The 922,746-nt window shown below is 31.8% G+C and carries 981 protein-coding genes, 1 tRNA gene, 3 other RNA genes, 19 pseudogenes, 4 riboswitches and 1 other annotated feature (1 of these 1009 running past the window's edge); of the genes and pseudogenes, 467 read left to right on the top strand and 537 right to left on the bottom strand.

Going from position 1 to position 922,746, the window contains the following annotated elements:
- Nucleotides 1-32 precede the first annotated feature (32 nt).
- The 31 genes from dnaK to hepT all read left to right on the top strand — a co-directional run bounded on the left by dnaK (nucleotide 33) and on the right by hepT (nucleotide 28,773).
- Entirely contained in the window at nucleotides 33-1,865 is a 1,833-nt protein-coding gene (gene dnaK, locus HZR23_RS15090; RefSeq protein WP_132847310.1) for a molecular chaperone DnaK, read from the top strand.
- A gap of 74 nt (nucleotides 1,866-1,939) precedes the next feature.
- The gene (dnaJ, locus tag HZR23_RS15085; RefSeq protein ID WP_165913589.1) at nucleotides 1,940-3,064 is read left to right on the top strand and encodes a molecular chaperone DnaJ; all 1,125 of its coding nucleotides are present in this window, start codon (nucleotides 1,940-1,942) and stop codon (nucleotides 3,062-3,064) included.
- A 230-nt stretch (nucleotides 3,065-3,294) separates the two neighbouring features.
- Complete coding sequence (prmA, locus tag HZR23_RS15080; RefSeq protein WP_132847308.1) at nucleotides 3,295-4,248, top strand: 50S ribosomal protein L11 methyltransferase; 954 nt, start codon at nucleotides 3,295-3,297, stop codon at nucleotides 4,246-4,248.
- Nucleotides 4,241-5,008 (top strand): 16S rRNA (uracil(1498)-N(3))-methyltransferase, encoded by a 768-nt coding sequence (locus HZR23_RS15075; RefSeq protein ID WP_132847307.1) that lies wholly within the window; start codon nucleotides 4,241-4,243, stop codon nucleotides 5,006-5,008. Before prmA ends, HZR23_RS15075 begins: the two co-directional genes overlap by 8 nt.
- A complete protein-coding gene (mtaB, locus tag HZR23_RS15070) occupies nucleotides 5,009-6,310 on the top strand; it encodes a tRNA (N(6)-L-threonylcarbamoyladenosine(37)-C(2))-methylthiotransferase MtaB (RefSeq protein WP_132847306.1) in 1,302 nt (433 codons plus the stop codon). It begins immediately after the preceding gene.
- A gap of 59 nt (nucleotides 6,311-6,369) precedes the next feature.
- On the top strand, nucleotides 6,370-6,717 hold the full coding sequence (locus tag HZR23_RS15065) for a histidine triad nucleotide-binding protein (protein ID WP_132847305.1): 348 nt from the start codon (nucleotides 6,370-6,372) through the stop codon (nucleotides 6,715-6,717).
- Between the two features lie 124 nt (nucleotides 6,718-6,841).
- Complete coding sequence (rpsU, locus tag HZR23_RS15060; protein ID WP_089285288.1) at nucleotides 6,842-7,024, top strand: 30S ribosomal protein S21; 183 nt, start codon at nucleotides 6,842-6,844, stop codon at nucleotides 7,022-7,024.
- Between the two features lie 22 nt (nucleotides 7,025-7,046).
- Nucleotides 7,047-7,490 (top strand): GatB/YqeY domain-containing protein, encoded by a 444-nt coding sequence (locus tag HZR23_RS15055; protein ID WP_132847304.1) that lies wholly within the window; start codon nucleotides 7,047-7,049, stop codon nucleotides 7,488-7,490.
- Between the two features lie 137 nt (nucleotides 7,491-7,627).
- On the top strand, nucleotides 7,628-8,926 hold the full coding sequence (locus tag HZR23_RS15050) for an NfeD family protein (protein ID WP_330571365.1): 1,299 nt from the start codon (nucleotides 7,628-7,630) through the stop codon (nucleotides 8,924-8,926).
- A 20-nt stretch (nucleotides 8,927-8,946) separates the two neighbouring features.
- Nucleotides 8,947-9,942, top strand: coding sequence for a flotillin-like protein FloA (gene floA, locus HZR23_RS15045; protein WP_132847302.1), 996 nt, complete (start codon nucleotides 8,947-8,949; stop codon nucleotides 9,940-9,942).
- A gap of 35 nt (nucleotides 9,943-9,977) precedes the next feature.
- On the top strand, nucleotides 9,978-10,481 hold the full coding sequence (locus HZR23_RS15040; protein ID WP_132847301.1) for a hypothetical protein: 504 nt from the start codon (nucleotides 9,978-9,980) through the stop codon (nucleotides 10,479-10,481).
- Nucleotides 10,482-10,618: 137 nt separating this feature from the next.
- Entirely contained in the window at nucleotides 10,619-10,894 is a 276-nt protein-coding gene (gene yqfC / locus HZR23_RS15035; RefSeq protein WP_132847300.1) for a sporulation protein YqfC, read from the top strand.
- A gap of 12 nt (nucleotides 10,895-10,906) precedes the next feature.
- Nucleotides 10,907-12,094, top strand: a complete 1,188-nt coding sequence (yqfD, locus tag HZR23_RS15030; RefSeq protein ID WP_132847299.1) for a sporulation protein YqfD — start codon at nucleotides 10,907-10,909, stop codon at nucleotides 12,092-12,094.
- A 15-nt stretch (nucleotides 12,095-12,109) separates the two neighbouring features.
- Nucleotides 12,110-13,075, top strand: coding sequence for a PhoH family protein (locus HZR23_RS15025; protein ID WP_132847298.1), 966 nt, complete (start codon nucleotides 12,110-12,112; stop codon nucleotides 13,073-13,075).
- A gap of 34 nt (nucleotides 13,076-13,109) precedes the next feature.
- The gene (locus HZR23_RS15020) at nucleotides 13,110-15,218 is read left to right on the top strand and encodes an HD family phosphohydrolase (protein WP_132847297.1); all 2,109 of its coding nucleotides are present in this window, start codon (nucleotides 13,110-13,112) and stop codon (nucleotides 15,216-15,218) included.
- Nucleotides 15,202-15,666: an rRNA maturation RNase YbeY gene (gene ybeY, locus HZR23_RS15015; RefSeq protein ID WP_132847296.1), complete on the top strand. Its 465-nt coding sequence runs from the start codon at nucleotides 15,202-15,204 to the stop codon at nucleotides 15,664-15,666. The genes HZR23_RS15020 and ybeY overlap by 17 nt, the downstream gene beginning before the upstream one ends.
- Nucleotides 15,667-15,678: 12 nt before the next feature.
- A complete protein-coding gene (locus tag HZR23_RS15010; protein WP_132847295.1) occupies nucleotides 15,679-16,377 on the top strand; it encodes a diacylglycerol kinase in 699 nt (232 codons plus the stop codon).
- 28 nt (nucleotides 16,378-16,405) lie between these two features.
- Nucleotides 16,406-17,470, top strand: coding sequence for a DUF3048 domain-containing protein (locus HZR23_RS15005; RefSeq protein ID WP_132847294.1), 1,065 nt, complete (start codon nucleotides 16,406-16,408; stop codon nucleotides 17,468-17,470).
- A 16-nt stretch (nucleotides 17,471-17,486) separates the two neighbouring features.
- Nucleotides 17,487-17,879 (top strand): cytidine deaminase, encoded by a 393-nt coding sequence (locus HZR23_RS15000; RefSeq protein WP_132847293.1) that lies wholly within the window; start codon nucleotides 17,487-17,489, stop codon nucleotides 17,877-17,879.
- A gap of 17 nt (nucleotides 17,880-17,896) precedes the next feature.
- Entirely contained in the window at nucleotides 17,897-18,784 is an 888-nt protein-coding gene (gene era, locus HZR23_RS14995) for a GTPase Era (RefSeq protein WP_132847292.1), read from the top strand.
- Between the two features lie 81 nt (nucleotides 18,785-18,865).
- Nucleotides 18,866-19,015, top strand: coding sequence for a hypothetical protein (locus HZR23_RS14990; protein WP_165913584.1), 150 nt, complete (start codon nucleotides 18,866-18,868; stop codon nucleotides 19,013-19,015).
- A gap of 18 nt (nucleotides 19,016-19,033) precedes the next feature.
- Complete coding sequence (recO, locus tag HZR23_RS14985) at nucleotides 19,034-19,774, top strand: DNA repair protein RecO (RefSeq protein ID WP_132847291.1); 741 nt, start codon at nucleotides 19,034-19,036, stop codon at nucleotides 19,772-19,774.
- 15 nt (nucleotides 19,775-19,789) lie between these two features.
- The gene (locus HZR23_RS14980) at nucleotides 19,790-20,266 is read left to right on the top strand and encodes a DUF4342 domain-containing protein (RefSeq protein WP_132847290.1); all 477 of its coding nucleotides are present in this window, start codon (nucleotides 19,790-19,792) and stop codon (nucleotides 20,264-20,266) included.
- A 269-nt stretch (nucleotides 20,267-20,535) separates the two neighbouring features.
- Nucleotides 20,536-21,921 (top strand): glycine--tRNA ligase, encoded by a 1,386-nt coding sequence (locus HZR23_RS14975; RefSeq protein WP_207667820.1) that lies wholly within the window; start codon nucleotides 20,536-20,538, stop codon nucleotides 21,919-21,921.
- Nucleotides 21,922-22,060: 139 nt separating this feature from the next.
- The gene (locus HZR23_RS14970) at nucleotides 22,061-22,696 is read left to right on the top strand and encodes a helix-turn-helix transcriptional regulator (protein WP_132847289.1); all 636 of its coding nucleotides are present in this window, start codon (nucleotides 22,061-22,063) and stop codon (nucleotides 22,694-22,696) included.
- A gap of 15 nt (nucleotides 22,697-22,711) precedes the next feature.
- A complete protein-coding gene (locus tag HZR23_RS14965; RefSeq protein WP_132847288.1) occupies nucleotides 22,712-23,554 on the top strand; it encodes a pyruvate, water dikinase regulatory protein in 843 nt (280 codons plus the stop codon).
- Between the two features lie 93 nt (nucleotides 23,555-23,647).
- Nucleotides 23,648-26,233 carry a pyruvate, phosphate dikinase gene (gene ppdK, locus HZR23_RS14960; protein WP_243098152.1) on the top strand — a complete coding sequence of 862 codons (2,586 nt, stop codon included), beginning with the start codon at nucleotides 23,648-23,650 and terminating at the stop codon, nucleotides 26,231-26,233.
- Between the two features lie 684 nt (nucleotides 26,234-26,917).
- A complete protein-coding gene (locus tag HZR23_RS14955; protein WP_165913583.1) occupies nucleotides 26,918-27,517 on the top strand; it encodes a DUF2975 domain-containing protein in 600 nt (199 codons plus the stop codon).
- Nucleotides 27,518-27,532: 15 nt separating this feature from the next.
- Nucleotides 27,533-27,739 (top strand): helix-turn-helix domain-containing protein, encoded by a 207-nt coding sequence (locus HZR23_RS14950; protein WP_132847285.1) that lies wholly within the window; start codon nucleotides 27,533-27,535, stop codon nucleotides 27,737-27,739.
- A gap of 205 nt (nucleotides 27,740-27,944) precedes the next feature.
- Nucleotides 27,945-28,124, top strand: coding sequence for a nucleotidyltransferase family protein (locus tag HZR23_RS14945; protein WP_132847284.1), 180 nt, complete (start codon nucleotides 27,945-27,947; stop codon nucleotides 28,122-28,124).
- Nucleotides 28,125-28,383: 259 nt separating this feature from the next.
- Nucleotides 28,384-28,773 (top strand): type VII toxin-antitoxin system HepT family RNase toxin, encoded by a 390-nt coding sequence (gene hepT / locus HZR23_RS14940; RefSeq protein ID WP_132847283.1) that lies wholly within the window; start codon nucleotides 28,384-28,386, stop codon nucleotides 28,771-28,773.
- Between the two features lie 424 nt (nucleotides 28,774-29,197).
- On the opposite strand, the gene HZR23_RS14935 is transcribed toward hepT, so the two are convergent.
- A complete protein-coding gene (locus HZR23_RS14935; protein WP_132847282.1) occupies nucleotides 29,198-29,434 on the bottom strand; it encodes a hypothetical protein in 237 nt (78 codons plus the stop codon).
- Nucleotides 29,435-29,887: 453 nt separating this feature from the next.
- Here HZR23_RS14935 and HZR23_RS17875 point away from each other — a divergent pair, with 453 nt between their 5' ends.
- The 20 genes from HZR23_RS17875 (at nucleotide 29,888) to wrbA (ending at nucleotide 49,032) form a co-directional block, all read left to right on the top strand.
- Entirely contained in the window at nucleotides 29,888-30,316 is a 429-nt protein-coding gene (locus HZR23_RS17875; protein WP_330571363.1) for an IS110 family transposase, read from the top strand.
- 35 nt (nucleotides 30,317-30,351) lie between these two features.
- A complete protein-coding gene (locus tag HZR23_RS17930) occupies nucleotides 30,352-30,531 on the top strand; it encodes a response regulator transcription factor (RefSeq protein WP_132847281.1) in 180 nt (59 codons plus the stop codon).
- 685 nt (nucleotides 30,532-31,216) lie between these two features.
- Complete coding sequence (locus HZR23_RS14920; RefSeq protein WP_243098146.1) at nucleotides 31,217-31,987, top strand: Dps family protein; 771 nt, start codon at nucleotides 31,217-31,219, stop codon at nucleotides 31,985-31,987.
- A gap of 682 nt (nucleotides 31,988-32,669) precedes the next feature.
- Nucleotides 32,670-32,846, top strand: coding sequence for a hypothetical protein (locus HZR23_RS14915; protein WP_165913582.1), 177 nt, complete (start codon nucleotides 32,670-32,672; stop codon nucleotides 32,844-32,846).
- Between the two features lie 227 nt (nucleotides 32,847-33,073).
- The gene (locus tag HZR23_RS14910) at nucleotides 33,074-33,421 is read left to right on the top strand and encodes a hypothetical protein (RefSeq protein ID WP_132847280.1); all 348 of its coding nucleotides are present in this window, start codon (nucleotides 33,074-33,076) and stop codon (nucleotides 33,419-33,421) included.
- A 1,213-nt stretch (nucleotides 33,422-34,634) separates the two neighbouring features.
- Nucleotides 34,635-35,816, top strand: a complete 1,182-nt coding sequence (locus HZR23_RS14905; RefSeq protein ID WP_213050275.1) for an AlbA family DNA-binding domain-containing protein — start codon at nucleotides 34,635-34,637, stop codon at nucleotides 35,814-35,816.
- Between the two features lie 552 nt (nucleotides 35,817-36,368).
- Nucleotides 36,369-38,690, top strand: coding sequence for an anaerobic ribonucleoside triphosphate reductase (locus HZR23_RS14900; RefSeq protein WP_132847278.1), 2,322 nt, complete (start codon nucleotides 36,369-36,371; stop codon nucleotides 38,688-38,690).
- 24 nt (nucleotides 38,691-38,714) lie between these two features.
- The gene (nrdG, locus tag HZR23_RS14895; protein ID WP_132847277.1) at nucleotides 38,715-39,236 is read left to right on the top strand and encodes an anaerobic ribonucleoside-triphosphate reductase activating protein; all 522 of its coding nucleotides are present in this window, start codon (nucleotides 38,715-38,717) and stop codon (nucleotides 39,234-39,236) included.
- A 553-nt stretch (nucleotides 39,237-39,789) separates the two neighbouring features.
- Nucleotides 39,790-39,918 (top strand): hypothetical protein, encoded by a 129-nt coding sequence (locus HZR23_RS17655; RefSeq protein ID WP_279229875.1) that lies wholly within the window; start codon nucleotides 39,790-39,792, stop codon nucleotides 39,916-39,918.
- Between the two features lie 313 nt (nucleotides 39,919-40,231).
- Complete coding sequence (locus tag HZR23_RS17370; protein ID WP_243098145.1) at nucleotides 40,232-40,489, top strand: hypothetical protein; 258 nt, start codon at nucleotides 40,232-40,234, stop codon at nucleotides 40,487-40,489.
- Entirely contained in the window at nucleotides 40,486-41,493 is a 1,008-nt protein-coding gene (locus HZR23_RS14890) for a group II intron reverse transcriptase/maturase (RefSeq protein WP_243098144.1), read from the top strand. The genes HZR23_RS17370 and HZR23_RS14890 overlap by 4 nt, the downstream gene beginning before the upstream one ends.
- A 145-nt stretch (nucleotides 41,494-41,638) precedes the next feature.
- A complete protein-coding gene (locus HZR23_RS14885; RefSeq protein WP_132847276.1) occupies nucleotides 41,639-41,824 on the top strand; it encodes a hypothetical protein in 186 nt (61 codons plus the stop codon).
- A 37-nt stretch (nucleotides 41,825-41,861) separates the two neighbouring features.
- On the top strand, nucleotides 41,862-42,275 hold the full coding sequence (locus HZR23_RS14880; protein WP_132847275.1) for a DUF2721 domain-containing protein: 414 nt from the start codon (nucleotides 41,862-41,864) through the stop codon (nucleotides 42,273-42,275).
- A 244-nt stretch (nucleotides 42,276-42,519) separates the two neighbouring features.
- Nucleotides 42,520-43,065 (top strand): GNAT family N-acetyltransferase, encoded by a 546-nt coding sequence (locus HZR23_RS14875; protein ID WP_132847274.1) that lies wholly within the window; start codon nucleotides 42,520-42,522, stop codon nucleotides 43,063-43,065.
- 40 nt (nucleotides 43,066-43,105) lie between these two features.
- Nucleotides 43,106-43,924 carry an alpha/beta fold hydrolase gene (locus tag HZR23_RS14870; protein ID WP_132847273.1) on the top strand — a complete coding sequence of 273 codons (819 nt, stop codon included), beginning with the start codon at nucleotides 43,106-43,108 and terminating at the stop codon, nucleotides 43,922-43,924.
- A 140-nt stretch (nucleotides 43,925-44,064) separates the two neighbouring features.
- Nucleotides 44,065-45,141: a YkvI family membrane protein gene (locus tag HZR23_RS14865; protein WP_132847272.1), complete on the top strand. Its 1,077-nt coding sequence runs from the start codon at nucleotides 44,065-44,067 to the stop codon at nucleotides 45,139-45,141.
- Between the two features lie 487 nt (nucleotides 45,142-45,628).
- Nucleotides 45,629-46,903 carry a 4Fe-4S dicluster domain-containing protein gene (locus tag HZR23_RS14860; protein WP_132847271.1) on the top strand — a complete coding sequence of 425 codons (1,275 nt, stop codon included), beginning with the start codon at nucleotides 45,629-45,631 and terminating at the stop codon, nucleotides 46,901-46,903.
- Between the two features lie 188 nt (nucleotides 46,904-47,091).
- The gene (locus tag HZR23_RS14855) at nucleotides 47,092-47,253 is read left to right on the top strand and encodes a hypothetical protein (RefSeq protein ID WP_243098143.1); all 162 of its coding nucleotides are present in this window, start codon (nucleotides 47,092-47,094) and stop codon (nucleotides 47,251-47,253) included.
- A 387-nt stretch (nucleotides 47,254-47,640) separates the two neighbouring features.
- The gene (locus tag HZR23_RS14850) at nucleotides 47,641-47,865 is read left to right on the top strand and encodes a hypothetical protein (protein ID WP_132847270.1); all 225 of its coding nucleotides are present in this window, start codon (nucleotides 47,641-47,643) and stop codon (nucleotides 47,863-47,865) included.
- Between the two features lie 555 nt (nucleotides 47,866-48,420).
- A complete protein-coding gene (gene wrbA, locus HZR23_RS14845; protein ID WP_132847269.1) occupies nucleotides 48,421-49,032 on the top strand; it encodes an NAD(P)H:quinone oxidoreductase in 612 nt (203 codons plus the stop codon).
- Nucleotides 49,033-49,405: 373 nt separating this feature from the next.
- Here wrbA and HZR23_RS14840 read toward each other — a convergent pair whose 3' ends face one another.
- Nucleotides 49,406-49,573: a hypothetical protein gene (locus HZR23_RS14840; protein ID WP_165913580.1), complete on the bottom strand. Its 168-nt coding sequence runs from the start codon at nucleotides 49,571-49,573 to the stop codon at nucleotides 49,406-49,408.
- Nucleotides 49,574-50,112: 539 nt separating this feature from the next.
- Here HZR23_RS14840 and HZR23_RS14835 point away from each other — a divergent pair.
- From HZR23_RS14835 to HZR23_RS14820, 4 genes are all read left to right on the top strand, one after another.
- On the top strand, nucleotides 50,113-51,240 hold the full coding sequence (locus HZR23_RS14835) for a DUF3798 domain-containing protein (protein ID WP_132847268.1): 1,128 nt from the start codon (nucleotides 50,113-50,115) through the stop codon (nucleotides 51,238-51,240).
- A 101-nt stretch (nucleotides 51,241-51,341) separates the two neighbouring features.
- A complete protein-coding gene (locus HZR23_RS14830; protein ID WP_207667819.1) occupies nucleotides 51,342-52,940 on the top strand; it encodes a sugar ABC transporter ATP-binding protein in 1,599 nt (532 codons plus the stop codon).
- A 1-nt stretch (nucleotide 52,941) separates the two neighbouring features.
- Entirely contained in the window at nucleotides 52,942-53,985 is a 1,044-nt protein-coding gene (locus HZR23_RS14825; protein WP_132847267.1) for an ABC transporter permease subunit, read from the top strand.
- A complete protein-coding gene (locus HZR23_RS14820; protein WP_132847266.1) occupies nucleotides 53,985-55,076 on the top strand; it encodes an ABC transporter permease subunit in 1,092 nt (363 codons plus the stop codon). Before HZR23_RS14825 ends, HZR23_RS14820 begins: the two co-directional genes overlap by 1 nt.
- 1,018 nt (nucleotides 55,077-56,094) lie before the next feature.
- On the opposite strand, the gene HZR23_RS14815 is transcribed toward HZR23_RS14820, so the two are convergent.
- Nucleotides 56,095-57,093, bottom strand: coding sequence for a LacI family DNA-binding transcriptional regulator (locus HZR23_RS14815; RefSeq protein ID WP_132847265.1), 999 nt, complete (start codon nucleotides 57,091-57,093; stop codon nucleotides 56,095-56,097).
- A 292-nt stretch (nucleotides 57,094-57,385) separates the two neighbouring features.
- Between HZR23_RS14815 and HZR23_RS14810 the strand changes: the two genes are divergently transcribed.
- The 30 genes from HZR23_RS14810 to rpoD all read left to right on the top strand — a co-directional run bounded on the left by HZR23_RS14810 (nucleotide 57,386) and on the right by rpoD (nucleotide 87,101).
- Entirely contained in the window at nucleotides 57,386-58,165 is a 780-nt protein-coding gene (locus tag HZR23_RS14810; RefSeq protein ID WP_132847264.1) for an SDR family NAD(P)-dependent oxidoreductase, read from the top strand.
- A gap of 24 nt (nucleotides 58,166-58,189) precedes the next feature.
- A complete protein-coding gene (locus HZR23_RS14805) occupies nucleotides 58,190-58,915 on the top strand; it encodes an MBL fold metallo-hydrolase (RefSeq protein ID WP_165913579.1) in 726 nt (241 codons plus the stop codon).
- Nucleotides 58,905-60,071, top strand: a complete 1,167-nt coding sequence (locus HZR23_RS14800) for a mandelate racemase/muconate lactonizing enzyme family protein (RefSeq protein ID WP_132847262.1) — start codon at nucleotides 58,905-58,907, stop codon at nucleotides 60,069-60,071. Before HZR23_RS14805 ends, HZR23_RS14800 begins: the two co-directional genes overlap by 11 nt.
- A 12-nt stretch (nucleotides 60,072-60,083) precedes the next feature.
- Nucleotides 60,084-60,989 carry a dihydrodipicolinate synthase family protein gene (locus HZR23_RS14795; RefSeq protein WP_132847261.1) on the top strand — a complete coding sequence of 302 codons (906 nt, stop codon included), beginning with the start codon at nucleotides 60,084-60,086 and terminating at the stop codon, nucleotides 60,987-60,989.
- Between the two features lie 57 nt (nucleotides 60,990-61,046).
- Nucleotides 61,047-61,691, top strand: coding sequence for a bifunctional 4-hydroxy-2-oxoglutarate aldolase/2-dehydro-3-deoxy-phosphogluconate aldolase (locus HZR23_RS14790; protein WP_132847260.1), 645 nt, complete (start codon nucleotides 61,047-61,049; stop codon nucleotides 61,689-61,691).
- 144 nt (nucleotides 61,692-61,835) lie between these two features.
- The gene (locus HZR23_RS14785; protein ID WP_132847259.1) at nucleotides 61,836-62,858 is read left to right on the top strand and encodes a sugar kinase; all 1,023 of its coding nucleotides are present in this window, start codon (nucleotides 61,836-61,838) and stop codon (nucleotides 62,856-62,858) included.
- Nucleotides 62,859-63,061: 203 nt separating this feature from the next.
- Nucleotides 63,062-63,937, top strand: a complete 876-nt coding sequence (locus tag HZR23_RS14780; RefSeq protein WP_132847258.1) for an aldose epimerase family protein — start codon at nucleotides 63,062-63,064, stop codon at nucleotides 63,935-63,937.
- 295 nt (nucleotides 63,938-64,232) lie between these two features.
- The gene (locus HZR23_RS14775; RefSeq protein WP_165913578.1) at nucleotides 64,233-64,730 is read left to right on the top strand and encodes a TRAP transporter small permease; all 498 of its coding nucleotides are present in this window, start codon (nucleotides 64,233-64,235) and stop codon (nucleotides 64,728-64,730) included.
- Entirely contained in the window at nucleotides 64,730-66,001 is a 1,272-nt protein-coding gene (locus HZR23_RS14770) for a TRAP transporter large permease (protein ID WP_132847256.1), read from the top strand. The genes HZR23_RS14775 and HZR23_RS14770 overlap by 1 nt, the downstream gene beginning before the upstream one ends.
- A 112-nt stretch (nucleotides 66,002-66,113) precedes the next feature.
- A complete protein-coding gene (locus HZR23_RS14765; RefSeq protein WP_165913577.1) occupies nucleotides 66,114-67,124 on the top strand; it encodes a TRAP transporter substrate-binding protein in 1,011 nt (336 codons plus the stop codon).
- A gap of 478 nt (nucleotides 67,125-67,602) precedes the next feature.
- Nucleotides 67,603-67,857 (top strand): hypothetical protein, encoded by a 255-nt coding sequence (locus tag HZR23_RS14760; protein WP_132847254.1) that lies wholly within the window; start codon nucleotides 67,603-67,605, stop codon nucleotides 67,855-67,857.
- Nucleotides 67,858-67,876: 19 nt separating this feature from the next.
- Nucleotides 67,877-69,790, top strand: a complete 1,914-nt coding sequence (locus HZR23_RS14755) for a sigma-54-dependent Fis family transcriptional regulator (RefSeq protein WP_132847253.1) — start codon at nucleotides 67,877-67,879, stop codon at nucleotides 69,788-69,790.
- A gap of 175 nt (nucleotides 69,791-69,965) precedes the next feature.
- Nucleotides 69,966-71,780 (top strand): aldehyde ferredoxin oxidoreductase family protein, encoded by a 1,815-nt coding sequence (locus HZR23_RS14750; protein WP_132847252.1) that lies wholly within the window; start codon nucleotides 69,966-69,968, stop codon nucleotides 71,778-71,780.
- Between the two features lie 16 nt (nucleotides 71,781-71,796).
- The gene (locus HZR23_RS14745; RefSeq protein ID WP_132847251.1) at nucleotides 71,797-72,018 is read left to right on the top strand and encodes a MoaD/ThiS family protein; all 222 of its coding nucleotides are present in this window, start codon (nucleotides 71,797-71,799) and stop codon (nucleotides 72,016-72,018) included.
- Complete coding sequence (locus HZR23_RS14740; protein ID WP_132847250.1) at nucleotides 72,019-72,699, top strand: HesA/MoeB/ThiF family protein; 681 nt, start codon at nucleotides 72,019-72,021, stop codon at nucleotides 72,697-72,699.
- Nucleotides 72,699-72,816: riboswitch (molybdenum cofactor riboswitch) on the top strand. (Overlaps the previous gene by 1 nt.)
- Before the next feature lie 72 nt (nucleotides 72,817-72,888).
- Complete coding sequence (locus tag HZR23_RS14735) at nucleotides 72,889-73,719, top strand: substrate-binding domain-containing protein (protein WP_132847249.1); 831 nt, start codon at nucleotides 72,889-72,891, stop codon at nucleotides 73,717-73,719.
- A gap of 17 nt (nucleotides 73,720-73,736) precedes the next feature.
- A complete protein-coding gene (locus HZR23_RS14730; protein WP_243098142.1) occupies nucleotides 73,737-74,459 on the top strand; it encodes an ABC transporter permease in 723 nt (240 codons plus the stop codon).
- On the top strand, nucleotides 74,431-75,120 hold the full coding sequence (locus HZR23_RS14725; protein WP_165913576.1) for an ABC transporter ATP-binding protein: 690 nt from the start codon (nucleotides 74,431-74,433) through the stop codon (nucleotides 75,118-75,120). The genes HZR23_RS14730 and HZR23_RS14725 overlap by 29 nt, the downstream gene beginning before the upstream one ends.
- Before the next feature lie 31 nt (nucleotides 75,121-75,151).
- A complete protein-coding gene (locus tag HZR23_RS14720) occupies nucleotides 75,152-76,381 on the top strand; it encodes a molybdopterin molybdotransferase MoeA (RefSeq protein ID WP_132847247.1) in 1,230 nt (409 codons plus the stop codon).
- Between the two features lie 16 nt (nucleotides 76,382-76,397).
- Entirely contained in the window at nucleotides 76,398-78,314 is a 1,917-nt protein-coding gene (locus tag HZR23_RS14715) for a molybdopterin biosynthesis protein (protein ID WP_132847246.1), read from the top strand.
- Nucleotides 78,315-79,277 carry a GTP 3',8-cyclase MoaA gene (moaA, locus tag HZR23_RS14710; protein ID WP_132847245.1) on the top strand — a complete coding sequence of 321 codons (963 nt, stop codon included), beginning with the start codon at nucleotides 78,315-78,317 and terminating at the stop codon, nucleotides 79,275-79,277.
- A gap of 2 nt (nucleotides 79,278-79,279) precedes the next feature.
- Nucleotides 79,280-79,759, top strand: a complete 480-nt coding sequence (moaC, locus tag HZR23_RS14705; protein WP_132847244.1) for a cyclic pyranopterin monophosphate synthase MoaC — start codon at nucleotides 79,280-79,282, stop codon at nucleotides 79,757-79,759.
- Entirely contained in the window at nucleotides 79,756-80,211 is a 456-nt protein-coding gene (locus HZR23_RS14700; protein WP_132847243.1) for an MOSC domain-containing protein, read from the top strand. The genes moaC and HZR23_RS14700 overlap by 4 nt, the downstream gene beginning before the upstream one ends.
- Nucleotides 80,208-80,699 (top strand): MogA/MoaB family molybdenum cofactor biosynthesis protein, encoded by a 492-nt coding sequence (locus HZR23_RS14695; protein WP_132847242.1) that lies wholly within the window; start codon nucleotides 80,208-80,210, stop codon nucleotides 80,697-80,699. The genes HZR23_RS14700 and HZR23_RS14695 overlap by 4 nt, the downstream gene beginning before the upstream one ends.
- A 397-nt stretch (nucleotides 80,700-81,096) precedes the next feature.
- Nucleotides 81,097-81,609, top strand: coding sequence for a flavin reductase (locus tag HZR23_RS14690; protein WP_132847241.1), 513 nt, complete (start codon nucleotides 81,097-81,099; stop codon nucleotides 81,607-81,609).
- 102 nt (nucleotides 81,610-81,711) lie between these two features.
- Entirely contained in the window at nucleotides 81,712-82,149 is a 438-nt protein-coding gene (locus HZR23_RS14685) for a MarR family winged helix-turn-helix transcriptional regulator (RefSeq protein ID WP_132847240.1), read from the top strand.
- Between the two features lie 102 nt (nucleotides 82,150-82,251).
- Nucleotides 82,252-82,731 carry a glutathione peroxidase gene (locus HZR23_RS14680; protein ID WP_132847239.1) on the top strand — a complete coding sequence of 160 codons (480 nt, stop codon included), beginning with the start codon at nucleotides 82,252-82,254 and terminating at the stop codon, nucleotides 82,729-82,731.
- 207 nt (nucleotides 82,732-82,938) lie between these two features.
- Complete coding sequence (locus HZR23_RS14675) at nucleotides 82,939-83,961, top strand: deoxyguanosinetriphosphate triphosphohydrolase (RefSeq protein WP_132847238.1); 1,023 nt, start codon at nucleotides 82,939-82,941, stop codon at nucleotides 83,959-83,961.
- Between the two features lie 187 nt (nucleotides 83,962-84,148).
- Nucleotides 84,149-85,957: a DNA primase gene (gene dnaG, locus HZR23_RS14670; RefSeq protein WP_132847237.1), complete on the top strand. Its 1,809-nt coding sequence runs from the start codon at nucleotides 84,149-84,151 to the stop codon at nucleotides 85,955-85,957.
- Nucleotides 85,958-86,006: 49 nt separating this feature from the next.
- Complete coding sequence (gene rpoD / locus HZR23_RS14665) at nucleotides 86,007-87,101, top strand: RNA polymerase sigma factor RpoD (RefSeq protein WP_132847352.1); 1,095 nt, start codon at nucleotides 86,007-86,009, stop codon at nucleotides 87,099-87,101.
- Between the two features lie 56 nt (nucleotides 87,102-87,157).
- On the opposite strand, the gene HZR23_RS14660 is transcribed toward rpoD, so the two are convergent.
- Entirely contained in the window at nucleotides 87,158-87,358 is a 201-nt protein-coding gene (locus HZR23_RS14660) for a hypothetical protein (RefSeq protein WP_132847236.1), read from the bottom strand.
- A 125-nt stretch (nucleotides 87,359-87,483) separates the two neighbouring features.
- On the opposite strand from HZR23_RS14660, the gene HZR23_RS14655 reads away from it, so the two are divergent.
- The 17 genes from HZR23_RS14655 (at nucleotide 87,484) to HZR23_RS14575 (ending at nucleotide 103,201) form a co-directional block, all read left to right on the top strand.
- Entirely contained in the window at nucleotides 87,484-88,188 is a 705-nt protein-coding gene (locus tag HZR23_RS14655; protein WP_132847235.1) for a tRNA (adenine(22)-N(1))-methyltransferase, read from the top strand.
- Complete coding sequence (locus tag HZR23_RS14650; RefSeq protein ID WP_132847234.1) at nucleotides 88,170-89,288, top strand: Nif3-like dinuclear metal center hexameric protein; 1,119 nt, start codon at nucleotides 88,170-88,172, stop codon at nucleotides 89,286-89,288. The genes HZR23_RS14655 and HZR23_RS14650 overlap by 19 nt, the downstream gene beginning before the upstream one ends.
- A 25-nt stretch (nucleotides 89,289-89,313) precedes the next feature.
- Complete coding sequence (locus HZR23_RS14645; RefSeq protein ID WP_132847233.1) at nucleotides 89,314-89,712, top strand: ribonuclease HI family protein; 399 nt, start codon at nucleotides 89,314-89,316, stop codon at nucleotides 89,710-89,712.
- A 110-nt stretch (nucleotides 89,713-89,822) separates the two neighbouring features.
- Nucleotides 89,823-90,195: RNase P RNA component class A (rnpB, locus tag HZR23_RS14640), an RNA gene on the top strand.
- Nucleotides 90,196-91,215: 1,020 nt separating this feature from the next.
- On the top strand, nucleotides 91,216-91,971 hold the full coding sequence (gene kduD, locus HZR23_RS14635) for a 2-dehydro-3-deoxy-D-gluconate 5-dehydrogenase KduD (protein ID WP_132847232.1): 756 nt from the start codon (nucleotides 91,216-91,218) through the stop codon (nucleotides 91,969-91,971).
- Nucleotides 91,972-91,993: 22 nt separating this feature from the next.
- Nucleotides 91,994-92,830: a 5-dehydro-4-deoxy-D-glucuronate isomerase gene (kduI, locus tag HZR23_RS14630; protein WP_132847231.1), complete on the top strand. Its 837-nt coding sequence runs from the start codon at nucleotides 91,994-91,996 to the stop codon at nucleotides 92,828-92,830.
- 54 nt (nucleotides 92,831-92,884) lie between these two features.
- On the top strand, nucleotides 92,885-93,589 hold the full coding sequence (locus HZR23_RS14625; RefSeq protein ID WP_132847230.1) for a GntR family transcriptional regulator: 705 nt from the start codon (nucleotides 92,885-92,887) through the stop codon (nucleotides 93,587-93,589).
- Nucleotides 93,590-93,811: 222 nt separating this feature from the next.
- The gene (locus tag HZR23_RS14620) at nucleotides 93,812-94,531 is read left to right on the top strand and encodes a GntR family transcriptional regulator (protein WP_132847229.1); all 720 of its coding nucleotides are present in this window, start codon (nucleotides 93,812-93,814) and stop codon (nucleotides 94,529-94,531) included.
- A 247-nt stretch (nucleotides 94,532-94,778) separates the two neighbouring features.
- Nucleotides 94,779-95,810: a TRAP transporter substrate-binding protein gene (locus tag HZR23_RS14615; protein ID WP_132847228.1), complete on the top strand. Its 1,032-nt coding sequence runs from the start codon at nucleotides 94,779-94,781 to the stop codon at nucleotides 95,808-95,810.
- Nucleotides 95,811-95,959: 149 nt separating this feature from the next.
- On the top strand, nucleotides 95,960-96,493 hold the full coding sequence (locus HZR23_RS14610) for a TRAP transporter small permease (protein WP_132847227.1): 534 nt from the start codon (nucleotides 95,960-95,962) through the stop codon (nucleotides 96,491-96,493).
- On the top strand, nucleotides 96,483-97,775 hold the full coding sequence (locus HZR23_RS14605) for a TRAP transporter large permease (RefSeq protein ID WP_132847226.1): 1,293 nt from the start codon (nucleotides 96,483-96,485) through the stop codon (nucleotides 97,773-97,775). Before HZR23_RS14610 ends, HZR23_RS14605 begins: the two co-directional genes overlap by 11 nt.
- Nucleotides 97,776-97,783: 8 nt before the next feature.
- A complete protein-coding gene (locus HZR23_RS14600; protein ID WP_132847225.1) occupies nucleotides 97,784-98,254 on the top strand; it encodes a YcxB family protein in 471 nt (156 codons plus the stop codon).
- Nucleotides 98,255-98,351: 97 nt separating this feature from the next.
- Complete coding sequence (gene uxuA / locus HZR23_RS14595) at nucleotides 98,352-99,422, top strand: mannonate dehydratase (protein WP_132847224.1); 1,071 nt, start codon at nucleotides 98,352-98,354, stop codon at nucleotides 99,420-99,422.
- 144 nt (nucleotides 99,423-99,566) lie between these two features.
- On the top strand, nucleotides 99,567-101,180 hold the full coding sequence (locus tag HZR23_RS14590; protein WP_132847223.1) for a mannitol dehydrogenase family protein: 1,614 nt from the start codon (nucleotides 99,567-99,569) through the stop codon (nucleotides 101,178-101,180).
- Nucleotides 101,181-101,316: 136 nt separating this feature from the next.
- Nucleotides 101,317-101,658, top strand: coding sequence for a cupin domain-containing protein (locus tag HZR23_RS14585; RefSeq protein ID WP_132847222.1), 342 nt, complete (start codon nucleotides 101,317-101,319; stop codon nucleotides 101,656-101,658).
- Between the two features lie 20 nt (nucleotides 101,659-101,678).
- Nucleotides 101,679-102,902: an MFS transporter gene (locus tag HZR23_RS14580; RefSeq protein ID WP_132847221.1), complete on the top strand. Its 1,224-nt coding sequence runs from the start codon at nucleotides 101,679-101,681 to the stop codon at nucleotides 102,900-102,902.
- A 50-nt stretch (nucleotides 102,903-102,952) separates the two neighbouring features.
- Nucleotides 102,953-103,201 carry a hypothetical protein gene (locus tag HZR23_RS14575; protein WP_132847220.1) on the top strand — a complete coding sequence of 83 codons (249 nt, stop codon included), beginning with the start codon at nucleotides 102,953-102,955 and terminating at the stop codon, nucleotides 103,199-103,201.
- 224 nt (nucleotides 103,202-103,425) lie between these two features.
- On the opposite strand, the gene HZR23_RS14570 is transcribed toward HZR23_RS14575, so the two are convergent.
- Nucleotides 103,426-104,448, bottom strand: coding sequence for a sugar kinase (locus tag HZR23_RS14570; protein WP_132847219.1), 1,023 nt, complete (start codon nucleotides 104,446-104,448; stop codon nucleotides 103,426-103,428).
- A 19-nt stretch (nucleotides 104,449-104,467) separates the two neighbouring features.
- Nucleotides 104,468-105,094, bottom strand: a complete 627-nt coding sequence (locus tag HZR23_RS14565) for a bifunctional 2-keto-4-hydroxyglutarate aldolase/2-keto-3-deoxy-6-phosphogluconate aldolase (RefSeq protein ID WP_132847218.1) — start codon at nucleotides 105,092-105,094, stop codon at nucleotides 104,468-104,470.
- 188 nt (nucleotides 105,095-105,282) lie between these two features.
- On the opposite strand from HZR23_RS14565, the gene HZR23_RS14560 reads away from it, so the two are divergent.
- From HZR23_RS14560 to uxaC, 4 genes are all read left to right on the top strand, one after another.
- Nucleotides 105,283-106,044: an IclR family transcriptional regulator gene (locus HZR23_RS14560; RefSeq protein ID WP_132847217.1), complete on the top strand. Its 762-nt coding sequence runs from the start codon at nucleotides 105,283-105,285 to the stop codon at nucleotides 106,042-106,044.
- A gap of 69 nt (nucleotides 106,045-106,113) precedes the next feature.
- The gene (locus tag HZR23_RS14555; RefSeq protein ID WP_132847216.1) at nucleotides 106,114-107,562 is read left to right on the top strand and encodes a tagaturonate reductase; all 1,449 of its coding nucleotides are present in this window, start codon (nucleotides 106,114-106,116) and stop codon (nucleotides 107,560-107,562) included.
- On the top strand, nucleotides 107,559-109,049 hold the full coding sequence (locus tag HZR23_RS14550; protein ID WP_330571357.1) for a UxaA family hydrolase: 1,491 nt from the start codon (nucleotides 107,559-107,561) through the stop codon (nucleotides 109,047-109,049). Before HZR23_RS14555 ends, HZR23_RS14550 begins: the two co-directional genes overlap by 4 nt.
- Before the next feature lie 94 nt (nucleotides 109,050-109,143).
- Entirely contained in the window at nucleotides 109,144-110,550 is a 1,407-nt protein-coding gene (uxaC, locus tag HZR23_RS14545; protein WP_132847215.1) for a glucuronate isomerase, read from the top strand.
- Between the two features lie 131 nt (nucleotides 110,551-110,681).
- Here uxaC and HZR23_RS14540 read toward each other — a convergent pair whose 3' ends face one another.
- Nucleotides 110,682-111,944, bottom strand: coding sequence for an IS110 family RNA-guided transposase (locus HZR23_RS14540; RefSeq protein WP_132847214.1), 1,263 nt, complete (start codon nucleotides 111,942-111,944; stop codon nucleotides 110,682-110,684).
- 311 nt (nucleotides 111,945-112,255) lie between these two features.
- On the opposite strand from HZR23_RS14540, the gene yiaK reads away from it, so the two are divergent.
- The 12 genes from yiaK (at nucleotide 112,256) to HZR23_RS14480 (ending at nucleotide 125,863) form a co-directional block, all read left to right on the top strand.
- Complete coding sequence (yiaK, locus tag HZR23_RS14535; RefSeq protein WP_132847213.1) at nucleotides 112,256-113,260, top strand: 3-dehydro-L-gulonate 2-dehydrogenase; 1,005 nt, start codon at nucleotides 112,256-112,258, stop codon at nucleotides 113,258-113,260.
- A 228-nt stretch (nucleotides 113,261-113,488) separates the two neighbouring features.
- Nucleotides 113,489-113,843, top strand: an RNA gene (gene rnpB, locus HZR23_RS14530) — RNase P RNA component class A.
- 1,006 nt (nucleotides 113,844-114,849) lie between these two features.
- Nucleotides 114,850-115,542 (top strand): hypothetical protein, encoded by a 693-nt coding sequence (locus HZR23_RS14525; RefSeq protein ID WP_132847212.1) that lies wholly within the window; start codon nucleotides 114,850-114,852, stop codon nucleotides 115,540-115,542.
- Nucleotides 115,543-115,701: 159 nt separating this feature from the next.
- Nucleotides 115,702-116,544: an HDOD domain-containing protein gene (locus tag HZR23_RS14520; protein WP_132847350.1), complete on the top strand. Its 843-nt coding sequence runs from the start codon at nucleotides 115,702-115,704 to the stop codon at nucleotides 116,542-116,544.
- 89 nt (nucleotides 116,545-116,633) lie between these two features.
- On the top strand, nucleotides 116,634-117,014 hold the full coding sequence (locus HZR23_RS14515) for a (deoxy)nucleoside triphosphate pyrophosphohydrolase (protein WP_132847211.1): 381 nt from the start codon (nucleotides 116,634-116,636) through the stop codon (nucleotides 117,012-117,014).
- A 133-nt stretch (nucleotides 117,015-117,147) separates the two neighbouring features.
- The gene (locus HZR23_RS14510) at nucleotides 117,148-119,142 is read left to right on the top strand and encodes an HD domain-containing phosphohydrolase (protein ID WP_132847210.1); all 1,995 of its coding nucleotides are present in this window, start codon (nucleotides 117,148-117,150) and stop codon (nucleotides 119,140-119,142) included.
- A gap of 235 nt (nucleotides 119,143-119,377) precedes the next feature.
- On the top strand, nucleotides 119,378-120,157 hold the full coding sequence (locus HZR23_RS14505) for an enoyl-CoA hydratase-related protein (protein WP_132847209.1): 780 nt from the start codon (nucleotides 119,378-119,380) through the stop codon (nucleotides 120,155-120,157).
- Between the two features lie 93 nt (nucleotides 120,158-120,250).
- A riboswitch (purine riboswitch) is annotated at nucleotides 120,251-120,352 on the top strand.
- 112 nt (nucleotides 120,353-120,464) lie between these two features.
- Nucleotides 120,465-121,037, top strand: coding sequence for a xanthine phosphoribosyltransferase (locus tag HZR23_RS14500; RefSeq protein WP_132847208.1), 573 nt, complete (start codon nucleotides 120,465-120,467; stop codon nucleotides 121,035-121,037).
- Between the two features lie 25 nt (nucleotides 121,038-121,062).
- Nucleotides 121,063-122,589 (top strand): NCS2 family permease, encoded by a 1,527-nt coding sequence (locus HZR23_RS14495; RefSeq protein WP_243098141.1) that lies wholly within the window; start codon nucleotides 121,063-121,065, stop codon nucleotides 122,587-122,589.
- Nucleotides 122,590-122,780: 191 nt separating this feature from the next.
- The gene (locus HZR23_RS14490; RefSeq protein WP_165913574.1) at nucleotides 122,781-123,947 is read left to right on the top strand and encodes a GGDEF domain-containing protein; all 1,167 of its coding nucleotides are present in this window, start codon (nucleotides 122,781-122,783) and stop codon (nucleotides 123,945-123,947) included.
- 54 nt (nucleotides 123,948-124,001) lie between these two features.
- Nucleotides 124,002-124,328: a DUF1904 domain-containing protein gene (locus tag HZR23_RS14485; RefSeq protein WP_132847206.1), complete on the top strand. Its 327-nt coding sequence runs from the start codon at nucleotides 124,002-124,004 to the stop codon at nucleotides 124,326-124,328.
- A 38-nt stretch (nucleotides 124,329-124,366) separates the two neighbouring features.
- Nucleotides 124,367-125,863, top strand: coding sequence for a serine hydrolase domain-containing protein (locus tag HZR23_RS14480; protein WP_132847205.1), 1,497 nt, complete (start codon nucleotides 124,367-124,369; stop codon nucleotides 125,861-125,863).
- A gap of 71 nt (nucleotides 125,864-125,934) precedes the next feature.
- Here the strand turns inward: HZR23_RS14480 and HZR23_RS14475 are convergent, their stop codons facing one another.
- From HZR23_RS14475 to HZR23_RS14445, 7 genes are all read right to left on the bottom strand, one after another.
- A complete protein-coding gene (locus HZR23_RS14475) occupies nucleotides 125,935-126,306 on the bottom strand; it encodes a GerW family sporulation protein (protein WP_132847204.1) in 372 nt (123 codons plus the stop codon).
- The gene (locus HZR23_RS14470) at nucleotides 126,296-127,015 is read right to left on the bottom strand and encodes a DUF2953 domain-containing protein (RefSeq protein ID WP_132847203.1); all 720 of its coding nucleotides are present in this window, start codon (nucleotides 127,013-127,015) and stop codon (nucleotides 126,296-126,298) included. The genes HZR23_RS14475 and HZR23_RS14470 overlap by 11 nt, the downstream gene beginning before the upstream one ends.
- Complete coding sequence (locus tag HZR23_RS14465) at nucleotides 127,012-127,425, bottom strand: anti-sigma factor family protein (RefSeq protein WP_132847202.1); 414 nt, start codon at nucleotides 127,423-127,425, stop codon at nucleotides 127,012-127,014. The genes HZR23_RS14470 and HZR23_RS14465 overlap by 4 nt, the downstream gene beginning before the upstream one ends.
- 2 nt (nucleotides 127,426-127,427) lie before the next feature.
- Nucleotides 127,428-127,991, bottom strand: coding sequence for an RNA polymerase sigma factor (locus HZR23_RS14460; protein WP_243098140.1), 564 nt, complete (start codon nucleotides 127,989-127,991; stop codon nucleotides 127,428-127,430).
- A gap of 186 nt (nucleotides 127,992-128,177) precedes the next feature.
- Entirely contained in the window at nucleotides 128,178-128,495 is a 318-nt protein-coding gene (locus HZR23_RS14455; protein WP_132847200.1) for a spore coat protein, read from the bottom strand.
- A 21-nt stretch (nucleotides 128,496-128,516) separates the two neighbouring features.
- The gene (locus HZR23_RS14450) at nucleotides 128,517-128,699 is read right to left on the bottom strand and encodes a hypothetical protein (protein ID WP_132847199.1); all 183 of its coding nucleotides are present in this window, start codon (nucleotides 128,697-128,699) and stop codon (nucleotides 128,517-128,519) included.
- 112 nt (nucleotides 128,700-128,811) lie between these two features.
- Nucleotides 128,812-130,584, bottom strand: coding sequence for a M3 family oligoendopeptidase (locus tag HZR23_RS14445; RefSeq protein WP_330571367.1), 1,773 nt, complete (start codon nucleotides 130,582-130,584; stop codon nucleotides 128,812-128,814).
- Nucleotides 130,585-130,775: 191 nt separating this feature from the next.
- Between HZR23_RS14445 and HZR23_RS14440 the strand changes: the two genes are divergently transcribed.
- From HZR23_RS14440 to HZR23_RS14415, 6 genes are all read left to right on the top strand, one after another.
- Entirely contained in the window at nucleotides 130,776-131,474 is a 699-nt protein-coding gene (locus tag HZR23_RS14440; protein WP_132847197.1) for a M48 family metallopeptidase, read from the top strand.
- A gap of 64 nt (nucleotides 131,475-131,538) precedes the next feature.
- Nucleotides 131,539-132,273, top strand: a complete 735-nt coding sequence (locus tag HZR23_RS14435; RefSeq protein WP_132847196.1) for an NAD-dependent protein deacylase — start codon at nucleotides 131,539-131,541, stop codon at nucleotides 132,271-132,273.
- A gap of 132 nt (nucleotides 132,274-132,405) precedes the next feature.
- On the top strand, nucleotides 132,406-133,662 hold the full coding sequence (locus HZR23_RS14430; RefSeq protein ID WP_132847195.1) for an ammonia-forming cytochrome c nitrite reductase subunit c552: 1,257 nt from the start codon (nucleotides 132,406-132,408) through the stop codon (nucleotides 133,660-133,662).
- Between the two features lie 61 nt (nucleotides 133,663-133,723).
- Entirely contained in the window at nucleotides 133,724-134,941 is a 1,218-nt protein-coding gene (locus tag HZR23_RS14425; protein ID WP_132847194.1) for a cytochrome c biogenesis protein ResB, read from the top strand.
- 12 nt (nucleotides 134,942-134,953) lie between these two features.
- Nucleotides 134,954-135,775: a c-type cytochrome biogenesis protein CcsB gene (gene ccsB, locus HZR23_RS14420; RefSeq protein ID WP_243098139.1), complete on the top strand. Its 822-nt coding sequence runs from the start codon at nucleotides 134,954-134,956 to the stop codon at nucleotides 135,773-135,775.
- A 37-nt stretch (nucleotides 135,776-135,812) separates the two neighbouring features.
- Nucleotides 135,813-136,313, top strand: a complete 501-nt coding sequence (locus HZR23_RS14415) for a hypothetical protein (RefSeq protein ID WP_132847193.1) — start codon at nucleotides 135,813-135,815, stop codon at nucleotides 136,311-136,313.
- Between the two features lie 11 nt (nucleotides 136,314-136,324).
- Here the strand turns inward: HZR23_RS14415 and HZR23_RS14410 are convergent, their stop codons facing one another.
- Nucleotides 136,325-136,927 carry an NUDIX hydrolase gene (locus tag HZR23_RS14410; protein ID WP_132847192.1) on the bottom strand — a complete coding sequence of 201 codons (603 nt, stop codon included), beginning with the start codon at nucleotides 136,925-136,927 and terminating at the stop codon, nucleotides 136,325-136,327.
- A 216-nt stretch (nucleotides 136,928-137,143) separates the two neighbouring features.
- Here HZR23_RS14410 and hpt point away from each other — a divergent pair, with 216 nt between their 5' ends.
- The 8 genes from hpt (at nucleotide 137,144) to HZR23_RS18135 (ending at nucleotide 141,132) form a co-directional block, all read left to right on the top strand.
- Nucleotides 137,144-137,671 carry a hypoxanthine phosphoribosyltransferase gene (gene hpt, locus HZR23_RS14405; protein ID WP_132847191.1) on the top strand — a complete coding sequence of 176 codons (528 nt, stop codon included), beginning with the start codon at nucleotides 137,144-137,146 and terminating at the stop codon, nucleotides 137,669-137,671.
- A gap of 72 nt (nucleotides 137,672-137,743) precedes the next feature.
- A complete protein-coding gene (locus HZR23_RS14400; protein WP_165913573.1) occupies nucleotides 137,744-137,911 on the top strand; it encodes a hypothetical protein in 168 nt (55 codons plus the stop codon).
- 87 nt (nucleotides 137,912-137,998) lie between these two features.
- Nucleotides 137,999-139,003 carry a restriction endonuclease gene (locus HZR23_RS14395; protein WP_132847190.1) on the top strand — a complete coding sequence of 335 codons (1,005 nt, stop codon included), beginning with the start codon at nucleotides 137,999-138,001 and terminating at the stop codon, nucleotides 139,001-139,003.
- Between the two features lie 78 nt (nucleotides 139,004-139,081).
- Complete coding sequence (gene pduL / locus HZR23_RS14390) at nucleotides 139,082-139,660, top strand: phosphate propanoyltransferase (RefSeq protein ID WP_132847189.1); 579 nt, start codon at nucleotides 139,082-139,084, stop codon at nucleotides 139,658-139,660.
- Between the two features lie 13 nt (nucleotides 139,661-139,673).
- Nucleotides 139,674-140,342, top strand: coding sequence for a deoxyribose-phosphate aldolase (gene deoC / locus HZR23_RS14385; protein WP_132847188.1), 669 nt, complete (start codon nucleotides 139,674-139,676; stop codon nucleotides 140,340-140,342).
- A 162-nt stretch (nucleotides 140,343-140,504) separates the two neighbouring features.
- On the top strand, nucleotides 140,505-140,624 hold the full coding sequence (locus HZR23_RS14380) for a zinc-ribbon domain-containing protein (RefSeq protein WP_132847187.1): 120 nt from the start codon (nucleotides 140,505-140,507) through the stop codon (nucleotides 140,622-140,624).
- A gap of 140 nt (nucleotides 140,625-140,764) precedes the next feature.
- Nucleotides 140,765-140,893: a zinc-ribbon domain-containing protein gene (locus tag HZR23_RS18140; protein ID WP_132847186.1), complete on the top strand. Its 129-nt coding sequence runs from the start codon at nucleotides 140,765-140,767 to the stop codon at nucleotides 140,891-140,893.
- 119 nt (nucleotides 140,894-141,012) lie between these two features.
- The gene (locus HZR23_RS18135; protein ID WP_132847185.1) at nucleotides 141,013-141,132 is read left to right on the top strand and encodes a zinc ribbon domain-containing protein; all 120 of its coding nucleotides are present in this window, start codon (nucleotides 141,013-141,015) and stop codon (nucleotides 141,130-141,132) included.
- A 103-nt stretch (nucleotides 141,133-141,235) separates the two neighbouring features.
- On the opposite strand, the gene pdxT is transcribed toward HZR23_RS18135, so the two are convergent.
- Entirely contained in the window at nucleotides 141,236-141,820 is a 585-nt protein-coding gene (gene pdxT / locus HZR23_RS14365; RefSeq protein ID WP_132847184.1) for a pyridoxal 5'-phosphate synthase glutaminase subunit PdxT, read from the bottom strand.
- On the bottom strand, nucleotides 141,820-142,692 hold the full coding sequence (gene pdxS / locus HZR23_RS14360) for a pyridoxal 5'-phosphate synthase lyase subunit PdxS (protein WP_132847183.1): 873 nt from the start codon (nucleotides 142,690-142,692) through the stop codon (nucleotides 141,820-141,822). Before pdxS ends, pdxT begins: the two co-directional genes overlap by 1 nt.
- 120 nt (nucleotides 142,693-142,812) lie before the next feature.
- Here pdxS and pdxR point away from each other — a divergent pair, with 120 nt between their 5' ends.
- Both pdxR and HZR23_RS14350 read left to right on the top strand, forming a co-directional pair.
- Nucleotides 142,813-144,225, top strand: a complete 1,413-nt coding sequence (gene pdxR / locus HZR23_RS14355) for a MocR-like pyridoxine biosynthesis transcription factor PdxR (protein WP_132847182.1) — start codon at nucleotides 142,813-142,815, stop codon at nucleotides 144,223-144,225.
- A gap of 310 nt (nucleotides 144,226-144,535) precedes the next feature.
- Complete coding sequence (locus HZR23_RS14350) at nucleotides 144,536-145,486, top strand: calcium/sodium antiporter (protein ID WP_330571354.1); 951 nt, start codon at nucleotides 144,536-144,538, stop codon at nucleotides 145,484-145,486.
- Nucleotides 145,487-145,578: 92 nt separating this feature from the next.
- On the opposite strand, the gene ychF is transcribed toward HZR23_RS14350, so the two are convergent.
- The gene (ychF, locus tag HZR23_RS14345; RefSeq protein ID WP_132847181.1) at nucleotides 145,579-146,673 is read right to left on the bottom strand and encodes a redox-regulated ATPase YchF; all 1,095 of its coding nucleotides are present in this window, start codon (nucleotides 146,671-146,673) and stop codon (nucleotides 145,579-145,581) included.
- A gap of 207 nt (nucleotides 146,674-146,880) precedes the next feature.
- Between ychF and HZR23_RS14340 the strand changes: the two genes are divergently transcribed.
- The 34 genes from HZR23_RS14340 (at nucleotide 146,881) to sdaAA (ending at nucleotide 179,109) form a co-directional block, all read left to right on the top strand.
- On the top strand, nucleotides 146,881-147,117 hold the full coding sequence (locus HZR23_RS14340) for a hypothetical protein (RefSeq protein ID WP_132847180.1): 237 nt from the start codon (nucleotides 146,881-146,883) through the stop codon (nucleotides 147,115-147,117).
- 158 nt (nucleotides 147,118-147,275) lie between these two features.
- Nucleotides 147,276-147,767, top strand: a complete 492-nt coding sequence (locus HZR23_RS14335; protein ID WP_132847179.1) for a YhcN/YlaJ family sporulation lipoprotein — start codon at nucleotides 147,276-147,278, stop codon at nucleotides 147,765-147,767.
- 159 nt (nucleotides 147,768-147,926) lie between these two features.
- Complete coding sequence (gene lgt, locus HZR23_RS14330; protein WP_132847178.1) at nucleotides 147,927-148,661, top strand: prolipoprotein diacylglyceryl transferase; 735 nt, start codon at nucleotides 147,927-147,929, stop codon at nucleotides 148,659-148,661.
- A 239-nt stretch (nucleotides 148,662-148,900) separates the two neighbouring features.
- Nucleotides 148,901-149,056, top strand: a complete 156-nt coding sequence (locus tag HZR23_RS14325) for an aspartyl-phosphate phosphatase Spo0E family protein (RefSeq protein ID WP_132847177.1) — start codon at nucleotides 148,901-148,903, stop codon at nucleotides 149,054-149,056.
- A gap of 226 nt (nucleotides 149,057-149,282) precedes the next feature.
- Nucleotides 149,283-149,714: a division/cell wall cluster transcriptional repressor MraZ gene (gene mraZ / locus HZR23_RS14320; RefSeq protein ID WP_132847176.1), complete on the top strand. Its 432-nt coding sequence runs from the start codon at nucleotides 149,283-149,285 to the stop codon at nucleotides 149,712-149,714.
- A 17-nt stretch (nucleotides 149,715-149,731) separates the two neighbouring features.
- Nucleotides 149,732-150,667 (top strand): 16S rRNA (cytosine(1402)-N(4))-methyltransferase RsmH, encoded by a 936-nt coding sequence (gene rsmH / locus HZR23_RS14315; RefSeq protein WP_132847175.1) that lies wholly within the window; start codon nucleotides 149,732-149,734, stop codon nucleotides 150,665-150,667.
- Nucleotides 150,668-150,699: 32 nt separating this feature from the next.
- The gene (locus HZR23_RS14310; RefSeq protein WP_132847174.1) at nucleotides 150,700-151,182 is read left to right on the top strand and encodes a cell division protein FtsL; all 483 of its coding nucleotides are present in this window, start codon (nucleotides 150,700-150,702) and stop codon (nucleotides 151,180-151,182) included.
- 30 nt (nucleotides 151,183-151,212) lie between these two features.
- Nucleotides 151,213-153,396 (top strand): PASTA domain-containing penicillin-binding protein, encoded by a 2,184-nt coding sequence (locus tag HZR23_RS14305; protein ID WP_132847173.1) that lies wholly within the window; start codon nucleotides 151,213-151,215, stop codon nucleotides 153,394-153,396.
- Between the two features lie 121 nt (nucleotides 153,397-153,517).
- Nucleotides 153,518-154,987 (top strand): UDP-N-acetylmuramoyl-L-alanyl-D-glutamate--2,6-diaminopimelate ligase, encoded by a 1,470-nt coding sequence (locus tag HZR23_RS14300; RefSeq protein WP_132847172.1) that lies wholly within the window; start codon nucleotides 153,518-153,520, stop codon nucleotides 154,985-154,987.
- Nucleotides 154,984-156,378 carry a UDP-N-acetylmuramoyl-tripeptide--D-alanyl-D-alanine ligase gene (locus HZR23_RS14295; RefSeq protein ID WP_132847171.1) on the top strand — a complete coding sequence of 465 codons (1,395 nt, stop codon included), beginning with the start codon at nucleotides 154,984-154,986 and terminating at the stop codon, nucleotides 156,376-156,378. Before HZR23_RS14300 ends, HZR23_RS14295 begins: the two co-directional genes overlap by 4 nt.
- Nucleotides 156,379-156,381: 3 nt before the next feature.
- The gene (gene mraY / locus HZR23_RS14290) at nucleotides 156,382-157,383 is read left to right on the top strand and encodes a phospho-N-acetylmuramoyl-pentapeptide-transferase (RefSeq protein ID WP_132847170.1); all 1,002 of its coding nucleotides are present in this window, start codon (nucleotides 156,382-156,384) and stop codon (nucleotides 157,381-157,383) included.
- Between the two features lie 16 nt (nucleotides 157,384-157,399).
- Nucleotides 157,400-158,761 carry a UDP-N-acetylmuramoyl-L-alanine--D-glutamate ligase gene (murD, locus tag HZR23_RS14285; protein ID WP_132847169.1) on the top strand — a complete coding sequence of 454 codons (1,362 nt, stop codon included), beginning with the start codon at nucleotides 157,400-157,402 and terminating at the stop codon, nucleotides 158,759-158,761.
- Nucleotides 158,762-158,766: 5 nt separating this feature from the next.
- On the top strand, nucleotides 158,767-159,885 hold the full coding sequence (gene ftsW, locus HZR23_RS14280; RefSeq protein WP_132847168.1) for a putative lipid II flippase FtsW: 1,119 nt from the start codon (nucleotides 158,767-158,769) through the stop codon (nucleotides 159,883-159,885).
- A 5-nt stretch (nucleotides 159,886-159,890) separates the two neighbouring features.
- Nucleotides 159,891-160,979: an undecaprenyldiphospho-muramoylpentapeptide beta-N-acetylglucosaminyltransferase gene (gene murG, locus HZR23_RS14275; protein ID WP_132847167.1), complete on the top strand. Its 1,089-nt coding sequence runs from the start codon at nucleotides 159,891-159,893 to the stop codon at nucleotides 160,977-160,979.
- 147 nt (nucleotides 160,980-161,126) lie between these two features.
- Nucleotides 161,127-162,377: a UDP-N-acetylglucosamine 1-carboxyvinyltransferase gene (murA, locus tag HZR23_RS14270; protein WP_132847166.1), complete on the top strand. Its 1,251-nt coding sequence runs from the start codon at nucleotides 161,127-161,129 to the stop codon at nucleotides 162,375-162,377.
- A 103-nt stretch (nucleotides 162,378-162,480) separates the two neighbouring features.
- Nucleotides 162,481-163,245 (top strand): cell division protein FtsQ/DivIB, encoded by a 765-nt coding sequence (locus HZR23_RS14265; protein ID WP_132847165.1) that lies wholly within the window; start codon nucleotides 162,481-162,483, stop codon nucleotides 163,243-163,245.
- 12 nt (nucleotides 163,246-163,257) lie between these two features.
- Entirely contained in the window at nucleotides 163,258-163,983 is a 726-nt protein-coding gene (locus HZR23_RS14260; RefSeq protein WP_132847164.1) for a DUF881 domain-containing protein, read from the top strand.
- Nucleotides 163,984-164,002: 19 nt separating this feature from the next.
- Nucleotides 164,003-164,728: a DUF881 domain-containing protein gene (locus HZR23_RS14255; RefSeq protein ID WP_132847163.1), complete on the top strand. Its 726-nt coding sequence runs from the start codon at nucleotides 164,003-164,005 to the stop codon at nucleotides 164,726-164,728.
- Between the two features lies 1 nt (nucleotide 164,729).
- Nucleotides 164,730-165,068 (top strand): small basic family protein, encoded by a 339-nt coding sequence (locus tag HZR23_RS14250; RefSeq protein ID WP_132847162.1) that lies wholly within the window; start codon nucleotides 164,730-164,732, stop codon nucleotides 165,066-165,068.
- 148 nt (nucleotides 165,069-165,216) lie between these two features.
- A complete protein-coding gene (gene ftsZ / locus HZR23_RS14245; RefSeq protein ID WP_132847161.1) occupies nucleotides 165,217-166,314 on the top strand; it encodes a cell division protein FtsZ in 1,098 nt (365 codons plus the stop codon).
- Between the two features lie 177 nt (nucleotides 166,315-166,491).
- A complete protein-coding gene (obgE, locus tag HZR23_RS14240; RefSeq protein WP_132847160.1) occupies nucleotides 166,492-167,778 on the top strand; it encodes a GTPase ObgE in 1,287 nt (428 codons plus the stop codon).
- A gap of 23 nt (nucleotides 167,779-167,801) precedes the next feature.
- On the top strand, nucleotides 167,802-167,987 hold the full coding sequence (locus tag HZR23_RS14235; RefSeq protein ID WP_132847159.1) for a hypothetical protein: 186 nt from the start codon (nucleotides 167,802-167,804) through the stop codon (nucleotides 167,985-167,987).
- A 23-nt stretch (nucleotides 167,988-168,010) separates the two neighbouring features.
- Complete coding sequence (gene yhbY, locus HZR23_RS14230) at nucleotides 168,011-168,307, top strand: ribosome assembly RNA-binding protein YhbY (RefSeq protein WP_132847158.1); 297 nt, start codon at nucleotides 168,011-168,013, stop codon at nucleotides 168,305-168,307.
- Nucleotides 168,308-168,399: 92 nt separating this feature from the next.
- Nucleotides 168,400-169,479 carry an NAD(P)H-dependent flavin oxidoreductase gene (locus HZR23_RS14225; RefSeq protein ID WP_132847157.1) on the top strand — a complete coding sequence of 360 codons (1,080 nt, stop codon included), beginning with the start codon at nucleotides 168,400-168,402 and terminating at the stop codon, nucleotides 169,477-169,479.
- 14 nt (nucleotides 169,480-169,493) lie between these two features.
- The gene (nadD, locus tag HZR23_RS14220) at nucleotides 169,494-170,126 is read left to right on the top strand and encodes a nicotinate-nucleotide adenylyltransferase (protein WP_132847156.1); all 633 of its coding nucleotides are present in this window, start codon (nucleotides 169,494-169,496) and stop codon (nucleotides 170,124-170,126) included.
- Nucleotides 170,127-170,148: 22 nt separating this feature from the next.
- Entirely contained in the window at nucleotides 170,149-170,730 is a 582-nt protein-coding gene (yqeK, locus tag HZR23_RS14215) for a bis(5'-nucleosyl)-tetraphosphatase (symmetrical) YqeK (RefSeq protein WP_132847155.1), read from the top strand.
- Nucleotides 170,731-170,833: 103 nt separating this feature from the next.
- Nucleotides 170,834-171,835: a calcium/sodium antiporter gene (locus HZR23_RS14210; protein WP_132847154.1), complete on the top strand. Its 1,002-nt coding sequence runs from the start codon at nucleotides 170,834-170,836 to the stop codon at nucleotides 171,833-171,835.
- Between the two features lie 16 nt (nucleotides 171,836-171,851).
- Entirely contained in the window at nucleotides 171,852-172,220 is a 369-nt protein-coding gene (rsfS, locus tag HZR23_RS14205; protein WP_132847153.1) for a ribosome silencing factor, read from the top strand.
- Nucleotides 172,221-172,239: 19 nt separating this feature from the next.
- Nucleotides 172,240-172,423 (top strand) — a binding site (T-box leader).
- A gap of 47 nt (nucleotides 172,424-172,470) precedes the next feature.
- The gene (leuS, locus tag HZR23_RS14200) at nucleotides 172,471-174,942 is read left to right on the top strand and encodes a leucine--tRNA ligase (protein WP_132847152.1); all 2,472 of its coding nucleotides are present in this window, start codon (nucleotides 172,471-172,473) and stop codon (nucleotides 174,940-174,942) included.
- Between the two features lie 10 nt (nucleotides 174,943-174,952).
- Nucleotides 174,953-175,597, top strand: coding sequence for a helix-turn-helix transcriptional regulator (locus HZR23_RS14195; protein ID WP_132847151.1), 645 nt, complete (start codon nucleotides 174,953-174,955; stop codon nucleotides 175,595-175,597).
- Nucleotides 175,598-175,771: 174 nt separating this feature from the next.
- The gene (locus tag HZR23_RS14190; RefSeq protein WP_132847150.1) at nucleotides 175,772-176,848 is read left to right on the top strand and encodes an Ldh family oxidoreductase; all 1,077 of its coding nucleotides are present in this window, start codon (nucleotides 175,772-175,774) and stop codon (nucleotides 176,846-176,848) included.
- A gap of 161 nt (nucleotides 176,849-177,009) precedes the next feature.
- On the top strand, nucleotides 177,010-177,390 hold the full coding sequence (locus HZR23_RS14185; protein WP_132847149.1) for a RidA family protein: 381 nt from the start codon (nucleotides 177,010-177,012) through the stop codon (nucleotides 177,388-177,390).
- A gap of 151 nt (nucleotides 177,391-177,541) precedes the next feature.
- On the top strand, nucleotides 177,542-178,207 hold the full coding sequence (gene sdaAB, locus HZR23_RS14180) for an L-serine ammonia-lyase, iron-sulfur-dependent subunit beta (protein ID WP_132847148.1): 666 nt from the start codon (nucleotides 177,542-177,544) through the stop codon (nucleotides 178,205-178,207).
- A 17-nt stretch (nucleotides 178,208-178,224) separates the two neighbouring features.
- Nucleotides 178,225-179,109, top strand: a complete 885-nt coding sequence (gene sdaAA, locus HZR23_RS14175; RefSeq protein WP_132847147.1) for an L-serine ammonia-lyase, iron-sulfur-dependent, subunit alpha — start codon at nucleotides 178,225-178,227, stop codon at nucleotides 179,107-179,109.
- Between the two features lie 69 nt (nucleotides 179,110-179,178).
- Here the strand turns inward: sdaAA and HZR23_RS14170 are convergent, their stop codons facing one another.
- Nucleotides 179,179-180,486, bottom strand: a complete 1,308-nt coding sequence (locus tag HZR23_RS14170; protein ID WP_132847146.1) for a D-alanyl-D-alanine carboxypeptidase family protein — start codon at nucleotides 180,484-180,486, stop codon at nucleotides 179,179-179,181.
- Between the two features lie 158 nt (nucleotides 180,487-180,644).
- Between HZR23_RS14170 and HZR23_RS14165 the strand changes: the two genes are divergently transcribed.
- Both HZR23_RS14165 and HZR23_RS14160 read left to right on the top strand, forming a co-directional pair.
- Nucleotides 180,645-181,250 carry a helix-hairpin-helix domain-containing protein gene (locus HZR23_RS14165; protein ID WP_165913572.1) on the top strand — a complete coding sequence of 202 codons (606 nt, stop codon included), beginning with the start codon at nucleotides 180,645-180,647 and terminating at the stop codon, nucleotides 181,248-181,250.
- Between the two features lie 669 nt (nucleotides 181,251-181,919).
- On the top strand, nucleotides 181,920-183,539 hold the full coding sequence (locus HZR23_RS14160) for an L-lactate permease (RefSeq protein WP_132847144.1): 1,620 nt from the start codon (nucleotides 181,920-181,922) through the stop codon (nucleotides 183,537-183,539).
- A 326-nt stretch (nucleotides 183,540-183,865) separates the two neighbouring features.
- Here the strand turns inward: HZR23_RS14160 and HZR23_RS14155 are convergent, their stop codons facing one another.
- Nucleotides 183,866-184,075 (bottom strand): DUF378 domain-containing protein, encoded by a 210-nt coding sequence (locus tag HZR23_RS14155; RefSeq protein WP_330571353.1) that lies wholly within the window; start codon nucleotides 184,073-184,075, stop codon nucleotides 183,866-183,868.
- 148 nt (nucleotides 184,076-184,223) lie between these two features.
- Here HZR23_RS14155 and HZR23_RS14150 point away from each other — a divergent pair, with 148 nt between their 5' ends.
- The 10 genes from HZR23_RS14150 (at nucleotide 184,224) to yajC (ending at nucleotide 192,923) form a co-directional block, all read left to right on the top strand.
- Nucleotides 184,224-185,429, top strand: a complete 1,206-nt coding sequence (locus HZR23_RS14150) for a hypothetical protein (protein WP_132847142.1) — start codon at nucleotides 184,224-184,226, stop codon at nucleotides 185,427-185,429.
- Nucleotides 185,430-185,480: 51 nt separating this feature from the next.
- A complete protein-coding gene (locus HZR23_RS14145) occupies nucleotides 185,481-186,092 on the top strand; it encodes a BofC C-terminal domain-containing protein (protein ID WP_132847141.1) in 612 nt (203 codons plus the stop codon).
- A gap of 188 nt (nucleotides 186,093-186,280) precedes the next feature.
- The gene (ruvC, locus tag HZR23_RS14140; protein ID WP_132847140.1) at nucleotides 186,281-186,775 is read left to right on the top strand and encodes a crossover junction endodeoxyribonuclease RuvC; all 495 of its coding nucleotides are present in this window, start codon (nucleotides 186,281-186,283) and stop codon (nucleotides 186,773-186,775) included.
- Between the two features lie 18 nt (nucleotides 186,776-186,793).
- Nucleotides 186,794-187,378, top strand: a complete 585-nt coding sequence (gene ruvA, locus HZR23_RS14135; protein ID WP_132847139.1) for a Holliday junction branch migration protein RuvA — start codon at nucleotides 186,794-186,796, stop codon at nucleotides 187,376-187,378.
- Between the two features lie 17 nt (nucleotides 187,379-187,395).
- Complete coding sequence (gene ruvB / locus HZR23_RS14130) at nucleotides 187,396-188,409, top strand: Holliday junction branch migration DNA helicase RuvB (protein ID WP_132847138.1); 1,014 nt, start codon at nucleotides 187,396-187,398, stop codon at nucleotides 188,407-188,409.
- A 4-nt stretch (nucleotides 188,410-188,413) separates the two neighbouring features.
- Nucleotides 188,414-188,629 carry a DUF2905 domain-containing protein gene (locus HZR23_RS14125; RefSeq protein ID WP_132847137.1) on the top strand — a complete coding sequence of 72 codons (216 nt, stop codon included), beginning with the start codon at nucleotides 188,414-188,416 and terminating at the stop codon, nucleotides 188,627-188,629.
- 138 nt (nucleotides 188,630-188,767) lie between these two features.
- Entirely contained in the window at nucleotides 188,768-190,399 is a 1,632-nt protein-coding gene (locus HZR23_RS14120; RefSeq protein WP_132847136.1) for a SpoIID/LytB domain-containing protein, read from the top strand.
- Nucleotides 190,400-190,403: 4 nt separating this feature from the next.
- Nucleotides 190,404-191,429 (top strand): tRNA preQ1(34) S-adenosylmethionine ribosyltransferase-isomerase QueA, encoded by a 1,026-nt coding sequence (gene queA / locus HZR23_RS14115; RefSeq protein WP_132847135.1) that lies wholly within the window; start codon nucleotides 190,404-190,406, stop codon nucleotides 191,427-191,429.
- Nucleotides 191,430-191,444: 15 nt separating this feature from the next.
- The gene (gene tgt / locus HZR23_RS14110) at nucleotides 191,445-192,560 is read left to right on the top strand and encodes a tRNA guanosine(34) transglycosylase Tgt (RefSeq protein WP_132847134.1); all 1,116 of its coding nucleotides are present in this window, start codon (nucleotides 191,445-191,447) and stop codon (nucleotides 192,558-192,560) included.
- A 90-nt stretch (nucleotides 192,561-192,650) separates the two neighbouring features.
- Nucleotides 192,651-192,923 carry a preprotein translocase subunit YajC gene (yajC, locus tag HZR23_RS14105; protein WP_132847133.1) on the top strand — a complete coding sequence of 91 codons (273 nt, stop codon included), beginning with the start codon at nucleotides 192,651-192,653 and terminating at the stop codon, nucleotides 192,921-192,923.
- A 333-nt stretch (nucleotides 192,924-193,256) separates the two neighbouring features.
- On the opposite strand, the gene HZR23_RS14100 is transcribed toward yajC, so the two are convergent.
- The gene (locus tag HZR23_RS14100; RefSeq protein ID WP_132847132.1) at nucleotides 193,257-193,454 is read right to left on the bottom strand and encodes a heavy-metal-associated domain-containing protein; all 198 of its coding nucleotides are present in this window, start codon (nucleotides 193,452-193,454) and stop codon (nucleotides 193,257-193,259) included.
- A 260-nt stretch (nucleotides 193,455-193,714) separates the two neighbouring features.
- On the opposite strand from HZR23_RS14100, the gene HZR23_RS14095 reads away from it, so the two are divergent.
- On the top strand, nucleotides 193,715-195,163 hold the full coding sequence (locus HZR23_RS14095) for an FAD-dependent oxidoreductase (protein ID WP_132847131.1): 1,449 nt from the start codon (nucleotides 193,715-193,717) through the stop codon (nucleotides 195,161-195,163).
- Nucleotides 195,164-195,273: 110 nt separating this feature from the next.
- Here HZR23_RS14095 and HZR23_RS14090 read toward each other — a convergent pair whose 3' ends face one another.
- Nucleotides 195,274-195,747: a hypothetical protein gene (locus HZR23_RS14090; RefSeq protein WP_132847130.1), complete on the bottom strand. Its 474-nt coding sequence runs from the start codon at nucleotides 195,745-195,747 to the stop codon at nucleotides 195,274-195,276.
- A gap of 348 nt (nucleotides 195,748-196,095) precedes the next feature.
- Here HZR23_RS14090 and HZR23_RS14085 point away from each other — a divergent pair, with 348 nt between their 5' ends.
- From HZR23_RS14085 to HZR23_RS14015, 16 genes are all read left to right on the top strand, one after another.
- Nucleotides 196,096-196,521 (top strand): TIGR04086 family membrane protein, encoded by a 426-nt coding sequence (locus tag HZR23_RS14085; protein ID WP_243098137.1) that lies wholly within the window; start codon nucleotides 196,096-196,098, stop codon nucleotides 196,519-196,521.
- A gap of 72 nt (nucleotides 196,522-196,593) precedes the next feature.
- A complete protein-coding gene (scfA, locus tag HZR23_RS14080; protein WP_132847129.1) occupies nucleotides 196,594-196,734 on the top strand; it encodes a six-cysteine ranthipeptide SCIFF in 141 nt (46 codons plus the stop codon).
- Between the two features lie 100 nt (nucleotides 196,735-196,834).
- Complete coding sequence (gene scfB, locus HZR23_RS14075) at nucleotides 196,835-198,196, top strand: thioether cross-link-forming SCIFF peptide maturase (RefSeq protein ID WP_132847128.1); 1,362 nt, start codon at nucleotides 196,835-196,837, stop codon at nucleotides 198,194-198,196.
- A gap of 165 nt (nucleotides 198,197-198,361) precedes the next feature.
- The gene (gene secD / locus HZR23_RS17365; RefSeq protein ID WP_243098136.1) at nucleotides 198,362-199,591 is read left to right on the top strand and encodes a protein translocase subunit SecD; all 1,230 of its coding nucleotides are present in this window, start codon (nucleotides 198,362-198,364) and stop codon (nucleotides 199,589-199,591) included.
- A gap of 12 nt (nucleotides 199,592-199,603) precedes the next feature.
- Complete coding sequence (gene secF, locus HZR23_RS17360; protein ID WP_243098135.1) at nucleotides 199,604-200,494, top strand: protein translocase subunit SecF; 891 nt, start codon at nucleotides 199,604-199,606, stop codon at nucleotides 200,492-200,494.
- 73 nt (nucleotides 200,495-200,567) lie between these two features.
- A complete protein-coding gene (gene recJ, locus HZR23_RS14065) occupies nucleotides 200,568-203,114 on the top strand; it encodes a single-stranded-DNA-specific exonuclease RecJ (protein WP_132847127.1) in 2,547 nt (848 codons plus the stop codon).
- Nucleotides 203,105-203,617 carry an adenine phosphoribosyltransferase gene (locus HZR23_RS14060; RefSeq protein ID WP_132847126.1) on the top strand — a complete coding sequence of 171 codons (513 nt, stop codon included), beginning with the start codon at nucleotides 203,105-203,107 and terminating at the stop codon, nucleotides 203,615-203,617. The genes recJ and HZR23_RS14060 overlap by 10 nt, the downstream gene beginning before the upstream one ends.
- A gap of 51 nt (nucleotides 203,618-203,668) precedes the next feature.
- The gene (locus HZR23_RS14055) at nucleotides 203,669-205,843 is read left to right on the top strand and encodes a RelA/SpoT family protein (RefSeq protein ID WP_132847125.1); all 2,175 of its coding nucleotides are present in this window, start codon (nucleotides 203,669-203,671) and stop codon (nucleotides 205,841-205,843) included.
- A gap of 13 nt (nucleotides 205,844-205,856) precedes the next feature.
- The gene (gene dtd / locus HZR23_RS14050; RefSeq protein ID WP_132847124.1) at nucleotides 205,857-206,306 is read left to right on the top strand and encodes a D-aminoacyl-tRNA deacylase; all 450 of its coding nucleotides are present in this window, start codon (nucleotides 205,857-205,859) and stop codon (nucleotides 206,304-206,306) included.
- Between the two features lie 12 nt (nucleotides 206,307-206,318).
- Nucleotides 206,319-206,939, top strand: a complete 621-nt coding sequence (locus HZR23_RS14045) for an MBL fold metallo-hydrolase (protein ID WP_132847123.1) — start codon at nucleotides 206,319-206,321, stop codon at nucleotides 206,937-206,939.
- A gap of 100 nt (nucleotides 206,940-207,039) precedes the next feature.
- Nucleotides 207,040-208,539, top strand: coding sequence for a coproporphyrinogen dehydrogenase HemZ (hemZ, locus tag HZR23_RS14040; protein WP_132847122.1), 1,500 nt, complete (start codon nucleotides 207,040-207,042; stop codon nucleotides 208,537-208,539).
- Nucleotides 208,533-209,801 (top strand): histidine--tRNA ligase, encoded by a 1,269-nt coding sequence (gene hisS / locus HZR23_RS14035; protein ID WP_132847121.1) that lies wholly within the window; start codon nucleotides 208,533-208,535, stop codon nucleotides 209,799-209,801. Before hemZ ends, hisS begins: the two co-directional genes overlap by 7 nt.
- 4 nt (nucleotides 209,802-209,805) lie before the next feature.
- Nucleotides 209,806-211,563 carry an aspartate--tRNA ligase gene (aspS, locus tag HZR23_RS14030; protein ID WP_132847120.1) on the top strand — a complete coding sequence of 586 codons (1,758 nt, stop codon included), beginning with the start codon at nucleotides 209,806-209,808 and terminating at the stop codon, nucleotides 211,561-211,563.
- A gap of 57 nt (nucleotides 211,564-211,620) precedes the next feature.
- Nucleotides 211,621-211,802: non-coding RNA, 6S RNA (ssrS, locus tag HZR23_RS14025), on the top strand.
- A 155-nt stretch (nucleotides 211,803-211,957) separates the two neighbouring features.
- Entirely contained in the window at nucleotides 211,958-212,710 is a 753-nt protein-coding gene (locus tag HZR23_RS14020; protein WP_132847119.1) for a tRNA threonylcarbamoyladenosine dehydratase, read from the top strand.
- Between the two features lie 21 nt (nucleotides 212,711-212,731).
- On the top strand, nucleotides 212,732-213,136 hold the full coding sequence (locus HZR23_RS14015; RefSeq protein WP_243098151.1) for a SoxR reducing system RseC family protein: 405 nt from the start codon (nucleotides 212,732-212,734) through the stop codon (nucleotides 213,134-213,136).
- Between the two features lie 15 nt (nucleotides 213,137-213,151).
- Here the strand turns inward: HZR23_RS14015 and HZR23_RS14010 are convergent, their stop codons facing one another.
- Both HZR23_RS14010 and HZR23_RS14005 read right to left on the bottom strand, forming a co-directional pair.
- A complete protein-coding gene (locus HZR23_RS14010) occupies nucleotides 213,152-213,589 on the bottom strand; it encodes a threonine/serine exporter family protein (RefSeq protein WP_132847117.1) in 438 nt (145 codons plus the stop codon).
- Nucleotides 213,586-214,377 (bottom strand): threonine/serine exporter family protein, encoded by a 792-nt coding sequence (locus HZR23_RS14005; RefSeq protein WP_243098134.1) that lies wholly within the window; start codon nucleotides 214,375-214,377, stop codon nucleotides 213,586-213,588. The genes HZR23_RS14010 and HZR23_RS14005 overlap by 4 nt, the downstream gene beginning before the upstream one ends.
- A gap of 190 nt (nucleotides 214,378-214,567) precedes the next feature.
- On the opposite strand from HZR23_RS14005, the gene HZR23_RS14000 reads away from it, so the two are divergent.
- On the top strand, nucleotides 214,568-215,797 hold the full coding sequence (locus tag HZR23_RS14000) for a serine hydroxymethyltransferase (protein ID WP_132847116.1): 1,230 nt from the start codon (nucleotides 214,568-214,570) through the stop codon (nucleotides 215,795-215,797).
- A gap of 98 nt (nucleotides 215,798-215,895) precedes the next feature.
- Nucleotides 215,896-216,960: a hypothetical protein gene (locus HZR23_RS13995; protein WP_132847115.1), complete on the top strand. Its 1,065-nt coding sequence runs from the start codon at nucleotides 215,896-215,898 to the stop codon at nucleotides 216,958-216,960.
- A gap of 37 nt (nucleotides 216,961-216,997) precedes the next feature.
- On the opposite strand, the gene HZR23_RS13990 is transcribed toward HZR23_RS13995, so the two are convergent.
- Entirely contained in the window at nucleotides 216,998-217,444 is a 447-nt protein-coding gene (locus HZR23_RS13990; protein ID WP_132847114.1) for a hypothetical protein, read from the bottom strand.
- 162 nt (nucleotides 217,445-217,606) lie between these two features.
- Here HZR23_RS13990 and HZR23_RS13985 point away from each other — a divergent pair, with 162 nt between their 5' ends.
- From HZR23_RS13985 to HZR23_RS13960, 6 genes are all read left to right on the top strand, one after another.
- Nucleotides 217,607-218,527, top strand: a complete 921-nt coding sequence (locus tag HZR23_RS13985; protein WP_132847113.1) for a hypothetical protein — start codon at nucleotides 217,607-217,609, stop codon at nucleotides 218,525-218,527.
- A gap of 236 nt (nucleotides 218,528-218,763) precedes the next feature.
- On the top strand, nucleotides 218,764-220,947 hold the full coding sequence (locus HZR23_RS13980; protein WP_132847112.1) for a DNA topoisomerase III: 2,184 nt from the start codon (nucleotides 218,764-218,766) through the stop codon (nucleotides 220,945-220,947).
- A 207-nt stretch (nucleotides 220,948-221,154) separates the two neighbouring features.
- Entirely contained in the window at nucleotides 221,155-221,751 is a 597-nt protein-coding gene (locus HZR23_RS13975; RefSeq protein WP_132847111.1) for a superoxide dismutase, read from the top strand.
- A 354-nt stretch (nucleotides 221,752-222,105) separates the two neighbouring features.
- Complete coding sequence (locus HZR23_RS13970; protein WP_165913570.1) at nucleotides 222,106-225,540, top strand: pyruvate carboxylase; 3,435 nt, start codon at nucleotides 222,106-222,108, stop codon at nucleotides 225,538-225,540.
- A 95-nt stretch (nucleotides 225,541-225,635) separates the two neighbouring features.
- Nucleotides 225,636-226,847 carry an L-lactate MFS transporter gene (locus HZR23_RS13965; RefSeq protein ID WP_132847110.1) on the top strand — a complete coding sequence of 404 codons (1,212 nt, stop codon included), beginning with the start codon at nucleotides 225,636-225,638 and terminating at the stop codon, nucleotides 226,845-226,847.
- A 256-nt stretch (nucleotides 226,848-227,103) separates the two neighbouring features.
- Nucleotides 227,104-228,261, top strand: a complete 1,158-nt coding sequence (locus HZR23_RS13960; RefSeq protein ID WP_132847109.1) for a radical SAM protein — start codon at nucleotides 227,104-227,106, stop codon at nucleotides 228,259-228,261.
- A gap of 42 nt (nucleotides 228,262-228,303) precedes the next feature.
- On the opposite strand, the gene HZR23_RS17870 is transcribed toward HZR23_RS13960, so the two are convergent.
- Nucleotides 228,304-229,083 carry a LysM peptidoglycan-binding domain-containing protein gene (locus HZR23_RS17870; RefSeq protein ID WP_132847108.1) on the bottom strand — a complete coding sequence of 260 codons (780 nt, stop codon included), beginning with the start codon at nucleotides 229,081-229,083 and terminating at the stop codon, nucleotides 228,304-228,306.
- Nucleotides 229,084-229,178: 95 nt separating this feature from the next.
- Nucleotides 229,179-230,039, bottom strand: a complete 861-nt coding sequence (locus HZR23_RS13950) for a DMT family transporter (RefSeq protein WP_132847107.1) — start codon at nucleotides 230,037-230,039, stop codon at nucleotides 229,179-229,181.
- Nucleotides 230,040-230,392: 353 nt separating this feature from the next.
- Between HZR23_RS13950 and HZR23_RS13945 the strand changes: the two genes are divergently transcribed.
- The 3 genes from HZR23_RS13945 to HZR23_RS13935 all read left to right on the top strand — a co-directional run bounded on the left by HZR23_RS13945 (nucleotide 230,393) and on the right by HZR23_RS13935 (nucleotide 232,989).
- Entirely contained in the window at nucleotides 230,393-230,638 is a 246-nt protein-coding gene (locus HZR23_RS13945; RefSeq protein WP_132847106.1) for a hypothetical protein, read from the top strand.
- Nucleotides 230,639-230,719: 81 nt separating this feature from the next.
- Entirely contained in the window at nucleotides 230,720-232,195 is a 1,476-nt protein-coding gene (locus tag HZR23_RS13940) for a hypothetical protein (protein ID WP_132847105.1), read from the top strand.
- 101 nt (nucleotides 232,196-232,296) lie between these two features.
- Nucleotides 232,297-232,989, top strand: coding sequence for a heparan-alpha-glucosaminide N-acetyltransferase (locus tag HZR23_RS13935; protein ID WP_132847104.1), 693 nt, complete (start codon nucleotides 232,297-232,299; stop codon nucleotides 232,987-232,989).
- A gap of 71 nt (nucleotides 232,990-233,060) precedes the next feature.
- Here HZR23_RS13935 and HZR23_RS17340 read toward each other — a convergent pair whose 3' ends face one another.
- Together HZR23_RS17340 and HZR23_RS17335 are read right to left on the bottom strand one after the other, a co-directional pair.
- Nucleotides 233,061-233,753, bottom strand: a complete 693-nt coding sequence (locus HZR23_RS17340) for a cytochrome c biogenesis CcdA family protein (RefSeq protein ID WP_243098133.1) — start codon at nucleotides 233,751-233,753, stop codon at nucleotides 233,061-233,063.
- Nucleotides 233,754-233,790: 37 nt separating this feature from the next.
- On the bottom strand, nucleotides 233,791-234,225 hold the full coding sequence (locus HZR23_RS17335) for a thioredoxin domain-containing protein (protein ID WP_243098132.1): 435 nt from the start codon (nucleotides 234,223-234,225) through the stop codon (nucleotides 233,791-233,793).
- A 332-nt stretch (nucleotides 234,226-234,557) separates the two neighbouring features.
- Here HZR23_RS17335 and HZR23_RS13925 point away from each other — a divergent pair, with 332 nt between their 5' ends.
- A complete protein-coding gene (locus tag HZR23_RS13925) occupies nucleotides 234,558-234,722 on the top strand; it encodes a YezD family protein (RefSeq protein WP_243098131.1) in 165 nt (54 codons plus the stop codon).
- A gap of 518 nt (nucleotides 234,723-235,240) precedes the next feature.
- On the opposite strand, the gene HZR23_RS17645 is transcribed toward HZR23_RS13925, so the two are convergent.
- Together HZR23_RS17645 and HZR23_RS13920 are read right to left on the bottom strand one after the other, a co-directional pair.
- Entirely contained in the window at nucleotides 235,241-235,531 is a 291-nt protein-coding gene (locus tag HZR23_RS17645) for a transposase (protein WP_283669803.1), read from the bottom strand.
- On the bottom strand, nucleotides 235,524-236,420 hold the full coding sequence (locus HZR23_RS13920) for an IS110 family RNA-guided transposase (RefSeq protein WP_283669802.1): 897 nt from the start codon (nucleotides 236,418-236,420) through the stop codon (nucleotides 235,524-235,526). The genes HZR23_RS17645 and HZR23_RS13920 overlap by 8 nt, the downstream gene beginning before the upstream one ends.
- A gap of 171 nt (nucleotides 236,421-236,591) precedes the next feature.
- On the opposite strand from HZR23_RS13920, the gene HZR23_RS13915 reads away from it, so the two are divergent.
- The 5 genes from HZR23_RS13915 to HZR23_RS13895 all read left to right on the top strand — a co-directional run bounded on the left by HZR23_RS13915 (nucleotide 236,592) and on the right by HZR23_RS13895 (nucleotide 241,123).
- Nucleotides 236,592-237,491 carry a DUF4277 domain-containing protein gene (locus HZR23_RS13915; RefSeq protein ID WP_213050274.1) on the top strand — a complete coding sequence of 300 codons (900 nt, stop codon included), beginning with the start codon at nucleotides 236,592-236,594 and terminating at the stop codon, nucleotides 237,489-237,491.
- Nucleotides 237,472-238,374 carry an IS1634 family transposase gene (locus tag HZR23_RS13910; RefSeq protein ID WP_213050273.1) on the top strand — a complete coding sequence of 301 codons (903 nt, stop codon included), beginning with the start codon at nucleotides 237,472-237,474 and terminating at the stop codon, nucleotides 238,372-238,374. The genes HZR23_RS13915 and HZR23_RS13910 overlap by 20 nt, the downstream gene beginning before the upstream one ends.
- Before the next feature lie 90 nt (nucleotides 238,375-238,464).
- Nucleotides 238,465-239,259: an ABC transporter permease gene (locus HZR23_RS13905; protein ID WP_207667931.1), complete on the top strand. Its 795-nt coding sequence runs from the start codon at nucleotides 238,465-238,467 to the stop codon at nucleotides 239,257-239,259.
- The gene (locus HZR23_RS13900; protein ID WP_132849559.1) at nucleotides 239,253-240,077 is read left to right on the top strand and encodes an ABC transporter ATP-binding protein; all 825 of its coding nucleotides are present in this window, start codon (nucleotides 239,253-239,255) and stop codon (nucleotides 240,075-240,077) included. Before HZR23_RS13905 ends, HZR23_RS13900 begins: the two co-directional genes overlap by 7 nt.
- A 59-nt stretch (nucleotides 240,078-240,136) precedes the next feature.
- Complete coding sequence (locus tag HZR23_RS13895; protein WP_132849558.1) at nucleotides 240,137-241,123, top strand: ABC transporter substrate-binding protein; 987 nt, start codon at nucleotides 240,137-240,139, stop codon at nucleotides 241,121-241,123.
- 117 nt (nucleotides 241,124-241,240) lie between these two features.
- Here HZR23_RS13895 and HZR23_RS17865 read toward each other — a convergent pair.
- The 3 genes and pseudogenes from HZR23_RS17865 to HZR23_RS18130 form a co-directional block, all read right to left on the bottom strand.
- Nucleotides 241,241-241,489 (bottom strand): annotated as a pseudogene (locus tag HZR23_RS17865) (YbaK/EbsC family protein); the annotation flags it as partial.
- A gap of 12 nt (nucleotides 241,490-241,501) precedes the next feature.
- Entirely contained in the window at nucleotides 241,502-241,714 is a 213-nt protein-coding gene (locus tag HZR23_RS17860) for a YbaK/EbsC family protein (RefSeq protein WP_330571495.1), read from the bottom strand.
- 294 nt (nucleotides 241,715-242,008) lie between these two features.
- Nucleotides 242,009-242,122, bottom strand: a complete 114-nt coding sequence (locus HZR23_RS18130; RefSeq protein ID WP_132849562.1) for a transposase — start codon at nucleotides 242,120-242,122, stop codon at nucleotides 242,009-242,011.
- 159 nt (nucleotides 242,123-242,281) lie between these two features.
- Here HZR23_RS18130 and HZR23_RS13880 point away from each other — a divergent pair, with 159 nt between their 5' ends.
- Nucleotides 242,282-243,604, top strand: coding sequence for a replication-associated recombination protein A (locus tag HZR23_RS13880; RefSeq protein WP_132849557.1), 1,323 nt, complete (start codon nucleotides 242,282-242,284; stop codon nucleotides 243,602-243,604).
- Nucleotides 243,605-243,700: 96 nt separating this feature from the next.
- Nucleotides 243,701-243,991, top strand: a complete 291-nt coding sequence (locus tag HZR23_RS13875; RefSeq protein ID WP_132849556.1) for a DUF3343 domain-containing protein — start codon at nucleotides 243,701-243,703, stop codon at nucleotides 243,989-243,991.
- Here HZR23_RS13875 and HZR23_RS13870 read toward each other — a convergent pair.
- Nucleotides 243,984-245,525 carry a hypothetical protein gene (locus HZR23_RS13870; protein WP_132849555.1) on the bottom strand — a complete coding sequence of 514 codons (1,542 nt, stop codon included), beginning with the start codon at nucleotides 245,523-245,525 and terminating at the stop codon, nucleotides 243,984-243,986. The two genes, HZR23_RS13875 and HZR23_RS13870, sit on opposite strands and share 8 nt — an antisense overlap.
- A 214-nt stretch (nucleotides 245,526-245,739) precedes the next feature.
- On the opposite strand from HZR23_RS13870, the gene HZR23_RS13865 reads away from it, so the two are divergent.
- A complete protein-coding gene (locus HZR23_RS13865; RefSeq protein WP_132849554.1) occupies nucleotides 245,740-246,369 on the top strand; it encodes a hypothetical protein in 630 nt (209 codons plus the stop codon).
- A gap of 63 nt (nucleotides 246,370-246,432) precedes the next feature.
- Here HZR23_RS13865 and HZR23_RS13860 read toward each other — a convergent pair whose 3' ends face one another.
- A complete protein-coding gene (locus tag HZR23_RS13860; protein ID WP_132849553.1) occupies nucleotides 246,433-247,104 on the bottom strand; it encodes a CAP domain-containing protein in 672 nt (223 codons plus the stop codon).
- Nucleotides 247,105-247,242: 138 nt separating this feature from the next.
- Here HZR23_RS13860 and HZR23_RS13855 point away from each other — a divergent pair, with 138 nt between their 5' ends.
- The 9 genes from HZR23_RS13855 to HZR23_RS13815 all read left to right on the top strand — a co-directional run bounded on the left by HZR23_RS13855 (nucleotide 247,243) and on the right by HZR23_RS13815 (nucleotide 254,953).
- Entirely contained in the window at nucleotides 247,243-248,235 is a 993-nt protein-coding gene (locus HZR23_RS13855; protein WP_132849552.1) for a glycosyltransferase family 4 protein, read from the top strand.
- Between the two features lie 29 nt (nucleotides 248,236-248,264).
- Nucleotides 248,265-249,089, top strand: coding sequence for a dTDP-4-dehydrorhamnose reductase (gene rfbD / locus HZR23_RS13850; RefSeq protein WP_132849551.1), 825 nt, complete (start codon nucleotides 248,265-248,267; stop codon nucleotides 249,087-249,089).
- Nucleotides 249,090-249,233: 144 nt separating this feature from the next.
- Complete coding sequence (locus tag HZR23_RS13845) at nucleotides 249,234-249,680, top strand: RrF2 family transcriptional regulator (RefSeq protein WP_132849550.1); 447 nt, start codon at nucleotides 249,234-249,236, stop codon at nucleotides 249,678-249,680.
- 26 nt (nucleotides 249,681-249,706) lie between these two features.
- On the top strand, nucleotides 249,707-250,888 hold the full coding sequence (gene nifS, locus HZR23_RS13840) for a cysteine desulfurase NifS (protein WP_132849549.1): 1,182 nt from the start codon (nucleotides 249,707-249,709) through the stop codon (nucleotides 250,886-250,888).
- Between the two features lies 1 nt (nucleotide 250,889).
- On the top strand, nucleotides 250,890-251,345 hold the full coding sequence (nifU, locus tag HZR23_RS13835) for a Fe-S cluster assembly scaffold protein NifU (RefSeq protein ID WP_132849548.1): 456 nt from the start codon (nucleotides 250,890-250,892) through the stop codon (nucleotides 251,343-251,345).
- A gap of 78 nt (nucleotides 251,346-251,423) precedes the next feature.
- Nucleotides 251,424-251,990, top strand: coding sequence for a PRC-barrel domain-containing protein (locus tag HZR23_RS13830; RefSeq protein ID WP_165913772.1), 567 nt, complete (start codon nucleotides 251,424-251,426; stop codon nucleotides 251,988-251,990).
- A gap of 40 nt (nucleotides 251,991-252,030) precedes the next feature.
- Complete coding sequence (locus HZR23_RS13825) at nucleotides 252,031-252,189, top strand: hypothetical protein (RefSeq protein WP_165913771.1); 159 nt, start codon at nucleotides 252,031-252,033, stop codon at nucleotides 252,187-252,189.
- A gap of 138 nt (nucleotides 252,190-252,327) precedes the next feature.
- Complete coding sequence (locus tag HZR23_RS13820; RefSeq protein WP_243098281.1) at nucleotides 252,328-253,560, top strand: AI-2E family transporter; 1,233 nt, start codon at nucleotides 252,328-252,330, stop codon at nucleotides 253,558-253,560.
- A gap of 66 nt (nucleotides 253,561-253,626) precedes the next feature.
- Nucleotides 253,627-253,727: riboswitch (SAM riboswitch) on the top strand.
- A gap of 71 nt (nucleotides 253,728-253,798) precedes the next feature.
- Nucleotides 253,799-254,953, top strand: a complete 1,155-nt coding sequence (locus tag HZR23_RS13815) for a trans-sulfuration enzyme family protein (protein ID WP_132849546.1) — start codon at nucleotides 253,799-253,801, stop codon at nucleotides 254,951-254,953.
- A 118-nt stretch (nucleotides 254,954-255,071) separates the two neighbouring features.
- Here the strand turns inward: HZR23_RS13815 and HZR23_RS17330 are convergent.
- The 3 genes and pseudogenes from HZR23_RS17330 to HZR23_RS17320 form a co-directional block, all read right to left on the bottom strand.
- Nucleotides 255,072-255,388 (bottom strand): annotated as a pseudogene (locus tag HZR23_RS17330) (transposase).
- Between the two features lie 158 nt (nucleotides 255,389-255,546).
- Nucleotides 255,547-256,071, bottom strand: a complete 525-nt coding sequence (locus HZR23_RS17325; protein WP_249536695.1) for an IS110 family transposase — start codon at nucleotides 256,069-256,071, stop codon at nucleotides 255,547-255,549.
- Between the two features lie 9 nt (nucleotides 256,072-256,080).
- Nucleotides 256,081-256,233 (bottom strand): hypothetical protein, encoded by a 153-nt coding sequence (locus HZR23_RS17320; RefSeq protein WP_249536694.1) that lies wholly within the window; start codon nucleotides 256,231-256,233, stop codon nucleotides 256,081-256,083.
- Between the two features lie 295 nt (nucleotides 256,234-256,528).
- Between HZR23_RS17320 and HZR23_RS13805 the strand changes: the two genes are divergently transcribed.
- The 74 genes from HZR23_RS13805 (at nucleotide 256,529) to HZR23_RS13445 (ending at nucleotide 326,387) form a co-directional block, all read left to right on the top strand.
- Complete coding sequence (locus HZR23_RS13805; RefSeq protein WP_132849020.1) at nucleotides 256,529-257,689, top strand: trans-sulfuration enzyme family protein; 1,161 nt, start codon at nucleotides 256,529-256,531, stop codon at nucleotides 257,687-257,689.
- A 159-nt stretch (nucleotides 257,690-257,848) separates the two neighbouring features.
- Nucleotides 257,849-260,485, top strand: coding sequence for an alanine--tRNA ligase (gene alaS / locus HZR23_RS13800; protein WP_132849021.1), 2,637 nt, complete (start codon nucleotides 257,849-257,851; stop codon nucleotides 260,483-260,485).
- Nucleotides 260,486-260,589: 104 nt separating this feature from the next.
- Nucleotides 260,590-261,192, top strand: coding sequence for an IS607 family transposase (locus tag HZR23_RS13795; protein WP_132849022.1), 603 nt, complete (start codon nucleotides 260,590-260,592; stop codon nucleotides 261,190-261,192).
- Nucleotides 261,167-262,510 carry an RNA-guided endonuclease InsQ/TnpB family protein gene (locus HZR23_RS13790; RefSeq protein WP_132849023.1) on the top strand — a complete coding sequence of 448 codons (1,344 nt, stop codon included), beginning with the start codon at nucleotides 261,167-261,169 and terminating at the stop codon, nucleotides 262,508-262,510. Before HZR23_RS13795 ends, HZR23_RS13790 begins: the two co-directional genes overlap by 26 nt.
- A 346-nt stretch (nucleotides 262,511-262,856) precedes the next feature.
- The gene (locus HZR23_RS13785; protein ID WP_132849024.1) at nucleotides 262,857-263,123 is read left to right on the top strand and encodes an IreB family regulatory phosphoprotein; all 267 of its coding nucleotides are present in this window, start codon (nucleotides 262,857-262,859) and stop codon (nucleotides 263,121-263,123) included.
- Between the two features lie 2 nt (nucleotides 263,124-263,125).
- Entirely contained in the window at nucleotides 263,126-265,297 is a 2,172-nt protein-coding gene (locus HZR23_RS13780) for a hypothetical protein (RefSeq protein ID WP_132849025.1), read from the top strand.
- Between the two features lie 75 nt (nucleotides 265,298-265,372).
- The gene (locus tag HZR23_RS13775; protein WP_132849026.1) at nucleotides 265,373-266,323 is read left to right on the top strand and encodes an aldo/keto reductase; all 951 of its coding nucleotides are present in this window, start codon (nucleotides 265,373-265,375) and stop codon (nucleotides 266,321-266,323) included.
- A 10-nt stretch (nucleotides 266,324-266,333) separates the two neighbouring features.
- The gene (gene ruvX, locus HZR23_RS13770; RefSeq protein WP_132849027.1) at nucleotides 266,334-266,747 is read left to right on the top strand and encodes a Holliday junction resolvase RuvX; all 414 of its coding nucleotides are present in this window, start codon (nucleotides 266,334-266,336) and stop codon (nucleotides 266,745-266,747) included.
- A gap of 81 nt (nucleotides 266,748-266,828) precedes the next feature.
- Nucleotides 266,829-267,104: a DUF1292 domain-containing protein gene (locus HZR23_RS13765; RefSeq protein ID WP_132849028.1), complete on the top strand. Its 276-nt coding sequence runs from the start codon at nucleotides 266,829-266,831 to the stop codon at nucleotides 267,102-267,104.
- A 133-nt stretch (nucleotides 267,105-267,237) separates the two neighbouring features.
- The gene (locus HZR23_RS13760; protein WP_132849029.1) at nucleotides 267,238-267,672 is read left to right on the top strand and encodes a Fur family transcriptional regulator; all 435 of its coding nucleotides are present in this window, start codon (nucleotides 267,238-267,240) and stop codon (nucleotides 267,670-267,672) included.
- A 256-nt stretch (nucleotides 267,673-267,928) separates the two neighbouring features.
- On the top strand, nucleotides 267,929-269,593 hold the full coding sequence (locus HZR23_RS13755; RefSeq protein ID WP_132849030.1) for a ribonuclease J: 1,665 nt from the start codon (nucleotides 267,929-267,931) through the stop codon (nucleotides 269,591-269,593).
- 68 nt (nucleotides 269,594-269,661) lie between these two features.
- The gene (locus tag HZR23_RS13750) at nucleotides 269,662-270,315 is read left to right on the top strand and encodes an O-methyltransferase (RefSeq protein WP_132849031.1); all 654 of its coding nucleotides are present in this window, start codon (nucleotides 269,662-269,664) and stop codon (nucleotides 270,313-270,315) included.
- A 2-nt stretch (nucleotides 270,316-270,317) separates the two neighbouring features.
- The gene (locus tag HZR23_RS13745; RefSeq protein WP_132849032.1) at nucleotides 270,318-271,550 is read left to right on the top strand and encodes a peptidase U32 family protein; all 1,233 of its coding nucleotides are present in this window, start codon (nucleotides 270,318-270,320) and stop codon (nucleotides 271,548-271,550) included.
- Nucleotides 271,551-271,552: 2 nt separating this feature from the next.
- Entirely contained in the window at nucleotides 271,553-272,182 is a 630-nt protein-coding gene (gene udk / locus HZR23_RS13740) for a uridine kinase (protein ID WP_132849033.1), read from the top strand.
- Nucleotides 272,183-272,371: 189 nt separating this feature from the next.
- The gene (locus HZR23_RS13735; protein ID WP_132849034.1) at nucleotides 272,372-274,576 is read left to right on the top strand and encodes a bifunctional diguanylate cyclase/phosphodiesterase; all 2,205 of its coding nucleotides are present in this window, start codon (nucleotides 272,372-272,374) and stop codon (nucleotides 274,574-274,576) included.
- Nucleotides 274,577-274,683: 107 nt separating this feature from the next.
- Entirely contained in the window at nucleotides 274,684-275,991 is a 1,308-nt protein-coding gene (locus HZR23_RS13730; protein WP_132849035.1) for a S41 family peptidase, read from the top strand.
- 63 nt (nucleotides 275,992-276,054) lie between these two features.
- Nucleotides 276,055-277,740, top strand: coding sequence for a peptidoglycan D,D-transpeptidase FtsI family protein (locus HZR23_RS13725; RefSeq protein ID WP_132849036.1), 1,686 nt, complete (start codon nucleotides 276,055-276,057; stop codon nucleotides 277,738-277,740).
- 128 nt (nucleotides 277,741-277,868) lie between these two features.
- Entirely contained in the window at nucleotides 277,869-278,567 is a 699-nt protein-coding gene (gene sigK / locus HZR23_RS13720) for an RNA polymerase sporulation sigma factor SigK (protein WP_207667905.1), read from the top strand.
- Between the two features lie 235 nt (nucleotides 278,568-278,802).
- A complete protein-coding gene (locus HZR23_RS13715; RefSeq protein ID WP_132849037.1) occupies nucleotides 278,803-279,237 on the top strand; it encodes a hypothetical protein in 435 nt (144 codons plus the stop codon).
- An 11-nt stretch (nucleotides 279,238-279,248) separates the two neighbouring features.
- Nucleotides 279,249-279,761: a YqeG family HAD IIIA-type phosphatase gene (locus HZR23_RS13710; protein WP_132849038.1), complete on the top strand. Its 513-nt coding sequence runs from the start codon at nucleotides 279,249-279,251 to the stop codon at nucleotides 279,759-279,761.
- On the top strand, nucleotides 279,758-280,612 hold the full coding sequence (gene aroE, locus HZR23_RS13705; protein WP_132849039.1) for a shikimate dehydrogenase: 855 nt from the start codon (nucleotides 279,758-279,760) through the stop codon (nucleotides 280,610-280,612). The genes HZR23_RS13710 and aroE overlap by 4 nt, the downstream gene beginning before the upstream one ends.
- Before the next feature lie 187 nt (nucleotides 280,613-280,799).
- Nucleotides 280,800-280,891, top strand: a riboswitch (cyclic di-GMP riboswitch).
- Nucleotides 280,892-281,009: 118 nt separating this feature from the next.
- Entirely contained in the window at nucleotides 281,010-281,777 is a 768-nt protein-coding gene (locus HZR23_RS13700) for a prepilin peptidase (protein WP_132849040.1), read from the top strand.
- Between the two features lie 13 nt (nucleotides 281,778-281,790).
- On the top strand, nucleotides 281,791-282,948 hold the full coding sequence (pilM, locus tag HZR23_RS13695; protein ID WP_165913723.1) for a type IV pilus assembly protein PilM: 1,158 nt from the start codon (nucleotides 281,791-281,793) through the stop codon (nucleotides 282,946-282,948).
- 2 nt (nucleotides 282,949-282,950) lie between these two features.
- Nucleotides 282,951-283,499 carry a PilN domain-containing protein gene (locus HZR23_RS13690; protein WP_132849042.1) on the top strand — a complete coding sequence of 183 codons (549 nt, stop codon included), beginning with the start codon at nucleotides 282,951-282,953 and terminating at the stop codon, nucleotides 283,497-283,499.
- 1 nt (nucleotide 283,500) lies between these two features.
- Nucleotides 283,501-284,679: an S-layer homology domain-containing protein gene (locus HZR23_RS13685; RefSeq protein ID WP_132849043.1), complete on the top strand. Its 1,179-nt coding sequence runs from the start codon at nucleotides 283,501-283,503 to the stop codon at nucleotides 284,677-284,679.
- A gap of 61 nt (nucleotides 284,680-284,740) precedes the next feature.
- Nucleotides 284,741-286,420 (top strand): type II secretion system ATPase GspE, encoded by a 1,680-nt coding sequence (gene gspE / locus HZR23_RS13680; protein ID WP_132849044.1) that lies wholly within the window; start codon nucleotides 284,741-284,743, stop codon nucleotides 286,418-286,420.
- A gap of 15 nt (nucleotides 286,421-286,435) precedes the next feature.
- Entirely contained in the window at nucleotides 286,436-287,491 is a 1,056-nt protein-coding gene (locus HZR23_RS13675; RefSeq protein WP_408641313.1) for a type IV pilus twitching motility protein PilT, read from the top strand.
- Nucleotides 287,492-287,518: 27 nt separating this feature from the next.
- Nucleotides 287,519-288,724, top strand: coding sequence for a type II secretion system F family protein (locus HZR23_RS13670; protein ID WP_132849045.1), 1,206 nt, complete (start codon nucleotides 287,519-287,521; stop codon nucleotides 288,722-288,724).
- A gap of 160 nt (nucleotides 288,725-288,884) precedes the next feature.
- A complete protein-coding gene (locus HZR23_RS17640) occupies nucleotides 288,885-289,280 on the top strand; it encodes a type II secretion system protein (RefSeq protein ID WP_279229898.1) in 396 nt (131 codons plus the stop codon).
- A gap of 408 nt (nucleotides 289,281-289,688) precedes the next feature.
- Nucleotides 289,689-290,090: a type IV pilus modification PilV family protein gene (locus HZR23_RS13660; RefSeq protein ID WP_132849046.1), complete on the top strand. Its 402-nt coding sequence runs from the start codon at nucleotides 289,689-289,691 to the stop codon at nucleotides 290,088-290,090.
- Between the two features lie 72 nt (nucleotides 290,091-290,162).
- Nucleotides 290,163-290,588, top strand: a complete 426-nt coding sequence (locus tag HZR23_RS13655) for a prepilin-type N-terminal cleavage/methylation domain-containing protein (protein WP_132849047.1) — start codon at nucleotides 290,163-290,165, stop codon at nucleotides 290,586-290,588.
- Nucleotides 290,589-290,595: 7 nt separating this feature from the next.
- Nucleotides 290,596-292,272, top strand: a complete 1,677-nt coding sequence (locus HZR23_RS13650) for a hypothetical protein (protein WP_132849048.1) — start codon at nucleotides 290,596-290,598, stop codon at nucleotides 292,270-292,272.
- A gap of 150 nt (nucleotides 292,273-292,422) precedes the next feature.
- On the top strand, nucleotides 292,423-292,731 hold the full coding sequence (locus tag HZR23_RS13645; RefSeq protein ID WP_132849049.1) for a DUF5658 family protein: 309 nt from the start codon (nucleotides 292,423-292,425) through the stop codon (nucleotides 292,729-292,731).
- 275 nt (nucleotides 292,732-293,006) lie between these two features.
- On the top strand, nucleotides 293,007-294,116 hold the full coding sequence (locus HZR23_RS17310; RefSeq protein ID WP_249536693.1) for an IS1634 family transposase: 1,110 nt from the start codon (nucleotides 293,007-293,009) through the stop codon (nucleotides 294,114-294,116).
- 83 nt (nucleotides 294,117-294,199) lie between these two features.
- Nucleotides 294,200-294,403 carry a hypothetical protein gene (locus HZR23_RS17305; RefSeq protein WP_249536692.1) on the top strand — a complete coding sequence of 68 codons (204 nt, stop codon included), beginning with the start codon at nucleotides 294,200-294,202 and terminating at the stop codon, nucleotides 294,401-294,403.
- A gap of 659 nt (nucleotides 294,404-295,062) precedes the next feature.
- On the top strand, nucleotides 295,063-295,497 hold the full coding sequence (locus tag HZR23_RS13635) for a type II secretion system protein (RefSeq protein ID WP_132848176.1): 435 nt from the start codon (nucleotides 295,063-295,065) through the stop codon (nucleotides 295,495-295,497).
- Between the two features lie 20 nt (nucleotides 295,498-295,517).
- Nucleotides 295,518-295,943, top strand: coding sequence for a type IV pilus modification PilV family protein (locus tag HZR23_RS13630; protein WP_132848177.1), 426 nt, complete (start codon nucleotides 295,518-295,520; stop codon nucleotides 295,941-295,943).
- Between the two features lie 12 nt (nucleotides 295,944-295,955).
- Nucleotides 295,956-296,459, top strand: coding sequence for a PilW family protein (locus HZR23_RS13625; protein WP_165913663.1), 504 nt, complete (start codon nucleotides 295,956-295,958; stop codon nucleotides 296,457-296,459).
- A gap of 5 nt (nucleotides 296,460-296,464) precedes the next feature.
- Nucleotides 296,465-297,064 carry a hypothetical protein gene (locus tag HZR23_RS13620; RefSeq protein WP_132848179.1) on the top strand — a complete coding sequence of 200 codons (600 nt, stop codon included), beginning with the start codon at nucleotides 296,465-296,467 and terminating at the stop codon, nucleotides 297,062-297,064.
- A 21-nt stretch (nucleotides 297,065-297,085) separates the two neighbouring features.
- On the top strand, nucleotides 297,086-297,355 hold the full coding sequence (locus tag HZR23_RS13615; RefSeq protein ID WP_132848180.1) for a late competence development ComFB family protein: 270 nt from the start codon (nucleotides 297,086-297,088) through the stop codon (nucleotides 297,353-297,355).
- A gap of 99 nt (nucleotides 297,356-297,454) precedes the next feature.
- Nucleotides 297,455-297,898 carry a type II 3-dehydroquinate dehydratase gene (gene aroQ / locus HZR23_RS13610; RefSeq protein WP_132848181.1) on the top strand — a complete coding sequence of 148 codons (444 nt, stop codon included), beginning with the start codon at nucleotides 297,455-297,457 and terminating at the stop codon, nucleotides 297,896-297,898.
- A gap of 14 nt (nucleotides 297,899-297,912) precedes the next feature.
- Nucleotides 297,913-298,974: a M24 family metallopeptidase gene (locus HZR23_RS13605; RefSeq protein WP_132848248.1), complete on the top strand. Its 1,062-nt coding sequence runs from the start codon at nucleotides 297,913-297,915 to the stop codon at nucleotides 298,972-298,974.
- Between the two features lie 32 nt (nucleotides 298,975-299,006).
- The gene (efp, locus tag HZR23_RS13600) at nucleotides 299,007-299,564 is read left to right on the top strand and encodes an elongation factor P (protein ID WP_132848182.1); all 558 of its coding nucleotides are present in this window, start codon (nucleotides 299,007-299,009) and stop codon (nucleotides 299,562-299,564) included.
- A 53-nt stretch (nucleotides 299,565-299,617) separates the two neighbouring features.
- A complete protein-coding gene (locus HZR23_RS13595) occupies nucleotides 299,618-300,100 on the top strand; it encodes a CD1247 N-terminal domain-containing protein (protein ID WP_132848183.1) in 483 nt (160 codons plus the stop codon).
- A gap of 119 nt (nucleotides 300,101-300,219) precedes the next feature.
- Nucleotides 300,220-301,227 carry a stage III sporulation protein AA gene (gene spoIIIAA, locus HZR23_RS13590; protein WP_132848184.1) on the top strand — a complete coding sequence of 336 codons (1,008 nt, stop codon included), beginning with the start codon at nucleotides 300,220-300,222 and terminating at the stop codon, nucleotides 301,225-301,227.
- A gap of 6 nt (nucleotides 301,228-301,233) precedes the next feature.
- A complete protein-coding gene (spoIIIAB, locus tag HZR23_RS13585) occupies nucleotides 301,234-301,755 on the top strand; it encodes a stage III sporulation protein SpoIIIAB (RefSeq protein ID WP_132848185.1) in 522 nt (173 codons plus the stop codon).
- A gap of 27 nt (nucleotides 301,756-301,782) precedes the next feature.
- A complete protein-coding gene (gene spoIIIAC / locus HZR23_RS13580; protein WP_330571408.1) occupies nucleotides 301,783-301,986 on the top strand; it encodes a stage III sporulation protein AC in 204 nt (67 codons plus the stop codon).
- Nucleotides 301,987-301,998: 12 nt separating this feature from the next.
- Entirely contained in the window at nucleotides 301,999-302,385 is a 387-nt protein-coding gene (spoIIIAD, locus tag HZR23_RS13575; protein WP_132848186.1) for a stage III sporulation protein AD, read from the top strand.
- Between the two features lie 11 nt (nucleotides 302,386-302,396).
- Entirely contained in the window at nucleotides 302,397-303,575 is a 1,179-nt protein-coding gene (gene spoIIIAE, locus HZR23_RS13570) for a stage III sporulation protein AE (protein ID WP_132848187.1), read from the top strand.
- A gap of 4 nt (nucleotides 303,576-303,579) precedes the next feature.
- Nucleotides 303,580-304,206, top strand: coding sequence for a stage III sporulation protein AF (gene spoIIIAF / locus HZR23_RS13565; RefSeq protein WP_132848188.1), 627 nt, complete (start codon nucleotides 303,580-303,582; stop codon nucleotides 304,204-304,206).
- A gap of 1 nt (nucleotide 304,207) precedes the next feature.
- Nucleotides 304,208-304,798 carry a stage III sporulation protein AG gene (spoIIIAG, locus tag HZR23_RS13560; protein ID WP_132848189.1) on the top strand — a complete coding sequence of 197 codons (591 nt, stop codon included), beginning with the start codon at nucleotides 304,208-304,210 and terminating at the stop codon, nucleotides 304,796-304,798.
- 77 nt (nucleotides 304,799-304,875) lie between these two features.
- Nucleotides 304,876-305,574 (top strand): SpoIIIAH-like family protein, encoded by a 699-nt coding sequence (locus tag HZR23_RS13555; RefSeq protein ID WP_243098198.1) that lies wholly within the window; start codon nucleotides 304,876-304,878, stop codon nucleotides 305,572-305,574.
- A 73-nt stretch (nucleotides 305,575-305,647) separates the two neighbouring features.
- Complete coding sequence (locus HZR23_RS13550; protein ID WP_132848191.1) at nucleotides 305,648-306,025, top strand: Asp23/Gls24 family envelope stress response protein; 378 nt, start codon at nucleotides 305,648-305,650, stop codon at nucleotides 306,023-306,025.
- A 108-nt stretch (nucleotides 306,026-306,133) separates the two neighbouring features.
- Entirely contained in the window at nucleotides 306,134-306,538 is a 405-nt protein-coding gene (gene nusB, locus HZR23_RS13545; RefSeq protein ID WP_243098199.1) for a transcription antitermination factor NusB, read from the top strand.
- Nucleotides 306,539-306,540: 2 nt separating this feature from the next.
- Nucleotides 306,541-307,386 carry a bifunctional 5,10-methylenetetrahydrofolate dehydrogenase/5,10-methenyltetrahydrofolate cyclohydrolase gene (locus HZR23_RS13540; RefSeq protein WP_132848192.1) on the top strand — a complete coding sequence of 282 codons (846 nt, stop codon included), beginning with the start codon at nucleotides 306,541-306,543 and terminating at the stop codon, nucleotides 307,384-307,386.
- Nucleotides 307,377-308,609: an exodeoxyribonuclease VII large subunit gene (gene xseA, locus HZR23_RS13535; protein WP_132848193.1), complete on the top strand. Its 1,233-nt coding sequence runs from the start codon at nucleotides 307,377-307,379 to the stop codon at nucleotides 308,607-308,609. The genes HZR23_RS13540 and xseA overlap by 10 nt, the downstream gene beginning before the upstream one ends.
- On the top strand, nucleotides 308,590-308,823 hold the full coding sequence (gene xseB / locus HZR23_RS13530) for an exodeoxyribonuclease VII small subunit (protein WP_132848194.1): 234 nt from the start codon (nucleotides 308,590-308,592) through the stop codon (nucleotides 308,821-308,823). Before xseA ends, xseB begins: the two co-directional genes overlap by 20 nt.
- Nucleotides 308,824-308,827: 4 nt before the next feature.
- On the top strand, nucleotides 308,828-309,715 hold the full coding sequence (locus HZR23_RS13525) for a polyprenyl synthetase family protein (RefSeq protein ID WP_132848195.1): 888 nt from the start codon (nucleotides 308,828-308,830) through the stop codon (nucleotides 309,713-309,715).
- A gap of 14 nt (nucleotides 309,716-309,729) precedes the next feature.
- A complete protein-coding gene (locus HZR23_RS13520) occupies nucleotides 309,730-310,188 on the top strand; it encodes a divergent PAP2 family protein (RefSeq protein ID WP_132848196.1) in 459 nt (152 codons plus the stop codon).
- 664 nt (nucleotides 310,189-310,852) lie between these two features.
- Nucleotides 310,853-311,485: a hypothetical protein gene (locus HZR23_RS13515; RefSeq protein WP_243098200.1), complete on the top strand. Its 633-nt coding sequence runs from the start codon at nucleotides 310,853-310,855 to the stop codon at nucleotides 311,483-311,485.
- Between the two features lie 2 nt (nucleotides 311,486-311,487).
- Nucleotides 311,488-313,395: a 1-deoxy-D-xylulose-5-phosphate synthase gene (gene dxs / locus HZR23_RS13510; RefSeq protein WP_243098205.1), complete on the top strand. Its 1,908-nt coding sequence runs from the start codon at nucleotides 311,488-311,490 to the stop codon at nucleotides 313,393-313,395.
- A gap of 15 nt (nucleotides 313,396-313,410) precedes the next feature.
- Nucleotides 313,411-314,211 (top strand): TlyA family RNA methyltransferase, encoded by an 801-nt coding sequence (locus HZR23_RS13505; RefSeq protein ID WP_132848197.1) that lies wholly within the window; start codon nucleotides 313,411-313,413, stop codon nucleotides 314,209-314,211.
- A gap of 201 nt (nucleotides 314,212-314,412) precedes the next feature.
- Nucleotides 314,413-314,862: an arginine repressor gene (locus tag HZR23_RS13500; RefSeq protein ID WP_132848198.1), complete on the top strand. Its 450-nt coding sequence runs from the start codon at nucleotides 314,413-314,415 to the stop codon at nucleotides 314,860-314,862.
- Between the two features lie 13 nt (nucleotides 314,863-314,875).
- Nucleotides 314,876-316,555: a DNA repair protein RecN gene (gene recN / locus HZR23_RS13495; protein WP_132848199.1), complete on the top strand. Its 1,680-nt coding sequence runs from the start codon at nucleotides 314,876-314,878 to the stop codon at nucleotides 316,553-316,555.
- A gap of 140 nt (nucleotides 316,556-316,695) precedes the next feature.
- Complete coding sequence (spoIVB, locus tag HZR23_RS13490; protein WP_165913664.1) at nucleotides 316,696-317,997, top strand: SpoIVB peptidase; 1,302 nt, start codon at nucleotides 316,696-316,698, stop codon at nucleotides 317,995-317,997.
- 170 nt (nucleotides 317,998-318,167) lie between these two features.
- Nucleotides 318,168-318,968, top strand: a complete 801-nt coding sequence (gene spo0A / locus HZR23_RS13485) for a sporulation transcription factor Spo0A (protein ID WP_132848201.1) — start codon at nucleotides 318,168-318,170, stop codon at nucleotides 318,966-318,968.
- Between the two features lie 117 nt (nucleotides 318,969-319,085).
- Nucleotides 319,086-319,727: a recombinase family protein gene (locus tag HZR23_RS13480; RefSeq protein WP_165913665.1), complete on the top strand. Its 642-nt coding sequence runs from the start codon at nucleotides 319,086-319,088 to the stop codon at nucleotides 319,725-319,727.
- 39 nt (nucleotides 319,728-319,766) lie between these two features.
- Nucleotides 319,767-320,345: a 3'-5' exonuclease gene (locus HZR23_RS13475; RefSeq protein ID WP_165913666.1), complete on the top strand. Its 579-nt coding sequence runs from the start codon at nucleotides 319,767-319,769 to the stop codon at nucleotides 320,343-320,345.
- A 268-nt stretch (nucleotides 320,346-320,613) separates the two neighbouring features.
- Nucleotides 320,614-321,789: an ABC transporter substrate-binding protein gene (locus HZR23_RS13470; protein ID WP_132848204.1), complete on the top strand. Its 1,176-nt coding sequence runs from the start codon at nucleotides 320,614-320,616 to the stop codon at nucleotides 321,787-321,789.
- Nucleotides 321,790-321,939: 150 nt separating this feature from the next.
- Nucleotides 321,940-322,818, top strand: a complete 879-nt coding sequence (locus tag HZR23_RS13465) for a branched-chain amino acid ABC transporter permease (RefSeq protein WP_132848205.1) — start codon at nucleotides 321,940-321,942, stop codon at nucleotides 322,816-322,818.
- Between the two features lie 7 nt (nucleotides 322,819-322,825).
- Nucleotides 322,826-323,791, top strand: a complete 966-nt coding sequence (locus HZR23_RS13460) for a branched-chain amino acid ABC transporter permease (protein WP_132848206.1) — start codon at nucleotides 322,826-322,828, stop codon at nucleotides 323,789-323,791.
- A gap of 10 nt (nucleotides 323,792-323,801) precedes the next feature.
- Nucleotides 323,802-324,572: an ABC transporter ATP-binding protein gene (locus HZR23_RS13455; RefSeq protein WP_132848207.1), complete on the top strand. Its 771-nt coding sequence runs from the start codon at nucleotides 323,802-323,804 to the stop codon at nucleotides 324,570-324,572.
- Nucleotides 324,572-325,276 (top strand): ABC transporter ATP-binding protein, encoded by a 705-nt coding sequence (locus tag HZR23_RS13450; RefSeq protein WP_132848208.1) that lies wholly within the window; start codon nucleotides 324,572-324,574, stop codon nucleotides 325,274-325,276. Before HZR23_RS13455 ends, HZR23_RS13450 begins: the two co-directional genes overlap by 1 nt.
- 493 nt (nucleotides 325,277-325,769) lie before the next feature.
- A complete protein-coding gene (locus HZR23_RS13445; protein ID WP_132848209.1) occupies nucleotides 325,770-326,387 on the top strand; it encodes a hypothetical protein in 618 nt (205 codons plus the stop codon).
- 226 nt (nucleotides 326,388-326,613) lie between these two features.
- On the opposite strand, the gene HZR23_RS18125 is transcribed toward HZR23_RS13445, so the two are convergent.
- Together HZR23_RS18125 and HZR23_RS13435 are read right to left on the bottom strand one after the other, a co-directional pair.
- Nucleotides 326,614-326,877, bottom strand: coding sequence for a type II toxin-antitoxin system RelE family toxin (locus HZR23_RS18125; RefSeq protein ID WP_243098201.1), 264 nt, complete (start codon nucleotides 326,875-326,877; stop codon nucleotides 326,614-326,616).
- Nucleotides 326,861-327,097, bottom strand: coding sequence for a hypothetical protein (locus HZR23_RS13435; protein ID WP_132848211.1), 237 nt, complete (start codon nucleotides 327,095-327,097; stop codon nucleotides 326,861-326,863). The genes HZR23_RS18125 and HZR23_RS13435 overlap by 17 nt, the downstream gene beginning before the upstream one ends.
- Before the next feature lie 432 nt (nucleotides 327,098-327,529).
- Between HZR23_RS13435 and HZR23_RS13430 the strand changes: the two genes are divergently transcribed.
- The 3 genes from HZR23_RS13430 to HZR23_RS13420 all read left to right on the top strand — a co-directional run bounded on the left by HZR23_RS13430 (nucleotide 327,530) and on the right by HZR23_RS13420 (nucleotide 328,798).
- Nucleotides 327,530-327,712 carry a hypothetical protein gene (locus tag HZR23_RS13430; protein WP_132848212.1) on the top strand — a complete coding sequence of 61 codons (183 nt, stop codon included), beginning with the start codon at nucleotides 327,530-327,532 and terminating at the stop codon, nucleotides 327,710-327,712.
- Between the two features lie 21 nt (nucleotides 327,713-327,733).
- Complete coding sequence (locus HZR23_RS13425) at nucleotides 327,734-328,045, top strand: hypothetical protein (protein WP_213050272.1); 312 nt, start codon at nucleotides 327,734-327,736, stop codon at nucleotides 328,043-328,045.
- A 417-nt stretch (nucleotides 328,046-328,462) separates the two neighbouring features.
- Nucleotides 328,463-328,798 (top strand): tyrosine-type recombinase/integrase, encoded by a 336-nt coding sequence (locus tag HZR23_RS13420; RefSeq protein ID WP_207667860.1) that lies wholly within the window; start codon nucleotides 328,463-328,465, stop codon nucleotides 328,796-328,798.
- Between the two features lie 847 nt (nucleotides 328,799-329,645).
- Here HZR23_RS13420 and HZR23_RS13415 read toward each other — a convergent pair.
- Together HZR23_RS13415 and HZR23_RS13410 are read right to left on the bottom strand one after the other, a co-directional pair.
- Nucleotides 329,646-329,891: a hypothetical protein gene (locus HZR23_RS13415; protein WP_132848214.1), complete on the bottom strand. Its 246-nt coding sequence runs from the start codon at nucleotides 329,889-329,891 to the stop codon at nucleotides 329,646-329,648.
- A 55-nt stretch (nucleotides 329,892-329,946) separates the two neighbouring features.
- Complete coding sequence (locus HZR23_RS13410) at nucleotides 329,947-330,243, bottom strand: hypothetical protein (RefSeq protein ID WP_132848215.1); 297 nt, start codon at nucleotides 330,241-330,243, stop codon at nucleotides 329,947-329,949.
- A 266-nt stretch (nucleotides 330,244-330,509) separates the two neighbouring features.
- On the opposite strand from HZR23_RS13410, the gene HZR23_RS13405 reads away from it, so the two are divergent.
- From HZR23_RS13405 to HZR23_RS13390, 4 genes are all read left to right on the top strand, one after another.
- Entirely contained in the window at nucleotides 330,510-330,716 is a 207-nt protein-coding gene (locus HZR23_RS13405) for a nucleotidyltransferase family protein (protein ID WP_132848216.1), read from the top strand.
- A 143-nt stretch (nucleotides 330,717-330,859) separates the two neighbouring features.
- Nucleotides 330,860-331,051, top strand: a complete 192-nt coding sequence (locus HZR23_RS18120; protein WP_408641312.1) for a HepT-like ribonuclease domain-containing protein — start codon at nucleotides 330,860-330,862, stop codon at nucleotides 331,049-331,051.
- Nucleotides 331,052-331,862: 811 nt separating this feature from the next.
- Nucleotides 331,863-332,678, top strand: coding sequence for an EFR1 family ferrodoxin (locus tag HZR23_RS13395; RefSeq protein WP_132848217.1), 816 nt, complete (start codon nucleotides 331,863-331,865; stop codon nucleotides 332,676-332,678).
- Nucleotides 332,679-332,738: 60 nt separating this feature from the next.
- Complete coding sequence (locus HZR23_RS13390) at nucleotides 332,739-333,107, top strand: YybH family protein (protein WP_132848218.1); 369 nt, start codon at nucleotides 332,739-332,741, stop codon at nucleotides 333,105-333,107.
- 308 nt (nucleotides 333,108-333,415) lie between these two features.
- On the opposite strand, the gene HZR23_RS17855 is transcribed toward HZR23_RS13390, so the two are convergent.
- Nucleotides 333,416-333,538 carry a hypothetical protein gene (locus tag HZR23_RS17855; RefSeq protein ID WP_132848219.1) on the bottom strand — a complete coding sequence of 41 codons (123 nt, stop codon included), beginning with the start codon at nucleotides 333,536-333,538 and terminating at the stop codon, nucleotides 333,416-333,418.
- Nucleotides 333,539-333,889: 351 nt separating this feature from the next.
- The gene (locus HZR23_RS13375; protein ID WP_207667861.1) at nucleotides 333,890-334,036 is read right to left on the bottom strand and encodes a ribbon-helix-helix domain-containing protein; all 147 of its coding nucleotides are present in this window, start codon (nucleotides 334,034-334,036) and stop codon (nucleotides 333,890-333,892) included.
- 713 nt (nucleotides 334,037-334,749) lie between these two features.
- Between HZR23_RS13375 and HZR23_RS13370 the strand changes: the two genes are divergently transcribed.
- The 4 genes from HZR23_RS13370 (at nucleotide 334,750) to HZR23_RS13355 (ending at nucleotide 338,550) form a co-directional block, all read left to right on the top strand.
- Nucleotides 334,750-335,241: a hypothetical protein gene (locus HZR23_RS13370; protein ID WP_132848221.1), complete on the top strand. Its 492-nt coding sequence runs from the start codon at nucleotides 334,750-334,752 to the stop codon at nucleotides 335,239-335,241.
- Nucleotides 335,242-336,050: 809 nt separating this feature from the next.
- Nucleotides 336,051-336,752, top strand: a complete 702-nt coding sequence (locus HZR23_RS13365; RefSeq protein WP_132848222.1) for a lysophospholipid acyltransferase family protein — start codon at nucleotides 336,051-336,053, stop codon at nucleotides 336,750-336,752.
- A gap of 234 nt (nucleotides 336,753-336,986) precedes the next feature.
- Entirely contained in the window at nucleotides 336,987-337,808 is an 822-nt protein-coding gene (locus tag HZR23_RS13360; RefSeq protein WP_132848223.1) for a MerR family transcriptional regulator, read from the top strand.
- Nucleotides 337,809-338,313: 505 nt separating this feature from the next.
- Complete coding sequence (locus HZR23_RS13355) at nucleotides 338,314-338,550, top strand: hypothetical protein (protein ID WP_132848224.1); 237 nt, start codon at nucleotides 338,314-338,316, stop codon at nucleotides 338,548-338,550.
- A gap of 61 nt (nucleotides 338,551-338,611) precedes the next feature.
- Here the strand turns inward: HZR23_RS13355 and HZR23_RS18115 are convergent, their stop codons facing one another.
- Nucleotides 338,612-338,839 (bottom strand): DUF6485 family protein, encoded by a 228-nt coding sequence (locus HZR23_RS18115; protein WP_243098202.1) that lies wholly within the window; start codon nucleotides 338,837-338,839, stop codon nucleotides 338,612-338,614.
- Between the two features lie 304 nt (nucleotides 338,840-339,143).
- On the opposite strand from HZR23_RS18115, the gene HZR23_RS13350 reads away from it, so the two are divergent.
- The 7 genes from HZR23_RS13350 (at nucleotide 339,144) to HZR23_RS13320 (ending at nucleotide 345,051) form a co-directional block, all read left to right on the top strand.
- Entirely contained in the window at nucleotides 339,144-339,794 is a 651-nt protein-coding gene (locus tag HZR23_RS13350; RefSeq protein ID WP_132848225.1) for a GNAT family N-acetyltransferase, read from the top strand.
- Nucleotides 339,795-340,013: 219 nt separating this feature from the next.
- Complete coding sequence (locus HZR23_RS13345; protein ID WP_132848226.1) at nucleotides 340,014-340,586, top strand: DNA-3-methyladenine glycosylase I; 573 nt, start codon at nucleotides 340,014-340,016, stop codon at nucleotides 340,584-340,586.
- Nucleotides 340,587-340,658: 72 nt separating this feature from the next.
- On the top strand, nucleotides 340,659-341,213 hold the full coding sequence (locus tag HZR23_RS13340; RefSeq protein ID WP_132848227.1) for a DUF7010 family protein: 555 nt from the start codon (nucleotides 340,659-340,661) through the stop codon (nucleotides 341,211-341,213).
- Between the two features lie 407 nt (nucleotides 341,214-341,620).
- A complete protein-coding gene (locus HZR23_RS13335) occupies nucleotides 341,621-342,208 on the top strand; it encodes a hypothetical protein (protein WP_132848228.1) in 588 nt (195 codons plus the stop codon).
- Nucleotides 342,209-342,699: 491 nt separating this feature from the next.
- The gene (locus HZR23_RS13330; protein ID WP_165913669.1) at nucleotides 342,700-343,224 is read left to right on the top strand and encodes a flavodoxin domain-containing protein; all 525 of its coding nucleotides are present in this window, start codon (nucleotides 342,700-342,702) and stop codon (nucleotides 343,222-343,224) included.
- 87 nt (nucleotides 343,225-343,311) lie between these two features.
- On the top strand, nucleotides 343,312-344,160 hold the full coding sequence (locus HZR23_RS13325; RefSeq protein WP_132848230.1) for a metallophosphoesterase: 849 nt from the start codon (nucleotides 343,312-343,314) through the stop codon (nucleotides 344,158-344,160).
- A gap of 342 nt (nucleotides 344,161-344,502) precedes the next feature.
- The gene (locus HZR23_RS13320) at nucleotides 344,503-345,051 is read left to right on the top strand and encodes a DL-endopeptidase inhibitor IseA family protein (protein WP_165913670.1); all 549 of its coding nucleotides are present in this window, start codon (nucleotides 344,503-344,505) and stop codon (nucleotides 345,049-345,051) included.
- Between the two features lie 156 nt (nucleotides 345,052-345,207).
- On the opposite strand, the gene HZR23_RS13315 is transcribed toward HZR23_RS13320, so the two are convergent.
- Both HZR23_RS13315 and HZR23_RS13310 read right to left on the bottom strand, forming a co-directional pair.
- Nucleotides 345,208-345,666 (bottom strand): pyridoxamine 5'-phosphate oxidase family protein, encoded by a 459-nt coding sequence (locus HZR23_RS13315; RefSeq protein ID WP_132848232.1) that lies wholly within the window; start codon nucleotides 345,664-345,666, stop codon nucleotides 345,208-345,210.
- A gap of 31 nt (nucleotides 345,667-345,697) precedes the next feature.
- Nucleotides 345,698-346,354, bottom strand: a complete 657-nt coding sequence (locus HZR23_RS13310; RefSeq protein WP_132848233.1) for a regulatory protein RecX — start codon at nucleotides 346,352-346,354, stop codon at nucleotides 345,698-345,700.
- A 110-nt stretch (nucleotides 346,355-346,464) separates the two neighbouring features.
- Between HZR23_RS13310 and steA the strand changes: the two genes are divergently transcribed.
- The 13 genes from steA (at nucleotide 346,465) to HZR23_RS13245 (ending at nucleotide 358,885) form a co-directional block, all read left to right on the top strand.
- A complete protein-coding gene (gene steA / locus HZR23_RS13305; RefSeq protein WP_132848234.1) occupies nucleotides 346,465-347,580 on the top strand; it encodes a putative cytokinetic ring protein SteA in 1,116 nt (371 codons plus the stop codon).
- A 12-nt stretch (nucleotides 347,581-347,592) separates the two neighbouring features.
- Nucleotides 347,593-348,474, top strand: coding sequence for a copper transporter (locus HZR23_RS13300; RefSeq protein ID WP_132848235.1), 882 nt, complete (start codon nucleotides 347,593-347,595; stop codon nucleotides 348,472-348,474).
- Between the two features lie 20 nt (nucleotides 348,475-348,494).
- Entirely contained in the window at nucleotides 348,495-349,172 is a 678-nt protein-coding gene (locus HZR23_RS13295; protein ID WP_132848236.1) for a glycosyltransferase family 2 protein, read from the top strand.
- A 21-nt stretch (nucleotides 349,173-349,193) separates the two neighbouring features.
- Nucleotides 349,194-350,003 carry an MraY family glycosyltransferase gene (locus HZR23_RS13290; protein ID WP_132848237.1) on the top strand — a complete coding sequence of 270 codons (810 nt, stop codon included), beginning with the start codon at nucleotides 349,194-349,196 and terminating at the stop codon, nucleotides 350,001-350,003.
- A 14-nt stretch (nucleotides 350,004-350,017) separates the two neighbouring features.
- Nucleotides 350,018-351,100 carry a DUF3866 family protein gene (locus HZR23_RS13285; protein ID WP_132848238.1) on the top strand — a complete coding sequence of 361 codons (1,083 nt, stop codon included), beginning with the start codon at nucleotides 350,018-350,020 and terminating at the stop codon, nucleotides 351,098-351,100.
- Nucleotides 351,101-351,105: 5 nt separating this feature from the next.
- On the top strand, nucleotides 351,106-351,639 hold the full coding sequence (locus HZR23_RS13280; RefSeq protein WP_243098204.1) for an NUDIX hydrolase: 534 nt from the start codon (nucleotides 351,106-351,108) through the stop codon (nucleotides 351,637-351,639).
- 116 nt (nucleotides 351,640-351,755) lie between these two features.
- Nucleotides 351,756-352,388 carry a stage II sporulation protein M gene (spoIIM, locus tag HZR23_RS13275; protein WP_165913671.1) on the top strand — a complete coding sequence of 211 codons (633 nt, stop codon included), beginning with the start codon at nucleotides 351,756-351,758 and terminating at the stop codon, nucleotides 352,386-352,388.
- A gap of 84 nt (nucleotides 352,389-352,472) precedes the next feature.
- Nucleotides 352,473-353,357, top strand: coding sequence for a site-specific tyrosine recombinase XerD (gene xerD, locus HZR23_RS13270; protein ID WP_132848241.1), 885 nt, complete (start codon nucleotides 352,473-352,475; stop codon nucleotides 353,355-353,357).
- Nucleotides 353,358-353,451: 94 nt separating this feature from the next.
- Nucleotides 353,452-354,621, top strand: a complete 1,170-nt coding sequence (locus tag HZR23_RS13265) for a phosphopentomutase (RefSeq protein ID WP_132848243.1) — start codon at nucleotides 353,452-353,454, stop codon at nucleotides 354,619-354,621.
- Nucleotides 354,622-354,637: 16 nt separating this feature from the next.
- Nucleotides 354,638-355,456, top strand: a complete 819-nt coding sequence (locus tag HZR23_RS13260) for a purine-nucleoside phosphorylase (RefSeq protein ID WP_132848244.1) — start codon at nucleotides 354,638-354,640, stop codon at nucleotides 355,454-355,456.
- Nucleotides 355,457-355,487: 31 nt separating this feature from the next.
- Nucleotides 355,488-356,315, top strand: a complete 828-nt coding sequence (locus HZR23_RS13255) for a purine-nucleoside phosphorylase (RefSeq protein ID WP_132848245.1) — start codon at nucleotides 355,488-355,490, stop codon at nucleotides 356,313-356,315.
- Entirely contained in the window at nucleotides 356,315-357,634 is a 1,320-nt protein-coding gene (locus HZR23_RS13250; protein WP_132848246.1) for a pyrimidine-nucleoside phosphorylase, read from the top strand. The genes HZR23_RS13255 and HZR23_RS13250 overlap by 1 nt, the downstream gene beginning before the upstream one ends.
- Nucleotides 357,635-357,721: 87 nt before the next feature.
- Complete coding sequence (locus tag HZR23_RS13245; RefSeq protein ID WP_132848247.1) at nucleotides 357,722-358,885, top strand: D-alanyl-D-alanine carboxypeptidase family protein; 1,164 nt, start codon at nucleotides 357,722-357,724, stop codon at nucleotides 358,883-358,885.
- Between the two features lie 245 nt (nucleotides 358,886-359,130).
- Here the strand turns inward: HZR23_RS13245 and HZR23_RS13240 are convergent.
- Nucleotides 359,131-360,407: pseudogene (locus HZR23_RS13240) on the bottom strand (IS1380 family transposase).
- Nucleotides 360,408-361,086: 679 nt separating this feature from the next.
- Between HZR23_RS13240 and HZR23_RS13235 the strand changes: the two are divergent.
- The 10 genes from HZR23_RS13235 to HZR23_RS13190 all read left to right on the top strand — a co-directional run bounded on the left by HZR23_RS13235 (nucleotide 361,087) and on the right by HZR23_RS13190 (nucleotide 369,730).
- Nucleotides 361,087-361,326: a hypothetical protein gene (locus HZR23_RS13235; protein WP_132849275.1), complete on the top strand. Its 240-nt coding sequence runs from the start codon at nucleotides 361,087-361,089 to the stop codon at nucleotides 361,324-361,326.
- Complete coding sequence (locus tag HZR23_RS13230) at nucleotides 361,299-361,637, top strand: hypothetical protein (protein ID WP_207667915.1); 339 nt, start codon at nucleotides 361,299-361,301, stop codon at nucleotides 361,635-361,637. Before HZR23_RS13235 ends, HZR23_RS13230 begins: the two co-directional genes overlap by 28 nt.
- Nucleotides 361,638-361,646: 9 nt before the next feature.
- Nucleotides 361,647-362,198, top strand: a complete 552-nt coding sequence (locus tag HZR23_RS13225) for an epoxyqueuosine reductase (RefSeq protein WP_279229903.1) — start codon at nucleotides 361,647-361,649, stop codon at nucleotides 362,196-362,198.
- A 178-nt stretch (nucleotides 362,199-362,376) separates the two neighbouring features.
- Complete coding sequence (locus HZR23_RS13220; protein WP_132849273.1) at nucleotides 362,377-364,977, top strand: CBS domain-containing protein; 2,601 nt, start codon at nucleotides 362,377-362,379, stop codon at nucleotides 364,975-364,977.
- A gap of 14 nt (nucleotides 364,978-364,991) precedes the next feature.
- The gene (locus tag HZR23_RS13215; protein ID WP_132849272.1) at nucleotides 364,992-365,612 is read left to right on the top strand and encodes a site-2 protease family protein; all 621 of its coding nucleotides are present in this window, start codon (nucleotides 364,992-364,994) and stop codon (nucleotides 365,610-365,612) included.
- 12 nt (nucleotides 365,613-365,624) lie between these two features.
- A complete protein-coding gene (locus tag HZR23_RS13210) occupies nucleotides 365,625-366,377 on the top strand; it encodes a segregation and condensation protein A (protein WP_132849271.1) in 753 nt (250 codons plus the stop codon).
- 4 nt (nucleotides 366,378-366,381) lie between these two features.
- Nucleotides 366,382-366,942, top strand: coding sequence for an SMC-Scp complex subunit ScpB (scpB, locus tag HZR23_RS13205; RefSeq protein ID WP_132849270.1), 561 nt, complete (start codon nucleotides 366,382-366,384; stop codon nucleotides 366,940-366,942).
- A gap of 45 nt (nucleotides 366,943-366,987) precedes the next feature.
- A complete protein-coding gene (locus HZR23_RS13200) occupies nucleotides 366,988-367,593 on the top strand; it encodes a nitroreductase family protein (protein WP_132849269.1) in 606 nt (201 codons plus the stop codon).
- A 184-nt stretch (nucleotides 367,594-367,777) separates the two neighbouring features.
- A complete protein-coding gene (locus HZR23_RS13195; protein ID WP_165913738.1) occupies nucleotides 367,778-368,632 on the top strand; it encodes a sugar diacid recognition domain-containing protein in 855 nt (284 codons plus the stop codon).
- Between the two features lie 246 nt (nucleotides 368,633-368,878).
- Entirely contained in the window at nucleotides 368,879-369,730 is an 852-nt protein-coding gene (locus HZR23_RS13190) for a methyl-accepting chemotaxis protein (protein WP_132849267.1), read from the top strand.
- A 73-nt stretch (nucleotides 369,731-369,803) separates the two neighbouring features.
- On the opposite strand, the gene speB is transcribed toward HZR23_RS13190, so the two are convergent.
- Both speB and speE read right to left on the bottom strand, forming a co-directional pair.
- Nucleotides 369,804-370,661: an agmatinase gene (gene speB / locus HZR23_RS13185; RefSeq protein WP_132849266.1), complete on the bottom strand. Its 858-nt coding sequence runs from the start codon at nucleotides 370,659-370,661 to the stop codon at nucleotides 369,804-369,806.
- Nucleotides 370,648-371,502, bottom strand: coding sequence for a polyamine aminopropyltransferase (gene speE, locus HZR23_RS13180; RefSeq protein ID WP_132849265.1), 855 nt, complete (start codon nucleotides 371,500-371,502; stop codon nucleotides 370,648-370,650). The genes speB and speE overlap by 14 nt, the downstream gene beginning before the upstream one ends.
- 319 nt (nucleotides 371,503-371,821) lie before the next feature.
- Here speE and HZR23_RS13175 point away from each other — a divergent pair, with 319 nt between their 5' ends.
- Both HZR23_RS13175 and ytfJ read left to right on the top strand, forming a co-directional pair.
- On the top strand, nucleotides 371,822-372,496 hold the full coding sequence (locus HZR23_RS13175; protein ID WP_165913737.1) for a DUF2953 domain-containing protein: 675 nt from the start codon (nucleotides 371,822-371,824) through the stop codon (nucleotides 372,494-372,496).
- A 7-nt stretch (nucleotides 372,497-372,503) separates the two neighbouring features.
- Nucleotides 372,504-372,950, top strand: coding sequence for a GerW family sporulation protein (gene ytfJ / locus HZR23_RS13170; protein WP_243098260.1), 447 nt, complete (start codon nucleotides 372,504-372,506; stop codon nucleotides 372,948-372,950).
- A 340-nt stretch (nucleotides 372,951-373,290) separates the two neighbouring features.
- Here the strand turns inward: ytfJ and HZR23_RS13165 are convergent, their stop codons facing one another.
- Nucleotides 373,291-374,724: a DDE-type integrase/transposase/recombinase gene (locus HZR23_RS13165; RefSeq protein ID WP_132849262.1), complete on the bottom strand. Its 1,434-nt coding sequence runs from the start codon at nucleotides 374,722-374,724 to the stop codon at nucleotides 373,291-373,293.
- Nucleotides 374,725-374,895: 171 nt separating this feature from the next.
- On the opposite strand from HZR23_RS13165, the gene HZR23_RS13160 reads away from it, so the two are divergent.
- The 5 genes from HZR23_RS13160 (at nucleotide 374,896) to HZR23_RS13140 (ending at nucleotide 380,105) form a co-directional block, all read left to right on the top strand.
- On the top strand, nucleotides 374,896-375,312 hold the full coding sequence (locus HZR23_RS13160) for a nucleoside triphosphate pyrophosphohydrolase family protein (RefSeq protein ID WP_132849261.1): 417 nt from the start codon (nucleotides 374,896-374,898) through the stop codon (nucleotides 375,310-375,312).
- A gap of 97 nt (nucleotides 375,313-375,409) precedes the next feature.
- A complete protein-coding gene (locus HZR23_RS13155; protein WP_132849260.1) occupies nucleotides 375,410-376,519 on the top strand; it encodes a D-alanyl-D-alanine carboxypeptidase family protein in 1,110 nt (369 codons plus the stop codon).
- A gap of 274 nt (nucleotides 376,520-376,793) precedes the next feature.
- Nucleotides 376,794-377,723, top strand: coding sequence for a sulfide/dihydroorotate dehydrogenase-like FAD/NAD-binding protein (locus HZR23_RS13150; RefSeq protein ID WP_132849259.1), 930 nt, complete (start codon nucleotides 376,794-376,796; stop codon nucleotides 377,721-377,723).
- Nucleotides 377,724-377,767: 44 nt separating this feature from the next.
- Nucleotides 377,768-379,048 (top strand): FAD-dependent oxidoreductase, encoded by a 1,281-nt coding sequence (locus HZR23_RS13145; RefSeq protein WP_132849258.1) that lies wholly within the window; start codon nucleotides 377,768-377,770, stop codon nucleotides 379,046-379,048.
- Between the two features lie 511 nt (nucleotides 379,049-379,559).
- Complete coding sequence (locus tag HZR23_RS13140) at nucleotides 379,560-380,105, top strand: hypothetical protein (protein WP_207667914.1); 546 nt, start codon at nucleotides 379,560-379,562, stop codon at nucleotides 380,103-380,105.
- Nucleotides 380,106-380,984: 879 nt separating this feature from the next.
- Here HZR23_RS13140 and HZR23_RS18110 read toward each other — a convergent pair.
- The 4 genes from HZR23_RS18110 to HZR23_RS13125 all read right to left on the bottom strand — a co-directional run bounded on the left by HZR23_RS18110 (nucleotide 380,985) and on the right by HZR23_RS13125 (nucleotide 382,789).
- Nucleotides 380,985-381,092: a putative holin-like toxin gene (locus HZR23_RS18110; protein ID WP_408641311.1), complete on the bottom strand. Its 108-nt coding sequence runs from the start codon at nucleotides 381,090-381,092 to the stop codon at nucleotides 380,985-380,987.
- Nucleotides 381,093-381,096: 4 nt separating this feature from the next.
- A complete protein-coding gene (locus HZR23_RS13135; RefSeq protein ID WP_132849256.1) occupies nucleotides 381,097-381,717 on the bottom strand; it encodes an HD domain-containing protein in 621 nt (206 codons plus the stop codon).
- A gap of 85 nt (nucleotides 381,718-381,802) precedes the next feature.
- Nucleotides 381,803-382,300: a hypothetical protein gene (locus HZR23_RS13130; RefSeq protein ID WP_132849255.1), complete on the bottom strand. Its 498-nt coding sequence runs from the start codon at nucleotides 382,298-382,300 to the stop codon at nucleotides 381,803-381,805.
- A 39-nt stretch (nucleotides 382,301-382,339) separates the two neighbouring features.
- Nucleotides 382,340-382,789, bottom strand: a complete 450-nt coding sequence (locus HZR23_RS13125) for a hypothetical protein (RefSeq protein ID WP_165913736.1) — start codon at nucleotides 382,787-382,789, stop codon at nucleotides 382,340-382,342.
- Between the two features lie 7 nt (nucleotides 382,790-382,796).
- On the opposite strand from HZR23_RS13125, the gene HZR23_RS13120 reads away from it, so the two are divergent.
- Nucleotides 382,797-382,967 (top strand): hypothetical protein, encoded by a 171-nt coding sequence (locus HZR23_RS13120; RefSeq protein ID WP_165913735.1) that lies wholly within the window; start codon nucleotides 382,797-382,799, stop codon nucleotides 382,965-382,967.
- Between the two features lie 274 nt (nucleotides 382,968-383,241).
- Here the strand turns inward: HZR23_RS13120 and HZR23_RS13115 are convergent, their stop codons facing one another.
- The 11 genes from HZR23_RS13115 to HZR23_RS13070 form a co-directional block, all read right to left on the bottom strand.
- Nucleotides 383,242-384,666: a transposase gene (locus tag HZR23_RS13115; protein ID WP_249536691.1), complete on the bottom strand. Its 1,425-nt coding sequence runs from the start codon at nucleotides 384,664-384,666 to the stop codon at nucleotides 383,242-383,244.
- Between the two features lie 19 nt (nucleotides 384,667-384,685).
- On the bottom strand, nucleotides 384,686-384,973 hold the full coding sequence (locus tag HZR23_RS13110) for a recombinase family protein (RefSeq protein WP_243098261.1): 288 nt from the start codon (nucleotides 384,971-384,973) through the stop codon (nucleotides 384,686-384,688).
- Nucleotides 384,974-385,005: 32 nt separating this feature from the next.
- Nucleotides 385,006-385,299: a helix-turn-helix domain-containing protein gene (locus tag HZR23_RS13105; protein WP_132849252.1), complete on the bottom strand. Its 294-nt coding sequence runs from the start codon at nucleotides 385,297-385,299 to the stop codon at nucleotides 385,006-385,008.
- A 184-nt stretch (nucleotides 385,300-385,483) separates the two neighbouring features.
- Nucleotides 385,484-386,125, bottom strand: coding sequence for a hypothetical protein (locus tag HZR23_RS13100; RefSeq protein ID WP_132849251.1), 642 nt, complete (start codon nucleotides 386,123-386,125; stop codon nucleotides 385,484-385,486).
- Between the two features lie 141 nt (nucleotides 386,126-386,266).
- Nucleotides 386,267-386,986: a Type 1 glutamine amidotransferase-like domain-containing protein gene (locus HZR23_RS13095; RefSeq protein WP_132849250.1), complete on the bottom strand. Its 720-nt coding sequence runs from the start codon at nucleotides 386,984-386,986 to the stop codon at nucleotides 386,267-386,269.
- A 20-nt stretch (nucleotides 386,987-387,006) separates the two neighbouring features.
- Nucleotides 387,007-387,198: a DUF4177 domain-containing protein gene (locus HZR23_RS13090; protein ID WP_132849249.1), complete on the bottom strand. Its 192-nt coding sequence runs from the start codon at nucleotides 387,196-387,198 to the stop codon at nucleotides 387,007-387,009.
- A 72-nt stretch (nucleotides 387,199-387,270) separates the two neighbouring features.
- On the bottom strand, nucleotides 387,271-387,405 hold the full coding sequence (locus HZR23_RS17635) for a hypothetical protein (protein ID WP_279229902.1): 135 nt from the start codon (nucleotides 387,403-387,405) through the stop codon (nucleotides 387,271-387,273).
- Nucleotides 387,406-387,508: 103 nt separating this feature from the next.
- Entirely contained in the window at nucleotides 387,509-388,054 is a 546-nt protein-coding gene (locus HZR23_RS13085; RefSeq protein ID WP_132849248.1) for a hypothetical protein, read from the bottom strand.
- 489 nt (nucleotides 388,055-388,543) lie between these two features.
- Nucleotides 388,544-389,050, bottom strand: coding sequence for a signal peptidase I (gene lepB / locus HZR23_RS13080; protein WP_132849247.1), 507 nt, complete (start codon nucleotides 389,048-389,050; stop codon nucleotides 388,544-388,546).
- 124 nt (nucleotides 389,051-389,174) lie between these two features.
- Nucleotides 389,175-390,560, bottom strand: coding sequence for an MATE family efflux transporter (locus HZR23_RS13075; RefSeq protein WP_132849246.1), 1,386 nt, complete (start codon nucleotides 390,558-390,560; stop codon nucleotides 389,175-389,177).
- Between the two features lie 18 nt (nucleotides 390,561-390,578).
- Nucleotides 390,579-391,022, bottom strand: coding sequence for a MarR family winged helix-turn-helix transcriptional regulator (locus tag HZR23_RS13070; RefSeq protein ID WP_132849245.1), 444 nt, complete (start codon nucleotides 391,020-391,022; stop codon nucleotides 390,579-390,581).
- Nucleotides 391,023-391,186: 164 nt separating this feature from the next.
- Here HZR23_RS13070 and HZR23_RS13065 point away from each other — a divergent pair, with 164 nt between their 5' ends.
- Nucleotides 391,187-391,477, top strand: coding sequence for a hypothetical protein (locus HZR23_RS13065; protein WP_132849244.1), 291 nt, complete (start codon nucleotides 391,187-391,189; stop codon nucleotides 391,475-391,477).
- Between the two features lie 415 nt (nucleotides 391,478-391,892).
- Here HZR23_RS13065 and HZR23_RS17630 read toward each other — a convergent pair whose 3' ends face one another.
- From HZR23_RS17630 to HZR23_RS13000, 13 genes are all read right to left on the bottom strand, one after another.
- A complete protein-coding gene (locus HZR23_RS17630) occupies nucleotides 391,893-392,486 on the bottom strand; it encodes an IS1634 family transposase (RefSeq protein WP_283669811.1) in 594 nt (197 codons plus the stop codon).
- Between the two features lie 8 nt (nucleotides 392,487-392,494).
- Entirely contained in the window at nucleotides 392,495-393,484 is a 990-nt protein-coding gene (locus HZR23_RS17625; RefSeq protein ID WP_456300200.1) for an IS1634 family transposase, read from the bottom strand.
- Nucleotides 393,485-393,999: 515 nt separating this feature from the next.
- Nucleotides 394,000-394,494 (bottom strand): GNAT family N-acetyltransferase, encoded by a 495-nt coding sequence (locus HZR23_RS13050; RefSeq protein ID WP_132849563.1) that lies wholly within the window; start codon nucleotides 394,492-394,494, stop codon nucleotides 394,000-394,002.
- Nucleotides 394,495-394,513: 19 nt separating this feature from the next.
- Nucleotides 394,514-395,266, bottom strand: a complete 753-nt coding sequence (locus HZR23_RS13045) for a (S)-benzoin forming benzil reductase (protein WP_132849564.1) — start codon at nucleotides 395,264-395,266, stop codon at nucleotides 394,514-394,516.
- Between the two features lie 31 nt (nucleotides 395,267-395,297).
- Complete coding sequence (locus HZR23_RS13040; RefSeq protein WP_132849565.1) at nucleotides 395,298-396,275, bottom strand: alpha/beta hydrolase; 978 nt, start codon at nucleotides 396,273-396,275, stop codon at nucleotides 395,298-395,300.
- 31 nt (nucleotides 396,276-396,306) lie between these two features.
- Nucleotides 396,307-397,647 carry a VWA domain-containing protein gene (locus HZR23_RS13035; protein ID WP_132849566.1) on the bottom strand — a complete coding sequence of 447 codons (1,341 nt, stop codon included), beginning with the start codon at nucleotides 397,645-397,647 and terminating at the stop codon, nucleotides 396,307-396,309.
- Nucleotides 397,648-397,650: 3 nt separating this feature from the next.
- Entirely contained in the window at nucleotides 397,651-398,592 is a 942-nt protein-coding gene (locus HZR23_RS13030; protein WP_132849567.1) for an AAA family ATPase, read from the bottom strand.
- A gap of 27 nt (nucleotides 398,593-398,619) precedes the next feature.
- A complete protein-coding gene (locus tag HZR23_RS13025; protein ID WP_132849568.1) occupies nucleotides 398,620-399,753 on the bottom strand; it encodes an acyl-CoA dehydrogenase family protein in 1,134 nt (377 codons plus the stop codon).
- 84 nt (nucleotides 399,754-399,837) lie between these two features.
- The gene (locus tag HZR23_RS13020) at nucleotides 399,838-400,377 is read right to left on the bottom strand and encodes a GNAT family N-acetyltransferase (protein WP_132849569.1); all 540 of its coding nucleotides are present in this window, start codon (nucleotides 400,375-400,377) and stop codon (nucleotides 399,838-399,840) included.
- Between the two features lie 169 nt (nucleotides 400,378-400,546).
- The gene (locus HZR23_RS13015; RefSeq protein ID WP_132849570.1) at nucleotides 400,547-401,047 is read right to left on the bottom strand and encodes a hypothetical protein; all 501 of its coding nucleotides are present in this window, start codon (nucleotides 401,045-401,047) and stop codon (nucleotides 400,547-400,549) included.
- Nucleotides 400,992-401,267 (bottom strand): hypothetical protein, encoded by a 276-nt coding sequence (locus tag HZR23_RS13010; RefSeq protein WP_132849571.1) that lies wholly within the window; start codon nucleotides 401,265-401,267, stop codon nucleotides 400,992-400,994. The genes HZR23_RS13015 and HZR23_RS13010 overlap by 56 nt, the downstream gene beginning before the upstream one ends.
- 36 nt (nucleotides 401,268-401,303) lie before the next feature.
- Nucleotides 401,304-401,819 carry a hypothetical protein gene (locus tag HZR23_RS13005; RefSeq protein WP_132849572.1) on the bottom strand — a complete coding sequence of 172 codons (516 nt, stop codon included), beginning with the start codon at nucleotides 401,817-401,819 and terminating at the stop codon, nucleotides 401,304-401,306.
- Nucleotides 401,820-401,946: 127 nt separating this feature from the next.
- Entirely contained in the window at nucleotides 401,947-402,594 is a 648-nt protein-coding gene (locus HZR23_RS13000) for a hypothetical protein (RefSeq protein WP_132849573.1), read from the bottom strand.
- 194 nt (nucleotides 402,595-402,788) lie between these two features.
- Here HZR23_RS13000 and HZR23_RS12995 point away from each other — a divergent pair, with 194 nt between their 5' ends.
- The gene (locus tag HZR23_RS12995; RefSeq protein ID WP_132849574.1) at nucleotides 402,789-403,124 is read left to right on the top strand and encodes a hypothetical protein; all 336 of its coding nucleotides are present in this window, start codon (nucleotides 402,789-402,791) and stop codon (nucleotides 403,122-403,124) included.
- A gap of 34 nt (nucleotides 403,125-403,158) precedes the next feature.
- On the opposite strand, the gene HZR23_RS12990 is transcribed toward HZR23_RS12995, so the two are convergent.
- The 5 genes from HZR23_RS12990 to HZR23_RS12970 form a co-directional block, all read right to left on the bottom strand.
- Nucleotides 403,159-403,791: an HAD-IIIA family hydrolase gene (locus tag HZR23_RS12990; protein ID WP_132849575.1), complete on the bottom strand. Its 633-nt coding sequence runs from the start codon at nucleotides 403,789-403,791 to the stop codon at nucleotides 403,159-403,161.
- 23 nt (nucleotides 403,792-403,814) lie between these two features.
- Nucleotides 403,815-404,366, bottom strand: coding sequence for a GNAT family N-acetyltransferase (locus tag HZR23_RS12985; protein WP_132849576.1), 552 nt, complete (start codon nucleotides 404,364-404,366; stop codon nucleotides 403,815-403,817).
- Nucleotides 404,367-404,386: 20 nt separating this feature from the next.
- Nucleotides 404,387-404,935 carry an NUDIX hydrolase gene (locus HZR23_RS12980; RefSeq protein ID WP_132849577.1) on the bottom strand — a complete coding sequence of 183 codons (549 nt, stop codon included), beginning with the start codon at nucleotides 404,933-404,935 and terminating at the stop codon, nucleotides 404,387-404,389.
- A gap of 142 nt (nucleotides 404,936-405,077) precedes the next feature.
- Nucleotides 405,078-405,488, bottom strand: coding sequence for a hypothetical protein (locus tag HZR23_RS12975; protein ID WP_132849578.1), 411 nt, complete (start codon nucleotides 405,486-405,488; stop codon nucleotides 405,078-405,080).
- On the bottom strand, nucleotides 405,476-405,901 hold the full coding sequence (locus HZR23_RS12970; protein ID WP_132849579.1) for a hypothetical protein: 426 nt from the start codon (nucleotides 405,899-405,901) through the stop codon (nucleotides 405,476-405,478). Before HZR23_RS12970 ends, HZR23_RS12975 begins: the two co-directional genes overlap by 13 nt.
- 241 nt (nucleotides 405,902-406,142) lie before the next feature.
- Here HZR23_RS12970 and HZR23_RS12965 point away from each other — a divergent pair, with 241 nt between their 5' ends.
- On the top strand, nucleotides 406,143-407,195 hold the full coding sequence (locus HZR23_RS12965) for an FIST signal transduction protein (protein ID WP_132849580.1): 1,053 nt from the start codon (nucleotides 406,143-406,145) through the stop codon (nucleotides 407,193-407,195).
- Nucleotides 407,196-407,214: 19 nt separating this feature from the next.
- Complete coding sequence (locus HZR23_RS12960; RefSeq protein WP_132849581.1) at nucleotides 407,215-408,891, top strand: EAL domain-containing protein; 1,677 nt, start codon at nucleotides 407,215-407,217, stop codon at nucleotides 408,889-408,891.
- A gap of 57 nt (nucleotides 408,892-408,948) precedes the next feature.
- On the opposite strand, the gene HZR23_RS12955 is transcribed toward HZR23_RS12960, so the two are convergent.
- From HZR23_RS12955 to HZR23_RS12945, 3 genes are read right to left on the bottom strand one after another with little or no spacing between them, the layout of a single operon-like run.
- A complete protein-coding gene (locus tag HZR23_RS12955) occupies nucleotides 408,949-410,013 on the bottom strand; it encodes a tetratricopeptide repeat protein (RefSeq protein ID WP_132849582.1) in 1,065 nt (354 codons plus the stop codon).
- Nucleotides 410,014-410,035: 22 nt separating this feature from the next.
- Nucleotides 410,036-410,206 (bottom strand): hypothetical protein, encoded by a 171-nt coding sequence (locus tag HZR23_RS12950; RefSeq protein WP_165913774.1) that lies wholly within the window; start codon nucleotides 410,204-410,206, stop codon nucleotides 410,036-410,038.
- A 45-nt stretch (nucleotides 410,207-410,251) separates the two neighbouring features.
- Nucleotides 410,252-410,398, bottom strand: coding sequence for a hypothetical protein (locus HZR23_RS12945; RefSeq protein WP_165913775.1), 147 nt, complete (start codon nucleotides 410,396-410,398; stop codon nucleotides 410,252-410,254).
- Between the two features lie 739 nt (nucleotides 410,399-411,137).
- Between HZR23_RS12945 and HZR23_RS18105 the strand changes: the two genes are divergently transcribed.
- The 6 genes from HZR23_RS18105 to HZR23_RS12930 all read left to right on the top strand — a co-directional run bounded on the left by HZR23_RS18105 (nucleotide 411,138) and on the right by HZR23_RS12930 (nucleotide 413,696).
- A complete protein-coding gene (locus tag HZR23_RS18105) occupies nucleotides 411,138-411,476 on the top strand; it encodes a DUF6431 domain-containing protein (RefSeq protein WP_408641293.1) in 339 nt (112 codons plus the stop codon).
- 168 nt (nucleotides 411,477-411,644) lie between these two features.
- Nucleotides 411,645-411,917, top strand: coding sequence for a helix-turn-helix domain-containing protein (locus HZR23_RS17280; RefSeq protein WP_249536690.1), 273 nt, complete (start codon nucleotides 411,645-411,647; stop codon nucleotides 411,915-411,917).
- Nucleotides 411,918-412,085: 168 nt separating this feature from the next.
- A complete protein-coding gene (locus tag HZR23_RS17275) occupies nucleotides 412,086-412,316 on the top strand; it encodes a hypothetical protein (RefSeq protein WP_249536689.1) in 231 nt (76 codons plus the stop codon).
- 165 nt (nucleotides 412,317-412,481) lie between these two features.
- Nucleotides 412,482-412,763 (top strand): hypothetical protein, encoded by a 282-nt coding sequence (locus HZR23_RS17270; protein ID WP_249536688.1) that lies wholly within the window; start codon nucleotides 412,482-412,484, stop codon nucleotides 412,761-412,763.
- A gap of 125 nt (nucleotides 412,764-412,888) precedes the next feature.
- On the top strand, nucleotides 412,889-413,083 hold the full coding sequence (locus tag HZR23_RS12935; protein WP_213050269.1) for a DEAD/DEAH box helicase family protein: 195 nt from the start codon (nucleotides 412,889-412,891) through the stop codon (nucleotides 413,081-413,083).
- Nucleotides 413,037-413,696, top strand: coding sequence for an ExeA family protein (locus tag HZR23_RS12930; RefSeq protein WP_213050268.1), 660 nt, complete (start codon nucleotides 413,037-413,039; stop codon nucleotides 413,694-413,696). Before HZR23_RS12935 ends, HZR23_RS12930 begins: the two co-directional genes overlap by 47 nt.
- Nucleotides 413,697-413,784: 88 nt before the next feature.
- On the opposite strand, the gene HZR23_RS12925 is transcribed toward HZR23_RS12930, so the two are convergent.
- The 7 genes from HZR23_RS12925 to HZR23_RS12895 all read right to left on the bottom strand — a co-directional run bounded on the left by HZR23_RS12925 (nucleotide 413,785) and on the right by HZR23_RS12895 (nucleotide 419,671).
- Nucleotides 413,785-414,303, bottom strand: a complete 519-nt coding sequence (locus HZR23_RS12925) for a reverse transcriptase family protein (RefSeq protein WP_213050267.1) — start codon at nucleotides 414,301-414,303, stop codon at nucleotides 413,785-413,787.
- Between the two features lie 547 nt (nucleotides 414,304-414,850).
- On the bottom strand, nucleotides 414,851-415,387 hold the full coding sequence (locus HZR23_RS17620) for a DUF5050 domain-containing protein (protein ID WP_165913790.1): 537 nt from the start codon (nucleotides 415,385-415,387) through the stop codon (nucleotides 414,851-414,853).
- Nucleotides 415,335-415,916 (bottom strand): DUF5050 domain-containing protein, encoded by a 582-nt coding sequence (locus tag HZR23_RS17615; RefSeq protein WP_132849790.1) that lies wholly within the window; start codon nucleotides 415,914-415,916, stop codon nucleotides 415,335-415,337. The genes HZR23_RS17620 and HZR23_RS17615 overlap by 53 nt, the downstream gene beginning before the upstream one ends.
- A gap of 91 nt (nucleotides 415,917-416,007) precedes the next feature.
- The gene (locus HZR23_RS12910; protein ID WP_132849789.1) at nucleotides 416,008-417,747 is read right to left on the bottom strand and encodes a DUF5050 domain-containing protein; all 1,740 of its coding nucleotides are present in this window, start codon (nucleotides 417,745-417,747) and stop codon (nucleotides 416,008-416,010) included.
- Between the two features lie 103 nt (nucleotides 417,748-417,850).
- The gene (locus HZR23_RS12905) at nucleotides 417,851-418,609 is read right to left on the bottom strand and encodes an ABC-2 transporter permease (RefSeq protein ID WP_132849788.1); all 759 of its coding nucleotides are present in this window, start codon (nucleotides 418,607-418,609) and stop codon (nucleotides 417,851-417,853) included.
- Nucleotides 418,596-419,297, bottom strand: a complete 702-nt coding sequence (locus HZR23_RS12900; RefSeq protein ID WP_132849787.1) for an ABC transporter ATP-binding protein — start codon at nucleotides 419,295-419,297, stop codon at nucleotides 418,596-418,598. The genes HZR23_RS12905 and HZR23_RS12900 overlap by 14 nt, the downstream gene beginning before the upstream one ends.
- Complete coding sequence (locus tag HZR23_RS12895; RefSeq protein ID WP_132849786.1) at nucleotides 419,294-419,671, bottom strand: GntR family transcriptional regulator; 378 nt, start codon at nucleotides 419,669-419,671, stop codon at nucleotides 419,294-419,296. Before HZR23_RS12895 ends, HZR23_RS12900 begins: the two co-directional genes overlap by 4 nt.
- Nucleotides 419,672-419,936: 265 nt before the next feature.
- Between HZR23_RS12895 and HZR23_RS12890 the strand changes: the two genes are divergently transcribed.
- A complete protein-coding gene (locus HZR23_RS12890; RefSeq protein WP_132849785.1) occupies nucleotides 419,937-420,482 on the top strand; it encodes a GNAT family N-acetyltransferase in 546 nt (181 codons plus the stop codon).
- Nucleotides 420,483-420,708: 226 nt separating this feature from the next.
- Here the strand turns inward: HZR23_RS12890 and HZR23_RS12885 are convergent, their stop codons facing one another.
- From HZR23_RS12885 to HZR23_RS12875, 3 genes are all read right to left on the bottom strand, one after another.
- Nucleotides 420,709-421,089 carry a hypothetical protein gene (locus tag HZR23_RS12885; protein WP_132849784.1) on the bottom strand — a complete coding sequence of 127 codons (381 nt, stop codon included), beginning with the start codon at nucleotides 421,087-421,089 and terminating at the stop codon, nucleotides 420,709-420,711.
- 118 nt (nucleotides 421,090-421,207) lie between these two features.
- Entirely contained in the window at nucleotides 421,208-422,173 is a 966-nt protein-coding gene (locus HZR23_RS12880; RefSeq protein ID WP_132849783.1) for a CPBP family intramembrane glutamic endopeptidase, read from the bottom strand.
- 639 nt (nucleotides 422,174-422,812) lie between these two features.
- Complete coding sequence (locus HZR23_RS12875) at nucleotides 422,813-424,114, bottom strand: LysM peptidoglycan-binding domain-containing protein (RefSeq protein WP_132849782.1); 1,302 nt, start codon at nucleotides 424,112-424,114, stop codon at nucleotides 422,813-422,815.
- A gap of 202 nt (nucleotides 424,115-424,316) precedes the next feature.
- On the opposite strand from HZR23_RS12875, the gene HZR23_RS12870 reads away from it, so the two are divergent.
- Nucleotides 424,317-424,697, top strand: a complete 381-nt coding sequence (locus tag HZR23_RS12870) for a flavodoxin family protein (RefSeq protein WP_330571507.1) — start codon at nucleotides 424,317-424,319, stop codon at nucleotides 424,695-424,697.
- Nucleotides 424,698-424,709: 12 nt separating this feature from the next.
- Here HZR23_RS12870 and HZR23_RS12865 read toward each other — a convergent pair whose 3' ends face one another.
- Together HZR23_RS12865 and HZR23_RS12860 are read right to left on the bottom strand one after the other, a co-directional pair.
- Nucleotides 424,710-424,919, bottom strand: coding sequence for a hypothetical protein (locus tag HZR23_RS12865; RefSeq protein WP_213050266.1), 210 nt, complete (start codon nucleotides 424,917-424,919; stop codon nucleotides 424,710-424,712).
- A 4-nt stretch (nucleotides 424,920-424,923) separates the two neighbouring features.
- Complete coding sequence (locus HZR23_RS12860) at nucleotides 424,924-426,189, bottom strand: IS91 family transposase (protein WP_213050265.1); 1,266 nt, start codon at nucleotides 426,187-426,189, stop codon at nucleotides 424,924-424,926.
- A gap of 127 nt (nucleotides 426,190-426,316) precedes the next feature.
- Between HZR23_RS12860 and HZR23_RS12855 the strand changes: the two genes are divergently transcribed.
- Entirely contained in the window at nucleotides 426,317-426,463 is a 147-nt protein-coding gene (locus HZR23_RS12855) for a hypothetical protein (RefSeq protein ID WP_330571502.1), read from the top strand.
- 113 nt (nucleotides 426,464-426,576) lie between these two features.
- Here the strand turns inward: HZR23_RS12855 and HZR23_RS12850 are convergent, their stop codons facing one another.
- The 12 genes from HZR23_RS12850 to HZR23_RS12795 form a co-directional block, all read right to left on the bottom strand.
- Complete coding sequence (locus HZR23_RS12850; RefSeq protein ID WP_132849671.1) at nucleotides 426,577-427,431, bottom strand: hypothetical protein; 855 nt, start codon at nucleotides 427,429-427,431, stop codon at nucleotides 426,577-426,579.
- A 24-nt stretch (nucleotides 427,432-427,455) separates the two neighbouring features.
- Nucleotides 427,456-428,295: a hypothetical protein gene (locus tag HZR23_RS12845; protein ID WP_132849672.1), complete on the bottom strand. Its 840-nt coding sequence runs from the start codon at nucleotides 428,293-428,295 to the stop codon at nucleotides 427,456-427,458.
- Nucleotides 428,296-428,391: 96 nt separating this feature from the next.
- Complete coding sequence (locus HZR23_RS12840; protein WP_132849673.1) at nucleotides 428,392-428,790, bottom strand: hypothetical protein; 399 nt, start codon at nucleotides 428,788-428,790, stop codon at nucleotides 428,392-428,394.
- A gap of 138 nt (nucleotides 428,791-428,928) precedes the next feature.
- Nucleotides 428,929-431,067, bottom strand: coding sequence for a sensor histidine kinase (locus HZR23_RS12835; RefSeq protein ID WP_243098294.1), 2,139 nt, complete (start codon nucleotides 431,065-431,067; stop codon nucleotides 428,929-428,931).
- Nucleotides 431,045-431,731 (bottom strand): response regulator transcription factor, encoded by a 687-nt coding sequence (locus tag HZR23_RS12830; RefSeq protein WP_132849674.1) that lies wholly within the window; start codon nucleotides 431,729-431,731, stop codon nucleotides 431,045-431,047. The genes HZR23_RS12835 and HZR23_RS12830 overlap by 23 nt, the downstream gene beginning before the upstream one ends.
- Nucleotides 431,732-431,978: 247 nt before the next feature.
- Nucleotides 431,979-432,215 (bottom strand): hypothetical protein, encoded by a 237-nt coding sequence (locus HZR23_RS12825; RefSeq protein ID WP_132849675.1) that lies wholly within the window; start codon nucleotides 432,213-432,215, stop codon nucleotides 431,979-431,981.
- A gap of 47 nt (nucleotides 432,216-432,262) precedes the next feature.
- On the bottom strand, nucleotides 432,263-432,904 hold the full coding sequence (locus HZR23_RS12820) for a hypothetical protein (RefSeq protein ID WP_132849676.1): 642 nt from the start codon (nucleotides 432,902-432,904) through the stop codon (nucleotides 432,263-432,265).
- Between the two features lie 89 nt (nucleotides 432,905-432,993).
- Nucleotides 432,994-433,668: a CPBP family intramembrane glutamic endopeptidase gene (locus HZR23_RS12815; RefSeq protein ID WP_132849677.1), complete on the bottom strand. Its 675-nt coding sequence runs from the start codon at nucleotides 433,666-433,668 to the stop codon at nucleotides 432,994-432,996.
- Complete coding sequence (locus tag HZR23_RS12810; protein ID WP_132849678.1) at nucleotides 433,661-434,599, bottom strand: polysaccharide deacetylase family protein; 939 nt, start codon at nucleotides 434,597-434,599, stop codon at nucleotides 433,661-433,663. The genes HZR23_RS12815 and HZR23_RS12810 overlap by 8 nt, the downstream gene beginning before the upstream one ends.
- A 16-nt stretch (nucleotides 434,600-434,615) precedes the next feature.
- Nucleotides 434,616-435,005 (bottom strand): hypothetical protein, encoded by a 390-nt coding sequence (locus HZR23_RS12805; RefSeq protein ID WP_132849679.1) that lies wholly within the window; start codon nucleotides 435,003-435,005, stop codon nucleotides 434,616-434,618.
- A 100-nt stretch (nucleotides 435,006-435,105) separates the two neighbouring features.
- Complete coding sequence (locus tag HZR23_RS12800; protein ID WP_132849680.1) at nucleotides 435,106-435,837, bottom strand: polysaccharide deacetylase family protein; 732 nt, start codon at nucleotides 435,835-435,837, stop codon at nucleotides 435,106-435,108.
- A gap of 152 nt (nucleotides 435,838-435,989) precedes the next feature.
- Nucleotides 435,990-436,499 (bottom strand): DUF421 domain-containing protein, encoded by a 510-nt coding sequence (locus HZR23_RS12795; RefSeq protein ID WP_207667940.1) that lies wholly within the window; start codon nucleotides 436,497-436,499, stop codon nucleotides 435,990-435,992.
- Nucleotides 436,500-436,879: 380 nt separating this feature from the next.
- Between HZR23_RS12795 and HZR23_RS12790 the strand changes: the two genes are divergently transcribed.
- Nucleotides 436,880-437,998, top strand: a complete 1,119-nt coding sequence (locus HZR23_RS12790) for a tyrosine-type recombinase/integrase (RefSeq protein WP_132849681.1) — start codon at nucleotides 436,880-436,882, stop codon at nucleotides 437,996-437,998.
- Nucleotides 437,999-438,095: 97 nt separating this feature from the next.
- A complete protein-coding gene (gene lexA / locus HZR23_RS12785; protein ID WP_132849682.1) occupies nucleotides 438,096-438,722 on the top strand; it encodes a transcriptional repressor LexA in 627 nt (208 codons plus the stop codon).
- Nucleotides 438,723-439,143: 421 nt separating this feature from the next.
- On the opposite strand, the pseudogene HZR23_RS18100 reads toward lexA, so the two are convergent.
- Nucleotides 439,144-439,257 (bottom strand): annotated as a pseudogene (locus HZR23_RS18100) (DUF4275 family protein); the annotation flags it as partial.
- Nucleotides 439,258-439,369: 112 nt separating this feature from the next.
- Here HZR23_RS18100 and HZR23_RS12775 point away from each other — a divergent pair.
- Complete coding sequence (locus tag HZR23_RS12775) at nucleotides 439,370-440,311, top strand: IS1634 family transposase (protein WP_213050264.1); 942 nt, start codon at nucleotides 439,370-439,372, stop codon at nucleotides 440,309-440,311.
- Nucleotides 440,312-440,334: 23 nt separating this feature from the next.
- Here the strand turns inward: HZR23_RS12775 and HZR23_RS12770 are convergent, their stop codons facing one another.
- Both HZR23_RS12770 and HZR23_RS12765 read right to left on the bottom strand, forming a co-directional pair.
- Nucleotides 440,335-441,234: an IS3 family transposase gene (locus HZR23_RS12770; RefSeq protein ID WP_249536765.1), complete on the bottom strand. Its 900-nt coding sequence runs from the start codon at nucleotides 441,232-441,234 to the stop codon at nucleotides 440,335-440,337.
- Between the two features lie 14 nt (nucleotides 441,235-441,248).
- Nucleotides 441,249-441,536: a transposase gene (locus HZR23_RS12765; protein ID WP_213050260.1), complete on the bottom strand. Its 288-nt coding sequence runs from the start codon at nucleotides 441,534-441,536 to the stop codon at nucleotides 441,249-441,251.
- Between the two features lie 64 nt (nucleotides 441,537-441,600).
- On the opposite strand from HZR23_RS12765, the gene HZR23_RS12760 reads away from it, so the two are divergent.
- Entirely contained in the window at nucleotides 441,601-442,458 is an 858-nt protein-coding gene (locus HZR23_RS12760) for an IS1634 family transposase (RefSeq protein ID WP_213050263.1), read from the top strand.
- 82 nt (nucleotides 442,459-442,540) lie between these two features.
- On the opposite strand, the gene HZR23_RS12755 is transcribed toward HZR23_RS12760, so the two are convergent.
- The 6 genes from HZR23_RS12755 to mutS form a co-directional block, all read right to left on the bottom strand.
- Complete coding sequence (locus HZR23_RS12755) at nucleotides 442,541-443,122, bottom strand: DUF4275 family protein (protein WP_132848043.1); 582 nt, start codon at nucleotides 443,120-443,122, stop codon at nucleotides 442,541-442,543.
- Nucleotides 443,123-443,323: 201 nt separating this feature from the next.
- The gene (locus HZR23_RS12750) at nucleotides 443,324-444,619 is read right to left on the bottom strand and encodes a methionine gamma-lyase family protein (protein WP_132848044.1); all 1,296 of its coding nucleotides are present in this window, start codon (nucleotides 444,617-444,619) and stop codon (nucleotides 443,324-443,326) included.
- A gap of 86 nt (nucleotides 444,620-444,705) precedes the next feature.
- Nucleotides 444,706-444,951 (bottom strand): RNA chaperone Hfq, encoded by a 246-nt coding sequence (gene hfq, locus HZR23_RS12745; RefSeq protein WP_132848045.1) that lies wholly within the window; start codon nucleotides 444,949-444,951, stop codon nucleotides 444,706-444,708.
- Between the two features lie 51 nt (nucleotides 444,952-445,002).
- Nucleotides 445,003-445,944: a tRNA (adenosine(37)-N6)-dimethylallyltransferase MiaA gene (miaA, locus tag HZR23_RS12740; protein ID WP_132848046.1), complete on the bottom strand. Its 942-nt coding sequence runs from the start codon at nucleotides 445,942-445,944 to the stop codon at nucleotides 445,003-445,005.
- Between the two features lie 12 nt (nucleotides 445,945-445,956).
- On the bottom strand, nucleotides 445,957-447,819 hold the full coding sequence (gene mutL, locus HZR23_RS12735; RefSeq protein WP_243098183.1) for a DNA mismatch repair endonuclease MutL: 1,863 nt from the start codon (nucleotides 447,817-447,819) through the stop codon (nucleotides 445,957-445,959).
- Between the two features lie 9 nt (nucleotides 447,820-447,828).
- Nucleotides 447,829-450,462: a DNA mismatch repair protein MutS gene (mutS, locus tag HZR23_RS12730; protein WP_132848047.1), complete on the bottom strand. Its 2,634-nt coding sequence runs from the start codon at nucleotides 450,460-450,462 to the stop codon at nucleotides 447,829-447,831.
- A 219-nt stretch (nucleotides 450,463-450,681) separates the two neighbouring features.
- On the opposite strand from mutS, the gene HZR23_RS12725 reads away from it, so the two are divergent.
- The 3 genes from HZR23_RS12725 (at nucleotide 450,682) to HZR23_RS12715 (ending at nucleotide 452,781) form a co-directional block, all read left to right on the top strand.
- The gene (locus HZR23_RS12725; protein WP_132848048.1) at nucleotides 450,682-451,278 is read left to right on the top strand and encodes a TetR/AcrR family transcriptional regulator; all 597 of its coding nucleotides are present in this window, start codon (nucleotides 450,682-450,684) and stop codon (nucleotides 451,276-451,278) included.
- 20 nt (nucleotides 451,279-451,298) lie between these two features.
- Entirely contained in the window at nucleotides 451,299-451,898 is a 600-nt protein-coding gene (locus HZR23_RS12720; protein ID WP_132848049.1) for a hypothetical protein, read from the top strand.
- Nucleotides 451,899-452,031: 133 nt separating this feature from the next.
- Entirely contained in the window at nucleotides 452,032-452,781 is a 750-nt protein-coding gene (locus HZR23_RS12715) for a DUF4304 domain-containing protein (RefSeq protein WP_165913651.1), read from the top strand.
- 103 nt (nucleotides 452,782-452,884) lie between these two features.
- Here the strand turns inward: HZR23_RS12715 and HZR23_RS12710 are convergent, their stop codons facing one another.
- The 5 genes from HZR23_RS12710 to HZR23_RS12690 form a co-directional block, all read right to left on the bottom strand.
- Nucleotides 452,885-453,286, bottom strand: a complete 402-nt coding sequence (locus HZR23_RS12710; RefSeq protein WP_132848051.1) for a DUF4279 domain-containing protein — start codon at nucleotides 453,284-453,286, stop codon at nucleotides 452,885-452,887.
- A 60-nt stretch (nucleotides 453,287-453,346) separates the two neighbouring features.
- Nucleotides 453,347-453,805, bottom strand: a complete 459-nt coding sequence (locus HZR23_RS12705) for a hypothetical protein (RefSeq protein ID WP_207667855.1) — start codon at nucleotides 453,803-453,805, stop codon at nucleotides 453,347-453,349.
- Nucleotides 453,806-453,862: 57 nt separating this feature from the next.
- Nucleotides 453,863-454,222, bottom strand: a complete 360-nt coding sequence (locus tag HZR23_RS12700; RefSeq protein ID WP_132848052.1) for a DUF5412 family protein — start codon at nucleotides 454,220-454,222, stop codon at nucleotides 453,863-453,865.
- Nucleotides 454,223-454,331: 109 nt separating this feature from the next.
- Nucleotides 454,332-455,939, bottom strand: coding sequence for a cell shape-determining protein (locus tag HZR23_RS12695; protein WP_132848053.1), 1,608 nt, complete (start codon nucleotides 455,937-455,939; stop codon nucleotides 454,332-454,334).
- Nucleotides 455,940-456,146: 207 nt separating this feature from the next.
- Nucleotides 456,147-458,198, bottom strand: a complete 2,052-nt coding sequence (locus HZR23_RS12690; RefSeq protein WP_132848054.1) for a YgiQ family radical SAM protein — start codon at nucleotides 458,196-458,198, stop codon at nucleotides 456,147-456,149.
- A 464-nt stretch (nucleotides 458,199-458,662) separates the two neighbouring features.
- On the opposite strand from HZR23_RS12690, the gene HZR23_RS17610 reads away from it, so the two are divergent.
- The 5 genes and pseudogenes from HZR23_RS17610 (at nucleotide 458,663) to HZR23_RS17245 (ending at nucleotide 459,924) form a co-directional block, all read left to right on the top strand.
- Nucleotides 458,663-458,917, top strand: a complete 255-nt coding sequence (locus HZR23_RS17610) for a catalase (protein WP_279229883.1) — start codon at nucleotides 458,663-458,665, stop codon at nucleotides 458,915-458,917.
- Nucleotides 458,918-458,996: 79 nt separating this feature from the next.
- Nucleotides 458,997-459,245 (top strand): annotated as a pseudogene (locus HZR23_RS17925) (catalase); the annotation flags it as partial.
- Nucleotides 459,246-459,257: 12 nt separating this feature from the next.
- Nucleotides 459,258-459,539, top strand: a complete 282-nt coding sequence (locus tag HZR23_RS17920) for a catalase-related domain-containing protein (protein ID WP_243098192.1) — start codon at nucleotides 459,258-459,260, stop codon at nucleotides 459,537-459,539.
- A gap of 1 nt (nucleotide 459,540) precedes the next feature.
- Nucleotides 459,541-459,738, top strand: a complete 198-nt coding sequence (locus HZR23_RS17250) for a hypothetical protein (protein ID WP_243098184.1) — start codon at nucleotides 459,541-459,543, stop codon at nucleotides 459,736-459,738.
- Nucleotides 459,739-459,786: 48 nt separating this feature from the next.
- Nucleotides 459,787-459,924, top strand: a complete 138-nt coding sequence (locus HZR23_RS17245; RefSeq protein WP_243098185.1) for a type 1 glutamine amidotransferase family protein — start codon at nucleotides 459,787-459,789, stop codon at nucleotides 459,922-459,924.
- Nucleotides 459,925-460,324: 400 nt separating this feature from the next.
- Here HZR23_RS17245 and HZR23_RS12680 read toward each other — a convergent pair whose 3' ends face one another.
- From HZR23_RS12680 to HZR23_RS12640, 9 genes are all read right to left on the bottom strand, one after another.
- Nucleotides 460,325-462,799 carry an EAL domain-containing protein gene (locus HZR23_RS12680; RefSeq protein WP_132848055.1) on the bottom strand — a complete coding sequence of 825 codons (2,475 nt, stop codon included), beginning with the start codon at nucleotides 462,797-462,799 and terminating at the stop codon, nucleotides 460,325-460,327.
- A 71-nt stretch (nucleotides 462,800-462,870) separates the two neighbouring features.
- Nucleotides 462,871-463,407 carry a phosphohydrolase gene (locus HZR23_RS12675; RefSeq protein WP_132848056.1) on the bottom strand — a complete coding sequence of 179 codons (537 nt, stop codon included), beginning with the start codon at nucleotides 463,405-463,407 and terminating at the stop codon, nucleotides 462,871-462,873.
- Between the two features lie 142 nt (nucleotides 463,408-463,549).
- Nucleotides 463,550-465,421 carry a molecular chaperone HtpG gene (htpG, locus tag HZR23_RS12670; protein WP_132848057.1) on the bottom strand — a complete coding sequence of 624 codons (1,872 nt, stop codon included), beginning with the start codon at nucleotides 465,419-465,421 and terminating at the stop codon, nucleotides 463,550-463,552.
- A 118-nt stretch (nucleotides 465,422-465,539) separates the two neighbouring features.
- Nucleotides 465,540-465,833 (bottom strand): mercury methylation ferredoxin HgcB, encoded by a 294-nt coding sequence (hgcB, locus tag HZR23_RS12665; RefSeq protein WP_132848058.1) that lies wholly within the window; start codon nucleotides 465,831-465,833, stop codon nucleotides 465,540-465,542.
- A gap of 19 nt (nucleotides 465,834-465,852) precedes the next feature.
- Nucleotides 465,853-466,953 (bottom strand): mercury methylation corrinoid protein HgcA, encoded by a 1,101-nt coding sequence (gene hgcA / locus HZR23_RS12660; RefSeq protein WP_132848059.1) that lies wholly within the window; start codon nucleotides 466,951-466,953, stop codon nucleotides 465,853-465,855.
- A 27-nt stretch (nucleotides 466,954-466,980) separates the two neighbouring features.
- Nucleotides 466,981-467,430 carry a MarR family winged helix-turn-helix transcriptional regulator gene (locus HZR23_RS12655; protein WP_132848060.1) on the bottom strand — a complete coding sequence of 150 codons (450 nt, stop codon included), beginning with the start codon at nucleotides 467,428-467,430 and terminating at the stop codon, nucleotides 466,981-466,983.
- A gap of 264 nt (nucleotides 467,431-467,694) precedes the next feature.
- The gene (arsD, locus tag HZR23_RS12650) at nucleotides 467,695-468,060 is read right to left on the bottom strand and encodes an arsenite efflux transporter metallochaperone ArsD (protein WP_132848061.1); all 366 of its coding nucleotides are present in this window, start codon (nucleotides 468,058-468,060) and stop codon (nucleotides 467,695-467,697) included.
- A 280-nt stretch (nucleotides 468,061-468,340) separates the two neighbouring features.
- A complete protein-coding gene (locus HZR23_RS12645) occupies nucleotides 468,341-469,018 on the bottom strand; it encodes a hypothetical protein (protein WP_132848062.1) in 678 nt (225 codons plus the stop codon).
- 348 nt (nucleotides 469,019-469,366) lie between these two features.
- A complete protein-coding gene (locus HZR23_RS12640; protein ID WP_132848063.1) occupies nucleotides 469,367-470,455 on the bottom strand; it encodes a 6-phosphofructokinase in 1,089 nt (362 codons plus the stop codon).
- A gap of 128 nt (nucleotides 470,456-470,583) precedes the next feature.
- On the opposite strand from HZR23_RS12640, the gene HZR23_RS12635 reads away from it, so the two are divergent.
- Nucleotides 470,584-471,135 carry a LemA family protein gene (locus HZR23_RS12635; protein ID WP_132848064.1) on the top strand — a complete coding sequence of 184 codons (552 nt, stop codon included), beginning with the start codon at nucleotides 470,584-470,586 and terminating at the stop codon, nucleotides 471,133-471,135.
- 18 nt (nucleotides 471,136-471,153) lie between these two features.
- Nucleotides 471,154-472,989, top strand: coding sequence for a DUF2207 domain-containing protein (locus tag HZR23_RS12630; protein ID WP_132848065.1), 1,836 nt, complete (start codon nucleotides 471,154-471,156; stop codon nucleotides 472,987-472,989).
- 75 nt (nucleotides 472,990-473,064) lie between these two features.
- On the opposite strand, the gene HZR23_RS12625 is transcribed toward HZR23_RS12630, so the two are convergent.
- The gene (locus tag HZR23_RS12625) at nucleotides 473,065-473,607 is read right to left on the bottom strand and encodes a DJ-1 family glyoxalase III (RefSeq protein WP_132848066.1); all 543 of its coding nucleotides are present in this window, start codon (nucleotides 473,605-473,607) and stop codon (nucleotides 473,065-473,067) included.
- Between the two features lie 370 nt (nucleotides 473,608-473,977).
- Between HZR23_RS12625 and HZR23_RS12620 the strand changes: the two genes are divergently transcribed.
- Nucleotides 473,978-475,759 (top strand): methyl-accepting chemotaxis protein, encoded by a 1,782-nt coding sequence (locus HZR23_RS12620; RefSeq protein ID WP_165913653.1) that lies wholly within the window; start codon nucleotides 473,978-473,980, stop codon nucleotides 475,757-475,759.
- A gap of 255 nt (nucleotides 475,760-476,014) precedes the next feature.
- On the opposite strand, the gene HZR23_RS12615 is transcribed toward HZR23_RS12620, so the two are convergent.
- Together HZR23_RS12615 and HZR23_RS12610 are read right to left on the bottom strand one after the other, a co-directional pair.
- The gene (locus HZR23_RS12615) at nucleotides 476,015-476,386 is read right to left on the bottom strand and encodes a NusG domain II-containing protein (RefSeq protein WP_165913654.1); all 372 of its coding nucleotides are present in this window, start codon (nucleotides 476,384-476,386) and stop codon (nucleotides 476,015-476,017) included.
- 279 nt (nucleotides 476,387-476,665) lie between these two features.
- Complete coding sequence (locus HZR23_RS12610) at nucleotides 476,666-478,462, bottom strand: flavocytochrome c (protein ID WP_330571403.1); 1,797 nt, start codon at nucleotides 478,460-478,462, stop codon at nucleotides 476,666-476,668.
- Between the two features lie 302 nt (nucleotides 478,463-478,764).
- On the opposite strand from HZR23_RS12610, the gene HZR23_RS12605 reads away from it, so the two are divergent.
- Nucleotides 478,765-479,349: a TetR/AcrR family transcriptional regulator gene (locus HZR23_RS12605; protein ID WP_132848070.1), complete on the top strand. Its 585-nt coding sequence runs from the start codon at nucleotides 478,765-478,767 to the stop codon at nucleotides 479,347-479,349.
- 88 nt (nucleotides 479,350-479,437) lie between these two features.
- Here HZR23_RS12605 and HZR23_RS12600 read toward each other — a convergent pair whose 3' ends face one another.
- A complete protein-coding gene (locus HZR23_RS12600; protein WP_132848071.1) occupies nucleotides 479,438-480,769 on the bottom strand; it encodes a YjiH family protein in 1,332 nt (443 codons plus the stop codon).
- Nucleotides 480,770-480,977: 208 nt separating this feature from the next.
- On the opposite strand from HZR23_RS12600, the gene HZR23_RS12595 reads away from it, so the two are divergent.
- Nucleotides 480,978-481,484: a hypothetical protein gene (locus tag HZR23_RS12595; protein ID WP_132848072.1), complete on the top strand. Its 507-nt coding sequence runs from the start codon at nucleotides 480,978-480,980 to the stop codon at nucleotides 481,482-481,484.
- A gap of 169 nt (nucleotides 481,485-481,653) precedes the next feature.
- Here the strand turns inward: HZR23_RS12595 and larA are convergent, their stop codons facing one another.
- From larA to HZR23_RS12580, 3 genes are all read right to left on the bottom strand, one after another.
- Nucleotides 481,654-482,967: a nickel-dependent lactate racemase gene (gene larA / locus HZR23_RS12590; protein WP_330615934.1), complete on the bottom strand. Its 1,314-nt coding sequence runs from the start codon at nucleotides 482,965-482,967 to the stop codon at nucleotides 481,654-481,656.
- Nucleotides 482,968-483,024: 57 nt separating this feature from the next.
- Nucleotides 483,025-483,684: a DUF3793 family protein gene (locus tag HZR23_RS12585; RefSeq protein WP_132848074.1), complete on the bottom strand. Its 660-nt coding sequence runs from the start codon at nucleotides 483,682-483,684 to the stop codon at nucleotides 483,025-483,027.
- 216 nt (nucleotides 483,685-483,900) lie between these two features.
- Complete coding sequence (locus HZR23_RS12580; protein ID WP_132848075.1) at nucleotides 483,901-484,488, bottom strand: DUF3793 family protein; 588 nt, start codon at nucleotides 484,486-484,488, stop codon at nucleotides 483,901-483,903.
- Between the two features lie 179 nt (nucleotides 484,489-484,667).
- Here HZR23_RS12580 and HZR23_RS12575 point away from each other — a divergent pair, with 179 nt between their 5' ends.
- Both HZR23_RS12575 and HZR23_RS12570 read left to right on the top strand, forming a co-directional pair.
- The gene (locus HZR23_RS12575) at nucleotides 484,668-484,871 is read left to right on the top strand and encodes a DUF1657 domain-containing protein (RefSeq protein WP_132848076.1); all 204 of its coding nucleotides are present in this window, start codon (nucleotides 484,668-484,670) and stop codon (nucleotides 484,869-484,871) included.
- A 22-nt stretch (nucleotides 484,872-484,893) separates the two neighbouring features.
- Nucleotides 484,894-486,216 (top strand): voltage-gated chloride channel family protein, encoded by a 1,323-nt coding sequence (locus tag HZR23_RS12570; protein WP_132848077.1) that lies wholly within the window; start codon nucleotides 484,894-484,896, stop codon nucleotides 486,214-486,216.
- Here the strand turns inward: HZR23_RS12570 and HZR23_RS12565 are convergent.
- From HZR23_RS12565 to HZR23_RS12530, 8 genes are all read right to left on the bottom strand, one after another.
- Complete coding sequence (locus tag HZR23_RS12565) at nucleotides 486,210-486,917, bottom strand: DUF421 domain-containing protein (protein WP_132848078.1); 708 nt, start codon at nucleotides 486,915-486,917, stop codon at nucleotides 486,210-486,212. The genes HZR23_RS12570 and HZR23_RS12565 overlap by 7 nt on opposite strands.
- Nucleotides 486,918-486,984: 67 nt before the next feature.
- A complete protein-coding gene (locus HZR23_RS12560) occupies nucleotides 486,985-487,947 on the bottom strand; it encodes an AEC family transporter (RefSeq protein WP_132848079.1) in 963 nt (320 codons plus the stop codon).
- A 297-nt stretch (nucleotides 487,948-488,244) separates the two neighbouring features.
- Nucleotides 488,245-488,445 (bottom strand): FAD-binding protein, encoded by a 201-nt coding sequence (locus tag HZR23_RS17845; protein ID WP_330571404.1) that lies wholly within the window; start codon nucleotides 488,443-488,445, stop codon nucleotides 488,245-488,247.
- 6 nt (nucleotides 488,446-488,451) lie between these two features.
- Nucleotides 488,452-488,877, bottom strand: a complete 426-nt coding sequence (locus HZR23_RS17840) for an FAD-dependent oxidoreductase (RefSeq protein WP_213050262.1) — start codon at nucleotides 488,875-488,877, stop codon at nucleotides 488,452-488,454.
- A 387-nt stretch (nucleotides 488,878-489,264) separates the two neighbouring features.
- Nucleotides 489,265-490,146 (bottom strand): 2-hydroxy-3-oxopropionate reductase, encoded by an 882-nt coding sequence (garR, locus tag HZR23_RS12545; RefSeq protein WP_132848080.1) that lies wholly within the window; start codon nucleotides 490,144-490,146, stop codon nucleotides 489,265-489,267.
- 13 nt (nucleotides 490,147-490,159) lie between these two features.
- Nucleotides 490,160-491,143, bottom strand: coding sequence for a 2-hydroxyacid dehydrogenase (locus HZR23_RS12540; RefSeq protein WP_132848081.1), 984 nt, complete (start codon nucleotides 491,141-491,143; stop codon nucleotides 490,160-490,162).
- 16 nt (nucleotides 491,144-491,159) lie between these two features.
- Nucleotides 491,160-492,410 carry a glycerate kinase type-2 family protein gene (locus HZR23_RS12535; protein WP_132848082.1) on the bottom strand — a complete coding sequence of 417 codons (1,251 nt, stop codon included), beginning with the start codon at nucleotides 492,408-492,410 and terminating at the stop codon, nucleotides 491,160-491,162.
- Nucleotides 492,411-492,459: 49 nt separating this feature from the next.
- A complete protein-coding gene (locus HZR23_RS12530; protein ID WP_165913655.1) occupies nucleotides 492,460-492,606 on the bottom strand; it encodes a hypothetical protein in 147 nt (48 codons plus the stop codon).
- Between the two features lie 129 nt (nucleotides 492,607-492,735).
- Here HZR23_RS12530 and HZR23_RS12525 point away from each other — a divergent pair, with 129 nt between their 5' ends.
- Together HZR23_RS12525 and HZR23_RS12520 are read left to right on the top strand one after the other, a co-directional pair.
- Nucleotides 492,736-492,954, top strand: coding sequence for a hypothetical protein (locus tag HZR23_RS12525; RefSeq protein ID WP_132848083.1), 219 nt, complete (start codon nucleotides 492,736-492,738; stop codon nucleotides 492,952-492,954).
- The gene (locus HZR23_RS12520; RefSeq protein WP_132848084.1) at nucleotides 492,947-493,270 is read left to right on the top strand and encodes a hypothetical protein; all 324 of its coding nucleotides are present in this window, start codon (nucleotides 492,947-492,949) and stop codon (nucleotides 493,268-493,270) included. Before HZR23_RS12525 ends, HZR23_RS12520 begins: the two co-directional genes overlap by 8 nt.
- A gap of 36 nt (nucleotides 493,271-493,306) precedes the next feature.
- Here the strand turns inward: HZR23_RS12520 and HZR23_RS12515 are convergent, their stop codons facing one another.
- Complete coding sequence (locus HZR23_RS12515; RefSeq protein ID WP_132848085.1) at nucleotides 493,307-494,410, bottom strand: metallophosphoesterase; 1,104 nt, start codon at nucleotides 494,408-494,410, stop codon at nucleotides 493,307-493,309.
- Nucleotides 494,411-494,697: 287 nt separating this feature from the next.
- On the opposite strand from HZR23_RS12515, the gene HZR23_RS12510 reads away from it, so the two are divergent.
- Entirely contained in the window at nucleotides 494,698-495,174 is a 477-nt protein-coding gene (locus tag HZR23_RS12510; protein WP_132848086.1) for a 4Fe-4S binding protein, read from the top strand.
- Between the two features lie 89 nt (nucleotides 495,175-495,263).
- On the top strand, nucleotides 495,264-495,524 hold the full coding sequence (locus HZR23_RS12505; protein ID WP_132848087.1) for a metal-sensitive transcriptional regulator: 261 nt from the start codon (nucleotides 495,264-495,266) through the stop codon (nucleotides 495,522-495,524).
- Between the two features lie 70 nt (nucleotides 495,525-495,594).
- Here the strand turns inward: HZR23_RS12505 and HZR23_RS12500 are convergent, their stop codons facing one another.
- The 4 genes from HZR23_RS12500 to HZR23_RS12485 are packed head-to-tail and all read right to left on the bottom strand — an operon-like array spanning nucleotide 495,595 to nucleotide 499,494.
- Complete coding sequence (locus tag HZR23_RS12500; protein WP_132848088.1) at nucleotides 495,595-495,906, bottom strand: hypothetical protein; 312 nt, start codon at nucleotides 495,904-495,906, stop codon at nucleotides 495,595-495,597.
- Between the two features lie 51 nt (nucleotides 495,907-495,957).
- Nucleotides 495,958-498,291, bottom strand: coding sequence for a DNA topoisomerase (locus HZR23_RS12495; RefSeq protein ID WP_132848089.1), 2,334 nt, complete (start codon nucleotides 498,289-498,291; stop codon nucleotides 495,958-495,960).
- A gap of 20 nt (nucleotides 498,292-498,311) precedes the next feature.
- Nucleotides 498,312-499,076 carry a J domain-containing protein gene (locus HZR23_RS12490; protein WP_132848090.1) on the bottom strand — a complete coding sequence of 255 codons (765 nt, stop codon included), beginning with the start codon at nucleotides 499,074-499,076 and terminating at the stop codon, nucleotides 498,312-498,314.
- 25 nt (nucleotides 499,077-499,101) lie between these two features.
- A complete protein-coding gene (locus tag HZR23_RS12485; protein WP_132848091.1) occupies nucleotides 499,102-499,494 on the bottom strand; it encodes a hypothetical protein in 393 nt (130 codons plus the stop codon).
- A 355-nt stretch (nucleotides 499,495-499,849) separates the two neighbouring features.
- On the opposite strand from HZR23_RS12485, the gene HZR23_RS12480 reads away from it, so the two are divergent.
- A complete protein-coding gene (locus tag HZR23_RS12480) occupies nucleotides 499,850-501,127 on the top strand; it encodes an IS110 family RNA-guided transposase (protein ID WP_132848092.1) in 1,278 nt (425 codons plus the stop codon).
- Between the two features lie 239 nt (nucleotides 501,128-501,366).
- On the opposite strand, the gene HZR23_RS12475 is transcribed toward HZR23_RS12480, so the two are convergent.
- From HZR23_RS12475 to HZR23_RS12415, 13 genes are all read right to left on the bottom strand, one after another.
- Complete coding sequence (locus HZR23_RS12475) at nucleotides 501,367-501,594, bottom strand: DUF3006 domain-containing protein (protein WP_249536687.1); 228 nt, start codon at nucleotides 501,592-501,594, stop codon at nucleotides 501,367-501,369.
- Entirely contained in the window at nucleotides 501,584-503,005 is a 1,422-nt protein-coding gene (locus tag HZR23_RS12470) for an MBL fold metallo-hydrolase (protein WP_132848093.1), read from the bottom strand. Before HZR23_RS12470 ends, HZR23_RS12475 begins: the two co-directional genes overlap by 11 nt.
- A gap of 307 nt (nucleotides 503,006-503,312) precedes the next feature.
- Complete coding sequence (locus HZR23_RS12465) at nucleotides 503,313-503,819, bottom strand: M48 family metallopeptidase (RefSeq protein WP_132848105.1); 507 nt, start codon at nucleotides 503,817-503,819, stop codon at nucleotides 503,313-503,315.
- An 87-nt stretch (nucleotides 503,820-503,906) separates the two neighbouring features.
- The gene (locus HZR23_RS12460) at nucleotides 503,907-504,947 is read right to left on the bottom strand and encodes a PLP-dependent cysteine synthase family protein (RefSeq protein WP_132848094.1); all 1,041 of its coding nucleotides are present in this window, start codon (nucleotides 504,945-504,947) and stop codon (nucleotides 503,907-503,909) included.
- 150 nt (nucleotides 504,948-505,097) lie between these two features.
- Nucleotides 505,098-505,904 carry a ribokinase gene (locus HZR23_RS12455; RefSeq protein WP_243098187.1) on the bottom strand — a complete coding sequence of 269 codons (807 nt, stop codon included), beginning with the start codon at nucleotides 505,902-505,904 and terminating at the stop codon, nucleotides 505,098-505,100.
- Entirely contained in the window at nucleotides 505,901-506,560 is a 660-nt protein-coding gene (locus HZR23_RS12450) for a dihydroxyacetone kinase subunit L (protein WP_243098188.1), read from the bottom strand. The genes HZR23_RS12455 and HZR23_RS12450 overlap by 4 nt, the downstream gene beginning before the upstream one ends.
- A gap of 10 nt (nucleotides 506,561-506,570) precedes the next feature.
- The gene (locus HZR23_RS12445; RefSeq protein ID WP_132848095.1) at nucleotides 506,571-507,578 is read right to left on the bottom strand and encodes a dihydroxyacetone kinase subunit DhaK; all 1,008 of its coding nucleotides are present in this window, start codon (nucleotides 507,576-507,578) and stop codon (nucleotides 506,571-506,573) included.
- Nucleotides 507,579-507,591: 13 nt separating this feature from the next.
- A complete protein-coding gene (locus tag HZR23_RS12440; protein WP_132848096.1) occupies nucleotides 507,592-508,302 on the bottom strand; it encodes an ABC transporter ATP-binding protein in 711 nt (236 codons plus the stop codon).
- Nucleotides 508,296-509,087: an ABC transporter ATP-binding protein gene (locus tag HZR23_RS12435; RefSeq protein WP_243098189.1), complete on the bottom strand. Its 792-nt coding sequence runs from the start codon at nucleotides 509,085-509,087 to the stop codon at nucleotides 508,296-508,298. The genes HZR23_RS12440 and HZR23_RS12435 overlap by 7 nt, the downstream gene beginning before the upstream one ends.
- On the bottom strand, nucleotides 509,087-510,103 hold the full coding sequence (locus HZR23_RS12430; protein ID WP_132848097.1) for a branched-chain amino acid ABC transporter permease: 1,017 nt from the start codon (nucleotides 510,101-510,103) through the stop codon (nucleotides 509,087-509,089). Before HZR23_RS12430 ends, HZR23_RS12435 begins: the two co-directional genes overlap by 1 nt.
- A complete protein-coding gene (locus HZR23_RS12425; RefSeq protein WP_243098190.1) occupies nucleotides 510,103-510,981 on the bottom strand; it encodes a branched-chain amino acid ABC transporter permease in 879 nt (292 codons plus the stop codon). The genes HZR23_RS12430 and HZR23_RS12425 overlap by 1 nt, the downstream gene beginning before the upstream one ends.
- Nucleotides 510,982-511,090: 109 nt before the next feature.
- Nucleotides 511,091-512,254 (bottom strand): ABC transporter substrate-binding protein, encoded by a 1,164-nt coding sequence (locus tag HZR23_RS12420; protein WP_132848098.1) that lies wholly within the window; start codon nucleotides 512,252-512,254, stop codon nucleotides 511,091-511,093.
- A 25-nt stretch (nucleotides 512,255-512,279) separates the two neighbouring features.
- Entirely contained in the window at nucleotides 512,280-512,777 is a 498-nt protein-coding gene (locus HZR23_RS12415; RefSeq protein WP_165913656.1) for an L-2-amino-thiazoline-4-carboxylic acid hydrolase, read from the bottom strand.
- Between the two features lie 442 nt (nucleotides 512,778-513,219).
- On the opposite strand from HZR23_RS12415, the gene thiT reads away from it, so the two are divergent.
- Entirely contained in the window at nucleotides 513,220-513,900 is a 681-nt protein-coding gene (thiT, locus tag HZR23_RS12410) for an energy-coupled thiamine transporter ThiT (RefSeq protein WP_243098191.1), read from the top strand.
- 67 nt (nucleotides 513,901-513,967) lie between these two features.
- On the opposite strand, the gene HZR23_RS12405 is transcribed toward thiT, so the two are convergent.
- A complete protein-coding gene (locus tag HZR23_RS12405) occupies nucleotides 513,968-514,693 on the bottom strand; it encodes a 2-phosphosulfolactate phosphatase (protein WP_132848099.1) in 726 nt (241 codons plus the stop codon).
- A gap of 28 nt (nucleotides 514,694-514,721) precedes the next feature.
- Nucleotides 514,722-515,882 carry a GGDEF domain-containing protein gene (locus HZR23_RS12400; protein ID WP_165913657.1) on the bottom strand — a complete coding sequence of 387 codons (1,161 nt, stop codon included), beginning with the start codon at nucleotides 515,880-515,882 and terminating at the stop codon, nucleotides 514,722-514,724.
- 219 nt (nucleotides 515,883-516,101) lie between these two features.
- Between HZR23_RS12400 and HZR23_RS12395 the strand changes: the two genes are divergently transcribed.
- From HZR23_RS12395 to HZR23_RS17220, 5 genes are all read left to right on the top strand, one after another.
- Nucleotides 516,102-516,626: a hypothetical protein gene (locus HZR23_RS12395; RefSeq protein ID WP_213050261.1), complete on the top strand. Its 525-nt coding sequence runs from the start codon at nucleotides 516,102-516,104 to the stop codon at nucleotides 516,624-516,626.
- 270 nt (nucleotides 516,627-516,896) lie between these two features.
- Nucleotides 516,897-517,463 (top strand): hypothetical protein, encoded by a 567-nt coding sequence (locus HZR23_RS17235; protein WP_249536686.1) that lies wholly within the window; start codon nucleotides 516,897-516,899, stop codon nucleotides 517,461-517,463.
- A gap of 5 nt (nucleotides 517,464-517,468) precedes the next feature.
- Nucleotides 517,469-517,918, top strand: coding sequence for an IS1634 family transposase (locus HZR23_RS17230; RefSeq protein ID WP_249536685.1), 450 nt, complete (start codon nucleotides 517,469-517,471; stop codon nucleotides 517,916-517,918).
- Between the two features lie 20 nt (nucleotides 517,919-517,938).
- Nucleotides 517,939-518,400, top strand: a complete 462-nt coding sequence (locus tag HZR23_RS17225; RefSeq protein WP_249536684.1) for a hypothetical protein — start codon at nucleotides 517,939-517,941, stop codon at nucleotides 518,398-518,400.
- On the top strand, nucleotides 518,387-518,755 hold the full coding sequence (locus tag HZR23_RS17220; RefSeq protein ID WP_249536656.1) for a hypothetical protein: 369 nt from the start codon (nucleotides 518,387-518,389) through the stop codon (nucleotides 518,753-518,755). Before HZR23_RS17225 ends, HZR23_RS17220 begins: the two co-directional genes overlap by 14 nt.
- Nucleotides 518,756-519,131: 376 nt before the next feature.
- Here HZR23_RS17220 and HZR23_RS12385 read toward each other — a convergent pair whose 3' ends face one another.
- From HZR23_RS12385 to HZR23_RS12315, 16 genes and pseudogenes are all read right to left on the bottom strand, one after another.
- Complete coding sequence (locus HZR23_RS12385) at nucleotides 519,132-523,604, bottom strand: coiled-coil domain-containing protein (protein WP_165913797.1); 4,473 nt, start codon at nucleotides 523,602-523,604, stop codon at nucleotides 519,132-519,134.
- Nucleotides 523,567-524,325 carry a DUF6063 family protein gene (locus HZR23_RS12380; RefSeq protein ID WP_132849826.1) on the bottom strand — a complete coding sequence of 253 codons (759 nt, stop codon included), beginning with the start codon at nucleotides 524,323-524,325 and terminating at the stop codon, nucleotides 523,567-523,569. Before HZR23_RS12380 ends, HZR23_RS12385 begins: the two co-directional genes overlap by 38 nt.
- Nucleotides 524,326-524,329: 4 nt before the next feature.
- Nucleotides 524,330-525,802: a hypothetical protein gene (locus HZR23_RS12375; protein WP_132849825.1), complete on the bottom strand. Its 1,473-nt coding sequence runs from the start codon at nucleotides 525,800-525,802 to the stop codon at nucleotides 524,330-524,332.
- Entirely contained in the window at nucleotides 525,799-526,875 is a 1,077-nt protein-coding gene (locus HZR23_RS12370; RefSeq protein WP_165913796.1) for a Wadjet anti-phage system protein JetD domain-containing protein, read from the bottom strand. The genes HZR23_RS12375 and HZR23_RS12370 overlap by 4 nt, the downstream gene beginning before the upstream one ends.
- Nucleotides 526,876-527,074: 199 nt before the next feature.
- Nucleotides 527,075-527,389: pseudogene (locus HZR23_RS18095) on the bottom strand (DUF3427 domain-containing protein); the annotation flags it as partial.
- 22 nt (nucleotides 527,390-527,411) lie between these two features.
- A complete protein-coding gene (locus tag HZR23_RS17215; RefSeq protein WP_249536676.1) occupies nucleotides 527,412-527,906 on the bottom strand; it encodes a transposase in 495 nt (164 codons plus the stop codon).
- 311 nt (nucleotides 527,907-528,217) lie between these two features.
- Complete coding sequence (locus HZR23_RS17210) at nucleotides 528,218-528,943, bottom strand: hypothetical protein (protein WP_249536683.1); 726 nt, start codon at nucleotides 528,941-528,943, stop codon at nucleotides 528,218-528,220.
- A gap of 118 nt (nucleotides 528,944-529,061) precedes the next feature.
- The gene (locus tag HZR23_RS12355; RefSeq protein WP_132849722.1) at nucleotides 529,062-531,914 is read right to left on the bottom strand and encodes a DEAD/DEAH box helicase family protein; all 2,853 of its coding nucleotides are present in this window, start codon (nucleotides 531,912-531,914) and stop codon (nucleotides 529,062-529,064) included.
- A 392-nt stretch (nucleotides 531,915-532,306) separates the two neighbouring features.
- Nucleotides 532,307-532,819 (bottom strand): thiol peroxidase, encoded by a 513-nt coding sequence (gene tpx / locus HZR23_RS12350; protein ID WP_132849721.1) that lies wholly within the window; start codon nucleotides 532,817-532,819, stop codon nucleotides 532,307-532,309.
- 134 nt (nucleotides 532,820-532,953) lie between these two features.
- Entirely contained in the window at nucleotides 532,954-533,505 is a 552-nt protein-coding gene (locus HZR23_RS12345) for an NUDIX hydrolase (RefSeq protein ID WP_132849720.1), read from the bottom strand.
- Nucleotides 533,506-533,627: 122 nt separating this feature from the next.
- Nucleotides 533,628-534,155, bottom strand: coding sequence for a hypothetical protein (locus tag HZR23_RS12340; protein ID WP_132849719.1), 528 nt, complete (start codon nucleotides 534,153-534,155; stop codon nucleotides 533,628-533,630).
- A gap of 37 nt (nucleotides 534,156-534,192) precedes the next feature.
- The gene (locus tag HZR23_RS12335) at nucleotides 534,193-534,468 is read right to left on the bottom strand and encodes a hypothetical protein (protein ID WP_132849718.1); all 276 of its coding nucleotides are present in this window, start codon (nucleotides 534,466-534,468) and stop codon (nucleotides 534,193-534,195) included.
- Nucleotides 534,469-534,530: 62 nt separating this feature from the next.
- On the bottom strand, nucleotides 534,531-534,917 hold the full coding sequence (locus tag HZR23_RS12330; protein WP_132849717.1) for an iron chaperone: 387 nt from the start codon (nucleotides 534,915-534,917) through the stop codon (nucleotides 534,531-534,533).
- Nucleotides 534,918-534,973: 56 nt separating this feature from the next.
- Nucleotides 534,974-535,462 carry an arsinothricin resistance N-acetyltransferase ArsN1 family B gene (locus tag HZR23_RS12325; RefSeq protein ID WP_132849716.1) on the bottom strand — a complete coding sequence of 163 codons (489 nt, stop codon included), beginning with the start codon at nucleotides 535,460-535,462 and terminating at the stop codon, nucleotides 534,974-534,976.
- A 206-nt stretch (nucleotides 535,463-535,668) separates the two neighbouring features.
- A complete protein-coding gene (locus tag HZR23_RS12320; protein WP_132849715.1) occupies nucleotides 535,669-536,205 on the bottom strand; it encodes a cysteine hydrolase family protein in 537 nt (178 codons plus the stop codon).
- Nucleotides 536,206-536,864: 659 nt separating this feature from the next.
- Entirely contained in the window at nucleotides 536,865-537,377 is a 513-nt protein-coding gene (locus tag HZR23_RS12315) for a hypothetical protein (RefSeq protein ID WP_132849714.1), read from the bottom strand.
- 380 nt (nucleotides 537,378-537,757) lie between these two features.
- Between HZR23_RS12315 and HZR23_RS12310 the strand changes: the two genes are divergently transcribed.
- Nucleotides 537,758-538,147, top strand: a complete 390-nt coding sequence (locus HZR23_RS12310) for a SatD family protein (protein ID WP_132849713.1) — start codon at nucleotides 537,758-537,760, stop codon at nucleotides 538,145-538,147.
- Nucleotides 538,148-538,207: 60 nt separating this feature from the next.
- On the opposite strand, the gene HZR23_RS12305 is transcribed toward HZR23_RS12310, so the two are convergent.
- The 3 genes from HZR23_RS12305 to HZR23_RS12295 form a co-directional block, all read right to left on the bottom strand.
- Nucleotides 538,208-539,023 (bottom strand): DUF3307 domain-containing protein, encoded by an 816-nt coding sequence (locus HZR23_RS12305; RefSeq protein WP_132849712.1) that lies wholly within the window; start codon nucleotides 539,021-539,023, stop codon nucleotides 538,208-538,210.
- Nucleotides 539,023-539,886 carry a SatD family protein gene (locus tag HZR23_RS12300; RefSeq protein WP_132849711.1) on the bottom strand — a complete coding sequence of 288 codons (864 nt, stop codon included), beginning with the start codon at nucleotides 539,884-539,886 and terminating at the stop codon, nucleotides 539,023-539,025. Before HZR23_RS12300 ends, HZR23_RS12305 begins: the two co-directional genes overlap by 1 nt.
- 466 nt (nucleotides 539,887-540,352) lie before the next feature.
- The gene (locus HZR23_RS12295; protein WP_165913783.1) at nucleotides 540,353-540,490 is read right to left on the bottom strand and encodes a hypothetical protein; all 138 of its coding nucleotides are present in this window, start codon (nucleotides 540,488-540,490) and stop codon (nucleotides 540,353-540,355) included.
- Between the two features lie 433 nt (nucleotides 540,491-540,923).
- On the opposite strand from HZR23_RS12295, the gene HZR23_RS12290 reads away from it, so the two are divergent.
- The 4 genes from HZR23_RS12290 (at nucleotide 540,924) to HZR23_RS12275 (ending at nucleotide 544,043) form a co-directional block, all read left to right on the top strand.
- Nucleotides 540,924-541,211, top strand: coding sequence for a transposase (locus HZR23_RS12290; protein ID WP_213050260.1), 288 nt, complete (start codon nucleotides 540,924-540,926; stop codon nucleotides 541,209-541,211).
- A complete protein-coding gene (locus tag HZR23_RS12285; RefSeq protein ID WP_213050364.1) occupies nucleotides 541,169-542,125 on the top strand; it encodes an IS3 family transposase in 957 nt (318 codons plus the stop codon). The genes HZR23_RS12290 and HZR23_RS12285 overlap by 43 nt, the downstream gene beginning before the upstream one ends.
- A 196-nt stretch (nucleotides 542,126-542,321) precedes the next feature.
- Nucleotides 542,322-543,020: a hypothetical protein gene (locus tag HZR23_RS12280; RefSeq protein WP_213050213.1), complete on the top strand. Its 699-nt coding sequence runs from the start codon at nucleotides 542,322-542,324 to the stop codon at nucleotides 543,018-543,020.
- Nucleotides 543,021-543,449: 429 nt separating this feature from the next.
- Nucleotides 543,450-544,043, top strand: a complete 594-nt coding sequence (locus tag HZR23_RS12275) for an IS1634 family transposase (protein WP_330615955.1) — start codon at nucleotides 543,450-543,452, stop codon at nucleotides 544,041-544,043.
- Nucleotides 544,044-545,186: 1,143 nt separating this feature from the next.
- On the opposite strand, the gene HZR23_RS12270 is transcribed toward HZR23_RS12275, so the two are convergent.
- From HZR23_RS12270 to HZR23_RS12255, 4 genes are read right to left on the bottom strand one after another with little or no spacing between them, the layout of a single operon-like run.
- Entirely contained in the window at nucleotides 545,187-547,220 is a 2,034-nt protein-coding gene (locus tag HZR23_RS12270) for an AIPR family protein (RefSeq protein ID WP_132849436.1), read from the bottom strand.
- Nucleotides 547,221-547,238: 18 nt separating this feature from the next.
- Entirely contained in the window at nucleotides 547,239-548,189 is a 951-nt protein-coding gene (locus tag HZR23_RS12265; RefSeq protein WP_132849437.1) for a PD-(D/E)XK motif protein, read from the bottom strand.
- Nucleotides 548,182-550,806 (bottom strand): Z1 domain-containing protein, encoded by a 2,625-nt coding sequence (locus tag HZR23_RS12260; protein WP_207667922.1) that lies wholly within the window; start codon nucleotides 550,804-550,806, stop codon nucleotides 548,182-548,184. The genes HZR23_RS12265 and HZR23_RS12260 overlap by 8 nt, the downstream gene beginning before the upstream one ends.
- A complete protein-coding gene (locus tag HZR23_RS12255) occupies nucleotides 550,793-552,211 on the bottom strand; it encodes an ATP-binding protein (RefSeq protein WP_207667923.1) in 1,419 nt (472 codons plus the stop codon). Before HZR23_RS12255 ends, HZR23_RS12260 begins: the two co-directional genes overlap by 14 nt.
- Before the next feature lie 424 nt (nucleotides 552,212-552,635).
- On the opposite strand from HZR23_RS12255, the gene HZR23_RS12250 reads away from it, so the two are divergent.
- From HZR23_RS12250 to HZR23_RS17205, 7 genes are all read left to right on the top strand, one after another.
- A complete protein-coding gene (locus HZR23_RS12250) occupies nucleotides 552,636-553,700 on the top strand; it encodes a DNA cytosine methyltransferase (RefSeq protein WP_132849439.1) in 1,065 nt (354 codons plus the stop codon).
- Between the two features lie 4 nt (nucleotides 553,701-553,704).
- A complete protein-coding gene (locus HZR23_RS12245) occupies nucleotides 553,705-554,763 on the top strand; it encodes a DNA cytosine methyltransferase (RefSeq protein WP_132849440.1) in 1,059 nt (352 codons plus the stop codon).
- Nucleotides 554,764-554,797: 34 nt separating this feature from the next.
- Nucleotides 554,798-556,318 carry an McrB family protein gene (locus HZR23_RS12240; RefSeq protein WP_132849441.1) on the top strand — a complete coding sequence of 507 codons (1,521 nt, stop codon included), beginning with the start codon at nucleotides 554,798-554,800 and terminating at the stop codon, nucleotides 556,316-556,318.
- Nucleotides 556,308-557,525: an LlaJI family restriction endonuclease gene (locus tag HZR23_RS12235; RefSeq protein ID WP_132849442.1), complete on the top strand. Its 1,218-nt coding sequence runs from the start codon at nucleotides 556,308-556,310 to the stop codon at nucleotides 557,523-557,525. Before HZR23_RS12240 ends, HZR23_RS12235 begins: the two co-directional genes overlap by 11 nt.
- 898 nt (nucleotides 557,526-558,423) lie before the next feature.
- A complete protein-coding gene (locus HZR23_RS12230; protein ID WP_132849443.1) occupies nucleotides 558,424-559,767 on the top strand; it encodes a cyclic 2,3-diphosphoglycerate synthase in 1,344 nt (447 codons plus the stop codon).
- Between the two features lie 263 nt (nucleotides 559,768-560,030).
- Nucleotides 560,031-561,029, top strand: coding sequence for a phytoene desaturase family protein (locus HZR23_RS12225; RefSeq protein WP_243098270.1), 999 nt, complete (start codon nucleotides 560,031-560,033; stop codon nucleotides 561,027-561,029).
- Entirely contained in the window at nucleotides 561,010-561,522 is a 513-nt protein-coding gene (locus HZR23_RS17205) for a phytoene desaturase family protein (RefSeq protein ID WP_243098271.1), read from the top strand. The genes HZR23_RS12225 and HZR23_RS17205 overlap by 20 nt, the downstream gene beginning before the upstream one ends.
- Nucleotides 561,523-562,102: 580 nt before the next feature.
- Here HZR23_RS17205 and HZR23_RS17600 read toward each other — a convergent pair.
- The 13 genes and pseudogenes from HZR23_RS17600 to HZR23_RS12170 all read right to left on the bottom strand — a co-directional run bounded on the left by HZR23_RS17600 (nucleotide 562,103) and on the right by HZR23_RS12170 (nucleotide 573,927).
- Complete coding sequence (locus HZR23_RS17600; protein WP_279229909.1) at nucleotides 562,103-562,471, bottom strand: nucleotidyl transferase AbiEii/AbiGii toxin family protein; 369 nt, start codon at nucleotides 562,469-562,471, stop codon at nucleotides 562,103-562,105.
- The gene (locus HZR23_RS17595; RefSeq protein ID WP_279229910.1) at nucleotides 562,461-562,934 is read right to left on the bottom strand and encodes a nucleotidyl transferase AbiEii/AbiGii toxin family protein; all 474 of its coding nucleotides are present in this window, start codon (nucleotides 562,932-562,934) and stop codon (nucleotides 562,461-562,463) included. Before HZR23_RS17595 ends, HZR23_RS17600 begins: the two co-directional genes overlap by 11 nt.
- Entirely contained in the window at nucleotides 562,931-563,524 is a 594-nt protein-coding gene (locus tag HZR23_RS12215) for a type IV toxin-antitoxin system AbiEi family antitoxin domain-containing protein (RefSeq protein WP_132849444.1), read from the bottom strand. The genes HZR23_RS17595 and HZR23_RS12215 overlap by 4 nt, the downstream gene beginning before the upstream one ends.
- 144 nt (nucleotides 563,525-563,668) lie before the next feature.
- Entirely contained in the window at nucleotides 563,669-566,578 is a 2,910-nt protein-coding gene (locus HZR23_RS12210; protein WP_132849445.1) for a TOTE conflict system archaeo-eukaryotic primase domain-containing protein, read from the bottom strand.
- A 253-nt stretch (nucleotides 566,579-566,831) separates the two neighbouring features.
- Nucleotides 566,832-567,059, bottom strand: a pseudogene (locus tag HZR23_RS12205) (ATP-binding protein); the annotation flags it as partial.
- 87 nt (nucleotides 567,060-567,146) lie between these two features.
- On the bottom strand, nucleotides 567,147-567,872 hold the full coding sequence (locus HZR23_RS12200) for a tyrosine-type recombinase/integrase (protein WP_243098307.1): 726 nt from the start codon (nucleotides 567,870-567,872) through the stop codon (nucleotides 567,147-567,149).
- A gap of 9 nt (nucleotides 567,873-567,881) precedes the next feature.
- Nucleotides 567,882-568,163: pseudogene (locus HZR23_RS18090) on the bottom strand (site-specific integrase); the annotation flags it as partial.
- Nucleotides 568,153-568,965 carry a tyrosine-type recombinase/integrase gene (locus HZR23_RS12195; protein WP_213050258.1) on the bottom strand — a complete coding sequence of 271 codons (813 nt, stop codon included), beginning with the start codon at nucleotides 568,963-568,965 and terminating at the stop codon, nucleotides 568,153-568,155. The gene HZR23_RS12195 and the pseudogene HZR23_RS18090, both read right to left, overlap by 11 nt.
- 177 nt (nucleotides 568,966-569,142) lie before the next feature.
- Nucleotides 569,143-569,730, bottom strand: a complete 588-nt coding sequence (locus HZR23_RS12190; RefSeq protein WP_213050257.1) for a site-specific integrase — start codon at nucleotides 569,728-569,730, stop codon at nucleotides 569,143-569,145.
- Nucleotides 569,670-570,368 carry a site-specific integrase gene (locus HZR23_RS12185; protein ID WP_213050256.1) on the bottom strand — a complete coding sequence of 233 codons (699 nt, stop codon included), beginning with the start codon at nucleotides 570,366-570,368 and terminating at the stop codon, nucleotides 569,670-569,672. The genes HZR23_RS12190 and HZR23_RS12185 overlap by 61 nt, the downstream gene beginning before the upstream one ends.
- Nucleotides 570,369-570,509: 141 nt before the next feature.
- A complete protein-coding gene (locus tag HZR23_RS12180; protein ID WP_132849606.1) occupies nucleotides 570,510-571,022 on the bottom strand; it encodes an ATP-binding protein in 513 nt (170 codons plus the stop codon).
- Between the two features lie 4 nt (nucleotides 571,023-571,026).
- Nucleotides 571,027-572,193: an IS21 family transposase gene (gene istA, locus HZR23_RS12175; RefSeq protein ID WP_213050255.1), complete on the bottom strand. Its 1,167-nt coding sequence runs from the start codon at nucleotides 572,191-572,193 to the stop codon at nucleotides 571,027-571,029.
- A gap of 1,290 nt (nucleotides 572,194-573,483) precedes the next feature.
- Nucleotides 573,484-573,927: a staygreen family protein gene (locus tag HZR23_RS12170; RefSeq protein WP_132849604.1), complete on the bottom strand. Its 444-nt coding sequence runs from the start codon at nucleotides 573,925-573,927 to the stop codon at nucleotides 573,484-573,486.
- Between the two features lie 228 nt (nucleotides 573,928-574,155).
- On the opposite strand from HZR23_RS12170, the gene HZR23_RS12165 reads away from it, so the two are divergent.
- Nucleotides 574,156-574,719: a cupin domain-containing protein gene (locus HZR23_RS12165; RefSeq protein ID WP_132849603.1), complete on the top strand. Its 564-nt coding sequence runs from the start codon at nucleotides 574,156-574,158 to the stop codon at nucleotides 574,717-574,719.
- 86 nt (nucleotides 574,720-574,805) lie between these two features.
- Here the strand turns inward: HZR23_RS12165 and hypE are convergent, their stop codons facing one another.
- The 10 genes from hypE to HZR23_RS17190 form a co-directional block, all read right to left on the bottom strand.
- Nucleotides 574,806-575,810, bottom strand: a complete 1,005-nt coding sequence (gene hypE, locus HZR23_RS12160; RefSeq protein WP_132849602.1) for a hydrogenase expression/formation protein HypE — start codon at nucleotides 575,808-575,810, stop codon at nucleotides 574,806-574,808.
- Nucleotides 575,807-576,895: a hydrogenase formation protein HypD gene (gene hypD, locus HZR23_RS12155; protein ID WP_132849601.1), complete on the bottom strand. Its 1,089-nt coding sequence runs from the start codon at nucleotides 576,893-576,895 to the stop codon at nucleotides 575,807-575,809. Before hypD ends, hypE begins: the two co-directional genes overlap by 4 nt.
- Nucleotides 576,876-577,109 (bottom strand): HypC/HybG/HupF family hydrogenase formation chaperone, encoded by a 234-nt coding sequence (locus HZR23_RS12150; RefSeq protein WP_132849600.1) that lies wholly within the window; start codon nucleotides 577,107-577,109, stop codon nucleotides 576,876-576,878. The genes hypD and HZR23_RS12150 overlap by 20 nt, the downstream gene beginning before the upstream one ends.
- A gap of 1 nt (nucleotide 577,110) precedes the next feature.
- Nucleotides 577,111-579,396, bottom strand: coding sequence for a carbamoyltransferase HypF (gene hypF, locus HZR23_RS12145; RefSeq protein ID WP_330571498.1), 2,286 nt, complete (start codon nucleotides 579,394-579,396; stop codon nucleotides 577,111-577,113).
- Complete coding sequence (locus tag HZR23_RS12140) at nucleotides 579,386-579,646, bottom strand: hypothetical protein (protein ID WP_132849599.1); 261 nt, start codon at nucleotides 579,644-579,646, stop codon at nucleotides 579,386-579,388. The genes hypF and HZR23_RS12140 overlap by 11 nt, the downstream gene beginning before the upstream one ends.
- Before the next feature lies 1 nt (nucleotide 579,647).
- Nucleotides 579,648-580,100 carry a hydrogenase maturation protease gene (locus HZR23_RS12135; RefSeq protein WP_132849598.1) on the bottom strand — a complete coding sequence of 151 codons (453 nt, stop codon included), beginning with the start codon at nucleotides 580,098-580,100 and terminating at the stop codon, nucleotides 579,648-579,650.
- A 1-nt stretch (nucleotide 580,101) separates the two neighbouring features.
- Entirely contained in the window at nucleotides 580,102-581,511 is a 1,410-nt protein-coding gene (locus HZR23_RS12130; RefSeq protein ID WP_132849597.1) for a nickel-dependent hydrogenase large subunit, read from the bottom strand.
- Nucleotides 581,512-581,532: 21 nt separating this feature from the next.
- Nucleotides 581,533-582,855 carry a hydrogenase small subunit gene (locus tag HZR23_RS12125; protein ID WP_132849596.1) on the bottom strand — a complete coding sequence of 441 codons (1,323 nt, stop codon included), beginning with the start codon at nucleotides 582,853-582,855 and terminating at the stop codon, nucleotides 581,533-581,535.
- 1,067 nt (nucleotides 582,856-583,922) lie between these two features.
- The gene (locus HZR23_RS12120) at nucleotides 583,923-584,540 is read right to left on the bottom strand and encodes a hypothetical protein (RefSeq protein WP_207667935.1); all 618 of its coding nucleotides are present in this window, start codon (nucleotides 584,538-584,540) and stop codon (nucleotides 583,923-583,925) included.
- A 7-nt stretch (nucleotides 584,541-584,547) separates the two neighbouring features.
- Entirely contained in the window at nucleotides 584,548-585,618 is a 1,071-nt protein-coding gene (locus tag HZR23_RS17190) for a hypothetical protein (protein WP_243098284.1), read from the bottom strand.
- 433 nt (nucleotides 585,619-586,051) lie between these two features.
- On the opposite strand from HZR23_RS17190, the gene HZR23_RS17915 reads away from it, so the two are divergent.
- Complete coding sequence (locus HZR23_RS17915) at nucleotides 586,052-586,504, top strand: D-Ala-D-Ala carboxypeptidase family metallohydrolase (protein WP_334295602.1); 453 nt, start codon at nucleotides 586,052-586,054, stop codon at nucleotides 586,502-586,504.
- Nucleotides 586,423-586,728, top strand: coding sequence for a tyrosine-type recombinase/integrase (locus tag HZR23_RS12105; RefSeq protein ID WP_243098282.1), 306 nt, complete (start codon nucleotides 586,423-586,425; stop codon nucleotides 586,726-586,728). Before HZR23_RS17915 ends, HZR23_RS12105 begins: the two co-directional genes overlap by 82 nt.
- 198 nt (nucleotides 586,729-586,926) lie before the next feature.
- On the opposite strand, the gene HZR23_RS12100 is transcribed toward HZR23_RS12105, so the two are convergent.
- Entirely contained in the window at nucleotides 586,927-587,466 is a 540-nt protein-coding gene (locus HZR23_RS12100; RefSeq protein WP_456300199.1) for a transposase, read from the bottom strand.
- Nucleotides 587,467-587,658: 192 nt separating this feature from the next.
- Entirely contained in the window at nucleotides 587,659-588,462 is an 804-nt protein-coding gene (locus HZR23_RS12095) for a hypothetical protein (protein ID WP_213050254.1), read from the bottom strand.
- A gap of 195 nt (nucleotides 588,463-588,657) precedes the next feature.
- Here HZR23_RS12095 and HZR23_RS12090 point away from each other — a divergent pair, with 195 nt between their 5' ends.
- Nucleotides 588,658-590,448 (top strand): MutS family DNA mismatch repair protein, encoded by a 1,791-nt coding sequence (locus tag HZR23_RS12090; protein WP_132849764.1) that lies wholly within the window; start codon nucleotides 588,658-588,660, stop codon nucleotides 590,446-590,448.
- 76 nt (nucleotides 590,449-590,524) lie between these two features.
- A complete protein-coding gene (locus HZR23_RS12085) occupies nucleotides 590,525-590,944 on the top strand; it encodes a MaoC family dehydratase (protein WP_132849765.1) in 420 nt (139 codons plus the stop codon).
- A gap of 96 nt (nucleotides 590,945-591,040) precedes the next feature.
- On the opposite strand, the gene carB is transcribed toward HZR23_RS12085, so the two are convergent.
- From carB to HZR23_RS12065, 4 genes are all read right to left on the bottom strand, one after another.
- Nucleotides 591,041-594,271, bottom strand: coding sequence for a carbamoyl-phosphate synthase large subunit (gene carB, locus HZR23_RS12080; protein WP_132849766.1), 3,231 nt, complete (start codon nucleotides 594,269-594,271; stop codon nucleotides 591,041-591,043).
- 307 nt (nucleotides 594,272-594,578) lie between these two features.
- Nucleotides 594,579-594,974: an FMN-binding protein gene (locus HZR23_RS12075; RefSeq protein ID WP_132849767.1), complete on the bottom strand. Its 396-nt coding sequence runs from the start codon at nucleotides 594,972-594,974 to the stop codon at nucleotides 594,579-594,581.
- A gap of 43 nt (nucleotides 594,975-595,017) precedes the next feature.
- A complete protein-coding gene (locus tag HZR23_RS12070; RefSeq protein WP_132849768.1) occupies nucleotides 595,018-596,178 on the bottom strand; it encodes an FAD:protein FMN transferase in 1,161 nt (386 codons plus the stop codon).
- Nucleotides 596,179-596,246: 68 nt separating this feature from the next.
- Nucleotides 596,247-597,011, bottom strand: coding sequence for a hypothetical protein (locus HZR23_RS12065; RefSeq protein ID WP_132849769.1), 765 nt, complete (start codon nucleotides 597,009-597,011; stop codon nucleotides 596,247-596,249).
- A 289-nt stretch (nucleotides 597,012-597,300) separates the two neighbouring features.
- Here HZR23_RS12065 and HZR23_RS12060 point away from each other — a divergent pair, with 289 nt between their 5' ends.
- Nucleotides 597,301-598,680, top strand: coding sequence for a radical SAM protein (locus HZR23_RS12060; protein ID WP_132849770.1), 1,380 nt, complete (start codon nucleotides 597,301-597,303; stop codon nucleotides 598,678-598,680).
- 2 nt (nucleotides 598,681-598,682) lie between these two features.
- Entirely contained in the window at nucleotides 598,683-598,922 is a 240-nt protein-coding gene (locus HZR23_RS12055) for a hypothetical protein (RefSeq protein ID WP_132849771.1), read from the top strand.
- A gap of 61 nt (nucleotides 598,923-598,983) precedes the next feature.
- Here the strand turns inward: HZR23_RS12055 and HZR23_RS12050 are convergent, their stop codons facing one another.
- The 3 genes from HZR23_RS12050 to HZR23_RS12040 are packed head-to-tail and all read right to left on the bottom strand — an operon-like array spanning nucleotide 598,984 to nucleotide 600,708.
- Complete coding sequence (locus HZR23_RS12050; protein ID WP_330615954.1) at nucleotides 598,984-599,577, bottom strand: IS1634 family transposase; 594 nt, start codon at nucleotides 599,575-599,577, stop codon at nucleotides 598,984-598,986.
- Nucleotides 599,561-599,914 (bottom strand): hypothetical protein, encoded by a 354-nt coding sequence (locus tag HZR23_RS12045; RefSeq protein ID WP_213050253.1) that lies wholly within the window; start codon nucleotides 599,912-599,914, stop codon nucleotides 599,561-599,563. Before HZR23_RS12045 ends, HZR23_RS12050 begins: the two co-directional genes overlap by 17 nt.
- Nucleotides 599,915-599,919: 5 nt before the next feature.
- Nucleotides 599,920-600,708 (bottom strand): IS1634 family transposase, encoded by a 789-nt coding sequence (locus HZR23_RS12040; RefSeq protein ID WP_213050252.1) that lies wholly within the window; start codon nucleotides 600,706-600,708, stop codon nucleotides 599,920-599,922.
- 235 nt (nucleotides 600,709-600,943) lie between these two features.
- On the opposite strand from HZR23_RS12040, the gene HZR23_RS12035 reads away from it, so the two are divergent.
- Nucleotides 600,944-601,591 (top strand): hypothetical protein, encoded by a 648-nt coding sequence (locus tag HZR23_RS12035; RefSeq protein ID WP_132849447.1) that lies wholly within the window; start codon nucleotides 600,944-600,946, stop codon nucleotides 601,589-601,591.
- A gap of 90 nt (nucleotides 601,592-601,681) precedes the next feature.
- Here the strand turns inward: HZR23_RS12035 and HZR23_RS12030 are convergent, their stop codons facing one another.
- From HZR23_RS12030 to HZR23_RS11990, 9 genes are all read right to left on the bottom strand, one after another.
- On the bottom strand, nucleotides 601,682-602,560 hold the full coding sequence (locus HZR23_RS12030) for a hypothetical protein (RefSeq protein ID WP_132849448.1): 879 nt from the start codon (nucleotides 602,558-602,560) through the stop codon (nucleotides 601,682-601,684).
- 145 nt (nucleotides 602,561-602,705) lie between these two features.
- A complete protein-coding gene (locus HZR23_RS12025) occupies nucleotides 602,706-604,472 on the bottom strand; it encodes a PAS domain-containing protein (RefSeq protein WP_132849449.1) in 1,767 nt (588 codons plus the stop codon).
- A 324-nt stretch (nucleotides 604,473-604,796) separates the two neighbouring features.
- Entirely contained in the window at nucleotides 604,797-605,120 is a 324-nt protein-coding gene (locus HZR23_RS12020; RefSeq protein ID WP_132849450.1) for an FAD-binding protein, read from the bottom strand.
- 92 nt (nucleotides 605,121-605,212) lie between these two features.
- Nucleotides 605,213-605,509 (bottom strand): FAD-binding protein, encoded by a 297-nt coding sequence (locus tag HZR23_RS12015; RefSeq protein WP_132849451.1) that lies wholly within the window; start codon nucleotides 605,507-605,509, stop codon nucleotides 605,213-605,215.
- Nucleotides 605,510-605,746: 237 nt separating this feature from the next.
- On the bottom strand, nucleotides 605,747-607,045 hold the full coding sequence (locus tag HZR23_RS12010) for a hypothetical protein (protein ID WP_132849452.1): 1,299 nt from the start codon (nucleotides 607,043-607,045) through the stop codon (nucleotides 605,747-605,749).
- Nucleotides 607,027-607,929 (bottom strand): ATP-binding cassette domain-containing protein, encoded by a 903-nt coding sequence (locus tag HZR23_RS12005; protein WP_132849453.1) that lies wholly within the window; start codon nucleotides 607,927-607,929, stop codon nucleotides 607,027-607,029. The genes HZR23_RS12010 and HZR23_RS12005 overlap by 19 nt, the downstream gene beginning before the upstream one ends.
- A gap of 22 nt (nucleotides 607,930-607,951) precedes the next feature.
- Nucleotides 607,952-608,314 carry a GntR family transcriptional regulator gene (locus HZR23_RS12000; protein ID WP_132849454.1) on the bottom strand — a complete coding sequence of 121 codons (363 nt, stop codon included), beginning with the start codon at nucleotides 608,312-608,314 and terminating at the stop codon, nucleotides 607,952-607,954.
- A gap of 140 nt (nucleotides 608,315-608,454) precedes the next feature.
- Nucleotides 608,455-609,198, bottom strand: coding sequence for a hypothetical protein (locus HZR23_RS11995; protein ID WP_132849455.1), 744 nt, complete (start codon nucleotides 609,196-609,198; stop codon nucleotides 608,455-608,457).
- Nucleotides 609,199-609,242: 44 nt separating this feature from the next.
- On the bottom strand, nucleotides 609,243-609,752 hold the full coding sequence (locus HZR23_RS11990; protein WP_132849456.1) for a methyltransferase family protein: 510 nt from the start codon (nucleotides 609,750-609,752) through the stop codon (nucleotides 609,243-609,245).
- A gap of 191 nt (nucleotides 609,753-609,943) precedes the next feature.
- Between HZR23_RS11990 and HZR23_RS11985 the strand changes: the two genes are divergently transcribed.
- Together HZR23_RS11985 and HZR23_RS11980 are read left to right on the top strand one after the other, a co-directional pair.
- Nucleotides 609,944-611,176, top strand: a complete 1,233-nt coding sequence (locus HZR23_RS11985; RefSeq protein WP_132849457.1) for an L-lactate MFS transporter — start codon at nucleotides 609,944-609,946, stop codon at nucleotides 611,174-611,176.
- A 70-nt stretch (nucleotides 611,177-611,246) separates the two neighbouring features.
- On the top strand, nucleotides 611,247-611,900 hold the full coding sequence (locus HZR23_RS11980) for a TraX family protein (RefSeq protein ID WP_132849458.1): 654 nt from the start codon (nucleotides 611,247-611,249) through the stop codon (nucleotides 611,898-611,900).
- Nucleotides 611,901-611,910: 10 nt separating this feature from the next.
- Here the strand turns inward: HZR23_RS11980 and HZR23_RS11975 are convergent, their stop codons facing one another.
- The 6 genes from HZR23_RS11975 to HZR23_RS11950 all read right to left on the bottom strand — a co-directional run bounded on the left by HZR23_RS11975 (nucleotide 611,911) and on the right by HZR23_RS11950 (nucleotide 615,108).
- On the bottom strand, nucleotides 611,911-612,336 hold the full coding sequence (locus HZR23_RS11975; protein WP_213050251.1) for a VanZ family protein: 426 nt from the start codon (nucleotides 612,334-612,336) through the stop codon (nucleotides 611,911-611,913).
- A gap of 64 nt (nucleotides 612,337-612,400) precedes the next feature.
- Nucleotides 612,401-612,754 carry an arsenate reductase family protein gene (locus tag HZR23_RS11970; RefSeq protein WP_132849459.1) on the bottom strand — a complete coding sequence of 118 codons (354 nt, stop codon included), beginning with the start codon at nucleotides 612,752-612,754 and terminating at the stop codon, nucleotides 612,401-612,403.
- 60 nt (nucleotides 612,755-612,814) lie between these two features.
- A complete protein-coding gene (locus HZR23_RS11965; RefSeq protein ID WP_165913760.1) occupies nucleotides 612,815-613,291 on the bottom strand; it encodes an acyl-CoA thioesterase in 477 nt (158 codons plus the stop codon).
- Between the two features lie 23 nt (nucleotides 613,292-613,314).
- Nucleotides 613,315-613,794, bottom strand: a complete 480-nt coding sequence (locus HZR23_RS11960) for a DUF6530 family protein (protein ID WP_132849461.1) — start codon at nucleotides 613,792-613,794, stop codon at nucleotides 613,315-613,317.
- A gap of 163 nt (nucleotides 613,795-613,957) precedes the next feature.
- Nucleotides 613,958-614,590, bottom strand: coding sequence for a flavodoxin family protein (locus HZR23_RS11955; protein ID WP_132849462.1), 633 nt, complete (start codon nucleotides 614,588-614,590; stop codon nucleotides 613,958-613,960).
- Between the two features lie 29 nt (nucleotides 614,591-614,619).
- A complete protein-coding gene (locus HZR23_RS11950; protein ID WP_132849463.1) occupies nucleotides 614,620-615,108 on the bottom strand; it encodes an LURP-one-related/scramblase family protein in 489 nt (162 codons plus the stop codon).
- Between the two features lie 137 nt (nucleotides 615,109-615,245).
- Here HZR23_RS11950 and truA point away from each other — a divergent pair, with 137 nt between their 5' ends.
- Nucleotides 615,246-615,983 carry a tRNA pseudouridine(38-40) synthase TruA gene (truA, locus tag HZR23_RS11945; protein ID WP_132849464.1) on the top strand — a complete coding sequence of 246 codons (738 nt, stop codon included), beginning with the start codon at nucleotides 615,246-615,248 and terminating at the stop codon, nucleotides 615,981-615,983.
- 92 nt (nucleotides 615,984-616,075) lie between these two features.
- Here the strand turns inward: truA and HZR23_RS11940 are convergent, their stop codons facing one another.
- A complete protein-coding gene (locus HZR23_RS11940) occupies nucleotides 616,076-617,815 on the bottom strand; it encodes an ABC transporter ATP-binding protein (protein WP_132849465.1) in 1,740 nt (579 codons plus the stop codon).
- A gap of 219 nt (nucleotides 617,816-618,034) precedes the next feature.
- Between HZR23_RS11940 and HZR23_RS11935 the strand changes: the two genes are divergently transcribed.
- Nucleotides 618,035-619,177, top strand: a complete 1,143-nt coding sequence (locus tag HZR23_RS11935) for a DUF5050 domain-containing protein (RefSeq protein WP_132849466.1) — start codon at nucleotides 618,035-618,037, stop codon at nucleotides 619,175-619,177.
- A 152-nt stretch (nucleotides 619,178-619,329) separates the two neighbouring features.
- On the opposite strand, the gene HZR23_RS11930 is transcribed toward HZR23_RS11935, so the two are convergent.
- From HZR23_RS11930 to surE, 13 genes are all read right to left on the bottom strand, one after another.
- Nucleotides 619,330-619,818: a hypothetical protein gene (locus HZR23_RS11930; RefSeq protein ID WP_132849467.1), complete on the bottom strand. Its 489-nt coding sequence runs from the start codon at nucleotides 619,816-619,818 to the stop codon at nucleotides 619,330-619,332.
- 3 nt (nucleotides 619,819-619,821) lie between these two features.
- Nucleotides 619,822-620,256 (bottom strand): NUDIX hydrolase, encoded by a 435-nt coding sequence (locus tag HZR23_RS11925; protein WP_132849468.1) that lies wholly within the window; start codon nucleotides 620,254-620,256, stop codon nucleotides 619,822-619,824.
- Nucleotides 620,257-620,475: 219 nt separating this feature from the next.
- Entirely contained in the window at nucleotides 620,476-622,458 is a 1,983-nt protein-coding gene (locus HZR23_RS11920) for a methyl-accepting chemotaxis protein (protein ID WP_132849469.1), read from the bottom strand.
- Nucleotides 622,459-622,792: 334 nt separating this feature from the next.
- Entirely contained in the window at nucleotides 622,793-623,458 is a 666-nt protein-coding gene (locus tag HZR23_RS11915; RefSeq protein WP_132849470.1) for a helix-turn-helix domain-containing protein, read from the bottom strand.
- Between the two features lie 275 nt (nucleotides 623,459-623,733).
- Complete coding sequence (locus HZR23_RS11910) at nucleotides 623,734-624,384, bottom strand: IS1634 family transposase (protein ID WP_283669810.1); 651 nt, start codon at nucleotides 624,382-624,384, stop codon at nucleotides 623,734-623,736.
- 152 nt (nucleotides 624,385-624,536) lie between these two features.
- A complete protein-coding gene (locus HZR23_RS11905) occupies nucleotides 624,537-625,457 on the bottom strand; it encodes an IS1634 family transposase (protein WP_213050250.1) in 921 nt (306 codons plus the stop codon).
- Nucleotides 625,458-625,660: 203 nt separating this feature from the next.
- Nucleotides 625,661-627,100: a tRNA (N6-isopentenyl adenosine(37)-C2)-methylthiotransferase MiaB gene (gene miaB / locus HZR23_RS11900; protein WP_165913770.1), complete on the bottom strand. Its 1,440-nt coding sequence runs from the start codon at nucleotides 627,098-627,100 to the stop codon at nucleotides 625,661-625,663.
- A gap of 205 nt (nucleotides 627,101-627,305) precedes the next feature.
- Nucleotides 627,306-627,470: an aspartyl-phosphate phosphatase Spo0E family protein gene (locus tag HZR23_RS11895; RefSeq protein ID WP_132849528.1), complete on the bottom strand. Its 165-nt coding sequence runs from the start codon at nucleotides 627,468-627,470 to the stop codon at nucleotides 627,306-627,308.
- 82 nt (nucleotides 627,471-627,552) lie between these two features.
- Entirely contained in the window at nucleotides 627,553-628,260 is a 708-nt protein-coding gene (gene cmk / locus HZR23_RS11890) for a (d)CMP kinase (protein ID WP_132849529.1), read from the bottom strand.
- Nucleotides 628,261-628,307: 47 nt separating this feature from the next.
- A complete protein-coding gene (locus HZR23_RS11885) occupies nucleotides 628,308-629,564 on the bottom strand; it encodes a BaiN/RdsA family NAD(P)/FAD-dependent oxidoreductase (RefSeq protein WP_132849530.1) in 1,257 nt (418 codons plus the stop codon).
- A gap of 1 nt (nucleotide 629,565) precedes the next feature.
- Nucleotides 629,566-630,186: a histidine phosphatase family protein gene (locus HZR23_RS11880; protein ID WP_243098279.1), complete on the bottom strand. Its 621-nt coding sequence runs from the start codon at nucleotides 630,184-630,186 to the stop codon at nucleotides 629,566-629,568.
- Nucleotides 630,187-630,214: 28 nt separating this feature from the next.
- Nucleotides 630,215-631,105, bottom strand: coding sequence for a MurR/RpiR family transcriptional regulator (locus tag HZR23_RS11875; protein ID WP_330571490.1), 891 nt, complete (start codon nucleotides 631,103-631,105; stop codon nucleotides 630,215-630,217).
- A gap of 65 nt (nucleotides 631,106-631,170) precedes the next feature.
- A complete protein-coding gene (gene surE, locus HZR23_RS11870; protein WP_132849531.1) occupies nucleotides 631,171-631,956 on the bottom strand; it encodes a 5'/3'-nucleotidase SurE in 786 nt (261 codons plus the stop codon).
- Nucleotides 631,957-632,074: 118 nt separating this feature from the next.
- On the opposite strand from surE, the gene HZR23_RS11865 reads away from it, so the two are divergent.
- The gene (locus HZR23_RS11865) at nucleotides 632,075-632,716 is read left to right on the top strand and encodes a hypothetical protein (protein ID WP_132849532.1); all 642 of its coding nucleotides are present in this window, start codon (nucleotides 632,075-632,077) and stop codon (nucleotides 632,714-632,716) included.
- A 32-nt stretch (nucleotides 632,717-632,748) separates the two neighbouring features.
- On the opposite strand, the gene HZR23_RS11860 is transcribed toward HZR23_RS11865, so the two are convergent.
- From HZR23_RS11860 to HZR23_RS18085, 11 genes are all read right to left on the bottom strand, one after another.
- Entirely contained in the window at nucleotides 632,749-634,146 is a 1,398-nt protein-coding gene (locus tag HZR23_RS11860; protein WP_132849533.1) for an oxaloacetate decarboxylase subunit alpha, read from the bottom strand.
- Nucleotides 634,147-634,203: 57 nt separating this feature from the next.
- Complete coding sequence (locus HZR23_RS11855; protein ID WP_243098280.1) at nucleotides 634,204-634,776, bottom strand: tRNA (mnm(5)s(2)U34)-methyltransferase; 573 nt, start codon at nucleotides 634,774-634,776, stop codon at nucleotides 634,204-634,206.
- Nucleotides 634,777-634,791: 15 nt separating this feature from the next.
- The gene (locus tag HZR23_RS11850; RefSeq protein ID WP_213050248.1) at nucleotides 634,792-635,238 is read right to left on the bottom strand and encodes a hypothetical protein; all 447 of its coding nucleotides are present in this window, start codon (nucleotides 635,236-635,238) and stop codon (nucleotides 634,792-634,794) included.
- Nucleotides 635,239-635,943, bottom strand: a complete 705-nt coding sequence (locus HZR23_RS11845; protein ID WP_132849535.1) for a pseudouridine synthase — start codon at nucleotides 635,941-635,943, stop codon at nucleotides 635,239-635,241. It lies immediately after the preceding gene.
- Nucleotides 635,944-636,012: 69 nt separating this feature from the next.
- Entirely contained in the window at nucleotides 636,013-637,434 is a 1,422-nt protein-coding gene (gene purB, locus HZR23_RS11840; protein ID WP_132849543.1) for an adenylosuccinate lyase, read from the bottom strand.
- Nucleotides 637,435-637,506: 72 nt separating this feature from the next.
- Nucleotides 637,507-638,706 carry a pyridoxal phosphate-dependent aminotransferase gene (locus HZR23_RS11835; protein WP_330571492.1) on the bottom strand — a complete coding sequence of 400 codons (1,200 nt, stop codon included), beginning with the start codon at nucleotides 638,704-638,706 and terminating at the stop codon, nucleotides 637,507-637,509.
- A gap of 109 nt (nucleotides 638,707-638,815) precedes the next feature.
- Nucleotides 638,816-639,637, bottom strand: a complete 822-nt coding sequence (locus HZR23_RS11830) for a PHP domain-containing protein (protein WP_132849536.1) — start codon at nucleotides 639,635-639,637, stop codon at nucleotides 638,816-638,818.
- Between the two features lie 140 nt (nucleotides 639,638-639,777).
- Nucleotides 639,778-640,038, bottom strand: coding sequence for a stage V sporulation protein SpoVS (spoVS, locus tag HZR23_RS11825; RefSeq protein WP_132849537.1), 261 nt, complete (start codon nucleotides 640,036-640,038; stop codon nucleotides 639,778-639,780).
- Between the two features lie 226 nt (nucleotides 640,039-640,264).
- Nucleotides 640,265-641,806 carry a ribonuclease Y gene (gene rny, locus HZR23_RS11820; protein ID WP_132849538.1) on the bottom strand — a complete coding sequence of 514 codons (1,542 nt, stop codon included), beginning with the start codon at nucleotides 641,804-641,806 and terminating at the stop codon, nucleotides 640,265-640,267.
- 217 nt (nucleotides 641,807-642,023) lie between these two features.
- Nucleotides 642,024-643,049 carry a recombinase RecA gene (recA, locus tag HZR23_RS11815; protein WP_207667930.1) on the bottom strand — a complete coding sequence of 342 codons (1,026 nt, stop codon included), beginning with the start codon at nucleotides 643,047-643,049 and terminating at the stop codon, nucleotides 642,024-642,026.
- A gap of 100 nt (nucleotides 643,050-643,149) precedes the next feature.
- A complete protein-coding gene (locus HZR23_RS18085; RefSeq protein ID WP_408641310.1) occupies nucleotides 643,150-643,362 on the bottom strand; it encodes a CDP-alcohol phosphatidyltransferase family protein in 213 nt (70 codons plus the stop codon).
- A gap of 112 nt (nucleotides 643,363-643,474) precedes the next feature.
- Between HZR23_RS18085 and HZR23_RS18210 the strand changes: the two are divergent.
- Nucleotides 643,475-645,189: pseudogene (locus HZR23_RS18210) on the top strand (IS1634 family transposase).
- Between the two features lie 114 nt (nucleotides 645,190-645,303).
- Here the strand turns inward: HZR23_RS18210 and pgsA are convergent.
- From pgsA to HZR23_RS11785, 5 genes are all read right to left on the bottom strand, one after another.
- On the bottom strand, nucleotides 645,304-645,846 hold the full coding sequence (gene pgsA, locus HZR23_RS11805; protein ID WP_213050247.1) for a CDP-diacylglycerol--glycerol-3-phosphate 3-phosphatidyltransferase: 543 nt from the start codon (nucleotides 645,844-645,846) through the stop codon (nucleotides 645,304-645,306).
- The gene (rimO, locus tag HZR23_RS11800; protein WP_132849757.1) at nucleotides 645,830-647,176 is read right to left on the bottom strand and encodes a 30S ribosomal protein S12 methylthiotransferase RimO; all 1,347 of its coding nucleotides are present in this window, start codon (nucleotides 647,174-647,176) and stop codon (nucleotides 645,830-645,832) included. Before rimO ends, pgsA begins: the two co-directional genes overlap by 17 nt.
- 48 nt (nucleotides 647,177-647,224) lie before the next feature.
- Nucleotides 647,225-649,468, bottom strand: a complete 2,244-nt coding sequence (locus HZR23_RS11795) for an FtsK/SpoIIIE family DNA translocase (protein ID WP_243098299.1) — start codon at nucleotides 649,466-649,468, stop codon at nucleotides 647,225-647,227.
- 330 nt (nucleotides 649,469-649,798) lie between these two features.
- Nucleotides 649,799-651,178: an MATE family efflux transporter gene (locus HZR23_RS11790; RefSeq protein WP_132849759.1), complete on the bottom strand. Its 1,380-nt coding sequence runs from the start codon at nucleotides 651,176-651,178 to the stop codon at nucleotides 649,799-649,801.
- A 69-nt stretch (nucleotides 651,179-651,247) separates the two neighbouring features.
- A complete protein-coding gene (locus tag HZR23_RS11785; RefSeq protein WP_132849760.1) occupies nucleotides 651,248-651,820 on the bottom strand; it encodes a TetR/AcrR family transcriptional regulator in 573 nt (190 codons plus the stop codon).
- A 520-nt stretch (nucleotides 651,821-652,340) separates the two neighbouring features.
- Between HZR23_RS11785 and HZR23_RS17185 the strand changes: the two genes are divergently transcribed.
- Nucleotides 652,341-652,436 carry a ribonuclease H-like YkuK family protein gene (locus HZR23_RS17185; RefSeq protein ID WP_249536682.1) on the top strand — a complete coding sequence of 32 codons (96 nt, stop codon included), beginning with the start codon at nucleotides 652,341-652,343 and terminating at the stop codon, nucleotides 652,434-652,436.
- 165 nt (nucleotides 652,437-652,601) lie between these two features.
- On the opposite strand, the gene ppnP is transcribed toward HZR23_RS17185, so the two are convergent.
- From ppnP to rpsB, 35 genes are all read right to left on the bottom strand, one after another.
- Nucleotides 652,602-652,919 carry a pyrimidine/purine nucleoside phosphorylase gene (gene ppnP, locus HZR23_RS11780; protein ID WP_132849761.1) on the bottom strand — a complete coding sequence of 106 codons (318 nt, stop codon included), beginning with the start codon at nucleotides 652,917-652,919 and terminating at the stop codon, nucleotides 652,602-652,604.
- A 65-nt stretch (nucleotides 652,920-652,984) separates the two neighbouring features.
- A complete protein-coding gene (locus tag HZR23_RS11775; protein WP_132849762.1) occupies nucleotides 652,985-654,250 on the bottom strand; it encodes an HD-GYP domain-containing protein in 1,266 nt (421 codons plus the stop codon).
- Nucleotides 654,251-654,475: 225 nt separating this feature from the next.
- Complete coding sequence (locus HZR23_RS11770) at nucleotides 654,476-655,783, bottom strand: hypothetical protein (RefSeq protein WP_132849763.1); 1,308 nt, start codon at nucleotides 655,781-655,783, stop codon at nucleotides 654,476-654,478.
- A 222-nt stretch (nucleotides 655,784-656,005) separates the two neighbouring features.
- Nucleotides 656,006-657,223 (bottom strand): group II intron reverse transcriptase/maturase, encoded by a 1,218-nt coding sequence (gene ltrA, locus HZR23_RS11765; protein ID WP_330615932.1) that lies wholly within the window; start codon nucleotides 657,221-657,223, stop codon nucleotides 656,006-656,008.
- A 50-nt stretch (nucleotides 657,224-657,273) separates the two neighbouring features.
- On the bottom strand, nucleotides 657,274-657,420 hold the full coding sequence (locus HZR23_RS17820) for a hypothetical protein (RefSeq protein ID WP_330615931.1): 147 nt from the start codon (nucleotides 657,418-657,420) through the stop codon (nucleotides 657,274-657,276).
- A gap of 458 nt (nucleotides 657,421-657,878) precedes the next feature.
- Nucleotides 657,879-658,607, bottom strand: a complete 729-nt coding sequence (locus HZR23_RS11760; protein WP_132849915.1) for a ClpP family protease — start codon at nucleotides 658,605-658,607, stop codon at nucleotides 657,879-657,881.
- An 85-nt stretch (nucleotides 658,608-658,692) separates the two neighbouring features.
- The gene (locus HZR23_RS11755; RefSeq protein ID WP_132849914.1) at nucleotides 658,693-658,956 is read right to left on the bottom strand and encodes a YlmC/YmxH family sporulation protein; all 264 of its coding nucleotides are present in this window, start codon (nucleotides 658,954-658,956) and stop codon (nucleotides 658,693-658,695) included.
- 247 nt (nucleotides 658,957-659,203) lie between these two features.
- The gene (locus tag HZR23_RS17180) at nucleotides 659,204-660,232 is read right to left on the bottom strand and encodes an IS1634 family transposase (RefSeq protein WP_249536681.1); all 1,029 of its coding nucleotides are present in this window, start codon (nucleotides 660,230-660,232) and stop codon (nucleotides 659,204-659,206) included.
- Entirely contained in the window at nucleotides 660,229-660,726 is a 498-nt protein-coding gene (locus HZR23_RS17175; protein WP_249536680.1) for a hypothetical protein, read from the bottom strand. Before HZR23_RS17175 ends, HZR23_RS17180 begins: the two co-directional genes overlap by 4 nt.
- Nucleotides 660,720-661,064 (bottom strand): hypothetical protein, encoded by a 345-nt coding sequence (locus HZR23_RS17170; protein ID WP_249536664.1) that lies wholly within the window; start codon nucleotides 661,062-661,064, stop codon nucleotides 660,720-660,722. The genes HZR23_RS17175 and HZR23_RS17170 overlap by 7 nt, the downstream gene beginning before the upstream one ends.
- Nucleotides 661,065-661,277: 213 nt before the next feature.
- On the bottom strand, nucleotides 661,278-662,531 hold the full coding sequence (locus tag HZR23_RS11745; RefSeq protein WP_132847652.1) for a M16 family metallopeptidase: 1,254 nt from the start codon (nucleotides 662,529-662,531) through the stop codon (nucleotides 661,278-661,280).
- A 47-nt stretch (nucleotides 662,532-662,578) separates the two neighbouring features.
- Nucleotides 662,579-663,304, bottom strand: a complete 726-nt coding sequence (locus HZR23_RS11740; protein WP_243098162.1) for a polysaccharide deacetylase family protein — start codon at nucleotides 663,302-663,304, stop codon at nucleotides 662,579-662,581.
- A gap of 209 nt (nucleotides 663,305-663,513) precedes the next feature.
- The gene (locus tag HZR23_RS11735; protein WP_132847650.1) at nucleotides 663,514-665,625 is read right to left on the bottom strand and encodes a polyribonucleotide nucleotidyltransferase; all 2,112 of its coding nucleotides are present in this window, start codon (nucleotides 665,623-665,625) and stop codon (nucleotides 663,514-663,516) included.
- A 136-nt stretch (nucleotides 665,626-665,761) separates the two neighbouring features.
- Nucleotides 665,762-666,025: a 30S ribosomal protein S15 gene (gene rpsO / locus HZR23_RS11730; protein ID WP_132847649.1), complete on the bottom strand. Its 264-nt coding sequence runs from the start codon at nucleotides 666,023-666,025 to the stop codon at nucleotides 665,762-665,764.
- 98 nt (nucleotides 666,026-666,123) lie between these two features.
- Nucleotides 666,124-667,053 carry a bifunctional riboflavin kinase/FAD synthetase gene (locus tag HZR23_RS11725; protein ID WP_132847648.1) on the bottom strand — a complete coding sequence of 310 codons (930 nt, stop codon included), beginning with the start codon at nucleotides 667,051-667,053 and terminating at the stop codon, nucleotides 666,124-666,126.
- A gap of 14 nt (nucleotides 667,054-667,067) precedes the next feature.
- Entirely contained in the window at nucleotides 667,068-667,955 is an 888-nt protein-coding gene (gene truB, locus HZR23_RS11720) for a tRNA pseudouridine(55) synthase TruB (RefSeq protein WP_132847647.1), read from the bottom strand.
- Nucleotides 667,956-667,959: 4 nt separating this feature from the next.
- Nucleotides 667,960-668,925 carry a DHH family phosphoesterase gene (locus tag HZR23_RS11715; RefSeq protein ID WP_165913614.1) on the bottom strand — a complete coding sequence of 322 codons (966 nt, stop codon included), beginning with the start codon at nucleotides 668,923-668,925 and terminating at the stop codon, nucleotides 667,960-667,962.
- Nucleotides 668,918-669,304: a 30S ribosome-binding factor RbfA gene (gene rbfA / locus HZR23_RS11710; RefSeq protein ID WP_132847645.1), complete on the bottom strand. Its 387-nt coding sequence runs from the start codon at nucleotides 669,302-669,304 to the stop codon at nucleotides 668,918-668,920. Before rbfA ends, HZR23_RS11715 begins: the two co-directional genes overlap by 8 nt.
- A gap of 16 nt (nucleotides 669,305-669,320) precedes the next feature.
- On the bottom strand, nucleotides 669,321-671,396 hold the full coding sequence (infB, locus tag HZR23_RS11705) for a translation initiation factor IF-2 (protein ID WP_132847644.1): 2,076 nt from the start codon (nucleotides 671,394-671,396) through the stop codon (nucleotides 669,321-669,323).
- Nucleotides 671,397-671,411: 15 nt separating this feature from the next.
- The gene (locus HZR23_RS11700) at nucleotides 671,412-671,720 is read right to left on the bottom strand and encodes a L7Ae/L30e/S12e/Gadd45 family ribosomal protein (protein ID WP_243098161.1); all 309 of its coding nucleotides are present in this window, start codon (nucleotides 671,718-671,720) and stop codon (nucleotides 671,412-671,414) included.
- Nucleotides 671,713-671,985 carry an RNase P modulator RnpM gene (gene rnpM / locus HZR23_RS11695; protein ID WP_132847642.1) on the bottom strand — a complete coding sequence of 91 codons (273 nt, stop codon included), beginning with the start codon at nucleotides 671,983-671,985 and terminating at the stop codon, nucleotides 671,713-671,715. Before rnpM ends, HZR23_RS11700 begins: the two co-directional genes overlap by 8 nt.
- A 15-nt stretch (nucleotides 671,986-672,000) precedes the next feature.
- Complete coding sequence (nusA, locus tag HZR23_RS11690) at nucleotides 672,001-673,044, bottom strand: transcription termination factor NusA (RefSeq protein ID WP_132847641.1); 1,044 nt, start codon at nucleotides 673,042-673,044, stop codon at nucleotides 672,001-672,003.
- Between the two features lie 14 nt (nucleotides 673,045-673,058).
- A complete protein-coding gene (rimP, locus tag HZR23_RS11685; protein WP_132847640.1) occupies nucleotides 673,059-673,523 on the bottom strand; it encodes a ribosome maturation factor RimP in 465 nt (154 codons plus the stop codon).
- Between the two features lie 224 nt (nucleotides 673,524-673,747).
- Complete coding sequence (locus HZR23_RS11680) at nucleotides 673,748-678,037, bottom strand: PolC-type DNA polymerase III (protein WP_243098160.1); 4,290 nt, start codon at nucleotides 678,035-678,037, stop codon at nucleotides 673,748-673,750.
- A 24-nt stretch (nucleotides 678,038-678,061) separates the two neighbouring features.
- Nucleotides 678,062-678,688, bottom strand: coding sequence for a glycosyltransferase family 2 protein (locus HZR23_RS11675; RefSeq protein WP_132847639.1), 627 nt, complete (start codon nucleotides 678,686-678,688; stop codon nucleotides 678,062-678,064).
- A 12-nt stretch (nucleotides 678,689-678,700) separates the two neighbouring features.
- Nucleotides 678,701-679,747: a flavodoxin-dependent (E)-4-hydroxy-3-methylbut-2-enyl-diphosphate synthase gene (gene ispG / locus HZR23_RS11670; RefSeq protein ID WP_132847638.1), complete on the bottom strand. Its 1,047-nt coding sequence runs from the start codon at nucleotides 679,745-679,747 to the stop codon at nucleotides 678,701-678,703.
- Nucleotides 679,748-679,760: 13 nt separating this feature from the next.
- A complete protein-coding gene (rseP, locus tag HZR23_RS11665) occupies nucleotides 679,761-680,771 on the bottom strand; it encodes an RIP metalloprotease RseP (protein ID WP_132847637.1) in 1,011 nt (336 codons plus the stop codon).
- A gap of 8 nt (nucleotides 680,772-680,779) precedes the next feature.
- Complete coding sequence (locus HZR23_RS11660) at nucleotides 680,780-681,928, bottom strand: 1-deoxy-D-xylulose-5-phosphate reductoisomerase (protein WP_132847636.1); 1,149 nt, start codon at nucleotides 681,926-681,928, stop codon at nucleotides 680,780-680,782.
- 108 nt (nucleotides 681,929-682,036) lie between these two features.
- Nucleotides 682,037-682,810, bottom strand: coding sequence for a phosphatidate cytidylyltransferase (locus HZR23_RS11655; protein WP_132847635.1), 774 nt, complete (start codon nucleotides 682,808-682,810; stop codon nucleotides 682,037-682,039).
- Between the two features lie 12 nt (nucleotides 682,811-682,822).
- Nucleotides 682,823-683,533, bottom strand: coding sequence for an isoprenyl transferase (locus tag HZR23_RS11650; RefSeq protein ID WP_132847634.1), 711 nt, complete (start codon nucleotides 683,531-683,533; stop codon nucleotides 682,823-682,825).
- A 40-nt stretch (nucleotides 683,534-683,573) separates the two neighbouring features.
- Nucleotides 683,574-683,759 (bottom strand): hypothetical protein, encoded by a 186-nt coding sequence (locus HZR23_RS11645; protein WP_132847633.1) that lies wholly within the window; start codon nucleotides 683,757-683,759, stop codon nucleotides 683,574-683,576.
- A 2-nt stretch (nucleotides 683,760-683,761) separates the two neighbouring features.
- Nucleotides 683,762-684,319: a ribosome recycling factor gene (gene frr, locus HZR23_RS11640; protein ID WP_132847632.1), complete on the bottom strand. Its 558-nt coding sequence runs from the start codon at nucleotides 684,317-684,319 to the stop codon at nucleotides 683,762-683,764.
- Between the two features lie 21 nt (nucleotides 684,320-684,340).
- Nucleotides 684,341-685,051, bottom strand: a complete 711-nt coding sequence (gene pyrH / locus HZR23_RS11635) for a UMP kinase (protein WP_132847631.1) — start codon at nucleotides 685,049-685,051, stop codon at nucleotides 684,341-684,343.
- 145 nt (nucleotides 685,052-685,196) lie between these two features.
- Nucleotides 685,197-685,844: a translation elongation factor Ts gene (tsf, locus tag HZR23_RS11630; protein ID WP_132847630.1), complete on the bottom strand. Its 648-nt coding sequence runs from the start codon at nucleotides 685,842-685,844 to the stop codon at nucleotides 685,197-685,199.
- Between the two features lie 91 nt (nucleotides 685,845-685,935).
- Nucleotides 685,936-686,631: a 30S ribosomal protein S2 gene (gene rpsB / locus HZR23_RS11625; RefSeq protein WP_132847629.1), complete on the bottom strand. Its 696-nt coding sequence runs from the start codon at nucleotides 686,629-686,631 to the stop codon at nucleotides 685,936-685,938.
- Between the two features lie 444 nt (nucleotides 686,632-687,075).
- Between rpsB and HZR23_RS11620 the strand changes: the two genes are divergently transcribed.
- Complete coding sequence (locus tag HZR23_RS11620; protein ID WP_132847628.1) at nucleotides 687,076-687,690, top strand: NfeD family protein; 615 nt, start codon at nucleotides 687,076-687,078, stop codon at nucleotides 687,688-687,690.
- A 12-nt stretch (nucleotides 687,691-687,702) separates the two neighbouring features.
- The gene (locus tag HZR23_RS11615) at nucleotides 687,703-689,319 is read left to right on the top strand and encodes a flotillin family protein (protein WP_132847627.1); all 1,617 of its coding nucleotides are present in this window, start codon (nucleotides 687,703-687,705) and stop codon (nucleotides 689,317-689,319) included.
- A 131-nt stretch (nucleotides 689,320-689,450) separates the two neighbouring features.
- Here the strand turns inward: HZR23_RS11615 and HZR23_RS11610 are convergent, their stop codons facing one another.
- The 44 genes from HZR23_RS11610 to dprA form a co-directional block, all read right to left on the bottom strand.
- The gene (locus HZR23_RS11610; RefSeq protein WP_132847626.1) at nucleotides 689,451-689,885 is read right to left on the bottom strand and encodes a hypothetical protein; all 435 of its coding nucleotides are present in this window, start codon (nucleotides 689,883-689,885) and stop codon (nucleotides 689,451-689,453) included.
- Nucleotides 689,886-689,895: 10 nt separating this feature from the next.
- A complete protein-coding gene (locus HZR23_RS11605; protein WP_132847625.1) occupies nucleotides 689,896-690,363 on the bottom strand; it encodes a hypothetical protein in 468 nt (155 codons plus the stop codon).
- A gap of 11 nt (nucleotides 690,364-690,374) precedes the next feature.
- Entirely contained in the window at nucleotides 690,375-690,704 is a 330-nt protein-coding gene (locus tag HZR23_RS11600; protein WP_132847624.1) for a hypothetical protein, read from the bottom strand.
- On the bottom strand, nucleotides 690,685-692,502 hold the full coding sequence (locus HZR23_RS11595; RefSeq protein ID WP_132847623.1) for a FapA family protein: 1,818 nt from the start codon (nucleotides 692,500-692,502) through the stop codon (nucleotides 690,685-690,687). Before HZR23_RS11595 ends, HZR23_RS11600 begins: the two co-directional genes overlap by 20 nt.
- 20 nt (nucleotides 692,503-692,522) lie before the next feature.
- On the bottom strand, nucleotides 692,523-693,248 hold the full coding sequence (locus HZR23_RS11590; protein ID WP_132847622.1) for a FliA/WhiG family RNA polymerase sigma factor: 726 nt from the start codon (nucleotides 693,246-693,248) through the stop codon (nucleotides 692,523-692,525).
- A gap of 24 nt (nucleotides 693,249-693,272) precedes the next feature.
- Nucleotides 693,273-693,761, bottom strand: coding sequence for a chemotaxis protein CheD (locus tag HZR23_RS11585; protein ID WP_132847621.1), 489 nt, complete (start codon nucleotides 693,759-693,761; stop codon nucleotides 693,273-693,275).
- Nucleotides 693,761-694,378, bottom strand: coding sequence for a chemotaxis protein CheC (locus HZR23_RS11580; protein ID WP_132847620.1), 618 nt, complete (start codon nucleotides 694,376-694,378; stop codon nucleotides 693,761-693,763). Before HZR23_RS11580 ends, HZR23_RS11585 begins: the two co-directional genes overlap by 1 nt.
- A 24-nt stretch (nucleotides 694,379-694,402) precedes the next feature.
- Nucleotides 694,403-694,849 (bottom strand): chemotaxis protein CheW, encoded by a 447-nt coding sequence (locus HZR23_RS11575; protein ID WP_132847619.1) that lies wholly within the window; start codon nucleotides 694,847-694,849, stop codon nucleotides 694,403-694,405.
- A 12-nt stretch (nucleotides 694,850-694,861) separates the two neighbouring features.
- On the bottom strand, nucleotides 694,862-696,910 hold the full coding sequence (locus HZR23_RS11570; RefSeq protein ID WP_132847618.1) for a chemotaxis protein CheA: 2,049 nt from the start codon (nucleotides 696,908-696,910) through the stop codon (nucleotides 694,862-694,864).
- Nucleotides 696,911-696,914: 4 nt separating this feature from the next.
- Nucleotides 696,915-697,982: a protein-glutamate methylesterase/protein-glutamine glutaminase gene (locus HZR23_RS11565; protein WP_132847617.1), complete on the bottom strand. Its 1,068-nt coding sequence runs from the start codon at nucleotides 697,980-697,982 to the stop codon at nucleotides 696,915-696,917.
- A gap of 1 nt (nucleotide 697,983) precedes the next feature.
- Nucleotides 697,984-698,631 (bottom strand): flagellar brake protein, encoded by a 648-nt coding sequence (locus HZR23_RS11560; protein ID WP_132847616.1) that lies wholly within the window; start codon nucleotides 698,629-698,631, stop codon nucleotides 697,984-697,986.
- Between the two features lie 10 nt (nucleotides 698,632-698,641).
- A complete protein-coding gene (locus HZR23_RS11555) occupies nucleotides 698,642-699,541 on the bottom strand; it encodes a MinD/ParA family protein (protein WP_132847615.1) in 900 nt (299 codons plus the stop codon).
- Nucleotides 699,538-700,701 carry a flagellar biosynthesis protein FlhF gene (flhF, locus tag HZR23_RS11550; RefSeq protein ID WP_132847614.1) on the bottom strand — a complete coding sequence of 388 codons (1,164 nt, stop codon included), beginning with the start codon at nucleotides 700,699-700,701 and terminating at the stop codon, nucleotides 699,538-699,540. Before flhF ends, HZR23_RS11555 begins: the two co-directional genes overlap by 4 nt.
- Nucleotides 700,701-702,731, bottom strand: a complete 2,031-nt coding sequence (gene flhA, locus HZR23_RS11545; RefSeq protein WP_132847613.1) for a flagellar biosynthesis protein FlhA — start codon at nucleotides 702,729-702,731, stop codon at nucleotides 700,701-700,703. The genes flhF and flhA overlap by 1 nt, the downstream gene beginning before the upstream one ends.
- 13 nt (nucleotides 702,732-702,744) lie before the next feature.
- Nucleotides 702,745-703,830, bottom strand: coding sequence for a flagellar biosynthesis protein FlhB (gene flhB, locus HZR23_RS11540; protein ID WP_132847612.1), 1,086 nt, complete (start codon nucleotides 703,828-703,830; stop codon nucleotides 702,745-702,747).
- A 5-nt stretch (nucleotides 703,831-703,835) separates the two neighbouring features.
- Nucleotides 703,836-704,627 carry a flagellar biosynthetic protein FliR gene (gene fliR, locus HZR23_RS11535; RefSeq protein WP_132847611.1) on the bottom strand — a complete coding sequence of 264 codons (792 nt, stop codon included), beginning with the start codon at nucleotides 704,625-704,627 and terminating at the stop codon, nucleotides 703,836-703,838.
- A gap of 13 nt (nucleotides 704,628-704,640) precedes the next feature.
- The gene (gene fliQ / locus HZR23_RS11530; RefSeq protein WP_132847610.1) at nucleotides 704,641-704,910 is read right to left on the bottom strand and encodes a flagellar biosynthesis protein FliQ; all 270 of its coding nucleotides are present in this window, start codon (nucleotides 704,908-704,910) and stop codon (nucleotides 704,641-704,643) included.
- A gap of 12 nt (nucleotides 704,911-704,922) precedes the next feature.
- Nucleotides 704,923-705,708 (bottom strand): flagellar type III secretion system pore protein FliP, encoded by a 786-nt coding sequence (gene fliP / locus HZR23_RS11525; protein WP_243098159.1) that lies wholly within the window; start codon nucleotides 705,706-705,708, stop codon nucleotides 704,923-704,925.
- Nucleotides 705,698-706,105: a flagellar biosynthetic protein FliO gene (locus HZR23_RS11520; RefSeq protein ID WP_132847608.1), complete on the bottom strand. Its 408-nt coding sequence runs from the start codon at nucleotides 706,103-706,105 to the stop codon at nucleotides 705,698-705,700. Before HZR23_RS11520 ends, fliP begins: the two co-directional genes overlap by 11 nt.
- Nucleotides 706,106-706,109: 4 nt before the next feature.
- Nucleotides 706,110-706,466, bottom strand: coding sequence for a response regulator (locus HZR23_RS11515; protein WP_132847607.1), 357 nt, complete (start codon nucleotides 706,464-706,466; stop codon nucleotides 706,110-706,112).
- Nucleotides 706,467-706,574: 108 nt separating this feature from the next.
- The gene (gene fliY / locus HZR23_RS11510) at nucleotides 706,575-707,699 is read right to left on the bottom strand and encodes a flagellar motor switch phosphatase FliY (protein WP_132847606.1); all 1,125 of its coding nucleotides are present in this window, start codon (nucleotides 707,697-707,699) and stop codon (nucleotides 706,575-706,577) included.
- Nucleotides 707,692-708,687 carry a flagellar motor switch protein FliM gene (gene fliM / locus HZR23_RS11505; RefSeq protein WP_132847605.1) on the bottom strand — a complete coding sequence of 332 codons (996 nt, stop codon included), beginning with the start codon at nucleotides 708,685-708,687 and terminating at the stop codon, nucleotides 707,692-707,694. The genes fliY and fliM overlap by 8 nt, the downstream gene beginning before the upstream one ends.
- A gap of 38 nt (nucleotides 708,688-708,725) precedes the next feature.
- Entirely contained in the window at nucleotides 708,726-709,142 is a 417-nt protein-coding gene (locus HZR23_RS11500) for a flagellar basal body-associated FliL family protein (RefSeq protein WP_132847604.1), read from the bottom strand.
- Between the two features lie 13 nt (nucleotides 709,143-709,155).
- Nucleotides 709,156-709,914 carry an OmpA/MotB family protein gene (locus HZR23_RS11495; RefSeq protein ID WP_132847603.1) on the bottom strand — a complete coding sequence of 253 codons (759 nt, stop codon included), beginning with the start codon at nucleotides 709,912-709,914 and terminating at the stop codon, nucleotides 709,156-709,158.
- Nucleotides 709,914-710,696 carry a flagellar motor protein gene (locus tag HZR23_RS11490; RefSeq protein WP_132847602.1) on the bottom strand — a complete coding sequence of 261 codons (783 nt, stop codon included), beginning with the start codon at nucleotides 710,694-710,696 and terminating at the stop codon, nucleotides 709,914-709,916. Before HZR23_RS11490 ends, HZR23_RS11495 begins: the two co-directional genes overlap by 1 nt.
- A gap of 2 nt (nucleotides 710,697-710,698) precedes the next feature.
- Complete coding sequence (locus tag HZR23_RS11485) at nucleotides 710,699-710,920, bottom strand: flagellar FlbD family protein (protein ID WP_132847601.1); 222 nt, start codon at nucleotides 710,918-710,920, stop codon at nucleotides 710,699-710,701.
- A 57-nt stretch (nucleotides 710,921-710,977) separates the two neighbouring features.
- Nucleotides 710,978-712,306: a flagellar hook protein FlgE gene (locus HZR23_RS11480; RefSeq protein ID WP_132847600.1), complete on the bottom strand. Its 1,329-nt coding sequence runs from the start codon at nucleotides 712,304-712,306 to the stop codon at nucleotides 710,978-710,980.
- An 87-nt stretch (nucleotides 712,307-712,393) separates the two neighbouring features.
- A complete protein-coding gene (locus HZR23_RS11475; RefSeq protein WP_132847599.1) occupies nucleotides 712,394-712,786 on the bottom strand; it encodes a TIGR02530 family flagellar biosynthesis protein in 393 nt (130 codons plus the stop codon).
- 41 nt (nucleotides 712,787-712,827) lie between these two features.
- Nucleotides 712,828-713,244, bottom strand: a complete 417-nt coding sequence (locus HZR23_RS11470; protein ID WP_132847598.1) for a flagellar hook assembly protein FlgD — start codon at nucleotides 713,242-713,244, stop codon at nucleotides 712,828-712,830.
- Between the two features lie 14 nt (nucleotides 713,245-713,258).
- Nucleotides 713,259-714,575: a flagellar hook-length control protein FliK gene (locus tag HZR23_RS11465; RefSeq protein ID WP_132847597.1), complete on the bottom strand. Its 1,317-nt coding sequence runs from the start codon at nucleotides 714,573-714,575 to the stop codon at nucleotides 713,259-713,261.
- Nucleotides 714,576-714,603: 28 nt separating this feature from the next.
- The gene (locus tag HZR23_RS11460) at nucleotides 714,604-715,836 is read right to left on the bottom strand and encodes a hypothetical protein (protein WP_132847596.1); all 1,233 of its coding nucleotides are present in this window, start codon (nucleotides 715,834-715,836) and stop codon (nucleotides 714,604-714,606) included.
- A 9-nt stretch (nucleotides 715,837-715,845) separates the two neighbouring features.
- Nucleotides 715,846-716,289, bottom strand: a complete 444-nt coding sequence (gene fliJ, locus HZR23_RS11455; protein WP_165913612.1) for a flagellar export protein FliJ — start codon at nucleotides 716,287-716,289, stop codon at nucleotides 715,846-715,848.
- Nucleotides 716,290-716,302: 13 nt separating this feature from the next.
- Entirely contained in the window at nucleotides 716,303-717,616 is a 1,314-nt protein-coding gene (fliI, locus tag HZR23_RS11450) for a flagellar protein export ATPase FliI (protein ID WP_132847594.1), read from the bottom strand.
- Between the two features lie 4 nt (nucleotides 717,617-717,620).
- Nucleotides 717,621-718,373 (bottom strand): FliH/SctL family protein, encoded by a 753-nt coding sequence (locus HZR23_RS11445; RefSeq protein WP_165913611.1) that lies wholly within the window; start codon nucleotides 718,371-718,373, stop codon nucleotides 717,621-717,623.
- Entirely contained in the window at nucleotides 718,366-719,376 is a 1,011-nt protein-coding gene (gene fliG, locus HZR23_RS11440) for a flagellar motor switch protein FliG (RefSeq protein WP_132847592.1), read from the bottom strand. The genes HZR23_RS11445 and fliG overlap by 8 nt, the downstream gene beginning before the upstream one ends.
- Before the next feature lie 11 nt (nucleotides 719,377-719,387).
- Nucleotides 719,388-720,935 carry a flagellar basal-body MS-ring/collar protein FliF gene (gene fliF / locus HZR23_RS11435; protein WP_132847591.1) on the bottom strand — a complete coding sequence of 516 codons (1,548 nt, stop codon included), beginning with the start codon at nucleotides 720,933-720,935 and terminating at the stop codon, nucleotides 719,388-719,390.
- A 38-nt stretch (nucleotides 720,936-720,973) separates the two neighbouring features.
- Nucleotides 720,974-721,273: a flagellar hook-basal body complex protein FliE gene (fliE, locus tag HZR23_RS11430; RefSeq protein ID WP_132847590.1), complete on the bottom strand. Its 300-nt coding sequence runs from the start codon at nucleotides 721,271-721,273 to the stop codon at nucleotides 720,974-720,976.
- Between the two features lie 7 nt (nucleotides 721,274-721,280).
- The gene (flgC, locus tag HZR23_RS11425) at nucleotides 721,281-721,724 is read right to left on the bottom strand and encodes a flagellar basal body rod protein FlgC (protein ID WP_132847589.1); all 444 of its coding nucleotides are present in this window, start codon (nucleotides 721,722-721,724) and stop codon (nucleotides 721,281-721,283) included.
- A 2-nt stretch (nucleotides 721,725-721,726) separates the two neighbouring features.
- Entirely contained in the window at nucleotides 721,727-722,119 is a 393-nt protein-coding gene (flgB, locus tag HZR23_RS11420; protein WP_132847657.1) for a flagellar basal body rod protein FlgB, read from the bottom strand.
- Nucleotides 722,120-722,540: 421 nt separating this feature from the next.
- Nucleotides 722,541-723,320 (bottom strand): GTP-sensing pleiotropic transcriptional regulator CodY, encoded by a 780-nt coding sequence (gene codY, locus HZR23_RS11415; protein ID WP_279229878.1) that lies wholly within the window; start codon nucleotides 723,318-723,320, stop codon nucleotides 722,541-722,543.
- A gap of 17 nt (nucleotides 723,321-723,337) precedes the next feature.
- Entirely contained in the window at nucleotides 723,338-724,726 is a 1,389-nt protein-coding gene (gene hslU / locus HZR23_RS11410) for an ATP-dependent protease ATPase subunit HslU (RefSeq protein WP_132847588.1), read from the bottom strand.
- A gap of 29 nt (nucleotides 724,727-724,755) precedes the next feature.
- The gene (gene hslV, locus HZR23_RS11405) at nucleotides 724,756-725,289 is read right to left on the bottom strand and encodes an ATP-dependent protease subunit HslV (protein WP_132847587.1); all 534 of its coding nucleotides are present in this window, start codon (nucleotides 725,287-725,289) and stop codon (nucleotides 724,756-724,758) included.
- Nucleotides 725,290-725,321: 32 nt separating this feature from the next.
- Nucleotides 725,322-727,400: a type I DNA topoisomerase gene (topA, locus tag HZR23_RS11400; protein WP_132847586.1), complete on the bottom strand. Its 2,079-nt coding sequence runs from the start codon at nucleotides 727,398-727,400 to the stop codon at nucleotides 725,322-725,324.
- Between the two features lie 65 nt (nucleotides 727,401-727,465).
- Nucleotides 727,466-728,557 carry a DNA-processing protein DprA gene (dprA, locus tag HZR23_RS11395; RefSeq protein ID WP_132847585.1) on the bottom strand — a complete coding sequence of 364 codons (1,092 nt, stop codon included), beginning with the start codon at nucleotides 728,555-728,557 and terminating at the stop codon, nucleotides 727,466-727,468.
- Nucleotides 728,558-728,897: 340 nt separating this feature from the next.
- Between dprA and eam the strand changes: the two genes are divergently transcribed.
- Nucleotides 728,898-730,172 carry a glutamate 2,3-aminomutase gene (gene eam / locus HZR23_RS11390; RefSeq protein ID WP_132847584.1) on the top strand — a complete coding sequence of 425 codons (1,275 nt, stop codon included), beginning with the start codon at nucleotides 728,898-728,900 and terminating at the stop codon, nucleotides 730,170-730,172.
- Nucleotides 730,173-730,297: 125 nt separating this feature from the next.
- Here eam and HZR23_RS11385 read toward each other — a convergent pair whose 3' ends face one another.
- The gene (locus HZR23_RS11385) at nucleotides 730,298-730,813 is read right to left on the bottom strand and encodes a hypothetical protein (protein ID WP_132847583.1); all 516 of its coding nucleotides are present in this window, start codon (nucleotides 730,811-730,813) and stop codon (nucleotides 730,298-730,300) included.
- A 291-nt stretch (nucleotides 730,814-731,104) separates the two neighbouring features.
- Here HZR23_RS11385 and HZR23_RS11380 point away from each other — a divergent pair, with 291 nt between their 5' ends.
- Complete coding sequence (locus tag HZR23_RS11380; protein WP_132847582.1) at nucleotides 731,105-731,692, top strand: hypothetical protein; 588 nt, start codon at nucleotides 731,105-731,107, stop codon at nucleotides 731,690-731,692.
- Nucleotides 731,693-731,736: 44 nt separating this feature from the next.
- Here the strand turns inward: HZR23_RS11380 and HZR23_RS11375 are convergent, their stop codons facing one another.
- From HZR23_RS11375 to HZR23_RS11255, 25 genes and pseudogenes are all read right to left on the bottom strand, one after another.
- Nucleotides 731,737-732,351 carry a ribonuclease HII gene (locus HZR23_RS11375; RefSeq protein ID WP_132847581.1) on the bottom strand — a complete coding sequence of 205 codons (615 nt, stop codon included), beginning with the start codon at nucleotides 732,349-732,351 and terminating at the stop codon, nucleotides 731,737-731,739.
- Between the two features lies 1 nt (nucleotide 732,352).
- Entirely contained in the window at nucleotides 732,353-733,210 is an 858-nt protein-coding gene (gene ylqF, locus HZR23_RS11370; RefSeq protein ID WP_132847580.1) for a ribosome biogenesis GTPase YlqF, read from the bottom strand.
- A gap of 94 nt (nucleotides 733,211-733,304) precedes the next feature.
- On the bottom strand, nucleotides 733,305-733,652 hold the full coding sequence (rplS, locus tag HZR23_RS11365) for a 50S ribosomal protein L19 (RefSeq protein WP_132847579.1): 348 nt from the start codon (nucleotides 733,650-733,652) through the stop codon (nucleotides 733,305-733,307).
- Between the two features lie 120 nt (nucleotides 733,653-733,772).
- Nucleotides 733,773-734,522, bottom strand: coding sequence for a tRNA (guanosine(37)-N1)-methyltransferase TrmD (gene trmD, locus HZR23_RS11360; RefSeq protein ID WP_132847578.1), 750 nt, complete (start codon nucleotides 734,520-734,522; stop codon nucleotides 733,773-733,775).
- A complete protein-coding gene (gene rimM, locus HZR23_RS11355) occupies nucleotides 734,519-735,013 on the bottom strand; it encodes a ribosome maturation factor RimM (protein ID WP_132847655.1) in 495 nt (164 codons plus the stop codon). The genes trmD and rimM overlap by 4 nt, the downstream gene beginning before the upstream one ends.
- Nucleotides 735,014-735,084: 71 nt before the next feature.
- Nucleotides 735,085-735,312, bottom strand: a complete 228-nt coding sequence (locus HZR23_RS11350) for a KH domain-containing protein (RefSeq protein ID WP_132847577.1) — start codon at nucleotides 735,310-735,312, stop codon at nucleotides 735,085-735,087.
- A 26-nt stretch (nucleotides 735,313-735,338) separates the two neighbouring features.
- Entirely contained in the window at nucleotides 735,339-735,584 is a 246-nt protein-coding gene (rpsP, locus tag HZR23_RS11345) for a 30S ribosomal protein S16 (protein WP_132847576.1), read from the bottom strand.
- 32 nt (nucleotides 735,585-735,616) lie between these two features.
- Nucleotides 735,617-736,960, bottom strand: coding sequence for a signal recognition particle protein (ffh, locus tag HZR23_RS11340; RefSeq protein ID WP_132847575.1), 1,344 nt, complete (start codon nucleotides 736,958-736,960; stop codon nucleotides 735,617-735,619).
- 21 nt (nucleotides 736,961-736,981) lie between these two features.
- The gene (locus HZR23_RS11335; protein WP_132847574.1) at nucleotides 736,982-737,353 is read right to left on the bottom strand and encodes a putative DNA-binding protein; all 372 of its coding nucleotides are present in this window, start codon (nucleotides 737,351-737,353) and stop codon (nucleotides 736,982-736,984) included.
- Nucleotides 737,354-737,448: 95 nt separating this feature from the next.
- Nucleotides 737,449-738,702: a signal recognition particle-docking protein FtsY gene (gene ftsY, locus HZR23_RS11330; RefSeq protein ID WP_132847573.1), complete on the bottom strand. Its 1,254-nt coding sequence runs from the start codon at nucleotides 738,700-738,702 to the stop codon at nucleotides 737,449-737,451.
- A gap of 16 nt (nucleotides 738,703-738,718) precedes the next feature.
- Nucleotides 738,719-742,303 carry a chromosome segregation protein SMC gene (gene smc / locus HZR23_RS11325; RefSeq protein ID WP_132847572.1) on the bottom strand — a complete coding sequence of 1,195 codons (3,585 nt, stop codon included), beginning with the start codon at nucleotides 742,301-742,303 and terminating at the stop codon, nucleotides 738,719-738,721.
- Between the two features lie 26 nt (nucleotides 742,304-742,329).
- Nucleotides 742,330-743,040, bottom strand: a complete 711-nt coding sequence (rnc, locus tag HZR23_RS11320) for a ribonuclease III (protein ID WP_330571372.1) — start codon at nucleotides 743,038-743,040, stop codon at nucleotides 742,330-742,332.
- Between the two features lie 165 nt (nucleotides 743,041-743,205).
- Nucleotides 743,206-744,441 (bottom strand): beta-ketoacyl-ACP synthase II, encoded by a 1,236-nt coding sequence (gene fabF / locus HZR23_RS11315; RefSeq protein WP_132847571.1) that lies wholly within the window; start codon nucleotides 744,439-744,441, stop codon nucleotides 743,206-743,208.
- 50 nt (nucleotides 744,442-744,491) lie between these two features.
- Nucleotides 744,492-744,725: an acyl carrier protein gene (acpP, locus tag HZR23_RS11310; RefSeq protein WP_132847570.1), complete on the bottom strand. Its 234-nt coding sequence runs from the start codon at nucleotides 744,723-744,725 to the stop codon at nucleotides 744,492-744,494.
- Nucleotides 744,726-744,801: 76 nt separating this feature from the next.
- Entirely contained in the window at nucleotides 744,802-745,551 is a 750-nt protein-coding gene (gene fabG, locus HZR23_RS11305; RefSeq protein ID WP_132847569.1) for a 3-oxoacyl-[acyl-carrier-protein] reductase, read from the bottom strand.
- 21 nt (nucleotides 745,552-745,572) lie between these two features.
- On the bottom strand, nucleotides 745,573-746,517 hold the full coding sequence (gene fabD, locus HZR23_RS11300) for an ACP S-malonyltransferase (protein WP_132847568.1): 945 nt from the start codon (nucleotides 746,515-746,517) through the stop codon (nucleotides 745,573-745,575).
- 13 nt (nucleotides 746,518-746,530) lie between these two features.
- Nucleotides 746,531-747,472 carry an enoyl-[acyl-carrier-protein] reductase FabK gene (gene fabK, locus HZR23_RS11295; RefSeq protein WP_132847567.1) on the bottom strand — a complete coding sequence of 314 codons (942 nt, stop codon included), beginning with the start codon at nucleotides 747,470-747,472 and terminating at the stop codon, nucleotides 746,531-746,533.
- 33 nt (nucleotides 747,473-747,505) lie between these two features.
- Nucleotides 747,506-748,507 (bottom strand): beta-ketoacyl-ACP synthase III, encoded by a 1,002-nt coding sequence (locus HZR23_RS11290; RefSeq protein WP_132847566.1) that lies wholly within the window; start codon nucleotides 748,505-748,507, stop codon nucleotides 747,506-747,508.
- Nucleotides 748,497-749,504, bottom strand: a complete 1,008-nt coding sequence (plsX, locus tag HZR23_RS11285; RefSeq protein WP_132847565.1) for a phosphate acyltransferase PlsX — start codon at nucleotides 749,502-749,504, stop codon at nucleotides 748,497-748,499. The genes HZR23_RS11290 and plsX overlap by 11 nt, the downstream gene beginning before the upstream one ends.
- A gap of 12 nt (nucleotides 749,505-749,516) precedes the next feature.
- Nucleotides 749,517-750,089, bottom strand: coding sequence for a transcription factor FapR (gene fapR, locus HZR23_RS11280; RefSeq protein ID WP_132847564.1), 573 nt, complete (start codon nucleotides 750,087-750,089; stop codon nucleotides 749,517-749,519).
- Nucleotides 750,090-750,244: 155 nt separating this feature from the next.
- Nucleotides 750,245-750,427, bottom strand: a complete 183-nt coding sequence (gene rpmF / locus HZR23_RS11275; protein WP_132847563.1) for a 50S ribosomal protein L32 — start codon at nucleotides 750,425-750,427, stop codon at nucleotides 750,245-750,247.
- A gap of 13 nt (nucleotides 750,428-750,440) precedes the next feature.
- On the bottom strand, nucleotides 750,441-750,971 hold the full coding sequence (locus HZR23_RS11270) for a YceD family protein (protein ID WP_132847562.1): 531 nt from the start codon (nucleotides 750,969-750,971) through the stop codon (nucleotides 750,441-750,443).
- A 184-nt stretch (nucleotides 750,972-751,155) separates the two neighbouring features.
- Nucleotides 751,156-752,346, bottom strand: coding sequence for an acetate/propionate family kinase (locus HZR23_RS11265; RefSeq protein WP_132847561.1), 1,191 nt, complete (start codon nucleotides 752,344-752,346; stop codon nucleotides 751,156-751,158).
- 319 nt (nucleotides 752,347-752,665) lie between these two features.
- A pseudogene (locus tag HZR23_RS18205) lies at nucleotides 752,666-754,376 on the bottom strand (IS1634 family transposase).
- Nucleotides 754,377-754,511: 135 nt separating this feature from the next.
- Nucleotides 754,512-754,637 (bottom strand): annotated as a pseudogene (locus HZR23_RS11255) (acetate kinase); the annotation flags it as partial.
- Nucleotides 754,638-754,905: 268 nt separating this feature from the next.
- On the opposite strand from HZR23_RS11255, the gene HZR23_RS11250 reads away from it, so the two are divergent.
- On the top strand, nucleotides 754,906-756,165 hold the full coding sequence (locus HZR23_RS11250) for a nucleotidyltransferase (RefSeq protein WP_165913705.1): 1,260 nt from the start codon (nucleotides 754,906-754,908) through the stop codon (nucleotides 756,163-756,165).
- Nucleotides 756,166-756,225: 60 nt separating this feature from the next.
- On the opposite strand, the gene HZR23_RS11245 is transcribed toward HZR23_RS11250, so the two are convergent.
- The 10 genes from HZR23_RS11245 to HZR23_RS11200 all read right to left on the bottom strand — a co-directional run bounded on the left by HZR23_RS11245 (nucleotide 756,226) and on the right by HZR23_RS11200 (nucleotide 766,286).
- The gene (locus HZR23_RS11245) at nucleotides 756,226-757,377 is read right to left on the bottom strand and encodes an MGDG synthase family glycosyltransferase (RefSeq protein ID WP_132848829.1); all 1,152 of its coding nucleotides are present in this window, start codon (nucleotides 757,375-757,377) and stop codon (nucleotides 756,226-756,228) included.
- A gap of 171 nt (nucleotides 757,378-757,548) precedes the next feature.
- The gene (locus tag HZR23_RS11240; protein ID WP_132848828.1) at nucleotides 757,549-758,133 is read right to left on the bottom strand and encodes a zinc dependent phospholipase C family protein; all 585 of its coding nucleotides are present in this window, start codon (nucleotides 758,131-758,133) and stop codon (nucleotides 757,549-757,551) included.
- A gap of 308 nt (nucleotides 758,134-758,441) precedes the next feature.
- Entirely contained in the window at nucleotides 758,442-759,137 is a 696-nt protein-coding gene (locus HZR23_RS11235; RefSeq protein WP_132848827.1) for a response regulator transcription factor, read from the bottom strand.
- Entirely contained in the window at nucleotides 759,115-760,416 is a 1,302-nt protein-coding gene (locus HZR23_RS11230; RefSeq protein WP_213050246.1) for a sensor histidine kinase, read from the bottom strand. The genes HZR23_RS11235 and HZR23_RS11230 overlap by 23 nt, the downstream gene beginning before the upstream one ends.
- Nucleotides 760,417-760,838: 422 nt before the next feature.
- The gene (locus HZR23_RS11225; RefSeq protein WP_132848825.1) at nucleotides 760,839-761,072 is read right to left on the bottom strand and encodes a hypothetical protein; all 234 of its coding nucleotides are present in this window, start codon (nucleotides 761,070-761,072) and stop codon (nucleotides 760,839-760,841) included.
- A gap of 20 nt (nucleotides 761,073-761,092) precedes the next feature.
- Nucleotides 761,093-761,716 carry a hypothetical protein gene (locus tag HZR23_RS11220; RefSeq protein ID WP_132848824.1) on the bottom strand — a complete coding sequence of 208 codons (624 nt, stop codon included), beginning with the start codon at nucleotides 761,714-761,716 and terminating at the stop codon, nucleotides 761,093-761,095.
- A 440-nt stretch (nucleotides 761,717-762,156) separates the two neighbouring features.
- Complete coding sequence (locus tag HZR23_RS11215; protein WP_132848823.1) at nucleotides 762,157-762,789, bottom strand: hypothetical protein; 633 nt, start codon at nucleotides 762,787-762,789, stop codon at nucleotides 762,157-762,159.
- Between the two features lie 220 nt (nucleotides 762,790-763,009).
- Nucleotides 763,010-764,110: a serine hydrolase domain-containing protein gene (locus HZR23_RS11210; RefSeq protein WP_132848822.1), complete on the bottom strand. Its 1,101-nt coding sequence runs from the start codon at nucleotides 764,108-764,110 to the stop codon at nucleotides 763,010-763,012.
- On the bottom strand, nucleotides 764,111-764,692 hold the full coding sequence (locus HZR23_RS11205) for a TetR/AcrR family transcriptional regulator (protein WP_132848821.1): 582 nt from the start codon (nucleotides 764,690-764,692) through the stop codon (nucleotides 764,111-764,113).
- Nucleotides 764,693-764,918: 226 nt separating this feature from the next.
- Nucleotides 764,919-766,286: an alpha/beta fold hydrolase gene (locus tag HZR23_RS11200; RefSeq protein WP_132848820.1), complete on the bottom strand. Its 1,368-nt coding sequence runs from the start codon at nucleotides 766,284-766,286 to the stop codon at nucleotides 764,919-764,921.
- 219 nt (nucleotides 766,287-766,505) lie between these two features.
- On the opposite strand from HZR23_RS11200, the gene HZR23_RS11195 reads away from it, so the two are divergent.
- The 3 genes from HZR23_RS11195 (at nucleotide 766,506) to ylbJ (ending at nucleotide 768,928) form a co-directional block, all read left to right on the top strand.
- Nucleotides 766,506-766,790: an autorepressor SdpR family transcription factor gene (locus HZR23_RS11195; RefSeq protein WP_132848819.1), complete on the top strand. Its 285-nt coding sequence runs from the start codon at nucleotides 766,506-766,508 to the stop codon at nucleotides 766,788-766,790.
- Nucleotides 766,774-767,445 (top strand): SdpI family protein, encoded by a 672-nt coding sequence (locus HZR23_RS11190; RefSeq protein ID WP_132848818.1) that lies wholly within the window; start codon nucleotides 766,774-766,776, stop codon nucleotides 767,443-767,445. The genes HZR23_RS11195 and HZR23_RS11190 overlap by 17 nt, the downstream gene beginning before the upstream one ends.
- 172 nt (nucleotides 767,446-767,617) lie before the next feature.
- Nucleotides 767,618-768,928 (top strand): sporulation integral membrane protein YlbJ, encoded by a 1,311-nt coding sequence (gene ylbJ, locus HZR23_RS11185; RefSeq protein WP_132848817.1) that lies wholly within the window; start codon nucleotides 767,618-767,620, stop codon nucleotides 768,926-768,928.
- Between the two features lie 3 nt (nucleotides 768,929-768,931).
- Here the strand turns inward: ylbJ and HZR23_RS11180 are convergent, their stop codons facing one another.
- The 6 genes from HZR23_RS11180 to HZR23_RS11155 form a co-directional block, all read right to left on the bottom strand.
- On the bottom strand, nucleotides 768,932-769,372 hold the full coding sequence (locus HZR23_RS11180; protein ID WP_207667895.1) for an ATPase: 441 nt from the start codon (nucleotides 769,370-769,372) through the stop codon (nucleotides 768,932-768,934).
- A 24-nt stretch (nucleotides 769,373-769,396) separates the two neighbouring features.
- A complete protein-coding gene (gene coaD / locus HZR23_RS11175) occupies nucleotides 769,397-769,873 on the bottom strand; it encodes a pantetheine-phosphate adenylyltransferase (protein ID WP_132848815.1) in 477 nt (158 codons plus the stop codon).
- Nucleotide 769,874: 1 nt separating this feature from the next.
- Nucleotides 769,875-770,435 (bottom strand): 16S rRNA (guanine(966)-N(2))-methyltransferase RsmD, encoded by a 561-nt coding sequence (rsmD, locus tag HZR23_RS11170; protein WP_132848814.1) that lies wholly within the window; start codon nucleotides 770,433-770,435, stop codon nucleotides 769,875-769,877.
- A gap of 104 nt (nucleotides 770,436-770,539) precedes the next feature.
- Nucleotides 770,540-772,585, bottom strand: coding sequence for an ATP-dependent DNA helicase RecG (recG, locus tag HZR23_RS11165; protein ID WP_132848813.1), 2,046 nt, complete (start codon nucleotides 772,583-772,585; stop codon nucleotides 770,540-770,542).
- A gap of 19 nt (nucleotides 772,586-772,604) precedes the next feature.
- The gene (locus HZR23_RS11160; RefSeq protein WP_165913706.1) at nucleotides 772,605-774,185 is read right to left on the bottom strand and encodes a DAK2 domain-containing protein; all 1,581 of its coding nucleotides are present in this window, start codon (nucleotides 774,183-774,185) and stop codon (nucleotides 772,605-772,607) included.
- A 57-nt stretch (nucleotides 774,186-774,242) separates the two neighbouring features.
- Nucleotides 774,243-774,599 (bottom strand): Asp23/Gls24 family envelope stress response protein, encoded by a 357-nt coding sequence (locus HZR23_RS11155; RefSeq protein WP_132848811.1) that lies wholly within the window; start codon nucleotides 774,597-774,599, stop codon nucleotides 774,243-774,245.
- A gap of 272 nt (nucleotides 774,600-774,871) precedes the next feature.
- Here HZR23_RS11155 and rpmB point away from each other — a divergent pair, with 272 nt between their 5' ends.
- Nucleotides 774,872-775,063, top strand: coding sequence for a 50S ribosomal protein L28 (rpmB, locus tag HZR23_RS11150; RefSeq protein ID WP_132848810.1), 192 nt, complete (start codon nucleotides 774,872-774,874; stop codon nucleotides 775,061-775,063).
- Nucleotides 775,064-775,126: 63 nt separating this feature from the next.
- Here rpmB and HZR23_RS11145 read toward each other — a convergent pair whose 3' ends face one another.
- The 15 genes from HZR23_RS11145 to HZR23_RS11075 all read right to left on the bottom strand — a co-directional run bounded on the left by HZR23_RS11145 (nucleotide 775,127) and on the right by HZR23_RS11075 (nucleotide 789,924).
- The gene (locus HZR23_RS11145; protein ID WP_213050245.1) at nucleotides 775,127-775,288 is read right to left on the bottom strand and encodes a hypothetical protein; all 162 of its coding nucleotides are present in this window, start codon (nucleotides 775,286-775,288) and stop codon (nucleotides 775,127-775,129) included.
- Nucleotides 775,289-775,412: 124 nt separating this feature from the next.
- Nucleotides 775,413-776,051, bottom strand: a complete 639-nt coding sequence (locus HZR23_RS11140) for a thiamine diphosphokinase (RefSeq protein WP_132848809.1) — start codon at nucleotides 776,049-776,051, stop codon at nucleotides 775,413-775,415.
- Between the two features lie 2 nt (nucleotides 776,052-776,053).
- Nucleotides 776,054-777,196, bottom strand: coding sequence for a hypothetical protein (locus tag HZR23_RS11135; RefSeq protein ID WP_243098237.1), 1,143 nt, complete (start codon nucleotides 777,194-777,196; stop codon nucleotides 776,054-776,056).
- A gap of 21 nt (nucleotides 777,197-777,217) precedes the next feature.
- Nucleotides 777,218-777,874: a ribulose-phosphate 3-epimerase gene (gene rpe / locus HZR23_RS11130; protein ID WP_132848807.1), complete on the bottom strand. Its 657-nt coding sequence runs from the start codon at nucleotides 777,872-777,874 to the stop codon at nucleotides 777,218-777,220.
- Nucleotides 777,875-777,878: 4 nt separating this feature from the next.
- Nucleotides 777,879-778,757 (bottom strand): ribosome small subunit-dependent GTPase A, encoded by an 879-nt coding sequence (rsgA, locus tag HZR23_RS11125; protein WP_132848806.1) that lies wholly within the window; start codon nucleotides 778,755-778,757, stop codon nucleotides 777,879-777,881.
- Nucleotides 778,758-778,767: 10 nt separating this feature from the next.
- Nucleotides 778,768-780,723 carry a Stk1 family PASTA domain-containing Ser/Thr kinase gene (gene pknB, locus HZR23_RS11120; protein ID WP_132848805.1) on the bottom strand — a complete coding sequence of 652 codons (1,956 nt, stop codon included), beginning with the start codon at nucleotides 780,721-780,723 and terminating at the stop codon, nucleotides 778,768-778,770.
- Between the two features lie 16 nt (nucleotides 780,724-780,739).
- Nucleotides 780,740-781,477 (bottom strand): Stp1/IreP family PP2C-type Ser/Thr phosphatase, encoded by a 738-nt coding sequence (locus tag HZR23_RS11115; protein WP_132848804.1) that lies wholly within the window; start codon nucleotides 781,475-781,477, stop codon nucleotides 780,740-780,742.
- A gap of 79 nt (nucleotides 781,478-781,556) precedes the next feature.
- Nucleotides 781,557-782,585, bottom strand: coding sequence for a 23S rRNA (adenine(2503)-C(2))-methyltransferase RlmN (gene rlmN, locus HZR23_RS11110; protein WP_132848803.1), 1,029 nt, complete (start codon nucleotides 782,583-782,585; stop codon nucleotides 781,557-781,559).
- Between the two features lie 23 nt (nucleotides 782,586-782,608).
- Complete coding sequence (gene rsmB, locus HZR23_RS11105) at nucleotides 782,609-783,931, bottom strand: 16S rRNA (cytosine(967)-C(5))-methyltransferase RsmB (protein ID WP_132848802.1); 1,323 nt, start codon at nucleotides 783,929-783,931, stop codon at nucleotides 782,609-782,611.
- Between the two features lie 48 nt (nucleotides 783,932-783,979).
- A complete protein-coding gene (locus tag HZR23_RS11100) occupies nucleotides 783,980-784,672 on the bottom strand; it encodes a zinc metallopeptidase (RefSeq protein WP_132848801.1) in 693 nt (230 codons plus the stop codon).
- Between the two features lie 4 nt (nucleotides 784,673-784,676).
- A complete protein-coding gene (locus HZR23_RS11095; RefSeq protein WP_132848800.1) occupies nucleotides 784,677-785,417 on the bottom strand; it encodes a DUF116 domain-containing protein in 741 nt (246 codons plus the stop codon).
- A gap of 1 nt (nucleotide 785,418) precedes the next feature.
- Nucleotides 785,419-786,348 (bottom strand): methionyl-tRNA formyltransferase, encoded by a 930-nt coding sequence (gene fmt / locus HZR23_RS11090; protein ID WP_132848799.1) that lies wholly within the window; start codon nucleotides 786,346-786,348, stop codon nucleotides 785,419-785,421.
- Between the two features lie 11 nt (nucleotides 786,349-786,359).
- Entirely contained in the window at nucleotides 786,360-786,800 is a 441-nt protein-coding gene (gene def, locus HZR23_RS11085; protein ID WP_132848798.1) for a peptide deformylase, read from the bottom strand.
- Between the two features lie 12 nt (nucleotides 786,801-786,812).
- Complete coding sequence (gene priA, locus HZR23_RS11080; RefSeq protein ID WP_132848797.1) at nucleotides 786,813-789,302, bottom strand: primosomal protein N'; 2,490 nt, start codon at nucleotides 789,300-789,302, stop codon at nucleotides 786,813-786,815.
- A gap of 160 nt (nucleotides 789,303-789,462) precedes the next feature.
- On the bottom strand, nucleotides 789,463-789,924 hold the full coding sequence (locus HZR23_RS11075) for a hypothetical protein (protein WP_132848796.1): 462 nt from the start codon (nucleotides 789,922-789,924) through the stop codon (nucleotides 789,463-789,465).
- A 291-nt stretch (nucleotides 789,925-790,215) separates the two neighbouring features.
- On the opposite strand from HZR23_RS11075, the gene HZR23_RS18080 reads away from it, so the two are divergent.
- From HZR23_RS18080 to HZR23_RS17815, 3 genes are all read left to right on the top strand, one after another.
- Entirely contained in the window at nucleotides 790,216-790,425 is a 210-nt protein-coding gene (locus HZR23_RS18080; protein WP_408641291.1) for an IS110 family transposase, read from the top strand.
- Nucleotides 790,426-790,776 (top strand): IS110 family transposase, encoded by a 351-nt coding sequence (locus HZR23_RS18075; protein ID WP_408641309.1) that lies wholly within the window; start codon nucleotides 790,426-790,428, stop codon nucleotides 790,774-790,776.
- 264 nt (nucleotides 790,777-791,040) lie between these two features.
- Entirely contained in the window at nucleotides 791,041-791,487 is a 447-nt protein-coding gene (locus HZR23_RS17815; RefSeq protein ID WP_330571456.1) for a transposase, read from the top strand.
- 432 nt (nucleotides 791,488-791,919) lie between these two features.
- Here the strand turns inward: HZR23_RS17815 and HZR23_RS11060 are convergent, their stop codons facing one another.
- On the bottom strand, nucleotides 791,920-792,336 hold the full coding sequence (locus tag HZR23_RS11060; RefSeq protein ID WP_132848795.1) for an NUDIX hydrolase: 417 nt from the start codon (nucleotides 792,334-792,336) through the stop codon (nucleotides 791,920-791,922).
- 186 nt (nucleotides 792,337-792,522) lie between these two features.
- Here HZR23_RS11060 and HZR23_RS11055 point away from each other — a divergent pair, with 186 nt between their 5' ends.
- A complete protein-coding gene (locus tag HZR23_RS11055) occupies nucleotides 792,523-792,729 on the top strand; it encodes a hypothetical protein (protein ID WP_132848794.1) in 207 nt (68 codons plus the stop codon).
- A gap of 53 nt (nucleotides 792,730-792,782) precedes the next feature.
- Here HZR23_RS11055 and HZR23_RS11050 read toward each other — a convergent pair whose 3' ends face one another.
- The 22 genes from HZR23_RS11050 to HZR23_RS10945 all read right to left on the bottom strand — a co-directional run bounded on the left by HZR23_RS11050 (nucleotide 792,783) and on the right by HZR23_RS10945 (nucleotide 805,961).
- A complete protein-coding gene (locus HZR23_RS11050; protein ID WP_132848793.1) occupies nucleotides 792,783-793,451 on the bottom strand; it encodes a CPBP family intramembrane glutamic endopeptidase in 669 nt (222 codons plus the stop codon).
- A gap of 72 nt (nucleotides 793,452-793,523) precedes the next feature.
- Nucleotides 793,524-793,982 carry a GNAT family N-acetyltransferase gene (locus HZR23_RS11045; RefSeq protein ID WP_132848792.1) on the bottom strand — a complete coding sequence of 153 codons (459 nt, stop codon included), beginning with the start codon at nucleotides 793,980-793,982 and terminating at the stop codon, nucleotides 793,524-793,526.
- A 208-nt stretch (nucleotides 793,983-794,190) separates the two neighbouring features.
- Complete coding sequence (locus HZR23_RS11040) at nucleotides 794,191-794,427, bottom strand: hypothetical protein (RefSeq protein WP_132848791.1); 237 nt, start codon at nucleotides 794,425-794,427, stop codon at nucleotides 794,191-794,193.
- Between the two features lie 113 nt (nucleotides 794,428-794,540).
- Nucleotides 794,541-794,792: a hypothetical protein gene (locus HZR23_RS11035; RefSeq protein ID WP_132848790.1), complete on the bottom strand. Its 252-nt coding sequence runs from the start codon at nucleotides 794,790-794,792 to the stop codon at nucleotides 794,541-794,543.
- A gap of 100 nt (nucleotides 794,793-794,892) precedes the next feature.
- Nucleotides 794,893-795,417 carry a hypothetical protein gene (locus HZR23_RS11030; RefSeq protein ID WP_132848789.1) on the bottom strand — a complete coding sequence of 175 codons (525 nt, stop codon included), beginning with the start codon at nucleotides 795,415-795,417 and terminating at the stop codon, nucleotides 794,893-794,895.
- 32 nt (nucleotides 795,418-795,449) lie between these two features.
- Nucleotides 795,450-796,025: a DUF998 domain-containing protein gene (locus HZR23_RS11025; RefSeq protein WP_132848788.1), complete on the bottom strand. Its 576-nt coding sequence runs from the start codon at nucleotides 796,023-796,025 to the stop codon at nucleotides 795,450-795,452.
- Nucleotides 796,026-796,058: 33 nt separating this feature from the next.
- Nucleotides 796,059-796,541: an MGMT family protein gene (locus tag HZR23_RS11020; protein ID WP_132848787.1), complete on the bottom strand. Its 483-nt coding sequence runs from the start codon at nucleotides 796,539-796,541 to the stop codon at nucleotides 796,059-796,061.
- Between the two features lie 13 nt (nucleotides 796,542-796,554).
- Nucleotides 796,555-796,935, bottom strand: coding sequence for an HD domain-containing protein (locus HZR23_RS11015; RefSeq protein ID WP_243098236.1), 381 nt, complete (start codon nucleotides 796,933-796,935; stop codon nucleotides 796,555-796,557).
- A gap of 132 nt (nucleotides 796,936-797,067) precedes the next feature.
- Nucleotides 797,068-797,622 (bottom strand): pentapeptide repeat-containing protein, encoded by a 555-nt coding sequence (locus tag HZR23_RS11010; RefSeq protein WP_132848786.1) that lies wholly within the window; start codon nucleotides 797,620-797,622, stop codon nucleotides 797,068-797,070.
- 13 nt (nucleotides 797,623-797,635) lie between these two features.
- Nucleotides 797,636-798,130: a transposase gene (locus HZR23_RS11005; RefSeq protein WP_249536676.1), complete on the bottom strand. Its 495-nt coding sequence runs from the start codon at nucleotides 798,128-798,130 to the stop codon at nucleotides 797,636-797,638.
- 235 nt (nucleotides 798,131-798,365) lie between these two features.
- Nucleotides 798,366-799,166, bottom strand: a complete 801-nt coding sequence (locus HZR23_RS11000) for a hypothetical protein (RefSeq protein ID WP_213050244.1) — start codon at nucleotides 799,164-799,166, stop codon at nucleotides 798,366-798,368.
- A gap of 108 nt (nucleotides 799,167-799,274) precedes the next feature.
- The gene (locus tag HZR23_RS10995) at nucleotides 799,275-799,652 is read right to left on the bottom strand and encodes a hypothetical protein (protein WP_132849657.1); all 378 of its coding nucleotides are present in this window, start codon (nucleotides 799,650-799,652) and stop codon (nucleotides 799,275-799,277) included.
- A gap of 132 nt (nucleotides 799,653-799,784) precedes the next feature.
- Nucleotides 799,785-800,201: an FMN-binding protein gene (locus HZR23_RS10990; protein ID WP_132849656.1), complete on the bottom strand. Its 417-nt coding sequence runs from the start codon at nucleotides 800,199-800,201 to the stop codon at nucleotides 799,785-799,787.
- A gap of 115 nt (nucleotides 800,202-800,316) precedes the next feature.
- A complete protein-coding gene (locus HZR23_RS10985) occupies nucleotides 800,317-800,934 on the bottom strand; it encodes a lactate utilization protein (RefSeq protein WP_132849655.1) in 618 nt (205 codons plus the stop codon).
- A 13-nt stretch (nucleotides 800,935-800,947) separates the two neighbouring features.
- The gene (locus HZR23_RS10980) at nucleotides 800,948-801,691 is read right to left on the bottom strand and encodes a CPBP family glutamic-type intramembrane protease (protein ID WP_165913781.1); all 744 of its coding nucleotides are present in this window, start codon (nucleotides 801,689-801,691) and stop codon (nucleotides 800,948-800,950) included.
- Between the two features lie 86 nt (nucleotides 801,692-801,777).
- Complete coding sequence (locus HZR23_RS10975) at nucleotides 801,778-802,308, bottom strand: CDP-alcohol phosphatidyltransferase family protein (protein WP_132849653.1); 531 nt, start codon at nucleotides 802,306-802,308, stop codon at nucleotides 801,778-801,780.
- A gap of 62 nt (nucleotides 802,309-802,370) precedes the next feature.
- Nucleotides 802,371-803,003, bottom strand: a complete 633-nt coding sequence (locus tag HZR23_RS10970) for a hypothetical protein (protein WP_132849652.1) — start codon at nucleotides 803,001-803,003, stop codon at nucleotides 802,371-802,373.
- A 35-nt stretch (nucleotides 803,004-803,038) separates the two neighbouring features.
- A complete protein-coding gene (locus tag HZR23_RS10965; protein ID WP_132849651.1) occupies nucleotides 803,039-803,530 on the bottom strand; it encodes a hypothetical protein in 492 nt (163 codons plus the stop codon).
- 179 nt (nucleotides 803,531-803,709) lie between these two features.
- Nucleotides 803,710-804,180: a YbaK/EbsC family protein gene (locus HZR23_RS10960; protein ID WP_132849650.1), complete on the bottom strand. Its 471-nt coding sequence runs from the start codon at nucleotides 804,178-804,180 to the stop codon at nucleotides 803,710-803,712.
- Between the two features lie 103 nt (nucleotides 804,181-804,283).
- The gene (locus HZR23_RS10955) at nucleotides 804,284-804,694 is read right to left on the bottom strand and encodes a hypothetical protein (protein WP_132849649.1); all 411 of its coding nucleotides are present in this window, start codon (nucleotides 804,692-804,694) and stop codon (nucleotides 804,284-804,286) included.
- Nucleotides 804,695-804,796: 102 nt separating this feature from the next.
- Nucleotides 804,797-805,060 (bottom strand): hypothetical protein, encoded by a 264-nt coding sequence (locus tag HZR23_RS10950; RefSeq protein WP_132849648.1) that lies wholly within the window; start codon nucleotides 805,058-805,060, stop codon nucleotides 804,797-804,799.
- Nucleotides 805,061-805,472: 412 nt separating this feature from the next.
- On the bottom strand, nucleotides 805,473-805,961 hold the full coding sequence (locus HZR23_RS10945; protein WP_132849647.1) for a flavodoxin domain-containing protein: 489 nt from the start codon (nucleotides 805,959-805,961) through the stop codon (nucleotides 805,473-805,475).
- 1,202 nt (nucleotides 805,962-807,163) lie between these two features.
- On the opposite strand from HZR23_RS10945, the gene HZR23_RS18070 reads away from it, so the two are divergent.
- On the top strand, nucleotides 807,164-807,295 hold the full coding sequence (locus HZR23_RS18070; protein WP_132849658.1) for an AbrB/MazE/SpoVT family DNA-binding domain-containing protein: 132 nt from the start codon (nucleotides 807,164-807,166) through the stop codon (nucleotides 807,293-807,295).
- 428 nt (nucleotides 807,296-807,723) lie between these two features.
- On the opposite strand, the gene HZR23_RS10935 is transcribed toward HZR23_RS18070, so the two are convergent.
- The 9 genes from HZR23_RS10935 to HZR23_RS17135 all read right to left on the bottom strand — a co-directional run bounded on the left by HZR23_RS10935 (nucleotide 807,724) and on the right by HZR23_RS17135 (nucleotide 813,716).
- Entirely contained in the window at nucleotides 807,724-808,182 is a 459-nt protein-coding gene (locus HZR23_RS10935; RefSeq protein WP_132849646.1) for a hypothetical protein, read from the bottom strand.
- 425 nt (nucleotides 808,183-808,607) lie between these two features.
- The gene (locus HZR23_RS18065) at nucleotides 808,608-809,039 is read right to left on the bottom strand and encodes a reverse transcriptase domain-containing protein (protein WP_408641308.1); all 432 of its coding nucleotides are present in this window, start codon (nucleotides 809,037-809,039) and stop codon (nucleotides 808,608-808,610) included.
- A 261-nt stretch (nucleotides 809,040-809,300) separates the two neighbouring features.
- Nucleotides 809,301-809,624, bottom strand: a complete 324-nt coding sequence (locus HZR23_RS17145; RefSeq protein WP_243098292.1) for a reverse transcriptase domain-containing protein — start codon at nucleotides 809,622-809,624, stop codon at nucleotides 809,301-809,303.
- The gene (locus HZR23_RS17140) at nucleotides 809,617-810,021 is read right to left on the bottom strand and encodes a reverse transcriptase family protein (RefSeq protein ID WP_243098291.1); all 405 of its coding nucleotides are present in this window, start codon (nucleotides 810,019-810,021) and stop codon (nucleotides 809,617-809,619) included. Before HZR23_RS17140 ends, HZR23_RS17145 begins: the two co-directional genes overlap by 8 nt.
- Before the next feature lie 685 nt (nucleotides 810,022-810,706).
- Entirely contained in the window at nucleotides 810,707-810,847 is a 141-nt protein-coding gene (locus HZR23_RS10920; RefSeq protein ID WP_213050243.1) for a hypothetical protein, read from the bottom strand.
- A gap of 272 nt (nucleotides 810,848-811,119) precedes the next feature.
- Nucleotides 811,120-811,779 (bottom strand): hypothetical protein, encoded by a 660-nt coding sequence (locus tag HZR23_RS10915; RefSeq protein WP_132849645.1) that lies wholly within the window; start codon nucleotides 811,777-811,779, stop codon nucleotides 811,120-811,122.
- Between the two features lie 277 nt (nucleotides 811,780-812,056).
- Nucleotides 812,057-812,320 carry a 4Fe-4S binding protein gene (locus HZR23_RS10910; RefSeq protein ID WP_132849644.1) on the bottom strand — a complete coding sequence of 88 codons (264 nt, stop codon included), beginning with the start codon at nucleotides 812,318-812,320 and terminating at the stop codon, nucleotides 812,057-812,059.
- A 235-nt stretch (nucleotides 812,321-812,555) separates the two neighbouring features.
- The gene (locus tag HZR23_RS10905; RefSeq protein ID WP_249536675.1) at nucleotides 812,556-813,554 is read right to left on the bottom strand and encodes an IS110 family RNA-guided transposase; all 999 of its coding nucleotides are present in this window, start codon (nucleotides 813,552-813,554) and stop codon (nucleotides 812,556-812,558) included.
- A 9-nt stretch (nucleotides 813,555-813,563) separates the two neighbouring features.
- Nucleotides 813,564-813,716, bottom strand: coding sequence for a hypothetical protein (locus HZR23_RS17135; RefSeq protein WP_249536674.1), 153 nt, complete (start codon nucleotides 813,714-813,716; stop codon nucleotides 813,564-813,566).
- Between the two features lie 295 nt (nucleotides 813,717-814,011).
- On the opposite strand from HZR23_RS17135, the gene HZR23_RS10900 reads away from it, so the two are divergent.
- Nucleotides 814,012-815,496, top strand: a complete 1,485-nt coding sequence (locus tag HZR23_RS10900; protein WP_213050242.1) for an IS1634 family transposase — start codon at nucleotides 814,012-814,014, stop codon at nucleotides 815,494-815,496.
- A 216-nt stretch (nucleotides 815,497-815,712) separates the two neighbouring features.
- On the opposite strand, the gene HZR23_RS10895 is transcribed toward HZR23_RS10900, so the two are convergent.
- From HZR23_RS10895 to HZR23_RS10885, 3 genes are all read right to left on the bottom strand, one after another.
- Nucleotides 815,713-816,183, bottom strand: a complete 471-nt coding sequence (locus HZR23_RS10895; protein WP_132849859.1) for an EFR1 family ferrodoxin — start codon at nucleotides 816,181-816,183, stop codon at nucleotides 815,713-815,715.
- Between the two features lie 283 nt (nucleotides 816,184-816,466).
- On the bottom strand, nucleotides 816,467-816,787 hold the full coding sequence (locus HZR23_RS10890) for a type II toxin-antitoxin system RelE/ParE family toxin (RefSeq protein ID WP_132849860.1): 321 nt from the start codon (nucleotides 816,785-816,787) through the stop codon (nucleotides 816,467-816,469).
- Nucleotides 816,777-817,046, bottom strand: coding sequence for a type II toxin-antitoxin system Phd/YefM family antitoxin (locus HZR23_RS10885; protein WP_132849861.1), 270 nt, complete (start codon nucleotides 817,044-817,046; stop codon nucleotides 816,777-816,779). The genes HZR23_RS10890 and HZR23_RS10885 overlap by 11 nt, the downstream gene beginning before the upstream one ends.
- 330 nt (nucleotides 817,047-817,376) lie before the next feature.
- Here HZR23_RS10885 and HZR23_RS10880 point away from each other — a divergent pair, with 330 nt between their 5' ends.
- Nucleotides 817,377-817,643, top strand: coding sequence for a type II toxin-antitoxin system Phd/YefM family antitoxin (locus HZR23_RS10880; RefSeq protein WP_132849862.1), 267 nt, complete (start codon nucleotides 817,377-817,379; stop codon nucleotides 817,641-817,643).
- A complete protein-coding gene (locus HZR23_RS10875; RefSeq protein ID WP_132849863.1) occupies nucleotides 817,636-817,947 on the top strand; it encodes a type II toxin-antitoxin system RelE/ParE family toxin in 312 nt (103 codons plus the stop codon). Before HZR23_RS10880 ends, HZR23_RS10875 begins: the two co-directional genes overlap by 8 nt.
- Nucleotides 817,948-818,725: 778 nt before the next feature.
- On the opposite strand, the gene HZR23_RS10870 is transcribed toward HZR23_RS10875, so the two are convergent.
- Together HZR23_RS10870 and HZR23_RS10865 are read right to left on the bottom strand one after the other, a co-directional pair.
- Nucleotides 818,726-819,301 carry a GNAT family N-acetyltransferase gene (locus tag HZR23_RS10870; RefSeq protein WP_165913805.1) on the bottom strand — a complete coding sequence of 192 codons (576 nt, stop codon included), beginning with the start codon at nucleotides 819,299-819,301 and terminating at the stop codon, nucleotides 818,726-818,728.
- A 296-nt stretch (nucleotides 819,302-819,597) separates the two neighbouring features.
- On the bottom strand, nucleotides 819,598-819,990 hold the full coding sequence (locus HZR23_RS10865; RefSeq protein ID WP_132849865.1) for a DUF6608 family protein: 393 nt from the start codon (nucleotides 819,988-819,990) through the stop codon (nucleotides 819,598-819,600).
- A 405-nt stretch (nucleotides 819,991-820,395) separates the two neighbouring features.
- Between HZR23_RS10865 and HZR23_RS17130 the strand changes: the two genes are divergently transcribed.
- The 3 genes and pseudogenes from HZR23_RS17130 to HZR23_RS10850 all read left to right on the top strand — a co-directional run bounded on the left by HZR23_RS17130 (nucleotide 820,396) and on the right by HZR23_RS10850 (nucleotide 822,209).
- Entirely contained in the window at nucleotides 820,396-820,659 is a 264-nt protein-coding gene (locus tag HZR23_RS17130; protein WP_132849866.1) for a site-specific integrase, read from the top strand.
- A gap of 50 nt (nucleotides 820,660-820,709) precedes the next feature.
- A pseudogene (locus HZR23_RS17125) lies at nucleotides 820,710-821,231 on the top strand (tyrosine-type recombinase/integrase); the annotation flags it as partial.
- A 102-nt stretch (nucleotides 821,232-821,333) separates the two neighbouring features.
- A pseudogene (locus HZR23_RS10850) lies at nucleotides 821,334-822,209 on the top strand (IS91 family transposase).
- Nucleotides 822,210-822,637: 428 nt separating this feature from the next.
- On the opposite strand, the gene HZR23_RS10840 reads toward HZR23_RS10850, so the two are convergent.
- The 7 genes from HZR23_RS10840 to HZR23_RS10810 form a co-directional block, all read right to left on the bottom strand.
- Nucleotides 822,638-823,375, bottom strand: a complete 738-nt coding sequence (locus HZR23_RS10840; RefSeq protein WP_132849890.1) for a class I SAM-dependent methyltransferase — start codon at nucleotides 823,373-823,375, stop codon at nucleotides 822,638-822,640.
- A 301-nt stretch (nucleotides 823,376-823,676) separates the two neighbouring features.
- Complete coding sequence (locus HZR23_RS10835) at nucleotides 823,677-824,012, bottom strand: cupin domain-containing protein (protein WP_132849891.1); 336 nt, start codon at nucleotides 824,010-824,012, stop codon at nucleotides 823,677-823,679.
- Nucleotides 824,013-824,534: 522 nt separating this feature from the next.
- Complete coding sequence (locus HZR23_RS10830; RefSeq protein WP_165913808.1) at nucleotides 824,535-824,960, bottom strand: GNAT family N-acetyltransferase; 426 nt, start codon at nucleotides 824,958-824,960, stop codon at nucleotides 824,535-824,537.
- Nucleotides 824,961-825,538: 578 nt separating this feature from the next.
- A complete protein-coding gene (locus HZR23_RS10825; protein ID WP_213050240.1) occupies nucleotides 825,539-826,345 on the bottom strand; it encodes an ExeA family protein in 807 nt (268 codons plus the stop codon).
- Nucleotide 826,346: 1 nt separating this feature from the next.
- Nucleotides 826,347-827,591, bottom strand: a complete 1,245-nt coding sequence (locus HZR23_RS10820; RefSeq protein ID WP_213050239.1) for a DDE-type integrase/transposase/recombinase — start codon at nucleotides 827,589-827,591, stop codon at nucleotides 826,347-826,349.
- 793 nt (nucleotides 827,592-828,384) lie between these two features.
- Nucleotides 828,385-829,272 carry a prenyltransferase/squalene oxidase repeat-containing protein gene (locus HZR23_RS10815; RefSeq protein WP_243098310.1) on the bottom strand — a complete coding sequence of 296 codons (888 nt, stop codon included), beginning with the start codon at nucleotides 829,270-829,272 and terminating at the stop codon, nucleotides 828,385-828,387.
- Entirely contained in the window at nucleotides 829,250-829,582 is a 333-nt protein-coding gene (locus tag HZR23_RS10810; RefSeq protein ID WP_213050238.1) for a hypothetical protein, read from the bottom strand. Before HZR23_RS10810 ends, HZR23_RS10815 begins: the two co-directional genes overlap by 23 nt.
- A 61-nt stretch (nucleotides 829,583-829,643) precedes the next feature.
- Between HZR23_RS10810 and HZR23_RS17120 the strand changes: the two genes are divergently transcribed.
- From HZR23_RS17120 to HZR23_RS10795, 3 genes and pseudogenes are all read left to right on the top strand, one after another.
- Complete coding sequence (locus tag HZR23_RS17120; RefSeq protein WP_249536673.1) at nucleotides 829,644-829,889, top strand: site-specific integrase; 246 nt, start codon at nucleotides 829,644-829,646, stop codon at nucleotides 829,887-829,889.
- A 50-nt stretch (nucleotides 829,890-829,939) separates the two neighbouring features.
- A pseudogene (locus HZR23_RS17115) lies at nucleotides 829,940-830,461 on the top strand (tyrosine-type recombinase/integrase); the annotation flags it as partial.
- Nucleotides 830,462-830,563: 102 nt separating this feature from the next.
- Nucleotides 830,564-831,439: pseudogene (locus HZR23_RS10795) on the top strand (IS91 family transposase).
- 621 nt (nucleotides 831,440-832,060) lie between these two features.
- Here HZR23_RS10795 and HZR23_RS10785 read toward each other — a convergent pair.
- From HZR23_RS10785 to HZR23_RS17805, 5 genes are all read right to left on the bottom strand, one after another.
- Complete coding sequence (locus HZR23_RS10785) at nucleotides 832,061-832,222, bottom strand: hypothetical protein (RefSeq protein ID WP_207667948.1); 162 nt, start codon at nucleotides 832,220-832,222, stop codon at nucleotides 832,061-832,063.
- A 31-nt stretch (nucleotides 832,223-832,253) separates the two neighbouring features.
- Entirely contained in the window at nucleotides 832,254-832,499 is a 246-nt protein-coding gene (locus HZR23_RS10780) for a DUF6155 family protein (protein ID WP_207667949.1), read from the bottom strand.
- A gap of 174 nt (nucleotides 832,500-832,673) precedes the next feature.
- On the bottom strand, nucleotides 832,674-833,732 hold the full coding sequence (locus tag HZR23_RS10775; RefSeq protein WP_132849817.1) for a serine hydrolase domain-containing protein: 1,059 nt from the start codon (nucleotides 833,730-833,732) through the stop codon (nucleotides 832,674-832,676).
- A 315-nt stretch (nucleotides 833,733-834,047) separates the two neighbouring features.
- A complete protein-coding gene (locus tag HZR23_RS17810) occupies nucleotides 834,048-834,338 on the bottom strand; it encodes a GNAT family N-acetyltransferase (RefSeq protein ID WP_330615952.1) in 291 nt (96 codons plus the stop codon).
- Nucleotides 834,308-834,535: a hypothetical protein gene (locus HZR23_RS17805; protein ID WP_330571509.1), complete on the bottom strand. Its 228-nt coding sequence runs from the start codon at nucleotides 834,533-834,535 to the stop codon at nucleotides 834,308-834,310. The genes HZR23_RS17810 and HZR23_RS17805 overlap by 31 nt, the downstream gene beginning before the upstream one ends.
- A gap of 392 nt (nucleotides 834,536-834,927) precedes the next feature.
- Between HZR23_RS17805 and HZR23_RS10765 the strand changes: the two genes are divergently transcribed.
- Together HZR23_RS10765 and HZR23_RS10760 are read left to right on the top strand one after the other, a co-directional pair.
- The gene (locus HZR23_RS10765) at nucleotides 834,928-835,122 is read left to right on the top strand and encodes a type II toxin-antitoxin system HicA family toxin (RefSeq protein ID WP_132849818.1); all 195 of its coding nucleotides are present in this window, start codon (nucleotides 834,928-834,930) and stop codon (nucleotides 835,120-835,122) included.
- Between the two features lie 39 nt (nucleotides 835,123-835,161).
- Nucleotides 835,162-835,572: a type II toxin-antitoxin system HicB family antitoxin gene (locus HZR23_RS10760; RefSeq protein ID WP_132849819.1), complete on the top strand. Its 411-nt coding sequence runs from the start codon at nucleotides 835,162-835,164 to the stop codon at nucleotides 835,570-835,572.
- A 342-nt stretch (nucleotides 835,573-835,914) separates the two neighbouring features.
- Here HZR23_RS10760 and HZR23_RS10755 read toward each other — a convergent pair whose 3' ends face one another.
- The 6 genes from HZR23_RS10755 to HZR23_RS10730 all read right to left on the bottom strand — a co-directional run bounded on the left by HZR23_RS10755 (nucleotide 835,915) and on the right by HZR23_RS10730 (nucleotide 840,699).
- Nucleotides 835,915-836,352: a hypothetical protein gene (locus HZR23_RS10755; protein ID WP_132849820.1), complete on the bottom strand. Its 438-nt coding sequence runs from the start codon at nucleotides 836,350-836,352 to the stop codon at nucleotides 835,915-835,917.
- Nucleotides 836,353-836,844: 492 nt separating this feature from the next.
- Complete coding sequence (locus HZR23_RS10750) at nucleotides 836,845-837,531, bottom strand: aspartate/glutamate racemase family protein (protein WP_132849821.1); 687 nt, start codon at nucleotides 837,529-837,531, stop codon at nucleotides 836,845-836,847.
- 372 nt (nucleotides 837,532-837,903) lie between these two features.
- The gene (locus HZR23_RS10745; RefSeq protein ID WP_132849822.1) at nucleotides 837,904-838,548 is read right to left on the bottom strand and encodes an NAD(P)-dependent oxidoreductase; all 645 of its coding nucleotides are present in this window, start codon (nucleotides 838,546-838,548) and stop codon (nucleotides 837,904-837,906) included.
- Between the two features lie 183 nt (nucleotides 838,549-838,731).
- Nucleotides 838,732-839,793: an alpha/beta hydrolase gene (locus tag HZR23_RS10740; RefSeq protein WP_165913795.1), complete on the bottom strand. Its 1,062-nt coding sequence runs from the start codon at nucleotides 839,791-839,793 to the stop codon at nucleotides 838,732-838,734.
- A 259-nt stretch (nucleotides 839,794-840,052) separates the two neighbouring features.
- Nucleotides 840,053-840,385, bottom strand: a complete 333-nt coding sequence (locus HZR23_RS10735) for a HepT-like ribonuclease domain-containing protein (RefSeq protein ID WP_213050233.1) — start codon at nucleotides 840,383-840,385, stop codon at nucleotides 840,053-840,055.
- On the bottom strand, nucleotides 840,382-840,699 hold the full coding sequence (locus HZR23_RS10730) for a nucleotidyltransferase family protein (protein WP_213050235.1): 318 nt from the start codon (nucleotides 840,697-840,699) through the stop codon (nucleotides 840,382-840,384). The genes HZR23_RS10735 and HZR23_RS10730 overlap by 4 nt, the downstream gene beginning before the upstream one ends.
- A gap of 250 nt (nucleotides 840,700-840,949) precedes the next feature.
- Between HZR23_RS10730 and HZR23_RS10725 the strand changes: the two are divergent.
- From HZR23_RS10725 to HZR23_RS10715, 3 genes and pseudogenes are all read left to right on the top strand, one after another.
- A pseudogene (locus tag HZR23_RS10725) lies at nucleotides 840,950-842,127 on the top strand (IS110 family RNA-guided transposase).
- Nucleotides 842,128-842,548: 421 nt separating this feature from the next.
- Nucleotides 842,549-842,834, top strand: a pseudogene (locus HZR23_RS17910) (DUF4160 domain-containing protein).
- Between the two features lie 12 nt (nucleotides 842,835-842,846).
- On the top strand, nucleotides 842,847-843,092 hold the full coding sequence (locus tag HZR23_RS10715; protein ID WP_213050222.1) for a DUF2442 domain-containing protein: 246 nt from the start codon (nucleotides 842,847-842,849) through the stop codon (nucleotides 843,090-843,092).
- 849 nt (nucleotides 843,093-843,941) lie between these two features.
- Here HZR23_RS10715 and HZR23_RS10710 read toward each other — a convergent pair.
- The 9 genes from HZR23_RS10710 to HZR23_RS10670 all read right to left on the bottom strand — a co-directional run bounded on the left by HZR23_RS10710 (nucleotide 843,942) and on the right by HZR23_RS10670 (nucleotide 853,280).
- Nucleotides 843,942-844,700 (bottom strand): hypothetical protein, encoded by a 759-nt coding sequence (locus HZR23_RS10710; RefSeq protein ID WP_213050234.1) that lies wholly within the window; start codon nucleotides 844,698-844,700, stop codon nucleotides 843,942-843,944.
- Between the two features lie 231 nt (nucleotides 844,701-844,931).
- A complete protein-coding gene (locus HZR23_RS10705; RefSeq protein WP_132849828.1) occupies nucleotides 844,932-845,516 on the bottom strand; it encodes an NAD(P)H-dependent oxidoreductase in 585 nt (194 codons plus the stop codon).
- Nucleotides 845,517-845,530: 14 nt separating this feature from the next.
- Nucleotides 845,531-845,740: a hypothetical protein gene (locus HZR23_RS10700; RefSeq protein WP_207667950.1), complete on the bottom strand. Its 210-nt coding sequence runs from the start codon at nucleotides 845,738-845,740 to the stop codon at nucleotides 845,531-845,533.
- Between the two features lie 352 nt (nucleotides 845,741-846,092).
- Nucleotides 846,093-846,788, bottom strand: a complete 696-nt coding sequence (locus HZR23_RS10695) for a hypothetical protein (protein WP_132849829.1) — start codon at nucleotides 846,786-846,788, stop codon at nucleotides 846,093-846,095.
- Nucleotides 846,789-847,249: 461 nt separating this feature from the next.
- Entirely contained in the window at nucleotides 847,250-847,978 is a 729-nt protein-coding gene (locus HZR23_RS10690) for a Fic family protein (protein WP_132849830.1), read from the bottom strand.
- A gap of 384 nt (nucleotides 847,979-848,362) precedes the next feature.
- The gene (locus HZR23_RS10685; protein ID WP_132849831.1) at nucleotides 848,363-851,077 is read right to left on the bottom strand and encodes a TrlF family AAA-like ATPase; all 2,715 of its coding nucleotides are present in this window, start codon (nucleotides 851,075-851,077) and stop codon (nucleotides 848,363-848,365) included.
- Between the two features lie 271 nt (nucleotides 851,078-851,348).
- Nucleotides 851,349-852,293: a hypothetical protein gene (locus HZR23_RS10680; protein WP_132849832.1), complete on the bottom strand. Its 945-nt coding sequence runs from the start codon at nucleotides 852,291-852,293 to the stop codon at nucleotides 851,349-851,351.
- A gap of 217 nt (nucleotides 852,294-852,510) precedes the next feature.
- Nucleotides 852,511-852,843 carry a HepT-like ribonuclease domain-containing protein gene (locus HZR23_RS10675; protein ID WP_213050233.1) on the bottom strand — a complete coding sequence of 111 codons (333 nt, stop codon included), beginning with the start codon at nucleotides 852,841-852,843 and terminating at the stop codon, nucleotides 852,511-852,513.
- Entirely contained in the window at nucleotides 852,840-853,280 is a 441-nt protein-coding gene (locus tag HZR23_RS10670) for a nucleotidyltransferase family protein (RefSeq protein WP_213050232.1), read from the bottom strand. The genes HZR23_RS10675 and HZR23_RS10670 overlap by 4 nt, the downstream gene beginning before the upstream one ends.
- A 789-nt stretch (nucleotides 853,281-854,069) precedes the next feature.
- Between HZR23_RS10670 and HZR23_RS10665 the strand changes: the two genes are divergently transcribed.
- From HZR23_RS10665 to HZR23_RS10635, 9 genes and pseudogenes are all read left to right on the top strand, one after another.
- On the top strand, nucleotides 854,070-854,465 hold the full coding sequence (locus HZR23_RS10665) for a helix-turn-helix domain-containing protein (protein WP_213050231.1): 396 nt from the start codon (nucleotides 854,070-854,072) through the stop codon (nucleotides 854,463-854,465).
- Nucleotides 854,466-854,573: 108 nt separating this feature from the next.
- Nucleotides 854,574-855,209 carry a site-specific integrase gene (locus HZR23_RS10660; RefSeq protein ID WP_213050230.1) on the top strand — a complete coding sequence of 212 codons (636 nt, stop codon included), beginning with the start codon at nucleotides 854,574-854,576 and terminating at the stop codon, nucleotides 855,207-855,209.
- Entirely contained in the window at nucleotides 855,151-855,453 is a 303-nt protein-coding gene (locus HZR23_RS18060) for a tyrosine-type recombinase/integrase (protein ID WP_408641290.1), read from the top strand. Before HZR23_RS10660 ends, HZR23_RS18060 begins: the two co-directional genes overlap by 59 nt.
- Nucleotides 855,398-855,802, top strand: a complete 405-nt coding sequence (locus tag HZR23_RS10655; protein ID WP_213050229.1) for a tyrosine-type recombinase/integrase — start codon at nucleotides 855,398-855,400, stop codon at nucleotides 855,800-855,802. The genes HZR23_RS18060 and HZR23_RS10655 overlap by 56 nt, the downstream gene beginning before the upstream one ends.
- Before the next feature lie 177 nt (nucleotides 855,803-855,979).
- Nucleotides 855,980-856,615 carry a tyrosine-type recombinase/integrase gene (locus HZR23_RS10650; protein ID WP_213050228.1) on the top strand — a complete coding sequence of 212 codons (636 nt, stop codon included), beginning with the start codon at nucleotides 855,980-855,982 and terminating at the stop codon, nucleotides 856,613-856,615.
- A 167-nt stretch (nucleotides 856,616-856,782) separates the two neighbouring features.
- Nucleotides 856,783-857,064 (top strand): annotated as a pseudogene (locus HZR23_RS18055) (site-specific integrase); the annotation flags it as partial.
- 9 nt (nucleotides 857,065-857,073) lie between these two features.
- On the top strand, nucleotides 857,074-857,283 hold the full coding sequence (locus HZR23_RS17100) for a hypothetical protein (RefSeq protein WP_249536770.1): 210 nt from the start codon (nucleotides 857,074-857,076) through the stop codon (nucleotides 857,281-857,283).
- A complete protein-coding gene (locus tag HZR23_RS10640) occupies nucleotides 857,249-857,800 on the top strand; it encodes a tyrosine-type recombinase/integrase (RefSeq protein WP_213050226.1) in 552 nt (183 codons plus the stop codon). The genes HZR23_RS17100 and HZR23_RS10640 overlap by 35 nt, the downstream gene beginning before the upstream one ends.
- 86 nt (nucleotides 857,801-857,886) lie before the next feature.
- Nucleotides 857,887-858,114: pseudogene (locus HZR23_RS10635) on the top strand (ATP-binding protein); the annotation flags it as partial.
- A 496-nt stretch (nucleotides 858,115-858,610) separates the two neighbouring features.
- Here the strand turns inward: HZR23_RS10635 and HZR23_RS17590 are convergent.
- From HZR23_RS17590 to HZR23_RS10625, 3 genes are all read right to left on the bottom strand, one after another.
- Nucleotides 858,611-858,739 (bottom strand): hypothetical protein, encoded by a 129-nt coding sequence (locus tag HZR23_RS17590; RefSeq protein WP_279229919.1) that lies wholly within the window; start codon nucleotides 858,737-858,739, stop codon nucleotides 858,611-858,613.
- 295 nt (nucleotides 858,740-859,034) lie between these two features.
- Nucleotides 859,035-859,829 carry an SDR family oxidoreductase gene (locus tag HZR23_RS10630; protein WP_207667954.1) on the bottom strand — a complete coding sequence of 265 codons (795 nt, stop codon included), beginning with the start codon at nucleotides 859,827-859,829 and terminating at the stop codon, nucleotides 859,035-859,037.
- 246 nt (nucleotides 859,830-860,075) lie between these two features.
- Complete coding sequence (locus HZR23_RS10625; RefSeq protein ID WP_132849883.1) at nucleotides 860,076-860,543, bottom strand: hypothetical protein; 468 nt, start codon at nucleotides 860,541-860,543, stop codon at nucleotides 860,076-860,078.
- Nucleotides 860,544-861,007: 464 nt separating this feature from the next.
- Here HZR23_RS10625 and HZR23_RS10620 point away from each other — a divergent pair, with 464 nt between their 5' ends.
- Nucleotides 861,008-861,268 carry a hypothetical protein gene (locus HZR23_RS10620; protein ID WP_132849882.1) on the top strand — a complete coding sequence of 87 codons (261 nt, stop codon included), beginning with the start codon at nucleotides 861,008-861,010 and terminating at the stop codon, nucleotides 861,266-861,268.
- A gap of 329 nt (nucleotides 861,269-861,597) precedes the next feature.
- Here HZR23_RS10620 and HZR23_RS10615 read toward each other — a convergent pair whose 3' ends face one another.
- The 6 genes from HZR23_RS10615 to HZR23_RS10590 form a co-directional block, all read right to left on the bottom strand.
- Nucleotides 861,598-862,074 carry a hypothetical protein gene (locus HZR23_RS10615; protein ID WP_132849881.1) on the bottom strand — a complete coding sequence of 159 codons (477 nt, stop codon included), beginning with the start codon at nucleotides 862,072-862,074 and terminating at the stop codon, nucleotides 861,598-861,600.
- A 405-nt stretch (nucleotides 862,075-862,479) separates the two neighbouring features.
- Nucleotides 862,480-862,746, bottom strand: coding sequence for a hypothetical protein (locus HZR23_RS10610; protein ID WP_213050225.1), 267 nt, complete (start codon nucleotides 862,744-862,746; stop codon nucleotides 862,480-862,482).
- 92 nt (nucleotides 862,747-862,838) lie between these two features.
- Nucleotides 862,839-863,237: a hypothetical protein gene (locus tag HZR23_RS10605; RefSeq protein ID WP_213050224.1), complete on the bottom strand. Its 399-nt coding sequence runs from the start codon at nucleotides 863,235-863,237 to the stop codon at nucleotides 862,839-862,841.
- A 225-nt stretch (nucleotides 863,238-863,462) separates the two neighbouring features.
- Entirely contained in the window at nucleotides 863,463-863,735 is a 273-nt protein-coding gene (locus HZR23_RS10600) for a hypothetical protein (RefSeq protein ID WP_132849840.1), read from the bottom strand.
- Between the two features lie 5 nt (nucleotides 863,736-863,740).
- On the bottom strand, nucleotides 863,741-866,056 hold the full coding sequence (locus tag HZR23_RS10595) for an ATP-binding protein (protein WP_132849841.1): 2,316 nt from the start codon (nucleotides 866,054-866,056) through the stop codon (nucleotides 863,741-863,743).
- A gap of 400 nt (nucleotides 866,057-866,456) precedes the next feature.
- Nucleotides 866,457-867,887 (bottom strand): S41 family peptidase, encoded by a 1,431-nt coding sequence (locus HZR23_RS10590; protein WP_165913799.1) that lies wholly within the window; start codon nucleotides 867,885-867,887, stop codon nucleotides 866,457-866,459.
- A gap of 605 nt (nucleotides 867,888-868,492) precedes the next feature.
- Here HZR23_RS10590 and HZR23_RS10585 point away from each other — a divergent pair.
- The 4 genes from HZR23_RS10585 to HZR23_RS10570 all read left to right on the top strand — a co-directional run bounded on the left by HZR23_RS10585 (nucleotide 868,493) and on the right by HZR23_RS10570 (nucleotide 869,922).
- Nucleotides 868,493-868,846, top strand: coding sequence for a type II toxin-antitoxin system RelE/ParE family toxin (locus HZR23_RS10585; protein ID WP_132849843.1), 354 nt, complete (start codon nucleotides 868,493-868,495; stop codon nucleotides 868,844-868,846).
- 1 nt (nucleotide 868,847) lies between these two features.
- Entirely contained in the window at nucleotides 868,848-869,117 is a 270-nt protein-coding gene (locus HZR23_RS10580) for a helix-turn-helix domain-containing protein (RefSeq protein WP_132849844.1), read from the top strand.
- 280 nt (nucleotides 869,118-869,397) lie between these two features.
- On the top strand, nucleotides 869,398-869,664 hold the full coding sequence (locus HZR23_RS10575) for a DUF4160 domain-containing protein (RefSeq protein ID WP_213050223.1): 267 nt from the start codon (nucleotides 869,398-869,400) through the stop codon (nucleotides 869,662-869,664).
- Nucleotides 869,665-869,676: 12 nt separating this feature from the next.
- Entirely contained in the window at nucleotides 869,677-869,922 is a 246-nt protein-coding gene (locus HZR23_RS10570; protein WP_213050222.1) for a DUF2442 domain-containing protein, read from the top strand.
- A gap of 149 nt (nucleotides 869,923-870,071) precedes the next feature.
- Here HZR23_RS10570 and xerA read toward each other — a convergent pair whose 3' ends face one another.
- A complete protein-coding gene (xerA, locus tag HZR23_RS10565) occupies nucleotides 870,072-870,950 on the bottom strand; it encodes a site-specific tyrosine recombinase/integron integrase (RefSeq protein WP_243098311.1) in 879 nt (292 codons plus the stop codon).
- Nucleotides 870,951-871,481: 531 nt separating this feature from the next.
- Between xerA and HZR23_RS17095 the strand changes: the two genes are divergently transcribed.
- From HZR23_RS17095 to HZR23_RS17085, 3 genes are read left to right on the top strand one after another with little or no spacing between them, the layout of a single operon-like run.
- The gene (locus tag HZR23_RS17095; RefSeq protein WP_249536671.1) at nucleotides 871,482-872,027 is read left to right on the top strand and encodes a hypothetical protein; all 546 of its coding nucleotides are present in this window, start codon (nucleotides 871,482-871,484) and stop codon (nucleotides 872,025-872,027) included.
- 26 nt (nucleotides 872,028-872,053) lie between these two features.
- A complete protein-coding gene (locus tag HZR23_RS17090) occupies nucleotides 872,054-872,503 on the top strand; it encodes an IS1634 family transposase (protein WP_249536670.1) in 450 nt (149 codons plus the stop codon).
- Nucleotides 872,504-872,523: 20 nt separating this feature from the next.
- Nucleotides 872,524-873,339, top strand: coding sequence for an IS1634 family transposase (locus tag HZR23_RS17085; RefSeq protein WP_249536669.1), 816 nt, complete (start codon nucleotides 872,524-872,526; stop codon nucleotides 873,337-873,339).
- A 167-nt stretch (nucleotides 873,340-873,506) separates the two neighbouring features.
- Here HZR23_RS17085 and coaBC read toward each other — a convergent pair whose 3' ends face one another.
- From coaBC to dapF, 5 genes are read right to left on the bottom strand one after another with little or no spacing between them, the layout of a single operon-like run.
- A complete protein-coding gene (coaBC, locus tag HZR23_RS10555) occupies nucleotides 873,507-874,700 on the bottom strand; it encodes a bifunctional phosphopantothenoylcysteine decarboxylase/phosphopantothenate--cysteine ligase CoaBC (RefSeq protein ID WP_132849329.1) in 1,194 nt (397 codons plus the stop codon).
- A gap of 15 nt (nucleotides 874,701-874,715) precedes the next feature.
- Nucleotides 874,716-874,922, bottom strand: coding sequence for a DNA-directed RNA polymerase subunit omega (gene rpoZ, locus HZR23_RS10550; RefSeq protein ID WP_132849330.1), 207 nt, complete (start codon nucleotides 874,920-874,922; stop codon nucleotides 874,716-874,718).
- 31 nt (nucleotides 874,923-874,953) lie between these two features.
- Nucleotides 874,954-875,244, bottom strand: coding sequence for an extracellular matrix/biofilm regulator RemA (gene remA, locus HZR23_RS10545; protein WP_132849331.1), 291 nt, complete (start codon nucleotides 875,242-875,244; stop codon nucleotides 874,954-874,956).
- A 12-nt stretch (nucleotides 875,245-875,256) separates the two neighbouring features.
- The gene (locus HZR23_RS10540) at nucleotides 875,257-876,138 is read right to left on the bottom strand and encodes a YicC/YloC family endoribonuclease (protein ID WP_132849332.1); all 882 of its coding nucleotides are present in this window, start codon (nucleotides 876,136-876,138) and stop codon (nucleotides 875,257-875,259) included.
- A gap of 33 nt (nucleotides 876,139-876,171) precedes the next feature.
- The gene (dapF, locus tag HZR23_RS10535) at nucleotides 876,172-877,020 is read right to left on the bottom strand and encodes a diaminopimelate epimerase (protein ID WP_132849333.1); all 849 of its coding nucleotides are present in this window, start codon (nucleotides 877,018-877,020) and stop codon (nucleotides 876,172-876,174) included.
- A 192-nt stretch (nucleotides 877,021-877,212) separates the two neighbouring features.
- Here dapF and HZR23_RS10530 point away from each other — a divergent pair, with 192 nt between their 5' ends.
- Nucleotides 877,213-878,988 (top strand): Rqc2 family fibronectin-binding protein, encoded by a 1,776-nt coding sequence (locus tag HZR23_RS10530; protein WP_132849334.1) that lies wholly within the window; start codon nucleotides 877,213-877,215, stop codon nucleotides 878,986-878,988.
- A 91-nt stretch (nucleotides 878,989-879,079) separates the two neighbouring features.
- Here HZR23_RS10530 and HZR23_RS10525 read toward each other — a convergent pair whose 3' ends face one another.
- From HZR23_RS10525 to HZR23_RS10450, 16 genes are all read right to left on the bottom strand, one after another.
- Nucleotides 879,080-880,282: a uracil-xanthine permease family protein gene (locus HZR23_RS10525; RefSeq protein WP_132849335.1), complete on the bottom strand. Its 1,203-nt coding sequence runs from the start codon at nucleotides 880,280-880,282 to the stop codon at nucleotides 879,080-879,082.
- A gap of 96 nt (nucleotides 880,283-880,378) precedes the next feature.
- Nucleotides 880,379-880,918 (bottom strand): bifunctional pyr operon transcriptional regulator/uracil phosphoribosyltransferase PyrR, encoded by a 540-nt coding sequence (gene pyrR, locus HZR23_RS10520; RefSeq protein ID WP_132849336.1) that lies wholly within the window; start codon nucleotides 880,916-880,918, stop codon nucleotides 880,379-880,381.
- 15 nt (nucleotides 880,919-880,933) lie between these two features.
- A complete protein-coding gene (locus HZR23_RS10515; RefSeq protein ID WP_330571482.1) occupies nucleotides 880,934-881,854 on the bottom strand; it encodes an RluA family pseudouridine synthase in 921 nt (306 codons plus the stop codon).
- A 3-nt stretch (nucleotides 881,855-881,857) separates the two neighbouring features.
- Nucleotides 881,858-882,307 carry a signal peptidase II gene (lspA, locus tag HZR23_RS10510; RefSeq protein ID WP_132849338.1) on the bottom strand — a complete coding sequence of 150 codons (450 nt, stop codon included), beginning with the start codon at nucleotides 882,305-882,307 and terminating at the stop codon, nucleotides 881,858-881,860.
- Between the two features lie 100 nt (nucleotides 882,308-882,407).
- A complete protein-coding gene (locus tag HZR23_RS10505) occupies nucleotides 882,408-883,043 on the bottom strand; it encodes a TraR/DksA C4-type zinc finger protein (protein ID WP_132849339.1) in 636 nt (211 codons plus the stop codon).
- Nucleotides 883,044-883,089: 46 nt separating this feature from the next.
- On the bottom strand, nucleotides 883,090-883,461 hold the full coding sequence (locus tag HZR23_RS10500) for a hypothetical protein (RefSeq protein ID WP_132849340.1): 372 nt from the start codon (nucleotides 883,459-883,461) through the stop codon (nucleotides 883,090-883,092).
- Nucleotides 883,462-883,471: 10 nt separating this feature from the next.
- Nucleotides 883,472-883,765, bottom strand: coding sequence for a DUF5665 domain-containing protein (locus HZR23_RS10495; RefSeq protein WP_132849341.1), 294 nt, complete (start codon nucleotides 883,763-883,765; stop codon nucleotides 883,472-883,474).
- A gap of 66 nt (nucleotides 883,766-883,831) precedes the next feature.
- Complete coding sequence (locus tag HZR23_RS10490) at nucleotides 883,832-884,530, bottom strand: 5'-methylthioadenosine/adenosylhomocysteine nucleosidase (RefSeq protein ID WP_132849342.1); 699 nt, start codon at nucleotides 884,528-884,530, stop codon at nucleotides 883,832-883,834.
- 124 nt (nucleotides 884,531-884,654) lie between these two features.
- The gene (locus HZR23_RS10485) at nucleotides 884,655-885,107 is read right to left on the bottom strand and encodes a DivIVA domain-containing protein (RefSeq protein WP_132849343.1); all 453 of its coding nucleotides are present in this window, start codon (nucleotides 885,105-885,107) and stop codon (nucleotides 884,655-884,657) included.
- A gap of 19 nt (nucleotides 885,108-885,126) precedes the next feature.
- Nucleotides 885,127-885,912 carry a YlmH family RNA-binding protein gene (locus tag HZR23_RS10480; protein ID WP_132849344.1) on the bottom strand — a complete coding sequence of 262 codons (786 nt, stop codon included), beginning with the start codon at nucleotides 885,910-885,912 and terminating at the stop codon, nucleotides 885,127-885,129.
- 10 nt (nucleotides 885,913-885,922) lie between these two features.
- Complete coding sequence (locus HZR23_RS10475) at nucleotides 885,923-886,195, bottom strand: YggT family protein (RefSeq protein ID WP_132849345.1); 273 nt, start codon at nucleotides 886,193-886,195, stop codon at nucleotides 885,923-885,925.
- 16 nt (nucleotides 886,196-886,211) lie between these two features.
- Complete coding sequence (locus HZR23_RS10470; RefSeq protein ID WP_132849346.1) at nucleotides 886,212-886,652, bottom strand: cell division protein SepF; 441 nt, start codon at nucleotides 886,650-886,652, stop codon at nucleotides 886,212-886,214.
- A 13-nt stretch (nucleotides 886,653-886,665) separates the two neighbouring features.
- The gene (locus HZR23_RS10465; protein ID WP_132849347.1) at nucleotides 886,666-887,355 is read right to left on the bottom strand and encodes a YggS family pyridoxal phosphate-dependent enzyme; all 690 of its coding nucleotides are present in this window, start codon (nucleotides 887,353-887,355) and stop codon (nucleotides 886,666-886,668) included.
- Nucleotides 887,356-887,375: 20 nt separating this feature from the next.
- Nucleotides 887,376-888,641 carry an HlyD family efflux transporter periplasmic adaptor subunit gene (locus HZR23_RS10460; protein WP_213050221.1) on the bottom strand — a complete coding sequence of 422 codons (1,266 nt, stop codon included), beginning with the start codon at nucleotides 888,639-888,641 and terminating at the stop codon, nucleotides 887,376-887,378.
- A gap of 147 nt (nucleotides 888,642-888,788) precedes the next feature.
- Nucleotides 888,789-888,962 carry a hypothetical protein gene (locus tag HZR23_RS10455; RefSeq protein ID WP_165913747.1) on the bottom strand — a complete coding sequence of 58 codons (174 nt, stop codon included), beginning with the start codon at nucleotides 888,960-888,962 and terminating at the stop codon, nucleotides 888,789-888,791.
- Between the two features lie 80 nt (nucleotides 888,963-889,042).
- The gene (locus HZR23_RS10450) at nucleotides 889,043-890,272 is read right to left on the bottom strand and encodes a M15 family metallopeptidase (protein ID WP_132849349.1); all 1,230 of its coding nucleotides are present in this window, start codon (nucleotides 890,270-890,272) and stop codon (nucleotides 889,043-889,045) included.
- Between the two features lie 171 nt (nucleotides 890,273-890,443).
- Here HZR23_RS10450 and HZR23_RS17585 point away from each other — a divergent pair, with 171 nt between their 5' ends.
- Entirely contained in the window at nucleotides 890,444-890,572 is a 129-nt protein-coding gene (locus tag HZR23_RS17585; RefSeq protein WP_283669801.1) for a hypothetical protein, read from the top strand.
- 92 nt (nucleotides 890,573-890,664) lie between these two features.
- On the opposite strand, the gene HZR23_RS10445 is transcribed toward HZR23_RS17585, so the two are convergent.
- The 12 genes from HZR23_RS10445 to HZR23_RS10390 all read right to left on the bottom strand — a co-directional run bounded on the left by HZR23_RS10445 (nucleotide 890,665) and on the right by HZR23_RS10390 (nucleotide 901,911).
- Nucleotides 890,665-891,588 carry an NAD-dependent epimerase/dehydratase family protein gene (locus HZR23_RS10445; RefSeq protein ID WP_132849350.1) on the bottom strand — a complete coding sequence of 308 codons (924 nt, stop codon included), beginning with the start codon at nucleotides 891,586-891,588 and terminating at the stop codon, nucleotides 890,665-890,667.
- 142 nt (nucleotides 891,589-891,730) lie between these two features.
- On the bottom strand, nucleotides 891,731-893,128 hold the full coding sequence (locus tag HZR23_RS10440; protein ID WP_165913748.1) for an MATE family efflux transporter: 1,398 nt from the start codon (nucleotides 893,126-893,128) through the stop codon (nucleotides 891,731-891,733).
- Between the two features lie 87 nt (nucleotides 893,129-893,215).
- Nucleotides 893,216-894,595, bottom strand: coding sequence for an MATE family efflux transporter (locus tag HZR23_RS10435; protein ID WP_132849352.1), 1,380 nt, complete (start codon nucleotides 894,593-894,595; stop codon nucleotides 893,216-893,218).
- A 112-nt stretch (nucleotides 894,596-894,707) separates the two neighbouring features.
- On the bottom strand, nucleotides 894,708-895,247 hold the full coding sequence (locus tag HZR23_RS10430) for a GNAT family N-acetyltransferase (protein ID WP_132849353.1): 540 nt from the start codon (nucleotides 895,245-895,247) through the stop codon (nucleotides 894,708-894,710).
- Nucleotides 895,231-896,277 (bottom strand): threonine aldolase family protein, encoded by a 1,047-nt coding sequence (locus HZR23_RS10425; RefSeq protein ID WP_132849354.1) that lies wholly within the window; start codon nucleotides 896,275-896,277, stop codon nucleotides 895,231-895,233. Before HZR23_RS10425 ends, HZR23_RS10430 begins: the two co-directional genes overlap by 17 nt.
- Nucleotides 896,278-896,287: 10 nt before the next feature.
- Nucleotides 896,288-897,862: a PstS family phosphate ABC transporter substrate-binding protein gene (locus HZR23_RS10420; RefSeq protein WP_243098265.1), complete on the bottom strand. Its 1,575-nt coding sequence runs from the start codon at nucleotides 897,860-897,862 to the stop codon at nucleotides 896,288-896,290.
- Between the two features lie 37 nt (nucleotides 897,863-897,899).
- Nucleotides 897,900-898,793 (bottom strand): alpha/beta hydrolase, encoded by an 894-nt coding sequence (locus tag HZR23_RS10415; RefSeq protein ID WP_132849355.1) that lies wholly within the window; start codon nucleotides 898,791-898,793, stop codon nucleotides 897,900-897,902.
- Nucleotides 898,794-898,827: 34 nt separating this feature from the next.
- Nucleotides 898,828-899,208, bottom strand: a complete 381-nt coding sequence (locus HZR23_RS10410; protein WP_132849356.1) for a hypothetical protein — start codon at nucleotides 899,206-899,208, stop codon at nucleotides 898,828-898,830.
- A gap of 86 nt (nucleotides 899,209-899,294) precedes the next feature.
- Entirely contained in the window at nucleotides 899,295-900,338 is a 1,044-nt protein-coding gene (locus tag HZR23_RS10405) for a linear amide C-N hydrolase (protein WP_213050220.1), read from the bottom strand.
- 102 nt (nucleotides 900,339-900,440) lie between these two features.
- Nucleotides 900,441-901,070, bottom strand: coding sequence for a hypothetical protein (locus HZR23_RS10400; RefSeq protein WP_132849358.1), 630 nt, complete (start codon nucleotides 901,068-901,070; stop codon nucleotides 900,441-900,443).
- Between the two features lie 72 nt (nucleotides 901,071-901,142).
- Nucleotides 901,143-901,418 (bottom strand): alpha/beta hydrolase family protein, encoded by a 276-nt coding sequence (locus tag HZR23_RS10395; RefSeq protein ID WP_132849359.1) that lies wholly within the window; start codon nucleotides 901,416-901,418, stop codon nucleotides 901,143-901,145.
- The gene (locus tag HZR23_RS10390; protein ID WP_132849360.1) at nucleotides 901,399-901,911 is read right to left on the bottom strand and encodes an alpha/beta hydrolase; all 513 of its coding nucleotides are present in this window, start codon (nucleotides 901,909-901,911) and stop codon (nucleotides 901,399-901,401) included. The genes HZR23_RS10395 and HZR23_RS10390 overlap by 20 nt, the downstream gene beginning before the upstream one ends.
- 198 nt (nucleotides 901,912-902,109) lie before the next feature.
- Between HZR23_RS10390 and HZR23_RS10385 the strand changes: the two genes are divergently transcribed.
- On the top strand, nucleotides 902,110-902,289 hold the full coding sequence (locus tag HZR23_RS10385; RefSeq protein WP_132849361.1) for a hypothetical protein: 180 nt from the start codon (nucleotides 902,110-902,112) through the stop codon (nucleotides 902,287-902,289).
- A gap of 267 nt (nucleotides 902,290-902,556) precedes the next feature.
- Here HZR23_RS10385 and HZR23_RS10380 read toward each other — a convergent pair whose 3' ends face one another.
- From HZR23_RS10380 to HZR23_RS10265, 24 genes are all read right to left on the bottom strand, one after another.
- Nucleotides 902,557-903,051, bottom strand: coding sequence for a GNAT family N-acetyltransferase (locus HZR23_RS10380; protein WP_132849362.1), 495 nt, complete (start codon nucleotides 903,049-903,051; stop codon nucleotides 902,557-902,559).
- A 40-nt stretch (nucleotides 903,052-903,091) separates the two neighbouring features.
- Nucleotides 903,092-903,547: a hypothetical protein gene (locus HZR23_RS10375; RefSeq protein ID WP_132849363.1), complete on the bottom strand. Its 456-nt coding sequence runs from the start codon at nucleotides 903,545-903,547 to the stop codon at nucleotides 903,092-903,094.
- Between the two features lie 34 nt (nucleotides 903,548-903,581).
- A complete protein-coding gene (locus HZR23_RS10370; RefSeq protein WP_249536668.1) occupies nucleotides 903,582-904,670 on the bottom strand; it encodes a transposase in 1,089 nt (362 codons plus the stop codon).
- Nucleotides 904,604-905,113, bottom strand: coding sequence for a hypothetical protein (locus tag HZR23_RS10365; protein ID WP_213050219.1), 510 nt, complete (start codon nucleotides 905,111-905,113; stop codon nucleotides 904,604-904,606). Before HZR23_RS10365 ends, HZR23_RS10370 begins: the two co-directional genes overlap by 67 nt.
- Nucleotides 905,114-905,444: 331 nt before the next feature.
- Complete coding sequence (locus tag HZR23_RS10360; protein WP_132849242.1) at nucleotides 905,445-906,695, bottom strand: L-lactate MFS transporter; 1,251 nt, start codon at nucleotides 906,693-906,695, stop codon at nucleotides 905,445-905,447.
- A gap of 244 nt (nucleotides 906,696-906,939) precedes the next feature.
- Nucleotides 906,940-907,299 carry a hypothetical protein gene (locus HZR23_RS10355; RefSeq protein ID WP_213050218.1) on the bottom strand — a complete coding sequence of 120 codons (360 nt, stop codon included), beginning with the start codon at nucleotides 907,297-907,299 and terminating at the stop codon, nucleotides 906,940-906,942.
- A gap of 148 nt (nucleotides 907,300-907,447) precedes the next feature.
- Entirely contained in the window at nucleotides 907,448-907,813 is a 366-nt protein-coding gene (locus HZR23_RS10350) for a hypothetical protein (RefSeq protein ID WP_213050217.1), read from the bottom strand.
- A gap of 141 nt (nucleotides 907,814-907,954) precedes the next feature.
- Nucleotides 907,955-909,076 carry a CapA family protein gene (locus HZR23_RS10345; protein WP_132849239.1) on the bottom strand — a complete coding sequence of 374 codons (1,122 nt, stop codon included), beginning with the start codon at nucleotides 909,074-909,076 and terminating at the stop codon, nucleotides 907,955-907,957.
- A gap of 311 nt (nucleotides 909,077-909,387) precedes the next feature.
- A tRNA-Pro gene (locus HZR23_RS10340) sits at nucleotides 909,388-909,464 on the bottom strand.
- A 114-nt stretch (nucleotides 909,465-909,578) separates the two neighbouring features.
- Nucleotides 909,579-911,054 (bottom strand): stage IV sporulation protein A, encoded by a 1,476-nt coding sequence (spoIVA, locus tag HZR23_RS10335; RefSeq protein ID WP_132849238.1) that lies wholly within the window; start codon nucleotides 911,052-911,054, stop codon nucleotides 909,579-909,581.
- Nucleotides 911,055-911,233: 179 nt separating this feature from the next.
- Nucleotides 911,234-912,265: an NAD(P)H-dependent glycerol-3-phosphate dehydrogenase gene (locus HZR23_RS10330; protein WP_132849237.1), complete on the bottom strand. Its 1,032-nt coding sequence runs from the start codon at nucleotides 912,263-912,265 to the stop codon at nucleotides 911,234-911,236.
- Nucleotides 912,266-912,278: 13 nt separating this feature from the next.
- The gene (gene plsY, locus HZR23_RS10325) at nucleotides 912,279-912,869 is read right to left on the bottom strand and encodes a glycerol-3-phosphate 1-O-acyltransferase PlsY (RefSeq protein WP_132849236.1); all 591 of its coding nucleotides are present in this window, start codon (nucleotides 912,867-912,869) and stop codon (nucleotides 912,279-912,281) included.
- Nucleotide 912,870: 1 nt separating this feature from the next.
- Nucleotides 912,871-914,193, bottom strand: a complete 1,323-nt coding sequence (der, locus tag HZR23_RS10320) for a ribosome biogenesis GTPase Der (RefSeq protein WP_132849235.1) — start codon at nucleotides 914,191-914,193, stop codon at nucleotides 912,871-912,873.
- A gap of 23 nt (nucleotides 914,194-914,216) precedes the next feature.
- Nucleotides 914,217-915,539 carry a DUF512 domain-containing protein gene (locus HZR23_RS10315; RefSeq protein ID WP_132849234.1) on the bottom strand — a complete coding sequence of 441 codons (1,323 nt, stop codon included), beginning with the start codon at nucleotides 915,537-915,539 and terminating at the stop codon, nucleotides 914,217-914,219.
- A gap of 92 nt (nucleotides 915,540-915,631) precedes the next feature.
- Nucleotides 915,632-916,096 carry a DUF3189 family protein gene (locus HZR23_RS10310; protein WP_132849233.1) on the bottom strand — a complete coding sequence of 155 codons (465 nt, stop codon included), beginning with the start codon at nucleotides 916,094-916,096 and terminating at the stop codon, nucleotides 915,632-915,634.
- Between the two features lie 23 nt (nucleotides 916,097-916,119).
- Entirely contained in the window at nucleotides 916,120-916,377 is a 258-nt protein-coding gene (locus tag HZR23_RS10305; RefSeq protein ID WP_165913733.1) for a DUF3189 family protein, read from the bottom strand.
- Nucleotides 916,378-916,398: 21 nt separating this feature from the next.
- The gene (locus HZR23_RS10300) at nucleotides 916,399-916,593 is read right to left on the bottom strand and encodes a capping complex subunit for YIEGIA (protein WP_132849231.1); all 195 of its coding nucleotides are present in this window, start codon (nucleotides 916,591-916,593) and stop codon (nucleotides 916,399-916,401) included.
- 15 nt (nucleotides 916,594-916,608) lie between these two features.
- The gene (locus HZR23_RS10295; RefSeq protein WP_132849230.1) at nucleotides 916,609-917,502 is read right to left on the bottom strand and encodes a YIEGIA family protein; all 894 of its coding nucleotides are present in this window, start codon (nucleotides 917,500-917,502) and stop codon (nucleotides 916,609-916,611) included.
- 15 nt (nucleotides 917,503-917,517) lie between these two features.
- Nucleotides 917,518-918,675: a stage II sporulation protein P gene (gene spoIIP / locus HZR23_RS10290; protein ID WP_132849229.1), complete on the bottom strand. Its 1,158-nt coding sequence runs from the start codon at nucleotides 918,673-918,675 to the stop codon at nucleotides 917,518-917,520.
- Nucleotides 918,665-919,423 carry a DUF1614 domain-containing protein gene (locus HZR23_RS10285; protein WP_132849228.1) on the bottom strand — a complete coding sequence of 253 codons (759 nt, stop codon included), beginning with the start codon at nucleotides 919,421-919,423 and terminating at the stop codon, nucleotides 918,665-918,667. Before HZR23_RS10285 ends, spoIIP begins: the two co-directional genes overlap by 11 nt.
- 204 nt (nucleotides 919,424-919,627) lie before the next feature.
- A complete protein-coding gene (pnpS, locus tag HZR23_RS10280; protein WP_132849227.1) occupies nucleotides 919,628-921,391 on the bottom strand; it encodes a two-component system histidine kinase PnpS in 1,764 nt (587 codons plus the stop codon).
- A 9-nt stretch (nucleotides 921,392-921,400) separates the two neighbouring features.
- Nucleotides 921,401-922,090, bottom strand: a complete 690-nt coding sequence (locus tag HZR23_RS10275) for a response regulator (RefSeq protein ID WP_132849226.1) — start codon at nucleotides 922,088-922,090, stop codon at nucleotides 921,401-921,403.
- Between the two features lie 18 nt (nucleotides 922,091-922,108).
- On the bottom strand, nucleotides 922,109-922,570 hold the full coding sequence (gene nrdR, locus HZR23_RS10270; RefSeq protein ID WP_132849225.1) for a transcriptional regulator NrdR: 462 nt from the start codon (nucleotides 922,568-922,570) through the stop codon (nucleotides 922,109-922,111).
- Between the two features lie 83 nt (nucleotides 922,571-922,653).
- Nucleotides 922,654-922,746 carry the 3' end of a YlmC/YmxH family sporulation protein gene (locus HZR23_RS10265; protein WP_132849224.1) on the bottom strand. It continues 219 nt past the right edge of the window, so 93 of the gene's 312 nt are visible here — the last part of the coding sequence; its start codon lies beyond the right edge, outside the window; its stop codon occupies nucleotides 922,654-922,656.

Raw genomic sequence — 922,746 nt, 5'->3', positions numbered from 1 at the left:
ATATATAAATATAAAATTGAAGGAGGATATATATGAGTAAAGTAATTGGAATAGATTTAGGAACAACAAACTCATGTGTTGCTGTGTTAGAGGGTGGGGATCCAATTGTTATCCCAAATTCAGAAGGAAATAGAACGACACCTTCAGTAGTTGCTTTTGGAAAAGATGGTGAAAGAATCGTAGGGGAGCCTGCAAAAAGACAAGCAGTTACAAACCCTGATAGAACAATAATATCTATTAAAAGACATATGGGAACCAACCATAAAGTAAATATTGATGGTAAAGAATATACACCTCAAGATATATCTGCTATGATACTTCAAAAATTAAAAGCAGATGCTGAGGCTTACTTAGGAGAAAAAGTAACAGATGCAGTAATTACAGTTCCAGCGTATTTTACAGATAGCCAAAGACAGGCAACTAAAGATGCGGGAAAAATTGCAGGGCTTAATGTTCAAAGGATTATTAATGAGCCAACTGCTGCTTCTTTAGCCTATGGATTAGATAAGGGAGATACTCAACAAAAAATATTAGTATATGACTTAGGTGGAGGAACTTTTGACGTTTCTATACTAGAGCTAGGGGATGGAGTATTCGAAGTTTTAGCTACTAATGGAGATAATAATCTAGGTGGAGACGATTTCGATGAGGCTATTATTAACTACTTAGCAGAGCAGTTTAAAAAGCAAGAGGGAATTGATTTAAGACAAGATAATATGGCACTTCAAAGATTAAAGGAAGCTGCTGAAAAGGCTAAAAAAGAGCTTTCGAGCACAATGACAACTAACATTAACTTACCATTTATTACAGCTACAAATACAGGTCCAAAACATATGAACATTGATTTATCAAGAGCTAAATTTGATGAGTTAACTGCTCACTTAGTTGAAAGAACAATTGGACCATTAAAAAATGCTATGAGAGATGCTAAATTATCAGCAGGGGATATTGATAAAGTTATTTTAGTTGGAGGTTCAACTAGAATTCCTGCAGTGCAAGATGCAGTAAAGAAAATAACTAATAAAGACCCGCATAAAGGTATTAATCCTGATGAGTGTGTTGCTGTTGGAGCATCAATTCAGGCAGGGGTATTAACTGGAGAAGTTAAGGACGTATTATTATTAGACGTAACTCCTCTGTCCCTAGGAATTGAAACTCTAGGTGGAGTATTTACGAGACTAATCGAAAGAAATACTACTATACCAACTAAGAAAAGCCAAGTATTCTCAACAGCTGCAGATAATCAATCAGCAGTGGATATTCACGTTCTTCAAGGTGAGAGACAAATGGCTGCAGATAATATAACTATGGGAAGATTCCAATTAACAGGAATACCATTAGCTCCAAGAGGAGTACCTCAAATAGAAGTAGCCTTTGATATTGATGCAAATGGTATCGTTAATGTGTCTGCTAAAGATTTAGGAACAGGTAAGGAACAAAAAATAACTATTACTGCTTCAACTAATCTATCTGATGCTGAAATTGAGGCTAAAATCAAAGAAGCAGAAAAATTTGCTGAGGAAGATAAGCAACGTAAAGAAAAAATTGAAACATTAAATCAAGCTGACTCTTTAATATATCAAACTGAAAAAACTTTAAAAGAAGCAGAAGGTAAAATTGCTAAGCAAGATGAAGAAAAAGTAAAAGCTGAAGTTGAGAAATTAAAGAAAGCAGTTGAAACAGATAATGTAGATGAAATAAAGAAAGCAATTGAAGACTTAACAAACGCATTCCATGCTATTTCACAGCAAATGTATCAACAGGCATCAGAGGCTCAAAATGCTGGAGATGCAGGACAACAAAATAGAGATGAGAATGTTGTAGATGCAGAGTATGAAGAAGTTAATGATGATGACACAAAATAATTAGCAAGTGAGGACACCCCTTGGGGGGTGTCTTCGTAGTTGCTATTTGCTAACTAAGTGAATGAGGTGGTGAAATAGTGAGTAAGAGAGACTATTATGAGGTGCTTGGTGTTGATAAAGGCTCAAGTCCAGAAGATATAAAAAGGGCATATAGAAAACTAGCTATGAAGTATCATCCTGATAAAAATCCAGGTGATGCATCCGCAGAGGCTAAATTTAAAGAAGTAAGCGAAGCTTATGAGGTATTAAGCTCTCCAGATAAAAAACAAAGATATGACCAATTTGGCCATGCAGGGATGAATGGACAGGGTGGTTTTGAGGGCTTTGGTGGCGGAGCAGGTTTTGAAGATATTTTTGGTGATATATTTGATATGTTTGGTGGCGGCGGTTTTGGCAGAAGAAATCGTGGTCCACAAAAAGGTGCAGATGTTAAGTATGAAACTACAATAACCTTTGAAGAAGCAGCCTTTGGTACAGAAACAACTATACAGTTCCATAAGGATGAAACCTGTGATACTTGTGATGGAACTGGGGCTAAGCCTGGTACATCAGTCAAAACTTGTACTGACTGTAATGGTTCCGGAGAAGTAAGATTTGTTCAAAGGACCCCCCTAGGTCAAATTGTAAATGTAAGACCTTGTACGAAATGTCACGGATCAGGTAAGCAAGTTGAAGTACCATGTTCTACATGTAGAGGTAAAGGGGTAGAAAGAAAGCTGAAAAAAGTAAAGGTAAAAATCCCTGCAGGTGTAGATAATGGTTCTGTTATATCCTTGAGAGGTGAGGGTGAGCCTGGTCTAAAGGGTGGTCCTCACGGGGACTTATATGTAGTTATACGTGTAATGGACCATAATCTTTTTGAAAGAGAAGGATATAACGTATATTGTGAAATACCGATTACTTTTGCACAGGCTGCATTAGGTGATGAATTAGAAGTACCTACGCTGGAAGGCAAAGTAAAATATAAAATACCTGAGGGTACACAGTCTGGCACAGTATTTAGACTAAGGGGTAGAGGTATTGTCCATCCAAAAGGACATGGTAAGGGAGATCAGTTTGTTAAAGTAGTTGTTGAGGTACCTAAAAAGTTATCTGAAAGACAAAAAGATATTATTAGACAATTTGCTGCTGAAAGCGGTGAAGATGTACATGAGCAAAGAAAATCTTTCTTTGAAAAAGTGAAAGAGGCTTTGAAATAGACTTATTTATAAAAGTTCTTAAATGTATATTAACAGACTTTAGCGTTAATTAATCATTTAAGGACTTTTTCAGTACATATAAGATAAATCAAGATAATAAACAATATTTTAAATTTTGGTATATAATGTTTCAATTTTAGAGAATCATAGTATATAATTAATATTTGTAATTAATAGATAAGTTTAACAATAAAATCTTTAAACTAATAATATATTAAGGATGTGATAGTTTGAAATGGATTGAAGTATCAATCAAAACTACTACAGAGGCAGTTGATGCAGTTTCTAATATTTTATATGACGCTGGTGTAACGGGTGTAGTAATTATTGACCCAAACGATATAAATTTTGTGAGTGATGAAGAAAAGAGCTGGGATTATGTAGATGAATCACTATATAATATAGGATTCGAAGGGGCTTTAGTAAAGGGTTACCTATCAGAGACTGCAGATCTTAAGGAAAAACTTAAAATCATTGAAAATCTTGTGGCATACTTACCTAATTACGGACTTGATATTGGGTTAGGAGAGGTAACTACTAATATTGTAGATGAAAATGATTGGGCAAATGCTTGGAAGCAGTATTATAAGACTACAAGAATTGGTAAAAATATAGTTATAAAACCGACTTGGGAGGAATATTCTCCACTGAGTGAAGATTTAGTAATAGATCTTGATCCAGGTATGGCTTTCGGTACAGGTACCCATGAAACAACTATGATGTGTATAGAAGGGCTTGAAAAAGCAGTTAAAGAAGATACTACAGTTTTTGATATTGGTTGTGGTAGCGGTATATTATCAATTGCTGCTGCAAAATTAGGTGCAAAAAAAGTTGTAGCAATAGATTTAGACAAGGTAGCGGTACATGTATCTATAGAAAATGTTGAAAAAAATGAAGTTTCACACATCGTAGAAGTTAAGCATGGTAATCTTATGGATGTTATAACTGACAAAGCTGATATAGTAGTTGCAAATATTATAGCTGATATTATTATTCTTTTAAGTAGGGATATTAAAAACTATCTAAACAATAATGGACTTTTTATAACTTCAGGAATTATATTAGACAAAATCAATGATGTTAAGGATAGCCTAGAAGAAAATGGACTTAAGGTTATAGAAGTGAACACAAAGGGTGAGTGGGCTGCAATAACAGCTAAAGTAGAGGATGAAATGAATGAATAGATTTTTTGTTTCTCCTAATCAAATAAATAGGGATAAAAATGAAATAACAATTGTTGATGAGGATGTAAAACATATTTCTAAGGTTTTAAGGCTATATAACGGAGATGAAATTGAAGTTAGTGATGGTATGGAATACGTATATATTGCGGAAATTAGCGATATTAATAAAAATGAAGTTCTAGCTACTATTATAAGCAGTGAAAAGATTACAACTGAATCAAATATAAACATCACTCTATTCCAATCTATTCCTAAAAGTACAAAAATGGATTATATTGTACAAAAGGCTACAGAACTTGGAGTTAAGAATATTGTACCTATTATTTCTGAAAGAACTATAGTCCAGTTTAGTAATGATAAGGATGCTGAGAAGAAAAGAGAAAGATGGGAAAAAATCGTGCAAGAGGCTGCTAAGCAAAGTAAGCGAGGGATAGTGCCTAATGTTGAAGAGCCAATAACATTCAAAAAATCCATACAAAGAGTAAATGATTATGATTTAAACCTTTTAGCCTATGAAAAGGAATCTAATATAGGTTTAAAAAAGGTTATAGAGAAATATAGTGGAGTAGAGTCAATTGTAAATATAGGTGTTTGGATAGGCCCAGAGGGTGGGTTTGATGATAAGGAAATATCATTACTTGAAAATATTAAAGTTGAAACGATTACATTAGGGCCACGTATTTTAAGAACAGAAACTGCTGGTGCAGCTTTAATAAGTGCTTTAATGTATTCACTAGGAGATTTAGGAGGAACCGAATAAGTGAAAAAAGTTGCTTTTCATACATTAGGTTGTAAAGTTAATCAATACGAAACACAGGCAATGAGTGAAAGATTTATAAGTAATGGTTATGATATTGTGGACGATACGGAAGCAGCTGATGTCTACGTTATTAATACTTGTACCGTAACTAACGTTGGTGACAAGAAATCAAGGCAGTTCATTAGAAAGGTCAAAAGGATTAATCCCGATGCTATCATTGCTGTAGTAGGATGCTATTCTCAGACAGCCCCTGAGGAAGTTGCGAAAATAGAAGGAGTTAATATTATAATTGGGACTAACGATAGAAACAAAATTGTGGATTTAGTAGAAGAATGTACGGTAGACGATAGGATTAATATAGTTGAAGATATTATGCAGGTACGAGAGTTCGAAGAAATGTCAATTCAAGAAATAAAGGACAAGACTAGGGCCTTTCTAAAGATTCAAGAGGGCTGTAATCAATATTGTTCTTATTGTATTATTCCTTATGCTAGGGGTAATATTAGAAGCAGAAAAAAATCGGAAATCATTAATGAAATAGAAAAGTTAGTTGAGAATGGTTTTAAAGAGATTGTATTAACTGGAATACATGTTGCATCCTATGGAAGGGATTTAAAGGATGATAACACATTAATAAATGTTTTAAAAGAGGTAAATGATATAGAGGGTCTTGAAAGAATAAGATTAAGTTCCTTAGAGCCAACCTTATTCACTGAATATTTTCTTAAAGAGCTCAGTAAATTAAATAAAGTTTGTGATCACTTTCACCTATCCTTACAAAGTGGTAGTGATACTGTTCTAAAAAGAATGAATAGAAAGTATACTACAGACCAATATAGGAATATTGTTAAAATTATTAGAAGTGTGTATCCAGATGTATCACTAACAACGGATATTATTGTTGGTTTTCCTGGTGAAACAGATGAGGAGTTTAATGAGACATATGATTTTGTAAAAGAAATGAACTTTAGTATGATTCATGTGTTTAAATTTTCACCTAGAAAGGGAACTCCTGCTGCAGAATATGCTGATCAAATAGATGGAGTAACAAAGCATAAAAGAAGTGTTAGGCTAATAAAGCTTGGGGACGAAATGCAATTAGAATATATGAATAAATTTTTTGGTAAAACCTTAGATGTACTATTTGAAAGTTCTTCTAAGGAATTAGAAGGTTATATAGAGGGAACTACGAATAATTATATAAAGGTTCTATGTTCAGCTAATGAAAATATTGAGGGTAGAATATTAAAGGTTGAATTAACTGAAGTAAAAGATTCTTTTATGATTGGAAAAATCGTATAGGAACAAAGAAGGAATTATGTTATTTATGTGGAATAACAATAGAGTAAGGAGGTGGATGGATGTCTGATTGTTTATTTTGTAAAATCGTTAATAAAGAGATTCCTGCTACAATTGTATATGAAGATAATTATGTTGTAGCATTTAATGATATAAGTCCTCAGGCCCCTAAACATGTTTTAGTTATTCCTAAAAAGCATATTGCTTCCTTTGATCATTTAACAGAGGAAGATAACAAGGAAATAATACCTTATGTGTTTACTGCAATAAATAAAATTGCGAAGGATTTGGATATTTCTGAAGAGGGCTATAGGGTTGTTAACAACTGTGGCAAAATGGGTGGACAAACTGTTGGCCATATACATTTTCACTTATTAGGCGGAAGGCAATTAATGTGGCCACCAGGCTAAAAAAATTATTGCATATAAGCTGAATTTAAGGTATAATAACGAAGTATTGTAGTGATCCCACGTGCATATTAACTATCTATTACATAGGTAAGCACAGCGGGTGCTCGCGGAGGGAGGGAGAAATATGTCAGAGATTAAGATTAGAGAAAATGAATCTTTAGATAATGCTTTGCGAAGATTTAAGCGTCAATGTGCGAAGTCAGGCGTTCTTTCTGAAGTGAGAAAAAGAGAGCATTATGAAAAGCCAAGTGTAAAGCGTAAGAAAAAAGCTGAGGCTGCGCGCAGAAAGAACACTAAAAAGTTCTAATATATGAAAAAGAGGTGAGAATATGTCCCTCAAAGAGAGATTAACTAATGAATTAAAAGAAGCCATGAAAAACAAAGATACTGTAGGTAAAAATGTTATTACTATGATTCGCTCTGATATTAAACAAATGGAAGTAGATAAACGTATTGAAGCTTCTGATGAAGATATTATAGAAATAATATCACGTCAACTTAAGCAACGTAGAGATGCTAAAGAAGAGTTTCAAAATGGCAATAGACAAGATTTAGTTGAGCAATGCGAAAGTGAAATCGAAGTACTACTTAAATATCTACCTAAACAGTTGTCTGAAGAAGAAGTAAGAGAAATTGTAATAGCGACTATAAATGAAACTGGTTTTAATACCAGTAAAGATATGGGAAAATTAATGTCTGCAGTAATGCCTAAAGTAAAAGGTAAGGCTGACGGTAAAATAGTTAATCAAGTAGTTAGACAATCTTTAAACTAATAATAACCCGATTAAATCGGGTTATTTTATTTTTTTGATTTAAAAGGATTTTATTTAATAAATGTTTAAATAATAATATAAAGGAATATAAATAAAGATAAGACTTAAATATTATAATCTAAATGGGGGTGATATTATTGAAAAGAATAAGATATATAGCATATATCATATTTATTTTGTTAGGAGCTTTAACACCATACTTTTCAAGTGGGCAGCCAACTGGAACCAATGTATATGTTATTCCTATTCATGGGGAAATAAATCCTGCGATTACAGGCCATGTGAGTAAAGCAATTAGTGAAATAAACAGAGATCAAAATGCAGCATTAATAATTCTTGATATTGATACATATGGTGGTAGAATTGATGCGGCAGAGGAAATAAGTAAAGAAATATTAGGAATTAGTATACCTACGGTTTCATTTGTGAATACAAAAGCTGAATCTGCTGGTGTTTTACTAACTATATCCGGAGATACTATCGTTATGGCTCCTGCTGGAACTATTGGCTCTGCAGAGACAATACCAAATACAGAAAAGGTCCTTTCCATGTGGACTAGTCTCTTAAGAGGTGTTGCAGAAGAGAAGGACAGAGACCCTAATCTTATAGCTTCGATGGCAGATAGGAGTATTAGTATACCCGGTGTCATTGAAGAAGGCAGGCTCTTAAATTTAACTACTCAGGAGGCCATAAATTTAGGTTTAGCAGAGTTTAGTGCTAAAGACTATTTTTCAATTGTTGAAGAGCTAGAAATAGGAAATGCTAATATAATTGTTAAGGATGTAAACTTTACTGTAAGACTAGCACAAGCATTATCAAGTTCATATGTAGCATCAATGCTTATAACTATCGGTTTTATTGGATTTATAATAGAAATATTTACAGCAGGCTTTGGACTAGGCGGAACGATTAGCTTAATAGCCTTTGCCCTATATTTTGCTGGAGGTATACTTGCTGGTAATACAGGTGCTGGGGTTTTAATAATTTTCTTAGCAGGGATTTTATTATTGCTTATTGAGGCCGTAGTGCCTGGTTTTGGTGTTCCAGGTATTGGGGGTATAATAAGTATTATTATAAGTATTGTAATGGCTGCAAATGATGCTAGAAGCGCAACGATATACATATTTGTAGCACTAGTATTGTCGATAATATTTTTAATTCTTTTGTTAAAATATGGGTCAAGGTCTAAATTTTTTGATAAAATAATCTTAATGGAGAATCTTACTAAAGAAAAAGGGTATCAGGCCAATAAGGAATATGGTCACTTAATTGGTAAGGAGGGGGTAGTATTAACCCTACTAAGACCTTCAGGAACAATAGAAGTTGGTGATGAGATATTAGATGTAGTATCTGATGTCGGCTTTGTTGAAAAAGGAAGTACTGTAAAAATAGTTAAAGTAGAAGGAAGAAAAATTATTGTAAAAAAAATTAACTAGAATTGAAGGAGGTTTTTTAGATGCAAGGAATTATTAGTTTTGTTATACTTATAGCTATATTTTTTATTTTCATTTCAATCTTTTTAAGTTTTGTACCAGTAGGTTTATGGATTACTGCTTGGTTCTCTGGCGTACGAATTGGTATTTTCACATTAGTAGGTATGAGGTTCAGAAGGGTACAACCAATTAGAATAGTAAACCCATTAATTAAAGCAACTAAAGCCGGATTAGAATTAAATATTGATAAGCTTGAGGCTCACTATTTAGCAGGCGGGGACGTAAATAGTCTTGTAGATGCCTTAATAGCGGCTCAAAGAGCCGATATTAATCTAGAATTTGAAAGAGCTGCTGCAATAGATTTAGCAGGTCGTCAAGTATTAGAAGCCGTTCAAGTTAGTGTAAATCCTAAGGTTATCGAGACTCCTAAAATAGCTGCAGTGGCTAAAGATGGTATTGAAGTTATGGCAAAAGCTAGAGTTACTGTAAGGGCTAATATTGAAAGATTAGTAGGGGGAGCAGGTGAGGAAACTATTATTGCCAGAGTTGGTGAAGGTATTGTAACAACCGTTGGTTCTGCTGCAACCCACAAGGATGTATTAGAAAATCCAGATTTGATTTCTAGAACAGTTTTAGGAAAAGGATTAGACGCAGGAACTGCATATGAAATTCTTTCTATTGATATTGCTGATATCGATATAGGTAGAAACATAGGTGCACAATTACAGACTGATCAAGCAGAAGCGGATAAAAGAATTGCACAAGCTAAGGCAGAGGAAAGAAGAGCAATGGCCGTAGCTAAAGAACAAGAAATGAAGGCATCAGTTGAAGAAATGAGAGCTAAGGTAGTTGAAGCTGAAGCTGAGGTACCTAAGGCACTGGCAGCAGCATTAAGAGACGGTAAAATGGGAGTTATGGATTACTATAATATGAAAAATGTATTAGCAGATACTAGTATGAGAGAATCTATATCTGACATAACTAAATCTGATTCTACAAAGGATAAAGATAAGAAATAGCTAATTAAATGCCTTAATTTAAAGGAAGTGTTTATATGGAATCTATTCTCATGTTTGTCGTCATTGCGATAATATCTTCATTGTTTAGTAAAGATAAGAGTGGGCAAAAAAGAAGACCACCCTATATACCTACACAGCCTCAAACTAGTACAAAACAAAACAACCGACAAAACACACGACAAAATACAAGAAAAAACACTACATCAAACACTGTTGGGCGTACGGAACGTAAGGTTAAGGGAAATGAAAATAATCGAAGGCTACCTGATGAAAGAGAAGTCTTTAAATACGAAACTATTGAGGATATAGAGGCTAATTACTATCATTTAAGGGAAGAGGCTAAGCCAAAGGAACAAGTAAATCGATTGACAAACTATCAACAAAGTAATAAGCAGTTTAAAGTGGTAGACGTAGAGACAATGGAACTTGAAAAAGAATCAAAATTAAGTGGTGAGTTACTTAGTTTTACACCTAATTCTATAGTTCAGGCAATAATAATGTCTGAAGTTTTGGATAAACCTAAAAGTATGCGTAGATAATTTTATAATAGAATAACTAATAGCTTAGAAGGAGTTTAAGATAAAATCTTAGCTCCTTTTTTGTATTTATTTTTGTTGCAATTAAAGGTCTATATAAAAATTCAAAAGCATAAAAATTGATATAGGAGGTGGGTCATTTGAATAAAAACACTGAGATTAAAAAAAGTTTGGCTGAACTTTTAGAGTTGCCGAAGGATGTAATGTTAGATTTACCTAAAATTATATTAGTTGGCCAACTTCAAGTATATATTGAAAACCATAAAGGGATTTTAGAATACACAACAACAAGAATAAGGATAAATACTAAAAGTGGAGTTTTGAGAATAACTGGAAGCAATCTTGTAATTAAAAATATAGTTGTAGAGGAGATTATAATTGTCGGCAATATAAATAATGTCGAATTTATCAATTAAGGAGTGTTTTCAATGTTAGTTGTTTCATTATGGAATTATTTCAGAGGCTATGTTATTATTAGGATAGAGGGATTAGCATTAGAAAAATTTATTAATATTTGTATAGCGGAGCAAATATTTCTATGGGATATTAATAGAATAAACTATACGACATTAGAAGCAAAAGTAAGCTTAAAGGGATTTAAAGCCATAAGAAAAATAATTAGAAAAGCTGGATGTAGAGTATATATAGCTAATAAAAATGGATATCCCTTTTGGTTTAGTCGAGTGAAAAAAAGAAAAATGCTTTTACTAGGGGCATTTTTTTCTGTAAGTTTTTTAATTATATTATTAAGCTTTATTTATAGAATTGAAATTCAAGGAAATATGGTAGTTTCAAATGATGAAATAATGAGTTCCTTGTACAATTCGGGGCTTAAAGTAGGGACAAATAGATATGGACTAGATTTAAGGGATATAGAAAACAATGTGTTAATGGAAATAAACGAACTATCATGGGTGGGTATCGAAATTAATGGTATTACTGCTAAAATTAAAGTTGTTGAAAAGGTATTTCCACCAGAAAAAATTGATAAAGAAACTCCTACTAATGTAGTAGCAAAAACAAATGGTGTAATTCATAAAGTTATAGCAAGAAATGGAGATGCGGTGGTCAAAGTGGGGGATATAGTAGAGCCTGGGGATTTACTTATAACAGGTGTTGTAAAGAGACAAAATCTAGAAAACCCAATATATGTGCACGCATATGGAGAAGTTTTTGCTAAGACTTACTACGAAACAACTAAATATATGAATCTAATAGAGATAAAAAAAGAAAAAACTGATAAAATGATTACTAGAAGGACTATTAAAATAGGGGATATGGTCATAGCTTTTAGTCGGGGTAACATACCATTTAATAATTATGTTGTAGAGAGTAATGTTAAAAGCCTATTAAATTGGAAGAAAGTAAATTTTCCTGTAGAAATAATTACCGATGAATATTATGAGGCTATAGATTACGAATTTAAAGTAGATATTAATGAGGCTAAAAATAAGTTGCATGAGCAAGCAATTGAGGAGTTAGTCCCTAAAATTCCTGAAGAAAGTGAAATGGTGCATTCCCTAGTAAACTTTTCTCGAAAGGGTGATGTACTTTATTTAGATTTAGTAATAGAAACAATAGAAGAAATAGGAAAACAAATAATCATAAATTATTGACGGGAGGATTAATCATTGAGTGAAAAACAATTAAGATTACCAGTTGAAGATGAAATATTTATTCGAGAATTGTTTGGGGATTTTGATAGCAATAAAAAAGTTATTGAAAGCACCCTAAATATAAATATAGTGTTGAGAGAAGATGAGTTAGTATTAATTGGCGAGGAGAAAAGCCTTTCCATAGCAAGGTGTTTAATCAATGAATTATTTAAGATTAGAAAAGAAGGAGAAAGCTTAAATAGTCAAAAAATAAGCTATGTTATGAACCTAGTTTTAGAAGGTAATAATAGTGAAATTAATAAATTATTAGGTGAAGCCATATTAATAAATCATAAGGGTAAGCCCATTAAGCCAAAAACTATAGGACAGAAAAGCTACATTAGCGTAATAGAAAAAAAGGATCTTGCATTTGGTATTGGACCAGCAGGAACAGGAAAAACATATTTGGCTGTAGCAATGGCAGTTAAAGCACTAAAGGAGCAAAGAATTAATAGAATAGTTTTAACGAGACCTGCAGTTGAGGCAGGGGAAAGTCTAGGTTTTTTACCGGGAGATTTAAAGGATAAAGTTGATCCTTATTTAAGACCGTTATATGATAGTTTATTTGATCTTTTAGGCCAAGAAAAATATTTGAAATATATGGAAAGAGGTGTTATAGAAGTTGCACCTTTAGCCTATATGAGGGGAAGAACATTAAATAATTCCTTTGTAATTTTGGATGAGGCTCAAAATACAACAAAGGAACAAATGAAAATGTTTGTTACAAGGCTTGGAATAGGGTCAAAGGCAGTTATTACTGGAGATATTACTCAGATAGATTTGCCTAGAGGTAAATTTTCAGGTTTGAAAAATGCTATTCAGGTTCTAAGTGATATAGAAGAAATTGGTTTTTGCTATTTATCAGACAAGGATGTAGTAAGACATCAGTTAGTACAAAAGATTATAAAGGCTTATGATAAATTTGAAAAAGAAAAGAACTAGGTTGCGGTTCTACAAGATTAACGGGGGTGAGTATATGGCTAATAAAATAATGGACAAGCTTAATAATACATTTATAGGTAGACTTTTTAAGAGGAGACAAATACAACAATTTTTTGTTGCGCTTATATTTCTAATAAGTATTACAGCTATATTAGCCAATCATTTAATTCCCGAAAAGTTTGACCTAAATCTTGGAGAAACAGCCACAATAAATATTTATTCTCCTAAGGACATTGAAAATAAATGGGAGACTGAACGACTTAGAAGTGAAGCAGCAGAATCTGTGGACTTAATATATAAAGTCGATTTAGGGGTGCATTTAGAGGTAAAGAGAGAAATAGAAAGCTATTTATCATATATTTATTCCGTTAAGGACAATAGTGAATTGGAAAATGATGAAAAAATAAATGCTCTAATTAATAATAACACTTACGATTTGACAGAAGAAACTTTTCAAGCAATACTAAATACATCAAACGAAAAACTTAAATATTTAGAAACATACATATATGAAATTGTTGCTCAAAATATGAATACCGGGCTAAAGGTAGAGGATTTACAAAGGCAAAAAAATGATATTAGAGAATTCGTATTAAACATTAGCGATTTCAGCGTACCTAAAAGAGAATTTGCAATTAGTTTAATTAACACAGCTATTAGGCCTAACCAGTTTTTAGATTTAGAGTTGACTCAGCAAAAAAAACAAGAGGCTATGGAAAGCATACCTAAAGTAATGGTAAAAAAGGGTGACTTAATTATTGAGCAGGGGGAAGTCATTACTTTAGATAAATATAAGTTGTTAGGTGAACTTTCAATATTAGAGGAAGAGAATAAAATTGACTTTATGCTTTATCTAGGGATTTTGCTAATAGGTATAGCTTTCGAGTTATTGATTATTGCATATATTTATGTTTTTAATAAAGATCTCTTATTAAAAACTGATAAGCTTTTAATGATATCAATTATATTTATTACAACATTAATTATTTCCGAGGCAATTGCAAATATTTCTATCTACCTTATACCTGTTGGGGCAAGTGCAATGCTTTTATCAATATTAATCGAACCTAGGCTAGGATTATTAATAAATATATGTTTAACTATATTAATAAGTATTTTAACTGGAAATGATATAATTTTCATTGTAATGGCAATTGTTGGTGGTACAGTAGGTGTATTTAGTGTTCTACACACACATCAACGTTCAAGTCTACTTTTATCTGGTCTTGTAGTTGGAATTGTAAATGTCGCTATAATAATAGGAATATGGTTCATATATAGTAATGAATTTGCAAAGGTCATTAGCCTTACAATATATGGGTTTATTAATGGTGTTTTATGTGCAATACTAACTATAGGGACATTACCACTCTGGGAAAATTTATTTGGTATTGTAACGCCACTAAAACTCTTAGAATTAGCAAACCCAAATCATCCTTTACTAAAAAAACTTTTATTAGAAACTCCGGGAACCTATCACCATAGTATAATCGTAGGTAATTTAAGTGAGTCTGCAACTGATGCAGTTGGTGGAAATCCCCTTTTGGCAAGAGTTGGTGCCTTCTATCATGATATTGGTAAAACTAAAAGGCCGTACTTTTTTAAAGAGAATCAGCTTACATCAGAGAACCCCCATGACAAAATAAATCCATCTTTAAGTAGCTTAATTATTACGGGGCATATAAGAGATGGTGTGGAACTAGCAAAAAAACACAAACTGCCTGTGGAGATCATTGATTTTATAGAACAACATCATGGGAATACTCTAGTAGCATATTTTTATCATAAGGCAAAAAATGATGATAGCATAGATTGTGTAGATGAGCATACATTTAGATATCATGGTCCTAAACCTAGAACTAAAGAGACAGCAATTGTAATGTTAGCAGATTCAGCAGAGGCAGCGGTAAGAAGTATCTCTTCGCCAACAAAGGAAAAAATTGAAAAACTTGTATCAAAAATTATTCAAGAAAAACTAGAAGATGGTCAGTTAGATGAATGTGATTTGACCTTAAAGGAACTCGAACTAATAAAACAAACCTTTATTAAAATTATTTTAGGTATATTCCATGAGAGAATTGAATATCCAGATTTAGATGTAAAGGATTTGAAGGGAAGGAAAGCCAGTGAAACTAGTAATTAGAAATAAGCAAAAATTTATCGAATTAAACAATGAAATAATTGATATGTTTAAGAAAGCAGCTGTAAAATGTTTAAAGCATGAAAAATGGGACAGGGATTTTGAAATAAGTCTGTCATTAGTGAGTAATAAAGAAATTCAACGGTTGAATAAAATGTATAGGGGAAAGGATTATGCAACGGATGTTCTATCTTTTCCATTAGTTGAATTTAATGGAGAAACACCGGTTTTTGATGAAGAAAAGGCCTTAGGTGATATAGTTATATCAACAGAAAAGGCTATTGAGCAGGCAAAAGAATATAATCATTCATTAATTAGAGAGCTAGTGTTTCTATTTGTGCATTCTATGTTCCATCTAATGGGCTATGATCACTTTGATGAAGAAAGTACAAATGAGATGAGAGAAAAAGAAGAAGCAGTATTAACGGAATTAGGATTAATAAGGGAATGAGTGGAGTAAAATATGAGAGTTAGAAAATTACTTGATAGCTTTAACTATGCCTTTGAGGGAATTATATATGCATTAAAGACGCAGCGAAATATGAAAATACATTTTATTGTCACGGTATTTGTGTTAGTTGCAAGTTTGTTTTTTAACTTTAGTAAAGTAGAGATTATTTTGCTGCTGCTCACAATTACTTTAGTTCTTATTGCAGAGATGATTAACACATCTATTGAGTCGACAATAGATTTGATAACTGATCAATACAATATTTTTGCTAAAATTGCTAAAAATGTTGCTGCCGGGGCAGTTTTAATTGCTGCCCTTAATGCTGTTGTTGTGGCATATTTAATTTTTTTTCATAGACTTAATCCATATACACATATGGTGTTAACAAGGGTTAGACAATCTCCGATACATATTACTTTTATCGCATTTTTAGTTGTAATTTTTATAACAATTGGATTGAAGGCATATTTTGGAAAAGGAACAGCAATGCAGGGGGGAATGCCCAGCGGACATGCAGCTATTTCTTTTGCATTAGCCACGTCTATTACTTTTATTTCGGAAAATATGTTTATAGGAACTTTGTCACTATTAATGGCTTTATTAGTTTGCCAAAGTAGAATTGAAACGCGAATACATAATGTTTATGAAATTTTAGTTGGGGCGGTAATAGGGATTATAGTAACAGTAATTTTCTTTCAATTTTTTAGCTAAGAAGATATCACAAAAGAGGGGGATAACAATGAATAATAAATTGAGAACAATGCTTCTAATATTAGTGGTTTTTTCTATTGTTTTAACTGGGTGTTCTACTAAAAAAGAAACTAATGTACCAGAAATAAATGAAGAAGTTATTCAAGAAGAATCCTTTTCTTATGAGGGTCTAGCTAAAAACCCATTAACAGGTCTTTGGATTGATGAAGAAGTTGCTAGTAGAAGACCTGTGGCTATAATGATTAACAATATTAAAATGGCTTTACCCCAAAGTGGTATTTCTGAAGCTGATTTAATATATGAAGTGTTAGCTGAAGGAGATATAACTAGATTAGTAGCTATATTTCAAGAGTTAGAGTCTGAAAAAATTGGTCCAGTAAGAAGCATACGGGATTACTATTTTAATATTAGCTTTGATCATGACGCTATAATAATACACCATGGTGGAAGCCCACAGGCATTCGAGGCTATAAAAACTTTAAAACCGTCAAATATAAATACTCTATCTGGCTTAGAAGGTATTATGACATGGAGAGATGCTGTTAGAAGGAAGCAAAAAGGGATGCTAGAGCACAGTCTATATACAAGTGGGGATAGAATATTAGCTGGTTGGGATAAAGTGAAGTATAGAGTTGAAAGAAATAAAGATTCTAAACCATTTTTTAATTTTAGCGAGGAAGAAATTATACCAATAGGAAAAGAAGCAAATGAAGTGATTATACCGTTTTCTAAAACATATGTTTCTGAATTTATTTATGATGAACAATTACATTTATATAAAAAAAGTCATCATAAAAATTCACATATAGATGAAAATAATTATAAACAATTAGAATTCAAAAATATAATTGTTCAGTTTACAGATATCCGTCTAATTCCTGGAGATGCAGAAGGTAGAAGAGATGTTAAATTAATTGGAGAAGGTAAGGGTCTTTATATAACTAATGGAATGGCTAAAGAGATAACATGGAGTAAAAAAAATCATAATACTCCAACTGTTTTTAAAGATGAGTCAGGTAAAGAGCTAATTATTAACACAGGAAAAACATATATTGGAATTTTCCCTAGTAATAAAGAAATTGAATTAAGGTAGTAAATAGGAGGTAAACATGGACTATAGTAATTTAGTTAAAAAGGCTTTCGAAGCCCAAAAATATGCTTATACCCCGTATTCATCCTTTAATGTTGGTGCTGCGTTACTAACGAAATCTGGAAAAATATATACTGGTTGCAATATTGAATGTGCGTCCTACGGTGCTACAAATTGTGCGGAAAGAACCGCTATTTTTAAAGCAGTATCTGAAGGGCATAAGGATATAGCGGTTATTGCAGTAGTTGGGGCAGAGGATGAGTATACTTTCCCTTGTGGAATCTGTAGACAGGTAATAGTGGAATTTGGAAAGGATATAAAATTAATTATAGCAAAATCTGAAACAGAGTATAAAGTATTTGATATAAGTGAATTATTACCTCATTCGTTTTCGTCAGAGGATCTTAAATAACAAAGGAGTGTTAAGGAATGACTTTTAAGTCAGGTTTTGTTTCAATTATAGGTAGGCCTAATGTTGGGAAATCAACATTAATGAATAAGCTAATAGGCGAAAAAATCGCTATTATGTCAGATAAACCTCAAACAACAAGAAATAGGATTCAAAGTATATATACATCTGAGGATTGTCAAATAATTTTTATTGATACACCAGGTATGCATAAACCTAAGCATAAGCTTGGGGAGTATATGATAAATACAGCTAAGGAGACCTTAAGAGAAGTTGATGTAGTACTATTTGTTGTAGATGAATCGAAAGATATTGGCCCTGGAGATCAATTCATTATGGAACAATTAAGGGAGATTAAAACTCCAATAATTTTAGTAATGAATAAGATTGATTTAATGAATCCAGAGCAGTTTAAAAATTTATATGAGCAATTCAAAGATCAAAATATCTTTGCTGATATTATTGGTATTTCAGCATTGGAGAATGCTAATCTCAATGCATTAGTTGAAAAGATTAAAGACTTTCTTGAAGAAGGACCTCAGTACTTCCCTGGTGATATGATTACAGATCAGCCAGAGAGAGTTATCGTTGCTGAAATAATTAGAGAAAAGGTTTTGCATTACACTGATCAGGAAGTTCCTCATGGTGTAGCAGTCGAAATAATGCATATGAAACCACGAAAAGATAGTGATATAATTGATATTAGTGCGACCATATATTGTGAAAGAAACTCCCATAAGGGAATTATTATTGGAAAAAATGGAAGAAAGCTAAAAGGCATCGGTAAAAGTGCAAGACAAGATATAGAGAGGCTATTAGGCACAAAAGTGTTTTTAGAAACTTGGGTTAAAGTTAAAGAAGATTGGAGAAATAACCAATCCAATTTAAGAAATTTTGGATATGAGTAAATTTTACTAAAAATTACAATGCATAAACATCGTCCCCTTACAAAAAATAGTAGTAAATAAATTTCGAAAGGGGACTTTGAAATGTTAAACGAATCTATTTGGAACATATTTAAAAATACAGGAAATATCGAGGCGATTTTATACTTAAATAAGGTTAAAGATTTAAATAAAGGTGATCTATTGACAGATAAACTATTTGAAAAAATAGCTGTAAATGATCAGGTGAGATAGAAATAAAGTGGGGTTCTTATGTTAATAAAAACAGCAGGTATTGTATTAAAGAATTCAAAATTTAATGAAAATGACAGCCTGCTAGTTATATTTACTAGAAAATTAGGAAAAGTAAGTGCTGTGGCTAAAGGTGCTCGTAACCCGAAGAGTGTACTTTTATCGGGCGTACAGCCCTTTTGTTATAGTGACTTTGTTCTTTATAAAGGTAAAAGTCTTTACACAGTGTCACAGTGTGATGTAAAGCAAAGTTTTTATAAACTTAGAGAAGACTTAGATAGATTAACATATGCTGCCTACCTTTTGGAACTTGTTAGCGCCGAGACTCGAGAAGGACAAACTAACAATAGACTATTTAATCTCCTTGGAAAAACTTTATTAATTATGTCAAATCCTGAAGCGGAGCTAAATACAGTGCTAAGAGCCTTTGAAATTAAATTTCTTCACTATTCAGGTTACACTCCTCAGCTAAATGATTGTGTAAACTGTGGAAGTACTCAACAAACAGGTTGGAAATTTAGTCCTAAAGAGGGTGGGCTTTTGTGTAGTAATTGTCATAGTATAGATTATAAGGCTATAAAAATGTCTGATTATACTTTAAAATTAGCAAAATATCTTCTTGTTAAAGATATAAGTGAAATTCAAAAGCTAAAAATTAGTAATTTTTTAAATTTAGAATTAAGTAAAGTACTAAAAGAGTATATTTTTGTACATATTAATAAACAAAGCTTTAAGAGTTTAGACATAATCGAAAAAATTTAAAATAGGAGTGGTAATATGGTAGATATTAGTTTAGAAAAAATTGATATCGTAAGGGACAGAACAGGAGTGTCATACAAAAAGGCTAAGGAAGCTTTAGAAGCTAACAATGGTAGTGTCGTAGATGCTCTTATTAGCTTAGAGGAAGAAGAAGTAGATAAAGGCTGGACTAAAAATGCCAGTGAGACTGGTAGTGAAATGTTAGAAAAGCTAAAAAAAGTAATTGAAAAGGGTAATGTAACAAAGGTCATACTTAAAAAGGATGACGAAACTATATTGAATATTCCCGTAACAGCTGGGGCTATAGGAGTTATTCTTGCACCAGTTGCAGCTATTTTAGGTGTATCTGCTGCCTTAGTATCTAGAATGAAAGTTGAAATTGTTAAAAAAGATGGGGAAGTAGTAGATATAAATGAGATGGCAGAGTCTAAAATTAATAATCTAAGAAATAATATAACAATAAATATTGACGATGAAGAAGATAGAGATTTTTAATTATAACAACTAATATATAAAAATAAAATTTCGTAGTTTAATATTGGTATAGTAAATGAAAAAAGAGTAAGTACAATAGCCCTAAAAAGATTAGGCTATAATTTAGAGAAATTAAAATTTCCTCTGAATTAAGTCTCATTTTATTGACAATAGACACAATATTTGATAAATTTTATTATAAGATGTGGAAGATTAGCTATAAGTCTTTCGTTCCAGTTGTGGGGTGAAAGGCTTTATGTTTTTAAGTGTTACTAAGGAGGAGTGAAATCATGTCAGAAAAATCGATGGAAAAGATAGTTTCATTGGCTAAATCAAGAGGGTTTATTTTCCCTGGTTCAGAAATATATGGAGGATTGGCAAATACTTGGGATTATGGTCCATTAGGTGTAGAACTTAAAAATAATGTTAAAAAGGCTTGGTGGAAAAAATTTATTCAGCAAAGTCCATATAATGTAGGATTAGATTCTGCAATTTTAATGAACCCCCAGGCTTGGGTTGCATCAGGTCATGTAGGAGGATTTAATGATCCATTAATGGATTGTAAAAAGTGTAAAGCAAGACATAGAGCTGATAAGTTGATTGAAGATTATTTCCATAAAAACAACTTAAATCAAGTTGTAGATGGTTGGTCAAACGATCAAATGAAACAGTTTATAGTGGAAAAGGGTATTGTCTGTCCAGAGTGTGAAGCCAAAGAGTTTACAGACATTAGACAATTCAATCTAATGTTTAAAACTTTCCAAGGAGTTACAGAGGATACAAGTACTCAAATCTATTTAAGACCAGAAACTGCACAGGGTATTTTTGTAAACTTTAAAAACGTACAAAGAACATCTAGAAAGAAAGTACCTTTTGGTATCGGTCAAATAGGTAAATCTTTCAGAAATGAAATTACTCCAGGTAACTTTACTTTCAGAACTAGAGAGTTTGAGCAAATGGAGCTTGAGTTTTTCTGTAAACCCGGTGAAGATTTAGAGTGGTTTGAATACTGGTTAAGCTTCTGTGAAAATTGGTTAGTAAGTCTTGATATGAACAGAGAAAATATTAGATTAAGAGCTCATTCGCAGGATGAATTATCTCATTATAGTAATGCTACTACTGATATAGAATTCAAATTCCCATTTGGATGGGGCGAGTTGTGGGGAATTGCTGACAGAACAGATTTTGATTTAAAACAACATAGTGAGCATTCAGGAGTAGATTTTACATATCAAGATCCAATTACAAATGAAAAATATGTACCATACTGTATAGAACCTTCATTAGGTGCGGATAGGGTTACATTAGCATTTTTAGTAGATGCATACAACGAGGAAGTAATTGATGAGAATGATACTAGGGTAGTTTTAAAATTACATCCATTCTTAGCACCTTTTAAAGCAGCAGTACTACCATTGACTAAAAAGTTAAAGGATGATGCTTTAAAAATATTTGATAGCTTATCTGAAAGCTTTAATGTGGATTATGATGATGCTGGAAGTATAGGTAAAAGGTATAGAAGGCATGATGAGATTGGAACTCCTTTCTGTATTACTTTTGATTATGATTCTTTAGAAGATAATGCAGTAACAGTTAGACATAGAGATACTATGGAGCAGGAAAGAATTAATATATCAGAATTAGAAGTATACTTAAATAATAAACTAAGATTTTAATATAAAAATCAGTCGAAAAAACAAATTTCGACTGATTTTTTTTAAATAATTTAAAAATACTATGGAAAAAATAAAATAATTATGATAAATTATTTATATACTATAGCACATATGATTATTAGTGTAGCACAATAAAGAGGTGATAATGATTCAATTATCTAAAAGACAAGAGAAAATTATAGATATTGTAAAAATGAAACAGCCTGTTACTAGTGAGCAAATAGCATGTAGCTTAAATATTACAAGAGCTGCCTTAAGGCCTGATTTGTCTGTGTTAACAATGATGGGTATATTAGATGCAAGACCAAAAGTAGGTTATTTCTATACTGGAAATGCCAATCAAAATATAATGCTACAAAAAATATCTAATATTAAAATAGAAGATATTATGTCACTACCAATTGTGGTCAATGACCAAACAACATTATATGATACTATTGTCACTTTATTTTTAGAGGATGTAGGTACAATATATGTAAATACTAATGGTAGTTTGAGTGGTGTAGTTTCACGTAAAGACTTGCTTAAAAGTATTATTGGTGGCTCGGATATTAATAAAATTCCAGTAGGAATGGTCATGACTAGAAAGCCTATTGTAACGATACGAAAAAATGAAAATGTTATTGTAGCAGCTAATAGAATAATAGAATATGAAATAGATAGTTTGCCAGTAATTGAGGATTTTGAAGATGAGGGTAAAATCAAACAAAGAGTTATTGGAAGAATTTCGAAAAGTAACATTACAAAACTATTTGTTGAACTTTGTAAAGGTTAGGAGGAGGAAATAAATATGGAAATAAATAATCAGTTAGCAATTTATGTAGTTTCTGACTCCATTGGGGAAACAGCAGAACAAGTTTCAAAGGCAGCAATAAGTCAATTTAACATTCAAGATTATGACATTCGAAGATTTCCATTTATTAATGAACAAAGACAGATTTTAGACCTGGTTGAGGAAGCCAAACACGAAAATTCAATAATAATATTCACAATTGTGAAGGATTGTTTAAAAGGATTTCTTGTAGAAGAAGCAACTAAAAATAATATCTCTATAATTGATGTAATGTCGCCAATTTTGACTGGTTTTACAAAAGTAATTGGAACAGAGCCAAAACGTGAACCAGGTATTATAAGAAAGCTGGATGAAAAATATTTTAGAAAAGTAGAAGCTATAGAATTTGCTGTAAAGTATGATGATGGTAAGGACCCAAGAGGTTTAAAAAAAGCTGATATAATATTAACTGGTATATCCAGAACCTCTAAAACTCCTTTAAGTATGTATTTAGCACACAAGCATTTAAAGGTAGCAAATGTGCCTTTAGTACCTGAAGTTCCAGTGCCAAAGGAATTATACGAGGTGTCATCTGCTAAAATAATTGGACTTACAACTAATCCTTTTAAACTTATTGAAATTAGACAGGAAAGATTAAAGGCTTTAGGTTTAAAAAGTGAAGCAAACTATGCAAGTATAGAAAGAATATTAGAAGAATTAGAATATGCTGAAGGAATAATGAAGAGATTAGGTTGTCCAGTAATTGATGTATCGACTAAAGCAGTTGAGGAAAGTGCAAGTATAATACTTGAAATATTTAGAGAAAAGGGTCATAAATTTTCTAATGGGAAATCCTTTTAGTAATAAAAATTGATAAATATATGATATTACATAATACCGGAGGTGCAGCAATTGAAAAAATTTGTATATGATTTTAATGAGGGTACTGCAGAGATGAAATCCCTATTAGGTGGTAAAGGTGCTAACTTGGGAGAAATGACTAAAATAGGACTACCTGTACCAGGTGGTTTTACTGTTACAACTGAGGCCTGTAACGAATATTATGTTAGAGGTGCAAAGCTTTGGGATGAGCTCAAAGAAGAAATTTTTAATCATCTTGCTGAATTAGAGGGGAAGACTGGTAAGAAGCTAGGGGATCTAGATAATCCACTGTTGGTGTCTGTTAGATCAGGTAGTGTATTTTCAATGCCTGGAATGATGGATACAATTTTAAATTTAGGTCTAAATGATAAATCAGTAGTTGGAATGGCTAATGCAACTGATAACAAAAGATTTGCATATGACAGCTATAGACGATTTATTCAAATGTTTGGTGATGTAGTTTTGGAGATACCTAAATATAAATTTGATACTATACTTCATAGAAGAAAAAATGATAAAGGAATTGAACATGATACCGAGTTAACATGGGAAGATTTAAGAGATATTTCTGAATTATATAAAGAAGTAGTTAGAAAAGAAAAGAATATAGAGTTTCCTCAAGATACTAGAGAGCAGCTATTAATGGCTACTGAAGCTGTATTTAAATCATGGAACAATCCTAGGGCAATAATATATCGTAGATTAAATGATATTCCAAATCATCTAGGGACAGCAGTAAATATTCAATCAATGGTATTTGGTAACATGGGAGACACATGTGGAACAGGAGTTGCATTTACTCGAAATCCATCAACCGGAGAAAATCTATTATATGGAGAATTTTTACTAAATGCACAAGGTGAAGATGTTGTTGCTGGAATAAGAACGCCAAAACCAATAGCTGAACTTGATAGATTAATGCCTGAAGCATATCAACAGTTTGTTGATGTATGCAATCTTTTAGAAAAGCATTACAGGGATATGCAGGATATTGAATTTACAATTGAAAATAAAAATCTATATGTGCTACAAACTAGAAATGGAAAAAGAACTGCTGCTGCAGCAATTAATATTGCAGTGGAGATGGTAGAAGAAGGGTTAATAACTAAAGAAGAGGCTATAATGAGAGTTGAACCAAACCAATTGGATCAATTATTACATCCTACATTTGATAGTGAACAACTAGCAAAATCCACATTATTAACTAAAGGTCTACCAGCGTCTTCAGGGGCAGCGTCAGGAAAAGCATATTTTACTCCTGAGGATGTTGTTCATGCAAATAGTTTAGGTGAAAAAGCAATTCTACTTCGTACAGATACATCTCCTGAGGATTTAGAAGGTATGGTAGCCTGCCAAGGTATACTAACAGCCAGAGGAGGTATGACTTCACATGCGGCAGTAGTTGCCCGTGGTATGGGTAAATGTTGTATTGTTGGAGCTGGGGAAATTAGAATTGATGAAGAGAGCAAAACATTTACTATAAATGGTAGAGTTTACAACGAAGGTCATGCTATTTCATTAGATGGTAATACTGGTGATGTTTATGATGGGGAGATACCTACTAAAAGCCCTGAATTAATAGGTAATTTCGAAGTTTTAATGGCATGGGCGGATGAAATTAGAAAATTAAAAATAAGAACTAATGCTGATACACCAAAGGATACGAAACAAGCAATTATTTTTGGTGCTGAAGGAATTGGATTATGTAGAACAGAGCATATGTTCTTTGAAGAGTCAAGAATTGCAGTAGTTAGACAAATGATTCTTTCAAGAAATGTTGAAGAAAGAAAGGATGCTTTAGAACAATTATTGCCGATGCAAAGACAGGACTTTATTGAAATCTTTAGAGAAATGGGAAGTAGACCAGTAACTGTTAGATTACTAGACCCGCCTTTACATGAATTCCTACCTCATGAGGAAGAGGATATTGTAAAACTTGCAAAAAAAATGAATATTTCAGTTAGTCAACTAAAAAATGTTGTGGCAGAATTAAAAGAAGTAAACCCTATGCTTGGTCACAGAGGTTGCAGACTAGCAGTAACATATCCAGAAATTTATGAAATGCAAGTGAGAGCAATATTAGAGGCTGCTATTATTCTTAAAGAAGAAGAAAATCTAACTGTAATACCAGAAATAATGGTACCTTTAGTTGGGCAGTTAACTGAGTTAAAATATATTAAAAACCTTATGATAAAAACAGCAAATGAAGTAATTCAAGAAAAGGGTGTAAAAATTGACTACTTAATTGGAACAATGATTGAAGTTCCTAGAGCAGCTATTACTGCAGATGAAATTGCTGAAGAAGCGGAATTTTTCTCATTTGGTACAAATGACCTTACTCAAATGACATTTGGATTTTCAAGAGATGACGCTGGTAGATTTATCGGAGAATATGTTGAGAAGAATATATTAGAAAAAGACCCATTCCAAAGATTAGATAGAGCTGGGGTAGGTAAGTTAATAAAAATAGCTGCAGATTTAGGAAAGCAAACTAGACCCAATATTAAGCTAGGTATATGTGGAGAGCATGGCGGAGACCCATCATCAATAGAGTTCTGTCACCAATTAGGATTAGACTATGTGTCATGTTCACCGTTTAGAGTGCCAATAGCAAGACTTGCAGCTGCACAGGCGGCGCTACGTCTACCTCAAAAATAGACACGTTCTCCTATTTAATTGGAGACGTATAAACATGAACTTAGATGTGTAACCAAAAACGATAGCTCTCTATAGCGGCGGTATATGATTACAAAAGTGTTGGGATAAACAACAAATATTAATTAAAACAATAAGACAAATAGTCTAAATGCCTAAAATGGACTATAATATAAAAAGTGTAGGGTATTGAGCTTGATTTCATTAATGACTTTAAGTTTAATACCCTATTTTATTAATTTTTTACAAAGAAGTCTAATCAGATTGAGATTAATTATATTATTGTATCATTATATTCATTAAGGATTAATAATGCTGAATCGTTCCATAAATGATAAATTCATTTAAGAAGACAGTTAAAAACACCTAAACTGTTTTTTATAAAAGGAATTTTATTATACAAAGACAACTTTATAAAGCATCTCACTAGTGTTCAATAAATCTATAATATCGATTTGCAATTTATAAATACCAATAGGTTCATATACTACTATAAATTTAGACATAGAAATAGCCAGTACCTTTGCTAATATAGTTCATTACTCAAAACCAACTAAATTCCTAAATTAAAAATTATATTGCATTAAATATTTAATGATTATCATTAAAAAATTATTTACAAACATATAATAAATGAATATAATGATTATATACAAGTTATATAAGGATAATAGGAGGAAAAAGTTCATGAAAGATAGTCCATATGCTTTAAAAGTAAAAAAAATCGCTGGTTATTTAAGAGTTGTGATGGGAGGGCTTTTTTGGATTACTTTGTTAGGAATGGGTTTACTAATAGTGGCAGCGATCGTTGTTCCATTCTTATCTGATGATATTTTTATAGTAAAAGAAGCTAACAACAAAGGATTTACTTTATCTATGGACAGTTTAATTCGATACAGAATGGATGCATCTCATGTGGGAGTTTCTGTAAAATCAATTTATAGATCCATTGCTTGGATAGCTGCATTTACGTCAGGAGGCTTCATTATTATACTCAAGCAGTTGATATCACTACTGGAAACTGTTGAAACTGATAAGCCTTTTGCTAAGGAAAATGAAAAGCGACTAACTATTATTGGGGTAATACTAATACTGGGGTCTATTATTTTAAGAATTACTGGTGCTATGGCAGCAAAAACGATTATTACTACCTTAAATATAACGAATTTAGATATAAATATAAACATTGACCTCTTTATGGCTTTTACAGGTTTTATGATGCTGATTCTGGCAGGTATTTTTAAATATGGAAATTATCTTCAAGAAGAATACGATTCGACATTGTAAAGGGTGGAGATGGACATGGCAATTATTATAAGGCTAGATAGAGTGCTAGCAGATAGGAAAATGCAACTGAGTGAGCTTTCTGAAGGAGTAGGAATAAGTATTGTAAATTTATCTAACTTAAAAACGGGCAAAGTAAAGGCTATAAGATTTTCTACACTAGAGGCCATTTGTAGGTTTCTAAAATGTCAGCCAGGGGATTTGTTAGAGTATTTTGAAGAGTAAGGAAGAGGATGGGCAACTAATTGTATTTGAGTAGAACTTTAGAAAAGAAATCGGTAGATTAGAATTTATTATGCAGCTGTTAAATTTAAGCAAAATAAAGGAAGTAGAATCACTAATGATCAATTATTTTAATTATAACAAGAGCTATAGGTAGTAAAATAGTCAAAAATGCTTTTAAATCATTCAGTTATATGAAGGAGGCACTATGGAAAAGGAGAGTCTGCTACAAAAATTAGATGAATTTCTAGTTCAAGTTAACTTGCAATATCCTATAGAGTTTGCTTATCTATTTGGATCTTTTGCAATAGAAAAAAATAATAATGAAAGTGATGTTGATATTGCAATTATGTTTCAAGAAAATATGAATCTAAGAAGGAAGTTATAATTAAAGGAAATATAATTGATATGGGAACAAAGTATTTTCAGAGAAAACTAGATGTTATAACTCTTAACAGTGCTACACCGCTGCTAAAGTATGAAGTAGTAAAAAATGGTAATATTTAATTGAAAGTGAAAGAAGAGCAGAATTAGAATCTTTAGCCCTACGAGAGTACTTTGACTTCCAATATTATGCGGAAGTTTATAATGAAGCTATGGTACAAGCAATAAAAAAAGAGATGTAACTCAGAAAGCGCGTGCTATTTGTGGTGAATGAAGATACATTAATGACTAGATTAAACAAGTTAAAGGAAAATATAGCTTTTTTAGATAATATAAAAAAATATACTGAAGTTGAGTACGTAAAAAATCCTTTTATATATGGATCTAGCGAGAGATTTTTCCACTTAGCTATAGAATGTGATATGAGATACAGAAAGCCAGAGACTAATAGAGATGTGTTTGAAATACTATATGAAAATGAAATTATAACTTTAGAACTAAAAGAAAACCTTAGTGACATGGCTTCTTTTAGAAATATACTTGTTCATGACTATGTTAAGATAGATCGGGGAGTGGTTTATAAAATTATTACTGAGGACATTGAGGATCTAATGTTATATATGAAGGAAATTGTTAGGTATTTTTATGGATAGATTGATTTGCACTATCAACAGTGTTTCATAATACTAAAAAGCAGCGATTGGTCTATTTTGTTAGCTGTAGCCCAAGCATCAATACGTCTTTCAAATTAATTAACAACGCCCTCCTATTTAATTGGAGATGTATACACGTAAACTTAGATGTGTAACCAAAAACTATAGTTCTCTATATAAATCTAATGTTGGTTAAAAAAGAATATGTGCATATATATATAAGGTAATGAAGAGTATTTTACTAATTACTAAGACTTTCTCAAAGGAGAAGGTCTTTTTTTTTCATTTAATTTAATAGGAAAGTTCTAGTTTTATGCAAGTAGTTGCAACTACAACCATATATTGTAAAAAAAATTTCAGGAAAAACAAAAAAGCCATCGTGCAATGACTAATATTACCAATATAATATTAAGCTTAATATTAATTACTTTTTGTATTCATATTTAATACCATGTATACCAGTATATGAAACGGGTGTCATTACACCATCACATACTTGGCAGAATGGCTCCGGTGGAACAGATTTATCTAGCCCATTAAATAAGTTATCTTCTTCAAGTTGCTGAACTATAAAACGTGGTACCCATAAAGTATAGCTGCATTTTTTACAAATAAATTCAATTAAATCATCGTTTTTAGTAAAACCCTCTAATATATTCATACGAAAACCTCCTAGTATAATAATGTCATAGTCACTAACGACTATGCAGTAAATACAATTTCTTTAAAAAACATTTCTATTATTTAGTAACAGAAGAAGGAGTTCTTCCTTCGTCAGATGTTGCTTTTCTATTTAACATGTCTGATGGTTCCCGATAGACTCCAGACTATTCATAATGTATAATCCTTAAGGATAGGACAAAAAATGTAAGCCTGCTTGGGAAGTCAATTTTTACTGACCTATACCTACAATTAAGTCAATTAGTCCATTCAATGAGGCTTTATGTTTAGGCTGGTTGGGAGCCTCAGGCTATACCCGTATCACATGCTAGGATGTGTACTCATTGCTTGGAAATGGATTCCTATCAGAAAGGAGCTAACGCTCATGTCAAACATTACTAAATATGATTTATTTATTTCAGTTGGTATTGATGTAGGTGCAGATTTCAGTTAGATGTCTATTGCACTACCTAACCAAACCTTTGTGGGTAAGCCTTTTAAAATCCTACACTCTGATTTAAATTCCCTTGCTATGACTGTTTCAAAAATAAAAGAAGCAGAAGAGTTGTATTCTTTGGAAAGTCGTATTTTCATCGAATCCACGGGAATTTATCATTACCCCCTCTTCTGCTATCTTCGTGATAAAGGATTTCATGTCTCCGTGATTAATCCTATCATCACTAAGAATAGCACAAACATTAACATTAGAAAAGTGCATAATGACAGATTTGATTCAAAAAAAGCTGCTTTAATCGGTTTAAAGCCTGATTTAAAGGTTTCTCTTATGCCGTCGCAGCTTGCCCTTAATTTAAGAAATCTCTCAAGGGAATATTATGACCTTGGCTGGCAAGTAATTCTGTCAACTCTTGCAAAGTCAGGATAATGTAAGCATCTCCCGATAGAGAAGGACTTACAAAATTGTCATTTAGAGAAAAGGATATTGTAGAATTAATAGCACAGGGTCTTTCCAATCGTGAGATCGCTGAGCAGTTATTTATTAGTGAAGGAACGATACGTAATAATCTGTCAGTTATCCTGGAAAAATTGCAAATAAGGGATCGAACACAATTGGCAATCTATTATTGGAGGAAATCATAGATGCCTAGAATATATCATGTCCATGTGAAAGGGACTGTTCTTTTGATATGATAAGAATTTTATCGAGACAAGGTCAGTACAAGTTGCGTAGCTTGATTTGTTACGAATACAGATACGCGTACGCGTATGCAGATTTATATTATATTTACCCAAGCAAATCAAAAGTTGAAACAAGAGTATGAATCCCTGGCATATAGTATAAGGATTTGAGGACTCTGACACTAGAGCGAGAATACTGGACTGCTTGAAAAACTATCGAATCTATAAATAGAAACCTAGAGAAAGGAGACTTGATATTAAAACTAAAATACAAATATTATGTGAGGAAAATTATAAGTTGTGTTGAATGCCAAAAAGTGTTCCATAATTGAAAAAAGGCGATTGGTGTATTATGATAGCTGCCACACAAGCACTATATCAAACTCTATATTTTCTCCCTCTGTATTAGTTTATCCCTTATTAAGCTAACCTGCCCTTTACTTCAACAAAAAAGAGACACTTCGCTTTCTACATTCACAAAATAAAAATACATAATCTTTTTTTCTAATTCGATTTATTTTTTGTTCTTAACACTCGAAAAAACTCTAATCATTCTTACATATGTAATTTATATTTAAATAAAATTCTTCCTTTTTCCTATACATAATTAATGCTGAACAGGGAAAAATTAAGCAGGGTAAAATTAATGATAAAAAAATTAAGAGGTGGAAATATGCAAAATGAAAACCATAATGAGATTTTGAACGAGGACTTTAAAATAGTTCAACAAAACGTAAGTGAGTTTCAAGATGATTTCAAATTATCAAAATCTGGTTTTGACACAACTATGCCAGGTCATACAACAAACCATCCACAAAACATGGTTTTACGTCAGCAGCCAAGAACCGTAAGATCTGAAGGGTCTGGGATCAGTCTTCCAGCTGATGTTCGTTTAGAAATGGGGCTAATGCTTGATGATCACTTATGCGCTTTAAATGTCGCATTACACCAATACACAAAGCATCACTGGTTAACGGAGGGAGCAGAATCTTTCTTAAGTTTACATCATTTGTTAGATGAACATATTGATGTTACACAGGATCATATCGATAGAGTAGGTGAGCGAGTAGCAAGATTAGGGGTCGTTCCAACGGCACATCCTGTGACTCAACATGAATTATCTTATATCAAACATGAAGTTGAAGGTCGATATACGATGCGCGACTTTTTACGTAATGACCTTGAGCATGAAATTAAAATTCAACATATGTTAAGAAAAACAATTGCACGTGCACATGAACTTAAGGATTTTGGTACTGTTCAGGTTTTAGAAGAGGTTTTACTTAAGCGTGAAGATTTAGGGTATCATCTATGGAGTGTTTTGGAAGATGACTCTTTAGTCAGAGGAATGAAACATTTTTTTGACGGGAATAATGATATCTCTAAAACACGCCCTATCAATCCAAGGATTCAATAACAATAAAAATTACACTACTAATATTTTTAAGATAATGCGCCAGATAGCCCTATGTTGTACCTCACAAATTGCTAATATCTAATAAATTTGGGTTAGGGCTAGAAGAAATAAGAGAATTGGGGCTTCCCAAGTTTCGTCCTAGACCAGGAGAGACTTTTGTGCCTATATATAGAATGCATCCTTTGAAAGGATGCAAGAAGCACTACAAAAACAAGAGGACTTTGATTGGGAAGACTGGTTTTCAAAGCATAAGAATGAAATTTAAAAGTGTTACATAACGCTACAAACGTCGATTGATCTATTTTGATAGCTGCCGCACAGGCGGAGATAATCAACAAGGCCCAATAGAAATAATAGGGCAAGTAGTACATGTAAACTTAATAATTTTTATAGAGTGGATATTTGAGATAATCTACGCTTAGATAAAGAACAGGTATTGAAACTTAATTTCATTTATATGTATAATATTAATAAAAATCATAAGAGGAGTCATAGATTGGCTATTACGAAGTTTTCAAAGGCATATATTTACACTATATAAATAATAAATAAAAATCACAGGTGCACATCGCTACGGTGTACCGTTTCAAAAATAATGGTGTTTTTTGTTTATAATAACGAATATTATTTAAATCTGCAGTAGATAATATTTTTGAATACATTATTAAAGGAGGTGTAATATATGCCAGGAAAAGCTAAACAGTACGTTGACCAAAGTATGTCATCAGTACAAAATACTGTTAACACATTACAACAAGCGCTTAATTCTGCAGAAAAACCAGATAATAAAAATAAGATTCAACAAGCAATAAATTCACTTAATAGTGCTCAGCAACAACTATCAGGATATCAAGATTAATAAATATTAAAATATTATTATGTAAAACCAATAAAACACTTTGGCTGATTAATTCAGATCAAAGTGTTTTTTTAAAATAGGATATCTGTATATATATGGCTAATATGTTTAAATATAAGTGACTAACACAATTTAATGCCATTTCTCTAAGGTAGACTTTATTATTATTTCTTGCACTTCATAAATATTTTTAGTATTTGCTTTAGTACGGATGATATCGTTTTGAAGTGAGTATATTAGGCCCAACAATAATGGCATATAGAGGAATTGATAGTCCGTATAAACCTAGAGTTGCAATCATGACTATAGGCTTGTTATTAACTAGAATGTATAAGATACTGACAATACCTATCATTGCTCCTATTAAGACAAGTTTAAAATCAAAAAATTTCTCAATTGCATTGTACATTAAAATGAGTGCCACCAGAAACAAAAAGTCAATATTTAATAGTAACTTAATTGCAGGTAAGAGAACAATGAATTGGTTAGATACACCTAACGTGTATTTTATATACGTAACCAGTGCCGCCAGATTTAATAAAGAGAAAGCTAATAATCCCACTAAGCTTATATAATTAATAAAGATAAAGGTATTGGGATCTAATTGAAAAAATTTCCTCATTTGTATTTCCTCCTAACATAAATATAAGATTCTATTTTATGGTATATCCATAACCATAAACATATTAATTGTAATATTAATATATATTAGCTTGTCTATAAAAATATGTTAAGAATTTTATAAGTGTAATGATGAAGAAACTGAGCAAAATTATCAACCTTACGAGGGGAGCTCTTGAGACACTGGTTTAGTCTAAAATTATTGTAATTTATTTAAATTAGACTTAGACATATATTGATTATGTAAGATTTTTTCATTGGTAATAGAACCAAAAGGAAATATTGTTGATGATAGAAAAGAACGTTACAAAACCTAATAATAAAATAATGTTTTCAATTATTAAAATTCTGATTTAATAACAAATAGTGTCTCATAATAGTAAAAAAAGTCGGTTGGTCTATTTTGTTAGCTGTAGCACAAGTCACGATTATCAACAAAGATCAATCAAAATAAGACTAATGTAACTAATATAGGGCAAAGCCTTATTATCAATACTATTGTAGAAAAAAATTAAAGGAATTTGTGACTATGCAAGGAAATAATATAATAATTAAGTAAAATTATATGTATATATTAGTGGGATAGATAAACAGTTCTGTGTTCCTAGCAAAAACTTAAGGTGCTGCTACTAAGTTCTTCAATAGATCTTGAATTGTTTAAGTACATACTACTTTATTTAATTAATATTTTGGATAGGAGTGCTACAATGCATTAAATAATAATGTTAATTATTATTAGATTAGGATAAACAACGCTGAAACGTAGGTATTTTGTCTTCAAAGCATCAACAACCGTAGTTTAGAGTTTTTGTGAGTGGATAGTGTAGAATATGTTTTGAATAAAGATATGAGGGTTATCCTCATTCTATTTTGCAACTCCGTTGACTCTAGTAACTTTACATGCTATAATTCCAAAAAGCATGGGTATTCTACGAAATAATCAGCATTGCTAACATAATCTATCGGAGTAATGAATATATGAATAAATACAGAGAAGTACGTAATGAAGCTAAGAGAACTCTTTAAAATGCGAAAGGTAGCAAGACTGGAATCATACTGAAAGGATATAGTTTTTATTTAGGAGGAAAAAAGAAAATTTAGAGAGAGGTTAAATAGAAGTGAAAGTTAAGCTAAAAATAGGAAATAATAGTGTTTCATCAGAGAGGGGTGAGTCAATCTTTGGATATACAAAGACTAAAGGCTTTAATAAAGAATAAAGAAGGAGTAAAACTAGATTTTAAGGAAATATTGAATTTAAAAACAGAGTCAGATAAAAAAGAATTTGTTAAGGATGTAATAGCAATAGCCAATTCTGTAGGTGGCAGAGGATATTTGATTATTGGTATTAAAGATACGACAAAAGAAATAAAAGGGATTAATCCTGAGGATCTAAACGAAGAGAGGATACAACAAATAATTAGCTATAGATGTGACCCACCTGTAAACCTCCTGGTAGAAACGGTGAATTATCAGGACAAATATGTTGGAGTAATCACTATTTTTAAGAGTCCACTTAAACCTCATCAGATGCGACAAACAGGTGCCTTTTATATACGTAGAGGTTCTACTACAGACTTTGCCAGAAGATATGAAATTGCCAACATGTTTCAAGAGATTGGTTTAATAAGCAATGAGTTAATTCCTCTATATAATCTTGGTATCGATGTATTAAATAGACAATTAATAAAAGAATATATCAAAAAATTAGGGTTATCATTAAATGAATCTGTGGAAAAGGATATATGGTTAAGTCTTGGAATTACTTATTATGATGATGATACAAATAAACTTTATCCAACCCTAGGGGGACTTCTGCTGTTTTGTGAGCACCCTCAAATATATATGCCTTATTTTGGGATTAAAATAATTACATATGATCAGAAAATGAAGAAGATAACAAATATTGGTGGTAATATAATAGATATGCTTAATAGGTCACAAGAATTTTTGCAAACATATTTTAAGCCCTATGATTATCCCATAGAACCTGTATTTCAATGCATTGTAAATGCAGTTGTTCATAGGGATTATTTTGATCTAACCAAGGAGATAGTGGTGGTTATTGGAAGTACAAAGATAGAAGTTAGTAATCCAGGCACTCTACCTAAGGGAACTAATCCACAGACCATTATTAGAGAGCTGAATCCAGCCAAAAGGAACAATTGGCTATATCAAAGGCTGATGACATTAGATAAGGAAAATAGATTTCTGGGGACAAATTATAGCCTGCAAAATTTAATTGGTATGTTTCCAAAAAATACCTTGAGATTACTAAATATTGAAAGACGAAACCTTTTCAAGGTAATACTTCCAGGATTTAAGGTGGATAAAATATTCAAAAACATTTAAGAGAAGAGTTAAAGACATAAGTTGGCAATGTTAGGGGATTGTGACGTGTCAGGGGGATTTTGGAGACTTATATAAATGAAACAAGGGTAGTATTTCTTATATTTTAAGAGATAATGCCCTTTTTGATTATAGTAGTTTTTTCTTCAACTTTTTTATTAACATATAGGTGTTCAATTTGTGTAAATATAAATAAAAACACATGAAGCAATATGTTAATTAAATGCGTGAAAATTCAAAAGTCTATGTACTTGTTATATAGGCTTTTTACATTAGTAAGAGAAAGTTTCGATTTCAAGTGATCTAAATTTACAGAAACATTACTAAAATATTATACATAAAAGTATCTAATTTTTCTAATGATTCGTTTAACATCTTTAGGGCAATTACACTAGAAAATAACAAACTGCTATCTAAGTTAAAGGATATATAGTTTGACACAAAATATAGTGCATGATAATATTTATATAGTCCATATATAGTAGTTTGATGTATTGCTTAAATTAATTTAGTTTTATGAATTGCATAATTTCTTACATAAGGAGGATATTTATTATGATTACTAAAATCGTAAAAAGAGATGGGAGAGAAGTTCCCTTTAATATTGAAAAAATTGCAAATGCCATTTTTAGAGCTTCAAGGTCTGTAGGAAAAGAAGACTACGGAGCTGCTTTTAATATAGCTGAAAAAGCAGTGAAATATATAGAAAAGGAAATTCAGAACACTAATCCAACGGTTGAACAAATACAAGATATTGTTGAGAAAGTACTTATAGATAATGGAAAGGCAGAAATTGCTAAAGCTTATATCATATATAGAGCTGAGAGAACGAGATTGAGGGAGATGAATACTCGGCTCATGAAAATATATGAGGATTTAACATTTAAAGATGCTGAAGATAATGATATTAAACGTGAAAATGCTAATATAGATGGCAATACAGCTATGGGAACAATGCTTAAGTATGGTTCTGAAGGAGCAAAACAGTTTTATAATCTGTTTGTTTTAAAACAAGAATATTCAAATGCCCATAAAACTGGTGATATACATATACACGACCTTGATTTCCTAACTCTTACTACGACATGTTGCCAAATCGATATTGAAAAGTTATTTAAAAACGGTTTTAGTACAGGACATGGTTATTTAAGAGAGCCAAATGATATTCAAAGTTACTCAGCGCTTGCTTGTATTGCAATTCAATCCAATCAAAATGACCAGCATGGTGGACAAAGTATTCCAAACTTTGATTATGGAATTGCACTGGGGGTTAAAAAGACATATAGAAAGTTATATACAAAAAATCTGATTAATAGCATTGAGCTACTCTTTGATAATGTGGAGGCAGAAAGTTTAGTAAAGCAGGTTTTATTAGAAATAAAAGAAGAATACAATATTGAACCTAATTTAAAAATGGAAGATCAGTATGTAGAAGTTGAAAAACAATATCTTTTTAAATATTTCAAAGATTTAGAAATAGTAAAGAAAGCTCAGGAGTTTGCAAGACAAAGGGCCTATAACGAGACGGACAAAAGTACATACCAGGCTATGGAGGGACTAATTCATAACTTAAATACAATGCACTCCAGAGCTGGGGCCCAGGTGCCATTTAGCTCTATTAATTATGGAACCGATATATCATTAGAAGGTAGAATGGTGGTTAAAAATCTTCTATTAGCTACGGAAGCGGGCTTAGGAAATGGGGAAACTCCAATATTTCCTATACAGATATTTAAAGTTAAAGAAGGGGTAAATTATAATATAGATGACCCTAATTATGATTTGTTTCAACTAGCATGTAGAGTTAGTGCAAAAAGATTATTTCCTAATTTCTCATTTATCGATGCTCCATTTAATTTAAAATATTACAAAGAAGGACAACCTGATACAGAAATAGCATATATGGGTTGCAGAACCAGAGTAATGGGAAATGAATATGACCCATCAAAAGAAGTTGTATTTGGAAGAGGGAATTTAAGCTTTACAACTGTAAATCTGCCAAGAATTGCATTAAAATGTTGTGGGGATATAAAAAATTTCTATAAAGAGCTGGATGAAAAGATTGATCTGATCATCAAACAGCTTATGGATAGATTTGAAATACAGGCACAGAAAAAAGTTAAAAACTTTCCATTCCTTATGGGACAAGGGGTTTGGATTGATTCTGATAAGCTTGGTTATGAAGATGAAATTCGAGAGGTATTAAAGCATGGAACTTTAACTTTGGGGTTCATAGGATTAGCCGAATGTCTAAAGGCTTTAACTGGGAAGCATCATGGAGAGTCAGAAGAGTCTCAAAAACTTGGGATTAATATTATAGAACATATGAGAAAACGTATGGATGACGCTTCAAAAACATATAAAATGAACTATTCTTTAATTGCTACACCTGCTGAAGGTATAGCTGGAAGGCTAGTAAAAATTGATAGAGAAATATTTGGAGAGATTGAGGGCATTACGGATAGAGAATATTATACAAATAGTTTTCATGTTCCAGTTTATTACAAGATAAATATGTTCGATAAAATAAGAAAAGAGGCTCCATATCATAATCTTACAAATGCAGGACATATTACTTACGTTGAATTTGATGGAGATGCTTCAAGAAATATAGAAGCTTTTGAAAAGGTTATAAGAGTAATGAAGGAAGAAGGAGTTGGGTATGGTTCAATCAATCACCCAGTAGATCGAGACCCAGTTTGTGGGTATTCTGGAATAATTAGCGATAAGTGCCCGAACTGTGGTAGAGAAGAAGGTGATGTGAAATTTGAAAGAATTAGAAGAATAACAGGATATTTAGTGGGGACTCTAGATAGATTTAACGATGCTAAAAAATCCGAGGAAAGAGATAGATTAAAGCACACACATATAGTATAACTTTTGAATATAGGGTGAGTATTAATGAATAGTATGGTAAGAGTTGCAGGAATCGTTCAAGAATCAATTGTAGATGGTCCAGGAATAAGATTTGTTATTTTTACACAGGGATGTAGGCATAACTGTCAAGGATGTCATAATATGCATACACATTCTTTTAATAATGGAAAATTAATCAGTATTGAAAGTATTATTAGTAAAGTAAAAGAAAATCCACTTTTAGATGGGGTGACATTAAGTGGAGGAGAACCCTTTGAACAAGCAAACGTACTTTCAAGTCTTTCTATGGAGTTAAAGAAATTAGGTCATAATATCATCACTTATTCAGGATATACCTATGAATATTTGGTAGAAAATTCTGAGAAAATGAAGGGCTGGACTGAGCTACTTCAACATACGGATATATTAATTGATGGACCATTTGAAATTGAAAAGATAAATCTAAACTTAAGATTTAGAGGTTCTGAAAATCAAAGAGTTATTGATGTGAGAAAAACAGAACTAAATAAAAAAATAATTATTGCTGAATGGGATTATGCACTATAAAAAATCACATGTTAAAACTACTACTCATATTTAATATTTAAGAGAGTTTTTATAAAAATTTGTAGTGGATAATATTTTTTAGATAGATAGCTTGTTGAGAATATATTTTATACCAGGGTTTACATTTTAAAATGTACAAATGAATTTCTGTACACAGTATTTCTAATATTTTAACCTTATAAGAATAATTTAACTTAATTATGTCTGATTTTACTTCTGATGAATTAAGTTTATATATTGTTAAGATACTATCCTCCCGATGACTGGGAGGATTTTTTAGTTTGCGAGGCATGTTGCGGAGCCGATGGTTTAAAAGAAAACCTGCTACCTTGCTAATGTGAAGGCAAGCTGTAGGCAAGGGCGCTTTTGGTGACAAAAGGGTCTGAAGGAAGCTGATGGCGGTTGCTGGAACGGAACGAAAGTGAACCAATGTTGGCACATATGGTGGATAACCCTCCTAAAAGTGGGAACGTCCTAAAATTAGCTTAGTCATATGTGTTAAGATGGTCGTTTTAGTAACAGGTGGAGCAAATTAACCTCGGAAGTGCTGTACTTGAGCTGTAAATTTTACCTACAAGCGAAAGCAAGAGGTAAGATGAGGGTGCAGTATGCAGATGAAGCCGTAGTAGTTAATAAACCTATACCAATGAAAGCTAGTAATAGTGTGGAGGAGAAAATATAGGTGACATATCATCTAGTTGATGTGACTATCATAGGTCAAAAATCTATGATAGATGCGAAGGGTGGAAGAGATTTCAAAGTGTATTGGAAGGTACCTTAAGTAAGAGTGAAGGTGTTAAAAGAAAGCTGAAATGCTGGAAGATACGAATAATTGGCATAAGAAACTTGCGAATTATCTCGATGACACAGATATGAAGTAGTCAGGTAAGTAAAGATAAGATAGCCATAGAGCTAGAGACGTCAAGTGAGCCTAATAAAGAACATATAGCTTAAGCAAGAGGTACTGAAAGATACAGCAACAAAGGAGGAAAAACGTGAAGAAATGGTACAGCCTTATCGATAAAATTTACCGAAAAGAAAATTTAAAACTAGCTTTCAAAAGTGTAAAGAAGAACAATGGAGCCCCAGGAATAGATGGGGAAACTGTTACTGATTTTGCTGAAAGACTTGAATTAAATATTGAGTTTCTTCATGAAAGACTGAAAACCAACGAGTATGCACCAAGTCCAGTAAGAAGAGTAGAAATTGAAAAACCGGACGGAGGCATAAGATTATTAGTATTCCAACAGTGAGAGATAGAGTAGTACAACAAGTCATTGTAAATATAATAGAACCAATATTTGATCCTACCTTTCATCCATCTAGTTATGGATATAGGCCTAATTCACAACATCAGGCAGTAGCAAAAGCAGAGCGATTTATGAATAAATATGGATTAGGACATGTAGTAGATATGGACTTAAGCAAATGCTTTGACACTCTAGACCATGAAATCATCATAGAAGCAATATCAGAGAGAATAAGTGATAGTAAAGTGCTAGACTTGATTAAGAAATTTCTAAAATCAGGTGTAATGCATAGAGACAATTTTTGCGAAACGGAAATCGGCTCTCCGCAAGGGGGAGTAATCTCTCCATTGATTAGCAACATATACCTTAATCAGTTTGACCAGAAGATGATGGATAATGGCATAAGAATAGTGGGTTTTGCTGATGATATTCTTATCTCTGCAAAAGATAAGAAAACAGCAGGGGATTATAAAACTTATGCTACAAAAGTCTTAGAGATAGAGTTGAAGCTAAAAGTTAATGATATGAAAACTAAACTAACAAGTGTGAATGAAGGAGTAGCCTTTCTAGGATTTGTAATATACAAAAGAATACTTACGGTCAATTCTAAAAGGATAAAGCGTTTTAAAGAAAATATAAGACGAATTACTAGAAGAAACTCAGGGAGAAAACTAGAAGAAATTATTAAAGAGTTAAATCCTAAGCTAAGAGGATGGATAAATTACTATCGAATAGCAAATATTAAAGGATTTATAGTAGGATTTATGGGTTGGCTACGCAGAAGATTAAGAATGATAAAGATGAAACAATGGAAAACCTATAAGGCGATGCATAAAGAAATGAGGAAACTAGGAATCAAAGGAAATGGACTTAAGATGGCTGTAACTAAGTGGAAGAACTCAAACGTTCATATTATACACCAGATATTGCCCAATAAATACTTTGAAGAACTAGGCCTCATAGACATTGGAACATATGAAGTTGGGTTGTTGTCGAATTATTATTAATTCGGAGAGAAATTTCAGGAGCCGGATACGGCAAACGTAAGTCCGGTTCTGTGAGATAAGGTTGTTATTTAGATATATATAATTTAAAAATCTATTCCGAAGATAGAATTGTCAATAGGTGCTAACGTGTAGTAGAAGCATACTTATGAATATATTGAGCAGAAGGCTAGAGTCTGTTGAGAGATGGGTTGAGTTTTATGAAAATTATAGCTATATTCTAAGCATGAAACAACAACTTTTTATTTGTTTAATGGATGTTTTTTCTAAAAAATCCTTATTTTATGATATAATAAGGTTAAGTCCACTTAGACTTTGTGTTAAAATAACATAATATTCTTATAATCATTTAATAAGGAGATGATGAATTTTTGGAACTTACGCTTACAACTCCAGCTTTATTGTTTCCAGCAATATCCCTACTCATGTTGGCATATACGAATAGATTTGTTGTCCTTGCACAGTTGATAAGAGAATTACATACAAAGTATAGGCAAGCGCCAGATACTATTTTAAGCGAGCAAATTGACAATTTAAGAAGTAGAATGAAAATCATAAGGAATATGCAAGTATTCGGTGCTTTAAGCTTTTTCTTTTGTGTAATGAGTATGATTTTAATGTATGCAAGAACCATTTTTTTAGGCCATATAGTATTTGGCTTAAGTTTAGTATTGTTATTGATTTCTTTAGGATTTCTAATACTAGAGTTGCAGGTATCCATTAACGCATTAAATATTCAATTGCAGGATTTTGATAAAAAAGATAATGATAACCAAGAACAGTAAGGTAGAATAAAAGTTAAGTATGCTTACAAGCATCCTAAACTTTTATTTTTTATGTTTTTAGCTTGAAAGATATATTGATAAGTAGCAACTAATTTATTCAATTGGAATCAGCTATAATAACTGAAAGCATAACCTTATGCTTTCAAATCAGGTATATTTGTGATGGAGGAAATTGTTGTAGAACTACTACTGAAACAGTAGATTGGTGAACGTAATAAAATAGAGACAAAAGGTGGGAAATATAATGAATGCAAGTTTATTTCATAGACTTGAAGGTAACAATTTCTATTTTAAGAAATTAGAGATAAGTGATTGTATAGAAATACATAAGTATGCTTCGGACATAGATGTTTCACGTTTTATTGGATGGAATCTAATGAATAACTTGGATGAAACCCAGGAGTACGTCAAAGAAATGATCAGACGTGAGGTAGCAGGGACTCATATGTACGCTTCAATAGTTCTTAAATCAACTAAGGAAATTATAGGAAATGCTATGGTTTTTAATTTTGATTTCATGGCAAAGCATGCTGAAATTGGTTATGTTTTTCATAAAGATTTTTGGGGCAATAGTTATGGAACAGAAACTGTGGGGATAATGACTAATTATTTATTTGAGTCACTTAAACTACATAAAGTCCATTCACATGTGGTAAGCGGAAATATTGGTTCAATTAGAATTATGGAAAAGAACGGATTTAGTCTTGAAGGTCGCATAAGAGATTATCATTTTATAGAAAATGTATACTACGACAGACTATGTTTTGGTAAACTTCAAAATAATATATAGGTATCAGTAACTAAGATTTATTTTGAAAGGAGTCAAAAAAATGACATACTTTAATACAACTGATGGCATAAAAATATTTTTCGAAGCTAAGGGCGAAGGGAAACCTATAGTACTGATACATGGTTGGTCTCAGGAACATTCTGTTTACAATCCACAAATTGAAGGCCTAAGTAAAAAGTATAAGGTTATTGCCTATGATCTTAGAGGCCATGGTAGATCAGACCGGCCTGAAATAGGACTTACTCTTAATCGTTTTGCAGTTGATTTAAGGGAGTTAATTGATTATTTGAAACTTGAAAATATAGTCCTAGCAGGTTGGTCAATGGGTGCATCAACAATTTTTGAATACGCTAAAATCTACGGAGTTGAAAAACTTCAAGGGATAATTCTATTTGACATGACCCCAAAATTTATAAACGATGATACTTGGAATTTAGGGCTATATAATGGGAATTATAAAATTGAAAATGCACTGGTTGACTTAACTACTATGTGCGATAATTTAAAAGACTTTTTAGAAATTTTCTTCAAAAAAGTAGCTCCATATATGACAGATGATATGTTGTCTGCTTCAATAGAAACGGCGATGTCTAACACCCCTCATATTTTGTATGCAATGTGGCTTGCTATGGCCAGTAATGATTATAGAGGAATACTTGGTAGATTAACAATTCCTGCGGTAATCGCCTATGGTACCAATGAATCACTTTATTCCCCAGAGACAGCATGTTTTTTAAATTCAAAAATACCAGATTCGAAAATAGTTCCCTTTGAGAATTGTACACATCTCTTAGTAAGGGAGAATCCAAAAAAAGCAACTGAGGTAATTGAAGAGTTATCTCAAATAGTATTTAGATAGTTAAAATAATTACATTGCTAAATTGGTAAGTTATTCTACTGAAATCTATTACTAATATGAACTGGAAAATATATGTTATAATAAAAAATAGTTGAAAAGCGGTAATGCACAAATAATAATAGCTAAAGGGAGGGATTATTTTGAATTTAAAAAGTATATCTTCACGTCAGATTGCAATGGCATTTACGGGGAGCTTCTTAGGAGCTGGTTTTGTATCAGGGCAAGAATTAATGCAGTTTTTTGCGGTATTTGGAAGTTTTGGAATAATAGGAATGTTTTTTGCTATTTTAATGCTATTTACATTTAGCTGTTCTGTTATGAAAATTGCAAAACGAACAGGTATCACTGAGTTTGATAAAATAATTGTAGAAAAAGAAAATCCGTGGCTTAGAGCAATTTTTGGTGGTGTATTTATTATTTTCTTGTTTGGACTTGTAGTTGTTATGATAGCAGGGGCAGGGGCCTTATTATATCAATTGTTTGGAATTCCTATAATTTTGGGAAATGCACTGATGGCAATTTGTCTTGCAATAGTAGCACTTTACGGAGCAAAAGGTGTACTTACTGCTTTTAGTATTACTGTCCCACTATTGATTGTTGCGGCATTGATTTCTAGCATTTTATCGTTTTTTTATTTTGAGGGAAAAAATATAGTTGCACAACCCTTTTCAGGTGCAAATCCTTTGCTTGGAAACTGGCTGTTTTCAACCATTGCCTTTGTGTCATATAATATGATGGCAGCTATCTCCATTTTAGTACCAATTGCCACAGATGTAGAAGAAGAAAAAACTATTGATAAAGGCATTTTTCAGGGGGCGGTACAACTAATAATAGTATTTGTATGTATCCTACTTCCGTTAACATTTAATCAAAACATATTGGCGGACGTTGAGCTTCCTATGCTCACACTAGCTGAAAAAATACATCCCTTATGGGGGACGGTTTATGCAATTCTACTGTTCTGTGGAATGTTCGGAAGTGCATTATCTTGTATTTTTGGTGTAACTATCCGTGTTAAAAAGATCAAGAACACTAACACATACATGCTGACACCTATAGTCGCTGTAATGGCTTTCATAGGAAGCATTGCAGGATTTAAAAACCTCATAGCAATATTTTTTCCTGTTTGTGGCTATATTGGGTTCTTTGCAATGATAGGTATTTTAATGCATTTTTTATCTTTACAACAGAAAATCAATATGGGTCTAGAGGAATAATCTAAATTTAAAATACTTTAAAGTATTTTAAAATTGAAATGTTATTAGAATGAAATGAAAACCTTTGGGGCTGGCCTTTTTTAGAAATATGTCTTAAGGTATTTCTGTGATTAGTTACCATTAGTCTTTAAACAAGCTTAATCGAAATACAGTTAAAAACTGAAATGTTATCCAGACGTAGGGTATGGGATCGTAATTTTCATTAGTGATACTAAGAGCAATACCTTTTTTAGTCGACCTATCTTATACAATAACCGTTTTAGAATGGTAAAAGCTTTTGAGTATCCATTTTATTCTAATTAATCATTGTAAAGCCTTTATAAAAATTTTCATATACAAAATACAGTTTCCTAAAATAGATAAAGTTTTTACAGTATGTATAATTATAAATAAAAGTGTTAACTCTCCTAAAAATAAAGAAGTTGGAAAGTTGATTAACTCCAACAGAAAAAACAATAAAAATAATACTTATAGGTGGTGATGAATAATGTCCCATATAGTAGGAAAATCTGCATATAAAAGTTTAGAGGAAAGATTAAACAAATTTCCACAAGGAGCGCCACCATCAGAGACTCTATATAAAATACTTACACTATTATTTAGCGAAAAGGAAGCAGCATATGTAGCCCAATTACCAATAAAACCTTTTACAATTAAAACAGCAGCTGCAATATGGAAAACTACTGAAGGAGAAGCAGGAAAAGTTTTAGAAAGATTAGCAAGCAGAGCAATTCTTTTAGACATGAATCATAATGGTACTCAGAAATATGTTTTACCTCCACCTATGGCAGGTTTTTTTGAGTTTTCGATGATGAGAACACAAAATGGTATTGATCAAAAGCTTTTAGGAGAGCTATTTCATCAGTATTTAAATGTGGAAGAGGATTTTGTGAAGGAACTATTTTTAAGTACAGAAACTAGACTTGGAAGAGTTTTTGTTCAAGAAAAAGTACTAACAAAAGATAATGAAGTTCATATCTTAGATTTCGAAAGAGCAAGCCATATAATTAATGAAGCTAGTGATATTGGTATTAGCATGTGCTACTGCAGACATAAAATGCATCATGTAGGTAAAGAATGTGACGCTCCTATGGACATATGCATGACATTTAATAATACTGCCTCTTCGTTGATAAATCATAATTATGCTAGAAGGGTAGATCGTAATGAATGTACTGAACTCTTACACAAAGCATATGAGAGTAATCTAGTTCAATGTGGAGAAAATGTAAGGCAGGGAGTTACATTTATATGTAACTGCTGTGGCTGCTGTTGTGAGGCTATGATTGCGGCTAAAAAATTTGGCATGTTACATCCTGTTCAAACAACAGGGTATATACCTAAGATAGATGAAAATAGCTGTATCCAATGTGGTAAGTGCCTAAAAGTATGTCCAATAGAAGCTGTAGAATTTTTAAATACTAAGAGTAAAACAAAAAATGAAAGAGCTGTAAAAATTAACGAAGAAATATGCTTAGGTTGTGGTATTTGTGTAAGAGCCTGTTCTAAGAAAAGTATATCCTTAAAGCGAAGAAATGAAAAAATCATAACTCCTGTAAACTCAGTTCATAGAATTGTACTTATGGCAATAGAAAAAGGAAAGCTGCAAGAACTAATTTTTGATAATCAGGCCTTTGGAAGTCATAGAGCTATGGCAGCAGTTTTATCTGTAATATTAAAACTTCCACCTGTTAAAAAAGTTATGGCAAGCAATCAAATGAAATCAGTTTATCTTGAAAAATTAGTTTCTAAATATAATTAATGGGAAAGTTAATGTATTGGATTTTAAGTTCATATAAATGAAAATGCGACTTAGTTGAACCAAGGAGAATATGAAGATAAGCGACTTGTAGAAGTATAAGTATGATTAAAATTTATTGAGAATAGAGATATAGATTTAAGAAGTTTTGTTAAGAATATAGATGTAAATATTGAAGGGAGCATTAATTAATGAACCAAGGACAAAAATTGTTTTATAATTTTTTCATAGAACGAGTACAGGATGATAAAAAAGAAGTAGCGATAGTACTTTTAGAGGATGGTTTTAAAAGACAAGCTGAAGGGACATTTAATTTAACATACTTTCAGGAAATAATGCCTAAATGCATTTAATAATAAAACCTGAAGCAGTTGAAGAAGTAAATGAAGCGATGGAAAACTTCGCAACTAAATTATAAAAGGGTGTTCCACAAATAGTAAATAAGGCAATTTCACCCTTATATCTATTATATAAAAAAAATTTAATCTAAGGTTCACAAGTACATTAGTATTATGAAACCTTAATATGTATAGAGTGTATTTGTACAAACTGACGTTGGGTATTATATCTTAATGATTAAGAGATAGTACCCCGTTTCTTTTTTTAGGCCATATAACTTAACTCGCCAATATGGTATATAAATAAGATTTTGTTTAAAAGTTTAAGGAAATAATAAGATGATAACATAGAAATATGAAATCTAAAGTTTATCAACCCAAAACTTAAAGTAGGCTAAGTTTATGGAAAGCAACAAGTTAAATAAGGATGTAACCGAGGTTCTTGATTCATTGGGCCACCCAATGAGAAATGAGATCGAACTCTTACGTAAAATAATCATGAGTTCAAGAATAGAAATAAAAGAAGGAATAAAATGGAATTGTCCCAATTGTAGTATAGGGAATGAGATTAGATTGGATTACCCTGAGGTTAAATCCACAAAAGCAAATACAAGGTGTTTTCCATAGGGGATCAAAGGTAAAAAAACAGCCAGAACAAAGACTGTTATAGGAAGATTATAGTATTCTGACATGGAAAGAAAAAGATAGAGCGGTTGCTACTTTTAAAAGTATGAGATTGAAGAAAACTGCAGAATGTTAAAAGAAATAATAATAAAATGGTTGGTAGTTTCAATATAGTGAGCATTATAGTAATGAGTTTAGTATAAATATATAGATTATCAGAATTACTTTAGAAATTACGAACAAAAATCAAATTTGTAACGAATTTAATAGAGTATGTACTGCAGAAGATAGGTTGTCTTTATCTTTTATAAGAGTTTTTCTTAGAAAATATTTGAAAATAAAATTTGTAGGAGGCATTTTAAAATTATTGGAATATTGAGATTCTTAAAAACAATACTATATTTTTTGTTGCTAAATACGTTTATATAATTTTAAAATCTGTTCCAATAGGTTTTGTTTAAATTGATTAAACAGAGGTATAAGATATACAAGAAGGAATTAAGATTTTGGTATTTAAATAATATGTATTAAAAACTTTAGAAAAGGAGAGAGAAGCATATGGATAATGTAAAATTGGCAGTAGTTTATTACAGTATGGGTGGTACAAACTATCAATTAGCTAGATGGGCTGAAGAAGGAGCAAAAGAAGCCGGAGCTGAAGTAAGGGTTTTAAAGGTACCTGAACTTGCTCCACAATCTTCTATTGAAAAAAATCCCGTTTGGAAAGCTCATGTCGAGGAAACAAAAGAGGTTCCAGTGGCAACACTAAATGACTTAGAATGGGCAGATGCAATTATCTTTAGTACCCCAACTAGGTATGGCGTTATGTCATCTCAGATGAAACAGTTTATTGATTTAACTGGCGGACTTTGGGCACGGGGCAAAACTGTAAATAAAGTTGTAAGCGCCATGTCTTCTGCACAAAATCCACATGGGGGGCAGGAAGCAACAATTTTATCACTATATACTGTTATGTGTCACTGGGGGGCAATTATAGTACCTCCTGGCTACACAGATTCAGCCATTTTCGGAGCTGGTGGAAATCCTTATGGAACAAGCGTAACTGTTGGTCAGGATGGCAAGATGATTGAAGATGTGCGGTCAGCTGTTAAACATCAGGCAATACGTACTGTTACAGTAGCTCAATGGGTACAAAAAGGCAATCAATAGTAAAAAGATACATAACAAGATAATAGATAAGATTTGCTGAAAGTAAGAGAATAGTTATTCTAGTAGGAATATTTGTAATAAAAACAGCTTTTGATATACTACATGATATTAGTTCAAAATTAATAAAGGATATTATTTCTTATGGTATTTAGAAATAATATCCTTTTTATTAGTCAATCAACAAATCTGCAAACAATACTCTTAATCCATATAAAAACTGTTGTTCAAATCCAAATTTATTTCATATTGTTCACCAAAAAGAAATCCAAACTGTTCAACTTCCTCGGGAGAAATATGTGTCGCACGAAATTCGTCAGCTACAAAGGATAGAATATAGTTGTTTACTAGATTTCTGGCAGTTATACAGTTTTTATCAGAAACCCCATATAATTAATGCCCCTATAAAGAATTTAATTGAATTAATACTGGGGATAGAGTGTGCAAGTATCTCAACAGCATCTCTGGTTTTTAATAAAACTCTCCGTATCTCTAAAGCTAGAGTAGTAAATACTTCTTTTGGATCATCTATTGATTCAGGCAAAGATATTTATTGATTAATATGTTCAGCTATCAAATCAACAAGGATGCTGCTTTAATATTTAGTTCCTTTGCAAGTGTTCTCATTGATAGATTTTCTATTCCATCTCGGTTCAATATATCAAGAGTATTAAAAAAAGTAATAGATTCTAACTAAAAATAGGCAAAAAAATTGTATAAATGGATATTCTTCCTTTTTAAGTAAGCGTATGCTATAATTAACAGTATACGTCCAAATTAATATAAGCTGCATATGAGTTAAAAAGAATGAAAATTACACATATGGCGTAACTGCAATAAATCTCAGCATAATAGGTGCCTTTGAGCATTGAGTAGGATAAGGGGCTAGAGGAATTTATGATCTCATAATATTCATTATTAACTGAATATTATGAGATATCTAAATGTTTTTAATTAGCTTAAAATTTATTGCAAAAATAAAAGATTAAGCTATTTAATTATAAAAAAAGTTAAGGGGAGTGGTAAGAGAATATTATTTGGTAACATGAAAAAATATATTTAAAAAAATAGGGGGAGATTTTTATGTTTAGAAAGCTATTAGCTTTAATGATGATTTGTTTAATGGTACTTGGTTTAGCTGCTTGCGGTCAAAAACCTGCAACTACACCTCAAAATGCAAGTGAAGGTTTTAAAATTGGTTTAGTAACTTCAACTGTTTCTCAAAACGAAGAAGAGTTTAGAGCAGCAGAAGAAATGATAGCTAGATATGGTGTTGATATGATCAAGCACGTTACATATCCAGATAGATTTATGCAAGAGCAGGAAACTACTATAGCTCAAATTGTTGCTTTAGCATCAGATCCAGAAGTTAAAGCAATTGTTGTTGTTCAAGCTGTACCAGGAACAGCAGCAGCTATTGATACAATAAAAGAAACAAGAGATGATATTGTGTTCGTAGTAGGTAATCCTCATGAAGATCCAGATTTAATAGCTGCTCGTGCTGATGTAGTATTAGATGTTGACCAATTAACTCGTGGTTTAACAATCGTAGAAAACGCGAAAAAAATGGGAGCAGAAACTTTTGTACACTATTCTTTCCCAAGACATATGTCTTATGAGCTTTTATCTCAACGTAGAGATATTTTAAAACAAACTGCAGAAAATTTAGGTTTAAAATTTGTTGAAGTAAATGCTCCAGATCCTACAGGTGATGCTGGTATTCCAGGAACACAACAATTTATTTTAGAAGATATTCCAAGACAAGTAGCAACTTATGGAAAGAATACTGTATTCTTTGGAACTAACTGTGCTATGATGGAACCAATGATTCGTACTATTTTAAGTGAAGGTGCAATTTTCACTGAGCAATGTTGTCCTTCACCATACCATGCTTATCCAGGGGCTTTAGGAATCGAAATCCCTGCTGATAAAGCTGGAGATGTGGCTTATATGTTGCAACAAATCGATTCAAAAGTAGATGAAAATGGAAACAGCGGAAGAATGGCTACTTGGAAAGCACCAGCTAGTATGGCGATGGTAAGAGCTGGAGTAGAATATGGTATTGCTTATGCTAAAGGTGAGATTGAGAAATTTGACAAAGCTGCAATAACAAAATACTTATCACAAGAAACTGGCGGAGATGTTGTAGTAACTGAACTAGATGGTCTGTCAAACTTCTTAATGTTTGTTGCTGAGTTAGAAGTATTCTAAGAATAGTAATTTATCTTAGAGAATAGTGGGATATAATGTATTGAGGTTGCCCTTTGGCAACCTCAATATTTAGGACTTCATTTGTCAAAGGAGGGAAAAGTTTGGCGACAGAATATTTATTACAGATGAAGGATGTTAGTAAAGAATATTCAGGCAATAGAGTACTAAAGGGCGTTAATATCAATATTAAGGCTGGAGAAATTCATGGTTTAGTAGGAGAGAATGGTGCAGGTAAGTCAACTTTAATGAACATTCTTTTTGGTATGCCAGTTATTCATAGTACAGGTGGCTTTGGCGGAGATATTTTGATTGATGGTAAGATTGCCAATCCTAAATCACCGAGGGAATCGATGGAGTTAGGAATAGGTATGGTACATCAAGAGTTTATGTTAATTCCAGGATTTAGCATTACAGAAAATATTAAGCTAAACCGAGAGATAACTAAAGAGAATTTATTTAGTAGAATATTAGGACCAAAGATGAAAACATTAGATTTAAAAAAAATGGGGCAGGACAGTCGTGAGGCATTAGATAAGCTTGGAATGTCTATTGATGAATGGCTTCCAGTAGCAGGATTACCTGTCGGGTATATGCAGTTTATTGAGATAGCAAGGGAGATTGATAAAGACAATTTAAAGCTATTAGTATTCGATGAGCCTACTGCTGTTTTAGCAGAATCTGAAGCAGATAGATTTTTAAAAGTAGTAAGAAAGCTTTCAGATATGGGTATTGCAATATTGTTTATTTCCCATAGACTAGACGAAATTATAGAAATTACTGATAATATTACTGTGTTAAGAGATGGAGAAGTTGTATGTAATCTAGCTACAAAGGATGCAGATGTCCATAAAATTGCAGAATTGATGGTAGGTAGAAAGATAGAAAACACTAATATGGATAAAACCTTTATAGAGGAAACAGAAGATGAGGATTGTATATTAAATATAAAGGATCTATATGTAGATATGCCTGGAGAGATGGTTAAAGGCTTGAATCTTAATGTTCGTAGAGGAGAGATTCTTGGTATTGGTGGTTTAGGGGGACAAGGCAAAATAGGAGTTGCAAATGGAATAATGGGCCTATACCCTACAAAAGGAGAAATTTTAAAGGATGGTAAACCGTTACCTTTAAATCAACCTAGAAAAGCATTAGACTCTGGAGTTGCCTTTGTGACCGAGGATAGAAGAGGAGTAGGTTTGCTTTTAGATGATTCTATTGAACACAATATTGCTATTTCAGCACTTCAAATAAAGGAAAAATTCTTAAACAAAATAGTCGGTATTAAAATGATGGATGAAAAAGCTGTAAGGGAACATGCTTTAAGTATGATTCAAGAGCTAGATATACGTTGTACTGGACCAAAGCAGTTAACTAGACGCCTTAGTGGGGGTAATCAGCAAAAAGTATGTATAGCTAGAGCGTTAACGTTAGATCCAGATATCATTTTGGTGTCAGAGCCTACGAGGGGAATAGATATTGGTGCAAAAAAGATTGTTCTAGATTTGCTTGTTAAACTTAACAAAGAGCTAGGCATGACAGTAATTATAACATCTAGTGAACTAGCGGAGCTCCGTTCGATTTCTGATAGAATTGCTATTGTCTTTGAAGGGAAGCTGGAAGGTATCTTAGCTCCTAATGCCAGTGATGTAGATTTTGGTTTAATGATGGCTGGAGAATACGGTAAAGAGGAGGTGTCGTAGGATGGATGGCTTTAAAAATTTCATAGAAAAAGTAGGATATCCTAGACTTATTATTGGTGGCTTTTTACTAGTTCTCTGTATATCCGCAGCTATGTTGTCAATCCCTATTCCAGGACTTATAAGTGATATACTTATACGTATAGGTATGAATGGGATATTGGTTTTAGCTATGGTACCTGCTATTCAAGCTGGTGTAGGTTTAAATTTTGCCCTGCCTTTAGGGGTTGTATGTGGCCTTATTGGAGCATTAATAAGTATAGAATATAAATTAGCCGGTTTTACAGGCCTTTTCGTTGCGTTTGCAGTGGCTATACCCATAGCTGCGATTGTTGGGTATTTCTATGGTCAGATGCTTAATAAAATGAAGGGGCAGGAAATGACTGTGGGTACTTATGTTGGCTTTTCAGTTGTATCAGGTATGTGTATTTTTTGGCTGTTAGCACCCTTTAAAAGTCCAGAGTTAATTTGGGCTGTTGGTGGTAGTGGTCTGAGAGTTACTGTTTCCCTTGAGTCCTCTATAGATAAAGTTTTAAATAGATTTTTAAGCTTTAGATTTGCGGGTATTCAGGTGCCAACTGGGTTGCTATTGTTTTTTGCCCTATGTTGTCTTATAGTATGGCTCTTTAATAAAAGTAAAAATGGTGTTATTATGAACGCAGCTGGATCAAATGAAAGATTTGCAAGTGCTACCGGAATCAATGTAAACAGACAGAGAATTCTAGGTGTCATCTTATCAACGATACTAGGTGCAGTTGGGATCATTGTTTTCAGTCAATCTTTTGGGTTTTTGCAGCTATATAACGCACCGCTTTTTTCTGCAATGCCTGCTGTTGCAGCTGTTTTAATTGGTGGAGCATCTATTAGAAAAGTTAAAATTAGTCATGTTGTTATTGGAACCTTTTTATTCCAAGCTTTATTGGTTGTGGCTCTTCCTGTACTCAATACATTAGCCGATGGAAGTATGTCGGAGGTTATTCGAGCTATAGTTCAGAATGGGATTATTCTTTATGCCTTGACAAGAAAAACAGGAGGTGACCTAGCGTAATGGATCAGAATGTGAAAGTAGTTGAAGTAAAAACAAAAAGGCAAATAACAGTAGACTATATGTACCGTTTTATTGTACCTGTTGTTTTTGTAGTACTTTGTGGAATCGGTTATAACCTATCCGGGTTGCAATCTACTTTTGTCTTAAATGAAGTAATTATAAGACTTGCTAGGAACTCCTTCCTAGTAATATCATTGATTATTCCTGTTATAGCTGGAATGGGACTTAATTTTGGAATTGTATTAGGTGCTATGGCTGGTCAGATTGCATTAATTTTTGTTACTGATAATTCCTTCGGTGGATTAGGGGGTGTACTCATAGCCTTTCTTGTATCTACTCCTTTAGCTATAATATTTGGCTATTTAGTTGGACAGGTTTTAAATAGAGCCAAAGGCAAAGAAATGATTACAAGTATGATATTAGGTTATTTTGCTAATGGGGTGTACCAATTGGTGTTTTTAATGCTTGCTGGTACTATTATTCCATTTAAAACTGAGAAATTAATTTTGTCCACGGGTATGGGTGTTAGAAATAGTATAGATTTAATAGCTGTTAGACAGTCTTTGGATAATATCTGGAAAATTAGACCAATGCAAGGATTAGCTATACCTATGGTGACTATAATAGTCATAGGTTTCCTGTGCTTAGCACTAACTTTCTTCTTAAGAACTAAATTAGGCCAAGAAATGAGGACTGTAGGTCAAAACATGCATATAGCAGAAGTATCGGGTATTAATGTTGATAAAACAAGAATTATCGCGATTATTATTTCTACAGTGCTAGCTGCATGGGGGCAAATAATTTTCCTACAAAATATTGGTACTTTAAATACTTATGGAAGTCATGAACAAGTAGGACTTTTTGCTGTAGCGTCCCTATTAATAGGTGGAGCTTCGGTTACAAAGGCTACATATGGTCAGGCTTTATTGGGAACCTTCCTTTTCCATATGCTATTTATTATATCCCCGATGGCTGGACAAAACCTGATGGGAGACAGTCAAATTGGAGAATTCTTTAGAGTATTTGTTGCGTATGGAGTTATAGGTTTGGCCCTGTTACTACATGCTTGGCAAAGAAAAGGAAAAAAATAAGGTTTTAAAAATAATATTCATATGTATGTTTTTTAGTATTCATGAATATAAACTCTCATTCTTAGGTTTTTGGCAAAGAGTGGGAGTTTTTATATTATAGAAAATTTAATTTAGGAGGAGATAGATTTAATAATCATATCCTAAGGGTGAAGAAGACAATTGAGATGGGAAGTTCGGATCAAAGTAATGGGGTATCGGATTCAATGTATTGGTTAGATATAATCCAATATCCCATTTTATAACGAATAATTTCTTGAGGTAGTAACCACGATTCTGTGGATCCAAACTTTTAAATTCAATATCAGATATTCCAGGTATGTGGTTTTTAGATTTACCTGTCCATGAAAGATCATATTCTTACAATTAATTAGAAAAATAGAGTGAAATTCACCACCAGTTGCAATTCTGGTCTGTTCTTGAGACCACGTGATTAGGGCTTCACTAAAAGGTCCATCTTTTATAAAAAATGTAGTGATGTTAGTTACGTTGAGGCGTAGGGATTTGGGCATTTTAGAAAAACTATTTGCAAATTTCCTATTATACTCATGAATTTCTTTTAAATTGTTATCGTTAGAAATCAACTCCATATCAAACACAAATAAAAAGTCCGTACCTAGCAATCCTGCTTTTCGTTTTCGAATAATGGTACTGAAAAACCATGGATTTTTTTATCTATTTCTAGTTCAAAATCACTGATGTGGGTTAATAATTCAGATATTCTTTCTAAGGCTTGGAAGTTTTAATGAGAATCCTTCCTCTAATAATTGTTGTTAGATTAATTTAGGTGGTGTAACTACTTTTTTAATAGAGTCATCCTCCATCTTTAGCAATATACTCAACCTAAAGAAAGTAATTCGTTAGTTAGTCCGTCTGTTGTTGAATTAAATGTATCATTATTTTTTTATAATCCCTAATGAACATTCGGCAATAAAAAATGACTAAATAATTTGTGATAACTTACTATAAATATGTTAGTTCCTTAGTTAAAAATCGCTAGCAACTATATATAGCGTTTATATTATTGGCTTCTGAATCCACAAGACTCTCTGATGATAAGTCTAGTATCGGCTAATATCTGAACACATCTTAATATAGGTTTGCTAATTAGATGAGCTAAAATTGAAGCTGCTTCCTCGCCAATATCTTTTGTTGGTATTTGAATAGTTGTAAGACTAGGTTGTAGTTGGGATGCAATCGAAATGTCTCCAAAGCCTACCATAGCCATGTCTTTTGGTAGTGATAAATTAGCTTCTTTTAAAGCTCTCTGGGCTCCTAAAGCTATGGTATCAGACGTTATAGTCATTGCAGTTGGCCTATCCTCCAAAGTTAGTAATTCTTTACACAATACATAACCTGAATGCTCATCGAATATACCGTGCCTAATATATTCAGGTTTTAAAGTGATATTATGGTTACTTAAAGCTTGTTTGTATCCTTTCAGTCTCAGTTTAGAATTTCTAAATTGCTCGTTACCATTAATTAAAGCTATTCTTTCATGACCTAAATCTATTAAGTGTTTGGTGGCGATATATGTTGCGTGCTCATCGTCTATGTTCACAGAACTAATATTTTTGTTAGAAATTAGTCGGTTAATAAATACAGAAGGAATTTTTTTAGATTGAAGTATGGAAATAAGTAAATCTTCTTCTTGTAGACCTGTACCAGTTATTAATAGACCGTCATATTGTTGCAAAGAAACACTATCTATAGTTTCATCCAATATTACAATTGAATTTTCATAGTTTAAGTGAGATAGTGCATCTATAAAATAGGTGACAATTGAGTAGATTGTTGGATGTTGTTCAAAGTCATGTGCAGTAAACTTTGGAACGATAATTCCAATACGTTTCTTAACTATCTCCTGTGGTTTTTGTTTTGGAACATAATCCAAGCTCTCTAAAACAGATAAAACATGATCCCTAGTTTCGTCCTTAACATTTGAGTTTTTATTTAGTACGCGGGATACTGTACTTGGTGATACCCCTGCAATTTTTGCTATATCTCTTATATTTACCATTAAAAAGCACCTCGAGTTTTTTTTTAGAATAACAAAAAAAAAAGAAAAATTCAATGAGTTTTAAAAATAATTTCACAATAATAGTGAAAATTTAAGAAACAATTAAGAAACACAATGAAATATAAATGAAACAAAAAAAGTTTTTTTACACTCATTTTATATTGAAAACCCCAAAAACACGTGTTATTATTATATCAAGCACAATACAAAAACAACTCAACATAAATAGAATGGCTTTGAAAACAAATGAAACATAACCAAAAATGTTTCAGAAAGATAAGAGGTGTTATAAATGCAAAAAACTGCATTGGTTACTGGATCTTCTAGTGGTATAGGGAGGGGGATTGCTTTAAAGTTAGCTGAGGATGGGTATGACTTGGGAATAAATTGTGAAAGTAGCGTTGAGAAGGCTGAAGAGGTTGCTGGGTTGGTTAGGGAGAAGGGTAGAAAGGCTATTGTCATTCGAGCTAATATAGGAAACTTGGTAGAACAAGGTAAAATGTTTGATGTTTTTTTTGAAACCTATGGAAAAATTGATGTTTTAGTAAATAATGCAGGGATCACAAGAACGAGCAAGCTTATTGATACAACGGAGGAAATGATGGATAAGTTGTTTCGAACAAACTTTAAAAGCCACTATTTTGCAACGCAGCGTGCTGCTAAAAACATGATTTGTAATAATATTAAGGGGTGTATTGTTAATATAACATCTCATCATCAACAATCAATATTTCCTGAAACTAGCGTTTATGGGTCTTTAAAGGCTGCGCTTTCAAAATTTACAAAGCACTCAGCCCTTGAACTTGCGCCGTATGGAATTAGGGTAAATGCTGTTGCTCCGGGGCTTATTCAAGTACATAATAACCAATTATCAAATAGAGAGAATTTTGTTATTTCAAAAACCCCTTTGCAACGCTGTGGTCAAGTTGAAGAAGTGGCTGAAGTAGTATCTTTTCTTGTTTCTGATAAAGCGTCTTTTATAACGGGCATAGATATGCTTGTTGATGGAGGGAAGGTCTTGCCTAGTGGCATTGATAATATTTACTCGAAGCGAGTTTTACCGGGTAAATAATAAATAATTAAAGGGTGGATGGTTTTGAAAATTTTGAGGATAGGTCAAGCGGGATTGGTTGTTGAAAGCGACTTAGGAACTAAGATTATGATAGATCCGTATTTATCAAATTCTCTGTTTGTTAAAAAAGGAGATGCTTTTAGAAGGTTGGTTCCTGTTAATATGAATTTTTATAGTTATGACATTGATATATTGTTCATATCACATACTCATGAAGATCATATGAATTTTGATACTTTAGATGAAATGTTGTTAGAGAGAAAAACAATAACTGTGATTTGTCCAACTAGTGTGTATGAAAAATTAAAACCTAAGTATTATAACCATAACTTTATACTTTTTAATCCTGGAGTAGAGATCTCTTTAGGTGATGTTTTGTGTAAAGCTATATATGCAGAGCATGAAGATGTTGATGCTGTAGGTATATGCATGACGCTGGAAGACAGAACTGTCTATATCACGGGGGATACTCTTTATACAAGCAAGATATTTGATTTTATAAACGAGAAGATAGATGTTTTAATAACGTGTATTAATGGAGCTGGGAACAACATGAATTGCGTAGATGCAGCAAGGTTAACGAATAGATTAAAACCTATTATCGCAATACCTTACCACTATGATATGTTCGAAAAGTATGGAGAAGACCCTTGCAATTATTCGATGTTGGTAGGTGAGGATACAAAGGTTTTGATATTGGATAATTATAAAATCTTTGAATTTAATAAGGGGTGGAAGAGTGAAGGATAAGATTACACGAGTCGAAACGTATAAAGTTAGGATACCTAGAGATACGCCTTATTTAGGTGAGTTAAATAAGGATGAGTATGTAAATGCCAATGGGTACTTTGTTCGTGGGGCAAATAAAAGTATATATAGTATTTATGATCAATCCCTTTTGGTTAAAATTACCACGGAAAGTGGTAAGGTTGGCTGGGGTGAATGTGTCGCTTTTGTGGGCCCTGAAGTAACTGAGGCAATTGTTAAAACAATTATTGAACCTCAAATACTAGGAAGAAGCCCGATTGATGTAGTTGCTATATATGAGGATTTGTATAACGCAATGAGGGTTAGGGGTTATTTTGGAGGCTTTTATTTAGATGCAATTAGTGCTGTTGATATTGCTTTGTGGGATTTGAAGGGCAAAATACTAAAAAAACAGGTGTGTGAGCTTTTAGGGGCCTCGGAAACGCAGAAAGTAAAGGCTTATATATCTGGACTTCCGGTTCCAACAACTAGTGAGAGAGCTGAAATGGCAAAGTTTTGGCAGGATAAAGGGTTCGACGCTGTAAAACTTCCCATTGTACTTAATGTTAATGAGCCAGAGGTTGAGGTTAAGTCCTTGAGAGATGCTATGGGGAAGGAAGCTAAAATACTTGTAGATATGCACTGGAGATATACATCTTTAGAGGCGATTAACTTAATTGAAAGAATGAATCAATATGATTTATATCTTGCTGAAGCCCCTGTGAAACCAGAAGATGTAGAAGGGCAAGCCCATGTGGTTAGGAGTGTTAAGACTAATGTTGGTATAGGTGAGGAGTTGAGAACTATTCACGAGTATATACCTAGATTTGTTAATAGATGTATGAATGTAATACAACCTGAAATGGGGAGGATTGGCATAACAGCATTTGTAGATATTTGCAGAACTTCTATGGGTTTTAATCAATTGGTTATGCCACATGCGAGTATTGGGATTGGGATTTTTCAAGCTGCAAGCTTGCATGCTTCGGTTACTTTATCTAATTGTGTGTATCACGAATATCAACATTCTATATTTGATAAAAATCTTAAGTATTTAACGGGTAACATGAGTTGTAGTGAAGGGTATTTTTATTTGTCGCAAGAAGTGGGTTTGGGAGTTGAACCAAGGAATGAGTTTTTACAAAAATATACTTATTAAGGGGGGGGTTGAATGGTTGAACTAAAAGGAATATGTCCGATAGTAGCGACGCCGTTTACGGACAAAGGGAATGTAGATTATGACAGTATGAGAAATTTAGTTAGAGTTTTAATAGAGGGAGGATGTGGCGCATTAACACTTTTTGGTATTGCTGGTGAATACTACAAGGTAACTGAAGGTGAGGGAAACCAACAAATTAAAATTTTAGTTGATGAGTGTAAAAAAGCAAATGTACCATCCATAATATCGGTCACATCTCATGCTACTGAGGTTGCGGTAGAGAGAGCTAAGTTCCTTGAGGAGCAAGGGGCGGATACACTTATGCTTTTGCCGCCTTTCTACTTAAAGCCAGGGGCTAAACCAATATATGAGCATATAAAGGCTGTAGGAGAGGCGGTTAACATACCTATAATGGTTCAATATGCGCCGGAAGAAACGGGTGTAACTATTACGCCGGATGTTTTTATTGAGCTAAGTAATACAGTTCCTAATATAGAGTATTTTAAAATAGAAAACAAACCAAATGGAAAATATGTTAGTACGATGCTAAAAGAGACTAATGGAAAGGCTAAAATATTTATTGGAAATGCAGGGTACCAATTTATAGAGGCTTTTGATAGGGGTGCTATTGGTGCGATGCCAGGCTGTTCTATGTATGATGTATATATTAAAGTCTATAACCTTTATTTAGAAGGTAAAAGGATTGAAGCTATTAAGATTCATACAAAGCTTATTGAGATACTTAATCATATTAGGCAAAATGTTGAAATGATAATAAGTTTTGAGAAAAAGATATTGAAAAAACGAGGAATTATAGAGAGTGATTATTGTAGAAAGCCGACTTTCGATAGTGATGATTATTATCAAAAACTATTTGAATATTACTTCAATGAAATCAAAGAGTATTTTGAGTATTAAAAGCTTTGGTGTAAAGATGTGGTTTGCTCGCTTGCGGTAAAATAAGGGGTGTGGAATATGGAAGATACAATAAAATGTATAAAAGAAAACAAAATAATTGCAATAGTTAGAGGTATAGGGTCTGACAAAATTATTATGACTGCAGAAGCGCTATATGCTGGAGGTATAAAACTTATTGAAGTTACATTTGATCAATCAAGTGCTACGGGGAACCAAGATACTTTTGAGGCTATTAAAAACTTATCTCTTTGTTTGGGGGATAAGATTTGTGTGGGGGCAGGAACTGTTATGACGGTTGAACAAGTGGAATTAGCTGTAAAGGCTGGTGCGAAATATATAATCTCTCCGAATTTTGATGCAGATGTAGTGGTAAAGACTGTTGGGTTGGGTGTGGTATCTATACCTGGAGTTTTGACCCCAACTGAAATAACGAATGCTTATAATGTAGGTGCCTCCTTTGTAAAGATATTTCCTGTAGATGCTTTTGGACCACAATATATTAAATCTATAAGATCCCCTGTTAGTCATATACCTATGCTAGCTGTAGGTGGTATAGATTTAGATAATCTGAGATTATATATGGATACTGGTATAGTTGGTGTTGGAGTTGGATCAAGTCTAGTGAATAAGAAGTTGATAAGTGAAGGTAGGTTTCATGAGTTAACGGAGTTGGCAAAGAGATTTTGTGATCGCCTTGAGTAGTGGGATTCCTTGGATTTATAATTAATCTTATTTGGCGGATTTAAAAATTAGCTATTTACCCAAGATTGAGTATTTAGAAAAAATATAACTATAAAAATGTAGAGGTCTATTATGTATAAATTAAAAATGTAAAGGAGGATACATATGAGTAGAGTTATATGTTTTGGAGAAATAATGGGGAGGCTCTGTCCCCCTGGATTTAAAAAGGTAGTTCAAACAAACTTGTTTGAATTGACTTTTGCGGGAGGAGAGGCTAATGTTGCGGTGTCTTTGGCTAACTATGGGATTGATTCGAGTTTTGTAACGAAGGTTCCGGATAATGATATGGGCAAATCGGTTATAAGGGTGTTGAAAAGCTATGGGGTAGATACAAGTAATGTATTGGTTGGTGGAGAAAGGCTTGGTATGTATTATGTTGAAAAAGGTGCCTCTCAAAGGCCTTCTAAAGTAATATATGATCGTAAATATTCTTCTATATCCATGGCAGAATCCGGTGAGTTTAAATGGAATAGTATTCTTGATGGGGTAGAGTGGTTTCATGTTACTGGTATTACACCTGCTTTGTCGGATAATTGCATAGAAATTACGTTAGAAGCACTGAAAATTTGTAAAGAAAAGGGGATTAAAGTAAGTTGTGATCTTAATTACAGAAAAAATTTATGGTCCGAGAAAAAGGCGAAGCAAGTTATGACCAGTCTTATGGAATATGTGGATGTATGTATTGCTAATGAGGAGGATGCGGAGAAGGTTTTTGGAATTAAATCCAACGACACTGATGTTGTTGGTGGAAAAATAAACAAAGACGGCTATATTCTTGTAGCAAAGGAGATAGAAGAGCGGTTTGGTTGTAAAACGATTGCTATAACTCTTAGAGAAAGCTACTCGGCTAGTGTGAATGGTTGGTCTGCGATGATTTATACTGGGGGTAATGCATACTTCTCGAAGAAGTATGATATTCAACTAGTTGATCGAGTTGGTGGTGGGGATTCTTTTGTTGGTGGGTTGTTGTATGGGTTATTAGAAATAGATAATCCTCAAGAAGTAGTTGAGTTTGCAGTTGCAGCATCTTGCTTAAAACACACAATTGAAGGTGATTTTAATCAGGTAAGTATTAAGGATGTTAAAGCTTTGATGGCGGGTGACGGTTCTGGAAGAGTTCAGAGGTAGGGGTTAAACTGCGCTAACTATGGAGAAAGTTTTGCAGAAAAAATACATTTTGCTATAAACTACCTGGTTTGATATGCTCGCTAGTTTTGGTATTTCTTTTGTGTAATAAATATACTGTTGATTAACAAAACACCCTAAGAATTAAATGAAGGTTGGAATTTTAAGTGTTACATCGTTTGTAGAAAATTAAAGGAGTTTTTTGTATGATTTATCATCTAGAAAATCAACATATTATCGCTAAAATAAATGCAAGAGGTTGTGAACTCTCCTATTTGTTTGATAAGAATGGGAATAGGAATTATTTGTACGAGGGGAAATCTGAGGGATGGAGTCGCCAATCTCCAATACTTTTTCCTGTGATTGGAAGGCTACACAATGATAGTATAATTGTTGAAGGTGAAGCTTACGGTATGCCTGTGCATGGTTTTGCTAAGGATTGTTTTTTTAAAAAAGTTGAAGAATCTGACTCGCACGTAAAGATGTTGTTGAGTCATAGTTCTGAAACCTTGGAAGTCTTTCCTTATAAGTTTGATTTTTTTGTTACTCATAGTATCGAAAATTCAACATTGCGTGTCTTGTATAAAATAGTTAATAAAGATGATAAAACGATATATGCAAGTGTTGGTGGGCATCCTGGTTTTAAGCTTGAACAGAACACGAAACTAGAGGATTATTCAATTGTTTTTAATAGAAGAATAGATGTTATTACACGTAGGAGGTATAGGGACTTACTTTCTTTGACAAAAGAGATAATTGAACTAGATGTGAATAGATACAAATTAAAACCTGATGATTTTAGAAATGGCCCAATAATCATTGAAGACTTAGTTAGCAGTGCTATGCTTATTAATGAAGAAATTAACTTCAAAGTGATCCTAAATTTTGATGGATTTGAAGTTTTGGGATTATGGACCAGAGAGAGTATGGTTGATGATGCTGAATTTATCTGTATAGAGCCGTGGTGTGGAATAGATGATTTAGAGGGTTCGTTGCCTTGTGAGTTCGGAGATAAACCTAGAATTAAAAGAATAGAAGTTGGAAAGGCTTTGGATTTGAGTTACAGTATAACGATAGGTTAGAATTTGTTTGATCAAGTTACTTATGAAAGAGGAACTATGAAACTCAAAATGAAAATGCAATGAAACATATTACAAATTTATGAAACGTAACATATACAAAAAAATGATAATTTATGGTAAAACAATATTGAAAGACTGGTATAAAGGTGATATAATGAAGATGAGATGAACTAATTATTTGAAACACATATGAAACAAAATGATTGTTTCAGAAAAACACAGAACTACCTATATGACCCAAAAAAACAAGAGGAGAATTAAGTTCAAATTCGGATGGATTAATAGGGAGGTAAAAATGAAAAAAATAATTGATGGAACGGAAAAGTTAGTATCTAGGGTGCTTATAGCTTTGCTATGTACATTCGTCTCTATTGTTATTGTACAAGTTGTGGCGAGATATATCTTTAAATCACCATTAACTTGGACTGAACAAACGGCTAGGTATATGTTTATATGGATGATTATGTTGGGCATTCCTGTTACTTTTAGAAAAAATATGAATGCGGCATTTGATTTGGTTACAAGTCGCATGGACAAAAAAATTGTAGATTTTATCAATATATTTAACACACTATTAATAACGTTTTTTGCAGGATACTATTTTTTTAGTAGCATGCATCTGGTGTTTAGATCGACAAAAACAATAGCCCAAGGAATTAATATACCTATTAACTATGTTTATACTGCGCAACCTATTTGTGCAGTGCTATTAATTCTATATTGTCTTGAGAAGTTAGTAGACGATATTAAAATAGTTAGTGCTAAGAGAGTTGTTAGAAAAGGGGGAGTCTAATGCTAAGCATATTATTTCTAAGTTTTTTAATCTTATTAATTTTAGGTATGCCAATCGGTTATGTAATGGCGGTCTCTGCTACTCTTTCTATCGCTAGCAATTCAAATCTTCCGGGTATAGTTATGGCACAAAAAATGTTTACGGCTACAGATTCCTTCTCTTTGATGGCGATACCTTTTTTTATGCTTGCTGGACATCTAATGACGGAAGCTAATATTACCCAAAGAATACTCGATTTTTCTAAAACTCTAGTGGGGCATATTACTGGAGGACTAGCCCAAACTACAGTAATGTCTGGTATGTTAATGGCCGGAATTTCTGGCTCTGGAGCCGCAGATGCCTCTGCAATTGGTGGTATTATGGTGCCGTCTCTTACGAAGGATGGCTACGATGAAGGGTTTGCTGTTTCTTTAATAGCTTCCTGTGCTGCTTTAGGTCCTATTATACCTCCAAGTATAATAATGATAATGTATTCTAGTGTAACTAATATATCGGTAGGTAAATTGTTTTTAGCTGGGGTATTTCCAGGGATTGTAGCCGGTATTGGTTTTATGGGCATAAGTTATTTTTATGCGAGAAAGAATGGATTCGTACCTAGTAAAAGGGCTAGTTTAAAGGTTATAGGGAATGGTTTTGTAAAAGCCATTGGAGCTTTAATTATGCCAATTATTATAATGGGTGGAATTTTATCGGGTATATTTACGGCTACTGAGTCTGGTGCAATAGCCTGTGTTTATGGATTGATTTACGGATTGGTTACAAAGAGCTTAACCATTGAGAAGATAAAAAGAGCTTTGCTTAACGCTACATTATCAACAGTACCAGCGATGTTTGTTATAGCTGTAGCATCAATTTTTGGCTTCATCATGGCGCGTGAAAACTTCTCTAGTCTAGTACTTAATTCAATCCTGCAAATTTCTGATAATGCCTACATAGTTTTATTTATTGTAATAGGGTTTTTAGTGGCATTAGGAATGTTTGTTGATACAACAGCTGCTATTATTATGGTTGTTCCGGTATTAGTACCTCTAATAGGTCGATTTGGTTATGATCCACTACACTTTGCTATAATCATAGTTATTACTTTGGTGCTCGGTGCTTTAACACCTCCTGTTGGAATGCTGGTATACATAGTGGCTGGAGTTAAAAATACACCTACTGAAAGAGCTTTTGCTCACATATTACCATTTGTTATTTGGATACTAGCAATAGTTACTTTTATGGTGTTTTTCCCTAAAGTTGTGCTATTTATTCCAAATTTAATGTCTTAAGTAATTTAATTTACGAAACACTAAGTGTGCTGTCTTTGTGGTTATTAAAAATGCATCGAAAATGCATTTTAATATTAATCTTCATTTAATAAATAATTTGAGGAGGAATAAAATGAAAAAGCTAGTTACTCTGATGTTAGTTTTGGTATTACTTAGTACGAGTGTTATTGGTTGTGCAAAAAAAACAAACGTTGCAAGCAAAACAGAAGAAAAGGTTGTTTTAAAGTTCGGGCATATATTGGCTGTTGGCACGTTGGGTGATAAAACAGCTAACGAGTATGCGAAAAGGGTTTTAGAAGAATCAAATGGTCGTATTGTAGTTGAAGTTTTCCCTGCGGGACAGTTGGGCACTCTACCGGAAAATATGGAAGCTCTAGAGTTTGGAGTACTTGCTATGGCTTTTGTTGATGGTTCTATGTTGAGTACTATAGTGCCTGAATTTGGAATGATTGCACTTCCGTTTATTTTAAGAGACTTTGAACATGCAGAGGCTGTATTGGCTAGTGATACAATGAAAGCTTTCGAAGATAAATTAATCACTTTAAAGGGAATTAGACCTCTTAGTTGGCATCAGAATGCAAATAGAGTATTTTTAACTAAAAAGCCTATTTATGAAATTAAAGATTTTCATAATATTTTAGTACGCTCACCAGAAGCAAAGTTATATATGGATACTTTTCAACGTTTAGGAATGAAACCGACACCGATTCCATGGGGAGAGGCCTTTACTGCATTACAGTCACATATCGTTGATGCTGTGGATGGGGACCCAATTTTACTGGAACAATTAGGTTTTTATGAATCGGCAAAATACCTTACGGATACTAGACATATTATTTCGACTCTAGGTTTAGCAGTTAGTGAAAAGAAATGGAATGATTTATCTGATGAAGACAAAGAAATACTATCAAGAGTTGCTCTTGAAGTAAAAGATTTTCACATTAACAACTTCTTTACAGATGTTAACGCTGCCTTTGAAAAATTGGAAGCTGCAGGAGTTGCAATTACAAATATTGAAGATAAACAGTCCTTACTTGATTTATTTAAACCATATTGGAGTGAATATGCTGTGGGCTTAGAAAATGGCGAAAAAATATTACAAGAAATAATTGATGCAAAGTAAAATATAAGTTAAAGGGCAGTCTCGAAATAGATGGAAGATCTAAATATGAGATTGCTCTTTTTTTATGTTAATATGTAGGTAATGAGGACAAAAGAAACTTAAGTTGTTGTATAGTAATTATAAGGGATGTAATATAAGAGAAATACCCGTGAAAATGCTTTTGTTATTTTCTAGATTTAAAATATGAATGGTTACATTTTTTTAAAAAAAATTTAGTATTGCGTATTCCTATAACTGGTCCGGATAAATTTGTTAAAATAGATATAGAAGTGAAAATGGTAAACTAAGGAATTAATTATTATCTGTTTCAAGTGTATATCTTTTAAAAGAGAATTATTAATATGTAAGTGTTTGTAGGTAGTTTCTAGGTGTAAATTTGTTGGTTTTGGTTATGTTTGGGTTTGGACATAACTGATTGGATTAAGGTTATTGAAGGTAGAAGTTTTATAATATAGAATAGAAATATGGAGTGAGGGCTGTGTTTTCTTATGAAATTATAAGTGGGATAGAAATGAAAGAAATGATTGAATATTTTAAACTGATCTCAAAGGTTCAAAAGGAAGAGCATAGGTTTGTAGGGGATGGGTGGACTGTTGAACTGACTCCATTACCTAGATCTAGTAATCAAAGGTTAAACATTCCTAGAACGAAAGTGATGTTTTATGGTAATGAAACTGTTTGTAGAGATATAATTATGAAGTACCGCTACAAGTTTATGAGAGGTGGCGGTTGATAAGTAGGGGGGGAGAAACATGCTGAATTTAAATGAATTTGTGCTTGATGACGTTAAAGAAAGTAATTTTCTCGAAGAGTCCCACAGAAGGTGTGTCGCTTATGGTATTTCTGAGGACCAAGTTATTAGCAAAAAGATTATAGAAGGCGATGAATTAAATCAACGTTTATTGAAAAAGAAGGATTTGATAATTGCAGCAAAACCTTTTATTGATAAATTATATGATTTTGTTAAAGGCTCTGATTTTTTCACGATGCTAACTGATGAAGAGGGTTGCATATTAATGGTAACCGGTGATGATCTGATTTTAGAAAAGGCCAGAAGATATAAGATGATTCCCGGAGCTTATATGAGTGAAGATTGTATTGGTACAAATGCTATGGGAACGTCAATAGCTGAAAATAGGCCTGTTCAAATATCTGGTAAAGAGCATTTCATTAAGGCTTATCATATGTGGACCTGCTCTGGAGCACCTATTCATGATGTTGAGGGAAATATTATTGGTTCATTAGATTTAACGGGTAATTGTGATGCTGTTCATTCACATACTTTGGGTATGGTAGTATCTGCTGTCACAGCTATTGAGTCGATTATGTCATTGAATAAGAAAAATCGACTTTTAAAGGACAGTAATGTTTTAATTGAGTCCTTGTTTAATTCTATTAAAGAAGGTATTGTACATGTTGACTTAAATGGTGATGTTTTAAGTTCAAATGACCAGGCTTGTAAAATGTTCGGGTATCAAAAGGGTGTTTTTGAGGCATTAAATATTCGTTCTTTAGTTACAGATTGGGAAAAAGTACAACATGACATATTAACGATGGATGACTATCAAAATGAAGATGTAATTATTCAAGCTAGGACAAATAAATTATATTTTAATTTGAATGCTTATAAAGTAAACGAAGGAAAAGAGGTACATGGTATTATTCTAATGTTTAATGACATTAAGAAAGTAAGGAAGCTTGCTCATAAGATATATGGACGAAAAGCTGTTTATACATTTGACAAAATTATTGGTTGTACACCTAAAATGTTAGATCTTATAGCCTTTGGAAAAAAAGTAGCAGACAGTAGATCTACAGTTTTAATAACTGGTGAGAGTGGTTGTGGTAAAGAGATTTTTGCTCAAGCGATACATAACTATAGTAGGAGGGCAAAGGAGGCCTTTGTTGCCATTAATTGTGGTGCTATTCCTAGGAATCTTATGGAGTCAGAATTCTTTGGATATGATGATGGGGCTTTTACGGGGGCTAAAAGAGGAGGGCAGGTTGGAAAGTTTGAGGTTGCTGATGGGGGGACGATTTTTTTAGATGAGATAGGTGAAATGCCACTGGAAATGCAAACTAAGCTATTAAGATCAATTGAAGAGTCTACTATTGTTCGAGTTGGTGGATCGAGGGAAATCACCGTGGATGTGAGAATCATAGCAGCTACAAATAAAAACCTTAAGGATGAAGTTAGAAAAGGTAATTTCAGACAGGATTTATATTATCGTTTATATGTTATCCCAATGGAGATTATGCCATTAAGGGAAAGGCCGGAGGATATACCTCTCTTAGTAGAATACTTTATGCAGAAGATAGCTTATAGAATAAATAAAAAGCCTCTACTTATTACTGAGCATGAAATGGATTTGCTAAAAGGGTATTCTTGGCCAGGGAATGTTAGAGAGTTGGAAAATTTCATTGAGTTGGCAATTAACAAAGAGAGGTTGCCAGTAGAGTTTCTGAAACCTGAAAATATACTTGAAGATTTTAAGGATAAAAACGTCGAGATGGTATCTCTAAAATTCATTGAGAAAGAACATATAGAGAGGGTTCTACATAACCAAGGACATAATATTTCAAATACTGCAAAGGTACTAGGTATAGGTAGAAATACCTTGTATAGAAAATTAAATGAGTATTTAATTGAATACGAAAGAGTTTAAAAAGACGTTCCATTGTTGAACATTGTTCCTTAATGGAACGTCTTTTTATGTAAAAACTGTTCCATAATAGAACTCTTAAAAAACTATAATGATTATAATCCTTATAATCCGGGGAGTGTAGCCTTTGGCATCCTTCTTGCTATATAAATAGATACAATATAAAAGGAGGGATTTTATGTACGGATATAATGGAAGGTACCTAAGAATTAATCTAAAGACAAAAGAGATTAAGGTTGAAGCCTTGGATTTAGACGTAGCTAATAAGTTTATTGGTGGTAGAGGTTTAGGAACCAAATTTATGATGGATGAAGTTGATCCAAAGGTAGATGCTTTAAGTCCAGAAAATAAACTTATGATAGTTACTGGGGCTTTAACAGGAACACCAACACCTACTGGTGGACGTTATATGGTTGTTACAAAATCACCTTTGACAGGTACAATTGCTAGCTCAAATTCAGGTGGATTTTTTGGAGCAGAATTGAAATCTGCTGGTTATGACATGGTTATTTTTGAAGACCAATCAGAGGAACCGGTTTATTTAAATATTGTTGACGATCAGGTGGAACTTAAATCAGCTGAGCACCTATGGGGGAAATTAGTTGGAGAAGCAACAGATTTACTTCAAGCGGAACATGGGGCTAAGGCAAAGGTATTGGCTATTGGGCCAGGTGGTGAGAATTTAAGTTTAATTGCTGCGGTTATGAATGATAAAGACCGTGCCGCTGGCCGCTCTGGAGTAGGTGCAGTAATGGGATCTAAAAATCTAAAGGCGGTAGTTGTTAAAGGATCAAATAAAGTCGGAATTAAAGATGAAGAGGCTTTAAAAGCAGTTTTTAAAGAAAGCATGCAAAAAATTAGAGAAAATGGTGTAACTGGACAGGGCTTACCTACTTACGGTACAGCAGTCTTAGTAAATATTATAAATGAGAACGGAGTATATCCATATAAAAACTTCCAAGCTGCAGTTGATGAAAATGCTGATGATATCAGTGGTGAAAGCTTAAAGGACAAATATTTAGTGAAAAATACTGCCTGCTATAGATGTCCAATAGCCTGTGGTAGATGGTGTAGTGTTGATGGGGTTGAAATGGCTGGTCCTGAGTATGAAACACTTTGGGCATTTGGTTCAGATTGTGGTATTAGTGACTTAAAAGAGGTTATTAAAGCAAATCATTGGTGTAATGAATTAGGACTAGATACTATTTCTACAGGGACTACTTTGGCAGCTGCAATGGAACTAAGACAATTAGACCTAGTAAAAGCCGAAGAAATTGAAGGTGAGCCATTAGAATTCGGTAATCCTAAGTCAATCGTTGAGTGGACGAAGAAATTGGCTTACAGGGATGGTTTTGGAGATAAGTTAGCAGTGGGTTCATATCGTTTAGCGGAAATGTATGGTCGTCCAGATTTATCTATGAGTGTTAAGAAACAAGAATTACCAGCCTATGATCCAAGAGGGATTCAAGGCCAAGGCTTACAATATGCTACATCAAATAGAGGAGGTTGTCACGTAAGAGGTTACTTAATATCTCCTGAGATTCTAGGATTACCTGAGAAACTTGATCGTTTTAGTTTAGAAGGAAAAGCATTCTGGGCAAAAATATTCCAAGATTTAACTGCATCTATTGACTCCCTAGGACTATGTCTATTTACATCCTTTGCATTAGGTGCTGAAGACTATGCAAAATTATTAAATGCAGTAGCTGGAACTGAACATACAGCCGAAAGTATATTGGAAGCTGGAGATCGCGTATGGAATATTGAAAAGCTATTCAATTTAGAAGCTGGTATTTCACCTAATGAAGATACATTGCCAAAACGTTTATTAGAAGAGGGTATTCCAGAAGGACCATCTAAAGGTTGGGTTACTAAATTAGATGAATTGCTACCGGAATATTATGCTCTAAGGGGATGGACTGCTGAGGGGATTCCAACAGATGAAAAATTAGAAGCGTTAGGATTAAAAACTGCAGCATTGGGACTAAGCTAAGGTAGGAGTGGAAGCTGTGAATATAGAAATCCGATTGTTTGCAACATTTCGTAACGGTAGAGGTAAGAAGCTTGTTTTAGAACAAATGGAACCAACGCCTCGTTCATTGCTTTGTGAGATTGGAATCACAGAGGAAGATGTTGCAATACTGTTAATTAATGGTCAGGACGGAAACTTTGATCAAACCTTAACTTCAGGAGATTATATATCTGTTTTTCCACCGGTTGGAGGTGGTTAAATGCTGAGATATGCAAAAAATGGTATATTTTCTAGCGAAGATATGAGTAAACTTGATAAAAAAAAGGTTTGTATCATTGGGTCAGGAGGTCTTGGTGGTTATATTCTTGAGATGTTAACGCGAGTAGGAGTAGGAAGTATAACGATAATAGATGGAGATGTCTTTGATGAGACAAATCTGAATAGACAAATCCTTGCAACTTCCGAAAGTATTAACAGGGGAAAGGTTGAAGTAGCTATTGAGCGTATGAAACAGGTTAACCCTGAAGTTCAGATCAATGGGATTCGAATTTTTCTGAATGAGGGGAATGTAAATGGTCTAATTGAGGGGCATGACATTGTTGTTGATGGGCTAGACTCTATTGATACAAGATTTATTCTAGAAAAGGCTTGTGAATCAATGAAAATACCATTAGTCCATGGAGCTATAGCGGGATGGTACGGTCAGGTTACAACCATAATGCCTGGGGATCGAACATTAGCGGCTATTTATAAGACTAGGGTTAGTAAAGGGGTTGAAAAAAATATAGGAAACCCTTCCTTTACACCGGCTTGTATCGCTTCTTTCCAAGTTTCTGAGGTGCTTAAAGTGCTTTTAGGACTAGGAGAAACCTTAAGTAAAAAGCTATTGATGATCGACTTATTGGATAATGAGATATTTGTATTAAATATTAATAAATAATTAAATAATTATTCCGAGTCATTCTATTCTAAGGGAAACTATGAATGAATGACCTATGGGTAATTAAAGAAATTTAATTGCCTCCCGTGTTTGGAAAGGAAGAATTTTTTTACTAACGTTCTTTTGCTTTTCAAAAGGACGTTTTTTGTTTATTCCAATGGGGAGAGAAAAAATAGGGGAGATAGTACGATGAAAAAATATTTAATTCTTTTAGTTTTAGTTAGCCTGCTTGTAGGATGTGGGAGACCAAGTACGAGTCCGAGTACAGATGTAAAGGGAGAGATTATCCTAACGACAACAACTTCTACAGAGAATAGCGGTCTGCTAGATGCTATTTTAGGTGATTTCACTGAAAAAACAGGAATAGAAGTTAAGGTAGTGGCTGTTGGTAGTGGAAAAGCACTTCAAATGGGAATGGATGGAGAAGCTGATGTTTTATTAGTGCATGCTAAGGCGTCAGAAGAGGCCTTTGTAGCAGATGGACATGGGTTGGAGCGTTTTGATGTAATGTATAACGATTTTATTATTATAGGTCCAGATTCAGACCCTGCAAAACTGAAAGATATTGAGGCAGATGTTTTGAAAGGTTTTGAAGCAATTATTAATAGCAGTAGTAAATTCATTTCTAGGGGAGATGATTCTGGTACTCATAAGCAAGAGTTATCTTTGTGGAAAAAGCTAAATGTTGAAGCTCAAGGGGATTTTTATATATCCGCTGGTCGTGGTATGGGTGATGTAATTATGATGGCAGATGAACTAGAGGCTTACACCCTTACTGATAGAGCAACTTACTTGAGTATGGTCGATAAAGTTGAATCTGTAATTCTATTAGAAGGTGATTCATTGCTATTTAATCAATATGGAGTTATTGCAGTCAACCCAAATAAAAATGATAAAATCAATTCAGAAGGAGCGAATTTATTTGTTGAGTGGATTTTATCTGACAGCACTCAGGAACTAATTAGAGAATTTGGCGTTGATACTTTTGGACAATCTTTATTTATTCCTAATGCAAAGTAAGATATAAGAAAGTTGGAATGATTATGGTTACAATCCTTGAAGGATTTATTGAAGCATTTTATCTACTAGCATCATTTAATAAAGAAATTTACTCAATTATCGGTCTATCAATTTTTGTGTCTCTATCAGCAACAATTATATCATCAGTTATTGGTATTCTTTTAGGAACTTTGATAGGACTAACTGATTTTCGTTTCAAGAAGACGATTGTAAAATTTGTCTACTCATTTATGGCATTGCCACCGGTGGTTGTTGGATTATTTGTTATGCTAATTATATCGAGACGGGGCCCTTTGGGAGGGTACCAATTGATGTTTACTCCTTTCGCAATGATTGCTGCCCAAACTATACTTATAACACCTATTATTACAGGTATTATATACAACCAAACTAAGGAATATGGTAATGAGATTAGGGAAGTGTCATTAGTTTTAGGTGGGAATAAAATAGACCAGATGATTTTAGTAGTGAGCGAGCTAAAAAGAACCATAGCGATTGCAATTACAACAGGCTTTGGTAGAGGTATATCTGAAGTGGGGGCAGTAATGATTGTTGGTGGTAATATAAAAGGCCATACACGAGTTATGACCACATTTATTGCAATGAATAATTCCATGGGGAATTACTCTGAATCAATTGCTATGGGTATGGTCCTCATAGGAATAGCTATATTAACAAATACAATTATTCTTAGGATTTCAGGTGATGTTAATGAAAATTCAGTTAAATCAAGTAAATAAGAATTATGGGAAAGAAGATATATTCTCTATAAATGAATTTGAATTCAAAACAAATATTATAAATGGAATAATTGGTGACAATGGCTCTGGAAAAACAACTTTATTAAGAATGCTCTCAGGGCTAGATAGGTCTTATAATGGTGACATCCTTTACAATGGTAGGCTATATGCTGATTCATTAATTAAAGATATTACATATATTAGTCAAAAACCATATATGCTCAAACGTAGTGTCTTTGAAAATTTAGCCTATCCACTTAAAATCAGGGGATACTCTAAGGATAGTATAGAGGGGAAAGTAAAGACATTTTTAAAAAAGTTTGGAATTGAACAACTTAGAAATAGGGAAGCAGAGGTTTTGTCAGCTGGTGAACGGCAAAAGGTTGCCTTGGCCAGAGGCATTATTTTTGAACCAAAGCTATTGCTACTTGATGAGCCTACGGCAAATATCGACCCTGAAACTGTAGAATTTCTTGAGGAGATATTAATGGAATATCAACAGGGAACGGAAGTCAATATTATTTTAGTGACTCATAACATTAATCAGGCAATGAGAGTATGTAAACAAGTATCCCTTTTGAAGGACAGGAATTTAGTAGCCTGTAGTCAAAATTATGTTATGAAGAGTGTAGGAGAAAAGACTAAGCTGCATATGTTTTAGACTTGATTATAAAAGGTTTGGGGTGTAGATTATGGATATGTTTACAGTTATGAAACGAGAGGAAGTACATGCATTATTAATTACTGAATTCAAGAATGCTAGAAATGAAGGAGAGTTAGTTGGCATTAATGATGCCTGTGGACGAATCCTAAAAAATGACTTAGTTTCTAAAGAGAATATACCTGCATTTAGACGCTCAACAGTAGATGGATATGCTATGAGATCAAAAGATACAATCGGTTGTTCAGAGTCAATGCCTGCTTTCCTAAAGATAATTGGTGAGACTTTAATGGGAGCTGGAACAGATTTGTACGTTAAAGAATATGAGGCTGTCCATGTTCCGACTGGTGGAGTTGTGCCAAATGGTGCTGATTGTGTTTGTATGATCGAAAATACAGAACAAATTTTAGAGGAAGTTATGGTTTATCGCCCCGCAGCACCTTTAGAAAACATCATATCAGTTGGTGATGATGTGAAGAATAATGAGGTTGTATTGACGGAGGGAACTGTTATAAAAACTCAACATATTAGTGTATTAGCTGCCCTTGGCTATAGTGAAGTAGAGGTTTATCGAAGACCGAAGGTTTCTATACTTTCAACAGGTGATGAATTGGTGGATATATGGAAGATTCCTGAAATCGGTGAGATACGAGATGTTAATACCTATGGCTTGAAATCCATGCTAACGTCTATCGGTTGTGAGGTTACATATATAAATATGGTTGAAGATGATTCAGAGTTATTAAAAAAACATATGGAGGAGGCCTTAGCTGTCTCTGATGTTCTGTTGGTTTCTGGAGGTAGTTCTGTTGGGACAAAGGATATGACTCCAGATATAATAAATCAATTAGGACAGCCAGGTGTTTTAGTTCATGGTGTAGCAATAAAGCCAGGAAAACCAACCATTATAGCAAGAGTAAACAATAAAGCTGTATTTGGATTACCAGGTCACCCAGCATCATGCATGATTTCATATAAGGCAATTGTTGAGCCCTTTATTAGAGAAATATTGTTAAAGTCTAGTGAAAAAGAACGTTATATGGTGGCTACTTCAGGATTTCAAGCCCATGTTTCCTCTGGTAGGGAGGTTTACTACATGGTCACCCTAGATGAAACTGATACTGGATATATAGCTTATCCAGTGAATGGAAAATCAGGTATGGTTTCACTTTTGTCGAAAGCAGAAGGGTATATAAGGATACCTATGGAGAAAGAAGGTATAGAGGTGGGAACCCCTCTAAGGGTATATATGTTTGAATAGAAGGATGGGATATGGGATGAAAAGAAATGTATATTTAGATACTGTAGATTTAGAAGAGGCAGAAAAAATACTAAGAAGCCAATTTATTAAGCCATTATACGAGGAGTCAGAAGTTATTTCAGTTTTCAATTGCTTAGGAAGAATAACGAAAGAACCTATATTTGCAACTATTTCAAATCCCCATTATAATGCCTCTGCTATGGATGGTATCGCTCTGAAGGCTGAATCCACTTATGGTGCTCATGAAAGGAATGAGGTAATTTTATGTGAGGGTGCAGATTTCATGTATGTGGATACAGGAGATTATATAGATCAACGTTTTAATGCTGTATTAATGATTGAAGATGTAATCCCAAAAGGTGAAGGTCAGATTGGAACAATTAAATCTGTCTATCCTTGGGAGAATGTTCGAGTTGTTGGGGAGGATATAGCCTGTGGTGATATGATTTTAACATCCAATTACCGTATAACTCCAGTGGATATTGGAGCTTTAATTAGCGGTGGGGTTTTAGAATTAGAGGTATACAAGCTAAAAACTGTTGGGATTATTCCAACTGGAACAGAAATTGTTAATCCTGGAGAGTCTTTGAAGCCAGGTGTAATAATTGATTCAAACTCCAGGGTTTTCGAAAGTATGGTAAAAGAAACAAACGGGATACCAAATCGCTACGATCCAGTACCTGATGAAATAGATAAATTAAGGAAGGCTATATTAAAATCAGTTGAGGAAAATGATATAACCGTCATCAATGCAGGATCTTCTGCTGGTTCAGAGGATTACACTGTGAGTTTAATTAGGGAATTAGGAGATGTATACATTCATGGTATTGCGATTAAACCAGGAAAACCTACAATTATAGGGAAAATAGCTGGCAAACCAGTTATTGGTATACCTGGTTATCCGGTTTCAGCATATATAGCCTTTAAAACCTTTGTGCTTCCACTTTTAAACCCAAATTTAGCAAAAAAAGAGGACGTGAAAATTGAAGTAACCCTGTCTAAAAGAATAGTTTCCGCATTAAAGCATGAAGAAATCGTAAGGATGAAGGTTGGAAAAGTTGGTGAAAAACGAATAGCTACACCATTAAATCGTGGTGCCGGAGCGACTATGTCTCTTGTTAATGCTGATGGGTTATTGAGAATTCCTAAGGCATCAGAAGGATATGAAGCGGGTGCAATAGTAGAAGTAGAGCTATTAAAGCCAGTAGATTTAATTGATCGTTCCTTAGTATCAATAGGAAGTCATGATATTTTAATGGATTATTTAAATGATTTTATGTCTAAAGCAAGAGATGGCTATACTGTTTCCTCTGCCCATGTTGGAAGTTTAGGTGGGATAATGGCAGTTAGGAAAGGAGAGACTCATATTGCTCCGACACATTTATTAGATGAAGAAACTGGCTTATATAATATGGGATTTATTAATAAATACTTAAAGGGTGAGAAAATTCACCTATTAAAAGGAATTAAAAGATGGCAGGGTTTTTATGTTAACAAAGGTAATCCAAAGAATATTAAAGAGATAAAGGACTTATTTGATAAAGATGTACTATTTGCTAATAGACAAAGGGGTTCTGGAACTCGCGTACTGCTTGACTATATATTAAAGAAAGAAAAGTACGAATCAAGATTAATAAATGGCTATGATACAGAATTAACAACTCATACTAGCGTCGCTTTGTCTGTATTAAGTGGAAATTCCGATGTAGGATTAGGTATTCAGTCTGTGGCTAATCTAATGGGATTAGAATTCATACCAGTTGCATTAGAGGATTATGATTTTATTATTCCACATGAATATATCAATGATCCAAGGGTTCAATATTTTCTAGAAAAGATTCAAAATACGGAATTTATAAATCATCTAAAAAGTATAGGCGGTTATGAACTCGAAGGATTCCATATGTCAACAATAGAAGTAGGTGGTACATAGATGAAGGATCAATATAATAGGGAAATTAATTACTTACGTTTATCCGTAACAGACCTTTGCAACTTAAAGTGTCAATATTGTATGCCAGCAGACGGTGTTGATAAAAAATCGCATAATGAAATTTTAAGAATAGAATCCTATACCAAATTAGTTGAAGCAATGACGAAGCTGGGAGTTAATAAGGTGAGATTAACGGGCGGAGAACCTTTAGTAAGAAGAGGGATTTTAGACTTGGTAAAGACAATTGGTAGTATGCGAGAAGTAAAGGATTTGTCGATTACTACAAATGGTGTATTGCTTAAGGACTACGCACAAAAGTTAAAGGAAGCTGGACTAAATCGTGTTAATATTAGTCTAGATACATTAAACCCTGTAAAATATAAGAAGATTACAAGAGGTGGAAATTTTGAGGAAGTTATTAATGGTATAGGGGCAGCCAAAGAGGCTGGATTGCTTCCAATAAAAATCAACGTTGTTGTTATAAATCACTTTAATACTGATGAAATTATGGATTTTATAAGATTGGCTGATGAGCATGTGGAAGTACGATTTATTGAATTAATGCCTGTAGGCGAAGTTGCTACTTGGAATAAGCAGAAATTTATCTCTAATCAAGTTCTTATAGACCGTTATATGGATTTATTTGAATCTCAGGACTCGGTTTATAATGGGCCTGCGGAATACTTCATAAAGAAAGATAACCAAGGTAAAGTTGGTTTTATCAGCTCTATTTCAGATCATTTTTGCAATAGCTGTAATCGTATTAGGCTAACTGCTGATGGGAAGTTAAAACTATGCCTTCATTCTAATCGGGAGATTGATATAAAAGAGGCATTGAAATTAGATGCAAATAAACTACTGTCATATTTAGAGGACCTTATTTTTAACAAACCTGACCAACATTATATAAATGATACAGAATTTATACCTGTTTTAAGAAATATGGTCGGAATAGGGGGGTAAACATGGAATTTACACATTTTAACGAAAGTGGCAAAGCAAAAATGGTATCTGTTGACGATAAAGCTGATACTAAGCGTGTAGCAGTAGCAAAAGGAACTATTAATGTGTCAGAAGATACATTTAATATGGTTGTTAATGGAACACATAAAAAAGGTGATGTAATTTCAGTTGCACAGATAGCGGGTATTATGGGTGCTAAAAAGACCAGTGATTTGATACCCATGTGTCATAACATCTTTATTTCAGGTGCTGATTTAAAATTTGAGCTAGATTCAAAAAATAGTGCAGTAAACATCACAGCTACTGTAAGTACCGTTGGTAAAACTGGAGTTGAAATGGAAGCACTTACAGCAGTAACCACAGCAGCTTTGACGATTTACGATATGTGCAAAGCAGTTGATAAGAATATGGTTATTGAGAATATTCGACTAATAGAAAAACTAGGCGGAAAAAGTGGCCATTATTTGAGGGGGGAAGAATGATGATAAAAGGTAGGGTTATAGCCATTAATATTAGTGAAATTAAAGGTGTTCCTAAAAAAACTATACCTGAAGGTAATTTCATTCAGGACTTCGGACTTGAGGGAGACGCACATGGTGGAAAATGGCATCGTCAGGTGAGTTTATTAGCTAATGAAAGTGTTGACAAAATGAGGGAATTAGGGGCTAAGGGCCTCTGCACTGGTAAGTTTGCAGAGAATATTACAACTGAAGGCTTAGAACTTTGGAAACTCCCTGTAGGAACTAAATTAAAAATTGGGGATTCTTTGCATGAGGTTACCCAGATTGGTAAGGAATGTCACCATGGATGTGCCATACAACAACAAGTTGGTCAGTGTATTATGCCAACCCAAGGGATATTTACTAGAGTTTTAAATGGTGGGAAAGTTGTTTGTAATGATGAAATAACCGTATTGAGTGGGGATTCACTATGATATATTCTGTCGGGATTATAGTTGCCAGTGACAAAGGTTCTAAGGGTGAAAGGGTAGATCGAAGCGGAGACCTTATAAGCGAGATTATGATAGAGGCAGGGTATATTGTCAAGGAGAAAGTAATTGTTCCTGATGAGCTAAATCAACTTTCAGACACTATGATTCGTATGGCGGATATTGACGGGTATCATTTAATATTAACAACTGGAGGAACTGGTTTTTCCATCAGAGATGTTACTCCAGAGGCGACCCTTTCTGTTATACATAGAGAGGCGCCGGGTATACCAGAAGCAATGCGTGCCTATTCTATGACAATTACCAAAAAAGCTATGCTATCTAGAGCAAGGGCTGGAATTAGAAATAAGACGCTAATTATTAATATGCCTGGCAGCCCTAAAGCGGTGAAAGAGAGCCTGACAGTAATTTTAGAGGCACTAAAACATGGCCTAGATATATTAAATGCAAATGCAAATGAATGTGCTAGGTAGAACGTTAATCATTAGGAGATTAAGAATTAAAGAAGTAATAAAACAAGAGTGCTGTCTTATAGAGGATTTCAGGCAGTACTCTGTTTCTTTTAAATAGCTACCTTATATTTATTACTTTAGTTTATTAACCTCTTTCAGTATTTTCTTGAACTTTTCTATAGACACAATGCAGTCATTACATTTTTCACAATCTAAGTATTATTAAAGCCTATGGACTTATAGTGCCCTTCACCAGTATTATCGGTTTATATCATACCCAAAATAGTTAGAGGTATTTTTCGGGATTTATTAGCCACTAGTTATCATAAAGCTAAAGTATTATAATGTTATATATAATACATAATAAAGAAAAAATATAATTATAAAATCAAATTATTTGGAAGGAGATTGGTAGATTATGAGTACATATAAAGAAATCAAACCTGGAGAATTAAATGAAAGTACTTTTAAACTTATAGGTGAAAAATGGATGCTTATTACCGCTGAATATGATAGTAAAGTAAATACTATGACTGCTTCTTGGGGTGGCTTTGGTTTTATGTTTAATAAAAATGTAGTATATATTGTTATAAGGCCACAACGTTATACTAAAAGCTTTGTAGATAATTCAGATACATTTTCGTTAACATTTTTTGATGAATCCTTCAGAAAACAACTTAGTTATTTAGGGACGGTATCAGGTAGAAATGAAGATAAGATTTCAAAAGCAAATTTAACGATTAAACATTTAAACAACACACCATATTTTGAAGAAGGAAATATGGCAATTGTCTGCAGGAAAATATACTCTCAGGAGTTCAATTCAGAAAGTTTTATAGATACTGAACTAGATAATAAGTGGTATCCAAATAAAGATTATCATACCCTATACATAGCAGAAGTAGAGAAGATAGTAATTAAAGAGCAGTAATTAATAATTATAGATTGACATTTTTCGTTTTAGAATTTAGTATTATAATACAAATTGATTTGATTAAATCAAATTTAATAGAATTAATAAGAAGGTAAAACTATGAATAAATACGATAAAATTAAATTACAAAATCAAATATGTTTTCCTTTATATGCTTTGTCAAGAGAAGTAATAAAGAAATATAAACCGTTATTAGATAAATTTAACTTAACATATACCCAGTATGTAACTATGTTAGTAATATGGGAAGAAGAAAAAATTATGTTTAAGGAATTAGCTAAAAGATTACATTTGGATTCCGGCACACTCACTCCTGTTGTAAAAAAGCTTGAGGCCATGGGATTAATTATTAAATATAGAAATAAAGACGATGATAGAAATGTAACTATAGAAGTAACCAATAAGGGCTTACTTCTTAAGGATGAAATATTAGAAGTTCCTGAAAAAATCTATTGTAATTATAAGGGAGACGAAGAAAAACTTATATTATTAAAACAACTTCTAGATCAGCTGTTATTAAATACACCAAATGAATAAGTTAAATTCCGTAAGGAGTTTGACTTTATTTAAAACTAATTTAATTGTACAAAATTAAATTTATAAAAATAGAATTTTTACAAACAGAAAGGGGATTATTTAATGAACTTTTATGATTTCTCTGCAAAAAGTATTTTTGGTGAAGAAATAAGTATGAAGGAGTACGAAGGTAAAGTAGTGTTAGTTGTAAATACTGCTAGTAAATGTGGGCTAACCCCTCAGTTTAAGGACCTAGAATTACTCTATCAAGAGCTAAAGGATAAGGGATTAGAGATACTAGGATTTCCATGTAATCAATTTGCTAAGCAGGAATCAGGCAGTAATGAAGAAATCTATCAATTCTGTCAAATAAATTATGGAGTTACATTTGCGATGTTTGAAAAAATTGAAGTAAACGGAAAAAATGCTCACCCATTATATAAATACTTAAAAAGCAAAGCAAAATCTTTATTTAGTAAGGAGATCAAATGGAACTTTACAAAATTTCTTATAGATTCTAAAGGAAATGTAATAAATAGATATGCACCTACTACATCACCATTAAAAATTAAAGAAGATATAGAAAAACTTTTGAGTCAATAGGGACGGTTCTTTTTGACTCACTAATATATTATGCAGGTACTTAAAATACCTGCTTTTTATTAATCATTTTTCGTTATTAAAGCTTGATAATAAAATATTGTTTTTATAGTAATTAAATATATAATATGGGTAAATTAATAGAGGAAATTGTAAAAATTTATCGTATATATAATATTATTAGTTATCGTAAAGGAGCTGGTAAATCGGATGTATAGGAAAGAAACTGAGACGTTTGAAAAGTATAATTTATCTCCATTTGCACAGCTAAGTGAGGAATCAAAGGGACGGCAGGTTGTTGAAGAGGAATGTGATATAAGGACGTGCTATCAAAAGGATAGAGACAGGATAATTCACAGTGAATCTTTTAGAAAACTAAAGGGCAAAACACAAGTATATATAATTAAGTATGATAGTTTTAGAACTAGACTAACACATACTTTGGAGGTAAGCCAAATTGCTAGAACTATAGCTAGGGCTCTTAAATTAAATGAAGACCTGGTAGAGGCTATTGCCTTGGGTCATGATTTGGGTCATACTTGCTTCGGACATAGTGGGGAAGAGGTTCTCAATAGACTAACAGGCCACTTCAAACATAATGAACAAAGTTTAAGGGTTATTGATGTTCTAGAGAGGGAAGGGAAAGGTTTGAATCTTACGATGGAAGTTCGGGATGGTATATTGAACCATACTGGTGAAGGTATACCTTTTACTCTTGAAGGTAAATTAGTTAAGCTAATTGATAGAGTTACATATCTTTGTCATGATATACAGGATAGTATTAGTGCAGGAATCTTAAGAAAAGATGATATACCAAGAGATATTCTTGAGGTTTTGGGAGATACGCATAGCTTAAGAGTCAATACGTTTGTACATGATATTATAAAGGAAACTAAAAAGCAATTAGAGAAAGAAGAAGACATAATAATTACTCAAAGTCATGTAGTTTATGAAAAGATGAGTAAACTAAGAGAATTTATGTTTAAAAATGTATATAATGGAGAATTATGTACAGTAGAGAAGGAAAAAGCAACGTATATAGTTGAATTTTTATACAAGTATTTTATTAACTATCCAAATTTGCTACCTGAGTTATACTTAAAGTCGGTTAATGGTGAAAATCTAAATAGAGTAGTAACGGATTTTATTGCAATGTGTACTGATAGTTATGCTATAAAATTGTTCCAAAATAAAGTAATTCCTTTTCCTGAAAATATTAATAGTAAAATGTAGAAAAAAAATTAATAAAAAAGCAGGACTTTTGTCGTATTGTGACGAATTAAATCTAACTATGCCTGAGTATATTTGTTTCAATAGTTTTTATTACATAAGAAATTAATCAAAATAAGAAGGAAATTTGGTAAAAAGGAAGAAATAGTATAGTAATTCAAATAAGTTGTTTTAGTTTAGGAGTAGTAATATGGAAAATGCTTTTCCAGAACATTTAATTGACGAAGTTAAGGAAAGAAATGAAATTGTTGACGTGATTTCTTCATATGTACATGTTAAATCTACAGGACATTCATATAAGGCACTTTGTCCATTTCATAATGAGAAAACACCATCCTTTGTTATAAGTAGAGACAAGCAGATTTTTAAATGCTTTGGTTGTGGTGAGGCTGGAGATGTTTTAAATTTCGTTATGAAAATAGAGAATTTAGAATTTATAGATGCTGTAAAATTTTTAGCAGAGCGTGTTAATATGAAGATTGAGACTGAACAATTGAATAAGCAAGGTAGTGAGGCTAATAATAGAAAAAATAAGCTTTATGAAATTAGTAAAGTTGCAGCCAAATTCTTCTATAATAATTTAAAGGAAAGGGGAAATCCCGCTCTCAAATACCTAATTAATAGAGGGTTTTCAATACAGACGATTAGTCACTTTGGTTTAGGTTATGCAAGTAATAGTTGGAACCTTTTATTAGAGTATTTGACTAAAACAGGTTACACTGAAGATGAACTCGAAAAGTGCGGATTGATCGTAAGAAATAAAAATAATGGGTTCTACGATAGATTTAGAAATAGAGTAATGTTTCCAATTTTCGACGTTAGAGGCAATGTAGTAGCCTTTGGTGGACGAGTTTTGGATGACTCTTTACCGAAGTATCTAAACTCCCCAGAGACTGATATATTTAATAAAAGAAAGATACTTTATAATTTAAATTCTGCTAGAAAGCATGTTAAAAATAATCAGATAATAGTTGTAGAGGGTTATACAGATGTAATATCTCTGTATCAGTTAGGAATAAAAAACACTGTGGCAACACTAGGGACATCCTTTACTAAGGAACACGGGAATATATTAAAAAGATATTGCCAGGAAGTTGTCATCTGTTTTGATGGAGATGTAGCTGGTACAACTGCAACATCGAGGGGTATAGATTTACTAAAGGAAATAGACATAAATTTAAAAGTTGTTTTACTACCTGATAAAAAAGATCCTGATGAATATGTAAAACAATATGGAAAAATAGCTTTTGAAGATTTAATAAATCAGGCGATGACTCTAATTGACTATAAAATACATTTAGTTAAACAAAAGTATAACTTAAATGTACCTGAAGAGAAAATAAAAATAGGTAAAGAAGTTGTCAAAATAATAAAGGAAATTGAGAGTTCAATAGAAAAAGAAGTTTATATTAATAAAATATGTCAAGAAATAGGAATATCTATTGACGCTTTAAATCATGAATTATATGGAAATAAAGCAATATTTAATCCAAATCACGATAAAAAGTATAGTTATAGTAACAAAAGAAATAATAATAAATATATTGAATCAGTTCCTATACCAGAACAGAAGGGACATATAATAGCAGAAAAACAACTTGTTAAATATATGTTGACATATCCAAATGCGATCATTGACATTGCAAAGAAAATTAATTCTGATGATTTTCTATTGGCAGAACATCAGGCTATTGTAGAAATAATATATGAAAGTCAAGATTTTGAAAGAATAAAACAAAATTTAACAGAATATACAGACTTAATAAAAAATATTTTAGAAACAGATATAAGTCATATAGATATGAATAAAGCTTTAGAACAATACGTACTTAATTTGAGAAGATATAAACTCCTATATGAGTTAAATATATTACAAGATAGACAAAAAGAAATAAGCAATGATATTAATTTACGTAAGGAAGAGGTTGATAGTAAGTTGTTGGAAATTAGTATAAAGATTATGGATATTAATAGAGAAGTTCAGAAATTGAGGTCATAGAGGGGAGGGAATTGGTTTGAGCGATACAAAAGATATTAATAAAGAATCGATGGATAAGCTGATAGAAAAAGGCAAAAAAAGAGGTATGATTACTTATACTGAAATTATGAATACCTTTGACAATGTTGATATTGATAAGGATCAAATAGATGAATTATATGAGCATTTAGCTACTATGGGTATTGATGTGGTTGGAGAAAAAGAAGAGCTTGATCTTGATTCTGACATTGATTTAGAGGTTGATTTAGAAGTTGATTTAGAAGAGGATATTCCTGATGAGAATATTGAAGAGGACTTAAGTTTTTTAAAGGGTATTAATATTGATGATCCAGTTAGAATGTATTTAAAAGAAATAGGTAAAGTACCATTGCTAACTGGAGAAGAAGAAATTGCATTAGCACAACGAATGGAAGATGGAGATGAGGATGCTAAGAAAAAATTAGTTGAGGCAAATCTACGTCTAGTTGTAAGTATTGCTAAACGTTATGTAGGACGTGGAATGCTATTCTTAGATCTAATTCAGGAAGGTAATTTAGGACTAATTAAAGCAGTTGAAAAGTTTGATTATCGTAAAGGATATAAGTTTAGTACTTACGCAACTTGGTGGATAAGACAAGCTATTACAAGAGCTATTGCAGATCAAGCCCGAACTATAAGAATCCCTGTTCATATGGTTGAAACTATTAATAAATTAATAAGAGTTTCTAGACAATTATTACAAGAGTTAGGTAGAGAACCTAAACCTGAAGAAATAGCAACTGAAATGGACATTTCTGAAGATAAAGTTAGAGAAATATTAAAAATAGCACAGGAGCCTGTATCTTTAGAAACTCCAATTGGTGAAGAAGAAGACAGCCATTTAGGGGACTTTATACCAGATGAGGATGCTCCTGCACCAGCTGAAGCTGCTGCGTTCTCTTTATTAAAAGAGCAGTTGGTAGATGTTTTAGATACTTTAACACCTAGAGAACAAAAAGTGTTGAGATTAAGATTTGGACTTGATGACGGAAGAGCTAGAACTCTTGAAGAGGTTGGTAAGAAATTTGAAGTCACACGTGAGAGAATTCGACAGATAGAAGCAAAGGCCTTGAGAAAACTAAGACATCCAAGTAGAAGTAAAAAACTAAAGGATTATTTAGAATAATAGAACATAAAACAATAGATTCGCCTTAGCGAATCTATTGCTATTTTGCCTAAACACTACCAATACTGTTTTTGCTTTGCATATTCAATTTTCTTATTAAGCTCTTCATCTCTCTCTTGATTATCGATTTGGTCTTGCATGTAATGCATTAACTGTTCGGATTCTTCTTCCCATTCTTGAGTTCTACCACCCCAACTGAATTTTGGTATTTCTTCAGTAGGTTTGATATTTTTTTTATCTTTCTCGGTATGTGGCATTTAGAATTCCTCCTTTAAATATATTTTTGTAATTTGTTTAATAAAATATGTATCTGGTAAATATTTAAGGTAGTAAATTGCTTTGTAAGAAAATTAATTTAATTTTAATTATAGGAAGGTTTAAAATGGAAATTCAACTAACACCAAGATTAAAAATGATAGCTATGCAAGTGATACCTGGAAGTAGAGTGGTTGATGTAGGTACCGACCATGGTTATATTCCAATTTATTTAATACAAAACAAATTGAGTGATTTCGTTATTGCTTCTGACGTTAATGAGGGGCCAATTAAAAGTGCTAAAAACAATATTGAAAGGTTTAAATGTAATGGACATATAGAAACGAGACTTGGTAGTGGATTAGAAACCATTAGTCCTGGTGAAATTAATACAGCAATTATAGCGGGTATGGGTGGAATATTAATTACTGAGCTTTTAGATGCAAATGTTGAAATTACTAAAAGTATTAAAAATTTTATTCTTCAACCTATGCAGGCTCAAAACATACTAAGGAAGCATTTAGTACAAAACGGTTTTAAAATAGTTAAAGATTTATTGGTTAAGGAAGATAATAAAATATATGAGATCATTGTTGCTACAGAAGGAAAACAAGAAGTGAGTAACGAATTGTATTTTGATATAGGATTTTACCTCAATACAAATCCTAAAGAATTAGCAATAGAGTTCATTGGTAATAAAATAAACAAAGAAAAGAGAATAATTAACCAAATAGAATCGGCTAATATGAACAATACAGTTGAAATTTATGAGACAAGCAAATTGAAGCTAATCCAATTAGAGGAGGTGTTAAGTTGTCTCGAGTTAGAATAGTAACTGATATGATTGAAAAATTATCTCCGAAAAATATTGCTTTTAGTTGGGATAATGTGGGTTTGCAAGTAGGAAGCCCAGAGGCAATAGTAGGGAAAATACTTATTTGTTTAGATGTAAATGAAAAAGTTATAGATGAAGCAATAAATAAAGGGGTACAATTAATTATTTGCCATCATCCTTTAATATTTAAGCCTTTGAAAAATATAACTAATGAAAGTTATAGGGGGAGTTTAATTATTAAGGCTATTCAAAATAATATAAATATATATACTGCTCATACAAATATAGATGGTGCAGAAAATGGCCTAAATGCTTACATAGGTAGTATGTTCAATTTGAAAAATCCAAGTATTTTAGATCCTATAGTAGATGGGAGTATATATAAGGTTACTGTATTTGTTCCAAAAGGATATGAAGAAGCTGTAAGTAACGAAATGGCTAATGTGGGTGCGGGGCATATTGGTAACTATAGTCATTGTACATTTAGAACCTCAGGTGAGGGTACTTTCATGGCTTTAGAGGATACTAATCCTTTTATAGGTAAAAAAAACGAATTGGCAAAAGTTGAGGAAACAAAGATAGAGACAGTAGTACACGAGAAGTATTTAAGAAATGTTTTAGATGCTATGATTAAGGCACATCCATATGAGGAAGTAGCCTATGATGTATATAAACTTGAAAATCCACTAAAACCTACAGTAGGCATAGGGAGAGTAGGCATACTGGAAAGTCCGTTATTATTTAAAGCTATTATTGAAAATGTTAAAAAATCATTCGAAATTTCTCATTTAAAAGTAGTAGGTAATCTAAATGGAATAATTAAAAAAATAGCGATTGTAAATGGTAGTGGTTCAGAATATATTTCAAGAGCTGCTAAGTTAGGTTGCGATTTACTAATCACTGGTGATGTAAAATATCATGATGCCCAATTAGCTGAAGAATTAAATATTAATCTTATTGATCTAGGACACTATGAATCAGAAATACTTTTTAACAATTTAATTGAAAAATATCTGAATCAACAGTTTATAAAAGAAAACATAAATATTGAAATTATAAAATCAGAAGTAAATGGTAATCCTTTTACAGTAGTATAATTTCAAACTAAAGAGGGGGATTTAAATGCAGGCACGTATTTACTCAGATGGGGGCTCAAGGGGTAATCCAGGTGAGGCTGGAATAGGCGTATTTATTGAAGATAATGAAGGTAATGTAATAAAAGAAATAAGTCAATATATCGGTGAACAAACAAATAATGTTGCTGAATACAAAGCCCTTTGCAGAGGCTTAGAAGTGGCATTAGACTTAGGCTTAAAAAGTGTAACATGCTATTTAGATAGTGAATTGGTAGTTAAGCAAATCAAAGGTGAATATAAGGTGAAAAATGAAGCAATGATACTAATGTTTAATATGGTTAAACCATTAATTAAACAATTTGAGAAGTTTGAAATAGTTCATATAAAGAGAGAACTAAATAAAAAAGCTGATGCTTTAGCTAATAGAGCAATGGATAATAAGTAGGGCAAATTTAAATCAAAATTTTGCTGTTATTGGAACTAATTTTATTTTGACATGACATAATAATTATGTTAAGATTATCTTCCTGAAGAAAAACTAACAATTAAATATTACGAGTAAGTTGGATGATCGCGGGCACAGCCAAGCTGTGAACGAGGAAAGTCCGAGCTCCAAAGGGCAGGGTGCTGGGTAATACCCAGTGGAGGCGACTCCAAGGAAAGTGCAACAGAGAGATACCGCCACTTTAATATATAGCTAGAAATAGTTAATATATTTAAGGGGTAAGGGTGGAAAGGTGAGGTAAGAGCTCACCAGCAACTAGGTGACTAGTTGGCTATGTAAACCCCATCTGGAGCAAGATCAAGTAGGGACTAAAAAGCGGCGGCCCGTCGTGTCTCGTGGTAGATCGCTTGAGCCTGCTGGCAACAGTAGGCCTAGATAGATGATCATCTATGACAGAACTCGGCTTATAGACTTACTCGTTATATGATTATACAAAGGTTGTGAATATATAGATATATTTACAATCTTTTTTATTTTTTGAGGCCTCTAACTGGCTGCTTACCACCAAAGGGAGTTGATTTCTAAACTACTAAAAGTCTCTTTATTAAAATATCAGCTGTTTAAAAGGCGAATTGATATCATTTATATCTTTGATAATACTAGGAGATAATTAAGATTGGTTTTGGTTAATTTAGTTGTAGTCTGTAAATTTGGGTATTTCGGGGGAAAGGAAGGTATATTAGGTCAAAATGTTTTTAAATTTGTATATATTTATAAATGTATGAATAGATAATTCTTATATAAGAAAAAGGATAAGAAAATAAATATAAGATTACTTTAAATGTAGTTTATTAAAAAAAGTCTTTGGCAATAGACCTATCTTACAATATCTACTGCCAAAGTAAAAGAGAGATATGCGAAATAAAACAAAACATATTTAGTTAATGTTATAAAACTAATACATTATTACTATCAGGTTTTTCATTGTACCTTATATAGTATGAGTAAATGATTTTTTTTAATAAAATAGTTTGATATCAAACTATTTTATTAAAAAAATATATTAATATTTATAATATAAAAGATAATTAAAAAGATAGTTAGTTATTATTTTGAGAATCTTATAATAGTTTTATATAAAACTATTTTAGTTTAAAAATAGTTTGATGTCAAACTATTTTTGTAGTTTATACTATGAAATATATCTTGTTAGATAAATTATCTTCTATCTAAGGAGTTTAAATGGTATATACAAGTTGGTATAAAACGCGGAACATAATTTCTAAACATCATTTTTGTGTGGGGTAATCTAGAGGAGGTGACTACAAGGGAAGTATAACAAGAGAGATACAGCCACTTAAAGAAACTATATAAATCTATATTTATGAGTATGTTATACTCCTATTGACGTACATATGGGATATATTTTATAATTATTGTATACTTTGTATACAATGTATACAATAATAGGGAGAACATACAAATTTACAAGGGGGCGTAAGGATGGATATCTTTTCATTAGAAGGTAAGGTAGCAATGGTTACAGGCTGCAGAACAGGTCTTGGCCAAGGTATGGCTATAGCCCTAGCTAAAGCTGGAGCAGATATTCTGGGAGTAGGATCCACTGATTTAAAGGAAACAAAAGAGCTTGTAGAAAAAGTAGGAAGAAAATTTGTAGGTGTTCAAGCTAACCTAATGGAAATAGGTTCTATTCCAAAAGTTATGGAAGCAGCCATGCACAACTTTGGTAAAATTGATATTTTAGTCAACAATGCTGGAATTATTAGGCGTGAAGATTCCATTAATTTCACAGAACAAGATTGGGATGAAGTTATGAATATCAACCTTAAAATGGTATTTTTTTTAAGTCAAGCAGTAGCTAAAAAGTTTATCGAGCAGGGTACTTCAGGAAAGATAATAAACATTGCATCTATGCTATCTTTTCAGGGGGGGATAAGAGTTCCTTCATATACGGGCAGTAAATCTGGTGTTAAAGGGATAACTATGTTAATGGCAAATGAGTGGGCTAAATACAATATTAATATAAATGCAATAGCCCCTGGATATATGGCTACAGATAATACAGCTGCTCTTAGAGCTGATGAAAAAAGGAGTTCAGAAATTTTATCAAGAATACCATCTAATAGATGGGGGACTCCTGAGGACTTGGATGGTGCAGTGATTTTTTTAGCATCTAAAGCATCGGACTATGTTAATGGATTTACACTTGCCGTTGATGGCGGCTGGCTTGCAAGGTAAATTTAAGAAGGAGTGATGTTTAATGAATTTAGAGATAAGATATGCAAATCATCCAAGTGATTCTAAGTATTATACAACGGAAGAGTTAAGAAACCATTATTTAATAGAAAAGCTATTTGTTGAAAATGAGGCAGCTTTAGTTTATTCACATATTGACAGAATAATTGCAGGGGGTGTTATGCCTGTTGGTGAAAAAATCAAACTAAGCGCTGGTAAGGAACTAGGAGTTAGTTATTTCTTTGAAAGAAGAGAAGCAGGCATCATAAATATTGGTGGCAAAGGAAAGATAACAATAGACGGCAATGAGTTTATTTTAGACAATGCAGATGGGCTTTATATTGGAATGGGAAGTAAAGATGTTATCTTTGAATCAGATAACATTAATAGCCCTGCAAAATTTTATTTCAATAGTAGTCCTGCTCACAAAGCCTACCCTACAAGAATAATTACTTTGGGACAATCAAGAAAAGTAAAACTAGGTGAAAAAGAAAATCTAAATGTTAGAACAATTAACCAATACATACATCCAAACATTTGTGAAAGCTGTCAGTTGGTAATGGGTATGACAATTTTTGAACCAGGAAATGTATGGAACACGATGCCACCCCATACTCATGAAAGACGTATGGAAGTATATATGTATTTTAATATGAACAATGAGGCTAGAGTTTTCCATTTAATGGGGCAACCTCAAGAAATAAGGCATATCGTTGTGGCAAATGAACAAGCGGTTATATCCCCAAGTTGGTCCATTCATAGTGGTGTCGGAACTAGTAATTATACATTTATATGGGGTATGTGCGGTGAAAATATTGAGTTTACCGATATGGACCATATTGCAATAAAAGAATTGAAATAATAAGATAAACCAAAATATACTATAAATCATTCTATTATGTAAGGAGTTTTAGATATGGCAAGAATAAGAGCTTATAAGGCGAATACAATAGCTGAAGATGTGTATAGTAGTCTTGAAAAAGATATACTTAATTTAACAATTAAACCAGGACAATTATTAACTGAACAAGACATATGCGAAAGATATAATATATCCAGGACCCCAAGTAGAGATGTCCTTCAAAGACTTAATAATTCTGGATTAGTAGTCAATATACCATATAAGGCAAATTATGTTTCTTTGTTAGATATGGATAGAATACGTCAGTTCATATATATGAGAAAAGCAATTGAAACCATGGTTATTAGAGATGCAATAAAAAATCTTGATGATCAATTAGTAGCTGGAATTGAGTATAATCTAAGGCTTCAAGAGACTCTATTGAAATCAGACTTTACTGCAGAGGATTTTTATAAGATAGATGGTGAACTTCATAAGGTATGGTTTAAAGCCACAAATAAACTAATAGTTTGGGATCAAATTCAAAAGCTACAGGTGCATTACACAAGGTTTAGAATGCTTGATATTGTTGCGGAACATAGCTTTCAAGCTATTTATGAGGAACACAAGGAATTAGCAGATATTATAAAAAATAAAGAAATTAATCGCATAGAAGAATTTGTTAGTAAACATCTGAATGGCGGGATTGAAAGATTAGGTGAGCGAATTTATACAGAGTTTACAGACTATTTTATACATGATCAAGAAAGTGATATTTAAAGTACAAGACTTTTAGTTTCCCTTAACAATAAAGTTGTCTGATAGCTGATAACTATTACTCTTGGATAGCCTATTAACTGCTTTCATTCGAATATTACAGGCAGAAAAAAATATATATGCATTTATTATGTTCCATATTTTGGTTGACAACTGATAGATGGTACGGTAGTATGGTAGTATATAGCAAATAATGGATAGATACTCTACCGAGGAAGTGATCGTATGAATTTAGAAGTAGAAAAACAAAGAAGTGGAATGACAGTCGGTGATTATGTTTATGAGGTTATTAAGAGAAACATTATTAATCTTAATATGCCTCCAGGGACTCGAGTAAGCGAAAAGGAGATTTCCGACCTTTTAAAGGTTAGTAGAACACCCGTAAGAGAAGCGTTCATTAAATTATCTAAGGAAGGTTTACTCTATATACTTCCACAAAGAGGAACTTATATTTCTTATATTGATTTAGATGTTGTTGAGAATGCAAGATTTATTAGAGAATGCTTAGAATTGGCTGTACTTAAGATAGCCACAGAAAAGTTTCCAGAGGAGTTATTAAATGTACTTCAAGAGAATATTAATGAACAAAGAAAGTTAATAGACAAGCGACAGTTCTTTGAATTTTTAGAGATGGACGAGGAGTTTCATAAAACTATTTTTATAGGATGCAACAAAGAAAGAACATGGTCTTTTATACAACAAATTAATACGGAATACAAGCGTACTCGGATGCTTACATTTATTGCAGATGTGAACTGGAAGAATGTTATTGATCAACATTTACAGATTTTAGAGAGTATAAAAACTCACAATGAGCAAATGGGACAGGAAGTTATATATAATCATATTCAAAAGCTGATATTTGAGCAGGAGGAGTTAAAACAAAAATATCCTGAATACTTTAATATGGAGCACAAGAAAAATAATCTTTTAAATTTTATTTGATAATATGATTTGTTTTTACCTAATCTTCCATATACCACTAAACTACATACTACCTTAATAATGTTATGAACTATGAAGAATGGAATAGCGGGCATTCTAGTTTTTAAAGAAAACGATATCTTATGTAAGGAAAAATTAACGGCATTAATGTAGAAATTTCTTAGACGCGGTTTGCAGTTTTAATGAAACGGCTTATATGGAACTTTCTACAATGCAAATATTAAGTAAAGATATTGGAGGGGACAGTATGAAAAAGGGGTTCAAATTACTATCATTAAGTCTTGTGCTAGTGTTAATTGTTTCAGTATTAGCGGGGTGTGGGGCGAAAACACCAACGCAAACAACGGTTAAAGAAGAGCCAAAAGAGATTACTTTTGTATATGCAGAAGTTAATCCGCTAGAAAGTATTGTTGGTCAAACTGCTCTTGTGTTTAAAGAAAAAGTTGAGGAACTATCAGGCGGTAAGATTAAGATTGACATTCAGGCAAGTGGCGTTTTAGGATCGGAGAATGATGTTCTAGATGCAATGCTTGGTGGCGGTGGGACAATTGATATGTCTCGTATTTCTGCCTTTGCACTTACGAGCTACGGTGGAGAGAAGTCTAAATTACTTTCTGTTCCTTTCACATTTGTAAGCCGTGAGCACTTCTGGAATTTTGCTACATCTGAATTAGCTCCTGAATTCCTTCTTGAGCCACATCAAAAAGGTACAGGCATTAGAGGTCTGTTCTACGGAGAAGAAGGTTTCCGCCATTTCTTCACAGTTGAACCAATTAGTGGTATGGAAGACTTAAAAGGTATGAAATTAAGAGTATCAAATGACCCTGTTATGCAAGGTATGGTACAAGGCTTAGGCGCTTCACCTACAGTTGTATCTTTCGGCGAACTTTATTCTGCACTTCAAACAGGTGTTGTAAACGGAGCTGAGCAGCCTATTGCTAACTATAAGGCAAATTCATTCCACGAAGTAGCACCAAACTTAATTCTTGATGGACATACACTTGGGGCGATACAAGTAGTTATCACGGATGAGGCTTGGGACAAATTGACAGAAGAACAACAAGAGGCTCTTATGGAAGCTGGTAGATATGCATCAGAATTTAACAGAAGAATTTCTGAAGAAGCTGAGAATAAGGTATTAGCAGAGTTAAGAGCAGCAGGTGTTAATGTAATAGAGGTTGAGGATAAAACACCTTGGCAGGAAGCAGTTAAAGATGTTGTTGTTAATGCGACAGCAAATAGCAAAGAACTTTATCAAAAAATCATTGATATGCAATAATGTTTGTCTAAGACCGGCTCGCAACATATTAATAATAGTATTGTTATGATAACTTTAAAAGACACAGAGGTTAATTATGATCTTTGTGTCTTTTTTAAAAATAATGACTGAACATTTAATGAGAAATTTTATATAGGGGGAGCTAATGTATGTCAAACATTTTTAATACAATAGACAAAATAAAACCGGCTTACGATATGGCTTACAAGATAGTCCTATTATTATGCAAGTTGCTATTAATAGTTGATATTCTTATTACTACTATGGCAGTAGCTGGACGATACATTTCTTTTATTCCAGATCCTGCATGGAGTGAAGAAGTGGTTTTAACTTGTATGGCATATATGGCAGTTCTTTCAGCGGCTTTAGCCATTAGAAGAAAGGCACATATTCGTATGACTGCATTTGATAAATATTTGCCAAAAAAATTGATATTGGCTTTGGATATCCTTTCAGATGTTGCTGTACTAGGTCTTGCAGTAGTTATGATAGTAGTAGGTTGGAGATATGCAGTATTACTTGGTTCAAGAGGGACTTATGTAAGTATGCCAAGCATTTCTAGATTTTGGATGTATTTACCAGTACCTCTGGCAGGTGTAGCTATGGTGATTTTTTTAGTTGAGTCCATATATAATCATATTAAATCGATTTTTGTTAAGGAGGAGGTATACAATGAGTGCTGAGACTATTGCAATACTAATTTTACTGGGTAGTTTTTTCATCATGATATTCTTACGATTTCCTATTGTTTATGCAGTAGCTTTATCAGCTGTATTCACTCTTTTGTATCAGGGACTTCCTCTTACTACCATTGCACAGCAAATGGTAAAGGGCATTAGTCAATTTAGCCTTATGGCAGTACCTTTTTTTATTACAATGGGGGTTCTTATGGGATCAGGAGGAATTTCTGAAAAGCTGATTGCTCTCGCCAGAGCCTGTGTTGGATGGATGCGTGGGGGTATGGCGATGGTTAACATCGTTGCTTCATATTTCTTCGGGGGCATCTCTGGTTCTGCTTCTGCAGATACAGCATCTCTTGGTAGTATTTTAATACCTATGATGGTAGAACAAGGTTACGATGACGATTTTTCTACGGCAGTTACTATCACTTCATCTGTCGAAGGACTTTTAGTCCCGCCTAGTCATAATATGATAATATATGCAACTGTTGCAGGTGGAGTTTCAGTTGGCGGACTTTTTCTTGCAGGTTACATACCAGCAGCAATTTTGGCTGTGTCGTTAATGGTAGGGTCCTATATAATTTCTGTAAAGAGAAATTATCCTAGGGGAGAGAAATTCAGTATGATGATTTTGTTAAAGGAGCTTTTTCTTTCTTTCTGGGCTCTTGCGGCGGTTCTCATCGTTGTAGTAGGTGTAGTTGGTGGTGTTTTTACAGCCACAGAGTCCGCAGCTATTGCGGTTATTTACAGTTTGTTTGTTAGTGTATATATTTATAAAGGTCTAGATTGGAAGGGTGTTTGGAAGTCGCTTGAGTCCTGTGTAAATACTCTTTCTATCGTACTCATTCTAATCTCAACTTCTAGTATTTTTGGATTTCTTCTAACACGATTAAGTGTCCCTAGACTAGCATCAAATGCAATTATAGGGTTAACGGATAATCCAATTATTTTAGCGCTGCTTATAAACATTATTCTTTTAGTTCTTGGTTGTATTATGGATATGGCGCCTATCATCCTTATTGCTACCCCAATCTTACTGCCGATTGCTACTTCGATAGGCATAAATCCTATTCAGTTCGGGATTATGATTGTTTTAAACTGTGGTATAGGTCTTTTGACTCCACCTGTTGGTGCAGTATTATTTATCGGTTCTGCAGTCGGGAATGTACCAATGGAACGGGTTGTAAAAGCTACATTACCGTTTTATGTCTGTATGATTATTACTCTCCTATTGATTACTTTTATTCCTAGTATTAGTTTGTGGCTGCCATCTTTATTTAGGTGATATGTGATATGAAATATAAATTTAATTATAAAACGACTGCTTTTGATATATGGCAACTATCTATGTATAGTATGTATAGCTCAATAGTTGGGGTATGTAACATTATATTTACTGCGATGATGGTATCGTTGACAGTAAAATTTTGGGGACATGTAAATAACCTCTTGAGAATATTGCTAATAATCGGAATTTGTTTATTTACGGTTATTCAACCTTTAGTTGTTTATTTTAGAGCTAAAAGACAGATAGCAAGGATTTCAGATGTTATGGAAATAGGATTTGATGATGATGGAATTCATATAAAAACTGAAAAACAAAGTTCAGATTTAGCATGGAATACCGTAATAGGAATATCAAAAAAACCGGGTATGATTCTGATATTTTCAACCAATAAGCATGGTTTTATACTAAATAATAGAGTGTTAGGAAAACAAAAAGAAGACTTTTATAGCTATGTAATTTCTAAAATACAGAAATGATTAAGTTATTATAAAAAGATGTGTTTGATAATATAGAGCAATTGTTGAGCTACCATTGCTAGCATATTATTCTGAATATAGAGAGGGGTATACGAAAATGAAAATGACATTAAGGTGGTTTGGAAGTAAATATGATACAGTGACCTTAGAGCAAATAAGACAGATACCTGGCTGCGTAGGTGTTATTGCAACTCTTTATGGTACTAAACCCGGAGAGGTATGGAGTAGAGAAGCGATTAAAGCTATGAAGGAGGAAATAGAAGCAGCAGGGCTTGAGTTGAGTGGTATTGAGAGTGTAAACATACACGATGATATAAAAATTGGTCTTCCTACAAGGGAGCAATATATTGCAAATTATATTGAGACCCTCGAAAATCTTGCAAAAGAAGGAATAGATCTAGTTTGTTATAATTTCATGCCTGTTTTTGACTGGACCAGATCTGACCTTGCTAAGAAAAGAACGGATGGTTCTACGGTTCTTTCCTATGATCAGGAACTTATAGACCAAATTAATCCTGATATAATGTTTAAAGAAATGGATGCGAATTCTGGTGGATTTATTTTACCTGGTTGGGAACCAGATAGACTCGCTAGAGTAAAAGAATTATTTGAAATATATAAAGGGGTAGATGAAGAGAAGTTATTCCAAAATCTTATATACTTCTTGAAATCCATTATGCCAACCTGTGAAAAGTATGGAATCAAGATGGCAATTCATATGGATGATCCAGCATGGTCTGTATTTGGCTTACCAAGAATTGTTAATAACAAGGAAAATATACAAAGAATATTAGATGCAGTTCCAATAATGAATAATGGCATAACATTATGTACAGGTTCTTTAGGCTCAAACCCAAACAATGATATACCAGATATGATAAGGAGCTTTAAAGGAAGAATTCATTTCGGTCATGTAAGAAATCTAATTCATTTAGGTCCCGGACAATTTGATGAGGCGGCTCATTTATCAACTGATGGTTCGCTGGATATGTTTGAAATTATGAAAGCATTTTATGAAATAGGTATGACAGGACCTATAAGACCTGATCATGGTAGGATGATTTGGGGAGAAAAGGCGATGCCCGGCTATGGATTATATGATAGAGCTTTAGGTGCAACATACCTAAATGGGTTATGGGAAGCAATAAAGAAATCACATGAAAAATAGTATAGAGGATTGGTATTTGTATTTTTAGTAAAGTTCTGAGAAAGACATCATGTATTATTCTTTTCGCTTAAGTTAGGGCTATATTAATATTTATAATTAATTTAGTTATTATGCGTATAAACCTAAAGAAAGTGGTGGATTAAAATGAAGTTAAACTTAAAAGGATTAAGTGATGAGAAAGCTTGGCGAGATGCATTGTATAATCTACCTAAATTTAGTATTGAAAAAGTTAAAGGTAATACAAAAGCTTATCCAAATTGGGTTCATTTTGGTGCAGGCAATATATTTAGAGCATTTATAGCAAATGTACAACAAAACATTTTAAATGAGGGTAAGAGTGATAGGGGAATTGTTGTAGCAGAGGGATTTGACTATGAAATTATAGAGAATATGAATAAACCACACGATAATCTAAGTGTACTTGTTACCCTTAGGGCGAACGGAAGCATAGAGAAGACAGTTATTGCTAGTATTGTTGAGTCATTGATTGTAGATACGTACAGTAAGGAAAGTTGGTGTAGGTTAAAGGAAATTTTTACAAGTCCTAGTCTGCAAATGGTGAGTTTTACTATAACAGAAAAGGGATATAGCTTAAAGGATGGTAGGGGGGGATTCTTACCAGCAGTAATAGATGACTTTAATAATGGACCCCAAAATCCAGTTAGCTATATTGGCAAACTAGTTTCTCTTTTATACGAAAGATATATGAATGGAAAAATACCGCTTGCTCTAGTAAGCATGGATAATATGTCACATAATGGCACAAAGCTGTTAAATGCAGTAAGTAGCTTTGCAAAACAATGGATAGAAAACGGATTTATTGATAATGGCTTTGAAGCTTATGTCAGTGATCCAAAATTTGTTGCTTTCCCATGGAGTATGATTGATAAGATTACTCCAAGACCTGATCCGAGTGTACGAGAGATGCTTCAGAAGGATGGATTCGAAGATATAGATGATATTGTTACATCAAAAAATACATATGTGGCGCCCTTTGTGAATGCAGAAGAATCGGAGTATTTAGTAATAGAAGACCTATTCCCTAATGGAAGACCAAATCTTGAAGAGGGTGGGGTTATTTTTACAGATAGAGAAACCGTTGACAAAGTGGAGAAAATGAAGGTTTGTACTTGCCTTAATCCTCTTCATACAGCCTTGGCTATATATGGTTGTCTTTTAGGATATACGTTAATATCAAAAGAAATGAAAGATCCTGAACTGAGGACGTTAGTAGAGAAAATTGGTTATGAGGAAGGATTACCAGTAGTTGTAAATCCAATAATTATAGATCCAAAGGAATTTATTGATGAAGTACTTCAAGTAAGGTTTCCAAATCCATTTATGCCTGACACACCACAGAGAATTGCCTCAGATACTTCTCAGAAACTTGGAATTCGTTTCGGAGAAACAATAAAAGCTTATATGACAAGAGAAGATCTAAATGTTACCGATCTAAAGCTTATTCCACTGGTTATAGCTGGATGGTGCAGATACTTGATTGGACTTGATGATAATGGTGAGAAATTGGAGTTAAGTCCAGACCCACTTCTCGAAGAGGTAGCCCCTTATGTTAGAGATATTTCTTTTGGGGATAAAGGACCGTTCCATGACAAGCTTAAACCTATATTATCAAACACAACCATATTCAGTGTAAATCTTTATGATGCAGGCATAGGAGAAAAAGTTGAAATATATTTTGAGGAATTGGTGTCTAAAAAGGGTGCGGTTAGAGACACACTGAAAAAATATGTATATTAAAGCTAATAGGGGAAAATCTGACGGTTATCAAAAAGATCCAGTTATCGGATCCGTATTTTCCCCTTTGTTATAGTTTTTAGTACTTAGCTTAAAAAACCTTGTTAAGTATCATACTATTTTGGGAGGAGTAACAACTATGAATAAGCCTTTTGTTTTTTCCGAAGAATGTGATTTTGAAATAGTTTCAGAAGGTATAAGAAGAAAAATACTAGCATACGGGGAAGAGTTAATGGCTGTTGAAGTACACTTTAATAAAGATGCTATTGGAACTATACATAGTCATCCTCATACACAACTTACCTATGTTTTGGAAGGGGAGTTTGAATTTGAAATTAACGGAATTAAACAAACCGTAAAGAAGGGTGATACTCTATATAAAATGTCTAATCAAGTACATGGATGTCTATGCACTAAAAATGGTATTCTTCTAGATATATTTACACCATATAGGGAGGATTTTATAATAAAAAATGATTAAGGTTGCATAGTTAGACACCCATGTTCAAGATAGGAGAATTAAAAGATATGAAAGAACAATGGTTTTATAAAGAACTTAACAAAGATGAGAGATATATTTTGAAGTGTTGTTTTTTCGTTTTTGCAGTAAATGGTTTATATTCTATGATTCTAGGTTCTTTGTTACCTCTAATCAGCACTGAATATAATTTAAATAATACGATAAGCGGAGGACTGATTTCAGCTCACCAAACAGGTAATTTAATTTCTGCATTTATTGCAGGGGTATTACCTTTATATTTAGGAAGAAAAAAATCAGTTATATTTTTATGTAGTTTTGTTGTTTTAGGATTTTCAATTATGATTTTAACAGGTAATCCAATGCTATTGTTATTAGGTTTTTTATTTACTGGATTAAGTCGTGGAAGTATTTCGAATTTTAATAATACGTTGGTTAATGAGGTTTCTAACAGTAGTCACGTAGCTCTTAATGTTTTACATAGTGTTTTCGCTGTAGGCGCTTTGGTTTCTCCATTTTTAGTTATTCTATCTACTAATCTTTATGGAGAGTTAGGCTGGAAAATAACTGCGGGTCTGATTATTATTCTAGCTATTATTTCAATGGTTCTTTTTTCTAAGATGAAAATTGATAACACAAAAAAGACGGAGAAGGTAAATGTGTCTTACGATTTTTTGAAGAATAGGGATTTTTGTATTAGTGCGGGTATTTTGTTTTTCTATTTATGTGCTGAAGCTACAATCAATGGATGGATGGTTAAATATTTTATTGATTCAAGAATTATGACCATTGAATATGCCCAAATGCTTGCTTCACTCTTATGGTTAGTTATTCTTTGTGGTAGATTAACCTGTGCCTTTTTAGGAGTAAGAATATCGAAGAAAATTCTTTTGTTAACAACTAGTTGTGGTACTGCTATTTTTTATATACTATTACTTTCTACAAATAGCATAAGTGTAATTACTATTGCAATCATGGGATTAGGTTTCTCTATGGCAGGTATTTATCCTACAACAGTTTCAACTGTTGGGAATGTTACTAAAGATTATCCTATGGCTATGGGTGTCTTGCTAATGGTTGGAGGTATTGGGGCTATTATTATGCCAATTATAACAGGTGCACTATCTGATTCTTTTGGTATTTTTGCTGGTATGGGTGCTATTGTAGCAGCTATTATTTTAATGATAGTATGTGTAGTTTTAAACGTTTCGAGTTCATATATACATGTCGAAAGTGAAGCGAAATAAATCACTTAAAAAACAAATTGGATAGATATAGAATGTGGGGGATATACAGAGTGCAAAGGGCATTTGGGATTTTACGCTACGCTAGAATAGCAGAGTGGGAAACTATCCTGGCTATAATGAAGTCTGATTATGCTGAATTCTATGTATTAGAAATAAAGAGTCAAGCAAAAAAAGATGGTTGTCAGAAAAATCTTTGCTCTGATAAAGTATATGAAAACTATGAAAAACTTTTAATGGATAAAGAAATCCATTGCTTTATGCATTTCTTTGCTAAGCGCTCAATAAAGAGAATGGTATAGACTATATTTATAGTGGAATTTACATTTATCATAAAGAAGGAGAATGTTTAAATGCGTATTTATACAGGTATGTTAGTATTATATTAAAATAACTCAATAATTATTAAAATTATGGTTTTTAGTAAGTTATATTTTGAAACAATAAAAGGTGCTAGTTTCAACCACCAACACCAGTTATTGTACAACTTAATTATTTAGGGAGATAAATAAGTTTAACGACTAATCTATCTTTGCACTCTACCTGAAGCATCACCTTTAAGTAATGTTTCCACTTCTTCTACTGTTACCATATTAAAGTCTCCAAGAATAGTATGTTTGAGGGCAGAGGCTGCCACACCAAACTCTAATGCATCCTTAAAGTTTCTACCATCGAGCAATCCATGAATTACTCCGGCTGCGAAGGAATCCCCACCACCGACTCTATCTACAATTCTTATTTCATATTTTCTTGAATGATAGAATTCACTTCCATCATAAGCACATGCTGACCATCCATTGTCAGATGCAGAATGAGATTCTCTTAAGGAGCTAATTACGTATTTGAAGCCAAATTTTTCTTTCATTTGTTCAAATATATTCTTGTATCCTGCAAGCTCTAAGTCACCAGATGTAACATCGGTTTTACCAGGTTTAAATCCTAATACTTTTTCTGCATCTTCTTCGTTACCGATGCAAACATCAACATATTGCATTAAGTTTGACATTACTTCATTAGCTCTTTCAGGAGTCCAAAGTTTCTTTCTGTAGTTTAAGTCAACTGAAACCGTGACATTATGTCTTTTAGCGGATTTTAGAGCCTCCTCAGTTAAAACTATAGCCTTTTCACTTAAGGCAGGTGTAATTCCTGTGAAGTGGAACCAGTCTGCATCTTTAAATATTTCATCAAAGTCAAAATCATTTACATCTGCTTCTGAAATAGAGGAGTGATCTCTATCATATATAACCTTTGATGGTCTCATGGAGGCACCGGACTCTAAGTAGTAAATCCCAACTCTTTCTCCACCTCTTGCAATATATTTAGTGTTGACACCAAATCTTCTTAAATGATTAATAGCTGCCTGACCTATTTCATTATTCGGTAATTTTGATACAAAATATGTATTATATCCGTAATTAGCTAATGAAACGGCAACATTCGCTTCTCCACCACCATATACGACATCAAATGATTCAGCCTGGACAAATCTTTCGAATCCAGGAGTTGAAAGCCTAAGCATTATTTCTCCCAAAGTTACAATCTTTTTCATTTTTATTCCTCCCAAATAATTATTGTCTAGCTAATTTAATCTTCTCGACGAATTCCTTGGCAGCTCTAGTTATTTCCTCACTCGAGCCTTGGGTTAAGTTCCCGCCAATACCAACTGCTATACAACCATTTTTTATCCACTTATCTACATTATCAATGCTAACTCCACCTGTTGGCATCATAAGAGCTTGGGGTAGAGGACCTTTAACTGCCTTTATATAATCTGGTCCAAATACACTACCTGGGAATATCTTTAAAACATCTGCTCCTGCCTCCATAGCAATTATCATTTCTTTTATTGTCATACATCCGGGCATATAGGGAATTTGATATCTATTGCATAATTTTGCAGTTTCAAGATCAAATGCTGGACTGACGATATAGTTTGCACCAGCTAAGATGGCTATTCTAGCTGTTTCACTATCTAGTACTGTGCCAGCTCCAACTAATAGCTCTTTACCAAACTCAGTACTTAAATCCTCAATTACATTTTGTGCTCTTGGAACGGTAAATGTAATTTCGATAGAGTCAATGCCACCTTTCATACAAGCTAAGGCAATGTTTTTAGCTTTTTCGGTATTTTCAGCTCTTACTACCGCAACAACGCCTACCTTCTCGATTCTTTGTACTACTTCATATCTTTTCAATTTATAAAGCCTCCCTCACATAGCTGTTTCGTATTATGAAACCTATATTTACATTGCGAAACTTCTTAATTTATATTATAATTAATATGGAAAATAAATGCAATATTATTCTAAATACATTTTTTATTAGTTATAATTTATATAATAATTATTACTATTTTTTAAGAATAGATTAGGAGGAAGTTTAAGTGAAAGATGTTGTTCAGTCGGTAGATAGGGCACTTACAATTTTGGAATTACTTTCTAAGCACGTAGATGGACTTGGGGTTGCAGAGATAGGTAGTAGAGTAAATCTACACAAAAGCACGGTTCATAGATTGTTAGGAACACTAATATATAAAGGGTTTGTAGTACAAGACTCAGATAGCAATAAATATAGAATATCATTTAAATTATTTGAGCTAGGGGCTAGAAGGATAGCTGAAGCAGATATATTAGCAGTATCTAAGCCGTTTACTAAGGCTTTAATGGAGTCCGTAAATGAAGTTGTTCATTTAGTAATACGGGATACAAATGACATAGTTTATATTGATAAGGTAGAGGCGGACAATACTATCCGTATGGCTTCTACTATAGGCAGAAGGAGTTCTCTATATTGTACTTCAGTCGGAAAAGCAATGCTTGCATATATGACTGACGAGGAGGTAGAAACCATTTGGGAAAATACGAAAATTGAAAAACTGACTAGTAATACTATCACAGAGTTAGAAAAGCTAAAGGAAGAACTTCAAAGAATTCGAGAAAAGGGATTTGCTGAGGATGATGAAGAGAACGAGATAGGCGTTAGGTGTATTGGTGCTGCAATCTTTAATAGTAATGGTGATGTTGAAGGAGCAATTAGTATTTCAGGCCCATCTATAAGAGTCACGAAGGACAGGGTCGAAGTTTTTGCCCTAGAGATAAAAAAGTATGCCCACCTTATCTCGACGGAATTGGGATATAGACCATAATTCCTTAAGGTATGATTAGCAACAGAAGATATAAACAATTCATTTATAAAAGAGGAGGTGTTCGGTGAAGTGCAACTAAATAAATCCATTTATAAAGATTATTTAGAGTATCCTGAAAGGATATTACAATTTGGTGAAGGTAACTTCCTAAGGGCTTTTGTTGATTGGATAGTTGATAAAATGAATAAGGAGCTAGATTTTAATACTGGAGTATTAGTAGTGGGACCTTTGAATAATGATAAAGTATATGAACTTAATGACCAGAGTGGGTTGTATACACTCTTAATAAAAGGTATTGAAAACCGTAAATTAATCAATGAGAGTACTATAATAAATTCTATAACGAGAGCAATCAATACATATAGGGATTATGATGAGTATTTAAAAGCTGCTGAATCTCCCGAAATGAGATTTATTATATCTAACACAACTGAGGCTGGAATTGTTTATGATAATAAAGATAAATTAGAGGATAGACCCCAAAATTCATTTCCCGGTAAATTAACAGCTTTTTTATATCATAGGTATAAGTCATTTAATGGAGATTTATCAAAGGGTTTAATTATTCTGCCATGTGAGTTAATAGATAAAAACGGAGAAAAACTTAAGGATATTATAATTAAGCTATCACAGCAGTGGAAATTAGAGTCAGGATTTATTGACTGGATTAACAATGCAAATGTATTTTATAATACTTTGGTTGATAGAATAGTTCCAGGTTACCCAACGGAAACTGCTGATGAAATTGAGAAAGAGCTTGGATATCGTGATAAATTTTTAGTGGAGGGTGAGTATTTTCATCTATGGGTAATAGAGGGGCCTAAAGAACTAGCGAAGGAATTCCCCGCTCATAAAATTGGTTTAAATGTATTGTTTGTAGATGATTTGACTTTATATAGGACGAGAAAGGTAAGGATTTTGAACGGATTACATACTATTATGGTACCAGTTTCATATTTATATAATATTGATACTGTAAAAGATTCTATAAATGACGAAGTAATTGGAGGATATATTAGGTCTGCATTGTATGATGAAATAGTTCCTACCTTAGATTTGCCACAGGATGAACTTAATGAATTTGCAGCAGCAGTAATAGATAGATTTAGAAACCCTTATATTAAGCACTTTTTGATAAGTATATCATTAAATTCTATGAGTAAGTTTGAGACTAGGGTATTACCATCTATTCTAGAATACAATAAGCGAAAAGGGGAATTACCACGAAAGCTACTATTCTCCTTAGCAGCTTTGATACGTTTCTATAAAGGTGAGAGAAACGGAGAAAAAATAAATCTATCTGACTCTCCTGATTATCTTCAAATGTTCTCAAAGCTTTGGGAGAACTGTGATGGTACAGATGAATACTATAAATATATGGTAGAAATTGTTTTAGGCTTAGAGGAATTATGGAAAATGGACTTAAATAAGATAGATGGCTTAAAAGTCTTGGTAAGCAGATACTTAATAAATATAGAGAAAAAAGGAATTGAAGAAGCTATAAGGGAGATTTTATGATGAAGGATTATATAAGAATTAATGAGAAAGATAATACCTTAATAGCCTTAAAAGAGTTAAAGCAAGGTACAGTTTTAATTGACAGTGGAAAAGAAATTGAATTATTAGAAAATATAAAACCCGGTCATAAAATAGCTACAGTAGACATTTATCAAGGAGAAAATATTATCAAATATGGATATCCAATTGGGCATGCGGTAAAGAACATAGAAAAAGGACGATGGATACACACTCACAATATCAAAACGAATTTAGATGGTACATTAGATTATAAGTATAATCCAATTAATATGGAGGTTAAGAGGATCGGTAAAACCCCTGAATTTAACGGTTATAAACGAAAAAATGGTGATGTAGGTATTAGAAATGAGCTCTGGATAGTGCCAACTGTTGGATGTGTTAATGGTACTGCAGAGATAATAGCAAATAGATTGAAAGCAGAGAACGATCTAGGACAAATTGATGGAATTCATGTATATAAGCATAACTATGGGTGTTCACAGTTAGGAGATGACTTTGAAAATACTAGAACAATACTTTTGGATTTAGTTAAACATCCTAATGCTGGTGGAGTATTGGTCTTGGGATTGGGCTGTGAGAACAATACTATTGAGGATTTTATCGTTGAATTGGGTGAATATGACAAGGAAAGAATTAAGTTTTTGAAAACACAGGCTGTTGGTAATGAAATTGAAAAAGGTGTCAATATCCTCAAAGAAATTTTAGAAGTTATAAATGAAGATTCTAGGGAAAATATGCCCATATCTGAACTGAAAGTTGGATTAAAATGTGGGGGATCCGATGGATTTTCTGGTATAACTGCTAATCCACTTTTAGGAGCTTTTTCCGACTACCTAATTAATCATGGCGGTACAACGATATTAACTGAAGTACCTGAAATGTTTGGTGCAGAGACTATATTAATGGATAGAGCAGAATCTGAATCGGTTTTTGATAATATAGTTAATTTAATAAATGATTTTAAGCAATATTTCATTCAACATGGTCAGCCAATCTATGAAAACCCATCCCCAGGAAACAAAGAGGGGGGGATTTCAACCTTAGAGGATAAATCCCTCGGTTGCACTCAAAAGGGTGGAGAGTCCAAGGTTGTGGATGTACTAAGATATGGAGAAATAGTTAAAAAGAAGGGACTAAATCTATTAAATGCCCCTGGTAATGATTTGGTTGCATCTACAGCACTCGGGGCATCTGGATGTCATATAGTATTATTTACTACAGGAAGAGGAACACCTTTTGGAAGCTTTGTTCCCACTGTAAAAGTTTCATCTAATTCTGAAATCTTTAAGTTAAAGCCCCACTGGATAGACTTTAATGCTGGGGTATTATTAGAGGATATACCGATGGAGACATTGTTAAACAATTTCATAGAGTATCTAATAAAAGTTGCGAGTGGAGAATATGTAAATAACGAGAAAAACGGAATTAAGGAAATCGCAATTTATAAAACAGGAGTTACACTTTAAAAAAATATTTTGTGTAACTAGTTAGGGGATGAATTAAAGATTAATTTCTGAAAAATTATGTGTGTTTGAGCACAACGAAAGGAATGAGTCTAAGATGAAAAAGTTTATGGATGAAAATTTTTTACTTAGTAATGATGTAGCTATTGAGCTGTATCATAATTATGCTAAGAAAATGCCTATATTTGATTTTCACTGTCATTTAAGCCCCAAGGAAATAGCTGACAATAAAAAATTCAGAAATATAACTGAATTATGGTTAGGGGGAGACCACTATAAATGGAGAGCATTACGTGCAAATGGTGTGGAAGAAGAGTTAATAACAGGCAGTGGTGATGAATATGAAAAATTTAAGCTATGGGCTAAAACAGTTCCATACTGCATCGGAAACCCTCTATATCACTGGTCTCATCTAGAATTAAGAAGGTTTTTCAATATAGATACTATAATAAGTGAAGCTACTGCTGAAGAGATATGGAATAAGGCGAATGAATTGATAAAATCTGATGATTTTTCTGCGAAAAATTTAATTATAAATTCAAATGTAAAGGCCCTATGTACTACAGATGATCCTATTGATACACTAGAGCATCATAGAAGAATTCGGGAAGATAGGGAATTTGATGTTAATGTACTACCCACTTTAAGACCAGATAAAGGTATAAATATTCAAAATGATACTTTTGTGCCATGGGTACAGTCTTTATCCAATATAAGTAACATTAAAATTGAATCTTATGAAGATTTTCTAAAGGCTTTAGAAAGTAGAGTTCAATTTTTTCATGAAGAAGGATGCAGAATTTCAGACCATGGTATAGACAAAGTAACCTTTGAACAAGCAAGGGATGAAGAGATTAACAGTATTTTTAAGAAGGCATTAAAGGGAGAAGAATTAACAATAGCTGAAATAAATAAATACAAAACTAGAACACTGATTGAATTAGCCAAAATGTATAGCACAAGGGGATGGACTATGCAGTTACATATAGGTGCTATGAGAAATGTGAATAGCAACATGTTTAATAAGCTTGGTCCGGATACGGGATATGATTCCATTGCAGATGATAATATAGCGGAACCATTAGCAAAACTATTAAATGAAATAGATTACAAATACGATTTGCCTAAAACCATTCTATACAATCTAAGCCCTAAGGATAATGACGTATTGGTTACTTTGATGGCCTCTTTCCAAGGTGGTGGAATTCCAGGAAAGATGCAATTTGGCTCAGGTTGGTGGTTTCTAGACCAAAAGGATGGTATGACAAAGCAGATGATTTCCCTAGCAAACAATGGATTATTAAGTAGATTTGTAGGTATGGTTACAGATTCTAGGAGTTTTATCTCGTATCCAAGGCATGAATACTTTAGAAGAATATTATGTAATTTAATTGGTACTTGGGTAGAAGAAGGTGAATATCCATATGACCTGAAAATACTAGGGAAAATTGTTCAGGATATATGTTATGGTAATGCATTGGATTACTTAGGAATTGAGGTATAAAATTCATATAACTGTCTGAGTAAAAAAATATAAAGGGGTATAGGTTGAAAGAAAAGCCTAGCGAATTGTGCAAACCCAAAAGAGTACCAGCAATCTGCCACTCAAAGGCATAAGTATTTATTTATATGTTATCAGGCCGATGCAGCTGGAGGGGTAATTACACAGCCTTCTTTTTCTAATAATTTAATAGCATTTTTAATAAACTGCATCTTAAGTTTTTTATATAGGCCTTCTGGAATATCAGAGTAATTTGTATCTGATGGATTAAAAGCTTCTTTATTCAAAAACATGTGGTAGATGCAAGTAAGAATCATACGTGCAATGGCAATGATAGCTCGTTTATGACCACGACGTTTCTTTATATGGTCATACTTAATTTTAAAATAGGGATTCTTTTTATCTTTTATCGCAGCATTTGCACATTGAACAAGAAGGGGTTTGAGATAAACTCCAGCTCTTGATATGCGTACTGATTTTTTCTTGCCAGCACTTTCGTTATTCTGGGGAGTTAAACCTGCCCAAGAGCATAAATGCTTGGAAGACTTAAAAACAGACATATCAGTGTCGATTTCTGCAATAATATAAGTTGCTGAATTTTTGCTAATACCTGGGATAGTGACAGCATAATTAATGAAATCAGTGTAAGGTTCTGCCATAGATGAAATAGTTTTATCTAAATCATCAACACATTCGTTAATGTAATCATAATGCTTTGTGCAAACCTTCATTTTAACTGATTGATCATTACTAAGCTCATATCCGATAATTGACTGTATAATCTCATCGGCCTTTTCCTTTAACTTTTTCTGCAAAAGAGACTTACAGTGCTCAGGATCAAAGGTATCACAGGATAGAATATAGTCCACAATTGCAGAAGCAGATTTGCCAAAAGAGTCACTAACAACAGAAGCTAGAGCGATGTTGGATACAGTAAGAGCATTTTGTAGTCTGTTTTTTTCACTTGCTCTATGTCCAGTTAATTTAAAGCGATAGCGAAAAAGCTCCCTAAGCCTACGAATTTCTTTGGGAGGAATAAAGCTAGAAGGAACTAAACCGAATTTAAATAAGTCAGCAATCCAAGTGGCATCTTTGTCATCGGTTTTCTTGCCTTTAATAGCACGAACATATTTAGGATTAGCAATAACAACATGACAAGAATTCTCTAGCACATTAAAAATAGGAATCCAATACTTACCGGTGGATTCCATACAGACTTCAGTGCAGTTATGATTATGTAGCCATTTTTCAAGATTTTTGAGGTCAGAATTGAAAGTAGAAAAACGACGTTTGATATATGTAGTGACATTTTGCTTATCAGTTATAGCTATTGCAGCTACAAGAAACTTTTTATGAACGTCAATGCCACAACAAATAGGGTGGACAATCTTCGACATTAGCAACCCTCCAAAATAAAAATTGAAAATATATAGAAATTGACTGAGTATCCAGCAAAGAATACCAAGGAATTGCTTATACAATTATTAGGTTACGTGCTCATAGGCACACTCATTTGTGCTTGAGAAGATACTCGACACATGTTATTATACGGACTTGAATCCTAAAGTGGAGGAATCAATTCTACTCCCCCCTCCGTGCTCTGTAGTATATCTATATATTTTCACATTAAGTATAGACAAAAATCTGATTCGCTAGACACTTTCATTACGATTTGTGCCTGAGCGAAGCGAAAGGAATGTAAGTTATTATGAGAATCAAATTTGATGATATGCTTAAGGAATTTAAAAGAGTTTTGGTTAAAAAAGGCATGAGGGAAGAGGATGCCCAGGTTTCTGCTAAATTATTTGCTGAAAATAGTTTAGATGGAGTTTACTCTCATGGAGTTAATAGATTTTCAAGAGTCATTGATTACATCGAAAAAGGCTACATTGATATTAATGCAAAAGCTAAAAAAATAGGTGGAGATGGGTGTTTTGAGAGATGGGATGGAAATTTAGGCATTGGAAATATTAATGCTAAAATTTGCATGGATAAGGCAATAGAATTAGCAAAGGAATATGGCGTAGGTGTAGTTGCTATAAGAAACACAAATCATTGGTTGAGGGGTGGTGCTTATGGTTGGCAAGCTGCTGATGCTGGATGTGTAGGAATATGCTGGACTAATACTATGCCTAATATGCCAGCATGGGGTGCAAAGGATAGTAAAATTGGAAATAATCCATTTGTTATATCTATACCAAGAAGTAATGGAGAGCATGTTGTTTTTGATGGAGCCATGTCACAATTTTCTTATGGAAAAATTAATGAATATAAAATAAAGGGTATACAATTACCTTTTCCGGGGGGCTATGATTCAACTGGAAATATTTCAACTGACCCAGCAGAAATAGAAAAAACATCGAGGGTACTACCAATAGGATTTTGGAAAGGGTCGGGTTTATCCATAGCTCTTGACTTAGTTGCAACGATATTATCAGGAGGAAATTCTACAACTGATATAGGTCGAATGACTGAAGATGAATTTGGTTGTTCACAGGTTATGATAGCTATAGATCCTGGTAAATTTAATACACCGGAGATTACAGATATTATGATAAACAATGTTATAGATGATATAAAAGCATCACAACCTGCTAATGAAGGAGTTAAAATATCTTATCCTGGAGAAAGAGTAATATCTACTAGAAGAGAAAATTTAGAGAAGGGGATTCCCGTAATAGATTCCATATGGGAAGAAATAAAAAGCATGTAACTTCTTTATTTTATACCACAACAGATTAAAGGATTTTTTTAGTATAATGTTACATTAGGTAAATGACGTTTCTTAAAAAAACGATTGTAAAAATATGTTGCTATTAGGAATAAGGTAAAACTTAAAGCGTACTGAAAAGTAATAATTAATGTACCAAAAAATACAATTATACAATAAATAATTTTTATGATATAATAATTATCTTGGTAAAACAATTTAATATCTAAACGAGTAAGTTGGATGATCGCGGGCATAGCATAAGCTGTGAACGAGGAAAGTCCGAGCTCCAAAGGGCAGGGTGCTGGGTAATACCCAGTGGAGGTGACTCCAAGGAAAGTGCAACAGAGAGATACCGCCCCTTCCATATAATTAGAAGGGGTAAGGGTGGAAAGGTGAGGTAAGAGCTTACCAGCAACTAGGTGACTAGTTGGCTATGTAAACCCCATCTGGAGCAAGATCAAGTAGGGACTAAAAAGCGGCGGCCCGTCGTGTCCCGTGGTAGATTGCTTGAGCCTATTGGTAACAGTAGGCCTAGATAGATGATCATCTATGACAGAACTCGGCTTATAGACTTACTCGTATTATAATAAATGAAATTTCTAGGCTTTATGCCTAGATTTTTTAGTTTCTTGTATTCAATAGTGTGTGATTCTGAATTATGAGATCATAAGTCACATATAGAAGAGGTTTGAGACAAAATAAAAATAAAAAAAGACCAATTTTGTATTGGTCTAATAAAGAAAGTATATAAGAACGCAGGGTTGGCAGTAGTCCTGGAAAACAAAGTCCAGTAATCTACTACCAAATTAGATTGGGGAAGTAAAATTATTTCTTAACAATCAAAACAAATCACATTAGTTTTCATACTGTGTTATAAATGTTACAACGAAAGCAATCATCAAAATTGATAAAAGTGTATGGTTCATAAAAATACACACCTCGCATAAAAAATGTAGTTATTAAATTATTCAGTAGAAAAAAATTGTGAAAATAGTTTATTAGATTAAAACTATTACCAAAAGTATACAATACAAAAATAATTCTAGTATAATTTATTGTAAAGTACGAAACTTGTTAAATATTGCTGAAAAACCTTTATAAATTAAAAATGTTTGAAAAAAAGTTGCTACTAATGACACAATTAATACAGTTAAAAGACTACTAGTCATTGTTCTAATTCACTCCTGATATTTAAATAATTTAATATAAAACTATTTGCTTAATATCAAACTCTAAAATAAAGTATATATAAGATTTAAGAATAATATCTTATCGTAAATAAAATACATATAACTTAATATTTAATCCATTGGTTAAAAAATTGAAATTAGTAGTTTGTTATTAAATAATTATCAAATTAGTTTTATATAAAACTATTATATATTCGGTTTAGTTTGATGTCAAACTAATTTTTCAAAAAAACTAAAACTTAGTTTTATATAAAACTATTATTAAATAAATCGAGGAATTTCAACCCAGTGTAGTAGTTTCTGAGATGATGTAAGGAATTCAATATTTAAGTGTAATAGAATAATTTGAAACTAAAATTATTTTTTTATCGTCTATATTATGTGGTGGGGGTGTGAGACGTGAATAAAAAAAGAAAAATTAGTAGAGTAAGGAGATCGCTTTTCTTAATTTTAATTATTTGGTGTTCAGTTTTTTCAATTGATTATGTGTTAACTAAAAATAATTTAAGGCCAATTTTCGTAGTTAGAACAGGAATATATAAAGATGGTGGAACGAAGGAGTATATGGGTTTAGGGTATAAAGTAATTAAATTTAATACATTAGATGGCAGGAAGGATGCAGTTATAGGGACGTGGAAGTTAAATATAAACAATCTAACATTTCCGGATAATAATTCTTTTGAGGGTACCTATTTCAATGTACCTTCACAGTTATTTAGAGTTAGCTCATTTAATGAGAGTGGGTACCCAGAAATAAGAAAAATAATATCAATTAATAACCTAACAGATCTTATTAATGCATTAGAAATTAGTGATGAAATAAAAGGTAAAATTTTGAAACAGTATAATAAGGAATACTTTTTAACAGATAGTATAGTTGGAGTAGTACTTCAAGAGCCAAGTGGTTCTGTGTATCATGAATTAAGCAATATTGAATATTTAAACAAAAATCTTATGGTTAATATTAATAGATATATATCTAAAGTAGGCACAGATGATTTAGCTTGGTGGTTAATACTTATTGAAGTAGATAGAGGGTTACTGGAAAATGTTGAAAATTTAGATGTTAAATTAATAGATTTTTATGAGTAAATGTATTATTATATAATTAGTATCAATTATTAAAAATACTAGATTAAACTTCTTAATTAATAAGTTTGACATTATAGGTCTTTATAGCTATATAACTGTATATTATTTTAATTTATAATTAAAACAATACTTTCAATATGGTTTGGGGGATTGGTATTGATGAATAGTAGTATGATTAACTTAGAACAAATTATTGAACAGGCTGTGGATATACCAACACTACCTAATGTCGTTATTAGAATAATGGAATTGACCCAGGATGCAAATTCAACTGCAAAAGATATAGAAGAAGAAATTCTTAAGGACCAGGCTTTAACAGCAAAGGTTTTGAAATTGGCAAACTCAGCATTTTACAGTTACCCAAGAAGAATAAGTAGTATTTCTCAAGCTACAGTGTTGTTAGGTTTTCAAACTATTAAAAGTATAACCTTAACAGCTTCTGTTGGTAATATATTAAGTAAAGAGCTTAAAGGATATGCTTTAGGAGAGCAAACCTTATTAAAGCAATCACAGTTATGCGCAATGGTGTCAAGTATGATAGCTAAAAGAATAAAGTATAAAAAGGTTGAGAATGCATACATTGCTGGTTTGTTAAGGGATATTGGCAAATTAGTTTTGAATCACTATATGAATGAACAATATGTTAATGTGATTAACAAAGTAGATAAAGAAAATATTACATTTCTAGATGCAGAGGAAGCAATACTAGGTTTTAATCATGCTGAAGTGGGCTCAATTATTGCAGAAAAGTGGAATCTTCCTGCGGAATTAGTTGAGGCTATAGCATGTCATCACACTCCAGAATTGGCTAAAGTAAATAAAGAGATTACAGCAATTGTACATGTTGCAGATGCAATTGTTATGATGACAGGAATTGGGATGGGGATGGATGGATTAGCATATAACTTTTCTCCGGATGCTATTTCATTATTAGGTTTAACTGAAAAAGATGTGGAGGATATCTTATCAGATTCAACAGAATTATTAGTAGATCAAGATTAAACGTAAGCACTAGTACATAACTAGTGTTTTTATTTTTTTGGGAAACAATAAAGCTATAGTATACTAGTGAAAATGAGAGGTGGTAAATAATGTTAGATGTTGTTGCGGTAATACTTGAAAATGAGTTTGGAGACATATTAATCGCTAAAAGGAAAAAGGGGAAGGAGTTAGAAGGGTATTGGGAGTTTCCAGGTGGTAAGGTAGAGAAGAATGAGACTCCGGAAAATAGTCTCAAGCGAGAAATTAAAGAGGAAATGAATATAGATATACGTGTTGGAAGCTTTGTAGGGGAGAGTATTTATAAATATGAAAGAGGAACTATCAAATTACTAGCATATAAAGGCAATATTATACGTGGTGAAATCACGCTTTTAGACCATGATGAATATAGATGGGTAAAATATAAGGAATTAAAATTATATAAACTAGCTCCAGCGGATGTGCCATTAGTCGAACTAATAAAAATATAAATTCATTAATACTTAAGCAATATGGAAATAAATTACTTGTATTTACTATATCGTTATATATAATAAATACTATAGATGTAATAAATTATCAAAAAATGACGATTTGTGGTATGTGAAAAGAGGGACCAAGTATATGAAAAGCATAAGACGTTTAGTTGCACTAATAGTAACAGCAATTATATGTGTACTTACTATTGCATTACTAATTAATAATTATTACCTTAGGCCGATTCTCATTCAATGGGTAGATATGAATAAGGAACTTTTGGGATTTAGTGAGACATATATTGAGGCAGATTTAAATATCAGAGTTATGGATAACGTCGTATCACAAGTAACATCAACACAAATAATTGAACCAGGAAGACTTATTAGAATAAAAGATGCTCATAATGAAAATTATCAAAATTTAGTTTTAAAATTTGATCAGTTAATCTCTATTAATCAAAGCATAAATGGCACTTTGACTAGTTTAGAGGGATACTCATTACTAAGCTTTTTTATAAACTATGATAATTTTGTAAATTTATTTAAAAACTTGGCTGAAAAGACTGAAGCAATAAATAACTCGATATTAGACTTATCTGATATATCTATCACAGATCAAAAATTATCAATAGTAGAACTTCATAAGGAATACAAAGAGTTAAGGGCTCCTCTATCTGATGTAAGATTAAAATACGGAGAATTAACAGGCCAGGTTATACCTAAGTTTATTAATATTCTTAATATTACATTAATAGTTCTATTTGTAATAGTGACAGTACTTGCTTCTTTGCTTAATAAAGTAGCTGGACGCGTTTTAAGATATATTTTTGATAGTTTTAAAATTTTAAATAGTAATAATTATAATGTAAATAACATACCAAGATTAAAATCAACTTTTGAAGAAGAAAAATTAATTGGTGAATTTGTAGATGATATTTTTAACGAAAGATTATTCATAAATAAAATTAAGGAAATAGTAAGTACAGAATATATAATAGACAATATAATAGAGAAGCTTTTAGTATTAGTTAAGGATATTTTAAATACTGATAGAATCGGAGTAGCTTTTGTAGATTATAAAAAACAATCAATAATAGCAGAGCATGGTGCTTTTAATTATGGTAAAGTTCTTCTAGGCCCAGGTTTTGAAGTTGAGTTTCATAAAACTGGGCTAACTAAGTTAATTGACACTAAGAAACCTATTATTACTATGAGTATTCAGAATGAATTAGCCAAAAGACCAGAAAGTGAATCTCTAAAATTATTAAATCAAGAGGGCATTAAGTCAAATATGATAATACCCTTAATAATTAATAACGTAGTTTTAGGGTTTCTCTTCTTCAGTTCCGTAGAAGAAAATAACTATAATAGTAAATCAGTGCAATTTGGTGTGAAAATATCCACCGAAATTTCTAACATTTTGGATAAAACATATTTAACTAAAAAAATGTTTTCCACAGCTACTAGAACTTTTGCAAATCTAGTTGAAAAGCGAGATAATGAAACAGGTAACCATATTCTAAGAATGACCCAATATTCTAGAATAATAGCTGAGGAACTAATCAATCATCTAGATAGTAATTATAGAGTTAATGAGAGCTTTGTAAGTGATATCATTAACTATGCATCAATACATGATATTGGGAAAATTGGTATACCAGATGAAGTACTAAAAAAGCCTGGTAGGCTAACAAACGAAGAGAGAACTATAATGCAGACTCATTCCACGATAGGTGCTAGTATACTAACAGATCTTGAACAGAGCTTAAAAATATTTAACAGAGATTTTTATAGAACAGCAATTGATATTGCTCATTTTCATCATGAAAGATGGGATGGGAAGGGATACCCAGAAGGCCTATCAGGACTACATATTCCATTAGCAGCTAGAATCGTAAGTATTGCAGATGTTTTCGATGCTTTGACGTCGAGAAGGGTATATAAAGATAGCATTGGTTTTGAGGAATCAGTTAAAATAATAAATGAAGGTTCTGGTACACAATTTGACCCTCAACTAGTTCGTGTATTTAATAATGCGTTACAAAAATTTAAAGATGTTTATGAAAGTGATATCTTTACGAATAAAGATTATTATTATGAGAAACAATTTAGATTGAGCAATAATAAAGCATATACTTAATAGGTATATGCTTATTTTTTTAGGTTAAATTAGATTAACGAATGTTGATATTTGGTAATATTTATAAGTTTAACTAAATTTTATAAATAATATTAGTTATTTTAAAAGGATATTTTTGATAAATATCTAATATATATATTGAGTGTTTATTTTTATAAGATTAACTTTTAAAATAGGTTTTCTAAAACTTAAGGTTTTAGATATAACATTAAAAAACAATTTAGGAGGAATCGTTATGAATTTTGAAAACTTATTATTTGAACAAAAGGGTAAAGTTGGAATTATTACTATAAACAACCCAAAATCATTAAATGCTCTAAATCCAAGAGTGGTTGCAGATATTGAAAGTGCATTTGATCAAATTAGTAAAACTGATGAAATATCAGTTGTTATTATTACAGGTGCGGGTAAAGCCTTTGTTGCTGGAGCAGATATAGTTACTATGAGTACTATGTACCCAACAGAAGCAAGAAAATGGGCTGAAGAAGCTATGAGAACCTTTAGAAAAATAGAGCTTCTAGAAAAACCAGTAATAGCTGCAATCAATGGCTTTGCATTAGGCGGTGGCTGTGAATTAGCATTAGCTTGTGATATTAGAATAGCATCTGATAATGCTAAGTTAGGACAACCTGAAATAACCTTAGGGATTACACCAGGTTTTGGAGGTACTCAAAGATTACCAAGAGTAATCGGTGCTGCTAAAGCTAAAGAGTTTATCTTTACTGGTGGAATGTATACGGCAGAAGAGGCTGAAAAAGTTGGTCTGCTTAATAAGGTTGTTAAACCAGAAGAGCTTATGGATGTGGCTTTATCAATGGCAACAAGAATGTCAGAGCTTCCAAGTGTAGCAATGAGTTACTGTAAAACTGCTATTAATAGAGGAATTGAAGTAGATTTAGATACAGGTTTAGAAATCGAAAAAGATTTATTTGCTCTTTGTTTTGCAACGGAAGATCAAAAAGAAGGTATGGGAGCTTTTGTTCAAAAAAGAAAAGCAGAATTTAAAGGTAAATAATTAAATATTACGAGATCCTTAAGGAAATAATGTTTCTTAAGGATTTTTTTTATAAGATTATTGCTTTTTATTTAGTTTTAGGTTAGAATAGCTATAACTTAAAAAATTGAATCTCGTATAATAATGGAGATATGGTCCATAAGTTTCTACCAGACTGCCGTAAATGGTCTGACTACGGGTGATTTGTCAATATGTTTAGCTATGCATATATTTATGCATGGTTATACTTATATTTATAAATCTACAAACCTGTGGTGTAATTACTACAGGTTTTTTATTTTTTGACAAATTAGATGGGAGGCTAGTTATGGAATTATTAAGGAAAAAAATAATTCAAGATGGAAGAGTTTTAGAAGGTAATATATTGAAGGTGGATAGTTTTTTAAACCATCAACTTGATATAGAACTACTAAATGAAATTGGTAAGGAATTTAAAAAGAGGTTTGAAGGTAAAGAAATTACTAAAATTCTTACTGCAGAGGTTTCTGGTATAGCAATTGCAGCTATAGCAGCACAATATTTTAATGTTCCGGTAGTTTTTGCTAAAAAGTCAGAATCCAAGACCCTAGATAATGAAACTTATGAAGGTAATGTTTATTCTTATACAAAGGGAAAACAGTACAGGGTAAGGGTAGCAAAAAGATATATTAGTGAATCTGATAAGATTTTAGTTATTGATGATTTTTTAGCGAATGGTCAAGCGATTTTAGGTTTGAAAGAAATAGTTGACTCTGCAAATGCAAGTTTAGTTGGAGTTGGTATAGTTATAGAAAAAGGATTTCAAGATGGTGGTAATCTGTTAAGAAAAATAGGAATAAATATTCAATCGTTAGCAATTGTAGAGAAATTTCAAGATGGAGCAGTAGTTTTTAAATATTAAAATTTCTATAAAGGAGAGGATAAAAATGACAAATAAAATTTACCCTTGGTTTAAAAGAGAGGATATAGATGGGTTTTTTGCTTTATTTCAAAATAACTTAGCAAATTTCGTATTAATTGCTGTGTCAATGATTTCAATGGGTTTCCCAAGCAGTATTGTATATGGAAGAGTAATACCTGGAGCAGCAATTTCTGTAATGTTTGGTAACCTATACTATGCGCATATGGCTGGAAAGCTTGCAAAAAAAGAAAATAGAACAGATGTAACTGCTTTATCTTATGGAATAAGTACACCTGTTATGTTTATTTATTTATTTGGTGTTTTAAGACCAGCCTTGGAATTAACAGGAAATCCAGAAACAGCATGGAAAATTGCAATGGCAGCCTGTTTGCTTGGTGGTGTAGTAGAAGCTTTAGGAAGTGTTCTAGGGAAATGGGTTCACAAGCATTTACCAAGAGCATCAATGTTAGGAGCTTTAGCTGGAGTTGCTTTTGCTTTTATTGGAGGGGAATTGTTCTTTAAAACGTTTGAAATGCCTATAGTGGGAATGCTTGTTTTAGCAATTATACTAATTGGACTTGTTACAAAAAGACCTATGCCTTTTAAAATACCAGCATCATTATTTGCTATAATTATTGGTACAACATTATCTTATGCTATTGGGCAATCTGATGTTAGTAAAATTACTGAAGGATTATCAACAGTAGGTTTCTATTTACCACTCCCTACACTAGGATTTATTGAAGGTTTTTCTTATTTAACTAGTACAATGGCAGGACTATTTGCAATTTTATTACCAATATCAATTTATAACTTTATTGAAACAATGAATAACGTTGAAGCAATGGCCGCTGCAGGGGATAGTTATGATGTACAAGAAGCACAATTATTCGACGGCGTAGGAACAATTGTAGGCTCTTTATTTGGTGGGGTTTTTCCAACGACAGTTTATATAGCATCAATTGGTTCTAAGTGGATGAATGCTGGTAGAGGGTATTCAATTCTTAACGGGGTAGTATTTCTTGTAGCATCTACCTTTGGAATTATTGCAGCTATGTCTAAAATTATACCAATTGCTGTTATATCACCGATACTTGTATTTGTAGGTATTTCAATGGTATCTCAAACCTTTGCTTCTGTTGAGAAGAAACACTTTCCAGCTGTAGTACTTGCAATGTTCCCATATTTTGCAAATTATATTATGACAAGATTTAATGGACCAGCTGGAGATGTAGTTAAAAATCTTTCTAGTGGTATTGTTCCATTAGGACAAGGTGCTATGTTTACAGGATTAATATGGGGAGCAATTTTAGTATTTATCATTGATAATAAGTACTATAGTGCGGCAATTGCAGCAGTCGCAGGGGCATTCTTATCTGCTGTAGGATTTATGCACGCCCCAAAATTAGGATTATTCTTTGATTATCAATACTTTGTTGGATATATAGTTATGGCTATATTCTTTGTTGGGTACAAATTCTCATTCGATGTTAAAGAGAGTGATAGTACTGTGGTGTTAGGAGCATTAAAAGCGAGTGTTGAAGAAAAATAAATAATAAATTCGATACTAAAGACATACTAAAGGCGTTGTTATAAGCAACGCCTTTAATATTTTTTTGCATGGTATTATGCTTCTTTAATAATAAAAGATATTAAATTATTGCAATATTCGACATAATTAAAAATAATAAAATGGTACTATAGTACTATACAATTAAGTTGATTCTTATGGAGGGGATTTTTATGGCATCTGAGTTAAGTTTGATAGTTCTTGCGGTTTTGTTTAGCTCAATTATCTCTTTTATTATACAGAATTTAGTATTTGAATGGGATAAAGAGAGTGGTAAAAAGTTTTTTCAATGTATGCTCATTATTTTACTTATGGCGCTTATATTGAAACGTATCCCTTTAATCGCAAGAATACAACTTCACTACGGTTTTTTTACTGCAATAGTATTTAATATTTATAAACAAAATATTTTTATATCCTCAGTCGTTAGTTTTTTCACAAGCATTATAATAAATTTAGCTGATATTGGATCTGGTTTATTATTGCATACAACTAGTAGTTTGCTAAAGGAAGATATTACAAGTAGTATAGAATTAAATACATTCTTGTACTTGACTATGCTAGCAATTTCAGTTTTATTGATTAGCTTTGTTAATTTAACATGTAGAGAATTCTATATCAATAAAAATACATTAAATAAATATGAAACTGTAATGCCATTAGTTTTTATTCTCATCCTATTTGTTATTAGTTCCCTAAGAATAATCCAAAATATATCTTATGCGAATTTTCATATAGCTCAACTATTGATGCTAGTAATAATAATTACTATTATGGGTCTATTAGTTTCTTTCTTTATTCTAACAAGGGATTATCTAATTAAATCAAGCGAATATGAATTAATGAAAAAGAGAATAGAAATTGATAGCATGACTAATACATACGTACGTGAATCAGGGTTGAATTATATGAGAGAGGCCATAGATGTATGCAAGAAGGATAAAAAGCCTATTTCCTTCGGATTTATTGATATAAATAATCTAAAGCATATAAATGATAGTTATGGACATCTAGAAGGAGATAAATGTATTGTTAGAGTTAGTGGAGCAATTAATAGTATTCTAAGGAAGAGTGATTATATATGTAGACTTGGTGGTGACGAATTTGTTTTCGCATTACCCGGATGTGAATACATAAAAGCGGAAGATGTGGTAAATAGAATAAGATTAGAATTAGGTAAAATTTCTTCTGAATTATCCTATGATATTAGTATAAGTGTTGGGTTATATGAAAAAAATCCAATTGAGGATATAGAACTAGAAGAAATTATTAATACTATAGATAAAGAAATGTATAAGGATAAAATAAACTATAAAATATTGACTGAAAAAAGCTTATAGTATTTTTAAAATTAAGTAAGTGTATACAAATATTAAAAGTGATGGAGGGAATATATGCCACAAATTAAAGTTAGAGGAATTGAACCTCAAGAAATTTGCAAGATAGATATAGATCTAATAAATACGTTAGCTGAAATTGTTGGGTGCCCAAAGGATTACTTCGAAATAGAATGTATTCAATCTGTTGCCATAAGAAATGGTAAAATAGATAAAGTTTACCCGTTTATAGAAGTATCTTGGTTTGACAGGGGACAAGATATACAGAATTTAGTTGCTAAAACCATATATGATTATGCAAGAAAAATTAATGTAGAAAACTTAGATATTGCTTTTACATACTTTCAAGAAAGAAACTATTATGAAAATGGTGAACATTTTTAATTAAAGTTATTATTGTGATTGCTTTCGGAGGCACTGATATGAAAAAATCAATTATTTTAGTTTTATTATTTTTTATTGTAATAACACCTTTCTTTTTTAACTATAATGAATTTATTAGGACAAATGATTATGAAAGGTTAATAAGTAATATTAAAGAGGAAACACCTAATATCCTTAATAAATATAAAATACCTGGGGCAGCTATCGCTATAATAAGAGGAGATGAGATAGCGTGGGTAGGTACCTTTGGATATGCAGATATAGAAGCCAAAAAACCTATTCAAGAGGACACAATATTTCAAGTGGCATCAATATCAAAACCTGTCACTACCTTAGGCATAATGAAACTATATGATTTAGGAAAATTAGATTTAGACGAACCTTTGGAGAAGTATATAACAAGATGGGAGTTACCAGAATCTACATATGATAAAAATAAAGTTACAACAAGAAGTGTATTGAGTCATAGCTCTGGGTTAAGTATGGGCGGGGGGTATCCAGGTTATGAACCAGAGAGGAAACTACCAACTTTAGAAGAGTCATTAAGTGGTTTAGGTGGGGGTTCAAAACCAGTAGAATTAGTATATGAACCTGGGGGTAAGTATAGTTATTCTGGTGGCGGTTATAATTTAATGCAGTTGTTAATTGAAGAGATTACTGAGAAAGATTTTATAGATTATATGAGTAAAGAAGTTCTTATTCCTATGGGTATGACTAGTAGTAGTTTTAGCTGGAATGAAGATTTACATGGTAAGACTGCCAAGGCATATGATGAAGATTTAAAATTATTGCCTAACTATCTATTTATAGAAATGGCTGCAGCGGGACTGTATACTACTATAGAAGATATGAGCAGATTTGCAATAACTAATATTAAAAGCACTAAAGGAAATGGATTTCTGAAGGAAGATATAATGGAAACTATGCTTGAACCTGTAATAAAGGTTAATGGGTTAACTGGTTTATTTTATGATTATATGGCATTGGGTCATTTTGTAAATGAATTAGAGGATAGTAAGTATTATATTTCTCATGATGGTGCTAACAAGGGTTGGAGGGCTTCATTTGCTTTAGCACCAAAAGAAGGGGATGCAATAATTATTTTAACAAATGGAAATAATGGATCATATCTTTTGAATGAGGTTCTAAATTCATGGCATTTTACAGTTTTTAATAAAAATCGAGGGTTTGATAAAATACAGCATAGGGCAAATTCTATTTTATATTCTTTGGGATGTATTTTATTACTCTCTTCTATAAATTCTATTTTTAATACGAGCATAAAACTTCGTAACGGAAAATATCGTATAGTTGGTTTCAATAATAGAAACGAATTTGTTTTTAGCTCTATGTTGAGTTTGATTTTAATTGCAATAGTTTGCTTATTAAGATTATATTTAGTCCCGTTACTAAGCTTTATTAATCCAAGGACTAACATTATATTTATAACCGTATACATTAGAACCTTAGTTCATATAATGCAGTTATTTATTAAAGAGAATAACGAAGTGGGAGCTAACGTTAATTATACTTAAACAAACAAAAAAATATAAAGTAATAATAAAAGGATAGACTAATTATATTGGTCTATCCTTTAAAAATAATATTACTCTTCAGTTTTAGTACATTCGCTATTTGGGATGTTTATTTTAGATACTATATCAGGTACCATATCTAAAAGCTTCTCAAGTCCACCTCTCTGATTGATAGGTAATACTTCTACTTTACCATTAGTTATTGCAATAATAGCTGTTGGAGTTGCTTTGGCTCCAACACCTCCGCCACCACCTACACCTTTGTTTCCTTTTTCGTCAGTTCCATCTCCTGAACCAGTACCAAGTCCGAAAGATATATTAATCATAGGGATAAGAGTTACATCACCTACAACTATAGTTTCACCTACTACAGTTTTAGATGTAAAGAATTTTTCTAGCTTTTCAAATAGAGCACTGGTGTTCTCAGTAAAGTTAGTTTGCATAAATTTTTTCCTCCTTTTTAATTCTTATTATATTTTTTAATATATTTTTAATAGGGTTAGTAACCATAAATCTTACAATTACGTAAATTAAAACTATTATGGTAATTCTTCCCTTAATTTTTAATTCTCCTGACAATATAGATTCACCAAAGGATGGAGATAAATTAACATCATATTCCTTTAAGATTGGTGAAAGTGCGTTTGTAAAAGAACATACTAGCCCAGTATAATAGGGGTCTTCAAATCCATAAATAGCGTATAAAGTTAGCTGTTTAGGTTTTATACTGGTCCAAATTTTATTTATATATTTTAAACAGTGAACTATAAAATCTATATTCAAATTATTAACAAATTCATCAGTCATTTTTTTATTTTTTGTATTTTTCTTGGTTTTAGTTTCTGAAAGTTCATCGGTTTTGTGAACAGTTTTGTTCTTAATATTTAACTTCTTATCTACTTTGACTGAATCTAAGGAAGTTTCAAAACTAAATGGTATGCCAATAAAAGTTAAAATACCATACATTTTATTTTGACTGTTCACAGATATAATTACTTTAAAAAGCCTACCAAAAAGAATTGTTTTTGAAGATATATTAAGTTTCTCGTATTTTGAACATTCTAGGCTATAATTGATTGGAGTAATTACTAGTAAGGCAATAATAGTAAATATGAATAACAATAAATACCCTATAATTCGTAAAATTATCATAAAATACCTCTCATAGTAAAAATCTTTCTCTTTTTAACAAAAGTAGTAGAAACACTATCAAGAAGATTAGAAGCTATTGTGGTGCCTGGTATAAACCTTAAGAAAATAGATGCACTTTCTAAGGCACTACTTTGGGTGGAAATATAGTTTTTAAAACTGTATTTATCATTATCTTTAATTTGATCCTTTTTTATTTTATTAATAACTGATTCTTTTACACTCATCGTCTCTATAGGTAAATCTATATCTGGTAAACTATTAAACTCCCAGTATAATAATTTAAGTTCTGTTAGTTCCTGTCTACATTCTTTGCAGACCTTAAGGTGTTCTAATAAAATTATTTTTTCAAGAGGTTCAATTGTATTTTCTAAATAGTCATGTAATAGATTTTGGTCAAAAGAGCATCCCATATTTATACCTCCCAAATGCCTTCTTTTTTTAAATAATCTTTTATTTGCTTTCTGCCTCTAAATAAATATGTCTTTACTGTTCCAATGGGAATTGACATATACTCACTTATTTCTTTATAACTAAGATTTTCTACATGTCTAAGAATAACGACAGATTTAATATCCTCTGGAAGTAGTCTTATTGCATCGACTAATGCTTTCTTAGTATCGATAAATTCAACGATATCTTCTATATCTGAGTTTGATTGCAAATTAATAATATCAATATTATTAGATAAAGCCTTATTACCTAAGTTATTTTTATTGTCTCTTATATAATTTTGACAAGTATTTATACTTATTTTCTTGATCCACGGGATAAGGGGTCTTTTGTTATCAAAGGTAGATATAGCTTTATATATTTTAATGTAGATATCTTGTAACAAATCTAAGGAGTCTTCCTTGGAATTAGTGTAATAGTAGCATAGCCTATATATGTATTTTTCATATTTAGAGTATAATGAATTAAAACCATCAATATCATTTTGTAGGCATAGATTTATAATTTTCTCATCAGATAATTCCAAAATTCTTCCCCCCCTAAAACCACGTACATATATTAATACACGGAAAATTTTATTTTGTTTCATAAAGTGTGAAATAATTTTTATAATTAAATATTACCATTTATTACATATAAGGAAAAGTATACTAGTAATAACAGTAGAAATACATAAAAAAGAGACCCGGAGGGCCTCGGAAAATTAAAAATTTTACTGCATTTTATTCGTCATATTATTGTTGTTCATATTATTCATGTTATTCATCATTCCAACACTACTCATGTCTTGGTTTAATTGGTTTTTAATTTGTTGTAAATCCTGGGAATTTGCAGTAGGGGCAGATTGATAGTATCCTTTTTGTTCAGCAATTTTATATAAGTCATATTGAAATTGCTCGTCTCCACTTCTCATTTGTTGTAGAGTTTGTCTTAAATTTTGATTAGAAGCTTCTCCAATTGCTTTTGTGTATTCATTCATGCCTGCTTTAGTCATAGATAAAATATCATTTACCATATCTTTTTCTTGCATAAAGAAATCCTCCTTAAATTTTTATAGGAATGTCATTAACTGTTGAGCGTTTTTTTGTGCTGATTGAGAAGCCTGTTGAAACATTTGTTTAATAGTTGTGTCCTGGCATTGTTGAGCATAGTCGTTAAGTTTGTTTGCTACCATTTGATGATTGCTAATAAGGTGTCTAAGATTTTGTAATTCATTTTGATTTAATTGATTCATTATGCCGTTCTCCTCTCTATTTTATATTTACATACTCTTTTATTATGGATAAAGTAATTAAAAATATTCTGTATTACCAAAAGGAAAAGCTGGGGTTTTACCAGCTTCTATTTTAGTTTTTATATGATAAATCCATAAACTTTTCTATATCTTGCTCAATTAGCTTTAGGGAGCTTCTCCAAAAGTCTTTAGACTTAATATCAATATCAACCATATCTGCAACATCAGCAATGTAGTTTTTACCTGAAGAAGCAAGTAGTTTGTCATATTCCTCTACAAACGCCTCACCGCGTTTTAAATATTCTGCGTATACACCCTTCGCAAATAGAAGACCAAATGCATAAGGGAAGTTATAGAAGTTCAAACCAGCATAGTAGTAATGTGGTTTATTGACCCACATATATGGATGTAAGAACTTACTATCTAAACCATTACCATAAGCTTCTTTTTGACATTTTATCATCAATTCTTTTAATTCATTAACAGATACTGAATGTTCTTTTCTTTTTTCAAAAAGCTCACTTTCAAATAAAAATCTGCTATATATATCAACAATTACTTGGCCTGCATCAGAAATAGAAGTTTCTAGTATAGAAAGTGCTTGGTCGTTTGTTGATTCTTTTAAGGCTGCTTTCATAATAATTGTTTCGCAGAATATTGAGGCAGTTTCTGCTATTGGCATTGTATAGTTGCTATTAAGTATTGTTTCATCCTTTAAACATAGTCCGTGATATCCATGACCAAGCTCATGGGCTAAAGTAACAACACTGCTTAGACTACCACTAAAATTTGAAAGTATTCTACTTTCTCCAATTGGGTGAATATTAGAACAAAAAGCCCCACCTCTTTTGCCATCTCTAGGTTCAGCATCGATCCATTTTTTTTCAAAGGCATGTAGAGCATAATCAGCCAACCTGTCACTAAAAGTTCTAAAGTTTTTAACTATATAATTTTTAGCTTCCTCGTATGTAAATTTAATATCAACATTTCCTATGGGTGCAAATAGGTTGTAAAAAGGAAGACCATTTTCATAACCTAGTATTTCTCCTTTTCTTCTATAATATTTCTGAAAAGAAGGAATAGATTCTTTCATTGCCTCGAGCATAGAATTTAAAGTTTGTTCATCAATTCTTGAATCGATAATAGTTTGGTGTAGGGGAGATTTATACCCTCTCATTTTTGAAACTGTTAATACTTCACCTTTAATCGAATTAAGCGAAGCTGCGGAATATTCATCTATCTTTTCATAGGCCTTAAGTTCAGCTTCATACCCAGCTCTTCTAATTTCTTCTTCTCTTTCATATGCCATATTCCTAACAATAGGTAGGGGTAGTCGCTTATTTTCTCCATTAATTTCTATGTCAACTAGAAGAGTAGAGGTTGTATGCTCCTGTAGTTTTGACCATGCTCTTGAGCCTGTATTTGACATTTTTGCAATTAATAGCTCAGTGTCATCACTTAAAGTATACTTATGGTTTTCTATCAATTCATACAAATAGAATCTATGTAATCTAAGGGGCTCTGAGTATTCAAGGTATTTACTTATGTCTCCTAAAGAAGCTAACCATTTTTGAAATTTGACTATTGGATATGTTAATTCTGCATATTTTTCCTGAAGGTTATCAATTATTTTTTTAGCTTTATCGTTTCTAACATCAACGCTTGAGGTTAAACTTGCGTATGCCATAACTTTTGTATAAGTGTCATTAAAATCTATCATCATTTTTAAATGATCTTCAATCTTTCTACCAGGCTCCTCTTCACTTATTAAATTTTTTTCAGTCCAATTTTTAATTCCGCCTATCATTTGATCAATTCTTTTTAAGTCCTCACCAAATTCTTCACTATCAAATGAAGTATAAAGGCTATCTAGGCTCCATCTCATTTCCACGTTATCCCCTCCAATAAGTTTATATATATAATCTATCCATTTAATATTAATTTTAGCAGTGGTATTTTACTTTGGTAATATTTATTGATAAATTTTGTTAAGTTAAGTATAATAAAGCATTACTAAAGCAATTTTTTTATCTTTAGAGCTTAATTATTATATTAACTAACAAATGGAGGAAAAAAATGACTTTCCGAATCGAATACAGTAATCAATTTATCGATTACACTGTTATAAAACGTAAACGAAAGACAGCTGAAATAAGAATTGAACAGTCAGATAAGGTTGTAGTAGTAGTTCCTTATGGAATTTCAAATGATAGGGTAGAGGAAATTGTTAGAAAAAAAGGGGCATGGATAATTAAGAAACTTTCAGAAGTCAAAAATGCTCAAATCGCTGGGATTGACAAGGATATTTGTGATGGAGATAATATACTATATTTGGGGAATTTGTATAGGTTAAAAATAATAGACAATAATGACATAAAAAGAAATCAAGTTTATATAAGTGAAAAAAGTATTATTGTGGAAATCCGGCATAATGACAGGGCATATGAGGTTATTAAAAATTGGTATATAAAAAAGGCTTTTGAAATAATTGAAAGCAGGGTATTATTTTATAATGTTAAGATTGATATTAGGCCTAGAACCATTAAAATAAAAGACCAGAAGAGTCGTTGGGGAAGTTGTACATATAACAATGATTTGTTATTTAATTTTAGGTGTATAATGCTTTCTCCGAAACAACTTGATTATGTTGTGGTACATGAATTGTGCCATATGATTGAAAAAAACCATGGAAAAGGATTTTGGAATCTAGTAGAATTAATTATGCCTGACTATAAAAATCAAAGACAGCAATTAAAAAAAATAAGAATTTCATAAAAAAGGATAAATATAAAGGTTGTAGTATTATTTAATTAATAAATAATTGAGAGGTGGTATAGGGATGGATAGAAAGATAGAGGAACTAAAGGAAATAATAGATAGAAGTAACAATATAGTTTTCTTTGGTGGAGCTGGAGTTTCTACAGAAAGTAATATACCAGATTTTAGGACGGATAAAGGTATTTTCAATCAATCAACAGAAAGTTTATATCCTCCAGAGGTAATTTTGAGTAGAACCTTTTTTACGAAAAGACCTGATGACTTTTTCCAATTTTACAAAACAAAAATGATATATAAGGATGCAAGACCTAATGCAGCGCACAAGATATTGGCTGAACTAGAAGCTCAGGGAAAGCTAAAGGCTGTAATTACACAGAATATTGATGGACTACATCAACTGGCTGGAAGTAAAAATGTTATTGAGTTACATGGAACAGTACTGGAAAATTACTGTATGGACTGTATGACTGGGTTTGGTTTAGATTACGTGCTAGAATCAACGGAAAATATTCCAAGATGCAGTTGTGGCGGAATTGTTAGGCCTGATGTTGTGCTATACGAAGAGGGCCTTAATATGGACAATATACATAATGCTATAAGATATATAAGTGAAGCAGAGGTGTTAATAGTAGGAGGGACTTCGTTGGTTGTTTATCCTGCAGCAGGTTTAATAGAATACTATAGAGGAAATAAACTGGTTTTAATAAATAAAGAAACGACTCCTTATGACAGATCTGCAAATTTAATTATTAATGATAGTATTGGGAAAGTATTAAGTGAGGCTACTAAGAAATAGTTTATATGTAAACAAAAAAGTAATTACGGCAACGTAATTACTTTTTTATTTTTATAAAGTTAAATTTCTATAATAAAAAGTCTGAATTTGATAAGAATAGTAATACCTAGTTTATAAAAGGAGGCGTGTAAGATGAAAAATTTCAAATTACTTATATGTTTTTTAATAGTATGCATGTTAGTTACGGCCTGTAGAGTAGCTCCACAAGAAGAGCCTCCTGAAGAGGATAGAAGAGGTGAAATTCCGGCCTTAGAAGATATGATACTATCATCAGAGCATTGGAAAGACGAATATCCTTTAATTTATCAATCCTTCTTAATGACTTCACGATTAAAAGACGATACAGTAGAGGATTCAAGTTTAGGGGGATTACATCCAATTGACTACCTAAAGAAATATCCTAATATCTCTGTTTTATATGATGGAATAGGATTTTCTAAAGAGTACTTCGCAGCAAGGGGACACTACTATTCATTAGATGATGTAATCAATACAGCAAGGCCAAAGCCCGGTGCATCATGTTTGGCATGTAAGACAGGAGATTATGAATATCTTCATACAAAGTATGGTGATGAGTTATTTAATATGGACTTTGTTACTACAGTTCAAGAGGTAAATAATCCAATTAGTTGTTATAGCTGTCATAGAAATGATCCGGGGAAAAATGTTCAAGTGACAAAACCACAATTGCAAGTTGCATTAGAAAAATTAGATTTTGAACCTAAATCAGGATCTTTATCATGTGCCCAATGTCATGTTGAGTATTATTTACATCCTGAAACTAGGGAAGTAATTCTACCCTGGGATAATGGTTTAGGGGTTGATGAAATTGAAGTATATTTTGACGATATAAACCATTTTGACTGGAAGCATCCAAGAACGGGTACTCCTCTAATAAAAGTACAACATCCGGAGTTTGAAATGTATTTAGGCAGTTTACATGATAATTTAGGCTTAGGATGTACAGACTGTCATATGCCAGTAGTTGAGGAAAATGGCGAAAGCTATAGGTCCCATTGGGCTAAGAGTCCATTAAAGACAGTGAATGAGTCCTGTGGACGGTGCCATGGGGATGATGGAGAAGCAGTGATAGCATGGGTTGAAGAAATACAAAAAGAGATAGATGCTAAGCAAGCAGAGGTAAGTGATTTGATTGTACAACTAATAAATGAGTTTTCAGATTTAGTTGAACAAAGGGCATTAGATGAGGAAACTGTTGAGCAATTGTGGAACTTACATCGTAAGGCACAATATCGCTGGGATTTCGTTTTTGTAGAGAATTCTACAGGTTTTCATAACCCATCTTTAGCACGTAGAGTTTTAGAAGATGCAAAAAATTATGCTGAGGAAGCTTTAGAAATCCTCGCTAATGCTAGGAATGCCAATTAATATAGAACCACCACTTAAAGTGGTGGTTTTTAAATAAATTAAAAGAAATGGAAGTGAATTGATGAAAAAAATAATAAATTACTTGAAGTCAATGAAGTTCGGACTAATGCTATTATTCTACTTAGTTATTTTATCCTTTATAGGTTCAATGGTTCCACAAGGTAGAGATGAAATATTTTATTCTAGATTATATTCAGAAAGAGTAGTAAATATGATTATGTTAAGTAAAGCCGATGATATCTATCATTCCTTCTATTTTCTTATAGGGGCTGTAGCTCTATCAGTAAATCTTTTTCTTTGTAGTATATTCAGAATAAATTCTATAGTAAAGACAATTTATTCTATACCAGATTATAAGGTATTGACAAAATATAAGTCGAAGGAATTTACTGCACTAAAGGATGATAAAAAAATTAAGGATTTTATGACTGAAATAGGATTTAAAAACTATAATATACACGAAGCCAAAGGTGAGAAATTATACTATGGAAGAAGAAATAGAATTGGATATTTAGGTTCATGGGTAATACATTTAGGAGTATTTTTAGTAATTGCATTCTATACATATGGCCAGTATACATATTTTTCAACAGCAGTATATGGAGTTCCAGCATCATCTCAGGTTTTAGAGGGAACAGATATAGATGTAAAGATTCATGATTTTAAAATCGAATATAGAGACGATGGAAGTATAAGTCAGTATATTTCTAATATAGAACTAGTTAAAGATGAGGAAACTGTTCTTTGGAAAGATGTTTTTGTTAACAATCCATTAAGGTATAACGGCTATGCATTTTACCAAACATCCACCGGTTGGGCAACAGATTTTGAAATTCACAAAGGTGATGAATTATTAAAAAAGGATATTTTCTATGAAGGTACAGCAATTATCGAAGAAAAAGAAGGGATAGTCATACAATTTGCTAAATTTTACCCAGATTTTGATATGAGGGGCCGATTTGTATCATTATCAAATGACTTAAATAATCCTTTTATATTGTATACTGTTTTTTATAATGGACATAGAGTTGCTATGAATGTAGCAGAGGCTGGGGAGTCAATTGAGTGGCATCAATATACATTTAAGTTTTCAAATCCACAAAGGTATACATATTTACAAGTTAATAAAATGAAAGGTAAAGTGGGAGCTATGTTTGGTTCAGCGCTGATTTTAATTGGTTTAATAATTTGTTTTTATTTTAAACCTAAAGAACTTGTAATTAGAAGGGAGCAGAATAAATTACAAGTTTATGGTAAAAATATGATCGTAGATATTTAGAGGAGGATTTAGATGGAAAATTATAGTTTTATTGCTACTTTGATTTTATATTCACTTTCAATGGTAGCCTATTTCATATTTTTTATGTATAGAAAGGAAAAGTATGCAAACTATGGTATTATGTTAATTATGGCAGGTGTAGCTTTTCATACAATTTCATTGTTTTCAAGATCAGTACAGGCTAGTAGATTACCCTTGTCTAATCAATATGAATTTGCCACTAGTTTTGCATGGGGGATTTCAGTATCTTTTATTGCTTTTGAAAAAAAGTACAAGTTTAAGGCTTTGGGGACCTTTGTAACACCTCTAATACTTCTTGTGGCATTTTATGCAGCGATGCAATCCAGGGAAATAAGACCTTTGATGCCAGCTTTACAAAGCAGGTGGATTGTGCTTCATGTTTCAACAGCTATATTTAGCTATGGAGCATTTGCTGTTGCATGTGCAGTTTCATTTATGTATTTAATTAGGGATTATTTTAAGAATGACCCATTTATAATGAAGTATATACCGGATTTTAAAGTACTAGACAATATTAGCTATAGAGCTATTGCTTTGGGACTTGTTATGTTAACGGTAGTTATAGTTAGTGGTGCTATTTGGGCTGAGAAGGCTTGGGGAAGGTATTGGCAGTGGGACCCTAAGGAAACCTGGTCTTTTATAACTTGGGTGATATATGCAATATACTTACATGTACGATTATCTAGGGGTTGGAAAAATAAAAAAGCTGCAATTTTTGCGGTTTTAGGATTCATTGCTATATTATTTACCTATATTGGTGTTAACACTCTGCTTTCCGGTTACCACTCATATGCAACAATTCTACTAATATGATATAATTATTTCAAAAGATTACATCGAGGTGTAAAATATGATTAAAAAAACATGTATTGTTTTAATATGCTTTATTTCTATATTTATAATAAGCGGTTGTGGTAATAACAATAATATTAATTCTTTAGATGAAACTAACGATAAAAACATAAATGAAAATGTTTTTGATAGTATCGCCAATGAAAAGGAGAGCATTTCATTAGAAGGGCTTTTAGCATTGCTATTAGAAGCTAACGCTATAGAATTAAAGAATATAAACAATGAAACTTTAGGAGTCATCAATGATCGTAACAAAATTACTCAATTTGTTAACAGAATCTCTGAATATGAAATTAAAGATGATTATACAGAGAGAACGTCACAAAATGTTATTGGTCCAATAAATATATACTTTAATGATGGAACAGCAATATATGGACTGATGAAAGAAAATTATATGTATATTGACGGATACTATTTTTTAGTAAATAGAAATGAACGAAATTACATTGTAAGTTACTTTGGTAACAATATACAAGAAATTTTTACATCCCAATAAAAAAGACATTATTATTTTCTAATAATGTCCAATAACTCTTTAACAATTCTAGCAGTTAGCCCCCATATTATATAATTGTTATACTGATAAAAGTAAATGGGGTAATTGCTAGTTTTCCATTTGTAGTCGTTACCAATTAGTTCATGGGGAAAGTCTTCACTAATATTTAACTGTACACCCAAAGTATGAATCAAAGGGTTTTGTTCTAAGAGTAATCTTAAGGGAACTGTAAAGATTGAGCCTACTTCGTCGGTACTGTATTTAATATTCTCTAGTAGAGTATTGTTAATAAAGCCACAAAAAGGATATATAACAACATTAAATAAAGTTGTTATGGGACTTAATTCTGCTATTATTTCTATATTTTCTTTCGATATGTTTAGTTCTTCAATTGTTTCACGAATAGCAGATTGTAATGGGCTTTCATTGTCTTCTATCTTTCCACCTGGAAAACATATTTCTCCAGGTTGATGATTTAGTTCTAATGAACGGACTTCGAACAACAAATGAAGTTCGTTGTCCACTTCGATTATCGGAGCGAAGACTGAGAAGTTATTTGAATTACTTTTTGACATAACTGACTTAAAAGCATTTAAAATATGATTTCGTTCCATTAACCAAGCCTACTTTCTTTATTTCTTCTATTTTATTTTGCTACTAACTATTGTATCATTAAAACATGGCTGTATGCAAAATGAATAGTTTAATTTCTTTATGGTTTGTTTAGTGATGTTTATAATTAAATAGTTAAGGTTTTATAATGTCATTTTAGCTTATTAGAAGCTACATAATAAAATAATTCTTAAATATTAATGAGGGGAAGATGAATAATGAAACAAAAGACTTTAGAGGTAATGATTTCAGAGCAAGAAATACAAGAAAAAATTAAGGAATTAGGTAAAGCTATAACTAATGATTATTCTAAGGATAACGAAGTAGTAGTTATAGGAGTCTTAAAAGGCGCATGTGTATTTTTATCGGATTTGATTAGACAAATGAAGATAGATAATGTATATATAGACTTTATGTCAGTTTCAAGTTATGGTATGTCTACAGAGAGTTCAGGTGTAGTTAGGATCTTGAAAGACTTAGATTTAGAAATTGAGGGAAAACATGTGTTAATTGTGGAAGATATTATAGACACTGGCCTTACTTTGCAATATTTAACCAAAAACTTACAAACGAGAAACATTAAAAGCTTGAAAATATGTACGTTACTGGACAAGCCTTCAAGAAGAAAATGTGAGCTAAATATAGATTATTCTGGTTTTATAATACCAGATAAGTTTATAGTCGGTTATGGTATTGACTATGCTGAAAAATATAGAAACTTACCATATATTGCTTCTGTTGAATAAGGAAGCTAAAATTTGCATAATCTCAATATATTTTACCATACTATTATTAAAAATATATTGGGAGGTTATTTAATGTCTGCAGATTTTGAAATAATTAAACAAAGATTTATAAACTCTGATTTAAATGGTAAGATAGAAATTTATACTACTACACAAGGTCTAACAGTAGAGCAGTTTAAAGAGTTATTAAAGCATTTTCCATTACAACATTTAGATAAATTAGAACAGGCTATGGCTTAGTATAATACAAAAAACCTCTAAATTTTAAATTTGGAGGTTTTTCATTTGTAAAATTGGCAATACTCCAAAGAATAGGAGGTTGTTAACATGAAAAACATAAATGCTTTCTTTCAATTTTTAACTGGGCAGGTTAGAGGTTATAGCAAAAGTAGAAGCTCCAGTAGAAGGTTTAAAGCATACTACTTAGATACTAAAAATGATACTAAAGGGGTAGGTGCTAAGATTATTGATTATTTTTTAGGTAGAATGTTAATTTTTGTTGGAATATTTAGTGTATTGTTTATTGAATTTAGAAACATATATATTGCTCTAATGGCTTCTATAATTATTCTCACTTTAATGCATATTATGTCAATTGAAATAAGAAATAAGAAGATAGAAAAGGGAAGAGTAAAAAAAAGAAGATACATAGCTAGTCAAAAGGTATATAAGGAAATAATGAATAAAACTCAAGAAGAGCTAAAGAACTATGTCACAGAGCTACTAGTAAAAATGAATTTTTCAAATTTAAGTTTTAGCTATATTCAAAATAAAGCTATATTATACAGTGCCAATCTAAATAATGAAAAATTAAATATTTTATTTCTTTCATATAAAAATGACTTAGATGTAGAAGTAAAAGATATTAAAGAAATGATACAAAGTTTAGTTAAAAATGAAGTAAAAAAGGGTATAGTAATAACGACATCAGATTTTACAAAAGACTGTTATACATTTATTGAACAATTAACAGGTAAATACAAATTAATGCTAGTTAATAAAGATACATTTTTAAAATTAATTGAGAAAAACGGAATGTTCCCAAAGGATGAAGAAATTGATGAGCTAATAGAAAATAAAATTAGTAAAAAGGAAAGGAAGCTTAAGGAATACAAAGACATTGCCCTTTCTCCAAATAAAATAAAGTCTTATCTCTTTCTTTTTGGCTATTTGTTTTTAGCTTCATTTTATGTTCCTTTCAGAACGTATTACATGGGGGTTGCTGTATTTGCTTTGATAATGGGATTGGTTAGTATGACTTTAACAACTATTAAACGTAAAAATGAACATGATGAAACAGTTAATATGGATTATTTATTTAAAAATTTCTAGTATATTATTTGATTTTTTAACCTAAAAGAATTATAATTTATTTTAAAGCAATTCTTAATAATAGAAGGAGGAAATTACATGGCAGAAAAAATGTTACCAATTGCATTATCAAACAGACACATTCATTTAAGTAAAGAGCATGTAGATATATTGTTTGGTAAGGACTATGAATTAACTAAAATGAAAGATTTATCTCAACCGGGGCAGTTCGCTTCAAACGAAAAGGTTGATGTTGTTGGACCAAAAGGTACTATTAAAGGTGTACGTGTCCTAGGACCAACTAGACCAAACACTCAATTAGAAATTTCTTTAGCAGATGGTTTTATTCTAGGTGTTAATCCGCCAATTAAGGATTCTGGTGATATAGTTGGTAGTCCAGGGGCTAAGTTAGTTGGTCCAAATGGAGAAGTAGAATTATCTGAAGGAATTATTGCAGCAGCTAGACATATACATATGGGATTAGATGATGCTAAGAAATTTGATGTAGTGGATAAAGAAAAAGTGAAAATAAAAACTCCTGGGGAAAGATCTTTAATCTTTGAAAATGTTCTAGTGAGGGTTAATGAAGCTTATGATTTAGAAATGCATGTTGATGTAGATGAAGGAAATGCAGCTAATGTTAAAAATGGAGATATGGTTGAATTGATAAAATACTAATTGAGGTGCGCTTATGAATATAGCGAAATATATTGATCATACACTATTAAAGCCTGAGGTCACTAAAAATGATATTAAAAAAATTTGTGATGAGGCTATAGAATTTGGATTTTATTCCGTATGTGTAAATGGTTCGAATGTACCATTTGTTGCAGAACAGTTGAGTGAAACTGATGTAAAAGTAACAGCTGTTGTTGGTTTTCCGCTGGGGGCCATGACAACAGAAACGAAAGTGTTCGAAACTACTAATGCTATAGATAATGGTGCAAACGAAATAGATATGGTTATTAATATAGGTGCTCTTAGAGAAGGAAATAATGAATTAGTATTAAGAGATATTCAGTCAGTAGTTAATGCTGCTAATGAAAAGGCCATAGTTAAAGTAATAATTGAAACATCTTTACTTAATAAACAAGAGAAGATTTTAGCTTGTCAATTATCAAAACAGGCAGGTGCACATTTTGTAAAAACCTCTACAGGTTTCAGTACTGGTGGGGCAACTGTTGAGGATATAAAACTGATGAGAGAAACAGTAGGTCCTGAACTAGGAGTTAAAGCTTCTGGTGGTGTGAGAGATATTAAAACAGCTCGGGAGCTAATTGCTGCGGGTGCTACAAGACTTGGAGCTAGCTCATCTGTTGATATAGTTAAAGGAATTCAAAGCACAAATGATGGCTATTAAAATTAATATTAAAATAATATTTAAAAAGTCTACCTTTATCGGTAGGCTTTTTAAATTTTTTGAAAATTTACACAACTTATGTACTACTCAAGCATATTATAGAAGTAAGTAAAATATATATAATTACGGACACTAATTTTAAGTAGGAGGGAGGATTTAAGTATGAAAATCTTGCTTAGACTGCTGAATATTCGTTCTGTGAAGGTGGGTAATTGTCCAGTATGTGGTGAGTATATAGGTGCAGATGTAACTTATTGTCCTCACTGTGGTGAATTTATTTAGTTATAGCAGTAATACTTATGATTAGTCATTAGAAATAACTATATAGGTAAAAGGAAAAGCGCCAATAGGTGCTTTCCTTTTTAACGGAGGTATTCACACATTAGATGTGTCAACCGTTTAAGTAGGAAAGGAGAATTTAAATGAAATCCTTACTAACACTATTGAAAATCCGATCAATGAGTATTATTAGCTGTCCAGTATGTGGAGAATATATAAGCAATGAAGTCAAAAAATGCCCTTTTTGTGGTGCTCAAGTAAGAGCTAAATAAGAAAAAAATTTTACAAATTTACACGGAAAGGTGTTCAGACCAGAGGTGCATGCATATAATAGTATTACAACAAGTAAAACTAATAGACACATATTTAAGTAGGAAGGAGGATTTACAATATGAAAATCTTGCTTAAACTGCTAAACATCAGTTCAAAGAGGGAAATTAGTTGTCCATACTGCGGAGAATATATAGACGATAGTGTTGAACGTTGCCCATATTGTGGGGAATACATGTAGAACATTAAACAATTATATACATATGATTATGATTAATATACATTTAATAAGAGAAAGCACCATGTGGTGCTTTCTCTGTTTAAAAACATTATCTCAAAAATTATTATATATTATGCTTTTTATCTATTAAATCTAAGAAGAAATTATGAATTCTAATATCGTCAGTTAGTTCAGGATGAAAGGATGTAACTACCATATTGTCTTGTTTTGCAGCAACAATATGATTATTAACTTGAGATAGTATTTCAATGTTCTCTGAAACAGATTCTATTAAAGGGGCCCTAATAAATGTCATTGGTACGTCATTTAAACTACCAAATTTTCCGGAGGTATTAAAGCTTCCAAGCTGTCGACCATAGGCATTTCTCCTGACTTTGATATCCATAGTACCTAAATAAGTATTTTCATCATTAACGATATCTTTAGCAAGTAGTATTAACCCAGCACAAGTTCCTAAAACCGGCAAACCATCTAATATAGATTGTCTTAAAGGATTAAATATATCCAGTTCCCTAATTAATTTTCCGATTACGGTACTTTCTCCACCGGGTAGTATGATTCCATCGAGTTTATTATTAGTTAAATCTGACTTTTCCCTTATTTCAACACAGTTTACATTTAATTTATTAAGTGTGTGTATATGCTCTATAAAAGCACCTTGAACTGCTAAGACTCCAATTGTTTTCATTATATACCTCTCTGAGCCATTAATAATTCAATTTCCTGTTCGTTAATACCAACCATTGCTTCACCCAAGTCCTCCGAAAGTTCAGCTAGTATTTGAGGATTATTAAAATTAGTAACTGCCTTAACAATTGCTTGAGCTCGTTTAGCTGGATTACCTGATTTAAAAATACCTGATCCAACGAATACTCCCTCTGCACCTAGTTGCATCATCAAAGCTGCATCTGCTGGAGTTGCAACTCCGCCTGCAGCGAAGTTTACAACTGGAAGTTTACCATTAATGTGTACATATTTAGCTAGATCATAAGGTACTTGTAATTCTTTTGCTGCATGATATAATTCATCTTCCCTTAAATTTTGTAAACGTCTGATTTGTTGATTAATTAGTCTAATGTGACGTACTGCCTGAATTATATCCCCCGTTCCTGGTTCCCCTTTAGTACGGATCATAGAGGCCCCTTCGTTAATTCTTCTAAGTGCTTCCCCTAAGTCCTTAGCACCGCAAACAAATGGAACATTAAATTTGCTTTTATCGATATGAAAGAGGTCATCTGCTGGTGATAAGACTTCACTTTCATCGATATAATCTATTTCTATAGCCTGAAGTATTTGGGCCTCAGCAAAATGGCCAATACGTACTTTTGCCATAACTGGTATAGTTACTGCCTCCTGAATACTTTTAATCATCTTAGGATCACTCATTCTTGAAACTCCACCTGCAGCCCTAATATCAGCTGGAATTCTTTCTAAAGCCATAACAGCACAAGCCCCAGCTTCTTCAGCGATACGAGCCTGTTCAGGTGTAGTTACGTCCATAATTACTCCACCCTTAAGCATTTGTGCTAAATTTTTATTAAGTTCATAGCGATTATTCATTGCTGTTCATCCTCCATTACTTGACAGTTTATTTTGTTTTGATTTATTATAATACAGTACTGGTATAGTAATAAGTATCAGTTTATATAAAGATGAAGGTATCAGTTGGGGGTGAATAAAATGCACATGCTAATGTTTTCTGGAGATTTAGATAGTAAAGTCCCAATATATCATCAATTGTATTCCTATATTAAGTCAGAAATACAGCTAGGGAGAATTGCATATAATTCGAAGCTCCCATCTAAAAGAAAATTAGCCTCATATTTAAGTATTAGTCAAAATACAATACAAAATGCATATGACCAGTTAATCGAAGAGGGCTATGTCATATCTAGAGAAAGAAAAGGCTATTATGTTTGTAAAATAGATAACATTACTAAGATTGACCTTAATATAGAATACCCGGAAACTAATCAGAAAATAAATAAATATATTGTTAAATACGATTTTTCCTATAATGGGGTTGATATGCAAACCTTTCCATTTTCAACTTGGAGAAAATTTACCAAGGATATAATTAGTGAATACGATTTAGATCTTTTACAATTAGGGGATTCTCAGGGTAATGAAAATTTAAGAACTAGTATAGCTGAATATCTTCACCAGTCTAGGGGGGTAAATTGTAGCCCTAATCAAATTATAGTAAGTGCCGGTACAGAGTCTCTTATGCAAATAATTATACAGTTACTCCATAGGGATAGTGTTTATGGGATTGAGAACCCGGGTTATGAAAAGCTTAATCTATTATTTTCAAGCAATCACATTAAATTCAAAGGAATAAATATTGATGAAGGCGGAATGATAATTAAAGATATAATTAAGAATAAGGCTGATGTCCTATGTATTACACCTGCCCATCAATTTCCTTCAGGGGAGATAATGCCTATAAATAGAAGGGTACAAATATTAAACTGGGCAAATGAAAAAAATGGACGATATATTATTGAAGATGACTATGATGGTGAATTTAAATATAGCGGTAAGCCCATACCAGCATTACAAGGACTTGATGCTAATGAAAAAGTTATATATATTGGTGCTTTTTCAAAATCCCTATCGCCTTCTGTAAGGGTCAGTTATATGGTTCTACCCCCTCATCTAGTTAAGCGATATAGGGAAAAACTTTCATATATAATATGTCCAGTGCCAATAATAAATCAAAAAGTACTTTATAAATTTATTCACGAAGGTTATTTTGAAAGACACCTTAATAAAATGAGAAACATATATAAGAAGAAAAGAGAAACTCTAGTAAAAAAACTACTAGACTTAAACTGTGGCATAAAAATATTTGGAGCTGATGCTGGGCTACATTTATTAATATCTTTTGATAATGGAATGACTGAAGAACAATTAGTAGCATCTGCTTTAGAGGATGGGGTAAAGGTATATGGATTATCGAAATATTTTTATAATAAACACCATGTAGAAAAAATACCTAAAATATTACTAGGTTACGCAACAATGACCGAGGAACAAATAAGTGACGCTTTAGAAATACTAAGAAAGACATGGTTTAAAGATGTTAATTAATAAAATAATTAAAAAAATAAACAAACTAACAAAAACATATTGTAACTATTAAGACAACTTATTATAATAGTATATATAAACTAAAAGGGAGTAGCATGATTAATAGATTCAACATACCCGGGTGTAACTCTGGATCTATTACTTTTAATATTCTGTATTAAAGGAGCGAGACTTTTGGTTAATGCTAAATTGCATTAACTAAAGGTCTTTTTTTATTATTCTACTAAATTTTATGTTATTTAGTAAAGCTAGTATAATTAGATGGTTTAACTACAGATAATACTTTAGAGGAGTGATTAAAATAAACTACATGTTATTAATAATCGGATTTTATTTACTTATAAAGGGTGCGGACCTTTTTGTTGACGGTGCATCCTCAATAGCAAAAAAATTAAAAGTTCCTTCAATATTAATTGGACTAACAATAGTTGCTTTTGGAACTAGTGCTCCTGAAGCTGCTGTAAGTATAAATGCAGCTCTCAAAAATTCTAGTGGAATAGTAGTGGGTAATATAGTTGGATCAAATATATTTAATTTATTAATAGTTATAGGAATAGCATCAATTATTCATCCAATAGATATTAAGCTTAATACTATAGTTAAAGAGTTTCCATTCATGCTACTTGCCACAATAGTTTTATATATATTAGGAAATGATATAATTTTTCAAGATAGTATGGTTAATAGACTATCCGTGGGTGATGGACTAATTATTCTTTCTGTATTTGCTGTATTTCTTTACTATTTAATTGAGATGGCTTTTTTATCGAAAGAAGCACAGATTGAAAGCTCTGATGGTGACGGAAAGGTTTTAAATATATATACAAGCTTATTATGGGGTGTACTTGGGTTAGGAGGAATTCTTTTCGGTTCCGATTTAGTAGTAAAAAACAGTACAGTTATAGCCTTGCGGTTTGGAATGAGTGAAACTTTGGTAGGACTTACTATAGTTGCTATTGGAACCTCACTCCCCGAACTAATTACATCTATAGTTGCTGCGAGAAAAGGTGAAGGGGATATAGCCATTGGTAATGTCATTGGATCAAATCTATTTAACATTCTATTCATTTTAGGGGTATCATCGGTTATTGGTACGGTATTTGTGGAGGCTAAAATACTATTAGATATACTTTTTCTGCTAGTAATAACTATAATAACATATTATTTTGCTATAACAAAAAAGGCATTTAATAGATATGAGGGAATAATACTAACATTAACTTATATAATCTATATGATTTATATAATCAAAAGAAACTAAAAAACCAAAACATAATATTTATTTATAAATATAAAATGGCTTAAGATTTTTATATTAAGCCATTAATAGTTAATTATATTGCATTAATTTTACTAAACATTGAATCTAAATAAGATTACATCCCCATCTTTTACAATATACTCTTTACCTTCTAATCTAACAAGTCCTTTTTCTTTAGCTGCAACAACAGAACCAAGATTGTTTAGATCATCAAATGATACAGTTTCCGCTCTAATAAAACCTTTTTCAAAATCAGTATGGATTTTTCCTGCGGCTTGAGGAGCTTTAGTACCTTTTCTTATAGTCCATGCCCTAACTTCTTTTGGTCCAGCAGTAATATAACTTATTAAACCTAGTAATGAGTAGGAAGCTTTAATTAATCTATCTAATCCAGATTCTTTTAATCCCAGCTCCTCTAAGAACAAACCTTTTTCCTCATCATCAAGTTCTGAAATTTCAGCTTCGATTTTAGCACATATAACTACTACCTCAGAATTTTCTTCTTCTGCAAAATCCTTAAGTTTTCTCACATAAGCATTGCTAGCACCTAAATCTTGAATATCTTCTTCAGAAACATTTCCTACATAAATAACCGGTTTGTTTGACAGTAGATTAAAACTACTAACTAGCTTTACTTCTTCCTCTGATAAGTCTAAAAATCTAATTGATTTACCTTCTTCTAGTACATTTTTAATTTTATGTAATAGATCAAGCTCTTGTACTAGACTTTTATCTGATTTTGCTAGTTTTTCTGTTTTTTGAATTCTTTTTTCGATTGACTCTAAATCAGAAAGAATTAATTCAAGATTAATTGTTTCAATATCTCTTATAGGATTAACATCACCATCTACATGAGTTATATTTGAATCCTCGAAACATCTCACAACGTGGATAATAGCAGAAACCTCTCTAATATGAGATAAAAATTTATTACCTAAACCTTCGCCCTTACTAGCTCCCCTAACTAATCCAGCAATATCATAAAATTCAACAATAGCCGGTATTAGTTTTTCTGGATTGTACATATCCCTTAATATATTTAAACGATAGTCAGGAACTGAAACAACCCCTACATTTGGTTCTATAGTACAAAACGGGTAGTTCGCAGACTCTGCACCAGCCTGAGTAATAGCATTAAATAGTGTGCTCTTACCTACATTTGGCAATCCAACAATGCCTAATTTCATTTTTTTATCTTCCTTCCCTTAATTAAATAATACAACATAAAAAATATTATATATTATAAAAATTTGGTTATCAACTTATTAATTATAATAACCTAATTGTATAACTAAAATAAGTACTTGTAAAAAAGAAAATAGTTTCATTTTCAAGAAAAAATTTGTCAAAATATTAAGTCTCTATAAAGGCAAACTATAAAAGGAGGTGATAAAATGACATTTAAAAAAATCATGATAACATTTTGCTTAGTATTGCTATTTGTTGTATTTACAACTGGATGTAGACCACAAGAACGTCCTGTTCCACAAGAAAGAACAGTTCCGCAGGATCAACAGCAACAATGGCAAACACCATTACCTCAAGAACCACAACAAACGGTTCCTCAAAGGCAACTACAACCAACTCAACCACAACCTCAAAACACTCCAGTTCCTGGAGCGGGTGGCTGATTAAGTTAGATTATTAAAGCCAAGCGAGTATAGTATATTATTTGCTTGGTTTTAATTTATTGTTCATTGTTTTAAAAGAAGAAACTGAGAGTACTTGAAAAAATAACTAAAATAAAAAATGAGGATATAGAGAAAATATAATTAGGAGGTGAGCAAATATGTCAAACAGAAAATTAATAATAGCCTTATGTTTAGTCATGGTATTTGCTGTATTTGCAACTGGTTGTAGACCATTAGAAAGACCTGTTCCAAGAGATCCACACACTGATGAAGAAATAAAGGAAACTACTCCCAGAATGGACGCTAGAGGTGGAGATGGAAATTTAACAGCTAGGGCAGAAAGAATTGCAGATGCAGTAGCTAAAATGGAAGAAGTAAGAAGTGCTTATGTTGTAATTACTGATACTACTGCTTTAGTAGGTGTAGCATTAGCAGGAAATACTAATGATGTTGCAACAGATTTAAAAAGAAGGATTGAAGATGTAGTAACTAAGACTGATAGAGAAATTGATAGAGTAGCAGTTACTGCGGATCCAGACCTTATAACTAGAATAAGAAACGTAGCTGACGAAACAGGAAGAGGAAGACCTCTAAGTGGATTTGGAAGAGAAGTTGAAGAAATTTTAAGAAGAATTATTCCTAATGCATAATAAAAAATAAAGTTGGAGCATTTGCTTCAGCTTTATTTTTTATTATATTATAATTAACTTCTTTATGGCTTTTTTTATAGTAATATTGTAAAAAAAATGTTATAAGGATATAATAATTTAATACTGATTTCTAAAAAAAGTAATAATGGGGTGAAAAATGTGGATCCAATAGCATTTGAGTTTTTCGGAATACAGGTCGCGTGGTATGGGATTATTATATCTATAGGTATTATATTGGGCGTAATTGTAGCTACAAAAAGGGCTGTAAAAGTGGGATTACATGAAGAAACTATAATTGACATGTGCTTAATTGCAATTCCACTTGCTATAATTGGAGCTAGAGCCTATTACGTTATATTTAAGTGGGATTATTATAGTCAAAATATTTTTCAAATTTTCAAAATAAGAGAAGGTGGTCTAGCAATACATGGGGCTGTATTAGCTGGAGTTTTAGGTGGATATTTATTTTGTAAATATAGAAAAATTGACTTTTTAACTTTAGCAGATGTTTGTGCACCTAGTATAATTCTAGGTCAAGCTATCGGTAGATGGGGCAATTATTTTAATCAAGAAGCATACGGAAGGCCAACGGATTTACCATGGGCTATAGAAATAAATGGAGAGATGGTTCATCCGACATTCTTTTATGAGTCTATGTGGAATTTTGTCGTTTTTATTTTTCTAATATACTATACAAAAAAGAAAAAATATAATGGACAAATATTTTTATTATATTTAGCTTTATATTCCTTAGGACGCTTCTTTATTGAAGGATTACGTACTGATAGCTTAATGATAGGCCCATTAAGGGTTGCTCAGTTAATAAGTATAAGCCTTATTTTAATAGCTGTAATTGGAATGAAGGTTTTAAATAGCAGAAAAAATACTTATTAATGTTTGTTTGTTGGATTTTCAACAAGATTTACAGTTCTTCAACATATTTTGTATAATTTGACAAATTAGCTCAATTTAGCTAGCAAATAGAAGATAATTATAGAAAATATCTGGAATTATATCAAATATCGACCGTTTTTACTTTGACAAGCAAAAGAAAAGTGGATATTATATAAATTACCACTTTAATTAATACCACAGATAAAACACCACAAAAGAAAAATACGGGGTGATATCGAATGATTAAAAATGAGATAATTAAATTGAGAAAACAGTTAAATGATTGCATTAATAAGGAAATGGATTACTCAATTATTTATGACTTAAGTGTACAGTTGGACCAACTTATCTCAGCTTATTATAAGTCAGCAGAAGGAAAAAAAGCTATAAACTAGTTATATAAATATAAATTTAATAAGAATATTTAATAAGCTATCTGCAATATGCAGATAGCTTTTTTCAGTTTTTGCCCGGAATTAAATAGTACTGTTGACCCATATTGAAAAAATAGAAAAAAAATTAAAAGATAAGAAGGATTTTAACCAAAATCATCGAATTTAACATAATAAGTGGTGGAAAGTGGTATGAAGTGGGGACATTTCCCAAGGGCAGGTGTTAAAAATGTTTATTGGTGAATATAATCATAACATTGATAATAAGGGAAGAATAAGCATGCCCGCAAAGTTTAGAGATTTGCTAGGGGATAATTTTATTGCGACAAAAGGCCTGGATAATTGTTTATTTGTATATCCAATGGATGAGTGGAAAATAGTTGAAGGGAAATTAAAATCTTTGCCAATGACAAATGTTGATGCAAGGGCCTTTGTAAGATTTTTCTTTTCTGGCGCGTCGGAATGTGAGTTAGATAATCAGGGAAGAATAAGACTACCTAATAATCTACGTGATCACGCATTTCTTGACAAGGAAACTGTAATAATAGGTGTTGGCACGAGAATTGAAATTTGGAGCTTAGAAAACTGGGAAAAATATAATTCGGGAGAAAATCTTAGTTTTAATGAAATAGCTTCAAAAATGCAGGAATTAGGAATATAGAATATGAAGGTGATTTTGTGGAGTTTAAACACGTATCGATAATGCTAGAAGAATGTATTGAAAATTTAAAGATAAAAGAAGATGGAATCTATGTAGACGGTACTCTTGGGGGAGCTGGCCATTCCAAGGATATTGCAAAAAGACTGAATGAAAATGGCATGTTGATTGGAATAGATCAAGATATTAATGCAATTAGGGCAGCAGAAAAAAGATTAGAGGAATTAAAGTGTAAAATCAAGTTAGTCCATGACAACTTTAGCAACTTAGAAAATATCTTACAGAATATTAATGTAGATAAAATAGATGGAATACTTTTAGATCTAGGGGTTTCGTCTCCACAACTCGACGAGGCTGAACGGGGTTTTGCGTATATGCAAAATGGCATACTAGACATGAGGATGGATGAGCGGGGGCCAATTACTGCTAAAGATATAGTAAATAACTATACAGAGCAACAGTTGACGGATATCTTCTGGAAATACGGTGAAGAAAAATGGGCTAAAAGAATAGCCGAATTTATAATTCAAGAAAGACAAGAAAAAGAAATTACTACAACCTTTGAACTAGTTGATGTTATAAAAAAGGCAATACCTAAAAAGGCTAGAATGGAAGGTTCTCATCCAGCTAAGAAAGTTTTTCAGGCCATAAGGATTGAGGTTAATAATGAACTAGGAATTATAGAGAATACAATTGTTTCAGCAACAGAAAAACTGAATGTTGGAGGACGCATATGCATTATTACTTTTCATTCCCTAGAGGATAGAATTGTAAAAAATACCTTTAAAGAACTAAGTGATCCATGTATATGCCCACCTCAGTTTCCAATCTGCACCTGTAATAGAATAAGCAAACTAAAGGTTATAACTAAGAAACCAATAGTGCCTACTGATGAAGAGTATGAATCAAATTCTAGGTCAAAGAGTTCTAAATTGCGTGTAGCTGAGAGAATATAGGGGGTTCTAAACATAAGAAGGGGTGAATAAATTTGGTAGTAGCAGAAAAAAAGTATTATTATGGTATGCCTGATATTGATCATAAACAAGCAGAACAAAAAAACACTAAAAAAAGTAAGAAACCTAAAAGCTACCGATTAGAAAAACTGTTGGTTTTTTCTGCCATTTTTATTTTCTTAAGCGCTTCTCTTTTATTACTACTCAGATATACGAAGATTATTGAAGCTAGGTATGCAATACATAGTCTAAATAATCAGCTAGAGCAGTTGGATGTGCAAACACAAAAGACTAGAATTGAGGTTGAAAAGGTTACCAAGTCAAGATTTGTTGAGAGTCAAGCAAAAACTAGATTAAATATGACATATCCAAAGTCAGAACAAACTATATATATTAATGTTAATCAAATGGAAGTCGCTGAAATATCTAGTCACTTAGAAAATAGATTCAATAATGTACAAATCGAAAAAACGGATAAGAAACTATTTACGCAATTTTTAAGTAAACTTCAATTATAACAATATTAGGGCCTGAAGGGGGAAATGACTATGTCAGTCCCAAGTGTGTCATCAAAGAAACGACTTCTGTTTATTTTCACAGTTGTTTCTTTTGTGATGTTTTGCTTGATTATTAGACTAGGGTGGATACAGTTAGTAAATGGTGAGAAGTATAAGGAATTAGCAAATAGTCAGCAGACTAGAGATATACCAATCCCAGCCAAAAGAGGAATTATATATGATAGAAACGGTAAAAAAATGGCAATTAGTGCTAGTTCAAATACAGTTTGGGTTAGGCCTAGCGAAGTACAAAAGCCAGAAGAGGCCTCTAAGGCCTTATCTAGTATATTAGACTTAGATGAGCAGGAGACTTATGAAAAAATAAGTAATAAAAGATACGGATTAGTCAGAATTGCTAGGTGGGTTGATGATGACTTAGCGGAGTTAATACGGAAAGAAAAACTTAGAGGGGTTTGGATAGCAGAAGATAATAAAAGATTCTACCCCTACGGAAACTTTGCATCATATATATTAGGTCATACAACTGATGATAACAGGGGTATGGCAGGTATAGAGTTAGAATATGATAAATATTTAAGTGGTCTTCCTGGAAGATGGATTAAAAATACAGATGGAAAGGGAAGACAATTATCCTTTAGTTCAGAAAAGTATTTTGCAGCTGAGAATGGACTTAATGTAGTATTAACTATTGATGAAGTAATACAGCATTTCGCAGAAAAAGCAATAGAAAATGCATTGGAAGCGAATAAAGCCCAGAGAGTTATGTCACTAGTTATGGACGTAAAAACTGGAGATATTTTGGCCATGGCTATTAAACCAGACTATGATCCAAATAATCCTAGGGTACCCCTTGATGAAGAGTTAAAAATGCAAATAGACGCAATGGAAAATGATAAAAAACTTGAAGCATGGTTTAAGATGTGGAGAAATCCAATAATAAATGACACCTATGAGCCTGGTTCAACCTTTAAGATTGTAACTACTTCCGCAGCATTAGAGGAAGGAATCGCAACACCTCAAAGCACATATTACTCTAAAGGTTTTATAATGGTTGGTGGTAGACAAATTAAAAGTTGGAGATGGTATAATCCATTTGGTCATCAAACCTTGGCAGAAGCGGTAGCAAACTCTGATAACCCTGTGTTTGTTGAATTAGTTCAGAAGTTAGGTGCACCTACATTTTATAAATACATTGAAACATTTGGGTTCGCTGAACCGACAGGAATAGACCTGCCAGGAGAGAGAAACTCCATAATGTACAATATTAACGCTGCAGGACCTGTTGAACTAGCTACGATGTCCTTTGGCCAAAGTATTTCTATAACACCTATACAGTTAATTACTGCCGTATCGGCAGTTGCCAACAATGGTAAATTAATGAGACCTAAGCTAGTTAAGGAATTAGTTGATAGTGGGGGTAATGTAGTTCATAGATTCGATGACAATTTAGTTAGACAGATAATATCAGAAAAGACAGCTATGCAGATGATAGATATTTTAGAATCCGTAGTTTCTGAGACATCCCTTGCTTATATTCCAGGATATCATGTGGCTGGTAAAACTGGTACAGCTCAAAAGGTTATTGATGGTAGGTATGCCCAAAGTAAGTATATTTCATCCTTTGTAGGTTTTGCTCCAGCGACAAATCCTGAAATTGCCGTATTAGTAATTATTGATGAACCTAATGGTTTTAGCCACTTTGGGGGAGTAGTAGCAGCTCCAGTAGCTAAAGAAATATTTGAAGAGACATTAAAGTATCTTGATATAAAACCTAAGTATACTGAAAAAGACGAGGCCATATATACTAGGCAAGAGGTTACTGTCCCTGATGTAAGAAATCTCTCTATTAGAGAGGCATCTAAGATTATATCTAATAGTAAGTTAGACTCAAGATATGGACCTGAATTTACTGGGAATGAAAATGCAATTGTTGTAGATATGTTCCCTAAACCAGGGGCTAAGGTTTTTGAAAAGTCGACTATAATACTGTACACAAAAACAAATAATGAAATACCAAGTTCCGTATTAGTTCCAAATTTAATTGGTAAAACTATACGTGAGGCAAATATTATTGTGGAAAGCTTAGGATTAAAATTAAATATAACTGGTAATGGATTTGCAACTAATCAAGTTCCAAATTCGGGAGTAGCAGTAGAACCAGGTACAATTATAAATGTTGAGTTCAATAATGATACTAATGGCAACCGAAATTAATTTTTCGTGTTGCCATTTGAAAAGTTAATACAAATTTTTATGTTTTCTCTTTAACCGTCGATAAAGTTAATATTTTTATATTAAGTGAGTATAATAGCAATTAAGACGGGGAGGCGGTCCAATGCTTTTAGAAAAAATACTCCAAAGCATTGAGAAAGAAAGGGTTAATGGAGAAACACAAATACAGATTGATAGCATTACATATGATTCAAGTAGAGCTAAGGAGAATAGTCTGTTTATCTGCATAGAGGGTTTTAATACAGATGGACATAAATATATAGAGAATGCAATCAGTAAAGGTGCTATTGCAATTGTAGTGAGTAAGGAAATAGATATAGCAAATGAAAAGGTTACTATTATAAAAGTTAAAAATACGAGAAAGGTGCTAGCAGAAATAGCAAATGTTTTTTATGATTTCCCTACTAAAAAATTAGATCTAATAGGTGTTACTGGCACAAATGGTAAAACATCAACCACTTATATGATTAGGAATATATTATTGCAGGCTAATAGAAAAGTAGGTTTAGTTGGAACTATTTCAAATTGGATTGGTAGCAGAGAAATTGACACTACAAGAACAACCCCTGAATCCAATGATTTGCAATATTTATTTTGTGAAATGCTAGATGCTGGAATAGATAGCTGCGTGATGGAAGTTTCATCCCATTCTTTAGTTCTTCATAGAGTAGATGGGTCTGATTTTAAGATAGGTATCTTTACTAATTTAACAAGAGATCATTTAGACTTTCACGAAACTATGGAAAATTACTTTAATGCAAAAAAAGAGTTGTTTTATAAAACTTCATTATGTAATATTATTAATGCGGATGATTGTCATGGCCAGAGGATTATAACAGAAATAGGGGAATTAAATACTCCAATAATTACTTATGGAATAAATAATCACTCAACCATTAAAGCACAAAATATTGGCATGACAATAAAAGATGTGACTTTTGATTTAGTTACTCCTAAGTACACTGTCACTTTAAATATTGGAACTCCTGGTCTTTTTACAGTTTACAATACTCTGGCAGCCTGTAGCGCCGCCTATGCCCTAGATATTGATAAGGAAGCGATTAAAAAGGGGTTACATAGTCTACGTAGTGTTCCGGGTCGTTTTGAAATTATTAAAGAAATAGAAGATTTTACAGTGATTGTAGATTACGCTCACACACCAGACGCATTAGAAAATGTTCTAAATTCTGCAATTAAATTTAAAGAAAATAGAATAATAACAGTAATGGGATGTGGTGGGGACAGAGATAAAACAAAAAGGCCAATAATGGGTGAAATATCAGGTAGCCTTAGTGATTTAACTATAATAACTTCTGATAATCCCAGATCTGAAGACCCCAAAGTTATTATTAAAGAAATTAAAGAAGGTATCGAAAAGACAGAAGGTGAATACTTAATAGTAGAAGATAGAAAAGAAGCAATAAAAGCCGCTTTAAATAATGCTAAAAAAAGGGATATAGTAATAATAGTGGGTAAAGGACATGAAAAGGTACAAATAATTGGGAAAAATGTTTACCCCTTCGATGATAAAAAAGTAGCCTTAGAGGTTGCAAGAGAGGAAGGATTACTATGATAAAACAGGCACTAGAAATAGTTGCAAAGGCCTGCGGAGGAAAGATTGTACAAAAGGGTTTAATAGATGGAGTTTTTGGAGTATCAACAGATTCTAGGACTACTAAAAATGGAGACTTATTTATACCTTTAATAGGAGAAAACTTTGATGGTCATAACTATATTGAAACAGCAATAGAAAAAGGTGCCAGTGCAGTTCTATTTCAAGGTTCTAATTTTTCTATCAACAAAAATACAAATGATAAAGTTTCTTTTATTGAGGTTGATAATACCTTAGAAGCGCTTCAAAATTTAAGTAAGTATTATAGAAATTTATTTACAATACCATTCATTGGAATAACAGGAAGTACTGGAAAAACAACTACAAAAGATATGGTCAGTCACGTACTTTCTTATAAATATAATACATTAAAAAATATAGGAAATCTAAATAACCAAATAGGGTTACCTTTAACTATCTTTAACTTAGAGGAGAATCATGAAGCCTGTGTAGTTGAAATGGGTATGTCTGGTTTAGGGGAAATATCAGATTTAGCGGAAATCGCAAGACCTGAAATTGCAATTATTACTAATATTGGTTTATCACATATAGAACATCTAGGTAGTCAAGAGAATATTTTCAAGGCAAAGATGGAAATCTCAAACTTTCTAAATGAGGATAATTTTCTATTGCTAAATGGTGATGACAAATTTCTAAAAAAAGCAAAGGAATCAGAACATACTTTTAATAAAGTCTCTATAGGCTTATCTGAAGATAATGACCTTTATGCAGAAAATATTAAAGATTTAAAGGATAAGGGTTATGTTTTTGATGTGAAAATAAATAATAAACTTTATACTTTTAATTTAGATCAACCAGGACTACATAATGTATACAATGCTTTATTTGCTATTTGGGTAGGTACACATTTCAATATGACCCCAGAAGAAATAGACGAGTCCTTTAGGCAGTTTAAACCTTCTAAAATGCGCTTAGAGATTGTTAAACTAAAGGATTTTACATTGATTAATGATGCATATAATGCAAGTCCTGATTCTATGACTGCAGCATTGAAGGTGTTATCTAATATGGATGGAAATAAAAAAATTGCTATATTAGGAAATATGTTTGAAATGGGAGAACATTCAGAGTACGGCCATCGACTAGTCGGAGAGGCAGCTGTAACAAATAATATAGACTATTTAATTACGGTTGGCAATTTTGCAGAATGGATTGCTGAGGAAGCTTTAGACAAGGGTATGCTACATAACAATGTTTATAAAGCTCAAAATAACGAGGAGGCTTTAAAAACAGTTTTACAAATAGTCTCCAAAGGTGATATAGTTCTGTTAAAAGGTTCTAGAGGTATGAAAATGGACGAAATTGCTACGGAGATACAAGAGAGGAGCTAGAATATGATTCACCAGAAACAGATTATATATACAATTATTATAGGGTTTGTAATTACACTTATATTAGGCCCATTAATAATACCTTTTTTAAAAAGATTAAAAGCAGGCCAAACTATTAGAGAGGAAGGGCCTGAAAGTCATAAAACAAAAAGCGGAACTCCTACGATTGGTGGAATAATAATAATAACATCTATATTTATAACCTCTCTATCTTCAGGAATTATAGATAATGATTTGTGGGTAGCACTAATAGCAACTTTAGCCTTTGGGTTAATTGGATTTATAGATGATTTTATAAAAGTTGTAATGAAGAGAAACTTAGGGTTAAGGGCATATCAGAAGTTAATTTTACAAACAACTGTAGCAGTTTTAATAGCATGGTACCATATGTCACAGTCACATACGGCCTTAGGCACAAAAATAATTGTTCCATTTATTAATGGTAGTTTACAAATAGGTAATTTTGTTATACCAGAATACTTAGATATAGGTAGATTTTATGTACCATTTATAATTTTTGTTGTTGTAGCAACAGTTAACAGTGCGAATTTAACTGATGGACTAGATGGTTTAGCAGCAGGTGTAACTTTAATAGTAGCCGCGTTTTTTAGTCTACTTGCTATGAATTACGGAAGTAATAGTCTTGCAATATTTTCAAGTGCTATTGTAGGGGCTTGTCTAGGATTTTTAAGGTTTAATAGCCATCCTGCTAAGGTATTTATGGGAGACACGGGCTCTTTAGCCCTTGGAGGTGCTATTGCAACGATTGCAGTCCTTATGAATGTTGCATTAATTATACCAGTTGTAGCAGGAATATTTTTTATAGAAACTCTATCTGTTATTATTCAGGTAATATCCTTTAAATCAACGGGTAAAAGGGTTTTTAAAATGACTCCATTACATCACCATTTTGAACTATCTGGTTGGAAAGAAACAAAGGTAGTAACTGTATTTTGGATATCAACTGTGATTTTATGTCTTATAGGTGCTATAGGAGTATTTTAGAAAGTAGGTGTTAACATTGGAACTAAAAAATAAAAAAGTTTTAGTAATAGGATTTGCTGTTACAGGGATACCATTAGTTAAAGTACTTAATACTTTAGGTGCAAGTATTATTGTTAACGATTTGCGTACTGAAGAGGATTTAAAGGATAGTATAGCAGAGCTTCATGGTATAGATGTTAATTATTACCTGGGAAAACACCCAGATAATATAGAGGAACTTGGTAAAATCGATCTAGCAATAATTTCCCCGGGAATCCCTTTAACAATACCCTTTGTTAAAGAAATTCAAAAGGCTGGAATTGAGCTTATTGGGGAAATAGAGTTGGCATATAGGTTATCAAGAGGTACAATTATTGCCATAACAGGAACAAATGGAAAAACAACTACAACAGCATTAATGGGAGAAATATTTAAAAATGCCAATAGAAACACTCATGTAGTTGGTAATATTGGTGTGGCGGCTATTTCTAAAGCCTTAGAAACTAAAGAAGATGATTATATTATTATGGAAATCAGTTCCTTTCAGTTAGAGAGCTGTGTTTATTTTCATCCTCATATAGCTACGGTTTTGAATATAACACCGGACCATTTGAATCGACATGGCAATATGGAAAACTATGCTGATATAAAGTTTAGTATATTTAAAAACCAAAACCAAAGGGATTATGCAATTATAAATTATGATAACGATATTACTTATGATAAAAGTAAGGATTTGAATAATGTTATTTATTTTAGCCGAATCTCTGAGTTGCAAAGAGGGGTATTTGTTAAGGATAATAATATTATTATTAAAGAAAATGAAAATGAAATTGAAGTAATACATATTAAAGATATAAGAATTCCAGGTATGCATAATGTAGAAAATGCCCTTGCAGCTACAACTATGAGCTACTATAGTGGAATATCAGTTGAGACTATAAGAGAAACATTAAAGGCCTTTAAAGGCGTTGAGCATAGAATTCAGTATGTTGATTCAATAAATGGAGTAAGTTTTTATAACGACTCTAAGGCAACTAATATAAACTCAACTATAAAAGCAATAGAATCAGTTGAAGCACCAATTATTCTTTTAGCAGGTGGAATGGATAAGGGTGATGAGTTTGACCTATTATTTGAAGGCTTACATAATAAAGTTAAGAGTATGTTTGTGTATGGTGAGACTGCATCTAAAATATTAGACTCTGGACGTAAATATGGATTTAATTCTATATTCAAAGTGACTAATTTAAAAGAAGCAGTAATGGGTGCATATAAAATCTCAAATGATGGTGACTCAATTTTATTATCACCTGCCTGTGCAAGTTGGGATATGTATAAGAATTTTGAAGAAAGAGGTAAGGAATTTATCAACCTTGTTGCAAATTTAAGGGGGTAAAGATTTTGAAAGGAAAAAATTCATATGATATAACTATAATAATAACTGTAGCTCTTTTGGTAGTTATTGGAATTATAATGGTTTTTAGCTCAAGCTATTCCTATTCCTTAGGTACTAAAGGTGACCCGTTTTTTTTTCTGAAAAGGCTTTTGGTTTGGGCTGTTGTAGGTAGCATAGCAATGTGGGTATTTGCGAGAATAAAGTACTGGACTCTACAGAGATATGCAAATATCTTACTTTTAGGGGCTCTTACTACACTTATTTTAGTTTTAACTCCATTAGGAATAAACATAAATGGCGCTTCTAGATGGCTTGGTGTTGGCTCCCTTACAGTTATGCCCTCGGAAATTGCAAAGTTTGCTGTAATAATATTTGTTCCGACAAGTATTGTACGAAAAAAAGAAAAGATACAGACTTTTACTTATGGATTGTTACCTTATTTAACTTTATGCGGGATAATATTTGGTTTAATTTATTTGCAGCCAGATTTTAGTACCGCTTTTGTTGTCTGTGTTGTAATTATTTCAATGGTTTTTGTTGGTGGTATAAAGCTATCTCACTTTATAGCATTAATAGCTATGGGAGCTAGTGGATTAGCCAGTATGATAACATATATATTTATTTCAGGAAAAGGATATAAGGCTAGAAGGATAACTGCCTTCCTAGACCCATGGGCTGATCCATCAGATAGTGGATTCCAAGCGGTACAATCTTTACTTGCTATAGGCTCAGGTGGACTTTTTGGAAAAGGACTTGGAAAAAGCATACAAAAGCATTTCTATTTACCAGAGCCCCAAAATGACTTTATTTTTGCTATCATTAGTGAGGAGTTAGGGTTCATTGGGGGGGTATTTATTATTCTGCTATTTGTAATTCTAATATGGAGAGGAATAAGAGTAGCTATTAATGCACCGGATTTGCTGGGCTGTTTAATGGCTTCAGGAATTATTTCTATGATAACGGTTCAAGTTATGATTAATATAGCAGTTGCAACATCATCAATGCCTGTTACCGGAATGCCATTGCCTTTTATAAGCTATGGGGGAACATCTTTAGTGATAACTATGGCATGTATGGGGATTTTGTTAAACATTTCGAGGCATTCAAAACTTGATAGGAGTTGAAATAAATGAAGGTTATTATTAGTGGCGGGGGAACCGGTGGCCATATATACCCTGCTATTGCTATTGCAGACAAAATAAAAAAAGAAAATCCAAAGGCTGAAATACTCTTCATTGGAACTGAGAAGGGACTGGAGGCTGATGTTGTACCAAAGGCCGGATATAAGCTTGAAACTATTACAGTAAGTTACTTAAAACGAAAAATTTCTATTCATAATATAAAGAGTGCCGCAATGCTAATGAAAGGCCTATTTGAAGCAAGGGGAATAATTAAGAAATTTAACCCGGATATAGTTATAGGAACCGGTGGGTTTGTTTGCGGTCCCGTATTATTTATTGCAAGTAAGATGGGCATTAGAACTCTTATACATGAACAGAATGTATACCCAGGCTTAACAAATAAAATTCTAGGAAAATATGTTGATAGAATCGCAATTAGCTTTGACGAGGCTAAAAAATATTTTAAAGAAAAAGGAAAAATATTTGTATCAGGTAATCCTATAAGAGAAGACTTTCTAAAGGTTGATTTAGCTAAAGCAAATTTAAAATATAAGAAGAGTGATTTGCCTTTAATTTTAATTGTTGGGGGCAGTGGGGGCTCTTTATCCATAAATAATGCAGCAATCGAATTAATTAAAAATAACAAAAATAGCTATCAAATACTTTTAGTTACAGGTAAGGGTCATTATAATGATGTGATAAATAGAATAGGTAATAAAACTTCGGATTTAGTTTCAATTAAACCATATTTAGATGATATGCCTTTAGCTCTAAAGGCCTGTGATATTATAGTTTGTAGTGCCGGGGCTATATCAATTTCAGAAATTACAGCCCTAGGGAAGCCGTCAATATTAATTCCTAAGGCGTATACTGCAGAGAATCATCAGGAGTACAATGCAAAAGCTCTTGAAGCCCAAGGGGCTGCTATTACCATAAAGGAGAAGGATTTAAATCCTAAATTATTATCCGAAAAAGTTGAAAGCCTATTAACCAACAAGACGAAGCTTAAGGAAATGGAAATTAAGAGTAGTAATGCTGCGAAAGTCAATGCTTTAGAGATTATTTACTCCGAAATGACAAGGTTAATAAAGGGTTAAAACTAAACAGGAACACCTCTAGAACTTCTGCATAGTATGATTATATACCTTTTTCATATACATATGTTTGCAACCCAAAATTAATAATTATTTTATTCTTTAATATATAATTATCATAATAGGTATAGTTCTGGAGGTGACTAATAAGTGGGTAAACTTATAGTTAGAGGTGGTAATAAGTTAGCAGGGGAAGTTGATGTAAGCGGAGCAAAAAACTCAGTTTTACCTATTTTAGCTGCAACTGTTTTAAATGGTGGAATGAATGTCATTCATAATATTCCAAATTTATCAGATGTATCAATAATGATAAAAATTTTAGTTGCAGTAGGGTGTTCGGTTAAAAAGGAAGGTAGTACAGTAATTGTGGACTCATCTGGACTAAATAACTATGAGATCCCAGAATATTTAGTAAGGGAAATGAGATCTTCAATAATAGTACTTGGTTCAATGCTAGCAAGATGTGGTCAGGTAAGAATAAGTTATCCTGGAGGCTGTGAATTAGGACCAAGACCAATTGATCTCCACCTTAAAGCCCTTAGGGAAATGGGAGCAGTCATAAAGGAAGAGCACGGCTTCCTAATTTGTGATGCAAAAAAAATGAAGGGTACTGAAATACAATTAGACTTCCCTAGTGTTGGTGCAACAGAAAATATAATGCTGGCTGCAGTTTTTGCAGAAGGGACTACAACAATTAGAAATGCAGCAAGGGAACCAGAAATAAGAGATTTGCAGAATTTTATCAATAGGGTAGGCGGAAAAGTCACAGGGGCAGGTAGCGCCACTATTAGAATTGAAGGTGTAAAAAAATTAAAAGATGTAGAACACCAAATAATACCTGATAGAATAGTTGCTGGGACTTTTTTAGCAGCAGCAGCAATAACTAAAGGGGAAATAGTTCTAAACAATGTTATTCCTGAGCATTTACAGTCTATATTGTTTAAGCTCAAAGAGGCTGGATGTACTATATCCATTTATAAAAATAGTATAAGGTTAAATGCTCCGAATAAAATTAAGGCTATTGAATCAATTAAAACTATGCCCTATCCAGGTTTTCCTACGGATATGCAATCCCAAATATTATCATTAATGGCCTTAAGTGACGGTATTACCATATTTACTGAGAATATCTTTGAAAATAGGTATAAGCATGCTTATGAGCTGACAAGAATGGGAGCTAATATAAAAATAGATGGTAGGGTTGCAATAGTTAAGGGTGTTGATAAACTAAGTGGAGCAACAGTAGCTGCCCATGATTTACGAGGTGGTGCAGCCCTAATAATCGCAGGTCTAGCGGCGGAAGGAACTACATTAATTGAGAATACCCATCATATTGATAGAGGGTACGATAACATAGACGGACTTTTAGTAAAATTAGGGGCGGACATAAAGAAACAATAACTTTTTTTCCGTATAACATTACTATATAATATAATTAATGCAGCTGAAAAGCTGCGCTTAATTATACGAGAAATAGACAAGCTATAGTAAAGGTAGGAACAATATGAAACAAAACATAAGAGAAAAAAGAAACAGATTAATGAAGGCTCGTAAAATTGTTACTTTAGCACTATTATTACTTGTGTTTTTTTTATTATCTATCTACTATATTATAAATTCTGATTTATTTACCTTAAAGAAAATTAATGTAACTGGTAACAGTGATGTAGCCTATGATGCAGTAATTGATGTATCTGGCCTTATTTATAATAGAAATATATTTCAGTATAATTTAGAGGAAATAAAATTTAACATAGAAAAGCATTCATATATAGAAAGTGCTGAAGTTACTAAGAAGCTCCCCGGCAGCATTAATATAAGTATTAAAGAACGGGAAAAGTATGCTATAATACCCTATATGGGTAGATACATCTATATAGATTATAAGTTAAATGTTATAGATGTCTTTGATGAATACATTCATAAGGACCTAGTTTTAATCAATGGGTCTGAAATATTAAATATATCTGTAGGTCAAAGAATAGTATCACAAAATAATGAAAAACTAGAGTCGGTTATAAAGATACTGGAGGCAGCAAAGGTTGCTTCTATTAACAATATGATTTCCGAAATTAATATTGAAGATAACAATACAGTTCGTTTAGTTATTGTAAATGGAATAGAAGCCTTGATAGACTTAGAGAGTGATGCTGCATATATTGTTGTCTCATTAAAAGAGATATTAGCAAAATTAACAAGTAATAATAAAAACATTGTGGTGGACATGAGATTTGAAGGTGCATTCTCTGTAAAGGAGAAATTAAATTAGGAGGACAAGCAAATGAAGGAGTTTAAGGGTAAAGCGGCATTAGCTATTCTTTGTGGAATACTTGGCTTAGTAATATCAATGCAATTTAAAACCGTTCGTAATACCCCTGGTGGAGGAACTATTTCTACTCAAAAAGCACATCAGCTAGCTATAGAGTTAAATAATTTAAGAAATGAAAAGGAGCTTTTAAATGAAGAACTTACTAATCTAGAGAGAAGACTTAAGGAATATGAGTTATCAGAGTCTGATGAAAACCTTATCATAAAAAACCTTAAAAATGATTTAGAGAGGTATCAATTGTATACAGGATTAAAACCTGCGGTTGGACCTGGTGTAACAATAACTGTTGAAGACCCTGCAACCGAGAGTCCAAGTACTGAGGGAAGTTTTATTATGTACAATTATGACATTATATTATCACTTATAAATAAATTAAATGCTTCAGGTGCTGAAGCAATTTCAATTAACGACCAAAGATATATTGCTACAACGGAAGTATATTATACGTCAAATAATATTTTAATTAATCAAGTGCCTACGAACCCACCTTTTGTTATTAAAGCAATTGGTAATCCAGATACATTAGAAGCTGCACTGAATATGCGCTTTGATGTAGTTTGGGAGATGAGACAATATGGATTACAGGTAAATATAAAGAAAGAGAATATGATAGAAGTACCAAGATACAATAAGGTTATAGAATATAAGTATGCCAAACCTATAGAGACAGTTCAATAATGTTTAGGAGGACATGCTTATGAAACCAATGATGAAAAACAACTTAATAATCTTAGCAATATGTTTTATTTTAACCTTCTTAATAGTAATGCAGCTAAGAAGTGTAGAGGATGATTTTGGTCATGTAACTTTAAAAACAATAACAGATCTACAAAAATCTGTTGCTGCTGAAAGGCAGGAAATTTCAGATGTTAAAAGGTTAATAAGACAAAATGAATTAAAGTTAGCAGAATATAGAAAAGCATTAGAAGAAGATGGTAGTATCAGGGATGTAGTAGAAAATGAATTAAGAAATGTAAAGGTTTTATTGGGCATGACAGATTTAGAAGGTCCCGGAATTATTCTTAAACTAAGTGATAGTGAAAGAGATTTATACGAAGGTGAAAATCCTAATGACGTAATCGTACATGATGGGGATGTATTGACTATTTTAAATGATTTAAAGGTTGCAGGGGCAGAGGCCCTTTCAATAAATGGTCAAAGGATTTTAAATACCTCGGAAATAAAATGTACTGGTCCTACTATAACTATTAATAACTATACCTATGCTCAACCATTTATAATAAAGGCAATAGGTGATCCGGCTACTCTTGATGCGGCTTTAAAGGCTCCTAATGCCTATGCTCGTAACTTGAGAGAGGTTTATGGACTAGTCGTAGAATCACAGGTTAGCGAGAGAGTAAGAATCTCTAGATTTTTAGGAGATATTAGTATGAGTTATGCAACACCGAGGGAGGGATTATAGAATGATAATGGCAATAATTGGTTTGATTGCTGGGGTATTATTAGGTTTATATTTACCTATTACTTATCCAGCAGCCTATTCCTTATATATTTCTGTTGCGATTTTGGCCTCTTTAGACTCAGTTTTTGGGGCCTTAAGAGCAATTTTAGAAGAAAAATTTGACTCTGAAATTTTTATTACAGGATTTTTTGCTAACGCAATTTTAGCAGGGTTTTTAGCTTATATTGGGGATAAGTTAGGAGTGCCCTTGTACTATGCTGCAATTTTCGCATTTGGTGTGAGATTATTCGAGAATTTTGCAATAATAAGAAGACATTTATTAAAAAATAGAAAGAGATAATAAAATTGGAAAATTTTTTATATTTAATTTTTTAAATTAAAAAGGAAAATGGCCTTTCTTGTTGAATTAATTTATATTCTAGTTTTTATAATTAATTATACTTGAATGAAATAACCATATAGTTTTCACATATGAGGGGGTTTATACTGTGTTAGAGTTTGATCTAAATATGGAACAAGTTGCGCAAATTAAAGTAATAGGTGTTGGCGGTGGTGGAAATAACGCAGTAAATCGGATGATTGAATCCGGTTTGAAGGGTGTGGAGTTTATTGCTGTTAATACAGATAAGCAGGCTCTATTTACATCAAAGGCAGAGCATAAAGTACAAATTGGCGATAAATTAACAAAAGGGTTAGGTGCAGGTGCTAATCCAGAGGTTGGTAAAAAAGCTGCTGAAGAAAGCAGAGAAGATATTCTAAAACTACTACAAGGTTCAGATATGGTTTTTGTTACTGCTGGAATGGGTGGTGGAACTGGAACTGGGGCTGCTCCTATTGTTGCAGAAATTGCTAAAGAATTAGGTATATTGACTGTTGGTGTTGTTACTAAGCCCTTTATGTTTGAAGGTAAAAGAAGAATGCAAAATGCTGAACTAGGTATACAAGAGCTTAAGAGTAAAGTTGATACTTTAGTTACAATACCAAATGATAGATTATTACAAGTAATCGAAAAGAAAACATCGATGCTTGAAGCATTTAAAATAGCTGATGACGTCCTTAAACAAGGGGTACAAGGCATTTCAGATTTAATCGCAGTTCCAGGATTAGTTAACCTAGATTTCGCTGATGTTAAAACTATTATGTTAGAGCAAGGTTTAGCTCATATGGGAATAGGTAAGGCTAGTGGGGAAAATCGCGCAATAGATGCTGCGAAGCAAGCAATACATAGTCCATTACTTGAAACTTCAATTGAGGGAGCAAAGGGAGTTTTACTTAATATAACCGGTGGGGTGAACTTAAGTCTATTCGAAGTCAATGAAGCAGCAGAACTAGTTACGCAGGCTGCGGATCAAGATGCAAATATTATTTTCGGTGCAGTGATCAATGAGGATTTAAAGGATGAAATTATAATTACAGTTATTGCAACTGGTTTTGAACATGAAGGAATTAAATTTGGTGGAGACACGAAAAAAGTTGAGATTATTGCAGCTAGCCAAGAGGTTGCTGCAGGAAGTGAAAATATTAAAGACGAAGATAAGAGTAACTATCTAGATATACCTGAGTTTTTACGTAGAAGAAGAAAGTAATTATATAAAAATTAGTAATGGCGACTTAAGTCGCCATTTATAATGCTTAGACTTTTTTTAAAATATACATATAAAGTTTTAATTATATTTAAATGGTTATACTAAATATAGTTGACAGACGTTAACTTGTTGCTATAATTAAAGGTGTTAAAAAAATAGGAAATAAAAGGTGATTAAATGTTTATTGACAAAGCAAGTATACAATTAAAGGCAGGAAAAGGTGGAAATGGTGCTGTAGCATTTAGAAGAGAAATATACGTTCCTGCAGGTGGTCCTTCTGGCGGAGATGGTGGAAAGGGTGGAGACATCATTTTTATAGTAGACAAAGGTATGAGAACCTTAATGGATTTTAGATATAAAAGACATTATCAAGCTCCGAATGGAGAAGATGGTAAAAGTAAGAATATGTTTGGTAAAGATGGAGAAGATTTAGTATTAAAGGTTCCACCAGGAACGGTTATAAAAGATGAAAAAACAGGACGTATATTAGCTGACTTAACTGACGAAGTAACTAGTAAAGTAATTGCTAAAGGTGGTAGAGGTGGTAGAGGGAATACAAACTTTAAGTCTGCCACTAGACAAGCCCCTAAATTTGCCACAGCCGGAGAGCTTGGGGACGAATTAACAGTAACACTAGAGCTTAAGCTAATTGCTGATGTAGGTTTAGTAGGTTTTCCTAATGTAGGTAAATCCACTATTTTATCTATAGTTACTAGTGCTAAACCAAAGGTTGCAGACTATCATTTTACAACGCTTACACCTAATTTAGGGGTTGTGTCTACGAAATTTGGTGATAGCTTTGTGTTAGCTGATATTCCTGGATTAATAGAGGGCGCTCATACTGGAGTAGGTTTAGGACACGAATTTTTAAGGCATGTTGAAAGAACAAAGGTACTTATACATGTTCTAGATGTTGCAGGTCTAGAAGGAAGAGATCCAATAGAGGATTTTGAGAAGATCAATAGTGAGTTAGAATTATATAGTGAAAAACTTACACACAAGCCTCAAATAGTAGCAGCAAATAAAATTGATATACCCGGTTCTGAAGAAAATTACAGTCTTCTACAGGAATATATGAAAAATAAAGGTATTGAAGTTTTCCCAATTTCAGCAGTTACAAATAAAGGTATGGATGATCTTTTTGCTAGAGTTTCCGGAAAACTAAAAGAAGTTGAGGAATATGAAAAAGCAAACCCACCTATTGTTGAAGAGGAAAAACTATATACTTTGGAGAAAGAAGATAGATATCAATTTACAGTTACTAAAGAAAATGATACATTTATTATAGAGGGTAAATTCCTTTTAAAACTAATTGATTCTGTAAATTTTGATGATATGGAATCCCTTAGTTATTTTCAAAAAACCTTACGTAGGAGAGGTGTTATTGATAAGTTAAAGGAGATGGGTGTACAAGACGGAGATACAGTTAAAATATATGATGTTGAATTTGATTACTATGATTAAAGAGACGGGGGTTCATTATTTTTATGAATTGTGTTAACTGTGAAAACTGTAAAGAGAATCTGAAATCCTATTTTTGCGTATCAAAAAATGATTTTGTAATTAATACTAGCATTAGCTCTACTACTGAAAAAATTAGAAGTGGTTGGAAAAAAGGCCTAAAGGAATACGAAATTCATAGAAGAAAACTAAGAAAAGAAGTTGAAATTTAAAAGCATAAGGAGCATAAATAAAAATGTTAACAGGTAAGCAAAGAAGTTATTTAAAAAGTATTGCACATAGTATTAAACCTATTACTCAAATAGGAAAAAATGGAATATCTGAAAGCCTAGTTGAGGAACTGAATTTGGCGCTAGAAGCCCGGGAGTTAATTAAGATTAGCTTACTAGAAACTAGCTTACTTACTGCACAAGAAGCTGCAGAGGAAACTTCTAAATTATTAAATGCAGAATTTGTTCAAGCGATTGGGAACAAATTTACTATATATAGAAAATCGAGTAAAAACCCAAAAATCGAGTTACCTAAAAGCTAGTGCAATTGCATTAGCTTTTTTACTAGTATTGCATTGACCAAAATAAAAATAATTAATATACTTATTTATATCATTATAAAGGAGTCGATCAAATGAGTAAGTTACCTGAATTAAAAATAGGGGATCTTGTCGCTAAAATCCCAATAATACAAGGTGGTATGGGTATTGGTGTTTCTTTATCTAATCTAGCAGCAGCTGTAGCTAATGAAGGTGGTATAGGTATTATATCTGGAGTACAGAATGGATTTATGGAAGATGACTTTGAATCTAATACTTTAGCAGCAAATATAAGGGGATTAAAGAAACAAATTAAAAAAGCTAGAGAGTTAAGTCCAAGTGGTATAATCGGTGTAAATATTATGGTTGCAATTAATAACTATAAAGAAATAGTAAAGGCAGCGGTAGAAGAAAAAATTGATGTTATTATATCCGGTGCAGGATTACCAGCGGAGTTACCTGATTTAGTTAAAGAAACTAAAACAAAAATAGCTCCGATTGTATCTACTGGTAAGGCAGCTGCACTAATTTGTAAAATGTGGGATAGAAAGTATGACTATTTACCGGATTTTATAGTTGTAGAAGGGCCAGAAGCTGGTGGACATCTAGGCTTTAGCTTAGAACAACTAAACCATAAAAAAGAAGAAACAGATCTTGAAACTTTAGTAAAGGATGTTATTGAGTCTATTAAGCCCTATGAAGAAAAGTATAGTAAAAAGATACCTGTTATTGCTGCAGGTGGTGTATATACAGGGGAAGATATAGCAAAGTTTATTAAAATTGGCGCAGCAGGTGTACAAATGGCAACGAGATTTGTTGCAACTGATGAGTGCGATGCTCATATTGACTACAAAATGGCTTATATCAACGCTACAAAGGAAGATATAAGATTAGTTAAGAGCCCAGCAGGCTTACCAGGTAGAGGTCTATTTAACAAGTTTGCTAGTATTTTAAAGGAACAAAATATTCCGATTAATAGATGTCTTGGATGTTTAAAAACCTGTAATCCGTCAAATACTCCATACTGTATAACTGATGCATTAATTGAGGCAGTTAAAGGAAATATAGATGAGGGACTAATCTTTGTTGGAAGTAATGCATATAAACTTGATAAAATAGTCACTGTTAAAGAATTAATGAATGAGTTAGTTAGTGAAGCAGAGTTAGCACTTTAATGAGGTGTATACGGATGGATAATAAAAAGAAATACGGTATTATGGGAGGAACATTTGACCCTATTCATATGGGTCATTTGTTTATTGCCCAGTCAGCTTTAAAAGAATTAATGCTGGATAAGGTGATGTTTATACCCACGGGAACTCCACCACACAAAAAAGATAAAAATATTACTTCTTCTTTGGATAGATATATAATGACAACATTAGCAGTAAATAGTAATGATGATTTTTGCGTATCTTCTATTGAGGTCTCAAAAACTGAGCCAAGCTATACAATAGATACAGTGAAAGAATTATTAGAGCTTAAGAAAGATGTAGAATTTTATTTTATAACTGGAACTGACAGCTTTTTAAGTATCGAAACCTGGAAGGAATACGATGAGCTTTTTAAGAAAATAACCTTTGTTGTAGTTACTAGACCTGGTTTTACAAATCAGGAGCTAGATAGTAAAATTGAGTATTTTTTAACTAAATACGATGCGAAAGTTATAAAAGTCCTTGTTCCTTCTTTAGAAATATCATCTACAGATATAAGAGAAAGGGTTATAAATGGAAAAACAATTAAATATTTAGTTCATGAGGATGTAGAAAAGTATATAAATAAAAACCAATTATATCTACATAATAATAACTATACTATTTAATTATTTCATAATGGAGGAGTTTATGTCGGAGCAATTAATAAAACAAATAAAGATGGATTTAGAGAATGTAGTATCAACTAAAAGGTATATACATACAATGGGTGTCGTAGAGTCTTCTAAGGAGTTGGCCATAAGATATGATGAAGATGTAGAAAAGGCTACTATTGCGGCACTAATGCATGACTATGCAAAAGATTTTAAAAAAGAGCGTTTAATGGAATTTATAAATCAGGCGAACATAGAACTAGATGAGGTTTTTATTAAGGCTAAAGAGCTATTACACGGAAAAGTAGCTGCACTTATAGCTAAGAGAAAATATAACATTGAAGATGAAGATATTTTAAATGCCATTGAATTTCATACGACCGGAAGAGAAAATATGAGTAAATTAGAAAAAATTATTTATTTAGCTGATTTTATTGAACCAGGTAGAGATTACAAGGTAGTAGAAGGTTTACGTGTTTTAGCAAAAGAAGATTTAGATAGGGCTGTTTTAAAGACTCTTGATAATACAATTAAATATGTTATAGATATTGAAAAGCCATTACACCCAAATACATTTTTTGCAAGAAATGAACTACTAGTAAAACTTCATAAAGTTTAAAATATAATATAATTTCCATTAAAAAGTAGACATATATCTCATATAAATAAATATATTTTAACGATAAAGTATGGACAAAAATGAAATGTACTAGGAGGCAGTTATGGAAAATATATTAATTCTTGCGCTGTTTGTATTAGGGTTGCTAATCATTATTAAAGGCGGAGATATGTTTGTAGATGCAGCCATTTGGCTCGCTAAGGTAACTGGTGTACCAAATGTTTTTATTGGTTCAACGATTGTAAGTGTAGCTACTACACTTCCAGAATTATTTGTTTCATCAATTGCTACCTACCAGGAACAATATGATGTAGCTGTAGGAAATGTAGTTGGATCTGTGGTATGTAATATAGGATTAATTCTTGGTTTAACTGCATTAATATCACCAATAGATATTAAAGGATCAAACTTTAAAGTAAAGGGCTTATTTATGCTAGCATGCTCAGCAGTAGTATTATTTCTTTTAAGGGATACAATAATAACATCACGAGAAGGACTAATACTTTTACTGATTTTCATTACATATATTATTTTAAATGTTACAGAGTTTAAAAAGAGTGGAAAAAGACAGATAAGCCATAGCAGTGAGCATAGTTTTGGACCAAAAACTATTGTAAAAAATGTTTTGAAGTTTAGTGTTGGTGCTGTCTTAATTACAGTGGGCGCTAAATTATTAGTAGATAATGGTGTAGAATTAGCCAAGATAGTAGGAGTTCCAGAGCAAATTGTCAGTTTAACTTTAATTGCCCTAGGTACCTCTTTACCAGAATTAACTACTGCAATAACTTCAATAGTTAAAAAAGAGGCCGGTATATCTATAGGGAATATAATAGGAGCAAATATTTTGAATATGGCAATGGTATTAGGCTTATCAGCCCAAATCGCAAAGCAGGGAGTAATAGTAAGCTATCAAAATATTATGCTTGGGGCAAAGATATATAATATTCCTCAAACCCTATATTTTGATTTGCCTGTTGCTATGCTTTTAATTACAATACTAGTTGTTGGTGGTATTGTATTTAATAAAATTAATAGGTTAGTTGCATTTAGTATTTTATCTATTTATATAGTTTATTTAGGATCATTAGCAAAATTATTTTTATAGCTTAAGGAGGAGTTAAATGCTTCAAAATACAGAGGAAATGGCCTATAAAATTGTTAAAATAATTGATAATAAGCTTGGTGATAATATTGTAATGCTTGATATAAGCAGTGTGTCATCTATTGGTGATTATTTTATTATTACTAGCGCGCAATCGGACAGACAAACTAAGGCTATAGCTGACGAAATAAAACATGAACTTTCAGAGTTTGACATTCATCCAGCACATAAGGAAGGCTACAATGTTGGCAGATGGGTTTTGCTTGATTACGGAGATATAGTTGTTCATGTATTTCATGAGAAAGATAGAGAATTCTACAATATAGAAGGCATATGGAAGGATGCAAAGACAATAAATATTGACAAAATACTGGAGAATAATATATAATTTTTGAATAAATACAATATTTAAATAATAGTCAAGGAGTAGTAAACAATAAGCTTTTACTAGAGAGTCAGTGGTTGGTGGAAACTGATAGAGCAACTTGTTGAACTTGCCTTTAATATACTATTAAGTGTAGTTACTTTATAAACTGTGAAAGTGGACTTTCTGTCAATTAGGGTGGTACCGCGGATTTTTCCGTCCCTAAATGATTAGAAGGTTTTTTTATTTTATAAATAATCTAAGGAGGCAAATAATGGATAAGGTATATGAATCAAAAAAGATAGAACTGAAATGGCAAGATTATTGGAAAAAAAATAATTCATTTGTGACTACAGAGGACCATAAACCTAAATATTATGTTTTAGAAATGTTCCCATATCCTTCAGGAAAGATACATATGGGACACGTTAGAAACTATTCTATTGGGGATGTAATCGCAAGATATAAAACAATGAAAGGATTCAATGTACTTCATCCGATGGGATGGGATGCTTTTGGACTTCCAGCAGAAAATGCAGCCATTAAACACGGAATTCACCCTGATATTTGGACAAAGCAAAATATACAGGATATGAAAGATCAACTTAGTTTGCTAGGCTTGAGCTATGATTGGAATAGGGAAATAGCAACATGTAATACTGACTACTATAAATGGACTCAATGGCTGTTTTTACAGTTCTATAAGCATGATTTAGTATATAAGAAGGAATCTAGAGTAAATTGGTGTCCATCATGCGAAACAGTACTAGCTAATGAACAGGTAGTTAGCGGAAAATGTGAGCGTTGCGATAATGTTGTAAATAAGAAATTATTGAGCCAATGGTATTTCAAAATAACAGACTATGCGGACAAGTTATTAGAGGATATAGACCAACTTGATGGATGGCCAGATAAAGTTAAAATAATGCAAGAAAATTGGATAGGAAAAAGTGAAGGGGCAGAAATTGATTTTGCTATAGATGGATTTGATAAAAAGCTTAAAGTATTTACAACTAGACCGGATACAATCTATGGAGCAACATATATGGTATTAGCACCAGAGCATCCATATATTGATGAATTAATTAATGGAACTGAATATGAAACATCTATTAAAGGCTTTGCCCATAAACTTCAGCATATTTCTGATATTGACAGAACATCAGCAGAAGCTGAAAAAGAAGGATTATTTACAGGTAGATACTGTATTAACCCAATAACAAATAAAAGAATACCAATATATGTAGCAAATTACGTATTAGTAGATTACGGTACTGGAGCAATTATGGCAGTGCCTGCTCACGATCAAAGGGACTTGGATTTTGCGAATAAGTATAACCTAGAGGTTATTCCAGTAATCAAACCAGAGGATGCAGATGATAGTTTCAAGATTACAAATGAAGCATATACAAACTCAGGTATAATGATTAATTCAGAGGAGTTTAATGGAGTAAATTCAGATGAGGCCTTCAGTAAAATTGCAGAAAAAATCGAAAAATTAGGTGCTGGTAAAAGAACTAGTAGCTTTAGACTAAGAGATTGGCTACTTTCTAGACAAAGATATTGGGGAACACCAATACCGATGGTGTATTGCGAAAAATGTGGTACTGTACCAATAAAAGAAGAGGATTTACCAGTGGAACTTCCAATAGACGTTAAATTTACAGGGAAGGGTCTATCACCATTAACTACAAGTGAAACATTTATGTATACTGCTTGTCCTAAGTGTGGAGAAAAAGCTAAGAGAGAAACTGACACAATGGATACTTTTGTTGATTCTTCTTGGTATTTTTTAAGATATACTGATCCAAAAAATAGCGAAGAAGTGTTTGGCAAGGATAAGGCAAAATATTGGATGCCAGTAGACCAATATATTGGTGGAGTAGAGCATGCAATACTACACTTACTATACTCTAGATTTTTTAATAAAGTACTTAAGGTCTTAGGGTTAGTGACTTTTGATGAACCATTTAAAAACTTGTTAACTCAAGGTATGGTTTTAAAAGATGGGGCTAAAATGTCTAAGTCTAAAGGAAATACTGTTAGTCCAGAGGAAATAATTGAAAAATATGGTACTGACACCGCAAGACTTTTTGTATTATTTGCTGCACCACCTGAAAGAGACTTAGAGTGGAGTGATCAAGGAGTAGAGGGCTGCTACAGATTTATTAATCGTGTATGGCGATTAGTTATAGAATCTATAAATAACGGATACTTTAGTTCAGCTAAGGATAGTGAACAGAAACTTGATAAGGATCTTAAATTTAAAATCCATAGTACTATAAAAAGAGTAACAGATGATCTTGATACCCGTTTTAACTTTAATACAGCAATAAGTGGTATTATGGAATTAGTTAATGATTTATATAAGTATAAGGATGCAGATAATAATATTATTGACGGATCATTGTTTAAATTTGGTGTTGAAACAGTCGTTTTACTTCTTTCACCATTTGCTCCACATATGGCAGAAGAGCTTTGGGAAACTATAGGGTACAACGTAAGTGTAACTACTTTAGATTGGCCTAAGTATGATGAAAAAGCTTTAGTTAAAGATGAGGAAGAAGTTATTTTCCAAGTTAATGGAAAGATGAGAAATAAAGTTCTTGTGCCATCGGATATAAGTGAAGAGGATATGAAAAAGCTTGCACTTGAAAATGAAAAGGTAGTACAGGTAACGGAAGGAAAGAGTATTGTTAAAATAATAGTTGTACCTAAAAAGTTAGTTAATATTGTTGTTAAATAAGGAGGTAAACATGGGGGAAAACTTACACCCAATATTAAGAGGCCTAATACCTTTGCTAGATGGTATAGCTAATACTATGGGTAAAAATTGTGAAGTAGTGTTACATCAAATAGCTAAATCGAAGAAGTCAATTGTTGCTATAAGTAACGGGCATGTATCTGGAAGAACTGTTGATAGCCCAATGCTAGACGTGGGCATACAGGCTTTAGGAGAAGAGGAAGTTGCAGAAAACATAATAAACTACAGTAATAAGACTGTGAACGGAAAAATATTAAAGTCTTCAACAATGTTTATAAAAGACGAGGACAATAAAATTATTGGAGCATTATGCATAAATATTGATATTTCTGAATTTGTCGTTGCTCACAAAGTGCTAGATGAATTTATACAACCTGATATTAAGAGGGAAATTAGTTTTGATAGTTTATCTAATAATATTAACGACGTCTTAAATAATGTTGTTGAAGATACTTTAAATTCTTATGGTAAACCTGTAGCATATATGAACAAAGATGAAAAGGTAGTTATAGTTAGAAAACTAGATGAACAGGGAGCATTCTTAATTAAAGGTGCAATAGACCATGTAGCAAAAATATTATGTGTATCTAGATATACAGTATATAATTATCTTGATGAAATTAGAATGGATTCTTAATTTAGGTAGTGTCAAAAAATCAAAAATATGACTCCAAAATAAATTTAAATGAGCCACAGAAGACATTAGTAGCTACTTATTTTGCTTGAGTATGTAATATGTAAATACTCAAAGGATCCAATAACAATAGCTAAATAATATAAGTTCTAAGCTGACTAAATGGGAAGGATAAATATGAGCTACTATAGAATAGAAGAAAAGGCACTGAGGGCTTTCTCTGAGGAATCATTTCAGAAGGCAGGATTTTCAGAGGAAGAAGCAAGGATAATTTCTGATGTAATATTGCTTTCGGACCTCTACGGCATTGAAAGTCATGGTGTCCAAAGATTTAAAATGTATCATGACAATCTAAAAAGTGGAATGGTAAAAAAATACAATAAAACTGAGATTCTTAAGGAAACACCAGTATCTGCAACCTTGGATGCTCACTTCGGTATGGGGCAGTTAGCCGCATATAGGAGCATGAAAATGGCTATAGAAAAAGCTAATAAGACAGGGGTAGGAATTGTAACTGTCAGAAATTCAAACCACTATGGAATTGCGGGTTATTATGCAAAGATGGCCTGCGAGGAAGGACTCCTGGGACTTAGTTTTACCAATAGTGGTGCCATAATGGTACCTACAAATGGTAGACTTCCAATGTTAGGCTCAAACCCCATAGCCTGTGCAATGCCTGCAGAACCCGTGGATTTTCTTTTTGATGCCTCCACGACAGTAGTAACCCACGGAAAGCTTGAAGTATACAGAAAGCTTGGAAAGGAACTTCCAAAAGGCTGGGCTCTCGATGATAAGGGAGAAGAATCAACGGATGCGGGTAGAGTTTTGGATAATTTCAATGCTGGTAAAGGCGGGGGAATACTTCCTCTTGGAGGAGCAGATGAAGTTCATGGAGGACACAAGGGCTATGGCTATGGAATGATTGTTGAAATCTTTAGTTCTATCCTTTCCATGGGAATGACAAGTAACAACTGCTTGAAGGGCGGAATCGACGGGTGTTGTCATGGATTTATCGCAATAGACCCAGATATATTCGGCGATAGGGAGGAAATAAAAAATCATCTCTCAGAATACCTTGAGCTTATAAGAAAAACCCTTAGAGCAGCGGGAAAAGAGCGTATTTACACCCACGGGGAAAAAGAAATTGAAGCTATGGAAGATAGGTTGGCAAAGGGTATTCTTGTAAATGAAAGAACTTTAAATGAAATAAAGGAAGTTGCAGAGGGTCTCCAGATGGATTGTTCATTTTATTAAAAAAATGGGTGAGCCTCAAAAAAAGTCTATAAATGAAAATGAAAATTAACTAAGCAGTATCCAAACTGTGATTAAAAAACATGAATGTTTTATCGCACTATAAGTATTTATAAATTAATATCATCAAAACTTTTAATCCATTATTTAAGGAGGGTATTTTTATGAAAACAATTATTAGTACTGACAAATCTCCAAAGGCTATTGGCCCATACTCACAAGCCATAAAAGTAGGTAATATTGTTTACACTTCTGGTCAAATACCGCTAGACCCAAATACTATGGAAATTGTTTCTCAAAATATAGAAGAACAAACATTACAAGTATTAAAAAATTTAGAGGCTATTTTGATTGAGGCAGGCACAAGTATTAGTAATGTTATTAAAACAACTGTTTTCATTAAAGACATGAATGACTTTAACACTATTAATGGTATCTATGCTGACTTTTTTAAAGAAAACAAACCAGCGAGATCATGTGTTGAGGTATCTAGATTACCTAAAGATGTTAGAGTGGAGATTGAAGCAATAGCTATAGTAGATTAATTTAACAAATAAATTAGGGGACTTAGGATATTAATCTTAAGTCCTTTATTACTTTTGGTTATAAAAAAATACAACCGGACTACTTTTTGTTTTATTTTTTATTTATTAGTGTATAATAATAGTGATTTAATTAAGAAGTGGGGGGATTTTGGTGAAGGATTTTAGCTTGTTTGACATTATAGGACCCAGTATGATAGGACCATCTAGTTCCCATACGGCAGGTGCAACAAAATTAGGTAAAGTTGCATATAGAATAGCATGTAAAGAAATAAAATCAGTTGAGTTTTTACTACATGGATCATTTGCTAAAACTTATAGAGGCCATGGAACTGATAAGGCTTTATTAGGGGGGATTTTAGGATTTAATCCAGATGATGAAAGAATTAAGGACTCGTTTAATTTAGCTAAGGAGAAAAACATTGATTATAGATTTATAGAAGGGGATTTGGGAGAGGTACATCCCAATACAGTTAAAATAACTATAACTAAACCAAATGATGAGATTGTAGAATTAGTAGGATCATCTATTGGTGGAGGAAATATAGTTGTATGTCAAATAAATGGGTTAAGCTTAGAGTTCACAGGAGCTTATACGACATTAATTATATCCCACAAGGATAAACCAGGGGTTATTGCAAAAGTAACTACAATACTTGCACAAAACAATATAAATATTGCCTTTATGCGTGTGTATCGATATGGTCGAGGAGAGAATGCATTTATGATAATAGAAACCGATGACTCTATAGAAAAAGCAGTATTGGGCTGCATAAATGAAGTTGATGGGATTTCAAGATCATACTTAGTTACTTTATAAAAGAAGAGGTGGTAAAAATGAATTTTACAAACGGAAAAGAGCTTCTAGAGCTTTGTTCTTTACATAATAAAAAAATACATGAAATAATGTTAGAAAAGGAAATGAAATATACAGGGGTTTCTGAAGACTTAATTATTATTAAGCTACAAGAGAGCTTGAAGATTATGAAGGATTCCATAACCGTGGGAATAAAGCAAGAGGTAAAATCTTTAAGCGGCCTAATTGGTGGTGAGGCTAAAAAGATTTACGAAAGAAATATTAGGGAGAAGTCTGTTTGTGGGCCACTAATGAGTAAGGCAATAAGTAGGTCAATGGCAGTACTTGAAGTTAATTCTGCTATGGGTAAAATTGTGGCAGCGCCGACTGCTGGCTCGTCTGGCATTATACCCGGGGTGTTTATAACAGTTAGTGAAGAATTTGGCTTTAGTGATGATGAGTTAGTAAAAGCACTGCTAACAGCCAGTGCCATTGGGTTTATTATTACAAGAAATGCAACAGTTGCAGGTGCTGAGGGTGGATGTCAGGCAGAAACTGGTTCTGCAGCAGCTATGGCAGCTGGAGCTATTGTTGAGTTAATGGGTGGAACACCGGAGAAGGCATTAGATGCAGCTTCTTTTACAATAAAAAACACATTAGGTTTAGTATGTGACCCAATTGCTGGACTTGTTGAAGCCCCTTGTCAAATGAGGAATGCAATAGGTTCTGCAAATGCACTTATTAGTGCTGAAATGGCTTTAGCTGGAGTTAAGAGTATTATACCATTTGATGAAGTAGTAGATACTATGTATAGGGTAGGTAAGTGTATGCCTATGGAATTAAGAGAGACAGCAATGGGAGGCTTAGCAGCAACTCCTACGGGCAAAAGAATAATGAAAGAAATTTTAGAGAAGGAACTTAGCTAACTATAAAGTGATATATGATTAGAAAAAGCAAAGGGAAGATATATCATATATCTTCCCTTTATTCTAGTGTTACTTAAATAAATTTCTACTAAATTTATATGAGTTGCCATATCTTTTCGTACCAAATTTTCTAATCTTTTGCTTCGAAAGTCTAAGATAGATAACTAATCCTTGCCATAAAACAAATATAGTGGATAGGATTCTGAAGATACTTTTTAAGCTTAACAATTTAACTATAAATGATTTTGACTGAACTTCATCTAAATTTATTAAGTTGACTGTACCAACAACTTCTGAATTGTAAATAAAATCTAAATTTCCAAGTACACTACCTTCATTTATTGGGGCTTTAATATCTTTTTTAGTTTCGATTCTAGTAGTTAACAAACTTTCATTAAAATCCTTTGGAAGAATTGCGTGTAAATCAGATGCAGTGTATAAAGTAGTTGTATTTGCCTTTGAGTTAGTTATAGATATATCAGTGTAACCATTATTTCCCTTGATTAAATTAACTAATTTGAAATTATCATAACCATAATCAATTAGCTTTCGTGAATCAGAGTATACCTCTCCGCCACCTGAACCAAGAACAACAGCAATAAGCCTATGACCATCTTTTAGTGAGGAGGAGATTAAACAGTTACGGGCTTGTGGTGTATATCCTGTTTTTACACCATCTATAATATCGTACTTGATATCTACGTAACGTCCATTATACAGAATTTGATTTGATCTTCCAGTAGCCCAGAGAAATCTATTCGAGTTTCTAAAGTACCTAGTTTCAGGTGTTTGTTCAGTAGGCTCAAATTGTAAATTCACCGTACTCATAATTTCTCTAAATTTATCAAACTTTAGGGCTTGCTTAGTAATCATTGCTAAATCATAGGCTGTAGTTATATGGTTATCATCAGGTAATCCATGGGGATTAGTAAAATTACTATTCAATGCACCCAGTTCTTTAGCACGTTTATTCATTAGATTAGTAAACTCTTCAACAGATCCAGAAATACGAATTGCTAAGAGCTCTGCAGCATCGTTAGCAGAACGAATCATTAAAGCCTGTATTAACTCTTCTACTGTAAAAGATTCGCCTTTCATTAAATACATACTAGATCCAATAACATATATATCGTAATCGACAGTTAGAACTTCATTTAAATCTAGATTTTCTAAAGCTAGTAAAGCAGTAAGAACCTTAGTAGTACTTGCAGGATATGCAGGGACATGTGCGTTATGGTCAAATATTACTTTACCAGTAGTATAATCCATTAATACTGCATTAGGAGAGGATATATCTAGGGGTTGTGCATAGGCTCCAGACATGTTTACTAGCAGTAGAATAGTTATTAGAATAAAAGAGTAAATATGTTTTTTCATTGTATAATCACCTTCCTATATATATCGACTGACTTATACTGACTTATATAGTATAACAAAAAAATCTTATGTTTTTAATAGAAAAATAAAATGTTTAGAGGAAAAAATTACTCATTTATAGAAATTGGAACAAATATCTTTATTTTGAGGTGATGAAAATGAAAGTAAGTTTAAAGCAAAAGCAAGTAATTATAATGTTTTTGGTAATTATTGTTATATCTGTATTTATAAAAGGATATTTAAACGAAAAGAAAAAAATTTATATTTTAAGTACAGCTGTTAACCAGGAAATAAAAAAAGATGTTAACGATCTAGAAAGTAAATCAATTGCTAAACAAACTATTTTTGTGCATATAGAGGGTTCTGTAAAAAATCCAGGACTTTATGAATTAGATGCGGATTCTAGAATGAATGATGTTGTACACGCAGCTGGGGGACTTATGGATAATGCGGATAGAAAGCGTATAAACTTGGCTAAAAGACTTGTGGATGAAGACTTTATTTATATACTTGCCATAGGCGAAGAGTTAGAAGATATAGAATCTAGTGTAAGTAGTAATAATAGTAAGGGATCAATTAATATAAATAGTGCGAGTAAGCAGGAGCTAGAAAGCTTAGTAGGTATAGGGCCTGCTCTGGCAGATAGAATTATTAATTATAGAAATGAAAAGGGAAAATTTAATAGCATTGAAGAATTAAAGAATGTCAATGGTATAGGTGAAAAGAAATTTAATGATATTAAGGGCAGTATTACTGCAAAATAGATTTAATGTGATTATAAAATAAGAATACAAAAGTGTAATAATATACATGCATGCCATATCTTGTATATAAGATCTTAGTAAAATTAAGTATATAAATTAGTTGTAAAAAAAGTGGTTTCCTAAATAGGAGCAATAAAGATAATTATACTAAATTTAACATTGCTATATAACTTTAAATCCAGTAGTATAAGATTACATCGGACAAAACCCTGTATAACTCTTAAATAAAGAGTATTTACGGTTAAGTCAGATATCCAATTCTCCTATAAATTAACTCTTATGGTTTTGTCATAAAAATAGTCACTTTGTCAGAAAAATGATCAACTTCAAAAGAAATTACTTTTTTAACCAGGAAAAATATACTAAATTTATACAATAAAAGTCTTTAAATTACAAGGTTTGTGTAATAATTATAAAAAAAATTGTTAATTTTATAACCTTTTTTTAAAGATTTGTATTGAATAAAATCCATTTATTGAATATAATTAAGGTACTAGCATAAGATTTCTAAAAAAAGGGTTATCTTATGAAGGTCATTGTATCAATAATGAACAAATAATTATTTGATGCAATGGTACATTAAATATTCAATTTGGAGGTGGGAGTGAAAGCGAAGTTAATGATGGGGGAGTTAAAAATCGAATTTAAAATTCAAAGGGGGACAAGTGTATGTTATTGTTAACGGCATTTAGTGCTATTGTTGCACCATTTATTTTCTTAGTTCTTTTTAGAATGCCTGCTAAAAAAGGGATGACATTCAGTGCTATTATTCTTTTATTATTGGCTTCTACAGTGTGGGGAGTTCACAACAATGTTATCGTTGCATCTATTTTACAAGGTTCTCATAGAGCATTAACAATTATGTTAATTCTATTTGGTGCTATCGTTCTATTAAATACACTAAAACATACTGGCGCAGTAGATAGGATCAATGAAGGATTCAGAAACATTTCACCAGATATGCGTGTTCAGGCGATTATTGTTGGTTTCCTATTTGGAGCGTTAATTGAAGGTGCTGCAGGTTTCGGTACTCCAGCGGCGGTAGTTGGACCGCTAATGGTTGCACTTGGATTTACTCCAATGGCTGCTGCAACAATCGCATTAATAGCAAACTCTGTTCCTGTTTCATTTGGAGCGGTAGGAACTCCACACCTTGTTGGATTATCTAATATTCCAGGAATTATGGGAATTGCAGCTGAAGACTTAGCAGCAAGATCAACTTTCTTCCATGAAATCGCAAAAAGAGTTACTTCAATGGATTTATTCATTGCAACAGTTGTTCCTTCTCTTTTAGTATTTGTTTTAGTTTTCTTCTTTAGTAAAGAAAGAAAAATGTCTAATGCATTTGCTATGTTCCCATGGACATTATCTGTTGGGGTAGTATATGCGGCAACAGCTTTCACTGTAGCTCATGCTTTCGGACCAGAATTCGTTTCTATAGTAAGTTCACTAGTAGTTATTTCATATGCATCTGTTACAGCAAAAAAAGGTTTCTTACAACCAAAAGAAATTTGGACAGAAGCTTTAGTTGATGGATTCAAAGTTGAGGCTAAAAAATCTGATATGGGATTATTTGCAGCATGGAGCCCATATTTAGTTGTAGTTGGTTTATTACTTGTAACAAGACTTGTACCAGCTATAAAGAAATTTACTCAAACTAATGTTGACTTAACTTGGAGAAACATTATGGGAATCGAAGGAATCAACTCTGGATGGCAAGTACTTTATTCACCAGGAACAATTCTAGTTATAGCTGCATTAGCAGCAATATTAATTCAAGGTAAATCATTTGATTGTTTCATTAAAGCTTCTAAAGAATCTATTGGTTCAGTACAAGGTGCATCACTTGCGTTACTTCCAACATTAGCATTAGTACAAGTATTCACTAACTCAGGTATGAATGCAAATGAATTTGTTGCTATGCCTAGATATATTGCAATCGCAATGGCTGCTGGTTTAGGTGGAGTATGGCATAACGTTGCTCCTTACCTAGGAATTCTTGGAGCATTTATTACAGGTTCTGCAACTGTTTCTACATTAACATTCTCACCTATCCAATACGACGTTGCTACTCAAATGGGATTACCAACTTATGTTGTATTAGCGCAACAAGTTATGGGTGGAGCTGCAGGAAATATGATCTGCGTTCACAACGTAGTTGCTGCTACAGCGGTAGTAGGTCTTGTTGGTAAAGAGGGAGACGTTATTAGAAAAACTCTTGGACCATGTATCGTATACGGATTAATGATTGGTATCATGGGTATTATCGTAGCTGGTATTCTTGGTTAATTAACAGATAAATACTAATTATATAATTTAAATTAGGCGGCCACAGTTTGATATACTCGGATTGTGGCTGTTTAATTTTTTTTGTTTTCCTGTATTAACAATTACAAACTAGTGTAATTATATTAAAACCCATTCAAATTACGAACCATTTTTTAAGAATGTACAATATAATTCGTCCGGTGGTAGGACCACTTAATTAGTATATAATCAAAAGTTAGTATTGTCAACACGTAAATCTACATTGCAAATATAAACCAGTTTACATAAAAAATGTAAAAACAAATAGCTTTAAAAAATTTAAGCGGAGTTGAATACTCCGCTTAGTGTTATTCTCTTTGTTGAGATCTTTCTCTAAATAATAAGCTTATACAATAAGCTCCTGCGATACCTACAAGGGTATATACAACTCTACTTAATAGGGCTGATTGTCCACCAAATAACGATGCTACTAAATCCCATTGGAATAGTCCAATCAATCCCCAATTAAGGGCGCCTATTATAACTAAGACTAGTGCTAATCTATCCAAATATATCACTCCTATAAAAGAATTATTAATTCCTTAATAGTATGTTTCGGATAAGCAAATTTAATACATAAATTTAAATTTACATTAAAAACTATAATTAACTAACAAAATAGGTACATTATATTTTCTAAGTAAAAAAATATGATCGAGGTATATTATGAAGAATATAAAACCAAAATTTAAAATAATTCGTGGTGGCAAAACAAATCCGAAAATCTCCCAAACATTCTATTCAGCAATAGCAACTAGGACAAGATTGATGGGAGTTATAGCCTTAAAGGTTCATTGGATAACGACGGAAAATAAGAATTTCGTTCAATGGTTTTTATTGGATGCAGAGGAGCATGGAATCTATGATTATGCAAGCATTTTAACTTTCAATGAAAATGAGTTAGATCTGTATACTGATAGATTTATGGGTAGTTTAGGAGGAGGTAAAGTTAGTATATCTGAAGAAGATGTAATATATTTAATTAAAAACTATGGGAGATTGAATTTAAAGTTTAATCAACCATTACCTCCACCTTCTTTTGAGTATGATTTTATTATAAAAAGAAAGAATCAATTAGATATACAAGGTCAGGAAGCATTAACAGCTAAAATCTATGAGAAAATCGAGTCTCCGATTCAATTAGTTAATTTTTTTCTAATGAAAGTTGTGGCTAATGACTTGCCTGGAAGCAGATATTTATATTGTGGAGAAGATTTAAATATTAAGCTAGTAGATAAGGCATCAATTCTACTTAAAAACACTGTAAAATTAGTTGAAGAACATTGTGACAGGGCTTTATACACTGCGAAATCCATCATTGATAGTGATAGTGGATATATTAATGTAGTTACATTAGTTGAAACTAAAAAAGCAGAAGATGAATTTAGAGTAAAAAGTGTAAAAGTAGTTGATAAATTTCAAGTACCTTATGAGTTAATTTACAAAGAAATAAAAAAACAAGAACATATCTTAGTTTATAGAATAGGTAGTTGTGAAGCCCTTGAGAGGGAGCTTTTAATAATAAAGCCCAAATTATTAAAATATGAATTTATTAATGGACTAATGTTCGTGGAGTATAGAAAGAATAATGACCATGTTAAAAATGAAGAATATTATCTGGGTGCAGATTTGCTAGCAATATATTTTATAAGTGATTTTGATGAATTTATAATATGTTACTACGATGAAAATGATATGAATGAGCTACAAAATCTTCTTAATTATATTAAGTCAAAAGGTATGCTAAGTAAACCTAAAGAAATCGTAGTAGAAGGTTCAGTAATATACCAGTATGCACAGAATTTAGAGGAAGACTTCATGACGTTCATTAACAATATTGTTGTTACTAATGAAATCGATACAGATGTATAAAATATAGATAATTGGATAAAATAACCTCCAGATAATAAAGGAGGTTTTATTATGGTAAGAAGAAGACGTTCGATTGTAATACCATTATTAGTAGTTGCAATTTTTTCTGCATCAATGGGATATATTTTTGGTTACTATACATACAATAGGTCACCTAGACTGACTGAAATCGAAAATAATATTGATAATACAAACAATTTAAATAGTGAAAATAAAAGTGATTCTAATATAGTTAATGTAGCGACTCAAAAGGAAATTGTAAATAATGAAACTAAGATTATTTTTAGAACCTATTATGAGAGATGTAAAGAAAGTGTGGATACAGAAAGTACTTTAAATGATAATATGATAGGATTAAATGAAGAGGGTTTTAATGAGTTGATATTAAACACGATGCCTCAATTTGATTTGTTTAGCTTCTCAAAGGATGAAATAGTTTTATTAGAGAAGAAGCAAGATATTTGCCCAAAACATTATTTAATTACAGAGTATAACGGATATATAATAGTTTATAGATTTAATGAAGAAGGACAAAGGGTTATTTTCCAAGAAACTAGGATACCAGTTTCAATACTACCACCAGTGGATCAAGAAAAGCTTAAAAACGGAATAATTAAAAATAGTGAGGAAGAAGTAACCTCTCTCTTAGAAGATTATAGCTAATTAATGCGGAGTCTACTATATTTAGTAGACTCTTTTCTTTTGTTTGTTAAATGCTGGACAATAGCCTCTATATAGTATAAAATATATTCAAACGTACGTTCTGAGTTTGCGTGAATGCTTTTGTATTGGGCAGGTTAAAATCTTGTGTTAAACTATAAAATAGATAATTGATAATTTTGGAGGCAACTATGATTATATTAGGTATTGACCCTGGTATCGCTATAACTGGATATGGACTTATTAAATATTCCGGCAACCGTTTTGAAGTTATCAATTATGGTGCCGTAACAACAGATAGTAAGATGCCAATGCCACTAAGACTAAAGAAGATTTATGATGAGCTAGATAGTATTATAGATGTTTATAACCCTGAAGCAGTAGTAGTAGAAGAACTTTTTTTTAATACAAATGCTAAAACTGCAATTGTTGTTGGACAGGCTAGAGGTGTTGCTGTACTCGTTGCTGCGAATAACAATAAAGAAATATTTGAATATACACCTCTACAAGTTAAGCAAGGGGTAGTGGGGTATGGTAGAGCAGACAAAAATCAAGTACAGCAAATGATAAAAACTATTTTGAATTTAAATAAGGTACCAAAGCCTGATGATGTTGCGGATGCTTTGGCAATTGCAATATGTCATGCACATTCCGGTAAGTTTAAAAGTTTATTTCAAATTAAATAAATTTAGGGGGATATAATATTGTACGAGTATATTAAAGGTAGGATAGAGGATATATTATTAGATAAAATTATTGTTGATGTTAATGGAATTGGTTATAGAATAAATAGTTCGTTAGTAAGTGCTTCGCAGGTTACAAAGGGTGACATAGAAAAAATATTTACATATCTCGTAGTAAGAGAAGATGAAATAAATCTATATGGGTTTAAAACAAGAGAAGAATTAAATATGTTTCAAAAGTTACTTTCTGTTTCAAAGGTTGGACCAAAGGTAGCCGCAAGTATACTGTCCATGTATAACACTTCAACTCTAGGACAATTTATTTTATCTAACAATATTGGAGCTATCTCTAAGGTTTCAGGGGTTGGTAAAAAAACTGCTGAGAGAATAATATTAGAGCTTAAAGATAAAATAGATGCTAATGATTCCTTGGCTAATGATAATATTGTTGAAGTAGTTACTGCAAGCAGTAAAAGTGAAGAGGCTATTGAGGCTTTAATGACACTAGGCTATACAAAATACGAAATAAATAAAGTTTTAGATGGTGTAGGTGACGACTTTACAACTGAAGAAACAATAAAGCTAGCGTTGAAGCGACTTATGTAATAAAGTGAGGTGATAGTGTGCTAAGGGAGTTTGACGAAAGAATAGTTACAAAGGACGCTAAAGATGAAGATAAGGATATAGAAGTAGGTCTAAGGCCTAAAATGCTTAATGAATATATCGGACAAGATAAAGTTAAAGAAAAGCTTAAGATATTCATTGAGGCAGCACTACAGAGAAATGAGTCATTAGACCATGTTCTTCTATATGGGCCACCGGGTCTTGGAAAAACAACCTTATCAACAATAATTGCAAATGAAATGAATGTAAATATTAGAGTTACCTCAGGTCCTGCCATAGAAAGACCTGGAGATTTAGCGGCAATACTTACTAATTTATCTGATAATGATGTTCTGTTTATAGATGAAATACATAGATTAAATAGATCTGTAGAGGAAGTTTTATATCCTGCAATGGAAGATTTCGCCCTTGACATAATAATTGGTAAAGGGCCAAGTGCTAGGTCAATAAGATTAGACTTAAATAGATTTACTTTAATAGGTGCTACGACAAGGGCTGGTCAATTAACATCCCCCTTAAGAGATAGATTTGGAGTTATATGTAAGCTTGAATTATATGATACAAATATGTTAAAGAGAATAATTAAAAGGTCAGCAGATATACTAAAAGTGTATATAGATGACGGCGGAGCAAAGGAAATAGCTCTTAGATCTAGAGGAACCCCAAGAATTGCAAATAGGTTGCTTAAAAGAGTAAGGGATTATTCTCAAGTAAGGGCAAATGGAAGTATTACTGAAGACGTAGCTAAAAATGCACTGGATTTGTTAGAAATAGATTCCCTCGGATTAGATAATGTTGATAAAAGAATGATAGAAGTAATGATTGAAAACTTTGGTGGTGGACCAGTAGGATTAGATACTTTAGCTGCCTCAACTGGAGAAGAAAGATCAACTATAGAGGATGTCTATGAACCTTATCTACTTCAAATAGGGTTTATTAATAGGACCCCTAGGGGCAGAGTAGTGCTAGAGAAAGGTTACAAACATTTTAATATACCATATAATAAGGAGTAGTATTATGGAACAATTTAGTAGGATATTCATTTACTTAGGAATAGGGTTAATAGTAGTAGGACTATTGCTCGGATTTGGTGGAAGACTTGGTCTTGGTAGACTTCCAGGAGATCTGTTTTTTAGGAAAGGTAACGTAAGTTTTTATTTTCCAGTAGCAACTAGCATAATACTCAGTGTACTACTAACGGTAATATTAAATATATTTTTTCGAAGACCCTAAGGCTTTCCGATTTGGATAGCCTTAGTTTTTTTAGTAACTTTTATGTTACAATTTTGTTACGATTTCTTAAATTAAAGGAATATATCAAACTTTGTCGAAGTTAGTAATATAATGGTTATTCTTATAGGGGGCAATTAAATGAAAATGAGAAGGTATTTAGTATTAGCATTAATTATTAATCTAATTTTGTTAAACTTAAGTAGTATATTAGCCTACGGGAACAATATTTCACCAGAATTTATTAAAGTAGGTTTGTTTTTTAGTAATTCTTCAAAGTCGGTAGTGAACTTACGGGGATCTTCACAAATATCCGTAGGTAGATATGAAGGGAATCAATTCATAGAGTTACTAAATCTTGGGCAAGATAATAGTATATTCGTAAGAAAAGATGCATATTACATGGGTGCAAACGGCAATTATGTAGAATTTACTGGAGACATTAATAGTGCCAGTGGACAAAACATAAAGGGGCCTTTCCATGTACAAATAGGAGATAATTTTAGTTCGAGGGAACAGGCTTTAGGATTAATAAACTCTTTAGCCATTAATGAGCAGCCATATTTAGTTTATGAGAATGGCTGGAAGGTATTCGTAGGGCTATATACTACTTTAGATCAAGCACAAAATGCTGCGGGCTTAATTCAATCAGCTTGCGGCCAAAGTGTAACTGTTATTAATCCTTCTTCGACTAGAGTACAGGTGTTAAATTCTTCTGATAGAGTATTGTTTATGTTTGACTCCAAGGAAGAATTGCATTTTAGAACTTCCACTGTAATTAGTGTAGATGGTAGAAATTATAGGGGTAGTATAACTTTTCTGAGACAAACAGGTAGTGATATGACAGTAATAAATAGATTACCATTTGAAGAGTATTTATATGGAGTTATACCTAGAGAGATGCCTGCTTCTTGGCCGAGAGAGGCTTTAAAGGCCCAAGCAGTAGCAGCTAGAAGTTTCGCAACTACAGCATACAACAAGTTTTCACATTTAGGCTTCAATGTTTGTAATACTGTTAATTCACAGGTATATGGTGGCTTCGATGGAGAAAATCCAAATAGTAATGCGGCAGTAGAAGAAACTAGAGGCAAGGTTGTTGCCTTTAATGGAAAAATTATTGATGCATATTTCCATTCAAATAGTGGTGGACATACAGAAAATAGTGAAAATATTTGGTCAGCTGTTGTACCATATATTAGAGGAGTTCAGGATGATTATTCTTTAGATGCTCCAAATTCTTCATGGCAAGTAACTCTTAGCAAGACAGAAGTTAGAAATATATTAGAACAAAATAATATTTTTATCGGCGATGTTTTAGATATTATAGTGACTTCTAGGTCGATTAATGGTAGAATATTGACTTTGGAGGTTATTGGAACAAATGGTAAAGAAGTTATGCAAAAACAAAGATCAAGAACTATCTTTGGACTTAGAAGTAGTTGGTTTGATGTTAACAGTGGAACTTCTTCTGCTTCGTCTATGACTTTAAAAAATGATTCAAATCAATCATCTGCTAGCATAGACGGAAAGCATGTTATTTCTAGGAGTGGTGTAACAAAATTAAATAATTTAGATAATACTAGAGTATATAATGGGCAACAATATAAGGAGATAGTAGTGAATACAAATTCCCAAGGTGACTTTGTGTTTAATGGCCGTGGCTTTGGTCATGGCTTAGGTATGAGTCAGCATGGGGCCAAAAAAATGGCAGAACTGAATTTAACATATGTAGATATATTAACTCATTATTATACAGGAGTGAAGGTGGAATAATTTAATGAAGACAAAGGATTTTGATTTTTTTCTTCCGGAGCATTTAATTGCGCAACATCCTTTAGAAAAAAGAGACCATTCAAGGTTAATGGTTATAGAAAGAGATACGGGAGATATTAATCATAAGCATTTTTACAACATAATTGACTATTTAAATGAAAATGATTGCTTAGTATTAAATGATACAAGAGTTTTACCTGCGAGACTAATCGGTGAAAAGGAAGAAACCGGTGGTAAGGTTGAATTTCTTTTATTAAAAAGAACTAGCCTAGATACATGGGAAACTTTAGTTAAACCAGGAAAAAAAGCTAAAATTGGCTCTAAGTTTTCCTTTGGTGAAGGTATGTTAAATCTCGAAGTAGTTGACATTGGCGAAGAGGGTTCACGTATTGTTAAATTTTCATATGATGGAATATTTGAAGAAGTATTAGAACGATTAGGTAAAATGCCTTTACCTCCATATATAACCGCTGAATTAGAAGATAAGGAAAGGTATCAAACTGTATATTCTAAGGAGGTTGGCTCTGCTGCAGCACCAACAGCTGGTTTGCATTTTACAGAGGAGCTATTAGAAAAAATCAAAAACAAAGGCGTTAATATAGTATATATTACATTACACGTAGGCTTAGGTACATTTAGGCCCGTTAAAGCTGAGGATATTTCCGAGCATAAAATGCATTCTGAGTTTTATAGTATTTCAGAAAAAGCAGCTAAAACAATTAATGAATGTAAAAGTAACGGAAATAAGGTTATAGCAGTAGGAACAACTAGTTGTAGAACACTTGAATCAGCTAGCGAAGTTCCTGGTAAAATAGAAAGTAAAACAGGATGGACAGATATATTTATTTTTCCTGGCTATAAATTTAAAATAATTGATAGCCTAATTACTAATTTCCATCTCCCGGAGTCTACGCTAATTATGCTAGTAAGTGCTTTGGCAGGCAGAGAAAATATTTTAAATGCTTATAAAGTTGCAGTTGAAGAAGAATATAGATTCTTTAGCTTTGGAGATGCAATGTTATTAAAATAGAGAGGCAGGAAACATATGGGTATTAAATATGAACTCATTAAAGAGTGCAAGCAATCAGGAGCGAGACTTGGCAAAATTTATACACCTCATGGTGTAATAGAAACTCCGATATTTATGCCGGTTGGAACACAGGCAACTGTTAAAACAATGACAAAAGAGGAGCTAGAGGAAATACACTCCCAAATAATTCTTAGTAATACATACCATTTATACCTTAGACCTGGTCATGAATTGATTAAAAAGGCTGGGGGATTACATAAATTCATGAATTGGGATAAACCAATACTAACGGATAGCGGCGGTTTCCAAGTGTTTAGTCTTGGGGATTTAAGAAAAATAACTGAAGAAGGGGTAGAATTTAGATCACACATTGATGGGTCTAAGCATTTTATTAGCCCAGAAAAGGCTGTTGAAATCCAAACAGCTCTAGGTTCAGACATAATGATGGCATTTGACGAGTGTGCCCCTTATCCTGCAGATAGAGAGTATGTAAAAAATTCATTAGAGAGAACTACTCGATGGGCAAAGAGATGCAAAGAGGCCCATTGGAATACTGAAAAACAGAGTTTGTTCGGGATTATACAAGGTGGAATGTATAATGACCTTAGAAAAATAAGTGCTGAACAAATAATCGAATTAGATTTTCCAGGTTATGCAGTAGGAGGATTAAGTGTTGGGGAGCCTAAGCCTTTAATGTATGAAGTATTAGACCATACAACTCCATTAATGCCTAAGGATAAACCAAGATATTTAATGGGTGTTGGAAGTCCAGATGCCTTAATCGAAGGTGTAATTAGAGGGATAGATATGTTTGACTGCGTACTACCGACTAGAATCGGTAGAAACGGTACTGCTATGACTAGTCATGGTAAAGTAATTATTAAAAATGCAAAGCATACTGAATCCTTTGAACCCTTAGATGTAGAATGTGGCTGCTATACATGTAAAAATTATTCAAGAGCATATTTAAGACATTTATTTAAGGCAGATGAAATATTAGGTTTAAGATTACTGACATATCATAACCTATATTTCTTATTGAAATTAATGGAAGAAATGAGACAGGCCATTAGAGAAGATAGATTGTTGGATTATAGGAAAAGTTTTTACGAAAAGTATGGCCTTAAATAATGCTAATATATAGCATAAAAAGGAAATTTGATAGTTCGCGTTGAATATATAATTTAAGTATTTAAACTTATTTAGAAAAGGGGTTATTAAATGGAAACACTGAGTCAATTAGTATTACCTTTTGGGTTTGCTGCAGGTATTTATTTTCTTATGATTCGCCCACAACAAAAGAAGGACAAGAAGATTAAAAATATGAGAAATAACCTAAAGGTTGGAGACGAGGTAACTACAATCGGTGGGATATATGGAAAAGTAATTAAAATCAAAGATGATATAATTACTATTGAAGTAGGTTCGGATAAAACTAAGCTTGCAATTGCTAAATGGGCAGTAGGAGATGTTGTTAATCCTGAGAATAATTAACTTTTATAAAAGTGGTAACCTTTTAGTAGGCTTATCACTTTTATTTATATAAATGAAACTTTTTACATCTTAAAAAAATGTAGGATTTATTCTAGGGAAATGAAGAAATTCAAAATCTTTACTTATGTTTTTTGGAAGAGTTGCCTTTAGAAATGAGATTAATGTGAAGAAGCTGATAGATGCACTAAAAGGTGAGCTAAGTGATAATTGTATAGATCCACGCATTGAAATAGAACAATTATAAGTGAAAATAGCTGTGCCTTTAATAAACTTAAATTAATCCAATAAAACATAATTTATATTAAACAAGCCAACTGAGGCTTGCTCATTTTTTTATAAATAGTTTTTTTGTCGTAAGATTGATTCTATTTCAGAAGAAGAAACTTTAGAATCATCATAATTAACAGTAACTGTATTAGCAAAGGAGTCTAATCTAACCGAATTAATACCATCAAGTTTAGATATAGAATTATGAATATTTTTTCCATTAGATTTTACATCAGTATTTAGTTTAAATTTATTTGCTTTCATATTTTTACCTCCTTAAATATTATTAGCTTTGTAGATATGTAATTATAAGTAGAAAACTAAGTTTCATTTTCCTTTTATATAGTGGTCTAATGACAGAAAATACAAATATAAACATATCATAAAAATTTCTACAGAAAAAGATGGTATAAATTATTCATTTCTATTTTAGTACATAAAAAAAACTTTGACATTGATGCGAATATATCAAAGTTTGTGATACAATTATCAAGTTAGTATTAATAATAATAAGGAGGAGATTAATGATGTTAAAGAGTAAATTATTAAAACTAACCATGGTAATTATGTTAGTTGGAAGTCTAATAGTAGGCTGTAGTTCACCTGCTACACCTAGTACAACGAATGGGGATAAAATTAGTACAGATGTAGTAGTAATAGGTTCTGGTGGAGCGGGATTATCTGCTGCTATAGAAGCTAAAAATGCAGGATTAGAAGTAATTGTAGTTGAAAAGATGGCATTTGTAGGTGGAAATACATTAAGAGCAACAGGTGGTTTAAATGCTGCGGGTACTTCTGTACAAGAAGCATTAGGAATTGAAGATAGTGCTGAAGTGCATTATGCTGACACTATGAAAGGTGGATATGATAAAAATGATCCAGAATTAGTTAAAGCCTTTACTGATAATGCAGCTGATGCAATTGAATGGTTATTATCTCTAGGTGGAGACTTTAATGACGTTGGTAAATTAGCAGGTTCTACAAATAACCGTTCCCATCGTCCATCCGGTGGAGCTCCTGTAGGTCCAGAAGTTGTTAAAACTTTAAAAACAGCAACAGAGCAACTAGGGATTCAAATTATGACAGAGACTACTGCAATCGAAATTGTAGCAGAAAATAATGTAGTATCTGGGATCGTTGCTGAAGATAAAGACGGAAAAGTTATTAACATAGAGGCAAAAGCTGTTATTTTAGCAACTGGTGGTTTTGGCGCCAATGCTACTATGCTAGTTGAGTGGGATAGTGCATTAGAAGGATTTGGTACAACTAATCAGCCTGGAGCTACTGGAGATGGAATTGCAATGGCTACGGCTATAGGTGCTGCCCTAGTAGATATGGAAGAGATTCAAACTCATCCAACTGCAGTACCAAGTAATGGTTATATGATTACTGAGGCTGTTAGAGGTAATGGAGCTATATTAATAAATAGAGATGGAAAGAGATTTGTAAATGAATTAGCAACAAGAGATGTTGTTTCTGCTGCTATGTTGGCACAAGAAGGACAAACGGGTTTCCTATTTTTTGATCAAAGCGTAACGGATTCTTTAAAAGCTATCCAAGACTATATTTACCAAGGAATTGTTATAGATGGTGAGACTATAGACGAGTTGGCAGGAAAATTAGAAATAGATACAGAAGCATTAGTTGCTACTGTTCAAGCTTATAATGGTTTTGTTACTTCAGGAGTAGATGGAGAATTTGGAAGAAATGATATGCCAAGATCTCTAAAAGTTAGTAAGTTTTATGCTATAGAAGTAGGTCCAGCAGTTCACCATACAATGGGTGGTATAAAGATTAATAATAAAGCGGAAGTAATAAATGTAGAAGGTAGCCCAATTGTTGGTTTATTTGCAGCAGGTGAAGTAACTGGCGGAGTACATGGGGGTAATAGATTAGGTGGAAATGCATTAGCAGACATAGTTGTATTCGGTAGAATAGCTGGAAAAAGCGCTACAGAATTTTTAAATAATTAATATTATATAGTAATAGTACTTAAAGGAGTGTTCCTAGTCGGAACCCTCCTTTTTAGTACTTTTTAGTCTACCTTATAATTATTTTATATAGTAATTCATTGAAGAATACTCTAAACTATTGAGAAAATTATCCATATGAATCCAGGAAAAATAAAAAACATAATTAACAACATTTTGATTCTTCTTTTTTTATTATGCTCAACTTCCCAATCACTTTCAATTTCATCTTCCTTTTGAATATCTAATTCTTCTTTGTTATACGCACCTATTATTTCTTTTGCACTTTCTAACAGTGATGACGGAACATACATGTCAATTCCGAAATTTGACCGACCCATAGAAATCGTCAAATATCCACCTGCACCTCTATATTTCTTTAGAAAAGGAATCTTATGTAACAGTAGCTGTGATTCTATTATTGATGCTTCCGAATCACTACCTACAGATAACAGGAAAATCTCTTTATCAAATTCAATACGTTCATTGTTCGTGGGGGCTATTGAAGAAACTAATTCAGAATCACATACACCACATGTTACAAACCCTTCTCTATATTCTTCTAGACACTCGGGACACCTTGGCATGTTATCACTCCCATCTCCTATTATTTCTTGCATTTTAATAGCTTTAATGATGTCATAATATAAAATGTTACTGTTTTTTTACTATTAATCATAACAATAATTGCTTTTGTGTAATTATATCAGTATAAGTGAATAATTGGAAACAGCTTGAAATTATATTGTTATTTCACTAATGTTTTTTAAAATAGCCTAAAACTTTGTGGTAGGCGTTAGGATTTTAACCTAAATTAAACAGTCAGTTGAATTATTTTTGTATATCAACGTAATAATCTGAATATTAGGCACCTTGTACGAATATTTATAAATATAGAGAAAAAGTTACATATTCAATAAGTGGAGGTGTCAAATTTGAAATTTAAAGCTAGAAATAGAATAAAACCTAAAACACAAACTTCTACAAAGGTTAAAAATAATAATATTATAAAAACCTATGGTATGGGCTTAATTAGGGGTTACGTGCTTTCTCTAGTTCTATTTTTAATTAGTGCCGTATTATTTACCTATACGAAGTTATCGGAAGGTATAATTCCTGCATTAATTTCATTTGTAATGATCATAAGCGTTGCCTATTCAGCTATCTATGTTTCTGTCCATAGAAAAAGTAAAGGCTGGCTTCATGGTGCAATCATAGGTGTAATTTATATGGTACTTATAGTTGCTTTAAGCTTAATATTTATTCCAGGGTTTACCCTAGACAAAGCCGTATATTATAGAATAATAATCTGTAAAGTTACTGGTTTAGTAGGTGGAATGATAGGTATAAATATAAAATAAATATACTTTTGCATTTTAAATATTTATGGTATAATTCTATAGTATTTAAAACTTAATAAGGGGGCATGAAACATGAAACATATTAAAACACTTAGTGGAGCGACTTTAGCTAATAGTGCTTCTAAAGGCGGATGTGGAGAATGTCAAACTTCTTGTCAATCTGCTTGTAAAACTTCTTGTACTGTTGCAAACCAAGAGTGCGAAAACCGTTAAGAAAAATACATAAAGCTAAACAGCAGTTTTGCATTGTTTTGTAACTGCTGTTTTTTTTCATGAGTAATAAAGTGTGTTTATAGGAAGGAGTAAGTTAGTAATGATCCATAAGTTTCATTCGGAGGGTACATATGTAGTACTAGATGTTAATAGTGGGGCAGTTCATGTTGTAGATGAAATTGCATTTAATGTACTAGATTACTATCCTCAGAAAGATAAATTAGAGGTTGTAGGTATATTAAGTCAAAAATACGATAGTCAAGATATAAAAGAGGCTATAGAAGAAATTGACACTTTAATTAAAGACGGGCTATTATATAGAGAAGAAAGATATATAACCCATGAAAATTTTATTAATAAAAAGCCTGTAGTTAAGGCCCTTTGCTTACACATTGCCCATGATTGCAATATACGATGTCAATACTGCTTCGCCTCACAAGGTAACTTTAAGGGTGAAAGGTCTATGATGTCTGTAGATATAGGGAAAAAAGCAATCGATTTTTTATTAGAGAAGTCGGGTACAAGAAGAAATTTAGAGGTAGACTTCTTTGGTGGAGAGCCTTTAATGAATATGGATACAATTAAGGAAATAGTAAGCTATGGTAGATTAAAGGAGAAGGAATATAATAAAAATATTCGATTTACGTTAACTACTAATGGTGTATTATTAAATGATGAAAATATGAAGTACATCAATGATGAGATACACAATATTGTTTTAAGTATAGACGGAAGACCTGAAACTAATGATAAAATGAGATATACAATCAATGGTGATGGAACCTATGAATTAATTCTTCCAAAGATTAAAAAAATGGCAGAGCTTAGGAAGGACAAGCATTACTATGTAAGAGGAACCTTTACTAGACATAATAAGGATTTTGCAGAGGATGTACTTCACTTAGCTGACTTAGGTTTTGAAAACCTATCCGTAGAGCCTGTTGTTGCTGAACCTCATCATGATTATGCTATTAGGGAAGAGGACTTGCCACAAATATTTATGCAATATGATTATTTAGCAGATCAACTATTGAAAAGAAGCAAAACAGATAAAAAATTCAATTTCTTCCACTTTAATATTGATTTAAACCAAGGTCCATGTGTAATCAAAAGATTATTAGGATGTGGTGCAGGTGCTGAATATCTAGCTGTTACTCCTGAAGGAGAGCTTTATCCATGTCATCAATTTGTTGGAAATGAAAAATTTAAGGTCGGTAATGTTATAGATGTTTCTTTAGACACCACCTTATATAATCATTTTTCTGAAGCTCATGTATACAATAAGGAAAAATGCAATGAGTGTTGGGCAAAGTTTTATTGTAGCGGCGGGTGCCATGCCAATGCATATAACTTTAACCAGGACATATATAAGCCATATAGTATAGGCTGTGAGATGGAGAAGAAAAGAATTGAGTGCGCTATTATGATTCAAGCGAAATTATCCAACGAAGAACAGATGTAAATAATGGATAGATTTATAAAAAATTAGTAATAGTGTATAAAACTACATCGCAAATATGAGTAAAATACTGGTATAATCAATATTGTATGTAAAGCTTCAATATTGACGCTTTTATATGTTGAGTATATAATTAAACTTATGATATTAGGTTAGGGGGAAGGCATAATGAAAATGAAAAGCGCAATAATATTTTTAATAATTATTGCAATTGTAGGGTTATCAACGTACACTGCATTGAATGGTTTACAGTTAGGAGAGTATGAAATTAGGCCTGTAAAAGAGGCAATTAATCAAGGGTTAGATTTACAAGGTGGAGTTTATGTAGTATATGAGGCAGAAACTGATGCTACAGGTAGTGAACTTGACCAAATGATTCAACAAACTATTGAAGTATTTAGAAGAAGAGTTGACTCTATGGGACTTCTTGAGCCAGTGATTGTTAGAGAAGGTGAAAGAAGAATTCGTGTTGAGCTTCCGGGTGTAGACAATGCACAGGATGCATTAGAGCTTATTGGTAAGACAGCTCAGTTGCAGTTTGTTACTCCAGATGGTGAAGTTATCCTAACAGGTAATAATGTTAGAAAGGCCGAGGCAACTTTTGCTAATAGCGTACCTGTAGTTGGATTAGAATTTGATAGTGAAGGAACTAAAGCCTTTGCAGACGCTACAACAAAGTTTATCGGAGATAGAATATATATTGTTTTAGATGAAGAAGTTATATCTGCACCAACTGTAAGAAATGTAATTTCAAATGGTGTTGGTCATATTGAAGGTGGATTTACAGTAGAGGATGCAGCAAGACTTGCTTCTCTAATTAGAGCTGGAGCACTTCCTGTTAACCTAGCAGAGGTAGAATCTTCTTCTATTACTGCTACTCTAGGTGTTAATGCATTAAATCGAAGTGTACAAGCTGCTCAAATCGGTATTATTCTAATTCTACTATTTATGCTAGTATACTATAGAATACCTGGATTAGTAGCAAATATAGCTTTAGTAATTTATGTTTTATTAGTGTTAGGGATCTTTGCAGGCTTAAATGCTACATTAACTTTGCCTGGTATTGCAGCTTTAATACTTTCAGTGGGTATGGCAGTAGATGCTAATGTAATTATCTTTGAAAGAATTAAAGAAGAGATTAAACTTGGTAAAACTGTGAGATCTGCAATTGATTCAGGATTTAAAAGTGCATTTAGAGCTATATTAGATTCAAATATTACAACTCTTATTGCAGGTGTTGTGTTATATCAATTTGGTACAGGTCCAATTAGAGGTTTTGCTGTAATGTTAATTGTAGGTATTGCAGTGAGTTTATTTACAGCAGTTTTCGTTACAAGATTCTTACTAAAGCTTCTTGTTGGAATGAATGTAACTAACAATAAATTATACGGTGCGTAAGGGGGAAAAATCATGAAATTTGTAGAGAATAAAAAAATATCCTTTGCCATCTCAACTATAATTATAGCCATAGGTTTAGTTATGACGATGATAAATGGATTAAACTACGGAATAGACTTTACTGGTGGAACATTAATAGAAATTGATTTACATCAAGCAGTAGAGGTAGATGAGGTAAGAGAAATCATTAACCAATTCGATACTACTTCTAGTATAAGTTTCTTAGGTGAAGATAGACAAGTAGTTCAAATTAGAACTACTGCTGATTTTAATAGTGAGGTTAGATCAGATATATTTGAACAGTTCAAAGAAAAGTATAATCTAGAAGAAAATGAGCCTGCAAGATCACAACAATTCGGTCCTGCAATAGGTAAGGAGATAAGGGATAGAGCATTACTATCTATTATTGTTGCTGCAATTGGAATGCTAATCTATATTTCATATAGATTTGAGTTTAGATTTGGTGTTGCTGCGGTTGTAGCACTTATTCATGACGTTTTAATAGTTCTTTCGGTATATGCTATATTCAGAGTCCCAGTTAACGGACCTTTTGTTGCTGCGATTTTAACTATAGTAGGTTACTCAATAAATGATACTATCGTAGTATTCGATAGAATAAGAGAAAATTTAAGATTTTTAAGAAAATCAAACTATACTCAAATTGCTAATGATAGTATTAACCAGACTGTAAGACGTTCAATTAATACTTCATTAACTACATTAATTACAATAGTTGCTCTTTATGTATTAGGGGTACAACAAATTAGAGATTTCGCTCTACCGTTAATTGCTGGGGTTATTGCTGGAACATATTCATCAATTTTTATTGCCAGTCCAGTATGGGTAATGCTTAAAGAAAAGCAAAGCGGAAAATCATATAAAGCAAATACAGAAACGAACTAATAAAAAGGCAGCATAGGCTGCCTTTTTAAATAGTCTAAAGGACTATTTCTAATTAATATATGCAGGTGATAAAATGCTTAATAGAAAATATTGGATATATAGGGACCATGAGCAAGTACATATTGATAACTTAGTTAAGGAATTAAATATATCTGAAATAACTGCTAGACTTCTAATTAATCGAGGATTTACCGATTGTAGTAAAGCTGCAGTTTTTTTAAATTCATCATTAGATGATTTAAATGATCCATATTTGTTAAAAGATATGGATAGGGCCGTTTCAAAAATAAAGAAAGCTATCGATGAAAAGCAGGCTATCTGGATATATGGAGATTATGACGTAGATGGTATATCTAGTACTGCAGTACTCATTAAATATTTCAACTTAATTAATTTTCCTGTTAATTATTATATTCCAGATAGAATAGAAGAAGGCTATGGAATAAATTTAAGTGCGATTGAGAAAATTGCTTCAGAGGGCGGCAATTTGATTATTACAGTAGACTGTGGTATTACAGCTGTAAAAGAAGTAGAAAAGGCTAAAGAGCTTGGCATTGATGTAATAATTACGGATCATCATGAGTGTCAAAGGGAATTGCCTAGAGCTATAGCTATAATTAATCCTAAACAGGATGGATGCAACTACCCATTTAAAATGCCTTGTGGATGCGGTATAGCATTTAAATTAATACAAGCCCTATTACCAAAGGAAATATTTATAAGCCATATAGATATATTCATTGATATAGTTGCGATTGCAACTATTGCGGATATGGTACCTTTAACTGATGAAAACAGAATATTTGTTAAATATGGTTTAGGAATTATAGAAAATAGCAATAATTTAGGTATAAAAATGTTAGTGGAAAGCTGTGGTTTAGAAGGAAAGAAAATTACTGCTGGACACATTGGATATATGATCGCACCAAGAATAAATGCTGCGGGTAGAATTAGTTCTCCGCAGAATGCAGTAAGGCTGTTAATAACTGATGATATAAATGAAGCTAGGAATTTGGCAAAGCTTTTAAGTGATGAAAATAGTAAAAGGCAAGATATGGAGGCGGAAATAGTAGAAGAGGCCTTGAGAATTGTAGAATCAGATAAAAATTACGAACACGAAAAAGTATTAGTTATAAGTGGCGATGGATGGCATCATGGGGTTATAGGAATAGTGGCCTCAAGAGTTGTAGAGAAATTTCACAAGCCAACAATAATTTTAGCTGTTGAACACGGGATTGCTAAGGGGTCAGCTCGAAGCATTTCAAAGTTTAATCTGTTTAAAGCCTTGGAAAGCTGTGGCGATCTTTTCTTGAAATTTGGAGGACATGAACAGGCTGCAGGGTTAACCTTGCTACAAGAAAATGTACAAGCATTTAGGACAAAAATAAATGAGCTCGCAAATGAAATTCTTTCAGAGGAAGACTTAATACCTGAAATTCATTGTGATACGGAGTTAATGCTAAATAACATAAATGAATCATTTATTGACGAACTTTCAAATTTAGAGCCTTATGGTATAGGAAATCCAACACCACAATTTTACTGTATCAATCTAAAAACTAAAAAGATAAATATTTTAGGCAGTGATGGAAAGCACATTAAGATTCAATTTTCAGAGGGTAATAAAGTAATAGAATCTATTGGCTTTAATATGGGAAGTTATGCGGCTGCTATTGAACATAATAATAAAATTGGGGCAGTGTTTACACCTGAGTTTAATTTTTTTAATAACAAAAAGACTATACAGTTAAAGCTTAAGGATATAAAATTGTTTTCTAATACATATACCAATGAGGAAATTAAGACCCAATACTTTAACTCATTTATTGAAAAAAAAATGGTTGAAGATATAAAAGAAGTTGACTTATCGACTCTAAATAATTATATCCATTATTACGAGGATAAGGATTACTTTTTAGTTAACTATATTTATAGGGCTGAAGGTCCACTACTAATAATCGTAAATACATTAGAACAGGCTTCTAGAATATTTAAATTAATGGATATTAGGCAAGGGAGTAGTAGTCGGGTAAATATTTTCTTCAATAACCCTATAGATAATAACCGCCACAAAAATACAATTGATATTATAATTAATCCAAATATTGATAAAATTCAGTATAAAATATATAATAATATTATTGCATATGATTTCTTCTTTACACAAATGGACTTAATTACATTTATTACTAAGGAACAAAGTGTAAATAAAATAATTCTATATGAGAAAAATGACGAATTATCAAATGAAAGATTTATAAAAAGTATTACTCCAACTAGAGATAAACTAACAATAGTTTATAAAGCATTAAGGGATAATTTTAATAACTCTACTGTTGAGTTAAGTGAAATTATTTCATATATTAAAGGACAAAAATTTGATATAAATACTATTCTTTTAAATAGGTCATTAGTAATTTTCTCAGAGGGTAATCTAATAAAAGATCCATTTATTCTTGGACAGAAAGGGTATGTAAGTATTAATATAGAGGTACAAAAAAGCAAAATAAATATTGAAGATTTACTAAGCTACAAATCATATATTGATTGTTATAATAGCTTCCTAAATTATAAAAAAAGGTTGCTTAACCATATCGAGGAGGAAAGAAAATGGACTTAAGAAGTAAGATTAGAGAAATTCAGGATTTTCCACAAGAGGGTATTAACTATAAGGATATAACTACTCTTTTAAAGGATAAAGAGGCCTTTAAATATTCAATTGATAAATTATCTGAGCAATTAAAGGATTTAAATGTTGATATTGTAGTTGGTCCAGAATCAAGAGGCTTTATATTTGGTTGCCCAGTGGCGTATAACATTGGGGCGGGTTTTGTTCCTATTAGAAAGCCTGGTAAGCTTCCTGCTGAAACTATTAAATATGAATATGCATTAGAATATGGAACTGATACTCTAGAAATACATAAGGATGCTATTACAAAAGGGCAAAGAGTAGCAATTGTTGACGATCTACTAGCAACAGGTGGGACAGTTTTAGCCACTGCTAAATTAGTTGAACAATTAGGCGGAGAAGTTGTTTCAATGAATTTTTTAATAGAATTAACCTTTTTAAACGGAAAAAATGTACTTAAAAATTATAAGACAAGCTCATTAGTTCAATATTAGAATAGAATTATATATATAAATCTTAGATGTACTGAAAAGAGTGATTAGGATATGTTAGAAAATTTTATTAGTATGATAGAAGAATATAATCCTAACTGTGATGTGGAATTAATTGTTAAGGCGTACAACTTTGCAGAGGCTGCTCACGAAGGCCAAATGAGAAAGTCTGGAGAACGCTTTTTTTCACATCCAGTTGAAGTGGCAAAAATCCTAATCCAGCTACAAATGGATAGTAGTACAATTGCTGCAGGTTTATTACACGATGTCATTGAAGACACATATTATGGGTATAAGGAATTAAGGCTTGAATTCGGTGAAGAGATCGCTGAACTAGTGGAAGGCGTAACTAAATTGACTCGTCTTTCCTTTGAATCAAAGGAAGAACGACAGGCTGAAAATTTAAGAAAAATGTTTATTGCAATGGCTAAGGATATAAGAGTTATCCTTATAAAATTAGCAGATAGACTACATAATATGAGAACTTTAAAGTATCAGAGTGATGAAAAGAAAAAAGAGAAAGCAATGGAGACTCTAGAAATTTTTGCCCCTATAGCTAATAGGTTAGGTATATCTAGAATTAAGTGGGAATTAGAAGATCTATGCTTAAGGTATATTGATACAGATGGCTATTACGAATTAGTAGAAAAAGTAGCACAAAAACGTAAAGACAGAGAAATGTTTATAAATACGGTAATAAGTCAGCTACATGAAAAGCTAGAGGAATTTGAAATAGAAAGTGAAATTTCAGGTAGACCTAAGCATTTCTATAGCATCTATAGAAAAATGAAGTATCAAGGTAAGTCCTTTGATGAAATATTTGACTTTTTGGCTATTAGGGTTTTAGTTGGATCTATTAAAGATTGCTATGGGGTTTTAGGTGTTGTACACACCCTATGGAAGCCAATACCAGGCAGATTTAAGGATTATATTGCTATGCCAAAACCTAATATGTATCAATCTTTACATACAACGGTTATTGGTCCAAAGGGCGACCCATTTGAAATACAGATTAGAACATATGAAATGCACCAAATTGCTGAATATGGTATTGCTGCCCATTGGAAGTATAAGGAAAATAAAACTGATGCGGAGCAAGCAGATATAGATGATAAATTAGCATGGCTAAGACAGATGCTTGAGTGGGAAAAGGAAACTAAAGATCCTAAAGAATTTATGGAGTCATTAAAAATTGACCTATTTACTAATGAGGTATTTGTATTTACTCCAAAGGGTAAGGTTATTAGTTTACCAACCGGCTCTACTCCAATAGATTTTGCATATAAGATTCACTCTGATATTGGAAATAAATGTGTAGGTGCTAAAGTTGATGGAAGAATAGTACCAATAGACTATAAGCTTAAAAATGGTAATATAGTCGAAATTTTAACATCTTCAAGCAGTAATGGTCCAAGTAGGGATTGGCTTAAAATTGTTAAGAGCTCTCAGGCTGCTGCAAGAATTAAGCAATGGTTTAAAAAAGAGCGAAGAGAAGAAAATATTGTAAAGGGTAAAGAGCTCCTAGATAAAGAGCTTAGAAGAAAAGGAATAATTTTGACTGAAGCTAATTTAGCTAAAATATCAAATGTCATTTCTAAAAAATTAAGCTTACCAACTGAAGAAGACCTATATGCGGCAATAGGTTATGGTGGAATTACATTAAACCAAGTAATACCTAAAATAAGGGACCATATTAAGAAAGATGCACCTAAGGAAACTATTGAAGAATTACCACAAGTAAGTAACCAAAAACAACAACATCATGATCGAAAGAATAAGAAGAGCCAAGGTGTTACAGTTAAGGGAATAGATAACATAATGATTAGATTTGCAAGATGTTGTAATCCAGTGCCAGGTGATGACATAGTGGGATATATAACTAGAGGCAGAGGGGTTTCGGTTCATAGAAGCGACTGCCCAAGTTTAAAAGAAAGTGCTGAAACTACAGAGAGATATATTGAAGTTGATTGGGATACTACAAAGCCTATTTGCTTTAATGTGGAAATCCAAATTAGAGCTAGTGATAGAAAAGGACTGCTATCCGAACTAACAAAAATTCTATCAGAAGCAAGAGTCACTGTAACTTCACTAAATGCTAGAACTAATAAAGAAAAAATCGCCTTATTAAATCTAGTATTAGAAATTACAGATACAGAGGATCTAGATAAGCTTATGACTAAATTTAGACACGTTAAGGGAGTACTAGATGTATTTAGGGTTTTAACGTAGTTAGGGGGTTCATATGAGGGCTGTAGTACAAAGAATAAGTCAAGGTAAAGTTGAGGTAAATAATCAATTAACTGGGGAAATCGAAAAGGGCCTTTTAGTATATTTAGGAATATCTGCAGATGATACTGTAGAAGATATAAAATATATGGTTGAGAAAGTAATCAACCTTAGAATATTTGAAGATAGTGAAGAAAAAATGAATTTATCATTAATAGATACAAATGGTAGGCTTCTATTGGTATCTCAATTCACACTTATGGGGGATTGTAGAAAAGGTAGAAGACCAAACTTTAGTGAAGCTGCAAGACCAGAAAAGGCTCAGGAGCTTTACAATATTTTTATTGAAGAATGCAAGATAAACAACATAATAGTTGAAACCGGGGTTTTTCAAGCTCATATGATGGTTCACTCGATTAATGATGGACCAGTTACAGTACTTATAGATAGTAAAAAATTATTTTAGGAGGACTTAAGGATGATATTAGAAAGAGTAGTAGTTGGATCATATGCAGTAAATTGTTATATTGTTGGTGACGAAAAAACTAGGGAAGCGATTGTAGTTGATCCTGGAGCTGATGGAAAGGCTATCTTAGCAGCTGTAAATAAACATAACTTAAAAGTTAAATATATAATACTTACTCATGCCCATGGAGATCACATTGGGGCATTAGATGTAGTAAAGGCCGAAACTAAAGCACCAGTTCTTTTACATCAAAATGATGATGGAATGCTTCAAGATAAAAATAGAAATTTCACATCTTTTATGGGTGGTAAGGCTATTGAGATGGGAGCAGATCAATTCCTTAATGATGGTGATGTTTTAAATATTGGAGATATGGAACTTAAAATTATACATACACCAGGACACTCTAAGGGTGGAATATGTATTTTATTTGAAAATGTTTTAATTTGTGGGGACTCCTTATTTGCTGGTTCTATTGGTAGAACAGATTTAGAAGGTGGAAATTATGCTCAACTAATTCAAGCAATTAAAGATAAAATATTGGTATTAGATGATAGCATCAATGTACTACCAGGTCATGGGCCTACGTCTACAATTGGTAGAGAAAGAGTTTCAAATCCATTTTTAAGTTAAGAAGCTTTAATTAGGCCTTAGGGGATTTTAATCCCCTGGGCATTAATTATATACATTAAGAAGCATAAAGACCATTTATAAGCATAAACGAGGTAATGAAATGTTAAAAATTAAGGCATATAATCACAACTATAGTTATGAAATAACAGAACTTCTAAAGGTATTTCAACTTTCTGGAGAGGTAATTCCATGTACCTATTCTTCAGAGGGAGTACTTTTAAATATAGAGCCTGAGAATTCTAATGAAATTATCAGTAAATTAGAGTTTAAGGACAATAAAATTATAGTTGCTACTGTAGGTCGATTAAATGAAGTATATGATAAATTTGTAGAAGAAGCTGACAGAACTAATGACATACTTAGAGATACTAAATTATGTAAGTTGTTTGTTAAAAGGGGTATTTATGCTTTACTTAAAAAACTGGTCAAAAAAGATACACCTTGGGGCATATTAACTGGAATTAGACCAACTAAGCTAGTACATGAAATGTTAAAGGATAATTTAGATGATTCAGAAATTATAGAGAATTTAAAGACTCTATACTTTATAGCAGAACATAAAGCAAATCTATTGTTACAAGTAGCAAAGACAGAGTATAAGGTTCTATATCCTATAGATGATAATAAAATCAGTCTATATGTAAGTGTGCCTTTCTGTCCTACAAAATGTACCTATTGCTCATTTCCATCAAACCCTATGAAAAAGGCAGGCCATTTAACAGAAACATATGTCGATAGATTATGTGAAGAAATAGAGAAAACAGCAAAGCTTGACTCTGTAAGAACCAAGGATATTGATACTGTTTATATTGGTGGTGGAACTCCAAGCTCCTTAACTCATACTGAAATAGAGAAGATACTAGATTGCCTGAAAAACAACTTTAATTTGACTAATATTAGAGAATATACATTCGAGGCTGGCAGGCCAGAAACCATTACTTTTGAAAAACTCAAAGTTTTTAAAGGATATGGAGTTACAAGAATAAGTATTAATCCTCAAACAATGAATGACTGTACATTAGAGCATATAAATCGTGAGCATAGGGCAGATGATATAGTTAAAGCCTATAATATGGCAAAGGAAGCAGGTTTTAATAATATTAATATGGATATTATTATTGGATTACCAAATGAGAACATAGATATGTTAAAATATACAATGGAGCAAATTAAAAATATAAGTCCTACGAACATTACAGTACATACTTTGGCAATAAAAAGGGCATCGAACTTAAAGGAAAACAACTATAGTAATAGTGCAAGTGATAGTGAAATTTTAGATATGATTCAGCTTACAATGGAATATGCGAATTCTATGGGATTAAATCCATATTATCTATATAGACAAAAGCATATGGTAGGTAACTTAGAAAATATCGGTTATTGCAAACCGGGATATGAAGGGATTTACAATATTCAAATAATGGAAGAAAAACAAACAATAATTGCTTTTGGAGCAGGGGCTGTAACCAAGATTGTATTTAATGAGGAAAATAGGTTAGAGAGAGTTCCAAATGTTAAAAGTCTTGAACATTATTTAGATAGAGTGGATGAAATGGTAGAAAGAAAAAGAAAAATCTTGGAGGGGATCGTATGCTAACTAAAGCACCTAGGGGGACACATGATGTTTTACCTAATGATGCATATAAATGGCAGTATATTGAGGAAATAGCAAAAAAAGTAGCTGAAAATTTTGGATATAAAGAAGTGAGAACACCTGTATTTGAGCATACAGAATTATTCGAAAGAGGCATTGGGGATACAACTGACGTAGTTGAAAAAGAAATGTATACCTTTGAGGACAGAGGTAAAAGAAGTATTACCCTTAAGCCTGAGGGAACTGCCCCAGTAGTTAGGTCCTTTATTGAGCATAAGCTATATGCAGATAGTCAACCTACTAAGCTTTATTACATAACACCAGTATTTAGATATGAAAAACCTCAAGCCGGAAGATATAGAGAGCATCATCAATTTGGAGTAGAGGTTTTTGGAGCATCAAATCCCTCAATAGATGCTGAAGTGATCAATCTTGCAATGTCTATATACAAGGCCCTAGGGGTAGAGAAACTTGAACTTAGAATTAACAATATTGGTTGCCCAAAATGCAGAGAGGTTTATAATAAGGCCTTAAGAGACTATTTATCTCAAAAATTAGACAAGCTTTGTGGCACTTGCCAAGGCCGTTTTGATAGAAACCCTATGAGAATAATCGATTGTAAAGTCGATAGTTGTCAGGAACAAATAGTAGATGTACCTCTTATGATTGACTATATTTGTGAAGAATGTGACGATCATTTTAGTGGTCTAAAGAAATATTTAGAGGCTTTAGAAATAAAGTATATTATTGACCCTAGAATAGTAAGGGGATTAGACTATTATACAAAAACTGCCTTTGAGATTATTACAGATGAGGCAGGGAAAAAAGGAACCTTATGTGGGGGCGGACGTTACGATAAGCTAGTAGAGGATTGTGGTGGTCCTCAGACTCCTGGTGTTGGCTTCGGCATGGGTTTAGAGAGAGCTATATTGTCTTTAGAAACTCAAAATATTGAAATACCAAAACCTAAGGATATCGATGTATTTATTGTAACTATGGATGAAGAATCCTCATTATTAGGCTTTAATATTTTAAACAAGCTAAGAAATGCAAATATTAAGTCGGATCAAAACCATATAACAAGAGGAGTAAAGGCTCAGTTTAAGTATGCTGATAAAAAAGAGGCTACTTTTACAATTGTAATTGGTGAAGATGAAGTAAAAAATAATGCTGTTTTAATTAAAGACATGATAAAAGGTGAGCAAGAAATTGTTAATGTTAACGTGGTTGTACAGTTTTTAAAAGAAAGACTTGGGGAGAGATAAGAATATGAAAAGAACACATATGTGTGGAACTCTAAATGAAAATAATATTAATGAGTTTGTGGAGCTCTGCGGATGGGTCCAAAAAAGAAGAGATTTAGGTGGACTTATTTTCGTGGATTTAAGAGATAGATCTGGAATTGTACAGGTTGTGTTTGATAAGGATATATCTGAGGAGGCATTTTCAAAGGCAGAAAAACTAGGTTCTGAATATGTAATAGCTGTTTCAGGAAAAGTATTTAAAAGACAATCTGTAAATCCGAATATACCTACAGGACAAATCGAAATCTTCGCTGAATCTATAGAGGTACTGAATTCCGCAGAAACAACACCAATATATATTAAAGATGATGATGAAGTATCAGAAAATCTAAGATTAAAATATAGATATTTAGATTTAAGAAAGCCTTCAATGCAAAAAAACTTAATCTTAAGACATAAGGTATCTAACTGCGTAAGAAACTTTTTAAATGATGAAGGCTTTATTGAAGTTGAAACACCAATGCTGACCAAAACAACTCCTGAAGGGGCTAGAGATTACTTAGTACCTAGTAGAGTTAACCCTGGTAAGTTTTATGCCTTACCTCAATCGCCTCAGTTATTTAAACAACTTCTAATGGTATCTGGAATGGATAGATATTTCCAAATAGTAAAGTGTTTTAGGGATGAAGATTTAAGAGCAGATAGACAGCCGGAGTTTACACAAATAGACTGTGAGATGTCTTTCGTAAATGTAGATGATGTTATTGCTGTGAATGAAAAACTACTACAAAAGATTTTTAAAGATATTTTAAATATAGAAATCAACTTACCTTTAAAAAGATTAACATATAATGAGGCTATGAGTAGATATGGTTCTGATAAACCAGATACAAGATTCGGGTTTGAATTAGTTGATGTGTCTGAGTTAGTTAAAAATTGTGGATTTAAAGTATTTACATCTGCAATCGAAAATGGTGGAAGTGTACAATGTATTAATATAAAAGGCTATGGAGATAAATTTAGTAGAAAAGATATAACTGCTTTAGAGGAATATGCCAAAACCTATGGTGCAAAGGGTCTTGCATGGATTAAAATAACTGACGAAGGAGTTACTTCGCCTATTGCAAAATTCTTTAGTGAGGAAGAAATAGAAAGTATCTTAAAGACTGCTGAAGCTAGTAAGGGTGACTTAGTGTTATTTGCTGCGGATAAGCTTTCTATAGTATATGATTCATTAGGACACTTAAGACTAGAAATTGCTAAAAGACTTAACCTCCTAGAAACTGATGAATATGATTTGTTATGGGTTACTGAGTTCCCATTATTTGAATATGATGAAGATGCAAATCGCTATGTAGCAAAGCACCATCCTTTTACATCACCAATGGATGAGGATATAGAAATGTTAGAAAATAACCCTGCTGAGGCTAGAGCTAAGGCCTACGACATAGTTCTAAATGGACATGAAATAGGAGGAGGAAGTATAAGAATCTATTCTTCAGAGCTTCAACAGAAAATGTTTAAAGCTTTAGGATTCTCGGAGGAAGAGGCTTGGGATAAGTTTGGTTTCCTATTAGATGCATTTAAATATGGAACTCCTCCCCATGGTGGGATTGCCTTTGGGCTTGATAGACTAGTTATGCTTTTAGCTGGAGAAGATAATATTCGCCAAGTTATAGCATTCCCAAAAACTCAAAATGCATCTTGTCCTATGACAAATGCTCCATCTGTTGCAGATAAAAAACAATTAGATGAGTTAAATATTTCTACTAAAAATATTTAATGATAATTTGAAAAGTAGAGTATTTTATGCTATAATTTGAGTATAATAAAGTTATGAATTTACCTGCCATGTATGTAAATTCGGCTCAGTTTTGATCCAACATATTTACATCGGGAATCCGAGTTTGTCTAACTAGTAAATGCCTCGATTAGTAATGTGGACTTACGAACTGGATAGCGGGATACCCACCTTCGAGAGAGGGTTCCAAAACCACCGAAATACGGCATGGCGGGTATAATAATAAGTATAATCATTTCCTAATAAAATTTATTAGGAAATTTTTTGATTTATATATAAGTATGTTTTAATTATTTGAAATAAACAAAAAATAATAATAATATGTTATACTGTATTTTGAAGAAAAACATTAAAATTTAGCAATAGGAGGAAAATAATGGCATTACATTCTTTTTCTAGATCAGAATTATTGATTGGTACAGAAGGTTTAAATAAATTGAAAGAAAGTAAAGTTGCAGTTTTTGGAATTGGTGGGGTAGGTACCTTTACGGTTGAGGCATTAGCAAGAACAGGTGTAAGTAAATTTGTACTTGTAGATGATGATGATATATGCTTAACTAATATAAATAGACAACTACACGCAACTCGTTCTACAGTTGGTAAACCAAAGGTAGAAGTAATGAAGGAGCGTATTTTAGATATTAATCCAAATGCAGAAGTTATAACTTACAGAGAGCTATATAATAGCGAGAGTGCTGAAAGGCTTCTTTCTGAAGACTATGATTATGTTGTAGATGCAATTGATATGGTTACGGCTAAAATTGATTTAATAGTTAGGTGTAAGGAGAAAAATATACCGATAATAAGTAGTATGGGAGCTGGTAATAAACTGGATCCTACTAAGTTTGAAGTTACAGATATATTTAAAACATCTATATGTCCTCTTGCAAAAGTTCTTCGTAAGGAATTAAGAAAAAGAGGGGTCAAGGATTTAAAGGTAGTTTATTCTAAGGAAGAGCCTATGACACCATTTGTAATAAATAGTGACTGTAAAACAGATTGCATATGTACTAACAAAAACCGTACATGTACAGTAAAACATCAAATACCAGGAAGTGTTGCTTTCGTTCCTTCTGTAGTAGGATTAATATTAGCGTCAGTTGTAGTTAGAGACTTAATAAGTAAATAGGGGGTGTTTAGTTTGAAACAAGTGGGTGTAGTAACAAATGTTTTAGATGATAAAAATGCAATGGTATTGGTTAAAAGACATTCCAGCTGTGAAAACTGTAATGCTTGTAAAATGGGCAGAGAGGAGAAAACTTTAGAGGTAGAGGCAATAAACCGAGCTCAGGCACAAGTAGGGCAAAATGTCACAGTTGATCTTGAACATCAAAATGTTTTAAAGGCTGCATTTATTATTTATTTGATACCTTTAGTTACTCTAATATTTACTGTAGCTATAACAATAACAATATTTGATAATGAACTTATCAGCGCTCTAGTTGGCTTTATTTCAATGGCTATTGTATTTTTAGTAATTAAAAAGAATGAGCATAAATTTAAAGATAACGAAGAGTATATTCCAGTTATAACTGAAATTATTGAGACTGAATAGTAAAAAAAGGAGCCATCAATTTGGGCTCCTTTTAAGCTTTCTAAATGAGTTAACTGATAAAACGACTGTTAATGCACCTGCTATTGCGATAGAAACAAGTACTGTTTCACTACCATATCTAACAGCAGCACTATAATTATTTTGAATTATTGAGAGCATTGTATAGTATAAGGCATGTCCTGGAACTAATGGAACAATAGCAGGAACTATAAATATTGTAGCAGGAAATTTAAATTTAACTGCAAATGTTTCAGCAAGTATTGCTATAGCTAAGGATGCAACAAAAGTAGATAATACGCTGGAGTGGGTTATATTATGAAAAAGATTATATATTACCCATGAAAATCCACCGGCAAAACCTGCATTTAAAATAGCAGTCCGAGGTAAATTAAAAAGTACAGCAAACCCTATAGTACAGGTTAAGGCAATAATAAAATCATACAGATATATCATAATAATTTACCTCCTGAGATTAATATCCATAGTTGAAGTATAAAACCAACACCAAATGCAATAGAAGTAGCAATGATTACAGCTTCTGCGGCTTTGGCTAACCCAGAAATTAAATCCCCAGAGATAGAATCTCTTACAGCATTAGTAATAGCTACACCGGGAACCATAACCATTATAGCACCAACTACTACCATATCAATACGTATTGCTGGATAAAGACTTGCGAATATAATTGCAAATATTGTAGCCACACAGCCACCAGAAATATTCGTAAGAAAGGGTGGGAAGCTAATTTTATCTAGGTTTTTTATTGAAAAAGTAACCATTATACTTGTTATAAATGCCGCCATAAATTCAAATATATTAGCTCCAAATAGTAATGTAACAAAGGCACTAGCTATTCCACCAAAGATTGCATGTATTAAAGCTGGATAAGGTTTAATTTTATCAATATCCTTTAATATATTAAATGCTTCTTCTATTGACATGTCAGAAGAAACAAACTGTCTAGAAAAATCATTAACTTTTGCTACTCTGTTAAGATTAATGCTTCTTGATTTTATTCTCCTAACAAGAGTTATAATATCTTCAGGCTTGTCTCCTTTATTATTTAATGAGAGAAAAATGCCTGTTGGAGTAACGAAGGATTCTACATAATCAAAGCCTCGGGAGGTACACATTCTAACTATAGTATCCTCAACTCTATAGGTCTCAGCACCGCTTTGAAGAAGAATTTCTGCTGTATATAAAGTCATTTTTAAAAGTTTTTTACTATCAATTTCATTCACAATTTATCGCCCCCAATAAAAAGTATATAAATTCATATTAACATATCATTTCTTAAAATAAAAATACTAATACGAAATCAGGATAATATTTTACGAAATATCAAAAAATATGTCATAATGTTGCAAAAATGAATTAAAGACAATATAATATATATATTATAAAAATAGATAATCGAAGGGAGAAGTACATATGGATTTTAAATCACTAATGAAGGTAGATCCGGAAATCTTTCAGGTAGTTGAAAGAGAGACAAATAGACAAAGAAATAAAATTGAATTAATCGCCTCTGAAAATTTTGTGTCTGAAGCTGTTATGGAGGCAATGGGTAGCCAATTAACTAACAAATATGCTGAGGGTTATCCGGGGAAAAGGTATTACGGTGGTTGCGAAGAGGTAGATATTGCAGAAGACCTTGCTAGAAATAGATTAAAACAATTATTTAATGCAGACCATGCAAACGTACAACCTCATTCTGGAGCAAATGCTAATTTAGGAGTTTATTTAGCTGTACTTAATCCTGGAGATACAGTTTTAGGGATGAATTTATCCCATGGTGGACATTTAACTCACGGAAGTCCTGTAAATATTTCTGGTAAATACTATAAATTTGAATCCTATGGAGTAGATAAAAGTACACAGGTTATAAATTATGATGAGGTAAGAAAAATTGCTCTAGATGTTAAGCCAAGACTAATAGTTGCGGGTGCAAGTGCATATCCAAGAAAAATCGATTTTAAAGCTTTTAAAGATATTGCTTACGAGGTAGGAGCTTACTTAATGGTTGATATGGCTCATATTGCAGGTCTTGTGGCTGCGGGTTTACATGATAATCCATGCGAATATGCTGATTTTGTTACAACTACAACGCATAAAACCTTAAGGGGACCAAGGGGTGGAGCAATATTATGTAAGGAAAAATTTGCTCAAATGATAGACAAGGCTATTTTTCCTGGTTTGCAAGGTGGTCCATTAATGCATGTTATTGCAGCTAAAGCAGTTTCATTTAAAGAGGCCCTAGAGCCAGAATTTAAACAATATCAAGAACAAATTGTTAAAAATGCAAGTAGATTAGCTAAAGAGCTCAAAGATAGAGGGTTTGATTTAGTTTCCGATGGGACAGATAATCACCTAATATTAATAGATTTAAGAAATAAAAATATTACTGGTAAAGATGCGGAAAAGCTTTTAGATGAAGTTGGAGTAACTGTTAATAAGAACACGATACCTTTTGATCCTCAAAGTCCATTTGTTACGAGTGGCATTAGAATAGGTACGCCGGCTGTAACCTCAAGAGGTATGAAGGAAGAAGACATGGCTACCATAGCAGAAATAATGTCAATAATCTTAAACAATCCTTCAGAAACAACTAAAACTCAAAACATGGTAGATGAGCTTTGTAAAAAATACAAATTGTATTAATACTTCTAAAATAGCAGCCCTGGGGCTGCTTTTCTAATCCCCTTGGTAATAAATTAATGTTTTAAACAATATATTTATGAAAGGGGAGGGGAAGTAAAATGAGCTATAAAGAAAAATCAATATATGAAAAAATCTATAAGGATATTCAAAAAGAATGTAATGATTATAATATAAATATTAATGATTTTTTTTCATATGTTTTTGAAAAACGAAGCATTAATGAATCAAGTCAATTAAAAAATTTATGTTTAGATGAATTAAATAAAATAGTACAAAAAATATCAAGCTTTGATGCTGCTAGTGAAAAAAATAACGGTATTGCACAAAACGATAAAATAAGGATACATTCATTAAGTAGCATAAATCAGACTTTACCAAAGGATATTACTGATATTATTAGTAAATTCAAAACAAAGTCAGGTTTTGAAGAGAGATATTTCTTCCTTATAACAAATAAAAGTAAAATTTTGGGTTACTTTGGTCTTAGTATTCACGAAGAGCCTTCACCATTTGATAGATACTTATTTGTTTATATATTTAACTTAAACCAGGAATATGTTACTAAAAGCAATATTAATTATATTTTAAATTATATTGAAGCATTAGCAAAAAAAGAAAATATATATAATATTGATTTTAATAGTGAATGCGTTGGAATAAAGAATCAAATTTTAAGGGAAAAGGGATATTTACAATTCAGTGGAACGGGAGTTATTAAAATAAATCAAGCAGTTATAGAACCTAGTTTAAGAATAAGGGAGGACAATGGTAAGGAATATTCTATAACAGACATAAAAGACTACTTACCTATAGAAAGAATTAGACCCAAAAGTGAAATAACTAATAGTACTGAAAAACCTAAAATTAAAAAATTAAACTTTGAATATGAAAATATATTAGAAACGGTATACATAATATATTTATCGAATACTAAACTGGCATCTATTAATACATTTATATTATTAAGTCCAGTAAGTTTATATGATGACATTCTATTAAATGATTGTATAGTAGAGGTAATAAAATATTTATTAAATTCAAATGATAGGGATATAATTTTGGGCTTACCTTTAGATGTAATAAACAATTTAAGCATTTTTGATTATTCAATGGTAAATGAAGTTCATTGGTATAGAAAGGTATTAACCTATATTAAAAAGTAATAGAGCGCTAGGCGCTCTATATTTATGTAGATATAATCTAGATAATTGCTAGGATAAGTAGTATTAAATATAAATATTGTATATGAGTTTTATACGATTCTACTTGGCTTTTCAAGGTTTCATTTTCTTCGCTTAATGATGTAATTTGATTTTTCATAGTGTCAACTTCATTTATATTTGCCTTTAGTTCTTTAAACTCATTTGGATTATTTTGAAATTCGATATATTCGTTATATTCTTTAATTAGACTACTGACTTCATTGTCTTTTCTAACCAAAAGTAACTCTAGCTCTTCCAATCTATTTTTCAAGCCCGCTATTTCTATTTGTAGCTTTTTATTTTCTTCCTTCAAGGATGAATTTTCAGTCATGCTTAATTCTAATGTATCTTCCTTTATATTTATATTTTCATCTATTTCATTGCTTTGTGCTTCTGTATTTTCTTTCGGTATAAAATTATGATTAGCCTTTTGATATTGCATCATATATAACTACACCTCCATATTTAATTGTAGCAACGCAAGTTATTAAAATATATGCATTATTTTTATAAAAATTACTAAGAAGTAGCACCTAAACTTACTATTTATCATATTTTACAGTAAGCGAATAATTAATTAATGCCTATAAAGGAGGAGTTGAATAATATGTCAAACAAGGAACAACTAAATATTGAAGCGATGCAAATAGATGAACCATGTTGTGTAGCAAACACAGGATGTTATTTCGATGGTAGTCTAAAAAATGTAGTTGGTGAGTGTATATTTGTTGATAAGGTTTATGACTCAGTTACTTTTAATCTACAAGGGTTACAATCTGTTGCAAGAGTACCATTCGCTGCACTTCCAGTTACAAAATGCGGTCCAAAATCTAGAATTACAAGAGTACTAGATATTAGAGCAAAAAAATTCTTTAACCCAAATAATATTAATGACCCTAAAAACTTAACTATTACTCCAACAACAACACTTTCTGGAGCACAATTTGTACTTGACGGTAAGGGTTGCCCTGTAACAGTACCAGGTCCAGCTGGCTTATTACAATACTTAATCTACACAGATACAACTGACTGTGATGAAGAAGGATTAGGCACACCTATTTTTGGATCCCAAGAAATATCTGTTACTGGTACAGTATTAATCGAAATGGACGTTGAGTTCATTAATGCATTAGGAGTTCCAGAAGTTATTACACTTAGAGGTAGAGCACCAATTAATCAAATATTAACAAACTTCTTTGAACTTTGTATGCCTTCAGTATTTGATTCTGCTTTCTTGCCTCAATTTACTGAATTCTGCAACGCATTATTCTTAGGTAGATTAGCAACTCAAAGTATTGCAAGGGATATAACATTTAACCCAACAACTGGAGAAATATTTGCGAACCTAATAATTGCAATTTGTATTACTTGCGAGAAGAAAATTAAGGTTCCAGTACAACTTTGCGTATTAAGTACAGGATTCTGTTCTCAAGAAGCAAGAGTAAGACCAATTTGTGGAGATAATTTCCCACCATTATTCCCACCACAGGTAAATGAACCATTTGTTCATCCACCACACCACTGCTAAGAAAAACAAACTAATGCAATACAATTAGTATTGTAAACAATAAAAAAGAGTCTGACGTGTCCCACGGCATGTCAGATTCTTTTTTCAATGCTTTCATTATAACAATCTGACATTTAAATACAGAGTATAATGTTATTATCTTTGAACTTATGGGCAAAATGAAATATACTAAAAGATGTTAAAAAATAGAGTATTCAAATATACATATTAATTTTCAAAATGAAGGGATTGTAAAAATGAACAAAAGACTTATTTTAGCAGAAAAACCATCAGTGGCTAGAGATATAGCTAGAGTACTGAATTGTAATAAAAAAGGAAATGGTTATTTTGAAAGCCAAAAGGATATAGTTACATGGGCTCTAGGCCACTTAGTTACATTAGCTGATCCAGAGGTATATAACAAGCAATATGCTTCATGGAGATTAGAGGATTTACCTATATTACCTGATAGCTTAAAACTTATAGTTATAAAAAAAACGTCGAAGCAGTTTAATACTATAAAAGAATTATTAGGACAAAAGGACGTTAAAGAAATCGTTATTGCTACTGATGCAGGAAGGGAAGGTGAATTAGTAGCAAGATGGATAATTGAAAAATCAAAGATAAACAAACCTATCAAGCGTCTTTGGATATCATCTGTAACCGATAAAGCCATTAAAGAAGGATTTAGTAAGTTAAAAGATGGTAAAGCCTATGAAAAATTATATGATTCCGCAGTTGCAAGGTCAGAAGCTGATTGGTTAGTCGGTATTAATGCTACTAGGGCATTAACAACAAAGTATAATGCGCAGCTATCCTGCGGAAGGGTTCAGACTCCAACGTTAGAAATGGTAGCACAAAGAGAAGAGGAAATAAGGAATTTTACTCCTAAAAAATATTATGGATTATATGTTATAGGTGATGGATTAAAATTTGTATGGCAGGATAAAACCTCTAGGGAAGTAAAAACATTTAATAGAGAGAAAGTAGAAAAAGTAAGCGAAAATATTAGAAATAAAAAAATTGAAATTAAAGATGTTAAAAAAACACAGAAAAAAAGCTATGCACCACAACTATATAATCTAACAGAACTTCAAAGGGATGCAAACAAAATATTTGGCTACTCTGCCAAGGAAACTTTAAATATAATGCAAAGGCTTTATGAGAACTATAAATTACTTACATATCCAAGAACAGACTCGAGATTTATTTCAACTGATATTATAGACACCTTAAAGGATCGAATAAAAGCCTGTGGAGTTGGTCCTTATTCTAATATTGCTCATAAGTTATTGGCTAAACCATTAAAAATCAGTAAGTTATTAGTAGATAATTCAAAGGTTTCTGACCATCATGCAATTATTCCAACGGAGCAGAGGGTTTTACTTGGAGCCTTAAGTGATAGTGAAAGAAAAATATATGATCTAGTTGTAAAAAGATTTATTTCAGCTTTATATGAACCCTTTGAATATGAGCAAACAAATGTAATAGGAAGAATTGGGGAAGAAGAATTTCTTCTACAAGGTATAAATGTAATTCGATTAGGCTGGAAAGAGGTTTATAAAAATAATATTGAATATGATATGGAAGAGGTGCTAGAAAAACAGCTTCCTATAATAAGTATTGGAGAACATTTAAATATTAATTCTATAGAAAGAACAGAAGGAGAAACAAAGCCTCCTAGTAGGTTTACTGAGGGCTCCCTTCTTTCAGCTATGGAGAATCCATCAAAATATGTTAATAGTAATAATAAGGAGTTAATTAAAACCTTAGCAGAAACTGGGGGCATCGGAACTGTAGCAACAAGAGCAGATATTATTGAAAAGTTGTTTAATAGCTTTTTAATAGAATTAAAGGGCAAAGAAATATTTATAACAGCAAAGGGTAAACAATTGTTAGATTTAGTGCCTGAAGATTTAAAGTCACCTGAACTAACGGCAACATGGGAGCATAAATTAAATGCAATATCTAATGGTTCATTACAAAAAGACAGCTTTATTAAAGATATGAAAGATTATGCGAGAAGACTAATTGATGAAATCAAAAACAGCGAAAGTAAATTTAAACATACTAATGTTACTGGTAATAAGTGCCCTGAATGTGGTAAAAATCTACTTGAAGTTAAAAATAAAAAGGGTAAACTTTTAGTATGTCAGGATAGGGACTGTGGCTATAAGAAAGGGGTTTCAAGAGTTACTAATGCTAGGTGCACTAACTGTAAGAAAAAGCTAGAACTACGGGGAGAAGGAGAAGGCCAGATTTTCGTTTGTAGCTGTGGATTTAGAGAGAAGCTCTCATCATTCAATGAGAGAAAAAAGGAAAAAGGTGATATTGCTTCTAAAAAAGATATCTCTAAATTTTTAAAGGATCAGAAAAAATCCAGTCAGGAACCTATAAATACGGCCTTATCAGATGCATTATCTAAGTTAAAGTTTGATTAACAATATGTAAAAAAATTATTCTTATATGATTATTGTAACTATAATTGGGTATTAATATTAAAGAGCTAAACGGTATACTTTAATGCAGTACTTATTTTGATACTAAGGTTATAACCATTTTATATATAAATAAAAAATGAGTTGTAAATAACAAAATTTTGGCATAGTATACTGTTGGGTGTAAAATTATTTAAAGGAGGAGTTTTAATGAATAATAAATTACCAGAATTACCTTATGCATATGATTCTTTAGAGCCGTATTATGATGCGGAAACAGTTAGGATTCATCATGACATACATCATAAAGGGTATGTAGATGGTCTAAACAACGCTCAAACAAAACTAAAAGAAGCTAGAGAAGCGGGAGATTTTGCACTTATTAAGCATTGGGAAAGAGAATTAGCTTTCCATGGTAGTGGTCATATTTTACATACTATTTTCTGGGAAAATATGAAGCCTCAAGGTGGCGGTGAGCCAACTGGTGAAGTAGCTACTTTAATTAACGAGAACTTTGGAAGTTTTGAAGCATTCAAAAAGCAATTTACAAGTGCTGCCGCAGCTGTTGAAGCTTCAGGCTGGTGTGCATTAGTTTGGAACAGAGAGTTTAATAAGTTAGAGGTAGTTCAAGTTGAAAAACATCAAAACTTATCTCTTTGGAGCAGTATACCTGTACTTATAGTAGACGTATGGGAGCATGCATATTATTTAAAATATCAAAATAAAAGATTAGACTTCGTAAATAATTGGTGGAATCTAATTAACTGGGAAGATGTAAATAATAAGTTAAGCAAGGCAAGAAGTTAATAATATAATAAATATTGAAAAATAAACAACTTGGATATCAAATTCAAGTTGTATTATTTTTTGCGAATAATTATAAAAAAAAACTTAAAAAAATTCATAATTTTAAAAAAATTGTGTGACAATTAGAAATATTTTGTGTATAATAGTCTTTAAATATCTTCATACTTTGATGCGTTAAAGTTATTTTAAACCGTGTAATCCGTTAGATTTCATTAGATAAAATATAATTATTTTAAATAATGGCATACTAAGTTAAAGGAGTGATTTAAAGCTTAAGGAGTGAACATTTACTAAAATAATGGTTACATATGCTTTATATATAGCAAATAAATAATGATTGGGAGTGGAAATGATATGGCTATTAATAAGTTTAAAAGAGTATTAGTTGCTAATCGTGGAGAAATAGCGATTAGGATTTTTCGTGCCTGTAAAGAATTAGGCATTAGAACAGTTGCAATCTATTCTGAAGAGGATAAGACTTCTCTTTTTAGAACAAAGTCGGATGAATCATATCTTATCGGTAAGAATAAGGGGCCAATTGAGGCTTACTTAGATATAGATGAAATAATATCATTAGCTCTTAAAAAGGGTGTAGATGCAATTCACCCTGGTTATGGATTTTTATCAGAAAATCCAGAATTTTCTAGAAAATGTAAAGAGGCTGGAATTGTGTTTATCGGACCTGACCACAATATGATTGAAAGCCTAGGGGATAAAATCAAATCAAAAATAGTAGCAATTGAAGCAAAGGTACCAGTAATTCCAGGAGTAGAAAAACCAATTACTTCTGAAAAAGAAGCAAAAGAGTTTGCGGATTTATGTGGGTACCCTGTAATGATTAAAGCAGCGGCTGGTGGCGGCGGCCGTGGTATGAGAATAGTTCATAGAGAAGAAAACTTGATAGAATCCTTCCTAAGTGCTAAAAACGAAGCAAAAAAAGCCTTTGGTATAGAGGATATATTTATAGAGAAGTTCTTAGAAAAACCTAAACATATAGAAGTACAGATTTTAGGTGATAAACACGGTAATATTGTACATTTATTTGAAAGAGACTGCTCTATTCAGAGAAGATATCAAAAGGTAATAGAATTTACTCCAGCTTTAACTATATCAGAAGAAAAAAGGGCAGAAATTTGTAATGATGCTTTAAAAATTGCTAGTGCAGTTAACTATAGCAACGCAGGTACTGTAGAGTTTTTAGTTGATATGCACGGAAATCATTATTTCATTGAGATGAATCCAAGAATTCAAGTAGAGCATACAGTAACTGAAATGGTAACAGGAATTGACTTAGTACAAAGTCAAATTTTAGTTGCGCAAGGTTATCCTTTAAATTCTCCTGAAATAGGGATTGAATCTCAAGATTCTATTAAAGTTAGAGGTTATTCTATACAATGCCGTGTAACTACTGAAGACCCTATTAATCAATTTGCACCTGATACTGGTAGAATAGACGTATATAGAAGTGGATCTGGATTTGGAATAAGATTAGATGGAGGAAATGGATTTACTGGGGCAGTTATAAGTCCATATTATGATAGCTTACTTGTTAAGCTTACATCTTGGTCTAGAACATTCCCAGATGCGATTCAGAAATCTGTAAGATCATTAAAAGAACTATCAATTTCTGGTGTAAAAACAAATATTGGATTTTTAATAAACGTACTTAATCATGAAGCATTCTTAAAAGGTGAATGTCATACAAACTTTATTGTAGAGAATCCTTCACTATTTGATATAGCTCCAAAATCTAATAAAGAGCTTAAGGTATTACAATATATAGGTGAAAAAGTTGTAAATGAATCTAAAGGAAACAAAAAAGAATTTGATGTACCAGTTGTACCACAGGTAGAAAGACCTGATGATTTAAGAGGTACTAAGCAAATATTAGACGAATTAGGACCAAAGGGATTAGTAGATTGGATTCATAGTCAAGACAAATTACTTTTAACTGATAGCACTATGCGAGATGCACATCAATCTTTAATGGCAACTAGAGTTAGAACTAGAGATATGGTTAAAATTGCAAAGGCGACTTCAGTTTTAGCAAAGGATTTATTCTCCCTAGAGATGTGGGGTGGAGCTACGTTTGATGTTTCCTATAGATTCTTAAAAGAGTCTCCATGGGAAAGATTAGAGGAACTTCGCAAGAGAATTCCAAACATATTACTTCAAATGCTACTACGTGGAAGTAATGGAGTTGGGTATAAAAACTATCCTGATAATGTAATTAGAGAATTTATTAAACAATCTTCTAAATCTGGAATTGACTTATTTAGAATTTTCGATTCACTTAACTGGTTAAAGGGTATGGAAATAGCTATTGATGAAGTATTAAACAACAATAAGATAGCAGAAGCTTGTATTTGTTATACTGGTGATATATTAGATACTACTAGAGATAAATATACACTTAAATACTACGTAGATATGGCAAAGCAAATAGAAAAAACAGGAGCACATATTCTTGCTATAAAAGATATGGCTGCTTTATTAAAGCCATATGCAGCTGATAAATTAATTAGGGCATTAAAACAAGAAATTTCTATTCCTATTCATTTACACACTCATGATACTAGTGGTAATGGGGTAGCTACATTAATTATGGCAGCTGAAGCTGGAGTTGACATTGTTGATACAGCATTTAATAGCATGTCCGGTTTAACTAGTCAACCGGCACTTAACTCAATTGTAGCTGCCCTAGAAAACACTTCTAGAGCTACAGGATTTAATTTAGAGGATATGGAAGAGATTTCAAGATACTGGGGTGCAGTTAGACCTGTTTACAGCCAGTTTGAATCTGATTTAAAATCTGGAACAACAGAAGTTTACAAATATGAAATACCAGGTGGTCAATACTCTAACCTTAAACCACAGGTTGAAAGCTTTGGATTAGGCCATAGGTTTAAAGAAGTTAAAGAAATGTATAAGACTGTTAATGATATGGTAGGAGATATTACTAAAGTTACTCCATCTTCAAAAATGGTTGGAGATATGGCTATATTTATGGTACAAAACAATTTAACTCCTGAAAACATTCACGACAAAGCAAAAGAAATGGCATTCCCTGATTCTGTAGTAACTTACTTTAAAGGTATGATGGGTCAACCAATGGGTGGTTTCCCAGAGGATTTACAAAAGTTAGTTCTTAAAGGAGATACTCCAATAAGCTGTAGACCAGGCGAATTATTAGAGCCAGAGGATTTTGAAGTAGCTAGAGAGTATTTAGCTAATAAATATAACATGACACCGGATATGAAGGATATTTTAGCTTATATTCTATATCCAAAAGTATATGAGGATTATTTATTATACTTAAAAGACTATGGTGATTTAAGTCGTATGGGTAGTGATATTTTCTTCCACGGACTTGCAGAAGGGGAAACATGTGAGGTTGAAATAGCCGAAGGTAAAATTATTGTAGTTAAGCTTGTGGAAATTGGAAAAGTTGACTCTGATGGAAATAGAAGACTTGCATTCGAAGTAAATAACAACAGAAGAGAAATAACTGTTCATGATAAGGCAAGTGGTTTAGATGACAATAAAAACCAAACAAAATTTGCAGATTCGGATAATGTTAAAGAAATAGGTGCAAGTATACCTGGAACAATATTGAAAGTACTTGTAAAAGAAGGAGAAGAGATTAAAGAAGGCCAAAGTCTTATCATAGTAGAGGCAATGAAAATGGAAACTAACATAGTTGCTTCAAATGATGGAGTAGTAGAATCAGTTTTCGTAAAAGAGAAGCAACAGGTGAAAACTGGAGAACTGCTAATGAAAATGAAATAATTGGCTTACCAAGAATAGGAAGGTATCTATTTATAAACCTTCCTATTCTGATATAATGATATAAATAAAATTTTAATTAGTGAAGGGGATGTTTTATGGTAAAATATTTTAAAAATAGATGGTTTGTAGTATTAGGTGCAGTTTTGCTACAGGTATGTACTGGTGCTCTTTATTCTTGGAGTTTATTTAACCAGCCATTAATAGATAGATTTAATTGGAGTAGTAGTGAAGTAGTTTTTACCTACTCATTAATAATATTTGTGTTTGCAGCCACTACCATTCTATCCGGCCGTTTGCAGGATAAATTCGGACCTAGAATAGTTGCTACAATAGGGGCTGTATTCTATGGATTAGGTCTTATGTTAGCATCAACTGCAACGTCGATTATTCAATTGTATTTATACTATGGAGTAATTGCAGGAATTGGTGTAGGATTTATTTATGTTTGCCCTCTTGCTACTTGTGTTAAGTGGTTTCCTGAGAAAAAGGGATTTATTACTGGGATTTCAGTAGGTGCCTTTGGACTAGGTAGTTTAGTTTTCAAATCTGTAATTCAGTCTCTATTGATTTCAAAAGGTGTTTCTCAAACATTTCTATATTTAGGAATTATATATATAACTATTACACTAATAGGTGCTCAATTTTTAAGAGTACCGCCAAAAACAGAGACAAAAGCTGTAAATCCTGAGGATGAAAGTAATTATACGGTTAGTGAAATGGTTAAAACAAAAGCTTTTTATTTGATTTGGATCATTTTCTTACTAGGATGTATGAGTGGATTACTTGTTATTGGTTTAGCAAAGGATATAGGGGTACAATTGGCTAATCTAGATACAATCAAAGCCTCCAATGCAGTTGCAATGATTGCATTATTCAACGCTGGTGGTAGACTTGGATGGGGGGCTTTATCTGACAGAATGAACAGAATGAAAGTTGTATTTATGATGTTCACTATGACAGCTGCATGCTTAATTTTAATGAGTGTTGTTTCGTTAAATTATCTAACCTACTCTATTTCCCTAGCAGGTATTGCCTTTTGCTTTGGTGGTTTTTTAGCTGTATTTCCGACTATAGCTGGGCAATTCTACGGTATTAAAAATTTAGGTGCAAATTATGGAATAATATATCAGGCCTATGGTACAGCAGCCTTAGTTGGACCTATAATTGTAGCTAAAGTTGGAAATCTACAGACAACTTTTATAATTGCTGCAGGGCTTTCTATTTTAGGTGCCATTATGTCCTTAAGGGTAAAAAGTCCCAGGAAACCTACATTAGTAAATATGAAGCTAAAGGTTAGCGAAGCATAAAAATTTAGTTCAGAAGGGCAGAGATACTATTATTACTCAATATAATATCTCTGTCTTGTTTTTTGGAATGATAATCCCATTTGAAAATGGGTAAATAATAAATATATAGAATAGTTTAAAATATTAGCTGATTACTAAATGACATAATAATTGTTTCAAAAATATTAAATTCGCTATATAATAATGAAGAAATAAATACAAGAAAACGATGATAGAGTATTAAATTAAATTAATTTATAAATTATGAGGTGGTATAATGAATAATCAAACAGAAGTATATGAGGGATATGAAGTTGGTCCAATTAGACCTCCAAGTGAAGCACAAAGCTTAATGATTAGAATATCTAGAAATTGTCCATGGAACAATTGTAAATTCTGTGGTTTATACAAAGGCACAAAATTTAGTATAAGACCCAAAGAACATGTGATAGAAGACATAAATCAAATTAAGAGATTTATAGATATTGTAAGGGAAACTGAAACATTAAGCGATTCAGACTCTAGCAAAAAGTTAGCTGAAATTAATAGCTCTTTAGGAGAAAGTGAAAGAATTGCCTTCTATTCAGCTGTAGGTTGGTATAGAGTAGGTATGGAATCAATTTTTCTTCAGGATGCGAATTCATTAATTATTAAACCAGATGATTTAGTTGAAATATTAGAGCATATTAAGGCTTGTTTCCCTGAGGTACAGAGAATAACTTCATATGCAAGATCCCATACAATTGCGAGAATTAGTGATGAGGATTTATTAAGATTTGCTAATGCTGGATTAAATAGAATTCATATTGGTATGGAAAGTGCATCCGATGAAATATTAAAGCTAATAAAAAAGGGTGTTGATAAAGAAACTCATATAAAGGCTGGAAAGAAAGTTAAAAAAGCTGGAATTCAGCTATCTGAGTACTTTATGCCAGGTCTTGGCGGAAATGAATATTCTAGGGAAAACGCAATTGAAACTGCTGATGCCCTTAATCAAATAAACCCTGATTTTATAAGAATTAGAACATTAGCAATACCTGATAATGTTGAGTTATTTAAGGATTATGAGCAGGGGATATTTACTAGAACAAATGATGTAAAAATTGTAGAAGAGTTACTTTTGTTTACTGAAAAATTAGAAGGTATTACAAGTACAATTAAAAGTGATCATATTTTAAACTTAGTTATGGAGTATGAAGGTCAATTACCACAGGATAAGGATAAAATGATTAGTGCACTCCAATGGTTTTTAAATCTCAATGAAAATGAAAAGATGGTATTTATGGTTGGTAGAAGAACTGGTATTATGAACTATATGTATGATTTGGTAAATAGTAACAAGCGAGAAAGGGTACTAAATATTATTAAAGATAATAATATTACTACTCAAAATGTAGATGAAGTAGTTTGGGAATTAATGAAAAGATTTATATAAACAATATGGGCCCTAATAGGGCCCAATTTTATTTTGTCATGATTAGGCTGTAGGAATACAAATTACTTGACCGATTTGCAATCTGTTAGGGTCTACTGTTGGATTAGCTCTTTGGATTGCTTCTACGGTTGTATTATATCTTGCAGCTAAATTGAAGAATGTATCACCAGATCTAATAGTATAAGCTACTGTACCAGCAGGACAAGTAGGTGTTGGTGGTGGTGTTACGCCGCAGTTTACTCCTAATGCAGTCCATGTTCTAACACCAACGATACCATCTGGAGTTAAACCTTTACTAGTTTGGAAAGCAATAACTGCTGCTTCAGTTCGTGCACCGAAAATTCCATCAATAGCTCCTGGGCTAAAGCCAGCTGAAGTTAATAACTGTTGTAATCTTCTAACGTCTGGTCCAGTACTACCTCTTCTTAAGGTTGGACAAGGTGTAGGAGGTGGCGGAGGAGTTGTTCCTGGTATGCAGATTACTTGACCTATAAATAGTCTGTCAGGATCTACTCCTGGATTTGCAGCAAGTAATGCGTCCAGAGAGATATTATATCTTCTTGCTATTGAGTAGAATGTATCGCCTGCTCTAATAGTATATGGTGTTGTACCAGCTGGGCATGTAGTTGGAGGAGTAGCCGTCGGAATACAAATTCTTTGCCCTATCATTAACATATTTGGATTAACTCCAGGGTTTGCAGCAATAATAGCTTCAACTGTAGTATTGAATCTAATTGCTAGCCTATAATAGGTATCACCTGCCATAATCATATATGGTGTTGTTCCAGGTGGACAAGGCACTTGATTATAGTAATAAAACATAGTCTATTCATCTCCTTCAATATATATTAAAAATACTAGCAATCTAGTATACTATAATATATTCTGATGGAGACAATTGGTTCTACAAGAAATAACTATTCAAAGACTTTTTCTAAAGCAATTTTTTTATTTTGTATTTCCTGATATATAACTTTCGCAATAACAGTGCTTATAACTAGCAATCCTCCTAAAAGTGCATAGGATGAGGGTGCTTCCTTAGTCACTAAAAATACCCATACAGGATTTAGTAAAGGCTCAATAATTGGGATAATTATAGCCTCTACCGCACTAACATGATTTATAGCTAGAGTGTAGAATATATAGGATATTCCTAACTGAAAAACTCCTAATATTAAAATTGAAACTATACTTTGCCAAGTTGGCCTAATAAAAAATAGGAACGGAATAGCTAACAGAAATGTAAATATATTACCTAACAAGGTCATTTCAACAGGCGATGAATCTCCTTGAAGTTTAAGGAAAATAACCATAAAGGCCATTGCTACACCACTTAGAACTGCTAGGAAATTACCAAACATGTTACCAGTTCCTAAATCTCCTATGAAAAATAAAACCATACCTAGCATCACTGCTACAATCGCAATCCAATCAGATTTTACTGGCCTCTCTTTTAAAAACCAAAAGGAAAGTAATGCAACCCAAATTGGGGCTGTAAATTGTAATAAAATTGCATTAGCAGAGGTTGTTAGCTTATTAGCTGATACAAATAAGAATACTAATGTAACGTATGATAAGGCCCCTAGCACCTTGTTTTTATTGAATTGTTTAATAGGTTTTCTTAAGTAAGCAAACATAACAATTGAAGCTATACCACTTCTAGCACCAGCTATTGCAATTGGGTTCCAATCTATTAGCTTAATAAATAGGCCCCCCATACTCCACAGTACAGCAGTAATAATAATATAAATAATTGATTTTTTACGTAATTTGTCCATAACTGTGCCCCCACTTAAAAATATTAAAAGATAATTAATTATAATACATTATAACTCTTTAAGTAAATAAAAATGAATTGAGTACAATTGCTAAGGGATTAATTATACAACTAAAAATTTGGCATATAATTATATTATAGGATAAAAGTTCATTCTCATAAGTATACATAAGAATATTATGATATCCCAACGTTCTAAAATTATAAAAAGTTTGTCATAATTTTAAAATTTGTAAATATACTTATACATTTTATGTTTTTTTAGAACCCTTACAGATTTCGACCAAAAATTCAAAACCGTGGTGATAAAATATAGATATAAATCAATAAGTTGTAATGGGAGGATATAAAAAGATGATAAAAACAATAAAAGGTAGATATCTAGATGTTAAGCCTCTTACTATATTCTTTGTTATACTATCATTTATAACCTATATAAATTCAGAATATAGAGTATTAGGGTTTAGAGGTGTACTTATTCTTTTTTTTATTTATCTAAGCAGAGGGGTTTTAGATAATACAAGTCAATGTAAAAAGAAAGATATATACTCTGTTTTATTTGTTATGATCATTTTGCTTTCACATTATTTATATTATTAATTCATTAATTATATATAATATTTGAATAACTAAGTATATAATTATATTAAACTTTTACTAGTATAATTATGGAGGTATATATTGAAATCATATAAAAATAACCTATTAATTAGAATAATTTCAGTAAACATACTAATTTCTTTATTCTCAATAAGCTTTGCCTTTGGCAATTCAGCACCAATTTTAATAGAGGAGAATCCAAGCTTTACTATTGCACCAATTGATGATTCACCTATAGAAGTCTTGAGGGAATATTTACAATTTGATATGAGTGAAGGTACAGGGGATACTGCTAAAGTAAGGGCTACATACGAAATGATGAACACCTCAGATGTTGGTCTTAAGCAAAATATGATTTTCCCTTTTATAACAAGCCCTTATAATAATTTTACGAAAAATGTAAATATTTCTGCAAATGGAATCCCAATCGATTTTAAAACTATTCGATTAAAAGAATTACCGGATAGGAATTTTAGAAGCCTACAATATTTAGGTGAGTCTAATAGAATTAAAGAGCTAATTGATATCAATAGTATTATTAATATGATTAATATAACTAATAATAGTACAGATTTCAGTCCCAAAAATATTAGCTTAAAAGATATGGTTAAAGTCTATACTATTCATTTACCAAAAGTGGACGAGCGATATAAGGCAGAGGTGTATTTTGAATCATTACATACTGAAAAGCAAATGCTACTATATTTTAACTTTAATAGTTTTGAATTAAACAATAAAGGTATAGGGAAACTTGGAACCTGGTCAGGAATGAAATCTATACCTTCTGACTATGATAAAGCAATCATTACTATTTTAGGAGATTTAGAAGAAGATGTAATTATTAATAGCGTGACAAATCAGGAAATTTCCGTCGTTGAAAAAAGTTTAGAACAGTTCTTGTTAGATTTAATAGACTTACATTTAATATCATTAGAAAACTATGAACATGATAAGAGTAGTTACATTTATGAGGACTATAATAAGGACTTACTTAATCATCTAGTTAAACAAATAGACAATAGATTTGATAGAAAGGAACCATTTTTATCAATAGACGGGGATGGGATATCATCATTTAACTTCGAAACCTACTTAGGGGCTTTTATCTACGCTATAGATTTTGAGCCAAATGATGTTGTGAATGTAACGATAGAATACGAGATGCTAGCTACTTCTGACAGGAGAACCACATTAGATTTTAGTAAGATGTTTTTATATCTTCTGAACCCAGCTTCTAAGTGGAAGGATTTTGGTGAATTAAAAATTGAGGTTATTCCAAATGAAAACTATCCTTTTGTAATAAGTAGCTCACTACCCTTATTAAAAAATAGCGAAACAGGTATTTATACGAACAGCTTTGAAGGGTTACCTGAGGAAGATTTCTATTTTGTAACTTATAAAACCGAGAAACCGGAACCACCAATTATAAGAGGACTTCGTATATTACCATATATATTGTATTTTATATTTCCATTTATAGTAATACTACTTATATGTCTTGTACTATTATTGTATTTTAAGAAAGTAAAAAAATATAACAATATAAATAAAAAATAGATACTTTAATCTGATATACCAATATATATCAGATTTTTTTTATCCTATTTCACTATACAATACGATATAATTAGATATATAGCACAGAATGGGGGACTGAAATGTCGAATAACAGGAGTCGTATTTGGGAGTTAGACTTTTTAAAGGGTGTTGCCCTTATTTTAATGATATATTTTCATATTATATTTGATTTAAGAGAATATTATGGTTTTAATATTAATTATAGTGAAGGAATTAATTTTTACATTGGAAGATTTTCAGCCATATTATTTATGCTTCTTTCAGGAATAAGCTGTTCATTATCTAAAAATAATCTTCAAAGAGGACTAAGATTAGTTGGATTGGCTCTATTTATAACTTTAGCCACAACTTTAGCTGGTCCTGATTATAGTATAAAGTTTGGTATTTTACATTTACTAGGTATTAGTATTATATTTTATGAGTTTATTAGAAAACTAAATACTAACTTTTTGGCTTTGCTTGCAGGCTTAACAATTTGGCTTGGAACTATATTTATAGATTCTAGAACTGAGCTGGGATTCCTATTTCCAATTGGACTAATTAATATGAACTTCTACTCAGCTGATTATTATCCGCTTTTTCCATGGTTTGGAGTATTTTTATTAGGAGCCATAGTAGGTAAAGCGCTGTATTCTAATAAATCAGGTTATGTTAAATTTAATAACAATAAAAATATAGTTAATAAACTTGGTCAAAGGACGTTGGTTATATATTTAATTCACCAACCACTAATTTTAGTTGTTCTAAGGGTATTGCTTAATGGAAATGAATAAAAGAGAAAGTCAAAACTACCAAAATGTAGCTTTGACTTTTTTTACGAACTATTTTAAATCATTGTGCCATGTTACCAACTGACCCGGATGAGTAACCATAATCCTAGTAGTATAAGTATTCCTCCGCTAAAGTAGTTAATATATTGAGTATAGCGCTCTAATTTAGGTAGCTTTTTTAATAGAACAGTAAATGTTCCTGCTAAAATCAATGGAAGTCCATGACCTATTCCGTAGATAAAAAGCAAAAGTGCACCAAAAACCAATTCCCCTTCTAAAGCTACGTAAGTCATAATAACTGCAAGTACAGGCGTAGCACAGGGAGATGCAGCTAGGCCAAAAAATAGTCCCATAACATAAGCCCCTAAATATCCAGTTAACACAACAGGCATTTTTTTAATTCCTGGAATATTAAAGCTAATTACTCCTAAAAGATTTAACCCCATTATAATTGCAACTGTTGCTAATATATAATACCAGACTGAACTAATTTGACCAAATACAATACCTAAAGAAGCAGCAACTAATCCAAGAATAGCAAAAGTAGTTGACATCCCAAGTACAAAGGTAGTAGAAAGAGCAAAACCTTTAGTTTTAGCTGAATTATCACCATATCCAGCTATGTAACCAATCATTACAGGTAGCATTGATAATATACAGGGGCTTAGACTTGTTATTATCCCACCAGCAAAAATAATTAATATTATTATCAGCGATTTACTGGCTATGGCCTGAGGTATTATTTCTTTAAAGAACACTTCAAACATCCCTATTCCTCCCCAGATTATATAGATGATTCTATTTTCAGTCTGTTAGGAGGTAGATTTGAATCTTTTCTTCCATATACTCTAATGAATTACTCCCAACGTCATAACCTGCTATTTCTCCATTGCTATCAATATAAATGAAATAGGGAATAGAAAAGACCCTATATTCTTCAATTAATTTTCTACTCTCAGGATCATTAACGTCTACAATAATAAATGCAATTTTATCCTTATACTTTTCCTCAAGCTCCATAACTACAGGCTCCATTCTTACACATGCAGGACATAATTCACCATAAAATTCTAGAAATATAGGCTTTCCATCAACTAAAGCTTTTTGATAGGCTTCAATAGGTGTTGAAGTGGTATTTAAATCTTTTTTGCTATTAAACAAATATGGTTTAGCTAAAATACCTACTACAGCAGTTAATACTAATATTAAAACAAGTATTTTTCTTTTTCTCTCCAACATTCACACATCCTTATTTTTTATATCTATCTTTAAGTTTATTTAATCTTATATATCATTATTATACCATTATGAATATTTCTGTTAAACATGGAAGTATTAAACTAATAAAAAAATTATGAAAATCTACCGAATTTTTTAAATTAGTTAATAAAATTAGTCAAATAGAGTATTGACAAATAAAAAACCCTATTGTATTATTATAAATAATCATTAATTAGTAATCGTATAAGGTAACTAACAAATCATTTCTTTTGTTTTTATATAAACTACAGATGTGATACTTAGTGTAATTAATAATTGATATTTAAGCTTTTGATATGGAGGTAGGGGTAGTGGACAATTATTTAGATAAAATAAACGAGAAAAGCATATCGAAGGAAAGCTTAATCAAATTGTTAGATCTTATTGAATCAGTTAAGTTTGGTTCTGTTACACTTATTATTCAAGACGGCAAAGTAATTCAACTGGAAAAGAATGAAAAGGTTAGATTAAAGTAGAGCAATTATTATAACTTATAATTTTAGTTGACCAGAAAACTGGAGGCTAAGTATATTTTTCTAATAGAAATATATTTTAGCCTTTTTTTATTTTCATATTTAAAATTTTTTAAAAGTGTTTGAGGGGGACGATTATGCAGAAGGATCTAAGGAAAAACAGAAGCAGTTTCAATATAGTTTGGGCTTTACCATTAGTAGCTGTGACTATTAACTTACTAATATACTATTTAGTACCGAATTATGGAATTAATAAAATTACTAATATTTATCCTTTATTTCTCATATTCCGCCTAACTAAATTTACCAAGTAAATATTTTAATTTCCATAAATATACAAAAAGGATTTTTGAATTTCATCTCGAATAAGTATATATTAATATATTCGAGACTAACTATATGAAGTCAAGAAAAATTTCGTATTTAAAGAAGTCATGAAGAAAATAATTTTAAAGACATCTATTACAAAAAAATGCATGACAAACAGAGCAACTCAGTTGCTCTGAAAAAAATAGATTAAATTAGACTTGTGGAACAAATGCAGTATTGTTTTTTAGGAGGTAGTAAATTACCCTAATTAACTTTTTACCGACATGGCATCTGGCAACATTGAAGTGTTTGCCTTCAGAACGCTTTTTGACCATATAATCACTAAAGACTTTATCGCGCATAGCAACAAGTCTAGATGCTTGCATAATAGCCCACCTAAGGTATGTAGAGCCTCTCTTAACCATTGGAGTTTTAGATGCATTGTAAGTCCCAGATTGGTAAGTAGAAGGATCCATACCTGCAAATGCAAGAAGTTTAGTCAAGGTTGGAGAAACGATCAATATGACCAATTTCAGCTAATATAATGGCAGCTAGAGTATATCCAATGCCAGGAATAGTAATGAGTGGGGTATTGAGTTCTTGTACGACTAATTTAATTTGATTATCTAATGCATCTATTTCTGTTTGTACAGATTGTATGAGGCGAATAGTTTGTTGTAATTCGAAGGTCAGAGAGCGATTGCTTGACCCAATAGATTTGATAGCAAGCTCTTTTAAAGCAATTGCTTTCTCTTTGCTATATTTACCTTTAGAGGCTGTTCTTATTAGGTTTGTCAACTTTGTCAGATTGCAGTTGTAAATACTATCGGGGGTTGGTAATTCAATTAATAATGCATAGCTGGAACTTTGGTGTATAGACCAAAATAAGCTTGGCAATTCAGGAAAAATGATATCTATTAAGCGACTAACTGAAAGTTTAAGTCTAGAACGGTAACTAACCATTCTATGACGGTGTCTTGTTAGTGACTTTAGCTCCTGAATCTGATATGATACTGGTGAATAGGATTTAGATTCATCAGTAAAGAGCATAGTTGCAATGACCTTAGCGTCGGTCTTATCTGTTTTAGTTTTCCTAAGGGTTTGAGCCTTACGGAAAAGATTAGTAGCCAATGGATTTAGGATGGTGACCTGAAAGCCTTTGGAATACAGATAATTTGTGATATTTGTGCTGTAATGACCTGTTGATTCAAGTCCTATTTTTACGTTGTTAATACTCTTGGAGCCAAGAGCAGAAAGGATAGAAGAATATAGGGTATCAAAACCTTCCTTAGAATTAGAAATACGTAAAGAATTAGTATGAATAACACCATCAGAGTCTAAGATACAGCAATCGTGTTTAGCTTTGGCAACATCAATGCCCACAAATAACATAGTAATCAACTCCTTAAATATAGTACGCTATGTTTCCACAAACCCTATGTTAAATGTATCCTTGCTATATATAAAACGTCAAAGCGTTATCTAACTAATTAACAAATGAACATAGAGCTGTGGTTATAGCCTCAAAAGAAACAGTCGGCTGTATAGGGACAGCTGCCGTAGGTGAACAAACTAATCCACAGCGCCTATAAAGATTATATAGAAAATAATCTAGAAAGGAAAATGTATAATGACTTCCCCTATGTTTTCATTATACAAGGTGAATTTATGAAGATTGATTTTGGCCAAATCAAATCATTTTATGACGGCAAAGCTGGACTCATCGCTGGTCTTTGTCAACAAGTTAATTTGGATACAATTTTTAATAAACATTTAGAACAACATCAAGGTCGCCCAACTGATATTTCCTATGGAATTATGGCTCAACTAATGCTAATCAACATGGCAGATGATCATCACCCTCTATCACGAATGGACGAATATTTTCAAAATATTGATCTTGAAACCATTTTTGGCATGCCTATTGATATAAATAAGCTTAATGATGATAGGTTTGGTGGCTTCCTAGATGCTATGGTTGATGCAGGATGCTTAGCTTTGTACTCAGAGTTATCAGTAAGTGCCTTCAAGCGTTATGGCATTAAGCTTTCTAATATTAACTTTGATACTACTTCAAAGGTAATGTGGGGACAGTATGAAACAAGTGATGGTACTGCAGGAGTCGTTGATATTACCTTTGGTTACTCAAAACAAAAGCGCTTTGATAAGAAACAAATTAAGTTTGCTTTGGGCACAACTCAAGGCATTTGCATTGACGGATTTTTGTTATCCGGTAATGCCGATGATAAGCATTCTAATATTGATTATCTAGACCGCGCAGTGCAGCTACGGGAGCAGTTTGAATTAGAACAAGAAGAATTTTTCTACATTGCTGATAGTGCCGCTTTTACAAAAGCATTCCTACAAAAATCACGTTCCCTAGGTATTGAGCTGATTACACGTATGCCAGATAATATAAAAGAAGGTAAAAAAGCACTAGAATATGCCTGGCTACACCGTTAATGAACTTCCTACTGTTGAAGTTCCAACATCAACAAAGCCATCACTTTACCGTGTCTATGAAACTGAATGTGTATATCAAGGAATTCCACTTAAGATGGCAGTATGCTATTCAGAAAAACTTAAGTTTCAGAAAGCAAAGACCCTTGAAAAACGTATTCTCAATGAATCCAAAACCTTAGAAAAACTAGCTAAAACTATGAATCAAAGAAGCTTTGCCTGTTTAGAAGATGCACAGCTTGAAATTAATAAATTAAATCGCCAAGAGTTAAATAAACTCCAGTATCACAAAGTGTCTATAGAAATAGAAAGCCAAGAAATAAGGCGTAGGGGTAGACCTAGTCAAGATACTTCCAAGGATACAGTTGGCTTAAAATATACTTTTACTTTTGCAGTGACCAAGGATGAAAAAAGCATTCAAGAAAGTTTAGATAAAGAGTGCTTATTTATTGTGGTGTCCACAAAGCAATCTATGAGTGCTGTAGATATTCTTCTAGAATATAAAACCCAAAGTGCGGTTGAGAGGAAATTTCAATTTTTGAAATCACCTCAATTTGTCAACTCATTTTTTGTTGATTCACCTAGACGTGTAGAGGCATTGGGTTATCTGTTACTTATTCTAATGCTTTTATTAAGTGTAGCTGAATATGTTGTAAGAAGAGGCTTAGAAAATGATAAATCAACAATTGTTGGTCCTGGTAAAATAAAGATGGATCGCCCTTCACTTATGGCAATTTATAGAATATTTTTTTCAGTTGCAACGTCTACTGTAAAAATTAACGGTATCCTTCATCGAGGATATCATAAACCTTTAGAAGACAATGTCAAAACCGTTATGAAATACCTAGAAATACCTGAGGATTTCTTTACTAGGGGCGCTTTTTAAAAATCATAATTTAATTCATCTAAAACTAAAATACATTCAGCGGAGTATGAGTTATTTATTCTTGTCGGATGTATTGTTTACATCGGGGCCTTGATCGCATATAGAAAAAGTGAAGTTTTAAGAAAAAGCATTGAAAATAATGCACCCTTATTTTTCGTGTTTATTATATTTTTAATACTTTGGGACATTTTAACTTTAAAATCGGGGAAGCTGCCTCTACCTTTTTTTCCATGGCCAGATAAGGTTCTTAATGCATTAGTAAATGACAGAAGGGTACTTTTCATAAGTGTACTACATTCATTAAGACTTTTAGGGCTAGGATATATTGCAGGGGCTTCTGTAGGATTTATTACAGGAACACTGATGGGCTGGTATAAAGGAATAAGCTATTGGTTAATGCCAATTATGAGGGCCTTAGGGCCAATACCGGCTGTAACATTAATCCCAATAATTATGATACTTTTTCCTACAAGCTTTGCTGGTAGCGTATTTTTAATTGCCTTAGCAGTGTGGTTCCCTGTAACTTTATTAACTTATTCAGGTATACAGAATGTGAATAACGCATACTTTGAGGTTGCAAAAACTTTGGGGGCTAAGGAAAAGTATATGATATTAAACGTTGCTATACCTGGAGCCCTTCCACACATATTTCTTGGTCTTTTTCAAGGAATAACAGTAGCATGTGTGACATTAATAGTTGCAGAAATGATGGGAGTAAAGGCGGGATTGGGATGGTATATTACTTGGGCTACTGGTTGGGCAGAGTATGACAAAGTATATGCAAGTCTATTAATAATACTAATAACTTTTTCTGGTGTTATTACATTGTTATTTAAAGTTAGAAACAAGTTCTTGTCCTGGCAGAAGGGGGTTATTAAATGGTAAGTAGTCAGTCAAATAAAAAAAAACTAGAAAGTACAAATGTAGAACTAGGTGAAATAATAGTTGAGAACGTAAGTAGAGTTTATAAATCAGAGGGCAATGAGGATATTACTGCCCTTGAAAATATAAACTTAAAAATACAGTCTGGAAAATTTATTTCGTTTATTGGTGCCAGTGGCTGTGGAAAGTCAACATTACTACGGTTAATAGCAGGATTAGATAAACCAGATTCTGGCTCACTATATATAGATGGGGAAGAAATACAAGGGCCAGATTATCTTAGAGGACTTGTTTTTCAAAACCCAAATTTATTTCCATGGCTGACAGTTAAGGGTAATGTTTCAGCGGGTTTAAAGGCAAGAAATATTGGTGCTAAGAATAGTTCGGAGATAGATCACTATATTAAGCTTATTGGTTTAGAAGGCTTTGAAAAATCTTATCCTCATCAGCTTTCTGGCGGAATGGCACAAAGAGTTGCTCTTGCTAGGGTTTTAGTAAATAGTCCAAAGGTTATTTTAATGGATGAACCCTTTGGAGCTTTGGATGCGTTTACAAAGATGAATATGCAGGATGAAATATTAAAGATTTGGCAGGAAAAGAAAACTACTATGATAATGGTCACCCATGATATTGACGAAGCAATTTACTTAAGTGATCAAATAGTAGTTATGACTCCAAGACCTGGGAAGATTCAGAAAATATTTAATGTGGAGATTAGTAGACCTAGGAGAAGAAGTGACCCGGATTTCTTTAAGCTAAGATCAAAAATATTAGAAACTTTAGGACTTGAAAAACAAGAGGCACTAGAATTTTATTTATAGTTAGTATTTAAGCTTTCCAACTCTTTGAAGAGTGAAATAAAAATAAGGAGGAAGAGAAGATGAAAGGTATAGTCAAAAGTAAAGTAATCATTTTAATTGTTTTATCTGTTTTAGCAAGTTTTTTAGTAGGCTGCGCTAAACAAAAAGATACTAGCTCTGAACTTAAAAAAATAACTTTAGGACAGAGTGGTTCCGTATGTCAAGCAGCTTTATTAATGGCTTATGAAAAAGGATTTTTAGAGGAAGCAGGTTTTGATGTAACTCTTTTTAAAGGAGATTATCCAACTTTGAGGGATGGATTAGCAACTGGCAAGGTTGATGTAACTGATGGATTACTAATGTCTTGGTTAAAACCTGTAGAATCAGGTTTAGATTTAGTATTTACGACAGGTATACACACTGGCTGTTTAGCTGCGGTATCACTGAAAAATTCAAGATATAATTCTTTTAATGATTTAAAGGGTAAGGTTATTGGTGTATCAGGTGGTATTGGTGGAGTGCCAATGAATTTTGCTTATAGATCAATATTAAAAGAAGGGCTAAACCCAGAGGATTTTGAGTGGAGAGACTATCCTGCTCAGCAATTAATCACTGCATTAGAAAATGGGGAAATTCAGGCTGCCGTAACTACAGAGCAAGTTTCTCTTAATTGGGTTGATGAAGGTAAAGTAGACTTTATTCGTTCTAGTACACATGACCATGATTTTTCTGGGGAGTATTGCTGTTTATTAACATTTAGAGGTGGGTTTTTACGTAACGATCCAGAATCAGCAGAAGCTATAACTAAAGCAGTTATGAAAGCCGCTGAGTGGGTACAGGATAATAAAGAAGAAACCGTAGATATTCTATTAGACAAAGGACATATATCCGGTACAAAGGAATATGCACTTGAATTATTAGAAGGATTTAATTATAACCCAAGTGTTGAAGGTGGAAAGAGAGCAATAGATATTGCAATTAAAGAATTTAAGGAAACTGGAATTCTTAATAATAATACAAATGAAAAAGAACTAGCAGATAGAATTTTTAAAGATTTTTCTAAATAGTCGGATAAACAAACAAGAAAGAATACTGTTATTTTGCATACAAAAAAAGAATGGCATATCAACTGAGTGTGATAGACCATTCTTTTTACTGAAGAGTGAGCCAATCTAAAACACTTCTTATGCTTGAATAATGTCGTATAAACTAAATGTAATAACCTTTCTTAATTCTTCAAGGCTTACCTCCACTTGATAACCAATTTTCCCGGCACTAAATATAATAGTTTCAAAATTGGCTGCTGATACATCAATCGTAGTTATAAAACTTTTTTTCATACCAACGGGTGAACAACCTCCATGTACATACCCTGTAATATACAATAAATCTTTTGATTTCAGCATTTTAATTGCTTTCTCATTTACACTATTAGCAGCTTTTTTTTAATCTAATTCATCTGCAACAGGAACTAAAAATACATAATATTTATTAGTTCCACCTACTGTTACAAGTGTTTTAAAAACTTGCTTGGAATTCTGATTTAAAACATTTGCAACATCAATGCCACAAACAGCATTTGTATTTGTATAACAATGACTTTTATATTCTACTTTAGCTTTATCTAAAAATCTCATTACATTAGTTTTAAACGTCATGAACTATCACTCCAAAATCATAGTATTATTATCTCAAATCTTATTTTATATATTACCACAAGAAAACCTCAGTTGTTTATTTTGGAGGATGAATTACGCTAATAATTTCTATATACAATAGCCTAAAAAATTATACGTTCTTTTTTTGTATAATCTTTGAATTGTTTATGAGGACACTGTGCCCCCAGTAACAATATAATACACTCTGCTCCGAAAAACACTGCCCTACAATATTGCCTGTTTTAGTTTCAGAAATTCTTTAAACACTACATTGTCAGATATGTTTTCAATGCTCTAACTATATATTTGCAGAGCAACAGTAGGTGGGGCAGATATAAAAAGGTGAATACGGTCAGGCATTATTTCTTGTTCAATTAGCTTGTAGCCATAACTTGTTTTTGTGCAAATTTATGTTAATGTATACATATTGTGTTAATGCAGACTTTTTTGTGCCTATAATTCTAACTTTAAATTATTAATAAAGTCTATAATAATTAGAAGAAATCTGATATTGTATATTTAGTCAGATTTCTTTTTAGTAAATAAAAATAAAGTAAGGTGATAAATTTGAACTTATTTGATATGGTACAAGAGAAAAACATGGAGGCACTTGCCCCCTTAGCGGATAGAATGAGACCTAGAAAACTTTCTGATATAGTTGGACAGGATCACATTTTAAGCAATAATAAGTTTTTAATGAGATGTATTCAGTCAAAGAAATTACCCTCAATTATTTTATATGGACCACCTGGTACTGGAAAAACGACATTGGCTCACGTACTGGCAAATGAAATAGGTGGAACATTTTTTACTTTAAATGCAGTTAATAGTGGGGTAAAGGAAATAAGAGAATTAGTTAATAAGGCTAACGAAATAACAACTATATATGGAAAAAAATGTATTGTGTTTATAGATGAGATTCATCGCTTCTCGAAAAATCAACAGGATGCACTTTTACCTTATGTTGAGAATGGTTTATTGACATTAATAGGTGCTACAACAGAGAATCCTTTTTTTGAAATTAATAAGGCTTTAATCTCAAGAACTACCTTGCTAAAGCTTGAATTACTTAATGAGAAAGCTATTAAAGCAATATTATTAAAGGCTTTGCAAAACAAAGAGTATGGATTTGGTAATCTATTAGTTGAAATTAGTGAGGAGGCTTTAGATCATATTGCAACTATAGCTAATGGGGACGCTAGAAGGGCATTGAATGCTTTAGAGATCGCCTGCCTAAGTTCGTATCCTAATGTAGAGGGTAAAGTAATAATAGATTTAGGCGTTGCACAGGAATCTATACAAAAGAAGGCTGTTCATTATGATAAGGATGGAGATAATCATTATGATACAATTTCAGCTTTTATAAAAAGTATTAGAGGTAGTGACCCAGATGCGGCATTGCATTATTTAGCTAAGATGATATATGCAGGGGAGGATCCAGAGTTTATAGCCAGGAGACTAATAATTAGTGCCTCGGAGGACGTTGGTAATGCGGATCCCCTTGCAATTAACATAGCAATAGCAGCCCATAGTGCAGTACAGATTATAGGTATGCCTGAAGCGAGAATAACTCTAGCCCAAGCAACTTCCTATTTAGCCAGTGCTCCTAAAAGCAATGCTTCTTATATGGGTATTAATATGGCTCTACAGGATGTTCACAATATTAATAGTACAATTCCAAATCATTTAAAGGATTCCCACTATAGTGGTGCAAGTAAGCTAGGACACGGGCTAGATTATTTATATCCCCATAGTTATCCGAATAATTACGTTAAACAGCAGTATATGCCTAAAGAGCTTGAGGGTAAAACATATTATAGTCCAACGGAAAATGGATATGAGAAAATAATATCAAAACACTTAAATCTATTAAAAAATAACCATTCTTAATATAAATAAGAATGGTTATTATTTTTCGTAACATGTTAATATGACTATCATATATTGTTAGTATAAATCCTAATTAAAAGAACAGGAGGATTATACATGTACAAAGTAAGCCCTGCACAAACATATTTTATAGCTGTTTATGAATCAAGAAATCATGCAATGCAAATGTATCACTATTTTAAGAGTACTCATCCAAATAAATATCTACTTATCTCTACGCCATGTAGAATTAAATCAGGTTGTAGTTACTCAATAAAATTTAATGAGCAAGATGATTTAAAGCTATTACTTGATGAGTCAGCGAACCTAAAGAAAAATATATCCGGAATTTATCTAGTTGAGAAAATCAATGGAAGAAATTCATATAAAAAGGTGGCTATTACTTGAAGTAATTAATAATTTTATCGAGTAAGCTTGTTTCCTTAACAATATCTTTATTAACAATTTCATCTAAAGTTAAATATTGTTTTTTTAATTCCACAAGCTTATTTTCAAAATACTCAACCTTTTTATTATAATAGTTTAGCTCTCTAATTAGTTCTTGTTTTTCATCCTCTAAGACCTGTAGCTGACTTTCCACATCCTTTATAAACTTTATAAGGTATTGGATTTCTTGTTCATTTGAATTTGCTTTACTTGTATCAGTTGTTTTTGAAGAATTTAAATAACTTTTAATTTCACTTAGTTTTTTAATATGTGACTCCATATCATTAATGTAGCTATCAATGTCTTTTATAATACTTAATATTTTTTCTTCAATATTATCATCATCATGTTGAATTTTATTGTAAGGGATAACATCATTAGTAATATCTTTAATTAAATCCTTTGGTTTGGGTTGTTCAGGAGCTGGTTTTATTGTATTGGTAGTGGGTTTGGATTTAATGTATATTTCAGTACCTAAAGACTTGATGTGATCAGAAACTTCAACATAGAGATACCTTAGTTTATACTGTTCATTTTCATCAGATAAATTAGCATGATATTTCACAAGTAATGGCTGCTCACATTTATTATAATTCTCATGTTTAATGAGATTCCAACTAGTACCAAAATTATCTGAGATTATTTCTGAAATTGTGTCATTTTGACGACTAAGTATCTTTATTTTATTTCCATGCTGCACAATCACTGGTGAGATATAGTTACTATTTTGGTCTGAGAGAGTCAATTTCTCGGACCATTTTTCCTTAACATTAATTAGTCTTTCTTTACTTTTATAGCTCAAAACAAAGTTATTATTTACAACCGTGCACCAGCATAAATGTAGATTATCTTTTTTATCAATAAGAATAAAAGGATGAGAGTGGTCAGATGATGGATCAGTAAGTATCTCGCTAGCGCTCCATTTTTTTGTATTAATATTAAATCTAGAGTAATATAGCTGATTATTTTTCTTATAAATACCTTTAAAAACCATATGTATACTTCCAGTGCTATCTATATCTATATGAAATGGACTAATATACTTACCAGGCATATAAGTAGTAACCTTATTCTTAACAATTGTAGCTTTGTCCCAGAAAATATGCTCTATTGATGAAATCACTTTATTTAATAAATTTGTTTTTATATATAAAAGGTGAGTATAATTATTTTGTATATATATTGTAAAATAGCTATAATTATTTGATGCAATATCTAATTTAGATATGTCTTTTGTATTCCAATTATTATTTCTACCAACAACGTATTTTAAATTTCCAGCTATATCTAAATATAGTAAATGAATTTGATCTAAATTATCTATACACCCAGAGTAATCTATTATTTGATCATCAGATATTAGTTCATCCTTCATATAAAGGGCCGATGAATTGAATAATTTATAGTGCAATTTCTGATCTTCATTTATATAGAAAAAATAGCTTAAGTAATCTTTAGTCTTGATTAAGTAATGCTGTTCTGTAGAGTAGGACATTTAATTTTACCTCCTCAAATTAATATATAATATTACCCTTTAATCAATACTATGTTGTAATTTTAATATTTATTAATGTAAATAATAAATGTCATATGCAAAAAAATATTTCAACTTTAGTGTAAATGTAAGCCTATATTTGTAACACTCTAATCCCAGAACTCATATATTGGTATTGTATAATATGTTGGAATAAAAGTAAGGGGGAATAAAAATGGCAAATGGATTCACACATGATCCATACTTTCCTGATTTTAAATCAGAATGTATTATAGCTAAAAAAGTATATGCTCAATGTCAACAAAGAGAATGCTTCGAAGAATTTGTATTACCTTTACCAGAAGGATGTCTTGAGTATGAATTTTTAGGCATAAGATTTAATCCAGGAGAAATAGTAAATGGCTCATTAATAATTACACCAATACCTTCTAGACCAAACTTTAGCAGAGTAAGATTTAGAGTGTTAGTAACATTTGTAGTAAAATTAAAAAATGTTGACACAGGAAAAGTAATTGAAATTGTTGGAGAACTTCCAGAAATACAAAAAGATATAGTTATGTTTATACCAGAAGCTAGAGATGAATTTACATTTAAGATTGTGTTAGAAACTGCTTCTCAATTATTGAGCGAGCCATTCATCACAAAAGACTCTATTATTTTAGCAATAGGTGTATTTATGATTGTTAAGGTTGTAGGAGTAGTACAATTATTTATCCCAGCATTCGGATTCTGTCCAGAGCCACCTGAATGTGAAGAGTTCTTCCCAGATGATATTTGTGAAGAGTTTGAAGAAGCTCCATTCCCAGAGTTCTTCCCAAGACAACTAGAAGACCTAGACCTATAAAAATTACGACATAAAACAATAAAAAAACTGCCATTAATTTGGCAGTTTTTTATTCTAATATATTTATTTTTGAATAAACATTTGAGTATAGTAACCGTTATATATACCGATTCCTATATGAGTAAAACGTGGGTTCATTATATTTTTTCTGTGACCTTCAGAATTCATAAATCCATTGTGAGCAGACTCTACACTGCTTGTTCTAGCAATATTCTCTGCAGCACTTCTATATTGAATACCGAATTTTTTCATCATATCAAAAGGTGAACCATATGTCGGTGAAGTATGTGAAAAATACTTGTTATCGTGCATATCCTGCGATTTTACTCTTGCAACATAAGATAAATCAACATCAATAGCCAGTGGTGCTAGTCCAGCATTTGCTCTTGCACTGTTAACTAATTCAACTAATTTAACTTCATTTGCCGTTAGAGAATGTCTTGCATTAGAGACATTTTGCTGTGGCTGTTGTTGAACAGGAGCCTGAGGTTGAGTAGCAGGAGCCTGAGGTTGCTGTATAGGAGTTGAAGTTTGCTGAACAGGTGCTACTCTTATATTGTATCTTTGTAGTATTTGTGTTATTGAGTAGTTTGATGATGTTCTAACTACATTTGTGTTTGGATTATATACAACCCTATAAACAGTTGATGCACTTGGGAATGTAACTGTAGAAAGAACTAATGTAGTAGATAGTACTGATATAGCAACCTTTCTGGATAATTTAACCTTTAACATAATTATTTCTCCTTTCAGATTGTGAAGTTATTTTGTTTAACCTCTTGTCTATATAATACAGGAACGATATTGATATTTCAACCGATTTGGCTGGGTAATATTTGGAAACATACAAAAATAGTGCTATGGGGTGCGTTTATGAAGGTATTAATGTATATACGAAGAGACTATAAAGATAATATGGCGGGGGATAGTATACAGCTCACAAAGACAATGGAATACTTATTAAAAAGAGGCCTTCAAATTGAGGTATCAAGCGATCCTAGAGCTAATTTAGAAAAGTATGATTTAATCCATTTATTTAACACAATTCGAATTGAAGATACTTATCAATTTTATAAAAATGCCAAAAAATATAAGAAAAAAATTGTTATATCACCAATATATTGGAATTATATAAAATACATTGCTCTCAATAAACGGACGGAAATATTACATTACAGATGGTATAAGCAAAACATTTTAAGGAAAGAAGTGCTTCAAAATGCAAATCTTATCTTACCTAGTTCTTTAACAGAGATGAAGGAGGTAGAGAAAGAGTTTAACATAAGTATACCATATAAAGTTATTCCTAATGGTGTAGATACGATCTTTGAAGAAGATACTAGCGAACGCTTTTATAATCTTTATGAATTAGAGGATTTTATTTTATGCGTAGGAAGAATATCTCCACACAAAAACCAGTTAACTCTCTCAAAGGTTGCTAACAAACTAAATATTCCATTAATACTTGTAGGGCCTATAAATGACTATTCTTATTATTATGAGTGCTTAAAGCATAATAAGGAACTAATATATGTACCTAAGGTAAATCATCATGAATTAAATAGCTTTTATAGTGCTGCAAAATTACATGTACTTGTAAGCTGGTATGAGATACCAGGTTTAGTTAATCTAGAGGCTGGTTTATCAGGGTGTAATCTTTTAACTACAGCAGAGGGTAGTACTAAGGACTACCTAGGACATTACGCTCTGTACTCTACATATGAAAACATAAATGATATTGAAACAAAAATTAGTAGAGCAATAAAGCAGGAAAGAAATGATATTTTAAGAAAGCATATTAGACATAATTTCACGTGGGAAATTGTAGCTGATAAATTAATAAATGCTTATGAAACATTAGTTTAGTCATACTTGAAAGGTTTGGGGGGGGAAGTATGAAAGTTTGTATATTGGGTGGATCTGGACAGTTGGGTAGAGAATTGAATATGAAATTGACGGAACATGATTTATACTCTTTTGATAAATTAGACTTAGATATAACAAATCCATACAGATGTTATGATGTTTTAAGCCGGATTAGGCCGGACTATATAATTAATACCGCAGCATATACAGATGTGGAGTCATGTGAAGTAAAAAAGGATTTAGCATATAGAACAAATACTTTAGGTGCAGGAAATATTGCAAAAATAAGTGAAGTGCTAAAAAGTAAATTAATATATATAAGCTCTGATTATGTTTTTGATGGTAAGAAGGGAAGTCCATATGATGAGACAGACAAACCAAGCCCAATCAATGTTTATGGTTTGACAAAATATAGAGGTGAAATTGAAGTTCAAAACAATACTGAAAGATACTATATAATTAGAACTTCATGGCTATTTGGAAATAGAGGTAAAAACTTTATAAATACTGTTTTAAATCTAAGTAGTGACAATACTATTTTAAAGGTAGTTAATGACCAAATAGGTTGTCCAACGTATACGGCTGATATTTCGCTGGCAATAAAGAGTTTGATTGAGAATGGTGATTATGGAACCTATCATTTAGTTAACGATGGCAGTTGTTCTTGGTACGACTTAGCAATAGAGATATGTAGGATTAAAAAGATAGATGCAACTATATTGCCTCTATCTACACAAGAAATTAATAAAAAGGCATCAATACCTAAAAACTCAAGCTTGAATAATAATTCACATATCAAATTGAGACATTGGACCGATGCTTTATATGAATACTTGACTAAAAAAGATAATTAGTTGTATTATATTATAGTGTTTAAAAGAAACAGGAGAAAAAATCTCTCTTGTTTTTGTTTTTTTTGAATGTTGACAAAAATAGTAGGGTATAATATACTTAGATTAATCCCAATCATTTTACTTGGAATTAAGGAGATGATTAAAATGAAGCTATCTACAAAGGGTAGATATGGATTAAAGGCAATGTTTCAATTATCAATTTTATACGGTGATGGACCAATTCCTTTAAAACTAATTGCTGAAAAACAAAACATACCTGACCAATACTTAGAGCAGTTAGTAGCAGCTTTAAGAAAAGAAGGGTATGTAAAAAGCGTCCGTGGAGCTCAAGGCGGTTATATGCTAGCTCTACCACCTGAAAAAATAACAGTAGGAGATATAATAAGAACTCTTGAAGGTCCAGTTGCACCTTCGGAATGTGTAATAGATGACGACACTAGTGTTTGTACTAGAAAGGACTGCTGTGTTACTAGAGTAGTTTGGGAAAAAATTAGAGATAGTATAAATAATGTTGTAGATTCTATTACTTTACAGGATATGTTAAACGATTATAACAGTTTAGCAAATAAAGATGATTATAATATTTTTTAATATACATAGTACTTACGTAAGGAGAGATGAAAATGAAAAAGGTTTACTTAGATTACTCTGCTACTACACCAATGAAAAAAGAAGTTATAGATGAAATGCTACCATACTTAACTGAACATTTTGGTAATCCATCAAGTATACATTCATTTGGTAGAGAGAGCAGAAAAGCAGTTGATAATGCAAGAGATCAAATAGCCAAAACTTTAGGGGCAAAATCAGATGAAATTTTCTTTACAGCTGGTGGTACAGAGTCTGATAACTGGGCTATTAAAGGTGTAGCTTATGCAATGAAAGGTAAAGGCAATCATATAATTACTACAAAAATTGAACACCATGCGGTACTTCATACTTGTGAAGAACTAGCCAAAGAAGGTTTTGAAATAACATATTTAAATGTAGATCAATATGGACTTATTAATCTAGAGGAATTAAAAAGTGCAATAAAAGAAAATACGATTTTAATTACAGTTATGTTTGCTAATAATGAAATTGGAACTATACAACCTATTAAAGAAATTGGTCAAATAGCTAAGGAAAAAGGCATTATTTTTCATACGGATGCAGTGCAAGCCTATGGAAATGTTCATATTAATGTAGATCAATTAGGTTTAAATTTAGTGTCTATTTCCTCTCATAAAATTTATGGACCTAAAGGAATTGGTGCCCTTTATATTAGAAGAGGTACTAAAATATTACCATTTATTCATGGTGGTGCACAGGAAAAGAAAAGAAGAGCTGGTACTGAGAATGTAGCTAGTATTGTAGGTTTCGGTAAAGCTGCAGAATTAGCCCATGAAAGTTTAGATGGACATATAAATCGTTTACTAGCTTTAAGAACTAAGCTTATGGATAATTTATTAAGCAAAATACCTTACTCTCAAGTTAACGGACATCCAACTAAAAGATTACCGGGGAATGTAAATATCTCCTTTGAATTCATAGAAGGTGAATCCTTATTATTAAGTTTAGATATGGTTGGTATTGCTGGTTCTAGTGGATCTGCCTGTACATCTGGTTCCTTAGATCCATCTCATGTTTTAATGGCAATTGGCTTAAGTCATGAAATAGCACATGGTTCTTTAAGATTAACTATCGGTGACTTTACGACGGATGAGGAAATTGAGTATGTCTTAGAAAAACTACCACCTATTGTTGATAGACTTAGACAAATGTCACCATTATATGAGAAAGTAAAAGGAGGAAAATAATATGTATACAGAAAAAGTAATGGATCATTTTACAAATCCTAGAAACGTTGGAGAAATAGAAAACGCTGATGCGGTTGGTCAAGTTGGTAATGCTAAATGTGGAGATATAATGAAAATATATCTAAAAATAGAGAATGATATTATAGTAGATGTAAAATTTAAAACCTTTGGATGTGGTTCAGCTATTGCAACTTCAAGTATGGCTACAGAGTTAATTAAAGGTAAGTCAGTAAAAGAAGCTTTAAGCTTAACAAATAAAGCTGTTGCTGAGGCTTTAGATGGTTTACCACCGGTTAAAATGCATTGCTCTGTTTTAGCTGAGCAGGCTGTAAAAGCAGCTATATATGATTATGCAAAAAGTAATAATTTACATTTTGAAGAGTTAGAAGGATTCGATCCTGATGAAGACCACGATCATCATCACGATATTGAAGACGAAGTAGAAAATTGTAACTAAAAATGCAGGCAATGCCTGCATTTTTTTTATTTAAAATCAAAAAATACAATGTAGACAGAATAATAAAGAGGGATGCTAATGATTATAAAAGGAAGTGAGCTACTAGGATTAGAACTTAAAAGCAAAAATAATCAATCCTTAGGATATACAGTAAATGATTTAGTAATTGCCAGTAAAGGCAATTATGTAATTGCACTATTGCTTAAGAATAACTATTTGAAAAAAGAGAGTAAAAAAAACTGTAAAATTCTATGCTTCAATAAAATAATTGAAATCAATAATTCTATTGTTACCTTAAATGATAAAAGTATCACAACATTTGAACAGAGGCCAGAGATTTACGAATTAGTTGAAAAACCAATAAAAATGATTGGCTTTGAGGTTTACTCAAATAATCAGGAGTTAATAGGTGTAGTTAAAGATATGATCTTAAATATTAATAATGGAAGAATCATGGGATTAGTATTAAGCGAGGGTCTTTTTGCGGATCTATACAATGGCTATTCAGTTCTACCTTTAGATAGTAATTTGGCTAAATATAATTATGATTGTAATAGGATAATTGTGAATGAATTAATTGAAGAACAAATATTTGATTATGGCGGAGGATTTAAAAATATATTTAGTATAGATAGTGATATTTGACGAAAAATATTATTAACTTTAAAAGAAAGGTGAGTGAAATATGAGAGGAATGTCTTCTAGAGTATTAACTGGTGGATTAATAGGCGCAGCTCTTGGTATGTATGCCATGTCACAAATGAGTCAAAAAGACAGAAGAAGAATGATGAAAAAGGGAAGAAAAATGTTATCCTCTGCAACTAGAGATATGAATTTCTTTTAATTAAAAGGCAGCTTAAAGGCTGCTTTTTAGATTAAAAGAATTTTTGCTGTTAGTATATATTAAAAAATGGGAAGGTTAATAATATAAAAATGAAAATTGTATATTATATTATAGAGAGATTGGAAGGAGGGGGATTACTTGTTCTTCGCTACAATAGAAACTTTTTCAAATAGTATAAGAAATATAACTAAACAAGGGTTTTTAGCGGACTTCTTTAGCTTTATTACACAAATAGTACTACTTTTACTTATTTGTGCACTACTTTACTATTTAATTCAAATTGGAAATAGATATATAGATAGGGATAGACGAGTTAATATAGGAAGAAAACAAGTATTTTATACAGTTGCAATTATTCTTTCTTTAATAGCAATTGTGTTTTTATTTAATATAAGAAATGTGATTTATGAAACTATTTCTCCATTTATATTTGCGATTATATTAGCCTATGTTTTAAATCCAGTAGTTCAATACTTAAATGATAAGGGTATTGGTAGGCTATGGGCAGTTTTATTGGTATATCTAGCAATAATATTAGTATTTATTATCTTATCGATAACTATAGTACCAAAGGTTAGTGAAGAAGTTAAAAGACTAATTGATGTTATGCCTAGATATAGCAATGGGGCTTATGATTATATAAATAATATTTACTCTAAATTTAATAGAAATGTTAATAATTTGCCACAGGAGCTAGATGACGTAAAAGAAATTTTAAGAATGAATATTAATCGTTTGCAAGGTATCGTGTTTGGTTTTTTTGCAACTGTTACTGATTCAGTAATACGATTTTTATCGAAAATAATAGGAGTAATTCTAATCCCAATCCTATCCTTTTATTTCCTAAAGGATAAGGATAAATTTAAAAAGTCATTAATTTTATTAATTCCAAAATCTATAAGAAAACAAACTATAAGTATAGCAAAGGATATTGACTGTATTTTAGTTAGTTTTATTAGGGGGCAGTTAACTGTAGCTTTATTTGTTGGGATTTTGACAACTATAGCTCTACTTATTCTAAGAGTAGAATTTGCTATTATAGTGGGTTTAATTGCAGGCATAGCAAATATTATACCTTATTTCGGACCAGTTATTGGTATAGTTCCTGGTGTTATTTTTGCACTAATGGATGGTCCTATGAAAGCCATTTGGGTTATAATAACCTTCACTATAATTCAACAAATCGAAAGCGGTATAATATCTCCTAAAATTGTAGGTGAGAGTGTTGGAATACACCCAGTGTTTATTATTTTAGCTTTAATTATAGGCGGAAAGTACTTAGGTGTTTTTGGTCTACTTATAGCAGTGCCAGTAGCAGCTATTATTAAGGTAGTATTTAAACACTTTGTTAGACTCATAGCCAGTCATTAAAAATATATTGACTAACTTGAATTAAACATATATAATTTTCATAATATTTAAAATTTTATAAAAAAACTCTTATTCAGAGTGGTGGAGGGAATAGGCCCTATGAAACCCAGCAACCAACACAAGTGTGTACGGTGCTAAATCCTACAGTGCAAACTGAAAGATAAGAGAGGTTAAAAACTCTACTATCCTAAGTAAGAGTTTTTTTATTACAAAAAACTTAAAAGGGTGGTGCTTTAATATGAAATTAGACATATTTACAAATTTAGTGCACGGTGATCTATCATTTGATGAAAGTACAGGGGCAATTAGTTATCCTATTTATCAAAGTGCAACATTTAAACATATAGGTTTAAATCAATCTACCGGATTCGATTATTCTAGGGAAAGTAATCCTACAAGACAAAAGCTTGAAAGTACTCTAGCTATTTTAGAAGGTGGGAAAGCTGCCTTTGCCTACTCCACAGGAATGGCTGCAATTGCAAATTTGTTTAATGTTTTTTCGTCAAATGACCATATTATAGTTTCAAATGATTTATATGGGGGAACATATAGAATATTCGAGGAGTTACTTTGTAAGCAATATGGATTACAATTTACTTATGTAGATACTAGCAACCTAAATGATATATATAATGCATATAAAGAAAATACTAAGGCTGTTTTCATTGAAACTCCAACAAACCCAATGATGAAAATATCTGATATTAAAGAGATATCAAAATTTACGAAAGAAAAAAATATTTTATTAATTGTAGATAATACTTTTTTAACCCCGTATTTTCAAAGACCACTAGATTTAGGAGCAGATGTTGTTGTTCATAGTGGGACAAAGTTTCTAGGAGGACATAATGACGTATTAGCAGGTGCAATTATACTTAAGGAAAATGATGAATTAGCTGAAAGAATTAAGCTAATTCAAAAGACCGTTGGGGCAGTACTAGCACCCTTTGACAGTTGGTTACTTTTAAGAGGAATTAAGACTTTAGGTATAAGGATGGAAAAACAACAGGAAAATGCCTTTAAAATTGTAGAATGGCTTAAACAAAATAAAAATGTAGAGGAAGTATTCTACCCGGGAATACCTGACCATGTTGGCCATGATATATGTAAAAGCCAATCTTCTGGGTTTGGTTCTATGCTTTCTTTCTCTGTAAAGGATGTAAGTTTAGTAAAAACCATATTAGAAGGGGTTAAAATAATTTCCTTTGCTGAAAGCTTAGGTGGTGTAGAGAGCTTAATTACCTATCCGATGGTTCAGACTCATAGTGCTATACCTAAGGACATTTTAGATGCTATTGGAGTTAATGACAAATTATTAAGACTATCAGTTGGTATAGAGTGTGCAGAGGATTTAATAAAAGATTTAGAAAGGGCAATGAGACTAACTATATGAAGTCAAGAAAAATTTCGTATTTAAAGAAGTCATGAAGAAAATAATTTTAAAGACATCTATTACAAAAAAATGCATGACAAACAGAGCAACTCAGTTGCTCTGAAAAAAATAGATTAAATTAGACTTGTGGAACAAATGCAGTATTGTTTTTTAGGAGGTAGTAAATTACCCTAATTAACTTTTTACCGACATGGCATCTGGCAACATTGAAGTGTTTGCCTTCAGAACGCTTTTTGACCATATAATCACTAAAGACTTTATCGCGCATAGCAACAAGTCTAGATGCTTGCATAATAGCCCACCTAAGGTATGTAGAGCCTCTCTTAACCATTGGAGTTTTAGATGCATTGTAAGTCCCAGATTGGTAAGTAGAAGGATCCATACCTGCAAATGCAAGAAGTTTAGTGGGTTGGAGAAACGATCAATATGACCAATTTCAGCTAATATAATGGCAGCTAGAGTATATCCAATGCCAGGAATAGTAATGAGTGGGGTATTGAGTTCTTGTACGACTAATTTAATTTGATTATCTAATGCATCTATTTCTGTTTGTACAGATTGTATGAGGCGAATAGTTTGTTGTAATTCGAAGGTCAGAGAGAGCGATTGCTTGACCCAATAGATTTGATAGCAAGCTCTTTTAAAGCAATTGCTTTCTCTTTGCTATATTTACCTTTAGAGGTCATTCTTATTAGGTTTGTCAACTTTGTCAGATTGCAGTTGTAAATACTATCGGGGGTTGGTAATTCAATTAATAATGCATAGCCGGAACTTTGGTGTATAGACCAAAATAAGCTTGGCAATTCAGGAAAAATGATATCTATTAAGCGACTAACTGAAAGTTTAAGTCTAGAACGGTAACTAACCATTCTATGACGGTGTCTTGTTAGTGACTTTAGCTCCTGAATCTGATATGATACTGGTGAATAGGATTTAGATTCATCAGTAAAGAGCATAGTTGCAATGACCTTAGCGTCGGTCTTATCTGTTTTAGTTTTCCTAAGGGTTTGAGCCTTACGGAAAAGATTAGTAGCCAATGGATTTAGGATGGTGACCTGAAAGCCTTTGGAATACAGATAATTTGTGATATTTGTCTTTGTAATGACCTGTTGATTCAAGTCCTATTTTTACGTTGTTAATACTCTTGGAGTAAGAGCAGAAAGGATAGAAGAATATAGGGTATCAAAACCTTCCTTAGAATTAGAAATACGTAAAGAATTAGTATGAATAACACCATCAGAGTCTAAGATACAAAGAATCGTGTTTAGCTTTGGCAACATCAATGCCCACAAATAACATAGTAATCAACTCCTTAAATATAGTACGCTATGTTTCCACAAACCCTATGTTAAATGTATCCTTGCTATATATAAAACGTCAAAGCGTTATCTAACTAATTAACAAATGAACATAGAGCTGTGGTTATAGCCTCAAAAGAAACAGTCGGCTGTATAGGGACAGCTGCCGTAGGTGAACAAACTAATCCACAGCGCCTATAAAGATTATATAGAAAATAATCTAGAAAGGAAAATGTATAATGACTTCCCCTATGTTTTCATTATACAAGGTGATTATATGAAATTTGGTACGAAATTAATATGTAATAGTGGTAGTAAGGACCCTCATACGGGGGCCTTGAGTCTACCAATATATCAAGCTTCTACTTTTCATCAAGAAGATGTAGATAATATGGGTGAATTCGATTATTCTAGATCTGGCAACCCAACAAGGAAAGGTCTAGAGGAAACAATAGCTTTACTAGAGGGTGGAACCTATGGATATGCCTTTGCCTCAGGTATGGCTGCTATTTCGTCAGTTCTGTTAACCTTTGCAGCAGGAGACCACCTCTTAGTTTGTAAAGATATTTATGGTGGAACCTATAGGGCATGTACTACTCAATTAAAAGATCACGGTATCGAAGCAACCTTTGTTGATACTGAAAACCTTGAAGAAATTAGAAAAAATATAAAAACAAATACAAAAGGCTTATATCTAGAAACACCATCTAATCCTCTACTTAAAATTACAGATTTAAAAGGTGCAATTAACATTGCAAAGGAATTTAATCTCATAACAATGGTGGACAATTCATTTTTATCTCCATATTTACAAAGACCCTTAGAATTAGGGGCTGATATAGTAATTCACAGTGCTACGAAATTTATAGGTGGGCATAGTGATGTTATAGGTGGACTAGTAGTTGTAAATGAAAGAAGTTTGGCTAAGAAAATTTATAGGATACAAAATACTGTCGGTGCCGTACTAGGACCTCAGGATAGTTGGCTTCTTTTAAGAGGTCTAAAAACATTAAAAGTACGTATGGACTATCAGCAAAGTAGTGCTGATAAGTTAGCTAGATGGTTATCCGATCATAAGGCTGTAACTGAGGTATTCTACACTGGACTAGAAAGTCACCCTAATAGAGATATACACTATTCCCAGGCATCCGGGGCTGGGGCTGTATTATCCTTTAAAATGGAATCAGAAAGCTTTACTAAGGCATTTCTTAAGGAACTTACTCTGCCAGCTGTAGCTGTGAGCTTAGGTGGAATAGAAACTATAGTATCCTATCCTGTTAAGATGTCCCACGCGTCGATTCCTGAGGCGGAAAGGTTAAAATTAGGCGTAACTAGTAATCTAGTAAGGGTATCTTTGGGATTAGAAGATATAGAGGATATTATAGAAGATTTTAATAATGCATTTAATAAGGCTTACGAAATAATAAGTAAAAAATAGACAAATAATTTATTTAATCCTAACTAATAGCTATATATTGACAAAATATAGGTTATTCTATATAATGCAAATAAATTGAATGAAAATTTTGTACTCTCTGCCAGCAAAACTGGCCTGAGGGTTTTTGTCTGTTTAAAAATTAGCTAGGAGGCTACAAGCATGGAGAAAAAAGGATTAAATGAAATTAGAAAACTATTTTTGGACTTTTTCGAATCAAAAGGGCACTTAGTAGAACAGAGTTTTCCATTAGTACCATTAAACGATAAGAGTTTACTATTAATAAACTCTGGTATGGCACCACTCAAAGCATATTTTGCAGGTACTGAAGTACCACCAAGAAAAAGAATGGCTACTTGTCAAAAATGTATAAGAACAGGTGATATTGAAAACGTTGGAAAAACTGCAAGACATGCTACTTTCTTTGAAATGCTTGGAAACTTTTCATTTGGAGACTATTTTAAAATTGAGTCTTTACAATGGGGATGGGAATTTGTTACTAAGCACCTAGAAATGCCTATTGATAAACTTTGGGCAACAATTTATGAGGATGACAATGACGCTTACGATATTTGGGTTAATACTATAGGACTTTCCCCAGATAGAGTTGTTAGACTAGGAAAAAAAGATAACTTCTGGGAAATCGGTGTTGGACCATGTGGACCATGTTCTGAAATATATTTTGATCGTGGAGAAGTTTACGGTTGTAATGATCCTAACTGTAAGCCGGGCTGTGACTGTGATAGATATGTAGAGTTTTGGAACCACGTATTTACTCAATTTGATAGAGATGAGGAAGGTAACTACAATCCACTTCCTAATCCAAATATAGATACTGGTGCAGGATTAGAAAGAGTTGCTTGTATTATGCAAGGAGTAGATTCTATTTTTGAAATAGATACTATGAAGCATATACTACATACTGTATGCGAAAATATAAATAAAAAATATAACGAGGATAGCCAAACGGATATATCTATACGTATAATAACTGACCATATAAGATCAATTACTTTTATGATTAGTGATGGTATATTACCAAGTAATGAAGGTAGAGGCTATGTTTTAAGAAGACTACTTAGAAGAGCAGCTAGACATGGTATTTTATTAGGAAAAGCAGATAGCTTCCTTTACAAAGTATTAGAAGCCGTAGTAGCAATGTATGGTGATTCTTACACAGAGCTTAAGGAGAAAAAAGATTATATTAGAAAAGTTATTCAAGTTGAAGAAGAGCGTTTCCAAGAGACTATTCATGTTGGTCTTGAAATCTTAAATGGTTATATAAATGATATGGAAAGTAATAATGAGAAGGTTCTAAAAGGTGAGTATGCATTTAAGCTTTATGATACCTATGGTTTCCCAATTGATTTAACTAAGGAAATTTTAGAGGAAAAGGGTTTAATTGTTGATGAAGAAGAGTTTAACTTAGAAATGAATAAACAAAGAGAAAGAGCTAGAAATGCAAGACTTGGAGAGGATATTGAAGGATGGAAGGAAGATATTTTCTCATCCTTAAGCAAGGATGTAAAAACAAGTTTCCAAGGATATGAAGAATTAGTGCTTTCATCGAAAGTATTAAGTATTGTTAAAGGTAATGAAGTTGTATCTAGTGCTACAAAAGGTGATGAAATTGTTGTAATACTTGAAGAAACTACTTTCTATGCTGAAAGTGGTGGACAAGTTGGTGACTTAGGATATTTAGCTAATGAGTTTTTTAAAGGACTAGTTAAAGGAACGAAAAAAGGACCAAATAATCAAATCCACCATGTAGTTGTTGTAGAAGAAGGTACTATTGAAATTGGCAATATTGTAGAGTGCCAAGTAGACAAGTTAAATAGATATAACACAGCAAAAAATCATACTGCTACTCATTTACTGCATAGAGTCCTTAAAGAAGTAGTTGGAGAGCATGTACAACAGGCTGGTTCTTTAGTTTCACCTGATAAGTTAAGATTCGACTTTACTCATTTTGAAGGTGTAAGTAAAGAACAATTAAATGAAATTGAAAGAGCAATAAATGAAAAAATACTTTTAAATTTAGATGTTGAAGTTTTTGAAGCATCTTTAAAAGAAGCACAAACTTTAGGTGCGGAAGCATTATTCGGCGAAAAGTATGGTGAAAGAGTTAGGGTTGTAAAGATAGCAGATGAGAGTATTGAGCTTTGTGGTGGTACTCATGTTGGTAACATTAGTGAAATCGGTATTTTTGTAATAACTAGTGAAAGTGGAGTTGCTTCTGGGGTTAGAAGAATTGAGGCTATCACTGGGATAGAGGCATATAACTATCTTAAAGACCAACAAAGTACAATTAAACATGTTACTGAAATATTAAAAACGAATCCAAGTAATATTATTTCTAGATTAGAAATACTATTAAATGAGTTTAAAGAGAGAGAACGTGAAATTTCTAAATTAAAAGGACAGCTTTCTCTTGGGGCAGTAGACGAGCTACTAGCAAAGGTTCAGGTTATAAATGGAGTAAGCACATTAGTTGAACAAGTTGATGCTAGTTCAATGGATGACTTAAGAAAGCTTGGAGACTCATTAAAAGATAAGCTTCAATCCGGTGTATTATTACTAGCTGCTGAAAGTGATGATAAAGTAAATTTTGTTGCTATAGTAACAAAAGATATTGTTGAAAAAGGAGTACACGCTGGTAATTTAGTTAAAGAGGCTGCAAGCATCACAGGTGGTGGTGGCGGTGGCCGACCAGATATGGCTCAAGCAGGTGGAAAGAATAAAGAGAAAATTGGAGATGCTCTTAAAACAATAAGAGATACCCTTAATTCAAAACTATAAAAAATGGGGTAAGAAAACAGCATAAATAATTTTATAAAAACTTACACAAATATATTGATAATGTGTAAGTTTTTGTGTTATACATGCATAGGAGGTGAAAACAAATGCTAACTATAAAAGAAGCAAGTGAATTTTTAGGTGTTTCTGCTGAAACACTAAGACGTTGGGAAAAGGCCGGCAAAATAACTTCTCACAGAACAGAAGGTAGCCATAGGCGTTATGACAAAAATGATTTAATAAGACTAAAGTCTTTTGATTCTAAGTCAAAAAAGCTAACTATTGGCTATTGTAGGGTTTCGTCATCAGATCAAAAAGATGACTTAAAAAGACAAATAGATAATGTGTCTAACTACTGCATAGCGAAAGGTTATAGTTTTAGAATAATTGATGATTTAGGAAGTGGCTTAAATTACAATAAAAAAGGCCTTAAACAACTAATAGAGCTAATCTCAGCTAACGAAATTGAGCGTATCGTTATAAATTACAAAGACAGATTGTTAAGGTTTGGCTATGAGTTAATTGAGCAATTATGCTTAATTCATGGGGTAGAGATAGAAATAATTAATCATACTGAGGATAAAACTTATGAGCAGGAGTTAGTTGAGGATGTATTATCTGTAATTACTGTATTTTCTGCAAAATTATACGGAAGTAGAAGTTATAAAATCAAAAAAATAAAAGATGAAAGCGAAAAATTATTTAAATAATAATGCTTTAATTTCAATAAAAGGAGGTGAAAATGTGCTATATAATGAAAAAATAGAGGTGTTTTTCTCAAAGGAAGATAGTTTAATACTAGATGGTCAAAGTAAAATATGTAACTGGCTGTATAATCAATTACTTCAAGCTACTAAAGATGATTACGAAAATGGAAATAGTCTTAAGCTATTAAGCGGTAGAAACCTAAGGAACTATTCAACTAAAATGAAGGATGTTAACAAGTTTTTATATAGTGTCCATTCGTCACCACTTAAAAACACAGCTTTAAGGCTTAAAGATGCTTATGAAAGATTTTTTAAAGGCCAAAATGAATACCCTAAATTTAGAAGTTGGAAGAAGTATTGGTTTTCTCTATATTATGACGAGCCAAATAAAGGTTTTAAGGTAGACGGTCAAAGTTTAAAAATATCTTTAGGAAAGGCTGTTGTTTTCGATAAAAAAGGTAAAGAAAAAGGCAAACAAGTATCTGTAACTGGGGAACTTAAAGAATCTTTAGTTTTGCCAAAGGGCGCTAAAATCAAGACTTTTAGACTTTGTAAGCAGCAAGGCGATAGATTTTATGCCATCTTTACAATTGAAGCAATAGAACCTAATAAAAAAGAAGAAAAGTCATGGATAGCGATAGACCAAAACCATAAAAATTTCTTCGTAGCAATTGATAATACTGGTAGAACCTTTGAATTTCTAAAACTTTATCAAACGAAATACTGGGACGAAAAGATAGACTTACTTAAATCAAAGAGAGATTTATGCCTTAAAAAAGCAAAAGAACATACAACAATTCATGGAAACAAATATTACACATCATCAAAGAGATATCATAGAATCAATAAGGCTTTAAATAAAGCCTACAATACAAGACGAGAACAAATTAAGTCAATAATGTATCAGATAGCACATTTTATAGCCAAAAATTATGATCATGTAATAATAGGCAACTATGTTCCATCTAAAAACACAGCTAAATACAAAACTATGCATAGAAGTATGCTTAATCAAGCGCATATTGGGGAATTTAGAAAAATACTGGAGTGGGTTATGCTAAAGAGTGGAAAACATTTTTCTTTAGTTGATGAAAAAGACACTACCAAAATTTGCTCTATGTGTGGCCATAAAGAAAAGAAACCGCCTAATATAAGAGAATTTACTTGTTCAAATTGCGACACTTTTATGTTAAGGGATGTTAATAGTGCTGTTAATATGGCAAATAAAGTTTCATTAACGCCTATGTCTTTTGATAATATAGACAAAATTAATAAAGTAGGTGTGTTTAATTTTAAAAGATATAGCCTTATGGTTGTATAAAAAAGTTTCACCCATTGTCTGACTCGGACTATCTAATATATAGCTTAATCGTACTACTAGATATACTATTAGAACTAGGTTTGCTAAATAGCCATTAGCCCCTAGCACTCGGTAGGCAGTATAGCTAGAAATAGCTTTACTGACGAATTAAATTCTAAGCATGGTGCTTTAGAAGCAAAGTGTATTGGCGAATTTATTTGAGTGGATTTTTTGTCTAACTTTAAATAAGTTTAGATATGTTTTGTAGAGCGGCATGATTTTTCATGCTCTTTTCATTTTATATGATAGAGATAATTTCAACCTTGTGATAAAATAAGTATAAAAATAGAAGAAAGGGGAAATACATATGTCTAATAAGTTTAATGATACAATGAAATTTAGCGTTGATATGGACAAGGATAAAAAGGTACAAGAAATTATTTTAGAAGTTTACGCTGCTTTAGAAGAAAAGGGCTATAATTCTATAAATCAAATTATTGGATACATTTTATCTGGGGATCCTACATATATTACTAGTTATAACAATGCAAGAAGTGTTATACGAAAGATTGAAAGAGATGAATTATTAGAGGAGTTAATTAAGTATTATTTAGAAAATCATAGGAGAGAATAATTTTGAATAAAGCCTGTAAATGTCTATGCACAATTATTGTCGCTGTAATAGTTATTACGTCTATTCTTCTTAGTTTTAAATTAGATTCTTATGCTATAAATAATAAGTTTATATTAGTTTTAGTTAATCGCACTCATTTTGATGATATTGCTAATTTACCTAATATTAGAGCTTTAATTGACAATGGGTCAATTGGTCTAATGAATACAAGAGGTCCTGGGGCTCAGCACGAAACTAAATCCTATGCCACTATTGGCTGGGGAGTAAGAGCTGAAGCCGATAGTACCTCTTCAATATTTCATAAAGTTAATGACGAAAATAAGTTAATTTATGAAAGAAGAACAGGTAATGTTATTGGGGAAGGAATTATTAATTTAGATATAAATAGCTTAATTGATTTAAATAAAGAAGGGGAATATGGGGCTACACCTGGTATACTTGGCGATCTTTTAGACAAAGAGGGCTTAAAATCAGTACTAATTGGTAACAGCAATACGGATGCTACTGATTACAATCCAGCAGGACTTATTCTTATGAATAATAAAGGATATATAACTTATGGTGAAATTGATAATGTTATTGAAAAAGATCCTTTAAGTTCCTTTGGTATTAGAACTAATTATGAAGAAGTATTAAAAATATTTAAAAGCTATTATGAAAGCTCTGATTTAATTGTAATAGAGACAGGGGATATAAATAGGTTAGAAAAGTATAAGGAAAATCTAAATAATGTGATGTATCTATATCATAAAAGTAAGATACTTAACGAAGTAGATAGCTTTATAGGAAACCTAGTAAATGAGATTGATTTTAAAAAATCTCAACTTATGATTATAACTCCATTTCCAGCTGAAGAAAAATTTTCTTTAGGTGATAGATTAACACCGGTAATATATTATGGAGCTAATATAGATCCAGGTGTCCTATATTCCAGTACAACAAGAAGAAATGGCATTGTAGGGAATGTGGATATAGGGCCTACGATTTTAAATTCCTTCAATGTAGAACCCAGTCGTATGGTTGGAAATCCAATAGATACTGTAAGCTTAAAAAATAATTATAATTATTTAATAGATTTAAATAGTAAATTGTTATCCACCTCTATACATAGATATAGGGTTTTATATACCTATGCAGTATTACAAATGCTAATTTCAGTTATAACAGTTGTGGCAATTTTGCTAAAAAATAAATTTAAATTAAATTCGATAAATAAATGGCTTGCATATGCATTACTATGTGCTCTTGTTTTCCCATTTACACTTTTGATTTTATCCTTATTTGGACCGATGGGTATAGTAAGTTTGTATACAGTGATAATATTTTTGACTATCTTAATAGTTTTAATATGCTGTGCACTTGCAAAGTGTGAGCCATTAAAATATGTAATTTACATTACTGGTACTGTTATGACAGCTCTGGTTATAGATTTAGTTTTAGGACAGCCCTTAATAAAAGGTTCGATTTTTGGATACGATCCGATTATAGGAGCTAGATACTATGGTTTAGGCAACGAGTATATGGGCATATTGATAGGTGCTACATTAATATTTACTGCTAGTTTGTTAGACTACTATAGATTTAACTACAAATATATAACTCCAATATTTATTATTGTTTTACTTGCTATAGGATTTCCTATATGGGGAGCCAATGTTGGAGGTACAATTACTGCTTCAGCTGTATTTATATTTGCGGTTATGCGATTTTCAAAGAAAAAAATCGGTGTTAAAAAAGTGTTATTTATTTTGTTTTCTGTAGTAACGATACTATCGATTATCGCATTATTTGATATATTTGTATCACAAAATAAATCTCATTTAGCTAAGGCTTTAGGTCAAATAGCGGATAATGGACCAATTGTTATTTTTCAAATTATTAAAAGAAAGATTACGATGAATTTAAGAATAATGAGTGTAACAGTTTGGAGTAGAGTATTATTAATAGCAATGGTTATATTAGCGGTTATATTCTATCATCCAATCGGGATATTTAAAAAATTAGCAAATGAATATCCTAATATAACTATAGGTCTAGGCAGTATTGTACTAGGATCAAAGGTTGCATTTTTAGTAAATGATTCGGGAATAGTCGCTGCTGCAACTATAATGATGTTCCTTACTACTACAATTCTTTATTTAATTATAAGTGATAGTAAGAAATTTGTTAATTAATTTACTATAATAACGTTATGTAAAGTTGGTAGCTGAGTTAACACTCAGCTATATTTAGGTTGAGGTGAACAAATTTTGGAAAGATATGCTTTAGGTAATTCAGGAATAAATGTTTCAAAGCTATGTTTTGGAAGCTTAACAATGGGTCCATTACAAGTTAATATGTCACCTGAGGAAGGTGGAAAGCTTTTAATACATGGCTATGAAAAAGGAATAAACTTCGTAGATACGGCTGAGCTTTATGGTACATATGAGCATATTAAGTATGCCTTAAAGGAAATTAAAAGAGAAGAATATGTAATCGCAACTAAATCCTATTCTTATGACTATAATACGGCTGAAAAAAGTTTATCTAAAGCTTTAAAAGAAATGAATACGGACTATATTGATATTTTCTTACTTCATGAACAGGAAAGTGAACATACTTTAAGGGGACATGTAGAGGCTTTTGAATACTTTCTAAAAATGAAAGAAAAAGGCTATATTCGAGCTTTAGGCATATCATCACATACTATTGCAGCAGTTAAAGCATCATTAAAAATTAAAGAAATAGAAATATTGCACCCAATTGTTAATATGTCAGGCTTAGGAATACAAGATGGCACAATAGAAAGTATGATTAGTGTGCTCAATGAAGGATATAATATGGGTAAAGGAATATATGGCATGAAGCCTTTAGGTGGAGGTCATTTAATAAAAAAGTTTAAAGAGTCCTTTGGCTTTATTTTGGCACAAAAGTATTTGCATTCAATTGCAATTGGAATGCAATCTATGGAAGAAATTGATGTAAATGTTAATATTGTTAACAATAGGTCAGTAGATAGTGATATAATGATTAGGTTAATGCAAAAGACAAGGAAATTAATTATTCATGATTGGTGCGAGCAATGTGGAAATTGTATTAAAGCATGTAGACATGGTGCATTAATTATAGAAGAAGACGAATTAAAAGTAGACCATAATAAATGTGTTCTTTGTGGATATTGCTCTAAATATTGTCCGCAGTTCTGTTTAAAGGTAATTTAGGAGGGTATAAATGGGAAGGAAAATGGGTTTAGACGTTGGAGATAAGACAATTGGAGTAGCTTTAAGTGATTTACTTGGCTGGACAGCTCAAGGATTAAAAACGATATTTAGGAAAAATAAGAAAGAGGATTTTAAAGAGTTAGAGGAAATAATAAATAGTAATGATGTAGATACAATAGTTGTAGGATTACCGAAAAATATGAACGGTACTATTGGACCTCAGGGTGAAAAGGTTTTAGAATTTTGTGAGGAGCTTAAGATAAAATTTAATATTAAGGTTGAGCTTTGGGATGAAAGATTAAGTACTGTGGCTGCAGAAAGATCTCTAATTAGCGCAGATGTAAGTAGAAAGAAAAGGAAACAAGTAATAGATAAAATGGCAGCTGTATATATATTACAGGGTTTTTTAGATAGAAAAATATAATTATATTTACAAAAATAGTGTTTTTTAGTTTATTTTAGTATATAATACAACTAAGTTTATATTGAAAGGAGTTTTAATAACATGGAAGAAAGAGAAGATATAGTAACCCTAGTAGATGAAGATGGGGTAGAGCAGGATTTTGAAGTAATAATGACTTTAGAAGTTTCAGAACAAGAGTATGCAATTCTACTTCCAGTAGGTGCTGATGAAGATGAAGATGCTTATATATTTAAAGTAGTTGAAGATGAGCAAGGTGAATTCACTTTAGAAGCTATCGAAAACGATGAAGAATATGATAATGTTGTAGCTGCATATGAAACAATTCTTGACGAAATGGACGAAGCTGAGGAAGAATAATAATCTTTATATATGATTGATGGACATTTATGTCCATCTTTTATATTATTAATTAATAATTGTTGACAAATGGCTATATTATGCTATACTTTAAGTGAAAAGTTATTTTAATTGAGAATAGTGGGTGTGAGTAATGGAAAATCAATTAGAAAAAGTTAAAGACAAACTTAAAGAAAAAGGTTTTAAATTAACACCTCAAAGAAGAGCTACACTTGAGGTGATTATTAACAATCAAGGTAAGCATTTAAGTACTGAAGAAATTTATGATTTAGTGAAAGTAGATTGTCCTGAAATTGGTTTAGCTACAGTTTATAGAACCCTGCAATTACTGGACGAAATATCTGTAATATCTAAAATGAGTTTAGATGATGGCTGCAGTCGTTATGAACTTAATAATCATGAGGATGATCATCAACATCATCATCTTATTTGTCAAAAATGTGGTGACATTATAGAAGTAGAAATTGATTTGTTAGAGCATCTAGAAGAAGAGATTGAAAAGGTATATAACTTTAAAATTAACGATCATAAAGTTAAGTTTTTCGGAGAGTGTTCTAAATGCTGTTAGCCTTGGTTATTTCTCAAGGCTTTTTTATTTTTTTGTGCAACACTTTTAAAAAGTTTCCATTTGGGTTAAAATACATAATGTATTAGTAGAATCAAAAGAAGTTAAAATGAAATTGTTATTTTTACCTCTATATTGTAGAAATAAAGCTATTGCAATAAATAACTAATATGGTACAATATGTGAGGTGTTGAATTTGAAAATAATGTATTTATATATATATTATGAACGGACTTATTATTAAAAGGAGTGAATAAATTTGGGCAGGAAACCAGCTAAAGTAAAAGTAATACCTCTTGGAGGGCTTAATGAAATAGGAAAAAATATGACAGCAATTGAATATAAGGATGAAATCTTAATTATTGATTGCGGTTTAAGCTTTCCTGAAGATGAAATGTTAGGAATAGATATAGTTATACCTGATATTTCATATGTATTAAAGAATAAAGATAGAATACAAGGTATTGTATTAACCCATGGTCATGAGGATCATATCGGTGCCTTACCATATGTATTAAAGAAATTAAATGTACCGGTTTATGGTACTAGATTAACTCTTGGCTTAGTAGATCATAAGCTTAAAGAGCATAAAATGACAGATGTACATTTGCAAAGAGTAAATTTTGGTGATATTGTGTCCTTAGGTGCTTTTAATGTAGAGTTTATTAGAACGAGTCATAGTATACCTGACTCATGTGCGATAGCTATACATACATCCTTGGGTGTAATCTTTCACACAGGTGATTTTAAAATTGACTATACACCAATTAACGACCAAATGATAGATTTACACAAAATAGCAGAGCTTGGACAAAAAGGTGTTCTATTAATGCTAGCAGATTCAACTAATGTTGAAAGACCAGGAACAACAATGTCGGAAAGAAATGTAGGAATTACTTTTGAAAATGTATTTAGAAATTCTAATAGTAGAATAATTGTTGCAACATTTGCTTCAAATGTTCATAGGATTCAGCAAATTGTAGATGCTGCATTTAAGTTTAATAGAAAAATAGTTATTTCAGGTAGAAGTATGGTTAACGTTATATCTGTTGCTCAGGAATTAGGAGCAATAGATATACCGGATGGTATGTTGATAGATATTAATGATATGGATAGATATAATGATAATGAAATAGTATTAATTACAACAGGTAGTCAAGGGGAGCCAATGGCTGCATTATCAAGAATGGCTAGTGCAGATCACAGAAAGCTTGAAATACGTCCTGGGGATAAGGTTGTAATTTCTGCAACTCCTATTCCTGGAAATGAAAAATCAGTAACTAGAGTTATAAATCAGTTATTTGAAAAAGGTGCAGATGTAATTTATGAAAGCTTAGCAGAAGTTCACGTATCTGGCCATGCATGCCAAGAGGAGCTTAAATTAATGCATAGACTTGTAAAGCCTCAATATTTTATGCCCGTACATGGAGAGTTTAGACATCTAAAACAACATGGCAAATTAGCTGAAGACTTAGGTATGAGTAAAGAAAATATATTTACTATGCAAAATGGTTCTGTACTTGAACTATCGAAAGACGGGGCAAGAATTGCAGGTAGTGTACCAGCGGGTAGAATACTTGTGGATGGTCTAGGTGTTGGAGATGTAGGTAATATTGTATTAAGGGATAGAAAACATTTATCAGAAGATGGATTGATGGTAGTTGTAGTTACAATAAATAGAGAAAATGGAAAAATAGCTGCGGGTCCAGATATTATTTCTAGAGGATTTGTATATGTAAGAGAATCCGAAGATTTAATAGATGAGGCTAAACAGGTTGTTAAAACTGCATTAATTCAATGTGAACAACAAAACATTAGAGAATGGGCAGCTTTAAAGAACACTATAAGAGATAGTTTAAAGAACTTCCTATATGAAAAAACTAAGAGAAGACCAATGATATTACCTGTAATTATGGAAGTATAATCTAAAAACCACCTTATTTATAAGGTGGCTTTTAAATTCGTACATATTTTATTATGGAGGTGTAAACCTTGAATTATATTACACAAGATTATATTGAAAGTTATATAAGATCAACTTTAAAAGATAGAGAAGGTTTAATGAAGGATATGGAGGAATACGCATCGGAAAATCATGTGCCTATTGTTCAAAAGGAAGTGGCAGCATTAATTGAAGTTTTAACTAAAGCAGTTAATGCAAAACGAGTGCTTGAAGTAGGTACTGCCATAGCCTACTCCACATCGATATTTGCCTTTGCTATGGGTAAAGATGGACATGTCACGACTATTGAACGAAATGAAAATATGATAGAGGTTGCAAAAGAGAATATAAAAAAAAATAATTTAGAAAATCAAATAAAAATTATTCAAGATGATGCTCAAGAGGTATTAAAGTATTTAGAAGGTGAATTTGATATAATATTTTTAGATGGAGCTAAGGGGCAATATAATGACTTTTTAGATAATTGCTTAAGGTTATTAAAAGTTGGTGGAATTATAATTTCTGATAATATTTTATTTAAAGGCATGGTTGCAACTGATGAGTTAGTAATTAGAAGAAAAAGGACAATAGTGAATAGGATGAGACAATATTTAGACTACATTTGTAATCATCCTCATCTAGATACGACTATAATACCAATTGGAGATGGAGTAGCCATAAGCTATAAGAAGCGGGAGGTATAGATATGAGGGCAGTTGAATTATTAGCACCGGCTGGAGATCTTGAAAGACTTAAAATTGCCATAATGTATGGTGCGGATGCAGTTTATGTTGGGGGTCAAATATTTGGTATGCGTGCTGCAGCTAAAAATTTTACCTTAGAGGAATTAGCAGAAGGGGTTAAATTTGCCCATGAAAGAGGAAAAAAGATATTTATTACTGCAAATATTATTCCACACAATGAAGACTTAAAGGAACTACCGGATTATTTAAAGGCTTTAGATGAAATAGGTGTTGATGCTATTATAGTTTCAGATCCAGGTACCTTTTCATTAGTTAAAGAGACTCTACCTAATATGGAAATACATATAAGTACTCAAGCTAATAATACAAATTATTTAACAGTTAACTTTTGGCACCAAATGGGTGCAAAAAGAGTTGTATTAGCTAGGGAATTATCATTTAATGAAATAAAAGAAATAAGTGAAAAGGTAAATAAGTCGGTGGATTTGGAGGCCTTTATTCATGGAGCAATGTGCATTTCATATTCTGGAAGATGTTTATTAAGTAATTATATGGCAGACAGGGATGCAAATAGAGGTGAGTGCGCACAACCCTGTAGATGGAACTATTATTTAGTTGAAGAAAAAAGGCCAGGGGAATATATGCAGGTTTTTGAAGATGAAAAGGGAACGTATTTTATGAACTCTAAAGACCTATGTATGATTGAATATGTTCCTGAAATAATTGAGTCAGGAATTACCTCCTTAAAAATAGAAGGTAGAATGAAAACCACTTATTATGTAGCCACAATAGTTAGAGCCTATAGAATGGCTTTAGATTCATATTATAAAGACCCAAAAAATTGGACATGCAAGGAAGAATGGTTAAGTGAAATAAAAACTGCAAGTCATAGGGATTTCACTACGGGCTTTTATTTAGAAAAACCAGGCCCAAAGGAACACATTTACAGTGAGAAATCCTACATAAGGGACTATTCCTTTATTGGGTTAGTCAAGGATTATGATAGCTTAAGTAAAATTGCTACTATTGAGCAAAGAAATCGTTTCTTTAAAGGCGATAATATAGAGATACTAAGTCCTAAGGAAGAAATTATTAATATGAAAATTGAACAGATTTGGGATGAAGAGGGTAATGAAATTGAAGTTGCACCTCATCCACAGCAAATAGTAAAGATGAAAATTCCTTTTGATATAGAGCCATATTATATACTGAGAAAAGAAAGAAAGGATGATTAATAATGTCTAAGCCGATTCTTATAGGTATTACAGGGGGGACAGGGTCGGGAAAGAGTACAGTTGCCAGGGCTATTCATAGATGCTTACCAAAGAAGAATATAACTGTAATTGAACAAGACTCTTACTATAAAGATCAGTCTCATATGACTTTTGAAGATAGGATTAAAACAAATTATGATCATCCTTTAGCTTTTGATACACTGTTATTAATTGAACATCTGAATAATTTATTAGAAGGAAAACCAATTAATAAACCAATCTATGATTTTGAGAGTCACACGCGGAAAACGGAAACAGAATTAGTTGAACCGAAAGATATTATAATTCTAGAGGGTATAATGCTTTTAGATGAGCCGACTCTACGTTCTATGCTAGATATAAAAATATTTGTTGATACAGATGCAGATGTAAGGATAATTAGAAGAATAGTAAGAGATATAAATCACAGGGGAAGAGACTTAAACTCTATAATTAATCAATATCTCACAACTGTCCGCCCTGCCCATCTACAGTTTGTTGAGCCAAATAAAAAATATGCTGACATTATAATTCCTGAGGGTGGAGACAATAAAGTAGCAATTGATATAATGGTAACCAAGATTCAAGATATAATTAACAATAGGAAAAGCTAAATAAAATTAATAATAAAAAAGCTGGCTCAACATATTTAATCTATATTTGAGCGAGCTTTTTTATTTTGAAAAAACATAATAAAATATATACAATTTACGACAAATAGATGGAATAAATTGTCCTATTAGTATATAATAAACAGGCAAATAGGATGGATTTGGATAATTAGCATAAAAAAGGGTGGTTTAATGTTTAAAGGGAATAAGAAAAATGTTGTCCCCATAGTGAGTGCCTTAATAGTTCTGTTACTTTTTTATCTCGCTAGTATGTTAGAAAATAATAGGGCGGATATATTTGAAAGAAATAAGCTAAAAGATGAACTTATAGTAGTTAAAAGCAATTTAGAAAGTATCATTACATCCAGAATAACAACTGTAAATGGTATTATAGCTTTTGCTGAAATAAACAAAAACTTTACTCAAGAACAATATGAGAGCTTTGCTGAGGGAATATATTATTCAGTTAATGACGTAGTTAAAAATGTATCCTATATAAGTGATACAACTATAACTCACATATATCCATATGAAGAATATAAGCATGCTATTGGATGGGATTTATCGGAGGTGCCAGAGCAGCTACCTTCAATCTTATATGCAAAAAATCGTGGTAAGTCAGTATTATCTGCACCGGTTGACCTAGTGCAAGGTGGTACAGGTATGATAATAAGAGTACCTGTAATTGTTAGCTCTGGTTATTTAGGTCAGGTTTCGATTGTTTTTGACTACGACAAGGTGTTAACCTATAGTGGAATTGAAAAATTAAGTAATAATAACTATTTAGAGTTATTTATATATGATGTAGTAAATGGTGGTAAAAAGACAATTTGGAGTAATGTAGATAGAAATTTGAACTATAGAATATATGAAACTGTTAATTTATATGAATCAGAAATATATATGTCTATTGCACCTAAAAGGGGTTGGGGAGTAAAAACTATTCTAGAATATATGCTTTTAATCGTTGGGTTTATTGCCTCTCTACTTACCTATTTAGCCCTTAGGAAGCTATATGAAAATAAAGAAACACTATATTTAATGAATATACATTTAGAACATACGATAGACCAACTAACAGCAAGTCAGAAACAGCTTAAAAACAAACTAAACGAGGTAAAACTAAAAGAGAAACATATCCAATTTCTCGCTGATCATGATTCCTTAACGGGACTTTATAATAGAAGAAAATTTATTGAGTTACTCGAAGATAAGCTAGAAAGCGAAAGTGAAGGAACCATTCTACTTGTGGACATAGATGATTTCAAAAATATTAATGACTCTATGGGTCATATATATGGTGATAATGTATTACAATATTTCTCTAGTCAATTACAATCGGATTTACCGAATTTTGCTAGGGCCTATCGTATAGGCGGGGATGAATTTATAATTATTTTCGATAATATTGTAACTAAAAGAGAAATAACACCTTGTATTGAGCTAGTAGTTGAATGTTTTAATAACATTGATGCTATTAATAATCAAATAAGTTTAAGTATTGGTGTAGTATTCTTTCCAGAACATGGAGCCACTGTTGAGGATTTACTAATAAAAGTGGATATAGCTATGTATAGTGCAAAGAATTCTGGTAAAAACAAATTTTCTATCTTTGATGAGTCTATGCTATTTGAGTTTAATGAAAAAATTAGAATAGAGCAGTTAATTAGATCTGCCTTAGATAATGAGTGGTTTTTCATCGAGTATCAACCTATTATAGATAAAAGTACAGGTGAAACCTCATCCTTTGAAGCGCTTATTAGAATGTCTGAACCTAAGCTAATGCCAAATCAATTTATATCAATTGCTGAAAGAACAGGACTTATAATTCAAATAGGTAGATGGGTAATTAAAGAAGTTATTGAACAATTAAAGAATTGGAAGATAAATGGATATAATCTTAAACCAATTGCTGTAAATTTGTCCCCTAAACAAATTTATGATGGAAACCTAGTTGAATTTCTAGAGAGTCAGTTGAAAATTAACAATATTGATCCTTCGTTGATTGAAATCGAAATAACCGAGAATGTATTAATAGAGAATGGAGACTCAAATATTGTAACTCTTCAGAGAATAAAGGACCTGGGAATAACTATTTCATTAGATGACTTTGGTACTAATTATTCCTCATTAAACTACTTAACTTATATGCCTGTTGACAAAATTAAGATTGATAAAAATTTCAAAGACAAGTTTATCAACTTTAAAAATAATCAGTTTCTTGAAGGGATTGTGTTTTTAGCTCATACATTGAATCTAAAGGTAGTCATAGAGGGAGTAGAGGATGAAGATGAGTACTCAATACTTAAAAAAGGTGAAAGTGATTTTCTGCAAGGCTATCTATTTAGCAGACCTCTAAAAAAAGAGGATGCTACAAAGTTTTTAACTAAAAACTAGGCAGATACATATAAACTAGCCTTTTATAAACATTTAAAAATAATTGCAATATGCTTATAAATGAATAATAAACATTATATAATCATTAGTTTTTGAAAGGAGTAATAATGTTAAAAAAAATATTAAAGTCTAAGATTCTTAAAATTGTAATTCTTTTAATATTAATTATTGTTGGTTTAAGCTATTATGTTAATCCCTATAGGGAAACTATAGGTTGGGATAAGGTAGAAACAAGTTTATTATACGAACAAGAAATTGATAAAAGCCTGGCTGTAGATGATTTAAATTATCTAGTGGATAAAATAACTAAGCATCATGTTTCCACTGCTAAAGGGGTAACGGGTGAAATACAAAAGCAATTGGAATATGAAATTAATAACTTGAATGACAGTCCTAGGGTAGTAGATGTGTGGATTGCTGCTTCAAGAATAGCAAACAAATTAAATGATGCCCACGCAAACATCTATTATTATGGGCATAAAAATATGGAGATTGATCTGAATTTTACCTTTGATGATAGCAGTTTAAAAGTTATTGGGGGACATAGAGATGGCCAAGAGCTAATAGCTATTGAGGGCATCAAGCTTGAAGAGTTATATCAAAGATTTCTATCCCAATTTTCCTTTGAAAATGAATATTTTGCAAAATATAATTTTGTTAATTATTTAAGGAGAAAAAATCAACTTAATTGGTTAGGTATTAATGTAAATGAAGAGGTTGAAATAGTATTTAGTAATAATGGTAGAGAGGAAGTAGAAAAATACCTATTTAATGAAATAAAAGAGAGTAATTACTTAGATAATGACTTTATTTCATATAAACTAGATAAAGAAAAAGGCGTAGGTATACTCACATTAAATAGCTGCATATATAGTGATGAATATAAAATTAAACTTAGAGGTTTTTTTAGTGAAGTAAAAAAACATAATATTAATATTATAGCCATTGATTTAAGAGAAAATGGTGGTGGTAATTCAATGGTTGCTAATGAATTTATTAAATATTTGCCTGTAGAAAGCTATAAAAATTATGGTAGTAAAGTTAGGCTTAGATCTTGGGTTATAGAAAGAAAACCAAAGGAAACAAAAAACAAGCAATATAAAGACCTTATATTTTCAGGAGATGTGTATTTGTTAACTTCAAATACTACATTTAGCTCCGCAACAATGTTTACAGCATACATTAGAGATAATAATTTAGGTAAAGTGATTGGAGAGCCCTCGGGAAATAAACCTTCTACCTATGGAGATATCCTACTTTTTCAATTACCAAACAGTAAATTACCTGTAACCTTAACCTATAAATATTTTTCTAGGCCTGACGTAGAAAAGGATGAAGAAGTAGCAATTATCCCGGATTATCCAATTGGGCAAGAGGAGGCTATTGACGAGCTTTATAGGTTAATTAACAATTAAAACATGTTTGTTTAAACCCCTAGTATTTGGTAATACTAAAAGAAAATACATGGGGGTTTTTTTATGCGCAAAATTAGAAAAGAAGAGGAACGAAAAAATAATAAACATGTACCAAAGCTTATGTTTATAGGCTATTTTTCAACTGCAATTTTCATCGCCTTAATAATGAGATTATTCTATTTACAAGTAATACAACATGATTTCTATACTAATGAAGTAAATAAACAAAACTTATTTACGATACCAATAGATATTGGTAGAGGGGAAATAGTTGATAGAAATAATGTTCCATTAGTAAACCGTACTGAAAAAAAGTTTTTAATAGTTTTCCCTCATCTTTTTCTATCCTCTGATAAAAATATTGAACTGTTAAGTGAGATTACCAATTTATCAAAGGAATATATAAGGGGGAGAATTGCTGTTGCAAGTACACCAGTAGAGTTTCCAGTGGATGACAATGTAAATTGGCAGGATAGAAGATTAATTGATACTAGAGGTGTGTTTGTTATAGACAAAATAATGAGATATGAGGATAAACAAATTCTTTCTCATGTAATAGGCTATATTCACAACACTGATAAAAAAGGATTGTCTGGCCTTGAGAGAGCCTATGATTATCTATTATCTGGAACCCCAAATAGATCTGTAATTGCAGTTTTAGATGGAAGAAAAAGAATATTACCAGGTGAAGGCTTAACAATAGTAAATAACCCAATGGAAAAAGGTAGTATCCGTTTAACAATTGACTATGAACTACAGAAAATAACAGAAGATATTTTAGATCAGGCAGGACATCTAGGCTCAGTTATTATATCAGATGTCAAAACAGGAGAAATATTGACCCTAGCCAGCAGACCAACTTACAATCCTAACTATATAAGAAGTCATTTGCAAAGCACTGGGGACGAACTATATAACAAAGCTATTCAAATGACTTTTCCACCAGGTTCAATTTTTAAAATTGTTTTAGCTGCAGAAGCATTAGAAAAGGGTTTGGTAGATCCAGAGGAGCTATTCCACTGTAGCGGATTTGAGTTAATTGGAAATCATGAAATAAAGTGTACTTCATATTTAAATGGTGGCAATGGAGATATTAATATAGAAACGGCATTTGCAAAATCCTGTAACTCTGTATTTATTCAAATTGGTAAAAGACTAGGTGCGGAGAATATAATAGAAATGGCAAAACGTCTTGGATTAGGAGAGAAGGCAAATATAGGTCTTGTAGAAGAAGAGGCTGGAACATTACCTTTAGGAGATCAATTATTAGGGCCATCCATAGGCAATATTTCCATTGGGCAGGGTGCAATTGATATAACACCAATTCAGGTTAATCAGATGACCCAAATAATAGCAAATGATGGTATTAAAAAACCATTGAGCTTAGTAAAGGAAATAGTTGATGATAATAAAAACATAATAGAAAAATTAGAAAATAAAGAGGAATCCCGAATTCTATCAGAGGAAGTAGCGATTAAGTTACATAAGCTAATGTCTGTTGTTATGACAGATGGGACTGGAAATACAGTAGGGGATTTAAAGGATTTAACAGCTGGAAAAACAGGAACAGCCGAATCATCATATAGAAATGAAAAAGTTTTACATGCATGGTTTACTGGTTTTTACCCTAAAGATGAGCCTAAATATGCGATCACTATATTTATTCAAGATGGGAAATCAGGAAGCAGAGTTGCAGTACCGATATTCAAAGAGTTAATAAATAAAATAATAGAAAAGAAAATTATATAAAAAAAGTCCAAAGTGTTGAAATTTTAATTCTTCAAGTACATGCACATATCTCTCACTTACTACATATTATTTAAAGTGATCAAAATAATATGTAGTTTTTGTTTAGTTTTCTAGGGGGAGATGGTTGAATGCTTGCTCTGTTGGGAAATTTGTTACCAATTATTGCTAATCCTATAATAGTTGCAGTATCTTATATTTCTAGTAATACATCCTTTCCTCAGCCCTTAACAGCTGAAGAGGAAGATAAATATCTAGAATTATATGAAAAGGGTGATGAGGAAGCTAGAAATATTCTTGTGGAGAGAAATTTAAGATTGGTAGCACATATTGTTAAAAAGTATGGCAATATAGGATCTGACATCGATGATTTAATATCTATTGGTACAATTGGTTTAATTAAAGGAATAACCACATTTGATAGGAATAAAGGGACTAGATTAGCTACCTATGCTGCCAGATGCATAGAAAATGAAATTTTAATGACTATAAGGGCTAGTAAAAAAATCAAAACTGAAGTTTCACTTCAAGAGCCAATTGGTGTAGATAGGGAAGGTAATGAGATATCATTAATAGATGTACTTGGGACAGAGACAGATGAGGTATTGAATGAAGTAGAGTTAAAAATTCAGGTTAAGAAACTTTACCAACATATGCAAAAGGTATTAAAAAAGAGAGAGAGAATGGTAATAGAAATGCGTTATGGCATGTGTCAAGGGGGGGCCAAAACACAACGAGAAATAGCAAAAATGTTAGGTATTTCCCGTTCATATGTATCAAGAATTGAGAAAAGGGCTACCAAGAAGCTTTTGAAATCCTTTGAAAAATAAAAAATAGGTTAAAGATGCCGTGGATTTTGTCCCATGGCTTTATTTTTTGTCGAAATAATAAACAAAAGATAAAAACAGAAAGTAAATATGTAGATAAATGTTGATATTACAACATTTCCTCGGAAATTAATCAATAGTTAACATTTACTATATTGGCATATTAATAACTTAGAAGATATAAATTACCAATTAGTATGATATAATAAAACCAAATCTCATAAAGGAAGTGAAGCTTATGAATAATAGACTAAGTAAGCATTATATAAGGACATGTAGAAAATGTAAAAGTATAATCCACGAAAACTCCCTTCATGAATATTGTGAAAGATGTTATGGAAAAATAGAAGAGATATTTGATAAAATAAAAGGATATTTAAAAGAGTTTCCCGGTGCAACAGCCCATGAGATTTATCAAAGAGAAGGAATTCCAGTACATGTTACAAATAACTTCGTAAAAGATGGCAGACTTGTAGAAATACCAAATGAGCATTTAAATATGGAGTGTTTAAGATGTGGTTGCTTGCTTTTATCAGTTCATCATAAATATTGCCCATCCTGCGAAGTTGCAATGATTCGTGAATTAAATGCGGCAAAAGATAGTATTCAATTAGTAAATGAAATTAAGCAAGAAGGAAAAATGAGATATAAGTCATTTAGAAATACTAACTGAGGTGATAATTAATGAGGTTACTAACTCCTGCAATGTATGCAGAATCTATTTTTGAAATAGATTTGAAAAAATTAAAAGATAACAATATTAAGGGCTTAATTATCGATATTGATAATACTCTTGTAGCATGGGATATTAAATATGCTAGTGAGGACACAAAAAAATGGCTGCTTAATCTTTTGAAAGAAGGCTTTAAGGTTTGTCTAGTATCAAATAATACAGAGGATAGGGTTGTTACCTTTAACGAAGAGCTAAAACTTCCAGCAATCCATAGGGCAAACAAGCCTAGAAGAGGTGCTTTTAGAAAAGCAATGACTAAAATGGGTACAGATATTAATTGTACTGCTATAATTGGCGACCAAATTTTTACTGATATTTTAGGTGGAAATCGTATGGGAATATATACAGTATTAGTTGTACCTATAGAAAGTAAAGAGTTTTGGTGGACAACTTTAGTGAGAAGAGTCGAGAGACATGTATTAAGAATAGTTTTAAAGAATCATCGTAAGGAGGGTAAAAAGTGATAAATATAAATGGGGGAACAAAAGCCGTATGTTTAATTGGCAATCCAGTTATTTACAGTCTATCGCCTTTTATTCATAATTATGGCTTTGGATTACATAATGTAAATTCTGTCTACTTAGCCCATCATGTAGAAGATAATTCAGTTAAAGAAGCGGTTTATGGGATAAAAGGACTTAACTACATAGGTTGTAATGTCACATATCCACATAAAACTAGTGTAATACCATTTTTAGATGAATTAACAGAAGAAGCAAAACTAATAGGGGCAGTAAACACTATAAAGAATGTAAATGGCAAATTAGTTGGATATAATACGGATGGTATTGGATTTATTAATGGCCTAAAGAATAAAGGCTTTGATTTAAATGGAAAAAATATTTGTATTTTAGGAGCTGGTGGTGCTGCTAGAAGTATTATTGTATCCTTAATAAAAGAATATAGATGCAATGTAATTGTTTGTAATAGAAATATAAACAAAGCAATTGAAATCTCTAATGGACTAAACAAATATAGTTTTAGCGGAACAATAAGTGAATGTATTGAACCCTCTCAATTAAAATCTAAAGATATAGATGTATTAATAAATTGCACCCCTGTAGGTATGAGTCCAAATGAGGATGCAATACCTTTTGAGGAAGACCTTTTAATTAAAAAAGATATGTTAGTCTGTGATTTAATATATAAACCCTATGAAACTAAGCTTCTAAAAAAAGCAAAGGAAATTGGCTGTCAGGTTCACTATGGTTTAGACATGCTTTTATTTCAGGCTATTGTAGCCTTCAAAATCTGGACAGATAAGGATATACCCTTTGGAGAGCTAGAAATATTATTAAAGCGACAAATTTACTAGAAATTTTTTAAAAAAAAAGGATTTAATCAAAGTTTGGCGAATTTAATATTAAATAGGACTTAGGACTGATTGTGTAATGAACCAAAGTCATTTTTGTCCTCTGCATAAAAGCTAATAGTATTATCTTATATTGTTAGCTATTTTTATTTATAAATTGAATCTATTTACACGTTGGTAATTAATCACAATTATATATAGGCAAACCATTTGAAAAGGTGGGACGCAAAGTTTTGGAGTCTAAATTGTATAGTTATACAACATGATAGTCCGACTGCCATAAGCTATTATGGCAGTTTTTTTTATAACAATAAATTAACAGTTATTGCATTTTCAAAGTAAAAAAAAATAAAGTATAATTTGAGTATTAACAAATAGATGGTTTAGGAGTTGGGATAGTGTGATTGTATTTATAGTTTTAGTGGGTTTATTAATTGGCTCTTTTCTAAATGTTTGCATATACCGTATTCCAAGAGAAGAGTCCATTGCATATCCATCATCCCACTGTACGACCTGTAATACATATTTAAAGCCCTTGGACTTAGTACCTGTTCTAAGTTATATTGTTTATGGCGGCAAATGTAAATACTGCAAGGATAATATATCTATTAGATACCCTTTTATTGAATTGTTCAATTGTTTTGTTTTTGTTTTATTATATTTACGATTTGGATTATCTATTAAATTTATTGCATATGCAATATTATCAAGTACGCTTCTAGCTATGAGCGTAATAGATTTTGATTATCAGATAATTCCTGACGGTATAGTTGTATTTATATTACTTTTAGGATTGGCATATAAGTTAGCAAGTATGGTTTTATATAGAGTACCTTATCCTTTGATAGATAGTATAGTAGGCTTTTTAATAGGCGGGGGATTTTTCCTATTAATCGCTATATTGTCTAATGGTGGCATGGGTGGTGGAGATATAAAATTAATGGGGGCTCTAGGTTTTTGGCTAGGCTGGAAACTTACACTTCTAATGATGCTTTTGTCGTTTCTAATTGGTGGAGTTTTATCAATTCTATTAATAACCTTTAAAAAAAAGGGAAGGAAGGAAGCCATCCCATTTGGACCTTTCATAGCAATAGCAACTTTTATAACTATTTGTTGGCACCAGGAAATTTTAGTATGGTATGTAGGTATGTTTTTCAATAATTATTAGAGGGGGAATGGACTTGGGCAAAAGTATTTTTAGTATATGGAATAAAGATATACTTTCTATTGATATAGGCAGTCATAGTATTAAAATGGCTGTAGGAAAGTATGAAAAAAATTTAGTAACGATTACCAAGGTAGTTAATATTGATACTTCCGATGATTCCTTATTTGATGATAGAACTTTCAGTATGCTACGACTAAAAGAAACTATTGCTAAGGCATTACATAATCATAGAATCAATACAACTAAAACAATTTGTTCAATAGAGAGCTCCTCAATAATAACAAGAGAAATCTATATGCCTTCGGTAAAACCAGAACAGTTAAAAGGCATGCTTGAGTTTGAGATTGAACAATACTTACCAATCCAAGTAAATGAGTATATTATTCAATACAAAATTTTAGAGACCTTTGAAGATGGTGGAATGGAAAAAACTAAAGTATTAGCGACAGCACTTCCTAATAAAATTGCTGAAGACTATTTTCATCTAATTGAATCCTTAGGTTTACAACCTATAGTACTTGATATTCATTCAAATGGTGTAGACAAAATATTTAGTTTATGTGAAAGAGTTAATAAACAAGATAGTATGTCTAATAAAACTATAGCAGTTATTGATATAGGACATACTCAAATTAATACTATTATTATCGAAAAAGGAATCTTTAAGTTTAACAGATTACTGAAAATGGGAGGAAAAGATATAGATACAAATATATGTACTTTCTTAGATTTTTCATTAGGACAAGCAGAAAAAATGAAAAAACAAATTTTAGATATAAATGAAGGATTACATAATTTTACAGCGGCTTCAAGTACGGATATAGCAGAAGCAACAGATATGGGGTATATAGAAAAGGAATTAGAGGATTTTTCATATGCGTCTAGATTCATGAACGTTGTTAAATCAAGCATTGATAACTGGGTGACTGAAATAGAAAAAGTTTTCAAGTACTACACTACGCGAAATACTGGTAACATGATTGATGAAATCTATATTTATGGTGGCAGTAGTGAATTAGGTGGTATTGATAAATATTTAGAAGGTGCGTTTAACATACCTACTTATAAAATAGATTACTTAAGTAATCTTAATACTGATAAAGCAGGTACCATAAGCTTAGCTTCTTATATCAATAATATCGGAGCTCTAATAAGAAGATCGGGGGAATAAAAATGAGAGATATAAATTTTTTTGAACCCTATGTTTTCAAGCAAAGAGGCATAGAAAAAAAACAAAAGATATTCTATGGCATAGCAATAATTCTAACAATGGGACTAGTATCTATTCCAGTTGTTAATTATATAAGAATTACTAATATGACAAATGATATTTCTTCAATTTATGAAATACTACAAAGTCCTGAAGCAACTTTGAAGTTGGAAAGAGTAAGGGAAAAGGAAGCTAGAGTAAGTACACTGAGAAATCAATTACAATTAGTTAGTAGCATTGAGCAGGGAATTAGCAGTCTTGATATTATCAATGATCTTTTAATTAACGAAGTTTTTGGAACTGTCCCTGAAAATTTATTCTTTCAGTCTATGAATGCATCCGAAGATAATATTACTATTCAGGGAAATGCAAAGGATAAAAGTTCTATAGCTGAATTTGAATATAATTTAAGACTAACTGAAGCTTTTGAAGATATATTTATTCCTTCTATTAACCTAGATGAGGGCATCTATAACTTTACTATTCAATTTAAAGTAAAGGAAGTGAGATAGGATGAAATTAACAAATAGGGAGAAGAAATCAGTTACTTTACTATTTGTAGTGGTTTTATTATCTATATATTACTTTTTTTTAATAATACCCCAACTTGAAAAGCTAGAGGCTAAAAAGTTGGAAATGAATGAGGCTGAGTTAAAGCTAGCTGATTACATGAGGACAGATAATTCAGAACAGCAAATAGATAGCACCATTGAAGATTTAAGTCAAAAGGTTAAGATTTTAGCTAATAATTATTTCCCATTTATAAATCAAGAGGAATTAATTTTACTTTTGCAGGACTTTATAAATAGTTCTGGCATTAAAGTATCCTCAATAACCTTTTCACAACCTCGGGTAGAAACTCTTGGCAATACATCGATAGATGCAATAGCTATAAATATTAGCTATGAGGGTAACTATAAGGCATTAAATAGTTTACTAGAAAGAATATGGGGTTTTCAAAAAAAGGTTATAGTCAATAATTTTACAGTTAGTAGTAAAGAAGATGGACTATTAAACGGTACTATAGCTTTAGATTTTTATAGACTACCTTATGGTGTAGGGTCTGAAGGCCTATATCACTGGTACTTAGACAAAAACAATAAAAATTTGGACCCATTTACATCCACTTTATCTATAGGGGAAGGTTCAAACTACATATATAGAGCTGGAGACTCCCTATTATTAATTGATAGAAGATATAAAAAATTCAATGATATTATTGGTCACTGGGCTGAAAAGGAAATAGATATATATGGTACCATGTACTATATTCGTGGGGATAAGGATAATAATTACTATCCAAATGAAAGCATGACTAGGGGAGAATTCATATTACTTTTAGATAAGGTTTTAAAATGGACGGAGCCTGAACAAAGTGTAGATCTATCTAAGTACGAGGATTACAATAATCTTGGGAATTATGAGAATGCAATAGCAAAAGCAATATATAAAGGTGTTTATAGTGGGTTTATCATTGGGTATACAGATAATACTTTAAGACCACAAGCACCTATCAGCTATACGGAAGTTGAGCTAGTAATAAAAAGCATTTTTAATAACCCTGATTTTCAGTGGAAGCAAGTTGCTGAAAAAATTAGTGCTGAAAGAGGATTTAACTCTGTAGGGCAAGAAAACTTAGATAAGCATATTACAAAGGCAGAAGCAATTTATTTAATGCATACTTTAAATTAACGATATACTATTATGACTTTTAAGAAATTATAATGTGTACACCTACGGGGGGCTGTTCTCAATGAAATTCAAAAACAAAAGACTCGGAGATTTGTTAGTAGATGTAAAAAGTATAACTCAGGAGCAGCTGGAAGAAGCATTAAGGCTACAGAAATCTACCGGAGAAAAGCTCGGGGAAATCCTAATTAAAGGGAAGTATATAACTGAAAAAGCGCTCATAGAGGTACTAGAATTTCAACTAGGTATACCACATGTTATACTCGATAACTATTATATTGAGCCAGAAATTCCTAGATTGATTAGTGAAAAATTAGCTCGTCGTCACACCCTTATACCTATAAAAAAGGATAGGGGAAAACTAGTAGTTGCTATGGCGGACCCATTAAATATATTTGCTTTAGATGATATTAAAATAGCAACTGGTTTTGATGTTGAGCCTGTAATTGCAACTCGAAATGACATCCTGAATACTATCTCAGTTTACTATGAAAAAGAAACTGCTGAACAGGCTTTAGAAGAATTTCAAGAAAACTTTAATATAGAATCAATAGATGATTATGATGAAGAAATCTTAAATCAAATAAAAAACTCACCCGTTGTAAAGTTAGTAAACTCAATAATAAGCCAGGCAGTAAAATCATCAGCTAGTGATATTCATATAGAGCCGGGAGAAAGAAATTTAAGAGTTCGCTTTAGGATAGATGGGGATTTACAGGAAGTTATGAGTCTGGCTAAGTCAAGCCACTCTCCTATAGTTACCAGGATTAAAATCATGGGTAAGATGGATATAGCTGAGAAGAGAATTCCTCAAGATGGTAGAGTGGAAACGAGTATAGAAGGAAAAGATATCGATTTGAGAATTTCAATATTGCCAACGGTACATGGGGAAAAAATAGTTATACGATTATTAGATAGAAGTGGGGTAGTGTTATCTAAGAATCAATTAGGATTTTTAGATGAGAATTTAAAATCCTTTGATAATATAATTCAAAACCCACATGGTATCTTTTTAGTTACAGGCCCTACGGGCAGTGGAAAGACAACTACTTTGTATGCAGTACTTAAGGAACTAAATAAGGTAGATAAAAACATTATTACAGTTGAAGACCCGGTGGAGTATCGTTTAGAAGGAATTAATCAGACTCAAGTAAATGTTAAAGCTGGTCTTACTTTTGCTAATGGTTTAAGAGCTATACTAAGACAAGACCCTGATATTGTAATGATTGGTGAAATTCGAGACACTGAAACTGCACAAATTGCTGTTAGAGCAGCTATTACTGGACACTTGGTTTTAAGCACACTTCATACTAACGACACGGCCTCTACAGTAACTAGATTAATAGATATGGGAATAGAACCTTACCTAATATCTACATCTGTTGTAGGTATAATTGCACAAAGGCTCATTAAGAAGATTTGTAGTAACTGTAAGGTATCCTATGAAGGTGGAAACAACGAAAAAGAATTATTAAATTTGGATCACAATCCAACCCTTTATAAAGGGTCAGGGTGTAATTATTGTAATCAAACAGGGTATAAAGGTCGTACAGCTATTCATGAAATTATGCCAATAAATAAAGCTATTAAATCGCTAATTGATAATAAAGATACTGCAGATGTAATAAAAAGAATGGCCGTTGAACAAGGTATGGTTACACTAAGGGAAAATGCAACTAGACTTGTTTTAGAAGGGGTTACCACAACTGATGAACTTTTAAAAGTAACCTTTAGCTTAGATTAGGAGGAGTTAATGGTGATTGATATATACGAACTGATGGACAAAACAATGGAATCTAAGAGTTCTGATTTACATATTACCGTTGGGGTACCTCCAACTATTAGAATTAATGGACAGTTAGTGCCCATTGGAGAAACTAAACTCATTGCACAAGATACGGATATAATTGCAAAACAATTATTAAATGAGGAACAACAAAAAAGATTAGAAGAAAAGGGAGAGTTAGACTTGTCTATTTCTACTCCTGGAAGAGGTAGATTTAGGGTAAATGTCTATAAACAGAGGGGCAGCTATACAATTGCAATGAGGGTAATTCACTCGCAAATACCATCATTTGATGAGTTAGGACTACCTGATGTATTAAGGGATTTATCTAGAAAAACCAGGGGACTTATACTAGCTACTGGTCCAACTGGAAGTGGTAAAACAACAACTCTAGCTTCTATGATTGATTTAATAAATTCAGAGAGAAAGTGTCACATATTGACCTTGGAGGACCCAATAGAGTATTTACACAGACATAATAAAAGTCTAGTAAATCAAAGAGAAATTGGTTCAGATACTTTTAGTTTTGCAAATGGTTTAAGATCCGCTTTAAGGCAAGATCCTGATGTTATTTTAGTTGGAGAGATGAGAGATTTAGAAACTATATCTATTGCGATTACTGCTGCTGAAACAGGACACTTAGTATTATCTACGTTACATACACTTGGAGCTGCTAAAACAATAGATAGGATAATTGATGTATTTCCGCCCCACCAACAGCAACATATAAGAATACAGCTTGCGTCAGTTTTAGAAGGTGTGGTGTCTCAACAGTTACTACCTAGAAAAGATGAAAGTGGCCGAGTTGCTGCTATTGAGGTTATGGTAGCAAATGATGCAATTCGAAATTTAATTCGTGAAGGTAAAACTCATTTAATACAGGCTTCAATTCAAACAGGTGTTAAATTTGGCATGAAGACAATGGATCACTCTTTAATAGAACTATATAGGGATATGATTATTTCTAAAGAAACTGCTCTATTCTACGCCGTCGACACAGAGTATGTTAGAAAGCAACTTTTTTTCTAGACAAGTAATTTCGCAGGAGGTGAAGATATGCCTGTATACCAATATAAAGCGGTTAGTGTAAGGGGAGAGAATATTGAAGGCACATATACTGCTAAATCAAAAAATGAAGTAGTTATGATGCTAAAGGAAAACCAAAACTATCCTGTGTCAATTCAGGAGTCTGTGTCGAAAGATATTAGAGATTTTCAACTGTTAAGTAAAGTTAAAACTAAAGATATAGCAGTGTTTTGTAGGCAGTTTTATACAATGCTAAATTCAGGTATTACAATAATACAATGTCTAGACATTCTTAGGCAGCAAGTAGAGAATAAGAAACTAAAAAAAGCAGTAGGTGAAGTTTACGAAGATGTTCAAAAAGGCCTTACTTTTTCTGAAGCTCTAAAGAAGCATCCAGTGGTTTTTCCTCAACTTATGACATATATGGTTGCAGCTGGGGAAGTGAGTGGAAGTTTAGATATTGTTATGGACAGATTATCTACTCATTATGAAAAGGAAAATAAAATTCAGAATAAAGTTAAAGGTGCAATGATATACCCAATTATTTTAAGTTTAGTTTCTGCTGTGACTGTGATTTTTCTATTAACCTTTGTTATGCCTACCTTTCTTAGTATGTTTCAAAGTAGTGGTGTAGCTTTACCTTTGCCGACTAGAATGCTTTTATCTTTTAGCGAAGCAATTAAGGCATATTGGTACGTATTTATTATAGTATCACTCGCATTATTCTATGGTGTGAAACGATTTGTAAATAGTGAAGAGGGACGATTAGAATTTGATAAATTTAAACTAAGCATTCCATTAATAAACAAGTTAAACCAGAAAATAATTTCTGCTAGATTTTCAAGAACTTTATCTACTCTACTTATAAGTGGTATTCCATTATTACAATCTTTAGAAAATGTAGCAAATTCAGTTGGTAATAGGTATGCAGCTGAAGGTATCATGAAAGCAATGGAAGATATTCAAAAGGGAGCAGATATAGCGACACCAATTAAGCAAACAGGTCTCTTCCCTCCAATGTTAGATAACATGATTCGTATAGGAGAGGAGTCCGGAACATTAGATGAAATTCTAGATAAAACAGCTAACTTTTATGATGAAGAAGTAGATTTTGCTATTAGTAAGATGACTACTATGCTAGAGCCAATTATGATAGTATTTATGGCAATTATAATTGGATTTATAGTTATAGCTATGGTATTACCAATGTTTGATATGATGCAAACAGTACAGTAACACCAAACATGATACTAACTCATATTCCCAAATCCTAAAGTTACTAAAATACTATATAGATAATATGGATAAGGAATGTGGTTTGTATATATAAAGAATAAAGAATAAAAAAGACAAAAAACAAAAAAAACAAAACAAAAAAACAAAGGAGGATTCAAAAATGATTCAATTTATTGGAAAGAAAATTAAAAACAAAAAAGGCTTCACTCTTATCGAACTTATCGTAGTTATTGCTATTTTAGGTATTTTGGCGGGAATTGCTGTTCCGAGATTTACAGGATTCAGACAGAAAGCCACTGATGGTGCAGACAGGCAATATGCTGCTCTAATCGGTAATGCGATTACTGTAGCTATGGCCGAAGGTAGTTTAATAGGACCAGTAGCGGTAGTTGTACAAACTAACGGAACTTATACTGTTACTACTGCAGGCACAGGAACGGCACTAACTGAGGCAGATTCAAGAATTACTAACTTAGTTGCAGTAAAACCTTTAGCTGGCACGAGTACACGTACAGTAAATGTTACTGCTGATGGAGTAATAACAGTAACACCATAGGGAGTTGGGTTCAAGTACACTTATAATAGATATCTACTTAAGTGCATAACACTGAAATAAACATGATTAGACATCTAAATATGTAGCAGTGCAAATTGAAATAATTTTTGTGAATTTATGTGGTGTTTTAGATTACACATAATTAAAAATATAATAATAGCGGCTTGGGACTTAAATTTATCTTAAGCCGTTTTATTATAACTTTGAGAGTAATTTACTTTAAAGAAATAGGTTTATAAGTTTTATAATTACAGTAAATATAGCTTAAGTTTTAGGTATATCAGCTTAATCTAAAGATATGTATGATAAATTCTGGAAATAATTGGTATAACAGACACTAAAGCATGAATTAAATTATATGAAGGATTTTTTTGGAATAAAGTAATAAGAAAAGAGGTATTCTGTTATATGAAACTAGTCAAATCAAAGGATTATATATCAAATCAAATAGGAATGACACTTGTCGAAATATTGGTTTCTTTCGCGATACTAAGTATTATTATAATACCTTTTTTTACAATACTAACTAAATCAGCTTTTGTTATTAATAAATCAGCTAATACTATTGATGCAACTTATGTTGCACAAAGGGTAATTGAAGAAATGTATAATCAGAGTAAAGATGTCACAGTTCCTGCCCCTGCAGATGGTGAAGAACGAGATTGGGACCTTTATAATGGAGACTACTGGATTTATAAAAAAATTAGTACTCAAACTAACCGAGTTAAAGTTCTAGTAAAGGTTTATTCAGATACTTCTGAGAGCAATTTAGAGGCTCAAATGGAAACACTTTTAATTTGGCATGATTAATACTAAAGTAATATTAACTTTAGGTTATAGTGGGCTTTGAAATAGAGGGTATTTATGAAGGTAGGGTGAAGAATGAGGTTGACAGTCAAAAACAATAAAGGATTAACTTTACTTGAAATGATGATTGTACTAGCACTACTAAGTATTATTATGATAGTTGGATACTCCATTTTTTCTTATAGTATAAAAGGCTATTATACACAAACATATAATGTAAATAATCAATCAAACGTACGAAGTGCTATAAGAGATATTACTCGAGAAATCCGAAGAGCAGATAATAGTAATATTAACGTATCCACTGGTAGTATAGATATTGATGGTATAGTATACAGTTTTAGTGGAGATTCATTATATAGAAACGGTAGTCAGGTTATTAAAGGTATTAAAGCTTTTAATCCTGAAAAGATAGGGAATAAAATAACTTTAGAAGTTATTAGTGAAACAAAAAACAATCGAGAATTTACTTTGACAACGGAAATATACCTAAGGGAGTAGATGATTTATGATAAAGAGATCTAGATTACAACAATTAAATAATAAACAGGGATCAGCTCTGATGATAGTTTTATTAGTTTTGGTGGTTGTATCTATATTTGGAATGTCTCTTTTGTCTGTATCCCTATCAAATTATAAATTAACATATATTGAAAGAGATTTTCAATCAGTGTATTATATAGCAGAAGCAGGAGTGAGAGAGGCAATACACGAAATAGAATCTAAAATACTAGCAATCTATAATTCATCTCAAGGTGACAATCCAGACTCTTTTTTCGCTGCAATAGTTAGCGAGTTAAATGGAAAATCTTATACCTACGAAGAATCCTTTGGACATATACCGGTGGCAACTATTTCTTTACAACAAAGTTCTGTTGTTGGAAATCAACGTACATACCTAATTAAATCAAAGGGTGATATTGGTGATAGAACAAGGACAGTATCATCAGAAATTAGAATAGAATGGGTACCCAAAAGCACTTCAACTCTTTTGCCTACTGTATTTACATTAGGCAATGGATTTACATTTACTGGGAACACTATTAATGGAGCTGGATCCTCAGCCATAGTAAATGGGAACTTAACGCCCGCAAATTTAAACGGTGGTTCTTTTAATGGGGTATCTAATGTTTATGTTTCCGGTTCTCTACACTTTGGAGGTAGTACTACTTTCGGTTCTCCTATTCAACCTGGAGTAATTGTTGTTCAAGAAAACTATAGGATGCAGAGTAACAGTACGGTTAATGGTGATGTTTATGTTGGAAAAAACTATACACATGACAATAATGCACGTTTTCGTGGTGAACTGCATATTAAAGAAAATGCTACTATAAATAATGTTGGGACATTCGATAAAAATATGTATGTAGGTCGAGATTACGAACTTAATAACACTCTGACTCATGATGGAAAACTCTATGTTCATGGCAATGGAAGAGTTACTAATCGCGGTACATTTAATGACGATATACATTTTGGCGGAAATTTTGAGAGTACTAACACTGCTACATATAGGGGTAATGTTTATGTGAATGGAAATGCTAACCTTCAAGAAGGAAATTTTTACAAAGATGTTTATGTAACTGGTAATGCAACCGTAAGTAGCAATGTGAAACTTTTTAGTGGAGCACAAGTTCGTCAAGCAAGCACACCAACTATTCCAGCAGTGACTACTATGACAATTCCACAATATGAATTAAAGCTAAGGACTGATGAAACCCATATTCAAAGTGGTAGACTGATGTATACATGGTATCAACAAAATGGTTATACACAATATGATAGTAATTTAACTCTTAACCAAATACCTAATAATTTCAAAGCAATCATTGAAGGATCATTTAGTTCTTCGCATCATACAAGTCCATCTGGCAATATAGTAATAATTAGCAAAGAAGGTAATATTAATATTGGAAATTGGAGACATATTTCGGGAGTTCTTATTGCTCCAAAGGGCAGCATAAATTTAAATGGTATAGCATCTTTCACTGGTGTTGCAATATCTAGAGATGGAGTATTTATGAACGCTGGTGGGAGTACTTTAACTTCTAGAGATTTGTCTTATTATTTTGATGAGACCACTGTGCCAATTATTATAAATGGTCTGGGCGGTTCAGTATCAAATGTCTCCTCACCTGATGAATTACTTATACAATACAACTATAATGCAATTAGGGAGGAGTAATTGGTAAAATTTATAGAATGTATTGTTTAGAAACTAAATAACTTATTGAATTTTCGGTAAACAGATTTACGTATTTTAAAAATTAGAATAGATTATTAAAACTGTTCATACAATATCATACAACTGACAAGTATTTTGGAGGTTGTATGAATGAAAAAAAGTCAATTAATCTATTTTACTATATTTTTATTAACTGTTTTAGATATATTATTTACTTGCATTGGATTAAAGCTAGATATTATTGAAGAAGCAAATCCATTGATGGATTACTTTTTAAATATATCTATGCATTTTACAGTTTTGTTTGTATTACTCTTTGTAGGCATATCATTAGTATTTATATACCGAGTTAAATCTCAAGTACCTTGGTTGCCTAAAGTGCTTGTAGCGTTAGCAGTAGTTAAGATTTGGGTGATTGTTTTACATATTAGATGGATAACTGTATATTTAGTATCTTAGGGCCAATAAAATAGGCTCTTTTTTATTGTTTATCCTATTATATTTTTCATGTACTAGCTTAATTTTTTTTAATATTTATTCCTGACTTTAGAAGATATCATGCCCATTAAATTTAATAGGAATCTCTGAGGATTGCTAATGAAGCGGTTTTCAGAGATCTTTTTATTTGTAAAATTTTTATATATTTTGTCCTGTTATTTCCTATTATTTTCTTTCCATTTATACTTAAAAATGGTATAATAGGAATATAAATAATTATTCAGGGGGAACAGGTTATGTACGTTGCAATAACAGGTTCAGGAAAGGCTCGTGTAATTCAATTTAGAGAAGATACTCGCATTCCGGGAACTAATCGCAAGAAAACTCATGTTGTAAAAACTATTGGCAACTATGAACGTATGCTTGCAGAAGATCCAGATATTATTGCAAAATTAAAAGCCGAAGCAGCTGAAATTACTAAGGCAAAGAAAACTTCTACTGCACCTTTAGCTCTTGAAGTACCCGTTATGGATATTTTGTCTCCTACTGATGTTGTTCCTTCCTATAACTTCGGTCATGCACTAATCAACCAACTATGGAGTAATATGGCCCTTGATAACTTCTTTGAAGTTAGTTCTGGAAAGCGCAATGCAAAGACTGTGGCCCAAGCACTTTATTATTTAATTGCTCATCGCTGCGCACACCCATCAAGCATTAATCTAGCGGCTTCAGAGCAAAAACGTTATGCTGGAGTACCAATTCTGGGAAACGATATATTTTATGATGTTTTAGACGTTCTTGCTGACCAAAAAGAAGCTGTGGTAGCCCATTTAGCAGACTTTTTTCAAAAGAAAACGAACCGAAAAGAGTCTGAAGCTTACTATGATGTAACGACATATTCCTTCGAAAGTACCAAATGGGGCGAACTTAGAATGTTTGGATTTTCAAAAGATCATAAAAATAATGAAGTTCAAGTAGTAATGGGGCTTTTGATGGATAATAACGGCATTCCAATAACATTTGAGCTTTTTCCAGGGAACACAATGGACCAAAATACTTTAGTACAATCTGTTGAAAAACTAAAAAAGTTATATGGGTTAGAGAAGATTACCGTGGTAGCAGATAGAGGACTTAATAGTGGAAGTAACTTAGAATACCTTATCAAAGGTGGACAAGACTTTGTAATTAGTTATACTTTGAAACGTTCTAAAGAACGATTCAAAGAAATGGTTTGGGATGAAAGTAACTGGAATAACACTACAGATCCAATGAGTGGTGAAATCATATATCGCAGTAAGGTTGTTAATCAAAATATAGAAGTTAAAGTTCCTCTAAAAGAAGATGAAATTTCAGAAATTGGCAAACGGGGTAGGCCTAAAAATATAGAATTGAAGAAATACCAGTAAAGATTCATCTGACATGGTCGTCTAAACGCGCTAAAAAAGATAACCAAGATAGAGAAAGAATGCTTGAAAAATTAAAAAAGAAATTGGATAAGCCATACCAATTAAAAGCTCTAAGAAGAGGATGTAATCAATATCTTGAAATGGAATTAGATACAGAGGGTCGGAAATTAGATGAAAATAAAATAAATGAAGCATCACGCTATGATGGTTATTATGCAATAATAACAAACAACCTAGAGTTAAGTACAGAAGAAGTAATGAAAATATACGGGGACTTTGGAAAATAGAAGAAAGCTTTCGTATATTAAAGACAGACCTAAGAGCTCGTCCAGTATTCGTGTGGAGTGATAATCATATTAAAGGGCATTTTACAATGTGCTTTCTATGTTTATGTATTTTACGATATATGCAATACCTTTTATCAAGTGAACAAGGTAGGCAGGTGTCAGTGGCTGAAATTATGGAAGCGATAAGAGAACCACTAGTCTTGGTTCAAGGCAAGTTTCCAAAAGTTGTTGTCACACCTACACGAATTTCTCAATCTTATCTTGTCTTAGCTGAGATACTAAAATTATCTACACTAAAAAGTAATATGACATTAACGAAGTTCAGAGCTTGCACAAAACTTGATTTATCAGTAAATCTTAAATAATAGGACAAGTATAAAGCGGTATAAATGTTTATATATTAACGTTTATACCGTTTTATTCGCCTCTAAGTTCTAAACTCAGGATTTGGGTGATTGTTTTACATATTAGATGGATAACTGTATATTTAGTATCTTAGGGCCAATAAAATAGGCTCTTTTTTATTGTTTATCCTATTATATTTTTCATGTACTAGCTTAATTTTTTTTAACATTTATTTTTTATTTATACAGGATATTGTAAAATTATGGAGAATATTACAAAGTAAAAGGAAGTTTTGTAGGAATTTTGGAGGAATTATGTTTAATAATAGTAGAGGATTTACAATAATTGAATTAATATGTGTTATATGTATTCTTGGAATAGTGACGACTCTATTTGTTTCTATAAATATTAAAGCCAGAGATAGCTTTGCTCTTAAAAATACTTCTTATGAGATTCGGAATGCATTGCAGCTTGCACAACAACTAAGTATAGATGAGTGTCAGGCATATAGGTTTGAGATAATTGGTAGAGATTATATTGTTAAACAGGATTTTTTGACAGGACGGGTAGTTTTAAGGAAGAACTTATTAGATGGAATTAATATATGTCCTACCTCTAATCAATATGTGACCTTTAATCGTAATGGAGTAACTACATACAGTAGTTTTACATTTAAAAATAAGTTGGGTAAGGGAGTTAGAATAGAGACTTTAATTGGGACCGGAAGGGTACAAATTATTAATATATAGCTTAATAGAGGGGAGTTTAAATGGATAGTAAAGGGTTTACACTAATTAGTGTAATTATTTCTCTTGTAATCGTAAGTATGTTGTTTACAGGCTCATTTCAGATTTTTGATGCATCTTTAAAAATTATGAAGAACAACAATATACAATATGAAGTAGCAAGAGCTAATCAGAGCGTCTTAGAAGAGTTTAAAGCCTATGTTGTTGCAGAAATAAACTTTGAGGATTTTAGTTTAAATCCATATAGTGTAGATTATATTAGTGAAATTATTATTGAGCCTATAGAAGATGAGAGTAGCTTATATATGGGTTTATCCAGTGTACGTGGTTTTGTTGGGAGTATGTATATGTATAGAATATTTTTTATTAATCAAATTTTAGATAATAGTTTTTATTATGAGGAATTGCCAATTACAGCTGAGGACTTGCTTATAAATACTAATTTATAAGAGGTGTTTTTAGTGAAGTGGATTATTAATAGAAAAGGGTTTACCCTAATTGAACTTATTGTTTCATTAACTCTGGGTATAGTTATTTTAACTATTGTTCTAAATCATTTTTCCTTTGTTTACAAAAATATCTATAATAAATATGATTATATCGTTCATATGCGAAACACTAGATTTGCCTTAAATTATATTGAAAAAAGACTTAGAGATGTGGATCAATCAACAATAGTTTATCATAGTAATTTAAAAGCCTTTGAAGGCTATACTAGTTCTGGTGTAAGTAGGTGGATAGACCTTAGTGGATATATGAGAAATAGTGCATTCATTTACTTTAATAGGCCTACTAGACAACTAAGGGTAAATATGAACAGTGAAAATAATGTTTTAGTGCCTTTTGTTTATGATGTAGCAGTAAGAGAGATTGGTAATAATAATGTTGTAGAAATTGAAGTCTATGCCAGTGAAATAGATTACTCTGTTAAGAGTAGATTTCATATAGGCACTATAAATAGGTAAGTGCTATGAGAAGAGAAAAGAGAAAGATAACCGGATCCATAGTATTAACTACAATTATAATTTGCTTATTAGTCACCATTATTGTTGTCACCTTTTATAATTTAGTATATGAAAACCATATATCTGTACAATCAAATGTTAATGGTATTAGAGCCTATTATATTTCTGAATCTGCAATTGATGTTTTATATAATGATATAAATAAAGTATGTGAAAAGGCAATTGAGAAGTATTTTGAGGAATTGTTTAACTACAAAATATACTATATAAATCTAGAAGGTGGAGTTGACTACTGTCCCCCTGATTTTCAAAATATTTTAAAGACTAATATATTGTTAAATATATCCTCATTTAATAGGACTGTAAATAACCCCTTTAGTTCATATGTTCACGACCATTCTTACAAAATAACTGTTGATTATGTCGTAAGTTATAATATAATTAAAGCAGACATAATAGGTAGGTATTTACACGCTAGAAAGCCTATTACTGTGGAGTTTGACCTACCAACAGAAATATTTGATGGTGTTGATGAATTTGGTCTTCCAAAGTTAAAAATTAAGCCTTTGAAGTTAATCAAAATATATCAAAACTTAACTATTTAAATTTATATAAGGGGAGATAATATGCCAGTTAAAAATCATATGGAAGATGTAGTGAACTTTTTGATGCCAAATATTATGAAAAATTTTGAAGGACAGCTTTGTCAATGTGAAAGGTGCATTGCAGATATTAAGGCCTTAGCACTAAATGAACTTGAACCTAGATATTTTACTTCTGACACAGGACAGGTGTTTTTTAAAGTTAAAGAAATGTCTATTCAGTTTGAAACAGACGTAACTAGAGCAGTTTTGTTAGCAATAGATAAAGTTAAAAATTATCCAAAACATAATTAATATTGTTTCTGCGCATATTAATATGAAAAAAACTATTCAACGTTGGTAAAATATGATATCATATTAGTTGATTTTACGTCAAAGGAAGTGTTTATGCCTATGGAAAAGTATATTGTTATTCATGGTCCTAATTTAAATTTATTAGGTACTAGAGAACCTGAAATATATGGCAATGTAACGTTAGATCAAATTAATAAAATGCTTTATCAGGAAGCTAAAAAATTTGATATAGAATTAGAGATATATCAATCAAATTTTGAGGGTGAAATAATTGATACTATTCACAAAAACAGGGAGTGTGCAGGTATTGTTATAAATCCTGCGGCCTATACTCATTATAGTATAGCTATTTTAGATGCGATAAAGGGAGTAACTGCACCGGTTGTTGAAGTGCATTTAAGTAATATACATCAAAGAGAAGAATTTAGAGAAAAAAGTGTTACCGCCAAGGGGTGTATCGGACAAATATCTGGTTTTGGTGCATTTAGTTATATATTGGGATTAAAGGCTATTATGAACCATACTAGAAATATTCAATATTAGGGGCGAATAATGTGATGGGATTAAGTAGAGCTAAAGAAGTATTAGTGGAAATGGATTTAGATGCTATTCTAATTTCTAAACCTGAAAATAGATTATATGTATCTAATTTTACTGGATCCACAGGGAATGTTTTAATACTGAAAGATAAAACATATTTTTTAACTGATTTTAGATACATAGAACAGGCTCAAAAACAGTGCATAGGCATTGAAATTGTTGAAGTAACAAAGGATAAAACTCTAGAAGATTTTATTTTAAGTAAAAAAATTACCAAATTAGGTATTGAAGATATGTTTGTGACCTATCAGCAATTTACTGATTTAAGCTCTAAATTAGAGGGTATACAGTTAATTGAGTTGGGACAAGCAATTAATAAATTAAGAATGATTAAGACAGAAGAAGAAATAGATAGTATTAGAACTGCTGCTGCTATTGCGGATAAAGGCTTTGAATTTATTTTACCATTAATTAAACCTGGCAAAACAGAATTAGAGTTAGCTCTAGAGCTGGAGTTTTTTATGAGAAAGAATGGTGCAGCTAAAAATAGCTTTGACTTTATAGTCGCTTCCGGTGTAAGATCATCTCTTCCCCATGGAAAGGCATCTAATAAAGTTATTGAAGAAGGTGACTTTATTACCTTTGATTTTGGATGTATTTATAATAGCTATTGTTCTGATATGACTAGAACAGTAGTAATTGGAAAAGCTAATGATAAGCAAAAAGAAATATATAATATTGTTTTAGAGTCACAACAAACTTCTCTTCAGAGTGTAAAACCTGGCTTAATGGGTAAAGAAGTAGATAAGATAGCAAGGGATATTATAACTAACAAAGGTTATGGAGAATATTTCGGTCATAATCTTGGACATGGTCTTGGATTAGAGGTTCATGAAATGCCGACCTTAGGCCCTCTAGGGGATATTGTGTTAGAGCCAGGAATGATAGTAACAGTTGAACCTGGTATATATTTACCGAACTTCGGTGGAGTAAGAATTGAGGACTTAGTTGTAGTAACTGAAAATGGTTATGAAGTTCTATCTAAATCAACAAAGGAATTAATAGAACTAAATATATAAAAATATAAACAACAATATATGGAGGGATACATATGATATCAGCTGGTGATTTTAGAAAGGGTATGACTTTTGTATTAAACAATGAACCTTATGTAGTAATTGATTTCCAACACGTTAAACCTGGTAAAGGTGCAGCGTTTGTTAGAACTAAATACAAAAATCTTAAAACAGGATCTACAAGAGAAGAAGCTTTCAACCCTAATGATAAATTTCCTAGGGCTCATATTGAAACTAAGGAAATGCAATATCTATACAATGATGGAGATCTTTACTACTTCATGGATAATGAAACATTTGAGCAATTTCCATTAACATTCGAGGAAGTTGAAGGGGCAATTAAGTTCTTAAAAGAGAATGATAGCGCAGTAATCAAATTCTATCAAGGAAAAGCATTCCAAGTTGATCCTCCAACCTTTGTTGAGTTAAAAATTATTGAGACAGAGCCTGGAATTAAAGGTGACACTGCTTCTAACGTTACTAAATCTGCTAAAGTTGAAACTGGTGCAGTAGTACACGTACCTCTTTTCGTAAATGAAGGGGATGTAATCCGTATAGATACAAGAACAGAAGAGTACATGTCAAGAGTATAAAAAGTTTTTTTAATGCAATAATATAAAAAGAGTTTAAAAAAGGAGGTTGTACAATGTCACATTTACATGAAAACGTAGCATACTTAAGAGGCTTAGCAGAGGGGTTAAAACTAAACGAGAACTCTAAAAATGCAAAACTAATCCTTAACATTATCGACACTTTAGAAGATTTCGCTGAAGTTATTGATGAGGTATTAGAGGAGCAAAGAAATTTATCTGAGTATATTGAAACTATCGATGAGGATTTAGCTGAAGTAGAAGAAGATATTTATGAAGATGAAGATTTCGAAGATGATGAAGATGAAGAAATTGACTACTTAGAAATAGAATGTCCAACATGCGAAAGAACATTTTATGTTGATGAAGACATTTTATATGATGACGAAGATGCAGATAAGGTAATTTGCCCTAACTGCGAAGAAGTTGTTGACATAGACGACCTAGAAATAGAATACCATGAGCATGAAGGATGCTGCTGTTCACATCACTTTGATGATGAAGACACATGTACAGTAATCGAAGAAGACGAAGAATAAAAATAATTTAAAAATGTGAGAAAACCAACGTTTTATATGTTGGTTTTCTTTTTTTTATCATTTTAAGAATATTTGAGCTTGTATATAAATATAGATTATATATAAAGGAGGGACATGTTATGTTTGTGGAGAGAATATCACCTCTTAATGTAAATTATAAAATTGAGATGCTATTATGCCCCGAGGTTAGGGGAGTTATTAATAAATTACCATTAAAAATCAAAAATGAGCTTGAAGAAATAAGACTTAGAGTCAATAAACCCCTAATGATAAATTTAAACAACGAGGACTTCTTTATAACCTATGAAGGCATTGTTTCGGATAGTCCAATTAATAGCTTTATAGTTTCTAAAAAGAATATTGAAAATACACTACAGTTCGTTACGAATTATTCAATATACTCCGTAGAAGAGGAGCTTAGAAACGGATATATAACCGTTGAGGGTGGACATAGGGTAGGTATAGTAGGAAAAGTGTTAGGTTCAAGGAATGATATAAGATCGATTAAAGATTTTTCTGGTTTAAATATACGTATTTCGAGGGAGAAAAAAGGAGTATCTACTCCTGTTTTAAATTATTTGATTAGTAATGGTGAATTTTTAAACACCTTAATTATTTCTCCTCCTCAGTGTGGGAAAACCACATTACTTAGAGATATAATAAGGAACTTAAGTATAGGAGTACCTTCATTAAGTTTTAAAGGTAAGAAGATAGGTGTTGTAGATGAAAGATCTGAGATTGGGGCTTGCTTCCAGGGAGTACCACAAAATGATCTAGGACCAAGAACAGATATACTAGATTCTTGTCCTAAAGCAGTTGGTATGATGATTTTAATAAGGGCTATGTCCCCACATATTATTGCGACAGATGAAATTGGAAGGAGGGAGGATAGTGATGCCATAGAGGAGGCCCTATTAGCCGGTATCAGTTTAATAACAACTGTACATGGTAAATCCATTGAAGATATCGTACAAAGGAAGGTCATAGGCTCATTAATTGAGAGGAAAGTATTTAAGAGAATAATAGTACTTTCTAATTCAAAGGGTATCGGAACAATAGAAAAGATAATTGATGGAAATACATTGAATGAAATTGTGAATGTTGCAATTAAAAACAAAGTCGGGTGAGAAAAAATGATAGTAAAGTTAATTATTTCAACACTAATTGTAGGTTGTAGTACTCTTATTGGAGTAATATATGCCAAATCCTATACTGAGCGAACAAAGCTATTAAATAACATAATAGGAACACTTCAAATGCTTGAATCAGAAATTGTTTACTCTGCAACTCCACTACCCTTGTTACTAAAAAAAATCTCTAAAAGAAGTAAAAGCGAGATTGCTAAAATTTTTAGTAAAACAGTAGAAATCCTAGAAAAAAAAGATGGACAAACATTTTCTGATGCCTGGCAGCTAGCTATAAAAGAAGAAACAAAACATAGTGTACTAAAAAAAGAAGATATAGAGCTACTAATTCAGCTAGGTAATAGTCTAGGTATATCTGACATCGATGATCAGGTAAAACATATTCGTTTAGCAATGGAAGAAATAAAGCGTAGCTACGAGCAATCGATAGTAGAGCAAAATAAAAATGTACAGTTATATAAAAATCTAGGCTTCTTATTTGGTATATCCGTAGTGATTATTTTGTTTTAATATACTTTTCAATTAGGGGGAAACAGAATGATTATAAATGTTGATTTGATTTTTAAAATTGCTGCAATAGGTATATTGGTTTCAGTATTAAATCAGGTGTTAAAGCATGCTGGAAGAGATGAACAAGCAATGATGACAACTTTAGTTGGGGTTGTAGTAGTTTTAATGATAGTAATAAATTTAATAAGTAACTTATTTGATACTGTAAAAACCATGTTTCAGCTATATTAAGGGTGTGATTATATGGAGATATTTCAAATTGTTGCTATAGGCCTAGTTGCCACAATACTTTCTGTAATAGTTAAAAAGCAAAATCCAGAAATAGGTATATATATAAGTATAGTTACAGGTATTTTGATATTTCTATTTGTAATTTCTAGATTACAGGCTGTGCTAGTTATTCTTAACCAATTATCTTCACAAATCCAAATTGATGATATTTATCTAACAACAATTTTAAAAATTGTTGGTATAGCATATGTTGCTGAATTTGGTTCCCAAATATGTAAAGATGCGGGGGAAGGGGTTATAGCTTCGAAAATTGAATTTGCCGGAAAGATCCTGATAATGTTTTTAGCAGTACCTATTTTAGTATCTTTGATGGATCTAATTATAAATATCGTACCTTAGGATGTGAGTATATGAAAAAAGTACTAATGCTGATTTTTGTGATATACCTATTTAATGTATGTTTCGCTTACGCTAATGAGGATAAGGGGTCATTAAGTCCTGAGAATATAGTAATTAATCAAATTGATAATGTAGACACACAGGAACTGCAAGATATATTAAATACAATTAATAGAGATTTTGATGAGTTTTTTCCCAAAATTGAAATAAAGAGCTTTTTACAAAAGCTCATTAGGGGAGAGGAAACTTTATCTTTTAAACAAATTTTATTAGGCAGTCTAAACTATTTGTTTAGAGAGATTGTAGCTAATTGGAAGCTTCTGGGCCAGATAATAATATTATCTGCCATATGCAGTATATTATCGAACCTACAAAGTGCCTTTGAAAATGATGTAGTAGCAAAGCTTGCATATAACGCTTGTTATTTAGTAATAGCTTCAATAACAATCCGTAGCTTCATAATTGCTATTAATTTAGGTAAAGAAACTATAGATATGATGGTTACATTTATGCAAACACTAATGCCTATTCTTCTGGCAATGATAATTGCTATGGGGGGTATAACCACATCAGCTTTCTTTCAAGCATTTTTAATCGGTGCAATAGGTATAATTGGTACAGTTATAAAAACTGTAGTATTGCCATTAGTTCTATTCTCTGCTGTTTTATCTATAGTAAATAATTTTTCAACAAAAATACAGGTAACAAAGCTAGCAACCTTAATTAAGCAGGCAGCGGCCTTAGTTTTAGGCTTTATGTTTACAGCCTTTGTAGGAGTAATAACAGTACAAGGCTTAACATCCTCAACGGTAGATGGCATTACTATTAGAACAGCTAAGTTCGCAGTTGATAAATTTGTACCAATAGTAGGTGGATTTTTATCAGATGCAATGGATACTGTTATAGGTGCTTCGTTAATTTTAAAAAATGGAATTGGCGCTATTGGGTTTATAACTATATTTTTAATCTGTCTTATGCCAGTAATTAAAATATTAGCCCTAATAGCTATATATAAATTATGTGCAGCCGTAGTTGAACCTCTATCACAAAGTAATTTAGTTAAGTGTTTAAATGAAATGAGTGGTGCTTTAGTACTTTTATTTGCAACAATATCATCCGTAGCTATTATGTTTTTTATAACAATTGCAATTATAGTCGGGACTGGAAATATTACTGTAATGATGAGGTGAGTGTATGGAGGTAATAAAAAATTGGGTTGTAACTATAATGTCCGTAATAATCTTTATAACCTTTGTAGAAATTATAATACCAAGTGGCAAGAGTAAAAAATATATAAATGTTGTAGTGGGATTATTAATAATTGTAGTTATTTTAAATCCCCTCCTGCATATATTTAGAGAAGGAGTAAATTTTAGTGATACGGTTGTCCAAGCTTCGAACCAGATCGAATATGTGACTACCGTAAATAGAGTAGAAAATATGCAATATCATCAAGAGGCATTAGTTCTAGAAATATATAAGAACAATTTAGCTAGTCAAATGAAAAACAGAATAGAGAAAACAACACAATACATAGTAAAAAATATTGAGCTAGACATAGAAAAGGAATCAAAGGACTTCGGATTAATTAAAGGCGTAGAATTATATTTAGAGCACCAGGGTACATCAGCAAAGAGTTCAAAGGGGATAGAGCCTGTAAGAGTTGACGTTAGTCTAAATAAAAACAGTTCTGTACAAACTCTTAGTCAAGCTAGTAACGAAGGTAGAGCAATAAAAAATGATTTTAGCAGCTTCTATAATTTATCAGAAGAAAATATAAATATATATATTTATAATAAAAAAACAAGTGAGGAGGATTAAGATGGACTTTAGTAAAATTGGAGAGAAATTAAAGGATTTTGTATCTAAGAAACATGTAGCAAATATAATTGTTGTGATGGCGGTACTAGTTATTGCATTAATAGCCTATAGTGATTTCTTTGTTAAGAGCTCTAATACTAAAAGTAGCCCGGGAAAGCTTCAGGATGATGTACTGGTCCAAACAGCTAATCGAGAATTGACAGAGGAGGAGGCTTTAGAGAAAAAACTGAAAACTATCCTTGAGACAATGAGAGGTGTAGGTAGGGTAGAGGTAATGATTACACTGGAAATGGGAAGTGAAATAATTCCAGCTTCAAATACAGTTAACTCAATCGATACAACTGAAGAGAAAGATTCAAGTGGTGGAGTTCGTTTAATGACGTCCCAAAGCTCAACTCAAAATATAGTTACATCAAATAATGGTAGCCAGCAAAAACCTTTAGTACTTAAAGAGATTAAACCACAAATTAATGGTGTAATTGTAGTAGCAGAGGGGGCAGAAAATATAGAAGTAAAGGCTGAATTGTATGATGCTGTAAAAACAGTATTACAAGTACCTGGACATAAAGTACAAATATATCCTAAAAACTAAATTGAATGAAGAATAAAAGGTAGATAATATTAGAATTATTTGTTTATATAACCTAAAGTTGTAAGGAGGAGTTATTGATGAGTTCAGTTAGAAGAAGAAAAAACTTCGTAATTTTTTCCCTAGTAATAATGTTGTGTTTAATAGGGTACATTAATTTTAGTTTGAATAGACAATCACTTCTACAAACATCTAGTGAATATGAAAAGTATCAGATGACTATGATGAAAGAAAGTGGAATGATGACAGAGATTCTAGATGAGGGTGAAGTAGTTTTTATAGAAGATGAAGAGCTTTTAAAAGAAGAGGATGGTTTAGAAGAAGTATCTATAGTTGATAGTATGGATCCTAGCCGTATTCAAGATGTAGCATTGGAAACTTCTGCTACTATTACGGAAACTTTGACAAATAAAAAGGCTTTATCTAGCAATGCATATTTTATAGAGGGTCGTATTGAAAGAGATAAAAAACGCAGTGAAATGATTGGTTATTTAGATAATATAGTTAAAAGTGAGCTTACTAGTTCTGAAATGAGAAATGAAGCTCAAACAATTAAACTTCAAGTTATCGCTAATGTTGATAGAGAAGTTAAAATTGAAAATATGATTAAGGCTAAAGGATTTAATGATGCTCTAGTATACATAACAGATAATTCATTAAGCACAGTTATTCATACGGATGATTTAACTCAGCAGGATGTAGCCCAAATAGTTGATATTATTAAACGAGAAGCCAGCTTCATACCTTTAGATAATGTAGTAATTATGAATAAAAAATAGAATTGTTTGTCATAGTTGATTTATTTTGGTATAATTACCTTATAGTTTGGATTTCGAAATTGGAGGGAGCAAATTGGAAGCTATTAACACATTAGAATACGGAGAAGTTAAAATAGCTAGTGAGGTAGTTGCTACTATCGTTGGTTTAGCAGCCCTAGAGGTTAAAGGTGTAGCTGGAATGAGTGGTGGTCTAGCCAATGGCATTGCAGAAAAGCTCGGGAAAAAGAGCCTTTCAAAGGGAGTTAAGCTAGAAATTAAAGAAAAAGAAGTAATTATAGATTTATATATAATAGTTGACTATGGAACCAAAATTCCAGATATATCTTGGGAAATCCAAAATAATGTTATAAAAGTAGTAGAAACTATGATTGGTCTTAAAGCAATGAATGTTAATATTCATGTTCAGGGTGTTCACTTCCCTCAGGAACCAGCAAAGCAAGAGAACCAATAATATAATAAATTACTAACATTAACCCTCTTTTATAGAGGGTTAAATATTTATATTAAATAGTTTTTTGGGTAAAATTCAAGTATAGGTAATATATTAGGAGGGTAACAAATGAAAAGAGCAATGGCTAGAGAATTATGTATGAAGATTCTATATGAAATGAGTATGCAAAAAAAATATGACAGGGACATATTAAACTACTATTTAGAGAGTGAAAGTGAACAACTTGATGAGCAAAGGGAGTATGTCACTACTGCGGTTACATCATTTTTAGAAAAAATTGAAGAAGTTGATGCATTGATCGAGCAGTATGCAATTGGTTGGCACGTTGATAGGTTGGCTAAGGTTGATTTAGCAATTTTAAGATTAGCTATCACTGAAATGCAATATATTGATGACATTCCAAAGAATGTATCTATAAATGAAGCTTTGGAATTAGCAAAAAAATATAGTACAGAAGAATCTAGTCCATTTATTAATGGGATATTAGATAAGCTAATTAAAAAGGAGGTGTAATTATGGCCTCTATTATTGATGGAAAAAAAATATCAGAAGATATGTTAGATGGACTAAAAAGTAGCATACAAAAACTAAAAGATGAGTTTAATCTCACTCCAGGACTTGCTGTGGTTATAGTAGGTGATGATCCTGCGTCCCATACATATGTAAATATGAAAGAGAAGAAATGCAATGAGGTAGGCATGTATTCTGAAGTCCATAGATTACCAGAATCTATAAGTGAGCTGGAGCTATTAAAAATAATAGAAGAACTAAATTACAATGACAAAGTTCATGGGATTTTAGTGCAATTACCTCTACCTGAACACATTAATGAATATACGGTTAATGAACATATTTCCTTCGAAAAGGATGTTGATGGTTTTCATCCTGTAAACATAGGAAATTTACAATTAAATAGACCTTCCTTTGTGCCATGTACGCCAAAAGGGATAATTGAGCTTATTAAGTCTACTGGAACAACTATAGAGGGTAAAAATGCTGTAGTCTTAGGAAGAAGCAATATAGTAGGACTACCTACGGCAATGCTCTTACTTAATGAAAATGCAACAGTTACTATTTGTCACTCAAGAACAAAAAACCTAAAGGAAACTACTTTAAAAGCAGATATTATTGTTTGTGCTACAGGAGTTCATGGGGTCTTAACTGAAGATATGATTAAAGAGGGCGTCATAATAGTAGATGCAGGTATTATAAAACTAGGTGATAAAATGGTTGGGGATGTTAATTTTGATGATGTAATGCATAAGACATCTTTTATTACACCTGTTCCAGGGGGAGTAGGTCCCATGACTATTGCTATGCTAATGAAAAATACATATGAGGCAGCATTAAAATGCGTATAAAAACCTTAACAGTAACCCAGGTAACTGATTATATTAAAAGAATACTATCAAGTGATCCTATACTATATAACTTAAAGGTAGAAGGGGAGCTTTCTAATGTAAAAGAGCATGGCAGTGGGCATATATATTTTACACTGAAGGATAAGAATACAAAAATAAATTGTATAATGTTTAAAGGAAATAGTGAGAAGCTTAAAATGCCTCTAAGCAATGGTATGAAAGTAGTTGTAAGTGGCTATATTTCAGTTTATGAGAGAGATGGACAATATCAACTTTATGCATCTCAAATTGATGAAGTAGGTTTAGGGAATTTACATTTGGCCTTTGAAGAGCTAAAACGCAAGCTAGAAAAAGAAGGGTTATTTGACCCTGCTAATAAAAAACCCTTACCTAAACTTCCAAAAAAAATTGGAATCGTAACTTCTACAACAGGTGCAGTTATAAAAGATATAATTACTGTAATAAAAAGAAGGTATCCTTATGTTCATCTTTTAATATATCCTTCTTTAGTTCAAGGTCCCGAAGCACCAGCATCCATAAGTAAAGCTATTGAACACTTTAATAGATCTAATAATGTAGAAGTAATTATACTTGCTAGAGGCGGAGGTTCTCTCGAGGAGCTTTGGGCGTTTAACGAGGAGATCGTTGCCAGATCTATTTACAATAGTAATATACCAATAATATCAGCTGTAGGACATGAAACAGATTTTACTATTTCAGATTTTGTAGCAGACGTTAGGGCAAATACTCCTTCAACCGCAGCAGAACTTGTACTACCTAACTTTTATGATTGTAAAAATTATATAAATATTTTAAATAAAAGACTACATAATTCTTTAAATAAAAAGGTTGATGAGTCGAGAAGAAAGCTAAAATATTTAAGGAATAACTATTACTTAAAATATCCGTTAAATAGAATCTATAACGAAAAGCAGCATTTAGATAGAATTCATAGAGAGTTAATAAAAATAATTTCTACTAGGGTAGATATGGCGAAAAATAATCTCAAGTATAAAGCAGAACAATTAAACAGCTTAAGTCCTTTATCAATTTTGTCAAGGGGATACAGTATTACCTGTACGGAAAACAATGAAATAATTAAAGGGATAGACTCAGTTAAAGTAAATGACACAATTAATATACATTATTTAGACGGACAAGCCCTATGTAAAGTTGTAGAGGTAAAGGAAGAGGGGATATATAGTGAATCAAAAAAGCTATGAAGAGGCAGTAAAGAGATTAGAGGAAGTAATTGAATTGTTAGAAGGAAAGGATGTTACTCTAGATGATTCACTGAAATTATTTCAGGAGGGCATTGAACTCTATAGATTTTGTAATGGGAAGCTAACAGAGGTAGAAGAAAAGATTAGCTTAGTGATTGAAACCAATAAGGGCTATGAAGAAAAATCATTTATGTTAGACAATACGGAGGTCTAATCTTATGTCGTGGAAAAATGAGCTTACACAATATATGGAATTAATTAATAAACATTTAGACCAAGTAATGAATATGGAGAAGGAAGAAAATTACATTCTAATTGATTCTATGAAATATAGCCTCTTCGCTGGGGGAAAAAGATTAAGACCAGTATTGGCCTTAGCTTCCTATCAATTGTTTGCTAATGATTTAAATAATATACTACCCTATGCCTGTGGTTTAGAAATGATACATACATATTCATTAATTCATGATGACTTACCAGCAATGGATAATGATGATTATAGAAGAGGTAAATTAACTAATCATAAGGTTTTTGGAGAAGGAATAGCTGTTTTAGCGGGAGATGGACTGTTAAATCATTCTTTTGAATTAATGCTAGGACATGCATTAACTCAGCCGCAGATGGAGCCATATGTAAGGAGTATTTATGAAATAGCGAAGGCGGCCGGAATTCAAGGAATGATAGGTGGTCAAACTGTAGATTTACAAAGTGAAAACGTAAAGGTTTCTGCTGAAACTTTAAACTATATTCATTTAAAAAAAACTGCCGCATTAATTATTGCAAGCTTGAAGATTGGTGCAATAATTGGTAATGGTAATAAGGAAGACATTAATAACATGGAATTAATCGGTAAAAACCTAGGTCTTGCCTTTCAAATTCAGGATGATATCTTAGATATTATTGGAGACCAAAGTAAATTAGGAAAAGATGTTGGTAGTGACCAGGAAAAAAATAAATCTACATATCCATCTATGTATGGATTAGATTTTTCCATAAATAAAGTTAAGGAATTAACTAATAGTATTTATGACACATTAAATAAATACGGTGAAAAAGCAATCTTTTTAAAAGAGCTATGTAATTATTTAGTTGACAGAGAATATTAATTAGGAGGATAACTGTGAATTTTATAGATTCCCTAAGTAATAATAAAATATTTTGGGCTGCAGTTCTTGCATGGTTTATTGCCCAAACTTTGAAGGTAATTCATACTTTAATTATTGATAAAAGGATTAATTTTTCGAGGTTTGTAGGCTCTGGTGGAATGCCAAGCTCTCATTCAGCCTTAGTAACAGCACTAACAACTGCTATAGGGCTTACCCATGGATTTGATTCTGGATTATTTGCCCTATCTCTTTGTTTTTCATTAGTTGTAATGTATGACGCGGCGGGAGTAAGAAATGCTGTTGGTAAACAGGCAGTTATATTAAACAAGATGATAGAGGATTTACAAACTAAAAAAAATAAAGGACTGGTTAAACAAAGTGAAAACCGTCTTAAAGAGTTAATTGGACATACGCCATTTGAAGTGTTTGCAGGGGCTATACTGGGTATAGTTGTTGCTAAAATTTTAATTTGATATTCCGTTTATACTATGCTATAATGTTTTTTAGACTAAAATGCAGTGGTACAGTATTCTAGTCAACTTGTCTAACTTTGAGGGCGGGGCTAAAAATCCGCCAAAGGGCATATCGATGAAGTTCCTGGTTTTGGCTTGCGACGCCCAGTCGTGGGTTATTTCTGGGAGTAAGGAGATGGGGGCGATCTGCAAAGGCATGCAGGCGATGACCCTCGCTCCGTGGAGGCCAGATTTCTAAATGATGGTGAAACCTACGTATATACAGGTACGTAATGTAGCCTGCCTTGAGTGGGATTGGCAGATGAATAGATCAGGTTCTATAATATCAGGCGCCGATATTTAGGATTATCGCTATTTGAAATCAATTCTGCAAAAGAGGCTAAGAGTTAGAGAAGTTGTTGAGGAAAACTCCTAGACTGTTCTTTTGAGATATGTTAGGGATTACAGTACGGACTAAGTGGCAATCTAGTCCTGCCTATGGTGACATGGCAGAGATTGGTTTAAAGGGAAACCGCTGTTATGGCGACAGGCAGTACTAATCTGGGAAAACCAACTAGACCTAAGCCGTAAGATTTACTTAACATATTACCCTGCAATAAGCTGATGGCGTTGGCTATCAGCTTATTATTTTATTTAGAACGACCAATTCCTCGGAGGGATATATTTGTCCAAAAATGTAAAAAATAATAAAGAATGTAAAAATAATAATTCACAAGGTTTATGGAAAAAATATAACATTAAGTGGGTAGTCATTGTAACTGTTTGGACATTTATATTAACTATACTGTTTAGTGTAGTTGCAGAAATAGTTTTATTTAATGTACCAATTATCCTTTCATTTACTATACTAATTGTAATAATATTAATTGGGGTTTTTAGTGATATGATTGGAATTGCTGTTACAGTAGCATCTGTTAAACCCTTTCATGCCATGGCTTCTAATAGAGTAGATGGAGCTAAATGCGGAATAATACTTCTGAAGAATGCAAGCTCAGTATCTAATTTTTGTAATGATGTGGTAGGGGATATTTGTGGTATAGTTAGTGGCTTTGCAGGGGCCAGTATTATTTTACAGATCGCACTTTTAAGCCCACAGGAAGTAAACAGGGCTGCTCTGACCATAGTAATAACTGCAATAATAGCTTCCTTAACTGTTGGAGGCAAAGCAATTGGTAAAAGCATTTCTATTAATAATTCACATGTAATTGTATTTAACACCGCAAAGGTGCTTAATTTTGTAGATAAGAAGATAGGGGTATCTGTTTTAAATGATAGATCTAAAAAAAGAAAAGAGTGATAATGTTGAACTCCCTGTTAGATCAGATTAAAAGCATTGGAGATTTTAGAAAAATTAAAAAACATCAAATTAATATATTAGCTGAAGAGTTAAGAAATTTTCTAATAGCAAATGTATCAAAAACTGGTGGACATTTAGCATCGAACCTAGGTGTAGTTGAGCTAACCTTAGCACTTCATACTATCTTCGATAGCCCAAAGGATAAAATTATATGGGACGTAGGCCATCAAAGCTATATACATAAGATATTAACCGGAAGGAAAGATGATTTTCATACACTTAGGCAATATAAGGGGCTTAGCGGCTTTCCTAAAAGATTAGAAAGTGACCATGATCATTTTGATACAGGTCACAGTAGTACATCTATTTCAGCTGCCTTAGGAATGGCATGTGCCCGGGATTTAAATAAAGAAAAGCATTCAGTTGTTGCTGTAATAGGGGATGGAGCATTAACTGGTGGTATGGCCTTTGAAGCACTTAATCATGCGGGTCAAAGCAATAAAAATATTACGATAATTTTAAACGATAACGAAATGTCAATATCTGAAAATGTTGGTGGAGTATCTAATTATTTGAATAAAATTAGAACAACACCTTTATATTATAAATTTAAGGGCGATATGGAAAACCTTATAGTAAACATACCAGCAATTGGAAAGAGTGTATACAAAACTGCTGAAAAAGCAAAGGATTGTATAAAATACTTTTTTGTTCCTGGAGTTCTATTTGAAGAATTGGGCTTTACATACTTAGGTCCAATTGATGGCCATAATTATGCTGAGCTATGTAAAGTTCTAGAAAGCACTAAAAATATATCCGGACCAATTTTACTTCATGTAGTCACTAAAAAAGGCAAAGGCTATGCTGTAGCCGAAAATGCCCCGGAAAAATTTCATGGTATTGGACCCTTTAACATAAATACGGGTGAATTACTGTCTACTAATAAAAATCTAAGTTACTCAGAATTAGTTGGTAATCTATTAGTAGAGCATGCTGAAAATAATGAAAAGATTGTAGCGATTACTGCAGCAATGCCTTCAGGTACAGGATTAGTACCATTTTCTAAAGCATTCCCTAATAGATTCTTCGATGTAGGAATTGCAGAGCAACATGCGGTTACCTTTGCTGCAGGTTTAGCAGTAGCTGGATATAAGCCATTCTTTGCAGTTTATTCTACATTTTTATCTAGAGCAATGGGTCAGGTAATAAACGATGTTTGCTTACAATCCCTACCTGTAACATTTTTAATTGACCGTGCAGGTATTGTAGGTAATGATGGCGAAACTCACCATGGTATAATGGATATCTCAATGTTATATCCAATACCTAATTTAACAATTTTGGCTCCAAAAGATGGTAATGAACTTAGAGAAATGATGGATTTTGCAGTTAATTTAAATGGTCCAGTTGCAATAAGGTATCCTAGGGGTAACGTTCATAGTTTAAGCTCAGAATTTCCAAAAGTGTCTATAGAAAGCAAAAAGGGTGAAATTCTATATAATACTGGTAAGGATGCTTTAATTATTGCTGTTGGCCATATGAACGAGTTAGCTTTACAAGTATGCGAAAGGCTTAAACGTGAAAACATTAATGTAACATTAATAAATCCTAGGTTTTTGAAGCCTTTAGATAGTAATTTAATTTTGGAAAATGCAATAAAATGTAAAAAAGTATATACTATAGAAGATAATTATAAATATGGTGGTTTTGGCTCTCAAATATGTTCCTTATTAAATGAGCACAATATATTTAAAGAAGTAAATGTTTTCGCTTTTCCAGATAAATTTATCGAACATGGAGATGTAAATTTACTATATGATGTTTATGGGTTAACTGTTGATGATATTGTTACGATAATTTCAAAGGACTTTGATTCAAATATAATAAATAAAATTGTATTTAACAGATAGACAGGAAGTGTAGAAATGGAAAAAAATAGATTGGATGTTTTACTTGTTGAAAAGGGGCATTTTGAAACAAGAGAAAAGGCTAGGGGAGCCATAATGGCTGGGCTAGTCTTTGTTGATCAGCAAAAGATTGATAAGCCTGGTACAAAGGTTGATCCTAACTCTAACTTTCTTGTCAAAGGTCCTTCTATTCCCTATGTGAGTCGTGGAGGACTTAAGCTTGAAAAAGCTATTAATGAATTTAATATAAACTTAAATAATAAAGTATGTATGGATGTAGGGGCTTCTACTGGTGGCTTTACTGATTGTATGCTAATTAACGGTGCTAGTAAAGTATATGCCATCGACGTTGGTTATGGACAATTAGATTACAAGCTAAGACAGGATAACAGAGTTGTAGTTATGGAAAGAACTAATATACGTTATGTAACTACTGAGAACATACAAGACTATGTAGATTTTGTTTCTATTGATGTTTCATTCATCTCTTTAAAGCTAGTTTTACCTGTTGTTAAAACTTTGATCAAAGAAGATGGGAATATCGTAGCATTAATCAAACCGCAATTTGAGGCAGGTAAAGATAGAGTAGGTAAGAAGGGTGTAGTTAAGGATAAAAATGTACATATTGATGTAGTAAAGGAAATAATTAGTTATTCAGAAGAAATAGGGTTTCAAGTACTGGATTTGACCTTCTCACCTGTCAAAGGACCAGAGGGTAATATTGAATATTTACTCTATTTAAGTAACTTATTAGACAATAGCAGTAAAAATACTATAGATATTGAAAGTATTATTAATAAATCTCATGAAAATTTATAATTAGACCCCATTGTATGGGGTCTAACTATTTTGTAGTCAACTAATGAATTAAAAAGGAAATATATCAAAAAATATACTCAATAATCTAAAACTTAAGGATTTTTAAACATTTATGAAGGATATTAGATTTTAATGGAGAATAATAAATATTAGTTAAAATGGATAAATATTTAATAATATATTTATAAATAGGAGGTAGCTATGAAGTATACCAGGCATTCTAAGATTTTAGAAATCATTGACCGTTATGAAATTGAAACACAAGAGGAGTTATCGGATAGGTTAAAGGAAAGTGGAGTTAATGTTACACAAGCTACAGTTTCAAGAGATATTAAGGAATTAAGATTAATTAAGGTTTTAACCAAAACAGGTAAATATAAATATGCTACACTGGATAGTCAAAATTTTACCTTATCAGATAGGATGGTTAGGGTTTTTAAAGATGTAATTATCTCTATTGATTATGCTGGTAATATTCTTGCTTTAAAAACTATTCCTGGTGGTGGACAGGCTGCAGCGCTAGCAATAGATGCTTTAAATTTAAGTGACGTTCTTGGAACCGTAGCAGGGGATGATACAATATTTGTATTAATTAAGGATGTTTCTAAAATGGAAGAGATTAAGCAGATTTTTGTAAAACTAACTCAATAGGAAGGTGTTATTAATGTTATTAGAGTTGGAAATTACTAATTTCGCCTTAATAGATAATTTAAAAGTTGAATTTCAAAGGGGACTAAATATATTAACCGGAGAAACTGGGGCTGGTAAATCTATAATAATTGACGCTTTAAATATGGTTGTAGGAGATAGGGCGGATAGAGAGTTTGTCAGAACAGGCTCAAATAAATGTAGAATCCAAGCAATTTTTTCTTTAAATCATACGGAAGATCTGTTGAATATTTTAAATGATAATGGCATTGACTTAGAGGACGATACTTTAATTATCAATAGAGAAATCCATGTAAATGGAAGAAGCGTAAGCAGAATTAATGGAGTAATCGTTAATCAATCCTTTTTAAAGCTAGTTGCAGAATACTTAATAGATATTCACGGGCAGCATGAACACCAATCCTTAATGAATTCAACTAATCATATACATATGCTAGATGCCTTTGGTAGCAATAAAATAAGCAAGCTATTAAGGGAATATAAAGAGAAGTATAAAAGCTTTTTGGATGCAAAAAAGGAATTGAACTCAATATGTAATAACATACAAGAAAGAGAAAGACAAATAGAACTTTTAAAATATCAAATTAATGAAATCGATTCTAGCAAACTAAAAGTAGGTGAAGATGAGGAATTAGAAAAAGAGATAAATATTTTAAGCAATAGTGAACGTATTATTAGTGTGGTACAAGGTGCTTGTAATGACTTATATAATGGAAGTCAATATATACCTGCTATTGATTTGGTTTCAAGAAATTTAAAACCTCTATTAAATATTTCAAGTATTAATGAGGTACTCAAAGGATTCTATAACACTATTGAAGAAATTCAGATTAAAATAGATGATGTAGTAAGGGAAATGAGAGCCTATTTACAACAAATTGATCACGACCCGACCATACTTGAATCCTTAGAATCTAGATTAAACTTAATAAATAATTTAAAAAGAAAGTATGGAAATACAATAAAGGAGATAATAGATTATAGGAATAAAATTAATAATGAGCTAGAGGACTTTGTTAACAGTGAAGTGAGAATAAATAAGCTTGAGGGTATGATCAATAAACTTGAAATTGAATTGAAAGATATATCAGTAAAATTAAGTACGGAAAGGAAATTAATAGCAGTATCTTTTGAAAATGGCCTGCAAGATGTTTTAAAGACATTAAATATGAATAGAGTGACATTTACGATTAGATTTGAAGAAAGTCTAGATTATACACCATATGGAATAGATAAAGTTGAATTTTTAATATCTACTAATATTGGGGAGCCTTTAAAGTCTTTAACAAAAGTAGCTTCTGGAGGAGAAATTTCTCGTATTATGCTAGCATTTAAAACGATTTTAGCGAATGTAGATAAGGTAGATACTTTAATATTTGATGAAATTGATACTGGTATTAGTGGTAATACAGCTCAAATAGTTGGCGAAAAGCTTCGAGAGATAGCAGAAAAGCACCAAATCATTTGTATTACTCATTTGCCTCAAATCGCTTCAATGGCTAATGAACATTTTTTAATTGAGAAAAATGTAGTTGTAGATAATACTAAAACAACTGTAACTAGATTAACCAGCAAGGAAAGAGTTAATGAAATTGGAAGATTATTAGGTGGGGAATTAACTGATTTAACTTTGAAACATGCCAAAGAAATGATTACTAAAGCTAAAAAAAATTAAATCCCTAATGATATATAAAAAGGATGATTATTACATCTTTTTTATTTTTTTTGCATCATAATAACTCCATAAAAAGGCCACATTAAAGATATGGTTTTGGAAAATAAAAAAACATCTTTAGTTTGGCAGGGAGTGATTTTGTGAAAAATAATAGAAGATATAATAAAGGATTAAAGATTTTTTCTGTTTTTTTAGTCCTTTCATTAATTTTATCGTCCTATGTTCTATTTATAGAATTAACAGGTAAGTTACCAGCAGAGTACAATATAACACTAGGTAATTCACATATTTTTAACTCTAGGTTCCCCTTTTCATTTAGGGTAACGGATTCATCAAAATCTATAATTCAATTTGAAAACACGAAGGATATGTTAAGCAAGTTATTTAACAGGCAAATTGAGCTAGAGCCCCTTTCTGAGGGTTCAACAGACCTACAGCTTAGAATTTTTGGACTAGTACCTTATAAAAACTTAAAAGTTAATGTAGTTCCTCAAGTATATGTAATGCCAGGTGGTCAGTCAATAGGTGTACGATTAAATACAGAAGGAGTATTAGTTGTAGGTGTAGCAGAAATAACCGATGATACAGGTAAAAATAGAAATATAGCAGAGGAAAATGGAATAAGACTAGGTGACACACTTATAGAAATTAACGGTGATGTTGTAGTAAATTCTTTGCATGTTGCTGACATAGTAAAAAATAGTAATGGAGAGGAAATAAAACTTAAATTTCTTAGAGATACAAAAGAATACGAAATCAATGTAAAACCTATAAAGTCAAGTGAAGATCAAAAATATAGATTAGGTCTTTGGGTTAGAGATAAGACAGCAGGTGTCGGTACCATGACCTTTTATGAACAAAATAGTAATAAGTTTGGAGCGTTAGGCCATGCAATAACTGATGCAGATACAGGCTTGTTATTATCTGTTAGAGATGGAGAAATTATCTCATCAAGAGTAGTTTCTATAGAACAAGGTCAACGAGGCAAGCCAGGAGAAATAAAAGGAGTCTTCTATAATGTAAACGAACCCTTAGGGAAATTAGAAAAAAATACACCCTTCGGTGTGTATGGTGAGCTATTTAGAGATATTCCAAATGATTTAATACCGGAGTCTATACCTATTGCATTCCAGCATGAAGTAAAAGAGGGTAAAGCTTATATTTTGACAACAACAGATGATAATGAAATTCAGCAATATGAAATAGAAATAACTAAAGTTAATCCACAAAGTAAACCTAGTATTAAGAGTATGATTGTCAAAATAACAGATGAAAAATTATTAAATAAAACCGGTGGAATTGTTCAAGGTATGAGTGGTAGCCCTATTATTCAGAATGGAAAAATTGTTGGTGCAATTACTCATGTTTTAATAAACGATCCTACTAGAGGGTATGGTGTATATATAGAATGGATGATAGAACAGGCGGGAATTTACGAGTAGCTATACAAGATTCGACAAAATATATTGATTGATTGTAGAAAAAGAAAATAAATAGACGAACGATTCTTCTATTGAATAAGATTAAATTTTGACATATTAGAAGGAATAATAACCCCCTTGTCGAAATTAATTAGTATACAAAAAAACAGAAAAATCAGGGGGGTTCAATAGTGAATAATCAAATTAATGTATTAATAGCTGATGATAATGAGGATTTTTGTGATATTCTGGTTGAATATTTACAAAAACAACAGGAGATTAATATTGTAGGTGTTGCTAAGGATGGACTTGAGGCAATAGAGTTAATATCTAGCACGGAACCGGATTTAGTCATTCTAGATATTATTATGCCACATCTTGATGGTATAGGGGTATTAGAAAAACTAAACAGAATGAATCTTCAAAAATATCCAAAAATAATTATTTTATCAGCTGTGGGACAAGATAAAATAACTCAAAAAGCAATAAATTTAGGTGCTGATTACTATGTAATTAAGCCATTTGATTTTGATGTATTAATTGAGAGGATAAGACAAATTGTAAGAGGTTCGTCCGGAAGTAGTGAAAGAAAGAAGCCTTTAATTAATAATAATAGTAATGCTTTAATTAAAAATAATAGAAGCTTAGAGGCTGAAATAACAAATATAATTCATGAGATCGGTGTTCCTGCACACATTAAAGGATATCTATATTTAAGGGAAGCAATAACTATGGTAGTTGAAAATGTTGAACTTTTAAGTGGAGTAACAAAAGAGCTGTATCCTTCTATAGCAAAAAAATTCAACACAACACCTAGTAGAGTTGAGAGAGCTATACGCCATGCCATTGAAGTAGCTTGGAGTAGAGGTAAAGTTGATACTATAGACACTTTATTTGGATATACAGTGAACAATGATAAAGGTAAACCAACTAACTCAGAATTCATTGCAATGGTTGCTGATAAATTAAGACTAGAACAAAAAGTGAGCTAAATAAACCTGGCATCTCAAAATGAAAACTACTGTTAAATTTTGAGATGTTTTTTTACAATTATTATGTTTATAAATATATATAAATATTTATATTATATAAGTTATGGGGGAAATAAAATGTTAAATAAGACATTTGCCTATATTAAAATAGATATTCCAATGGATATAGAAAATCAAATAAATCTTATTAAAGGTTATTGTAAGGAAAATAAAATCTTTCTTAAGGATGAGAACATATTTATCGATAAATGTATTGAAGGTAAACAAATTAAGTTAGATAGTACTCAAGCTCTAGAAAATCTTTCTCTAAATTCTGGAGATATTTTTATTATAAGTGAGTTAAATCAACTTGGTAGTACTATAGAGGGAATAAAAAGTGTTTGGAAAGCTTTATATATGCATGGGGTAGACATTATTATAATAGAAAATAAATTATTAAACACCTATAGCAAATCTTTAATTGAGAGAAAACTTAAAAGTGAAATTATAATTGAACTCTTAAACTATATAAATGAAAATATGGATATAATATATTATAATGAGAAAACCCATAAGAGTAGTTCTATTGGCCGTCCGAAAGAAGATATTGAAACATTAACGGATGAACAAATTCAACTACTTGAAGAAAATTTTCCAAAGTTTGATAAAGATAGAAGTGAGAGAACTATTACTGCGGATCAGTTTATGAGTATATTAGGCCTTAAAAGAAATACATTTTATAAAATTATTAAACAATATAAAAAAGCATTGGGTGAGTAGTTTAATTGTTTTTTTATGTGTAATAGAAAGGAACTCCTTATGAAATATATAATTTTCGATTTAGAATTTAATACTGCATTTGAAATAGATAAAAAAACAAAAAGATTAATGAAAGGCAAATCAAATCCATTATGTCCACAGGAAATTATTGAAATAGGTGCTGTAAAACTAAATTCAAAACTTGAAATTGAAGATACTTTTGAATTCTTCGTACAACCTAAGCTATATAAAAAACTTCATCCAAAAGTAAAGCAAAAAACTAAAATAACTAAAGAGGATATAATGAACGGGCTACCCTTTAACGAAGTAATTAAATTATTTAAAGATTGGATTAATGAAGAGGATTTTGTTCTATGCTCCTGGGGAAAAGATGATATAAATGAGTTACAGAGGAATTGTGCATTCTTTAAAATCAAAACTAATTGGATAAAACAATTTTGTGATATACAAAATCTTTGTATGAAATATTTGAATGGCTCAAATTCCCAACAAATTGGCCTTAAAAATGCTGTTAAGGAATTTAACATAGATATAGACTCCCAGTTCCATAAAGCTCTAAATGACTCGATTTACACAGCAAAGATTTTTAAAGAAATAAAATATAACCGAAATGAATAAAACCACAAATGAAGTGGTTTTTAATTTTTTTGAAATTACAATTATTTTGTTGAAATATTTTAATAATTACATTAAATTTGAAATTATTAATATTTAAAATTATTCAGAATATTGACAAAATTAATTAAAGAATATATAATTTAGTCTATGATCGAGTTAATAAATAGCTATCAAGAATTAATACTCACTTTAATACATTAGTGTAGATTTTTTATTTAATGCTGATTTATTTTCTTAGATGACAATTATAAAATAGGGGGAATGAGTTATGAAGAAAAAAAATTTGATATTAGTATCACTTTTATTAATCGCAAGCATGATTCTTACTGCTTGTGGTGGAAGTAAAACTCCTGCTACTAATACTCCAGTGGAAAGTGGAGATATTCTAATTGGTGGAAACTTTGAAGTTACAGGAGAGCTAGCTTCTTTTGGAACATCTACAAGAAATGGTATTCAGTTAGCCTTTGATGAGATTAACGCAAATGGTGGGGTTTTAGGTGGCAAAAACTTAAAATTCATTGTAGAAGATAATAAAAGTTCCTCTACAGATGCGGCAATTATTGCCCAAAAGCTAATTCAAAATGATAAAGTTGTTGCGTTATTAGGTCCAGTAACAAGTACAAATTCACTTGCTGCGGCTCCAATTGCAGTAGACAATAAAATTCCAATGATTTCACCTACTGCAACAAATCCAGCAGTAACAAAAGTAGGAGAATATATTTTCAGAGCCTCTTTCATTGATCCTTTCCAAGGGGCGGTAATGGCAAACTTTGCATTAGATAATTTAAATGCTAAGACAGCTGCAATTATGATTGATTCAAGTAGTGATTATTCTAAAGGACTTGGAGAAGTATTTAAGTCTGTTTTTACAAGCGGTGGTGGACAAATAGTATCTGAGCAATTTTTCGTAAAAGATGATACTGATTTTAATACTATTTTAACATCTGTAAAAAGCCAAAACCCAGAAGTAGTGTTTGTTCCTGCATATTATGGAACAGTAGGTCCAATTTTAGACCAAGCTAAGTATAACGTAGGTTTCTCAGAAAATATTATTTTCTTAGGAGCAGATGGTTGGGATTCACCTGAGTTATTTGATTTAGCAAAAGATGCAGCTAACGGCTTCTATTTCAGTAATCACTATTCTCCAGATATCGATACTCCAGAAGTAAAGAACTTTACAGCAGCATACCAAGCTAAATTCAATGCAGTTCCTGATGCATTAGCAGCTTTAGGATACGATGCAGCATATATGCTTGCGGCAGCTATTGAGAATGCTGGAAGTGCAGATCCAACGGTTATTCGTGACTCTTTAGCAGCTATTGAAATTACAGGTATTAGTGGAAAAATTAAATTAGATGAAAACAGAGACCCAGTTAAGAGCGCAGTTGTTATTAAAATTGAAGATCAAAAACAAGTATATTATACAACCGTTGATCCTAAATAATAATAGATTAAAATAAATTAAAACAAAGAAGGAGGGGTGTTTTATACCCCTCTTTCGCTTATAGACTTCAAATATTTACCATATTACTATGAACTACAAAATTTGTTTATTATACCTAATAGAAAATACGATATTAAGGGAGTGAAAACCATGGATTTTCAACAATTGATTAACGGAATATCACTAGGTAGCGTTTATGCGCTAATTGCTTTAGGTTATACCATGGTGTATGGTATAATCCGACTTATTAATTTTGCACATGGAGAAGTTTATATGCTAGGAGCTTTCATTGGCTTCTATGCAATAACTAGCTTAGGATTGCCATTCTTTCCAGCACTTATCGTTGCCATGACTGTATGCGCACTATTAGGTGTACTTATGGAACGTCTAGCGTATAAGCCTTTAAGAAATGCTCCACGTGTTGCAGCTTTAATGACTGCTGTAGGATTATCTTTACTTTTTCAAAATGTTACAATATATTTTCTAGGTGCAAAGCCTAAATCTTTTCCAAGACTTACTGTGCATACATGGAATGTAGCGGGTGTATCTATTAGAAGTAGTCAGGTACTTATTCTAGGTACTGCTGTAGTTTTAATGATTTTACTTCATTTCATCGTTCAGAAGACTAAAATGGGGAAGGCTATGCGAGCTGTTTCTTTTGATAGAGATGCTGCAATGTTAATGGGGATTAATGTAGATAACACTATATCCTTTACTTTTGCTTTAGGTTCAGCATTAGCAGCCGCTGGTGGGGTTCTGGTAGGTCAATACTATGGAATGATTCAACCTTTCATGGGTATGCTGCCTGGTTTAAAAGCCTTTGTTGCAGCCGTACTTGGTGGAATTGGAAGTATTCCTGGAGCCATGATAGGCGGAATGATTCTAGGAGTTGCAGAAGCTGGTGTCAGTGCAATACGCGGTGGATACTTTTCTACTTATCGGGATGCCGTTTCTTTCGCTATTTTAATTGTAATACTAATTGTAAAACCTACCGGTATACTTGGTAAAAACGTTAGAGAGAAGGTGTAATTATCCTATGAAAAAAACATTAGTAACTATTGGAGCAGTACTATTTGGGATTTTTATTCAGGTTTTACTATGGAATAACATTCTTAATCCATATTATGGCCTTGTATTAACAACAATGGCGATGTTTGTTATTTTAGCTACTAGCCTAAATTTAATAAATGGGATCACAGGTCAGTTTTCTCTTGGTCATGCGGGTTTTGTAGCAATAGGTGCTTATTTTTCAGCTATTGTAACTACTCGTATGAGTCTACCATTTCCAACGTTTATTATTTTTATTATAGCTTTATTAGTTGGTGGATTAGTAGCTGCAATAGCAGGATTCCTTATCGGTTTACCTACTCTTCGATTAAAAGGGGATTACTTAGCTATTGCTACTCTTGGATTTGGAGAAATTATTCGTGTTTTATTATTAAATTGGAATTATGTTGGTTCAGCATCTGGAATGTGGGGCATACCTAAATATGTGAACTTTTTATGGGCATATGTGTTAGCTATAATTATAGTTTTAGTTATTGTTAACTTTATTAACTCTTCTCATGGTCGTGCTTGTATTTCAATTAGGGAAGATGAAATAGCTGCTGAAACAATGGGAATTAATATTACTAAATATAAGGTTATGACTTTTACTTTCGGAGCTTTTTTTGCAGGTATAGCAGGGGGAATATATGCACATTTAATTCAAATCCTTCATCCTCAAAACTTTACCTTTATGCTATCAGTTCAGGTTTTACTGATGGTAGTTTTAGGTGGGTTAGGAAGTATTTCTGGCTCTATTGCGGCTGCAATTTTACTGACATTGATTGCAGAGGCACTTAGAAGATTCGCAGAACTACAAATGATTATTTATTCTTTAATGCTTATTGGTTTAATGTTATTTAGACCACAAGGGCTTTTGGGAAGAAAAGAAATCTCTTTTAATAATATGTTTTCAAAATTTTCTGGATCCACAACCTTTGGATCCTCAAAGAAATGAGGTGGCCATCATGACAATTTTAAAGACAACTAATTTAGGAAGAACTTTTGGTGGTTTAAAAGCTGTAGATAATTTTGAAATTTACCTAGATCATAGAGAGTTAGTAGGATTAATTGGCCCAAACGGTGCAGGGAAAACTACTGCATTTAATATGTTAACAGGTGTATATGTGCCATCCTATGGAGAAATACAATTTTGTGACGAAAGTATTGTTGGTAAGAAACCTTATGAGATTACACAAAAAGGTATTGGTAGAACCTTTCAAAATATACGTCTCTTTAAAGATTTATCAGTTATTGATAATGTAAAAATAGCATATCACCAAAATGTTAAATATGGTGTTGTATCAGGTATTTTTAAATCAAAAAAATATAAAAAAGAAGAGGAAGAAATAACAGAAAAGTCTTTAGAGCTATTAAGTATATTTGGTTTAGAGTTGAAACATGGTGAATTAGCGAAGAATTTACCATATGGTGAACAAAGGCGTTTGGAAATCGCCAGAGCTTTAGCAACAAAGCCAAAACTTTTGCTCTTGGATGAACCTGCTGCGGGTATGAATCCACAAGAAACTCATCAACTTATGGAGTTAATACGATGGATTCGTGATAAGTTTGAAATAACAATTCTTTTAATTGAACATGATATGTCTCTAGTAATGAATGTTTGTGAAAGAATTTATGTTTTAGATTACGGAAAAATTATTGCTCATGGCAATCCCACTGAAATTAAGTCAAACCCAAAAGTTATTGAAGCTTACTTAGGAGAGGAGGTTACCATATAATGTTGAAAATAAATGATATTCATGTTTATTACGATATGATTCATGCTATTAAAGGTATCTCTCTTGAGGTAAATGAAGGGGAAATTGTTAGTCTTATCGGAGCTAACGGAGCTGGAAAAACAACTATACTAAGAACCATTTCAGGATTAAATAGGTCTAAGCAAGGTAGTATAATATTTAAAGACAAGGATATTACACAAATGCCTGCCCAAAGTTTAGTTGAAATGGGCCTGTGCCAAATACCTGAAGGAAGAAGAGTATTTGCTAATATGACAGTACTTGAAAATCTTGAATTAGGTGCATTTTTACGAAAAGATAAATCTGAAATTAGCAAGGATATAGCAAAAGTATATGAAAAATTCCCAAGACTATTTGAACGAAAAAAGCAGATGGCGGGTACCTTAAGTGGTGGAGAGCAGCAAATGCTTGCAATGGGTCGGGCTTTAATGTCTAAGCCTAAGCTACTTCTATTAGACGAACCTTCTATGGGATTAGCCCCTATACTAGTTCAAGAGATTTTTTCAATTATAAAAGAATTAAACAATGAAGGTACAACTATACTTTTAGTTGAACAAAATGCACATATGGCCTTATCTATTGCTCATCGTGGGTATGTATTAGAAACAGGAAAGATTGTTCTATCTGGGGATGCTAAAGAATTAGCAGAAAGTGATGAAATTAGAGAGGCATACCTAGGGGCATAAAATATAAAATCAAATAATGCATCCTATGAAAAATTGTAGAGATGTAAATCTAATTGTTTAAATATAAGGCACAGATAAAAAAATAACTAATGTAAAAATAAGCTAATAATAATCATCTCAATGATATTTTGAGGTGATTTTTTTCTTTAAGGAGAAAAACATTTAGTTATACCAAATAGATTTTAATGTAAACGTTACAAATCTTATGATAGCCTACATATAATATTTTTATGTATTAATACAATGTTCGACATATTGTAAAGAAATATTATGTTAGTCTATAAGAAGATATTTACGAACTTCGATTCATTGTAGGTTCAGCACCACACACTTCTCACTGGGAGCTAAGCTCCACTAAGGGATATTCTTATGGGATTCAGTTCGAAGGCGTCGCAAATGCCGGAACGTTAGGCGACACATTTTGTATTAGGTCAAGCATAAACTTATGGTTAACCAATCTATTGAATAGTTCTACAAAAAGGGGATTATTTTGATGGGAATAATATTTGAAGAGAAAACTAGTAGAAAAATTGAAAACGGTAACAAGGCTGTATTCACTTTATTTGCTTACTCTGATGACTTTCATCCAGATAATGATGAAGGATGCTATACTTGTATAGTTCGAATAGTTAATGAATATAACAGCCTAGTTGTAGAATACTATAGACTTTTTTTGATTAAAAATTTCGATGAAAAACACTACAAGAACTTTATTAGGAAGTTTTCTAGCAATATTGAGTATCGTGATCAATTCGATTACAAACACGACTATATCGAAAGACGTGATCCTAATATTATTGATGAAGAGATAGGTGAGGTTATTGCTGAATTGAATAACCTAGGATTAAATACCCAATATTCCTGCCAGGGAACAAAGGATATTTGGAGTGATCGACCCAATAAAGGAGATGGCCACAGTGTGATGGCGTATATTAAATTTTTAGAAAAGTTACCTTCATCGTTCATACACCTGGCTAAGGAATGTAGATATTTTGATGTTGGTAGTCAAGTGATAAGTTCTAAAAAACGTGAATATAATATTTACTTTGTCAAATGTATGCAAGAGCTAATAGACAGGTGGAAAATAGTAATACTTAAAAATAGGGATTAAAAAACGTTGGCTTAGGGTGTATAATTGCGTCGCCTAACAATGCATTTGCATAAAGGTGCAAGAAACACGTTTAAATGGAAGGGTCAGGCAACACACTCTTCTCACTGGGTGGCAAGCACCAGCTAATAGGGATTCATTTCCCGTCCAGTTCGAAGGCGTTGCAAATGCGAGACCGTTAGATTCCATTGACAAGAACAAAAATCAAAATAAAAAGGTGAGTTACAATTTATTTGTAAACGTCACCTCTAGGACCAATTTTAATAACATTGATAACTAATATATCGCCATGAATGCTGTAAAGAACACGATAAATACCTATGCGTAATCGATATAGATTGGTTTTTCCTTGAAACTTTTTTATATCTAATTCTGAATTCCTTGGATTCTGTACTAGAATATTGAGACCATCAAGTATTCTGATTCGAGTGGGCTTATCTATTTTTAAAAGATATTTATATGATTCTTTACTCAACTCAATTTCGTAAATCATTTTCAATATCCTTAAGTCTTATAGTTTTACCTTGTTGGAATTCAGTTTTTGAGGCTTCAATAGCTCTTAAATCATCATCAGTTAACGATTCATCATCATAAGGAATGTTAGAATCTTGAGGATGTGATATTAATCGTTTAAGAAAGTCAGCAACCAATGGAATATCTTTATCAGATAATTTCTGAACTAATTCGTTTAAATCATTTTTAGATAAAGCCATTTTAACAACTCCTTTTTATAAATTTAGCCGAAGAAACACTTATCTATACATACATTATAGCACAGATTCAATCTTGAGTAATACAAAAGAAGTATCAACAGCATCTAACAAAACATTTGCATAAAGGTGCTGGAAGCACGTGTCAAGGGAGAGGTCAGCACCACACCTTCTCACTGGGAGCGAAGCTCCGCTAGGGGGTATTCCTTTAGGGTCCAGTTCGAAGGCGTTGCAAATGCGGGACGATAGGCGGGACATGTCACTTGCGCGCCATGCCCACCTATCAGTGACGCAGGTTCCCGAGGGCACGGCTCGTAGCGCTAAGCGCCACGTAGCCTATCGGCCGGTGCCCGGCCAATGCCCAAATGTCCTTCGGACACTTCGGGAACCGGCGTCACTGTTATGTGAAATAAACATAAGTAGAGGGGTAAAAATATGCTAATGATGATAGGGTTGATATTACTATTTATCAATCCACCTTTAGGAATTGTACTTATGGTATTTGCATATTTAAGACAGATGGGAGATGAACATACAGAAGAAGTGGAAGCACAAGAGAGATATGAGGCATATAAGAGAAAGAAAGAGAGAGAAGAATTATCACGTAAGGAGTACTAGCTATGTAAATTAGAACAAGTAATGTTGGGAGTTAATGAAATGTATATAGGGCATAAGAAAACCAAGAACAAATACCAACTATACCTAGTCCATAGTAAAAGAAAGAATGGAAAGTCAATAAAAGAAGTTAACCAGTACCTATGTAGTATAGATAGTGATGACATAGAAGGTGCTGATAGTGAAGTACTAGGAATAATTGTTGTTAATGTTAGAGAGAAAATACAAAAGAGTATAGAGAAGATACCACAAAGCAAAAGGTTGTTACTTGCAAGTTTAGGACAGGATATTAATATGGTTGTTATTAATAAACTTATAAAAGTAGCTAAGGGATAAAGTGTAGACGTATGTTTTTGACGTGTTTCTTCTATATATACAATAGTATATTATATACATATTATTACTACAAATATAGATACAGTATCAATTGACGTAAGACAGAGGATACTGTATCTGTTATCTGTAGCTGGTACAGTTACTGCAATAGTACCATTAATATACCTATTGATTTAATAATATTGTGACTACTATAGGGATAATAGTGTATTGGATGTTGGAATATCAATTAAATGTAGGGGCGGTTGTTTGTGATAAAACTGTACAGATTTCCCCTCAGTACCACCTAAAACTATATGAGGTGGTGTTGTAGTTTAATGGCCCAGGTACCTAATTTAATAGTTATATATATGATAAGCTCTATGCCTTAGGTGTAGGGCTTATTTTAATGCTTAAAATACAAAGGAGGATGATTAGATGAAGAACCAAACAATTTGCCTACAACTAGAAAAGGCATTAAAGCTAAAGGGATACAGTGCTAATACTGTTGATACTTATGTATCCCATATTAAACAGTTTATGGACTATTGCAAAGAAGATATTAGGGTGATTACTAGTGAAGATGTACATGAGTATCTACTATATCTATTAGAAGATAGGGGGTTGTCTGCATCCTATGTTAATACAGCCATAAGTGCTATTAAATTCATGCTCAATAGATATGATATTAATATATCTATATCTAGGGTTAAAAAGGAGAAGAAACTCCCCAACATCCTAAGTCAAGAAGAAGTAGGGAAGATACTAATGTAGTGGATAATCATAAGCATAAGGCTATACTATGCTTAGTATATTCGGCAGGATTAAGAGTAAGTGAGGTTAAAGTAACCGGAGGACATCGGGAATACTAGTAGTTAGCCGAAATAATCCATAGAAAAACAGTGGGGGTAACCACTGTTATCTAATGAAAGTTAATATGAAGCTCTTTTCCAAGAGCATGTGCAACCTTAGTTAAAAACAAATAAATCTATTTCTCTTAATATTTTGCTTGTTCATTAGGTGATTTAGAAGAAATAAATTCTATGACAGGATATTTATTATTTTCACCATAGTACTCTACTTCATACAATTTAAGCACCTCTGTTTATATATAAATAATATCCATATATGTTATAATTTCAAATAGCAAATTGTTAATAGGGCATTTTGATTTAGATTATATTCGGCTAACAATGTATTTGCGATAGGTGCTGGAAACACGCTTTTATGGAACGGTCAGAGCACCACATCCCTTCACCGGGAGCGAAGCTCCGCCTAGGGGCATGGTCAAGTGGGTCCGGTTCAGGGACGTCGCAAACACGGACCGTTAGCCGACAGCCTGAAATGTAGTATTGTATACATTGTTGCAAACAGAAGAAAAGACCTATTCAAAGGGAGGCCACTGAAAAAGTGCCTAAATAAAATTTATAAAATGAATGCAAAAAAACAGAGCTCTTAGAATCGCTTCTAAGGCTCTTTTTTCATCATTATATACATATTTGACTACCAAAAAACACTATAAAAATTTAAAAAGTTACTTTTTCAGTAGCCTCATTCAAAGGTGGGAATAGTTTTAAACAATATGAAGTAAAAAATGAGCTGTATTCAGCTCAAATTGATATCACTTAATTTCTTTTATTTGTTTTAATTTAAATATTTCTCTTTCAGTTTCTATTTCTTTATGAAGTAGGAATTTAAGAGTATCCTTAATATCATTGAAATTCTGATTTGTATGAGTTTTAAATTCAGTTAAGTCTGAGGTCTGTTCAACTACTGAATTAAGTTTTGATTTTATGTCTGATAAATCTTGCTTCAAGTCATTTTGATTATTTAATATTTGTTGCAGTAACTCTTCAATATTTTCCATAAAATCAGCCTTTCATATCTTAATAAGTATATTATAACAAAACCTAGTAAATAAGTCATGTTAAAATAAAAATGAATTTATGGTTTCTTAAATACTTAAGGTCGCTTTTAATGAATTCATATATACCAGTTGCTGTTGCAGAACAATTATCTAATTTATCTTCTATGACTGATTTATACTCAGTTAAAATAGATCCTTTAATTACTTTTTTTCTATCCTTTATTGTTTCACCTAGATAATATTTCTTAGCAGTTCTAGGATCACAATTCATCTTTCTACCTAGTTCAGCAAAATTTATTTTAATGTCCATAACTTTTAGCCTTTCAATTTCTTTTAATACGTCTTTTCTCATGATATCTCCCCCAGATGATTAGTCTGAAAAAGTATATCAATTTTTTGTCTGTTTTCCTACATTTTCGTTTTGCCACTTTCCTACATTTCTATTATGACATTTACATGAAGAGCCCGGTGCGGTAGTTCCGCACACCGGGATCTGTGCGGGATGCGTCGGGTAACTGGCGCGTCTACCGTGACGATGACAGACTATCAAACTTTGTTATAGTAATAAGTGTTGTGAGGATATGTAAAAAACTGTATAATAAAGAAGAGGTGAATCTAATGAAATCAATCGACTTATTAAATGAAAAGCGAAGTGAGATACTAAAAGTTGCAGAATTAAATGGTGTAGTTAAAATAAGCCTATTTGGTTCAGTTGTTAGGAAACAAAATAATGATAAAAGTGATATTGATTTTTTAGTTGAGTTTGAAGACGGGAGAACTTTGTTTGATTTAATTAGATTAAAACATGATTTAGAATCGTTATAAGATAAAGAAGTAGATGTAGTTACAAAGAAATCATTACATCCTCTGATTAAAAAGCAAGTAATGACTGAGGCGGTGGAGATATGAAAGATGATAAAATATATTTAATTCATATCATTGATTCTATCCGAAGTATTGAATAATATATAGAACAAGGAGAATCTGAATTTTTTAGGTCAAAGCTGATCCAAGATGCTGTAATTAGAAATTTAGAAATTATAGGGGAAGCAACAAAAAGAATTTCAAAAGAATTGAGACTAAAAGAGTATGATATCCCTTGGAAAGAGATGGCAGGACTAAGAGATGTATTGATACATGATTATTTGGAGTTGACTTAGATATTGTATGGAATGTGGTTCGAAAAGAACTACGTAGAATACATATTTTAATTCAAAACTTAATAGAAGAAACGTGAGGGGGAGTTATTACTAGGTGATGGCTCTTTTTGTCCATCATCTAACAATGTGTTTTCTCGAGGGTAAATATAGATACTGGTGCATCAAACATTTAAACCTTTGATTGTCAACTGGAATCTTCAGATATGCTAAATATATGTTTTAGTAAAGTTTAATATCTTCTTCTGTTACTAAATAAAAGTAAAGAATTAACTAGTAGTTAACTAATGACTATGCCATCACTATATTAGGGGGGGAATTACTTGAATATAATATTAATTGTTTTATCTACTGTATTAGGTTATTTTTTACTTTTTATGGGCATATTTTGGTGGTATAATTGCTTTTGGTATTATAGTAGGTTCTCTATTTAGAGGATTATATTTATTAAATTCATACACAAAATAATATCTCAAATTACCACGGATCCAGATAAGGTTTCTGTAAACTTTGAGGAAGATACAAAGATTAATAAGTTTGAATTAAGAAGAGATAATCAAAATATATTCGTGTAATCTTTTATTGTGCAGTATGAATTTGATTTAAAGGGGGGCGATGTCCTATCGCCTCTGAATAACGGGACGCCCACTTCTTATAACAATGGTTTTGCATTTAAGTAATTACGTGAGATAACGATTAAAATGTCACAGGTGTTGGACATTAGCTTAATATTATGAATTTAGTATAAGCATTTTGGGACACCACTATATTTATTAAGAGATTTGTCCAGACAAGTCCAAAGGAGAGAATTGCCTTGGAATATAAGCACAAAATTTTAATTTTATATCATTCTGGAGCTGGTAGTACAAAAACAATAGCAGAAATATATTACAAAATGTTACATTTATATTCTATTGATATAAGTACTATTAGCTTTGAGTATGAGTATAATAAACTACATGATTATAATTTTATTATATTTGCTTTTCCTACATATCACTGTAGTCCTTCAACTTCTATGAAGGAATTTATAAAAAATATACCAGTGTTTGATAAGCCTAAGAAAGCTTTTGTGTTTACTACATGTGGTTTATTTTCAGGAAATGCATTAAGGGAATTTATAAAAGAATGTTCACCAAAAAATATAAGTATAAACGGATTTTCAGTGTATAGAGCACCTGCTACCGATGGAGTGTTACTTCTGCCACCAATATATTTTATGTTTAACTATGAAAAAAATATAGCCTATAAAATAAAGTCAGATATAAAAAAAATAGAGCAGATAATTAATACTGATACTTGTATAGCTCAATGTCCTTCGTTTAAATTGTATGAAATATTAAACTACCCTAATAAAGTCTGTGGTAAGGCTTATAGGCACAAATTGAAAATCTTAAAAGAAAATTGTGTGCATTGCAAAAAGTGTGCTGATATTTGTATCCGAAATTGTTGGGATACATACGGAGAATTTCCTCAATATGAAGGTAGAAAATGTGAATTTTGCTTTAAATGTGTACATCATTGTCCGAATGGCGCTATAATATTATCTGCAAAAACCAAGACAAAGATTAAACTGAATGAAAAGTTCTATGAAAACTTGAGAGAAAAAATAATTAATGAAATATTGTGACGTGAGTTACAGGAAATTTTAAACGTGGAAATGAAAAAATAAGCAAAGTGAGGTAAAAATATGGATTTTAAGAGTACTTTAATGTTGCACTTAGATTCTATGAGAAGTAAAGATTTAGATAACTTCCTTTCAACAGTTAATTTGAATAATGTTGTTCTGATTATGCCAAACGGAACTATTATAAGAGATAAAGAAGACTTTATAGAATTACATAAAAATTGGTTTATAGATAATGATTGGAATTTAAACTATAAAATACTAAATATCAACGAGGGTTTGGAGATAGCATATGCACTGGTAGATATTGATTACTACGACTGTGACATTGAAGGAAACATAATTAAAATGAATTACTATTTAAATTTAATTTTTTGTAGAAAAGAGGGCAAGTGGTTATTAACTCATGATCAGAATACAATTTATAAATAATTGAAAATAAACAAAGTACTAATACAAATGTAGGGTAAATTTTTGTGACTAAATACGAAGGAACTTTATGAGAAAAAATCTAGTAGTACAAGTCATCTAACAAGCCATTCCCACAAGGGTACAAGAAGCATCTTTAGGGAGAAAGTCTCTGTAGGCACCATCACGGATCAGGGTCAGCACCACACATTCCCAATGGGTGGGCATCACAGCCAAGACTGTATTCCTTTAGGATCTAGTTCGAAGGCGTGGGGAATGGCAGAGTTATACGCAATCGACATTTCAGAGTATTATTTTGATGCTATGAGCACCTAATTAAGATCAAGATGCAGTTTAATTATTTCTTTTATTTTATCCTGATTGTCTTGATCACTAATGCTACCACATTTAGAACCAAGACGCTCTTTTGAGATAGATCTTAATTGGTGGGCCATAACTATGGAAGCCTCTGGGATGTTGGAAATTTATGATTAAAGCAAAAATTCAATAGGGTAGATTCTTCTTTTTGGTTTAAAAGAAGTTAAACACACTATTGTAACAATTGGAAGTACTTGGTTTACAGCTTCTTCAAAAATTACTAATACTGGTCTTATGTCTGATTCCCTCAGAACCTTTAATAGGATTTAGATCTGCCCAAAAAATAATCCATTGATATATCATTATTCATCACTCTCCCTCGCAGCTTCAAAATCAGAATAAGTAAAGTCGCTTATTGTATCATCAAGGTCTTTAATGAACAAAGGATCTCTTGAAGCTTCTTTAATAGTTATATATGAGTTTTATTTTTAAAGTTTAATAACATAAGATTCTATAGCTTCTTTTACAGCAGCGTTAACAGATGTAATGTATCCTTCCTTTGAGAAATCCTTTAATTTATCTAACAGATCAATTGGAAGAGAAAGTGTATGATTTTTAGATGACTTTGACATCATAACACCTCCTTGAATTATATTTCAAGTTATATTGTATGGTTATATTGTATTATACAAAAGGTGTTTATGAAATGCAAAATAAGATTGTGTCGAAAGGATAAAAAATATGTGTTTGCTCTAAGGTGCTGGGAACACATTTGAGGGAAAACTCAGAGCACCACATTCTTTGCACTGGGAGCGAAGCTACGCCTGTGGTGTAGTGGCAGCGGGTCTGGTTGAACCATATGCAAAAAAAGACGCGGCGTCCTGCCGCGGATTGTGCATGAGGACTCTTAAAGCTTTCTTACTATGACGGATTAATAAAGGTGGAATAAAAAAACTACTAGGAACTAGCCCATGCTTGTTCAGATCACAGATCACCAAATCCCCAAATAGAATTTTTTTGTCAGTTTTTTTACCTCTAATACCCTTGACACGTCTCCTCAAATAATATAGTGGATAAAGCAGACATTGACTGTTTGCTATATAATAAACGGGAATTGTTTTATACAAAGATTAGTTTAAGTGCGACGACGACACACTTATTTGTTCTTGAAAAAGCAAACGGCACATCTTTTTATGCGGGCAGTAGATAATTGCACCACTCACCTACCCGTGCTGTAGTGTATCTGTTTAGCCATGTACATTATATCACTATTAATTAGATCGGGTAGTATAGTTCTTTCATTATTAATTTTTGTGCCTTGAGCACAGCGAAAGGGATGATACTTTTTATGAAAAAATCAATTGTTTTATTAATTATTGTATTATTATTTTCAATGACAGGATGTGTTAAAACTAAAGTAGAAGATCCTGAAAATGAAATAGAAGTATTAATAGGATATATAGTTATAGAAGGTAATAATTTGCATTTTGACCAGGTTGAGGTTGTAAAAAGGGAAGACAAAGAAAGAATGGAAGAGCTCGATTTAGATGAAAGTGATGTACCAAATGGATATGCGATTATAAATGTAAATCAAGAAAAAACAACTTATGAATTAGCAGATAAAGTAGTTTATACATTTACTGATGTATACCTAAATTTTATAGAAGAATCAGAAGATGATAGGGTATATATTACAACAAAGAAAGATGATTTTCTTAAACATTTAGGTGAGTATAATTTAAATGATATTCCGCTTTTTGAACAAACAATACCTTATTTCATTGAAGTCCAAGACGGAAAAGTTATTAGTATTGAAGAAAGAATTGAATATACTATTTAATCGACATAGTACCAGAGGAATATACTTTAAGTAAAGAGTATGAAAAAGGTATCGCGTTTTTAACTGACTTGCATAAAGTCCATTGACAAAGTAGATGAACAGTAGTCTATATCGGTTCGTTAATTTCAATTCGCAAGAGTGAAAAAGATTTTGACTGGGTTAAAAATCCGAAAGTAATTAGATTAAGGAAAGATTTATTTGATCATGCTATAATTTGTTGAATGGGAAAAGAAAGGCCAGAGAATTGAATGACTTGTTTTGCGAATTAATGTTATGGGCTATCTTATATTTTCCGTAAAAATTTTTTAAAATTATATAAATACTGATGAAAGGTCGTGTATTCATCATAACAACTTTGTTTAAACCCACTTAGTCCAAGCCCTAATTGGTTAGCGTTATGGAGTATGACAAAAGTTAGCTAATCCATATAAGTATATAAGACATACAAGTATTATCCGGAGGCACTTTTTATAGTAAGAGTCTCGGATATTGTAAAGTAAACTGACCCATCTGAAACATTGCATTAAATTTTTGCAAATTATGATCTAGGACAAGTGGCACCAGTCACAAGCTCGTGAATGCTTTTTTATTATAACTTTTGCCTATTTATTTCAGTGTCATTTTCTTTTACGATCAATATTACCTTTGTTGAGAGCTGATTAAGGCTTGTATTAAACTACAAATCTGGGCATCATATTTTAAAACGTTAGTAATCGAAGTAAACTAAATTAGTAGAAATAATTATTGTAGACATTTTGTGTGTTTTAATACATAATTTCAAGTATAGAACATTCAGGAGGAGTAATCAAATGATATCCATTACAACCGCAAAACTTATTAATATTTTACCGGATGGACTTGTTAAATATATATCAAGAAAAGTAGTTGATAAATACCTAAAAAAATATGCCAATATAATTATCGAGGGAAGTGAAAACTTAAAAGCAATAAAAATACCAACTATTTTTATATGTAATCATCTAAGTAATTCTGATGGATTAGTTTTAGACAAGGCTCTAAAAGAGATTAATCCAACTTTTATCGCAGGTGTAAAACTATCTGATAACGCTTTTACAAGTATAGGGGTAAATGTAATAAAGACTATAAATATAAAACCTAATACTGCTGATAAAGAGGGGATTAAGAAAATTATTAAGCTAGTAAAGCAAGGGGAAAGTTTACTGATTTTCCCAGAAGGAACTAGGAGTAGAGTTGGTAGCTTGATTGAAGCAAAGAAAGGAATCTTTCTTATCTCAAAAATGACAGGTGCTCCTATTGTACCTATTGGATTATACGGGACAGAAGAATTGTTACCAATTAATAAAGAAGGAGATATGAGTTCGGAAACCTTTAATTATGCAGATGTTCATATCAACATTGGCAAGCAATTTGAAATTCCGCAAATTGCTATAGAGCAAGATAAAAAGGAATATGAAGATTTTGCCACAAAGTATTTCATGAAAAAAATAGCAGAATTATTACCTGAAAATTATAGAGGTGTTTATAAGTAAAATGACTGAAAACAGTCTAAACTGCTTAGGTTTCAAACATCGTCATTAAGTATAATAAGGATAGGTAATATCAAAGAAGTAACTTTCACTTATATTTTTGTAGTAATTATATAGTAGAAAATTTATTATGAAAGGATTACGTTTTTTTTATAAAAACTGTAACAATCAAAAAACTTCTTGACTCTCCAGTTACAGGAGAATATAGAATTAGTTTACAAGGAAGGGGGAGAGATAATGTACCGCATAGGTGATTTTTCAAAGATGAGTAAAACTACTATCAAAGCATTACGATATTATGATGAAGTAGATTTATTAAAGCCAGAATATGTAGATGATTTTACGGGCTACCGTTTTTATTCTACAGACCAATTAGTGAAGCTCCATTATATTCAAGCATTGAGACAAATTAGTTTATCTATTGATGAAATAAAACTCATTATGGCAGGCAATAATCCAAGGGACATATTAGAAAAACGCAAAAGAGAGCTTACTGCTGAGATCTCACGTGGTACAGAACAACTTTCCCGAATTGAATTTATTCTATCAAAGCAAGGAGAGAAAAATATTATGAATTATCAAGCAACCATCAAAGAATTACCAGAATGTATTGTTTATTCAAAAACGATGAAAGTACCGAACTACGATGCTTATTTCGAGCTTATTCCTGCAATCGGAAAGACTGTATCAGAGAGATATCCAGATCTTAAATGTGTTGTTCCCGAATACTGTTTCATTGTCTATCTTGATAATGAGTACAAAGAAAAAGACATCCATGTAGAATTCTGTGAAGCAGTGGACAAAATGATGGAAGATTTTGAAGATATTATATTTAAGCGAATAGAAGCTGTTACCGCTGTATCTGTTATGCATAAGGGTAGCTATGCTGGATTATCTGAAGCTTATGCTTACGTATTCAAATGGATTGATGAAAACGGCTATTTAGTTGTTAACAGCCCTCGGGAAAATTACATCGATGGTATTTGGAACAAAGAGAATGAAGAGGATTGGTTGACTGAGCTTCAGGTGCCAATTGTTAAAATAAACGAAAGAGTTTAGAGAGTTTATAATTAGAAGAATATCAAATAACAGAGGCTTAGCTTTATTCGGGTAGATATGTATAAGAAAAAACCGAAGTCGCTAAGCCTCAAATTGTTAGATGTCAGATTAATTAAACTTTTAAATAGCTCTCAGTGTTGTGAAAATATGTTAAAAATTGTATAATTTATAATAGGTATTGTAACGAAACTAATTGGTTTGTTTAATTGGTTTTGTCAAATGTTACTCAATACAAGTTTTTTTAGGGAGAAATATTTGAAGATTAATTTAAGACTAATCATATTAGTATTGATCATATCCATTATAGGTTTTTGGATTATTTCCAAAATATCTTTTAAAAGCAGGATTGATTAAACAATTACTGCAAAAATATATAAAATGGAACTGTAATCCAAGAAACTACAGTGATTATCAATGGTGTAAGAAGTAATTACTTATTTGCTAATGAACAGTATTATAAGGGCAATTTTTTATAGAATATTACGAACAAACAGGCCTCGAAGGGATGAAAGCAAATATTACTTGGAACAAAAAACATAAAGATCAAAGAATATTGTATCATCAGAATGTTACATTCCCCACATTGGAGATTAATCATATCCTTCTTATAGATAAAGACATGCAGGAGTTTGCTATAGGCATGAAGGAAGGGATAATATTTGTTACTTCAGATGTAATGTATCAGAAATCATTAATCAATAAAAACGACACATTTTCCTTTAATTGTAATATTTACATATGAATAAAAAATATAGATGTTTAGGCTCCAGTAGGTAATTGGTATACAAGTAGGAAAGTTGTAATTATTTCTGTTGCTTATGCTTAAGCAAGAAATTTGCAAAGCCCTCATAAGTAAAATTACTGACCTTACTAATATCTTCGGATACAGCTTTAAAAAAGCACGATGGAATTTCCCCATCTTTAAGACATTTTTTAATGCATGGATCACAGCCATAGTCATGGTTATCGGGGTTTAATTTACAACTAGTATCCTTGCAAGTACAAAAGTGTTTTTTAGTAATAGTGACCAACCTCCTTAGATTAGGTAGTATTATATAAAAAATAAAGTCAGAAGATATTCTCCCGAGTTTTCACCTCAGTGTACGCAGATAACTGCGTAACCTTAAGAAACATTATTTTATTATAATTTTTTCAAAATTCGCTGTCAAGCGAGAAAAAGCTTATTGAATTAAAACAAGAAATATTGTTGCAATCAATGAGGTCATTAAATGATGATATAGTTTTTAATATTTAAAGAATGCCATTTTCATGTAGGTCATAATGGTTCTCATGTTTAGGTGTTTAATAATAATTTTATTTGGAGGCGGTAATAAAATGCACAACATTATAATACGAAATGAAATCCCCCTTGATTATAGGGTGGTTGAAGAATTAACAAGGGAAGCTTTTTGGAATCATCATGTTCCTGGATGCGATGAGCATTACTTATTGCATATAATGAGAAATGCCGATTCTTTTATAAGGGAATTGGATTTTGTTGCTGAAATTGACGGAAAAATAGTTGGAAACATAGTATATACAAAATCTAAAATAATTGATGATAAAGACGAATGCTACGATGTCATTACTTTTGGACCACTTTCTGTTGTTCCACAGTTTCAGGGCAAAGGTATAGGGCGAATGTTAATTGAATATACAAAAGAACTAGCGAAAGAGCTTGGATACAGGGCAATCTTAATATATGGGGACCCAAATTACTATAGCAAATTTGGTTTTGTTGAGGCTGAAAAATATGATATTAGAACTCCTGATAATATATATGCAGTTCCACTCCAAGCACTTGAACTGTATCAAGGAGCACTATCAGATTGCGGAGGCCGTTTTTTTGAGGACTCATTGTTCGTGATTGATCGAGCAGCCTCACTAGAATTTGATAAGAACTTTCCCCAAAAAGATAAACTTAACGGATTGCCTACTCAGGAAAGATTTATCCAATTAATAAATATGAGGAAAGTAAGGGAATGAGTTCAGTCTCATGTTCTATTGGATACATCAGCTAAATATACGAACTAGTATTTATAAACTACATTCTTTGTGTAAAAACTGAATTATTAGGAGAAATGTTGGTATCGGAAAAATAAGGAGCGATCTCTCCAGGATCTAGTTCAGAACCTTTTCTAATAGGGAACATTAGCTATAATACTGCCTTATAATCAAACTTAAATAAAATAAGAGGTGATTTTAATGACTTCAAGGTGCCAATGGGTTACTGATGACTTAATGTATATAAGATATCATGACGAAGAGTGGGGCGTTCCAGAACACGATAATAGAAAGTTGTTTGAGCTTTTAACATTAGAAGGAGCTCAAGCTGGATTAAGTTGGTTTACTATACTAAAGAAACGAGAGAATTATAGAATCGCGTTTGAAGATTTTGATATTGAGAAGGTAGCTAATTATGACAAAATGAAGATTGACGAGTTGATGCAAAACCAAGGGATTGTAAGGAATCGATTAAAAATCCAATCTACTATAAGTAATGCCAAAGAAATCATTAAGATACAAAAGGAGTTTGGAAGTTTTGATACTTATATTTGGAGTTTTGTTGGAGGAAAGCCAATAATAAATAGTTGGAGAAACATATCTGGCGTTCCTACAAAAACCCTTGAATCAGATGCCATGAGTAAAGACTTATCAAAAAGAGGATTTAAATTTACTGGTTCTACAATTTGTTATGCGTTTATGCAGGCAACTGGAATGGTAAATGATCATATAATTGATTGCTATCGATACAAAGAAGTAAATAAATATACTTAATAATAGCTTGAAAGCAATGGAAAGTTCAAGACTTATTGGTAAAGTAAAATATTAATTAAATCGGAGGAAATAATGAATTTAGAAGAATTAAGGAATGATTGTGCAATAAAGCAAAAGAAAGGGTTACACTTTATATTATCGTCAGTGTTTATATGGACGGCGATTTCGATCGTTCATATGACATCATTGCCCATACTAACTAAAAACCTACTCACTTTTTGTTGTACAGCTCCACTTATGCCATTAGCATTTTTTATTTCGAAATTTATAAGGGTGGACTTTCGGAATAATGAAAATCCCTTAACAAAGTTAGGTGTACTACTCTCATTAAATCAAATGCTCTATTTACTCATTGCCATGTGGGTATATCCAACAGTTCCAGAGAAAATGTTAATGGTTGTTGCAATGGTTTTTGGTGCACATTTATTACCGTACGGATGGTTATATAAATCAAAAAGTTATATTGCATTTGCTATTTTTATTCCAATAGTATCTTTAGCTGTTGGTGTTATTTATGAAGCATATGTATTAGGGATTCTTATGATTTTTACAGAGTTGTTATTTAGCATCTGTTTAATAGTAGAGAATAGGGTACTGTATGAGAAGAATTATAGAAGTTTTAATTAATGAAGTTATATCTCTAAATAAAATAATTAGTTTCATTAAAGATTGATCACAAGATTATCTAAAAACAAGGGAGTATAGAAATAATGGTTGGAGCACTTCAGATGGAATTATTATCGCTGATCCTGCCGAAAGTAGACAGGAAGCTTTAAAAGTATCCAATGAAGTAATGCAAGAGGTTTTAATAACATAATATTAGGGATTTAGATAATAAGATAAATACAACTTAACAATATTTTAGTTTAGGTGGAACCAGATTAATAGAAGTGTAGAGCATTAACGTTTTCCACGATAATTAAGTTACGTAAGGCCCATCAAACTATTGTGTCCGTTCATGGATGTCGAAAACATAGAAATCTTAGCTAAATCAACATTCAAGCGTAATAAAAGAAAAAAAGAGGGGAATTTGCTTGAAAAAGAAATCTATAATTTTATTAATCGGTGTGATATCACTTTACACACTTCTGATGAGCCTTGTTCTGAGAAACTCTAAAGATAAAGACCTAAGAGTCGAAGAGTATTTTCCAAGCGAAAAAATGACAAAGAAATTTAGTGGAGGCTATGAAAGAGAAGGGTTTTCTCATATAGTTGAAAGGTTGGAAAATGGAAAAGTACTTATTAAGCAATGGGATACAGGAACAGGAGTAGCTCAAGTATATCAGGTTTCTAACAGAGATATAAGGTTGATATATTCAGAAACTGGAGAAAGTTTGCTCAAAGATTATATTAATGAAGTAGAACCAAACAGAGATCATATCACACTAAAAGCACCTTTGACAGTAGGAACAAGGTGGACTTCAAATACTGCTGGAATCAATGAGATAACAGGTGTAAATGTGAAAGTCTTTACTCTAGTAGGAGTGTTTTATGCTGTAGAGGTTACACATAAAGATAATAAGTATGAGTCTAAGAGTTACTTTGCAAAAAAAATTGGATTGATTAAACGTACTCGTAAAGGATATGAAAGCGATAACCTAATAAAATTAAAATACAATTAATGAGTGGAGACAAGGATTAAAAATAATCATTGTTTACTAGCTTATAGCATGTTAAAAATATTGAATCTCTAAAACCTAGTTTCTATGTTTTAAATAACATTTTAAATAATTATAGATTGATAGAATAAATAAAATTACTATAATAATAGAAACTAAAAATCTATAAATATAACTTTGATCTAGTATAGGACTAAACAGTGATATTATACCGAATATAATTATACTAGATTTATAACTAAAAGTACTTCTGATAAACCCTTGCTATTTTATTTCAGGTGGTATCTCAGCTACTAACTCAGAGGATCCAGTATGGGAGTTAGGTTTGATATAATGCAATATTAATAGTTTTTAGATGAGCGTGATTTAAGTAATCTACAAACAACAGTTTCAGAGATATCGGAAATTGTTGTTTATTTGACTTCTGAATCTAAATAAAAGGTTAACTTGCAAGTCTACTGATATTTCAAATTAATAATGTGAGGTGTATGTTAATGAAGACAGCTATTTTAGTTTATAAATCAAAGACTGGGTTTACAAAGAAATATGCAAAATGGATAGAGGAAGAGTTAAATTGTAATGCTATGGAATTAGAAGATGCACATATTTCTGAAGTTCTTAAATATGATATAATAATTTTCGGTGGAGGTATGCACGCCAACAGGATTAATGGTATTAAATTTATCAGGGACAATATTGAACTGTTTAAAAATAAGCACATAATTATTTTCGCTACAGGAGCTACTCCTGCTTCTGCCATAGAAGAGGTAAAAAAATTCGAACAAGTAAATATTCCAAGTGGATTAAATATACCATTTTTCTACTTTCAAAGTGGCATGAATTATAAGGATATGAGATTCAATGATCGCATTATGATGAGCTCCTTTAAGTTTTTATTAAGTTTAAAGAGAAGTAAGAATTTAGTTGAACAAGGGACAATGGAATCCATTAGTACTTCCTATGATAATTCTAAACAAAAGTATATTGAACCTTTAATTCAATACGTTCGATCTCTATAAAAATAATTAATGATTTAAAAATATATAAGTTTTATTAAATATAGGGATTTCGCAGAAGACTATTTTTATATAAGGAGTTAGTAAAAAATGAACAAGCTATCTAAAGGCTTTAGTATAATTATAATTATTATTTTACTTATTATATTTTTAATTTGGCAAAATAATAGCATTGTTGTTTCATATTCGGATTATCATAACTCCAAGATACCTGCAGACTTCAATGAATTAAAGATTGTTCAAGTTTCAGATCTACATAACAAAATGTTTGGAGATAATCAGTCGAATTTATTAAGCCATGTTGAAAAACTGTCACCTGATATAATTGTTATTACTGGAGACCTAGTAGATAGACGTAATTTTGATTTAGATAAAGCCATCAGTTTTATCAATGGTGCAGTGAAAATAGCACCCATTTATTATGTGTCTGGTAATCATGAGGCATGGTCTGGGCGTTATTCTCGAATAACTCAAAAATTGACTAATGCAGGGGTTTATATTATGGATGATAATGTTTTAGATATTTCAAAAGGAAGCAGTACAATAAAGATCATTGGATTATCCGACCCTGATTTTTATACATTAAGATATTTCGAGGGTACAAACACTAGTAAACTAAAAGAGGAGCTACAAAAATTATCTGATAGTGATAAGTTCAAGATACTACTCTCTCATCGGCCTGAACTATTTGATTTGTATTCTGAAAATAATATTGATTTAATTTTTTCTGGTCACGCTCATGGAGGTCAATTCAGAATACCATTTGTAGGGGGATTGGTAGCACCTGATCAAGGCCTATTTCCTCACTACACAGCTGGCAGTTATATAAAAGAATCATCAACTATGTTTGTTAGTAGAGGACTAGGAAATAGTATAATTCCAATCAGAATTTTTAATAGACCAGAAATTGTCGTAGTAACATTAAAAAGCTCTAATTGATCACCTATTTGCTTTTGTTTTTTGAGGAAAAGAAGAAGATAGGATAGTGAATATATGGATAATAATAGAGATGAGCAAAATAAAGTTAGACGAAAAATAGAAGATTATTAAAGTAGTCCATTGATTAATTTTAACGATTCATGAAACCATGAAAAAATGGGTGATTTAGAAATGATAATCCAAGGCGGTCTTCTTAATAAAGTTATAACTGCTATTATTATTGTTGGAATAATCTTATTAGCATCTCGGTGTACAAATTAACTTTAAGTCTACATTTTTAAGCAATAGAGAATAGCCACAAGCAAAAATATCATACAATAATATATGGTAGGTGGGGTAAATTTGAAAAGGTTTTTAATATTAATTATATTTATTTTACCACTATGGGGTTGTAATACGGGTATACAAGTAGAAAAAACAGTATCATTACCTAGTATAGAGGATGTAAAGGAAGCATATTACAAATCATATGAGGCTTTTACATGGTTTGACCTAACAACTTTACCAGCGGATTCTTCATCTAAAGAAATTAATGGCAGGATATATAATAGAGTAAATCATGACATAATTAAAACTTATGCTGATCTAGAAAAATACCTCTCCTCTTTATTTACAAAAGATATAGTTCAAGAGATGTTGAGTAATAAATCTACCTGTTACATCGATATTGAGGGAGAACTATATACTATGCTAGCCGATAGAGGGACAGATATTTATAAAGGAGAAGCTATCCTAGAGGTTAAGCAAATAAATGATAAAGAATATATTTGTACGGTTGAAGTTGAATTACTAGGAAATGACTTCTCGGTTACTGGATACGAAACTCATTACTACTCATACGAGCTTAAAGATGGTCAATGGCTTTTCACAAACTTTTATTTATATAAATAGCTCATATAATAAAGGCTCATTAGTTTAAAGATTAAATTTGGGATAAATTAATTATTACAATGGACGATCTCAAATATTTAGAAGTCGTTCATTTTGTTTTGATGATAGTAGTATTATTAAAAACTTCAATTATTACCTTCCTTTTTTTTCGCTAATTTACGATATTTCAAGTTTTAAAACTACAATACTGTTATAAGCTTCGTCATTTTTAAGAACTCTTTCCTTAATAATAGTAGGAGCTTGTTCTAGATGATTTAAAACAATTTCCATTCCATGTTTCTTTTCATTCATATCCTCCATTATAGACATTTTGCCAACCATAACTATTGATCTGTATTCATGGCCACATTCACCATTTATATACCCCATATCATCAATAATAGTTGCACAGACATTTGGGTTAGACTGTATAAAATCTAATTTGAGACCTTTAGTACCTGTATGAAAATATAAATTATTATTAATACCATCGTACCCATAGCTAAGAGTAACTATATATTGCTCATTGTTCTTACTCATTGTAATAATTGCATATTTCCCTTTATTTATTATATCTCTTAGTTCGAATTCATCAGTTATTTCCTGTTCTTGTTTTCTCATATGATATTTTCCCATTTCAATTACCCCGAATTATATATAGTTTTATCTAAAACAGTTCATTAATAACTCTATAACACAGATCATTATCATATCCTTTTCTTTGTAATGCATTTAATGTATATCTTTTAACCATAAATTTATTATCATATTTTTTACTGTATTTATTAAAATACTTTAATCCATCGACTTTAGCTTTCTCTAATATTTTTTCCTCTGAATCTATAAGTTTTTGTTTAAATAGTTCGTTATCCCTTGAAATTTCAATTGCCTGTCTAATAGTATCACTGCTAAATTCTTTGTATTTTAATTTATATATAATCTTATTTTTAAGTTGGCTGAATGATATAGGTTCAATTTGATTACATAATTTATTAATCAATTCTTCAGCAATTTTCAGCTCCATTTCATCACTATAAAGATCATTAATTAAATTAATTGAGATTTCCCGATTAATTCCTTTGTTTTCTAATGCCTTTAATATTTGTCTTTTACTTTTATTATTGTCTCTATTACTATTTATGAAAACTACACAGTAATTTCGGTCATTTAAATAGTTTAAATGTTTTAATCGATTTATTATTTCTGTGATATTTTCTTTATTTATATCTTTACTTATTAAGTATTGAATTACTTCATGCACTGTTCTTGGCTTAGAAATTAAATATTTTAAAACCTGATTAAATTCTTTTTTTAATGCTTCCATATAAAACCTCCAATTTATTACTTATACATATAATACAAAAAAATAATTGTCTGCTCAAGAATTTATAAGTTAATTATACAAATACTATTTTTGTGGAGGTCGATTTAATAATGAATATTAAAGCTCCAGTTAAATTAGGAAAGAAAACCAAATTATTAATTGATGAACTACAATCAGGAGATATTGCAATTATTCATCATAGGGATTTAGATGAAATTGCAGCAAGATCTCTAATTAAAAGTAAGGTTAGTGCAGTAATTAATTGCGATAAATCTATTAGTGGAAGGTACCCAAATTTAGGGCCTAATATCCTAATAGAAAAAAAGATTCCTATTTTTGATGTTATGAATGGTGATTTATTTAGCATTTTGCAAAATGGTGATATTGTTGAAATTGAAGGTAATATTGTTTCATTTGAAACAAATAAAATTGCAGAGTTAATGAGAATTACTTCTGATAAATTAAATAAGTTAATAGCTTTAGCAGAAAAGAACCTAGAAATTGAGTTAGAAAAATTTATTGATAATACCTTAGCATATGCTCAAAAAGAAAAATATTTAATTATGGGTAATGTATTCATACCTAAAACTAAAACGTCTATTAACAATAAGCATGTTTTAATTGTAGTCAGGGGTCAACACTATAAAGAGGATTTAAATGCAATATTACCCTATATTAAAGAAAAGAAACCAGTATTAATTGGTGTTGATGGTGGCGCTGATGCATTATATGAATTTGGATTTAAGCCAAACATAATAATTGGTGATATGGATAGTGTAAGTGACAATTGCTTAAAAAAGTGTGATGAAATAATTGTACACGCATATCCAAATGGCTTGGCACCGGGTATGGAAAGGATTCAAAATTTAGATCTTAAGGCAAAAATTTTTCCAGCACCGGGTACAAGTGAGGATATTGCAATGCTTCTTGCATATAGTAACGGTGCGGATTTAATTGTAGTCTTAGGTTCTCATACTAATATGATAGATTTTTTAGAAAAAGGACGTAAAGGTATGGGTAGTACTTTTTTAGTGAGACTAAAAATAGGAAGTAAGCTAATAGATGCTAGAGGAGTTAGTCAACTATATAATAAAAAAGTTAAATTAAGCTATGTAGCATCTCTCTTAATTGCGGCTTTAATTCCGATAGCAGTAATTATATTTACAGCACAACCTTTATTTTTTAGACTTATTAAAATGAAGCTACGACTTTTTCTAGATTTTTAGGAGGTTTTTAAGATGGGCTTTGATCTAAAATATTTAGTAGTATCTATTACAGCTATTTTTATATCCTTAGGTATTGGTATATTCATAGGTTCAAATATGAATAGTGATGGATTTATAACTGATCAACAGCAGATTTTAATTAATAGTATTGAAGATAAGCTTACGGAATATAACAATGAACATAAAAATCTAATTCAAATAAATGAGACTTTGAAGCAAGAGATCGAAAAAAAGGATTACTATATAAATACATTTTATGGAAAGATTACACACGGAAGATTGAATAATATCAATGTAGTAGTTATACAATTTGATGATTTTGAAACTAACTATATAAATGAAGCAGTCTACGATGCGGGTGGAGATATAGTTGCCAGTATTAAGGTAGATTCAAAACTATTAAATTTAAGTGAACAAGAACTTAGAGAAGTGAATAGGCTATTTCACTACAGTCTTTCCTACGAAAGGATTCTTGATAAATTGAGCTTCGAGTTAATTGATTATATATTAAAGGGTAGAAAGACTGCCCTAATTAAATATGCACTAAAAAACCAATATATTTATTCTAGTTTTATAGAGGATAATTCAGTGACACCTGTTGATCAAATAATAATAACAGGTGGTGAACTAAGTCCTAATATTGAAGTAAGTAAATCCTTTATTTCAAATATGCTTGAATCCTGTAAATCCAACTACATTAAGGTTGTAGGGGTTGAAACTTCAAATGTTGAACAGAGCCTAATTCCATGGTTTATTGATAATAACATATCTTCAGTAGATAACATTGATTCCTTATTAGGACGCTTATCTTTAGTTATGGTATTAAGTGGAATAGAGGGTAATTATGGAGAAACTGATTATGCCAATGATTTATTACCTTTAGGAATTTACTAAAAAGGTTAGGAGTAGTTAAAGTGAAAGAGTATATTTCGGTTCTTATACCTGTTTATAATGAGGAAGAAAAGATAGAAAAAACTATATCAGCCATTAAAGATATAGAACTGATAGATAAAATATGTGTTATTGATGATGGCTCAAAAGATAATACTTATGAAATTATAAGTATTATAGATAATATTGAAGTGATTAAGATTTCTAAAAATAGGGGGAAAGGCAATGCAATGCAAGTGGGTTTAAATGCAGTTATTTCATATTCAGATATTATAGTTTTTTTAGATGGGGATTTAGGAGAGAGCTCAGAGGAGGTAATTAAACTTATTAAACCTATTATTAATAGTGAGGCTCATGTATCAATAGCCAAATTTCCTAAGGCAAAGAAAAAGGGTGGCATTGGACTTGTAAAAAAACTTGCTAAGTACGGTGTGTACCTGCATACAGGAGTTTTATTGGATACAGTAATATCTGGACAAAGGGCTTTTCGCAAGGAGGTTTTAGAAAACATATATTTTCCAACGGATTATGGAATAGAGGTAGGGACAACAATTGACATCTTAAAAAAAGGCTACAAAGTTATAGAGGTAGATGTATTAATGCACCATAATGAAACTGGACGAAATTTGAGGGGCTTTATTCATCGTGGTCGACAGTTTATACAAATTTTTAAAACACTAATTAGAAAAACCATAAGTTAAAATTACTATAGGGGTTTTTATATGAATCTTATTATCTTATTTATAAGCGGCATAAACACGCTTTTATTTTTACCTATTATAAGAAATCTATTGTTAAGCAATAAGCAAGTTGCTAAAAATTATAAAGGTCAATCTATTCCAATAGGAATGGGCATTTCCTTTGTTTTTGTAATGCTAGTGAACTCAATTATTATTTTTATTGTTATGGATATTAATCACTTTTATCTATTAACTATCTTAATAGGTATACTTACTATGTCCTTTATAGGCATTATAGACGATTTAATTGGAAACAGAGACTCCTTAGGATTTAAAGGCCATATTAAGTCTTTTTTTAAATCAATAGTTACAACGGGTTTTCTGAAACTGTTAATTGGTGGTTTAGTGGCAATTTTCATTAGTCTATATTATTCTAGTGGTCTATCTGAACTACTAATTAACATATTACTAATCTGCCTATTTACAAATCTAATTAACTTATTTGATCTAAGACCTGGAAGGGCTATAAAAATCTGTTTGCTATTAGCAATTATTTTGTTTCTTATTGGAGTACCAAAGGATTTAGAAATAATCTTAGTTTCTATAGTAGGGTTTTGTTTAGTATATTTACCCCAGGATATTAAAGCCTTAAGCATGATGGGGGATGTAGGCTCAAACCCTTTAGGGATAAGCTTAGGAATAGTAACAATTACTAGTTTAGAATTCTATTATAAAATTGTAGTTTTAACATTATTAGTATTACTACATCTCTTTGCTGAAAAATACTCTATTACGAAAAGTATAGAAAATAATCGTATATTAAAATTTTTGGACGACCTTGGCCGTCGGTAAGGTTAGGTGATTAAATGTTTGATATAGAAAAGGGAATAGTCAAAGGAATCATTTCACAAACTTCAGATAAAACAATTATTTCTGTATTAATTGATAATATAGAACAACTAGCAATTAACTATAGTAAGCTAACAGGAAAAATAAATATTGGCGATGAAGTGCTATTGAATACAACTGCTGTAAATCTACAGCTAGGTACGGGTGGTTTTCACTTTGTAATGTATAATCTTAGTGCCAGTAATATAAAATCAGGCAAATCAGGACATATTATGAAATTAAGATATACTCCTTATCAAATAAAGGTACTAGCTTTAGAGGAGCAGGATAGCCCTTATCATAATGCTTTTAATCACTTTACAACTCTTAATAATATGCCTATAATTGTAGGGACCTTACATAGTATGCTTATACCTATTGTATCAACTATAAAATATTTATCACCAAATATAAAAATTGCATATATTATGACTGATGGAGCATCTTTACCAATTTGGCTTAGTGATACTGTTATTAAGCTTAAAGAGTTAAGTTTAATTGATACTACTATTACAATAGGGCATGCCTTTGGAGGGGATATAGAAACCGTAAATATATATAATGGGTTAATTGCTGCAAAAGAGATTGCAAAATGTGATATATCTATTGTATTAATGGGACCTGGCATTGTTGGAACTGGTACTAAATATGGATTTACAGGTATTGAACAAGGATACATTTTAGATGCTGTAAATACGCTTGGTGGATGTAGCATTGGTGTTCCTAGAGTAGGTTTTTCTGATAAACGAGCTAGACATACTGGTATAAGTCATCATAGTATTACGGTATTCAACGAGATCACTATGTCAAAAGTTAACATACCTTTTTTTGAATTTGAATTAGAAAGTAACCACTTTAAATTAATTAAAGAACAAATAAATAGTTTTGACTTATATAAAAAACATAATATAATTATTGAGAAAGATAATATACTTGAGAAGGCTTTAGAACATTTTAATTTATCTGTCGAAACTATGGGAAGGTCGTACTATGAAGATCCATCTTATTTTTTAACCTGTAGTGCCGCAGGGGTATTTGTAAGTAATAAAATATTGGGGTGAATTTAGTGGAAAATGAAAAAACAATAAAGTCCGAGAAAATATATGAGGGCAAAGTCATATCTGTTAAAATTGACACTGTAGAACTTCCTGATAAAAAATACTGTAAAAGAGAAATAGTAGAACATCCTGGGGCTGTAGCAGTTATTCTAGTAAACGAAAATAACAATTTAGTTTTAATTAAGCAATATAGAAAAGCTATAGAAGACTATTTGCTCGAAATTCCGGCAGGGAAAATTGAGTTAAAGGAAAGTCCATATGATACGGCATTAAGAGAGCTAAAAGAAGAGACTGGTTACACAGCTTCGTCACTTACAAAACTATTATCATTTTACACATCACCAGGCTTTGCAAATGAAATAATACATGTATTTATTGCAAAGGATGTAATAAAGGGTGAGGCTACACCTGATATTGGTGAATTTGTTGAAATGCTCGAATTTCCAATGGAAACAGTTCTTCAATTGATAAAAGAAGGAAAAATCAAAGATGCTAAAACAGTAACAGCTATTTTAGCATATTTACAATTTTATGAGAAATAGGAACAACTAGCTAGATTTAAATTTATTATTATTAATGTATAAAAGGACAAGGCATATTTATCATTTTTTTAGCATATTGTGTTATAACAATCACTAAAGAATGGGGGATATGCCTTTTGATTTCACAATTCGTAAAGCGGGTAAAAATACATATTAAAAACAACTTCTTTCTATATTTAATTATAGCCTTCTGCTATCTAATAGGTCTTTCTGTAGGGGCCTTCACGGTTAAAATTGTTGATGTAAAACATAAGCAGGAGCTATATTACTATATGAGGGATTTCTTTAGTGTTTTTACTAAAGAAGGTTTTTTAGGTTTTGAAATAATGAAACAGTCTTTTGTTAATAACTTCCAACTACTAACTCTTAGTTGGCTACTTGGATTGTTAGTAATTACTGCTCCATTAGTTATTTTAATTATAGTATTCAAAGGTTTTATTATAGGATTTAGTACCGGCATTTTAATAGAAGAATTTAGTGGGGCGGGCTTACTAGTTTTGATTTTTAGTGTAATACCTCAAAATATAATAATTCTGGTTATATTCTTCTTAGCAGCACAATTGTCCTTTGCATTTGCTTGGCATACTATTAAATCTAGGTCTAAAGCAACCCTTAACACTTCATTTGGAAAAAAAGCTACTGTATATACTGTTACTTACTGTATATTAATACTAACAGTAACAATAGCTGCATTTATGGAGGGTTATGTAGCTCCACTCTTTATAAGGTTAATTTTTAGATTTTTATAGTCATAAAGTATTTTTTAATAAATAAAGGAATATTAAAAATTTTGTAGAATAAATAAGTATACAGAAGCAGAGGGAGTTTTTTGGATGAATGATATAGTTATTAATTATGGAATATTTCTTGAAAAGGAAAAGCAGTTGTCTAAGAATACATTAGAATCATATAAAAGAGATATTAGACAATACATAAGCTATTTGGACAACAATAATGTATCAAACTTATCTGAAACTAATAAAACAACAGTAATTACCTATCTAATTCATTTGCAAAACGTAGGTAAAGCTGTGTCAACAATTTCTAGAAGTATAGCTTCAATAAGATGTTTTTATCAATTTTTAATGGCAAACAAAGTAGTCGAACAGGACCCAACTATTAAGCTGAATACACCTAAAAGTAAAAAGAAATTGCCATCAATTTTAACATTAAATGAAGTGGATATGCTTCTAAGACAACCTGAAGATCAAACACCTAAAGGAATTAGAGATAAGGCAATGCTTGAATTGCTTTATGCAACAGGTATTAGGGTTTCTGAGCTGATTGCACTAAGAATGACAGATGTTAATTTAGAACTTGGATATATTAATTGTTCAACGGGCACTAAAGAACGTATTATTCCTATAGGTTCAATGGCCTTAAGAGCTACTGTACGTTACATAAATAATGCTAGGGAATCATTCATTAAAAGCCAAGAAGAACAGTATTTATTTTTAAATGTTCACGGAGCGAAATTAACAAGACAGGGATTCTGGAAGATTGTAAAGGCATATACCAAAAATTTAAATATTACTACACCAATTACACCTCACACACTAAGACACTCCTTTGCAACCCATTTAATCCAGAATGGTGCGGATTTAAAATCAGTCCAGGAGATGTTAGGACACTCTGATATATCTACTACTCAAATATACACCCATTTATCACAAAATAAAATTAAAGATGTATATAATAAAACCCATCCTAGGGCCTGAAAAACAGGTCCTATTTTAATGATATAACAAATATTAATATTTTTATTAGTGCATTATATATAGGGTATAATAATTTTATATAGGAGGGTTAAATATGACGAATAGAGTTGTTTTATTTATTATGGATAGCGTAGGAATAGGGGAACTTCCTGATGCTAAAGATTTTGGAGATGTTGGAGCAAATACTTTAGGTAATATTATAGAGCAAGAAGGTGGAATAGAATTACCTAATTTGTTATCTTTAGGCTTGGGGAATATCGGTATTAAAGGACTAGAACCCATAGTTACTCCTCTAGGTGCCTTTGGTAAGTCTGATGAAGTTTCTAATGGGAAGGATACTACAACTGGCCATTGGGAATTATCGGGATTGCATTTAACGCAACCATTTAATACTTTCCCTGAAGGTTTTCCAATACATATAATTGAAAAATATGAAGAGATGATTGGTAGAAAGATACTTGGTAATAAACCAGCATCAGGTACAGCCATACTTGATGAACTCGGAGAAGAACATATGAAAACAGGGCACCCTATAGTTTACACATCTGCAGATAGTGTATTTCAAATAGCTGCCCATGAAGAAGTTATTCCATTGGAGCAATTATATGATTTCTGCAAAAAAGCAAGAGAACTAATGATGGGAGATGTAGCAGTAGCCAGAATCATTGCTCGTCCTTTTGTAGGTAAACCAGGGGAGTTTGTAAGAACTCCTAATAGAAAGGACTATTCATTAGATCCATTCGGTGAAACAGTTTTAGATACAGTTAAGAATAGTGGACTTGATGTTATTGCTGTTGGAAAAATTAATGATATTTTCAATGGAAAAGGTATTACTGAGTATGCAAAAACTAAAAATAATATAGAAGGTATAGAAAAAACTATCGAATACTTGAATAAAGGTAACAAAGGGATAATTTTTACAAATTTAGTCGACTTTGACTCTGAATATGGACATAGGAGAGACGCAGCTGGATATAGAAAAGCTTTAGAGGAAATGGATAAAAAAATACCAGAAATATTAAATGCACTTAAACCAAACGATATTATTATTTTCACTGCAGATCACGGAAATGATCCTACCTTTAAAGGTACAGACCATACTCGAGAATATATTCCGATACTTATATATGGTCAAAATATTAAGGCTGGTGCCAATATTGGTGTTCGCAAGTCTTTTGCAGATATAGCTGCAACTATAGCTGATTTATTAAATGTTACATGGACTGGTAAAGGAGAAAGCTTTAAGAATTTAATAATAAAGTAAAGTGAGGATTGATACTATGAGTTTAAATTATAAAATAACAGAGACTAGCCAATACATAATTGATAAAGTTAATGTTAAGCCTGAAATAGGATTTATACTAGGCTCTGGTTTAGGTGTGTTAGCAGATAAGATTGAAAACCCAAAAATTATCCCATACAGTGAAATACCTCATTTTCCTAAATCTACAGTACATGGTCATGCAGGTGAACTGGTGTTTGGAGAATTTCAAGGAAAAAATGTTGTTGCCATGAAGGGAAGATTTCACTACTATGAAGGATACCCTCTTGAAGTTGTTACTTTTCCTATTCGTGTAATGAAAGCGTTGGGAGTAACTACTCTTATTGTAACTAATGCTGCAGGTGGAGTAAATCAAAACTTTGAACCTGGAGATTTAATGATTATTGAAGATCATCTAAATTTATCTAATAGTAACCCACTCATAGGTCCGAATGATGAAAAGCTTGGGGTTAGGTTTCCAGATATGTCAAATGCATATAACAAAACTTTAATTACTCTAGCAGAAATAACCGCTGATGAGCTAAATATTAAAGTAAAGAAAGGTGTTTACACATTTTTAAGTGGGCCTACTTATGAAACACCTGCAGAAATTAGAATGCTTAAAAAAATTGGGGCTGATGCAGTTGGAATGTCGACTGTTCCAGAAGTCATTGTAGCAGTACATTCTGGGCTAAAGGTATTAGGTATTTCATGTATTACAAATATGGCTGCAGGCATTTTAGATCAACCACTTAACCATGAAGAGGTTATAGAAACAGCAGCTAAAGTGAAAGAAAAGTTTTTAAGTTATTTAACTGAAATTATTAAGAATATATAAATTATATAAATCACTAAGGGAGTGGAGATTAATGAATGACATTCTAAACAAAGTAAGAGAAGCTAAAGAACATATAGAAAGCGAAATTACTGTTAAGCCACAGGTTGGACTTATTTTAGGGTCAGGATTGGGGACTTTAGCTGATGAAATAAAAAACCCTATTATTTTAGATTATGACGAGATACCGCATTTCCCTATATCTACTGTAGAAGGTCATGCAGGAAATTTAGTTATTGGGGAATTAGAAGGTAAAATTGTTGTTGCTATGAAAGGCCGTTTTCATTACTATGAAGGCTACTCAATGCAGGAAGTAACATTCCCAGTTAGAGTTATGAAAGCCCTAGGTATAGAGCATATTATTATTACAAATGCCTGTGGGGGATTAAATTCTAAATTGTATCCAGGGGCTTTAATGATTATTAACGATCATATTAATTTCACTGGTGATAATCCACTAATTGGACGAAATTATGAAGAATTTGGACCTAGATTTCCAGATATGTCTACCGCATATAATAAAGATCTTATTAAGCTCGCTCATAAAGTAGGTAAGGAAATCGGTGTTGAGACCTTTGAAGGCGTGTATATTTCTATAAGTGGACCTAATTACCTCTCTAAAGCAGAACTAAGTATGATGATTAATTTCGGTGCTGATACAGTTGGAATGTCTACAGTACCGGAGGTAATTGTAGCTAATCATATGGGGATGAAAATATTAGGGATTTCCTGCGTAACTGACATGGCTATTCCGAATCAACTAGAATCCATAAGTCATGAACAAGTAATGGAAGTTGCAAATAAAACTAGACCTAAGTTTATTTCCCTAGTTAAGGGTATTTTAAATGAGGTGAATATCTAGTGAGGATTATTGATATTATCCTAAAAAAAAGAAATGGAGAAAAATTGAGCCGTGAAGAAATAGATTATATGGTAAGAGAATATACCCTAGGTAATATTCCTGATTATCAAGTATCTGCACTTCTTATGGCAATTTATTTTCAAAAACTAGACGATGAAGAGACAGCATATTTAACAGAGTCGATGATGAATTCTGGAGAGATCGTTGACTTACGGCATGTTGAAGGTATTAAGGTAGATAAGCATAGCACTGGCGGAGTAGGTGATAAGACAACCATCGCTTTAGCTCCTATTGTTGCTGCCTGTGGTGTTCCTGTAGCTAAAATGTCTGGACGTGGACTTGGTCATACGGGGGGGACCCTTGATAAATTAGAATCTATTCCTGGGTTTAATGTAAATCTCACTAAAGATGAGTTTATAAATCAGGTTAATGAAATAAAGGTATCAGTTATTGGTCAAACTTCAAATCTAGTCCCAGCAGATAAAAAACTTTATGCCCTAAGAGATGTAACAGCTACTGTAGACAATATATCTTTAATAGCTAGCAGCATCATGAGTAAAAAGTTAGCTTCTGGGGCGGATGCTATTGTTTTAGATGTTAAAACTGGAAGTGGAGCTTTTATGCAAGACATTAATGACTCCTTCGAATTAGCAAAAGAGATGGTACAAATAGGCACAAATATGAATAGAGAAACAGTTGCAATTATTTCAGATATGGATCAACCCTTAGGATATGCTGTAGGGAACTGTCTAGAAATTAAAGAAGCTATAGATGTGTTACTAGGTAGGGGTCCAGAGGACCTGAAAGAGCTGTGTATTGTAGTAGGGGCACATATGATACTACTTGCTAAAAAAGCCGATGATTTAGGTCAGGCTAAAGCTATGATTGAAGAAGCTATTAGTTCTGGAAAAGCTTTCTCTGTATTTAAGGAATTTGTGGAAAGACAGGGTGGAGATATTACTTTTATTGATAATATTGAATTATTACCTAAGGCAAAGGAGATTTATGCTCTTAGAGCTACTAAAAGGGGATATATACATAAAATTCATGCAAATACTGTTGGTTTAAGTGCTATGATTTTAGGAGCAGGTAGAGAGCATAAAGATAGTATAATTGATTTGTCAGTAGGAATTGTTCTAAACAAAAAATGTGGAGATTTTGTTACTGAAGGTGATGTTCTAGCTTATATCCATAGCAATAATTCTATATTAACTGAACAAAGCGCTACTAAGATGATTACAGCTTTTAAAATAGAACAAAATATACCTGAAATTAGACCGTTAATATTTGGTACAGTAACCAAAGAAAGTATGGGGTAATATAGACTTTTACCTCCTCAAGATTGTATAACAGTAGGATTCAATGGAAAACATAATCCTAAATACAATAGTGAGGAGGATATTTATATGAAAAAACGTTTACTATGTCTAGCTTTAGTAATTATTACTATTATGTCCTACAATATAAATATAGCTAGTGCTCAAACAGCACAACCATTCAATATAAATGCTAAATCCGCAGTACTTATTGATTGGTCAACTGGTGAAGTTTTATATGAGAAGAACATACATGAGCAACTTCCCCCAGCAAGTGTAACGAAAATAATGACTATGCTTCTAGCCATGGAAGCTTTAGATAGTGGTAAAATCACTTTAGCTGATAAAGTAGTAGTTAGTGAGCGTGCTTCTCGTATGGGAGGTACACAATTATATATTGAGCCTGGTGAGATAAAAACCGTAGAGGAGCTTATGAAAGGTATTGCCATACGTTCTGCAAATGATGCTTGTGTTGCTATGGCAGAATTTATATCAGGCAGTGAAGAAATATTTGTTCAAAGAATGAATGAAAGAGCAAAAGAGCTTGGTATGGTTAATACAAACTTTGTTAACACAAATGGCTTACCTGCTGATGGACATGTAACCACAGCCTATGATATTGCATTAATGTCTAGAGAGTTGTTAAAACATAAAGATGTAACTGTATGGCTTACTACATGGATGGATAGTGTAGATGTTGGAGTAAAAAAACAATCTACACAACAATTAGTAAATACAAATAAACTTTTAAGAACATATCAAGGTATTAACGGTATTAAAACTGGCTTTACACAAGAAGCAATGCATTGCTTATCTGCATCTGCCACTAGAGGAAATAATACCTTTATTTCGGTAGTTTTAGGTGCACCAAGTTCTGAACTGCGTTTTGGTGAAGCTGCTAAGCTTTTAGACTATGGTTTTGCAAACTTTAATACAGTTGAAATATTAACTAAAGAGACTGGAATAGCAGATGTACCAATTCAAAAGGCAAAAGTACAAACTATTAAAGGTATCCCAGCTGAAGATGTTTATGTACTAGTTAAAAAAGGACAAGAAGAATCCATAGATAAAGAAATCATTATTAATAAAGTAAGTGCACCACTAAAAAAAGGTGCTGTTATAGGTGAAGTAATAGTTAGACAAGATGGCAAAGAGATAAATAGAGTTAATATTATTACAGAAGATGCTGTTGAAAGAGCATCAGTATTTACAGTATTAAATAAAATGTTTAAAGGAATGACAGGCAGAAAATAACTAACCCAATATATTAATTATAAAAGCCTCACTTTAAATAGAATAAGTGAGGCTTTTAAATTTTCTTTATATTTACAATATAACCTGAATTATTCATGAGAAAAATTTAATACAACTTCTAATTCAAAAATGACTTGTTTGTTAAAGTAAAAGGTCTCTACATTTTAAGAGACTTAAAAATGGGCAGACTTATCCCCGAATAGTCAATTCAGATTTTTGAAGTTGTCAAAGAACTTTATTTTTTATTACTCTAGCTTAGGGATTTTCATTATGTTATCAAATATCTCATTAAACTCCTTTTGATACGGGCAGCTACTACACAGTTTAAATGTAAGGTATCTTGCTGATTTAACGATTTTCGAAGCTATCTTAATAAGTTTTAAACGTATGGTATTTATCTGCATTTTTCTCATATGCTTAGGAAGTAGCAGCTGTCTAAACAAATTAAAAAGATTGTAAGCTAATACATGTAATTGCAGTCGATTAGCGTTAACTATTTTACTCTGACTACTGGTAGAGCAGAAATCAAAACCGTTTTTACTCTTTAATAAAATTCTCCATGTTCCCCCTGTTTGAGTAAAAAGCGAAAAGTTTTGTTGGAGATAGACTCATGTTGGTTACTATAAAGGTATGCTGATATATAAATTGATTAGCTGGTTTTTCTACTTTTACTACAACTTGTCTAGGATAATTCCAGCTAGCTGCTTTATATAAAAATTCATCATATACTGCAGCATAATCAAGTTTATTTTGAGCTGTAATTTCGTCTAATAAAGTAGTAGCATATCGTGATAGTTTATAGAGATTCTGATTTGCCTTTAGACGGATTGCATATGACACCGAGCTTGTTTCACATTGTTTAAATAATTCAGGTACGGCAAAACCGCTATCACCTCGTAAATACGAGCTAGCATCGGGATAATTAATTTCGTATTCATCTAGTAAAGGTTGCATAAAATCAACAACACCATTGGATGTGTATACTGTACCATCTCGCAGTTGAGCTTTTAGAAGATCTCCAGTTAAACCGTCATAACAAAGTAATGGATGATAGCCATTGGCACTATAATGGAAGTTAAAACCTTCACCTTCCTGTGCTCCAAAGGTGTTGAGTAATGTAGAATCAAGGTCAAAGAGTACCATTTCTGGCTTCTTGATCATATAAGCTATTTTTCTTAATTCCTTAGAAATTTCATTAAATTGAGTTAGAGTATCTGAGTCCATACGGTTAAAAAAACGTGACAAAGTAGGCTGTGAAGCAAGACTCTCTTTATCTAAAATGCTTTTGAATACCGGTTCATTAGAAAAATTCGTCTGCGTCATTATCATTAAAATAACCTGCCAAGATTTGATAAATCATTTGACTAAGGTTTTCATCATCCTTATGAAAACGTGTAGCTTTATCTTTTGTTTTAAACATGTTTTTAATTAGCTTATGAAACCCAAGTTTATGAGCAAATTCCTTTATTAAAAGTAGGCCTGAATCAGATGATAAATCTCCACCATCGAAATTAATTTTAATTTTACTATTGCTTTTAGAGTGAAGTAAGCTTTGATTGAAGTTTGTTTAATTTAATGTCATGAATAATTAAGGTATAATTATATTTATATATTACATGTTTATAATACAATCTAAATTTGTTATAAACTTATTAGCAACAGAATATTTTCAAATGACATAATATCAATACTATGCCAAGTATAGGGTCTATTTTAGAAATAAGAAAAAATAGTGTGGGAACTTTATATTTCAATAAGTAAAACTATTTAGGTTATAACTATCATTAAACCCATTTATACTTTATTTTACTAAATTATTTTAATCGCTTATAATTAATTAAACATAGTAAATGGATTGCTCAAATAAGTGTTAGTATGCCTAAATGTGCATCTACTGGTGAGTCAGTTATGGGTGTTGATTTAGGGGTTAAAAGTTCCCGCTGTAGCTGTAATTGATTCAGGTAAAACAAAATTCTTTGGTAATGGCAGACAAAACAAGTATGTTAAAAGAAAGCACAGATCCAAACGCAAAAACTTAGGTAGAGCTAAAAAAATAAAAGCAATAAAAAAACTTGACGATAAAGAACAACGCTGGATGAAAGACCAAGATCATAAAGTAAGCAGAAATATAGTTAATTTTGCTATTGAAAATAATGTTCTTTAATTAAGATGAAGAATAGTATAAAATTAGGGGGATCTGCATGGATAAAAAAGACCTAACTAGAAAAATAAAAGAAAAGGCATTATCTCTAGGATTTGCAACAGTAGACATTACTACAGCTGACGATTTCAGTGATTATGCTGAGGAACTACTTAGACGTGCTCCAGCCTATGATTTTGTGATTAATATGCCTAAAAGTCCATATAAAGGGGCTTTCCCTCGCTCCATAATGCCTGAGGCAAAATCAATAATATGCTTGCCTATGACTACTCTGATGTAGCCTATCCAAAAAAGCTTACTGAGAGAGTCGCCAGGGCCTATCAAAGTAGAGCATATCTTCCTCTAGTGGATTCTATAAACGGTGCTCGACTTTCACTATTTCGAGATTTACTAAAAAGCAACGGATGTAAAATAGGTGAAGATGTTCAAGTTCCTGACCGTTTAGCCAGTGCTCGGGCTGGTATAGTTACCTTTGGCAGTAATACTTTTGCATATGCAGAGGGTTCATTTATTATATTAACCTGCTATGTGGTTGATGTAGAATTAGAATATGATTCAGAAACTATGGAGAATAGATGTCCTCCTAATTGAAGCAATTGTATAGATTCATGTCCGACTAAAGCTATTTTAGAACCTGGAAAGTTGTTACCTCAGAAATGTATTGCCTTTAACCATTGGGCTACAAAGTTTGTACCCATGGAAATACGTGAAGTAAATGGTGGTCGTATACATGGTTGTGATGTTTGTCAGGAGGTATGTCCTCGAAAGAAGAAATTCCTCCAAACAGCTACTAAAGGGGATTCATTCTTAGATCTTTTAGCAAATGAGCTTGATTTAGAAAAACTGTTATTAATGGAAGACACTTATTACGAAAAAATTGTCCATCCAATAATGTATAACTATATAAAAAGTAAAAAGGTTTTTCAAAGAAATGCAGCCATAGCCCTTGGTAATAGTCAAGACGAAAAACATGTGCTAGCGTTGACTACTGCTCTGAATACCTGTGACCCAATGGTACGGGAGTATGCCGCTTGGGCACTGGGTAATATAGGAGGGGAGATGGCCAAAGCTAAATTAGAAAAAGAACTAGAACATGAACAAACAGATATTGTTAAAGAAGCAATAAATACTGCCCTAGCTAAATTCCAATAACTACTTTTAAAATTAAGTATAATGGTATTGTTAACCAAAGTATTCTTACATTATAAGAAGTGCAAATTATTAAGAGGTCCACTATATGTGGGCCTTTAGGACATATACAATCTTATTTTTATATACTGTTTAAGTATGATATAATATTTCCAATGAACTTGTAGAGGATGAGTGAGAAATGAAGGTAATAACTAGTCACCTTAATCTAGACTTTGATGGCTTATCAAGTATGGTTGCTTGTTCCAAAATATATCCAGATGCTAATATGATATTTTCTGGTAGAATAAATGATGATGTAAAAAGGTTTTATAATTTATATAAAAATATATTAAATATAGGGCTTGCTAACAAAATTAATGTTAATGAAATAACCGAGCTAATAATTGTTGATGTTAATTCTAGTAATAGAATAGGTAAATTTAAAGATGCTTTGAAAAATAATATAGGTGTTAAGATTTATGATCATCATCCAACAGGGCCTCAAACTATTGAGAAGTCTGATAAAATATTTCAAAAATATGGTTCCTGTACTACTATACTAGTAGAAGAAATTATTACTAAAAACATAGATATTAATTCATTCGAAGCAACCTTATTTTTACTAGGTATTTATGCAGACACTAATTGTCTTACATTTAAGAACACAACCCCAAATGATGCTAAAGTAGTTTCCTTTTTACTAGAAAAGGGTGGGGACTTAGACATAGTAAGGGAGCATATAAGTCAAGACTTAAGCGGTGAACATGATAAACTACTTTTATCTCTGCTATTTAATATGGAAACCTTAGAAATAAACAACTACAAAGTAATCATTTCTACCCATGAAACAGAAGAATTTATAGGAGAGTTGTCATATATTACAAATAAAATCTTAGATATACGTAAATGTGATGCTATATTTAATATTGTTAAAATGGATAATCGTATATATATAGTTGGAAGAGGCTCTACTGAGAATATAAATATAAGAGAAATCTTAGCAGAGTTTGGAGGAGCAGGACATTTAAGTGCAGCATCAGCAAATATTAAAGATGGAGATATTAGTAAAACAAAAATAGAGCTTTTGAAAATACTTCATCAAAAAATAAAGCCACAGGTTACAGCAGAGCATATAATGAGCTATCCTGTAAAGTCTGTATTTGAGGATATGACTGTAGAAGAGGTTAATAAAATAATGCTAAGATATGGTCATACAGGGATGCCAGTTGTTAAGGATGAACGACTAATCGGAATCATTTCTAGAACAGATATTGATAAGGCGATGATACATAAACTTGGACATGCTCCAGTGAAAGCATTTATGTCTAGGGAAGTAAAAATTGTAAATCACGATACTTCTATTAACGAAATAAATGAACTACTTGTTAAAAATAATATAGGTAGATTACCAGTAATTAGAGATGAGAAAATAATCGGCATTGTAACTAGAACAGATATGTTAAAAATCCTTCATGGTAACAATTATCCTTTTTGGTATAGGGAGTTATTTATATCTCAATCAAATCCTGAAAAGTACAACTGCGTTAGCAAACTAAACAAGCTTCCTCCTAATATACTCAGTCTTTTAAAATCTGCTGGAGAAATAGGAGATAAATTAAACTATAAAGTTTTTGTAGTAGGTGGTTTTGTTAGAGACTTAATATTGAATAGACCTAATTTTGATATAGACATAGTTATAGAAGGTGATGGTATTGAGTTTGCAGAGGAGTTTAATAAAAGACTAAATGGAACTATAAATACATATGCGAGTTTTGGAACAGCTACGGTTATTTTGGAAACTGGTGAAGCAATCGATATCGTAACAGCTAGAAGAGAATATTATGAGCATCCAGCAGCTTTACCCAAAATAGAGAAAAGCTCAATATGGAGCGATTTATTTAGGCGGGATTTTACAATTAATTGTATGGCATTACAGTTAAATGAGAAAAAATTTGGTACACTACTAGACTACTTTGGTGGTTTAGAGGATTTAGAAAACAAAAAAATTAGAATATTATATAATCTTAGCTTTATTGAGGACCCAACGAGAATATTCAGAGCTATTAGATTTGCAGCTCGAATGAATTTTGCTATTGAAGAGGAAACTAAGGAATTTATATGTAAGGCAATAAGTGAAAATATGATAAAGAAACTAAGTGAAGATAGAATCCGCGAAGAATTAGTTAGCATTCTTAAAGATTCATATCCCCATTTAGGATTAAAGTTGCTTACTGAATATGGCGTAATAAATAATTTAAATAGTGATTTAATAATTGATGCTGATATTATTGAAAAAGTACAAAATATAACTAAGTCTATTAAGGAATTTGATTCATTTAATATAGAAATTTCAAAGTATAAAGTAATAGTGCTTCAAATTTTAAGTAGTGTTAATAACCTAGATGAAGTAATGAATCTATTTTTTACTACCTCACACTTTGAGGAAATAAAAAATACTCTAGCTCATAAAAATTCCATTTATGAGGCACTCTTAGCGGAAAATCTAGACAAATACCATTTATTTACATTGTTAAAAGGTTTGTCTATTGAATCATTAGTATTTTATTATAATGATTGCAATGATGAATATATGAGACATTATATTATGCTATATATGCTAATACTCAGAAATATATCTATACATGTAACAGGAGAGGATTTAAAAAAATTAAATATTTCACCTGGCCCGATTTATAAAAAAATTTTTGATGAAATACTTAAAGCGAAAATTTTAGGATTAGTTTATAGTAAGGAAGATGAGTTAAAGTTCATAGAGAAAAACAATCTATTAGGAAAATAAGAGAGGAATAGCATATGTTTAACTTTAGTTTGGCTAGAATCGTTTTGACTTTACCAGGTATCCTGTTAGGACTAACCATACATGAATACTCTCATGCTCTTTCAGCATATTACATGGGAGATGATACTGCAAAATATTACGGAAGACTATCATTGAATCCAATAAAGCATATAGATCCCATTGGTTTTCTTATGCTTCTATTTGCTGGGTTTGGTTGGGCTAAACCTGTGCCTGTAAATCCTAATAACTTTAAAAATAGAAAACTAGGTTATTTTCTGGTTTCAATTAGTGGCCCCTTATCAAATTTTATTTTAGCTATCCTTCTTACATTTATACTTGGACTACAAATAACAATGCAAAATAACAAAACAGTGGAACAAATCATTTTCTTTGGTATTTATATTAATTTAGTTTTGGGAGTTTTTAATTTATTTCCAATACCACCCCTAGACGGTTCAAAATTACTTCTATTAATATTGCCTGATACTATGGAACACAAGTATTATAGTATACAAAAGTACTCTTATGCCCTTTTATTTCTTTTGTTATACTTTGGTGTTATTAGTAAAGTACTGTTTCCAATAGTTCAATTTATTTTAAATTATGTTCTACAAATACTAATATTCTTCTTTTAGGGGGATTGTTAAATGAGCTATAAAATTAAAATTGAAACCTTTGAGGGGCCTTTTGACTTATTACTGCACTTAGTAGAAAAAAATCAGGTGGATATTTATGATATACCAATAACAAAAATTACTGAACAGTATTTAGACTATATAAGACAACTCAATGAAATCGACTTAGAAGTTACAAGTGAATTTCTCCTAATGGCTGCTACCCTAATAGAAATTAAATCAAGAATGTTACTTCCTGTCAATAAAGGTACAGGAGTTACATTAGAGGAAGAATTAGATCCAAGAGGAGACTTAGTACGTAGGATGCTGGAATATAAAAAATTCAAAGAGATCTCACAGCAGCTTAAACTGAGGGAAGAGTATTCTAATAAAATCATTTCTAAAAAAAGAGAAGAAATAGTTTTTGATAATGATAAAGATACCCTTAAGGATATAGATTTAGATGAGTTAATAAGTGCCTTTAATAAATTGATATTTCGACAAAAAACTATTTCAAAGAATCAACCGGTACATAACGTTAGAAAAATCCATCGAGATGTTGTAACTATTGAAGAAAAAATAACAGAAATTTTGTGTTTATTAGAACATAGCATATCTATTAATTTCAATGAATTATTTTCTATAGAAACTAGCAAAGTAGAGTTAATAACTACTTTTCTTGCTATTCTTGAATTGATTAAAATAAAGAAAGTTATGATAGTGCAGGATTTATGCTATAGTCAAATTATAATTATGCCTTATTCAAACAACATAAGAGGTGTGTAAACAAATGGATAAAAAACAAATTAAATCAATATTCGAAGCAATTCTTTTTGCATGGTCGGAACCTATTTCTTCAAAAGATCTTAGTAAAATTGTAGATATTAGCGCCAATGAAGCAAAGGCAATAATAAATGAAATGATAAATGAGTTTAACTTCTATTTAAGAGGCATACAAATAATCGAAATGAATGAATATTATCAATTAACTACTAGACCTGAGTATTATGAATATTTACAGAAGCTATTTGAACCAAAACAAAACAAGGGACTAACACAAGCTGCCTTAGAAACGTTATCTATAATTGCGTATAATCAACCAATTACTAAAGTAGAAATAGAAGAAATTAGGGGAGTTAAGTGCGATAAAGCCCTAAGCACCTTATTAGAAAAAGATTTGATTAAAGAGGCTGGAAGGTTAGAAAAGACCGGGAGACCTATTCTGTATGCAACTACAATAACATTCCTTAAAACTTTCAGTTTAAAATCTTTAGATGAATTGCCAGATATTAAAGAGTTAGAAATACATGATGAAAATGATAAAGAGATAAGGAATATCTTCGATAGATAATAATTATCCACTTTAAATATTAGATGAAATGAGGGAGGAAATAAAATGACAGAGATAAAAGATTATTACTCTGCGGTGGAATCTAGAAGGTCAATGTATAATATTAATGATGAAAAAATAGTGCCGGAACAAAAAATTATTGAGATTGTAAGACATGCTGTAAAACATACACCATCATCTTTCAATTCTCAGAATGGTAGGGCTGTTATTTTATTTGGAGAGAACCATAAAGAGTTATGGGACATAACTAAAAATATATTAAGTAAAAGAGTTCCAAAAGAAAGATTTGCATCAACTGAAAAAAAGCTAAGTTCTTTTGCTAGTGGGTACGGCACAATACTTTTTTTTGAAGATTTAAGTGTTGTTGAGAACTTACAAAGTAGATTTCCATCCTATGCAAATAATTTTCCAAATTGGTCCCTACAATCTATAGGTATACTTCAGCATATAGTGTGGACAGGCCTAGAACTTGAAGGTCTAGGGGCATCATTACAACATTATAATCCATTAATAGATGAGGAAGTTAAACAACGTTGGAATATACAAAGCAGTTGGAGGCTAGTATCCCAAATGCCATTTGGAAAACCAATAGCACCAGCTGATGAGAAACAATTTTTACCAATCGAGGAAAGAGTTAAAGTATTTTATTGATACTATTCCTGCCCCTAAAAAAAGTTGACGGAGTATACTAAATAGTTAAAAATAAAATATGGAATCATAGTCAACTAAATGATATAATAGATAATATGTAATTTTATTACATATTTCGATTGTGACTTGTTGGAATTTGATGTTTTTTAAGAATTTTGATCGGTTGATAAGGGGGGGCCATTTTATGTCAATCATTGATTCAGTTTTTGCTCAACAACTAGTAGAACTTATACAAAAAGAAACCAACCAAAATGCACATTTTTTTGGGGATGGTGGTAGAATAATTGCGTCAACAATTAAGGAAAGAATTGGTACAATTCATGAGGGTGCTAAAGATATAATGGCAAAAAAATCCGATTCTATTGCCATTACCGAAGAAATGGCAGAACGAATGTCAGGGGTAAGACCAGGATTTAGTGTAGGGATTGATCATGATGGCAATCGAATCGGAGCAATTGGAATAAGTGGAGACCCATATGATATGAAACCAATAGCTATGATAACTAGTCATATGATTTATCTAGAATATGAAAGAAAATTGTTTATGGATAATTTAAATGAAGTGGCAACCAATATCAATAAAAGTTTGCAAGAATGCTCTGCTGGATTAGAGGAATTGTCTGCTAGCTCTGATCAACAAGCAACCACTGTATTAGAACTTAATGATATGGTTCAAACTACTAAAGATAATATAATGGAGACCAATAAAATAATTGATTTTATTAAGGGAATCTCAAAACAAACTACTATTTTAGGTATTAATGCCTCAATTGAAGCAGCTAGATTGGGAGCTGAAGGTAGGGGATTTAATGTCGTAGCTAATGAAGTTCGTAAATTAGCAGATAATACTTCAAACTCAGTTAAACAAATTGATGATGTATTAACAACAATACAAAACCTTATAGGTAATGTTTCTACAAATCTAGTATCATATACGGATACATCACAGGATCAATCTTTTGTTGTTCAAACCCTTGCAAAAGAATTAGAAAATATTACGTGTTCTTTAGATAACTTCGTAAAAAGGCTATCACAATAAAACAAAATTTAAATTATAAAATCACATTTATTGAAGACTCAAATCCTTAATTATATGTGATTTTCTTTGTTTTATTTAACATATATTAACCTTTATAAGTCTAAAGTTTCGATTATAACTAAAAGAATGGAAATTCAAATTACAAAATGGTATAATATTGTATATGGTATTACATATTTTGATATGACAAATTTTAATTTGTTGAAGTTTAAAATATTTTGCTGAGATGATAGGGGGGACCATTTTATGTCAATCATTGATTCAGTTTTCGCGCAACAGTTAGTAGAACTTATTAAAAAGGAAACAAACATTAATGCACATTTTTTTGGGGATGGTGGTAGAATAATTGCTTCTACAATGAAAGAAAGAATTGGTATTATTCATGAAGGTGCTAAAGATATAATGGCGAGAAAAAAGGATTCAATTGTTATGACCCCAGAAATGGCAGAACGAATGGGGGTACTGCCTGGTTTTGTTATAGGAATTGATCACGAAGGGGAACGTATAGGGGTACTTAGTATAAATGGAGATATTGATACTGTAAAACCTATAGCAATGATTTCTAGCCATATGGTCTATTTAGAATATAAGAGAAGAATATTTATGGATAATTTAAATGAGGTAGCAACAAATATCAATAGAAGTCTCCAGGAAAGCTCTGCGGGATTAGAAGAATTATCTGCTAGCTCAGATCAACAGGCAAATACTGTATTAGAATTAAATAATATGGTACAAACTACTAAGGAAAATATAATGGAGACAAATAAAATAATTGATTTTATTAAGGGAATCTCAAAACAAACTACTATTTTAGGTATTAATGCCTCAATTGAAGCAGCTAGATTAGGTGCTGAAGGTCGAGGATTCAACGTAGTAGCTAATGAAGTTCGTAAATTAGCAGATAATACTTCTAACTCAGTTAAACAAATTGATGATGTATTAACAACAATACAAAACCTTATAGGCAATGTTTCTACAAATCTAGTATCTTATACAGACACATCACAGGACCAATCTTTTGTTGTTCAAACCCTTGCAAAAGAATTAGAGAACATTACATGTTCATTAGATAACTTTGTAAAAAGGCTGTCACAATAAATCAAACTGCATTATATTATAAATATAAAACAGATACTTAAATTGAATTAGTATCTGTTTTTTTATTTATGTATTATTTTTTATTAAGAACTAAAAGCATTTCTCTTATTACTTTTGAAGCTACAGCAGTAGATACACCCGTAGGATCATAATCTGGTGATAATTCTACTACGTCAACCCCAACAATATTTAATACAGACATAATTTTAATAATTTTCATCAGATCACTAAAGGATATTCCACCAGGTTCAGGAGTACCAGTGCCTGGGAAAATAGAAGGATCAAGTACGTCTAAGTCGATTGTTACATAAACAGGCTTATTTTTTATGTTATTTACAACTTCCTCAAGATTATCATAATTAAACTTATTTAAGTTAGTGTGACCTTGAGCTGCCCAATCAAATTCTTCTTTAAGACCAGAACGTATACAGAACTGGTGTATTCTGCCATCACCTAAAAACTCCCATATGTTTCTAATAACAGTTGCGTGGGATTTTGTTTCACCAAGATAATCTGTTCTAAGGTCTGTATGTGCATCGAAGTGCAGAATAACTAAGTCATCATAATACTTTACCGCAGCCTCTACAGCGGGTAATGTAATTAAATGCTCCCCACCAATCATTAGTGGAAATTTTCCAGCCTTATAAATAGAGTCAACAAAAGTTTTAATCATATCTAGAACAGTCTCTCTGTTTCCGAAAGCAAATTCTAAATCCCCAGCATCATGAACTTTTCTATCAAGTAAATCCAAGTCTAGGTAGGGACTATAGGTTTCTAACCCATAGGAGTCAATTCTTATTCTACTTGCAGCAAATCTAGACCCAGGTCTAAATGAGCTTGTCCCGTCATAGGGAGCACCAAACATAACAATTTCCGCTTCTTCTACATCATAATCACAACTTATAAAGCTATATTTATTAAATAGTTCCATTTTCGATTGTCTCCTTAACAAAATTTGGTATAGCAAATGCTCCAACATGCAAATCAGTATTATAGTACTTTGTTTTTAAATTAAATGCATTCCACGCATCTGCTTGTAGGTCTTTAATTGGGTCTAATTTCTTTGAAGCAAAACCAAATAACCAATAACCGGATGGATAGGTAGGTATATTACCTTGATAAATTTTTGAAATAGTGAAAATGTTCTTAATTTTATTATGTGATCTAACAAGTTCTTTCGCATGTGTTTCATACATAGCACCTTCACTTTGGTTAGTAAGAATACCATTTTCAGTAAGTGCATTAAAACAGTCTGTATAAAACTCAACAGAAAATAAACCTTCTCCAGGCCCTATAGGATCAGTGGAGTCTACAATGATTAAGTCGTACTCATTTTTTTTGCTTTTAATAAATTTAATACCGTCTTCATAGTATAAAGAAACTCTTTCATTGTCTAAATCACAGGATATTGCTGGAAAGAACTCTCTTGCAACATCACAAACCATTTTGTCTATTTCAACCATATCAACATGCTCAATTGACTTATATCTCATAAGCTCTCTTACAGTACCCCCGTCACCCCCACCAATTACCAATACCTTTTTGATTTGCGGGTTTACAGCCATAGGTACATGAACAATCATATCATGATAGATAAACTCATCTTTATCTGTAACCATTACAAGTCCATCTAAAGTAAGTAATCTACCATATTCAAAGGTATCTAGCACATCAACTTTCTGAAACTCACTTTGTCCTGTAAATAGATGATCTTTTACCTTTAAAGAAAACTTAACGTTATCAGTGTGTTGTTCCGTATACCATAATTCCATAACGCTTCCTCCTTAAAAAAATTTATATAATTATGTATGAAAAAAAATCAGATGACTCTCTAGTCATCCTATTATGTTTTAATTAAAGTTAATAAATCTATTATCCTTCAAAATACAATAATTATACTGAATGGATGCATTATCTTCCAACCTATATTAAATATATAGATTTTTTCATAAATGTCAATACTTTTACTATAAGTTTTTGTATTTGTTGGTAAAATAGTTAATTCTTTTTGTTATTTATTTAAAAAAGTGTCTATTTATTAGAATTATGGTAAAACTAATGAACAAGTGCGTACTAAGGTGGTTAAAGAGGATGAAGATTATAGTAGGAATAATAATATTTATATTTATTAGTTTATTAGTTTTAATAATTAGATCTAAAATAAAAATCAACTTTTTAATAATGAAAGATGGTGAAGATGACCATATTGAAATTAATGCCAGAGCATTATATGGATTATTCAAATATGAGAAAAAATTTCCTTTCATAGATATAATAAACTCTGGAGAAGACGTATTCGAAGCTCATATTAAGACTAATGCTAAGGTTGGGAATATAGATATTCCTGTGGGAGAAAAAACAGACAAAGCAATAATAAATATGGATGAGATACACTATTATAAAGATAAGATTAAAGAAATTTATCTTACATATAATAAAACAATAAATTATATTAGAAGAAAAATAATCTTTGATAAAGTATACTGGAATACAATAATAGGGACTGGTGACGCCGCAGAAACAGCCGTTATTATTGGTATATTGTGGGGATTAAAGTCTGGAATTTTGAGCTTTATTAATAATAAATTAAAGTTAGATGATATCGATTTAAAAGTGGTACCAAACTATGAAACCACACAGCTAAAAACCCGTCTTAATTGTATAATTTCCTTAAAAATTGGTTATATTATTATTGCATGTATCAAATTTATAATTATAAAAATAAAACTAGAGGTTGGTGAGAAAATTGAACACGCATCCAATTGAATCTTTAATGAAAACTACTATGGAAAGTATCAAAGATATGGTTGATGTAAATACCATTGTTGGAGATCCTGTGGAGACTCCTGAAGGAACTGTAATTATTCCTATCTCTAGAGTATCATTTGGTTTTGCTTCAGGTGGTGGAGACTTCAATAATGATACTGAAAATCCTAGAGCTGGTGGGGATGATACTGCTAAGAAAAATGAAAAGTTTCCATTTGCTGGGGGTACAGGAGCTGGAGTTTCAGTTCAGCCAGTAGCATTTATGGTAGTTGGCAAAGGTCAAATGAAACTAATGCCTGTAGACCAAAGAGCTAATATGATTGATAATTTAATCAATATGACGCCTAAAGTTCTAAATGGTTTACAAAATATGATAACAAATAATAAGAAGAATGGACAAAAACAACAACAGCCACTTCACGATGTAAATATAGTATTGAATGATGACTATTAAAAATAACTGATAAGAGGACTACTTGGTCCTCTTTTTAGCTTCTTTCTTAATCAGGAGCCACAACATATTGAATTGTTAAAAACCATAAATAAGGGTATAATAGTTCATATAGAGGGTAGTGTCAAATAACCTATGAAAAAATTAAAGAATAAATAAATTCAAACTCTTGACTCTAAAATAAATTCAAATGATGCACTGGAGATACCGAGGGCGAAGGGTGGAGATATAAATTTAAACATGACTAATACACCCTCGACCTTAGATTGTATCATTTGAATTTATCAGTCAAGAGTGTTGACCGCCCAGCGCGGGAACCTTGGGCTCTGGATAAAGATATTGGCTAAGCAGGTTGTTTAGACTTAATATATTCCTCGCTCATCTTAATTAAAGTAAGCCATTTAGCGGGCATATGTTCAAGAGAATTAAGTTTAGGTATTACAGCAGGAACATTGCCATCTAGCTTACTGTGAGGCCTAAGAAAGTTAAAGTAAGCAACAAATAAAGTAACATTAGCAACTGACCCAGGTTCAGAACCATAGCCAGTGGTAGCCTTATAATTGCCCTTAAAGGTACGATTAAGACGTTCAATAATCTGCTTAAGAGGACGAAACTCTTTGGAAACAGGATCTTCATTAGAAAGACCAATAACTTGAGTAACATCAAAATTAATATTATGCTGAGCAAAGAACTGCTGAGCTAATAGATAAATGGGATTACCATCAGTGATTAGATTTAAATTATCAGGTAAAGTGTTTAATTTAGATAAAAGTGAGTCAATGGCTTTAATAGCATTAAGAGTATCCCTATGCTTAGAGACATTGTAAGATAATATTATTTTCTTAACAGCATCAAAGAAAAAGAAAATATAATGCCATCTACCATTTACTTTAATATAGGTCTCATCGCCACAAAAAGAGTCAGATAGATCATATTCAAAGCCATCAACAAAAGGTTTAACAATAGGAGCTATGGCTCTAGTATAGTTTAAAATAGACTGATGAGAAATCTTAACTCCATGAACATCATACATTAAAGCAGCAGTCTTTCTAGATGGTATACCATAATTAATATGGTAAGTAAGAATTAGGCCTAAGACATGATGTGAGACTTTGATAGAAGATAAATCAACCTTAGGTAAAACAGAATTCTCCTTAGAAAGAGGAACAAAATCAAAGTGAAACTTACGGTAAATATAGTGATGTTTAAATCTATAGGGTTCCTTAGCAAAGAGCTTCTTCTGATCAGGTGACATTAAACGGATATTTTTCTTGTAGAATGAGCAATTCATGCTAGTGCACTTAAAAACATCAAAGTCTTTACGTTCCTTAATCTTTTCCAGAGCGCAGTGACAGAATGGACAGTGAATAACAGTATCCTTAGAAGGATTAAAAGGAAAAAATGTAGAGTTACAGACCTTACAAAGGTATTGACCTTTACCGCCATTATTATCGTAGAAGTAACCGTGAGGAGCACCACAATAAGGGCATGTCAAATGAGCTGGTGGGATGTTTTTACCTCTGTACTTTATTGGTTTTAACTCTTTATTATGCTTGAGCTTAAAGTCCATGAGCAACTTATCGTAATCATAGATTTTGGTAATAGGCAATGGACCTAGTATAGGTAGTGGATCAACAGTAAGCTTATGATATTTTTTATCAATCGGAGTATCAGCCTTAGGGGTAAAGTTTTTACCTACTAGCATAAGAAAAAGAAGCTCAATAATCTGAGTTTGTAGTTGAATAAAGGTAAATAAAAAAGTAACTAATTGATGCATATAACTTGCTCCTTTCGTTTGGTTTTGATTTTTGTTTTTTCGCAACTACAAAATACACCAAAACAGGGGGAGGAGCAAGCTATAATATAAAATTTAGAAATAAAGGGCTGTTGAAGGATTATAACAACAATTTTTTTGACAGTACCATATAGAGTTAGGGGGATTAATAATATGGATATAAAAGAGGCTATGGAAATAATATGGTCTAATAGAAAATACAGTACAAATGATCCTAAAACCGCCGTAAGTCATTTAAATGAAGAGGTAGCCGAATCCTTAAAAGCACTTATGAAAGGTGATGTAAATAAAGCTAAAAAAGAACTTAAAGACGCCATGTCTTGCTTATTTATAGCATTAAAGGTTTTAGATATAGATATTATAGAGGCTGTTGAAGACCAAGTGAATCAAATGAAAAAAACAGAGAATAAAATTATGATTATAAAAAGTGATAAGGTTGAAATATTTGTAAATGACGGGCTTAAAGGCAGTTGGTCAATTTGGAGTAACGATGATATAGAAGAGGCCGAAAAAATAGGTAAAGAATTTGGATGTAAAATAATATATGAAAACGTTGAAAAAGATAAGTAAATTTTTAGACTTATCTTTTTTTATTTATAAGATAAGTGTTTTTGAGAATAATAATATAAGTGATTTTTAAACTAAATAAATTTGAGGTGATTTTATTTTGAAAAAACTACATAAAACACTTATATTAACACTAGCTTTAAGTCTTTTTTTAAGCATATTTACCGCTAATGCATTTGCTATCGATACTTCAGGAGCAGCATCAATAGTAATTGACGTAAGTACAGGTAGTATTCTTTATGAAAAAAATATTCATGAGAAACTACCTATGGCAAGTACTACTAAAATTATGACTGCACTACTTGCTATAGAAAATGTTGCTATGGATAAGATAGTATCAGTTAATCCTAAGGCACAAGGAATTGAGGGCTCTTCTATTTACTTAAAAAGTAATGAAAAAGTTAAAATGGCTGATTTAGTATATGGACTAATGCTTAGATCAGGAAATGATGCAGCTACTGCTATTGCGTATGAAGTAGGAGGAGGTTCTTATGAGAAGTTTATAGAGTTAATGAATAAGAGAGCAAAGGAACTAGGAGCTCTCAATACAAACTTTATGAATCCTCATGGTCTATACCATAAAGAACATTACACTACGGCCTATGATCTAGCAATAGTAACTAGAGAAGCATTGAAAAATCCAGTTTTCAAAGAAGTTGCTAGGACTAAAATGTGGGTTGCCGAAAGAGATGAGTTTAAATACTTTTCTAATAAAAATAAAATACTAAATAGCTATGAAGGTGGAGATGGTGTAAAAACAGGATTTACTAAAAAGTCCGGTAGATGCTTGGTTGCTTCTGCAACTAGAAATAATATGCAATTAGTTGCTGTTACGTTAAATGATGGGAACTGGTTCAATACTACTATGCAACTATTAGACCATAGCTTTGAAAACTATAGTCCTTATATACAATTTGAAGAAGGTCAGAATGTAAAACGTATCTATGTTGAAAATGGGGATAAAGAATTCACATACGTTAAAACCGATAGCAAGCTTATCATTCCACTTAATAATAATATAGATAGTAAAGTGATTTCTGTATTTGAATTACCTGAACAAATCGAAGCACCAGTGAATCAGGACCAAGTAATAGGTTCAATTTTAACATATGTAGATAATAAACTAGTGGATAAATCAGATCTATTAACCACTGAAAACATACAAAAGCTAACATTAATGGATAAACTAAAAAGGTTCCTATTTAATTAAATATATCTATCTTAAAATATTGGAGCAATGCTACTCCGATATTTTTTTTATCACAATATAAGGTATTAATACATAAATTAATATGTAGTTAGTATAAAACAAGAACAATTATACAGTACTTTATTTTAATATTCGTCAATAGCTCAGATTGAAATTTAAGCTATTGCTTTATACTTTATAAATTACAATAATATTAAATTACTTGTAACAATATACTAGCTATTTCAATATTCTGATATTATAATATTTATCGCATAAGGGAGAGGGTAAAGGAATGAACAAAGAACAGTCTTATTGCATAGATGTAGGAAGCGAATATTGCCCTTGTTACTTAGCTGAAACAATGAATTGTATTACATGCTCTCATTTGCAGAATCAAAAATTTTGTAATTGCAATTGGAGAGGTACGTGTGTTTATCAAGAATTCTATCATTGTGGTAGCAAACTAAAAGAGTCAAGAGAAGCTATAGAAACTAAAATTTTGAATAAAGAAACTATAGGAAATGTAATAGTCCTCACAATAGCCGTACCTCACACATTAGCAAGACAGTTAAATCAACCTGGTGCATATGTGTTTGTTAGAAGTAAAAATTCTAATCAATTTTTTGATACGCCTATGTCTATTATGGAAGCTGACCCCGTAAAAGATATAATCAAAATGGCAATTCAAATACATGGTGTAAAGACAAAAACTATAAATAACGATGCAGAGGACACTATTCTAATAAGAGGGCCTTACTGGAATGGTGTTTATGGCATAGAACATCTTAAAAGAACAGAAAATGATAAATGCTTATTTTTAGTAAGAGGCGTTGCACAAGCCCCTGCTTTACTAGTTATAAAACATTTGCTATCCCACAATAATACTGTAGATGTATTGTTAGATGGTGGCTCTATAAAACATAATTTTATAACAGAAAATCATGGAGTTAACATAATAGGGAACTATAATTTAGCAAATGAAGATACACAAAAATTCATTAAGGATTTAATTAGTAAAGAGAACTATGAAATTGTCTTCATTGGTACTACTGATCAATTAAGGATGAAAATAGTTAAAAGAATTCCCGAACTTAATAATAAAAAAATTGTTGCTACAAATAATCACGAGATATGTTGTGGTGAGGGTATATGTGGTTCTTGTAAAGCATACGACATAAATGGATTTAGAATTAAAACATGTAAAACTCAAGTAATTTTATAATTCTGAGAATATGACTATGACAAACAAGGTAAGGGGGATTTTACGTGGCAAAGGTAGTAATTATAGGTGGGGGTTGGGCTGGTTGTGCTGCTGCAATAACGGCAAAAAAAGCTGGCGCTGACGTTGAAATATATGAACGAACTGACATGTTAATTGGATTAGGTAATGTCGGTGGTATTATGAGAAATAATGGTAGATATACTGCTTCAGAAGAAAGTATACTTTTAGGCGCAAAAGAACTATTTGAGATCACCGACCAATGCTCCCGTCATAAGAATCTTGATTTTCCAGGACATAAACATGCAAGTCTGTATGATGTTACACTAGTTGAACCTAAAGTAAGAAATTTACTTAAATCCATCGGAATTAAGCTGCATTTTCAAAGCAGAGTAGTTGATGTTGTTAAAGAAGGTAGTGAAATAAAAGGCATTAAGTTACATGATAATACCATAGTTGGTGGAGATGTTTTCATAGAAACAACCGGATCCACAGGATCAATGGGTAACTGTTTAAAATACGGTAACGGTTGCGCTATGTGTATTTTAAGATGTCCTTCCTTTGGCCCTAGAGTAAGTATAAGTCATAAGGCAGGAGTTGAGGATATACTAGGTCAAAGAAAAGATGGTTCCTACGGTGCATTTAGTGGCTCCTGCAAATTAAATAAGGACTCATTATCTAAGGAGCTTAGAGATAAATTAAATAAAAAGGGTGTTGTAATCCTTCCATTAGAACAAGAGGATATCAATCATGATAAGTTAAGCATGAAAGTATGCCAGCAATATGCTTTAAGCGAATATGCCGAGAATATAATTCTATTAGACACAGGTCATGCGAAGTTAATGGCACCTTTTTATCCATTAGAAAAACTGAGAAAGATACCAGGCCTCGAAAACGCTAGATATGAAGATCCTTATGCTGGTGGAGTAGGTAATTCTATAAGATATTTATCTATAGCACCAAGAAACAATAATATGAGAGTCAAAAACATAGATAATCTTTTATGCGCCGGGGAAAAGGCAGGTTTGTTTGTTGGTCATACAGAAGCAATAGTCACAGGTAGTTTAGCAGGCCATAATAGTGTAAGACTATTTCTAGGCATGCCATTGTTAGAACTTCCAAGAAATTTAGCTTCCGGTGACCTAATAGCCTTCGCTAACGAGGAAGTAACCAGTGATGATGGCTTGATGAGAAGATATACATTTGCAGGTTCTGATTATTTCAGTAGAATGAAAGATTTAGACCTATACACTACAGACACAAAAGTGTTAGAAAATAAAATATATAGGTTGAATCTATTAAGCATATATAATGATAAACTCCTATAATAAACAGGGCCTAAAGCCTTGTTTAATTTTTTTATCTGATTTTCATGTGATATGTATTATCAATTAATAGAATTAAAAAATGTCGAAAGTACACTAACATGCAACAATTGCCCTATAATGTTTGTCGAATATAGCAATATGTTAATTTCGACAACATTTTTCTTTGGAAATATATTGTCGAAATTCGATAGTCTCAGTTGTCGACATTTGATATAGCGCTTACATAATATACATTTTAATTTGTAGAAATAAGTCTAATAATTTAAAATATATTTATAATAAAGGATTAAATATGATTTTCTCTTAAAATAATAATATTAGTGCTAAGGGCGTTGGGGATAATAATAAGATAAATCTTATATAAAAAAGGAAGATTAATTATGAAATCAATATCTATGGTTAAGATGCTTAATACATTGTCCCTGTATATTTTTATAAGTGGGGCGAAGAGGATGATTTCGAAAACTTTATTACATTAGGATTTTCCAGTGATATATTAAAGACCCTTGATATGATTGACTTTCATGAGTCTTGGGGTTTCGATTCACTTAATAATTTTTATGCACCCATAATTTTTTCAAGTAGACAATGGATTAAATTTGAAATGAAATTTTTTCAGATGTTTAGACAAGCGTGTAATATAATATTTGCACATAAAGAAATAATAGTTACTCCTTACCTAGAAAGAAATTGGCTTCTCTATAACAACAAAATTGAGGACAAACAATATGACTGGATACAGAATGATTATAAAGAATATATAGTGCTACTTGAAGAGGCTAGGATAGAAAATCCTATTCCACAATGGAACAACCAGTATAGAGGAGGTATAATAACAAATTTTATTGAATTTGAAATTCAAGGTAAGATAGCAGTGAAAGGGCTTCCGTTGTTGTTTTTTAATAACGGAGATAGATTTGTTACGATTACTGATTATCTTACTATAATGATTAAGTTTAAAGATAAATATATTTTAGAGAGAGCAAAAGCTAAATTGCTGAAGATTGGTTTAGTATTGTATAAAGATAAACCAGTAATATCCAGTGATGAGCAATAGAAACTTGAAGAATGATACAATATAAACATTTAAGTAAATATAATTAAGCAAGTAAAACAAAAAAGCTCAAGTAATTAAACAAATACTAATAAGACAAATAACTATTAACAATGATTTAAGCAAATCCTTACCAGAAAAAAACAAACTAGACCTAAAACAAATTTATAATTACTTAATTAATATTATTGAATAGATATAGTTTGGATAAATTTATAAAATAGGAAAGTAATTAATTTAAAAATTATCCTTATAATTGTTGTTTTTTCAAGGGAAAAAAGGTCTAATCCAACTATTCTTTAAATGTATATTTAGGGAATAGTTGTCTAAAAAATAAAAAGTATATTAACCCAATGATATTTTGGTCTTATACTCCGCCCTATTTATTATTTAAAGTAAATCTTGCTATTAACACTCTTTAAAGTATCATACTTAGAAAGTTGATTAATATTTATATATCTCATAAATGTTATTTTGGTAAGAAAACTGGTAATAATGGCCTTTATAAATCCTGGTTTCACATACTTAAGACTTTCCCACTTTTTAATTTTATGTGCTAATCTTAAGCCGTAACTCATCCTCATTTAAACATTTATCTATAGGTATTTCTATATCTTTCTTAATAGCTTCACTTAATAATTGTTAGATAATTTATAAAATAGTCTCAATCATAGTTTCATCATCTTATTCGCCTATCGAATATACATTTCCTCTAAAGAATTCAACTTTAAGCTTGCTTTTGCTCTACTAGAAAAGTAAAAAATTATGTTATTTTTTTATAATAATGTGGTATTATATATAAAAAGGTAATCGATGCTGCAAGGTGTTGTTGCCACAAATGGACTAAATCAAATTAATCACACTGCGGGTTGGGCAGGGTGATTATTTTTTTATCCTGAAATTCAGGATAGCTATTACCAACATAGAAAACAAAATCATAAGTAAAATTGATTCATATACTGAATATAGTAATCTCGAAAATAGAAGTATCTTATCAGTTCATATAAATCATATATTTCTTTAGAATATTAGTTCTCTTTTCTGCAAGTGTTTTTCCGGTCGTAGTATGCATTAAATCAGTTATTTTTACGATGCTAGAATACAACACATCTATTTTAAAGTCTAATTTCTTGTCAAGCCGTTCAATTGTTCCTTTGTCAAAATTAAATACCTTACAGTCTGCCTGGTCCATCGAAGAAATTGTTCTTGTTAAAGAAATTGACCCTGTTACATCTAAGCGATCAGCATCCCGTAGTATTTTAGCTTCAATAGAGTCAGGTTTAATACTTTTATTTAGTGAACATTGTTTAATGGTACTATACACCTTGGGTATTTTCTCATGGGGATACCCATTTATTTTATTTAAAACTTTGACTGCAAAACCAGCACTTTCATAAGGACCATAATTGAACTTGGAGTGTCCCTTAGGGTACCAGAAAATATCATGGAACAAAGCAGAAGGTACGATTACATCAAGGTCACCACCTTCTTTTTTAGCAATAAACTCTGCCTTAATTAATACTCTAATAGCATGATTAATTTCATTAGAAGAAGAATCTTTTTGAATATTTTGTTTAGCAATTCTTATTAATTTAGCTTTCATTTCTTTATTCATAAATGTCCTCCGTTATAAAGGTTGTAATTATAAAAATAACTACTATAAAGAGAGACTATGTCCTCTTTTTAGTAGTATTTGCATTTTAGGCTACTATTACATATTTAGGATAAAGCTTTTTATAAACTAAATAAAGATTTATGGAAGCAATAATAAAAAATAGAATTCTAATAGACTCATATGATATATTTAACCCTAAAGTAATACCGTTTATGTCTCCGCCTACAACAAAAGATAAAATAGATAAATATAGGGGATCAATCAACATAAACAACAGGGTAACGTAATATAAGTATATTTCAATTGGTTTTTTGTTTAATCCTAGAATTCCGTTGGTTGAAAAAAATAAAAAATAACCAATAGAGATAGTTACTATACTACTAAGTCCCGAAAACATAGCCAGTTTAATCCCACTAATAGTAAGTGGCTCAGCTATCATAACTTCAATACCTAATGGATTTACTCTAATTCCTTCATAAATTCCATATTTAAAAGCTTGAAGTAAATGTACACCTTCGTGTATCAATATGTAGGTCAATGCACTTAAAATAAAATAAAAGTATCTTCTAAAATAACTTTTCATAGCTAGTCTCCATTCATCTTCAACTAGTTTTTATAATTACTACCTATTCATTTCCTTAGGATCCTCGTATACACCATTAATTGTTTTAACCCAGTAACGTAAAAAGTCCATCGGTGGATAATAAACGTGTACATACTGAATAGTAACATCATTTTTAGATAAAAAATTGTTCAGCTCAAATGTAAACTGAAATTCTCTTGACAGGTCAATCATAAATAATGTTATATTCTTTGAAGAATCATAGTTCGGATTTTTCTTAATTACAGCATTTAGATCCTCTGATAAATATGTATCCTCTTCTTTTATTATCTCGAAGTTCTTTAAACTCGAGCTACTTATAATTGTACCCTCTGGCAAGTGTATAGCAATAAAATCCTTGCCATAACTATATCGTTCAAATTTTTTAATCCATCTTCCATTGACTAAATACTCTTGATTCTTTTGAATTAATTCAAGGTCTAATGCCTCCGGAGAAGTAATGTACATCAAGTTATATATGAAGTTATATATAACTCCAAATATTATTAAAGGAATTAAAAGTAGAACAATAGATATTTTTCTGTTAGTATTAAATTTTTTAATCCCAAAAAATAATGGTATTAAAATTAAAGCTAATATAATAAGTAGCGAAATTACCGATAATGGCATATTAAAACCTGGTTTCTAAAACTGCACTAAACAGTATCATAAACTACTATTTATTGTAGTTTTTCACTTTTTTAAAAAAGCGGTAGCATCACAGGATTCAGCTACTAAGGTGCAGTCACTTGACTACAAGCTCCGCATACTTACAGTAAGCCTTAATTACATGTAGTAATTAAGTACAACAGAACTAGAAGTGTTGCCTCTCCCTAATTTTATATCTACTGCTGCTAAAGGCTTTTCCTTCTAGGTGTCCTTTAGCAAGATATTAGCTTTTATATATTTAAAATATCAATGTATCATGATATATTAAGCAATAATTTCCTGTGCTTTAGCCACAAACTAGGATATTCACCACCTTTCTTTTTAATTCTTTGGTTTATTATTGACCACTTTTTCCAGTTAACCTGTTTATTGAATTTCTCTAATTCACTTTTTTCTAATAACTTAGTTTTTAATACTTTAGGAATTTTTTCATTAAATCCAAATGCCCTACGAGCTATAACTAAAGCAGCTCCATTATGAACATCTAGCCCATACTGATGACAATACTTATAAAGACCTATTTTACTAGTGAACTGCGGCTTCACTTTAAAGCGCTGAATATTTTCTCTTATAGCTCTAGTATCTAGCATTGATAACAGCTTGCCATAAATAAACTGGTGCTTAGTTCTAGCAAATTTAGATTTCACATCTTTATCGTTTTTGAATTTTAAATCTTCAAACGCTATAGCACATTGTTCGGACTTAGCTATATTCACCACATTTCTTATTAGTTCACCGCAAAGATTTTCTCTTCTATCAGTTCGTGCATACAATAATTCTGATTCCTTCAGATACACCGACCACTTATAGTTGCCATCTTTATCAAGCCTCGTTAAAGCCAATCCATCTGGATTCGTGTCCACTCCAATAACCCCGTTAAAGAGGTTAAACTCTTCTTTATATTCTCTAATTTTGCTTTCATCTATAGTTATGTGGCAGTAAATTTTGTCATCCTTTTTTATTAACTCTACTTGATAGGCTTCACCAGTTAGTAGGTAATCTGAAATTATTTGCCTATAGTTTCTACCATTGATTTTACCTGTTTTTTTGGAAAGCTTTTGAGGTAAATATAGAGGCACTCTTATTTTTACAGCTTTGTTATTTTCATTTTTCTCTAAGGTAGATATTTCTAAAAAGGCCATGTTGTTTGTAATAACTATTCTTAAATTCGGATTTCCTTTTTTAGTTTTATCTCCTCTTGAATAGTAGTTATTATCTCTTAAGCTTTTCCATTCTTCATTGGAAATTAGTCCTTTGCATCTTCTAATGAAATTATTTCTCCCACCAAAGATGATTTTAGGTATAGTGTCATTATCTATATGGTTTTTATAAAACTCTTGCTTCTTTTTTCTTTTTTCAAGTTTTTTAGTTAGAGCATGAGTTTTTTTCTGTGACTTAGCTTTTTCCAATTGTTTTTCTATAGCTTTAACTTTTCTAGCATAGTTTTCATAATAATCCTTAATCAATGATTTTTGTGAAGCAATCATCTGCCTTGCGGCCTGAGCAGCATCTTTGCTTTGGCGAATATTTATCCCATACTTATGAGCTATTAATTTTTCGAGCTCACCTTTCTTAATCTTTCCTTCATTAAGTCTCTTAAATGCGAATCTTTTAGCTGATGAAAAAACAGTCATTAATTCACTTATTTCGTCTAGATATTCGTTAGAAATATTAATCAATACGCCCTTAACGGTAGTCTTAATTGCCTTCACCTTCTTTTTCTAATCTAAATAAAGTTTCTTTGACTTTCTTGCCACCTCGTTTGCCATAAATTCTAGCTGAAAAAGAAGTAATTATTGAAATCATATCTTCGACCATTTCTTTGTTTAAACCTTTTTCTTCTTGACTCTCTAGAACAATCACCTCGACATTGTGAGATTTGCAATATTCTTCTATATATCTATAACCAAATCTCGCAAGTCTTTCTTTATACTCTATTATTAAATAATTAATTTCTGAGCTTTTAATATCTTCAAGTAACTTTATTAATTCTTTCCTGTTTTCATTAATTCCACTAGCTACTTCTTTGATATGTGGTATTTATTTAATACTGCATACTCCATCAACCTGTTTATTTGCCTGTCTAGATTTCCTGATTCTTGCTGTTTTTTTGTTGAAACTCTAGCATATATTAAGCAATTCTTAAGCGTATGATGTGTGTATTTCTTATTTAACATCCTATCCAAGTCTTCTATTTTATATCTTCTATGTTTTCCAGCTGTTCTAATAGGGCTGAAAACACCCTCATCTTCCCACCTAAGAATTGTGGTTCTTGAAACATTTAAATATTCACAAGCTTCTTTCTGAGTCATTATTTTATCAGAAATAAAATCATCTCCTTATATCTAATAATAGCATATTTAAAGATGAATAAAATGCTTTTTATTGTGTTTAAATACTATTTAATGCTATTTTTCTAAACTGTTTTTACCTCCTTAAAATCACTTTGTATCAAAAAATAAGGAGGGATTTTGCAACCCCTCATTATATTATGATTTATATTGTCCATTGATTATGAATTATTCCTACAAGTAGCCATTTTCCCTCAGATTCCTCAAATACTAGTCTTAAGCTTTCCCAATCCATGCCCGCATATTGAGGATCGAAGCCGGGAAAATAATATTCAACAATTATAGGGGTTTCGTATACTTGAAATTGATTTTCTAAAACGTTACCGAAACTAAGAACTGTATTATATCCAATTTCATCAGCATTAGCAAAATCAGCACTGTAAACGAATTTTTCGTAATATTCCTTAGGACTTAATAATATTTCCGTACCGATGCCATCATAGTATCCCCACATAAGCTCACTTTGGTCATTTGATAACTCATTTATTTCATCCTTAGTTAACACAACATCATTATCTATTGACACATGAGTATATGGTGTAAACCTCACTCCCTTAGTAGGATGAACAAATGTAGACAATTTTTCAAAATCACTGTTTTTTAAGGCAGTAATCACTTCAAGTGATGAATCTTGAATTATTTGCTCTGCAAATTCTGGCTTAATGATTCCATCTTCATTTAGCTCATATTCAATTTTGTTATCCTGTCTTTTTTCAAAAACACATCCAGTAAATAATGATACAATAGTGATAAGAATTAAAAATAGTATAGTTAGTTTTTTTATCAAAAGTAATACCTCCTAGATAATTAGATATACTTTAGACTATTATATATAAAGAATAGTTCCATTTAAATAACTCCAAAATTTACAAGCCACAATGCATAAATATACAGTTGTGATGATGGTTGCATATTTATGCAATTAAATTCACTTGCCTAATTCATTATTCACCAGATATGTAATATTAGATAATGGTTCTTCTCTTATTTCATCCCCATCTAAGGAAACCTTATAGGCTTTAGACTTGTAGCTCGAACTTATAACTTTATACAATTCATCATTGACATAGTGCAATGCCACTCCATCATCTATGGCTATGCCATCTTGTATCTCCTTTGAATTTAAGAGTCTATGAAATGCAGGCCTGCGCTTTTTATCATAATCATAATGAGGGCAGCTACTGCCCTTAAGATATCCTAAACATTCTAATTTCGTTAGTTCACCTGGTATAGAATCCGTTACACCTTCTTCAAACCAACATATAGCACCAGCACTTAAACCTGCTAAAATAATGCCTGAATCATATGCTTTTTTTAGTATATTGTGAAGGTTCCATTCTTTCCACAAAGCAAGAAGATTTTTCGTATTTCCTCCACCAACATATATAATATCCTTGTTCATTATAAAGTCTTCTAAATCACTAGTAGGTGGATTAAATAATGATAAATAACTTGGGACACAGTTAAGACTGCTAAAGAAACTATAAAATTTTAGGATATAGCTTTCATCATCACCACTTGCCGTCGGTAAAAAACACAGCTTAGGATTGGTTTTATCGCTTTGATTAAGAACATAATAGTCTAATATTGAGTTAGCTGGTTGCATAGAAAACCCACCACTGCTCATGGCTATAATCTGCTTTTTCATTTGCTTACCTCACTTTATAGTTATTTCTTTCTCTCAAATATAAGCTCAAAGTATTCGGCTGCACCATACCCAATTGTTGGTGGAGCAAAAATTTGTACTAAACGCCATCCTTTTGAAGCATGTTCATGAATCACTTCATGATAATCCTGAAGTGGCTTTCTACCTCTAAGACCAGATTTTAAATCTATTTTTATAAATTTGTATTCGTGCATCCACATCCTCCCCCGTCCTTTGGTTATTTATATACCTCTTTGTTTTCCCTAGCTAAATTTAATCTTTTTAAATTATAATATGTTTTCATCTTTTAATTCTTTTATTGCATTCTTTATAGCCAATTTTAATATAAAATATAGTACTAATGCAGGGATAGCAAAATATATAAGTATTATAAATAATTGTATTAAACCGAAAGTACTCATATAAACACCCCTCTTTACTATAAAAATAAAACTTAGGCTATCATTATCTATCTAACCTAAGTTAATTACTTCTATATTGATTTTACCAAACTTTAACATAATTTTACACATCAAAATATAAGTATTTAATTTGCCAGCTTATAGTTTCAAAAAACAATGTCATAAAAATTGGGGTAATAGTCGGTTCACCATTTTCATCTAAATAAAATAATCTAGTGTGAACAATAAAACTGTTTTCCAAATCATTATATTCATACCCCTGTAAAACCATATCTTTAAGTGTTTCACTTTTACTACATAGTAACCATTCACTATCTGGTTCATCCAAGGAAGAATATTTAATATAAATGTTGCCGTTAATATCCTCTAAAGTAAAATTACTTGATAGCATACTAAGCAATGTGGTTTTATCACAACTACGCATTGCTCTGAAAAATTCTAATGTTTTATTACTTACATTTGCGAAATTCTTATCTAATAATTCATACACATCAACCTTAGTCTGTAATTCGTAAAGCTCATTTTCTAACTCAGTTATTCTTAAATTTAGATCCTCTGTTTTTAAAGTGGTTGAATCCTTAGCATTACAACTCACCATAAACACACAACATAATAATATTATTATAAGTCCAATTCTCTTTTTTAACATCCATTGGCCTCCTAGATGTTTATTTTTAGGTTATAATATTATGTATCTATCTATCAAGTTTTAACCCATCTATTCATAATATATACTCAGAAAAAGTAAAATAAAACTTAATTCTAGAATTTATAAAACTAATTATTAGGAAAATACTTAACAGCAATAATTTATAAACATTTATTTATTTTTACAAACAGATATGCATAGATTTTAACGATCCTAAAGTATAAATCTCAATCATCTAGATAAGGCTCATTGGCAGATTTTTCAAACTAAAACAGTTCTTTTTTGGGCCTTTAATAAGAATAGATTTTACAATCTAACACTCTAATTATTATTGTTTGTTAACTCCACCTAAATGATAGATAATAATTCTGAAATATTATTAATCATATTTAATATATAATTTTTTTAAATATAAGGTTTTTGTATTATCGCATAATAAGGGGTAGTTAGTATACGTTCAACTATCTACCCCTTTATATTAATAATTTTCTATATAGAACCAATATTTTTAAATGGAAATAGTCGTACATATGCTCTTCCAACTATAATTGATTCGTCAACTAACCCGACTGCCCAATGCCTACTATCCTTACTATCATTTCTATTGTCCCCTAACACAAATACTTTGCCTTCTGGGACTATTACTTCCAAATCTGAAGATAAATAATCATCTTCAAAGATATATTCCTCAATTAATTCCACATCATTAATATAGACTACACCATTAAGGATTTTAACTACATCTCCACCTACACCTATTACCCTTTTAATATAATTTGTGTTTTCTATAGATTTAAATACAATTATATCTCCATAGGTGAAATCCTTTACTTTATAATAAGCTTGATTAGTCAGTAAAATATCTTTATGCTGTAATGTTTGATTCATAGAATCTCCATAAACTATTGTTGGTCTGGCAAACATAACTAAAAATGCTGCAAGTATAACGGAAACTCCTAGGGCCTTAATCCATTCAATTGCTTCGTTTTTATTCATAATTTGAACCCCCTATTTTGTTACTAATATAAATGGATATATTTGTTTAATAGTATTTTATCACAATTTTTTACTCTTCACTATTTTAAATTATCAATATTCGAGAGTTTTTCAAAATATAAACCTAGCTAATATCACTTGGATTTACAACCATTTTTTCTTCCTCCGTTAAATTATCAATATCTAACTTTTTAGCCTCATTTAACACCCAAAAACCAGTTATTAGAAAAGCGGATAAATCTGCAACTGGTCCTGATAAAAGCACCCCCTCTAAACCTAAAAACCTAGGAAGTATTAATAAGGTTGGAATTAAGAATATTACTTGCCTAGTTAAACTTAGAAAAGCAGCCTGTTTAGGTTTACCAATTGCTTGAAAATAATTTGAGCCAACAGTTTGAAATCCTATTAATGGCAGAAGGGCCATATAGACTTTTAAAGATCTTACTCCAAAAGCTATTAGTTCTGGCTCATTATTAAATAGAGATACTAATTGTACAGGAAATACCCTGATTAAAAAAAATCCTACCATACATAAGGAAGTTGCAGCAATAATTCCTTTTTTTAGTGCATCTTTCACTCTATCATATTTTTTAGCTCCATAATTAAAACCTATTATAGGTTGCATTCCTTGTGTTATTCCATATATAGGCATCAATATAAGAGTCATTATACTCATCATTACTCCCATACCTGATAGGGCTGTATCTCCCCCATAAATAGTTAAGCTTTTATTCATAATAAAGTTAAATAAACTAGTTGCTAATTGCAGAGCGAACTGAGCTGAACCTACCATTATTATTAATTTGACAATATTAAATTTCAACCTTAAATACTTAGACTCAATTTTTAAAGAGCTACTTCCAAAAGTAAAATGATACATTACCCAGGCTGCAGCGCAACCTTTGGCTATTACAGTAGCGACAGCAGCTCCTCTTATACCCCATCCAAATACAAATATAAATAGATAGTCTAAAACTATATTTGTAAATGCACCAATCATCATTGTTTTCATAGCAATTTTAGGACTTCCTTCTGCACGAATAATGTTGTTCATTCCTATACCTACTAAGAAGAAAAAATTCCCCAACATAATGATTCGAGTGTATTCCTTTGCATAAGGGAGTACAGCATCACTTGCGCCAAATAATCTTAAAAGTGGCTCTAAAAATAATATTGACCCTGTAGTAATTAAAAATGAAATTATCAATAATAATGATAATGCATTACCTAGAATAACCCTGGCTTCCTCTTCTCTCTGTTCACCTAATCGAATTGATATTAGTGATGCGGAACCTACTCCTATTAATAAAGCGCAAGCTAAAATTACTAACACCAGTGGAAACGCAACAGTTATCCCTGCAATGGCTAATGAACCTTCACTATTCCCTACAAAAATTCTATCAACAACATTATATAATGCATTTACCAACATTCCTATTATAGCTGGAATAGAAAACTTTACTAATAGTTTACTTATACTTTCGCTACCTAGCTCCTCGGTCCTTTTCATATTGTAGTCCTCCAATCGTCACTCTCTATATAAATTATTTATTATTTTAAATAAGTATTCCTTTACTCTCTTCTGTTCCTCTTCATTAAATCCTATTAGTGCTTTATTTGTAGTTTCATTGCTCATCTTATGAAGTTCTTCCATAAGTTTATATGATTTTTCTGTTAAAGTAATTATTTGAGACCTACGATCCCTATTGTTTATAGTTCTACTGACTAAGCCCTGCTTTTCTAACCTATCAATAATCCCTGTCATGTTAGGTCGATTAGAATTAAGTCTTTCAGCTATAGCAGCTAAAGTTAGTCCCTCTTCTTTTTTTCCTTGAAAATTATATATATCTTTTATTACCAAAAATTGTGGAAAAGTAATGCCTAACTTATCCATTCTATTACTGAAATCTAGTTTAGTTAACCTAGCTGCATTATTTAAAAGAAACCCAAGACTATCTGAATGATTTTTCACAAACTCACCTTCTTTGTCTTAAATTATAAAATTAGTTACTATAGTAACTAATTTTAGGTTAACATATTGAAATTTATATGTCAAACTTCTGAGTTAACGCAGGGGATAATTAATTAATTTCTAGCTAAAGATATCTATAATTAATAGTGATAGAGGTGGATCTTTTGAGTCGCAAAATTATATTAGGTATTTTTATTTCTATTGTATTTTTGTTTCTCTCTGAATATATAGAAGTTTTTGTAAGTCCCTATTTTGATCCTAAATATATATTACATATTATATTATTAACTATTAGTATATTAATGATTTTACTTGGAATCTCCATCATTAAAGAGCAAACAGTCGGAGATAACCTATTAGATATTATTATAAGCTTTAGAAGATCAGGCATGTACTTCATACTCATTGGATGCTTTTTTTTACTTATTGCTATATTGAGATGGAGATCTTTATAAATGAATAATGTTTTGATTGCTGACGAATCACTTTTTAATTAGCTTTAACTATAGATATCCAAATGAATTGTATAAGGAGTGATTTACATTATAAAAAATAAAGGAAAGTTAACTATATATTTGATTGCCGAGAAGGTTAAGTGGTTATTTTATATAAGTGCTATATTAATAGTCCTAATACCAATAGTATATGTAATGATAACAGATATCCCATTTACTGAATTCTATAGTAATTTGTTTGTTAATCTAGCAATCATATTTGTAATAATAGGGAAAGTAATAAATATCTTTAAAAACTATATGGATAAGGGTTCTACCGATTGGACGAGTGTTGGTTATATCCTGAGTTTATAGGTTGCAAGAACAAAAAATCAGCTAAACACCTTAAAAATACTAGGTCATAGCTGATTTGTTTTTATTTTTTTATGTTGTGAACTATTTCTTTCCTATAAGAACGAATTTGCTCGATTCTTATATTTCTGTAATTTAGAGAAACACCAAATAATTTTTCGATATCTCTATAAATTTCATCTTGTTTATTAAGTGAGTAGATTCCATTGGTAATAAATCTACACGTCGCATTTCTAAGAGACTCTTGTATTCGTTTAATAGAGTATTTGTTTTTGAGTTTATTCTCTAAAATTCTCGAAATTAATAATGCTACGAAACAAATAAGAAAATGTCCTTCTATTCTATCCTCTCTTCGAACATAGACAGGACGACCTTCTAAATCTGACTTTAAAACTTTAAAAGATTCTTCTATCTTCCAAAGACCTCTATACCTTTCAATTATTTCTTCATCAGGCATTTCAAGCTCACTGGTAACAAGAGCATAATACCCATCTAAGGCCACATCTCTTTCGTACTTAGCAGCTTCAAACTCTAAGAGCGTTTTTTTATCTTCCACTTCACCTGTAAAAGTATCTATCTCTATTTCTTTTAAATACTTTTTTACACCATAACGATTAGAAGCTTTATATTTCGAAGGATTTTCAAGATACTCTTGAATTTTTTCTTCTAATTTTTCTCTTTTGTGTTTTTCTCTAGCATCATAATCGCGGCCCAGAAAGATACAACTTTTTCTTTGAGTGTAATTTCCTCACCATTTTCGTTATTAGTTTTTCTTTCCCTGAAGAAAGATTTAATCTTAAAAGTTTTAGTAGAGTTATAAACGTAGCCTTCATCTTTAAGAATTTCTTTTATAAATGTCTTAGAGGCACCTCTTACCTTTTGTGAAACTATGTAACCATCATTGTTTTCTACAAGAAAAGCTAGGTTTTTACCACTATTTAGAGCTTTGTCTGCTGTTAGAATTACTCTCTCAAGAGCATATCTATTTTTCATATTCTTTAAGGCAGGAATAAGCATTGTACTATCATGGGTATTACCAGAAAAAAGATCATACCCAACAGGTAGGCCTGCTCTATCAATTGCTAGACTCATTTGTACGATTGGCGTTGTTCTTTTTTGTTTAGAGATACCAACTTTTTTAAGATTATTTTCTAAGTCTGATTCAAAGTAATAGTTAGTTACATCAAAGAAAACAAGTGAAGTATCTCTACCGTGGATCTGTGAAACTTGTTCATGAAGATGTTGTTGTAGGTCTTCTTTAATATCCTTCATTAGAGAGAGAGACTCGTAAATAGAATTTATAGTTACTTTAAAAGATTCGAAATACTCATCTTTATTTTCAAATGTTGATTTTTTACTAGCAGGTTTCAGAATTCTTCCATATAGAAGCAATTGAAAAACTTCATTCAAGTCAAAAACATGCTTTCTTTTACGCATTTGTGATTTAAAAAACTGAGGTAAACTAAGCTCATTATAGAGTCTTTCAAGAAAAAAGTAGCCATAGTTCTTATCAATTTCCATATCATCGTTACTATCACTAAGGTTCAATGTTAGATTTACTTGGTTTTTAGTTATCAATTTAGCAGAATCTTTTAGCTTTTGTAGAATATCCGGATCATTAGCCTCTAATTCTTCAAGATTGCCATAGCATTTAATAATTCTTTGTTTAGATTTACCATTTTCGTCACGGTAGCCTTCAACAAGATATACTTTTTTATACTTAGTCAGGGACTCTTAGTCACTCTAATAAACATAAAATCACCCTCTTTTATTATATCACAGTACATCGAAGTACACAACGATTATTTCCAAAATTTCCAATAAAAAAACACCTGAAATTCAAGTGTTTTATTATCTTTTTAGTTTTTGAACCTATAAACTCAGGTGCTATATTAATAGTCCTAATACCAATAGTATATGTAATGATAACAGATATCCCATTTACTGAATTCTATAGTAATTTGTTTGTTAATCTAGCAATCATATTTGTAATAATAGGGAAAGTAATAAATATCTTTAAAAACTATATGGATAAGGGTTCTACCGATTGGACGAGTGTTGGTTATATTATAGGACTAATAATATTATTAATACAAAATTTTTTTAGATGATAAAAATAGGGAATGAATAATAACTCTATTCATTCCCTTGTTTTATTAAATTTTGCTTATTTATAAGGCCTTTTTCATCATTGCAGCACCTAAATACTGATCATCCCATTGTAGCTGTATGTTTTTAACCTTATTAAAACCTCTATCTACCCAGAACTGCATAACGCTGTTATCATAATCATATACAACGTCAATTCTGACATTCCTTACCTTTTCATTACGAAAATGTTCTTCAAGTAAAGCATAAGCCTCTTTACCATATCCCTTACTTTTATAGCTATTATGTATCATGAGCAAAGACAGATAACTTTCTTCATGAAGTTTTAAATCTATAAATCCAATAACTCTATTACTTGACAGTTCAATTATTTTAAATGTCTTATAGTTCATCTTCCTCATTTTTTCTAATTCTTCTATTAACCAGTCTTGGTCTAGTTTACTTTTATCTAAATGAGTAACTAAAAAGCGTTTATTAGAGTTATAAATTTCTAATATTTCACTACTATCTTCTTCAGAAATCTCTGTTATTAGCAAGTTATCTGATTTTAGCATCATAGTGTGTCCTCCAAAACTATTACAATTTATAAATATCTACAATACTTCCGTTTTTAAATTCTTCAGCAAATAAAAGCTCGATTACTTTATCTGCAACATAAGCTGGTTGTAATAGACGTCCTTTTTCTTTTAAACCAACAAATGTATTTATTAATGGGAAATCTTCTTGTTTTGATGATCTAATTTGTACTTGCATCTCTGTATCAATTACCCCTGGAGCAAATGATAAAGCCTTAGTTGGGAATTCTACTTCTGCTTGCTCAGCTCCAATACATTGTGTGAACATATCTAATGCTGCTTTTGATGTGCAATAGCATCCCCATCCTGGATAAGGACTTTTTCCTGCTGCTGATGAAATATTAATTACTCTTTTCTCAATTTTTAAATCTGCTGTAAATCTCATAAATGCAGATGTTAAAATCATTGGTGCAACTACGTTAACATTAAGACTTTTTTGTATTTCATTTGTGTAAACATTATCTACAAGTTTAATTGGATCTACTACTCCTGCATTATTAATTAAAGAGATAGTTTTCGCATTTCCTTTATCAATGTTAGTAAAAATTTTGTTAGATAACTCTTCAACACCAGTAGTATTATTTAAGTCATACTCAAAATAATCTAACTTTACTCCATTTTTTTCAGCTTCATCAATTAGGTTGTTATTTTTTGTTCTTGCAATACAAATTAGATGATTTTCTTTTTGGATAAGTTTTTGTGTTAATGCTTCACCTAATCCTTTTGATGCTCCTGTAATAATAATATAATTCACTTAAATCCCTTCTTTCTTTTTTATTTTATTATCAAAAATTTTTATTTAAAAAATTAATGATTTGTTTTGAATAATCCTGGTCCTCGTAGGGTGTTAACAGCTTGTCCCTTTGAACAACAAAATGAGAGTCTCCTTCTCTAACCCAACTTTCAACATGACTTGGAGCTTTTTTTATTAATCTTTCGTAATTTGAAAGTTGAACCTCAGTATCACCAGTTGAATGCATAATTAGAGCAGGTCTATCACCTACATTTTTAATTTGATTTATTGGTGTAATTCTTGCGGAGCCTATTCCATATTTAAAGGTTGTATGTAATTTCATAAAAGGTTTTTGTAGATATGCTAGAACTCTTGGTATATTCATATTTATTAAGGCTTCAGTAAATACATCATCCCATGATGAATAGGCTGATACACTTATTAAACCATGAATTTCAGGCATTAATCCAAATGAGTTTATTGCAGTAGCGCCACCCATTGATGCTCCATAAATTACAATTGGAACATCCAAATACTTATCATTTGATTTTATGTAGTCTACTAATGCCCTAACATCTAAGTGTTCCTTATATCCTAAACCAATCACCTTTCCTTCACTTTCTCCATGAGCCCTTAAATCTAGTAGAAATGAGGCATAACCTTGGTCATATAGCATTTTTGAATGTCCAAAATAAGCAGTAACTGATGGATTGTGAATTCCCGTCAAAAATATTATAACTGCTTTTGGATTATCAGTGAATACCTCATGAGCAAAAATATTTATCCCATCCGAAGTTTTTAGCATAACCCTTTCTGAATATAAGCCATAATCTTCCGCTCTATATATTTCATTATATTTAACATGAAAATTTATAAATTTCTGCATTGTAATAAATGGAACAACATTTAATACAATTAATAGAATTCCAATTAGTATTATTAAGATTTTTTTTATATCTATATTCATTCTTTTATTTTTTTTATTTCTACTCCCCTTAATACTATAAGCTATAAAAGTTTTATTATCCATCTAGTCTAACCTTTCTTGTGTGATTAATATATTATGATCTTAATATTAAATCTAGGGTCTTGTGTAAGTGATTTATACTATTGCATTCCTGAGCAATATCACAATATTTTCTATACTCATCCATTACTGAATCCCCAGCACCCCACATAGTTTCAACCTCTGGGTTTAACCAAATTAATGTTTTACATTGATCTTGAATCTCTTTCAAGAGCTTACTTTTAGGGTCACCCTCGTTATTTCTAGCATCCCCTAATATAATTACTGTACTTGTACTTTTCACAGTACTTAAGTACTGCTCCTTAAAATCCTTGAAAGCCTGACCATAATCAGTAGGTCCCATAGATATATCAATATCTTCTCCCCTATGGATTTTGTCAATTGCAATTTCTCCTGAGTTGTGTTTAAAAACATGGCTAACCTCAGTCAAATTTGAACAAAGGGCAAAGGATCTTACTTTAAGTAAAGTTTTATTTAAGCTATATACAAACAATAACATAAATCTAGACATATTTTGAACCGAATTACTTATATCGCATATAACAAAAATTTCAGGACGTTGTATTTTTTTATATTTGTATTGAGGAACAAAGATATAACCTTGATATGAACTATTTTTTCTTAATGTTTTTCGAATATCAAGTGTACCACGCTTATAGTTTTTACGTCTTCTAGAATGTAATGCATACAGTTGCTTAGCAAGTATTTGAATAACTCTACTCATATCAGAAGCTTTCTTTTGATCTATCTTTGAGAAGGTAGTATCCCTTATTCTAGTTTCCTCATTAACCCTATCATTAAAATCGTTATGAAGATTATATTGTTGTGATACATAGGAATCTATGTACTCAACTAATTCCCTTTTAGTTTTTTCTAAAAGCATAGTCATTCTTCCGGCTCCAGGGAAGTTATATTCTGCTAGCATCCCTATATCTTGCTCCAAATCTCTAATACCTTTTTGATCCATAACTTTTCTAATATATAGGCCTTGTTGTGTTATACGCTTTAAATCCCTAAAATCAACATTTTGCAAGGCCTTCCTTACTATTGTCATCAGGCCAGCTTTGTCTCCATCTAAAATATTCTTAGATATTTCCGACAACTCTTCTTTAATTTCATCTGAGCTATATTCATTGTAATCATCTAATTGAGATTCAAACATATGAGCAGAAAAAAATAGTTCAAATGACTTTTCAAATATTTCTTTTTCTTCAATTGTCTTAATTAAGCATGTACTAAGTGTGTGCTTAAATGATTCCCGATCACTATAGCCTATTAGCTTAATTGCATTCATTGCAACTATACTTTCTCCTACTGATATTCTTACACCAGATTCTCTAAGGATCGTAAAAAAGCTTTGAAGAATAAATTCCATCCTTTACACCTCAGTTTCTTTTACTGCCTTTAAAGTAATATCCTCAAGCTTAGATTCTAAAGTTGCAACATCTTCTTGGAACTTAAGTATAACACTTAAAGTCTCCCTAACTATTTCAGGGTTAAGCTTATCTATATGAAGTAGTAGTAAAACCTTTGCCCAATCAATGGTTTCTCCAATAGATGGTGCTTTCTTAATTTCTAGCTTCCTAACTTGCTGAATAAATGATACCAGTTGTGTTTTAAGGGATTCTGTAATTTCCGGTACTTTAACCTGAATAATATCGCTCTCAAGCTCTGCTTCGGGGAACGGAATATATAAATGTAGACAACGCCTTCTTAATGCATCACTAATTTCTCTTGTATTATTACTTGTTAAAAACACAAATGGTCGACTCTTAGCTCCTATAGTTCCTATTTCGGGTATAGAAACCTGGAAGTCAGAAAGTATTTCTAAAAGAAATGCCTCAAACTCTTCATCAGCCTTGTCAACTTCATCAATAAGTAGAACTGACCGATTCTCCATTTGAAGAGCTTTTAATAAAGGTCTTGGTTCAAGAAAATTTGGTGAAAAGAATACATCTTCATGTTGATGTAATCTATCCATAGCCTCTGTTAAATTCCCAGCATCGTTAATAATTTTATCTAAGCTATCCTTAAGGATTTGAGTATATAATAATTGCTTACCATATTTCCACTCATAAAGAGCTTTTGACTCATCTAGACCTTCGTAGCATTGAAGTCTAATTAAATCACTTCCTAAATATTTAGCAGTTGTTTTAGCAAGTTCAGTTTTACCTACACCTACTGGACCTTCAACTAATATTGGTTTTCCTAGATTATATGCCAAAAACAACGTAGTAGCTATTGATTTACTACAAATATAGCTCTCTGTTTTATAGCTCTCCATTATTTCTTCTACAGAAATAAATCTTTCATTATTCATTCTCTCAGCTCCATTCAAAAGTTATAACTATTTCATGTTAGAAACATAACTTCTACCTAATTTGTTTTTGTTAATGTTAAAAAGATATTGACCTATTCCTAAAAGATTCTCGATACTTCCAGTCAAATACTTAAGCTCTAAAGATTCAATTATTTCTGTTTCTTTGACCATTTCTTTATATAATTGTTTGAATTTGTGACTGAGTACTCCAAAGGATACTAAAGGTGGATATATGTCAGTTTTAGAATTTTTATCTATTAATAAAGCAATATCATAAGCAATAACCTTAAGTGCTTTTACTAAGGAAACTAATTCTCCTACATCGATTGTTATTTCCTTTTGTATATTTTGATTTTTATAACAATCTATAAAAAGTGAAATTTGCCTTTCCATACCACCTATGTAAAGACCAGTTAAATATAACTCTTCATAGGCTCTCCAGGACTTAACGATTTCCTCATATGCAAAACCTTCTCTACCTAGTATGTTATCACTCAACACCTTGCAATTTTCAAATACTATAGAACAATGGGGAGATGGATTCAAAAACCTCACGTCTATAGGTTCTAAAGTCTTAACCCCTATAGTATTCTTTGTAATAATATAGGCAGTTAAAACTCTTTTATCCTCAATTTCCGTTAATGGAAAAACTACAAATATATCTGCTATTGGCCCATTTGTTAAAAAGTCTTTCCTACCATTTAATATATAATAATCATCGAATCTCTCAACAAAGGTTTTAAAATTCGAAGGCCTACCGCCTGAACCCATTTCACCGTAAGCAAAGGATATTGTAATTTCACCAGTAGCTAACCTTGTTAAGATTTGCTCTTTTTGAACTTCACTACCATGTTTTTCTATTAAAAAATGAGATGCACATAAATGTAGCATCCAGGACATGGCAATTCCTATGCTTATACCATTCTTCACTAACTCTTGTCCAGCAATGACAACAGATAGATGGTCTCTCCCAATTCCCCCATACTTCTTTGAAATATTTAATCCTAATAATCCTTCTTTACCTAATCTGTCCCAAGTGCCTCTGTTAAAGAAAGTAGGTACACAAATATTCTCGCCTAAAGCTAGTTCTCTTTCAATAAAGCTTAAAATTTTAATTTTTAAATTCCTTAAATCTTCCCTTTCAAGCAGAGCACTATACATTATTCACCTCTGAAATAATAAATTTGTGAATAAATTAACTTACTAGTTCTATATTATATCATTTTTTTTCACTTTAATTAAGTCCTATATATCATTATTTAACTCTATTCCCATAATTATAGCAGAATGATAAACTTTATTATGATAAAAAAATCTAGAAATCGAACCTTCTTTTTTGAAACCAAGTTTTTCATATAGCATTATAGCAGACAAATTGTCTTCCCTAACACTTAGTTGAATTTTTGTAAAGCTTGATTTCTTTGCCCAATCTATTAGATAAAGCAATAATTCCCTTCCAATCCCTTTACCCCAATAGTCTTTTAATACACTCACTCCGAACTCCCCTATGTGTTTACATCTTACCATTTCGTTGCCTTGGAAATTTAAATTGCCTACTATTTTATTATTTATTTCTGCAATTAGAAATAACTTATTCTTCGAATTAAGGGATTCAACAATAAAAGCCTCCTCCTTCTCTTGTGTCATAGTGAATTCACCAGGACCAAAAGTTAGAAAGTCAGATTCATAAGAGATTTTATCTATATAATCAATAACTGCTTTTGCATCTTCTTTTGCTGCTTCCCGTATAATAACTTCTAAGCCATCCAAATTAATTTTTTTCATAAGTTACCCTCCAAATAATTAATAATATTTATTTCTACAGAATTTCTTTATTTCCTTTAAGCATGTAAGAATTATAAGAAAGTGAGACTTAAAAGTCCCACCTAGCTGTTGGTTTAATATTTATTTCTTTACCGTTAAATGCATCAATATATATCCGCTGCTTTTTTTGTCAAGTTTGAACTTCAATTCTCCATAGCCATTCATCCGATCTGCCTGAATTATACCTATAATATAAGTTACCATTACCCGATATTTTATTTTGAGGCCCTATACTTTTTTTAGCCTTTTCCTCTGATATTAACATATTCTTATCAAAGTCCCTTATTTCATCTATTAAAAATTCAATATCTTCAATATACTCCTTTGAACTGTATAATACCTCTATTCTTCCATCATCTAATGCAACGGTTGCATTGACATTTAAGTTTGTTATTATAGATTCGTCAATAATTAGGTTATAAACTATAAATAATCTACCATTGGTATTTTGAATTCTTTCTACAGCTACATCATCTATATATAGTATTAAATCTTTAATCCTTTTTCGTGTAAGTTCAATAGCATCATCAACTGAAAAATTAATGTTGGTTATATTATTTTTTTCACTGTCATGTTTAGTAAGCCCTGTTGGATTTACTATAATAGGTAGACATTGAATGAAAAGCGCCATCTAAAGTTAAAGAAATAATAACATCCGCATCAGCTCTTCCATATTTATGTGGCTTCTTAAGGCTTACGTAAACCGTGGGAGTAGGCGGAGAAACACTATACCCATGTCCTGTTACACCAATTAAGCCATATCCCTGACTTTCATAATCTGGAATAAGTATACTCATATAATTTTTTGCGTATTCTATTGCCTTAGCAGAAAATTCATTTAATTTTTCCATATATAGTTGCTCATTATATTCATAATCTGGTATTTTCTAACTTACTTCTTCTCTGTTTGTAGATTCTTCTTGCAATAAAGAATAGTAATTTACATATTTGTTAAAATTTGTAACAAAATTTAACTCAATTTGAACTAGTTTGTTAAAATATGCACTATTAAAATCTAATTCTAAAACTTCCCTATAATACTTTCTTAATATATCATAGTCTCTTAAATATAATTCAAATTCTTCCCTTAATTCTTCAGTCCACCCAGTTTTAATAACTTTATTTATTACTTGCCTACTTAAATAGTTTGATCCTTCACTTACTCTTCGAACTTCAAAATTACTTACATAGCTTTTTTGAGCCCCTAGCATCATAGCAGTTTGGAGCCTTGTCTGTTCATTTTTTATTATATTAAAGTTACTATGAAGGTTAGCAATATCATTTGTAACTAAGGCTTTATAGCCATAATCATTTATTGTTACAACACTAGAATTGGCTACTATATATGTTGAGGATACATCATTCACTTTTTCATGACTTAAAGTTTTTAATGTTGAAAACAAAAAATAATTTAAATAACCACTGATTAAAATAATTGATACTAAAATTCATATAGTTAATTTATTCTTATACATAAATTTGTTCGCCCCCATATACTTAGCCTTTACTTTTATATTATAGACAACTTCTTTATTTGCTGTAAAAGCTAGTTTTTACCTTTTCCTTTATCAGTGCTTCTAAAACTTCCCTATCTTTGTTTAAAAGCTTTAATTTTATTTTATCTTCTATCCCTTTTATATGAATGGTAATAATAAGGTAATTTTTATTGTTTTCTTCCCACTTATATTCCGAAACACTATCCCATAAAAAGTTAAAATGTACAGTATGAATACCTATTGAAGTAATATATCCTCTCTGTAGTCCTCTAAAAAATAAGATAAGGGCTATATATAGATATAAGGCTGAAAGCAAAAAATAATTGATAGCTCCTATAAAGTTATCGATTAACAGCATTCCGTCAAAAGCATCATGTCTATATAGATAACTGTGCAAATTTGACAAATAATCCTTATCAAACATCTTAGATAGAGTTTCCATATAACCGTATTCAGTAAGATAAACTCTTAAACTTAGAAAATTATCATACCAAAAATAAAAGGAAAAGAATGAAATTAACAAAAAAATTACTCCGAAAATTATTTCAGAGTTCAGATCTCTTTGTAAATTCACTAATACAATATCTTTTCTTTTATCTACTTCATACTTGTTTAAGGCTGTACTTATTATTAATCCAGTAGTAACAATAAAATAAAATGCTATTATATATACATACGCCATAGTTAGACCTCTCAATAAATAGTATGAATATAGTATTCTATAATAGATTGTATAATACCTTTTAAATGTATTTTGCAAAGATTGCCATATTTATAAGGACATTAACTTGATTAATCACAAGGAATTTAAATTGTTGATATCTTAATGTTTTTCGAATAATATAGTTAGAGAGGTTAATAGTAGGAGGCTAGAGGATGGGTAAGTTCATTGTATTATCAGTACCAATCTTATTAACTACAGCTATATTTATAACAATTGGTATTTACTCTATTCGAAAGAAAACCCCGATGCATTTTTGGTCAGGTACCACTGTAAAGTCAGAAGAAATATCTGATGTGAAGGCATATAATAGAGCTAATGGAATAATGTGGATTTGTTATGGTTCAACTTATATAATTGGTCTACTATTATCTATAGTATTTGGTAGTAAAATTGGTACAATTATTACTATATTTTCATCTTCAGTAGGTATAATACTATTAATAATTATTTATGGAAAAATATATGATAAATATAAGGTTAAACGATAATAATAAAGTCATGGTTCAATATTCCATGACTTTATTAGTCTATATTTTCTATAACATCTAAAATATCCTTTGGTGAACTGACTATAAAGTCAGGCTTCTCATATTTTACAACATCAATTTTATCAAAGCCCCAGTCTACCCAAATAACTTTCAAATCATTTTTCTTAGATGCTACAATATCTCTTAATTCATCTCCAACATAAATCGCATCGCTATTTTTAATATTATACTTTTTTAGAAAACTTCTAATTACCTTATCTTTTCCAAGTAAGTTACTAGAGCAATATATTTTATTAAAATAATTAATTTCATTTTTTTTAAGAAACTCTCTAATTATATCTTCAGAGTTAGAGGATATTATTGCTAAATTATAACCTTTATTATTTAGTTCTTCTAATAATTCCTTGATGCCATCAAATAATCTTAAACTATCAAGTGCAGCTCTAAATAAACCATAAAAATCTACAGCCCAGAATGGAAGCTTATATGCCGGGACATTAAGAAATTTGCATTTATCCATTAAAGATAGTCCTCTTAGATACTCAATATCTTCCTTCTTAATCTTACTAAAATTATGTTTTGCTGCCATTTGATTGCATACACTAATAACAATGTTTTCTGAATCTGCAAGGGTACCATCAAAATCAAAAATAATATATTTTTTCATAAATTAAACTCCTTAGTTTACAGTTAATTTCTAATGTTTCTCCATTCAGTTGCCAACATACCATATATTATATGACTTACGTAATGATCATTAAGCCATTCAGCATTTCTTACAAAGCCTTCCTTCATAAATCCAAGTCGTTCAGGAATTGCCCTGCTTCTGTAGTTTTGCTCGGCGCATCTAATCTCTACCCTATTTAAATTTAAATGTATTAAGGCATAATCTACAAAAACACTTACAGATTTAGTCATTATACCCTTACCATTATAGTCTTTACCAATCCAATAGCCAATATTAGTTGATCTATTAACCCAATCTATCCTTTGAAATCCAATTACACCTGCTAAATTTCCTTTATACCATATGCTAGTCTGAAATCCATTATTAGACGCAAACTGATTTTTAGTACTGTCTATAAATGCCTCAATATCTTTTACCGATTTAGTTTTGTCAACCCACGGAAGCCATTTTCTTAAATATGACCTATCTGAGTTAACCAATGCCTCTATTTCTATTGCATGAGTGTTATCTAGAATCTTTAACTCAATATCACTGTCTACAGTGTATTTTATCATCTATAACACCACCTCACATTTTATTCTTTAATCAAACCTGTGGTCTTTTTCACCATTCTCTTGATAGATTGTTCATTACTATACAAATCTATTTCACTTAATGGCAACCATTTTAAATTTATGGATTCCTTAGATATTACTATAGTCTCAGTATCATCTGCTTCAATAAGGAATCTTATATCATAATGATAGTGTTCAAGTTCATTCTTCCTTCTAGGAATCAAATGCACATCAACATCAAATATATCCCTAGACAAGACTTTTAAATTTGTTAGCCCTGATTCTTCTATTGCTTCTCTAAGGGCTGAATCTAATATATTTTCATTCTCTTCCGTATGTCCACCTAATTGTAGCCACTTTCCAAGTTTTCTATGATGTGTTAATAAAACCTTGTTCTTATGCTTATCAACTATCCATGTGGAACCTGTTATATGTCCTGATGTATTACCCTTACCAAGAAAAATATCGTTATTACTTAGAAATTCAATTATACTGTTTTTATCTTTTATTTCATCTTCACTGTCTGGATAATACTGATTGATTAATTTGATTAGATCCATTTTATTCATATGTATCACTTCTCCTAGTAATTAATGCTATCTTCAATGCAATTATTCGGATCGAGCCTTATTATATTCCAATTTCCTCTACTATCTTTTATGTACTGAGCTATTTCGATATCCGTTCCATTTGTTAATTCAAAAAACACAATTAAATAAACCTTATCATCTGTTCCTTTGAAATATATTTTTTTGACATACCCGTCTGTTCCGTCGGATAACGCTCCTTTACTAATCCACACCAATTACCATATCTTATGTCAACATTGGCCTCTGCTAAATGCTGCCAGCCATGATATGGCGCACATAAAAAATCTTCACCAAAGTACTTTATATATGCAATCTTATAACCATTTTTTTCTAAAGTTAAATATACATAACCATAGTAGTAAGCAAAATAAGTAAGACCTTTATTTGACCCCTCTATTGTTTCTATTTCTATAAAATATCTTAAATAGTTGAGTTTTTCTGATTCAATAGGAATCTTATGTAATTTAATTAGATTAATATGTCCTATACCCTCATGGGATTTTAAATACTCATCAAAACTTACACTTTCCATATATTTTCGAGAAAAAAATTGTAAGTTATATAAAAAGGGAGTTTTGAATATCCCCCAGACTTAGCTTCTGTTAAATTTTCACCATGCTTTATTATATTAAAGTAGTTAGTAATTATAGCTTTAGGCGTTGACATTAGTATTTCTGGAACAACTATATCTTTTGGTTTTTTATCCCAATAATCAAAGAAAAATTCTGAAGTAACCTTACCCTCGTTTAAAGAAGGTAATTTTGAAGGACGAAAATATTTTTCATTAGTATTTGAAGTGTTTTTCAATGTTGAAAATACTTCTGCATCATTATAGGCGCCAAATAAAGACTGCTTTTCTATGAAACCACCCATTACAATACTAGTTTCATTGTTAAATAGTCTTATTCCGAGAAATATTACTATAATTATAATTACAAATAGCAAAAGAGTAAATATAATTAACCTTTTTTTCTAAAAAGAATAATCATCTATTCTTCCTCCCATATTGGATACCTTCTTTTTAAATTATATGACTATGAGTCTATTGCAATATTAATTTTTTATTAGTTGTTAATAAATTAATTATTTGAAGTAGTTGGATATTAGTGGTAAAATATTCTTAATCTAAAAAAAGTTTCAAAAAACGACAAATTATGTACTTTAATAACTTTAAAGGGGATATATCATGTATTATAAATCTATGTCCGATTTCAAAATTAATGAAAAAGATATATCAGCTAATTGTAAACTACTCATCTTAATAGCTGAAAATACACAACATACCGAAATATTTAATCTATTTCAATATTTAGATAGTCTAGGAATTGAATATATGGGTGGTATTTTCCCAAGCGTAATATATAAAGACAATTATTATAATAGCGGCTTCATCGTTAAATATTTTTATAACATTGAATTTGCTGAAATTCTATCAATGGATTCAGAAAATGTAGAGATTCCAGTTTACAATAAAAAAGAAATTAGCTCTTTAATACTTGTTGATGGTCTATCTCCAAATATAAAGGACTTCCTGAATCTACTGTTCACTAATTATACTGACACAATCAAATATTTTGGTGGTGGGGCTGGTTCACTAAAACCTAATAATCTACCACCAATATTTCATAAAGGCAAGTTCTATGAAAACTCTGCTCTTGTAATTCTACTGGAAACAGATGTGGAGTTATTTATAGATCATGGTTGGGATAAGATGGACGGGCCTTTCTTAGTAACATCCTCTCAGCTAAATATATTGAAAGAAATAAATTGGCAAAGTGCCCTTTCATTCTATGAGGAAATTATTTTTGAAAAGACAGGATTAAAATTAAACGAGAATAATTTTTTTGATGTTACAAAGGCCTTTCCATTGGGTATTGAAAATGAAGATGAAAATATAATTGTGAGAGACCCTTGGAAAATTGTTGATGACGAAGATATTCTTTGTGTTTCTGATATACCAAACAACTCTACTATTTATATTCTAAATGGTGATGCCATAAGTCTTCTAAAAATTTCAAAACGGGTTCGTATACAAAACCGAAAGAGTAATAGTTTGCTATTTGATTGTGTCTCCAGAGCATTGTTTTTAGAAAAAAACTTTGATATTGAATTGTTAAATATATCTAGTCAAACCAAAAATGACGTTATTGGAGTTTTATCTATAGGAGAAATTTCTACTACCACTAAAGGTAAATTAGCTTTTTTAAATAAAACACTAGTTTACTGTGAATTTGACTAAAATTGCTGGAGGTATAACAATGACGGAAAGTAATGAGTATCTAGAAGGTTCCATTAATATTCTTTTAATATCATCCGCTATTGATGTAAGACGTGAAATAAGTAATATACTATTAAAAACATATGATAATACATTAATTACTAATAATATTATTGATGGACTAAAAATTCTAAAGGAACATATAAATTCTTTAAACATAATCGTATTAAATATTCCTGCTGATGAAAAAGAAGACTATTTTAATTTAATTACTATGATAAAGGATTTAAGACATGACTTGGAAATATACGCAATTATTAATGAAATTGATTTATCATCAATCATTACATTAGCCAATAGTGGCATTTCAAAACTAATGACTGGACGCTTTAACTCTATTAAATTTATAAATGATCTGAAGGAGATTTCTTCTAGGATTGCTAGACACCAAATATTCGGTAAATACATAAATATCTATGAGGATACAACTACTAAACTACCAAACAAACTAAAACTATCTAAAGATATTAATTTAAACGAAGACTATTATTTAATAATTATTAACGTTGATGGTTTTAGACAGATCAATGATTGTTTTGGTGTTGAGGCTGGGGATTTTATTTCTTTAGAGGTTTCAAAAATTTTATCTCGATATGTAATTAACAAATTTTTTAGGCTATACAAGATACAGATAGACGAATATGCCCTTCTTATAACAAACAAATACAATAGAATTGATTATAATAAACTAGTAACTAGAATAGTAAATGATTTAACAAATAACCCATTTATCTATGATAACAGAGAGATCTACTATAACGTTTCTGCCGGTATAGCAACCTCACAATATGGGAATAAAGATTTAATAAGAAATGCAGGTTTAGCTTTAACTGTAACAAAAACTAATAAATCCATTTATACAATGTATGACGAATCAATAGAAACCCATAAGAATACTGAATCAATATTTTGGTTAAATGAATTAAAAAAAGCAATAACTAATGATTATGTAGTGCTATATTTCCAACCCATAGTATCTAATACTAGTGGGAAAATCGAATATTTAGAGGCTTTGATTAGAATTAAAAAAGAAGATGGCACATTATATTTTCCAAACGAGTTTATTAATATTTCTAAGCAGATTAGATTATATAATCAGCTTACAAAAATCGTATTAACAAAGGCTATTAATGTGGCAAAAACTTATAATTGTAATATCTCTATAAATTTATCCTTTGAAGATATTATTAACGAGGACACTCGGGAGTTTATATTAAATGCACTAACTGATGAAAATATAAATAAGAGAATCAAATTTGAGTTGACTGAATCTGAGAGTATAACTAATTACGAGCTAATTTCAAGTTTTATAAATGATATTAACGAAAGAGGAAGTATGATTGCCATTGATGATTTTGGGTCAGGTTACTCAAATTATTACAATATACTTAGATTAAATATTAACTACCTAAAACTTGATGGAAGTCTAATTAGAAATATACTAACTGATAGCTATGGACAGGCTATAATAAAATCAGTTGTTGAATTAACTAAACAATTAAATATTAAAACTATTGCTGAGTACGTTTATAGCGAAGAAGTTCATCAATATGTTAAGGAACTTAAAATTGATTACTCACAAGGTTATCATATTAGTTATCCTTTAACCGAAGATGAATTGATTAACTACCTTGAGAAAAATAAAGGTCTATATTAGTAAAACTAAAAGACTAGAAGATTTAATTTAAATCCTTTAGTCTTTTTTAATTCAAAGTCATATTTTATTTCTGTGTCTAATACAACCAAACAAATAACATCCACCTAAGATTCGAGGTATGAATTCAATTGAGGGCCTATACCCAATTTTTATTTTTTCATATATATCCGATATACTATCAATTTCTTCCCTATAGCTACTAATTAATTCATTAGTTTCTCTTTCAGAATAATAATCGTACTCCCTAAGTTCTTCAATATCCTTTTCTTTTTCTAATATATATTGTTTAAGTATGTCATCGGCCCTTTGGATTTTTGAAACCTGTAATAAAGAATATTGATAATAGCTTATAAAGTCTCCTGCCCCATATTCCATAGCCCGTTCAAAGCAGTCATTAGCTTTAACATAATTCATATTTTCATAAAAAATTTCCCCGATTTCTACAGGCATCACTTCAGAGAAAATATAAAGTTTTCCTGAATCTAAAAATTCATTAAATTTAATACACAATTGCTCTGCTACTTCCTCTGAATCGTCCCTTCTTCCATTTCTAGCTAAGGCAAAGCCATAGCTTATTAGGGTTTCAGTTACTTGTAACAAATTCAATGACTCCTTAAACCAATTTATCGAGTCTTCTATTTTACCTAATCTATACGCAGCTACTCCTAAATTATTTAGAATTATATGAGTCGGATTAATTTGTACGGCCTTTTTTAAATAATATTCTGCCTTCTCAAAATTATTTAAATCAATATATGCTTGTCCTAAAAGAGCATATGGAAGTTCCGATGTTGGTTCCATATTTATTGATCTTTCTAGTAGCTCAACTGATTTTTGTGAATCATCATATTCATATAAATAAAAATAGGCTAAATTATTTAGAGAATATACAGTAGGATTTAAAAAAACAGCTTGTTTAAACATTTTATATGCTAAATCCAAATTATTAGTTTCAATAGCTAATATTCCACATAAATTAATTAGACCTAGATCCATTGGATTCCATTTAAGCTTTTTTTTAATTTTATACATTAATCTTTTGGCTGCTTTTAAATATTTAAATGGCTCCCTATCATTTTCCATCTTTATTTTTAGCTTTTCTATATGTTGTTCTAGTTTCATAATTCCAGATTTCTACCTCTCTTTAAGCTAAGCTTTCACTTCTATATTTTTTATATTTATTCTTTACTCTATTCCATTTATATAGGGAGTATAGAATGCTTCCAATTGAATATACAGCTGTAAATATAATTGCCCTAGCACTGAATTCTGTTGTAAAGTATTCTGCTACACTCATACCTACCCTATAATACATAAATACCCCTACAAAAAACCTAAATTGAATCTTTTCTAAGTTGATTTAATATATATGACTTTTTACATTTCCTCTAAGGGTTTGCCATTCAAATGTAATGTAGTCCTTTTTTAATGCTTTTTTAATGTCTCTTAATTTTTGAGTATTTACTGTGTTCATCTTTCCTCTTAACATACCATTACCTTCTTTCAAAAGCTTTTAGATTCATTTTCCATTCAATGCTACTAATTAAAATACCACCTAAGCTGAGAATTTATGTTTTAATTATAGTTTTATATATGAAGTATTTATAGTTACAATATTTTCATGTAATTTAAAGATTGTAATAAATTAAAAATAACCGTCAGTCATTTTACGGCTATTTTATTCAATTTACCCATTTTTAAATGTTTATTTATTATTTATCAACAAATCTAATTACTAACACATCTTCTTTATATAGTTTTTAATACTTTGAAATTCCACTGACACTAGGAATACTAAACCGAATAGAAGTATTGCTAATAAGGTCCACATAATATTTTGGTATTTAATTATTGTATTTATAATCGAGTAGGAGGTAGATAATTATTTTATCTACCGACCTCTCACACTACCAAGCATACCGTGTAGATTTTGTTAAGCTCTTGTGCTATCGTATAGAACGGCATTTTATGTGCAACTCAATTGACAAAATCTATTTGAAATAAATAAAGGATAAACATCAAGTAGTTGACTAAATTCTTGTCAACCTATTTAATGGTTATCCTTTTTATGTTATTATTACAGTCTATATTTATTTAGAAAGAAAGACAGAAGTCTCCTCTACCACAATTCAACTTCTGTCCCCATAAAACAATATTATGATAACTCTAATTACAGATAAAATCAATACATTTAATCAAATTTCATATAATAAATTTCTTGATACTATAAACCTCTACCAATTATCTTGCTCCTGTACCTTGTCTGGTCCTTTATTAAACATGGTTACTATAACCGTTCTATTAAGACACCCGAAGGTTTCATTACACTGTCCATTTTGCGCATGAAATGTAAACGCCGTGGCAAGACGCATGCCATATTCCCTAAGTTTATCGTTCCTTACTCCCAAATACTTCTTAATGACCATATATCAATTATAAGAGCATATATTTCCAATGATTCATTTGAATCCATTATGACTACCAATGAATATATAGATGAAAGTAACATCAGATATGTTATCAGTATGTATTTAAGGTACTGGAAGGAAGCTCTTCTTTGCTTTCGGATTTTCTATTGCCGATGATATCGTATCCATCATAAGACACTGTCTTTCTACATTCAAACGGCAGTTTATGCAGATTAAATGCATACCAAATATTATATTTACATAAAACCACATAAGCCTGTTTTACCATTTGTTTTTTATATTCTAAACTCTAAATATACTTTAAATAGAAGGAGGATTTTAAAGATGAATGATGAAGCAAGAAGAAATATTGCGCTTTTTAGATACGGGATCATCGCTCCAATAGTAAGTGGAACCTACGATGAAGATAAAAGTATAAAAGAGTTTTTTTCTGATACGGCTAAAAAAACCTATACCAATCCAAGAGGTGAAGATACAAAAATTTCTGCCTCAACTCTTGAACGGTGGTACTACAGTTATAGGCAAAGTGGCTTTGATGCCCTTATTCCACAACGAAGGCGTGACACCGGACACCCAGAAAAATTGACGAAGATATAATGGAGCAGGTTCGCTTTCTAAAAAGGAATACCCACGAATACCTGCAACTTTAATACATCAGAAGTTAATTGATAATGGCATATAAATAAAGGTGATATATCTCTCTCCACAATCAATAGATTTGTAAATCAAATTAAAATTGAAAATAAATATACAGGTAACAAAGATATGAGGCGATATGAAAGAGCCCACATAAATGAAGTATGGTGTGGCGACAGTAGTGTTGGTCCTTATATTAAAATAGATGGAACAAAAAAACGCACCTATATCATTGCACTACTTGATGATGCTTCAAGATATATTGTTGGAATTGATATCTTTTTTAATGATACCTTCATAAATCTTATGTCTATCATGAAAACAAATTTGTCACAAGATTTGGAAGACCAAAGATTTTAAATTTTGATAATGGATCATGCTATAAAAATAAACAGATGGAACTTCTAGTTGCAAGGATAGGTTCAACCATAAATTACTGTGCTCCATACACTCCAACCAGTAAAGCGAAAGTAGAAAGGTGGTTTAAAACATTGAAAGATCAATGGATGTCTCGGCTAAACATGAGTGATTACTCATCTATTGCTTGAACTTCGTGAAGCCTTACTAAACTATGTTAATCATTATAATCAGAGCATACATAGTTCTCTTAACGGGTTGTGCCCCCAAGATAGGTTCTTTAATGAATCATATCTTATAAAAAGATTACCTGAAGAGTTGATTGAAACAACATTTCTTCTTGAGTACGAGAGGCGTGTATCTGCCGATAACGTAGTAATGATAGATGAAATTGAGTATGAAGTCTTATCGTTATTCAAAACAGAAAGTTACCTTAAGGTATTCACCTGACCTTAGTAAAATCTATGTAGTTGACAAGCATACCGGTGAACTTACGGCTATAAAACTGTTAAATAAGCAGGAAAATTCACTGATAAAAAGAGAAAAAGTAAAATTTACGGGAGGCAAATATTAAAATGATCGATTACATTAGCAGATATGGGCTTGACTTTAACCCATTCATAAAGAACACAAAAGATATCGTAGTGGAGACATCTGAATACAATGAAATAATCTACAGGCTTAATTATCTTTTAAACAATAAAGGTTTCGGAGTAATTACAGGTGGTCCAGGACGGGGTAAGACTACGGCAATTAGGAGTCAAGGTTAATGGGCTTAATAACTCTTTATACAAGGTTATATATACTTCACTGTCAACACTTACAGTGAGTGAGTTCTACAAACATCTGTCATCAGAACTAGGCCTTGAGCCAATGCATAAAAAAACAGACAACTTTAAAAATATACAAGCAGAAATAAACAGGTATTCCATTGAGAAACGTATAACCCCAGTAATAATAATAGATGAAGCTAACTACATCAACAATGCTGTACTTAATGACCTTAAAATGCTTTTTAATTTTGATATGGATTCAAAAGATAGAGCCGTAGTTATTCTTGTAGGCTTGCCTCAGCTTAATAATACTTTAAGATTAGTTGCTAATGAACCATTAAGACAAAGAGTTACTATGAACTATAATCTCGATAGTCTCAGCAGAGAAGAATCACTTTCTTATATAAAAGGAAAACTTTCGGGTGCAAAATCTACTTTGGAAATCTTTAACGCCAATGCACTAGAAGCTATAATAAATGCATCAAATGGTATACCAAGACTTATTAATAAGATATGCAATTCAAGTCTTATTATTGCTAATAGCAAAAATGCCAATATAGTAGATTCTGACATAGTAATGCTTGCAGTAAATGAAATTGAATTAGGATAATAATAAATCCATGGATGTCTTTAAAGATGTTCATGGATTTAAGCGAAATAACATATAACTTAACCTTATTTATTGTGATTATGTTCCATTAAGTACGTTGAATAATGTAAAGATTGGTCTTAAAGTAAACATTAAATAAAACGAAGAAGTTAACCGCATTTAATTTGAAGAACAACACTATCGCCTGTTGTATCATTCGGTCTAGCACCGTAGGTATCCCTAGTAATCTTGTTCCTCCATCAGGTTTCGGTATTTCTACTCTCCTAACGGGGGAGGGAATATACTTTCCTTCTAGTAACCTTGTCTTTATATTCAGCCAATGATTGACGACAAATCCACGAAGTTCATCGTATCTCATGCCGTCAACACCATGACTTCCTTTATTGGCAATTACTCGTTTCATAGCCATTAACATATTATCTCTGGCTAGAATTCTATCGAGTAGGTCACTAGTATCAACTAATCCATCGTTTTCTCTTTCTCTCTTTGAGTTTCCAAGGACATCACTCAGCGCCCCTTGATTACCTCGAAGTTCCACTTCTACTTGCTCAAGGCGACCTATATATTTAGTTGTCTGCTTTCTCTGTGATTGTTCTAAGTCTTTCAAAGTTGAAAACCTCCTAACGTTCAGTCCTTCACTTAAAGGTTCATGACCCTTTAGCTAATATGACCTCTGCTGACTTCTCATGATAAATCTTGTTTCAACCATGTTTCGAATTTCATCTTCACATGTCCATGAGACCTCCCCAGGTAAGAGCGTGCACTTTCACACCATGTAACCGCCACATTTACTCTTCAAGTTTCGGGTAGTTATTGGACTTTGGTTTGTTGCGCAACCTCATCCACTCGAATGAGCCTCGAATGTGATTCGTGTACCTCGGTTCGGTGCTTTGCCTCCAGCTTCCTTCAGATTCCACCTCACGATGGACACCCTTGCTCTTGGCTAACGGTTGGCACTACCAGCCCCCGTACTGGACTTTCACCAGCAAGTTCACGCCCATGCTGGGCGCACACAAAAGAATTGATAAGCAATATGCTTATCAATTGAATGGGGGGGTTGGGGGGTTATATATATCTATTAGATAAATAACCAATTATTGTAATATTAAACATATTTTTAGTAATTATTTTAAAATCGATTCAGCTAACATTATTTAAAGCATATAGAGAACTTCTCTGGAACCTCCGCCTATTGGCATTCTATTTATAAAACGTTCTATAGTAATCCAATATATCCATCCTGGATGTACATTGAGCTGTGTAACATGAAATACATTCATTCCCGTTCTTTCTGTTCCATCTAGCCTCATTCTATATAAGTCTCCACCCGGAGGACTTTGTACTGTATAATATATAAAGTCTCCAAAGACGTTTAATTCATAAACTAAATCATTAGATAGCCTAGTTGGATTAGTTCCAGTTATTGTTGCTCTATAAATCATTTCATCTAAAGGATTTTTGTAGTGCATCCAATTCCCATGAACTGATAACATAAGTGTAGGAAACTCAGTAACTCTCTGTCTATCTGTACCGTCAATTCTTAACCTGTATGCCCGAGCTTGATCACTTATATTTGAATAGTACACCCAATCTCCAACTACATTTATTGATGATGAGTGATCATTGTTTAATTTCATTCTACCTGAACCATCTAAGTCTAATTCTATATAAGGAATAGTTATCGTTAACATTTTGATAATATATCCATTCATTTACAACTAATATAAATCCAACGTTTTCGCTAGTTGGTGGCGTTGGATTAAGACCATCAGTTCTCCTTCTATATAATCTTCCATTATCTAATCCGTGCCTATAATATACCCAATCCCCTAAAACATTTATATAGCTAGGGTCATCTTCTCCTAACCTTTCAATAACAGATCTATCCAAGGTAGTTCTAGTTAGGTCTCTTATTAGAGGATTGCCAGGTCTATGTCTTCCAAAGTATACATAATTCCCTTGTTGTGCTGTAAATCCACCACTTCTTATATTTTCAGTTGTGTTACCTCTACCTACAGGTGTCTGCTCTTCTAATCGCCTTTTTAATAGTTCATTTTCCGCTTGTAATTGTGCTATTCGTTCTCCTATAGTAAAATAGTCCGTCGTTACATACATTATTTGAGCTGCATCATCCCAAACTACTCTAGCTCCTACTCTTCTAAATTCTGCAATAGGAACATATAGGAATGGAAATTCTGCACCTGTTGGTTGAAAATTCAAAACTGGGTACAACCCATCATTAATATTTACTCCATTTACTAGAACTTGTATAACTATAACCTACTTTTAATTAATAATTACTAACGTAGCTCTAAGGTCTATATAAGGATACGCTACCGCCACCTCCGATTGGAGTTTTATAAATAGTTCCGGACCCAGAAATCCAATAAATCCAACCCGGATGAATATTTAATTGAGTGATATTATCTGGCAATCTCATATAGGTCTTTTCAGAACCATCAAGCTTCATCCTATACAAATCACCACCCGGTGGGTTTTGTATTAGATAATAAATATAATCTCCAAATACGACAAATTCGTATATCAAATCATTAGATAGCCTTATTGCATTTGTTCCATCTATGGAGGATCTATAAAGCATTTCATCATCAGCCCTCCTATAGTACATCCAGTTTCCATGTACGGATAACTTAAAGGCTGAAAAATCACTAATTTTCTGTCTACCTGTGCCATCAACTCTAATTTTATACATTCTGCCTTGATCGTCAATATTTGAATAATATATCCACTCTCCTACTACATTCACTGAACCAGAGTAATCATTATTGATTTTCATTCTACCCGTTCCATCTATCCTTATTCTATATAATGTGAAGTTATCATTGACGTTTAAGTAGTAGATCCATCCATTCACAACTAATACGTTAAAAACCGGCTCATTCGTAAGTGGTGTTGGATTTAAACCTGTAATACTTCTTCTATACAATCTTCCATTATCCATTCCATGTCTATAATAAACCCACTCTCCTAATACATTAATATAAGATGGGTCATCTTCACCTAATTTTTGCTCTATATTATTATCCAATGTATTTCTTGTTAAGTCCCTTATTAATTGAATTACGATACGGTGTCTCCCATAATAAACCCAATTCCCTTGTTGTGCTGTAAAGCCGCCATTCCTAATATTATCCGGAATATTGCCCCTAGCACCGGGCGTTGTACCCTCTAGTTGTCTTCTTAGCTCCAAGTTTTCAGCTTCCAAATGAATTATTCTTTCTCCTAATATATAGTAGTCTGTGGTTACAATCATTATTTGAGCTGTATCATCCCAAACTACTCTTGCTCCAACTCTTCTAAACTCAGCTATAGGTACATATATAAATGGATACTCTGCACCTGGGGGCTGAAAATTTAGTACATGATACAACCCAGTGTTTATATCCACACCGTTAACTAATATTGGTCTGGTTGCTGTATATGCTATCACTGGAACATATTGTCTAGATTGACTAATTTCAATTTTATAATTATGTTCAACTTCATTATTAGTCTCATCAAATACACCTGTTATACTAGATGTCCCTGCACCTCCTAATAAGAGTTTCAAATATGCATTCTCTGCCTCTAAGGTTCTTACTCTTTCTTGCCTTTGGGCGTAATCTGTTGTTACAAACATTATTTGCCTAGCCTCATCCCAACGTACCATAGCACCAACCCTTCTAAATTCTGCTATTGGTACGTATATGTATGGAAACTCTGCACCTTGAGGTTGATAATTTAGAACAGGATATAGGCCTGTATTAATATCCACTCCATTTACAATAATGGGTCTTGTGGCTGTGTAGGCTGTCACTGGCCTATATGCCATTTGATTAGTATTAATTTCTTCAAACTTATTATCTGTGTAAACATTTATTCCTGTCATCTTCTGAATTGGAATATAAAGTTGTTGCCCTAGAGTCAAAATCGGGCTCTCAAGCATATTAATTATCATTAATTTATCAATTGTTGTATAATGTTCCTGAGCAATTGAATATATTGAATCTCCTGATTTAACTGTATAGACTTTACTATATTGTATGGTCATTGATATCACACTCCCTTTATTAAATTAATACTACATAATATTCAATTTAATAAAGAGTTGTTAAAATAAAAAAAGACCATCTGATTAAAATGGCCTTGTATAACTATAATTCTACTTTTCGTTCATATATAACTGATGTTATATAAAATATTACACATGAAATTAATAATATAACAGTTGAAGCAGTTAAAAACTCAAAGGACGAAATATGATTAATTTGAATACCCGGTTGCTCTACTCTTACAACTCCATTACTAAGGGCATTAAATGATATTTCAAGTATCTTTGAAACCACATAATTAGTGACTATAAAGGCTAAGAAAGTTACTACTCCAGAAAATTTCTTAACTATCTTACCAATATGAACGCTAAAAATTGCTATTATGAGATACATAATATAGCCTAAAATAATTAGAGTAGCGTACATAAATGCAATTTTTACAAATTGAGCGTTAATATTTAAATCCATCATTCTAAGCATCGGTAGTCTAAAAAATAGTATAGCTGTAAAGGGTGTAGCAACTATTAATAGTAGTATAAGTCTAGTTATTAGTGATAGAAGCTTTGATAAAAGCACTAACATTCCTGAGACTGGCAAAGACATCATTAAATAAACAGTATTCTCCTTCCATTCGCTACTTATACTGGAAAAGGCCCTTATAAAAATACTTAGGGGTATAAACATTAATAGTACCCAGCTAAATCCTAAGGATACCTCTAATGGCCAGCTCGTTTGTGCTTTGTAATATAAAAAGAGATTTCCAAGTGCTATTATACCTAAAATTATTAGACTTTCATTTTTAGCAAGCATCAAATCCTTTTTAAATAAAGTTCGGAACATTCTACCTTTAGAAATCTCCATGTTGGTACACCCCTTTCATTAATTCCACAAGAGACATTGTTCTTTCATTTCTTAAGGACTCAGCATCTCCCTGTAATATAACATTTCCATTTTTTAAAAATACCACATCGTCAACTAACCCTTCTATTTCCTGAATTTCATGGGTAGAGATTATAATAGTTTGTTCCCCTGCACTATAGTCAGAAATTATTGTTTCAATTATTTGTTCTCTAGTCAATATATCAATACCAGAGAGAGGCTCATCTAATAGTACAATCTTAGCGTCCCTTGAAAATGCTAGTAATAGCTTTACCTTAGCTCTCATACCCTTTGAGATCTTCTTAATAATCATATTGGGCTCCAATTGTAGAAATTTCATTAGTTTTAAGTTCTTATCCTCATTCCAATCATCATAGAAACCTTTCATAAAGTTATTCGCATCTCTAACTGTCATCCAAGAATATAGATAGTCTATTTCTGGAAGATATGCAATTTGTTTTCTTGTCTCTATTGATGGATTTTTACCATTAATAAGAACTTCACCTGTGTCAGGTTTATTTAATGATGCAATCATTTTTAGTGTAGTAGATTTACCAGAACCGTTAGGCCCTAATAATCCTATAATTTTACCTTCTGGATAGGTAACAGTAATATTATCTAAAGCTTTTACATTTCCAAATTTTTTCGTTACGCCCTTAAATTCAATCATTTAAGCCCCTCCTCATTTATTTTTATTTGCCACTGCTTTATTAAATTTATAGTCTTTTCATCGCTATATCCTATAGATTTCATTTCCATTAAAAAACTTCTCATAATTTTTTCAGCCATCTCTTCTTTTATCTCTTCTAACATTTCAGGGCGGTTACAAATAAATGTCCCTTGACCCCTTAAAGTCTCCACTAAATTCATTATTTCCATCTCCCTATATGCTCTTTGCACAGTATTTGGGTTTACTTTCATTTTTTGCGCATACTCTCTTTGTGAGATTATCTTATCACCAATTTTTAATTCTCCACGAATAAGCTGCTTCTTTACTTCATCAATTATCTGTAAGTATATAGGTTTAGAGTTGTTAAACTCCATTTTACTCACCTCACTTTGTTATATATAAGTAGTGCACCAGTTCATTAGTACACTATTATTATATACCAATAATTTAAATTTAGTCAACATATAAATAAAATAATAATTTTTATTTTTTTAATAGTTCAACATCCATAAGTGAAACTTACTGGTCCATTATGCTTATTGTTAGTTTACAGAGAAGTTCACCATACTTAATTTCTCTTTTATGGTTTTAGATGCTTATATACAATGATATAATTTCATGTAAAGAATAAAAAAAGGGGTGAGTACAATAAATTTACAACCTGTGGAGACAGAAAGGCTAATTTTGCTTCCAATGAGTTATAATATGATTTGTGGCTTAGTAAATGGGGATAATAGGGAGTTGACAAATTTCGGGTTAAAATGTGGAGAAGAATGGCCACGCCCAGATACTTATGATATTATGAAATTTCTCTCTATATCCATGAAGAAAAAACAAGAACCCTCTGGATATGAGATTTGGTTAATTGCAAAAAAAGATGGTAAGGTAGTCATAGGAAATGCTGGATTTACAGGTCCCCCAGACGCAGATGGTAGAATAGAAATTGGTTATGGTATAGTTTATAGTGAAAGAAATAAAAGATACGGATATGAATCAGCTAAAGCATTAATCGACTGGGCAAAAGCTCAGAATAATGTAAAAAAAATATGTGCAAGCGGTGTATTAGTAGACAACTATGCTTCTATCCGCATATTGAATAAGGTTGGAATGGAAGAAATTAGCAGAGATGAAAATGGCATTTATTTTGAAATGATAGCCGGGCATGTAATAGGATTAGAACTCTAATTAGCTATTAATTTTCTATTCGCATTTCTATGCCACATAACTATATGTTAAGCTTTTCTGTCAATTTTAATATTTATCTCTATTCATTAAGAACTTAATATTGAAATTTACTATTGAGTTAACTTCTATGATAAATTTAAAAAAGGCAAATTATCTAGTATAACTTGCCTTTTCTATAAATTTATATATTATAAATATTTGTGTTTTTTATCAATGGACAATGATATTAGTTAAGAACTATAACTCTCCATTCGTCTTGCACTTTTGCAAGTTCGATCGGTACATATCCATTCTCATTTCCATTATTATCATAAGTATAAACATCTAACTTTAACTCTTCCCTACCAAAGCATTTTATTTTATCTTCGATAGATGGTTTTGTTATGGTCCATGAATTAACCTCATCTCTATTTATAAACGAAATAAAACCTTGAAGATTTTGTTCATTACCTAGAAATAAGTTTGAATTAATGTTATTTTCTCTAGCTTCACCTATAAAGCTTTCAGCGATAGAATATGGGACCATATACACTCTATTAACATAACTAAATACTGATACAGAAAAAATAGTGATAGTAAATATTAATATCCAACCTCTTATTTTCATGTCCATCCCCCCTAATAGTCAATTTTATTAACCCGTAATGTATAATATTCTCTATACATAAAAGGAATCCTTCTAGTTTGTTAATTTTTTATTACTCTTTGTTATTTTTTTATCTAGTCTAACTATCCTTATATATGTTTTCTACTATTCTCTCAAAGAAACCTAATACTATACTGAATGCATTCCCAATTCTAGAAATACTTAAACCTTCTTTACCAGTAAATGTAACATTAATACTTGACTTATGTTTTACAATAATTGTAGAAACTATTAAAGATTTTATTACTATCCCTATTATGTAAGGGCCACTACTACCAGCTATTTGAGGCAGTATTGGAAAAAAGCCAGTTGAGAAATTTATACTTGTATGAAACATACCTGCTATTAATACACTCCCTTTAGTATGAAAGAAGATCCAAGTAAATATAAAAGTAGAAGCAATCAAATCTATAAAATATAAAGAAAATGATATATTAGATTGAGTAGTATTAGAAATTAGAAATAGTGGGATATGCCAGATTGCCCACGCAATACCTACAATAATACTTGAAATTAACCAATTACATATAGTGAGTAATTTTGGAAGTAAAAATCCACGCCATCCAATTTCTTCACCTAGTAAAAATATAAACTGAATAAATAAAGCTAATGTTAGAATAATTAATAGATAAATAGGACTAATTATGTTTGAAAAATTTATATACTTGCTTATATAATAATCATTAAATATTGGGTGTTGTCCACCGAAGGAAGTATTAATATATATCGCACATAGCCATATTAGAGGTTGTAAAAAAAGTGCAATAACATACCACTTTAACTCAAACTTCCAAATGAAAAGTCTTCTGCTCAACTCATTTAGTCCTGATAATCCATCAAATACAAATGTAACTACTATAGCTGCCAGTGCAGGACCAAAACCCCCTAAAACTTCAATCGTCGGGGGTATATTTAAATTTATATAGTTATTTTCAACTAATATTTTTAGAATGAAATATGACCAACTCAAAATATAGCTAAGTACGATAAATAATAAAATATTGAATCTAATTTTATTCTTATTTTCTACTACTCCATTTTCCATAGAAACACCTCTCAATTATGTTTCTCTACGAAGGTATTTTTTATTAGCCTAATTATTTTAATCTTAATTTTAACAGGGTTTCTCCTAGTTTATGATTATTATACCCAATCCACTTAATTTCACCGTTGTTTGTATCAGTATACTTATATATCCTATAAATCTTCCATAAGACTCTTGAATAAAGTTAGAAGTGACTAAAAAGTAAACCCTTGGCTATTCCCTGTTGGAATATTTATAGCATATAGCCTTTCTTCAATTTTCGGTTCCCCAAATAGATAATAAGACCTACTTTCGCTATTTAAAACAATCTTTATGTCCTCTAAAGCCTCATCTGTAAATGAAGCGTTATAGTTAAATTCACCTTCTGTAAAATCAGTTTCTTTAAGATCCCCTTTGTTAAACCCTAAATCCCATAAAGTATATTGACTATTAGAATAAATATTTACTTGTATAATATCAATTTCTTTAAGTCAGCAGCAGGGTTCATTAGGTATATCCATGTAAAGGCTGCTATAAGTAATATGCCCGATAATAAGTATAGTTTCTCCCTTTTTAAAATATAGTTTAATATATTATTCTATTAATAAATTATCTCTCCTTCATAAATATAAATAAAAACATGGCTTAACCATGTTTTATTTAATAATGCATTTTTATTGATGGAATTACTATTCTTTGCCCTACAACAATCATAGAGCTTTGACTTAAATTATTTCTATCATATATCTCTTGAAGACTAACTCCATATCTTAAACCAATATGCCACAGCGTATCACCACTAACAACAGTATGAGTTATTTCTACAGGAACTATAATCCTTTGACCAATTTGCAAAATAGATTTTTCATTTAAATTATTTCTTCTGTAAATACTTGATAAACTAGATTTATATCTATTACTTATACTCCATAGACTGTCCCCTCGTACTACACTATGACTCACTTCTATTGGAGGTGTAAGTCTATCTGGGTCAGTTATTGGAAGGATTAAAAGCTGATTTACATAAAGACTATTTGTTTTTAGATTATTAAATTTTTGAACATCCTGAACTGTCGTTCCAAATTTATTGCTTATTTCCCACAGACTATCCCCACTTACAACATTATAATAAATATAGTTAGAGGGTAATATTGTTCTAGGTGCTAATTGGTTATGGTATTCTTCAAGCTTTACGAACCGATACCCTAAATTTCTTAAACGAGGTAGTACTTCAATAAGGCCGTCAGCTATATCACTTTCAGGTCTATTCATATGATATAGGATTATAGAGCCTGGTGTTGAATTCATAGCAGAATTTATTATTTGTTGCTTATTAAATGTTGCCCCTGCATCCCCAAGTACATTATAGTTTATTATTTCATATCCTAAATCATTAGCAATTTTTACTGCAACTTCGTCGTAAAAGGTAGTTCCAGAACGAAAATATTTAGGTTTTTTGCCTATAACATTTTGGATTTTTCTTTCATTCAACAATATTTCATTAACTACTTCTGTAACATTTGTTGTTCCCTTTATGCCATAAGCTGATTTTCCATTTACAGATAGTGGTTTATGAAGAGTACCGTGATTTTCTATTTCGAAAAGAGAATTTTTTGACAACTCCTGAAATATAGTAGGGTTTTTATCAATCCAGTTACCACTTATAAAAAGAGTTGCAGGTATATTCTCTCTAATTAAAAAATCTATAAGTTTTTTATCGTACCCATCACTAAATCCACCCTGACCACAAGCGTCAAAGGTTAAAGCAATAATTTTTTCATTTGTAGCTATTCTATTTTTAACACCCGTAGCATTTTCACTCCATTCCTGTGGAATCTGATTTCTATATTTGTTCACCATTTCACTTCGCAATTGTTCTACAGTCTGTCCATAACTATTTATTGTGAAAAGGTTTATTAAACATATCAAAACTATTGGTAATATAAAATATGTTTTCCTCATGCCAGAGCCACCTTTATATTTATTCTATTTATAACTAGTATTGATTTTATGAAATCTATATATTCAAAAGGCAGACAATGGATATAAATACTAATTCTATAATATTAATCTTATACTTAATAACTTAAAGGGTTTTCATAATATTTTATAGAAAAGTATGTATGAATAGTTTTTTAACTTTAATGATATAGGAGGTTATAGGATGAAGTTTTGTATTCTTATGGGGAGCCCTCGTAAAAATGGAAATACAATTGAATTGCTAAAACCCTTTATTGAAGAACTTACAATTAACAACATACAGTATGATTTAATCTGGCTTCAGGACAAGCAAATAGAGCCTTGTACTGCCTGTCGAAACTGTCAAAAAGACTGGACAATTTTTGGATGTCAATACTCTGATGATATGCAGAAAATTTTTGATAAAGTACTGGCCAGTGATGTCATTGTTTTAGCTACACCTATCTATTCCTGGTATTGCACACCACCTATGAAATCCATGTTGGATCGCTTAGTATATGGAATGAATAAATTTTATGGTGAGAAAAAAGGACCTTCTCTTTGGAGTAATAAAAAAATCCCCTGACGGGGACTGTGTTTAAAAAGGAATACACTCATCATCTTCTTCTAGGTATGAGTGTTTTTCTTCTTTTTGTTCACCAAAATAATAAAAATCCTCATTACAATTAGGGCATACCATAATCGGCATACCTTTTCTATTTTTATTTTGTTCTTCGTCGTACTCTTCGTCACAGTAGGTATCCAAATCTGCAAACTCATCCACAATATCTGCGGGAATCCACTCCAAATACTTACACTTCAAACAATGATATTTGTACAACTTTTCTTTGTAATGGCGCTCTACTAATGGGCTCATATAATATTTCCTCCATATCCCTAGATTCTCTTATATCATATATCACCCCATAGTCTTTATGCCATATTCTCCATAAAATTTTTTCAGTGGTACATTTTACACATAAAAGTGGATTTCTTCCGAAATTCTCTATAATCCTCTCTTTCCAGGTCTTTTTCTTTTCAAAACTTTTTCTCTTATCCCTAAGCAATTTTTCTATAGACTTTTCCTTCATAAAATTATATAGATGCACTATATCCTTGGATATCTTATTTCTTCTCCTTGAATACAGTCCATATCTTCTTACTGTCTTGAATCCTTTAGGTACTATATGTTGTGTTATTTTTCCTATAAATTCTAACACATCCATAGTTATCTTTACTTTTTTTCCATCGTTATGATCTTCATACCAAAACGTAACCTTTTCTCCATCATATTCCTCTATTCTATATTCTGCTATAGCTGCTCTAGCAAGATATCTTCCTATGTACTTTACTGCTTGTCTTGTATCATTCAGTTTTCTCTTTGCATTAACATAAAACCCATTTGGATATCTTTTATACATCTCACTTATTAGCTGCCTGGTTTCATAACTATTAAAATATTTCTTAATTATTTCTAGTAGCACCTTCTGCCATGCTTTCTTCAAAAATGGATATGGTATATATTCAACACTCTTCCACCAATTATTATTTCTATCTATTGCTCCCTCTGTTACTAATGCATGTATATGTGGGTTCCATTTCAAATCTCTTCCAAAGGTGTGCACTACAAATATTATACCTACTTCATAATCACATTTCCTATTATTTTTATACCAATATGAAATTACGTTGTATACTGCATCCTGCAATTCTTTTAATAATTCTCTCCTTGCATAAAAGAAGTTTCTCAGTTCCTTAGGCATTGTAAATACACTATGTCTATGCCCTACCCTTAACATGTTCTGTTGCTGCTTTTCAGCCCATTTTAGTGTATATACTCTTCCGCATTTATTGCAAAACTTGCTTTTACATGTAAATGGTACTTTCGTTACACTAAAACAATCCTCACATATATATTCGGCATATCCATTTTTAACATCGCTACAATTTATAGCCTTATTTACTAGATCATCTATATGTTCTCTCATAACCTTAGGAACTCTAGACCAGTATGTGTTTTTAAAGTCCTCATATCTATCTACCAATATCTCTTTAACTGTTATCTTTTTTCTATTCATATCTCAATCATACCATATGTTATCCACAGATTTTTAATTTTATAATTTCCTATAGAATAAAAAATTAGCTATTATAGCTACTTGTGGCTATAGGCCAGAAAATGGTGCTGATCTATTTGAGGAAGGTATGAAAAGATACTGTAAGCATTCCCAACTAAAATATGCTGGTATGCTTGCGGAAAGGGATTTAGGTTACTCATCTAATTTTATTACGGATGATAAAATTAAAAATTCAAAGCTATTTGCAAAGCATCTCTTATCTAACAAAGGTTAATACATATATCTTAAGGAGACTTTATTCATAAAAGAGAGAGTAGAATAAATTATATTTTATAATTACATTCACTCTCTCTTTTGATTAACTTAATAAATTACTACTATATATTTTTAATTTACAGGCTTAAGTGTAAACATATAATCAGGATACAATATTCCTTCATAAATCGAACCATCAAAATATTCAACTGTAATTCTAATAATAGTATTATTTAATACCAAATCCGTCTTAAATCCTACTACCTCTTTAAATACTTCAGAAATATAAGGATCAGAATTTCTATCATTGGTAAAATCTAATGGCTTTATTTCTATAACATTTTCTAGATTATTATCTATATATATCTTAGCCTCTGCTTTTTTAATTTTATGAAAATCAAATATTGGATCATATTGTGCTAAATGATATTCAATGGACTCAGCACCTTTGGCTCCAGAAGTGGTACTTCTACTTATAACCTCTAGTGGATTTGGTATATAATAGTTTGAAGGTATAATCATTGTATCACTACTTCTATTTATATTTCCTCTTGAGACAATTAGATAGTGGTACGTTTCTTTTTTATCAAGAAATATAGGCGCCCTAAAAGTATTTCCACCTATATTAACTGCATTTACTTCAGACCATTCCTCTTCCTTTTCAGTTTTATAAACTACTTTTAGTTGTGCACCATTTTCAATTTCTCTTAAAGAAAAATCTATATCTAGATGTATTTGTCCTGGCTGCGATTTTTCATGATTCGCATTTATTATTGAAGAGGCTACCCATTTATTCTCTTCTTGCAAATTTGAGATTGCCATTGTTAAATTATTCAATCTAGACTCTAGCATATATAGATTATTACTATTTGTATTATTTACATTATGAAGCTCTTGTTTCATAGAATTTATTCTGAAAAACATAATTAGATTTAGAAATAGACTTCCAACAACAATAAAAAGTATAGCCTTATGTTTATTCTCCACTGCAATTCCCTCCTTTTGTTTCCCCTAGTAGTACTTATACATAAACTTTTCTTCTGGATATATTTCTCCCTCATGTATAGACCCATCTATATATTCGACACGAATAATTATTTTGGTATAGTTGGAATCTAGATCTGCCTCAAATCCAATAAGATCAATAGATGACTCATCATAATATGGATCATACTTCTTTAAGTTGAAAGCATTAATATCTATAACTTTATTAAATGAATCATTAATATAAACATTTGCAATAGCGCTTTTTACTTTATGAAATTCAAATACAGGATTATACTGAGTAAATGCAAACCATATACTGTTTTCTCCCCTTGGACCACGAGATAAGCCACTTTTAACAAGTACTAAAGGACTTGGGGATGTTATACTTTTTGAAATGGGATAAATATCACTCGATTTATTCACACTTCCATTTGATACAATTTGATATTGATAGCTTTTTTCATTTTCTAATTTCATCTGAGCCTTAAATGAATTACCACCTAAATTTATAGCAGATACTTCGGTCCACTTGTTATGTATATCAGCTTTATACAATACACTAACAAGAGCTGTTTTTTCAATTTCACGAAGGCTGAACTCTAAATCAACAAATATATCCTCAATAGTAGATTTTTCTGTATTTGGTATAATCATATTAGTTAAAACCCATTTATTTTCTTCCTGCATATTATAAATGCCTGTATGTAGGTCTGTAACTTCTGATAAGATTCTATTCATAAAATTTCTATTGCTATTATTTATGCTTACCATTTGGCTATTAATACTACTTAATGCAATAAAAGTTGCAATATTAACAATTAAACATACAGTAACAGCAATTATAAGGTTTCTGTTATTATTCAAATTATCCCCCCTAGTAAATTATGTACCTCATTAATTCTATCATAACCTAGGGTGCTTTATTATTACTATATGTTTGCATATATCGGAAAATAAATGTTATTTAGCTAATGGAACAAAGTAATCCATGTCATAGGTATCTACAAGAACCATATAATGTGGCTCTACTTCATATGTCCAATAACTTACTGGTCTAAGTCCATTTATTTCAAAATTCCATTCTTTTATTAGCTTCACGGTGAATTTGTTATTCTCTTGCTTTATAACTTCTGTAATAAAGTCAACTTTAACACATAACCCAGGATATAGTCCACCGGTTATGACTTCAGTACTATTTACTTCCCCTACCCTGTCTGGAAATTGCGGAAAATCTTTTAATACTAAAGCTATAGCATCAGCCTCACTAAAGACATTTCCCTTTTGTATAGCTTTTGAGCATCCTGTAAATAGGATTAATGTACTTAAAATATATATGACTATTAGAATTCTCTTACTCATATTTATTCCCCCATTAATTTATTACTCAATTAGACATTAAAAATATCACTTTTGTTCCTTAATCTTATTTCTAAAATTAAAAAAGAAGGGTAAGTCGTATAGTACCTATACCCTTCTATAAAAGAACTTAACAGCAAGCTATATTGATTTAGGAAACTTTATTGTAAGTTTAAATAAATCCCCATCTATAGCAATATTTAATTCTCCCTTTTGTAGCTGCACTAGATTTTTAGCAATTGATAACCCTAGGCCTGAGCCTTCTGTAGTTCTTGATTTATCTCCTCTTGCAAATCTTTCAGTAATCTCAATATTATCAAAATTCATTTCATATGATGATATATTTTTAAATGTTATGGCTACTTCATGGATACTCTCTTGTACATCTATATAAACTCTGGAGTATTCCATTGAATACTTAAATATGTTATTCATAATATTTTCAAAAATTCTATAGGTCCTCTTTCCATCAAGCAGGCACATAACTTTATTGTCAGGAAGGTTTGTTTTAAAAATTAATGTGCTTTCTTTAATTCTTTCTTCAAGTTCCCCGAGAGTTTGTCTAAATAAAGATATAACATCTATTTTCTCTAAATATAAATCAATATTACCGCTACTAGCTTTACTAGCCTCAAATAAATCCTCAATTAATAACTTTAATCTTTTTGACTTCTTTTCTAGTACTTGCACATATTCAGCTTGTGTCTCTACACTTAAGTTTGGCTTTTGAAGCAAGTCAACATACGTAATTATAGAAGTTAATGGAGTTTTTAAGTCATGGGACACATTAGATATAAGCTCTGCCTTCATTCTTTCGCTTTTAATTTCTTTATTTATTGCTAATTGAAACCCCTCTTTTATATTATTTAGGTTTTTAGCTATTGGACTTAGTAACCCCATTTCTTCTTCCAGTGAAATATTAAAATCTCCTACAGCCAACTGACAGCTTGCATCATGTATATCCTTTAAGCTATACATAAAGGATACGAAATATTTGAATAGGAATATGCTATAGGCGATGGCTACTAAAATCATAAACCATCCACCCAGAGCAACAAACCATAAGACTACAATATTGGTAATCAGAATTATTATAATTTTCTTATTTGGATCTTTTGATATATCTAACTCTAAAAGTCTTCTAACGGATTTTTTTATATTACTTACTTTATTACATACAAATCTAATAATTCTACCAGACAGTCTTCCAATAATACTATTTCTAACAAAACCCTCTTTAAAACCTAAATGGTAAATGTTTTTTATATATACAACATTTAAATAAACGAACATATATATTAAGAAAGTTATTGAAATACCTAAGAGATAAAAGTATCTGTTGACATCATAAACCATTTCCACAATATTTAGTAATCCATAGTAGTAGTGATTAACATTAATTAAACCAAAGACTAAAGCACCAAATCCAGCGAACAGTGCAGCCCAAAGTAAAATCTTAAATTCAAGAAATAGTTTGTTGTATAGCCTACAAATAATTGATTTTTGTTGGTGTATATATGGAATAGAAAAGGCAATTATTAATAGTAAAAGAATACTAATTCCACCGATTACTAGTATAAGAATTAAATAACTCTCTATATTTAATTCTTTAAATCCATTTGTAAATATATCACTATAACTAGCAAAATTTCTAGGAACAATATAAGTTATTTCTAAACCTGTAAATTTATTTAAGTCTTCTTGATTAGAAAAAACTAACCCACCTAAAAAAGCACTTTGATTAATATCTAATGAACCTTCTGTTTCAATAATACCATTATCTAGTACTTTAATTGTTACATAGTAAAGACTATTATCAATTTCCCGTTGAAGAATTGTATTATCAATGTTTTTTATATTACTTAGCTCTTGATTAGTACCTGTACTCGGTACATAAAACTTTATACTATCTACTTTTTCAAATCTTGATTCATACCAATCTTCCTTTAGAATTTTAGACTGATATAAATATTTAGTATGTCTACCTAAAGTGTGTACAAAGCTACTGTTATTGAAATATTTTTCTATATTTTCTTCATGAGGCAAATATGCCTCCTTCAATGGCAAATAAATACTAACTGAAATAAATGAATAAATAAATAGCAACACAATAGTTATCAATGTATATGGCATAAATCTTTTCTTATTATTATTTGAGGATCCCTCTAATGAATTATTTTCATCTTTTTCAATATATTCTATAGAGCTTTCATGTGCTATTATGCTATTTTCCTCGCTTGAATCAATTCCTACATTATTATTGTTCGAATTTATATCCAATACCCCACACCACCTTCAAATATTTTGGTTCTTTCGGATTTATTTCAATTTTTTCACGGATTCTTCTAATATGAACCGTAACCGTATCAGGATTATACGCTGGTTCCTTCCATACCTTTTCATAGATTTCTTCAATAGAAAACACTCTATTAGGATTACTCATCATCAAATAGAGTATTTTATACTCTATAGGAGTAAGCTTTATACTTTCCCCATCTACTAATACATCTTTACTATCATCCCTTAATTCAATACCACCAATTTTAATTATATTTTCCTTCATCTCTTTTGGATTTGAATAACTAGTATATCTCCTAAGATTTGAATTTACTCTAGCTAACAACTCCATTGGGTTAAAGGGCTTTGTAATATAGTCATCTGCCCCCACGTTCAGGCCCCATACTTTGTCTACGTCCTCAGACTTAGCTGACAGTATAATTATTGGAACAGTGCTTTTTTCTCTAATCTTAATAGTAGCACTTGTACCATCAAGCTTTGGCATCATTACGTCTATTAATATTAAATGTATTTCTTCCTTTTCAAAGATCCTTAAAGCCTCTTCTCCGTCATATGCTTTATATACTGAATACCCTTGGTTTTTTAAATATATTTCAATTGCATCAGTTATTTCTTTTTCGTCGTCGACAACGAGTATATTATACATTTATTAGACCTCCTACATACTTTCGAGATATCTCATATAGCTATAATAACACATACTTTTTAAATTTCTATTATCATAATTCTTACGAATTTCTTAAGATTTATTTAATAACCTTTATATATTACATATTCCTTCCGATTAAAGTCTAAAAAAGAAGGAATAAATAAATGCTAAATCAAGCATATTATTTATTCCTCTATTTATGTAAATACTATGTATAACATTAAATTTCTTTTTAGTTCTTGTTCTAGTTTGTAAAAATCTTCTGCAGAAATAATACAAATACTATTACCGATAGTCCAATATTAAAATACCCTCTTGCAGATTTTTTATTCTTTTTAAACTCTAAAAGGGCTGAGATAACTAAGGAAGAGCCTAGAAAAAACATAAGGTAAGTCATAAACTGATAGTCCTTTGTAAAAATACTATACCCTCCTAAACCAATGACAATTACAGATAATATACCTCCAATAATCTTTAACATATTTATACCCCCTTAATTTATTTAAAGTTTCATAAATAAAATACAGATCATAATTTTGACATGAAAACTATTAAAGAAACTATAAATACAGATGCTAATAACTCTGAAACTCCTCTATATTTACTTGGCTTAGTTTGGGTATTAACCCTATCCCTTATATCATCAATTAATCCATCGAAGGTATCTATTTCCCTATATTTTATAAATTTTAATTCGTACCATTCCTTGAATACGCCTCTTTGGTTAATCTTAATTTTTGGTTTCTTAAATCCCTCTAAGTCTAGTTCATATATATGTTTATCGTCATCCTGCTTAAAATTTATTTTATTTTTTTTTAAAACATCCTTTATTATAATATCTAACTCATTATCTATAATATTGTATACTTGGTATCTTCTACTTCTATAAATATGTATGATTACTGAAATCAATAAAAGGAAAATACCTAGTTTTACTAATAAAATATTTGGATTATCAGAGTCAAACCTTATAATACCTTCAAAAATGACTATGTATAGTCCACAGCTTTTTAATACTATATCAAAGAAACTGTTGTCTGAAATAAAATTTTTCTGATTGCGTTTTGTTATTCCTGTAGATAGACATTGCACTAATAGTAAAACACCTATAGCTATATTATATATTAATCTATATTCTCTCAATAAACTATTTAACTCATAGTAATCCATATTAGTTACTCCTTGTTATAAAAAATAGTGTTAACCATAATTGAATTATGTAGACAAGCTCTTCGATTAGCAATGGATTTTATAAATGTTTATATAATACCAAACATTCTAAAACCAATAATAATAATTGCAATATCAGCAAATATATGAACTAACCAGGAATTTAAGAAATTATTTGACTTTGTATTTAACCAATTAAATATTAGTCCAATAACAATTAGTCCTAGTAAAGCTAATCCAATTAACCATATATTAAACCATGTTTTAAATATTCCAACGTGATATACGGCAAAGAGTGCAGACGAGTAAATATATGCATACAATTTATTATCTAATTTATATAAATTCAAAAATATAAAACCTCTAAAGAAGAATTCCTCTAAAAACGAGTTGCCTAGAATTATATATAATCCAACTAAAAAGAAGTTGCCCGGGGTTATTTGTGATTTTGCTTGAAGTTCATTAATTATACTATTTATATCTAAAAAATCTTTGAATAAAGCATAAGATATTAGTACAATAGCAAAGGATGCTATACCAAAAACTAGTCCAAGTCTTATATTGCTTATATCAAGCCTATTTAAATTAATACTTTCCTTTATACTTTTCTTGTCAATAAATCGAATATATAAATAAGGAATTAAAGTGAATAGAAAAATTTTAACTAATGTTTTTATTAAGTAATTAACCACTAGCGCCTGCTCCACATAAAATAATACGATGCAAGCAACTAATGAACTTATATAAATAATCTTTTTATTCATCTATTACTCCTTTTAACTTTAAAAGTAGATTTTTAAATATCTTATACTTTTTTAACCTGAATTCATTGATTCTATCCTGTAATAAATCTTTAATAGTATCCCTTCGTAGCTCTTCCATTGTTCTTGGCCCTAATTGGTCATGAAAGTCTTCCAATTTAACAAATTCATACCCTTTTTCACGAAGAATTGTAATTGCCTCTTTAACACCTTCATAAACTTGACTTTCAGGTCTATTCATATGATATAGAAAAATAGATCCAGGTGTAGCCGTAATAGCGGATTTTACTATTTGTTCTTTCCTAAAGGTTGCCCCTGCATCCCCTAATACATTGTAGTTAATTACTTCTTGTCCTAGGTCATTAGCAATCATTACAGCAACGTCATCATAATATGTTGTTCCTGACCTAAAATATTTAGGTCTACGTCCAGTTAACTCTTCTATTTTTATCGTATTTAAATATATTTCTTCAACTACTTCCTCAATGCTACTTGTACCCTTTACACCATAAGCACTATTACCATTTAGAGAAAGGGGTTTATGTCTAAATCCATGGTTCTCTATAGTAAATAATGGGTTAGCAGATAGGTCCACTAAGATTTCCTTATTTATATCTATCCACCTACTACTAATAAATAAGGTGGCTGGTATTTCCTCACTTACTAAAAAATCAATTAGTTCTTTATCATAGCCATTGCTTAAGCCCCCTTGTCCACAGGCATCGAAGGTCAAAGCAATTATTTTCTTGTCAGTATCAATTCTATTTCTAACTCCTGTTACGTTTTCGCCCCATTCTTTGGGTATATTGTCTCTATATTTCTGAGCATAATCCAACTTTAACTGTTCTATTTTTTCTATTGCAAAAATAGATGATGTGTTAAGAACTAAAAGGCATATAATTAAAAAATATACAGATATTTTTTTAAATTTCAAAGTTATCCTCCTATAGCTATAAATAATAATTTTTACGAGAGTATTCCTTCCTTTTACTTAGGGAGATTATTAGTAATGTAAATGTGATTATAAATAGGATTACAAACATAATTACAAATGGAAGCTCTTCTAACTCCATATAGTATCCTGGACTTTGTATAAGAGTATATATTAGTGCTCCAGTAGATATGAGATAGCAGTTATACCCCCAACTTCTTTGCTTTAATAAACCAAAACCACTAGATATTAAAAGTATAGCTGTCACAAACTCAGCAAGCATATGCATAATAATCCTCATAGGCTCTGTTTCCAGTTCCGGAATTGCCCCTGTAACAAATAGCATGATCCACATGGATAACATAGAAATGCCAACAATTATACAATAAAAGGCTGTTACTTTTCTCATAATAATTCACATTCCTTTCGCTTCGCTCACTCCTGTATAATATATTCTAAGTACTATTTCTACATTATGGTATATTACTCCTTTAAGGATATTAAATTAACTAAAATAAATATAGCTTTTTAATTATTTTTTGTTCTAAAAGCTCAGTAACAGTTAGAAAACTATATCCCTCTTCTTTTAAAGATGAAATAATTCCTTCAACAGCATTTAATGATTGTCTTCTACTTTCATACATTACATGTAATAGTATTATTGAGCCTGGCTCTATGTTTTTAACTACATAATCAACTATTTTATCAGCATCAGTTGCAACTTCTGCATACGATTCTGGTTCTATATTCCATAAAACCGTAGATCTATTTTGCTTTGATAAAATATATGGGAGTAATATTAGCCGTCTGCCATTTGGGGGTCTAAATGAGATATCTCCCCCATACTCGATATTACGTATTAATTCATCTGTTTTCTCTAATTCATACTTAATAAATGATGGTGATTTAAAAATCATTCTCTTATGAGAATATGTGTGATTACCTATTTCATGTCCATCATTAACAATTTTCTTAGCATCAAATATATTTCTTTCTATCTCATAACCACTTAAATAAAAAGTCCCTTTAACATCATGATTTCTCATAATTTCTAATACTTCATTCGTGTTTGGTCCAGGACCATCGTCAAAAGTTAAGGCTACAACCTTTAAATCTGTATTTATATTTGTCACAAGTCCCCCAAAGAATTGAAATTTTCTTGAATGAGAAAGCTCATTGCTTATATATATTAAACTTATAATAATTACAATAACAAAAAGTGAAGTAGTACGTTTCCTCATAAATCCTCCTGTAGTGTACAAATTAGTATTAATAAACAGAAAATAAACTTCCTTTTTATTATACTATATTATTTATAAGCAACCTATTTTGAGATACAAAATAAAAACCTAGTCACTTAATAATTTACTAGGTTTAAAATTACAATTATATATTATTTAATTATTGAGTCATCCTCTTCTGCCTTCTGAACATCCTTTAATTTATCATTTTTTTGGTCAATATATAGCTCACCATTACCTGTTATAGTTGCTAGAAATACAACTTTTACATTGCCGACTCCTTTATCTATTAATTCATTAAATAGCCACTCGTTACTTAAGTTTGGAGCTTTAAGGTTATCCTCTTGTATTCTACCATCTCTAATTAGTTCAGTAGAAATACCTTTTTTTCTTGGTCTAATGTTTAAATCTTTTAAAGTTACATTAAGATTTTCACTCTTATTTAATACACTTAATTTTCCATGGGGCTCTAGTATCGGATAATCTACTTCATTCATATCAAATATATCTTTTCCCCTTAGCTGCATCATTAAGTCATCCTGATTATATCTAAGTTTAATCATATTTTTCTCTAGAATTTTACCATTTTGAACTAATATTACCGGTTCCCCCGCAATTAACTTTATTGCAGTTACGCTTTTTAGTGTTATTATTCCTGTCAAAAGCACTAGTGAGCAATAACTATAGCACTAATAAGTACATAATTACCTTTTACTTCTGTAGTAACAAAACCCCTCCGATAGTTCCTAATGTAATACCCGTAACAAAATCAAAAAACGTAAGCTGTCCTAATAGTTTTTTGTTAGTCTAGAAAGAATAATCAAAAGTATGTATACTACAACTGGGTACATTATTGCTTGTCCAAGTTCATGAAAATCTATCAATCTAAACTAACCTTTCATATTTACAGCCTTTCAAATAGTATTTCTATTAAAACTAATATTATATATAAGCTCTGAGTCGCAATTTTCTTGGTAAAACTATACTTTTTCTTTTATTAGATTTATAATATACATATTAAATAGGAATGGAGTTGATCCTTATGTCAAAACGTAAATTTGCGATACATAATAAATCAGACAAGCCAGACAACATCGTGTATAAGGAACAAGAGATAATTGAGCAATGCATTATGATTGAAAGCCAATTACCTTCATTTATGATTGACTATTTTCTCTATTTAAAAAACGCAGTAGCCCTATCTTCTAGATTAGCTTACTTAGAAGATGTTTTGTTTTTCTGCAAATATTTAATTAATGAAACTAATCTTACAAAAGCTGGAACAACATCTGATATAACAATTGAAGATTTTAATTCAATTACATCTAGAGATATAAATAACTTCATTGGGAACTACTGTGCCCGATATATACTGAAAAATGAGAATTCAATAAAAGTAATGGAAAACAATCAAAGAACTTTATCAAGAAAAAAATCTAGTCTATCAGTACTTTTTAAATATTTATATAGAGATGAAGTTATTACTAAAAATATAACTGATGGTTTTAACCCAATTAAACTCCCAAAGCCTCAGCCTGATGCCATAAAGAGATTAGATATAGATGAAGTCGTTAGTCTTCTTGATCTAATAGATTCCGGTGAACTATTAAATGAAAAAGAAAAGGTATATTGGGAAAAAACAAAATATAGAGATAGAGCGATCTTTGTTCTCTTTCTTACATATGGTCTTAGAGTCAGTGAACTGCATCAATTAAATCTATCTTCATTTAATTTCCATAGGGGAGAGTTTAAGATATATCGAAAAAGAGGTAAAGAAGTTTTAATGCCATTAAACAAAACCTGCGAAAAGGTAATCAAAGAATATATTGAACATGGTAGGCCTAATATAGATAGTGATGATTTTGTTGATAAAGACGCACTTTTTCTTTCTTTACAAAAGAAAAGAATGACTATTAGGGCCATCAGAAATCTATCGAAAAAATATACATCCCTAGTTATGGGTCTTGATAAAGACAATGGATACAGCCCTCATAAGCTTCGTGCTACTGCAGCTACCTCACTTATCCAACAAGGCTTTTCCATCTACGATGTTCAAAATCTGTTAGATCATGATAATGTAACTACTACACAGCTATATGCAGCTCATAAAAAAGATGTTAAACGAGAAATTGTAAAGAACTTTGAGTGGCTGGATAAGTAAATATAAAGAAATACTTGCATACTCAGAACAAATGTTTGCTTTAATAGGAAAATTATGCTATACTTGCAGTATATGAGTAAAGAAGGGAGTCACTAATGTGTATGATGATTTAAGTAATAAGCAACTACAGGTGTTATCTTTTCTTAAGAGCGAGCTTAAAAGTAAAGGCTATCCCCCTTCTGTAAGGGAAATCTGTCAGTCGATTGGTATAAAATCTACTTCTACTGTTCATGGCTACTTATCAAAGCTTGAAGAAAGAGGATATATTCGTAGAGACCCAACTAAACCTAGAGCTATTGAAATTTTAGACTCTATTAATGATACAGATAGTAGTTTCTCTAAAGAGATGGTTAACATACCTATTGTCGGAAAAGTAACTGCAGGAAATCCTATTCTTGCTGTTGAAAATATTGAGGATACTTTCCCTATGCCAACAAGTTTTATTGGAAATAACGATGATGACCTTTTTATTTTATCTGTTAAAGGTGAAAGTATGATTGAAGCCGCCATTTTAGATGATGATTATATTGTAGTAAAAAAGCAAAGTCATGCTTCTAATGGTGATATAGTAGTAGCATTAATCGAAGAAGAGGCTACAGTAAAAAGGTTTTTTAAAGAAAAGGGCTGTATTAGGCTTCAACCAGAAAATAGCTTTATGGATCCTATTTACGTTAAGGATGTATCTATATTAGGTAAAGTGGTTGGCGTTTTTAGAAAAATGTAACAATTATTCAACTAAGAATATTAAGATAGGTAGACTACATATAAGTTGTTCTACCTATTTTCTATTTCTTTAAGAAGCTCTTCCAATCCTCAATTATCTGTCAATTTAATAACTATTGAGTCATTGAAAAACTTCAGAAATACGCCCTAAACTCATAAAGGTAGAGCAAATTAACCCACTCTTTTATTAAGTATTATTTATTAATAAGGCCGTTTTTTTATAAGCATAACAAATTTAAGTATTTCTTCTACTGTTGTTATACTTTCTTCACTAAAACCAAGATTTATATCTAAAGATTTTGCACTATCTATAGCTTGCATACAAAAGTTATCATTTGTTCTTTAATTAAAAGACAATTCACTACATTTCTCTTACTTTCATCAATGATAGAATTTGTAGCCATCAATAACTTAATATACTACTATTTCAGAATATCCATATTGTATGTAAAAAAATATGGTCCACATTGTTCCTCATGTGTCACAACGTAAGTCCACTGGAAATTAGTATCAACGATATATAGATCATCTTCACTATCGAAATCTGTATCCTGAGTTTATAGGTTCAAAAACTAAAAAGATGATAAAACACTTGAATTTCAGGTGTTTTTTTATTGGAAATTTCGGAAGTAATTGTTGTGTGCTTTAATGTACTGTGATATAATAAAAGAGGGTGATTTTATGTTTATTAGAGTAACTAAAAGTCCTACAGCTAAGTATAAAAAAGTATATCTTGTTGAAGGCTACCGTGACGAAAATGGTAAATCTAAACAAAGAATTATTAAATGCTATGGCAATCTTGAAGAATTAGAGGCTAATGATCCGGATATTCTACAAAAGCTAAAAGATTCTGCTAAATTGATAACTAAAAACCAAGTAAATCTAACATTGAACCTTAGTGATAGTAACGATGATATGGAAATTGATAAGAACTATGGCTACTTTTTTCTTGAAAGACTCTATAATGAGCTTAGTTTACCTCAGTTTTTTAAATCACAAATGCGTAAAAGAAAGCATGTTTTTGACTTGAATGAAGTTTTTCAATTGCTTCTATATGGAAGAATTCTGAAACCTGCTAGTAAAAAATCAACCTTTGAAAATAAAGATGAGTATTTCGAATCTTTTAAAGTAACTATAAATTCTATTTACGAGTCTCTCTCTCTAATGAAGGATATTAAAGAAGACCTACAACAACATCTTCATCAACAAGTTTCACAGATCCACGGTAGAGATACTTCACTTGTTTTCTTTGATGTAACTAACTATTACTTTGAATCAGACTTAGAAAATAATCTTAAAAAAGTTGGTATCTCTAAACAAAAAAGAACAACGCCAATCGTACAAATGAGTCTAGCAATTGATAGAGCAGGCCTACCTGTTGGGTATGATCTTTTTTCTGGTAATACCCATGATAGTACAATGCTTATTCCTGCCTTAAAGAATATGAAAAATAGATATGCTCTTGAGAGAGTAATTCTAACAGCAGACAAAGCTCTAAATAGTGGTAAAAACCTAGCTTTTCTTGTAGAAAACAATGATGGTTTGGTACTATGTCAAGAAAAAGTACAAGTTAAATTAGGATTTTTTTAATATTCTCATCATTCAACATTATGTCAACTCGCTTCTTGGTATAATTTGCTTAGCTCCTTGTTATATTCAGCTTCATACTGATTTGGAGATAAATATCCACAATGGCTATGTATTCTTACTGTATTATAAAATGCTTCTATATAGTTAAAAACCAATCGATATGCATGATTATAATCTAATATCTTGAATCTATTTATCCACTCTCTTTTAATTAATGCATGGAATGATTCTATACATGCATTATCCCATGGATTAGCTTTCCTAGAATAACTATTTATAAATTTTTCTGTAGATTTTTGATATGCTGTACATGTATATTGCACCCCGCGATCTGAATGCATAACTAATGGTTTACTTATATTCCGTGATGCCTTGGCTTTATTAATTGCTTCTATTACCCATTTTGCTTCTAGGGTAGTACTAAGCACCCAAGATATTATTTTTCTTGAATACAGGTCCATTATACTAGTTAAATATACAAACCCTTCATAGGTCCAAATATATGTAATATCAGAACACCATACTGCGTTTGGTTCGGATGGGTTAAATTCCTTATTCAATATATTAGTAAGTTCCTCACTAAAATTCGAATCTATTGTTGTAACCGTATAAGGCTTTACATATTGGGCTTTTATTCCCATTTCTCTCATATAATTACCTACTGTTTTTTCTGATATGGTTTCTCCATTTTGTTGTAATCGCTGTGTTATTTTAGGAGCTCCATAGTTCTGATAAGACTCATCATGTATTTGCTTAATTTGAACCTTTATATATTCTTTTCTTTTATTCATATCAGAAGGAACCCTTCTCTTAAAGGAATTATAACCACTCCTAGAAACGCCTAGTATTTTAAGCACTCCGCTAACATTAAGCCGGCGTTTTCCCTCTTCATTTAATTCATCTTCCTTTTGGGATGTTTCTATAAAGAGAGCCTCTGTTAGTTTCCCAGAATGCTGATTGCCTTTTTTAGTATTTCTAATGCATCCTGCGCATCTCTTAACTCTTTACGTAGTCTTGCATTTTCTTTAGCTTCATCACTTTGGTAATTACCAGATCCTCTCGTAGGCACCTCACCATTATTTGACTTTGATTCTTTTACCCAAGCTGATAATGCTGTTCTACTTACCCCCAAATTCTTTGCACAAACCATTAATCCTAAGTCTTTATGCTCTAAATAGTACCTAGCTGCATCCTCTTTAAATTCTTTTGTATACTGTTTACTCATGTCTATTCCTCCATCTTTCACTAATTTCATTATAACTTTATTTTTGGAATTTTCCACTTTCAACTTGTACTATTTATATTCTAGCACCAGTTACATAGTTTCACAAAAGGTAAGAGGTGCCTCTAAGACATTTATAAAAGAAATTCTTAAAGATGAAGGCTACGTTTATAACTCTACTAAAACTTTTAAGATTAAATCTTTCTTCAGGGAAAGAAAAACTAATAACGAAAATGGTGAGGAAATTACACTCAAAGAAAAAGTTGTATCTTTCTGGGCTGCTGATTATGATGCTAGAGAAAAACACAAAAGAGAAAAATTAGAAGAAAAAATTCAAGAGTATCTTGAAAATCCTTCGAAATATAAAGCTTCTAATCGTTATGGTGTAAAAAAGTATTTAAAAGAAATAGAGATAGATACTTATACAGGTGAAGTGGAAGATAAAAAAACGCTCTTAGAGTTTGAAGCTGCTAAGTACGAAAGAGATGTGGCCTTAGATGGGTATTATGCTCTTGTTACCAGTGAGCTTGAAATGCCTGATGAAGAAATAATTGAAAGGTATAGAGGTCTTTGGAAGATAGAAGAATCTTTTAAAGTTTTAAAGTCAGATTTAGAAGGTCGTCCTGTCTATGTTCGAAGAGAGGATAGAATAGAAGGACATTTTCTTATTTGTTTCGTAGCATTATTAATTTCGAGAATTCTAGAGAATAAACTCAAAAACAAATACTCTATTAAACGAATACAAGAGTCTCTTAGAAATGCAACGTGTAGATTTATTACCAATGGAATCTACTCACTTAATAAACAAGATGAAATTTATAGAGATATCGAAAAATTATTTGGTGTTTCTCTAAATTACAGAAATATAAGAATCGAGCAAATTCGTTCTTATAGGAAAGAAATAGTTCACAACATAAAAAAATAAAAACAAATCAGCTATGACCTAGTATTTTTAAGGTATTTAGCTGATTTTTTGTTCTTGCAACCTATAAACTCAGGATATACTACTATTTCAGAATATCCATATTGTATGTAAAAAAATATGGTCCACATTGTTCCTCATGTGTCACAACGTAAGTCCACTGGAAATTAGTATCAACGATATATAGATCATCTTCACTATCGAAATCTGTATCTTTTAGAAATGCTCCGTTCTTAAAATGATGTACAATATTATTATTTTGATAAAATGCTATAACCTCATCTTTTATTACATTATTGAATGCCTCTCTTGCCCTATTTGTCTTAAGAAAGGTCACTTTTTCATAGCTAAATATATGCCAAAGAAACTGATTAAAATAAATTTCTTTTCTCTCTTCTTCTGTCAAATTCTTTGCAAAAATTGATTCCCATTTCTCTTTAAGAGCTTTAGATCCTAAAGTGCTACATTCAATAAAAATACCTCGAGCATTCATATCCTCTAGGAGATTTTTCCTCTTGTGCTTTTGATCAAGAATAAAGAGTTTATTCAGTTTTTTTATTTCCTGATATAGCCGACAAGAAAGCTTCTCTTTTTCATCTTCTTTAGTAGTTTTATTTATCTCCTCTATTAAGGAAGCTATTAGACTTTTTTCACTTTCATAAACCAAGTATCATCACCAACTTCTTATATTGTTATCCTCACCACTTTTAAACTATATTATTTTTTAGTTTTTAACTAAAATTTAACCAGTTCTATTAGGATAGTATTAAACATAAATAGATAAAACTATGTATGAGCAATGAGTTTAAATACAGAATAAAAAAGAGACAAACTAATATATATTTGCCCCTCGCTATATGTTAAAAACTTATATTTTTATATTTTGCTTACTTAAATTTAGTATACTTTGGAATGCTCTTAAAGCCCCTAATTTTGAATGCTCATATGTTAAACCACCTTGAAAATATACGATATACGGTGGCCTAATTGGTGCATCTGCACTTAGTTCAATAGAAGAACCTTGGACAAAGGCCCCTGCAGCCATTATTACTGGATTTTCATACCCGGGCATATCCCATGGTTCTGGTGTTACATAAGAATCAACTGGGGCTGAGGCTTGAATTCCTCTACAAAAAGCTAACACCTTTTCTTCTGAGCCTAACTTAATAGATTGAATAATATCACTTCTTTTATCAGTAGGCTTTGGTTTTACATCATATCCTTCTGATTCAAATAGTCTAGAACAAAATACTGCACCTTTTATTGCTTCACAAACTACATTAGGAGCAATAAATAGACCATGAAGCATGGATCTGGTTTGTCCAAAGGTTAAACCACATTCTTTACCAATTCCCGGAGTCGTTAGTCTGTAGGATATTTCCTCTATTAAATCTCTCTTACCTACTATATAACCCCCGGTTAAGGCAAGTCCACCACCTGGATTTTTGATTAGTGACCCTGCTATAACATCAACACCTACCTCTAGTGGTTCTCTCTCTTCTAGAAATTCTCCATAGCAATTATCTACCATACAAACTACATTAGGGTTAATTGATTTAACTTTCTTAACTATTCTCTCAATTGTGTCTATATCTACAGCTTTTCTAAAACTATATCCGGTTGAACGTTGCATATATACTAGCTTAGTTCTTTCAGTAACACTACTTTTAATTTTATCTAAATCCACTTCACCATTATCTAAAAATTCAATCTGATTATATGTAACTCCTAAATTTTTAAGACTATGTCTGTAGTTTCCTCTTATACCCACTAATTCATCTAAGGTATCATAAGGCTTTGAAGTGACCGAAAGCATTTCGTCACCAGAGCCTAAGATTGAGCTTAAACAAAGACTTAGAGCATGAGTCCCGTTTACTATTATAGGTCTAACAATAGAATCTTCACCTTTAAAGACTTTAGCATAAATTTCTTCAACTTTTTCCCGTCCAATATCGTCATAGCCATATCCAGTTGTCCAGTTAAAATGTTTATCACTAAGATTACATTCTTGCATCGCATTTAAAACCTTGTACTGGTTATATTCTTTGATAGATTCTAATCTTTTGAAATCTTCAACTAACGATTCTTCTATTTCTTTCATTTTATTAAATAGCCCTTCTTCTATTCCAAAGCTTTGGGCTAGAAGATCCCTAACATTATACATACTAATCCTCCCGCTTATATACAAATAATAAACTTCCCTATTTTTATATAGAGAAGTTTTTTTCTACACATTTATTATATTATACACTATTCTGTAGCTTTTTTTATTGCTTGACTAATATTTACTGCAACATTCGGTGTTATAGTTGATACAGCATGCTTATAAATTAGCTGTTGTTTTCCATCAGAATCTAATAAGATAGTGTAATTATCAAAACCTTTTACATGTCCCTTTAACTGAAAACCATTGACTAAATATATTGTTATTGAAACATTTTCTTTTCTTATTTGATTTAGTAAAACGTCTTGTAGATTTACAACTGTATTCTTCATTATAAAATACCTCCCTTATTATGTAAGTAATACATTTCTCTAATATATATTCTATACATCCTTTAAATGTCCTCTAATAAAATTTTCAATATCTCGAATTAATTTTTCATGGGACGGATATGTAGAAATGTTGAACCATTTAATAAAATCATATCTTTTAAACCATGTTAACTGGCGTTTAGCATATCTTCTAGTATCTCTTTTAAGTATATCAACCATTTCCTCATAGGAATAACTGCCTTTAATAAACTGAATTACTTCCTTATACCCTAAACCTTTAAAAGCTACTAAATCCTCTGAATACCCTTTTTGAAGCAACCCCCTAACCTCATCAATTAAACCATCTCTTATCATTATATCCACTCTTTGGTTAATTCTTTCATATAATTCTTCACGATCTCTAGTTAGACCAATTAAAATATAGTTATAATCTTCATTTAGTGTTAAGTCAAGACTAAAGTCCTTAATATTTTCCCCGCTCTCACTATGAACCTCAATAGCTCGTACAACTCTTTTCACATTATTAGGATGAATCCTTTCAGCCACTTCAGGAGCTAGTTGCTTAAGCTTATTGTGTAAAAATTCATTCCCATTTATTCGTGCTTCCTCTTCTAACTGTTTTCTAAATTCCCAATTTGATTCTGACTGAGTAAAATCCATATTATATAAAATAGAATTAACATATAAACCAGTACCACCAACAATAAAAGGTGTTTTCCCTCGATCTGTAATTTCTTTAATTAATTTTTTTGCCCTTTCCTGAAAAAGTGCAACAGAAAATTCTTCATCTGGCTCAATTTCATCTAGAAGATAATGAGGGATATTTTCTTGTTCATCTACCGTAGGCTTTGCAGTACCAATATTCATATATTTATATATTTGCATAGAATCTGCGGAAATTATTTCACAATTTAACATTTTAGCTAAATCAATTGCCGTTGCAGTCTTACCAACAGCAGTCGGACCAGCTAATATTAGAACATTTTTTTTCAATAATATCTCTCCTTATTGAACTCTTTTAAAATTCTTTTCAATGTCATATTTTGATAAAGTTAATAATACAGGTCTTCCATGAGGACAAGTTAAAGGAGGCTCAAGTTTACTTAAATCTGAAATTAGTTTTTGAATTTCTATAGTACTTAATTTATCCATTGCCTTTATTGCTGCCTTACAGGACTTTTTTATTAATGTCTCTTCAAATATTCCATCATTAGTTTTGTTTATATCTATGGTATCAATTAAATCATATATGAATTTAAAGTTCTTAATTTGATCCATAACTATTGGAATAGCTCTAATAATATAGGAGTTTTGCCCAAAACCCTCGATATCAAAACCTAATACCTTGAATTTTTCTAAATACTTGTCAATTATAATACTTTCTTCATTCGAAAACTCTAAAACTTCCGGAGTAAGTAGCTGTTGACTTACTACCCTTCTACTTTCAAACTGTTCCCTAAGCTCGTTATATATAAGTCTTTCATGGGCCGCATGCTGATCAATTAGGTAAATTGAGTTTTCTTTTTCAATCATTATATATGTATTAAATATTTGCCCAATAATTTTATAGTCTTGAAGAACATCATATATAAAGCTATTTTGAGTTATTGCTTCTTCTTTTTCAACTACCGATTCCTGATTTTTTACTAGATTAAAAAAGTTTTTTATTTCATCAATGTCATTAGTTTCTTGAGCAATAATGTCATTAGATCTCCCAAATCCGTTAGTTTCTACTGTTTTATCTACAGTTATCGGTTTTAATTCAGTTTTAGGAAATATATTGGTCATAGTACTATTAGTTTTTTTATCAGATAAATAGTCATTACTATTATCTTTTACATAATCTTTAAGATTTATTTTAAAATCAGATACGGTTGATTCCTTAGTTAATGACTTCTTTATAGCGTCGTATATAAAATCGTATATTGCTTGTTCATCAAATACCTTTATTTCTGTTTTAGCTGGATGAACATTTATATCTATTAATGAAGGATTAATATTTAGATATAGAAAGCAAATTGGAAATCTATTTATAACTACACTACCTTTATATGCATCTTCAATTGCACTAAAAATTATTTTACTTTTTACAAATCTATTATTTACAAATATAATTTCGTAATTCCTATTACCTCTAGTATGCTCCGGTTGACTTATATAACCTTTAATCTCATATTCCTTATTACTTTCATCTACTTCAATTAAATTTTTTGCAATTTCTTTTCCGAATACATTAATAATTGCATCTCTAACAATGCCTTTTCCAGAAGTAGTGAACATAATATTATTATTGTTAATATATTTAAATGCTATATCTGTTTTACTAATAGCTAATCTTGATATTATTTCTGATATTTTACTGGTTTCTACCTGAGTACTTTTCATAAACTTAAATCGAGCAGGTGTATTAAAAAATAGGTTTTTAATTATTATTGTTGTACCTGTAGGGCAACCTACTACTTTTCTATTTACAATCCGTCCTCCGGTAATTTCCAGAAGAATACCATGCTGCTGATCCTTTGTTTTTGTAATAATCTCTACCTGGGAGACTGAGGCGATACTTGCTAAAGCTTCGCCCCTGAACCCCAAAGTTATAAGTGTATCTAAATCATTAATCTTCGTTATTTTAGAGGTAGTATGCCTCATAAATGCCTGTTCCACTTCATGCTCATTTATTCCAATACCATTATCTGATATCCTAATAAATTTTTTGCCACCTTCTTTAATTTCTACAACAATGGAGTCTGCCTTAGCATCAATGGCATTTTCTATTAACTCTTTAACTACAGAATAAGGCCCTTCTACCACTTCCCCTGCTGCTATTTGATTTATAACATTATCATCTAAAACATGAATAAAATTGATCATTTTATCCTCCTATGATTTTGTTGCCTTATTATGGAGCTTATACAAAATATTCATTGCCTCAAGGGGAGTCGTTTCAAGCAGGTTAATACTCTTTAACTGGTCAATTATTTCGTTTTCCTTTGTGTTAGGAATATATTCAACCCTTACTTCTTCAATTTTTACTTCCTCAATATTTCCTGTCTCTTTGTGCTTTTCATTAATTACTTCCCTATTTTTAGCTATATCCTTCTCTTCGAGCTTTTCCAATAGCTCCTTAGCCCTTTGAATAACTTTAGAAGGTAATCCAGCTATATTTGCCACCTGTATACCATAGCTCTTATCAGCAGAACCCTCAATTATTTTTCTTAAGAACACAATATTGTCTCCGTCCTCTTTCACTGTTATTCGATAATTTTTTACATGTTCCATTATGCTCTCTAGTTCAGTAAGTTCGTGATAGTGAGTAGAAAAGAGGGTTTTCGACATAATGTTGCAATTTAAATATTCTATTATTGCCCAAGCAATACTTAGACCATCAAAAGTACTTGTTCCCCTACCAACCTCATCTAAAATTAAAAGACTTTTTTCAGTAGCGTTATTTAAAATGTTTGCTACCTCACTCATCTCTACCATAAAGGTACTTTGGCCTTGAGATAGGTCATCACTTGCTCCAACTCTAGTAAATATTCTATCTACAATACCTATTGTTGCATTTCTAGCAGGTACAAAGGAGCCTATTTGTGCCATAAGTACAATCAACGCAACCTGTCTCATATATGTTGATTTACCCGCCATGTTAGGACCAGTAATAATTGACATTCTATTATACTTTGAATCAATAGAAGTATCATTAGCTATAAACATCTCGTTATCTAGAACCTTCTCTACAACTGGATGTCTTCCCTCTTCAATGTTTATTAATGTACCATTATTTATTTGAGGTTTAATATAGTTGTTTTCTTCTGCAACCTGAGCCAAGGAGTAAACCACATCTAGTTGGCCTATAGCTCTTGCTGTTCTTTGAATACTTTCTATATAATTACCTATAAAGTTCCTTATATTTATATATAGTTCATATTCTAATGCTACAATCTTATCTTGAGCACCTAATATTTTTGATTCTACCTCTTTTAATTCTGGGGTAACATATCTTTCACAATTAGCTAAGGTCTGTTTTCTAATAAAGCTTTCAGGTACCAAATGTAAATTAGATTTAGTTACTTCTATATAGTATCCAAATATTTTGTTATATCCGACCTTTAGTGATTTAATACCGGATTTTTCTTTTTCTTCCTTTTCAAGATTAGAAATCCAAATCCGACCTTCTGTCGTAGCTCTCCTAAGTTCATCTAATTCCTCACTATACCCACTTTTTATAATTCCACCTTCCTTAATACTTAAAGGTGCTTCATCCGCAATAGCTGTTTCTATTAAATTAACTATCTCCTCATGATCATTAAGTCCTGTAAAAAGATTTATTATGAATGAAGATTTGCAATCATTAAATAAATATTTAATATGTGGTAGCTGCTTTAATGAGTTTTTTAAACTAATCAAATCCTTTGGGTTTGCTGAACCATATGAGATTTTACCTGAAATTCGCTCAATATCATAGATCTTTTTTAAATATTCTTTTAATTCAACTCTAATAAAAACTTCGTTCTTTAAATATTCAATAGCATCAAGCCTTTCAGTTATTTTATCAATATTTATTAAAGGCTCATCAATCCATTTTCTCAAAGCTCTTCCACCCATAGCCGTAACGGTTTTATCAAGTAGCCATAATAGAGAACCCTTTTTAGATTTACCTCTAATTGTTTCTGTTAGTTCTAAATTAACTCTTGAAATGATATCTAGATCCATAGTTTCATTAGTATCATAAATAGTTAATTGATTCATATGATTTAATGTTCTTTTTTGTGTTTCACTGATATAAGCTAGTAAGGTTTTTGTCGCTTTTAAGCCTATATTATGTTCTAAAACACTATTACTTATATTAGTTATATTTAAACTCTCAACCAAACCAATTAAATCATTAATATTAATAGTTTTTATATGAAATGGGTTTAAATAGTAGTTAAAGCTTTTTTGTAGTTTTATAAGCAGCTGCTCTTTGAAACTATCTTCTACATAATATATTAATTCCCTAGGTTGTATTTTGGCTAACTCATTCATTAGCCTTGACTCTTTAGACTCGCCTACTATTTCAGTAGCAAATAACTCCCCTGTAGATATATCTGTATATGATAGTCCCCAGCCATTATTTAAATATATAACCGAAGCTAGATAATTGTTCTTCTTATCCTCTAGTAGCTGAGTATCTATTAATGTACCTGGAGTTATTACTCTAACAACATCTCTCTTTACTATTCCTACAGCAACTGAAGCATCTTCTACTTGCTCACAAATTGCAACTTTATAGCCTTTTGTCACTAATCTATCTATATATGTATCAACGGAATGATGAGGCACTCCACACATTGGTGCCCGCTCTTCTTGACCACATTCTCTTCCTGTTAGAACTATTTCTAACTCTCTTGATGCTATGATAGCATCTTCAAAAAATAGCTCATAAAAATCACCAAGTCTAAAAAATACTAAAGAATCTTTATAATTATCTTTAATTGATAAATATTGCTCCATCATAGGTGTATACTTTTTCAACAGAGATCCCCCTAACCAAACTAATAAAATTATTATAACAAATATCTTTTTTTTATACTATATATATACATAATAATACAACGTAATAAGCCAACTAACCATAGTTGTTGACAGATTCTAATCTATGATCGTATAATTATGAGTGTACTCATTTATGAGTATGCTCATAATATTTACTAAGAGGTGATTAATATTACTGGAATAAGAGATACGAAGAAAATGTTTACACGTAAAAAGATTTTAGATGTTTCTAAGGCAATATTTGAGGAAAATGGATATAAGAAAGCCAGGGCATCTGAGATAGCAAAGTTAGCTAATATCGGAGAAGGTACTCTGTTTAACTACTTTAAATCAAAAAGTGAGCTGTTTATTGCTACATTTTTTGAAAGCTTTGATGCTTCAGAATATAAAATTAATAAAACTCAGATTAACTCAGAAGAACAGTTTATTGAAGTAATTATTTCTATTATTGATTATTATGTAAATAATATTAAACAAATAGATAAACAACTATTACGAGAATATTTTTCTATTATTTATGACATTAATTCAGAATCGACTATAGCAAGACAAAACCTTATTAGTGCAGATATGGTTATTAAGAATAATCTAAATGTACTTTTTAATACCCTACTTGAATCTGAGATTAATAAAGAAGCTATTGATTTTGAAACAGCCATAGAGTGTATATATGCCTGCTCAATTAATGCTTTGAATGAATTTGTTTATGATGATGAAATAACCTATGATTTAATGTTAGCTACTTTGAGGAAACAAATAAAATTTATTATTAATGGTAATATTTTCTTTAAGTAACCTAAGGAGGGAGATATCTCATGGTAGATAAAGTGCGCATAAATTGGGAATACACAGGCAAGAGAGATTTTGCAAATGGTACATGTGCCTATTATGAAGAAAAATTTTTAGGATATCTAGGGGGTTTGTTTATTCCAGTAATACTAATTGCTATGAATATATCCAATAGGATGCAGTGGAATTACTTTCAACTAATTATTGCAGTATTTTTAGCTTTTGACTTAGGTGGAGGAATGATTAGTAACTCGTTAAATTCCGGCAAACGTTTTTATCACTCACCATCCAAGGAGTCCGAGGGTAAATTAGGTAAGTTTTTAAAAAATAAGCTTTTATTTGCTACTATCCATATCCATCCATTTATAGTTGGTATTATATTTAATAATTTTGACTGGAAATACGGACTTCAATGGTATTTAATCTTTATAATATCAGTATTAATCGTTTATATTTCTCCCTTATATTTAAAGCGCCCATTATCGATGTTCATGGTATTAATAGCTCTTTTGATTAATAGTTTTTTTATACTACCTATTGTTGGTTTTGAATGGTTTATACCTGTCTTGTTTTTAAAGATTATTTATGGTCATATGGTAAGAGAAGAACCATATAGAAAAGTATAGTTAAGATATGCAATCTAATTAATAAAACTAAATCTTTTTAGTAATTTAAATGTTACTAAAAATTGTCAAAATTCGAATTAAAAATAATTTAATACAAATCATAAATAATAATATACCTTTCGGAGTGAGACATATGGATACAGGTTATAATGAGGCTGAATTTAAAGAATTAATATCTAAATATAATTACAAAGAGATAATGCATCACACTTTTAAAAATGTAATTACTCCTCAGTTTAAGGAAAGAGGATTTAGAAAAAATAATAAGACATTCTATAAAGAAAGAGATGGGCTTATAGAAATTTGTAATGTCCAATTTTCAAGTTTTAACCATAGGACTACTTCTTCATTAACATATAATATAAGTATTGCTATACCATCACTATATAAATCTTTAGGGATTACAGTTAAAAACAAACTGGAAGCAACTGTTTTTGAAAGTAGATACGGTACAATTATTCTTTATTTAAATGGTATTCCTTCGAATTTCGATTATTGGTATAGACTAGAAGCTTATACTCCGTCAAATATCAACGAATTTGAAAGTGAAATTGATGAAAATATAAATTTACTAAGTAATCAATTGGACAGTAGATATAACATTAAGACAGGTGAAGGATTTGAAGAGGTTGTAGTAGCTGACATAGATAATTATATACTAAAATTCTTCGAATCAATCCCTGACGCAGAGACTTTATTAGACCATATTGAAAATGACGACCCTAAGGGAATAATAGATGAATCAATGATGCTACAAACATCAATGTTATACTATTCAAATGGTGAAATTGAGAAAGGAAAAAAGATATTAAATAGAATAGGTAATGGTAACTATAAAGTACTAATAGAAAGGTATACAACAGATGGTATAATAAGCTTGTAGCTTTAAATGTAAAATTATATAATTTATTTGTTTTTTAACCTCTAAATAATTATCGCATCCAAAACATAGACACTCTACTTTAATAGTGAGTGTCTAAAACATCTCAGATATAGGTATCAAACTGAAATTCTGCATCTATTTCTGCTGCAAATTTAATTATATCCCTATCTATTCCCAGTATTGGATTATCGCTAAAATATATGACAATAACAAATTTACAGGTTGTACAAAACTTATTTTGAATCATTTTTAAAATATCTGCTTTATCCTTTATAAGATTATATATTTTTCGCAGCTCAAATTCAACGTCAATTGTTTCAGCATAATCTGTTTCAATGCGCCAGCAGGTTTCCTTTCGTTTCATAGGAATACTCTTTTCGCTTCCCCCCAAAAATTCATCATCGATACAATATGCTTCAGTAGGCTGAATACCAAGCAATTTTGTTATCTCTTCTGGAAAAAAGTCATCCCCTATAATACTAAATTCTATTTTTACTTCAGACATTACTATCTCCTCGATTTCATTTCATAATAATACTAGATTTATTAGTACATTTGCTTTCAATCATAATTTATTAAAGGCACTACTAATAGATCTCTCATACCAATCAGTCGTAGAACTACTTTCATTTGTGTCTTTCCAAAATTCAGGGCCTATTTTATCTGAAATAAAAAATAAAAGGTCATGAATAGTGTCTTCATCGCCTAAGTTTTCAATGGGACCAGGGCTAAAGATATAATTTTTATTATATATTGCGTATTGTGTTACATAATCAGAGAAGTGATATGCACCATAACCATGTACTGTATTAACATTTAAATCTATCGTTTTTTTTCGTATCGACATATGGATTTCAGATAGGTACATAAAAAATCTAGAAAGGGCTAAGTACCCTTCAGCATTAGCTACAAAAGCAACACCTTCCCTATTCACATTTATTTCTAATTTTGCATCATCTGAAAAAAACGGATTAAAAGTATAATTCTTATTTTCTTTTACTTTATAACCTTTTTTATCTAACATTAATTTATCACCTCTAGATAGTTTTATATGCTTTATTCGAGACCTTTTAATCTTCTTTTAACACATATTTAATTGATATATTATGTTTTTTTGTACTTTTTTAAATATATCTCTCTTATCTCTGTCGTGTACAATAACTAGATTATTATCACTTTCCCAATATATATTAATAAACTCAGAACCACTACCTATAAATATATTTCCAGCTCTATTGTTGTATTTTTCACTTTTCTTCAGTATAGAAACCTGGGTACTAAAGTCAGTGGTTGCTCCGGCGTCCCTTATAAAGGGATAAGCAACGTACTCACCACTAGGTGAATCTACCTTTTTCACAATTGTATTTTCAGCTGTACATCCAAATACCAAAAGCATTGTTATAAGTGTTATTGCAGAAGAGATTATTATTTTAACTTTCAATTTTATACCTAACTATTTAACCTCCACTAATCAATTATTATAAAGTATTATTTCCACTTATGTTGGAAATTAACTAGGCCACCCAAAAATGAGTGGCCTTAATTTTAATTTAATTATTAGGTCTTATCTCTAAGTTGTTAAATCTTGATAAATTAATATTACCAGAAGGACTATCATAATAGCTTATATTCACCCTATCCCCTTCTTTAGTTAAAGGTAATTGATTACTCATAGTTAGTGGGGCTATAAAAATCTTTTCTCTCATAGTATCAAGAAGAATATAATAGTAAGTGCTTCCGTCTATAATAGAACTCCCTACTCTAACTACTCTACCTTCTAAATTTACTTCATCATACACATTTTCAATAGGTGTCCATTGTCCCCTATCTCTTAGTCTACTTACATAATTAGAACTTGCTTGATTTTTAGTTTCCCCTATACCAACAATACTATAGTCCCTAACATTAACAAAGGCATATTGTTTTATTAAGCCCTGTCTATCAAGAAGTGTCATATAATAAGTTGGTTCACCCTCTAAATTTATTAGTATCGGGAAAGTAGCATCATACTCGAATTGCTGTACAGCCCCCTCAGCTGATCTCATAGCAGAGGTTTCAGTGGCACCAGAAATCTTATAAAGGACTGTTTCTTTGCTTCTAGTATCTACGAGCATAAAACCTATGGTTGATTCATCAGCCCCAGCAGATGTTACGCCTGTGTAAAAATAGCTTCTACCTTCATTATACACAGTATTTGTTCCTTCAGTAGTTTGTAGCATCCCTCTTTTAGAAGGGTTCCACCATCCATTTACTAATCTTCCCCAATAATTTATTTGATCTATCGCGATATATTGAGGTATTGCACGATCAACCCAAGCAGGCATATTTTCTAAGCTATATTCCTCGATATCTCCAGTTTGTGGATCTATAATTAGAACACCTATTGGGTCTGCTCCAGAAGTACCTACCTTGTTTTTGTATAAAGTTACAACCCAGTAAGGATTAAAATTATCATCTAATTCAAAAGAAAAGTCAGTTAATCCAACATTTCTATATCCAGACCTATATATTTTTCTATAAAGATCATCACTAAAATAAGCACTTGGTTGATATTTTATTCTAATTGGCTCCCCATTAACTTCCTTAACTAATCTAACCTCTCTCTGATTAGCTGCGTTAATTATGACATATCCGGGTGTGCCCTCTTTATTGTCCCTCCATCTGAAAAAACCAGAATGTGCTAACGGTGCAACGTAATAAAGCTCACCATCCACATGATTTGCCCAAAACTCCTTTAAAGTTACTTGGCTTCCTAAGGCCAAGTCTTCCCCAAGACGTTTATCTCCTAAGTTAAGGGCCATTCTTGGTGTAACCTCTGGTAGCTTTGATAAATCAACTGGAGAAATTTCTAAATTGAATTCCTTCTCTTTAATATCTCCAATTAAATAACGCTTCTCTTGATGTTTAAATATACTACTACTTCTAAAAAATTGAACCACCATTATAACTATTACTAATGCAACTAGAATTAAACTTGAATATGCTACTTTATTTCTTAATAAGGAAATTGTAACTACTGATATAATAACTGCAAATATTAATAGTACAAATAACGTAAAAGAATGGTTTAATAACCATACGGGCATTAGGATATAATCTGTAAATACTAAAAGTACAATAAATAAAATTGAAAATGCAATAATACCAAGTTTTTTCAATCTTTTTCCTCCTTTAAATTACAATAAATACTCTCTTATATTACACTTTCGAGCCTTAAAATGAAAACTTAATATTTTCCTATTTCTCTTAATCACTTAAAGGTCTTCACTAAATAGATATTAAAATAAGTTTTAAATATAACTGATCAAAAAAATAAAGAACCAACATATGATTCCTTATTTTTATAATGTTTAATTGAAATTATCTTATCTTCGCTTACCTTTATTTGATTTATTAGGTACACTACTCTTCTTATTATCTGTTCTTTGGTTTGTACCTTTTGTCGTAGCACTGCTTCTACTATTCTTATTTTTGTTATCTCTAGATTTATCTCTATTTCTATCGTCTTTTTTGTTATTACTTCTATCTTTTACGTTATTATCTTTCTTATTTCTAGATTTTGAGGATGAACTATCCTTCGTTGTTTTACCCTTTCCTCTATAGTTATTGTCATCAGAATCTGAAGGTTTCCTAGGTCTTATTAAACATTCTTTTCCAAAGCCTATTAAATCCCTTCTATTTGCTTTAATAAGTGCTTCGTAAACTAAATCGTAGTTTTGAGGCTTCCTATATTGAATTAGAGCTCTTTGCATTGCTTTCTCATGTGGTGTTTTAGGTACATATACTTTTTCCATAGTTCTAGGATCTAATTCCGTATAGTACATACAGGTTGATAAAGTACCCGGCGTTGGATAAAAATCCTGTACTTGCTCAGGCATATAACCTAAGTCCCTTAAGTATTCAGCAAGCTCAATTGCTTCCTTAAGTGTTGAACCTGGGTGACTAGACATTAGATATGGAACTAGGAATTGATTCATTTCTAGATCTTCATTAATCTTTTTATATTTCTTTACAAACTTATCATAAACTTCCCTTTTCGGTTTCCCCATTTTATTAAGAACTTCTTCAGAAATATGCTCCGGTGCCACCTTAAGCTGTCCACTTATATGGTGCTTACATAATTCTTTAAAAAACTCATCATTTTTATCATGGATTAAGTAGTCATATCTTAGACCTGACCTAATAAAAACTTTTTTCACATTTGGAAGTTTTCTAAGATTTCTTAGAAGTTTCAAATAATCCTTATGGTCAATTTTTAATTTACTACATGGATTTGGGAATAAACAAAGCTTATCTTTACAAACCCCATGCTTTACCTGTTTATCACATGCCCTATCCCTAAAATTTGCAGTTGGCCCACCTACATCATGAATATATCCTTTAAACTCAGGATCCCATATCATTTTCTCTGCTTCCGATATAATTGATTTATGGCTCCTAGATTGAACAACTCTTCCTTGGTGGAATGTTAATGCACAGAAGTTACAGCTACCAAAACAACCCCTATTACTTGTAAGACTAAATTTAACTTCCTTTATTGCTGGTATTCCTCCCATTGACTCGTAAATAGGATGATAGGTTCTCATATATGGTAAAGAATATACATTGTCTAGCTCTGACTGACTCATAGGCTCGTGGGGTGGATTTTGTACAACAAAAAAGTTATTATATGGCTCAATCAGTGGTTTTCCAACAATTGCATCCATATTGTTATATTGAAGCATAAAACTCTCCGCATATTTCTTTTTAGATTCTAATATTTCATCATAATGGGGAAGCATAATTGGTTTATAAGCTCTATCCTTATCCTTCGTTTTATAAACAGTACCCTTTACAAAAGTTATTTCATTAACGGGTAGTCCACTTTCTAGAGCTTCAGCTATTTCTATTATTTGACGCTCTCCCATTCCATAAACTATTAAGTCTGCCTTAGCGTCTAATAGTAATGACCTTCTGACTTTGTTTGTCCAATAATCATAATGGGCAAAACGTCTTAGGCTAGCTTCTATTCCACCAAGGATTATTGGTACATCGCTATATGCTTCCTTAACTCTATGGGAATAAACTAGTGATGCTCTGTCAGGTCTATACCCAGACTTTCCACCTGGTGAATATAAGTCATCGTTTCTTGTCTTTTTCGATACTGTGTAATGGTTCACCATCGAATCTATATTTCCAGCTGTTATTAAAAATCCAAGTCTAGGTTTACCTAAACTCTTAAATCCTTCATTGTTTTGCCATGGTGGCTGTGCTATAATACCAACTTTATATCCTCTATTTTCAAGTATTCTTCCTATGACTGCTGCTCCAAATGAGGGGTGATCAACATAGGCATCACCAGAAACAAGAACAAAATCCAGTTGGTCCCAGCCTCTCTCTCTCATATCATCCTTACTTATCGGTAAAAATTTAGACATAATTTATCATCCTTATATGTATGTTTATTTATTATTTATAATTTCCCTTTTTAAGTAATTATACCACAGTATAGCATACTGCTTTTCACAAATACTTAAAACTTATGTACTCACATCCAACTATTATAGCATAATGAGAGATTATAAGTATAAATACTTATTTTAAATTTTGGTAATTTCCTGTTCCACCCATTTAATTCAAAGTATAGGATATATTTACCAAAGCATACTTAAATGAAGTGGAAAACTATGCTATGGGCTGTAAAATATGAATAAAAATCAACCACAAAACAATATTGAAGCAAACGAAAAACAAAGAATGAACAGCTACATGCATATACAGTTAATCATAGTGGTACTAAGCTTACTACTAATCAAGCCGTTAAAGTATCAAATACGGACGATTCTTAAAAGCACATGATACTTTCTGGGACTTCGTTGTTAACACACCAGAAACCGCCCATATGATAATGTGGCTATTATCCAATAGGGCTATACGTCGAATCTATAGAATGATGGAATGTTTTGGAGTAAACACATTTAGATTTGTAAACGAACAGAGTAAAGCAAGATTTGTTAAATTTCATTGGAAACCATTCTTAGGTGTTCACTCTCTTGTATGGGACGAAGCCCAAAAGTTAGCTGGTAAAGACCCTGACTATCATCGTAGAGTTATTTATGACGCGATAAATAATGGAGACTACCTGAGTATGAATTAGGAGTACAGTTGATAGAGAAGAAGATGAATTAAATTTTGATTTCGATATTTTAGATCCAAACTAATTTTTCCCAGAAGAAATCATTCCTGTAAAAATAATTGGTAAACTAACATTAAATAAAAATGTAGACAACTTATTTGCAGAAACTGAACAAGTTGCATTCCATCCTAGACACGTTGTACCAGGCATAGACTTTAGTAATGACCCATTATTACAGGGTAAACTTTTTTCATACTTATATACTCAACTAATTCGTTTAGGTGGTACAAATTCCCATGAGATCCCTATAAACAAACCTATTGCTCCAATACATAACAATCAACGTGATGGATACAATCACATGACAATAGACCGTGGACGAGTAAGTTATTCTAAAAATTCTATTCAAGCAAATGACCCTAAACCAGCCTCAGAGGCTCAAGGTGGATATATACACTATCAAGAGTCAGTACATGGACGTAAGATTCGTGAAAGAAGTGACAGCTTTATGGATAACTTTAGTCAAGCTACTATCTTTTGGAATAGTATGTCTTGTGCTGAGAAGCAACATATTATTGAATCCTTTCACTTTGAAGTTGGAAATGTACAAGATATGCAGAAGATAAAAGAACGGGTAGGTTGAAATGTTTAATAATGTAGATGGACAGCTAGCTCAGCAGATTGCAATGGGAATAGGTGTTAACCCTCCCGCAGCACTAAATAATAGCATTATAACCATTAAGTCGCCAGCAGTCAGTCAGGAAAATACTATAAGGGTTACTCAAACAAGAAAAATTATAGTCCTTGCTGAAAATGGTTTTAATTCAAATGAATTATCCTAGTTTATGTCACTAATCAACGCCAGTGGAATAAACGCAAATATTATAAGTATGAAATTAGGTATGTTAACAGGCTTAGATAGAGAGAAACATGAAGTTAACAAAACATATATAACAGCATGCTCGATTTTATATGATGGTGTTTTTATACCAGGTGGTCAACAAAATGTAAATACACTAAAGTCCTAAGGTGATACCTTACACTTTTTAAATGAAGCATTTAAGTACGCTAAAACCATTGGTGCATTAAATGAGGGTGTAGATGTTGTAATCACTGGCTCCTCCATAAAGGCAGTAACTTTATAAGAACCTGAAAGCAAATCGCAAGTTGTATTTGACTCAGGCTTAGTTACTTCAAGAGATATAACTGATATGAGTAGTTTTACAACAGAATTTATTAACGCAATTGCACAGCATCGTCATTGGGCAAGACAAACAAATAAAGATATGATACCTACATAAAAGTTATCTTCAATTTTAAAAGGAAGCTTTAATAGATATTCTTCCTTTTCATATGTTTTGATACTTAATAAACATTTGCTAAGTATTTAAACAGTATTACATTGTTTTTCTTAATACTTAATAAGTTCTATGAGACAATCATTTCCGAATCATTAACCGACATTATCTTTTCTAGATCATCTCCGAGCATCGGTCTATAGAAGTAATATCCCTGTATACCATCACAAAGATTATCCTCTAAAAATTCTAATTGCTCTTTTGTTTCAACGCCTTCTGCAATAACCTCTAAGCCCAAACTTTTACCTAAGATAATCATTGCTTTAATTATCGCTTCATCTTTTTCATTATTACCTATGCCTCTTACAAATTCCATCGCAATTTTAATCTTATCTAAAGGCAAGGTCTTTAAATAATTTAAAGAAGAATACTCTGTTCCAAAATCATCAATAGAAATAGTTACTCCTAGGCACTTTAGTTGTTCTAATGTCCTAATAACATACTCACTGTCCTTCATGAAAATTCTTTCTGTTACCTCAATATCTAAATGGGACGGGTTAATACCTGTTTCATTTAATATATTCTCTATTTGAATTACTATACTGTTATTTACAAATTGATTAACTGATAAGTTTACTGCAATTGGTACATCTAAAATTCCCTTATCTAGCCACTCTTTCTTTTGTCTACAGGCGGTTCTTAGCACCCATTCGCCAACTGCCACAATAAGTCCAGTTTTTTCAGCAATTGGAATAAAGTGTTTAGGACTAATGAATCCAATCTGAGGATGATACCATCTAATTAGTGCTTCAACTCCGATAATCTCACCAGTTATTGTATTGACCTGGGGTTGATAGCATAGTATTAGCTCATCTCTATCTAAAGCTTGATATAAGTAATTTGTAAGCTTCATCTCCTCATAAACTGAGTTTTTCATAAAATAGTCACAAAACTGATATTTATTTTTGCCTAACTCCTTTGATTTGTACATAGCTATATCCGCATTTTTTATAAGTGAGTCAGCATCTTTGCCATCAGTTGGATACATTGCTATTCCTATACTTGCAGTAATATATATTTCATTGTTATTAAATTTAAATGCCTGTTTTATTGCTTCTAAAACCTGTTCCGCTACTTCCTTTGTATAATTTTCATCAACGGGCCCACTTAATAGTATTATAAATTCATCTCCACCAACTCTAGCAACAATATCAACATCCCTTAAAATTAGCTGTAGTCTAGATGAAACAATTTTTAAAAGTTCATCTCCCCAAGTATGACCAAATGTGTCATTTACCATCTTAAATAAATCTAAGTCTAGAAAAAGTACAGATAAAGAAAAACTATTCTCCTGTGCTTCTAATATAGCCTTTTTTAGCCTTTCATTAAAGAACGTCCTGTTCGGTAAACCTGTTAAATGATCATTGAGTGCAAGTTTTCTGATTTCCCTTTCCATTTTAATACGTTTTACTACTTCTCTTTCTAACTCGACATTTGCATTTCTAAGTTCAATTGTTCTTTCGTGCACTCTTTTTTCTAGATGGTCATATGCCCCTTTTAATTTCTTTTGATAGTTCTTTATTTTTGATATGTCTTGAAAAATACAAACTGAACCTAACTTATCTCCCCATTCATCCTTTAAAGTTGATAGAGAAAATAAAACGGGAATAGGAGTTCCATCTTTCCTTATCAATTTCAGTTCAAAGCTACTGTAGTCATCATCTAGTAACATCTGCTTAATATCCCCAAATATAATTTCAATATCACTGTTTAATAACTCATTCTCCCTATATCCGAGGAGGTTGCTAGCCCCTTCATTCGTATCTACTATTATATTATTACGATTTACAACTAAAACACCATCTGCCATAGTTTTTAGTACACCAAGTAAAACATTTTGTGGATTTAGACTCATTAACTTATATCTCTTAATTGAATACCATATGCCACTAACAGGAATAAGCATCAATATAATTGCAATAGACGGAAGTAAAGCAATTCCTAAACTAGGTAGTATTATGTCGGTTATAGACCCAAATAGTGTAACTAAAACAAGTGAAAATATAATAATTCTGGCTTGATATTTTTCACGCTTTATCTTTGTGTTTTTCGACCAGTTCCAAAGTAAACCTACACTTAAAATAATATATGTAATACAGTATATAGAATGAAATTGGTTATATATAAACCCACCATCAGTGTTAATAAAAGCCCAACCTAGCTTTATCGGCACAATCTCTGCGGTTGTTATTGGCTTCACATACACATTTATATAGATTGTTATTAAAGAAGGTATATAAATTAATATATAATACATAGCATTTTTTAAATATTTATCTTTATTACATAGAACTATAAAAAAATGTAGCATCATACTATAAAATGAGCCCCAGAAGAAAGCAGAATATGTTCTCAGAAGAATGGCTGTTTCTACATCCGTTACATGATTAATTAGGGCAAAAACAAAGGCCCAAATTGAAAGATTAATACAACATACAAAGAAAAGCTTATTTAATCTATTTTTATAATCGTTTCTATATATCGTAGTACCTATACAAGCATATATAATACTACAAAGAAAAAACATACCTGTTAGTAATATCATTTTGTCCTCCCTAGTAAATTATCTAGTAAATTATCTAGTTAATAATTAAATACAAAAGACTACTTAAGTAGTCAATTGCAAAGTTTATAGAAAATTTTTAAATATTCGTCCTCAATCTCTTGAAAACCTTTTAAAGAAAAATCATGCTTTAACGCGATAGGAGGCTCTAGTTCAAATATTTTTACACCCATTAGTTCTTTAAACTCGTAATGTAATATTGTATCATCTATCTCCTCAATAATTTTAAAATCTTCTATTGTTAATTTATCTAAATTATATTTTTCATAGATGACCCTCTGAACTTGTCCTTCAATTATTAAATATTCAGGCAAGTGTCTTTTTACAGGTCTAGTAATGTCCGAAATATAGGCTTCACTAGCATCATGAAGTAGACATCCTAATTGAACCTCAGTCGAATATCCTTTTTCTCTAGCCTCCTTATAGCAATTTATACAATGTTGTCCTACAGAATAAAAATGTTTAAAATGTCCATTCGCTCTCGTCATTAAAGACAAGGCATGGGCGATATCTTTAATATCTATTAATTGTTCCTCAGGTGTTATAGGGTTAAATCTCTTTTTTGTAAAAGTTGTTATATAACTTGACATATTTCATCCTCGCATTTATATATAGTATACTTTACTATTCTATAAAATCAAAATTAAATCCTTCTTGAAATAAGAAAAACTATTAAAAAATAAAAAACCACTATTAAACTTTAGTAAATTCAATAGTGGTTTTTAACTAACCTTATGACATTAATTTGCAAATATTATTTGTAAATTCAACTGGATCATTTATTGGTAAACCTTCAATTAAAAGTGCTTGATTATATAGTACAGTTGTATATACCTTTAGCTTTTCTTTATCATTTATAAAAGCATCCTGTAAAGCCTTGAACACTTCGTGATTAACATTAATTTCTAATATTTTTTCAGCCTTTACTTCCTGGCCTGTTGGCATTGCACGTAAAACCTTTTCCATTTCAATAGAGATTTCACCTTCACTAGCTAGACATACAGGGTGATTTTTTAATCTTTTTGAAGGTCTTACGTCTTTTATCTTTTCAGATAAAAGTTCTTTCATATATTCAAATACTTCTTTATTTTCATTTCCTTCATTTTCTTCCTTGTCTTTACTTTCAATGCCTAGGTCTCCACTTGAAACTGACTTAAATTCCTTCTCTTTATAATTCATTAATATGTTTATTGCAAATTCATCTACATCATCAGTAAAATATAATATTTCATAGCCTTCCTCATTTAAAAATTCAGTTTGAGGCATTTTATCTATTCTTTCAATAGAATCTCCAGAGGCATAATAAATGTATTTTTGATCTTCTTTCATTCTTTCTACGTATTCATCTAAAGTTACCATTTTCTTTTCTTTTGAAGAGTAGAACATTAATAAATCTTGAAGAGTTTCTTTATGTTGCCCAAAATCTGTATAAACCCCATATTTTAGCTGTCTTCCAAAACTTTTATAAAACTCTTCATACTTTTCTCTTTCCTCTTTTTGAAGGAAAATTAATTCACTTTTTATTTTTTCTTTTATTCTCTTAGCAATTATTTTTAGTTGTCTATCATGTTGAAGTAGCTCTCTAGAAATATTTAATGATAAATCCTCAGAGTCCACCATTCCTTTTACAAAGCTAAAATAATCTGGAACTAGCTCACCGCATTTATCCATAATTAGTACTCCATTAGAATAGAGCTCTAAACCTTTTTCATATTCCTTAGTATAAAAATCAAATGGCATTTTTTCTGGAATATATAGGATAGCGTTATATCTAACTGCCCCATCAGCACTGATGTGAACATAGGATAATGGTTTATCATACCCATAATGCTTCTCTGTGTAAAAGTTTTCATAGTCTTCCTTAGTTAGCTCATTTTTATTTTTACGCCATATAGGAATCATGCTATTTATAACTTTTATTTCTTTTATCTCATCATATTGATTCTTAGATCCTTCCTTAAGCTTTCTCTTAGTTACCTCCATTTTAATAGGGTATCTGATAAAATCTGAGTATTTTTTAATAATAGAGCCTAATCTATACTCTTCTAAAAACTCATCATAAAATTCATCTTCTGTATTTTCTTTGATTTTTAATATTATTTCTGTACCGACAGACTCTTTTTCAACAGGCTCAACAGTATAACCCTCTGCCCCCTCAGACTCCCATTTATAAGCTTGATCACTACCTAATGCTTTAGTTACTACAGTTACAGATTCTGCTACCATAAATGCTGAGTAAAATCCAACACCAAACTGCCCAATAATATCAAATCCATCTTTTAATTCGTTTTCTTTTTTAAATGCGAAGGAACCACTTTTCGCAATAACACCTAAATTTTCCTCAAGCTCTTCTTTAGTCATACCTATTCCAGTATCAAGTACTGATAAAGTTCTATTATCTCTATCAGCTGTAATCATTATGTAATAATCATCTTTGTTAAATGTAATATTTTCATCTGTTAATGCCCTATAATACATTTTATCAATAGCGTCACTGGAATTAGAAATAAGTTCTCTAAGAAATATTTCCTTGTGAGTATAAATAGAGTTAATCATTAGATCTAATAATCGTTTAGATTCAGCTTTAAATTCTTTTTTTATCATATCCATTCTCCTTCCATAGAAACGTTTCGTTAAGTTTATTAGCACTCTGCGAATAAGAGTGCTAATAATAATTTACCAAACTTATCATATTTGTCAATAGTTTTATTGCAAATTTTCATCAACAACAATCTATCTCATCACTACAACCGCAATCCGGCTCTCTACCTGTTATCTTCCCAACTATGATTGCATATGCACACCCAACTCCAGATTTAACATCAATTGCAGCTACTGGACAATTTTTTGCACAAGCCCCACACTCCATACATTTATCCTTATTATGTATCTGGACCTTCTTATCACTAGTAGTAAATACTTCATGAGGACAAACATTAATACACATATTACACCCTATACATTGGTTTACATCTAAAGATAATGTTACAACATTTTTTAAATATTTATGCTCCACAAGTTTCACCATCCTTATTTTATACTATACTACCTAAAATTAATAGGAAAATACCTACTACCATACTAATTGCAATTGATGGTATAGCTATTTTCATTTCTTTCATTACTCCAGAGAAGGATGTGTAGGTTGATGAGCCTGTAAAGTTAACGGCTACAAATGCAGATAAGGACGGGAAAATTAACATATAGCTAAGTTGTCTTAGTATACCCATCATTGAATTGTTTACAGCTAATAAAAGCAATACCCATGATAGTCCTAATAACCAACCCTTAAAGGCAAAGGATTTCCCTGGTATCCAGGGTAAAAGAAGTGGCACTATTATACATCCTATTGTTAATGCCCCAATATATCCACACAAATCAATTACAGAAAAAAGTTCAATGCTAAAAAAAGTATTAGTGAGTAAATTCAAAGAAAATGCCGTACTTATTATATAGATAGATGGTTTTATTAAATTTACTATCTCAATTGGAGTTAAAATTAATCTATCAAAAATATTAAAATTAACCTTCCTCATTTGTGGCGTTGCAACCAGATTATTCTTTAAAAATTCTTTTATATCTGAAGCCCTGACAGGTCCGTATATTACCTTAAAACCAGTCCTTTTGTACACTTCATGGGCGGAGATACCAGGTGCACCTAGTTGAGGTAAAATTATAGTTCTGTGAGAAACAAGTTCTAACAACCTAGTACTTTTGATCTTACTTACAAGCTCATCGGTTCCGAAAGTTCCTTTACCAGCAGCACACCATACATTAACTCCTTTTGTGTCCAAAACTAATATCCAAGCATCTTTATCACTTAATTCTTTTCTCAACATATCAAAACTCATCTTATAGTTTGCAGTAACGAGTACTGGGGATTTGTCATCTGGATTTCCAATACAATATATACCTGGATCAACTTTGTAATTCATCCTATTTATTCCCCAGCGAACCTTCCAAGAGTAAATTGTGTCAAAAATAGTCAGCTTAGTTGAAACCTGCAACACTTTACAAATTGGTGTATAAATTTCGCCGACAATCCAGTGTCTATTTGGATTTTGAAAACTTAAACTACTGTCTATTTCTTTTTCATTAGAACAGCACTTATCTTTATTTCTTTCTAATTCCCACATTTATACCCCCCTTTTCAAAATAACCTATTATTTACAACAATCATTTATTTTAATTGATTTCAACAGAATTTCTAAACTCTCAATGACCTGATCCCTTTTCTTTTCTGGTATAGTTTCATACACCTTCTTAAAATATTCATTCATCTCACTCTCAATCCCCTCAAAAAGTCCATAGCCCTTTTCCTCTAAAGAAATAGTGACATACCTTCTATCCTTAGGGTTTATATCTCTTTTAGCATACCCATTATCTACTAGGCCATTTACTGTTCTACTCATAGTACTATTATCTAAATCTAATATATTGGCTAATTCATTTAATGAAATATTCTCTGCTCTACCAATCTCTACTAACGCATGACACTGAGCCATCGTAATTCCACAGCAAGTAATTTCATTTGCCTTTAATGCTCCAAGATTTCTTTCAAAGATTCTTATTATTTCCCTAAGTTTTTCATAAGCTTTTATATCTTTCAACATTAATCACCTCCTACAATAATTATATTATGCAATAATTGTATTTTGCAACTATATTTATAAAAATATAACCAAAAAATAGTAAAATATTTTTTGAATCTCAACTTAGCTTTGATTCTTACTTAGGCATAGTATACTTATATTTAAATCATTTTAATGCCTATCTAAATACAAAAAAATATTAGGTAGGGCTAGTACCATTCTAACCCTACCATTTTAACTAATAATATTCTTCATTAATTTAAGGCATTTATCTATTACTAGACCCTAATGCCCACATTTTAAACTGCATGCTTCACAGGATTTTTTAGCTGGCATAAGATTATGCTCAGTCACATGTAGAAAATCACAAAACTCTAGATCAGTTGGATACTCTTTTGTTTTAACAACCTCACCATCTACTACAGTCACTGGGAGAGCATCAACACCCTCTTTATTAATTATTTCATTAATTAATTTATTATCGATAAACATTTGAGGGCTGCTAGTTAAGTTATATCTTTCAACAATAATTCCATTACTTTTTAAATTATTTATAACTGTCGTAACTCTTAACAGTTCTTCATCTACAGATGGGCCACAAACCCCAGTAGAACAACACATTGCAGGTTCAAAAATAATCATTTTCTTCATATAAACCTCTCCTTTTTAATCTTAATTAAACTTTTTATATGTTATATAGATGATTATCTATATCTATAACCATAGACTATTATTTTATTCCAGTCAATATCTTCTAATCAGTTCTATTTAATATACGTTATTATATTTAACAAATATATATCCAAATAAACTGAAATTAATTATATTATACATTACAAGTAAAGAATTAAAGAGCCAAGAGAAATTCACTTCATTACTCCAGGCCCTTTCCAATAAAGGAGGCTACTTGCAGTTTTCAAAATTAAACACTCTAAATAAAAAGATCACTCATATTGTTACTTTTTTTGACCATACTATCTTTTAATTCCTCTAATATTTTAACAATTTGCCAATAGGATGCGAACTCACTCTTAGGTATTCTACAATTCCTAGAAATCTCTTTGATATCCTTTAGCGTATAATCTACCACGTTATTTTCAATTTCAATTTCATTCAGTAACTCACTCATACAACTATGTTCAAAACAGGGCATACAATCGAATTTATTGATATTTGTCCCTATCAGCTTTTGTTCTTTCTCCATAGCCTGCTGCAGGGCATTTTGTAATTTAATTATTTTATCATTAATACTCATTAAATTATTTGGTTCTGGTCCACTAGTTTCCAACGCATGACTTAACAAATTACAAACTTCATGGAGCTTACAACATATAGAATTATTATGATTATTTATAATATTATCTGCAATCTGGCATGGTGACATTTCCATGAATTTAAATGCATCGCATTTTTTAGAATCTTTGTTGTATATATTATTTAGTTTTTCTAGTACTTCACATTTATCAAGTTTTTTCTGCTCAATTACATCTCCTAAAGTAATATACTCATATATATAAGAATCTATTTCGTACTCCATAAATAATTTATCTGCCTCGGGTATTATAGCTACAATCTCTCCAATAGTCTGAGATGAATTGAATTTTTGCATTATTATGACCTCCTATAATTATGCTATGTAGCTTCACGATAAAAATGATTATTATATGAATACCCAATATTTATAATTACTAACTATATTTTTTAAATTTTCTAAATAACTTACATTATTGATTATACTTGCTCTGAAAGCAGAAAACTGTACACTTCATTGTATAAATACGCAAGCCTTAAAATACAAAAGGCTATACTTGTAGTTATAACTATCAATATAGCCTTTTTTATCCTTATGTTAGTTATTTTGAGTTCAGAAAACTAAAAATAATTATTAGTTTAAACTACTGTACTTTACAACTCTCAAGTCTAAGTTAACATAAGTAGTTTATAGTAGACTTCTTTTCTAATCATCTCCAAAGGATAGCCCAATATCTCTACTTGTCTTAATTAAAGGATCATCTAAACTTACAAACTTTGTTCCTTTTACATCTTTTAGAGAAATACTACCAATTTTATTATCTTTTATAACAACCATTTCATTTTCCTTACGGTCAAATATTAATTCAGCTGCTTTCGCTCCTAGTTGGGTAGCAAAAACCCTATCAAAGCTATTTGGTGATCCACCCCTTTGTAAATGACCTAAAATAGTTGCTCTAGTTTCTACACCAGAATAAGCCTCTATAGCACTAGCCAACCAATTACTAATGCCACCTAGACGTGGTATATTAAATACGTCTACACCTATGCCCCTTTTTATCATCTGTTCACCGGATAATGTTTTTGCACCTTCTGATACAATTATTAAACTGAAAGTCTTTCCTCTACTTATCCTGTCTTTTATCTTTTTATCAATTGATTCTAGACTATATTCAATTTCTGGTATAATTATTATATCAGCACCACCAGCTATACCTGCATGAAGAGCTATCCAACCAGCATCTCTTCCCATTACCTCTAGAAGCATTACCCTATGATGAGATTCCGCTGTACTGTGAAGCCTATCCAAAGCATCTGTTGCAATATCAACTGCACTAGAAAACCCAAAAGTCATATCTGTCCCAACAATATCATTGTCTATAGTCTTTGGTACCCCAATAATTTTAATGCCGGTTCTAGCAGATAGCTCAGATGCTAATCTCATAGAACCATCTCCACCAATAACAACTAAGTATTCTAATTTATGAAAATCACAGTTTTCAATTATAACCTTAGACATATCCGAATATTTCTCTTCCCCATTTATTTTTTGCTTAAAGTTAAATGGGTTGTCCCTGTTTGTTGTTCCAAGAATTGTACCTCCTCTAGACAAAATTCCTGATACGCTATCATAATCTAGATTTATGTATCTATTTTCAATCAATCCCTTAAAACCATCTTTAAAACCTATTACTTCATGTCCATGGTTTACAGATGATTTTGTAATTGCTCTAATTACCGCGTTTAGTCCTGGACAATCCCCACCACCTGTTAATACTCCAATTTTCATTTTCATATATATCCTCCATCAGTCTTTTAAAATTTTGTTTATTTATCAAATATTATGCTACAATGATATTGGGTATATATACCCCAAAAATTACATATTAATTATTTGAAAAAATTTATTTAGGAGGACTTACTATGATTTTTATACCTATTATTCTACTTGTTCTTGTTGCAGTTTGGTTGATTAGTACATATAACGGTTTCGTTGTACTCAAAGAGAGAACAAATAATGCTTGGTCTCAAGTTGAAATTCAATTGAAAAGACGATATGATTTAATCCCTAATCTTGTTAACACAGTAAAGGGCTATGCCACCCATGAAAGGGGCACTTTTGAAAAAATTACACAGGCAAGAACCGCAGCTATGGGTGCCCAATCTATAACTGATTTATCTATTGCAGAAAATCAACTTTCTGGCACACTTAAAACTCTTTTTGCAGTGGCTGAAAATTATCCTGAATTAAAGGCTGACTCAAATTTTAAGGAATTACAACAAGAGTTAAGTAATACCGAAAGCAAAATTGCTTTTTCACGTCAATTCTATAATGATACAGTTCAAAAATACAATGTGAAAGTAAAAGTTTTTCCAAATAGCATTCTAGCAGGCATGTTCAACTTTTATCAATTAGAATATTTTAATCTTGAAGATGAAAAAGAGGCAAGAAAATCCATAAAAGTAGAGTTTTAATAAGAAAGGAAAACCATTATGAGTAACAGTAAAAAAATATTTAGATTATTTTCATTAATCGTTTTTCTTTTTATTTATTCTTCAAATATTGCTTATGCAAATCGTTCTCTAAGTATTGATAAAGTTTATATTAATGTTGAAATCTTAAAAGATGGAACTATGGTCATTCAAGAAGAACGTCAAATTACTTTCAATGGCCAATATAACGGTTTCTTTCAAGAGGTAGATAAGGATAAAGGGGTTAATATTAAAGATATCAGAGTTTTAGAAAATGGTATTCCTTACGAATTTAATCCTACTACCACCTATGGCCCACCTGGTACATATCTCGTAAGAGATCAATTAAATTTAGTGCATATTGATTGGAGTATTGATGCCCTAAACGAAACTAGAACATTTGTAGTTGAATATATAGTAGAAAATCAACCGAAAATACATAAAGACATAGGTGAGCTATATTATAAGTTTATTGGCGAATGGGATGACCCTCAATACAATGTTACAGTGCTTTTAACTCTGCCGGAAGATTCTAACAGTAACGACTTAAGAGCTTGGGGGCATGGTCCATTAACTGGTGAGGTAACTATTTTAAATAATAGAGAGATTTTATGGCAAGTAGATAAACTTCCAAGTAATGCTTTTTTAGAGGGTAGAGTAACGTTTACACCTGAAATAATTGATAATGCAAAATTATATACTAGTATAGATGCACTCCCTGAAATCCTTGAGCAAGAACAACGTTGGGCTAATCAAGCAAATAGAGAGAGGTTTATATCAAGAGTTGATATCTTTTTAGCTATGTTTGTTTTATTAGGTACAATCATTATAAGCTTTTGGCTTAGACGCAAATATGCTAGACCATATCTAACTACTTTTGATGGAGAATATTATCGTGAACTCCCTGCTGATTACTCCCCTGCTGAACTTGGTGTTCTTCTTCGTAAGGGTAAGCCTAATACAGATGACTTTACAGCAACAATTATCCATCTTGCTTTAAGAGGTTATATTAGACTAGATGAATATTCATTAGAAAAAAAATCTTTGTTTTCTAAAAAAAGCGAATCAGACTTTAAAATAACCAGGCTTGAAAAATCAGATTCATTACAAACTCATGAAAAAAAAGCTTTGGATTTTATCTTTGAAGAAATATCTAAAGATTATAATCACGTAACCTTTAATGATATAGAAAACTACGCAAAAAATAAGCCAAAAAGATTTCTAGGTTTTTGGCAGAGTTGGGTTGATGGATTAGGATATACAGGGAAAACATATAATTTCTTCGATGATGGAACTAGTAAAGGGACTATAATCGGTGTAATAACTGGTATTTTTATGTTTTTCATAGGTATAGGAAGTGTTATAGTTCTATCAACTATTTTTAGTGGTATAGCATTGATTTTAACTAGTTTTGTTGTAGTTCTGGTAGCAATAACCTTGAACCGTAGAAGTCAAAAGGGCGAGGAAGATTTTGTACGATGGATGGCTTTTAAAAGGTTTTTATTACATTTCTCGGAAATGAATAAACACGAACTACCTTCCCTAGTAATTTGGGAGCATTACATGGTTTATGCTATTACTCTAGGTGTTGCTAAAGAAGTTATTAAACAACTCCAAATCCTATTCCCTAACCTTCAGGAGGGAAATCATCACTTTGGATATGGCTGGTACTACTATAGGGGCACATCTGTAGGCTCATTCAACTCCCTAACAAATAGCTTTAGTACTCTAACTACAAACCTCAATAATTCAATTAATACAGCCATAAGTAAAAGCTCATCCGGTACTGGTTCTGGAGGAGGATTTTCGAGCGGTGGTGGTTTTGGTGGCGGTGGAGGCCGTGGTGGTGGACGCTAATAAAATATATATTTAAACATAGTTAAAGGATGCTAAAGCATCCTTTTCTTCATATCCCTTTTTTATATTTTTTTATTATACTATCATACCAATTTTGAGTTCGTCTACTTTACTAATATTAATTAAATATTCAACAATAGCAAAGGAAAACTCCATTGCTACACCTGGTCCTCTAGCTGTAAGAATGTTATTATCTAATACCACCCTATCCTCTAAATATGTACATGAACCCATTTCATTATTAAATCCAGGATAACTTGTTGCATTTTTTCCTTCTATTACCCCTGCTCTTTCCAAAACAATAGGTGCAGCACAAATTGCGGCAATCAGCCCTCCCATCTCATTCATTTCTTTAACAATTTTAATAACCTTCTCATTATCTCTTAGATTAGCAGAACCAGGCATTCCACCTGGTAAAACTACACCGTCAAACTGTGATATATCTATATCATTAATTGGTTTGTCTGCCTTAACAATTATATTATGCGAACCACATACATCAAGATTGTCTAGTGATGCCGTAACAACATTAATGCCACCCCGCCTTAATACATCAATACATGTAATGCCTTCTATTTCCTCAAATCCATCTGCCATTAACAATAATATACTCTTCATAAGAACCTCCTATTGAATTTTTCTAATATCTAATTTAATTATATCCTTGTTTAACTTATATAAGCAAAAATAATCTTACATATAAGCATAAAAAATACTTTTATTCGACATAATGTGACCTTTCTTTATGGTTATATATGATAATATATATAAATTAATATAAATTAATATAAATTAATATATTAATCTATATATTACTGAGTATAGACTTTTGTTTAATCAAGTGATTATAGCTAATTTTGAGATAGTAGAACTTAAATTGGGGGTGTTCAATTAAATAAATATACACAATTTTAACAATAAATACCTATAAAGTATACAATCTATGTGCTATTATTTTAATCAATCTAAAATGTTAGGGGTGTTATTTTTGAAATCGTTAAAAGGAAAAATTACGCTAAACTTTATTATTGTTATTACAATATTAGTTGTAGCAGGCTTTTTTGGAACTCAGATGGCTACTACTAAACTAAAAATGGACTTTATCAACAGCTACAAAACATCACTTTTACTTGATTATGATGAAATGATTAAATCTCAAGTTCAATCAAGTGTTGCTATCTTAGAATATTTTTATAATTTACAACAAGCAGGTGAGCTTTCTGAAGATGAAGCAAAATATCAAGCAAAAGAAACAATTAAATCAATGAGGTATGGCACCGAAGGTTACATGTGGATAGATAGTTTAGATTACACTCTTATTGGCCACCCTATGGTTCCAGACAAAGAAGGAACAACACGCTTTGAAGTTAAAGATCCTGATGGAAATTTTGTTATTCAAAATATAATTAATGCTGTCAAAGATCCTAATCAAAATGGATTTACAGAATATCTATGGGAAAAACCTCAAGATGTAGGCACAGGAAATCTAACGGTTAAGCGTGCATACTCAGAATTATTTACTCCTTGGCAATGGGTTGTTAGTACTGGTAATTACGTTGATCATTTAGACAATACAGTGCATAACAGAACTGTAGAAATTGAAAAAAATATTAATGCTGTTATCTATACAGTATTATCAGTTTTATTAGTTCTAGCCCTTATTTCTTATGTTGTAGCTATGCTACTAAGTAAAAATTTATCAGCACCATTAGAAAAAATATCTTCTTCAATTATTGAAAACGAAGATGGTAGCATTTCTATTAAGCCTATTGAAATAAATTCGTCAGACGAAATTGGACAAGTCGCTAATAAACTTAGTATATTAGTTGAACAAATAAAAACACAACTAGATAGTACTGGCAATATATCTCATAACATAGAAGAACTATCAAGAAACTTTTTAGCTTCTCTAAATAATAGTAAAAATGCCATATCTGAAGTTTCATTTGCTGTTGAATCTATTTCTAGTGGAGCATCAGAACAGGCCATGGAAACTGAGAGAGGTGCAACTAGAGCTTTAGAATTAGGAGAAGCAATTAAAACCGAACAAGAACAACTATCATACCTAGTAAATGAAATCAATAATATTAAAAAAATCAAAGATGCTGGTTTATCAGTAATTGAAGATTTGAAGCTAAAGATGCAAGAAACAAATAAGTCTTCTAACAAGGTACTTGAAGCTGTTTCTACTACAAGCACATTTTCAGATAAAATTAGCTTTGCTAGCCAAACAATTTCAAATATCTCTGCACAAACTAATCTTCTAGCCCTAAATGCCAGTATTGAAGCTGCTAGAGCTGGAGATCATGGAAAGGGGTTTGCTGTCGTAGCTGAAGAAATTAGAAAACTAGCAGAACAATCAGCGGAATCGACCAAGGAAATTGAATCAACAATAAAAGAATTGCAACAGAAGTCATATTTTTCACTTAAAGTTATGGAGGAAACTGGAGTATCTTTACAAGAGCAAACTCAAGCTGCTGAAGCTTCAATGACTAATTTTAATTCTATAGCTAATGAGGTAGATAAAATTACTTCAAGAATTTCTTTGTTAGAAGCATCAAGCTCTACGGTATCAAGTATTAAAAATGAAATATTACAGGTTTTAGAAGGGCTATCTGCAACTGCTCAACAAAACTCTGCAGCTACCGAAGAAGTATCCGCAAGCCTAACGAATCAATTACATAACATTGAAGATATTAAAATGTCTAGCGAGCAGCTCACATATTTATCTGATAGTTTAAACGAACATATAAGTAAGTTTAAAATTTAAATAAACCTATTATATAAAAATAGACTCAGAACTAGATAAACTAGAGCTTGAGTCTATTTTTAGCAATCTACCATTCTTGCTGCTCAATAGAATTACTATTAATAATTTCTTAGAAATGCTACTCATAATACAAAAATAATTTAGATATTCAATCGGTATTAAGCAAACAGTAAAACAGTATTAAAAAGTCCCAGTTCAACTCCCAGTATCAGTGAAAGTTCAATTAATAGCCCGAATCCATTTATCTTTGTATTCTCAGTTCTTTACTCCATTCACCAATTCAATAGATACATTGTTTGGAAGACAAATAATCCACCCAGTCATGATTCGGGAATTTATGTTGTCCAAGTTAACTTCACCCTGTTGTAGACAATCCTTATTATCACAATTTGCATCACGCATAACTACACCATTTGCTTTAATTTCTATTTCATTATATTTACCTTCTCGATTAATCACCACAGTTTGAGGCTTCCCGAGGACGACTCTTTTATATTCATCACCATTTATATTAATATTGACATAGTCATATGCACTATCGCTTTGCCACATGGTCCTCATTTTAAATACACTTATAACTGACATAAAAAGTACAAAAATGATTATAAAGATATCTCCCTTTTTCATCTTTTCATCTCCCATAAGAACTTTAAAAACAGTCAACATGATGATTTTTTTCAAATTAAATAGAAATCACTTAAAACAATTAGGATACCAAAATATCTAGCTTCATATTGATTTTTTGTTCTAAGGCTTCTAAAAAAACAAATGAATCCAATGTGATAAACACTGAATTCATTTGTTTCCTATAAATATTTGTTGATCAAATCATGCAGGGCGGGGATTTACCCATGCAATCAACTATCTTGTATTCTATAATAAAGCTACTATAATTTATTAAACTACTTAACTATTTTTTTCTGCCGCACTTTGACCAGCAATTCTACCGAATACAGTTATATCAGCTAAGGCATTACCACCTAAACGATTACTTCCATGAATTCCACCAGTTACTTCTCCAGCTGCGTATAGTCCAGGGATTACTTCGCCACTTTTATTTAGCACCTGTGCATATTTGTTAATTTCTATTCCGCCCATAGTATGGTGAATTGTTGGCACACGAGGTGCTGCATAGAATGGTCCTTTTTCTATCGGAGCATCAAACAATGTTCTACCAAATTCATCTGGTCCCCCTGATTTTACAGCCTTATTAAACTCTTCAACTGATTTTACAAGATTTTTAGGATCAACATTAATTTTTCCAGCTAGCTCTTCAAGAGTATCACCTTTAAATGCTCTACCTTGTGCAATTAACTCTTCTATTGTTTCATTAAAGTTATTTCTAGTTTCTGGTGTTGGATAATTTATAGAATCAAGTACTATCCATAGGAAGGAGTCTTCCTGTTGTAATAAAGCCTTAGTCATAACATCCCTACGAGCACCTTCATCGACAAAACGATTACCAGATTTATTTACAAATATTCTATTTTCAACACCTTGTTCAATATTTCCACTTAAACTTCCTGTTTTTGGGTCTCCTAATGGTAGTAATTGTAGATTTTCTAAACCAATAAGATTTGCTCCAACAGCCTCTCCCATACGTAAACCGTCTCCTGTAGCCCCTGGATGGTTAGTCGTTTTAACATTTGCTAGTGAAGGCCAGGATTTATTATATTGCTCTACCATCTTACTATTAGCACCAAAACCACCAGTAGCTAAAACAACTCCATTATTTGCGTTTACAATAACTTCTCCCTTTAAACCTTTAGCTTTTACTCCAGTAATTTTACCTTCTACTACTATTAATTCAAGGGCTTCTGTATCCAGAAGTACTTCAATACCTTCATTTGAATTTATATAATTCTGATAAGTTTCAATAAAACCTGTTCCTAATGGACTTGATGGTTTATGGGCTCTTGGCCACAGTCCACCTAAAACAGTAAATACTTCAGCATTAAATTTCATTCCTAAGCTTTCAAGCCATTCAACCGCTGGATATGCATTTTCAACAAGTGTTCTTATTAACTCAGGATTTCCTAATTTGTCTCCACCTTCATAGGTTTGAGTAAAATGTTTGTCAACTGAATCTTCTATTCCTTGAGCAACCTGTCTTGGAGAACTAGCCGCATTAAATGCTCCACCAGATAGAATTGTATTCCCACCAAGTCTTGGCATCTTTTCAAGTACTATTACCTTTACACCATTTTGATGAGCGGATACAGCAGCTGCTAGACCTGCACCACCACCACCTATAACAACAACATCTGTTGTATACTCAGTAGTTTCGCCTATAACTGCTTCTCTATCCTTTCTAATACTTAATGCACTTATGTCTGCACCAGCTAGCTTAAGAGCTTCAGTTACCGCAGCTATAATTGCATTACTGGTAACCGTTGCGCCTGCAATTGCATCTACTGCTAAGGTTTGATCATTTACAATTGCTTTTGGCATTCTTTCTATTGCCGCATCTGTAATGTTAGGACTTTCTTTATGACTTAAAACTTTTATTTCTTTAATTTCGTATTTATCTACTGTAACCTCAACTGTAATGTCACCATTATGTCCGTCTGCTGATACCTTGTATGTACCTGCTTTGAATAATTCTGGGCCTTTTGATTCTGTAGGTTTTGACTGACAACCAACAATTGCAACAGCCATCATGATGCACAATAAAACTGAAATAATTCTCTTGAGTTTAAACATCTTCATCCTCCTTATTATATTTCATTTTTATACTTACTTATTAATAGCTATTATGCTCTTAATAAGTTAAGCTCCCCCATTGAAATGAACAACCAAAATGGCACGAAAAAATTAAATTCATCACTAAGAATTCTGTTTTAATAACAATTATTATTTGCTTGAATGCGTTCACTGAATTGGTTCACTATTTAATTTTATTATATATACTTGTTAATTATTAGTCAATAATATTATGAAGTAATTTACAATCAGATACATATTTGTTATAATTTTATAAACTAAATTACTATGGGAGAGCAATAATGGTGGAGAAAAAACTTACCAAAAGACAAATTCAAGCAATAAATACACAGGATAAAATATACAAGACTGCAGTTGAACTAATTGAAATAAAAGGATTTCAAAACATTACTGTAGAGGAAATATGTAAAAAAGCAGGTGTATCAGTTGGCTCTTTTTATAATTCATTTAAATCTAAAAATGAAATACTAGATACGATATTTAAGTTAGCAGATGACTATTTTTTAAACGTTGTAGCAAACAATATAAAAACAGGTTCAACCCAAGAAAAAATTATTAAGTACTTTATCTACTATGCTGATTATAACGTAGACCGAGGTATTGATTTCGTAAAACAGTTATATACTGTGAAAAATAACCTATTTGCCACTAAAGGAAGATCCATGCAGACTGTTTTGGAGAAGATTATAGATGAAGGTCAAAACAAAGGGGAAATCACTAAAGATATGACACCTGAGGAAACTGTAAGATTTCTATTTATAGCCGTAAGAGGTATTGTTTATGATTGGTGCTTACACAATGGTGAATACGACCTTACTGAAGCTGTTCATAGTTATGTAAATCGACTAATTAAAACTTTAACTTAATTCTAGTTTTTAGTTTTTAATAAATTAAACATAATAAATAGGCTTTCCGTTTTTTTGTGGAAAGCCTATTTATTATAATGTTTATAAATTAAAATATAATTCTAACTACTGGAGCTACTATTATAAGTGTGATTACAATTCTCTCAATAAGGATAAGTAGTACATCCTTTAAATTTATATCTATATCTGTGCTTAAAATACAAGGAATAGAACCAGAAAAAAATAATATTGAGGATATAGATACAACACCAGTAACAAACCTGGCGGCTATAGGCATCTCTTTACCTGTCATAATTAATGACGGCATCAATACCTCAGCTCCGGCTGTAGCAATTGCTTTGGCTACCATCCATGGCTCTTGTATTTTTAAAACATAAATAATTGGATAAAATATGTAGGCAACAATATCGAAAAAGGATGTCATCTTAGCTAAGAAAAAAGACATTACTCCAATGGCTAAGATCAATGGTAAAAATCTAAGACTCATATATATCCCATCTTTAAGATTACTAGCTATGCTATGCCAAATTGATTTGTTATTTTCTACTTCTTTGATAGCTTCATTAATTGCTCTATTTATTAGTCTTTCTTTTGATTTAGACTCTATCTCTTTCTGAGAGAAAGTATAAACATCCTCTATGGAATTTAAAGGTTTTAATCTAGCTGTGATGGCTGAAACTATAAATGTTGTAAAAAAGGTAGTCCAAAAAAATGTATTCCATATTGACATTAAGTCTAGGTTTTTAGCTATAATTACCATGAATGTTGTTGAAACAGTAGAAAAGCTAGTCACAATTATAGCCGCTTCTTTCTTTGTATATTTACCTTCTTTGAAAAGTCTATTGGTAATAAAAATACCAATTGAAAAACTACCAATAAAAGATGCAACTACATTTACTGCAGCAGTCCCTGGCACTTTCCATATAGGTCTCATTACCGGTTTAAATATTACTCCAAAGAAGCCAATAAGTCCATATTCAGTAATGAAGGTTAAAAATAATGACCCGATTGGAATAATTACTGCTACAGGTATAGCTATTTTATTAAACAAAACCGGCAACATATCTTCTCTCATCAACCACTCAGGTCCAAATTTAAAGAATGCCATTATACCTAAGAAGATTCCAAAAACTTTAAGTACTGACATTACAACAGAACTTATATCTTTATTCCAGCTTTTTTCGTAGAAAGGTAAAAAGCCACCAAGAACAATCATACATAAAGTTAAGCTTGCCCCCAATCTTGGCATAGCTAGTATAATAGCAGTAACTAAATGATCTAATAAAATTGTTTTCTTTCCAAAAATAGTAAGAGGAATAAAGTATACAAAAATACCAAAAAAGCTAAATGCCACAAATTTAAATATATTCAATTTATGTCGTGTGTTTTCATATTGACTTATTGTTTTGTCAGTGTTCATAGATTAGGCTCCTCCTCTTTTAATATTTGGAAAATAAGTAATGAATACATTTAGCTTTCAAGTTTTACATTTTTCATTTATAATACGGTAGTGTAAAAAATAATTCAAACATATTATTTATATTATAACAAAATGTACAATTATGGAAAAGATATCTAACAACTATTAGTTCCGTAACAATATCACTTTAATGAAAGGAATGTTTATTTTGTACAGAAAAAATATACAAAAAAATCTAATTCTAGTTTTATTTTCTATAGCATTGTTTGTTATTATTTCATCATACACGCACTACAGATCAAATAAGGTTACACATTCTTCATCCAATCAAGTAGAGTACTATTTAGAAAATATCTCTGAAGAGCCCATATTACTTTCTCGTTTTTTAAATTTTGAGTGGGATGAGGTTTATATAATTGGTCCATATACTCCTAATAAGAAAAAGCATGAAATTGTAGGAACTACATGGTACACAAATGGTACATATATAGGATATATTCTAGATACATATCTATTTTATGATGGAGAAATACTCGCAGATTCTTTTCAAGAACTTGTATTCACTCGTAATAATAAAGTTATTAGTACTGCTCTTCTTGAAAGACGAAATGGGGATTTTCTGAATCTAGAACAACATGTTTATAATAGTTCAAATGCTAAATTTATTATTGAAAAAGACGAGTACTTTTTCAAAAGAGTAATTCATTCCCAATAAAAATATCCTAAGTGCAGAGCATTCTTAGGATATAATTTTTGGGGTTTTTTTCTCTATTAGGTCATATGCTAAGTTAAATTATAAATTAAAGCTATAGCCATATGTTCTCTAATTATTACATATCTATTGAAATAACCCCGGAATATGAGCGAGGCTATTTGTATAATCTTTATAAAACTATAACTGATACTCCATCAGGTACCACTGTTACAGTTGCATTTTGGCCTTTTATTTCGTATGCCATTTTTAAAGCCTCATCTAAAGTATAGGCATGAATCATTTTCATATCGCGTACCAACTGTGGATCACATTGATCAGTCACTAAGATCACCTTATGTTTAATTAGAACTCTTGCTAATATTTGTGACTCCCATTGATCAGGAATAGTACTCTCCATCGGTATTTGTAAAATTTTATCCATAATGGACTGAGGAGTAGGGTTTTCAACGAAAGTATCATAGAAGGCCTTACCACCATGACCGTCATTACAAGCTGCAGCTATTATAATTACTGCATCTTCATTTGCTGTAGCCTCTGCAGCAGTCATGCCCTTCACAGCTTGATAAATATTCTGATCAAGAGGATATCCTCCATTTGATGTAATAACTATATCCGCAGGTATAGACTTTACACTAGCTAGCTCTGTTACAAATTTACAACCTGTTTCATGGGCTAGTACTCTGTTTCCTGCAAAGGCATTAATTACTTTTTTATCTGCATCAATAACTACGTTAAGTATAAATGCCAAGTTAGCAGCTTCAGCTGCAAATAACATATCTTTATGTATTGGATTTCCCTCTAACCAACCTGTTCTAGCAAATTCACTAGCAATAAATTTAGAGCAGTGATTGGCTAATACTGTAGTTCCTGATGCAACACCAGGAAGTACACTCTTTCTTCCACCTGAAAAGCCTGCAAAAAAGTGAGGTTCAATAAATCCTTCGGCAACCAATAGATCTGCTTCCATTGCTAGCTTGTTTAGTATTAATTTCCCACCGGACGGTAATATACCAACATCAACTAAGTTTTTATCGTCCCAACAATCATGGTTTACAAGTTTCTCATTGTTAACTATATCTTCACCGAATTTGTTAATCATCTCTTCACGAGTTGTAAGTCGATGGAAACCAGTTGCAATTAAAATTGTTATATCGGCCGTTGGATTACCACTCCTTATTTCCTCTAAAAGAATAGGTAATGTTATTTTACTTGGAACTGGACGTGTATGGTCACTGGTGATAATTACAATATTATTTTTTTCTTTAGCTAGGTCTTTCAACCGAGGTGAACTTATTGGACTTTCTAAAGCTTTTCTTACTATAGTTTCTTGATCATCCTCAGTTTTGAAATGGTGTGCTTTAGATTCTAATACGCCTAATAGATTTGTGTCCTTTACTTCTAAATCAACAAAACCCCTCGAATACGGTATTTTTACTATTGACACTGACATTTCCCCCTTTGACATCTTAATCTCCATTTCCATAACATGCTACTACTTCCATTATACATCATAATTACTAACTTAAAAACAATATAACTCTTAGTTGAAAAGGAAATAAGCTAACAATATTAAGTAGTATTCATAATGAGCTATATTATATTTTTCATCTATCGAATAGTTTTCTTTAGCTTTATCACAATCAAATCTATTTAATTGTTCTTTTATTTGCTTTTTTGCAGCTAATATACGCTGACTAATCACATCAGATACCTTTGTGTGACCATAAACTCTCCATCTATTTACTTTAGTCAGTTTTAAGGATGGGTGACCAATAAACCCGATTACATCCTTAAGTGGATACCCTAAAAATACACCTATTTCGTGAGGCATTTCACCATCTCTTAGCTTATTTGTTAAAAGATTTAAATAGTTATTTAAACTGTAGTTTTCTGGATAGCCAATTTTTCTTAAGAACTTTATTACTCTATTGTCCATTAAGGTTTCATCGAGTATTTTTCTGTTATAGAATAGGATTTTCATGCAAGCTTCAGGTGGATAAATTACTACGAATCCAACTTGATTATTTATTTTAAATAACATATCAATTAACTCCTGAAAGTCATTCAAACTATTATAAGTAGGAAAACTAAGTATTTCTGCAGGTTTTACCCCTAACAATACGGGTCCTAGTTGTTCTACAATCCACTTATTATATTTAGTCTTATCTTTGAGATTGCAATAACAATTAGCCAAATTCATATTCTCCCCCAATATTATTATCCATTAAATCTAATTAATGAACTATTTATTTGGTAAATTATATGTTCTTTAATATAGAATTATTTTCTAGTTAACAGAATCTTTTTTTTATATAGATTTTGTTATTTCAATAAAGTTTTAGAAACATGAAAACCCATACCTAAATAAGATATGAGTTTTGTGTATTTTGTTAGCATTATTAAGTTTTTTAGTATTTTATGAAGCTAGTTCAACTATCACATTTGGATCTATAGTTTTTAGTTGTTCTATAATATCACTTTTTGCTTTCAAGATTCTTTCACAAACTATGTCAGATAGCTCAGGATTACCATAAACCCTCCACCTATTTACTTTCGTAAGCTTCAATGACGGATGCCCCATAAAACCAATTACATCCTTTAAAGGGTACCCTAAAAATATACCTATTTCATGTGGCATATCTCCTTCTTTTAGTTTATCAGTTAAGATATCTAAATAAATGTCCAAGTTAGTCTCTTCTGAGTATCCTAATCCCCTAAGGAACTTATGATTTCTAATATCCCTTAAGGTGCTATCTAAGGTTTTACTATTATAAAATAATATTTTCATGCATCCATTAGGTGGATAAAAGATCTTAAATCTAATTACCTTACTTAAATTAAATAATTGTTCTACTAGCTCTTCGAAATTATCTATTTTATTATAAGATGGAAAACTCATTATTTCCGCTGGCTTTGCCCCTAATATCACTGGACCTAACTGTTCTACAATCCACTTATTAAATTGAGATTTATCTTGTAAATGACAATAGCAGTTTGTTGACATACCATATTCCTCCACTCCGCGCGTTGATAATATTTATCATTTATTATATAGTATCATTGCTATAGTTAAACGTCAACATTTTTTCTATTATTTTCAAATAATAGTAATTTACAATTTAATCTAATAGAATTAAAATCATTTGTTTTGAAAAAACTATTTTTGAGAGATGAGGTGATGTTATGACAGTTCAAGCGGATTTAGAAAAACTTATAGCTCTTTGTGAAGCAACTATGGGTAATTATTCCTTGATGGCTAGCTCCACTGAAGAACAAGAGGCAAAAGATACATTCAACTCAATGAAAAGTGACATTAAACAACATATTCAGTTTTTAAATGATAGGCTAAAATACTTAAAACAAAACAATGAATTAAATAAACAATAATCCTACTATAGGAGGAGAGCATTTGAATCAACCAGAAAATAGACCATATTACACCCCATTTTTAGAAAAATACATTGGCTTTCTGTCTACTCTTTTGAAATGGGTTTTTTTGGGTGCTTTAATTGGAGTTATTGTTGGTAGTACTTCAGCATTACTTTTAAATACTAATGATTTTCTTACTGATGTTAGAGAAGCTAATGCATTCTTAATTTTATTTCTACCTGTTGGTGGCGGAATCATCGGTTATATATATAAGTATTATGGAATGGGCTCCCGTAGGGGTAATGATTTAGTATTAGAACATATTCACCATGGACAGGGTTCTATACCAATTAGGATGGGTCCGATAGTATTTATTTGTACATTTATTTCCCACTTACTAGGCGGTTCTACTGGTAGGGAGGGAGCTGCTATCCAGATGGGAGCTAGTATTTCTGAAGGAGTAAATCGTTTATTTAAAATAAACAAAATCGATAGAAGAATTTTAATAATTAGCGGAATTAGTGGTGGCTTCGGGTCAGCCTTTGGTGCCCCTTTAGCTGGTACAGTTTTTGGTATGGAGGTAGTTGCACTAGGAAAAATGAAATACGAAGCCATTGTGCCCTGTTTTGTTGCTAGCTTAGTTGGCCATCTAGTATCAACTGCATGGGGTGTTAAACACGATCACTTCTTATTTGAAAATATACCTGCGATTACTTCTACTACACTCATTCAAGTTGCCCTGGTTTCAATAATTTTTAGTTTGGCCAGCGTATTATATAGTCAAATAAGACATGAAATAAAAAGACTATCAGACAAATATTTAAATCAGGATTTAGTATTAAGGGGAGTTGTAGGCGGAATTATACTTGTAGCTTTAGTTTATATAACTGGTACTAGAGACTATTTAGGACGGGGCTTACCAATGGTTGAAGAGGCCTTCAAAAGTGATGTGCCGACTTTTGCATTTTTAGCTAAAATTATTTTTACTGCTATTACAATGGGATTTGGATTTCGTGGTGGAGAGGTTATACCCCTATTCTTTATAGGTGCAACATTAGGAAATACTTTGTCTAACTTTATAAATTTACCTGCTTCCTTTTTAGCAGGAGTAGGATTAATAGCAGTTTTTTGTGGCGCGGCAAATACACCTATTTCATGTTTTCTATTTAGTCTAGAAATGTTTAATGGTAAAGGTAAGACATACTTTTTTATAGCCTGTCTAGTAAGTTATATTTTTTCTGGTAACCATGGTATTTACGGAGCACAAAAGATATACTCTCCTAAGAGCAGATTATTCAATATTCCTGATGGAGAAACGATTACAAATGTTGAGAACAAGAAGGAAAACCCAGATAGTCACTGAATTACTTTTGTGAAGTCGTCTGTGTTTTCACCCTTTGAGATATATAGCTTTCCGTCAGGATTTATATCAGCATATAGTACCTTATTAATATCAGAAATGTTATTCTTAGCGAGCTCCTTTTCTAGCCAAAATCTATTTAGATTTAGTAATTGTAAATTATCTTCAAAAATGTTCCCTTCTTTAATTACAGGTACATTTATACCTCTATGTTTTGTCCTCATACTCATTTGGTTAGGTGTTAATGGTATGTACTGAGACTTTTTTAAAACACTTAGTGCACCATTATCCTCTATAATAGCAAACTCTACCTCATTTATATCAAATACTTCCTTTTCTCTAAGTAACATTAAAACATTTTCTATTGAATATCTTACTCTTTTCATATTTTCTTTAATAAACTCGCCATTTTGAATTATTACTGTCGGTCCAAAAGTTAATAGCTTACCAAACTTTCTATTTTTAATTATATATTTACTTATATAATATTGAATTCCTATTATTAAAAGAACTGCATAGGCAGTTGGTAGTTGTGGTATCTTCGGATCTGCAATATCCGCACCAACTACATTTCCTAATACAACCATAGTTAAAAAATCAAACACTGGAAGCTCACTTATCTTTCTTCTACCAGTAATTAAAACCAAAAATAATAATAAACCCATAACTGATACAATCCTAAACGTTAACTTTGAATAATCCATATAGCCACTTCCTTAAAGTTTCTGTCTATTTATTCTATCCAAAATGGATTTTTATTATTTTATTAAATTAGATTGGAAATACTACTCTGGCCATATATATAATTGCTACAAGGCTAATAGCACTAAATATTGTAGATACCATTACTACTTGAGATGAAAAGTTAGGAAAATTATCGTACTCCACAGCTATTAACGCACTATTTACTGATGTTGGCAAAGCTAAAGCTATTACAAAAACCTGAGCTACGATCCCATCAATTTTGAATAGTAAAATAAGAATGATTGCTAGTAAGGGCCCTATTATAAGTCTAGAAAATACTGCTAAATAAACTTCTATATCTCTAATATCAAATTTAGTCTTCGACAATTGTACACCTAAACTTAGTAGCGCCACAGGCACTAATGCATTTCGTGAGTAATTTAATGGTGGCCATATAATAGATTGGGTTATATCAATGGATAAGTACTTCAAAATCAGAGCTATCAAAACAGCGTATATCGTAGGCATTTTTAAAACTTTTGATATACTTTCCTTCCACTGGGTGTTTTCACAGCCTGCATTTAAAAACCCAACTGTGTTAGAAGTAATGTTTTGTGTAACTAATATCATTATTTGTGTTGTTAAAGCTAAACTTAAGTAAGGAGTCTCCCCATTAATTATAAATGGTGGACTGCTAAACACCAAGGTTATTAGAGGAACCCCAATATTTCCTGCATTGAAGAATAATACTGAGTTCGCAAAAGCACCCCTAAAACCTTCACTATGGCCTCTAAATTTTGAAATTGTAGTAACTAAAGCCCAATTTATAAATAGTATTATAAATGCAGAGAGTATTACTTTACTCATTTCTCTAGGTATTTTAGTAGTGTATAGATTTACAAATGTGAAAGATGGTACAAATAAATAAAAATTCAGTTTACTCATTGTATTAATATTTAAATCAAACTTTCGATTCATCGTATAGCCTATTATTACTAAAATTGAAATAGGAATTATATTATTAATTAGGATAAATAAAAAGATGCCCATCGTTTTCAATCCTTCCCATATATACTGAAACCAAATATTTAACTATTGATGGTTAATTGTCATTTATTATAGTATATATTACTTAATTAATACAAGCTATATTACTTGACATCCTTCAAATAATTAATCTATACTAAATTTTTTAAGCTTTATTTAAAGTCTAGTATCAACAATACTCTTACTCACTTATCTATTAACATTGTTTATGCCGTATTCTGAATAAAAGAAGAACATCCGAAACATAAGTTGTTCTCCTTTTAATATCATTTAGATAATACACTCATTGAAATATATGTTTTATTCTCCTGCTGCTGCATTTATACCGGCGATACGTCCAAATACAAAAATATCTGTAATTGCATTTCCACCAAGTCTGTTACCAGCATGGATTCCACCTGTAACTTCTCCTGCTGCCCATAACCCCGGAATAACATTTCCAGATGTATCTATTACACGAGCATTAGTATCAATAACTACACCACCCATAGTATGATGCAATGAAGATTATTTATCAAAACTCTTAACCATTGCCACATTTGCGCTGTATCCACCTGTTGCTAGAACGACTCCTTTAGTTGCATTTATTGTGATTTGGGTGCCATCTGCTTGCACAGCTTTTGCACCTACAACCCTTGCTGATTGACTCACTATTAGTTCTGTACCTCTAGTTTCTGTATATATAGTGACACCATTTTCAATTGCAACCTTAGCAAGTTGAGAGATTCGTTCAGCACCAGTCATAAAACTATGAGTTCTTGGCCACATAGCTCCTAGTACTGTACCCGTTCCGACATTTCCACCATATTTGGCATTAGTGCCATAAGTCGCCTGAAGGTCTACTTCTTCCATCCATGCAAAAGCATCAAGAGCGTTAGTTGCAAACTCTCTTACAAGTTCTACTTTTGGAGCAATCCAGTTTCCATCTAACAATTCACGAAGTCCACCTGAATAAACATGACTTTAAAAGATGATTTAACATAGAAATATAGACCTTTGTTGATAGAAATTATTTAGAACTATATTTTACAGATTTCCTGCTGAAGAGCCGAATAATATATTTTAAACAAACCTCCCCTCCATATGTACTCTAAACCTTATAACCACACGATTGTTCCTAAACACAGAATACTTTCCTTATAATCCCAATTTGACTATATCTCTTCTTATTTAAAAATTCAATATCCCAAGCCCCGCTAGTACAAAATTAACTTCTTATAGTCATAAGCTATTTTAAAAAAAATCCACAAACACTCATTTAATGTTTGCGGATATACTTTATAATATTTCTTACTTACTTTAATATAATACTATCTAATTTTATCTAGTAACCTTAACATTAGCTATCTTTTCATAAAATTTAACAATACTTGAGTGATCTTCAGTTCCACAACCATCTATCTTTATAGCTTGCATTATTTCCATAACTTGAGATGTAAGCGGTAGTGGGACACCAACTTCATGGGAGGTTTCAATTACATTATTTAAATCTTTAATATGTAAATTAGTTCTAAATCCAGGTTTAAAGTTTCTATCCATAATCATTGGGGCCTTTGCATCCATTACAGTGCTTCCAGCTAAGCCACCTCTAATAGCCCTATATACAAGTTGAGGATCTACACCTGATTTTTTAGCAAAAACTAGAGCTTCAGAAACAGCTGAAATATTAATTGCCACAACTATTTGATTACAAAGTTTGGCTATATTACCAGCACCACTCTCTCCTACATACACTACGGATGTAGCCATGGTTTTCATAATATCATAATATTTATCAAATATCTCCTTTTTACCACCAACCATAACAGCTAAAGTACCTTCAATGGCCTTAGGTTCCCCACCACTCACTGGAGCATCTAAAAACTCTACACCTTTTTTAGCTAACTCAGCATATATTTCTCTACTACTTAATGGCGCTATTGAACTCATATCTATAACAACTGAACCAAACTTGGCCCCCTCTATTACTCCTTCTTCTCCTAAGACTACTTCCTTAACTTCCGGGGAGTTAGGTAACATTGTAATAATGACATCACATTTACTCGCCAGTTCTGCACTGGTTGTTGCTGTTTCAGCACCGAGGGCCTTTAGTTCTTCTACTGCCTTATTCCGATTTAATACAACCAAGCTATATCCACCTTTAATTAGGTTTTTAGCCATCGGCTTTCCCATAATTCCAAGTCCTATAAATCCAATTTTCATACAAATCAACTCCCTAGTTTATACTAACCTCAGGATTTACACAGTTTGGTGGTGTTTTACCTTCTAGTGCAGCAAATATATTTAATGCGCATCCTTCGGCCATAGAAAATCTGGTATCGATCGTAGAAGTACCTATATGAGGTGTTAATACAACATTATTTAATTCATCAAGTCCCTCCTGTAAATAAGGTTCTTTTTCAAAAACATCTAGTCCAGCCCCAGCTATATCCTTATTAAGAAGTGCAGCTACTAAAGCCTTCTCATCTACAACCTTCCCTCTGGATGCATTTATAACTATTGCAGTTTTTTTCATTAATTTGAACTCATTTTCCCCTAATAAATGAAATGTAGATGGTAACAGTGGTGTATGTATTGATATGAAGTCAGCCTCTTTTAATAACTGCTCTTTATCCATAAAAATACCACCAGTTAAATTTTCAAATTCTTTATTAGGTTTCGTACTTGTGTAAATTATTTTCATATCAAAGCCCTTAGCCCTTTTACCAACAGCAGTACCAATTCTACCTGCCCCAATAATACCTAATGTTTTACCGCTAACCTGGCTCCCGATTAATAAGTTTGGTCCCCAGCTTTTTTCACCTGATCTAACATATCTATCGCATTCAATTATTCGTCTCGCTGTTGATAGTAATAGGGTCCAGGCTAAATCAGCAGTAGCATCAGTTACTCGATCAGGATTATTAGTAACATATATACCGTGCTTTGTGGCAGCTTCTACTTCTATATTGTCATAGCCAACCCCATAATTAGCAATTATTTTACACTTATCTTTAATTGCAGCACATATCTCCTCATCTATCCTTGTACCAACTACTAACAATGCATCATAATTTTTTAGTTTTTCAATTAATTCATCTTTGAGCATTGATTTATAATTTGTGTTCATGTCAACATCACATCGATCACGTATAGCATTTAATGTATCAATCGGTAACTCTCTAGTTACATACACTTTAGGCCTTTTTTTATTTTCCATTATCCCACCCTCTAACTTATTTACACAATAAGACAACGACATCATTTACATTAGTTCCAGTAGATCCTGTAATAATTAAATCGCCACTAACTTTTAATGCGTTATAAGAGTCATTATTATCTAAATAGACCTCTGGCTCTACCCTTGACTGTTTAATCCTATCTACAGAAAATCCATCTACCATTCCACCAGCAGCATCCGTTGGACCATCTGTTCCATCTGAACCAATAGAAAAAATAACTACATCTTCAAGGCCCTTTATACCAAGGGCTGCGGATAAAGCCAATTCTTGATTTCTTCCGCCTTTTCCTTTACCTCTCAGCTTAACAACTGTTTCTCCACCAGCAATAACAGCACAAGGAGGTGTAATAAAAGCATGTTTTCCAGTTTTAATTTCACGTGCTAGAGAAGCTATAAATTTACCTGCATCCTTTGCTTCACAATCTAATGTGGATGTTAAAATAACTGGCTTATAGCCTAACTCCTCAGCACTTTTAGCAGCAGCTTCGCATAGGGCTGTAACACTTCCAGTAATTACTGTCTCACAATTTTTAACGACCTTAGGTGTTTCAATGCTTAATACTTTTCTAATATCCTCACAAACTTCTAGTTTGTATCTATCAATAATGTTGAAAGCCTCCTGAGAAGTGGAACTATCTGGATATGCTGGTCCAGATGCGATTGAATCTAATCTATCCCCTAAAACATCAGAAAGGACTATTGCAAATATTTGTGCTTTACCACATTGATAAGCAAACTTCCCTCCCTTAACTGCTGAAAGATGTTTTCTTATTGTATTTATCTCAACTATATCCGCACCACAGCCTAATAACTGATTAGTTATGTCCATAATATTCTCTAAACTAACACCTTCCATCGGCTTTTCAAATATTGCTGAACCTCCTCCAGATATTAAGAATATGACATTGTCATTTTCCGTTAGGTTATTTACTAGTTCTAATACTTTAGTAGCTCCTATTACAGAATTTTCATCAGGCACAGGATGCCCTGCTTCAATAATTTCGAAGCCATCTATCGGCCCCTTTGAATGGTCATATTTTGTAACAATAATACCTTTAGTAATTGAATCTCCGATAGCCTTTCTAGTTGCATCAGCCATATTCCATGCTGCTTTTCCGATGGCAACTACTACAATGTTTCCATCAAATTTTTTGTTTTCTAAAGCCTTCATTACGGATGCCTCAGGTAAAACAGATTCTATTGAATCATTTATAATCTTTAAAGCATCTTCTCTCATATTGGCCATATGAACACCTACCTTCAATTTTTTAACTAATATATTAATTTAAAATCAATTAATACCCTTTTAAAGTAAGTTTTAATAGTAAATCATGAAACTCGCAATGTATTAACATAATATTTTTAGCGTCTACTTCTCTCGGTAAATCTATAAATTCTTGAATTGGTAAAAACATGTTCCCTCTTATCATTTCTACATTCATAGTATCTTTCCTTCTAAAATTCCTAACTTATTATATTAAAAGTAATTTTATATAAATATCTAAACTTACCAATATTTGAATATAAACTGGTTATAATAATTATGACTAAAAAAGTAGGAGGGTAACTATATGAAGTTTGATTATATATTAAAGGGTGCTGGATGGGCAGAATTTATTATAGAAAAGGACGAGCAAAGGTACCAATCCTATCCTAGTTATTTAACTGAACCTTTAGAAGACCTTTTAAATGGACTTATTAAATTATTATTTCCTGATAATAATCCGAAACATCATTCATTTATTATAGAAAGAACCAGAAATAGATATTTGGACTTTAGGGTTGAATAATAATAGCTTAAGAATAACTATTGATCGATTAGATGATTTTTATAGTGAGGAACCTAAAACTATATTTGATATAAAATGTAACTTTGAAGATTTTATAGAGGTTGTAGTTGATACCTTAAAGGAATTGATTAAGTATCATGGAATAGTTGGTTACAAAAACACATGGAATGGGCATGATTTTCCTTTAAGTAATTTCATTACACTGAAATATTATTCAGAAAACAAACTCAATACACCAATTATAGAAAAAGAAAAAAATATATTTATTACAGATATTAATGAGGAATTAACCTTCATTAATAAATATGTGAATTAGTTATTATTAAATGAAATTAGATAGATTAAACTAAATCTATCTATTTTTGATTTCAAGTAAAACCATTTCCGATTTTGTAAATAACCTCATAGGTGGGCCCCATGTACCAGTCCCTGAGGTAGTATATATATGAGACTTATTAAATGAATATAGCCCATAGGAGTATTTATAAACTAAATAAACTATTATACTCAAGGGTGGTATTTGCCCACCATGGGTATGTCCAGATAACTGTAAATCAATTCCTAATTCTGTTGATTTTTCAAAACCTAGGGGCTGATGAATTAAAAGTATATTATACAAATCTTTATCTACACCATTAAGTAATTCCTTTATAACTTTATGAAAATCCTTTCTCCTTGAAACACTACTATCGCCCAATCCAATTAAATTAACTTTATCTAAAATGGACTCAGTTTCATTATGCAATATCCTAATATTTGCTTCTTTACAGAACATCTCAAAGCTATTTTCTCCTTGATAATGCTCATGATTACCTGTAACAGCAAAAACCCCGTATTTTGCCTTAAGCTTAGTCACAATAGGTATAAATTCCTTCACGGCTTTAAATCTATCATCAATAAAATCTCCGGTTATTGCTATTACATCAACATCTAATTCGTTTATTCTAGATACTATCTTTTCTAACCATATGCTAGAAGTTAGCATGCCTAAATGTACATCAGATAACAACAAAACCTTAAAGGATTCTCCGTCAAGTTTATTATTATTTATTTCTATTCTTTTTAACACAGGTCCCTTAGCTGCGTTAAATACTGAAATCAATGTCAGTATAGCTATTACTATAATCGTTAAAATGAAACCTAGCTTATAGTAGGCAGTTGGCATGAATAGCTTAGCTATATCAAAAATAATAAATACAGATAAAGCAAAGGATAATATACCCATCCATGCAGCCCCGGAATAGGCTAATAATCTAACATAATACTTTCTCTTAATAATTTGATTAATTATATATGCACTGCCTAAAAACCAAAATGCAATTCTTAATATAACTAACCCTAAACCACTAATTAAAAATCCCTCTACAATATGCCTATATACGTAATAATTCATTCCGCCATATACTAAAGAAAAAACACTTAAAAAAATAAAAAAAGCAAATAGTTTTTTTAACATAAGTCCTCCGATTAATATAATTATGATTTGTAAACTGTTGAAAAAATTTTTTTACATCCCTATTCATGATTATAGCATAGCTATTCAAATCAGTGTTTATTGTTATTGTACTAAAAAACGGCTTGTTTAAATATTATGATGATTCTAATATAATATTATATTAACTAATCGCATACATAAAAATCCTCATAACCTCCATATCTATTGACATTATTAAATAATTCTTATATTATAATAATATACCCCCTACCCTAGGGGTTGGGATATAATAGTGAGGAGGAAATATAATGAAAAAATCTATAATGTCTTGGTCATGGATATTTATTGTTTTGTTTTTTTCTTTAGGTGTAATAAATATAAAATTCGGTATACTTGGGTTGGTATGTATGTTTGTCCCAATTTATTTAGCCCTAAGGGGTGGGGGTAGAGTTCACTGCTCAAAGTATTGTCCAAGGGGGTCATTTTTAGGTAAACTACTACAGAGTATTAGTTTTAAAAATGATTTACCAAAATATATTAATAACAAAACAGTTAAAAATATTATGTTGACCTGGATGATATTAATGTTTGCTATATCATTAATTTTGGCTAAGGGGGACTTTACTAAAACTGCCTTTGCTATATTTAGAATGATGGCTATGTCAACTTCAGTCGGTGTCCTAATGGGCATTATATTTAAACCTAGGAGCTGGTGTGTAATTTGCCCAATGGGTTATGCTACAGGTTTGATTGAAAAAAATCAGATGTCGAAAAAGGTAGCTTAATTATAAATACTAGAACTTAAAAAACCTTTGTTATTTTTGTTATTCTATGGGAAAATATATGAATAATGAAGTCTAAGGAAGTGAACAAAATGGAAGATCAGAAAATTAGAAAAGATATAATAAGTCGCCTACGTACTATTAAGGGTCATATAAGCGGAATTGAGAAAATGGTAGATGAAGGAAAAGAATGTAGTGATATTCTTGTACAAATTACAGCTATAAAATCCTCCATTGAAAAGGTTGGATTACTAATAATTGAGGATCATGCTAAGGCTTGTATATTGAAGGAAAATCTAACTAGTGATGATGCACAAAATATTATAAGAAATATTGTAAAATTCATGAAATAATAAAAAACCAGGGATTCTGGTTTTTTTAATTTCATCACATATTTATATAAGCTGAATTTATCGATATTTTCTAACTAAATATTATATTGTATATATTGAGAAGTACAGGTAATAAGGTAATTAAGATTGCAATTATTGTGGCAGTCCAAATAAAAATTACACTCCTTTTACTTGTAGGGTATTTATCCATACGAAAATGAGCATATCCTAAACACAGTACAGTAAGTATTACAAAAAATGGTCTAAACGTAGCAATTCTTGATAGAAATACGAATGCTGTTCCACCTATTCCAAGGGTATATAAAAGCATTAACCCAGAACAGCAGGATAAACTTAATATTGACCCAAAAACTCCGCCTATGCTTAGCAACTTTTCTTTCACCCATATCCCCCTCTCCCTAAGTGTACTTAAGAAAGTTAACCTAATAACTCCCTATATTTTATTAATTCGATTAATTCGGTTAACATTAATTAATTCTAAGTTACCGCTTTTATCATCTTTAAACCGAACATCAGCAATACATTTTTCTTTGGTTTGAGGTAATGTTATATTCAAAGCCTTTACTACCCCTTCATTTAATAAGTACTTCATTAATTCAGGGGTTACATCTTGAGCGTATAATGAAAGACTATCTTTCCATGTAGTAAATTTACATTTTTTTCGCCAGTTACTACAAAAGTATGCTTTCCTATTTTCAAGGACATCACCATCATTGCAGGCTATACATTTACCAAGTGATCCTTTCGAGCTTCTTTTGCTTTTAGCATTAGAGTATACTTTACGAGTTTCATCTTTCATATAATTTGCATTTATGTACTGCTTCTTTTCTAAAGCTAACACTCTTTTAGTATTTTTACTTATATAGGATTCTAATTTAACCATATATTCTTCAGGTTTAATATCCCCATTAGATATAAGACTTAAGCCTTTTTCCCAGCTGGCAGTTAAGTCTGGCTTCAACAGTGTTGGAATTGATTTATCTACTACATCATAAATCATTTCACCTAAAGCTGTTGGTGTTAATATTTGAGTTTTCTTATTTAGACTAATATAATCAATATTTTGTAGCTTACTCAATATTCCTGCCCTTGTAGCACTGGTACCTATGCCACTACCCTTAATTTGCTCCCTTAATTCCTCATCTTCAATTAATTTACCTGCATTTTCCATAGCCAGTATTATAGATCCAGAGCTATATCTTTTAGGGGGTGTTGTCTCAGCTTCTTTTATAAGAACCTCAGTAATATTTACCTTCTGGCCCTTCTTAAGTTTCTTTAGGACATCTTCTTTATTAGATTTTGTTGAATCTTCTTTTTTTTCCTCGCCTAATACAGGTAAATACCCCTCTTGAATATTTACTTTAGAAGTTGTAAAGAATCTTTCAGACTTAATTTTTGTTGTTATTGTCAATTGACTAAAAACTGCAGGTGGAAAAAAGATTGCTAAAAAACGCCTTACTATTAATATATATGTCTTTCTATCATTATCCTTTAACTTATTATAGTTTTCTAAGCCCTGTCCAGTTGGTATTATAGCATAGTGATCAGTAACGGCCTTATCGTTTACATACTTAGTTTTTTCAATTCCTTTAAATAAACCTTTTGTATATACCTCTTCAACATAGCTACTTATATCAGAATCATTGCTATCAATCTTAAATATATTTTTAAGTGACATCAATCCCTTAATATTCTTATCTAATTCCTTAGCTACTGCTGTTGTTAAGACTCTAGCATCAGTTCTAGGATATGTTACCATCTTTTTCTCGTACAGATTTTGTACTGTTTTAAGGGTTTCTTCCGGACTAATTTTTAGTTTTTTAGATAATTCGTTCTGAAGTTCCGCCAAATTATATAGTAAGGGTGGATTTTTAGTCTCCTTCTTTCTTTTTACATCTTCGATAATTCCATTAACTTGTTCTCCAGAAAGTAACTCTTTAATAAAGTTCTCTGCTACCTCTTTACTATTGAAACCTATATCCTTATAAAGAAGGGGTGAATTAAGTAACTCGGAGCCTTCTACAACCTTCCACTCCCCATCATAGTCTAATGATTCTTCAAAATTAAATTTTCCATTAATCTTATAGTAAGTAGTTTTAACAAAATCCCTGATTTCCCGTTCTCTTTGAACTATCATAGCAAGTACACATGTCATAACACGACCCACTGCTATAACTACATAGTTTTTGCCTAGTTCTTTACTAAGGGAACCACTATAGCAAAGAGTTAATAATCTAGAGAAGTTTATACCCATTAAATAGTCCTCTTTTGCCCTTAAATATGCTGCTGAAGACAGATTATCATACTCGGAAAGGGGTTTTGCATTCCTTACACCCTTTTTTATCTCATCTACAGTCTGAGAATCAATCCAAACTCTTTTTTTAACTTTATCCTTTACATCTATAATCTCATCTACAAGTCTATAAATATACTCCCCTTCTCGCCCAGAGTCAGTACATACAAAAATGGTAGATATATCTTTTCTTTTCATTTGTTTTTTAATTATTTCAAATTGTTTCCGAACATTACTAATTACCTCATATTTATACTCTTTTGGTAGGAAAGGAAGGTCTTCTAAGTTCCACTTTTTATATTTTGGGTCATACACTTCTGGATAGCTCATAGTAACCAGATGACCAATACACCATGTAACAACAGCATTGTCTGATTCTATAAATCCATCCTGTTTTTTCCCTTTAATATCCAGAGCCTTAGCAAATTCTACGGCTACACTGGGTTTTTCTGCTATAAATAGTGCCTTAGTCATAATTACACTTCACTTTCAATTTATAAATTTCTATACCTTGCAATATTCTCATCACTTAAAAATTCGTAAGCGTCAGTAATCTCTTGAAACCTTCTTGTTGCACCAGGGTCTTTATTCAAATCCGGATGATTTTCCTTTGCCTTTTTTCTATATGCAAGTTTAATTTGACTTTTTTCAGAATTAAATGGAATACCTAAAACATCACAGCTTTTTTCATACTTACTTTTAAACTCTGCGTTTGGATTTAAGCTGTATCCCCTTTGCCCCTCATAGCCACCGTTGTTACCCTGAGAACCCTGTTGATACCAATGTTGTTTAAAAAATTGTTCTTGCCACTGTCTTTGCTGCTCATACTGTCTACGTTGTTCTTCTCTGATTTTCTCTTCTTCCGCTTTTCTATATGCTGTTTTATAATCGTTAATAGACTTATAAGTGTATTTATTTTTATCTGTAACATAATTAGAAAGATTAAATAAATATTCCGTAACAACATATTTAAAATATTTTAGTTTTGAAACAAATATGGATGCAAGCACTGGAAAAACAATAAAGAACATTACAATTAATAGCCCCATAGGGTCCAATAGAATTCTAAGACCCCAAGTTGCAAAAAAGATAAAAAACAAGCATCCACCCATACTTAATAATACTAATAAACCCTTAGAAACACTTTTTATAAATATAACTATAGTTACTATTAAACGAATAAGACTGTCCAGTACAAAAGATATCGATTTTGCAACAAAATAAATTATCTTACCTAATAAGTTATTTATTATATTCATACATTAACCTCGATCCTATATATAGTTAAGTGGTTTTAGTAAATTTGCCCTTACATTTCGGACAGGTTACCACTATCTTTCCTTTGTTCTTATGAACTCGTAAAGTAGTATTACATTGTTGACATTTAAAGTATTTATGGGTTTTAGAACCTTCAATCCTATTCTTAACTTGTGTTAACTTAGAATATAGAGGACTTATAAATATAGAGAATTTATAGTTTTCCATTCTCCTCTTTTGTATATCTTTTGAGAACATTCTATAAAACCCTATAAAAATAGGTACATATCCTAAAATTATTAATAAGGATATCCCTGTAAACTGACCTGATAAGGTTAAAACTATTGATATTACAAATAAAAAGATGGAGAGTTGGTCTTGTCCGTATCTCCCTATCATAAACTTTCTTAGCCAATCCATATAATCACTCCTCGTATAATATGTTTAGGCCATCTTTTTTAGAGGTCTAAACTTATTTATTTTTTATTTCAATTTTTAATTGAGATATCTTAATGTTAATATATTCTTAAGAATAATTAGCAAAGGATAATTCTTTCACTCCTTGCAAAACCTTATGGTTATTGCCTATAAAGCATGCTTCCTGACTTAGTTGTCAAATTCTGCTTACTCAGATGCTGCATCTCTTTGATTAGCCAACAGCAAGGTATTTTTCAAAGATGAATGCTAATAATGCGAGGTTGCAGTCAGCTTCTAAGATTAGGATATCTCTTTTTCTAATTGTTCAACGCTATTCCACACGAAAGGTGGTGATGTTATGAAGAACAACTTTATGTCTACTTTATTTGTTGGTATTGATGTTAGTTCTAAATTTAATGTTTTATGTGCTCTTGATTTTCAGGGTAATAAACTTCTCAAACTTAAAGCTTCAAATAATCAGCCTGGTGCTGAAGTATTTTTAAATAGCATTATCGATTGTTTAAATGATAATAACTTAAAATATGTTGTTATAGCACTTGAATCTACTTCTTTTTATAGTACTCATATTGCTAATTTTCTTTCTTCTAATGATTTATTAATGTATTACAAGCCTCTAGTTTACTGTCTCAATCCAAAGTCTATTTCTAATTACAGAAAATCTTTTATTGATATAGATAAAACTGATCCTTTAGATGCGTACATTATCGCTGACTTTGCCAGAGTCGGCAGAATTACTTGCCAGCCTTGGCGGGGTGCCCAGTTTCTTGCTCTACAACGACTTTCTAGGCATAGACTGCATTTAATTGAGTCAATTACTAGAGAAAAAACTTATATGGTTTCTAATATTTATTTGAAGTTCAGCGAATTAGCAGTATTAGATAAAGGAGATAGGCCTTTTTCTAATACTTATGGAACAACTTCTGCAGCTGTTTTAACAAACTTTCTTTCTCTAGATGATATTACTTATTCATCTATAGAGGATCTAGTCGCTTTTGTTTCGGCTAAAGGCAAAAATCGCTTTAGTAATCCTGTACAAACTGCCAAGCTCCTCCAAAAGGCTGCTAGAGATTCATACCGTTTAGATAAAGTGTTATATGAGCCTTTAAGTACTTCAATTGCTTCTTCTTTTAATCTTATTCAAGCTTTTGATACTGAAATCAAAACTATTGACAAAGCTATAGAAAAAGCTATTAAAGGGCTTAACACCAATGAGTATCAGTCACTTATTTCTATTCCCGGTATTGGGCCAGTGCTTGCTAGTGGTATATTAGCTGAAATAGGCACTGTTACATCATTCGATTCCCATGACTCTTTAGCTAAATACTCTGGTCTGACTTGGAGAGTTAATCAATCAGGTAATTACTCAGCTGATGATACTAGAATGACTAAAACAGGAAATAAATATCTTAGATACTACTTAATTGAAGCTGCTAATAGTGTTAGAAACAACATTCCTGAGTACCATGAATTCTACAAGAAGAAATATAGTGAAGTTACTACTCACTGTCATAAAAGAGCACTCGCACTTACATCTCGTAAATTAGTTCGACTGATTTTTGGCTTGCTGACTAAAAATCAACTCTACTCCAGCAATAAAGTTGGAGACATCAAATAGAATATTTTAGCTTCTAACCTGTTTTTTCTGTTGAAAAAACAAGGTTCTATTAAAGTTACTCTTTTTTTAATCTTTCTTTTATTTCTTTTAAAAATCTTTTCTTGACATACTACCAGATTGCTATTGTATATAGCCAACTTAAACAAATATTTCCCTTTGATTATTATATATTTTATATTACAATACCTCAAGTATATTAGTTTTTCTTATAAATATAAATAGGTAGGAGATATCCTACCCTAATCTTTCCATAGATCATTCATTATTTGTTCTATTCGCTTTCTTCTTTCCTCTGTCCCTTTTCTATCTAATCTTATTTCTATTACGTCCCCTTCTCTAGCTCCATTTGGAACTAAAATCTTAGGCATATCTACTATAGTTTTATCCTCTAGTTCTACTAAAGCATAGTCTCCTTCAAATCTATCAATAATTACTTTCATCCATCTAACCCCTTTTCTATTGGACATAAGCCTTACCTTCATTTTTTATATCTTTTAACCTTCCTGCACCAATTCCATTTATAGATGTTAAGCCATCTAAAGATGAAAACGGCCTCTTACTTATAAGCTCCTCTGCCCTCTCAGGACCAATATGTATAATTTGCTGTAACTCCTTTAAGCTGGCTGTATTTATATTTATTTTACCATTAGAAGCATTATTAGGAGAAGATGTATTCTCAACTTCTGCTTTTTCTATATTATCTTTGTTAATATTTGATAATTTGGTTGGTTGATCTGTTGGTATATCTTTAGGAGGTAATGTCTGATATGGCTTTTTTATATTAACATCATATGTCTGACCATCAGTAGAAAATACTATTGTTCCAAACTCATCCGTTCTAAATATCTCAATTCCATTATTAATCAAACGATTTATCACATCTCTTGATGGGTGATTATATCTATTACCTTTACCTACGGATACTATTGCGTATTTAGGACTAGTAGCATTTAGAAATTGAGAAGTAGAAGATGTACCGGACCCGTGATGTCCTGTTCTTAAAACATCTACATTTAAGTCATGCTTTTGCTTAATCATTTCCATCTCTGAATTTATTTCAGCATCTCCAGTAATTAAAAAAGAACTATTACCATAGGTTATTTTTAATACTGCTGAATAGTCATTTAGTATAGAATATTGAGCAGAATTTGGTGCTACTAATAGCAATTCTACCATAGAATCTATATCAAATGTAACTCCTGCCCTTGCTGTTTTTATACTTATGTTTTTATTTTGAATTGCAAGTAATAGGTCTTCAAAGCCTTTACTTGTATGTGTCACCTTAGGCATTGATACAATCCCTATATTAAAATTATTTATAACTTCTTCAAGTCCACCAATATGATCAGCATGGGGATGAGTACCGATTAAAAGGTCAATTGTGTCTATGTCTAGAGATTTTATATAGGAAACAACTTTGCTTCCCATATGTCTTTCCCCTGCATCTATTAGTATTGCCTTACCACCAGGTGTTTGAATAAAAGTTGCATCCCCTTGTCCTACATCTATAAAATGAATAACTAAGTTTTCAGTAGTATTAAGCTCTTTTTTTAGTTTAGTTTCTTTAAGTTCATCATTTTCATTTACTACTATTAAATCTTCTTTGACAAAACCAGTATCTAACTTTTCATTTGCCTCAGTTGATATCTCTTTATCATTAGATTCTTTTGCACCCAATAAAATTTCATTACTATTATAAACAGGTTCAAGAGTTATACTAAACAGTACAAGAAAAGCCATGGATGCTATTAGATAGGTTTTTATTACCTGCTTCCTATTTCTCTTATTACCCCATTTTATAACTAATGTTGGCCTTATTAGTCCAATTAATAGACCTGTAAAGGACAATAGAAAAAAGAATAAAAACATATTGTTCATATATATCCCCCTTAGAAGTTTTGAATTTATTTATTAATACATCATATGTGTAATTACAACTAACATACTTGAAATAAAAGAGAATAAATTACCTAAAAAAGGACATAAAAAAAAGTCTTTCAAAGTAATCCTTATAATTAACATTGAAGTATTCCCTAAGCTGAAAAATAGATTACCTTATAGACTTTTATATACTCATATATTTTCCAATATATGAATTTATTTCTTATATATAGTTTATACTAACTTTAAATCGCATACTATTGGATTTATTTTACATATGCATACAAAATATCTATGAAACCAACTACATATCCCTAGTTTTTTCAGTTCCTAAAATATCCATAGCTTCCTTATAGTTTGGATATATTTTTCCTAACAAACGCCAAAAAGAACGGTCATGGTTTAAGTGCATCAAATGGCAAAGTTCATGTACAACAACATAGTCTATTGCATGTAATGGATACATTGCTAGTTTCCAGTGGAATGTTAGATGTTTATTCGAATTACAACTTCCCCACCTTCTAGAATCATTCTCTATCGAAAAAGACTTATATTTAACTTTAACCTGTGGTTGATAAAATCTCAGCCTTTCCTCAATTATCTTTTTGCTTGCCCTAGTATAAAAAGCTTGAAGGGCCCATGCTATATCAATTTCTCCGGATACAGGACTAGTGCATACAAAAGCACTCCCATCCCATTCTATATTAATCTTTTTTATTGTCTCATCTACTTTAGTATAAATAGGATAAAATTTTCCTAAATAACAAGCCTTAAATCCAGATTCTTGTTCCATAGAGGATTTCTCCTTCATATAATAATTTGATTTAAATGTTGACAAAAAAGACACTGGATTTGTAGTATAACAACCAAATTCCCCAGTGTCAATAGGACTTATACTTTATAAGGTACAGGAAGAGCATTTATACCTATGGGCTTTAAAGCTTAAAAGTTCGACATTAGTTGAAATAAAGTCTGGCTTTATAGTCTCTCTATTCATTAAATCTGTACTCAAGTACTTTTTATTATCATCAGGAAATACAGTTACTACTACACTTTGACTTCCTAATAATTGTTGGGCCTTAATAGCTCCTAGAAAATTTGCTCCCGATGATATGCCAACACCCAATCCCAAATTAGCTGCCAGTTTTTGCGCCATAACTATTGCATCTCCATCATCAACATCTATTATTTCATCCAACTCATCTAGTTTTACGATTGGTGGTATAAATTCATCAGAAATACCTTGTATTCTATGCTTACCTACTTTGTACCCTGTAGACATAGTTGGTGAATTAGAAGGCTCTAAAGGAAATACCTTTATGTTAGGATTTTTACTCCGCAATGATTTACCGATACCCATAATTGTACCACCAGTTCCTACACCAGCTACTACTGCATCAGGAACTATATTTAAATTTATTAGTTGATTCCAGATTTCCTCACCCGTAGTTAAAAAATGGGCTTCACTATTGAACTCATTGGAAAATTGATAAGGTAAGAAAATATTTTCGTTATTTCTAGCTAATTCCTCTGCGGAGCTTATACTGCCTAAAAATCCACCTTCCTCTTGACTAAGTAATTTTATATCTGCTCCAAAGCTTCTAATTAGGTTTTTTCTTTCTTGACTCATCCAATCGGGCATAAAAATAGTTACTCTATGTCCTAATGACCTCCCAATAGCAGAAAATGCAATACCTGTGTTACCACTAGTTGCCTCTACTATACGGTCTCCTGGCTTTATCATATTTTCCTCATATGCCTTTTTTAAAATATGTAATGCCATTCTATCCTTAATACTTCCGGTCATATTGTAGTGTTCTGCTTTTACATAAATAGTACGTTCTTCCCCTAAGTACTTAAAAACTATTTCAAGTAATGGGGTGGAACCTATTATATTTGTTAAATTATTGAATCTCATTTGAAGATTATTTATGTACATAGCTGGCCTCCTTTCCTTTTATGTGGAAGCTTCTTTATTAATGATTTTGTATATAATTATTTACCTCTTCCACTCTTGGCATAGCAATAGATGTACCTATTCGAGTTACAGACAAGCCAGCAAATACATTAGCATATTTAGCTGCTTCAATTATTTCCTACCTGATGCCAGAGCGGCCACTAAGCCAACATTAAATGCGTCTCCAGCCCCTGTCGTATCTACAACTTCCACCTCTATTGCTTCAACAAAAACCCTTTCACTTTTAGTTGATATATATACCCCTTTACTTCCTAATGTTATTATAACATTTTCTACTCCTTTTTCATGAAAGAAATTAGTAGTTTTAATTAATGACTTTTCATCATTTATCTTTACACCACTAAGACTCTCAGCTTCTAATTCATTAGGAGTTATTAAATAAATACCTTCGTAAATTGCATCTGGTAGATTTATCACTGGTGCTGGATTTAATATTACTTTAACATTATTCTCTTTAGCAATATTTATAGCCTCAATAGTTACATCTAAATTTGTTTCTAGCTGTATTAAAAGATGTGAACCAGATATAATTTCATTTTTAGCTTTTTTAACTTCCTCTAATAAAATATTGTCTGATGCTCCAGGAACCACTGTTATTATATTCTGTCCATCTTCCTCTCCTACCATTATTAGTGCTACACCAGTAGGCTTCTCATTATCTATAAAAATAAAAACCGTTGATATTTCCTCTCTCTCAAAACTTGTTAAGTCAATATCCTTAAAATTATCCTGACCCACCTTCGTTATCATTACAACATTTGCACCAGCTCTTTTGGCTGCCACTGCCTGATTTGAACCTTTACCCCCAGCTGACATTTTAAAGTACGAGCCTTTAACAGTTTCTCCACTTTTTGGGGTAACTGTAACTCTAGCCATTAAATCTACAACAAAGCTCCCAAAAACCGTTACCTTACTCATAGTACCTCCCCTTTAGAGTACTTACTATAAAAATAGTCTTTGCAGCCCTTTATAAATAGCATACCTACCATAGCACCTCCATCTAATATACCAATGCTGGAGTCTCTATAATATGCTGCTCTACCATGTACAGATTTCATCTCTCTTGTTTTTTCCATGCCTTCATATCCAGCCTTTTCGGCGGCATCAAATATTTCTAGTATCCCTTTATTTTTTATTGCTTCCTCTTTTAGTGTTTTTATAGCAGGGTAGAGTGAATCTATAATTGTCTTTTCACCAGGCTTTGCTCCACCTTTATCCATTATTGCCTCTAGAGCCTTTTCAAACCCCATAGATAATTCAATAGCATTTACACTACTCTTCCCCTTGTAAGCCTTAGCCATTCCCATAAATCCAATAGATAACAAAGTCCCGAGAGTAGATGGTGCTGCCTCATTAAATGTTTTTGATATGGTTAAAAAGATTCTACCTAAATCTGTTTCCTCAAGTACCGATAATATTTCACAGGTTTTTATAAACCCACTTGTCATACTTAATCCTAGATCCCCATCTCCATTTTGTGCATCTAACTCTATAAGTACTTCCTTAGACTCGATCATATTAACTTTAATACTTTCAAATATTCCAATAAAGTCTATCTTATCAAAATGCTCCATATTATCCTCCCTATTTATTATAATTTGTGTAAAAAGGAGTAGTTGCTGGCTGTCTAAGCAATGTCTTTAGTTCCTCATCTAGTTTAAATAATGTAATTGATAATCCACTCATTTCCATTGATGTTGCAAACTCCCCAATATGAGGCATAAATATTTTTACACCTTTACCCTCAAGTATTTCATATACTCGCTTATAACAGATTAATTGCTCCTCTAGTGGAGTTGCACCTAGCCCATTTATCATTATAGATACTTCATCACCTTCATTTAACTCTATATCTCCAATAATCTTCTCCATCATAATGTCTACTATTTCATCAGCAGTTTTTAATTCACCAACTTCTATTCCAGGTTCCCCATGAATACCCATGCCTATTTCCATTTGATTATCTTCAATTGTAAACGTTGGTTTTCCGACCTCTGGTACTATACAAGGTGTGAGTGCTACACCCATAGTTCTAATATTATCTAAGGCCTTCTTTACAACATTAGTAACACCATCTAAATCCATCATGTTGTCAGCAGCCGCCCCTGCTATTTTAAAGGCATATACCATACCTGCAACGCCTCTGCGTTTTTCAGCATTTTCCTTAGAACTCGATGCAACGTCATCTTTTACTCTTACCATCGTTGTTTTAATATCCTCAAATTCTACTTCCTCAGTAGCCATTTCAAAGTTTAAATTATCTCCACCATAATTACCATATAAGCATAGAACTCCGGAACCATAATCGCATGCCCTAATCATATCTGCCATTTTTGTTGCTGAAGGAGATGCAAATACATTCCCTATAGCACAACCATCAATCATTCCTTCTCCAACATAACCTAGAAATACAGGTAAATGGCCGCTACCCCCGGCTGTAACGATACCGACTTTACCCGGTTTAGTCTCTGTATTCTTTATTAATATCCTTTTGTCTCCATTCAAAAAAGTTACTTTGTTACCATAGGCATAAAGAATTCCAGTCATGGTTTCATCAACAAAATTCTCTGGCTTATTAATAATCTTTTTCATATATATCCCCCTTTTATATTCCTAAATATGCTTTTCTAACCCGTTCATCCTTTATTAACTCGGTTCCAGTACCCTCTATTAATACCTTCCCCCTTTCTAGAACATAACCCCTATCAGCAATTTGTAGTGCCATAGCTGCATTTTGTTCTATAAGTAGAACTGTTTTTCCAGATTTTTTTATTCTAAGAATTAATTCAAATATTTCCTCTATTATTATTGGTGCTAAGCCCAAAGACGGCTCATCTAACATAATTAAGTCTGGGTCCATCATGAGTCCTCTTGCTATAGCAAGCATTTGCTGTTCTCCACCTGAAAGTGTACCCCCACCCTGATTTATACGCTCCCTTAACCTAGGAAAAAGAGTGTACACTTCTTCTAACTTATTATTAAGCTCATTTTTTCTAATTCGTTTATTTCCAAAGGTTCCAGCTATTAGATTTTCTTTTACCGTAAGTGCTGGAAATATTTTTCGACCCTCAGGCACGTGACTTATACCTAAATGTACAATTTCATGGGATTGGAAATCCGTAATATTCATTTCTTTAAAATAAACATTTCCACTATACTTTTGTACTACATTTGAAATGGCCATGAGAGTCGTTGTTTTACCTGCCCCATTTCCACCAATAAGTGTAATTATTTCACCCTTATTGACATTAAAGCTAATAGAATTTAGAGCATTGATATACCCATACTGTACTGATAAATCAATTACTTTTAACATTTCGCCTCAGCCTCCTTATCAAAGCCTCTACCGAAATATGCTGTAATTACTTTTTCATCTTGTTTTACATATTCAGGCGTTCCCTCTGAAATCTTCTGTCCAAAATTCAATACCAGTACTTTATTAGACATAGACATAATAAATTTCATATCATGCTCTATTACCATAATTGTGTAACCTTCTTTATTTAGATCCTGTATGAACTTCATTAATCCTTGAGTTTCTGAAGGATTCATCCCTGCTGCAGGCTCATCTAAAAGTATTAGTTCCGGATTTAAGGCTAATGCCCTGGCTATTTCGACTCTTCTTTGTATGCCATATGCTAAATTACCTGCTAAAGTATCTTTATATTCATATAGACCTACTTTCTTTAATATTTCTAACCCCTCTTGAGTTACTAATTCCTCATCCAGCTTATACTTTTTATTTCTAAAGATTGCATCAAAGATACTAGCATTAGTTCTAATATGAAATCCTATTTTTACATTGTTTAAAACGGTCATGTTTCTAAATAATTGAATATTTTGAAAGGTCCTAGCTATCCCTTTTTTTGCAATTTCCTCAGGCCTTTTATTAATTATCGATTCACCCTTATATAAAATATCACCTGAGGTGGGACTGTACATGCCAGAGCAAACATTAAAAAATGTTGTCTTCCCTGCTCCATTTGGACCAATAATCCCAAATATATCATTTTTCTCCACCTGCATATTAACCTGTTCTACTGCCTTCAACCCACCAAAGTACTTACATATTTCCTTCGCCTCTAATATAACTTCACCCACTACTTGTCACCTACCTTAACTGGTTTTCTTTTTAATTTTCTTCTAGCCCTATTACCTGCTAAAATACTATCGTAGGCACCGACAAGTCCCTGTGGTCTTAACCACATCATTGTTATTATTAAAATAGCATAGACTACCATTCTGTACTGTGCAGCAAATCTAAATACTTCAGTTATAATATTAACTATTAAAGATCCCACGAAAGGGCCTACTAAAGTACCTTGTCCGCCAATTATGACCATAGAAAGTATATTAAAGCCCTCATCTAACGTAAACATATCCGACGCAATAAATTTATAATATGGTGCATAGGCTGCTCCCATTACCCCTGCCCAAAATGCTCCATACATAAAATTTATAGATTTATAAAAGCTGGATTCTACACCTAAAGATTTTGCTGCAAGTTCATCCTCTCTAATAGAAATCCAAGCTCTTCCTATTCTTGATGTTATAACCCTGTTTGTAATAAATATAAATAAAATAGCTAGTGCTAAGAAAATGTAATAGTATCTTGAAGAGCCACTTATTCTAATCCCCAAAAATATTGGTGAGGGAATTCCTTTAACTCCCATAGGACCTCCTGTTACCGAGGTCCAGTTTAAAGCGATTATCCTTATTATTTCTGAAAACCCTAAGGTTACAATTGCAAGATATATACCTCTTAGTCTCAATGTTGGTAGGGAAATTAAAAAACCTACTAAGGAAGTAAATATCCCAGCAATCAAAAGCAATAACCAAAAGTTCCATCCATACCTAGTGGCCAAAACAGCTTCGGTATATGCTCCTATACAGAAAAAACCCGCATGACCAATGTTGAACTGACCACTATATCCATTAATTATGTTTAAGGACCCAGCTAAAACCGAGTACATTAATACACGGCATAGAATTCCGACAATGTAATTACTATTTATTATGTATGGTAGTAAAATTGATATAAGGATTAAAATTATATTTACTTTAATGCTATGCCTTTCATAAAATGCTTTTATTTTTCTATGTACATTCTCAATCATTATGGTCTACCCACAACCTTTCTAGAGAATCCTTGGGGCCTTATAGTCAGTACTAAGACTAAAAAAACGAATGCAAAAACGTCTCTATAACTATTGGATAGTACGGATATCCCTAAATTTTCAGTTAGCCCTATTAATACGCCACCAAGAGCAGAGGCTGGTGCCTCTGTTAATCCACCCAAAACAGATGAAGAAAAGGCTTTTAAACCTAGTATACCGCCCATAGTAGGCACTAAGGATTGATAATAAATTGATAGTAGCATCCCTGCAACTCCACCTAGGCTACAACCTATGGAATTACCTATCAAAGTAGTTCTATTTACATTAATCCCCATTAAAGCTGCGGCTTTTCTATCCTGACTAACAGCCCTTAATTGAATTCCCCATCTTGTTTTGTTATTCAATATATATAGACCTAAAGATAATACTAAAACAGTTGCAAATATTAAAATCTGAATGGTATTTATTCTAACTCCAGAAATATTATAAAATTTCAAATTTATTGGTTGAGGCATTGCCTTCATATTTGGTCCGAAGATTATTTGAGCTAAGTTTTTTAATAGCATACTAAGTCCAATAGTACAAATTAAAGGAATATGTCTAGGTGAATCAAAGAACTTTTCATAACATATTTTGTATACGACAACTCCGACTAACCATGCAGCTAAAAAGCTTGCTAACATTCCTAAAACTATGTTTTCGCCTATAAAAGTAAATGTATAGTAGGCAGCATATGCACCTAGCATAATTACTTCTCCATGAGTAAATGTAACTAGCCCAACTACACCAACTACAACTGAATAACCAATTGCCATCAATGCATAAATAGACCCTTGAGCTAAGCCATTTATAATCTGCATTATGTAATAATTATCCAAACCGCTCCCCCTCTCTCTATATTTATTTAATTTCCGAATATTATAAAACTGCCTTGCAGCCACTTTATATGGCTACAAAGCAGTAGTCAGTCAACTATCTTTGTTTTCCTTATTTTTTAGCATAGTCAAAGTCTGTTCTTTGAACGAAAGCACCATCAACTATTTCCATTACCAAATATGATCTTGTTATATCTCCTGCTGGGTTAAACTCGATTGGTCCAGTTAATCCAACAAAGCCTTTCAAATTTTGTAGGTTTTCACGAATACCATCTCTTGTAACTTCCCCACTAATATTTTCAATAGCTGCCTTTAATAAATATACTGTGTCATATGCACATGCAGGATGTACTGTTGGTTGGAAATTAGCTCTCTTTTTAAATTCTGTTGCCCATGCCTGCTCATTCTCTTCAGTTATAAAGAATGGAGTTGATAATAATAAACCTTCTACATTTTTACCAGCTAACTCTATTATTTGCATAGAAGTCCCTGGTCCAAGTGCAGTTATATCTACATCCCAGCCCATTTGCGCAATTTGATTCGCCACTAACGCCACATCATTTGCATGCATGATTAATGCGACTGTGTCTGGATTTTGTGCTCTAACTTTAGTAAGTAATGAATTAAAGTCTCTTTCTCCCTCTACAAAATTTTCTGCTGCTACTACATTTAATCCATCTATTTTCGCTTGTCTTGAGAAGTTATCAAATGCTGACTTACCCCAGTCATTGTTAATGTGGATTACAGCTACATCCTTTGCCCCTTTATATTTTTGTAACAGATAACTTGAGAAAAATGGAGCTTCCCCATCTTGTCGGCCCATAATACTAAACATATATTCATTCATACCTGCATAATCCGTATGTGAAGCAGTTGGAGATAATTGTACTATTCCTGCTTCTCCAAGTATCGGAGCATTAGCCATACAGTTTGAACTAGTAAAATCTCCGATAACAGCTAAAACTGATTTATCTTCAGCAACACGTCTAGCAATATCTGCACTTTCTCTTGGATCTCCTTTAGTATCAAATACCTGCAATTCAATTTTTGCGCCATTTATTCCGCCAGATCCATTAATTTCATCAACCGCCATTTGTGTAGCAACTTCAAAGCCCTTACCATATTCAGCATAATTTCCTGTTATAGGTGCAAACACAGCAAATTTGTATATTACCTCTTCTACAGGGCCAGTAGTACTCGGTGGCTTTTTAGCACAACCAACCATAAATGATGAAAGTATTAGAATCATAACTAATACATAAATTAGCTTTTTCATTGATACTCCTCCTAAAAATTTTTATTTACTTTTTAAGGAACCTAATATTACAGGTTTTACAACCCTGTGCGATTGTATTTCCCAATTCAAAGTCGTATCCCATTGATTCAGCAATCCCCCTATCTCCATCCATTGCTATATCACATAATAGAGCAATTTTTTCATCCTCAATGCCAAGCTTTTTCCATGCCTCGACGAGTGCACAATAATTAAACTCAACATATAATTCATTATCAAGTAGAGTTTTGATGTCCATTTCAAAGTTATTTATACCGTCTTCAGTTAAAAAAGCATCTTTAAAATCTGGTAAATTATCAGAAGCAGATATATCTTTTAATATCCCACCATGCATAAGCCCTGTTTGTTTAACTGCAGCTCTTGTAACTTTCTCTGCATCATAACCGGCTTTTTCCATTTCAAGGAACATTAGAGCCATCCATGTGGCTCTGTGCTGTATTGCACCTCTTAATGCATTTGTTTTTTCATTAGTTGTTAATTTAGCTTTATTCTCTATTTTACTCACCTTTTATTCTTCCTCCTTAAAAAGTTATTCTTAGTAAAAAATTGAGCTTTCCTTGAATTATACATATGATACAAGCATTAAAGTTATTCTTTTATTTTTTTAATATTCGATGAACAAAAAAATAGTAAATTTTTATTTGTTAAACAACAAAAAAGATGACCTCTTATTTAGAAGTCATTTATTCAAGATTCATAATTAATTCTATTTTTTCTCCACCTAAAGCAAATCCAATATGCTATATTTTTCTGGTTTATTAGGTTACTTGACAAAACCTACTTTCTAAGCTATCATGAGTAATGGTTTCATTAAGAAGCAAGTTACCTATCTTATGTATTGTTTCTACATAAGCTTATAGAAATGATAGTTACTTTATTTGTAGCTAGTTAAGTAAAATAGAGGTTTCTTAAGTCAACCTCTTACGTAATACTAAAGGAGGTTTTTTATGTTCAAGGAATTCCAAAGGCTTCTAGCCGAAGGAGATTTACAAGGTATCATTTCTTCTATACTAGGTCAAATAATGATTGGGATATTAGCTTTAATTATCCTTTTCATTGCAGTTACACGAGGAAGAGATAAAAACAGGAGGATGAGAATACGAGTACTTACTTACTCAGCTCTTGCTATCGCTGCTTCATTAGCGCTTTCCCAAATTAAATTTATTCAAATGCCACAAGGTGGAAGTTTAACGCCTTTTAGTATGCTATTTATTATTGCAATCGGATACTTTTTTGGTTTGAAATCAGGACTTATGGTTGGAACTGTTTATGGACTAGTTCAATTAGTACTTGGTGGATGGGTAATGCATCCAATTCAACTACTTCTAGATTATCCCCTGGCCTTTGGTGCCTTAGGATTATCGGGAATTTTCGCAAACCATAAATATGGACTAGCTAAAGGGATTTTAATTGGTAGTTTAGGAAGGTTTATCTGTCATTTTCTATCAGGAATTATTTTCTTTGCTTCTTATGCACCAGAGGGATGGAATCCAGTTGTTTATTCAGCCTGGTACAACTTTTCTTATGTAGGAGTTGAAGGTATAGCAAGCGCTTTATTAGTTTCTATACCTGCAGTTAGAAAAGCTTTTAATATTGTAAAAAATAACGCTTCTTTAAGCTATTACTAGAATCTGAGGAATGGTTATATATGCTAAACATATATCCATTCCTTTTATTTTTTAAAGAACAAATCTACTATTTACCATCTATTATCCTAATATTTCCCTCATGATAGACCGGTACTATGTCATATATATTTGTTTGAAGACAGTAATGTAGGTCTTCCTCAAATCCATTTTGCTTTAATAAATTAAAATGAGAACATGTTTTGGCTAAAAAAGAATATAAATCTCCTTTATTATGTTCATATATCTCTTTTACTGCCCAACCTAAATCATTCATAGAAATTTTAACTTTATTTTCGATTAAAGAAACAATCATACCAGCGCAAATGGCATCATCCATCGAGTACTGATCATTAGTACCAGAGCAAACAATAACTGTGCCCATATTATCTTTAATTAACTGATCTGCAATAGCTTTGGCATTTATAAGTGCAGCAATATATATACGGCGTCCTTTTTCACAGGCTTTAATTGTCCTCGTTCCATTCGAAGTAGTTTGAATAATAATTTTATTACTCACATTATCTTCTATAAAATCTAATGGAGAATTCCCAAAATGAAAACCCTCAACTATTTTAGCACTTCTCTCACCACATAATATAGCTAATAATTCATTTGCTTTATAATGTTCCTTCGCTTCTTCAATTGACTCAAAAGGCATTATTTGTCTAGCTCTATTAGCTAAGGCTGTGACTATTACAGAAGTAGCACGAAGAACATCGATTACAACTACATTTTTATTTAGAATAATCTTTTCATTTACATCTTTGACAGATGCTAATACGGTTATATTCATATGTATCCTCCAAATTAAAAAGAAATATTTAAGAAGCCGAGTCTACTTGTAATGATTCTTTATACACTTGCCCATCTGTTATAGGAGATTCATAAACTAACATGTTTTTACCACTTTCCTTAGCATTATATAGTAGGTTGTCAGCTCTTTGTAAAAATGATTCAACAGTTTCATTACTCCTCAATTCTACTAATCCAAAGCTACATGTAATGTGCTTTATTTTTTCAAAGTCATTGTCTTGTATACGTACCCTTATTCTCTCTATCATATCCATTGCCTGATTAATACTAGTATTGGGTAGTAGCATTACAAACTCATCCCCACCCCATCTTGCAAATATATCTGTACTTCTTATTGAATTCTTTATTATAGCTGCTATTTTTTTAATAACACTATCACCAACTAAATGTCCATAGGTATCGTTAACTTTTTTAAAATCATCAATATCAAATATTACAAGAGAAAGTAAGCTTTTACTACCATTGCAGTCATCAACCAAATAATTTAACTGCTCACTAAATTTCGCCCTATTATATATACCAGTCATGTAATCAGTTATAGAAGCTTTTTGTAATTCTTTGCTATCAACGAATTGCTTTCTTTTATAATAATTCGTAAGATATGAACCAATATTACAATACATAAGTACTATAAGGTTATATGCAATTATTTTTATGAACTCGGAATTCTCTATACCCGTTACATGCTTAATATTAAACAGATAAAATGATATGCTCAAGAAAATGGAGACTAATTGGGAGTAAAATAGCTTATTAGGTATAATGTAGATAGCTAATGTCATTACCATCACACTGAAAAACGATAAAATCGTTAAGGTTTCGTAATAGTGCATTATTAGTAGAAAGCCTGTAATAGCAACCATTTCATATGCAGTAATAAAAAGAGCTAGATTAGAATAGTTATTTATCCTTTTAAATTGTATTGAGACAACAACTGACAATACTAAAAACATTATTCTAATCATTAGAATAACGTTGAAAGAAAATTGATCTGTAAGTGCAAAGTAATCTGATATTAAAAAAAGCATATATATTAATCCAAAAACAAGTGCAACAGGTCCTAGAACTTTCGAATATCTCTGCATATCATACTCAAAAAATTCACTTTCGAGTTCCTTGTCCAAAAACTCGCCAATAAATGATATGTCATTTATCCTGTTGTTTTCCATATAAGCTCCTCCTGTATATACCATTATTTGACTATCCTATATACAAACTTTATCACTTTAAAACCTTTATTTCAACATAACTATAATATTTTCAACTTCAACTCTTTCAATTATTTCCATGTAGACGAAATATTTTAGTTTCCATAGATTACATAACTCACTTGTTATATTAATACAATTATTATAGTATAGATACAAGATTATAAGAGGGGGCTTGAAATGCAAATCATAGAAGAAGTTGCAAATTTTTATAGAATTATAAAATTAAAACCATTTAGAAAGACCCAGGGTGTTGTTTTCGATTTATTTCCAATTGATGCTTTATCTAAAATTAGCTCTATTGATAGAGTAATCCATCAAGACAATGCTATCTCCCCTAGTTCTGTTGGTAGTGTGGAACGTCCTTGGTATATGCATCCGTTCCAAGCAGATAATTTAATTGTATTACATGGAAAACGTCATGTTGAATTATTTACAAAAGAACATGGAAAAGTAGAATCTTTTACAGTATATCCTGATAAAATATACAAAAACGGAGAGTTACTATTTGAAGGCGGTAATGTATTAGTTTGGCCTTGTAACGTCTTTCATCGAATTCAAAGCGGTGAAGAGGGGTCTGCGTCACTAAATTTTGCAATTCACTCTGATGGATATGACATTCGTACAAATTTTAATATCTATGATTTAAATACTGAAACAGGTGATTATAAACTTATTAGGGAAGGTTATATGGACCAGTTCTAGAAAAGTCTAATTCTATATAATACTTATTAAATTAAGGTGAGGAACGATTAATTAGATCAGTTCCTCACCTTATTTTTAAAACAGTATTTTTAGGAATAACAATTAATTCTTAGTATATCCTGACTTCAGAACATAAATTAATAACAAATAATGAGTAAATGTCTAATTTTTAACATTTCTCATTATTTTTTTATTTATTAACGCTCACGACTTGTCGTGGTGTAGAATATGATGTATAATATAGTTAGAGGGTTTTTGTGGAGGTGTAGCATGTATATTAGTAAATCTAAAAGACCAAATGGTAAATATTTTATATCAATCGCTAAGGGGATTAGAGATCCCAAAACTAAGAAATCAAAAAAAATTCAGATTAAAGGTTTTGGTACTCATGATTTAGATTCTAAATCAGGTAAGGAAGCTCTTGCTCAAGCTGAAGCAGATCTAAAAGAAATGATTAGACTGGATGAAGCTTCTCAAGGATTTGAAAACTTTGAAGATTTCATTGAATCATTGTCAAAAGATAAGCTTTCTCTTAATCATAAAAACTTAGGTTATCTTCCATACCTAAAAATCTTTAACCAATTGAAATTACCTAACTTTTTTACTAAAATGGTGAAAGATTCTAAACTAGATTATTCCTTTAGTAACTTAATGTTCTATCAGGTACTTGGTAGATTATTTAATCCTTCAAGCAAGCTTGAAGTGGCTTCTAGAAAAGATGATTTCCTATATGATTTCAGTTTTGTGAATAGCGATAACATTTATTCTTCCCTAGATGTTTTTTCTGGATTTAATAAACATAAATCTAAAGCACTAACAGATGGAGTTCACTCATAAAAAACATGGAAATCCTCTTAGATACCGTTGATTCAGAGGCTAAAAAAATATTAGAATATAACATTAAAAACACTTCTGATGAATTGGAACAAAATATAGCTACCTATGATAAAAATTTTGAAATGAATGAAAATAAACTTTTCAAACATTTAAATGATCATATAGGAAAGATTATTCCAGATAGAAATATGTCATTAGCATTTTATGACTGTACAACCTATTACTTTGAGTCTTTTGATGAAGACGGATTTAGAGAAAGAGGTATGAGTAAGGATAATAAAAGAAATGAAACACAAGTTGTTATGGGCTTACTAATAGACACCAATGGGATACCTATTTCTTATAGGCTTTTTAAAGGCAACAAACATGAATTACATACCATGGAAGAAGTCATTGACGATATATTAAATAATTACACCATAAAAGAAATCATAATAGTGGTGATAGGGGCTTAAATTCAAGGGCTAACTTAGAGATGATTCGAGGTAAAGGGCTTAGTTACATTGTAGGTTCTAAGGGCAGTGCAGTTCCTAAAGATTTAAAAGAGAAGAAATTTAATTCATCTTGGAACATAACTTCTAATGCAGAAGCTAAATACAAAAGCGGATATATAACCAGTAAAAGAAAGGTGAGTCAGAATGATGAAACCTATGACGAATTAATCATAAAAAAATATTCAGATGTCTACAAAGAACGTGAGATGTTTAAACAAGAGAAAATGATTGAAAGAGCTAAAAAGAATATAAAGGATTTTACAATCAATTCAACAACTAAATCCAAAAGCAAGTATTATAAAGCAGTAGAAAACCCTAAAGAAAAAATAAACATTGAAATTGATGAGGAAATAATTAAACAAGAGCAAGAAAATTTCGGATATTTTTACATTGTTACAAATAAAGTGGATATGAACCCAAAGAGATATAATGGTAGCTTATAAATCTCTATATAAAATTGAAGAATCCTTTAGAATATTAAAAACAAATTTAAAAACAAGACCAGTATATCACTTTAAAGAACGAAGAATTAGGTCGCATTTTTTAATTTGTTATTTAGCCTTAGTAATGCAAAGAATATTAGAGTATAAGTTAGCAGTGAATAAAGTTGAATTATCTACCTATGAAATAATCAATGGACTAGAAGGATTTATAATAGATGAAATTGATTACAAAGTAGACAAATTATATATAATGTCAGACAAATTACTTAATAGTAAAATAAACAAAGACATATTTAAGATTGAAAAGAATGTTCTGCTAAGTAATGAAATCCCCAATATAATTAAAAAGATGTAGTGAACGTAAAACAACAATAAAAAGTGCTGAAACTTCTATAGACAGACGATTACAGCACTTTTTCTTATGAATGATGTTCCAAAGTCAGGAGGGGTCTGCGTCACTAAATTTTGCAATTCACTCTGATGGATATGACATTCGTACAAATTTTAATATCTATGATTTAAATACTGAAACAGGTGATTATAAACTTATTAGGGAAGGTTATATGGACCAGTTCTAGAAAAGTCTAATTCTATATAATACTTATTAAATTAAGGTGAGGAACGATTAATTAGATCAGTTCCTCACCTTATTTTTAAAACAGTATTTTTAGGAATAACAATTAATTCTTAGTATATCTATTAAACCAAATCATCACTACATCCTTAATTAATTAAATTAAACCATGCTTTATTATTCTTCCGCCATGTACTACTTTTCCATTATGAATCTTTAGTTCCCAGAATACTGGAAATCTTTCACTTATTTCAACTTTAATTATTTCTGGTGCTGCAAAACAAATTAATTGGAAATTCAATTTGTTTGCAATCTCAAAAATCGGATCTAGTACATGCTTTGCTGAAGCTTTACCAAAAGGATTATCTAGTACTAGTACTGTTGAAGGGTTCTCATTTCCAATATGTTTCTTCTTAAAACTCATAATCATCATTATAACGAAAGTATTTACGGATAGGGTTTGTCCACCGGAGCCCTCAGGCAGATCGCCTTCACCTTTATTAATCGCTTCCCACGTAGTATAATACTCATCTCTTGCTCTAGCATATCTAAATTCGTTTTTCTCAGACATCTTATAAACTAGTAAAGTTGGATACCTACCCTGAAGGGCTTTAGAGAATATTACCTTATCTCCCATTAGCTCTATAAACTCTTTATCCTCAATATTTGAAATATCTTGGTTTGTTTCTGAAATTTTGGATATAGCCTGAATAAAATACTCCTTAAGTAGACTTGTTATCTCATTTTCATTTTTAGGCAATCTATCCATACCCTTCAGTTTAACTAATGGAAACGCATATCCTTGTTCGTTAGTATAATTCATACTTGAAACCATTGTTTTTAGTGCCTCAACCATTCTGATAACATGTATTGATGCCCTATTAGTCCATTGTTTCATAGCCTCTTCTGCTTTAGCTTTATCATTAGATAGTCTCAATATCTCCTGCTGAAAATGGTTTTCCATACTTTTGAAGGATGTAACATTGCTTTTGAAGTTAGGAATTTTTGCTTCTTTAATTGCATTTATTATCTTTTCCTTTAGTTTATCTTCCTCTAATTTTGAACCTATATCTTCTATAAATCTATTTCTAAAGCTATCTCCCTCTTTTATAGTTTTGTCAATTTTATCTTTATTTCTATCACATTTTAGAACCCAATCTTCAACTACCATACCAGGGTTAAGTTGAATTTTTTCCTTTATATAACTATCAATTTTTCCTTTGCCAATCTCTATGGAGTAACCAGTTTTAATTTTGTTTAGATTAATTTCAAGTTTAACCATAGATTCCTTATTTTTCTCTAAAGTCTGAATACACATTTTTAAATATTTTTCGTTAGACTTAATATCTCTTTCTACACTATCTATTTCACTTCTTATATCGACTATATCTAAAGTAACAGCTGGTTTCTTATGGTTCTTAAAAATCTGATTTTCTAGTTCCTGAAGTTTTTTTCTTTTTTCTTTGATACTTCCCTTTAATTCTTGGATTGAAAGCTCTTTTTTATATTTTTCATCCTGAAGCCTATTTATCTTTTTGTCTGTTTCCTTAATAAGTAGCGCTAATTCACTAACTGCTAAATCTAAATTCCTGTATACTTCCCAATTTTCATCTAGTTCTTTTAATACATTAATTTGCCTTGTCAAATCCATATTTAAGTACCTTATTTCAATATCTATACTAGCAATATTACTATTTCTACTTGCAATATCATTCTCTAATGCTTTCCGCTGGCTAATTAAGGAGTTTAGCTGATCTTCTTCTTGAAGAAAAATAGGTGCTTTATAGCTTACATAACTACTATCTACCTTATATGTGTAAGTTGCATCTTTGTATACCTCTCTAACCTTTTCGATAATATTTTTAATATTTGACTCCCATTTTCTATGCTCGTCACTTGTATTATCTCGTTCTTCCATAATTCCATCGATTTCATCTTCAATGCTTCTAATTTCCTCTTTTATATTTTGTATATCTTTTTTTAAAAGAGTAATACGTTTTTGTTCCTGTTCAACATCATTTTTTCTTTCGATATAATCTTCAATTTCTTTAATAGAATCAATTATTTTTAAAAGGCTACTTTCTTTCTCATTTAGTTTTGAATCTGCTAGGTTTAATTTATTTATTATAGCTATTTCTTCTTCTTCATTTGTATTAAGTTCATTGGATAGTTCATCAATCTCCTTTTCCCTTTCCCTGAGCTTCTGATTTAATATCCAAGCAGTATCTTTACTTTCGATTAGTCTTAACTCCTGTTTTAAATCATCAATATTTTTTAGATCAATTTTTATACTGCTTTCCGTTTCAGAAAGTTTATTTATTACATCTTCCATTGTATTTTTCCAGATCAAATATTTCTCTTGATCGATTAACTCAAAGGCTTTAGTCCATAAACTTCTATAACCTTCTTTTTCAGATATACTCATTTCAGATCTTACATATATGGGAACCATATTATTTAAAAATATTTCTTTATCTATGTTTCTTTCAATAGACTGCCAATCCTTAATGTTGCTTATTACTACTCCATATATAAATCCAGGATAATTATTTAAAATCTCTAACTTTTCTTCATTTTTTAAGTCAGTAAAATATTCTGCTCCAGTTTCTACGTTAATACCTAACCTTTTTATTTCATCCTTTACCATAACTATATCTTTATTTGGTACAAAGTAATTATCCTTATTTAAAAGCCTATCAATATTTTTCTCCCAAATAGTTCTCTGAACTTCTTCAAGCTTTGCTTTTTTTATATCTTCCATAAGTAGTAGGGCTTCCTGCTTTTTAGCAAACCAATGATGATCTAAAACACTACCATCATAGTTCTCTAGAAGTTGTTTTGTTATTCCATGAGCAACTTTTATCTCAAAGTCTCTTTGTAAATCAGCCTCAATCCTTAACTTCTTTACATCTTCTTGTCCAGTCTTGAGCCTATCTTTTAGTTTATCGATTTCTCTATGTATTATATTAATTCTTTCCTTATATGAACTTATGTTATTTTTTAAACTAGTAATTTCTAGATCATTTTTTTTCTTTTCCTTATTGAGATCTTCTGCTATTCTGTCAGGAAACAATAGACTCATGGCGTCGTATTTTAACTCTAATTTATTTCTGTATCTCTCTAATTCTGCTTCTAAAAATTCGTATTTAACTACTTCTCTATTTAGATTATCAACTTCTGCACCAAATTCTTTTATTTTAATTTTATTTTGGTCTATATTCTGCTTTGCATATGTTAAATAACCCCTATATTGATTCTCATATTCATACCATACACTCTTTCTAATGTTCCATTCCTTTTCTAATTGAAAGTCTAATATTTCTGCTTCTTTTTGAATATCTGAAATATTTAAGGTTTCTAGTAGTCTTTCCTTCTCTTCATATTTATTAGATATCTTCACATCTAATTCTTTTTTAACCTTGGTTTCCTTATTAATTTTATACAACAATAGGTCTTTATTCTTCCCTTTAACTTCTTCATCTAAATCCTTAAATATCTGTACTAATTGTTCCATTTCTTTTTCTTCCGACTCTAGATCCTTTTTTTCCTGATTGTATAGAAGATTATCCTTATTATATATTAGGTTTTTACCTTCATCTTTTGCCCTTTTTTCTTCATTACCCCATTTATCAATCTCTTGTTTTACATAATTCTCTTCTTCACTTAATATAAAGAAGATATCGTTGCCTTCATTGATTAATCTTTCTTTCATGTCTAAAAAACGAGACCCACTATCCGCATTTTCTATCAATGGTTTTATAGCAACTAAAAGATCTTTGAAGTCTCCCTCTCGCTTGATTAGAACTGGTAGATCTTTAGTGATGGAAAGATTACTTTTAAACATCTCAATTAAACTATTTTTATTTTCATAGTTATAATTTCTAAGGTTTTCACTTATTGCAGGAATTATTATTTTATCAAAAACCGACTTATTATCACTAGCACCAATAAAGTAATCCCCCGCGCCACCCTCAGACTTATTAATAGCCTTAAGATTAATCCATTCACTGCGATAAATCCCCTTGCTCTCTAAGTAAGCGTAGTATTGACCATCTTTCTTCTTTACATTAGATTGACTATACTTAATAAAGTCCCTTTTGTTAGAATCAATAAAATCCTCTAATTTATCTATATCAACAGCTTCTCCTGTTTCTTTATCATAAAGCGGTAGGTTTTCTACTTTAAAATATCCTTTATTATCATGCTCGTGGGTATACAAAAATAAGGATAAACCGGTTTTATCCTCCTCCTCGTTGCCAGTATTTTTAATAATCGCTTTAATAGCAATTCCTGTTATTAATCTCTTTTCTGGAACAGTATCTAATATCCATTCTAAAACAACATGAAAAGTAAAGGGATGTAGATTATTTCGTTGATCATAAAACATAGAAATAACTTTATTACCATTGTTTTTTCCCCATTTAGTTTCGGGTAAAAGGAGTTGAAAAATTAGTTGCATCATTACGCCTTTTCCTCCACCATTAAATAAGGTAAAAAGTGCATGATCTGCTTGTCCATCTCTAGTCAAATCAAAGATAGAATTTTCATGTTCTTTCTTTAAACCATCATATTTACAGCCAGTTAATCTAATCTTAGCTAGTTTTGGCATCTTCATTATCCCTTCTTTCATATTTAATTAGCTCAATTATTTCCTCATATCTGTCTCCCCCATGATAAAGATGCTCAAGTCTTTCGTATAACTCTTCCTTAGGGATAATTCTACTTTCACGAGTCAAATTTATTATTAAATTTTCCTGCTCCAATGGCTTTAAAGCCTCATTTATAAAGCCCAGTCTAGTATTAGATGCCGTACTAAATCCTACACCGTCTTTACTCTCCTTGGAATGAGACATTTCGACCATCCAAAGATGGTAAATTTCATCTAAGGCTATGGCAAAGTCCCGTGAAAAACCTTCTTCCTGTTCATTCCGCTTTTTCCAAGCCTCTAAAGTATTTGTAATAATTTCCTCTAATTTAAAATATGAAATCCCTGCGTCCTCAATTCTAAATGAAAACCTATTATCCCTATCTATTTCAGCCAAATAAATACAAATAATAATATTTGCTAAGTAAAAATGTCTTTTTCTTTGTAATCTAGTATATCTTTCCTTCATATGTGAATAAGTAGTGGCAAATATAGAACTTTCCCCCTTGGCTACTAAGTGTAAATTTTGTCTAGTTGCAAGAACTCTTAAGCCACCTTCCTCCGCCATATTCTTAATAATTTCACTAATCTCGTTATTTTCATAGTATTGGCTTGCCAATACATCATTTGCTGGGACAATCCTCTTGCTTAATAAATAGAAAAATAATTCACTTGCTTTTCTAATATCTTCATTTGTATAGCTCATACTTCTATGCCCCCTCAATATATATGGTATAGGGTGAAATAAATAGTTCATTCCACCTAAAAACATCCTCTGTATCCTCTATCCTTGTTAGTATTCTTTTATTATTAAGTAATCTAAATTTAGAATCCCTATTACATAGACGTTTGAACAATTTCATTCTTTCGTCTTCTCCAACATAATTATAGTCTAGTGTAACATCTGAAATTACAAACATCATAAATAAGTCAATATTCTCGCCTTGACTTAACCACTTAATCTTTTCTTCATCTTCTTTTAAATTTAACTCTAAAATAGAAAAACTCCCTTTTTCTAAAAGTCCAACAAATATCTCTTCATATAGGTCCTCAATTAATTCCCAATCCGTTTCTTTAAATATCCAATCATCCTGTTCAGTAATATCTAGAGTTTTTCTTTGTTTCTTTTTATACTGCACCCTTTGCTCAGCCCAAGCCCAATCTAGGGGGTAGATAAATTCGATTTGTGGTGAAAATAATTGAGAAACTACCTTTTCCAAATCATTTATTTCTCTAAGTCCATTTTTGACTATATGGTTTTGCCAAATATCCTTCTTAAAACTAAAATTTGAAATATTCCAGAAAGTTTCAGGATACTTTACCCTTATCTCTAACTCCAAGGCAAGATTTTGGATAACATAGTTAGCAAGACTATTATGTAATGCCCTAGCCCTCTCTAAATTGGTGAACATAAATTCTGCATCTCGCTTTTTTTCCTCTGGTAGAGAATCATATCTGCTTCTCCATGAAAGCATGTTATGAAAAACCTTTTGTTCCTCTTCAAACTGCTCCTTTATTTCCTCCTCTGTTTTTTTACCACGAATGCTCCTATCGAAAAATATATTTTGTGGGTCTCTTAGAATATCCCTTTTATAATCCTTTTCTCTATTAATAAGTACTCGCACTCTTGATATAAGATGATCTATACTATCTCTAGCCTTTGAAAAGTTCCCAGTTTTAATTAATTGAAGAGTGTAAAACTGCTCTAGGTCAAATCCAAATTCCTCTAGAATTTCTCTAGTAATAAAAATCATCTCTTGGCTTTCTTCGGACAACATATAGACTGTTGATCCACCCTGTTCCCAGTGGCTATGTTCTCTATCCACTTTAAAATACCTGAATGTATAATCTTCTTTTTTTCTTTGTTCCTCGTTAAAGATTTTAGTGAGGAATGCTTCCTGTTTACTGGGGTCCCTATACCAAAGTGTTCCATCAACTATTCTTTCAACAATATCTCGATTTACTTCTAAATCCATATCCCTAATAATCTTGTCAGTAATAAATAACATATCATCTCTAGTTCGATTAGGATTTTCTCTTAATTCTCTAGTGAAAATGTTTTGAATTAAAAGAAAACATATTTCATAGGCATATTCATTTAAATTTCCTAGGTCCATTCCCGTTCCTAACATACGAATTGCTTGGAATTTTTTCATCCTATTAAAAAAGCCACTCTCTATCATAATTTTACCGCCTTCAATAAGTATTCATAGTTAAGTAATTCCTGAGGAATTCTATAATCATTGTTCCAAATAAATTCTATTTTTTTTATTTGCTCTTCATTTATGTAGTCCTTCATCTCATCAATAAACAGGTTAAAGTATTTTATATTTTTCTGTTGTCCATCCAAAGGGTAGTTCCTATTACATAGGGTAATTAACTTATCATAGGCAGTTTTAAACAATTCCATTTTAATATTTGGATATTTTTCCTTTAGTCTAGCATATATGCCAAATCCTTCGGAATCAATATCTCCAAAATATAGTATTTCAACATTTGACGTATTAGCTATTTCCTGGAGAAAAGAAAAACTACTTTCAATTTTCTTTCCCTCTCCATAAATTAAAGCATCAGGATTAAAGCCTAGTACTTCTTTGTGAATCTCTACCACTCTTTTAAAAGCAAAGAAAGTTGAATGATTTTCTAATATTATAATTCTTTTAATATCATTAACCCCTTTATTCCAATAGATAAACATCTCTCCATACTTTCTCATCCTTAAATCCACATAAGATAGCTTTAGTCTACTTAATATGCCATACTTCCCTTTAGTGGTGTCTTTCCTATTTATAAGGAATTTTTCATCATAAAAAAGTTCTAAGCATCGTTCTTCCAAGCTAACTATTTCCCTTTTACTAGAGGATTTTAGGAACCTATAAATATTCTGAATATATTCCCATTCTCCATCGGTCTGAAAGGATGGATTATTAATATAATAACTAAAATCTAGAAGATCGCTATACTTTAAAATTTTAGATTTATCCCACCTGGAATCCTCTTTTTTATTAATTATTTGCCAGCTTACTTTCAAAGGTGGATTTAGCCCATTGTAGCTAGAAGATTTAATTTCTTTAATACAGCCTTGATTCACTAACTCCATCATTTGTTTGTGTAACTCCCTATAACCACCCTTATTTATATACTCCGATTCACTTTTATATTGATTAATAATAAACATCTCTAATGTATTTAAATCAAATCTTTTTTTGTTTTCATTTTCGTACCTTGCTATAAAGCTTTTAATAATTCTATTCATATAAGCACCCACCATTAGGTATAATATTATTCTTAATTTTACTACTTTTAATCTATCAGATTTCAAAGTGTGTATCAATCTATTTACAGTTTGTGGCATAAAGACTCTATGTAAACCTTATTTAAATGCCTAAGTTAAAATTTTCATAACTTAGGCATTTTATTACTTCTTTAGAAAGAAAATGAACTTCTGATATTAGCTACAATATATTCTTATTAGCTTTTGGTACAAACATTGGTGGCATCTCTTCATCTAACTCCCATATAAAACTCATAGGTTTATCCCCAGAATGTCTTATATACTGACACGCACCTAAAAATACAAATGGTGATGTATATCCGCTCTCTTTCTTATGCTCCCTTACGAATAAAGCAATTTTACTTCCTATTTTACGATGATTTATATATCTTTGAGCAGTTTTGCTATCTTTTGAAACCTTGCTCTGAGTTTGCCAGTGAAATAATTTATCATTTATTGCATAGTCTTCATAAAGAGTTGATGGCGAAAAATCCTTCTCAGATTTATTTAATCATGAGTTATGCAGTTGACTCCATATACTGGGAATTTTGCACAGTAAACCAACCTAACAATAAATTCTTCGGCCAAAATTTATCAATAAGTCTTGCAAATTGCCTAACTTCTGTGTCAAAATGTACTTGTATAGTTTGAAAGCATTGCTGTGCTTTTATAACGATACGGTATGTGGCGTTGAAAAAGTTTCGGACCATTTCGCCGTGGGTGAAGCCTTCTTCAGCGCCTTTATTATTGAGTTCCCATCTTGCATAGACAAGTAAAGTTTCTGCTGTAAAAATGAGCTCAATATGGGCGTAATGATGACTTTCCGACGTTGAGTGGCAAGAATTCAACCCCAGTTCTTGTTTTGCAGTTCTAAAAAAAACCTCAATGCTCCAACGCTTAATATATGCATCTAAAGCTTCTTCAGGATTATCGACCCTATTACTAATCAAAAGGTAAGCCCCACGATATGTAGCTGCAACCTCTTTGTTTTTCTCAAATTCATCCTTCATCATTTCAGTATCTTCTTTGAGTCTTGTAGCTACAACTGCTTTGCAATAGGCGTATAACGATACTTAGTTACTACTTTACCCTGCTTTCCAACTAAACGGTAGGGTAACTTGATATAAATATTAGGTATGGATATAGCACTTACTTTATCTTTAAGACACTAATAAGAAGTTTGAAAAAACTTCTTTAATAAGCATTGAAGGCTTTACAGGGATAAAGCGTTCTCGGCCTGTAATATTCTCAATTTCTTTTCGATAAAGTGTCAGTATTACGTTTTGCCTTAGTAACCCAATCATATTGATGATCTGTGAGCCAATTAAAAAGTCTTTGCATAAAAACCGCGGTCCATGGCAACCCATAGTACCCCTGTGTAAATCCGGCGAATATCCATTAGCATTTCTTTTGAAAGATCTATTTTTGTCTGTTTTTCATCGCTATTTTCTACCTTACGCCAAATACGCCAAAACAATGGATATTTAAGTCCGTTCTTTAATACAACAGTTGTAGCAACTATATTCATACACCAGATATTTATTTTAATGGAGCTATCATATAACCAACAAAGGAAAGGGATTTTCTTTCCATGGGCATGAGCCACCTTTGTATCATCAAGTACAATAACATCTCCTTCAGTAAATGCAGTTTCTTCTTCTTGTTGTAGTCTTTGTACTCTTTTAAAACTAAATAAACCCCAATTATAATCAGTTGTAAAAAAGCGGCTAAAGGTATATTGAGCCATTTTAAGATTCCGAAACATCGGTTGTAATAAGCTATCCTTAGTAGCATAATCAGAAATACGTGAGACAGAATTTTTATTAGCAATAAGTCCTACCACATAAGCAAAAGCAATAAGCCAAGTGGGTACACCATTACGTTTTACAATACCCGATTGCGTAAGCAGAAGTGAAAAATCAAATTTATCCCAAATTGCTTTTAAAACTGGCGTTCCGCCCCCATTTCCTTGTTGTAAATTTCTATATTTCGGTTTCCCAAGAGTCATATTTATCACCCATTCATCAAGAGTAATGGCTATTAATACCATTCACTTTGATTATTGGGGCGGGTTTAAAAAGTCAAGTCTTTTTTGCTATTTCAAGACATATAAAACAAAAATATTTTTTAGTATATTATAATATACGATACATCAGTCTTATTTACATTTATTTACACGAACTGCATAACTCATGATTTAATGTAATAAAGAATATATCTAATTTTTTATCTTCAAAGTATTTTACCCCTTCCCTAAATGCAGGTGTTTTTTCTTCATTATAGTATCCTAATGAAGCTAGAATTTGTGAAGTAGAATAATTACAGTGAACTTTTAAAGGACAGATAAAATTAAATTTATTATCAATCTCTAGAGTATCAATGGTATTGTATTTGTACTCTAGAATATCCAAAATTTCTTCTCTCATCTCAGTAATCGAGAAAATTGACAAAAGGGCATCTTCCATGCTTCTATAGCCTTCGTTTCCTGGATAGGAATTAAAAAAGGTATAATATAGCATTGAAAGCATTAATTTATCTGCTTCAGTTTTAATTTCTTCTCCTTTAATATAGTCAGTAATAAAATTTATTAAACTTGCTGAGTTAAGATAGAACAAGTTTGGCAACCTCTTTATTACAGTTTTCTCATTATAAAATTCAAAGTCTGGAATTAAATCAGCCTCAACCATCATTCTTTTAAATGACCTATCCCCATTTTTTCCATAAAAATCGTATATAGACATATTATAATATCTTAAGAAGTTATTTAGATTTAATTGTAGATCTGTGTCCTGTTCAAAATATCTCATTTTAGATATTAAATTATTTTTTGTATTCGAAGTTTCCTTTATATTTCTTAGAATATATTCCTTCGCTTGCCTCTCCAGTTGAATAAAACAACCCTTTGGCAAATTGAAAAAACCATTTTCTAGATAATGTTTTATAGAATGTTTAGATCTTCCTATTAAGGCTCTAAACTTTTCTTCAAAATTATAATTTCTATGGGCTTGACCAACGAAATCCAATACAGTTAAGCATTCTTTCCCATCTGATAGCCTTAAACCCCTTCCAAGCTGCTGTACAAAAACCGTTAAGCTTTCAGTAGGCCTAAGAAATAACACAGTGTTAATTTCCGGTATATCTACGCCCTCATTATATAGGTCAACAACAAATATAAAAGTTATCTCACCATTAGCTAATCTATTTTTAGCCTCTTCTCTGATCTTCGAGTCAACCCCCGCATATAAAGCAATGGAGGCTATTCCATTTTCATTAAAAAAGTCAGACATATATTTTGCATGCTCAATACTAACACAAAAACCTAACCCTTTAACATCCTCTATATCTGTTACATACTTATATACACTATCTACTACCTGCCTACTTCTTAACTTATTGGACGTATAAACATTTTCTAATTCCTTAATATCGTATCCTTTCCTATTCCATTTAAGTTTAGATAAATCCACATTATCTGTCACGCAAAAATACTGAAAAGGACTTAATAGCTTTCTATCTATGGCTTCAGTTAATCTCATTTCACTAGCAATTGTATTTTCGAAATACTCTAAGATATTTTTACCATCCATTCTTTCTGGGGTAGCAGTTAATCCTAGCAGTACTTTAGGTTCAAAATAATTAAGTAATTTCTGATATGATTCTGCAGCGGCATGATGAAATTCGTCAATAATAATAAAATCATAAAAATCTTTAGATGTTTTCTCATATAACTTGCTACTATTGAAACTTTGAATACTTATAAATAGATTATCTAAGGATTTTGGAGTATTACCACCTACTAAAAGATCTCCAAAATTATAGTCCCTTAGTATTGTCCTGAAGGTCATGAGACTCTGTTTAAGTATTTCCTCTCGATGGGCAACAAATAGAAACCTGCTCTGTTCACTTCTCTTTCTAAACCCTTTATAGTCAAAGGCAGATATAACAGTCTTACCAACTCCTGTTGCTGCCACAAGTAAATTCCTATATCTTTTAAATATTTCTCTTTCTACCTGTAGTTTTTCTAGTATTTCTTTTTGATATGGATAAGGCTGTATGTCTATGCTTAAATATTGAACTGAGCTATCTACCACATTCTTCTTATTTAGCGCTTCCAATAGATTTTTTCTGTCTTCTTCACGTTCCTTATCGAAGCTTATGAATTCCCGATCATTCCAATAACTCTCAAAGGTAGCTTCCACCTTCCTTATAATATCAATGGAGTCCTTCTCTGTTACTTTTATATTCCACTCTAAGCCAGATGTTAAGGCTGGATTTGATAAGTTGGAAGATCCTATGTATGCCGTACTAAAACCGGTTTCTCGCTTAAACATATATGCCTTAGCATGTAATCTTGTTCTATTAACATCATAGGATACTTTTATTTCTGTGTTTCTAAGCATGCTTAATTCTAAAATAGCCTTATAGTCAGTAGCTTCCATATATGATGTAGTTATTACTCTTAATTGACCATCCCGTTCTGTAAAACTTTTCAATTCTTCAATAATACAACGTAGCCCGCTCCACTTAATAAATGAAACTAACATATCTATTGAATCTGAAGTAAGTATTTCCTTCTTTAGTTCCTCTAACATACTTGGCTCGTAATTAGATCCAGTAAATAGAGAACTCTGGGAAATTGGGGTTACGGGCCTAATAGATTTTGCTTTATCTATACTTCTTATACTATTTAACTTAGAGTAAATTGAAGTCAAGACTTGTCCCTCTTCAGTAATCTTTAAAGAATCAAATTCATCCTGACCTAAATTTCGACTTAAAATATCAATAACATCATTACATGCCTTTATTTGGCGTAATAAAGAGTCCCTATCATCCCCAACATTATCTCTTATATACCTTAATGCCCTTCTAGTAATAGTTGATATATATGCAGATAGTATTTTCCTAGCCTCTTCAACATCAATAGACTCTTTCTCTATAACAAACTTATGTAAATCTAAACTATCAAGTTCATCCCTTAATTTATTATTAATAATCTCTTCATATATTCCCTGCTTTAGCATTTTAATCACCCCATTTGAACGTTTATTTATTCGTTAAGTTTCAAATCTATAACTACTACACTGTTAAAAGCTACAACAAAAAATTTCTGATTTACTTCATTACTTTTTAAAAAATAAAAACTATAATCATACATTTCCATTTAAATACAGTTCTACCAATAATAATTCGTTCTAAAAAATGATAATCCTCTAATGATAAAAAATATCATACATAACTAACTTGGCAATAATTTTTATTTAAACTAATTGAGTTTAAATAATCTTTATACCTATTCCGACTTTTATCTATTTCTAGCTAATACACTAATTTGGGTCTAAAAAAACCTAAGTTCAATTTTTGACAGAACTTAGGTTTTTGTTTTTTGCATATTAAATTCTAATACTAAACTTATTTAGATAAGCTTACGAGCTTCCTCAACAGCTTTTTCATAATCTGGATGCTCACCAATTTCCTTTACATACTCCACATATTTTACTGTATTGTTTTTATCAAGTATTACAATACCTCTTCCAAGAAGTCTAAACTCTTCAATGATAAACCCATAGTTTTCACCAAAAGATAAATCCTTGTGATCAGATAAAGTTATTACCTTGTCAATTCCCATTGCTCCACAAAATCTTTTTTGTGCGAAAGGCAAATCAACACTAATTGTAAGTATTACTACATCATCTAATTCAGATGCTTTTTCATTAAAATTAATCGTCTGTAATTCACAAACTCCTGTATCTAGAGAAGGCACCACACTTATTATTTTTACCTTGTCTCCCGCATCCTTTAACGTAAAAGGTGCTAAATCATTTGTAAGTACTTTGAAGTCTGGAGCAGATTGCCCAACTTTAATTTGATTCCCTACTATTGTAATAGGATTTCCCTTCATTGTAAATAAACCTTCTCTTTTAAACATATAATCACCCTTCCAAATTTTATATGTTTTTAATTATACCCAAAAAATAGTTTTCCAAATAATTTTTTAATATTTTTTTGAATACTGTATTTTTATTATTAATAACTCTCAATAATTGCAATTGCCATATAAATTTACAATATTTTATTGAGACATTTTGAATATATCTTCTTCATATGAGGTTCACTTGAATATATATCGATTTCTTTCATAGGAATCCATTTTACTCCGCTATTTTCATCTATCTTAACTGCAAGAGGTTCACATTCATCTGCCTCTAATAAATATGCTACAGAAATATGTAGATGTGGCGATATGTACTCTTCTTTTTTTGTATGCCCTAATACAGGTATAATGTCTAAAGATATAATGTCTTGGCGAACAGGGAAAACGTTCTTTATTCCTGTCTCCTCTTTGACTTCTTTGATTGCTACAAATAATAAATCTTCTTCTCCATCCGTATGTCCCCCAGCCCATGACCAGGAATCATATATATTATGATAAACCATTAAAACTTTATCTTTACTCTTATTTACAACAATTGCCGAACTTGTTAGATGTACTAATTTGTTCTCTCTAGTCAGTAGGTCTTCAAACATATCAATACATTTTAATGTTAGTTCCTTATCTTTTTCCTCTTGTTCATTACAAGCAATATAGTTATTAATAGTCTCAATCCAATTCATGCTATGCCTTCTTTCAAACTATTATATTATAACTACAATATACATATTTTTTAAAGCAAAATAATTTGCAGTATCATAGAATACATTGTAGGTATGAGCTTAGTATCCGTCTATATCTACCATTAGTCGAAAAGTTCCTGGAATACATCCCTATAAATAACTCTATAAGCCGGCTTATAATTTTTATTATATATATCTGAATGATGCATTATGGGATAATTCATTTCTATAATTTTTTTATTGAAGTCTTTAAGTTCATTTATATTAAAGTCTATATCTCCCTTTTCTACTAGATCAATAAACAAATTCCATATACTAATCAAGTTATTTAAGGTAGCAGTATTTTTCTTTTCCGTATAAAGCATTGCATTGAAAAGTAATTCAGTTGATAATTTCTTCTCATAAAAAGGTCTTAAATTGATTCTAACCATATTATCCTTAATAGAAATATCCTCAATTAATAATTCTTCAAAATTATTATCAAATAGGTTATCTAATTCATCATATAAATATTTCTTTGCTCTTTGATGATTTTCCAACAAATGACCTAGCCCTAAAATACTTTGATAAAGTAATTTATATACATCTTGTATTTCCATAAGAGGCCTTAATTCCTTATGTTTCTTTACTAATTCAATTAATTTTTCCACTCGTATTACCTCACCCACACTAAATGTTAATTTTAACTTAAAACTTTAAATATCTTTCTTCGTTTTTCACCCAAGTATATATTGATTTTATTGCTCCACCTATGAATCCACAAAGATATATTAAAAAATATGTTCGCACATAATATGTTATAGAATATGAATTTAGTGGACTAAACAATATTATACTTCCAAATATAGTGCCTAATAATGGCGCAGTTCCAGTAAGTGCAGCAGAAGTTAAAACATATTTTCGCTTTCCTTTTAATCTACTTTCTCCCCATTCATTAATAAACCGTATATCTCTATGTTCCAATATAATTCCTCCAATAAATCCTCTTAATAGAAATAATATATACCGTACTTTGTCTAAGTAAGTCAATTTTTATTTTTCGATTTATTCTCTGCCTTCTTAACATTCTCCGCTACTCTAAATTCAACTATTTTTCTAACCAAATCATACGGTATAGCCTTTCCTAATGGAAATTGTACTGCCCCTTTAGATACTTTATAATCGGATAACTCCTGTTTAAATGCTTCAACTGCACTTGGAGCTGGATAAAATCCAATATGATTTTTAAAAGCAGCAAAATGTACGAGATTACTATGCAAATAAAATGTAGGCATTTGATAGCTTATCTTTTCTACAGCATCTGGTGCAGTTTCCTTGATTGTTTTCCTTAATTTTATTAAAATTTCTTGTACATCAGGATCAAATTTTAGTATATAGTCATCTATAGATGTTAAGATCTTATTTTCTTTCATATTTATCTCCTTCCAAATATCAGTATATTTACTTACATCTAATATAAATGCTCAAATTAAACTGTAGGATTATACTGCCAATATCCAACATCAATCCATGTATTAAACTTATACCCTACTTCTTTAAAATGGGCTACTTTTTCAAAACCAAGTTTTTCATGTAATTTTACACTTTTATCATTAGGAAGTGCTATACCACCAATAAGAGTGTGTATCTCCTTTTCTTTTAATGAATCTATTAAATACTTATATAATTGGCTACCTATCCCTCTATTCCTATAGTCTTTATCTATATATACTGATAGCTCTACAGAATAACGATAGCCACTTCTAGTTTTCCACTTTGTAGCATAAGCATATCCAAGTACTTTCCCTGCTTCATCATATACGAACCAAGGTAATTCTTTGGATACATCCTTTATTCTTTTTTCCATCTCCTCATTTGTTACTGGTTCTTCTTCGAATGTAATTATAGTGTTATTTATATAATAATTATAAATCTCACAGATATCACTTGAATCTATTAATTCCACTTTTCTAATCATCTAAGTCTCTCCTATCAAATTTACTCGTTATACAAATAAGATTATGGTTAACATTTCATTCTGTTCTAAGCCCATAAGTTTTACACAGAAATATGTAATGCTTTACTTAAAACTTTATATCATTTTTGTAATTACAAAAAAACTGCTAATAATTAAACATAAAATAATTAGCAATTTTTTAAGACTTCATTTTTTAATTACATTTTCTAGTAATTATTTAATATTTCTATTACTTCTTGGATTGGTAGAACACTAGCAAAACGTTTATTCCATATCTTATAATTGAAAAACTCATACAGCTTATTACCAGATAAAAACTCATTGTCAAAAGTTGTATTGGTTTCTTCAGGTATAATTATTTTATACCCAGTATCAAAAGCACTCTTACAGGTAGCATCAATACAATACTCTGTTTGAAGCCCCACAAGTATTATAGAATGAATACCTTTGCTTTCCAAATACGCTTTTAATTCAGTTTTAAGAAAAGCACTATTATATCTCTTTTCTATGATTAGTTCACCATCTATCGGTGATACATCATTAAAAATCTGCCATCCTTCCGAGTCCTTTTCTAGCACTGAACCATTTCCACCATCATGACGTACATATATAACTTCTTTCTTACTATTTCTTGCAGTTGAAATTAGTTTTTTGATATTATCAATCACGCTTAGTACATTATATGGCTGCCTGTTTATTAATTCATTTTGAACATCTACAACAAGTAAAACAACTTTGCTCATTAGTTAACATCCTCTCTCACTTAGACCCCATAATACGTATTTAATAGATTTTTGTTTAATAATTTATTTATTATAATAAAACTTATAATTTGCTTTCGAGTGTACATTGTAATCGCTAAAAATACTAATTGACGGATTTGTCTCAATTTCTTTTGTATTTATTTCTCCATTTTCATTTATTTGTTCTATCTTAGTAAGATCTATGTTATTACTAATAATAACTAACTGTGGTTAGACTTTTACATTTGAAGCCTCTAAATTGTAAAACCTATAGCCTGTAATTTCAGGTGCTAAATCATAGGCTTCATCTGCATCTATAAGCTTAATAAGTTCGTAATCACCCATTTCTATCTACCCTAAATAATGCAAAGCTAAACTTCTTGTATAGTTGTTTTTCCCTTAGAAAATATCCAGCAAATCTATAATCATAAATTTCGATTAAATTTAATACTTCTATATGATCTCTTGCAGTAAGTGCATTATCAATCTTTTTTCCATTGAATAAATATTTTTAGGTGTAGCTATATTTACTAGAACTAACCACAACGAAAACTACATAAAAAATTTTCTTCTTTTTTAACAAAAATCCCCCTGAGACGTCTAATTTTATACAAGCTATTTTAGACCTTCTATATAAATCACTCTCTACAACAATTTAATCATTTAAGAATAAAATCAGTCATTTTTGTCTCTTCCCATTCAATTCCTTTTGGTGCTATATTAGAATATAAAGTTATTGAGCTATTTTTATCTATAATTACTTTTAAATGGAAATTCATTTCTTTTGGTTGTAAATACTCATCATACATTCGTTTATAGTTAGGATTTCCACTTTCCTTTGCTTCTTTAATATATCCTACTGTATCTGGATCTCTATCATAGTTTTTATGAATCATCCTATAAGAAAAAGTTGCTTCTATATTTTCATCCTGAACTTCTTCCTTATAATCAAATATTTCAAATTCTAGCAGCTCATAATAAGGTGAGAAAGCATTTCTACATTCCGCTTCCATAAATTCACTTATTTTGTCATAATTACTGATTTCATCTATTTCTTTCTCAATTTCCTTATTATCTTTGATGTCATTTTTATTATCCGTCGTTACATTACTACATGCCATAACCCCAAATGCCATTAAAATAATCAATAAAATTATTAAACTTTTTTTCAATTCTAATTCCTCCCTTTAAATATTATATATTTCAATTTAAAATGCATATAAAAGTGTATAACAGACCAGTAGGATTTTGTTTACGGTAGCAAAACTTGAATTAAGATGATAAATATCAGCCTTTAACGGGATACTCTTATTATATATTTATATACAGTCCAATATATTTAATGTTGTAGCTCCATTTTTTCCTAATAAAACTCTTTCCCACCTTATTTGTTAACTTCTACGATTTCTACACTACAGAAGCTATTTTAATTAGAATGTAGAAAAACTGTCACCTTGTTTCAAATAACCATTGTCTTAAAAAATATGTTTTTGGTAATACTTCATATATACATTGTGTATATATTATTATACTAGATTTGGTGGTGTTTCCAATGGTATATTTAGTTATGATATTTGATATAAAGGATTCTAAACAATTACCTGATAGGGAAGCTGTACAATATAAACTTATTGATACTATAAAAGAGGTGAATAAAGAATATAGCAGTATTATAGCTAGCGATTTTATTATTACTATAGGTGATGAATGGCAAGGCCTACTAAAGTATCCTTGTAATTATCAAAATATCATAGAATTTTTTAATAAAAAATTAAACCATCTTAATATTTATTGTGGGATTGGTATTGGAGTTATCACAATACATAATTTTGAATTAACAGTTAATCAACTTGATGGACCAGCATTTCATTTAGCAAGGAATGCAATAAAAATTGCTAAAGAAAAAAACATTTCACTTGTTGTATTAAAAGACTGGATTTAAAACTATTTAGTAACTTTATAGAGGCCATATTTATTCCAATATATTTCAGTAATTAATAATCTAAAGTATTCTTTGAAGAATATGGAAACCAAAAAAAGTATATACAATACTAAATAAAGTTCCGATCAAATAGTATTCTGAAAAGATTTTACTATCTAACATTTTAAATCTTGCTAATGATTTCATTGCAATAATAAAACCTATAGCATTTAACTGATTATTATATATAAAAAATGTTATCAAAATCCTTTCTAATATTCCGATCCATTTACCTGCCTTCACTTCATCAATAAACTTATGGGCACTATCCTTGACATCTTCCTTAAGCATGTCATTCAAAGTTTTATTGTAATCACTAATATTCATATATATTAAGTCAAATATTAACGGTATCAAATATGCTCCAGAGAAAGCAATATATAATATTATGAATATTATTTTTAAATCTAATTGAGTTAAACCATTTTGATTAAATATTCTTAATAAAACTTCATTTAACTCATTAAATTCTATTGTAACATTATTTGTTAACAGTAAAATTACTAGTAAATGAAGTATTTGATCCAGCACAAACGTAATTATACCTGCTTTTTTAATCCTTTCATTATTATTTGATTCTGTAATAATTCTTTGAAGTTTTTCTTTTGAAAAGTCTATTAACAAATGAATTAGCACAATTATAAAAATTACACTAATTAATTTAGGTATGTAACTTGCTTTAGCCAGTAAAATCATGCAGATTGAAGATATAGAAAGACCAATTCCGTGGTATAAGAACCCTCTCCAGTGTAGATTAGACTTTAAATTGACTATACTATCAGTTTGTATAATAAAATCAGATATAGTATGAGAGATTAACATTAATAATGTAAACATTATTCAATTAACCTCCTAACCTTCATAATCTCAATTATTGATTTAAAAGAATTCATTATTTCCTTTATATTTGCTACATTTACTCTATCATAGTAACTAGTTTTGCTAATGTTTAATTCTGCTAAGGCAATATCTAAATCAGTTTTGGATAATTCAAACTTAATTGCCTCCCATTGTTTATCCGTAATCTTGCCAATAGCTTTATTTATTAGTGGTAATATATTATTGCAAAGTTTATCCGCATAATTGTACTCACTTACAACTAAGCCCTCATAATCTTTACTATTTTTTAGTTTTTCCAAACAATCTCTTGCATTCCAAAATATCGGACCATTCATCTCCCAAGAATTCCTTTTTATTTCACTATCCATTTCACCAAAGCTTACTCCATATCGTGCTTTAAAAGGGTGTAAATAACATAATGTAATCATTACCAAATAACTTATTCTATTATCAAATGGACATAATATTTGTATTTCATCACCTTGCGATATAAAGAATTCTCTTTCATAGTTATAAGTATTTGCAATCACTATATTTAAGGCTTCTATTTTTTGATTTAACTCTTCATTAAATTTATTATAGTTCATGTTAGAAGATTTTATAATGTCCATCGTTATGACAACATAATCAGTCGTAATTATCTTTTCAAAATCTTCCAGCTTATAGTGGCCTCTTGATACATTCTTAATAACTTTTCCTTTTTTTAGTTTATAAATAAGCCAACTTACTGTATTTCTTTTTATGTTCCCATAAATTTCTTTGTAAAAATCATTAAAATCATTTACACTAATCGTATTATATTTTTCAAATCTTTTTTTTAATTCGTCAATATGAAGTCTTTCACTATTTATATCGCCCATTATTCCCACATCCTTTCTATGCTAATATTATCACAATTTCCACTTTTTCACAATTTATTTCCGGGCCTTAACCCGGTACAATGTTTTTCCGGGTTCTAACCCCGTACAATGTTTTTCCGTGCCCTTACCCGCAACAAGATTTTTACGCCATTATCGGAAAACTACAATATTCCTAATTTACCCTCTTAGCTTCATATAAAATATTTAATTCCATATTTTAAAATATCTTTCACTCTACTTATTTAGTCAGTCAGTTATTGACCTTTCTCGCTAATACGTTCTGAATTTTTTTAACCTAGCCTTTATATGTTTCACTTTATAATGTAAAATAGTGATAATATTAAATTTTCAAGAGGAGATGATTCTTTAATCTAAAACTTAATTTCTAGAATCATTTTAGTGAATTTAATATGTAAATCAAGATACAACTTAATAAATTTCATTACATCCGCTTGCAGTAAAGTTTTTAGTGAATCTTTTGTAAAGCGAAAGCTACTAAAACATGTCCTGATAACTTACCTTTTTCTAATATATCTAAAGCCTTTAGAAGAGTATTATTAGATCCTTCTATCTCCTCACATACTTTAGAGAAATACAATTTCAAATGTATAATAATATTGAGCTACAAATAAAACTGCTGTTCTTTTCCAATATTCAATCTTAGCATCAAAAGGCATATCGTTACTATTAATTAAACTCCAATAACCATCTTCACCAAATCCTCTATAAAACTTACTAACTCTTGCGATTTAAAATTACCATTCACTAGTTTTTCTAACATGTCCCCACATTCACTTATAAAAACTTACTTCATCAAAAATCTCATTACTTGGATTTAAATTACTCATTGTTTTTATATTTTATTTATTGCCCCTCGGTTTTATATCTTATTTTTATAGAAACCGCTAATTAAAAATGGGTAGCTAAGCTACCCATTTTGTTTTATACTGGTGCTAGAATATAAATAGTACAAGTTGAAAGTGGAAAATTCCATAAATAAAGTTATAATGAAATTAGTGAAAGATGGAGGAATAGACATGAGTAAACAGTATACAAAAGAATTTAAAGAGGATGCAGCTAGGTACTATTTAGAGCATAAAGACTTAGGATTAATGGTTTGTGCAAAGAATTTGGGGGTAAGTAGAACAGCGTTATCAGCTTGGGTAAAAGAATCAAAGTCAAATAATGGTGAGGTGCCTACGAGAGGATCTGGTAATTACCAAAGTGATGAAGCTAAAGAAAATGCAAGACTACGTAAAGAGTTAAGAGATGCGCAGGATGCATTAGAAATACTAAAAAAGGCAATCAGCATTCTGGGAAACTAACAGAGGCTCTCTTTATAGAAACATCCCAAAAGGAAGATGAATTAAATGAAGAGGGAAAACGCCGGCTTAATGTTAGCGGAGTGCTTAAAATACTAGGCGTTTCTAGGAGTGGTTATAATTCCTTTAAGAGAAGGGTTCCTTCTGATATGAATAAAAGAAAAGAATATATAAAGGTTCAAATTAAGCAAATACATGATGAGTCTTATCAGAACTATGGAGCTCCTAAAATAACACAGCGATTACAACAAAATGGAGAAACCATATCAGAAAAAACAGTAGGTAATTATATGAGAGAAATGGGAATAAAAGCCCAATATGTAAAGCCTTATACGGTTACAACAATAGATTCGAATTTTAGTGAGGAACTTACTAACATATTGAATAAGAAATTTAACCCATCAGAACCAAACGCAGTATGGTGTTCGGATATTACATATATTTGGACCTATGAAGGGTTTGTATATTTAACTAGTATAATGGACCTGTATTCAAGAAAAATAATATCTTGGGTGCTTAGTACTACCCTAGAAGCAAAATGGGTAATAGAAGCAATTAATAAAGCCAAGGCATCACGGAATATAAGTAAACCTTTAGTTATGCATTCGGATCGCGGAGTGCAATATACATGTGAAGCGTATCAAAAATCTACAGAAAAATTTATAAATAGTTATTCTAGAAAAGCTAATCCATGGGATAATGCATGTATAGAATCATTCCATGCATTAATCAAAAGAGAGTGGATAAATAGATTCAAGATATTAGATTATAATCATGCATATCGATTGGTTTTTAACTATATAGAAGCATTTTATAATACAGTAAGAATACATAGCCATTGTGGATATTTATCTCCAAATCAGTATGAAGCTGAATATAACAAGGAGCTAAGCAAATTATACCAAGAAGCGAGTTGACATAATGTTGAATGATGAGAATATTAAGAAAATCCTAATTTAACTTGTACTTTTTCTTGACATAGTACCAATACTAAATAAAATCATACTCGAAATCCCCTGAGTTTATAGGTTCAAAAACTAAAAAGATGATAAAACACTTGAATTTCAGGTGTTTTTTTATTGGAAATTTTGGAAATAATTGTTGTGTACTTCGATGTACTGTGATATAATAAAAGAGGGTGATTTTATGTTTATTAGAGTGACTAAGAGTCCTACAGCTAAGTATAAAAAAGTATATCTTGTTGAAGGCTACCGTGACGAAAATGGTAAATCTAAACAAAGAATTATTAAATGCTATGGCAATCTTGAAGAATTAGAGGCTAATGATCCGGATATTCTACAAAAGCTAAAAGATTCTGCTAAATTGATAACTAAAAACCAAGTAAATCTAACATTGAACCTTAGTGATAGTAACGATGATATGGAAATTGATAAGAACTATGGCTACTTTTTTCTTGAAAGACTCTATAATGAGCTTAGTTTGCCTCAGTTTTTTAAATCACAAATGCGTAAAAGAAAGCATGTTTTTGACTTGAATGAAGTTTTTCAATTGCTTCTATATGGAAGAATTCTGAAACCTGCTAGTAAAAAATCAACATTTGAAAATAAAGATGAGTATTTCGAATCTTTTAAAGTAACTATAAATTCTATTTACGAGTCTCTCTCTCTAATGAAGGATATTAAAGAAGACCTACAACAACATCTTCATCAACAAGTTTCACAGATCCACGGTAGAGATACTTCACTTGTTTTCTTTGATGTAACTAACTATTACTTTGAATCAGACTTAGAAAATAATCTTAAAAAGTTGGTATCTCTAAACAAAAAAGAACAACGCCAATCGTACAAATGAGTCTAGCAATTGATAGAGCAGGCCTACCTGTTGGGTATGATCTTTTTCTGGTAATACCCATGATAGTACAATGCTTATTCCTGCCTTAAAGAATATGAAAAATAGATATGCTCTTGAGAGAGTAATTCTAACAAAGACAAAGCTCTAAATAGTGGTAAAAACCTAGCTTTTCTTGTAGAAAACAATGATGGTTACATAGTTTCACAAAAGGTAAGATAAGGCTCTAAGACATTTATAAAAGAAATTCTTAAAGATGAAGGCTCCGTTTATAACTCTACTAAAACTTTTAAGATTAAATCTTTCTTCAGGGAAAGAAAAACTAATAACGAAAATGGTGAGGAAATTACACTCAAAGAAAAAGTTGTATCTTTCTGGGTGCTGATTATGATGCTAGAGAAAAACACAAAAGAGAAAAATTAGAAGAAAAAAATTCAAGAGTATCTTGAAAATCCTTCGAAATATAAAGCTTCTAATCGTTATGGTGTAAAAAAGTATTTAAAAGAAATAGAGATAGATACTTATACAGGTGAAGTGGAAGATAAAAAAACGCTCTTAGAGTTTGAAGTCGCTAAGTACGAAAGAGATGTGGCCTTAGATGGGTATTATGCTCTTGTTACCAGTGAGCTTGAAATGCCTGATGAAGAAATAATTGAAAGGTATAGAGGTCTTTGGAAGATAGAAGAATCTTTTAAAGTTTTAAAGTCAGATTTAGAAGGTCGTCCTGTCTATGTTCGAAGAGAGGATAGAATAGAAGGACATTTTCTTATTTGTTTCGTAGCATTATTAATTTCGAGAATTCTAGAGAATAAACTCAAAAACAAATACTCTATTAAACGAATACAAGAGTCTCTTAGAAATGCAACGTGTAGATTTATTACCAATGGAATCTACTCACTTAATAAACAAGATGAAATTTATAGAGATATCGAAAAATTATTTGGTGTTTCTCTAAATTACAGAAATATAAGAATCGAGCAAATTCGTTCTTATAGGAAAGAAATAGTTCACAACATAAAAAAATAAAAACAAATCAGCTATGACCTAGTATTTTTAAGGTGTTTAGCTGATTTTTTGTTCTTGCAACCTATAAACTCAGGTTATATCTTATTTTTATAGAAACCGCTAATTAAAAATGGGTAGCTAAGCTACCCATTTTGTTTTATACTAAATAAAATCATACTCGAAATCCATTATTCTAAAATATTTATATCTCTTATTTTCTCCAAATGGATCTTTTTTAATATGTACTTTATTTCCATTAAAATTATAGTCAATATAGTAATCTTGAATCACTTCATTTCACAATTATTTAGATGAATATTACATTTGGCACCGGATTTTGTTAAATATAATATGGAGTTTTATAGATTCCTACGAGTCATGATTATTCATCTATTGAGTAACTATACTTTTCAAATTCATTTTGCTTGGAAAAACACACCCATTACTTTAAATTTCTTTTCTATCCTATTCCTTAAGTAATCAGAAAGCTGACAATATACCCTATTTGCTAAATGATCATATACTTTACAAACCAGAATATTATTATACATAGAAAGGTTCTTAAGACCCATCAATAAACAATATACTTCTGTAAAGTTAAGCGAAAGAAATATAGGGTGCAAGGTTGACTGGTATGTAATTTTATTTCCTACTTTATAAAAGTCTCGAATTTCAACCCTTTGTCCAAGTATTTTAGTACCAATTACAACTACTTAATATCTTCGATTAATGTCTTTCTATTTTAAATCCCGTAATAGTCCATTAATTCTTGTTTTGACATATCCTCATTTAAAGTCTTAAGTAAATCTACTAACCTTTCATAGAATTAATTGTTTCCATTTCAAATACTTAATCTAGGTAGAAATATACTTTTATAATTAGTTTTTAGATATTCAGTAAACTGTACTATTCGCTTGATAAAAGTGTTTTTTGACGTTCCTTGTCCTTTAGTAAATCTATGAAAGCATCAACTAGTTTTTGTTTAAAAAGTTAATTTACCTTAAGTGATACTATCTTAATTTCATATGACTTATCCTGTTCTTCTAGAGTATAGCTTTAGATAAACAATTAATAATCTTTTAACCTTAGTACCATTGTCCGACCAATTATTATAACTATTTAGGTACAGCTTATTTAAAGGGTCTACTCTTAATACCAACATTACTATATTACACCATCTGTATCAGCTTGTTGATATAATTGGTACAGAATCTTAGACTGCTTTTCTGATGGTGGATTTAAACTTTTTTTAGCCATCTTTTCAAGTATGTCTAATTGGGTTCTTGTAATACTTGAAACAAATTCATATTTTTTATAATGATCATACATTGCATTCCATACCTCACTAGGAGTAGTGATAGTAAGTATCTGCATTTCAATACTATTTTCTAATTTTTTTTCTTTCTTATCTTCTCTTTTACTATATTTTAAGTCTTCTTTGTCAATTAACAACCGATTATCCAAAGTTATATTTACTTTCATTTGCTTTATTAATTCCCAACACCTAGAATTTTTACACCATTCAGAAACGTTAGCAGATCCTTCGGGGGTATTAATAATTCCATCGTAAACAGATTTTGAAATTACTTTTAGGATATCAATTAATGCATCAGGTAGTTTTTGTTCCTCCCAAATCAAGTTAAAATTTAAATGTTTACCAGTTTTCTCAACTAGATAAGAAAGGTAGGCTATTGTATAGGCAACAATCTGTGCTCTATACCCTCCATCATACCAACTTGACTTAGATACTAGTTTTTCAACAGATCTAAACATAATTACTCTTGAAATAGCGTCTTTAAAATAACTTTCCGTAATAGCTAGATTATCCTTTTCTAACAAATTAGTTATATATTCTGCAAATGTAGAAAAACTATACTGAGCACCTCTTGATACAATATCAGGTTTCTGAAGCCATACATTTTCACTTTTTGATAAAAATGTCTTATCAATTAATTGTTCCTTAGGATTCTCTAACTGAAACTGTTTCTTTTGCGCATTAGTAAGATATGCTTGTTCATTTAGGTATTCTCCTCTTACTCTTTCATAGAACCAATGAGTTCTGCGTTGTGAGCCACTAACTGCCGCAACCCAAATTCGCTTAGAGTAATTCTTAATTTCCTTATGGAATGGGCTATTAGAAAAAAAGTCTGATTTGTTAACTTTATTTTGTGTGTTCGCGTATTCAGAAACTTTCGACACAAAATCATTTTGTTTTTCTTTATCTTTAACAACTGATAGCTTCATTTGAACATTTACGTTAGATACATCAAGTTTTGATACTTTTTTTGCTGCATATATAGCTGATGTTGTTTGTCCACCGTTAACTATTTGGAAATTAACTATTTTGCTAATATTACCAAAGTTATCCATTTCAATATCCGTTGCTGTTGCAGTAATACCATTATTATATGCAAAAAACAACTCCGGTTTATACTCTATAGTGTTCCTTATACCCTTATTTACACTCCCTTTAAACTGCAGGAATGTTCTTACGTTTTGCTCAAACAACTTCTGTCCGAACTTTTCATAAATGTCAACTATATAATTTCCGTTTAATACAGTAAGATATGATTTATATTCATCTGTTAATGTAGAAATTTCCAAACATGGTATTTTAATTTCTAATTCAGAATCACTATCGTTATATTCAGATAAAAATATTTTATAGATATATTCAATATCAATAACTCTAAATTCCGTTACTATATCGTCAATTAACTCTGAAGGTATGTTCGATAGAGTTCTTGTTGATTTGCCATCAGTTAGAATTATTAACCTTATTTTATCAAATTTATTTTCTTGTCTATATCTGAATATGTTGTATGCCATTGAAAATGCCTCTGAGGTTTCCTCTAGATCTTTATATAATCCTAAAGTGCATTTCTTATAGAAAGATTTTAATCTGTTAAATTTAGAATATATATGACTTTTTGTAAGTGTTTCAATCTCGTCTTCTTGAAAAAATTGATGCACTAGTAAAGATAATATTTTTCTTTCTTGGTCAAAATCGTAGCCATATACCTCCATCCCTGTCTTAATATATTCTGCTGCGGTATAGTTATTACTTAATTCTCCTGAACTTACTAATTCTTCACATACATTTTCAAAAAATGCTTGTGGTTTCATTAGTCCTCTGCTTTCAGCATCGGATAGAATTGATTGCAAGAAATCTTGATGAAATTCATTTAAACTAATCATTACGATTTTCCCCCTTTCTTACAACAAAGACCCTATATTAATTTCAAATTCGTTACATTTGGTTAAATCTATAGTGTATTTAACTGATACAATATGTGAGCTTACGACATTTGAAGATATTTTAGGAAAACAAGGCATTACACAAAAAACCTTTAATTTATCTAAAATAAATTTCTTAAGTGGTTCATTATTTAATTCTGGTACATAACCATATTCGATTAATCTATCTTCAAACATATTTATTGTTTCATTTGACTCATTTTTTAAAACTAATCTAATACTTTCTATTACATTTTCAACAGTTAACCCATTTTCTGATGTTGTTAACGAATATGTAAATAAATACAACGGCTCCTTTTCACTATTCAATTGATGTAATGAAGATATATGTGCAAATTCTCCTTTTGAGGAGCGGTATGATTTAACTTCTATTACCATATCATCTAGTAAAAAATCTTGCTTGTCATACTCAGGACCAACCCATGAGGTAATAGCCTGTTTAATTCCAACTTTTTTACATACAAAATCTCTTAAACATAGCAATTCTGAAAATAAACCCATTTGTTTTTCTAAGGTTAAGCTTCTATTTATCTGCATTTTCAATAGTTGCTGCCAACGTCTTAATCTATTTTCAACTGCATGAATCATTAACTCATCAGAAATATATTTCTTTGTAACTGCAACTAAATCTTCACATAATGTCAGAAAAATTTCCCATTCTTCGTAATTATTAAGTATTAAATATAATTCTACAATCCCATTATTGGAATTAGAGTTTCTTTTTGATATGGAAATTCCTCTTAGTTTAATTGTATTTTCATCAATATTAAATCCAATTTTCGAATGAATACAAAAACCGTAATTACCATAAAAGTCTTTAATCCAAAAAATATTGTGATTTACCTTAGCATCTATACGTCTTAGAGAAGATACAGACATTTTAATCCAAGGATTAGTATTATTAATCATCTGACTCCTCCTCAGTTAATAATTTCTCTATATATACTGAGTTAATTTTCATTTTAACCGTCTGACCCTTGCTTTTAATCCCCCCTGGAAAACTTACACCAAAGGCAGCTAATTTCTCATCTGGTATAGTTTCCAAAATATGAAGCATTAATAAGGGTTTTATCATCTGCTCTCTTATACTCTTTCGATTACTATTGATATTTTTTCTATCTTTAAGAACTATGGCCTCAGCATTTCCTGATGAAACTTGTCTCTTTTGAAGCTCAAAATATTTTTCTTTGTTACCATTTGATATTATTCTTTCTTCTTTATATATATATATATATTCAGTCACAGGATGTTTTTTACCATTTCCACTATATAAAGCAACATCCCATTTAGTATCTATCTCTTCAACATACTTCTTAACAAAATCGATTGGCATTCGAGAATTAATACCAAATGGGTCCGATGAGTAGACTGTAAACCCATTTAAAAATTTTATTATAAAATCACTACATACATCTTCCCATAAATGTGCATTACCGACGGTTTTATGCTTATTACTCTTAGTTAACTCCTTAACGGTATTCAATAATACTTCTAAATTTTTTGCTCTTACTTCTTCATCACTATGTAGCCAACCTGTTTCTTTTATATGTCCATCTAACTTCATTTCAATATATATATCTTTGCTATTCTTTTGTTTGTTTCTAGCAGTTACTTGTAATGCGCTATCAGGATGATACTGTACTGCCAATCCGAAGTCGTTAGGGGTCATTTTGTTTTCAGACATTCTTTTTAAGTTATCAATTAAATCTTCTGTAGCTTCAATTATACGAGCAAAGTCATCGCTCATTGACTTAGTCATATATATCCTACATAAATCTTCATAACCTTCCCGATAACCAAACCACCTAGCCATCTGCATTAACGTGTCATAAAACACAGTATTTCTTAAAAAATAACTGACACTTAAGCCTTCTAAAGTATATCCTCGTGATAGACTTGTACCTCCGATAACTATTGCATTGGTCGGAATGTCCTTTCTGTACTCCAGAGGAATACTTGTACTCTGATGCACTTCTCTTATAATAATACTATCAATTACGTTGCAAACTGCCTCTAATACAGTTTCCCACTCATAACTGAGCTCTTGAAAACATAATTCATAGGTTTCTTTTATACTCATAATTAATCTGCTATATACTATAGCATCTTTAAGTCGTCCAAATGTATTAATCTCCTTCTTCATCTCAGTTATATATGTGTCTATATGTATACTTATTTTTTTATGCATCATTGTAAATCTAGTAGCATGAACAAGCATGCTATTATGCTTATTTACTTGTTTACGTAAATTCCGAATAGCTACATTTATAATAAATACACGCATTGCCTCATATAGACTTTCTGGCAGAGTAGGGAGATCGGATTCTTTTTTATGACCTAAAGGGATTATATCGTTATAATCGTCAATCTCAACAATATGTTTATTATCTGTATCAAGAAATATCTTCCTAGCTCCAAAATAATTGCTAGGAGCATCTAAAGCGTATATAAAATCTCTAGGGAATAAATCTCTACCTAAATCATCGGTATCAGTCCTATGATCAATAAAAATATTTGCATATGGTGTTGCGGTATAAGCTACATATACACTTTTTTTAAACAGACTTAATAACTTACGCAACCTTTTATTAATTATTGTAGGATCATCTTCTTCTTTAGTATTTATTGATGCGTAATCAGATTCATCATCTATTAGTAGCATTGCATGATTTGAAATCTGATTTTTATATTGAGCTTCTAACCATTTAATAACATTTGATAATGTGCTAGCATTCTTCTTAATTACAAGTAAAACAGGACTACTAATATTATCAAAATTTAAAGCTTGAGCATTCTTGTTTGCATCCTGTTTATTAAAATCCTGTTCAGTAGTAGTTAAACTTACAGGCATATCTTTGATATTCCCTAACTTTCCTACACCAACTGGTAACCCTTTATCTAGCCCTACAAATGCTTCGTTAAGCCTAACTTGAGTTTGATTTCTTAGATTATTCATCCCACCAGCTATTATCACTATAAATTTATATCCCGCATCTGCTTCTTTACATACCAAACCAGAATAATTAGCAGTCTTTCCTGACTGAACATGACCTACAACCATACCATATCTAGAAAATTCGATAAATGAGGGATCTTCTATATTATCCATTACTATATCTGTATCAGTGTCAATTGTTTTTACTACTTCTGGTGGTAAAGATTTTTTCATATATTCCCTATATCTACTCCAATAATACAACTTATTTTTCTGTTTCTCTTTACCGGACCGCCAAGTTGTATCTCTTGATTGTTGTTCCACCCCTTGGATAATTATACCATTATCCATCTCAACATTGAAATGTGTTTCTAATTCCCTCTTCATCTGACTCCAATCTTCTGAGTTTAATGGCTCAATATTTTCAATAGAAAGTACCAGTGCAAAACTTTTTAAACCAATAGTCGAAATTAGTGCTTTTGTATTGTCAATTTCAAAATCAATTTTCTCTCTAGGTAATACTCCATCTACATCTTGAAGTTTTTTGTAAATAAAATCTTTGATTTTTTCATAACTATTACTTTGCATCATTAACAAATGCCTCCCTATAATTCTTGAATATCTCCGTTTTAAGTAGCTCATCAATTGAGTTTCTGTCTAATCCAGATAACTTTAACTGCTCTACAATTTTATCTATCTCCTCCCTAGATAAAACGGTCTCTTGAACAACTTTATGAGGGTTCTGTTGTAAATGAGCTTGTATTGAATCTAAAGGAAGGTATGCTTGTATACCTTTTAAATACACATTAAATAATTCTCTTGTTTCATTAGGTAATTCAAATAGCAACTTTTTGAAAAGAGGGTGTTCCTCATTAATCTCGAATCTAAACTCATCATTTATAGGAACTAGCTTCCAAAACATTGTAGTAGACTTATCATCAATTTTTCTTCCTCTACCAGTATATGGTCTGGATCCTTTCTCAGTAATACGATTTATAATTCTCTTTAAATCATTCTTTATTTCCATAGAAGGATTTGCTGTTGATTTCTTTAAATCTATTCCCCATAAAGAATCCTGCTCATTCGGTATATCTATTTTAATTCTGACTAATTTATGTGCATCAATTGCTTTATGTAATCCCCACCAAGTACCGTAAATTAAGAGCCTATTAGCTCGATATAAATAGAACCCTTGTGATCTTGTATAACCGTCCTCTGTTGCATATCTTTCATATTCCTGTTGAGATAACTTAGAATGATGTGGTAAGATATAAGGTTGAATATTAATCGTAGAATCATGGAGTTTTATTTTTTCGACCGCTAGTTGTTGTGTAGCTGGATGATTTGAGTTAAATGGGTTAAATGCTTTAATCGGGTTATTGTTAACTTCTATAGATACTGACCTAAACATATCTGTTCCTTCGATAAATCTATGAAACACTAATGAAAGATGTTGTCTTAGCTTAGTAATTTTATCTGAAAAATTATTATTTTTTAATCCATCTATGTATTGCCATATTACAAGTGTCCCATGTTCCTGATCACAAAGTTCATCAAATAATGGCAAAGATTTTAAACATTCATTTTCAGGTTTAAGTAAATACCACTCATCTGTTTCTGCAATAAAATCAAGATCCCATTGTCTTGCAGAAAGTTTATTGTTTTTCTTTGATATAACAGTAAGCTTCTTACATTGAGAGAATGACGCAGTTTTTAGACCTAGCCCAAACCTTCCTAAATCATCCTTTGCCCTTTCATTCTCTGGGTTTTTAGTTGCTAGTCTCATTGCATTCACTAATTCTTCTGTAGACATACCTATACCATCATCTAAAATTGCAAAAACTAGTTCAGGTTCTGCTACTGTAAAAATTTTTATCTTTGAAGCATTAGCACTAATACTATTATCTAGTATGTCTGCAATTGCAATTTCAAACGTATATCCAATATCTCTTAGAGATTTAACAAAGTTTTTTAAATTGGGTTTTACAACTTCCATATATATATATCCTCTCTTATTTTTTATTTATATTTAGAAGTAATCTAAATTTTTTAAAGTATTAACATTACAGTAACAAAGCTTCTAATATATTTTAACTTTAATAATATTCGACATAATCAATTATACACCTCCTGGTTTCTTTCGACATTTCTTGACACTATTATTAAAGGGGTATTCATATAAATCAATCTCCACTCAACATTTATTACGGTTCATGTTTGTCAAATGATTACATACTAGACACTATTGCATAATTGAATTAATTATCATTTAAGGTTATAATATAATTTGCAAAAGTTATAAACTTAATATTATGAACATGAATACATACTTTCTATACGAAAAAATGTATACTCGTTACTTTTGACCTATTTTAATCATTTTAACTTTTATTGAAATTACACGTTTAGGGGTGGAGACTTTGAGTTATAAAGTTTTAGATTTATTTTGTGGGGCTGGGGGCCTAAGCTTAGGCTTCAAAAATGCAGGTTTTATTATAGCTGGTGGTGTAGACTTTAATAAGGCTGCTATGGATACGCACAATGCCAACTTTAATACTAAATTCCATTATTGTGGTGATATACAAGAAATAAGCGATATTACTGTCGTAAATGAGTTGAATGATATTGATGTTATTATTGGTGGGCCACCATGTCAAGGATTTAGTTCGGCTAATAGATACACGCCTATAGAAGATGACCCTAGAAATAAACTATTCTTAGAATACATGAGATTTGTGAGATTAATAAAACCAAGCGTATTTGTAATAGAAAATGTACAAGGAATTTTAACAAGAGATAATGGGTACGCAAAAAACAAAATATTAGAGATAACTACCGAATTAGGATACAACGTAAGCGTAAGCGTTTTGAATGCATATGACTATGGTGTACCACAAACAAGAAAGAGGGCTTTTTTTGTTGGCATAAGAAATGACTTGAATAAAGCTTTTAATTTTGATTCTATCCAACCTAAATTTACAGATACAACTGTATTTGACGCTATCGGTGATTTGGAACAGTTAGAGAACAAGGCTAATTTTAATACACTTAAGGAAATTTTGCGATCTCCAATTCAAAACTATTATTATGCTGAAAAAATGGATCAAATTGCGAATCATGATATTAGCACTCATAGTAAACAAGTTGTTGAAAGAATGAAATTTGTACCGCAAGGTGGGAATTGGAGAGATATTCCAGATAGTATGTGGGATACACAAAGGAATAATAGACATTCTTCTGCGTATAGACGATTAAGTTATAATAAGCCATCAATTACAATTGATACAGGTCATATGAATTACTTCCATCCAATATTTCATAGAGTCCCTACAGTAAGAGAGTCTGCAAGAATACAAACCTTTACTGATTCATTTGTTTTTTTGGGAAGTAAAACAGATCAATTTAGACAAGTTGGTAATGCAGTTCCTGCTATTTTGTCAGAATGTATTGCTAGTGCCATATTAAGTAGCATTTTAGGAGGATAAAGTTATGAAGATAATTGATTTATTTTGTGGAGCTGGAGGTCTAAGTAAGGGATTCGAACTAGTAGGATTTGAATCAATACTAGCATTGGATAAGTGGCCTGATGCCATAGCTACATATAATTATAATAGAGAAAACAAAGTTGGTATAAGTATGGATATTCATGACTATACAAATGAAAAGCTTCTACACTTGTTGAATAGTAACACTGTAGAAGGCATTATAGGTGGACCACCTTGTCAAGGTTTTAGTCTTGTCGGTACTAGAGATACGAATGATTTTAGAAACAACTTATATCTAGAATATGTTAGATTTGTCGATATAGTTAAGCCAAGTTTCTTTGTGTTAGAAAATGTCAAAGGTTTATTGAGTTTAGGAAAAGGAATATATAGAGATGATATAATCAATAGATTTGGTAATTTAGGCTATAATGTTAACTATAAATTACTTAAAGCATCTGACTATGGAGTCCCTCAAGCAAGAGAAAGAGTTTTTTTCGTAGGATTAAAAAATGACATTTTTAATGAAACTTTTTTTGATTTTGACAGAATTGAAAAAAGCGAGCTTGTAACAACAAAAGACGCTTTGAGCGACTTACCTACTCTTCGTGAAGAGACAGAAAGTGAAAAATACCAAAGTATGCCTAAAAACAAATTTCAATATTGGGTAAGACAAAATTCCAATAAGGTCACAAACCACGTAAAAACATTACATACAGAGAAAACAATTAGCATTATTAGTTTAGTTCCTGATGGTGGAAGCATTAGAGACCTTCCACCAGAATACTATAAAGTTAGAAACTATAATAATGCTTTTAGAAGAATGGATAGTACCTTACCAAGTAATACTATAGATTGTGGTCATAGAAACTATTTCCATTACGAAGAAAATCGAATACCTACTGCAAGAGAATCAGCTCGAATTCAGAGCTTTCCTGATAATTATTATTTTAATGGTAGTAAAACTAGTCAATATACACAAATAGGAAATGCTGTCCCTCCTTTACTCGCATATGCGGTGGCGAAAGTAATAAAGGAAGAATTAATCAATATGAAAAATAAGTAACTAAAAAGAATTTATTGATGGGGGGTATACATATATGCATTATTGTGAGAATTTAATTGAGGATGAAAGTACTGTAACTAAATCAGAATCTAAAAATAAGTATAATATTTATAAAATTATTGAAGTGATGGATAATAAAGCAATAGATAATTACGCTGGTGCGCAAGTTTCATATAATATTCCTAAAGAATTTTTTGATATTTGCAAAGAAAAACAAGTAATCAAATTCAATCAAATAGTTGGTTCGGGTTCTAGGACAAAAGATGAGTATATTTTAGTAAATGAATTTAAATTAATCTTGGGCAAAAATATATTAAAACTAATTGGTGAAAAATATCAAAATGTAAATAATAAGCTTCTAATACACCACGCAACTAATAATAAGCCCCAACTTTTTAAATCTCAATATGAGAAACATAATGACCCTGGTTGTAAATGGTTCTCAGAGCTTTATGATAATAATATACAGGGCAATTTACTTCACTACACTGTTAATCTTGTTGAGAAAACTTTTGAAATTGATATTGAATTTAAATACGATATTGCTAATGTAAAAGAAAAAAGAGTAAATTATGAAATCAACTTAAATAATCATGAGGACTTTAAGAATTTCGGATTGCAATTAATACTTTTTGGTCCTCCAGGAACAGGTAAAAGCTTCCAAGCAACTAAAATAATACAAGAAGATTATTCTGATTATAGTCCCACAAATCAAAATAATATGTTTGTCTTTAGAACAACTATCCACTCCGAATATAGCTATTTTGATTTTGTTGGAAGTATTTTACCTAGAGTACACAATAATGATGGTGATAAAACTATTGAGTATAAATTCACACCTGGTATTTTTACTCAGGCTTTGAAAACTGCTTTTAGTTCCCCGACTCAACCTGTCTATCTTGTTTTAGAGGAAATGTCGAGAGGAAATATAGCTTCAATCTTTGGGGATATTTTTCAACTACTAGATAGAGATTCTGATGGAGTAAGCGAATATAGTATAAAAAATGATCTGATTCAGACGGAAGTTTTTCCTTCAGAAGGTAAAGACATCTACTTACCTAGAAACTTAAATATAATCGGTACAGTAAATACTAGTGACCAAAATGTCTTTGTTATGGACAACGCATTTAAGAGAAGATTCGAATTCGAATATGTTGATTTAGATCCAATTAAAGATACAACTGGACAACTATTAAATGATTTTGTAATTAAACTTATTGAAAACGGTGTGGAGTATAACATTCTATGGAGTAACTTTTACCAATCTTTTAATAAATATATTGTTGAGGAGCTGTCTTTACCAGAAGATAAACAAATTGGTCAATTTTTTATTAAGTTTAAAGAAAATGATGATCATTATAATAATAAACAGTTATATAATAAATTACTCCAATATATTTGGAATGATGTAAATCTAATTAATGATTCTGGGAAAAATTTCATCTCGAAAGATATACGTAGTTTCTCTCAAGCCTATAAGAAGTTAAAAAATAATGAAAACATTTTTTCTGAAAACTTTTTACAATTATTGATGGTGTACTCAAATGAAAGTTAAAATAGTCCATATATTACAAGAAGGAACTTTGGTTAATGCAGAAATTATTCAAAGATTTGATTTGAGAGCCGATGAGAAATTAATATCACCTGAAGGCTTATCTTTGTTCGTTGGCTTTATTTTTAGGAATAATGAATTATTGTTCTCTTTCCCAAAACATTTTTTTCAATTTGGATTATATAATATCACTACCACATATTCAGAGGTTGAAGAAGACATAAAACTTGTAAGTAAGTTATTAATTAAACAACATCAAAACTTCAAAGGTTATAACACTAATTCATCAGATACTAATAATATCCCGCTCAAAGCTTTCTATGATATTTTGAACTATTACCGAAGGTATGGACTATATCATGTAGAAACCAGACAATACACAACTGACTATTCAGGTAGAGTTTCATGGAAAAAAACTATACATAGTAAAAAACATATTGTCTCAAACTACAATATTATTTATTTGCCATTAATAATTGAAAAAAAAGAAGCCATGTTTATGTTTGTGACTGAGTGCATGGCTTATGCAATAGAAAAAATATATAGTATCATTCCTTTTTATTTTGATAATAAAAGTAGCATAAATTATAAATATAATAAGAATAGTTTTGAAGATTATAAATCAGTAATTAAAAAGCTAAAACGGTGCTATAGTACTGAGTTCAAAGATATAAATAGAATTTTAATAAATAGTTTAATCATTTTTTTCACATGGCTAAGTAAATGGGATAACAAAACTAAATTTGTAATTAACTACTTTAATCTAATATGGGAGAATATGGTTAACAATTATCTCTCAACTAATTTCGCTGGTATTAATAAAGAAGAAAATAGTTTACTCTTTTCTAAAAATAATTGCAAATTTAGCTTTACCAGTAAATTAGAATTGGCTATTGGTGAATATCATAAAGGTATGCGATTGATAGAAATAGATCATTATTTTTATAAAGATAATATTGCATACGTTTTTGACTCAAAATACTATAACAATCTCAATGAGCTTGATTATAAACAAGTGGCTTATTGCTATTTTGTTCTTAATAATAATAATAATAATGAAATTAATAGAATATATGGCGCCTTAATTCTACCAACTTGCTTTGACGACATAACATATGTGCATTTAGACAGACTCCGTATAGATAATTTCATCATTTTTGAACACTATATCAATACAAGAAAAGCTATTCAGTTTTCTTTAGATATTTAATAATACACTAATTATAAGCTATGAGCAATTATAAAATAGAAAATTAAAGTAAACTATGTTTTGATTGCACAAAATCCTAATTCTGGCTTTATATTATTAAATGACTTTTAGATATAGCAAGTAGAGCAGTAGAATCATATTTTATTATGGATTTCAAAATATTAACTCGGCAAAATACATTTCCATAATAAAAAATTAGTTCTCTCCTGCTCTTACACTCCCATACTAACACTTACTTTTATAGAATGAAAAGATAACTACATTATTTTGAAATTGGAGCTAACTTTCTGTACAAAATATATTTTAAAACTCTTATCGTTATTAACAACTACTAAGCCTAATTAATTCTCTACATATTTGTGTAAATCCATAACAAATTTTGCTCAAATTATAGCTTCAGGCATCGTAGTCATACATTTGTAATAATAAATTTCTTGTTGGGATTAATGACTCTAACAAACAAAATCACTGAAGTTCAACTGTGAATAATTCTATAGTTCTTCGATTCATGAACTCATTCCTAATATCAAACTTATTAATATCAAACTTATTAAATTGTCCCTGTTGAGGAACACAGTATCTCATATTCTGCAAACACTAATATATCACTCTCCTAATACAAATATAACCTACCTTTGCCTTGAGTTCACTGTGTTTTTTTCATCAATGTATATATCTCCATCATAAGATCCATACGACTTCCTATAATTCAACAATACACAACCTATATATCCTCTCTGTTAAGGATAATAATCTATGAATTTAATACAAATATTATATTTATTTATCTTATTTACAAATAATCCCTGAATTATTAAACATAGACTTTATATGTCTCAGTTTATAATGTAAAATAGTGTTAATATATATAACTATTCCAAGAAGGAGATGAATGCAAATGGCTAAAAAGAATATAGTGATTATAGGGGCAGCTGGAAGGGATTTTCATAATTTCAATACATATTATAGAAATAATGACAATTATAGAGTTGTTGCATTTACTGCAGCCCAAATACCGGACATTGATGACCGTAAATATCCAGCAGAGTTAGCAGGTAGTTTCTATCCAGAAGGAATCCCTATATATCCTGAAGAAAAATTACCAGAAATAATAAAGGATTTAAATGTAGATGAATGTGTTTTTTCATATAGCGATGTAAATTATACAACTGTAATGGGTATAAGTGCAATGGTTAATGCGGCCGGTGCAGACTTCAAACTATTAGGACCGAACAATACTATGATACAAAGTAATAAACCTGTAATTTCTGTATGTGCTGTTAGAACGGGAACAGGTAAAAGTCAGACATCTAGAAAGATTATAGAGTTACTTATGGCCAAAGACTTAAAGGTTGTCGCAGTTAGACATCCTATGCCTTATGGTGATATTTCAGAACAAAAAGTTCAAAGGTTTGCTTCTTTAGAAGATCTAAAGAAACATAAGTGTACCGTTGAGGAAATGGAAGAATATGAACCTCATATTACTCGAGGAAACATTATATATGCTGGTGTAGATTACGAAGAGATTTTAAAACAGGTTGAGCAAGACCCGGATGGGTGCGATGTAATTTTATGGGATGGTGGTAACAATGACTTTTCTTTCTTCAAGCCAGACCTTGCCATAACAGTCCTTGACCCTCATCGTCCTGGACATGAATTGAGTTACTATCCAGGAGAAGTTAATCTAAGAACTGCGGATGTAGCCATCATTAACAAAATAGATAGTGCTAGCAAGGAAGCAGTAGAAAAAGTTGAGTCAAACATTAAAAACGTTAATCCAAAGGCCTTAATTATAAAGGCTGAATCAAAAATTACCGTAGATAATCCAGATATTATAAAAGGAAAGAGAGTTTTAGTTGTAGAGGATGGTCCTACTTTAACCCATGGTGAAATGAAAATAGGTGCCGGTGTAGTTGCGGCTCAACGACTAGGAGCAGCAGAACTTGTCGACCCTCGTCCTTACACGGTAGGTAAATTAACTGATACATTTAAAATCTATAAAGAGATCGGTACTGTTTTACCAGCAATGGGCTATGGTGAACAACAATTAAAAGACCTAGAAGAGACAATAAATAATACGGATTGTGATTCTGTAATAATAGGTACACCGATTGATTTAACAAGAATAATTAGCATTAAAAAACCTTTTACTCGAGTACATTATGATTTAGATGAAGTAGGCACTCCTAACCTTACAGAAGTATTGAATGATTTTATTAAAACACATAATTTATTAATCTAGTATTTATCAGATATATCCTTTTTAATATAGCTGCTGATAACAAAGGCAGAATGCAAATATAAAAAAAGTAATCCTAATTAAATTGATATGCTCCCCTTATGGTAGACAGTTAAAATAATAAACTGTATATCGTAAGGAGGGCATATTCACTTTTTGGGTAGACCTCTTACTATAGTGATATAAACAGAGTTCCTAAAATAGAGAATTAAAATTAAACTAATAGTAATAATAACTTTATACATAATTTACTAAGGGGTGAAACATTGAAAAAGTCAGTATTAATTATTGGTGCAGGAATAGGTGGTTTGTCTACAGCTGTAAGATTACTTAGTAAAGGATATGATGTGAAAGTTTATGAAAAAGAAAAAAATATAGGCGGTAAAACAAATCAACTAGTAAACTACCCATATACTTTTGATTTGACTGCTTCAATTTTAATGAATAGACAAATCTATGAAGAAGTTTTTCGTGAATCTAACCTTGATTATAAGAATTACATAGAATTTATACAGGTCGATCCAGTTTATCGTTGCTTTTATGCAGATGGATCCCTAATTAATTTAAATCGGGATTTGGTGTTATTAATAAAAAACCTAGAGTCTATTTCAAAAGAGGACGCTATTGGATACATTAAATTTTTATCAGACGTATACGAAAGATACATTATTGCTAATGAGCATTTTCTAAATAATACTTTTGAAGAACCAATAGATTTCTTTAAGCCCTCAACCCTCGTTAACGCCTTAAAAACAAAGTCCTTATCATCATCCTATGATCTAATATCTAAATACATTAAGGATGAGAGACTTCAAAAGTTTCTCCTATACCAATCCCTATATGTAGGAATATCCCCTTATGAGGGACCTAGCATTTATTCCTTAGTTCCTGTTGTATCTCAACTCTATGGTATATATCATATTAAAGGTGGAATGTATTACTATGTTAAGGCATTAGAAAAGGCTATTTCTGATTTAGGTGGAGAAATTCGTACAGACTCCCCTGTCGATGAGATTTTAATATTTGACAATAAAGCTATTGGCATAATATCTAAAGATAAAGAAATCAATGGAGATATAGTAATAAGTAATGCAGACTTTCCCTATACGATGGATGAACTTATTAAGGACAACTCACATAAGGGAAAATATATAAAAGAAAAAATAGAAAAAATGAAATACACCTGCTCCACATTTATTCTTTATTTAGGCCTAAAGAAAAAGTATCCCGAACTTAATGTCCATAATGTTTATATTTTACGATAACTTTAAAGATAATATAGACTATGCATTTACAGGTAAGCTTCCTATAGAGCCTTCTTTCTACATTTACTCACCAACTCAAATTGACCAGAGTATGGCTATAAACAATGGAGAAATTATTAATGTAGTAGTTAGAGTGCCTAATTTACTATTTAAAGGAATAGAATGGGACAACCATACAATTGAAACTATGAGAGATAGAATAATAAAAACCCTTAAAAACATTAAGGGCTTAGAGGATATTGAAGATAATATTGAATTTGTAGATTACCTTACTCCAATAGATTTAAAGGAAGACTATAATTCCTATGCTGGAGCTGCCTTTGGACTTAGTCCAACATTAACTCAAACTAATTACTTTAGACCTCATCTGAAACTCGATACTATCAATAACCTCTACTTTGTTGGAGCCTCTGTTCATCCTGGTCCTGGGGTTTCTATTGTATTGCTCTCAAGCAAGCTTGTAGTTCAGGAAATACTAAAAAGTGAAAAATGATATTTATAAGATTATATTGGAATTAAGTATTAAGTAAAATTACCATACATAATGAAAGTATAGTAGTTTTAACTTTGCAAATTGTAAATATGCTAGATAGCAACTAATAATCAAATTGTTGAATGGCTGATCTTTACAAATTTGCTCCTCATTTTAAATAATTAATAAATATCCTGGTCTTATCAATTTTATTGAGCCAATGCTCTTCACTTATGGAAGTGCTATTGCATACGTTAATCATGAAAGAGATAAAAATAATACTCGATTTATCCTTTCTCTTTTGCTTGTGATCTACAGTCACCAATATAACCATAATTTTTATTATAAAAAGATATTTTTATTATCTATCTAATATGTAAAACTTTTAGGATCTTCTGATTCGTAGTCTCGAAAAACGCAAAAATTATATAAATCGAGAAAAATATATCTTGTATTTTCAAAGTTTTCAATATCTCATTAAACAATTATAATAATTAAATAAGTACGAAAGAACCTTGGTAGAGATAAGAAAGGGGGATACATACCACTATTTTGCAACTCTTTTTTACCACACTATACTGTCTGGGGTACTAAATATTCTTTATACATTTAAAGCCAATCGTTTTAATGCTTCAATAATATAATCATAGGGTATATCTTCGGCATAACGATAATTCCTAGTGTATTTCTTCCACTGTCTTTTTAAATCTTCGCTACTTCCAATGCTAGCAATTCTTTTTTCAACATCTTTTAAAATATGGGTTGTACCTCTGTTAGCTGAAGTCTTTTTAACTGCATCAGCAAAGACTTCTTCATCAAAATCTTGAGTTTTAGCCAAGATATAGATATCATAGAAATCTCTCGGTCTAGTACTAAGCTCACCTCTCCTTAAGATCGTCTCATACTTCTCTGCTAAAACTGTTTCGATATTATAGGCCCAAACACCTATAGTCCGGTCATCAAAAATCATTCTTAAAACTGTAGAAAATTTCTTTTGGCGTTATGGCATCTCCAGTCGTTATATCAATGTGCATTGGTGTAGTGATCGTATCATAATCAGCTTGTATACTGGCCCGGAATCCACCATAGGCATCATCTTCCCTTATTGCTTCAGTTCCTAGAAAGGAAAATTTCACATCGTCATCTAGTGCTACTGAACAGATATCAGCAATCGCTTTTGATAGTGATTCAGCATTCAGTGGGTAATTCTTTATGGTTGCATCCATATCCATTGTTGCTCGATTATCAATCCCTACTATAGCTGCTATTAGCATGCCACCCTTCAGTATGAATTTATCCTTGTATTCGGATTTTGATACCCTCTCTAAGAAACGCTCGAACATATAGTTTTGAAGAACCACTTGAGCTGACATATCCTTTTGTTTTGCTAGATTTCTGATTTTGGCTTTTAGACTCATGGCTTTACTGCTCATAGTAGCACCTCCATGTAGCCCTTAATTAGTTTCTCAACTCTAAATTTTCTTGCATATTCCAAAAGAAGTCTATAGTCTGTTGACTTCAACTTTATATACCCCTTTAATGCTTCATTTACAATCTGAATATCTATTTTATTTCTACTTCTTACAATATCACAAATTGTTCTTTCAACGTTGTATACCTTGATCTTATTTCCAAAGGAAGTTATTCCATCAATAATTCCTAATGAATGTAAATCCCTTTTGATATAGTAGATTTTGAAGTTCTCAGATATATTCTTAACAACTTTGTAGCTACTTGGAACAGTGGCAGAATACTCAAATGGTGTCCTATCGGTTAAATTATGTATAAATAAAGCAGTCTCATGAGAATAGATTATTCTAGGATATTTACACTGCATATAGTACATTTCATCCTCAATTGTTTCAGGTGATACATATACACCTCTGCTTACCCGTTCCAGTTTTCCCATTTCAACTAGCTTTGATAAATATACCCTTGGGATATTTAAATCTACTAGGTCTGATGTTAATATAGTTCCATTTTTTTGTTTTATATAACTTTCTAATTTTTCAATGTAATTCATTTATACCACCTCTGTTTTTACAAATATACTTATATTATATACATAATCAGTATTTTTGTAAATGTCGCTTTTGATTCAATATATTTTAAAACATTAAAAATATAGATTTATAAAAACAATAGGGTTCTTTAAACTAAGTACATTTTACATATCAATATTGCTTAGTAATTCATCAGCAATATTTACATTTTCTAACCTTATGATATTTTCATCAAGTCTATTAGAACTTAAAATATTTATGCTGCCATACCAAACAATCTCCTGGTCAATAACGGCAAACTTTTGATTTATATCAGATTTAAAGACTACATTAACACCAATTTTTTCGATATCATTAATTCTACAAGCAATATTGAACCTGTCTTTTTCCTTATGATCAGTTTCTGGTCGTGTAACAACAGTAATCTTTACTCCACTTTTTAATACTTCAATAAACTTGTTTAATGTTAGATCTAGTCCTTTTTTATTAATATAAGGACTAACAATAATTATATGTGATTTAGCAGCTAATATATCTTCTATAAATGCAGTTAAAAAGTTTCCATTATTAAAAATAGAATTAAAATCGCTAAAAGATTTGCTATCACTTTTAATTGAGTATCCAATTGCTGCATACCCTTTTAGCCTTTTTTGGTACATTCTTTCAAGCACATTTATATGTATATCTATATAATCATATATTTGTACTTCACTTTTACCTTCATATAATCTATGAAGTCTTCCTGCATATTGAGAGATTGTTCCCTTCCATGCTATAGGCATAGCTAAAAATAAAGTATCTAGTCTTGGCATGTCAAATCCTTCTCCTACCAACCTCCCTGTAGCAACTATTACAGTATTATTTTCAACATGCATAACATTTAGCTTTTCTAATTCGTTTTTCCTATGTTTTGCAGACATCCTTCCTGTCAATATTACCACATTTACTAATTTTTCTTTTAAATTATGTGCAAGTATTTCAACATGTGATGTTCTCTCAGTTAATATAATTGGATTTCTTCCTTGGCTTAAAGCTTGTAGCACGTCTTTAATAATAAGTTGATTTCTAATATCATTTTTACATATATCTGAATATATTTCTCCCATTGTCCATCTCTGTTCATTTTCTGTCTGCGAGCTTCTAAAAGACGTAAATCGTGGGATAATATAATGTTCAAAAGGCCTTTTTTTAGCTTGCTGTAGGGGATTAACTTTATATCTAACAGGACCACAATGCATAAATATAATTGGATGGTGTCCATCTTTTCTGATCGGAGTTGCAGTTAGTCCATATACATATTTTGCATTAATGTTTTTCATTATCTGCTCAAAGCTAAATGCAGGAACATGATGACATTCATCTACTATAACCATCCCATACTCCCTAACAAAATCCTTTACTTCGTCACCTGTTACTACGGACTGCATAATTGCAATATCAATAAGCCCACTAGGATTATTTTTTCCAGCTCCTATTTGACCTATAATACTAAATTTCTTTTTGCGTCCTCTTTTATTCACTTCTTCTTTAGGTAAAACTTCATTAATTTGAAGAAATTCACCTAAACGTTCTTTCCATTGTTCTAATAGTTGCCTAGTATGTACAAGTATAAGGGTATTTAATTTTCTTTCGGCTATTAACTTAGCTCCAATTACGGTTTTCCCAAAAGCTGTAGTTGCAGATAAAACTCCATTGTCATATTGTAACATTTCTTTAACGGGTTCCTCTTGTTCTTCTCTCAACTTTCGGACAAATTTAGCATTAATTGTTTTCTGATAAAATCTTTCATCTTCCCATTCAATAGGAATTTCATATACCTTTAATAAACTAACAAGATCTAATTCGCATCCACGAGGGAGACATAAATAATCATCAGTTTCATCGCACAATGAGATGATTCTGGGTTTCCCATAAGTGGATATTCTCATGGCCTGAGCTTTATAAAAATCAGGATTTTTAAAAGATGCCAACCGTTTAATTATATTTAAAGATTTATTTGAAAACCCTTCCTTTTTTATATATAGCATATTGGCTTTTATAGCATATATTTTATAAGGAAAATCAAATTTGTTTATTTCCACTTTTACAGTATTCGTTTGCCATGGTTTAGGTATCTGATCATCACTCGTCCTTAATTCACCTAATTCATTATCATTACATAACTCTGATATTATAAGTTTAACTTCGCTTTCATTCAATTTCTGAACACTATCAAGGTATTTCCATTGATCTTCATAAGAATTAAATTTGTTGTCAACAAAGCTACTATTATTATTTTTCCTTGCATATAACTGCAAAGGTAACGCAATCAAATTACCAAGTCCACCTTTAGGCATAGTATCTTGATTAGGAAATAGGCGATCATATGACTTGAATTTAATTTCATGTCTTTGCATCATTGCATAGGTTAGTATTGCAGTTCCGAGTTTTCGCGCCAAAGTAGCACTAATTTTTTCTTCAAAAAAGAACCATAAGTGAGCACCATTTCCAGATCTTGAACGTTCAACTGAAGCTGGAATGTTTTTTTCATTACATATTTCTATAATAGCTGTAACATCATTCTGCCATCCACTATCATCAAAATCGATTGCAAGAAAATAGCAAGACTCATCTTCAAGCATAGGATAAATTCCTAATACCTCTTGTCCTTTAAGATGTTTCTCAATTATATGTTCATTCAGGGATGCATATTTTTTATTATTACACTTAGAGCATTTTATTTGAGGTTTATTACAAACTCCTTTTTTCCACTCATTTAAACACACTGGGCTATATCCAGATTTACCTACTTTATCTTGCCACCGTTTAGCGTATACATCGGGTCGTCCTTTAAATAGATTCATAAATAACTTAATCTTTTCACTTGCAGAGCTATCTTTATTGATAGAATTAACTTTAATTTCACTTGTTTTTATATTTTTATCTTCACAAATAGACGTTACTTCTCTGTCCTCTATATCATAGATGGAATAACCTGTATTAAGCTGTTCCTTAAGTATTTTGTTCTCATTTTTCAGTATTCTATTTTCTTCCAGCAGTCTTTCATATCTTTCTAGAAGAATCTTATATTCCATAGTATTTTTTCTCCTCAGTATATATTCATATCCAGTATTTATCATTTCTTTCTGAAAATCATTTCATCAAATATTAAATCTTTATATCGATTATACATATATACATCCCTTAGAATTACATCCCATCTTATAGTAAAATATTTTAGTGGAATCTTTTTGTAAATGTCAATACAAAAATGCTCAAAAATTATAATCTCAAAATGTACAATTTTTATAATTAGTTGTTATTTTTCTTAGACTCAAGCAACTCTACTTTACCCTTTAGTCTATAAGAAGGTCCCGTTATTTTAATAATAGTAGAATGATGAATAAGCCTATCTAGTATTGCATTTGCAAGAGTAATATCTGAAAATACTTCTCCCCATTTACTAAATGGTTGATTTGTAGTTATAATTGTGGAATTCTTTTCATAACGCTTATTTATCAGTTGAAATAGTAAGTTAGCTCCCTGTCTATCAATAGGTAAGTAGCCGATTTCGTCTTATGGAAAGTGATTTATTATGTGAAGTAAGAAGCAATATACTGATTAAACCAACCAAATATCAGCTTCAAACTTCACATAATTTTTTTAGATAATTGTTTTAAGCCATTCTATCATTTCTTCTTTCTCCTTTTCTGAATATTTTTCTAGCGGTAAAACATTATGGCTTGCTTCTTCTATTGCCTTACGTTTAATTTCAGGATTTGATTTTGCATAAATTTCTGTAGTAATAACAGATGTATGGCCTAAAAAGTCCCTAATATAAATTAAATTTACTCCGCCTTCTAACAAGTGCATAGCTTTACTATGTCTTAAGGTATGTGGTGATATCTTTCCTGAAAATAGTTCTGGATGTAGACTCCTTGCTTTCTTTACATATTTATCTAATATATAAGCAATTCCAGCTCTTGTAAGTTTCTCAAACTTTTTATTGAAAAACAAGGGATGTACAGGTTGCATTTCTTTTTTTCTTTTGCAGTCATTCATATAGATATTTAGGATATCAAGTGTTTGTGGCATTAGGGGTATAATTCTTGTTTTATTGCCTTTTCCTGTTAATTTTACTGTAGCAGGTTTTATGTTTCGAATATCTCCAAAAGTTAAATCAGCAATTTCCTGAACTCTAGCCCCACTATCATAAAGGAGAACTAATATTGCCATTTCTCTTCGTCCTTCTGTAGATGAACTGTCATGAAGACGAAATAGATGTTTAATGGCTTCTACTGAGATATAGTTCATTGGAATAATAGGTACTTTGCGAGTTTTAATATCAAATATTGATGAACAAAGTTCAATATACTCGGGCTTTTCCATTTGGATATATTTGAAGAAAGCATGGAGTGCTGAGAGCCTATGATTAATGCTTGACACGGAATATTGTTTTTCTTTCTCTAACCAAACTAGAAAGTCTTCTAAATATTTTCTGGACAACGTCTCAAGTCTCATTTTAGAAATCGATTTGTTTAGAAACTCTTCCTGGTACTGAAAGAGAAGAATGAATGTATCTCTGTAAGATTTAATCGTATTATCACTGTAATTTGTACGTTCAGGTATATGTTTTAGAAAGTAAGAGGACAGTAACTGTTGAAAATAATTAATTTTCATAGTCTACCACCTCCGGATAGGCATTGTTGTAGTACTCAGTCATTGTGTCAATGATGGAAGCATGGGCTTCAATTGTTAATCGAAGGTATTTTTCTGTGCTTTCCAAACCCCTGTGTCCAAGATATGTGCTTAGAATTGGAAGTGAACAGTATATATCATTTCCTTCGTCAACCATCTTTTCCAAAGCATGGACAGCAAACGTATGGCGAATGTCATGTACTCGAGGAGTTGTTCCATTTTCTCTAAATATTCCAGCAAAGGTCATAAACTTTCTAAATTGACAGTATACGGGGGTGCTATTATATTGACTACCATTTTTACTAGGGTAATAGTAACCGTCATATGTAGATGAAAAACCCATTCTCTTTACATACTTTTTACAATATTTAAGTAGTGATTTGGACATAGGCATCAGACGTTGTATGTTATTCTTGGTGGCATCCAACCTTATGATTCCTTGTTCAATATCTAAATTTTTCATTCTCAAACCAAGGGCTTCATTAATTCTTAGTCCACATCCATAAAGCATCCTAAATAACATCGGATATATAATATGGTATGTTGGATATCTTGGACTAATTGGAATTTTATCAAGGATTTTAGTTAGTCTATTTATCTCATTGTGTGTAAAAATATATGGAGTAAAATCATTTTTAATTTGAACAAGATCTGTTTCAGGATATACATAATAGCTAAAGCCTATTCGGTTCATAAACAAAGAAAATTGACGAATAATGCTCATTCTCATATGTTGTGTTTTAACTGATTCTACTCCCCGACGTGCTACATATTTTTCTACCATTTCTTTGGTGAGAATGTGAGAATTTAATGGTAGACCATCTTTGAAAAAAAGAAAGTGTCCATTCCCCTTAAAAGATAATAAACAGATGATCCCATTTTAAATCCAAGACTGCGTTTATAGACTATATACTTTGTACAATATTCTGCGAGGGGACCCGTAAAGATATAGGTAATCTCTCTACTCTTCATATGCCACCTCCAATGCTACAGAGCGGAGTTGCTCAATATCAATTGATAGATACAGGCGAGTTGTACTTGTATTTTCATGCCCTAGTATCCCTGTAATTACTGGGTAGGGTGTATTGTTTTTTAGTAGATTACTTGCCAAACTATGTCTCATAGAATGCAATCCATGTTTACGATCTGAATAAGATACCATCGCTTCATCCATATATCGAGTTATTACATAATGAAATACATTTGTTGATCCATAAGGTACAAATGGCGCTCGATGTCTTAAAAAAATATAGTGGGACTCTCCCTTTGGGCGACCATTTTTAATATAATCAATAATTGCATATTTAATATTATCGGGCAAGGGGATTTGAATTGGATTTCCTGTCTTTTGCTGAATAAATTCAATTGTATTTTTGCTCCATTTTATGAATTCTAACTTCATTAACCGGATATCACCAGCACGAATTCCTAATTGTATGGCAAGCAATAAAATTAGATAATCTCTTTTACCTATGTCCTTATCTCTATTTACATGTGAAAGTATTTTCTTAAGTTCATCTTCATTATAGTAAGATGGAATACGCTCCATTTTATTAGAAAAAATAACAGGAAATAATTGCTGCATGGGAGTAGTAATATACTTTTTTCATATAAGAAGGATAAAAAGTTTCTTAATGTGAACAGAATACCACTTCTAGTAGACGTAGAATAACCCTTTTCGGAAATATATTTCACATATGAGAGAATAGGTTCTGGTTCCAGTAGACTAATTTTCCTTATACCAATTTTCTCAATATAATTAAGAAAACTTGTTAGTTGAATAGATTTACCTTCTATAGTCCTTTTAGTCAATCCAGATTCTAATCCAGTATTTAGAAATTCGGATAATATATCTGCAAATTCTGAGACTACCTGAACTCCTAATTTTTGATGACATTTAAGAATCTTACCATATAGTGCATACTCATTCAAAACTTTAATAGTCCTAAGATAAAATACATGGTGGTGCTTGAGGTTTTCTAATGATGGGATATTGTATTCTTCTTGAATAAATGACAAACATTTTTTATAAGAAAATTCTTCTATTCCATAAATACTGCATCGTTTTAATATTTTTCTCCAACAAGAACGATATCTGTTAATTGTATTTTTGGAATATCCAGAAGCACTAAGGTGTGATTCTACACTACTGATTAATTGTTTTAATGATATAGTAGTCATATTCATCACTGAATTCTCCTTTTCTATCTACTATATCAGAAATTATTATGCAAAGTTAAAAACAAATATTCTATTGAAATGTAACGATTTTAGCTACCAACTTCACATAATAAATTACTTTCCATAAGACGAATTATGCAAAGCTTTTCATAATTCGTCTATTATCAATAGTTTATATTTAGCATAATGCTTTAACTTTGATTCTAAGCGATTTTCTGCGTGAGCCTTATTTAGCTGCATGATTAAATCATTACAAGAAATAAAGTAAGTAATGTATCTTTTCTTAGCTGCAGCTACTCCTAGTGCTACAGCTAAGTGAGTTTTTCCAACTCCGGAAGATCCGAAAAACAGAACATTTTCTTTGTTTTCTAAGAATCTCAAACTCTCCAAATCCAATAATTGAGATTTATTAATGGAGGGTTGAAAATCAAAATCAAAGTCTGATAAGGTTTTTTCGTAGGGGAATGCAGAAACCGCTATTTGTATTTTCGAAGCTCTTTCATTTCTAAACTCTAATTCTTTTTCAGTTAGCTCTAAAAGAGCGTCTGTAAACGGAATATCTCGCTTAGATATCTCACCTAAGTAATTAGGTAAAAAGGCTCTGAATTTATCTAATTTAAGGGATTCTAGATTATTAAGTAATTTAGTATACGAACTCATGGGGTCACTCCTCCAAAAATATATCCATATTTCTTAAATTCTGCTCGATAAATAATTCAACATCTTCATCTGAATAATGTCTTAAAGCATCAGAGAGTAATATATCTTTTGCATGATCTTTTTTGTAGTGTAAAATTTTATCCGATATTTGATGACAAACAATTAAATCTTGATTAAAATAGATGTATAATTCAGTATCAATTTGTGATACTGTTAAATAGCAACCAATATAGCCGGTTGGCACAGAGTATTTTTTACCTTTATATCTGATCATGGATTCGTTAGATACCTTATATTGTTTTTCGTGGTGGAAATATGATAAAAGGACATCCATTGTAGGTAGAGGGTTTAAATACTCTTTTTCTTTTTCGTATCTTAATTTTGGGATCTCATTTGTTGCCTGTGAAATTTCATTATTTATATCTTCATTAAAAGACTTAACAATACTTTCCAATTCATCAAATGTATCAAACTCTCCATTATACGGTGTTAGCCTATCTACTAGCTTTGCAAGTGCTTCAACCTTTCCCTTGGTTTCCGGTCTATATGGCCTACATGTTATTACTTCAAATCCAGCATCCATAGAGAAATATTTAAAAACTTTATTTATTGATATGTTTTTAAATGTAGTATTACTTCTGTCTACGACTGTTGACATGTTATCAAAAAGTATTTCTTTAGGAACGCCTTGGTAGTATCTAAATCCTTCAAATAAACACTCAAATAGTGTTTCCTGAGTTCTGTTTGTTGTAAGCTTTAAAAATTTAAGCCTGGAATAGCCTAGGACCATTAGAAATATGTTTATTTCAAAAACCTCACCGTGTTTACTGATCATCTTTATACTTTCTTTCCAGTCAACTTGTGCTTGGAGCCCAGGACTAGTATCAAATCTAATTGTTGCTTTCTTTACTTCAGACTTTCTATGCTTTTTAATAAAATTATTTACAGTTTGATAACCTCCATCATATCCTTTCTTTTGAATAAATTTAAATACTGCCATAGATTTTGAGCCGTAGTTATCGACCTTATCTATTACGATCTCTTTAAATTGATCCAGCTTACTTTTTGATTCTCTTGGCTTTCTTGTCTCATTTCCTAAATTAGAAATGTATCTATCTACAGTTCTTCTATCACAGTTAAATCTTCTTGCTAGTTCACTCTTGTTCAACAACCCAAACTCCTCTCTCAATAAATTTATTTGATTAGCCACATCTCTCCGCATAATATTTCCCCTATCTTTTTTTGAAAATATTATACAATAGAAAATGTACAAATCTGTGTATTTTGAGATTAGAATTTTTGGCTAATTTAATTATATAATTTACACTTTTTTCCTTAGTATTCCATATACTCTCCAAAATTCCTCTTTTTCTATATCAATCTGGTTGGGTTCAATTATATTATAATAAATAAAAAACCACTAGATGTAACTCAAAAGACTCTAGTACTTACTAGGGACATCAGTGGTGTCAGCTAATAGAATTACGAGACTCAAGATCCCCCAACAATTAACTAAATATACGTTAAGGAAGCGATGAGGTAATTGCGGGTTTTTGCAATCTATTTAAGATATTAATTCGCCATAAATCTACTCAATTATACATCCAATAAATAAGTTTGCCACCCTGCTGTAATAACGGGTGGCAAAGTAGTATCTTTTTTGGTTTTATAGCCTCTGAAACCCTTCTAAATCCTAGATATTTTAGCGACACACTCCACATGAGCGGTTATTCCATGGGTTTATTTTATCATCAATGTATATATCATAGTATATTATTTTATACTCTTGAAATGTTGAAATATAGGGAACTAAAGATTGTATAGGAACTTTCTATACTTTTCTATAGTTCCCTTTAACTTTTGGGTGGGTGGCAAAGCGGTGGCAAGTTGGTGGCAAATCATCTGAATCATATGAAGAAGGCATATTGCTTGTTACACTTCCTCTAACTCCTTTATTGTACAAACTAAATATATTTACTTCTAAAGTAAAATTTACCCATCACCCAGAAAAAAAGTGCTAGACATTAAACTCTCTGGTACTTTTTAGAGGTTGAATTAATGAGTGTGCTTACTATCTTGTCAAATGCTTCCTCACTTGTACTTTATCTTATTTAGAAGCATCCCCATAACCTTGGGCCAATGAATAATACAACTAGTAATAGGAAGAAGAATAGTAATTCAACTCCTGATATACCGTGTAAAGCACGACAGTTACAGAAGATAATTACTTGCAGCAAGAAGAAAAATAGTATCGTACTATCTTTGCTAAATATACCTCATAAAATCCCTCTACTTTCTTTAGCGATATCTGCCATCTATATCACCTCTTTTATATTTGAGCATCTCTAGTCTTACTATAAATTATACACTTACTGTAAAATGGTGCTATTAGTAAGAGCTTATCCTTTTATTAAGCATTGTTACTCAAATACAATTCATTATCTTTTTTCCATTTGCTAATTTACTTGTAATCCGTAGGAGTTCCCCAATATTCAAATGGATTGTAAGCAGGATCAGTTGAATCAAAATATATCCATATAGGTGTATAATTTAATTGTGTATGTGTTGCAAAAAATTCATTGTCTCCATAGATGATTGCTTCAAGCGCCAATGGCAATTCCCTCCTAAAGATAGCATTACGTATAGCATTTATGGCAGAATCAAAATTACCTATATAAACGTATACATAAAGAAATATACCTAAGTTAGAAGTTTTCCATTCTGCCAAAACCTCATCCCTCATGCTAGTAATTTTATCATATGCAAATTGTAAACCTATAGTTAAAAATAGCTCGGCTGTTATATCAGAGTGTGTCAATGTATATTTTCGTCCTAGTATTGGTTCCGTCGTTGTTACACCTGGTCTGAATTCCACATAAAGTTTTTCAGGATCTAATCTTTCCATATATTTTCCCCCACAATTTTCATATTGGGCAGTTTTTAAAGTAATAATAGACCTAGCTATACTTTCTAGACACCTAAATTCCTTTTGCAGTCCATTATATTCTCTTAAAGCAAAGAGGTGACTAATTAAGTAGGAAATATATTATAAGATATTCTACAATAATGGCATTCATAACTGTACACCTATCCTGAGAATAAGGCATACACTATTAGCAAAGATATGAAAGGAGTGATCAATTTGAATAATGGATACCAACCATATCCACACCCTAATCATCCAGTATATAACCCATACAATCCCTATAATTGCTATAACCCTTATCAACACCCTTATTGGGGGTATACACCGATGCACCATCCATGTCCCCCGACACAGCCTATTAGATTAAAAGATTATGGCCCCTGCCCCTATGTAGTTAATATTGAAGAGGCTACCAAACAAAACGATTATTACCGTATCGCTTTATGGACAGGAGAATACTTGCAGCTTACGTTAATGAGTATCAATCCTGGGGACGATATAGGTTTAGAGCTTCATGAAGACCATGATCAATTCATACGTATTGAAGAAGGTCAGGGTATTATTATGATGGGAGACAGTAAAGATCAATTAGATTTTAAAGCAGAAGTCTATGATGATTATGCAATATTTATCCCTGCTGGTAAATGGCACAACTTGATTAATACAGGACGTACCCCTCTAAAACTATACTCTATTTACGCACCACCCGAGCATCCTCGGGGTACAATTCATAGAACAAAAGCAGATGCTGAAAAACACCCAGGGTACTAAATATTAAAAGTATTATACCTATAAAATATAAAAAGTGTAGAGTCTATGGTATTGATATCCTAGCTCTCTACACTTCTAATTTTTTTTTAGCATATTCGTGGTAGCATATCTGCCTCTAGGGGGCTAACAATTCTCCTGCCCCCAATATATGTTTCCATCACTACCCTGGGATGTACACCAATTAAATCAAATCCACCTATAATTGTTGCATCTTCACAGCCCTCACATCGTCGAATTTCATCTAGTACTTCTTCAGCATTTTGCTTCTCAACTATAATGATCAATCTACCCTCACAAGCATGATATAAAGGATCTAACCCTAAAAGCTCATTTATAGATTTCACTTCACTTGATATTGGGATAGCCTTTTCTAACAACCTAATTCCTTTTCCAGACATTTCTACGATTTCATTTAAGGCAGTTGCTAGACCTCCCCTGGTAGGGTCCTTCATTAACCTAATACTTTCCAATTTTGGCTGGATCCTTTCAATTATATGGTTTAATGGACTACAATCACTTTTGATGTTTCCTTCTACTTTTATTTTAAATCGTTCAACTGCTATCGTAGTACCATGCTCTGCAATACCCCCAGTTATAATAATTTGATCTCCCTCTTGTATCGTTTTGGGTTGATATCCAGCCTGAACTACTCCTATTCCTGAGGTATTGATGAATACACCATCTACTGCCCCTTTTTCAACCACCTTTGTATCACCTGTTATTATTTTTACTCCGGTTTTTCTACACATCTCTCCCATGGACTCTGCAATCTTTTCAATTAGCTTTATATCAAAGCCCTCTTCAATTATAAAGCCACAGCTTAAATATAACGGCTTGGCTCCTGCTGTAACTAGATCATTTATAGTACCACAAACAGCTAATTTCCCAATGTCCCCCCCAGGAAATACCAGAGGCTTTACAACAAAGGAATCTGTTGTAAAGGCCAGTCTCCCATGATCCAAATCAAATACAGAGGCATCATGATAGTTTACTAACATATCATTATGAAAATGCTTATAAAAAATATTCCTTATAAGTAAGTTTGTATGCTTTCCTCCGTCTCCATACCGGAGTAACACTTTATCATTCATTCTATACTTCCCCCCCCATACCTATGAGCAATAGCACAAGCCCCCTCTGTGGATACCATACAAGGCCCCTGGGGACTCCTAGGGTTACATCCCATCATAAAAAGCTTACATTCCTCTGGTGTCTTCTTTCCCAATAAAATATCCTTGCATTCACAATTCATACTCACCTTTACATCTTGGTTTTCTACCACAAATAAATTCAGTGCGTCAAATCTAGCATATTTTTTATTAATCTGTAAAGAAGATTTTTCTATGTTCCCAATTCCCCTCCACTCTCCATCTAAAATATCAAACACCTCATCTAACAACATATTGGCATTTATATTTCCCTGAGAGCTCACACATCTTTTATACAGATTTTGAAAGGCATTTTCCCTTTTTTGAGTAATCTGTTTAACTAAGTAATATATTCCACCTACAATGTCAATAGCCTCAAAACCACATACGGCAGCAGGAATAAGGTACTCTCTATTTATAAATTTAAAATAATCCGACCCTTTTACAGTGGCCACATGACCTGGACAGATTAGCCCATGGATCTGACTGTTAGCCTCCTTCATAATATAATGTAGGACGGGTGACATTAATTTAATGGAAGTTAGAAAATATAGGTTGTCGATTCCTCTATCATAGGCAGTTTTAATTGCTAAGGCTATAATAGGTGCTGTTGTCTCAAAACCTACTCCAAGAAAAACAATCTGTTTTCCTCGATTTTTTTCCGCCATATCAATTAGGTCCAGAGGTGAATAGACTATCCTTACATCCTTTCCCCTACTCTTTTCTTCCTGTAAACTCACCTTACTTCCCCTTACCTTTATTAAATCCCCAAAGGTAGCCAACGTTACATCATATTTATTTAGAATTTCTATAGCACGGTCAATGTACTTTTCCTCCGTTACACAGACAGGACATCCTGGCCCCGATAAGAGCTTAATTTTTGAGGATAACAGAGTTTTTAACCCCAGCTTTGCAATCATTTGGGTATGGGTGCCACATACCTCCATAATCTTTATCTCTTCCGTGACCATGGAATTCACCTCATTGATTAGGTGTGTTAACAGATCCTTATCTATCTTCCCGTTCATTTCCATCCACCATACTTTCCAATATACCTAGCAGATCGTCATAATATATACTATCAATCCTCTCAATGGCACACCCTGCATGAATTAGCACATGTTCGCCCACCTTTAAATTAGCAACTAATTGTATATTGACAGTCGTTTCTACTCCCATAATTTTTACCCTTGCCTCATGATGAAATAATTTAATGACTTCCCCTGGAACTGCAATACACATATCATCCCTTCCCTTCTATTGCAGCTGCCACCCCTAATTGTCCAACTGAAATACCACTATCGTTAGTAGGGATTTGTTGATGGTAATAGACATGGCAATCTGTTTTCTTCAACCCCTGGACTACATGAGACAATAGATATGTATTTTCAAAAACTCCTCCGCTCAATACTACCTGGTTTATATTGTATATCTCCTTTATTCTAGAGATCACCTCTAGGGTCACATTACCTATAGTATTATGAAATTTCGTAGAAATAGAGGAAGATGATAATTGATTTTCTATGTCTTTTAAAACTCCGATTATACTACTTTTGTAATCAATTCTATAAACTCCATCTTCATCTTCTATATGATAAGAATAGTATTCTTTAACAGTAGAATCTAAAATATTTTCTAATTCAATAGCTGCCTGAGCATCGTAGGTAATTTTTTGTCTAAGATTTAGTAGAGCTGCTACACAGTCGAAAATCCTTCCCACACTCGAGCTTTCAAAACAATTTAATTTCTGATTTAAAGCCTGGGTAATTGTATTAATACTTTTTTCATCTACCTCTTTAAATATCTTATCAAACCTTAAATTATTTTGATGTAGATAGCTTAAAGCAATCCTCCAGGGTTCTTTGATTGCCTTATTTCCGCCTTGTATGGTTGCATATTTGAAATGCCCTACACGAATGAAACTCTTCCTACTACCCACGAAAAATTCTCCACCCCATATTTTCCCGTCTGTGCCTAGGCCCGTTCCATCAAAAACTACCCCTATTACAGGTGTAACAATCTTGTGTTCGACCATGCAACTAACCATATGGGCATGATGATGCTGTACTGCTATTTTTTTACCTACTAGACTTTCTGCATATTGAGATGACAGATAGCTTTCATTGAAATCATAGGCAATTATTCTAGGCTTCAATCCCAATAATTTTACTATATTTTCTATTGCCTTTTCATAGATTTCATAGGTATCCAAATTCTTTAAGTCTCCCAAATACTGACTCATATACCCATATTGATTTTGAGCAGCGCAAAATGCACTTTTTTCCTCAGCCCCCAAGGCCAATACTTCCTGAGCTATATTGATTGGGAAGTTAAAGGGGGTATAGCCTCTCGCCCTTCTCACTAAGACCTCTTGGTCATTTATTACCCTTACAACCGAATCCTCCAGTGGAATATGTATGTCTCTATCATGTATTAAAAAATAGTCAGCAATAGTTCCTAAGTTCTCAAATGCCTTATTATTTTCATATTGTATTGGCTCACTACTTACGTTACCACTAGTCATGACAATAGCTGTAATTCTTTCTCTAAACATTATATAATGTAAGGGTGTGTAAGGAAGCATAATTCCTAATTTTTTCATTCCGGGAGCAATTTCATCAGGTAATATCGTATCTTCCTTTTTTTCTAATATAACGATAGGTCTTTTATTACTTAACAAGATCTTTTCTTCTGTTGCATTAATCCTGCATAATTGTTTTGCTATATATATATCCTTAACCATAAGAGCAAAGGGCTTATGGGGTCTGTTTTTTCTTTTTCTCAATGTCGTTACAGCCTCTTGTTTTTCAGCATTGCAAGCCAAATGATATCCACCTACCCCTTTTATGGCCAATATTTTCCCCTGTTGCAAAAGTTCTATAGATTTTTGAATAGGATCCGTGCATATTACTTTACTTCCCTTATTAGTTAATAAAAGTAAAGAGGGTCCACAATTTGGACAACAATTTGGTTGAGCATGAAATCTCCTACTTGTCGTATCATTGTATTCTTCTCTGCAATTAAGACACATTTGGAAAGTATCCATAGTTGTATTATTTCGATCATAGGGCAATTTTCTAAGAATAGAATATCGTGGGCCACAGGCTGTGCAGTTTGTAAAAGGGTAATGATATCTATGATTATCAATATTAGAGATTTCTTCTAAACATTCTGGACAAGTAGCCACATCAATCCCTATAAATTTAAGTTCTTTTTCATCAGAGGAGCTAGGCATAATTTGAAAATCTAGATATCCCTTATATTCTTTATGAAGTAATTTTACTTTTTCTATTGTAGACAAATTAGGAGGATTTTTAATAATTTTTATTAAAAAGTCACTTATGTCCTCTTTTCTACCCTCTATATCTAGGATAACAGCACTTCCCTGATTACTAACCCAACCTTTAATGTTAAATATATTAGCCTGGTTATATATATATGGTCTATACCCTACCCCTTGGACTATTCCAAAAATTTTTATGATGTATCTTTTTTCAGCCATATCATTATGACTATTTTTATGGTTCAAAGGTCTCACCCTGGAGACTATGAATAATAGCTGTCTGCTCTTCTATATCTTCTCTTTGCAATTTTATCAATAAATTATCTCCTATTAGTTCCTTACTATGGTTCTGTAAGTGCTCTCGTAGACTCTCTTCGTTAACATGACTATGATGGTTCACTACCAAAGTAAAGGCTTCTATTTTCTCTAGCTTATGCTTCTGGCATAGTTCCTTTAGAGCTTGTGATATTTTATTTAATAAGTAGGTGTCATGCATTTTATACCCTCCTCGTATTTTTATAAATGAATTGATACACTTCCTCACATATATGAGGAAGTCTGGTTTGCAATGTGTTACTGAGTTCTAAACTGAAATCAATCTCATGCACTTCAATGCCAATTATGAATCCTTTAACTGATTTCTTATAAACCTTTATCAGATGAACTAAACTTGATTGATGCTGTGAATAAGCTTGAGTATGCTGCTTAATATATTTATCAATTGAAATGAAGGTTACAGTCCCTGGTTCTTCATTAAAATACGCTGCATCAATAATAAATAAAAAGTCTCCATTATCAATTTTACTTATTGCATAATCTATATCTGTCTCTCCCAATATTACTTCTATGCATATATCTCTTAACTGTTTTAACAGTTGCTCTACTACCCTAATTCCTATCCCATCATCTCCCATAATCCGATTGCCAATCCCAATACATTTTACAGCCATATTACACAATCCTAATCTGTATTAGGAAGTAGCGATCACTTAGTACATGGGTAGCGCAGGAAACACAGGGATCAAAGGACCTAACAATTCTTCCTATTTCAACAGGGTTTTTCAAATCTGATATTGCCGTTCCGATCAATGCTTTTTCCACTACTCCTTTAACTCCTTCAGAATCCTCGGGAGATAAATTCCAAGAGCTAGGAGTAATAATCTCATAGTTTACAATCCCTTCATCCCGAGTAGCAACCCAATGCCCTAATGAACCTCTTGTAGTGTCAATAAGTCCCTTACCCCTGGATTCACCGGAAAACACATATCTTCCTTGTTTAGTTGGTTTAGGCTCCATCCGTTCTAAAAGGCCCTCCATGATTCCGATGATTTTTCTTACCTCTAGCACTCTAGCAATGGTTCGATCCATAGTGGAAATACCATTGGTATAATCACCGCTTAGCCACATTCGTGCAAGAGGCCCAACCTCCATGGGCTCTCCCCCATACCGTGGGGCTTTTATCCAACTATAAGCCTTTTCCTTATACACATTCTCTTCTACTGTTGGCTCTGTAGGCCTTTGTTCGATTTGACTAGCCTCATACCAAGCTGCATATATATTTTCAGTAATTTTTTCAGCATTAAACCCCTGAAGTTCTCCATTTATTAATACATGAGGTGCTACATAGAATAGGTCTTCTTCTAAGTATGTATCAAAGACCCCGTAAGTCATTAGATTTTTATACCCTACTCCATTTTCAAAATAATCAGAGTAGTATTTTGCAATGGTATAGACATCAGGAATCATTCGCGCCACCACAAATTCTCTGATAGAGGATAATATAGATTTAATCTTTATCCATTTAGCTGCTTCTAGATTTACTGTTACACCCCCTACAAATATTCCATGGGTATGGGGGGCTTTACCTCCTAGAACTGCTAACATTTCATGAGCTAAACGACTATATTCAATAGATTCTAAATAGTTTCTAGATAACTCCCGATTCAATTCTTCTGGTAATCTATAATCATTATGGGTAACATTGAATAGGGGTTGAATGTCTGGTCCCCTTACAAAATCCGGAAAGGTATATTGATAAAAATGTCTTAAATGGTTTTGAACAAATTCACAGCCATGCATAAAATCTCTGATCATCTTGTCATTTTCATCGGGACGGATGTCTAATATATCTTCTAATGCTAAAGTAGATCCCATAGAGTGGGCAGTAGAGCAAATGCCACAAATCCTTTCTGTAAAATATATGGCATCTAAAGGCGGTCTTCCTCTTAGCATTTTTTCAAAGCCTCTGAATAACATGCCACTACTTTTGGCATCTATAATCTGATTTTTTTCAACCTCTACTTGAATCTCTAAAAAACCACTTATTCTAGTAATAGGGTTAATCGTAATTTTACTTCCCATAGCTTCCTCCAGAATATTATTTTAATATCTAACAAAGGGCCCCATCCCGTCAGGAAATCTTTCCTGTGCACAACCAATACAAGGGGTGTTGTCTTCAATAGGCCAATTTACATACCCATTCCACTGTCTCACAGGACAATCTGTTCTAGTAACAGGTCCCCGACATCCTAATTTGAACATACATTCTCTATCTCCTAGCTTAGTTGCAAAGATGCCCTTTTCAAAATAAGACCTCCTAGTACATTGATCATGTATTGTAATTCCATAGAACATTATAGGCCTACCTTGTGCATCTAATTCTGGCTTGCCAAAAGCGATGAGGTTAGCAATCGTTCCAATAGCCCAATCTGGATGACTAGGACAACCTGGTACTCTGATCACTTCCTTATTTAATAACTGTGGTACGCTAACACTTTGGGAAGGGTTAGGTCTTGCAGCAGAAGGACCTCCATAGGAAGCACACGTCCCTACTGTTACCACATACTTAGCTCTTTCACCCGCGATTTTCACTGCCTCCATGGCAGTTACCAACTCCCCTTGATATCGTGCAATTATTGTGTATAGTCCTTCATCCTTTGTTGCTACTGCCCCTTCAACTACTAGAATGAATTCGGTCTCTAAAGTATCCAAAAACTGCTGAAAGGCCGACTCTCCCTCTGCAGCCATTAGACTATTGTTATATTTTAACGTTACCATTTGATCTAATAGGTAAATGACATCTGGGTTTTCTGCATTGAGTAAAGAAATGATATTTCCTGCACAACCAGTTGCTTCTAACCAGATTAGATTAACTTTTTTAACACTAGCGTTTTTGATTTTCTCTAGTGCTAGATCCATTATCTTTCTAGCTGTAATTGTTTTTAAATTTCTAATTGGACAGTTTATTGACATCTCGTTTAACTTTAACACTCCAACTTGTGGCAAATTCCTCAAAATCTCTGTTCTACCGCCATGACATCCCATAAAGGCTCCAGATAAATCTCTTCCCGCATATAAACTAAAATGAGTACCCCCACCCCAGGTTGCATCTAAGCTTACATCGTAAACAATTCCATTTACCGCCACATAGGCAGGTCTCCCCCCGGCACCATCATATTGAGCCAACTCTTCCAAAGTGAACTCTCTTTGATTGACGTGTGTATTTTCTCCCTCCCGGTTACTTGGATTGTTCATACAGTTAATGTGCCATTGCTTATAATAAAATCGTCTCATTTCATTGCTTAGTAAACCTTCATAAAACATTCTTTGATAGGGATCTGTGCTCAACAAAATCATCTGCTGATAATATCGTATATTGTTATTAATGAAGGATAATTCTTTATTGTACCAAGTATTTTTACTCACTTAATCTCCTCCAAAATTATTAATTCTATAAATTTTATGTTGAGTAATTAGGAATTATTAATCTTAACTCTTATAAATCACTCATCTAGTACCTAAAATCTCTGATCAGTAGAATACATGTTAACCTTTCCCTCTATATGCGACATACATATCCGCAAATTTCTTATCTCTATAAAAAGACAAATCCCCTAAATTCATCATTTAGTGGGTTATACTTTACTCTTTGATCTATATATATAATTCTATAATTGACTGATTGCAGCCTAATTCTTCTCTACCAACACTACTGCTTACTTATGAGGGGTGATTAATCAGTTTATTATACCCTCCATATCATGACCCCAAAAATGTTCTCCAACTATTCACTAAATGTGCGTTTGGGGAAAACGAAGTGTCAGTTCTAAAAACTGTTTCCCAAACAAGACATTTAGGGAAAGTGAAATAGTGGTTGGAGCAGCTTCTATAAAAACTTACCCTAGATACTCCTAACTCTATGTAACGTTAGTTGAGGGATTGGATTCTTAAGGTGGACACCTAATCGGAACAGTCTGCCTCTTCCCTCGAAGCGCCCCTATAAGTAGGCAGTCTGTGAAGACTAGACCTACGGAGCCTTCCTTAGCCACCGTAACAGTCTGTAGCTCCCTAAACCTTATCCCTATAGTGCTTCAGTCTGTAAAGGTGCGGTAGCAATAGCACTCGACTGCAACAGTCTGCAGCCCATTGAGTTAATATAAGTCCCTGCAAAAAAGATGGCTTTTATGGACGTAGGTAATAACAAGCCATATCACTTTGGTCCTTCTCCTATACCCATTAAGAAATCAGCTGCAGTCTGTGGAAGGAGCGTATACAATGACCCGAAAGATACGATCTTTTGTATAGTGAATGAAATGATAGAATTACATTAGAAAATTAAAATTTATCCCTTAGTGGATGATTAGGTATAGACAAAAGGTTGTTGACCCCAGTATTTCTAGGGTGGGTGGTGGGAATACAATAAAAGATAGAGGTGATTGACTTTATGTAATCTCCTCTATCTTCTGATTATATGGTATTTCTCTACATTACTATTAACCTATATCTTCACCTATGTACTTTTTCATAATTTTTATAAATCTATTCCAGTATGGTGGGTAATCATTGCTTCCATTCTTACTAATCTTTTCACGATTAGGAAATCTAATAGTTAGGCGCCACTGAGTTCCATCACATACGTAATCATCAAAGTAACTATCCTTCCAACATGATACTTCCAAAGCAGCTATTTCCTCTGCAAAAGTAATCCATTGTTCTGGTATTAGTGTAATTTCCTTTAATAAAATATCTGGATGAAAGTTAACTTCATTTTTGGGATGTTTCAAATCTACCGACATTCCACCTGGAGTCTTACCATACCTTATTAATTTATTTTTTCTCTTCCCATTAATATACACAAAGTGGGAATCTCCAAAATATCCCCCTACATAGAATTCTAAGGATGTCATTCCAAGTATCTTAAATGTATCGACAAATCCAAAATCTTGTCCACATGTTTTACATTGTCTGGTTGGATCATTGTCTGAAACACAACACCCCCCTAACACTATTTCTCCACGTTTCATTAATTCGAAAGCTTCATATGATGGCATTCCATATAAAATTTTAACCGTTTCTGTTGATCCACATGCTGGGCATTTTTTCTTCGGCATATCAATATCACCCCATCGTCCTTTGTAATGCACCATTTGGTGTTGGTATATTTTTAATATCTAATTCTTTGATGAAACAGTAATGTTCCAGGAACTCTTTTGCAAATTTCTCTTCCGAAGTCCCTTTCTTTATTTCACAAATTTTATTTAGTACTTGGGATGCCTGTATATCTGTTATGTATCTATGTAATCCACTTCCAAATACAATCTTTTCTGGCTTATTAGGATTGAAGTAATAATCCCAGAACTTCAACTTTTTGGCTTCATCAAGAGATAGATGTAATCTATATTTTGGGTTTGCTCCTACATGTCCTTCTTCTCGACTATCCCCTTCATAATTTTCATTAATTAGAAATACAGCAAAAATAAATCTCTCGCTATCATCAGCATAGGGAAGTTTAGAGGTTAGTAATGCTAAACTATTTGGTTTTACATTTCTCAGCGACATAGGTTTTCCTTTATCATCACCATTCTGAGTAACCCCTGCACCAGCAGTCCATATTTCAAACATTTGGCTCTCATAACAAACAGACTTGCTGAATTCAAATTTTGTTTCATTGTAAAACTTAGTTATTTCATCTCTTGATATTTCACCACTTAAATATTTGAAGCACTTGTTTTCTGGTTGGCTACACCAAATATGTTTTGCTACTTTAATATTGTATTTAATTATTTCGTCAGTACATACACCTTTATAACCAACTACTTTGTTGCTTTTCCCACCATCACAATAATTACACTTAAAGGCAATATTATTCTTATCAGTAGATTTTGTAGTATATACCTTTGCATTACCGGAATTACCTAAGTTTTTTTTGCTCTTCATAACATTAGCACGTTCCTCAGTAGCTTTCTTATTCTCTGCTTCTTTCTGTACAATTTTTATTTTTTCTTCTTCAATATCTTTTAATAAGGCTGTATTTTCTAATTGTAAAAACTGTCCAAAAGCCGCTGGGTAAACAAACTTCTTTTCTTCCATAGTTTCATCAAATAATATTACTACATAATTTTGTTCACACTTTACAATTTTTCCCTTACCGAAAGCTTTATGAATAACTATTTCACCACAAAGATTCAAAAATCTACACCCCCAATAAAAGCTAATGTACCTAAATACTAATTACCCTAGTCTAAATTATCCTTATAAAATTCCATATTGCTTCGTATACTGCATACTCGACTTTTTTATCCTTATAGCTTCTATTCCTTTTAAACAAATCCCTGTAAAAAAAGTATAAATTTTAATTATTATCAAACGACAAAAAATGACAATTTAAATATGCGCAATAGCTTTAATCTTTAACTTATTTTTTCAAGATTAATTCTTTTAATCTACATTAGATGTATTTAGGCTTTACTGGTTTGACGTTTATTCTTTACTATTTTTCTTCAATCCTCTTTGTTTGCTGAATTTTCAAAATCTCTCTTATAATAAAGAAAAAATAAGGAAGGAGGATGATCTTGAACAAAATTCAATTGCTAAGAATTTTCAGCTATGGTAATTCCAATGTATAGGGGGTACTCAGCTGGTTCAACTGGATCATCGTTTACTTGAAAAACTACAACAGATTAGGTATATGGTAGGTGGTCCTGTAAACATTACATCAGGATATCGTACTCAAGCTCACAATCAAAGGGTTGGGTGTAGCCCCAATAGTCAGCATATGCATACGGGCATGCGGGTATCTGAGGTCTGTGGTCTCACCTCGCATTGCGTAAATCTTGAGAAAATGTCTATTAAGGTGGATAAGATCATAATAAAAAAGAAAAGGGAATGGGTATTTGTAACCCCTAAGACCCGATCCTATAATCGGGAGATTTTAATTGGTATTACCCTAGTCAACATTTTAAAAAGACATCGTAAAGCCCAAATGGAAACAAATTGGCCGATGGTAGGCATTGTATTGATAGTGACTTTGTACGTACTAAGGAAAATGGAGAATTGGTTTCTCCAGACACTCTAAAGCATATAAGTCGTTTGGTGAATTATGAGCTGATAATTCCCTTTAAATTCCACTCCATTGGACATACCGATACTACGATGCTACTAGAGGCTGGAGCAAATATTAAAGAAATTCAAGGGCGTTTAGGCCATAGTAAACTTTCCACTACTATGGATACCTACTCTCATATTACCAGTAAACTTAAACAGGATAGTGTGGATCGTTTTGAAAGTATGATTAAATGAGTTGCCACCCATTTAGAAAAAGCGTTGGTAAATGGGTGGCAGGTGGCAAAATATATGATTTTAAATCGCTGAAACTCTTCTTAATCCTAGATATTTTAGCGACATACTCCACATGAGCCATATAGGGAAACCTCTCACTTTTGCTCACATATATGAAAGTATCAAAAACTTGAAAATTCCCATAATAACATACATGAGTTATGCAGTTGACTCCATATACTGGGAATTTTGCACAGTAAACCAACCTAACAATAAATTCTTCGGCCAAAATTTATCAATAAGTCTTGCAAATTGCCTAACTTCTGTGTCAAAATGTACTTGTATAGTTTGAAAGCATTGCTGTGCTTTTATAACGATACGGTATGTGGCGTTGAAAAAGTTTCGGACCATTTCGCCGTGGGTGAAGCCTTCTTCAGCGCCTTTATTATTGAGTTCCCATCTTGCATAGACAAGTAAAGTTTCTGCTGTAAAAATGAGCTCAATATGGGCGTAATGATGACTTTCCGACGTTGAGTGGCAAGAATTCAACCCCAGTTCTTGTTTTGCAGTTCTAAAAAAAACCTCAATGCTCCAACGCTTAATATATGCATCTAAAGCTTCTTCAGGATTATCGACCCTATTACTAATCAAAAGGTAAGCCCCACGATATGTAGCTGCAACCTCTTTGTTTTTCTCAAATTCATCCTTCATCATTTCAGTATCTTCTTTGAGTCTTGTAGCTACAACTGCTTTTGCAATAGGCGTATAACGATACTTAGTTACTACTTTACCCTGCTTTCCAACTAAACGGTAGGGTAACTTGATATAAATATTAGGTATGGATATAGCACTTACTTTATCTTTAGACCACTAATAAGAAGTTTGAAAAAAACTTCTTTAATAAGCATTGAAGGCTTTACAGGGATAAAGCGTTCTCGGCCTGTAATATTCTCAATTTCTTTTCGATAAAGTCTCAGTATTACGTTTTGCCTTAGTAACCCAATCATATTGATGATCTGTGAGCCAATTAAAAAAGTCTTTGCATAAAAACCGGCGGTCCATGGCAACCCATAGTACCCCTGTGTAAATCCGGCGAATATCCATTAGCATTTCTTTTGAAAGATCTATTTTTGTCTGTTTTTCATCGCTATTTTCTACCTTACGCCAAATACGCCAAAACAATGGATATTTAAGTCCGTTCTTTAATACAACAGTTGTAGCAACTATATTCATACACCAGATATTTATTTTAATGGAGCTATCATATAACCAACAAAGGAAAGGGATTTTCTTTCCATGGGCATGAGCCACCTTTGTATCATCAAGTACAATAACATCTCCTTCAGTAAATGCAGTTTCTTCTTCTTGTTGTAGTCTTTGTACTCTTTTAAAACTAAATAAACCCCAATTATAATCAGTTGTAAAAAAGCGGCTAAAGGTATATTGAGCCATTTTAAGATTCCGAAACATCGGTTGTAATAAGCTATCCTTAGTAGCATAATCAGAAATACGTGAGACAGAATTTTTATTAGCAATAAGTCCTACCACATAAGCAAAAGCAATAAGCCAAGTGGGTACACCATTACGTTTTACAATACCCGATTGCGTAAGCAGAAGTGAAAAATCAAATTTATCCCAAATTGCTTTTAAAACTGGCGTTCCGCCCCCATTTCCTTGTTGTAAATTTCTATATTTCGGTTTCCCAAGAGTCATATTTATCACCCATTCATCAAGAGTAATGGCTATTAATACCATTCACTTTGATTATTGGGGCGGGTTTAAAAAGTCAAGTCTTTTTTGCTATTTCAAGACATATAAAACAAAAATATTTTTTAGTATATTATAATATACGATACATCAGTCTTATTTACATTTATTTACACGAACTGCATAACTCATGTAACATATATAGTTAAGGTAATTTATTACAATTATATAGGTGGTGGTTAATTGAGTATATATGAAAAACGAGTGACTAAATATGAGAAACTAGTTAGTCACTTAGAGAAAAGATTACATTCTGTTGGTAATTGGAGATTATTAACTGCTGTTAGTGGTATTATTATTTCTGCTGGAGCTGATAGGTTCGGGTTATATTATTTGTTTTGGAGTTCTATCCTTATCTTCACTTCTTTGTTCATATATTTAGTAATTGAATATAATAAGCTAAAAAAGGTACTAGAGTATGGAAAATCAATGCTTAAGATTAATGGTGACTCTGCTAAACGATTAAATGGTACTTGGGTTGAATTTGAAGATGTTGGAGAAGAATTAAAAAATGAAAATCATGATTATTCCAGTGATCTTGATATATTCGGTAGAGGTTCTCTTTTCCAATGGATTAATACTACTAATACTTATTTAGGAAGAGCTAAACTTAAGGATTTTTTAACTAAATCATGTTATTCAGAGAAGCTTTTATATGATAGACAGACTGCTATAATTGAACTTGCTAAAAAACGATGGTGGCGTCAAAGGTTTCAAGCTGAAGGTTTTGAAATTGCTAATGAAATAAGAGAAGATGAACGCCTAATAAAATGGTTTGAAACTAAAAATAATTTTTATGCTAGAAAAGATATAGTTATTTTAATTCGTTTATCACCATTCGTAACAATTTCAACCTTCTTATTAGGATACGGATTTAGCGTAATCCCTAGATTTATTCCTATTCTTGCGCTAATAATACAAATAGTAATGCTTCTTGTAGGTGTTAAACAAAGAAATATTGACTTGAATACTGTATATACTTATCAAAGAAATATTAGAGTATATAAAAATATGCTTAAGCGTTTTGAAAAAGTAAATTTTAAATCTCTCTATATCAATAATTTAATGGAAATAATTAAAAGTAAAGATGGTTTATCGGCCTATAAGCAATTAGCTGAATTAGAAAAGATTGTTGATAGCATTTCAAATAGGGGTAATCTAATGTTTCTACCAATTAATATTTTTCTCCTATGGGATTATCAGTGTATGGTCTCCTTAGAAAAATGGAAAAGAAACTCTGGCCATTTAGTAAATAACTGGCTAACTGCATTAGGTGAAATGGAAGCTTTATCTAGTCTAGCAATTATTAGCTTTGATTATCCGGAATGGACAATGCCTGTTTTTACAAAAGAATCATCGGTTGTTAGATCCAAGGGTATAGGACATCCCCTCCTGACTAATAAACAGGTATATAATGATTTAATAATTGAGAAACCTAAAAATATTTTACTAATTACTGGATCTAATATGTCTGGTAAAAGTACGTTATTAAGAACCATTGGTATAAACCTTGTCCTTGCCTATGCTGGCGCCCCTGTTTGTGCTAAAGAATTCCAATGCTCTTTTATGAGAATTATCACCTGTATGAGAGTTAGTGATAATCTTGAAAAAAGTATATCTTCCTTTTATGCTGAATTGCTGCGAATTAAAGAAATCCTTAGGGCTACCGAGGAGAGTCAGCAGGTATTTTTCTTACTAGACGAAATATTTAAGGGTACTAATTCCCATGATAGGCATTTAGGTGCAAAGATTTTAATTGCAAAGTTATACAAACAAAATGCAGTTGGATTAGTCTCTACCCATGACTTAGAACTTGGAGAACTAGAGCAGAGTACAAATGGAAATATAGTTAACTATCATTTTCAAGAGCATTATAAAGAAGGTAAAATATACTTTGATTACAAATTAAGAAAAGGAATTTCTACAACAAGAAATGCCCTGTATTTAATGAAAATGATTGGTTTAGAAGATTAGACCCAAAATTCTATTTGTAATATATGGTATAATTAACAATATATTTAAGTTAACTATATTTATGAGGGGGATTATTATGGCTTTCGAAAAGACTAACTTTGATATTTTTCAAATAGGTTATAAAGATAGCTTTACAAAGCAAATAAATGAAGAGGATGTCCAAAAGTTTTCTGAACTTACAGGTGATGTTAATCCGGTACATATGAATGAAGAGTACGCTGGTACTACTCGTTTCAAAAAAAGAATTGCCCATGGAGTAATTAGCGCTGGTATTATTTCTGCATTAGTTGGCAATAAGTTAATGGGGGTTGGTTCTATATATGTGTCTCAAGAACTAAAATTTCTTGCACCAGTTTTCATTGGTGACACGCTCACAGCCTCAGGTGAAATAGTTGAAAAAAATGAAGAAAAGAGAAGAATTAAAGTTAAAATGGAAGTACATAATCAAGATGGGAAGCTAGTAACTGAAGGATATGGAATAGTAATGCATGAGTAAGTTTTAAAAGATAGAACCCTTATTTTCTAAGGGCTCTATCTTTCTTTATTTATAACTTATATTTTACTTTATTACTTTTTCTTTAACAAAGGATTTTTAAAATTGTATGCTTTGGTGATATTCTTGAAGATTCTTAATTTGTTTGTTTCCTTTGCTGTTTTCAATGTATGACTCAATTCCTTTTGCACTTGCAATTGCTGCAGCAGTTGTTGTAATGTATGGAATTTTATGTCTAATAGCAGCCTTTCTAATGTATGAGTCATCCTCATTACTATCCTTACTTTCAAGAGGTGTATTTATAACTAAGTTTACCTCTTTATTGGTTATTATATCTAAAATGTTTGGTCTTCCCTCATGAAGCTTTTTAACAACAGTTGATTGGATTCCCTTATCAGCTAAGAACTTACTTGTTCCCTCTGTAGCCTTAATTTCAAATCCAATTTGAGCAAACTTTTGCGCTGCTTCTAATATTGCTTCTCTATCCTCTTCTCTTACTGTAATTAATACAGATCCCTGAGTAGGTAATGAAACCTGAGTTCCTTCCTGTGCCTTATAGAAAGCAAATCCGAAGGAATCACCCATACCTAATACTTCCCCAGTAGATTTCATTTCCGGTCCTAGTAGTGGATCGATTTCCGGGAACATATTAAATGGGAATACTGCTTCCTTTACTCCATAGTATGGAACTTTTACTTCTTTTAAATTAGCTACGATTTCTTTGTTTGAGTTAGTTACTTTATCCATAATAATTTCTGTCGCAATTTTTGCCATTGAAATATTGCAGATTTTTGAAACTAGAGGAACTGTTCTAGAAGCTCTTGGATTCGCCTCTAATACGTATACTTTACCATCTGCAATGGCATATTGTATATTCATAAGACCTATTACATTTAGTTCCCGGGCAATTTTTTTCGTATACTCATTAATAGTTTTTATATGCTCCTCTGGTATAGTAATCGGTGGAATAACACATGCAGAGTCTCCTGAATGTACTCCTGCATATTCAATATGCTCCATTACTGCAGGAACGAAAACATTACTTCCGTCTGAAATAGCATCTGCCTCTGCCTCTATGGCATTATCTAAAAATTTATCTATTAATATTGGTGACTCTGGAGCTATATCTGTTGAGTTATTTATATATGTTTTTAACATTTCCTCGTCATATATAATTTCCATACCTCTTCCACCAAGAACGAATGAAGGTCTAACCATTAATGGATATCCAATTTTATTAGCTACTGTTATTGCTTGTTCTAAATCACTAGCCATACCTGATTCTGGCATAGGGATTTCTAATTTTTCCATCATTAATCTAAACTGATCTCTATCCTCAGCTAAATTAATTGTTTCAAGTGAGGTTCCTAAAATATTAACTCCTGCCTTTTCAAGCTCCCCTGCAATATTTAATGGGGTTTGACCACCAAACTGAACAATAACTCCTAATGGCTTTTCTTTATGGTATATACTTAATACATCCTCTACTGTCAGAGGCTCAAAATATAGTTTATCTGAAGTGTCATAGTCCGTTGAAACAGTTTCTGGGTTACAGTTAACGATAATTGTTTCATATCCTAATTCTCTTAGTGTAAGAGCTGTATGCACGCAACAATAGTCAAACTCTATACCCTGACCTATTCTATTAGGCCCACCACCTAAAATCATTACCTTTTGTTTATCTGTAGCTGTAGTTTTATCCTCAGCATTATAGGTTGAATAATAGTAAGCTGCATTGTCAACTCCACTCACAGGAACTGGTTCCCACGCCTCAGAGATTCCTAGACCAATTCTTTGACTTCTTATTTTATCTTCTGGTTGGTTTAATAACTTAGCAATATATTTATCTGCAAATCCATCTTTTTTGGCCTGAATTAGTAAATCATCAGGTAGACTATTGTTTTTATACTTTAACATTTCCTCCTCTAACTCTACTAACTCCTTCATTTGCTGAATAAACCATGCTTTAATATATGTTAATTTATGAAGTTCTTCAACTGTAGCCCCTTTTCTTAAGGCCTCATACATAATAAATTGACGTTCACTTGAAGGTTCTACTAACATCCCTAATAGCTCTTCTAAAGACTTTGAGTTGTAGTTTTTAACAAAACCTAACCCGTGTCGATTAGTTTCTAAAGAACGGATGGCTTTTTGGAAAGCCTCCTTATAGTTTTTACCTATACTCATTACCTCTCCAACAGCCTTCATTTGTGTTCCTAGTTTATCATGAGCTTCTTTGAACTTTTCAAATGCCCACCTAGCGAATTTAACTACTACATAATCTCCTGATGGTGTATATTTCTCTAAAGTACCATCTCTCCAATAAGGAATTTCATCTAAAGTTAAACCCGAAGCCAACATTGATGATACTAAAGCTATTGGGAAACCTGTAGCCTTAGAAGCTAGTGCAGATGATCTTGAGGCCCTAGGGTTAATTTCAATAACAACCACCCTACCTGTTTTAGGATCATGAGCAAATTGTACATTAGTACCTCCAATTACACCAATTGCTTCTACTATATCATGGGCATGTTTCTGTAGTTTTTGTTGTAGCTCTTCACTTATTGTTAGCATAGGAGCTGTACAAAATGAGTCACCTGTATGTACTCCTACAGCGTCAACATTTTCTATAAAACATACGGTTATCATTTGGTTTTTAGAATCTCTTACTACCTCTAATTCTAGTTCTTCCCATCCTAAAACCGACTCTTCTATTAGTACCTGACCTACTATGGAAGCAGCTATCCCTCTTTTAACTATGTTAATTAACTCTTCGGTGTTATAAACTAAACCTCCACCTGTTCCACCCATTGTGTATGCAGGTCTAATTACAACTGGGAAACCTAGCTCTTTAACTATATTTTCAGCTTCTTCTACACTATATGCAGGAAAGCTTCTAGCCATTTCTATGCCTAGTTTATTCATAGTCTCTTTAAAAGCGATTCTATCTTCTCCTCTTTCGATAGCATCGACTTGCACTCCAATTACTTGTACTGCAAACTTTTCTAATACTCCTGCCTTAAAAAGCTCTACACAAAGATTAAGAGCAGATTGACCACCTAAATTAGGAAGTAGTGCATCTGGTCTTTCTTTTTCAATAATTTCAGTTAATCTTTTTACATTTAGTGGTTCTATATATGTAGCATCAGCCATGCCTGGATCTGTCATAATTGTTGCAGGATTTGAATTTACTAGTACTATTTTATAGCCTAAGTTTCTTAGGGCTTTACAAGCTTGAGTTCCAGAATAATCAAATTCACAAGCCTGTCCGATTATAATAGGTCCCGATCCAATGATCATTATTTTGTTGATATCTGTACGTTTTGGCATTTATCATTCTCCTTTTCAAATGAATAAATATAATATATTTTAAATAATTATAGCAGGTTAATTTTAAATATGCTACTTCTTTTTGAATATTATTTCGCGCAAGTGTATATTTATAAATAATTCAAATTCACTTCATACACAGATTTACCTTATCATATGTATTTTAAAACTATATAATTCAATTTGTTTATTAATTTATTAAGACTTAATATACAAAATAAAATAAGGTCTGTAGAATATACTTAACTCTACAAACCTTAATATTAAAATTTGAACTATAATTAATCAAATCAATACTAATTCATATTTACTTAGATAACTCTTCAGCATTTTCCCCTGCTTGTATTATACAGTCTTCCACAGCTTTCAAAATTGCTTTACTTGTATATGTTGCACCTGATACAGTATCAACTTTTAATCTCTGATTTTCTATAATAGCTGCAGGTATTCCCTCTAGAGCTGGTCCTGCAATATAATCTGTTTCAACATTACTTACAACTACTATCTCCGCTATGGAATCTTCTGTAAAAGTTACTTCAATTACTACAGGACCATTAAAACCTAGTTGTTCAGAAGTATATGTACCTGCTGTATATGACGGTACAAAAACTTCTTTTTTATCCCCTGAAGAACAAGCTGTTAATAACAACAAAAGTATAATTATTAATGCTATCCCTTTAATTCCATAGATACTTTTCATCATTACTCCTCCCTGATAATTTACCGAACTAGAGTTATATTTAAAGTTAATGTACTATATAATCCTCTTCCTTCATATTTGTCACTAGCTTAAGATCCTTACCATCCATTATTATTAAAGCAACTTTATAATGATCTAAATATGTATTCATAAAATCTATAGCTTCCTCTTCTGCCATAGTACATAGTGCTGTTGAGATTGCATCTGCCTCGCTGGACTTATTACCTAATATAGATACAGCTAAGATACTGCTAGTAGTAGGCTCTCCAGTATACGGATTAATGATATGGCTGTATTCTCTCCCATCTAAGAAATAGCTTAAATCATAGGTGCCACTAGTAGAAATCCCAGTATTTTTATCAAATATAGTTAAGTATTTTTCTGTTTTATTATTTGGATTTGAAACAGTTATGCCCCACATATTATCATCTGGTGCACCTTTATTAGAAACATTTCGCTTCAATAACTGTAAGCTACTAAGACCAACATTTACAAAACCATATTCATAGCCATTCATTTTTAAAATTTCTATCGCTTTATCTGCTGCGTAACCTTTAGCAATTCCACCTAAATCGATTTTAAGTGAGTATAGGACTCCGTCAATTTCTATGTCATTTATATTTTTAGTAAGTATATAACCACTACTATCATTTCCACTTAAAATTACTCCTGCGAAGTCAGAGAGCTCTCGAAATGCCTCAATATATTTATTATCTGGGAGATTAAAACTACCATTATCATTTCTATTTCGATCATATGGCATCCCGTTAACTTGATTTACATAATTAAATCTTGGTGTAAATCCCCATAAATCTACTAAATTATATACTGCGGGGTTATACTTTCCATTTGTAAATTCATACATTTCCTTAGATATCTTTATTAGTTCCGCAGTCAATGGGCTTATTTCAATACTTTCCTCATATCTAATCATATTAAATCTATATATATCACTTTCTGGAATACTAACACTAGCTGCCTTATCTAATTCTTCAAGCATATTGTTGATTTCCTGCCATGTAGATTCAAAGCGTTCTATAGCTTTGGGAGCTGAAAAATCGTCAAATACTATAACTGAACTTACTGTACCAAAGTGATCATAGCTTATTTTTCTTCTGGATGTAAGTTCCCCAGTACTTTTATTACCTATATTACATCCCATCATAATAAATATAATACAAAATAATATAGCAGAAATCTTTTTCATCCTAAAGTTACCCCCTTAAAAAGGATAAGCACCTACAAAAGTCGGTGCTTATATTTTTCTAACTAAGATTATTCAGCAACGACCCAGTTCTCGTGATATATCTTATCAGTTACCTTAGTTTCAGCAGTCTCATCCATCGTTCCTATTACAACTGCACAAACAAATTTTAGATTTCCATAGGCTTCTACTGCACGATTTTCGTCCCCACGTTTTAATGGATCATATCCTAATACATATTTATATCCCTTATCTTTTAAATATACTTCCTCTGTTGTTAACTCTCTTGTAGACCCGCCTCTAGTGTATTCAGTAGTCATAAACATATGTGTTCCATATCCATAACTAATCGCTCCAAGATTTAAGTATCCCGTTGCAATCCCCACGTTATAATAACCTCTATCTAATGATTGATCATGTCCTCCTAAACTTTCTTCTTTAGGAAGAAGTCTATCTCCAAATACTAGAACGGTTACTGTTCCATCATGTGCATTACCTTCACCAACAACATCTACTTGTTGATCTACATCCTTAAGAACTACCATTAAGTAATCGTTAAACCCTCTTGATGTAGGAGTTAGACTTGTAAGTTTCATAATTGATGCTAAGTCCTCAGGTGTTGGTGCATATGCTGCTCCCTCTTTAAATGATCCATTATTAACTGTTCTCCAAACACCTTCAGTTTCTACCCAATTAGGAAATTGAGCTGCATCAAAAATAACTTCTGGAGTACTAGGTGTACTGTTATTACTTGGAGTCGTGTTAACACACCCAGTCATCATAGTTACCATAAGTAATACCACAAGTACAATTGAAACAGGTTTATACCTCTTCATAATTTTCATCATCCTCCCCTTTTATTTTTTCATCATTATAGTATTTTGTTTAACTATAACGATGATAAAAACTAGTTTGAAATGAAAATAAATAATAAAATCTATCAGATAAGATTATTTAATTCTTATCTATCTATTAAATTATATTGCTTGTCTTAGACATCTAGTACACTTTTTACTATGCTTTAACCAAATAAAAAAATGAATAAATGTCGTAAAAGGCATTCAAATCTTTTGTATAAATGGTAAAATATAGATATATAATGTCATTTACAAAGTGAGGTAAACAATGAGTTTATTTAAAAATTATGATAGAAAAAGAAAAGCTTGGCTTGATGGTGTTGCCCATGCAACCCTAGATCCAGATGGGCCAGGCTCAGCAAGAATGCATTTAGTACCACCCAAACCACTAATTCTTAAGGACCCTCCTAGTCAACTTATTATTAACGGTACATGGTTCTTACCTATTGGTCCTTCATGGGCTACAGTTCTGCGTATATTCTTTAAAGAGTTACAGAATCATTGTAAGAACAAGCGTCATATTAGTGAACATGAAACTGATTTAATAGAAAAAACTGTTGTTACAAAAGTACTTGAGCTATATCCTAAAACAGAAGAAAACTTAATTTTATCTGATCTTAGAGAAATAATTACTTTAGGTGTAAACATAGCTACCAACGGATATATACCTCCAGAAACTAATATAGGAATGAATTTAGAAGAATACAGTCAATATATGACTGCACCCCATCGTATGGATCTTATTCTAGCCCCAATGTCTCTAAATAGTAAACGAGCTTGTCCTCTAGAATGTGTTTGCTGCTATGCTGACTATGGTGATTTTATGGATATCGAAAAGCCTTTAGAAACTTCAGAATGGAAACAGATAATAGATAGATGTAAAGATGCAGGGATTCCTATGCTTACATTTACAGGTGGAGAGCCATTAACAAGTCCAGATATTGTGGAATTGGTAAAATACTCTTCCTGGTTTGTAACTAGACTAAATACAAGTGGATATAATTTAACTAAAGAGCTTGCTAATGAGTTACATAGTGCAAGTCTAGATGGAATACAAATCACACTTTATTCTGATGACCCTAAAATACATGATGATTTAGTTGGCAAAGTGGGTGCGTGGGAGAAAACTATTCAGGGAATAAAAAATGCAATGGATGTAGGCCTAAGCGTAAGTATCAATACTCCTTTAGTTTCTAGAAATAAAGATTATATAAGTCTAATACGATTTGTTCATGAATTAGGAGTTTATTGTGTTGGTTGTTCCAGTCTAATTCCTACTGGAAATGCTGTAGAACAAATAAGAACTGGAAAAGCCTTGAATAAAACTGAGCTTAAAGATATCTTAAGCGAAGCTGTTTCTGTATGTAAGGAGCTAATAATGGAAATTTCATTTACATCACCAGGCTGGTTATCCTCTGAGGAACTAATTGAATTAGGCCTACCAAGTGCTCCTGTTTGTGGTGCCTGTCTCTCTAACATGGCTATTACACCTACTGGGGAGGTTGTACCATGTCAAAGTTGGTTAAAAGGCCCATCTCTTGGGGACATTCGTGCCCAATCTTGGGATAAAATATGGAATAGTAAAACCTGTAAAGAAATACGTAAAGACTTTGCTACTAAAGGAAGTTGTCCATTGAAGGAGGCCTGATTATGAAAATTAAACGTTTATTAATAACTATATTTGTTTTTTTGCTTTTAACTCTACAGGTCGTGTCAGCGACACCACCTGATATTATTCATGAAATGTTAGTTAAAATAACACCTAATACAGATGGAAGCTTAAATATAAGCTATGAATTTGACTATGAGGCTACGACAGATTTCCCACCTAACATTCAATATTTACAAATAGGTGTAGCAAATAGTGATTTTACTCTCCTGAGTTTATAGGTTGCAAGAACAAAAAATCAGCTAAACACCTTAAAAATACTAGGTCATAGCTGATTTGTTTTTATTTTTTTATGTTGTGAACTATTTCTTTCCTATAAGAACGAATTTGCTCGATTCTTATATTTCTGTAATTTAGAGAAACACCAAATAATTTTTCGATATCTCTATAAATTTCATCTTGTTTATTAAGTGAGTAGATTCCATTGGTAATAAATCTACACGTTGCATTTCTAAGAGACTCTTGTATTCGTTTAATAGAGTATTTGTTTTTGAGTTTATTCTCTAGAATTCTCGAAATTAATAATGCTACGAAACAAATAAGAAAATGTCCTTCTATTCTATCCTCTCTTCGAACATAGACAGGACGACCTTCTAAATCTGACTTTAAAACTTTAAAAGATTCTTCTATCTTCCAAAGACCTCTATACCTTTCAATTATTTCTTCATCAGGCATTTCAAGCTCACTGGTAACAAGAGCATAATACCCATCTAAGGCCACATCTCTTTCGTACTTAGCAGCTTCAAACTCTAAGAGCGTTTTTTTATCTTCCACTTCACCTGTATAAGTATCTATCTCTATTTCTTTTAAATACTTTTTTACACCATAACGATTAGAAGCTTTATATTTCGAAGGATTTTCAAGATACTCTTGAATTTTTTTCTTCTAATTTTTCTCTTTTGTGTTTTTCTCTAGCATCATAATCAGCAGCCCAGAAAGATACAACTTTTTCTTTGAGTGTAATTTCCTCACCATTTTCGTTATTAGTTTTTCTTTCCCTGAAGAAAGATTTAATCTTAAAAGTTTTAGTAGAGTTATAAACGTAGCCTTCATCTTTAAGAATTTCTTTTATAAATGTCTTAGAGGCACCTCTTACCTTTTGTGAAACTATGTAACCATCATTGTTTTCTACAAGAAAAGCTAGGTTTTTACCACTATTTAGAGCTTTGTCTGCTGTTAGAATTACTCTCTCAAGAGCATATCTATTTTTCATATTCTTTAAGGCAGGAATAAGCATTGTACTATCATGGGTATTACCAGAAAAAGATCATACCCAACAGGTAGGCCTGCTCTATCAATTGCTAGACTCATTTGTACGATTGGCGTTGTTCTTTTTTGTTTAGAGATACCAACTTTTTTAAGATTATTTTCTAAGTCTGATTCAAAGTAATAGTTAGTTACATCAAAGAAAACAAGTGAAGTATCTCTACCGTGGATCTGTGAAACTTGCTCATGAAGATGTTGTTGTAGGTCTTCTTTAATATCCTTCATTAGAGAGAGAGACTCGTAAATAGAATTTATAGTTACTTTAAAAGATTCGAAATACTCATCTTTATTTTCAAATGTTGATTTTTTACTAGCAGGTTTCAGAATTCTTCCATATAGAAGCAATTGAAAAACTTCATTCAAGTCAAAAACATGCTTTCTTTTACGCATTTGTGATTTAAAAAACTGAGGCAAACTAAGCTCATTATAGAGTCTTTCAAGAAAAAAGTAGCCATAGTTCTTATCAATTTCCATATCATCGTTACTATCACTAAGGTTCAATGTTAGATTTACTTGGTTTTTAGTTATCAATTTAGCAGAATCTTTTAGCTTTTGTAGAATATCCGGATCATTAGCCTCTAATTCTTCAAGATTGCCATAGCATTTAATAATTCTTTGTTTAGATTTACCATTTTCGTCACGGTAGCCTTCAACAAGATATACTTTTTTATACTTAGCTGTAGGACTCTTAGTCACTCTAATAAACATAAAATCACCCTCTTTTATTATATCACAGTACATCGAAGTACACAACAATTATTTCCAAAATTTCCAATAAAAAAACACCTGAAATTCAAGTGTTTTATCATCTTTTTAGTTTTTGAACCTATAAACTCAGGATATAAGCTATGAATTTGACTATGAGGCTACGACAGATTTCCCACCTAACATTCAATATTTACAAATAGGTGTAGCAAATAGTGATTTTACTCTTTTAGAATATTCCCCTTCTTCATTAATATCTAATGGGAAGGAATTGAAATCAGCAACATCACAAGTTCAACTGGACTTTCATAGATTACCAAAGCAAGGAGATAGATTTAATTTCAGCTTTACTATCAATCAACGTTCCATGTTATATAAGGCTGGAGACGATACTGTATCACTACAGTTTAGACCTGGGTGGTTCGATTTTGCAGTAATAAATGAGCTTAAAGTTATTTTAAATACTGAAAACATTTCCCCTATAGACTTTAAGGTTCAACCTTCAGAAACAGCTCATACTGAGGTATCCTGGATAACAAAAAATATGAGAACAAATCAAAAAGCTGACATTGTTACTGTTATTTATAAAAGTGATTCATTTCCTGAGCTAAATAGTTTAAAGAATAATACTTCTATTGGCAGTTTTATTATTACTGCTATATTTATATTAGTTATAGTAATTATTCTATTCATCCTCATTAAACCCTCCGGCCCTAATAATTATAATTCAGGAAGATATGGTGGCGGGTATAGAGGTGGAGCTTTTATTGCTGGAAGTAGTTCTCTTCATCGAGGTGGAACAGGGGGATGCGCCTGCGCCTGTGCTTGTGCCTGTGCTTGCGCCGTTGGTGGTCGTGTAGGCTGTTCCGAACGGGGATACCAAGTTCTACATTGGTTAATAAAGAATAATAGTAAGTAATAGAGACTCCATTTTGGAGTCTCTTCTGTTAATTTATATTATGGTTTCCATTTATTTAACTTAGATCCTATTTTAGCATTATCATATATTTTAGATGTTTTTTTGCAGAGGCTCTGAAATATTATTTAAAAGAATAAAGAATAGATATATCGTACCTATAGATAATAATGGAAACATAACTATTTCAGCTATATTTAGTTTTACTCCCGCTAATAATTGTCCTATAACCATTGCTGTTACCGATGTTCCTAAAGTAATACCCTTTATAATTACTATAGATGATAAAAGATAACCATATGGGTTCCTTTTTAATAGGAGAACCGCTGATAGTATAGATACAGGAAATATAAATCCTAAATCTAAACCTTGTATAACTAAAGCAGTATAATGTTCTATAATTAAAGGAACTGAGTTATTAATTACTGCAGGTAAAATCATTCCTAACCAATTAAAGGCCAAAAATAATCCGATTACAATCTGAAATATTGCTAAAGTTTTAATTGGAAGCTTTGTATTAAAAGAATTTCTTAATTGGTCTAAATCAAAGGACATCATACATAAAGTAAAAGCAAAGAAGCTAGCTGACATAATTATTACATAGATTAGAAAAAAAGAATTATACATCCATAGAAAAGTATAAGAGACATAAGTATATAAAAAGAAGGCTAGAGTACCAGTTAATAATAGCTTACCTTTCAATGATTTTTTTCTATACATACCTAGGGATATTAATAATATTGGAATACCTAATACTAAGGTTACTACATCCTGTGCTCTTCCTTGGGCAACGATTGCTATTGAGTCATTCTTATATATTCCTTTGCCATAGATTTCCACTTGCTCTCCATGAATAGATTTAAATTCTGATATTTCACTAGTATTGTTTGAAAAAACACCTACTAATGCTGCTATAGTTGATAGTACAGTTATTATTAAAACAAGTATTGTAATAGCCTTTTTAAACCTCAAATTTCATTCCTCCTAGAACATATATGAGCACTAAAAACTTATTATTATATGTATATTATACCAGATTAGGATATTAGAAAGAATTATAGTTATTAACAAATATCTAATTTAAATACTCCCTCAAAAAAAATTGAGGGAGCAAGAATTATAGACTATTATTTATTTCTTCAGTAATTATTCTGATTAACTCATGAACTTCAAATCCACCTTTTTCACTTATCATTTCAATCGTTGCAATCGACGACATAGTTCTGAATATAACTGGGTTTTTAAGTTTGCTATATTTTGGTGATAAATTAAACATATACTCTTTAATAAATGGATATTTCTTAATTAGTTCACCGATTACAGTATCTTTAGTTATACCATAAGGATTTAACTCGTCCTTATTTTCCTCAACCGGTCCATCATCATTATTCTTTTTATTCTCCCATGTTAGCAATCTTTGACTTCCTTCCAAACTTCTAATACGGGTTACATCCTGCATCATTTCTAGTACTCCTCTGAATTTGCCCTTTTCATCCCTTACAGCATTGTAAATTATATAAATAAACTTTCCACCAACCTCTAACCAAAACTCAGCCATATCTTGTTCTCCAGATCTAAAGGCCTCAATAATTTCCTCTACTGTATGGACACTTTCCCTAGGATGGCAGTTTTGAACTTTTCTTCCAATTACACCTGCACTTCTTGGAAATACCCTATGTTTTGTGTCACTATAAAATTTAACTATTTCATTTTCATCTACATAGGATAGGTCAACTTGTAAATGTTTAAATATTAGATTTATTTGCTCCAAAGTTAATTTGCCTTGGCTAACATCCAAAACTTCTCCTCTGCCAGTGTTTTCAAGTACACCATGTTTATGTAGAACATTCGCTAAGTCCTTTAGCAACTCATTATTTAAAAATATCTTGTCTGTTTTATCCTCTTCAATTCCAAATGGTATTGGAGCAGGGATTAAACAATAACCAATTTCGTCATCGCCTATTCTCATTTTAACGAAATCTTCATTGGAGAGAAGATCAATCGAAGTGGGATAAAGTATTTCAACTTCCTTTACCATCATATCTTCGACCATTTCAATAACATCATCTTGCAGATTTATAAACTCCTTATCCTGGTTCTTTTCTAAAAAGTCTTTAGCCCTTCTAATTATGTCTTTAATATTATTTTCTAAAGTCCACATTACCTTAGAAGGTTTATCGAATCCCTTCTCTTCCAGAGCTGGGTACAATTGATTTTGCTTTCTAGAAAAGTGTATTTTAATTTCACTTAGTTTTTCGTAAAGTTCATCCCATTGATTTTTAATAAATTTCTTATCTTTTAACTTTCTCATTTCTTCCAGCACTGCTCTTATAGCTTCAACTTCATCAAGATATGTTCTAACTGGATGACCTAAAGGTAATTCTATTTTATTACTTACTAATATACCATCAAAAATCTCTAATATTTCGTCCATTCTTTCTGCTAACTCTTCATCTGTTATTCCATACTGCTGTAGATATTGTTCACAAATTGCAAACTCCTGTGCAGTAACTTTATCAAAGGACTCTTTCATTTGACTTTTAGCAGTCTCTAAAGAGATACTTCCCCTTAAGTAATTTAGTTTGATTTTCATGATTTTTTCAATTTTTTTATCATCTAAATCTAAAAATTCACCCATTTTAATTTTTTCTATTGAATCCTTAGGAGTAAAGTATACATGATATTCCGTATCACTTACTTTATTTATATACTTATCAAAACCCTTTTCTTCCATCATTTTATACATTGGAGATGGTTCAAAGTCTTTAATTATATGTATTCCTTCCTCTGAACCTAAATCTTTTATTGCCTTAGTTATACAATCCTTAAAGCTTTCATGCTCTCCCCTACCATCAATTGTAATATACTTAATATTTTTCTTCATAACTCAACCATTCCTCCCTAATATTACACAATAACATTAATAGGTATGCAAATCATTTAACTCTTGTTATATATAAGTTTATTTAATTATACCCATTTGCTCTGTGACCCATATCACAATATTTAAGTATAAATAAAAAAATCTTATAAAATATATATAAAAAAACATAAGAAAAACCGGCACATGGTGTCGGCTTATATTTCTCTTTATTAAATTTTGCAATTATTCGTATCCCTGGACTCATATATTGTTTTAGAAGTGCTCTAACTCCGAATATTATATTAGTTTATACTATAGCTAATTATCAAGCTTAATTTTTAAAAACTATCTAAACCATAGATTGAGTTTTTCATCATCTAGCTCTATTCCCTTATTGATGTTGTTCATATCAATATATATTCCACCTACTGCACCTGTCTTTAGTTGTCTAGGGTTTATTGGTATATTATTATCACAGGCATACTTTATAATATCTGAGACAGCCTTATTTGTCTTGGGTTCGACTATAACTTTATGCATAAATAAATTTTTAGGAAGCTGTTTTTGGAATAAATCGATATTTATTTTTTCCCCGAAGAATACATTATTTTCACCACAAATTCCTTTTAAAAAATTAATATCCTGTTCAGTAATATTTTTGTAGTTCATTCACCCAATCCCCCATTCAATCTTTTTCTTTATATATAAAATAGATCTGAAGCTATTTTTATATACCTAATACACAAAAAGGTTAGATTTTTCTATCTAACCCTTCTATTCATATTTACCTTGCTCATATTAATCATTATCCCCCAACTAAGCCCCTTACCTTTATATCTAGGTGTTACAGATATATTATTTTCGTAAGCATACCTTAAAATATCTGAAACCGCCTCTGAAGTCCGTGGCTCAACTACTACTTCAGGTATAAAGATTACATTAGTTAGATCTTCTCCGGCAAATTCATGAATATTTTTTTCTTTAATAAACACATGTTTCTCACCACATATAACTTTTAGAAAACTAATATCCTGATCACTAATTTTCTTATACCCCATCAGTTAATCCCTCCTAATCACTTGTTATTCATTGATTAAGAATAATAAATTTTACTATTGTTTTTTTGTTCTTTCCAATCTATTCTTAGGTAGTATATTTATATAAGTATTGTTCTACTTTTCTATTTATGATACTAAACAAAAAAAACCGGTAGTTTCTTACCGGATTTTAATTAAAGTATTATATTTTAAAAATACTTGTTGCTTTATACATTTTCAAAGTTCTTAAAAATCAGATTAATTAATCACAATACACCTAACATTATCTGGATGAATTATTCTCATATGCCCACTTCCCCTTGATGAGTAGCTACCTGGATTTTCTTTAAAAATCCCCTCTCCTATATATCTATTAAACTGATTCATAACCAACCATGGAGATAAAAAAACAACTTTTATATTCTCATTATATTGGTAGTTAATATATAAATTATTCTCTTTCAATTCAGCAAACACCTTAGGGTCTGTAAACTCTATTAAGTTTATCCCGTCCTTCTGATTTAAAGGAAGTACAGCACTAATTATTATCTTCCCCTTTTCTCCTTCTGTCATCTCATCAACATATGCGTAATAAGTACTGTCTTCGCTATTAGTGTAAACTTCTATTAAAGAGCCTTCTTCTATTTGAGAAATATCAACTTCTATTTCAACACTGTTATGCTTATAAATACTTTCATGATGCTCAGTAACTCTAACATTTGAACTATAATCTGTAATTATCATTTGGGGTACTATAAATATAGTGAATATTAAAATTAATGTTATTCCAATTACTACTGCTTTTGAGAAGGTCTTTTCTTCCTTATAAAATTCAGTATATTTATTTATTACTAAAGATAAGAACATTAATATGAACCAAGTTATTGCACCTTTAATGAAGAATATAGATAGACTATTTTCATAGATTATAAACTCTAAAACATTAGCAACTAGCCCTTTTAAAATATCATTATACATTATTAGAGAAAATAACACTCCTAAAACTACAAAAGTATATACAGCATGTTTTCTAAATAGTGTACCTACAAAAGTCATAACTGCTGAAATAAGAGACAAATACATTATGAACACGAGAAAGCCCACAATTAAAAACTCAAAATTGAACTTATATGCTAGAAATACATTGTTATAATTTGTAGCAATAGTTTTAAAAACTAAATATTGAAACAAATATGCAATAAGTGATGCTATTGATAAAAATAGTATAAACGAGTAATTAATTAGTTGTGATGATAAAAATCTACTAGTATTATTTTGTGGAAATATTGAATATTGTTTATTGATTGTTTTATATGAAATAGACATAAATAATGATAACATTACACCAGCTAGAAAAAAGGCAAATGAGAAATTTTGAAGACTTATTGCGCTTACATTTCTTGATTCAGTAAATACTAAACTTAAGGACAATATTGAGTTTACTAGTAGCAAAAATAAAGCTATTACTAATCCCCTAAGCATATTCCTTTTAAAGACTATATATTTAACTTTAGTAAGCTTAATTGTATTATCTATATCTATTCTTCCCATAAACATTTAAGCTCCTCCTCTTTATTTTCTTGTGTCAGATACATACATAAATCCTCTGGCCTCAATGTAGAGAGTGTTATGTTGCTTTTGGTAGCTATTGACATTTCATCCTTGAGATTTCCAAATACTATACTAAAGGAATATAATAGACCGGTTCTAGAATATATAACTTTCTTATCCCTAGTAAAATTAAGTATACTGTCTGCATTTCCATCAACCCTATATGCTATCTCTTTCATTTCATCAATATCTTTATAAAGCAATAGTTGCCCTTTATTAATTAATATAATTTCAGATAAAATTCCCTCTAGTTCTGATAGTAAATGACTTGAAATTATAATTGTTCTAGGATTTTCAGTATAATCTCTTAAAAGAACTTCATATACTGAACGTCTAACAGTTATATCCATACCTAGAACAGGTTCATCCAGCATTGTCAATTCTGCTCTAGTTGAAATTGCACAGATAAAGTTAAAAACACTTGCCATCCCTTGTGATAGTGATTTGTATTTTTGTTTCTCATTTAATTCAAAATATTTTAATAGCTTCAATGCAAAACTTACATCAAAACCCTTATACATAATTTGAAATGAGTTTATTATATCAATTAGCTTTAAGTTATTGTCATATGCCATATTATGATATGTATACACAAGTCTATCCACTATTTCTAAATTGTCCATAGGTTTTCCACCTAAAACCTGTAGATCACCATCTGTCTTATTAAGTAGTCCCGCACACATTCTCATAAAAGTAGTCTTACCTGAACCATTTCTTCCAATTAAACCAATTATGCCTTCTTTTTTTATATCAATTGAAATATTATTAATAGCTAAATTACTTCCATAGGACTTCATAAGACCTTTAGTATTAATTACATAATCCGTCATCCTACCCACTCCTCTCCTATAACTAAAAGTATCTTTTAATTATTTCAATAACCTGTTCATATTTAAGGCCAAGCTTCTTAGCTTCATTAACCAGTTCCCTACCCAAAGCATCAAAGCCCTCCGTCTTTCTTTTTTCTAATATTTGTTCTCTAGCACCATTTGCTACTATCATAGCTAGGCCTCTTTGTTTTAGTAATATTCCTTCAGTGACAAGGAGATTTATACCTTTAGCAGCTGTTGCTGGATTTACGTTCAATTCTCTTGAAATAATTAGCTGAGAGTAGCACTGCTGACCTTCCTTAAGGTTACCAGTAATTATCTCATCTTCAATAGCTTCAGCTATTTGAACGTATATAGGCTTAACGCTATCGAATTTTATTTGCACCAAATCCACCTCCTACATACTACATTACTTATGTAATGTAGTATATTACATTCTATTATATTAGTCAATATTTATGACTAGATAATATATCTAATAGCATAAAAAAATAGCTGTATGAGTTACCATAAGCTATTCTTAGGTTATTTATAAGGTGTCACATAGTCATCGATGTAAACTATATCCCCACTTATTTTGAGAGAAACTTCATTAGTCCTAATAGTAATAAGTCTATTAGTAATACTCATAGTACCCTCCGAAGGCCTCCTAAAGTAATAATCTTGTTCGCCAGTTTTAATTAAAAAATGTGTTCTAGCTATAATATTTTCAAGATTCAGGCCATCTGACACATTTTCATAAATAATTATTTGTCCTTCCTTTAAGTCAACATCAAACTCCTTATTTTTAAATTTTATATCCAAGGTTTCAGACTTGTACTCATTATTTAATCTACTCTCCCTTAGAATAATATTAAAGTCTTTTAATTTAAAAGTATTCTCTAGTATCCGAGTAACGTACCTTTCCTCAAATATAAATATGTTATTATATTTTTCTTGTAATAATTCTGTTTGGCTTCTAGTTAAAGTATCTTCATTTTTTACTAGTTTAGTAATAATGGTTTGACGATCTTTTAATGCATAATATTCCTTAATTATTTCTCTAATTTCTTTTCTAATAACAAAAAAATTATCTACTGTTGGTTCTTCTAATTTAGAATTAATAAATTCTATTAACTTATCACTTTTTTCTGCTATTTCAACATATTTTACATTTTCATAGGGCGAGTACTGAGGAATATAGTAATCTTTTAAATATATATGCCCTGATATTAATAGTAAAGTAACTGCAAAAGAAATTAATCGCTTTCTTATAGTCTCAAATTCCAATGTATATCTTCCCTCCAATATTTATTAGAGATTACATCTACCATTCAAACCTTCCAGGGCTTTAATCTAGGTATCCATCTTGGAACATTTTCTCTGTATAATTCATATTCTTTTCCAAATCGTTTAACTAATCCTGGTTCTTCTTTAGTTATGAAATATATATTGTTAATTATAAAAAACACTGTTACCCAGATAAGAATATATTTAGATCTAAATAAAATCGATTCTCCTAGGAGGATAAATATTACTCCACTAATCATAGGATTTCTCACATATTTATATGGACCTTCTATAACAAGTTTTTTGGTAGGATCCCAAGGTGCTAGAGTGCCTTTTCCTATATTTATAAAAAGTCTTACTGTCGTTATTAATAGTACTAATCCTATGAGACAGAGAATTATACCTAAATATATTAATGTATATTTATCAGTTATGTACTCAAAGCTTAAGTCACTCTTTTCTACATACAATAAAATAAAGGGGATTGTAACTAAAACATTAAAAGGAAGAGCAACTATACTAAATATATGACTGATTAGCTTCGCACCTTTCATATTTACCTCCGCAAAAGTAGTATTACTAATTACAATACCATATATCTATAATAAGATATATATATAATACATTATATAATATCAAAAACAATATTTTAATTCTTATATTTCCAGTAGAATTGTATGGATATATTCAAGATGATATAATTACCATAGATACAAAATTTCATAATTGTAGGGAGAGATTCTATATGCATAGTGTGTCTGAACGAAAAGGTTTACAAGTACTATTTGCTGCAACAGGGATTAATCTAGTCTCTGGCTTACTATATATTTGGAGTGTTATAAGCAAAAGCTTAGTGAGAGAGTTAAACTGGACCAGCAAAGAAGCTTCTCTTCCATATACTATAGCTACAGTATCTATGGTTATTGCTATGGTTCTTCTTGGTAAAGTGCAAGATGTTAAGGGGCCAAGGTTCACTGCAACTATTGGAAGTTTACTATTAGGCACAGGCTTCATTTTATCAGGATTTACTAGAAGTCCATTAATCATGGTTGTTACTTTTGGCATAATGACTGGCTCTGGCATGGGTATATTAAACTTGTCTACTATATCTGCCCCCTCTAAATGGTTTAGTGCTAGCAAAAAAGGTATGATTACAGGTACAGTTGTTGCGGGAGTAGGTTTATCTTCAGTACTTTATTCCCCTTTATCAAACTATTTGATTATTACAATCGGAAGTTCAAAAACTTTTATATATATTGGAACATTTGCATTAATTATTGCTTGTTCACTTTCTCAATTACTACGTACACCACCAAAAGGCTACACAATAAAAGGTAATTCCAATAATAATTTAGCTATAAGTAATAGTATTGATTTTACATGGAAGGAAATGCTTAGTACAGTAAGCTTCTATAAATTATGGGTTATGCTAGCTTTTTCTGCTTCGGCTGGACTTATGATTATCGGGCATGCAACTAACATTGCAATAGTTCAAATCAACTGGGAGGGCGGTTTCATATTAGTTATACTACTTGCAATATTTAACACTTTAGGTAGATTTCTAGGGGGAAGTATCTCTGATAAAATTGGAAGAATAAATTTGATGAGAACAATTTTTATAGCTCAAGCCATTAACATGCTCATATTTTCAAAATATAGTAGCATAACTACTCTAGCTATAGGCGTTGCTATAGCAGGTCTTTGCTATGGGGCAACTTTCTCTGTGTTTCCAGCCACTTGCTCAGACCTTTATGGAACTAAAAGCTTTGGAATCAATTATGGTTTGCTATTTACTGGTTGGGGATTTGGAGGGATTATTGGACCAATGACTGGTGCATATATTTTTGACTTAACAAAAAGCTATAGTTCCTCATATTTAATTGCCTTTATTTTACTAACAATATCACTGCTCATTACTTTTAAATTAAAAACATCTCCTATACCACTTAAAACAACTGTTTTACAAGGTGACCATTAGGTTACCTTTTTATTTGACTATTAATTTCCTCATATTGTTGATATCTTAATTTAATCTAAGGAGAATAAGCATGGAAACTGAACAATCGATTAGAGAAGAAAAAAGGACTGATATTTTAAAAATAATTGCTATTGTTTCAATGCTAATAGATCATATTGGTTATAAATTTTTTCCACACATAATTGTATTTAGAATAATTGGAAGAATTGCCTTCCCTATATTTGCATTTCATTTAGTTATTGGCTATAAAAATACCTCTAACCTAAAAAATTATGCAATGAGGTTAGGTCTATTTGCGTTGATTTCTCAAGTACCCTTCACATTTTTTGGTAGAGGCCTAAATATTTTTGTTACACTATTAATTGGCATAATAGCAATATATCTTTATGAAAACAATAGGAGCTTAATTTATATCTTATTTATTGGCATAATAGGGCTAACCTATCTTGGCATTTACTTTGATTATGGCTTGTATGGGGTAGTACTCATTCTAATATTTTACTTATATTTTGATGATTATAAAAATCTAATATTAAGCTTCATTGGTATTACTTTACTATATTGTATTGAAGCTAATTATTATGTTCAAATGTACTCATTATTAGCAATACCACTATTTTATTTTAAGTTTAAAAGTATTATTAAATTAAACAAATATTTTTTCTATGCATTCTATCCCGTTCATATTTCAGTAATAGTTATTTTAGATTATGTGCTAAAATAAGCTCTAATGACTAATTAACTACATTAAGTTTAAGTAATATTTTGTATGTTAAATATCCTATTGTAACACCTAATGTATTTAAAATAAAATCATCAATATCAAAGCTGCCTCTGCGGGTAACAAGCTGTAGTACTTCTAATATAAATAATCCGCTTAGAAATATAATTTGTGTTTTTATAAACTTACTAGAAAAAGATATAGGAATAAAAATTCCAAATGGGATAAAAACAGCTACGTTGCCTATTAAATTAATTACCCATACATGAAAACTGAAATTTGAAAATCTCAAGAACCTTCTAATAGTAAGGAATGGCCTTAAATTGTACATATAATTAGGGTTAGTACCCCTACCAAAAGCAAATAACATCCAATAGGCTAAAATTAGGGTATATACAAGTAAAACCATAGTAATTATTCTTCTTTTATTCATCCTCATACTTATCACCAATCTTCATAAATATATTACCCTTCTATATAGTGTTTATAGAAGGGTATTTTTATTACTTCAATTTTTCCCAGTCCTCTTCTTTGAATCCAACTAAAATCTTATTATTTCCGACAATAATTGGTCGCTTCACTAACATGCCATCAGAAGCTAATAAATTCATTTGCTCATCCTCTGTCAAATTAGGTAACTTATCCTTTAAATTCAACTCTTTATATTTTACTCCACTAGTGTTGAAAAACTTCTTAATAGGCAGACCACTTTCATCAATCCACTTTTTTAACTCTTCTATATTTGGGTTTTCTTCGACTATATGTCTACCTTTAAAATCAACATTGTTTTCTATTAGCCAACGTTTAGCTTTTTTACAAGTAGTACAGCGTGGGTACTCAATAAATAAATAGCTCAAATAAAACACTCCTCATCCGTTAACTTGATTATATTTTTCTATTTTTATAGCTTGCATATACTACATGTTTTTTGTCCTTTCTTTTATTTCATAGTATTTCTTTTCCCCAAACTTATATAACTCTTTTTCTTCTTCAGTTGTCGAAACTAGCCCAGGTACTTTTGAAGGCTTATCATCTGCAATATGAATCATGGTCGTATACCCAGATAATGCTAAAGTATTAGTGCCATCCTTAACATTATAGATATATAATGCTACATAAGATAAGATAGAAGAATTTCCTACATATATTACCTGGCCAATACAATTAAGAACATTACCTATATGAACAGGCCTATGAAAAACTATATCATCAACTCGAGCAGTAACAACTTTACCTTTAGCATGCTTATATGCAGAAAGGCCCCCTGTATTATCCATAATTTTCATTAGTTCGCCACCATGGGCATTACCCATAGAATTACTGTGAATTGGTTGTATTGGTATAATAGATTCTATTCTTGAAAATGATATCTTGCTATAATCAATATTAATCACGTTAAAACAGTCCTTTCTATACATTAATAACCCATTTCCTTAAGAATAGCTGATAAAGTGTGTAATCTTTCTGAAAGCAATTCATCATCCTCACTTAAAGCTTGATTAAACAATTTAATATCTTCATTTATTTTATCATTTTCAGTGCAAACAGCAACTGTCATAGCGTCTCCTTGTAGACCTACTCTATCAATAACTGGTTTATCAACATCATATAAGTTACTATATCGATATGCTTCTTTAAAGTGAAGTTTTGCTCTGCAAATTAAAATTGCAAGATCAATTACTCTATGAAAAGGTAGTTCCTCTGACTGTCTAGACCATTTTTCACCAGTATATCGCCAAACTTTAGCTGATACCTCGACTTTACCTCTATCATTCCATTGGGCTAATCCTAGAGAAAGTCCTTTAGCATCTGAATTGTACGCATATCTTCCATCTACATTTTCATAGTTTTCAGACACAATAACTGGTTTATGCTTTAAAGTAGTTGGTATTTTCATTAAAAAAACCTCCTTAATTACAAATATATTTACTAATTTACTAGTTTAGTATATTACTAAATTAGTAAATCTACGCTTCTATATTATTCCATTTATTATACAATGTCAACCTCATTTTCAAAAAATAAACCGTCTAATCATAATCTGATTAAACGGCGTTTTCCTATCGTATAAAATTTGTTACTTTTTTTACTTCTTTTTCAGGTGGTTCAATTTCACTTTTTCCATTTTTCACTAATTTCATTAACCATGCCATGTTTTTACCTAGAACTTTCATTATTTGAACGCCCTCTTCATCTTGATGAACTTCACCTGGCATTCTACCATAGATTACATTCCAATAATTTGATGTAGGTACTAACATTTCTGAGTACATTAAATAATTATTTAATTGATGAAATGTTGGAATTCCACCAGCACGTCTTACGGCAACAATTGCTGCCCCGACTTTATGTCTAAATAAATTACCATTTGCACTTGAAACAAAAAAAGCTCTATCTAAAAAACCTTTTAAATTCCCAGCAATTGAAGAATAATACACAGGTGAAGCCAGTAAAATTCCCTCAGCTTCTTTCATTTTTTGAATCCACTCATTGGCAGCATCATCTATAATACACTTCTCATTTTGATTCTCTGCACATTTTCCACAGGCTAAACAACCTCTTACAGAAGTAATTCCTACATTAATTACCTCTAATTCAATACCTTGTTTTTTTAACTCTTCTCCAACTATATTGATTGCATGATATGTATTTCCTTCTTTTTTTGGACTTCCATTAATTGCAACAACCTTCATAAATTTTCCTCCTTTTTTAAATACTAACCTTATTTTTTATTATGGTTTCTATCATGTAATACTTGATCGATTACAATTACTAAAGCTAGCATAAATGGCTGATCTTCACCTTCCATTATTTCTGCTATATAGGTATCAGCAAAGGAAATCCATTTTTTATTTACAGATGCAACAGCACGACCATCCTTAATGATTTCAAAATCATATCCGAAGAAACCACCATTTATTGTGTAATTTCCGATTGAACTAGTTATATTGAACCTGGGTTTTAATAATGTGAATTCTTTTTTCACGGTAGCTAAATGTCTACCTCCTGAATATAAATTATACTCTGGGATAAATCTTAAAACTTTTTGTTCAATATATACTAATTCGTTACCAACTAAATCATAAATTCTTAGTTTATCTCCGATAGCAAAGACCTTTCCTCTAACTATATACTTGTCCTCTTCAAATTCATTTTTTATTGTAAAATTATCTCCAAAACTAAGTATTCTTTGTCTTATCTTATATTTCAATTTATCTACCTCCAGGCTATTAAGTTACAGTATATATATTATACTAATTTATCCAATTTCAGTCTATTTATTGTTATCTTTAATTGTATATATTCCCAATTAAATGTTATCATATATATTGACAAGGGAGTGATAAATTGAAAAATATAAAACTATTAATTGAGTATGATGGTAGTAGATACAAAGGGTGGCAAAGACTTAAGGATTCTGATATGACAATCCAAGGTAAAATAGAAAGTGTCCTTACGGAATTATTTAGCAGACCAATTGAAATAATTGGGTCTGGACGAACAGATGCAGGGGTTCATGCAAGGGGACAAGTAGCTAATTTCACTGTTAAGACTGAAAAGTCTTTATTAGAAATACATAAATATTTAAATCATTATTTACCACAGGACATAGTAGTAAAGGAAGTTTCTGAAGCACCAGAGAGATTCCATAGCCAATACAATGTAAAAAAGAAAAAATATGTTTATTGCATATGGAATCATTGGATACCCTCGGCTTTCAATAGAAAATATAGCTATAATGTTCCTGAGCATTTAAATATTGAACTAATGGAAGAGGCTGCAAATCTCTTGATTGGGACCCATGACTTTATTGGATTTTCATCAGTAAAAAAATCAAATAAATCTACTGTAAGAACTATAGAGGAAATATCTTTCATAAAAGAAGATAAAGTTTTGAAGATTGTCTTTGTTGGTGATGGATTCTTACATAATATGGTTAGAATTATTGTAGGTACTCTTTTAGAGATAGGGCTAAAAGAGAAAAAAGTTTCATATATAAATGAAATCTTCGAGAGTAAGACAAGGTCTATAGCTGGTAAAACTGCTCCTGCCCAAGGCCTTTTTCTAGAAGAAGTTACCTACTAATTAATTAATATCATATGTGCTGTATATATAAAAAGAGCTCTTAGATTTTTTCTAAGGCTCTTTTCTATTAAAGCTAAGTTATTAACAACCCTCTAGCTTAATACTATATCCTGTGTTATATCACTAAACTGGGCTTTATATAGTCTAGCATATATATTATCTTTTTCTAAGAGATAATCATGACTTCCCTCTTCAACTATACCTTCCTCTGTTAAAACCATGATTCTATCTGCCATTTTAATTGTAGCTAGACGATGAGCTATAATTAATGTCGTTCTATTTTGAGAAAGTTCAGCTAAGGATTCCTGAATCACTTTTTCTGTTTCGTTATCTAGGGCAGAAGTAGCCTCGTCTAAAATTAGAATTTGAGGATTCTTTAAAAATATACGAGCAATTGATAGACGTTGTTTCTGGCCACCAGAAAGCTTTATTCCTCTTTCTCCAATATACGTATCATATCCTTTTTCTAAATTCATTATAAAACTATGGGCATTTGCTCTTTTAGCCGCAACAATTATCTCTTCATCAGTTGCATCTATTTTTCCATAGGCAATATTCTCCCTGACTGATCCAGAAAATAAGAAAACATCTTGCTGTACTATTCCAATATTTTGTCTTAAGGATTTTTGAGTGATATCTTTAATATCAACTTGGTCAATCTTAATTGAACCCCCATCTATTTCATAAAACCTAGGTATTAAGCTACACAAAGTAGTCTTTCCTGCTCCTGAAGGACCTACTATTGCTACTGTCTCACCTGGTTTAACCTTAAAGCTTATGTTTTGTAAAACAGATTTCCTATTATTATAGCTAAATGTAACATCATTAAATGCTAACTCTCCAATTACAGAGGTTATTTCCTTTGCCTCAGGTTTATCCAATATTTCAGGTTCTATTTCCAAAGTCTCTACAAATCTATGGAAACAGGCCATTCCCTTCTGATAATTTTCCATTAAAATTGTTAGTTTTTTAATTGGTTGAAGGAATATAGAGACATAAAGTAAAAACTTAATTAATGCCCCAGTAGTCATCGTACCCTGGTATATAAAATAACCACCAAATATTAAAACTACTAGATGGATAAAGTTTGCAAAATAAGTGACTCCTGCATAAAATTCTGCCATAACTTTAAAGGTATCTTCTTTGGAATTCTTAAAATTTTCGTTTCCAGATTTAAACTTATCTGCTTCATATACTTCGTTTGTAAAGGATTTTACTACACGAACACCGGCTATACTATCTTCAACCTGTGAGTTAATATCAGCTAGCTTTGACCTTAAGTTTCTAAAGGCCTCCTGCATCTTTTTGTTTTTAATAACTGCAAATAGTAAGACAACTGGTAATATTGAAAAAGTTATTAGTGTTAAAGGCCAATGAGTAAAAAACATAATAAAAAATGCACCAATTAAGGTCACTATTATTATGAAAAGATCCTCAGGTCCATGGTGAGCTAATTCTGAAATTTCATTTAAGTCATTTACCAATCTAGACATTATGTGACCTGTCTTAGTATTGTCAAAGTAGTTAAAGGATAAGTTGTGTAAATGATCAAACAAATCCTTTCTCATATCAAATTCCATTCTTGTCCCTAAAACATGACCATAATAATCAACAATATACTGAAGAACACTGCGAATTATATAAAGAAATAGCATTCCAACCCCTACTAATAGAATTGTATTTAAGTCTTTATTGGGTAAAATATCGTCTATCATCAAACCTACTACAAATGGAAATATTAAATCCATTCCTGCCATTATAAAAGCACAACCAAAATCCAAAATAAATAAAGGAAGATGTGGTTTATAGTATTTTATAAATCTCCTTAGCATTACAGTCATCCTTTCTAAAACTTTAAGTTAGAACATATATTATTTATACTATGCATTTTATTAGGTGGAAAAAATAGTATAAACTTTAAAATATATACAAAATTAAAAAAAGCATTATGTTGTTATTATATACTATTTTATCTATAATTGAAAAGAAAGGGTCTTAAACTACTAAGGAAATAAATTTGTTTTTTCAGACTTACTACCTGGAGGTTAACCGTGAGAAAACTTCTTTTATTAACTACACTATTATTATTATTTACATTTAATTTTCAATCCTTTATCCCTTTGCCTTCATTTACGCTATTAAATAGATTAGAAACATATACAGTTGAAAATCTCGATGACTTACAGGCATATATAACAGACCAGCTTAGTAGCCACAACACATCATTTAACGTTGGCTACCGTTCATCTGCCAATAATCTAAATGAAGAATTAAATCTTATCTTTGATAAAATATCTAATGAAAATCCATATATATATTATTTTATATCTAATATACAATTTGGCTATAAAGGGTATAAAAATAACGTTACTATTGACTTTACCGTTGATTACAACTCTACAAAGGAAGAACAATATGTATATAATTCTGAAATTAATAGAATTTTAAATACAATTATTACTCCAAATATGAGCTCTTTAGAGAAGGTAAAAGCGGTTAACGATTACATTGTTCTTAATACCTCATATAGTCTCGAAACTATAAATAGCCCACATTCACCATATACCATTTTTAAAGAAGGTATGGGTGTTTGTCAAGCATATGCTCTATTAGGATACAAAATGCTTAGTGAGCTTGGGTTTGAAGTAATGTATGTAGTAGGAAAAACTACCGATGACCATGCATGGAATTTAGTTAGAATAGATAATGAATGGTATCACTTAGATATGACATGGAATGATCCCCAACCAGATAGGATAGGAAATATTTCATATAATTATTTTTTAGTAAATGATAATTATTTATCTAAAACCCATAGTTGGGAAAGAAATAACTACCCTAAATCTACGAGTAATAAGTACTCATATTTTCACTCAGCCGATACGGCGATTACATTTAATAATGTACTTTACTATAGCAATGCTAAGGATAGAGATAGATTATATAGAATGAATTTAGATGGCTCACAAAATAGGAAACTCAATGATTTTAGATCTTATTTTATTACACAAGTTGGAGACTGGATATATTATAGTAATTATTCACATGGTGGTTACTTATACAGAATAAAGCTAAATGGGCAACAAAATGAACGTGTAAATAATAGTCATACAATTGACCTATTTGCTATAGATGAATGGCTATACTATACACTAGCAGATAAACAGAGAAAAGAAAAGAGATTGATAAACTAAGTAGCTTAATAATAATACTACTTAGTTTATTAGTTTTATTCATTTTAAATTAATCTAAACTACACCCTAGCCAATAGGAAGCAGTAGTTTATCAAAATAAATATATTTATTCTTAGGATTCAAATGTTTATATTATCCTTAATACCAAATTATCATTTAATATATGGTCTTGACCAAAAATTTATAGATTTTTTAACATTAATCGAAAATATTCTTCTAAGTATCCCATTAACCGGCATAACACTTGTGTATGCTTCGTTCTCATCTGTATATCTAACTGATGAACAGATCAGTTTATTTTTTGACGTCTGTACCTCCAAGACGACTTTATCATCAAAAACATCTTTGACGAAATTCAAAGTTTCAGAGATTACTTCGTCTCTAAGCTTTTGATAATCATCATCATTATCTAAATACACATTAAAGTGAGTATGAAAATACTCTCCTAAAAAAACTATGGCCTCCTCATTTGAACAATATATCGACATAGATCCAAAACTCTCATTTTGAGCATTAATTTTAATTAATAATTCATTATTAATATACTCATAGGATGCATTAATATTATTAAATGTATCCTTGAACCTATTATAAAACTCCTTCGAAAAACCATTTAATTTCTCATGCAATTCCTCACTCATTTTTTACTCCTTTAATTTTAATTTGTTACACATTTCAATTGCTTTTTTCTGAAGTAGTGGTTGTATTTTAGGATAAGTTAATTTATTAGGAACACTATCAAAAAGTTCGACTTCTCCTATCTCTAAGTCCGGAAGTTCCCCTAATTTATAAATATTAGAATAAAATAATCTTCCATAAGTTGTTTTGTCTGCAATTGTTACAGAATAATCACAAATTTCTTCTATTTCAAATTCCTCTGCTCCTGTCTCCTCTTGCAATTCTCTCTTGCCTGTTTCACAAATAGTTTCCCCTTTTTCCCTACGCCCACCGGGTATTTCCCAGGTTTCTCTTTTTTTATGTTTGACGAATACATATTTATTCATGTAAAGAGCACTTATTGCTGCAAATTCTAATTTATTATCTTCAATTTCTCCAAGTTCATAAATCTTAACTAACATATTCCCTCCATATAATTTTAATTTTTATCTTCATTTATCATTAATCAACACTATTGGTAGCACTTTGATTTATTCTATAAATTATATCTTATTACCAACTATAGTATAATTTGTCATAATTCACATTAATATACTTTTGATTAATTGAAAATACCCTCAGGTAAATAATTACCTAGGGGCATTTTCATTATTTATAACTAGCTTTTCTATCTATAATTTCTATACTTTAAATCTCATAATAACTGACTGTAGGTTAACTGCAAGTTCAGATAGACCTTCACTGGCACTAGATATTTCTTCCATTGAAGCACTCTGTTCTTCCATTGAAGAAGAAACTTCCTGAGTTGATGCTGAATTCTCTTCAGCAATCGATGCAAGGTGTTGTATAGTTTCAAGAATCTCACCTTTCATTTTTTCAATTTCTTTTCCTGAAACATTTAATTGCGTTACCGCTAGCTCAGCTTCCTTTATAGCATCTGCTATTGCCAAATATTTTATCTTACTATTCTGAACACTCTCAGTTTGTTCTTTCAATATTTCAGAGACTTTCTCCATTATAGCAACGGCTGATTTTGAATTCATTTGAAGTTCTTGTACTACATAATCTATCGTCTTAGTAGATTCAGTTGACTGTTCAGCCAATTTTCTAATTTCTTCAGCTACAACTGAGAATCCTTTTCCATGTTCACCAGCTCTAGCAGCTTCTATGGCAGCATTTAATGCTAATAAGTTTGTTTGAGCAGCTATTGTAGCAATTACGTTACTAGCCTGACCTATTCTATCTGCACTTTCATTAGTTCTAACAATTCCTTTATAAACCTCTTGAGTTTCTTTATTGCTCTCATCTGATATTTTAGCTAACTTTTCAATTTCCCTTAATCCCTCAGATACAACATCAGTTACACTTTGAGAAGCGTTATTTAAGTTTTTAAGGAAATTTTGGTCTTTTTCAATAATAGTGCCTAGTTCTATAGCCTTAAATGTTCCTTCTTCAGTACTCTTAGCTTGAGACGATGCTCCCCTGGCTATTTCTTCTATCGTCCTAGATACCTCGTCAGTAGCTACTGTGGATTGTTGTGAAGAAGCTGTAAGTTCTTCTGAAGATGCAGCTACTTGGTCAGCTGTATTTCTTATTTCACTTATTATCCCTCTGAAGCTATCAGTTACTATTTGAAGTGATCTTGCTAAATCCCCTATTTCATCTTTACCCTCAAGTAGCTTTTGTTCAACATTTTCTGTAATATCTAGCTGTGCTAGTTTATTAGCCTTTTCCTTAATTTTAATTATCGGATTAACAATTGACACACCAACCATATAAGTTGCTACGATACTTATTAATAGAATAGCCAAAACAGTTAAAGTAATCCCATTTCTTAACAAAGGAATTGCTCTTAATACTTCACTTTGGTTCGCTGTAATGACTATATACCAGTCAGATCCATTTACAGGCGCATAGCCTGCATATAAGTCATTACCGTTAAAGGAATAATCTTGTACACCATATTTTTCATTAAGTATTTTAGTAAATAAATTGGCTACTGGAGCTACTGATTGGTCTACTTTTGACTGCTCAATAGGATCAAATTTGTTTATTACTAAATCTTTATTCGGATGACCTACCACTATCCCCTTACTATTAATCATATAGGCATATCCACTATTACCATAGCCCATTGTACTTACTACATTAGTTAAGGCATTACCATCTCTTCTTCCTACTAAAACCCCAACAATTTTCCCATCTTTCTCAACAGGAGCAGAATACATCAGAAAAATTGAATTGCCCTCGTGCAGAAGATCAGAAACATTTTTTTCTCCATTAAACGCTCTTTTAATATAATCTCTATCCCCTAATTGTTCTACAGTCCCATCATTATAATATGTAGTACCATCCGGCTGTACAATTCCAAGAGATAAAAAATTAGTTCTTTGTTGTTGCATATTTAGAATAGGTAGTTGAGTATCTAAATCCATACCTTGTATATCAAGTCTACCAGCTATCATTTCTAAAGTTCTCATTTGTGTTTCAATTCTACTAGCAGTCAGTTTAGAACCTTCCTCAGCTATAGACTTCAATGCTGTTTCAGCCTCATTAGTTAATGCTCTACTGGCCCTTTGTAAAGATAGTATGCCTATAGACATTGATCCTAATAAAATAATTATTGAGAAATAGGCTATTAGTTTAGTTTTTACGCTTTTCATTGAGTACCCCCCATTAGTCATAATAAATTGTTTTACTTCTACCCTGTGTCTTTTCTTAAACAGTCGCTTTTCGCCGCCTTATTAATACTTTTTCATCACTCCCAGTAGATTATTGGTTTTGCGATTCTTACTTTATTTTAATTATTACTTAGTCTATTTTAGCCTGCATAAAGGTTGTTCAGTATAATGCATGCACTCCTAAAGATATTACACTAGCCAGTAAAATATAATTATCAACAAAATAATATACTCATCATTGAGTTAAAAATAAAATCCCAAGGGTATAGCTAGTTTTTATTGTGCTAAAAAATCAACAATATGCATGTACATATAATCAGCGTTTAACCTCTTCGATAACTGAACAAAGATAAATTCTTTTATCTAAAACAATTGGGGTACTTTTAACTTTTACATCAACAATAATATTATTGTTAAGTTTATGTCTAAAATTAAAGAAGTTCCGTTCTTGAAGTTTAGCTTTTTTTATTTCTTGAATTATTTCTTCCTTTGGTAATGTATTAATTTCTGAAATTTTCATGTTCATTAACTCAGATTTTGAGTAATTGTAAAATATAGTCGCTGCATCATTGGCATTAACAATTTGTAATGTTTCTGGATCAACTAAAAGCATTGTTCTTTTATTAGTATTAAAAAAATACCAAAATAGATTTTCCTTATCCTCTAATATTTCATCATAATGACTAATTAAAAACTTCATTAAAAGATCTTCCTTAAGCTTTTCAACAACTTTAACGACAGATATATCTTGTATTAAATACTCTCTTATATTAGGGGGTAGTTTGTTTGCCATTGAAAAGACTTCTTCTTCATCTACTGATAAAGCTTCAGATAACTTTATCAGTAAATCATCACTAGGAGGTGGTTCTACATCATTCTCTAATTTACTTATATAAGGATAACCTACACCGACTTTTTCTGCCAGTTCTCTCTGGCTCATTAATCCTTTTCTTATTCTTTTAAGATATTTTCCAAAGGTCATATAATATCTCCTCAATTATTAATGTTGTGTTTTTACGCAACATTATTATAGATTATATAATATAAACATAGGATAAAATGTCGAATTTTGTAATTATTTGTCAAATTTTTATAGGTATAAAGTCCTATTTATCGAGAGTGGTTATCATAGTGTTTTACTAAGTTTTAATTTTCTACATAATAAAAACCGATATTACTATCGCCTGAGTTTATAGGTTGCAAGAACAAAAAATCAGCTAAACACCTTAAAAATACTAGGTCATAGCTGATTTGTTTTTATTTTTTTATGTTGTGAACTATTTCTTTCCTATAAGAACGAATTTGCTCGATTCTTATATTTCTGTAATTTAGAGAAACACCAAATAATTTTTCGATATCTCTATAAATTTCATCTTGTTTATTAAGTGAGTAGATTCCATTGGTAATAAATCTACACGTCGCATTTCTAAGAGACTCTTGTATTCGTTTAATAGAGTATTTGTTTTTGAGTTTATTCTCTAAAATTCTCGAAATTAATAATGCTACGAAACAAATAAGAAAATGTCCTTCTATTCTATCCTCTCTTCGAACATAGACAGGACGACCTTCTAAATCTGACTTTAAAACTTTAAAAGATTCTTCTATCTTCCAAAGACCTCTATACCTTTCAATTATTTCTTCATCAGGCATTTCAAGCTCACTGGTAACAAGAGCATAATACCCATCTAAGGCCACATCTCTTTCGTACTTAGCGACTTCAAACTCTAAGAGCGTTTTTTTATCTTCCACTTCACCTGTAAAAGTATCTATCTCTATTTCTTTTAAATACTTTTTTACACCATAACGATTAGAAGCTTTATATTTCGAAGGATTTTCAAGATACTCTTGAATTTTTTCTTCTAATTTTTCTCTTTTGTGTTTTTCTCTAGCATCATAATCAAGCCCCAGAAAGATACAACTTTTTCTTTGAGTGTAATTTCCTCACCATTTTCGTTATTAGTTTTTCTTTCCCTGAAGAAAGATTTAATCTTAAAAGTTTTAGTAGAGTTATAAACGTAGCCTTCATCTTTAAGAATTTCTTTTATAAATGTCTTAGAGCCTTATCTTACCTTTTGTGAAACTATGTAACCATCATTGTTTTCTACAAGAAAAGCTAGGTTTTTACCACTATTTAGAGCTTTGTCTGCTGTTAGAATTACTCTCTCAAGAGCATATCTATTTTTCATATTCTTTAAGGCAGGAATAAGCATTGTACTATCATGGGTATTACCAGAAAAAAGATCATACCCAACAGGTAGGCCTGCTCTATCAATTGCTAGACTCATTTGTACGATTGGCGTTGTTCTTTTTTGTTTAGAGATACCAACTTTTTTAAGATTATTTTCTAAGTCTGATTCAAAGTAATAGTTAGTTACATCAAAGAAAACAAGTGAAGTATCTCTACCGTGGATCTGTGAAACTTGTTCATGAAGATGTTGTTGTAGGTCTTCTTTAATATCCTTCATTAGAGAGAGAGACTCGTAAATAGAATTTATAGTTACTTTAAAAGATTCGAAATACTCATCTTTATTTTCAAATGTTGATTTTTTACTAGCAGGTTTCAGAATTCTTCCATATAGAAGCAATTGAAAAACTTCATTCAAGTCAAAAACATGCTTTCTTTTACGCATTTGTGATTTAAAAAACTGAGGTAAACTAAGCTCATTATAGAGTCTTTCAAGAAAAAAGTAGCCATAGTTCTTATCAATTTCCATATCATCGTTACTATCACTAAGGTTCAATGTTAGATTTACTTGGTTTTTAGTTATCAATTTAGCAGAATCTTTTAGCTTTTGTAGAATATCCGGATCATTAGCCTCTAATTCTTCAAGATTGCCATAGCATTTAATAATTCTTTGTTTAGATTTACCATTTTCGTCACGGTAGCCTTCAACAAGATATACTTTTTTATACTTAGCTGTAGGACTCTTAGTCACTCTAATAAACATAAAATCACCCTCTTTTATTATATCACAGTACATCGAAGTACACAACGATTATTTCCAAAATTTCCAATAAAAAAACACCTGAAATTCAAGTGTTTTATTATCTTTTTAGTTTTTGAACCTATAAACTCAGGGTATAAAGTCCTATTTATCGAGAGTGGTTATCATAGTGTTTTACTAAGTTTTAATTTTCTACATAATAAAAACCGATATTACTATCGGTTTCTAGCTATTCATAACTATTTAGTTACTTCTCCATTTAAAGAGAATGTTTTTGATTCTATTATTTTTACCTTTACTATTTGGCCTATTAATGATTCATCCCCATTAAAATTAACAAGTTTGTTTTGTCTAGTTCTTCCCATAAGTTTATCTGTATTTGTCTTACTTCTGTCTTCTACTAGCACCTCTACCACTTTACCAATATAGCCTTGATTAATTTCTGCACTTATTTTATTAACCTCATCCACTAATCGATTAAATCTTTCATGCTTTACTTTATCATCTACTTGCTCTTTCATTTCCGCTGCTGGAGTACCTTTTCTTATTGAGTAAAGGAACGTAAAAGCTGAATCAAATCTAACTTTTCTAACTAAGTCTAATGTATCCTCAAAGTCTTCGTCACTTTCCCCGGGGAACCCTACAATTATATCAGTTGTTAATGTAACACCAGGTATCTTTGATTTAATTTTCTCAACTAGAGCTAAGTAGCTTTCTTTTGTATATCCTCTATTCATAGTTTTTAATACATTATTACTTCCTGCTTGGAATGGTAAATGAATATGCTCACAAAGCTTATCTCCACTTGCAATTGCATCTATTAAAGGTTCTGATAAATCCTTTGGATGTGAAGTCATGAATCTTATTCTCTCAATGCCTTCCACCTTATTTAGTTCTAACAATAAATCTGCAAACTGTATATTTCCTTCTAATGTTTTGCCATAGGAATTTACATTTTGCCCTAAAAGAGTAATCTCTTTTGTACCATTTTCAGCAAGATTTTTTACTTCCTCTATAATATCATCCATATTTCTGCTTCGTTCTCTACCTCTTGTATATGGAACTATACAATAAGTACAGAAGTTATTACATCCAAACATTATATTTACAAAGGCCTTAAGTCCATATTTTCTCATGGATGGGACACCCTCAATAATTTCTCCCTCTTCCTCCCAAACTTCAACTAGCATATTATTAGAAGTTTGCGAGTTAGCAAGAAGCTCAGGGAACCTATGAATATTATGTGTTCCAAATACTAAGTCCACAAATGGGTATTTCTTTTTTATAGAACTAACAATTTCAGGTTGTTGCATCATACAGCCACATACCGCTATATTTAAATCATTGTTTTTCTTTTTTAGGTTCTTTAATGCTCCAATATTCCCGTAGACTTTTAGTTCTGCATTCTCTCTAACACAACATGTATTAAAAATTATTAAATCCGCATCTTCTCTTTTGTCCGTTTCCTCGTATGCCATTTGTTTAAGCATTCCTAATAACTTTTCCGAATCATGCTCATTCATTTGACAACCATAGGTTACAATCATTGCTTTTTTTTGTTTTCCAGATTGTTGCATATTATATAGGTTCTTTTCGTTCATCTTTGCAATAATTTGCCTTTGAACCTGTAGTTCTTGTGGATCAAGCTCAACACTTTTTTTCCTTTCAGATTTACTCAAGTTATTTACCTCCTATATGTTAAAACAAAATTTTTCAATTAAAAATATACATTAATAATTAGTATAAGTATTTTCTGTTAAAAATACAACATCTTATTATACACTAGTTAGTATAAAATATGAAATAATTTCTAGTATAAAAATAAAAGCACGTCTTATGAGTTATTCATAATAACATGCTATTTTATGTATGTTTGTTATATTATTACTCACTTTTTAGAATCTTCTGGAATTCAACAATTAGCTTGTCCATCTCTCTACTGAGTTTAAGAATCTCCTCTTGGTTCATGCCTTCACTATAAAGTTGTACTAATTCTTTCCTCATAATCTCTATCTGTTTTCTTAATTCTTCGATTTTTTCTTTTCTCATTATATATAACTCAATCCCCTTCTAATTATTTTATTGCTACTAAACTGCAAATGCTCCTACGTCCAACACTATAGTTATAGTATTATGCCCTGTTCTCGATTATACATGTATCTGTCAAATAGTCAATAATATTTTTTTTGCTGAGTATATTTAGAATTTCCTCTACAACTTGATCAATTGTAAATAGGGTTGTATCTAATACGATAGCGTCCTTAGCTTTTATTAGAGGGGAAGCTTCTCTTTCACTATCCATCTTATCTCTAAGCTTTATATCTTTTTCGATATCTTCAACAGCTAATGTTAAGTCACTATTTTTTTCAAGCATTTCTAAGTATCTTCTTTTTGCCCTTTCTGAAACAGAAGCCGTTAGAAATACTTTAACATCAGCATTAGGCAATACATTAGAGCCAATATCCCTCCCATCCATTACAACATGATTGTTATTAGCAACCTTTTTTTGCAGTTCAACTAAGATAACCCTAACCTCAGGAATTTGTGCTACAAAAGAAACTAGCTTAGTAACTTCCTGACTTCGAATTTCCAGACTTACATCTATTCCATCTAAAAAAATTATCCCATTACGAAACTCTATATTAGTTTCTTTAGCAATTTCATTAATCTTTTCTATATTATTAATATCTACCTTTAGTTTAACAACTTTATAAGTTAAAGCCCTATACATGGCTCCAGTATCAATATATAGTATACCTAGTTTTTTAGCGATTTTTTTTGCTATTGTGCTTTTTCCAGCCCCTGCGGGCCCATCTATGGCTATTTGAATATAGTGCATTAAATTTTCACTCCTCTATATGAAAAAAATAATATACGTCCATTATATTAGGCATTTAATCCTGCGACATAACCAGTAGTGAAAGCAATCTGTAAGTTATAGCCACCAGTGATAGCATCCACGTCAATTATTTCACCAGCAAAATATAAACCTTCCACTAGTTTGGAAGCCATTGTTTTTGGGTCTATCTCCTTCGTGGATATGCCACCTGAGGTTATTATAGCCTCACTAATGCTTCTTAGGTCCTTTGGCGTTAACTTAAGAGTTTTTAAGTTAGTTATTATTTTATTACTTTCCTCTTTACTAATATCACTTAATTTCTTATCTTTATTTAGTTCAAGAACATCGAGTAAAGCTGTAACAAGGTTCTTAGGTAGAATTTTTGAAAGAGTTTTAAAAATAGTTTCATTTTTCTCGAACTCTTTTGAAACTAATATATTTTCTAGTTCCTGTTCCGAAACATTTGGCACTATATCGATAATTATATCTATTATACTATTATTTATATGCTTATTTAAATAAGATGAAATATTAAGAACTGCTGGCCCAGATATACCATAGTGGGTAAATATTAAAGGGCCTGTCCATTTTATTGTTTTAGGCTTTTTATTAGGCTTTTCTATATCCTTTACATTACATACAATATTTGTAGACTCTAGAGAAATACCCATTAGAGACTTAATCCATCCCTCTTTAATTTCTATAGGAACAAGTCCTGGCTTAATATCCACAACAGCGTGTCCTAATTCTTTAACTATTCTATATCCATCCCCTGTACTTCCTGTTTTCGGATAGGACATTCCACCAGTTGCAATTATTACACTATCTGCTTTAATAATATTTTTATTCCTTAATGTTATTTCAGAAATGCCATTTTCATTAATATTTATTTTTTCGACCTCAGAATCATACCATATTTTTACACCATTTGATTCCAGTGTCTCTAATAAAATGTATAGTACATCTCTTGCTTTATCTGAAGTAGGAAAAACCTTTCCGCCCTCTTCTATTTTAAGTTTTAAACCATAGTTCTCAAAAAATTTCATTAAATCATCATTGTTAAAAATATTAAAGCAAGAAAAAAGAAATTTTCCATTTGTAACTGTATTTTTTATTAACTGATCAACATTACAATTATTTGTAACATTACATCTTCCCCCACCAGTTAAAAGAAGCTTTTTCCCTGCCTCACTATTCTTCTCCAATACAATAACTCGATTATTATTGTTATTTTGACTAGCAGAAATTGCAGCCATCAAGCCTGCAGGTCCCGCTCCAACTACTACTATGGTTCTTTCCTTCATATTATTCTCCCTTATGCATATAGCAAGTATCGTTATATTGTAATAGAACAGGTTCATTTCTACGAATTCCTATTACATTTATAGCACAATTATTTTGTTTTAACCGGTTATAGCTAGATAAATTCATATCTAAAATATTTAATAAAAGTAGCCTAATCATTGTACTATGACTTACAATTAAAATGTTTTTACCTTTATTTTCATTTAATATATTATTAAAAGCAGTAACAACCCGCTCCTGTGCTTTAGCTAAGTCTTCTCCATCTGGAAAAATTGTAAGGTGTGGTCTTGTAAACCAGTTATCTAACTGCTCAGGATATTTATTTCTTATCTCCTCAATGGTTAATCCTTCCCATGAACCATAGTTTAATTCAACTAAATTATCATTATATTTTACCGGTATATGTAATTCTTCAGAGATTATTTTTGCAGTTCTCTTAGCTCTATTTAAAGTACTTGAGTATATTACGTGAATTTCTTCTTCTCTCAATCTTTTAGCTAATAGCTTAGTATCTTCAATACCTTTTTCAGTAAGATTCGAATCCTGAATACCTTGGGTTCTACCCTCCAAATTCCAATCAGTTTGGCCATGCCTTATTAAATAGATTTTATTCATTTTCATATGCATTCCTTACTATATGTATTTAACACTACTCATTTTCTTCTTTATTTTCTCTTGAATTGTATACATTATGTTTATCCCATATATTTTCTAGCTTTTTAAAATAGTTTGTAATTTCTTCTTTCTCACTTGCACCTACAGAAACTATTAAAGCATTTATTAGACTTAGTGGTGCTACTAAAGAATCAACAAACGACATCATATTTGTTCTAGCAATCAAAGTATAATCTGAAATATTATTAATTGGAGAGGAGTAGCTATCAGTGATTCCAACTACCTTCGCACCTTGCTCTTTTGCATACTTAGCTAAATCAAGGGTTTTAGTAGAATATCTAGGATAACTAAAACCAATCACTAAGTCTTTATTTGATACCCTTAGTATTTGTTCAAACATGTCACTTATTCCATGACCTACAATTTTAACATTATCTAATACTAAATTTAAATAGAAGCCAAAATATTCAGCTAAAGCGGTAGAACTTCTGCTACCAATAACATATATTTTCTCTGCTTTTAAAATTTCATCTACTACTTTTTCAAAAACTTCATGGTCCATACTTTCAAAAGTATCTCTAATATTTTCTATATCTGATTTCAATACTCTCTTTAAAGTTTCTGACCTATTTTTATATTCTGGAGACATCTCCACTCGTTGTACTGTTGTAAGCTTAATTTTCACAATTTCCATAAGCTCTTGTTGAAGCTCAGGATAGCCTTCAAATCCTAAAGCATTGGCAAATCTTACTACTGTTGACTCGCTAACCCCTACATTAGTAGCTAGCTTAGCTGCAGTTGAAAAAGCCGCCTTGTCATAATTATTAATTATATAGCTACCAATAAGCTTATGACTTTTACTTAAACTAGGCATAGTATTTTGTATAATTGTTAACAAATCTTTTTTATCACTCTTTTTCATCATTAAACTCATCCCAACCTTATATCATTTTATAGGCTCTTATATAAGTCTACAATAGAACATCATAATTATCTAGTTTTTTCTAAGTCTAATTTTTTAAGATATTCATATGTTTTGAAGTTTGTTAAATCGAAATGTATCGGAGTTACAGAAATATAGTTGTTTCTTAAAGCAACTACATCGCTACTCTCATTTTGCTCAAGATCCATAACTTCTCCTGACATCCAGTAATATGAATTTCCTCTTGGATCTTTTCTCTCAACAAATGCATTTTGATATTTTCTAATACCAAGTGTTGTAACCTTTACTCCCCTTATCTCTTCTTCTGACACAGTTGGATAATTTACATTAATTATTGTTTCATTAAGCTCTTTATTGTTATATAGCCCTTTTTCAAATATATCTTCAACTAGTTTAGTAACAAAATTTCCTGCATGTTCAAATGTTTCAAACTTACTTCTCGCCATAGAAATTGCAATTGAAGGTATCTCTAATATCGCTGCCTCTACCGCTGCTGATACAGTTCCTGAGTATATAACATCTGTACCTAAATTCGGTCCATTATTAATACCAGATACAACAATATCAGGTCTTCTATCTTTTAATATCGCCTCTACCGCAAGTTTAACACAGTCAGCTGGAGTTCCACTAACTGAATATGCTTCAATATCTAAATCAAAAAATTTTGTTCTGGAAACTCTAAGTGGATGATGCATAGTAATTGCATGGCCAGTCGCACTTTTTTCAGAGTCCGGTGCAATAACTATAACTTCACCTAGATTTATAAGACTTTTTGCTAATACATATATTCCTTCAGAAAATATCCCATCATCGTTTGAAATTAAAATTCTCATAAAATACGCCTCCTTAAAATCAGATATATAATAATTGTTATTATTTACACACTAAGTTTATATTGCATTTTTACGTTTATATTAATACATAATATTAATATGAATATGAGGTGATAATTTGATACAAATAGACGACGCAGGGAGTGGAAGCCTATTAGGCGGCACAATAATTGGAGTTCTTAGAGTAGAAACCAAAGAATTCCATTATGATATTATACCACTAAATCTATATCATGAGGAAAGTTTTGTTAATAAAGAGTATCTAAATTACGTTGTAAACATAGTTGATAAAATTTTTCAAAATCTGAAGGTACAAAAATACGAAGAAATTCAAGTCTGTAGAGGATATATGTTTGATAAACTAAAGCAATGGTTTGATCAAAATAATTATAGATATATTAGTACAGAAATAAAGGACCCTCTACAAACAAAAATTGAGAAAGCCTTTGAAGAATACACTATTAGTTTAGGACTACCAGAAAGTTTTATAGTGTATACTAAATATCCATTTCACTTTCATAGAATTTTAAAATGGGTTTATGCTGATTATGAGAATAGACATCACTTATGTAAAAAAGGTTGGAAAAGTTGGAAAAAATATAGTAATCTGCAAATTGATCATACACAAGAAACTATAAAGAGTAAAAATTTAGTGTGTTTAAAGTGTAATAATCCAATAGAACAAAACTCAAATGCCCTAGTAAAAGTATATGAAAGTAATCGGATAAATAAAATATATTTGCATGATTATTGTATTTAAATAGCTCCTAGTTTTCTAGGAGCTACTACTTATTATACTGGATGGACTTTATGTTTCTCGTCATACATTGTTAATTCAATTTTATTTTTAGTTGCCCATCTTTCTTTAAAAAAGCTTAATGCAATCTGTGGGAATAGTGCATAAGAAAGTACATCTTCATCCTGCTCAATATATTCCTTTATTTCTTCCCTTAAAATATCTAGCTGTGGTTCAATTAAATCCGCTGGTCTGCAAGTAATAACCTCATCATTTCCAATGATTTTTTGTTTAACTTCCTCTTTTATTGGCACTGTTGTTTTACCATATAGGCCTTTAACTAAGTCCTTTACCTCTTTAGGCGTCATTTTATACCTTTCCTCTGTAATGACGTTAAATACGGCTTGAGTACCAACTATTTGGCTAGTTGGAGTAACTAGAGGAGGGTATCCTAAATCCTCTCTTACTCTAGGGACCTCCGCAAGAACTTCATCAAATTTTTCAGCCTTACCTGATTGTTTCAGCTGAGAAATTAAATTAGATATCATTCCACCTGGAACCTGATAGATTAACGTATTTGCATCCACACCTAAAACCTTAGGATCTATTAAACCCGATTCTAAATATTTATCTCTTAATGGTTTAAAGTACTCAGCTACCTCATTAAGCGCCTTTAAATCAAGTCCTGTGTCATATGGCGTATCCTTCAGTGCTGCTACTAATGGCTCCGTTGGTGGCTGAGACGTTCCCATTGCAAGAGGCGAAATGGCAGTATCCACTATATCAGCCCCTGCTTCAATAGCCTTTAAATAAGTCATAGATGCAATACCACTAGTATAATGAGTATGTACTATTATTGGTAGTTTAGTAGATTTTTTTAACTCTGTTACTAATTCATAGGCAGCAAATGGAGTTAGTATACCAGACATGTCTTTTATACATATGGAATCTGCACCTAAATTTTCCATCTCTTTAGCTTTGCCTACATAATGCTCAACATTATGAACTGGACTTAATGTATAGGATAGGGCACATTGGGCGTGACCACCTTGCTTTTTAGTTTCATCCACCGCTGTTGCTAAATTTCTTACGTCATTTAGTGCATCAAATATTCTAATTATATCAATTCCGTTAAAAATAGCCTTTTTTACAAACTCTCTCACCACATCATCTGCATAATGCTTATATCCTAAAATATTTTGTCCCCGTAGGAGCATTTGAAGCTTTGTATTTGGTGCATGCTTTCTAATTAACCTTAATCTTTCCCAAGGGTCCTCATTAAGAAATCTTAAACATGAGTCAAAGGTTGCGCCGCCCCACATTTCTAAAGAATGATATCCTACTTTATCCATAGCATCTATTATTGGAAGCATTTCCTGAGTTGTCATTCTTGTAGCTAATAAAGATTGATGTGCATCCCTTAGTACTGTTTCCGTAATTCTTAATTTAGTCATAATTTACCCTCCATAACATTATGATTTAATCGAATATTCTAAAACATAATAAATTTATTATTTTTTTTCGATAAATAAAACAATTGGTGGATTATTACCTTGATTTGTGTAGTCACATCTCAGCACCCTATAGCTCCGGGAATCAAGACTATTAGTGAATGATATAATACTGTCTTTTTCCTCTTTACCACCTTCATGCCCATAGTAAATAATTAATGAAATGATGCCACTCTTTTTTAAAAGGCTTAAAATATATTTAAGAGCCTTTAATGTTATCTCCCCATTAGTTACTACCGTATGATCACCGCCAGGAAGATATCCTAGATTAAACATTGCTATGTCAATTTCTTCTTTTACATAGCTACCTATATTCCCATGACTATCTAGTATTAGATTTGCATTTTCTGTTTCGATAAAATTATTTTCTTCAAGTAATTTTTTTGTTTTATCAATTGCCTGAATTTGTATATCAAAGGAATATATCTTTCCCTTTGATCCAAGTAATTTAGTAAGAAATAAGGTATCATTTCCATTTCCCATAGTCGCATCAATGGCTACACAGTCGGTTATATCCCCTACCCTATTTTCTATAATATATTGCACAAGATTTGTTGCTTTCAAAACACTCACTGTCTATTTCCTCCATTATACCCTACATTTGGATTCTAATAAAATACTTATATTACATAAATATATTTTCTTAGAACTTTTTCCGACTAATTCATTAACATTAAACTCTGTAAGTCCTTGGCTTCTTTTAAATAAAAAATGTTCAATTTCTTTACATGACTGAATTAATACATTTTCATAACCATTTGTTAATAAATAATAAAGAGTAGATCTAAATAGTCCATCACCTAGGCCTTCTTTTCTATTTTCTTGATTAATGAAAATAAGGTTAATTTGGGCTGTTTTAATACCTGCTATTTCAATTTCAGAAATTCCTAAAATAGACCTATCTTCGATTACTGCTATATAAATGAAATTATCTTTGAAACCACTATATTTGTCTAATCCATTAGTCTTAATGTATTTTTCTAGAATATCATAATCCTTGCCTTCTAGCCTTCTAATTGTAATCATCTTTTCCACCTACAGCTTTTTAAGATATTCTACTTCTTCGCTTGTTAAATATCGCCACTTACCTAAAGGTAAATTGCCTATGGTTATTTTACCTATAGCTTTTCTTTCTAAATCAATAACTGGATGACCGATTGTATCACACATTTTTCTAATCTGCCTATTTCTACCCTCTGTTATAATTATTTCGACTATAGATGTATTAGACTCCTTTTTTAACAACTTAAATTTTGCAGGAGCAGTAATATAGTCCTCAATTTTTAATCCTTTCTCAAATTTATTTATAGTCTCTCGACTAGGATGTCCTTTTATTTTTGCTACATATTTTTTCTCTACCTTATGTTTAGGATGTGTGAGCCTATAGGTTAATTCCCCATCATTTGTTAATATTAAAAGCCCTGATGTATTGTAATCCAATCTTCCTACAGGAAATAGTCTTTCTTTAAGATCAACCAAATCCGTTACCTTTTTTCTGTTGAATTGTTCAGATACTGTTGTTATATACCCAATTGGTTTATTCAACAAAACATACACACTCTTATTTTCTAGCGTTATCCTTTTACCCTTATATGTAACAATATCCTTGTCAGGGTCTACGATATGGCCCATTTCACTTATTGCAATATCATTAACTTTAATTTCTCCTAGTTTAATAATTTCTTCGCTTTTTCTTCTTGAAGCAATGCCACAGGAAGCTATGAATTTTTGTAATCTCATTAACTCTCTCCTACCTTCAAATATGACTAAAAAACTAATTGTGCCTCTACACAATTAGTTTTTTTATTATTATACCTTTAATTCAATTTCTAAACCTATTAGATTTTTATTTTCCTCTAAAATAGGTTTAATATACTCATCAATAAACTCTACAACCTGCTGCGGTGCTCTTCCTACGTAATTTTTTGGTTGAAGAAGCTGCTCTATATCATCTGCAGATAAGTTAAAGGAACTGTCACCAATAATTCTTTCAATTAAATCATTTTTTAAACCAAACTCTTTTACTTGTCTACCTGCTTCCATAGAGTATACCCTAATAGTTTCATGTAGCTCCTGTCTATCTCCGCCATTTTTCACGGCCTCCATTAATATGTTTTCAGTAGCCATAAATGGAAGTTCATCTAGTATGTGCTTAGTTATTACTTTTTCGTATACTACTAATCCGTCACAAACATTAATTGCAATCTCTAAGACTGCATCTATTGCCATAAAGGTTTCTGGAATTACAATCCTTCTATTTGCAGAATCATCTAAAGTTCTTTCAAACCATTGAGTTGAAGAGGTCATTGCTGTATTTTGTAATGATGCAATTACGAATCTTGCTAAGGATGAAATTCTTTCGCTTCTCATTGGATTTCTTTTATATGCCATGGCAGAGGATCCAATTTGATTTTTCTCGAATGGCTCTTCAATTTCCTTTAAATTTTGAAGTAGTCTTAGGTCATTAGTCATTTTATGAGTTGATTGGGCAATCCCACTTAAAACACTTAATACTTCGAAATCTAGTTTTCTTGTATAGGTTTGGCCGCTTACAGGGAATATTTTATCAAAGCCCATTAAACCAGCTACTCTAACATCAAGCTGTTTAACCTTATCATGATCATCATTAAAAAGGTTCAAAAAGCTTGCTTGTGTGCCTGTAGTACCCTTAACACCTAAAAACTTCATTCTTTCGATTTGGTTAACAACATTTTCAAAATCCATTAATAAGTCCTGTAACCAAAGTGTTCCTCTTTTACCTACTGTTGTAAGCTGTGCTGGCTGAAAATGTGTGAATCCTAAGGTAGGCATATCCTTATAGTCTAAGCAAAATTTAGACAGTACAGATATTAAATTAACCATTTTCACCTTAACAAGTTCAAGGGCCTCTCTAATAACTATAATATCTGTATTATCTCCTACATAGGCACTAGTAGCGCCTAAGTGGATAATTCCCTTTGCTTTAGGACATTGTACCCCGTATGCATATACATGAGACATTACGTCATGTCTTGTTTCTTTTTCTCGCTTTATTGCAACATCATAATTAATATCATTTTTGTTAGCTTCTAACTCAGTAATTTGCTCATCTGAAATTGGAAGTCCCAATTCTTTTTCTGCTTTAGCTAAAGCTATCCATAGCTCTCTCCAAGTTTTAAACTTTTTATCCGGGGAAAATATAGCTGCCATTTCTTTACTTGTATATCGTTGTATTAACGGATTTTGATACATAGAATTATTCAATTTTTAGTACTCCCTTCTCTTTTTCATTCGTTATATTATTGTAATTTAAGTTTTTACTAGTTATTTTAACTGAGGAAGAAAATTTTCAAGTCTTGTTAAACCCTCTTTAATATTATCCATAGAATTAGCATATGAAATTCTCATTAACTGATCCACTCCAAAGGCTGCTCCAGGAACAATTGCTACATGGGCATGTTCTAGTAACAAGTCTGCAAAATCTAATGAACCCTTTATTTTATTACCATTAAACTCTTTACCAATATATTGGGATATGTTCATCATTATGTAAAACGCTCCCTTTGGAACAATACATGATAGTCCAGGGATTTTATTTATTCTATCAACCATGTATTTTCTTCTTTCATCAAAAGCTAATCTCATATTTTCTATAGCAGTTTGATCTCCTGAAAGAGCCTCAATACTTGCATATTGAGCAATTGTATTTGGATTTGAAGTCGCATGACTTTGAATATTACCCATTATTTTTGCTATTTGTGCATTAGATGCTGTATATCCAATTCGCCATCCGGTCATAGCATAAGCCTTTGCCATTCCATTAACTACTATAGTTAAATCCTTTATTCTATCATTCAAGCTAGCTATACTAACATGAGTAGCATCATCATATATTAATTTTTCATAGATTTCATCAGAAATAACTATAATATTTTTTTCAACTGCTACCTTTGCTATTTCTTCTAATTCTTCTTTTGTATAAACGGATCCTGTTGGATTTGATGGACTATTTAATATCATAGCTTTTGTTTTACTAGTAATTGCATTTTTTAAATCCTTAATATCTAATTTAAATTCTTTTTCTTCTGGACAGTCAATAAACACAGGAATAGCATCAGCCATTTTAACCATTTCTGGATAACTAACCCAATATGGTGAAGGTATTATTACCTCATCCCCAGGATTACATATAGCTTGAAATGCATTATATAGGGAGTGCTTTGCACCATTTGATACTATAATATGTTCCATCTTATATTCTAATCCATTATCTAGTTTTAGTTTATCACATATAGCCTCTTTAAGCTTTTGTAACCCAGATGCCGGTGTATATCCTAAATTTTCGTTCTCTATAGAGTATATAGCACGTTTTCTTATATTCTCTGGTGTTCTAAAATCTGGTTCCCCTACTCCAAACCCTATAACGTTAATGCCTTTTGCTTGCATTTCCTTAGCCTTCGCATCTACAAAAAGTGTCACTGAAGGTGCAATATCATTATGCTTTCTTGATAGTTGAATATTCATAAACCTACCTCCAAAATATTTGTTATTAATAATACATAATTCCAGTATTTAATAATTTACTCTATTATACTATATTTGTTTATAAATCATAGCAAATTTTATTAATTTATTAGACTAACTCTAAAATTTTTGCAATGCTATTTAATAATATTTTACTTGTACCTAAATCATACCTATTGTTTTTTTCATTAGGTATGCTATGAAAATCTGATCCACCTGTAACAATTATGTTGTTCTCCATTGCTAGGGTATTAAAATAATCTATTTGTGACTCCTCATGGGTTGGATAGTATACCTCTATTCCACCTATCCCATAGGATATAACTTTCTCAATAATTTCTTTATTTTTAATATAGCCTGGGTGAGCTAAGACTGGAACACCCCCAGATTTTTTAATAATTGTAATAGCCTCTAAAGGAGTTATTTTAAATCTAGGTACATAAGCTACTCCTCCCAATTTCAAGTATTTACTAAATACCTCATGCATGTTTTTCACATAGCCTTTTTGGATTAAAACCTGTCCAATATGTGGTCTACCCACCACGCCTTTAGCTAAAGACCTAACTTCTTCATATGTAATTTCAAACCCTATATCATTGAGTTTTTGTATCATTTTAACTGAACGAGATTCTCTGTTTACTCTCATTTCCTCTAACAATGTATTTAGTTCTTCAAAGTCCGGATTTATTGCATATCCTAAAATGTGGACCTCTTGACCTAAGAACTCAGAACTTATCTCTATACCAGGTATACAATAGAAATCCTTTATTGACTTTGAATATTCAACAGCCTCTTTTATGCCACCAACAGTATCGTGATCTGTAACAGCAATACCATTTAACCCTTTTTCTAAAGCATAATTTACTAATTCTGTTGGATTTAATGATCCATCAGATGCAATAGTATGACAATGCATATCAATATATTTCATTAGTTAACGACTCCTTAAAAATCTTTATTAATATTTACTCTATTATTATGTTATATATAAAGTTTTTATATAAGAGCATATTTATTTTATATCCTATATAATATAAAAAAATCTGCTTATTAGCAGATTTTTTATCTCTATTATCGAGGCTCAACAATCAATTTAATGGCAGTTCTTTCTTCGCCATCTATTTGGACATCTGTAAAAGCAGGTATACAAATTAAATCTAAACCACTTGGTGCTACAAACCCTCTTGCAATCGCTACTGCTTTAACTGCTTGGTTTAAAGCTCCGGCGCCGATAGCCTGTATTTCAGCTCCGCCACGTTCTCTTAATACGCCAGCTAATGCTCCAGCTACAGAATTTGGATTTGATTTTGCTGATACTTTTAATACTTCCATGTAATTTAGCCCCCTTTAATATAAATGCTACCAATATTTAGTACTTTCGTACTTATTTATATTATTCTATCTAATATTAAAAATACCTTTAATTTTTTAATAAAATATACAAAATTTATAAAAAAAACATGTATACTTATAAAAAATTAATGATTTGCAACATGATTATTTATATAAAAAAAGAAACAAAAAGTTCAATTTAGAACTCTCTGTTTCTGGTATTTACTTATTTAGCGTATTCAATAGCTCGTGTTTCCCTAATAACATTAACTTTAATTTGACCAGGATACTCTAATTCGCTTTCTATCTTCTTAGTAATTTCCCTTGCAAGTAAAACTGTTTCGTCGTCATTATATGACTCTGGCTTGACTAGAATTCTAATTTCTCTACCAGCTTGAATAGCAAATGATTTTTCAATACCTTCGTATGCATTTGCAATTTCTTCAAGTTTCTCTAATCTCTTAATATATGACTCTAAAGTTTCTCTTCTTGCTCCAGGTCTTGCAGCTGATATTGCATCTGCTGCTGTTACTAAAACTGCCTCAATTGAATTAGGTTCATAATCCCCATGGTGAGTAGACATTGCATGTATTACATCTTTTGATTCCCTATACTTTCTAAGTAATTCCATACCTATTTCAACATGTGTTCCCTCAACCTCATGGTCTACAGCTTTACCTATGTCATGTAACAGACCAGCTCTTTTAGCTATTTTTACATCAACACCTAGTTCAGCTGCCATTATACCACATAAGTAAGATACTTCCATAGAATGCTTAAGCATATTTTGCCCATAGCTAGTTCTGTATTTTAATCTACCTAAAAGTTTAATTAACTCAGGGTGAAGACCATGTACTCCTGTTTCAAAGGTAGCCTGCTCCCCTTCTTCTTTAATGATATTTTCAACTTCTTTTTTAGCTTTTTCAACCATTTCTTCGATTCTAGCAGGATGAATTCTTCCGTCTATTATTAGCTTCTCTAAAGCTATTCTTGCAATTTCTCTTCTGATCGGGTCAAATCCTGATAAAATTACTGCTTCTGGTGTGTCATCGATTATTAGGTCAATACCTGTCAATGTCTCTAGGGTTCTAATGTTACGACCTTCTCTTCCGATAATTCTACCCTTCATTTCATCGTTTGGTAATGCTACAACTGTAACTGTTGTTTCTGCCACATGGTCAGCAGCACACTTTTGAATTGAATAGGCAATAATTTCTCTTGCTTTCTTGTCAGCAGTATCTTTTGCTCTAGCTTCTATTTCTCTTATCATTACCGCTGTTTCGTGTGTAACTTCTTTTTCTACCTTGCTCAAAATTATGTCTTTTGCTTCATCACAAGTTAAACCTGATATTTCTTCTAACTTTAAAACCTCTTTTTCAAATACTTCCTGAATCTCTGATTGCTTGTCTTCGACGTCTTTTATCATTTTTGATAATTTTTCGTCTTTTTGTTCTAGGGTCTCTGATTTTTTATCTAAAGATTCCTCTTTTTGAATTAATCTTCTTTCTACCCTCTGTAGTTCGTTTCGCCTTTCTCTGCTTTCTCGTTCAAACTCACTGCGAAGTTTATGAACTTCTTCTTTTGCTTCTAGCAGTATTTCTTTTTTAGCTGTTTCGGCATCTTTTTCAGCCTCTTCAACTAGTTTTTTTGCTATTTCTTCAGCACTATTCATTTTTCCTTCTGCAATGTTTTTTCTAATAAAGTAGCCGATAAGGCATCCTACCAAGGCTGTAATTGCAACTATTATTACTACAAGAATATTATCGATGTGTGGACACCTCCCCTATTTAATTTTCAAATTACAAGTTTTCACAAATCCTTTTAATATCATTTGTAATTCAAACATAAATAAAAACTCAACCATATAATGGTTTGTCTATATTATTTTATAACTTTTTTCAACAAGTGTCAAGTTCTATAATGTCTGATATTCGAACATAATAAGTAAAGCAGGATGGTAAACATCCTGCTTTGACCTAATATATTTACGCAGTAGTTATATCAGAACTGTTTGTTTTTGGATTAACTAAAGGCAGTTTATGATATTCTCTAATTTTATTTTCTATCTCTAAGCAAATATCTGGATTTTCTTTCAAAAACTGCTTAGAGTTTTCTCTTCCTTGACCAAGTTTAGCATCGTTATAGCTATACCAAGCCCCTGATTTTTTAACGATATCTAGATTACTACCTACATCAAGTATATCTCCCTCTAAGGAGATTCCTTCACCATACATAATGTCAAACTCAGCAACTCTAAATGGTGGAGCAACTTTATTTTTTACTACCTTTACTCTAGTTCTGTTACCCATTATATCGTTTCCTTGCTTAATAATATCAACTTTTCGAACATCTAACCGTATTGTAGCATAGAATTTAAGCGCCCTTCCCCCAGGTGTTGTTTCTGGACTACCAAACATAATTCCGACTTTTTCTCTTAATTGGTTAATGAAAATACATGTAGTTCTAGATTTATTGACTGCACCAGCTAACTTTCTTAGAGCTTGGGACATCAATCTAGCTTGAAGACCAACATGACTATCGCCCATTTCTCCTTCAATTTCAGCCTTTGGAACAAGAGCAGCTACTGAATCTACAACAATTACATCAACTGCACCACTTCTAACTAAAGCTTCAGCTATTTCTAAACCTTGCTCACCAGTGTCTGGTTGGGATACTATTAAATTATCTATATCAACTCCAAGATTTTTAGCATAAGAAGGATCTAGGGCATGTTCTGCATCTACGAATGCGGCGGTGCCCCCATTTTTTTGGGCTTCCGCTATTATATGCAGGGCGATAGTAGTTTTACCTGAGGATTCCGGTCCATAAATCTCTACGATTCTTCCCCTCGGTACTCCTCCAACACCTAATGCAACATTTAAATCTATTGATCCTGATGATATACAATCTAGATTAAGCTTAGTTTCTTCACCAAGTTTCATTATAGAGCCTTTACCAAATTGCTTTTCAATTTGACTAATAGCCATCTCTAGCGCTTTTTTCTTTTCCATTATAAACCCAGACAGTGTCTGGCTCACCTACCTTTCAATTTTCCGAACAGATGTTCTTGAATTTATTATATCTCATATAATTAATATAGGCAAGTATAATTTATCCTCGTAAAATATGTTTATTAATTCTTATATAGTCTACACCTGAAACAACTGTAAATAGTACAGCTACCCATGTCATTATTATGTCAAACGGAAAGTTAATATAAGAAAATGGGAAGTTATTAATTAGTAATGCAACTATAGCAACTATTTGAGTAATAGTTTTTCCCTTTCCCCACCAGCTTGCACGGGTCTTTGACAGTTGAATAATAAAAAAAATCGCTAAAGCTTTGAAAAGGCTTTATTTTTTTGTAAATTTTCTCAAATATTCCTTTCGTATTTTATCGTATTGTGTTATAATATAGATAACTGGGGGTGTTATTATGAGATTATCACTTTCTAAATCTAAAAATGCTACTTCACTTTATGTGATAAAGGATATAATTGAAAAAAATAAGCGTACTACTAAAATTGTTGAAAAACTAGGTACATATGATGAGCTTCTTAACAAATTAAACGGGGAAGACCCTATTGAATGGGCTAAGAAATATATCGATGAACTTAATAAAAAAGAAAAAGAAGAAAATAGTACAATCATGGTTCAATACTCGCCTACAAAACTTATTGGTAAAGATAAGCAACAGTCTTTTAATGGAGGCTATCTATTTCTTCAAAAGATTTATCATGATCTAGGAATTCACAAAATCTGTAAAGAGATTTCCAATCGCCATAAATTCACTTTTAATCTTGACTCCATACTATCTAGACTTTTATATGGTAGGATTATCTTTCCTGGTTCTAAGCTTTCCACCTATAACCTATCTACTAGATTTTTAGAAAAACCTGATTTTGATATTCAACATATTTATAGAGCACTTGAAGTTATTTCTAAGGAAACTGATTATATTCAATCGGAGCTTTATAATAATAGTTATAAACTTTCTAAGCGTAATTCAGGAATTCTTTATTATGACTGTACGAATTACTTCTTTGAGATTGAGCAAGAGCAAGGCTTAAAACAGTATGGGTATTCAAAGGAACACAAACCTAATCCTATCGTACAAATGGGTCTTTTTATGGATGGGGATGGTATTCCACTAGCATTTAGCATTACTAAAGGTAATACTAATGAACAAACTCACTTTAAAGCCTTTAGAACAGAAGATACTTAATGATTTCAAACTCTCAAAGTTTGTCGTATGCACAGATCTTTGGACTAGCGTCAAATGACAATAGGAAATTTAATGATCAAGGTGGACGTGCTTTTATAACCACTCAGTCAATCAAAAACTTAAAAACATCTTAAAGAATGGGCACTTTCTAGCGAAGGATGGAGTTTAAGTGGTAGTAGTAAGGTTTTCGATATCTCTGATATTGAAGAAGACAATTTTGCAGATATTACTTTTTATAAAGAGCGATGGATTAAAGAAAATGGTTTGGAACAAAAGCTAATTGTAACTTATTCAATTAAATATAGAGACTATCAAAGAAAAATTCGAAATAAACAAATTGAGCGTCTTTGTTAAGGTAATAGAAAACAATCCATCAAAACTCAACAAGTGTAATCAGAACGATTACAAAAGATTTATAGGAAAAACAAGCGTTACATCAGATGGTGAGGTGGCAGAAAAGGACCTCTATCGACTGGATTCAGATATTATATCAAAAGAAGAGGCATATGATGGTTTTTATCTTTGTATGCACAAATTTAGAAGATGAAGCTTCTGAAATTATTAAAGTTAATCATAAACGTTGGGAGATTGAAGAATGCTTTAGAATTATGAAAAGTGAATTTAAGGCAAGACCAGTGTACTTAACAAGAGATGATCGTATAGAAGCACACTTTACAACTTGTTTCTTGGCAATGGTGCTTTATAGATATCTTGAAAAACACTTAGATAACAAGTTCACCTGTACTGAAATCATACGAGAGTTAAGGGGTATGAATTTTTATGAAATCCTTGGCGATGGCTATATTCCAACTTACACACGCACAGATTTTACAGATGCACTTCATGAGGCTTTTGGCTTCAGAACGGATTATCAAATAATAAAAAACACACATATGAAAAATATTTTTAAAGATACGAAAAGATAAAAAAATTACGCACTTTTTGGACAAATATATAAAGCTTGTAACCTACTATTTATAACAGGTTACAAGCTTTTTTTCTTTATTAACTGTCAAAGATGGGATATAGGCAAGTATAATTTATCCTCGTAAAATATGTTTATTAATTCTTATATAGTCTACACCTGAAACAACTGTAAATAGTACAGCTACCCATGTCATTATTATGTCAAACGGAAAGTTAATATAAGAAAATGGGAAGTTATTAATTAGTAATGCAACTATAGCAACTATTTGAGTAATAGTTTTTCCCTTTCCCCACCAGCTTGCAGAAATCACTATACCTTCTGATGCTGCAACTGCCCTTAGAATACTAATAGTAAATTCACGGGCAATAATAATTACTACAGCTATAACAGAAATCTTACCCATTTGAACTAATGAAATTAAAGCAGAAGAAACTAAAAGTTTATCAGCCAATGGATCCATAAACTTACCTAGTGTAGTTATTTGATTCTTTTTTCTAGCTATATATCCATCTAAAGCGTCTGTGATTGCAGCGATTATAAAAATACCTGCTGCTATACTTGCACCATATGGAATCTCTAGCCTATTTAAAAGAAAAATCATAAAAACAGGAATTAAAAAAATCCTTAAAACTGTTAACTTATTTGCTAAATTCATCTACAACCTCTCCCATTAAATCATATTCTAACGCCTGGGTTATTTTTACTCTATAGATATCTCCAATTTTTAATTCGTCTTTAGCATTAACATATACTAATCCATCAATTTCTGGTGCGTCCCCCTGAGACCTTCCGATGAATTCATTATTATCACTAAACTTCTCTTCAATTAAAACATCTATTATAAACCCTATTTTCTCTTGATTTCTTTCTAATGATATAAGTTGTTGCTTCTCCATTATTATTCTTTGTCTCTCTATTTTAACTTCCTCATCTATTTGGTCTGGAAGCTTAGCTGCTGGGGTATCCTCTTCCTGAGAATAGGTAAACACTCCTAGCTTATCAAATTTAATAGTTTCAACGAACTCAAGGAGCTCTTCAAAATGCTTTTCTTCTTCTCCTGGGAAACCAACTATTAATGTAGTTCTTAACACTATTCCAGGAACTTCTTTTTTAAGTTTGTTCATTAAATTTGTTAAATCCTGTTTAGTGGTTCTTCTATTCATCTTTTTAAGAACAGGATCACTACAATGCTGAATTGGTAAGTCTAGATATTTACAAACCTTTGGATTATTTGCTAACACATCAATTAGTTCATCAGTAATCCTTTCAGGATAAGAATAAAGAAGTCTAATCCATTCTATCCCTTCAATTTTCGATAAAAGATTTAGTAATTCATATAGCTTATAATCATTATATAAATCTATTCCATATTGGGTAGTATCTTGTGCAATTAAAATTATTTCCTTTACGCCCTTTTCCGCCAGCTCTTTTACTTCTTTTTCAATATGCTCAATCTTCCTACTTCTATATTTGCCTCTTAACTTTGGAATAATACAATAAGTACAGTGATTATCACAGCCATCTGCTATTTTTACATAAGCCATATGACTTGGAGTTGTTTGATATCTAGGCAATGATTCGTCATACAAGCTGTCAACATTCCCTATCTTTATTATCTTCTTACTCTGATCAGCAAGTCCCTCGTTAATTATTTCAATGATTTCATTATAATTTCCAGTACCTACTACTGCATCTACTTCTGGTAGTTCCCTTACTAGCTCTTCATGATACCTTTCAGCCAAGCAGCCTGAAACAACTAATAGCTTTAGTTTGTTTTCTTTTAGCTGACCTAACTCAATAATTTTGTTTATTGATTCCTGCTTTGCTGATTCGATAAAGCCACATGTATTTATAATTACTACATCTGCATTATCTTCATTATTAGTAAGCTTATAACCATGTTTGTTTAAAATACCTAACATAAATTCTGCGTCAACTAAATTTTTTGAACATCCTAGTGATTCAACATATATTGATAATTTCATTTTTTGTATTCCCTTCTATTCTTATATATAGTAATATGCTTATAATTGTTATCGTGCCTCTTTGCTTGGAATATCTACATTCTCTATTAATACCTGTCTAGGCTTACTACCTTCGTGAGGACCTATATAACCCCTCGCCTCCATATCATCTATTAATCTAGCAGCACGATTATACCCAATCTTTAACCTTCTTTGAAGCATTGAAATTGAAGCTTGATTACTTTCTACAATAACCCTTAAAGCATCATCAAACAGCTCATCTATATCCTCATTATTGACCATATTTGTATTATTTTTACTGATTGTATCAATAACTTCTTCTTCATACATAGGATTTAGCTGTTCTTTTATAAATGTAACAACTCTCTCAACTTCCTTTTCAGAAACAAAGGAAGCCTGAACTCTTAATGGCTTATTATATCCTATTGGATAGTATAGCATATCACCCTTACCTAAAAGCTTTTCTGCCCCACCCATATCTAATATAGTTCTCGAGTCAGTTTGAGAAGCAACGGAAAAGGCAATCCTAGATGGAATGTTAGCCTTGATAATACCAGTAATAACATCTACAGATGGCCTTTGTGTAGCAATAATTAAATGTAAGCCTGCTGCTCTTGCCATTTGAGCAAGCCTACAAATTGCATCCTCTACATCATTTGGAGCAACCATCATTAAATCCGCTAATTCATCTATAATTATAACTATATAAGGCATTTTATTATCCTTATACTTTTCATTATAACCTAAAATATCCTTTACACCATTTTCAGCAAAGCTTTTATACCTTTGTATCATTTCCTGAACTGCCCAATTCAAGGCGCTAGTTGCTCTCTTTGCATCAGTAACAACTGGAATTAATAAATGCGGTACTCCATTATATTGATTTAGCTCAACTACCTTAGGATCTATCAGTAAGAGTCTTACAGACTCTGGTGTAAATCTATAGAGTATACTTAAAATTAAAGTATTTATACAAACACTTTTTCCTGAACCTGTTGCCCCTGCTATTAGTAAATGGGGCATTTGAGCAATATCTCCAATAATTGGGCTTCCTGATACATCCTTACCTAAAATAAATGGTAATCTTAAATTACTATTACTAAATGCCTCTTGCTCAATCATTTCCCTAAGGGTAACCATTGAAACTATATCATTTGGTATTTCTATTCCAACTGCAGCTTTTCCTGGAATAGGTGCTTCTATCCTTATGGCAGGTGCCGCTAGATTAAGTGCAATATCATCACTTAAATTTACAATCTTACTTACTTTAACCCCGGTATCTGGCTGTAGCTCAAATCTCGTAACTGTTGGACCTTTATTTACTTGTAAAATTTTAGCTTGAACTCCAAAATTTCTTAAAGTATCTTCTAATTTTTTTGCTTTTAACTGGATATTTTTTCTATCATCCTTATTTACAGTAACCTCGAGCTGATTTAATAATGCAGTTTCAGGCAATATATATTGAATGCTACTTTGCTTTTGTAGCTTAGAAGTAGAAATTTCATTAATTTCCTCTAACTCTTCCGCATCTAAAACCGGTTCTTCAACAGCTTCAACTAGTGATGCCTTACTATTAATGTCCGTATAATCTAATATTTTTATTTTTTCCTCGATATTTTGTTCAACCTTATTAATGTGAGTTTCAGCTGGTTCAGAAGGTATGTTTATTTTTATCGTTTCTTTTTTAGGTTTTGCTTTTCTTTCAAAACTTATCATTTCAATCGGTTTCATTAAAATCTTCTTAATATTAACTAATAATTGTAATAATGATGTTTTAGTATACAGCATAGTACATATGATAAAGGTAGCAACTACTACTATATAGCTACCGTAATAACCTAAAAGCCCTACTAAAGCACTTGTAATTAATGTACCTACTAATCCGCCGCCAATTCCCTCTGACCCTATAGCAAAAGAACTAGATACCAGTTCACTTAATTTCAATGTAATTAGACCATCAAGTATTGTTTTATCCAATAATGTTTTAAATACTAAAATACATAGAAAAAACATAGTAAAATATATTGTGTTTCTTACCTTTGAAAAGGATTTATTAGTAAAAAATAAAATGCCTAAAAAAACTATTATATATGGGATAATTAACGCAACCGTTGAAAACAGTCCCATAAACAATAGTCTAACCCACTCGCCAATTTGGCCAGCTCCCCTAGTTTGCATAGCAGCTAATAATATTAATCCAAAGGCTATAGTGCAAATCCCGTAGACCTCATTAGCATGTTTAAAATTCTTTAGTGTATTAATCTTCTTTTTTGACTTCGTTTTCCTAGGCAATTCATCACACCCCATTATGACATTAAAACCAAATTTAGTAAATAAGTTTAACATATATATTTTACACTATAATTGTTAATTCTACAAATCATAGTCGGCTATTTTTTGTATCTAACAATGTTTTTCTATAATAAGTAGAGACATTACTTAATATCACTTAACACAAATATTGTTACTATCCCAATTAAACGGTTTTTAAATTTGATATTTTGTGACCATATACCTATTTAAAAAATATTTTTTAATCGTCAAAATTACCTAGAGTATAACTAATAATTACTATTTCCTTTAATTCTTTTAAACTAGTAGTTTGACTTTTATAAAACTATGTTAATACGCATAGTTTTGTTTCTTCCACCTATACATTAATAAAATAGCAACTAATGACGTTACCCCTTCAGCAAAAACCGGTGTAATCCAAATACCTATGTCACCCAAAACAAGTGGAAAAGTTATCAATCCCAGGATTGTAAATATGATGCTTTGAGAAGCTGCAACTACTAAGGACTTTTTTGGCTTTTCAAGTGCTGTAAAATACACTGAACCAATTATACCTACTGGCATAAAGAGAATTGACCAACTCATATATATTGCTACCCGTAATGTGAGCTTTATAGCTTCTGGTTCTCCGGGGATAAAAATTTCTACCAATGATTCGGCCTTTACTCTAATTATTAAAAATATTATAAGAGATAATATGGTAGATACTGTTAATAATCGTTTCAAAGCACCGTATACTCGATCCATTAACCCACCGCCAAAATTATAGCTAATTATTGGTTGACTTCCATTTGCCATTCCTATGAATATAGCAATACCTATGAACATTATATACTGAACAATTGTAAAGGCCGCTACCCCTAAAGCACCAACATAGTTTATTATTAGTTTATTATATATAAAGGTAGTTATTCCTAGAGCAATACTGTTAAATAATTCAGAGGAGCCATTCCCTACTATTGGGATAATTTCACGACTACTTCCAGATATATCTCCAAAGCTTAAACCTGAAACCTTTCTTTTAGTTTTATTAATAAAATAACCTAAAAAGATAATTGCGCCTAAGGACTGTGAAATTCCTGTCGCTAAAGCTGCACCACCAATTCCCATATTAAACCTAAAAAGAAACAAATAGTCTAAAAATATATTTAAAACTGCAGTTGCTCCCATTAATCCCGTAGCAAAATTTGCCCTTCCATCATTTCTTACGGACTGTTCTAATATAAAAATTAATATCATTGGTGTAAAAAAGAAGTGTAGGACATTTAAATATTCACCTGCAAAGTACCCTAAAGATCCGCTTGTTCCTAGAAAAACTAAAATGCTTCTATTGGCCAAAAGTATAATAATATTACTTCCTAACCCTATACCAATACCTACTAACACAATTAGACTAAGTATACTACGAGCCTTTGATGTCTCCCCTTTTCCTAAAAGCACAGCTATTTTTGCATTTCCACCTACACCAATCATAATCGCTAAACCAGAAATTAAAGCAATTATAGGGTAGAGAATATTAACCGAAGCTAGAGCTTCCGGTCCAAGCCTTCTACCAACTAAAATCCCATCAACCATCTGATATAAAAGTATAAATAGCACAGAAGTAACTGCTGGTAGAATATTTTTAAGCATCAAACATCCTAATGCTTTAGTTAGAAACTCCTCTCTTACTGGGTCATCCACATTCATTTCATTTCTAATTTCTTGCATAATTATAACCTCCACTTATCCAGAATGAATATTTGGTTATTCATTCATTTATTTTTTTTTACAAAGGCCTTATACCATAAGACCTTTTACAATAAATTCAACTAAGTAATCCATTGTTTTAGGGAAAAATTCTCCACCTATTTCTTCAATATGAAGATCCACAAAACACAAAGAATTAAATAAAGCTAATATATACTCAGAGTCAATATCTTTTCTTATCTTTCCCTCCGATTGCCACTTTTTAAATGTATCGTTAAAAAAGTTATAAAATAAGTCTTCTTTTTTATTTCCACTTCCCTCTTTAACCTTTTCTAATATCTTGAAGAAAGTTTCCCTATTATACCATTCTCTTAATATTGAATTATCCTTCATACCTTTAAAAAGTTTTGAAATAACTTCTTTTAGTATACATACAGGATCATCATCAATATCGATATCTTTCATTATCTCATCTTTTAATTTAATACTCTCAACATAAAAGATTTCTAAAAACAGCTCTTCCTTTGAAAAATAGAAATTGTAAAAGGTACCTACACCAATTCCTGTCTTCTTTGTAATAATCGCTATACTGGTTTCTTTAAATCCCTTTTCACTAAATACTTCTTTTGCATTATTAAATATTTCAATTTTAGTATTTTTCAATATTTACACACCCCTAAGAATGAATTGTTTTGTATTCATTCATACAATAACATTAAGTACTTTATTAGTCAATAAAATCCTAATATTTTTTCAGATAAAATAAACTACTATTTTCCTTATGGAGTACGAATTGTAATGCTTATATATGATAAGATATTATTTTTAAAAAAGAATATAACTGTCTTAAGAAAAGTATGATTTTAACAAAGGTGCTTAGGGGTGTAGCCTAAATGAAAAGTATGACTTATGGGGAGCTTAGTTTTTTTGAAGTATGTAAAATTATTAAGAAATTAAATACATTCAAACTGTACTATTTCTAAAGGTACAGATTCTCAGAGCTACAATAATGTTACAAAAACTGTAACTCCAATAACTTTAATTCGGGAATCTAAAGGTGTATATTTTTCTATGATATAAAAGAGTTAAGTTTATAAGCCACTTACGAGAGAGAAATACTAATCAAAACCCCTCTTAGTCTTTTAATAACTATAGCAATAATGGAGTATTTAATAAATAATTAATGTTAATAACCCTAGAAGTTCATATAGATATAGGAAAGACTGGGAAAATAAGATATCTTATTGACGAAATTAAAGACCTAGTTACTTCTATATAGGACTCATATGTTGTAAAAAAGCCAGACTCCTCCGCTTCTACTGTAATAGCAGAAATAACAAAACGAAAGATTCGCTCATGTAATGCTATTAATAATTTTAACTATGAGGGGTTTATTGCCCCTCATTTTTTAAGTGGTTACTTAATATAGAATAAGTTTATCATCTTATTTTTTGATGTACGAACAACAATAATCTGTGATTTCTTTCACGACTAACTGAAATTTTGAATTACTTGGTACTTCAAAGGAATCTCCTGCTAAAATAGAAATCCAGCCATCATTATTAGGTAGTTTGACATCTAGATTTCCTGCAAGAATTTCCATTATTTCTTTTTCTTCTGTTCCAAACTCATAATTACCTGGCATCATTATGCCTAATGTTATCTTATCTCCATTTTCGAATAATATTGTTCTACTTGTCACCTTACCATCAAAATATATATTTGCTTTTTTAACTACAGTTACATCATTAAATTTTTCCATATCTAATCCTCCTCAGTTTTATATATATACTATTAGAATTAATATTAAAAATCAAGATAATTAATTTAATCTTCTGAAAATTTATTATTTATTGGAGATATAATGCATCTCCTTGGTACACTTATTTTAAAATTTATTGCAAATACAATGTCCATATCATTTGTTATTTTGGAGTCAATCAAACTATCATTAGCCATATGATATAGTATCACCATACATTGTTCGTGGGATAAGGATTTCCTATAGGGTCTATCTTCTTTTAGTGCTTGATAAATATCAACGCAAGCTAGTAAGCGTGAATTGAAGTTTAATTTATCTGATGAAAGGCCATTCGGATAACCAGTTCCATTTAGTTTTTCATGGTGATTAGCAATCCACTCATCTATATCCTCTAAACCCTCCAAAGATTCTAAGCAAGATCTCGAATAATAGGCGTGAGCTTTTATAGTTTCAAATTCTTTTTCAGTTAACCTTGAGGTTTTTTCTAATATACTATTAGGTATTGCTAACTTTCCTATATCGTGCAAATCAGCGGCTATAATTAGCTTTGTTTTCTCATCATTGTCTTTTTTATAATAGTCAGCCATTATAGAAATTTTTTCAACTAGTCCTGTCGAATGCATGGACGTAAACTTAGACTTACAATCAATAATCTTTGAAAACACTTTTGAAATACTTCTCAAGTCCTTTAAGCTTAACTCTTTACCAAAGTATGGAATGTTTCTCTTTAAAGCCTTATCTAGAAATTCGCCCTTCAAATCTAATTGGAAACTTGTATTACTACGTACATTCTGAAAAGCATTTAAGATATACTCTGATACTAGCTTGTTTTTCTGTTCAGTCAGAAAGCTATTTATCTTCTCTTCTTTCTCAATATAGTTTTCCTTTAGATTAACTAATAAATCTATAGTATCTGCAAAGCTTATTATTTGGGCCATTATTGGTATACTTTCACCTTTTACTGAGAAAAAACCTGTGCCATCGTACCTTTCGTGATGATACTTAATAACATTTTTAACGTCTGTCATAAAAGGGAAATTTTTAATATTTTCCTCACTATTATTACAATGATCTTCTACTTGCTCTAAGTCCCCTAATCTTTTAATGTGATCTCCCTTAAGCCTTTCATATAATAATTTTTCGCTAAATCCGTTATCGTGTAGTATGGATAGTCCAACTATATCTACACATTCTTCTGGACTAAGATTAATTTCTAAAGCAATCATTAATGATATGTAAGCTACACGTTTTGAGTGGTTAGAGGTAACTCCTAGTATATCCATTTCAACAAAATATAAAATATTCGATGTTGCAAGTAAAAGCTCTGTCATTTTTATTGCGACAAAATGTCCTCCTTACCAATATTATGTCATCTTACAATAATACAATGCTTAAGGGCTTAATAGCAATACAATATGAACATAGTTTTATAATAACCTTATTTTAAATAACTTAAAAAACAAAACTAAGGACTGACCTTAGTTTTAAATGTACAGTTTTTTAAGTTCTTTACAGAAATATAATTTCAAGTTAACAATATTTATTAACCCTAGTTCTTACCATTCTTCAGTGATTCTTAATACCGCAGAAACTACAGAATTATTACCAATAGCTCCTATAACAAGGGTAACAGGCTCTTCGCCAGGAAATTCAAATTTAAGCAAACTTGCTGTTGCTAAATCTCTTGCAGTACCTTGTATACCTGCCGCTACCCCTTGATATATCACTTGACCGCCAGTTATTGTTGTTGCGCTATTATTAACTAAAAGTGCAGTTTCACTATCAGGAATAGCTGTATTAGTTGTCGGAAAATTTGTAAAAGAACCATTGAGAGTACCTCCTACTACTATTTTATAATAAATATCTGACCCCGTTACAATATCTAGACCTTCAAGTTTTAAACTCACAGAATTAGGTCGATTAGATCCAACTGGGAAAATTGTTTTTCTTTTAAAAGATAGTACTGGAAGCCCACCTGAACCAACAGTCACATCTCTACGGTCTGAGGTTATTCTAAATTCAGGTCTAAATTTTCCTATAATGTTATACTGCCTACCCCCAACAAGAATACTCCTATCCCCTGTCGTTAACCCATTATTCTCAATTTCAACACCTATAGGTAAATTAGGATCTGTAAAGCTTGTTTCAGCAATGGGCTTATATCTATGTACTGAAACTACCTTTTGTGCCATTGTTATATGATCCTGTAGTACCACATCAAATTGAATAACCCCGTAACCATACCAAGTAAAGGTTATCTGAAATATGTTACCATGTGATAGATTTAATGTTTCTCCACTCGAACCAGAACCATCCAAACGATCAATATTCCAATCATTTTGTTGAATTATAGTATCTATACCCGCGCGGCGAATACCTACAAAAACCCCATTAGCATTCTGTCCGAAGTATGCACCATTTTTATCATCGAACAAACCCCATCTAAATATTTGATTATGTGTTGGAGCATTAGGTACCCTAACTCCTATACCTACTTGACCTGCAAAACCAGGCATGTATCTACCACGCTCAACGCTCTCAAGTTTTGCACTGTCTAACTCTCCTGTAGTCGTACTTACTTGATATTCGAAAGTTGTATTACTTACTGTCCCAAAACCAGTGGTTGTTACATTATCACGTAAGCTAGAGAGTCCATATACAGATTTTAATTCAATAATAGGAGTTCTCTCAGCTATTCTTAGCTCATTCAATTGTGAACTGACATTAGGCCCTATATTTGTTATAGTTGAATTAGTTTCATTATTTGAAGGTGTAACAATCTTGTAAACATTTAAATTTGAAGTCTCATACTTTTCATTATTATTGAGTTTTTTAAAATTATCTATATTTTCACTAAAATCCACAAATACACCCCACCTTTCGAAAGTTTAACTCCATATAATATATTAGTTTAAATTCTGCAATATTAACTTTTGTTAATATGAGACTATATTTGTTCCATATGATATTAATACACATTTTTTATTTAAAGTTTTAACTATCGAGTAGGAGGTAGATAATTATTTTATCTACCGACCTCTCACACCACCAAGCATACCGTTCGGTACTTGGCGGTTCATTAGGATCTAATGTATTAACTGATAGCGCTTACTAATACTTTTATAACCTAGCTTTTCTAGGCGAGTATTGGTAAGCGTTCTTTGTAGAATTGGGCTTTTGGATATTCTCCAATAACCTTTTCTTGTGTTTGCATATTCCCAAGATTTTTGTTTATCAACACCCAACTTCTTTAGGTTTATAAACTTCGTTTTAATCTTTTTCCATTGTTTCCATATACATGCCCTCAATCGTCGTCTTATCCATTCTTCAAGACTTCTAATTCTTGCCTTCGCTTTCGCGATACTGAAATAGTTAATCCAACCGACTGTGATTTCATTTAGTCTTTTAAGGCGATACTCCATACTTATACCTTTATTACGATTCGTTATTTCTCGAATCTTCTCCTTAAATCTCCTATATGATTTTTCATGTATTCTTACTTGGACTCCATTTCTATTGAAGTAAAATGAAAACCCTAGAAATTTTCTTCTAGTTACTAAGTCTACCTTGCTCTTTTCTCTGTTGACTTTTAGCTTTAGCTTTCCTTCTAGCAATCTTGTCATACTCTCCATGACCCTAATTCCTGCCTTTTTGCTTTTAACATAGATATTACAATCATCCGCGAAGCGGCAGAATCTGTGTCCTCGACCTTCTAATTCTTTATCTATTTCATCAAGCATTATATTTGAAAGTAGTGGACTAAGGGGTCCACCTTGAGGTGTGCCTTCTTCGCTACTTACTTTTAAACCTTCTATCATAATGCCACTCTCTAGATATTTCCTTATTAGTCTAATGACTCTCTTATCTTTGATTCTTCTTGATAGGCGTTCCATAAGTATGTCATGATTAACTTTATCGAAAAACTTCTCCAAGTCCATATCTACGACCCAACGATTCCCTTCGTTAATGTATTCTTTTGCCTTTGAGATAGCCATATGTGCATGTCGCTTAGGTCGGAATCCATAGCTACGCTCTGAGAAGGTTGGTTCGTAGATTTTGTTAAGCTCTTGTGCTATCGCCTGTTGTATCATTCGGTCTAGCACCGTAGGTATCCCTAGTAATCTTGTTCCTCCATCAGGTTTCGGTATTTCTACTCTCCTAACGGGGGAGGGAATATACTTTCCTTCTAGTAACCTTGTCTTTATATTCAGCCAATGATTGACGACAAATCCACGAAGTTCATCGTATCTCATGCCGTCAACACCATGACTTCCTTTATTGGCAATTACTCGTTTCATAGCCATTAACATATTATCTCTGGCTAGAATTCTATCGAGTAGGTCACTAGTATCAACTAATCTATCGTTTTCTCTTTCTCTCTTTGAGTTTCCAAGGACATCACTCGGCGCCCTTGATTACCTCGAAGTTCCACTTCTACTTGCTCAAGGCGACCTAAATATTTAGTTGTCTGCTTTCTCTGTGATTGTTCTAAGTCTTTCAAAGTTGAAAACCTCCTAACGTTCAGTCCTTCACTTAAAGGTTCATGACCCTTTAGCTAATATGACCTCTGCTGACTTCTCATGATAAATCTTGTTTCAACCATGTTTCGAATTTCATCTTCACATGTCCATGAGACCTCCCCAGGTAAGAGCGTGCACTTTCACACCATGTAACCGCCACATTTACTCTTCAAGTTTCGGGTAGTTATTGGACTTTGGTTTGTTGCGCAACCTCATCCACTCGAATGAGCCTCGAATGTGATTCGTGTACCTCGGTTCGGTGCTTTGCCTCCAGCTTCCTTCAGATTCCACCTCACGATGGACACCCTTGCTCTTGGCTAACGGTTGGCACTACCAGCCCCCGTACTGGACTTTCACCAGCAAGTTCACGCCCATGCTGGGCGCACGCATAAAAAAAGCACTAATATATTAATATTAATGCTTTTTAGCTTACTCTTAGTTAATGAGTTTCAATATTATTTACTTGATTCTTATTTTTAATCATTTCTCTTAATTTAGTCATTGCTGAATTCAACCCACCTACCTCATCTATTAATCCATGGTCTACAGCTGACTTACCAATAAGTATTGTCCCTACATCATTAGCTAGCTCATCAGTTGCATTCATAAGCTCGCTAACTTTTTCTCTATTAATATTTGATGTTCTTGCGATGAAATCAATTATTCTATCCTGCATTTTACTAAAATATCTGAAAGTCTGTGGAACTCCTATTACTAGGCCATTCATTCTTATTGGATGAATTGTCATTGTAGCTGATGGTGCAATAAATGAATAGTCTGCTGCTGTTGCTAATGGTACTCCAATACTATGACTACCACCTAGCACTAAACTAACCTTTGGTTTAGATAAGCTATTAATCAGTTCCGCTAAAGCTAATCCAGCCTCAACATCACCACCGACTGTATTTAGGATTACCAGCATACCTTCAACTTCAGGATTATCCTCAACAGCAACTAATTGAGGAATAATATGCTCATATTTTGTTGATTTGTTTTGTGGCGGAGAAACCATGTGTCCTTCAATATGCCCTATAATAGTAAGTGTGTGAATATTTTGTTTTTGATCTGGTATATTATTAATTCCCAGAGCATTTATGTTTTGTAGATTTTCATTATTGCTTTCGTTTATTTGAGGGCTTGGCTGCTCATTAATTATAATTTTATCCATTTTATATCACCTCATTAGTCTTATGTTAAGTTACTCTTAATATTGTTTACTATTTATTTTACAACTATTCTAGAATTTATATAGGTTAAAAAGAATGTCTTCTTTTATTTTCATCCTCTAATTCAATAATAATCATATCATTACCGATTTTTTTTACTGCTTCCCATGGAATTTCTAATGAGGAATCATTAGAAAAAAAGCTTAAAATTCCTTTTTTATCTGGAATTAACAAGGAAATAATTCTTCCAGTTCTTTCGTCAATTAATAAATCAGACTCAGCTATAATACCAAGTCTACTTCCATCACAAAGATTTACTATTTCTTTACCTCCAATAGTGCTAAAAAGCATAATTATCACCTCTAATTTTTTATTTCTTATATTATATATATTGATAGTTTGTCTATATTATTCGCTTATTATATTACTTTCATATTTTTGACAAAAAATCCCTCACCAAATTCGGTGAAGGATTGTTATTTAGATGTGTTTTTTTATATTTTCCGTCTCCTGACTTTGGAACATCATTCATAAGAAAAAGTGCTGTAATCGTCTGTCTATAGAAGTTTCAGCACTTTTTATTGTTGTTTTACGTTCACTACATCTTTTTAATTATATTGGGGATTTCATTACTTAGCAGAACATTCTTTTCAATCTTAAATATGTCTTTGTTTATTTTACTATTAAGTAATTTGTCTGACATTATATATAATTTGTCTACTTTGTAATCAATTTCATCTATTATAAATCCTTCTAGTCCATTGATTATTTCATAGGTAGATAATTCAACTTTATTCACTGCTAACTTATACTCTAATATTCTTTGCATTACTAAGGCTAAATAACAAATTAAAAAATGCGACCTAATTCTTCGTTCTTTAAAGTGATATACTGGTCTTGTTTTTAAATTTGTTTTTAATATTCTAAAGGATTCTTCAATTTTATATAGAGATTTATAAGCTACCATTATATCTGCTGGGTTCATATCCACTTTATTTGTAACAATGTAAAAATATCCGAAATTTTCTTGCTCTTGTTTAATTATTTCCTCATCAATTTCAATGTTTATTTTTTCTTTAGGGTTTTCTACTGCTTTATAATACTTGCTTTTGGATTTAGTTGTTGAATTGATTGTAAAATCCTTTATATTCTTTTTAGCTCTTTCAATCATTTTCTCTTGTTTAAACATCTCACGTTCTTTGTAGACATCTGAATATTTTTTTATGATTAATTCGTCATAGGTTTCATCATTCTGACTCACCTTTCTTTTACTGGTTATATATCCGCTTTTGTATTTAGCTTCTGCATTAGAAGTTATGTTCCAAGATGAATTAAATTTCTTCTCTTTTAAATCTTTAGGAACTGCACTGCCCTTAGAACCTACAATGTAACTAAGCCCTTTACCTCGAATCATCTCTAAGTTAGCCCTTGAATTTAAGCCCCTATCAGCCACTATTATGATTTCTTTTATGGTGTAATTATTTAATATATCGTCAATGACTTCTTCCATGGTATGTAATTCATGTTTGTTGCCTTTAAAAAGCCTATAAGAAATAGGTATCCCATTGGTGTCTATTAGTAAGCCCATAACAACTTGTGTTTCATTTCTTTTATTATCCTTACTCATACACCTCTTTCTCTAAATCCGTCTTCATCAAAAGACTCAAAGTAATAGGTTGTACAGTCATAAAATGCTAATGACATATTTCTATCTGGAATAATCTTTCCTATATGATCATTTAAATGTTTGAAAAGTTTATTTTCATTCATTTCAAAATTTTTATCATAGGTAGCTATATTTTGTTCCAATTCATCAGAAGTGTTTTTAATGTTATATTCTAATATTTTTTTAGCCTCTGAATCAACGGTATCTAAGAGGATTTCCATGTTTTTTATGAGCTGAACTCCATCTGTTAGTGCTTTAGATTTATGTTTATTAAATCCAGAAAAAACATCTAGGGAAGAATAAATGTTATCGCTATTCACAAAACTGAAATCATATAGGAAATCATCTTTTCTAGAAGCCACTTCAAGCTTGCTTGAAGGATTAAATAATCTACCAAGTACCTGATAGAACATTAAGTTACTAAAGGAATAATCTAGTTTAGAATCTTTCACCATTTTAGTAAAAAGTTAGGTAATTTCAATTGGTTAAAGATTTTTAGGTATGGAAGATAACCTAAGTTTTTATGATTAAGAGAAAGCTTATCTTTTGACAATGATTCAATGAAATCTTCAAAGTTTTCAAATCCTTGAGAAGCTTCATCCAGTCTAATCATTTCTTTTAGATCTGCTTCAGCTTGAGCAAGAGCTTCCTTACCTGATTTAGAATCTAAATCATGAGTACCAAAACCTTTAATCTGAATTTTTTTTGATTTCTTAGTTTTGGGATCTCTAATCCCCTTAGCGATTGATATAAAATATTTACCATTTGGTCTTTTAGATTTACTAATATACATGCTACACCTCCACAAAAACCCTCTAACTATATTATACATCATATTCTACACCACGACAAGTCGTGAGTGTTAATAAATAAAAAAATAATGAGAAATGTTAAAAATTAGACATTTACTCATTATTTGTTATTAATTTATGTTCTGAAGTCAGGTTATATTACTTTCATATTTTTTACAAAAAATCCCTCACCAAATTCGGTGAAGGATTGTTATTTAGATGTGTTTTTTTATATTTTCCGTCTTATCCTCTTTACTGATCATGGCTGTAGTCATTTTATTAAAGTCAATAACCTGCTCTATAGTATACTTAATATCTTTAATAGTTACACTGTCTATTAATTCTATAACTTCCTTAGGACTATTAATTTTACCTAATAAAAGCTCAGCTTTTCCTATAGAAGACATTCTGCTACTAGTACTCTCTAGTCCAATAATGTAGTTACCCTTAAGTTGCTCTTTAGTTTTAGCTAAATCTTCTTCACTAATGCCATTATTCTTAATATCAGTTAGCTCCTTAAATATCAGTGAGCATACTTCGTCTAAATTTCCTGGATTCATCCCAGCATATATTGCCAGTAGTCCTGCGTCTGCGTAAGAAGATGGATAAGAATAAATAGAGTATACTAATCCATGCTCTTCTCTAACTTTTTGGAACAACCTAGAACTCATACTTCCACCTATTACGTTATTTAAAATATATAGAGGATATAAATTGTTTGATTTTAGAGATTTCCCTGGAAAACCTAAGCAAAAATGCGTCTGCTCTATATCTTTTTGTTTAAAAACATGCTCAAAATTATACAATATTTTATCATTAGGTTGCTCAATGTTGTGATTTTGATGCCATTTTCCAAATTTAGAATCAATAGCTTTCAAAAGACTCTCTTCATCAAAATTTCCTGCTACCGAAATTACTGAATTATTAGCAACATAATTAGCATTTGTATATCCTAACATTACATCCCTATTTATTTTGTTCAAACTTTCTTCAGTTCCTAAAATCGGATAACCTAAAGTACTATTTTTTAATAAAGTCTTTGCCAATAATTCATGTACTAAGTCCTCTGGAGAATCGTCATACATACTTATTTCTTCAAAAATTACACTTCTCTCTTTCTTAATTTCTTGACTATCGAACTTTGAGTTAAATAGCATGTCAGATAAAATATCTACAGCTAAATCTAAATGTGAGTCCAATAACTTCATATAATAGCAGGTATACTCCTTACTAGTGAAGGCATTAATCTGTCCCCCAACCCCATCCACTTGCTCTGCTATTTCTTTAGCAGTTCTATTTGATGTTCCTTTAAACAACATATGTTCAATAAAGTGTGCTATCCCATTATTATTTAAATTTTCATTTTTACTTCCTGTCTTAATCCATATACCTAAAGTAATCGATTTAACATAGGGTATATTTTCAGTAATAATTCTTAATCCATTATTTAATTTATGACGTTTATACATTTGTTCCTCCTGAATTTTATGTATAGTTTCTACATATATATTATATACTATTTTAATACATCACTAACTCTACCTATTTCTAAGCCTTTATTCCTAAATTCATCTATTAATACGGGTAAAGCCTTAGCTGTTGCTGGCATAGGATGCATTAATACTATTGCCCCTTTATGATTTTCTTTATTTAAAACCCTATCAACAATTACCTCTTTTGTACTACCCTGTCTCCAGTCTATAGTATCTATAGTCCATAAAATTGTTTTATACTCCAATTTACTAGCTGCATTTAAAGTATTCTCATTATATGAACCTGAAGGTGGTGCAAATAGAGTTGGTTTTTCACCAGTTATTTTCTGAATTTCTTCTTCAGCTTTTTTTATTTGTTCTAAGTTTTTATCTAATGATAGTTTACCGTAATCTAAATGTTGATAACCATGACTTCCAATTTCATGGCCTTCATCGACAATAAGTTGAAAAATATCCGGAAACTCTTTTACCCATCTTCCTGTTACAAAAAATGTAATTTTTACATTTTTATCTTTAAGTGTTTGAAGCATTTCAGGAATTACTTCGTTACCCCAATCAACATTACATGTAAAAGCAATATAATTACTATCCACACTACCCTGTTGAATTGGCTTATTAGTTACATTGTAAGTATTAAAAACTCCTTTGCTATTATTATTCATAAATATAATAGCAAATATCCCTACTAAAATTGTTACAAAAACAGCTACTGCAATAACAGCGTGCTTCTTCTTAATTAGAAATATCACATTTATTCCTCCCATACAAACAAATATCTTATATATATAATATTCTGATACTTGCTCCATATTCGAGTTAAAGATAAATTTAAGAAGAATGTTTGAAATTAAAAAACATAAACCCTAGGGTTTATGTAAGTTCTAATTATTAGTTAAAATGATATGATTACCCGAGAGTATTTTCACTCTCGAGAAATCTCTCATCCCATATACTTAATTTATTTTTCTGGTTTAACTTCTGGTTTTGGCTCAGGTTTTGGTAATAAAGCTTTACGAGATAGACTAATCTTACCTTGAGGGTCAATTTCGATAATTTTTACTTCTAATTCTTGACCTGTAGCTAATACATCTTCTACCTTGTTTACTCTTTCATGTGCTAGATTTGATATATGCACTAACCCCTCTTTACCAGGCATTATCTCAACAAATGCACCAAAATTCATAATTTTAATTACTTTACCCTTATATACCTCACCAATTTCAGGCTCTTTTATAATCTGTTCTATAGCTCTTACTGCTTTTTGACCTGCTTCCATAGAGTCTGCTGCTATAAAAATAGTACCATCATTTTCTATATCAATTTTAACTCCAGATTCTTCAATAATTTTGTTAATTGTTTTTCCACCAGTTCCTATTACTTCCCTAATTTTATCTGGGTTAATTTTCATCTTTAACACTCTAGGGGCATAAGGTGATAGCTCAGACCTTGGAGCATCAATTGCTTCCTTCATTTTACCTAAAATATGAAGTCTACCTACTCTAGCCTGCTCTAATGCTTCTTGAAGAATTTTTCTATCAATTCCTGCAATTTTAATGTCCATTTGAATAGCAGTAATTCCTTTATCTGTACCTGCTACTTTAAAGTCCATGTCTCCTAAAGCATCTTCCATTCCTAGTATATCTGATAAAATGGCTACATCATCATTTTCTTTAACTAGACCCATAGCAATACCAGCTACCATGCTTTTAATTGGTACACCTGCATCAAGTAAAGCTAAAGTACTACCACATACACTGGCCTGAGATGAAGACCCATTAGAAGCTAAAACCTCAGATACAAGTCTAATTGCATAAGGGAAATCTTCTACACTTGGTATCATTGGCTCTAAAGCTCTTTCGGCTAAGGCACCATGACCAATTTCTCTTCTTCCTGGACTTCTTAAAAACCTTGCTTCACCTGTGCTATAAGGCGGGAAGTTATAGTGATGCATATATCTTTTTGTTTCTTCTTCACCTAGTCCATCTATTTTTTGTACATCTCCTAAAGCTCCTAGAGTTGCAACAGTTAACGCTTGAGTTTGACCCCTAGTGAATAGCCCTGTTCCATGAGTTCTAGGAAGTACTCCAACTTCACATGAAATAGGTCTAATTTCTTCTAAAGATCTATCATCTGGTCTAACTCTTTCTTTTAGTATCATAGTTCTTAACTGTTTTTTAACAAGAGAAGCAAACACTTCTTTAACCTGCTTAATTCTATCCTCAAATTGCTCACTGAAGAATTCTACTGTCTCTTCCTTAACTCTGTCAAGGTTCTCATTTCTTTCTGTTTTATCAAAAGTTTTTATCGCATCTAAAATTTTAGCCGTAGCAAATTCCTTGACTGCTTCTTCTATATCCTCATCAATTTTTGCAAGCTTTAATTCCTGCTTAGGTTTACCTACTTCAGCTACAATTTCTTCTATAAAAGCAACTATTTTTTTGATTTCTTCATGACCAAACATAATTGCCTCTAACATTTGTTCCTCAGATACTTCATTACTACCTGCCTCTATCATCATTACTGCATCTTTAGTTCCAGATAGCATTAAATCTAATTCAGTTACTTCTCTTTGTGCACTAGTCGGATTAATAATAAATTCTCCATTAATTAACCCTACATTTACTGAAGCTGTAGGACCTTGGAAAGGGATATCAGAAATTGAAAGAGCGATTGAAGATCCAATCATAGCAACTACATCTGGCGTACAATCTTGATCTACTGATAATACTGTCGCTATAACTTGTACATCATTTCTATATCCTTTTGGGAATAGAGGACGTATCGGTCTATCAATAAGTCTTGAGGTTAATATTGCACTCTCAGATGGTCTTCCCTCTCTTTTTATAAAGCCCCCTGGTATTTTTCCAACTGCATATAATTTTTCTTCATAATCAACGCTTAAAGGGAAAAAGTCAATCCCTTCCTTTGGTTCTTTAGAAGAGTTAGCATTTACTAATACTACAGTTTCTCCGTATGTAACTAAACAAGATCCATTTGAAAGTTGTGCTAATTTACCGGTTTCTACTGTAAATTGTCTACCTGCCAACTCTGTTTTAAAAACTTTATGCATTGTTGTTTCCTCCTTTCATCAATTAGTATATATTTTACTAACTTACATATTAGTCTTAGTAAAAATTTAATAATTAATTCTCAAAAATTCTATGTAATTAAAGAATAGAGCGGGAATCCCCGCTCATATTTTATGTTTATTTTCTTAGTCCTAATTTTCCTATTAAATCTCTGTATCTTTCGATATCTTTGTTTTTGATATAGTTAAGAAGACTTCTTCTTTGTCCAACCATTTTTAATAGACCTCTTCTTGAATGATGATCTTTTTTATGAGTTTGTAAGTGGTCATTTAGTTGGTTAATTCTCTCTGTTAATATGGCAATTTGTACTTCTGGAGAACCAGTATCAGTATCATGTACCTTATAAGTATCGATAATTGTTTGTTTTGCATTCTTTTCCATATATTTCACCTCCTCTTCTTATAATCCCCTCATTCCAAGTAACCGTCGGTGACTCAAATTACTGAGAATAGGTTCCAACCTATACAATTCTAGCATACTTAATTATGTTTGTAAATGTTTTTTATAACAGTTATATCCTTTTGAATTTGATCTATTAATTCTTGCTCATTATTGAACTTTGTTTGGTTTCTTACTTTTTTAGTAAATATAATTTCTATATTTTTATCATATGCTATTTCAGAAAAATCTAAAATAAAGGTTTCAACAGTAATATCTTGGTTTCCGAAGGTCGGCTTACTACTTATAGATGTTGCACCAATATACCTTTTTCCTTCGAAAACAACTTCTGTTGCATAAACACCTAGTTGAGGAATTAATTGCCCTGGATTAATTGATATATTAGCTGTTGGAAATCCAAGTTTTCTTCCTCTTCCTTCCCCATGTACAACCTGACCAGCCAAAGTAAATGGTCTGCCCAAAAATTCATTAGCCTGCTCAATCTCTCCGTTTACAATTAAAGCTCTTATCTTAGTGCTACTTACCTTTATACCATCTATTTCAACAGGTTCAACTACAATTACTTTAAACGAATATTCTTTCCCTAATTCCTTAAGTAATTCCGTATCCCCAAGACCCTTACTACCAAACCTATAATCAAAACCTACCACTACAACCTTGCATTTTAATTTTTTTACTAGTATTTCAACAACGAATTCCTCAGGGCTTTGATTCATAAAAGCCTCATTAAATTCATCTAAAAACAATATGTCTAAGCCGTGGAATTCAAAAATTCGTTCCTTCATATGCAAATTTGTTATTTGCATAGGAGATGCGTTAGTTTTTGTAATAATACTCAATGGATGATTTAAAAACGTATATACACATGATTCTAAATTATTTTCTGCACATTCATGGAGTAGAGTCGTAATTAAACTTTGATGACCAATATGTATACCATCAAAATTTCCGAGGGCAACTCCTCTATTTATTTGATTATTCAAGTCTTCATATTTATTAACTACTATCATAAATAAACCCCTTTTTAGATCAATAGCCGATTAAATTTTATATATGTGTTATTGTTGTCACTTTTTATATTTGCTAATCCAATAAATTGTTCCTTTAAATAAACTGTGACTAGGGTGTTTATAGGTAATTCAGGTGAATTCATAAAATACCTTGAATCAATTTTATTTCCATTTAATACTAATGTTCTTTGAGACTCATGTATCTCTACCTTAGGTAAATTCACTAAAGGATAATCTGCTGGCTTAAGTAATTCTTCTACATTGTCATGTTCCTGGAGTTCCTCTATAGTGATTGCATCCTCAATGTTAAAAACACCAGACTTCGTCCGAATTAGAAATGACATTATGCCACCACACCCTAGCTTAAATCCAATATCATGACATAAGGTTCTAATATATGTCCCTTTTGAGCAAACAACATCAAATAAAACCTTATTACCTTTTATATAGATAATATCAATACTGTATATATATACTTTTCTTGATTTTCTTTCTAGTTCGATGCCTTCTCTAGCATAATCATATAGCTTTTTCCCGTTAACCTTTAAAGCAGAATACATTGGAGGTAGCTGTTCATACTCTCCAACAAAACTAAGGACTGCTTCCTTTATGTCATTCGCACTACAGTTAACAGGCTTTTTCTCGAGAATAGTTCCGTACATATCTTGTGTATCAGTAGTGATACCTAGACATAACTCACCACGATATGCCTTCGTATCCTCAAGAAGATAATTTGACACCTTTGTTGCCTGACCTATACAAATAGGCAATACCCCTGCAGCATTAGGGTCTAATGTTCCTGTATGCCCTACCTTCTTTATTCTAGTTTTCCTTCTTACAGAATAAACAACATCATGGGAGGACATTCCAGGTGGTTTAAGTATATTTATAATGCCGTCCAAATTATCACCAGCCTACATAAGTGGATAGCTTTTCCTCTAGATTTCTCTTAGCCTCTTCTAGGGTATTGAATACAGTTGCCCCTGAAGCCTTCTTGTGACCGCCGCCACCAAATTCTAAAGCAAGCTTACTTACATCCACATCATTTTTAGATCTAAAGCCTAATTTAACTTTATTTCTTCCTATTTCTTTTAGTAAAACTGCTACCTCTACGCCTTTAATATCTCTAGCATAGTTAATTACACCTTCAACTTCGTCCTCGGACACTTCATATTCTTCTAATAAAGTTAAAGGTATTGGAATTATAACTACTTTACCCTCATAGGAGGTCTCTAATTTATTTAAAACATGCCCTAAAAATTTAACACTTTTAAGAGACTTGCTTTGATATAAATGATATGAAATTTGCTGGATGTCCACTCCTGTTTTAAGTAATTTTGATACAATTTTATGGGTTTTAGCAGAAGTATTATCATAAACAAAATTTCCAGTATCTGTAGCAATGCCAGTATACAAACAAGTAGAAATATCCAGATCATCTATAAAAAAGCAATCCTTAATTAGCTTATATACTACTTCGCATGCAGACGAAGCTTTATTATCAATAATGTTCATATGACCAAACATTGTATTACTTACATGATGATCAATATTTATTATTGATTTGCTTTGACGTAATAATTTTTTACTATAACCAAGTCTATCTTCATCGCCACAGTCTAAAACAAAGCAATAATCATACCTTTTATCACTATTTTCATCATATAAAACCACTGTTTCAATTTCAGGCAAAAATTTATATCTCTCAGGTATAACATCATTTACAAAAATATCAACGTATCCGCAAATCTTTTTTAACGAAATACCTAAAGCCATCAAAGAACCTAGACTATCACCATCTGGATTTATATGAGATATAACAGCAACCTTATCACTGTGTTTTAGCGAAAGAATTGGATTTTTTTTATTCATCTCCGCCATCCTTCTCAACTTCTTGATCACTATTATTAACTTTTAATTTATCTATTAGAGCAAACATATCAACGCTTTTTTCAATAGACTCATCTAGTTTAAATAATATTTCTGGTATATATCTTATTTTTATTCTCTTTCCTATTTCCCTTCTTATGAAACCACTAGATTTTTTTAAAGCTTCCATAGTGTCCTCTTTTTCTTTTTGCTTTCCTAGAACACTAACAAAAACTGTAGCATATCTTAAATCCCTAGTAACATCAACCTCTGTAATTGTTGTCATCATTGCAACCCTAGGGTCCTTCAATTCATTTCTAACAACATGGCTAATATATTTTTTCATTTCTTCATTTAATCGATTTACTCTTGGGTATGCCACATTCCTCAATCCTTTCTTATCTCTCTATTTCTTGCATCTTATAGGCTTCTATAATATCTCCTTCTTTAATATTATTAAAGTTGTAAATACCAATACCGCATTCATAACCAGTAGCAACTTCTTTTGCATCATCTTTAAATCTTTTTAAAGAACTAATAGTTCCATCTGTTATTACTATTCCATCTCTTACTAGTCTAACATTTGCATTTCTAAGGATTTTACCTTCAGTTACATAACAACCAGCAATTACTGATCCGTTAGGAAGCTTGAATGTAGCTCTAACTTGGGCTTTTCCTAGCTCTACCTCTTTAAACTCAGGATCTAGCATACCTTTCATTGCGGCCTCTAAATCCTCTAGAGCATTATAAATTATCTTATATAAACGAATATCCACTTCTTCTTTATCTGCTAATGATGAAGCTCCTGATGACGGTCTAACATTGAATCCAATAATAATTGCATTAGATGCGGATGCTAACATAACGTCTGTCTCAGTAATAGCTCCAACTCCACCATGAATAGATTTAACTACAACCTTATCATTTGAAAGCTTTCCTAAAGACTGTCTAACAGCCTCAACAGAACCCTGTACATCGGCCTTAACAATTACATTCAATTCCTTAATTTGACCTTCTTGTACTTGACTAAATAATGCGTCTAAAGATATTTTTTGACTAGATTTTAATTGTTGCTCTTTTATTTTATTAATTCTATTAGTAGCAATTTCCCTAGCCTTTTTATCATCCGCTACAGCAATTAATTGATCCCCTGCTAAAGGTACATCTGATAATCCAGTTATTTCTACAGCTGTCGAAGGTCCTGCTTGTTTAAGGTTTTTACCCTTACTATTCACCATTGCCCTTACACGTCCATGGGATGTTCCTATTACTACAGAATCTCCAATCTTTAAGGTTCCATTTTGTACGATTACTGTAGCTACAGAACCTTTTCCTTTATCTAATTGTGCTTCTACAACGGTTCCTACAGCTTTTCTATTTGGATTTGCTCTAAAGTTTTCCATTTCAGCTACTAAAAGAATCATCTCTAATAGGGTATCTATATTTGTCCCTTTTAATGCAGAAACAGGAACACTAACAACATCGCCACCCCATTCTTCGATTAATATTCCATTGTCAGCTAATTCTTGTTTTACTCTATCAGGATTTGCTCCCTCTTTATCCATCTTGTTAATAGCTACTATTATAGGTACTTCCGCTGCCTTTGCATGGTTAATAGCTTCAATTGTTTGAGGCATAACACCGTCATCCGCAGCAACAACAAGTATTGCAATATCAGTAACTTTTGCACCCCTAGCTCTCATTGCAGTAAAAGCCTCATGACCAGGAGTATCTAAAAATACAATTTTTTTGCCATTAATTTCTACTTCAGATGCACCTATATGCTGAGTAATTCCACCAGCCTCTTTTTCCGTAACTTTAGTTTTACGGATTGCATCTAGAAGTGAAGTTTTACCATGGTCAACGTGACCCATTACTGTTACAACAGGAGGTCTAAACTTAAGATCCTCTTCTTTATCTATTGGAATAATAAAGTCAACTTCCTCTTCCTCTTTAGCCTCAACTTCATTTTTAATTACTTCGATTCCAAGTTCATTTGCAATTTTTTCTGCAGACTCAAAATCTATTTCTTGATTTATTGTAGCCATTACTCCCATATGTATAAGCTTGGAAATAACCTCATTTACACTTTTCTTAATAGCTACAGCAAAATCTTTAACAACAATTCTTTCTCCAATTTCAATTATTGGCATATCTTCAATATATAATTCTTTTTCATTTTCATGTGATTTATTAATAGTCTTATCCTCATTTTTCTTTTTATTTTTGGGCTTTTTAGAATTATTATTTTTATTTTTTTCTATCTCAATTTCTTCTTCTACATCTTCTCCATTATCTTGTACTGGTGGTTGTTTTTCTTCTTCTATAAGTTGTTTTATTAACTCAACCTCTTCTTCCTCTAATGCACTCATATGATTAGAAACATTAATAGCTAAATCCTCTAGCTTACTAATAAGTTCTTTATTTGTTAAACCTAAATCTTTTGCCAATTGATAAACTCTTACTTTTGACAAACGAACACCCCCTAATTAATTTTCTTGGTCAATACAGTCAATAATTTTGGTGGCAAAATTACGATCTTTAAGAACAATAACTGCTCTCGGCATTTTTCCAATTATGTGACCCAGTTCTTCCTTTGTCCCATAGAATCTAATCGGAACATTATAAAAAGCAGTTTTATCCTTAAAAACCTTTTGTGTATTTTCTGAAGCATCTTTAGCAACTATAACTAAATATGCTTTTCTTTTTTGGATCTCTTTTTTACACAAATCTTCTCCAGAAATAAGGTTTCCTGATTTCATTGCAAATCCAATATAACCAGCTAAAACACTATTCAATATTCTCGAACTCCTTTGATAGCCTTTCGTAAACATCCTTAGGAACTTCACATTGAAAAGCACGATTAAAGGCCTTTGATTTATATGCCTTTTCAAAACAGCTTTTTTCATTACATATATAAGCGCCACGACCGTGAGCTTTACCTTTAAAATCTATATCAATATCGCCAAGATTGTTTTTAACAACCCTAATTAACTGTTTCTTTGGAAACATTTCGTTACAGCCAAGACATTTTCTCAGCGGTATTTTTTTTGTTTTTATCATATACTCACCCCATTATTAACTCTTACTTGAAACCTGACTTTCAGACTTAATGTCAATTTTCCAACCAGTTAATTTAGCAGCAAGTCTCGCATTTTGTCCTTCTTTCCCAATTGCTAATGATAACTGATAATCGGGTACTATTACTTTAGCAGTTTTTTCTTCCTCATTAACAGTTGTTGAAACAACTTTTGCAGGACTTAATGAACTAGTTATAAAAACTTCCGGGTCATCACTATATTTAATAATATCAATTTTTTCACCTTTAAGTTCTTCAACTATTGTTGCAACCCTAGCGCCTTTCGGCCCTACACAAGCACCTACAGGATCAACATTAGCATCATTTGATTTTACAGCAATTTTGGTTCTAGATCCTGCTTCCCTTGAAATACTTTTAATTTCTACAACACCGTCATGTATTTCTGGAACTTCAAGTTCAAATAATCTTTTAATTAATCCTGGATGAGTTCTGGATAACTGAATTTGAGGTCCTTTTGTAGTTTTCTTTACTTCAACAATATAACATTTTATTCTATCTCCATGATTATACTGTTCATTTGGAATTTGCTCTCCTGGAGGTAGTACTGCCTCTGTTTTCCCTAGGCTTATATATACACTTCCCTTTGCTACTCTAGCAACGCTTCCAGTAATAATATCTGATTCTCTATTAATAAATTCACCAAATACTACATCTCTTTCAGCCTCTCTAATTCTTTGAACAACTACTTGTTTAGCAGTTTGAGCAGCAATACGGCCAAAGTTTCTTGGCGTAACTTCATTTTCTACTACATCCTCTAATTCATATTTAGCATTTATTTTCTTTGCATCAGCTAAACTTATTTCCAACAGGTCGTTTTCTACTTCCTCCACAACTCTTTTCTGGGAGTATACATGGACTTCACCAGTATCTCTATTAATAGAGACCCTTACATTTTGTGCTGTGCCGAAATTTCTTTTATAGCTCGATATTAAAGCCGCCTCTAAAGCATCTATTAATATATCCTTAGATACTCCCTTATCCTTTTGTATCTGTTCTAACGCTTCAATAAAATCGGAATTCATTCCCTTAAAACCCCCTAAAATTTAATTGCTAGTCTAGTTAGCGCAATTTTTTCTAATGGAATTTCTAATATACTTTCATTCTCTAATCGTACTTTTACTACTGAGTCTTTAAGTTCTATTAGTTCTCCCTCAATCAACTTTTTATTATCCATAGGCTCGTAAAGCTTAATTTCTACTTCTCTGCCTGCAAACTTTACATAATCTTCCGATCTTTTCAACGGTCTATCTAAACCTGGGGATGAAACCTCTAGAAAATAGTTTTCTTCAATTGGATCTGTCTCATCTAACTTTTCACTTAATTGTTCACTTACCTTTTGACAGTCATCTAGACTTATTCCCTCTGGTTTGTCTATGTAAACACGTAAATACTTATGAGGACCTTCTTTCTTAAATTCAACGTCTACCAAATCGAAATTCTCCTTTTCGACTATTGGTATCACTAGTTCCTCAACTATACTTTCCACTCTATTTTTTCCCATTTTATACCTCCTATATTAAGTTGTAGTGTTTAATTTTTATTTTTATTTTTTATTTGATTATATATTGTATATTTTGTAATTTATTATTAATTTATTCTTTAATATACAGTACCTCAAATTTGCCCATATATAACAAGTAAAGAGTGGGCCAATTTCCCCACTCTATAAACACTTAAATATATCTTGTTAAACCTAGTATAACATAAACAAATTATTCCTGCAAGTTAAAAGAATGATAGTTGGTTAGTTTCTGGCAAATCTTGTAAACATCCGTGGTTTATTAGCTTTTCGATTACTGTTTTAGACGTTTTTGTCCTTTGTCTAAAATTCTCAACGGATAAAAAGTTTCCTTCTTCCCTAGCCTTTACAATATTTTTGGCTGCGTTTTGACCAACGCCCTGTAAGGATTTTAGCGGCGGTAGTAATTTACCATCCTGAATTAAAAACTTATCAGAGTCAGACTTATATAAGTCTAGTGGTAGTAGTCCTATCCCCCTGCAATACATTTCCAAAACTACCTCTAGAATAGTTTGTAAGTTTTTTTCCTTTGTTGTTGCTTCCATTCCCTTTTTTTCCACTTCTACTATTGCATTTTTTACTGCATCCTTACCTTTAATTATTAGCTCTACATCGAAGTCCTCAGCCTTTGTAGTAAAGTAGGTTGCGTAAAATGCCTCAGGATAGTGAACCTTATAGTAAGCTATTCTAAAGGACATCATAACATATGCAACTGCATGGGCTTTAGGGAACATATATTTAATCTTATTACAGGAATCAATGTACCACTGAGGTACATTATGCTCCCTCATTAAATTCTCGTCCTCTTCCTTAAGGCCCTTACCCTTTCTTACATTCTCCATTATTTTAAAGGAATGCTTAGCGGGTAATCCCATAAGTATTAGATAATTCATTATGTCATCCCTAGTAGAGATAACATCTTTTAATTGAGCCACATCTCCCCTAACTAAATCCTGAGCATTATTTAGCCAAACATCTGTCCCATGGGACAATCCACTAATACGTACAAGTTCTGCAAAGGTAGTTGGTTTAGTATCCATTAGCATCTGTCTAACAAACTTAGTACCAAATTCGGGTATTCCCAAGGTTCCTGTTTCATAATCGAATTCTTCCCTAGTTAATCCTAAGGCATCTATGCCCGTAAATAGACTCATAGTTTCCTTATCATCTAAAGGTACTTTGGTTGCATCTGTTTTTGTTATGTCCTCAATCATCCTTATTATAGTAGGAACGTCGTGTCCTAGTATATCAAGCTTAAGTAGCCTTCCACTAATTGCATGATAATCAAAATGAGTAGTTATAACTCCAGACTTACTATCATTAGCAGGATATTGAATAGGACAGAATTCATGAATATCCTTATTTGCAGGTACAATCATTACCCCACCTGGATGTTGTCCTGAGGTTCTTTTAACACCGGTACATCCTTTAGATAATCTATTTATCTCTGCATTAGTTAGATATTTATTGTTTTCGTCAAGATATTTCTTAACGAATCCATAGGCAGTTTTGTCTGCAATTGTACCTATAGTACCTGCTCTATATACTTTACCTTTTCCGAATAACTCCTCCGTATACCTATGGGCTTCACTTTGATATTCTCCGGCAAAATTTAAGTCTATATCAGGTTCCTTATCCCCCTCAAAGCCTAAAAACACTTCGAAAGGTATATCGTGCCCCTCTTTTGTGAGCTCATTATTACAGCTAGGGCATTTTGCATCTGGTAGGTCTGCCCCTGAACCGTAGGATCCATCTGTAAAAAATTGTGAATACTTACACTCTGAACAAATATAATGGGGTGGTAATGGATTTACCTCTGTAATATCACTCATTGTAGCTGCAAAGGAAGAACCAACAGAACCCCTAGAGCCAACTAAATACCCATCTTCCATTGATTTCGTAACAAGTTTTTGAGCAATTATATACATAACTGCATAACCATTGGATATTATTGAGTTTAGCTCCCTATCAAGTCTAGCCTTTACTATCTCTGGTAAGGTTTCACCATAAATATTGTGAGCCTTATTATAGCATAGCCTTCTAAGTTCCTCATCTGAACCTTCAATAATTGGTGGGAATGTACCATCAGGTATTGGTAGCAGACCTTCTATTTGCTCACTTATTAAATTTGGATTTTTTATTACAACCTCATATGCCTTATCTTTACCTAAATAACTAAATTCCCTTAGCATTTCATCTGTAGTTTTGAAGTATAGGGGTGGCTGATCATCTACATCATCAAAACCTTGCCCAGCCATTAGTATTTTTCTGAAAGCCCCATCCCGTGGGTTTAAAAAGTGTACATCCCCTGTTGCCACAACTGGCTTTGAGAACTTATATCCAAGTTTTAATATTTCTTCATTAATTTTTTTAATATCTTCTATACTACTAACTACATTTTTACTAACTAAAAACTCATTATTAGATAAAGGTTGTATCTCTAAATAATCGTAGTATTTTACAAGTCTTTCTATATCCTCCTCAGATTTAGTAGTTAAAAAGGCTTGAAAAACTTCTCCAGACTCACAGGCAGAACCTACAATTAATCCTTCTCTATGTTTGTTAAGCAAGCTCTTAGGTATTCTAGGCTTTTTATAAAAATAGGTTATATGCGATTCTGAAACTAGCTTATATAGGTTCCTTAATCCAATTTCATTTTTAGCTAATAGAATTATATGATTTGACCTAAGTTTAGTATAGTCAATATTTTTATCAAATAAACTGTTTACATCATTTAAGTCATTAATACCTTTTTCCTTCATCATGTCTATAAACTTAATAAATATTTCTGCCGTTGCCTTCGCATCATTAACGGCTCTATGGTGATTCTCTAAATTAATTCCTAATTCCTTTGCTACTACATCTAACTTATGCTTCTTTAAATGACTTAGTAAAACCCTAGATAATTTAAGGGTGTCTAGTATAGGATTATCAAATTTAAATCCACCTTTATTACAGCTCTCCCTAATAAAGCCTACATCAAATTCTGCATTATGTGCAACTACACAACTATCTTTAATAAAATCTAGAAACCCTGGCAAAGCCTCATTTATTGTTGGTGCATCTTTAACCATTTCATTAGTAATACCTGTAATTTTAGTAATTTGTTCGGGTATTAAAGTTTCAGGATTTACAAAAGTAGAGTATGTATCAACTACTGCTCCAGCTCTTACCTTAACTGCACCTATTTCAGTGATTTTATTATGTTTATTGGATAGCCCAGTAGTCTCTATATCAAATACTACAAATTCATCATCTAAGTAATAGTCCTTACTTACATGAGTAGCTTTAGAGGTATCATCAACAATATAACCTTCTATCCCATAAATTACTTTTATTTTATATTTATCCGCTGCTTCCATTGCCTCAGGGAAGGCCTGTACAACACCATGGTCTGTAATTGCAATAGCCTTATGTCCCCACTGAGCTGCCTGCTTTATTAGCTCTGTTGTCATGGATATTCCATCCATAGCGGACATTTGGGTGTGTAGATGAAGCTCTACTCTTTTTTCCTCTGCCTCATCTAAACGCACTATTCTAGGAATATTAACTATGTCCGAGGCCATTAAAATATTTTCTTTAATAAATTTGTCAAATACAACATTACCTCTAATTCTTAGCTGTTGGCCCTTAAAAAACGCTTCATCAAGACTAATGTCTTTATTGTTTGGTTGAAATATCTTAGCAACAATTGAATTTGTATAATCTGTAACAGATAAAGTATATAGCATTTTCCCACTGTTAAGTAATTTAGTCTCTATATCAAAAACTTCTCCTTCAATTATTACTGTTCCGGAGTCATTATAAATATTCTCTATGTTTATAGGTTCACCATTGAAGTCTTTCCCTAAGATTGCGTTACTCTTGCCATTACTACTAGACTTTTGAGTGTTCTTCTTTGGGGTCACCTCAAGCTCTTTAATTTCCTTTTTAACTTGCTCTAAATATTTTATCTCTTCAATATTTTTCTCTTCTTCATAGCTTAGATGTGCATTATCTATGATTTCTAAATCTAACAAACAGTTAAGTTTGTAATTAAATCGTGAGGTAAAGAAGGATTCGATTCTTTCATTAATATTTCTTTCTTTGGCCTTTTCATAAATAAGTTGTTCTTTAAAAATTATATTAAAGTCATTATCCTTTGCTTTCCATTCTATTTGATTTATTGCGGACTTTGTAAAAGGTAATAACTTATTAAAAATGTATTCTACGCTATCCCAATTAGATTTAATAAGTTCCTCTAAATTAGAAAAAGCTATTGAATATTTAATATCTAATTCAACAAAATTAAGACCCAAGGTCTCCTTAAGCTGTTTTCGAATTAAGCTTAAAGTTTTTTCAGAAAGAACTTGCTCTGAAACTAAGTGAATTTGGATCTTTTTATCTTTTTTATGAAATTTTACTTGATTTATTTTACATTTGTTTAGTGGTAAATCATAGTTCAAACCAAATTGCTCTATAAATGAACTAAAGCAAATAGAGCTTGTAGATTGCACAGGAAGGCCCCCCTTTCCTTATATCTATTGCATCATATATTTTATAATTTCCTTATACATCCTCATTCGACAGTACATACCCTTGCTAAGTCCGTATTTTTCTTCCTTTATTGCATGGCTAATCCCATCTAATAGAATGTGCTCTGCTTTAATACTCTTTTCCTTAATCATTCTGGTTATGGCTATCTCCGCATTGTATCCTTCCATATCTAAATCTATTATATCCTTAATTAGGTGTCCTTTAAAAGCCCTTTGACCAGATAGACTTGGTGTTATTTTTTGGGCCCAGCTTGTAAAAAATCTGCCAGAATTAAATATTCCAATGGTCATTTCAATATTATTAAAAAGTAATGGATAAATTAAAGACTCAATATGACTAGTTCTCAATCCTATTAAATCCGCATCTAAGAAGATTACTATATCGCAATCACAATATAGTAATGCGGTTTTTAAAGCCTGGGCTTTACCTTGGTTTTCAGGAAGTCTTATTACTTTTACATTGTATGTACTTGCCTCTTCAAAGGTTTTATCCTCAGATCCATCGTCTACAACAATAATATTTGAAATAAGTTTACAGCTAGTAGCAGTCTGTATGACCTTTCCTATCCGCTCTTCCTCATTATATGCAGGTATTATAGCAGATACTTTCATATGTAGCCTCCTCTAGATTTTGTCAATTTCCTCTAATAAGACTCTGCAAATATCTTCTTCTGAAACCTTTTTTATAATTTCACCTTTTTTAAAAAGTAGAGCTGTTTTATCTCCACCAGCAATACCTATATCAGCATCTCTTGCTTCTCCAGGGCCATTTACAGCGCATCCCATAATTGCTACCTTTATAGGCTTTTTAATGTGCTTTATTTTATCTTGTACATTATTTGCAATATTTATTAAATCAATTTGACATCGTCCACAGGTTGGACAGGAAACTATATTGATTTCATCATTTATAATACCTAATGACTTTAAAATTTCTCTTCCTACCTTAACTTCTTCTACTGGACTTCCAGTTAATGAAACCCTTATTGTATCTCCTATTCCCATGAGTAAAAGGGCACCAATACCAATTGAAGATTTAATAGTACCACCAAAGACAGTGCCAGCCTCAGTGATACCTAGATGAAGTGGGTAGTTTACTTTTTCACTAATTAATGAATATGCATCCACAGTCAACTTAATATCACTAGCCTTTAAGGATATTACAATATCATCAAAGTCTAAGTCTTCCAAGATTTTTACATGCCTTAAAGCACTTTCAACCAAGGCATCTGCCGTAGGATGTCCATACTTAGCAAGAAGATCCTTTTCTAAGGATCCTCCATTTACACCTATTCTAATAGGAATATTTCTTTCCTTTGCCTTCTTTACAACTTTTTTAATTCTATCATATTCCCCTATATTACCGGGATTCAATCTTAGAGCATCTACACCCTGATCTATTGATTCTAAAGCTAATCTGTAATCGAAATGTATATCTGCCACTATTGGCATTTTTACTGATTTTTTTATTTCTCCCAAGGCTTTAGCCGAGTCCATATTCGGTATTGCTAATCTTACAATATCACAATTAACTTCCTCTAAAGTTTTGATTTGTTCGATAGTTCCTAGTATATTCCTAGGATCTGTAGTTGTCATAGATTGGACAGAGATTGGGCTATCTCCTCCAATTAAAATATCTCCACATCTAATAATCTTTGTCTTTTTTCTCATACTATCACCCTATTTAAAAGAATATTGAAGTTATATCTTTATACGTAATCATAATCATTAATAGCATTAACAATGCAAATCCAACTATATGAACGAATCCTTCTTTATCTGGATCAATTGGCTTACCCCTCAATGCTTCTATTATTAAAAATAGAATTCTACTACCGTCTAAGGCTGGTATTGGAAGTAGGTTCATTACTGCTAGATTTATACTAATTAATGCAGCTAAGTGCATAACATAAATCATTCCAGCTCTGCTAGCTTGCCCTACTAAATTAATTATACCTACAGGACCTACAACGTCCTCTAATACTTCCTGCCTAGAAGAAATTAACCCTCGAAAGAAATCAAATATTCCAAATACTATCATACGTGTTTGACTAAAACTATTTTTAATAGCTAAAGAAAAAGATTTTTGCACAGAAGGTACAATACCTATCCTGAACTGACCTGTTTCACTATCAACTTCAGGATCGATTGTTTTTTGAACTATAATATTATTTCTTTCAATTTCTAAATTGAGACTTTCTCCATTTGAAGTGCTTATTTGCTCAACAATCTGGTCCCAGCTTTCAATTGTTCTTCCATTAATTGATACAATTCTGTCACCAGCCTCCATACCGATTTCCTCTGCTGGAGTATTAGCTATAATTTGTTCAATTCTTGTAGTAGGAACACCTGCAACATTATAGAAGATTATTGTAAAGAGTATTAATCCTAAAATAATATTCATTAATGGTCCAGCTAAAATTACAGCAATTCTTTCCTTAATAGACTTATTGCTAAAACTTCTGGCATCATTAGATTTTTCATCTTCACCTTCCATACGTACATAACCCCCAATTGGCAATGCACGGACAGAGTAATCAGTTTCACCTTTTCTAAACCCTAATAGCTTTGGTCCCATACCAATTGCGAACTCATGTACCTTAATACCAACTAATTTAGCTATTGAAAAATGTCCTAGCTCATGGAAAAAAACTAAAGCACTAAAGACTATAATAGCAACTACTGCAGTATACATATTCTCACCTACCTAATATTTTTTGTAATCCATTCTCTTGCCCATATATCTACTTCTAAAAGTTCCTCATAGGAATTATAATTTGATGGCTCGTGAATATCCATAATTTTCTCTATGTAATACGGAATATCAAAAAACTTAATCTTCTGCTCTAAAAAAAGATTTACTAAAACTTCGTTTGCTGCATTTAACACACACGGCATTGTGCCACCTATTTTCATTGCATCATATGCTAATCTTAAACAAGGAAATTTATTATAATCAGGTTCATTAAATGTTAGTGAGTTATATTTCATAAAATTCAATCCTGGTGATTTCATTTCTAAACGTTTTGGATATGTTAAAGCATATTGAATTGGTAGTCTCATGTCTGGCAAACCAAGTTGAGCAATGACCGAAGTATCTTTAAATTCGACCATTGAATGTATTATGCTTTGTGGATGTATTACAACCTCTATTTTATCCACATCTATATCAAATAACCATTTTGCTTCTATTACCTCTAACCCTTTATTCATTAAGGTTGCTGAATCTATAGATATCTTTTTACCCATAGACCAATTAGGATGTTTCAATGCTTCTTTATATGTAACATCTTTAAGATTTTCTAATTCCCAATTATTAAAAGGGCCTCCTGATGCAGTTAGTATCAATTTAGATATAGCTTCTCTTTTTTCTCCTTGTAAACATTGAAAAATGGCAGAATGTTCACTATCTACTGGTATAATATTCACATTATATCTTTCTAGTTCCTTTGTAATTAATTCCCCACCAACTACTAAGGTTTCTTTATTTGCTAATGCAATATTTTTTCTAGCTTTTATAGCATGTAGTGTTGGTAATAAGCCTATGCTTCCGACAACAGAATTTAGAACTAAATCTATATCGTTTAAGGATGCTATTTCTATAAGACCTTCAATAGAAGAAATAATTTTTGTCTTAGAACTAATTCTATTTTTTAAAATATCAGCCTTATTCTTATCATATACCGCAACAAATTTAGGTTTAAACTCATCTATCTGTTTTTCAAGCTCATCAATATTTTGCATTGCCCCTAATGCTACAACCTCAAATCTATCTCGATGTTCTCTAATTACATCTAGAGTCTGAGTTCCAATGGAACCTGTAGATCCTAGAATGCTAATTCTCTTTTTCACAATGTCACCCCATTAAAAAAGGCTTCCGTCGGAAGATCCTTTATGTCATTTAAAATCAACAGGAAATTATAACAATAGAATTAACATTATAATTTCCCAGTTGTTTTTCTATATTACAAAAATTAAAAAATAATAAACTACAGGTGCTACAAATATAATACTATCAAATCTATCTAGTATTCCACCATGTCCAGGCATAATTTTTCCAAAATCTTTAATTCCTATATATCTTTTTATTTTAGAAGCAACTAAATCTCCAATTTGAGCAATAATACTTCCTACAATTCCAAGTATAGCTAAATAAATGAAATTTGTACCTAAGAAATAATGCCCAAATAATAGGCAGCTTAATACACTTCCTACAATTCCACCAATAGACCCTTCAACAGTTTTTTTAGGGCTTATGGTAGGACATAATTTATGCTTACCGAAAAAATAACCTGTAAAGTATGCAAATGTATCAGTTGCCCACGCAATTAAGAATATCAGCCATATAGCTACATTCATTTCAAGTCTACTAGTTAGTAATATGTGACCTAAAAATAAAGAAGTATATATTATTCCGGTAATTGTAATCATTATATCTATCATATTATATTTTTCATTAGCCAGCATTATAACACTACAAACAAAAAATAAAAGTATTAAAATTGGTAAAAAATATAAATTAACATAGAAAAAATCCGTTAATATTACTATTGAGAATATATATCCAATAATAGTCAATGGATTATACTCTTTTATTTTAAAAGCATTATAAAACTCATTTAGTGCAATCAAACTAACTATATTGACAGCTAAAAATAACAGGGTTCCTCCTCGATATAATATATATATTAGTAAAGGCGCGCCAACTAAACTTGATAGTACTCTCTTTAGCATTATATCTTCCCCCTATACATTTCCATATCTTCTGTCTCTTTTTTGATAGTCTTCGATTGCGCTAATTAAATCTTGACCTGTAAAATCAGGCCAATAGGTATCCGTAAACCAAAATTCTGTGTAGGCAGTCTGCCACAACATAAAGTTACTTATTCTATATTCTCCACTTGTTCTTATTAATAAATCAGGGTCTGGAATATCTTTTGTATCTAAATGGGACTGTATTAATTCTTCATTTATATCATCAGAACTGTTATTTTCACTCATAATTTTTTTAATGGCTCTAATTAATTCATCTCTACCACCATAATTTAAAGCGATAATCAAATGTAGCTTGCTATTATGTTTAGTTAATTCCTTAACTTCGTTTATTTCATTAACTATATCCTCAGGAAATTTTTCGATATTTCCAATAGTCATTATTTTTACGTTGCTTTTATGTAAACGCATAGCTTCCTTTCTAAGAAACTCCTTTAAAAGCATCATTAAAGCCGAAACCTCTTGCTCAGGTCTACTCCAATTTTCAGTTGAAAACGCAAAAAGGGATAGATATTCTATTCCTATATCTCCAGCGGTTTGTACAATGTTTTTAAGTGACTCAACACCCGCCCTATGTCCTAAAGCCCTAGGCATTTTTTTTGCCTTAGCCCATCGGCCATTTCCATCCATTATTATTGAAATATGCCTAGGTATTTTTTCTAAATCTAATCTTGTTGTAGTCATAATTAATTCCCCTCAATATTTTTAAAGCCCCGTTAGGGGCTTAAAAACAAGATATTATAAGCTCAATTTTATTATCAGCAATGATTTTCTGTCCAATAACTCTTTTAACACCTTCTAATTTCTCTTTACCGAAACTTTCCTTAACAATAAACCCAATATTATTTTTCTCCAAAATCATAATTGCTTCAGTAAGCTCAAAACCTAAAACATCTAGATTTTTAGTCAAAGCTATACCTCCATAATCTCTTTTTCTTTAGCAACTAAAAGATCATCAACTGTTTTTATATATTTATCAGTAATTTTTTGAACTTCATCCATTGCTGTCTTTAGTTCATCTTCTGTTAATTCTCCGTCCTTATGCATTTTTTTAAGTACGTCATTAACATTTCTTCTTTCATTTCTTAAAGCAACCTTATTTTCTTCACCAGTTTTCTTAACAATCTTAATTAAATCCTTTCTTCTCTCTTCTGTAAGAAGTGGCAAATTCAATCTAATGATTTTTCCATCATTTGATGGATTAATTCCTAGGTCAGATTGCTGTATCGCTTTTTCTATTGCTGTTAAAATTGAATAATCATATGGTTGGATTGTTAATAGTCTTGGTTCTGGTGCTGCTACAGTTGCTAATTGTTTTATAGGTGTTACTGCCCCATAATAGTCAATAGAAATTCTGTCAAGCATAGCTGGATTTGCTCTACCTGCTCTAATACTATTTAACTCATTTTTTAAAACTTGGATAGTCTTACCCATTTTCTCTTCTTGTTCCTTATGAATTGCTAATTGCATAAACTCTCCTCCTTTTAATATTTAATTATGTATATATGTACCTATTTGCTCACCAAAAATTATTTTTTTAATATTCTCTGGGTTATCTAAACCAAATACTTTAATAGGTATCTTATTGTCCATACATAAAGAAGTAGCCGTTGAATCCATAACCTTTAAACCTAATTTTAAAACATCTATGTAGGAAAGCTCATCGAATTTCTTCGCATCATCGAACTCATTTGGATCTTTATCGTAAACGGCATCAACTTTTTTAGCTAATAATATTACCTCTGCCTCTATTTCTGCAGCCCTTAATGCAGCGGTTGTATCTGTTGAAAAATAAGGATTACCTGTACCCGCAGCAAAAATAACTATTCTATTCTTTTCTAGATGTCTTACTGCTCTTCTTCTAATATACGGCTCAGCTATTTGTCTCATTTCAATTGCTGTTTGTACTCTTGTTAGAACTCCGATGTTTTCTAGGGCATCTTGTAAGGCTAGCCCATTGATAACTGTCGCTAACATACCCATGTAGTCAGCAGTTGTTCTATCCATACCTTCTCCAGTTCTACCTCTCCAAAAATTTCCACCGCCGACAACTACGGCAACTTCAACCTGTAGCTCCATAAGCTCTTTTATTTGAATTGCGATACTATTTACTGTGTCTGTGTCTAAACCAAATCCCTTATCACCTGCTAAAGCTTCCCCACTTAATTTAAGTAAAACCCTTTTATATAAAGGTTTTGACATGTACTTTCCTCCAATCTAACTATTTCTACTTATTTGTTAAAAATCCTCTAATTTGTTTATTCTTTATCTATATAGTTTACTTGTTAATTAAGTAATAATTCTCTATTTGTTATAAAAGAGAACACAAAAGTGTTCTCTAATAATATTATTGTCCCATTTGTTTTGCTACTTCTTCAGCAAAATTCTCTTGTTTTTTCTCAATACCTTCGCCAACTTCGAATCTAACAAATCTTCTTATTGTTAAAAGCTCTCCAATTTTAGCTACTTTCTCTGTTAATAACTCTCCAATTGTCATATCTGGGTTTTTAACAAAAGGTTGCTCTAATAAACAAACTTCTTTGTAGTATTTTTCAATTCTACCTTCAACCATTTTATCAACAATTTTCTCAGGTTTACCTTCATTTAATGCTTGTTTTCTAAGGATTTCTTTTTCTTTTTCAATTGTATCTTGTGGAACTTCATCTTTAGTTACGTAAAGAGGATTTGCAGCAGCAATATGTAATGCAACATCTTTTACAAAATCTTTAAATTCTTGGTTTTTAGCAACGAAGTCAGTTTCAGAGTTAACTTCAACTAATACTCCAATTCTTCCACCATGTATGTATGATTCAACTAACCCTTCTGCAGCAATTCTTCCTGCTTTTTTTGAAACAGCAGCTAATCCTTTTTCTCTTAGGATTTCAGTTGCTTTGTCCAAGTTTCCATTAGCTTCAGTTAATGCTTTTTTACAATCCATCATACCTGCGCCAGTTTTTTCTCTAAGCTCTTTTACCATTGATGCTGATATACTCATTATTAAATACGCCTCCCTAATATTATTAAAGGTAAGGACGTAAGGGAAAATCCCTTATACCCTTACCTTTTTAATCATTTGATTTTAATTTTTATTGTTCTTGAACCCCTTGTTTTCCTTCTAAAACTGCATTAGCTAATGTAGCAGTTAATAATTTAACGGCTCTTATAGCATCGTCGTTTCCAGGAATAACATGATCTACATCATCAGGATCACAGTTAGTATCTACAATAGCGATAACTGGTATACCTAAGATTTTTGCTTCTTTAATAGCTATTCTTTCTTTTCTTGGGTCTACAACGAATAATGCTCCTGGCATATCAGTCATTTCTTTAATTCCGCCTAAGAATTTTTCTAATTTTTCTTTTTCATTTCTTAATTGGATAACTTCTTTTTTAGGTAGTACTTCAAAAGTACCATCTTCTTCCATTTTTTCTAACTCAAATAATCTATCAATTCTGTTTTTGATAGTTTTGTAGTTTGTAAGCATTCCGCCTAACCATCTTTGGTTTACGAAGAACATACCACATCTTTTTGCTTCTTCTTCAATAGCTTCTTGAGCTTGCTTTTTTGTTCCAACAAAAAGAATTGTTTTTCCTTCTGAAGCAACTTCTTTCATTACACCATAAGCTTCTTCTACTTTCTTTACAGTCTTTTGTAAATCTATAATATAGATTCCATTTCTTTCTGTAAAAATGTATTCAGCCATTTTTGGGTTCCATCTTCTTGTTTGGTGACCGAAATGAACCCCTGCTTCAAGTAATTGTTTCATTGATATTACTGACATACTATATACTTCCTCCTTTAGTTTTTCCTCCACTTTATTCATTTTTATTTAGAACCATTAGGCACTACTAAATAAATCGTAAAGTGTGTGTGTTTTATTCACCTTAAGTATTCTAACATAGTGTTAACTAAATATCAATAATTAAATTTAATATATTTTCTCTAGTTAACAAAATTTTACGCTTAAATATATTATTGCCTATTTATTTAATTTTAAACAAATCTTATGCATTTGTTACAATTTTTTTACATTTCTATTTTTCCATAAAACTCAATATATCTATGGTATAATTAGGTATCTTTAACTATTTTGTAATTAGTTGGAATTAAAGTCGAACCTTAGATATAAAGTTGTAGGAGCAGTAAAATTATCAATATAGTTAGACAACAAGAATTATTATGAAAAGTAGTATTATAAAAACATAAGGGAGGGTGGAATTGTCGAATGAATGTTGAAAATCTGACTAAGATATTTTACATTTTTATCTGTCTAGGGTTTGCGATACCAATACTTAATCTACTTATAGGCGCCTTTGGCTTTGTAGCTGATTTTGATATAGACTTAGACGCAGATACAGACTTTGATGGAATAGTTCCATTTAATATCATGAGTCTATGTTTAGCATTTATAACATTTGGAGCACTTGGCAGATTTTCAGTGCAGTACATGACTTCAACTAGTATAACATTCTTTATATTAGTAGGCTTAGCATTAGTATCATTTGGAATTTATATGTTTTTTTACAGATGTATTATTTTAAAGTTAAAAAATAGTAAGCCTATGGCATTGAATCACGAGGATTTAACTGGTAAAACAGGAATACTTACTTTGAGAGTTACCAATGAAAGTGATGGAATTATTTCTTTAAAAGATAGTACAGGGGCATCTATATCCTATAAAGCTAGGCTAAGTATTACAATAGACCTAGATGAATTAAGCTACCTTCCTCAGGGTGAGGAAGTAATCGTAATGGACTTTGATAATAACGAAATGGTTTGCTATGTAGAACCTCTAAATATAGTTCTAAAAGAAGAGAGTTCTAAAAAATCAGAAAAATAGGGGGATTTTATAATGTTTGATTCAGTTTTTGGATCCATATTTGGAACAGTAGGTATTATACTCTTAGGATTAGTTTTAGTTATAATAGCAGTATTAACCACGTGGAGAAAGGTCCCATCAGACAAGGCAGCGGTTATTGTAGGTACCGGCAAGCCTAAAGTGTTAACAGGGGGCGGAACAGTTGTAATTCCGATTCTACAAAGAATGGATATGATTACACTAGAAAACATTATGTTTAACGTTGAAATTAAGCAAACTAAAACATCTCTTGGTGTACCAATCAATGCAGAGGGTGTTGTAGTGCTAAAGGTTAAGAATGATGAAGCAAGTATATTAAATGCAGTACAGCAGTTTAACAGTGGTAAGGAAGCAGAAACAGTATCAGCAATAAGGACACAAGCTTCAGAGGTTTGTAAGGGTAAGCTTAGAGAAATCGTATCCTCCATGAGTGTAGAGGACATCTACAATGATAGAGAGGCTTTCTCAGCTAAAGTTCAAAAGGTAGCAGGAACAGAACTTGGAGAAATGGGATTAGAGCTAAAGTCATTTACAATTAATGACATAACAGATTCTGAAGGATATATAGAAGCCCTTGGTAAGGAGCAGATTGCCAAAGTTAAATCTCAGGCTGCTATCGCAGAAGCTGAGGCAGCTAAAGAAAGGGAAATACGTACAGCTGAAGCTAAAAAGGAGCAACAAATTAAGACAGCTGATGCTATAAAAATTGGTAGACAGGCGGAGCTAGAAGCTGAAGCACAGATTGCTGAAGCAGAGAAAAACAAAGAGCTTAAAATACTAGCTTACAAAAAGGAACAGGAGACTCAAAAGGCGGTTTCTGATGCAGCATATCAAATACAGGCAAATATAACGTCTAAGGACGTAAAGAGTACTCAGATGGATGCCATAGTATTAGAGAAACAACGTACTAAGGAAATCGCAGAGGCTGAAGTTCAAGTACAAATCGTAGCAGAGCAAAAAAATATAGAACTTGCGAAAAAAAGAGCTGAGAGAAAAGAAGCTGAACTTCTTGAAACAGTAGTTAAACCTGCCGAAGCTGAAAAGAAAAGACGTGAGATGGAAGCAGAAGCAAACAAGTTCGAGCAGTTAAAGAAAGCTGAAGCTGAAGCTGAAAAACTTGCTTTAGAAGGTCAAGCAAAAGCGAAGGTAATTGATGCACAAGGTAAAGCAGAAGCTACTGCCATCAGAGAAAAAGGTTTGGCGGAAGCGGAAGCACTGGAAAAGAAAGCTGAAGCATTAGCTAAGATGGATGAAGCAGGTAAATTACAAATGGTTATCGAGAAGTTACCTGAAATTGCAAAAGCAGTATCTGAACCATTATCTAAGATTGGAAATATTACAATCATTGGTGGTTCTGGGGATGGAAATGGTGGAGCAGGAGAAGTTGCTAGATATACTGTTGGAGCACTTAAGGCTGTTACTGAAGCTGTTAAAGAAACTATCGGTTTCGATATTACTGAGGTTATGAAATCTACGACCATACAGGCTAAGACTGACAGAAATGTTAAGCTCGACGTGACAGGTATACCGGAAGGCCAAGGTGATCAAAAAGTTGCTTCTATTTTAGCTAAGGAAGTAGTAGAAGCGATTAAAGAGGATGAAAAAAAATAAATCTTATTATATCAAATCCCATAGTCAGCTATGGGATTTTTGCATTTGGGAGGGTGTAAATTTATAACATAAATATAAGTGCCATACCTGCTAGAGGTTATGGCACCATTTAAATGTTTATTTTTCAATTATTAGATTTTTGTTAATATGCTCATAATTTCTTCTAAAGTGCTTCCATGAGGTATATTCTTATACCCTGAGATAAATTTAGTAGTAATCCTTAATTTCATCGCTAATTCAACAAATTCAGAAGTATCTTCAATTATATTTTTTGCTTTTAGATGTTCAGCTATTAGTTCTGTAGTCATACCCTTTTTTATCTCAACCTGATAGTAATCTGTGGAATTAGGCTCTTCATTATTCTGTTGTTCTATTATATTTTCTGTTTCTAACTCCTCGTTTAATATGTTACTATCACTATTCTCAATCACATTATTTGAATACTCAGTTAAATTATCTTTTATTGTTGGATGCCCTAAATATCCGCTAAACATGTTAAAAGAAGAAGTTAACATCATACCGATCCCAATACCAATCAGTATATTTTGTATTGAAACTTTCTGCAAAAAAGTCACCTCATTTAATTAGTTTAATTACCATTTCAACTTCTCTTATGCTCTTATTGAGTTCTTTCGCTATTTCTTCAATTGATTTATTGTTTTTATATCTATCTATAATATCTTTATTATTACTTAAAAATTTACTATAATTTAAAATGTTACTAAAGCTTCCTATTTTGCTATTTTTTGTATCAGGTTTTAAATCCTCTACAGGCTCTATAACTGTGTTCATTAAATTTGTATTTAATATTTCTAAAACAGTTGATAGTTCCTTCTGAATAGAAATCACTTCTCTTTTTAATTGCTCAATATCATTTGAGTTTTTATTGTTACTGCTTACATTATTAGTGAATTGATTCATATTTGTTTCGTATACACTCTGCAGTTGAGCTTGACTTCTATTATTATTAGAATAAATATTGAACAACAAAGTACCTACTACTATAACACATCCAACAATAAATACTATTAAATTAACATCCATAATACACCTCATCAAATAAAGATATCCAAATTATGTCCCTTTGTTTTAACTATCTTATCACTATTTTTCTTTCCTTTATGGTCCTTTTCTTCTCTCTTTTGTGAATGTTCTTTTTTATCGTCATCAACTTTTTTCTTAATACATTCATGGGTGTTAACTACTTTTTTTTGATTTCTCTTTACTTCATTTTGTAGCTGCACCTGAAGATATTGGTTGGTTTCTTTCAATTTATTATAATCTACATGCCTGTTCTTAGCCTCATTAACACTATTGAGTAAACTTGATTGGTATTCTATAGGTCTAATCGACATAATTTCACCCCTATTTTTCATATGGTCCAATCATTACTTCTCCCTCTTTTAAGTACAGGGTACAGTTTGCAAGTTCATCATATAGTTGTCTAGTTGTATTTAATATAGTAGCCTTAACACCAGGGTACATTGTTTTTAAGGCGTGTATTTTTCCCTTTGTCATAGTGTTGATTTTAGACTCTATAATATTAAGTTCTAACGTTAAAGATCCATGTCTTTCCTTTAAGACTTCATATGCCTTAACTGATTTAACAAAAATCTCTTGTTTATCTTGACTTAATTTTGCTATTTTTGACTGCTTATTTAATAACTCTATGGTTTTTTTCAGACCATCTAGCTTGTTTTCAGTTTCAGTTATTTCATTTTTTATGTCATTTAATTTTTTCTTAATATCTGGGTCTATCCCTACTTCAAGTTTTGTGTTTGTTCCCATATGTGAGCCAATAGTTATTGCACTAATTTCTTCACCGGCTTTAACTTCTCCGCCTGCTATTAACCCCTTTTTTCCAGATATAAGAACTTTAGATTTAGCTTTTGCACAGCTATGCAAAATACAGTCTGCTTCAATACTTCCCTTTACATCAATCTTTGTATTTTCTATATATTTTGCAACTAAATTACCAGTACATTCTAAATATGCTTGATTATTACCTTGTACTCCTCTATTAAGAATAATGTCACCCTGAGACTTCAGTCTAGCGCCTTCAACAACCCCATAGACAATAATATCACCATCAGCCTCTATAGAAAATCCTGATTTAACATTCCCCTTAACAATAACCTTACCATTAAACTTTATATTCCCAGTGGAATTATCAATGTCTCCGGCTATCTCTAGCACCTCACTTACCGTTATGACTCCATCTTTTAATAGAATCTGTCCATCTCTACTGGCATAAAGTTTTAGTCCATCTTCACTTTCATAAGTATTTTTTCCTTTTTTAAAGTTTGTGGGCTTCCCACTAAGGGGACGTAATTCAATTCCAGTAACATCATAACCGTTAACACCCTCTGTAGGTGGGGTTATTTCGGAAATAAGTTCATCCTTTTTAACATTTTTTATTAAGTTCAGCTGTTTAAAATCAACATTACCGTCCTCTAACATTTTCGGACTGTTACTAGCATGAGTATCGAAATAGTATATAATCTTTGCATTAATACCATTAATTGGCTTCTTACCTTCCGCTATTAATACCTTCTCATTAAACTCTTTATTGCTTAGAAAATTTTCGATTAATTCATAACTTATTCCATAGTTAATTCCATTTTCGTTTAATTTACTTATTATCTTTTCTGCTGTTATTGATTTGCCCCCATATCCTTTATTTAAAACAATATGGCATTGCATTTTATCTCTAGATAATGCTACTTCTATATCCTCATCAACTAAAACCTCCTGTTGTGGGGGCGCAATTAAAATTGATGTAGGATTTGCTTCATTTATATAAGTCTTTATTATATTTGTATCGACGTTTTGAACCCTTTTAATATTAATAAATTCAAGAATAGATGCTTGAAGTTCAGTAGGCCGATCAAAAAAGTATACATCTAGAAAAACACCTTCTTCAGTATATTTGATTTTAAAAGGTATTATTGTATCCTCAGCAACGATAAACTTCTTTTGGTCATTTTCTTTAACATTACTATTACTTGTAGTTAATCTAGGGGCTATTTCTAATTTTATAAACGCTTTTTTAAAAAAAGATCCTTTTCTTTCTTCTAGCACCTTTACCTCTACTTTGTCTTCAGTTAAATTTAGGTGCTCTAGTCCTTTCTTTAAAGCTTCCTCATAGGTATCACCGCTAAAAATTAGATTTGTATTACTCAAGTTAACCCCCCCTTTTTTACTTACATCAATAATACTTTCAACTTGTGAATTGCTTTAGAATGTATTTGTGATACTCTAGATTCAGAAATCCCTAAAACAACTCCAATTTCTTTATAAGTTAGCTCGTCGTAATAATATAGAGATACTACCTGTCGCTCTTTATCTTGTAAAGAATCGATACCTGTTTTAAGATTATCATATACTTCCTGATTACAAAGGATATTCTCTGGCGTCATGTCTGAGTTCGAGAAATTTGCATTATTCAGGTTGCCCTCCACTAGCTTCTCTTCTAAAGAAATAATATTGACACTATTTACTTGCTGCATTATGGAGTGTAAATCTTGTAATGTTATATTCAGTTCATTTGCTACTTCTATTTCTTTTACACCTCTCCCTAATAACCCCTCTAGCTTATTATATGTTTCATCAATAAGCTTGGCTTTCTGTCTAATGGAACGAGGTACCCAATCTAAATTTCTTAACTTATCAATTATAGCCCCTCGTATTCTAATTTGAGCATATGTTTCAAATTTTACGTTTTTACTCATATCATACTTTTCTATTGCATCTATTAAACCAAAAATACCATACCCTACTAAATCATCATATTCAATATTTGAACCATATGATGAATATAGCCTACCAGCAATTATCTTAACTAGTTCTACATAATTCTCAATTAGTTTACTCTTAGCATCGAAGTCGTTTTCGCTTTTATATTTGAGCCAAAGACTTTTATAATCCATTAATAACCTCCTAGCTTAGAGTTGTTATATTTCTTTAATACCATGTCCAATTGTTTTAACGACCAAGGTTCCTGTATCAGAATAGAGTTCAATTGTTCTACCATAATTACCACCTGTATCTTCTGAAACTATTGGTATATTGTACTTAGAAAGTATTTCTTTAGTAGCAACCGCATTTCTATATCCAATTTTCATAATATCATTATTACTATTCCCAAAGTTAAACATTTGGGAACCCCCAGCAATTTTAGCCGTTAATCTACTTTTACTACAACCTAATACAATCATCTGCTCTATTAATAGTTCTATACCTGTATCTGCAAATTTAGCCTTATTCATATTGTTCTTTATTTGAGCACTGTCCGGTAGCATTATATGAGCTAGTCCAGCAATTTTTGTATGCCTGTCATATAGTGCTATACCTATACAAGATCCTAGTCCTAAGGTGGTCAAAACATTCGGAGACTTGACTACCTTTAAATCAGCCATACCTACCTTTATTATTTCTTGCATTAATTATACACTCCTAGACTATTTAATAAGATATCAAAGGAATTGATGTCAGGAATTAAGAAAAAATTCGCCTTAACTAAATCATTTCCTTCCATTAGCTCAGTCTCTATCAAAAGAACTTTATCACTAACATAACCAAACTGTATAGCAGGTACACTTAAAATTGCACCAGCCATATCAATACATAATGAAGGTACAGACAGATTAAGAAATAGTCCAGTTAATGCAGATAGAGATGAAATATATGAACCAGATAAAATATTACCAATTTCCTGTAATGCGGAACGATCCATGTCATCTAATTCTTCTCTATTGTCATCTTTTCCCATAAGCATGCCCGTTAGCTTCTTTGAAGAGCCATAATCAAGTAAAAACATAATGTTTCCTTCGATATCGCCATCTACTCCAAAGTAAATACCAGCAACGACTGCTTCCTCCCCACCTAATATTTGTGAGATATCATTGTAGTCAAGAATTTGAATTTTAGGTACGTTCATATCCACCTTTTTATTTATTAAAGTTGCTAGGGCCGTAGCAGCATTACCTGCGCCTATATTCCCAATCTCTCTTAGCACATCTAGATGCAGATTGTTTAAATCGTTAACTGAAAAGGCCATACTAGAAAACACCCCCTATATCATTTAAGAAGCTTTTAAGTCGAAAATCTTATGAACATCTAAGAGAATAATCATTCGATTTTCAATTTTTCCTATACCATTAATATAATCATCTTCTGATGAATTAATAAGATTCGAAGTATTCTCAATTAAATCTTTACTAATTGTAATTACTTCTGATGAGCTGTCTACAATTATGCCCATTATCATTTCTTCTACAGAGAGAATAATAATACGTGTATTATCTGTAATGTCACTATCTGGTAAATTAAACCTTTTTCTTATATCTATTACAGGTACTACTTCGCCTCTAAGATTAATTACTCCTTTAACATAGTAAGGTGCCTTAGGTACTCGTGTTATTGCAGATACTTTCTCTATAGTTTCTACATAATTAATATTTACTCCATAATATTCATTTTCCAAATTAAATACTACGTATTGGTTAGTTGTGCCATTATTATTACTCAAGCTTTTCACCCCTTAAAAAAATGAATTTGTATCAACAATTAAAGCTACCGAGCCATTACCTAGTATAGTAGCTCCTGCTATACCACTAGTATTGTTTAAAAATTTACCTAAGGATTTTATTACAATTTCTTGTTGACCGATAAGTCCATCTACTAAAATACCAGCAGTTTTCTCACCTTTTTTAACAATAACAACTGAACATTCAGCAGAGTTTTCATTTTCCGCATCTGGTACATCTAATAAGTTTGATAACCTTAGTATTGGTAATGTAGTATTTCTAAATAATACAACTTCATTTCCTTGTATTTTTCTAATACTGTCTGAATCTATTGTCGTTATTTCTTTAATATTATTTAATGGAATTGCATACTTTTCCTTACCAACATAGATTAGTAATGCTTGAATAATCGCTAAAGTAAGTGGAAGTCTAATAATAAATTTGCTTCCTTTATTTTTTACAGAATCCACTTCTACAGTTCCGCCAAGAGACTCTATCTTAGTTTTTACTACGTCTAAGCCAACCCCTCTACCGGATATATCTGATATTTTATCAGCTGTGCTAAATCCTGGTGCAAAAATCAATTGAACTATTTGATTATCATCTAACATCTGACTCTGTTGAAGAGTAATTACGTTTTTATCAAGTGCTTTTGCTTTAACCTTTTCTATATCTATGCCTTTTCCATCATCTTCAACTTCAATTACAACACTATTGCCATCCGGATATGCTTTAAGTTTTACTTTTCCTACCTTGTCCTTATTAAGCCTAACTCTTTCTAATGTTTCTTCAATCCCATGATCAATAGAGTTTCTAATTAAGTGAATAAGCGGATCACCAATTTCATCAATTACAGTTCGATCTACTTCAGTCTCTGCCCCTGACATTATTAAGGAGATTTCTTTTCCTAAGTCTCTTGATAAATCCCTTACCATTCTAGGGAATCTATTAAAAGTCCTCTCTATAGGAACCATCCTTACTTTCATAACTGCATCATGTAAGCTTGTAGTAATACGTTCAAGTTGTTCAGTTGCCTCATTCATACTCTGTCTATCTTCTGCGTTATCAGTATCTTCAAGTCTTGTCTTAATAATGATAAGCTCACTTACCAAATTCATTAAGTTATCTAATCTATCTATATCTACTCTAACTGTTTTAGAGGACTTACCTTTTTTAGAGGTATTTTCAGCTTCCTCTGAAATGTTATTATTAACACTAAAGTTAGGAGAACTAAAGGCAATCGCCTCTTGGGCAACAGCTACTTCTTCATTAGCTGCAATGCTATGATTTGAAGATATATTTTTCTCATCTAAGCTTTTTATTTCAACACTTTCAATGTCTGAAATAGAGTTAAGCTCTTTCTGTATTTTTTCAACTTCATGCTCTGAGACAACTATTAATTGGAACGATAAGTCAAATTTTTCATCTTCAATATCTTCAATTGAAGGCTCAGAATGTATTATCTCCGCAAGCCTTTCTAAGGAATTAATAATTATATAGGCTCTGGCTGATTTAAGCATACACTTACTATCTAAGGTAATTTTAATTGAGTATGCCCCTAAGCCTTTTTCAGTGGCTATTTTAATTACCTTGGCAACGTAATCACTTACCTCAATATTTATTTCTTCTTCGTTTTTAACAATGGCCGTAGTCTCTTGTACATAGTCATTAACACTATTTGGAGAACTAAGTAGTCTATTTAATTTGTTTATTAAATCCCCTGAAATCATTTCTCCTTCAGAATTTGTAGATTCAATCTTTGATATATAGTTTTCTAATTGATCGAAGCACTCAAATAAAATATCTATAACATTAGTAGTAATCTCCATCTTTCCGTTTCTTAAATTGTCCAATACATTTTCCATTTCATGCGTTAAGTGCAAAATATTATTAAAGCCCATCGTGCCTGACATACCTTTTAAAGTATGAGCAATTCTAAAAATTTCATTTAATAAACCACTATCCTTAGGCGAATTTTCAAGCCTAAGTAAAATCGCGTTCATCCCCTGTAAATGTTCTTTTGATTCTTCCATAAAAATATCTAAATATTGATTCATATCCATAAAACTACACCCCCACCCTATTAATTATTACATTCATTATTTTATCTAGTGATACTATTTCATCAACTACTCCAGCCTTTGCAACACTTTTAGGCATACCATATACTACTGAGCTTTCTTCATCCTGTGCAATTATATAGGACCCTTTTTTACTCTTTAAGTTTAATGCACCCTTAGTTCCATCAGATCCCATCCCAGTTAAAACAGCTGCAATAATGTTATTAGTTAATTTTAATTCTGATAATGAATTAAAAAGTACGTCTACAGATGGTCTGTGCCCTGAAACTGCATCCTCTTTCCCTAGTTGGATTACATATTCAGCCCCTGTTTCCCTAATTTTCAAATGATAATCTCCAGGTGCAATATATACATATCCCGGTTTTACTAGTTCTCCATCCTCCGCCTCTTTTACCTTAACTTGACATATAGTGTTTAATCTATCCGCTAAAGACTTTGTAAAATTAGGAGGCATATGTTGTACTACTAAAAAACTAGCTGGAATATTTCCGGGGATTTGAGGTAGTATGTACTGTAATGCCCTTGGCCCTCCAGTAGAAATACCAATACCTACTATAGTCGTGTGTAAACTTCTCCTCGTATACTCCTCAATTTTAAAGGGACTAGGCCTATTAACAGTCAAACTATCCTTTTTTATTATTTTCGCTTTGTGAGCAATTTTAACTTTATTTATTATTTCATTTTTATTGTTTTTAGAGTTTAAATCAAATACTCCCATGGGTTTCTGAACAAAATCCACAGCCCCATATTCCAATGCAGTTAAAGTAGAATGTGCCCCTTCATAAGTTAAACTACTTAACATTATTACGGGTACTGGTGATTCATCCATAATAACCTTTAAAGCCTCTATTCCATTAACCTTGGGCATTTCAACATCCATAGTAACTACATCAGGCTTTAGTTCCTTTACTTTATCAATAGCATCTTGTCCATTTTTGGCTACTCCAATGACATCAATCTCGTCATCCGTATTCAACAAGTCAGTCAAAACCCTCTGAATAAATATTGAATCATCAGCTATTAAAACTTTTATGCTTTTGTAATTAGATTTCATATTAAATCAGCCCTTTTTTTCTCAATAGTCTTTGTTCCTTAAATATGTATGAGATAATTTTATTTCTGTTTATATCAGTAATTTCAATAAATTTTATACCTATCTCGTTGTTGTTCGTATCAAAATTCTTTACTTTCCTAACTATTTCTCCAGTAGCATTAACTATTTCTCCCTCAATGTTTATATGACAAATAACCTTTTCATTTTTATTGAAATCACTTTTACATGCTACTTTAGTTCCACCTCCACTTATATCTTTAGTATAACAGGTTTCAGTTAAATCTCTTTCAGTGGATTTAAGAATTAGTTTATTTGTATTTTGTAAACGGTAATGAAATCTTCTTTGTTCTTTTTCAACCTCACCAATAAGCTTAACGCCATACATAATGATGTTTCTTTGAACCATATTTACTATTTCTCCGGTAAAGCTGTATATTCCTTTTTCTTCTCTGTAAATTATTATCTTAATTTTCGAATTTCTTTTAAATCTAAATGGCTCACCATAAACTAATGGTATAGAAATATACAGTAAATCATCTTTAATATCAACCAATTGACTTATTAATTGCGGAGGCCTTATATTACTTTCGCTATTATTTTGAACTATTATTTCTAATTTGTCGCCTATCTTAAATTCTGTTAGATTCATAGCGTCACCCCTATTTAAAGAAACTAATTACTTTATTGAAAAATCCCTTTGACTCAAAGCCTTCTTCACTCGTAGCTTTGCTACTATTTACATTTAAAGCTATAAGCTCAATGTTCTTACTGACTCTAGCGTTAGGGAACTGTAGCAGAAAAGGATTTTGTAATTTAACTGCCCTACTAACGTTAGAATCATCTACTAAGTAGCCTAGTTTTTCTATTTTTACATTTAAAAATTTCTCACTAGCATTTTGTAGCTTTTCGAACGTAATTTTTCCCTCATTAATGTTCTCAGATCTATTTATTACTACTTTTATTTTTTTACCCTTATCCTGTAAACTTACTGTTTTAATCATGGCATATGCATCTGTAATTGCAGTTGGTTCTGGTGTTGTTACAACAATAACTTCATTTGCTGCTAACACAAATGACATAACTGATTTTGATATGCCAGCACCTGTATCAATAAGAATTATATCTGCATATTTACATACCTCATCTAGCCTACCAATTATTTTATCGAAATTTTCCTGGGGCATATCTACTAAATCCAATACTCCAGATCCACCAGAAATAATTTTAACACCCCCCGGTCCATCATTCATTATTTCTTCAATACTTCTATCGGTTCTAATAATATCTAAAAGTGTAAATTTAGGAATACTACCAGTTACAACATCAATATTTGCAAGTCCTAGATCAGCATCTATTACAACAACTCTTAAATCTTGTTTGCTTAAGGCTATTGCTAAATTAATCGTAAAGTTAGTCTTTCCAACTCCCCCTTTACCACTTGTTATACAAATAATTCTTGAGGATGCCTGGTTTGTGTTGGAAGATAATAAGTTTATATCTTCATTAATGGTACTTTTCCTGCTAATCATCTCTCTAAGCTTTGACGCTTGATCCATCATAACTCAGCCTCCTTCAACAGAAGGGACGATACTTTATTTATATCTAAAATCTCAATATCATCAGGTACACTTTGACCAGTAGTAATATAAGATATTGGTTTTTTAGTTTCATAAGCCACATTAAGTATTTGCCCAACTGTAGTTGCCTCATCTAATTTAGTAAAAATTATTTTATAATCCTCTAAAAACTCATAGGATTTAATAATTTCTTTTAAATCCTTATTATTAGTAGTACAACTCATTACTAAATAGATTTCTTTTTCTTGAACTTCATTTATTAAATGTTTAAGTTCTTGAACCTGTTGAACATTTTTATGACTTCTCCCTGCTGTATCTATTAAAATTATGTCTTTATCCCTAAGCTTTTTTATTGCATCATTGACTTCAGAGGACTCATAAATAACCTCCATTGGTACATTCAAAATATTACAATAGGTCTTTAACTGTTCAACTGCAGCAATTCTATAAGTATCAGCACTTATTAGTCCGACTGTTTTTCCTTCATTTATTGAAAAATTAGCTGCAAGCTTTGCAATTGTTGTTGTTTTTCCAACTCCTGTAGGGCCTACAAAGAAGATAATTTTTGAATCAAGCATATGTCCTTGATCTGTTACAAGGCCTCTTATAAGTTCATCAAACTTACTGTAGACTATAGATTTGTCAACTTCACCTAAGTTATTGTCCTTAATTAAATCATTGAATTGGTCTACTATCTTGTATAGAAGCTCTTCATTGATTTCCTGGGTAATTAAATAATTATAAAATTGAGTTAGTGATTCATTTGTTCCACTAGGTATATTTGGAATTTGTTTATTGTTAATTCCACAAAGCACAGCCTGTAGCATTCCTTTTATTTCAGTTATTTCTTTATTTAAATCTTCTTTATTCTCTTTTACATTTATTGAGGTAGCCTTAGAATCAATTTTCCTCTTTAACTTATCTTCTACTGAAGCTTCAACATTTTTATCTTTATTTTCTGAATTAGTTGAGATCTCTTCTCGTGCTGCTACTATTTCAACTAAGGGCTTTTTGAACAGACCGAAAAAGCCTTTAGGCTTAACCTTCCTTTGATGAAGAATAACAGCATCTGGTCCTAATTCAGTTTTTACTTTTAACATTGCTTCATGATTATCGTTAGCTAGAAACTTTTTTACCTTCATTACGCACTCACCATCCCTACAGACTCAATTTCCACAGAAGGATCTACTTCGTTATATGATAATACTATTAAATCAGAAGCTAATTGCTCAGAGATTCTTTTAAAATATAGCCTTACAATTGGTGCCGTTATTATAATTGGCTGATCTCCAACTGAAACAAGTTTTTGCACTTCGTAGGATAGATTTGATAACATACCTTGAATTATATCAGGCTGTAGCGAAATATACGTACCCGATTCAGTTTGCTGTATCGATTCTATTATTTGTTGTTCTAAATACTTATCTAAAGTTATAACTCTTGTAGGCTGGTTAGTGATAAACTGCTTAGTTATAGCCCTACTTAAAGACTGTCTCGTATATTCTGTTAACATATCCGTATCCTTAGTAATGTGACAGTAATCTGCTAGAGTCTCTAAAATAGTGACTAAGTCTCTTATAGATACACCTTCTTTAAGAAGGTTTCCTAGTACTTTCTGAATGTCACCTAGACTAAGTGGATTCGGAATTATTTCCTCAACTACAGCAGGATGATGTTCTTTAATATTATCTATTAGCTTTTTGACCTCTTGTCTACCTAATAATTCATGTGCATGCCTTTTAATTATTTCTGTTAGATGAGTAGCTATTATTGAAGGTGGGTCAACAACCGTATATCCCAAAATCTCTGCTCTCTCTCTTTCAGATTCATTAATCCACTTTGCAGGGAGTCCAAAAGCTGGCTCTATTGTGTCTATACCTTCTATTTCCCCATCTGCATTACCAGGATTCATTGCCATATAGTGATCGAAAACTATTTCCCCGGAAGTTATTTCTATACCCTTAATTTTAATAATGTATTGATTTGGCTCTAATTGAATATTATCCCTTAGCCTTATCATAGGTACAATAATTCCAAGCTCCAAAGCACACTGTCTCCTAATCATAACTAGCCTATCAAATAAGTCTCCACCTTGACTTGCATCAGCCAATGGTAAAATACCATATCCGAATTCTAATTCAATTGGGTCTACATTTAATAATGGAAGTACATTTTCAGGCTTTCTCTTCTCTTCCACTGTATTTTCAATTTCATCTGGTATCGCCTCAAATTCTTTTCTATTAATTGCTTTTCTAAGATTAAATCCTAAATATAGAAACATCATTGATAGTAAAAGAAATGGTACTCTAGGTAGTGGAGTAAATGCCCCTAAAAGAAAAAGTACCCCGGATATAATAAACATAATTTTAGGTTGATTAAATAATTGATTTAATAAATCCGTACCTAAATTACCTTCTGAAGCAGCTCTTGTTACAACAATACCAGTTGCAGTTGAAATTAAGAGCGAAGGAATTTGACTGGCTAGACCATCTCCAACGGTTAATAGTGTATATTTACCAATTGCTTCAGCAAAACCTAATCCCTCAAAACTCATTCCAATTATGAAACCTGCTAGTATGTTTATTATCGTTATAATAATACCCGCTATTGCATCTCCCTTAACAAATTTACTGGCCCCATCCATGGCTCCGTAAAAATCAGATTCCCTTTGAACCTTCTTTCTTCTATCTCTTGCTTCGGTGTCATTAATTAGACCTGCATTTAAATCTGCATCTATAGCCATTTGTTTACCAGGCATCGCATCAAGTGTAAATCTTGCTGCAACCTCAGCTACCCTCTCTGACCCCTTTGTTATAACCAGGAACTGCACTATAACTATTATTATGAATACAATAAATCCAACTATAGGATTCCCTTGCATAACGAAGTTACCAAAAGTATCTATAAGATCACCTGCATCACCTGTAGATAAGATGTATCTTGTCGTTGTAATATTAAGTGCTAATCTGAACATTGTTGTTAGTAAAAGTATTGATGGAAATATTGAAAAATTAAGTGCTTCTTGAGTGTACATTGCAATTAACATAATTAATAGTGCTAAAGATATATTTAAACTTAGCAAAACATCTAGTAGTCCTAGAGGTATTGGTATAATTATCATTATGACTATTGCAATTATGGCTAAGGCAACTAAAATATCGCCATGTTTCATGTCTAATCCTCCGTTAAATTCTATTGTTTAGCTGATAAACATAAGCTAATACTTCTGCAACTGCTTCATATAAATCTGGTGGTATAAATTCATCGATATCAACTAGATCAAACAGCGTTCTTGCTAATGGTTTATTCTCTACTAGGGGTATGTTATGTTCCATTGCAAGCTTTTTGATGTTTTGCGCTATTAAATCCTTTCCTTTAGCAATTACCTTAGGTGCTTCAAACTTATGGGGGTCATATTTTATAGCAATTGCAAAATGTGTTGGGTTTGTAATGATTACATCTGCATTTGGCACATCCTGCATCATTCTTCTCATAGCAATTTGACGTTGTTTCTCTTTTATTTTTGATTTAATTTGAGGGTTACCCTCGGTCTGCTTATACTCCTCTTTAACCTCTTGCTTTGTCATTTTAAGGTTTTTCTCATAATCATATTTTTGGAAGAGATAGTCTAAGATAGCAATTGCTAATAAAGCCATACCAGCCCTTAGGGCTATATTAATTGTAACTCTAGTAATAGTTATTACTATTGAATCTATGCCCATAGCAATCGTACTTAAAAGTACGTTTATTTGACTAACTACATATCTAAAAACTAAAAACCCAACCATAATAATCTTTATTAGGGACTTAACTAGCTCAACCAATGACTTCATAGAAAAAAGACGTTTAAATCCTTCTAAAGGATTTAATTTACTCAATTTGGGAGCTAAAGTTTTGGTTGTAAAAAGGTATCCAACCTGTGAATAGCTACAAATTAACCCTACTAAAAGGCATATTGCCCCAATAGGGAACGTAATTCTAAATATTGTGTATATTCCTAATAAATATAGTCTATTTATAGCACCGTAAGTAAGTAGATAATCTATATTTAGGAAGTTTTCAAAAACGAAAATTGTAAACCCTTTCATCATGTTTCCAATATAAGATGCAAGGAAATATAATGTGGAGAACGAGGCTAATAAAACAAAAGCTGAATTAATTTCACGGCTTTGTAATACTTGTCCCTTTTCTCTAGAATCCTTAACCTTCTTAGGGGTTGCCTTTTCTGTCTTTTCCTCAGAAAAGAGCTGTAAATTTATTATGAATTCCATATCAATCAACCTTTTGCTAATATTTCTAATACTCGGATTATTGAATTAAACATTGTATCAAATAGATTCTCTGAAAATGGAACTAAATATTGTAATGTGATTATAGTTGTGACAAGTCCTACTGCTATTTTAAGAGGCATGCCCACTATAAATACGTTCATCTGAGGCATAGATCTTGCAAGTACTCCCAGCAGTACATTTGCAATAAATATTGTTGCTAAAACTGGAGCTCCAAGTTTAATTGCAAATATGAAAACCTGGGTCATTATTATAGTAATATGAGAGATTAAATTATCGTTAAATACAATCCCTCTCCCAATTGGAATTACTTTATAGCTATAGACTAAAGCCCTTACAATAAAGTGATGTCCATTTACTGCCAGGAAAATCAATGTAAATAGTATGTTATAGAAGCTACCAAGTACAGGAATTTGAGAATTTGTTTGAGGGTCTAGTACATTAACCATACTAAAACCTATTTGTGTATCAATAATTGTTCCAGCTAGATATAAAGCACTTAAAAACATGAAACCAACAAACCCTATAATAATTCCGATTACAAATTCGTATACTCCATAATAGGTTAATTGATAGTAATTATCTATAGAAAGTACAGTACCAGGGATTATCCCAGGTGATAATATAAAAGCCACCAGTATTGACAAACCAATTTTAGCAATCATAGGTATACTATTTCTACTAAAAAATGGCGCTGCTACAAAAATCCCTGTGGCTCTTACAAAAATTAGAAAAAATATACTAAAGCTATATACAAAATAATTTAAGAATAAGTCCATATAATATCACTCTTTACTGTATAAAAGTTCCCATATTTGTAAATAATCTTATAGTAAAATTAAGTATTACTGAAAGTAACCATGGCCCGAAAATAACTATGGATGCAAAAACCGCAACAATTTTCGGAATAAATGCCAAAGTTGCTTCTTGAATTTGTGTAGTTGCTTGAAAAATACTTACAGCAAGGCCCACTATTAGGCCTATTCCGAGCATCGGAGCAGCCATTAGTAGTATTGTAAATAACGTATGTTGTCCTAATTCTATAACTAATGCTTCATTCATAGGAATCCACCTTTACCTAAAACCTAGTACTAATGATCTAATAACAATGTTCCATCCATCAACCATTACAAATAGTAATAGCTTAAAAGGAAGAGATATCATTGCTGGCGGTAGCATCATCATACCCATAGACATCAATGTACTAGCTACGACCATATCTATTACTAAAAATGGTATAAACAAAATAAAACCAATTTGAAATGCAGTCTTTAATTCACTAATTATAAATGCAGGAATTAAAACAGTATTTGGTACTTCTTCCAAGTTATTTTGAACATTTACATTCCCAATTTCAATGAAAAGAGCCAAGTCCTTTTCCCTAGTTTGCCTTAACATGAAATCTCTAATAGGTTCCATGGCATTTGTAAATGCAACTTCTTGAGAAATCTCTTGATTTAAATAGGGCTGAAGTGCATTGTCATTTATATTAGTAGCTACAGGACTCATTATAAAGAATGTTAAAAATAGTGCCAGTCCAATTAATACCTGAGTAGGTGGTGTTTGTTGGGTTGCAATTGCATTCCTGATAAAGGAAAGTACAATAATAATTCGTGTAAAACTTGTCATCATAATTAATATTGCCGGAGCTATTGATAGAACTGTCAGTAGTAACAATAGCTGTAAAGAAGAAGTTACTTCTTGGGGGCTTTGAGCTTCATCAATTCCTATATTTATTCTTGGAACCTGAATAGGCTGAGCATAAGCCCTATCAATTGAGGCAAATAAAAAAATTAGAACTACACATACAAGTAACACAGCATATATATTTCGATGTTTTAAAAATGACTTATTTTTCATTCCAATTTTTATCATTCTCACCCTTTATATCATTACGTTTTGGAAAAATTATTCGCTTTATGTTATTTAATCCATTAATTCCAATATCATTAAAATTAATATTAGTATCTAAATTTGATTGTTTGAAATTGTCCCATTCTTCTTGGTTAATTACATCCAGTAATTCAATATCTTTATAATGTTGCACTAGTATATAAACTTTATTATTTATTTGAATTACAATTACATTTAAATTCAATCCTATTGTAGTTTTTTCTAAAACTTTCGCATGTCGATTTTTAAGTAGGCTATTGGATTTTTTAGCAACAAAAAAAGTCCCATAGTACGCTAGTACTATAATAATTACTACAACAAAAATTGAAAAAAAGTAATATGAGATGTTAAAAATATTATCCAAAGTATTACCCTAAAACCTTTTTTACTGCTTCGATTACTCTATCAGCTTGGAAAGGCTTAACAATAAAATCTTTAGCCCCTGCTTGAATAGCTTCAATTACCATGGCCTGTTGTCCCATCGCAGAACACATTATAATTTTGGCATTAGGATCCATTTTTTTAATCTCTTTTACTGCCTGAATTCCATCAATTTCAGGCATAGTTATATCCATAATTGTTAGTGTCGGTTGAAGTTCCTTATATTTTTCTATTGCTTTAGCTCCGTTTTCTGCTTCACCAACAACTTCCATCCCATTCTTTGTTAAAACGTCTTTAATCATCATTCTCATAAATGCTGCATCATCAACTATTAAAATTCCCATTAGGTACTCCTCCTTAAAATCTTAAAATTCTTCTGTTTTTTATAATAATACTATGATTATATCATACTTATGTCAATTATGAATATTGCTTATTTTATATAACTAACCTTATAATTTGGAAAATCTCTTAGTAGGATTTATAATGTCAGTAATTCTTATACCATAGTTTTCATCTATTACTACAACTTCCCCTTTAGCAACATATTGGCCATTTACTAAAATATCTAAAGGTTCACCTACAATTTTATCTAGTTCCACAATTGTACCTGGCCCAAATTCAAGAACCTCACTAATTTTTTTAACAGTTCTTCCTAATTCAACCGTAACTTTAAGCGGAACATCCTGAATAAGGTCAATATTTTCTGGCATATTTCTCGCTGAAGGATTGTCGAAGGATTGAAATTGAATGGGTTGAACATTTATAGTTTCCTTTGGTTTTTCAACTTTTCTTTCCTCTGTCCTAGTATTACTATGTGAGTGTGGTGTAGGTCTTTGAACGCTCTCTCGTTCAATACTTACAGTAGTAGGGGCTATTGGCTCAGCCGCAAGTCCACCACCCATTAACATATCAACCATTAGCTTAGCAAAGTCTAATGGTATCATTTGCATAATTTCACTATCTATTAAATCTCCTATTACCATCCTAAAAGCTATACGAACAAATCTAGTATTTAAATCAGAGAATGCAGAAGATAAATCATCTGTTCTAAGATTTATTTGAAAAGCTCTAGGTGGAAGTATATCTATCTTTTTTGAAAACATTTCGGATAACGACGTAGAAGCTGAACCTACCATTTGATTCATTGCCTCACTAATTGCACTAAGATGCAGTTCTGATAATGGCTCATCGCTAGGAACCCCATGGCCACCCATCATTAAGTCAGTTATAATTTTTACATCTTCCTCTTTTATAACCAAGATGTTAGTTCCTTCTAGCCCTTCCTTATATCTAACATCTACAGCAACAAAAGGTAACGGATATAAATCTGAAAGTTCTTCTATACTAGTTACAGAAACCTTTGGTGTAGTAATGTTAACCCTATGACCTAATAATGTAGATAAGGTTGTTGCGGAAGTTCCCATACTAATATTACCTATTTCTCCAATAGCATCCTTTTCATTATCGTTGAAATCTATGTTCGCTAAAGTATACGTATCTTTTTCTTCATAAGATGACACACTGCTCCCACTTAATAGTGCGTCAATTTCCTCTTGGGATAACATATCAGTCATAGTATTCTTCGACCCCCTTAATTATCTTTGTTATTTTGATCGCCATTTTGTTTTTAACAGTTCCTGGCACACCAAAGAATTTCAGCTTATCGCCAACCTCTATTTCTAGCTCCTCATGAGCTACTTTATCTAATCCTATTACATCTCCTATTTGTAGTTCTAGGAAGTCCCTAACAGTTATATGTGTTGATCCCAATTGTGCACTTAAATTGACTTTGCTTTTTTCAACTCTTTTTTGTAGAGTTTTCTTATCTTCATCAGTTACAGATTTGCTTACGCTAGAAAACCAGAACTTTGTACTTAGTTTTTCTAGTATTGGTTCTATAACTATGTGAGGTATACATACATTAAGCATTCCGTCTATCTCACCAATTTTTAAACTTAATGTAATTAAAGCAACAGTCTCATTTGGTGATACGATTTGCACAAATTGCGAATTAGTTTCTATCTTGTCAAGCTTAGGTTCAAGCTCTATTACATTCTCCCAAGGGTCTATCATAATTTCTAATATCTGCCTCATTAATTTCTTAACTATCGTTGTTTCTATCTCTGTAAAAGTTCTAATTTCATCAAATGGTTTTCCGCTTCCTCCTAAAATTCTATCAATTACTGTAAATGCAATAGATGGTGATAAATCAATAATAATCTGTCCACTTAATGGATTAAAATTAACTATAGATAATACTGATGGATTCACAATTGAATTACCAAATTCGTAATATGAAAGCTCTTCAACTGATAATACTTCAGCTTGTACAAAACTTCTTAAATATCCAGATAAAAATGTGTTTAAAGTTCTTGAAAAATTCTCATGTATAATTTGCAGGGTACGTAGTTGATCCTTGGCAAGTTTTTTAGGACTTTTAAAGTCATATTTTCTAACTTTTTTCTCCATTTTCTCTTCTTTAATTTCATCTACATTTACCTCTCCAGTACTAAGCGCCTTTAAGAGTTCGTCTATTTCATTTTGAGACATTATTTCTGACAACTACATCACCTCCCGCCATTAAAATACCTACAATTTACTTATTGTACTATATAATCTGTAAAGAATAAGTTTGATATTTTATCAGTTTCCATTAGTGTAGCAATTTCATTAATTAACTCTTTTCTTAAATTTTGTTGTCCCGTTGGATTCATTATATCCTCTGGCTTTTTGTCAATAAGAGTCTTTATTACCCTATCTCTAATTCTAGCATCGTTTTCAGGAAATTTTTCTACAAGCTTTTTATCAGTTACTTCCACAACTATCTTGCCTTTAAAATAGCTTCTAGCATTTCCTAAGTTAGTTGTAAAATCACCTATACTATACTCATAGGTTTTCACAGGCTTAACTGCAGTCTCACTATTTCTCATAAATAAAAAATAAAATATACTACCAAAAAAAACTGCTGATATTAATACTCCAACTGACAGATAAAGAATTATTTTTTTTGTATTCATGTATATCCCCCATTTAATTAAGGTCTGGCGAAGGAGCTATAAACTCAGTTCTTAAAATAACTATATCAACCCGCCTATTCTTTGCTTTGTTTTCTCTAGTATCATTTGGTGCTACAGGATGATATTCACTAAATCCTGAAGCAGTAAACCTTTCAGGTCTTAAACCAACTTTTTCAGATAAATATCTTACTACATTTGTTGCTCTAGTTGTTGATAGTTCCCAGTTAGTTTCATATTTCGAATTATTGCCTGTTGGAACAGTATCTGTATGCCCTTCCACCCTAATATTTTTTTCCTCATATTCAGGTAATTGCATAAATTCTGCAATTTCGAGCAATATTTTCTCTGATTCGGATTTTAATCTTGCGTCGCCTGGGTCAAACAATACATTATCTTGAAATCTGACTACCAAGCCTCTAGTTTCTAAGCTAATTAAAATATCTGCATCAAGGTTCCTATCTTGCAAGAATTCATCTAATCTCTCTTTTAATTTTCTAAAATCTTCGAGTTCCTCTTGCTGCTTAGTCGTTAAGTCATGTAGCATAGCCTCTGATATGTAGTCACTCTGTTCTATAGTTAAACCAGAATCTAGTACCCCTAAAGAACCTTGGAATGATTGAATAAAAGCATCAAATTTTTTAGCATCTACTTCAGAAAAAGCAAAAAGAAGAACAAAAAAACATAACAATAAAGTTACCATATCCCCATATGTAGTCATCCATTCAGGTGCACCTTTTTTAGCTTCGTCATCGCTTGACTTTCTCCTAGCCATTACGCTTTAACACCTTCCTCTTTTTCCATTGACTCTCTTAATTTAGGTGGTAAGAATGCTTTTAGCTTTTCCTCTATAATTCTAGGATTTTCACCGGCTTGAATTGAAAGTAAACCTTCAACCATTATCTCTTTTCTCATAATCTCTTCTTTACTTCTTAATTTTAACTTATTTGCAATTGGTAGGAATATTAGGTTCGCTAGCAAAGAACCGTAAAATGTTGTTATAAGTGCTACAGCCATACTTGGTCCAATTGTAGAAGGATCATCTAAAGATCTTAACATATTTATAAGTCCAATAAGGGTACCTATCATGCCAAATGCCGGTGCATAAGAACCCATAGCTTCAAAAATTCCTTGACCTTCCTTATGTCTCTCTTCAACGAAGTTCAACTCTGTTTCTAGAAGATTTCTTACGAGCTCAGGGTCAGTTCCATCAACGATTAACATAATTCCTTTTTGAAGGAACTTATCATCAATCTCACTTGCTGCCTCCTCAAGAGCCAGTAGACCCTCTTTTCTTGCTGTATTTGCTAATCCAATAACTTTCCCTATGATTTCTGAAGGCTCAACATCGTTGCTAGAAAAAGCCTTTGAAACTATTTTCATTGCCGCAAGTACTCTAGATAAAGGATATGCAACAAACGTTGCTGAAACTGTCCCTCCCAGTACAATTAGAATCGATGGTAAATTTAGGTATGTTAATAAGTCCCCATCTACTAAAATACCAGCTACTACAAACACCAATCCTACAACTATTCCAATTATGGTTGCTAAATCCACTTCTACACCTCTTTCTCTTTGCTAAATTCCCCTAAAGAGTGACTAGTAAATATATTTCTTTTATATTCAACAACTTTCTCTATAACTTTTTGACTATCTTCCAAAACTAGAATCTTTTGACCATTAACTAAAGTAATAACTGTATCTGGAGTCTCTTCAATTGTTTGAATTAGCTCAGCATTCAAAACAAACACAGACTCATTAAACCTGGTTAATCTAATCATAAAATCATCCTCTATTTATACTCGGGCAGACTTTGCTGCCCGAGCAGTTATTAAATTCTATCGTTTCATATTTACAACTTCTTGAAGCATTTCATCACTTGCGGTAATAACTCTTGAATTCGCTTGGAATCCTCTCTGAGTCGTAATCATATTAGTAAACTCTCTTGATAAATCAACGTTTGACATCTCTAATGCCCCCGGATTAAGTGATCCTCTACCACCAGTGCCTGGTTGACCCATTAAAGGTTCACCAGAGTTTGATGTTACTCTATAAAGGTTAGACCCTGTCTTTTGAAGTCCAGATGGATTACTAAAGTTAGCTAACATCATTTGTCCAATTGGCCTCATTTGTCCATTACTAAAGTACCCTGTTATAACTCCATTAGCATCAATTGCAAAGTCACTTAAACTACCCTGCTTATATCCAGTAACATGCTCTGCGGAAGCATCGGATTCATTTGCAAAATCCGTAAGTTTACTAAAGTCTACACTAAAATCAAATGGGCTAGCTCCATTACTTGGATTAACAGTTATTTGTAGTCCTCCACTTACGTGTTTTCCACTACTATCAAATGTAATAATTGCCCTATTAGCCGCATCAGGTATTTGTACTGTTCCATCACTATTAATTAAAACAACCTCGTATTGAGAAGTTGGTAGTGCAGGTGGCGTCGGAGGTGCTACTTCTCTTTTTACAAAGGCAACTCTAATATCATGAGTTCCTCCTCTTTCATCGTAAACAGTAAAGGTAGTATCCCTAGCTACTGTATTCCCTAGGTCATTAATTGTTGTTGGTCTATTATCGGGGGCGGTCCCTATCTCAACTGGAACATCTCCGGTACGCATTTGGGTATTAGCATTTAAATTTCCTCCAAAGGTTACTCCGCTCGTTGCTAATGCAGGAAAACTCATAGATTTCGATACCTGAAGTCCTGTTAATGAGTTTATATATCTTTGTCTTTCTGAGTCATACATATACCCTAGTAGTTTAAAACCATCTGCAGTTACTAAATTTCCAGCCTCATCTAAGCCAAAGCTTCCTGCTCTTGTATAGCTTCTTACGTCTCCATCAGCTACTATAAAGAAACCTTCTCCATTAATCATTGCATCTGTGTTATAACCTGTTGTTTCAACAGAGCCACGGATATGGAATGTATCCATTGAGGCTATACTAATACCTAGACCTACTTGTTGAGGGTTAGTTCCCCCTTTTCCTGCTTGAGGTGAACCTGCTCCCCTTAAGGTCTGATTAAAAACCTCTTGAAAGGTTACCCTTGCACCCTTAAATCCTGCTGTATTAACATTGGCAATATTATTACCTATAACATCCATTCGAGTTTGGTGTGCTCTTAAACCCGATACGGCTGAAAACATTGAACGCATCATAATTAAATGACCCCCTGATTTTTTTTTATTTTTTTCACTTCATCTGTCAGTCAGAAGTGATTTATAAGCCTCCACAGTTGGTCCGGCTTATATAATAATTGCACCGTCTATATTAGTGAAAATATTTTCACATAATTGTTCCTCTACGGCAGCAGTTATAATTACTTTGTTTTTTACATTCGCAATAAATGCTTTCTTCTCCATAATGATTAAGGTCTCTTTGATACCTTTTTGGGATGCATTATCTAAAGCATTATTAAGCTTTTCTAATTCTTCCATAGTTAACTTTATATTTCTCTGATCTAGTCTCTCAGAAGCATGCTTTGAAAACTTTAACTCAACATTTTTATTTACAGTTTTATGAAGTATTTCATTAAAATTAATGTTTTTATTATGTGAATACGTGCTTTTATTGATATGCGCACCTTTAATCAAATCATTTTTAACAGAGTTGTTATTCACTCTATTGTATGTAATCATGCTTTCACCACCTTATTCTGCCTCCTAAAATACACTCGTACTTATTGTTCAGCAGTTTCAATAGCTTCTTCAGAAGCTTGTCCATTATTTGGCGTTGTTTGTTCAGGCTTGTTATTTATATTTTTTATAGACTTGTTTATTTCTTCTAAGGTTTGCAAAATTGAGGATTGGCTTTTTACCATATTGTTATTCATTGAAGCTAAGTGTTCTAACATAGTTTGATTATTTGATTTTACAGTCTCATTTAAGTTTTGCATTTGTTCAAGAGAAGTAAATTGGGCCATTTGTGCAATAAACTCTCTATCTTCCATTGGCTTTAGTGGGTCTTGATTTTTTAACTGAGTGGTCAGTAGCCTTAAAAATGCATCTTTATTCAATTCATTGTTAAATTTTTGATTGTTTTTGCTTGTATTAGAGTAGTCCCTATATCTATTAACTCCACTTATATCATTATACATGTTATAACCCTCCTTTAACCCATCATATCAAAGCTGTTTTCTTCTAAATATGGATTTGAAACCCCTATACTAACATCTTCACTAACTAATTGTATATCCTCGATAGAGTTATTTGATTTTTTCCCTTTAAGCATTTGCTGTAAGGCTTGCTTATGTCTATATGCGTCAGAGTCCTGTCCAACAAATACCTCTACATTCGATATTGAAATACCTTTTTCAGATAAGGAATCCCTTAATTGATTAAGATTACTTTCAATAATCTCCTTTATTTGTATACTTTCAGCTATAATTTTTGCAGATACTAAATTATCTGTAGTAGAAATCTTTAATGACAATTTACCTAGATTCTCTGGCATAAGTTGAATTTTTATTTCATTAAGACCATTAAGATTGACTTTATTAATTTGACTAGCAATTTGAGTCATAATATTGTTAGAGTTCACCTTTGATGGAAGACCATTGGCACTCACCTTAGAGAGTAATTCACCCCTTATGCTTTGTGTCACACTAATATTAGCCTCTTTTGGTCCCTCATTTTTTAGTTCCTCATCATTAACTAGACTTGAACTAAATTCTTTAGTATTTAATTCGTTACCCTTTTTTTCTTTTGTATCGTAACTATGGTCTTGATTACTGCTTGGCTTAACTGAATCTTTATTATTAGGAGTAGTAATAACATTAACATCCTTTTCTTCTGTTACTTTCAACTCTTTAACATTTTTTTTGTTCGTTTCTTTCGTCTCCAGTTTGCTTACTTTATTTAATAATTCATTAAGCTTCTCTGAGTAAGCCGACTTAAAATCCGAATTATGTGCAGTTTTCTCAAAATTCTCTATTAAGCTACTGATCTCTGTTAGTAATATACTAACCTCTTGCTTAAAGTTCTCGCTCACATTAAGCTCATTAAGATTTTCGAATACTACTTTGATTTTCTCCGTTATGTCCTTTGGCTCATCATTAACAAAAGCTTGTAGCATATTTATTAAGTCTAGCAACATCTCTACACAAACTTCTTCATCTGATGATGTTTCAATTATACACACTTCATCAGTTTCTGTTTCTAGTGGTAGACTGCTTTCATTAGTTAACTTGCTGCCTTCTTTTGCTGTAAATTTATTAAAATTCACAGAAGGTGAATTCATTAGCTTTAGATCATTTGGAAGTCTATTATCCTTATTATTTAAATTAAAGTTTTTGTCCGTATTCTTTTTAAATGTGTTATGAAGTATATTCTGGAAGCTGGAGTCTTTTTTAGAGCCAAAATCTATTTCTGTATTTTTAAATTTATTACTTGAGAAATCCATAACTAATAATTGATTTATCCCATTCATTTTTTCACCCCCTTCCTAATTAAATGTACTATTCAACTAACTTTTTAGATAGTTCTGTAGTTCTTCTAGTGTCTAGATGTCCCATAATTTCCGTTATTATATTTGATCTAAACTGATTAAGTACATCAACAATTAATTGTTGTTGTGTAAATATAATCCTTTCGTTTCCTACTTCCTGTAAAATTACAACATCGTTACTTCTAATCATTTGTTCAACAATCTTAGCTAAATCCTGTCTTGGCATTTTTTGATAAACCTCTGCTAACTCTAAAACTTTGGCATTATAGTCTTTAATCGTTTGTACAGACTTAGCTAATCCTATAGAGCGGTTTTCATTAAGGTTGTTAAGCTCATCATAGCGGTCAATCTCGTTATACAAATTAAATAAAAACTCCTGATCCTTAACTGTAGATAAAATTTCTCCACTTTTTTTATAAGTCATATTGCTATAGATAATTGCAAGATCCCTAATTTTATACTTCTCTGCATTTCCTATATCTTTAATTATCTCATCCACAGCTTTTTCTTCGTAGATTTTAGCTAGCCTTATAAACTCTTTTTCCCTTAAGTAATTATCATTTATTTGTTTATCTATAGTTCTTCTATAGGAAGATGGTAATAGATATCTAATTCTATCTGATAAACTAGTATCCATTAAGGTTAATAGTCTAGAGCCAGTATCAATAGGTAAACGTTCAAATACCGATGCTAATTCCTCTGAACTAATTTCATTTTTTTCAAAAGAGCTATTTATTTCAGTTAGTGCTTCCATTAGACTTAATGAAGAATAATACTTAACTAGTGAATCTATCTTTGCAGTACGCTCTAAATCTATTTCTTCAATAATTTGATAAAGAATATCACCTTTAATTTCTCGCTTCCTTAATTCGTCCTTTACTTCATTCATTTTCTTCGGGTTTAGTTTATTTAGATGAACTAACAAGTCATTATATAGCTTAACATCCTCACCCTTTATTAGAAGTAGTTTATCAACTATTCTATCTTCATTAAGAGAAATGTAATGTTTAGCTATCTGATTTTTTAATTCTTCTTTTTCTTCTTTTGTTGGCTGATTCTCAAAATAGCCACCTATTCTACCAGGTAAAAAACCTAAGAAATCATTAGCAGTATATTTAAAGCTTTCATTTGTAAAATATAAAATTGAGACCGTAATAATTGGTAGCATAAAAAATGAAATTATTGCTATTATAAATTTATTTGAATTTCCACTTTTAGTTGATTCCTGAAGGTCTTTTGCCATTTTACCCTCCTATTTTTTACTACTTTTGAATGAAACAAAATGATCAATTAGCATTTCCTCATGCTTAGACTCCATATATTTAAAGTCTATTAAATCATTTTCTTTTATCTTTTGAAATATTTTTGTCTCTCTTTTAGCATTAATTAGAGCTACCTTGCACTTATCTACTTCGCTCTCATGTCTCATAATTATAGATTTTTGTCTGTTAATGTTTTTATCTAAAATTTGTAAATTGTTAGATAAATTTCTATACTCCTGTACAGTAGTAATGTTTTTAGATTTAATATTGAAGCTTTCTATCATTTCTTGCCGTTGATCTTTTAGTAGATTTAAGTTATTTTTCTCCAAATCTAGCTTTCTTACAGCTAAACCAAATTCATTTTTTTTACTTTCTTCCACTTTGTCTTTTAAATTAAGAATGCTTTCAAAACGAAATGAATAGTTTTTTGACATTAGCATACCTTCTTTAACTTAAGATTTTTTTCATTAGTTCTTGAGTTTCTAAAAAATTAGTTTTTTCATGAGTACCTTGCTGTAGAAAACTATTTATTTTTTCTATATTTGTAATAGCATAATCTATTTTTTTATTGGAACCCTTTGAATAAGCTCCGATATTTATTAAATCCTCTGCCTCTCTATAAACTGAAATTACCTCTTTAATAGAGTTAGAGATTTCCCTATGCTCACCAGGTACAATATTCGACATTACCCTGCTAACACTTGCTAATACGTCAATAGCAGGATAATGGTTCCTATTTGCCATCTTTCTAGATAAAACTATATGGCCATCTAGTATCCCCCTAACAGCATCAGCAATTGGTTCGTTCATATCATCGCCATCGACTAATACTGTATATAAACCTGTAATAGCTCCTTTTTCAGCAGTTCCCGAGCGTTCAAGAAGCTTAGGTAATATAGCAAAAACCGAAGGTGTATAACCTTTTGTAACAGGGGGCTCCCCTATAGCTAGTCCAACTTCCCTTTGAGCCATAGAAAACCTAGTTACTGAGTCCATCATTAGCATTACATTTTTACCTTGATCTCTGAAAAATTCTGCTATTGAAGTAGCCAGAAGTGCACCTTTCATTCTTATTAGAGGTGGCTGGTCTGAGGTAGCAACTATTACTACTGATTTTCTCAATCCCTCTTCCTTTAAGTCGTTTTCAATAAACTCCTTAACCTCTCTTCCCCTCTCACCAATTAGTGCAATAACATTTACTTCTGCATTGGTATTTCTTGCTATCATTCCTAACAAAGTACTTTTTCCAACCCCACTACCTGCAAAAATACCGATTCTCTGTCCATTACCACAGGTGAGCATTCCGTCTATAGCTCTAACACCTAATGATAAAGGTTCAGTTATTCTAGCCCTTACTAATGGATTAGGGGGCTTACCCATTACTGGATAAGTGGTTGTATCTTCTATTTGACTTAAACCATCCAAAGGATTTCCTAGTCCATCTAAAACTCTACCTAGTAATTCTGGCCCTACTTTAACTTGCAAAGAAGTATCCATAGCTTCTACTTTACTTCCTGGACCAATCCCTTCCATTTCACCTAGGGGCATAAGTAAAACCTTTTTCTCTTTAAAGCCAACAACCTCTGCCAAAATTGGCTCATTTCCCTTGAGCGGAAATATTTTGCATACCTCTCCAACCTTAACCGCTGGCCCTATTGACTCTATTGTTAGACCTATAACCTGTGATACACTCCCGGTATATTTCACTAAATTAAGTGAATTTAAAGATTTGTAATACTTATCTAAGGAAATGCTTTGCATATAATCACTCACTTCTTAACAATTCATTAAAGGCATTTTCAATTTGCTTTATTTGGGTCTCTATACTTGCATCTATCTTTCCAGATACAGTGTCAATTACTACACTTCCAGACTTTAAAAATTTATCACATTTTATTTCTACTTGGTCAATTCCCTCAGTCATCATATATATTCTATTTATGGATGAATTAACTGTTTCATAGTCATCCTCACTAACCCTGATGATTAGACTTTCTGTAAAGGTACATTTATCTATAGCAACTTTAATCACATTTAAAATCAATTCATTATTTTCATTTAGCTCGTGATTAATAATTTTACTAATACTATCGATTATTAATTTAACTATATCTTTTTCCAGTTGTTTCGCTGTTTCTTTTTTATACTTATATACTTCCTGCTTCAGTTGATTTACCTCATCAATTAAAGCATTATATAGATTAAATCCTTCTTTTTTTCCTTGCTCAAAGCCATCCTGGTATCCATCTTCCTTAGCCTTCTCCATGATGGCTTTGCTATCATCATAAGCTTCAGCCAGTATTTGGTTCACTTCAATCTGAGCTTGTTCTATCATTCTTTCACATTCAAGCTCAGCTTCGTTAATTCGATTTTGAATTTCTAACTCAACATCCAATTGTCTCTTTTCTGTTATCTCATTATCAACCTGTTGAGGAACACTCTCTGTATATACTTGAGTATATTCAAGGGATTTCTTTTGTCCGAGAGTAACATTAGCTGACTTGTATACCTTATGCAATGATTTCATCTCCTCCACCACGGGCAATAATTATTTCCCCTGCTTCTTCAAGCTTTCTTATGACGTTAACAATTTTTTGTTGCGCTTCTTCTACATCTCTCAATCTAACAGGACCCATAAATTCCATATCCTCTTTTATCATTTCGCCCATACGTTTAGACATATTAGCATAAATAACACTTGCAACTTCTTCTGTTGCACCTTTTAATGCGACTGTTAAATCGCTATTATCAATTTCTTTAATGAACCTTTGAATTGATGTGCTATCAAGATTAATAATATCTTCAAATACAAACATTCTCTTACGTATTTCTTCAGCAAGCTCTGCATCCTGTAATTCCAAGGTATCCATAATATTCTTCTCTGTACCCCTATCAACTGAGTTAAGAATATCAACAATAGATTGAATTCCGCCTGCACTTGTATAGTCTTGGCTTACAAGTGATGATAGTTTTCTTTCTAGAACAGATTCGACCTCTTTAATAATTTCAGGAGAAGTCCTGTCCATAGTAGCAATCCTTCTCGCAACATCAGATTGCTTTGCTTGTGGCAATGAAGATAGAATCTGAGCTGATTGATTAAAAGGTAAATAGGCTAGAATTAATGCAATTGTTTGTGGATGCTCATTTTGTATAAAGTTTAATAATTGCCCTGGATCAGCCTTTCTGGCGAAATCAAAGGGTTTAACTTGTAAAGATGCAGTTAGCTTATTTATTATTTCTAGAGCTTTATGAGAACCTAAAGCTTTTTCAAGAACATCTTTAGCATAATTTATACCACCTTCAGAAATATACTCTTGAGCTACGCATATTTGGTAAAACTCATCAAGAATTCTTTCTTTTTCATCTGGAGAAACCTTTCTCATATTAGCTATTTCTAACGTAAGTTCTTCAATCTCATCGTCATTTAGATGTTTAAATATTTGCGCAGAATACTCTGGACCTAAGCTAATTAATAAGATTGCTGCCTTTTCTCGTCCAGTCAATGCCCCTTTTTTACTCATAAAATACACCTCTAATCTTCACTAAGCCAATTTTTCAATAGTTGAGCAACTGCATCAGGTTTTTTACTGACTAATCGTTCTACTTGTTGCTTAACTTGAGAACCTGATAACTCCAAATCAATTTCTTCAAATACTGGTTTTTGTACTTGAGTATCGAATATAGGTTCTAATTCCTCTTTATTTTTCTTTTTAGTGATTGTTCTATAACCAAAATATCCTAGTCCTAAGATTAAGAATGCTAGTAATGGTATAGCCCATAATGGAACAATCGGTTTTGTACCTAATGTAGCATCATCAAAGATTGATTGCCAATTATCTTTTATATCTATATTAAACTCTCTAGCTGCTACTTGTACTACCCTTGTATCTAATCCCGCTGCAGCAGAAACCATATTAGTTAATTCACGTCTTTCCTCATCACTTAAACTTCCGTCTGGTAAGTTAGACGTATTAACAAACACAGCCACTGTTATATCTTGAATTTGGCCTTTTGCCTTAACAATTTTTTTATATACTTCATTTATTTCATAGTTAATTGTTTTACTTGCTTCTGTATATGTTGAAGTATTAGCATCAATTTCAGCATATTGAGTAGGGTCCTCAGTATTTGTATCTGTACCCGGAATCCCGTCGGCACCACCATTTCGAGCCATCGACTCTAAAGATTGCATGCTTCTAATGATCCCCTCATTCTCCCCTTCTATCGGAGGTGAGAATTCTCTAACTTCCATTACTTCACTGTTAAAATCAAGCTTAACATTGGCCATAACTGCTACATTTCCATAACCATAAACAACAGATAGAAAATCTGTAATACTTTTCTCTAAATCATTTTTAACTACTTGTTGTAAAGAAAGTTGTTCAGTAGCATTAGAGAAATCGCCGTCATCTGATTTCTTAGAATTTAAGATTCTTCCGTCCGTACCGTGAACTGTAACATTTTCAGGAGACAATCCAGGAACAGCATTTGCAACTAGTCCTACAATACCCTCAACACTAGGGTTATCTAAATTGTTTTTACTTAGAGCTAAATAAACCGAAGCTTTAGCTATATCTACATCGTTTGATAAAACAAAGCCTGTTCTTTCAGGTATAGATAAGTTTACTACTGCTCTCTCTATACCTGGTATTTGTTCAATCGTCATTCTTAAATAATTTTGCTTCTTGATTCTAGAATCCCTAGCTCTATCCTCACTTGTTTGCATGAAAGAACTTCCTACAAATAAATCCTCTGATATATTATCACTTGGTATCCCTTGGGTAGCCAAAGCTACTTGTGATTTTTCTAAATCTTTTCTAGGTACTTTTACAACACTACTAGTATCTAATTTGGCTTTAATGCCATTACTTTCTAATATATTTAAAACTTCTCCAGCCTCTTTAGCACTTAAATCGTTATGAAGAACCACATATTGTGGTCTAGAAAAATATAAAATAATTGCAGTTAAAGAAATTAATATGAAAAGAGTTGATAAAAAGATTTTAGTTTTTTGTTTTTTATCTAAACTCTGAAAATATTCGTTTAATTGATTTCTTATTTGTTCTAGAGCCTCAGGCATTCATCCACCTCTTTTCAAAATTATAATTGGCTAAGTACTTATATTTGCATTCTCATAATTTCTCTATAAGCATCTAGAACTTTATTTCTAACTTCAATTAAATATCTCATTGAAATTTCTGCTTTTTGAGTAACAACCATAGCTTCATGTATATTATCTAATTGCCCTGCAGCCATTTTGATTGATAAATTATCTGCTTCTTGTTCTAGCCCATTTACAGTATTAATAGCGTTTGTAAGTATACTTGAAAAGGAATTGCTTTGTTTTTCCTCAGTATTCTTTAAAACGCTATGTTCCTTATTATTTATATTAATACTTGGATTAATTTTATTTATCATCTACACACTACCTTCCAATTTCTAAGGCTTTCATGGCCATACTTTTAATTGTGTTCATAGCTGTTACATTTGCCTCATATGCTCTAGTAGCTGTAATCATATTAGTCATTTCTGTAATAGTGTCAACATTTGGCATTAAAACGTAACCCTCTTCATTCGCGTCTGGATGGCCTGGATCGTAAACTTGTTTTAATGGTGTTTTATCATCTATAATCCCTGTAACTTCAACGCCCTTAAGCTTTACATTCTTTTTAGTCGCATCGTTTAGAAATTTTGAAAAGGGAGTTTTATTATCAGAAGTAGCAAAGGTAACTACTTGCCTTCTATAAGGGCCACCATTTGCAGTTCTTGTAGTATTTGCATTAGCAATATTTTTTGATATTACATCCATTCGTAGCCTTTCAGCGCTTAATCCTGTGGCACTAATATTTATTGCATTAAAAATACCCATTATTATCTCTTCCCTTCGCTAATAACTAATTTAATTCTTTGCACCTTGTTATTTAGTTGAGTCGATAAAGTTCTATAGTAAATGTCGTTTTTAGCCATATCTGCCATCTCAATATCTATGTCTACGTTGTTTCCATCCCTACGGGTACTATAATCCTTATTTGTACTCACCTTATAATTTAAATCCCTGTTGTTTCCAATAGGTATATGCCTTTCATTTGTATTAGCACCTTTTAGCACTTTATTATTTAGCTGATTCTTTAATAATTCTTCAAATTTAACTTCCATCTTCTTATAATTTGGAGTATTAACATTCGCTATATTATTTGAAATGACCTCATTTCTTTTCCATGAGGCATTTAATCCCTTAGTCAATATGTCAACGTCCTTAAACATATTATTTAAAACCAATTTTACTTCTCCCCCTTAAATAAAATTTCAGTTTATGTATAGAAATATTAATTATAATTTTCGACATTAATCGTGGGTTTCCTTCATAATTATACAACATTTCTAATAGTAAAAGTTGTTAATTTTGTATTTTCGACATAAATTTTATAGAATCCTTTTTTTTATTGTATTATTTTGGCATTTTAGGACTTCAGCACCACTATTATGCTATCTTATGTTTATAAACGGACAGTGTATATGTATAAATAATCACAAGAAACGAGTGCATACTCGCCTCAAGCAAGCTTACATGCATTATATATACTTGAGCAATATAGTGTCAATAAATGTTTTATTTTGTAATATAATGATATAAAATAACAGGAGACAAATCAACATCAATTTGTCTCCTATTAAAACTAATATATTATCTTTTTAATTTTCTTAATTCATCTAATAAATACTTATTCAGAATTCTTATATGAGTTCCCTTCATGCCCAGTGATCTTGATTCAATTATACCAGCACTTTCAAATTTTCTTAAAGCATTTACTATAACTGATCTAGTAATACCTACCCTATCCGCGATTTTACTAGCAACTAACAAACCTTCTTCACCTTCTAACTCATTAAAAATGTGCTCTACTGCCTCTAGCTCTGAATATGACAATGTACCTATAGCCATTTGTACAACTGCCTTTTTTCTTGCCTCCTGCTCAATTTCCTCAGTTTGAGATCTTAAAATTTCTAATCCAACTACCGTCGCACTATACTCTGCCATTACTAAATCTTCATCCGTAAATTCGCTATCATGCCTAGCAAGAACTAAAGTACCTAGACGTTTAGCACTTCCATAAATCGGTACTATAGTCACTAGTTTATGATAACTTTGAATTTCGTATTTAAATATTTTTAAAAGTTCATCCTGGGTAATATTATACTTTGTTTCTGTAATTAAAAGTAATTGTTCGTTATATTCATCTGGAAACTTTTTCTCTCCAGTATTTTCATCATTTATTATAGGTACTTCTGTCGTATCAGTAAGACTTACACCTAGCACCTTTCCTTTAGAGCTTGAAACATATACATTAGCATCTAGTATTCTACTTAAAATCCTACATAGCTCGTTAAAAGAAATTACATGATCTGGCGCATGTTGCAAAATTTTATTTATTCTTCTAGTTTTTTCTAACAAACTTATCGCCACAAATACTCCTCCTTAGTTTATATAATATACTTGTCTTCACTTATCTTTTTAACTTTGTGATTTAACATTTCCTGAACGTAGTTTTTATTTATTTCAACTTCTTCACTATCTAATTCAGAGGCATTAAAAGAAATATCCTCTAATAGCATTTCAACAATTGTATGTAATCTTCTTGCCCCTATATCATCTTCTCGCTCATTTGCAATATATGAAATTTTAGCAATCTCTTCTATAGCTTCCTCTGTAAAGTTTAATCTTATACCTTCTGTCTCAAGCAATAATTTATACTGAGTTAATAGAGCGTTTTGAGGTTGCGTTAATATTTTCTTAAAATCCTCTTCTGTTAAGCTTTTAAGATTTACTCTAACAGGGAATCTGCCCTGTAGTTCTGGAATAAGATCAGATACCTTTGCAATATGGAAAGCGCCGGCAGCAATGAATAGTATATGATCAGTCTTCACTGGACCATATTTAGTCATTACAGTTGAACCTTCGATAATTGGAAGTATGTCTCTTTGAACTCCCTCTCTCGAAACGTCAGGTCCTGAACCCCCTTGTCTACCAGCTATCTTATCAATTTCATCAATAAATATTATTCCATTTTGCTCAGCATTATAAATGGCCTGTTTTATAACCTCATCCATATCCATTAGCTTCTGAGCCTCTTCTTCTATAAGAATTTTTCTGGCATCAGAAATGGATACTTTTCTTTTTTTAGTTTTTTGAGGCATCATAGTACCAAATATATCTTGAAGGTTTAAATTCATTTCATCTGGCATGCCTGAAAAAAGTCCTAGGGTCGTTGGGGACCTATCCTCTACTTCAATCTCAACTACTTGTTCTTCTAGCAATCCTGCTTCTAATTGTCTTTTTATATGCTCTCTTTTCAACTTTTTATCAGGCTGCTCCTCTAAACTATCTTCCTGCTCATTGTCAGCATGAGATTTAAACAGCATATCTAGTGGATTATTAAAAGTTGAATGCTTTCTAGGTTTAGGATCAATTAAATCAATCAACCTTTCATTAGCTAAGGTTTTAGCATGCTCCTTATACTTTTCTATATGAATCTCCTTGGTCAGTCTTATAGATGCCTCTATTAAATCTCGTATCATAGATTCAACATCTCTGCCTACGTATCCAACCTCTGTATACTTAGTTGCTTCGACCTTAACGAAAGGTGCCTCTATTAATTTAGCTAATCTTCTAGCAATTTCAGTTTTACCTACACCTGTAGGTCCAATCATTATTATATTTTTAGGCTTTACTTCCTCTTGAAACTCTAAAGGTATCCTCTTTCTCCTCTGCCTATTCCTCAGTGCAATAGCAACTACTTTTTTAGCCTCCTGTTGGCCTACAATATATCTATCTAACTCTAGTACAATTTCCTGGGGCGTTAAGTTTCTCATAAATTACACCTCTCTAATATAAGATTAACTTATACTGATTCAACAGTTATTTCATTATTTGTATAGACACAAATATTTGCTGCTATTTCCATAGATTTAAGTACAATTTCCTTTGCCTTTAAATCAGTATTTTCAACCAAGGCTTTAGCAGCAGCTAGTGCATAGGATCCACCAGAACCAATGGCAATTACGCTGTCATCCGGCTCAATTACTTCTCCGGTACCACTTATAATAAGTAGGGTGTCTTTATTTAAAGCTATTAACATTGCTTCCAGCTTAGTTAATACCTTATCTCGTCTCCAACTTTGAGCTACTTCAACGGCCGCACGTTTAATATTTCCACTATGTTTCTCTAGATAGCTTTCAAATTTTTCAGCTAATGTTATTGCATCGGAAACAGAGCCTGCAAAACCAATAATAACCTCGTCGTTATAAATACGTCTTACTTTCCTCGCCTTATGTTTTATAACTACCCTTTCACTCAGTGTAACCTGACCGTCTCCAGCCATAGCATAATCCCCATTTTCCTTTTTAACAGCCACTATCGTAGTGCCTTCAAACATATATTTCACCGCCCAGATCAGTAATTATTTTACTAACTCTCGCTCCCAACAACTTCTCTTTCGTATTTACACTCTTTACTGCTACACATAATTTTTTCACTTTTCTTATTAACCTTATGAATTAACACATTATTACATTGCGGGCATTTTTCGTTTATAGGCTTACCCCATGACACAAATCGGCATTGAGGAAACAAACTACAACCGTAAAACAATCTACCTTTCTTAGATCTTCTCTCCACTACCTCACCCTCTTGACAAATAGGACAGGTTACTCCAATCTTATTTAAAATAGGTTTAGTATTTGTACACTCTGGATAATTAGAGCACGCAAGAAATTTACCGTAACGCCCATGCTTTATTAACATTTTTGCATTGCATTTATTACAGTCCTCATCAGACTCTTCAACTAAATCAATTACTTCCATATTTTCCTCTGCTTTTTGAAGCATTACTTCAAAATCCTTATAAAAGTGTTTTATTAGGCTCTTCCAATTACCCTGGCCATCTTCAACACTGTCTAGATATTTTTCAAAATCTGCTGTAAAATTTACATCTATTACTTCAGGAAAAAATTCATCCAAAATTTCCGTAACTATTATTCCTAGTTCCGTAGGCCTTAAGCTTTTACCGTCCTTCTCAACATACCCTCGCGATAAAATAGTAGATATTGTAGGAGAATAAGTACTAGGTCTACCAATACCTAATTCTTCCATTGTTCTAACTAAAGATGCTTCTGTATACCTAGCTGGTGGTTGTGTAAAGTGTTGATTAGGCTCGATTGATGTTATTTTTATCACATCTCCTTTATTGAGCTTAGGTAATAGTATATCCTCTGATACACTACCAAAGGTGTAAACCTCAAGAAATCCTTTAAACTTTAGCCTAGAGCCACTTGCTTTAAATATAACATCATTTTCTTGTAATTCTATGGAAACAGTATCATAAATTGCTGATGCCATTTGACTAGCTACAGTTCTTTCCCAGATTAATTTGTATAGCTTATATTGATCTTTAGTTAAGGAATCCTTAACTTTATCTGGCTCTCTAAGAACCTCTGTAGGTCTTATGGCCTCATGAGCATCTTGTACACCCTTCTCTTTTTTCTCAGTTTTTTTTGTTTTTGTTAAGTACTCTTTCCCGTAGGTAGATTCGATATATTGGCTTATGCTTTTTATTGCCTCATCAGACAATCTAATAGAATCGGTTCTTATATATGTAATTAAACCAACTGTGCCTTCCTTTGCTATATCCACACCCTCATATAGTTGTTGAGCAACAGACATGGTTTTTTTCGTTGAAAAACCAAGTTTATTTGATGCCTCTTGTTGCAATGTACTAGTAGTAAATGGATTATTTGCACTACGTTTTTTTTCTGTTTCTTTAATATCCGTAATAGTTAACTCCTTTTTCTTAAGAAGGCTTAAAATTGAGTTAACTTCAGTTTCATTACTAAGATCTTTGCTTCCATCAGGACCACGATTAAATTTTCCTTCAAATTTTTCACCATTATTAGTTTTTAATTTAGCTAGAATACTCCAATACTCTTCAGGGATAAATGCTTTTATCTCTTCTTCTCTTTCTTTTATTAGCTTAGTTGCAACAGATTGAACTCTACCAGCACTAAGCCCTTTTCTCATTTTTCTCCAAAGTAGTGGGCTGATTTTATATCCCACTAAACGGTCAAGTACACGTCTTGCCTGTTGAGCATCAACTAAATGCATATTGATTTTTCTAGGGTGCTTTATTGCATGCTTTATTGCGTTTTTAGTTATTTCATTAAACTCGATACGGCATGGTTCTTCACTATTAATATTTAACGCATTTGATAAATGCCATGAAATAGCCTCACCTTCACGATCAGGGTCCGTTGCAAGATAAACTTTTTTAGCTTTTTTAGCTTCTGCCTTTATTTCCTTAAGAACTTCTCCTTTTCCTCTAATGGTAATATATTGAGGGTCAAAGTTATTATCTATATCAACACCAAGCTTACTCTTAGGCAAATCAATAATATGTCCGATTGATGCCTTAACAGTATAATTTGGACCAAGAAATTTTTTAATTGTTTTAGCTTTAGCAGGTGACTCTACAATTACTAGAGACTTTGCCATTACGCCACCTCCATTATTTGTATGGAATATTGTTAATATACAACAACAAAATTCATTATAACAATTTAAACAATTACTGTAAACATGTTTCCAGATAGATGCTTAATATATCCTTTGATTTCTAATACCTTTAGTATTGCCTTTAGTTCATTTATATTTAGATTACTTTTTCTAGAAACTATATCGAAATGCATTATTTGCCCCTTAATTATATTGTACACCATTAATTCATTTTTACTTAATTCTCCATAATCTTTTTGGTTAGCGACCTTCTTAATGTTTGGAAATTTTATTCTAATTTCCTCCAATACATCCTCCACAGTTAATAATATCTTTGCCCCATCCTTTATAAGCTTATTTGTTCCACTACTATAGTTACTATTAATGTTTCCAGGTAATGCAAATATCTCTTTGCCTTGCTCTAAACCATGTTCCACAGTTATTAGTGATCCACTCTTTTCAGCCGCCTCAACTACTATTATTCCATCAGATAGTCCACTGATAATTCTGTTCCTCGCTGGAAAATGATGTTTAAGTGGTAAAACATTTGGTGGGTATTCACTTAGTACGGTTCCTCTTTCGATAATTTTATCCATCAAAGAGATATGTATTGGAGGATAACATGTATTAATTCCACATCCTAATACTGCTACAGTAGTACCTGCCCCAGCAATTGCTCCTTTATGCCCTTCAGCATCTATGCCAAGAGCCATACCACTAACTATACTAACTCCCCACTCTGCGAGTTCCTTTGAAAAATTGTAAGCTGCCCACCTACCATAGGCAGAGGCTTTTCTAGACCCAACTACAGCAATCATTGGTATATCTTCAATAATCCGGCCCTTACAATATAGCACATAGGGTGGTCTATATATATTACATAGTTTTTTAGGATATTCTTTATCATTTATTGTAATAATATGAAAGTCTTTATTATTTATACTTTCTATTATTGAAAATATTATTTTTTCACTTCTATTTTTAATTATTTTGTCAGCAATTATTCTATTGTTGCTTAAGGCTTCATAGATATGCTTTTCATTAGCTAATAAAATCTCCTCTAAATTACCAAAATATTGTTTCAAGTTTAATATTACATCATAATTTATATTCCCTACATGGGAAAACCATATTAATAAGTTTCGTTCATTTACCATTGTTCTTCCTCCTAGAACAAGAAAATGCTTTATTATTATAGGAATATATAATTATGTTTTATATACATTTTCTCTAAAAATTAAACTACATTTCTGAATATTCTATATAAAACAACATATCCCTTTAAATATTTTGTATTATTAGTAAACTTTATAACATTTATTGAAATTTCATGGAATTTGACAATATTTATAATCTATGATAAACTTTTAACCCAAAGATTCTTTTAAATGCTTTTCTATTTTTCTCCATTAATGGAGTAATCTATTTATGTTTTTACTAGAGTAAATCTAATAAACAAATCTAATAAGCCTAAGCTTTAAAGGGAGGAATTTTAAGATGAACAATAGCCAGCTATCGAAAAGTCGACAAATATCCTTAGAAAGGGCAGCTACACTTAAGTCAAGAATTAAAGATTATTTGGATGTAAAGGATTCTATTCCTAATGGTTTAAATCCTGAAAGACAAATAGAAGTCGAAAAAAAGAAACAATCGATTCTTAAAATCTTTAATGCAACTGAAGATAATTGGAATGATTGGGAGTGGCAACTTAACAATAGAATTTCAGATGTTGAAACTATGTCAAAAATTATAAAGTTAACGGATAGAGAAGTACGCCAAATTAAAGAAGTTGAAAGTAGCTTCAGATGGTCTATATCTCCCTATTATGCTTCTTTAATTGATGATGAAAATGAATATTGCCCAATAAAACTCATGTCAATTCCAAATATCGTTGAAATTCAAACAAATGATGGCGATACAGACCCTATGGGTGAAGAATTTACTAATCCCGCAGGATGTATAACTAGAAGATATCCTGATCGACTCATTATAAATGTAACAAATGAATGTGCCATGTATTGTAGACACTGTCAAAGAAGAAGAAATATTGGAAGCCAGGATTTACATAGATCCAAAGAAAAATTACAGGAATCTATCGATTATGTTAGAAATAACCCAGAAATTCGAGACGTTTTAATTACAGGTGGAGACTCCTTAACCTTATCTGATGAAATATTAGATTGGTTATTAGGCGAGCTTTACTCAATTCCCTCAGTTGATTATATTAGACTTGGGACAAGAACTTTAGTTACTGTTCCTCAACGAATCACTGATAATCTTATAAATATCTTAAAAAAATATGCACCAATCTATATAAATACCCATTTCAACCATCCGGTAGAAATTACTAAGGAATCTAAAAAAGCTTGCGAAAAACTGGCAAACGCTGGTGTACCTATAGGAAATCAAGCTGTCCTACTTAATGGAGTGAATAATGATAAATACATTATGCGTTTACTTAATCATCTCCTACTCAAATGTCGTGTACGACCATATTATATTTTCCATGCTAAACATGTTGTAGGTACAACTCACTTTAACACATCCGTTGATGACGGTATAGAAATAATGGAATATTTAAGAGGATATACATCAGGTATGGCCATTCCTACTTATATTATTAATGCACCTGGTGGTAAGGGTAAAACCCCTATTTTACCACAATATTTAGTTTCTAGAGGTAAAAATACTATTAAAATTAGAACTTGGGAAGGTGAAGTATTAGACTACCCTAACCATCCAACGGAACCCATTGAAAATTTATTAAAATAGTATTTACTTATAAAGGCAAATACTCAATTTCTAATAATTTTGTATTTGCCTTTATCTATCTATATTATTTTAAGATATAGCATATATAACACCACCACAAAGCAGAGCTTTTATCTTTTCACCATCTAAATACAGTTGAATAACCATATCCTTTTGTGCATAAATGTGTAGTGAGAATACATTGTTAATTCTACATTTCCAGACTTTATATTCAGGTATGTACTGTGAGTATGATTTCTCCCCCCTAAATCAGCTAAATCACCCATTAATAGTCCCTCTCCTAAACCCATTTCACTTATATGCACCCTAGGTATCTCTGTAACTTTAAAGATTACAGGTAAGGAATAGGAAAACTCGTATGCTTCATTAATATAGTCTAACTCATCATCAAGGATAATTGTATATTCATTATCGAATTTTAATTTTTCAATGTCTAATAATATGTAACCTTTAAAATGAGTATTATCTAAAATAATATATTCAAAAAAATCTAATTTCCTTTCTATTAATAATAGCCTTAAAAGCAGACTTTCATTATAACTACTTAAATTCGAATAGCTATTTCTCCAAATTTCTTTTAATATCTTTGTTAATTTATCTTCTTTTATTTTACCAAAAAGGTTTCTACAACCATGACTCAAAGCAATAAACTCCCTAACCTGTCTATGATTTAGGGTATTTCTTATATGTTATTCCAATATGATTTCCATATTTATCAGATACATTAAATGCCATAAATGCCTCCATTTCTTATGATTTAAATAATTAAATATATCTTTAATACTAATAGTAATATGCAATGCCAGTGCCTTTATTCCCCATATCAAGTTCTGTATATAGAAAGTATAAAATCTTATTGTTTTTGTAAACTTATTAAGTTCACCTTCGTCAAATTATTATAAGAATAATATGTATTTAAGGAGGTAAAATCAATGAAAAGACTATTATGTATGCTAATTATATTTTCTACCATTGCTATGGTAGCATGCAGTCCTAAGATTGACAATTCTGTAGATAATAATGAACAAGATAATACAGGAGAAAACCGTTGGATGTCAACTATAGAAGAGAATATTTTTATTGAAGGTATGGAAGAACTAATCACTTTAAATATTTATAGTCATAAGAATTTTCTAACCTACGTTCCAGAGGACCTTTTAATCCATACAGAAAGCAAGGGCATGGATGATTATTACTGTTTTTTCGCTAATTACGGGGGTATTAAAAATGAAAATGTTTATCTTAAACTGTCTTTCTATTCTGAAAGTATAGAAAGGCCGGATCCATTTATTGAAGGCAATTTCAAAAAAGTAGATGATTTTAATAAAATCTATTCTTGGTCACTAGAAGAGTACAAAGGTTTAAATGGATTATATGGTATACTTATTGAACGGGAGGGTACTTATATAACTATGCTAATTAGTTCCCCAGGTGAATTTGAGGAAGGTTTTATACCTAGAGTTAACAAAATTATAGACAATTTTTATTTTACCGATACAAATCAATATCTAGCAAAGTAAATTAAAAGAACACCTTTAGTTAACTAACTTTGGTGTTCTAATTATTATGGTATTATTTTTTTTAAAAATGATTTTCTATGTAAATCAGAGGAGCCATATTTCAAAAGGGCCTCCTTATGCTTTTGGGTCCCATATCCCTTATGCTGACCGATCCCATACTCTGGATACTTTTCATCCCATTCAATACACATTCTGTCCCTTATTACCTTTGCTACTATAGATGCAGCCGCTATACCATGGGATAAGTCTTCACCCTTTATTAAGGCCTGTTGAGGTATATTTACATCTATCTCCTCTGCATCTATTAATATGAAATCTGGAGTAATCAGTTCCTTCTCCATTGTCTTTAAACTTAGAACTGCTTTTTTCATAGCTAGTCTTGTTGCTTTTTTTATATTAATTTCATCTATGGTTTTAGGTCCTGCCATCCCAATTCCTATGGCAATTGCCTTCTGCTTTATTATTTCATAAAGCTCTTCTCTTTTTTTATGGGTTAACTTTTTAGAATCCTTAACTCCATCTATAATTAAGCCCTTAGGCATTATAACCGCCGCAGCTAAAACTGGTCCAAATAAACAACCTCTGCCCACCTCATCGCAAAAAGCTATATTTTCATAGCCCTTTTCCCAAAGATCAACTTCAAAACTTATATGCTCCATGCTACTCCCCCTCATTAATGGGTGACTCTAAAGTAATCTTTCCGAGCTTACCAGCTCTAAACTCATCTAATATTAAATTAGACACTCTATCATAATCAATTTCCTTCTTGCTCAATATACAACCTCTATTTATTGCTATTGCATTCATTACCTCTAATGGATCCTCAATATTCCTATCTATGTTGTATCTTTCTACAAAATTAGTTTCGTACTTATTATATAATCTTTGGACTAATCTATATGCTAAAGTCTCCGTATCCATTATTTCATCCTTAATAGCTCCAGTAAAGGCTAAGTTAAGCGCCACTTCTTCATCCTCAAATTTAGGCCATAATATACCAGGAGTATCAAGAAGCTCCATATTTCCTCTAAGTCTAATCCATTGCTTACCTTTAGTAACTCCAGGGCGATCCCCAGTTTTAGCGCTTTTTTTACCTGCTAATCTATTTATTATTGAAGACTTACCTACATTAGGTATCCCAACTATCATCAATCTTATTGGTCTATTAATTATTCCCTTTTTCTTTAAATTATCCATTTTTTCCTGGGTAATATTTTGAGCCTCATTCATAATTTCTCGCACGCCTGCCCCAGTCATAGTATTTACTGGTATAGCATTAAATCCCTGACTTTTATAGTAATTCTCCCATCTTCTAGTTTCTCCGTCATGGGCTAAATCAATTTTATTTAACACTATTAATTTCGGCTTATTTCCTATAATTTCATCTATACTTGGATTTTTGCTACTCAGGGGTATTCTAGCATCCAAAAGCTCTATAACTATATCTACTAGCTTTAGCTGAGACTTTAGTAGGTCCTTTGTTTTCTTCATATGACCCGGGTACCAATTTATATTCAATATTACCACTCCTTACTGCTTATAATTATTATATATTATTATCCATTAGAGATTAATATATAATAATAAAGGGACTGCATTCAGTCCCTTTTTCTTAGTAATTCTTTCTTTCTTTAATTTTAAACGCTGCTTTACCAATTCTGTCACGAAGATAGAATAATTTAGCTCTTCTAACTTTTCCACGTTTAATTACTTCAATTTTTTCTATTTTAGGAGAATGAACTGGGAATGTTCTTTCTACACCTACTCCGTAAGAAATTCTTCTTACTGTAAATGTTTCTGCAATTCCTCCGCCTTGTCTTTTAATAACAATGCCTTCAAAAACCTGAACTCTTTCTCTGTTACCCTCTTTAATTCTAACGTGTACCTTTACAGTATCACCAGTATTAAATTCAACAACAGTTTTTAATTGCTCATTATTAATAGCTTGTATAATATCCATTTGAGTCCCTCCTTCCTTCTTAGACGTTCTTATGACTTCTTTCACAGAGGACCGCCCATAATACCTTTGTAATTATATCACACCTAACTTTATAGTTCAATATAAATATTAGGGAATAGACTATTTAAGTTGTCTTTCATTGTTGATCTCATTAATTAACTTTTTATCTAATTTAGTAAGCTTACTTTCATCTATTAAATCAGGTCTTCTCTGAAGAGTAATTTCTAATGAAGATTTTCTTCTCCATCTATCTATCTCCTTGTGATTACCTGACAAAAGAACCTTAGGGACTTTTAATCCATTATAATCCTCAGGTCTTGTATAATGTGGGTACTCAAGTAGGCCTGAGTAAAAGGATTCGTCTTCATAACTTTCAGTACTACCTAAAACTCCTGGAAGTAATCTAGTTATTGCATCAATCATTATGGCTGTAGGTAGCTCTCCACCTGTTAGAACAAAATCTCCTATTGATATTTCATCCGTAACAATAGTGTCTATTACCCTTTGGTCAATTCCTTCATAATGACCGCAAATAAATACCAGTTGCTTCTCTGCCGAAAAATCCACTGCAATTTTCTGATTAAATGTTGTACCCTTTGGAGTTAAGTAAATCGTTCTTGCTTTAACACCCTTATCAAAATCTTTAATGGCATATTCGTAAGCATCAAATATGGGCTGAGGTGTCATTACCATACCAGCTCCACCACCATAGGGATAATCATCAACTTTTTTATGCTTATTGCTTGCATAATCTCTTATATTTATATATTCAACTTCTAGTAATCCATTTTCCTGGGCTCTTTTAATAATGCTAGATTCTAAAAATCCATAGAACATTTCAGGAAATAGAGTTAGAATTTTAATTATCATTCTATCATTCCTTCAATTGGATTAACTATTATTTTGCCTTCTTCTATTGAAATATGTGGAATAAACTCATCAACAGCAGGTATCATTATAGGAGTTGATTTACCATATTGAATAACATAGACTTCATTAGAGCCTGCTTGAAGTATGTCCACAACCTTACCTAAATATTCATTATTCATGGTATATACATCCAATCCTATAATATCAGCAATATAATAGGTACCCTCAGGTAGCTCTCTTCTTTGAGTTTCATCTATAAGTAAGTATTTATTCTTGAATTTCTCAACCTGATTAATATCTTTATAACCTTTGAAGGTTATTAGTACATTTGATTTCTGGTATTTTACGCTTTCTATATAAAACTTTTCTTTATATCCTTCAATAAGTACCCATTCTAACTCCTCAAAGCGTTCCGCATAGTCTGATAGAGAAAGTACTTTTAGTTCCCCTTTAAGTCCGTGAGTATTTATTATTTTACCTACTCTTAGCATTTTCACGCACTACACCTTCTTTTCTTTAGGGCTTTTATAATATTAATAAGGATTAGGCTAGCCTAATCCTTTTAGATAATCTCTACAACAACTCTTTTGTTATCCTTAGTAGCCGCTGCTTTAACTACAGTTCTAATTGCTTTTGCAATTCGGCCTTGCTTACCAATTACCTTGCCCATATCTTCAGGAGCTACTTTTAATTCTACGATAATTGATTGGTTGCCTTCGACTTCGTTAACAGCAACTTGGTCTGGATGGTCAACTAGAGCTTTTGCAATAACCTCAACTAACTCTCCCATGTATATACCTCCTATGAAGAAAAGTATTACTCAATAATTCCATTTTTCTTAAATAAGTCCTTCACGGTATCAGTCGGTTGTGCTCCATTGCTTAACCATTTTGTAGCTTTTTCACTATCAATTCTTACTTCTTTTGGTTGTGAAACTGGATTATAGAAGCCGATTTCCTCGATGAATCTACCATCTCTAGGTGAACGAGCATCAGCAACAACTATTCTATAAAAAGGTTTCTTTTTTTGACCCATTCTTTTTAATCTTATTTTAACTGCCATTTTTATTTCACCTCCTTTAAAAAGTTACATATCTATTTACCGAAAAACGGCATTTTAAACTTTGAACCTTTTTTATTACTACTCATATCAGCAAACTGCTTCATCATTTTTCTAGTTTGCTCAAACTGTTTTAATAGCCTATTTACCTGTTGAACATTAGTTCCACTTCCCATAGCTATTCTCTTTCTACGACTTCCATTAATAATGGATGGATTTTGTCTTTCTTCCCTAGTCATCGATTGAATTATTGCTTGAATATGAGCAATTTCCTTATCATCTACCTGTAAGCCCTTTAACTGTTTTCCAGCGGCACCAGGAAGCATATCTAATATTTGACTTATTGGCCCCATATTTTTCATCTGCTCAATTTGGTCCAAGAAATCTTCAAATGTAAATTGCTGTGATTTTATTTTATTTTCAAGCTCTTTAGCTTTTTTAGCATCGTATGTGGTTTGAGCCTTTTCAATTAAACTTAGTACGTCACCCATACCTAATATTCTAGACGCCATTCTATCTGGATAAAAAGGCTCTAAATCCGTAAGCTTTTCACCCATACCAACAAATTTTATTGGTTTATTAGTAACAGACCTTACAGAAAGTGCAGCACCCCCACGGGTGTCCCCATCTAACTTCGTTAGTATTACTCCATCTATACCTAACTTTTCATTAAAGTGCTCTGCCACATTTACCGCATCTTGTCCAGTCATAGAGTCAACTACAAGAAGAATTTCATGGGGCTTTACAGTTTTCTTTATTCCTATTAACTCATCCATTAACTGCTCATCAATGTGCAATCTTCCAGCAGTATCAATAAGGATTATATCATTTCCATGTTTAACTCCATGTTCAATACCAGCCTTAGCAATATCAATAGGGCTTAGTTTATCTCCCATAGTGAACACTGGAACATCAACTTGGCTACCTACAACTTGCAGCTGCTTAATAGCAGCTGGTCTATATATGTCACCAGCAATTAAAAGAGGTCTTTTTCCTTGCTTTTTTAAAAGTCCTGCTAATTTACCAGTGGTTGTTGTTTTACCAGCCCCCTGTAAGCCTACAAGCATAACTATCGTAGGTGGCTTTGACGCAAAGGTCATTTTACTCTGAGTTCCACCCATTAATGCAGTTAATTCATCATTTACTATTTTTACAACCTGTTGACCTGGGGTTAAGCTCTCTAGAACATCTCCACCAACAGCTCTCTCTTTTACTCTATTTACAAAATCTTTAACAACCTTAAAGTTAACATCAGCTTCTAAGAGTGCCATTTTAACTTCTCTCATTGCTTCAGTAACATCTTTTTCTGTAAGCTTTCCTTTTCCTTTAAGTTTTTTAAAGGTGTTTTGTAGTTTTTCGGCTAAGCCCTCAAATACCATATTTTAACCCACCTCAATGAATTAACTATTATTTAACAAATCATAGAATAGCTGTTTAATTCTATTTATTTCATTTTTTACTTCTTGCCTTTTAGTACTATCATCTATAATTTCTTCTAGTCTTATTACATCGTTTAATATATTTTCAATAGATTTATTTTTATTTTGAAATAGCTCTACTAGTTTTAATTTTTCCTCATAGTCATAAAGAATTTTCTCAGTCCTTTTTATAGTGTCATATACAGCTTGCCTAGAAATACTATATTCCTCTGCAATCTCACTAAGAGATAAATCATCGTTATAGTAAAACATAATTATATCTCTTTGCTTTTCCGTAAGAAGCTGACTATAAAAATCAATTAACATAGAAATCTCAATTTTCTTCTCTATCATATTAACACTTCCTAATAAATGTGTAAAGTGTTTTTGCTTTACAGATGAATTCTATACTATTTCACAAGTACTGTCAAGCACTTTCTAATATTTTTCTATTCTTCACCAAATAAAGCCTTAACAAAGGTATCTTCGTTGAATTGTTGAAGGTCTTCTACCTTCTCTCCTACTCCTATTAATTTTACAGGAATATTTAACTCCTTACTAATCGCAATTACAATACCACCCTTAGCAGTACCATCTAATTTTGTTAGTACTAATCCTGAAATATCAACTACCTCCTTAAATACTTTGGCCTGCTGAATAGCATTTTGACCAGTAGTTGCATCTAGCACTAGCAAAACTTCTCTTGTTGCATTTCCATATTCCCTATCTACTACTCTAAATACTTTCCCTAATTCGTTCATTAAATTAACTTTATTGTGTAATCTACCAGCAGTATCACATATTAAAACGTCTGCCTTCCTAGCCTTAGCTGCTTGTATAGCATCAAAAATAACCGCTGCTGGATCTGAGCCTTCTTGATGCTTTATAACATCTACTCCAGCTCTATCCCCCCATATCTTTAATTGATCAATAGCTGCGGCTCTAAAGGTATCACCTGCAGCTAATAATACACTCTTTCCTTCATTTCTAAGCTTATTTGCAATCTTTCCAATAGAAGTTGTTTTACCTACTCCATTAACTCCTACTACCAATATAATTGCTGGTGATGGATCAACATTTAATGTTCTATCTGATAAATTGTTAAGAATTGCTACTAGCTCTTCTTTTAGTAATCCCTTTATACTTTCGGGGTCAGTTAATTTTCTAGATTTAACCTTATCCTTTAACTCATCTATGATTTCCATAGTAGTTTGAACACCTATATCAGCTGTAATAAGGATTTCTTCTAGTTCCTCAAAAAATTCCTCATCGATTTTTTGATATGATTTAATAAGGTTGTCTACCTTATCTGTGATTCCTTGCTTAGTTTTTGATAACCCTTCTTTCAGTCTTTTAAATAGATTAATTTTTTCAGGTTTCTCTTCAACTGGTACAGTCTCTTCAACAATTTCCTCTTTTTTAATCTCTTCATGTTCTTTTGTTTCTCCAACTTTTTCATCTTCTAACTTATTTTTATCATCAACCTCTATTACCTCTAAATCTTCGACATATTGAAGTTCTTGTTCATCTTGTTCTTGAATATTTTCTTTTACCTCACCTAATTGTAATTCTGCTAGTATTTCCTCTTCTGTAACTAATTCATCTATATCATCAGTTTCCAGTTCTACTTCTACCTCTTTAATTTCATCTTTCTTATCTTCCTCATCATTCTTTAATATCTTATCAAAAAACTTCTTAAACATATGGTTCCTCCTTTAATTAGCTAGCTATTTCGTCTTCAATTATATCGATTAGTCTTACCGAAACTAGTTTTGATATGCCTTCCTCTTCCATCGTAACTCCGTAAAGAGCATCCGCAGACTCCATAGTTCCCTTTCTATGGGTTACAACAATAAATTGGGTTTTTGGTGATAAATCCTTAAGCAGTTCTGCGTATCTATGTACATTGGCATCATCTAATGCGGCTTCAATCTCATCTAATACGCAAAATGGTGTAGGCTTCTCTAGAAGTATTGCAAAGAGAATTGCTATAGCAGTTAAAGCCCTTTCTCCTCCAGATAACAGGGATAAGCTCTGTAATTTTTTCCCTGGGGGCTGGGCAATAATATCAATACCACAATGTAGAATATTATTCTCATCAGTTAAAATTAAGTCTGCCTTACCACCACCAAAAAGTCTTTTAAATACTACATTGAAGTTTTCCCTAATAATGTTAAAGTAATGGATAAACTGCTTTTTCATAGTTTCCTCCATATCTTTAATTACCTTTTCTAAGGAAACCTTAGCTTGTATTAAGTCCTCCTGTTGACCTTTTAAAAACTCATACCTTTCTTTAACCTGCTCAAAGGCCACTATAGATTCTTCGTTTATCGTTCCTAAACCTTTTATTTGGGTTTTATAGTCTTTAATTTCCTTAGCTGTATTTGTTACATCCTTTATTTCAGTTCTGATTTCTAGGGCCTCTACATAAGTTAACTCATATTCATCCCATAGTTTATTATAGTAGGTTTGTTGTTGCATTTCCAATCTTGTTCTTTTTATATCAAGCTTATGGACGCTATCCTGTAGTTCATCAACTAAAACCTGTATATTATCAACCTCTGATTTCTTTTTACCCTTTATAGCAATGAGCTGATCTTTTTTTAGTGTTATCTCTTCTAATAGTGAAATAATTTTTCTTTTACTATTAATTAAATTTATAGATTCATTTTCACTTTGCTTAATTTGTCTTTCTAACTCATTTTTTTGACTAACTATATTTAATATTTCTGAATTTTTCTGATTATATAATACAGCATTGCCTTTTATAGTTTCTTGGATTATGTTAATTTCATGAAGCAATGATTTTTTTTGCTCCTCTTTTGAAGTTAAACTTATTTTAATTTCAGTAATATTATTGCTCAAGTCTTGAATTTCTTGAGAATCGCTCTCTAAGAAGACCTTATTATTTTCTACCTCATTTCTAACACTCTCAATATCAAGTTCTATTATATTAATGTCATCAATTATTATATTCAGCTTGTTTTGTGTATCTATAATTATACTGTTTATTTGCTTCTTTTCCTTTTCTAGCTGAGCAAGAACTCTATTATTGTTAGTTTCATCTTTATTTAATTGCTCTAATTTATTATTGTAGGTATTTATTTCAATCATTTTTTCTTGAAGCTGGTTTGTTTTTTCATGAAGTTTGCTATTTGTATCAATTAATAGGGTCTTAGTTAATTCAAGCTCACTTTCTTTATTATTCACGTTAACATGCAATTCTTCTATATTAACTAATAAATTATCAATCTCTTTCTTTCTCTCAAAAATACCACTGTTGTTTTTAGAGACACTCCCCCCAGTTAGGGAGCCTCCAATATTTATTACATCTCCATCTATTGTTACTATTTTAAATTTATAGTCTAACTTTTTAGCTAACTCTATACCTACAGTTAAATCAGGTACTATAATTACCCTTTTAAGCAGATTGGACATAATATCCTTAAATTTACTATCGAATTTTACAATATCAAAAGCAATATATATGTCCTCAAAACCCTTTATTATATTCTCTTCTTGAGAGCTAATAAATTTAGGCTTTATAGCACTGATTGGTAAAATAGTTACTCTTCCTAAATTGTTTTTCTTTAAATGCTCAATTAGTTTTTTTCCTTCAGTTTCAGTTTCACTAACAATATTTTGAACTGATGCACCTAGAGCGGTCTCTATTGCAAGCTCATATCCATTAGAAACTTTTATAAGATTAGCTATAGCTCCATATACTCCAGTACCAAGCTCTTTGCTATTTTCACAGGCAGCTAGCAGATTTTTAACACCCTTGCTAAAGCCATCGTGTTCCTTTTCTAAGTCCTGTAATACCTTAAGTCTTGATGCTTGATGAGTTAAATTTCCTTTGGCTTTTTCTACCTCTTTATATTTGTTATTAATATCTACTTGAATTTGTTTAGTCTCATTATTCAATATTTCTATATCTTTTCTCATATTGTTGATATTCAGTTCCTCAACTTTTAATTGATTAGAAACATGCTGAATATCAGTAGCTATTGACTTTAAGCTTACTTTATTTGTTGATATATCCTCATCTATTTGTTTTTCCCTTAATTCCATTGTTTCTATAAGGGTCTTAAATCCTTTAGCCTCACTTTTCTTGTCGGATGCTTTGTTCAAGGAATCGATTATATTAGATTTTAAACTTTCTAATTCTTTTTCTTGGTTATTCTTTTTACCTAAAAGTAAATCATACTCTTTAATTGTATCCTTTAACTTACTTATAATTTCATTAATATCATTTTCTAAATACTTAAGCTGCTCTAATTTGTTTTCTAATTCTATTCTTAGTTGATTTTCCTTATGCTTAGTATCCTTAACTTCCGAAGTAATTCGATTAAAATTTTGTTCCCCATTAAATTTCTTTTCTTTATTTAAGTTAATTATTCCCTCTAAAGCTTGAATATTATTTTCTACTTCATGCTTATCACTCTGAAGCTTTGACCATTCCTCTTCTTTTTGTAAAATTTCATTAGTTAATCCTTTTAATTCCTGTATTAGAACATCCTTCTCCTGCTGCCTCCCATTTAGAGAATTTTCTAAAACAGCCAATTGATCTTTAATGTGTCTAAGCTCTATATCATGCTTGTCTATTTCTTTTACAAATAAGCTTACCTCTAAATTAAGGAGCTTCTCCCTTAATTCTAAGAATTGCTTAGCCTTTTTACTTTGTCTTTCAAGGGGCCCTAACTGGCCTTCTAACTCACTTATTATATCAGCTATTCTCGATAAATTATCATCTGTAGACTGCAGCTTCTTTTCCGAGTCTTCCTTACGTGTTTTATACTTTACAATTCCAGCAGCCTCTTCAAAAACTAATCTTCGATCCTCAGATTTATTACTTAATATCTCGTCAATTTTACCTTGTCCAATTATTGAGTATCCATCTTTCCCTATACCTGTGTCCATTAGTAGCTCTCTTATATCCTTTAGTCTACAAAGAGATTTATTTATATAATACTCACTTTCACCAGACCTATATACTCTTCTAGTAATAGTTACCTCATCATATTCTATAGGTAATATTTTTAATGAATTATCCAAGGTTAAAGAAACCTCAGCCATTCCTTGGGCTTTTCTTGTAGCAGTGCCTGAAAAAATAATGTCTTCAGTTTTACTACCCCTTAGGCTTTTGATACTTTGTTCCCCTAGTACCCATCTTATTCCGTCGGAAATATTACTTTTCCCACTACCATTAGGCCCTACTATTCCAGTAATACCTTGATCAAAATTCATTTCTATTTTATTTGCAAAAGATTTAAAGCCCTGCATTTCTATTTTTTTTAAGTACATCGAAAAGTTCCCCCTAAAGAGTCATACTAAAGATTTACTCTTTCTATTGCTTGTTTTGCTGCGTTTTGCTCAGCCTCTTTTTTACTTTTACCTCTCCCTGTACCAATAACTTTATCTGAAGTAACAACTTCTACATCAAAGGTTTTATCATGATCTGGACCATATGTATTTACAACATTATATGTTATTTTATCAGAAGATTTACTTTGCATCAATTCTTGAAGATGGGTCTTATAGTCTCTAAATAAGCTTCCTTTACTGGCAAGTTCGATACTTTCTGCTAGGTTAGAAATAATGAACCCTCTAGCAACCTCGATTCCACCATCAATGTATAGAGCACCGATAATGGCTTCAAAAGCATCAGCTAATATAGAATCACGATTTCTCCCACCGGTGTTTTCTTCTCCTCTTCCTAATAATAAATATTTTCCCAAGTTTATTTTCTTTGCAATATTTGCTAAGGAAGGTTCGCAAACAACATTAGCCCTGACTTTTGTTAATTCTCCCTCAGGTAAATGTTTATACTTTTTAAATATATAGTCGCTAACAATTAAGCCTAAAACAGAATCCCCTAGAAACTCAAGTCTTTCGTTATATCGAATACTTTTTCCTTTAGTCTCGTTAGCATAGGAGCTATGAATTAGGGACTCCTGCAAAGTTTCAAGAGAACTGAAACTGTGGTTTAATATTATTTGTATTTCTTCCATACCTTTTTTAAAATTCTTATCTAAAATCAATCCTTCTCACTCCAAACATTATATAAGTAATTACAGATATATATAATTCACATAAGTGTAATTGTATTAGCACTCCAATAATTTCAAGTTATATTTTACTATGTTCACTCTCTAAATGCAAAAAATAATTATAGGGAATATATCCTATAATTATTTTTTACATTTTTAGTAGTTTTTAAATATAATTGTCGCATTATGCCCACCGAAACCTAAAGAATTTGATAGAGCAACATTAACTTCTCTTTCTCTCGCCTTATTCGGTACATAATCCAAATCACAATCTGGATCAGGTGTCTCATAGTTAATAGTTGGTGGCACTAAATTGTTTTGAATTGACATAATACAAGCAATCGCTTCAATAGCCCCTGCTCCACCAAGCAAATGTCCAGTCATTGATTTAGTCGAGCTTACACAAAGTTCTTTTGCATGCTCTTTAAATACATTTTTAATAGCCATTGTTTCGAATCTATCGTTATATGGAGTACTTGTACCATGGGCATTTATATAATCTACTTGATCATAAGTGATCTTAGCATCTCTTAAAGCCATATTCATAGATCTTGCAGCCCCTTCTCCGTCTGGTGCTGGAGCAGTTATATGATATGCATCAGCACTCATTCCATATCCTACTATTTCTGCATAAATTTTTGCTCCACGCTTTATTGCGTGGTCCAAATCCTCAAGAATTAATATACCAGCCCCTTCTCCCATAACGAAACCATCTCTATTTAAATCAAAAGGACGACTAGCCTTTTTAGGATTATCGTTATTAGTCGACATAGCTTTCATAGAACAAAAACCTGCCATTGCCAGTGGTGTAATTGAAGCCTCGGTTCCACCTGTTATCATTATCTCTGCATCACCACGTTGAATAATTTTAAAAGCCTCACCTACGGCATTTGTTGAAGAAGCGCAAGCAGTAACTACTGTAGTATTTGGCCCTTTAGCATTATATAGCATAGAAACGTGACCAGCAGCCATATTAGCAATCATCATAGGTATAAAGAAAGGACTAACTCTCTTTACTCCCTTTTCCCTATGCTTTGTACCTTGATCCTCTAGAGTATCCATACCACCTATTCCAGAACCAAGTACAACCCCGAATTGATCATTATTTATTTCATTTAAATTTAAATTAGCATCTTCTATAGCCATTTTTGCTGCTGCTGCTGCAAATTGAGTATATCTATCCATTCTTTTACTTTCTTTTTTATCAATGAACTCATCAGGATTAAAGTTTTTTACTTCTGCAGCTATTTTAGTAGGATAATCTGTTGTATCAAACTTAGTAATGTAATCAGCCCCAGATACACCTGATATAAGAGAGTTCCAAAATGCATCTTTACCTGTACCAATAGGAGTAACACATCCTAATCCAGTTACTACAACTCTTTTACTCATATTTTTCCTCCCTTTATTTTTAAAGTCCCGAAAAATTCGGGACTATAAAATTACTCTAGGTTTTTTTCTACGTATTTACAGATATCTCCAATATTTTTGAAGCTTTCTGCGTCTTCATCAGGAATCTCTACACCAAACTCATCTTCAATCGCCATAATGATTTCAACTGCATCTAAAGAGTCAGCCTCTAAATCACTCATTAAAGAAGTTTGAGGTGTAACACCACTTAAATCTTCAAGTCCTAATTGCTCTCCAACTATTTTTACAACTTTTTCAAATACCATTTTATATTTCCTCCTTTAAATTTAAGTTTTATTTATTTTAATATTGTTCAGTTTAAATCTAAAACAATATAAATAACTATATACCCATACCACCATCAACTAAAATTACTTGGCCAGTTATGTATTTTGATAAATCACTACTTAAGAATAGAACTAAATTAGCTACATCCTCAGGCTTTCCATACTTTTTAAGTGGAATATTAGCAAGCATTTGATTTTTTACATCCTCACTAAGTATAGCAGTCATTTCTGTTTCTATAAACCCTGGTGCTATGGCATTAACATTAATTTCTTTGCTTGCAAGCTCTCTAGCAACAGATTTTGTAAGGCCAATAACTCCTGCTTTAGACGCGCAATAATTTGCCTGCCCAGCATTCCCCATAACCCCTACAACTGATGAAACATTTACAATTTTCCCATATTTTTGTTTCATCATTTTTCTCGCTACAGCTTTAGTACATATAAATGTACCCTTTAGGTTTACATCAATAACTCTATCCCAATCATCTTCCTTCATTCTTATAAGAAGATTATCTCTAGTTATACCTGCATTGTTTACTAGAATATCAAGAGTATCAAAGTTTTTATCTATTGCATCCACCATTTCTTTTACTTCGGATTCAGAAGTAACGTCAGCTTTTACAGCTAATGCCTTAACATTTAATTTTTCAATTTCCTTTACTACTTCATTCGCAGCCTCAGCTTCGGAATCAATTGGATAATTAACAATTACATTAGCACCATTTTTCGCAAGAGTAAGGGCTATTTCTTTACCTATACCTCTTGAAGCGCCAGTTACTAATGCATTTTTCCCTTTAACTAACAATAATATCCCTCCTAATCAAATTTATTTAATAGTATTTAGCACGGATTTAAGTGAATTTAAATCATCAACATTTAATGTGTTTGCTTTATAACCTTCTGTTTTTGCAATTTTTTTAATGAACGCGGATAAAGCTTTACCAGGGCCAACTTCAATAAATGTACTTACTTCCTCTTCTAGCATTAGTTTTACTGAGTCATGCCATAGAACTGAGCTGCTCACCTGTTTTACTAAAGCCGGAGCTATTTCCTCTTTAGCTAGTAGTTTACTAGCAGTAACATTTGATACAACCGGAATCGAAGGATCAAAAATCTCTATATTATTTAGTTCAATTTTTAAATTATCCCCTGCTGGTTTTAATAGGCTTGAATGAAATGGTGCACTTACAGGTAAGAGAACAGCCTTTTTAGCTCCAGCTTCGGAAATCTTTTTAATAGCCGCCTCTACAGCCTTAACTTCCCCGGAGATAACTATTTGTCCAGGGCTATTAAAGTTCGCCGCCTCAACTATGCCATACTCCTTAGATTCCTCTAAGCATTTAACTAATACTTCTCTCTCAAGTCCTAAAATTGCAGCCATAGTTCCTATACCTAAAGGAACCGCCTCCTGCATAAACTTACCTCTTTTTTTCACCAACTTTACTGCGTCAGTAAATTTTATAGCTTTAGATTTAACTAAAGCCCCATATTCACCAAGACTCAGTCCAGCAGTAATACTACAATCTACACCTTCAGACAGAAGTACTCTTAAAAAAGCTACACTTGTCGTTAGAATTGCAGGCTGAGTATTCTCTGTTTGAACCAAAATATCTTCTGGTCCTTCGAAGCAAAGTTTTTTCATATCTAAACCTAAGCTATCACTTGCCTCTTCAAAGGTATCCTTAACTATATTAAAATTATCAAATAACTCTTTTCCCATACCAACATATTGAGATCCTTGCCCTGGAAATACAAAAGCTAGTTTAGTCATTGTATACTCCTCCTTAGACCAATTCTTTCATTAAGCTTAGCTGTGATTTAGCATCCTCAAGTATTTCATTAATAATTTCTTCACAGGATTTTATATTTTTTACCATTCCAGCTATTTGACCTATCATTACAGAACCATTTTCCATATCACCTTCAACAGCAGCTAGTCTTAATTTACCTGTTCCCAAACTATATAGTGCCTCTGGATCATGGCCTTCTTTTTCCAATTTCAAAAGTTCTTTACTAAATTTATTTTTTAGCACTCGGACTGGATGCCCTGTGGATCTAGCAGTAACTATAGCATCTCTATCCTTAGCCTTAATAATTGCTAACTTGTAGTTTTCATGAACTTCGCACTCATTAGAGCATATAAATCTAGTACCTATTTGAACTCCTTTAGCACCTAAGGATAATGCAGCTAAGAAACCTCTTCCATCAGCAATTCCACCAGCAGCAATTACAGGAATGCTAACACTATCAATTATTTGCGGGACTAAAGCCATTGTAGTTAATTCGCCAATATGACCGCCAGCCTCAGTTCCTTCAACAATTATAGCATCTGCTCCTAAGGACTCCATTCTTTTAGCTAAAGCTATAGATGGAACTACTGGTAAAACTTTTGTACCTAGTTTTTTCAGTTCACCCATATATTTACCAGGGTTCCCTGCACCAGTGGAAATAACAGGCACTTCTTCCTTATATACAACCTTCATTACATCCTCAATAAATGGTGATAATAGCATAACATTAACACCAAAGGGCTTATTTGTTAGCTTTTTCGCCTTTTTAATTTCTCGCTCTAAAATATCCGCTGGTGCATTACCCCCAGCAATAATTCCTAGACCACCAGCATTTGAAACTGCAGCAGCAAGCTCCGCAGTAGCAACCCATGCCATCCCGCCTTGTATTATTGGATACTTAATATTTAAAATATCACAAAGCTCTGTATGAAACATATTATCCCTCCATCAACCACAGTTTTGTACTTCTTATTGCTTAGCCCATCTCATAATGGAAGAACCCCAAGTTAAGCCTCCACCAAAGGCTACTAAAAGAACTATATCACCTTTTTTTATAAGTCCTTTTTTATTTGCTTCATCTAAGGCAACCGGAACGGAGGCCGCAGACATATTTCCAACTCTATTTAGATTTACATATACTTTGTCATCAGTTAGTTTTAATCTTTTAGCTGCCGCATCAATTATTCTCACATTAGCCTGATGTGGAATCAATAAATCGATATCTTCTAATGAAAGATTACTATCCTCTAGTACCTTCATTGATGCTTTACCCATTGCTCTAACTGCAAATTTAAATACTTCACTTCCATCCATTTGAATAGTATGAAGTCTATTCTCTACAGTTTCAAGAGTTGCTGGCATTCTTGCTCCACCTGCTGGCTGAGTTAAAAATCCACCATTTGCCCCATCAGCTCCTAAATGAGATGATAAAATACCATAGCCCTTATCAACCCCTTGAAGAACAACGGCTCCTGCACCGTCTCCAAAAATCACACAAGTATTCCTATCCTTCCAATCTAGAATTCTAGTAAGGGTCTCTGCACCTATAACTAAAACATTTTTGTAGAATCCAGTTTTAATAAATTGCTCCCCTATAGTCAATGCATATAAAAATCCTGAGCAAGCAGTCTCTACATCAAAGGCAGCTGCCTTTTTAGCCCCAAGATTAGCCTGAACAATACATGCAGTAGCAGGAAAAGGCATATCTGGAGTGCAAGTTCCAACAATTATAAGGTCTATATCTTCTGCAGATAATTTAGCATCTTCAAGAGCAATTCTAGCGGCCTCGGTGGCCATATCAGATGTGGCCAACTCATCTTCAAGTACTCTTCTTTCCTCAATACCTGTTCTTGTTCTAATCCACTCATCTGATGTTTCAACGATTTGTTCCATGTCTTTGTTTGTCATTATCCTTTTAGGTAAGTAGCTACCAGTACCTACGATGCCTACATCTATAAAATTAGTCAACATTATCCTCTCCTAAAACCTTTATTTCTCTTAGAATATCTTCTAATACTCCATTTTCAACAAATAATTTTGCTTGTCTAATGGCATTTTTTATAGCCTTAGCATCTGAACTGCCATGGGCTTTAATTAAAGCGCCATTTACACCAAGAAATGGGGCACCACCATATTCAGTATAATCAAATGTCTTTTTAAAATTTACTAAACCAGGCTTTAGAATCAGTGCACCTATTTTAGTAAAAAAAGTCCTTGTAAATTCAACTTTAAGAGAACTTAAAATTGCCCCAGCAACACCTTCCGTAAGCTTTAATATTACATTTCCTGTAAAACCGTCACAAACAATCACGTCTGCATGGCCGGCAGGTATATCCCTAGCCTCTACGTTACCAGTAAAATTAAAGGGTGCTGTTTTAAACAATTGATACGCTTCCTTACTTACATCATTTCCTTTAGTCTCTTCAATTCCAATATTTGCTATGCAAACCTTTGGTTTATTTATTTTTAAAACTTTAGTAGCGTAAATACTTCCCATTATACCAAACTCTAAAAAATTCCTAGGTTTACTATCAGCATTAGCTCCACCATCAATCAATACTGAAATTCCCTTTAAAGTTGGATACACTGGAGCTAAAGCAGGTCTATCAATTCCTTCTATTCTTCCTAGTAATAATAAACCACCTGCTAATAGTGCACCTGTATTTCCAGCAGAAATAACCGCATCTGCCTTCTTTTCTTTTACCAGATTAATTCCTACTACCATCGATGAGTTTTTCTTACGTCTAATAGCCTGTACTGGTTTGTCTTCGTTTGTTATTTCTTCATCACAATGTATTATTTCAATTTTATCCTTAGGATAATCGTATTTGCTTAGTTCTTTTTCAATTCTTTCTTTATCTCCAGTTATTATAACATTAACATCATACTCTTTAACTGCATTGACAGCGCCTAAAACTGTTACTTGTGGGCCATGATCTCCGCCCATGCCATCTAATACTATTTTCATGCTATCCCCCCCTTATTTACTGTCTAAGGCAACTAAAATAAATTTGCCTCTAAAAACCTGGACTTGGTTAACAGTTATTTTAACGTGTACAAAATGGTCATTCTCTCTTACCCGTACTACTTCTGCCTTTGCGATCATTTTGTCCCCAGCGTTAACAGGGCTTAAATACTTAATATTAGATACTCCGGTTAAAGCAACCTCTGTATCTACAACAGCCATGGCTAGTGATTCAGCCTGTGAAAATATATGATGTCCCTTTACAATTTTAGTCTTGCTAAAGGCCATTTCTTTCGTTGTTTCTAATATAGAAATTCCACTTTCGCCAAGTTTCAAATCGATTAATTCACCGATTATTTCCGTGTCTATTATACTTCGTACTTTAGAATAGTTTTTTTCAGCAACATTTTTAATTCGTTCCCTAAGCTCAGGTATTCCTAATTCAAGTCTATCCAGTCTTATAGTCTGTATACTTACTCCAAAACTTTTACAAAGATCCTCATCTGTTAAGAAGGGATCGTCTTTTATGTACTCTAATAGTTTTCCTTGTCTACCGATCTTATTAAGCTTATTTGCCTGATTTTTCAATCTAATCACCTCAGTATTAGTACTTATATTTAGCACCTAATCCTAATAATTAGTATATATTACTTAAAAATAATCGTCAAGCATAAATATACCTTCTATGCAGTATCCCCAAAAAAATTAAAATAGCAATGATTTCTCATCGCTATTTGGTTTAACTATTTATCTACGCTAATAACTTCTTTGTTTTTGTAGAATCCGCATTCTGGACAAACTCTATGTGGCATTTTTGGCTCATGACATTGTGGACATTTAACATATCCCGGTGCCTCATATTTTGAATTTGCAGCTCTTCTCATATCTCTCTTTGACTTGCCTGTTTTACGCTTTGGTACTGCCATTATTAACACCTCCTTAATCTTGATCCAGTAATTGCTTTAACTTTAAAAGCCTAGGATCCAGCTTTTCTTCTTCCTCATTTTCATCAGGTTTACAATTGCAATTATGTGTATTTAAGTCTTTTCCACACTTTGGGCACAAACCTTTACACTCTTCACTACACAAAAGTTTCATTGGTATGTTTGTAATAATATTTTCCTCTATTATTCTACTTAAGTCAATGACATCCTCTTTATATATTAAAATATCGTCATCAGAATCATCATCATTAACATCTTTCTCTTGTACTAATTCAGTATTTATACTTGTGTTGTATTCATAAGTAAAGTGTTGTAAACAACGACTACAAGTTGTATCCATTGTAGTTTTAATATTACATGTTAAAAAAATATTGTTTTCAAGACTATAAATTGCACCAGTTACATAAATTGGTGTTAAAAATTTTAATTCATCACCATAATAACTTATTGTGTCGATATCCACTATAAAATCTAAATCTTTTTTTCCATTAGATTCATACTTTATATCATTTAAATTGTACTTCAAAGTTTGTTCACCTCTATAGTGTACTATATAATTTCACAAGTATAATGTATCAATATTTTTTATTATTATAATTACCAACAAAACTGATTATACAAACGTTTGGCCACTTTGTCAAGTATTTTATCTTGATACCTAATTTTAATTATTGAAAGGTAGGTTTTTCTCCCTACCTTTCAATTTTTTCTTATATTAAAGCTACTGTTTCTCTAGCAATTGTTAATTCTTCATTAGTTGGTATTAATAATACTTTTACTGTTGAGTCATCAGTTGTAACAACTGTCTCTTTGCCTCTTACATTGTTTTTCTCATCATCAATTTTAATTCCTAAGAATTCTAAACCACTACAAATTTCTTTACGTGCTGCAGCAGAGTTTTCTCCTAATCCAGCTGTAAATAGAACTGCATCAATTCCACCCATTTCAGCTGCAAAAGCTCCAATATATTTTTTAACTTTTTGATAGTATACATCTAAAGCTAATTGAGCTCTTTCATTTCCTTCATCAGCAGCCCCTTCGATATCTCTAAAGTCACTGCTTACTCCTGAAATACCTAATACTCCTGATTGTTTGTTTACTAGATTATTAAGTTGATCTATGTTCATTTTTTCTTTTTCCATAATGAATGTTACGATAGCTGGATCAATATCTCCACAACGTGTTCCCATAACTAGACCTTCAAGTGGTGTAAAGCCCATTGTTGTATCTACAGATTTTCCACCGTTAATAGCAGTAACACTCGCTCCATTACCTAAGTGACAAGAAACTAATTTTAACTCAGATAGAGGTTTTCCTAAAATTGAAGCTGCTCTGTCAGAAACATATTTATGTGATGTTCCATGGAACCCATATCTTCTAATACCATGCTTTTCATAGTACTCATATGGTAATGCATAAATGTATGAAGACGCTGGCATAGTTTGATGGAAGGCAGTATCAAATACAGCAACCATCGGTACGTTAGGTAGTATTTCTTCACAAGCGTTAATACCCATTAAGTTTGGAGGGTTATGTAATGGCGCTAATTCTGAACATGCTTCTAAAGCATCTTTAACTTCTTTAGTGATAATTACAGACTCAGTAAATTTCTCTCCACCATGAACTACCCTATGTCCTACTGCACTGATTTCGTTCATTGATGCGATAGCTCCATGCTCTGGGTGCACTAAAGCTTCTAATACAAGTTTGATAGCTTTTTTATGGTTAGCCATTTCTTCTTCAATAATTACTTTAGCTTTTCCTACAGCTTCATGCTTTACAAAAGAATCACCTATACCAATTCTTTCAACAATACCAATTGCTTGTACTTCTTCGTTCTCCATGTTAATTAATTGATACTTTAATGAAGAACTTCCACAGTTTAATACTAAAACTTTCATTCAATAAAACCTCCTAAGAAATTTAGATATTTATTTATTTGACAATATTTTGTCTCAAAATAGAAAAACTAACATTACAATAATAATAAATTTCAAATAACTTTTCAAGTATTATAGCATATTTATGCGAATTTTGTCATAATTATTTTATTTAATATTCGTTTAAGCAAAAAAGTTACTATTATGTTGATAATTTCTCTTTATTTAATTAAAATATACATTCCCATCTTTGACAGTTAATAAAGAAAAAAAGCTTGTAACCTGTTATAAATAGTAGGTTACAAGCTTTATATATTTGTCCAAAAAGTGCGTAATTTTTTTATCTTTTCGTATCTTTAAAAATATTTTTCATATGTGTGTTTTTTATTATTTGATAATCCGTTCTGAAGCCAAAAGCCTCATGAAGTGCATCTGTAAAATCTGTGCGTGTGTAAGTTGGAATATAGCCATCGCCAAGGATTTCATAAAAATTCATACCCCTTAACTCTCGTATGATTTCAGTACAGGTGAACTTGTTATCTAAGTGTTTTTCAAGATATCTATAAAGCACCATTGCCAAGAAACAAGTTGTAAAGTGTGCTTCTATACGATCATCTCTTGTTAAGTACACTGGTCTTGCCTTAAATTCACTTTTCATAATTCTAAAGCATTCTTCAATCTCCCAACGTTTATGATTAACTTTAATAATTTCAGAAGCTTCATCTTCTAAATTTGTGCATACAAAGATAAAAACCATCATATGCCTCTTCTTTTGATATAATATCTGAATCCAGTCGATAGAGGTCCTTTTCTGCCACCTCACCATCTGATGTAACGCTTGTTTTTCCTATAAATCTTTTGTAATCGTTCTGATTACACTTGTTGAGTTTTGATGGATTGTTTTCTATTACCTTAACAAAGACGCTCAATTTGTTTATTTCGAATTTTTTTGATAGTCTCTATATTTAATTGAATAAGTTACAATTAGCTTTTGTTCCAAACCATTTTCTTTAATCCATCGCTCTTTATAAAAAGTAATATCTGCAAAATTGTCTTCTTCAATATCAGAGATATCGAAAACCTTACTACTACCACTTAAACTCCATCCTTCGCTAGAAAGTGCCCATTCTTTAAGATGTTTTTAAGTTTTTGATTGACTGAGTGGTTATAAAAGCACGTCCACCTTGATCATTAAATTTCCTATTGTCATTTGACGCTAGTCCAGCATCTGTGCATACGACAAACTTTGAGAGTTTGAAATCATTAAGTATCTTCTGTTCTAAAGGCTTTAAAGTGAGCTGTTCATTAGTATTACCTTTAGTAATGCTAAATGCTAGTGGAATACCATCCCCATCCATAAAAAGACCCATTTGTACGATAGGATTAGGTTTGTGTTCCTTTGAATACCCATACTGTTTTAAGCCTTGCTCTTGCTCAATCTCAAAGAAGTAATTCGTACAGTCATAATAAAGAATTCCTGAATTACGCTTAGAAAGTTTATAACTATTATTATAAAGCTCCGATTGAATATAATCAGTTTCCTTAGAAATAACTTCAAGTGCTCTATAAATATGTTGAATATCAAAATCAGGTTTTTCTAAAAATCTAGTAGATAGGTTATAGGTGGAAAGCTTAGAACCAGGAAAGATAATCCTACCATATAAAAGTCTAGATAGTATGGAGTCAAGATTAAAAGTGAATTTATGGCGATTGGAAATCTCTTTACAGATTTTGTGAATTCCTAGATCATGATAAATCTTTTGAAGAAATAGATAGCCTCCATTAAAAGACTGTTGCTTATCTTTACCAATAAGTTTTGTAGGCGAGTATTGAACCATGATTGTACTATTTTCTTCTTTTTCTTTTTTATTAAGTTCATCGATATATTTCTTAGCCCATTCAATAGGGTCTTCCCCGTTTAATTTGTTAAGAAGCTCATCATATGTACCTAGTTTTTCAACAATTTTAGTAGTACGCTTATTTTTTTCAATTATATCCTTTATCACATAAAGTGAAGTAGCATTTTTAGATTTAGAAAGTGATAATCTCATAATAACACCCCCAGTTATCTATATTATAACACAATACGATAAAATACGAAAGGAATATTTGAGAAAATTTACAAAAAAATAAAGCCTTTTCAAAGCTTTAGCGATTTTTTTTATTATTCAACTGTCAAAGACCCGCTTTACAAAAGAATCACCTATACCAATTCTTTCAACAATACCAATTGCTTGTACTTCTTCGTTCTCCATGTTAATTAATTGATACTTTAATGAAGAACTTCCACAGTTTAATACTAAAACTTTCATTCAATAAAACCTCCTAAGAAATTTAGATATTTATTTATTTGACAATATTTTGTCTCAAAATAGAAAAACTAACATTACAATAATAATAAATTTCAAATAACTTTTCAAGTATTATAGCATATTTATGCGAATTTTGTCATAATTATTTTATTTAATATTCGTTTAAGCAAAAAAGTTACTATTATGTTGATAATTTCTCTTTATTTAATTAAAATATACATTATATTATACTAATTAGTATACACAATATATATACGAGGTAAACACTATGAAGATATTAGGTTTGGTTACTGAATATAATCCTTTTCATAATGGCCATTTATATCACTTAAATCAATCAAAAGAAATAACTGGTGCCACACATACGATTGCTGTTATGAGCGGAAATTTTTTACAAAGAGGCGAACCAGCCTTAATTCACAAATGGGCTAGAGCAGAGATGGCTGTTCGATGTGGAGTAGATTTAGTCATTGAGCTGCCAACTATATTTGCATGCTCAACAGCTGAGCTATTTGCCCTCGGCTCCGTTAGTCTATTAAACGAACTCAATGCAGTTAATTACATATGCTTTGGTAGCGAAAGTGGCAATCTGAAACTTTTAAATGATATTGCTCATATTATAGTCAATTCATCTAAAGAATATAACGAAAAAATAAAATACTTTTTAAGCGAAGGAATGTCATTTCCTGTAGCTAGATCCTTATCAATCATAGAGTATTTAAAGACAAGCAAAACCCTTAATAAAGAAGAGATTTTTGAACTAGAGCAAATAATTAAAAGTCCAAATAATATTTTAGCAATAGAATATTTGAAGGCTCTAATTAAGCGTAATAGTCCTATTACTCCTTATACTATTACTAGGATTAAAGCAGGGTATCATTCCCTATCTCTTGAAGAATCTATAGCAAGTGCTACAGCAATTAGAGAGCATATAAATAAATATAACTCTTTAGATAAGATTGAAAGTGTAATGCCTGATGCATCTTTTCGAATGCTACATGATCTATTCAAAGAACAAATAGGTCCAATTTCAACAATGGATATGAGTCAATCTATTATGACTATACTTAGAAGAGAAGACCCTACTAATCTAAAAAGATTTTTTGACGTGACTGAGGGATTAGAGAATAAACTTCACACCAGTAGCCTTCAAACTGAGTCCCTAGAAGAATTATATAGTTCCGTAAAGAGCAAACGATATACAACCACAAGAATTCAACGAATTTGTATGCATATTTTATTGAATTTAACAAAGGATATGGTTGAGAAATACGGACAAAAACCACCTCCCTATGCTAGAATACTAGCATTTAACAACAAAGGGAGAGATATACTCCGCCTGTGCAATAAGCAATCTAACATCCCTTTAATTAACAAAGTAAGTCTCTTTAAACCCGAGACCCTTATGCAGGAAGAACTTCTTAAACTTGATATACGGGCAACTAATATATATAGTCTTTTTATGAAAAATAAGAAGTTAAGGAATCAACAGTTGGATTATTTAATTAATCCTAAATACATTAACTAAATTTTATAAAATTTAATTAAAATAGTACTTAAACTTAAAATTAAAATCAGGGCCTCTATTTTAAATAGAGGCCACATCATTATCATAAAGCTCTTTTAAACAAACCAAAAGCCTATTAACAATATTTTCTGATGCATTTGGCTTTGCTGCATTAAAGGAGTTCTTAACCATATCCATTAGTTTATCTGGATTAACAAATAACAATTCAACTATACAATCCCTTAATTCATCTAGGTTTTTGATAAGTTTTGCTGCCCCGAGACTAGAAAAATACTGTGCATTCACAACCTCTTGTCCAGGAATGGGGTCTGCTACTATTATTGGAAGTCCCTTACTTATAGCTTCAGTTATCGTAAGCCCTCCAGATTTCGATATAAGCAAATGTGAAACCTCCATAAGCTCATGTATGTTATTACAGAAACCAAAAATTTTAACCCTATGTTTATCACTATATTGCCTAATCTCTAGTTCAGATTTCAATTGCTCATTATTTCCGGTTACAACAAGTATTTGTATTGGGTTATTGATCTCATCTACTCTATTTAATGCCTCTTTAATCGGGCCAAGTCCAAGGCCACCACCCATTATAAGAATTGTCGGTAGATTAGTATTTACCCCAATTTTCTTTGCTACAGCAACTTTATCAACTGGTAAATGAAATTTCTCATGAATAGGTATACCTGACACTATAATTCTGTTGCTTCTTACGCCCCTATTTATTAAATCCTGTCTAAGTTCCTCACATCCTACAAAGTACATATCTATAGTGTCATCTAACCAAACGGAATGTGCCGCATAATCAGTTATAATAGTAGCAGTTGGTATATTTAACAAACCTCGTTTCTTTAAGGAAGAAAGCATAACTGAAGGAAATGGGTTAGTAAATACAATCAAATTTGTATACTGAGTTGACAATAATCTCGTTATTTTTTTAAGATATCTATATGTTATTAAATCATTAACCTTGCCCTGGGACCTTATTTTTTCTGTAATATGATATATATAATGATAGACACTAGGAAACATATCTATTACTTTTAAATAAGTAGATACTATAAACTGACTTATAGTAGGATGTAATATATTCATAAAATCTAATACCTCTACTTCAACCCCTGGCCCACGAGCTAATAATACTCTTTTTATGTTTTCTGCTGCTTGATCGTGACCGCTACCAATAGATGCTGTAAAAATCACAATTCTCTTACCCATAATATCCTCGCCTCTCTATCTTTTAAAATACCCAATGTATTCTTTTTAACTCAGTAGTTTTATTTTACTTTCCAAGTTATATTTATACATAACGGCACTTAATTATAGGTACCTAGTATAGTTCTATTTATCACTATTATTGTGTTTAACGAAAGTCTATAACTGATATCCTCAGTTTTGCAAGTACAAGCCTCTTCTAAAGGCATTTGAACAGTACGACAGTTTTTTTCTAGCCCACTGGGAGTTTAAAATATCTGTGATTCGGATACAGGCATAAATTATATAATTAGCATCATTGCTACATGACATATCATTTTTTAAATAATTTTTATGCATCTGTGTTATTGATACAAACTCTTCCTCTTGTTTTAATTGAGATAAGTTTTCAACAGACATATTAAATCGTTTCCGTATTTGAGAAAACAGTTTTTTTTCGTAATCAAGATGCTCCATAATATTACCTTTAAAAATTAACGGGTTATGTGCCATCGTGAAGCAATCAGCTACATAATGTAAGGCCACACCAAAACGGAATGCATTAACTGGAGAAAGGTACTTTAACTTCATTAACTTTTCCATGTGCTTTTCTACGTCAGTAAGACGTTTGTTAGAATTATGGCCGACAATATACGTTAATAGATTAATATCCGGCCAGATACATCCTAAAGTAAAAAGTACTCTATACCGCCTTAAGTTAGAATGTGTAGAAATCCGAAGAATAAATTTCGCAAGATCTAAATGGTTTAATGTTAACACAGCTACCTCCTAAATATTAGTTTATTAGAAATCAGAAATATTGAAAAAATTAAAGTACTACGATTAAGGTATGATTCTCTTATGTGCAATACATGTACGGATATCACTACGTCTATATTAATCTACAAAATATTCTTAAACTGCCATCTTTAAAATGTTAAATAATTGTTAAACAAAATTACAACAATTGTTAAACACCGTTACATGAAACTTAAGTTAGAGTACTTCACTACAAAAGGACATAGAAAAACCTCTACTTTAAAATCAAAGCAGAGGTTTTCTCTATTATTTAATTAAGTTTACTATCCTTAGGGTTTAAATCGATATCCCGCCCCCCATACGGTTTGTATACGTTCAGGATTAGTTGGATCAAGTTCTATTTTTTCTCTCAACCGGTTAATATGTACCGAGACAGTTCGACTATCACCTAAAGCATCCATTCCCCATATTCGTTCATATAATACCTCCCGACTGAATACATTTTCGGGATTAGACATAAGAAAATACAACAATTCGTATTCTTTATTCTTGAAGTCAATTTCCTTTCCATTTAAATAAACTCGTCTTGCCTGCGTATTCATATATAAATTACCATATACTATTTCTTCAGTTTTTGGTAATTGAGTAACCTTTGTACTTATCCGTTCATACTGTGCGAGATTTGCCTTAACTCGTGCCACCAGTTCCGTTGGGGAAAAGGGCTTGGCGATATAATCGTCAGCACCTAGACCTAGCCCCATAATCTTGTCCACATTTTCAATTTTAGCAGTAACCATCAAAATCGGAATATCTAGTACATTGCGAATTTGCTTGCAAATTTCTAAACCATCTTTTCCCGGGAGCATCAAATCCAGTATTATCAGATCATATTTACCTTTAAGAGCCTCTTGTAACCCACGCTCTCCATCCTCAATAATAATTGCTTCATAACCATTAATCATAAGGAAATCACGTTCAATCTTTGCGATAGCATAATCATCTTCAATAATCAATATTTTCTTCATTAGAACCTCCTGCTACTATTGGGAGTACAATTACGATTTTCAGTCCACCACCATACACATTCTCAGCATAAATAGAGCCACTGAACCTCTCTATTATCTTGCGTGAGATAGCAAGGCCTAAGCCACTACCCTGACCAGGATTACTCCTAGCTCTGTTAGTCCGGTAAAACGCGTTAAATAGCTTGTCAAGCTTATCATCCTGTACACCAGGCCCATTGTCCTCAAATATTATACTTACGTCCTCTACAGCGGCCATGCAATTGATTTTGATACAGCCATGTTCCTGAAGACCATACTTCAGAGTATTTTCTAGTATATTAGTAAATACGTTACGCAGTTGGATGGGATCGACTCTTACAGTTATACCCTCCTGAGCATCTTGAAGATGTACCTGTAATCCTCTTTTTTCATATTCAACCATAACACTTTTCTTATACTGTTTTAATTCCTTGCCAATGTCTATATTTTTTAATACTAAAGGAAAGTCCCCAATATCCAATTTAGAAAACAAAAATAGCTGCTTAACTATATGCTCCAAATCATCAGCTTTATTCGCGATGGTTTCTAGGTATTCTTTTTGTAAATGTGATGTGGTAGCCACTCCCTTTTGCAACCCTTCTACATATGCTTTGATCGACGTTAAAGGGGTACGTAAATCATGGGATATTCCTGCAATCAACTCCCTTCGATTTTCATCATCTTTCCGTTTAGCCTCCATCAGTTCTTGTATTTTCTGTGCCATGTTATTAAAGTCCATGCAGATTCCTGCAAATTCATCCTTTCCATTATACCTGATGCGGCATCCCAGATTGCCATCCCGAATCTCGTGCACTCCATCCACTAACATATCCAGAGGAATAATAATGCTCTTAAACACCATTCTGTTCAATAATTGATTTGCAAGAATAACAATTCCGATGATTATTACAATGTCAAAAGCAAACGAATTACCAGAACCTTTGATCTTATCGTTTTCTCCATATTTATGGGCGCGGTTCATTAGATAAACTCTATAGTTTCCGAATTCTACGGAATATATTGCAAAGTTATCCATAGTAAAAAACTTTTTGCCCGATTCATTAGCTGCTATAATCATTGTATTTTCCGAGAAGTCGCCAAAAGTGTATACTTCCTTATCTCCTTCATAAATAGCTAAGGAAAGATACTTATCTTCTGAAGTGATTTCCGATTGCTTAATATATTCGGTTATTTTCTCAAGATCAGCTTCTCCTCTCCAATTGTCCACTATAATAATTGCACTCAGTAATATAATAGTCATTATGACATGGGACAAGAACAGACGTTGTTTTATTGTCAAATTCTACACCTCAATTCAGCAATTAAATTATTAGTTATAATATAAGGATATCTACTGACTTTTGGCATATCCCTATAGATAGTTTGAGTTCTTTTACACATAACTAATACTATTTACAGTTAGCCCGTTATCCTAATTCATTACCTATTGTACATTCTATCTCCTACATTTAAACTATAAACCTTAAAATGTTAAATAATTTTTAAACAATTTTTAATCAGCAATACATACAAATTTACTCTGATTAGCTAATAATCCTCCCTTACTCAGGACTATAAGTACTTTCTCCCCAAAGTCCATTGTTGAAGAAGGAAGTAACATAACCGCTATAACTAGCTAACCTTATTTCTATTATTTAATCACGTCTTAAATAGATAATATGACTAATGACTATGTGTAAAGAAATCATGATTTCCCCAATATTCGTTAAACCAGTACTTTTCTTTTCCATTGCAGTAAGTTTCTTGATAATAATTGTTATCTCCTCTGTAAAATTCTACAAGAATTCCCAAATAATCTTGATTTGATTCATAGATTTCTTCTGAAGACTTTGCAAGCGCATTAGCTAAATTAAGTTCTATTTCTTCTTTTATATAATTGATAGCATCTTCTTTCATCTTTGTTCTACTTTGAAACTTCACAAACAACACATGCCCATTAAAACTTTTTGGAAAGAAACATCTTTGATACTCCACCAAAATTTTCTTTCTATCTTTTTCTTAAATTCCTGCATCGCTTCAGTCATTATATCTCTAGATGGTAGCTTTACTCTACTGTCCTCGAAATAATTGCTTTCTATTGAACCATCAGCAATATCAATATTATTTAATATAATATTTCTATCCCCTATAAATACCCTGTAATTAACCTGACTCAAAAGTAAATTCATTTCTACTAGTTCTTTAGGCGGTGTTAATCCTAAGGGTCTTAATTTATTGATTAAAAAAACATCCATAAACATGTTACTACTATTTTGTATTTCATCTCTTTTAGAGTTTTCTAAAAAATAATAGTCTGCATATAGAACATCTTCGACTTTATAAAATTCATATTTTGATAAATTTGGCATTGGATAATAGGTATAAATAAGCTTATCAAAATATTGGTCTTCATCTAGTAAAAAAGAAATATCTTCTGTATTATTAACACCAACTAGCTCTACTTCTTTGTATTTACTTGTATCTATTACCTCAAGATGATCATTACATCCAACTAACAAAACTGTGGTACATATGAGCATAACTATTACCACTCTTTTCAAACAATCACCCCTTTTAACCTTTATTTGTCATCTCCTTGGCGTCATATTGTAAATTCTGTATTAGTTATATAATAATCTTAATCTTTGAAATTACTTATAATTCTGTTTTAATCAGATTCCTAAAAATGTTAAGTATTTTACATTATATTACAATTATATCATTCCATATATATCAATACAAATGTCTTCGGTTACGGCATATTTATACTAGGGAGAAGCTTTATCTTAGTGTAGTGAGAGTTTCCTGTTTAGCATTAATGTGCACTCTAAAGTATGAAAGTCTTATTTGAGACTTTACAATTTTAAAACCAAGTAATAAAGTACTCCAAATAATTAGGAGGAGGTAGTTGATTTTCAACTGCCTCCTCCTAGATTTTGTTAATTTTTATTTTTATAAATTTTCATTCTAAACAGAATCTGAAATTTTTATACCTTTGGTCTTACTTATAGTATTTAATATTAACAGTACTTAGTTTCAAGTCAATAAGTCTGTTCAATTCCTCATCTACCAATTGACGTAATTCTTCATAATTGTATTGATTTCCTTTGGCTTGCACTATTTTTTCTCCCAAACTCCTTCTAAGTTTGCTGTCTAAAAGAAAATCGTAATATACTTTATAGGTTTCATTTAATATCCAAAACTCCCCTTCTTTTAAGTTCATAGACTCAAAATACTGATTTAACACTTCTTTTGAATTTGGATTCTCATTATAATTCTTCTGCAATTGTTCTATGTACTTAAATACTTCCTCACGGGTAAGTTCTATTCCCTCATCCTGTGCTACTAAACCCTTAACAGTTGATCTAATAAGACTTTCATATGCCGCTATATCGCTTTTATCTTTAGCAATGGACTTAGATAGTTTTAATTGCTCCCTAGTTATCTTTACGTCGCCTATTTCCATTATTAAAGCCTGATCTGGTTTACTATATAGTATATAATCTCCAATAGTTTTAATATTGCTTACTAGTTCTTCCTCTATTCCATCATCTGATAGATAGGATACCCCTACTAGAGATGCAATAGACACAAGAGCTATAACCAAAAAAACAATAAATCTATCATTTTTCACTGAACTTCCCTCCATATATTTAAACTTTAAATATATATAGTACAGGATAATTTATTATATGGACTATTAGGATTACTATTTATATTTGTGTACAATCCCTAAATTATATTTACGTAATTAAAAATTATTCCATTATTTGTATTTAATTTAAAGATTAATATATATGTTAACTTGAACTATACTTAATATCCTTAATCATATTAAAGTCTAAATTCCTATATCATTTTTCTAATTTTGTTAAAATGTCTATCATTTTAAAAATAGTTCTTATACCTTTCGAATGATACCTAAATTGGTTTAAACTCCCTATAAAGTAGGTATCCAACTCCGGTTGATAAAACATAAATGATCCAATAGAACCAGCATTACCCCATATATTATATTTCTTTGGTTGCAGAATTGGTATTTCTTTAAATTGCATTAATCCATAACCATAATCTATACCTAAAAAGAAAAAATTGAAAAATCCTGCCCAATCCTTCATTCTTTCAAATGTTTCTTTTTTTATAATTACATGTTTTGATATGGCCTCCATAAATTTAAGCATGTCCTCTGTTGTAGATATTACGCCTCCACCAGCATAATCATCTTTTAAAATGTTAAACCCCTTCACATTGATATCATTAAAATATACATCTGCTACTGGAAAACCAGTATTTTTTGTGGATTGTTCATATGTATCTAAATATGTAAAGTCCATGTGTAAAGGTCTAAATATATATTCTTCCAAAGCCTTATTTAATGGACATCCTAAAATCCTCTCAATTATCAATCCTAGAATGTGATAACCAGTATCACTATAGTGAAAACCCCTACCAGGTGGAAAATGAGATTTAAGGTTAGCTTTAGACCATATAATTATATCCTCAGGCTTCCATCTCCTATAGGGTTCCTCAAATATCATTTCTAACATAGACTTTCCATATTTGGGCTTATCTTCAAAATAATCTGGAAGTCCAGATGTATGGTTTAGAATATGTTTTATTTTAATTTCGCCAGTATAATCTTTCCCTTTATATACATGTAAATCATTTAATAAATCGTTATTAAAGTAATCTTTTATTCGATCCTCATATGATATTTTTTCCTGTTCAAAAAGAATTCCAGTTAATACTGATACAAACAGTTTACCAATACTTGCAATATGAAATTGTTGCATAGGATTAGATTGTATTTGTTCCGTCACGCCTTCTGCCATATTGAGATGAATATTATACTTCTCAGAATGTATTAGCATATATGCATTATATATTTTATTGTCCTTCTTTACTTTATTTCTAAAAAGCTCCTCCATATGTCTCGAAGCCTCATCTCTAAACATTTATTCACTCCCCTTTACCTTAAAATATCTCATAGAAGTAATTACATCTCTAGCCGTACTTTCTAAGCTCTTAATTAATTTTTCTTCACTATATTCAACGGGTAAAAGCCCATTGGCTACCATAACTGACAATCCTGTTTGATACACCCTCATTTTAAATAGAATCTCCTTTAGTTCCTTATCATTAAAGCCATCGAGCATTGGATCTTTTTTCATTTCGTTAATAAGGAATTGCCCAGTGTGATCGTCATAATCTTTTAAGTATTCATTATTCCTCATTATTAGGTCTCTAAATAAAACTTTGTATTCCTTTGCAAATTTTAAACTTGCAACACCAATATCATAAAAAGGTCTACCTGAACTTACTTCTATAAGCATTTCTTCAGTTAATCTAAAAATCCATTTTACTACTTCACGTATAAGTTCATCTACATCCTTAAAATTAACATAGATAGGAGCTATAGAGCTCCCTAGTTTTTCAGCTACTTTTCTAATTGTAATCCCCTCTAATCCCTCAGTTTTTGCGATTTCAAATGCAGCTTCAGTAATTGTCTCCTTAGCAAATTTCTTTTTAGGCGCCATAATACTCCCTCCATCTTTATCTTTTTTTCTTGCTTTTTTCATGCTTTTATATATCTTTTGATATATATCACTCGTTATGTATTCTATTCTATACCGTTATTTTTTACTATTCAATAGAATTGCCTAACATTTTACAAAAAAAATAAAACAGATAGTTGTATTTTTAAGTATACAAATATCTGTTTTAACATTTTAATATTTTTTAATCTGTTTTTTAATTATTGTGTTAATTATCCTTGATCCATCTACTTATATCTTTTATAACCTGCTCATCAACATTTCCTGGAATCTCATATTCAGCTGGGTTACTTTGGCCCTCACCAGCTATGAATAAGTGATTTAAGTTACTGTATAACTTAAACTCTACATTATTTCTTCCTTCTAAAGTATTTTTCCACATATTCAATTCATCCATATTAACTTGATAGTCTCTTGCACCATGTAAGATTAGAATTGGTATTGAAAGATTTTTAGCCATTTGAGCAGGATTGTAATCCTTTAAATCTAACCAATAGGATGCTGGTACACCAAGTAGCTCTGTAGCTGGAGTTGTAGATGAAGGTACCAGAGATTTAATATTAGCAACATGACTTTCGATAAGTTTTATGTGAGACTCTTCTTCCGCAGATAAAGTACCATCTAATGATGAAATATATTTTATTTGCGTCAAAATAAGTTCTTCTAATGGGCTAACAGCACCACCCAAAATCACAATGCTTGCTACATTATCATTCTCCACTGCAATTCTAGGTGCTAAAGTACCTCCTAAACTATGTCCTAGGACATGTATTTTAGAATTATCTATTTTTTGATTTTCAAGCAGTAGCTCTACTCCTCTATTTGCATCAATAATTGTTTCTTCATTAACTGTAATTGAATTTTGTAAGCTAGCAAGTTTCTGTCCATACACTAGGGTCCTTTTATCATATCTTAAAACCGCAATACCCTGATTTGCAAGACCCCATGCTAAATCCTTAAGAGGCTTATTGGGGCCTATAGTTGAGTCTCTATCACTTGGTCCTGAACCATGTATTAATACTAGCGCAGGAAAAGGTCCTTCACCATTTGGAATAGTTAATGTCCCTGGTAATGCCCATTCATCATTCCCTATAGTGATTTCACTTTCTGTAAAGTTTTTAGGCTGTGAATATATTGGTGGACTATATTCAGTAACATCAACATCTTTAGCAGGTTCAAAGAAAAGCCCGGCTATTCTTTTATCTTTATTAAAAACTACTTTTATATCAATGTTATCTTGTTCAAATTTACACGTGACAAAAACTACATCATACTCCTTTATTTTTTCAACCCTATTACTTATTTTACGTTCAAAACCACCTACTTGCTTTTGTAATTGACTCCATGTTTGTTCAAATTTAGATACTGACATTGCTTTTTTCATATTATCGTCAAACATTGCAACTGCAGATTCAAAATCTTCTGCTACAATATAATCTACAAACCCTTCTGCTAAATCTGTTACTTCACCTTCAATCGGTTCGACTTCCGTTGTCTTTTTAGTACCACAACCAACTAGCCCTAAAACTAGTGATAAAGCTACTATTAATACAAGTATCAGTTTCAGTTTTTTCATTTTACAATATCCCCTCTATTTTTGAATTTAATAGATCACTAATAGAGATAATTTTAAATATATTTCTATTAGAACCAATCCACCTTTGTCACTATTATTATATCCCCGTTATAATTATATAACAATATCTATTTAGATAAATTTCTAAATAGATATTGTTATAGTAGTAACTTAACGATAGAATAATAATAAACTACATAATATAAGTAGGTGTATAATTTGATATTTCAAGAAACCTTTAAAGCCCTTTCTGATCAGGCTAGGAGAGATATATTATTTCTATTACGTAAAAATAAAATGTCTGCTGGAGAGATTGCCTCTCATTTTAATATGACCAAGGCTACAATTTCCTATCATCTCTCACTATTAAAAAAGGCAGATCTAATCATTGAATCTAAGCATAAGAATTTTATTTATTACGAACTAAACACATCGGTTTTTGAGGATTTAATGCTATGGATAGCTCAATTTAGTGGGGGGAATAAGAATGAAGAAAAAGAATAAATTGATACTAATAGCCTTAGGAATTTCACCATTTCTTTTAAGCGCATTAACGCTGCCTATATTACCACATACTATACCGAAAATAATTAACATTGGTACAGAAGCTTACGCAAGCAAATACGAATTATTGACTTTACCAATATTTGCTCTTATATTTGCTTTTTTTATGTATATCGTTATTAGTAAAAGTGATAACCGAAATTATAAAGCATTTTATATTTCTACTCTAGCTTTGCTTATATTTATAAATATATATAATATTATGCTAATATACAGGATCTACTTATTAGTATATGAAGTTAGGAATGTTCTATCGTCAGAAATTGTATTTACAAAAGTTATAATGATCTTCTGTAGCCTACTACTAATGTTAATCGGAAACTATTTACCTAAATCTAAACAAAACTTGATTTTAGGTATAAGAACTAAATGGACCTTATCAAATGAAGAAGTATGGTTTCTAACCCATAGATTTGCTGCTAAGATTATAATAGTCTTTGGTTTCTTTAGCATAATAGTAAGTTTACTTATTTCAAATCCCAAAAGCGAAGTTTTTCTAATACGACTTTACTCTTTCTTTTTAATCGCACCCCTCATCATTTCTGCAATATACTCTAAGATCATTTATGACAAAGTTAATAAGAAAAATAAATAATTACTATCATGGGATAATTAGGGGTATTTATAATGCACCCCTTTTTAATTTACCTAATTATATTAAATACCCTTAAATAAACATAATTATAGTTTTTTCATATACGAATATAGTATAACATTGAAAAATATATATAAATTATAATTCTCATCTGTTTATAGGGGGCATGTAAATGACATATATATTTTTAGTGCTATTAATCCTCTTCTTCATTAGTGGATTCATTTATCTATACAAAAAAAGACCTAAAACTTATACAATAATAGGCAAATTTATAACTACCTATTTTTTTATTGGAATAGTGGTAGCATTAGTCTTTAGTATAGTATTGTTTCCCAGACAATCAGTAAATGCTGCATATAACGGTCTTATGGTATGGTTCACTATTGTATTGCCTGCCCTATTACCATTTTTTATTGGGTCGGAGCTATTAATAAGACTTGGCGTTATAAAATTTATTGGTGCTCTACTTGAACCTATGATGAGACCATTATTCAATGTCCCAGGTACAGGTTCCTTTGCATTTGCTATGAGTATCACTTCGGGATACCCGGTTGGGGCTAAAATTGTAAGTAGACTTAGGTTAAATAACGAAATATCAAGAATTGAGGCTCAAAGACTTATAGCTTTTTGTAGCACTTCCGGTCCATTGTTTATGATTGGAGCGGTTTCAGTAGGAATGTTTAGGTCAGCTGAACTTGGCATATTAATAGCACTAACTCACTACTTAAGTATTATATTAATCGGCATATTATTTAGGTTCTATAAATCTAAGCACGATCTAAGTGCTCTTAAGCAAAAAAAATATTCTCCTATTAGAAATGCCTTCATTCAATTAAGAGATCATCAAAGAAACTCACCTCCTATAGGAATTCATTTAGGAAATGCAGTAAGGGAATCGATTAATACAATGCTATTAGTTGGTGGTTTTATTATTCTTTTTTCAGTGATTATTGAGATACTAAAACTAATAGGTTTTATTAGCTTCTTTGCTAGATTTATAAGTTTAGTACTTATTCCATTTAACTTAGATGTGGCATACATTGAGGCCTTAATTACAGGTCTATTCGAGATCACTATGGGTTGTAAAATGTTATCTGAGGTCTATACTACTGATTTAATTCTAAAAATCGCCGCAGCCTCATTTATTATCTCTTGGAGCGGATTTTCTATACACGCTCAATGCATAAGCATTATAAGTGAAACTGATATTAATACTAAGCTTTATATGTTATCTAAGTTTTTTCATGGATTGCTTTCTTTTGTCCTAACTATAATTATTTACCCTATATTTATTAGATTCTTTGATATATCAACTAAGGTATCATCGTATTATGATTATTTGAATACTAACGAGAAAATTTTCTTAGGTGTTAAGTCAGCCTTAGAAGTTTTTGTAACAGTGGTGGGAGGTTTATTAATTCTATCTATTTTATGTTCTGGAGTATTATTAATTAAAAATAAACTACAAAAAAGAGGGTGATTTTCACCCTCTAAGTTCATTCCTATTCTTTCTTACAGTTTCCACTACATCAATTAAAGAACTTTCAACTCTTTCGAGTAGCTCGTCAGCATATTGTCTGGCACCCAATCTCATTTCCTTAGCATCATTTTTAGCTAAAGCTATTATTTCCTCTGCCTTTTCAGTAGCGATTTTTGTAATTTCATCCTTCTGGACTAATGAACAAATATGCTTGTTTGCTTCCTCAAGCATAGTATCCGCCTCTTTTTGTGCATCAATTAATATCTTTTGTCTTTCATCTTTAATCCATTTAGCTTGTTTAATTTCATCAGGTAATTGTACTCTTATTTCCTTTAAGATCTCTAAAATTTCATGCTTATCAACCAAAACCTTATGGGATAATGGTATTGATGAAGCACTATCTATAATATCCTCAATTTCATCTATTAGCCTTAAAACATTCATACAATCCCCCCATTTAATGTGTAGCTATGTATATCTTTTAATCATTTCTTTTTCTACTTCTGGTGGTACTAAATCTGAAATACAACCCCCATATTTAACAACTTCTTTAACAATGCTAGAACTTAAATATGAGTTATTATTGCTTGTCATTAGAAAAACCGTTTCTACCTCAGGGTTTAATTTTTTATTCATTAAAGCCATCTGAAATTCATATTCAAAATCTGAAACTGCTCTCAGGCCCTTAACAATGTTTGTAATATTATTTTTATTTGCATAATCTACTAAAAGCCCAGAATAACTATCTATACTGACATTACTAAACTTTTTCGTTACAGTTTTAATTAGATTTACTCTTTCCTCTAAAGTAAATAAATTATTCTTACTAACGTTTGGTAAAACCACAACTATTACCTCATCAAAAATTTTAGCTGCACGCTCAATTATGTCTAAGTGCCCATTTGTAATCGGGTCAAAACTACCTGGATAAATTGCTTTTCCCACTTCAGTCTTCCTCCTCACTCCTATAAAAAGAGATAATAATTTTGCCGTATTTTTTTTCTTTAAATTTATAAAAGGACTTAATTTCTTCTGAAAGGGCTAGCTCAATTTCATGCTCAGCAATAATTATAGTGTTTTCTTTAACCAAATTGTTATCAACAAGATCAATAATTATACTTTCAATTAGAGCTTCCCTATAAGGAGGATCTAAAAAAATTATATCTAACTTTACATCATCTCTAGCCAACTTCTTAATAGCTAATTTTGCATCCATAAATAACACTTCAGCATCGTCTTTTAGTTTTGTACTCCCTAAATTATCATTAATGATTTTAATAGATTCCTTACTGCTATCTACAAAATACGCCTTACTTGATCCTCTCGAAAGAGCTTCTATCCCCAAACTACCAGTTCCAGCAAATAAATCCAAAATAACACTTCCATCAATATACCCCTGTATAGAACTAAATATTGCTTCTTTAATTCTATCAGTAGTTGGTCTAACTTTCATATCATTAGGTGGTATTAGTTTCAAACCCTTTGCTTTACCTGAAATAACTCTCATTCATATCCTCCTGAATGCTTATCTATATTTTAACATATTTTTTTACAAATAGTTACATATTATTTATAGTATTTATTCTTTTTGAAATAAATAGTCTAATATAACTAAATACCATCAAAGTTCAACAATTTATCCTTAATAACACTTCCTAAAGCCGGATATTTTTCTAGTGTTAATAAAGGATCTTCCTTTAAAATTAATTCCACTCTATTTTGAACCTTTTTTAGGATTTTTATATGCTTGAAAACATTAGCTATTTTAAATTCCATTATTCCATGCTGTCTTATACCAAAAAAGTCTCCAGGTCCTCTTAATTCTAAATCCTTTTCGGATATTATAAAGCCATCGGTTGTTTCTTCCATTATTTTTAGTCTCTGCTCTGATATTTTATTTTTTGATTTGTATAATAGAAAGCAGTAGGATTGCTCCGAACCTCTACCTACTCTCCCCCTTAATTGATGAAGCTGTGCTAGTCCAAAGCGCTCTGCATTCTCAATAAGAATAATCGTAGAATTTGGAACATCAATTCCTACCTCTATTACTGTCGTAGCAACAAGAATATGTATTTCATTGTTTTTAAACCTAAGCATTATTTCATCTTTTTCAGCACTATTCATTTTTCCGTGCAATATACCAATCTCGTATTTTGGAAAATATATCTTAAGCTCTTCTACTTTTTCAGTTACAGATTGGGCGTCTATAGCTTCAGATTCTTCAACCAAAGGACATACTACATAGGCTTGTCTACCTAAATCCAATTCCTTTTTAATAGAGTCATAAACCCTATATTTATTTTCCATAGACACTGCCTTAGTTTTTATTTTTTTCCTTCCTTTAGGTAACTGATCTATTATTGATATATCTAAATCACCATACAAAATTAAAGCTAGAGTTCTTGGTATAGGCGTAGCAGACATAACTAATACATGTGGATTATCTCCCTTATTAGATAATATTGCCCTTTGTCTAACACCAAATCTATGTTGTTCATCTGTTATAACTAAGGCCAAATCTTTGAACACTACATTCTCCTGAATTAATGCATGTGTACCTACAACAACTTGAACATCTCCATTTTTAATGTTTTGCAGTAGTTCTTCTTTACTACTCTTTTTTAGCTTCCCTGTTAATAAACCAACATTTATGTCTAAGGGTTTCAAAAGACTTTCTATTATATTAAAATGCTGCTCTGCTAAAATTTCAGTAGGAGCCATAAAGGCTCCTTGACAGTTATTGATTATACATTTAAGCAAGGCGATAATTGCTACTATTGTTTTACCTGACCCTACATCTCCCTGAACCAATCTATTCATTGATTTAGTCGATTCCAAATCTAAAAATATTTCGTCCAAAATTTTTAATTGAGATTCGGTTAATTCAAAAGGCAAGCTAGAAATAAACGAGTCAATTCCCTCGTTATTTATTAATGCTTTCCCTATAAATTCGTTTAAAGTATGTTTTTTCATTTTCATTAATGACAATTGTAAAAGAAAAAATTCTTCAAAAATAAGACGATATCTAGCTAATTTTAGATTTTTAATAGAACTTGGAAAATGGATATTTTCAAGGGCAAACCCTATATTACATAGCTTTTCCTCTGCCCTTATATCATCAGGGATAAACTCCTTGACCTCTTTACTATACTTATCTATAACCTCTTTTTGTATTTTTAATATATCCGCTTGAGTAAGCCCCTCTGTAGTCGAATATACAGGAGTTATTAAACTTACTTCCCTGGATATATTATTGAATTCAATATTTGGATTAGTAAACTCTAAACTACCACTACCTCTGGTTACTTTTCCACTTATTCTTATATCATCCCCAAGCTTTACTTGTTTACTAATATAGGAACGATTAAATATAGTAACCCATATACTTCCAGTATCATCTGAAACTAAAAACTTGGTTATTGTTAGGCCTTTATATGTCCTTTTGCTAACACATTGTGTAGCAACTTCGACAACTATGGACACTACATCATTTTCATTTAAGTCCTTAATCTTTTTTGAATCGTCTTTGATGATATAGTCCCTTGGGAAGTAGTATAGTAGGTCAGCTATAGTAAATTTATTTAATCTTATAAATTTTGAGGTTTTTTTAGGACCGATGCCCCTTATCTCTCCAATACTATTTTTAAGATTGAACATCCAATCCACTCCTCAAACCTTATTCTACAGACAATACATAATAATAAATAGACTGTCCACCGTAATATAATTCTATTTCACAATCAGGAAAGATACTCTCTACTTCTTCAGCTAGTTCCTTAGCCTCATCTTCGCTAATTTCCGCTCCATAAAAAATAGTTATGATTTCATGATCCCCTGTAACAATTTTATTTAATAGGTCCATAGTAACTTGTTGAATTTCACTACCTACAGACTTAATCTCATTATTTCCTATTCCTAAAATATCCCCTTCACTTATAGAAATATCATTTATACTAGTATCTCTAACTGCATAGGTAACCTGACCAGTTACTACACTTTTAAGTGCTTCGCTCATATTAGCTTCATTTCTATCCACTGCCATATCTTCATTAAAGGCAACTAGCGCAGCAATCCCTTGTGGTACTGATTTAGAAGGGATAACGACTACTTTTTTACTAGAAATTTTTTGAGCCTGATTTGCAGCCATAATTATATTACTATTATTAGGTAAAATAAAGATTGTATCTGCATTGATATCCTCTATTGCCTTAATAAAATCTTCTGTACTAGGATTCATTGTTTGTCCACCTTCTATAACGTGGTCAACATTTAAATCCTTAAAGATTTTGGTAAGTCCATCACCCATCGTTACTGTTACAAATCCATACTTTTTACTCTCTTTAGGTTTAGTTTGACTAGATTTTTCTTCAAACAATTCATTTCTGTGCTGTTTTCTCATGTTGTCAATTTTTATATCAGTAAGCTGTCCTAATTTTAAAGCATGCTCCATTACTGCCCCTGGATGATTAGTATGGATATGAACCTTAACTAAACTTTCATTTCCTACTACTAGCATTGAGTCACCATAATCAACTATTGTAGATTTAAACTTTTCGATATTAATGTCTGTACCGTTAATCATAAACTCTGTACAGTATCCAAACTCAATATCACCTAAGTCTTCATGTTCCTGTTCAATTTGAACATCTATTTCATTAATGTCTTCAACTATTACTTCTTTTCCAGTTATTGCACCTAAAGCCCCTTGAAAAATATATATAAGTCCTTTACCTCCAGAATCAACAACTCCTGCCTCTTTTAAAACAGCTAACATTTCTGGAGTTCTTTTTAGGGTATCTTCAGCCTGAGCTATTACCTTCTCTATAAATAAAGCTATATCTTTTTCTTTTTTACACAAAATTAAAGCCTTCTCTGCACTCTCTCTTGCTACTGTTAGAATAGTACCTTCAGTAGGCTTCATAACCGCTTTATATGCTGTATCAGAAGCCTGCTTAAGAGCTTCCGCAAGTTCTATCGTATTAATTTGTTCCTTATCCCTAAGGCTTTTTGCAAAACCTCTAAATAATTGTGATAATATTACTCCAGAGTTCCCCCTAGCCCCCATAAGAGAACCATTTGCTGCTGCATTAGCAATATCGCTTAGGCCAGTAGATTTACAGTTTTTAACCTCTTTAACTGCAGACTGCATTGTTAAAGACATATTCGTGCCTGTATCACCATCAGGTACTGGAAAAACATTTAAGGCATTTACAATTTGTTTATTATTTTCCAAGGCCTGAGCCCCAGCAATTATCATACTCTTCAATAGATGTCCATCTATATATTCAACTTTCAAGATATGTACCTCCTTAAGTTACTTTTCTACCCTTACTCCCTGAACATTGATATTAACTTTTCTAACTGTCATTCCGGTTAAATTTTCAATGCTATACTTAACTTTCTCAATAATATTTGTTGCAACTACAGAGATTCGTGTTCCAAACTCAACAATTACAAATAAGTCTATTACAATTTCGTCATCCTCTGTATATACTTTTACTCCTTTACTTAGCTGGTCTCTTCTTAATAGTTCCACTAATCCACCTGCAGCAGACTTGGTCGCCATACCAACAAGTCCATAACACTCCATTGCTGATATTCCAGCTATGGAAGCAAGTACATGATCATCAATTAAAACCGTTCCAAAATCATTCGTTAATTTACCAGGCATTATATAACCTCCCTTTTTTACTATATATACACTTTAGTAATTTTCATAGAATTATTTACTCAATTTTACAAAATATATATAATAAATAATTATATAGTTATTTTATATTAATACATAATATAGTTCAATAAAAAATGTTTATCCTAACTTATTATCCTACATTTCAATGTTTTTTAATATTCATATTTTCAATTTGATATTGCAATTGTAATATGGATGTGATAATATAAATGTGTTTTAAAAGTGCTGCCTTACTGAAGGAGGTGTTTGTAATGGCAAAAGTATGTAGTGTATGTGAAAAAGGAAAAGTATCAGGCAATCATGTTAGTCACTCTAATAGACATAACAAAAGAACTTGGTCACCAAATCTAAGAAAAGTAAGAGCAATTGTTAAGGGAACACCAACAAGAGTTTTAGTATGTACTAGATGTTTACGATCTGGTAAAGTTGAAAGATCTATATAATAGATGATCAAAATAAGAGAATCTTCATTACGGAAGATTCTTTTCGCTTTTTTTGATTATTATTTAGGAATTGAAAAATAGGAAGCCAATACACATTAATAAACAAGCAAGTATAAATAACCAGAAATGACTAGGAAGAATATAAATAAACATTATTGTTCCAATAATAAAAAATACAACTCCAAGTATTCTGCTAAATCCAAATCCCCTTCTTTTTTTAAACATCTAATCACCTTCCTCTTTTTAGTCAGCTTAAAAAAATAAAACTGCATAAAAGTGTCATTACTATATAATAATATTCAAAAAAATAAAATATGCCTAAAAGAATATTTTTTAGACATATTTTTTATTATTCTCTGGTTTTAATTACTAAAAGAAGTCCTTCATCTATTGTTACTTCTATTATAGACCTCTCTTTAAATTCATTACTAATACCCCACGTGCTCCCAAGCCTCATATTCGCCTTATTTAAAGGATAAGCTACATTATCGATGGTTACCCCCTTAACCTCAATTGACAAGGGTATAAGGGACAATACATCCCCAAATTCGCCCTCTATTTTCACACCATCTTCTATTAAATACATTTCTAGATTTTCACCAATAATTCTACCTATAACTTTATTATCCAGTATTTTTTTTAACAGAAAAATATTCCCTAGACTATGATCTACTCTCGACCCTACTGCTCCTATTAAAGTAATTACACTTGGGTTCTTATCTAATGCAAAATCAATAGCAAGCTCCGTATCTGTTTTGTCCTTTTCCGTTGGAAATTTATTAAAACCAACACCTTTTTCTTCCATCCATTCTATATTATCTAATTGAATTGAATCGAAGTCTCCAACTAGCATATTAGGTACTATATTTATCTCTTCTAAATAGCGCGCAGCGCCATCAGCACAAATAATATAATCACATTCGTTAATATATTTTATAAGACTTTTAATATTACCTATATGACCATTTGTAATAACTACTATGTTCATGTTTATCTTCCTTCGTATCGTTCTAAAATAGCTACTCCTTGTATCTCTCCTATACCACCATTGCCATGTACTACGCCGTATTTAATTTTATGTTTTTTCATTTTTTCACACAGATCAATAAGACCACTTAAAGCCGGATTATTCCATGGTGCTCTAGCCAGGTTTAATCCACCACTAACGGTCATCTGATTTTCTTTAATAAATTTTTCTATCTCACTAATATCCTTAATTATTTCTGTAGATAATAAAAATGCTATAGGTATAGGTGGATAGCATGTATAGACTTCTAATAATAAATTCCCGATTGAATACTCAGTCCCTACATTAATTTTTGATTCTTCTTGAGCAGCATTAAATGCTTCTTTAAGGTGTGGAAAAATCTCCCCTTTATTTCCGATAATTCTATCTAAATTATTTGGATCACCTTTTACTACATTGTATTTACAACTACTAACCAATGTTTTATTCTCCCTATCTATTCCTAATAATTCCGCAGCATTGGTATTTGAAACTACTATACCTCCAACAAAGTCAATGTTAGGATTCGCGCAATCAGTTAGTTTAAATAGATGTGCATTCATATTATCTAAAACTCTTCCTCTTTCACTTACAGAATTTGACCCCGTGTTTTGGTTATAAGACTTTGTATAATTATCGTATAACAAATCTGATATTTTTAAAAATTGGTCTTCTGTCAATCCAACTTCATTACAAAGCTGCTCAGCCAATTCATTGTAGCATTGGATAAGAGCTTTTTCTTCAAAAATATTCATTGCTTTTTTAACTTCATCCCTATAATTTCTCATATTAGAAAGCAACAGTTCTTGTCCAAAAATAAAAACTGCATCGTATAGATTATTATCAATTAGCTCCTTCGCATCACACAATGCCTGGATTGGACTAGCACCACTTTTATAGGTATTTATTCTAGATATAGACTCACATTCTAAAACATTAAAATAGAAATTATTAGCAGCCTCAAAACTATTAATTAATGGGTCGATAAAAAAATATGCGATTTTAAGGTTATTTGAAATTAATCTCTTATTAATTAACATAGCCTCTTCAAAGGCCTCTTTAATTAATTCCATAGATAATCTATTTCCGCATATATCTATTAGTTTTTTGGAATATATAATATCCAATTGCATCACCCCTAGTATTATTTACTTTGATGCATTAGTTCTAATGGCCTTTACGGTTTCTTCTATATTATCACTATTAAATATTGCTGAACCTGCAACAATTACATTAGCCCCAGCATCTGCAACTAAATGAACATTACTAGGCTTAATACCACCATCAACTTGAATGTCTATTTTAAGATTTTTACTGTCAATCATTCTTTTTAGATCAGCAATTTTTTTAACCATAGACATGATAAAATCCTGTCCACCAAAACCTGGATTGACAGTCATAATTAATACCATATCTAGATCATCTAGTATATATTCTATATCTTTTAGAGGTGTAGCTGGATTGAGAGCAACAGCTGCTTTAACATTAAAGCTTTTAATATATTGAATTGTTCTATGCAAATGAACAGAAGCTTCACTATGAACTGTAATTATATCGGCACCAGCCTCTACGAAATCCTTTATATACTTATCTGGGTTTTCAATCATTAGATGCACATCAAAAATCATATTTGTCTTACCCTTTAAGCTTTTTATTATAGGGGGACCTAAGGTAATATTTGGAACAAAATGCCCGTCCATTACATCTATATGAAGTAATTCACATCCCGCAACCTCTACTTTTTTTATATCTGCAATTAGATTTGAAAAATCTGCTGATAATATTGATGGAGCAATTTTAACCATAATCTTAGTACCTCCTACTTTCTTTTATCTCCTTTAGAAATGTTTTATAGTTTTCATAGCGCGATAAAGCTATCTTTCCTTCTTCAAGGGCTTCCTTAACCATACAATCCGGCTCGTTAACATGGCTACAAGAAACGAATCTACATTCAGTCATATATTCTCTAAACTCAGGAAAAAAATCTGATAATTCCTCAGAATCAATTTCTCCTAAATCTAATGAACTGAATCCAGGCGTGTCTACTACCCATCCATCGCTATTAATTCTAATTAACTCCGCATGCCTTGTTGTATGTTTCCCTCTGCCGGTCTTTTGGCTAACATCACCTATTTCAAGTTCTCTATTTGTTAATATTTTTAAAATAGATGACTTTCCAACTCCTGAAGGCCCTGCAAAAACACTTGTTTTACTGTGAAGTAAGTTTTTTATTTCCTCTAACCCATTATTCTCTTTAGTGCTAGTCATTATTATTTTATAACCACTATTTTTATATATTTCATTTAATTCTTTAATTAAAATTTCATCCTTTACTAAATCTGTTTTATTTAAGCATATAACAACGTCTAAACCTTTGCTTTCAGCAAGGACAGTAAATCTATCTAAAAGCATTGTATTTATATCTGGATTTATAAAGGAAAAAACTATAAATGCTTGATCAATATTTGAAACAGGTGGTCGAATCATCTCATTTTTTCTATCTAATATTTCTTCTAGTACTCCAAGCTTTTTTTCTTCATCAATAACATCAATCCTTACAAAATCACCAATACTAGGTGTTATTTTTTTCTTTCGAAAGATTCCTCTGGCCTTACATTCATATATAAGGCCATCTATGTACACATAATAAAATCCCCCGATTCCTTTAATTAACCTACCTTCCTTCATTAAATTCCTCCTAAAACACTAACTGAATTGGATCTCCATGTCTATTCCCGTTTACAAAAACCTGAAAAGATTCTGTCCCTGAACCAGCTGGGGCCTGTAATGTTTTGCTATAGGTACTTCCTTGTGTTTGAATGTTATACTTTCTGCTATCAATTACTTCTCCAGTTGATATCCTTATGATTTCTACATTAACACTTCCATTATATCCTCTTAAGTCAATACTTAGCTGCCTACTTGTTAAAGGTGTTGCTGAGGTTTCTTGTCCAGGTCCTTGTTCTGGTTCTCCATTAGGCTCACCTTGGTTATTATTTATTCTTCCTCTACTTACAACAAGCTCGATAGTTTGTGTTACTGGTATTTCAGTTAATGGCTCGATGCTTTGTCTAATAATTAATCCTTCTTCAAATTCATTACTATGTTCTCTTGTAATACGGCTAATTCCAATACCAGCTTGACTTAATGCATTGGTTCCTTCCTCTATACTCAAACCTATTAAGAAAGGCACCCTATTTGTTATTATCTCAGGCCCCTGACTTATAACAAAATCAACTCTAGATCCCGCAGGAGTAGGTGTACTAGGCTGAGGATTTTGTTCTATTATTTGACCCTCTGGAAACTCTGAATGAGCTAATCTAGTTTGGCCTTTTCTAAAGCCCCCGTTCTCTAATAATATAACTGCGTCTGCCTCGTTTCTATATAGAATATTAGGTACTGGTATCATTCTATTTCCTAAGCTAACGACAACTTTTACGGGATAACCTTCTTTTACTAGCATACCAGGGGTTATATCCTGACTAATTATCCTATTCGCATCAACCTCTGTACTATGCTGAGTGTCTTCATTAAGTTTTAGGTTTATCTCAGTAGCTAATTGCCTTGCTTCCTCAATTTGCATATTTTCAAAATCAGGAACCTCCACTTCATTTCTTCCAAAGAAGTCCATAACATTAAAAATTGCAAAAGTAAATAGCAGGGCTGCTAATAAAGCTGCAAATACAGCACCTATAATAATTTTCTTATTCTTTGATTTTTTCTTAGATGGATTACTTTTTTTAGCTTTTTTCATATCTTCATCCTTTACTGCCGGTAGAACTTGTGTTGGGGAATCAATTTCCTCTTCCTCGTCGTCATAAACTAATTGTGATTTAGAATCGTTTTTCAATCTATTTAAATCCTCTATTAAGCTTCTTGCATTTTGATATCTTTTAGATTGCTCTTTTTGCATCAGCTTTAGAATTATATTTTCTAATCCTTTAGGAATATTTTCATTAAGCTGTCTTGGAGGAACTGGTACTTCCTGGGTCTGCTTAAGTGCCACAGACAACGGGTTTTCAGCCTCAAAGGGCAGTCTACCAGTAGCCATCTCATACATAACTATTCCTAGGGAATATAAGTCTGACTTTTCATCTGTATAACCACCTCTAGCCTGCTCTGGAGAAAAATAATGCACAGAACCAATAACGCTCCCAACATTTGTTAAGGTTGAACTTGTAGCAGCAATAGCTATTCCAAAATCCGTAACTTTCGCCCTATTATCCTTAGTAATTAAGATATTATGTGGCTTAATATCCCTATGAATCACATGATTATCGTGGGCGTGTTGAAGTCCAAATGCAATTTGAGTTGCATAATCTAAAATAACTTCAAGATCTAAGGGTCCATGTTCTTTTATATAGTGTTTCAATGTGTTACCATCTATATACTCCATAACTATGTAATATACACCATCATCTTCCCCCACATCATATAGGTTAACTATATTAGGATGAGAAAGACTGGCTGCTGCTTGAGACTCTCTTTTAAAATTTTCAACTAAATCCTTATCTGTAGTAAATTCAGGTCTTAAAATTTTAATTGCAACATATCGATTAAGTAGGTTACATTTCGCCTTATATACAATGGCCATGCCGCCGCCACCAATTTTATCTAAAATTTCATATCTTCCACTTAGAATTTTACCTTTCAACTATTTCACCTCTTTCCTATTCTAATTCAGTATTTTTTACTATAATAATTGTAATATTATCACAACCGCCCTTTTTATTAGCTAAATATACTAACTCCTGACAGCTTTCATTCATCACTCCCAATTTGTCTATAATACTTTTTATCTCTAATTCATCTATATAATTACTTAATCCATCTGTACAAAGAATTATTATATCTTGTTCAATAAAGTCTAAGGAAAATATATCTACTTTAATTGTTTTTTCCGTTCCTAAAGCTCTCGTAATAATGTTTTTCTGTGGATGTCTTCGGGCTTCTCTAGCTGTAATGCTCCCATTTTTAACTAGCTCTGCTACTAAGGAGTGATCTTCAGTAATTTGCTTTATTTCTCCTTTAGAATATAAGTAGGCTCTACTATCTCCAACATGTCCAATATACACTTTATCATTGATGGTAAGGGCTAAAGTTACTGTTGTTCCCATACCATTACAATCTTCTTCTTTTAAGGATTTATTGTATACTTCAGTGTTAGCCCTATTAAATGATTCAAAAATTATTCCTTCAACATCTCTAGGCTCCATTTCTATTTCAATATATTTAATTAAATGTTCTTTTATATATTCAATTGCCAAGGAACTGGCAACGTCCCCGCCTCTATGTCCGCCCATGCCATCTGCTACTATATATAATTTAAATTTATCTTCATATATACAATAGTTATCTTCATTAACTGGTCTAACCTTACCAACATCTGTACATCCAAACGCTTTCATTATATCTTACCCCCTCTATCGAATATATTATTCGACAGCTTTATTCAAATCCCTGCTTAATTCGATTGTCCTAAGCATACTATTCTAAATATTTATTCCTTAGCTGACCACAGGCAGCATCAATATCTGAACCCATTTCTCTTCTAATAGTTGCTTCAATACCACTTTTTCTTAAGATGGATTGAAATTTTAATATTTGATTTTCATTTGATTTTTTAAAGCTGTTCTCATCAATAGTATTTACAGGTATTAGATTAACATGACAAAGTAACCCTTTTAATAGGCTACTTAAATTATTTGCATCGGTTTCACTGTCATTTACGCCCTTTATTAAAGCGTATTCAAAGGTAATTCTTCGATTGTTTTTTGATAGGTAATATTTACAACCATCTATTAATTCCTTTATAGAATATTTCTTAGCAATAGGCATAGTTTTAACCCTAACTTCATCCGTAGCCGCATGAAGGGATATTGCTAGATTTATTGGAATTTGCAAATCTGCCAATTTTTTTATTTCAGGCACAAGACCACAGGTTGAAAGAGTCATATGTCTATTACCAATATTAAGACCATTTTCATCATTAACAATCTTTAAAAAATGTATTACCCCTTCAAAATTGTGAAGAGGCTCTCCACTTCCCATTAATACTATATTTGAAATTCTTTTACCTAAATCTTGTTGCATTAATAATATCTGATCTATCATCTCGCCAGCCCTAAGATGTCTTACAAGACCATTAATAGTAGATGCACAAAAGCTACAACCCATAGCACAACCGATTTGTGATGAAATACAGGCGGTGATTCCATGTTTGTAGATCATTATTACACCTTCTATTAAGTTTCCATCCTCTAGAGCAAATAAATATTTTGTAGTTCCATCTATTTTTGAAACCTGCTTTTTATATATAGTTGAGTTAGTAATATAGGCCCTATCCTTTAATTTTTTTTGTAAGTCTTTAGATATATTTGTCATTTCATCTATAGATTTTACGCCCTTATTTACCCACTGAAATATTTGCTTTCCCCTGAACTTCTTTTCTCCTAATGATACAATTAAATTCTCTACTTCCTCTAATGTTAAACTTAGTAAATCAATTTTTTCCACTTAATACCCTCCTAAGAGTATGCTTATACTCTTTTTAATCTTGCAATATAGAAACCATCTGTATTATGAATATTTGGATAGAGCTGAATAGTTCCATCTTTACGTTTAAAATCGTCAAAACCTTCTATTGCCACAAGCTTATAGTCATTTTTTTCTTTTAAAAATTCTTCTATAACTGATTCATTTTCATTAGGGTCAATTGTACAGGTACTATAAATAAGTTCCCCGCCAATTTTCACATACTTTGCAGCATTATGTAAAGTGCTTAGCTGCATCTTTCTAAGTTCTTTTAAGTCATCAGCCTTTTTCCTATATTTTATCTCTGGCTTTCTTCTAATTATACCTAATCCAGAGCAAGGGGCATCTACTAAAACCTTATCTGCTTTTTCTATTAGACCCTCATCTAGCTTCATACCATCAAAGACTTCAGTTTCAATAATGGTTACTCCTAGTCTTTTTGAATTGTCTTTAACAAGTTTTAATTTATGGTCATAAATATCTCTAGCTAATATTTTGCCATTATTATTCATTAATTGAGCCATATGAGTAGTTTTACCACCTGGGGCACAGCATACATCAATAATATATTCTCCTTCTTTTGGATTTAAAACACGACTTACTAGCATAGAACCAAAGTCCTGAACATGTATATGTCCTAACTTAAATTCCTCTAGCTCATCTAATTGATTTATTCCTTTAACAGTTATTGCCTCTTCTATATAATCATTTCTTTTTACTTCAATATTTTTCTCTTCTAGACTTTTAATACACGCTTCTATATTTGTTTTTAAGGTATTAATTCTTAAATATAGATCTGGCCTCTCATTATTTGCCTTAAATAAATCCTCTGTAAATTCTTTAGTAAAATAGGACATAAAACGTTTTACCATCCATTCCGCATGTGAATACTTAACAGAAAGATATTTAACGAAGTCTTTTTGTTTATCCGGAAGCTCTATCTTTTCTTTATTTCTCAATACATTTCTTAGTATTGCATTCGTAAATCCAGAAGTTTTTGTACTAAATTTTTTAGCTAAATTTACTGATTCGTTAACTGCCGCAAAATCAGGAACTTTATCTAAAAACATAATCTGATAAATCCCTAATCTCAAAATATTTATAGTCCAGAGATTAATTTTATTCAATTTTGTAGTTGAAAATTTTTCAATAACATAATCTATATAAATATTATTCTCTAGGGTGCCATAAACTAATTCAGTTATAAAACCCCGGTCTAAATTACTAATGTTCTTATCCTTTAGTTCCTTATTAATAGCTAAATTTGAGTAGGCGCCTTTAGAATCAATGGTATGTAAAATTTTTAATGCTATTTCCCTATCCTTCAAAATATCATCTCCTATTAAAAATGAAGGCGTTTTTACGCCTTCATTACTTTATCTTCTTCTATTATTCCTTAAAATGATCAACCTTATAAGTTGAGATACTGCTACAGCCATAGCTGCTACATAGGTTAATGCTGCGGCGTTTAAAACCCTTCTAGCAGAATTATATTCTTCTCTTACAACGAAACCGTTGGCATCTAAAAGATCCATCGCTCTACTACTAGCGTTGAACTCTACAGGTAGTGTTACTGCTTGGAATAAAACAGCAGCACCAAATAGATAAATACCTAAATCTATAAGTGGATTTAGAGCTAAAATAAATCCTGCAAATATAAATATCCATGCCGCTGAAGATCCAAAACTAGCTACTGGAAAAATCGCATTTCTTAAGCTTAGGGGAACATATCCGTGAGCATGTTGTATAGCATGGCCAACTTCATGGGCCGCTACGCTGACAGATGCTATAGAATTCCCTTGATATACTTCCCTTGATAGTCTTAAAACTCTATTTCTTGGGTCATAGTGATCAGATAAGCTTCCCTGAGAAAGCTCGATCGGAACATCTCTTAAACCATTTCTATCTAGCAAAGCTCTTGCAACTTCAAAACCAGTATAGCCTTTTTGTGCCCTAATTTGTAAATATCTTTGAAATGTTGATTTTACCTTAGATTGTGCATACATTGTAAATATTATTGCTGGTATTAAAATAATATATGTTGGATCAAAATACATAGGAAAAAACATTTTATCACTCCTTTAATAAGTTAATTATCGCCTTCTCAACCTCTTCAATATCTACTGAAGTATCAACACATGGCCCATTTAAACGATCATTAATTATTGCGATCAGAGGAATTTTCCTCACATCATTTAAACCGCTAACTAAATCCCTTTCACAGGCAATAGCAATAATTGCTTTTGGTTTTACGTCCTTTATTGACTGCCTTGCAACAGTTCCACCTGATACAATTTGGAATTTGACTCCATACTTTTCCTTGAGCTCAATTAAGCTATTTACTTTACATTTCCCACATCTTCTGCAATTATTTACGTCGTTTGTTATTTTATACTCACAAGCTGATTTTTGGAGACAATGGGGCGTAATTAAAAGGACGTCCTTTGGATATAGTTTTATTTCATCACTTAAAACAAGTTCATTATTTAATTTCATATAGGTCTGCCTTATAAAATCCTTATTAATCTTCCAAAGATCGCTCATCCATTCAATTACAGGAAATAGTAAGAATAAATATGCTCTAGTATTTTTTTTCATAAAACTTGGCACTTTTTTATTATAGCACAATAAGGAAATAGTTAAAATAGTGTGTAATGTCCATAGACTTATAGCTATTAGACTAACAATTAACATTATTTGAATAAAATCATATACAAAAAAACCACTGAGGAATGGTACATAAACTAGTATAAATATTAATAATATAATTGTTAGAAATACGCTACTTAGTAAAAGTAAAAATTTAGAGTTCATCTTATTCCCCTAACACAATATTTTTGTCAATACTATTGCCTCTTAAATAATCTTTTACCGCTAATCTTTTACCACCACTAAACTGAAGCTCCTCAACTATTAATATATCTTTACCCGTCGCTATAAATATACCTTTGTTATTTACGTCAATTATTTCACCAGGGTTATTAGTATGCCCTTTTTCTACCCTAGCTTTAAAAATTTTCATCATATTTCCCTTATATGAGGTATAGGCTGTAGGCCACGGTATGAGACCTCTTACTAAATTTCTTATTTCCTCTGCTGGATTTGTCCAATCTATTTGCCCAAGATCCTTTGATATTTTTTGAGTATGTGTAGATTCATCATGGTTTTGCTTTGTTCTATTAATATTTCCTTTTTTGAATTCCTCCAAGGTTTCCTTAAGAGTTTTAGCACCTAAAATAGATAGCCTATTATGTAGCTCTTCTGCTGTCTCATCTTCACCAATTTCTATTTCACCTTTTAGAATCATATCTCCTGTATCTAAACCTACGTCCATATACATAGTTGTGACACCTGTTACTTTCTCTCCATCGATTATTGCCCAATTAATTGGAGCAGCACCTCGGTATTTAGGTAATAGAGATGCATGAACATTAATACAACCATAAGGCGGAATATCTAATATTTCCTTTGGTAAAATCTGACCATATGCTACAACTACTATAACATCTGGCTTCATTTTTCTTATTAATTCGACATATTCACTATCCCTAAGCTTTATTGGCTGAAATACCTCTAAATTATTTTTTAAAGCAATTTCCTTAACTGGTGTATATAAAACTTTATTCCCTCTACCTTTAGGTTTATCAGGTTGAGTAAATACACCAATTACATTATATTTCTCGTTTATTAGCATTTCTAAACACGGAACAGCAAAGTCTGGTGTTCCCATAAAAATCACTTTCATCCTAAATCACCTCATTTTTTAACTCTTTCAATAAATAATATGCCATTTAAATGATCAACTTCATGACATACAGCACGGGCAAACAAATCCTCTGCAATATAGACAACCTCTTTACCTTCTCTATTTAACCCTTTAACTTTAACCTTTTGAGGTCTAGTAACCTCTGCTGATTTACCAGGTAAGCTTAAGCAGCCCTCAGAGTCACATTGCTCACCAATCTCTTCTATTATTTCTGGATTAATTAGCTCTATAACTCCTTCACCAACGTCTATAACTATAATTCTTTTCAATACTCCTACTTGAGGTGCAGCTAAACCAACGCCATCTGCTTTATACATAGTTTCAATCATGTCATCTATTAATACGAGAATTCTTTCATCTATATTCTCAACTACTCTACTAGTTTTTCTTAATATTGGATCCTCATCAGTTCTAATTATTCTTGTTGCCATGTTAAATCCTCCTTATACTATGAACAATGGGTTCATGTCAATACTTGTAATTATATTATCAGATACAAACTTTTGTCTACTATCTATTAATAAATACTTTATTATTGCTTTAAGTAATGTATAGTTTTCTTTATTACTCTTTAATAAGACATAAAATCTGTATTTGTTTTTAACCCTATAAATCATACCTTCATTAGGCCCAAAAACAATATCATCTAGTTCATTAGTATATCCTTTTGATTTCAATATATATTTTATATTATCAGTTATTTTACTAATAGCCAAATAAGTCTCTTTCTCATTTTCTCCAGTAAAAGTTATATTTATTAGTTTTGAAAAGGGTGGATAGTTAAATGCTTTTCTTAGTTCAACCTCTTTTTCAAAAAATGAAATATAATCTTGTTTTGCAGCGAGCATTATGCTATAGTGTTCCGGATTATATGTTTGCAATATTACTTTGCCTTCATCAAAGCCTCTTCCTGCCCTACCAGATACTTGAAGTACCTGTTGGAATACCTTTTCTGGTGCTCTAAAATCCGGCATATTCAGCATAGTATCCGCTGTAATTATACCTACTAGTGTAACATTTGGGAAATCCAATCCCTTAGTAATCATTTGAGTACCTATCATAATGTCTATTTCTCCACTTTTAAATGACTCTAGGATTTCATTATGGGCACCTTTTTTACTAGTAGCATCTAAGTCCATTCTACTAATTACTGCCTTTGGGAAATAGGACTGTATTAACATTTCGAGCTTTTGTGTACCCACACCGAAATATTTTATATTTTTACTAGAGCATTCAGGACATTCTCTAGGTGCTGTATACTTATCTCCACAGTAATGACATTGCAATTCCTTAGATGTCATATGGAAGGTTAAGGATATATCGCACTGCTTACATTTAACAACATGACCACAGCTTCGGCAGCTTACAAAGGTTGAATATCCCCTACGATTTAAGAACAAAATAGTCTGTTTTTTTGCCTCTAGATTTTTTTCAATTTCACTGTGAAGCCTTCTACTTAAAATGCTCTTATTGCCACATTCCAGCTCCCGTCTCATATCGATCACTTCGATATTAGGGGGCTTAGCATTTCTTGCTCTATTTTTTAATTCCCTCACTTTAACTATACTCTCTACTCCTTCAAAATAACTTTCTATAGATGGGGTAGCAGAACCTAAAACCAATACCGACTGCTCATGCTTACTTCTATATTCCGCAATTTCTTTAACATGATACTTAGGACTTAAGTCTGATTTATAGGTATGTTCGTGTTCTTCATCAATTATAATTAAGCCTAAATTATTAAATGGTGCAAATATTGCTGATCTAGCCCCAATAACTATGTTAGCCTCACCTGAGGCAACCCTTCTCCATTCGTCATAGCGCTCTCCGTCTGATAATCCACTATGAAATAAAGCTATACCTTCTTTGAATCTACCTCTAAATCTCTCTACTGTTTGAGGAGTTAAAGATATTTCAGGCACTAAGACTATACCCTGTTTTCCTTCATTTAAAGTATTTTCTATTAATTGAAGGTAAATTTCTGTTTTTCCACTACCCGTAACCCCATGTATTAAATAAGTTTCAACCCTGTTATTATTAATTGCTTCAGTTATTTCTTCGATAATAACTCTTTGCTCATCATTGGGCTCTAATTTGGGAAAAGGCTTAAGCTCTAAATTTAGAAGTGGGTCTCTTTTACTTTCCTTCTCAATTACTTCAACTATATTTCTTGACAGTAAACCATTAATTATGGTTCTACCAAAACCATGGGAATTTACTAATTCACTTATTTTTACTTCTACTTTTTCCTTTAAAAACTCCATAAGCTCTTGCTGACGTTTCGCTCCCTTAATACTATCTAAAGCTTCCTTATATAAATCTTTGGAAATAACTAACCTAACATATTTTTCTTTTATTATATCTATTCTCGAATCAACTTTATTTTCAATTATTATAATGCCTTCATTTTCTAATTGCTTTATTACCCTGTATACCTCATTATACGAAAATCGCTTGTAAAGACTTTCAACATTTATCTTACCTTTTTCCTCTACATAATTAATTATATCTTTTTGTATTTCTGTCATTTCATATTTATGATTATTTAATTTCTCTCTGTTAACATAAATAAATCTCTTTTCCTTATTAACAACCCCTGCAGGTATTAAGCACTGAATCGCTTCTATGTACTTGCATAAATATTTACCTTTCATCCACTTGATCATATGAATTTGATTGATGGTCAAAATTGGTTCCTCATCAATAGGTCTTATTACTTCTTTTAGTTTAGATGTATCTTCATCTAATTTAATATTAACTCCAAATACATATGCCTCAAATTGCCTATTTCCCTTTCCAAAAGGGACAAGCACTCTCGTACCTTCTTTTATTATATTTATAAATTGTGGGGGAATAATGTAATCAAAGAGTTTATCTAATTTGTTAACACTATTATTTACGATTACCTCTGCTATATATTTTTTGTTTTCCAAACTATCCCCACCTCCTAATATTCTATTATATCAAACTATAATTAATTTCTTAAATTAATTTCTTAAATTAATTTAAGAAATTAATTATACCATTATTTAAATTAAATAAAAAAATGCACTAGGGTTACTAATGCACATAGACTAATTATTCTAAACTGATTTATGGTTGATAGGGCGGCACATCCATTACTTTGTATTGTCCATCGACTTTTCTTACAATATATTTAAATACTCCATTTCTTGTTTCACTATCGCCTACCTCAAAAATAGAACCATTTTCAGTTTTAAAGGTTACTTCATATTCGAACTCATCTTTACCTACCTCATTTTTACTTTGTATTTCATTAAAATATATCTTTTCGGGAATTACTTTCAAATAATTTTCTACTACCTTTTCCTTATCATTACGATATTGTTCCTCTGAGAATATTTCCATAAACTCGTAATCTCCACCATATAGCAAAACAATAGTTTTAGCATCCTTATTAGATATTGCCTCTGCATATTGAGTAATAATTTCATCTGGATTAAGTACATTTTTGGTTTGAGTACTAGTACACCCTATAGCAAATAACAAGACTGTTAATAAGATAATTAATAATTTTTTCATATTTATATCCATTCCTTTCCCTTCGCTCAAGGCCCAAAACATTAGGAAACGTATTGGCTTTGGGCTTCTTTTTTATTATTCTATTTCTATAGTGGATAACATCAAACTACAAATCACGAGGAGGTGAGTGGGCTGCTCCATTTTGGAGTGACCGCATATTTATATGTGTAGATTGCCTTTCCAAGCACAAATAAGTGTGACTAAGAGCACGTAGACTTATCTTTGTATAAACATTACTCTTTTATTGCCAGGCAATCAGTCAATGCTGTCTATCCCTATAATTCTTTGAAAGGAGTTTTATCAATGGCTGTAAAAATTGTTTATCCAGCTTGTTGTGGCATCGATGTCCACAAAACCTTCGTGGTTGCTTGTATTGCTTCTACCAACAAAGGGGTTACAACGTACAAAATTCATCGCTTTTCTACCTACACCAAAGGGCTAAAAGAGCTGTTACAGTGGCTTAGTAAGAACAACTGCAATGATGTTTGTATGGAGTCTACCGGGAAATACTGAATTCCACTTTTCAATGTACTTGAAGATTCCTGCAATATCACACTGGCACATCCCAAATACGTCAAAGCAATCCGTGGTAAGAAGACTGACAAAAAAGACGCTAAATGGATTGCTGATTTATTCGAGCATGATCTTGTAGCTGGAAGCTTTATGCCTCCTCTTACTATCAGGCAACTTCGTGATCTTATGCGTTATCGCTTTAAACTGACTAACTTTATGTCAAGCGAGAAAAACCGTCTGCAAAATTCTTTAACCGTATCCAATATTCAGCTTGGAAATGTTGTTTCTGTAAATTACAATGCAATTTTGTATAAAAATTATAATCTCAAAATGTTCAAAAAATATAAATGAAAATATTAGCCATTGACATTGAGCCTCTGCATATGTAGTTCTAAAGCCTTACACTCAAGCCTTACAACGAAGGCAATGCCTATATTTGAGGCTACTACATATGTCTCTCAATGTAAATGGTTCACTTCGTCTAATATTTTAGATTGTAATATTTGTACATTTTTTTAAAAAGCATTAAAAATACAATAATTGTACATTTTTAAATTATAATTTACAGTTTCCAATACTTTTGGCACAAGTTCCATGAACATCATTAACAGACTTTTGGCAAATCCATTGGATAACAGTTTTGACATAGAACCACTCATTCACGGTTCTATGAAAGCTAAACTCCCCGAACTGGAGCTTGCCATCGACGGTTTTATCTCGCCTGAACAAGCTGAAAAACTTAAGGTAATTAAGCAACACTACGAAGATCTTAAATTACGCAAAGCAGATCTTGAAAAAATTATCCTTTCTCTTTCCGTGCCCTACTCTGAAGAAATTAATCTGATCTTAACTGTTCCGTCCTTTAAGAACATCTTTTCCGCTATAACAGTTGTCTCCGAAATAGGTGCCAACATGGACGTGTTCCCGACAGCTAAGCATCTATGTTCCTGGGCAGGGCTTACGCCTACGAATAACGAAAGTGCAGGAAAGAAAAAGTCAGTAAGGATTTCAAGAGCTGGCTGTTACATCAAGCCACTTCTGGTACAGTGTGCTACGCTGTAGTTAAAAGCGAAAAACATACTGAAATCCGAAACCGTACTTAAGGCTTAAAAGTCGTCGTGGTCATTAAAAGGCAATTATTGCTATTGCAAGAATGCTTCTTACTGCTATTTACAATATCCTCAAAAATAGAGAGCCATATAATTCTGAGTTGTATAGAAAATCAGATGTTATTCCAGTAACCCGTGAGATCACGGTAGAGCAAGCTATTCTATTGGCTAAAACTCAAGGTTATCGTATTAAAGAGGCGTCTTGATTTCTTGATCAATATCTTTTTTAAAGTCATCTGCAGATGGCTTGTTTGCTATGCCCAAGTGCTTTGTAGGTAATGCTAGGTGCTTTTTTCAGACTTTCCCCCTAACTGATATCCAATTAATATTCAACTTAGAATATTAGACTTATTTTAAATTAAAAAGTTCCAATATCCGCACATTCTTAATTCCCTAGTATTAATTGTCTATACATATTTACCTGTTCAATCATATGTCCTATATTGCCTTCGCCAGCATAGATAGACGAATCAAAGAAATTATGTTCTAAATCCGACCAATATAACTCCTCTTCCTCTTCAACTAATGCAACATCATATTTTAATCTACCTACGTAAACCTCCACGTAGCATTTTTGAAAGTAATATGTAAAATCCATAAGATGTTTTAACTCGATATCTTCTCTATCAATACCTGTTTCTTCAAAAAGCTCCCTATAGGCTGCACAATATCCCTCTTCATTAAGTTCAATTTTCCCTCCTACAAGATTATTAAGTCCTAAATATGGATCTTTCTTTCTTTTACACATTAATAGCTTATTTGCATCTTTGTTATATACCATTATTAAGTTATATCCTTGCATTTTAAATCCTCCACTATTTTCATTTTTAGTTCCTTATACACTTTCTCTCTAAATAAGAAAATCTTAATTCATTTTATATATAGATAACTGGTTATTATTACATTGAGTCTTTTAGTTATTCTCTACACATATCTATAATAGGCTTGTATATTTTTAATCATATTATACGAAAGGTAGTGGAAGTTTATGAAGAGAAAAAATAACAATAATATCTCAGTTAATGAAATTTCTCCGCCTGCTCATATAGAATCTCTTTCGAATGGGCCCGTTGGAAACGAAACAAAAAATCCTGCGTGTATTTACGCTCATAAAAAACATGCAGTTGGTTCAAAAATAAAAAATAGAGACGGATCAGTAACAGTTTGCACCGAGGATGGTACTTGGCAAAACTAAGTTAAAATTAATTAATGCTGTATGATATGATATCTACAGCATTAGTTTTAAAATTATTTATTTAAGTAAAATAATATTGCCCATGGAATAGCATCTGATAAAAAATGAACTATAATTGCAGGTACTAATCCATTCTTTAAATAAATATAGGCAAGTATTATCCCATAGATAAAGATTACTATATTAAATCCTCCATGTAAAAGTACAAAGGATAAAGCAGAAATAATTATACCTATAACAATAGAAAAATCATCCCTATGTATAATCTTTCTTACAGTAGAAACTGCGAATGTAAATATAAATAACCTAAAAACAATCTCTTCTGTAATTCCAGCCCTCAAGGATAATAATATTATTTCTTTCATGTTTGAAAACTGTAGCCATGGTATTGAAGCTATAGAATTTTCATTAACACTTAGATGGTAATAGTAAATTATTGAATTTGAAATTATCATAATTAAGCCAAGTGATGTTATAGATATAAATTGCTTAAATAGAGAAATATCTTTAATTCTTCTCCACCATAAAGGGAGGTTATGCTTTAATGCTAGATGCATACCCAAAAACCCTGCTAATAAAATTATAATTCCATCTGATAAAATATTTTGATAAATTGGTTGTTTTAGTTTTTCTATAAAAAACGAAGATAATGCAAAATTAATAAAAGCTACAGATAAGGTTACTCCTAATAAATGACCTGTATACGTTCTTTTAATTTCCATTCACTTTCCCCCAATTTATTATTCTATTTTTATTTTCCCCCCAAGGATGTCTTAACATTAAATATTTTGAAATTATTCCCTTGTCTTATTAATATCCCTATATATATTTCTCCATATCATTAAATATTCCTTCTCGTCCGTATCCTCGTCAATTAATTGTCTCAGTATAACAAATCCATTTTTCAAATAGAATAAAACCGTATTAATATTTTGTTGATATACCTTAAGATGTAAATCATTATGTTGTGTTTTTATGAAATTTAAAAGTTCCTTACCATACCCTTTTCTCTGATATTTTATATCTATAAATAAAGCCGCTAAGTAATTATCGACCATAGATACAAATCCTATAATAGTGTTTTTTTCTTCGATTACATATGTAGTAGACATAGGTAAATATTTTATCTTCATTTCCTCTTTCATAGATGTCCAAAAGTCAAGCTTTACAAAATAGTGTGCTTTAATAGATGCTTGATACCAAACCTCTACTAGTTTATCATAATCCGTTTCTTTAGCTCTTCTTATACCCATTCCTTTTCCCCTTATAATCCTTCCTTGTAAAATAATACTATCTATTACAACATATATATTCAACTATTAGATTATATAACACTATTGTATATTTTTGTTAATTATTTTACAATTTTTTGTAAGTTTATAGCGAAAAAAGATTGACATATCTGTCAATCCTAAAGTTGTAAGAGATAATCTATTATGAAATTAGTAATTCTAAATTTTTTTAGCCTATAATGTTTTCATACAATAAAGTAGGCGGTTCTTTTTGTATCATTCTGTTTTCCAAGGAATATTCATTTATAAACCTAATTAAATCTTGTTCTTTATACTGTATTTCACCAATTTCTTCTGCTTCGACTTCAACCTCTAATAAAAGTCTGTATTTAAGATAATCACAATGCATTAATTTAAAGTCCATATTACTATATTTACCGATTATATTATTACCATTGTATGACATAAACTTTGTATGTCCTAAACTGATTATTTCACCTATAACTTCATCTACATTTTCTAAGTTAGGTCGTCCGCCTAAAATACTAAGTATTTTACTATTCCTAATTCCACTTGCAATTATTTCGTTATATTCTTTACGTACATTGATGACATTACCAGTATCAGCCTCTTTATAGCTAGGGTAATAATTTCATTCCCATTTACTATGGCTTTAGAAACTCTAAGTATGATATCCCTCTCAAATAACTTGGGTCCAAAATTAATTGTTTCCCATTCTACCTTAACATTTAAGCAGGATTTTAATATTGGAATTAAGTGAAATACTTCCTCTTTACTGTCAAAAAAGAATCTCGTTTCTACTTCATACATAAATGTCATTTTCTCCCTTTAGTTATTATTTCTCTACCAATTTCTTTGAAACTACAGTAAATTTAAAATATAGCTTTAATTAACAAGTATATTAAACTACCTACAATCTATCTATTCTAGTGATCGATAGAGTAATGCAATTAAGTTGAAGTTCAACATGCTCACTCCAATTTTGAAATTCATTACAAGAAATGTGTAGTTTATCATCTAACCAGCCCTTAAAGACTATATTATCCATTTTTAGTGGACTTTTAATTAACATTTCATTAAGCAAGCTAGATTGAATTAATTGGACATCATAATTATCTGATACAATATAATCCCCAAGAGGTGTTACCGTAAGATTAGTGTATAGTGGTTGTTCTTCGTACTCTAATATATTTCCATTTTTTATATCAAGTTTGAATAAGCAATCTGATGTGAGAATTAATATAGAACTATGTTTTTTTGAGAGAGCAATATTTTTCGAAGAGCCTCTAAACGTCCCACACCATTGAGTATAGTCTTCGTTAGTAAATTTAACCCAAGTCCAATCCTTTGATTTCCATGGACTCTGAACATCATAGATTTTTTCTTCAAATGTTCCTGAATATGGTTGATGTATTATTTCAGCTTCAATAATCAATATCTCACTCCCTTAAGTACATAATATGGATTTTAGTATGCTTTTCTTAAATTGTTTCTATAAAATAGGTATATTAACCAAGCAAAGGCAGTAATAAACATAATTCGTTGCCATATTCCAGTATAGTCTGTTACTTGAAACATAAGAATTGATAAAAAAATTGAGATTAATCCCTTAATTATGGCTAGTATCCGCCTTTTATTATTCTTCTCTATAAAAGCAGTGGAAAATGCAAACATTGTAAATGAAAAGCCAACTACTGATGCGGCGAGGGAATGTAGTTTATCTTCAGTAAGACTATATGGTATCCCGTCTATAATAGGTGCATGCTGGAAAATGCCTGTAGAAATTAATCCCAGACCAAATAAGGTTAATAAAATTTTATGCACCCAATATCTTTTTAAATGAATATGTGCTTCTACTATTGTCCCTATTCCTAATATGCAAAAAGTTACATTCATAATCCATGAATTAGGAGTATTTTGCGCTCCTAGCTGACTTGTTGTATTCTTTGCTATTTCATATCCTTCTGCACCATAAAATGGTAGTATAAACATAACGAGCAACAGAATAACATAACCGGGAAATATATATGATTTAATCCGCATATAAATACCTTCTTTCCGAAGTACGTACTTAAATTAAATGCTATTTAATTGAAATAAAGAATTCATATAATCCTTTACAAAATATCGCTTACCTTTTTTTATTACTTCATGACCTTCTAATTCTAACAACATTTTTTGTTGATCTATTCCACCCGGGTACTTTTCATTTAATTCACCATCTTTTTTTAACGTGCGCCAATAGGGAGTTATGTCCTTACTACCTGAGTTTTCTCGTTCTTGGCTTGCATTCCCTACAATATTTATAAATATTCCAGCCGTAAGTCTACAAGTAAAGTCAGCATTATGTTTTTTTGAAAGATGCATCCTTACTTCATCCACAGTTGTTAATTTTCCTTCTGGTATCTTTCTCATTACTTCATCATACTCTATAGGTGGTGCTATAAGCATATTGCCGTAGCCAAATCGTTTTGCCATCTTATTATCAAAATCAATAAACTCGATTTTTGGTAAATCCCCTGAGTTATAGAGTTTTTCCATATAGGTTTTTTTGGGCATAAACAAATCTCCTTTAATATAAATGTACTTTTTTACTATATATTAAAATACTTATATACAAGTTTTTTTCCATTTTTAGTTTTGAAATTTTTTTTATAATTTTCTCGTTTATTTTAAAGCTTTTTAAATTCTCCAAGTAATCCGCTTCCCATACTATTTGAAAGTCTAGACCATCAATTTTTGAGGAAGTATGGTGGTTACCTACAATATAACATGCTCTAACTGTTCGTTCAGGACTATAACCTAAATCAGATAAAATCTTTTTTGCTAGTATTTCTCCTTCTTTCTCCTGATATTGTGCATCCAAGGAACCATACTTTTTTAAAACTTCTACTGCACCGATATCATGTAATATTGCTTCTATACTAATAAAACTCTCTATCAGTTTCGTCAACTACTAGACCTTCCATTATTTTTTCCCACATTATTTAAAACATTAAATGTATGTTCAACACCCTAGGGAATATCTATAAATATTTTTTTCATCTCATTAATCACTTTTTCCCTAAACATTTAAATCTACTCCTTAACCAATATTCCAATGCTTTGGTCTAATAAGTAATTCAGGGATTTTTGTACTTTTATCTCCTTTTGAGCAATTAACTTGTGCCTGAGTTAGAAATATACTTTTACTCAAATTTGCTCCTCTTACATCTGCATCCCTAAAATCTGCTCCAATTAAATCAGCATATGAAAAATCAGTATTTCTAAGATCCGCTGCAATTAGAAAAGCCCCCCTTAAATTTGCACCATTAAAATTACTGTTTCTAAGTTTCGCCCCTATAAAATCTATTTTTTTTCCCATAGTCTTTTTATGTTTTGTTTGAATCTTAATTTTATCAATAACCTCAGCTCTTATTAGTTCACTGGCCTTTACTAATATATCGTTTACTTTGCTACGTAATCCTACAATATCAAATTCAATTAGTAAATGAGGATCTAAATAGGTTACATCCTCTGCCTCCCTAATTAGTGAACAAGCTATAATATGTATTTGGCTTGTGGACTTATGCATTAGGACCTCTGTTAGATACCATAAAAGTTCCTGTAACTGTCTTATTTTTAAAAATACCTCAAACATTTCATTTCATGAGTTATGCAGTTGACTCCATATACTGGGAATTTTGCACAGTAAACCAACCTAACAATAAATTCTTCGGCCAAAATTTATCAATAAGTCTTGCAAATTGCCTAACTTCTGTGTCAAAATGTACTTGTATAGTTTGAAAGCATTGCTGTGCTTTTATAACGATACGGTATGTGGCGTTGAAAAAGTTTCGGACCATTTCGCCGTGGGTGAAGCCTTCTTCAGCGCCTTTATTATTGAGTTCCCATCTTGCATAGACAAGTAAAGTTTCTGCTGTAAAAATGAGCTCAATATGGGCGTAATGATGACTTTCCGACGTTGAGTGGCAAGAATTCAACCCCAGTTCTTGTTTTGCAGTTCTAAAAAAAACCTCAATGCTCCAACGCTTAATATATGCATCTAAAGCTTCTTCAGGATTATCGACCCTATTACTAATCAAAAGGTAAGCCCCACGATATGTAGCCGCAACCTCTTTGTTTTTCTCAAATTCATCCTTCATCATTTCAGTATCTTCTTTGAGTCTTGTAGCTACAACTGCTTTGCAATAGGCGTATAACGATACTTAGTTACTACTTTACCCTGCTTTCCAACTAAACGGTAGGGTAACTTGATATAAATATTAGGTATGGATATAGCACTTACTTTACTCTTTAGCCACTAATAAGAAGTTTGAAAAAACTTCTTTAATAAGCATTGAAGGCTTTACAGGGATAAAGCGTTCTCGGCCTGTAATATTCTCAATTTCTTTTCGATAAAGTCTTTATTACGTTTTGCCTTAGTAACCCAATCATATTGATGATCTGTGAGCCAATTAAAAAGTCTTTGCATAAAAACCGGCGGTCCATGGCAACCCATAGTACCCCTGTGTAAATCCGGCGAATATCCATTAGCATTTCTTTTGAAAGATCTATTTTTGTCTGTTTTTCATCGCTATTTTCTACCTTACGCCAAATACGCCAAAACAATGGATATTTAAGTCCGTTCTTTAATACAACAGTTGTAGCAACTATATTCATACACCAGATATTTATTTTAATGGAGCTATCATATAACCAACAAAGGAAAGGGATTTTCTTTCCATGGGCATGAGCCACCTTTGTATCATCAAGTACAATAACATCTCCTTCAGTAAATGCAGTTTCTTCTTCTTGTTGTAGTCTTTGTACTCTTTTAAAACTAAATAAACCCCAATTATAATCAGTTGTAAAAAAGCGGCTAAAGGTATATTGAGCCATTTTAAGATTCCGAAACATCGGTTGTAATAAGCTATCCTTAGTAGCATAATCAGAAATACGTGAGACAGAATTTTTATTAGCAATAAGTCCTACCACATAAGCAAAAGCAATAAGCCAAGTGGGTACACCATTACGTTTTACAATACCCGATTGCGTAAGCAGAAGTGAAAAATCAAATTTATCCCAAATTGCTTTTAAAACTGGCGTTCCGCCCCCATTTCCTTGTTGTAAATTTCTATATTTCGGTTTCCCAAGAGTCATATTTATCACCCATTCATCAAGAGTAATGGCTATTAATACCATTCACTTTGATTATTGGGGCGGGTTTAAAAAGTCAAGTCTTTTTTGCTATTTCAAGACATATAAAACAAAAATATTTTTTAGTATATTATAATATACGATACATCAGTCTTATTTACATTTATTTACACGAACTGCATAACTCATGTCATTTTTATTTTGAGGAAATTTATACCAATCATTTCCATGAAAAATAGATTGTGCAACCTTTTGCCCTGCCCCAAAGCAATCATAAGCTACGCAACCTTTAAAACCTCTCTCTATAAGATTTTCGTGTACATTGCAACTATAGTTTTTACTTAAATTAGGACATGGATATCCTGCAGCTTTATCTGTAGGAAAACCTTCTGAAGAAGAGAAATATAGCGCAACACAACACAGTCCAAAACATTTTTGGCAGTCAGCCTGAAGGTTTTTTCTTATGTTACTCAGACTTAGACCATCATTGAAAACAAAGCCACTTTTATATTTTATTTGTACATTTTTCATTGTTTAGATTACCTCTTAGAATTAATTTATTAGTTTTTATATATTTTCTTTTTGTATATAAAACTTACTACACATAGTTCACAAAACTATATATCCTTAAAATCAGTAACAGTTTTTTTTTTAGATTTTCTCTTAGCAAAATCTAGTTGACTTTAAACCACTTTTCAGTGCATTTTCTATAGCCTTTAATATCACTTTACTACTTGAAGTTGCTCCGGTTATAACATCTACCTCTAATGACTGGGTTTCTATTACTCTAGTAGTTATTATTTCAGCTGGTGTGCCCCTATCATTTTTATGCTCTATTAATTCTATTCCTACAATTTCATTATTATAAACTGTTACTTCAACGATGGCAGAAATCCACATTATTTCATAACTACCTGTGTAAGTACCATCTTTAATATCCATCATATTTATACTATCAATGTTAATTTCATTTACTTGTTTTCGATAAGTTCGTAAATCCGAATAATAATCTCCAGTAAAATAAATCCCACTAACAATTACTGTAATTAAAATGAAACCTAAAAGTTGTTTCTTTTTCATAATATCAACCCCATTATTTATTTTCCATATAAATATTTTTAGATTTTCTTGTTGATCCATAAAAGAAATTAATAGCTTAAAAACATTTAAATATTTCTCGATCTAAAAACATATGTTAGAACCCCTCTTCTTCATTTACTATAAATACTTTCATTCGTCTACTTTCATTTTGTCCTTCAATAACAACCAAATTATTACACACTCTATCTGGTGACTTACAGTCAATACATTTTTGCAAATCAACACATGGAGGATTCATACCTGCCCTTTTTGCATTTTTAGGGGATGCAATGTTTCTAACTCTATATACCGCCTCATCTAAAGTTTTAGTTATTTTATTAGAACCAATAACAACAACTACATTATTAGGACCATATAACATGGCTGCAACCCTGTTACCACTATGGTCCATATTTACAATGTGACCCTCTAATGAAATGGCGTTTGTGCCTGTGATGTACCAATCCGTTAGTAGCGCTTTTCTTTTAATTTCTTTAATCTCTTCTTTATTTTTAGCTAGTGTTTTATCATAAACATTATTTCCTCTGCTAATTAGATCATTACTTAGTTCCATTCTCTTTAATGTAACAGAGTTACCAATTCCTACACTTTCGTGTTTAGAAATCATTTTCATAATTTCTAATTTGGCCTCATTAAAGCTTTCAAAATAATACCCCTGTATATTTCTCTCTGACAAGCTTTTAATTAAATGTTCTACAGTATCTTTTTCCATAAAACTTCTCCTTTCATATAAGACCTGAACTCAAAATAAATATAGCACCACCATGGGTTATAGCTGCAGGTATTATTCCATATTTACCCCCAATTAACCCAGCAATTACACCTTCCCAAAGTGTAAATAGTAATATTGGAAATCCGATATCAGTTACAGTTATTGCTAAAAAAATATGGCAAAAAGCAAATATTACACCTGTATTAATACTTGCCACCATAAGCCTTTGATTTTTTTTAAAAATTCCAAGTACATAACCACGAAATAAAGTTTCTTCTAAAAGGTTCCCGAATAAGGAGAACATCAATAATGGCAGTATAACGGCTGAATTAACAATACCACCTCTTTCATAAATATCTATAACTCTATACAAAACTAAAAATGGTAATATTACAATAATACATCCAACAATCCCAAATATAATTCCTGTAAGTTTTCTTTTGCGAAACCAAATTAAGTACTTACGGTTTTCCTCATCAAATTTATTTAGAGCAAATACAATACAGAGACTATTAATTGCTAAAATAACTAAAAATAGTGGATCAGAACTCATCCTTAACCATACAACCCCATTTACCTTGCCAAGTGTCCATAATCCTAAAGGAGTCATGGCATCCCGCATAAGAATGAATGTAAAAATATATATTACTATTCTTAAATATCCTTTTGGTTTAACCATTATAAAGACTAAAAATATCAATCCTAAACCTGGTAAAAGCCTTAAAAAATAATTAATTAAAGTTATCAATGTATTCATAATCATTCCCTCTCTTTCTTAAATACTTATAATAAATAATATTAGATTAGGAGATTTTATTTTAATTTAATTTAACTCTGTCCTCTTTACAAGAATATACTTCGTTTATTTAATTGTAATTTGTTCGAGGAAACTTGAATAATTAATTCCTCAATTGATGATAAGCTTGCTACAATACAAATCACATAGGCTATCACCGTTGTATTATTAATAGAGGGATATAGAATTACGGAAACAAATAAAACAATACCAGTAAGCTTATTACCATATGTGTGTAAAATTGCAAATGTTTTAAATTTTATATAAGCTACGCTTATCGATCCTAACCTTAGAATACTAATAGCTATAATCCATATCAAAATTTGATCTGTAAGTTTTACAATTGGGTAGTATTTTATCAAAACCACTCCAACCATAACTAAATCAGCTATTGAATCAAGTCTAGCACCGAATCTACTTGTTGCCCCCATCTTTCTCGCTATATAGCCATCCATAATATCAGTTAATCCACAAATAATATAAATCGTGTGAAATAAAAGGCTGAGTGGCCTAAAGAATAATAAAAGCACAGACAAAATAATTCTTAAAAAGGATATACAATTCGGTATTAACTTCATTTAAAAACCCACCTATTATGGATGATTTTGTTTGAAAATTTTACTTATTTTTACCTACTATTTTATTTCATTTTGTCATCAACTCTTATCTTTAGCAGAAGTACAGTATCATTATCTCTTATCATCTCATCAATAGCATCTGCGTCTTCATAGTTGTAGCCCATTCTCATTTGTCCTTCATTTTGCCGATATACTGCTAATACCTTTTCTTGCTCGGATTCTAGACTGAATGTTCCACTGCTGATTGCATAGTCCCAACTAGACACACTAGATTTCACAAAAATATCACTATCAACACTATGAGGTGCTATTCTAATTCCTTCTGAGTATAAAAACAATAATGGTTTATCGCTATTACTATTTATAATTCCAAAGCCCATTTGCCCTTCCGCTATTTTCTCTGGTTTTAAACCATAGGAAAGCTTTGTTAGTGGAGGTTCTACAATATTTCCTCTATTATAGCCTTCCACCCATAACTCAACCCATCTTTCCTCGGCTCTTGGTATCTTTAAATTAAAATCAAACAATATCCCTAGACCTAGTTCTTTAAATGTACTTTCATGCTTTGATCCTGAATTTTGTGAAATGTATGCAACAACATCATTATCTACTATCTTATTACAGCCAACAGTAAAAACTAAAGAAATTATTATTAGAATTGATAGCACTAGCCGCGTATAATTCCTATTTTTCATAAATAAATCCCCTCGTATACTTTTTTAAACTATTCCTAGATAGTTATCCTTAAACATATGGGCTTTTCATAAAGCCCCGAACCGATTGCCTCTTTAACAATAAAAACATTCAAGTCCTTTATATTTAATTCTAGATAAGTTATTTCTTCTATCTTTTTATCCATCCATATACTCCATAGCTCTATTTCATCAACATATCTTAATTGACTTTTAATATATTGTACCAGTTCTTCGGCTCTCTTATCTGTGTAACGCCACTCTAAAGATGATATATATTGTTTGTCCGTATACTTTGAAATGTAACTCATTGAAATATTGTTCTCTTTTTTAATTTCTATTTCATATAAATGTTCCTCTGAATCACAATGAAGAACTATTTTCTCATCTTTATTTTTTGTTGTTCTTAATAGTAAATCATTAATTTCCATATTATTCTCAATCATATCATTTATTGACATTAGTTTTATATATGGATTATGTACATCATCTAAAGGTTTATCACTCGAAAAAAATTGATATATACTCATAAATACACGTCCTTATCTAAATCTTTTGTAAACTATCTGAAAACATTTATGAAAAATAGTCGTTTAATAAAATCTATAGTACAATAGCAATAAATGTAATTTGTAGATAAAGCTAAATAGGGATACGACATTTATAGTTCCTTAACAAACATGTGTCATTAAACATAACTACATATTTGTTATTTCCAATCTTTACATACGTCTACCCATGATTTTGAATTTGAGTATTTTTTTAGTTCATTTATGCTCAACTCAATAGCACTATTACTACTGCCGCATGCAGGAAATACTGTTGTAAATCTATTTAGAGAAACATCTAAAAATGTTACAACTCCATCCTTCACTCCAAATGGACAAACTCCTCCTATAGCATGGCCTGTAAAGTTAACGACTTCCTCCGCTGTTAACATTTTTGCTTTTGTACCGAAGTGTTGTTTATACTTTGAATTATCTATTTTTGCATCCCCTGCAGTAACTATTAAAACACACGTATTATTCACAAAGAATGATAAAGTTTTTGCTATTCTTTTAGGCTCACATTTAACCGCCTCTGCTGCTAGTTCCACAGTTGCACTTGAAACATCAAACTCTAATATCTTATCCTCCATACTCCATTGTTTAAAATATTCTTTAACTTTTTCAATAGCCATCTTTGCTTCTCCTCTTATTATCTTTAAATTTGTTAAGATTCCTATTTCTTATATAACTATGATTTTAGGTAATTCTCCAGTAATAGAAAAGATTAAATCGTAATTAAACCTGGTCTTGCCATAACATACTATGTATTTTCCATGTCAGTCCATTAAAAATAAACTGAGCTATATTTACTCCCCGTTTAATTATTTCTGTGTCTTCTTTATTAGGTTTAGCTGCATATTCGCTATAAACATTTGCAATACTCTCATATACCTTAATCTCATAGTTAAATCCATACTCATAAAAGTCTTTAGACTTTAGAAAATTTCTCAAAACTACTATATATTCTTCAACATTTAAAGGTTTTGTAATGCATTCCTTATTATTATACTTCATTGAAGTTAAGGAGGAGTCTTCAGAGTAAAATAATCTTCTGAATTCACACCAATCCCTCCCGTCTTCAGCTTTACCAGAAATTATTTCATAAAATTTATTTATTACCTTTTCTACTTCAGTTTCATTTGTCATAAATGCCCTCCGCTTTTCATCGTAAAATATGAATTCATTGTTTGTTCGAATTTCAATAAGTGATATACTTATAATACTACTGTTTCCTATCAAAGATTAAGTCTAGAAAAAAACAAAATTAAACATTACCCAAAAACTACCTAATATGTAAATGTATAGCATAGGTTCTACTCTTGCTTTATAAAAATAAAATACAGAAAAAATAAGAACCAGTGGTACTAAGAAATCCATAAAACCAACAGTGCCTACTTTACCAATAACAAATCCTGACCCTAGGTGCCTAGTTATTAGTAGTAAAGAAATTGACAACGATTGAATAGCGAATAAAGTAACTATAAAATTTATAAATAGTTTGGATATACGCATGTACTTCCTCCTTGGTTAAATCAACAGTATTGCTCTTTTAATATTTCCGGTTTTTTTTCGCTTACATAGTTTGAGACTCCAACGAAAATGTCTCAACTATATGATTAGCAAATATCATGTATAAATCAATAAGTACAATATGAGTAGTCAGAATTACTTGCACTCCCACCACTAATTAAATATATCCGATAAGAACATAATACCTCTAAAATATAAAACTTTGATATTTTCCCTGTTGAAATAATCGATCCAATAAATATAATAAGGAATACAAAATATTATATTTATTCTCTAATTCTGACTCCATAACAAACCCTATACAACTCCCCTTTATATACTATTCTTCATGCTATAACCCATCCAGCTTTTTATATCCTTTAAAACATACATTTTATAATCAATTTCATAAGCTTCATTTATTTTTAGAGTTCTTCTCTAGTGAATCTAATACCCTCTCAATAAATCTCTCTGCATATTTAAAGTCTCTATCATTTGGATGCCCTTGTGATAATCTACCTATATAATCAAACAGCTTATTATTGGAGAATTCTCGTGCTATAAAGTTACCTTTACATGCGAAGCTACCTATATTTACAGCTCCCTTTGCCATTAATAGCTTAATTAGTTTTTTATTATAGAATGTCATCCCAATACCACTGGTTGAAAATACAAATACATTTTTGTTCTTTAAGTCCAGCTTTTCAGCTAATTCAAATAGTTTTGGTGACAGGCTCTCCTTGTATACTCCGGATCCAAATCCTATCAAATTGTAACTAATTATATTCACATCAGTAATATCCTTTATATTTATTAGCTCCGAATCCATTTTCTCAGAAAACACTCGTGCAATTTTTTCAGTGTTATTTTTATAGCTAGAACAGTAAATAATTAAGGACTTCATATGTTCTGCTCCTCTCTAAATAGTTAAAACTATTTAAACATCCCATCTGCCCTGTTTTAAGTTTTGTTGTATCCTTATTAATTATATCTCCAGCTATAGCCTCATACTCCCTATAAAAGCACCTTCCCGGTAGATATGGTTGTTTACCAAGTGTCTTATAAATTTGAATTTGCTATTTAAAAACCTTTTTAATGAACAAAAGAGTCTATATATTATATAGGTATCTCCTCAGCATTCTCATCAATATTAAAATCTGCTATCCTTAATAATTCCACTATTCTTATTTAAGCTTATTATTTCTCAGTATTTCTTTAGCTCTTCTTTTAATTAAGTCATCCACTCTATTAGAAGAAACCACTAATTCTAGAGCTACATCTTCTAATCTTGCCAATAGAATTTATTGCTCTTTCAATTGTTGTTATATATCACTTCTACTTTTAAAATAAAAATAATTTTAAAATCCTCAGTCACAAAGGGCGTTATAGATAGCGTTTCTGCCATTCACGACGCCTTCTAACTGGACCCCAATTAATACCCCATGAGTTACTGTCACCCAGTTATAAGGTGTGGTACTCTGAACTTTTTCTCACTAAGTGACCATCAGCACCCTTATGGAAATGGCTTGTGCTTTGATGCTAGAACATGTCTAGTTCTTTAGTATAACTTTACACCTCCTAATAAAAGTATTACTATTGGTCATACATAGAACTACTTCTCAACTAAGACTGTCTGTCCTGTCATTTTCCACTGTGAAAATCAAAAAATCATCATCCTCCTCTACACATACTTTCTCATATCTAAATTATTTATCGACTAACATCTCAAAATAGTTCGTTTCCATATTTAGCTCAAAAACAGGACACCGATCAAACCTAACATCACCAATAAAGATTGCTCTAATTTTTTTATCTAATTTCATATCCCTTTTCCGAAACATTTACATCTGTTGTTCAGTAACAAGAGACAAAACCATTGACTCTACATCCTACCCGTATTTTGTATTTTCAACTAACGATTCTGTGTTTGAGACATCTTTAAGCCGGATCCACTTACCCTCAGCTTTTGTAGAGCTGCGCTCTCGGTTGAATAGATGTGGGATGCTGTAAACAACACATCAAGCAAAACAAGATATAATATAATCAGAAAATCAGTATTCTAAATTATGAATTACAAAAGGATGGTTATATATGTTTGTTGTGTAAATAAATGAACGTGGTCAAATTACATTACCTAAAGAGTTAAGAAAAAAGGCTAATATTCGCCCTAAAGATAACCTTATTGTTTATGTTGATGAACAGGGTAGATTAATACTTAGAAAAAAAGATCTCCTCTAATTTTAGAAGGTCTAATAATAAGAGATCTGATTAATCAAGGGTATTCAAAAAAACTAAGCTACTAGAATGCCTGAACGAAAAAAAAGAATTAGCTAGTGCCCTAAACGAAACTCAAAATGAAATCAACAATGGTGAATTTTCTACTCTTAAAGACTTAAATGATCCATTAATTCAAGAAGGTTAAATAGTCATGTATACACAGTAATTATACCAAATAGTGTAAAAAAAGAACTTAAAAAACAGATAAAACAACCATTTATACTGTTATAAAATTCCTTGATAACATTTCTATCGACCCTTTTCAAAGCATTTTTATTATCAGGTGATTACTCTAACCTCTGAAACTTGAATTTCGTCAAAATCAGCCATCCATCATAATTTTTTATAATTTTAACAACTTAATATTATGCTCATAATAAATACTATAATTAGAATGTTGATTGCCCAATGTCATTAACAAAAATATTAATCTTATCACCCTTACTTAAATTTGGTTTATCCCATAATAAGCAACTTTTGTTATGATATATTTTGTCTTTATATAAATAGGTATAGTAAACTATAAATGGTGATTTTTTCACAAATGTTATCCCTTTTTGTAAAGATATTTTTTCTATTATACCAACAGTTTTAGTCCCCTTTGAAATTAACTCACGATGTAACTTTTCTTGTTTATAGCTAAAAATTCTAAATCCTGATTGTATAACACAAAGAGTTGTTCCCAAAAAACAAAATATTTGGCCTGCCAAAATCGGGTCTTGCACAGATGAATATGCTGTCGGTTTTATAATATTTATAAAGCTTAAACAACCAAAGAAAATAAATCCTAGTCCTAAAGACAAAAATACGAATGCGTATACGTCACTCTTATATTTAGGCTTCTTCATAAATATACCTCTTTCTGTTATATAAATAATCTTTGCTAACTTATAGCAATTTTAAATACTCTAAACTATAATTAATACGTCCCTATAAATACACTCTAAAATTCCATTAGTCTATCACAGTCACGGTAGACGCGCCAGTTACCCGACGCACCCGCACAGATCCCGGTGTGCGGAACTACCGCACCGGGATCTTCAGAAATATTCGGTTCCGTAATTCAGCAAGTCAAAATTGAAATTCTAACTGTTGATTTCCACTCTCTAAAATCCTTGGCTTTAATATTCCATACCGTTTCATTAGTCTAGTGAATTCACTCCTGTTGAAGCTCTTTCTCTGACTTCGTCTATTTAGCCACTTATATAATATCCCCATAGCTATAGTATAGAATTTCCATAGACTTTTGTAGTTTCCAATCAATCCGTAGTAGTTATAATATCCCCTCAGTTATTTTCCTCATTCTCTTATCTCGACTCTCCCTGCACCATACTTTGAAATTCAACAAGGAAGTTCTTAGTTTATTCTTGGAAGTACTTCTTTTAATAATATCTTTTCCTTTAAGGGATACATCCCTTCTAAACTCGAACCCCATAAAATCAAAATGAGTATTTTCTTCCTTGCGGAACCTTGAGAAGCTAATGATATTGGTCTTTTCCTTGGATAATTCTAGTCCAAATTTTCCTAATCTATTACCTAGTGCTACGTAGAACTTTTCTGCATCCTTCTTATATCGAAAGGCACATACAAAATCGTCACAGTATCTACAAAGGTATGCCTCTCCTTCACATCTAGGCTTTACTATTTTCTGGAACCATAAGTCTAGAACAAAGTGCAGATATATATTTGCTAGAATCGGACTAATGATACCACCTTATGCAAAGTAAGTAATTATGTAAAGTAAACACCTCAAATCCTTATAAATACAAATGTCATTGTAATTTTACTTTGCATAATGTTCCACTTGGAGATATAAGGCAAAGCACAATTTTTCAAAGAATTTAGAAAAATATACGACTGAAACAAGTAAAAAAGATACTTCCTAAGCTTTTCACTTAAAAACAGCTTAGGATATTATGCTAAGTAAATTCTTCGAAACACTATACAATTCAATGCTTTGCAGAGTTTACTTTGCATAATCATCAACTTTGCATAATCCACCTTCAGAAGTTCCAGTTGCTGGATGTATCACTTGCTGATTGACGTCAAGCACCCCTGCTTTTAACCATTTTCTGATTAAGCCTAGTATAGCACTATCATGTACTCTTTCTTCAATCATCCTAATTAACCATTCATGGTCAATATCATTAAAGAACCCTTTTATATCAGCTTCTACTACATAGCTATACTTATTAAACTGTAGCTCTTTAGTTAGGTCTTTTATCGCATGATGCGCCCCTATATTGGGACGATATCCATAACTACAATCTAGAAAATCTTCTTCATAAATAGTTTCTAATATTTCGGCGACAGACCTTTTGAACTAGTTTATCTGATATTGTCGGAATACCAAGTGGACGGGTTTTACCGTTTCCTTTCGGTATGTTAACTCTACGAACTAGTTTTGCACGATATCTTCTATCCTTTAAACTACTGGTAATTTCTTTGATATTTTCCTTTAGATTTAACTCAAACTCCTTAGCAGTTATCTTATCAACACCAGCTGAGGCCTTCTTGTTTAATTTCCTCCAAGATTCTGTCAAAGTATTTTCATTTAGTAGTTGATACAGGTTTTGAAATCTATGCTTTTTATTTTGTTTTGCCTTCTGCCTTATTCCTCGCAGTGAGGTTTGCATTAGTTTGTCCAGCCCTACATGTCCGGCTAATGTTTCCTTTACGAAGTACATATTTCTGTCAACCTATTCCCCATGTAGTGGGCTCTCCCAACCTTAAAATACTATGAGTTGATCCGAACCCTGTAGTGTCATTGACCGTCCTATTTTTCGGTTGGATAGGTCTACCAGCAGTTGCTGGAACCTACAGGTCCTCCTAAGTTCCTGATATCCTCTTCATACATGCCATGTTCTATGACCCCGACAGACCCTCAAGAATCTCACCAATAACGATTCTCTTGTATTGACTTCCGTAACGTTAAACACGTCGTCATCTGCATTCTTCCTATTTTACTAGGAACACGATTTACGGGGCTGAATATGCTTCAGGGATTACGGTCTCCCCTATGGCCTATTTGATTCTCTGTGTACGCTTCACCTTTGCTGTCGCTAGCATCGGTGCAACACTCGATACAGGTAGTTGGCTAGACCTTGCCTGACAGGGACTCTCACCCTGTAAGAAATGCCAAGCTTTACTTGGCGCACTAACGGTTTTGTGTTTCGAAGTCCCTGAGCCGGATCCGATAAACCTACCCCTTGGTGGAGTTTTCCTCCCGGTGAAGGGAAGTGGTGCTCTGTAATTCCTAATGTATCCACGTCTAGTTTAAGTTTATCACTTTTACTATAATAACAGGTATAAATTTCTAAGGGGGTACCTGTTATGAAAAACCAAGTTTCAGATTAAGAATGGAGTAACATTTTAACTAAATTCGCTACTTACAATGGCAGTAGTAAGTAACTCAGGATATTTAGCAAATTGCTTAGGTAAGTCAGATACATTGTTCGAATAAGTTTTTTGGGTTTTAGGGCTATATCCCTTTAAGGTTAAATCCATTTTCATTTTTTTTTATAACTGAGACATAATAAACCTCATTTACTAAATATTTTTTATTGCAATATCATCGTAAAGGAAAAGGGGAAGTAATGTCTAATAGTATATATTATAGGTGAATATGGTTTTTAAAAACCACCGGGATTAGCGGTTTCGTTCAACAATGTGTTTGAGTATTCGTGCCGAAGCACGCTATTAGGCTGTCAATCTATGTTACTTGTATAAATAGAATCCTCTAAATGCACTTGTCTGAAGTTCAACGACTTTCGATACACCAAATATCATTTAATTCTTTTCTTGTTATAATTTTCTGACCAACTATCAACAAAGATATCAATTCCTTCTCCTTCTGTTAATGCTTGAATTACAAAAAACAAAATTCCCCCAAACATTAGCATAGATGCATTACCTAATATCCTAATATATATATAATCTTTATCTATAGCTCTAAAAAGTGAAATATTAAAGCATAAATATATAACATTCATAAATAATAGACTACTTCCTACTGACAAGCTATAAACAATCCAAACAATCACAGAAATGATAATGACTATCGTTGTAGCTATAATATTATTCTTTATAAAAGTTTTTTTCTGTTTTATTTTTATTAGAAATTTATAATTTAGCAACATTGAAATTGCAAACATGACCACAAGTATTAATGGGTTATATGGAGATGCTAATTTTATTGAATAATAAGAACTTATTACAACTCCAGTTAAAATAGCATTAATAGTCGAGTAAATGATAATCAAACTCTCTTTTTTGCTGATAAGAAAGTAATATATTAGAATCGTTGCAATTACCCAAATAATTCCAGTTATTAATGCTTTCTTCCCATCAATCAAAGTAATACTTATTGAACTCACAATATTAGTAAGAGCAAATAATCCTATATAAATATAATATATTTTCAATAATTCCTTTTTCTCTGACATCAATAGATCTCCTTTTTACAAAACTTTATTTTATAATTAGAGAATTTCAGATAACGTTCCCGCATTTGCGACGCCTTCGAACCGGGCCCCAAGGAATACCCCATAGCGGAGCTTCGCTCCCATTGAGAAGCGTGTGGTGCTCTGAACTTTCCCTAAACAACGCTTCCAGCAACTTTATGCAAATGCATTGTTATGTATGTAATATAGCGGACTTCGAAGAATAGATCGGTCACTAACGACCGCCCTTTTATTCTAAGTATCATGATCCGTTCTAAACCTAATAATTACAATATTGTGTTTTATTTTTTGTATCTATACATTTTGCTTTGTTTTCATATTTAACAGCATTTCGGGGGCAACAATGAAAACACGCTAAACACATCTGACATTTTTCATGTTTCCACTCTACTTTAGTAGTTATTTTAATATTATTTACTGGACATGATTTCTCACATTTTTCACAAAGAATACATTGTTTTTTATCCACAACAAAGAAGTTACCTTTCAAATAAATATTCTGTTTATATGTTTTATATCTCATTTTCCGCCTAACTAAATTTACCAAGTAAATATTTTAATTTCCATAAATATACAAAAAGGATTTTTGAATTTCATCTCGAATAAGTATATATTAATATATTCGAGACTAACTATATGAAGTCAAGAAAAATTTCGTATTTAAAGAAGTCATGAAGAAAATAATTTTAAAGACATCTATTACAAAAAAATGCATGACAAACAGAGCAACTCAGTTGCTCTGAAAAAAATAGATTAAATTAGACTTGTGGAACAAATGCAGTATTGTTTTTTAGGAGGTAGTAAATTACCCTAATTAACTTTTTACCGACATGGCATCTGGCAACATTGAAGTGTTTGCCTTCAGAACGCTTTTTGACCATATAATCACTAAAGACTTTATCGCGCATAGCAACAAGTCTAGATGCTTGCATAATAGCCCACCTAAGGTATGTAGAGCCTCTCTTAACCATTGGAGTTTTAGATGCATTGTAAGTCCCAGATTGGTAAGTAGAAGGATCCATACCTGCAAATGCAAGAAGTTTAGCTGGGTTGGAGAAACGATCAATATGACCAATTTCAGCTAATATAATGGCAGCTAGAGTATATCCAATGCCAGGAATAGTAATGAGTGGGGTATTGAGTTCTTGTACGACTAATTTAATTTGATTATCTAATGCATCTATTTCTGTTTGTACAGATTGTATGAGGCGAATAGTTTGTTGTAATTCGAAGGTCAGAGAGCGATTGCTTGACCCAATAGATTTGATAGCAAGCTCTTTTAAAGCAATTGCTTTCTCTTTGCTATATTTACCTTTAGAGGCTGTTCTTATTAGGTTTGTCAACTTTGTCAGATTGCAGTTGTAAATACTATCGGGGGTTGGTAATTCAATTAATAATGCATAGCTGGAACTTTGGTGTATAGACCAAAATAAGCTTGGCAATTCAGGAAAAATGATATCTATTAAGCGACTAACTGAAAGTTTAAGTCTAGAACGGTAACTAACCATTCTATGACGGTGTCTTGTTAGTGACTTTAGCTCCTGAATCTGATATGATACTGGTGAATAGGATTTAGATTCATCAGTAAAGAGCATAGTTGCAATGACCTTAGCGTCGGTCTTATCTGTTTTAGTTTTCCTAAGGGTTTGAGCCTTACGGAAAAGATTAGTAGCCAATGGATTTAGGATGGTGACCTGAAAGCCTTTGGAATACAGATAATTTGTGATATTTGTCTTTGTAATGACCTGTTGATTCAAGTCCTATTTTTACGTTGTTAATACTCTTGGAGTAAGAGCAGAAAGGATAGAAGAATATAGGGTATCAAAACCTTCCTTAGAATTAGAAATACGTAAAGAATTAGTATGAATAACACCATCAGAGTCTAAGATACAAACAATCGTGTTTAGCTTTGGCAACATCAATGCCCACAAATAACATAGTAATCAACTCCTTAAATATAGTACGCTATGTTTCCACAAACCCTATGTTAAATGTATCCTTGCTATATATAAAACGTCAAAGCGTTATCTAACTAATTAACAAATGAACATAGAGCTGTGGTTATAGCCTCAAAAGAAACAGTCGGCTGTATAGGGACAGCTGCCGTAGGTGAACAAACTAATCCACAGCGCCTATAAAGATTATATAGAAAATAATCTAGAAAGGAAAATGTATAATGACTTCCCCTATGTTTTCATTATACAAGGTGAATTTATGAAGATTGATTTTGGCCAAATCAAATCATTTTATGACGGTAAAGCTGGACTCATCGCTGGTCTTTGTCAACAAGTTAATTTGGATACAATTTTTAATAAACATTTAGAACAACATCAAGGTCGCCCAACTGATATTTCCTATGGAATTATGGCTCAACTAATGCTAATCAACATGGCAGATGATCATCACCCTCTATCACGAATGGACGAATATTTTCAAAATACTGATCTTGAAACCATTTTTGGCATTCCTATTGATATAAATAAGCTTAATGATGATAGGTTTGGTGGCTTCCTAGATGCTATGGTTGATGCAGGATGCTTAGCTTTGTACTCAGAGTTATCAGTAAGTGCCTTCAAGCGTTATGGCATTAAGCTTTCTAATATTAACTTTGATACTACTTCAAAGGTAATGTGGGGACAGTATGAAACAAGTGATGGTACTGCAGGAGTCGTTGATATTACCTTTGGTTACTCAAAACAAAAGCGCTTTGATAAGAAACAAATTAAGTTTGCTTTGGGCACAACTCAAGGCATTTGCATTGACGGACTTTTGTTATCCGGTAATGCCGATGATAAGCATTCTAATATTGATTATCTAGACCGCGCAGTGCAGCTACGGGAGCAGTTTGAATTAGAACAAGAAGAATTTTTCTACATTGCTGATAGTGCCGCTTTTACAAAAGCATTCCTACAAAAATCACGTTCCCTAGGTATTGAGCTGATTACACGTATGCCAGATAATATAAAAGAAGGTAAAAAAGCACTAGAATATGCCTGGCTACACCTTAATGAACTTCCTACTGTTGAAGTTCCAACATCAACAAAGCCATCACTTTACCGTGTCTATGAAACTGAATGTGTATATCAAGGAATTCCACTTAAGATGGCAGTATGCTATTCAGAAAAACTTAAGTTTCAGAAAGCAAAGACCCTTGAAAAACGTATTCTCAATGAATCCAAAACCTTAGAAAAACTAGCTAAAACTATGAATCAAAGAAGCTTTGCCTGTTTAGAAGATGCACAGCTTGAAATTAATAAATTAAATCGCCAAGAGTTAAATAAACTCCAGTATCACAAAGTGTCTATAGAAATAGAAAGCCAAGAAATAAGGCGTAGGGGTAGACCTAGTCAAGATACTTCCAAGGATACAGTTGGCTTAAAATATACTTTTACTTTTGCAGTGACCAAGGATGAAAAAAGCATGAAATCACCTCAATTTGTCAACTCATTTTTTGTTGATTCACCTAGACGTGTAGAGGCATTGGGTTATCTGTTACTTATTCTAATGCTTTTATTAAGTGTAGCTGAATATCTTGTAAGAAGAGGCTTAGAAAATGATAAATTAACAATTGTTGGTCCTGGTAAAATAAAGATGGATCGCCCTTCACTTATGGCAATTTATAGAATATTTTTTTCAGTTGCAACGTCTACTGTAAAAATTAACGGTTTATCCTTCATCGAGGATATCATAAACCTTTAGAAGACAATGTCAAAACCGTTATGAAATACCTAGAAATACCTGAGGATTTCTTTATTAGGGGCGCTTTTTAAAAATGATAATTTAATTCATCTAAAACTAAAATACATTCAGCGGAGTATGAGTTATATCCGTATCTAGGTATGTTTTTTGTAATAAAATTAAAGTAATCTATAAATGCATACTTCTTTCTATTTTGATGATTCTTTATTGCCTTTGCTATTTTAATAATTTCGCTGTTGCTTTTTTATTTCTAATTAATCTTTCAGTTTTGTTTGTTGCATCCCAAAAATCAAGAACAAAATTATCTCCCATTGTTATATATTGAAAATAGTTGTACTTCTTTTTTCCTTCAAATAGTTTTTCTAGCTGTGTTTTTACACCACCTCCTAGAGAAACACCTTTTGTAACTATAATGAAAAGATAAGTATCTTCAGAAATATTAATTTCTCTAATGAACTCTTCTACTAATACAGGCAAACCAAAGTAATATATGGGGAATACTATACTCACAATTTTATCTTTAATGATTCCAACGTTGTCATTGTCTTTTATTCTAATCAACTCAACATTATCATCAAATGAGTTACTTATCTTTTTTGCAATTTGATAAGAATTTCCTGTGCCTGAAAAATAAAATATCTTCATTTTTTCCTCCAAAGTTATTTGATTTTCTTCAAAAACCTTCATGCTTAAATATGATCCATAGACGGCGAGCTTTTCCGCTGCATTTCATAGAACGCCCTCGCATTTGCGACGTCTTCGAGCTTACAATGAGCTGCTAATGCCGGGTGCTCCCTTTAAGTCGGCTAATGCAGCGATTGACTCTGTTAGCGAGAAGATGTGATGCTCTGACCCTTCCTTTTACACATGCCACTAACACCCTTGTGAAAACGCACTGTTAGACGATGAACTTCACGCAAAAATTAACGTATAAGAAGTTTCAGCTCTATTTATGTATTTTTGGCAACTTTTACAATAGATTTAACCAGTCTCTTTTTCTATAGAGAATTCTAATTATCGTTACTAGTTTTTTCTTTTCATTAATGACATAAAATATTATGTAATTATCAACAATTACTTGCCTAATTCCTAATTGACACAGTCTATTATCGTTTACTACCGGATGTCGAAAAGGCATTTCTTCTAGACTAAGAACTGCCTTTTCAATAGTATTTAGTACTTTCATTGCTAATTTTGGTTCCAATAGCTCTATTGCAATATATTTTGCTATTTGATGTAAATCAGCTTCTGCAGGTTCAGTAATTTCTATACTATAATTATTATTTTTCATTTTTTAGGCCTTCCCGTATATCTTCTATAGCGTTTGCGAATGGTCTTACTCTTTTCTTTTCCATAGATTCCATTCCCTCTTCTAATAGTTTATATAGTTCGAATTTGCCTACAAGTCTCTCATATGTTTCAATACTCATTACGGCTAAATCACCTTTCCCATTCTTTGTTATATAAACAGGCTCATTAAACTCGTTGCAAAATTTAGATATTTCATTATAATTGTTTCTTAAATCAGAACTAGGTCTTATTGATGGCATAATATGCACCTCCCATTTTATCATATGCATATTATATCAAAATATAGATATATAATCAATTTCAATATAGTTTGTCGTCTAACGGTTCCGTGTTTACGACGTCCCTAAACCGGACCTATTTACCCTTCTACTTGGTGGAGCTTTGCTCCCAGTGAAGAGATGTGGTGCGCTGGCCTCCCCAAAAAACTTTCTTTTAGCACCTTGTAAACACATTGTTAGATGATGATTCTCAATTAACTCCTAATGCTACTACAATGTTTCGTTTTCCATTTACTACATATCATAATTATGATATAATTTAATCATAATAAATATACTGAGGTGATATTGATGCCAAAAATTCTTCCCATTTCTGATTTACGAAATAATTTTAATGCTATATCTGAAGCCTGCCATAAGGAAGCTGAGCCTATATACATTACTAAAAACGGAAAGGGCGACTTGGTAGTAATGAGCTTAGCATACTTCGAACAAATTAAAGCAAAATTAGATTTATATGAAAAACTTGCTGTTGCAGAAGCTGAAAAAACTAATAATGCTCCTGCTATTACTCATGAAGAATTTATTAAATCCTTAAGGAGTAAATACCATGTCTAACCTATTTAAAATTATATATTATCCCACTGCTACGGAGGACATCATTGGTATCTTAGACTACATTTCGATTGATGATCCTCCTTCTGCGATTAAACTTGTCGATAAAATAAATGAATCAATTGGAGCTCTATCATTGTTCCCTTATCTAGGAACAGTCCCTCGAGATTTTTATCTAAAGTCAAAGGGTTATAGAATTTTAATTACCGACTCCTACATAGTATTTTACCTTGTAGATGACTCCTCACAAGTGATTGAAATAATGAGAGTTGTCTCATATAAAACAAACTATAAAACCTTTCTATAAACCTAAACCCCAGAAAAACGACGGAGAGAATTGTCATCTAACGTCTCCGCATTTGCGACGTCTTCGAGCTGGACCCCAACCCAAAGGAATATCCACTTGGGGTGTTTGCACCCAGTGAGAAGAGTGTGGTGCTCTGACTTCCCTTAATCCGTGCTTCTGCAAATGCGTTGTTAGATGCCGTCCTGTTAGTACCATTCTTTCTATTGCCACTAAACCTTTTTTTAATATATTGTGCCATGAAACATATTATTGTAACCGACTTCATTTAGGTACCCTTTCATTTCTAATCTTGGTGTATCAATAACTAACAATTCGTTGTATTTATACATTTCTATCGGAGCAAAAACTTTAAGAACCACTTCTTCCCCTGGCTTAATATCTAGTTTATTCCCTATCGCCTCAACTTTAAAAGGATTACCCTTTGTTCCATTTTCTATTGACAGATTTCACTTTCTTGTGCCATATTTAAAAGAAAAGATATCGCTAAAGTAAGATTTTGCAAAAAAGTTGTTAAGCAGATAATAATTCCTTATGGAAAACATAATCTAACTTTCTATTGTATTTATGTTTAAATTCAACGTATGTAAATGTTACTGAACTATGCCTTTAGATAATAAAAACCCAACAATGATGAGTAAACTACTAACAAGATATAAAGCTATAGTTGTAACACCATTTCCTAGGTATTTACGTAACAATCTTGTGTTAAAGAAATACCAAAAGAAACTATATTTTTTATATGCACCGTTATTCAGAATTTGTGAAGGATGACGAATCCTTAATATCTTACCAAAACAACATCATCACCTATTCCATAATCACCTTGTCCATAGATATCTAAATATTCATCAAGTAAATACTCTTTTACAACTTTCTGCTTATCTTCATCTGAAACTTTCATAAATCCGGCTTTTTCATATGCTCTTACTGCACGTACATTTCTTTTTGATGGTCTAATGATAAATCTCTCTATTTCATAGTTTTTCATTAAATATTCACAAAACATACTTATTGCCTCTGAACCCAAACCTCTTCCACAGTTCTTTTCAGTCCTCATCCATATATCAAGTTCAGCGTTCTTGCCTTTTAAATGGATTGACGAGTAACATATTGCTCCTATTTCTTGATTTCCATCATTTATAATCCATAACTGTCCAAAATTTGGTTTCGAGCCGTCAAAATAATAATCTTTAAAATCCTCACTATACTCTTCCCAACTTGGTATTGGGGTATCATCGAAATTAGGTGGTCCCATATGGCTCTTAGCTGTTTCTGATAAACATAACCATTCATATACTTTTCTTTTATCTGTTAGTTTTGATGGCTCAATAGATACTTGTTGTCCTTTAATCATTTTCATTCTCCTTATTTTTCCCGTGCCGATACCGTCTCTGCCATTCCCGACGCCTTCGAACTGGCCCCCATAGAAATAGCGTCTTGGTGGTGCTCACACCCAGTGAGAAGGTGTGGTGCTCTGATCTTTCCCTAAACATGTGCCACCAGCACCCTTGCGGGAATGACTTGTTATATGCTGTCCTTTAACTCTACACTCTCTATAACCACTAAATACTTTCCTTTCTAATTTCTTAATGACATCTTTAGAAGATACTACAAATTATCCAAATTAATTTATACTCATCTTTTTCTCTTTTACCTTTTTTCTTTCAACCTATCTTTAATCGTTATTACAATTATTACGCAAATCGTTACTGACGTAAAATTAAGAAAAATATCTCGATACGCATCTGGATGTAATGGTTCAATAAATCCTGATATCCACACATACAAAAACACAATTCCCATTGAAATGGCATAAGGTACAAAATATGATAGCACTTTACTTTTAAGCTTTATTTTTTCAAACAGTATAATTGTTATGACAGCTATCAATATCACAGCACCTCTATTCAGTATATGTAAATTGGTATCTGTTGGCTGTCCTTGGTATAGTAGCAAAGCACTACTAAATAGTGTTGTGACTGCATAAATAACACAGAAAAGTATAAATCCGGGTTTTAATTGGTTTATTATTTCTCTTTTCATATTTTCCTTCTCCTTCACTTAGTACAAATAGTCATTGTTATACTTAATACAGAAATTATGAACATCATTACATCCCTACTCTTTACCCAATGCCTCAGCTATCTTTGTTCAAGGATGGCATATAACGGACGGGTGCTTCCTACGCCCCTAAGCCTTACAGGTACTCATGCCGGGGACCCTTTGGGTCGGCTAATGTAGCTGCCGACTCGGTTGGCTTACGGAGTGTGGGCGGCTTCCCCAAACGATTGCCCCACCGCCCGTCAGTGGAAGCATTGTGTTGAACTAAACTCCTAATCGCGATGGCTTAAAACCAAATTTTTCCTTTAATATATACTATTAGACATTACTTTGCATTTTCCTTTACGATGATATTGAATCAAAAATATTTTGTAAAGGAGTTTTATTATGTCTCAGTTATTAGAAAAAATGAAAATGGATTTAACTTTAAACGAATATAGTCCTAATACCCAAAAAACTTATTTGGACAACGTATCTCACTTGTCTAAGCATTTTGCTAAACCTCCTGGATTACTTACCGAGGATGATATTCGAGATTATTTATTCCACAGTATTACTGTTAGAAAATTAAGCTCTTCTTTTGTTAATACTGCCTACAGTGCTATTAAGTTTTTCTTTGAAACAACCTTGGGTCGTGATTGGAATATGTAAAACGTTCCTAGGGTTAAAAAGCTAAAAAACTTCCTGTCGTTTTATCTAAAGATGAAGTCAAAAAATTATTCGATTTAACTACAAATTTAAAGCACAAAGCAATTTTAATGACTACCTCTTCTGCTGGACTACGGGTTAGTGAAGTTTGTAATCTGAAAGTCTCTGATATTGACAGTTCTAATATGCAAATTCATATTCGTGGTGCTAAAGGTAATAAGGACCGCTATTCTTTATTAGGTAATTCTAATTTATTAATTCTTCGTGAATATTTTAAGCTATATCGCCCTACTGATTGGTTATTTCCTAATGAGTTAACTTTAGCTCCTTTGTCTACTCGTACTTTGCAGGCTGTTTTTCGTGATGCTAGGAATAGAGCTGGTATTATTAAGGATGTTTCTATTCATTCTTTAAGGAATAGCTTTGCTACTCATCTTCTTAAATCTGGTGTTGATCTTATCTATATTCAAAGGCTTCTTGGTCATACTAATATTCAAACCACTAGTATTTATCTTCATTTGACCAACAAGGATATTTTAAATGTTATCAGTCCTATGAATACATTAGGTGAATAATATGGCTGACATCCAAAGTATCTTTAATAAGTATGGAGCATTGTGCCGAGAAAAATATGGGGTAACTATTAATCAATCAAAGGTAATGAAAGCTATTGAGACCTGCCGCACTTCTGCCATAATGCCCATGTTCATACTTGCAGAGAATGTGGTCATGAAATCATTTCCTACAACTCCTGTAGAAATATACACTGCCCTCAATGTCAAGATTTTAAAAGAGAACTGTGGCTAAATACGCAAGAGCAATCTTTGCTACTTATTCACTACTTTCACGTAGTCTTTACTCTTCCCCAAGAGCTACGCTTAATTACTCTGTTTAACCAAGAGAAAATATATAATCTTTTGTTTAAAGCTGCTTCTGAAACTCTTTTGGAACTTTCTAGTGATCCTAAACATTTAGGTGCTAGTATTGGATTTTCTTCTATTTTACATACTTGGGGACAAAACATTATATTTCACCCTCATCTTCATTGTATTATTCCTGGTGGTGGCTTAGCTATGAATTCTACTAAATCTGTTCAAACGAAAAAGAAATTCTTTATCCATATTAAGGTCCTCGGAAAGGTATTTCGTGGTAAATTTCTCTTTTATCTTAAACGGTTGTATGCTAATAATGAGCTAAATTTCTTTGGAGATATCGACTATTTAAAAAACCCTAATAAGTTTCAGGAGCTTATTGATTTTTTATATTCTATACCTTGGAATGTCGATTCTAAGCCTAACTTTAAAAAGCCTAGTCATATCATGAAATACCTTGGAAATTATACCCATCGTGTCACTATCTCTAATCATCGTATTGTTAAGGTTGAAAATGATATGGTTACTTTTAAATAGAAGGACTACAAAGATGGTGGCAAACAGAAGCTTATGTCTTTGTATGCTTTGGAGTTTATTAGACGTTTTCTTCTTCATGTTCTTCCACCTAGATTTGTTAAAATCCATCACTTTGGAATATTATGTAATAGAACAAAAAAATAGCCTTAGAATCGTGTAAAAAATTAATTACACTTTTAACTGGTAAAGTTCATCCTAAGGTTAAATTACTACTAACCTCTGCTGAGATACTTATTAAAATGATGGGTAGTGATATTCACTTATGTCCTCATTGCAAAAAAGGTTATATGCTATAAAAGCATATATTTAAAAAAAGTATTAAATTATAATAAAGCTAAGAGGAATCAATCATATCTAAAGATAGATCATGCTGAGTTTTCAAGTTGTATCCACTAAACTTAGGTCAAATTTTAATGAGGAAATCATATTTTAAAAGAAAAAATCAATTGAATCTCCATAGCTTGTAAATACCCACGCGGCTATCATTCAACAAGGTGTATCAGAAATTGAGCTCTGAATTCTCGTTATTAAAGCGAGATTTTTTATGCTCAACTTCTGATACACACTAAATGTTATACGAAGTCTAAGTGCGTATGCTTAGTAAGTCTTACTAGATAGTTTCCAGCATCATCTTGTTCTAGGATTTCACAATCCATTCCAACGCTCGATGCATATTCTTTCAGTATAACATTGTCCAAATATAACCAGTTGAACGTGTCTCCTTCTCTATCATCATAAATCGTTCTATACTTAACTTCTCCGTAGTATCTTCCGGCTTCTTCATTCATTTTCATATACTTTAAATCATCTTGATCACAAGCTGTTTTAAGATCAACTGAATTCAGCAAAATTTGTCCATCTTCTTTTATGAAACATTTTAGATGCTTAAGGAAACTCTCAAGGTTATCTAAAGTCCCAACCATACCAATATTCCTACCCAATAAAACAATTGTTTCATATTGTCCTTCATCAAATTCATAAAAATCAATGCACTTAACCTTTTTAACTCCTCTTCTTTTCATTATCTCACAGGCTTCTTCTGATATATCTATAGCCAAAACATCAAAACCTTTTTCTTGCAATATTAGGCTATGTACACCAGTGCCTCCGCCAATGCACAAAACTTCCCCTTTGCAATAATGAAAAAAATTTCTTTCAGATGGCATCAGTTCATCATAGTCCCTAAAGTATATCTTTATAGGGATATTTATCAACTTACCATCATCTCTTTTTAGAATTTGTTTAGCATCTATGTGTCCGTTAAAATAATCCATAAGTAACATTCCATAATTTTTCATTTTTTTACTCATATTCTACCTCCAGTGTTATAATTTTTATTAGGTAACCGCAGCATGTCATGGCACTTAATTTCGTATAACGGTTCCGTGTTTGCGACGCCTTCGAACTGGACCCCATAGGAATACCCCTTAGCGGAGCTTCGCTCCCAGTGAGAAGAGTGTGGTGCACTGAACTTACCCTAGACTGCGCTTCCAACACCTTTATGCAAATGCATTGTTATATGTTGTTCCATTGCCTCTAATCTCTTTAATTTCACTGGTTTTCACCTTAAGAATTTTTCAGTTGCACTATATGTACCATACTTAAATCAAATCATCTTTTTGCCTGATACCTATCCTTTTGATTAAAAAACGTCATATCTGCATATCCAGCAAATATTTTACCTGAATGCTTTACTCCGCTAGGAATAAAATACCTATCTCCTTTGGAATATGTATTTTTTATGCCATCTATTATTAATTCTATCTTGCCTTCAAGAACTATTCCCCATTGCTCTTCATGTGAATGTTCTGTCAAATCAACATCCTCTGCAAACTTCATAAATATTATCTGATGATTTTCTCCTTGTGACAGATATGCTTTAATACCATTAATTGGTATATCTGCCTCTGGCAACTCAGTAATTGGTTTAGGAAATAATGTTGTCATGTTTTTACTCCTTCCAACCTCATATTTAAATTTTTTTGAGATTAATAAATCCTTACACCAAAACTTCACGAAAAATAAATACTATAGTATAGGTTAAGTTCCCAATACTGCTTAATAAAGATAACGTTCATTTTATTCTTGCAATCTGCTACACTATATAGATTATTTTATTGTTTTGCTTCTTTCTCATAATTCTACTTGCCAAAATAGCATTTAGTAGGAATGACATATAACGTCCCCGGATTTGCGACGCCTTCGAACTGGACATTATAGGAATACCCCCTGGCAGTGCTTGCCACCCAGTGAGAAGAGTGTGGTGCTCTGACCTCTCCTTATAAACGTGCTTCCAACACATTTATGCAAATGTATTGTTAGATGATGTAGGCTGTCCAGCAACTTAAAGGACGCTAGAGCGCCCTCCAGATAAATCCCTCGAATCCTTTCTCAATAATCACACTTTTTACATTTGGAAAGAACTAAAAATAAATAAAAAATGTATTCATTTAGCCAGCTAATATCAAATTAAACAAGCTGTAATTTCATTGAGGTATATTTAGATTTTACTTCAGTAAAGCCAAGTTTTTCATATAATGCCTTTCCATCCTGTGTAGCAGAAAGGTCAATTGAAGACACACCTAATTGTTTTGCTTCATCAATTATTTGATATATAACCTTTCTGGCAATCCCCATTCTGCGATACTCAGGATATGTAAGAACATTGAGCAAAGTGCCCGTTTTACCTGTAATGAACGTTGGATTTGCAGGTTTTTCTGATATTGCAAGAAATGCTGTTGACACTACTTTATTTTCTATTTCAGCTAAAATCGCTATGAAATCATGGTTAATATGTTTTACATAATATGTTGTCAACTGTGAACGTATTGCACTCTCTTCATCTTCTATCAAATTACCTCTGTCAGCTAACAGGTAATCTATTCGAAGTTTCATAAGTATGTCGATATCGTCAAGGGTTGCTTTGCGAATGTTCATTTTCCTACGCCTCCATAATATATACTTAATTACAACACATTTCAAATGTATACGACAGTAATAAAAACTCCTGATACTTATACCCGTGGAAATTCGCACATGGACGTGTGGCATTGCAGTCTATGTTATCTAACGTTTCTGCCATTCCCGACACCTTCGAACTGTACCCCATAGGAATACCCATTGGCGGTGCTCGCACCCTGTAAGAAGGTGTGGTGCCTGACCCTCCTCCATGACGGTGCCTACAAAGACTTGCTCCCTGACCGTGCTTCTTGCACCCCTAGCGGGAATGGGCTTGTTAGTTGATGCCACAACCAACTATGCAGATATCCTTTCAAATTGATTTAAAGTTACCAAGGTGTTGTTCTTCAAATTAAATGCGGTTAACTTCTTCGTTTTATTTAATGTTTACTTTAAGACCAATCTTTACATTATTCAACGTACTTAATGGAACATAATCACAATAAATAAGGTTAAGTTATATGTTATTTCGCTTAAATCCATGAACATCTTTAAAGACATCCATGGATTTATTATTATCCTAATTCAATTTCATTTACTGCAAGCATTACTATGTCAGAATCTACTATATTGGCATTTTTGCTATTAGCAATAATAAGACTTGAATTGCATATCTTATTAATAAGTCTTGGTATACCATTTGATGCATTTATTATAGCTTCTAGTGCATTGGCGTTAAAGATTTCCAAAGTAGATTTTGCACCCGAAAGTTTTCCTTTTATATAAGAAAGTGATTCTTCTCTCTTTGAGACTATCGAGATTATAGTTATAGTAACTCTTTGTCTTAATGGTTCATTAGCAACTAATCTTAAAGTATTATTAAGCTGAGGCAAGCCTACAAGAATAACTACGGCTCTATCTTTTGAATCCATATCAAAATTAAAAAGCATTTTAAGGTCATTAAGTACAGCATTGTTGATGTAGTTAGCTTCATCTATTATTATTACTGGGGTTATACGTTTCTCAATGGAATACCTGTTTATTTCTGCTTGTATATTTTTAAAGTTGTCTGTTTTTTTATGCATTGGCTCAAGGCCTAGTTCTGATGACAGATGTTTGTAGAACTCACTCACTGTAAGTGTTGACAGTGAAGTATATATAACCTTGTATAAAGAGTTATTAAGCCCATTAACCCACTCTAATTGCTTTGTAGTCTTACCCCGTCCTGGACCACCTGTAATTACTCCGAAACCTTTATTGTTTAAAAGATAATTAAGCCTGTAGATTATTTCATTGTATTCAGATGTCTCCACTACGATATCTTTTGTGTTCTTTATGAATGGGTTAAAGTCAAGCCCATATCTGCTAATGTAATCGATCATTTTAATATTTGCCTCCCGTAAATTTTACTTTTTCTCTTTTTATCAGTGAATTTTCCTGCTTATTTAACAGTTTTATAGCTGTAAGTTCACCGGTATGCTTGTCAACTACATAGATTTTACTAAGGTCAGGTGAATACCTTAAGGTAACTTTCTGTTTTGAATAACGATAAGGCACCTCATACTCAATTTCATCTATCATTACTACGTTATCAGCAGATACACGCCTCTCGTACTCAAGAAGAAATGTTGTTTCAATCAACTCTTCAGGTAATCTTTTTATAAGATATGATTCATTAAAGAACCTATCTTGGGGGCACAACCCGTTAAGAGAACTATGTATGCTCTGATTATAATGATTAACATAGTTTAGTAAGGCTTCACGAAGTTCAGCAATAGATGAGTAATCACTCATGTTTAGCTGAGACATCCATTGATCTTTCAATGTTTTAAACCACCTTTCTACTTTCGCTTTACTGGTTGGAGTGTATGGAGCACAGTAATTTATGGTTGAACCTATCCTTGCAACTAGAAGTTCCATCTGTTTATTTTTATAGCATGATCCATTATCAAAATTTAAAATCTTTGGTCTTCCAAATCTTGTGACAGCTGTTTTCATGATAGACATAAGATTTATGAAGGTATCATTAAAAAAGATATCAATTCCAACAATATATCTTGAAGCATCATCAAGTAGTGCAATGATATAGGTGCGTTTTTTTGTTCCATCTATTTTAATATAAGGACCAACACTACTGTCGCCACACCATACTTCATTTATGTGGGCTCTTTCATATCGCCTCATATCTTTGTTACCTGTATATTTATTTTCAATTTTAATTTGATTTACAAATCTATTGATTGTGGAGAGAGATATATCACCTTTATTTATGGTGCCATTATCAATTAACTTCTGATGTATTAAAGTTGCAGGTATTCGTGGGTATTCCTTTTTTAGAAAGCGAACCTGCTCCATTATATCTTCGTCAATTTTTCTGGGCTGTCCGGTGTCACGCCTTCGTTGTGGAATAAGGGCATCAAAGCCACTTTGCCTATAACTGTAGTACCACCGTTCAAGAGTTGAGGCAGAAATTTTTGTATCTTCACCTCTTGGATTGGTATAGGTTTTTTTAGCCGTATCAGAAAAAAACTCTTTTATACTTTTATCTTCATCGTAGGTTCCACTTACTATTGGAGCGATGATCCCGTATCTAAAAAGCGCAATATTTCTTCTTGCTTCATCATTCATCTTTAAAATCCTCCTTCTATTTAAAGTATATTTAGAGTTTAGAATATAAAAAACAAATGGTAAAACAGGCTTATGTGGTTTTATGTAAATATAATATTTGGTATGCATTTAATCTGCATAAACTGCCGTTTGAATGTAGAAAGACAGTGTCTTATGATGGATACGATATCATCGGCAATAGAAAATCCGAAAGCGAAGAGCTTCCTTCCAGTACCTTAAATACATACTGATAACATATCTGATGTTACTTTCATCTATATATTCATTGGTAGTCATAATGGATTCAAATGAATCATTGGAAATATATGCTCTTATCATTGATATATGGTCATTAAGAAGTATTTGGGAGTAAGGAACGATAAACTTAGGGAATATGGCATGCGTCTTGCCACGCGTTTACATTTCATGCGCAAAATGGACAGTGTAATGAAACCTTCGGGTGTCTTAATAGAACGGTTATAGTAACCATGTTTAATAAGGCAGCCAGACAAGGTACAGGAGCAAGATAATTGGTAGAGGTTTATAGTATCAAGAAATTTATTATATGAAATTTGATTAAATGTATTGATTTTATCTGTAATTAGAGTTATCATAATATTGTTTTATGGGGACAGAAGTTGAATTGTGGTAGAGGAGACTTCTGTCTTTCTTTCTAAATAAATATAGACTGTAATAATAACATAAAAAGGATAACCATTAAATAGGTTGACAAGAATTTAGTCAACTACTTGATGTTTATCCTTTATTTATTTCAAATAGATTTTGTCAATTGAGTTGCACATAAAATGCCGTTCTATACCAAGGTTTTCAGAGTTAATACTCCTATCCATTCATTGTATACTTCTTTTAAATCACCTTCATAATAGCTTTTACCCCAAGGAGGATTAATTTGTCCATTTAATTCAAGTTGTCCAACGATAAAGTTTAGATTATCATTTAACTTTGATTCTAAAACTCCAAATCTATTACTATCTATCTTTTCTACAAATTCAATTGGCCTTGGAACGTACTCGTGCCATTCTTGCTCATCGTATACAATGACTTGCTTTATAGCAAAGCTAATTCTTTTTTCCAGTCTCTTTTGTAATTCCTCAGGTAATACTCCATATAGTTTTATGTAGCAGAAAAGTTCGTTTTCCGAGTTAAATTCTTGTTTATCTTCTATGTAATTGATTGCATACTCTACTAAGCTATCTATATCCAAAGTTTTTACATAATTCCTATACTTATAAAGATAAGCCAGTATCTCTGCAGATGGATTTCCCCAACTCCTATCTATTATTGTCATGCTATCTTCTTCGTTAAAGTGCCACCAAGAAGCATGAGGGAAATTATTTACTTCTTTAATGACAGCAAACCAACCATTCCTTTTTTTATCAAATGATGTCTCTAAGTAGCCTATTGCCGATTTTATCATCTCTTTTGATTCTTCTAGTTCATTTAAGGAGGATAAAAGTCTTATCCCTACGGAAGTAGCCATTGGCGAAGAAAGAGGCAACCTAAAATCTGATTCTATTCCATGACCAAAACCACCATCTTCATTTTGAAACTTTTTTAACTCATTCAATATATCTTGCTCTGGACCTTTACTAAAATATCTTCTTAAAGTAGCTTTTTCTAAAGGTCTCCCATATTTCATAATCGATTGCCTCGCTTGATCAAAACAAGCCTGACTTAACATTTTCAAATCGATCCCTCCTATAATTAACTTTATTACATCTGTATTTAATAGTATCAGATAAATCAATTGACTCCAAAGTCCTGTTTGGCATTGTGGTGTCAACGTTCCTGCCATTCCCGACACCTTCGAACTCGACCAAAAATGAATACCCCTTGGCGGTGCTTGCACCCAGTGAGAAGGTGTGGTGCTCTGACCTTTCCCTGAATACGTGCCCACAAAGCACCCTTGCGGGAATGGCTTGTTGAACGAAACCGCTAATCGCGGTGGCTTTTAAAAACCATTTTTTCCTTTGAATATATCTATTAGACATTACTTTGCATTTTCCTTTACGATGATATTGAATCAAAAATATTTTGTAAAGGAGTTTTATTATGTCTCAGTTATTAGAAAAAATGAAAATGGATTTAACTTTAAAGGAATATAGTCCTAATACCAACGTATCTCACTTGTCTAAGCATTTTGCTAAACCTCCTGGATTACTTACCGAGGATGATATTCGAGATTATTTATTCCACAGTATTACTGTTAGAAAATTAAGCTCTTCTTTTGTTAATACTGCCTACAGTGCTATTAAGTTTTTCTTTGAAACAACCTTGGGTCGTGATTGGAATATGTAAAACGTTCCTAGGGTTAAAAAGCTAAAAAACTTCCTGTCGTTTTATCTAAAGATGAAGTCAAAAAATTATTCGATTTAACTACAAATTTAAAGCACAAAGCAATTTTAATGACTACCTCTTCTGCTAGACTACGGGTTAGTGAAGTTTGTAATCTGAAAGTCTCTGATATTGACAGTTCTAATATGCAAATTCATATTCGTGGTGCTAAAGGTAATAAGGACCGCTATTCTTTATTAGGTAATTCTAATTTATTAATTCTTCGTGAATATTTTAAGCTATATCGCCCTACTGATCGGTTATTTCCTAATGAGTTAACTTTAGCTCCTTTGTCTACTCGTACTTTGCAGGCTGTTTTTCGTGATGCTAGGAATAGAGCTGGTATTATTAAGGATGTTTCTATTCATTCTTTAAGGAATAGCTTTGCTACTCATCTTCTTAAATCTGGTGTTGATCTTATCTATATTCAAAGGCTTCTTGGTCATACTAATATTCAAACCACTAGTATTTATCTTCATTTGACCAACAAGGATATTTTAAATGTTATCAGTCCTATGAATACATTAGGTGAATAATATGGCTGACATCCAAAGTATCTTTAATAAGTATGGAGCATTGTGCCGAGAAAAATATGGGGTAACTATTAATCAATCAAAGGTAATGAAAGCTATTGAGACCTGCCGCACTTCTGCCATAATGCCCATGTTCATACTTGCAGAGAATGTGGTCATGAAATCATTTCCTACGACTCCTGTAGAAATATACACTGCCCTCAATGTCAAGATTTTAAAAGAGAACTGTGGCTAAATAAGCAAGAGCAATCTTTGCTACTTATTCACTACTTTCACGTAGTCTTTACTCTTCCCCAAGAGCTACGCTTAATTACTCTGTTTAACCAAGAGAAAATATATAATCTTTTGTTTAAAGCTGCTTCTGAAACTCTTTTGGAACTTTCTAGTGATCCTAAACATTTAGGTGCTAGTATTGGATTTTCTTCTATTTTACATACTTGGGGACAAAACATTATATTTCACCCTCATCTTCATTGTATTATTCCTGGTGGTGGCTTAGCTATGAATTCTACTAAATTTGTTCAAACGAAAAAGAAATTCTTTATCCATATTAAGGTCCTCGGAACGGTATTTCGTGGTAAATTTCTCTTTTATCTTAAACGGTTGTATGCTAATAATGAGCTAAATTTCTTTGGAGATATCGACTATTTAAAAGACCCTAATAAGTTTCAGGAGCTTATTGATTTTTTATATTCTATACCTTGGAATGTCGATTCTAAGCCTAACTTTAAAAAGCCTAGTCATATCATGAAATACCTTGAAAATTATACTCATCGTGTCACTATCTCTAATCATCGTATTGTTAAGGTTGAAAATGATATGGTTACTTTTAAATAGAAGGACTACAAAGATGGTGGCAAACAGAAGCTTATGTCTTTGTATGCTTTGGAGTTTATTAGACGTTTTCTTCTTCATGTTCTTCCACCTAGATTTGTTAAAATCCATCACTTTGGAATATTATGTAATAGAACAAAAAAATAGCCTTAGAATCGTGTAAAAAATTAATTACACTTTTAACTGGTAAAGTTCATCCTAAGGTTAAATTACTACTAACCTCTGCTGAGATACTTATTAAAATGATGGGTAGTGATATTCACTTATGTCCTCATTGCAAAAAAGGTTATATGCTATCTCAGCATGATCTATCTTTAGATATGATTGATTCCTCTTAGCTTTATTATAATTTAATACTTTTTTTAAATATATGCTTTTATGGGGAGGGGGCTTCATACTCTAGTAATGGTTATATATTGAATATTTTCAAGTTGTATCCACTAAACTTAGGTCAAATTTTAATGAAGAAATCATATATAAAAGAAAAAATCAATTGAATCTCCATAGCTCGTAAATATCCACGCGGCTATCATTCAACAAGGTGTATCAGAAATTGAGCTCTGAATTCTCGTTATTAAAGCGAGATTTTTTATGCTCAACTTCTGATACACCACTAAATGTTATGTGATGTTTACCGCTTGTTCCCAAACCCATGCTTTAATATTATTCTTCTTCGTCTTCACAAAGACCTATACTATTGTAGTAACAATCTTCCATAAACATCCCAAAGCCCCACCCGATATGGCTACTTTCTTCCATTACTTTTAGTCATCTATCTTTAAAATCGTTCTCTAAACTATTTTCTAATATTACATCTATAGACTTTTCATACATACCTGCGATATTATTATAAAATCTTTCATCAATATCTCCATAACAATTAGTAAATTCTACGCCATTTTCAACATATGGCATCATTAATTCTGCCAAGAACTTAGGACTTTGAGATATTTTTTTATAGTCATTTACCGCTTTTTTTTAAAACTTTATAATCTGGAAACTTATTTCCTCTTGCTGGAAAAAATTCGTTCTCAATAATTTTCTTGTATTTTTCCATTAAATCTTTTTCTGCATTAGGTTTTACTTTTAAAAAGTAGTATTCTTTAACATCACTACTCTTCTTAAATAAATCGATTATTTCATTCTTGAGTTCATTATGACTTTTTTCAGATAAATATTTTCTTAATTCAGTTATTTTTATATCCATTCTAGAATCTACCTCCATAATCAAAAACTTAATAAATAAAAAATATACCTCAGAACAAAGAGCGGTGAATGTTCACATAACGTTTCGAGGCTTAGCGACGTCGGACTTTCCTTAAAAACCTTCTACCCGATGTCTACTAAGCCTCTGTTAGGCGCTGGCAATTTAAATAGATACTTACAATACAGATTTGATTATTTTCATCATCGCATTACCAGCTAACCTATGGCCTTGTCCGTTTATCTGATTAGTTGTACCACAGAAGTATAGGTCTGTTTGGGGATTATAAAATGCAAAAGATCCCGTTTGTCCCCAAAAACCTACTATCTCTTTAATTGGCTTCAATGGTGACACGATTCTTGGTGCCCATAACTTTTCTAAACCTATTCCAAATTGAAATAGTCCTGGCGGTGGCAGAATGAAGTTCCACTGCTTTAAATTATTGATTCTTTCCTTTGGGAAGAATCGCCCATTAAAAAATTCTTTTAAAAAGATCATTACCTCATCAGCTGTTGAAACAATTCCACCTTCAACTGTTACTGATGCTATGTATTGAGGTAGCCATAACTGTTGAGATTTATAGTAAAAAGGTACGGGTGTATTATCGTTAACATCACTATATGCATAGGTGTTAGGCAAATCCAATTTAGAAAATATATAGTCATGAAAAACTTCACCGATATTTTGCCCTGTCACATTTTCTATGATTCTACCTAGAAGCTGGTAGTTCGAATCAGAATACGCTGCTTTCCCCTTAGCCCCTGGCTTAAAATTGGGTTTAAGCTCCTTTATTAAATCAATTGTTTTATCCAAATGCCAGGCTTCATCATGACCCTCCATCAGTTCGTCAGCAGCGGTTCTACCATTATCTTGCTTATGATAAAAATAGTCAGGCAAACCCGATGTATTAGAAATCAAATGAGCAATAGTAATCTCATTCGAATAGTCGACGCCCTTTAAGACATGAAGTCCCTCACAAAAGTGATCTGGTAAATATTTTGATATTTTATCACTTAATGCTATACGATTCTCCTCAATAAGTTGCATCACTACTGCTGTTACATACAGTTTAGTAACACTTGCAATAAAAAATCTACTGTCCTTTTCCATATTACCCACTGCCCCGGTCCAAGAAAAACTCTTGTCGCTATTCTCCACGCACAGAACAGCACTAAAAATCCTTTTCTTGTCAACCATTTTATTAAGTATATCATTTAGTAATTTCTCATTCACCATCCTTTTCTCATCTCCTTAATTCGGTTATTTTACAAAATTATATATATCAGATGTTTTTGCTTGCGCCTAACGTTTCTGCCATTCCCGACGCCTTCGAACTGGACCCCATAGGAATAAGCCTTTGGTGGTGCTTGCACCCAATGAGAAGGTGTGGTGCTGACCCTACTCCGTGACGGTACCGACAGAGACTCACTTCTTGACCGTGCTTCTTGTACCCTTGTGGGAATGGCTTGCAACCATACCTTCATCTTTTGCTGATCATTATATAAGGAGCGTACTTCAACTACAAGAGTGTATTCTAATCATTTTCTAGTATTAACTCATATTATAGACCATTAAATATTCTTCATCAGACTCTTTAACTATTTCAAAACCAACCTTTTGATACATTCTAACAGCATAATTTTCTTTTTGTACTGCCAAAGAAGCTCTCTTATAACCACGTTCCTTTAAATGCTGTATCATACTTTTCATTAGAGCAGTTCCAATGCCTTTATTTCTGTATTTCTTAAATATAGCAATGGCAAATTCACGTGTCTGATCATCTATGTTTCCAAACCCCTTCACTTCTCCAGCTAATATTCTTGTCCACACTGAACCGACGATTTTCCCATCAATTTCTGCAAAAAAACATAAATCATCAGCTTGTCCCCAATCCTCAAAAAAACTCTTAACTCTGGTTGCTCAATAACCTCTCGAGACAATAAGTTTGTTTCATCTGGCTGAAAAATAGCTTCATATAGCATATCTTTAAGAATGTCTATTTCATCTAACTTCATTTCTCTAATTAAATAATTGCACAATTGTTTGTCCCCCACTGATTTAAAATCTCTGCTACACAACTTTCATATCTTTTATAAAAAACTATAGCTAATCTTTGCTAACCACGCTTTGCTGATATTTAGTAGCATAATACAAATCAACTGACCTCAGAACCCTGCTCAGATATTGTTGTGTCATCTAACGCCCCCGTGTTGCGACGTCCCTGAACCGGACCAACTTGACCCTACCCATTAGCGGAGCTTCGCTCCCGGTGAAGGGATGTGGTGCGCTGACATTCCTCTAAACCATTCTACCAGCACCTTCGCGCGAACACATTGTTATACGCTGTGCGAATCCTCTAATACATTGCTAAAATGCCTTGGTTGACACGTATTATACTACGTACTATAATTAGTGTATGGGGGGATACTAGATGAAAACATATTCTTCGATGGAGCTGATTAAAATCCTTGAATCTGATGGATGGTATTTTTTCAAGGCTAATAGTAGTCATCATCACTTTAAACATTTAAGTAAAAAAGGTAAGGTTACCATTCCACGTCCTCGAAAAGACATGCCAACTAAAACAGTAAAAAGTATTTTACAGCAAGCAGGAATTAACATCTAATTTCTGCCCTCCATAACTAACTTGAAAGGAGAGCTCGTCATGAAAAAAGACCGCTATATTTATCCTGCTGTGTTTGATTATGCTGATGATGGTATTTCAATATTTTTTCCTGATTTGCCAGGTTGCTTTTCCTGTGCTGATACTGATGAAGAAGCAATCTATATGGCAAAAGAAGCTTTGGGGCTTCATTTATACGGTATGGAAGAAGATGGAGATGATGTGCCCGTCCCCACTACAATTAATAAAATTAATCTTGAATCACACCAAGTTGTTGTACTTGTTGAGGTTCTTATGCCTATAGTGAGGGAAGCTGTTGAAAATTTTTCTGTTAAGAAAACCCTTTCAATACCACAATGGCTCAATAAACTTGCAATTGATAATAACATAAACTTCTCACAAGTTCTTCAATCTGCTTTAAAAGAACATCTAGGTATTCGCGAGAGGCACTAGGCCTCTTTTCTTTTTTGGGAAAAAACTATATTCAGATAGCATAGCGTATAACGTTCCCGCGTTTACGATGTACCTGAACCGACCCGCCTGATCCTACCCCTTGGTGGAATTTCGTTCCCGGTGAAAGGATGTGGTGCCTGACCTTTCCCATCACACGTGCTGCCAGCACCTTCCGTAAACACATTGTTATATGCCGTCTAACCTCAAATCTTTTATCTTATAATTTTTTTTGTAATTATTATTTGTTACTTAGTATCTATAGGACTTTTCTTGAAATTTAGAAATAAAATAGTGTTTTCTAATAAAAGAATAATCTACTTATATTTCATATATTTTTAGTATTTATTTTGCGTGCTGTTTCGCTTGTTTAAGAGCTACTAATAAAATTTTACAAATCACTAAAGATATAGAGGCTATTACAATAGAAAATGCCAAATTGTTTTCAATTAAAAATTGGATTCCATACCATGGAGTTAAAAACACAATCACAAAAGGAATAGCCCAATCTACTATAGGGGGAATAACTACTACATTAACATATGCCATTAACATCGAAAAAACTAAAGTTATAATCCAAAATAAAATATAGCACTTTATAGCGATATAATTCTTGTTCTTGATGACATATGTTAAAACAAATGTCCAGGTAGTCGTATACATAAATGTTGTAACAACGTTTTTTGTTGTTGCAGCATCTCCCATTAAAAATTCTGGAATATTTAAAAATATACCTAAAACAATGACGAATACAGGTAATATACTTATTGATTTGTTGTTCATTTTTGATCTCCTTTAAGTCCCTTAATTTAGTATCAACTGTAATTCTATAACAAAAAGTTGGACTTTATAAACTTCACTCATCATATTAAAGTAATTAATTTTGTCGATATAATCAGCGGGCAATCTAAAAACCCATGTCATTATAGCAATGGCTGATATCAATAAGTATAGAGATTAGTATGGTAATAGTCATTGAAAGCCACAAATTAAATATATTTGTAATTCGCTATAATTCAAAATCAATTCTTATAACGAACTCATCCTGACTCTGCAATAATTTCATCCCCCTTTATACACTTTAACTATTATTTCGGCTAACGTCTCCGTGTGTAACGACGTCCCTGAACCGGACCTAAAAGATAGACCGTCTTGGCGGAGTTCCGCTCCCGGTGAAGGGATGTGGTGCGCTGACCTTTCCCTTAAAACGTGCCATCCCGCACCTACTGTAAACACGCTGTTATACGACCGTGGGTCAATTGTTTCTTATTAAAACTAGTATTTTAAATATTCTTTTACTACTGACTCTGCTAGAACTTGGGATGAATCTATAAAATTAATTTTATCGCTAAAATTATTTTTCAAAACACTTAAATCAGTACAAGCTATAATTATATCAACAACATCAGTTTCAATAGCGTCTTTTATTAATTCGTCCCAATAAAAACCAATTTCATATAATTCCCTTGTCTCTTTTATCATTTGAATTATAGTATTTATCCTTTCTTGCCAACTATCCTTAAATATGAATTGGTTATCTGAAGTTGATATTCCTTCTTGATATAGCCCCGAATTAAATGTTGTTTCAGTTGCAAATATAGTTATCTTTCTGTTTGAACCTATCTTTTTTATTGTTTCATCAATAATATTTAATATTGGAATATTTATTTCTTTCTTTAACTCATTAAAATATATGTGTGCAGAGTTACATGGCATGGCAATATAGTTTACACCTGTTGCCTCAATATGTTGAAGTCCTTTAATTATTGTTTTTTTCATTTCGTCATGATCAATTGGTCGATCTAAATAGAATGGTGTAGGAAGAGAGTAAATCATAATTGCAGGATAGTCTATATCATATTTTGCACCATATTGAATTTGGCATTGATCAAGTACTAATTCAATAAAAGGTGATGTGGATCTTGGACCCATTCCAGCTAATATACCTATTGACTTTTTCATTTGATGACTCCTCCTTGATTTTCTTTCATGTCGTATAACAGTGACGCCGGTTCCCGAAGTGTCCGAAGGACATTTGGGCATTGGCCGGGCACCGGCCGATAGGCGACGTGGCGCTTAGCGCTACGAGCCGTGTCCTCGGGAACCGGCGTCACTGATAGGTGGGCATGGCGCGCAAGTGACATGTCCCGCCTATCGTTCCGCATTTGCGATGCTTTCGAACTGGCCCCAAAGGAATACCCTTTAGCGGAGCTTCGCTCCCAGTGAGAAGGTGTGGTGCTGAACTTGTCCCAAAAACGTGCTTCCAGCACCTTTATGCAAATGTTTTGTTATGTAAAGAAAGCCCATAAAGCCCTAAGAGAATTTCCTATCCTTTTAACCTGAAATAAATGGACAGCATTTTATGTACTCTTCTTTAGCAATCTGATCTATAAGAAAGTCTGCAATATCCATATTATCAATTTTTGTACCAGGTACACATTCTAGACTCTCCTTAATTTTTCCAACAGGAAACCCTTCTTTTACTAGTGGTAACCGTACCAGTGTCCAATCCAAATCACTCTTCATTAAAATTTCTAATTCTTTCTGCTTGTCTATCATCATTTTAGGAAAAAAACATCTCATCATTTTTGCTATAATCATATTGAAAACATCTTTTTTATCTCTTGGATCATTGACTGGAGCCCCTGATACTACTATATACCTCCTAATTCCATTTTCTTTCATAACATTCAATATATTTTCAGTTACAATACTATATATAGGCTCAGCTTTTGGAGGTTGTCCTACTGTACTTATTACTACATTACAATCTTTAAGTAAATTTCTTATATCGTCTTTGTCTGTTGCATCACCTTTAACTATATCAATGTCATATTTGCAATTTGTCATTTTCTCTGGGTTTCTCACTAATACTTTAACTTTATAATTATTCTCAATCGATTTTTGTATTAAAAATCTACCTGCTTTTCCTGTCCCACCTACAATTGCAATAGTTTTCTTAATAGTTACTTCGTTCATATATATAACTCCTTATTTTTATTTTTATCATGTTGTTAAGACCCTCGAAGAACTAACCCCGTAATTTATGGGCTTATTTTACATAACGTTACACGTATCCCCGACGTTATCAGATTAGCCAATTCTCTTATATATATTTCATGCTGATAATGTTGGTAATACGCTGTTATATGATGTGCCCAATCAGTAATTATCTCCTGTTTTTTCATGAATCTCTAGCATAATATTTGAAAATTTCTCCTCTTCTACTAAATGTGGTTCATGGGCTGATTCTTCAAACCAGTAAAAATTCTTCTTAGGTGCTTTTAAAATATTGTAATATTCTTCTACAAGTATTGAAGGAGTATTATAATCTTGTCTTCCTGCACAAAAATAAACTGGCACTTTAAAACTTGTATATTTTTCTCTAAAGTCTGCTTTTTCTCTATTAATAAATAAAGTATCTATTGAATACAGATTACCTATTAGAAAATTAACACCATCTCTCCATGAATACTCTGGTGCAAATAAACTCCCCTTTATAATTTCATTTATTGTAATAACCTCTAATTCAAAACCGCCATATTTTTTCAACCACTTTCTTTGAACAAATGTATCTTTTCTACTATCTTTATATGGTGGTTCTCCTATTTCTTCTAGTTCAGCCAACGCTTTTTCATTTTGTTCCTCAGTTGCTTTTTCTAACACATACTTATAAGATAATTTTTCTCCATCAACATCATCTACCACTTGTCCTATACCTACAAAAGCTATGACCTTTTCTGGTACATTTTGAATTGTTTCTATTCCAAGTACTGTTCCCCAAGAATGTCCTACTATATATACTTTTTCTCTGTTAAATCTATCGCATAAATAGTCAATTAATTCTATTGTATCGTCTTCCAATTGATCTTGAGTCATTGTATCACTATCAATAAAAAATGAATATGATTTTCCTGAACCTCTTTGATCCCAATTTACTACAACAAAATTCTCTTCTAAATGACTCTGAAATTTTCTAGCATAACTTATGAATGAATAGCCTGGTCCACCATGAAGAAATAATATTATTGGATTATCTATATCATTTCCCCTAATCATAATAGATTGGTCAATATCACCAAGTTTAATGGTAGATAATTCAGCAATACTATTCTCAACTACTTTATTATTATCATCTCTTATTTTTGGAGTAAAAGTAGGAAAATATATTATTAGAATTAATACTAAAATAAGAATTACTTTCTTTTTGTGTTTTAATATCATAATATAATACACTCCTGTTGTATTTATTTTTTGGCCCATAAAAATACTTTGACATGATTGGGCAATGTTCATATAACGTTTCCGTGTTTACGACGTCCCTGATCCGGACCTCAAAGATAGACCGTTCTGGCGGAACTTCGTTCCCGGTGAAGGGATGTTGTGCGCTGATATTTCTCTAGTTGCATACTTCCTAGCACCTTTACGAAAACACATTGTTAGATGATGGACAAAAAGAGTCATCACCTAGTAATAACTCCCCTTACGTTTCTTCTATTAAGCTTTGAATTAAAATATGTATTCTAGGTAACTCTTTTCTTACCACATTCCATAAAATATCTAAGTCAACTCCGAAATAATCATGTATCAATACATCTCTTAGTCCTGCCATCTCTTTCCATGGAATGTCATACTCTTTTAGTCTCAATTCTTTTGAAATTCTTTTTGTTGCTTCCCCTATAATTTCTAAATTTCTAATTACAGCATCTTGGATCAGTTTTGATCTGAAAAATTCAGATTCTCCAGGTTCTATATACGATTCTATACTTCTGATAGATTCAATTATATGAATTAAATATATTTTATCATCTTTCATATCTCCACCGCCTCTGTCATTACTTGCTCTTTAATCAATGGATGTAATGATTTCTTTGTAACTACGTCTACTTCTTTATCTAATAACGATTCTAAATCATGTTTTAATCTAATTAAATCAAACAAAGTTCTCCCGTCCTCAAACTCAACTAAAAAATCAATATCGCTTTTATCATTATCTTGTTTCCTAGCAACTGAACCAAATAGGCTTATTTTAACTACACCATTTAATTCCGCAACTTTAAGTATCTCAATTCGCTTTTCATTTAATAAGTCAATTGATTTCATTAGATTCACCTTGTATAATGAAAACATAGGGGAAGTCATTATACATTTTCCTTTCTAGATTATTTTCTATATAATCTTTATAGGCGCTGTGGATTAGTTTGTTCACCTACGGCAGCTGTCCCTATACAGCCGACTGTTTCTTTTGAGGCTATAACCACAGCTCTATGTTCATTTGTTAATTAGTTAGATAACGCTTTGACGTTTTATATATAGCAAGGATACATTTAACATAGGGTTTGTGGAAACATAGCGTACTATATTTAAGGAGTTGATTACTATGTTATTTGTGGGCATTGATGTTGCCAAAGCTAAACACGATTGCTGTATCTTAGACTCTGATGGTGTTATTCATACTAATTCTTTACGTATTTCTAATTCTAAGGAAGGTTTTGATACCCTATATTCTTCTATCCTTTCTGCTCTTGGCTCCAAGAGTATTAACAACGTAAAAATAGGACTTGAATCAACAGGTCATTACAGCACAAATATCACAAATTATCTGTATTCCAAAGGCTTTCAGGTCACCATCCTAAATCCATTGGCTACTAATCTTTTCCGTAAGGCTCAAACCCTTAGGAAAACTAAAACAGATAAGACCGACGCTAAGGTCATTGCAACTATGCTCTTTACTGATGAATCTAAATCCTATTCACCAGTATCATATCAGATTCAGGAGCTAAAGTCACTAACAAGACACCGTCATAGAATGGTTAGTTACCGTTCTAGACTTAAACTTTCAGTTAGTCGCTTAATAGATATCATTTTTCCTGAATTGCCAAGCTTATTTTGGTCTATACACCAAAGTTCCAGCTATGCATTATTAATTGAATTACCAACCCCCGATAGTATTTACAACTGCAATCTGACAAAGTTGACAAACCTAATAAGAACAGCCTCTAAAGGTAAATATAGCAAAGAGAAAGCAATTGCTTTAAAAGAGCTTGCTATCAAATCTATTGGGTCAAGCAATCGCTCTACAGCCTTCGAATTACAACAAACTATTCGCCTCATACAATCTGTACAAACAGAAATAGATGCATTAGATAATCAAATTAAATTAGTCGTACAAGAACTCAATACCCCACTCATTACTATTCCTGGCATTGGATATACTCTAGCTGCCATTATATTAGCTGAAATTGGTCATATTGATCGTTTCTCCAACCCACTAAACTTCTTGCATTTGCAGGTATGGATCCTTCTACTTACCAATCTGGGACTTACAATGCATCTAAAACTCCAATGGTTAAGAGAGGCTCTACATACCTTAGGTGGGCTATTATGCAAGCATCTAGACTTGTTGCTATGCGCGATAAAGTCTTTAGTGATTATATGGTCAAAAAGCGTTCTGAAGGCAAACACTTCAATGTTGCCAGATGCCATGTCGGTAAAAAGTTAATTAGGGTAATTTACTACCTCCTAAAAAACAATACTGCATTTGTTCCACAAGTCTAATTTAATCTATTTTTTTCAGAGCAACTGAGTTGCTCTGTTTGTCATGCATTTTTTTGTAATAGATGTCTTTAAAATTATTTTCTTCATGACTTCTTTAAATACGAAATTTTTCTTGACTTCATATAGTTAGTCTCTAATCTATTATACAGTTTTTTACATATTCTTACAACATTTATTGCTATTACAAAGTTTGATAGTCTGTCATCTAACGTTTCCGTGTTTGCGACGTCCCTGAACCGACCCATAGAACCCACCCCATTGGCGGAGCTTCGCTCCCGGTGAAGGGATGTGGTGCAGTGACTTTTCCCTAAGAACGTACTAGTTGCACCTTTTGCAAACACATTGTTAGACGTCGTTGTCCTACCCACTAAAATCATTTTGCTCTTAAACCAAAAATGGTATAATATATATGTAATAACTAATGAGAAGGGGAATGATATGTATGCCTACGATATCTATGTTTTATGGAATAATAATAAGAATGTATTGTGCTCCAGGTGAACATAACCCCCCACATTTTCATGCATATTACCAAGATTATAAATCCGTAATCGATATTAACTCCTGTGATATTACAGAAGGCAACTTACCAAAAACAGCTAAAACTTGTACTTGCCTGGGCTGAAATTCATCAAGATGAACTCTTAGCCAACTGGCAACTCGCTATGAACAGTGAATTACCATTTAAAATAGAACCTTTGAAATAGGAGGTGTCATTTATGTACTTAGCAATTAAAAGTGTTCAGCCACTTGAGAATTATCATCTACTACTAACATTCGAAAACAATGAAAAGAGAATATTTAATGTTTCTCCTTATTTAACTGATGGCATTTTCAAACAGTTGGTGGACGAAAAATTATTCAATACTGTTAAGGTTTGTTTTGATACAATATGTTGGGACAATGAAGCAGATTTATGTCCAGAATTTTTATATGAAAAAAGTGAACCTTATAACTATTCCTAAGATATCCATGAAGGATATCTTTCTTTTTTTGTCAATAGCTATACAAATGACGTCTAACGCCTCCGTGTTGCGACTTCCCTGAACTGGACCCCAGCAATATACCGTCTTGGCGGAACTTGTTCCCAGTGAAGGGAACGTGGTGCTCTGACCCTTCAAAAAAACTTGCCATCCAGCACCCTTGCGTAAACACATTGTTATCAGATGCATCGTCCACAGTATTTTAGCAATCCTCTAAACCTCTTGGTATTTTGCTTTACACAGAAACTCTAGATTCTCTACCTAGACAACACCGACACCCTAAAAACCTGCCCTAGCAACCCGACCATCGAAGATTGTGCCTTAGCAACCCGACCATCGAAGATCGTGCCTTAGCAACTGTTATTTAACATATATAATCCAAAACATTGTAATTGAACAATTTCTATTCTGATAGTGCTTTCTATGATAGCTCCTCATCTTTCTACCGAAACCCTCAAAACTATCCCTAGCAAAATCCGCCCCTCAGGTATCTCGATGTCAGTTATAATTTACATAACAAACGACTTAACTTCTACTTAATAGCTAACAAATATTATTAGAGTATAGTTCCAGTTACACCAACAAACTATGTCGTTATGATAAAACTTAATCTTTTTAACTAACTAATCTTGAAAAAGAAATTCTTCAAACCAACATTTTAACTTCTCATCATATTAATTCAATTTTCCAATATCCCCGTCTAAAAGATATAGTTTACTTGATGTGTCTGATAACGTTCCGTGAACTTACGACGTGGACATCTTTCCGAATTATTGTCCATGTCGTGAGTTCGCTGTTAGGAGACGTGTATCATCGTCCCAATGCGATAGACTAAATCTTATTGCTTGAATCTTCAGCAAAGAAATCAATGAAGCTTCTTCCAAACTGGCACAGTTGAATTCTTTCGTCCTTTCTGATTTTGGGATTCTTGAGCTTATTCGAAACTTTCTTCGCTTTTCCCTTTTCAAGCTCATTTAGGAACTTAGAAAGCTCTAGGAGTGTCTCATATATCTCCTTTTGGTCCTTATCATATGAGGAAATCAATAATCCAGATCTTAAAAGCTTATCTTTGATAAACCTATATTCGTCATATTCCAATGACAATTCATCAAGAAACTTTTGGAAATTATTCTCAAAGTATTCAGGGGAGTTATAATCAAATTGCTTTAAGACTAATATGTCTATCTTTCTTAGACTCTTAAGTACATCAAAATATAATGCCGTATTATCAACATCCTTAGTATCGTTGATAAGATTCCTGATGCCATTAACAATATACGGAATTTTTTCTTCATCTCTTTCTTCACTTACATAATCAACAATCATGTCGGAAAACTCGCTACTAAACGCAATCTTTCTTTCTTCTGATATATCATCAAACTTAAGTTTCATGTCGTTCAGCTGCACCTGAAATTCTGAAAGAAGCCTATTAATATTGCGCTCATATCGTTTCTGCTTAATATTAGATATAACTGCTGTAAATCCAGGAATTATAGCTCCTGCCGCACCTTCAAGAAATAATTCAGAAACCACCTCTACTGCTGGTTCACCATAAATTTCAATAAGTTCAAATCTATCATTCTTCTCCATAATTCCCTCCAAACATCAATTTATAAACTTGTCACTTAAGTATCAGATGGGGCATGTCTCCTAACGGTTCCGTGTTTGCGACGCCTTCGAACTGGACCCCAAAGGAATACCCACTAGTGGAGCTTCGCTCCCAGTGAGAAGTGTGTGGTGCTCTGACCTTTCCCTAGACAGCGCTTCCAGCACCTTTATGCAAATGCATTGTTATCTGACGTGACGTGGTTTCTTCTTCTGCTATAATCCCTTGCCTAATTTATATGCTCTTTCTAAATTATACTTATATACATGTTCCTCTTTATTTGCCGTTCCTCCAAGAATAACAAGTTCTGTCTCTTTAATACCAACATTTTGCAATCTATCATACAGTAATATTTTTCTCATACTCTCTGCTACTCCAACTTCTTCTAAGTGTTTCTCAGTATGACCGGCAGTACAAATAGCTAATCCTTTTTGTATTTTAATTTTTGATTCAGAATGATCATCGGAATATGCGTATCCAACTGTATACACTCTATCAAACCAACCTTTTAGTTTTGCTGGACAATCACTCCACCATAAAGGATAAACAAATACTATTAAATCTGCTCTTTTCATTTTATCTTGTTCATATTTCACATCTACAGGAATAGGTAAAGATATATTTTGACTCGATTCTCTCTTATATTCATCTAAACTCATATCACTTCTAAACCCCATTTTATATAAATCTGATAACTCATATGTATGACCCGATTCCTTAATCCCTAGAATAAATGAATCTAGGACTGAATGTGTGAATGAGTATTCATCAGGATGAGAATATACAATAAAAATATGCATTCAAATCTTCCCCTCTATAATTCTTCTATTATGGATGTCCCTTTAGAATTATCCTTACAAGTCCATTGCCACTCTTCAAATAATCTAAGTTTTCCACTTTGTAAAATTTCCGGTTTTGAATAACAAATTCCTGTCATAAACTCATTCTTCTCATTTATATGGTGATATCTCATTTCTAAGCAGCCATCCTCTTTTACAATTGCTATCAAACTTCCATGTTTCACATTTCCGCCGGAATAATCAGCCCAAGCTATATCCCCTTTCTGATAATACTCAAAAATCGTATTTGATGAAACCTCTCCATTTTCAGTATTTTGTATGCTAATAAACTTTTTACCATGCTAGTTAATCATTATATTTTCCTCTTCCTTTCCTCTGCAAAAATTTACGTATATAATCACTAATGTCAGATAACGTTTCCGTGTTTGCGACGCCTTCGAGCTTACAAGGAGCTGCTAATGCCGGGGCACCCTCTGGGTCGGCTAATGCTGCGACTGACTCGGTTAGCGAGATGGTGTGGTGCGCTGACCCTCCCCCCATAAACCTGCCCTCTAGCACCCTTGCGAAAACACATTGTTATCTGCTGTCACTGACCTCAAACTTCCCTGAAGTCACATCTTTAAATGATATATCACAAAATTTATATAGCTTTTGAGCTTCTTTTTTTGAACAGTACACTTCAAATTCTGATGTATAACTGATATTCGTTTTTAAAAGTTCCACCGACTTAGGATTCCTAGTAAGTTTAAGTATTCTCGCTATTTCCTGCTGACTATCTAAGTAATGTGCATTTTTTTCCATTCTTTTCTCCATACCTCTTAAATCATATGATATTTCCATTTGCTCATACTTAATAATATCTCGCCAGTAAGGATAAAAAGTAACGAGTTCTAAGAATTCCTTCAAACTATTTGATATTTTTCCATGAGTCCCTTTTTTACTTACATATCCAACCGGATATTCATGATCTGTAATACTCCCTGCCCCACCAATAGTTCCAAAACAATTGCCTATACTATCAACTGCGAAAATCCAAAAACTCGGAACAGGATAGAATTTAAAATCGTCCAATTTTTGTGTTGTACAAAAAAATAAATCACAGTTGTTTTCGAATAATTTGTATATGTTTAAATTTCTCTCATCCTCAGGAATCAGAATAATATTTTTTCCTGCCAAAACAATTTCTATTTCTAATTCATTAGAAAATAATTGCACTGAATATCCCGGCACTCCATTTTGACCTTCAATATCTAATAACCGTTTTAAGCTCATAACCAATTCCTTTCAATCCTCCAAAATAAAGTTCCTTATCTTATAAACCCTTCAACGGATACCACAACATTACTTTAGTGATTGCAGATAACAGTGACGCCGGTTCCCGAAGTGTCCGAAGGACATTTGGGCATTGGCCGGGCACCGGCCGATAGGCGACGTGGCGCTTAGCGCTACGAGCCGTGTCCTCGGGAACCGGCGTCACTGATAGGTGGGCATGGCGCGCAAGTGACATGTCCCGCCTATCGATCCCTTGTTTACGACGTCCCTGAACCGAACCCGTTTTAACCCTACCCCTTGGTGGAGTTTCGCTCCCGGTGAAGGGATGTGGTGCGCTGACATTTCCACTGACTCGTGCATCCAGCACCCTTGTGCAAACACATTGTTATGTGAAGTCAGGATTAACCCTAGCCTAAATAGAAAGTGACCCTATAAAATTTAAGGTCACTTCCAATTGACGGTTACTTCATCAACTTCAAATATAAATCTAATGTTCTATTTAATGAATCTACTACTAATTTAATAAAATCGTTGAAATCATCAATTGTATGAGCTTTATCTAATGCATTATAATAATCAATTCTCTCTTCTTTTCTAATTATAATAGGAGGAAATCCATTTTTCATTAACTCAAGATTCAGCAGTAACCTGGCTGTCCTACCGTTTCCGTCTATGAAAGGATGAATTTTTACAAAAATTATATGTAGTAATGCAGCCCTTTCTATTACATGTAACAACTGGCCTTCTAGATTATACCATTTTAATAACTCCGACATTTGTTCTGGTACTATAAAATAATCTGGTGGAATATGAGTTGCTCCACTAATAAGTACATTTTCTTTTCTGTACACTCCAGCATTCTCGTCATCAATACCTTTAAGTATTAATCTATGAATACTTTTGATCTGCCATTCTGAAAAATCTTCATTTTTCTTGACTATATCTTCTACATAAAGAATTGCCTCTTTATGATTTACTGCTTCTAAATGTTCCTTTAATGTTTTTCCACCAATAGTAATACCTTCTAACACAACTTTAGTTTCAGAAAGTGTAAGAGTATTTCCCTCAATTGCATTTGAGTTATACGTCCAGTCTAATAGTAAGCTTTCTCTAATACTTTTTATGGTATTAATCTGTAGTGGTCTTTTCTTATCTATTAATTCTTTTTTTTGATCAATCTGTTCAAACATAAACTTCCTCCGCCAATAGATTATTCATAGCCCTATTATAATACCTTCTGGTAATTATTACAAACATAATTTACCCATACTAGTAGCTTTAATACATCTACCATATATTTAATCCTGATTTCACATAACGTTCCCGTGTTTGCGACGTTCCTGAGCCGGACCCTGAAGATTGACCGTCTTGGCGGAACTCGGTTCCCGGCGATAGGGATGTAGTGTGCTGACCTCTCCCTAAAAACGTGTAGCCAGCACCTCCCGTAAACATATTGTTATGTGAAGCTTGTCCTCCCCATATGGTTGCTCTCCTTTTTAGACATAAGGAGCGATATGAGGTCGCTCCAGATATTTTTTCTATACAATTCCATTTTTCTTAACAAGTGATGTTTATTATTTTATATTGTATTTTTCTTCTCTCTTTTTGAAAGCAATATTTCCACCTTCAAGAACATCACAAACATGCTCTCTTATTCCTTGTGATTTTAATACTACTTGCTCTGACAAATCCAATTTCTTTGTATTTTCTAAACTTCCCGCAACATATTGAAATTTTAGACCATTTGTATTTTTAGAGTTTTCTCCATGCTGATTCGCCACTATTACTTGCTCTGCATCAGCTCCGACAACAATATTCGGATTATGCGTTACTAATATAACTTGTCTTTCCTTTTTCTTAGTTTTTATATACTGAACAAGCTCATTATAAATAGCTCTATTATCCAAACTATCTTCTGGCTGGTCTATTAATATAGGGCATCTTTTTCCACTAAATTCCAATAATAATTTCAATATTACAAAAGCTTGTTTCCCTTGTGACATATTGAAAAATTTATCATTCTGATAAACTAAGTCAAAAGAAATTTTATACCAATTTTCTGACAATAGCTCATTTGTAACCAATGATTCTTTATTTTTATAAATTGATTTAAAATCAAACTCTCTATTCAAAGCTTTATTTAAAAACTCTTCGATTTTATTCTTTGTATCATCTTTAAAGTTTTCAACAAAGTCAACAATATATTTCTGTTTTTCATTCCCTTGTAAATTAAGTCTTTCCTTTAGAAAATTATCTAGGTTGTCTTTTGAAAACTTAACTTCCACATTGAATTTTATTCCCTCAGCTTCAATTGAAAATTCATTCTTAAGTTTTTCTATTTTCTCCTTATATAGTAATTGAGAATAAATTATTTTCTCTTTTAAATCACTTAACTGTTTTTCTTTAACTGAAACTCCCTTTTCCATTTCCTTTATTTTTTCTAATTTTTCTTTTTCAATTTTTAATTTATTCTGAAATTCTTCAAATGCCTTGTTTTCTTCAAGTATTTTTTTTCCATCTGCAAAACTCTTTTCTTCTTTAATTCTATCAATTTCTATTTGTTTTTCATTTATACTTTTTGTTAGTATATCTATTTTTGATTCAATTTCTTGATTCCATTTGGTTTGTGTTTCCAGTTTTAAAACCTCAAAAAAGTCTATAATTTCTCTTCTTAACTCATCACTTAAAGAATTTAAGCGATAAATTACATCTGTATCAAAGATTTCTTTTCCCTTTTGATAATTAAGTTCATTTATATCATTTTTATATTTTTCAATTACATTTGTTAAGATAAGTATTCTTTCAGATAGCTTTGCATATTCATCTAATAATTTGGATTGTTCTTCTGTCTTTTGACTTAACAGCTCAATTTCTTTGCCTAACTTTAATATTTCTTTCTCTACCCCTAATTTATCTCCCATTTCTTTTAATTGTCTATTCTGTACATCTAACTCAGCTCGAACTTTAAAAATAATATTTATGTTGCTTTCGATATATTCCTTATTTTCACGACAAAATTTATTATAATTTAGTATAATTTCGTTTTCATTTCTATCTTTAATGATTGATGATACCAACTCATCTATTTTTTCACTACTTTTCGCAATATTAAACATATGATTTTGTTCAAAATAATCAATATCTCTGTCAACACCTTCTTCCGTATCTTTCCAATTTATTTTTATACTGCTATTTAAGCTTTCTATAAATTCATTATCGACATATAATTTGGGATTTATTTTTTTAGCTATTGAAGTAAGCAATGTAGATTTTCCAGTGGATCGTCCACCAATTATTGTATTTAGGTTTTGATTCAATAATATCTCTTGATTCCAAGTTTTGCCTGATAATTGAATAGAATCAATTACTTGATATCCAGTTTTATCTTCTGGTTTGTTTTCCTGTATCATTACTCTATCATCTGGTTCAAACATTATTTGCTTTAATCCTTCAAAAGTTGTGTCTGCCTTAATCCAGCAAAATCTCTTTTTATCGGGAATACATATCGTTCTTCCATCCTTTGAACCATGATAATCTGAACCATGAATACATGGAATTAACTTCCCATATTTCTCTATGATTGTTGGTTTCGAGTCAGTCCTTTTTCCTATAAAATATTCTCTGTCATTTGGTTGTCCTGAGAATATTACATTTACCCCATTGTAAATTATATTCCTTATTCCCTGAATATCTTTTATTCCTGAAGCCCCATCCGTACTATTATTTGAAACTGCAACCAAAACATTTTCTTTAAAACTTTGAGTTTCATTATTCAAAACTTCAAAAAATTTATCGTAAGATATTACGAATTCATTTAATCCTCGTTTAAACTTAGCCTCTTCACTTATATTTCCTTCTAGTAATTCTCCATATTTAATAAGATGATTTTCTTTGCAAGTATAGTTATGGGGAGGCATTACAAATTTATGTAGAAAACTTTCTATATCTTCAATAGATAAAACTTCAATATTAGGAATTATATGTAGATTTATTTTTCTATTTTCTCCTGTAACTGGTGTGATTCGCAACTCTATATTTGGCAATATCAAATCTATATTCGATAGTCTCTCCTTATTTGATAATATAAGTTTGTATCCATCCAAAGAAAAGTAATCCGTTATTCCAAGTACCTTTATGTCTGTTAATGTCTCCAACTCTTTAATAAAATTTTCTTGTTTTTCCTCCAATGTTTCTCCAAGAAAACAATCATTCTTTGCACAGGTATATTTAGTTGGTGCATGAATATGTAAATCCCATTTCATCCATTCAGAACCTCTACTAAAATTCATTTCTACACCCCTTTTCAATTATTCGTTTTTCAATATCATTGCTTAGGTGATACCATGTCCGCCGGTAATAAAAGTGGCGGTTTTTTTCTTTATTTTTTCGCAAGTTCACATAACGTTCCCGTGTTTGCGACATCCCTGAGCCGGACCCAACTAACCCTTCCCCCTTGGCGGAGCTTCGCTCCCGGTAAAGGATGTGGTGCTCTGACCGTTCCATAAAAGCGTGCTTCCAGCACCTTTACGCAAAAACATTGTTATGCGAAATTTATTTAACTTATCTCACTTTCTTGAGTTTAGAAATTGTATTATTTAATCTTTGCAGAATATCAATATGTAAGAATGGAAGTTCTTCATTAATCTTACTACTAGCTGAAAAAAATCTTTTTCTATTTACAACCTTATCTATATTTCCATTAGTAAAATCAGGTTGTAATATAAACCTCTCTACCAGCTCATTTTCTTTAATAACATGAAATATCTTTTGATGTTGCTCCCATGACCCATTATGTATTAGTTCATTTCTCAAATTAACTATAGTCTTCACTGTTATACAATCCTCAAAAATAGTACCTCTAAAATCAATTTTCTCTAGTTTCTTCTTATCTCCATAGAGTTTATTTAATGATCTTAGTTTAGGATATTTACTAAATTCGTCATTTAGATTTTCTAACTCATAAGCTACTTTAGTCAACAAATCAAAGATAGAATATATAGAAATAATATAGTTGTTTAAAGTTGAAAAAACTAATGCAGACTTTCCTGAAGTAGTCCAAATTACATCATTTTTGTTTCCTAAGCTATGAAACTCAACTTCACTTAGCGTAATATAAAAGTTAATAAAGTTCCAGTTTGTATTCATAATTGTATTCTGAACTGAACTTATCAATGATTGACAATCGGCTAAATATAAATGCTTATGAAACTCTTCCTCATTAATACTATTAACATTTTTCTGAAAAGAATCTTTATCTAACCAAAAATCGGAATCTAATCCTGCATGATAAATCCACATAGGTATTTTACCAATGTTACTATAGTACTCATGTCTATTTGGAAAAATTTCATCTTGAAAAACATCGTATAAACTAACACATTCGTTATCGATAGAATATAAAATGTTATCTCCTTTATATGAATATTGTTTGTTAAATTCTGATATATGAAAATTTTTATCATTTATTTCTTCTAACTTTAAACCATTGATTGAATAATAATTCATATACAAGACACCTCTTTAGTATAATTTAGCATAACGTTTCCGTGTTTACGACGTCCCTGAGCCGGACCTCAAAGATAGACCGTTCTGGCGGAACTTCGTTCCCGGTGAAGGGATGTTGTGCGCTGATATTTCTCTAGTTGCATACTTCCTAGCACCTTTACGAAAACACATTGTTAGATGATGGACAAAAAGAGTCATCACCTAGTAATAACTCCCCTTACGTTTCTTCTATTAAGCTTTGAATTAAAATATGTATTCTAGGTAACTCTTTTCTTACCACATTCCATAAAATATCTAAGTCAACTCCGAAATAATCATGTATCAATACATCTCTTAGTCCTGCCATCTCTTTCCATGGAATGTCATACTCTTTTAGTCTCAATTCTTTTGAAATTCTTTTTGTTGCTTCCCCTATAATTTCTAAATTTCTAATTACAGCATCTTGGATCAGTTTTGATCTGAAAAATTCAGATTCTCCAGGTTCTATATACGATTCTATACTTCTGATAGATTCAATTATATGAATTAAATATATTTTATCATCTTTCATATCTCCACCGCCTCTGTCATTACTTGCTCTTTAATCAATGGATGTAATAATTTCTTTGTAACTACGTCTACTTCTTTATCTAATAACGATTCTAAATCATGTTTTAATCTAATTAAATCAAACAAAGTTCTCCCGTCCTCAAACTCAACTAAAAAATCAATATCGCTTTTATCATTATCTTGTTTCCTAGCAACTGAACCAAATAGGCTTATTTTAACTACACCATTTAATTCCGCAACTTTAAGTATCTCAATTCGCTTTTCATTTAATAAGTCAATTGATTTCATTAGATTCACCTCTAATCTATTATACAGTTTTTTACATATTCTTACAACATTTATTGCTATTACAAAGTTTGATAGTCTGTCATCTAACGTTTCCGTGTTTGCGACGTCCCTGAACTGGTCCTTAGAGATAGACCACCTATAGAACGGCATTTTATGTGCAACTCAATTGACAAAATCTATTTGAAATAAATAAAGGATAAACATCAAGTAGTTGACTAAATTCTTGTCAACCTATTTAATGGTTATCCTTTTTATGTTATTATTACAGTCTATATTTATTTAGAAAGAAAGACAGAAGTCTCCTCTACCACAATTCAACTTCTGTCCCCATAAAACAATATTATGATAACTCTAATTACAGATAAAATCAATACATTTAATCAAATTTCATATAATAAATTTCTTGATACTATAAACCTCTACCAATTATCTTGCTCCTGTACCTTGTCTGGCTGCCTTATTAAACATGGTTACTATAACCGTTCTATTAAGACACCCGAAGGTTTCATTACACTGTCCATTTTGCGCATGAAATGTAAACGCCGTGGGCAAGACGCATGCCATATTCCCTAAGTTTATCGTTCCTTACTCCCAAATACTTCTTAATGACCATATATCAATGATAAGAGCATATATTTCCAATGATTCATTTGAATCCATTATGACTACCAATGAATATATAGATGAAAGTAACATCAGATATGTTATCAGTATGTATTTAAGGTACTGGAAGGAAGCTCTTGCTGCTTTCGGATTTTCTATTGCCGATGATATCGTATCCATCATAAGACACTGTCTTTCTACATTCAAACGGCAGTTTATGCAGATTAAATGCATACCAAATATTATATTTACATAAAACCACATAAGCCTGTTTTACCATTTGTTTTTTATATTCTAAACTCTAAATATACTTTAAATAGAAGGAGGATTTTAAAGATGAATGATGAAGCAAGAAGAAATATTGCGCTTTTTAGATACGGGATCATCGCTCCAATAGTAAGTGGAACCTACGATGAAGATAAAAGTATAAAAGAGTTTTTTTCTGATACGGCTAAAAAAACCTATACCAATCCAAGAGGTGAAGATACAAAAATTTCTGCCTCAACTCTTGAACGGTGGTACTACAGTTATAGGCAAAGTGGCTTTGATACCCTTATTCCACAACGAAGGCGTGACACCGGACAGCCCAGAAAAATTGACGAAGATATAATGGAGCAGGTTCGCTTTCTAAAAAAGGAATACCCACGAATACCTGCAACTTTAATACATCAGAAGTTAATTGATAATGGCACCATAAATAAAGGTGATATATCTCTCTCTTATGGAAAGTAATTTATTATGTGAAGTTGGTAGCTAAAATCGTTACATTTCAATAGAATATTTGTTTTTAACTTTGCATAATAATTTCTGATATAGTAGATAGAAAAGGAGAATTCAGTGATGAATATGACTACTATATCATTAAAACAATTAATCAGTAGTGTAGAATCACACCTTAGTGCTTCTGGATATTCCAAAAATACAATTAACAGATATCGTTCTTGTTGGAGAAAAATATTAAAACGATGCAGTATTTATGGAATAGAAGAATTTTCTTATAAAAAATGTTTGTCATTTATTCAAGAAGAATACAATATCCCATCATTAGAAAACCTCAAGCACCACCATGTATTTTATCTTAGGACTATTAAAGTTTTGAATGAGTATGCACTATATGGTAAGATTCTTAAATGTCATCAAAAATTAGGAGTTCAGGTAGTCTCAGAATTTGCAGATATATTATCCGAATTTCTAAATACTGGATTAGAATCTGGATTGACTAAAAGGACTATAGAAGGTAAATCTATTCAACTAACAAGTTTTCTTAATTATATTGAGAAAATTGGTATAAGGAAAATTAGTCTACTGGAACCAGAACCTATTCTCTCATATGTGAAATATATTTCCGAAAAGGGTTATTCTACGTCTACTAGAAGTGGTATTCTGTTCACATTAAGAAACTTTTTATCCTTCTTATATGAAAAAAAGTATATTACTACTCCCATGCAAAGAATTATTTCCTGTTATTTTTTCTAATAAAATGGAGCGTATTCCATCTTACTATAATGAAGATGAACTTAAGAAAATACTTTCACATGTAAATAGAGATAAGGACATAGGTAAAAGAGATTATCTAATTTTATTGCTTGCCATACAATTAGGAATTCGTGCTGGTGATATCCGGTTAATGAAGTTAGAATTCATAAAATGGAGCAAAAATACAATTGAATTTATTCAAAGAAAAGACAGGAAATCCAATTCAAATCCCCTTGCCCGATAATATTAAATATGCAATTATTGATTATATTAAAAATGGTCGCCCAAAGGGAGAGTCCCACTATATTTTTTTAAGACATCGAGCGCCATTTGTACCTTATGGATCAACAAATGTATTTCATTATGTAATAACTCGATATATGGATGAAGCGATGGTATCTTATTCAGATCGTAAACATGGATTGCATTCTATGAGACATAGTTTGGCAAGTAATCTACTAAAAAACAATACACCCTACCCAGTAATTACAGGGATACTAGGGCATGAAAATACAAGTACAACTCGCCTGTATCTATCAATTGATATTGAGCAACTCCGCTCTGTAGCATTGGAGGTGGCATATGAAGAGTAGAGAGATTACCTATATCTTTACGGGTCCCCTCGCAGAATATTGTACAAAGTATATAGTCTATAAACGCAGTCTTGGATTTAAAATGGGATCATCTGTTTATTATCTTTTAAGGGGAATGGACACTTTCTTTTTTTCAAAGATGGTCTACCATTAAATTCTCACATTCTCACCAAAGAAATGGTAGAAAAATATGTAGCACGTCGGGGAGTAGAATCAGTTAAAACACAACATATGAGAATGAGCATTATTCGTCAATTTTCTTTGTTTATGAACCGAATAGGCTTTAGCTATTATGTATATCCTGAAACAGATCTTGTTCAAATTAAAAATGATTTTACTCCATATATTTTTACACACAATGAGATAAATAGACTAACTAAAATCCTTGATAAAATTCCAATTAGTCCAAGATATCCAACATACCATATTATATATCCGATGTTATTTAGGATGCTTTATGGATGTGGACTAAGAATTAATGAAGCCCTTGGTTTGAGAATGAAAAATTTAGATATTGAACAAGGAATCATAAGGTTGGATGCCACCAAGAATAACATACAACGTCTGATGCCTATGTCCAAATCACTACTTAAATATTGTAAAAAGTATGTAAAGAGAATGGGTTTTTCATCTACATATGACGGTTACTATTACCCTAGTAAAAATGGTAGTCAATATAATAGCACCCCCGTATACTGTCAATTTAGAAAGTTTATGACCTTTGCTGGAATATTTAGAGAAAATGGAACAACTCCTCGAGTACATGACATTCGCCATACGTTTGTTTGTCCATGCTTTGGAAAAGATGGTTGACGAAGGAAATGATATATACTGTTCACTTCCAATTCTAAGCACATATCTTGGACACAGGGGTTTGGAAAGCACAGAAAAATACCTTCGATTAACAATTGAAGCCCATGCTTCCATCATTGACACAATGACTGAGTACTACAACAATGCCTATCCGGAGGTGGTAGACTATGAAAATTAATTATTTTCAACAGTTACTGTCCTCTTACTTTCTAAAACATATACCTGAACGTACAAATTACAGTGATAATACGATTAAATCTTACAGAGATACATTCATTCTTCTCTTTCAGTACCAGGAAGAGTTTCTAAACAAATCGATTTCTAAAATGAGACTTGAGACGTTGTCCAGAAAATATTTAGAAGACTTTCTAGTTTGGTTAGAGAAAGAAAAACAATATTCCGTGTCAAGCATTAATCATAGGCTCTCAGCACTCCATGCTTTCTTCAAATATATCCAAATGGAAAAGCCCGAGTATATTGAACTTTGTTCATCAATATTTGATATTAAAACTCGCAAAGTACCTATTATTCCAATGAACTATATCTCAGTAGAAGCCATTAAACATCTATTTCGTCTTCATGACAGTTCATCTACAGAAGGACGAAGAGAAATGGCAATATTAGTTCTCCTTTATGATAGTGGGGCTAGAGTTCAGGAAATTGCTTGATTTAACTTTTGGAGATATTCGAAACATAAAACCTGCTACAGTAAAATTAACAGGAAAAGGCAATAAAACAAGAATTATACCCCTAATGCCACAAACACTTGATATCCTAAATATCTATATGAATGACTGCAAAAGAAAAAAAGAAATGCAACCTGTACATCCCTTGTTTTTCAATAAAAAGTTTGAGAAACTTACAAGAGCTGGAATTGCTTATATATTAGATAAATATGTAAAGAAAGCAAGGAGTCTACATCCAGAACTATTTTCAGGAAAGATATCACCACATACCTTAAGACATAGTAAAGCTATGCACTTGTTAGAAGGCGGAGTAAATTTAATTTATATTAGGGACTTTTTAGGCCATACATCTGTTATTACTACAGAAATTTATGCAAAATCAAATCCTGAAATTAAACGTAAGGCAATAGAAGAAGCAAGCCATAATGTTTTACCGCTAGAAAAATATTCAGAAAAGGAGAAAGAAGAAATGATAGAATGGCTTAAAACAATTATCTAAAAAATTATGTGAAGTTTGAAGCTGATATTTGGTTGGTTTAATCAGTATATTGCTTCTTACTTCACATAATAAATCACTTTCCATAAGACGAAATCGGCTACTTACCTATTGATAGACAGGGAGCTAACTTACTATTTCAACTGATAAATAAGCGTTATGAAAAGAATTCCACAATTATAACTACAAATCAACCATTTAGTAAATGGGGAGAAGTATTTTCAGATATTACTCTTGCAAATGCAATACTAGATAGGCTTATTCATCATTCTACTATTATTAAAATAACGGGACCTTCTTATAGACTAAAGGGTAAAGTAGAGTTGCTTGAGTCTAAGAAAAATAACAACTAATTATAAAAATTGTACATTTTGAGATTATAATTTTTGAGCATTTTTGTATTGACATTTACAGTAGCTTGGACTATATGTCGCCTATGGAATATGAGCAATATCATAGACAAAATAAAGCTTTAGAAGTTGCGTAATTAGTTTGGCGCAGCGAACTATTGATATTGAGGGTGGGTATGGTAGCTTGATAAGGCAAGCTCTTTATTTTTACAAAGCGGCCTCAAGACATTGAACCCATAGCCACAAAGGCTCAATGTCAATAGCAAACGGCTATCTGGAAATATATGCATGTAGTATTCTTGCTACTAGTCCGAAGCTACCCGTTGATATTTAATGGTAAAATATACCTATATAAGCATTATACGGTATTTAATAAAATGATTAATTAGAAAAAGTTCAATTAAACTAGCAATTTTAAGAAAACAGGAGCAAAGTACATTTATTCGTGTCCATCTAGGCTATATCACTCCACTTTTACTTGTTTTTCATATGTTTTTAAATCAGTATAAGCCTTAATGCCTTTTACACCAAAGTAACCTCCTGTAATAACCGCCATTAAAACAACTACAAGTATTACTTGTTTCTTTCTCATGTAATCTATCCCCCTCAATTTTCATTTATATTTCTGATTATAGATATGAAAAAACCTTCAAATGTACTTCTATCAAATAGACTCTCCAGCGCACAACCCAAATAATTTAGCACAAGGATGTGCCTCCCTATACCTCATCTGTCCGATAACGTCTCGCATTTGCGATGCCTTCGAACTGGACCTCAAAGGATTATCCCATAGCGGAGCTTCGCTCCCAGTGAGAAGGTGTGGTGCTGAACCTGCACGCAAACGTGCTTCTAGCACCTTTATGCAAATGATTGTTATCGGATGTTTTTTATTCTCTTGGCTTTGCATCACTACCTGCTAATATGCCACCGTCAATATTCAGTTCAATACCTGTCACATACTTGCTTTCATCACTTGCTAAATATAAAACACCGTAAGCTACATCAATTGGCTCCCCAAAATATCCCATAGGTATTCCAAATTCGATTTCTTCAATTAATTTCTGTCTTTGTACTCCTTCACCTAGCATAATATCCCACATCGGTGTCATTATAGCTGCAGGATGAACACTGTTGCATCTTATTTTATAACCTTTTTCCGCACAATAAAGAGCAACACTTTTAGTGTGATTCCTAACTGCAGCTTTACTTGAGGCATAAGCAACTGCTCCAGGTATACCTACAATTCCACTTCTTGATGAGATATTTACAATGCTTCCTCCTTGTTCTTTCATAAGCTTAATTGCATATTTGCATCCCAGCATTACACCTGTTGAATTGATTCTATGAACTTCTTCCCATGTTTTTAAGTCTGTATTTTCAGCATCCCAGGGTCCAGGAGATTCTAAAAACCCTGTAATTCCTGCATTATTAACCAAAATATCAAGTCTTCCATAATTCAAAGTAATATGCTCAACAGCTTGCAACCAGGAATCTTCACTTCCAACATTTAAATGAATAAACTCTGCTTTTTTTCCCAGTTTTTTTGCTAATTCTTTTCCTTCTTTTTCTCTTATATCTGACACAATTACAATTGCATCTTCTCTATGGAATAGTTCAGCTATTGCTTGGCCTATCCCTCGTGCAGATCCAGTAATTAGTGCTATTTTATTTTTTAACCTCATAATCAATACTCTCCCATCATATAAATATCCGATAACGTTCCGCATTTGCGACGCCTTCGAACTGGACCCTAAAGGAATATACCCCTTAGCGGTGCTCGCACCCAGCGAGATGGTGTGGTGCTGAACTTGCCCATAAAACGTACTTCCAGCACCTTTATGCAAATGTTTTGTTAGACGATTTACCGAGTTCTTCCTTTCAGAGATTGTCACGAATGTCACGTCTATCAACCAACTATATTCTATATATCAATTTCGAGATAAAATGTAATACTTATCTTCCATGTAAAAATTCTCGGGATTAAACAATGATTGTATATTATAAAGTACTGGGTCAGAAAGTTTTAATTCTTCTCCTATCCAATAACCATATAGTTCTATTTTATTGTCAACGGTCTGTGAAATTAAATCCTCGCAAAACATACGAAGATCGTTCATTCTTTGAATGTCTTTTTTACTTGACTCTATAATCTCTGTAATTAAGTCTTTTGGTAAACTTTCATAATCACTATCCTTTAAACCTTTTGGTATTGAAAATTTACATGAACAACCTTCTTCCGTCCCAATAAAATATAGTTGTTTATCTGGAAATAGAGAGGATATATTATAGAGATCATTGCTGAGATTAATCTCACTAATACTTAAATAAGGTGATTTTGCAGATTGAGGTAGTTCAGATAATTTATTAGGCAAAACAGCATATAACATTAAACACATAGTAACCTCCTTGTATATTCTAATACAGTAAAACAAGTCTATATAAATTATTATTTTATTCTATTGATGGTGGTAAATCTCGCTTTAGTATTTCGTCTAACGTTTCCGTGTTTGCGACGTCCCTGAACTGGTCCTTAGAGATAGACCACCATAGTGGAACTTCGTTCCCAGTGAAGGGAACGTGGTGCGCTGACCTTCCCATTGAACAGTGCTGCTAGCACCCCCACGCAAACATAATGTTAGACGGCGTATACTCTTATAAGACCGATTACTACGAGTCTCCACTCTCTCATTTTTCAAAATTCTAACTTCAATCACCATTAAATATATATTTATAACTACAATCTTTACCATCACATATCGATCAAATGTCTAATGATAAGCTTATATCAAGCAAAAAATTTTTAATGCATTGTTTTCCTAATACCTCTTTTGAGTTATAATAGTTAATAGGAGGTGTTCCTATGGAAGAATTGTTAAAACAAATAATCGATAAGCTTAATACACTTGACGATAAAATTACAAATATTGAATCTGGCCAAACACGCATTGAAAAAAAGCTTGATGTTATTTATGACCACACTGCGGATTTAACAGAATTTAGAGCATCTACTAATGGATATTTGAGCGAAATCAGTAAAGATGTTGGCTTTATTAAACATAAATTACACCAAAATGAAGAAGAAATTTTTGATATTAAAACATATATAAAGTTGGCAAAGTAGTTGAATTCATCAGCTACTTTTATTATTTTACGGGGATATTCTAAAGAACAATGTCGTCTAACGCCTCCGTGTTTGCGACGTCCCTGAACTGGACCCTAGAGATAGACCCCTTGGTGGAACTTCGTTCCCAGTGAAGGGAACGTGGTGCGCTGACCTTTCCCTCAACACGCGCTACCAGCACCCTTGCGAAAACACATTGTTATCTGCTGTCCGCCACCTACATACCCTCTATAACCAGCATTTCTAATTATTTAGTGACGTATTAAAAAGATAATACGTCATAATTAATACATTGTATTTATTATTCGTATTAAAATTTATAGATTAACTTAATTTATTCCTATCTCAGACAAATCGATAAATTCTAGTTCCATTTCTGCTTCTGCTTTTGAACGATAAAAGGTGATTTTATCATAGGGTTTCAAGTTGTTTTGCCATGATTCTATATTACTCAGAAAACCAGCTCCGTTTTCAGAGATTATAAAGCACTCTAAATCCTTATTGATATAACAAATTGGTGCGTCACTTTGTAAGTTACATGATTGTCCAATGGTTCCGATAAATCCACCTTTACTATCTTTTGCCATAATATCTACATGTGGAACCGTATAAAATACTAATTGTGGAATGCAATCGTCAAATATAAATTGAATATCATAATCGTTAGCATATCTTTGATACTCCTCATTTCTATCGTTAACACTCATAGAATAAATTGTTGTACCTGCTGATATAATCTCAGTATCTTTTGAATCTACACATATAGCTCCATTAAATTTTGTTCTATCTAGATAAATATTTCGCATCTTCAACCTCCGTCAAATCTATATATATTCATGTACCCATATTGCTTTAACGTCACATTTATCATCTATTACGTATTAACACTATTTCATCTTATCCCAACATCCATAATCAATTAAGCTACCAGCCAATTTTATGTTAAGGATTGCAGATAACAGTGACGCCGGTTCCCGAAGTGTCCGAAGGACATTTGGGCATTGGCCGGGCACCGGCCGATAGGCGACGTGGCGCTTAGCGCTACGAGCCGTGCCCTCGGGAACCGGCGTCACTGATAGGTGGGCATGGCGCGCAAGTGACATGTCCCGCCTATCGTTCCGTGAACTTACGACGTGGACATCTTTCCGAATTATTGTCCATGTCGTGAGTTCGCTGTTAGGAGACGTGTATCATCGTCCCAATGCGATAGACTAAATCTTATTGCTTGAATCTTCAGCAAAGAAATCAATGAAGCTTCTTCCAAACTGGCTCAGTTGAATTCTTTCGTCCTTTCTGATTTTGGGATTCTTGAGCTTATTCGAAACTTTCTTCGCTTTTCCCTTTTCAAGCTCATTTAGGAACTTAGAAAGCTCTAGGAGTGTCTCATATATCTCCTTTTGGTCCTTATCATATGAGGAAATCAATAATCCAGATCTTAAAAGCTTATCTTTGATAAACCTATATTCGTCATATTCCAATGACAATTCATCAAGAAACTTTTGGAAATTATTCTCAAAGTATTCAGGGGAGTTATAATCAAATTGCTTTAAGACTAATATGTCTATCTTTCTTAGACTCTTAAGTACATCAAAATATAATGCCGTATTATCAACATCCTTAGTATCGTTGATAAGATTCCTGATGCCATTAACAATATACGGAATTTTTCTTCATCTCTTTCTTCACTTACATAATCAACAATCATGTCGGAAAACTCGCTACTAAACGCAATCTTTCTTTCTTCTGATATATCATCAAACTTAAGTTTCATGTCGTTCAGCTGCACCTGAAATTCTGAAAGAAGCCTATTAATATTGCGCTCATATCGTTTCTGCTTAATATTAGATATAACTGCTGTAAATCCAGGAATTATAGCTCCTGCCGCACCTTCAAGAAATAATTCAGAAACCACCTCTACTGCTGGTTCACCATAAATTTCAATAAGTTCAAATCTATCATTCTTCTCCATAATTCCCTCCAAACATCAATTTATAAACTTGTCACTTAAGTATCAGATGGGGCATGTCTCCTAACGTTTCCGTGTTTACGGCGTCCCTGAGCCGAACCCTAGAGATAGACCGTCCTTTCGGAACTTCGTTCCCGGTGAAGGGATGAGGTGCTGGCCCTGCCCTAAAAACGTGCCCGCCCGCATCTCCCGTAAACACAGTGTTCTACGACGCGCTAGATGCAATATTTATCCTGCCTCTACTATGTCCTCAGCTTCCACCTGAACATTCATATCTGCATTTTCTTTTCTAACAATTGCTGCATTAATTTTTGATATCATTTCAGTTAATTTTATTTTTTCATCCTCAGTAATCTCTTCACAGTATTCCATATCCTGAAGCAGATTATTTTCATATAGATATTCTATCATTTCAATGTAATTGAAATCAGTTTCCACGTCTCCATGTACAGAACTTACTGTGATTGTACCATCTTCAATTTTATTAAATTTCAGTTTCATATTTATCACTCCCTAAATTTTTTCAAATTGTATTTTTTTACACGTTTTTTTATCGATGATTTGCCACCATCAGTTATTTCAGCAATGTAATCAACAATGTACTTGTTATCAATAGTTCCCTCTAACTGAGACGATCTAATACATATTTTATCTGTATTCCTGCACAAAATAACATTTTGAGCATCACCTAACATTGGAATCGTGGCATTATGCGAAACTAATATTACTTGTTTTTTTGACTTTATATTTTTAATTGCAGCTATCAAGCCATGGTTAATATAGTTGGTTGCTAAGTTATCTTCTGGTTGATCAATGATTAAAGGAGCATTATCTCCTTCGTACCCCAATATAATGTCCAATAGAACTGATGTTTTCCAACCAGCACTTAGATCATCAAAGTTTTTTCCTTCTGAAGTTACAATCCTGTAAGTTTTTTTATTCATTTTTTCAAATTCTGAGTATATTTTAGATTCAAATTCTTCATAATCATTAACCTTTGGATTCCGCTTTGAAAAACCTCTCTCGTAGAGCCTTCTTGGATGTAGTGAATGAAAATTATTTATTCTGTATTCCGTTTTTAGATATCTATTTATTACTTCTACTACTTTATCTTTACTTAATACAAAATCATTCTCGATGTATAGAACATGACCCATTGACATAACTCTCTGTGTTTCACATATGATTGAGTAATTTGCTATGGAATTCATTGTATCTTCAAAACATTTCATAGCCTCTGCGTATTCTTTTATACTTGACAGCATTCTTTCAATGTTTTGTATCTTAGATTGTTGTTCCATGCTTTCAGCAGAAAGAAACATATCTATGTCATTTTTACATTCTTGTATTAGACAACGCATTTCTTTCTCAAACTTTGATAATTCAAATGCACGCTCCAGCTTATCCTTAATGGATTGGATTTCTTCGGAGGCTTCTTCGGCAAAAGGATTTGAGCTAAGAAAATTTCCAATCAGGTCTAACTGTTTTTTATGGTCCAGATAATCCTCCTCATTGTAAGTTGAGTTACGAGCCACCTCATCATCTGGCAGTATTTTACTTGCTAAGTTTTCTTTGAGGTCTGCTTTAGTTATTAGCCTGCTGAAAGCTGGTATTCTAGACAATTTGTTTTCTTGAATTTCAATAGTTTTTACACAGTTTATTAGTGTATTCAAGTCACGCTTCAGGTTTGCGAGGCCAGTTCTCGCTTTTGCAGTTACGTTCTCATCTCCGGGGAATACACTTCTAATTATTTCAATATCGTCAATGCCATTACTTTCATTACTTTTATCAATTACTTTAATAATATAATTTTGATTAATGTAGTGAGGTCGACTTCCAGAGGGGTTAAGAATATTAATATCTTCAACACCAAACTTTGTGTAATCACATTCAGCAAAGTCATTTGAAATTTTTCTGTATAAGGAATCTACAAATAAAGTTTTACCACTTGACGAGCCTCCGATAACGACGTTCAAACCTGGAGTTAAGTCAACATCAATATCAAGAAGATCATTTTTTATGTTAACTTTCTTTATATACTCTGCCCAATCGCTCGGCTTTGTTTCAGAATAAATGAGTCTTGATGATTCTGAAAGTGACAACCTTAAACCATTGAACGTTGGCAACGCCAACATCCAAGTTGGTACAAAAGGACTTGCATCAGAAGCTTTTGCATTAGGATATTCTTTGGGATTATAGTTATCTGTACAAGTAATTAAGTTTACGAATTCATTAATTCCAAGACGTTTAAAATATCTCACCGTATTTTCTAGGCCACCATTGCTCCTTGCTGTGAATCCATCAAACTGATTGTAGTATATGCTACGTTCTAGTGTTGTATCAAAAGTAACGCCATCTGGTATTGATTTGTCAAATGTTGAATGAGATTGTCCACCATGAGGTAATAAAATAAAATCATAAATATCAAATTTTCGTATCACATCATCCAGTTTCGGCACATTTTGAGTTTCTCTTCTTATTACTTTATCAGGATATAAATCATTCAATTTTTCATTGATATCATCAATATGTATTTCAGTAATTGGATTAATATTGAAGTAAATATGACAATGATAAGCAGGCTCACTGTCATAATTCCTAATATGTAATTCTACACCCAGCAGTACATTAGAGCATTTATCTAAAAGCGCAAGATAGGCCTTTTTATTGATTGTATTGTGGTCAGTTAAAGATATTAAAATATCAGAGCCTAATGAATTTTCCTCAATTTTACTCAACAAGCAATCTATATCATATGCTTGATTTAAGGAATTAGGATTTTCAGATGTGTGTATGTGTAGATCCAAATATACTGGATTCATAATGGATTGTACCTCCTTTGAAATTTACTGTCATTTGAAGTTTGCTTTTTACATTTCTCATTTTGTCCTTCAGTGTCGTAGAACGTTCCCGTGTTTGCGACGTCCCTGAACCGGACTCTATAGGAATACCCCTCGGCGGAGTTTCGCTCCCGGTGAAGGGATGTGGTGCGCTGGCCTTTCTCAAAAAATGTGCTCCAAGCACCTATACGCAAAAACATTGTTAGCTGATGGGCTTTGGCCTACAACTCCTGAAGTAGCCGCAGAAGGATACTCCTTAATAAATGTATACGAAAAGTTTGTGATCTATCAATTTCATTTGCAATAACTCTATTTATTATATTAGATCAAATTGCCAACATTGTACCAAATATTAAGCTAGAATGTTCGATACTCTTTGTCATCAATAGCTACCTTCTTCTATTAACTGCAAAACAGTCTCCAACGCATCTATACCATGGCGATTAAAGTGGTGGGGGGTAGTCGGGAACTCATTTAAAGCGCGTCCATAACTATCAGTTAAATAGTCTATATCCCACCTTACTATAATCCCAGTGTTTGGCAAGGTAAAGTTTGCCACATATGTAGCATATGCACCGCCGATCTGCTCTCCTACAAGCGTAGCAAAGCCCATTTCTTTTGCATGGCGGGCAAACAGCGCCGCCGCAGAGTAGTTGTTTTCATTGGTTAAAAGCCATATTTCCCCATCAAAGGGATAATCAGAAATATCTTGATACCCTAACTGGCGCATATGCCGCCATTCGATATTGCTAATACTGGTATTAAACTTGACACCATAAGCCAAATCTTCTAAATCATCCTCATTAATATGTGGTAAATTATTTGCTTTTATAATTTCACTTACAGTAAGCAAATCATCAGTTTCAGCCAAATAACGTGAATACTGTGCCTCAATTTTAAGATTCTCTTCCGCTAAAGATTTTCCAAGCTTACTACCCCGATAAAAAGCATATAAAGGCATATCGGGCATTTTACTCCTGCCCGCCCAAAGTGGTTTCATAATGTACATTCTCCAAAAATCTGTTGATCCTCCACCATTGTCCCTGATATCAATAATCAAATGTTCAAATTTCTGGATATCACGGTAAAATCTTCTCAATGTATCCGATATAGTATTATGGCTGAAATTCATAAAGCTTGACATATTTAAATAAGCTATCCTGTCTTCTTCAATAATTTCTGTATTAACTATATTATGTGTGAACCCATGCGACTGCTCTGCAACCGAAGGTTCACGGCGAAAAACAAACTGAAAAAGAGCCACTTGCTCTTCAGCAAGGGTATTAAAGATGACTTCCTGTTCTTGGTAAAACATTTGGGAGGCAGAGTTAGTGAAGGCATAGTGATTATTGTGTGTATAATAAGGACTCAAAGAACTTGAAAGGACGGGTTGAAACAAATTATATCCTCTAAAATCCAGCGCAAAACTATGGACAAACCCCTCAAGATATGAGAAGAATTCATGTTGAATAATGCTCCAAAAAATATGTTCATCTAAATCAGGCATATCCTCTAAAGAAATATCCAGTTCACTTGCAAGTCCTTGAAGAGAATAAGGATAATTTTCTATCATAGCCCGTGTTTCATTCCCCAGCGCCCTTATATCCACACCTAATCTTCTTTCTGCCACTCCAAAGTATGGAAAAGTTTCTTCCATACTTTGCATCATATAATCAAAATCATATAAAAAGTCTTCTATTGTCAGCTGTTTATCGGATGCCAGCTGCTTATCGGAGTTTCCGCACCCGATAAACAACAGTATTACCGTAAATATTATAACTATAAAAGAGACTTGATGAATAAATTTTTTCATTATCATACACCTCCCTATTCATAACTTAATTATTATAATATGTTATATTATATAAAAACCCATTTAATCATTTTTAGATTGCTTCTTATGAATCCCCACATCAATTTCGCTATCGGTTTTGTAATCAAAATCTTCACTAAACAAACTATCCTCTTATTTCTATTTTCTTACATCCAATTCGATAACGGATACTAGGTCATTCACAAAACCTTTCAGCTAACAGTGACGCCGGTTCCCGAAGTGTCCGAAGGACATTTGGGCATTGGCCGGGCACCGGCCGATAGGCGACGTGGCGCTTAGCGCTACGAGCCGTGCCCTCGGGAACCGGCGTCACTGATAGGTGGGCATGGCGCGCAAGTGACATGTCCCGCCTATCGGTCCGTGTTTGCGACGTCCCTGAACCGGACCCACTTGACCATGCCCCTTGGTGGAGCACCGCTCCCGGTGAAGGGATGTGGTGCTCTGACCTTTCCTTATAAGCGTGCTTCTAGCACCTATACGCAAAAACATTGTTAGCCGAATGTAATCTAACTCAAATGTCCAAAGTACCAATTTACAATTTGAAATTATAACATATATGTGATATTATTTATATATAAACAGAGGTGATTAAATTGTATGAAGTAGAGTACTATGGTGAAAATAATAAATATCCTGTCATAGAATTTATTTCTTCTCAATCACCTAAGGAACAAGCAAAAATATTAAGAGAAATAGATTTATTATCTGAATTTGGTTTGTCATTAGGTATGCCGCATATTAAAAAACTACAAGATACTAATTTATGGGAATTACGAATTAAGCACAGTAGCAACATTTTTCGAGTTTTTTACTTTCATTTTATTGAAGGTAAGTTTATTTTACTCCATGCAATTAAGAAAACTACTAATAAAACTCCTAAAAAAGATATAAATATTGCAATCAAAAGGAAGAATAAATATTTGAAGGGAAGTGAATAAAATGAACCACCAAGAAGTTAAAAACAAGCTCCTTCAATCCCCTGAGGTAAAAAATGAGTATGATGCATTAAAAATAATTTACGATATTAAAAAAGAAATAATTCAGTTACGCTTAGATCAAGGTCTAAGTCAAAAGGATTTAGCAGAAAAAGTTGGAACTAAACAATCCGCTATATCTAGGTTAGAAAGTGGCGAATATAATCCAAGTATCGAGTTTTTAACTAAGGTTGCACATGCTCTTGGAAAAGAGCTTCATATTAACTTTCATTAGATAACAGTGGTTACCCCCACTGTTTTTCTATGGATTATTTCGGCTAACGGTTCCGTGTTTGCGACGTCCCTGAACCGACCCATAGAACCCACCCCATTGGCGGAGCTTCGCTCCCGGTGAAGGGATGTGGTGCAGTGACTTTTCCCTAAGAACGTACTAGTTGCACCTTTTGCAAACACATTGTTAGACGTCGTTGTCCTACCCACTAAAATTATTTTGCTCTTAAACCAAAAATGGTATAATATATATGTAATAACTAATGAGAAGGGGAATGATATGTATGCCTACGATATCTATGTTTTATGGAATAATAATAAGAATGTATTGTGCTCCAGGTGAACATAACCCCCCACATTTTCATGCATATTACCAAGATTATAAATCCATAATCGATATTAACTCCTGTGATATTACAGAAGGCAACTTACCAAAAAAACAGCTAAAACTTGTACTTGCCTGGGCTGAAATTCATCAAGATGAACTCTTAGCCAACTGGCAACTCGCTATGAACAGTGAATTACCATTTAAAATAGAACCTTTGAAATAGGAGGTGTCATTTATGTACTTAGCAATTAAAAGTGTTCAGCCACTTGAGAATTATCATCTACTACTAACATTCGAAAACAATGAAAAGAGAATATTTAATGTTTCTCCTTATTTAACTGATGGCATTTTCAAACAGTTGGTGGACGAAAAATTATTCAATACTGTTAAGGTTTGTTTTGATACAATATGTTGGGACAATGAAGCAGATTTATGTCCAGAATTTTTATATGAAAAAAGTGAACCTTATAACTATTCCTAAGATATCCATGAAGGATATCTTTCTTTTTTTGTCAATAGCTATACAAATGACGTCTAACGTTGTATTAACGAATTATAGTTCGTAAATACATCCTTATTTAATTGTTAAAGCGAATCCAAGTTCGTAAATATTTACTTATTGCTGTCTATTTAGTCTTTTTTTATTCTATCCAATGGACTTTGTATCTTACTAAAGTCTTTTGTACTCACATGTGTGTATATTTCTGTTGTTTTTGAGCTCGAATGCCCTAGTAGTTCTTGTATATACCTTAAATCGGTTCCTCCTTCTAATAAATGTGTTGCAAATGAGTGTCTTAATGTATGAACAGTTACACTTTTACTAATCTTAGCTTTTTCGCATGCAATGTTAAATATTTTTTGAACAGATCTCTCGGTTAAATGATTATCTTCCTTAGATCCAGGAAAAAGCCAATCTGTTGGCTTTACTACTGATACATACCTTCTAAGTTCTTCTAATGCTACTTGTGAAAGTAAAGAATATCTATCTTTTCTACCCTTACCTTGTCTTATGTGTATTAGCATTCGTTGTGAATCTATATCTTTCACTTTTAATCTTACAACTTCCCCTACTCTAAGGCCAGCTGAGTAGACTAGTAATATTATAGCTCTGTGTTTCAGATTCACTATTGAATCTATAATAGCAACTACTTCTTCCTGACTAAGTATGCCTGGTAATTTATTTTCCTTCTTAGGACGTGGTATCTCATATAATAAGTCTGACTTTAAGACAAATTTAAAAAGAAACTTAATTGAGCTTAAAGCTTGATTTACATAAGAATGACTATTTTTTCGGTTCTCTAACAGATTGAATAAGTACTCTTCAACATCTTCTCTTTTTAGGTGATAAGCATTTTTATTTGCATTAATTAGAAAATTTCTACAGTGTACTAAGTATACCTTTTTAGTTTTTTGAGTAAATCCTTTAAGTGATAACATCTCTTCATATTTTACTAGTACTTTATCATTTGAATATTTTACATCAAATAGATCCCTAAGTTGGTTTATCACATTTTCGTTATTTGGAACTATCCAATATTTATTAGATGGATCCCACCTTCGTCCATTTATAGTTTTTATTTTCTCGATGAATACTAAGTCGTAATCAAAACAAACCGCTAACTCCTTGTTATTTAATGTTAAAATATTTATCCCATAACCTATTTCCTTTCCAGTTTATTCTAATTATATAGATTCTGTAATCAACTTCATTTTCCTGCTAATTTTATACATTTTTTGTCAAAATAAAAAACCAAGATTTCATATTCGAGAATCTTGGTTTTACTCTTGTTTGTGATTGATTATTTAATAAATTCCTTAGCTTTGTCTAAAATTCTATTGGCTATGTCTAATTTTGTTGAACTTATTTCTTGTATATCACCATATTTATCCTGACTTCAGAACATAAATTAATAACAAATAATGAGTAAATGTCTAATTTTTAACATTTCTCATTATTTTTTTATTTATTAACGCTCACGACTTGTCGTGGTGTAGAATATGATGTATAATATAGTTAGAGGGTTTTTGTGGAGGTGTAGCATGTATATTAGTAAATCTAAAAGACCAAATGGTAAATATTTTATATCAATCGCTAAGGGGATTAGAGATCCCAAAACTAAGAAATCAAAAAAAATTCAGATTAAAGGTTTTGGTACTCATGATTTAGATTCTAAATCAGGTAAGGAAGCTCTTGCTCAAGCTGAAGCAGATCTAAAAGAAATGATTAGACTGGATGAAGCTTCTCAAGGATTTGAAAACTTTGAAGATTTCATTGAATCATTGTCAAAAGATAAGCTTTCTCTTAATCATAAAAACTTAGGTTATCTTCCATACCTAAAAATCTTTAACCAATTGAAATTACCTAACTTTTTTACTAAAATGGTGAAAGATTCTAAACTAGATTATTCCTTTAGTAACTTAATGTTCTATCAGGTACTTGGTAGATTATTTAATCCTTCAAGCAAGCTTGAAGTGGCTTCTAGAAAAGATGATTTCCTATATGATTTCAGTTTTGTGAATAGCGATAACATTTATTCTTCCCTAGATGTTTTTCTGGATTTAATAAACATAAATCTAAAGCACTAACAGATGGAGTTCAAATCATAAAAAACATGGAAATCCTCTTAGATACCGTTGATTCAGAGGCTAAAAAAATATTAGAATATAACATTAAAAACACTTCTGATGAATTGGAACAAAATATAGCTACCTATGATAAAAATTTTGAAATGAATGAAAATAAACTTTTCAAACATTTAAATGATCATATAGGAAAGATTATTCCAGATAGAAATATGTCATTAGCATTTTATGACTGTACAACCTATTACTTTGAGTCTTTTGATGAAGACGGATTTAGAGAAAGAGGTATGAGTAAGGATAATAAAAGAAATGAAACACAAGTTGTTATGGGCTTACTAATAGACACCAATGGGATACCTATTTCTTATAGGCTTTTTAAAGGCAACAAACATGAATTACATACCATGGAAGAAGTCATTGACGATATATTAAATAATTACACCATAAAAGAAATCATAATAGTGGCGATAGGGGCTTAAATTCAAGGGCTAACTTAGAGATGATTCGAGGTAAAGGGCTTAGTTACATTGTAGGTTCTAAGGGCAGTGCAGTTCCTAAAGATTTAAAAGAGAAGAAATTTAATTCATCTTGGAACATAACTTCTAATGCAGAAGCTAAATACAAAAGCGGATATATAACCAGTAAAAGAAAGGTGAGTCAGAATGATGAAACCTATGACGAATTAATCATAAAAAAATATTCAGATGTCTACAAAGAACGTGAGATGTTTAAACAAGAGAAAATGATTGAAAGAGCTAAAAAGAATATAAAGGATTTTACAATCAATTCAACAACTAAATCCAAAAGCAAGTATTATAAAGCAGTAGAAAACCCTAAAGAAAAAATAAACATTGAAATTGATGAGGAAATAATTAAACAAGAGCAAGAAAATTTCGGATATTTTTACATTGTTACAAATAAAGTGGATATGAACCCAGCAGATATAATGGTAGCTTATAAATCTCTATATAAAATTGAAGAATCCTTTAGAATATTAAAAACAAATTTAAAAACAAGACCAGTATATCACTTTAAAGAACGAAGAATTAGGTCGCATTTTTTAATTTGTTATTTAGCCTTAGTAATGCAAAGAATATTAGAGTATAAGTTAGCAGTGAATAAAGTTGAATTATCTACCTATGAAATAATCAATGGACTAGAAGGATTTATAATAGATGAAATTGATTACAAAGTAGACAAATTATATATAATGTCAGACAAATTACTTAATAGTAAAATAAACAAAGACATATTTAAGATTGAAAAGAATGTTCTGCTAAGTAATGAAATCCCCAATATAATTAAAAAGATGTAGTGAACGTAAAACAACAATAAAAAGTGCTGAAACTTCTATAGACAGACGATTACAGCACTTTTTCTTATGAATGATGTTCCAAAGTCAGGTTTTATACATTTTTTGTCAAAATAAAAAACCAAGATTTCATATTCGAGAATCTTGGTTTTACTCTTGTTTGTGATTGATTATTTAATAAATTCCTTAGCTTTGTCTAAAATTCTATTGGCTATGTCTAATTTTGTTGAACTTATTTCTTGTATATCACCATATTTATCAATCAGTTTAACAATATTTGTATCCGTACCGAAACCAGCATCCTTTGCCGTTACATCGTTAGCTACAATAAAGTCTAAATTTTTTCTTTCCACTTTGCATTTAGCATATTCTTCAACATTATTTGTTTCAGCTGCAAATCCAACTAAAACTTTATCTCCTTTTGTCTTACCTAGTTCTAACAATATATCTGGATTACGAACAAGTTTAATGCTCATATCCCCTTCTTGTTTCTTAATCTTTTGGTCATTAATCGTCTCTGGTCTATAGTCAGCAACTGCAGCTGACTTAATTATTATATGTTGTGTGTCCATATGGCTTTTAACTGCTTCGTACATATCTACAGCACTACATATAGGTATAACATTAGCCTTAGCAGGCGGAGTTAAATTTGAAGGTCCTGTAACTAGAGTTACATTTGCTCCCCTTTTTACAGCTGCTTCTGCAATAGCATAGCCCATTTTACCCGTAGATCTATTTGTAATAAATCTAATAGGGTCTATTCTTTCTACAGTAGGACCTGCTGTAATTAAAATATTTTTTCCTATTAAATCCTGCTCTACTCCTGTTTCGAGATCAATCAAATACTGTACTATTTCTGCTGGTTCTGCAAGTTTACCGGCGCCAACATCACCACAGGCAAGTCTTCCTGAGCCTGGATTAATAAATTCATATCCTAAGGACTTAAGTTTACTTATGTTTGCTTGTACTATCGGATTTTCATACATTTTTGTATTCATAGCAGGAGCAAAAACTATCTTTGCAGTTGATGCCATGATTGTGGTTGATAACATATCATCAGAAATACCATTTGCTACTTTACCGATAATATTTGCAGTTGCTGGGGCAACTAAAAATATATCGGCTTTCTGTGCTAAAGATATATGCTCTATATCCCAGTATCTTGGGGTTTCAAATAAGTCTGTCACAACTAAATTTCTACTTAACGCCTGAAATGCTTGAGGCTTAACAAACTCCATTGCAGATTTAGTCATAATAACATCTACATTTGCGTCTAATTTTTTCAACCTACTTACAATGTCTAAGGCTTTATAAACTGCAACCCCTCCAGTTACACCCAAGACAATGTTTTTTCCTTTAAGCATGTTCTCTCTCTCCTACTATTTTTTATCGTCTTTTATTTGTGTATAAGTTATATGGCCTTCATAAATCTCTTGTGTTGCAATAGAAACTGGCTTTTTTGAGTCTGTTTTTACTTTAGGCTTTTCATTATCAATCAATTGTCTTGCTCTTTTTGCAGTAGCAATAACTAGCGTATATCTGCTATCAATAATTTCTAATAACTCATTTATTGGTGGGTATAACATAATTTTATTCCTCCTATTATTTTTTACTTTTTTAATTATCTTCACTTTCATTTTCTTCTAAAACATCTTCAACATCTTTGACATCCTTAGTCAATCTATGTGCCACTGTTTCAGGCTGAACAGCTGATAAAATAATTTGATCACAATCTGTTACTATAACAGATCGAGTTCTTCTGCCATAGGTTGCATCAATTAACATACTTCTATCTCTAGCCTCTTGTATTATACGTTTAATTGGTGCAGATTCTGGACTTACAATAGCAACTATTCTATTAGCTGATACTATATTCCCAAAACCAATATTAATTAGCTTAATACTCATTATTATATCCCCCTATTCGATATTTTGCACCTGTTCTCTAATTTTTTCAAGTTCACTTTTCATATCTATTACAATATTTGAAATCATTAGATCACTTGCTTTTGATCCAATAGTGTTAATCTCTCTATTCATTTCCTGGATTAAAAAATCTAACTTTCTACCAACGGAATCAGCTTGTTCAAAAGACTTTCTAAATTGACTTATATGGCTATTAAATCTAACTGTTTCTTCAGTTATACTGCTTTTATCTGCAAATATTGCTACTTCCATTGCTAGCCTCGATTCACCAACCTCTACTTCGTCATCTAGTATATCCCTAATTCTTTTATTTAACTTAGTCTTATATAAATTTAACACTTCTAAACTACGGCTATCTATTTCAGCCACTGTTTTTTCCATAAATAATAATCTTTCTAATATATCCTCTTTTAGTTTGTTACCTTCATGGAGTCTCATACTATTTAAATTTTCTAGTCCATTTATTAAACCAATTTTAAATGACTCCCAGACCTCATCCTTATCTTCCTCTTTATTTTCTATAACTAATACATCAGGAAAACGAGCTATTATTGATGTGTTTATATCATCTCTAATACCTAAATCATCATGTAATTGCTTCATAGCGTTAACATATTCCCTGGCCACTAAAAGATTAGGAGTAATTCTGACTTCACTTTCACCTAATTGATTGTAATTTATAAATACATCAACTCTACCTCTTTTTACGTAGTCCTTAATCATTTGCCTAGCATTCTCTTCAAGATAAGAATATTTCTTAGGACATTTTATATTTATATCTAAATAACGATGATTAACTGACTTTAATTCAACATTAAAGAAAGTATTATTATATTGTGCTTCACCTCTTCCAAAACCAGTCATACTTTTAATCATGTCAAACACCCTTCCGATCATTTATTGTTAAATTTAGTTATTCACGTAAAAATACACACCCTTACATATTTCTTGGGCAGGACCTTCCATGTATATATCTTCGTTTCCTTCTACTGTAATAACTAATTTCCCACCATCTGTAATTACTTCTACTTCATTATCAACTAAATCTAAAAAATTTGCAACACCACAAACGCTAGTTACACCAGTACCACAAGCTAATGTGTATCCTGCTCCTCTTTCCCAGGTTTTAACTTCAATTTTATTTCTACTTATAATTTTTGCAAAGTTAACGTTAGTGTTCTCTGGAAAAATTTTGTTTTTTTCAATTATTGGACCTACTTTTTTGACTGTATCTAAATCCAATTCATCTAAAAAGATAACCGTATGGGGAACTCCCATTAAAACCGTTGAAAACTCAAACTTCACATCATCTACTTCTAAAGTTTGATTAATGCATTTATCGTCAAGACAAGCAACTGGTATTTGTTTAGGGTCAAATATCATCTTTCCCATATTCACCTTAACTTTATACGCTTTTCCATTATTTTCTTTAACTTCTACATCTAAAAGTCCAGCTAATGTTTCTATAGTTAAGTTACGCTTATCCGTAAGTTTATTATCATAAATGTATTTTGTAAAACATCTTAAACCATTACCACACATCTTTGCTTTTGATCCATCGCTATTAAAATATAACATAAAAAAATCTCCAACATTAGAGCTTTTAACCACCATCAGTCCATCTGCTCCAATACCAAAATTTCTATTACAAACAGATTGAGCTAAGTTTGGAAATAACTCATCATGAGGAAAGTCTTCATACTTAATAATTATGAAGTCATTGCCTGCCCCTTGTAGTTTTTGGAATAATATATCCATGGAAACACTCCTTAGTTTTCTTATTTAACATTATTTATATTATTTATACACATAATAAACAATTATAACAAATATTCCTATTTAATTAAATTCTTTTTATTGATATTAGCTAATTTATATTTATATTTATTTTGCATCGACATTTTTTTTATGATATATTTACATTACATTATTTACAGGAGGAATTTCAATATGTCTTTTGATGGATTTGTTGTATCAGCAATAGTTGAAGAACTTAATAGTTTAATTCCAACTGGTAAAATTGAAAAAATTTATCAGCCAGAATTAGATGAAATAAATATACTTTTTAGAAGCTTAGGAAAAAACTATAGACTATTACTGTCATCCCATAGTAATTACTCTAGGGCCCATTTAACGAATATAAATAAAGAAAATCCAATGACCCCACCTAGCTTTTGTATGCTCCTTAGAAAAAATCTAACGGGTGGTAGAATTATTTCTGTAAGCCAGCCAAACTTTGAAAGAATAATTCAGTTAGATATTGAAGTATTAGATGAATTAAATATTAAAAAAACAAAATCCCTTATAATAGAAATGATGGGTAAACATAGTAATATTATACTTGTTGATAAGGAAACAAATAAAATAATAGATAGTATTAGAAGAATATCCTTTGATATGAGTAGATTTAGACAAGTATTCCCGGGGCTTCCATACGAAACCCCACCTATAAATGATAAGCTAAATCCTTTACATATTGTAAGTAAAGAAATGATGTTAAATCATCTTAAACGTAATGAACAAATTCCTATATATAAAAGTATGTACTTGTACTTTACAGGAGTTTCACCACTGCTAGCTAGAGAAATATGTCATAGAGCACAAATAGATATGGATACACCTATTGCAAATTTAAAGGAAGAAGAGCTACTAAGTCTTTTTACTTCTTTCCAATCAATTATGGAGCTTATTAAAGTAAAAGCTTTTAAACCTACAATATATGAGGATCTTAATAAAAATAAATATGTTGATTATAGTGCTATTGAAATTGAACACTTTAATTTGTATGAGAAAGTAAGCTTCGATTCAATTAGTATGTTATTAGAGAATTTTTACAGTGTAAATGATCATAAGGAAAGAATGAAGCAAAAAACTCAGGTTCTTAGGAAGAATGTTACGATTAAATTAGAAAGATTATATAATAAGATTCAAAATTTACAACGGGATTATAACAAAGCCCTTAAGGGAGAAAAGTATAAAATAATTGGGGATTTAATAACAGCTAATATCTATAAAATTGAAAAAGGACAGGATGCAGTAGAAGTAGAAAATTTCTATAGTGAAAATTTAGAGACTATTAAGATTGAACTAGATAAAAGGTTTACACCTTCTAAAAACGCTCAAGTTTACTATAAAAAATACAATAAATCTAAAAATGCCCTAGTTGAAGTAGACAAACAAATCAAAATTACAAATAAAGAAATTCAATATTTAGAGCAAATTTTAGTAAGTATAGATCAATGCACATCACTTCAGGACTTAGATGAGATTTTAACAGAACTAGTTGATAATGGGTATATAAAGAAAAAAATTACTAAGGGTAAACAACTAGTTAGAAAAGGCTCTGGATTTTTAACTTATATATCAACTGACGGTTTTACGATTTTAGTTGGTAAAAATAATAAACAAAATGAAGATGTGACATTTAAACAGTCTACTAAAACTGATATTTGGCTACATGTTAAAGATATGCCAGGTTCCCATGTAATTATAAAGCTTGATGATAAAGAACTTACAGATAATGCTTTATTAGAAGCTGCGACCTTGGCTGCATATTATAGTAAAGTTAAGGATTCGAGTAAGGTTGCTGTAGACTATACTGAACGTAAAAACGTAAAGAAGCCTAGTGGGTCTAAGCCTGGAATGGTTATTTATGAAAACTATTCTACTATTCTAGTAGACTCCTTTGAAAAAAATATATCAAATATAAAAATCAGCGAAAGTTAATTTTGCTGATTCTTTATTTTGGATATGTATCTCTATTTACATATATTTAAATAGCCCTCTCTAGATTCTAGAGAGGGCTTATATTTTAATATTATCTATTAATCAATTTATTTGCTACTATACCAGTTATTGCAGCTAAACTTAAACCAGCTAATTGAATACTTTCAGTGATATAAATACCGCCACCTACATCTGTACCAATTCCTATTACTAATATAAGGGCAGCAATTAAAAGGTTTTTACTCTCAGAAAAATCTAACTCTGCTTCAACCATTGTTCTAAGTCCTATACTTGCAATCATACCGAAAAGAACTATACTTATTCCACCCATTACTGGTACTGGAATTGATCTTAAGATCACTTCGAATTTACCTATAAAACTTAAGAATAACGTAATTGCCGCAGCAAGTCTTATAATCGAAGGATCATATACCTTAGTCACAGCTAATACCCCTGTATTTTCGCCATAAGTTGTATTTGCTGGTCCACCAATAAATCCTGCGAACATTGTTGCTATACCGTCTCCAAGTAGAGTTCTGTGTAAACCTGGGTCTTTAAAGAAGTCTTGTCCAACAACTGCTCCATTTGTAGTTATATCTCCAATATGCTCCATAAATACTACTAATACGATTGGTGCCATAATTGCGATAGCAGCTATGTCAAATTTAGGCATAGTTATAGCTGGCATTGCAAATAAAGCTGCCCCGCTAAGGTCTGAAGATAAAGTTGCTAGGTCAATTACTCCTGTTAAGATAGATACTACATATCCTACGAATACACTTATGATAATTGGTAATAGCTTCATAAAGCCTCTTGCATAAACAGAAACAATAATTACAGTAGCTAATACAACAAGTGCAATTCCCCAGTTAGTTGATGCCATTCCAATAGCTACAGGACTTAATGTTAAACCGATAACAATGATCATTGGTCCCGTAACGATAGGTGGGAAGAAAGATTTAACTTTATCAATTCCAAATATTTTTACACATGCTGCAAGAGCAATATAGATTGCACCGGCTACGATAATACCACCCTGTGCATATCTTAAGTCTCCACCAAAAGCTTCTCTAATTGCAATAATAACTGGAATAAATGCAAAACTCGAACCTAAGAAAACTGGTACTTTACCTTTTGTTATAAGATGGAAAAGTAATGTTCCACCCCCAGCGGCTAATAATGCAACTGCTGGATTTAACCCTGTTAACATTGGAACTAAAACTGTTGCTCCAAACATTGCTAGAATGTGCTGTACTGCTAAAATCCATTTTCTTAAACCTTCTTTGTTTGACATAAAAATTCCCCCTCGATTAATTTTTGAGGGAAATATACTAAGTTGTATATCCCCCTTTTTAGCCTCTCTGGACTAATTTAAAGGCGTGCGTTGAAGCTATTTATTTTCAATGACAACTGAATTATCATCATCGACCTCGGTTAGTGAAACTTTTACTATTTCATGCTTTGAAGTAGGTACATTTTTCCCTACATAGTCAGCCCTAATAGGTAGCTCTCTATGGCCTCTATCCACTAAGACTGCTAATTGTATTTTACTTGGGCGACCTATATCTATTATTGCATCTAAAGCTGCCCTTACAGTTCTTCCTGTATATAAAACGTCATCAACTAGTATAACGGTTTTTCCATCTATGTTGTTTACAAATTGTATATCCTGCACTATTGGTTCCTGAGATTTAATCTCAAGATCATCACGATATAGGGTTATATCTAAAACTTCTACGGGCACCAGAAATCCCTCTATACTATTAATCTTTTCAGCTAGTCTTTTAGCTAAAGGTACTCCTCTAGTTTTTATTCCTACTAAAATAATATCCTGTGCACCTTTATTTTTTTCAGTTATTTCATGAGCTATTCTAATTATAGCTCTATTTATTCCTTTATCATCTAATAACTGTACGGTTTTATTCTCCATAAGGCCTTCCCCCTATTATACTACATTTTTCGACATGATTTCTAGTAGTTTTTTAAAATAATCCGGCAAATCTGAATTAAATTCCATATACTCATTTGTCCTAGGGTGTATAAATCCTAGGGTTTTAGCATGCAATACTTGTCCTTTTAGATTAAATTTACTACTTCTCTTACCATACACCTCATCACCAAGTAATGGATGTTTAATGTAGGACAAATGTACTCTAATTTGATGGGTTCTTCCCGTCTCTAACTGAGCCTCAATATATGTATAATCTTTAAATCTTTGTAGAGCATTCACATAAGTAACAGCGTTTCTACCTGATTGTATAACAGTCATTTTTAAACGATCCACCGGATGTCTACCAATAGGTGCATTAATAGTAACTCTATTCTCTTTAATTATACCTGTACATATAGCATGATATTTTCGAGTAATCGAGTGTTCCTTAAGCTGTTCAGCTAAAGACTGGTGTGCAACATTATTCTTTGCTACCATTAAAAGTCCTGATGTATCTTTATCTATTCTGTGTACAATTCCTGGTCTTATTACTCCATTAATGGATGATAATTGACCATCACAGTGGTATAACAGTGCGTTAACTAATGTATCTGTATAGTTTCCTGCCCCAGGATGAACTACCATACCCTGTGGTTTATTTATTATTATTATATCCTGATCTTCATAAACTATATCTAAAGGGATATTTTGAGGTTTAACATCTAAAGTTTGAGGTTCTGGTAGTATTACTTCAATACTATCCCCTGCTTTTATTAAATATTTGTTCTTTTCAAAAGTATTATTTACCTTAACGTGTTTTCCAGTGATCAGTTTTTGAATATAGCTTCTACTAAACTCCTCATATTGCTCAGCTAGATATACATCTAAACGAACCTCATCTTCATCATCTGAGACATAAAAATATTGGTTTTCCAATATCTACAACTCCTTTTGCTTAAAGCTATCATGCTTTAAGACTATATATATTAATAGTATTTGAGCTAAAACTATAGCCATATCGGCGATATTAAAAACAGGCCATATAATAAAATCAAAAAAGTCTACTACAAAACCAAATCTTAATCTATCAATTAAATTCCCAATAGCTCCTCCAACAATAAGACTTAAGCATATTACAACGGACTTTCTTAAATCTTTATGCTTAATTAATACATATATTATTGCTGTTATAACAATAAGCTTCATTATAACAAAGAAGTATTTTTGGTTTTGTAAAATTCCAAAGGCAGCCCCTCGGTTTTCCACATATGTTAAATGAAAAACATTTTGTATTATTGGTATAGAGCCTATTTCTTTTAAATTACTTAAAACCAACTGCTTTGTAATTTGATCAGAAATAACAATAGCTAATATAATTATTATCCACATTTTATTGCCTCCTTATTACAACCTATATGATTATATCATAAATAAAAGAAAAAAAGATACATAAAGTACCTTTTTTCGATATATATTGCATTTTTGTTATCTAGTCTGGTATCTGATCTTCATAGTGTTCATTAGTTATCTTCTCTACATCCTGTACTGTTCCAAGACTGTAATCATCAAATACATCAATATTATCTGCAGTTGAGAATGATGGATCATTTTTTACTTGGTTGAACTTAGCAACCTCCTGATAAGCATCTTCCCCATCAAAACCTGAATAATTGTTATCTAAATCCTTGTATGTTCTACCAAAGGGCGGTGAAAGTAGTTCTTCTTCAACAGGTCTATAGTGTATTATATCTTCAATAGGCACTTTTTTCTTTGCACATTCCATACATATATTAGCTTCAGGCATGACCTCTAGTCTTGCTTCAGCTATAAAACTGCCACATAAATTACATTTACCATAGGTACCTGCATCAATACTTTCTAAAGCTCTATCTATTTCCGTTGTACGATATCTTTCATGATTTTCTAAATTAGCTTGCATTGAAGTCATAAACATTTCGGTCCCTAAATCAGCTGGATGATTATCATATGCAGATAACTCTTCAGTATATTCTCTCATAGAGGCACTATTTTTCTGATGATCTTCCATTCTCTCTAAGGTATCAAGGACTTCTTTTTTTTCGTCTAGAAGAAGTTCTTTATAATGTTTTAGTTTCTTTTTATCCAAAGGAAGTCCTCCTTCTTTATTAAGAGTTGCTAATGTTAGGATTTTATCAGGTCACAAAATCATCCATAGCAACATTTAAACTAAATGCATCCATATTTTCATTCATAATAAAGTTATTATTAGAGTTGTTTGTTTTACTAGTTAGGTTCCCTTGGCTATTTGGGTTATACTCATACAAAATATCATTTATAGATACTTGGTTTGGTATATCCTTTTTGTCAAAGGCTGTATTAACAATTCTTTTCTTATCACCTTGATAATTTATTGCAAATTCTTCAGCAAACTCAGAGGTATAGTCAATACCATTATAACCATTTTCGTTATATTGACTATTTTCCAACATTAATAAATTTTGAAGAACATCTCTTTTACCATCAGAAGATAAGCTTTTAAAATTTCCTAGGTTTTGAATATTCATGTTATTCCTCCTATCTGTAGTTTTCAATTATCTTGAGTAGATCCGCAATAATTCTACCGATATATGGAAGGTCAACCCACCCTCGTAAAACATATATTATTAGATAAATAATTAATGCGGTCAGGAGTGTAAAACCAATACCCATTCCAATGCCTCTTACAATCCCAAGCAAAAAATTTGTTAAAAAAAGTTTTCTAGGATTAGATAGTAATGCTACATATTCAGCAATTCTAACATTGTCCATTTTCCTAGAAAGTAATTCTATTTTTTCATTAAGTTTAGGATCTTTAATTTCATTTGACATTGTAAACTCTCCTAGAAATATTTTAACCTTATCAAATAATTTAATTCGTTATAAAATATCTTTTACTTAAATTTGTTTTAATATGCCTTTTACTATTTCTTTAGAATTATGAGATGCTTTCTCAACAAATTCATTAAAATTAGCATGTGCACTTCCATCGGCTTTATCTGACATAGCTCTAATTATAACGAAGGGTTTATTGTTTAAAAAACATGTATGTCCGATTGCTGCACCTTCCATTTCAGTACAATAGGCATTAAATTCTAAATTGATTTTTTCTTTTAGTTCGGCGCTACTTACGAATATATCTCCCGAAACAACTCTTCCTTTAAATACCTTTTCGCCTTTAAGAACTTCCTTAGCAGCATTTATTGATATACTAACAAGATTATTATCCGCTTTAAAAATAGAACTATCCATTCTTGGAATTTCACCCAATTTATATCCAAAGCCTGTTACATCAAAATCATGATATAAAACATCATCACTGACAACTACATCAAGAATATTTAAACTATCATGCATTGCACCAGCTACACCAGTATTTATGACTAAATCTATATCAAATCTATCTATTAAAACCTGCGTACAAATGGCTGCATTAACTTTTCCAATTCCACATCTTACTAAAACTATATTCTTACTCTCTAGTTTTCCAATATAAAAATCCATACTTGCAATTTTTATAGTTTCAATTATTTCCATTTCATCTTTTAATATGTTCACTTCTTCATCCATTGCACCAATTATTCCTATTTTACTCATGTATTTCATCCTCCATTTTTAATTATTAATTATTTTACCCTTTTTTATAATTAGAGAAGCAAATTTTCTTGAAAAAATCTCGTTCAACTTTGAACGAGATCTATTTCCCAAGAAATACTATTAATTATTCCAAATTTTCAGTTTCTCCTAAAACCGCATCCAACTGAGATTGTAGAAGAGTTTTATATCTAGTCTTAAATATTTGCATTTGCTTCTTTACATCTTCATACTCTTGTTTAACCTTTTCAACCTCTAATCTAGAGTTTTGCAGAATTTCTTTTGCTCGTTGTTCTGCTTCCTCTATTATCAACTCTGATTTTTTCGTTGCATTACTTCTAACTTCTTCAGCAGAGCTTTGTGCAACTATTAGAGTATTTTTCAAAGTTTCCTCAATATTTTTATATTTATCCATCTGATCTTGAGTTTTCTCGATTTTTTCCTTTAATTCTGCATTTTCTTTATATAGTTTTTCATAATCAATCATTATTTGATCTAAAAACTCGTCTACCTCATCCTCTGAATAACCTCTAAATGCCTTTTTAAATTCCTTGTTTTGTATATCTAGTGGTGTTAACATTTCTCTCGCCTCCCTTATATTATATAAGTTTCTTTATAACCACTTTTATCCTATCGGATTTTGTTCTGCCACCAATTTCTTCAATCTTAGCACGACCTTTGCCTCTCAAAGTAATAATATCCCCTGTATCTATTATGTAATCATTTTTCGAAATCTGTTCCCAGTTAACTGTTACACGCTCTTTTCCTATTAGGCTTTGAGCCTCGGAACGAGATATTTTAAAGGCAAAACTCACAACAGCGTCTAATCTTAATGAGGCTAAAAACCCAACAATACTTTTGTACTCTGCTTCCACAGGCTTAACTTTATTAAAATCAATACTCTTTGCTTCTACCTCTGCTTTGCCTATTTTATTTAAATTAAATATTATAAAATCCTCTAAAGATTTATTTACTATTATTTGAAAACAATCCTCATGGATTAAAATATCTCCAACCTTTTCCCTCTTAATACCCAGTCCTAAAGCTGCACCTAAAACGTCCCGATGATTTATTTTTTGTTCTGCTCTAGTTTTAATCTCTATAGCAGATATAGGTGTCTCTATTAACTCTGGAGTCAAATAGTCTTGATATATAGCTAAAACTTTTCTTTCTGATTCCAAATATCCGCCAAAACTACTTACTTTAAGTTCAGGAAATGCATTTACTACTTCTATTACAGATTTTTGTTCATAAGGGTTTAAAAAATCAGTGTACTTAATCTCATGATTTTTAATTACAATCTCTATTTTATCTAACACCTTACTTACCAATTCTCGAGTAGCTAAGTCCTTTATATGTTGAGCAAACTTTTCTTTATTGATCATTTATAGCCCTCTATCTTAATAGAAAAATTAGACGGTTAAATATGAATCTAACTAAAAACATAGCAATAATTGGAGAAAAGTCAATCATCCCATTATAACCTAAACCATAAATAAGCCTTCTAATTGGTTCTAAAATTGGCTCCGTCATATTATATACAAACTGAACAATTGCACTTCTTGGATTTGGTCTAATCCATGAAAACAGTACTCTTATTAAAACTAAAAACTCAATAATTCGGCTTAAATGTATTAAAGCCTGTATTACTGTCGAAGAATTAAACAACTATATCAACTCCCTACTATTTATGCCAAGGAAATACTCCCTTACTTTTTAACTCATCTTTAATATTCCCTGCAATTTCAACATTATTTGGTGCTAATAAAAATATTCCTGCAGATACCTTTTGAATATTTCCATCTAAAGCATATATTGCCCCATTAAGAAAATCAAAGAACTTTTTAGCTAGATCTGTTTCTAGATTTTCTAAGTTTATAACTACTGGCTTTCTATTTTTTAAATTATCAACTATACCTGTTACTTCATCAAATTCTGTTGGTTCATAAATTACTACTTTCATTTGAGTTGTTGTATGTATATTTACTACCTTATTTTTTTTACTACTTACTACAGCAAAATCCTCCTGTTCCTCTTGCACTTCTTCTCTAACATCTTCATCTTCATCTTCAAAAACGTCTAAACCAATAAAATACTTTACTTTATCCATAATTTTATTAGCCATTTTATTTCCCCCTTTAGTATTCTCGTTCTCCAAAAATTGCACTACCTATTCTAACTAAGTTAGCTCCTTCTTCTATAGCAACTTCAAAGTCATTAGACATCCCCATAGATAAATATTTCATTGAAGTGTTTTTGAATCCTAGCTTAGCAACATTATTATAAATATCTTTAAGTTTCTTAAAGTATATTCTAGTTTCCTCTTTCTCCTCTGTATATGGGGCTATAGTCATAAGTCCAACTACGTGAACGTACTTTAAATCTTCAATACTTTCAAAAAACCTATTAACTTCATCAGGACTAATACCATATTTTGATTCTTCTCCCGATACGTTCACTTGTACTAGACAATTAATAATTCTGTTTATGTCCCCTGCTCTCCTATTAATCTCTAAAGCTAAATCGTAAGAATCTAATGAATGAATTAATTCAACCTTATCAATAATATATTTTACTTTATTTTTTTGCAAATGACCTATCAAATGCCATTTTACCTTATCACTTAATACATCATACTTTCTTGTTAATTCTTGCACTCTGTTTTCTCCAACATCAGTTATACCTACATCGATAGCCTTTTGAATCAATTCTATATCAACAGTCTTTGTTACTGCAATTATTTGAATATCTTCAGCATTCCTACTGGATTTAATTGCTGACTGCTTAATTTTTTCTTTAATTAATTGTAAGTTGTCAAATACTGCCAATTCAATTCATCCTTTCAAGCTTAACGGATTTTTTGTCCTTCAATTACACTTGCGCCATCTAAAACTATTTCGTCATAGCTAGATATAGTTAGAACCCTCTTACTTTCACCATCAATTATAGTATCAAAATGGGAGTTATGTACTATCGCCAAATCATCATTCCTTCCCTTTACCATAACAGGTACGAAGCTAACAAAACCGTTTACATCTACTTTATAAACACCTATTTTCTTATCTATTTCTATTATTGACCTATTTGGCACTGTAATACCATCATATATATTTTTTAATAAGTCTAATTGTAATACACGATTAGAAAATATATTATCCATATGTTCATTAATACTTAATATTATTAGACTACTATCCTCTGTTTCGTCAGATATAACTTTTCTAACCCTTGCCTTATACTCTCGATTACTATGATTATTGTCTCTTAATCTTACTACTCTACCTTCTGCTATTCCAGATAGGTAATTATTATCAATTTCTATAACATAGTTATATTTAAAATTTTCAACTATTCGAATGGACATACCATCATTTTGCTTAACAGAGTTTTCTTTAAGAACTTTATAGCTCTCAAAGTTTAATTTTATAATATTTGATAAATTAAATAGATCCTCTAATCCATCGCTTCCTATTGCTATATACCCTGCCCTATCAGCCTTAACTACTTTAACATATGAGTTTAACTTGTTTATAAGCTGTGACTTTTGTTCCTCTAACTCATTCAAATTTATTCCCGTAAAGCTTGTACTACCAGTAATAGCATTTTTCTTTTCTAAAAGATTATTTATTTCATTCTTAATGTTATAGACTCTATCGTATTCACCATTACTTAAGTAAACATTTAAAAGGTTAACATTCCTTTCAACTTGGTCGTTTATTTTATTAATATCATTTTGAAAATGATTTCCATTATTCTGTTGCTCATTTATACTTTCTATTCTTGCTTCTATACTTTTTAAATCTTTTTCAACGTTAATGTCATTCTCATTAGATAAATAAAACCGAGCAATCTCTTGTCCCTTAGCTACTATAGACCCTTCTTCTACAAGTAATTCCATATCTGAATAGTCCTGTATATATGAAATGACCTTTTCATCTCTAATAACATACGCTTTTACTGGAACTAGTTCTTCTATTTTGCCATACTCAACTATATATGTCTTATTGTTGGCTTCACTAAATAGTGGCAATACTTTTGTTGCAAAATAGAGTCCTATTATAGTTATAACAACTAGCCTTAAAACTCTTCTTCTCATAGAGACCCTTTTTTTCAAAACAACTCACCTACCTAATTATCTTTTTTATTTATTCTTCATTTAGGTTTAAAATCCTTCAATTTCATTAATTTAATTTTTATTTATACAGATCTATATAAGCAAAAAATAAAAACCACTCCATAATATGGAGTGAAAAAATATAATTTAAAGTAGCTTAGATTCAACAAGTAACATTAGCAAACCATAAAAACAACCGATTAGCAATGATAGTTCTAATATACTAGTTGCTATCTCATAAGTAACTTTATACCTAATTAAATCTTTTTGTTCTTTCATCTCTCTAATTGTATAAGTAGGAGCCTTATCATAAATTTTCATATGTTTATCCTCTTATGATATATTTTTTTCTAATCCTATATATATTTATAGATGATAAATTTTATGCATAATGCCATATTTTAGTTAATAGTTAAAATAACCCCACAATTGCCATCGCCAGAAATACTTACAATATTTTTTTGTTGCTTTAATGTCGATAAAAGTTGTGTGGAGTAAATAGATTCAAAATACAATATGTTAAATAGATTACCGTTATAATCCTTATAGCTAATTATTTTTTCAGAAGCTAAGTACTGTAAATATTCTTCAAGACAATAATTCATATTATACATAACTTCTGCATGAGGGGTACCAACATATCTTAAATGCCATGGCTCATAAATAATTCCAGTTATATCTGACTTTCCATCTACGTACCTTACAACATAGCCGTACTTCCAACTATTTTCATTTACCCACTTTCCAACCTTTGTATTTTCAAAGGACTGATTTAAAGGATGAATATTACCATAACTATCCCTCACGGTTACATCAATTGCTAAGCCAGTTTGATGTTCACTTGTACCGGGTTTTGCTACAACCATAGCAGCCAATTCCATAGCATTCCGCTCACTATAGTTTTGTCTCATATTCAAATCAACCCTAGATTTGAATATCTGGCTTTGAGTATTATATGGTCTATATGTACTGGTTATAAGCATATTTGTTATACCTGAATCGTAAATATCCTTTGCCATCTTGTCCAAGTCACCAAAAGCCTTTTTATCGATTAGCATATTATCTAACCTAGGTTGAATATATTTATTTTTCTTTGAAGTTAGATTTACAAAATCTTCCAGGATATAATCACTATTTATAGGTTTCCATTTATTTACTAAAAACAAATCACCTGCTTTAGTATCATCATTCCATTTAACTAATCTATCGAAATTTGAATAAAGAAGTTTATTATTTTCTTCATCAATTGCATAACTATTTTTTGTCTTTAAAACAAAACTATATGCTTTATTTTCATTAGAAAAAGCTTGTCCATTTCCGTTGCTTTCATAAACTATATATGGATAATCAGCCCCATATATTTTTTTATTTGCTGGATTAAATTTTAGAATTGGATTATTTATTCTGTTTACAGTATTCATAGCATATTCTATAGTATTATAACTTTCTATAAATCTGTTACTGCTATATACACTGAATAGCCCCATAGGCTTCAAATTAACAGTTATTTCTGATTTATCATGGTTCAAAGGATTCGCAAATAAATTGATTGATAACGTATAAAAAATTGCTAAAGTAGTTATAGCTGCACCTAAAACTCTAACAATATTTCTTTTTTTATATTCGTACATAAAAATCCCCCATATTTTTACGACTTCTATTCTATTATACCATCTAAATTATGTTTTTCGACACAAATACCGCTATAAAAAAAGTATAGTGCGTTCATTTGACTTTTTTCGACTTTTCTTACATAGTTAATCGCTTTAGTGCAAATAATTACATGAGGGTAGGTGATTATTATGTTTTTAAAAATAGATTTAATAATAGTTAAATATAAAAATTTTGTACTAGAAAAGCTAAAACTTAATAAAATCGAGTACACTGCACAGTATATGGATAAATTATATTCCAAGTGTGAAAACAAATAAATTTTTACATATTATTTAAAGACACAAAAATACCGAGTATTTATACAAAGACAAAAAGTATAAGATCACTCGGTATTTCATATTTCTGTAAATCACATATTTAAATACATTTTGTAGTACCCAATAGTGTTAATTAAGCCATCAACGATTGAATGTTTTGGTTCCCATCCCAATAATCTTCTTGCTTTATTAATATTTAATATAATATGTTGTATCTTATACATTGTGGAATTATCAAAAACGGTTTCAGCCTTTACTCCAATCATATGGGTTATAATGCTATACAGCTCCATGGTCTTAAGCTGTCTACCCGAACCAATGTTAATTTCCTCATTATTTCCCATTAAAATCGATAAAATATTTGCCTCAACAACATCCTTAACGTAAATATAGTCCCTAGTCTCATTCCCATCATTAAAGATTTTAGGAACATCCTTTTGAAGAAGTTTCTTTATAAAAATTGGAATGGCACCTGTATAGTCTCTTTGTTGCTCTCTCTCACCGTATACATTTGCATACCTTAATATTGTATATTGTAAACCGTAAAGTTTACTATATAGTTTTATATAATTTTCTGCAGTAAGTTTAGATAAACCATATTGTGTAATTGGATTTTTCTCGTCAGTCTCACATATAGGTAGTTTTTTTGGATTACCATAGATAGAGATAGAGGAAGCAAATACTATTTTCTTCACGTCGTTTCTAACACAGCACTCAAGTAAATTGATAGTCCCATTAATATTAATTTGACTATCATACAAAGGAAACTCAATGGATTTTAATGGATCTGATTGTGAAGCTAAGTGTATAACATATTCCGGCCGTTCGCTTTCAAATATGTTATTAAGTGCTTCATCTCTAATGTCTTCGTTATAAAAAACTGCTTTGTAATTTACATTAGATATGTTCCCGGTCGATAGGTTATCTATGACTATTACATCATTCCCCTCTTCAATTAACTTATCTACCGTATGTGATCCAATAAACCCAGCCCCTCCAGTGACCAATACCTTCATAGCTAATCCCTCCTCACATAATTCCGGCTATTATACTACAATATATGTGAAGTCATATCTTTTTGGGAGTTATATCGTAAACTTTTTTACAAAATATACAAACTTAAACTTTTTTGAGTTAAATTTTATTTGTTCATAGGCTTTACAATTGCTGTGCAACTTCAGCTGTTATTTCTAAACTCTCCAATTCCTTATCCATATTATCAAGCTTTCTTACTTCAATCACCAGAAGCACGAAAGTTATTATTGTAGATAAGAAATCTGCTATAGGATAGGATATAAATATTCCATTTACTCCCCAAAACCTAGGAAGTATTATCATTAAAGGGATAAGCAGTATTATTTGTCTGGATAAACCTAAAAGTAGTGCTGGGAACCCCTTACCTATTGATAAGAAAAATTCTGTCCCCACAAGTTGAATTCCTATGATTGGTATAACACAAACAATTATTCGCATTACAAGGATGCCTTTTTGTATTACATCTAAATCATTAGTTACAATCCTAAATAAAAATTCAGGAAAAAAGAACATTATAATAAAACCAGCAAAAGCCATCCAAAATGATGATGTAATCGCATATTTTAGTACTGTTTTAACTCTAGAGTACTTCTCTGCACCAAAGTTATAACCAACTATTGGCTTAAATCCCTGTACTATCCCTAGTATTGGAATCATAATAATTCTGAGCAGCTTAAAAACAATCCCTACTATTGTAATGTATATATCTCCACCGTAAAAACCCAAGGTTTTATTGATTATGATCATTACTATACTTCCACCACCTAATCTAATAAATGATGGAGTACCTAATATAGAAACTTCTTTAAGTATAGAAAAGTCTAATTTAAAGTGCTTGCGCTTTATTGTAATTATAGATTTATTGCCTAAAATATAGTATAAGGCATGGACAAACCAGAAAAACTGAGCTATAACTGTTGCTAGTGCGGCACCCTTTACGCCCATTCCAAATTTGAATATGAATAGAGGGTCAAATATAATATTAATAATTGTACTAATTACCATACCCATCATAGCATTTTTAGCATTACCTTCAGCCTGAATAATACTATGTAAAACCATAGATAGAACTATGAAAGGCGTCCCCCATAGTAATATAGACAAGTAATCCGAGGCATATTGCAGGAGGCCTTCAGTCGCTCCAAAAAGCTCTAACCAAAAATCAAACTTCAAAAAAATTATAACAATCAGCAAAACAGACGTTATACATGCTATAGTTGTAGAATTAGCTACTGTTTTGGAAGCATTTTCTTTATCTCCGGACCCTAAACTAATTGATATTATCGAGGCAGCTCCGACACCAAACATAGTCCCTATAGCCATTACAGTTGTTTGAAAAGGAATTGCAATTACAAGTCCACCTATTGCATCAGCTCCGACACCTCTACCAATAAACACCGTATCCACAAAGTTATATAAAATGTTAACAAATATAGCTATAGTAGCTGGTAGTGATAGCTTAAAAAGAAGCTTGCCTATGGCCTCTGTACCTAAAAAATCCTCTCGAACTTTGGAGTTCAATCTAATCTCCACCCTTTATTTTAAAATCAGCACAGAAAAATAAAAGGAAGATAAACACTTTACTTATGTATGCTTATCTTCTTATTTTTATATTTCTGCTGCCCTTGGTATTTCAATTATTTCATTGTTAACTGGTAACTCTCTTCGTATAGTCAGAACAAACCATGCAGTAATGATAATTCCCTTAAGGACACTACTCATACTTATACTCCACCAAATACCATTTAAACCAATTATACTTGATAATATTATACAGGATGGTATTCTAAGGGCATTAGATGTAATTCCTACTATTGAAGGTGGAATAGTTTTACCTAACCCGTTAAACGCACCTGCAGTAGTTATTTCAACACACATGAAAAATTGTGAATAGCCTAGAATTCTTAAATATATAATACCAGCTTCGATAGCTTCCGGCTCTTTAATAAATAATGTAAAGATTTGTTCTCCTGCAAAAATTAGTAACAGAGAAGTAATAACACCTATAGTTCCGATAAACTTAAATGCACTGGAGTAGCCTTTATTGATACGCTCCCATTTATTAGCTCCATAGTTTTGACCAACAAAAGTACTGACAGCAGTTGAAAATCCTGTGGCTGTCGCCCAGGATATAGCCTCAATTTGAGAACCAATTTTCTGTACTGCTACAGGCACTGGACCCCAATTAGCAATGTATCTTGCTATTACCATAGCAATTATTGTAAATAATCCACTTTGTACCGCAACTGGTATACCTAATTTCATAAAAGATCGAAGCTTTCTTAGCTCTATTGATCGTATAAGCTGAATGTTATGGAACACAGTTGTATATTTTCTAAGATAGCTAATGAATAATAAGGTTACTATAATTTGAGATAAAACCGTAGCTATAGCAGCACCTTTAACCCCATATCCTGAAAAACGTCCAAATCCTAAAATTAATATAGGATCTAATATAATATTAACAATTAAACCTACCGTATTAATTAAGAAAGGTTGTTTACTCTTACCATATCCATTTAGTATTGCTGTGAAAATTGGATTTAAAAAAAAGAAAGTCATTCCTGTACCTATTATCCATAGATAAAGCTGAGCATTATTTACAACATCGATTTCTTTTAGATTAAAAAAACCTATTAGTGGTTTTCTAAAGATAATTAAAATCAAAGCATATATAACAGACAAGCCAATAGTAGTCTGCAAAGAATGTCTTATATATTTCTTTGCACCATCAAAATCTTCTCTTCCGACTGATTGTGCTATACCAACTTCCGCCCCGATCTTAGATATAAATATAGGTGCCATGGCAAACCAAGTGAAAAATCCAGCTGTTCCTACTGAAGCAACTGCCCTACTACCTAATCTTCCAACCCACATAATATCAGTTAAATTGTATGCCATTTGAACGAAAGCAGTACCCATTATTGGGAGAGCTAGTAGAAGCAGAGACTTCAAAATACTACCCTCTATTAAATTTTTATTCTCCATACGTATCCTTCTTTCTGACCTAATGATAATAGTTGAAAACACAAAGTAACAAATCTTTTCATCTTACGACATATATCATTATAGATTTATTACCGCTAAGAGTAAACTATTTTTAGCACTTTTCCAAGTTTGTATTCATTATTATAACTATGTGCTCCTTAAGCTTAAATTTCATTTCTACTCTCTGGATCTCTCTTAAGCCTAGACTAAACCAAAAGTTGTATCCGTTTATATTATTTTCAACTACCCCAATACGAATAGCTTTTCCACCACTTCTACTAATCCATTCTTTAATCATATCATAAACTTTCCTTCCTAGACCTAAACCTCTTTCCCTAGGATCTATGAGCATAAGACCAATAATCCATTCACTTATAGCCTTATAGTCTTTAATTATATCGGCTACAGCAACTAACCTATCCATATTATCAAAGACTCCAAAAACAAATTTATCCTCCAAACTTTTATTTGGAGGCAAATCATATAAAATATTTCTTCCTTCGCACTCTTCTGGATGAGTGCCTTCAACCAACTCAAAATAATCTAGACATCTCTCACACAAATTTTGAATTTTTTGTTCATCATATATACTAAGTTCTCGAATTAAATAGGTATTTCGATTAATATAAAACTCACTACTTGGAAAACTCATTTGTTAGTCTCCTTAAATCTTCTATAAAGCTACTTACTGACTCCTCTTTAGTTGCCCAGGAGGTTACAAGTCGAATTGAAGAGTTCTTATCATCAATACTGCTCCACGTATAGAAGGCATACATTTCGTTGAGTTTGTCAATTATGTTATTTGGTAATATCGGAAAGATTTGATTTGAAGTAGACTCTGTTAAAAATGTATATCCTAGCCTTTCAAATTCACTACTTAGCATAGCTGCCATTGAATTTGCATGCTTTGCTAATTCAAAATATAAGCCGTCTTTAAATAGCTCATAAAACTGTAATCCTAATAATCTACCCTTAGCCAAAAGTGCCCCTTTTTGCTTCATATTAAATCTAAAATTTTCCTTAATTCTATCATTATTTATTACAATTGCTTCTCCAATCAAAGCACCATTTTTTGTTCCACCTATGTAAAATACATCTACTAACTTACATAGTCCTTCAATGGTCATATCATTATCCCTAGCGCATATAGCAGAGCCTAATCTAGCCCCGTCTAAAAACAAATATAAATCATTTTGTCTACAATAGTTATATATCTCCTCTAATTCATTCTTCGTATAAACTGTGCCGATTTCTGTAGAATTAGATATGTATACCATTCTTGGTTTTACCATATGTTCATCCGTATGTCCAATTAAAATCTGCTCTATGTCCTTAGCTGTAAGCTTTCCATCTTCCTTTTCAACAGTATTTATTTTATGACCAGTAGCCTCGATAGCCCCTGTTTCGTGAGTATTTATATGTCCAGTACTTGCGGCTATTACAGATTCATATGGCCTAAGAATTGACGAAATAACAATTAAATTAGCTTGAGTCCCACCTGAAACAAAATGAATATCTGAATTAGGACTATTCAATCTTTCCTTAATAATTGAGCTTGCTTTGTGACAATATACATCACCACCATAGCCATCCTGCTGTTCTAAATTTGTGGATATTAAAGCATGAAGAATATTTGGGTGTGCACCCTCACTATAATCGTTTTTAAAACTATATTTAATCATGTTGTCCTCCTTAGTTTATATTACTTATATAACCAGTTTTGCTAACTAAACTTTGACCTTCTTCTGATAATATCCAATCTATAAACTTCAATAGGTTTTCATCCCTATTTGATTTTAATGACACAGCATAAACGGATACAGTAAATGGATATGTATTATTAATTATAGTTTCCTTTGTAGGTTTTACTCCATTAATTGATAAATATTTGATTTGATCATTTTGTATCATCTCTGAGGAGTAATACATAAAAGAATACCCAATTGCATTTTTAGAGTTTTTATAACCTGCAACCCTATTAATAATATCTCCCATACCCCCTGCATAGGTTTCCTTAGTAGGAGCTAACATTTCAATACCGCTCATTACTCTATTTTGCATAACAGTCTGACTTCCTGAATTTTCAGGACGCTGATATGGAATAATTCTACCTTTCCTACCCCCAACTTCCCTCCAATTTCTTATGTTTCCAGAGTATATAGCCTGTATTTCTTCTAAAGACAAATCCTGTACAGGATTCTTTGAATTAGTAAAAAAAACAAAAGCTTCACTTCCTATTTTGGTTAGAACAAATTCATCTCCCATTTTTTTAACTTCTTCTAAATGAGCTTTAGAAGGTTCCGCTACAAATATTATATCAGCTTCACCCTTAATTAATCGTTCATATGCAGTTCCAGTTTTACTGCACCTTATAATACTAAAAGGATAATGTTCACTTGATACAAAAGCCGCATAGACATCCTTTTCAAAATCATTCTTATTTGCTTCAAAGTATTCGCCTAAACCTATGTAAACCGACTCTACGAAAGACGCATACACGGGATAGGCTGCCGTAGCTCCGTCTAACCTTGGCATAGCATCAAAGTCTCTAAATTGTAAGGACGCCGGTTTATCTAATTTCGCTAAAGTATTTTCATCTTTAAATGGGGCTATACGCATTAAATCATATTCTGTCAAGTCATTTCCTACAGTTGACTTGCCATGTACTAGCTCGATTATACCACTATTAATTACCTCATAGGATATTATGCTGGTAAACATAATTACCACAGCTATAGCAAATACAAAAGTTCTCTTAGTTACCCTTTGTAAAATACTCTTACTGAAAAGTAAATCATATAAAATAATTCCAACTACAAATCCAGAATAGGCAACTATCTCTGTTACGGGTAATAAAAAATGGAATCCAGAGAATGCTAAAACAATGTGAAATATTAGAAATACAGGATTTTTAATTACAAATATGCCCCACCACTTAGAATTATAATTTCCATTAGATAGAGCTAATGCTAAAAATAAAAAGATTAGTGTGTAAACAATTGGTATAATACAGTAAATATGTTTGGAATTATTATTGTTTCGAGTATTTAGCTTCGAAAACATTAGCCCTACAGCTGAACCAACAATTAAAGAGCCAAAAATACCTATAATTAAAACTATAAAGTTAACACTATACCTTCCAAGCTGTAAAGAGAATATTGAGTTATATAGTGGCATTAGTAAGAATAATCCTATTGTTAAAATAACAGGAATAAGAATCATTTGATATAACAATATAGTTATGGCTGTACTTTTATTAGATTTCAAGAAAATTCCCCCATATCTCTTTCATCTATAAATCTTTTTATAATCTATTTTGATTTTTTAATATAAACTTTTCAACTACCTGACCTAGTATCTCTGCATACTGCATCCATAAAAAGGCATGCTTTGAACCTTGAATATAAACTATATCAAAATCTTTAATGAATGAACAAAGTCCTTCTAAACATTCTTTTATTCTTTCATTATTCCATTCATCTTCACTTAGTATAAAAAGAATTGGACAATTAATCTTTTTATAATATTGCTCAAATTCAAAATTCCAGTAATGAGAATTATAATCTACAGATACATATAAAGGTGTTGCATATATATATTTACCTTCATCATTTATAGAAACATTACTATCTACAAAGCCTTGAAAGTGTTCATTCCAAATGCCATCTTCTTTAAATTTATTTATTTGCCTATCAATTACCTCAGCTCTACTATTAAAAATTAATTGTGTCTTTTTAGCAAATTTTGCATTTCTTTTTTCCTTTTCTTCTCTTATCTCCTCTTCACTGCCTTTGAATAAGCCAAATTCACCAAACTCGTTATACATAGCACCTTCACAAATAAGTGAAATCACTTTTTCTGGATAAGAACTTGCAAAATTGACCGCAACCTCAGCCCCTAGAGAGCTCCCTACGATATGGCATTTATCAATTTGAAGTTCTTCTAAAAGATAATATATGTCTTTTGCCATATTATCTATATGATATCCATTTCTAGGTTTATCGGATTTTCCATGACCTCGTAAATCCGGTGCAATTATTCTAAAGCTATTAAAAAATCTTTTAATAATTCCATTGAAGATTTCATTTGTGCCTTCACTAAAATGAATAAACAGAATTGTAGGTTTATCAGTTTCTGTATACCTAACATTTATATTCATAAGATTCTTAAGTTCAATTCTTCTTTCGATTATCTTCATTTGTTTATCTCTCCCTTACCCCAGTTAAGTACAACTATTTTTTATATTTTTTATACAGATGAAATGAAAGCTCAAAAAATATACCAGCTACTATACCTATTATTGACCACATAATTAGAGACATAACTCCAATCAAATCTCCCCAACCAGTCATTCCTGACACGAAGGCCCTAATCATCTCAAAAAAACCAATAAACATACATGCTAAGAAAGTATATAAGGAAATTTTTAACTTAAAAAAGCTAAACAATCCAGCAGCAGATCCTACCATTACAGAAAATATAGCATAGGCTAATATATTACTTGAATTAATTTGATTCTTTGCTGCATACTTTATCCCTATAAATAATAACATAAATGATACTAAAGCACATGCAAAACCTAGTAATAAATGTTTCCTTTTACTATTTATCAATGTCTTTTCCCCCTAAGTTTTATTAGAGTGGTTTTTGATAAAACACTCCGTATACATTTGACTCGCTTTTTCTCAATTTTGTTCCGCTAAAGCATATCTAAACTAAAAATATATGGATTATCAAAGTTCATATTCATATAGACTATAACTTTACCAGTAATTTGATTATACAATACGGACCATTGTGTTTTTCCATCTATTATAATATCCTCAAGTAATTTTATTGCCTCATATTCTGTTAAAACTCCGTTATTTTTAGATAGTTTATTAAATGCAGTAGAATATCTATTACAATCATTATTGTAATCGTGTATATTTAAATCTCTAAATGAAAAATTAGATGCAATTTGATAATTAGAATAAGTTTCGTAGAATTTTACCTTATTGTCTTCAAAAGAAGCTATTACTGTTTTTCCACTTGCATCCGAAAGTAGATAATGTACATCTATATCACTTGTAAAATAATAGTTGTACTTCTCTAGTAGCCCCATTGCCTCATTAACATTTGAAGCCTTATCCAAAACTAATCTTATAGCAGTTGTTGTATTTAAATAGATTTTATCAGTATCTTTAGGGGGCTGTGCATCTGGTACCGCTAACACAGAAATAGCTACCCCACACTCATTCATACCGTCAAAAGGCAAATATGGCGCCGATAGAACCGGAATAGTGCCTAGACTATATCTTTTCGGGAGATTATCTTTTGTATACCCTGCAAAAGCTAAGTTCACCATAGATATAGATGCATAGCCATTAGAAGGATTGGTTTTAAGAAGTAGAGTTGGAGCATATCTATAATCAAAATTCCTTCCGTAAATCTGCTCACCATATTCATTAATAGCAGTAAACGCAGTACAACTGACAGAAGGAATATTTAGATTTAACTTTCTCCCCCTGACTAATCTATTCCTAAGGAATTTCTCTAATTCCATATCATTTTTAGCTCCGACTTCTAGAAACTCATTAAAATGATAATCGCCCCTATAGGTCATACCATAAAGTGGATGACCGTTAATAATCTCTAAGGATTTCAAAGTGTATAATTCATTTCTAAAGAAAACTAATAAAAATATTACAGTCAAAAGAATAACACCTATTATAGTAATAAAAATTCTCTTTATTAATTCCAAGGATTTTAAGTACATTTTTATTACTCCCCTTTTTGTTAAAGGTTGAAATTTATATAATATATAAGCGGCCTGAAAAACTTATAGCCGCTTTTAATTAATTCTTTATTTCTTAGTTTTTCTAAGTATAAACATATATGTTAATACAGCTAACAGAAGTACTGAAAATCCTAAAATTGCAATATTTCTTCTAGTGCTTAGACTATTGTTAATATCCTCTACAACTTCCTGTTGAATATTAGTTATACTAGTTGTTGTTTCATTCTTTTCTAAGTTTCTTTGTGCTTCTTGATATTTACCCTGATTTATATATTGTTCATATCTTTTTACCATATTATAGTTTCGGCTTACTAACTTTAAGGTCCGGTAATCCGTTGAAGTGCATTTAAATATCCAAGAATTATGAATTGTATTGTCTTCAATTAATACTGCAACAACATAATCACCAATCTTTGGCTCTAGTGTATTTCCATAATAACTGAATTTTTTAACGGATATTTGATTCTCAGAAACATGCCCCATTAACAAATCTATAATCTCTATATTATATGTCTCATCACTATCATCAACTATTTCACCAATAAATAAAGCCTGTTGCTCACCCATCATTATTGATTCCGGAATGTCTCCAGCAAATACCCTTACTGTAGATAGGAATAGTAGCAGTGCTAAAACAATTACTATTTTTTTAATCTCAATTACCTCCCACCTAATAGTTTTATTAAGTCTATGCATGTCTATATTACCTTATTCACTAAATATATTCACTTAGTACATACTCACTTTAATATTTAAAATTATTTATTTTTAGAAATGTCTTGTTAAAAATCCTATTATTCTATCTACGTATTCTTTATCAGCTTGAGGACTAATAAAATTATCACCATTTAGTATTATAAGTAAGCCACCATCCCTAATCCAAGTTTCAACATGGTCCGGTGCAATTTCTATAATTCGTCTAAAATTTTCTTTTGGAATTTGAGAATCTTCACTTGAGTGTATAATGAGTGCTGGCCTTTGGCCTAAATGCTTTATTTGATAGATGAATATGCAGATAAGCTTATTAGCCACTAATTTTATCAATTTTACCTATGACATTTATAGCAGTAGCTCCACCCATAGATAGACCATAGACAACTATAGGTACATCCTTGTGTTTTTCTTCTGCAATAATATAATTTACCACAGCCTCAACATCCATATATTCTTTATATCCAAGAGAAATAATATCTCCGTCACTTTCACCATGTGCTCTCATCTCTAGCAAAATAGATGCAAAATTATAATCCTTAAGAAGTCTTGCATGACCGTAAAAAGCGGTTACTGATGGATTATGTATTCCGGATAAAAATATTACAACAGCCCGAGGATTATGTTCGTATATTTCATAAGCCCTTATATTTAATCCATCCGTTGTTGATAAATCAAGTTTATCAGAAGTTAGATTAAAATCTTCTGCTACATATATTTTGTTAAAAGTCACATGTCCATTTATCATATCCTTCATAATAATTGAAGGTGTAAGGAGAAGAATAGTAAATAAAAGAGTACAAATTACCAAAATTAATACTTTCAACCGTCTGACTACAATATTCCTTTTATCAGCTTTCACGTAGATTTCTTTACCTATATTATTAATCTTATAGCCCTCCTATCTAAAATAATCATTTATTCTTCACCATTACATTAAGCTTAATATATTACTTTACAGTTCTATCTCTTTGCTTGTCCGCATATATATATTTTGAAATTTAAATTATAGGAGGCTAAATTTATGAACGATAGCCCTAAGTACCAGCTTATTTCTCAGATAGTCAGTACGATAATTTCAAAGCCTTATATTGAAGTAAATATTTCAAAGGAAACAAAGGAGATTGGAATTACCGATAGAAAAACTAATTCATATATTACATTACATGAATTGATTAATTACCTGACCTATAATATAAAATAAAGATTACTACTTTCAACACCTCATATTATTGAGGTTTTGTTTTTTGCTAATCTAAATATTTATGGATAGAATATTATTAAACTACTACCTTTATTGAAAGGCCTTTTATGCTACCGAATTATTTAAATATAATAATTATAATAATTTTCTCTATTTCTTTCCTATGGATTATTAAGCTTATTCTTAAGGAACTTTTTACTGGAATAGCTTTTACTAAAGACATAGAATACTTAAAACAAAACAGTCCTAGTTAGCAATACAAAAATACTAGAATAACTTCGCCATATAAAATTCATCTATATATTTACCATTAATAACTAAAGACCTTTCTTTTATTCCCTCTATCTTAAACCCTTTATTTTCATATAATTTCATTGCACTTTCATTATGCTTCATCACGGTTAGTTCTAATCTTGTAATGCCGTTTTTCATAGCCCATTCATCTAATTTTAGAAATAACTGCTTTCCAATCCCCATCCCCCTATAATTTTCTAATATGCCAGTGACTATATATGCGCTATGCTTTATTCTATTTGCAAATCCCCTTTCAGCAGATAAAAATCCTACTATCTCATAGTCCTGTTCAGCTACTAAAATTAATGATCCTCTACTCAAACTATCTATTATTCTATTTTTCATATCATTTATTGTTACTTTACGTTCTCCTGGTTCAAACATCATATTTTCCGTTTCATTATCTAAGCTTATTAACATTTTTAAATACTTCTCTGCATCAGTTTCTGTTATTTCTCTAATATTCATTAATAAAATATCCTCCACATTCACAATCTAGTAACTTGTTTTATTTAAACTTGGAATTATCATAATTATATGGAATACTCGTACCTACAACAACATCTTCAATTTTATCTACAATTAGCCAATCATCCATATTGCTTTGATGGTCGAATTCTAAAGGAGAAATTTCTTTTATATCACTTATTTCCACTAGGCATAGACACTTCTTATGCCATCTTTGTTTTTCCTTTTCACTTAAATTAAGCTTTCTTTGATTATCTTCTAAAATAGTTATTATCTCGTTGTCTGATAATTTAACATAATTCTGAACATTATTCACATTGGCTGTAGCAGTAATTTTGCCTGTTCCTCTAGTAATAAAGTACAAGGTTTCACCTTCAAAAACTCTGCTATGTGGGATTTTCCTTCCAGCTGCACCTCTAATAATCATAGTTTTAGTGCCTCTTATAATTTTATCTAAAACCTTCTCTTTATTATCACAATATACTAAGTGTACCATATAACATTCTCCTTTAGTTTATTATTTACATGAGTTATGCAGTTGACTCCATATACTGGGAATTTTGCACAGTAAACCAACCTAACAATAAATTCTTCGGCCAAAATTTATCAATAAGTCTTGCAAATTGCCTAACTTCTGTGTCAAAATGTACTTGTATAGTTTGAAAGCATTGCTGTGCTTTTATAACGATACGGTATGTGGCGTTGAAAAAGTTTCGGACCATTTCGCCGTGGGTGAAGCCTTCTTCAGCGCCTTTATTATTGAGTTCCCATCTTGCATAGACAAGTAAAGTTTCTGCTGTAAAAATGAGCTCAATATGGGCGTAATGATGACTTTCCGACGTTGAGTGGCAAGAATTCAACCCCAGTTCTTGTTTTGCAGTTCTAAAAAAAACCTCAATGCTCCAACGCTTAATATATGCATCTAAAGCTTCTTCAGGATTATCGACCCTATTACTAATCAAAAGGTAAGCCCCACGATATGTAGCTGCAACCTCTTTGTTTTTCTCAAATTCATCCTTCATCATTTCAGTATCTTCTTTGAGTCTTGTAGCTACAACTGCTGCAATAGGCGTATAACGATACTTAGTTACTACTTTACCCTGCTTTCCAACTAAACGGTAGGGTAACTTGATATAAATATTAGGTATGGATATAGCACTTACTTTATCTTTGGCACCACTAATAAGAAGTTTGAAAAAAACTTCTTTAATAAGCATTGAAGGCTTTACAGGGATAAAGCGTTCTCGGCCTGTAATATTCTCAATTTCTTTTCGATAAAGTGCTGTATTACGTTTTGCCTTAGTAACCCAATCATATTGATGATCTGTGAGCCAATTAAAAAAGTCTTTGCATAAAAACCGACGGTCCATGGCAACCCATAGTACCCCTGTGTAAATCCGGCGAATATCCATTAGCATTTCTTTTGAAAGATCTATTTTTGTCTGTTTTTCATCGCTATTTTCTACCTTACGCCAAATACGCCAAAACAATGGATATTTAAGTCCGTTCTTTAATACAACAGTTGTAGCAACTATATTCATACACCAGATATTTATTTTAATGGAGCTATCATATAACCAACAAAGGAAAGGGATTTTCTTTCCATGGGCATGAGCCACCTTTGTATCATCAAGTACAATAACATCTCCTTCAGTAAATGCAGTTTCTTCTTCTTGTTGTAGTCTTTGTACTCTTTTAAAACTAAATAAACCCCAATTATAATCAGTTGTAAAAAAGCGGCTAAAGGTATATGAGCCATTTTAAGATTCCGAAACATCGGTTGTAATAAGCTATCCTTAGTAGCATAATCAGAAATACGTGAGACAGAATTTTTATTAGCAATAAGTCCTACCACATAAGCAAAAGCAATAAGCCAAGTGGGTACACCATTACGTTTTACAATACCCGATTGCGTAAGCAGAAGTGAAAAATCAAATTTATCCCAAATTGCTTTTAAAACTGGCGTTCCGCCCCCATTTCCTTGTTGTAAATTTCTATATTTCGGTTTCCCAAGAGTCATATTTATCACCCATTCATCAAGAGTAATGGCTATTAATACCATTCACTTTGATTATTGGGGCGGGTTTAAAAAGTCAAGTCTTTTTTGCTATTTCAAGACATATAAAACAAAAATATTTTTTAGTATATTATAATATACGATACATCAGTCTTATTTACATTTATTTACACGAACTGCATAACTCATGTATTTAAAGTTTTATGGTAATATTTAACTAACTATACATTAATATAATTATATCCCTTATACAAATAATTCTATTGCTTAATCTTCTACTAAGATATAAGCCCTTACTAAGTATCATGTAAGGGCTTTTCATATTGTTATTAGTACTTATATAAATAAATTTCTCAACTAGTAGTTAGCACAATAATTAACTAGGGACTTTCTCCTCAATAAAATTAGGTGCCTTAGGAGGCTTAGCAAATAGGCTCATAACAGCCCCTATTGTACATAATCCACCGGTTATCAAAAATGCCATTTCATAGCTACCACCTGAGCTCTCAACAACAACTGAAGCTAATCTTGGCCCTATAATAGCTCCTAAGCTATAAGCTAAAAATATAAAACCATAATTCATACCAACATATTTAGCACCATAAAAGTCTGCTGCAACCGAAGGAAATGTACCCATAGCACCACCAAAACAAAATGCAACAAGGGCTACCCCTAAAGCATATAACCAGTAACTACCTAAGGAATTCATGCTAAACATTGTTGCTGCACTTATTAAATACATAATGAATACAACTTTAACTCTGCCTATTTTATCAGAAAGAGTTCCCCAGAACATTCTTCCTGCTGTATTTACCATGGCTAGTATACTTACAATTGAACCTGCTTCAATCGGTGTTAACTTAGCTACCTGCTGTCCAATAGGAGACGCATGGCCAATAATCATTAAACCCGCTATATTTGCAAAAGTATAAATAATCAATAGGAAGTAATATTCTTTAGTTTTCAACATTTCCTTTGGAGTAAAATTATATTCAGTTTTATTTGATACTCCTGCCTTTTGAACCGGAGGAACCCATCCATCAGGAACATATCCATCTGGAGCAGCCTTTAATAGTCTTCCCCCAATTATAACTCCAATTATGGTATATATTGCTTGCATAAAAAAAGTATTTAGTGGACCATAGCTTTCAACTAACTTAGTCGCAACGGGTGCATAGAAAACAGAACCCAGTCCAAATCCCGCAACTGCTAGCCCCGAAATCATACCCCGTTTATCTGGGAACCATTTAACACATGTAGCTATAGGAATTCCATATGCAATACCTATTCCTGCTCCACCTAATACCCCATATCCTAAATATAACATCCCTAAAGAGGTTGTTCTGGATGAAACTACTAAACCTAAGGACAATACTCCTGCTCCTAATAGTACCATTCTCGTTGGCCCATATTTCGGAAGGAGTCGTCCTGCAACAATCATCAGTATAGGAATTATAGCTAGATTAATTGAAAACGCCAGGGAAACCTCAGATGATGACCAGCCGAACATTTGTTGTATTGGTTTTTGAAAAACACTCCAAGTATAGAGAGCCCCTAAACAAAACTGCACAATAACGCCACCTAAAACAACTGACCACCTATTGATGTTTACCTCTTTCGTTTCCATAATAATTCCTCCTTGATTTATAATTATTAACTTGCTTTTATTTAAAAAGTTATAGTATAAAATGGTCAGTATTATTATATATTCACTGTATTAATGCAATATTTTTCTATTTTTCTTAAATCATTTTTGGTTAAAGTATTTTCATACACTTTAATTATACAATATATTCCAGTTTGTACCAACATCAATATTTACTTATATATAAATATATCTCTCTCCATCCAAGAATACTATTGGTAGTTAGCTATACGATGTACAAACAGTTATTTATTTCAAAGCAAATTGCCTCCGAATCAGTTGTTTCTTTAACCCATAAAGCAAGTTTAAGAATTAACACCTCTGCCTTTTTAATATCTGCTACATAACAAATAATTAGTTTTGTTTTAGAACTAGTAATAGCACCTGATAATTGTTCCTCCCAATATCCCATTCCATCTATAACAGTTGCCCCATGGCCCAATGAAATCAGTTGCTTCAAGCACTCCTCTAATAATATATCTATTGCAATTTGAGACAACGCCTTATTATGACCGTCCTTTAGCGGAATATATATAATAGTTTTATATGGCAGCTTTACAACATCCATTACTAAATCTCCTTTCATGCTTCATCATCTTTTTTAATTATTTCATATGTGGTATAAATTATTCGATATTTCTCAACTCTTGAAAATATGTATGAAAAAAATGAAAACCTATATTCGACTAAATATAGGCTTAATTGAAGATCTGAATTATTTAGTACCTAAAGTATTACTCTATCCCTATCAAAATTTTTTCAATTATCCACATGCAGTATAAAAAACTATTCATGGCAAACCATTTGATAAAGGCAAAATACCTTTTATCTTCGTAATCTATAACTGGAATTAAAATAATAATAGGCATAATTGTTTTTAGTATTTTAACAGTTAAAAAATTATAATCTCCACCATTGGTTGTAATTAAATAAAATATCAAATGGAATGTGAGATAAGATGCTAAGGATATTACAGTGACTATTACATCTTTCATTTTTCTAAAGATCAGCACTTTTGCTAAATATACAGTAATCAAAAGTAGTGGTATTGAGCTCCAAATTATAGATATATATTGAGTTGTTAATAAAGACATAGACATATCTCCTCCATACAAATTTATACTAATTATATGAACTCTTGTCTATATAAATAACTATTTTATTGTAATACCAATCTTCAAACTCCACCTATATATTAATACATAAATTCTATCTCAAATTAAAAAAGAAGTAGTCCAGTGCTACTTCTTCAATCCAGCCTTATCTATTATACTATTTAAATCTTTTTGCGAACCAACTTTCGGGGTATAATGATTTGTTTTTTCTGAACCACCCCATAATACTGGATAATACTCAAATTTCTCTTTTATATTACCATCTATATCTTTTACTAATTTTAATTCAACCATTAAACCATGAGGATCTTTTTGTGGATTTTTAGCTACAAACATAAAATCACCTAGACTATAAAAAATCGTTTTACCCTTGTAAACTTCATTTTTTTGTACTACATGGGGATGACCCCCTACTACTAAGTCAACACCAAAATCTATTAATTTTCTACCATAATCCTTTTGTCTTTGTGTTACTGTATATTCTCCTTGACCTCCCCAATGTACATAGCAAATAATATAATCGACATCCTCTATTTCTTTTAAATAGGTTACATCTCTGTTTATTGTTTCATCCGTAGCATAGGAGGTGTTAAACCCATAATAAGATAGTAATCCTACTCTAATTCCTTCTTTATCTATTATTTCTTTCTTATCAACTTTTATATTTCCTAGCTCTATATTAGAAGTCGTGAACTCATTTGTACCAAACCACGCTATACCTTTCTTATCAAGCAATGCTATGCTGTCTTCAAAGCCTGCTTGTAAATAGTCTTGCATATGGTTATTTACAACTGCTAAATGAGTTATTCCACTTTTTTCTATTACCTCTAAGTACTGTGTAGTTGCTTTATATGTATATATTTTTCCCTTTTGATACTCTTTCCTGTCGGTAAATACATTTTCTATATTTGCTATTACATAATCTACTCTATTAAAGTATTCTTGCATATACTGAAAGAAATATTCTGGACCCTTATTATCATAAACTTCATGAAATCTGTTTCTATTACCAAAATTTGTTGCCAGACAAACATCACCTAACAACATAACACTAAGTTCTACTTCGTTTTGGTTATCCATTAATACCTCATCTATTTCTAGCTTTTCAATTTTTCCTATTTCAGTTCCTTCTATTTTTTTTAGTACATTGGTATAACTTTCTAAACTCCTTTTCCCCTCACCTATAATTATAAACGAGCTTATCATTAGCATGCATAGTATGGGTATAAGAATCTTTAAGTTCTTCATTCATGCATACCTCTTCTATTTACCTGTTTAGTCAATTTCCACCGCCATGCCATAGAATCACCTCATATATTTTTTATATACTTATTCAGTACATTTCAAATTTATGAAGCAAAAAAAACTATTCTATTTATCTTACATGGCGGAATAATGATAGATACTCCTTTATGTTTATAAAATTCTTTCATAAATTATTAGATCTTTCAAAAATTAAAATATTTACTTACAATTAATCTAGACAACAAAAAAACCACCTTGCCTAGAAAATCTAGTTAGATGGTTTTTGTAGTGTAACTACATCTAATATAATATACTGGTCTGGCTGACAGGAATTGAACCTGCGACCTCCAGAACCCCATTCTGGCGCGCTACCAAGCTGCGCTACAGCCAGTTAAATGTACTATTTAATTTTAAATGGAGCTTATTGTCTTTGTCAATAGTTGTATTATTAGTGCAAACTATTAAACGAGGTAAATGATTACCTCGTTTAATTATTGACACTTACCTAAAGGATTATAGCTATTAAACCGTTTCCTTCATTAATAATTTTTTGTAAAGTTTTTTGTAGCTTCATTCTAGTGTCTTCTGGCATCAAGTATAGTTTATTTTGTAATTGTTCTTTTACTAAGTCGTGTAATGATTTACCAAACATATTTGTTTCCCAAATTTTTTCTGGATTTTGTTCGAACTCTTCTAATAAATATCTAACTAATTCTTCACTTTGCTTTTCAGTACCAACTACTGGTGAGACCTCAGTATTGATATCAGCTCTAATAAAGTGGAGTGAAGGAGCGTTAGCTCTTAATTTAACACCAAACTGATTTCCTTGTCTAAATATTTCAGGTTCTTCTAGAGTCAGTTCGTCAAATGATGGTGGTACAACACCATAACCCAAAGTCTTAACTGCTTCTAGAGCTTTAGCAACCTTGTCATATTCTCTCTTAGCCTTAGATAGTTCAGATATCATACCAATTAATTGGTGCTCACCTTCAATGTTATATCCTGTCTTTTCATTAAGAATTGTATAGAATAAGTTATTATCTGTTTTTAATTCTACAAGGGCAGAGCCGTCACCCATTTTAATATTTTTTAGTGCTACACTTTCAATATTCTCCACATCATTTAGTCCATTTACGAATAATGAAATATCTTTTAATTTTCTAACGTTTGTAAGCATAGTCTTAATTCCATTTACTATTGATCCCTTTAACCAATGGGTAGATTCAATACTTTCAACCCAAGCAGGTAAGTTAACATTAATTTCATTGATTGGGAACTCAAATAAAACTGATTCTAAAATCTCATTCATGTCATCAACATTCATTAAAGCACAGTCCTTAGCTACAACTGATACTTCATACTTTTCCTCTAACCTATTTTTCAGTGTTTGAGCTTCTTCAGACTGAGGATATTTTGTATTTAATACAATTACAAATGGCTTATCAATTTCTTTAAGCTCTCTAATAACTCTTTCCTCTGCCTTAATATAACTATTTCTATCGATGTCCGTCACTGAGCCATCTGTTGTTACCACTAGACCAATAGTGGAATGCTCTGTAATTACTTTTTTAGTTCCGATTTCCGCTGCCTCTTCAAAAGGTATTTGCTTTTCGAACCATGGTGTATTTACCATTCTTGGACTACCATTTTCCTGATGTCCTAAAGCTCCATCAACTAAATAACCGACACAGTCAATCATTCTTAACTTGAACGAAGCATTTTCTTTTAAGAATAATTCTACTGCTTCATTAGGAACAAATTTAGGTTCAGTAGTTGTAATAGTTTTTCCTGCACCACTTTGTGGTAATTCATCCTTAGCTCTTTCCTTTTTATAGGCGTTATCAATGTTTGGTAAAACAAGTAAATCCATCATCCTCTTTATAAGAGTTGATTTTCCCGTTCTTACTGGACCTACCACGCCTATGTAAATATCCCCTTGTGTACGTTGTGCTATATCACTGTATATGCTATATTTTTCCACAACATTCCCTCCTCTTGTCTGGATAAAAGTTAGACATCCATACTATTAACATTATAAATATATGATTATTACATAATAATATGACAATCATATCCTTACTAGTTTTATATTTATTAAACGTCCATTTTATGCTAATTATTTATCCATAAGAAAAAAAAGTTTATCCAAAGGATAAACTTTTACCATGCTATTAGCTCTTCAGCTATTACTTCTTCAATTTCTTGTTTCTTATTTCTCGTCATTAAGTTAATTACTGCTTCCTTAACATTAAAATCTCCATAAAGTACATTATTTATTTGTTCTGTTATTGGCATATCAATATTATTTTTAACCGATAATTCATAGGCAACTTTTGTCGTAGTTATACCCTCAACAACCATACCTATTTCTTCAAGTGTCTCATTTAGTGACTTACCCTGACCTATTAAAATACCAGCTCTTCTATTTCTACTATGCATACTTGTACATGTTACTATAAGGTCACCAATTCCTGATAGCCCAGCAAAAGTATAAACATTAGCACCCATAGAACTTCCTAGACGAGCTATTTCTCTTATCCCTCTAGTCATTAAAGCTGCCTTTGCATTGTCACCAAAACCTAATCCATCAACGATCCCAGCTCCAAAAGCTATTACGTTTTTAAGGGCACCACCTAATTCTACTCCAACTACATCTGGATTTGTATAAACTCTAAAATCATCAGTCATAAAAGTATTCTGTACAAATTCAGCAATTCCTCTCTCCTTCGAGGCTACTACTACTGTAGTTGGCATATTTTTTGCCACTTCTTCCGCATGAGAGGGTCCTGAAAGGATTGCATAGGGTTGGTCATTTAGCTCTTCCTTAACAACTTCAGAAATTCTATAGTGAGTACCCTGCTCTAATCCCTTAGCAACATTAACTATAACCTGATCTTTATTTATAAACTGCTTACAGGATTTTAATAGACCTCTCACTTGCTGAGTAGGCACTGCGACTAAAATAATTTTAGCACCTGATAATGCCTTTTCTATATCTAGATGATATGATAAAGAAGCTGATAACTGTATCCCAGGTAAATACTTTTTATTTTCTTTAGTTTCAACCATAGTATTATATTGAATATTACTTCTCATCCACAAATTAACTTGATAACCTTTGTTGGCTAGAAGGTGTGCTAAAGCAGTTCCCCAACTACCTGCCCCTAGTACGGCAATAGTATAATTAGTCATAATTATCCCTCCCTTATCTAACTCCTGCTTTTTCCCCAATCTTTCTTTCTGTACCATTTAATAACCTCTGAATATTTTCCCTATGTCTATATATAGCAAGTAAGCACAGTATTAATGCAAAAATAAAATACTCTCTGCTTTGGAAGAACAAAAATATTGGAAAAATAGTGATAGCGGTAATTGAAGCTAATGACACATATTTTGTACGTATTAATATTGCTATTCCGATAGAAAGACATATAAGTGCCGCGATATAATTAATGGCCAGGGTAACTCCAATAGTAGTTGCAATACCCTTTCCGCCTTTGAATTTTAAAAATACAGGCCAATTATGACCAATTACAACAGAGATTCCTGCAAATAGCTCTATATTTTCATGTAGTCCAAAAAATCTTGCTATTAATACTGCAACAACACCTTTTAAGCTATCTCCTAAAAAGGTAATAGCTGCTGCTTTTTTACCCAGTGTTCTAAGAACATTAGTAGATCCTGCATTACCACTTCCTACACTTCTAATATCAACATCTGCCATTAATTTAGCCACAATAAAGGAAGTAGAAATATTACCAATTAAATATGCAACAACTACTATGAAAATGGTCATGTTATTGCCCCCCGGTTTTTTCTCTATATATAAATCTTATTGGAGTACCTTCAAAATTAAAATATTCTCTTATTCTATTTTCAATATATCTCTCATATGAAAAATGCATTAATTCCCTATCATTTATAAATAGGACAAATGTAGGTGGTTTAACCGCTGCTTGAGTACCATAGAATATTTTTAATTGTTTTCCTTTATCTGAAGGTGCTTGATGTAATAATATAGCTTCACCGATAACCTCATTTAAAGTACCTGTTTGAATTCTCATAGCATTTTGATTTGCAACATATTTAACTTGTTCTAAAATTTTATTTGTTCTTTGTCCAGTTAAGGCAGAAATAAATAGTATAGGTGCGTAAGGACAGAAAGCAAGCTCTTCTCTTATTGTCTTAGTAAACTCATTCATAGTATGGGTATCCTTTTCAATAAGATCCCATTTATTTATTACTATGATTAAACCCTTTCCATTATCATGACTATACCCAGCTATTTTTTTATCCTGTTCCGTAACACCTTCGGAAGCGTCAATAACTAGTAAACACACATCTGCTCTTTCTACAGCTGCTATAGCTCGAATTACACTATACTTTTCTACATCCTCTGTAATTTTACTCTTGCGTCTTATCCCGGCCGTATCTATTAGAACGTATTGATCCTCACCGTGAGTAAAAGGTGTATCTATTGCATCTCTTGTAGTACCTGCTATATCACTTACTATAACCCTATCTTCACCTAGAATACGATTAATGAGAGATGATTTACCTACATTCGGTTTTCCAATCACTGCTACCTTTATAACCTCTTCATCGTACTCATTTTCTTCAATTGAAGCGAAATGTTTAACAATCTCATCTAATAAATCACCTATCCCTAATCCAAGGGAGGATGATATTTCATTAGGGTCTCCTAGGCCTAGCTCATAGTAATCATAGAAATAGTCTGATTTTTCTTTTGTATCAACTTTATTTATAGCTAATACAACAGGCTTTTTAGATTTTCTAAGCATATCTGCTATTTCTCTATCCGCAGATGTTAAGCCCGCTCTACCATCTAGCATAAATAAAATTACGTTAGCAGTTTCAATTGCTAGTTCTGCTTGTCTTCTCATTTGAGCAGGAATTATCTCATCGGAATCTGGCTCAATTCCCCCAGTATCAATCATAGTAAAATTATAGCTTAGCCATTCAACCTCAGTATAAATTCTGTCTCTTGTTACACCTGGTTTGTCCTCAACTATAGAAATTCTCTTTCCAGCTACTTTATTAAAAAAAGTAGATTTTCCTACATTAGGTCTTCCAACTACAGCAACCATTGGTCTTGCCATTTATATCACCTCTTCATTTTCCTTTAATCATTTAGTAATTTCTTTACAAATTCAGCACCATCTACTGAACTTACTACTACTTCTCTATTTAGCCTATTTTTTAAATCACTAATAGTTATGTCGTCTAGAAAAACCTCTTCCCCAGATTTAAGCATAGATTCAGGTATTATTAATTTTGCACCCAAATCAACGTCCTTAAGTGCATCTAAAATATCCTGTCCAGTAACTAGGCCGCTTACTGTTACATATCCTCCAAAGAAATGATTAACTACTTTAATAACCTCTATATTGAGATTATTAACTTTTCTCATTAAATCATCACATAAATTCTTAATTATTCTATATGCTATTTCTCCGGTAACTACTGTTATTTTTTTATTTTGTTTCTTGTCACTATTAATTCTATTTAATGCATCATAAAATTCTTGCTGAAATTTTACAACTAAGCCTACTCCATTTTCTAACTGATGGAAATCATCGTAACTATTATATGGTGGAAAAGGTATATCAGCTAGTATATAAAACTCATCTGCTAAATGCACAAAATTTCTTCCTAGACTCTTTTTAAATTGTTTTTGATAGTTTACAACCTGATTAATAACTTCAATAGCCTCATCCTTAGTGAATGTTCTTAGATTAAATAGTCCTTCCCTAAATCTAGTTAATCCTACTGGTACTACGGCTACACTATTAATATTATCTGCATATTTTCCTAAATCTTGTATAGTTTTATCTAACTCCTGCTTATCATTAATATCCGGACATAATACTATTTGACAATTCATATTAATATCGTTTTCTGAAAATCTATGTATAATATCTAATATTTTCCCCGCAAACTTATTATTAAGCATTTTTTTTCTTAAATCACCATTTGTTGTATGAACAGAAATATTTATAGGGCTAATTCTATAACTAATAATTTTATTTATGTCATCATCACTCATATTTGTTAATGTAATGTAATTTCCTAATAAAAATGATAGCCTTGAGTCATCATCTTTAAAGTAAAGGCTATCTCTCATGTCTTTTGGTAATTGGTCAATAAAACAAAAAATACATTTATTTCTACAACTTCTCGCATCACAAATTGTTGGGTTCTCAAATTCTATACCCAAGTCCTCATCATAATCCTTTTCAATTTCTATATCCCATATTTCTCCATCTGCTTTTTCTATAGCAATTTCTAAATATTCATCTGATAAAAAAAACTTATATTCAATTATATCTTCAATTTCTTCGCCATTAATACTTACAAGCACATCTCCTACTTCAATTCCTACCTCTTCTGCTATACTATTTGGATATACTTTACTTATTATATTCTTAACATTTGTTTCTTTCAAATATGACACCCACTTTAAATTCTTTAGTTTGATACTAATATTATACAATTTTCATCAATTTCCAAATACTATATTAGCATTGTAGCTTTACATCAGTCAATGTTTATTGTACTTTTAAAATTTTTTACTAGTGCAACAAAGTATTTATAATTTTTTCTTATACCATAAACTGTTATAGGCCTACCTATTTTAACCAAGTTTACCCTTCTAGATAAAAATCCACCCAATCTAATATAATTGTTTATACAAGAAAGGGCATTTATTATTCTAATACCAGAAGTATCTCCATTTGATAATAATCGGGAGTACTCATAGGTTAATTTTGCAAAATAGTCTCGATTATGACCCATTCCCATTACAAAAACCTCATTTGCGAATTCATCAACTCCCATGAAAAGAGGTGTGCCTACCTTTAGATTAGGACTTTTATCATAATTCGGTATCGATAAAACCTCTTCTGTTGTAGGTATACGGTCTGAGGGTAAATATCCTAAATGTACTGATGCAGCAACTACAGATGTATGGGCTCCACCATAACAACAGTAAAAAATTTTCATCTAAACACCTACTTAGTCATATTCTAATCAATATCAACAATTAAAACACCTTGATTATATAATCTGGCTAAGCCTTCAACAATATTATTGTATATATGCTTATTTTTAAAGTAATTTACGACATATATTTCATTATCTTCTTTATCTAAACCTAAGTAATAAAATCTCATAGGCTCCATTTCTACATCTTCTTTATTAAAATCATTAGTTAAATTTAAATGAAGATATGCAGCTTTTACAGCTGCATAATTATCCTTCTTTGTTGTGTAAATAATTTTCAATTCGATCACCTTCAGTAAACATTAATGTTTTACTATTATATATGTTCCATGTCCAATATCGTGAACCATTCCCATTGTAGTTTTCGAAACTAATAAAGCTATACGCTCTTTTTCTTCTTCATTTTGTGCAATGAAAACAGGAGCCGTAGAACTATCTACAAATTCTTTATTAGTTGTAATTATCGCTATAATTAACTCCTTTATTCCAAACTTCATAGTTTTCAGCCCCTTTTAATTATCTATAGGTTTTCTTTTGGAGCTCTCTAAAACCGGAGTGCTTTTAACTGCTTCAACATATTTCTTAATATCAGGATCTCTTACTACTATAGCCATTACAACATTACCATTTTTGGGATTTAACCTTGCAATAGGTGTGAAATCAGGTTCATCAACATCTTTCCTAATTCCTAGCATTATAGCCGAATTATGCTGTATTGCTTGTCTTTGACCAATGTTTGACAAAATTGCAGCGGCATATTTATTTTTAGGCGTTATTTCAACTGCTACACCATTTTTTAAATATATTTCTCTTGAAGATTTTAATCCGATATTCATAACAATGGTATCAGCTAACTTTAATAATGGGCCCTCAAAAGTAATATCTACAGGCTTTACATCAGCAATATCTTGAATTACATTAACCTTCAGAAGTCTATTCAAACCTACTATAAAGACTACTCCCACTATAGCTCCTATAACAACAGCTACTATAGTGCTATTACCAAAGTAACCAGCCAAATAGAAGCCTGCACCTGTTCCTGTAGCAGTTAATATAGACATATAATTTCTTGCTTCAAACCTTTTAGCTATATCCTCTATATATGCTGTCCCTCTAGGTACAAGCTCTGTTGGTTCAATATTATCTAGACTTTGACGTTCAAGACTTCTAACATCTCTAAAATGCTGGGCAGCTAGAGCCAAAAAAGTAATTGCCATATACTCTTTTTGTGAAAAAGCTGGAATTACAACGGCACCTAAGCCTGCAGCTATAAACCCTAAGGTCAAATGGGACAGATAGGACTGGGGATAAGTCGGATATTGTCTATAGTCGATTTTCATCATATATGTCCTAGCCATTATCCCCATTACAAATGAAATCAATATTGCAATAAAATCTTTATCCAATTTTCATCCACCTATCTATTTTTTCCTTCTTACTCTACCTAAGAAGTTATTAAATTCTTCTTTAAATCGTCCCAGTTTAGACTTCCATTCTTTACCACCACTACTTATAAATAAGAAGGCTAATGCCGCTGCACCTACTATCAATACTGTAACAATTATTCCTCTTGAGCTACCTCTATTAGTATCCCTAATAGGTCTTGCAGACTCAGTTTCACCATCGGTCTGATCTGTAAATGTTCCACCAAAGAATGCTGTAGTTAACACCTCAGAAAATAGGGTTGCACTTTTTTCTGGTAGAGCCCTATCCTGCTCTGCTGTTCCCATCTCTAATAGCATAGCCCTTGGAGTTAAGTCTTGATTATAGTTTCCTTGTGCGTAGAAAATATCTTTTATTAACCCAGGGTACATTTTATCCGCTACAGCCTTTGCTTGAAGTGCTGTTTCTTCATTTGCCGAGAAGTTCTGGTTTCTTCCACCTACTACTAGTCTAACCTTAGATGCAGGCTCTCCATTTATTTCAGTAGTGTATTCCTCTGGAGGTATAGCATCCCTATGGACATCAATTAATGATGTGGGTTGATGTTCTCTTAATAATTGTGCTGCTGTTCTTCTAGATCTAGTGTATGCACCTGCATCATGTGGGTCATGGGAAGTATTATCGAAAGTAGCATTTACTCCATTTTGTTCAAAGCCCGCCTTTAATCTTTCCGCAACTTGTAAAATTCCACCGCCACCCTCTGTACTTTCAGTACCATCCGTAGGAACATAGGATTCAGAGCTATGAGTACAGTATATACCCACTTTTCTATTTTCCTGTTCTTGGGCTTGGGCTTCTAGTATCATAGCCAAACCTTCTCCACTTCTAAGGGCATCCTGAAACTGTGCAAATACATCTTCATTTATAGTTGGTAATGTAATTTGTTCAATGAATTCTGCGTAAGCTCTTTGTTCTCTGCTATTAACTCTAGTAACCTTGTACATATTATTATCAGCACTTAAATATTGATCTCCTTGTCGTACCTCTCTAGCAGTTTTGAATAAAACAGAATTATCCTTAGTGTTATATACAGTAAAATAATTGCCATATTGACCATACCAATCGTCAGCATATGCGAATTGAACAGATGTTAATAAGAGGATTAATAATACAATTAAAAATCTTTTACTTCTCATCTTGATCACCTCCGTCATTTTTATCATTTTGCTGTAAAGAAATATTTATAATATTATCTTTTTTATCCCTAAAAGTTTTATCATCATTACCTAATGAACTAACAAAGTGTCCTTTTTCAAAATGCATGTCCTTTTTACTTGTACCACCTTGTAATCTTTCTCTAGTTTCACCTACAACCTCCGCAATAATTACTGCTAATACCCCTGCAATCATTGCAGTATCAAAGGCACCTGCTCCACCATATCTAGTTGGCGTATTAAGCCCATTTATTATATTGTATACAAGCTGAATAGTATCACTTAAAAATACCCCTACTATACCTGCAACGAAGGCTGATCTTCTTGAACGACCTAATATATATGCTATCAAACCACCCATAATTCCGTATACATAGTTAGGATCAATACGTTGTGCTTCAGGTTCAGCTGGTAAAACATATCTTTGAACTAGCCATATAGCTGTTCCAGCAACAATAGCTGCAATTACTGCTCTCCATTTTTCTTTGCCTGTTTCCGCTTTAACAAACAGATAAATTGCAAGTCCCATAGGAATTATAAATCCACCTATGTTAAATGAGACTCTTTCTGTAATATTAATATCTGGAATGAATATTGAGGCTAAAACCATAGCAATAATAATAGTAATTGCTGCTTTGTCACTTAATCGTAATCTATCTAAAACTCTTTCAGCCAAACCCATAAAAATTAAAACAGTTATACCAATTAATAAAATTGTACCTAAAGACATTAATCATTCCTCCTTAAAATTAAATATTGCCTTAGATACTTATATATTTCCCTTATGGAAAAAAATCTATGAAGTTTAAATTATTCCAAATTATCCATTTAGTATATACTCATCGGCTCTATTAAAGTTTAATCAAAATACAAAAATAGTAAAAGCTAGCATATTTTACATACTAGCTCTTACTATTTAAAATTTAACTTATAATTAAGCTTTTGTTGGAATAATAATTATAAACTCTGTTCCTTTTCCAAGATCACTATTTACCTTAATTGTTGCATTAAAGGATAAAGCTATATGCTTAACTATAGCTAAACCTAATCCAGTTCCACCTATTTTTCTAGTTCTAGCTTTATCTATTCTATAAAACCTTTCAAATAATCTTGGTATATCCTGTTTAGGTATTCCAATGCCTGTATCCTTTACACTTATAATGATTTTATTATATTTCGAGTAGGCACTTAAATTAACTAATCCTCCCTCTGGTGTATATTTTATGGCATTATCCATAAGATTAATTAGCATTTGTTTAAACCAATCTGGATTACCAGTAATCATAGGTAGACCCTGCTCAATTTCTGATACTACCTCAACATTTTTATTTGTTGCTATTGGCATAATTATTTGCTCAACTTCTGCAATTAGTTCAGTTGTATTAAAATCTTGTTTCTGAGATCTTTTAGTATTTTCAATTTCAGATAGAGTTAATATATCATCAATTAACCGTCTTAATCTTTCGGTCTCTATTTCAATAATATCTAAAAATCTCATTTTTGTTTTTTCATCATCTATTGCTCCAGATTTTAATGTCTCAACAAAACCACTTATTGATGTCAATGGAGTTCTAAGCTCGTGAGAAACATTTGCAACAAAGTCTGATCTCATTTTTTCAAGCTTTCTTATTTCTGTTACATCCTCTATTATAGCTACTAGCCCAATAGTTTTATTTGGGTCATCCTCTAACTTTATAAGATTGGTATATATCTTTAATGTTTTTATATCAGGGTCTTTTATTTGTATTTCAACCTTCGTTTCTGTATTACTTAAAAAAATGTTTTTAAATGTTTCATCTAACGCATTATTTCTAACTATTTCTAAAATGTGCTTCCCAATTACCTCCTGAGCATTTACATTAAATAAAGTTTCAGCTGCTGGATTAATTACAATAACATTTCTTTTATTATCTATGGCTATTATTGGATTAACCATACTAGTTAATAGAGCCTTAAACTTAGTATTGCTATTTGATAATTCCTCAATAGTAAATTTTAGTTTTGAAGCCATTATATTAAAATTATCAGCTAATTCCCCTATTTCATCGTTTGATATTACGTGGACCTTTCTATTTAGATGGCCTTCAGATATCTTTTTAGAGACTTTTGTTATTTCTTTAATAGGCTCAATTATCTTGTTAATAACCCTAAAACCAGTTATTAGAGAAATTAGCAGGCCAAAAATTATTGAAATACCTACATATCTAAACAATATACCATTGATTCTCTCTATTTCCATTAAGTCAACAGCTAACCTAATGATTATAGAATTTTCACCTATCTGCCTTAAAGGAAGGGACACATATAACATATCAATATTAACAGTCTTACTTTTACGTACTGATCTTCCAACTTCACCATTTAGAGCAGACTGTACCTCAGGCCTATTTATATGGTTTTCAATAACACCGGTTTCTACAAAGCTATCTGCTAACACATTTCCATCAATATCTATAATCGTAATCCTTGATTCTGTTATTTTTCCATAATCATGAACGATATTCCTAAGCCTAGTTAAATTTGTTAGAATTGTTTTATCCTTTTCCAACTGCTGTTCTATTAGCCTTCCATTAGAAACAAGTCTAACCTCTAATTCATCTAAATAGCTAGATCGTATTAGATGCATAGACAAAAATCCTGTTAGCAGAATTGCTAACAGGAGTATAACTGAAAATGTAATAAACAATTTTCTTTGCATAGCCATCACCTACTTCATCTTGTATCCGACTCCCCGGATTGTTTCGATATACTCCCCGGTTTCATCATCACCAATTTTTTTACGTAGATGTCTTATATGCACATCAACTGTTCTTGTCTCTCCAAAATAATCAAAACCCCAAATGTCATCGAGAAGTGTGTTTCTAGATAATACTTTACCTCGATTTGCAATTAGCATTTTTAATAGTTCAAATTCCTTCAATGTTAAATCTACTAAATTACCATCCACAGTTACCTCATGCTTCTCAGTATCTAAAGATATACCCTTAAGCTTTAATATCTTCTGCTTATCAATTCCTTTAGTGTCTGTTCTTCTTAAAACAGCCTTAATTCTAGCAACTAATTCTCGTACACTAAAGGGTTTAGTAATATAATCATCTGCTCCTAATTCTAAGCCTAATATTCTGTCTGTTTCCTCACCCTTTGCAGTAAGCATAATAATAGGTAAATTATTAAATTTATCTATTTTCCGAATTTCCTTACAGACATCAATACCATCCATACCAGGTAACATCAGGTCCAATACTAATAGGTCAACACTATTGCCCTCTAGTATTTGTATGCAATCCTCTCCATTATCACTAGAAAGGACCTCAAAACCGTTTTTTTCTAGATTAAACTTAATCAATTCTAAAATATGCTCTTCATCATCGACTATTAGTATTTTTTTCTTTAGCATAGAACCCACCCCTTTAGCTTAATTTCCTTTTTCATCTAATAGTTTTTTTAACTCACCAATGAATGTATTAATATCTTTAAATTCCCTATAAACTGATGCAAATCGAACATAAGCAACCTCATCTAATCGTTTAATTCGCTCTATTATAAGTTCTCCAATTAGCTCTGTTGTTATTTCCTTTTCCATCGAATTATATACTTCTTTTTCTACATCATCTACTATTTTCTCTATATCATTTAAGGAAACTGGTCGCTTCTCACAAGCTTTAAGTATTCCATTCATTACTTTATTACTATTAAAAGCCTCTCTATTCCCACTCTTTTTTACAACCATTAGAGGAATTTGTTCTATTTTTTCATAAGTAGTAAACCTTTTAGAACAAGCCATACACTCTCTTCTACGTCTTATTGCTTGTCCTTCCTCAGTAGGTCTTGAATCAACTACCTTACTATCATAATGATTACAAAATGGACAGTTCATAGGTCTCCTCCCTTCACTTAATCCCATATGTTGTATTTTCATTATAATATACTAACATTTTATTGTCTAACATAATTAAATAACTAATCCTCTTCTACAGCATCTTCCATATAATCTCTTTTAACTAATTTAGCATTTCTATCCCCATTTATTTCAACGTTACTTAGTAGCTCAAC

The sequence above is a fragment of the Serpentinicella alkaliphila genome, assembly GCF_018141405.1.
Taxonomy (GTDB): Bacteria; Bacillota; Clostridia; order Peptostreptococcales; family Natronincolaceae; genus Serpentinicella; species Serpentinicella alkaliphila.
This window is presented reverse-complemented; position numbering and strand designations above follow the sequence as displayed.

Bases quoted from the DNA above. Each gene is read 5' to 3' on its own strand.
- dnaK (WP_132847310.1), top strand. From the start codon at position 33: ATGAGTAAAGTAATTGGAATAGATTTAGGAACAACAAACTCATGTGTT.
- HZR23_RS15075 (WP_132847307.1), top strand. From the start codon at position 4,241: ATGAATAGATTTTTTGTTTCTCCTAATCAAATAAATAGGGATAAAAAT.
- HZR23_RS15065 (WP_132847305.1), top strand. From the start codon at position 6,370: ATGTCTGATTGTTTATTTTGTAAAATCGTTAATAAAGAGATTCCTGCT.
- rpsU (WP_089285288.1), top strand. From the start codon at position 6,842: ATGTCAGAGATTAAGATTAGAGAAAATGAATCTTTAGATAATGCTTTG.
- HZR23_RS15055 (WP_132847304.1), top strand. From the start codon at position 7,047: ATGTCCCTCAAAGAGAGATTAACTAATGAATTAAAAGAAGCCATGAAA.
- floA (WP_132847302.1), top strand. From the start codon at position 8,947: ATGCAAGGAATTATTAGTTTTGTTATACTTATAGCTATATTTTTTATT.
- HZR23_RS15040 (WP_132847301.1), top strand. From the start codon at position 9,978: ATGGAATCTATTCTCATGTTTGTCGTCATTGCGATAATATCTTCATTG.
- yqfD (WP_132847299.1), top strand. From the start codon at position 10,907: ATGTTAGTTGTTTCATTATGGAATTATTTCAGAGGCTATGTTATTATT.
- HZR23_RS15020 (WP_132847297.1), top strand. From the start codon at position 13,110: ATGGCTAATAAAATAATGGACAAGCTTAATAATACATTTATAGGTAGA.
- HZR23_RS15010 (WP_132847295.1), top strand. From the start codon at position 15,679: ATGAGAGTTAGAAAATTACTTGATAGCTTTAACTATGCCTTTGAGGGA.
- HZR23_RS15005 (WP_132847294.1), top strand. From the start codon at position 16,406: ATGAATAATAAATTGAGAACAATGCTTCTAATATTAGTGGTTTTTTCT.
- HZR23_RS15000 (WP_132847293.1), top strand. From the start codon at position 17,487: ATGGACTATAGTAATTTAGTTAAAAAGGCTTTCGAAGCCCAAAAATAT.
- era (WP_132847292.1), top strand. From the start codon at position 17,897: ATGACTTTTAAGTCAGGTTTTGTTTCAATTATAGGTAGGCCTAATGTT.
- HZR23_RS14990 (WP_165913584.1), top strand. From the start codon at position 18,866: ATGTTAAACGAATCTATTTGGAACATATTTAAAAATACAGGAAATATC.
- recO (WP_132847291.1), top strand. From the start codon at position 19,034: ATGTTAATAAAAACAGCAGGTATTGTATTAAAGAATTCAAAATTTAAT.
- HZR23_RS14980 (WP_132847290.1), top strand. From the start codon at position 19,790: ATGGTAGATATTAGTTTAGAAAAAATTGATATCGTAAGGGACAGAACA.
- HZR23_RS14975 (WP_207667820.1), top strand. From the start codon at position 20,536: ATGTCAGAAAAATCGATGGAAAAGATAGTTTCATTGGCTAAATCAAGA.
- HZR23_RS14965 (WP_132847288.1), top strand. From the start codon at position 22,712: ATGGAAATAAATAATCAGTTAGCAATTTATGTAGTTTCTGACTCCATT.
- ppdK (WP_243098152.1), top strand. From the start codon at position 23,648: ATGAAATCCCTATTAGGTGGTAAAGGTGCTAACTTGGGAGAAATGACT.
- HZR23_RS14955 (WP_165913583.1), top strand. From the start codon at position 26,918: ATGAAAGATAGTCCATATGCTTTAAAAGTAAAAAAAATCGCTGGTTAT.
- HZR23_RS14950 (WP_132847285.1), top strand. From the start codon at position 27,533: ATGGCAATTATTATAAGGCTAGATAGAGTGCTAGCAGATAGGAAAATG.
- HZR23_RS14945 (WP_132847284.1), top strand. From the start codon at position 27,945: ATGGAAAAGGAGAGTCTGCTACAAAAATTAGATGAATTTCTAGTTCAA.
- HZR23_RS14935 (WP_132847282.1), bottom strand. From the start codon at position 29,434: ATGAATATATTAGAGGGTTTTACTAAAAACGATGATTTAATTGAATTT.
- HZR23_RS17875 (WP_330571363.1), top strand. From the start codon at position 29,888: ATGTCTATTGCACTACCTAACCAAACCTTTGTGGGTAAGCCTTTTAAA.
- HZR23_RS14920 (WP_243098146.1), top strand. From the start codon at position 31,217: ATGATAAAAAAATTAAGAGGTGGAAATATGCAAAATGAAAACCATAAT.
- HZR23_RS14915 (WP_165913582.1), top strand. From the start codon at position 32,670: ATGCCAGGAAAAGCTAAACAGTACGTTGACCAAAGTATGTCATCAGTA.
- HZR23_RS14900 (WP_132847278.1), top strand. From the start codon at position 36,369: ATGATTACTAAAATCGTAAAAAGAGATGGGAGAGAAGTTCCCTTTAAT.
- nrdG (WP_132847277.1), top strand. From the start codon at position 38,715: ATGAATAGTATGGTAAGAGTTGCAGGAATCGTTCAAGAATCAATTGTA.
- HZR23_RS14885 (WP_132847276.1), top strand. From the start codon at position 41,639: ATGAATATATTGAGCAGAAGGCTAGAGTCTGTTGAGAGATGGGTTGAG.
- HZR23_RS14875 (WP_132847274.1), top strand. From the start codon at position 42,520: ATGAATGCAAGTTTATTTCATAGACTTGAAGGTAACAATTTCTATTTT.
- HZR23_RS14870 (WP_132847273.1), top strand. From the start codon at position 43,106: ATGACATACTTTAATACAACTGATGGCATAAAAATATTTTTCGAAGCT.
- HZR23_RS14860 (WP_132847271.1), top strand. From the start codon at position 45,629: ATGTCCCATATAGTAGGAAAATCTGCATATAAAAGTTTAGAGGAAAGA.
- HZR23_RS14855 (WP_243098143.1), top strand. From the start codon at position 47,092: ATGAACCAAGGACAAAAATTGTTTTATAATTTTTTCATAGAACGAGTA.
- HZR23_RS14850 (WP_132847270.1), top strand. From the start codon at position 47,641: ATGGAAAGCAACAAGTTAAATAAGGATGTAACCGAGGTTCTTGATTCA.
- wrbA (WP_132847269.1), top strand. From the start codon at position 48,421: ATGGATAATGTAAAATTGGCAGTAGTTTATTACAGTATGGGTGGTACA.
- HZR23_RS14835 (WP_132847268.1), top strand. From the start codon at position 50,113: ATGTTTAGAAAGCTATTAGCTTTAATGATGATTTGTTTAATGGTACTT.
- HZR23_RS14825 (WP_132847267.1), top strand. From the start codon at position 52,942: ATGGATGGCTTTAAAAATTTCATAGAAAAAGTAGGATATCCTAGACTT.
- HZR23_RS14820 (WP_132847266.1), top strand. From the start codon at position 53,985: ATGGATCAGAATGTGAAAGTAGTTGAAGTAAAAACAAAAAGGCAAATA.
- HZR23_RS14815 (WP_132847265.1), bottom strand. From the start codon at position 57,093: ATGGTAAATATAAGAGATATAGCAAAAATTGCAGGGGTATCACCAAGT.
- HZR23_RS14810 (WP_132847264.1), top strand. From the start codon at position 57,386: ATGCAAAAAACTGCATTGGTTACTGGATCTTCTAGTGGTATAGGGAGG.
- HZR23_RS14795 (WP_132847261.1), top strand. From the start codon at position 60,084: ATGGTTGAACTAAAAGGAATATGTCCGATAGTAGCGACGCCGTTTACG.
- HZR23_RS14790 (WP_132847260.1), top strand. From the start codon at position 61,047: ATGGAAGATACAATAAAATGTATAAAAGAAAACAAAATAATTGCAATA.
- HZR23_RS14785 (WP_132847259.1), top strand. From the start codon at position 61,836: ATGAGTAGAGTTATATGTTTTGGAGAAATAATGGGGAGGCTCTGTCCC.
- HZR23_RS14780 (WP_132847258.1), top strand. From the start codon at position 63,062: ATGATTTATCATCTAGAAAATCAACATATTATCGCTAAAATAAATGCA.
- HZR23_RS14775 (WP_165913578.1), top strand. From the start codon at position 64,233: ATGAAAAAAATAATTGATGGAACGGAAAAGTTAGTATCTAGGGTGCTT.
- HZR23_RS14770 (WP_132847256.1), top strand. From the start codon at position 64,730: ATGCTAAGCATATTATTTCTAAGTTTTTTAATCTTATTAATTTTAGGT.
- HZR23_RS14765 (WP_165913577.1), top strand. From the start codon at position 66,114: ATGAAAAAGCTAGTTACTCTGATGTTAGTTTTGGTATTACTTAGTACG.
- HZR23_RS14755 (WP_132847253.1), top strand. From the start codon at position 67,877: ATGCTGAATTTAAATGAATTTGTGCTTGATGACGTTAAAGAAAGTAAT.
- HZR23_RS14750 (WP_132847252.1), top strand. From the start codon at position 69,966: ATGTACGGATATAATGGAAGGTACCTAAGAATTAATCTAAAGACAAAA.
- HZR23_RS14740 (WP_132847250.1), top strand. From the start codon at position 72,019: ATGCTGAGATATGCAAAAAATGGTATATTTTCTAGCGAAGATATGAGT.
- HZR23_RS14735 (WP_132847249.1), top strand. From the start codon at position 72,889: ATGAAAAAATATTTAATTCTTTTAGTTTTAGTTAGCCTGCTTGTAGGA.
- HZR23_RS14730 (WP_243098142.1), top strand. From the start codon at position 73,737: ATGATTATGGTTACAATCCTTGAAGGATTTATTGAAGCATTTTATCTA.
- HZR23_RS14725 (WP_165913576.1), top strand. From the start codon at position 74,431: ATGAAAATTCAGTTAAATCAAGTAAATAAGAATTATGGGAAAGAAGAT.
- HZR23_RS14720 (WP_132847247.1), top strand. From the start codon at position 75,152: ATGGATATGTTTACAGTTATGAAACGAGAGGAAGTACATGCATTATTA.
- HZR23_RS14715 (WP_132847246.1), top strand. From the start codon at position 76,398: ATGAAAAGAAATGTATATTTAGATACTGTAGATTTAGAAGAGGCAGAA.
- moaA (WP_132847245.1), top strand. From the start codon at position 78,315: ATGAAGGATCAATATAATAGGGAAATTAATTACTTACGTTTATCCGTA.
- moaC (WP_132847244.1), top strand. From the start codon at position 79,280: ATGGAATTTACACATTTTAACGAAAGTGGCAAAGCAAAAATGGTATCT.
- HZR23_RS14700 (WP_132847243.1), top strand. From the start codon at position 79,756: ATGATGATAAAAGGTAGGGTTATAGCCATTAATATTAGTGAAATTAAA.
- HZR23_RS14695 (WP_132847242.1), top strand. From the start codon at position 80,208: ATGATATATTCTGTCGGGATTATAGTTGCCAGTGACAAAGGTTCTAAG.
- HZR23_RS14690 (WP_132847241.1), top strand. From the start codon at position 81,097: ATGAGTACATATAAAGAAATCAAACCTGGAGAATTAAATGAAAGTACT.
- HZR23_RS14685 (WP_132847240.1), top strand. From the start codon at position 81,712: ATGAATAAATACGATAAAATTAAATTACAAAATCAAATATGTTTTCCT.
- HZR23_RS14680 (WP_132847239.1), top strand. From the start codon at position 82,252: ATGAACTTTTATGATTTCTCTGCAAAAAGTATTTTTGGTGAAGAAATA.
- HZR23_RS14675 (WP_132847238.1), top strand. From the start codon at position 82,939: ATGTATAGGAAAGAAACTGAGACGTTTGAAAAGTATAATTTATCTCCA.
- dnaG (WP_132847237.1), top strand. From the start codon at position 84,149: ATGGAAAATGCTTTTCCAGAACATTTAATTGACGAAGTTAAGGAAAGA.
- rpoD (WP_132847352.1), top strand. From the start codon at position 86,007: ATGGATAAGCTGATAGAAAAAGGCAAAAAAAGAGGTATGATTACTTAT.
- HZR23_RS14660 (WP_132847236.1), bottom strand. From the start codon at position 87,358: ATGCCACATACCGAGAAAGATAAAAAAAATATCAAACCTACTGAAGAA.
- HZR23_RS14655 (WP_132847235.1), top strand. From the start codon at position 87,484: ATGGAAATTCAACTAACACCAAGATTAAAAATGATAGCTATGCAAGTG.
- HZR23_RS14645 (WP_132847233.1), top strand. From the start codon at position 89,314: ATGCAGGCACGTATTTACTCAGATGGGGGCTCAAGGGGTAATCCAGGT.
- kduD (WP_132847232.1), top strand. From the start codon at position 91,216: ATGGATATCTTTTCATTAGAAGGTAAGGTAGCAATGGTTACAGGCTGC.
- kduI (WP_132847231.1), top strand. From the start codon at position 91,994: ATGAATTTAGAGATAAGATATGCAAATCATCCAAGTGATTCTAAGTAT.
- HZR23_RS14625 (WP_132847230.1), top strand. From the start codon at position 92,885: ATGGCAAGAATAAGAGCTTATAAGGCGAATACAATAGCTGAAGATGTG.
- HZR23_RS14620 (WP_132847229.1), top strand. From the start codon at position 93,812: ATGAATTTAGAAGTAGAAAAACAAAGAAGTGGAATGACAGTCGGTGAT.
- HZR23_RS14615 (WP_132847228.1), top strand. From the start codon at position 94,779: ATGAAAAAGGGGTTCAAATTACTATCATTAAGTCTTGTGCTAGTGTTA.
- HZR23_RS14610 (WP_132847227.1), top strand. From the start codon at position 95,960: ATGTCAAACATTTTTAATACAATAGACAAAATAAAACCGGCTTACGAT.
- HZR23_RS14605 (WP_132847226.1), top strand. From the start codon at position 96,483: ATGAGTGCTGAGACTATTGCAATACTAATTTTACTGGGTAGTTTTTTC.
- HZR23_RS14600 (WP_132847225.1), top strand. From the start codon at position 97,784: ATGAAATATAAATTTAATTATAAAACGACTGCTTTTGATATATGGCAA.
- uxuA (WP_132847224.1), top strand. From the start codon at position 98,352: ATGAAAATGACATTAAGGTGGTTTGGAAGTAAATATGATACAGTGACC.
- HZR23_RS14590 (WP_132847223.1), top strand. From the start codon at position 99,567: ATGAAGTTAAACTTAAAAGGATTAAGTGATGAGAAAGCTTGGCGAGAT.
- HZR23_RS14585 (WP_132847222.1), top strand. From the start codon at position 101,317: ATGAATAAGCCTTTTGTTTTTTCCGAAGAATGTGATTTTGAAATAGTT.
- HZR23_RS14580 (WP_132847221.1), top strand. From the start codon at position 101,679: ATGTTCAAGATAGGAGAATTAAAAGATATGAAAGAACAATGGTTTTAT.
- HZR23_RS14570 (WP_132847219.1), bottom strand. From the start codon at position 104,448: ATGAAAAAGATTGTAACTTTGGGAGAAATAATGCTTAGGCTTTCAACT.
- HZR23_RS14550 (WP_330571357.1), top strand. From the start codon at position 107,559: ATGATGAAGGATTATATAAGAATTAATGAGAAAGATAATACCTTAATA.
- uxaC (WP_132847215.1), top strand. From the start codon at position 109,144: ATGAAAAAGTTTATGGATGAAAATTTTTTACTTAGTAATGATGTAGCT.
- HZR23_RS14540 (WP_132847214.1), bottom strand. From the start codon at position 111,944: ATGTCGAAGATTGTCCACCCTATTTGTTGTGGCATTGACGTTCATAAA.
- yiaK (WP_132847213.1), top strand. From the start codon at position 112,256: ATGAGAATCAAATTTGATGATATGCTTAAGGAATTTAAAAGAGTTTTG.
- HZR23_RS14520 (WP_132847350.1), top strand. From the start codon at position 115,702: ATGAATAGTAGTATGATTAACTTAGAACAAATTATTGAACAGGCTGTG.
- HZR23_RS14515 (WP_132847211.1), top strand. From the start codon at position 116,634: ATGTTAGATGTTGTTGCGGTAATACTTGAAAATGAGTTTGGAGACATA.
- HZR23_RS14510 (WP_132847210.1), top strand. From the start codon at position 117,148: ATGAAAAGCATAAGACGTTTAGTTGCACTAATAGTAACAGCAATTATA.
- HZR23_RS14505 (WP_132847209.1), top strand. From the start codon at position 119,378: ATGAATTTTGAAAACTTATTATTTGAACAAAAGGGTAAAGTTGGAATT.
- HZR23_RS14500 (WP_132847208.1), top strand. From the start codon at position 120,465: ATGGAATTATTAAGGAAAAAAATAATTCAAGATGGAAGAGTTTTAGAA.
- HZR23_RS14495 (WP_243098141.1), top strand. From the start codon at position 121,063: ATGACAAATAAAATTTACCCTTGGTTTAAAAGAGAGGATATAGATGGG.
- HZR23_RS14490 (WP_165913574.1), top strand. From the start codon at position 122,781: ATGGCATCTGAGTTAAGTTTGATAGTTCTTGCGGTTTTGTTTAGCTCA.
- HZR23_RS14485 (WP_132847206.1), top strand. From the start codon at position 124,002: ATGCCACAAATTAAAGTTAGAGGAATTGAACCTCAAGAAATTTGCAAG.
- HZR23_RS14480 (WP_132847205.1), top strand. From the start codon at position 124,367: ATGAAAAAATCAATTATTTTAGTTTTATTATTTTTTATTGTAATAACA.
- HZR23_RS14475 (WP_132847204.1), bottom strand. From the start codon at position 126,306: ATGCAAACTAACTTTACTGAGAACACCAGTGCTCTATTTGAAAAGCTA.
- HZR23_RS14470 (WP_132847203.1), bottom strand. From the start codon at position 127,015: ATGATAATTTTACGAATTATAGGGTATTTATTGTTATTCATATTTACT.
- HZR23_RS14465 (WP_132847202.1), bottom strand. From the start codon at position 127,425: ATGGGATGCTCTTTTGACCAAAATCTATTACATGACTATTTAGAAAAT.
- HZR23_RS14455 (WP_132847200.1), bottom strand. From the start codon at position 128,495: ATGCAAGAAAAAGATATGGTAAATGATATTTTATCTATGACTAAAGCA.
- HZR23_RS14450 (WP_132847199.1), bottom strand. From the start codon at position 128,699: ATGAATCAATTAAATCAAAATGAATTACAAAATCTTAGACACCTTATT.
- HZR23_RS14445 (WP_330571367.1), bottom strand. From the start codon at position 130,584: ATGAGATGGAGCCTAGATAGCCTTTATACTTCATTTGATAGTGAAGAA.
- HZR23_RS14440 (WP_132847197.1), top strand. From the start codon at position 130,776: ATGACTTTCCGAATCGAATACAGTAATCAATTTATCGATTACACTGTT.
- HZR23_RS14435 (WP_132847196.1), top strand. From the start codon at position 131,539: ATGGATAGAAAGATAGAGGAACTAAAGGAAATAATAGATAGAAGTAAC.
- HZR23_RS14430 (WP_132847195.1), top strand. From the start codon at position 132,406: ATGAAAAATTTCAAATTACTTATATGTTTTTTAATAGTATGCATGTTA.
- HZR23_RS14425 (WP_132847194.1), top strand. From the start codon at position 133,724: ATGAAAAAAATAATAAATTACTTGAAGTCAATGAAGTTCGGACTAATG.
- ccsB (WP_243098139.1), top strand. From the start codon at position 134,954: ATGGAAAATTATAGTTTTATTGCTACTTTGATTTTATATTCACTTTCA.
- HZR23_RS14415 (WP_132847193.1), top strand. From the start codon at position 135,813: ATGATTAAAAAAACATGTATTGTTTTAATATGCTTTATTTCTATATTT.
- HZR23_RS14410 (WP_132847192.1), bottom strand. From the start codon at position 136,927: ATGGAACGAAATCATATTTTAAATGCTTTTAAGTCAGTTATGTCAAAA.
- hpt (WP_132847191.1), top strand. From the start codon at position 137,144: ATGAAACAAAAGACTTTAGAGGTAATGATTTCAGAGCAAGAAATACAA.
- HZR23_RS14400 (WP_165913573.1), top strand. From the start codon at position 137,744: ATGTCTGCAGATTTTGAAATAATTAAACAAAGATTTATAAACTCTGAT.
- HZR23_RS14395 (WP_132847190.1), top strand. From the start codon at position 137,999: ATGAAAAACATAAATGCTTTCTTTCAATTTTTAACTGGGCAGGTTAGA.
- pduL (WP_132847189.1), top strand. From the start codon at position 139,082: ATGGCAGAAAAAATGTTACCAATTGCATTATCAAACAGACACATTCAT.
- deoC (WP_132847188.1), top strand. From the start codon at position 139,674: ATGAATATAGCGAAATATATTGATCATACACTATTAAAGCCTGAGGTC.
- HZR23_RS14380 (WP_132847187.1), top strand. From the start codon at position 140,505: ATGAAAATCTTGCTTAGACTGCTGAATATTCGTTCTGTGAAGGTGGGT.
- HZR23_RS18140 (WP_132847186.1), top strand. From the start codon at position 140,765: ATGAAATCCTTACTAACACTATTGAAAATCCGATCAATGAGTATTATT.
- HZR23_RS18135 (WP_132847185.1), top strand. From the start codon at position 141,013: ATGAAAATCTTGCTTAAACTGCTAAACATCAGTTCAAAGAGGGAAATT.
- pdxT (WP_132847184.1), bottom strand. From the start codon at position 141,820: ATGAAAACAATTGGAGTCTTAGCAGTTCAAGGTGCTTTTATAGAGCAT.
- pdxS (WP_132847183.1), bottom strand. From the start codon at position 142,692: ATGAATAATCGCTATGAACTTAATAAAAATTTAGCACAAATGCTTAAG.
- pdxR (WP_132847182.1), top strand. From the start codon at position 142,813: ATGCACATGCTAATGTTTTCTGGAGATTTAGATAGTAAAGTCCCAATA.
- HZR23_RS14350 (WP_330571354.1), top strand. From the start codon at position 144,536: ATGTTATTAATAATCGGATTTTATTTACTTATAAAGGGTGCGGACCTT.
- ychF (WP_132847181.1), bottom strand. From the start codon at position 146,673: ATGAAATTAGGCATTGTTGGATTGCCAAATGTAGGTAAGAGCACACTA.
- HZR23_RS14340 (WP_132847180.1), top strand. From the start codon at position 146,881: ATGACATTTAAAAAAATCATGATAACATTTTGCTTAGTATTGCTATTT.
- HZR23_RS14335 (WP_132847179.1), top strand. From the start codon at position 147,276: ATGTCAAACAGAAAATTAATAATAGCCTTATGTTTAGTCATGGTATTT.
- HZR23_RS14325 (WP_132847177.1), top strand. From the start codon at position 148,901: ATGATTAAAAATGAGATAATTAAATTGAGAAAACAGTTAAATGATTGC.
- mraZ (WP_132847176.1), top strand. From the start codon at position 149,283: ATGTTTATTGGTGAATATAATCATAACATTGATAATAAGGGAAGAATA.
- HZR23_RS14305 (WP_132847173.1), top strand. From the start codon at position 151,213: ATGTCAGTCCCAAGTGTGTCATCAAAGAAACGACTTCTGTTTATTTTC.
- HZR23_RS14300 (WP_132847172.1), top strand. From the start codon at position 153,518: ATGCTTTTAGAAAAAATACTCCAAAGCATTGAGAAAGAAAGGGTTAAT.
- HZR23_RS14295 (WP_132847171.1), top strand. From the start codon at position 154,984: ATGATAAAACAGGCACTAGAAATAGTTGCAAAGGCCTGCGGAGGAAAG.
- mraY (WP_132847170.1), top strand. From the start codon at position 156,382: ATGATTCACCAGAAACAGATTATATATACAATTATTATAGGGTTTGTA.
- murG (WP_132847167.1), top strand. From the start codon at position 159,891: ATGAAGGTTATTATTAGTGGCGGGGGAACCGGTGGCCATATATACCCT.
- HZR23_RS14265 (WP_132847165.1), top strand. From the start codon at position 162,481: ATGAAACAAAACATAAGAGAAAAAAGAAACAGATTAATGAAGGCTCGT.
- HZR23_RS14260 (WP_132847164.1), top strand. From the start codon at position 163,258: ATGAAGGAGTTTAAGGGTAAAGCGGCATTAGCTATTCTTTGTGGAATA.
- HZR23_RS14255 (WP_132847163.1), top strand. From the start codon at position 164,003: ATGAAACCAATGATGAAAAACAACTTAATAATCTTAGCAATATGTTTT.
- HZR23_RS14250 (WP_132847162.1), top strand. From the start codon at position 164,730: ATGATAATGGCAATAATTGGTTTGATTGCTGGGGTATTATTAGGTTTA.
- obgE (WP_132847160.1), top strand. From the start codon at position 166,492: ATGTTTATTGACAAAGCAAGTATACAATTAAAGGCAGGAAAAGGTGGA.
- HZR23_RS14235 (WP_132847159.1), top strand. From the start codon at position 167,802: ATGAATTGTGTTAACTGTGAAAACTGTAAAGAGAATCTGAAATCCTAT.
- yhbY (WP_132847158.1), top strand. From the start codon at position 168,011: ATGTTAACAGGTAAGCAAAGAAGTTATTTAAAAAGTATTGCACATAGT.
- HZR23_RS14225 (WP_132847157.1), top strand. From the start codon at position 168,400: ATGAGTAAGTTACCTGAATTAAAAATAGGGGATCTTGTCGCTAAAATC.
- nadD (WP_132847156.1), top strand. From the start codon at position 169,494: ATGGATAATAAAAAGAAATACGGTATTATGGGAGGAACATTTGACCCT.
- yqeK (WP_132847155.1), top strand. From the start codon at position 170,149: ATGTCGGAGCAATTAATAAAACAAATAAAGATGGATTTAGAGAATGTA.
- HZR23_RS14210 (WP_132847154.1), top strand. From the start codon at position 170,834: ATGGAAAATATATTAATTCTTGCGCTGTTTGTATTAGGGTTGCTAATC.
- rsfS (WP_132847153.1), top strand. From the start codon at position 171,852: ATGCTTCAAAATACAGAGGAAATGGCCTATAAAATTGTTAAAATAATT.
- leuS (WP_132847152.1), top strand. From the start codon at position 172,471: ATGGATAAGGTATATGAATCAAAAAAGATAGAACTGAAATGGCAAGAT.
- HZR23_RS14195 (WP_132847151.1), top strand. From the start codon at position 174,953: ATGGGGGAAAACTTACACCCAATATTAAGAGGCCTAATACCTTTGCTA.
- HZR23_RS14190 (WP_132847150.1), top strand. From the start codon at position 175,772: ATGAGCTACTATAGAATAGAAGAAAAGGCACTGAGGGCTTTCTCTGAG.
- HZR23_RS14185 (WP_132847149.1), top strand. From the start codon at position 177,010: ATGAAAACAATTATTAGTACTGACAAATCTCCAAAGGCTATTGGCCCA.
- sdaAA (WP_132847147.1), top strand. From the start codon at position 178,225: ATGAATTTTACAAACGGAAAAGAGCTTCTAGAGCTTTGTTCTTTACAT.
- HZR23_RS14170 (WP_132847146.1), bottom strand. From the start codon at position 180,486: ATGAAAAAACATATTTACTCTTTTATTCTAATAACTATTCTACTGCTA.
- HZR23_RS14165 (WP_165913572.1), top strand. From the start codon at position 180,645: ATGAAAGTAAGTTTAAAGCAAAAGCAAGTAATTATAATGTTTTTGGTA.
- HZR23_RS14160 (WP_132847144.1), top strand. From the start codon at position 181,920: ATGTTATTGTTAACGGCATTTAGTGCTATTGTTGCACCATTTATTTTC.
- HZR23_RS14150 (WP_132847142.1), top strand. From the start codon at position 184,224: ATGAAGAATATAAAACCAAAATTTAAAATAATTCGTGGTGGCAAAACA.
- HZR23_RS14145 (WP_132847141.1), top strand. From the start codon at position 185,481: ATGGTAAGAAGAAGACGTTCGATTGTAATACCATTATTAGTAGTTGCA.
- ruvC (WP_132847140.1), top strand. From the start codon at position 186,281: ATGATTATATTAGGTATTGACCCTGGTATCGCTATAACTGGATATGGA.
- HZR23_RS14125 (WP_132847137.1), top strand. From the start codon at position 188,414: ATGGAACAATTTAGTAGGATATTCATTTACTTAGGAATAGGGTTAATA.
- HZR23_RS14120 (WP_132847136.1), top strand. From the start codon at position 188,768: ATGAAAATGAGAAGGTATTTAGTATTAGCATTAATTATTAATCTAATT.
- queA (WP_132847135.1), top strand. From the start codon at position 190,404: ATGAAGACAAAGGATTTTGATTTTTTTCTTCCGGAGCATTTAATTGCG.
- tgt (WP_132847134.1), top strand. From the start codon at position 191,445: ATGGGTATTAAATATGAACTCATTAAAGAGTGCAAGCAATCAGGAGCG.
- yajC (WP_132847133.1), top strand. From the start codon at position 192,651: ATGGAAACACTGAGTCAATTAGTATTACCTTTTGGGTTTGCTGCAGGT.
- HZR23_RS14100 (WP_132847132.1), bottom strand. From the start codon at position 193,454: ATGAAAGCAAATAAATTTAAACTAAATACTGATGTAAAATCTAATGGA.
- HZR23_RS14095 (WP_132847131.1), top strand. From the start codon at position 193,715: ATGATGTTAAAGAGTAAATTATTAAAACTAACCATGGTAATTATGTTA.
- HZR23_RS14090 (WP_132847130.1), bottom strand. From the start codon at position 195,747: ATGCCAAGGTGTCCCGAGTGTCTAGAAGAATATAGAGAAGGGTTTGTA.
- scfA (WP_132847129.1), top strand. From the start codon at position 196,594: ATGAAACATATTAAAACACTTAGTGGAGCGACTTTAGCTAATAGTGCT.
- scfB (WP_132847128.1), top strand. From the start codon at position 196,835: ATGATCCATAAGTTTCATTCGGAGGGTACATATGTAGTACTAGATGTT.
- secD (WP_243098136.1), top strand. From the start codon at position 198,362: ATGAAAATGAAAAGCGCAATAATATTTTTAATAATTATTGCAATTGTA.
- secF (WP_243098135.1), top strand. From the start codon at position 199,604: ATGAAATTTGTAGAGAATAAAAAAATATCCTTTGCCATCTCAACTATA.
- recJ (WP_132847127.1), top strand. From the start codon at position 200,568: ATGCTTAATAGAAAATATTGGATATATAGGGACCATGAGCAAGTACAT.
- HZR23_RS14060 (WP_132847126.1), top strand. From the start codon at position 203,105: ATGGACTTAAGAAGTAAGATTAGAGAAATTCAGGATTTTCCACAAGAG.
- HZR23_RS14055 (WP_132847125.1), top strand. From the start codon at position 203,669: ATGTTAGAAAATTTTATTAGTATGATAGAAGAATATAATCCTAACTGT.
- dtd (WP_132847124.1), top strand. From the start codon at position 205,857: ATGAGGGCTGTAGTACAAAGAATAAGTCAAGGTAAAGTTGAGGTAAAT.
- HZR23_RS14045 (WP_132847123.1), top strand. From the start codon at position 206,319: ATGATATTAGAAAGAGTAGTAGTTGGATCATATGCAGTAAATTGTTAT.
- hemZ (WP_132847122.1), top strand. From the start codon at position 207,040: ATGTTAAAAATTAAGGCATATAATCACAACTATAGTTATGAAATAACA.
- hisS (WP_132847121.1), top strand. From the start codon at position 208,533: ATGCTAACTAAAGCACCTAGGGGGACACATGATGTTTTACCTAATGAT.
- aspS (WP_132847120.1), top strand. From the start codon at position 209,806: ATGAAAAGAACACATATGTGTGGAACTCTAAATGAAAATAATATTAAT.
- HZR23_RS14020 (WP_132847119.1), top strand. From the start codon at position 211,958: ATGGCATTACATTCTTTTTCTAGATCAGAATTATTGATTGGTACAGAA.
- HZR23_RS14010 (WP_132847117.1), bottom strand. From the start codon at position 213,589: ATGATATATCTGTATGATTTTATTATTGCCTTAACCTGTACTATAGGG.
- HZR23_RS14000 (WP_132847116.1), top strand. From the start codon at position 214,568: ATGGATTTTAAATCACTAATGAAGGTAGATCCGGAAATCTTTCAGGTA.
- HZR23_RS13995 (WP_132847115.1), top strand. From the start codon at position 215,896: ATGAGCTATAAAGAAAAATCAATATATGAAAAAATCTATAAGGATATT.
- HZR23_RS13990 (WP_132847114.1), bottom strand. From the start codon at position 217,444: ATGATGCAATATCAAAAGGCTAATCATAATTTTATACCGAAAGAAAAT.
- HZR23_RS13985 (WP_132847113.1), top strand. From the start codon at position 217,607: ATGTCAAACAAGGAACAACTAAATATTGAAGCGATGCAAATAGATGAA.
- HZR23_RS13980 (WP_132847112.1), top strand. From the start codon at position 218,764: ATGAACAAAAGACTTATTTTAGCAGAAAAACCATCAGTGGCTAGAGAT.
- HZR23_RS13975 (WP_132847111.1), top strand. From the start codon at position 221,155: ATGAATAATAAATTACCAGAATTACCTTATGCATATGATTCTTTAGAG.
- HZR23_RS13970 (WP_165913570.1), top strand. From the start codon at position 222,106: ATGGCTATTAATAAGTTTAAAAGAGTATTAGTTGCTAATCGTGGAGAA.
- HZR23_RS13965 (WP_132847110.1), top strand. From the start codon at position 225,636: ATGGTAAAATATTTTAAAAATAGATGGTTTGTAGTATTAGGTGCAGTT.
- HZR23_RS13960 (WP_132847109.1), top strand. From the start codon at position 227,104: ATGAATAATCAAACAGAAGTATATGAGGGATATGAAGTTGGTCCAATT.
- HZR23_RS17870 (WP_132847108.1), bottom strand. From the start codon at position 229,083: ATGTTTTATTACTATAATCAAGTGCCTTGTCCACCTGGAACAACACCA.
- HZR23_RS13950 (WP_132847107.1), bottom strand. From the start codon at position 230,039: ATGGACAAATTACGTAAAAAATCAATTATTTATATTATTATTACTGCT.
- HZR23_RS13945 (WP_132847106.1), top strand. From the start codon at position 230,393: ATGATAAAAACAATAAAAGGTAGATATCTAGATGTTAAGCCTCTTACT.
- HZR23_RS13935 (WP_132847104.1), top strand. From the start codon at position 232,297: ATGTCGAATAACAGGAGTCGTATTTGGGAGTTAGACTTTTTAAAGGGT.
- HZR23_RS17340 (WP_243098133.1), bottom strand. From the start codon at position 233,753: ATGTTTGAAGTGTTCTTTAAAGAAATAATACCTCAGGCCATAGCCAGT.
- HZR23_RS17335 (WP_243098132.1), bottom strand. From the start codon at position 234,225: ATGTTGGAGAGAAAAAGAAAAATACTTGTTTTAATATTAGTATTAACT.
- HZR23_RS13920 (WP_283669802.1), bottom strand. From the start codon at position 236,420: ATGTTATTTGTGGGCATTGATGTTGCCAAAGCTAAACACGATTGCTGT.
- HZR23_RS13910 (WP_213050273.1), top strand. From the start codon at position 237,472: ATGCCTGGCTACACCGTTAATGAACTTCCTACTGTTGAAGTTCCAACA.
- HZR23_RS13900 (WP_132849559.1), top strand. From the start codon at position 239,253: ATGGTAAGTAGTCAGTCAAATAAAAAAAAACTAGAAAGTACAAATGTA.
- HZR23_RS13895 (WP_132849558.1), top strand. From the start codon at position 240,137: ATGAAAGGTATAGTCAAAAGTAAAGTAATCATTTTAATTGTTTTATCT.
- HZR23_RS17860 (WP_330571495.1), bottom strand. From the start codon at position 241,714: ATGACGTTTAAAACTAATGTAATGAGATTTTTAGATAAAGCTAAAGTA.
- HZR23_RS13875 (WP_132849556.1), top strand. From the start codon at position 243,701: ATGTACAAAGTAAGCCCTGCACAAACATATTTTATAGCTGTTTATGAA.
- HZR23_RS13870 (WP_132849555.1), bottom strand. From the start codon at position 245,525: ATGTCCTACTCTACAGAACAGCATTACTTAATCAAGACTAAAGATTAC.
- HZR23_RS13865 (WP_132849554.1), top strand. From the start codon at position 245,740: ATGGCAAATGGATTCACACATGATCCATACTTTCCTGATTTTAAATCA.
- HZR23_RS13860 (WP_132849553.1), bottom strand. From the start codon at position 247,104: ATGTTAAAGGTTAAATTATCCAGAAAGGTTGCTATATCAGTACTATCT.
- HZR23_RS13855 (WP_132849552.1), top strand. From the start codon at position 247,243: ATGAAGGTATTAATGTATATACGAAGAGACTATAAAGATAATATGGCG.
- rfbD (WP_132849551.1), top strand. From the start codon at position 248,265: ATGAAAGTTTGTATATTGGGTGGATCTGGACAGTTGGGTAGAGAATTG.
- HZR23_RS13845 (WP_132849550.1), top strand. From the start codon at position 249,234: ATGAAGCTATCTACAAAGGGTAGATATGGATTAAAGGCAATGTTTCAA.
- nifS (WP_132849549.1), top strand. From the start codon at position 249,707: ATGAAAATGAAAAAGGTTTACTTAGATTACTCTGCTACTACACCAATG.
- nifU (WP_132849548.1), top strand. From the start codon at position 250,890: ATGTATACAGAAAAAGTAATGGATCATTTTACAAATCCTAGAAACGTT.
- HZR23_RS13830 (WP_165913772.1), top strand. From the start codon at position 251,424: ATGATTATAAAAGGAAGTGAGCTACTAGGATTAGAACTTAAAAGCAAA.
- HZR23_RS13825 (WP_165913771.1), top strand. From the start codon at position 252,031: ATGAGAGGAATGTCTTCTAGAGTATTAACTGGTGGATTAATAGGCGCA.
- HZR23_RS13815 (WP_132849546.1), top strand. From the start codon at position 253,799: ATGAAATTAGACATATTTACAAATTTAGTGCACGGTGATCTATCATTT.
- HZR23_RS17320 (WP_249536694.1), bottom strand. From the start codon at position 256,233: ATGTTGCCAAAGCTAAACACGATTCTTTGTATCTTAGACTCTGATGGT.
- HZR23_RS13805 (WP_132849020.1), top strand. From the start codon at position 256,529: ATGAAATTTGGTACGAAATTAATATGTAATAGTGGTAGTAAGGACCCT.
- alaS (WP_132849021.1), top strand. From the start codon at position 257,849: ATGGAGAAAAAAGGATTAAATGAAATTAGAAAACTATTTTTGGACTTT.
- HZR23_RS13795 (WP_132849022.1), top strand. From the start codon at position 260,590: ATGCTAACTATAAAAGAAGCAAGTGAATTTTTAGGTGTTTCTGCTGAA.
- HZR23_RS13790 (WP_132849023.1), top strand. From the start codon at position 261,167: ATGAAAGCGAAAAATTATTTAAATAATAATGCTTTAATTTCAATAAAA.
- HZR23_RS13785 (WP_132849024.1), top strand. From the start codon at position 262,857: ATGTCTAATAAGTTTAATGATACAATGAAATTTAGCGTTGATATGGAC.
- ruvX (WP_132849027.1), top strand. From the start codon at position 266,334: ATGGGAAGGAAAATGGGTTTAGACGTTGGAGATAAGACAATTGGAGTA.
- HZR23_RS13765 (WP_132849028.1), top strand. From the start codon at position 266,829: ATGGAAGAAAGAGAAGATATAGTAACCCTAGTAGATGAAGATGGGGTA.
- HZR23_RS13760 (WP_132849029.1), top strand. From the start codon at position 267,238: ATGGAAAATCAATTAGAAAAAGTTAAAGACAAACTTAAAGAAAAAGGT.
- HZR23_RS13745 (WP_132849032.1), top strand. From the start codon at position 270,318: ATGAGGGCAGTTGAATTATTAGCACCGGCTGGAGATCTTGAAAGACTT.
- udk (WP_132849033.1), top strand. From the start codon at position 271,553: ATGTCTAAGCCGATTCTTATAGGTATTACAGGGGGGACAGGGTCGGGA.
- HZR23_RS13735 (WP_132849034.1), top strand. From the start codon at position 272,372: ATGTTTAAAGGGAATAAGAAAAATGTTGTCCCCATAGTGAGTGCCTTA.
- HZR23_RS13730 (WP_132849035.1), top strand. From the start codon at position 274,684: ATGTTAAAAAAAATATTAAAGTCTAAGATTCTTAAAATTGTAATTCTT.
- HZR23_RS13725 (WP_132849036.1), top strand. From the start codon at position 276,055: ATGCGCAAAATTAGAAAAGAAGAGGAACGAAAAAATAATAAACATGTA.
- sigK (WP_207667905.1), top strand. From the start codon at position 277,869: ATGCTTGCTCTGTTGGGAAATTTGTTACCAATTATTGCTAATCCTATA.
- HZR23_RS13715 (WP_132849037.1), top strand. From the start codon at position 278,803: ATGAATAATAGACTAAGTAAGCATTATATAAGGACATGTAGAAAATGT.
- HZR23_RS13710 (WP_132849038.1), top strand. From the start codon at position 279,249: ATGAGGTTACTAACTCCTGCAATGTATGCAGAATCTATTTTTGAAATA.
- HZR23_RS13690 (WP_132849042.1), top strand. From the start codon at position 282,951: ATGAGAGATATAAATTTTTTTGAACCCTATGTTTTCAAGCAAAGAGGC.
- HZR23_RS13685 (WP_132849043.1), top strand. From the start codon at position 283,501: ATGAAATTAACAAATAGGGAGAAGAAATCAGTTACTTTACTATTTGTA.
- gspE (WP_132849044.1), top strand. From the start codon at position 284,741: ATGAAATTCAAAAACAAAAGACTCGGAGATTTGTTAGTAGATGTAAAA.
- HZR23_RS13670 (WP_132849045.1), top strand. From the start codon at position 287,519: ATGCCTGTATACCAATATAAAGCGGTTAGTGTAAGGGGAGAGAATATT.
- HZR23_RS17640 (WP_279229898.1), top strand. From the start codon at position 288,885: ATGATTCAATTTATTGGAAAGAAAATTAAAAACAAAAAAGGCTTCACT.
- HZR23_RS13660 (WP_132849046.1), top strand. From the start codon at position 289,689: ATGAAACTAGTCAAATCAAAGGATTATATATCAAATCAAATAGGAATG.
- HZR23_RS13655 (WP_132849047.1), top strand. From the start codon at position 290,163: ATGAGGTTGACAGTCAAAAACAATAAAGGATTAACTTTACTTGAAATG.
- HZR23_RS13650 (WP_132849048.1), top strand. From the start codon at position 290,596: ATGATAAAGAGATCTAGATTACAACAATTAAATAATAAACAGGGATCA.
- HZR23_RS13645 (WP_132849049.1), top strand. From the start codon at position 292,423: ATGAAAAAAAGTCAATTAATCTATTTTACTATATTTTTATTAACTGTT.
- HZR23_RS17310 (WP_249536693.1), top strand. From the start codon at position 293,007: ATGTACGTTGCAATAACAGGTTCAGGAAAGGCTCGTGTAATTCAATTT.
- HZR23_RS13635 (WP_132848176.1), top strand. From the start codon at position 295,063: ATGTTTAATAATAGTAGAGGATTTACAATAATTGAATTAATATGTGTT.
- HZR23_RS13630 (WP_132848177.1), top strand. From the start codon at position 295,518: ATGGATAGTAAAGGGTTTACACTAATTAGTGTAATTATTTCTCTTGTA.
- HZR23_RS13620 (WP_132848179.1), top strand. From the start codon at position 296,465: ATGAGAAGAGAAAAGAGAAAGATAACCGGATCCATAGTATTAACTACA.
- HZR23_RS13615 (WP_132848180.1), top strand. From the start codon at position 297,086: ATGCCAGTTAAAAATCATATGGAAGATGTAGTGAACTTTTTGATGCCA.
- aroQ (WP_132848181.1), top strand. From the start codon at position 297,455: ATGGAAAAGTATATTGTTATTCATGGTCCTAATTTAAATTTATTAGGT.
- HZR23_RS13605 (WP_132848248.1), top strand. From the start codon at position 297,913: ATGGGATTAAGTAGAGCTAAAGAAGTATTAGTGGAAATGGATTTAGAT.
- efp (WP_132848182.1), top strand. From the start codon at position 299,007: ATGATATCAGCTGGTGATTTTAGAAAGGGTATGACTTTTGTATTAAAC.
- HZR23_RS13595 (WP_132848183.1), top strand. From the start codon at position 299,618: ATGTCACATTTACATGAAAACGTAGCATACTTAAGAGGCTTAGCAGAG.
- spoIIIAA (WP_132848184.1), top strand. From the start codon at position 300,220: ATGTTTGTGGAGAGAATATCACCTCTTAATGTAAATTATAAAATTGAG.
- spoIIIAB (WP_132848185.1), top strand. From the start codon at position 301,234: ATGATAGTAAAGTTAATTATTTCAACACTAATTGTAGGTTGTAGTACT.
- spoIIIAC (WP_330571408.1), top strand. From the start codon at position 301,783: ATGATTATAAATGTTGATTTGATTTTTAAAATTGCTGCAATAGGTATA.
- spoIIIAD (WP_132848186.1), top strand. From the start codon at position 301,999: ATGGAGATATTTCAAATTGTTGCTATAGGCCTAGTTGCCACAATACTT.
- spoIIIAE (WP_132848187.1), top strand. From the start codon at position 302,397: ATGAAAAAAGTACTAATGCTGATTTTTGTGATATACCTATTTAATGTA.
- spoIIIAF (WP_132848188.1), top strand. From the start codon at position 303,580: ATGGAGGTAATAAAAAATTGGGTTGTAACTATAATGTCCGTAATAATC.
- spoIIIAG (WP_132848189.1), top strand. From the start codon at position 304,208: ATGGACTTTAGTAAAATTGGAGAGAAATTAAAGGATTTTGTATCTAAG.
- HZR23_RS13555 (WP_243098198.1), top strand. From the start codon at position 304,876: ATGAGTTCAGTTAGAAGAAGAAAAAACTTCGTAATTTTTTCCCTAGTA.
- nusB (WP_243098199.1), top strand. From the start codon at position 306,134: ATGAAAAGAGCAATGGCTAGAGAATTATGTATGAAGATTCTATATGAA.
- HZR23_RS13540 (WP_132848192.1), top strand. From the start codon at position 306,541: ATGGCCTCTATTATTGATGGAAAAAAAATATCAGAAGATATGTTAGAT.
- xseA (WP_132848193.1), top strand. From the start codon at position 307,377: ATGCGTATAAAAACCTTAACAGTAACCCAGGTAACTGATTATATTAAA.
- HZR23_RS13525 (WP_132848195.1), top strand. From the start codon at position 308,828: ATGTCGTGGAAAAATGAGCTTACACAATATATGGAATTAATTAATAAA.
- dxs (WP_243098205.1), top strand. From the start codon at position 311,488: ATGTTGAACTCCCTGTTAGATCAGATTAAAAGCATTGGAGATTTTAGA.
- HZR23_RS13505 (WP_132848197.1), top strand. From the start codon at position 313,411: ATGGAAAAAAATAGATTGGATGTTTTACTTGTTGAAAAGGGGCATTTT.
- HZR23_RS13500 (WP_132848198.1), top strand. From the start codon at position 314,413: ATGAAGTATACCAGGCATTCTAAGATTTTAGAAATCATTGACCGTTAT.
- recN (WP_132848199.1), top strand. From the start codon at position 314,876: ATGTTATTAGAGTTGGAAATTACTAATTTCGCCTTAATAGATAATTTA.
- HZR23_RS13480 (WP_165913665.1), top strand. From the start codon at position 319,086: ATGTTAAATAAGACATTTGCCTATATTAAAATAGATATTCCAATGGAT.
- HZR23_RS13475 (WP_165913666.1), top strand. From the start codon at position 319,767: ATGAAATATATAATTTTCGATTTAGAATTTAATACTGCATTTGAAATA.
- HZR23_RS13470 (WP_132848204.1), top strand. From the start codon at position 320,614: ATGAAGAAAAAAAATTTGATATTAGTATCACTTTTATTAATCGCAAGC.
- HZR23_RS13465 (WP_132848205.1), top strand. From the start codon at position 321,940: ATGGATTTTCAACAATTGATTAACGGAATATCACTAGGTAGCGTTTAT.
- HZR23_RS13460 (WP_132848206.1), top strand. From the start codon at position 322,826: ATGAAAAAAACATTAGTAACTATTGGAGCAGTACTATTTGGGATTTTT.
- HZR23_RS13455 (WP_132848207.1), top strand. From the start codon at position 323,802: ATGACAATTTTAAAGACAACTAATTTAGGAAGAACTTTTGGTGGTTTA.
- HZR23_RS13450 (WP_132848208.1), top strand. From the start codon at position 324,572: ATGTTGAAAATAAATGATATTCATGTTTATTACGATATGATTCATGCT.
- HZR23_RS13445 (WP_132848209.1), top strand. From the start codon at position 325,770: ATGGGAATAATATTTGAAGAGAAAACTAGTAGAAAAATTGAAAACGGT.
- HZR23_RS18125 (WP_243098201.1), bottom strand. From the start codon at position 326,877: ATGATTTACGAAATTGAGTTGAGTAAAGAATCATATAAATATCTTTTA.
- HZR23_RS13435 (WP_132848211.1), bottom strand. From the start codon at position 327,097: ATGGCTTTATCTAAAAATGATTTAAACGAATTAGTTCAGAAATTATCT.
- HZR23_RS13430 (WP_132848212.1), top strand. From the start codon at position 327,530: ATGCTAATGATGATAGGGTTGATATTACTATTTATCAATCCACCTTTA.
- HZR23_RS13425 (WP_213050272.1), top strand. From the start codon at position 327,734: ATGTTGGGAGTTAATGAAATGTATATAGGGCATAAGAAAACCAAGAAC.
- HZR23_RS13420 (WP_207667860.1), top strand. From the start codon at position 328,463: ATGAAGAACCAAACAATTTGCCTACAACTAGAAAAGGCATTAAAGCTA.
- HZR23_RS13415 (WP_132848214.1), bottom strand. From the start codon at position 329,891: ATGGAAAATATTGAAGAGTTACTGCAACAAATATTAAATAATCAAAAT.
- HZR23_RS13410 (WP_132848215.1), bottom strand. From the start codon at position 330,243: ATGAGAAAAGACGTATTAAAAGAAATTGAAAGGCTAAAAGTTATGGAC.
- HZR23_RS13405 (WP_132848216.1), top strand. From the start codon at position 330,510: ATGAAATCAATCGACTTATTAAATGAAAAGCGAAGTGAGATACTAAAA.
- HZR23_RS13390 (WP_132848218.1), top strand. From the start codon at position 332,739: ATGGATTTTAAGAGTACTTTAATGTTGCACTTAGATTCTATGAGAAGT.
- HZR23_RS17855 (WP_132848219.1), bottom strand. From the start codon at position 333,538: ATGGCCCACCAATTAAGATCTATCTCAAAAGAGCGTCTTGGTTCTAAA.
- HZR23_RS13375 (WP_207667861.1), bottom strand. From the start codon at position 334,036: ATGATGTCAAAGTCATCTAAAAATCATACACTTTCTCTTCCAATTGAT.
- HZR23_RS13370 (WP_132848221.1), top strand. From the start codon at position 334,750: ATGAAAAAATCAATTGTTTTATTAATTATTGTATTATTATTTTCAATG.
- HZR23_RS13365 (WP_132848222.1), top strand. From the start codon at position 336,051: ATGATATCCATTACAACCGCAAAACTTATTAATATTTTACCGGATGGA.
- HZR23_RS13360 (WP_132848223.1), top strand. From the start codon at position 336,987: ATGTACCGCATAGGTGATTTTTCAAAGATGAGTAAAACTACTATCAAA.
- HZR23_RS13355 (WP_132848224.1), top strand. From the start codon at position 338,314: ATGAAAGCAAATATTACTTGGAACAAAAAACATAAAGATCAAAGAATA.
- HZR23_RS13350 (WP_132848225.1), top strand. From the start codon at position 339,144: ATGCACAACATTATAATACGAAATGAAATCCCCCTTGATTATAGGGTG.
- HZR23_RS13345 (WP_132848226.1), top strand. From the start codon at position 340,014: ATGACTTCAAGGTGCCAATGGGTTACTGATGACTTAATGTATATAAGA.
- HZR23_RS13340 (WP_132848227.1), top strand. From the start codon at position 340,659: ATGAATTTAGAAGAATTAAGGAATGATTGTGCAATAAAGCAAAAGAAA.
- HZR23_RS13330 (WP_165913669.1), top strand. From the start codon at position 342,700: ATGAAGACAGCTATTTTAGTTTATAAATCAAAGACTGGGTTTACAAAG.
- HZR23_RS13325 (WP_132848230.1), top strand. From the start codon at position 343,312: ATGAACAAGCTATCTAAAGGCTTTAGTATAATTATAATTATTATTTTA.
- HZR23_RS13315 (WP_132848232.1), bottom strand. From the start codon at position 345,666: ATGGGAAAATATCATATGAGAAAACAAGAACAGGAAATAACTGATGAA.
- HZR23_RS13310 (WP_132848233.1), bottom strand. From the start codon at position 346,354: ATGGAAGCATTAAAAAAAGAATTTAATCAGGTTTTAAAATATTTAATT.
- steA (WP_132848234.1), top strand. From the start codon at position 346,465: ATGAATATTAAAGCTCCAGTTAAATTAGGAAAGAAAACCAAATTATTA.
- HZR23_RS13300 (WP_132848235.1), top strand. From the start codon at position 347,593: ATGGGCTTTGATCTAAAATATTTAGTAGTATCTATTACAGCTATTTTT.
- HZR23_RS13290 (WP_132848237.1), top strand. From the start codon at position 349,194: ATGAATCTTATTATCTTATTTATAAGCGGCATAAACACGCTTTTATTT.
- HZR23_RS13285 (WP_132848238.1), top strand. From the start codon at position 350,018: ATGTTTGATATAGAAAAGGGAATAGTCAAAGGAATCATTTCACAAACT.
- xerD (WP_132848241.1), top strand. From the start codon at position 352,473: ATGAATGATATAGTTATTAATTATGGAATATTTCTTGAAAAGGAAAAG.
- HZR23_RS13265 (WP_132848243.1), top strand. From the start codon at position 353,452: ATGACGAATAGAGTTGTTTTATTTATTATGGATAGCGTAGGAATAGGG.
- HZR23_RS13260 (WP_132848244.1), top strand. From the start codon at position 354,638: ATGAGTTTAAATTATAAAATAACAGAGACTAGCCAATACATAATTGAT.
- HZR23_RS13255 (WP_132848245.1), top strand. From the start codon at position 355,488: ATGAATGACATTCTAAACAAAGTAAGAGAAGCTAAAGAACATATAGAA.
- HZR23_RS13245 (WP_132848247.1), top strand. From the start codon at position 357,722: ATGAAAAAACGTTTACTATGTCTAGCTTTAGTAATTATTACTATTATG.
- HZR23_RS13235 (WP_132849275.1), top strand. From the start codon at position 361,087: ATGGATAAAAAAGACCTAACTAGAAAAATAAAAGAAAAGGCATTATCT.
- HZR23_RS13230 (WP_207667915.1), top strand. From the start codon at position 361,299: ATGCTTGCCTATGACTACTCTGATGTAGCCTATCCAAAAAAGCTTACT.
- HZR23_RS13220 (WP_132849273.1), top strand. From the start codon at position 362,377: ATGAAGGTAATAACTAGTCACCTTAATCTAGACTTTGATGGCTTATCA.
- HZR23_RS13215 (WP_132849272.1), top strand. From the start codon at position 364,992: ATGTTTAACTTTAGTTTGGCTAGAATCGTTTTGACTTTACCAGGTATC.
- HZR23_RS13210 (WP_132849271.1), top strand. From the start codon at position 365,625: ATGAGCTATAAAATTAAAATTGAAACCTTTGAGGGGCCTTTTGACTTA.
- scpB (WP_132849270.1), top strand. From the start codon at position 366,382: ATGGATAAAAAACAAATTAAATCAATATTCGAAGCAATTCTTTTTGCA.
- HZR23_RS13200 (WP_132849269.1), top strand. From the start codon at position 366,988: ATGACAGAGATAAAAGATTATTACTCTGCGGTGGAATCTAGAAGGTCA.
- HZR23_RS13195 (WP_165913738.1), top strand. From the start codon at position 367,778: ATGTCAATCATTGATTCAGTTTTTGCTCAACAACTAGTAGAACTTATA.
- HZR23_RS13190 (WP_132849267.1), top strand. From the start codon at position 368,879: ATGTCAATCATTGATTCAGTTTTCGCGCAACAGTTAGTAGAACTTATT.
- speB (WP_132849266.1), bottom strand. From the start codon at position 370,661: ATGGAACTATTTAATAAATATAGCTTTATAAGTTGTGATTATGATGTA.
- speE (WP_132849265.1), bottom strand. From the start codon at position 371,502: ATGGAATTATGGTATACGGAACAACACACTGATAACGTTAAGTTTTCT.
- HZR23_RS13175 (WP_165913737.1), top strand. From the start codon at position 371,822: ATGAAGATTATAGTAGGAATAATAATATTTATATTTATTAGTTTATTA.
- ytfJ (WP_243098260.1), top strand. From the start codon at position 372,504: ATGAAAACTACTATGGAAAGTATCAAAGATATGGTTGATGTAAATACC.
- HZR23_RS13165 (WP_132849262.1), bottom strand. From the start codon at position 374,724: ATGCATCAATTAGTTACTTTTTTATTTACCTTTATTCAACTACAAACT.
- HZR23_RS13160 (WP_132849261.1), top strand. From the start codon at position 374,896: ATGGATATAAAAGAGGCTATGGAAATAATATGGTCTAATAGAAAATAC.
- HZR23_RS13150 (WP_132849259.1), top strand. From the start codon at position 376,794: ATGAACAAAGAACAGTCTTATTGCATAGATGTAGGAAGCGAATATTGC.
- HZR23_RS13140 (WP_207667914.1), top strand. From the start codon at position 379,560: ATGATTGACTTTCATGAGTCTTGGGGTTTCGATTCACTTAATAATTTT.
- HZR23_RS13135 (WP_132849256.1), bottom strand. From the start codon at position 381,717: ATGAATAAAGAAATGAAAGCTAAATTAATAAGAATTGCTAAACAAAAT.
- HZR23_RS13130 (WP_132849255.1), bottom strand. From the start codon at position 382,300: ATGAAAAGTTATTTTAGAAGATACTTTTATTTTATTTTAAGTGCATTG.
- HZR23_RS13120 (WP_165913735.1), top strand. From the start codon at position 382,797: ATGAAGTTATATATAACTCCAAATATTATTAAAGGAATTAAAAGTAGA.
- HZR23_RS13105 (WP_132849252.1), bottom strand. From the start codon at position 385,299: ATGACTCAGAAAGAAGCTTGTGAATATTTAAATGTTTCAAGAACCACA.
- HZR23_RS13095 (WP_132849250.1), bottom strand. From the start codon at position 386,986: ATGAAAAAGCAGATTATAGCCATGAGCAGTGGTGGGTTTTCTATGCAA.
- HZR23_RS13090 (WP_132849249.1), bottom strand. From the start codon at position 387,198: ATGCACGAATACAAATTTATAAAAATAGATTTAAAATCTGGTCTTAGA.
- HZR23_RS17635 (WP_279229902.1), bottom strand. From the start codon at position 387,405: ATGAGTACTTTCGGTTTAATACAATTATTTATAATACTTATATATTTT.
- HZR23_RS13085 (WP_132849248.1), bottom strand. From the start codon at position 388,054: ATGTTAAAAAAGAGAATTGGACTTATAATAATATTATTATGTTGTGTG.
- lepB (WP_132849247.1), bottom strand. From the start codon at position 389,050: ATGAATAAAAACGAAGCAATTGAATGGATTAAGGCCCTAGGAGTTTCC.
- HZR23_RS13075 (WP_132849246.1), bottom strand. From the start codon at position 390,560: ATGAAAAGGACCGAGGAGCTAGGTAGCGAAAGTATAAGTAAACTATTA.
- HZR23_RS13050 (WP_132849563.1), bottom strand. From the start codon at position 394,494: ATGATGCTAAAATCAGATAACTTGCTAATAACAGAGATTTCTGAAGAA.
- HZR23_RS13040 (WP_132849565.1), bottom strand. From the start codon at position 396,275: ATGGATAATAAAACTTTTATAGCTTATAGTATTAAGGGGAGTAGAAAT.
- HZR23_RS13035 (WP_132849566.1), bottom strand. From the start codon at position 397,647: ATGGAATTTATTCTTCAAAGCTTTTTTACGATCCTTAGAGAATCTGGT.
- HZR23_RS13030 (WP_132849567.1), bottom strand. From the start codon at position 398,592: ATGAATAATGAAAGATTTATTTCTGTAGAAGAAATAATGGAGAGCTAT.
- HZR23_RS13025 (WP_132849568.1), bottom strand. From the start codon at position 399,753: ATGTATAGTGCTCTGCTTGAAAGGGAAGATTTAAGGAATTTAAAAATT.
- HZR23_RS13020 (WP_132849569.1), bottom strand. From the start codon at position 400,377: ATGAAAAAAATTAATTTGGATGGCTTAGAAGTTATTATACGGGAAGCA.
- HZR23_RS13015 (WP_132849570.1), bottom strand. From the start codon at position 401,047: ATGGCGCTTTTCATTCAATGTCTACCTATTATAGTAAATCCAACAGGG.
- HZR23_RS13010 (WP_132849571.1), bottom strand. From the start codon at position 401,267: ATGGAAAAATTAAATGAATTTTCTGCTAAGGCAATAGAATACGCAAAA.
- HZR23_RS13000 (WP_132849573.1), bottom strand. From the start codon at position 402,594: ATGGCGTATGTATATATAATAGCATTTTATTTTATTGTTACTACTGGA.
- HZR23_RS12995 (WP_132849574.1), top strand. From the start codon at position 402,789: ATGGGTAAGTTCATTGTATTATCAGTACCAATCTTATTAACTACAGCT.
- HZR23_RS12990 (WP_132849575.1), bottom strand. From the start codon at position 403,791: ATGAAAAAATATATTATTTTTGATTTTGATGGTACCCTTGCAGATTCA.
- HZR23_RS12985 (WP_132849576.1), bottom strand. From the start codon at position 404,366: ATGATAAAATACACTGTAGACAGTGATATTGAGTTAAAGATTCTAGAT.
- HZR23_RS12980 (WP_132849577.1), bottom strand. From the start codon at position 404,935: ATGAATAAAATGGATCTAATCAAATTAATCAATCAGTATTATCCAGAC.
- HZR23_RS12975 (WP_132849578.1), bottom strand. From the start codon at position 405,488: ATGGAAAGTGTAAGTTTTGATGAGTATTTAAAATCCCATGAGGGTATA.
- HZR23_RS12965 (WP_132849580.1), top strand. From the start codon at position 406,143: ATGTATTATAAATCTATGTCCGATTTCAAAATTAATGAAAAAGATATA.
- HZR23_RS12960 (WP_132849581.1), top strand. From the start codon at position 407,215: ATGACGGAAAGTAATGAGTATCTAGAAGGTTCCATTAATATTCTTTTA.
- HZR23_RS12955 (WP_132849582.1), bottom strand. From the start codon at position 410,013: ATGAAACTAGAACAACATATAGAAAAGCTAAAAATAAAGATGGAAAAT.
- HZR23_RS12950 (WP_165913774.1), bottom strand. From the start codon at position 410,206: ATGTATTATAGGGTAGGTATGAGTGTAGCAGAATACTTTACAACAGAA.
- HZR23_RS17280 (WP_249536690.1), top strand. From the start codon at position 411,645: ATGAATGATGAAGCAAGAAGAAATATTGCGCTTTTTAGATACGGGATC.
- HZR23_RS17275 (WP_249536689.1), top strand. From the start codon at position 412,086: ATGAGGCGATATGAAAGAGCCCACATAAATGAAGTATGGTGTGGCGAC.
- HZR23_RS12935 (WP_213050269.1), top strand. From the start codon at position 412,889: ATGATCGATTACATTAGCAGATATGGGCTTGACTTTAACCCATTCATA.
- HZR23_RS17620 (WP_165913790.1), bottom strand. From the start codon at position 415,387: ATGTTAACGATAACTATTCCTTATATAGAATTAGACTTAGATGGTTCA.
- HZR23_RS12910 (WP_132849789.1), bottom strand. From the start codon at position 417,747: ATGACCATACAATATAGTAAAGTCTATACAGTTAAATCAGGAGATTCA.
- HZR23_RS12905 (WP_132849788.1), bottom strand. From the start codon at position 418,609: ATGGAGATTTCTAAAGGTAGAATGTTCCGAACTTTATTTAAAAAGGAT.
- HZR23_RS12900 (WP_132849787.1), bottom strand. From the start codon at position 419,297: ATGATTGAATTTAAGGGCGTAACGAAAAAATTTGGAAATGTAAAAGCT.
- HZR23_RS12895 (WP_132849786.1), bottom strand. From the start codon at position 419,671: ATGGAGTTTAACAACTCTAAACCTATATACTTACAGATAATTGATGAA.
- HZR23_RS12885 (WP_132849784.1), bottom strand. From the start codon at position 421,089: ATGAAAATAAGAGGTTGGATATTAATATTTACTATCACTATTTTTTCT.
- HZR23_RS12880 (WP_132849783.1), bottom strand. From the start codon at position 422,173: ATGGAAAATGGAGTAGTAGAAAATAAGAATAAAATTAGATTCAATATT.
- HZR23_RS12875 (WP_132849782.1), bottom strand. From the start codon at position 424,114: ATGAGGAAAACATATTTTATATTACCAATAGTTTTGATATGTTTAATA.
- HZR23_RS12870 (WP_330571507.1), top strand. From the start codon at position 424,317: ATGAAGTTTTGTATTCTTATGGGGAGCCCTCGTAAAAATGGAAATACA.
- HZR23_RS12860 (WP_213050265.1), bottom strand. From the start codon at position 426,189: ATGAATAGAAAAAAGATAACAGTTAAAGAGATATTGGTAGATAGATAT.
- HZR23_RS12855 (WP_330571502.1), top strand. From the start codon at position 426,317: ATGAAAAGATACTGTAAGCATTCCCAACTAAAATATGCTGGTATGCTT.
- HZR23_RS12840 (WP_132849673.1), bottom strand. From the start codon at position 428,790: ATGAGTAAGAGAATTCTAATAGTCATATATATTTTAAGTACATTAATC.
- HZR23_RS12830 (WP_132849674.1), bottom strand. From the start codon at position 431,731: ATGTATAATATACTCGTTGTCGACGACGAAAAAGAAATAACTGATGCA.
- HZR23_RS12825 (WP_132849675.1), bottom strand. From the start codon at position 432,215: ATGTTAAAGATTATTGGAGGTATATTATCTGTAATTGTCATTGGTTTA.
- HZR23_RS12820 (WP_132849676.1), bottom strand. From the start codon at position 432,904: ATGGATTACTATGAGTTAAATAGTTTATTGAGAGAATATAGATTAATA.
- HZR23_RS12815 (WP_132849677.1), bottom strand. From the start codon at position 433,668: ATGAATAAAAAGATTATTTATATAAGTTCATTAGTTGCTTGCATCGTA.
- HZR23_RS12805 (WP_132849679.1), bottom strand. From the start codon at position 435,005: ATGAGAAAAGTAACAGCCTTTTATTGTATAATTGTTGGCATTTCTATG.
- HZR23_RS12800 (WP_132849680.1), bottom strand. From the start codon at position 435,837: ATGAGGAAACGTACTACTTCACTTTTTGTTATTGTAATTATTATAAGT.
- HZR23_RS12790 (WP_132849681.1), top strand. From the start codon at position 436,880: ATGTCAAAACGTAAATTTGCGATACATAATAAATCAGACAAGCCAGAC.
- HZR23_RS12775 (WP_213050264.1), top strand. From the start codon at position 439,370: ATGTACTGTGATATAATAAAAGAGGGTGATTTTATGTTTATTAGAGTA.
- HZR23_RS12765 (WP_213050260.1), bottom strand. From the start codon at position 441,536: ATGAGTAAACAGTATACAAAAGAATTTAAAGAGGATGCAGCTAGGTAC.
- HZR23_RS12750 (WP_132848044.1), bottom strand. From the start codon at position 444,619: ATGTATAATGTTAGGGATCTTCTAGCCCAAAGCTTTGGAATAGAAGAA.
- hfq (WP_132848045.1), bottom strand. From the start codon at position 444,951: ATGAAGAATACAGTTGTAAATCTACAAGACGTTTTACTAAATCAAATA.
- mutL (WP_243098183.1), bottom strand. From the start codon at position 447,819: ATGATCAATTTTATTCATGTTTTAGATGATAATGTTATAAATCAAATA.
- HZR23_RS12725 (WP_132848048.1), top strand. From the start codon at position 450,682: ATGTTTACACGTAAAAAGATTTTAGATGTTTCTAAGGCAATATTTGAG.
- HZR23_RS12720 (WP_132848049.1), top strand. From the start codon at position 451,299: ATGGTAGATAAAGTGCGCATAAATTGGGAATACACAGGCAAGAGAGAT.
- HZR23_RS12715 (WP_165913651.1), top strand. From the start codon at position 452,032: ATGGATACAGGTTATAATGAGGCTGAATTTAAAGAATTAATATCTAAA.
- HZR23_RS12710 (WP_132848051.1), bottom strand. From the start codon at position 453,286: ATGTCTGAAGTAAAAATAGAATTTAGTATTATAGGGGATGACTTTTTT.
- HZR23_RS12705 (WP_207667855.1), bottom strand. From the start codon at position 453,805: ATGTTAGATAAAAAAGGTTATAAAGTAAAAGAAAATAAGAATTATACT.
- HZR23_RS12690 (WP_132848054.1), bottom strand. From the start codon at position 458,198: ATGTCTAAATTTTTACCGATAAGTAAGGATGATATGAGAGAGAGAGGC.
- HZR23_RS17610 (WP_279229883.1), top strand. From the start codon at position 458,663: ATGATAATGTGGCTATTATCCAATAGGGCTATACGTCGAATCTATAGA.
- HZR23_RS17920 (WP_243098192.1), top strand. From the start codon at position 459,258: ATGACAATAGACCGTGGACGAGTAAGTTATTCTAAAAATTCTATTCAA.
- HZR23_RS17250 (WP_243098184.1), top strand. From the start codon at position 459,541: ATGTTTAATAATGTAGATGGACAGCTAGCTCAGCAGATTGCAATGGGA.
- HZR23_RS17245 (WP_243098185.1), top strand. From the start codon at position 459,787: ATGAAATTAGGTATGTTAACAGGCTTAGATAGAGAGAAACATGAAGTT.
- HZR23_RS12680 (WP_132848055.1), bottom strand. From the start codon at position 462,799: ATGATATTACTAACAGGTATGTTTTTTCTTTGTAGTATTATATATGCT.
- HZR23_RS12675 (WP_132848056.1), bottom strand. From the start codon at position 463,407: ATGTCAAGTTATATAACAACTTTTACAAAAAAGAGATTTAACCCTATA.
- htpG (WP_132848057.1), bottom strand. From the start codon at position 465,421: ATGATAAAAAAAGAATTTAAAGCTGAATCTAAACGATTATTAGATCTA.
- hgcA (WP_132848059.1), bottom strand. From the start codon at position 466,953: ATGTGGGAATTAGAAAGAAATAAAGATAAGTGCTGTTCTAATGAAAAA.
- HZR23_RS12655 (WP_132848060.1), bottom strand. From the start codon at position 467,430: ATGTTGAAAGATATAAAAGCTTATGAAAAACTTAGGGAAATAATAAGA.
- arsD (WP_132848061.1), bottom strand. From the start codon at position 468,060: ATGAAGAAAATGATTATTTTTGAACCTGCAATGTGTTGTTCTACTGGG.
- HZR23_RS12645 (WP_132848062.1), bottom strand. From the start codon at position 469,018: ATGCAAAAATTCAATTCATCTCAGACTATTGGAGAGATTGTAGCTATA.
- HZR23_RS12640 (WP_132848063.1), bottom strand. From the start codon at position 470,455: ATGAAAATGAAAATTGGAGTATTAACAGGTGGTGGGGATTGTCCAGGA.
- HZR23_RS12635 (WP_132848064.1), top strand. From the start codon at position 470,584: ATGATTTTTATACCTATTATTCTACTTGTTCTTGTTGCAGTTTGGTTG.
- HZR23_RS12630 (WP_132848065.1), top strand. From the start codon at position 471,154: ATGAGTAACAGTAAAAAAATATTTAGATTATTTTCATTAATCGTTTTT.
- HZR23_RS12625 (WP_132848066.1), bottom strand. From the start codon at position 473,607: ATGAAGAGTATATTATTGTTAATGGCAGATGGATTTGAGGAAATAGAA.
- HZR23_RS12615 (WP_165913654.1), bottom strand. From the start codon at position 476,386: ATGAAAAAGGGAGATATCTTTATAATCATTTTTGTACTTTTTATGTCA.
- HZR23_RS12610 (WP_330571403.1), bottom strand. From the start codon at position 478,462: ATGTTTAAACTCAAGAGAATTATTTCAGTTTTATTGTGCATCATGATG.
- HZR23_RS12605 (WP_132848070.1), top strand. From the start codon at position 478,765: ATGGTGGAGAAAAAACTTACCAAAAGACAAATTCAAGCAATAAATACA.
- HZR23_RS12600 (WP_132848071.1), bottom strand. From the start codon at position 480,769: ATGAACACTGACAAAACAATAAGTCAATATGAAAACACACGACATAAA.
- larA (WP_330615934.1), bottom strand. From the start codon at position 482,967: ATGGAAATGGAGATTAAGATGTCAAAGGGGGAAATGTCAGTGTCAATA.
- HZR23_RS12585 (WP_132848074.1), bottom strand. From the start codon at position 483,684: ATGAATTTGGCTAATTGTTATTGCAATCTCAAAGATAAGACTAAATAT.
- HZR23_RS12580 (WP_132848075.1), bottom strand. From the start codon at position 484,488: ATGTCAACAAACTGCTATTGTCATTTACAAGATAAATCTCAATTTAAT.
- HZR23_RS12575 (WP_132848076.1), top strand. From the start codon at position 484,668: ATGACAGTTCAAGCGGATTTAGAAAAACTTATAGCTCTTTGTGAAGCA.
- HZR23_RS12565 (WP_132848078.1), bottom strand. From the start codon at position 486,917: ATGGATTATTCAAAGTTAACGTTTAGGATTGTATCAGTTATGGGTTTA.
- HZR23_RS12560 (WP_132848079.1), bottom strand. From the start codon at position 487,947: ATGGGCATCTTTTTATTTATCCTAATTAATAATATAATTCCTATTTCA.
- garR (WP_132848080.1), bottom strand. From the start codon at position 490,146: ATGAAAATTGGATTTATAGGACTTGGAATTATGGGAAAGCCGATGGCT.
- HZR23_RS12540 (WP_132848081.1), bottom strand. From the start codon at position 491,143: ATGGAAAATAAAAAAAGGCCTAAAGTGTATGTAACTAGAGAGTTACCG.
- HZR23_RS12535 (WP_132848082.1), bottom strand. From the start codon at position 492,410: ATGGCCAATATGAGAGAAGATGCTTTAAAGATTATAAATGATTCAATA.
- HZR23_RS12530 (WP_165913655.1), bottom strand. From the start codon at position 492,606: ATGAATGTAGAAATGATAAGAGGGAACATGTTTTTACCAATTCAAGAA.
- HZR23_RS12525 (WP_132848083.1), top strand. From the start codon at position 492,736: ATGAAGTTTGATTATATATTAAAGGGTGCTGGATGGGCAGAATTTATT.
- HZR23_RS12515 (WP_132848085.1), bottom strand. From the start codon at position 494,410: ATGTTAAAAAAACTATTTGCTTTTTTTATTTTTTTAAGTGTTTTTTCT.
- HZR23_RS12510 (WP_132848086.1), top strand. From the start codon at position 494,698: ATGAAAAAATCTATAATGTCTTGGTCATGGATATTTATTGTTTTGTTT.
- HZR23_RS12505 (WP_132848087.1), top strand. From the start codon at position 495,264: ATGGAAGATCAGAAAATTAGAAAAGATATAATAAGTCGCCTACGTACT.
- HZR23_RS12495 (WP_132848089.1), bottom strand. From the start codon at position 498,291: ATGACTAAGGCACTATTTATAGCAGAAAAACCCAGTGTAGCCGTAGAA.
- HZR23_RS12490 (WP_132848090.1), bottom strand. From the start codon at position 499,076: ATGAATATAATAAATAACTTATTAGGTAAGATAATTTATTTTGTTGCA.
- HZR23_RS12485 (WP_132848091.1), bottom strand. From the start codon at position 499,494: ATGGATTGGCTAAGAAAGTTTATGATAGGGAGATACGGACAAGACCAA.
- HZR23_RS12480 (WP_132848092.1), top strand. From the start codon at position 499,850: ATGAAGAACAACTTTATGTCTACTTTATTTGTTGGTATTGATGTTAGT.
- HZR23_RS12475 (WP_249536687.1), bottom strand. From the start codon at position 501,594: ATGTCCAATAGAAAAGGGGTTAGATGGATGAAAGTAATTATTGATAGA.
- HZR23_RS12470 (WP_132848093.1), bottom strand. From the start codon at position 503,005: ATGAACAATATGTTTTTATTCTTTTTTCTATTGTCCTTTACAGGTCTA.
- HZR23_RS12465 (WP_132848105.1), bottom strand. From the start codon at position 503,819: ATGAAGGAGAAATCCTCTATGGAACAAGAATCTGGATTTAAGGCTTGT.
- HZR23_RS12460 (WP_132848094.1), bottom strand. From the start codon at position 504,947: ATGTACATAAATAATCTTCAAATGAGATTCAATAATTTAACAAATATA.
- HZR23_RS12455 (WP_243098187.1), bottom strand. From the start codon at position 505,904: ATGAGTAAGGTAACGGTTTTTGGGAGCTTTGTTGTAGATTTAATGGCT.
- HZR23_RS12450 (WP_243098188.1), bottom strand. From the start codon at position 506,560: ATGGAGCATTTTGATAAGATAGACTTTATTGGAATATTTGAAAGTATT.
- HZR23_RS12445 (WP_132848095.1), bottom strand. From the start codon at position 507,578: ATGAAAAAGATTATTAATAAGCCAGAGAATTTTGTTGATGAAACCATG.
- HZR23_RS12440 (WP_132848096.1), bottom strand. From the start codon at position 508,302: ATGTTAAAAGTAATTGATTTATCAGTACAGTATGGGTATATCAATGCT.
- HZR23_RS12430 (WP_132848097.1), bottom strand. From the start codon at position 510,103: ATGATTGAGAATGTACATAGAAAAATAAAAGCATTTTATGAAAGGCAT.
- HZR23_RS12420 (WP_132848098.1), bottom strand. From the start codon at position 512,254: ATGAAAAAGCTAATTTATGTATTAGTTATGATTCTAATACTTTCATCA.
- thiT (WP_243098191.1), top strand. From the start codon at position 513,220: ATGTTCAAGGAATTCCAAAGGCTTCTAGCCGAAGGAGATTTACAAGGT.
- HZR23_RS12405 (WP_132848099.1), bottom strand. From the start codon at position 514,693: ATGAATATAACCGTATTAGCATCTGTCAAAGATGTAAATGAAAAGATT.
- HZR23_RS12400 (WP_165913657.1), bottom strand. From the start codon at position 515,882: ATGGAAAACAACAGGATAAATGACATATCATTTATTGGCGAGTTTTTG.
- HZR23_RS12395 (WP_213050261.1), top strand. From the start codon at position 516,102: ATGCAAATCATAGAAGAAGTTGCAAATTTTTATAGAATTATAAAATTA.
- HZR23_RS17235 (WP_249536686.1), top strand. From the start codon at position 516,897: ATGTATATTAGTAAATCTAAAAGACCAAATGGTAAATATTTTATATCA.
- HZR23_RS17230 (WP_249536685.1), top strand. From the start codon at position 517,469: ATGGAAATCCTCTTAGATACCGTTGATTCAGAGGCTAAAAAAATATTA.
- HZR23_RS17225 (WP_249536684.1), top strand. From the start codon at position 517,939: ATGATTCGAGGTAAAGGGCTTAGTTACATTGTAGGTTCTAAGGGCAGT.
- HZR23_RS17220 (WP_249536656.1), top strand. From the start codon at position 518,387: ATGGTAGCTTATAAATCTCTATATAAAATTGAAGAATCCTTTAGAATA.
- HZR23_RS12385 (WP_165913797.1), bottom strand. From the start codon at position 523,604: ATGAAAGAAGGGATAATGAAGATGCCAAAACTAGCTAAGATTAGATTA.
- HZR23_RS12380 (WP_132849826.1), bottom strand. From the start codon at position 524,325: ATGAGCTATACAAATGAAGATATTAGAAAAGCAAGTGAATTATTTTTC.
- HZR23_RS12375 (WP_132849825.1), bottom strand. From the start codon at position 525,802: ATGATAGAGAGTGGCTTTTTTAATAGGATGAAAAAATTCCAAGCAATT.
- HZR23_RS12370 (WP_165913796.1), bottom strand. From the start codon at position 526,875: ATGAATAGAATTATTAAAAGCTTTATAGCAAGGTACGAAAATGAAAAC.
- HZR23_RS17215 (WP_249536676.1), bottom strand. From the start codon at position 527,906: ATGATGAAGGATGAATTTGAGAAAAACAAAGAGGTTGCAGCTACATAT.
- HZR23_RS17210 (WP_249536683.1), bottom strand. From the start codon at position 528,943: ATGGTATTAATAGCCATTACTCTTGATGAATGGGTGATAAATATGACT.
- HZR23_RS12355 (WP_132849722.1), bottom strand. From the start codon at position 531,914: ATGCTAAAGCAGGGAATATATGAAGAGATTATTAATAATAAATTAAGG.
- tpx (WP_132849721.1), bottom strand. From the start codon at position 532,819: ATGTTTAAAAGAGAAGGTTTATTTACAATGAAGGGAAATCCTATTACA.
- HZR23_RS12345 (WP_132849720.1), bottom strand. From the start codon at position 533,505: ATGAATTGGATTGAGACTATTAATAACTATATTGCTTGTAATGAACAA.
- HZR23_RS12330 (WP_132849717.1), bottom strand. From the start codon at position 534,917: ATGAAAGAAAATAAGATCTTAACATCTATAGATGACTATATACTAAAA.
- HZR23_RS12325 (WP_132849716.1), bottom strand. From the start codon at position 535,462: ATGATTAGAAAAGTGGAATTAATAGATTCAAGTGATATCTGTGAGATT.
- HZR23_RS12320 (WP_132849715.1), bottom strand. From the start codon at position 536,205: ATGAGCAAAGTTGTTTTACTTGTTGTAGATGTTCAAAATGAATTAATA.
- HZR23_RS12310 (WP_132849713.1), top strand. From the start codon at position 537,758: ATGGTATATTTAGTTATGATATTTGATATAAAGGATTCTAAACAATTA.
- HZR23_RS12305 (WP_132849712.1), bottom strand. From the start codon at position 539,023: ATGTTTACATTATTAATGTTAATCTCTCATACTATATCTGATTTTATT.
- HZR23_RS12300 (WP_132849711.1), bottom strand. From the start codon at position 539,886: ATGGGCGATATAAATAGTGAAAGACTTCATATTGACGAATTAAAAAAA.
- HZR23_RS12290 (WP_213050260.1), top strand. From the start codon at position 540,924: ATGAGTAAACAGTATACAAAAGAATTTAAAGAGGATGCAGCTAGGTAC.
- HZR23_RS12280 (WP_213050213.1), top strand. From the start codon at position 542,322: ATGTACTGTGATATAATAAAAGAGGGTGATTTTATGTTTATTAGAGTG.
- HZR23_RS12270 (WP_132849436.1), bottom strand. From the start codon at position 547,220: ATGATTAGTTTAAATGAATTTCATCAAGATTTCTTGCAATCAATTCTA.
- HZR23_RS12265 (WP_132849437.1), bottom strand. From the start codon at position 548,189: ATGATTAATAATACTAATCCTTGGATTAAAATGTCTGTATCTTCTCTA.
- HZR23_RS12260 (WP_207667922.1), bottom strand. From the start codon at position 550,806: ATGATGCAAAGTAATAGTTATGAAAAAATCAAAGATTTTATTTACAAA.
- HZR23_RS12255 (WP_207667923.1), bottom strand. From the start codon at position 552,211: ATGGAAGTTGTAAAACCCAATTTAAAAAACTTTGTTAAATCTCTAAGA.
- HZR23_RS12245 (WP_132849440.1), top strand. From the start codon at position 553,705: ATGAAGATAATTGATTTATTTTGTGGAGCTGGAGGTCTAAGTAAGGGA.
- HZR23_RS12240 (WP_132849441.1), top strand. From the start codon at position 554,798: ATGCATTATTGTGAGAATTTAATTGAGGATGAAAGTACTGTAACTAAA.
- HZR23_RS12235 (WP_132849442.1), top strand. From the start codon at position 556,308: ATGAAAGTTAAAATAGTCCATATATTACAAGAAGGAACTTTGGTTAAT.
- HZR23_RS12230 (WP_132849443.1), top strand. From the start codon at position 558,424: ATGGCTAAAAAGAATATAGTGATTATAGGGGCAGCTGGAAGGGATTTT.
- HZR23_RS17205 (WP_243098271.1), top strand. From the start codon at position 561,010: ATGTTTATATTTTACGATAACTTTAAAGATAATATAGACTATGCATTT.
- HZR23_RS17600 (WP_279229909.1), bottom strand. From the start codon at position 562,471: ATGATTTTTGATGACCGGACTATAGGTGTTTGGGCCTATAATATCGAA.
- HZR23_RS17595 (WP_279229910.1), bottom strand. From the start codon at position 562,934: ATGAGCAGTAAAGCCATGAGTCTAAAAGCCAAAATCAGAAATCTAGCA.
- HZR23_RS12215 (WP_132849444.1), bottom strand. From the start codon at position 563,524: ATGAATTACATTGAAAAATTAGAAAGTTATATAAAACAAAAAAATGGA.
- HZR23_RS12210 (WP_132849445.1), bottom strand. From the start codon at position 566,578: ATGGAATATAAGATTCTTCTAGAAAGATATGAAAGACTGCTGGAAGAA.
- HZR23_RS12200 (WP_243098307.1), bottom strand. From the start codon at position 567,872: ATGGAAAAGCCCGAGTATATTGAACTTTGTTCATCAATATTTGATATT.
- HZR23_RS12195 (WP_213050258.1), bottom strand. From the start codon at position 568,965: ATGGTAGAAAAATATGTAGCACGTCGGGGAGTAGAATCAGTTAAAACA.
- HZR23_RS12190 (WP_213050257.1), bottom strand. From the start codon at position 569,730: ATGGAGCGTATTCCATCTTACTATAATGAAGATGAACTTAAGAAAATA.
- HZR23_RS12185 (WP_213050256.1), bottom strand. From the start codon at position 570,368: ATGAATATGACTACTATATCATTAAAACAATTAATCAGTAGTGTAGAA.
- HZR23_RS12180 (WP_132849606.1), bottom strand. From the start codon at position 571,022: ATGAGTTCGTATACTAAATTACTTAATAATCTAGAATCCCTTAAATTA.
- HZR23_RS12170 (WP_132849604.1), bottom strand. From the start codon at position 573,927: ATGGAAAGATTAGATCCTGAAAAACTTTATGTGGAATTCAGACCAGGT.
- hypE (WP_132849602.1), bottom strand. From the start codon at position 575,810: ATGAATGATAAAGTGTTACTCCGGTATGGAGACGGAGGAAAGCATACA.
- hypD (WP_132849601.1), bottom strand. From the start codon at position 576,895: ATGAACGGGAAGATAGATAAGGATCTGTTAACACACCTAATCAATGAG.
- HZR23_RS12150 (WP_132849600.1), bottom strand. From the start codon at position 577,109: ATGTGTATTGCAGTTCCAGGGGAAGTCATTAAATTATTTCATCATGAG.
- HZR23_RS12140 (WP_132849599.1), bottom strand. From the start codon at position 579,646: ATGCATGACACCTACTTATTAAATAAAATATCACAAGCTCTAAAGGAA.
- HZR23_RS12135 (WP_132849598.1), bottom strand. From the start codon at position 580,100: ATGGCTGTAAAATGTATTGGGATTGGCAATCGGATTATGGGAGATGAT.
- HZR23_RS12130 (WP_132849597.1), bottom strand. From the start codon at position 581,511: ATGGGAAGTAAAATTACGATTAACCCTATTACTAGAATAAGTGGTTTT.
- HZR23_RS12120 (WP_207667935.1), bottom strand. From the start codon at position 584,540: ATGCCGAAGAAAAAATGCCCAGCATGTGGATCAACAGAAACGGTTAAA.
- HZR23_RS12095 (WP_213050254.1), bottom strand. From the start codon at position 588,462: ATGGTATTAATAGCCATTACTCTTGATGAATGGGTGATAAATATGACT.
- HZR23_RS12085 (WP_132849765.1), top strand. From the start codon at position 590,525: ATGGCTTTCGAAAAGACTAACTTTGATATTTTTCAAATAGGTTATAAA.
- carB (WP_132849766.1), bottom strand. From the start codon at position 594,271: ATGCCAAAACGTACAGATATCAACAAAATAATGATCATTGGATCGGGA.
- HZR23_RS12075 (WP_132849767.1), bottom strand. From the start codon at position 594,974: ATGATGAAAAGTATCTATGGAATTAAAGGGATAGCATTAATAATTATA.
- HZR23_RS12070 (WP_132849768.1), bottom strand. From the start codon at position 596,178: ATGAAAAAGATTTCTGCTATATTATTTTGTATTATATTTATTATGATG.
- HZR23_RS12065 (WP_132849769.1), bottom strand. From the start codon at position 597,011: ATGAAGAGGTATAAACCTGTTTCAATTGTACTTGTGGTATTACTTATG.
- HZR23_RS12060 (WP_132849770.1), top strand. From the start codon at position 597,301: ATGAGTTTATTTAAAAATTATGATAGAAAAAGAAAAGCTTGGCTTGAT.
- HZR23_RS12055 (WP_132849771.1), top strand. From the start codon at position 598,683: ATGAAAATTAAACGTTTATTAATAACTATATTTGTTTTTTTGCTTTTA.
- HZR23_RS12045 (WP_213050253.1), bottom strand. From the start codon at position 599,914: ATGAAAAATAGATATGCTCTTGAGAGAGTAATTCTAACAGCAGACAAA.
- HZR23_RS12040 (WP_213050252.1), bottom strand. From the start codon at position 600,708: ATGTACTGTGATATAATAAAAGAGGGTGATTTTATGTTTATTAGAGTG.
- HZR23_RS12025 (WP_132849449.1), bottom strand. From the start codon at position 604,472: ATGAAGAAAAATATTAAGTATATTACAATTGATGGTAGGGGAGAGCAT.
- HZR23_RS12020 (WP_132849450.1), bottom strand. From the start codon at position 605,120: ATGAACTACAAAAATATTACTGAACAGGATATTAATTTTTTAAAAGGA.
- HZR23_RS12015 (WP_132849451.1), bottom strand. From the start codon at position 605,509: ATGGGGTATAAGAAAATTAGTGATCAGGATATTAGTTTTCTAAAAGTT.
- HZR23_RS12010 (WP_132849452.1), bottom strand. From the start codon at position 607,045: ATGTTTATGGGAAGAATAGATATAGATAATACAATTAAGCTTACTAAA.
- HZR23_RS12005 (WP_132849453.1), bottom strand. From the start codon at position 607,929: ATGACGGATTATGTAATTAATACTAAAGGTCTTATGAAGTCCTATGGA.
- HZR23_RS11990 (WP_132849456.1), bottom strand. From the start codon at position 609,752: ATGAAAGGTGCGAAGCTAATCAGTCATATATTTAGTATAGTTGCTCTT.
- HZR23_RS11985 (WP_132849457.1), top strand. From the start codon at position 609,944: ATGCATAGTGTGTCTGAACGAAAAGGTTTACAAGTACTATTTGCTGCA.
- HZR23_RS11980 (WP_132849458.1), top strand. From the start codon at position 611,247: ATGGAAACTGAACAATCGATTAGAGAAGAAAAAAGGACTGATATTTTA.
- HZR23_RS11975 (WP_213050251.1), bottom strand. From the start codon at position 612,336: ATGAGGATGAATAAAAGAAGAATAATTACTATGGTTTTACTTGTATAT.
- HZR23_RS11960 (WP_132849461.1), bottom strand. From the start codon at position 613,794: ATGAAAATACCAACTACTTTAAAGCATAAACCAGTTATTGTGTCTGAA.
- HZR23_RS11955 (WP_132849462.1), bottom strand. From the start codon at position 614,590: ATGAAGGTTGTTGCAATTAATGGAAGTCCAAAAAAAGAAGGAAATACA.
- HZR23_RS11940 (WP_132849465.1), bottom strand. From the start codon at position 617,815: ATGCTAAGGAGATTTATAAAATACTATAAACCACATCTTCCTTTATTT.
- HZR23_RS11930 (WP_132849467.1), bottom strand. From the start codon at position 619,818: ATGAGTGAGGAATTGCATGAGAAATTAAATGGTTTTTCGAAGGAGTTT.
- HZR23_RS11925 (WP_132849468.1), bottom strand. From the start codon at position 620,256: ATGTTAGTTAAGATTTATGAACTTGGAGAAATTGAAGATAATAAATTA.
- HZR23_RS11920 (WP_132849469.1), bottom strand. From the start codon at position 622,458: ATGAAAAGCGTAAAAACTAAACTAATAGCCTATTTCTCAATAATTATT.
- HZR23_RS11915 (WP_132849470.1), bottom strand. From the start codon at position 623,458: ATGACCTTTGGAAAATATCTTAAAAGAATAAGAAAAGGATTAATGAGC.
- HZR23_RS11905 (WP_213050250.1), bottom strand. From the start codon at position 625,457: ATGTACTGTGATATAATAAAAGAGGGTGATTTTATGTTTATTAGAGTG.
- HZR23_RS11895 (WP_132849528.1), bottom strand. From the start codon at position 627,470: ATGAGAAAAGAAAAAATCGAAGAATTAAGAAAACAGATAGAGATTATG.
- cmk (WP_132849529.1), bottom strand. From the start codon at position 628,260: ATGCACTATATTCAAATAGCCATAGATGGGCCCGCAGGGGCTGGAAAA.
- HZR23_RS11885 (WP_132849530.1), bottom strand. From the start codon at position 629,564: ATGAAGGAAAGAACCATAGTAGTAGTTGGAGCGGGACCTGCAGGCTTG.
- HZR23_RS11880 (WP_243098279.1), bottom strand. From the start codon at position 630,186: ATGAAAATGAATAAAATCTATTTAATAAGGCATGGCCAAACTGATTGG.
- HZR23_RS11875 (WP_330571490.1), bottom strand. From the start codon at position 631,105: ATGATGAAAAAGAGTGATAAAAAAGATTTGTTAACAATTATACAAAAT.
- surE (WP_132849531.1), bottom strand. From the start codon at position 631,956: ATGAGAATTTTAATTTCAAACGATGATGGGATATTTTCTGAAGGAATA.
- HZR23_RS11860 (WP_132849533.1), bottom strand. From the start codon at position 634,146: ATGACTAAATTAAGAATTACGGAAACAGTACTAAGGGATGCACATCAA.
- HZR23_RS11845 (WP_132849535.1), bottom strand. From the start codon at position 635,943: ATGAGATTACAAAAATTCATAGCTTCCTGTGGCATTGCTTCAAGAAGA.
- purB (WP_132849543.1), bottom strand. From the start codon at position 637,434: ATGTATCAAAATCCGTTAATACAACGATATACAAGTAAAGAAATGGCA.
- HZR23_RS11835 (WP_330571492.1), bottom strand. From the start codon at position 638,706: ATGAATATTCAACTATCAAGAAAGCATAATGATATTGCACCTTCAGTG.
- HZR23_RS11830 (WP_132849536.1), bottom strand. From the start codon at position 639,637: ATGAAATATATTGATATGCATTGTCATACTATTGCATCTGATGGATCA.
- spoVS (WP_132849537.1), bottom strand. From the start codon at position 640,038: ATGGAAGTATTAAAAGTATCAGCAAAATCAAATCCAAATTCTGTAGCT.
- recA (WP_207667930.1), bottom strand. From the start codon at position 643,049: ATGGAAAAGAAAAAAGCGCTAGAGATGGCTATTAGTCAAATTGAAAAG.
- pgsA (WP_213050247.1), bottom strand. From the start codon at position 645,846: ATGAATTTAGCAAATAAGTTAACAGTTTTAAGGATTTTTTTAATTCCT.
- rimO (WP_132849757.1), bottom strand. From the start codon at position 647,176: ATGAAATTATCAATATATGTTGAATCACTAGGATGTTCAAAAAATTTA.
- HZR23_RS11790 (WP_132849759.1), bottom strand. From the start codon at position 651,178: ATGCAAGAAATTAGAAATGAAATGAATGTGGATGACCCAGTAAGAGAG.
- HZR23_RS17185 (WP_249536682.1), top strand. From the start codon at position 652,341: ATGTTAATAACCCTAGAAGTTCATATAGATATAGGAAAGACTGGGAAA.
- ppnP (WP_132849761.1), bottom strand. From the start codon at position 652,919: ATGGAAAAATTTAATGATGTAACTGTAGTTAAAAAAGCAAATATATAT.
- HZR23_RS11775 (WP_132849762.1), bottom strand. From the start codon at position 654,250: ATGACAGAGCTTTTACTTGCAACATCGAATATTTTATATTTTGTTGAA.
- ltrA (WP_330615932.1), bottom strand. From the start codon at position 657,223: ATGGCTATGAAACGAGTAATTGCCAATAAAGGAAGTCATGGTGTTGAC.
- HZR23_RS11760 (WP_132849915.1), bottom strand. From the start codon at position 658,607: ATGGATAAAATTATAATTAATGAGCAGCCAAGCCCTCAAATAAACGAA.
- HZR23_RS11755 (WP_132849914.1), bottom strand. From the start codon at position 658,956: ATGCTTTTTAGCACTATTGGAGGTAAAGAAATAGTAAATCTTTGTGAT.
- HZR23_RS17180 (WP_249536681.1), bottom strand. From the start codon at position 660,232: ATGAGTAAGGATAATAAAAGAAATGAAACACAAGTTGTTATGGGCTTA.
- HZR23_RS17175 (WP_249536680.1), bottom strand. From the start codon at position 660,726: ATGGTGAAAGATTCTAAACTAGATTATTCCTTTAGTAACTTAATGTTC.
- HZR23_RS17170 (WP_249536664.1), bottom strand. From the start codon at position 661,064: ATGTATATTAGTAAATCTAAAAGACCAAATGGTAAATATTTTATATCA.
- HZR23_RS11745 (WP_132847652.1), bottom strand. From the start codon at position 662,531: ATGTATAAACGTCATAAATTAAATAATGGATTAAGAATTATTACTGAA.
- HZR23_RS11735 (WP_132847650.1), bottom strand. From the start codon at position 665,625: ATGCATAAAGTTTTTAAAACAGAGTTGGCAGGTAGACAATTTACAGTA.
- rpsO (WP_132847649.1), bottom strand. From the start codon at position 666,025: ATGGAAAAGAATGCAAAACAAACAATTATCGATACTTATAAGGTACAT.
- HZR23_RS11725 (WP_132847648.1), bottom strand. From the start codon at position 667,053: ATGATAGTAGTTAATAAATATGAAGACTTGAATAATCAAATAAATAGA.
- HZR23_RS11715 (WP_165913614.1), bottom strand. From the start codon at position 668,925: ATGAATAAAAAAAATCCAATTCTTTCGCTAAAACACAGTGATAAGGTT.
- rnpM (WP_132847642.1), bottom strand. From the start codon at position 671,985: ATGATAAAAACAAAAAAAATACCGCTGAGAAAATGTCTTGGCTGTAAC.
- nusA (WP_132847641.1), bottom strand. From the start codon at position 673,044: ATGAATTCCGATTTTATTGAAGCGTTAGAACAGATACAAAAGGATAAG.
- rimP (WP_132847640.1), bottom strand. From the start codon at position 673,523: ATGGGAAAAAATAGAGTGGAAAGTATAGTTGAGGAACTAGTGATACCA.
- HZR23_RS11675 (WP_132847639.1), bottom strand. From the start codon at position 678,688: ATGAAAGTATCTGCTATAATACCTGCATATAATGAGGAAGAGCGGATA.
- ispG (WP_132847638.1), bottom strand. From the start codon at position 679,747: ATGAGAAAAAAGACAAAGATTATTAGATGTGGAGATATTTTAATTGGA.
- rseP (WP_132847637.1), bottom strand. From the start codon at position 680,771: ATGTATACTGCAGTAGTTGCTATTATAGTCTTTAGTGCTTTAGTTTTT.
- HZR23_RS11655 (WP_132847635.1), bottom strand. From the start codon at position 682,810: ATGCTAAAGAGAGTACTATCAAGTTTAGTTGGCGCGCCTTTACTAATA.
- HZR23_RS11650 (WP_132847634.1), bottom strand. From the start codon at position 683,533: ATGACTACAACAAGATTAGATTTAGAAAAAATACCTAGGCATATTTCA.
- frr (WP_132847632.1), bottom strand. From the start codon at position 684,319: ATGCAATTAGCAATTCATAAGGAACAAGAAGAGAAAATGGGTAAGACT.
- pyrH (WP_132847631.1), bottom strand. From the start codon at position 685,051: ATGTCAAAACCTTTATATAAAAGGGTTTTACTTAAATTAAGTGGGGAA.
- tsf (WP_132847630.1), bottom strand. From the start codon at position 685,844: ATGAGTATATCAGCATCAATGGTAAAAGAGCTTAGAGAAAAAACTGGC.
- rpsB (WP_132847629.1), bottom strand. From the start codon at position 686,631: ATGTCAGTAATATCAATGAAACAATTACTTGAAGCAGGGGTTCATTTC.
- HZR23_RS11620 (WP_132847628.1), top strand. From the start codon at position 687,076: ATGAATGTTGAAAATCTGACTAAGATATTTTACATTTTTATCTGTCTA.
- HZR23_RS11615 (WP_132847627.1), top strand. From the start codon at position 687,703: ATGTTTGATTCAGTTTTTGGATCCATATTTGGAACAGTAGGTATTATA.
- HZR23_RS11605 (WP_132847625.1), bottom strand. From the start codon at position 690,363: ATGGATGTTAATTTAATAGTATTTATTGTTGGATGTGTTATAGTAGTA.
- HZR23_RS11590 (WP_132847622.1), bottom strand. From the start codon at position 693,248: ATGGATTATAAAAGTCTTTGGCTCAAATATAAAAGCGAAAACGACTTC.
- HZR23_RS11585 (WP_132847621.1), bottom strand. From the start codon at position 693,761: ATGCAAGAAATAATAAAGGTAGGTATGGCTGATTTAAAGGTAGTCAAG.
- HZR23_RS11580 (WP_132847620.1), bottom strand. From the start codon at position 694,378: ATGGCCTTTTCAGTTAACGATTTAAACAATCTGCATCTAGATGTGCTA.
- HZR23_RS11570 (WP_132847618.1), bottom strand. From the start codon at position 696,910: ATGGATATGAATCAATATTTAGATATTTTTATGGAAGAATCAAAAGAA.
- HZR23_RS11565 (WP_132847617.1), bottom strand. From the start codon at position 697,982: ATGAAATCTAATTACAAAAGCATAAAAGTTTTAATAGCTGATGATTCA.
- HZR23_RS11560 (WP_132847616.1), bottom strand. From the start codon at position 698,631: ATGAATCTAACAGAATTTAAGATAGGCGACAAATTAGAAATAATAGTT.
- HZR23_RS11555 (WP_132847615.1), bottom strand. From the start codon at position 699,541: ATGATGGATCAAGCGTCAAAGCTTAGAGAGATGATTAGCAGGAAAAGT.
- flhF (WP_132847614.1), bottom strand. From the start codon at position 700,701: ATGAAGGTAAAAAAGTTTCTAGCTAACGATAATCATGAAGCAATGTTA.
- flhA (WP_132847613.1), bottom strand. From the start codon at position 702,731: ATGAAACATGGCGATATTTTAGTTGCCTTAGCCATAATTGCAATAGTC.
- flhB (WP_132847612.1), bottom strand. From the start codon at position 703,830: ATGGAATTCATAATAAATTTACAGCTCTTTTCTGAGGAAAAGACAGAA.
- fliR (WP_132847611.1), bottom strand. From the start codon at position 704,627: ATGGACTTATTCTTAAATTATTTTGTATATAGCTTTAGTATATTTTTT.
- fliQ (WP_132847610.1), bottom strand. From the start codon at position 704,910: ATGAATGAAGCATTAGTTATAGAATTAGGACAACATACGTTATTTACA.
- fliP (WP_243098159.1), bottom strand. From the start codon at position 705,708: ATGAAAAATAAGTCATTTTTAAAACATCGAAATATATATGCTGTGTTA.
- HZR23_RS11515 (WP_132847607.1), bottom strand. From the start codon at position 706,466: ATGGGAATTTTAATAGTTGATGATGCAGCATTTATGAGAATGATGATT.
- fliY (WP_132847606.1), bottom strand. From the start codon at position 707,699: ATGACTGATATGTTATCCCAAGAGGAAATTGACGCACTATTAAGTGGG.
- HZR23_RS11500 (WP_132847604.1), bottom strand. From the start codon at position 709,142: ATGAATACAAAAAAAATAATTCTTTATCTGTCAGTTGGAGTATTAATA.
- HZR23_RS11495 (WP_132847603.1), bottom strand. From the start codon at position 709,914: ATGGCTAGGAGAAAGTCAAGCGATGACGAAGCTAAAAAAGGTGCACCT.
- HZR23_RS11485 (WP_132847601.1), bottom strand. From the start codon at position 710,920: ATGATTAGATTAACCAGGTTTAATGAGTCTGTGTTTGTTTTGAATGCT.
- HZR23_RS11480 (WP_132847600.1), bottom strand. From the start codon at position 712,306: ATGATGCGTTCAATGTTTTCAGCCGTATCGGGTTTAAGAGCACACCAA.
- HZR23_RS11475 (WP_132847599.1), bottom strand. From the start codon at position 712,786: ATGATTACATACAATAGAGTGAATAACAACTCTGTTAAAAATGATTTG.
- HZR23_RS11470 (WP_132847598.1), bottom strand. From the start codon at position 713,244: ATGTATAATGATATAAGTGGAGTTAATAGATATAGGGACTACTCTAAT.
- HZR23_RS11465 (WP_132847597.1), bottom strand. From the start codon at position 714,575: ATGAATGGGATAAATCAATTATTAGTTATGGATTTCTCAAGTAATAAA.
- HZR23_RS11460 (WP_132847596.1), bottom strand. From the start codon at position 715,836: ATGGCAAAAGACCTTCAGGAATCAACTAAAAGTGGAAATTCAAATAAA.
- fliJ (WP_165913612.1), bottom strand. From the start codon at position 716,289: ATGTCAAAAAACTATTCATTTCGTTTTGAAAGCATTCTTAATTTAAAA.
- fliI (WP_132847594.1), bottom strand. From the start codon at position 717,616: ATGCAAAGCATTTCCTTAGATAAGTATTACAAATCTTTAAATTCACTT.
- fliG (WP_132847592.1), bottom strand. From the start codon at position 719,376: ATGAGTAAAAAAGGGGCATTGACTGGACGAGAAAAGGCAGCAATCTTA.
- fliF (WP_132847591.1), bottom strand. From the start codon at position 720,935: ATGCCTGAGGCTCTAGAACAAATAAGAAATCAATTAAACGAATATTTT.
- fliE (WP_132847590.1), bottom strand. From the start codon at position 721,273: ATGATAAATAAAATTAATCCAAGTATTAATATAAATAATAAGGAACAT.
- flgC (WP_132847589.1), bottom strand. From the start codon at position 721,724: ATGGGTATTTTTAATGCAATAAATATTAGTGCCACAGGATTAAGCGCT.
- flgB (WP_132847657.1), bottom strand. From the start codon at position 722,119: ATGTTTAAGGACGTTGACATATTGACTAAGGGATTAAATGCCTCATGG.
- hslU (WP_132847588.1), bottom strand. From the start codon at position 724,726: ATGAGAAACTTAACGCCCCAGGAAATTGTACTAGAGTTAGATAGATAT.
- hslV (WP_132847587.1), bottom strand. From the start codon at position 725,289: ATGTTTGAAGGCACTACGATAGTGGCTGTTAAAAAGGAAAATGGGGAT.
- topA (WP_132847586.1), bottom strand. From the start codon at position 727,400: ATGGCAAAGTCTCTAGTAATTGTAGAGTCACCTGCTAAAGCTAAAACA.
- dprA (WP_132847585.1), bottom strand. From the start codon at position 728,557: ATGGTAAATGAACGAAACTTATTAATATGGTTTTCCCATGTAGGGAAT.
- eam (WP_132847584.1), top strand. From the start codon at position 728,898: ATGAACAATAGCCAGCTATCGAAAAGTCGACAAATATCCTTAGAAAGG.
- HZR23_RS11380 (WP_132847582.1), top strand. From the start codon at position 731,105: ATGAAAAGACTATTATGTATGCTAATTATATTTTCTACCATTGCTATG.
- HZR23_RS11375 (WP_132847581.1), bottom strand. From the start codon at position 732,351: ATGGAGCATATAAGTTTTGAAGTTGATCTTTGGGAAAAGGGCTATGAA.
- rplS (WP_132847579.1), bottom strand. From the start codon at position 733,652: ATGGATATTATACAAGCTATTAATAATGAGCAATTAAAAACTGTTGTT.
- trmD (WP_132847578.1), bottom strand. From the start codon at position 734,522: ATGATAATTAAAATTCTAACTCTATTTCCTGAAATGTTCTATGGATTT.
- rimM (WP_132847655.1), bottom strand. From the start codon at position 735,013: ATGCTAAGAGTAGGTAAAATAATAAATACTCACGGACTTAAAGGGGAA.
- HZR23_RS11350 (WP_132847577.1), bottom strand. From the start codon at position 735,312: ATGGGAGAGTTAGTTGAGGTTATTGCAAAAGCTCTAGTTGACCATCCA.
- rpsP (WP_132847576.1), bottom strand. From the start codon at position 735,584: ATGGCAGTTAAAATAAGATTAAAAAGAATGGGTCAAAAAAAGAAACCT.
- ffh (WP_132847575.1), bottom strand. From the start codon at position 736,960: ATGGTATTTGAGGGCTTAGCCGAAAAACTACAAAACACCTTTAAAAAA.
- HZR23_RS11335 (WP_132847574.1), bottom strand. From the start codon at position 737,353: ATGATAGAGAAGAAAATTGAGATTTCTATGTTAATTGATTTTTATAGT.
- ftsY (WP_132847573.1), bottom strand. From the start codon at position 738,702: ATGTTTAAGAAGTTTTTTGATAAGATATTAAAGAATGATGAGGAAGAT.
- smc (WP_132847572.1), bottom strand. From the start codon at position 742,303: ATGTACTTAAAAAAAATAGAAATGCAGGGCTTTAAATCTTTTGCAAAT.
- fabF (WP_132847571.1), bottom strand. From the start codon at position 744,441: ATGAGTAAAAGAGTTGTAGTAACTGGATTAGGATGTGTTACTCCTATT.
- acpP (WP_132847570.1), bottom strand. From the start codon at position 744,725: ATGGTATTTGAAAAAGTTGTAAAAATAGTTGGAGAGCAATTAGGACTT.
- fabD (WP_132847568.1), bottom strand. From the start codon at position 746,517: ATGACTAAACTAGCTTTTGTATTTCCAGGGCAAGGATCTCAATATGTT.
- fabK (WP_132847567.1), bottom strand. From the start codon at position 747,472: ATGTTTCATACAGAGCTTTGTGATATTTTAAATATTAAGTATCCAATA.
- HZR23_RS11290 (WP_132847566.1), bottom strand. From the start codon at position 748,507: ATGTTGACTAATTTTATAGATGTAGGCATCGTAGGTACTGGTAGCTAC.
- plsX (WP_132847565.1), bottom strand. From the start codon at position 749,504: ATGAAAATAGTATTAGATGGCATGGGCGGAGATCATGGCCCACAAGTA.
- rpmF (WP_132847563.1), bottom strand. From the start codon at position 750,427: ATGGCAGTACCAAAGCGTAAAACAGGCAAGTCAAAGAGAGATATGAGA.
- HZR23_RS11265 (WP_132847561.1), bottom strand. From the start codon at position 752,346: ATGAAAGTTTTAGTATTAAACTGTGGAAGTTCTTCATTAAAGTATCAA.
- HZR23_RS11250 (WP_165913705.1), top strand. From the start codon at position 754,906: ATGAAGATATTAGGTTTGGTTACTGAATATAATCCTTTTCATAATGGC.
- HZR23_RS11245 (WP_132848829.1), bottom strand. From the start codon at position 757,377: ATGGGTAAGAGAATTGTGATTTTTACAGCATCTATTGGTAGCGGTCAC.
- HZR23_RS11235 (WP_132848827.1), bottom strand. From the start codon at position 759,137: ATGAAGAAAATATTGATTATTGAAGATGATTATGCTATCGCAAAGATT.
- HZR23_RS11230 (WP_213050246.1), bottom strand. From the start codon at position 760,416: ATGACTATTATATTACTGAGTGCAATTATTATAGTGGACAATTGGAGA.
- HZR23_RS11225 (WP_132848825.1), bottom strand. From the start codon at position 761,072: ATGAAAGAAGATGCTATCAATTATATAAAAGAAGAAATAGAACTTAAT.
- HZR23_RS11210 (WP_132848822.1), bottom strand. From the start codon at position 764,110: ATGTTTAGAGATGAGGCTTCGAGACATATGGAGGAGCTTTTTAGAAAT.
- HZR23_RS11205 (WP_132848821.1), bottom strand. From the start codon at position 764,692: ATGGCGCCTAAAAAGAAATTTGCTAAGGAGACAATTACTGAAGCTGCA.
- HZR23_RS11200 (WP_132848820.1), bottom strand. From the start codon at position 766,286: ATGAAAAAACTGAAACTGATACTTGTATTAATAGTAGCTTTATCACTA.
- HZR23_RS11190 (WP_132848818.1), top strand. From the start codon at position 766,774: ATGAAGAAAAAGAATAAATTGATACTAATAGCCTTAGGAATTTCACCA.
- ylbJ (WP_132848817.1), top strand. From the start codon at position 767,618: ATGACATATATATTTTTAGTGCTATTAATCCTCTTCTTCATTAGTGGA.
- HZR23_RS11180 (WP_207667895.1), bottom strand. From the start codon at position 769,372: ATGAATGTTTTAAGGCTAATAGATGAAATTGAGGATATTATAGATAGT.
- rsmD (WP_132848814.1), bottom strand. From the start codon at position 770,435: ATGAGAGTTATTTCAGGTAAAGCAAAGGGTTTGAAACTAATACCACCT.
- recG (WP_132848813.1), bottom strand. From the start codon at position 772,585: ATGTTCAATCTTAAAAATAGTATTGGAGAGATAAGGGGCATCGGTCCT.
- HZR23_RS11160 (WP_165913706.1), bottom strand. From the start codon at position 774,185: ATGATAATTGCTGGGGCTCAGGCCTTGGAAAATAATAAACAAATTGTA.
- HZR23_RS11155 (WP_132848811.1), bottom strand. From the start codon at position 774,599: ATGCCTGGTAAATTAACGAATGATTTTGGAACGGTTTTAATTGATGAT.
- rpmB (WP_132848810.1), top strand. From the start codon at position 774,872: ATGGCAAAAGTATGTAGTGTATGTGAAAAAGGAAAAGTATCAGGCAAT.
- HZR23_RS11145 (WP_213050245.1), bottom strand. From the start codon at position 775,288: ATGTTTAAAAAAAGAAGGGGATTTGGATTTAGCAGAATACTTGGAGTT.
- HZR23_RS11140 (WP_132848809.1), bottom strand. From the start codon at position 776,051: ATGAACATAGTAGTTATTACAAATGGTCATATAGGTAATATTAAAAGT.
- rpe (WP_132848807.1), bottom strand. From the start codon at position 777,874: ATGGTTAAAATTGCTCCATCAATATTATCAGCAGATTTTTCAAATCTA.
- rsgA (WP_132848806.1), bottom strand. From the start codon at position 778,757: ATGAAGGAAGGTAGGTTAATTAAAGGAATCGGGGGATTTTATTATGTG.
- HZR23_RS11115 (WP_132848804.1), bottom strand. From the start codon at position 781,477: ATGAAAGCGTTTGGATGTACAGATGTTGGTAAGGTTAGACCAGTTAAT.
- HZR23_RS11100 (WP_132848801.1), bottom strand. From the start codon at position 784,672: ATGTTTTTTCCTATGTATTTTGATCCAACATATATTATTTTAATACCA.
- HZR23_RS11095 (WP_132848800.1), bottom strand. From the start codon at position 785,417: ATGAACTCTAAATTTTTACTTTTACTAAGTAGCGTATTTCTAACAATT.
- fmt (WP_132848799.1), bottom strand. From the start codon at position 786,348: ATGAAAGTGATTTTTATGGGAACACCAGACTTTGCTGTTCCGTGTTTA.
- def (WP_132848798.1), bottom strand. From the start codon at position 786,800: ATGGCAACAAGAATAATTAGAACTGATGAGGATCCAATATTAAGAAAA.
- HZR23_RS11075 (WP_132848796.1), bottom strand. From the start codon at position 789,924: ATGGATATAAATATGAAAAAATTATTAATTATCTTATTAACAGTCTTG.
- HZR23_RS18080 (WP_408641291.1), top strand. From the start codon at position 790,216: ATGGCTGTAAAAATTGTTTATCCAGCTTGTTGTGGCATCGATGTCCAC.
- HZR23_RS11060 (WP_132848795.1), bottom strand. From the start codon at position 792,336: ATGCAAGGATATAACTTAATAATGGTATATAACAAAGATGCAAATAAG.
- HZR23_RS11055 (WP_132848794.1), top strand. From the start codon at position 792,523: ATGAAGAGAAAAAATAACAATAATATCTCAGTTAATGAAATTTCTCCG.
- HZR23_RS11050 (WP_132848793.1), bottom strand. From the start codon at position 793,451: ATGGAAATTAAAAGAACGTATACAGGTCATTTATTAGGAGTAACCTTA.
- HZR23_RS11045 (WP_132848792.1), bottom strand. From the start codon at position 793,982: ATGGGTATAAGAAGAGCTAAAGAAACGGATTATGATAAACTAGTAGAG.
- HZR23_RS11040 (WP_132848791.1), bottom strand. From the start codon at position 794,427: ATGTCATACAATGGTAATAATATAATCGGTAAATATAGTAATATGGAC.
- HZR23_RS11035 (WP_132848790.1), bottom strand. From the start codon at position 794,792: ATGTATGAAGTAGAAACGAGATTCTTTTTTGACAGTAAAGAGGAAGTA.
- HZR23_RS11025 (WP_132848788.1), bottom strand. From the start codon at position 796,025: ATGCGGATTAAATCATATATATTTCCCGGTTATGTTATTCTGTTGCTC.
- HZR23_RS11020 (WP_132848787.1), bottom strand. From the start codon at position 796,541: ATGCCCAAAAAAACCTATATGGAAAAACTCTATAACTCAGGGGATTTA.
- HZR23_RS11010 (WP_132848786.1), bottom strand. From the start codon at position 797,622: ATGTTTGAGGTATTTTTAAAAATAAGACAGTTACAGGAACTTTTATGG.
- HZR23_RS11005 (WP_249536676.1), bottom strand. From the start codon at position 798,130: ATGATGAAGGATGAATTTGAGAAAAACAAAGAGGTTGCGGCTACATAT.
- HZR23_RS11000 (WP_213050244.1), bottom strand. From the start codon at position 799,166: ATGGTATTAATAGCCATTACTCTTGATGAATGGGTGATAAATATGACT.
- HZR23_RS10995 (WP_132849657.1), bottom strand. From the start codon at position 799,652: ATGAAAAATGTACAAATAAAATATAAAAGTGGCTTTGTTTTCAATGAT.
- HZR23_RS10990 (WP_132849656.1), bottom strand. From the start codon at position 800,201: ATGAAAAAGAAACAACTTTTAGGTTTCATTTTAATTACAGTAATTGTT.
- HZR23_RS10985 (WP_132849655.1), bottom strand. From the start codon at position 800,934: ATGGAAAAAGATACTGTAGAACATTTAATTAAAAGCTTGTCAGAGAGA.
- HZR23_RS10980 (WP_165913781.1), bottom strand. From the start codon at position 801,691: ATGAATACATTGATAACTTTAATTAATTATTTTTTAAGGCTTTTACCA.
- HZR23_RS10975 (WP_132849653.1), bottom strand. From the start codon at position 802,308: ATGAAGTTAATACCGAATTGTATATCCTTTTTAAGAATTATTTTGTCT.
- HZR23_RS10970 (WP_132849652.1), bottom strand. From the start codon at position 803,003: ATGAAAAATAGGAATTATACGCGGCTAGTGCTATCAATTCTAATAATA.
- HZR23_RS10965 (WP_132849651.1), bottom strand. From the start codon at position 803,530: ATGAGTATATATCAATTTTTTTCGAGTGATAAACCTTTAGATGATGTA.
- HZR23_RS10960 (WP_132849650.1), bottom strand. From the start codon at position 804,180: ATGGCTATTGAAAAAGTTAAAGAATATTTTAAACAATGGAGTATGGAG.
- HZR23_RS10955 (WP_132849649.1), bottom strand. From the start codon at position 804,694: ATGACAAATGAAACTGAAGTAGAAAAGGTAATAAATAAATTTTATGAA.
- HZR23_RS10950 (WP_132849648.1), bottom strand. From the start codon at position 805,060: ATGCGTATATCCAAACTATTTATAAATTTTATAGTTACTTTATTCGCT.
- HZR23_RS10945 (WP_132849647.1), bottom strand. From the start codon at position 805,961: ATGAAGTCCTTAATTATTTACTGTTCTAGCTATAAAAATAACACTGAA.
- HZR23_RS10935 (WP_132849646.1), bottom strand. From the start codon at position 808,182: ATGAAGAAGCCTAAATATAAGAGTGACGTATACGCATTCGTATTTTTG.
- HZR23_RS17140 (WP_243098291.1), bottom strand. From the start codon at position 810,021: ATGTACTTCGTAAAGGAAACATTAGCCGGACATGTAGGGCTGGACAAA.
- HZR23_RS10920 (WP_213050243.1), bottom strand. From the start codon at position 810,847: ATGAAAATGGATTTAACCTTAAAGGGATATAGCCCTAAAACCCAAAAA.
- HZR23_RS10915 (WP_132849645.1), bottom strand. From the start codon at position 811,779: ATGTCAGAGAAAAAGGAATTATTGAAAATATATTATATTTATATAGGA.
- HZR23_RS10910 (WP_132849644.1), bottom strand. From the start codon at position 812,320: ATGAGATATAAAACATATAAACAGAATATTTATTTGAAAGGTAACTTC.
- HZR23_RS17135 (WP_249536674.1), bottom strand. From the start codon at position 813,716: ATGTTGCCAAAGCTAAACACGATTGTTTGTATCTTAGACTCTGATGGT.
- HZR23_RS10900 (WP_213050242.1), top strand. From the start codon at position 814,012: ATGAAGATTGATTTTGGCCAAATCAAATCATTTTATGACGGTAAAGCT.
- HZR23_RS10895 (WP_132849859.1), bottom strand. From the start codon at position 816,183: ATGAAGGTTTTTGAAGAAAATCAAATAACTTTGGAGGAAAAAATGAAG.
- HZR23_RS10890 (WP_132849860.1), bottom strand. From the start codon at position 816,787: ATGAAAAATAATAATTATAGTATAGAAATTACTGAACCTGCAGAAGCT.
- HZR23_RS10885 (WP_132849861.1), bottom strand. From the start codon at position 817,046: ATGCCATCAATAAGACCTAGTTCTGATTTAAGAAACAATTATAATGAA.
- HZR23_RS10880 (WP_132849862.1), top strand. From the start codon at position 817,377: ATGCCAAAAATTCTTCCCATTTCTGATTTACGAAATAATTTTAATGCT.
- HZR23_RS10875 (WP_132849863.1), top strand. From the start codon at position 817,636: ATGTCTAACCTATTTAAAATTATATATTATCCCACTGCTACGGAGGAC.
- HZR23_RS10870 (WP_165913805.1), bottom strand. From the start codon at position 819,301: ATGATTAAAGGACAACAAGTATCTATTGAGCCATCAAAACTAACAGAT.
- HZR23_RS10865 (WP_132849865.1), bottom strand. From the start codon at position 819,990: ATGAAAAGAGAAATAATAAACCAATTAAAACCCGGATTTATACTTTTC.
- HZR23_RS17130 (WP_132849866.1), top strand. From the start codon at position 820,396: ATGTCTCAGTTATTAGAAAAAATGAAAATGGATTTAACTTTAAACGAA.
- HZR23_RS10840 (WP_132849890.1), bottom strand. From the start codon at position 823,375: ATGAGTAAAAAAATGAAAAATTATGGAATGTTACTTATGGATTATTTT.
- HZR23_RS10835 (WP_132849891.1), bottom strand. From the start codon at position 824,012: ATGACAACATTATTTCCTAAACCAATTACTGAGTTGCCAGAGGCAGAT.
- HZR23_RS10830 (WP_165913808.1), bottom strand. From the start codon at position 824,960: ATGAAACTTCGAATAGATTACCTGTTAGCTGACAGAGGTAATTTGATA.
- HZR23_RS10825 (WP_213050240.1), bottom strand. From the start codon at position 826,345: ATGATCGATTACATTAGCAGATATGGGCTTGACTTTAACCCATTCATA.
- HZR23_RS10820 (WP_213050239.1), bottom strand. From the start codon at position 827,591: ATGAATGATGAAGCAAGAAGAAATATTGCGCTTTTTAGATACGGGATC.
- HZR23_RS10815 (WP_243098310.1), bottom strand. From the start codon at position 829,272: ATGTTAAGTCAGGCTTGTTTTGATCAAGCGAGGCAATCGATTATGAAA.
- HZR23_RS10810 (WP_213050238.1), bottom strand. From the start codon at position 829,582: ATGTCTAATAGATATATTCAAAGGAAAAAATGGTTTTTAAAAGCCACC.
- HZR23_RS17120 (WP_249536673.1), top strand. From the start codon at position 829,644: ATGTCTCAGTTATTAGAAAAAATGAAAATGGATTTAACTTTAAAGGAA.
- HZR23_RS10780 (WP_207667949.1), bottom strand. From the start codon at position 832,499: ATGGATATAAAAATAACTGAATTAAGAAAATATTTATCTGAAAAAAGT.
- HZR23_RS10775 (WP_132849817.1), bottom strand. From the start codon at position 833,732: ATGGTGAATGAGAAATTACTAAATGATATACTTAATAAAATGGTTGAC.
- HZR23_RS10765 (WP_132849818.1), top strand. From the start codon at position 834,928: ATGAAAACATATTCTTCGATGGAGCTGATTAAAATCCTTGAATCTGAT.
- HZR23_RS10760 (WP_132849819.1), top strand. From the start codon at position 835,162: ATGAAAAAAGACCGCTATATTTATCCTGCTGTGTTTGATTATGCTGAT.
- HZR23_RS10755 (WP_132849820.1), bottom strand. From the start codon at position 836,352: ATGAACAACAAATCAATAAGTATATTACCTGTATTCGTCATTGTTTTA.
- HZR23_RS10750 (WP_132849821.1), bottom strand. From the start codon at position 837,531: ATGAAAAAGTCAATAGGTATATTAGCTGGAATGGGTCCAAGATCCACA.
- HZR23_RS10745 (WP_132849822.1), bottom strand. From the start codon at position 838,548: ATGAACGAAGTAACTATTAAGAAAACTATTGCAATTGTAGGTGGGACA.
- HZR23_RS10740 (WP_165913795.1), bottom strand. From the start codon at position 839,793: ATGATATTAAAACACAAAAAGAAAGTAATTCTTATTTTAGTATTAATT.
- HZR23_RS10735 (WP_213050233.1), bottom strand. From the start codon at position 840,385: ATGAAAGATGATAAAATATATTTAATTCATATAATTGAATCTATCAGA.
- HZR23_RS10730 (WP_213050235.1), bottom strand. From the start codon at position 840,699: ATGTTTTCATTATACAAGGTGAATCTAATGAAATCAATTGACTTATTA.
- HZR23_RS10715 (WP_213050222.1), top strand. From the start codon at position 842,847: ATGTACTTAGCAATTAAAAGTGTTCAGCCACTTGAGAATTATCATCTA.
- HZR23_RS10710 (WP_213050234.1), bottom strand. From the start codon at position 844,700: ATGGAGAAGAATGATAGATTTGAACTTATTGAAATTTATGGTGAACCA.
- HZR23_RS10705 (WP_132849828.1), bottom strand. From the start codon at position 845,516: ATGCATATTTTTATTGTATATTCTCATCCTGATGAATACTCATTCACA.
- HZR23_RS10695 (WP_132849829.1), bottom strand. From the start codon at position 846,788: ATGAGCTTAAAACGGTTATTAGATATTGAAGGTCAAAATGGAGTGCCG.
- HZR23_RS10690 (WP_132849830.1), bottom strand. From the start codon at position 847,978: ATGTTTGAACAGATTGATCAAAAAAAAGAATTAATAGATAAGAAAAGA.
- HZR23_RS10685 (WP_132849831.1), bottom strand. From the start codon at position 851,077: ATGAATTTTAGTAGAGGTTCTGAATGGATGAAATGGGATTTACATATT.
- HZR23_RS10680 (WP_132849832.1), bottom strand. From the start codon at position 852,293: ATGAATTATTATTCAATCAATGGTTTAAAGTTAGAAGAAATAAATGAT.
- HZR23_RS10675 (WP_213050233.1), bottom strand. From the start codon at position 852,843: ATGAAAGATGATAAAATATATTTAATTCATATAATTGAATCTATCAGA.
- HZR23_RS10670 (WP_213050232.1), bottom strand. From the start codon at position 853,280: ATGCCGTTCTATAGGTGGTCTATCTCTAAGGACCAGTTCAGGGACGTC.
- HZR23_RS10665 (WP_213050231.1), top strand. From the start codon at position 854,070: ATGAATGATGAAGCAAGAAGAAATATTGCGCTTTTTAGATACGGGATC.
- HZR23_RS10660 (WP_213050230.1), top strand. From the start codon at position 854,574: ATGAATATGACTACTATATCATTAAAACAATTAATCAGTAGTGTAGAA.
- HZR23_RS18060 (WP_408641290.1), top strand. From the start codon at position 855,151: ATGAAAAAAAGTATATTACTACTCCCATGCAAAGAATTATTTCCTGTT.
- HZR23_RS10650 (WP_213050228.1), top strand. From the start codon at position 855,980: ATGGTAGAAAAATATGTAGCACGTCGGGGAGTAGAATCAGTTAAAACA.
- HZR23_RS17100 (WP_249536770.1), top strand. From the start codon at position 857,074: ATGGAAAAGCCCGAGTATATTGAACTTTGTTCATCAATATTTGATATT.
- HZR23_RS10640 (WP_213050226.1), top strand. From the start codon at position 857,249: ATGATAGTGGGGCTAGAGTTCAGGAAATTGCTTGATTTAACTTTTGGA.
- HZR23_RS17590 (WP_279229919.1), bottom strand. From the start codon at position 858,739: ATGAGAAAGAAACAAGTAATACTTGTAGTTGTTTTAATGGCGGTTATT.
- HZR23_RS10630 (WP_207667954.1), bottom strand. From the start codon at position 859,829: ATGAGGTTAAAAAATAAAATAGCACTAATTACTGGATCTGCACGAGGG.
- HZR23_RS10625 (WP_132849883.1), bottom strand. From the start codon at position 860,543: ATGTGTTTAATGTTATATGCTGTTTTGCCTAATAAATTATCTGAACTA.
- HZR23_RS10620 (WP_132849882.1), top strand. From the start codon at position 861,008: ATGGAAGAATTGTTAAAACAAATAATCGATAAGCTTAATACACTTGAC.
- HZR23_RS10615 (WP_132849881.1), bottom strand. From the start codon at position 862,074: ATGCGAAATATTTATCTAGATAGAACAAAATTTAATGGAGCTATATGT.
- HZR23_RS10605 (WP_213050224.1), bottom strand. From the start codon at position 863,237: ATGGAGAAGAATGATAGATTTGAACTTATTGAAATTTATGGTGAACCA.
- HZR23_RS10600 (WP_132849840.1), bottom strand. From the start codon at position 863,735: ATGAAACTGAAATTTAATAAAATTGAAGATGGTACAATCACAGTAAGT.
- HZR23_RS10595 (WP_132849841.1), bottom strand. From the start codon at position 866,056: ATGAATCCAGTATATTTGGATCTACACATACACACATCTGAAAATCCT.
- HZR23_RS10590 (WP_165913799.1), bottom strand. From the start codon at position 867,887: ATGAAAAAATTTATTCATCAAGTCTCTTTTATAGTTATAATATTTACG.
- HZR23_RS10580 (WP_132849844.1), top strand. From the start codon at position 868,848: ATGAACCACCAAGAAGTTAAAAACAAGCTCCTTCAATCCCCTGAGGTA.
- HZR23_RS10575 (WP_213050223.1), top strand. From the start codon at position 869,398: ATGCCTACGATATCTATGTTTTATGGAATAATAATAAGAATGTATTGT.
- HZR23_RS10570 (WP_213050222.1), top strand. From the start codon at position 869,677: ATGTACTTAGCAATTAAAAGTGTTCAGCCACTTGAGAATTATCATCTA.
- HZR23_RS17095 (WP_249536671.1), top strand. From the start codon at position 871,482: ATGTATATTAGTAAATCTAAAAGACCAAATGGTAAATATTTTATATCA.
- HZR23_RS17090 (WP_249536670.1), top strand. From the start codon at position 872,054: ATGGAAATCCTCTTAGATACCGTTGATTCAGAGGCTAAAAAAATATTA.
- HZR23_RS17085 (WP_249536669.1), top strand. From the start codon at position 872,524: ATGATTCGAGGTAAAGGGCTTAGTTACATTGTAGGTTCTAAGGGCAGT.
- coaBC (WP_132849329.1), bottom strand. From the start codon at position 874,700: ATGCTTAAAGGAAAAAACATTGTCTTGGGTGTAACTGGAGGGGTTGCA.
- rpoZ (WP_132849330.1), bottom strand. From the start codon at position 874,922: ATGTTATACCCACCAATAAATGAGTTATTAGAAATTATTGATAGCAGA.
- remA (WP_132849331.1), bottom strand. From the start codon at position 875,244: ATGAGTATTAAGCTAATTAATATTGGTTTTGGGAATATAGTATCAGCT.
- HZR23_RS10540 (WP_132849332.1), bottom strand. From the start codon at position 876,138: ATGATTAAAAGTATGACTGGTTTTGGAAGAGGTGAAGCACAATATAAT.
- dapF (WP_132849333.1), bottom strand. From the start codon at position 877,020: ATGGATATATTATTCCAAAAACTACAAGGGGCAGGCAATGACTTCATA.
- HZR23_RS10530 (WP_132849334.1), top strand. From the start codon at position 877,213: ATGTCTTTTGATGGATTTGTTGTATCAGCAATAGTTGAAGAACTTAAT.
- HZR23_RS10525 (WP_132849335.1), bottom strand. From the start codon at position 880,282: ATGTCAAACAAAGAAGGTTTAAGAAAATGGATTTTAGCAGTACAGCAC.
- pyrR (WP_132849336.1), bottom strand. From the start codon at position 880,918: ATGGAGAATAAAACCGTACAGTTATTAGATGATAAAGGAATAAATAGA.
- lspA (WP_132849338.1), bottom strand. From the start codon at position 882,307: ATGTGGATAATAATTATATTAGCTATTGTTATTTCTGATCAAATTACA.
- HZR23_RS10500 (WP_132849340.1), bottom strand. From the start codon at position 883,461: ATGAATATTCAAAACCTAGGAAATTTTAAAAGCTTATCTTCTGATGGT.
- HZR23_RS10495 (WP_132849341.1), bottom strand. From the start codon at position 883,765: ATGTCAAATGAAATTAAAGATCCTAAACTTAATGAAAAAATAGAATTA.
- HZR23_RS10490 (WP_132849342.1), bottom strand. From the start codon at position 884,530: ATGAGTAAAATAGGAATAATTGGTGCAATGGATGAAGAAGTGAACATA.
- HZR23_RS10485 (WP_132849343.1), bottom strand. From the start codon at position 885,107: ATGTTAACACCACTAGATATACAAAACAAGGAATTTAAAAAGGCATTT.
- HZR23_RS10480 (WP_132849344.1), bottom strand. From the start codon at position 885,912: ATGATCAATAAAGAAAAGTTTGCTCAACATATAAAGGACTTAGCTACT.
- HZR23_RS10470 (WP_132849346.1), bottom strand. From the start codon at position 886,652: ATGGCTAATAAAATTATGGATAAAGTAAAGTATTTTATTGGTTTAGAC.
- HZR23_RS10455 (WP_165913747.1), bottom strand. From the start codon at position 888,962: ATGAAAATTTATGATAAGGCTCCTACTTATACAATTAGAGAGATGAAA.
- HZR23_RS10450 (WP_132849349.1), bottom strand. From the start codon at position 890,272: ATGTACGAATATAAAAAAAGAAATATTGTTAGAGTTTTAGGTGCAGCT.
- HZR23_RS17585 (WP_283669801.1), top strand. From the start codon at position 890,444: ATGTTTTTAAAAATAGATTTAATAATAGTTAAATATAAAAATTTTGTA.
- HZR23_RS10445 (WP_132849350.1), bottom strand. From the start codon at position 891,588: ATGAAGGTATTGGTCACTGGAGGGGCTGGGTTTATTGGATCACATACG.
- HZR23_RS10435 (WP_132849352.1), bottom strand. From the start codon at position 894,595: ATGGAGAATAAAAATTTAATAGAGGGTAGTATTTTGAAGTCTCTGCTT.
- HZR23_RS10430 (WP_132849353.1), bottom strand. From the start codon at position 895,247: ATGAGTTTTCCAAGTAGTGAGTTTTATATTAATCGAAATACCTATTTA.
- HZR23_RS10425 (WP_132849354.1), bottom strand. From the start codon at position 896,277: ATGATTAAATATAGTTTTAAAAACGATTATAGTGAGGGTGCACACCCA.
- HZR23_RS10415 (WP_132849355.1), bottom strand. From the start codon at position 898,793: ATGAAGATAATCGAAAGAAGAATTGAACTTAAGAATCTTATGAATATA.
- HZR23_RS10400 (WP_132849358.1), bottom strand. From the start codon at position 901,070: ATGCATAGACTTAATAAAACTATTAGGTGGGAGGTAATTGAGATTAAA.
- HZR23_RS10385 (WP_132849361.1), top strand. From the start codon at position 902,110: ATGAACGATAGCCCTAAGTACCAGCTTATTTCTCAGATAGTCAGTACG.
- HZR23_RS10380 (WP_132849362.1), bottom strand. From the start codon at position 903,051: ATGAATATTAGAGAAATAACAGAAACTGATGCAGAGAAGTATTTAAAA.
- HZR23_RS10375 (WP_132849363.1), bottom strand. From the start codon at position 903,547: ATGGTACACTTAGTATATTGTGATAATAAAGAGAAGGTTTTAGATAAA.
- HZR23_RS10365 (WP_213050219.1), bottom strand. From the start codon at position 905,113: ATGGTATTAATAGCCATTACTCTTGATGAATGGGTGATAAATATGACT.
- HZR23_RS10360 (WP_132849242.1), bottom strand. From the start codon at position 906,695: ATGGAAACGAAAGAGGTAAACATCAATAGGTGGTCAGTTGTTTTAGGT.
- HZR23_RS10355 (WP_213050218.1), bottom strand. From the start codon at position 907,299: ATGAAAGGAGATTTAGTAATGGATGTTGTAAAGCTGCCATATAAAACT.
- HZR23_RS10350 (WP_213050217.1), bottom strand. From the start codon at position 907,813: ATGTCTATGTCTTTATTAACAACTCAATATATATCTATAATTTGGAGC.
- HZR23_RS10345 (WP_132849239.1), bottom strand. From the start codon at position 909,076: ATGAAGAACTTAAAGATTCTTATACCCATACTATGCATGCTAATGATA.
- HZR23_RS10330 (WP_132849237.1), bottom strand. From the start codon at position 912,265: ATGACTAATTATACTATTGCCGTACTAGGGGCAGGTAGTTGGGGAACT.
- plsY (WP_132849236.1), bottom strand. From the start codon at position 912,869: ATGACCATTTTCATAGTAGTTGTTGCATATTTAATTGGTAATATTTCT.
- der (WP_132849235.1), bottom strand. From the start codon at position 914,193: ATGGCAAGACCAATGGTTGCTGTAGTTGGAAGACCTAATGTAGGAAAA.
- HZR23_RS10310 (WP_132849233.1), bottom strand. From the start codon at position 916,096: ATGAAAATTTTTTACTGTTGTTATGGTGGAGCCCATACATCTGTAGTT.
- HZR23_RS10300 (WP_132849231.1), bottom strand. From the start codon at position 916,593: ATGAAGTTTGGAATAAAGGAGTTAATTATAGCGATAATTACAACTAAT.
- spoIIP (WP_132849229.1), bottom strand. From the start codon at position 918,675: ATGAGAAGTAAAAGATTTTTAATTGTATTATTAATCCTCTTATTAACA.
- HZR23_RS10285 (WP_132849228.1), bottom strand. From the start codon at position 919,423: ATGTCTTTAGGTACAATTTTATTAATTGGTATAACTGTTTTAATTTTT.
- pnpS (WP_132849227.1), bottom strand. From the start codon at position 921,391: ATGCAAAGAAAATTGTTTATTACATTTTCAGTTATACTCCTGTTAGCA.
- HZR23_RS10275 (WP_132849226.1), bottom strand. From the start codon at position 922,090: ATGCTAAAGAAAAAAATACTAATAGTCGATGATGAAGAGCATATTTTA.
- nrdR (WP_132849225.1), bottom strand. From the start codon at position 922,570: ATGAACTGTCCATTTTGTAATCATTATGATAGTAAGGTAGTTGATTCA.